Raw genomic sequence first — 892,248 nt, 5'->3', positions numbered from 1 at the left:
TAAGGATCGAACTTCTTTTGAGCGATAGCATGTACCCCAGCAAACAGCAAAACAGGAATTAAGAATCTTTTAACATATTTAGGTTTCTATTTAAAGACTAAAATATAAAATAAGGTGTATAGTTTACACTTTGACATTATAACTTTTTATTACAGTTTAATTCTTAACAAAAGTAACCATTCGTAATAACGGTTTAGCAAGCAGACTTGGCCACTCCACAGGAGGCTTAGGTTTGTTAAAAATAGTCCCTTCACTAAAACTTTCATGCTCCTATAAGCACCAACAGCCATGAAAGTCAACTGAAGGTTCTTTCTGACCAATAGAAAACAGACAATTCAGAAAAAAAGGTTTTCCATACGAATGGAAAACCTTTTATCTCTTTACTGATCCGTATCCTTTATAGCAGGATTTTTCGGCTCACCGTCTTGTCTATGGTAATATATCCAGGGTAGAATACCGATTGGCCAGCAATATTGATCGAAGGTTTAATTTTTAACGTAAATATTCCCTTTTTATTCTCATCGCTGGACATTAAAAATTTTGTAGGTCCGAATTCACCAAAAGGTCATAAATATTGGTTGCAATACGTACATTAGCTACGGTAGACTCGCCGGGTTCAATTTGCAAGGATTGATTGACAATTCCTTCGACAAGCTGCTGACCACCATATAGAATGATATATTGAAACTTATTGATTGATGCTTTCTTTAGTGTTGGATTATCTATTTTAAGACGAATTACGGCATCCAAAGGAATATCCTTTCGTAAGTAGGCCAAAGCCAGACTCGGTGCCGCTCCGAGGTCGATCTGATTATTTTTGATCAAACGCTGCAGCGATGTTCCCGCCAATCGAATACTGTCTACTGATTCCACGTCAAACTTACATTTCGCCAAGTTCTCGATCTGTGCTTTTTGTCTATTTACTCCGCATCCGGAAATGAATAAACCCAAAAACACCAAACATCCAAATAAAATTTTCTTGCTCATAGCTGCTATTTTCCTCCAAATTTATACAAAACTCCCAGTGTAAACAATGGGTAACCAGCTTTTAAATACGTATTGCTTTTAAAACCGAAAACCATGCCATTTGTGTATTGCAACTTCCACCCTTTTCCAAGCCCCATTCTGGTATAAAACACAGGCTCAATAAGCATATTATCTTCTTTCTCGACAGGAAGACCATCAATCGCAAAATTCTTCATACGCATATTGCTCAGCCTAATGATCGTACCGTAGTCGATATCATGTCTATTACCAAACAATTTCAGGGCATCTTTTTTTTCCGATGAAAAGTTCACCTGCACGAAAACTTTGTCAAAGTCCATGTCTTGCGTTTCCACAATTGCCTGCCCCATTGTTGACGACCTTTTATCAATTACACTTGTGGTCCCTAGTCCATACCCACCATATACTTCAAATACCCGATTATTTTTTTACCAAACCGTGTATAGTAACCTATCCCCGCTTCCCCCATTTTCTGTGCGTAGTCCTTAGTATTGGATCTATTGTCCACATAGGATCCATTAGCAATCACAGCAACGTGATCTGTTACTGCAACCCCTAAATTTGCAGATACATTTGCCTTTGTATTGATATTTCCGGAAACATAAACCTCACCAGCTTCTGTAAACATAGGTGCCGAAGGCACATTGGGCATATAGATCGAACTACAGGAATATAATGAACAGGCAAACAACCCAGCACACAAACCATATCCAAACTTGTTGTATTTCATAAATCGGTATTTATCTTAAAAACACATATCCCTTATAAAAATTGTACCAAACCAGTTACATTTAACAGAAAATAACAGATTACTTCATAAATAAAGGTCCGGTTTTTTCTCTTATGAGAGCATCTACGAGCTTTCGAACCAGCAAACAACTCTGATCCAATCAGATGGAACATTCCCTGATTTCAGTCGGACATTGAATCTGTTAAAAATAAAATTTGACAACAAAAAGTAATACACACAAAAAAAGGCATCAATTGCTTGATGCCTTCTTCAAATATTGTTGCAAACCTTATGCTTGTTCTGTAGGAACTACAGATACATAAGATTTATTGTTAGCTTTTTTACGGAAAACTACTTTACCGTCTACTAGAGCGAACAATGTGTGGTCTTTACCAATACCAACATTTGTGTCAGGATTGTGTTGTGTACCGCGTTGGCGTACGATGATGTTACCAGCGATTGCTTGTTGACCACCGAAGATTTTGATACCTAAACGCTTGCTATGTGACTCACGGCCGTTCTTAGAACTACCCGCACCTTTTTTGTGTGCCATTTCTTTATCTTAATTTAAGACTAATGTCTGATTAAAAATTCAATTATAACGTAATACCAGTAATCTGGATTTTAGAAAATTGTTGACGGTGACCGTTTTTCTTTTTGTAGCCTTTACGACGTTTTTTCTTGAAAACGATAACTTTATCGCCTTTTAAATGAGACAAAATTTTAGCCGAAACTTTTGCACCAGCAACGCTAGGTGTACCAATGGTAAATTTACCACCGTCTTCTGCTAACAATACATTGTCAAATTCAATACTAGCGCCTTCATCTCCTTGTAAACGGTGTACAAAAAGGAACTGGTCTTTTGCAACCTTAAATTGCTGTCCTGCTATATTTACTATTGCGTACATTGTTAATTAATTAAATGTGTTATTAAATGAAGGGCAAAAGTAATTAGTTTTTATCACAATTCAAAGATAAATCTATCTTTTTCCCTTCATTTTTCGTCAATCCGTATGTATCTCCATCGGAAATAACAGACTAGCAAGCATTAACCTCCTACCAGACTAAAATTCTTTTTCCGGCGCAACATACATTTTAGCCGTAGGTTGCACATTAAATGCCTTATAAAATGCTTCCATGTTATAGACAGGGCCATTTACACGGAACTGCTCCGGGCTATGTGGATCAACTTTCAAACGTAAACGCATGCGCTCATCGCTGCTTTTCACCCGCCATACCTGTGCAAAACTTAAAAAGAATCGCTGATCACCTGTGAAACCGTCAATCTTCTCATTCCCCTGCCCTTGTTTGGTCAGTTTAAATGCATCATAAGCAATGTTCAATCCACCGATATCAGCCAGATTCTCACCAAGCGTTAATTCTCCATTGACATGTTGATTATCCAATAAGGTGAAGCTTCCATACAATTTCGTTACCTGATTTGCACGCTCGGTAAACTGTTTGGCATCTACGGCTGTCCACCAATCATTTAAGTTGCCCGCTTTATCATACTGCCTACCTTGGTCATCAAAACCATGTGTCATCTCATGACCGATCACAGCTCCAATAGCACCATAGTTGATCGCATCATCCGCATTGGCATCAAAGAAAGGGAATTGTAGGATTCCCGCAGGAATACGATCTCATTATACGGTGGATTATAATAAGCGTTTACGGTCGGTGTTGTCATGAGCCACTCCTTCTTATCGACAGGCTTACTTATCTTGCCGACCATCTCCTTATAAGCATGCTTAGCCGAAGACTGCAGATTCGCATAATATGTATCTTTTGCAACTTCTACATCGCTATAATCTTTCCATTTTTCCGGATAACCGATTTTCTTGACAAAAGCTTCCAATTTCTCGATTGCCTTTTTCTTGGTTTCCGGTGTCATCCAGTCTAATTTCTCAATTCTGGTCTTGTAGACTTTTTGCAAATTATCGACCAATTCCATCATGCGCTGTTTTGCTTCAGGCTTGAAATAGTCATCGACATAAAGTTTACCGACAATCTCACCCAGGTTTTCATCCGCTGAGCTTACCATCAACTTCCAGCGTTCTTTTTGTTGCTTTTGTCCATTGAGCGTCTTGCCGAATAGTTCAAATTTTGCATCGCGAAACTCCTTACTCAGCGCAGTTGCAGAAGCGTTTGCCAAATCAGCTTTTAGTTTTGTTTTCCAAACATCTACAGGCTGTGATTTTAATAAATTGTTTAAGGCGAGGTAGAACTTAGGTTGCTGTACCAAAATCGTATCAGTCTTCACCTCCAATCGCCCAAGAATATCTTTCCAGTTCAAATTTGGGGTTTGCTTCTGGAAATCCTGAACGGCAAATTTATTGTAGTTTTTGATCGGATCCCGCAATTCAACAGGCGTTAAATGTGATTTCGCGATTTGCGTTTCCAGTTTTAGTACCTCTTCAGCAGATTTCTGCGCATTGGCCCCCTCACCGATTAATCCAAACAATTTAACTAAATAAGCCACATAAGCTTCCCTGATCTTTTGGCTTTATCATCCTGATCCAAATAGTAGCTGGCCTCTGGCAGATTCAAACCACCTTGAAAAAACTGAAGTGCATTTTTATTGCTGATCCGATCATCGGCCGCCACATAAAAGCTAAAAAGGTCACCATCGCCATCTTTAAATCCATCAGCCGCATAGGCGATCAGTTCATCGACAGTTTTCAATGCATTGATTTTCTGAATCGTTCCTTCTATCGGCTTGGCGCCAAGTTTATCAATGGTGACGGTATCCATACCGCTCGCGTAGAAATCACCGGCTTTCTGCTGATCTGACCCTTTCGCACTGTTCGACTGAGCGGCATTTTCCAATACTGTTTTTAATTTCTGCAAATTTTCATCTGCTAGAATATAAAATGAGCCCCAGCCCGTTTCGGAAGCCGGTATCTGGGTATTTTTCATCCATGCACCATTCGCATATTGGAAGAAGTTGTCACCAGGATTGACTGTTGTGTCCATGCCAGAAACATCAAAAAAATTGGTTCTGACTTCTTGTGCACCCTCCTTGCTCTTATTGGACTGACATGACAGCATCATTAAGACGATTGAGAGCGTCCCCATTTGACTTTTTGTATCATACTTTATTAGATTAAAGAATATAATTAAAGCTAAGCATATTTTGAAGCGCATCAAAAATACAGCGTAATTATTTCAAAAGTTTTACTTCATATAGGTCTTTGCGTCGATCTTTTTGACTTTTACAGTACCATATTCATGTAGATCACGTAATGCATAAAGATCCACATCCGCGATCAGCACCATTTCTGCATTGGGGTTGCTTCGGCTTTGATTGCATTATTTGGAAATGCAAAATCTGATGGCGTAAAGACCGCGGATTGCGAATATTGAATATCCATATTATTGACGCGTGGCAGGTTACCCACAGACCCCGCAATGGCCACATAACATTCGTTTTCAATGGCACGAGCTTGTGCACAGGTTCTGACCCGAATATAGCCATTCTGTGTATCGGTCATAAAAGGTACAAATAGGATCTGCATTCCCTGATCGGCCAGAATGCGGCTCAGCTCCGGAAACTCTACGTCATAGCAGATCAACAGGCCAACTTTACCACAGTCTGTATCAAATACCTTTACCTCACTTCCGCCCACCATGCCATAATATTTAAATTCATTTGGTGTAATATGAATTTTCTTAAATTCATCCAGCTTACCATTTCGATGACAGAGGTAAGAAACATTATAAAGCTTCTTATTTTCCATCAGTGGCATAGATCCGGCAATAATATTCACATTATAGGAAACTGCAAACTGCTGGATACGATCAATAATATCGGAAGTATGCTGTGCCAATCTTTCCATCGCCAATCGTTCGGGAAGGTCATTATAGGGGCTCATTAGCGGTGTGTTAAAAACTCCGGAAACATGATGAAATCTGTTCCATAATCACTAACGGTATCCACAAAGAATTCGATCTGGTCATAGAAAGCTTCAATATTATCAAATAAGCGCATCTGCCACTGCACCAGTCCTAGACGAATGGTTTGTTTTGTTGTCGAAATCGAACGGGTCTCCGATTCATAATAAATATTATTCCATTCCAGTAAGGTCGCAAATTCCATCGACTCAGCATCCTCCGGCAAATAATGTTTCAGGATCTTTTTGACATGAAAATCATTGGAAAGTTGAAATGTCAGTGTCGGATCATAGATCTCCTTGCGTTTTACCTTCTCAATATAAACCCTTGGACTCATTTTGTCCGCGTAATTATGGTAGTTGGGAATCCGGCCACCAGCGACAATACATTTTAAGTTCATCTGTTCACACAGTTCTTTCCGCGCATCATATAGACGACGTCCTAAGCGCAATGCACGATGTTCTGGATGTACAAATACTTCAATACCATACAAAGTATCACCGTCATCACTATGTTTGGTAAATTTACCATCATCAATAATATCATAATAACTGTCATAGATATTATTCTTTTTAGAATTGAGGATAATAGATAAGGCACAGGCAACGACTTGGCCATCTATCTCCACACACAATTGTCCTTCAGGAAATATTTCAATCAAATCCTGAATATTTTCCCTTGACCAGGTCTCCCCACGCCATCATAAGCTTGCTCCATTGATTTCTTCAAACCAACATAATCTTTCTTTGTCAAGTTGCGCACTTGAATATCCATATAAATCTCCTTTTGAAATAAGTTTTCCTAAAAATAGCAAAAGTCGGGCCCAAGCCCAAACATCAGGGTAGTATAATACCCACAAATGGAGACAAAAAAAGGCGCCAATTGTTTTATTGGCGCCTTAATTATCGATAGATTATGCTATTGACTATGCTTGACCTTGAGGAGTTCCGAAAGGAAATGCTACTGTTGGATCACCACCTTGTTGTGGTTGTTCAGCAACACCCATATCCATTTTAATCGGACCGTTCAATGCTTCGAAACGATTCACGTTATCAACCAATGCACCTAACAAGCGTTTTGCGTGCTCTGGAGTCAAAACGATTCTTGATTTCACTTTTGCTTTTGGCACTCCTGGCATCACACGGATAAAGTCAACCACAAATTCTGTATTAGAGTGAGTGATAATCGCAAGATTTGAGTAGATTCCTTCTGCTACTTCTTCTGTCAACTCGATGCTCAATTCGTTTTGATTTTGGTTATTTTCCATAATAATTCTAAATGTAAGTTAATATAATCCTAAATTTTATTTTGTAAATGTTCTAAAGTCCTGTCCATCCTCGATATTCAACAATGTTTGATAGATCAAACGGATCACATTGTCAACATCTTCTTTATGCACCATCTCAACCGTTGTATGCATATAACGCAACGGCAAAGAAATCAACGCTGAAGGCACACCACCATTGCTGTATGCAAAAGCATCTGTATCTGTCCCCGTGTAACGTGAACATGCCTGACGTTGGAATGGGATATTGTTCTCCTCAGCAACTTTAACCAACAGTTTATTCAAATTGACCTGAACTGCTGGCGCATAAGACAATACCGGACCTTTTCCGGAGAATAAATCTCCTTGTGTGATCTTGTTGATCATCGGCGTCTGGGTATCGTGTGTCACATCTGTCACAATGGCAACATTCGGTTTTATACGGTCTGCAATCATTTCAGCACCACGCAAACCAATCTCTTCCTGCACCGAATTTACGATATATAATCCAAATGGCAATTTCTTTTTATTCTCTTTTAACAGGCGTGCAACCTCAGCAATCATAAAGCCTCCTGCACGATTATCCAGGGCCCGTCCGATATAGTAACGGTCATTTAAGATTGAGAAAGTGTCTTCATAGGTAATCACACAACCCACATGTACACCCAAGGCTTCTACCTCTTCTTTGCTGCTGCATCCACAATCCAAAAGATATTTTTCAACGAAGGATTCTCTTCTTTCTCCCCGAACGTGTATGAATGGCGGGCCAGCCAAATACTGCTTTCACGATTCCTTTTTCTGTATGAATGTTCACGCGTTTGGAAGGTGCAATCTGATGATCAGAACCACCATTACGCACCACGTAGATCAATCCATCCTTTGTAATGTAATTAACAAACCAGGAGATTTCATCGGCGTGTGCTTCGATCACTACTTTATAACTTGCTTTGGGGTTGATAACACCAACTGCGGTACCATAATTATCCACGAATGTTTCGTCCACATAAGGTTTCAGATAATCCAGCCATAAACGTTGACCTTCCCATTCAAAACCTGTGGGAGAAGCGTTGTTTATATATTTTCAAAAAATGAAAGCGACTCTTTTGTTACGACCGCAGTCGTTTTCTGTTCTTTTTCTTATTCTTTTCAGCCATCTTTTCCTTTTCTATTTACTTTCGTCAAAATATGAAAATTTCAATGAAATGCAAAAGTAAAAATGTTTTTGGAATATTCCTTTTACATTTAACTTTGATTTTATTGAAAAATAAGATTAAACCTTATCTTTACCATGGTAATTTAAACAGACATAAAATATATGAATTCAATACTAAGTGCTATACATTGGAATATTGATCCCGAGATGTTCAACCTTGGCGCGTTTGCCCTCCGTTACTACGCCTTATGTTGGCTCCTCGCTTTTTTGTTTCCTATGTCATTATGTTGCGTATTTTCAAAAAGAAGGCCGCACACAAGAACAACTGGATCAACTTTCCATCTATATCTTCCTCGGCACGTTGATTGGCGCACGACTTGGTCATTGTCTGTTCTACGATTTTGACTATTATAAAGACCATATTCTAGAAATTTTCCTTCCTTTCAAATGGGATAAAAACGGATTTCAGGTCACAGGTTTCGCCGGATTAGCTTCTCATGGTGGGGCTATCGGTATCCTCACGGCACTTTACCTCTTCTGCCGCAAAACAAAAACAGACTTTTTATGGTTGGCAGACCGATTGGTTGTGGTCGTTCCTATTGCTGGTGCACTGATCCGTATCGGAAATTTTTTCAATTCTGAGATGGTCGGTACCCCTACAGATTTACCTTGGGCAATCATTTTTGACCGTCATGACAACATCCCTCGCCATCCAGGTCAGCTCTATGAAGCCATCGCTTATATTATCATCTTTATTATTATCGGCTCCCTATTCAAGTCAAACCCGAATCGTCAAAAAGGAAAATTATTCGGCATTTTTATGGTCTTGTTATTTGGTGCACGGATGGTATTGGAACATTTTAAAATTGATCAGGAAGATTTTGAACAAAGCATGCTACTCAATATGGGGCAATTGCTGAGTATACCTTTTATTTTGGTGGGGATCTATTTTATTTTCCGCAAACCAAAAGCGTAAAACAGGCTATAATCGACTATTGTTCGCAAAACACCTCTTTCACAAGGCACCTTTTATGAGAAAGGTGCCTTTTTTTAGTCCTATTCGAAAGCTAAATTTGCTTCGTCAATGCTTCGGTTTCTGCTTGACCACAGTAGCAACCTGCTCCTGCACAGCGTCACATCTTGGTCGCCATGAAACCGTACTGAGTCCACCATGAATCCGTGTTGAGTCCGTGTTAGACACGGATTAAGTGTAGACTGATATTGTTTGCACCATGCTCAAACCTGCTTCTAGGGGCGAATCAGGGCCGAATCAGTCTCAGATAAGGTACAAACAATTGTCAAATAACGCTTGGAACACGGACTCTATAAACTAATTATATATAATTAAAAATAATAAGCATACATTTATATAACAATACAATTCTTTTGAATAGAAATAAAATACACAAAACACGTATTATTTAGCTTTTTCTATACAAATAGATAGTATATAAGTCTTGCTAATTATATTGAAATTCCTAAAATCGTTGTGAAGGAATGAACCTGATTCAACTATCTACATCCAACTCATAAACATATTTTGTTGTTTTTATCCAAAACCTACAAAGATTACTATATTTAGGCTTCTTTTATTATCAAACATTTTTACAACAAGAAAACTTAAGCCTAAAATGAGTCTAGAAAAGTGTGCATCTGTGGAAGCGAACGAAAACATGCTTCAATACAATGGTAAATATGGTGAGTATGGCGGATCTTTTATCCCACCTGTTCTGGAAAGTCAGTTAAACAAGTTAGCTGAATTTTTCGATAGCCATGTACAGAAAGAAGAATTCCAAAAAGAATTTATTTCCATCCTTAAACACTATGTAGGACGTCCATCACCTTTGTATTTTGCAAAGAACCTAAGTGAATATGTTGGTTCCAGAATCTATCTAAAGCGGAGGATCTAAACCATACGGGTTCACACAAAATAAACAATTGCATTGGTCAGATTTTATTGGCCAAACAAATGGTGCTACCGAGATCATAGCTGAAACCGGTGCAGGGCAACATGGTGTTGCAACAGCCACAGCGGCGGCATTGTTAAATATCCCCTGTAAGGTATTTATGGGAGAGATTGATGCTGCCCGTCAGGCATTGAACGTAAAACGGATGGAACTATTGGGCGCTCAGGTTGTCACAACAAACCTCGGAAGCCGTACACTTAAAGACGCCGTTGACGCAGCATTGATGTACTATGTCGAAAACCCTTCTTCCTATTACCTTTTGGGTTCACATGTCGGACCACATCCCTACCCAAAAATGGTTGGATATTTTCAGAGCGTTATCGGGAAAGAAGCCAGACAACAGATTCTTGAACAAGAAGGACGTCTTCCAGATAGTATCTTTGCCTGTGTAGGCGGTGGATCAAATGCCATTGGATTATTTTCAGGTTTCCTAGAAGATCAGGAAGTTGAAATCAATGGTGGCGAAGGTGGTGGTTCGGGAACCTACCCTAAAACAGCCGCTACCCTATCTTTTGGTAACCCCACTGTATTCCAGGGCACATATTCCTATTGCCTGGTTGACGATGCGGGCAACCCAATTCCTTCTACTTCGGTATCTGCAGGACTGGACTATCCGGGTATATCACCCCAACATGCAGATTTAAAGGACAGCAATAGAGCAAACTATTACCCAGTAACAGATGATGAAGCCATCGCAGCGTATAAACTGCTTTCAAAATTAGAGGGAATTATTCCGGCAATCGAATCGTCACATGCTGTTGCATTGGCCATTAAGCTGCTAAAGACAAAAATAAGCTTGCTATCGTCAATCTATCCGGACGTGGCGACAAGGATGTGGATCGTGAATTTTAACAACTGACCATTTCAAATAACAATACAAAGTCCCTTTGCAGGGACTTTGTATCTTACATTGACGCGGATCAGACAGCTGTCAAATACACAAAACGATATATAAATAACATAGATCCTATGAAGCGAAGCAAGAGTCCAGGCAACTGGCTAAAAGTAGGTATTGTCGTATTGCTCCTATCCATTTTGGCGCTGACAGTCTACAACCTCTATCCGGAATCCCGTTTATCAAAAAATGCTGTAATCGACAGGCTTGTGGTGTATAAGTCCAAACGGACCTTATTGGCTTATGCGCGGGGAAATTACTCAAATCCTACCAGGTCTCACTCGGTGGACAGCCCGTAGGCGCAAAAGAGATTGAGGGTGACCTAAAAACTCCCGAAGGATTATATTATATCAACGATAAGAATCAATACAGTGACTACCATAAAAACTTAGGGTCTCCTATCCCAATGAAAAGGATGTTGCCCATGCCAAAACTCTAGGGAAAACTGCCGGTGGTGACATCAAAATTCATGGGCTGCGAAACGGAATGGGCTTTATTGGTAAACTACAACGTTGTGTAGACTGGACCTTAGGCTGTATGGCATTGACCAACACAGAAATTGATGAGCTCTACCGCGCTGTTCCTATAGGCACCCCTATTGAGATTAATCCATAGTGTCAACGCCGCACATTTTAGCCATCTAAAACTACTGCATCTCGATCATGCGATTTTACTGCACCAAAACTCTACAACATATGCCCCAAATCTTACAACAGAATGTCCGATTAATTTGCGATTTTTGGGTTTAGATTTGTAACTTGTATTAAAAAAATCGAATGAAGCTCGCAATAAAGAATATGGTATGCAATAGATGCATCATGGTTGTCGAAAATGAATTGGCCAAGCTTAATCTTCACATTAAACATATTTCTTTAGGACAGGTCGAAATTGAAGAAACGTTAAACAGAGAACAGTCTGCTCAATTGGCCGAGAGCTTTTCCGCCCTTGGCTTTGAATTGATCGACGACAAGCGGACAGTACTTATTGAACAGGTCAAACATTTGGTGCTGGATCTAATCCGCAACCAAAACAACAACACCAATCTCAATTTATCGGAAATAATAAGTAATCAGATTTATCACGATTACAACTATATTTCGAATCTATTTTCGGATGTCGAAGGCATGACGATTGAGAAATATTTCATCAGCCAGAAAATCGAATATGTCAAGGAGTTACTGGTCTATGATGAACTGACTCTAAGCGAGATCGCCTATCAACTGAATTACTCCAGTGTTGCTTATTTAAGCAATCAGTTCAAAAAAGTAACTGGGCTGACACCAAGTCATTTTAAGCATATCAAAGAAAATAAACGGAAACCCTTGGATAAGATTCAAGATGCTGGATAAACTTTCCTGCATATATGCGTAGAACCGATCAGATCGCTATCTGGTACCTAAAGATAAAAAGAAAAGGCTTCCGAGCGGAAGCCTTTCTTTTAAAATTGCCCTTTCAAATTAGCAACCCTTATTTTAAATATCTCTAATTCTTCCTGTTGTTGATTGATAAAGGAGTTTTCTGTCAACTTCCCGACGACTATATCGCGTTCCTCATCATTGGCATACACCATATTCTTGAACGGATTTTTGTAATCTTTAGCGCGGGATTTATAGATCTGCTCGCCTATCCAGATTCGGTGTCCCAAAGCCTGATCCAACAAAGATACAATTTTATCTCTGGATATTTCCATACCTTCCAAAGTCAAAATTTCAATCAGTGACAATAAGGCATGCTTTCGTTTATCTAATGGATAATCCTTGCTACGCTCATGATAAAACTCATGAATATCATCCCAGGAGTCTATTTTTTTGGACTTGATATCATCCAGAAAAACCTGCAATGCAGTACTTTCTATAAGCTGTCCACCGATATTTTCCCAGTTTGTCCGTTGTTCGCCAGCAAGGCTCTCGATGATATCATCGAGTGATCGACCTTCCTCCAATGCATCCATCAGGTGCAAAACACCATAATACTTGATGAATGAGCGATAAAGATGATAGGCCTCGCCAACTTTTTGAATCACTGTAGGTCGGCGCGAATTCTCTGCTCCGGATAAAACAATGGTCTTATCTTTTAGATCAATATTATTGGCAAGTAAGGCACGCCCAGCCACAATACGCTCCTCCCGTGTCTTATCCTCTTCCTGTTGAAGGCTTTCCGATACCGCAAAAGCAAGTGTTTCCATTCCAGAAAACATCTCATTGACCGTATCAGGAGCCAACATATCGTACTCAAAATATTGATTTTTAAAATGCCTATTGTCTCGTGCTTCGTACTTATTGGCATTACGTACCAAGGCGTACATATTATACATAAACCAATACCCTGGAATAAGTACAAGCCTATCATGCTGTACATCGTTACTTACCAGCGTAAAAGGCAATTGGATATCCAACTCATGTAAAAAATCGCCCTTGACAATTAAACAGTAAGAGGCAAATCTCGAGTTGTGTTTGAGGCTCACGCATAAGCCCGGCCAAAAACCACGCCCTGCAATAATCTCACCATCAGCTGCCCTGGAATTATGGTTTGACCCAACGGTAGCCCCAGCAGCCATATTACTTTGTCCCATCACCAATGCAGCACATAGGAAAGAATTATTATGGTGTTGTTCATGCGCTGGAAAAATGAGGGAATTGAGCACTTCACAGCAGGATATCGTCGAATTATCACCCAGATAAGAATTGATCAACCTTGCACCATATTTCAGCTGCGAATAAGAGGCCAAAATAAAACGTACCGCTTTGACTCCATAGAATATACGGCAACCGTAGCCAATGATCCCATTGACCAGCTCACAGCCCTCACCAATTTGCGTATAGGATTCCTGTGAAGAGTTAACCGTTACGTTCTTAAGCTTATTCACCCCTTTGATGTAGGCATCGGTACCGATCTTAACATTCTTGATCGTGAACGTATTTTTGATAACGCAGCGATCACCGATCTGGCTATAATATCCACGTTGTGTGCCAAATTTTTGGTCGGTCAGTTCTTCAAAACGATGTTGTAACGCCCGATCATGACGATTTCGTGTCCACAGATAGACATCTGCCGCCTGCATTCCATCAAAAGGATACACCGAGCGGGCACCATTTTCATTGCAGAGCTCCAATTGAATACGTTTGCCCGATTCTTCACCGTCCCGCAGAATTCCGTTCCCAAATTTAGCGGTGCTGCCCGTCTCCATCTCTTTGATTTGACTCAACAGCACTTCATTACCCACAATAAAATAGGATAAATAGCCCACATGATGTACAGCCACATCATCGCCAAAATCCGAACTGATAATAGTCGAATGATATAAGCCGATGGGAAGTTGTAGATTGCGGTATTCCAAATAGCTCGGGCTGAGATTTCCAATACGCACCAAACCATAGAATTTACATCCTTGGATTTGCTTGGGATCAAAAATTGCGGATACCTTGACTTTAGACCAGTCACTGGACCAATTGCCATTGGCGATCAGCTCCTGAACCTCATTTACTGTAAGGTCACGGTAATCATTGCGTGGATTCTGCTGAAAACGCAGGGTATACTCATCCTGCCCTTCCTGAAGAAATTCACTTGGGATAAAATCATATCCCAAATGCTCCAAAGGTCTTTTCTTTAATACACTCATGCGCCTCCTTATTCTACTGTGACAGATTTGGCGAGATTACGAGGTTTGTCAACATCTAAGCCTAACTCCACACCAATATAATAAGACAATAACTGCAAAGGAACAACAGAGATTAAAGGCGCAATAATCTCATCTGCCTCCGGAATTTCCATAAAGTCATCCGACAGCCCTTCGGAAACGGCGTCACCTCTGGTAACTACAGAAATAATCTTGCCCTTCCTTGCTTTTATCTCCTGGATATTGGAAACAATCTTTTCATGATAGGCATCCTTGGTTGCCACGAAAACAACAGGCAAGTTCTCATCGACCAAAGCAATAGGGCCATGTTTCATTTCCGCTGCAGGATAACCTTCGGCATGAATATAAGAGATCTCTTTTAGCTTTAGTGCACCTTCCAGTGCAACAGGGAAGTTATACCCTCTACCAAGAAATAAGAAATCCCTTGCGTCTTTATATTTTTTTGCAATTTGTTGGATTTTTTTCGATCTGTGTATCCAAGATCCACTGTACTTTCTCAGGAACTTCGTGCAATTCCTCTGATAGTTCCAGAAAACGTTCTTCAGAAATTGATCCTTTTAGGGCTGCAATTTTTAATGCGATCAGGTTTAGAACCGTTAGCTGTGCGGTAAAAGCTTTGGTACTTGCCACCCCGATTTCAGGTCCGGCATGCGTATAAGCACCTGCATCAGAAAGACGTGCGATGGAAGATCCCACAACATTAACCACGCCTAGAATGATTGCACCTTGTTTTTTCGCATTTTCCAGCGCCACCAATGTATCGGCAGTCTCACCACTTTGTGAGATGGCTAAAATTACATCTCCAGGATGGATCACAGGATTGCGGTAGCGGAACTCCGAAGCATACTCCACCTCAACATTGATGCGGCATAGTTCTTCGATGACATATTCGGCAATCAAGCCAGCATGCCAACTCGTACCACAGGCAACAATGACAATCCGATTGGTGCCGCTGATTTCATTCGCGTACTTCTCAATTCCGCTCAGAATAATTTGCTTCGCCTGCAGATCCAGACGACCGCGCATTGAATCGTAGATCGTATGTGGCTGTTCGAAGATCTCCTTTAGCATAAAGTGATCGTAACCACCTTTTTCAATAGCGGATAACTCCAGATCCAATTTTTGGATGTACGGTGTAATCCGCTCATTTCCCAAATTCTTGAGGATTAGTTCATCGGGTGTGATAATCGCGAGTTCATAGTCATTGATGTAAACAACTTCTTTGGTATAAGCTAACATCGGTGAAGCATCTGAACCCAAGAAATGCTCATTTTTACCTATTCCAATAACCAAGGGACTTCCCTTTCTAGCGGCAATAATCCGATCTGGATGACCAGCTTCCAATACAAGGATCACATAGGCACCCACCACCCTTTTTAAAGCAATACGGATTGCTTCTTCTAGGAGCATTCATTTTGTGATTGGATCTCTTCGATAAAGTTAACAAGTACTTCAGTATCCGTATCACTTTTGAATTGGTAACCTTTATTAATTAATTCTGATTTTAGGGAAGCATAGTTTTCAATGATACCATTATGGATCATCGCGATACGTCCACTGTTTGAATAATGTGGATGGGCATTGCGGTCAGAAGGTTCACCATGGGTGGCCCAACGTGTATGCCCTATTCCTGTTGTTGACTGGAGATCTTGACCGTAAACGAATTCTTCTAGATTCACTACTTTTCCGGTCTTTTTGTAAACATCAACCTGTTCACCTTTGTGCAGCGCCACTCCAGCACTGTCATAGCCACGGTATTCTAATTTTTTCAATCCATCAATGACGATACTATACGCCTGACGGTAACCTGTGTATCCTACAATTCCACACATGCTTGTCTCAATTTTAAGTATATATATTTTGTTAATGCGCCGCAATGTAATAAAAATATTTACGCAATCGATTGATTAACCTAAAATTAACACAAAAAGAAAGGAGACCAATGACTTAGCCTCCTTTCTTTTGTAAAATTGATTTATGTTTAATGTTCTGCTACATCAACATGATCATACTCCTCTACAATCAATGCATCATAGTCCTTCTTCTTCTTGTTGCCAAAGCGGTCAAAGATCGAATATACCACCGGCACGACAACGAGCGTCAAGAATAGCGACGACAATAGACCACCGATGATAACGATTGCCAGACCTCTGTTCATATCCGCACCATCGCCTGTAGCAATGGCAATCGGAATCATACCGAATACCATGGCAATTGTCGTCATCAAGATCGGACGAAGACGGGCATGGTTAGCAGCGACCAGTGCGTCGTGAGTGCTATCACCAGCTTCTTTCCGGTGGTTTGCAAAATCGACTAGCATGATCGCATTCTTGGCCACCAAACCAATCAGCATGATAATACCCAAAATGGTAAAGATATTCAACGTCTGATTACCCAATGCGAGGAACAACAAAGCACCGATAAACGACAATGGAATGGAGAACAATACCACAAAAGGTGTGATAAAGCTATCATATAGCGCCACCATCACAAGGTATACCAAGATAATTGAGGCCAATAATGCAATTCCCAATGTTCCGAAACCTTCCGACTGATTTTCCATGTTACCACCCCAAATGAAGACAATTCCGGGTTTGCGTGGCAGTTTCTCAAATTGAGCCTGCCATTCCTGTGCCACGGTACCCATTGGTCTACCGATTGCCTGCCCCTGAATAGATACCGCTGGAGATTTATCGCGACGCTCCAATAAGGTAGGTCCTGAACCATAAGAAACTGTTGCAAATTGTTCCAATGAAATTGAAGCACCTTTGTTATTGATAAATTTCAAATCGCGAACATTGTCGATGCTCGCACGACCACTTTCTGTATAACGGATATTGATATCATACTCATTATCACCCGCTCTATATTTATTGTCTGTATTTCCAGAAAAGGCAGTCTGCATCGTCATACCGACTGTCGATACGTTCAATCCCAAAGACGTCATCTTATCACGGTCAATTTTCACATTAATCTCAGGGTTACCAGCTTCAGAAGTTAACTTCACTCCTGCTGCTCCTGGGATCTTACGCAATTGATCTGCCGCTTTCTCCGCAAATTCCTGTGCATCTTCTACCGAAGAACCGATGATGGTTAATTTCAACGGCGCCTGCTCAGCCCCATGATACCGACATTCACGGTTTTAATCTTCGCACCGATCAGCTTGTTTTCCAGCTCACGCTTTAAAGTCGCAGAATACACCTGAGAATTACCTTCAAAATTTTCCTTATCCATGATAACGTGGATTTCGGATTTATAACGTGAGCCTGTTGTCGAAGCCATACCATCCGAAGACTGTCCTACAGTGGTGATGATCTCTTTGACATCCGGCTTAGATTTGATATAAGCTTCAGCCTTTTGCGTCAATAAGTTGGTCTTCTCCAAAGAAGCATCTTTGTCCAATTCCAATTGGATGAAAAATTCCTTACGGTCTATTCCAGGAAGAAGTCCGAACCGATGTAACCTTTGACCACAAGCATAAAAGAAGCAACCAATAAGCCTACTGCTAGTCCCAGTGTTGCCAATTTATTCATCCGGCTTTTTAATGCCCAAACCAACAATCCAGATACCCAATGTGTAAAAGCTGTCAAACCACTTTCAAATCCATGGATTATACGTCCGAAGAAAGAAGTTTTGCTTAAATGCTCCAGTTTTCCGAAACGGGAATATAACCAAGGAACAACTGTAAATGAAACCAGCAAGGACAGCAAAGTAGAAATAATTACGGTCACACAAAACTGAGCGAGGATGTTTGCCACCAAACCGGTAGACATCGCAATCGGCAAGAACACCACCACGATAACTAAGGTAATCGCCGTTACGGTAAAACCGATTTCCGAAGCCCCATCAAATGCTGCACGCACTTTATTTTTCCCCATCTCCATGTGACGGTGGATATTTTCGATAACAACGATCGCATCATCCACCAGAATACCGACAACCAGTGATAATCCCAATAAAGACATCAGATTTAGGGTATAGCCCATCAGCAGCAATCAATAAATGTCGCAATCAATGATAATGGAATAGCAACCATGGTAATCGCAGCATTACGCAAACTTTGCAAGAAGAACAACATGATAAAACCTACCAAGGCAATCGCAATCATCAAGTCATGGATTACGTTATTGGCAGCATTCAATGTAAAATCAGAAGAGTCATTTGCGACAAGAATCTTGATCTTGTTGCTTGCATAATCTTTTTCCACCTGTCCAATTGTCTTTTAACACCTTCAGATACGGCTACTGCATTGGCATCCGATTGCTTAAAGACCTGTAACAAGATGGTGTTCTGACGATCCAAACGGGCCACTTTCTCGATTTCCTTGATTCCGTCCTGCACATCAGCGATATCGCGTAAATATATCTGTACACCTGCTGGTGTCGTAATCGGTAGATTACGCAATTCTTCAATTGATGTTACTTTACCCGCCAAACGGATTGTTGTTCTGTTGTCGCGTGTGCTTACGTTACCAGTAGGAAAATCAAGATTTGAAGAGGCAACAGTCTGTTGTACCTGAGCGATTGTTAAGCCATAACCTTCAATTTTCTTAGGATCCACAGAAATCTGAATTTCACGTTCCTCGCCCCAATCATATCCACTTTGGCTACCCCATTGATCCGCGCAAAAACTGGCTGGATCTTGTTGTCCAACAAGTCATACAATTCTTTCTCAGATAAATTAGATGTTACTGCTAGACTCATAATCGCAACATCATCCAAAGAGAATTTGGACAATGATGGTGTTTTCACATCATCGGGTAGATCGTTGACAACCGCATTGATCTTCCGTTGCGCATCCGTAAGCAGAAAGTTGACATCAGCCCCGTTATTTAAGGTAATCATCACAATGGATACACCTTCCAGCGAAGTCGACTCTACTTTCTTAATACTCTCCAGCGAGGAAATTGCATCCTCAATTTTTTTAGTCACCGAGCTTTCTACTTCGGAGGGTGATGCCCCTGGGTAGACCGTCTGCACCGTGATTACGTTGATCTCAAATTTAGGGACTAACTCGTACCCCAATTGAGTATAGGAAAACAACCCACCTAATGTCAGTATTATAAATAATACGATAATTATACTGGGACGTTTTATCGATATTTCGGTAATTTTCATTAGAATTATTTGTTTTTAATGGTAATGAAACCACGACTTCATTTGCTACTGTTTTTCAGTATACATTATTTAATAATTTCAACAGGGCTCTGATCAAACAAGTTGATTTGACCTGAAACAATCACTTGATCGCCATTTTGCAGCCCCCAAGATTTCAATGTAATCGCCAAAATTTCTTCCGGATTTCACATTGGTTTCGATTGCTTTACCATTTTTAAGAACGAATATTTTATTATCACTCACACTACCGACAAATGCATTGCGAGGTACGATCAATGTATTACTGGCGGCCCCTTCTCCAAACATTGCTGTGCCATACATACCGGCACGCAATTGGTTCGATGAGTTATTGACTTCAATTTCTACCGGAAAATTCAAGCTTCCGTCAGATTTAGGAGCAATAAACGTCACCTTACCTGTGAATCTTTGGTCTGCATATACACTTGCTGATACATCAACAGACTGGCCTACTCGTAACGTAGCCACATTTTCTCATCAACATTGACGCGTAATTTTAAGGTACCAACATTAACGATATCAAAAGCCGCAGCGCCAATATTTAAATAAGTTCCAGGTTCAATTTTACGTGCATTGACCACACCCGAAACAGATGTCTTGATGGTTACATCACCAGCATTCAATTTTGATGCTCTTAAATTATTCTTAGCATTTTCAAATTGCAATTTCACCTGATCCAGCTGTTGTTTGGTAACACCACCAGTAGAAAAAGCACTTTCAAAGCGATGTAAGTCGGCCTGTGCATTCGTAAATGCGGCTTGCGCATTAGCTACATTTACATTCAGCTTGTCACCTTCAATAATTGCCAGGGTTTGTCCAGCACTTACATGGGAACCTTCGTCGACCAATACTTTCACAACTCTACCCGCAGTCTCTGCAGATACAGTGACCTCTTGCTTTGGCGCAAAAGTTCCATTAGCGGTGTAACGTAGGTCCATTGAGCTTACTTTTGCCGTATCAATACGGACCGCAATTGCCGCATTTGTTTTCGCAACCTCAGCCGTTTCCGCTTCGTTTTCTTTTTTTTTTTTATTTAACACAAAAATATTCCTGCAAGACCAGCAGCAATAATAAGTAGGGTAATAATTCCGCGTTTCATATTGTATTAGTCAATTATTCTTTAATTAGTGATTTTAACTCGCCATTCGATTTAATAATCTGTACTTCGGCTACCTTATAGTTCAATAAGCTTGTATTCAAGTTATTTTCTGCATCAGCCAATGCTCTTTCCGCATCCAGCAACTCCGTTAAAGTTGCCAAACCGTTGTTGAAATTGTTTTTGTATCATCTAGGACACCTTTGGCCAATTTAACATTCCGACGATTGTTGTCGATGGTTAGCAAACTGATCTTAATCTGAGATTTAGCATTTTCTTTTGCCAAACTAAGACCAAGCTTTGTATCTTCTAAATCGACCTGAGCCTGTCTGATCTGGATATCAGCCTGATTGATTCTCGCTTTGGTAGTCCCACCTGTAAATATTGGCACCGAAAGATTAAGGCCGATACTCGAGGTTTTTGGCCAGTTAAAATTACCACCGATCGGAAATCCTTTACCAAAACCATTGAAACCAAAGTCAGCACCCAAGGATAATTTTGGATAAAGATCTGCCACTTTGGATTTCTTGTTCAAGTCATATAGTTCAATCTGCTTCTTCATCAGTTGTACCTCGGTCCGATTCTCAATATTGTCCGATTCCATTGCCAATACCGGATTGATCTCAAAAGTCTCGTTTGACAATTCAATATCCTCTTCTATTGATTTACCAATCGCAAATTTCAGTGCATTTTCCTTGATCTGCACAGCGCTGCTCGTCTGCTGTCTCTGTGCCTCCAGATTGTTTACGTTGACCACAAGACGATCAAGATCGATTTTTTTAGCTAATCCAGCTTTGACAAGTCCCTCTGTTACATCTTTGGTTTTAGTGGTACTTTGTAGGTTATTTTCTATTGTTTGCAGTTTAAGATGTTCCTGGTAGATATCGTAGTAGGCATTAGCTACTTTTTCAATAAGTTGCTCATCTGTTAACTGTGCATTTATCTGATAAAATTCTTTTGTTGTTTTGGCTGCTCTTAACCCTGTAAAAATCGACTGATTAAATAACTGCTGATTGAGCGAAACCATTGCTGCCGAATTCCAGGCTTGGCCCATTTTAGCAGTAATAATCTGATCTCCAAATTCTATTGCCATTTCTGGAATTAACACATTGTGTTTCAGGGAACCATTTGCGGTAATCTGAGGCAATGCACTACCTCTCACCTCATCAATCTGGTATTGTGAGTTTTCGAGATCCAATTTAGCTTTTTAGCTTCCTTTTTATTCTGCAAAGCAAATTTGATCGCATCACTTAGGCTTAATTGCTGCTGTGCATGACTTTGGAAAACCATCGTACCTAATAAAAGGCTGGCTAGTATTCTGATTGTTTTCATTCCTAATTTATTTGTCCTAATTTTATATCTACTTTTTATTTATACCATTAAAAACAGCTTAGTAGCCAGTTTTTGTTTCTGTAAAACTTCATCAAAACGATCCTGATTTGGTATTCCAGAAATGATATCGGAAATATTGCACATCAAGGATAAGCTCTTCATCAGTTCCACATAGATTTCCGCTGTTTCATAGAGATGCTCTTCATTGAGCTCCCCTTCTCTGCGCCTCCCTTAAGTATCTCATAAAGTGCCTGTACGTCACGATTGTGGAGACACTGAAAAAACTCCTGCATCGAAAGCCCTTTAATCCATTCCAGGTTTTCGTTCATATGCAACATATAATACTTGCGTACAAAAGCATCGCGTAATTCCAAAATCTTCATGATCAGATCGTAGGTTGTACCTTTATGCACGGCGACCAACTTCTCTTCCTCTTCCCTGTACTCATCCGTCAAGCGTATAATAACATCCCGTATAAGCGCATTCTTCTCCGAGTAATAATAATATAAATTCGCTTTGGTGATTTTTATATCCTCCGCAATCTCATTCATTGTTGTCTTACTAAAACCATAATGCATAAAGCGTCTTATAGCTGCATCAATGATCTGGTCTTTTCTATCTTCCATTCTTCAAAAAACTCCTTTCTACTTTCTGACTTTTATCAGAAATTGTTCAAAAATATAAAAAGTAACTTCTCGTACAAAATATATTTTGAAATCGCTGTTAATTTGATATTTAGTTGACAACAAAAAAAGGCAAACTTTAGAAGTTTGCCTTTTCTTAATAACTCAGATTTTATTAAAACGCTACAGTATTCTGGAAATGTTTGAGGAATTTTCTTTTGTCCAGTTTATACAACCTTGCCGCCCGATAAGCGACACCCGTTTGGACCTCATCCAACTCCTTTAGAAAGCCATAATTCTGCATTTTCTTTCGAAAATTACGTTTATCCAATGTTTTATTCAAGATACCTTCATACACCAATTGCAATTGGGTCAGGGTAAATTTTTCAGGTAGCAATTCAAAAGCGATCGGTTTGTAGGCCAAACGACGCTGCAATCTTTCCAAACATAAATCCAAAATCTGCTTATGGTCAAATGCCAATTCAGGAACATTTCTAACAGGAAACCATTTCGCCTGCTTCATGTAGTTTGTAACAGGCTTTGTTTTAAGTTTTGTACTATCAAGCTGGACCAAGGCATAGTAAGCCACTGTCAGAATACGTCCTTTTGGGTGCCGTTTCAAGCCCGCAAAAGAATGCAATTGATCCATAAATACATCCTTCAAACCTGTATTTTCATACAAAATTCTCTTTACGGCATCTTCCATCTCTTCGTCATTATCCACGAAGAAGCCTGGCAATGCCCACCAATCCTTAAAAGGATATTCATTTCTTTCAGCCAAAAGAACCTTTAATTCTCCTTCATGAAAGCCTAATATGACGCAGTCTACGGTAAAATTACTATACAAAACTTCTAAATTTATTTATGTGCAATATACTGAGCTAAATTTATTGGCTACTAATCATCGGGTTACCTGTAACAATTATACGCTTCCTAAACGTGATGCGCAAAAAAATAATGAAAAATTTATTCAAAGTGTAGAATATACACTATAAAAATCTTATATTCGTAGAACCTAAAATATAGAGTGTGATAAAAGAAATAAAAAAATAGGCGTATTAACATCTGGCGGTGACGCCCCGGCATGAATGCTTGCATTCGTGCAGTTGTCCGTACAGCGCTTCACAAAGGCCTTCAGGTCACTGGAATTTACCAGGGCTATCAGGGTTTGATTGACGCAAATTTCAAAGAAATGGATACCCGCTCTGTGAGCAACATCATACAGCGTGGTGGTACAATACTAAAAACAGCTCGTTGTCTTGAGTTTAAAACAACTGAAGGACGAAAAATCGCATACGACAATTTAAAAGCAGCAGAAATAGATGCGTTGGTGGTTATTGGTGGTGACGGGACTTTTACTGGTGCAAATTTTTTCTCCAAAGAATTTGAGATTCCTATTGTAGGAATCCCCGGAACGATTGACAACGACCTTTACGGATCTGACTATACCATTGGTTATGATACAGCCAACAATACTGTTATTGAGGCCATTGACAAAATCAGGGATACGGCAGCATCACATGAGCGCCTTTTCTTTGTTGAAGTCATGGGTAGAGATTCAGGATGTATTGCATTAAACGCTGGAATTGCCGGTGGTGCAGAAGCGATCTTGCACCAGAAAAAGAGACGGCTATAGATGATTTAATCAGCCATTTGGAAGATGGAGCCATCAAAAAGAAATCTTCGTCCATTGTTATTGTCGCAGAAGGTGATCAAAACGGAGGTGCTTATTATGTCGCAAAAAAGTAAAGGAAAAATTTGATCATTACGACACGAAAGTTAGTATATTAGGGCATTTACAACGTGGTGGATCTCCAACGAGTTTTGACCGCGTGTTGGCTAGTCGATTGGGTTTTGCTGCCGTTAATGAAATTTTGGCAGGAAACACGCGGATCACTGTTGGTCTCCGTGGCAATGAAATCAAAACTACTCCGATCGAAGAAGCAATCAGCAATAAGGAAATTAAACTTAGCCCTGATCTATTGGAAATGGCTGAGATTTTATAATATAAAATAAAGCAGACTATGATAGCAGTAGTATACAGTGGATCTCGATTCTCAGACTGGCGGTTGGCCGATAAAGGCCGGATAACCACTGGATTTCGCATGACTGGCATCAACCCCTATCTCCAGGATGAGCGGTCCATACTACAGCATTTAAATAGAAATACCAATTTGATCAATAATGCCGAAAAAATTAAACGTATTTATTTTTTTGGTGCCGGTTCATCATCAAAAGAACGTAAAGATAAGATCAAAAATGTTTTCGAGCGTTTTTTCGTCAATGCCCGTGTCAAAGTAGACCATGATGTCATTGCTTCGGCCATTTCAACCTTTGGAGATGAAAAAGGGATTGTAGGTATTATCGGAAGTGGATCGAATGCCGCATACTACACCGGAAAGAAAATCATTGAAAACAACTATGGCTTGGGTTACATTCTCGCAGACGAAGGGGCCACAAATTGGAACAGTCAGCAATTGCTGAAGCATTATATGACAGACACGCTTCCGGTCGATCTGAAGGATAAATTGGAAAAAGAATTTACGTTGGACAAGAAAAGTATTTTGGAGAAGGTCTATATTGCACCACAACCAACCAACTTTTTAAATTCATTTACCGATTTTGTACTTGAAAATAAAGATCACCTATTTATCAACCAGCTGATCAAAAACGGACTGCGCATTTTCATTAAAACATACATTAAACCATTAATGAAAGAGTATCCGGATAGCGATGTGAATTTTACAGGTTCGGTAGCTTTCAATTATGAAAACATCCTGCGAGAGGTGGCAACAGAAGAATTTAATATCAGTATTGGCACTGTGGTCAAGGAGCCGATACATAATTTAATTAAATATTATATCAATAAAAATTAAGAATATGAAAATTGGAATTAACGGATTTGGCCGTATTGGTCGTTTAGCATTCAGAGCTGCTATCAATCGTCCAGAAATTGAAATTGTTGGTATCAATGACTTAGTTGAGCCGGATTATATGGCTTATATGTTGAAATACGATTCGACACATGGTAAATTTGACGGTACTGTTGAAGTTAAAGACGGCAACTTGATCGTGAATGGCAAAACAATCCGTGTAACTGCTGAAAAGATCCAGCAAACTTGAAATGGAATGAAGTAGGTGCTGAAGTAATCATCGAATCTACAGGTTTCTTTTTGACTCAAGAGTTGGCTCAAAAACACATTGATGCAGGTGCGAAAAAGTTGTTATGTCAGCGCCAGCAAAAGATGACACACCTACATTCGTAATGGGTGTAAACCACAAAGAATTAAAAGCAGATCAACATATCGTTTCAAATGCATCTTGTACAACAAACTGTTTAGCTCCTATCGCTAAAGTATTGAATGATAAATTCGGTATCGTTGAAGGTTTGATGACTACTGTACACGCTGTAACAGCTACTCAAAAAACTGTGGATGGTCCTTCAGTGAAAGACTGGAGAGGTGGCCGTGGTGCTTACAAAACATCATCCCTTCATCTACAGGTGCTGCTAAAGCTGTAGGTTTGGTTCTTCCTGAATTGAAAGGTAAATTGACAGGTATGTCTTTACGTGTTCCTACTGCTGACGTTTCAGTTGTTGACTTAACAGTACGTTTAAATAAAGGTGCTTCTTACGAAGATATCAAAACTGCTATGAAAGAAGCTTCTGAAGGCGAATTAAAAGGTATCTTGGGTTACACAGAGGATGAGGTTGTTTCTTCAGACTTCTTGGGTGATGCACGTACATCAATCTTTGATGCTAAAGCTGGAATTTCTTTGAATGATAACTTTGTTAAAGTTGTATCTTGGTATGACAACGAGTGGGGTTATTCAAACAAAATCGTTGATTTAGTATTAGAAGTTGGTAAATTATCTTAATAAGATCCACCTCGACAATATCAAAGGGCTATTCAGATCGAATAGCCCTTATTTTTCCGCTTAGGAATCAGCGGGTTGGCGTTTAAACGCAAAAAAACCACTTTTGCCTTTTGAATTTCAAATAATCCCTCTATATTTGCAGCATCAATAAGGCAAACAGCTAACCTTGAAAAGGTGCCATAGCTCAGTTGGTAGAGCAAAGGACTGAAAATCCTTGTGTCGCTGGTTCGAATCCAGCTGGCACCACCGAAAGAAGCGGAACGCGATGTTCTGTGATACTTTGAAAAATAATTCCAATGCGAAAATAGCTCAGCTGGTAGAGCACAACCTTGCCAAGGTTGGGGTCGCGAGTTCGAATCTCGTTTTTCGCTCACCTGCCTAGGTGGTGGAACTGGTAGACACGCAGGACTTAAAATCCTGTTCCCGTTAAGGGAGTGCGGGTTCGATTCCCGCCCTAGGTACAAGAAGGGATTAGCGAATTTCCTTCTATGGCTTGCTCCACAAAGAGCAAGCCTTTTTTGTTCATAGTCAGATAGTTATAATGAAACACCGGATTCAGTGAAGGTGTTCTAAAAATACCATTTTTAAAGGTCAGGCCCTCTTAGCATCGCACATTTCTCGTTCCTCCTTACTTAATTTAGCATATGCGCCGATCTGAAACAGGTTTTCGATTAGGGTTAATTTTCAATTGGTATCGAAGCTATAGGTTGGTCTGCGAGCTTCGCTGCACCTCAATCACAAACTGCTCCCTGTTATTGCCCGTACAGGTCAGGTCAAAATCACCGTGCCGATGTCGGCATTATCGCCAACATGCTCGTTCTTGTTATAGACCAGATCTCTGATCACCTTGCGCCCGCTGAACAGCTCATTGAGGAATGCCAGCAACAGATCCTTCTGGGCTTCTGTCCCCCTTTTTAAACGCGAAGTCGGTCGTGAGGTCGATAAATTTTGACGGGGTCATAAAAGTTTCTTTGTGCTTGCCTTACTTATTGGTAATGTCAACGGCAAATTCTCCTTCCGATATTACTATATTCTTTTTGCCAGTGGCCACCACGATTCCCGCAAAACTCCCTCAACACGAGCCTTTGAAATCGACTTGATCTTAACTTCAAATGCATCGCCCGACAGGGATGATCCGGTGGTCGCCGAATAGTTTGCCTGTACTGAAGTACCGTCACTCTTATGTGTTACTGTACCGTAGGTAATCACCATTGTTGGTGTGGATTCAAGCTCGTAGGTATCTACTTTGATTGTTTCATTGTCCAGAATAGACAATTGAAGGTGCGTGTTGTCTTCCCCTCTATTAATATCGCCTGTATTGCCTTTTACCGCCAGTGATCTTTCGTTATTCTGGCTCGAACTAAAAAATTTAAATTCGACCGTTTTCCGTCTATTTTGGCACGCAGATAACCACTACCATTAGCACCGTCTCCATTATCATCTTTTTGCATCCAATAGACAACGTTGAAAGTGTTAAAAGAGCTGATAAGAGGATAAATCCAGATATTAATCTACTGTTTTTCATATGCTTTATTTTTTATTGATGTTCACGATCTTAAACACATTACCAATTGGCGAATTTGACATCCAGCACCTCGTTTTCATTTTTTATCTCTACTTTCTTTTCCATCAGATATGCCTTCGTTCCCACATCCACACCATCATAGGTATGCGTCATGTAGTATTTGGTCTGCAACAGATATTTACCCGGTTTCAAGTTTTTAAATTCGAAGTTACCATATTCATCGGTGGTGGTTGAAAGATAGTATTGGAGGCATTCATCCGAAAGGACATACCTTTTATTCCTGTTCTTGAACATTTTTGAATTTTGGGCATCCCACTCGGCCAAGTGCTTTGTAAAAGGGAGCAGATAGACCGTTTCCCTAGTGATTGAGGTCTTAGTTCCGGTCATACCGAAGCCGTTCTTCGTCCGGGTATAGGCTATGCCTTTGATAGAACTACTTCCGGGAGCGAGCAATTCTTTTGCCTCCGATGGATCGAAAGCAGCTTTTGGTGGAATGTTCAACTGCGCGCTAACAGAGAAAGCTGATAATAAAAATATACAGAGCCATGTTAGTTTTATGGGGTCCCCAACTTTCATTATAAATGCGATTGTCTTCCTGACATTGTTCACTGTGAACAATATCCTTGAATTGTATAATTGAATACGTTTCATTTGTTAATAATTTATAGATTTCTACTTCATCGACAGGAGAACTCTCCTTGGGTAACCTGCCTGAAAGTTTTCAGATCCCCTCCGCTAGCTACACGCAATTGCCCCGAGAAAGTGCCTTTTGCAACACCATTTTTCAAAGACGAAAACGTTACCGTTAGCTCATCGCCAGAAAGGGCCGACGCCGTAGTTGCTGACCAACTGTAGGTATCTGGTTTTTCGTTTAGATACTCGGTGAAAGTGGCCATTATATCGGCACTTCCGTCATCCAGTTTGTAGGTCTTTTCTTTAAGTATACCATCCTTGTCGCGGATATTGATCGTCATGCTCGTCCTTCCTGTCAGTGAGTAACTTCCACTACCTCCAGACAGCGCATTCAGATTCCAGGTCTTATTCTCCTTTTCGGCCATGACCGCCAAATGGGTCATCATAATCTCTTCACCGTCGATGGTTAGTTTGATGTAATTCCCTTCCGGAATTTCTGTATCCTTATCCTCACTCTTGCTACAGCTTAAAATGAGGGCAAACGTTATAAAAATTAGGAAAAAAAGTGTTAGAATTTTCGATACTTTCATAATCAAAAATTTAAGTTTTATAACTTACACCGCCAAAGGATATGCCACTATGTACAGTAGTTATAATTTTAACAACATTATGTAGGATTTCGTAAGCAAATGTTACATAGCATGCTAGATAGACCCCATGAAAGCTCTTACAAACAAGATCTCAACGATCCGATTGCAACATTTCATGAGACGCTAATTAGAGAAGAGAGTAGGAAACTTTAGTGTAACGTAGACCTGTTTCATCAATACCTGAAAAGCTTTAAAGTCGAAAATATTAAGCTCAATGTATTCATATAAAGACTGCTTATGCTTTTGATCATTACAACCTAAACTTACCATTTGATATGGGGGCTTGGGTTTTATTAAGCCTCCCTTTGCTAGTCTCATATATGGCCGCCATTAGTGACAGCCATCAAGCAAAAAAATAGAATGGTAGTAAATCCGCTTCGCAGATTCCAGGGCCGCAGGTGATCTCTTTTATGGAAAGGTCTGAACCGATCTACCTGCGCTTGGGATATAAGACTTTCCTATAGGACTCTTATTCTAAAATTTCTTTAACTGCTCGGCACGGTAATGGTTTTTGGCCTGTTCAAAATAGCTGTTTAAACATTGAAATTAAAATAACTAAATAGAAATATAACTTTGAATAAATTAGATGAGTGTTATATTTCTAATAATATTTTAAAATAATTTCAATAACCACAATAAATGTATGGACGTTAATTTTGTTAAACATTTTAAGCAATAATTACAACTTAAAGTATTTAAAGAAATCAATGGACAAAAAAACAAGTGTACGTGTCGCCGCTGTTGATACGTACTGAAATTGAAATGGAATCCGGCATAGCCGCGGGTTCTGCCACCTTGAGGCCGGGAGATTCCGGTAATCCGGACAGTCCGAAAGTCAATGACTGGTCTAGCGGGGCGATGTTGGATCAGGCGACAATGACTTCGATTTTTAACCGAAAATTAACCATTTAGAATATGTACAAAACGAAAAAAAAGATGACCTTACCGCTAGGTAGGCTGATCGGACAATGCCTTATCACACTACTCATTGTTTCCTGTTCTCGCGACAAGGAGGAAGTTGTCCCAGATAAAAATCAGATTCGGTCATCAAGGTGATGGTTTCGGGAATCAATGAACCCACGACCATATCGACCGTAAAATCCCGCGCATCAAAAGCTAATCTGACAAAAAGTGAAGGTGGAGCAATAAGGCGGGAGGAGAAATTCGTCCACGCGTCTGGAATGGATGTCCTAACGACGATGGAAAGCCCTGTGCAAATAGGTAATAGCACAGACAAATTGGCCGATAGCCAAGCCAAAGAAAGTTCAGAGGTAAGTTTAAAAGCAGCATCTGGTGCTGAAAAGTTCGCAGCAGTTCCAATGATCACCGAGAACCAATACCGCATATTGATCTATGATGCGACGGGGAGTACGCTGCTGCAGAATGTGGCAGCATCGTCCGGCACCAATCCAGCGCTTCAGGTTGAAGCGGGTACCACCTACCGCTGGTTTTCCTTTTCGATCAATGAACGGACTGTTCCTGATATTAGTAACGGAAAAGTCGCAGCGGCAGATCTCGCTAATAAAGACGTGCTTTTTGCTTCGGGGACCATTGACACCAAATTAGGAGAGAACTTTCTGAACATTACTTTTGACCACAAGACCACAAGATTTGATGTCGACGTGGACACCCGTGGAATCTTCGGTAGCGTAAACACTTTCCGCTCGCTTCAGCTCGGCACAGAAGCATCGGATGGGGAGTATACTACATTACTCTATACTGCTGACCTGGATATCTTTAGTGGCAATTTCGGAACGCCAACCGAGATGGCAACGGCAAATACGGCCGCACACGTCGTAAATAAGGATATCAGCACGGCGGATATGGTAAAAACAGTTTCCCTTTATACAGTCATCCCAGCTGGTCGTACCATCGATGACCAGGCGCTTCGGATCTCACCGGTATTTTCAATCAACCTTGACCACGCAGTGCTCTATCCGCCAAATACAACACCGGTGACTACCCGGGAGTTTGGCAGTACGACAGACCGTCTTCGTATCGCTAATCTGCGTTTTTCACCTCAAGCAGGAAGTACCTACTCCCTGGGCATGCGTGCAATCGAATCGGGTATTCTAGCTAACGGCACGATATGGGCACGGAGTGACCTGTGGTATGATGGCACTGCTGCCCGTACATTTGACAAATATCGTTTCCGATCCGACCCGGCACACGCACCCTATCCTGGCAAATCGGATACTGAGCAGACTGAATACTGGCACTGGATGTCTTTGACCCCAGCTAGTCCCATAAAAACCGGCGATCCTTGTTTGGAGGTTTATCCAAAGGGGATTTGGCGTCTGCCTACCCGGTCAGAGGCAGAGAGCCTTGTCCAACAGCGAACCCCTTATCCTTATTCCGGATTTTCTAATCCGAACAGCAATGCGGATACTTATGACTGGATTGCCTTAGTGAACCTGAGCTTTGATGGAGATGGAGGCTCTTCCAGGGGAAACTTTTCGGAATACAGCAACAGGATCTTGTTTGCATTCAACGGTATAATGGATGCAGACGGTAAATTAATATCGTCGCGCAGCCAGGTTGACTCCCGCAGCAACACGGCAAGGGATGGGATCTATACCCATACAAGTCGCTGGACCAGCGATGAGTGGGAAAGCGTACCTGACGCAAATTGTACCAACTGTGGGACTACCTTTGCACACGTCGCCTATACCACTGATTATCGCGGACCTAATGATTTTACGGTTAACTATGCTGGTCGTTCGACACGTTTTGATATAGGTTATGCACAAGAAACACAATTTCGTCAGATCCGTTGCGTACGTAACCAATCCTGGTCAGGAGAGTTATAATTTTATATGATCAATTATAATTTTATATAGTCAATATACTATAGCTACTTACTCCATCAAAAGGAAAGAGATCTTCTTTTTGATGGAGTTTTTAGTAAATTTTATAAAATTATTACGATGATTAGGTCGACAAAGCAGGTTACTGATGAGGACGGCAAGTATATATTACATTTTATAATAAGATGATTTTCAAGCCATAATCCCCTGCACTTTCTTATCTTTCCACGCTCTGTTTTATAATAGTACAAATATTTTAAAGGTCAAATAAACCTATAAATACAGTCCATTGCGCATTATACGTAAACGCAATGAAGAGATGACGATGCCTGTCATCCTACAATTATTTAAATCCTTCATGCCTTAAGATGAATTTTGCAAATTCTTCCACCTGCTGGTCGTTGCAACCTCCCACTATCACTTGAAGTTCGTTGCTAAATTCAAAACCCAACCTCCGGCTCCTATCCACCTGTTTTCTGATTGCTGCTATTTGCCCTTTCTGAAATTTTATACCATCGTTTTAAGATTAGAGTCGAATTCACGAGAAAACTCGTGCATATAGGCACGGGCATTATTTCACTGTTATTCCCTATTTTACTTGCGATTCATTGGTCCGTATTACTGCTTTGTGGGTTATTTGCAGTGATTTTGGTCCTGTCCCTAAAATTTAATTTATTACAATCTATTCATGCAATTGACCGAAAATCTGCGGGTAGTCTAGCTTATCCTGCCGCAGTCTATCTTTGTTTTGTAACTCAGGCTTATCTGGATGATCGCTACATTTTCTATTATCTACCTTTGGCTACCTTAGCTATCTGTGATCCTATGGCCGCATTATCTGGCAAAAATGGCCCCTATGGCCTTATATGATCCTTGGCGCAAAAAAGACCTTGACAGGATCTATTGTTTTCTTTATCAGTGCTATTATTGTAGCCTTTTTGGTCTGGAAATACGCCCACGGCTCGAATCTCGGCTTTCAGGAACTCAGCATAATAACCTCGATTGCGCTCATGGCTACACTCGCTGAAGCACTGAGCAAAGATGGCTATGATAATTTAACCATTCCTATAAGTACCATCGCAGGTTTGTATATTCTTCTTCCTTAGGCTCCTCTTTCTTCGTACCAACTCCCACCGTTTCAGCAATTCGCTTCGGATTGTCTTCGGTATTTCATCGGGAAAAATAGCCGGAGAAACCGATGAAATATCGCGCAGCTCCCGATGTAAAGCAGAAGTTGGTACGAAGTTGGTACGAAGTCTTTAGCTCGTCCAAAGCCTATATTGCGCGTTATTTTATTTCAATTCCAGATCCATTTGATATTTCCCCGCTTCCAATTGGACAACATTGCTATTGCGGATATTCTCAGGCGGATAAAACGTTGCCGTGGCATTTGCCGGTATCTCCACGGTATATTCAATCTTGTTCCCCTTTACCTTCCAGCTGGACAGGATATTGCCATAGGAAGACTGATAAGAAATCGAAGACTCCTTGAGCTCCTTCGGGAAAATAGGCTTTAACAATACATGTTTGAAGCCAGCTTGTGTTGGATCAGGCAAGATACCCCCAATGGATTTAAAAACCAGCCTCCAATCTCACCAAACATCATGTGATTATCAGAGATATCTCTTGTTGCTTTCAGATCCCAGTTTTCCAGCAATGTTGTCGCCCCATTGACAATCCACCAGCCCCAGGAGGGATAGGTATCCTGTACCGCAACTTTATAGGCTGTCTCACCATAGCCGTTATCTTTGAGCGCATTCAAAAGTGCTTTTGCCCCCAATACGCCAACATCTAAGTGAAAATTGGTCGCTTCTACCCTATTATTTAAATTGGCTGCAACTTTGGCTTTCATCGCTTCCGGTACCACGCCCCAATATAAAGGCACACTCAACTCTGTCTGCGTCCCCGTGCTATAGATCCCTTTTGAACGATCCAAAAACTTCGCATTGATGGCATCTTTGATCTTCTTGCTTAACATTTCGTATTTCTGCTGATCAGCTGTTTTTCCAAACATTTTTGCGGCAGAGGCCAAAATTGTCGCATCAACATAAAAATAAACAGATGAGGTAAGTTCGAGATTAGACTGCGATTTGACCGGCACCCAATCTCCCCTACCGAAGGTTGTCAAGCCATTGGGACTGATTCCATCCACGTAATCCACATAACGTTTAATATTGTCATAACATTCAGCTAGCAAGCTGGCATCTCCGTAAAACAGATAAGTTTGCCAAGGAATAATGGCAATGGTGCTTGTCCAGTCCAAGCCATTTGCGGTACCATAGCCCCAACCTCCTGTTGGTATGATATCAGGCAACACTCCGTTTTCCTGCTGTTCGTCCCGATGATCGGCCATCCACTTTTCATAGACAGTGATGCCGTCAAAATTATAATAGGCTGTTTCGATTGCGAGATGACCATCACCAGTCCAGCCATTTTTCTCCCGTTGCGGACAATCTGTGGGATAACCCATTAAGTTGGACAGATAGGCATTGTTGGTTGCTTCCCATAAACCGTTTATTAAGGGGATGAAGTTTTCAGCTGACCAATTGGACGTACATCGCTATGCATGAAATAAGCTGTAACAGCGGATTCGTCCAATACAATCGGATCACTGCTGCTCACTTCGACATAGCGAAAGCCTTTATAGCCAAATTTCGCCATAAATTCATCCTCTTTCCTACCACTCAACGTCAAGATGTCGGTTTGAAAGGGTTCCAGTTCTTTATTCCCACGATAATATACATCAATATTGGACAGATCCAAGCGTCCATTTGCCTGCAATCGTTCGCCATGCTTGATTTTGATCACCGTCCCTGCCTTACCACCAATCTTGATCTTTGTCACACCGGCCATATTCTGTCCCATATCAAAGATGTAGGTTTTCTCATCCATCTTTTTCATTGATTTCGGCGAATACGATCGAACCAGGCGGATGGGCACCATCTGTTGGGAAACAATATTAGTAGAAGGTGGGTTCCGATACTGAATGGCATGCCACTGTGAATCGTCAAACTGTGGAGTATCCCATCCCGGCATCTCCAGACGGGCATCATAATGTTCGCCGGTGTAGATATTATTATAACGGATAGGTCCCGCCGCCGTCTTCCATTGTTGGTCTGTAGTTAACGTCTCCTCACTGCCATCCTGATAGACAATGCGCAGGTTCAAGCAAAATGTGGGACGATTACGCCAAGGGGCTTTATCAAAATTCCATACCGCTAATGGTTGATGATTATACCAACCATTTCCCAATACGACAGCAATGGCATTGTTTCCCTGCTGGATCTGACGGGTCACATCCTCCACCACATAGAGGGTACGTCTATCAAATCGGGTATACATCGGATCCAGACGATGGTCACCTATTTTTTTGCCATTTATTGAAAGCTCGTAAAGTCCCGCCACAGCAATATAGGCACGGGCAGACTTAATCGGCTTGGTCGTTTTAAATGCTCTTCTGAAATACGGTGCCGCCTGCTCGTGAATATCCTGATTATCACTGATCCATTTCCCCTCCAGTTCTCCATCCCCATCATACCAGTCTCAAATGAAGCGATGGAAGATGTACTTTCACTCGCATTTTTGTCCCAGACACGCACTTTCCAATAGTATTTTGTCTGCCGTTTCAAGCTAATACCGTCATAATGAATCAACATCGCCGAACTCAGTCGCTTTCCGCTATTCCAGCTATTAGCTTTATTTTTTACCAATGCAAGTGAATCACTGCTTACCAAGATTTGATAAGCAGATTGCTTCGCTCCCTGTCGCTTATCGGTCAGTCGCCAGCTTAAGCGGGGATTTGATTTATCCACACCCAGCGGATTCACAAGATGTTCACAGTTCAATTCAATTGGCAGACATTCTTTTTGTTTTTGTGCATACAGTATCGAGCTTACACACAGCATCGTCATCAGTAAAATTTTCCGCATGTTTAGTTTATACTTCGTTCAGCTTTCTGTATTTCCTAGCATAGCATTTAGGTTCTTTCCTGGGTGACAATGCACACACTCAACAGGAATACAAAAAGTGTTAAATTGTTTTAGTTGATTCAAAAACGAATATATCAATTATTATCAAGATAATTAAACTGTACTGTCCTGTTATCCTGCCGATGAAAATTAATAGCAATGTTTTGGATTATTCATCAAAATAATCCTATATTAGTCCCGACTTTAGGGTGTCTGCATATGCGGGCTGAGATTTTACCCTTATAACCTGATCCAGATCATACTGGCGTAGGGAAAAGTAAGCTATCTTCCAGATACATTACTGTATCTTGTTGTTGCCATTCCTAAAGTTTTACCAAAAAAATAAAAGGAATGGAACTAACAATCAATCATCAAATCCGATTTTTCGACCCCGCACCGGGCTCTTTGGCCGAACTTTTACAGACGGAATTATCCGGTAAAACCCAAGGTATTGCCGTGGCCCTCAACAACTGCGTTGTTCCAAAAGACAACTGGACCGCAACAGTTTTACAACCCAATGATCATATCCTACTCATAACCGCTACACAAGGCGGATAATCTCGTATGGAGCAGAATCAATTCAATATACCTAATTCCCCATTAACATGACAGCAGAAAAAATCACACAAACCCCTTTTCCAAATTCAACCAAAATCTTTGTTCCTGGTACACTCTTCCCTATCAAGGTGGCCATGCGTCAGATTTCATTGAGTCCGACCAAATTGAGTAATGGACAGATCGAGGTCAACCCGCCCATCAGTATTTATGACACCTCTGGTCCCTATACAGATGGGACACAAGAGATTGACATCCGTAAAGGACTTCCCCGTCTTCGTGATCAGTGGATCCTGGACCGCGAGGATGTCATACAGCTTGAAGGGATCAGTTCGCAATATGGTCAAAAACGTCTGGCAGATACCACATTGGACGAACTTCGGTTTGCTTACAGCCATAAACCTAAAGTTGCTGCACCGGGTAAAAATGTGACGCAATTACATTATGCCAGAAAGGGGATCATTACACCAGAGATGGAGTATGTTGCCATTCGTGAAAACCAACGGATAGAGCAACTTGCTGATAGTACACCGGGCATGGATCATCAGCATCCGGGCGAAAATTTCGGTGCCCGAACTGTCGGAAAATATATTACACCAGAGTTTGTCCGTGAGGAGATCGCCGCTGGTAGGGCAATTATCCCTAATAATATCAATCATCCGGAAAGTGAGCCGATGATTATCGGTCGCAATTTTCTGGTAAAGATCAATGCCAATATCGGTAATAGTGCAGTGAGTTCAAGTATCGAAGAAGAGGTTGAAAAGGCCGTTTGGGCCTGCCGCTGGGGTGCCGACACAATTATGGACCTGTCTACAGGCAAAAATATCCACGAAACCCGCGAATGGATTATCCGCAATTCACCTGTTCCAATAGGTACTGTCCCGATCTATCAAGCGCTGGAAAAGGTCAAAGGTGTTGCCGAAGATCTCACCTGGGAAATTTTTCGGGATACCCTGATCGAGCAGGCCGAACAGGGTGTATCCTACTTCACAATACATGCTGGGGTTCTATTGCGTTATATCCATTTAACAGCACAGCGGGTGACAGGGATCGTGTCAAGAGGTGGATCCATCATGGCTAAATGGTGTCTTTTCCATCATCAGGAAAACTTCCTTTATACCCATTTTGAAGAGATCTGTCAGATCATGAAACAGTATGATGTTGCTTTTTCGCTTGGTGATGGGTTGCGCCCCGGCGCAATTGCCGATGCCAATGACGCCGCACAATTTGCAGAGCTGGAAACTTTGGGTGAGTTAACCAAGATTGCCTGGAAGCATGATGTACAAGTGATGATCGAAGGACCGGGCCACGTTCCGATGCAGCTTATCAAAGAGAACATGGAAAAACAGCTGGAATGTTGTGACGAGGCTCCATTTTATACCCTCGGTCCACTGACAACCGACATTGCTCCGGGTTATGACCACATTACTTCTGCCATTGGTGCGGCAATGATCGGCTGGTATGGCTGTGCCATGCTCTGTTATGTAACACCAAAAGAACACCTCGGACTGCCCAATAAAAAAGATGTGAAAGATGGTGTCATCACCTACAAACCGGCTGCGCATGCTGCAGACCTAGCCAAAGGACATCCTGGGGCACAGTATCGCGACAACGCCCTGAGTAAGGCGAGATTTGAATTCCGCTGGGAGGATCAGTTCAACTTGTCATTGGATCCAGACACTGCCCGTGAATACCACGACGAAACTTTACCTGCAGACGCTGCCAAAGTAGCACATTTCTGTTCGATGTGTGGCCCAAAATTCTGCTCCATGAAAATTACACAGGAAATCAGGGATAGCGCAGCACAGGGTATGCTTGAAAAATCACAGGAATTCATCGCCCAAGGAAAGGAAATCTATTTATGATCATTGCATTGACAGCAGCGGAAGAATTCACTTCAGAACTTCAGACCATACATGCACTGTTTGAACAGGGGCTTGATCTTTTGCACTTGCGAAAATATCATTTTTCAGATGAACAAATGCAGCGATATGTAGCATCAATAGATGCAACATATCACGATAGACTGGTTCTGCATTCTCATCCGCAGCTGTCAAATGCACTTCATATTAACAGAATTCATTTAAATGAACATCATCGGCGAAACGGCATTTTTGATCCGCAGCTGACCAACTGTATCTGCTCGACATCAGTCCATCATATCAATCAGTTCAATACGCTGGACAAATGCTGGAATTATGCCTTTTTAAGTCCATTATTTCCAAGCATTTCCAAAGCAGGCTATGGGCAGCACAATGCTGTACTGGATCAATTACAGTTCCGTTCCAATTTTGATGTTCATTTAATCGGTCTGGGGGATAAAAGCTGAGAACTGCCTGCTTTCAATGGAAGCTGGAGCAGATGGAATCGCTTTACTTGGCGCTTTATGGCAAGCCCCAACCCTATTCAACATTTTATTACATGCAAACATCAACTATGCTCGAAAGACTACAGTATATCTCGCAGGGACTGACACGGACAGAACAGAAGAACAACATCCTAAAGGCATTGGATGCTGGCGCCAACTGGGTCCAAATAAGGTGGAAACAAGCTGACGAGCAAGATTTCATTCGGCTTGCACAGCAGATAAAACAGATCTGTGAACAATTCGGAGCCAAATGCATCATCAATGACCATGTGAAACTTGCCAAGGAACTGGATGTCGATGGTGTACATCTTGGACTAACGGATTGTGCTATCGCCGATGCACGTCGGCTATTGGGGCCATCCAAAATTATTGGCGGTACCGCAAATAGCCTGGAAGATGTGCAAGGCCGAATAGCAGAACAATGTGATTACATCGGACTCGGCCCCTATAGACATACTGATACAAAACAAAAGCTCAGTCCATTATTAGGCCTAGCGGGATATGAAAATATCATCAACCAAATCAATCAGCAGGGACTCCCTCCTGTTCCGATTTTCGCCATCGGTGGAATCAGCAGTCTTGAAGACATTCAAAATCTGTTGCAGACAGGAGTTTATGGTGTAGCGGTATCAGGATTGATCACCCAGACACCAAACATTATTTCATCCATTAAAAATCTTTTACCATGAGCATATTACAAATAGCCGATCGCAGCTTTGCGTCCAGATTATTTATGGGGACAGGCAAATTTGGCAATCTGAACGAAATGAGTGCGGCCATTCAGGCTTCTGGTTCGCAGCTGGTTACTGTTGCACTCAAGCGGATTGACCAGCTTGCTGCACATGACGAATTAATCGCTGCAATTGATCTAACGACAATAGATCTACTTCCCAATACTTCGGGAGCAAGAACAGCAGAAGAAGCCGTTTTGGCGGCCCAACTTGCCCGAGAGGCTCTTGAAACAAACTGGGTCAAACTGGAAATCCATCCTGATCCACGCTACCTATTACCTGACCCGATTGAAACATTACGGGCAACAGAAGAACTGGCAAAATTGGGGTTTGTTGTCATGCCCTATATCCATGCAGATCCTGTGCTCTGCAAACGACTGGAAAATGCCGGAACAGCTGTCGTTATGCCTTTGGGGCGCCCATTGGCAGCAACAAGGGGCTCCGTACATTGGACTTCCTGGAGATCATTATCGAAGAAAGCAATGTACCGGTAGTTGTTGACGCTGGAATTGGCGCCCCTTCGGACGCCGCTAAGGCCATGGAAATTGGTGCTGACGCCGTATTGGTCAATACTGCAATTGCCGTTTCCAATAATCCGCTGTACATGGCAGAAGCTTTTAAAGAAGCCGTCATTGCGGGACGTAAAGCTTATGAAGCTGGTTTGGGCCCTATCAGTTCCCGAGCGATCAGTTCGAGTCCGTTAACCTCATTTTTATTCGATTGATATAGCGCCATGAACGATTTTAAAGAGATACTTGACCAATACAACTGGGAAGAAGTTCAAACAAAGATCTATGGCGCCTCGGATCAAGATGTACTGCGTGCATTAAACCGCGCGAATTTGACACTCAACGATTTCATGGCACTTATTTCTCCCGCTGCAACACCTTATCTGGAGCAGATGGCACTTAAAGCACAGCAGATCACGCAGCGACGATTTGGCAAGACCATCCAGCTTTATGCACCACTGTATCTCAGCAATGAATGTCAGAATATTTGTACCTACTGTGGGTTTAGCATGGACAATAAGATTAGGCGAAAAACACTGAACAACACCGAATTATTACTGGAAGCGATGGCACTCAAATCCATGGGTGTCAACCATGTATTGCTGGTCAGTGGGGAAGCAAACAAAACGGTGGAAATCAATTATTTCTTAAATGCAATTGAGCTGCTCAAACCTCATTTCTCCCAAATATCGATCGAAGTCCAACCCTTGGAACAGGAAGAGTATCAATTATTACAGGCTGCAGGGGTGTATGCTATTTTGGTCTACCAAGAAACTTATCATCGGGAGGTGTATAAGAAATACCACCCGAAAGGGAAGAAATCCAATTTTGATTATCGTCTGGATACCCCAGACCGCATTGGGCGGGCCGGCATTCATAAAATTGGATTGGGGTATTACTCGGATTGGAGGATTGGCGTGTAGACAGCTTCTTTACGGCTACCCACATCAGTTATTTGCAAAAACAGTATTGGCAGACCCGGTATTCTATTTCCTTTCCAAGGCTGCGACCAGCCGAAGGCTCTGTAGCGCCCAATTTCCACCTCTCGGACAAGCACCTGCTCCAATTGATCTGTGCTTACCGCTTATGGAACGAAAATCTGAAAATCTCAATTTCCACCCGGGAAAATGAAAGCTTCAGGGATCATATCATTCCCATCGGGGTGACAACAATGAGTGCAGCCTCAAAAACAAACCCCGGTGGCTATGTGGTAGATCCACAAGCCCTGGAGCAATTTGAGGTCAGTGACGAACGGGATATGGAAACCATAAAAATCAAATCCGGAAAATGGGATATGACCCGGTGATGAAAGATTGGGAAAGCAATTACTCAGGATTAGTACGTTAGGCAGATGAAAGAAGACCTTATTTTCGAACGGTATAGCCGACAGATTTTTATCGAGGAAATCGGTGTTGTGGGGCAACGAAAAATCATGAATTCCAAGGTGCTTATTGTGGGTGCTGGAGGATTGGGAAGCCCCGTATTACAATATCTAGCCGCAGCAGGCATCGGTCGTATTGCTTTAGTTGACTTCGACCAGGTCGAACTTCATAATTTGAATAGGCAAGTGATCCATAGTGAAAAGCAGCTACATGTCAGCAAAACAAAAAGTGCAGCCGATTACATCAAACAGCATAATAGTACCATTGACTTTCAACCGGTACAGCTGAAGCTCGAGGCTGACAATGCAACAGAAGTCTTAGCACCCTATGACATCATTGTGGATTGCTGTGACAACTTCAAGACGCGTTATCTGCTCAATGAAACCTGCGTCAGGCTGAACAAGCCCTTAGTCTATGGAAGTATATATGGATTCGAGGGGCAATTGGCCGTATTTAATTATCAAGGAAGCAAGCACCTCCTGGACCTATTTCCAACAGTTCCCTCTCCTGAACAAGTACCCAATTGTGATAAAAATGGTGTACTAGGGCCATTACCAGGCATAATAGGGAGTATGATGGCTATGCAGGTGCTCAAAATGGCTGCCGGCCTGCCCGTAGATTGTAATCAATTGACTCTTGTCGATACCTATCACTGGCGCTTTACGAAGCTTTCTTTTTAAGATATAACTTAACGAGCTCTCCTATCTGCGGAGAGCTTCTTCTTAAAATTCATCTAAAACAAGCATTGGCAAACAATATTTTCTAATTTTAGTTTATATATTAGCAAGCTAAATGTCAACTATACAATCTGGAATGAAAAAGTAATCTATCCATTACTATCACTCGCTTTATTGCCTTTATTTTCAATTGCCCAAGAGACAAAAATCACCGCTGATGATCTCTTTGCCAAAGCACGTAAGGTCGCTTTTGATTCAAAAGACTATCCGCAGGCCATCCAATTATCGAAACAGGCGCTTGTACAGGCACCAGAGTATACCGACATCAGCATCTTTCTGGGGCGTCTTTATACCTGGTCAGACAAGATTGATTCAGCCCGGACGCTCTTTCATGAGCTAGATAAGAAAAATACAAAAGATGAAGACTTCTTTTTAGCTTATGCAGCGCTGGAGTACTGGAATAACCAGGCTGAGAAAGCGAGCCAGCTGACCGACAAAGGGCTGGGTTTTCACCCGCAATCACAGGATCTCCTGTTGTTGAAAGCCAAGATCAACTATAGCGCCAATCACTATGAGGTCGCCGAAAATGCAGTGCATCAACTCCTCAAACTAGACCCAAAAATGCGGAAGCGCGATCTTTGGCCAAAAACATTGAGGAATATACCGCTAAAAACGCCATTGGTTTAACCTATAATTTCGTCTATTTTGACAAACAGTTTGACAATAATTGGCATATCGTTGGCTTAAGCTATAAACGTGCTACCCCGATTGGATCTGTGATCTTTAGAACAAATTATGCAAATAAGTTCGCTGAGAATGGTGTACAGTTTGAAATGGAAGCTTATCCACGTCTATCCAAAATATTTTACCTCTATGTCGGAGCAGCATACTCCAATAATGTAGGCATATTTGCCAAATACCGTACAGGTGTCTCCTTATACGCCAACCTACCCAACAGTTTTGAGGGGGAAATCGGATACCGACAGCTTTATTTCAGTGATAATATCTGGATGTATACAGCTTCCGTCGGGAAGTATTACCAAAACTTCTGGTTTAATCTCAGGACATACCTCACACCCGGCGAGAAGAATATTTCCCAATCTTATACCGGCACAGTGCGTTACTATACCAAAGGTGCAAACGATTACTTCGGATTTAGTGCCGGAACAGGTTTGAGTCCCGAGGAAAACCGGAATAATCTATTGGACAACGCTCCATACAAATTAAAGACATTCAAAGTAGGTGCTGAGTATAATTTTTCGGTTAAACAAAGCAACCTATTCTCGATCTCGAGCACCTATTATAACCAAGAATTCCGACCAAAAGAAAAAGGAAATCAACTGGATATCATCCTAGGCTATATCCGCAAATTTTAGTCTTTCTTCAAGGGTCTAAAATAGTTGACATAGACACTGTCTGGTAACAATCTTTTTGGGTATAAAACAGTTTGTTCTTGCGCTTAAACAATTCAAAGCACTTGGACAATTCTTCTTTTGCATTATCCGGGGCCACATCTTCATTGAATGTGCCATCCAGTTGATATAATTGGCCCTCAGAAAGGTGATAATTACCGCGCACAAAGTCAATCAGTTGATTCTTGCTCTGCATCATGGCGATCCCCTCTCCTTTCGCTGATGCGCCTTTATCAAGGCCTTGACCAATCCAGGTCACTTGAGTTGGAGTTTTTAGGGCAAAATTTTCTCTATAATATGCCAGTACCGAAGGAGCAATGTCAAAATGGCTCACAAAATTGTGAAAGGTCTTTGCTTCTTTTAGCAGGGACGAATAAATCAATAGTGGCACATGATAACGGTCTATTTTACTCTGTAAAGGTATCTCCGGCATAGCGTGATCTCCCGTGATAATAAAAATGGTATTCGCAAAATCCGGTCTTTTTTATATTCCTTAAAAACTGTGCCATCGCATCGTCCAAATTTAAAACTGAAACAAGCTGTGTCCGGTTCTCCAGGGCCCATTTTTTTGCGTCGGAGACAGCTCCATAGATGCGATTCGCTGATCAAATAACTGCTCATAATGGGCTGCATTATTAATTAAAAAAGGATTGTGTGTCGATAGCGTCAGCAGGACATGGAAATAGGGATTCTCCTGCACTTTTTGTACTTCAAGCAATTTGCTAAATACAGCCTGATCTTCATATCCCCAACTTTCGCCTCCTTTTTCCGGTAACTTCTTATACGGTGGACCAAAAGCCTCCTGGTCAATGAGTCTATCAATTTTGTTATAGTCCATGAATTTTTTCATGAAATCGAAATTAGAATGACCACCATAGAAAAATCCGGTATTAAACCCGTTATGCTTTAGAATGTTGAACAGATTAAAGTTATCCGGCAAAGTATCCTGCTCAAGGAAACCATGCATGGCGAAAGGCAATGAGCCAGTTAATGTAGGCAATACCGAAAATGTCCTTCCCGAGGAGCTCATATTATTATCCCAATACAAGGATTGTTTTTCAACGCACCTATAAATGGCGTAAAGTTGCCAATATAACCATTTTCCGAACTATAGGCATGTCCCAAACCTTCAATAACAAGAATGAGCAAATTCGGTGCCTTCGTTGTCTTGTTTAAATAGGCTCCCAGGAAATCCTTGGTATCTTCAGTTTTCAGAAAAGGAAATTTACTATCCAGCTCCTTCGGATCCGCATCATCTTGACCGAGTACAGCCAACATTCCGGGATGCTCCGCCACATAATCGGATAAATTGGAATCAAAAAAATAACGCCATTTACTTCGACTTGCATTGGCCACAAATTCATCTTTTGCTGAAGCGCTTCCCAAGATTGAAGCCGAAGAAATAAAGCAAGACACAAGGCCTATTGAGACGAAAGCAATCCCCGCATAAGCCTTTTTAAAAGTCTGCTTATTGGCTATCCAAAGCGGCACCCAGGCGATCACAATCAGTAATAAAAGTAAAGCGATATTCGTAAAACTCAGCATGCCACTGGCTTCCAAAATCTGTTTCATCTCCTCGGAACTGTAATAAAATAGGTCTGCGCCAAGCAGATTTCGCGATTCCGCAAAATACAGAAACAGAATAAATTGAATGACAACGATTGCTGATAATGATACGACCAGCAGAAACTTCGACCAAAAGCTACTGAGAAACTGAAGCAATAAATACCCTATCCCAACGCAACCAAGCACCTGAAAGGCAAAGAGCAGATTGTCTCCAAGCAAGTATTTCCCTGCCCCCACATCTGCCAGCTGGACAAAACGTCGGCCATACCACCACCATTCTATGCCGATGGACAACATGTACAACACAAAGAAAACAGCCATGACTGGACCGATTCCCTGCAATGCTAAATTTAATCGCTTACCCAAGTATTTCCAAACGGACTCATTCGACTCCTTTTGTTGAAAACCCTGTCTTGTCATTTCGCCCCAACCATGTTGCTTACGAAAGTAATCTACTACCCCCTGCACACCGGCTTTGACAACAATGGGATGAAAATATAAAGGTTCAAGAATGGCGGTTGTAAGCAAAGTCGAGAGATCCCGTTTTTTTGTATAGACCTGGTGGCTGACAAGATCAACCAAAATCGCATAAATTGAATAGAGAATTCCAGAAGCGATAACCAGCGCAAATAAGGCAAAGAAGAAAGGCCAGTTGATGATTCCTAGAATAAAAAAGATCACAAAAACAATGTAACCTGTAAATTCGACAAGAGGTCCCAAAACTCAAAGAAAAACCAGTAAGGCATACTGATCATACCAAAACGACCGTATTTGGGATTAAACATCAGTTTTCGATGTTTCCATAAGGTCTCCATGGTGCCTCTCATCCAGCGATTGCGCTGTTTGCGCAGGACCTCTTTTGACTCCGGCACTTCCGTCCAACACAAGGGATCCGGAATATTAACGACTTCATAGGCTTGCTTTTGCTCTTCCATATAGCGCCGCATACGTACCACGAGTTCCATATCCTCACCCACCGTATTTCTGTCATAACCACCACAAGCCAGAACGATCTGACGATCAAAAGCACCAAAAGCACCAGAAATCAAAATCAATCCAGAAGCCCTGGACCAAGCCATTCGCCCCAAAATAAAGGCACGAATATATTCCAGCGCCTGCGTGCGACCCAACCAAGACTTTGGAAGATTTACCTCCGTCACGGATCCATTGACTACATTGCAATTATTGGCCAAACGTATTACGCCACCACAGGCAATAACACGTTTCTCTGTTTGTTCCAAAAAGGTTTCGCCAATTTTAAGATCGCATCCTGTTCCAGAATACAGTCCACGTCGATACAGACGATATAATCACCTGCGGAAATGTTAACACCAACATTGAGTGCGTCCGCTTTACCGCCATTCTCTTTATCGACAACAATGAGTTTTTTAAAGGCAGGATTTTTACTTTTATAGATCCCCGAATTTCCTTAGTTTCAATATTTCCCTGAACAAAAAAGAAGTGGACTCGAGTTCATAAGCTGCAATCAATTTCTGCATGGAATCATCCTTACTGCCATCATTCACAATAATAATTTCCAAATTATGATAATACAGGGATAATAAAGAGCGTACATTCTCAATGATCGTCATTCCCATTGTAGGCCGGAGCAATCAGACTGAAGGTGGGTGCATTGGGATTAGTAGCAATAATACTATAATCGGTAAATGCGTTTTTATGTTTATAACGAAAGACTGCTCCATAAGCATATAGTCCAATCCACGTATAGATAATAAATACGGCGGCAGAATAAAGTAAAAACAGCCAAACTACAATTTCATATACAATATGGGAAAATTCTAACATTTTTTCTCTTGCAAAGCGTGTTTAATAATCTGGATAAGTTGGTCGTAAGTATCTGTTCTTTCCGAAATTTCGCGTAAATATTGATCTTCCCCTAGAACGACAAGCACTTCAGCCGCAGAGATTTTAACGGATACCTCGGCATGATTCCACAATTGTTCCTTCAAAAAGTCTTCACATTCCCTGCTCCGGGCTACTCTCATGGATTTAAGAATTTCAAGCTGCACTTCAATGGGCTGTTGATCGAAGCAGGTCATAAACTGGCTGATCGTCGTATGGTTTTCTATGGCTTGCATCGTCCGTATAGCCTGCACACGAACAGATATGGCTGAATGGTCAAGTAGGTCATAGACCGCTGTATACATCGCCATCAATCTAAATTTTCGGATCAGGCGCAAAGTAAATATAACGACCGAATCATTTGTACTCTTTAACCAACTGTAAACCTGCACATCAGAAAGTTCAGGTATATGATGAATAGAGTACAGGAGTCGCAACTGCTGCCAGTCTGATAACGGTTTATCAAAATGCTCCAAAAATCCCAGACCTTCATAGCCCTGAAAACTTACCATAGCATACTGTGCCTCCTGATAAATCGCCGTACGGTCGTCATTCAGCTTTGCCTTTATCTCCGGAATTGCCGCTTCAACATTCATTGCAGCCAATTCCTGTATACCACCGGCGATGAGATAGGCTTTTCTTTGCCTTAGCTTTCGCCAAGCCTCGTCTTCCAATTTGAATTCATAAAAGAGGCCATTGATAGCTTTTTTGCCCCACCGGAAAATTTCCGGTCCGAAGCAACCAATACATCCAAAAAAAAGTGCGCGAAATGAAGGTTCCTTGAGATGTTTGCCAAATTCCTGATCCTGTTCAGTATTCTGATCCGTTCCCACAATCGTCTCCATAATTTTATACTCAATAATCTGTCTCCAGGAATGTCGATTATGTAAGATCCTATAGCTGTAAAAACTGTAGCCCAGCACGGCTATAATCAGCAATAGCACTAGAACTAGAACGGCGATTATTGCTAGGATAAGCTCATGTAGGACGATATGCTGGGACATAATCTAAGTCTATTTATTTGTTAAGCGTTTTATTCTCAGGATAAGCTCGTTTGGACTGAATGGTTTAACCATAAAATCTGAAGCCCCAAGGTCAAAGGCCTCAACAACCACTTCCTCCTGCCCCATGCTTGACAGCACAATGACCGGAATTTTCTTTCCAATACGTTTTATCGCGGAAAGAATTTCAATCCCCGACGCAAATGGCATCATAATATCGGTCACGACCAGATCAAAATCTGATTCTCCGATCTTTTCGATCGCTTCCTGACCATTTCTGGTCAAAACAACTTCGTGTCCTTCTTTTACTAATTTGTGTTCTACGGTGCGTAAAATTAACTCGTCGTCTTCGGCAATTAAAATCAACATGCTCCTATTTATTTAAAATTTTTGTAATCAAATCCAGTCCGATTTCCATTTCTGCTTCGATAGCAGTAAATGCTTTTGACAAATCGGTATCGAAGGAAATACTAGTTTCCAGCTCTTTTGTTAGTTGAGCCAGCTTAATAAGTCCAGCAGTTGATGAAGTTCCCTTCAATTTATGCAATAGCTCCTTGATACGCTTCAGATCATTTTCTTTTTTGCATCTGCAATCTGCGCCCTCGATGCTGTAATTTCTTTGATGACCAAGTCGAGGAAAAAGGATAAAAATGCGGGTCATCACCCGCCTGTTCATTCAAACGCTGCAGATCCAAATGGGTTGCCAAATCTGCAGCCTCGATCTCCGATTGTTGAGAAGAATCCATCGATAACATTGCTTGCTGCAAGGCATTAAACAAATCCTGTTGTCGAATAGGTTTAGCTAAAAAGTCAGACATTCCAGCAGCTAAACAGCGCTCTTTTTCACCCGAAACATTCCCGGCAGTGATACCGATAATAGGTGTATCTTGATATTGTTTCATTTGACGGATCTGTTTTGTAGCTTCGATACCATCAACTTCCGGCATTTGCACATCGAGCAGGATAAGATCAAAATTCACTTCCTCACATGCTCGAATTGCCTCGGCTCCATTTGACACCTCTGTCAAAATTGCATCTGGCATAATACTGGCCATCATTCTTAAATTCAATGCCATGTTGACCGCATTATCATCTGCCAACAAAACCTGAATACCTTTACCATAGACATCCGTAGGTAGGGATAGATTTACTTTTGCCTGTCCAGCCTCTTCTTTATTTTGTTGGATAGCCCTGCGCAAGGTTTGATACAGTTCATCCGATTTAATCGGCTTCAGTAGACAAAACGAGCGTTCTTCCTGTCTAAACGCTGAAATTACTTCGTGCTCCTCAGAAGATGTATGTAATACAATCAACGGAATCCCCTCTCCTGTTGCCGAAACAGTTCCTTAATCTTTTCAATGGTTTCAAGTCCCGATAAAATAGGCATATGATAATCCATCAAGATCACATCGAATCGCTCTCCTTTCATCAGCAATTGCAATGCCTCCATACCATTTTCCGCCAATACAGACTCAACCTGTTTATAAGCCAGCATGTGTTGTAGGATAACCCGATTGTTGGCATTATCATCCACCACAAGTACCCTATTTAAGGGTAGAGTGCCATCTTCCTGCTCCATCATTTCGCAGGATACCTCAATATCAAAGTAGAACGTCGATCCTTTTCCCAGTTGGCTGGTCAAATTCAACTTGCTCCCCATATATTTTAACAAATTATTGGAGATGGTCAGTCCAAGCCCGGTTCCACCATACCGTTTGCTGACAGAACTGTCTTCCTGCGTAAAAGCATCAAAAATACGTTGCTGTTTTCCTCAGGAATTCCGATTCCTGTATCGCGCACTTCAAAACGTAGGCTTAACTTGTCGCTATTATGATGAAGCTGACTTATTTTAAACTCGATCTCCCCTTTTTCGGTAAACTTAACCGCATTGCCCAGTAAATTAATAAGGACTTGTTTAATACGGGCTTCATCAACCCATATAAAAGCAGGTAATCCTTGCTCGATATTCAAAAGCAATTCAACTTCTTTTCGCTGAGCTTGGTATAATACCACATTGATCACCTGATTTGCGATATCGTATACATTATATTTATCGACAAAAAGTTCCAGTTTTCCAGACTCAATCTTCGAAAAGTCCAGAATGTCGTTGATGATATTTAATAAACTGTTCCCAGATTCATTAATATAGCCCAAATATTGCATTTGCGTATCATTCAGCGGAGTTTTCAATAATAAATCTGAGAACCCGATCACACCATTTAGTGGTGTCCGGATTTCGTGACTCATATTGGCTAAGAATTCCGATTTGGCTTTACTTGCCAAATCCGCCATTTTTTTTTGCATGTTTTAATTCCTCATTTATTTGGACGGATTCCGTGATATTTTGCGTGAAAATGATAATCCCACCGATGCTGCCATCGGTTAGATGCCATGGCCGTACTTCCCAGTTGAAGTGCTGCGGCTCGGCTATTCCGCCGACCTGAATCACCTCATCTATATTCTTATAGGGGATTCCTCCAATGCATCCTGATAGATTTTTTTCCGTTGGTACGGAATATCCGGAAAAAGTTCAAACAGGTTCTTATTAAGTAATTGACTTTCATCTTTATGAAAGTCTTCAATCCATTGATTGCTGAGCGATACATAATTGAAATCTCGGTCAAACATCGCCACCGATGCAGGCACATAATTTACAAAGGCACGTAACATGGATTCTTTACGTTCCAATTCGAGATACAGGGATTTACTCTTATCAATATCCTGGATAATACCAAATACCCGTTTACAGACATCATTTTCAAATTCAGGAATCCCTTTTACCCTAACCCAGATTGTTTCTCCATTCTGTTTTAACAGGCGCAATTCGGTATCATAAGGTTTTCTGCTACGGATCGATTCTTCGAATATATGTCGTAGCGCTATTTGGCTTTCGGGCTCATAAAAACCAATGGCATGTTCAAAATCCGGCGTAAAATTTGGATCAACACCGTGAATCAATTTTGTTGAGTCGGACCAATAAACTTTATTTTCTGCGAGGTTTACTTCCCATCCGCCGACCTGAGCCACAGCATTGGTCTGTTCGAGGATCTGTTTGGTATGCAGCAAATCGTTCTCCAGGCGCATGCGATCGGTCATATTCAATGCTGTACTGACCACATAGGGCTTCCCTTCTTCATCCAATTCGACCATATTATGATAAAGCCAGGAAATATTTTCACCATCTTTTGTTTGCAGGACCATCATGGCCGAATCCTCTTTATTTAGCGCGATACGTTTTAGGTAGTCCTCCACCAATCCCACATGATGTGGTGGGACCAATTTCTTTAGGTTAAGCGATTTGACTTCCTGCTGTTCATATTTAAGCACCGCCCGTCCTTTTTCATTGACAGCCAAAATATTACCATCCATATCATGCATGCTCATCAAGCCAATCGCATTTTCAAAAAAACTACGGAAACGACGCTCCGAATTTTCCAGCTTCAGTTTTCCTGACGTTCCTTTGTGACATTCCGGCCAAAGGCTAGAATTTCATGATTGATGGCATCGTATTTAAAATGCCATTCGATTATGACCTCACTGCCATCTGTTACAAATGTCGATGATGTGGATTGAATCCCATAATCTGCATCCACGATCTGTTTTAAATCGGAGGCCAATGTGTTTGTATCATCTTGCAATAAACTAAACAGGGACTTCCCCATACTATCTGATCTTGAGATCCCTAATACGCTGGTAAAAGCAGGATTGACATCTTTGATCTGACAACTTTCATCTAATACACAAATGACATTATTTGTCAATTGAAAGATTTCGGAGAAATATCCAGCCTGTCGCTTTCTTTTCTTTCCAAGGAGAATCTTAGTCACTCCTATTCCCAACTCTTCCAATAAATGTCGTTGCTTGTCAGAAAGTGACTTTGGTTGAAAATCTATCACACAAATGGTTCCTAATACATCGCCATCCTCATCCATCAGTGGTACTCCCGCATAAAAACGAATATTGCCTTCCCGAATCAGGGGATTGGAGGATGAGCGCGGATCTTCAAAAGTATCCTCTATGACAAGCAGTTCCTTACTTAGGATCGTATATTGGCAAACTGTATTTTTTCTTTCGACCGTATCCAGTTCCATGCCTACACAACTTTGTATGCGTTGCGTTTGCTCTTCCATCATGGCTATCAAAGCGGCGGGACAGTCGGTAATCAGGCAAGCCGCCTGCGCAAATACATCCAATTCAGGGTCTTTCCCTAAGCCCATTAACTCATAGGATTTTAATTTCTCAATCCTTCGCCATTCATTTTCAGGGAAATTTTGGTTTGCCATATACTACTGTTCGTTATTTCTGGTCTATTATGCCTGTGAAGTTAATAAAAACATTGTTTAACACATAACCAATAAGGAAATATCATTGAATTACGCTAATTTAAACAACAATGATCATCCTAAATTGTTGGTTTGGATTGCAGAAAATCTGCTAAAAACAACTGTAAACTGCTATTAAAAATTCTTAATAATTAATTTTCTAAAAATATCAATCCATTTCACCTGTCTGACTTTTTTTCCTCCTATATGAACTTCAGATAGAAAGACAAGACCTGTATAAAGACAAGAGGCCTACTATTTCTAGCAGACCTCTTGTATTCAAAAAATAATAGGCTTAAAACAGCTTCTCAATACTTTGCTCAGCGTAACCGGCACTGGCTGTCATTCCTTTACCACCAATTCCGGTGCGCACGTGAATACGTGGGCTGATATCAACCTCAAGAATATGATCTTTATGCTGTGAATAGAATCCCGACCAGGAAGAGGCAATCCAATCTTTCTGCATCGGAATAATACGGTTGGCTTCGGCAATCATGAGTTCATTAATATAGGTATCAACCGAAAAACCCAATTCATCTAATCGATTGCCAGCCGCATATTCATGGGAATCTCCGACAATAATACTACCGTCAGTAGCCTGTTTAAATAAAATATGTATTCCATATTTTCGCAATTCATTATAATGCTCAGGTACAGGAATAGCGCCAAATGAAGGGCAGTATTCTTCAAAACTTTCATAACGGCGAATCGTCAATCCCGTCAGGATATTTCCCGGCAACTGGATCTGATGCAAGGGCTTCGTACGCATCATTTGCAGTTTACTGATTTCTAAACCACTATCATCAAACAAAGAGCGGTAAAGGATCTTAAATTCGTAACCATTACAAATAATAATTTTCGCTCCCTCGAATACATCCAGACTACTTGTTGTTAAACGTGCCAGTGCATTGCCATCTTCACAAGCGATGACTGTTGTGTCATATTTAAGCGTATAATTTTCAAATTTTGCTTGCATAAAAACATGCAGCTGACGAATCATTGTTTCGGGCTCTGCACTCAGTTCCTGCTCAAAAACAATAGCCTCTTTGACGTAATCGGCATTCATGGCAGGATATTTTGCCAGAACTTGTTCTTGGGACCAGAGCGCATGAGCATAACCTTTCGTCTGATAATGTGCTGAAAGTTCATGAATAACCTGTACCTCGTCGGCATCAGAAGCGATATAGATACTACCATTATTCCGGATGGAAATATCCATCTCCTGTTGAATGGATTGATATATTTCCAATCCCCTTACACCATAATCAAACCATTCCCCGGCCATTCCTGATGGAACAACCTGACCAAAGTTGCGCACTGTAGATCCTACAGGAAAATTATCTTTTTCAAGCTGGAGAACACGCAATCCTTTTTTAATGCGTGATAGGCATGAAAAGTTCCCAGGATACCCCCGCCTACAACAATTAAATCGTATGTATTTGTTTTCATTCTTTAAAAATATTAGCGTTAACTTATTTGTACTTCGCCACTGGATGCCTGCCAGGGCTGAACCAATTCACCACCTTTCTTTGATTTCATCTGCTCTTTCTTGCGGACGAAATAAACGAGCGAAAAGATCGCCAGAATAGCGCCTATAATGGAGGCAAGATAGACCAGCTGGATAAAATAGGCGCCCCAGGTGACTGAATTTGGCAAAAATTCTTTATTCATTAAAATCAAAAAGCTCCCTAAATAACCAACGGAGTCCGCCATATACATGACAAAACCGATATTACTTTTCATGCGATAGGTGGCGATCATCCGTTCAAAAAAATGGCATTATAGGGAATATAGGCCATGTAAAGTCCCAAACCGACCAACAACATCCAACTGAGACCTCCGATCCAGTGCATGGTAAATAAATAGGTGGAAATCCCAGCCGTAAGAAACCCCAAAATAATCATATAATGAATCAGTTTAAATGCTTTCAGATTGTCTTTTACCATTATCAGGCAGCCTATTAAAATTAAGACAATTAATGCTATCGTTCCATCAACTTTGGCAAAAATTCCGGCGCCTTTGAGATGCAGCATTTGCCAGATTTCTATCTCGAAATTATCCCTTACATCACGTAGGATCGTCAACATCGTATAGATGATAATGGTCAAAATAATGCCCGGCATAAATACTTTAAAAAATGTTTGCGCATCGTTGCATCCATTGCCACACGTTCGGTCCTCAAACATTTATCTTGTGCTGTTGGTCCCGGCGCATTTTCGAGGATCCAGACACACAGCACAAAGGGTAAGAAAAAAGCATTCCTGTCAAAAAAGGCATCCAAAACTCATCAACCTGAAATGTAGCCATTAACCAACGACCGACAGTCTTGATAAAACCGGAGGCAAAATTAGACTCACAGACATCACCGCCCCCATGATTTCTGTATACCGACGTCCTTCGAGGTAACTGAACACCAAGCCCCAGACCATTCCCAGCGGAAAACCATTGATAAAAAGAAAAATGACATTCCATGGTTTAGGCACAAGCGCAAAAGCCAACAAACCGGCCCATGAAATACAGATCAATGCGATCAGGTAACGCCCTCTATGACGCTGCTTGCTTTCAGAGATAAATTTAATTCCGTAGAATTTTGAAACCAAATAACCCAACATCTGAATAATAACCATACAGACTTTATAATCTATGCCTAAAATAGATTCATTGGCAAAAGCCGAAGCGGTAAATGATTTCCGGAATGAATACATACTTGTATAACATAAAAATGCTGTAATAGCCAGTAGTATGGCCACCGAACGCTCATCTAATCCCGCTATACGTCTTTTTATTCGCTGGTTCAAATCCATGATTTAGAATTGTTGACGGACCTCATTGTCCGCAATCAAAAGTAAATTCTGGAAATTAACACAACACTAAACTTTTGTTAAGTATTTATAAACAAATATAAATAATCGAACCGATATTTTGGGGTAGAAAAAAGCATCATTGAAATAGTCAATGATGCTTTTATGATGCTCCGATAGAATTCTGTTAGCGTTTGTTCTCAAAAAAGTAAACAATTAGCATAAGGGCTTTTTCCTTTCCTACATTGCGTGGTGTATGCGACAATCGTCCATTAAAGAAAATAGAATCACCTTCTTCCAGTCTAATCGTTTGGTCCTGGAATACATATTCCACCTGTCCACTGATAATATATTTATATTCATAAGCTTCTGTTTCCACCATTGGGCGCTGCGCATCAGGAAGTAATTCCAGAAGCACAATATCCATGGTAGAACTATCCATTGCGGAAGTATAAATACGTTTATAGTTAAATCCAACAGCATGCTCTTTTTCAAAGGCTGTATAGCTATCTTTTTTTTCGAACAACTACAGGACCTGCATCGAGGTCGGAATTAAAGTCTTTGAAAAATTCATTCAGGTCGACATCCAGCGCGTTAATAATATTAATCAGCACCAGCAATGAAGGTATTGTCCGATTATTCTCAATCTGTGATATCAGGCCCTTACTTACGCCAGCTTTATCAGCCACTTCCTGTATCGTTATCCCCTTCTCCTTGCGGATTTCCTTTATTTTATAACTTATCTTAAATATTGTATTATCTTCCATAATTGGGGTCAAAAATAAACATTATTTTCCCGGTCGGTATGTTAAGTTTTTGTCACTTAATTCATCTATTGATTACCATTGAATCGCTAATCCATCTTAAATAGCAAACACTATAGTAACGCTATATTAATAGGTGGTAACCACAGTCCGGTTATTGATAAACCTTAACCCAGTCCACCCGCATTTCGACAGGTAATTGTTTCTGATCTACTTTTCACCCAGCTACCGCCTAGCTGTTGGTCTATCAACAGGTAAAAAGGTTGATCATAAGGCCACTGGGATGCATCAACACCACTTATTCGCGGATAAGTGAATGTATCTTCGCCATTGAGCTGAAATACAATTCGATCTGGATACCAGCTGATGCCATAGACATTATACGCTCCGGAGGTGACTTTTGCTGTCCCCGAATGCTTAGGATTATCCTTTTGTCCCAAATTCAGCGTATAATGCGAATGAGTTGTCTGATAAATAATATCATCAAAATTGAGGTGTTCCATGATATCAATTTCACCATTTCGAGGGTATTGACCATATTTATCCAACTCCGCCAGCATCCACATTGCTGGCCAGGCTCCTTGAGCACTCCCTAATTTCGCTCTTATTTCAATACGCCCATATTGGAAGGCAAATTTCCCCTTACTCCATATTCCTCCGGTCAGGAAGGGTCTTTCGTCCTTCTTCCGATCTGTATTATTGATACCTTTCAGAATCAATTCCCCTTTTTCCCAACCAAAACAGGCATCATCCAAACTCATGTGCCGGTTCCAGTCTGCTCCACCAGCGGGAATCCGGGTACACTTGGTCGTATCCAAATTGGGTGAATTAAAATTCTCCTCCCACACGAGTTTCCATTTCTTCGTTTCTCGTCCCGGATTCTGTAGGTATACCTGTGGATTTTCCTTTGGATTGTGATGAACACTACAAGCTGATATAAGGATATAAAACAGGCCTGCGCCTAAAATTCGCTTCATTTAGATTAATTATTTTCTATCTTCAATACAAAACTACCCAATTTATTGATAGCGTATTAAATATAAGGCCTTTTTTAAAAAGGAACTAGCATTAATATAAAAACAGTCTTGATTAAAACATCGGATGCCCATTTGCAGACTCTTTTGGTACATCTTGCTGTGCATCCCAATGTTCAACAATCTTTCCATTTTCCAACCGGAAAATATCTATTGTAGAGGTGAGACTCCCATCAGGGTTTTATTCTTAACATGGATAAATACAAGGTCACCGTCTGAAGCAATACGTTGCACGTCTACCTTGGTTTTTGGCTGCCCTTCAAACCACTTTGCCGCTGCGGCTTTAAATGCTGCTGCACCATCTGCTACTTCGGGATTATGCTGGATATATTCCGGCGCAATATATTTGTCCACTGCCGACAGATCCTTGTCACCGAACATCTGCTGATAGAAGTCCAATACGATCCGCTTATTCTCTTTATTGACCTCAAGCTGGGTCTGATCCTTTTCTCCGGGCTTATTATGCTGGCTTTTTTGTTGGCATCCGGTAAATAAGAGACATATTAGAGCCGCCAGTATAGTAAAATTTATATTTTTTTCATTGTTTTCAAACCGTTATTTAGTGCAAAAAGAACTTATCACTCACGCTCCTCTCTTTTAGGAGATAATAGGTAAACAACATTTAGCCGCAGTATTTTGTTTTAAACAGCAACCTTTATGAACGGTTAAAAATAAAAAGATGGCATGATAATTGAAAATATTCCGATAGTATAATATTCAGAAATATACATTTCATAAATTTAGGTTAATAATTGGTTAGGTTAGAAACACCTGAAGTCCCCAACTTCAGGTGTTTTTTTTTGAATTGTCTGTTTTCTATTGATCAGAAAGAACCTTCAGTTGATTTTCATGGCTGTTGGTGCTTATAAAGAGCATGAAGGTTTTGTTTAAAGACCGCCCCTTTTTAAAAGTTACCAACAAACTAAAACAAAAAGTTCATTTCCTGTTTTTATTAATCTAGTTCAATGATTTTTTTCTCAGCTGCCGTAATTTTACATCAGTTAAGAAAATAAAAACAACAACCATGGACAATAACATATTAGGACTGCATCATATTACAGCGATAGCTGATAACGCAAAACGGAATCTCGATTTTTACACCGGTGTACTAGGGCTTCGCTTGGTAAAGAAAACCGTCAATTTTGACGACCCAGGTACCTATCATTTTTACTTCGGTAATGAGCAGGAGATCCGGGCACTATACTGACCTTTTTCCTTGGGAAGGTATTGGTAAAGGTAGACAGGGCGCTGGTATGGCTACCCATATCGGTTACGCTGTTCCTGAAGGAAGCCTGGACTTCTGGAAAAATAGGTTAAAAGAACATCAGGTGGCTTTTCAGGAAGACGAAATTTTTGGTGAGAAATTGATTTCATTCACAGATCCTGACGGATTACAAATCCAATTTATTGAGCCTTCGACCAAGGATAATAGAAGTGTATGGACTACAGCGGAAATAAAGGACGAAAACGCATTAAAGGGTTTTCATAATATTACACTTTCTCTGAAGGAAGCTGACCCCACATTACGGGTTTTGACAGATATCTTGGGCTACACTGTACAAGGACAAGAAAACGGACGTTATAGATTGTCTACGGACAGTATCGGGACCGCAAATATTGTAGACATTCTTGCAGACCCCAATTTATCCTTCGGTCGCAATGCCGCTGGCACTAATCATCATGTTGCCTTTCGTGTAAAAGATGATAATATCCTGATGGACTACCGCGAAAAAGTACTTTCGGCAGGCTTGGATATTACACCGAAGATTAATCGGGACTACTTCTTCTCCCTTTACTTCCGTGAGCCGGGCGGTGTTTTGTTTGAGATCGCAACAGACAATCCCGGATTTACCATCGACGAACCTTTGGAAAGCTTGGGGACAGACCTCAAGTTGCCAAAACAATACGAGAACCACCGGTCAGAAATCGAAGCGTCATTACCAAAAATAGATTAGGATCAAAGTAAGTAATATTAATACAGTAAAACTATGGAAAGAACAGAAATTGTACTGGATAAGAATCAGCGTGGCGAACTTCAATTGTTCTCCGATGAAACAAAAGCTGGCTTAATGAGCATAGCCATTATCGATGGCAAACTGGTTGTTTACCACACAGAGGTCGACGAAGCCTTTGAAGGCAGAGGATTCGCAAAAATACTGTTGGAAAAACTGGTCTCCTATGCTCGGGAAAATACCATGAAGATTGTCCCACTATGTCCATATGTAAATGCGCAATTCCATCGTCATCCCGACATATATGACGATGTATGGTTTAAGAAAACAGTATAGGAAAAACTATAATGAGTCACTCAAGTAATATTAAAACAGCTGGACACAGTTTAGAAAATACAGAAAAGGCACTGATTATGATTCATGGCCGCGGCGGGAATGCAACGGATATCTTGAGCACGTCTGCTTATCTGAATGTGGGGATTACGCACTACTTGCACCGCAAGCCGACAATTACACCTGGTATCCACATTCATTTATGGCGCCTGAGCAAAGTAATGAACCTTGGTTAAGTTCGGCAATTCAAGTCATTGAAAATACGGTACAACTTGCTTTGGATAAGGGGATCAAGACTGAAAACATCTATTTCTTCGGATTCTCTCAAGGAGCTTGCCTGACACTTGAATTTCTGGCACAACATGCCAAACGTTATGGAGGCGCTGTTGCCATTATTGGCGGACTTATTGGCGAAGAGATAGATTTAAGCAAGTATAGCGGAGATTTTAGGCAAACACCGATATTTATCGGTACAAGTGATCCCGATTTTCATGTTCCACTGGAACGCGTCAATGCGACGGTGAAAATGTTGAAAGCACAAAATGCGGATGTTAAACTAGCTGTTTATCCAAATTTCGGTCATTCAATTAATCAGGAAGAGATTACGATTGCCAACCAGTTTGTCTTTCGTTAGGCGTCCGCAAAAGCTGCACAAGCAACAGTAGGCCATCAGTCAGCCCTTTGACGGAAAAGCTATGTATATGCTGACTTTGAGCTGCGTTAATTTTAACGGTTCAAAGTCAGCATATTTTTTTGAAGTCATCAGCTCCCGATTGGTTGCGGCCTCGATAGCAGGTCTTGCCAGCCGCTATCAAACCTTGGGGTACTTATACCCATTATGATATACTGATGCTAAGTATTTATTTGCCTTTTCGTCATTAAAACGTTGTTTTCTTTATCCCAGTAGAGCTTCTGCCCAGTTCTATAGGCAATATTCCCCATCTGCGAAAAAAAAATAGCAATATGCGCACCGGCTTCAAGCGGGGCATGCAGCAGCTGTGGATTTTTTTGTCGAATAGCATCTACGAAGTTTGCCATATGTTTCTCCAGTCCATTGTCAACGGATGGTCGCAATGCAACGGCCTCCATCCTTCCCTTCTCGGGTATGACTTCCCAACCGTTACGGTTTAAGACTAAGGTTCCATTATTTCCAATAAAGGCAACACCATGGTTACGGCTGTAAGGTCCTAAATCTATTCCTTTGGCATGTTCCCACTGGATATTGAAGTTGTCAAACTCGTAAACTGCAGTCATGGTATCCGGTGTTTCCCCAGCATCATCCGGGAAGGCAAATTTTCCACCCGAAGCCATAATGGATTTCGGATCGGAGACTTTCATGCCCAGCAGAGCATAATCGAGCATATGTACGCCCCAATCTGTCATCAGACCGCCTGCATAATCCCAAAACCACCTGAAATTAAAATGAAAATGATTGATATTAAAAGGTCTTTTTGTGGCCGGCCCCAACCAGTCCATGTAATGGACCCCCGCAGGAATAGGTTCGTCAGGTTGAATAGGAATACTATTTTTCCAGCCCAGGTACGACCAAGCCTTGACCAAACGTATTTTCCCGAGCTTACCCGAATGTACAAAATCAATGGCATCTTTAAAATGCTGTTGGCTCCGCTGCCATTGCCCTACCTGAACAACAGCATTACTTTTCTTTGCTGCCGCCAGCATCAGCTGACATTCCTGAATAGAATTCCCGATAGGTTTTTCGATATAAACGTGCTTACCTGCCTTCACGGCATCGATCATCTGTAGACAATGCCAATGATCAGGCGTTCCGATAATCAAGGCATCCACATCCGAACTGCTCAACATCTTTTTATAGTCAACATAGCTGGCCACCTTGATATTTCTTTCCTGAAGTTCTTTCACCCTTTTGTTCAATATATTCTCGTCGACATCACAAAGTGCGGTACAGATTACCCCTTGTTGCTTTAACAAAGCATTCAGGTCAGACCAGCCCATCCCATTGACCCCGATTACACCTACTCGAATTGGCTGTGTAAATAAACTGGATGCCTGGCTTTTGCCTATGAACGATGCTGCGGCTAAAATACTGGAAGTCCGGATAAAGTCTTTTCTATTCATCATTATGTTGGTTTATATGCTCTTGGTTTAAGTTCTCGATGAAAATACAAAATTCAATTTAAGCCCTTACCAAAATCATTGTAAAATATATATCGACATTAAAACTAATAAAGATAACCGCCCTAGTAGAAAATCTCCAGGTGAAAGATGACAGAATAAGTTTGTTTCCACCCGTTCATGTTTTTTATTGGCTCTTGGCGATATGCATCCAGATGCATCTGTTACAGAACCCTATTAAAGGCAGTTCACTAACTGACTTTCAAGGCAATAGAAAAACAGGTCCTACACCCTTTGAAGGTTGATTATCATTAATTAAATGTTAAGAAGGAAAAAAACTTTGTTATTTCAACGAAAAATAAAAGATTAATCATTTATTATCCCTACCTTGCAGGACTTAATTAAAAATAATGAATACAGGTAAAATTAAATTTTTCAATGAAACTAAAGGTTTTGGTTTTATTACACCAGAGGATGGTAGCGCAGACGTTTTCGTACACGTTTCTGCTCTTAAGAACCAAGTATCTGAAGGCGACGTTGTAACTTATGATGTAGAAAGAACTCCAAAAGGAATCAACGCTACAAACGTAAAATTGGCGTAATCCAAAAATACACTTTCTTGTTAATGGGGTAATTCATAATGATTTATCCCATTTCTTTTTCGTATTCTTCCCTTGTTATTTTCAATACACTTATTCATATTCAGGCGACACAACAATGCCCCTAATCAATCATTGAATAGGATTGAGACAACATAAAGGGTTTTAGTTTAAGCTTATTTTCCTAGTTATATTTTAATGGAATTCAAACAACTCAATTTAATTTCTCCTCTTCTCAAAGCAATCTCAGAAACAGGATATACAACCCCTACTGCAATCCAACAAAAAGCGATCCCCGTTATATTAAGCGGTCAGGATCTTATCGGATGTGCACAAACGGGTACCGGAAAGACGGCAGCCTTTGCTTTACCTTTACTACAGCGTTTGTCTGAGCACAATGCACATGGTAAAACAATGCCTATCCGCGCTTTAATCCTCACACCAACACGTGAACTTGCCATACAGATCGGTGAGAATATCAATTTATATCGCAAACATCTTAAACTAAATTATTGCACCATTTTTGGCGGCGTCAATCAAGACAGACAGGTCAAAGAAATAAAAAAAGGTGTGGATATTTTAGTTGCTACACCAGGTCGTCTATTGGATCTGATGAATCAGAAGTTGGTTTTTCTGGATAAAATTGAAGTCTTGATCCTTGATGAGGCTGACAATATGCTCGACATGGGTTTTATCCACGATATCAAAAGATCTTGGCAAAAGTACCGGAGAAAAGACAGACCCTGTTTTCTCAGCAACGATGCCGCCCAATATTCGCAAATTTGCGCATGGTATACTCCACAAACCTGTTGAAGTAGACGTAACTCCAGTGAGTTCAACTGCTGAAAAAGTAAATCAATCGGTTTATTTTATAGAGAAAAAGAGAAAATAAAACTACTCACAAACCTGCTTAAGCAATTTAAGCAAGACCGTACGATTGTATTTTCCCGTACAAAACATGGGGCGGATAAAATTGTCAAATTATTGGCAAAGAATGGCCTTCGTGCTGCTGCAATTCACGGTAATAAATCACAAAATGCACGACAAAAAGCATTGGGTGAATTTAAAGAAAATCGGCTGAAAATTCTGATCGCTACTGATATTGCCGCACGCGGAATAGATATTGAACAGTTACCTATGGTCATCAATTACGACCTACCGAATGTACCGGAAACCTACGTACACCGCATCGGTCGGACAGGTAGAGCGGGTTAGAAGGTAATGCCATCTCTTTCTGTGATGTCGAAGAAAGACCTTATTTAAGTGATATTGAAAAATTGATCGGATTAAAAATCAAAGTGAATAAGGTCGGGAAATAACTTCCAGCTTTATTATATACAAAACGCGCCGCAACTATTTAGTTGCGGCGCGTTTTGTATATAATCTTTATTTTTTTCGGTCTGCAAGCAGCAAAGTGGATGGTGTAAGATGGAGCCAGTCCATCTTTTTATTGACAATTTTATGCCAGCAAGGCAAACTAATAAGCATCAGATCTTGTTGCGTCCACAAGTCAACATCAAGATTCTTCTCCTCCAAGATCGTCAAATGATTGGGCACAAGTTGCTCCAACTGTCTTAATTTCTCCCGAAAGCTTTCATGGGTACGTAGGATCTGATCAAAATCCCATACCATCACCTGCGCATCCGAATGGTGAATTAATCGCTGTACAAGTGCGCATAGGAATTCATCGTTTTTCAATAGGATCGGAACAATAACACGACGTGCTTTGACAAAGTTTTTGTCAATCAAAATTCCCACCATCGCATTGACTTTGGCATTGATCTGTTGATTTCGGTCAAAGGTAGCAAACGGTGATTCGGCGTTTGTGACCGTATGAAACAATTTCTCCGGATTAATAATGCGCGAGGTGAAATCCAAAAAGCGTCCCAAAAGACTACCTTCATAGATGGATTCACTGACACCCAACAAGAGCAGATCCTGACTTTGCTCATTTGAGGTCTGCACAATTTCACTGTCAATGTCACTGGAAATTTTGAAAATCGTCTGAATAGGTTGTTCCAAATCCTGTGCAACTTGCTTTATTTCCCGAAAACTATCCTGCTCCTGCGTTTCTACTTCATAATGATGGAGCTCATTGGACGGTTCGATATGCAATGCTGTAATTTCCGCCGTATTTTTTGATTTTAATGTAAGCGCATCTGCGAGATGAAGCAATGAAATCCCAGTATTGCTTTTGGCAAATGACAGGAGAATTTTAAATTTCGATTTATTCTGGATTTCTTCCTGTAACGAGCGTTTCTTGGGTCGGTATAGATAATTAATCAAATCCAACGAAGGACCGGTCATAAAGGTCGTGATCAATGCCATCACAACCATCATAGAGAATAACTCAGCACTTAATACACCAAGATCGTAACCGATATTCAATACAATCAGTTCCATCAGTCCTCTGGTATTCATCAATGCACCTATGCTCAAACTATCCTTCCAGCTCTGTCCGACAAAGCGGGCGGCCAATGCACTACCGGCAAACTTTCCAATTACGGCGACCAAAATAATCACGATGGTGATCATCCATAGTTGTGGATCATTCAATAGACCGATCTGTGTACGCAATCCTGTATACACGAAAAATAACGGTAATAACAATAAGGTGGATACATCTTCGATTTTTTCGATAAATGCTGTACGGAAACGGCTGCTTTCGGGCATAATCGCTCCGGCCATAAAAGCACCAAACAGCGCATGTATACCGATTACTTCGGTTGCGTAAGCAGACAATAAAAGGACAATAAAAATATCGCAACAACAGGTTTATTCAGTCCCTCACGCGTCCCCTTCACCTCCCTACGCGCATCAAAAAGGGACGTACAATTTTGATCATCAGCAGCACATAAGCAATAGCAAGCGCGATCGTATATAAAGCACTTGCAAAATCGCCGGCCTTCACGATCGCAATCACCACAGCCAAAATACACCAGGCAGTAATATCATCGGCAGCGGCGCAGGTAATGGCCATCGACCCAAGTTTACTTTTTGTAGTCCGCGCTCCTGTACGATCCTTGCCAGGACCGGAAAAGCAGTAATGCTCATCGAAATACCGATAAACAAGCTATAGGACAAAAACTCCACATTCGCCGGTGGATGGTACAGGTATAAAAAGTAAGCTAAGGAAATTCCCAATGTAAACGGTATAACGATACTCGCATGTGAAATCACCACAGCATCATGTGCTTTATTTCGCAGCACATTGAGATCAAGTTCCATTCCGATAATAAACATAAACAGGATTAAGCCGATCTGGCTCAGAAACTGTAGGTTGCTCAGGGATTCAACGGGAAATAGTGTATGGGAGAATTCAGGGAAATAAAGCCCCAATAAGGAAGGCCCCAATATAATACCGGCAAGCATTTCACCGATCACAACAGGTTGTTTAATCTTGATGCATATCCAGCCCATTATCCGGGCAGCAATAATGATCGTCACAATCTGTGCGAGCAATATTGCCAATGGATGCTGAAGACTATGTAATAAAGTCGATTTAAAATCCTGCCAGGCCCCTGACTTATCTTTTCACCATGGAGCATCTCCTGGCTTTGCAATTGTGCTCCCAAATGGATCACCCAGTACATCACCACGAGCAGCGTACCAATTAACGTCACATAAAAAATCGTATTCTTGTATTTCTTCATCTTTTTCGCTTTAAATAATATCAGGTGATAACAGCATGTAAAAGTCTATCCCAAAGTCGTCAATGCATCAATTTTGGGAAGAGAACTACAACAAAAATAGAATTCTACAGGAGTTTTAAACCTTACCGGGAAGGAAGAACAGGAAAATATGTAATGAACCCCGCGAATTTTGTAATCAAGCGAATTTTTCGAGGAATGATTTTTTATAAGAATCTCCTAAGCTAAAAAGAATAGCTGCATCCTGCTCATCGACCAGACTGCTGGTGATCACATCAGCTGAAAAGAATTTCACAATTTTCAGGGCGATAATTTCCTTTTGTTGATACGGATAAAATCCTGTTCCGGCAACAGCGAGAGTAACCTATCGAAGCTGATATTTTTCAATAAAATAGTGGATCCATCCCCAAGGAATACGGTCTTGTCGCGACTATCTACTTCCGCAATCTGGACATAGCTGATCTGACTGAAGTAAAGGATTGCCTTCCCCTATTGGTATTGAATTGAGCAAAAGGAGAAGACTCAGTTGATCGGCTATTGATGACCTGCTCTACTTTCAATACCGCTTGCTGTAGACGTGACAGCGATATTGGCTTACGCATGTAATCCACCGCATTGATATCAAAAGCATCGCTGGCATACTGTTTATAGGCAGTGGAGAAAACAATGGGATAGTCTCCCAGTTCCTTAGCAACATCAAAGCCATTAAACTGAGGCATTTCAATATCCAAAATACAGAAATCAAAGTTTAGACTTTTATACTCCTTAAGTAAAACGGCAGGATCATTAAATGCTTTAACCACCTCCAGACCGGGAATTTGTTCACAGAGCATCTTCAAAAACCGCAAACTCGGCAGTTCATCATCCAGTAAAATGCATTTCAGGTTTTTTCAATTCTCATACAATCGGATCTGAAGGTAGGCGTTATAGACATCATTTTCTACAAAACGTTTTAATTCATGCCTATCTGGATAATAGAGCATCAGCCGTTCCTCCAACGTCTTACTGCCTATTCCACCTTTGGTTTTATACAAGGGTGAGCGCTTCGATATTTTATTGCTGACAGTCAATTCCAGCAGACCATTGCGAAAGCTAAGTACAATCGAAATAAAGGAGTCGGGATGGTGAAAATCAGCATGCTTAAACGCATTTTCGATGAGGTCTACAGTCATCAATGGTACCAGTGAAGGACGTTCCAATAATGATTCATTCAATTCATCAATATCAAATTTAACCCGCATATCAAACAAGGGGCTCAACTTAACCTTATTGACTTCAATTAAATTACGGGCAAACTCGATCTCTGCTTTTGGGAGACCAGTTCCTCTTCACTTTCATATAATACATAATCCAATACCATAGCCAGCTTATCCATTGTATAGTAGGTTTGATAAGCATGGGAAAGGATACCATTGAGCGAATTTTTCAGCAAATGTGGGTTTAATCGATTGCGATGCACATGATCCATCTGCTCATTATCCATTCGTTTAAAAAGTTCCTGATGCCGTCGCTCTTCCACCCTGAGCTTTTTGTATTTCTGTATTAATAATATATACAAAATCAACAGGACAACGACTGCTACAAGCAGCAATATGATCATTATATTGGAAAGTTCAGTAGTCATGATTCCACTCAAACTTAATTAAAATTTTATTAGTAACGAAAAATGAAACAGGATCTAAATGATCTTCCTGCTATTTAACTGCTGGCTTCTTTCACGCAAGTTCTACTTAAATCCGTTAAGAAGATTCCCTTATAATACAAAACTTGGTTAAACCCACCTTTCCGACGACAATACCGCTCAAAACACAGGGCAAAAAATGCTATTTATTAACTATAAAATTTGCAGGTATTGATTACAAAAATTAACAGTTTCATTACAATTTAGTCACTTCAAACTATTAATTTCAGATTATTCTTCTTATATTGAGAGTATTGTAATTAGCCGATCAAATGATTGTCTACGCTATTTTGGTTAAACCTGCCTGATTTGTTCTAATCGGGCCTAATATGAAACACGATGGAAAAGCTCATTTTCGAAACTAATGCACAACATCCCAGTCTTGTAGACAAGATCAAACAAGCTGTTGAAAAATTAAATGGTATCCATGAATGGAAAATAGATCTGGATTCTATTTACAACCTGTTAACCATTGAAGGCATCCGACTCAATCCGACAGAGATCGAGTCTGAACTTGCACTTCATGGCGTTGAGGCAAGTCGCCTTTATGAGGAATAACCTCAATCAATGTTCTGGCACATTGTCATCAACCAAAGAATAGACTTTGTCCAGATAAGTACTTACTTTAAAATAAATACTTATCTGGACAAAGCATTATAGTTTTTTATAATCATTCCCGAAGCACCACCACCACCGTTGCAAATTGCAGCAAGTCCGATTGTCCCGCCTTCCTGTTGTAAAATGCTCGTTAAGGTAACGACTATTCTCGCTCCGGAACAACCCAATGGATGACCCAGGAAACTGCCCCGCCATAGATATTCACCTTACGCATTGGAATATCCAGAATTTTAGCGTTTGCAAGTGCAACAACAGAGAAAGCTTCATTAAATTCAAAATAATCAATATCATCTTTCGTTAGTCCAGCCTTTTTCAAAACCTTTTCCGTTACTATAGCGGGACTTGTCGTAAACCATTCTGGCGCTTGTTCTGCATCAGCATAGGCTATGATTTCAGCCAATGGTTGCAATCCCAGTTCTTTCACTTTCTCAGCACTCATTAATAATACCGCAGCCGCCCCATCGCTTAATGTGGATGCATTCGCGGCAGTTACTGTTCCATCTTTCTTAAATGCAGGTTTTAATTCGGGGATCTTATCAAAATTGACCTGTGAAAACTCCTCATCCCTGGAGATTATCTGCTCACCCTTGCGTCCTTGGATAGCGACAGGACTGACCTCCTTGATAAATTTATTCTTCTGCCAAGCCTCCAGGCTCCGCTTATAGGAATTAATCGCATACTCATCCTGTTCGGCCCGGCCGATACCATATTTCTCAGCACATAATTCAGCAAAACTGCCCATTGGTTCATTTGAATAGGCATCACTTAAACCGTCCCGTTGCAAACCATCAACGAAACTCTGGCCTCCGAACTTGGCACCCCAGCGCATTGTATTCGCATAATAAGGGACTTTACTCATATTTTCCATACCTCCGGCAATGACCACATCGGCATCCCCAACAAAATAGATTGCGCGGCAAAAGCAATGGCTTTCATTCCACTGGCACAGACTTTATTTACTGTAGTCGCTGTTACCTGATCAGGTAAGCCGGCAAGCCGTGCAACCTGACGGGCGGGAGCTTGCCCCAAATCAGCCTGCAGAACGCTACCGATCAGAATTTCATCGACTTGGTCTGCAGCAATCCCAGTCTCATCAATACAGCACGGACAGCATGAGCCCCAGCGCTGTCGCCGCAACCGATGATAATCCACCTCCAAAACTTCCTATTGGCGTACGCTTTGCCGCAACGATAAATACACTTTTTGACATGTTATTCTGTTTATAATTGTTTTTTCTTGAATTCAATAGACTTGCGACCCGATTCAACTGAGGATTCATCAGCCAAAACTGGTATCATTCCTTTCCTAAAGATAAAAATATAACACAAACAAGCGAACCCTCTTATTTTATTTTTTAGGCCAAAACAAAATAAATAGAAAAAAACAGAGCAAAAAGTTCCCTACATAATCTATTTGACAAAAAATAAACAATAAATATTTGCAGAAAAGCCAACGCTTTTCGCTAAATTCGGTTAGACATTCCGCTCTTTTTAACAAGAGCGATGTTATGCCAAGATAAAGCAAGAGACAAATCGTTTTCAGTCCGCAATCATGTAACTGAAACCAATAACCAAAAGTAAAATAAACAATTATGCAGGCACGCAAACTCACAGCCGAACATCAGATTTTTCGCGAAACCATTCGGGCATTTATTCACAAAGAAATTATCCCGCATGTAGATCAATGGGAACAACAGGGTGAAATAGATCGAAGCATTTGGAAGAAAATGGGTGACATGGGTTTTATGGGACTCAACTACCCGGAAGAATATGGTGGTCTGGACCTGGATTTTTACTATTCGATGATTTTGTGCGAGGAACTATCCTATTGTTTTTCGGGAGGATTCACGATATCTGCTCTGGTCACCCAATACATGTCAGCTCCTTATCTATTGAAATATGCATCTGAAGAACTCAAGCAACATTACCTTAGACCAGTGATCGCCGGTGATATGGTGAGTGCTGTTGCTATTACCGAACCTGGGGCGGGGTCTGATGTCAAACAGATCAAAACAACTGCCGTCCGATCGGGCGACCACTATATTGTCAATGGCTCCAAAACATTTATCACCAATGGCTACTACGGCGACTTTTTTATTACTGCTGTTAAAACCGATCCGGAAAAAGGAACAAAAGGCATCAGCCTGTTACTGATAGAAAGACATGCTGAAGGTGTTTCGGCAAATAAACTCAACAAATTAGGCTGGCATGCCTCGGATACTGCTGAATTGGGTTTCGATCAGGTTAAAGTCCCTGTTTCCAATCTGATTGGAAAGGAAGGTGATGGCTTTCTTTATTTAATGGCCGGATTGCAATTGGAGCGTTTGACTGCCGCCATACATAGTCTGGCTACAGCGGATTCCGCATTACAGTACACCCTGGAATATATTGGTCAGCGGGAGGCATTCGGCAAAAAGATCCAGGAGTTTCAGACGATTCGTCACCGCATTGCCCAGATGGCTGCCGATATCGCAACGACAAGGGCTTTTGTCTATCAGTGCTGCGATCTCCAAAATCAAGGTGAATATGCTGTTCAGGATTGTTCCATAGCCAAACTGCAAGCCAGCGAGCTTGCGGTACAGGTCGTGAGCCAATGTCTTCAGTTATTTGGGGCTATGGATTCACCGAAGATTACAAAATCGCCCGCCTATATCGGGATGTACGGGTCGGGACAATCATTGGCGGAACATCCGAGATTATGCTGGAAATCATTGCCAAGATGACGATTGACAAGGTCAACTATCAATCAAACAAACCCAGCCCTAACATAAACATTTTCAATATTAAAAGCAGTTCAGCATAATGAATTATCAGGTACACCCATTTTTTCATATCGAACAGGACAATCAACATATTGTCACCATAAAACCATTGGCAGATGCAGCAACCGAGGAGTCAACAGTCCGTGATCGTATACAAGAGTTTGTCGACCTGGTGGCTAGTGTACTAAATGAAAAAGAAGTCCGCGGATTGATCTATACCTGTCCGCTAAATAACAAGCAGACCGATTACATCCGATTATTTGATCAGGTTTCCAATGGTCAACTCGATCCCGAGATCATACAGAAAACCACATGGAAGGCATTGCAATGGAAGACCTTGGGCAAACCTATTGTATCGATCTTGGATAGCAACTGCACGGGCATCGGTTTAGCAACGATGCTATGGTCAGACTACCGTATTGCAGGTCCACAGGTAAAACTGGGCTTCCCAGAGAGTAAATTCGGCCTATTTACTGGCTTTGCGACAACCATTACCTTAGCTCAACTTGTAGGTTCTACTGCGGCGTTGAACCTGTTGACCCAAGCGAAACTCACCTCAAACAAAGAAGCTCTTGAACTGGGTTTAGTGAATGAGGTAACAACAGATCGCGAGCAGAGCCTAGTGCTGGCAAAGAACTGGATTCTTGAAAATTCAAAAACCAGTATTTCCACCCCTGGCCCAACAGCAGTCTCCGCCGAATTTGAAGAAGCTTGCGCTGCTGTTTTAAAGAAAACAAGAGGATTGTTACCGGGCACCAATGCTGTTGTACAATTATTAAAAACGAATCAATTGCTGTCTTTAACAGAAGCTGTGGAGGCCGAGGCAAAGCTATACCATAAGGTATTAAGTGCCCCCGAGCCGCTGCACATGGTTAGGACATTGTATGAAGGCATGCTACAGGCACAACATCCTGACCGCATCAAATCACTTGGCACCTATGCAATCAAAAAAATAGGAATTCTGGGTGCAGGTATGATGGGATCCGGCATCGCCTATGAAGCCGCCAGAGCAGGCATTTCCGTTGTTTTAAAAGATGTGAACAGGACTCAGGCGGAGCAGGGAAAAGCTTATTCTGCCAAACTTTGTGATAAATTACTTGCACAGGGACAGATAAGTAGCTTACAACAACAGACGCTTTTAGCCAATATTCAACCCAGTGACCAAGTTGCTGATCTTGTCGATGCTGACCTTATTATTGAAGCGGTATTTGAAGACCTGGGTTAAAAGCCGAAGTAACCCGACAAAGCCTTCCCTATCTTGCCGAAAATGGTTTTTTCGCATCCAATACAACGTCATTGCCCATTACAACTTTGGCTGCTGCAATGGATCTGCCAGAACGTTTTATCGGCATGCATTTCTTCTCCCTGTAGATCGCATGCCATTGGTCGAAATTATCTGCGGCACGCAAACCGATCAGGTAACATTACAAAAGCGATTGCAACCGCTTTGCGCCTCGGTAAAATTCCCATTGTCGTACATGATGGCCCCGGGTTCTTTACATCCCGTATTTTCTTCAACTACTTACTGGAGGCCATCACCATGTTGCTGGAAGGTATTCCGGCAAGTCAGATTGAAGACGAAGCAATACAGGCCGGATTTGCTGTTGGTCCATTAGCGGTACTCGACGAAATTTCATTAGAGTTGATGCTGCATGTCTACGATCAGTTTCCAGCATTGCATAACAGTCAGCGACGTGCGTATGCCCATTTAAGCAAAATGATTAAAAATGGCAGAAAAGGTAGAAAATCCGGCCATGGATTCTATGATTATGATACAGCTTCCCGAACGAAAACAGTCTGGCAGAACCCCGCACTACCTACATCAGGAGAATCCCCTTCCTCCGAAATAATACAAAAGAGGCTCCTTCATGTCATGGCCCTTGATAGCTACCGCTGTCTCGAAGAAGGTGTATTGGAACAACCCATTGATGGGGATATCGGCTCCATCCTCGGCGTAGGCTATGCAGCACATACCGGGGTGTATTTGGACATATCGACCTTACAGGCCTTCCTATCTTTGTACAGGAATGTCAGTCATTTCTACACCTGGGTGAACAATGGGAAGTCCCTCGTTCGTTAATAGAACGTGCTGACAGGAATTTTAAATTTTATACAGGTTTTGATTCAAATTGGCCAGGAAAGAAATCCTAAATTGAAAAAGTTATAAGTTAGCCAGGAAACAAATGTGTATCTGACAGCGTTCTCGAATAACCAGGAAAGAAATCCTAAATTGAGCGGAAGCACTTTGGCGCGAACGTCGGAGATCAAATAAGTGATTTGTATTTAGCTAAAACTCATCCATTAAATAAGATCTCTAAGACAGTCATTGATCGATAGTTTGCCTGCTACCGATCAATGACTTTCTTATTTAGCGGGCCAGGAGATCCATCAGTTCGGATACATCCAGGTCAATGAAGGTATCGTAATCCAAAGTCACCTCAAGCAATTGTTTTTGCTGTTTTTCAGAAAATACACGGGCAAGATTCGTTTTATACTTTTCGATCAATTTAGGAATCCCCTCCTGCCGGCGTCTCGGATGTCCAATCGGATATTCCACCACCAGCTCCGGCAATACTGTACCATCCTTTAATACCACCGTCAGGGCATTTGAGATCGCCCGTTTTTGTGGATCATGATAATCAATTGTAAACTGTGGATCTTCAACACAGAAAATTTTGTCCCGCAGTGCATCAATACGTGGATCCAGTGCAATATGGTTTTCATAATCCTCCGCTGTCAGACGCCCAAAGATTAAGGGTACAGCAACCATATATTGGATACAGTGATCCCGATCGGCCGGATTATGCAACGGTCCCTTCTTGTCGATGATTCGGATTGCGGCCTCATGTGTACGAATGGTAACACGCTCAATATCATCACTGCTTTTCCCAAACTCTTTTAACTGCTGGTGCAATTGCATTGCTGCTTCGGCTGCGGTCTGTGCATGAAATTCCGCCGGGAAAGAAATCTTAAATAGAATATTCTCCATCACATAAGATCCATAATCGCGCTGAAATTTAAATGGGTTGCCTTTAAATGAAACGTCATAGAAGCCCCATACCGGTGCTGTTAACACCGATGGATACCCCATTTCACCCGTTTGTGCAATTAAAGCAAGGCGTACTGCACGCGAAGTAGCATCTCCGGCGGCCCAAGATTTACGGCTTCCTGTATTAGGCGCATGGCGATACGTCCGCAAAGCCTGGCCGTCGACGAAGGCCAATGAAACCGCATTCAGCAATTCGTCCCGACTAAGGCCCAAAAGTTTACCAACAACGGCTGTAGAAGCAACCTTTACCAAAATTACGTGATCTAATCCCACTTTATTAAAGGAATTTTCAAGCGCTAACACGCCTTGAACCTCATGTGCCATAATCATCGCTTCAAGCACCTGTTTTGCCTTTAGGGATTTCTCCCCTTTCGCAATCTGTGTTCTGCTCAGCCAGTCCGCAGTAGCCAGAATACCCCAAGATTGTCCGATGGATGCCCCCACTCCGCAGCCAGCCAGGTATCGTTAAAATCCAACCAGCGAACGATGGTACCAATATTAAATGCGGCCTGTATAGGATCCAGTTGATAATTCGTTCCGGGTACTTTTGCACCATTGGGAACAATCGTACCGGGTACAACCGGCCCCAGTAATTTGGTACAGGCCGGATAGGTCAGCGCTTCCAACCCACAGCCGATGGTATCCAGAAAACAGTAAAAAGCTGTATTCCATGCAACTTTACTTTCGATTTTGTAATTTAACACGTAATCCACAATAGCCACCAGAACCTGATCTGGCTGTGGTCTTTCATTTGATATCGTTGAACTCATTATTTTATTTCTTATAAGACTGTTGTTCTTTTCAATTTATTTTTTCCGAACGCATCTGCAGCAATCATCAAAAAAACACAGTACTGTTCCTTCAATGCGAGAGGCAAACGACTTCTTTCCGTTTTATTTTTCACATTATACGTTTTATTGTATTATCTCGCGGATATGGGCACGAAAGGTCGGTCATCGGGACCAATATAATTCGCGCTCGGCCGAATGATTTTTCCATCTTGACGTTGTTCAAAGACATGGGCAGACCAGCCTGTGATACGCGAAAGCACAAACAGCGGTGTGAACATTTCGGTTGGAATCCCCATCAGGTGATAAGAAACAGCCGAATACCAATCTAAGTTGGGGAACATCCGTTTTTCTTCCCACATCACCTTTTCCAAACGTTCGGCAATCAGGTAAAGCGTCATATCACCAGCCTCTTCGGATAATTCCTTGGCGACCTGTTTAATCACCTGATTCCTTGGATCCGAGATAGTATAGACAGGATGTCCGAAACCGATAATCACTTCTTTATTTTCCAACCGTTTTCGAATATCGGCTTCGGCCTCATCAGCATTTGCGTAGCGGCTCTGGATCTCAAAAGCGACTTCATTGGCGCCACCATGTTTGGGGCCGCGTAACGCACCGATTGCACCAGCGATGCAGGAATACATATCAGATCCCGTCCCCGCAATCACCCTAGCGGTGAATGTGGAAGCATTAAACTCATGCTCAGCGTATAAATTAAGCGAAATCTGCATCGCCCGAATCCAGGATTCGGAAGGTGCTTTGCCGTGTAACAGATGCAGAAAATGCCCGCCCAGGGTGCTGTCATCGGTTTCGACCTGAATTTCGCGTCCATTTTGACTAAAATGATACCAATACAGTAAAGCCGAGGCCATGGAGGCCATCAGGCGATTGGCGATATCTCTAGCACCTGCCAAAGCATGATTTTCTTTTTCCGGATTCACACTTCCAAAAAGGACACATAAGTACGCAGGACATCCATTGCATGGGCAGTAGATGGCAACTGTTTCAGCACCTGCTGTACCGTGATGGGCAGCCCCGCTGGCTCAGCAACTGGCTTTGATAGGACGTTAGTTGTGCCTGTGTAGGTAGGCTGCCATAAATCAATAGATAGGCGACTTCCTCAAAGGAGGCCTGATGCGCCAGATCCAAAATATCATAACCTCGATAATGGAGGTCATTACCACTTTTTCCAACAGTACTCAAGGCTGTATTTCCGGCAGGAACACCAGAAAGTGCTACGCTTTTTTGGGTTTAAAACCAGTATCGTTTGTCTCTTTCATCGGAATATATTATTTATTGGCGTATATGTTAAACCGTAAAATACGCGCCTGTATTCGGTTTGAGATTCTTATGATTTAGTATTGAACAATTGATCCAGGCGATCTTCGTAAGCATAGTAATCTATGCTCCGATACAACTCATCGCGTGTCTGCATGCGATCGATAACAGCCGCCTGACTACCATCTTTGCGGATATGCTGATACACATCAGTTGCAGCCTTATTGGCTGCACGGAATGCAGATAAGGGGTAAAGCACAATGGACACATCCGCATGTCGAAGTTCATCAAGATTAAACAAAGGTGTTTGTCCAAACTCTGTAATGTTGGCAAGTATCGGCAGCCCGGTTATTCTGCTGAATTGCATATATTGATCCAGATTGTGTACGGCTTCTGCAAAAATAAAATCAGCACCAGCTTCTTTGTAGGCCACAGCCCGCTCCAAAGCACGTTCAAGTCCTTCTGAAGCCAAGGCATCAGTACGTGCGCCAATAACAAAATGAGGATCTGTCCGGGCATCCACAGCAGCTTTCAGGCGATCGACCATTTCATCTTTTGAAACCAGCTCTTTCCCTGGGCGGTGACCACAACGCTTGGCGCCCACCTGATCTTCCATATGTACGGCGGCAGCCCCGGCTTTAATCAAGCTTTTTATGGTACGTGCAACATTAAAGGCCGAAGGCCCAAAACCGGTGTCAATATCGACCATCAAAGGAAGCTTGCAGACATTCGTAATGCGCTCCACGTCAATTAATACATCTTGAAGTGTTGTGATACCCAAATCAGGTATACCGAGCGATCCCGCAGCAACACCGCCACCAGAGAGGTAAATGGCTTTAAAACCAGCTTGTTCGGCCAAAAGTGCATGGTTTGCATTGATGGCTCCAACAACCTGTAAGGGCTTTTCTTGCTTAATTGCTTCCCGAAAAAGGAAGCCTGGAGAATCTATCATATCATTGAAATTTGAAATTCCACAGTCCATAGGTTCTGTAGGACAAAATCCTTCCAGGGGCGCCATGAACAGTATCTAAGTTTATTTTAGTTTGAACAATATATATTTCGATCGTTCATCCTAAAGATACTAATTATCACGGCATTTCAACAAATTATTTTCTACATTTCAAGCGTTTAACAGAAGAAAATATGGAAATAAACAGTTTCAAAACCTAGCAGAACAAGCAAGCAATATAATTTTCAAACAGCATCTATTTATTTGGTTGCAATTCGCGATTCAGACTAACATTAATGATCAACCAATAGTATACTGACCATTCGACAAGCTGCTTATGGCTAAATTACATTGGACTTCGGATTTCAAAAATCAGAAAAGCCCTGATCAGTGTGATCAGGGCTTTTCAGTTCGATTGAGGTTAAAAGAAAAACGACATTTTTCAATAACCCTTAAATACATTTCTTGTTTCCTTCCGGCAACACCTATTCTTTTCCATTATCTTTTGCCCACCATAAGCGTTTTCCCCAGTTGTAATCCACTGTCCCTGTAGCGGCAGCTTTGACGTTATCCGCATTATATAAATATTCATTATTCGGATAAGGTAAACGCCATGGTTGGTCAGTATGTTTTTTCTGAAGTTTAGATGGATAGTTTGTTGTTGGAATTCCTGTTCGTCTATATAAACTCCACGCTTCATAGTTTTCTTTAAATAAGGCTACCCACATATCCCAATAAACACGTTCCTTGGTTCCATTAAATTTACCTGCTCCGGCAAGATAAGTGGTAATGGCTGACGTCTCAATTTTATTGTCTTGCATAGATAATGTCACCGCTTTTTCGTAGGCATCTTTTGCTGATATTCCCACGTTATATCCAGATAAAGCTGCTTCTGCCAACATGTAATAAGTTTCACAGGCTCGATAAAATGGTGTAGCTCCCGCGGGTCATTGACATAATGCTCACCAATCCAGGAAATGGAAGTAAACGGATTTGGATTATTTTCGGAACCATTTATAAAGCCGACATACTTACCGGCATTATTTTTTCGTGCTATCGACGCTATTCTCGGATCTTTCGTTGTGTTCAAATGATCAATGAAAATATCAAACATCCCCAGTTATTGAGACGATTGCCATATATTCCAGATTCATACCAAGGTTCCATATAAGGCAAAGTACCTGGATAAACCATGCGACAATTTTCAGCATTTGTTTCAATGACAGGATATTTCAGCTTATTTCCAGCGATTTCCTCAATAGTAGTTTTTGCCAAAGCTGGAGCAACCGCAGAAATACGTGTAGCCATACGCAAACGAAGTGAATTACAGAACTTTTGCCAGTTCAACATCTGCGCCTTTAGAGCTGCAGCTCCAGTCTCTTTTGATCCGTATATAATATCATATTCTCCAAGTTCGTCTGTGCCAATCCCGGCAGCAAGTTCATCTGCCAATGCTTTAAGATCTGCCAATACCGCCGGGAAAACATCTTCCTGTTTATCATATTTGGCCTTCAAAACCGAACCATCTTCGGGTCTTCCTTTAAAAGCCTCCGAATAGGGAATATCACCCCAGCCATCCAACAGATAAGACCACATATAATTGTTCCATATCCGTGCGACAATCCGAATGTTTTAAAACCTGCAGCCTTATCGTCTGTTTTTTTCAACAAATCGTTCATTTGCGTAATATTGTAATAACAGGCTGCCCAACGATTTCCGTAAGTATTATCTGTTGGAATCAATCCACTCAAGTTATCTGGATATTGAATTTTGACAATATAGCCCGCAAAGGTGCCATAGCCATCCACATCCCCACCAAATTGCTCACCTGCATTTCGTAGTACATTGACCAGCATATTTTGTGGTGGGACATCTTTCAACGCATCGGGATCCGTATTAATTTCCTCAAAATTTTTGGTACATCCTGAGACCAAAAGCATTGCTAAAAGGGGCGTATATTTTAGTTTTTTAATAAAAGTGTTCATAACCATAAATTTGTTTTTGTTGGATTTTAAATTTCAAACTTTTGTATGGATTAAAATGTAAAACCAAGTTTAAGACCTATACTTCTTGAATTAGGGACAGAAGCCTGCTCAAAGCCTACGCCACGCGAATCACTTGACACCCCTCCACTCTCTGGATCCAAGCGCATAGTATTGGATTTATGTACCCAAAGCAGCGCCAAATTGGTTCCAGTGATAGAGACATTCGCACGTTTGATTCCTTTTATTCTACTATAAAGAGCTTTTGGTAGATTATAAGAAATATAAGCCTCTCTCAATTTCAAAAACGAACCATCAAAAACATACATTTCGGCAACACCTCCCAATTCATACCAACTCTGTGCACTGGTTTCAATTGTATTTTCAACCCAATTATCCCCTACCTTCATAGCGAATCGCTCATTTTTCATCACATCTTTACCTGCAACAATAGCACGTTCACGAATGCCATCGGCAGCTGTAATTTCTGCAATCCCGGTTGTATATCCGTGCGACATTGTTTGTGACCAAATATCACCTCCTTTTCTGAAATCAAGCATAAAGCCAAATCTGAAATCTTTTATGGTGAAATCATTTCGCATGGAAGCTAGAAAATCAGGCACAACATTTCCGAGTACTTGAGCACTAAGAGGCTTATCTATCAACCCATTAGCAGCTACTTTTATCGCCCCTTTCATTGGTCCATCTTCTACTCGATCATAACCTGGCCCGACTAGTGTACCCCAGGGTTGACCTATTGAGGCCATATTGGAAATACCCCATGTCCAGCCTAATCTAAGATCGTTCAAATCCAATTGCGGATAGAGTTCAACCACCTTATTTTTATCCTTTGAGAAATTGACCGTTGTTGTCCAGTTTAGCCCATTTTCATTTCTGAGGATATCACCTCTCAATTGGATTTCTACGCCCTTACTTCTTATTTCTCCAGCATTCAAGAAGATGTTGCTAAATCCTACAACGTTGGAGGTTGGTACAGAAAGCAATTGATTCTTATTTATTTTTTTGGTAATAGGTCAGATCCAAGTGAAGACGATCTTTAAACATACCCAACTCCGTTCCGATTTCGTAGGATGTAATTGCCTCCGGCTCCAGGCCTTCAATGGCATAGGTCATACTTTTATACATTTGCGACAAATTATTATAAGCATCTGTCTGTGCATAATAATAATTTCCATTCGAATAAGGAGTTGTTCCATTACCGACTCCTACCACATTAAATCGTAATTTCCAAAAGTTTAGGTAGTCGCTTTTTAGTCCCTCAAAAGTCGCCGTTGGAAGCCAACTTAAACTTGCTGATGGATAAAAGAAAGATTTCCTCAAGGTGGAAGACCAATCATTACGCGCCGTTAAATCCAAATACAATTGATCTTTCCAGCCTAGATTAGCTTGGGCGTATATCGAATTGGAACGACCTTTTGCATGATCCATCACAGTGTAGGCATCGCCAATCTTATTAGCAATAGTATATACACCCAACACATTTAACCCTTTAGCACCGAGGGTATTTGTTTCAAACTGATAATCCCGGTAATTTGCACCTACAATCCCCGATAAACTAAGATCACCAAATTGCTTGTTGAAATTTGCGATAAAATCTGCATTAAAATCAGAATTACTATTTTTATCTCATTGAATTTACCATCTTTATTATCATAGTTATAATAGGTAGTTTCAAACATATGTGTATTATAGTAATCCAATCCGACCCTACCTTCAAATCTCAGGAAATCAAAGGGTTGATAAAACAATGATGTTTTTCCAAAAATACGATTCATTTTCAGCGCGTTCCGAGATTCGTGCATTGTATAAAACGGATTCATATGATAAGCTGAATTCCAATTGTAGTAGGTATAATTACCCTGTGCATCACGCTGATCCCAGTTCTTTTTCAGATCCTGCATGTCCACTTGTCGACCAAACCAGATTAAGCCATTCATTGGGTTAGCAGAATCATAACCTTGGGTTACTAAATTATTACTTTCTGTACGCGTAAAGTTAGCCATGATATCATAGGAAACTTTATCGCTGATCTTATAATCATTATTGAGTTGCGCGGTATACTTCTTCTGATCTGTATTAGGCACCGTTCCTCTCTGATCCCTAAATGATATTGAGGCCCGTGTCGAAGAACGATCACTCTTAGAAAGCAGTGACAGGTTGTGGTTTTGAGAGAAACCAGTTTGGAAGAATTCTTTGACATTATTTTTATGGGAATTCCATGGTGTAGCTTGACGCACACCATTCACAACAGGACTATTGAATTGCGGAATTAATAATCCCATATCCATTCGAGGCCCCACGACTCATCAATTCCATCGTTAACACCATTAGATCCAGTTCCATCAACATAACTAAATGAATTTTTTAAAACATAATCTTGGTACGAAAGACCACCACCATTGGTTTTATAGCTATATTCATCACCTCTAGATCCTTGACCATATAAATTCTGGTATTTTGGCAAATTAGCGGCTCTATCAATAGAAAAATTTCCGTCATACGATATCTGCACACCATTTTCGGCCCGTTTACCAGATTTGGTGGTGATCATAATAACACCAGTACCGGCACGCATACCGTAAAGTGCGGCTGCACCACCTTTAAGACGTTGATGCTTTCAATATCATCTGGATTAATATCATTGAGTCCAGAACCGTAGTCTACGCCTGAGTAAGTGTTATCACCGCTACGTTGCGCATTATTTGTCACAGGGATACCATCAATGACGACTAGTGGCTGTTGATCTTTTTGCAAGGAGGTATTACCACGGATAGAGATCCGTGCTGAAGAACCTATAGCACCACCAAATTGATTTACCTGAACACCGGCCACTTTGCCCGCCAATGCACCTGTAAGACTGTGCTGTCCCGCATCGGTCAATTCCTTTGCTTTTACTTCCTGCATCGCATAACCCAGCGATTTCTTTTCTCGTGTAATCCCAAGGGCAGTCACTACGACCTCATCCAGATTTTCCATCATGGATTCTAGCGTGACATTGACAACAGTTTGATTATTGATCTGTACTTGTTTGGGCTTATAGCCGATTGCGCTGATATTTAAGACCGTTCCGTTTGTATAGGTCAACGAAAAACCGCCATCAGCACCTGTCTGTGTGCCTGGCCCATCCTTAATAGATACGGATACACCCGGAATGGGTTTACCATCCTGATCCACTATCTTTCCTTTGACTGCTGTTTGAGCGTAGAGCGCAGAACATACTAGTATATTGGATGCTAGTATCGCAATACTTCTTTTGTTCATAAGTTTAGTTAGTTTTAAAATGTTTTTACAACAACCAATTTATATAAATATCGAAGTAGAACACAGGAGTATATTACCCAGTATTGCCCACATCTTAACATCAAATGTTAAATTATTTCCGCCAGACTAGGGTTAATTGAAATATAGGATTAATGCAATAGGCGCAAATTCTTCCTTATTATAAACCTTTACCAAGCCGGGATGACCAAGTCAGGCCAACAATTAAGCCCTGATCACCGATGATCAGGGCTTAAACAGATTATTTATCGATACAAAGAAATTCAGATTGCCACCATCTCTAGTTTATGGAGAAATGATTACAGTTCTTTAAATTTAGATCCAAAGAAAATGCGTTTCGAATTGCCTCTTTCAATAGCAATCTGCTCTTTCCAGCGCTGATTTTCCGCTGCGGCCTTTTGTAACCGTTCAAGCGCCATCAGCTGTTCCTCCAAACGCAAAACAGCAATTTCTCTATTTTGCAATTGGGAACGGGTATCCATTACCTGCACCATCAATCCTGTGGGAAGATGGGTCGCGCGAACAGCCGAGCTCACTTTATTCACATGCTGTCCCCAGCACCACTGCTACGCATGGCTTTAAATTGCACATCTTTCAGGTTCAGTTTTGCTGCGCTTTTTGCCGGATACCAGTCCTTCAGCTCCACAAACCAATTTTTACGTCGATGGTTCGGTCGAAAAGGGCTTTGACAAATCCAGCAGATTGTACCTAGCCAACGGTCCCTGAACACTCCGATTTCTCTACCGATCAATTTTAACACAATTGAGCTTGGCAGCCCGTCCATTTTCTCCACTTCCACTGTCTCGATCTTCACCCCATATTGATCCGCCTCTGCCAGTATTCTTTCCAAAACCAGTTGAACAGCTAAATTACACTCCTTAGGACCTCGTCCTGAAGTAATTAAAATATACTTTTCCATCCCGTCTTATTTATCCATACGAACAATCTTCGGACTGAATGTCCCAAGCACATTAACCAACTCATTTTGCAAGCCCATCACCCGATGGATATCTTTATAGGCATGCGGAGCTTCATCTAGCGCCCCGCCAATTAACTCCACACCATGCTGCTCCAATTCTTTGAGCATGGCACTTTTGGTGAGGCTACTTTTACAGGCTGCCCGGGACATCACGCGTCCAGCACCATGCGAAGCCGATTGGATACTCAAAGGATTTCCTCGCCCCTCAACAATAAAACCCGGTGCGGTCATAGACCCCGGAATAATTCCCAATACCCTTGCCCTGCTGGAGTTGCTCCTTTACGATGCACAATACATTCCTTTCCATCGACCATTTCCCGCCATGCAAAATTATGGTGATTCTCAATGGTCAACACAGGCCGTTCACCCAATGCTTTTGCCAAGCGCCTATGGATATCCTCATGGCAGGCCTGGGCATAATCACCGGCAAGGTTCATTGCCAGCCAATACTCCTGACCTTCCTGCGTATCCAGATCCAACCAGGCTAAATGTTGTACAGGACGTGGCAAAGGGCATTGTTTTGCGGCTAAATTTGTATACTGTTTAGCGATATTGGCTCCCAAACCACGGGATCCGCTGTGCGATAGTACTGCTAGATAAGACCCGGGCCTAATTCCCCACTCGGAACGAACCTGATGCAATTCAACCACGCCGAATTCAACAAAGTGATTTCCACCACCCGAAGTCCCGAGTTGCCTGTAAGCCTTGTCCAACAGTGATCTCAATAAAGGAATATCTTTAAATTCCGATCTGCTAAAAATAGCATGGTCTTGTTTCTCCCGATGCGTATCGTACATACCGAATTGGGTATTCTCCTTCAGTATATTGCGCAACTGGAATTCTCGTCCTTTGAAATAACTCGCGGGTAGGTCAAAGATAGACAGACTCATTCGACAGCCAATATCCACACCTACACCATAAGGTATCACGGCATTATCCGTTGCCAATACTCCGCCAATAGGCAAGCCATAACCCATGTGCGCGTCTGGCATCAATGCTCCTTTGTATGCAATGGGCAGCTTCAAGGCCTCATACAGCTGCCTTTTGGCCTGCTCATCAATTTCATTTTCACCAAAGATGGTAAAAGGCGCCATTTGCTTATTGAGCTGTTGCTTGCGCGCTTCAACCGGCTGAATCAGACCTTCAGCGAGCTTGGCCCAAACAGCATCTTCCCTAAATTTTTCAGGCGCTTCGAGCACCTTCTTTGCTTCCAAAAGGATGTTTTCTTTCTTTTCCCCTCTTCGGTAGCGTGTGATTAGCCCTAAGGCTAAATTCATTATATTATTCTGTGGAAAACCGATTTTAATAAGGTCTTTCCCCGATAATTTACTTCCCATATTCTTTTAAAAAAACTTAATATACAGTCCTATCCATCTCAGGGATAGCGCATTTAAATATTCGGGTTTTCTTTTTCTTGAATCGCTATTTGCCAGCTGCCAGCGCTTCGCGTTCTGTATAATGAACAAAACAGTTAGGCATCAACCTTATTGATGCACATAATGGCCAGTATGGTATACCATCGACCGGTCAAAATATGACCTGCACAAGCTGGCTAAACAGAAAATAGAAGGCAATAAAAACCCGAATGATCTTCGGGCTTTTTTCATGTCGTAACGAGTACGTTATATGTGAAGAAAAGCACGAAGAATGCTTTCAGCAAATCCATTTGCTGCAAAAGCGCTTTTTGTTTTAATCTTGGAGACCAACATAGTTCTTCGTCTTTAATTGTTTAAAAATTAATATCGGCAGCAAAGGTAAATAAGTTTCTTCCACTTTTCCAAATTTTACAAAATTTAATTTGCATTAAAAGGCAGCGGATCCTTTAAAAAGAAAGTATATTCCATCATTTGTCCGTCTCTTTCGATCTTAAATCGAATTTCTTTACCTTCCTCTGATTTGAAAAGCGTATGAATAGTTTCCAAAGAATAGGAAGAAGCCGAACGCCCATTGATTTTCAACACCTTATCATCCGGTTTTAATCCGGCAATTGCTGCTGGTGAACCTGCCCGAACAGTTGCAATTTTATACATGTTTTTCAGTACAAAGCGATACTGTACACTGTTGTCCATACGGATCTCTGTCCCGCCATCTTTCTTTAAATAGACAGGTACCTCCTCTTTCTCATACTTTATCCCATCATGTATAATTTCGAGACCACTCATGTTTAAGTAATAGAATTTATCAAAGTTTCTGTTTTTTTGGAGATAAACGACATTATTGGGGTAATCGAGAATAACCTTAAACCTACGTAGGAGTTCGTTTCCGACAGAACCTATTCGTTCATTTACAAAAGTTGCATGTTGTGTAGAACTCAATTCTGGATAGGCCACCAAAGGATAATTCATCTTAAATGGTCCCAGCTCCAAGGATTTGATCCGATTTCTTTTTCCATAAATTTCGCCATTGAATCCCTGACCGATGTAGTCATCAATAAAGGGAGGTTTGATTGCAAAATCATTTAATTTAGACGGAATAAGCATCAACGCATCACTATTCCCCATATCAATCAATACGCGGCCTTCAATGTCTGCGGAATCCTGATTAAAAGCAACGGAGATATACGGTCTGCTATTTAAAATGTCGAGCGGGAGACGTTGCATCTTTGGGAGTCCTTTGGGATACTCACCTTTTTGGTAAAGGGTAATCCGGTGTTTCAAAAAATCCATCTCAACAACATGATCACTAAAAAAACGGCTCCCCATGATGCCATTTACCTCTACCCCGATACGGGTAGAAATATCAATATGTGCATTTTTAAGAATATAGATGGGCTGATCCAGATCCTCATAGACATTAGCAACACTAACCTTATTATTGACAGAAAGATAACCATCCAGGCCCTCGTTCTTACCCAAACCCTGAAACTTATTAACGAAGACTGCACTATCAATCGATTTCAGGGTTTCTCCGAATATCATGGTCTCCTTGACCCCTGTATCCAATAAGAAGTTCATCGTATATCCATTTACCTGAACAGGAATAATAACCAGATTATGAACAAATAGAAACGGGAATCTAACCTTCTTTTTTCTTTCAAGACAAAGCGGTCTTGCCCCAAGGCAAAAAGGAACAGAATAGGGCAAAAGATAAAAATACTGCTTTCATCCAAGTTTATATTTGGTATTTCCAATTTAAACAAGAATTTTCATAATAAAAAGGTTTATACAAAAAAGACTGTATATATCTTTGCATCAACTTAACGAGCATTTTATTCGAACACTCTCATCACTTTGCTTGGGACAACATACCACTTGCTTAGCCCTTTCTCTGCCGTTTGAAGGCTATTTTATTGCCATTAAACCAAAGAAACAGCAAAGAAATAGCAAACAAACAGCAAAGCAGTCCCAAGGAAGGTCCCTAGAAAGTACGAAGAAGTCTCGAAGAACTAGCCTAGAAACGGCAAAGAAACGGCAATAAATAACCCACGAAACAGCAATAAAATAACAAAGGATAAGCAAAGAAAAAGGTCCTATTTCCCTTTAAAGTCTGTGATGGTTTTCCCATTGTAAGCAGAAACACCATCTGGCGAGCCAAACCAAATATTGCGTTTATCATCTTCTAAAATCCCGAAGATCATTGGTTTATTTGCGATTTCAGTTACCGTTGGATACCCATTCGACAAGGATTTTTCTGCGTAACGGGAAAGCACCCAGCTTTTCTTATCAGCACTTTCTGAGCTGGTCAAAATATTGCCTTCTTTGTCTTCGTAGATATATCCAACAAAATTCCTGGTAAAATTGGTAAATGTGCTACCATCATAACGCCAAAGACCATCATAACCTCCTAACCAAATATTACCTTTTCTATCCTTGATTATTGACCTGACATTTGCAAATGGTTTTCCGTCTTTATGGGTTACAACCTTAAATGTCTTTCCATCATAAATGCAGGCATATCCCCTGGTACCAAACCAAAGTTTTCCTGTATTATCTTCAACGGTAGCATTCACATCATTGTGCATGGGATGATTTTCCGAAACTGCTCTTGGTAAACCGATATATGAACAGAATCAGCCGTAACTGGAACTGTCGCTTTATTCATTTTAAAATTTTGAAAAGATTTCCCATCGTAGCGGCTTACCCCATTATCGGAGCCAAACCATATATGACCAGACCTATCTTCATAAATAGTCGTTACCCGGTCACTGGAAAGACCCTCCTTACTTGTAAAATTCCGAAAGGATTTTCCATCGTAATAATAGACACCCGAACCGATAGAAGTAAACCAAAAGTTTCCTTTTTATCTTCTAACACAGAAAAATAACGCGCTGAACTCACCGTATTGGTCATATTGGTAAACGATTTTCCATCATATCGAAAAACACCCTCCCATGAGGCCATCCAGATATTCCCTTTTCGATCTTGTTTGATTGTACGTACGATACTGTTTGGGCCATGCAGCGAAGAAGCGGTATTAGTTCCAGTTGGCATACGGTCTACTTCAGACTGCATATTGCCTAGTTGTTCAGCTGTTTTTTTGCGCTGCGCGCTACAATTACTAGCGACAAATAGTGAGAGTAACGTATATATAAGTATGTATTTCATATTTTTTTATCTAATGAGCAGAACCACCTTGGATCAATCTGCTCTTTTATTTTTATAATTTATTTCTTTCAATGGGCATATTAGTCATCGTGCCACAGCGGAGCTAAGTCGGTGCTTTCCAAAACAATTCGTTTTTTTCAATATTGGGCTGACAGACGACAGCTCGGGTATCGTTTTTCGGCCAGGTCAATCGGTGAAAATCAAGTATTCCCAATAGCCAGATCAGCACAAGCCATAACACAGTTTTTTTAGTTTTCATCCCATATCAAAGTTGATACAGCGAAATTACTTTGGTATTTTTCAGTCCGGGGAATTTGGATTGTAAATAAAAATGTAAACTTTGTAAATAAATCGTAAATAGCATGTTATATAAGGAAAAACTGTTCAAAATGAGAAGTAGATATGTATATGGGGCCTTGCTGCTCCTGTCTATTTGTATCGTCTTCGGTTCTTTTAGCATCAACAATACCGACGACTTTGATTTCGCAAAAGGGAAGTTTTGCTTCGCAGAATCGGACACGAATTACTCTTACAGACTGGTGACAGCACCTCAAGGGTGCTCCCTATAGAAAAGGTTGCGGAAAACGAATATCAGATCAGGTTTGAGCATGACTTCAGTTTTCAGCCGGATTCTTTGGTGAATACAACACGACGTCTATTAGCAAAAGACCCCTTCGCTGTCGATTATATTGTTCGTGTTCTAAAATGCGGCAATTCCAATGTGGCCTACAGCTATTCCATATCCAAAAATAGAAAAGATGATATTATCGCATGTATAGGAGAATGCAACCTAGTGCCTGTTACATGATCAATATTAAATTCAAACCGACGGGAATTCATACAACAAAAAACAGCTATTTGCTGGGTAGTCTCCCGATCTTAGCTATTGTTGGATTTATTTTTTTGAGATCTGTAAAGTCGCGAAAAACCCCAGCTAAAGATCAGTCGACCACCCTGTTCACCCTGGGATCAGTGTTGTTCAACGCAAAAGAACGCCAACTGATTATCCATGACAGAACGATAGACCTGACCGGAACCGAAGCCCGTCTGCTACTCATTTTTGCATCCTCACCAAACGAAACTATCATGAGAAGTCGCTTGCAAAAAGAGATCTGGGAAGATGAAGGTGTTATTGTGGGGCGCAGTCTGGATATGTTTATATCAAAACTGAGAAAAAAATTGGAGCTTGATCCGAGGATCAATATTGTTGTTGTACGTGGTAAAGGCTATAAGCTTGAAATTAGCGCTTAAGGAGAACCCCACACCGAAACCCTTAGTTTTATATTTAATTATATGACCTGCTCCTAAAATCAAGATAAGGGCTTCCTAAAATTGTGCCCTGCTGTAAATGGGACGAACACATAATTTGCTTAGTCCACAGTTTTTGCATCTGATCCCGGATCTACCTCGCTCGACCTATGTCCCTGATAAAGTATACAAAAAAATCCCTCTCTACTTGCGTAAAGAGGATTTTGTACCAGGAGCCGGAGTCGAACCGGCACGGTTTCCCACTGGTGTTTGAGACCAGCGCGTCTACCAATTCCGCCATCCGGGCATATCCGTTTGGGATGATGCAAAAGTAGGTTTTTTATTGAAAAAGAGAAAACTTTTTGAACAAATTTCCACTTAAATTCAATAGTACACTGAAATACAGTCAAATAATTTTTCGTTAATTACTCAAAAACTCGCTCTAACGGTTATATTCGCTGTTTTCTTACGTGAAGTTGTATTAAAGCCCCTCCCGAAGAGTACTCTTCGTTATCATTTTGGCCAGTTATCTGAAAAATTCCCAGATCGGCTTTCACCAGATTACCTAATCCCGCATTTGATTCCTTCGCAATATTGTCGGCACGTTGGTGTGCATTTTCGATGCTTGAGAGATCAGTTCTAATTTCAGATCCTCCAGTTTTGAGTAATAATAATTTGGCGTACTCGAACTCAGCTCTATTCCTTTCGAGATCAATGTTGATATCTCTCTTGAAGCGTTGTCCACTTTATTCAGATCCCTAGATTCCACACTTACTGTCTGTGACAGGGTATAACCCGAAAATGTATTATAACCGTTCCCCTTTCCATCGGTATGGTATTCAAAATCTTTAGCGATATTCACGGCCTCAAAACGAATTTCATCTACCTTAATCCCCTGTTGCACTAAAAAGTCACGTACGAGATCACGATCTGTTGCCAATTGCGCCGAAGCTGCACTTAGTTCAAAATTCTTCCTACTGAATGTTGCGTTCCATTTTACCAGATCAGATTCAAAATCTTTCTTTGCATTGCCGTTGACGGTAATTGTTTGTGTGGATTTATATTTATACCGATATGCATTGCCCAAGATCCATGCAGTAAACAACACGGCAACACTCACGATAACAGAAACAATAATAGATGATGATTTCATAATCAGTTTTTATATTTACGTAACAATGAATATACCAAAAAATCAACGATTTTTTATTTTTATAGATAAATTGCAGCAAAAGAATTTAAACATGAATAAGAAAAATATCTGTATCCCACTCTGTTTTCTCGCGACCTTAGCTGTGCACGCACAAAAGAAACCAGTGGACCATACGGTATATGATAGCTGGCAAAGCATATCATCTCCCTATATCAGTAAATCCGGTAAATTTGTACTCTTTCAGGTTGCTCCACAAGAAGGAGATAGCCAACTGTTCCTGAAAACAAAAGAAAACAAAGAATTGATCCAGATTCCGCGGGGCTATAATGGCAAATTGACCGATACAGAAAATCATTTGATCAGCTTAATCAAAGCACCCTTTGCTGTAACACGTGAGGCAAAAATCAAAAAGAAAAAAACGGAGGATTTACCTAAAGACTCCCTGGCAATCTATAATTTAACCAGCTCTTCGCTTGTTAAATTTGCACAGGTGAAATCCTATAAAGTTGCAGAACAAAACAACAATTTTGTTTCCTTCCTATTTGATAAACAAGCAGACGAAAAAACAGGCTCATCCAAAAATCCGGCCGACACTACTCAAAACAAGAAGAATAGCAGCGACAAAAAGAAGAAAGCCGTCGCTACATTAGCTTTGTATGATCTTAATTCTGGAGATTCAGTCCAATTCTCGCTAGTAGATCAATATGAATGGAACAAAAATGGAACAAAACTTGTCTTTTCTAAGAAAACTGACGCAAAAGACAGCCTTTCTAGAGAATCTGGAGTCTATTTATATGATATAGCAACCAAAAACCTCAAAAAAATATCAACAGGCAAAGGTGAATACAAAAATTTCAGTTTTGATGAAACGGGCAATCAACTGGCTTACTTAGGTGATCTCTCCAAGGAAAAAGCATTAGTTAAAAACTATAACCTCTATTATTATACCAATGGTATCGATACCGCACAGTACCTAGCTACCAAAAATAGCTCGGGTATTCCCAAAAACTGGGCTGTCAGCGGAGATGGAAATATCCGGTTCAGCAAAAATGGTGAAAAGCTTTTCTTTGGTATCGCACCTATCCCACGTGTCAAAGACACGACATTAGTTGATTTTGAACATGCCAAAGTCGATGTGTGGGGCTGGCAGGATGACTACCTACAACCCATGCAGCTGGTCAACCTAAAAAAGATCTTTCCAAAAATTTCTTAGCGGTTACCTACCCCAAAAGCAATCGTACGATTATCCCCTGACAGATGAGACCTTCAATTCCACGACCCTTACAGCGGATGGAAACGCAGAGTATATATTGGCCCGTACAGATTTTGGCAAACGGATCGAAAGTCAATGGAAAGGTGGCACAAAAGAAGATATCTACCTGGTCTCAACAAGAACTGGTCAACGGGAATTAATTCTTTCCAACTTCTCGGGAAATGTGGCACTGAGTCCAGATGCAAAATATGTCGTTTATTTCGATGAAGAGAAAGGAACCTGGAATTCTTATCAGATTAGCTCTAAAAGGAAGGTTGTATTGAACGAAGGTATTCCGGCATCCTTTGCTGATGAGGAGAACGATATGCCTACCGCAGCGCAGGCTTATGGCATGGCGGCCTGGAGCGCTGACTATAAAGGCGTATACCTCAACTCACGTTATGATATCTGGTATTTTAATCTGGATGGATCCAATAAATCCATTCTCACCAACGGTTATGGCGCTGCCTCCCAAACGACATTCCGTTACCTCCCTTTACGACGTGATGAAGACCGTGATCAGCCATTGACCCTGGACTACAAAAAGGAGGCTTCCTGACATCATTTGACAATAAAACCAAAGAATCTGGTTTTTATCAATTCAAAGGGCAGCACAATGACCCCAAAAGCCTCTTTGTTGAACCAAAAACATTTAGAAATATAAATGCTTCTGCTGATCAACAAACGATCCTTTATAGCAAGGAAGACTATAGCAATTCGCCCAACGTTTATATCAATAGTACCAAGTTCAAAGATGAACTGCAACTTTCCGATATTAACAAACAACAAGCAAATTATAACTGGGGCACCGCCGAACTTGTGCACTGGACCACACCAGCAGGTCATCAGGCGGAAGGTATTCTATACAAACCTGAAAATTTTGACCCTGCAAAAAAATACCCGATCATTGCTTATTTCTACGAGAAACTGTCGGATGGTCTTTATACCTACCAACCACCTGCTCCTACCCCTTCGCGACTAAATATACCCTATTTCGTAAGTAACGAGTATTTGGTATTTGCACCAAATATCAGTTATGAAACCGGACATCCCGGAAAGTCAGCAGAGGAATATATCAATTCGGGAATGCGTTATTTAGCACAAAACTCCTGGGTAGACAGCACCAAAATGGGCATTCAGGGACAAAGCTGGGGCGGCTATCAAGTAGCTCACCTGATCACACGCACCAATATGTATGCTGCAGCATGGACCGGAGCACCAGTAGTCAATATGACTTCCGCTTATGGGGGAATACGTTGGCAGTCGGGTATGTCACGTCAATTCCAGTACGAGCATACACAAAGCCGTATCGGAAAAACCTTATGGGAGGCGCCCGAACTCTATTTGGAGAATTCGCCCTGTTTCACATGAACAAGGTAAATACACCTGTTGTTATTATGGCCAACGATAATGATGGTGCTGTGCCATGGTACCAAGGTATCGAAATGTTTACAGCATTGCGTCGGTTAAACAAACCGGTCTGGATGTTGAACTATAATGGCGACGAACATAATTTGATTCAACGACAAAACAGAAAAGATATACAGATTCGCGAACAGCAGTTCTTCGATCACTACTTAAAAGGAGCTCCTGCGGCAAATTGGTTAAAGAAAGGAGTACCGGCCACCTTAAAAGGAATAGACTGGGGACTTGATTACAACTAAAAATACTCGAAATAGGTCGATTTATACAAATCGACCTATTTTTTTGACCAAAAACCAATTTCAGAGACACATTTTGTAAAAAAATCAAAAAAATTTCAGTTTTCCGCAAAAACACAATATTTTTGAAAAACAAAATCAACAAAACTGTAATTTAATTATAAAATACAAATGTCGAACCTAAGATTCAAAGCAGTAGAGGCAGCGGGCTCACGCCAGATTGCACAATTTGAAAAAGTTGAAACTAAAAAAGCAACTGACATCTACGGAAAGAACGTTTTTTCCGTAAACAAAATGAAAGACTACCTTCCTAAAAACTCATACAAGGAGTTAGTTGCATCCATCGAAGAGGGACAGATTATTTCAAGAGATTTAGCTGAGCACATTTCACAAGCGATGAAAACTTGGGCCCTGAATCATGGCGTTTCCCACTACACACACTGGTTTCAACCTTTGACAGGTTCGACAGCTGAAAAACACGATGCATTTTTCGAGCCTGATGAAAATGGCGAGGCCATCGAAAAATTCACGGCAGATGCTTTAGTTCAACAAGAGCCAGATGCTTCATCTTTCCCTAACGGTGGTATCCGTAACACATTCGAAGCAAGAGGATATACGGCATGGGATCCATCTTCGCCAGCATTTATCTACGAAACTGGTGCAGGTAAAACACTTTGTATCCCTACTGTATTTGTTTCCTATACGGGTGAATCATTAGATTATAAAGCACCTTTGTTGAAAGCAATCAATGCTGTTGATAAAGCAGCAACTGAAGTTGCACAATATTTTGATAAATCAATCACGAAAGTAAACGCTTCTCTTGGTATTGAGCAAGAGTATTTTTTAGTTGACCTTTCTTTATACAATGCACGCCCAGACCTTCAATTGACTGGACGTACGCTATTCGGCCACATGTCTGCAAAAGGACAACAATTGGAAGACCATTACTTCGGTGCGATTCCAGAGCGCGTATTAGCGTATATGGTTGACTTAGAAAATGAGGCGTTAAAATTAGGTATTCCTTTAAAAACGCGTCACAATGAGGTGGCACCCTCGCAGTTTGAGTGTGCGCCAATGTACGAAGAGATCAACTTGGCAATTGACCACAATCAATTGTTGATGAACGTGATGGAGCAAGTTGCTTTGAGACATAACTTCAAAGTATTGTTACATGAAAAACCATATTCTGGTGTCAACGGTTCTGGAAAACACAACAACTGGTCTTTAATTACCAATACTGGTGTTAATCTATTGTCTCCAGGCAAAACACCTAAAAATAACCTGATGTTCTTGACATTCTTTGTCAATACCATCAAAGCGGTATTTGAGAATGCAGATTTAATGCGTGCATCTATTGCAAGTGCGAGCAACGACCACCGTTTAGGTGCTAACGAAGCGCCACCCGCAATCATCTCGATCTTCTTAGGTTCTCAATTAGACGAATTATTGGAAGAAGTAGAATCAGCTCGTGTAGCCAAGAAAGTTAAAGCTGAAGCAAACTTGTGGCACGGTATCCCTAAAGTTCCAGAATTGAAATTGGATAACACGGACCGTAACCGTACTTCACCTTTCGCATTTACGGGTAACAAGTTTGAGTTCCGCGCTGTAGGTTCTTCAGCAAACTCTGCCCTACCAATGACGGTATTAAATGCTATCGTTGCTGCACAATTAAACGAGTTCAAAATAGAAGTAGACAAACAGATCAAAAAAGGCACGAAAAAGATCTTGCGATCTTAAATGTTGTCCGTAAATACATCAAAGATTCAAAAGCTATCCGTTTTGAAGGAAATGGATACAGCGAAGAGTGGGAAAAAGAAGCGGAAGCACGCGGTCTTTCAAACATCAAATCTACTCCTAAGGCATTAGACGTCTACGTAAAAGAAGAGTCATTGGCTTTGTTTGAAGCAATGGGCATCTACACAAGACGTGAATCAGAAGCTCGCCATGAGATCTTGCTAGAAAACTTCTACAAGAAACTTCAAATCGAGGCTCGTGTGATCGAAGAGATGGTTAATAACCAAATCGCACCAGCATGTTTCATCTACCAAAACGAGTTGATCGAAAATGTGAAAGGCCTGAAAGACTTAGGTTTGGCTCAAGCAGCATTTAGCTCGCAATTGAATTTCGTAGAACGTATCTCGACACATGTAAACACAATCTTGGAACAAGCTGAAGCTATGCGTCAAGAGCGTAAAAAAGCAAACCAGATCGAAGATATCCGTGAGCGGTCAATCGCTTATGATGAATCGGTAAAACCATATTTTGATGTGATCCGTTACCATGTCAACAAATTGGAAAAAATCGTTGACGATAAAAATGGCCTCTTCCAAAATTGAGAGAGATCTTATTCTTAAGCTAATATCGTTTAAATATAAAAAGAGAAGAGCATTCCGTCTGGAATGCTCTTCTCTTTATATATTGCCCGTTGAGCTAAAAAATACCCGACCCAGCTACTATTTTTTCAAACGGTTGTCCTCATCATTATTTCCGGCCCGCTTATCCAAGGATTTAATATTGACGTTTCCAAAACGGTAAGAAAGTGAAAGCCGGATCACTCTACTATCATACCCATTGCGAATGCGATAATACCCATTTTCCTGAACACTGGACAACCGTCGTTGACCTCTGGTATTCAATATATCATTTACGGCTAGCTTCACATTCAGCTTTTTATCAAGAAAGGTTTTCCCTGCTCCGAGATCAACACCATAGTAAGATTTAAAACTAAAGACACCATAGACAGCCGGTGAGAAATAATTAGCGGTCAGCTCCACATTGGTTGTCTCGCCAATTCGGATATCATGATTGGAGCTCACCTGAAAAGACAACTTTTCCAGCTGACGTTGAGCACCCGAGCGCTCGTCAAAATTATATTTGCTATAAAACGCAGTCAAGTTGTTGGAAGTAGTCCACCACTTAAGCACTTTAACCGGTATATTGATATTCATATTATAATAATCGAAATAGGTCAGGTTCCGATCCGTCTGTGCGATGGCCTTGGTTTCCGAATTGCTCTCTATGACCTGCGTGATCGCATCATTGGTTCTCTTATAACCAAGACTCAACAAATAACGCTCCTTAAAGGTATAATTCAGTTCATAGGAGTTGGTATATTGTGGATTTAAATAGGGATTACCATATTGATAGGTATATTGATCCAGGTAGTAGATAAAAGGATTCAACGCACCATAATCCGGACGGTCTATCCTTCGGCTATAACTTAGACCAAGTTTGTGATTATCATTGATCTGTTGTTGTATAAATACCGTTGGAAAGAAATCCGTATAATTACGTTTTGTCTGCTGTCCTAAGGTTATTGAATTGCCCAATGAACTGGTATTTTCAACACGGAGTCCGGCTTGCACAGAAAACTTTCCAAAGGACTTATTCAGCGTAAAATATGCTGCTGCGATGTTTTCGTTATACAAAAACTGATTGCTCTGCTTTTCGTTTCGCACAAATTCTCCGGCCGTGTTTTGATCCTCATAGATCAAAATATTATCCGTTTTCACACGACTATATTTCAGACCAGCTTCGAGTTTTGTTGTTTTGTCAAAGGGATGAACAAAATCTGTTTTGAAAACTAAAATTTTGGTATTGGACAACATGTCATTTCGAAAAATCTTTGGCAGTTTAAATTCGGCCCAATTGGGATCTAAGAAACGGTTTTTCACGGTGCTGTTATCGTTATTTTTGGAATACGAATAATCTGCATTCGCTGTCAGTTCAGTCCCCAATGTATCGAATGTTTTTTTATAATTGAGGTTGTAAGCCAAGTAGTGATAGGTGAAATCCGAAAAGTTGCTTCCCTGTACCACTGAATCCAATTTTCCTTTTTCCGAAGCGATTAAATTATCTCCATGCCGTGTAGAATTACCATTGCTTACGTTACCATTGACAACAAAGCCAAGTACTTCTTGTTTGCCCAGATTAAAATCTGCAGCGAATTTAAAGTTATGTCCGCGATAACGAAATTTCGAATAAGAATCCGAATTGAAATAGGTTGTTCCTACTGAATCCCTGACAGAACGATCGATCGTTAAATCATTAAAGCCCAAACTATTCTGGTAATTATAGGAAGCAAACAGATTTACCCAATTGTTGCGATGGTTGACCAGGAAACCGCCATCACCTTTTGTGTATTTTCCTGTCCCAGATTGAAGTTCAAGCTAACGTTACTGCCGAATTGTGTGTTTTTTTGGTTTTGATATTGATAATACCAGCGTTTCCAGCAGCGTCATATTTCGCCGGCGGATTGGTAAGGACTTCAATCGAGGCGATTGAATTTGAAGCCGTATTCTCCAACAGTCTGGAAACTTCATCTGCAGAGAGATAAGTAGGCTTTCCATCGATCATAATAATTACATTACTTTTACCGCGCAGGTTGATTTTTTTATTATCCAAAGTCACACCGGGAACTTTTTGCAGAAGTTCCAATGCGTTGTTTCCGGTTGCCAATACACTATTCTCTACATTGAGGACAATCTTGTCAATTTGACTTTCAATTAGGGGTTTCTTGCCAACGACCTGAGCCTCGCCCAAAACTCGTGTTTCCGCTTGCAAGCGAATGGTATCCAAAGACATGATCGCCCCCGCCTTCAATGTAATTTCGGTAGAGCGGTAAGTTGTATAACCTACTGCTGAAACTTGCATCATATACTTTCCGCTGGGCACTTCCACAAACTCAATGTCTCCATTCTCTTTCGACAACGTCCCTTTCAACGGAATATCCCCGGACTCCGTAACAGTGAAATACTGGCCGCACCGAGCGGACTATTATCCTGACCAACAACAACAGCGTGAAGCTTCCCTCCTCCAGATTGTGCATAAACTGTTCCCCAGGCAGAAACAAGGATTATTATAATGGACAGTAGCAACGATTTATTTTTCTTTGGTTTCATCATGTATATCTTTATATCATCAATTAGGGCAGCAATACGCATTTATATATTGATGACAACAAACCTCGGATTTTCATTACAGGCTGACCAGCACAAATAGATGGATAACCAAAAACAGTCGGTAGAAAGCCAATTAACCTCGGTAAACCACATTGCATCCATACAATGAGTGGCTTACTACAGTTCTTCCAATAAAGGCTGTTCCGTCTCCAAACATGGCCCATCGGCACCGCTAATGCGTGTATGTAAAAAAACAGCGTTTCAAACAGCACTTGTTTCAAAATAAAAATTCACAAAAACAACAATATTCAAAATAAATAAAATGTATATATAAAATATTAAGCATAATATTCGTATTTTTGCAGCGAAAATTAGTAAACTGATTGATGGGCATCGTGTCATTAAAGAAAAGATTCAACCGTATTTATAGCCTAGTTATTCGATTTATCCGAGGCGAGCACAGTGGTGACGCGCTGCGAAATGTATCCATCAGTATTTTACCGAGTTTAGCAATCTATTTATTAGGGGTTCCGGCGAGCACTGCTATTGGAATTGGTGTAGGCTCTTTGTTGACGACCTTGACGGATCCTCCAGGTAACCGCAAGGATAAACTATCCTCTGCATTGGTATGCATTCCAACATTCTTTGTTGCTTCGTTTCTTACGGCTTATTTATTCCCCGTTCACTGGCCCTTGGTTATTCTCCTTGGTTTAGCCGGATTTACTTTTACCTTATATGGTCTTTTTGGTCCGCGTTATGCTGCAATCGGCAACATGACTTTGATCTTAATGAGTTTTGTCATTGGTCTCGCACCAAAACATCCCTTGGCGGTCGGCCTACAAATCACTACAGGAGCAGCGATTTATTATTTGTTCAGCTTGCTACAGGCTTATATAAGACCCTACCGCTCCTTGAAGTATGCAATGGCAAATGGTTTTCAGGGTTTATCTCAATTCTTACTGATCCGTGCCCAATCCTATGACCCCAGCATTCCACTGGACATTACCTACAGTCGCGTGGGCAAAATTCATGGTCAGATCAGTGAACAACAGGAGCAAATCCGTTCATTACTGTTCCGCGAGAAAAAAATTATTGGTCATCAATGGCCCAAAAGTAATTATTGGCTCAGTCAGGTTTATGGTCTGATTGATCTGCACGAGCTCATCATCGCACTCGACCATGACTATGATGCAATCCGCAAGAATCTTGCAGACACAGGTAGCCTTCCTGTGATCCGTCGTGCAATAAAATTATTGGCATTAGAAATTGATAGCTTTTCACAGCCACGTATCAGATTCCGATATGCACAGCAATTGTATTACAATACAATTAAACTGAACGAACTCCTGATCGAGCTTAAAAACATTCAGCAACAACAAACCGGTCCAGCTGGCCCTATCCTACGGTCTATTATCACCAATATGGAGTCAATTCTCGAGGTGCTGCGTCGGATCCAGGTTGCTTTTTATCAGAATCAGGAAATTCAGGACAAAATAGATACAGCGGAATATCAACAATTTATCAATCGCCCCTGGGCAGTCTGGATGAGATCAAAAACAAACTTCACCTTAAAAATCCGCTATTTCGTTTTGCATTACGTATGGCCCTACTTTTTGGTGTTGGCGCATTGATCGGCATTTTGTTTCTGGACTTCAAATATACCTATTGGATTTTGCTGACGATCGCTATCGTAGCGAGACCAGCATTTTCGATGACCAAAACCCGTAACATCGAACGGATTGTAGGGACATTTTCAGGTATTTTGATCGGCATCTCCTGCTTAGCATTCTTCGAGAGCCTCCCCTTATTGTTGAGTCTATCGGCAATTGGTCTTTTTGGCTTCTTTCTATTCAACCGATCCAATTATATGGTCAGTGTTATTTTTATCACATTGGGTGTTGTCATTGCGCTAAACCTATTTGAAGGTAATATCAATCTTATTTTGGGCAGCCGCATGGCTTTTTACATTGGTAGGCGCATTTCTAACGATTGCGGGATACTTCCTGATTCCAGTACGCCAAAGCTCAAGCTTAGTGCATTTGGCAAAGGAGGTAGCAAGTTACAACCAACATTACTTCCAGATTATCAACCAACGCCTATCGGACAATCTACAGAGCTCTTTTGACATCCGGTTAGCGCGTAAAAGGCGCAAACAGCGATGGCCCTATTTTCGGACTCCATCAACCAAATGAAGAAAGAGCCTGAACACAAATGGATAGACTGGTCCCATATTCACCATTTTCAGGCACTCTCCTATCGCATCAATTCGCATCTGGTCGGACTGTCCATTTCCATCAGTAAAAAGAATCCGGAAGCCCTGCACAACGACATCTATGTCAGAATAGATGAGTTAAAGCCGTTATTGACCGATTTGGATCAAATTGCGGAACATATCTCAGGCAGTAAAAAATAAGGTGCAATTCCTCCCTTAAAAAGTAAATAACCACATGATTTTCAACTTAGCCTATATTTCTGTAAGGTATTGAGAACATGTATTTACCAGATAGTTTTAATTAAAAATTGTTTTTCTTTTGCATTAATAGAAAAGAAGTTTATATTTGCAGTGTCTTCAGATGAAGATTTCTAATCAACACCTTCCTTAATCAGCAGGTCTTGATTTATAAAGAAGTGGCGAGAGACTGGCTCTATGACCCACTGGCAACCTTCAATTTGGTTGAAAAGGTGCCAAATCCTGTCCAAAGCAATATCGTTTTGGAGCATATAAATGAAATAAGACAATGATTATTACATTACAGAAAACCATCAACAATTTAGGTTCATTTCAGACGAACCAACTAACAGGTAAAGGAGCAACACATAGCATTGCCATGTCTATGCGAATGCGCATGCATATGCACCTCCCAACTTGTTAAGCATCATTTTCCTTTTTCCTGGATAACGATATTAACAGACCTTTAGCAGGTGTGTATGCTTCCTTTTTTCCTTGTTAACATTTTTTTGAACCCTTAAAATCTGATATATTATGTCTTCCAACAAAAATCTAAAATTCGAGACGCTACAAGTTCACGCTGGCCAAGTGGCAGATCCAACTACTGGATCCAGAGCGGTACCTATATACCAAACATCTTCATTTGTATTTGAGAATGCTGAACATGGAGCCAATCTATTTGCGCTGAAACAATTTGGCAATATCTATACACGGATCATGAATCCCACGACGGATGTTTTTGAACAACGTATTGCGGCGTTGGAAGGTGGAGTTGCGGCATTAGCTGTTGCTTCGGGTCAAGCGGCACAATTTATCGCCTTAAACAATATCCTTGAAAACGGTGATAACTTCGTGGCTGGTTCTAACCTATACGGTGGTACATTTAACCAGTTTAAAGTTGCTTTCAAACGCTTGGGTATCGAAGCCCGTTTTGCGACTGATGCCGAAGCAGATAAAATTGAAGCGCTTATTGACGATAAAACCAAAGCAATCTATGTGGAGACCATCGGCAATCCTAGTTTCAACATTCCTGACTTTGAAAAAATTGCTGCTGTTGCTAAAAATATGATTTACCTTTAATTGTTGATAATACATTCGGTGCCGGAGGTTATCTGTTCAAACCATTAGAATATGGCGCACATGTTGTCGTTGAATCCGCAACAAAATGGATCGGCGGTCATGGCACAAGTATTGGTGGTGTCATCGTTGATGGCGGAAATTACAATTGGGGCAATGGAAAATACCCACAATTCTCCGAACCATCCGAGGGCTATCATGGCTTAGTATTCTCTGAAGTATTTGGTGAAAAAGGACCATTTGGCAATATTCAGTTTGCTATACGCGCCCGTGTTGAAGGTCTACGTGATTTTGGCCCAGCACTTTCGCCATTCAATTCATTCTTATTGTTACAAGGACTTGAAACACTGTCATTGCGCGTGCAACGCCATGTGGACAACACCTTAGAGGTTGCCAAATGGCTTGAAGCACATCCACAGGTAGAGAAGGTAAATTATCCAGGATTAAAAAGTTCACCGAGCTTTGCCAATGCCCAAAAATATCTCAAAAACGGTTATGGTGCTGTCCTTTCCTTCCAGTTGAAAGGTGATGCTGCTCAAAAAGCAAATGCTTTTATCGACAGCCTAGAGCTCATCAGCCATCTGGCCAATGTAGGTGACACCAAATCATTGATCATCCACCCTGCTGCAACGACGCACCAACAGTTAAGTGATGCAGATCAGGCAAATGCGGGTGTATTTCCGGGATTATTGCGCCTTTCTGTAGGAATCGAACATATTGATGATATCAAAGCCGACCTACAACAAGCATTCGATAAGATCAAATAATCAGGTACATCCATAAATTTAAGCGTAATGAGCAGGCATATTTATCAACATCCCGAGCCCTTTGTATTTGAAAACGGGAAAGAATTTGTCGATTTACAGATTAGCTACGAGGTATTTGGTGAACTCAATGCTGATCGCAGTAACGTGATTTGGGTCTGTCATGCCCTGACGGCAAATGCGAATGTATTGGACTGGTGGCCGGGCCTATTTGGTGCAAATGATCTGTTTAATCCGAATGATTACTATATTGTATGTGCCAATGTAATTGGATCCGCCTACGGTAGCAGCAATCCCTATCCATCAACCCGGCAACGGGTCAGCCTTATTACCTATCCTTTCCGGAGTTTACGGTAAAAGATCTGGTCAATGCACATCAGTTGCTCGCAGCCCACCTGGATATCAATCAGCTTGAGGTTTTAATTGGCGGCTCACTAGGTGGCCAACAGGCCCTGGAATGGGCCGCATCCAACACAATCGCCATCAATCAACTCATTGTTGTCGGCACCAATGCGGTACATTCCCCTGGGGCATTGCTTTTAATGAAAGTCAGCGTTTAGCAATTACGGCAGACCGTACCTTCTATGCCAACCATCCCGATGGTGGTAAAAAGGTCTTAAAGTTGCCCGCTCGATTGCGCTGCTATCCTATCGCAATTATATCACCTACGACCATACACAACGGGATGAGGATGACAACAAAGTGAATGGATACAAAGCTGCGTCCTATCAAAATTATCAAGGCGAAAAACTTGTTAAACGCTACAATGCGTATAGCTATTTCTACCTAACAAAGGCGATGGACAGTCATAATTTAGCCCGGGGAAGGGCTTCTTTGGAAGTAGCATTGAACGGAATCAGCTGTCCGACACTGGTATTGGCTGTCAATACGGATGTATTGTTCCCACCAGCTGAACAGCGATTTATAGCGCAGCATATTCCAAATGCAACTTATCAGGAGATCGAGTCAAGCTATGGCCATGACGGATTTTTGATAGAGACAAAAAAACTGACGGCTATTATCCATAATTTTTTAGAGAATAAAAAAGCGTATATCAACGAATTAGTCTAAGAGAAGTAAACAATTATATAAGAGAATTTAAGAAGAGATATGAGTAATAAATTAACGATAGGGATGTTTGGGTTTGGCGTGGTAGGCCAAGGTCTCTACGACATTATCAAAACCAAAAATCTGAATCTGGAAATCAAGAAATTTGTCATCAAAAATGCGGACAAAAACGTACGCTACCAGCGGATCTGTTTTCAACAGATCCTGAGACAATCCTAGCGGATCCAGAGATCAACACTGTTGTCGAACTGATCGATGATGCCGAAGCTGCTTACAAACTGACTGTACGTGCATTGAAATCAGGCAAAAATGTGGTGTCTGCAAATAAAAAAATGATTGCCAGTCACCTAGAAGAGTTGGTAGATATTCAACATGAATATGGCACCAGCCTACTTTATGAGGGCGCTGTCTGTGGAAGTATTCCCATTATCCGTAACTTGGAAGAATACTATGACAATGAGCTTTTGCATTCGGTCAGCGGTATATTCAACGGATCTTCAAACTACATTCTTTCGAAAGTCTTTAATGAAAACCAACAGTATGCAGATGCGCTAAAAAAGCGCAAGAGCTGGGTTTTGCGGAAACAGATCCTACCCTTGATGTTGGCGGATATGACCCTAAATTTAAGGTCTGTATCGTCGCTTCACATGCTTATGGTATCTATGTCAAACCAAATGATGTCTTCAACATCGGTATTGACAAATTAGGTCAACAGGATATTCGCTTCGCAAAGGAAAAGAACTTAAAAATCAAGTTGATCCCTACAGCCAAAGAGATCGACGGCAATAAAGTCGTACTGTATGTACTTCCTCGTTTAGTAGGTAAAGAAAGCATGTTGTACAATGTAGAAAATGAAAATAACGGTGTATTGGTCAAAGCTGCTTTTGCGGATGAGCAATTCTTCTATGGCAAAGGTGCGGGTGGCCACCCTACCGGTTCGGCAGTATTGTCGGATATTGCCGCATTACGTTATGGTTACCGTTATGAATATAAAAAGCATTTAGAGTCCAGTGCCTTAAACTATAGCCAAGATTATCTGCTCAAGGTTTATTTAAGATACACTGACGATCAACTGATTGAGAAATTAAATTTCAGTGAGATCACCGAAAGATATTACGCAGCAGATTTCAAATATGTTATTGGCTCTATTAATCTTCAACAAATTGCAGCTCACAAGGCGGATTTGGACAAAGGGGGCAATTTCATTGCTGAGATCGCGTAGGCAATCAACAAACCAACCTACCTTCAAGGGGTGTTCCAAAAAATTTGGACACCCCTATTTTTTTAAAATGCATATTTTTTATTGATTCGTATTTTTCATTAAGGAATCAATAAGCGCTACGTTCGGTTTATTGACCAGAAGGAACCTTCAATCGATTTTCAGCGCTATTGGTATTTGTGAAAGCCTGAAGGTTTTGTTTTATATATTCCTTGAAGTCATTTTTTAAAATTCTTCGGTCCCGGAAAGGTTAGCTTTTACTTTGTGGCCAACTACTGTTATTCATTAGCAAGTACTGCCATGACCAAACCTTAATTTGTACTGGCGCTGCTTTTCAAATGCACGGTCATTACCCCGCCTTTCACCAATTGTTCAAAAGGAAGCTGCCAGCCAGTCCAAGGCTTATTATTCAATCGGACCTGACCAACGTAAAAACTATCCGGATCCGTCTTTTTAACCTGAATTGTAAATTTGTTTTTTCGTAAAGTTTTGGGCAGTTGTATCGTCACTTTATCAAACAGAGGTGCTCCTATCTGAAAGGCAGGGTTTTCAGTTGTTAAGCTTCTCACATCGAATAAACCGATACCTGACAGTACGTACCAAGCGCCCAATTGGCCTTGATCTTCATCCTGCCCATAGCCATAACCGTGTATAGGATCGGTACCATAAAATTCGTTTGAAATAGCCCGTACCCATTTTTGACTGAGGTCGGGTCTTCCTGAAAAATAGAACAACCAGGAGATATGTAAGTTGGGCTGATTGCCATGGTTATATAAGCTTTCAATTCCGGCGAAGGCATCGATGTGGGTTCCACCACCAAAAACATTCTTTTGTGATACTGTAAATATACTGTCCAGGCGTTGATTGAATAGATCCTTTCCGACGAGCTTAACCAATTCCTGTGGAACGTGTGGCACATAAAACGTATACTGCCAGGCGTTACCTTCCTGAAAACCACGCCAAGGTTGATAAGGATTAAAATTTGGAATAAATTTCCCCAAACTGTCTTTTGGCCGCATGAATTTAGTCGATGGATCGTATAATCCTTTCCAGGCAGCTGAAAGTTCATGAAGTTTTCTGTAGTCTGCATCACGGCCGAGTGATTTTGCATATTGTGCTGCAGCAGCGGCCGAGAATGCATATTCCAACGTATGGGAAGCACCAAAAGGTGATCCGGTGGTCAATAATTCAGGACTACCAGTATTGTCCTGGATATAGGGTGAATAACCTTTATCGACAAATACCCCAACATCGAGCTTACCAGCTCCCAGAATCCGTCCGCGCGATTCAAGTTCATTTTTTCGCACAGCTTCATAAGCAAAATTCGTATCGTAATTCCGGATTCCGACATTATAGGCAGCAGCAATCGCCAATCCCGTAAAGTTAGTACCCACACCGGAGACATATTTACTATTGGCAATACCATCACCAAGCCAACCCGCATCGCGGTATACCAAGAGTTGGCTCTGTACCCAATCGTTGTAATAATCTGGATAGGCAATCGACCAAAGCTGTGTCAGGTTCCAAAATGCTCCCCAGATCGCATCTGTATTATAGTGCTGATGTATCGGTTTTCCTTGCGCATTTAAAGCGATCTGGCCAACTGAACCATCATTTTTGGGATAAGCCCCATTGATATCACTGGCAAGTCCCCGTCCAAGCAGGGCATGGTATAATCCTGTATAAAATTTTACGCGGTCCGCTTCTTTACCGCCTTCCACCAATATCCTTCCCAGTTCGTTATTCCAGGTCTTGAGCGCTTCCGTCTTCGCTTGATCAAATGTCAGATCTTTGGCCTCCTGCTGCAAGTTTAATCGCGCATTGTCTACTGAGGTATAGGACAAACCTGTCTTGATTGTAATGGATTCATCGGTCTTTGTATCGAACCGAAGAAATACCCCGGCACCCTTTCCCTGTATCGTTTTCTTTTCTTTAAAAATCACCGAATCCTGGAATGTTCCATAGGATTTTGGCAACTTGCTGAGCTCCGCAAAGAAATACATCTTTACAGTGGCTCCCGGCTGGTATTTCTGCACATAAACAGGGTTAGTGACCACATAACCCCATACAGACTGCTTATCATAATTTACCTCCGCATCCACCACTGGACCGCTTTCTCCCATGACATGTCCAATATTAAATATAATATTAGCGGCATCTGTTTTTGGGAAGGTATAACGATGGAAGCCGACTCTTTTGGTTGCAGTCAGTTCCGCCAGGACTGCATAGTCCTTCAATTTCACGCTGTAATAGCCTGAGGTGGCAAATTCGTCCTTCTTATCAAATGACGACCGATAACCACTTTGTGGCTGATCCAATTTACCCGGAACTGTTTTGAGCTGTCCTACCGAAGGTGCAAAGGTAATCCCGCCCACCTGAAATTCGTGAAAATTCGCGAAGCCTTCGATCGAGCTGTGTCTATCATCATAGCCCACCGCTTCCCAACCAGACTTATTACCATAACTTCCATCGGTACTTGGTGCCAATTTTGCCATCCCAAAGGGGACCGCCGCTGGGGTGTAAAAAAATATCGGCTATGAACAGATCCGATATTCGGTTTTACCAGTGAGGTTAAATCAGTCTTCCCTTGTCCCTGCACACAGTTTACACTGAAGAATATGCAAAAAAATAAAATATGAGTCGCTTTGCCATTGTTGTCAATTAGGTTCAAAAACAAACTTACGAAAAATAAACTATGTATAAACATTAAGGTATAATTTATTAAAAAAGCGGGTAACAGACAGAGCTAAAAACACCATCAGATTGTAAAAATTTAAATACCATCCCAATTAGATCCTATAAAAAGCTTAAAACGATGGTTATTTTTATATTTTTGTTTGTACATACATAACAAACGACAACCAAGAAGTTTTAATTCAGCAAGGCCAATCTAAAATCAGCGATCATCACTCTTATTAAACCAATCGTACGTAAAGGCTACTGAAATGCTTCAACAATTCAACTAATAACAATAGTTCTCATGAAAAGAAAACTGACATTTTTAGTCTTACATTTATTTTATTCGGAAGCAGTCTGTCCGCCCAGCAAAAAGTACCATCAAAGGGACAGAACTTAAGCTCGCACAAGCCATTTTAGCCGATAAAAAGTTAAAATATGTAGACAGTTTAGCCCGACAGGTCATCAAAGAAGGTTTTAATGCCGGAAGTGGCTATTCGCAGATCTGGGCACGGGATCTCAATACTTTTATTGAAACTGCACTGGAGGAAAGATCGCCTGCCGATGTCCGGGGTGCTATTCTCCTGTTTTTCCAAATGCAACAGCCTAACGGTGAGATGGTCGACGGTTATGTGCTCAAGAAAGATTTTACCTGGCATGACGATACCCCTATTATTCTAAAAATGCCCCCGGCCATGTTGGGTTTAAAAATACGGTCGAGACTGACCAAGAGAGCTCTTTGATTCAGTTACTGGGCAAATACATACAGAAAACCAAGGACTACAGTATTCTTGACGAATCGGTCGGTGGGCTTTCCGTCAAAGAACGTATACAGCTTATGCTGGACTACCTCAAACGAGAGCGGTACAATACAAAATATAATCTGCTATGGGGTGCAATGACTGCAGATTGGGGTGATGTACAACCACATGACGATTTTGGCTGTGATTGGAACGCACTTTCAAATGAAGCCATTGACGTATACGACAATGCCATGCTCATCATTGCCCTACAGCTATTGATTGAAATACAACCCAATGCAGCGAAAACCGCTGACTGGAAGGCCTTTAAAAAGAGCTTAAAAAAACAGCAGACGCTATCTCTGGGATCAAAAAAGGCAAAAATTTATTCCCCATATCTATCCAAAATCATCCCCCCTCCCCTAAAGGTTTCGATGAAAATAAGATTCATTACCATGGCGGAACAGCAATTGCGATTGAAGCGGGTCTGCTCAAACGGAGCGAAATAGCAACTGTCAATAAGCAGATGCTCGAAAATGTACGTCTCTCCGGGATGCCAAGTATTGGTCTTACACTTTATCCGACCTACCCCGTTGGATTTTTCAAAGGTTGGATGGCTGAGCCTTATCACTATCAAAACGGTGGTGACTGGACCTGGTTTGGCGGAAGAATGATTCAGCAGCTTATCCAACATGGTTTCTATCAGGAAGCCTATGATGAATTACAGCCAATGATTGATCGTGTGGTCAAGAATAAAGGTTTTTATGAATGGTACGGAAAAAACGACGTCCCAAGTGGATCCGGGAAATTCAAAGGTTCGGCAGGTGTATTGAGCAAAGCCATCGCAATGATCAACCAGTGGGCATCGGAAACGGCTACTCAACAGCAATAATGCTATAAATGAAATGATCCACTAGCTTGCCGCTACTGGATCATTTCATATTTTAATAATCTCTTCGGCTTTCAACTGTATAGGTAAAGCTTTCTGCACGATAGAATCCCAGATTATATTCAATTGGCTTTCCAGACTGATCGAAAACAAATCGCTTCCGTGACAAAATAGGATCCCCGATATTAATTTCGAGTTTATCTGCGATAAATTTATTTGCCGCAATAGCGTCAATTTCCTCCTGCGAAAGATCAGCCACCACATGATAGTCAGCTTCCAATATTTCATACAAAGGACGTTTAAAATCTTCGTCGCCCGTCAAACCGATACGTGGATGGAAATAAGATATGAAATAGACGAATGGATCATCTTTCTTTCCCCGCAATCGCTCCAATTTCAACAGCTTTTGATCCTCATCAACAGCAAAAATTTTGTAATGGCTTTATCAGGCACTACCCAGCTCACGTGTAGTTCAAAATTCTTGACCTCAATCCCACGATTCTTCATCTCCTGCGAAAAGCTCAGCCAATTTTTGATTTCGAACTGAATTTGGAACTGGCAACCTTGGTGCCGATCCCCTTCTTTCTGATCAATAGCTCTTCATATACCAGCTTATTAATCGCCAGACGCAACGTGGAGCGGAAATAGCCAAGCGCTTAGCCAGTTCTATTTCATTGGGCAACATCTTCCCCTCAATATATTCCGGCTGTTTTATCAACTCCCGCAATAGATTTTCTGCTTGTATATGCAGCGGAACTGGACTTTTGTGATCTATTTTTAAATTCATTACATAATATTGCTTAGGCTAAAATAAGATTTTTGCATAATTAAAAAAATAGATATATGTTTGTATGTATATACATATAAAACTTATAAACCAGGTATGTCTAAGAATTTTATCATTATTTTATGCATCGTTTCACTGGGGGCTACTTTTCGGGTTCGATATGGCTGTTATAGCCGGAGCTTTGCCATTGGTTAAGCAGTTTTTCGGGCTGTCACCAGCACAGGAAGGTGTTTTTGTTAGTTCAGCACTGATCGGATGCATTATAGGTGTATTTTTTACGGGATCTTTTACAGACAAATACGGTCGTAAACAGGCCTTCATTGTTGCGTCCTTACTTTTCTTATTATCTGCGATCGGTTGTGGATTTAGTCCCAACTATACTTTATTGATTCTGAGCAGGGGTATCGGAGGACTAGGTGTGGGCATCGCTTCTATCGTCGTGCCTCTTTATCTTGCCGAAATATCACCCAGTAAATTCAGAGGCAGATCGGTTACCTGTTATCAACTGGCGATCACATTTGGTATTCTGATCGCTTATATTAGTAATTACTTTATTCTCCAACTGCATTCATTGCCACAGACAGAACTTTGGCGCGGTATGTTTTTAGTTGGTGCAATCCCTGCTATCCTACTCTGCTTGGGTGTTTATTTTATTCCCGAAAGTCCACGTTGGCTTGCAAAAAATGGGCGCAGCGAAGAGGTTGCTGTCATTAGCGCTAAACTTGGTCTGACAGATCTACATGATTCGCCAAGTCCAGCCAAAGGAAATATCCGCGATTTGTTTTCACCTATTTACCGCAGAGCTTTTCTCCTGGGATTATTCTTACCCTTGTTTTCTCAACTCAGTGGGATCAATGCGATCGTCTATTACGGGCCTAGTATCCTCCTTGAATCGGGTATCTCTTTAGCTAATTCCTATCACGCACAATTGTTTTTTGGCGCTGCAAATGTCTTATTTACCTGCTTTGCTATCTGGAAGGTAGACAATTGGGGAAGAAGACCCTTATATATTTTAGGTACATTGGGTGCGACCATCAGTTTGATCGTGACAGGCTATCTTTTCAGTCTGGAACAGACAAATAATGTCGCATTGATTGTTTCCATCCTCTCATTCTTGTTTTTCTTTGCTTTTTCTATCGGTCCATTGAAATTTGTGGTGGCAGCTGAAATTTTCCCCAATGCCATACGGGCGCGCAATGGGGATAAGCATTATGGTCATGTGGATCTCCGATGCTATCGTTGGACAGCTGACTCCGATTTTGCTTGCATCATGGGGTGCCCATTATACCTTTTGGTTATTCGCTTTCTTCTGCGCAATAGCTTTTATCGTTGTATTGGGCTATCTACCTGAAACAAAGGGAAAACCTTTGGAAGATATCGAAAAATATTGGATTGAAAAATCAAAAAAATCCCAGCAATCAAAACGCATAATATCATTTTAAAAACATCATATCAATTCAGTCAATTTTTAAATACGCAATAAATAACATCTTATGTATTCCAATACTCAAACGACATCTTTTCAATACAACATCTTACCTACATTTCCAGTTCAGGGCAAATTGTCAAACTCATATCATGAGTTGGTCGATCACCTGATCGAACATGATATACACTGCATAGATGGATTTGTCGGCATAAATTGGGAAATACCAGTGGCACAGATTCAGCAGGAATTTGTTAAACGGGGATTAACAGTACGGTTTGTTTCTATGGAAACGGCATTCTTACCTGAGTCAAGCATTCAGGAGAAGGTTGCCCCCTATCTGGGTGGCAATGATCCATTATTCGGAAAAAGCGCCCCCAACTGGCAGCATACTTTGATACTGTAAAGTTGGCCGCTTTTGAGGAAATCCTAAATAATACAGCTGCAGATGAATATATCATTTTTACGGTCCGGGAGCAGCACTTCTGGATAACTCCAGTAAAGTGATGTACATCGATCTGCCCAAAAATGTGCTTATCCAACGGATGCGTGCCGGGCAGGCCTGGAATTTGGCTTGTGCTAAGCAAACGAGTCAAAAAGAACTTTACAAACGCTACTATTTTGTCGACTGGGAGCTCCTCAACCGACACAAGCGGACAATCTTACCCCGGGTGGAGATCCTGGCCGATCAACTGTCCCTGGAAAATCTACCCTGGATTTCAGGAAACGATTTAAAAGAAACCTTACATGCCATGTCCGAAAATTATTTTCGGGTAAGACCGACATTTGAACCTGGAGTCTGGGGCGGACAATGGATGAAGGAACATTTAACGGGCATCGATCAGCAGGCAAAAAACTATGCTTGGTCTTTTGAGATGATCGTCCCCGAAAATGGTATATTACTTGAAAGCAATGGACAGGTGCTCGAAATTTCATTTGACCAACTAATGTTTCAGGAGAGTTCAAATATATTGGGCACTGCACAGCCACGTTTTGATGTTGAGTTCCCAATCCGGTTCAACTTTCTTGACACTTTTGATGGCGGCAATCTTTCGATTCAGTGCCACCCTAGTCCAAGTTATGCCAAAACGGAGTTTGGGAAAATTTCACACAGGACGAATCCTATTACATCGTTGACAGAAAAGGAGATGCTCAGGTTTATCTGGGATTCCAGGAGGATATTGATGCCGACCAATTCCGTACTGTGCTTGAGCAGAGCTTCCATACAGGTGAGCCCATTGCGATTGACAAGTACGTCCAAAAATTTGACTCACAAAAGCATCAGTTGTATCTGATTCCACATGGTACTGTACACTCTTCAGGTACAAATAACCTTGTGCTGGAAATCAGTGCTACCCCGTATAACTATACCTTTAAGATGTACGACTGGGTACGTCCAGATTTAGATGGTAAACCACGTCCATTGAATATTGACAGAGCTTTCTCCAACCTCAACTTTAACCGGAAAGGTGAAGTTGTAAAAACACGCTCCTGTCACAACCTCAAATTGATGTACTCGATACACAGTCGATAAAAGTACATTTACCGACGCATGAAGATCATTTCTATGATGTTTTCAGGTACGAATTTGAAGATGAAGTGCGCATTGAAACAAAGGGGCAATGCCATATTATGATGCTCGTTGAGGGGAAGCCGTAGAACTGACGACTGCCAATGGAATGAAAAGAATCTTCCATTATGCAGAGACATTTGCTGTTCCCGCGGCTGCGAAATCTTATTCACTCCGTAATCTGGGAGCTAGCCAAGCGAAGGTCATACAGTCTTTTGTCAAAGACTCTAAATGTTAATTTAAGTATACTAACGATAAAAAACAGCATCATGAGAAATTTATATTTCGCGCTATCTACTTCATTGTTAATCTTATCCTGCAATGGCGGGGAAATAAATCTACAGGCAGCAACACAGCGCAGCATGCTCCCAAGATAGTAGCTTCCAGCTCGTTAAAGATATGGCGACCAATGTTATCAAAGCTGGGTTCAACGCCGGGGACGGCTATAGTGAGGTGTGGATCAGGGATTACAATACCTTTATTACCTTGGCGACCAAAGTACACCCCATGATCAGATCAAAGATCAGTTGGGCATATTTTTTAAATTGCAGGGTGCCGATGGCAATATCGCTGATGGCTTTGTCAAAAATCCAGCCTAAAGAATGGTGTTTCCGACTATTATACAATCACGAATCCCTGGCAGCGGAATATGCAGGACATAAAAACACGGTGGAAACCGATCAGAAACATCCCTGATCCAGGCGGTACACAAATATATCATCGCAACCAAAGACAGTTCCTTTCTGGCACAGAAAATCGGCGAAACGAGTGTAAAAGATCGCATGGAACAGGCTTTGCAATTCCTAATGGATAAACGCTACAATAGCACATACGGATTATTATGGGGGCCACAACGGTTGATTGGGGTGATGTACAACCCGAACATGATTGGGGCGTACATTTAGATGAAAGCTCACATATTGCACTGGACATTTACGATAATGCGATGTTTTTAATTGCACTGGACAATTACATTGACCTTTTCCCTGAGAAAAGGAGAAATGGGGCAAGGTTCGAGAGATGATCGCAAGCAATACGATGAAACATCTTTGGGATGATAAAAATCAAAAATTCATTCCACATATTTATATTAAAGGTTCGCCATTTCCGAAAGATTTTGATGAAAACCAGATTTACTACCACGGTGGAACTGCGATTGCCATTGAAGCGAACCTGCTCAGCAAAGAGCAGATCAAAACATCTCTGGACAAGATGATCAAAAATGTAAAGGATGCAGGTGCTGCTACCATTGGTCTAACGGTATATCCGACCTACCCAGCGGGTTTCTTCAAAAACAAAGGCATGTATCCTTATGGTTACCAAAATGGTGGAGACTGGACCTGGTTTGGGGAAGAATGATCCAACAATTGGTTAAGAATGGTTTCCAACAGGAAGCCTACGAGCAGATCAAGCCCATGTTGGCACGTGTTATTAAAAATAAAGGCTTCTACGAATGGTATACCAAAGACAATAAACCTGAAGGTTCGGGAACTTTCAGAGGCGAGGCTGGTGTACTTTACGATGCGATCAGTCTATTGGAAAATACAGGAAATAACCCGCAGTATTTATACACGACAAATAAAAATAGGGAGTCCGAAAAGATCGGACTCCCTATTTTTATTCAATTTTGTTCGCATTCCCTACCCCTCTTTCCAAATATTCTATAAACGCTATCCTCCTCCAATCGCTTCTTTCCAATAACTACAAGTCAGGTCTCCAATACCCTTTACGTATTGACTAAGTATTGCTTCAGTATAGACTAAGTATCTATTCAGTCGTATTATCGTCAATGGATCATACGACTTGGTCTGTACTTTATCATCGCTAGAACCTGACTGTATCTGTAGCGATAAATGGCAATCGGTAATTACCTGTGTCGATGCGAACCTTACCATGTAATGCTTTTAAGGCCGTACTGTCCTGGCTTCCCGTTTGATAGATGTATACATTTTTCAGATTAGGAATATCCTTCAAATTTGACAAACCCTTTGCGGTTACTTTTGTTCCCACTAGATTGAGATAGATCAACTTTTGCAGTCCTTTCAATTGTGACAAACCTTCATCGGACACTTTTGTGTTCTCGAGATGCAAACGCGAGATGACAGGCATGGATTTTATCGTAGAAAATGCCTGATCTGTAATGGCGGTATGTCCAAGTTTCAGCTGAACGATATTCTCTTTAATGGCCAACAGATCTTGCAGATCCTTATCATTAAACTGTGGGTAGTTGATGGCATTGACCAGCACGAGATTGTTTTCTTTAGCCACAGGAATGATTTTAATACCTTTTGCCTGCCAGGCATCGACTTTATCCTTTGGTAAATCGGGTGCTTTGGGAAAATCTGCATACAATACCGGAGACGCTTCCTGCTCCCCTGTTTCTAGCTTTTCAATATTGCTGCAATTTCTTTTGTCTGTGTAAGTTGATTCACTTTTTTATCGAAGTTCGCTCCTTGGTCAATCCACCAGGCGATCAATTTGATCTGGTCAGGACTGATTGGTGTACGTCCTTTTGGTGGCATTCTTTTTTGTGCCCTTCCGGTAAGATCAATCGTGCATACAGCTCACTTTCTTTGGACTTGTTATCGACCAGTACTTTACCATTCTCTCCCCCTTTTAGCAGGCTTTCCTTTGTATGTAAGGCCAAACCGCCCTCCTGTTTGCGATCACCATGGCAGCTTTGACAACGCTGCTTGAGTATAGGCTGAATAATACCGTCATATACAGCGGCCTCTTGTACATTCTCAACGATTAATACCTCTTCACTGCTCTCCTTCATGCCAAAAGTCTTTTTCATTGCTTGCGGCATCGCCTCAATAAAGTAACCCTTGCCATGTGTCAAGGTGCCACCGTAGTGTCCTGTGATTCCCAGCAATACGACCAGGATCAAAAATAACCAAAAGCGAAACCTAATGATCTTTTTGACCATTGCAACGTTTCACTTTTTTCACGATAGAGCATATAGAGCAGTATGCTGCATCCCGCCACCACAATGCCCAACCATTGATGGTAATTGAGCACCTGTATTTCGTAACCACCATTGCGCGAAAGCAGAAATCCTGAGAGCGCCGCAAATACAGCTGCTATACTACCTAATAACAAGGATAACCTAATCGCAGGCCTGTATGGATTTTCCTTCTTGAATAGCTCCAAAAATGCCATCACAAATGCGATCAATAAAATTCCGATGGGTAAATGCACTAAGATGGGATGAAAGCGTCCCAAAAGGCCATCAATTCTTCAAGGAAAACCATCATTCTTTATACCTGTCTTTGAGTAAGTTCAACATATATACATTTACCGACCATTGGTCAGCTACGGGTTGCTGCGTAAAGGTAGTGTTGGCAGATAGCCTGCCGGGCCGAACTCTGTCGTGATGGTCAGCACCTTAGCTCCATTTTGTTTATGCTGCTTAACGATCTCATCCCACCAGGCCAAATGTTGATCGACGGTATTTTTCCATTCTGGTGCCGCAGGATCATTGACCTGTGGTCCTTCAGGGTGTCCGATCCGGGCATGGATATGTTCTGTCCGGGCGAGCGCCAAAGCTACCGCTTCTTGCTGGTCACCGAGCAGGGACTCATGTACATTGCACCAATGTGAAATATCCAGAGCAAGCCTTAAAGAAGGAATCTTTACTAAGTAATCTTTGGTCAGGTGCGCTGCAAAGCTAAATCTACCACGATGCGTTTCATGGTATACCGGAACATGCTGTTTTTCCATGACGACCTGCCCAATGTCGATCAATTGTTTATTTTGTTCAAAGGAATAATATTCCTTACCTGTATGGCAGTTGATATAATCAGGTTTCATACCTGCAGCTTCTTCCAGATTACGTTTAAAGCTTTCACGGTACTGTTCGAAGGAAGCTCCAGAACCACCAGAAAGCAAGCCTAAGCTCAGACCGTATTTTTGTAGGGCATCAATCATTTCCTTCCGTTCTTTCAGATCTCCGGGTAGCCAGGCTTCGACACCTTGATAACCTGCTTTCTTAACACGTTCACAAAACCGATCCCAGGAATCGGCATTTCCCCAATTGGTACAATAATATTTGATATGTAGTTTCTCTTGCTTCTGAGCTAAAAGTGTAAAAAAATTGGCCATCAGAAGTATTAGTAATAGGAATCGTTTCATTATTTAAATAATCGCTTGTATAAGTTCACCTTCCACATCCGTCAAACGGAATGGTCGGCCCTGAAATTCATAAGTAAATTTTTCGTGGTCAAAGCCAAGGAGATGGAGCATGGTTGCGTGGACATCGTGTACGGAAGCCCTTCCTTCAACACCCGCAAAACCGATATCGTCCGTTTGTCCATAACTGATACCATTGCGCACCCCGCCCCCGCCATCCAAATGGTATAGGCATCGGTATGATGGTCTCTACCCAAAAATGGCATATCACTATTATCCCGGTTCTCCTGCATTGGTGTGCGTCCAAACTCGCCGCCCCAGACCACCAATGTATCTTCGAGTAGACCACGTTGTTTCAGATCCAAAATCAGTGCCGTCATCGGACGATCAATCTCCCGACATTTATTTCGAAATCCAAGATCTATGGAGTCCGATGCATTGGTACCATGGCTATCCCAGCCCCAATCAAATAACTGGACAAAACGTACCCCCTGCTCCACGAGCTTGCGGGCCAATAGGCAATTATTGGCAAAAGATTCCTTTCCCGGTTCGGTACCATATAACTCATGGATATAAGCTGGTTCGTTATTGATATTCATCACCTCAGGTACTGCAACCTGCATTTTATAGGCCATTTCATATTGGGCAATCCGGGACAGTGTCTCTGGATCTTTAAATGTGTCATACTCCGTTTTATTCACATTATTGATCGCATCAATAAGATTTCGTTTCATGTCCCGATCCATCCCTTCAGGGTCAGCAATATACAGAACGGGATCTCCCTTCGAACGACATTGAACTCCTTGATAAACCGACGGTAGAAAGCCACTTCCCCAGACGCTCTTTCCCGCATCTGGTGTTTTACCACCAGAAGTCAACACCACAAAACCTGGTAAATTGCTATTTTCAGAGCCTAGACCATAGGTCACCCATGAACCGATACTCGGACGGCCCAGACGGGCACTCCCGGTATGCATAAACAACTGTGCCGGTCCATGATTAAACTGATCGGTATGAACAGCTTTCAAAAAACTAACATCATCAACTACCTTACTGAAATGTGGTAAATGATCGGATACCCAAGCGCCACTTTGACCATATTGCTTGAAGGTAGCCTGTGGTCCCAACATTTTAGGCACCCCTCGAATAAAGGCGAACTTCTTACCTGCCAAAAGTGATTGTGGACAGGGTTGATTATGCAGTTTCTGCAATGCAGGCTTATAGTCAAAGAGTTCAAGCTGTGAAGGGCTCCCGCCATATGTAGATAGATGACACTTTTGGCCTTGCCCGGGAAATGTGGCGATTTAGGGATCAATGGATTTAGGGCATTGAGATCCAGACTCCCTTTAGATTTAGATGAATCCCATCCGCCGCAACTTGCCAATAGGCCTCCAAGTGCAATACCACCGATACCAGCGACGCAATCTTTCAGAAAATGTCTTCTTGTCACAGCCTTCAATTCAGATTGCTGTGCCTCTTCAATTAGTTTATTCAGATCTTTCATTCAAGTAAATCTTTTGTAACAGCATCATTCTATCAAGAACCTACTATTATCTTAGTTTATCTATTATTTTAAGCTTCCGTCCATCGCACTCACTCACTCACTCACTCACTCACTCACTCACTCACTCACTCACTCACTCACTCACTCACTCACTCACTCACTCACTCACTCACTCACTTCAATTATCTTTGTGTCTATTCCTTATGATTTTGTCAAAAACTCATCTAAATTCAATAAGGCATTTGCTACCAACATGTAAGCGGCTTTGGATGACAGTTTTTGTTATTGTCCTTTGCCAAATCACCGCCCAGGTATTTCGCTGCCGAAGCTGGTGTTTTGTTAAATTCGGCAAGCGCTTTTGGTAGAGCAATTCGAGATCAGCAATCTTCTTGGGATCAGCCTCCCGGAGCATCGCTCTTCGATAGCCTGCACCGATACTATTTTTTGTATTTCCTTTGCCTTCCCGCTCCATGATCTCGCCCAAATGTTTTGCAGCTTCGAGATATACCGGATCATTGAGCGTCGCCAAAGCCTGTAGCGGTGTATTTGTCCGTATACGATCAACCAGACAGACCTCCCTACTGGATGCATCAAAGGAAACAAAGGAAGGATAAGGGCTGGTGCGTTTTAGGAAGGTATAAACACCGCGTCTAAACTGATCTTCGCCTTCGCTTTTCACCCAGGACTCACCGCTATACACCGTCATCCACACACCATCCGGTTGATAAGGCATGACACTCGGTCCATACATTTTATTGCTTAATAATCCACTGACGGCCAAAGCCTGATCGCGGATCTGCTCTGCAGAAAGTCGGAATCTTGGTCCCCTTGCCAAATAATAATTTTGTGGATCTTTTTGTACATTGTCACTATTTAACGTTGACGACTGCCTATAGGTACCCGATAGAACGATCTCACGGACCAATTTTTTCATGCTCCATTTTTTCCCGTTCATAAGATCTAGGGCCAGATAATCCAATAATTCACGATGAATCGGAGGTGTACTCTGTGTCCCCATGTCACCTAAAGGTTCAACCAATCCCCGACCGAAGAGCTGTGCCCAGACACGGTTAACCAAAGTTCGGGCAGTCAATGGATTTTCTTTACTAACAATCCATTGTGCGAAGCCCATACGATTTCGAGGAGCTCCCTTTGGAAAATCATTCAGTGATTCCGGAACCATGGGTTGTACTTCCGCGCCCAGAGACAAACGATTTCCACGGATAAATACATTGGTTTTCCGCTGCATATCTTTCGGGTTTTCGATCATAACAGGCACACCTTCGGGCTGTAGATTGACGAGCTGCAAAAGGTACGTTGCAGATGCTGATTTTCCATCGGTTTCCCGAGAGGAAAATCTTCGCGAAAAGCAAACCATTCAATCATACATATTGGCTGACCAGTTGCAACTGCTGCATTTTTAAAGACCAGGTAGAGATCATGTACACCTGTAGTCGGTACGATTGCTGCCTGAATAACCTGTCTTCCTGAAGTTTTCGGTAAATCTACATTGGTTAACAGGGGCCGTTGGGGCTATTGAGATGCACCTCCATTTTCCCTCCGACCGCATCGGTCCAGAAGTTCATGAAGAGCTGCTTTTGCCATCCAATGTAATTGCTTTCAGACGAGCCGATCCACGGTTGCGTACACCAAGCCATTTTGTATCATACAATGCACCATCCACAATCTGATCGCTATAATGCGCATGAATCTTGGGTTCTAGCGTATGCAGAAACAGGTCTGCTGATTTCACCACGTTTACATTTCCGTTTGCTGCCAGCCAATGCTTAATGCTATCGATACGTTTTCGTCCTGTGCAGCGTAAAAACGTAACTTCGGATGATCTCCTGTGTATCTTCATCTCTTGTATTATTGAAAAATGCCAGCGATTTATAGTATTCTTCAAATTTAAACGGGTCGTAGGTGTGGCTATGGCATTGTACGCACTCAAATGTTGTACTCAACCATACTTGATAACTGGTATTTAAACGGTCCAAGACGGCTGCCATCCGAAACTCTTCACTATCGGTTCCCCCTCATCGTTATTCATCGTGTTGCGGTGAAAAGCAGTTGCGATGAGCTGATCTTTGGTCGGTTGTGGCAGCAGATCTCCTGCCAGCTGCTCGACTGTAAATTCATCGTAAGGCATATCGCTATTTAAAGCTTTGATCACCCAGTCCCGATAAGGCCAAATGCTACGGGATCCATCTTTTCATAACCTTTGGTATCTGCATACCGCGCCATATCCAACCACCAACTGGCCCATTTTTCGCCATATTTGGCGGAGGCTAATAAGCTATCCACTCGACGGGAATATGCGTCGTCGCTCTCATCTTCGATAAAAGCACGTGTTTCGGCCAAGGTGGGCGGTATACCGATGAGATCCAGATAAAGTCTTCTTAATAAGGTGGCCCGGTCGGCTTCATCCGCAAAAGTCAGATCTTTGGACTTTAATTTATCCTGAACAAAATAATCAATGTCATTATTCACCCCTTTGGGTTTTATTCCAAATAGTCCCGCAAACGAAAAGGTTTTGGGTACTTCAACGTCTTTGGGTAAAGTGTAGGCCCAATGTTCACCCCACTTCGCGCCTTGATCAATCCATTTTTTTAGAATATCAATCTCATCATCATTCAGTTTGGGTGCATTGTAAGGCATACGTAATTCGGGATCATCTGACAGCAATCTTTTCATAAACTCGCTATGTTCCGCGTCTCCCGGAATAATCGCCGATTTGCCAGACTCAGCTTTGGCAAAAGCTTCATTTTCGAAAAGAAAACTAAGCCCTCCATTTTTCTTCACGCCACCATGACAGGTAATACAATGTTTATTTAATATCGGTTTGACATCTGCACTAAAATCTATTGTTTCTTCTTTGCGAAATGTAAATATTGCAATGCAGGCGACAACTAAGGCCAATGATGCTAACACCATTAATTTTCTATTCATAGCAATAAGGTCTATTCTATATTAATCAGTTATTAGGTTTATTTATAATTCTTATGTCGCTATGCCAGTATCAGTTAATGGAATAGTTACAAGTAAATCAACATCAGATTGGATATTTATTTATGGTTATAAAAATAGAGAAGAACAATGGGATATACTAGAACTAGATTAACAGAAATATAATCTATATTACCCTCACAGGGGCCAATCTTCGTTTTTACCCCCATTCGTGCGATACGGTTCCCATCAGCACCCTATAACAATTTGGTTACGATATCGTAGTCAGCATTGCTTTTTATACTTTTAATCTGGTGCTAAACTGATACTCTTTCTATCTTACGATCTATTTATCCTGTCTTTCTAAGCGATAGTAGATAAGGCTGGTTGCTGTTAACGGGCACGGCTTGGAAGCATACAATTTGCTGTTGGATATAACAAGTGAAAAGTAAGATACAAAAGACGGAAAATGAAAAGCAACAAGGGTAAAATAAGCTATAAAAATGCCCAAATAGTGTCAGCCTTTGATGGTGGTGACTACTAAATTTGTAAAACCATATCCACATAAATTATGAAATACAGCTTTCTTATCGTACTATTTTTCGCAGCGCGTCTGGTTATCGCGCAGCCATCTCCTGCTTATAATCTTAACTTTACGGATCTTGCAACACGATGGGATGAGGCTATCCCTTTAGGTAATGGTCAGTTGGGTGCATTGATCTGGAAAAAAAAATACCATCCGGCTATCCCTGGACCGCGCTGATCTTTGGGATGAACGCAAGGCATTTGAGATAGAAAAACATGATTTTAAATGGGTACAGCAGCAATTGAAAAACAACAGCTACCAAACGGCCCAACAATGGGGCGATTCGCCTTATGACCGTTCTCCCTATCCCACCAAGCTTCCTGCGGCGGCAATGACCTTTGACTTAGCTAAATTTGGAAAGGTCGTATCCAATGTACTGGATATACAAACTGCTGTACATACACTGAAATTTGACGACGGAAAAATACTGACCTCTTTTGTCCATGCGACCAGTCCAATGGGTTATTTTGAAATCACAGCGAAGAACATTGGCGACCTTAGCCCAGAGCTTATTCCACACCAATATGAAAATAATATAAATGCAGACGAGCAAAAAGTGTTGTCGATGGTCAAAGTTTAGCCCGGTTGGGCTACAAACAAGGGACTATTGTTAAAACGGGGAATGCGCAGGTATTACATCAGGAAACATATGATCATCACTTTTTGAGGTCATGTTATGCTGGGAAAAAGTCTCATCGACCAAATTGATCGGCTATTGGACAATCAGTAATGATCAAAAGGTCAAGAAACAACCGCTATCACTCCAACAATTTGAAAAAGCAAAGCTAAGCCATCTCACATGGTGGACAAGCTATTGGTCTAAATCTAACATTTCCATTCCTGAAAAAGATCTCGAAAAACAATACTATCTGGAGCTTTATAAATTGGGGGCCACAGCACGCCAAGGAGCTCCGGCAATAACCTTGCAGGCTGTTTGGACAGCAGATAATGGTGGGCTACCACCCTGGAAAGGCGATTTCCACAATGATCTCAATACCCAACTGAGTTATTGGCCGGCTTATACCGCCAACCGAATGAATGAAGCACAAAGTTATACGGATTGGTTATGGAAAATCAGACCGAAAAACCTTGCCTACACCCAGCAATATTTTGGTGTTGACGGATTGAATATCCCGGGTGTGCTGACCTTGAACGGCTACCCTATGGGCGGTTGGATTCAATACTCCCTTTCCCCTACCGTCAGTGCCTGGACAGCCCAACATTTTTATTGGCAATGGAAATACAGTATGGATCCCACTTTCTTAAAAGAACAGGCCTATCCTTATATTATAGAAGCAGCGACCTATCTAAAAATATTACCTATTTCAAAGATGGGAAACGCTATCTCCCCCTGAGCAGCAGTCCAGAATATAATGATAACAGCACTGCCGCCTGGTTTACTAGTTGGACCAATTTTGATCTCAGCCTAGCGCATTACTTATTCGCTATAGCGGCCGAAGTCAGTACGGCTAACGGCAAAGCCGAGGCAGCAAAAGAATGGACACGATATGGCGCCGAATTGCCCAATTTTGCTATAGATGAAACTGGCCTCCGCGTTGCAGAGGGTCTGAGCATGAAACATTCACATCGACATATGTCACCCTATATGGCTATTTATCCCTTAGGAATACTTGATATCAATAACACTCAAGACAAATCGTTGATTGAAAAATCGCTTTCACATTTAGAGCAATTGGGTACACGGGCCTGGGTAGGATATTCATTCTCCTGGATGGCCTGTCTCCATGCGCGGGCGAAACAAAGCAAACAGGCTGTTAGCAACCTACAGAAGTTTGCGCATAACTTTTGTTCCATCAATTCATTTCACCTCAACGGTGATCAAAACGGTGGTCAGTATTCTGATTTTACCTATCGTCCATTTACATTGGAGGGAAATTTTGCCTTTGCACAAGGGGTTCATGAATTGTTAATTCAGAGCAAAAATGATTACATCGAAGTTTTTCCGGCCACTCCTGAGGAATGGAAAGATGTATCCTTTAAAAACCTGAGAACAGCGGGCGGCTTTATTGTCAGCGCTGAAAAGAACAACAACAAGATCACGCTGTTGAAAGTAACCACTAGCCAAGATGCTATCTTTCGTATTTTTGAAAATACAGATCTTCAGGATATTTCAACTAAAAACGGCTTTCAAAAGATAAGAATTTGCAATATATTAAACTGAAAAAGGTCAAACAGTTCAACTAAGTAGCATCTAATAAAATACGTATTATCAATTCGTTATGATCAACCGAAAAAATTCATCCAGCTAGGTGGTTTAGGCATAGGCGGTCTCTTTGTCAATAAGAGCCTCGCCAGTGCACCTATAACCTCGACAAAAAGTACTGTACTCAAAACTGACAAAGTTAAATTTGGCGTTATCGCAGATCTCCATCATGATCTCATGCACGACGGTGCGCGTCGGGCCAAACTCTTTATTGACGCGATGAAGCGTGAAAATCCCGACTTTATAATTTCCTTAGGTGATTTTTGTTTCCCAAAAGCCGAAAATAAAGAATTAATGGATATCTGGAGTGGTTTTACAGGAGAAAGCCACTTTGTCATCGGTAATCATGATACTGATGGCGGATTCACAAAAAAACAGGTAACCGATTTCTGGAATAGCCCTGCTCCATATTATTCCTTTGACAAACAGGGATTTCATTTTGTTATCCTGGATGGTAATGAAAAAGCCAAACCAGGAAAATTGAAGGTTACCCCCGCAGTATCAGTCAGCAGCAACTGGAATGGTTAAAAAAGATATCCGCGGCACCAAAGACAAAGTGATCATTTTTGCCATCAAGGATTGGACAATGACGATGGTGGATTGGAAAATGGTATGGCCGTAAGGTATCTGTTAGAGCAGCTGAATAGCGAAGCCGGGTTCAATAAGATTTTACTTGTCCTGACTGGCCACCATCATCTCAACTATCATAATGAGATCAATGGAATTCACTATGTGCAAATCAATAGCGCCTCCTATTACTGGGCTGGTGATACATTTGAAAGCAAAGCATTTGATGGGGAGTTCTACAAAAAGCACAACATTCTAAGACGGACATTGGTCTATCAAGACCCAATCTGGGCGACTGTTAGCATAGATCACAAAAAAATATCCATATCCAGGGAGCTGAAACCACAATGGCCGGAATCCCCTTGTCTCAGGTGGGTATAGATATCCATAAAGACGTATATCCCATCAGTTCAAAGATCGATAACAGGCACCTGCGCTACTAATCAAAAGCTATACCTCATTGTAGGACCGATCCATAATAACAATGGCCAAAGTACATCCGAAAAGATCTCTTTGGCCATTATTAATTTTATAATTCTGTAATTTATTGAACAATAGTTGTCATAAAATCAACAATCCTCTTTTTAGGGTAGTTGAATCAAAAACTCGTCTTTCGGCAATCTAAATTTCTTCAATTTCAACAACCAATCCTCCTCACCCAGGCGGTAACCTAGTGGTAGCAAAACAACACTCTTTAATCCTCTTTTATCCAAGCCCAGTAATTTATCCAATTCACCGTTAGAAAATCCCTCCATTGGTGTGGCATCTACTTTCAATTCTGCCGCTTGTGCAATAGCCATTCCAAAAGAAATATAAGCTTGTTTAGCAGCATGTGCTGCCTGCTGTTCTTCAGTAAGTGCAGCAAACATCTCTTTCAACCTGTTTTTGTATTCATCAGTTGTATCCAACGGTAGACCCCTGTGATTGTTCATATGATCAAAAGTTGCATCAATGCGTTCGTCGGTGTATTTATCCCATGCCGCAAAAACCAGAAGATGTGAGCTTTCCGCAATAATTTGCTGCCCCCAAGCAACAGGTACAATCTGCTCTTTCAACTGTTGATCCGTAATCAGCACAACACGAAATGGCTGTAAACCAGAGGAACTCGGTGCCATACGGGCCGCTTCGATAATTTTGTCTACGTCATTTTGATCAACTTTCTTTGTTGAATCGTATTTTTGGTTGCATAACGCCATTCAAGTGTTTCTAATAATGCCATTTTCTTTTATTTATTTACTGTCTATTTTATTTTTCAACGCCCTAATATTAGGTTGTTATCTCTTATAAATTTGATAAAAAAATTAAATCTGGAAATAGTGTGCGAACGATTGTCCATATTTTTAATTTTTATATTACATGATAAATATAGCAACTATTTAAATGTTCAAACATAGAAACGAATTTAATGCCAAAATCGTTTTTGGATTCTAATAAAGTTAATCTTTCAGACATTTCTGAGGATTAGTGCTCGTTATACTAACGTCTTTTTTTTCGCAAAAGGATTAAAAGAAAGTCCGACGTTCACGTAAAAAATGGATCTGCAGAAGCTTCCCAAACATAATTATTTTGACGTTCACTTTTTCAAATATGCGTGACCTAGGAATAGCCTTCATACCCGATTTGACTGTTGCTATAAATGATCTTCCCAAATTATGTTCGTAGGTCAATCCTGAGTTGATCTCTAGCTGACTTAAAGTATACACTTTATCCAATCCCCAAAAATCATAGAGATAGAATGTCGTTGTGTTGAGGTCTGCCCCTAAGGAAAGACGCCCATTCCGCAACATCGTTTTCCGTACAAAAGCGCCTTTTGGCAATAACACATCAACCATCCATCCATCGCGATATTGCTGCTTATAGGTAAACGTGGGGACAAGGGGAATAATTGCTCCTGGATCAACAAATCCAAGCAGGCCAATTGTCATTTGTACATCCCGCGTTGCTTTGAGTACCCACGTACCGGTCAACATCCCACGCAGCCGTTCAATCCCCTTATCGCTTCCATCTGCCATGATGCTGGCTGAGTAAATAACCGTTTTTCCAAATAGTTTTGAGAAGTAAGAGAAATTAAGTGATTCATAGTGGTAATGGAAATCCTGTGTACGCATTTTTAAAGGTTCTGCGCTTAAATTGGATTCTTGGAGATTCAATGCGGTATACTGATATCCAAGGCTAGTACCCAAAGCCCAGTTACGCCGGTTTAAAAATTGACATTTAAACTCCCACCAGCCTGATGGAATGATTCCACCCTACCTTGGGTACTGGCAGCCCCTTAGCATTGGATGAATATTTGTAGCCGCCATTGTATTCATAACTTAGATTGAGTACTCTCGCTGCGGGAAATTTGTCAGCAACAATGGCCTGTACTTTTTGGGAATACTGTCTTTTGTCTGTGCGGAAGCACTGCATATCAGGGCAAAGCTTCCAAACAACACGAAACTCTTTTTCATTTGGATATTTGTTTTTGTCTATCTATTCTTTTTCAATTAAATACTCTGCGAAAACTGCTCTTTTGGAAATCCGAACTGAGCTTTAGCTTGTTACAAGAATAGATCAATTGGCTACGCCCATTTATTTTTTTATACAAAAGGGGCAATATTTTATACAAAAACAAACGCTGTTAAACCGGTTTCTCCCCAGCCTAATTACTGTATTTACTTTAGTATAAAAAAGCGGTGTTCGTATAAAAGAAAGCCATTTTGAAACAAAAAAATTACTTTTGCTGAATTAGGGTCAGTAATCCAGATCAATATGCTAGACTGCAACAATCGTATTATTTTACGCTACTTAACGGAAAAGAAATTCAGGCTTTTACGGCATGGCCTGTTTTTGGTTGGCCTGCTTATTCTTTTGCCAATGCCAATACAAATAACCAATTTCTGGGTAACTATAAAACCTACTTCTCTTTGGCACTCTGGACGGTTTTCGTGGCCATGTTTTATATCAATATGTATGTATTGATCCCGCAGTATTTTTTCAAGGGAAAATATGAGATCTATATCCTCTTACTTATTCTTCTGGTGACAGCGAGCCTACTCGTGGTCATGCAGATTGCGATATATATTTTTAGTATCCATATCCCGGCGATCGAAAGGCAACGAACCAATACCATGGGTTTTGTCAGCGGTTTATTTATCTGTATTCCCATTATCCTGACCACCACCACTTTTAAGCTCTTTAAGCGTTGGATCGAGGATAATAAACGAATTTCAGATCTAAAAAACCTGGCGTTGACAACGGAGTTAAATGCGTTAAAGAATCAGATTCAGCCACATTTTTTGTTTAACATGCTCAACAATGTGAAGGCATTAATTCGGAAAGACCCCAGTATGGCCACCGAGGTTATTATCAAACTTTCCGATTTTTTGCGCTATCAGCTCTATGAAAACGATACAGATAAAACGCTTTTAAAATCCGAAATAAACTTTATTTTCAATTTTCTAAAACTGGAGGAAATACGTCGGGATAACTTGAGAACGTCATTGTCCTGCGCAGCGGAATTAGAAAAGCAAAGTATTTTTCTGCCGCCACATCTTTTACTGCCTTTATCGAGAATGCGATCAAACATAGCGTGAACTTACGCGACGAGCATACGTTTATTACCATTCACTTTACGCAGACAGATGAACAACTTTGTTTCGAATGTGAAAATTCGATCGATCCAGATCTTTCGAATACCCGTTCTAAGTATGGTGGACTGGGATTAGTCAATGCCAAACGACGGCTGGATTTGCTGTATGGTGATAATTACGAGCTTACAATATCAAAAAATGACCTGCTGTATCAGGTGAAATTAAAAATTCCATTATGAATTGTATCATTGTAGATGATGAGCCCTTAGCAAGGGAAGAAATGAGAAATCTGGTCGAAGAAATTTCAGCTATAGAAATTATGGGCGAGTTTTCCAATGCCCTATCTGCGATGGAATACCTCGCGACCAAATCTGTGGATCTTATTTTTCTCGATATCGAGATGCCTACGGTCAATGGATTGGATTTTGCGCAATCCTTACCTAAAGATGTACTGGTGATACTAACAACAGCCTATACACAGTATGCGTTGAGGGGTTTTGAGTTGGATGCACTCGACTACCTCCTTAAACCTATCAAAAAGATCGCCTGGCCAAGGCAATTGATAAAGCGCTGACCTATAAAAATCTGCTCAATTTAAAGGAAAATCAAAGCACCTTTGAAGATGCGAATGAAGATGCTGTATTTATCAAATCGGATCGAAAATACTACAAGATCTTATTTGGCGATATTCGATTTATTGAGGCGCTCAAAGATTATGTCGTTATTTATACGCGCACCAATAAACTTATTACGGCAATGAATCTAAAAACAATGCATCAAAAACTACCGGCCCATATATTTGTTCGGGTTAGCAAATCCTATTTGATCAATTTGTCTTTTATTGATTCTTTTGACAACCATACGATATACATTGACAAATTCGAAATCCCGATTGGCGAGATTTTTCGCGAGCAGTTTTTAAGCAATATACAGGCGGGTTATTGTAAGATCGTCTGTACTGTGCTTTGAATAGGATTAGGCCAGTACAAAGCGATCTAGAAAATCTACTTTTATACCATGCTTGTGCAGCAAAGCTGTCAGTAGATCGACGGAACATTCTTCTGTTTCTACCCGAAATATAGCGTCTTCGTCATCCAGATCCAAGGTCGCCGACTGTACCTGTGGCAGGTGGAGCTTTAACAACTGCATCAGGAACGTCTTCTTCTCTTTTGTTCGCACAGAGCTTTTAAAAATTAATATCTGCTTTGCTTTCATTTTGTAAATTTAAAATTGTATCCACCTTCTCCCCGGTTTATATTTATCCGGGATTTTCACAAATCTATTATTTCATGCTTTCACTGGCGGGGATTTTATACGAAAGCAGACCTTTATTATACCAAAACTCGCAAAAGTCTGAGCCGGACCGTCACCTGCTTTTCTTTATCGGATTATCTATTTTTTTTAAGACCTTTGTATATCTTTAATTGAACAAGCAAATACAAAAAGCAGGATGTCTATTACCAACGAGAACGAATTGACCGGAATGCAAAAGCGAGTGCGGCAGTTGCCCAGACGCTTAAAGCGATGTGCGACTATGCTAAGGTGGGCATGTCAACCAAAGAATTGGATGAGTACGGGGCGAAGATATTAGAACAATTTGGTGCAAAATCAGCACCAGCGCTGACCTATAACTTTCCGGGTTGGACCTGTATCAGTGTAGATAACGAGTTTTGCCACGGTGTTCCGTCTGCGGATCGCTTGTTGCAGGAAGGAGAACTTATCAATATTGATGTATCAGCGGAACTAGATGGTTTTTGGGCTGATAATGGGGCTTCTTTTGTGATCGGTGCGGATATTCATCATCATCAAAAATTGGTGGACGCTTCAAAGGAAATACTTCAAAAACGATAAAAATATACGCGGTGGTGTCAAAATTGCGGACATTGGCCAACTGATGGAAACGGAAGCAAAAAGAGAGGCTATAAAGTGATCAAGAATCTCGGTGGCCATGGTATCGGACGCAGTTTACACGAAGATCCAGATGAGCTGCTCAATTATAGGAACAAATTTGATCAAAGGCGGTTTAGAAAAATTCAATTGTTGCGATCGAAACCTTTATCTCGACAACATCTACCTATGCAACGGAATTAAATGATGGCTGGACGATGGTCGGTGACAAAGGTGGATACATGGCGCAACATGAACATACCATCATGATTACCGATGGTGCTCCAATTATTTTAACGGCAGAAAATGGTATTTTCTGTTAGGAAATTATACCCGAAGAGCTATTGTCTTTTACTGTCTCAGACGATACCTCTTCGGGATAAATTACCTTTATAGGGAACTCTTTCTACACTGGTCTCTCCATAAAATCTAAAAGACTTATCTTCAACTGTTTTTGCTCCATCAAACGAAGAATCAATTCATCCACCTTTTTGTTGATTTGACCACCATGGTAAATAACTTATCATCGAGATCAAAAGAGATGGATATCACTGTTGGAACGAGCAAAAAGATATGTGTCTCCAGTTCTTTCCTACGTGATAGTACTCCTCTCCCTACTGCAAATAATTGTATATAACGCATCATAATTATTCAATATAAATCCTACCTTGATTACCTAGCTATTCCTAATTTTACCCCATAGCATTCAACAGCAATGCGATAAGATGAATGTTCTACATGACAAAACAGCTGATTCAATCCTTCCAAGTGCTGCATGATGATCACTTTTTGCTTTCTTTTTTCAAGTATTAGTGCCAGATGATCTGCAAAATCCAGATCGTCATCAATAAGTATAAACCGATCGGCGCGAAGCGCGGCAGCCATCTTTTCAGTTTTCTCGCTGCTTTGACTTGGATTGATCAGAATCAGCATGTTTGTTGTTTTCATTTCGAGTATTAAGATCGTGAGATTAGAGCCATCCGCCTCCCAAGGCACGGTAAAGGGATGTTATGGCATTAATTTTTTGTGCTTTCACTGTCGCCTGATCCAATTCGGCCTGCAGCCTATTGGTCTGCGCGACGATCACTTCCAGATAGGTTGCCTCATTAAATTTGTAAAGCAGCATTGCATTTTGAACAAGCTTGTCCGAACGCTCTACCTGCAAGTTGGATGTCTCCAGTTGTTCCCCAGTTTATCAATCTGAATCAGTGCATCAGACACTTCACCAACGGCTTTTAACATGGTCTGTTTGAAATTCAATTCCATTTGATCCTTTGCGATTTTTGACTGCTCCAAACGTGTCTTTAATTGCCTGCCGTTCAGAATGGGCTGTACAATTGTCCCAGTTGCAGCGGCAAACAGTGACCCTGGTAGATTGAACCAATTATTTGCTTTAAATGCATTTAACCCTCCCTGTGCAGTGATATTTAAATTTGGATACATGCTTGCCCGTGCGACATGTATTGTGGCCAGGCTCCGCCGGATATCCAATTCGCTACTACGCAGATCTGGCCGATAGCTCAACAGGTTTGCAGGGACACCCAGTGAGAGATTTGCCGATGACTCCACCTGATCCAATCGCATGGTCCTTTTACTGGCCCCGGCACTTCTCCAACCAAAATGCTCAACGCATTTTCCTGCACCTGAATGCCCGCCTCTAAGGCCGGAATCCGTTTGGCAATCTGATCCCGTGTCACTTCCTGTTGTTGGACCGACAAGATATTTGCTAGCCCCAACTCGACCTGTTTATTAAGGATAAATAGGGTGCTATCCGCAAAGGCTAAATTGCGCTGTGATATTTCCAGCTGTCGGTCCAACAGCAGTAGGTTGTAGTAGCCTTGAACAACCTCAGCGACCAAACGTGTTTTGATCGCGCGGACAGCTTCCTGAGTTTTGAGAAGATCTACCAAACTCTCCTGTTTTTGCCCATTTAATTTACCCCAAATATCAGCCTCCCAGGAAATCTGAATTGAGGAGGTATAATCCATGGTATATTTTTGACCCATAAATTGACTGGCCATCATACCATTCATACTGTTGCCCGAAGGACGGTTAATTCCCACATTGGCAAGATTCGCATTTACAAGTGGCACATTCAGCCACTTGGATTGCTTATACCCTTCTGAAGCAAATTCGATCTGCTTTAGGGCGACTTTCAAATCATTATTTTTCTTCAATGCGCTATCCAGTAACTCAACAAGCATCTCATCTTTAAAAAAATCACGATAGGAGATCTTCGCGATACTACTATCAGCTTCATGCTCGTCCTGATTTCGGAAATGATCAATCGGTTTCATTTCCATTCCGGTATAGTGTGGTACACGGCAGGCATTCGCCCCTATTACCGTTGTCAGAAAGACTACACTATACCAGCAATTTCTTTTTATCTGTTTCATTTTATCTGATCATTAATTAGTAGTCCCATTCACTTTCATCCAACTCGCCTCCATTCAATCTTTCATGGAAATACTGAAATACCACAAAGAGTACCGGTGTAAGGAATATCCCCAATACCGTACCCACCAGCATGCCGAAAATAGCGGCATAACCAATGGAATGGTTCCCCATTGCTGAAGGTCCCACCACAAAAACGAGTGGCACGATCCCTGTAATAAAAGCCAATGAGGTCATTAAAATAGGTCTTAGTCGTGCTTTTGCACCTTCCACCGCAGCAGCAATCAAGCTTTTTCCCGCTTTTCGGCGCTGACTCGAAAACTCCACAATCAATATCCCGTTTTTTGCCAATAGCCCAATGAGCATCACCATCGCGATCTGCACATAGATATTGTTTGCTATACCTGCCATACCAATGCCTATAAATACGCCGGAAAGTCCCACCGGAATGGACAGCAATACGGAGAATGGTAATATGTAGCTTTCATATTGAGCAGATAACAAGAAGTAAACAAATACAATACAGAGCACAAAAATGACTGTCGTTTGCGATGTCGCCATGCTTTCTTCACGACTCATGCCCTTATAATCGAAGGTATACCCCGGTGGAAGCAGTTGTTTGGCCACCTCCTGTATGGCTGACATGGCTTGCCCGGTACTATAACCCGGAGCCGGCATTACAGTAAGGTTTGACGCGTTGAATAGGTTGAACCGCTCTACAACCTCGGGTCCGGTAACCGGTTGAACCCGTACCAAGGTACTGATCGGAATCATTTCTTGTCGGCTATTTTTCACGAAAACCCCTTGTAAGGATTGTTCGTTGGTTCTGGTTTCTGCCGTTGCCTGAACCAGTACACGGTAATATTTGCCAAAACGATTGAAGTCCGAAGCCTGTATACTGCCATAATATCCCTGCATAACACCGAGTACATCACTAACAGCTACACCAAGTTGTGCTGCCTTCGCTTCATCTACGACGACCTCATATTGGGGGTAGGAAACATCAAATGTGGTAAAGGCCATCGCAATCTCCGGCCGTTGCATCAAAGCGCCCATCATGCCATAGGATATATTGCCTAACTTTTGCAATTCCGCATTCGTTCGGTCCTGTAGAACCAGTTCCATTCCACTCGAATTACCAAAACCATCTACTGTAGGTGTATTTAAAACTAGAAAGTTGGCCCGCTTATCTTGTCCCAGTATCCCCTGTAGCTCGCCCATAACGGCCCCGAGATTACTCACTTTGCCCCTTTCTTTTTCAGCTTTCAGGCGAATAAAGAACGTACCGGCGGCAGATGACATTGCTCCAGTGAACAGGCTTAACCCATTTACCGAGATTACTTCACGAACAGCAGGATGAGCCATTAACTTGTTTTCCGTATCTGACATCAACACCGTTGTCCGGTCTTTTGATGTTCCAGCGGCCAAATTGGCGGTCACAATGATAAATGATTGATCCTCGTCAGGGATAAAACCCTTAGGTGTATTCATCGTGTACCAGGCAAACAATCCGCCAAACACCGCCAAAAGCGAAAATGCGATCCACTTGCGTTTGATCATCATTAAAATTGCCTTTCCATAGCGAAAAGTAAGTTTATCAAAGGCGGCATTAAATCCGGTGAAAAAGCGTTCCTTGAATGTAGCCTTATGATTTTCGTCGGAATGGGCTGCATGAGATTTCAACAGAATCGCACATAAAGCCGGACTAAGTGTCAAGGCATTCACCGCTGAGATGACAATTGCGATAGCCAATGTCAGCGCAAATTGTTGATAAAATAAACCTGTAGAACCGTCCATAAATGCGACCGGTACAAACACAGCTGACATCACTAAGGTAATCGAAACAATAGCGCCCGAAATTTCCCCATCGCTGACATCGTCGCCGCTTTGGCATTTAGTTTCCGTCGTTCCATTTTGGCGTGTACTGCCTCTACAACAACAATGGCGTCATCCACGACTATACCAATCGCGAGGACAAGGGCGAAAAGCGTCAATATATTGATTGAAAACCCAAATATTTTCATGAAGAAAAATGTCCCTACAATTGATACAGGTACAGCGATGGCCGGAATTAAGGTAGAACGGAAATCTTGCAAAAGATAAAGACGACGATAAATACCAAAATAAAGGCTTCAATCAGGGTTTTGATGACCTGATCAATGGACTGATCCAGCGATTCCTTGGTTGCATAAGGTATCTTATATTCCATGGTTCCCGGAAAGACTTCTCCAATTCTTCCATTCGCTTTTGCAATGCGATTTGTACCTCATTGGCATTCGATCCACTCATCTGAAAAATGGCCATGGTCACTGCAGGTTTCTTGTTATAGTTGGATGCTACGGTATAGCTATAAGCCGCAAATTCAACCTTGGCAACATCTTTCAGACGTAATACCGAACCATCATTCTGGGCCCTGATAACAATATTTTCGTATTGCTGCGGTTCAGTGAATTTTCCTTTATAACGCATCACATATTCCTTTACCTCGGTACTCTGTTCACCGAACCGGCCAGGCGCGGCTTCCAAGTTTTGGGACTGGATGGCACGTGATACATCACCCGGTGTCAAGTTATATGTATTGAGTTTGCTGGGGTCTAACCATACGCGCATGGCGTAATCCTTATTGCCATATACCATCGCGTCCCCTACTCCTTTGATACGCTTAAGTTCGGGTACAACGTTGATCTTGCTGTAGTTTTCCAGGAAAAGGTCGTCCATTGTACCATCCTTACTGGTTAGGGTGACCATCGCGATCATACTATTTTGACGTTTTAAGGTCGTGATCCCGCTTTGAATAACTTCTGCAGGTAACTGATTGGTAACCTGGGCTACACGGTTCTGGACATTGATGGCGGCCTGATCCGGATCTGTTCCCAACTTGAAGATTACAGTAATATTTAATGTACCATCATTACTCGCTGTCGACGAAATATAGTCCATATTTTCGACGCCATTGATGGCATTTTCTATGGGTGGCGCGACAGACCGTGCAATTGTTTCGGCATTTGCACCGGGATATACAGCGGTCACCATAACGGTCGGTGGTGCAATATCCGGAAATTTGGTAATGGGCAAGCTGAGCATACCGACCACACCAAGAATGACCAATAAGACAGAAATCACGGTGGCCAATACTGGTCGTTTAATTATTTTTTTAACATGAATTGCTGTCTTATTTTTTGTTTTGAGTTTGCTTTTGCGCGACAACCGGCATTCCAGGTTGTAGGCGTTCGAATCCTTGAGCGATATAACGGTCTCCCTGTTTTAATCCTTCGCGAATAATAAAATTATCTTCAGATTTCCCAGAAATAGCTACAGGTATCTGTACGACTTTATTTTCCTTATCGACAGCATAGGCAAAGACTTTGTCTTGGTAAGATACTGTGGATGCAATAGGTAACAGGGGCATTTCTTTCAATTGTTGATACATCACAATTTTGCCTGTGTTGCCGCTACGCAGCTCCGCGCGAGGGTTATCAAATTTTGCACGCAAAGTAATGGAGCCCGTATTTTTATTGAATTGACCTTCAACGGCATCTATTCTCCCTTTGGTATGATACTCCTGTCCATCCGAAAGTAACAGTGCAACGGGTGCTGCATTTTTCAATTTCTCCGCAACCGTATTTCCTGTATGTTCGCGCTGAAACCGTACAAAATCGTTCTCACTCAAGCTAAAATAGGCATACACTTGATGGTTGTCAGAAACGACTGTAATGGCATCTTGATTTGAGGCAGACAGCAAACTACCCAAGCGGTAGTTGAAACGTCCGATATACCCATTCACGGGCGACTTGATGACTGAAAAGTCCAGATTGATCTGTGCTGAGGCGATAGCTGATCTCGCCTGCGCTACTGATGCTTTTGCGGCGGCATAACTTGCCTGAGCTTCCTGCATCTGAATATCCGAAACGATACGGTTTTTGGTCAGCTCAGTTTTTCGATCCAGCTCAATTTTGGCGGTCAATAAATTAGATTCGGCAACAGACAAGGCCGCCCGCGCATTTGTTAACTGCTCCTGAAAGATCCGATCTTCAATTTTAAATAGCGCCTGTCCGGCACGGACGTAGTCACCTTCATCCACAAATATCTTTTGGAGATAACCGGTCACCTGTGGTCGTATTTCTATATTGACACGCCTTCTATGGCACTTGCATACTCATTTCGGATCGTTGCATCGCCTGTTGTTACAGTGCCAAAAAGAACCTCTGCAGGTCCTTGCTGATATCCGCCATCCTGTTGTTTACCTGAACAACTGGATAACAATACCAGCGCAATAAACAAGTTCGTGGCGCGCTTTTTAACGACGTTTTGCTTCATAATGGATTTTGCTTTTATTTTTATGTGTAGCAAAAGTCCAAAAAAACCGATGTCTGAATTCGGCGCAAAGACGCCAAAATTTGTTTAAAAGACGCCAAAAGCGTATAGACCGGATAACAAAAACAAAGGTGCTTTCCTATCTATTACTGGAAAAGCACCTTCATCTGAGCAAAGATTGACTGATAAAAATGACCTAGAAAAGGTCATCCATTTTGTAGTCACTTGGATTTCTTTCGGTATGTTTTTTGAAGAACTTACTAAAGACCGTTTGATCTGAAAAGTTCAGCAAACAGGCCACCTGGCCAACGTTATTCGCAGAATTCTTTAAGAGAATCTTCGCTTCAATAAGTAGGATCTGGTTGATAATCTCTTTGGGTGTACGCAACATCGCTTTCTTGACTACCTTCGTGAGATATTTTCTACTGACAAATAGACGATCTGCATAAAACTGAACATCATGATGTTCGACATAATATTCCCGTACAAGCGCAAAAAAGCGCTTGTAATCTCTTCTTCCCGGGAAGAAAAACTGGCCTGCTGCCGAAAATTTTGGAATAATTTTCAATATCATACATCAACAAGGAAAAGTAATGCCAGATCATCTCATTACTATAATAGACCGGATTCTTAAAATCGTTGAGATAAGCAAGTTCCTTTATATAAAATGCCAATCGTTTGTAGAGGTGTTGCTCGCCACGAATGATATAAGAGGGATTATTGGAAAAGTTCTTTAACATATCATTTGAGCGATAATTAAAGCCGGCATCTGATAGCATATCTGTAGAAAAGAAAATTTGTTTTTGCTTGATGTCTGCGGAAAAGTAAATGACTTTAAAAACCTCCTGCGGAACACAAAAAAAGAATATCACCTTTTTGAAGCTCATATTCATAGTCTCCCACCCGATAATAGGAAATACCCTCCTCAGCCAACAGCACTCCAAAAAAGAAGCACGATAATGGCAATTGCGCTGTATTTGCATATTGTCACTTGTAGACTCTAGCACCATGTATTCCTTGCTACGTTGTGGAAACAGTAGTTCACGCGTCATATCCTCCATTTTTAGCGAAATGACGTACTCCTTTTTTTCATTATGTTGCGTTGACCTTAAAATAACTTTTATTGAAGCAATCAAAAATAATCGATTAAAAAGTGTAAAAAATCATATCACAGTCCTGATTTGGAATTTGACAAAAAGAAATAAAAGATTTGTTTAACCGCATCGCGCCCGACAAGCGCTGCTTTCAGCATCTTTCAGAAGTATATCAGATGCTAAATTGAAGGCTATAAAAAATATAAGGGGCTCTCTTGACGAGAAAACCCCAAATAATATATTTTAATATGGCTATTCAATCTTTCCTATATCAATCAAATAGTTCCTTTTTTAAGGAAAAGAAATGTAATATACCTTTTAATAAGTATTCAAGTGGGATGAATATCACTATTTAAGTTTTGCCTATTTGATTATATCATAAAGGTAAATCAAATCTTTCAATAAAAAAGTGACGAAAATCACATTTCGCATAAATCTCTCAATTATTTTAGAAAAATATTTTTATCCGAACTGTTAAATGAATGATAAGGCATCCAGTCGTCCGGTTATGTTAATGCAAGATTGTACATATAGCGCTATATTTAGCCCTAAGATTAGTACTTTTGATTGATAAAGTATACTGCTATTGAGAACGATAAAATTCCATAAAGGTGAATGTGGCGTTGAATTTCTATTAAACGTATTAAATCAACAGGAAACAGACTATACCCATCGCGAGACCTATCATAAAGATTTTTTTGAAATTTTATTTTTCAAAAGGCTAAGGGACGTTTACGATTGGGACAGGAAGTCATCGAATTAACGGACAACAACATTATCTTTATTTCTGCCTTTCAGAAACATACCTGGGAACTGGACCCTACGCATCTGGAATTCACCACATTGATTTTTCAGGAAGATTTTCTCAATGAGTTTTTCGCAGATAAGCTTTTTACGTATCGATTGCTGTATTTCTATCAGTTGCACCATACAGTAAAAATAGCTGCAGATGATATACATCTATCTAAATTTTACACACTGCTCGCGGAAATAAAATCGGAGCTTGTTCAGACAGAGGCAGACAGTGCACATATTATACGCTCTTTGCTCTATTATTTGCTACAGACCTTGAATCGAAAATATGCCCGGTTGAATGGACTTTCTTTGCAAAAACCTGAGAATAATTTTGCTTATCAGTTCAGGATGTTACTCGAACAGCATATTCAACAGAAACAGCGGATCAACGAATATACAGCATTGATGGGCATCAGTCGCATCACACTGAATCATGCCGTTAAAGCACAATTCAATACCACGGCAACACAATTACTCAAACAGCGCTTATTATTTGAAGTGCAGGATTTATTGATACATTCAGACAAATCTATCAGTGAAATTGCTTTTGAACTGAATTTTTCCGAGCCTAATCACCTGATGCGTTTTTTTAAGGCGCAGACGGGTAAGACCATCAGTGCATTTATCCAGGAATTACGGTAAAAGGTCTATTACGGGCTGTCCCTAGCCGGTTACTCACAGTAATTACAAAAAAAAAGCTGACAGTGTATAGCAATGTTGCCATACACTGTCAGCTTAAAATTCCAATGCTATACCGCTCCAGTTTTAGAATAGCTACTTTTGTGCGAGGCAGGTTTCTGTCCTCTGAGTCTGCGCATAGAAAAATGCCGATGCGGAACCTCCCAGTTTTAGAATAGCTACTTTTGTGCGAGGTAGGTTTCTGTCGTCTGAGTCTGCGCATAGAAGAATTCCAATGCTGCTAGAAACGCGTGATGCACATCGTCAGCTTTGACCGTAACACCGTTAATTTCCAGGTCACGTGTTGCACAGGCATCCCCGATTACTGTACATGGGAAACCAAAATCAACCGCAGCCCGCGTCGTGGCATCAATGCACATGTGCGTCATCATGCCAACAACAACAAGTTCAGTAATTTGATTGGCTTTCAGATAATCAAAAAGTTCGGTTTCCTAAAACTATTTGGAAAGTGTTTTGGATCACTTTCTCTCCCAGCAGTGGTCTGACGTTTGGATGGATCTCAGCAGCAACCGTACCTGCTATAAAAATGGCATTTTCGTTGGATCGGGAGAAATATGCTGAATATGGATAATCGGGGCTTTTATTTCTCTAAAATGGCCGATTATTTTTCCGGCATTTACGCTTGCGGCAATTGGGTTTACAAGTTCCATTCCGCCATTTTCAAAATATTCATTTTGAATGTCTATGACAATTAACGCTGTAGTATTCATGTGTTATCTATTATTATGTTTTCGTTACTACAAAATTAACTTGTCAACGATGGAAGGCACTACCAAATAGATCATCGACACTACCATTTTGATAAGAAGGGATGTTTTAGCTATCTTAGCCATCGAGAATGGCCCTTATAAGGCCACTTCAATTCGTTTAAAGGAGAGAAATATCGTGAAAGAATTACTACACAGCAAAATATACGGCGCAGAAAACGGTGGTACACCGCTTGTTGTTCTGCATGGCCTTTTTGGTATGGCGGACAACTGGGGATCTTTTGGCCGTAGCTTTGGAGAAAAAGACAGATACATTTACTTGACCTGCGCAATCATGGTCGAAGTTTTCACAGTGACGGCATGTCCGTTGAGGAAATGGTCGAGGACCTGGGCGCCTATATCGCTTCGATCGGAGCAGAAAAAGTCTTATTATTGGGTCATTCTCTCGGCGGCAAAGTTGCCATGCAATTTGCCATTGAGCATCCGGAACAGGTTGAAAAATTGATTATTGCGGATATAGCTCCCAAGGCTTACCCACCACATCATGAAGATATCTTCAATGCCCTTTGTGCGGTTGATATCAATAGTATGGACAACCGAAAAGATGTACAGACAAAACTCGAAAGCTACCTTGATGATCCCGGAGTAATTCAATTTTTGTTAAAAACGTCTATATTAAAGAAGACCGTAAATTGGGTTGGCGTTTCAACCTGGATGTTCTGCAACGGAAATATGCAGATTTCATTACAATAGGTGTAAAAGCGGGGATTTATACTGGTCCTACCCTTTTTTTTTAGCAGGCGAAAAATCGCGCTACATTCTTCCTGAAGATAAAATCAAAATCAAGGAGCAATTTCCAGATGTTAGCTTTGAAACAATACCAAATGCAGGACACTGGGTACAAGCTGAAAACCCACAAGCATTCGACGCCTTTGTTGCTGCTTTTTTGGATCAATAAAAATCTACTATAGGATAGATCAATCCCACCTCAGCCGATCAGGTCTGGTGGGATTGATTTATCATTATCCGTCGCTTACTTCAATGCTGCTGCATAAGTTTTTAGCGCACGTTCTCTGGCAATTGGATGCGCTATAATAGGTTCGGGATAATCTGTTGTCCCAAGTTCGGGAATCCATTGTCTACTATATTCTTGTTTTTTATCAAATTTTTCGGCCTGAATAATCGGGTTAAACACCCTAAAATACGGGGCGGCATCGCAGCCACTCCCTGCTGCCCATTGCCAATTCCCGTTATTCGCAGATAAATCATAATCGTTGAGCTTTTGCGCAAAATAGGCCTCTCCCATCGCCAATCAATCAATAAATGTTTGCATAGAAAACTCGCTGCAACCATACGCACACGATTATGCATATATCCGGTACTGTTCAATTGCCGCATACCCGCATCGACCAAAGGATAGCCTGTTTTCCTTGACACCAGCATTCAAACTCCGTTTCATCGTTGCGCCACTGGATATCGTCGTATTTCTTTTTAAAGGATTCGTTGACCACATTGGGAAAATGAAATAAGATCTGCATAAAAAACTCCCGCCAGATCAATTCAGACAGCCAGACCTCATTATGCTGTTTTGCAAAAGCAACACAGCGACGAATACTAATTGTTCCAAAACGAAGTGCAATACCCAAATTGGTCGTCCCCTCTAAGGAAGGATAATCACGGTATTTATCGTAGGTATTAATAATAGCTGTATTCAGTTGTGGTGGTTCAAAAGTCAAATCCGTCTTTTTAAACCCTATTTTTTCCAAGGGGATTATTGGTGCGTATGTCTGCTGAAAAAATGCCCAACTATTTGATCAGTGAATTGATAATCTTCTGCCGTTAATTTCTCCCGCCATCTTTTTGCATAAGGTGTATAAACGGTATAGGGTGTACCATCAATTTTCAAGATTTCATGCTTGTCAAAAATAACCTGATCTTTTACGGCATTAAATGGAATTCCAGCAGCATTGAAAAATTCAGCGATCGTCCGATCCCGTCGGATCGCTTGAGGTTCGTAATCGCTATTACAATAGACTTCCTGAATATTGTATTGCTCATGCAATGTTTTAAAAATTGCCACAGGACTACCATGAAAGCTCGTTAAAGTAGTTCCATATTCCCTTAGTTTTTATTTATTCCATCAAGAGCCTGATGGATATAATCTACACGTCGGTCTAACTTATCTTCCAATCGCCCTAAAATATCTTCATCGAATATAAATATCGGCAACACAGGAAGCCCCTTCCCCAATGCCTGAGATAGTCCTACATTGTCTTCCAACCGGAGGTCCCGACGGAACCAAAACACCACAACTTTACTTTTCTCCATAAAAATAGTGGTAACTCGATCAACTACCGACGAGCCCCATCTGTTTAATTTGATAACACCAAAAATAAATCCCAAGAAAAAACGCTGATCAGACAAAGCTAAGCCTCTACTAAACTGAAAGCATGTTCTCTTGATTTAGCTTTGTCTGAACTGATTTTAATTATTTTTTAAACTATCCATATCGATAACAAAACGATATTTCACATCGCTCTTTAACAATCTGTCGTAAGCCTTATTGATATCCTGCATACGTATTAATTCTATATCCGAAGTGATATTATGCTTTCCACAGAAATTCAGCATTTCTTGCGTTTCGGCAATACCACCGATCATCGATCCGGAGAAACTTTTACGTGTAGGGATTAAGCTAAATGGAGCTACTGGCAGAGGATGTTCAGGAGCACCGACAAGTGTCAGTGAGCCATCGCGTTTCAATAGGCTCAAGTAGACGTTGATATCGTGTTGCGCGGAGACACAATCTAAAATAAAATGCAAAGTACCAGCATTCTTTTTCATCTGCTCCTGATCGGTAGACAAAATGACTTCATCCGCGCCTAAGCGCTTGGCATCTTCTACTTTACTTGCAGAAGTTGTTATCACGACGACATGTGCACCCATTGCTTTGGCTATTTTCACCCCCATATGTCCCAAACCACCAATGCCCACGATGCCTACTTTTTGTCCGGGACCAACCTTCCAATGCCGTAATGGCGAATACGTTGTGATACCTGCACAAAGTAGCGGAGCCGTTGCTGCTAAATCCAGATTTTCGGGAATATGCAAGACAAAATCCTGATCCACCACGACACGCTCGAATATCCGCCAAAGGTCTGTTTGTCCAAATGCTTATCATGACCATTGTATGTTTGGATATTTCCATTCTCACAATATTGCTCCAAACCCTCTTTACAGCTCTCGCATTCACGACAACTGTCAACCATGCAGCCAACACCGGCAAGATCACCTACTTTAAATTTCGTTACATCGGAGCTTACTTTTGTAATCCGTCCCACAATCTCATGACCTGGAACATTGGGGTAAATTGTTCCGCCCCATTCATTACGTGCCGTATGTAAGTCAGAGTGACAAACACCACAGTATAGAATATCAATTTCTACATCTTTCGCCGTTACCGCACGACGTTGTACCTCCAGTTGCTTTAAGTCTGCCGTCGGAGCCTCGGTTCCGAAAGCTTTTATTGAAAATGTACTCATATTAAAATAAATGATCTATGATGAATTGTTTCGTTAAAAATAACCCTTGATAATCAAAAAGTTTAGTTTAGAACAGCAATGTTTGAAAAATAATCTGATCAGACTCTGTATCAGCATACAATATATTGAAGTTTCAATACTACTTTTGGAAATACAGCAGAAGCTCCCGTCGGTAAGTTGATCCAATTGGCAATTTTTCCCCAGAATCTAACTCGGCCGAACCGCCTGAAATTTTACTGACACGCTCCAGTGAGACAATATGTGATTTATGTATTCGCATAAAAAGATCTTTGTCTAACTTTTGTTCCATTTCAGCTGTCGTTAGTGAACTCACAAAGGATCCCGATGTGGTGAAAATCTTAACATAATTGCCCCAGCTTTGTATGTATATGATGTCTTTACACATAATCCGCACAAAATCACCATCCACTTTAACGACTACAGAGGAGGCTGCTGCAGTGGCAAGCACGACAGGATGATCCAATATTGTAGGTCTGACTGATGGATATCTAGAGAAAACGTTGTCAATCGCTGACATAAACCGTCTGATGTCAAAAGGTTTCACCAGGTAATCGACCACCCTATATTCATAACTTTCCAAAGCATATTCTTTATATGCTGTTGTTAAAATTACAAGGGGCGGATTAGACAGTGCTCTTAACATCTCCAAGCCATTCAATCCGGGCATATTGATATCCAAAAAAATAAGATCAACTTCATGATCATACATATAATCCATTGCTTCAACGGGATGATAGAAGGAAGCTTTTAGATCCAATTTTTTGATATCCTTGATATAATGATGAAGGACTAGATGCGCCCCTTCCTCATCGTCAACCACAATGCACCTCAAACGCTCATTCATATGCTGAAGATTTTAAGTTTAATGTTAAAAAGTATGGTAATCATGCCCCATTTCAGCACAATGCAACTTATATTGTGTCGGATAAAGCAGGGCTAAACGTTGGCGGGTATTCGCTAACCCGAGACCTGTGGAATTATTTTTCAGTAGTTTATCTGCCAACGAATTTTTGATATCCACGGTCAATGCACCATCGCTAAAAGTAATAAAGATATCCACATACCATCTCCTTTCGTTCGTAAGACTATGTTTAAAGGCATTTTCAATCAATGTGATCAAAAGTAATGGTGCAATCCGATAGCGATTCAATTCATCGTCCTCCCCTGCTAACACATACCTTATCGCACAGCGTTTGCCAACGCGTTCCTTCTCCATAGCAACGTAATTAGCGATAAAATCAACTTCCTCCTTTAGCCTTATCATATCTCTATTGGCATTTTCCACTGGTATCGCATCAATTCCGATAGTTTCAAGATCAGTTCAGGTGTACGGGATGGCTCAGTTAAGCTCACGCCATAAAGGTTGTTGAACATATTAAAGAAAAAATGGGGATTTAGCTGTGCATGTAAATATTTCACATTGATCTCACTTAGCATCAACTGTGCTTCATTTCTTTTCTCAACCTCATTGGCATATTGGCGTAAGAGGAAAAAAGAGAGCATTGTAAATGTGCTTATCACACATAACATAATTTGGTAGGCAAAATCTTGGAATACGGATATCTCCCCTCTTTCATAATAGGCAGTATCGATCCAAAAATAATTAACCACAACCAAGAGTGCTGCTCCAGTTAGCGTTGAAAAAACGGCGCCGATCACATAGATAAAATACTTTTTCTTCATGAAGAATGAGAAAAAGAAGTGACGGTGCAACTGTGCTTGGATATACAGTAGGCTAAAAAATACCAGGCCTTTGATAAAATCGATAATGGTATCAATTTTCATCCATTCATGGAGCATCGTCAGCAAAAACATGGCGGTAAACAGTATAAACTCCTGTAAATACCGCTTTGAATACCACCGACTTTTGTTTGTCATGAGACGTTGTTCCATATCCTGAAGTAAAATTCAACTATTTATGGGTAATATGCAAAAATCATGATGAACTGAGTTCATCATGATTTTTTATCAGTTCCGCTTCCATATCATGATATAGGATTTCTTTCCAAAAGGTTCCAGAAGAGATTGCTGCTCGATGCTAAACCCACAATCTTCGAAAAAAGGAACGAGCGGGTCAGTTTGCAGCAATTCGATCCAGCATGCGTTGTAAAAGTTCGTAACCGATTGACATTTCTTCCATAGGCACTCCCTTATCGCCTGATTATCATATTGATCTCGAATGTAAAAGTCGGCATAATGGATCGCTTTCATACCCTTTAATAGCTCAGGAACAGGCGATTGCTTAATCATAGCATAGCCTGCAGGTTCAGCGTCCGCGAAAACGCTGATCAGCTGTGTACTCAGATTGTTGAGTTCGTCTGCCGCTCTTTGATTATTCAATTGTATATCAAGATAATTGTTAAGATCTTTTGAATCGATCTGGTTGTCATACATACGATGGATCTGTTCCCTTTTCAATAGGAACAACAGTTTCAATCCCTCCTCTGACGCAATGGTAAATTTGGTTTGTAAATTCATATCACATTATTAAAACACAAATTTACAGGCTCCAGCTCAGGGATTCTCGGTTCAGATTATGAAGGATAGATCAGTACAGTTCCTTTTAAGGAGGTTTCCAATGTTTGCTATCGTTTCGAGATGTATGTCTGCAATACGTTGGGAGAAAACAGTTCTAAAGCAATGATCATAAGCATCTGTAAAGGAAAAAATTGCTCCTGGTGCAAAGTAGGCACCAGATTTAGCACAGTTATCATAGAACAATTGCATATCGATCGTTGCCGGTAATCTGGTCCATAGACTATATCCCCAGCGGGTGTATAGGTATGACTCTCCGCAGGAAAACAGCGATTGATTTGCTCTACCAACTGTAATGCCTGCTTTTTTAGTTGCTGCCGAAATATTCGGAGATGCCTATCGTAACTCGATGTATTAAGCAATTTTGTGAGGAGCTCCTGGTTAAGCGGTGAGACCGATCTCCCAAGCGAAAATTTCAATCGTTCAGCTTTTTCAAAAAATTTTCCAGGAGCTAGCCAACCCAAACGGATTCCAGGGGCAATGGTTTTCGCGAATGACGAAAAAGTAAGCACAAGACCTTCGTTATCGAGATTCCGAATAGTTGTAGGTCGGGAATGGCTGAAATAGAGATCGCCATAAATATCGTTTTCAATAATTGGGATATGATGAAAATGAGCAATTTCATATACCGCGTGCTTCGTCTCCCCAGACATTAAAATTCCTGTCGGATTATGAAAATTTGGCGTCACAACGATCGCCTTAATATTATTTTTACGACAGGCATTTTTAAGGTATTCTGTATCTAAGCCACCCTCTCCACGAACGGGAATTTCGATGGTTCTCAAACGTAGACTGGCAATAACCTCCAGCATAGAAAAAACACAGGGGCTCTCTATGGCCACAATATCATTGGGTTCGGTAGTGATAGCTAAGGCAATATAGAAAGCCTGCAATGCACCGTCAGTAATCAGTAGTTCATCCATGCTGATGGCTGCCCCATGTTGTGCCGAACGTCGTGCAATCAGTTCTCTTAGCTCATCACTCCCATTACTCGGATAATACCGCAATAGTGCTGCTGATTTTTCGCGAATGATCTGTTGCATGGTTCGTAGTACCAATTTTTGTGGTACAAACAGATCTGAGGGTGTTGCAGCATTAAAAAAGCAGTTTCAGCATGTTGTTTTCGATAAGAGGTTAGACTGATGTTGTCTCTGAATACTGCATTTCTGGGAGTAAGATTTAATGTAGCAAGCGTTTCATCATTTACGTTTTTGTCCCCACAGCGACACAATAACCGGAACGGGGAAACTCGTCGCCAGTCCTTTAAACATGAGATCATCGAATCCACTCTGGACTGAGCTCGTACTTAAACCATATTCTTGTTTTATCCGTCGAATAGAAGGTAACCTGTCACCTGCTTTTAATATTCCGTTTTTGATGTTTTCCTCGATTTTGGAAGTGAACACCTCATATTTATACTTCTTCATCGGCCGAATTGAAAACTAGGACATGTGAATTTTATAATAATGCATTGAACCGGATGGTCGCAGATCTTCAGTCTACATCTTCCACCTGGACAAATTGCATGGTAATTCCCCGTTGCTGACAAATATTCAAAATTGAAAATTCTAAACGGCTATTAATTTTAACAACCAGTAAAACTGCCGGTCATCCAACAATAAATCAATATTCTTGATCTCTGGGAAACTCTGATATAGGAAATGAAAGAGCTCACTTGCCTTCCATTTCAATTTGCGTGATAGGGAGTAAACAACTTTATACATAATAGATTTATTTCAATATCTTAACAGTAATTTGGTTTAACTGGTCAATCAAAATCCCTTTGTCCTTCAATTCATTAAAATTTCGAGCCAATCGAACTTCTTTATTTGTATTTTCTAATGCAAGCGCCAATTCATCCAGTCGTTCGATTTCCTGATGCACCAGTAGATAACAATCAAACTCCGAATTTAACAACCCGGTAGACTCTGGACGTATATGCTCATCCGTTTCAACCAACACGAGCACATATTTTTGCGCAGTTAACGACCTTCGTACCCTTCCTATTTTTGCATTTAATATCATGTTATTTCGTATTTTCGTTAGACATTCCAATTGTTACATCAAAACAAACACCTATTCAAATAGACATATTTTGTATTTATGTCGAAATCTATCGCTAAAAAAACGAGCAAATGCTCATCTATTTACTGGGGCCTGAAAACGTCTAAAATCAGCTTATTTTAACCCCTTTACACATATACTAATCAACCAGGCAAGCCGTGCTTCAAAGTCAGGAAACCGATCAAAAGCAATACTTCCTGCTCAAAACAACGGGATGTCGTCACTAACATCTCTGAGAGAAACAGCATATCCTTTTCTTCAAGAAACTGGATTTCCCCTTTGGCAATAGCGATCCCGATCATATCACGGATCAATTCAATTTCATCATCCAACATATAACGTGTCTTGGAGACCATTAATGCCGGATCGGATTTCATATCCTCAAAAGCCAAGTGAAAACGTTTCGTAATCAAATTGATCTGACGCAATTTAGCCCTTAGAAAGCCGACCAAATTATCCTCTAGAGAAGCTTCCCGGCTATAACTTTCTTTGGCAATTGTAAACACCTGCTGACATAAATATTCGGCTATTGCGTCAAAAACGTCCATCTTGCTCGTAAAATAGTAGTACAGTGTACTACGTCCCTTACCACAGGCTTTAGAAATATCCTGCATTGAAACCCGCGTAAAACCATAAGTTTCAAACACTTTCATCGACGAAAGAATAATTTCTTCCTTAATATTTTCCTGTTGCATTGTCATTACTAGACAAAAATACAAAAATGTCGAAAATTCAAATCATCATTCTGCTTTTGAACATATTTTATTATTTTTACTGTTATGATATCGGATACATTCCCAATTTTAACAACAGAACGTCTTCATTTACGTCAAATCCAAGATTCAGATGCTGCCGCTCTATTTTCTTATTTTTCAAAAGATGAGGTAACATTATATTTCGATTTACCAACATTCCAGCATATAGAGGAGGCTTATGAGCTTGTAAAAACCTGGCAGAAAAATTTTCTAGAAAAAGAGGCTATCCGTTGGGCAATTTGTTTAAAGGACAATCCGGATCAGCTCATTGGTTCTTGTGGTTTCCATAATTTTTCCAACGAGCATTTTCGTGCAGAGATCGGTTATGAACTTCATCCTGACTTCTGGCAACAGGGCATGATGACAGAAGCTATTTCCGCTATTATTTCATTTGGTTTCGACTGCTATAAACTCAATCGAATAGAGGCTTTTATTGACCCGGACAACTTAGCTTCCCGTAGGTTGCTGGAAAAAATGGATCTTGTTTCCGAAGGAATTCTCCATGACTATTTCTTTGAGAAGGGGCGTTTCGTAGATGGTGAAATATTTGCCTTGCTTAAAAAGAACTATAGCCAGCCTACTTCCTTTCGCCAGATTGTATAATCCATATCCTGCTGATCCAAAGTCGCCAGCTGGTCTAAATCATACACGGTATAAAGTTTCATCTGAGAAAGCTCAGGTAGATTCATCCGCAAACGTTGTTTATTGAGGTTCGCTTTGTCTTCGACCGGATAGATTCTACCATCAGCGGTCAGTTGTGTTCCAAAACGCTGTGGTTTGCTCTTAAAATAATGTATTCTATCGTATAAATAGGCTATATGAGCAGGGTCGATGTCTTCTTTTTCATTGATCATCAGTTGATAACAGTGTTGCATGAAACCGGGTTCTGAGATAGCATGTTGCACAATTAACCATGCCGCCTCACTGGCCTTTGCTCCTACTTTTGAAATACCGGGGTAACCTATCTCGGCAATTATCTCCCGTAATCGCTTCGCGTTATCACGGTGAACGGCCGCCATTGCGGGATGATAGCCCTTCTGAAGTTCCCCTTCTCGGCCAGTTCGTTCCGTAATAGGAGATCATCATCTGCTAATTGGACCAGTTCGTTCGCTAACTTTTTGTATAATATCATACCGATTGTCTCTTATATACTCACAACTAGATGTTATTGTTTGGTCAAATGCCAAGAAAAACCACATTTGACATGCGAGCACCTGGTTTATAGCAGCTTTATCATTTCAACCTGATTGATGCCATTGACCAATCCCTGTTTTTCCAAAAATAATTTCACCTCTTCCGCTTTCGCATCAACGTTGTTGAAACTTATTTTTTCCGCAGGAATTTCTTCTTTAAGCGTCTGAAAAAGCTGCGTTCCAATTCCTTTCCGCCGATATTCGGGTGCCACAGCGACTTGGTATATCCGTTTGTTTCCAGGATTAAAAAGAATATACCCCACAAGTTTGTCCTCGATATATGCTCCTAATGCACTAGGTTGCAAACGATCCATACTCTTTGCTGCGCTTTGCCAACTTGGTAAAATATCCCAAAACGATTGAAATTCCTGCCAGGAGAAATTAGACAGCGGTTGGATTCTCGCCACATGGCTCACCCTAGCTGGCTGAATGACACCACTGAAACATAGCAATTGTCTGTTGATCGAAAAACCACTTTTCTCATAGGCACGGATGGCCGCGCTGTTACTTTCTATTGCTTCCAAAACAACCTGCCTGACCTTGTTCTCATTAAAAACGGGATTAGATAATGATACATTTTCCCCACTAACCCATGCCCGCGGAATTCAGGCAGTACACCCGTTCCACCATTGTAGACCACAAGCTGACGATCTATTTCCCGCAGACCATGCATCATAAACGCGACAAGTTTGTTCTCCGCAAACGCAGCAACAGACCAAGTTAACTGAATATCTTCCATGCTGATTTTCTGTCGCAATTGTTCTATATCGAGTTGAAATGGAACAATATAATCCTTAAAAGCTCCATTAATAGTTTGCAGCAGCTGAGGAATATCGGATTGCGTTAATTGTCGTATTTTCATTGAGCTATCATTTGTTTATTACCAAAAGAACAAAACAGTTTGGCGTACAGACAGAATCCAGACAAAAGGACTGTTCTGAAAAAGGCGATTTCTTAGATTTATACCTGAGATTTAAGAACTGTCCCGATGTCCTTACAATATGCCTCCAGTGTCGCAATCAATTTAGCGACATGTATTCCATCACAGACAGCATGATGCACCTGAATTGCTATAGGCATTAAGATTTCATCGGCTTGTTGCTGATATTTTCCAATCGTAAAAGAAGGTGCAAAATAATCTGTAAAGTCGGCAATATGAAGGTTAAAGCTATCAAAATTAATCCAGGGAATTGCTGAAATATTAAAATGATTCTCTGGAGGCGTCTCCGGAAAAAAACGTAAATCGTCGGCATGTCTTTCGGCAACACGATTGTAATTGGCCATAAACGCTGCAAAATCCGCATCGTATACAGTCGATAGCGCCGAAAAAGTTTCCGCTTCCGGATGCAGCACAGTATATATCGGATTTACATAGTCCCATACAATGAGTTCCCCATCCTTCATAGCCATCTTAAAAGCCTCATGATTGTTTACGGCCCTTGTAATTAGGTAAATCATGACAGGATAAAATTTATAGCCATTTTCCTTTATAAAAGGAAGCAGGTTAGTGATATTAATTTTTGTCGTGAGGCTAAATCCGCATTTCATCTGGCTACGATAGACTGAAAAATGCTCCTTTCGGTTCCAATCCGCTAAATTTATCTTCTTATAATCTGATCCTATTTTTCCCATTTTATTCCACTAATTATTTATTTTATACCAATTGGTCCAATCCTAAAAATCACCAATTCCTATCGAGATCTTCTTTCCAGTCAAAAGGCAGTAATTCCTTTAACGATTTGAATACCCCATTTTTCACTTCCACGATTGCATCAAGATTAGTCTTGGCAAGCTGGCTTATCAATTCTCTACAACGCCCACAGGGGGACGGCATTTCCGCAGCATCCACCGCAACAAATGCCCTGACTTGAAATTCATGGTGTTTCAGCATTTCAGCAACAGCGCTATGCTCAGCGCAAAAGCCCATAGAGCAAGCCGTATCAATGCTGATTCCAGTATAAATATTGCCGGCCACTGTTTCTATAGCAGCTGCCACACCGGCATATTCAACAAAGTCATTTAATGTTTTTGTACCTGCAAGCCCGCTTGCGATTTCTTTTAATTTGTTTGTCATATCTTCCTCCGATCCGATTCTAGGTATGCGATAAGGTCGCCACTTTCATGTGCTCCTCTTCAAAAAACGACAATAACTCCCACGTAACAAATAATTGCAGATCGTCTTCTTTCCATATTCGCCATTCGATTAAATTCCAATCGTAACGTTTCGTTGTCCTGATAACCAATGTACAACCTATAGTTTTTATCCTTAATCAGTATGTTTTCCATGATCATTGGATCCTTTCCTTGTGCCATAGCAAAGCGATTTTTTCCTGGGTTTTTAAAAATAGATCTTTCCCCATATTATAATCATTTCCATCCTTCCAATCGAGCTGAGTTAATTTTTCCTTGAGCTCCTGATAGCTTTCCCGGATCGTTGGATGTGCGATTAGATAGTCGCGTAATGCGAGGTGTCTTGTCCAATCGGACGAACCTTTTACAAATGCATGCAAATGTGCAATACGAAGCTCATGATCATGCAAGATTGCGGGTATATCATCCCCTATTTTTACGACATCTGGAACACCGATGCTATAGATAGGTTCCTTCAATAATATAAAAATCGGCGTTCTGGCCAGTCCTGATTATATTTTTCATAGTAAACAATATTCGGTAGTTTCAATAAACCAGGTAACCAGTCTAGATCAGTTTCGTTCTCCACACCGATCTGTATATCAATAATTGGTTTCGCTGAAAGACCTTCTACCGCAGTACTGCCGATATGATCAATTTGAGGATTTAAGGGTTTCAACAGGAATTGTAGCTCTAGTTTAATGGACTCAAATTGTTTTTTCCATTTTGGATCATGGGGTTCAAAAGGTAATATCATTTAAATAATTGTTTAAAATTCAATACATAGTTTGTTTTATGCCGGCCCAATCTATCTCGATTTTCAAAATGGACAGTGGCTGCTCCAATAGATTGATTTTACGCCGTAATTACCAATAAGTTGAAGCTGGTAAAACAGTAAAACGTTGGAGGCAAAATTAAAGTTTTTCGATTTTCAGTAAGCATCCATTTTTTTGCATAATGTGTGCATATTATAAGATTTTACACGTTACAACTTCTTTTTAAAACGTAAGCTGCATCATCTCTGATATGGAACGTAGCGCCGGTTGTTGCCCTGTAGATGTTTCTCTACAGGAAAAACTTCATTCATCAAACAATACTTCTTAAACAAAAACTTCCATTTAATTTTGCGTCAGAAAAGCATTTACCATAATCGTTATCATATTACTGACACATTAAAAAATACATAGCTTTTACTTAAATATTGCTGGATAAGTGTACCGCTAAAAGCTTGTTATATAACATAAAATTACATTAAAATAAAGAAATCCATTACATAAAATATCGAATTACATGAATTTAAAGTCTTATCGTAATCTGAAAAATATACTAATGCTAACGTGCATTGTACTAACGGGCTCAAGCCTCTACTCTTGTAAAAAGAGTGGTGAAACTACAGATTTAACAGGAGAAACAGTCGTTAAGATCAATCTACAGGGTGTTGAAGCCTATACTGAGAACGATGGTAACACTGTAGGTCAAAAACAGGGATCTGCAAAAGCGTCCCTTGCGTCAAGCAGTATATCAGATGTTCAGGAAATGACCGTCCCTTTTGGTAACGGTTGCTCCATTGATGTTGTTTTGACTAACAGCTCAGCGGCGGCTGTAAAGAAAGGATTAGTTGCTGCATCGAGCCCGAAACTCGCCGCTGCAAGTGTAACAGAAAAACCACTGGACAAAGATATCAAGTATAAAGTTGTTGTTTATGACAACCAAGGTACCTATGTTACTGAAAAGACGTACAGCTATGGCGGTGAATCAACTGCAGCGGGTATCGTTCTTGACGCAGGGAAAACCTATACTTTCATTGCCTATTCCATTAACAGTACAAGCACAGTACCCAATATCAATAACCAAAACAAACTATCTTCGGCGAGTTTAGACAATATCAGCGGAGATTTAATGTTTTTTACAGGTAACTTAAAATTGAATGTGGGTGTAAACAACTTGAATGTTGTGTTAAAACACCGTTTTAGTCAGATAACCACGACCTTGACAATGGATCCGAACATGACAGGTGCAATCACCAAACTTGAAAATGCTGTCTTCAAACCAAGCCATTCTACAGCGAACTTCAAATTATCTAATGAAGCTCTTACTTACAATGGGCTGAACAATTCGGGTGTATTGGCACAATTTCCCAGTTTAGGTACTGGTTTACGTACAGTTGTTAGTGCTCCTTCCCTATTGATCCACCCAGGGACTAGCACGGGAACACTTAACTTAGAACGCTAACGATCGATGGTGAAACCAAATCGAATTTTAACATTCCAAATGTGAAGATCAATCCAGGGCAGAAATATGACCTTAAACTTAATTTCAAGACCTGTACACAGGACGTGACAAGTGATGGACTAAACTGGAGTTATCCCGAAACAACCTCTGGCGGCGTAAAAGGAATTAGAAAAGATGGTGTATTCTATGCGAATGGTAAAACAATTGAGCGCAGTTTTACCGCACCTGTGGCAGATTATGGTTTTGTATTTGATATTACTGAATTGGACAACGCTTTCAATATGGAAGTAAACGGTATCAAACTGGCAACACAGGAAATTCAGTTCCAGAATGCAGGTGCATCTTCAAGACAAAATATTCAATTTGCAGATGGAAGCAAATATGAGGGAACCGACGTTGAAACAAATAGAAGAGTTGGCAACATCTATGACTTGAGAGGTACAGCCACAAAACCGTTGATTAAACTTGTGATCAGCAGAACTGGCCAGGTGACCATGTTTGGTAGCAAGACTTCCGGTGGTGAGTTGTATCCGCTTGTATTGACGAATGGTAATACATTCAATACTTTCCCGTGGAATGGTACACAAAGTAATGCAGTGAAAGTTACCCAACTTGTTGATGGTAGAACCGTGATTAAAGGTGTGGGTGCCGGCAAGAAGAAAATACCTTGTAATTAATTACCAGGGTATACATGATAAACGTAGCTCGATAGTATATGCATGACTAACTAGCGATAACAACAATCGCACAGTCTATGTGTAATCCTATCTGAGATGGCAGCATAACAAAGCCAGCAAAAACATAAGTTGTTTTTGCTGGCTTTGTTATTTTTCTTTAAACCTCTTTCCCCAGGATCTTGGTCAGATGACTGACATCTGTCAATCCAAATTCTTCGGCAATTTCTTTTAAAATCATTCTTCCGGCGGCTATGCGTTGCCGAATAAGTCTATTCCGATATTGATGGATATAAGTCCTTATCGTCATACCAACATGACGTTTGAAATAGGTACCCAAATAATCAGCCGCAATATTGAAATGAGGGGCCATAACCTGGGATCTCAACAGATTTGGTGTATATATGTTTTTATGAATATAACAAAACATGGCCTGTAAATCGCGACTTCTAGGTCCATCCATTTGTAATTCGGGCATATTTCTTGCCAACAGCATTGAAATGCAGAGCAGCTGATGCCATATTAAATCCTGATTCGCAAAGATATCGTGTTTTAGGGACGCAATTACATTAAACAACAGACGAACAGTTTGTAGATCAGCCGCAAGAAGTGGGAATCCATGTTGATGAGTTTCCCTGCTTTTTATTAAATACTCCAATTGACGGGTTAAATTACCCGATTCGGCTGTGGTCCGATAGATGTAGGCATCGGTAAATTTTAAATAAATAAAATGCGTCTCCTTTCTAATATCAAAATAGTGATACTCTTCTGGTCCGATAAAAAAACGGCATCACTTTGATAAGGTACTGCGTAGCCATTGATCACATGGCTTCCTCCCCGCTTAAAATAAAGATAAGTTCGTAGTGATTGTGATTATGCTCCGGATGTGTCCAAGCACTGGATTTAAATTCCGAGATCAGGATAGGTTCAAATTGTCGATAGCGTTCCATTCCAGAAATTTACAAAATTATAGCCGATTTTTACCGCTCTTGGATTCAAAGCAACACTAATTTTGTTAAAAAGCAATTCATATGGAAACTATAAAAAATACAGCATTGATTGTGGGTGCAAATGGAGTAATCAGCACAAATCTTATTGAACATCTTAGCAGTCTTGGTAACTGGGATATTATCGGACTGTCCCGTCGTGGCGGAACCGATCATGACCATGTTCGTTATGTTGCTGTAGATTTACTGGATTTAACAGACACAGTTAACAAACTAAGTGCATTAACCAATGTAACGCATATCTTTTATGCTGCCTATCAGGACAAAGATAGCTGGGCAGCATTGGTCGAGCCTAATTTGAGGATGTTGGTCAATGTAATAACGGCGATTGAGCCAGTAGCCAAATCCCTGCAACATGTTAGTCTTATGCAAGGTTATAAGGTTTATGGCGCCCACCTCGGCCCATTTAAAACACCAGCCAAAGAATCTGACGCTGGTCATATGCCACCTGAATTTAATACCAGCCAGCTACAATACCTTCAACAGCAACAAATTGGCAAGCAGTGGACCTGGTCCGCTATCCGGCCATCGGTTGTGGGCGGAACGACCCCGGAAACCCGATGAACCTTGCACTGCTGATAGCTGTATATGCCACTATTTCCAAAAATTAAATATACCGCTTCGTTTTCCGGGCAAGATTGGCGCATACGACACCTTACTCGAGATGACAGACGCTACTTTATTGGCAAAGGCAACGGTGTGGGCAGCAACAGAACCTCAAGCGGCCAATCAGGCTTTTAATATTAACAATGGCGATTTATTTCGCTGGAAAGATCTCTGGCCCAAAATTGCAAAATACTTTAATATGGAAGTCGACACGCCCCTACCCCTAAACCTGCAAACGATGATGTCCGATAAAGAAAATATATGGGCAGACATACAGCAACAACAGGGATTGAATTATAATTATCAGGAAGTATCTGCATGGGCATTCGGCGACTTTGTCTTCTCCTGGGATTACGACTTTTTTGCAGACGGTAGCAAAGCACGAAGATTCGGTTTCCATGAGTACATAGATACCGAGCAGATGTTTTTTCGCTTATTCGATGAGATGCGGAACAAACAGATCATTCCTAAAGATAAACCTGTTTCATGGTAGCAATAAAGGCAGCCATGAAACAGGAAATGAAGTCTAGTATTTCAAGCTGCCAGATGTCCGAAAGATTAAAATGAAAAATTAATTTGTCTGGTTACAGACAACTGTAGATTTACATTCGTGACTGTATAGTCCTTTTTGTCTCAAAAAGTTCATTTTATTATTGATCATCATTCCATAGGTGAAAGACCAATCATTCTTGGTATAACTGGCCACTGTCCTGGCCAGTACAGTTGGGTATACTTTAAAACGAAAGTTCCGGAAATTTTCGACATCGTTTCCAATGTTAAAACCAATCGTTGTATATGCAGTGATGAGCCAATGCTGCCCCAGAACCCAGGAATGCGCATACCCTCCTTGTGCTCCGACTTGAAGATTGTCGAGATTTTGCACAAAATTACCATCAAAGCCTTCAAAATCCGTAGTTGATGCCAATACACATTGGCTCCTAACAGGAAGCTTCCTGCACTCTGAAGCTGTCGCTCGCTTCGTTCAAAGGCTGCTTTTAATGAAAATCGTGTATGGTTGAACACATAAGTCTGCTCGAGTCCCATCTGACTGATTTTCATCGCCGGAAAAAGCTGAGTATCTTTTCCATCCATGGCAAAGAATCCTTTATAACGCTGAAAATAGATATCTGTTACAAATTTTCGACCATAGCGATGCACCTGAAAGTCTGTCGAACTCGTTTTACCGTATGTCTTGTCTTTTAATGAAACAATCTTTGTGCCCACAAGAAAATTAATCATTGTATTCCGAATCCCCAATCCCACTCCGATTTTCAAAGGGTTATTCGGTTCAAAAGTTTTGTCTTCAGTGGTCATATTGACCGCACTTGTAGAGAGATAACTCGTTATCCAGGATGCATTGGGATAGGTATAAATAAATGTTGTGTCTATTTCCTGTCCCTTTGTGTAAAGGCAGCATAAACATAGGATAAAGAGCAGCAATAAATTCCTCCGCATCAGTAATGGGCATAAAGTTTTCAATAGTACAATCTGTATGAATCTATCCCGTGAATATACAGCTTATCGCGTAAAAACAATGAGCTCCTGAGTAGGTCTCATCCCCGTCTTTATTTCCAACAAAGAAATCCCATGAAACTAGAAAACAAAACAAACTAAAAATCAGTTAGATAAATAATTTAAAATATTTATTTTTAAATTATTGCAACCTAAATTTCACTTATGGGTCTTATTTGTCCGTGAACACAGAAACAGCTATACAACGTCAAGCAGACCGGGAACTCGTCTCTCAGATCCTCCAACGGGATCCGCATGCTTTCCGCAAGCTTATCGTTGATCATGAGAAGCTCGTCGCGCATTTGGTTTACAAAATGATCCCAATCGCTGCAGATCGTAGGGACATTATACAGGATGTCTATATTAAAGTTCACAATAATCTAAGAAAATTTCGTTTTCAGAGCAAATTATCGACCTGGATCGGACAGATTACCTATAATACCTGTTTGCATTATCTGCAGAAAAAACGTCCTATCCTCATGGAAAGTTTTTTTGAAAATGCTGATTCGTCTTATACAGATTATAAAATGGTACAAGCAGCCAGCAACGAAACAGAAAATAGGCTTTTTGCGCGCGAACTCAGCCAGACAATAGCACAGGCTGTGGCACAGCTCTCCGCATTATATCAGACACTGATCGGGTTACATTACCAACAGGAACTGAGTCTACAGGAGATTTCTGAAATCACTCAATTACCGGAGGGTACGATAAAGTCTTATTTGTTTCGTGCACGCAGACAATTAAAAGATATTCTACTCAAATCACAAAAAGAGAGGAACTATGAACAGTACACATTTAACAGAAGAACAGTTGCAGGCACTTGCTGATTCCACTGACGATACAACAAGATTAGAAATGGATCATATTTCCACCTGTGCAGCATGCAGAATCAAATTTGAAAACTATCAGTTGATCAACTCCACTATCCAGAAATTACCCATGGCAAGCTTTGATCCTGATCTACCCGATTATATTGTCGGTATGCTAATTCCCCAAAGGGCCCCAATTCATTGGGCAGTCCTTCTTGCGGCAAGCTTAGGAGGGTTATTGGTTACAGTTGCTGCTGTTATCTACGGAAACAATTTATCGCGTTATTTATTCAGCTTCCCAATATTTTACGTTATTTCTTTGCCCTCCTACCGCTTTCTTTAATCAGCGTACAGACCGTACTATCCCTCATCCGATATCGCCAAAAAATGAACACCATCATAAAAAAACAGATTCTTTGCAACCTAAGTTGGATTGGTAGGTCTGATATACTATAAAATCAATTGTATGAAACGCATTTTGAACTTAACATTGATACTGCTTACAGTCAACACTATGCCGACAATAGCTGCACAACAAGCTGCTTCAGTAATGGCAGATAAAGAAGTTGTTTTTTCTCGCTCAACGCGATTGCTGTTTTGCTGTCCATCTGGATCGCTTCCTCTTTTTGCTCAAGCTTGTCAAGCTATTCCTAAACGATCGTCTGCGTAGAACCCTGATTGAAAGGAATGCACCTTTGGAGATCGTTACTGAGATCCTTCCGAAAGAAAATAATCTTGTAGAACAAGCCTTAAGCTGGTGCTGTGTTTTATTAGCTGGCTCTGTTGGACTTACGTTATGTTATTTTACACAACCTCTCGGCTTTCACTCAGCTATTATCTTGAGTATAAGCTTAGCATTCGGTTTGCTCGTCTATTATTTCATCCGAAAAAATAAAAATCAATCATGAAAACAAATTACACCCTTATCGCAATAGCTATGCTATGTATTGGCTTATTTGCATCCGGCAAACAGCTATTCGACCAATTCGCTCCCAATCAGTCTAGAACTGCCGTTGTTTATGATGAGATCGGTCCACTCTGTACCTTAACGGCAAGCTTTCCAAAGGCAAAATCGGCGTCAATTGGCCAATACATTAAAAGCTGGAGTAAAAAAGCAGGTAAATCTTTGGTTTTGTCGGGAGATACGGCGATAGTATCATCCGTTAATGGTCCCCGTTACAAGCTCTATATGGATGAGACCAATCTGAAAGTCATCGCAAATCGCAATCAGTTTGACCGGACTGCATATGCCCTCATGAAAGACGACTATAAATTGCTTACAGATTTTATTACAAAGGGAAGCGAGCTGCGCAACTAAAGCATAAAACAGATGAAAATAACAACACAGCTTCTCGCCCTTAGTTTGAGTTTTGCTGTGTTTATGCTCGCCAAAACTCAAGGCCAACAAAATCTGCCTGTGATTCAGGCCAGCAAGCCCATGGTTAGTATCCGTGATGGAAAGCTATTAGCTAAGGATGTATGGAAATTGAGCCCAACAACGGCACCTGATATTTACTATACACAGGTGCCGAGAGCAGCACGTAAGATCACATTTATTACGAATAAGGATTCCATTTCTTTTACGACTACGTATGGTAAAACCTATGATTTTATCATATTACTGAATGGACGAGATCGTATGCTGACGCGCATATCGGCCAATTATGAGCAACTATTAAATCCTACCGTACAATCTAAGCCAGCGATACAATCCTCGGATACCATTCCCTTTTTTATGAAAAATAGTCGTCTTTATTTTAAGGGAAGCCTCAATGGCTATAAAAACTTGACAATCATGTTTGATCTGGGAGCGGGTATCACCTGCCTCAGTGAGCAATCTCGGGCAAAAGCGGCTGTCAAATTTGATGGTCACATCAGTGTCCAGAATACGGATGGAACAAACAATGAGCCCAGTGCTAGTATCAATAGTTTGGAAATTGGTGGATTGCACTGGGATAAAGTTCCATTGGTACAAATTCGAAATCTAGCGGAGGGTGAAGATATGATCATCGGAAATTCACTGTTCCGGGACAAGATTATCGAAGTTGATTACGAGAAAAAGATTATGATCCTAAGTGATCAGATAAACAAAGACCTACAGGGCTATCAAGTTCACGATGTTGACTATTTCCAACATCGCCCCCGATTTGAAGTCAATATCAAAGTCGGAGAACAGGATTACCCCTTCCATTTTCTATTTGATACTGGTCGGGATGGCAGTATGCTTATTGGGGACGATTTTACAAATCGCTATGGTCTTTGGAACAAATATCATTCGCTATTTTCTTTTGGCGGAAAAAAGATCATTGTCATTCCGGAGCTCAAAATCGGGGACCAAGTATTTAAAAACATTGTAACCAATGCCAATAATCCCGATTATCCGAATGCCAAGCAAAGCTTATTGGGCAATAAAATATTGAATCAATTTAATTTTATCCTAGATAATCGCAACGGAAAAATATATCTGAAAGCAAACAAATACCAAAATGACAACTACAGCGCATACAATAAGTTTAAACTGGTAAGGATGTTAATTGTCATTTTGATCATCGGACTGCTGCTCTTTATAGGCTATCGTATCCGAAAGTCATATCTTCGAAAACAATCCTCATTATAATCTCAATGTTCAGGCAGCCTACATTTCAGGGAACCTATCTCCTACCAGATTAAGCAGAATATTAAATTCCAGATATGCTTTCAGATTGGCCAAAACGAGTGTAAATCCTTCAGTACTATCGCGCACCTCAGCAATGAGGGCCTCTGTTGTTGCATGTTCGAATGTATTTGTAACCGAGACAAAGGTTCCCCTGTAATTTTTTTGAATTTCCATTCAACGATGGATGGGCTGTCGTGATTACGCCAATTGAAAATAATTGTTTGGTTTTCGACAATCTCCAGTACCTCAACATTGACCTTATGGTTATACATCTCCCATTCCCATTCAATAGTCTTTCCCTTTTCTAATTTTCCCGTACTCTTAGTAAACCAGATTTTAGTTGTAATCGCAGGATCTACCATCGCCTGAAACACTTCAGCAACATCTTTCCGGATAAACATTTCTGCCTTTGCAAAATTCTTCTTCATTTCTCTATATTTTGTGATCGATAATGTATCTATTTATTCAAATGGATACATTATCAAATTTTGATCAATTTCAGGATACGGCATCCTTATTTAAAAATAGTAATTTCCTGATAAACAAAAGATTTTTGATCAACAACCATCAATATCTCAGACCTTGATCTGAACGGCAAATGGGGAGCGAAATATCCACATGTTACAATTGGGATAACCTTGTTTTTTTTTAGAGAATTCCCTGTAGAGATATCAAATCTGTTTTCCTTGCCTTATAGGAAGCAACTAAAAATGGCCTAGATCGCTATCTAACGGGGACTTTAAATTGCTCGCCATTCTTCCCAAAAAATAGACTCCTTTTCCCCTCACTTTATCAAATAAAACCGGTATATCGCCTTTCATAAAACTCGATTTCCATAAGAACTAAATTATACCCACTTACAGATCATGGCACTGGCGGATTAGATTTTGTTTTATTGTTATTTTATACTTACTTTGAGAAGGTTTTGTGGGATACCTATTGTAAACAGAATTAAACTATGAATTTCTCCGCCTGTTCGGATCAGCAAATTTTGAATCAGTTTGTCAAGGTGAGGAACGCGCGCTACAACACCTGATGCATCGCTTTTGGCAACCACTGTTCAAAACAGCGTCTGTCACGATGCAGGATCCCGAAGTCTGTCAGGAACTTGTCCAAAATGTATTTATCAATATATGGCGGAACAGAGAGAAAATAAATCTTAAATATTCCATCAAAACCTATCTATTTGGCTGCATTCGTTACGAAGTGTTCCGAAATGTCAAAAAGAAAATGGATTATGTCGAATTGAAAGATTTAGATGAGGACTATGTTGATTCCTTCAACCCATTGTTAAAATTGGAATACAGCGAACTGCTGGATTATCTGGATCAAATGATCAACCAGCTTCCTGACAAATGTAAGGAGATCTTTTACCTCAGCAGAATGGAGCAGCTAAGCCATAAGGAGATTGCTGAGAAGCTGAATATTTCCGTAAAAACAGTAGAAAACCAAATTTCTATTGCATTGAAACGATTAAAACAAGGTATGCAGAATATGCACATCTTTTTCAGATTTTCTTTTTCTAACAAGAAGCTAAAATACAATCAATTACAATAAATACAATCTAATAAAGACTCTTTTATATTTTCTTTTTAAAAAAAAGTGTAATTCCTTTTGGGGGCTAATTGAAAAAATGAACTCTATAAGAACGAATCAATTATAGATTTCATGAAAAAACCTGAAATTATAGACTTAATCAAGAAAATTTTGCGCAAGAAATCGGCTGAAGATGAACTGCGTGAAGTAGACGACAGGCTCTTGGATGCATATCATGATGATACTTGGGACGAAGATAAATTCGGCCCTGCAGAAAATATAGAAACACAGATTAAGCGCAACGTAGAACAACTTATTCAGACAGAAGCTGGCAATACAAAAAAATAAGCATTTTCCGTCGTTACCTCCCTATGCCGCCTCTTTCTTATTGGCAGTTTCCAGCATTGCCGGATATTACTTTTTAAAGCTCGAAATGCCGACCTACAAGTCACAAATCAGCGGGCATACCTGAATCCTGGTGCAGAAAAGGCCTCTTTGAAAAATTCAGATGGCAGCAGCCTGGACCTACAGCAACAGCAGGTTGGAGACACCGTTCCTTTTGGAAAGCTGTTGTTCAAAATTGACCAGAAAGGCATTATTAGTTATCAGGCAAAGACAGAGAAAAAAATATGGAATCTCAACTTGTCACCTTAGCAACCCCAAAGGCGGTAAATATCAGATCAATTTAGAAGATGGTACCAAAGTATGGCTCAACGCCGAGAGTAGCCTGATTTTCCCGGAGCATTTTGCTGCTGACCGTCGTCTCGTTCAGGTCAAGGGAGAAGCTTACTTCGAAGTTGCAGAATCAAAACACAAACCTTTTATTGTAGCAGGTAATGGATTTGGAATCCGGGTACTGGGCACCAAATTTAATGTATCCGATAGGGATAACCTCCATCTTGCAAAAGTCGCCCTGCTCCAGGGATCAGTAAGTCTAACGTCAAAAGCTGGCCATACGATGCTCAAACCTGGCGAGCGTGCAAAGATATCTGCCTCAGGAGTTCAGATAGATCAATTTGATGCTGAATCCGAAATCGCCTGGAAGAACAATTATTTTATTTACAAAGATGAAAATATCAAAACCATTATGGCGGACGTAGCGCAATGGTACGACGCCGAAGTAATATTCGAGGGAAAGGACTGGGATGATGTAAACCTCAAAATGAAAGTCTCCCGAAGAGAAAATATTGAAGAGATCTTATCACTTCTCGAATTAACCAAATCAGTCAAATTTAAAATTGTGGAAAGGAGGATCTACGTCACAAAAAGATAAATCGAAAACTTAAGCCGAGATGCTGTCACATCCCGGCTACGAATAGAGTTTAAAAATTTTCTGTCAAAAATTAATTAACCTTTTAATTCTTAACAAAATTATGAAAATAATACCGGGAAAAGAACAGCATATGTTCTTAATTAAGACCCTATTGATTATGAAGTTCTATCTACTGCTCGCATTTTTTGGCGTTGTTCAGGCTAAAACTCCGGTTTATAGCCAAAAAATGAACCTACATTTTAAAAATAGTAAGGTCGATCTTGTTCTCGCAGAAATCAGCAAACAGGCTCAGCTTGATCTGCTTTATGATTCAAAGCTGATCAAGAAAGCAAACCCTGTCACGCTTAATCTGGAGAATGCCACATTAAATGAAGCGCTGACAGCCCTGTTTCGAAATCAGGCACTTGAGTTTGAGGTCATCAAAAGACCTTAATAATACGTCCAAAAGAATCGACTGGGGTAGCTCGTACCGCAGAGGTTACCGAAAATCAGAAAGCGATCAATGGCTCAGTCACAGATCAACAGGGAAACCCATTAGCTGGCGTAACTGTACGTATAAAAATACCCAGATCACAACGACAACCGACGGCAAGGGAAATTTTACCATCGCCCCACCCTCCGGATCAGGTCAGGTGATGTTAACATTTACATACGTAGGCTATGAGCCTATTGAACGACCAGCAGATAACAAGGACCATTTAAATATCACCTTGGCATTGGCCAATAATAATCTGGACGATGTTGTTGTTGTAGGTTATGGTACACAGAAAAAATCAATGTCACGGGTGCCGTAAGTTCGGTCAATATGGCCGATATGCGTACACCGGTTCCCAATTTATCAAATGCTTTAGCAGGTAAAGTCGCCGGTATTATCTCCGTGCAATCAAGCGGTGAACCCGGTTATGACAATTCAAATTTTACAATCCGTGGGATCGGGACCTACGCCGGTAATTCGTCTCCACTAATTATCATCGATGGTGTGCAACGTGATGATGTCAATGGCGGTTTCGGTGGCTCTTTCAATAATATTGATCCCGAAGATATTTCCAGTATTTCCCTATTGAAAGATGCTTCATCTACGGCCATGTATGGAGCTAAGGGCGCCAACGGTGTTTTGATTATTACCACGAAAAGAGGTGTTGCCGGTAAACCAAAGATTTCCTTTAAGGCAGAAACAGGCTTCTCAGGTTTTACAAAAACGCCACAAATGCTGGATGGCGTAAAATATATGGAACTGCAGAATGAAGCAAGAAAAAATATGGGCTCGACCCCAACCTATTCTGATGAGTTGATCCAAAAACGAAAAGTGGACTGGATCCTTATATGTACCCGAATGTAAACTGGATTGATGAAGTCTATAAGAAGAATTCCATGCTCACCAATGCTAACATCAATATTACCGGTGGTGGTGAATCGATGAAATATTATATTTCGGGATCGTACTATAATCAAACAGGCCCTTATAAGGTCCGTAACTTAAACAATTACAATCCTAATCTCGATTTCAAACGCTATGATTTCCGGAGTAATGTGGATGTCAATTTATCAAAAACCACCTCCGTTCAGCTCAACTTAACGGGGATGTTGGTTAACTCCCGCTACCCCGGTATCGGTGCCGGTGATTTGTGGTATTTGGCCTATGCGACCACGCCCGTTGCCTATCCGATTCAATATCCGGACGGTAAATGGGCCGGACCACTGAGTGGTGGTGGCGCAAACCCATTAAATGAAGTACAAAACAATGGTTATTCCAGCGAATTTAAACCCATTGTGCAGTCGGTACTGACCATTAATCAAAAATTAGACGCAATTACGGAAGGATTATCTGCCTATGCCCGGTTCTCATTTGATAGTTATGGTGAATTCAACAACCGTCGCTCAGGGAAAAATGATTTATGGCAGGCGACGGGCAGAACACCTGAAGGGGAATTCATTTTTAACCAAAGCAGAGTCGGTCAGCAATTTTTGGACTATAGTAAAGAATCTTTCGGCCAACGCGTTATGTATCTTGAAGGTAATTTAAATTATGACCGGACCTTCAATGATCACAAAATCGGTGGGATGTTTCTTTATAATATGCGTAACCGTTTGGTCAGTTTGGCAGGTGACGTTGTTGGATCCATCCCCTATCGCAATCAAAGTCTCGCCGGAAGGATTAACTACGGATTTCGTGATAAATACCTTGTAGAAGTTAACGCGGGCTATACGGGATCTGAAAATTTCGAGAAGGGCAATAAGTTTGGCCTGTTTCCTTCCGCTTCGGCTGGCTGGGTGATTTCAATGAAGATTTTTTTGAGCCTTTGAAAAAGACATTTAGTTTATTAAAGCTTCGGGGATCTTATGGTATTGTTGGAAACGACAATATTGGAGCAGGCGATCGCTTTCCTACTTAACACAGATCGGTGATGGTGGCTCTACAGGTTTTGGTCTCAATGGAAGTTGGGTTGGCGGAAAAACGGAGAGAATATTGGGTGTAGAAAATCTCACCTGGGAAAAATCCTATAAAACCGGGATCGGTCTTGAAATCGGATTATGGAATAAACTTAATCTAATCTTTGATGGTTTTGCCGAACGTCGGAAAAATATTCTGATCCGAAGACAATCCATTTCTTCCATTGCCGGTTATAACAGTCTTTTTGTTTATGCCAATATAGGAGAGATGGACAATAAGGGTATGGATGCCAGCATTGAATACAACGATAAATTTGGAGAGGTTGGTCTCCGCCTTTTTGGTAACGTCACCTATAGCCGCAATAAAATAGTATTTGCGGATGAGCCAGTCAGACGTTATGGTTATCAATCAATGACGGGAACACGCTTTGGCGAATACCAAGGGCATATTGCCTTGGGCTACTTTACGAGCAAAGAAGAGATAGAATCCGCCCCGCAGCAAAAGTTTAGCCCAGTATCACCGGGAGATATCCGTTACAAAAACTTAAATGCCGAGGACGATAATATAATTGATCCTTATGACAGAACCTACCTTGGAAAATCCTGGTTTCCTTCGTGGCTATATGGTGCCGGTTTTTCTGTTTCGTATAAAAACTTTGACCTTTCCCTATTCTTTCAAGGGGTTGCTGACGTAGGTATCATGGCCAATGGTAGCGAAATTCCCGGAAAAGGCATGGGGTCAATGGTGTCGGAGTCCTCCCTTTTTCGGGTCTGGGAATCTACCCCAACAATACCATGTCCATTGTTGAAGACCGTTGGACCACAGAAAATCCACGTCAGGATGCTTACTACCCGCGCCTGACAATGGCCAGCGGCAGTGACAACAATTACATCAACAGTACACATTGGTTAAAAGATGGGGCTTATATACGCATGAAACAGGCTTCTTTGGGCTATACTATTAAAGCAAAAGAATTGGACAAACTTGGTTTCACGTCACTTTATGTCTATTCATCGGGTCAAAACCTCCTGACATTTAGCAAATTCAAGCTCTGGGATCCCGAATTGGGAAGCAACGGTGCCAAATATCCATTAAATCGTATGATCACCTTCGGCGTTCGGGCACAGTTTTAATCTAAATCTATACAATAACCATGAAACAGATATCACCAAAATATATTGCATCAGGTCTATTAGCGCTAGCCTTATGCCAAAATATGCAAAGCTGTAATTATTTGGACAAAAAACCGGATAACCTCCTCACTTCAGACATGGTTTGGGAGACCCGAGCCAATGCAGAATCTTACTTAAACCAGATCTATAGTTATATCGAAACACCAGTAGACGATTTTACGACCCTTGGTGCCAGCGATGAAACCTCATGTAATATACCCGTTGTGAACGTTCGGCAAATGGCTGTAGGGAACTGGAATGCACAAAGCATGTACTGGCAGCATTATTGAATAACGCATACACTGCCATTAGGCAGTCATTTATTTTTGAGGAAAACATCGACAAAGTTCCTGAAGGCGCATTGAGTACAGAACTTAAAGTACAATACAAAGCCGAAGCAAGGTTTCTGCGGGGCTGGTACTATTGGAAATTGCTACGTCAATATGGCCCGGCGGTATTGTTGAAAGGGACGTTGGGTTTGAACGAAGATTTCAACAAATATCCCCGCAATTCATTTCAGGAATGCGTCGATTACATCAATAGCATGATGGATCTTGCTGCAGCAGAACTTCCTGTGGTATGGTCCGCCTCGTCCAATTATGGCCGTCCAAGCAAAGGAACCTGTTTGGCCATAAAATCACAGGTGGCGCTATGGGCTGCAAGTCCCTTATGGAATGGAAATCCACGTTTTGCAAATTTCAAAAACAAAGATGGTAAGGCACTTGCCCCACTGCAAAACGATGCCAATAAATGGCAATTGGCTGCTGATGCTGCAAAAGCTGTTATTGACTTAAATGCCTATAAGCTCTTTACCAATCTGGATGAAGGAGATTCAAAATTCGATCCTTACCTGTCTTTCCGTAACCTCTTTTTAACCAACTGGAATAGTGAGATTATTTTTTCCACGCACAAAGCGGACACCTGGCAATGGGGACATGAGAAACGAAGTGCACCTGAACCCGGTGGAATTGCGATGATGAATGCCACACAAAATGTGGTGGATGCCCACCTGATGCGCAATGGCAAGACTATTGACGATCCCAGTTCTGGTTATCGGGAGGATGGTTTCGTAGCAACAGATGATCCAGCCGACTGGGGCAAAAGCCGCGATGGCGTCAATAGAGGTTACATCGCTGGCAATTCAAATATGTATGTAAACCGGGAAGCGCGATTTTACGTCAATATTCTCTACAATGGTAAGCCTATCCTACCCGCACCGACAGCCGATGACCGCAACTTCTTTTCGTCGGACGGCAACAAGGATGGACGCGGAAGAGCCGAGTTTTATTATTCGGGAAAAGCTGGTTTGGTCCAGAATTCAAATAGTGCCGATAAAACAGGATACCTTGCACAGAAAAATGTCAGTCCAGCCACTAATATTCGCCAGGATCGTCCCGCATATCGTCCGTATATTCATATCCGTTTGGCCGAAATCTATTTAAATTATGCCGAATCGCTAAATGAAGTTAATCCGAGCCATCCCGATATTCTGACCTATCTGAACCTGATACGTCAACGGGCCGGTTTACCTAAGTTGGAAGCAGTCTATCCGCAGGTGGTAGGCAATAAAGACGAACAACGTAAATGGATTCTCCGCGAGCGACAAATCGAGTTAGCTTTTGAAGGCGACCGTTATTTTACCCTAATCCGCAGACTGATGATGGGAAATCCTGCCTCCCGGGCAATATACCGGATGAGTATCGCTTCAAACGATAACAATCAGGGATTTTTTTATCAGGACTTCTATAAGAGAAACTTATTACAAAACAGATACTGGGATGATAAAATGTATATGTTCCTATTTTACAGGATGATATCGACAAGAACTCGGCGCTTGTTCAAAATCCAGGCTGGTAATTAAGGTTTGAATTTTAACTTTTACTATTTATGAAATTAATATATAAAAGGAATTTAGTTTTCCCTCTCCTATCCTTTGCGATATTGGCGGGAATATTTTCATGTAAGAAAGATCATATGGGTGCAACACATGATCCCAATGCGGCCATTGTTGTCACGGACTTCCTTCCAAAGCAAGGTGTCTATGGAACAGAAGTTCTGATCAATGGCGAGAACTTTACAACGGACACAGCTGCGATTTCCGTTAAACTCAATGGTATACCGTTAAAAGTCATTGGCGCAAATGGCACCCAAATCATGGCCATCATCCCTAAAAGAGCTGGTAGCGGACCTATTGAAGTCGCTATTGGGGGATAACTGGGACATCCAAAGATAGCTACAGCTATATCTACAAAAGAACGGTCAGTACCTTGGCGGGCAATGGTACAGCAGGCTTCCTCAACGGAAAAGGTGCTGATGCGAAGTTCAATTTTGGTGGTGAGTCCTGGTATCGCAGTGGCGGTATTGCTGTAGATGATGCGTTAAATGTCTATGTCACTGACCCTGGCAACCACTGTATCCGTAAAATCGATCCTGCCGGAAACGTAAGTACCTTAGCCGGATCCCCTAGTAATGCCGGTATGGCGGACGGAAAAGGCGGTGAAGCACGCTTCAGCCTCCCTTATGGATTAACCATCGATGAACAGGGAACTTATACGCTGTTGATCCGGGAAATTGGATATCCGCAAGATAACACCCGATGGGACGGCAAAGGTTGTCGCCTGGGCCGCAAGAGAGCCTTGGTTTATTGCTTATGACCGCGTGTCAAAAAGCTATACTATAATTCTGTGACCTCCCCTGCTCCTATTTATCAATTAAATACAGATGGTACAGCAGCAACGACCGTCATCGATGGATTGAATTTTCCAGCAGGTATGGCCTGCGGTCCGGATGGCAGCCTATACATCTGTCTACATGGCGACAACCAAATCAGAAAATATGACCCCAAAACCTGGAAGCCCACCATCTTTGTCGGTTCCGGTAAATATGGTTATAAAAATGGTGTTAGTACGGCGGCTGAATTTGCACTCCTTGGGGTATTGCGGCTGACGGCCAAAACAATGTGTATGTTGCCGGAAATGGTACTGCCGGTGGCGATAGCGGCTCTCCCGATCAAAGCGTTCGTTTTGTGGATGGCAAAACATTCCAGGTAAGTACATTTGCAGGATCTAACATCGCAGGTTTTACAAACGCCGTCGGCGAGGCTGCATCATTTAACGTGCCTGAAGGTGTGGCTGTAGATAAAAATGGTACAGTCTATGTCATCGACAAGAAAAATAATAGTGTCCGGAAGATTATATCAGAATAACCTAGCGGGTGTCCGAAATAGAACCATCGGACACCCCTTTTTTCTTGATTTTTGTTTGTATCCCTGACAAGATCTTTTCAATTTATGCATCCTCAGAAGCTCCGCTTTTATGTCTCCGACAGCTTCTTCAAATTTCAAATGACTTTATATGATTTTTAAGCGCTTATTTTCCTTGAGCTACGCACTATTGCAAGGTTTGCTATTGTGCGCGGCATGCGGTCATAGAGATCATCTCGAACCTATTCAGACCGACTCAACCCCTCAAAAAAGCAGGTACGTTTCGGTCACCGGTAATGACCAGAACAAAGGTACCGAGAGCAAACCTTTTCGTACTATCTCACGCGCTTTAGATGCAATATCACCGGGCGACACCATTTTTGTGCGTGAAGGCGCCTACCATGAGAAACTATTGATTTCAAAATCGGGAAGTTCAGCAAAACTCATTACGATAAAGCCCTATCCCAATGAAGCTGTGGCCATTGATGGCGAAGGACTATCCATCTCCGGCACAGAAGCATTGGTAACGATCAGAAATGCCCGATTTATTCAGTTTGACGGTTTTGAAATCCGAAATTTTAAAACACAAGCCAAGGGCAATGATGTGAATGGGATTATTATTGACCAGGGTTCAAAAAACATAACCATACGAAATAATAGGGTTCATCATATCGAGAACAATGCCAGCCCACAAGATGGCAGAAGTGGGCATGGTATTCTGGTCATCGGCAATACCACCGAGGCCTTACAGGATATTATTGTGGAGGATAATACGATCCATGACTGCAATACCGGTTACTCCGAAAACCTCACCATCAATGGATATGTCGATGGCTTTATTATCAGACGGAACAAGGTATACAATGGCGAAAATATCGGCATTGTTGCAGCTGGAGGATATGCCGCCAATGCTACAGCAAACCTGAACTATGTACGTAACGGATTGATCAGCCAAAACGAAGTTTATGATATTGATGGTAGATCTGGTCCTATCCCTGCATTTGCTGAGCATAACGGGGCCATTGGAATTTACATCGACGGAGCCCGGGATATCATTGTTGAAAGAAACAGTGTCTATCGCTGTGGGCGCGGAATCGGCCTAGTAAGTGAAACCGACAATTTTCCCACACGTGACTGTATTGTAAGAAATAACGAGGTCTATAGCAACTCACTCGCGGGGATAAGCCTGGGTGGCTATTTAAATTACAGCGGTGGTGGTACGTGGAAGTGTTATGTTGTGAATAATACCCTATTTCACAACAATATCGACAAAGGATATTTTGATGAAATTGAAGGTGAAATACGACTTGTGGAGAACTGTATAGACAACATCATCCAAAATAATATTATTGTTGCCAAGCCCAATAGCGTATTTATTCATAAATACACCAATACAGGTAAATCCAATGCGATTGACTACAATTTATACTTCAGTACCGGAGATGATCAGTGGATATGGAATGGGAAAGTCATCCGGGATCAACAAACCTGGAAATCAACCCTTATTGGCGATACGCATGCGATCTTTGGACAGGATCCGGGGTTTATATCAACGACACAAGCAGATTTTGGATTAAGGGATTCATCTCCTGCCCTTGACAAAGGAAATTTTATTAGTCAAGCGATCAATGGCGTATTGGATTTGAGCGGAAAGGCAAGATCAGAAGCAAATCGCATTGCGATTGGAGCATTTCAAAAATAATCGTTTAAAAGAAAAAATAGGCCAGTCAACACGAACTTGACTGGCCTATTCTACGCTTAATTTGAATTCTTTCCCTTTGATTTTAAAAATCGCTGGGTCAGATATTTTCGCACAGGGATATCGTATAATTTTAAACAACTATAAGCGAGCAAAATACTACCGATTACGACCGCAGCAGCACCGGGCAATGATTGCTCAAAATTGAGGTTTTCATTTTTCACCCAAGCGTAATACAAATAGATAAAAGGATAGTGCACCATATACAAAGGGTAAGAGATATCTCCCAAGAATTTAGACAGTTTGTTTGTAAAACTGCCCCCTTTTCCGGAAGCCCCAGAACAACTAGCAGTGGAAAAACCAGCACACAGCACAGCGTATCATAGAGTCCATTCATCCAGAGATTTTCAGCTCCCCGATACGAGGAATCGCCAAAAGTGAAACAAGGATAATACTACAGATCCAAAATGCACCTTTAATCCGAAAAGGTTTAAATACGCGCGATAAAAACAGTCCGGCTGTAAAGGAGAATAAAAGACGTAGGGATCCCGCTGTAAATTCTGTTCCGGTCAGCGAAAACCCTGCACAAATATCGCCCAAAGGACCCCAGATCGCAAATATGGCTAATCCACAGCCTGCAGCGACCACAAGTCCACCAAGTGCTTTTGTTGAAAATTTACGGATGATCAAAACATAAAGGATATTACCGATATATTCAAAAACAAGGACCAACTCGGACCATTGAGCGGGAACATCTCACCCAAGCCTCTTACTTCATGTCCGGGGAGAGCAGGGATCAACAGTGCATTTAATACCGTCGCTAGCAATAAAGCCGAAACAGTCACTTTGGATACGTCCCAGACCGAACAACCCTGAAAATAGAATAGGACAGCACCAATGATGGCCCCCATAATAACCATGGGATGTAGCCGTATAATCCGGCGTTTGATAAAATCCATTGTCGTCATCGTTCCCCAACGATCATCATACGCATAACCGACGACAAATCCAGATAACATAAAGAAAAAATCGACCGCGAGGTAACCGTGGTTAATACGTTGATCCAGATGGCTGGTTGCAAAGGCTTCGAAAATGTGAAAACATACTACTGTGATAGCTGCAACACCGCGTAAACCATCAAGCACGTTATAATGCGGTTTGGTATCAGCATATGCAGAGGTAGAGACTCTTGTATCGGGCATAGAAAGGGTAAGATTAGTTTGATTGATTTCCTAAAAACAAAGACGTAAATATAAACAAATTTCAAAAAATGCTGTATAATCGTCGTTCAAACTAATCTTTTCTTATTTGACAAGGGAATGTAGTCTCTCAGATAGACCTGCTCCTTCCGCATATCCTGAATATATTCCTTACTAAAAATTTCCAAAAGTATTTCTGAAATAGCTGTCGTGGTGGGCTTATCTTCCTCAGGTTCACCAAAGGAGAAAATCTCCTCCTCCGTTCGATCTTTCTTCGTTAAGAAATAATAAAAATCTGGACTTTCCCAGCCTTTTATCCCTGAACCCGCTTCTTCTGCTATGTTGAGGGCTGTGTATGTTTTTTGTAGAAAATCCTGAAGACTCTGGTAATCAGTTTTATTTTTGATGTTTTAGTCGCATATAAATAAGCAAATTTACCATCCTTATTTTCCGCCATCGCTAGCGCAGGAAAAGCGACACCATTCAACATGGCCAAGGTATCTTTGTCTTCATTATAAGACACCGTGGTATACCGGTAACCATAATATTTTTCCGGTTTTAGCTTCTTGGTCTCCCAGCCGGAGGTAGACTCCAGGTAAAAGGGGGTCGGCAAACTTCCTTCACTATCAAAAATCGCGATTGTATCTTTCTTAAACATGGCTGTTTCAAAAGCCTCTTTTAACGCCTTCTTATCCATCTCTTTCACATCAGAAGCTAACATGGATTCCGTTTTTTTATTTTCGGCGCATAAAAGGTTGAGACATCAAAGCTAGGATCTAATTTGTCCAAGAATACAACCGCTGGATCCTGAGATTGACAAGAATATAACAGTGTCGATAAAAACAGTAAAGAAAGAATACTTGTATGTCTAGAACTAAATAGCTTCATGGAAAATTGCCCAAAATTATCTTTTCATTTTCTATCTTAAACCAACGGTAAAAGATATCCAAATATACAGCGTATGGAGCGATATTAACACGAATATTTACAATCCGCATAAACTCATTTTAAAAACGTCATTTATTATTCCAGGGAAGTGGTACACTTTGTAGAATGTAAAAATAGATCTTAGTCTATTTAGGATACAGCAGCTATTCATTATATTTGAGAAAACATGAACCATACCCCTTTATGTCAATCGTTTACGACAGTATACTACATCATATCAGTCAACACAGTATCTTATCAGAGGAAGAGAAAGAACGCTTTTGCGCAGCATTGACCTACAAAAAAATACGCCGCCGGCAATATTTACTACAAGAGGGAACGATCTGCACACGGGAGTGTTTTGTGATCAAAGGCGCCCTGCGGCAATATGAGGTTAGCCCAACCGGCCGCGAGAATACCGTGCAATTTGCTTTTGAGAACTGGTGGATTTCAGATTGGTATAGTACCTTGCAAGCTCAGCCTTCGGTTTACAATATCGATGCATTGGAAGATACGGAGGTATTCTTAATAGAAAAATGCAAGCTGGAAGAACTGTTTATGGAAATACCAGCCTTAGAAAGCTATTTTCGGAAAATATTTCTAAAAGCCTTCGTTTCCCCAGAAAAGAATACTATTTCAGCAGAAAACAGCTGAGGAAAGGTATCTTGAGTTTATGAAATGTTATCAATGGTTTGAACAACGTATCTCCCAGCAACATATCGCCTCTTTTCTTGGTATTACAAGGGAATCGCTGAGTAGACTCAAAGGACAACAGTATAAAAACAGCTAAATCTGTGATAAATCGCACCGGTTTTATTTATCAAATAGCACAGGTTGACAAGTTAATTTCCAATTAAATTTGTTCATCATAAACCATAGTAAGATGAACAAAAAGATTAAACAATGGATTCTGTCAACAGACAATAGCTGGACAGCCTTTATTTTGCGGCTAACATTGGGGCTAGTGCTATTTCCCCATGCAGCCCAAAAATTATTTGGTTGGTTTGACGGCCCCGGATTGCAAGGAGAAATTGCGTACATGACCAGTCATGTCAATCTCCCGATGTTCTTAGCCGTAAGCGCAATTGCAGTTGAGTGTCTGGGAACATTTTTTATCCTATTGGGCTTTTTGACCAGACTCACCAGTATTGCTATTTTTTTCTATTTATTGGTATGATTGTAGTCGATCACGCCGCACATGGTTTTTTTATGAACTGGTTTGGAAAAATGCCGGCTGGTGCTGAGGGTTTTGAATACCATTTGTTGGTCTTGGGGATCTGTCTCGCACTCATCCTACAAGGTGGTGGCAGATATGCGCTGGATAAATTATGGGGTTCAAAGTCCTGAAACAGTCGTGATCAACACTAAATTTGCTTAAATTTGCGTCTTATTTAGGCACCCACAAAAGCGATATTTTTGCAATAAAGCCTGTCGGTGTTTTTAATCAAGAGATATGAATTTAGACGCTATCAGTTCGCTATTGATCGACCATTTCAAAGAGATTGTGCCACTCACTGAAGCGGATATACTGTCCATTCTCCCAAAATTGGAAGTAAAAGTTGTAAAACGGAAAGAGTTTGTTCTTCAGGAGGGGCAGATTTCCAAACATATGCGATTCATTGTAAAAGGAAGTCTATATGCCTATTATATGGAGGAGAATGGCAAAGAACATATTGTGCAACTCGGGATAGAACAGTGGTGGATCAATGATCTATATAGCTACCTGAGTGAATTACCATCTCGCCTATATATCCGTGCAAACGAGGATACCACACTCATACAGATCAGCAAACGCCATCTGGAAATATTGTATAAAGAAGTGCCTGCCCTATCCGAGTTTTGGCGATTGAAAATTCAGCATGCCTATGTAAATTTACAGGAACGTACTTTCGAAAATGTACGCTCTGATGCGTATACCAAATACCGCAAATTTATCTCGGACTATCCTACAATTGAACAACGGTTTCCGCAATATATGATTGCTTCTTATCTTGGGATTACGGTCGAATACCTAAGTTATTTGAGAAAAAACACCTGTCACGTCTTTCTTAAGATTTCTTAATTTTTATCCCCTCCGCCTTGTCTAGTTTTGCTCGTAATTCAAACGAGAGAACATGAAGACAATAGCTATTACACTTGCACTTTCTACCTTGGTTGCTGTGGCCACACATGCTCAGCAACTATCCTACACACCTGAGGTCGTCCTGGGACATCGTTCATTTCTATATGCATCAGGTCAGTTACAAGATCAGTGACAAAATAAAAATCAACAATCTATCGCTTTTTGACACAGAATATACAACCGATAAAGAAAACATCTTTTTATCAGAAATACGGCTTCCTATACGGTTAGTAAACGATTCACATTGAATGCAGCTTTTGGAATGAAAAATCCCGGAGCCTTCTTTAGCGCGTTTGTACAATATCGCGTGAGCAAGCCTACCCAGTCTTTTTCTTACGCTATAGGCACTACCTATCAAAAAGGATTTACGCTCGAACAGTCCTTATCATTTGAGTATACTCCTATTTAACCGCACAGAAACAGGCCTATTTCAGTGTACTTGCTATCGGTAATGTAAATACCAAAATGTACCAGCGTGGACTTCAATTTATACGGCTGGGCTTAAAACAGGACAAGCTTATGTACGGACTGGCATCCAATTTTGACCAATTTAATAACAGTAAAAAACACTGGAAAATATTGGCGCTTTTGTAAAACACAACTTTTAAAATAATATTATAATGAAAAAAATCTTGATTTAGGCATTTTAATCAGTAGAGTAGCTATTGGCGGTCCCATGTTGGTGTACGGGATCAATAAGTTAATCCATGGCATCGGGTTCATTAAGGACATCATCGTCAGCATCGGACTTCCCTCCTTTTTGCCAATGGCGTATTTGTCGGCGAAATCATCGCACCGATTATGATTATCCTTGGTCTACGCATACGTTTGGCGGGTGTAGTATTCGCCATTAACTGTCTTACGGCGATTTGTCTCGCCCAAAGCGGTAATATCTTTAAATTGAATGAATTTGGGGCTGGGCGGTAGAGCTATTGGTTATCTACATGCTGATTGGACTAAGTTTTCTATTTATGGGGGCTGGTAAATATGCCGTTTCGACAAATAATAAATGGGATTAATCGCAGTGCATTAATTCGAAAGCAGAAATGGGCTGTCCAAAAGATTTCGGACAGCCCATTTTCTTTCATTTTATTGTCCCCCTCTCACACACATGCACTACTCAGGGGATGTTTTTACTCTTCGGATTACTTCTTTTCCGTTTATATTCTTATTGTTTGGTTCCTTCGAGAGTCGACACACTCTTTGCTGGAATAGTTAAGCTATATACCCCATTTGCTGTTGGCGCAACCATACCGGCAAGTCCCCAATGCCCTGTACTGGTCGCTGTAGTCTGATAATTGGATAATTGTCCCCTACAAAACCTGACAGATTGATATCCAACGGGACACTACTGCTACCTGTATTTGTCACGACCATCGCAAATTTACCTGTTTGCGGATCTTTATACGCGGATATCAGTAATCCGTTGGCATTTTGTACCGCCACATTGATACGCTTGTAATTAGCTTTAATAAATCTGGAATAATGCCCCATCACGTCATAAGCCTTGGTAAATTCCAACGAACCATCACTTCGTGTACAGATCAAGGCCTCGTTATTTTGGAATGCGAGCATCCCTAGCCAGAAGACATAAAGCGCTGGCATCACAATCTGCCAGCAATTTGTGCATATTAACGGCAAGCTTCAATCCACCTTCAATTCCAGCATCGTAGTTTCCACCATCGTCCGATGCTTCAGTTACCCACATGGGTTTACCGCCAGTGGAAAATGTCCACTTTGATGGGCTTTGGTTGAAACCTCTTTTTCCGCCGATCAACTCTGTAATTTCAACATAACCATGTCCTGCCAGAATATCGACATTACTCCTGTCCATTCCAGATAGGAAGGTATTGGCTGTACCCCAAGCCGCATTTTCAGAAGCGATGATTTTGGTACTTTGCAAACCTTCTTCATTTAAAGCTGGTCTGAGGTTGTTAGTGACAAACTCACCAAGTTTATTCGAAGCCCAATAAGATGCATCCCAATCCGAAAACACATTTTCAGGTTCGTTCGTTGGCGATATGGCATTAATTGTGATCCCTTCATTTTGATAGGCTTTAGCGAAACCAGCCAGATAGCGGGCAAATAGCGTCGATGAGGTATTCAGATTAAGTCCATTAAACCATTTACCACTGATACTATTGGGATTCGTCTTCATATAAAGCGGCGGTGTCCAGGTACTCGCGATAATAACGGGGACCTGAAATCTTTCCTTCGCTTTTTTAGAATCCATAGCTGTCCCAGATGCTCCCGCGCATCTGCCGAGAGTGCCTGATAAGCCGGACTATTCACTGCGACATCGATATCAACCCCTGCAGGCTTAATGGTCACTACCCTATTCTGTTGATTAAAGGGATAGGTATGTAATACCTTGCCGCGCAATATATTCAACTTCAAACCCGAATTACCCCACAGATAGTCCAAAATACTATCTCTCTTCGGAGATTCAAAGAAAGGAACAATACGCCCCCGAAGGCACCAAAACCGTCTATTTTTTTGACGTTCCTGGTTCCATTCCACAACAGCATTTGTCGTTACTGCGGCAGCCTGCGCATTTAACTGATTCAAACGATTCACCGCATCATCTTCATTGTCGATAATACCTGCTTTTGACAACCCGTCAACCATAGGGATGCCATTAATCCAAAACAAGAGATGGATTTAAAAACAAATTGATTTCTGTTCATAAATTTCTATTTATTAATTTGCAATAACAGTTTATCTCTAAATATGACTTGCGGTAAAATTGTTTTGTCAAATTTCAAACAAAGTATTTATTTTTTGAAAAATTAACAATCCTTGCAATCGCTTAACAATAAGCTATTATCATATTAACATTCAATAAAAATGAACGATTTTATACAAGACTTTGAAGTGCTCATAGCTACTTTCCCGACCGAACTATCGGCCATTGATACCATAGCATTTAGTGCAAAGCCAGTTCCAGAAAAATGGAGCAAGAAGGAAATTTTAGGGCACCTGATCGATAGCGCCATGACAAACTACCTCCGGTTTATCAGAGCACAATCTGAAGAAAACCCACAGATCTTTTACACACAGGATGACTTTTGTGAAAATGCAAATTATCAACAGTCAGAAACTAAACAGCTGCTTGATTTATGGTTAGCGCTCAACAAGCAACTTTTATTTCTATTCAAGACTTTGATTACTAAAAGCCTGACAATGCGAAAATGTAATGATCTAACACTTGCCTTTTGATGGAAGATTATGTAGCCCACCTCAATCATCATCGTCAACAGATACTTTCTTAATCATAAAATAGCTGAAAATGTCTAGTCCATAAAATAATCTAATGATATGAACTAGACAAAATACAGTTTACTTTTTACTCCACCAATGGTAATAGTTGTGAAGTCCATCGTATTCAAAACCGCAACGCGGGTATAGCGTATTGCCAATGTCATTTGTTTTTTCTGTTTCGAGCATTAACCCGCAGGCACCGGTTTCAGCACACCATTCTTTGCTCTGATCGATCAGTGCAACTGAAAGTCCCTTACCACGATAATCTTGGTGGACAAACAGATCGCTCAGCAACCATTGCATTTCTAACTTAGTGTAATGAAACAGTTTATACAATTGTACAAACCCCACGGCTTTACCGTCAGCCAGGGCTAGAAAAACAATTGATTCGTCCTTCAGAAATCGCTCTTTTAAAAACGTCTTCCCTTTTTCCAGATCAGATTCCTGACGGTAAAAAAATTCGATAAAGGTTAAACAAATCCGCGGTTTCGTTCAAGTCGTCAAGACTGGCTCTTTTAATTTGATAATTCATTTTAGTAAATATTTTGATTTATACAGGCAAAAATATTCGTAAAAAGAATCCATATTATCATCCAGATTTGAGATGCCGGATAGTCCAGTCATTAAACTTCCTCAAATTGGCCCTTGTATCTGTTTCTATAATCTATGGGTGTCAATCCGGTTATTTTCTTGAATAAGCTGCGGAATGTTTTTAAGTCATTATAACCGATACTATAGGTAACATCAGCTATATTTGCATTCCCCATTTCCAATGCTTTTTTGCGACCTCTATCTTTGTCCGCTGTATATATTCTATCGGATTCAATCGGGTTGCATTCTTAAATCTTCGAATAAAATTTCGTTTGCTCATATTGACATGGTCAGCAATCTGTTCAACCGAAATATCTGCTTTAATTTTCTCTTCGATATAGCTTTGCGCCCGATGGATATCTTGATCATCGTGAAGACGTTGCCCCGAGAAAACTGAAAATATATTCTGTGAGGTACGACCATAATCCAATGCATAGAACTTACTGAGTTCGATGGCGATTTCCTTGCTACAATTTTTTTCTATAAAATAGAGCATTGCATTTAATGCCGAAAAACCACCTCCGCCTGTAATAATTGCTTTGGAATGAGTGACCACATGATCTGGTTTAAACAGGATCTTGGGATATCGCCTTGCCAGATCCGTTATGGCGTCCCAATGCGAAGTTGCTGGCATCCCATCCAACAATCCACTTTCGGCCAAAAATAGGCTCCGGTGCACAGACTGATCACTTCCGCCTTGCGCTCATATTTATCTCTGATCCAACCGATCAGCTCCCAGTTGTCATCTAAAAATGATTCAATCTGCCCAGCGGCTATATTCATGGGGGAATTATAACCACATCCGTTCGGGCAACCTCCGCGAGTATTCTCGTACAATAAAATTGGATCGGGAGAATGGACTGCACCGTTTTTGTACCAACCCCAATTAATTCAATCTCAAATGGTATCGGCATCCCCTTTTTAAAGCAGATTCATTTGCGCTCATGAGTAAAGCGACCGTAGTTGATACGGCCGTAGATAATACATTGTTATAGATAATGACTGATATATGTTTCATCCGTAAATATTTATGTACACCGCTATTTTCTCTCTTAAATGTACACATAATTTTGGCACGAAAACCACCCTCAAATGTCATTTTTACGTGGTAATGGTCGGCCATATCTGCCCTAACTTTACAAAAAAAACAAGATGAAAACAATATTCAATAACTCAGAAAGAGCAGAACTGATTGAAAGGATCGAGCTCCTTACCCCAATAACACAGCGCAATGGGGAAAAATGAATGTGTATCAAATGATCAAACACTGTACAATCTGGAATGATTGGGTGCTAGGTCGGAATAAACATCATTACAAACAAGAATTTCTTGGGAAGATATTTGGGAAAATGGCCCTAAAAGGTATGATAAAAGACGATAAGCCACTGAAAAAAATGTGCCTGCGGGAATTTTCGCTGTTAAGGACAATATGGGGCAGGTTGATGCCGCCCAGAAAAAAAAATTGGATGGAGCAAATTGAATCCTATGGTCACTATTCAAATCCAGATTTCGTCCACGATTTTTTCGGAAAAATGGAAACGGAACAAATTGGCATTTTTGTGTATAAACACATGGATCATCACTTGCGACAATTCGGTGTATGATCGAATATAAAATCTTTTCAGACGAATTGTAAATGTAAGACGTATCGACTGTTGCACACGATTATATTTACGAAATAATCTGTCGTTTTACATTACTACTGATCAATGAATAGGTTGATTACGTGAAGTAAAAATAGATCTTCATTTATAAGGAGCTTATGGTTAATGAGGTGCCGTCTGAAAAGATTTATTATCATCCAAACTGGAAAAGAATCACGATCGCTGTTATTTTAGTTCTCATTGGAACAGGAACATTATGGGTAGACATGGCTCCTTTTTGGGGATCAATACCTTTAAAGTTGATATGTATCCTGATCGGGTTTTGGATGTTAAAGAACAGCAAAAAAGCCGTTCGGGCGAAAACAGATACAAGGGGATTTTATTTCAAAAGAATGCCCGCAAGACATGCGTTCAAAAAAGCCATGGCTGACCTCGATTTATTGGTGTTTGTTCCATTCGTACAAATTGTCAACATCCGGATTACTGCAAGTATCTGGGAAGGGACAAGACTTGAACTAGAAACTACACAGGAAAAGAGATACTCACGATGTTAAACGTGTTGAGTAGAAAAGAGAAACAGCAGATCTATCAAACTATCAAAAGATTTGGTATAGCGAATGTGGTCAAAGCCCAGGAGGAAAAGGGGAAAATTGATTACATTAAAAACCTGCTGTAGATTAGTTCCTTTTAACTGAAGTTGTCCGATAATAGCTGATCTACATCTTCCCTAATTTCTTCGGGCAACATCAGGTAAACCGATGTTTTTAAATTCTTTCTACTGGCCTCTCCTTCTATAAAAATGTTCCTAAATCCTTCATTGAGCCATTTTCCGTCTTCTTCCAAATAAGCTTTATATTTATTGTCCAAAATCTCAATAATGTTTTTGCTCTCTTTCATGTGTTCCGTCATTTATCTTATTGTAAACTGCATCTAAAAATATTCGACAGGGGAACATCAACATTGGTGCCACTCCTGCCCCGAATTTTCAAAAGAGGATTGGAAACAGAAAATTTTAAGATTTCTTAACATCTTCCGCGATTTGCTTTCTTCCATATTATTGTCGATTTTTGTTGTGTACATTTAAGCTATCTGTATAACCAAATGAAAGGATCTTGTTTTTGGTTATTATACAGTTCTTTTATAAATCGTTTGATATGATATTGATTGCAGTACTACTTCCTTGGTTATCCTTCTTTTTAAGAGGCAAAATATTCAGTGGAATTATTTGTTTAATCCTCCAAATTACTATTTTGGGCTGGTTGCCCGCAGCAATATGGGCCGTTGCTTCACGTGTTGATGGCAAAAATCAACAACGCATACGAAGTTTGGAACGTAGTATGCGCCGCTAATTGTCTCGTCTGCTGTACTAAAATCGCCTCAACCCAACGAATAGGACTTGAATAGGAAAATGCTATTCGGCCTCAAGGAATTTTTGAATCTGAAGGACAGTAAAATCAATTAACTCTTTATCTATTTGTCCATTAAAATCTTTCATCATATAATTACCATGATTAGCGGGTAGAACCATGAGCCGTGCATTGGGAATCTGCTGTTGCATTTGTGCCAAATGCTGCCCTTTGACCACGTCCTGATCTCCTCCGATCAGAAATACTGGGCAAGCTAAGTTTTCTAAGGCAGTACCCGGTTCAAAATCCTGAAAATTTATCATGCGCTGGCTATCCTTTTCATACATATTTTTAAACTTTTCAGGATCCGGATTCAATTTCAAAAATTTTCTTTCAAATAAGGCGGCATAACCTCAATCGTAGAAGCTGACATGCTATCAAAAAAGCCATCTAACAAGCCCTCTCTTTTGGTGTTACCCGAAGCAGCAATCAATTTGTTTACCCTATCCGGGAAAAGAGAAGCGAGTTTCAAAATGGTCGTTGCGCCATTACTGAAACCTAAAAATGAGGCTTTATCGATCGCAAGGTAATCCAACACCGCTATAATATCCCTTGCATCCTGTTCAAATGTTTCCGGAACGGCCCTATGCTCCGATCGACCATGATTTTGCATATCCAGCAGAATCAATTGATAGCGATCTTTCAATCGGATCACCGTCTCCTCAAAATCAAAAAAACCTGAGGAGCCACCGCCGTGGATAAGCACTAGTGGCTTTCCGGCCCCATATATTCATAGTATAACTTTATCCCGTTAGCGGCGGCAAAGCCTGAGTGATTATTCAACATGCTCATGATTCAATTTAATTAGTTTCGTCTATTAAAGATCTAGATTTATCTGCTTTCTACAAATTTTTTAAAGTTGATCAGAACAGCGTCGGTGAAATTTTGCTGAAGATCCAGCGGCGTCACCGCGTCTGGTTCAAACGTCTCCCTATAATCGTATTATTATCGATAGCCTGAAATTCAACAATACAGTTTCTTCCGCCACTGGTACTTTCAATATATTCTAATGGGATAATACGATCATATACCCCACGATAATCAAAGCCTTCATGATCAGCCCGTCGTTCCATTCGAAAATTAAATTGCCCACCTTCCCTAAAATCGTTCTCTACTTCTGGACAATGCCAATCATCGAATGGAATATTCCATTGTTTTATGGACGCTGATCGGATCCAGTGTTCCCAGACATCTTCGAGCGGTTTCTCCACCAAAACAACTGAAACAAGGCTTTTTTTCCCTGAGTTTGCGTCTTCCATATGTTATATTTTTAGATTAAATACGATCTGTTTATTCATTTCTACCGCCTATTGAATATATATTTCAAACAACTGCCTTCGGCCGGCATAAAGCGATGGTTGACCCGCAATATTAGCTGCAATACAATATTAATAAACAGCGTATTAAATTAACTTGTCCTATGACAATATTTACGGTTCACTTAATTTTTTTTTTTTAAACAAAGGGATCAATATGACAAGTATGGTATATTTATTGCAGCGCAGAACAAAACATATAAAAAACCGATTAAAATGAAAAAAATAGCATTTTTAGCACTATGTGTTATCCTATTTGCAGGATGTAATAATGCACAGCAACCAAAATCTGCTGAGAAAACAGACAGTCTGGCCAAAGAAGAAACACCATCTATCGGCGGAGATAAGGATGAACATGGATGTCTTGTTGGCGCAGGCCAAACCTGGAGTGAAGTTAAACAGGGATGTATTCAGGTCTTTAATGTAGGAACACGTCTGAATCCTGTTGATGTTAAAGAAGGCGATGCTATCATCAGTGCATTTGTTGTCGCTAATGATGATAAATCTAAAATGGAGTTATTTTTACCAGACGACAATAAAACAACGATTATTTTGGATAAAACTGAAAACAATACATACCAAAAGGATACCTATAAATATGATGCGGATAAATCAGATTTATATGTAAATGGTGCAGTAAAATATAAAGGTGAAGTTAAAAAATAACATCCCTGAAACTTTATAGGACGTATAAGGTAATGCCAATGTTTATCACATTGGCATTTTTTATTGTCTATTTTTATAGAGCCGTTTTTTAATTCAGGTATCAATTCGCTCGCTGCACTCGGCTTATTGGTCATAAAGGTCCCGCAGTCGATTTTCACAGCTAGCTAGCTATTCAATTTCGAAGACTGCCTGTATCTCTACAGATGAATTTACAGGTAAAGATGAAGCTCCAAAAGTCGCCCGGGCGTGTTTCCCTTTTTCGCCAAAGACCGTAACAGCAAGATTGGATGCCACGTTCATCAGGTCGGCATGTTTACTATAATCGTCTTTCGTATTGAAAATTCCGGTTAACTGTACACAACGTTTGACCCGGTTTAGCTCTCCACCCACCGCCTCATTAAGAACAGAAAGTACATTAAGCATTGTTATTTCAGTCGCTTCCTTCACCTCCTGCTCACTTACACCGGCCCCTAATTTTCCGGGTTTAAATATTTTACCATCCTTGAGTGCCACCTGATTGATAAAGACTAAATTTCCGGAACGGACATAAGGTTGATAATTCCCCGCCGGTTGGGGTACTTTTGGAAGTACAATATTGTTTTCCGTAACCGATTATGGATTGCTACCGCATCCGGATGAGCTGGGCTACTTTTTTTATCAAGAGCCTTATTTTCCCTTGTACCCGCTAGCGCTAGGGCAACCTTCGCAAAGTTCATTCCCTGCAACTCGGCCAGATAGCGCTCACTTTTGCTTGGTCTTTCGGTAACTGTCAATGAAGCGAGACTTGTTGTCCCCAAGACTGTATTTCCCTGTGGAATGGATTTATCTATTTTGTCATTCCCCATAATACCGGTAGGAACCAGAATCATCCCATGTACCGCCAGGCTATTCCAGAATGACTGCAATGCCAATTCCTTTCCTGCACCACTCCTGCAGACATAAATACTGTAGCGGGATGCCCTCCAAAGCGTGCTGGGACCATAGCTCTACTGTTTTGGACAGGAACTCGCTCATTGCTGTACTTATATTACCAAAATAAACAGGTGATCCAAATGCAATCCCGTCATAATTAGACAGTTCTTCTACTGTTGCTACAGCAAGACTACTCAGCTTTGGATCAGATGATGGTTTCACCAGTTTAACCACAGCCTGTACCTTACCATTGTGTTCAATACCTTTTGCAACTTCCTTGGCTAATTCATACGTTCCGCCTTTATCGGAATGAATAAGAACCAAGACCTGTGTTTTATGAGCCTGTGCCATGACAACATTGGTCAACACAGCTAACATTACTCCAATAAGGGAGGCATATAATTTTTTCATCTTAAATCACTTGTTAAATCTGACACAAAATTAAAGATGCCTCCTTTATATATTTTGCCAAAAATTACACTCAAAACGACAACTAGAAATAGCGTATAAAGCAATTGGGAGTATATAAATTTTCTATATCTTTAAACTAATATATTTTTTTTTTTAAAATGATCGAAACTAATGCTTGTTTTCAGGTTGCAATAGAGAAAGCTTCTCACTTTAATTATAGCTTCTGTTTCCATAATCTGTCGCTGGTGGAAAAATTAAAATCACCGCGGTTACAAAGGATCTTGAACAGATAAAAATTGAGATTACTTCTGAAATCGGATTGTTCAGCCCCTACACATTTTATATAGACAGGTTTTTGGAAGGAACACCAGTGACAGTGGAAAATTTAGCTTTCGATTACAACATTCCATTTATCCGTAATCTGGTAGAGAAAGATTTGGATACGCTTACCTGTACGATTTATTCTAAAAATGAAATCTTATATCAGCAAAAATTCACCGTAAACGTGTTACCGATGGATTATTTTGGCGGATTAAGTAAGTACCCCGAGTTATTGGCTTCTTACGTTTTGCCCAATCACGATATCATCTATACGATTAAAGCAGAGGCGGTCAAAATTCTTGAGAAAAACAGGTTAACGCCAGCGTTTTTGGGCTATCAATCCGATAGCAAGGATCGTGTCCTGCAGGAAGTAATGGCCCTATATCAGGCTATTCTAAATATCAATATTACATACAGCGCCATGCCTGCAAGTTTTGAAACTGAAGGTCAGCGTATTCGTCTGGTCGATCAGATCTGGGAAACGAAGTTTGGAAACTGTATCGATATCTCGCTACTATTTGCAGCCTGTCTGGAAGCAATCGATCTGAATCCAATTCTTATTGTCACTCGAGGGCATGCATTTATAGGCGTTTGGCTCAACGACCAGCGACTAGAAGCTGTTGTCAATTATGATCAAGCCGCTATTTCAAAACGGATCGCGCATGGAATTGATGATATCGCTTTGATCGAGTCTACACATTTATGCCGAGGAAATGCCTATACCATGCGGGAAGCAATGAACATCGCCGAAACGCAGCTATTACATGCCAACAACTTTATTTTATCCCTTGATATCAAACATGCCCGTTCGCATGGGATCCTTCCCTTACCTTTTACTGGAAAGGACGAGCTGAACAACGTAGCATTAAAGAATACCACTGGATCAACCAAAAACAGGCTATCGATTATTTTAATATCGATGACAACAAACTCGATCTCGTTCTCAGTGAAGTCAAAGATCTAACAAAACAAAAATCTGGGAACGAAAGCTGCTCGATCTTTCACTCAGAAATAACCTATTGAACCTCCGGTTCACTAAAAGTATGTTGCAAATAGTGGATCTGAAAACAGATCTCTTGGAAGATCATCTATCAAACGGAAAATCACTTACTATACATCCCAACAACAGTCAAGAGGTTTTACGTCGTTACAATCTTTATTTAGAACCCTTGCATTCTTCTGAGCCATTATTTAAGCTTGCTGACGATGAATTCAGATATAATCGCCTGCTGACACTTTATCATCAGGATGATCTGGATAATATCTTAACACACCTGTACCGCAATGCGAAATTGGCCGAAGAGGAAAATGGAAAGAGCACCTTGTATCTGGGAGTCGGTTTATTGAAGTGGTTTGAACCCAAAACCAATCAACAGCCTAGACTTGCCCCCATCCTATTGATTCCTGTTGAATTATCACGCAGATCTGTCAACACCAAGTTTACGCTCCGAAGCCGTGAAGAGGAGGCCATGATCAATATTACACTATTGGAGTATCTCAAACAGGAATTTAAGCTTAACCTCAATGCACTGGAAGTGCTACCAATGGATGAATCGGGAGTTGACGTACAAAAAGTATTTGCCATTCTAAGAAAGTCTATTTTAAACCTGGAAGGATGGGATATTCAGGAACAGGTTGTCCTTGGAAACTTCTCTTTTAACAAACTTATTCTATGGCAAGACCTAACCAAATATGCAGAAGAAATTAAAAAAGCACCATTGTAAAGAGCTTGATTGACGGGCGACTTTCGGATCTATTGGATATCACTGGTGATTCGGAAAATCTGGAGCAGCTCCCCTCTTCCTTGTTAACATTACCCATTCCAACAGACAATTCCCAGCTTGAAGCTGTACGTCACTCCAACGCGAATAAGAGCTTTGTATTACATGGCCCTCCCGGTACCGGTAAATCCCAGACCATCACCAATATTATCGCAAATGCACTAGCGAATGATAAAAAGTACTTTTTGTCGCTGCTAAAAGGCTGCTTTGGATGTGGTACATCGCCGTTTGGAAAAAATTGGTTTAGGCTCCTTCTGTTTAGAGTTACATTCAAATAAATCTAAAAATCAGATGTCCTACGGCAATTGGAACAGAGCCTGAAACACCCAAGTATCAAAGCCATATCGATTTTCAGGAAGAAGCACAACGTATTGATCAGCGCAAAGCAGCATTAAGTCAATATGTTGACTCCTTACATCAACCCTTTGCAGTGGGCTGGAGCCTGTATGATTCCGTTTCCTATTTGGACAGTCATCATATCGAAATCAACACGGACTGGTTGCTATCCCTGCAACTGGAACATATTGACAAAAAGACCTGGAATAATTGGCAGGACTGGGCAATCCCCTTCGGAGAGTTAACGCATAAATTACCAGCGATTGACAAGCACCCATTGCACTTGATCCACTTGAAAGATCAGAACTTTGCTCACAAAAATAATATCGAGAAATCTATCGAAGATTATATACAGGCAGACGCTGAGGCAACAAAAGCCCTCTCGGATCTGCAATTGAATCTTACGAAGAATTGGATCGAAAACAAGACCTCGCTATATTCACTTCTCGAAAAGATCAGCCACTTTTCGGCGCATCAGACCATCGTCAATGTCTACTTTGATGTTCGTCAAAAGAATTTACTTGATCATTGGGTTGAACTGCAAAGCCAAAAACAGACATTAGAAAATGTACTTGTTACAGATTTTGGCAACCGAATATTTACGACAGACTGGAATCTGATTGAATCCACCTGGAATCAGTCAAAACATTCCTGGTTTCTGCCCAAATGGTTAAAACAACGTAAAGTAAAAAAATTCTTAAATGGTTTTGCCACAAACAAAATTACTTCCGAACAGCAGGTTGATCAGTTCTTTTATCAGAAAAATTCCTTCGATCTGGTGGCAAAGAATTTAGCGGAACCGCAATTCTATCCGATAAACGAGGCGACGAGTTATTATCTCATAGGCAATACCTATAATTTAGTTACACTGCAACAGCATCAGCAAGAACTGCGGGCATTCAATGAACTAGCGCAACAGCTCAAATTTGAAAACTTTCAATCTTGGTTAAACTATATCCTCACGCATATAGATCTAAAGTTGAGAATACCTACCCTTATTTTAACGCTCCAACATTACGCAGATAAGCATCAGGCCATTTCGGCATTTTTAGTTCATATTCCAGAAGTCGAGATTTTAAACCAAATAAAACAAGATTTAGATCAACTTGAAGACTGGATCCGGTACAATTATTATAAGGATCAGGGCATAAAACTGGGACTATCCTGGTTGATTGATCTACTTGAAGCGAACAAAATCAATAAAGATGCACTGAGCATGGATATGGAAAGTGTATTGCATCTCAATTACTTTGTAAATTCTTTGGATCAGTCCAGCATTTTAAATGGTTTTGATGCAGCTGTATATGAAGCACAGATTTTACAATACAAGACACTTCATCAAGAGTTTACCCGATTGGTACGGGAGCAATTGGTTTTGGAGCTCAGCAACAAAATCCCCAACCTCTCCCAGGAAGCTGTTCATAGTTCGGAAATTGGAATCTTACAACGTGCGATCCGAAATCGAGGACGTGGAGTCAGTATCCGCCGTTTATTTGATCAGATTTCGACGTTACTTCCGCGACTCAAACCCTGCATGCTGATGAGTCCGATTTCGGTTGCCCAATATTTTGATGTAAATACCGATCATTTCGATCTGGTTATTTTCGATGAAGCATCGCAGCTACCGACATCAGAAGCAATCAGCGCCCTCGCCCGGGCTAAACAGGCCATTATTGTGGGGATCCAAAGCAAATGCCACCAACGAGCTTCTTTGCCAGCAACAAAATTGATGAAGATCATCTGGAATTAGAAGACCTGGAAAGCATCCTGGATGATTCCCTCGCCTTGTCCATTCCATCGAAATACTTATTGCGTCATTATCGCAGTAAACATGAAAGTCTTATTTCTTTCAGTAACTCCAATTTTTATGAGAACAAATTGTTGACATTTCCTTCCCATGACGATCAGGACAAGAAAGTAAGTTTTCAATTTATCGATGGTCATTATGACAAGGGGAAAACCCGAACAAACCTAAAAGAAGCTGAGGCAGTGATCCAATATATAAAACAGCATTTGGAACATCGCCCCATCGTTCATTGGGTGTGGTCACTTTTAGTCAAACGCAGCAGAATTTAATTGAAGATTTGTTGCAGTCATTATTCTCAGCGCATCCCGACTTAGAAGAAACGGCACTACAGGGTGATGAGCCTATTTTTATTAAAAATTTAGAAAATGTCCAGGGCGACGAACGTGATTTTATTCTATTTTCCATCGGCTACGGCCCAGACGAAGATGGCAAGGTATCGATGAATTTCGGCCCTTTGAATCGTGATGGCGGCTGGCGCAGACTCAATGTTGCTGTGACCCGGGCCCGATACGAAATGCGTGTTTTCTCTTCGCTAAAGGGAGATCAGATTGATTTAAACCGTACCAGTTCGACTGGTGTGGAGGGACTAAAAGCCTTTTAAACTTCGCTGAAAGAGGCATACTGCAGACAGCTGAAGCTGTAGCCCATGATCAGGAAAAATATACGCTCATCCAATCGATCGCGAAATATTTAGACCAACAGGGTATAAAAGTGAAAACAAATATAGGTACTTCAGGCTATCGCGTTGATATTGGTATTGTAGACCCGATGCATGCTCATCAGTATATTTTGGGGATATTGGTTGATGGGAAAAACTATTTCAATACACAGACAACCAATGACAGGGAACTGCTGATTCCGAATGTGCTGCAATCACTGGGCTGGAATATTTACCGCATCTGGACCTTAGACTGGATAAAAAACAGAGATAAAATACTGAATGCCATTAAAGCGGAAATTCAACGCATCGTAAACGATACAACGGCAAAAGAGCCTATCATCATCGATGCTTCTCAAGCACAATCGAAAACCACCCTTTCAGTGCGATCCGATGACGCCATTGTTTCATCTAAAATGAAACCTTATGTGAGCGCCAAAGTCAATCCAATGACAACAGCAAGTCCAGAATTAATTTATGATGCGGCCTATCGAACGGTATTGAGCGATCAGATCCTGAAGATCATCCGCACGGAATCTCCAATCAGTCAAAACCATCTCTTTCGCAAGGTACTACGTTTATGGAACACCACAAGAGCCACATCAAAACTTGTCCAGTATCTAACTGAACTGACGAGAAAATTGCCCGGAGTAAAGGAGGAGCTTTCCCATCAAATTTTTATTGGGATCACGAACAATCGGCCACAGCGCTGACATACTACCGCGACAATAACCTCGAAAAACGAGCGATCGAAGATATTGCGCCTAAGGAAATAGAGATCGCACTTATCGAGGTCATGGACAACAGTCTCAGTTTATTAAGAGAGGATCTTGTACGCGCCACAGCCAGATCTTTTTCCTTTTCAAAAACCGGTGCTCAAATTGATAACATTATCAATACTTCAATTGATAAACTACTCCAACAGGGCTATTGGAAATCAATAAATGGGAGAATTGTTTTGATATAGATCAGGTTTAATAGCCTGATCTATACATTTGATTGATGTAAGCGGTATAAATTCCGATGGGAATCTTGCCAGTCACCATTCCACGCAGCGATTCGGGGCAGGCTGTCAAAATACTGTCCAATGAGAAAACAAATATATTCTCCACTGCATTTTGGAGTCTCCGCTCCCCTTTTTCGTGCATGTATTCCATCAGGTGCAGTGCTTTACCCAACTCATCCTCGCGTCCTTGCTCGATCATCTTTTGATATACGATGTAAGGATGCGGATTGTTGTGATTGGATTGCCAGCATTTTCTGGCTGCGACATTTCTGCTTGCGCCAATGGTATCACCGAAACAATGATTTCCTGAGCTTGCTTTATATTCATCATATATTCACTTTAAGCGGTTTAAACATTCTTGTTATAAAATAGCTTTTTATAAATCCGATATTAAATAACACCGGCTGTCATCCGAACTTTGGCCCGCAATCGATTTTGGCTTACAATCTGTTATACAAGCCCGCCGTATGATTACATTAGTTATTTTCATAGGGATAGTATTCGCCAGCTTTGTTTTTCTCTAGTCATTCCTACCTTCTGGAAGAATAAGCTGTTGTATCGAAAGGGGCAAACGGGCCTCGAGGTGACTCCATTCAATCCTGTTACATGCTTTTTAAATCTGGAGAAGGTCTTTGGGAGTAATCCGTTTATTACAATCTGGAGTTCTAAAGTTCCACGCTCAAGTACATAAGCCACGACCTGCATGACCCATTCAAAACGGCGCCAATCTTTGGCATAAATGACATCCTCAGCAAACTGAGATATGACATTGACAATATTTTTGTAGTCCTTTTTAAGTTCGGTTTTCCTGAGTCTAAGATTCAGCTCCGGGATTACAGCGGCAACAAAATCCACCGTCTGTCCTTCATCCATTTTTTTCTTGCTTCCATTGCATTGTTTTTATGAATACCTATTATTCATTGTTACTGGCATAAGCCAAACAACATTCCACAACAAAAAAACAAGAAATAACAAACTGAAATACAGCTCTATAAATTTATTTTACAAAGTTTTTAATAAGAAAAATGATATCAAAATGAAAAGGTTATTCTCAAATTGGGATAAATCGATCTCCATTACATTGTCCAAAGACTCCATTTCGATTTTATTGCGGCTGGGTTTATTTGCGCTATTTTCTTATAAAATTTAACAAAATCTTTATTCCATAGGGTATAGTTGTGTGTAAACTTAAATACTATTTTTTGATTGTCAGCCCCATTGATAATGACCTGCCAGACCCTATGATTTGTGATTGTTATTGAAGTCTTGCTCAGCTCGATGATATCCGTTAGCGGGAAAACTACCTTTCTCTGCTGTTTATTATCAATAGCATAAAAGTTTATATCATCAAAGTAGAAATCTTCATCACTAACAAGATTATCTTCCAAGCCAAACAGGAAAGGACGGGATGAAATCTTTCTGATCTTTTCTCCTACCAAATCAGCTGAAGCTTCATAACTGATCTGATTATTTTTAGGTTTAAATCCAGCAGTATACTGCCTGAAAATTAGGCTAAATAGTACAATGAATAGCGCAAAGCCTATTAAAAATATAAGGTATAAATACATTCTTCTCTTTATTAAATGAAACTTGTCTTTCACTCCAGACATCAAAAAAACCGTCTAAATATGCAATGCAGTAATTAATTAGCCGCACAAAATTATCAAATTTAATCCAATATGCAGATTTTTATGAACGACAGCGAAATAAGATGGGCCGAAGGTTTTATTTTACTGCTGAATTAACTATTTTAGGTACAGTAAAATCAAGATCGATGGATTATTTAAATAAGATAAGGAAGTTATTTGCTTTAGAACAGGATGGTATTGACGGATATAGCGAACTAGAGATCCAGAAACTTGAAGAAAAAATAAATATCGTTTTTCCTAAAACTTTACGGACATATTATCAGACTTTGGGTGCAAATAATAACATCAATTATTGCTATAATCGATTACTTAGCCCCGAAGATGATGTAGCGCTATTGGATGGTTATCTACCCATCTATGAAGAGAATCAGGCTGTAGTCACCTGGGAATCAAAACGACAGATCTATCTTTGGATAATCCGCCGGTGTATGCAAATTACGATACCACATACGATTCAGACTGGGAGCTAGAAAAACACATGTTTCAGACTTTTTGTTGATGATGGCAATCTATAATGGCACTTTTGGGGTTTACGGTATTATGCCAATTGTCTTCACACGATTCCCTCCACTATGGTGGCTGCAGTGGAAAGCAATTGGGAATTAATTCCGGAATTGAGTGTTGATAACCAAAAATATTTACCCGAGATTATACGGATGTTATTAGCCTTTCTTTTGATGGCAACGGCGTATGTCAAGGGGCATTTGTCGGAACAATGGATCCGCAACTCTTTGACAATATACTCGAGGTACTTGATGTTGATTGGTCTTACATTTCATTTGAAGATGAAGACGAAGACGAAGATTAAGGCAGCTGTGTATAAATTTTCAGCGGAGAAATCCGGCTATTTAAATGAAAATCATTGTTAAAAAGTATGACTATAGAAGAAAAGAATGCCATAAAAGAGGCGAATATCAAACAAATTGAGGCCAAAAATTACCGCTTTACAGCTTGGTTACCAGTTTTAGAGGATCCGAATACCAGAAGCATTGATGCAGTAAGAGGGAGAATGTCTGTCATGAATGCGCTGATCAATATATCCTTTGAAGCTCCGGTGGAAATTATCAGGAACTGGATCGACCATCATGGCCTGACCAAACGTTTATCGAAATGGGAACAGGAAATTCTACAAAAAAATAACGATGCACTTTCAGACCGTGAACTTAATTCATTAAGATGGTACCTTGAGGGTCTCTGGGCATTGATGTGGGTAACTGAATTAGTCGATAATCTGGATGAAACTGCATGGTGTGGCGACCATATGGCCTCCTTGTTGCCAAACCTCGAACGCAATGAAAATAATGAAAAAATTGATCGTCTGTCGTCGTTAAAAAGCGGAAATGAAATTTACGCCATGCTTGATTTTTATTATCGTTTACATTGGTACTGTGTCGATGAGAGGCTAAAGGGAAAACAAGCATTGATCAATGAAGGACTTGTCTATGAGCGCCGAAAAGCATTGGAATGGCTTATCAACAAAGATTCAGATTGGGATGATATCGAGATGGGAACATAAAAATCACTCAATGCTTGTCATTGAGTGATTGATAAGCGGCATAGTATGCCGCTATTTTTATAATAAACAACAGTATGATACGTATTTCCGTTTCTTGCGATAAAAGACTAACTTCCAAAACTGATATCATACAAGGGTGTATCGCCGGAGTGATTCTCGACACGATCAAGCCCCTCAAAGAATATGTGATCCCCCAATTCCTTGCCTATCAATTGTTTCTCCATTTGATACAATAGGTCCAGTGCGGTAAAATTCTTCCCATTGGAAGCTTGGATTCGGGCGCATATTTCTACTTGAAAATATCCATCATCTCCATTATCCTCATCAAAAGCCTCTTCTTCATCATCCATTAGTACCTCATTGGGATTCAAATCTTCCATTCCCTTGATCCAACACATATAACAAAGCTCTATTTCGGGCGCATCGACCACAATTTCATTGGCATCCCATTTCGCCCGATCGCCTAAAATATCACGCTGATACTCCGCAACATCGGCATCAAACTCCTGGGAGCTATGATACGACTTGGCCTGAAATGTCCAGGCAATAGCTGACAGCACACGGTCTTGGACTGGTTGGGTATTCCAATCAATATTATTCCAAGGACTGCCTATCTTTTCCTTAAATAGCCAACATATCTTTTTAAATAAGATTTCCCGATTTTATTGTTTAGCCCAACATGATGTTCTCCTCCAAAAATTTTTCGGAGAAAGTATGCCAATCTTTAAAGTGCAATCTTGCGTAGGAAGAAAGCTTTTTCAAAATGTCCAAAGCGGCTGATTTTGGCAGATACCCTACATCAGCTGCGGCGGTCGTGATATGACTACTGACAGTAATGGCAAGCGCATCCACACCGGATTTGCTGATATCCCAGCTTCCACTGTCGATCTGATCTTCCCGACCTTCCAGAGCGGTTCCCCTGTCCTAATTCCGAGCAAGTTAAAATATGCTGCTAATATTTGCAGGCAGCTTTCCGTATCTGCAATAGCGAAGTCTCTTTTCAATAGTTTCACCAGTTCATCGCGGTACTCCGCTTGTTTGGGATAAGTCCCGAACTGATATAGATGAACCGGATAAGTTCCATCATCACCAGCACTGCCGAATACGGTAAACCAATCGCCAAAGACGATAACGCGGAATGCCGCGCCCAACGCTGTACCGAATTGCTCTTCATAAGGAATATTGTTCAGCGTATCCTTACTGTTAATTTGCTGTTCTTTTGCTTTATCCAATTCCGCTTCCTCTGCGAGTTCCTCTTTCGCTTCCCTTACGCCCTCCTTTGCTGCACTCAATAATTCTTTGAAAAATTTAAACATAATTTTAAAATATTATTTTTAGCTAATGATTCTTATTTACATTTTATCGCAACCACAAAAAGGCTTCATGCAGTGAGTTTAACGACTCATGACCACCTTTATGGACTTGAGATTTCAATTTACTGCTGTAAATCTGAAAATAAATATTTACTTTTTATTCAGAAATCCATATTAGTCTGGAGCCCGACCATATTTGTGGCCGAAGACTCCATATTTGAAGGAAGATAACAGGAGTAATTTTCATCATTACGAGCGCTCCATTCATTAAAGCAACATCAGACATGACTGTATTCAAAGATCTAATTACACCTACCGTTTTTAAGAAAACGCTTACATTCAAGCGGAATGAACTGATTAAAAGCAGCGGAACTGTAGACTCAAAAATATACTTTATAAAAAAGGCAGCCTTAAAATTTCCATCTTCCAACAACATGCCGAACAGATTATCCGGCTAGGTTATACTGGAGATCTTATCGTGGCCATGGACTCCTTCTTTGATGGTTGCCATTCAGATTTCGTTATTCAAGCCATTAAGAAAACTGAAGTATTGGTCGCGGAAAAAGAAGATTTTATGCATTTCGTCTATGAAAGTCCTGAGAACACTTCGCTTTACATCAACATATTAGAGGGATTGGTGAAGCAACAGCTTGACAGAGAACAGGATCTGCTGCAGGACTCCCTAAAATCCGATATGAGCGTGTTTTTAAGAGAAACCCTCTCTTATTCCAAATTATTCCCAATAAACATATTGCCAACTATTTGAGGATGACACCTGAAACTTTTTCACGGATCAGTAAATCTTGAGTTCAATCAATTTTTTTGCCCTTTTTTTTCGTGTATTTTATCAAAAAAACGAAAATGAAATATAAATCTTTAGCATTACTTGAACAGCTCAGTACACAGACAAGGGAACATATGACTTTTGTTGAATCGTTGAAAACGCTGTCGTTAGATGATCTCAATAAACGGCCCCATAAAGGCTCATGGAATACCTTAGAGTGTATCGCACATCTCAATCTTTATGGAAACTTCTATCTGCCGAAATTTCAAGAAGAATGGCAGCTAGTCAATCGAATGCAGCAAGCTATTTCAACAGTGGCCTTTTAGGAAACTATTTCGCAAAAAGTATACTTCCAAAAGATCGGCCCAACAAAATGAAGACATTCCAGGAGATGGATCCTATATATAAGCAACTGGACAGAAATGTGCTTGCTGTCTTTTGGAACAACAGGAGAACTTCCTTCAATTACTTGAGCAGGCAAAATCAAAAGATCTCGGCAAAATCCGAACAAATATTTCCATCAATAAATGGATAAAAATCCGTCTCGGAGATACTTTTCGTTTTCTGGTTAACCATAATATCAGGCATATCGTACAGATAAAAATATCCTTTCAAGCTGCTCCATTATTGATCAGACCAGTCCGGTTTTACCAGCTGCCAATCACCAATAATAGCACCAACTTATTTTATTAAGAAATAGAAATGCATGCCACGAAAGACATCAAGGAGCATATTTCGGTCCTTCTAGACAAGATGGCTAAGGATACTTAAACTATGTAAATAATTTGAAAATATCCAGCACCGCTGCAAATATATTTAGTATCTGTTTCATGGAAAAAATAGCGCAATTATCGCGCCATTAGGATGATCGTGGTGTAAAGAGCTCGATTACTCTTTCCAATGGACGGCCGATAACCGCTTTACCATCTTTTATAACGATAGGCCGTTCGATCAATATGGGATTTTGCAGCATCACCTCAACCCACTCCTCATCTGTCAATTGAAGATGTTGAAATTTTTCGAGGAATAGAGCTTCATTCTTTCGAATAAGCGCTAGTGGTTTAAGTCCGAGTTGCGACAATATTTCAATGAGCTCAGCTTTACTGGGGACTTCTTCAAGATACTCTTGCACCTGCAGATCTACAGTATGCTCTTGCAAAAAATCCAACGCTGCGCAACTCTTGCTGCATTGTTTATTATGGTATATTTTAATCATAGTAGCTTGTTGTTGGGTTTCTTCTCAGAAAAAAGATGTTATTTGCGTAGTTTATCTATTACTTCTTTTCGGTGCAAATCTCCCCAGTCAATAAGGTTCTCAATCAAAGGTTTTAGGCTCATACCATGTTTCGTGATTGCATATTCCATTTCAATCGAATAGGTTGATTTTTTATGCCGGCTGACAAGTAAATGTCCTTCCAGAACCTTAAGTTCTTTGGATAACATCCGGTCTGTAATCGGAGCGATATAATTCGCAAGATCTCTAAAACGCTTCGGCCCTGTTAACAAGGCGGCGATGATCTGCAGTTTCCATTTTCCCTGTAAACATTCCAAAGCATCCTGAATCTTCAGGAAAGTGCCTGGAGAATGAAAGGGGCAATAATGATCGTTATCTACTTTCTTAGTCATACTGGTACACTATACTCCGTGATAGTAGATGTGTTGATCTACTGAATGATTCTCTAGCTTTACAATAATATAAAAAAAAGATAAATGGCAAACAATAAAATTGAAACTGTACTTGTATTGGGTGGTAACGGAAAGAGTGGCCGTCGGGTAGTAGAAAAATTACGAGCCAAAGGAGTTGAAGTTCTTGTTACAACCAGGGAATTGGAAAAAGCGTCCAAGCATTCGCGGTATTTTATTTGGGAGAATGATCGTAATTGGGCTGAAGTATTAAAGGCGTGGATGCACTATTTATTGTGCATCCGGATACATCTATGCCTGAAGCGTTACAACAAATCCGCGTGCTTTCTGAACATGCATACAAAGCTAATATTAAAAAGATTGTATTGCTATCAGGCCGAGGCCAAGATTCTGTGATTGCTTGCGAGAATGTGATCCAACATTCTGGTCTTCGCTGGACTATTGTTCGTTCGGCCTGGTTCAATCAGAATTTTACCGAGGGACATTTTGCTCATGGTATAAAAACAGGAGAAGTTGTTTTTATGGCAGGACAGGCCGGCGAGCCATTTGTTGATCTTGACGACCTTGCGGACGTCGTTGTCGCATCCTTATTAGAGCCTATCCACGATAATCAAGTTTATGAAGTGACCGGTGATATACTCTACACTTTTCGAGATGCCGTAGCAATCATTTCAAAAAAATCGGCAGCCCTATTACCTACCGTGAATTGGATAAACAAAGTTATTTGGAACTGTTACTGCAACATGGTCTACCCCGGCTGTTGCTCAGCATCTTGTATTTGCATTTTCGGAGATTCTCGATGGAAGAAATCAATCCTTAGGCGATGGCATTGACCGTGTGCTTAAAAGATCACCTAAATCTTTTGCCTCTTTTGTCGATGAAGCTTTTAAAAGGATTAAAGCAGCTATTAAGGACGGCTAGAAAATCGTTCTTATTTTCATTTTTTCCTTCGGGGACGCAGGATTCGTCCAGGGAATTTACTTTTCCCTTAGGGGATTTTGGTTTCCTCCGAAGGAGACACAGCATTCTCCCAGGGAATTTACTTTTCCTTTAAGGGATCTTGGTTTCCTCCTAAATTCACCCGCGATAAACCAATGCTACAAATCATGCGATTAAAAGCAATAAATCCACTTTTCACAGAAAAACAGCTTGTAATTCAATAAATCACAGGGGTAAAATTGTGCCAAAAGTTTTTGCACTTCCTAAATTTTGGCACAATTTTACCCCTTCTCTACTATGCTGCGAATTGTTTATACGGGCGGACTAGTCTCTTATTTATTTGAGAGACACGGAAGTTATCAGCAATTCCGCCGATAAAATTGAACTGTAAATGACCGTGGTTTGTAAAACGAATTTTATAATTTAGTAGTATGAACTCAGCTGAAAGTGTAACAGATTTCTACAAAAGACAACCGGGCTTTGCGAACCTAGACTTACCGCTTAATAATACGGGCATTGGTCACTTCAATGTGTTTAGCCGAGAATCCTGTACAGTAATCTCCCTTATAACCGTCGTGATTTCTATAAAACTTCATTGATTATAGGTCGGGGCAAATTATATTATGCTGATAAATGGATACAGATCGATCGACCGGCGATGTTATTTGCCAATCCGGTCGTACCTTACGCCTGGGAACCGGAGTCTACGGCACAATCTGGATGGTATTGTGTCTTTACGGAAGAATTTATTCAACATAGTGAACGCATAGAGAGTTTAAAGGATTCTCCCTTTTTAAAATTGGGAGCAACCCAATTTATTTTCCAAACACAGAACAACTGGATGAAATCTCAACAATTTTCAAAAAAATGTTGTCTGAGATGAATTCAGATTATGCACATAAAGACGATGTCTTGCGCAGCTACCTGCATCTATTGATCCATGAGACAATGAAGTCAAGTCCTGCTCAGGAGTTTGGTGCATATACCAACGCATCTACCCGTGTATCGAGTCTATTTTTGGAACTCCTGGAACGTCAATTCCCAGTAAACACATTGGATACTGGTTTGCAGCTGAAAAGCCCAGGGGATTATGCCCATGCCCTTTCGGTGCATATCAATCACCTGAACCGTTCTGTAAAAGAAACAACAGGTAAAACCACAAGTGCACATATCGCCAGCCGCATTGCGCAGGAAGCGCGGGCATTGCTACTGCATACCAATTGGAATATCGCCGATATCGCTTATAAATTAGGTTTTGAATACCCTTCTTATTTTACGAACTTTTTCAAAAAACATACTGGAATGTCACCAAACCAATTACGGATGACGACTGTTTGAATAATATAATTATCTGTTTGATTGTCTTAAGTAAGACACCGTATACCTTCGCTACTTTTGTATTGAACAAAATATAACAGTTATGAAATATAGAAATCTCGGAACAACAAACGAACAGTTATCTGCTATTGGATTAGGTTGTATGGGAATGAGTTTTGCCTATGGACCTACAGACGAAAAAAGAGAGTATTGCTACACTTGAAAGGGCATTGGACCTTGGCGTAAACTTCTGGGATACAGCGGACATGTACGGCAATGGCGCCAACGAAGAATTGATCTCAAAAGTTCTGGTTCCCAATCGTGACAAGGTATTTATTGCAACCAAATTTGGCTTTCGTTTCAAGGATGGACAGGCAGGACCAAGCGGCACCGCAAACACCTATTTTGACGGATCACCTGCCTGGATAAAAATTGCTGTAGAAAATAGTCTCAGAAGACTTCGCATCGATACCATAGATCTGTATTATGCACATCGAGTGGATCCGAATATCCCGATCGAAGATACTGTAGGCGCTATGGCGGAACTGGTCAAAGAAGGAAAAGTAAGATATCTTGGACTGAGTGAGGCATCGCCGGCTTCGATCATCAAAGCCAATGCGGTTCATCCCATTGCGGCACTGCAAAGTGAATATTCTCTGCTAACACGTGATGTAGAAAAAGAAATACTACAGACTGTACGTAATTTGGGTATCAGTTTAATCCCCTATTCACCACTTGCCAGAGGTTTATTTTCCAATGCCTTAAATTTAGATAGTCTGGCAGCAGACGATTTCAGAAGGACACTTCCCGCAATCAAGGAGAACATGCGGAAAATAACGCTCGTTTGATTGCTGAATTTGCGCTTTTAGCTCAAGATAAACAATGTTCGCCAATACAATTGGCGCTGGCTTGGGTGCTCGCTCAGGGAATGACATCATTCCAATTCCAGGCACGAAAAAAAGAAAGTATCTAGAAGAAAACGTAGGTGCCATCGAAGTACAATTGTCGGATTCGGATCTAAACGCTATCGAAGAAATACTTCGGAAATACCCGAATGTGGGTGCTCGTTATAGTGATGGCGCAATGGCATTGGTCAACAATTAATAGATCAACTTTAACCGATACGGGGTATAACATGCATTTTACACTAAATGATCTGTCCGACTCCGTATTTGTTTTATTGAGACTTATACCTCTATCCGCTCTTGCAGCTGAGACATAACTATACAACTGAAAATGGGGTGCAGCATTTTTTGCGCTTCATTTCAAAACCTTGCTGTTGTCTATTGATCCAACAGCAAGGTTTGTTTTTATTTAGAAACTAACAGTTAGTGCCATAACAGCCGTTGTGCTATTTTTTACCAAACTATTATTCCGATTTAGGAAGATTGCTTCTTTATTGTTCAGATTACGTATTTCTGTCCGCCAAAGTACATTGGGGAGAATTGCATAATCCGCATTGAGCGAGTAGCCAAATGTTTGGAACCAATTTTTTGCCTCGGTAGAGATAATGACACCCTTTTTATCCTGATAGTATTCACCTCGAGCAGTAAGGCTGAATTTATCGGCTCCTGTATAACGTGCAATTAATACCGGGGTATACCAGACATTGTATTTGCTGCTCCCTTTTCCTTTTGCTCCGCACCGATGTCAAAACCCACCGTGAATCCGACCTGTTTATTTAGCTGATAAATAGCATATAAGTTATGAAAATAACGCATCTGTCTGACACTATCCGCTTTATCACTGCCGATAAAAGATCCACTATTGATGGTTAAATTATCGGTCGGCTTATATACAAGCTGATGTCCGAAGGCAGGCAAACTATTGCCATCGACACGCTGTATACGTTGCCAACCGTTTAATACAAGTCCGCTAAGAAATAATTTTCCAGATGCAGAGGTGTAAGATATTTTTGCGCCGGTTTCAAAATAGGGCGAATTATCGGCAAAAGGCTTCTTGTCACTGTCCAATTGTCCTTTCCAATGGCACTTTCAAAACCCAGATGGGAAGAGAAAATACCGGCATCAATCCATAAATTATGCTTCCTTGAGATGCGTACACCGGCATTGGCTTCGTAGATATTCTTCAATACTCCAGGCTCCGCCGCATAGTTGGCATTCATGTAGGTACCTGTTGCCAAGGTTACATTGGCCCGCGTGTTCTCCGTATTATAGGTAGCTTTTAGCAAGGCCAGATTAATATTCACTTCATTGTTCCTGTTATGGCTGTAAACAAAACCCGGACGTGTATTTCCAAGAGGATTATTGAAATCCCGCATATAATAAGCTTCCACATATCCGTTGAATGAAAGCGGGTTATTTTTTGTTGTGTCTTCCTGTGCAAATAGTGATGTTGTTGACCCAAGTACGAGGGAGGTCAACAGGGTTAATTTCTTCATTTATTTAATTTTTGATTGTCATTTATTCTATTCGTATAGCTACGTTTTGGCATTTATTTTCCCATCATTGTTATTCTGCTATCACCTAGATTCGTTTTACTCCGGCTAAGGACTGCAGTCCATTGTATACTCGACATAATGGCTATTCCGGCTATATTCTATCGCCAAAGGCTGATATCGCGATTGTATTTTCAAAATTTAACCGAGATACAGCTAATAGATCATGGTAAGGATCAAGATGATCATCACAACCTTCGCTATGCGATCCATAGACAATTTTCGGGGCGACTGCTGCTCCTGATTTTCTTTTAAATCTTTCATGGCTAACGTTAACTTAAGTGTTATTCTACTTTGTATTTTCTTAGTTTCTCTCAAAGGAATCCATCAGATTTTAAAGCATAACTAAAAGCAAAGTATTCCAGTTATTATCAGTACTCGTGTTTTCACTTTGCTGTGGATTATTAAAGATTCTTGAACTATTATTTTCATTCTTGGAGATGTCATATCATCCGCGGTCGGTATATCAGCTTCAATGTGGGCGGGCTCTGTGCCGATTCTTTTATTTTTCTAATCATCTTCATTTTTATATACGTTGCCCCTATATGCCAAACAATATTCCACAGTTCTCACGAACAACGTAAAACACTAAAAGACAATAGATTTAAAAAGAAAAGACTAAAATCAAAATTGCTAGATCCTATCAGAATGACAGGGTTATTTTATCAAAATGAGAATTGATTTGTGAGAGGAACTATCCAAAATGAGGGATACAGTCCCTGTCAACGGCTGATTGATTGATTGATTGATTGATTGATTGATGACCAACACGGTGTTTTTCTCAGGTGAGCATTGGTCCGTCGCTAAGGAAAATTAGATTTCCTCACTATCTTCTAAGTTGTCTACCGAGATTGGCTTATCAGAAGAAAAATTTATATTGATACCATAAGGATCACAAATGCTAAATAAACCTTCAGCAAAACGCAGCACCCATTCCTCCTCGTCATCGTAAAGAATAACTTCGGGAGATCCACTGGGAACTCTTCGATCTCCCTCACTAGATACTCCCTTCCCTACCGCTTATTTTGAAATCAATAGCTTGTTCGGTCAATGTTCTCTTCAAAAAGGATATTCCAGTTTCGAGATAACGCTCCATATGACCAAGAATAGCTTCGGCAAGCCTTAGCATGTTATCACTTGGTTTTTCTGCTTTGGTTAGTATATAAAGCGGAATTTCTCCATCAAAAAAACGGTTGTCCACAACAATCCGGGTAGACCACACGGATGTTTCCTCTGGACCTTCGCTGCGTTCCAGTACACCAAAACTTGTCATAAAACTTTTATCAACCATGCCATTAATTTAATAACAAATCGTATTACTACGCAAAAAATAAGCGTAATAAAAACAAAAACATGAATAATCTGTAAATTAGGCAATCAAGAATAGGGAGCAAACTTAACGCGCAACAATTAGATGCAAGAAAATAAATACGACGATCCACAATTTTTCGAAGAATATAGCAAAATGTATCGGTCACAGAAAGGCTTATTGGGAGCTGGCGAATGGCATGAATTTCAAAAGCTCTTACCCAACCTGAGGGACAATGCTGTGCTCGATTTAGGCTGTGGATATGGTTGGCATTGTCGATATGTGATTGAAAATGGCGCAAAATCTGTTATTGGCGTAGATCTATCCGAAAAAATGCTGGAGAAGGCCAACGAGATCAATAAACTGGAAGGAATCGAATATCAACGAAATGCAATTGAAGAGCTTACTTTCAGATCCGGACAATTTAATCTGGTGATCAGTTCTTTGGCATTTCATTACATAAAAGACTTTGATGCACTCTGTCGGAATATTTACAATTGGCTCCAACCTGGAGGGCAATTTTTATTCTCGATAGAGCATCCTGTTTTTACCGCGCAAGGCAACCAAGATTGGATCTACGACAAAGATGGAGACAAACTCTATTGGCCTGTAGACAACTATTTTCTCATAGGGGCCAGAGAGACAACATTTTTAGGAAATACGGTTCTAAAGTACCATAGAACAATTACTTCTTATCTCAGTAGCATTCTACAAAGTGGATTTAAAATAAACGCTTGTGTTGAACCTGAACCTAGTACAGAAATGCTCGAAAATTTTCCGGCAATGGGTGATGAATTGAGAAGGCCGATGATGTTGATTATTTCCGCTGAAAAGTAGTTCGCTACATCGGCTTCCTCTGTAACAAATTTGCATAAGAGCCTGTATTTATAATGGAAAGCAAACATTAAAATTTATTTTAGTGTATCAGGTTCCTAAAAACATTCATGTACAACAAACTTTAAACAATGATAAACTTAAACCTATTCAAAAAAATTGCAGTGGCTGCCTGTATCAGCTGTCTATTTTATTCGTGTAATAAGGAGGCGAGCGCTCCAAATACATTGACTGAGGAAGAACAAAAAGAAGGTTGGCAACTCCTATTTGACGGCACTACCCTGAACAATTGGCATACCTACAACAATGAGAAAAAGCACCTACTGCCTGGTTGGTGCGGAATGGTACGATCTATTGCGATCCAAACAACGAAAGTCAAAAATATGATCTTGTATCCAACACTGACTATAAGAATTATGAGTTCAAATTTGAATGGAAACTGGAAAAGGAAGGTAACAGTGGCGTTTTTGTCAATGTACAGGAACAGCCGGATATCAATGCGACTTATCACTCTGGCCCTGAATATCAATTGCTCGCAGATTCGCACCCTGACTTTGACAAACCATTGAAACGTGCTGGCTGTCTCTACACGTTTTTACCACAACAAAATTTTGTCAGCACCAAAGCTAAAGATGATTGGAACCAATCAAGCATTGTACAAAAAGACGGTAAAATAACCTTCTATCTGAATGGTAAAGTCACAGCTGAAATGGATTTCAATTCGCAAAAATGGAAGGATCTGGTAAAACATAGTACTTTCAAAGATTTTCCGGAATTCGGTCAACATGTTAGTGGCAAGCTCGCTCTTCAAGACTGGTCAAGGGGTGTATCCTTTAGAAATCTAAAGATAAAACAATTATAATCACCCCTGCATATAGCCTCAAAAGTCCTTCGTTCTTGTATGAACGAAGGACTTTTGAATTTTCAAACAATTCCGGAATTATCCGCTTCATATATAAAAACTGACCGCTAAGTACATGAACACAAGCAAATCATTATTTAACCTATTACTTTTCTTTGTAATTGCCTCTCCTGTAGTCGCACAGACAAAAATTGAAATTGACCAATCGATTTTCCAGGTAGAATCAGGATTAATCCCAGTGATACGATTTGACGAGTGAGCTGTTAGACAATAGCCTGTTTACTATGTTCAGCAGTGTAATACCTATAGATTTTATCTTCTTTATTGACATCTGATTACAGCAATATTCAGTAACACACCTATATATCAGAATTAAAATTCAAAAAACAAAAACAAAAGAAATAAAATATTTGTTAAACATCAATGTAGCGAATTAAATTCCAACCACGTTAAGAATTAGAGAGTCACCAAAATCGTGGCTTCTACATATATTAAATGAAAAAATGATCATGATTTGCCTTATTGCACTCGCGCAATTAAAGGCTACGGACAGGAAATCCCGCAAAGAAAATCTGAAATCAGAGTTGGCTATGGGCTTGTACCTGTCCAAGAAATTGGAACACTATTGGGAGATTGGATTACAATGGGGATCGTGGGCAGAAGAGTGGAAAGTACCGAGGGTACCGGTGCTATTTCCGCAGGATACTCGCTCAATTTAACACAACGATTTTCAGTGGGAATCGACGGTTTTTATGGAAAAAATACAGTCCGTTACAAGGATGATCTTGGAGATTCCAAATGGAGCACTTATGGTGGACTGGTAAACGCAAAATATCTGTATCTGGACAGGGGCAAATTGAACTTATACGGTAAGGGTGCTGTTGGTTATGCCCAATACCACAACCGTCAAAAAGAGAACTCCGACAACTTTGGCGCACTATCCTACCAAGCTTCACCATTCGGTATTCGTTATGGTAATAAAATTGGTGTATATGGTGAATTTGGTTTCGGATATCTGGGTATCGCCAATGTTGGTATATCTTTCAAATTATAATATTTCATACTATAAATTAGTATAGTTTTTCAAACATTTAAATAAAAATTACTATGATCAAATCTATCATATCATTACTATCTGTTGCGCTTATAAGCAGCAGCTGTTCAACAATCCAACATAAAGAAAAAATGGATTCAACTAAAAACAGTGTATCGGTAAAACTTCTGAATTCCAATCCCGTTACCATCAAAAATCCTTCTGGTAAAATTACCCTCTATGCTGTGGCTGCAAACATTGCTGATGTACCAGCAACGATAATAGCTGAAAAAGCTTTAAACAAAGTGAATTACCGTTTGAGATCAAATTGGATCTTCCAAAAAATCATTACAAATTAATCAAACCGGCAGTTAACGAAACTGATCCCATAAAATATTACGTCGCTTTGGAATGGGATTCCAATGGTGACGGTACAGTGGGCAAAGGAGATGTGAGGATTGACTTTAACAAGAAATTTCCAACCGTATCTCTTGGAAATAATAATGAGGTATTTGTCTTACAGGCAGATTAGTACTTTTTACAGCTTTCCAAAAGTATTTTCTTAAAAATGCTTTTGGAAAGTATCATTATAGACAGCTCTATTGCCCTTCAGCACCATCATCGCAAATCGATGCGGGCATCTATCCAAAAGTACGCCCTGTTTTTGCGGAATAAGTCATCGGGTAATTGATGATTATAAATCAGTTCTTCCAATGTATTAAAATTGTAACGCAACACCTCATCGTTCTTAAACTGGATCGGACGTAAAATCGCGTCTTCATCATCAATAAAAATATCAGATTCGAAAAGATTAATTTGATTTGTTGTGACCCAGGCTATAGCGGCTACTTTATCCATTTTTATCAAAGCCTTGACGCTTCTTGGTATTGTTTCATTTCCCAAGGGAGATCTTCGGGATAATGGGAGGCAACATAGTCCTGATATATTTTTATATCCCCTACTCGCAGGCATTCGTTACGAATTAACAGCCTTGTTGTATCGCGGGCAAAGCTCACATAGTCGGGATGCATAAACAAGCCGTACCGTTTACTATACAATGCTATCTTATCTGCCAATTCTTGCCTCATAATTTATGTACGCAACAAAAATCATCCCAACATCCTCTTTTATAGCAGGTTTTAAACTAAATTGTTGATTTTTTAGGTAAAAAAATAGGATTTATTCAAATTCATGCAGTATATGGGAAATATAAAGAGTTAGTTTTTCCAGTAAAGAGAAAGGATTCTGATATCACTCCTATTTATATGCAAAGTGATATCAAAATCCCTGATTGTTATTAAAATATTTTTAAGCCTACAATACCCGCCACAATTAAGGTCGCCGACAAAAGTCTAAAGACGTTTGCTGAATCGCCGAAGAAGAATATCCCGACCAGCAATGTACCGACAGCACCTAAACCAGTCCAAACCGCATAGGCTGTACCGATTGGGATAGCCTTTTGCGCATAAAACAATAGTGCTCCACTGATAGTCATCGAGACAACAGCCAATATAATCCAACCAAATTTATTGCCATCTGGTTGTTGCGCCATCTTCAATCCTAAAGGCCAACCAATTTCAAAAATACCAGCGATAATTAATGCAATCCAATTCATTTTCAATTATTTAAATGATCCGCTACAAAAGTAGTGACTTGATTGACTGCATTTTTTGATCTATATCAAAATCGTTCCTTAACGTCTGATACGACTCAAAGTCTCCTGTGTAATTCCCAAATAGGATGCAATGTGACCAAGATTGACTCGATTTAACAAATTTGGCTGCAACTTGATCAGCGACTGGTAACGTTCTATAGCAGATTCGGTGTGCAAAGAGATAATACGTTCCTCCAAGACAATACATACCTCCTCCGCAATTTTTCTCCCAATAAGGTTTAACTCCGGATATTTACGATAGAGTTCATTCAGATCATCCACAGCAATTGCATAGACCTCCGAATCTTCAAGAAACTGAATATTCTCAAAGGAAGGTTTTTCAGTATATACAGGTAATATCGATCCAAAAATTTGATTTTCTTCACCAAACCAGCTGTTGAGCTCCCGTCCATTTTTAAAGAAATAGGCACGAATCAGACCCTTACTTAATACAAAATAACTGGATACATGCTGGCCCTCTTTTAGAAAATGTTCTCCCTTACGCTTCGAAAAATAGTTGATCCTTTGTTCGATCTCCTTTTCGGCGGCTTCATTGAGATGCCCATATCTTCTGAACTGCTGGATTAATGGATTCATGGCTTACTATAAACTAATGGATCTGAAGATACAAAACTCTCAAAAAAACGGTGAAAGATATGATAAAAAGTCAGGTGTAATGTATCTTTGTTTAAACGGAAAACCTGTCAATAAAAATTAATCCGTTTGGAAAAAAGCAGTACAGAAATCGATAAATATGCAAGAACTCAACCAGTTTTATTTAAGTCAGGAAGAACCCAATAAGAGCTGTCTGTTGGCACTAAAGCATATTATTCTTCAGCAGGATACAGAAATCAGGGAAACGGTAAAATATGGGATGCCTTGTTTTTGCTATAAGAACAAAGCATTTTGTTACCTGTGGACTGACAAAAAAACAAAATATCCTTATCTGCTGATGGTAGAAGGAAAATATCTGGATTATCCTGAGCTCGAAACCGGAACACGTTCGCGGATGAAGGTCTTTCCTGTCAATCCAAATGAGGATCTTCCACTGGAGACCATCAGAACTATTTTAAATGCAGCGATCAACCTATATCGCGATGGAAAAATCGCCTTTAGCACCATCCTCCGAAACATTTAAATAATACTTACTTAACCTAAAATCAATAATACAGCACTACCTTTACCGCGGTTTAAAAAATCACCTAGTCATTTAAACAGCTACTAAACAAATGAGAAAACATTTGATTACCAGCATTTTGCTAAGCACAATTGGTACATCGATTACCTATGCGCAAAATGAAACTACCTCTGCCCTAAACGGAACAGTCAGAGCGGGCAACACGCCTATCAATGGTGCAACAATTGAAGCTATCCATTTACCATCTGGGACAAAATACACGACTTCATCACGAAACGATGGCCGTTATAACCTTCCGAATATGCGTATCGGTGGTCATTATCAAATCACTGTAACTTATTTAGGTCATACTCCAAATGTCAAGCAAGTAGAAAAACTGGCATTGGGACAAAGTTCAACACTTGATATTCAAATGATCGCCAATGATCGGCTTTTGGAAGAAGTCGTTGTCGTGGGCACAAGACAGGAAAGGTCTTCAATTCAGGTCGAACTGGAGCTTCGCAGAATATCTCACGTACAGCAATACAGAATCTACCAACACTCAACCGGAGTTTTACAGATTTCGTCAAGCTGACACCTCAATTTTCAATGCAATATGGCAATCCTTCCTTTGCAGGAAGAAGCAATCTCGCGAACAACTTCACCATTGATGGCGCATTATTTAACAATGCCTTTGGACTACAGGGGACAATTGGAAGCCAGACAAACTCGCAACCGATCAACATGGATGCCTTTGAAGAGATCTCGGTTAATATCGCTCCCTACGATGTGAGACAGAATGGCTTCACAGGTGCTGCAATTAATGCTGTCACCCGAAGTGGTACAAATGAGATACAGGGTTCATTAAACTACTATTTCAGAAATCAGGATCTGGTCAATAAGTATAATTCGGCAGGTCTGAAAGCTCCTGTCAATAATTTTAACCTCAAAGGATATGGGTTTACAGTCGGCGGCCCAATTATTAAAAATAAGCTTTTCTTTTTTGCCAGTGGGGAAATTGAGCGAAGGGTAGATCCCGGAACAAACTTTATCGCTTCACGCGGAGGCAACACCGGTCCGAACGTATCAACCGTCTCTGCCGAAAAACTAGATGATCTAGCAATCTATCTCAAATCTATCGGATACAACCCAGGTTCTTATCAGGATTATCCTTTGGATACACGCAGTGACAAGTTTTCGATCAAATTAGATTACAACATCGACTCCAAAAATACGCTGAGTGCCAAATACTTTTATTTCCGCTCCTATCGGGATATCCTACCGTCAAATAGCGGCGCACCAAAAATAATAGACAACCCTCAAATATCAGTCTACCATTCAGTTCAGCGGGTTACGGTATCAACAATAATATGGATAATGTGAATCTGGAATTGCGTACGCGTATCAGTAGCAAATATTCCAACTCCCTGACCGTAGGCTATAATGTGATGGACGACTACAGAGAATCTAAAGGTGGACAGCCATTCCCTTTGGTAGACATTATGAATCCGGATGGAAGTAGCATGACGGCTTTTGGCTATGAACCTTTTACTGCATTTAACAGCCTAAAAACGAAAGTTTTTCAAGCCACCAACAACTTCAATATATACGCTGGTAAGCATGAAATCACACTGGGAGCTAACTTTGAAAATTATCGGACAAAAATGGTTTTGCACCAAACTACTATGGAGCTTATACTTTTGCCAGTCTTGACGATTTTTATAATTCAGCTAAAAAGACGTTTCAAATGCGACCAAATACCAGATACAGTATTCGGTATTGGCTGATGGATCTTTCCCTTATGCTGAGGTTTCTGCCAATATGGTTGGTCTGTATGTGCAGGATGCCTTTGCTGTAAACAATAATTTTAAACTCACCGCTGGGCTACGGGCTGATTACACCCACTTATCATCACCTAGCAATCTAAAAAATGATAATGTCAGCAAATTGACCTTTGATCAGGGCGAAAAAATTGATGTTTCAAAATACCCTAAAGGAACTATTCTATGGTCGCCCCGTATTGGATTTAACTGGAACGTCAATGGAACGAATCAAACTCAAATACGTGGGGGTCAGGGATCTTTACCGGTCGTCCGCCATTGGTATGGATCTCCAACCAAGCTGGCAACAATGGTGTTATGTTTGGCTCTGAAACAATAGACAAGCCAACCAATCGTCCTTTCACGCCGGATGTGGATGCCTATCGCAATGTGAACCACCAGACTGCGGCAAACAATTCGAGTTATAACCTTGCTGTTACGGCCAATAACTTCAAATTTATGCAGCTATGGCGTACAAATCTTGCCGTAGACCAAAAATTGCCGGGTGGAGTCATTGGTACATTTGAGGCAATGTATTCCAAGGATATCAATTCTGTTTATTTCCGAAATGTCAATCTAAATACGACAGATGGTACAGCTTTAACCGGTGCCGATAACCGTATGCGTTATACGACACCGCGTATATATGGTGCTGCGAAACCTACTCCTGAAAATCCAAATATTTCGGATGCGATCGTCATGTCCAATACTTCAAAAGGATATAGCTATACGCTGACAGGAACATTATCCAAAGAATTTAAAGGTGGATTTTTGCTAATATCGGTTATACCTATACAGATTCAAGATCCGTTAACGACGGCGGTTCTATCGCACAATCGATGTGGCGGGATCGATATGTATCCGGAAACCCGAATAATGCGGACCTCTCCTATTCAACTTACCTGGTAAAAAACAGATTTATTGCCAACTTCTCTTACCGGAAAGAGTATTTTGATCATTTGGGAACGACATTCTCCTTATTTTATCAATTGCAGGATGGCCCACGCTATTCTTATACTTATGGAGGCGACCTAAATAATGATGGTCTGTCTGGTAACGATTTGATTTATATTCCAAACAATAAGGCGGAAATTGCATTGGTAGGTGATAATGACAAAGATATGCGTACGCCAGATCAACTGTGGTCACAATTGAATGGCTATATCAATCAGGATAGCTACCTGAATGCACACCGGGGTCAATACGCGAAACGCAACGCCTTGGTCGGAAAAATGATCGGTACGCTTGATATCCGTGTTGCTCAGGATGTATTCTTAAATGCGGGTGGAAAAAACATCAATTACAACTTACATTCGACGTATTCAATTTTGGAAATATGATCAATAAAAGTTGGGGTGTGGCACAATTTGCCAATAAGGCGAATGGTATCCTAAATTATAAAGGACTCAATGCGGAAGGCCAACCAACTTTTTCTTTCCCTTATTTAGATGCGACGAATCAGATTCCATTGACCAGTACTTTCTCAAATAGTGTTGACGAAACATCGCGTTGGAGAATTCAACTTGGCGTCCGTTATCGCTTCAATCAATAAGTAAAAAATAATGTAAATTTGACCCATCCTTGTTTAAGGATGGGTTTTTAGTTTAATATGGTATGAAAAAAATATTACTTTCTTTTGTTGCACTCTTTGTATGTATTTCCTCCCAAGCGCAACATTTCGAATTAATCCCTTTAGGTATATATGGTGGTGAGCAAGAGGATAATCTATCGGCCTACCTGGTTGGGACACCAAAGGACACCGCATTTCTCTGTCTTGATGCCGGTACAATAAATACCGGGATACGAAAAGCCATTCAGCTAAAAAGTCTCCATGGAACAGAAGAAACGATACTACACAATCAAATAAAAGGGTATTTTATTTCTCATGGTCATTTAGATCATCTATCGGGTCTGATTATCAATTCTCCGGCAGATAGCAAAAGAATATTTTTGCCCTTGCTCCTGTACTTCAAATTTTGCAAAACCACTATTTTATAAACGATACCTGGATTAATTTTGCTGATCAGGGTCAAAAACCAATTCTTGGAAAATATCATTACAGTGAATTGCAAGAAGGAATAGAACTTGCGGCACAAAATACCCCTTTCTTCCTGACGGCATACGAATTAAGCCATGTAAATCCATATAAAAGCAGTGCTGTGCTGGTGCGCCATCATGATCATTATCTACTCTATCTCGGAGATACAGGTGCCGACCGAGTTGAAAAGGCTGACCGACTTGACAATCTTTGGAAAAATATTGCGCCATTGATCAAAAAAGGTCAATTAAACACGATATTAATTGAGGTGTCTTTTCCCAATAGCTGCCGAAAACCTGCTGTTCGGTCACCTTACCCCTAATCTGTTATTGGAGGAGTTAAACAAACTAAAAGATAAGATCGGGCAAAATGATTTAAAAGGATTAAACATCGTGGTCACCCACCGAAAACCAACAAGAGATAATCCAGAAATCATCAAAAAGGAGCTCTTAAAAACAATCCTTTAAAAGTAAATTATATTTTTCCTGAGCAAGGAAAGAAGATTAGTCTACCTTAACCATATCCGGCAACAAGATCTCGCAAAAGTGCGATTCTACTGAAATTGAATTGCTGAAAGAAGACGATTGAGGTTACGAACAAAATTAAAGAACAATAGGGATGACCGAGTTTTTTGGCCGTCCCTATTGCTATTAAGAGAACTATATTGCCTGAATAATATCCGCCATATTCAAACGTGATTTGGCTGTTATGCTAGGTTGATTTGAATCCTCCACATTCCGATAGCCAATGGCGACGGCAAATAATGTATGGTATTGCTCGAGCCCCAAGATTTGATCATAACGATCATTTTCAATTCCCTCCATTGGTGTTGCATCAATATTATTTGACGCACAGGCAGCAAGAAAAAATCCCAAAGAAAGATACACCTGCTGTTTCATCCAGGATTGCACATGTTGTTCCCCCTGTGATTTTAAAAATCGATGGTAATAATTTATCGATCCCTCGGGAAGCGTGCTGTTGATCTGCTCCTCGAATCGGTGCACATCGTTAAGAGCACTAAAGACGACCAGATGACTTGCCTCATTAATTTTCTCTGCATTCCAATAGGATGCTTCTGCTAATTTTGTTTTTGTCTCTCCATCTGAAATAAAGAAAAACTTCCAGGGTTGACTATTGATAGATGATGGACTCAGGCGAAGTATTTCTTTTAGCTCAGCAATCTTGTCCGCTGAAATTCTTTCTGTTGAATTATACTTTTTGTTGTATAACGTTGTTTTGCTGTTTCTATAAATGCCATAACATATAATTTTAAATTAACTATATTTTTTATAGTTGCAAACTTAAATATAGTGCTATATATTTGCAATAACGGTCAAAGTTGATAGTAACAGATGTATTTGATAGACAACAAACAATACCCATGCAGTACCAGCCTGACAATGAAATACATAGGCGGAAAATGGAAAGCAGTCATCCTCATTCATTTAATTGAAAAAAACGTTATAATGAACTGAGAAAAGAATGTCCAATGATTACCGAACGTACATTGAGCCTACAGCTGAAAGAGCTGGAAGCAGACGGCTTGGTCACTCGGACAGTACACACGGACAAAGCGCCTTTAAAGGTCGATTATGAACTTACGGAATTTGGCAGGACACTTATCCCTCTATTGGAATCTATTGCACTATGGGGCAGAGAAACGGCAAGTAGAACCGGAGCCGTTCAACAGGTTAAATAGAATCCAGGTCGTGGCTATGCTTATCAGTAACCTATGAATGAACATCTCCTTAAGATCAACAGCATTATAGAACAGCTCGACGGGGACACCCTCAGTGCACTCGAGGCTGTCTCAAAAATAAAAACCTATAAAAAGGGTGATTTTCTACTCTATCAGGGTGAGGTCTGCCGATATAGCTTTTGGATCGAATCCGGTATCGCAAGAAAATTTTATTTGAACGAGAACAAAGAGCTAACGACTGAACTGCTCTTTGAGAATGACCTCGCCGTTGCGTTTAGCAGTTATGTAACCCAACAGCCCAGCCAAGAGTTTATACAAGCGGTCACAGATGTTAGGGTATCATCAATTGATAACAGCTCTTTCCAGCGTATAAAAGGTCAATTTTCGGCTTTAATGGAGCTCGATCTCCTGATGACTGAGTATTACACCATGTGGCTGGAAAAAGACTTTTTGATTTTCATACACTTGATGCTTCCACGCGTTATTCACAGCTCCTGAGAGATCAACCCAATATTGTACAACAGGTTCCCCTTACCTATATCGCATCTTACCTTGGCATTTCATTAGAAACCTTAAGCAGAATCCGCGCAAAAATCAAATACTGATTATTTGACTTAAGTCAAATGCCATGTTAACACATCTTTCAAAATTTGCATAACATTTTGAAAACAATTGTCATGGCAGAAAAAACGAGATTTATAGGATTTGACTTACTAAGAGCGTATGCAATCTTTGGGATGTATATCGTAAATTTTAACATGGTGTTTGCAGACCACAACGATACCAGTTGGCAGGGACAATTCCTCTCCCTCTTTAGCGGTAACTCAAGCACTATATTTGTTATGTTAGCAGGTATGGGATTAACCCTGATGACAAAAAAACAGGCATTTGGCACCGCTGAAGAGCAGCTAAACCAGAAATATATTGTACTTAAACGGGCCGGATTTTTATTTGTTTTGGGATTAGTACTCGCGATCTGGTGGCCAGCGGATATTCTACATTTTTACGGGTTTTATATGTTCATTGCCTCCTTTTTCCTTTTCCGCGATAAAAAACAATATATCTACGGCGCAATTATCTTTGCCCTCGTCTTCCACCTGCTACTTCTTTGGATTCCCTATGAAACAGGATGGAATTTTGACACACTGGAATATAAAGATATGTGGACTTTAGCTGGTTTTATACGAAACTCTTTCTTTAATGGCTGGAATGCTGTTTTCCCTTGGATGAGTTATTTTATTACCGGAATGTACCTGGCAAAACTAGACTGGACGAATTTAAGTATACAGAGGAAAACATTTGCTGTCGGACTAGTCATGTACTTATTGATCCAACTATTGCAATGTATTCCCAAAAATCTGATAACTCCTGAGATTGATTTTTTTCTGAATGCAGATTATCTCCCCCTTTTCTACCCTTTTTAATCAGTACAATAGGATTTGGATTAATGTTAATTGCTTCGTTCATGTATATCAGCAAATTTATTGCACATCACAAATTTGCAAACGATTTGGCCAAAACGGACAAATGACATTAACACATTATATTTCCCATCTAACAATCGGGTTAGTTTTCTTCTCATGTATGATAAATCAGGGATACTTTGCCAAGATCAATCCATCCAAGTCACTATCCCCGATGCTCATATTTATTATTTCGCTTCTCTATTTTGCATGCAGTTACTATTTCAGTAAACTTTGGGCCAAAAGATTTAAACATGGTCCGTTCGAACTTCTACTGAGAAAAATGTCTGCTTAAGTTGGGCTAAGCACAATGGCTCTTAAAAAGTTCTTCATTCGGAAGCGTTCATCTCAGATCGCTTCCGAATGAAGTTGAGATTAAATTTGTTGTGGCTGGCTACGATCTTGCAAGTTTATATTAGAAGTTTTCTTCAACTAATTCTTTATTGACCATTGCTCCCGCTAAATTGCCCGCTGCTACAGCATTGGAAACGGATCGCATCATACTCGTATTATCGCCGCATGCAAAAACCCCTTTAATAGTTGTTTTCTGAAAATTGTCAACGACAATATGCCCTGTTCAGTCAAGTCACAGCCCAACTCAACAGGAATACTTGAATGCTGCCTAAAAGGGATTGCTGCATATACGGCATCAAATGCTATTGCTTTGTTGTCCTTGAAAATCACTTTTTCCACCCAGCCATTCTTGTGCTGGATTTTACTAACCGGTTCATCTATGACAGTTACACCGTGCTTCTTCAATTTTGCAGCCTGCTCCGCACTGAAATTTGCTTCTCCAGAAGTCAATATTGTCAGATCGGTGGAGAGGTTGTTGACTAAAGATGCCAAATGTAAAGCCCGTTCACCGTTAGCCATAATTGCTGTTTTCTTGCCTCTGAATTCATATCCATGGCAGTATGGACAATGGATAACTGAAATCCCCAACAGGCCGAAAAACCCTGGATACCCGGCATGATATCTTCTACCCCAGTCGCAAAAATCAACTTTTTGCGCTAAATAGTTCACCATTTTCAGTATTGATTTCAAAGCCATTGCTTGTTTTCTTTCCACTTACAGCAAGTCCTTTATGGAATCTTACTGTTGGATAATTTAATACCTGCTCTTTCGCTTTTTAGCAATAACCGATGGTTTTTCGCCATCATGAGTTATAAAATTATGCGAATGCGGTGTCTGTCTATTACATGGTAGACCACTATCAATAATAAGCACCTGACGTAGTGATCGCCCCAGTGCCATTGCAGCCGAAAGTCCGGCATAACTTCCTCCAATAATGATGACATCAAAATTTTTATCGTCTTTCATCTTTATAAATTTGATTTTAAATGCTGATAATACTGGCAGATTTATGGACCTGTAAGTAAGAGGTTTTCGTCTCCCGAACGTATTCACTCCAACAGGTGAATTAAATAAATCAGAATAGTTTCATCTATGATTGTCTTGTTTATTCTATTTTTTACAAATGATCAAATAAAAAGGATAATTCTCTTCTACTTCCTTGATTTCAATCAACCCATATTTTCGAACTCCGAACGAATAGATTCCAAGTCATAAAAGAACATGCTAACACCTCCAAACATTTCAAAACGATCTGTGCCTATGGCAGTCCCCTGCCTATAAATACTTGCCTGTTTTGACACAGTCGTAAAGATCATGTAACCATCGTCGGATAGCTGCTCGTAACAGTCACGTATAAATTTCGTCCGTTCCTCAGTTCCTAAAAGATGGATAAGTGCGTAACAAAATATACCACCATATTTTTGGTATCAAATGGCATATCTACGACCGAACCATGATGTATGATCGTCTGACTTCCAACATATTTTCGGGCGATTTCAATTGCTGTATTGGACAACTCAATTCCGGTAACAGCTATTCCATGATCAAGAAATATATGACCATTTCGCCCATAGCCAAAGCCCGGAATAAGGATTTCCTTGATATTTTCTGCTATAAAGAGATCTTTCGCTAGAAGCGCTGAATGAGCAGGACTGCCTCCCCACATCTCCCCTTTTCTATAAAATTACGTTCCCAAAACTCCATATCTGTAGGTTTTTACATTAAGTATACGGTCTATTTTTGATTGAATTCTGCTTCCGATAGACTCTTTAATTTCAATAATGATAGGACGAAGGTAAGTTATTTTATTATTGCAACTATGTAGCAACAGTTTTAAATGCAATTAAATTGCAAATAAATTACATTTAAAGACTGCTATTCACATAATGGTTATTTATCAGTATTGAAAAGACAGTGTGCCGACGATATCTTTGCCTTTAGACAAAAGAAATACACCTCTTGCTAAAAAGAATAGAATGAAAAAAATAAAGACACTTTTTGCGGCTTCATTGCTTCCTTTCTTCGCCACACAGGCCGCCGCACAACAATTGGACAAAATGACCTGGTTTAACGAACCTACGGAATGGACAGTCAGTAACAACTCCCTTTCCATGTTTGTCACACCCAAGAGCGACTACTGGCGAATATCACATTATGGATTTACCGTAGATGATGCACCCTTTTTCTACACGGAGAGAGGGGTGAATTTGAAGTGAAGGTCAAAATTTCGGCCAAGTATAAAAATCGTTTTGATCAAGCAGGTATCATGCTGCGTATAGATCATGAAAATTATATAAAAGCGGGAATAGAATTTGTCGATGGCAAGTACAACCTGAGTACTGTCGTCACGCATCGAACCAGCGACTGGAGCATCGTACCAATAGATAAAGAAATCCCTTTTATATGGATAAAAGCAATTCGAAGATTAGATGCTGTAGAATTCTTTTATTCTTTTGATGACAAGGAGTATGTGATGATGAGAAATGCCTGGTTACAAGATAATCATCCTGTCATGGTTGGTTTGATGGGTGCATCCCCGGATGGTGATGGCTTCCAGGCTAAGTTTGAACACTTTGGGATCAAGCATCTTCCTGACCAGCGTAGAACCAAATGGTTAAAAGAAAATAATTCCAATTGAGCAGCTTAGTCAGGTCTGTCAAAAGCTACTCTTTTGACAGACTTCTTACTATAGCGAAGTATCATCTTGATTATACATTTTATTATATATACTGATTGCTTCATGCGAATTGCGCACCCGCAGTTTTTGCAGAATATTCTGTCGGTGTCGATTGACGGTATTAACGCTCAAAGTTAGCTTCTCGGCAATATCTTTACTGCTCATACCTGCTCTAATACAGCGCAAAACCTCCCTCTCCCGCACACTCATGACATCCTTCATCTCCTCTTTGTCAAGTGGAAAAACTTCTCCGCTGACCTGATTAAAAATATAATTTTTCTGACTTTGACGATTTTCCCGATCCGGCATTAATGTATAGCAGCATAATGCCAGTTGCGGAAATTCTTGACCGGGGTATCCAAATAGATAATCTGATGCGACATCAACATAATTCGTCCATCTTTTCCTTCTACACGGAGTACACTATTTGCCTGATATCGAAAACGCTCTTTCGGTTCGGTTTTCTTGACCAGTTCAAGAAACTGCAGTTCAAGTGCATGTTTTACAGCTAGATCTTCAGGGTGTACGCGCTCTAGGAGAAAATCCTCCCATATACTGTTGATCTCCAATTTTCTTTTGGACGAACTCAAATGTAAACGTTCAGCAATTTCGCCCATAAAAGTAAAACTCCAATTGGCTGTCAGATCACTCAATACCACAATGCCGTTATGAATGTCGGCATATGTTTTGGCATATTGCTTATAGTATTTCAAGACAGATAGGTCTACACTTGTATTTCGCAGTCCTTTACCAGCAAGATTTTTATTTAGTGTCTTTTTAAATCCGATCCCATAGTTAAATATTTCACAAGTTCATGGACATCCCCGGACCATTTTTCATTTATATACAACATGAACGGACTTTTCGCTACGCTCTTGTTAGGCAAACATTTACGCTTAAAAAGAAAGGCCGATCCGAATATAAGGCAAAGTCGCCTCTTTGCTAAAACCCAGCACTCCTTGAATCGTAAGAAGCTCTCCCGGCATAAAATAAATTCCTCCACCATAGCCCATATGCCATGTATCTGAACTTTCCGCTGTCATCCAAACCCGCCCAACATCGTAAAACCAATCGCTCCTACAGTTCCTGGAACGAGATAAGATGAATAACTGAACAGTTTCAATCGCATGTCAAAATTATTATATACAGCTGTTTTCCCTGTAAAGCGTCTTGAATTATATCCACGCAGACTCATCTCACCCCGATCTGTGCGTGCTGATAAAAATATGGATCTCCCAAACAGCATCTACCCCCGTCCTATTCGCAAATGTGATGTAGTCATTGGCAATTGTTTTATAAAAACTCATCGCATGATGTAGTTTTGTATATTTCCGTTTCTCGCCGCCGATTTCAGCATTCCACCCTACTCTGGTATAGATATGCATACCTGATTTTGGATTTGCAGCGTTATCACGTGTATCATAATCTATTCCTCCAGTAATTCCTGTAAAAAAATTGCTCCCATAAATAGGTTCAGAAGGAAACTTAGTATTAAACTCCTCAAAGTATTTTCCAATATTATTAGCCTCTTTACTGTTGTAATACTCAGAAGATGAACCATAAAATATTTTCAGTTTAGGATCTAGATACTTTTCCAGAAAAATGTCGCCACTTACAATATCAAATCTATTTCGATAGTAAGAAATACTCCTTGAATCCGATTTTTCAAACAAGGTGTTGTTTCCATAACCAAAAAAATTGCTCAGATTTCTAGGGCCAAGTGATGAAAGGTGAATAGAAAGATCCTGATCTGCAATCAGTTTCTTAAAGTGGCCTTTGTAATCAAACATAAATGATTCGCGTCCTGTTAAATAACTGGCCATAAATTGGTGCCGATAAGCATAGGGTTTCTTCCGAAACCCTTGATTTTCTACCAGGTATCCTAGTCCGAAAATCAGACCGCGGTCAACACCATAGTCCAGATTGACTACGACTCCTTTACGATCGTATACAAAACTATCGTACTCAAATTGGTGAATAGCAGTATCTGCGCTCAATTTTAGTCGCACATTTTTATCAACCTGAATGTTGGAAGCCTGTTGATTTTTAGAATCATAAATATAAACCTTACGTCCATTGTCAAATTTATCAGAAGTACGATATAGATCTTCACCTTTTCCACCTATTAAACGAAGTTTGATAGGAGATCGGCCCGATCCATGGATTTTATATTCATCCGAGCCTGAAATCCCATAGATTCTGATTTCCTCGGTTTGATTGGGTAAAAAAGTACGTTTTATAAGCTTTCGACCTTCAGTACCATCCTTTTTCTTATTGTGTATATTGACCGATACAGAACCGTCTTTATTGTAATCGATATCAACGAATTCAGATTTGGCAGATAAGGGCAAATCAACAACACGGGCAAGAAAACGGTAATAGGTTAACCCACTCTCCATGAGATCGTCCCTTCTGGATCGAATATTTGTTTCCAGCTCATTCGCGCTTAATTTTACAATAGTATCAGGCATAGTAAGCATAGCCTGATGAATCAGCGAATCGGTAAGTGTTTTCTGAACAAATTTTATTTCATCGATCCATTCGTCTTCTGTGAGATGGGTAAGAAAAAAGTGATCAAAATGACGCGCGTTAAAATTCCAATGGGCCACATTACGGATATGTGGGCTAAATGCTTGTAAGTGGGCTTTTAACCATTGATAGGAAAGTAAAGTCGGAAACAGACCCGAAGTTTTATAATAAACCTTATCCCGATCACGTGGTACAGGGGTATAAATCTTCTTGCCCTTCTCTTTTCGGGATCCCATCGCCAATTATCTTGATGACGGTCCCAATCCCCTAACGTAAAATCGAGTAATCGTGACCGTAAAGTTAGTTTTTGATCAATCTGTGTATCATTATCTTCCAGTACCTTTCGGATAACTTTTGCACTATTATCTGTTTTTGGTCTTCAAAGGGTGTACGTGCCTCAAACATATAAGGCCTATTTTTAAAGACCTCGCGATACTCGCCAAATCCAGGATCATCACCAACAAAAACGAGTTCTGGAGATGCATGTGGAATACCTAAAGCCTTATTAAATGGCGGAACGGTCAAAGCACCAAATGGATGATGTATCGATATTTGATCCTGAACGATATCTTTTGCAAATGTTTTTCGAAGACTTTCCGGAAGACTGCGTTCCGGGTATTTCTGTATAGACCTGAGCACCCATTCTCTGCCAGAAGAATCGGCCATCCGAAGTGATTGGGTCTGCATCCCCCGCCCAGTTTTATGATATGAAGCCCCCTTTTTCTGTTTGAAGATCCATAACACGCATTTTTACAGGCGTATTATATAATTTACGGTAGCTATCGCCCAACCAGAAACGATGAACCAAGCCCACTCGGTCATATTCAGGTGCAATAACAGATGTAATACTGTCAACTTGTTGGCCCTGCGAATTTAACGCACAACAGCAAGCGATTAAAGTAAGGATTCTTCTCATTTTATCTAAGTCGGTCTTCGGGAGAATCAACATTCAAATTAATAGCATATGCAGATTCTCTTTCCGCATTAAGCGAATAGATCAATAGTCACCTGTCATAAATAATCAAAGTACTAACTGTCTATCCAGGCTAAAGTTCATATTTTAAAGCATGGAATCAAAAACTTTCTGTCCCTTTTTTAGTTTAAACCTTATATTTTCATAAAATTGATAAGTTTCGATCCTCATCACATTGTGATATCACACGTAAATAACGTCAATCATTCGCTTTTGACCAGTGTGTAGCTTGTGGCACAAACAATCCTTATTCAGTTGGCTACCGCTTCAAAGAAGATAGATGGAAACCTGTTGATAAGTACATGCGTTAAATATTCATAAGATATTGTATTTTTATCTATAACTACAATCGTCTTTATGCGTATGTTTCCAAAGTTTTCCAGGGCAACTTGGCTCATTTTTTTGTTTTAACAGTCATCATAACCATCCTATTTTCGAGATTTGACAGTCCCTCGGATGGTAACGATGTGCTTGGTTTCCCCTTTCCTTTTTATCGGTATCTGGGAGGAAAGCGTTACCCAGAACCACCGGACAGAACATTTCAACGGCATATATCTTCTTCTGAACCTTATTATCTATTTTGGAATCTCTTATGCATTCACTTATTTTATAAAAAAGTTCAGAAATAAAAGAGCGAACACGAAGTAGACAATCTATTTGTGAAACCTGTTATTTTTAACACCTTAAATTTTAATTACAAGAATTGCTATCACCATGAAAAAAACACGCAGATAACCAACCTAAGTATAGAATCCGCTGGTTTACCTAAAGATCCAAAACTGGTCATTGCTGAATATATATGGAACGGCTTTGACGCAAAAGCGACCGAAGTCGATATTGCAATTGATAGCAACGAACTCGGTTATATAAACAGTATTAGCATCAGCGATAATGGAGAGGGGATCGTTTTCGATACACTACCCTATTCATTTGGTAATTTTCTCGATTCAGTAAAGAAAAATAGTATCAAGCGAAGTTCCTATACAAGAGGAAAGAAAGGAAAAGGTAGATTTTCTTTTTCATTGTTTGCGACAAGAGCGATCTGGAATACCATTGTAAAAGAAGAAGGAGAGTTAAAAACATACCGCATCCAGATCGATAGGGACAGCAAAGAACAATATGACGTTAGCGAAAGTACCCTGGTAGAAAATCAACAGACAGGTACCCGAGTAAGATTGGAGGGCGTTTTCGGGCTAAATTCGTCCCATTTAGAATCCCAAGAATTTATAGATTTCATGGCGCAGGAATTTGGCTGGTTTCTTTACCTTAACCGCGATTTAGGCCATACCATAAGAATTAATGGAGCGCCGCTGAGATATGATCATCTGATTCAAGAAACGGATCTTCTATCTTGGACTTTATATAGTCCTGAAGGTGATTCCTCCTATACTTTTCAGGTCAATTACATTCGTTGGAACCAACAAATCGGAGACCGCTATTACTATTATTTGCGCAATAGCGAAAAAAGAGAAGTGGCAAAAGTACTCAGTAGCTTTAACAATAATGCAATAGATTTCCATCACTCGGTCTATGTAACATCCAACTTTTTGACACTTTTGAACAGGAAGATATCAGCGTCTCTACAGACGTAAATCTCTTCACGGGCAAAGAAAAACAAGTTGTCTACCGAAATTTGCTTGCTGAATTGCGCGATTTTCTGGATCGTAAGCAGAAAAAATACGTTCGTGAAAACGCTGTTGCTGTCAAGCTCGCTGAATTGGAAAGAAAGGATTTCTGCCCCATTATGACCAAACAGAAAAAGACAGGAAAAGAAAAGAAACATTGCTCGCATTGGTTCAGGAAATCTATATCATAGATCCGCGCATCTTCTTTGGAGTCAAAACCGACCTGATCCGTACCTATTTAGGTTTCCTGGATCTCCTACTACAAACAGAGAAAAGTGCAGAGATCCTACCCATACTCGAAAAGGCAATTCCATTGTCTGACAAAGAGAGAAGCCGAATAAAACAGATCCTAATACTTCCCGATAATCTCGATAAAGGAGCCATTTAAGCGCATTTGGGAGGTATTTTTATTTAATGACTTTTATATGTCATTAAATAAAATAAAAAGTTTGAATTTTGCTTAACACTGTTAAATCATTTATGCATTAAAGCATGGGTAGTAAAGAACGCATACAACGTATCAAAGATGAGAATAGAACTAATATTCTCGACGCCGCTCTTCAAATCGTGAAAGAAGAAGGATGGCAGGCATTGAGCATGCGTAAAATTGCGGATATCATTGAATATACTGCACCCATGATTTATGAGTATTTCGCAAATAAAGATGCAATTTTAAATGAACTCGCTAACCAGGGATATCTCTTACTTGCCAAAAAAGTCAGACAAGCCAAATCAACTCAAACCGACCTGGAGAAACAATTGGAAGCGATGTGGTTCAGTTATTGGGATTTTGCATTCGAGGAGCGCGAATTGTACCAACTCATGTTCGGCGTTGGAACAGCCTGCTGTGGATTTGAAAAGACTTATAAGTGTGCGGAATCTCATGGTAGAATGATCAGTGACGTGATTCGTGAGATCATGAAGGATAAAAATCCATCAGAAGATTTGATCTGTAGAAAATATTTTACATACTGGTCAATTATACATGGGCTAATATCAATCAACTTGGTTAACCAAGGTAATGGTGAAAATACCAACCAAGAGGTTCTAAAAGATGCGATCTACGGTATCACCCGCTCGCTTACTGACTAAATTTTTTACACCAGAAAATACAACGTTAAAAAATCTAACACCGTTAAATACACCACAACTTCAATTTTTAATATCACATGAAAACAAATGTATCACCAAGTCTTAAGAAGATTTACATTCCTGCACTTAACAGTGTTAAACGAATTAATATCGTAAAGACCGCATATGTGCTTAGTGCAATCTTTTTATACAGCTGTTCAACAGGAACCAGCAAACCTATTGATCCTCCTCCTGTTAGCCTACCTGTTGTTGCTATCGAAAATGGTAATGAGACAATCTATCAGGAATATCCAGCAACAATAGAAGCTTCGGCAAATATCGAGATCAGACCTCAGGTTGAGGGGATTTTGGAACAGATCTTTGTCGATGAGGGTGCGAAAGTCAGTAAAGGACAGGCGCTTTTTAAAATTAATGACCGGCCATTCCAAGAGCAATTGAATCAGGCCAAAGCTAATTTATTAGCTGCAAAAGCTGCGTTGGAAAACGCCGAACTGGAAGTTGAGAAAAAACAAAATTAGTCAATACCAAAGTATTGACTGACTTTCAGTTAAAGACAGCGATCAGTGCACGTAATGCTGCTAAAGCAAATGTTCAATTAGCAGTATCTGCTGTAGAAACGGCTAAAATCAATGTTGGTTATACGCTGATCCGTGCTTCGGCGGAGGGGTATATTGGAAGGCTACAACGAAAACAGGGAAGTTTAGTGGGGCCAGCTGATCCGCAACCTTTAACTGCACTGTCAAATATCAGAGATCTTCACGTCTATTTCTCATTGGGAGAAAATGACTTTATCGCTTTCAAAAATAATACAGAAGGCAGTAATCTTCAACAAAAATTGAATAACCTCCCTCCCATCAGTTTGGTACTTTCCGATCAGACAATCTATGATCAAAAAGGAAAAATAGATATGGTGGATGGTCAGTTTGACAAAAACACAGGCGCAATTACCTTACGTGCGACATTCAGTAATCCTGAAGGGTTTTACGTAATGGAAATACGGGCCGTGTCAGACTCAAAAGAAATATGATCAGGCTTTATTGGTGCCACAACTTGCCACACTTGAAATGCAGGACAAGATCTTTGTGTATACTGTCGGAAAAGAAAATAAAGTTGTACAGCAGCCCATCACCGTCATCGGAAAAAGTGGCGCAAACTATCTCGTAAGCAAGGGAATCAGTGCCGGAGATCGCATTGTTTACAAGGGTATTGATTTACTTCAAGATGGCCAAAAATAACACCACAACCTTTATCAAAAGACAGCATCAATTAATATTATAAACAACAGACTTATGCTTAAGAAATTTATAGAAAGGCCAGTACTTGCCACCGTCATTTCCATATTACTTGTGATATTGGGCGTGATCGGTATCCTAAAGCTGCCCTTACAGCAGTTCCCAGATATTGCCCCACCAGCAGTACAGGTAACAGCATTATATCCGGGCGCAAATGCCGAAACGGTACTTCGTGCTGTAGCCCCCTCTTTGGAGGAATCCATCAATGGTGTCGAAAACATGAGCTATATGAGCTCTACCGCAAGTAACGATGGATCATTGATGATTACAGTATATTTTAAGCTGGGTACTGATCCTGATCAGGCTGCTGTAAATGTGCAGAATCGCGTGGCACAGGCCACCAGCCAACTCCCTGCCGAGGTGGTTCAGGCGGGAATTACAACTGCCAAACAACAAAATAGCTTGATCATGGTATTGGATCTATATACGGAGGACGAAGGTAAATATGACCAAACTTTTATCACCAACTATGCACAGATCAATATTATTCCGGAACTTAAACGTATCCCTGGCGTAGGACAAGCATTGGCTTTCGGTGGTAGTAAAGATTATTCCATGCGCGTATGGCTTAATCCAAATCAAATGGCCGCCTACAAATTAACTCCGCAGGAGGTTATGGGGCTATTCAAGATAAAAACGTCGAAGCTGCTCCAGGAAAATTTGGAGAAAGCAGCCGTGAAGCTTTTGAATTTGTCATCAAATATAAAGGTAAGCTTAACCAGCCAAGCGATTACGAAAATATCATTATCCGCTCAAATACCGATGGCTCCGTCTTAAAGCTTAAAGATGTGGCCCGCGTTGAATTGGGATCGTATACTTATGCTAGTCATACTCGTATTGATGGTAAAGCAGGGCTCAATATCGGGGTCATGCAATTAGCAGGATCCAATGCCAATGAAATCCAGATTGCTATTCAGGAATTTATGGAGAAAGCTTCCTTAAGCTTTCCAAAGGGTGTAAAATATCTTGTTTTATATAATACCAAAGACGCGCTTGATCAGTCTATTGATCAAGTTAAACATACCTTGATCGAAGCTTTTATTCTGGTCTTTTTAGTTGTTTTCTATTCCTTCAGGATTTTAGATCAACACTGATACCGGCCATTGCTGTACCAGTGGCGATTGTGGGGACATTTTCTTTATGCAGCTTTTTGTTTCTCCATCAATCTATTAACATTATTTGCGCTTGTACTGGCAATCGGTATCGTTGTGGATGATGCCATCGTGGTGGTCGAGGCCGTGCATGCCAAAATGGAGCATAATAATCTCCCGCCCAAATTAGCAACGACCTCCGCCATGAGTGAGATCACGGGAGCCATTATCTCTATCACCCTTGTCATGTCCGCGGTCTTCCTCCCTATTGGTTTTATGGAAGGTTCGACGGGAGTTTTCTATCGACAATTTGCCTTTACACTGGCCATAGCAATTGTAATTTCAGCGATCAATGCCTTGACTTTAAGTCCAGCCCTCTGTGCATTATTTTTAAAACCTACGCACCATAACCAGGACGAGACTAAGAAACTTAATTTCAAAGAACGTTTCTTCACCGGATTCAACGTTGGTTTTGATCGCCTGACCAAAAACTATTTAGGCAGCTTACGTTTTCTGATCCGTTACAAATGGGTAGCTTTCGCGGGTTTAGGTATCACCTTGTTGTTGACAGTTTTTATGATCCGTCGTACCCCGACTGGATTTATCCCTTCCGAAGACCAAGGTTTTATAGCAGTATCATTATCTATGCCTGCGGGTGCCTCTTTGGATCGTACTTCGGGTGCATTGGCAGAAGCTGAAAAACAACTTCAACATGCTGACTTCACCAAGACGCTAAACGTTTTGGCTGGTTTTAATATTTTAACGCAATCAACCAGTCCATCGGCAGGTGTAGCATTTATTTTGCTGAAACCACATAAAGAACGTGGCGGTATCAAAGACATCAATGCTATTATGGCTGATGTAAACCAACGCTTAGCAAATATCAAAGGTGCCAACTTCTTCGTGTTTACCTTTCCGACAGTTCCTGGATTTAGTAACGTCGATGGGCTCGATATGGTTCTTCAAGATAGAACAGGTGGACAACTTAGTAAATTCAGTACAATAGGTCAAGGTTTTATTGGTGAACTCATGAAGCGTCCCGAAATTATGATGGCCTTCACAACCTTCAAAGCCGATTATCCGCAGTACGAACTACAAGTTGATGATATCAAAGCCGAACAACTTGGTGTAAGTACCAAGAGCATCTTACAGACTATGCAAGCCTACTTTGGTAGTGCACAAGCGTCAGATTTTAATCGATTCGGAAAGTACTATCGTGTAATGGTCCAAGCGGATGCAAAAGATCGTAGCGAACCAACTTCTATGGACGGAATCTTTGTTAAAAACAGATTGGGCGACATGGTACCTATCAATACATTGGTTAAACTGGAGCGTGTCTATGGCCCCGAAACGGCTTCACGTTACAATCTATTCAATTCGATCGGAATAAATGCAATCCCAAAACCTGGCTATAGCTCAGGGGATGCAATCCGTGCCGTGGAAGAAGTAGCCAAACAGCATTTGCCAACTGGATTTACCTATGAATTTTCGGGTATGACGAAAGAAGAAATTGTCTCTGGAGGTCAATCTACGCTTATTTTTATCCTCTGTTTGATCTTCGTTTACTTCCTTCTGGCGGCACAATATGAGAGTTACATTATCCCATTAGCCGTTATACTCTCTATTCCAACAGGTATATTTGGTGTCTTTGCAGCAATTAGCCTCACCGATACTGCCAATAATATTTACGTTCAGGTGGCTTTAGTCATGTTGATCGGATTACTGGCGAAGAACGCTATTTTAATTGTTGAATTTGCCATTCAAGGTCGAAAACAGGGACTTTCGATACCAAGCGCTGCGCTTAAAGCTGCACGTTTACGTCTGAGACCTATTATCATGACATCTTTGGCTTTCATTGTAGGTATGATTCCTATGATGACTGCAGTGGGTCCCTCGGCACAAGGTAATCACTCGATCAGTATTGCAGCGGCAGGCGGAATGCTTAGTGGGGTTGTATTAGGGCTTTTTATCATTCCGATCCTCTTCATCGTATTCCAGTTTATACAAGAGAAAGTAAGCGGTACGCCAAAAGAAAAACAACTGGAGAATGAGCATATTTCTTTGGAAATCCCAGTGCATACAAATAATTAGTAAACAATGACAACATCGAAATATATGAATAGAAAAGTAAAGCTACTGACGGTTTTCATCTTATCTTTTGTCGCGTGGTCTTGTAAAACAGATAAACTGGTTAGCAATAAACATCTTGCACCAAATCTGCCTGAGCAATACCGTGATCAGGGAAAAGCAACACAAGAAAACAATATCGGTTCTATTCCATGGCGTGATTTCTTTAAAGATCCTGTTTTACAAAGCTTGATCGACAGTGCAATCCAGCATAATCTGGATATGCAATTGGCACTGAAAAATATAGAGTCGTCTCAACTGAGCTTGAAACAAGCAAAAGCGGGCTATCTGCCCACAGCACAGTTGCAGGTTAGAGGAAATAGTACCAATCCTTCCAATAATAGCATGAACGGATTGAGCTTGAATCAATTTCTAAAACAGCATCACGTCGAAGACTATACAGCATCCATTGGTTTATCCTGGGAGGCTGATCTATGGGGAAAATCAAGAATCAAAATGCGGCGGCGTTGGCTTCTTACCTGCAAACTGAAGAAGCAAAAAAAAGTGATACAAACCCAATTGATTGCCCAAGTGGCGCAAGGTTATTATCAACTTTTGATGCTTTATCAATTACGGATATCGCACAGCAAAATTTACAGTTGAGCGATACCACGCTCCGTATTGTCAAGCAACAATATGAAGTTGGTGATATTACATTGCTTGCTTTGGAACAAGTCGATGCGCAACGTCTATCCGCTGCTGCGCTTATCCCTGATTTCGAACAACAGATCCATCTTCAGGAGAATGCGATCCAAATTCTCAGTGGTAAACTCCCAGCGGAAATCAAAACACCGGAACAATTGGTCAACGTTCGTTTTCCTGAAGATCTGGCGACAGGAGTACCGGCAGATTTATTAAGCCATCGCCCTGATGTGAAACAGGCAGAGCTTGCTGTCACTGCTTCTCAGGCCTATCAAAAAGCTGCTAAAGCAAGAATGTATCCTTCGCTGGTCATTAGTGCTGAAGCAGGTGTCAATGCATTTAAAGCAAGTAATTGGTTTAATCTGCCTGCATCTTTATTTGGTGCAATCACAGGTAGTATTACACAACCTATTTTTCAGCGTAGAGAGCTGAAAACGCAATATGAGCTTGCCCGTATAGAACAAGAGAAGAATGTTATGATTTTCAAGCAAAAAGTCATTTCGGCTGCCGGAGAAGTTTCCGATGCCCTGATTTCAATCCAAAAATTGAAGGAAAAACAACAGATTACTTTGGATAGAACGACTCGTTTAAAAGAGGCTACAAAACATGCCAACCTTCTCTTTGAAACTGGTATGGCAACTTATCTGGAGGTAATCACCGCACAAAGCAATATATTGCAAAGTGAACTTGAGTTGGCTCAAGTGAAGAAAGCGGAACTTTCGGCTGTCGTAGATCTGTATCGCTCCTTAGGTGGTGGATGGAGTAATAACTAATCTAAAAATTTGCAATTTTTCTAATTTTATATCACATATCTGGGAGACAGGGGACCGCGAGGGTCTCCTGTCTTATTTTATAGCAACAACCTTAAACAATGATCACTCCCCCTCATTGCACTTCTCCTACTCTTACTCTTACTAAGCCCCCTTTAAGCATCAAAACAATAAAGTAGGGGCCCTTTTTAGAAGATCGTGCCTGTCATTAAAGTCATCGTTATAAATCCTTCAAACCTTGGAATAAAAGGAACAAATGCAACAGTTATAATGTAATTACTTTTGTGAAACAATAAATTTAATGATTATGAAAGATTTAAAAAAGATTGCATGGGTATGTTATATTACCATTTGTACATTACTGATCGCGAGCTGCAGTAAGGATGATGAAGTTACACCAGAGTTCAGCTTACACCGAGCGAAGTATTGGCTAGTACCGCTTGGGAAACAACAAGCGCCAAAAATAACAAAGGTGAAAATGTGGTATTGACAGATGCCAATGTCTCAAATTTTGTAGGTTTTGCCTATTTCAAATCCGATGGTACCTTTACCATGTTCAATCTTGATGACTCTCCCAAAATGCGTGGAGACTGGTCTGTTCCAGCAGATGGTAAAACACGGACTATCGTTGCTAAAAATGCAGCAGGAGAAACACTTTTCACACGTGTAGTTGATATAACGGTATTAACAAAAAGGAATTTACCTACCGGATCTATCCAAACAACAACAATAAAACCGTTTATTTCGATATTATCCATACACCAACTACACACAAAGAACCGAAATAATCAATAGGGAATATTTGATTATACAGGGGCATAATACCTCTTAAACCATAAGGATTGACAAAATGAAACTTTGTCAATCCTTATTTTTTTCAGTGAAACGCCCAACACTTTTTTAGATTATTTCAATATCAATCGAGAAAATCGTTAAAATCTTCAATAGCGTGGTAACCGAAAACTCACATATCGAGATTATAGACAATGTCCACATACATTTTCATTTACAGAGGAAATAATCCGGCCACAATTTAAATGAAATAGCGCTGCCATAAAATATATTAATTTTGATGGCAGTCAGTTTAAGAAAATAATGGATGAAATACCTTTATTTTAATTGTAAAACAGAAGAGAATTCCTTATATTATATACTAAGGACAGGGATCAGAAGATTGAAGCAATATACGGCTGGGGTATACCAAAGTGATATTTCAGCTTGCTCTTTGTACGTTTCAGAATAAATTTGTGATCCAATCCTTAAACGAATTGCGAAATTTGTAGTGATTTAATAGCTATATACAAGTAAAACGAATGCAGGATAAGACTATCTATAAAAATGAGAAAAATCTAATCAGTACAAACAAGAAAAGGTTATTATTTACCCTACTCTCTTTTTTTTCTCATCTATCTTGTTGCCTATATTATAGATCCATTTTCTAGTTGCTGGAATGGCTATTTTCAACGAAATATGTTTGAAATATTAGGAGAATGGACCTTTACCATTATTTACAGTTTCCTTATTTCAGAGTTCAGTATTATTGTCCATAATAAATTGGATCGTATCTTAACATGGAAAGACAATCCAACAGAAAGGCTTCTGATTGAAACCGTCATTAACCTCATCGTGGTTCTTCTTATCAATTTATTACTAGTTTACATTATTTCCCGTTATTATTATGAGCTACAAAACCTCACCATTGCAACATCCTTAGAAGAAAAAAAAGGCGCCATACAAAATATCTCCATCAGTGTTATGATCGCTTTAATGATTATGGGGATTAACATTGGTATCCATCTGATCAACAACTGGAAGAATGAATCTATACGTGCCGCCAAACTGGGGCAAGTTATTCTCGAAACAGAACTTCAATCACTGAAGCTACAGATTGACCCGCATTTCGTTTTCAACAATTTGAGCGTATTATCCGAAATAATTTTAGAGGATCAGCAACTTGGTTATGAATATGCCGAAAATTTCTCCAAAATATACCGTTACCTATTGGTGAATTCAAAAAAGATGTTATTTCTCTTGAAGAGGAACTCAATTTCTTAGATTCCTATATTTTCTTAATAAAAAATAGATTTGGAGAAGGAGTTCATTTTGAAATAAATGTAGATCCTGCAAAATCCAATTATCAACTACCGCCACTCACCTTACAGCTTTTGGTCGAAAATGCACTAAAGCACAATCAAACCAATAAAAACGTTCGTTAAAAATTAAGGTATACACCAATGCACATAACCAGTTAGTTGTCGAAAATATTTTGATACCAATAGAAAATGTATCAGAGTCATCGGGAATAGGTATTTCGAATATCATTAAAAGATATGATCTATTGTCAAATCTGCAACCAGAGATCTTGAACAATGGAAAGACATTCAAAGTTAATCTACCACTTATAGAACAAAACTCATGAGTATAACCAACGTATTGATTATTGAAGATGAAAAATTGAATGCTGATCGTCTAAAACGACTATTGAAGGAAATAAAGCCATCAATACAGATACTCGATGTCTTGGATAATATTGCCGACAGCATCACTTGGTTTCAAAGTAATAAGTCTCCGGATTTGGTCATGATGGATATCCGTCTTTCTGATGGTCTAAGTTTCGAGATCCTGGAAAGCATTAAAATTGACTGCCCCATTATCTTTACGACAGCCTTTGATGAATATGCCGTCAGAGCCTTTAAATTCAACAGTATAGACTATCTCCTAAAACCTGTAGAAAAAAAAAAGAATTAGAAAACGCATTGGTCAAATTAGACAGTCTTCAACTTCAACAGATGAGTCAGGATCCGATCCAAGGCCTATTGGATTTTATCTATCCCAAAGATTTCAGAACCCGGTTTCTCCTGCCCTACAAAGACGGTTATAAAACAATACTGGTGGAAGACATTCAATATTTTTACTCAGAGTTTAAATTAACACATGCCAAGCTGAAATGTGGTACCGTCGAAATTGTACCGCAAACCTTAGAAGAACTGGAGCAACAATTAAATCCCAAAGTTTTTTCCGTGCCAATCGACAATTTATAGTGCATATAGATGCAATAAAGAGATTACATAATCATTTTAATGGCAAACTTAAAATCGAAATCAAACATAGCGAAGATGTCGAAATCCTTGTCAGTCGGGAAAAAGCCCAGCTCCTAAAAAACTGGTTGGACTATTAGTATACAGTAGTTCTTATCTCGAAATTTTTGGGTACAATCAACGAAGTGCCGTCAGGTGTTTAGGTAGCGTCTTTCTAAGGAAAACGACAAAAAGACCTGTTTTGATTAAATAATATCAAAATTCAGCGCATTATAGCTACGTTTCAGTAAGCAATTGTTACGTCTCGGTAGATTTCCTTATTATATCCCTTAAAAGAATTCTTTCTTTTGCTTTAAATAAAATGATAAAATGGCACTAAGAACGATGACTTTAAAACCTATCCTTACATTTATTACAGCAGCTACACTATTATCGTCCTGTGGAGGCAGCCAAGAACAACCGCAAGAGCAGGCAGTTACTGTTGACTTTATCGAATTATCCCCGCACAAGCGGAGACGGAAAAAAATACCCCGGTACCTTGGAGGGCGCCGTCAATGTTGATGTAAAAGCTCAGGTAACAGGTTACCTGGAGCAAATCTATGTGAAAGAAGGGGATTATGTCACAAAGGCCAAGCCCTTTTCAAAATAAAAGGTGATGTATACAATGAACAGGTAAATAATAGCAGAGCAGCCTATCAAGCGGCATTATCTGCGGAACAAAATGCGAAACTGGAAATTGAAAAAATCAAACCACTCGTAGAAGGTAAAGTGTATACCGACCTTCAGCTTAAAACTGCAGAAGCGAACTACGCTGCGGCAAAAGCGCAGGTTGCCCAAGCACAAGCCGCTTTAGGTTCCTCGCAGATCAATGCAAGATTTACATTAATCAATGCCCCCGTAAGTGGCTACATTGGACGGATTCCCAATCGTATTGGAAATCTGATCACTGCAGCTGACGCAATGCCATTAACAACATTGTCTGAAATCAATACCGTGAACGTTTATTTTTCGTTGAGCGAGGCTGATTTTATCAGCTTTATGAAAGATCATAATACGCTATCAAGCAATCAACAAGCAACATTGATTCTCGCTGACGGCACAGCGTATAATCACCCTGGAAAAGTAGAAATGGCCAGTGGTAATATCGATAGAACGACCGGTAGTATGATACTAAAGGCTGTTTTCGCCAACCCAGACAAGATACTTCGTTCTGGCGGTTCAGCCAAAGTTGTCTTAAAAAGGCTCATGATAATGTATTGTTAGTCCCTATGGCAGCTGTTAAAGACATTCAGGATCGCTATTTTGTCTATGTTATTGGAGACAAAAACAAAATTGCCATGAAGCAGATCGAAATTGCCGGAAATACGGCCAATGAGTATCTACTTAAATCAGGTCTGACAGCGGGCGAAAAAATCGTAATGAATAGAATTGATATGCTTAATGACGGAATGCAGGTTCAACCTACTAAAAAATAAAAGCCTGTATTAGATTTATCTAAAATTAAAATAAAATGCTGAAGAAATTTATTGACAGGCCAGTTTTGGCAACTGTTATATCTATCATATTTGTCATACTCGGATAATTGGTCTTTTAAGGCTACCGCAGACACGGTTTCCCGATATCGCTCCACCTACAGTCCAAGTTACGGGAAGCTACCCCGGGGTAATAGTGAGACCGTATTGCGGTCAGTTGTTACACCGCTGGAGGAGCAGATCAATGGCGTTGAGGACATGGAATACATTACCTCAACGGCAAGTAACGATGGTACATTCTCTGTACGTATTGTCTTTAAGGCTGGTGTAAATCCAGATCAAGCGGCCGTAAACGTGCAGAACAGGGTGCAACAGGCAACACCGATCCTGCCACAGGAAGTTGTGCGAATGGGATTGACGACCTCCAAACAACAGAATAGTATGATCATGATTTTTAATATCTATACAGTAGATAACAAAAATATGACGAACTATTCCTACAGAACTATGTGAATATCAACCTAATTCCACAGATCAAACGTGTTCCGGGTGTAGGTCAGGCTATGGTATTTGGTTCGAAAGATTACTCTATGCGCGTTTGGTTGAATCCTCAGAAAATGGCGAGTTATGATCTTGTACCCCAAGAAGTCATCGCTGCCATTTCCAAGCAAAGTCTGGAGTCCGCACCCGGAAAACTAGGTGAAGAATCAAAGGCACCATTGGAATATGTGATTCGATATAAAGGGAAAAAGAATCTTCCGGAACAGTATGAAAACATTATTGTTAAAAATAATGATGTTCAGATCGTTAGGTTGAAAGATGTTGCCCGGATAGAATTCGGTTCAATTAGTTATAATGGTAATTCGCAAAACAATGGTCTAAATACCGTTACTATTGGTATTTTCCAGACTTCTGGTTCCAATGCCAACGAAATTGAAATCGGTATCGATAAACAGATCGAAATAGCGCAACGCTCATTTCCTCCTGGAATCAAGATATTTAAACTGATCAGTACCAAAGAGCGTCTGGATGAGAGTACCGCTCAAGTCCGTTCAACATTAATTGAAGCGTTCATTTTGGTCTTTTTGGTTGTTTTCTTATTCCTACAGGATATCCGATCGACCATTATTCCGGCGATCGCAGTACCAGTAGCCATCGTAGGTACATTCTTTTTCTTACTGGTGTTTGGGTTTACCATCAATATATTAACCCTTTTCGCCTTGGTACTGGCCATCGGTATTGTGGTTGATGATGCCATTGTCGTCGTCGAAGCTGTCCATGGCAAGATGGAAACATCAACCATGACCGGTAATGAGGCCACACACAGTGCCATGAGTGAAATAACCGGTGCGGTCATCTCGATTACATTGGTCATGTGTGCAGTGTTTATTCCTATCGGTTTTATGACCGGTTCATCGGGAATGTTTTACAAACAATTTGCCTATACACTGGTTATCGCTATTGTGATTTCAGCGATCAATGCATTGACGTTGACGCCGGCTCTTTGTGCCTTGTTACTGAAAAACACACATGCCGAAAATCATGATGGGCGAACTCAAAAACAGGATTCTCACAACGCTTTTTCAAAGCCTTTAATGCTGGTTTTGAAAACATGACAAATCGATACGTTGGCTCGCTGAAATTTCTTGTTAAGAAAAAATGGTTAGCAGCGTTATTAATTATCGCTACAATAGGCGCTGCAGGATATCTCATGACCAGTACGTCAAAAAGCTTTGTCCCTATGGAAGATGATAACTTTGTCGTGTACAGTTTGGAGATGCCTCCGGGTACCGGTCTCGATCGGACAACAAAAGCTGTAGGAAAAATAGAGAAACTATTGGCTGACTTACCTTCTATTGAAAGCCACACGAGTATCACGGGTTTCAATATGATTGGTAACAACTCCAGTGCAGCTTATGCAACAGGGTTCATCCGTTTAAAGGATAAGAAGAAACGTGGCGAAATGAATGATATTGATCAGATTCATCAGGTGATTTCTCAAAAGCTAACTACGGTTAAAGAAGGTAATGCGATGGCTTTCCGCTCCCCTCCTGTTGATGGTTATGGTATGATGAACGGTGCCGAACTTGTACTACAAGACAGAGCCGGAAAATCTCCGGTAGAGCTTAAAGCAATGTCCGATTCTGTTATTGCCAAGATTATGCAACAACCAGGTGTACAATTTGCCTATACCATGTTTAGAGCAGATTATCCACAAATGGAATTGGAAGTTGACGAAGATAAAGCGGCTCAGCTTGGTGTAGATGTCAGTGAAATGCTTTCGTCTGTTCAGACGTATTTTGCAGGCGACCAGTCATTGAATTTCAATCGCTTTGGTAAGTTCTACCGTATCGCTGTAAAAGCGGACGGAATTTTTAGAACAGATAAGGACGCATTCAATGAAATATTTGTCAAGAACAACAAAGGGGAAATGCTACCGGTAAATACATTGGTAACACTTCGCAAAGTCTATGGACCAGAGTCCGTGACACGTTACAACTTGTATAATTCGCTTACCATTAACGTCGTTAGTAATCCAGGTATCAGTAATGGTGCTATTATGGAAACACTGGAGAAAAATGTGCTGAACAAATTGCCAGGAGACTATAGTTACGAATGGACAGGACTTAGTTTGGAAGAAAAATCTTCTGGCAATCAGACGATGATCATTTTGACATTGAGCTTATTGTTCGTCTACTTCTTACTTTCCGCACAGTATGAGAGCTACCTGTTGCCACTGGCGGTGCTGTTATCGATCCCGACAGGGATTATAGGATCATTCTTGGGAACACGTGCTATCGGTCTGGACAATAATATATACGTTCAAGTCGGATTGATCATGTTGATTGGTCTTTTGGCGAAGAATGCGATCCTGATCGTTGAGTTTGCATTGCAGCGTAGACGGGCGGGTTCTTCACTCATTGATTCAGCCCTGGAAGGTGCCAAAGCACGTCTTCGCCCAATTTTAATGACTTCATTAGCCTTTATAGCGGGTATGATCCCGCTGATGTTTGCTACTGGAGGAACAGCAACAGGTAATCACTCTATTAGTACTGGGGCAGCTATGGGTATGTTAAGCGGGGTGATCCTTGGGGTGATCGTTATACCATTATTGTATCTGGTGTTTCAATATTTACAGGAGAAGGTTTCAAGAAAAAACTCGTGGACAAGACAAACGATTAAAATGAAAAAATTTCATCACTATATTACTATTTTAGCAGGTACTTCCCTACTTCTCGCTTCGTGCAGTGTGGGCAAAAATATACACGTCAAGACATGGAGTTACCGGACAACTTCAGAAATAACGAAATTGTCCTGACCTCAGATACACTGGCATTATCGTGGCGGAAGTTTGTGAAAGATCCTAATTTGACTGCGCTTATTGAAAAAGCACTGATCAAAAACACAGACGTTAGTGTAGCACTTTTGAGTATGCAGCAGCTGGAGCTCTCCTATAAACAATCAAAAAGGGCCTTTTACCAACACTTGATCTAAACGTAGGAGCAAATAGAACCTGGTTATCTACCAATTCCCTGAATGGATCGCTCAGCGATCAATTTATTGGGACACCTTATATGGATGACTATAACGCCACACTCCGACTTTCTTGGGAGGTAGACATCTGGGGAAAGGCAAAGATGCAGAAAGAAGAAGCATTAGCAAACTTCTTTGGACAGAAGGAGAATTTATCTGCGTTGAAAACCCGTATTATAGTTCAGGTTATCCAATCTTACTACAATCTGATCGCATTGGACGAACAGTTAAAGATTGCACAAAAAAATGTACAACTTAGTGACAGTACATTAAGTATGATACGTCTGCAATACAATTCCTCGCTCGTGAGTTCATTAGCTGTAGAACAGGCCGAAGCACAAAAGAAAACTGCCGAATTGCTGATTCCACTGGCAGACCAGAATATTGCTATTGAAGAAAATGCCATAAGTATACTATGTGGTGGCTTCCCCGATAAAATCCAGCGTTCCGAAGGTCTTGATGCAACTGTTGTCGGTGGGACATTGGCAACGGAGTTCCAGCCGAACTGCTTAGCCGGAGACCTGATGTCAAAGCGGCCGAGTATGCTGTTGTTGCAGCTAACAGTAGAATAGGATTGGCCAAAGCAGCGATGTATCCTTCGATAAGTTTAACTCCTTCGATCGGCACAAACTCTTTTCAATTCAATCGCTGGTTTGATCTTCCGGGGTCCATTGTGAAAACAATAGCAGGAAATATCACCCAACCGATCTTTCAAAAAGGTGCGTTAAAAACGAACTATGAGATTTCGATAATCGAACGGGAAAAATTGGCGGTACAATTTAAACAGTCTGTTATGCTCGCAGTTTCGGAGGTATCGGATGCTTTAGCAAAAATAAAGCATAGCGACCGGAGACTTCAGCTGATTGAAGCTAAATCCAACTCATTGGCCAAAGCAACTTCAGACGCTGCCCTATTATACAAAAGTGGCATGGCAAATTATTTAGAAGTCATTACTGCGCAAAACAACGCGTTACAAAATGATCTCGAACAGATTAGCATTAAACGGGAAAAACTTAATGCCGTGGTGGATCTATACCGTGCATTGGGAGGAGGAAGCGACACCGAGTAATAAATCATCGCGTATACTGACCCAGGTTCGCTCAATTCTTGAGCGATATTCAGGATCATAATAGTTTAATTAAGAGGGCTAACGAAAGTTTAGCCCTTTTTATGCGCTTTTAGTCATCATATAAAACACAATTTCCTTTAATTAATACTGATATTCGCTACAATTATTTGAATTAAACCACTGGATTTTATTATCTTCGGGTAAGAAATAGAATGTTATGAACAGAACAAGCTGTCTTCCTCCTCCAATCGCTTAATATTTTTTTAAATATTAATAAAGCATGGCACCGAATAATCGGCTGATTCCCCATGTTTTATATTCTCAATCAAATTTTATAACAATAGTATCTGTCTTTTCAAAGATAGAGCTGGAAGACAATATTTTATGAAACATTCATATTTCATACTACATCTTGCTGTGGTATGTTTGGGCATATCCGGAGTATTGGGCAAAGTCATCAGTCTCAATGAAGGTATGCTAACCTGGTATCGTGTATTTTTTTCGGCCATTTTCCTTTTTTTATTGCAAAATGGTCAAAAGTAACCAATGAAATCAGCTTACGTGAAAAATTAGCGATTGCAAAAATGGTTTATTGATTACCGCCTCCTGGTTACTTTTCTATGCCAGTATCAAATACTCCAATATTTCAATCGGGGTAGTTTGTTACTGTATGGCAAGTTTCTTTACCGCAATCTTTGCTCCTATCATTAACAAAACGAGATTTAAAAGTTCAGAGTTTTTTCTGAGTGGACTAACGCTTTGTGGCATAGCTTTAATATTTCATTTTGATACAGCACATCAAATGGGCATTATTTTCGGGATCATTTCACCGGCTTTTGCTTCGCTTTATGCAATTTATAACGAACGTCTGGTCAAGCGACACAGCAGTATAATCATCAACTATTATCAAATGATTGGTGGAAGTGTCGGTCTTGGGTTGATCCTCCCCTTTTATCTTTATTATTATCCGATATCGTCTTTTATCCCCAATACAATGGATCTCATTTACCTCCTAATTTTGTCGCTGTGCTGTACCGTGGCTGTATACCTTGCCTTCACAGAAATTTTAAAGAAAATTTCTGCCTTTACACTCAATTTAAGTCTCAATCTAGAACCTGTATATGCCATCCTGATTGCATTTTTATTCTTCAATGAATCCAAAGAGCTCAATCTTTCATTTTACATCGGGCTTTCCCTGGTTATGCTTTCTGTGCTTATACAGGCGCTCATCAGTAGAAAAAGGAAAAATCAGAAAATTAGTACATAAAAATGGCTTTTGAGTAATATAGTGTGATTGCTATCGGATTAAATGATGTTAATTCAAACAAAGAAGCCTAAATTCTGTTCGGAGAAAATCCTATATTTACATAACATCGGGCATCCACTTGATGTTGGAAATTCAGGTAGATTCCTCCAATAAATGACAATATCAATTAAACAATATCATGAGCAATTCTTCTTCAGACAATAAACTTGTCCACGAACAAATTCAATACCTTGAATTTATATCTAGCGATCTTGAGCGAGCTAAAAAATTCTATTCAGCAAGTTTTGATTGGAACTTTACGGATTACGGCCCTGAGTATACAGCCTTTGATGGCAAATATGTGGATGGAGGATTTACAGTCGGCACACCGGTAAACGGTAGCATTTTGGTTGTCCTTTATTCGAATGATTTGCTATCCACACGTGATAAAGTCGTCCGTGCAGGTGGCACCATCGTTAAAGATATCTTTAGCTTTCCTGGTGGTAAACGATTTCAATTCAAAGACCTCGATGGTTATGAATTGGCCGTATGGGCAACAGAATAATCCCTATCATAATAGAATAGGCCCCATCGAAGCGAACATTGGGTAAAAACAGAAAAGAGCTTAATTTATCATTAAGCTCTTTTCTGTTTTTGGTAATTTTTATTTTTGTTCTTATTGAAACGTCTTCGATTTTGTGGATTGCTGCTTTTCTTCGCCGGATTATATTCGGGCCCAGCTTCAAAGCCTTCCGGCAAAGCGATTTGTTCTACGGGATAACCGATCAGGTTTTCGATCTGAAAAAGCGCTGCTGATCTTTATCATTCACAAAAGTAATCGCTGTACCCGTTGTCGCTGCACGTGCAGTACGTCCGATACGGTGTACATAATCTTCGGATCTGGTGGGACATCGTAGTTTACGACCAGACTGATACCTACGATATCGATACCACGTGAGATAACATCTGTTCCCACAAGTACCCGCACCTGACGTGATCTAAATCTGCTCATGATATCCTCACGTTTAGCCTGCTCAAGATCTGAGTGAAAGCCTTCGGCATCTATACCCTGTTTTTGAAGTTCTTGCGCCAGTAATTTAACTGTAGTTTTTTGCGAGGCAAAGATGATCACAGAAACATAATTAACATCCTGTAAGATGATCTTTAAAAGATCCATTTTTTGCTTATCATATACCAGATATGCGCGCTGGTCTATACCCTCTGAAGGTTTTGAAATGGCGATATTGACCTCAACAGGTTGATAAAGAATCTTTCTCGCAAAATTTCTGATCTTGAGGGGCATAGTTGCTGAAAAAGCAACATTTGCTTTTTCTTAGGTAAGTAACTGACGATACGCAATATATCATCTTGAAAGCCCATATCCAACATGCTATCCGCTTCATCCAGTACGAAATGCGTCAGATGAGTTAAATCGACTTTCATCGACGTAAGATGGCTGATTAATCGGCCGGGGTAGCAACAATAATATTAACCCCTTCCCGAATAGCTCGTTTCTGTTGTTCGTAGCCCATTCCATCTCCGCCTCCATATATGGAGATGGATGTCGCCCCTGTGTAATAAGACATGCCCATGATCTGTTGATCTATTTGCAGTGCCAATTCCCTTGTCGGAACCAGGATAATCGCGCGAATAAACTCCTTTGCGTCTCTCGCAACAGCATCTAAAATTGGCAACATATATGCCGCCGTTTTACCGGTACCTGTTTGCGCACAGGCAATCATATCACTACCCTTCTTAATGATGGGGATTGTCTGTTCCTGAATAGGCGTCGCCTCTTCAAACATCATGCTTTCTAAGCCCTCTTCCAATTCCGAACAAAACCAAATTCAGTAAATCTCAAATTTTATTATTTTATTAAATATGCGCTAAGTTACTAAAACTAATCTATATATGATGTCAGCATTTGTTACGCTAGGAGTTACATAGAAAATATATCCTGAGAACTCTCCTAGCGAATCTTCGTTATTTTAACCTAAGTTACTTTTGGAAGTATCAGCCAATCTCAACAATGTGTATCCTAATATACCTGCACAAAGAGAAGCAATGAGCACCGCAAATTTGGCTTCCTCAATCAAAAAGGCATCGTCAAAGGATAAGATAGATATGAAGATAGACATGGTAAAACCAATACCTCCTAATAAACCAACACCGAATATCTGCGGCCAACTTGCACCTTCTGGAAGTTGCGCTATTTTCATTTTTTTAGCAATAAAACAAATCACAAATATACCAATTGATTTTCCTGCAATCAATCCCGCAATAATACCCAGCCCCAATTTGGACGTTAAACCGCCAACCATTTCAGCATGAATTGGAATTAATGTATTTGCGAAAGCAAATAAAGGAATGATTATAAAATTTACAGGCTTGGTCAGTAGATGCTCCAGTTTTCCAATGGCGATTCTTTTTCATCTGGCGTTGTGGGTAACGTCATGGCAACCAAAACACCGGCTATAGTCGCATGAATGCCCGAATGGTGGATAAAATACCAAATGAATACCCCGGAATAAGGTAGGCCCATAGGGCTTTTACACCAAGTTTATTTAGAATAATCAGAAAAGCAAATATTCCCAGCGCAATAAATAGATAGGTCGCATGAATTCCACTGCTATAGAACAAAGCAATGACTAAGATCGCAAGCAAATCATCTACAATAGCCAAAGCTGCTAAAAAGATCTTGAGACTTGCCGGAACTTTATTTCCCAAAAGTGTGATAACAGCAAGTGCAAATGCGATATCCGTAGCCATTGGTATCCCCATCCGTGTGCGGTGTCGCCCGCATCTTTATTGATCACAAAATAGATTGCCGCTGGCAGGAGAGCTCCCCCTACTGCTGCCAGAATAGGAAGAACAGCCTTACTTGCTGAAGATAATTCTCCCTCAACAATTTCTCTTTTGATTTCCAATCCGACTAAGAGGAAGAAAATAGCCATCAGCCCATCGTTGATCCATAAGAGCCATGAATATTTTAAATGGATATTATCCGTTTCAAGTCCCACCTCCCGAAGAAGAAAGTCCATTACCGATCCATATAGCGATGTATTCGCTACAATGAGTGCCAAGATAACACAGGAAAACAGAATAATCCCACCAGCAAAGCTAGATTTCAAAAATTCTCTAAAGACAGTTAAATTAATAAGTTTTGACATGACAATAATATCTTTAAACGCTTAAAAGGTTTACAATATACGACTTTACGACCATTAATGCACCTTTTGAGCGGCATTACCTGAATATATTCCATTAGTACACTAAAAAAACTTCTTTTTCACCGTGCCGCTCCAAATCCAAAATTTTAACAACAACTTTATCAATTATAGGGGTAATTTGACTTTAAATTCCCCTCTCAAAACATACATACTTCGCAAAATCAACAGCTTACGTTACAAAGTATATAAAACCACATTTAGATATTGTCATTTTTGTAAAATTAATTTGTCTTTATTGCAAAAAATAGTTAGCTTGCTACTATAGTTAATAAACCGTTTATTATGTGCAAGAAGTGGATTTTCATGGTGCTTCTTTTCGTAGCAAATTTTACATATGCGCAGACGACAGAGGATACAACCCAACATCAACAACAATCAGGCTCCCATTATATCATTTTAGGGATCGTAGCAATTATTGTCATCGTTTTTATATTATACAGAAGGCAAAAGAGGAAATTTAATGAATAAGGGAGATCAATTGATCTCCTTATTGTTTCTCCCTGAATTTCTATCGAAATAAATTCATCCCCTTGTTTATCCACATCATTCATTGTGTTTAATCGGCTCATTTGTCTGTGCCAAACGTTGCGATCCTGTATTCGCTGGACAAGCAATATCATCTGTCGCATCATAAACCAATTTTTACCTTTCAATTTCGTGATCAGTTCCTCCGGTACATACACCTGTACTTTGGTTACGGAGTAACCGCTTGGAAAATAACGCACATAGTAGCCATCGGGATGAAGTGTCCAGATTCCACTCGGAACATCCGTACGAGGTTCGGCCATACCTGCCATAATTGCGTACTTTTCAAACTCAGCATAAGAATAGTTGCCTGAAGAAACCAGCTGTCTGATATTATTTTCTGCTTCAAATATCGCTTGCACAGCTGGAGGCATCTGGTCTTTAGCCTTTTGCACCACATCAAACGGCAATATACCTAGCGCGCCACCTTCTAGCATTAATAATTGCTCCGGTGTCAATAACCGCAATGCGGTTTCCTTGACCTCCCGGAATAGTCTATAAATTTAGTTTTAGCAATAATTGTCCATAATAACATCTGTATTGATGATTGTTCAACTTCCGGATGTTTTTCCGCGCTTTTCAAGATAGCGATGACAACCTCCCGCTTTTTCCTAATGTAGGCGCATACATATAGCCATCCCCTTAGATGGTGCATAAGTCCCTGCCTTTAAGCAATAGCTTTTGTTGGTCATTTCAAAATGGCCAGCTTCAAGCAAATAGCCGTCCTGGCCATTTTTCTGCAAATTTTCCAATGGCTTATAAGTAGCTGTATTTTGAAAATCAGGCATCTGTTCGCCTTTCCGATTTACATCCTCAAAACTTGTGCTTATCGCCTCAGGTTCCTTTAAAAGCTTGTCTAACCCTAACGCTTTACTCCCTTTCGAAGCAACTGCCTTACTTGCTTTGTCAAGCAATCCACCAAATTGAGCATAGGCACCCTGCAAATTCAGCAAAAAAGCAGCAACGAGTACTAAAGCATACGTAATGCTATTTCTTTTCATAATTATTCTTTTCATTTCGACGCTAAAGCCACAAAAAGAAGCCAATTTATTAGCAAAATCCCAATTCATAATTTATTAATCTGGTGTGCATCTTTTCAATGATATACGATCATCTGGACTGTCTCAAATTTTATATTTCATATTTTTCTTTCGTTGGTCAATCGCTTGGAAAGCGATATTTCTCACGATCCATTATTCGGGTTATTTGATAAGGAATTGATGTTTGCAAATAGTTAAAAAATACAAGATTAAAACGTATCTTTGCAGCATGATTAACGTGTCAAATCTCTCCCTTCGTTATGGTAAACGTGTACTATTCGAAGATGTCAATTTAAAATTTACACCTGGCAACTGTTACGGCATTATTGGTGCCAATGGAGCTGGTAAATCTACTTTCTTAAAAATTATTTCTGGCGAAGTTGATCCCTCTACAGGTTCGGTGGCATTCACGCCTGGCGAACGTATGTCTGTATTGAGTCAGGATCACTATGCTTTCGATGAATATACAGTGTTGGAAACTGTCATGATGGGTAACCAAGAGCTTTACAAAATCATGAAAGAGAAAGACGCTATTTACATGAAAGAGGATTTCTCTGATGCAGATGGTGAACGTGCCGGTGAACTCGAAAGTCTTTTTGCAGAAATGGACGGATGGAATGCAGAATCCAATGCAGCTACCCTATTGAGTAGCTTAGGCATTAAAGAAGAGCTTCACTACAAGTTAGTATCTGAAATTGATGGTAATCAAAAAGTACGTGTCTTATTGGCACAGGCACTATTCGGTAATCCAGATATCTTGATTCTCGATGAGCCTACCAATGACTTGGACATCAATACAATTGCGTGGTTAGAAGACTTTTTGGCTACTTATGAAGCAATTGTACTCGTTGTATCCCACGACCGTCACTTCTTGGATGCAGTGTGTACACACACTGTTGATATCGACTTTGGTAAAATGACCATCTATACAGGTAACTACTCGTTCTGGTACGAATCTTCACAATTAGCGTTAAAACAACGGTCTGATCAAAACAAAAAGATGGAAGACAAGGTTAAGGAACTTCAGGAATTTATCCGTCGTTTCTCAGCCAATGCTTCCAAATCAAAACAAGCTACTTCCCGTAAGAAAGCTTTGGATAAGATCAATATTGATGAGATCAAACCTTCCAACCGTAAATATCCTGCGATCATGTTCAATACCATGAACCGCGAACCGGGTGACCAAACATTACAAGTAGAAGGTTTAAGCAAAACGGTCAACGGTGAGGTATTCTTCAAGGATATCACATTTATGATTAATAAAGGTGATAAAATTGCGGTGTTGGGGCCTAATTCCCTAATCACAACTGCCTTTTACGATATTATCACAGGTAGAGACACTGACTTCGGTGGGGAATTCAAATGGGGTATTACCATCACTCCTGCTGATATGCCAATTGAAAATGCAGCGTTTTTTGAAGGTAAAAATGAAAATTTGGTCGATTGGTTAAGAGACTATACAACAAACCCTGAAGCGGATGAGCAGTTCCTACGTGGATTCTTAGGAAAAATGTTATTCTCCGGTGAAGAAGTAATGAAAAAGTTTCTGTCCTTTCCGGGGTGAAAAAATGCGTTGTATGTTTTCAAGAATGATGTTACAGGGGCTAACTTCTTGGTTTTTGATGAACCGACCAACCACTTGGATCTGGAATCAATTACAGCATTGAACAATGGTATGTCAGACTTTAAAGGATCAATGTTATTCACATCCCGTGACCACGAGTTGACTGAGACTGTTGCAAACAGAATCATTGAATGACACCAAAAGGAATCATCGACAAGTTGATGACCTATGATGAATACATCAATAGCGATGTTGTAAAAGCACAACGCGCAGAGATGTATAAATAAGATAATTTATCCCAATTTTATAAAGGCTCCATAATTTATTTTATGGGGCTTTTTATTTATAGGTGCCCTCCTATTCTGGTATTCGAAAAATGCCAAAATACAAAAAAGCACTGAAGGGGACTCAGTGCTAATCGCGATTGATATGAAAGAATTGAGAAAGTCTACTGAATTGAAGGCTTTATTAGATGCCACCCCAATTGTAGCGATACCGCACAATGGTCAGACAGATCCTGCCCCGCCCTATTTTGAAAAAGTTTCTTTTGAACCTGATAGTTCTTTGCTTCAAATACCATCCGATCATTATTACGGTAATAGATCTTATCAATGCCCTCACAGTCATCTGTTAATTCCAATGCGGCCATGGCAACAAAGTTTTGCTTGCTTTGAGGGATCTTACCCCTATTTTTCAAATTCACCCATGCATCTACCAAACCTAGTTCTCCCTGAAAGGAAACAATATTATCCAATGCGTACGCATAATGAGCATTAAAATCTCCCATGATTAACAAAGGCTGTCCTGCGGAGTTCTTTTGAATATAGCTTTTCAATTGATTCAGGTTTTTCTGACGTGCTATTGCCGCATTAGGATCATCCTGAGCTGTTGCATGTACATTGTAAACATCAATAAAAACCTCTTTTGCCAATTGAATGCGTGCATAGGAAAAACCTTTGGGAGTCAAGCAATCCGCTCCATTACAAGCATCCCACTTTACGCGCTCAAAGTCTTGGATCGGATATTTCGACAACGTACTCAATCCATCACCAAAAGGTACACCGCCCATGTTTTCCGTTCGATAACTATGTCTATTCTTGCTGTATAAAAATTTATTGTAATTGAAATCCTCTTGCACGTTCACAATATCAAAGGGATTTACCAGCTCGCCAATGGAAGTAATACTCGAAACTCTTTCCGTTACAGCGCTTGAAATTAACTCTGGAAGACCGGCAATATTATAAGTTAATAAATTAAGCTTTCCCTCGCTGGCATCAGGCATATCGACATACACCATGTTCATTGGTCTAACTTGTTTAGGTTTCAATTTGAATCCCAACATGATGCCTGCAGAAGCACAAACAGATAAAATAAGAACTTTACGAAGACCTTTAAGTCTAGTTTTCCTTTCGAACAATAAATCTAACAACATGGACTGAATAATTTGTTCATTCCAAAAGTAAAGCCCCAAGATTAGCTTAACTATATTCTTAAATTAATTTTATTTATAAAAATTATTTACAAATCATTAATAACAAACAATTTATAAACACTTTAATGATAAAAGATTAATATCAAAATAGCTTTTGAGTTATCCTTTTCGAATATTTTTATGAAACCCCTAATAAGAATAAAATGAGAAAGGTAGCCTTCTTTACAGAAATACTCGTTGAGGATTTCGACGGTGCATCTCGAACAATGTTTCAGCTGATAAACCGTATTGATCAACAGAATTTTAAGTATTTCTTTATTTATGGTGGTGGCCCCACACAATTCCGGGACTTTCATTCGTACAAAGTGCCTACATTTAAAATACCAGTCAATGAAGATTATTGTCTGGCTATTCCGCAGCTTATCAAAAAAAAGCTCGAACTGGCTTTGGATGAATTCGCGCCGGACATCATTCACATCGCTACACCATCTCTTCTCGGTTTTTTTGCGTTAAATTATGCCAAACGTAGAAATATACCCGTATTAACGATCTACCACACACATTTTATATCCTATATAGCCTACTACTTCAAAAATATCCTCCCGCTGGTCAAACCCACCGAACAATGGATGAAACGGGCGATGAACAATTTTTATAACAAATGTGATATTGTCTATGTTCCCACCAAGTCTATCTTAACTGAGCTCCAACAGATTGGGCTTGAACAGGACGGCTTAAAACTTTGGCAAAGGGGCATTGATACACAATTATTTACACCTCAAAAAAGAATAGCAGTTATATTCAACAACTGACCAAAAATCATAAACCAACGGTATTATTTGTTAGTCGGATCGTTTGGGAGAAAAATATCAAAACGCTGATCGATATCTATCAGCAGATACAAGCCCAACAACTGGACTACAATTTTATCGTTGTCGGGGAAGGAACGGCCAAAGTAACAGCAATGCAAGAAATGCCTAATGCTATTTTTCTAGGAAAAAGACACATCAGGAACTTGCGGTACTGTATGCATCAGCAGATGTATTTGTCTTTCCTTCAGTTTCAGAAACCTATGGCAACGTTGTAGTCGAAGCATTGGCATCGGGTCTTCCATGTGTGATCGCTGATGGTGGCGGTTCAGCATCGCTAATTCAACACGGGGTTACCGGGTTTAAATGTCAGCCTGAAAATGCAGCTGGGTATGTCTATTATTTAAAGAAAATTCTCTCTGACAACGTGCTAAGAAAAATCTGATTACAGCCGGTCTTTCTTATGTAGGCCAATTAGATTGGACACGATTATCCCAACAGTACTTTGATGATATTGAATTACTTGCTGAAAAAACGCAAGACGCAGACCTCGCATGGGCAAATTAATAACATCCCGTCAATTGATCAAAGCTGTCTTCTTACTTCTGATCTTGACATCTATGATAATTTTTGTAATCCACAGCGATCTTTCGGCGTTGAAAAAGAGCTGTCAACGATTGGCTATCGCTTTATTTTTATCGTATTTACGACTTTAGTTGCCTATCTTTTTGGAACGCTAGCCTGGTGGGTTTGTCTGGACACTTCCAAAAAAAAAGATTAATATTTTAGAACTTTTTGCCGTACGTCAAATTGGCGAAACTGTTGGACTCTTTAATCCCACCAGTATTATTGCCGGCGATTTACTGAAAGCCGAGCTGATAACCCGATATGACATCCCTTTACAGCAGGGACTCAGCTCGGTCGCCATCTCACGCATTACAGCCATACTTTCCCAATTAAGTATTTTCTTACTGGCCATGATCTGGCTGATGCTTTCGCCCTTAAAAACAAGGTGATGCAGTATACGGGATACGCTATCTATGTCGTATGCGTAGTATTGTTGCTATTTGTAGTCTTAATATTCTACTGGCTAGTTTCCACCAAAACAACACCTAAAAATAACTCTGCTGATACTTCATTTGTATCGAAAGCAAAAAATCAGCTCCAGAAATTGCTTTGGGATACGAAAGACTTCTATCAACAACAAAATAAAGTATTTTGGTACTCCTACCTGCTGTTTGCGCTGCATTGGCTAATTGGTAGCCTGGAATTCTATCTGATCTTAAAATTTCTGGCTGTCGATGTCAGGGTTATTCACGGATTAATTTTAGACATGAGCGTCATCCTATTTAAGAGTGCAGGCGCATTTATTCCCGGTCAACTGGGCGTTGAGGAAATATCCAACAAACTACTGCTTAGCACGATTGGAATTTCAGGTGGAAGTATCTGGTTGAGTGTCTCTCTCCTACGTCGTGGCCGCCAGGTATTCTGGACAGCTATTGGCGCTATATTTTATCTATGTATCAAAAGAAAAACCATACATGTTACCATCTGAAATAGAAATTTTGTTTATCAGCCATAAATATCCACCTGCGGTTGGAGGGATGGAAAAACAGAGCTTTGAGCTCATTAATAATGCTGCGCTCTATCTCAAAGTACATACAATCGTTTATGACAACGAAGAGTCCATTTTGACGTTCTTCTTTCGCCTAAATCAACGTATTCTATCCAAAATTAAAGATAATCCCGGCATTCGGCTTCTTCATTTTAACGATGGATTAATCGCTGCTTTAGCATCTTTTCACAAGGGCTACGATCATTTAAAAAAGTTGTCACCCTTCATGGTCTTGATATTGTTTTTCCATTTCCTTATTTCCAACATAAAGTAATCCCCGCTTCAATACATTTGATCAGGTTATTGCGGTCAGTCAGGCCACCGCCAACGCCGCTCAATCGCGTGGTATTGATTCTTCCAGAATCTCAGTTATCCCAAATGGAGTAGATCCTGCCCTTCCCAACACTGCTTTAATACCAGATAAGCACAGGGATTTCACCGAAACTGAGCATCTTCAATTAAAGGGGAATACGCCACCTCCGCCTTACTTTATCACACTTGGAAGGCCAGTAAAGCGCAAAGGGTTCTCCTGGCTAATGCAGCATGTCATTCCTGCCCTTCATGGCAATTTCAAGCTCCTGATGGTCGGGCCATTTGATCAAAGACCAACCTTGAAAGAGCGTCTGCTCAATCTCTTACCAGCTAAACTCTACCATCTGTCCACCTTATTTTTGGGGCATCCAACTGATCAACAAGAAATGCGCAGATTATTGAAAGCCTATCCCGAAAAAATCCAGCATCTAGGGAAGGTTCCCTTCGCCCAATTAAAACATCTTCTTGCAAATGCGAAGGCGTTCCTGATGCCCAATATCCACGTACCGGGAGATATGGAAGGTTTCGGCCTGGTTTGTCTTGAAGCATCTTCAGCGGGCGCTGTTGTTGTAGCCTCCGAATTGAAGGAATCACGAGCGCAATTACACATAACCACAACGGTCTTTTGCTCAACACTCAGGATACGGATGCCTGGATCGGGCAATTGCAATCCATTTTGGATAATCCCGACCATTATCAAAATCTTGGACAGCAATTTAAGAACAATACCAATGCTGATTTTAGCTGGGATATCATGGCCAGAAGCTATTGTCATACCTTCGTCGGGCTCTGCCAAAAACCGCAACCAGACGATAAACTTAGCTCTTTCACAAATGAAGAATCCGTTCGTAGTAATGTTTTATTGGTTTAAAGAATATCAACTGCGTTATGATGCATGCTGAGAAGACAAGCAGTACTGGAAAAGAAAAGAAAGTAATTGTTATAAAGAATAACAACAGAAAAAGACGCAGCATTTCAAGCGGAAAGACCCATTTCTCATGTTCCAACAATCCACCGATACAGATGACACTACACAAAATAAAAAGACCACCAACAAGCAATTGTACAATATTTTGATAACTACCATAAAGTAAAAAGAAAAACAGAAGTCCCATGGTTAGCATCGATTGGAAAAAATATATTGACTCAATTTCTTTCCGTGTACCTGAACTTTGGTTCCCGCAAAGATTTTCTGTTCCAATTCGTCCCTAATTTCTGGTTGTATGTCATCGGGGCGGCCAAATATCGTCCGAATCTTGTTTCTAAATCCCTTCGCACGATTAAAAGACATCCCTATTTCAAAAGATAATGAAAATGCTGCCAAAGGAACGTGTACCGATGAATGGGTTTGGTCAGCCCATAGACACAGGGTTCTTCTTTCTTCTCAGCAATAAAAGTTCCAAACATTTTATCCCAAATAATCAAAATATCACCATAGTTCTTGTCCAAATAAATCTCATTGCTACTATGATGTACACGGTGATGAGATGGGGTGACAAGAATTTTTTCAAGAATACCCAAACTACCCACCGTTTGCGTATGAGAAAAAAATGGATATACACCATGAACCAATAGGATTGCGGTCATCATAAAAGGTGGAAAACCCAAAAGTGGAATAAAGGCCCAAAACAAGGAACGAAATACTGCCTGAAAAATAGTAATCCTTGCTGCAACGGTAAAATTATAATCTTCACTTTGATGATGAACCACATGTGCTGCCCATAACAGGTTGATCTCATGACTGTAACGATGATACCAATACCACAAAAATCTGTGAATAGAAAAAGTAGGATCCATGTCCAAAGGTTGGCTTCAATATGGAAGATTGCAAATTTTTGATAGATCCACACAAAGAAAAAGTAGAATAAGCTAACTGAAAACATGTCGCACATGCGTTCGACGATACCGACATTAAGATTAGCGATAGATTCATCAAAGGTATAATATCGCTTTTGTTTCTTCAGACTATACCAATACTCCAACAGCATCAACACCAAAAACAAAGGAATAATAAAAGCTAAAAATTAAGTCTCCCTGTATCCATGCTTGCTTATTTTGAAATAATAACTTCTTTGTATCGACCACCTTGTGGAAATAAATTCCAAAGATTTTTTTATTAATTAACAATCTATTCCGAATCAGGTTTTCATTTTATATTTTTCTGTTTATAAAACCCGTATTCTCCCACGAGCATCAACAGTTATGAAAATCGACTGAAGGTTCTTGCTCCCCAATCATCCGGGTATAGCGAGCCCATTGATACCTTAATTAAAAAATAAGAATTAATAAAAACAGGTGTTTCCACAAAAAGCCCTCAAAAAAATTTCTGAGGGCTTATCAAATTATATAAATTCGAGAATAACGTATTCCTTACGATCGCTAGTGCACACTTGACATATCCACCTGGGTTTTGCCCTGTTTGATCATCAGTACAAAAGGTACACAGATTAAAAATACAACCCCTAAATACAGAAACACATCCATGTATGACAATACCGTAGCCTGTTTCATGACAGTCATGTCAAGTATCTGGTGAGCTTTGGCCAGTGCCTCATTTGGGGCAAAGCCTTTCGCCTGAAAACTCATTTGCAATTGTTGCACACGTTGTTGTACCTCAAACTTACTGGGATCCAGGTTAGCGACCAGGTCTACACGATGCTTTTGAGAGTCACGTGCAATAAATGTTGTGATCAACGCAATACCGAATGAACCGCCAAGTTGACGCATCATACCAGTAAATGCCGCTCCTCGCCGATCGACTTACCGTGAAGAGTAGATAGCGATAAGGTCATTACTGGCACAAATAGCAGCCCCAAGCCTACCCCACGGAGGATAAGTGGCCAAAACATGTGTTCCGAACCCGTATCATTTGTCATCAGGCTGTACATCCAGAAACAAAAGCCGAAGAAAATGCTCAAACCCACCGCTACCATATATTTCTGCGGAACACCATTCTGGATCATTTTACCAATAAAAGGCATCATGATTCCGGTCATGATTGAACTTGGTAACAGGAGCAAACCTGCGTCTGTTGCGGTCCACCCCAATATGGATTGTGTATAGATCGGAATAATAAAAGTCGATCCAAATAAACCAAATCCAAGGATAAAACTCATCACAACCCCTACCTGTAGGTTTTTATCACGCAATACCCTTAGGTTAACAATGGGTTTGTCATATACCAGCTCTCGCCAGATGAAGAACAATAAGCCAAATACAGACAAAATCGATAATCCTAAAATTAATGGATCATCAAACCAATCGTCCTGTTGACCATGTTCTAATACAAACTGGAGTGAACCGATAAACATAATCAAAAAGATCATACCAAACCAATCCACCTCTTTTGCCGATTGCTTCTGGCTATATTTCGGACTACGTACAAAGGACAGTGTGAGCAAAGTGGCTATAATTCCCAATGGTACATTGATATAAAAAATATAAGGCCAGGAGAAATTGTCTATGATATAACCACCCAATGGTGGACCCAAGGTTGGTCCAATGATCACCCCCATACCGTAAATCGCTTGCGCCATACTCCGTTTCTCTTTCGGGTAACTTTCGGTGATAATGGTCTGAGCAGTCACCAACAAGGCTCCCCACCCATCCCCTGCAAAAAGCGAAATGCAACAAGCTCCCAGATATTGGTCGCATTACCACATAAAAATGAAGATACTGTAAATATGACAATTGACGCCGCAAAGTAATTACGTCTTCCAAACTGTTGGGACAACCAACTGGTCATTGGAATAACGATTACGTTTGCTATGGCATAAGCCGTAATAACCCAGGCCACGTCTGTCAATGTTGCCCCCAACGAACCTTTCATATCGTTTAGGGCCACATTCACAATCGTCGTATCCACGATTTCCAGCAGGGCACAGAGCACAGCCGTAATCGTGATGACTACGCGTCGAAAACCATATTCAACCAGACTATCTTGTTGATTTAAATTTTCCATAGTTATTGAACATGCACATCTACGTCAGCATTCATGCCCGGTCTGAGCAAAGCCACATTTTCAGCTTTATTATCTTTTGACAATTTGATTTTTACCGGTAAACGTTGTACCGTCTTCACAAAGTTACCCGTCGCATTATCCGGAGGCAGCAAGGAGAAACGTGAACCTGTAGCTGGGGAAAATGAATTGACTTCACCTTCAAATTCGATATTTGGATAAGCATCCACTTTAATACCCACCTTTTGGCCCGGTTTCATTTTTTGTAATTGTGTCTCTTTAAAATTCGCTACGACCCAAGTTTCAATATTATCAACAATGTAAAATAAAGACTGACCAGGGTTGATCATCTGACCTGGCTGCACTTTGATATTGGATACCTGACCATCTACTGACGCCAATACTGCAGTATATGAAAGATTTAATTTTGCAGCTTCCAATTGCGCTTTCGCTCTTTTTATATTCGCCTCAGCCACAGAGGTTTGCTTAGAAGCTACTGTAGTCTTACTCACGATTGCATTACGTTGAGAAGCACTGGCATTACGTTGTTGTTGCAGGATTTCGACTTGTTTATCCGCTTCCAACTTGGTCGTCAAAGCTTGCTCATATTGCTGTTTTGTAATCGACTGATTGTTATATAAATTTTGGTAACGAATGTAATCGTTATTCGCCTGTTTCGCACGGATACGTGCTGCATCAATGCTGCCCGAATTGGACTGTATTGTTGCGTCAGAAATCGCTACATTGGCAGATGATGCTGATACGTCCGCTTTTGATACATCAAAGCTACTTTCCGCAGCCGCCAATGCTGCTGCAGCTTCATCTACTCGAACTTGATAATCTTGGCTTTCGATTGTGAACAAGGTATCCCCTTTCTTCACCAAATCGTTATCCTTGACGTAAACCTTGGAAATAAATCCACCAACCCGAGGGATGATCGGACTCATATTTTTCTCAACCTGCGCATCGTCCGTGGTCTCATGTGCTTGACCATGCAAGTATTTATAACCACCATAAGCCCCGCCAAAGATGACCAAAGCGGCTAGAATAATTGTAAATTTTTATTTGTACCCTTTTTTTTCAGGTGCGTTTTCAACTGTATTTTCCATGTCTAGATTAATTGCTATTTAATGTTTAACGACCCATTTGCCAATTGCAGGTCATAGTATTTTTCAATTGTGTTTGCCTTGCTTATCGCTAGATTTATTTTGCTCTGAAGCTGTTGTACATCAGCGGTCAATAAGTCGTCCGTATCCGCAATACCATTATCATATTTATCCTTTGTGATGCGATAATTTTCAACGGCCTGATCTACCGCCTGATGGTACACCACATCCTGTTTCTGGGCCAACATGTAGTTTTCATTTGCCTGTTGCACCTGAACCTTTACCCGATCGTTGAGCAGTTCCAGATTCTCATCAATTTCCTTGATCCGATTTTTGACGACATTGACCTCCCTTTTGTTCTTATACAAAGAACCAATATCATAAGATACCCCAACACCTACCATTGCCGCGTTGGTTACCGTAACCACCTTCTGTAGACCAAAAGCATTGTAACCTGCCGTTGCCGAAACCATTGGCAATGTCGAAGACTTGGTCACTTTCAATTGATCTTCGGCAACTTTACGTTGAGAAGCTAACGATTTTAGATCCGATCGCTCAGTTTTTGCAGTTTCATAAGAAGCTTTCAATCCGAGATCAATTCCAGTTACCTCAGCCAGATTAATCTGATCCAATTGCGTATCCTCCGCAATTTTTAGCAAATTGGCCAATTGATAATTTAGCACTTTAATGTTCTTCTGCGCTTCCTGGAGCGATACCTGATAATTAGACAGCTGCAATTCCGCTTTAAGCAGATCATTTCTTGCAATCAGCCCATTATCCAACATCGCTTTAAAGTCTGAAACACGTTGCTCAGACTGCTTAATATTTTCAGCGATCAACAAATTGGTTTGCTGTGCTTTATATAAATTCAGATAAAGTGCAATCGCACGTGAAGCCAATTGTTCTTTACTTGCTACAGCGTTCCATTGTTCGGCCTGTAGCGCATCTTTTGCGATCGCTATTCCCCTTTAATCCTCCCCGGTATAAATAGGCATGCTGACAGATGCCTGCCCCAGCCACAGCTGATTTGCTGCGATATCCGGAGCCGAACCACCTCCACCAAGTGCCAACTTCAGATCCACATTCGGTGTGGTCATCGCCATGTATTGCGCGCTCAATTTCGCATCAGGAAGCTGTTTCGATTTGGCACTCTCGACCTCTAGCTGTCTTCCCAATATTTTGGTATCGGCAGTTTTCGCTTCCACACTTTGGTTTGCAGCCATGTGAATTATTTCTTCCAAGCTCAGGTGTTTGTTGTCTTGTGCCAGCAAACCCAGAGGACTCAAAAGCAATAAAGCACTTAAATTGGCCAACTTATTTTTCATATGTCAATAAAGCTTTAATTGTTTTCTGTATAAATTCTGTTAATGTTGTTTCAATATATCGACCATAGCCATCATCATCGGCTATACCCAGTTGATCCTGTAAAAGACCTGGTTCATCTGAAAATTCATAAAGTCCCCATCATCATCGAATGAATCAAAATAGGATCATTGCCCGCTTTAAACACCCCCTCTTCAATGCCACTGTTAATGATCGAAGTGATGACCTCCAGATTATGTATCTTCAATTTTTAAAAGCATCAGATGTCAACATCCGTTGTTTTAAGGTGCTTTCTATTGCAATAACACGGTAGAGTTTCCGATGAGAGTTCATCGATTTGACATACCGATCAACCATCACATCCACTTTGTCGAGTGCATTTCCAACCAAAGAAAGCTCATCCACATTGATCATAAAATCTGGAACACGCCACTCAAAAAAGGTTTCTAGCAATTTGTCTTTCGATCCAAAATAATAGTTGATCATGGCTACATTGACATTGGCCTCCTGCGCAATGTCCCGCACTGAAGCTCCATCAAAGCCTTTTGTTGCAAAAAGTCGCTCTGCGGCAAGGAGGATATCTATTTGCTTCTCGTTAAATTCCATTTAAAACTTGATCTTTTTATAGATAATTGCACCCACTGTTTTGAAGGATAAAATCATCATTTGTTAAATGCGAAGCAAAGTTAAACAAACGTTTAATTTAAACAAGTGTTTAATTATTAAATTTATGTAAAAAAATACACCGAAATCTGGATTCAGACAGCCAAAAAGATCTAACATATTATTTTACAACGAATTAATATTTTAAAAAATAAAACCCATTTATTGCTATTTCAAATAGAATACAGATCTTATGAAAGAAAAAGGGTACACAAAAAATAGAATAGAGTCAATCATAGCTTCAAAAAGGGGTTGAGCTGCTGGAAAGACCATTACCGAATGTATGGTTTGTTTATATATCGCTATTGGGTGAAGCGGCAGAAAAATAGCACTATAAAAAGTATAAGTCCGATCCCCAGCCGCCTATAATGTTCGGGCAAACAGTATAGGCGACTGATAAGAATAAGACTAATGGTTGTATAAAAACTTCTTCTCACTGGGCCTAAAATACCAGGACACAGCAATCAGGACCAGATAAAGTAGTGCCGGAGCTATGAGGCCAAAAGAATCCCCAACAACAATGTGTGAATATAAAGCACCCGTTACCGTGAAGAAAATACCCGCATAAGCCCATTCTTTCAATAGAGGTCTCTTTGGAGATAGCAATGCTACGACTGCTAATATTTTCCAGATTCCCAGTAGTGGGAGGATATAGTCCGGATAACCTAGATGATCTACATTTTGCACCCCTCCTGCTCCCTCAGTTTTTATCCCAAAGATTTGTATAATGGCGGTAGATACCAGCCCCAAGGACAACCATACGGTTGCAATCCAATAAATTATTTTATCCCTCTTTTTCATTATTATTTTGTTTTAGTTTACGATTGGCTATCTGTTGTGATCCCCTAGAAAATTAGCAAGGCTTAAACATGTAGCTACTTGGCTACAAATATACATGTAGTTATTTAACTACAAAACATTTTTTGTTTTTTTTTTCGATTGATGCAGATTTGAATAGTTTTTATTTTCGGTGCCAATTCAGCTCTGAAAAAGATTGGAACAACAATTGTATGCAGTTGAGTCAATATTAAACTTTCAAAGCATGCCATTAAAAGCTTATTTTTTTATCCTGTTCATGGGCCTATCTCTGCTTTCGGTAGCTCAACCCAGACACATACGATTAGTAGATGCCCTTACAGCCGAAAATTTCGCAAAACATTTTAATACAGATACGGTACAGTTAAGCCAAATAAACATAAGCAAAACACCTGCAGGAGTTTTTGTTGCTTACAGAAAAGCTGATACACTTAATTTCAAGCATGAATTTTATAAGAGCTTTGGAGCTGAAGATTACATCAGGGTTGGATTGGCATTTTACGCGAGAAAAGGAAATGACTATCGGCTCTCCTTCAGGAATGACAACGCCTTCTTTTGCGCATCATGCAATAATATGAGCCATTATGACGTAAATGCTAGCAACGATACAGTAAGAATCTCTATTTCATGGGGACCAAACGCCCATGGTCAAAGTGAAAGCTATCACTTTGTCTATCGGCCAGTCCCAAAACGTTGGCAATTAGCCCAAATTAATCGATCAGGCTCAAGTGATATAGGCGAAAGTCGCAAAGAGTATAGGACCTATACTAAAAACACCAAGGTATACTTGGATGACTATTACGCCGAGGGTCTTCCTTATGATTCTACAGTGATCAGCAATCAGGCCATTAGTCTCACTTACCAACCGGGCAATTATGCAGCTTTACTCCGATCGTTCAAAGAAATACCTAAAAACAGTCTATTTTTGCTCCCTAAAGTTTTTAATGCGTCTACAGCTAAGTATTTTATGGAAGCAGGTCTGGACGAGAATCAGCCTGACAATACAAATCCTATTCATGGTAAAAATGTCCTTTCGGCCAATGAGATCGGCTATTTTTTGGAGCAGACGAATCAACTGGATGCGGCGCAAGTTTTTTTAGATAAAGTAATTGAACGTTTTCCTGAGCGTGAGGTCGCCTATTTAAACCGCGGTGATGTATTTTTCAAAAAGGCCAATCTTCGTACAAAAAAGCGGAAAAAGATTACCGTACCTATGTCGAACTAATGAATAAACGTGGCTTGCAGGCAAAAATTCCACAAAGAATAATGACTTTTTAAACACACAATAATCTTTAGCAATTTGCTATTCCCTAATTTAAGATCCGATAGACCATTTCTTTGAGGATCTCCTCACTATTGAAATTGCTAGGTACGTTGACGCCCTTTGATTTCAGGTCAGTGTCTTTGAGTACATTCAGTACATCAAAAGTTTTCCGACGGTTGTAATTTCGGGCTGCCAATTCATATTCTTTTAGGAAAAACGGATGCACCCCAATTCTTTTGCAGCAACGGATTTATCAATGAGATAATGGTATTTTAGTATTTTGGTAAAATAAGTAGCCACCTGCCCGATCACCATGACCAGTGGGTTATTCTTTGGATTTGCCACAAAATAATCCACAATCTGATAAGCTTTCAAGGCATTACGTTTTGCCAAAGCTGTATTGAGCTCAAATACATTGAAATCTTTTGAAATACCAATGTTACGTTCGACATCGTCCATGCTGATCTCCTGACTCTTGGGTACATTGAGCATCAGTTTATCCAGTTCATTAGATACCTTCGCCAGATCATTCCCGAGATAATCCGCGATCAGCGCTGCCGCCTGTGGGTGGATGCGCCAGCCTGCATCCTTTAGATAGCCGCCGATCCAAGGGGCTACTTTATCATCATATAATTTAGCGGCATCGATCACCAATCCAGCCTTTTCAAATACCTTATAAATCTTCTTCCGCTTATCGAATTTCCCGTGTTTATAGCAAAAACCAAGATGGTTGTTGGTGTCAGATGTTCAAGGTATTTGGTCAATAGCTCCTCCGTTTCCGATTTCCACTTCAGTTCCTGCGCTTCCTTTATAATAATCACTTGATGATCGCTCATCATCGGGTATCGTTTTGCCGCATTAACCACTGTAGAAATATCAATATCCTTCCCGTAAAAAACAGATTGATCAAAGCCTTTTGAGCATCATTTAGCACTGTAGATTCCAGTGCGTCCGCGATGGTATCAATAAAATAGCTTTCCTCCCCTGCAATAGGTAGACAGGCTTAAAGGATCTGTTCTTTATATCGGATAAGATCGGATTTATATTCATATAGGCGAAATTACGATTTTACTATCAAATCCGGAGCAACCCAGCGATTAGAATTCGACTTATTATCCAACTTATTTCAACAAAAAGATCTAACCGACTGATTAAAAGAAGTAATGCAAAAAGCAAAAAAACCATGTGAGAGAATCGTTTGATGTACTTTTTTTGCTAAAATTTTAGTATATTTGTGTATGTTTTCACCGACACCACTCAATTTGCCACCATTCAAAGCGAAAATATCCAAAAAGAATAATGCGATTTATATTTTTGATGAGTTGCGAAAAAAAGAACTGGTATTGACACCGGAGGAATGGGTCAGGCAACATTGGATAAACTATTTAGCATTGATCAAGAATTATCCAAAGTCGCTGATGAATATTGAGGGTGGATTGAAACTAAACAGTCTCCAGCGACGGAGTGATTTACTGATTTACAATAGTGCGGGACATAAGGTTGTTTTGGCCGAATTCAAAGCACCGCATATCAAGATCACACAAAAAGTATTCGAACAGATCGCCAATTACAATTCTGTGCATCGGATTCCATACTTACTGGTGAGCAATGGTATAAATCATTATTATTGCAAAGTTGACTTTGAGACCGAATCGTATCAATTTTTAGAAGAACTTCCCGACTATAACGAAATCGGTTAAGGACTTCTATTTGAAACGGATAAAGCACAAGCCCTATTATAAAACGCCTTTCTTTGCTGAAAGAGGCTGTATCGAAAAAATGTAAAGTGGATGTAAAACATCTTTTCAATTTATTTGATTTTTAAAATATAGTTTTATATTAGTCCTACAGAATAGAAAAAATAAAAAGATGAATATAGATAAAAACGAATTCAGAAAATATGCAGTAAAGCATCACCGTATTGGAAGTCAACATGTTGACAGTTTTATTGCCCGTACAGAGACTAGCATTCCAACAAATCTTACACCTTACATCGTTGAGGAGCGTCAATTGAACGTTGCACAGATGGACGTGTTTTCACGTTTGATGATGGATCGCATTATTTTCTTGGGAAGCGGTATCGATGACCAAGTAGCGAATATTATTCAGGCACAATTGTTGTTTTTACAGTCCACTGATGCACAGCGTGACATCCAGATTTACATCAATTCCCCAGGAGGAAGTGTCTATGCAGGCTTGGGTATCTACGATACGATGCAATATATTACACCAGACGTAGCGACCATCTGTACAGGAATAGCAGCATCTATGGGTGCAGTTCTTCTTGTAGCTGGAGCAAAAGGCAAGCGTGCCGCATTACGTCACTCACGTGTGATGATTCACCAACCATCTGGTGGCGCTCAAGGGGTAGCAGCAGATATGGAAATCAACTTGCGTGAAATGATGAAATTAAAGGAAGAATTATATACCATTATTTCAGAACACTCCGGACAAAGCTATGAGTGGGTAGAAAAATCTTCTGATCGTGACTACTGGATGAGAGCCAATGAGGCCAAAGAATTTGGTATGATTGACGAGATTTTACTTCCTAAGAAGGAGATTATTAAATAAAGATGGCGAAGAATAACGATAGAGACATTCATTGTTCGTTTTGTGGAATAAGCAAAAATGAAGCTCAGATGCTCATTGCTGGAAATGGAGCACACATCTGTGACAGATGTATCCAACAGGCAGGGGAAATCTTGGCAGAAGAATTAAAACAACGGAAAAGCAAGACATTACAGACTGCGTTAAAATTAATACGCCCCAAGAGATCAAAACTCACTTGGATCAGTATGTAATTGGTCAGGACGATGCAAAGAAAGTGATTTCAGTAGCCGTTTATAATCACTATAAACGTTTGAATCAAAAAGTGGATAAAGATGAAATTGAAATCGAAAAATCCAATTTGATTATCGTAGGTGAGACAGGTACTGGTAAGACATTATTGGCAAAGACTGTTGCCAAAATATTGAACGTCCCTTTCTGTATCGTTGATGCTACGGTATTAACCGAAGCAGGTTATGTCGGAGAAGATGTAGAAAGTATTTTGACACGCCTGCTTCAAGCTGCCGATTATGATGTTGCTTCAGCAGAACGTGGTATCATCTATATCGATGAGATTGATAAAATCGCACGCAAGAGCGACAACCCTTCTATCACGAGAGATGTCTCCGGCGAAGGTGTACAACAGGCGTTATTAAAGATTTTAGAAGGTACAGTTGTCAACGTACCACCTCAAGGTGGCCGTAAACATCCAGACCAGAAAATGATCGCAGTCAATACCAGCAACATCCTATTTATCTGTGGTGGTGCATTCGACGGAATCAAAAGAAAATTGCGAACCGTCTACGCACACAAACAGTGGGTTATAAGATGAATGAAGACGAAGAGGAAATCGACTTGAACAATCTATACAAGTATATTACACCTCAGGATCTCAAAAACTTTGGGTTGATTCCAGAGTTAATCGGACGTCTTCCGGTCTTGACTTACTTAAATCCATTGGATAAAGAAACCTTGTTGAGTATTTTGACAGAGCCAAAAAATGCTCTGGTCAAACAATACAAAAAATTATTTGAGTATGAAGGCGTCGAATTGAAATTTGATCCCGAAGTATACACATTTATTGTAGATAAAGCTGACGAATTTAAACTTGGAGCCAGAGGCTTACGCAGCATATGCGAAGCAATTATGCTGGACGCCATGTTTGAAATGCCGTCAACGAAAGAGCAAACGGGACAGAAAAGTTTGGAAATCACCTTGAATTACGCGAAGAAAAAATTCGAAAAATCCGATCTGAAAAAGCTTAAAGTCGCTTAAAAAAATCCCGTTCGCTGAACGGGATTTTTTTACCCATGCATTTTAACTGTTTCACTTTGCCGCTGGCTCATCTCATGAATGCTATCCAACAACACATTGCTGAAAGCAATTTAGTGGATAAAAGCGCCTAAAACAAGGCAAAACATAATAAAAAAGAATTTAAAATCTTATATTACAATAATAACGTAGCCATAACGGAATGTTGACAGACAGATAAGAGATTAGTGAAATTAAAATTTAATGACTATGACAAAGAAAACTACAAAAATACTGTAAATAGCCCGATAACACCAGGTTTAAAAACCAAAGAAGAAATCGTGAACAATTGGCTTCCGCGTTATACCGGGAGACCTTTGGAAGAGTTTGGGAATATATCCTATTGACAAACTTTTCGAAATATATTCATCTATTTTCGGAAATGCATGACAATGCGCCTATCTATGGAGAGGACAAACCTATGCAATCCGTGACCGCTGGCGGTATTACCATTATCAATTTTGGAATGGGTAGCCCGATGGCCGCAACGATAATGGATCTACTATCCGCCATTTCCCCTAAGGCCGTGCTATTTTTGGGCAAAACCGGAGGAATCAAGAAAAAGATTCCTGTAGGAGAATTGATCCTCCCTATCGCTGCTATCCGTGGCGAGGAACATCGAATGATTACTTTCCACCTGAGGTGCCCTCATTACCCGCATTTGCTATGCAAAAGCGATCTCCACGACAATCCGTGACCATCAACGAGATTATTGGACAGGAACGGTCTACACTACCAACAGAAGGGTATGGGAGCATGACAAGGCATTCAAAAAGTATCTGAAATCGATTCGGGCCATGTGTGTCGATATGGAAACAGCGACAATATTCAGTGTTGGTTTTGCGAACAAGATTCCGACAGGAGCTTTGTTATTGGTTTCTGATCAACCAATGGTCCCTGAAGGAGTCAAAACTTCTGTAAGTGATGTCACCGTTACAGCGAAATATGTAGAGGCACATATCAGTATCGGTATTGATGCCCTAAAACAACTTATCAATAACGGATTAACTGTAAAACACCTTAAATTTTAAGGGTTGATACAATAAGGAACCCAATATTTTAGTTCACTTAAAAAGTTAAGATCAACTAAAAATGATGAGCCTGATAAAAAATTAGGCTCATTTTTTTTTGATGGAGTTTTATTCCATTCCCTCTAGTCTGCTCCAACTGCACACCACCTGTCTATTTTGTCCTGCTATGGTTAGCTTAATAAACCAAGGATACCGATCAACTAATACCTACTGAAAACTAGACATTTAAAACTAATACATAGAATACTTGATATTAATTGAGCGATTATTAACTATAAATTGAAACGTTAACAAATGTTAATTTACACAATAATTAAACTATTTGGCGTTATATCTTGTAATAGTAACATTACAATAGCACATATATCAAAATTTAATCAAGTATTGTGAAGAAAAAACATTATCTATTTTCAGCGTATCCTTATTGATTTGTTCAATCTTAGCCAGCCAGGTAAGTTGTTCTTCAAGCTCTTCCAAAGAAAATAATACCAATGAAAAACCTGTGGCCCTGCCCGTCTATACAGTTGTAAAATCTGATGCGACCACGATCAAGGATTATCTAGGTACCATTGAGGGAAAAGTGAATGTAGAGGTCCGTCCCCAGGTTGAGGGCTTACTTCAAGAAATCTATGTCGATGAAGGTTCTTTTGTACAAAAAGGACAAAATTGTTCAAAGTAGATCCTTCTACCTATCAAGAAAATTTAAACAACATGGTAGCCACGGAACAGGTTGCGCGGGCCAAACTTAAAAACGCACAATTAGAAGTGGACCGTTTGAAACCATTGGTTCAAAATGACGTCATTTCAGATGTAAAGTTGGCATCAGCCAAATCTGACTATCAAGTAGCAAAGGCAACCCTAGATCAGGCCAGTGCCGCCGTACGTTCTGCGCAGATCAGTAAAGACTTTACGATCATTACAGCACCTGTAAGCGGATATATCGGTCGTATTCCCAAACGTATTGGGAATTTAGTGTCCAAAGGTGACAAAGAGCCCCTCACCTACCTATCCGATATACAGGAAGTCTATGTTTATTTCTCCATGAATGAATCCGACTTCCTCTACTTCTCTAAAGCACAGGCGAAAAAAGACAGCATTGAAGGCAAGAAATACAACCAGAATCAAAAACTGGTATTTCCACTGGTAACGCTGGTTCTCGCCGACGGTGAAGAATATGCGAAAAAAGGGATTGTCGATGCTGTCAATGGACAGATAAACAGAACCACAGGAGCAATTTCTCTACGTGCAACTTTCCAAAACCAAGACAATATTTTACGTTCGGGAAGTAGTGGCACACTAAAAATTGCGGAAGTAAAAAAGATGTCCTTCAGATCCCACAGATTGCCATCAATGAATTACAGGACAAAACTTTTGTCTATATATTGGATCAAAACAATAAAGCACAACGCCGCAATATTCAGCTTTCAGGCAAAAGCAAAGGCAATTATATCGTAGACTCAGGTCTCAAGGAAAACGACCGTGTCATTACCAGTGGATTTGACAAACTAACCGATGGTTCTGCCGTCACCCCTATTCCACAGAAATAATTATCGCACATTTTTACATCGCTGTGGTGACCTATTTTCAGGTATGTCCGAGCAATGTCTAAAATCTATTATATGTTAAAAACCTTTATAAATAGACCCGTTCTAGCCACGGTCATTTCTATTATTTTAGTCATATTGGGCTTGGTGGGATTAAAGCTGCTCCCTGTATCCCGATTTCCAGAAATTGCACCACCCAGTGTCCTTGTGTCATTGAGTTATCCCGGTGCCAATGCTGAGACAGTAGCAAAAAGTGTTTTATTACCGATTGAAGAGGCTATTAATGGTGTGGAAGATATGACCTATATCAAATCGTCTGCTTCCAATTCCGGTTCGGGGACTGTGTCCGTCTATTTTAAAACGGAACAAATCCAGACATTGCCTCGGTCAATGTGCAGACCCGTATATCCAAAGCGATCAGTTCTATTCCTGCTGAAGTAAACGAAGCTGGGATTACCGTCATGCCACGTCAGACCGGGGTTATCATGACCATCAATCTTTACTCGGATCATCAAGATAAGGCCTATGATGAAACCTTCTTACAGGCTTATGCACAGATCAATCTCATGCGTCCTTTATTACGTGTAGACGGAGTAGCTCAAGTGTCGCGACTCGGAGCAAGGGATTATGCCATGCGGCTTTGGTTGAATCCAGAAAAGTTGGCCCTTTATAATCTGGTTCCTCAGGACATTATGAATGCCATCAAAGATCAAAACTTTGAGATAGCGCCAGGTAAATTTGGTGAAACTTCCGATGAGGCATTTGAAACGGTTATTCGACACAAAGGACGCTTTACCACACCCGAAGAATTTCAGGGTATCGTCATCAAGACAAACAATGATGGTTCGGTGCTATACCTCAAAGACGTTGCACGCGTAGAATTTGGTGCAACAAATCTCAGTAGTGACAATAAGGTCAATGGTCATCCCGGACTGACACTCAACCTGACCCAAACCAGCGGCTCCAACGCCCATGATATTGATATCGCTGTCCGGAAAGTACTCAAAGAACAGGCCAAGACATTCCCAAAGGGATTGCATTATGACGTGACTTATTCTGTACGTGACCAAATTGATGAATCCATCAGCCAGGTTGAACACACACTTTTCGAAGCATTTATTTTGGTCTTTATTATTGTTTTCATCTTCCTACAGGACTTTAGATCAACCTTAATTCCCGCGATTGCTATACCTGTTTCGTTGATCGGCACTTTCTTTTTCTCCAGCTCTTTGGATTCTCACTCAATGTATTGACCATGTTTGCCCTGGTATTGGCCATTGGTATTGTTGTCGATGATGCCATTGTTGTTGTGGAGGCCATCCATGAGAAGATGCATAGTACGGGATTAAAAGCTAGAGCGGCGACATTGTCGACCATGTCAGAAATTACTGGTGCAATCCTCTCCATTACCATGGTCATGGCAGCGGTATTTTTGCCTGTTGGTTTTATGGAGGGTCCAGCAGGTATCTTCTATCGGCAATTTGCCTATACCCTGGCGACAGCGATCTTAATTTCTGCATTAAATGCCTTGACATTGAGTCCTGCCCTATGTGCATTATTGCTCAAAGCGCCCAAGCCTGAACAGGAAGAAGAAGCCAAATCAAGAATCGGCCAGTTTAAGGATCGTTTCTTTAAAGCATTCAATACTTCTTTTGATCGCCTGACTGCCCGATACGTATCTATTGTACAGTTATTGATCAATCATAAAAAAATCGCCTGGATAGGCCTGCTATTGATTACTGCAAGCGGAGTCATTTTAATGATCAAAACGCCAAAGAGTTTTATCCCAACTGAAGATGACGGTTTTATCACCTACAACATAGCGCTCCCTCCAGGAGCTTCGTTAAACCGCACGACAGAAGTACTCTATCGCGCTGACAGTATATTGAAAAAAGAAAAGATATCGAGGGTATGACGACAGTTTCTGGTTTCAATGCACTGGATGGTAGTTCGAGTCCAGCCTTTGCTGCAGGGTATATTACACTTAAACCACATGCCAAACGCAAGCACATCAAAAACATTAACGCCTTTATGGATACGATCAGGAATGACCTTGCACAAATAAATGAGGCCACATTTACGGTATTTCCTAGGCCCACAGTACAGGGATTTGGTGATTTTGCCGGTATTGAGATGGTTCTTCAAGATCGTATGGGCGGTGACGTAAGAGACTTTAATACCATTGCAGATACCTTTATCAGCCAGCTGAATACCCGTCCGGAAATCCGTAGTGCTTACACTAGTTTTAAATCCAATTTCCCCCAATACGAGGTGAACATTGATGCTGTCAAAGCAAAATCACTCGGTGTGGAGATCAAAGACTTAATGTCCACCATACGTTCCTATTTTGCACGGGTGCAAGCCAGTGACTTTAATCGTTTTGGCCGTCAGTACCGCGTGTATGTACAGTCTGATTTTGATTTCCGTAAAGATCCAGCATCTTTCAATTCGATTTTCGTACGGAATAACAAAGGCGAGATGGTACCCATCAATACTATTTTGACATTAGAAAAAACTGTCGGCCCCGAAACCATTACCCGCTACAATCTATACAATGCAATTTCGGTCAATATCACACCAGCAGAAGGCTATAGTACCGATGACGCCATGCAGGCCATCCAAAAGCTAGCGGACGAAAAACTACCCGGAAACTATGGTTTTGAATGGACCGGTATGAGTTATGAAGAAAGCCAATCTGGATCCCAGACTATTCTGATTTTCGTCCTGAGTATCTTATTTGTATACTTTTTACTCTCCGCACAATACGAAAGCTATATTCTTCCCTGGGCAGTTTTACTATCCATTCCTGTTGGTCTGATTGGTGTCTTTTCAGTCATCAACCTTGTCGGTCTACAGAACAACATCTATGTCCAAGTTGGATTGATCATGTTGATCGGTCTACTGGCAAAAATGCGATCCTCATAGTCGAATTTGCCGTACAGGAACGTAAAAATGGAAAAACCATCGTGGAAGCCGCTATCAGTGGTGCAAAGCTAAGGTTAAGGCCAATCCTAATGACCAGTCTAGCCTTCGTTGCGGGTCTGGTTCCACTGATGTGGACTGTTGGTCCGTCTGCCATCGGTAATCACTCCATCAGCTTCAGTGCAGCAGGCGGTATGCTATTGGGAGTTGCCTTTGGCATCTTTATTATTCCGGTGCTCTTTGTTGTCTTCAAAGGTCTGGATGAAAAACTACAGGATAAACTAGCTAAAGAAGAAGAATGAAAAACATAAAAAAATACGTTTCAGCACTATTTATGGCTACCGGGTTACTGATATTGGCAAATGCCTGTAAAGTTGGTAAGGATTATGTTCAGCCCAAACTAAAACTTCCCGGCTCCTTCCGTGGTGACACCTTAGCTTATTTTGGTGACACCTCCAGCATGGGATTGATTCATTGGAAATCGTTCTTTCATGATCCTACCCTCAAGCTACTGATCGATTCGGCACTGACCAATAATTTCGAAATGAAAACAGCCCTGCTCAACTTACAGATCTCCAGCAGGGTAATGGCTCAAAATAAGTCAAATTATCTACCGAGTGTCAGTGCCACCATAGCGAATGGAAACCGCACCTGGCGATCGAAAGAATTTGGGAGCGGTCCATTGTCAAAATACTATGAGCACAAAGCTGAGAAAGCACCAGAAAATATGTTTGTTTACCAATCTCAATTTGGATCCGACATCAGTTTTAGCTGGGAAATAGATATCTGGAAAAAAATTAGCAGCAAACAGGAACAGCTATTGGCGGAATACCTGGACACACAGGAAGCCAAAAATGCCATTCAGACCAATATCATCACGTCTGTCGCCAAAGGTTATTTCAATCTGTTGATGTTAGATGCTAAAATTGAAGTCGCCAAACGTAATGTTCAGTTGAACGACAGTACATTACGTATGATTAAGCTCCAATATAAAGCCGGTGAGATTACAGCACTTGCCATTCAACAGACAGAATCGCAGCGTTTACTGGCAGCCTCACTTGTCCCAGAATTGGAAAAACAGATTACTATCCAAGAGAATGCATTGCAGACATTAACAGGAAGGCTCCCGGACAGTATCAAACGAGGCACTTCATACGAACATCTGTTTGCAGAAAGTAAGGACATATCGCTTGGTTCGCCCATTGAAATCATACGCAATCGACCAGATATCCGTTCCTCCGAGTTTCAATTAATGGCGGCGAATGCCAATGCGAATATACAGCAGGCTATGCGCTACCCTTCGCTAAATATAGGCGGTGTACTGGGCGTAAATTCCATGCTTCCCGAAACTGGTTCAATATACCAGGCGCATTATTAGGTGGTATCACTGGCAATCTGACCACGCCTATTTTCAAAAACAAAACATTAAAAACACAATATGAAGTTGCAAAACTTGAACGGGATAAAGCCGAAATTCAGCTTCAACAGCGAGTCGTCGAAGCAGTTGCGGAAGTCTCCAACGCTGTAGTTACGGTAGACAAACAGCGGGAACAGCTCGAGCTAGCAAGAAAAAGAGTGGATAACGCGCATCTTGCGGTAAAAAATGCAAACCTACTCTTCAAAAGTGGCTATGCGACATATCTAGAAGTGATCACTGCACAAAGTAATGCCTTGGATAGCGACCTGGATCTGGTCGAGTTACGCCAGCAGCATCTGGATGGATTTGTGGATCTCTACCGTTCTTTAGGTGGCGGTTGGAGATAATGAATTAAAAACGCTATTTTTGTTTTATGACACCAGAAGAATTACAACAATATTTTCAATCTAGGGAATTACCCAAATCACTGGAAATACAACAAGATATGCAAGTGTTTGATGTGGAAAGATTTATCAGCACAAGTTTTATCCATGTTGGATTATGGAAAAAGATTTGAGCAAATGCCCGGCGTGGGTCAGGCTTTTAAAATTTAAGGAAGCACTGGAAAATAACGAAAAAGCCTAACAAATTGTTAGGCTTTTTTATGCTTTAGCTAAAGTTGTTGTAACAATGCGGACATATCTTCCTTTGCGAAGATCTGCTCCACCCCTCCGGCCAACATTTCAATCCGTTCGCTTTCATCACTACTCGAGGTCAGACCAAATAGACGAATGGAAGGGAACTTCTCCCTAACGATCTTTGCGGTTTCGATACCGTTCAAAATCGGCATGTGCAGATCCAATATGCACACCTCAGGTAGCGCTTTATTATGTTCAATCAAATAGTCGATAAGGTCTCTACCATTAGAGGCGCAATAAACTAATTCCAACGAATGGGATTGGGCCATGGCCTTCATCATAACATGATGGATCATCGCATCATCTGCGTAGACAATCTTACATTTACTTTTGGTATCCATTCGAAAAAGAGATCATTCAACTAATTAATACAATAAAATTCTATAAATATGTAATAAAAATAAAAAATTTAGAAAGAAGTTAACAAGAATTATGTTACTATGCAAATCTTATTTCAAAAAGTGCAGCACAACACAACCATTAAATTCAATTTAGATCGAATAATAAGAACATCATTAGGTAGCAATAATTTCATTTAGACAACATATCTAAAACAATAGGAATAGTCGAAAGATCTAATTTAACGATACGATATCGTTAAAAGTCATCCTCTATAATTTCAGCCACTCGTCCTACTTGACCATCTGTCAGCCTTACTTTTATCCCTCTTGAATGATAAGATGAGGATGTCAGTAAATCTTTGACAATGCCCTCTGTAAGATCCCCGTACGCTGGTCTTTTTCAGAATGATATTAACCAACATTCCAGGCTTTACATCCGCTCTATTTCTTCCGTCCATGGTCAAATGTAAGAAATAAAAAGGAGTTTTCCAAAAGAAAACTCCCCTATTTTTTGTTGAATTATTTATTTTTTATCATCTCATATAGCCGTTGAAACCATTAACATCAAGATTTTGATCTATATTTTTATTTTCAACGAGATACATAAATAATTTTTTATTGTTATATATTCCGAATGCTGCGATCCCATACTGTATCCATCCTATGAGAAGAAACACATAGGGACTTTCAGACATTTAGTTACTTGAACAATTTAAAAATATCATTTCCGAATATAAACACCATCAGGCCCAAAAGGATAAAGAATCCGACCATTTGTGCTTTTTCGAGAAATTTCTCACTCAGTGGCTTACCTTGAATCATCTCGATCAGCAAGAATACGACGTGACCACCATCCAATGCCGGAATAGGCAACAAATTCATAAATGCTAGCGCCATTGAAAGCATACCAACCAAAGACCAGAACCGGATCCAATCCACTTCAGTACCAAACAATGTGGCAATACCGATAGGTCCAGAAAGCGCTTTATCAGCACGTACCTCTCCTTTGAAGATTTTACCGAATCCTTTCGCATTATCTGTGATTACCGTAAAAGCTTTTTTAGCACCGATCGGAAAAGCTTCCATAAGTGTATAATTCGTTGTAAACGACTTGATCGAATTATCATGATTGACACTGATACCTAACATTGCATCCGCTGGTACGTTTCCTTTTAGGGAAACCTCCGCTCCTGCACGGATTACTTTAATGACAACAGGTTTATTGATATTTGCTTTAACTAAGGTTCTGAATTGATCAAAGAAAGGCACTGGAGTATCATTTAGGGCGACAATACTATCCCCTTGGTGAATCCCATCTTGCTTGCCACTGAACCTGGGGCCACTTGTGCGATACTTGTTGTTTTAAAACGAGGTTCAATAAACTTCTCTCCTTTTTTATCGGACAAGGTATTCAATAAATCCGCTGGAACCTTGATTTCTGTTGTCCCGCCATCACGTTCTACCGTAAGGGATACACCACCCATCAATACTTTAGAACCAAGCAGCTCGGAGTAGTTTTCAACGCGGTGACCATCTATTGCGATCACTTTATCACCTGCTTTAAGACCGATAGATTCACCAATGGATCCCGGTACGATACCATTTACCATTTGATCCATCTTGACATCTGTATTACCCATTTTAAAGGTCAACATCCAAAAGACAAGGATACCAACGACGATATTAACGATAATACCACCCAACATCACGATCAGACGCTGCCATGCCGGTTTTGAGCGGAACTCCCAAGGTTGTGGCTCGCCTTTCAATTGTTCAGTATCCATCGACTCATCGATCATCCCCGCGATCTTCACATAGCCCCCAAAGGCAACCAACCGATACCGTACTCACAGCCTTTATAGTTGAATTTAAATAATTTCACTCCCCACGCATCAAAGAACAAATAGAATTTTTCCACTTTAATTCCAAATGCACGTGCTGCTAAAAATGTCCTAACTCATGTAGAACAATTAAAATTGACAAGCCCAAAATCACTTGTCCGACCATAATTAAAACACCCATGTATGCTTTCTATATTTAATCTTTGATTATTTCTTTTGTTATTAACCTTGCTAGCCGATCCGTCTCCAGATAGTCCTCCAGTGTCGGATTGGCGATAAATTCCACTTTTTCCAATGTATTTTCGATGACGTCGCTCATTTCCAGGAAGCCGATTTTATCGGCTAGAAAAGCAGCCACCACAACTTCATTTGCTGCATTCAATATACAGGATTTATTTCCACCGGCGCGAAGTGTTTCGTAAGCCAGGGCTAAATTTCGAAAAGTTTCCAAATCTGCTTTTTCAAAATGAAGCGTCGGATAGTCCATAAAATTGAAGCGTTCAAAATTATTTTCAAATCGGGCGGGATAAGTCAATGCGTATTGAATAGGCAGCTTCATATCCGGAACACCCATTTGTGCTTTCATAGATCCATCTTTAAATTGAACTAGGGAGTGCACGATCGACTGTGGGTGTACGATGACATCCACCTGATCGATAGCGAGATCAAAAAGCCATTTAGCTTCGATCACCTCCAGTCCCTTGTTCATCAAAGAAGCCGAATCTATCGTAATTTTGGCCCCCATAGACCAATTGGGGTGTTTTAGGGCCTGTGCTTTCGTTACCTGCAGCAACTCGTCCCGCTTTCTTCCACGAAAAGGACCGCCAGATGCCGTCACATAAATTTTTTCAATGGGGTTTTGCTCCTCACCGACCAGACATTGAAAGATTGCCGAATGTTCAGAATCTACAGGCAACATATTGACACCGTATTCTTTGACCAAGGCCATAATCAACTCTCCGGCAACAACAAGGGTTTCCTTATTCGCCAGGGCAATATCTTTTCTGGATTGAATAGCTATTACCGTAGGTTTTAAACCTGCGGAACCCACGATTGCATTTAAGACAATACCGATTTCGGCATATTGCACCACTTCAATCAAGCCCTCTTCACCAAATAATACCGTCGTATCCTGAAACGCTAAGGCTTCTTTAACTTTTTTATATTGGATTGGATCGGTCACTACGACCGATTTTGGTTTAAACTCAACGCTTGTTTGATCAATAGTTCAGCATTGCTACCGCAAGTCAGAACTACTGCTTCAAACTTATCCGGAAAGGCTCTAATAACATCCGGGCTTGTGTACCGACACTACCCGTTGCCCCTAAAATGGCAATTCCTTTTTTACTCAAAACCTTCTCTCTTTATTAAAATATATTATTCAAAATCTTCGGGTCCTCTCCACCGTGATAGTCCGACATCATTTCCCGGTACGCAACCGAAACAACAATACTGGCCAAAGGTACCACTAAGAACGAGCTCACAAGGTTCAAAATAATAAAAATTATGTAATATTCTAAATAATTAAAATACATCTGTAGCAATTGAAAAAAAGCAAATACGGCCAAGATTAATAATAATCTGAAAACATTGCCTTTGGTCAACGCAAAGCTAAAGCGTAGTGATTTAAAGGTTCCCGCATGTTTATCAATAATAAAGAAAGGATAAAATGCTACACGAATAATCAAAATAAATGTCAGTATTGCTGCCACAAAAACGACAAAGACAGTAAACTTACTCATGATTTCTGCCCGATTTTCGCCATTTTCAAATAAATACAAAAATGGAAGCGATACAGCTCCTAACATCATCAATAAGGCAATAGACAGAACCATGATACTCAACATCGCGCCAAAAAAATAAGCGATTTCTTTTGAACTTGGTATACAATGGATCAATTTCTTATCCTGGTTGCCATCGATCAGATTGAGGATGTATTTAAACAAAGTAAGGTTCAGTCCAAAATACATGATCATAAAAAAGAAGGCCATAAAACCACTGAGTACGACATTAAAATCACTGATCGTCGTTGCCAGGAAATTGGATAAACCAGAGGTTACAAACAGCAAAAAACATAGGCCAGCAACAGAAAAATAATGCTTTTTCAATAGCTCCAACGACCTATTAAAAACTTCATTTACGGCAAAAGTACTTTCCTTTAGGAATTGAATCATTTTTTCTTTGAATAAACTTTTACAAAGATGCCATTATTTTTAATTTCCAACAATTTACACCGCTATAAAATTGATATTTTTGAGTTTTTAACATCATATTCGATCCAATTATTTTTTCAGGGCATCTATGGCCTCAGCTTTATTTCAATGCCGGTAAAAATCCACTTCAAATGTGGTAAAAAAAACGTGCGGCGGTCTAAACATTCGATTCATTTTCTGAGATTTTTGCTATTTTAGAACATCTGGACAAAGTCATTTACCGTTTCAGTGAGCGATGCGATTGACCGGAAAAATACGGTTTCGCAGAACGGCCAAGCCGCCAAAAATAAGTTAAAGCAAAATCACTATAAGACACAACCAACAGGTATGGAAACAGAGGATGCCTATCGGCACATGGAATTTGAAGAATTTCAGCTTTTAAGAACACCCCGGGAGCTTCATAAATTAGCGACACAATGTTTTTTCTACATCCAACAATGGATCGTTGAGAGCCCATTTTGTAGTGAGGCTACTGCCCTGATGCTATTCTGGGATAACTATCCTTTTGAAGCTATTCGTCGAAGCTGGAAAACAAGAAAAGGAACTGACGAGAACTTCGACATTATAAAAACGGTTATAAACAATTCTGAAAAAGGGTTTTATCTCAAAACAGACATCAGTTATGATCCCACAGAAAAAAATTGCACAGGCTCCAAAAATACCAGCGGTCGTTTTGCAGGCAAGCCAGGAGAGGAACCCTATATTTATTTAGAAGAAACGGAAGTTCATAGTTGGTTTGGAGAACATTTAATCAATCAGATCAGGCGGAGTGATAGTACCATTGAACTGTACAACATTGCCGTCTTATTGAAACATCGCGAATTCGACGTATATCAAACTGTAATCGAACATAAATACTGCGATAAAGCAATTGCTCTTATGGTTTATTGGCTGCTTGAAAGGTACTCGACCTTGGCATTATATGCTGAAGATTGGCCGGAAATAAGGGCCATTTTGGAAAACATTATTGATAAGCTCGAACGAAATGAATACCCTGAGATTTTAAATTATGATCCGGTCAAAGAAGTAAATCCCATCAAATGGGAGATTCCGGAACACTTATTTAACAAGATCAACTAACTACACAAAAAAACACGCGGTTAAGTTAAACCGCGTGTTTTTTCTGTAACCATACCCAACAATCTACTTAAACTCTTTTGGAAGAGGTTTCTCCAATAAATATTGATAATAAAAACGTGCACGCTCATTAAAGTCATATTTACTTTTTGAACGGTCAAATCCATGACGGCTGCCCGGATAGATCATCAATTCAAAAGGTACGCTTCTATCTGTTAATTTATCAACCAGTTGCGTTGTATTCTGCAGATGGACATTATCATCCATATCACCATGCATAATGCGCAATACGCCCTTGTAATTGTTTGCATAAGTCAATACCGACCCCGCTTTATAACCTTCAGGATTATCTTGAGGCGTATCCATCCAACGTTCGGTATAATGGGTATCGTACAGCTCCCAGGATGTTACCGGCGCACCAGCAATACCAAAGTCAAATACATCAGCGGCTTTGGTCATCGCCAGACAAGTCATATAACCACCGTAGCTATGGCCTGTGATCAATACTTTGTTTTTAGCTACCCAAGACTGAGATTTCAACCATTTTACGATCGTAGAATAATCGATAATTTCCCAATGTCCCAGATTACGGTGCATGTAAGCTACGCCCTGCTTACCGAAGTGACCAGAAGCCCTGTGATCCGCCGAAACCTGGATAACACCTTCATTCGCCCAATACTGATTGCCCGTACCTTTCCAGGTATCCTTCACAGTACCTGCATCCGGACCACCATAGATACTGAAAACAACAGGATAAGTTTTTGATTTGTCAAAATCTGTAGGATAAGTGATCGTCAGTGGTAAATCAAATAGACCGTCATCCGATTTAATATGTAAATACTCCGTTTTACCGTAGGTGTACGAACTAAAGTCCGCAGCTTTGCTATCCGCCAATTGACGTACCACTTTACCCTGATTATCCACTAAAGCAAAACGGTCGGGTGTACTCACATTAGAATATCGGGTGATAAAATACTTGCCATCAGGCGATACGTTGACATCATGTGAATATTCACCAAAGGTCAAACGTCTCAGATTTTTACCCGAGTAATCCACTCGGTACAGATCAAAACGGGCTGAATTTTCCTTACGTGCGGTAAAATAAAGCACCTTATTTTTCTCGTCTATCCGTTTGATTTCGGTCACCTGCCAATCACCAGATGTAATCGGGTTCACTAATGTGCCATCCAACTTATATAGGTAATAGTGCGCCCAACCAGTTTTATCCGATTTTAAGATGTAATATTTATTGTCAGCAAGGTAAGTAATACGCTCGTCATGATCCAGGTTGATCCAAGAAGCTTGGCGTTCATCATAAATCTCTTTTTCGAACCCGTATTTGGATCCACCTGATAAAATTTCAGGTTATTCTGATCCCTGTTCATCCATTGCACCATGAAATTTTTACTATCGAAAGCCCAGTAAGGTTGTCCGAAATACTGATCATCCTTTTCATTGAAATCCGCCCAGGTCACCTGTCCACCATTCAGTTGGACGATACCCACTTTCACCTCAGGATTAGGATCGCCTGCTTTCGGATAACGTGTTTCCTCTAGATAACCATGTTGTCCTTTGGATGAATATATTGGGAACATAGGCACTTTAGTATCATCAAAACGCATAAAAGCAATCTTCTTGCTATCCGGAGACCACCAAAAAGCCTTATAGTTTGTAGGGCGTCCCAAAATTTCCTCATAATAAACCCATGAAGACCAACCGTTGTAAATCACATCGGTACCATCATTTGTATACTGCGCCTCTTTCCCCGTAGCGACCTCTAAACTATACAAATTGCTTTTACGTGTGAAAGCAACATATTGACCATCTGGCGATAAAGTTGGGTTCTGTTCTGCAATGTCGGGTGAATTGGTCAATTTCTTTGCAGTACCTGAGCCATTTTTGATAAAAATATCATTTTTCTCTACATAGACCACCGTCCCCTTTGGCAGGAATTGTATAGATACTTCTCTTCCCCGATTTGACGTTGACCTGATAGAGCTGGCTATCGTTGACGTCATTTTCCAGATAAGCGGTTCCATCCGCCCAGCCCGGATATTGATTTGTGCGCACAGTTAAAGACTGTTTCTGTCCCCAGGATTGCGCAAAATCCAATTTCTTCTGTGCAAAAGTCAGATCATGCACAAAAACACAATAGATGCACCTAAGAGCACTCTTGATACTGTATTCATTAATTCTTGGATATGTTTATTAATTATTTCAGCTAAGATAAAGAATTGTGGTAAATAACGACGATTTTACCTGTAACAAGCTTATTCAGCTTCATGTACAGGTGATGGCTATCCCCTCTTACTGATAATTCTCAAAAAGAGCGAGTTGGACACCCTCTTTTGGAAAATCTGTCTCATCAACAAAATTAGAGATCGAAATCCCCAGCAGCCGCACCTTATTTGCTAAGGCAATCTTACTCAGTAAACTATGGGCTGTCGCATAGATTTTCTCTTCAGAGTCGAAGCTTGTATCCAGCGTCAGGCTTCGCGTCAGCTGCACGAAATCAGCATACTTTAGTTTCAAGGTCAGTGTCCTGCCCGATATTTCTTTTTGCCTATGCGTCCCCAAAGCTGTATGCTCAGTCTTTGCAGTATGGCGTTCAGTTCTTCAAAAGTTTCGATATCAGTCTCAAAAGTATCCTCTATTCCAACAGATTTACTGCTTCGGTTGGGCGTGACCGGTCGCTCATCTATCCCGCGGACAATACGGTAAAAAAATGCCCGGTCTTACCAAACCAACGCACCAGATCGTCTTCGCGCTGTTTTTTGAGATCCATCCCTGTAAATAAACCCAGCTCGTGCATTTTCTTGGCGGTCACCTTACCTACACCAAAGAACTTCTCTACCGGTAAGGATTCCATAAATTTAAGAATCTTTGAAGGCCCTATAAATGTCAGGCCATTGGGTTTATCCATATCGGAGGCAATCTTGGCGACAAATTTATTGACCGAAACTCCGGCGGAGACAGTCAGATTAAGCTCTTCTTTGATGGCAGATTTGATCGCTTTGGCAATATCAATGGCCGAACCAATTCCCTGTTTATCCATCGTTACGTCCAAAAAGCCTCATCAAGCGACAACGGTTCAATTAAATCCGTATACCGCTGAAAGATTTCCCTGATCTGATACGATACCTGCTTATATACCTCAAACCGTGGTCGGGCAAATATAATCTCCGGACAGAGCTGCAATGCTTTGCGGGAACTCATGGCTGACTTGACACCAAATTTCCGCGCTTCATAGCTGGCCGTGGCCACTACCCCCGCCCGTCAGGCGAACCGCCCACAGCAATCGCCTTCCCCGATATTCCGGAAAATCCCGCTGCTCTACGGACGCATAGAAAGCATCCATATCCAGGTGGATAATTTTACGATATGTTTGGGGCGAATCCATTACTCAAATTTACAAAAATTAGCAAGAATCACTATAAATCGCAACAAAATACTAACATAATTAGTTTATCAAACCAATTCTCCCGCAGTCAATTTCTGAATCAGACCCCAACTGGTATTAGTGCTGGTACTTTTTCAACCCTTAGAGGCAGATCATGCTCTCCGTGCTGACCGCTCCCCACGCTGCCTATACTCTCATTAGCAATGATACTTTTCAACCCGTTATAATTGGCCGAGTTCTTGTGTATGATGGACATGGACAACTTTGCGCCAAAACATATTAGATAAAATGAAAAGAAAATAATACAACAAAAACTAGCGAAAAAATTATGGAAAATTTACCGGAACAAAAAAGACCAAGTCTGGATTTAAAAATTTTTATTCATCCTGCTCCTCTTTTTGTTAGTAGGCTTCGGATCCTATGGTTACTGGAAATACTATTACGTATTTGGTGAAGGGGTGAAATCTGGCTACTTAAATTTTGCTGTCAAAAAGGCAATATATTTAAGACCTATGAGGGAAAGCTGATTCAGGAAGGATTTGGTAGTGTCAAGACTGGCGGAATTGCCAGCAACCAATTCGAATTTTCTATTGAAGATGATTCTATATTTCGCCAGCTTGAGCTCAATAGCGGTAAATATTTTGACCTTCAGTACAAAGAATATCATGGAGTATTGCCTTGGCGTGGCAATACGGTATACGTTGTTGACAAGATTATCAATATGAAATAATAAAGGAGGGTATACCCTCCTTTATGCTGAAAGCACATCTCTTACCATTAACCTGTCGCCAAAATAGCTTTTGAGTATTGTCCCGTCGCCATGTAATGTCCATACCTCTTTCGGGTCAACCATCTTAATATAATGAAGAATATCATTCCAGTCCACATGATCCGAGATATACAATTCGATATCATTCTGCGCCTGTAGTCGCTTCCATCCAGAAGCAAAGGCTCGCAATACTTTTGTCGCCCTAAAATAACTATTGAAAGTCATGGGCGGTACCAGATAAACCTTATTCTGCTCCCCTGTTTCATCTCTCTACGGTTATAAGGTTCATAAGTCATTTTTTTAAGCCCATGTTCATCATACAGACGATGGTAAGGTAATATTCCACTATGTACCAGCACCCTTCTTTCTGGACAATACCTATTGATCAGATCTGTGATCCGTTGCGCTTTCCCCAGCACATAAGTTCCCAATAGAATATTGCTCGCGTGCCCCTCCAGCTTCTTGATCTCCTGAATGGGATCTGGATGGATAACTTCAGGATTCGCGAAAGTACTTTCGGTGATCAATACATCAGCCTGCTGCACTTCGATAGGTTCACATGTCTCATCAGCCTGCAATTTGTAATCGCCGGTATACAAATAGCGTACGCCCTGATATTCCATTAAGATCTGCGCCGATCCCAATATATGACCAGCCGCTAGAAAGGTAATTTCCACCGGACCGATTTTAAAAGTGCCGTTGAACAATTTGACCTGATAGGAATCCTTACGGTTCTGCTTATAGCGATAGCTCATAAACAATGCCGTTCCATTAGTACAATAGACATAATCATGTCCTGAACTGGCATGGTCACCATGGGCATGAGATACCACATTATGTGCTACGGGCTACCCGCATCGATAAAAAGTCGCCATAACGGCAATAATACCCTTCCGGTTTTCTGACCAGAAAGTCAGACAATATGATAGACATATATTTATTTTAGAAATTTTTGATGCAATGTCCACACTTGCGGTAATAGTGGAGTAATTCCATCGTTAACGATGACGAAGTCGGCAAGCTGCAGTTTTTCCTCGTCAGACAATTGTTTGTTAATACGTTCCTGTACCTGTTGTTCAGTTGCGCCATCCCGCTCGATGACACGTTGTATACGAATATCCATTGGCGCAGTAACCAATATGGTATAATCCAGTTCTTTGTATGAGCCACTTTCAAAAAGCAGCGCAGCTTCTTTGAGTGAATAACGCGTGGTCTGCCGCTCAGCCCAATCTTTAGCTTCCTGGATGACAACCGGGTGTACAATACTATTTAGGAGCTCAAGTTTATTCTTATCCGAAAAGACCATATTGGCCAGGAATCCCCGGTCCAGCAGCCCATCCTTGTAAGTTGCCTCACCGAACTGCGCAATAAGTTTTTCCTTGATACGTACATCGGTATTCATCAACCTTTGGCTTCCTCATCCGCATTATAAACCGGTATACCGAGGGCTTCAAAAAGCCTGCAGATAAAAGTCTTTCCGGAACCTATTCCGCCTGTTATTCCTATTTTCAGCCCCATTTTTATTCCCTATTTTCGTACAAAGAAGTCCACATTCTGTGGCACAACACTGATAATCTTACAATAATCCGGCACCTTGGTCAGCAGGATCGGTAGATATTGCACCTCATTTTTCTCCCAATCGGCCAGATCTACCACAGCCTCAAAATCACGGGATGTATAATTATTATAATCCTTGACCGACATCAGCACAGTGATCACCACTTTACTTGGATTGGGCCTCACGGAACTATAGCGCTGTCCATTTTCAACTTTTACGGGCAGTTCGATGACTTTCTCCGTCAGCTCCCTACCGGCATCAGCACCTCCACAGATGTGGGATAGACATTGATATTTCCCTTTGATTGCGGGTAAGATTTGCCACAGTGCGCACATCAGTCTCCACCTTTCCCACGTACGGTATCCGTTTCCCAATATTCTATGGTCGAAACATCCTCATAGGGCCCTGTTATCGTCACGTATGCAGGCGTAACCTTCGTATCAGCGATAACACCATAGCCCCTTTTAAACAAGATATTGGACAAAGGTTTTACAGGAACCTTTCGCTGTGTTTGTTTTGAAAAATCAAAAACAAGGTATCCGGGCTCACCGACACCACACGTTGTTCATGCGGAAACTGGCGGTTGATAAATCCCAGCTGGTTGGAAAATACAATCCAATCTTTTGTTTTCAGCGAGCTGAGATCCACCTGTACTTTGGGTGTTTCAATGCAGCTTTCGAAAACAGGAATTGCCATCCCGTCATCTCAAGCTTTACTTTGACTGTATCCGATTGTTGGGGGTGAAAAGCCCGTTTTTCGGGTAGGTTGACGTATTCTATCGCAGCTTTGACAGACACGGTATATTGGTTGGAAATCGAAAACAACAACCAAGCCAGCAACGAAATTGCAACACAACGCACAAAGATGTTGATCTTGCGACGTTGGGTCTTATTTAATCGAACTGCGTTTGCCATGTTACAAACTTAATCAATTTACGTAAATATCAGTTCTTGGTGGGATAAAAACTTGGTTGGGAATCTCCGCTATCCTTTAAGTAAATTTAAAAGTTCAATATCTCTCCATCAAATATATCCGCAGACTATTTTTGAGGAAAGGGGTTATGTAGAATTTTAGCCTTTTTAAGCGTTTGCTGAATTTTGTAAAGACGCGTAGCCATTTCAAATCGTTCTTTATATGTACGGTTAAGGCCTTCCTTCAACAAAGCAATCTCAGATTCGCTAAATGACCGTGAGGCATTTTTTTGTTACTATACATCGTATTAAACTTAGTTAAAAACTATCTCTTTACAAAGATACATGATTATTTAGGCATTCACTTAACGTCCCCAACCGCTCCATTACCTTTTTCTCTTTATCAGCTAGGATTTTGAGGATTTCCGAAGCCTGTTGTATGTATTCAATCCGGGCTGACTCACTGATTTGATAAAATAAGTCTGAAACGGATTTCCATAACAAAGCTATTTCCACAAATTCTTGATATGCTTCACGAAGTTGCTCAATCTTGAGCAGGTCATAACTTTCCTTTAGAAAATCGCGATATAAATTTCGAAACAATGCACCGCCAGTACCGGCTTTTTCCATCAGATTGGCAGCCATTTTAAATTCGGTGGCTACATCCTTACTCCTATTAAACCATTTTATAAGCTCTTGGCTCGTCTTCAAAATCCCCTTGTAAGAAATATTTGTGATAGGCGGATTCAGGTATTCGTTGGCATTGTTGACAATAGCGGTAATGACAGATTTTTTTAAGTCAAAGTCTTCATTCGTTCGGTGTATTGTATAGTATAAGTTATTAGATGCCATTGGCCCCTTCTCCGCTCTCGCCAAAGCCAGACTTTCGAGCGAGGTTTTGACTTTCCCACCCTGTTGTCTGGTATCGACCAAAAAAGCGTTATGATTGTCATAACCGTAAATCGCAGCATAGTGACCAGCGAAATGGAACGGATTAGTGAAATACTCAAGGTAATAAGCATCAAGTTTGAGCCCAACGATTTGCCCCTCATCCAAAAGCTGTTTGACCTGTTGCCAGGCCTTTATTTTTGAGGTGGTTTCCTTTACAGAAAGCTCGAGGTTGAGGTTTTTACAGAGATTCTTTGTCAACAGATCAGTCTTGATACGTCCACCCAAAAAAGGGAAGTCCATTGTTTTCATATTCCAATAGATAAAACTAAGCCCCTCCCCGAGTCCAAAAAGCATAGGTTCGGAAAGTTCAATTCCGAGCTGTCGCAGTAGAGTTCCAGTCGCTGTAGTTTCACAATGTTGTCCGTCAAACAGTTTTAGATTGCTCATGATATTTTCTTTTGCTTAAAATTAGCAGTCTGAATTGACATCACTATGTCAACAGGCTGTTATAGATTAGAAAATACCATCAATACAGCAAGGATACTTAATACAGTCAGTCCCTTGTCCCGCATGTCAATATTTATTTTCATAATTGATTATAGGAGTCATTAAATTACAAAAATTATTTTCACTAGTAACGCTTTCAATTTTACCTCAGTTGATGATTCCTAAAGCTAAAATCAGTTTTTAAGGACAAAGTATCTATGGGAATGCTCTTCACCCTATTAAGTACAAGATAACAATTGCTTATTACCAACTTCTCAATTAACAAGGTAAATACAGGGAGTTAACAGGGGGTTAACAGGGGTATTACAGGGTAAATCCTATTAACCCCTTATTAATACACTGTAAAAATAGTGTTACTTCGCTTTTAATTGCGAATTTGGTATTAACTTGGTAATAAGTTAGATACCAGCAATTATAAACAATAAAAACAAAGACTATGGCGATTTTACAAAACGGGCCTAATGGTCCAATTACCGGAAAATTTGGCTCTGTTAGTGCGTATATGTTAAATGGTCAAAATGTCGTATGTGGGCTTAGCAAAAACGTACTTCTCCCCTAGCGAAGCAGAGCTTCTAAATAGGGAAAAACAAAAGGTTGCAGGACTGTTCGCTAGAGACAATAAGGCGATACTCAATTTTGGTTATCAATATATGAGCGAAATGGGAAGACGAATAGGGGCCTTCCAATTGGCTCAGCGCCATATTTTTAAGGAAGCTATGGAATTGGATTTGGAGAACAATCCTTTTGTAAACCCCGAGAAACTGATCGTGTTTGCAGGACAGTTGACGCCATTGACCAATTGTGAAGTTAGCCTTCATGGTGATACGATTGATCTCAAATGGACCTCCAATGGTCAGTATGACGACAATATCTACAAACTCAATCTGGCACTATTGGGTTTATATGGCGAATCTCATTTGCGAACCTCGATTGCAGAAGTGAAACAGGGAACCTGTATGTTACAGTTTAAAGGAATAAGTCGAAAAAACTGTGATTACCATGTCTATGTGTGTATATGGGATACATTTCGAGGCATCTTTTCAAACTCTACCTACTGCGGTGTAATATAGCACAAACAATGCACTAACTGACCGCACGCAAACAGCCGGAATAGCTAGCATGCTAGCATTACCATACTTTGGCTGAAACAGAGAAGATAACTAATAAAAAGCCAATCTCCTATGGAGACTGGCTTTGCTATTTTTTCAATAAAGACGCTTATGAAGCGCTTTTCTCAGTTGCGTTCGCAGCTTTTGAAGCATCTAAAGCAATGGCAGACTTGTCAAAACGAATTCTTACGCCCGAACCTACATCTACCAAGAAAGTAGTGTCAGATACCTCTACAATGCGTCCGTGGATGCCCGCAGTGGTAACAACTTTAGAGTTTACACCCAATTCTTCAATATATTTCTTATGGTCTTTTTGCTTCTTCATCTGTGGTCTGATCATGAAGAAATAAAATACCACAATGATCAAAACCATTGGTAAAAACTCATCATGCTACTCCCACCTGCTGCTTGTAATAATACTGTATTCATCTGTTATTATATCGTTTAATAATTCGTTATTTTGGTAATACTTCGCCCTTTAGCTGAACAGTCGTCATACTGTTGGAAGCATTCGACTGGATCGTGATGATCTTCTGCTGCTTACCTACCTGTCCTCACTCTTGAAAGTCACATGGATATCCGATGTTCCTCCCGGTAAAATAGGGCTTTTTGAAAACTCAGGCTGTGTACATCCACAAGAAGCAGTCACTTTGGACAAAATAACCGGCGCATCACCCGTATTCTTCAATACGAATGTGTGTTTCACTTCTGCACCTTCTTTGACCTGGCCAAAATCGAAAGCCGACTCTGCAAATTCTACCTTACCCAATTGTGCCGCAGCTTTAGAAAGACTGTCTGTTGCTACTGCCTCAGTTCCTGTCTTAGCAGCTTCTTCTTTTCCTTTTTTGAGAATTTCCGCAAGAAAAGAAAAGCACTGATGCTAAAGCTAAAACTGAATATTTACTAAAGTTCTTCATTTGTTGATTGATCTTTAATCCCTTAAACCACGACCTGCCTTCTGGATTCTTCCCTGTTGGTTCAAGTCGCTTAATATTTTATCTAAGATACCATTAATAAATGTATTACTTTTCAATGTACTGAATACCTTAGAAATTTCAATATACTCATTTATTGTCACTTTCACAGGAATTGATGGAAAATTCACCAATTCGCATATTGCCATGCGCATCAATAAGGTATCCATCAAAGCGATACGATCTGATTCCCAGTTCTTTGTCTTATCAGAAATCAATTTTTGATACTCATTTGTATTGCGGATTGTCTTACCCAACAAAGCAATGACATAATCGCTATCATCATTCCAGTTTTGCGTGATTTCAGCAAGTTTGTTTTTACGCGGATCTTCCGAACTGAAGTTTTTAAAAGTTTTCGCGATCAATGCTTGCAGCACTTCTTTATCGACAGGCCAGTTTATAAATTTCTCTTCAAAAACCTGCTCGATAACTGGTGATTTCAGAATGATCTTTTTAAAGATATGTTTGATGATATCTTTTTCTGTACCGATCGAACGATCTTCTTGCTGTAAATATTCCAAATAAGCTTCAGAATCTTTCAATTGCAAAAATACTGTACGCACGATCTCCGGATCAAAGCTCCATGAAATCTTATATTTTTGACTCCTCGGCATATTGCGGATTTTGTCTTAATGACTCAATAAAAGTATTTGTACTTAACTTGGTCGTTAGAGACAAGTCTTTTCAGTTGGCAAAAACTTGTTGGCTCTGCCTTCTGCGTCTATCAATACATAATCGGATACCTCATCCAATAGATTCAGTGTCCAGATATACATCTCGTAGACTTCATCCACATTTTTTAATAGTGCTTTTTCAAATGTTTTGATGTCTTTGTCTTCTGTAAGACTGTACGCATAAAGCGTTTGCACTACTTTTACCCTCAGGTGTCTCCTGTTTAACATAGTAATTTTAAAGAACGATTTTTTATAAACTAATAAATAAGAACGATTTTGGAAAGAAGACTATCTTTTGATTTTTTTAATATCTTGGATACGCTTCTCCGCGATGCGATTAGCCGCTTCAAAAGTAGAGATATTCTCTTCTTTTGATTTTTTCAACACGTCTCTAGTCGCATTATATATGTTTTTGATCACAAACTCCGTGTGATCTACGCCATAATTCTGAATTTCTGAATAACAGCTAATCAATGCACCTGCATTGATCAAGTAATCCGGTGCATACAAAATACCTCTTTCGTGAAGAATAGCGCTGGTCACTACCTCATCTTTCAATTGGTTGTTTGCTGAACCTGCAATGATTTTACATTGCATTTTTTTTTGCTGACTCTGGATTTACTGTACCGCCCAAAGCACAAGGTGAATAGACATCAAACTCATGATCAAATACTTCATTGTATGGGATTGGCTCTGCTTTGTATTTCGCCGCCACCTTAAGCATTTTCTCTTCGGTAATGTCACTCACGTAAACCCGTGCATTTTCTTCACGCAACATGGCGATCAATCGCTCACCAACGCTACCTACTCCGTGTACAATAACTTTTTGCCTGCTACGCTCTCTGATCCGTACAACTCTTTCAAACAGGCTTTAATCCCGAAATAAACACCTTGGGCTGCAAAAATTGATGTATCTCCAACGCCACTGCCGTGAATTGCTTTTGGCAAACCGGCAACATGATCCGTCTCGGTATAAATATATTCTAGATCGCGCTGGGTGGTACCCACATCCAAAGAAGCAATGAAATTACCATTCAATCCTTCGATAAACTGGCCCAAACGGCGCAATAAAACCTCAGATTTGTCCAAACGACTGTTACCAATAATAACAGCACTTCCGCCGCCCAAATTCAATCCAGTGATTGCCGATTTGTAGGTGATGGCCTTGGATAAACGTAAAGCATCCTCAATAGCTTCTTCTGTAGTTTCGTATGGCAACATACGAACCCCTCCTATTGCCGGACCCAATGTGGTATCATGGATCGCAACAATAGCTTTTAAGCCCACTAATTCATCATTACAGAAAAATAAGTTTTGATGGCCAGACTGGCTCATCAATTCAAAAATAGAATTTTGAGATGTTGACATAAAATGTACTACTCTAATTTGTTTTAATTTTTTAAGGTACTTGATGCAAAAGTAGGAAAATTATTCGTTGTGCATAATATCTTTTTTATCCAAGACTTAACATTTGATTTCCCAATGACAGTAATTTCATCGAAATATAAAGCAGAGTTGACGAATTAGTCCTATTTTTGTACCCATAATATGAAGGATCTCGCTTACTTAAATAAGTACTTTTATAAATACCGCTGGAAACTGGTTCCAGGGGTGATTTTTGTCATCATTTCCAATTACTTCGGGGTGCTCCCCGCTAAGGTAATCCGTGAAGCGTTTGACCTGGTACAGGAAAATATTTATCTCTACCGCCTGTTTGACGGGTTTGATAGACAGGAGCTTATCTATAAGGTATTTGGCACGAGCCTGCTATTCTTCGGTTTTGTCGTCCTGTTGCTCTCGCTCCTACGGGTATTTTCCTATTCTTTATGCGGCAGACCATTATTCTGTGTTCCCGTTATATCGAGTATGATCTTAAAAATGAAATATACAACCACTATCAGGAACTGAATTTCGGTTTTTTCCGCAAAAACAATACGGGTGATCTGATGAGCCGAGCAACGGAGGATGTCAACCAGGTACGTAATTACCTAGGGCCAGCCATTATGTATGCCATTAATACCGTGGTACTGTCCATTATGGTCATTTATGCCATGTATAGTGTGAATGGAAGACTGGCGACCTATGCATTGGCACCTATCCCTGTCCTATCTGTCATTATCCTTTTTGTCAATAAAATCATCAATAAGCGCAGCTTAAAAATCCAAAAGCAGCTAGCGAAACTCTCTTCCTTCGTTCAGGAAACCTTCGCGGGAATCCGGGTCATCAAGACCTATACCCGTGAGGAAAATAAAATGAAGGCTTTTGAAAAGGAAAGTACGATCTACCGCAACACAGCATTGGACTTGGTCAAGGTACAGGCCGTTTTCTTTCCGCTGATCTTATTGCTGATCGGTCTCAGTACCGTCATCACCATCTATATCGGTGGTATTGAAGTTGCTAAGGAACGGTCACAGCCGGAAACATCGCCGAATTTATTATCTATGTCAATCAATTGACTTTTCCGGCCATGTCTTTAGCATGGGTGACCTCGCTGGTACAACGGGCCGCAGCATCACAAAAACGGATCAATGAGTTCCTTGAAAGCCAATCGCCGATTGCCAATGGGAAAATAGAGAAAGAAATCGCAGGTGAAATCAAGGTAGAAAATATCTCGTTCACCTATCCCGAAACAGGCATTCAAGCCATTAAAAATATATCATTCCAGGTTCCTATTGGAAAACGCTGGCTATCATCGGAAAAACTGGTTCTGGCAAATCTACTTTGGCCAACCTACTACTGCGAATGTACGATATAGATCAGGGTAATATCCAATACGATGGTATTGCATTAAAGGATCTCAACTTCAAAAATCTACGCCAACAAATTGGTTTTGTCCCACAGGATGTATTCTTATTTTCGGATACAATTGCCAATAACATCGGTTTCGGACTGGATCATTTCACACAGGAACAGATCGAACAAGCCGCCAAGGACGCTGCTGTATATGATAATATTATCGCTTTTGAAGATGGTTTTGAAACTGCTGTCGGAGAGCGCGGTATCACCCTATCGGGTGGTCAAAAACAACGTGTATCCATTGCCAGAGCATTGGTAAAAGAACCCAATATATTGATCTTTGACGATTGCTTATCTGCTGTTGATACCAAAACCGAAGAAACGATCTTACGCTCATTAAGCCGCATCATGAAGGGAAAAACCTGTATTTTCATTGCCCACCGGATTTCAACTATCAAAAATGCGGACCATATTCTTGTCATGGATCAAGGTCAGATTGTCGAGCAGGGCACTCACCTTGCGTTAATGGAGAAAAGAGGTGAATATTTTGAACTTCACGAAAAACAATTGCTGGAAAGCGTCGAAGGATAGTTACAATTGCCCTAAATAATGACAGTAAATACTGCATAAAATTAAATATCCCTGAATTCAGCTAAAGAAAACAGGGATTTTCTCTTTTATTTGCCTTATACATTTACATCACAATTTATCGTATAAGTATCATGGAGAGAAACTCAGTGCAGAGCACATCATCAAACGAAGGCAAAACAGTTGCTATTATTTCCTATTTAACCCTCATCGGCCTGATCGCTGCCATCATCATGAACAATAAGGAAAAGACTTCTTTAGGTCAGTTCCACATCAGACAGAGTATTGGCATTACCGTCACAGGAATTGCATTGGGTTTGTTGCGCTTTATCCCGGGTATTGGTGGAATAATCATGACTGTTGTCGGTATAATCTTGCTGATCGCTCTTATATTGGGTTTAATTGCGGCATTCTCGGGCGAGAAAAAGCGCTTCCTTTTATTGGCGAAAAATATCAGCAATGGTTTGATATGATTTAATCAAGCCTTATTTAGCCCCTATTTTAGAAAAAAAGGCTGTTCAAAAAACTAGCATGAACCCCAAAAGTACGATAAATACTTTTGAAGGATAGTTTAGCATTTGAGCAGCCCTTTTATTACTTCGCTAGAATTACTTTATATCCCCTGCTGTCTGTACCGTTTTTTCTTCTTTGAAAAAACAGCAAACAGCAGCAGACAGAAAAAATGAAATTCCAGCCGGTATAAACCATAGGTATTCCCAGAATTGATCGGCATAGGCCACTTTGAGGTAATCTGAAACCCCACCCGCAACCCAGAATCCGATCAGCATCCCTACACCATACATGGCAATCGTAATCAGTCCCTGCGCCGAAGCTTTATATTTCTCTCCTGCAATCCGATCGGTATAGATCTGTCCGACGACAAACATAAAATCATAACAGATTCCATGTAGAACGATACCCAAGATAAGCAGAAAAGCCTTTTCCTGTCCATCTCCAAAAGCAAAGAACAAGTATCGTAGTGCCCATGCGGCAATACCCAATAGGATCATTTTCTTATACCCCAAACGTCTAAAGAAAAATGGGATCAGCAGCAAACAGATCGCTTCCGAAAACTGTCCCAACGCCATTTTTGCAGTAGGATTGGGCATACCGACATTGACCAAAAATGGATTGGCGTTCTGATAATAGAATGAAATGGGAATACAGATCACGATGGCCGTAACAAAAAGATCAGGAAACTCTTTTGTTTTAACAGTCCCAGGGCATCTAAACCAATGGCTTTTCCAAAATCAAATTTTTCATCTTTAACCCGTATCTGCGGTGGAGTTTTGGGAAGAAATAGGCTAAACAATGCCAAAAGCACCGAACATACCGCTCCCAAAATAAAGGTATTGTGCAGGGTTCCTGACTTATTGCCTCTGGGCTATCCCAACGAAACAGGTAGCTGATCACAAGCCCCGAACAGATCCAACCGATTGTTCCCCATACCCTTATCCCAGGAAAATACTTTTTAGCATCTGTGATATGGCGGAAAGCAATACCGTTGGAAAGGGAAACGGATGACATATAAGCCATGAAATACACAAAGATATAGGGGTAAAAATGGCTGGCATCAGGCGCCTGGGACATCCCATAAAGCAATGCCGCACCCAATAGATGCAAAACCGAGAGCACCCGCTCCGCATTAAAATAACGGTCTGCGACAAAGCCAACAAAAAAGGAGCAAATACAGCCCCAGGGACTGCGTAGAAAATATATTGGCAACTTCCATTCCTGATGCATTCAGGGACTTGATCAGGTAGGTACCTAAAGTGACAAACCAAGCTCCTTTGATAAAATACTCCAAAAACATCATCAAGGATAATTGGAGGCGTAAAGTAAACGTCATAGTGGTTTAGAATTGTTTCTGTTTACGAATATATCATTTATTTAGAGTACATACCCACCGCGAAAGCAGCCTTAGATGTAACGATCTGCTTACCATAATCTGATTTTATCTGTCCCAAATGCTTAACCTTGAAGTGACTTTACAGAAGACTACCGCCCTCTAAAGGGTTAAACCTGTGTTTTCAACGATCATTTTTGTCAACGATCATGGCCCTAATCGCCAAAGACAAAGATGGTGATATGATGTCAGGCATCTCGATAGGATGATAGCTATCACGAACTGCCATTACTCAGGGAAGACTTTCTGCTATTCCAGTAAGACTTTCCCTATTCCGGTAAGACATTCCGCATAAAATTCAACCAGTTCTGACTGGCGATTTTTTCAAGATCAGCGCTGCTGTATCCGCGTCCTTTCAATATCCCAAAACCTTTTGGATATCGGCAATGGTTTCCAGATCGTAAGGACATTGTTCCCGACCAAAGGCTCCATCCAGATCACTCCCTACCCCAACATGATTGACATTGCCCGCCAACTGACAGATATGATCAATGTTATCGGCCATGATTTCCATCGAACAGTTGCTGGATTTGGGATCAGATATACCACGTACCCAGTTGGGCACCATCATCCAGGCATCTAAAGCAACGCCGATAACGGCTCCCTTCTCCACCAGAATCTTGATCATCTCATCGCTAAACTGTCGGTTGTGATCCACAAACTTCCGACAATTGTTGTGGCTGGCCCAGATTGCCCCATTGTATCTGCCCATCGCATCCCAAAAGCATCGTCATTAAGATGTGTTGCATCTAGGATCACCCCAATCGTTCCATTTCCTGCAATAACTGTACACCTTGCGCATTCAGTTTACCGGAGGAATCTGTTCCATTGGCATACCTCCCCGGCCCATAATGTGCTGGGCCGATCGCCCGCAAACCGTAATTGTAGGCAACTTCCACATGACTGATATCCACCAGAGAATCGGCGCCTTCCAAACTCAGCAGGTAACCGATGGGCTTATTTGAGTGATCAGTTCCTGGGACCACAAAGCACGATGTTGATCCAAATCGCTCTTTGTTTTAATCATTTTCATATGTCCGTCAGCCTCCATGGCCTTGTACCAGGCCAACTGCCCCTGTGTCTGCGCCCAGGCCTGCTCTGCCGAGTTCCAGCCCGGCAAAGTGCTGTCCGGACGGACAAATCGTGCAATCTGCGTAGCTACAACGATACCGATATTTCCTTTACGTAGCTCCTCAAAAGTAACCGTAGCTTTTGCCCTGTCGGGCTTATCTTCCATCCCCTGCTCCCTTCGGTTCAATTCCTGAATGGGTAGCCGGAGATCTCTATTCCACTCCATGGCATTCATGCTCAAATCTAAGTGAGCATCAACCACAAAAGGCATTTCAAATTCGTACATATCAATAATTTATCTTTTTACCTCGTGCAAGCACCTTCCATACCTGATCCACAACTGCATTGTTGACCACCTGCAATTCGTCGTAACAGGCAACTGTAGGACAAATATGCCGCGGCACACAATACAGTTCATCACCTATCTTAAAGTCGGCGCTGTCCCTGACTTCAACGACCAGATGTTCTTCACTCTGCATTTTGATCTCACCGATCCGCTGATCAAAAATTTGACACGGGGCTGCGGCGATTCGCTGGCAACAGACTTGTAGCCAAGATCCAGGCAGAGATGCTTGTGATCTACAATGGAAACAACACGTGTCAGCAACACAGCGGCAACTAAAAAGTCCTGTTCGGCATAATTTTCGGCGTAACCAAAATCCCAAAACACGAATGTCCCCGGACTGCATTCTACATCACTGCGCTCGGCATGAAACGGAAAACTGGGCGATCCGCCGATGACCTTCGTTAATGGAATAGTCGTGGAAACCTGCGCCATGACATAAGCCATTTCGAGCACACTGTAAGCCTTTTGACTTTGTTGCTCACGTACTTTGTCATCTTTATCGTGGATATGGCCATCGTAGCCGTGTACACCGACCAGTTGAATTCCATCCAATAGTTGGATGTCTAACACAAGGCGCTCTATCTGTGCAAGAGAAGCTCCAGTACGCCCCATACCAACGTTTACATCGATATAAACTGCGATAGGTCGCCCTTTTTCCGCCCCGCATGCAGATAGCTGTAATGCAGAATCGGCATTATCGACCAGACAGGCATAATGTGTGTCGGGGAAAGCTTCAATCAACTGCAGCAAACGATCAATCTTGGGTCCCACAGGCTGATAAGCCAATAGCACATCCTTTGCCCCTGCAATACCCAACAATTCGGCTTCAGCAATAGTTGCACATTTGAATTTGCTGATCCCGCGCTCCAGCATCAGCTGACAGACCTCCTGACATTTATTGGTTTTGATATGTGGCCGTAAACGATCCACACGGCCGTCCACAAACTTCAGTGCGCGGTCTATATTCCGAACGATACGATCTGGATACACCAGCAATGCCGGTGTATCTACCTGATCGACATTTTGTACCCGATACCAAGTTTCCATGATCAGTTCGTTAATATAATTCGAATAGCGCTTCGATTTCGACAGGGATATTATCCGGTAAAGAGCCGAAACCAACTGCACTCCGTGTACCGATTCCATTTTCTTCGCCCCAAACCGCAGCAAACAATTCACTACAGCCATTGATTACCCCAGGGTGGTATAAGAAATCGGAGGTACAGTTGACCATACCCAATACCTTAATAACCCGTTTAATTTTATTTAATGACCCCAAATTGGTTTTGATCGTCGATAACATCGTCAAGCCTACCTGTCTGGCCGCAAGTTTCCCTTCCTCCGGGCTGATATCACTACCAATCCGTCCTATAATCAGGGAAGCATCATCCTGTACCGGCCCATGTCCAGAAAGATAAAGATACTTTCCATCAATAACATATGGTTTATAGACACCTTTAGGTGCTGGCGCTGGTGGTAATGTCAAACCTAATTTCTCAAATTGTTCATCTGCGTTGTACATCGTGAATGATTTTAAAGTTTAAAAATATAATAGCTAATATAAAATTATTTGCAATAGCAAAACAGCAACCAATCCGACGATGGAAACAATTGCTTCCATAATCGACCAGGAGAATAAGGTATCCTTGATGCTCAGGCCAAAATACTCCTTAAACAACCAGAAGCCCGCATCGTTGACATGGGAAAACATAAGACTTCCCGCCCCGATTGCCAAAACCATCAGATTGGGGTCAACCTTGCCCGCTGTAACAATGGGTAATAAAACTCCCGCAGCGGTCAATGCGGCAACTGTTGCTGACCCCACACAACCTCTGATGACCGCAGTAATTAACCATGCTAACAGCAAAGGTGAAATAGGAAGTTGCTGTAAGGTATTGGCCAATAAAAGGCTCACACCACTATCCTCCATGACTTGTTTGAAAACTCCAGATCCGGCAATAATCAATAAGATCATCGCAATATCCTTGACTGCTGACTCATAGATCGACATGACTTTGACCATCGAACGGCCAAGTTTCAATCCCAATAAGTAGGTGGCCACAACGATCGCAATGACCATGACCACTGTTGTGCTGCCGATAAATTTCAACCAGCGCTGTACGTTGGCATCGTCGGTATGGTATATATAAGGTATAAGGGTAAATAAGATAATCAATAGGACGGGTAACAAGGCAACGACCAAACTGGTACCAACCGTAGGCTGCTTGTATTCCTGTTGATCGACTGTTTTTTCCTGCCGGAAGATTGATTCTTGACTCGGGAGCATATTCCGTAGTGATCGGCCAAAAATAGGACCACCTAATATGATAGCGGGAATGGCAATCAGAAGACCATATATCAGTGTCAGTCCCATATCCGCATGAAAAAGTGCGACCAGCGCAACTGGTGATGGATGTGGGGAATAAATCCATGGGTGACCGATAATGCAGCCAGCATGGGCAGCCCAATATATACGGCCGGAAGCTTGTATCGATAAGAAATCGAAAAAATCAGCGGTACCAGCAGCACGAAACCAACCCCGTAAAACAACGGGATGCCGACAACAAAACCGGTCAGCATCAGACCCCACTGCAGGTATTTCTCCCCATCAGCCGAACCATCTGCACAGCGATAATTTCAGCAGCGCCACTTTCGGCAACAATCTTGCCCAACATGGCCCCCAGCACAATAATCAAGGTCAGGCTTCCCATAACCCCTGCAATACCTTTTTCAATGGTACCGACCAGTTGATCCGGCGCAATACCCAAGCACAGTCCGCTGAGAATAGAAACGAATAAAAAAGAAAGAAACGCATTAATCTTAAAATAAGTAATACATAGGATGAGCAAACAAATGCTGATTACAATGAGGATTATGGTCATTATATCAATATTAGGTACACCCCTCAATCGAGAGGTTTAATAAAATTTTGGTCTAGTAAATCATTTTTTCATCCTGAAAATACAATTATTTTCGTTTTCTGCAAGGAAAGTGAAAAATAATTGAAAATATCGCCATATACGACTGTAACAACAGCCGCTGTTTTTTTAAAGCATCGAATATTGCAACTACTCACCTACTTGGGACGATGAAAAAACGTGGGACGATGAAAAAACGAAGGTAATTTTTTCAAATGCGTAAGACAAAATATTACGTTAACTTCTAATATTTAAGAGATAGACACGTAAAAGACAGACTCGCTAAAAAAATGGAGCCCCATTGAATGAAAAAGAAAACAGTATGGCTATAATCTGAATCTGCAGGGTTTGGGAAATCCTCGCAGCGATAGCGAAAAAGGACTACCTAAGAGAAAGCATCCCAAGAAAAAGGCTGTCCAAATTATTGAACTGTACCCGCAGATTTAGTTTAAAAACCTATGTAGTATAGTTCAACTTTTCAAACAGCCCTTTGTATATTGATTCGATGATCTAAGTTGCTAATGCAGCAAAAAAAAGAACAGCGACCTTACTTACGTGGGATCTCTTTTAGAATTTCGAGCACAAAACTCCAATATTTCTGAACAGAAGATATCGAAGCGCGTTCTGCCGGTGAGTGCGCCCCAATATCGTTGGACCAAAAGAAATCATATCCATACCGGGATAATTGGTTCCCAATATACCACATTCCAATCCAGCGTGACAGGCCACAACTTCTGGAGCCTCCCCGTGTTGTTTTGTATAAATGGATTTAAGCACCTCTAAAATTTCTGAATTTGGGTTGGGTGCCCATCCCGGATAATTTCCGGAGAATGCCACATCAAAGCCTCCTAATTCAAAGGCTGCCTGCAATGAATAGGCTAGATCAAACTTGGACGTTTCAACCGAAGATCTGGTCAAACATTTGATCGCAATCTGCTCCGATCCGACCTCAACTTTAGCGATATTATTGGAAGTTTCAACAAGATCCTCGAAATCTGCACTCACCCGATATACACCATTCAACGCCGCATAAACGCAATTAATTAAATTCTCCTGTACAAGGACAGGAACAACTGTTGTCCATACTGCTTCCGTTGGTTCCACCAAGATTTCCATAACCGGTTCAGTCGTCGCAAACTCGATTTTGATAGCCTGTGCCAGTTGTGTTAATGCCTCAACAAAAGCTGCCGATTTATCTTTGGCAACAACAACCTTAGCCACACTCTCCCTTGGGATTGCATTACGAAGGCTTCCACCCAATAACGATGCAATGCGTAAGCCATAGCGCTCATTTGCCTTAAACAGTAGACGGTTCATCACCTTATTCGCATTTGCAAAGCCCTTATGGATATCCATACCTGAATGTCCGCCATGCAAACCTTTTACCGTAAGTTCAAAAGATACGGTATCCGAAGGACAGGCTTCTGCAACATAGGATTGTGTTGCCGTAACATCAATACCGCCCGCACAACCGATGTCTATCTCATTGTCATTTTCAGTATCAAGGTTCAATAGGATCTCGCCTGACAACACACCACCTTTTAATCCCAAAGCCCCAGTCATTCCAGTCTCTTCATCAATGGTAAACAAAGCTTCAATCGCTGGATGAACAATTGTTGTCGATTCTAAAATAGACATGATCGTAGCCACCCCAGTCCATTATCCGCTCCCAAAGTAGTTCCTTCGGCTTTTACCCAGTCACCATCGACATACATTTTAATACCCTCATTGTCAAAGTCAAAAACGGTATCGTTATTCTTTTGGTGGACCATATCCAAGTGCGATTGCAGCACCACAGTTTTGCGATCTTCCATTCCCGCACTTGCCGGTTTCTTGATCAGCACATTACCTATTTCATCTACACTGGTTGCTAAGCCCAGTTTTTTCCGAAATCTACCATAAATGCAATCACACGCTCTTCTTTTTCGAAGCCCGTGGAACAGCATTTAAAGCAGCAAAATTTTTCCAAATTGCTTTTGGTTCTAATTTATCTAAACTATTTTCCGCCATATCTAAAAATTTGTACCCGTCAAAGTTACTCCATTTTTATAATATATCCCCCTTTATCGGAAGCTTATAAAAACAAAAACCCTTCGCTGATCGTTCTTATAAGAGTGTAAACTTGAAAAATACTGACATGCACAAACCCGTAAAAGTAGAGCGAAAAGACATTTATTTCAAACCGGATAAGAAAAGGGTACTGGCAAGGTTCTTCTCTCTCGGTGAGGAGCGTACCATCAAGGTCATCAAACGTGCACTGGAACTGACCGAATCTGAGCGTAAAGAGGTTTTTGGCCAGGTTCTTCGGAGCTACACAAAAGACATCGTAGTATTATCAATATTTTCGAACGTAATTTTGAGCGTGTGAGTTACTTACTGGAAAAAATCCCTTTTCCAAAAGAAAACTCAGCCAATTGGACAAACTACTGATCGGCTCTTACTTTACGATGGAGTATTCCATTGAATCGGCGGCCCTTTTTAATCCCTCCATCGTAGAACACCCGGATCAGACCGAGCTCTTTAAGGGCGAAAAACGGGTGATACTCAGCTTTCGGGCCACTGGTGAAGGCCATGTATCCTCGATTGTATTTCGGGCCGGAACACTTGATCTGGACAATAATATTCACATAGATTACATCGGTAATTTGTTGGATAAACCTATTCAGGTCAAAAACCACCGTTACCATAAAGAATCTTTCTTAAAGAAGATGAACGAGCTTCATGCCGAACCTACTGAAGTCAAGACGAAACTTGAGGAGAAATTAACAGCAACATTTACCTATGAAGAACTCAAACGCTATATTGACGAGGTCAGGCAGGACAGTGAGGAAAATCTAGAAAACATCACTTTTCTGCAGCAGGCACTGTGGCTTGCCTCATCGCATTATGAAATGACCTTTTCGCTGGACACCTCCATTTCCGAACGTGTGATCTTTCCGATTGCGGACACCGAAAAAAGAGGGATTGAAGATGCCCGTTTCGTGCAATTCAAAGATGAAAAGGGCGAAAGTGTCTACTATGCCACCTATACGGCTTACGACGGTTTTAGTATCCTCCTAAGCTTTTGACCACGAAGGATTTCTATCACTTTAAAGTGAAACCGATCTATGGGGAGATCGCCAATAAAGGCGCGGCGCTCTTTCCCGAAAAATCAACGGACGATACGCGATGCTCTGTCGGATAGACGGTGAAAACAACTATATTGCTTATTCACATAACATTAATATCTGGCAAGAAACCGCCATACGTATCCAACAACCCGAATATGCATATGAATTTGTGCAGATAGGCAATTGTGGTTCACCGATAGAAACACAATATGGCTGGCTGATTTTGACCCATGCTGTCGGACCGATGCGCGAATATGTCCTCGGCGCCGCCCTACTGGATCTGGATAACCCGCATGTAGAAATAGGCCGCCTGCATAGCCCTTTGATGACCCCAAATGATGAAGAGCGCGAAGGTTATGTACCGAATGTTATTTATTCCTGTGGTGCACTGGTTCATAACGAACAGCTTATTTTGCCCTATGCGATGTCCGACTATGCATCGACTTATGCAACCATCAATCTGGAAGAACTCCTACTCGCTATTTTGAATCCTGAGCGCTATCAATAAAGGCCCGGTAAACCACGATATATGCGAGGTAAAAACAGAGTGTACTTTCAGCCCCTGATTTCGGTTGATTCCATAGGATTCAAGGCCATCACAGCATCCCTTGGTCTCCTCATCATACAAGCCTAGTTTCAAGTCATTCTCACCTAAAAACCAGCGGAAGGATGCGATCATACGGGCAAAATATACTTTTTGTTGGTGAGTCTAAAGGCCTCACGGTACATAAACACCATAGCTGTGACATCGAGGGGCTGCTGGCCAAATTTGCTGATATGCTTTCCCTGTTTTGCCCATTCCTGATTCCCAACCAAAGAAAGACCTCCGTTCTGAACAGTAATACCCTCCAGGAATGTCAAGGTCAGCAAGCCTAATTGCTTCACAGCCTCATCATTCAGAAATGGATAGGCCGTCAATAACGCATAGGGCAAAATGGCATTGTCATAAGCCAGTACCGGTTCAAACCATTGCCAACTGTCGTCCGAGCTCGCCTCATATTCTTTGATCAACTTTCCGATCAGCTCCGCATTAGTTCGACCATAACTTCGTCATTCGACTGGTGACGCAAATACTCCGCAATTCCGAGTATGGTATAGGCAATAGCACGGTTTGACCGCAACTGCTTAAAATGTGGTACGGATCTGAAAAACAACTCATGTCCCAACTGATAATAACTTGTCAATTTCGTTTCCCGAAGGAGTACACCCAAAGCCCAGACCGTTCGACCAAAAGAATCTTCAGACCCCACTTCATCCAGGAAATTATGCTGAAAACTCATGAAATTATGAAACAATCCGTCTTCGCGATGATGATAATAGATATAACTCAAATAAGTTGAGATACGACGATCATGCCGTTTGTCCGCAAAGTCAGGCTGAGCCAATAGCGTCACCAATAAGGCCCGCATTATCGTCCAGGCAATAACCTTCCTTATAATTAGGCAGTGAGTATGTCGCATGTTGCAGTATACCGACCTGGTTGGTCAGGCGATCAATATGCTTCCAGCTGAATTTGGGCATTTCATCTTTGGAAAATGTCACGTTTTCCTTAAAGCCATCAAGCGAAGGAACTACTTTATCCAAAAGTCGGGAATAGCGGAGCCCGATATTCCGCCAGGTCATTTCTTTACCAAAGACACGGGCATTGTCCCGCAGCGTCATGCGATATTCCTGATTGCTAAATAGAGCTGCCAAGGTCGTTGCCATTAATGCTGGATTCTTAAATTCGACCAGTACCCCCGCCCATCAGCCAATAACTCCTTGGCATGCCAATATGGAGTAGATACCACTGCTGCTCCTGCTCCAATGGCATACGACAATGTGCCGCTGGTGATCTGGGCTTCATTGACATAGGGAGTGACATACACATCACAGGCAGATAAATAGGTCACTAGATCGGACTGGCTCACAAAAGAATTGACAAATTGGACATGATCTTCCAAATGGTATGCATCGACCATACTCTTTAGGTATTCACGGTATTCTTCCCCGGAATGGGCAAGCACATTGGGGTGTGTCTTGCCAACAATCAAATAAATAAGATCGGGTTCGTTTTTAACGACCGCAGCAAGTGACTCGATAACTGTTTCGATTCCCTTATTGCGCCCTATAAACCCGAAAGTCAGTAAAATCTTTTTCCCGGAAAATCCCTTTTTCTCTTTTGCTTCCTCCTGAGTAAGATGAAATTCGGGCACACCATGATGGATGAGCCTAACTTTTGCCGTATTGATCCGATAGACAGATTTCAATAGTGTAATTGCATAATTACTCATGACAACAACAATCGAAGCCCGTTTGACTATTTCAATTAAAATTGCTTTTTCATCTACATTTGGCTTTTCCAGAATGGTATGTAAATTGACCAACAAAGGAATATGGAGTGCATTGATAAGCGAAAGAATATACATACCGCTATTTCCGCCAAAAATACCATATTCGTGTTCCAGGATAACGCAATCGTAACCGTTATTGTTGATGTAGTCGGCAGCCGCGATATAGGAAAGCTGATGCTGTTGATCTATGGTGAAAACCACCTCTCCAGGATAAGCATAGTCGCGGTCCGCAACGGCAATAACGTGCTGGGTCAAATCCTGGTTGTGTAAGGCCACAGCATGTAACAGATCCGAGGTGAAGGTGGCAATCCCACATTCTTTTGGTAGGTAAGTACTGATATAAGCGATTTTCATTGAAATGATTGTTTTTGAATAAAAGCCTTTTGTAAGGGCAATAGCATTCGTGTGTTCCATTATCTAAATGCTTTTCAACAGCAAATTGTTTGTAAAGAGTATGTTATTTAATCCGGAAGGAGTAAATTTCGTGGATAAATGGCTTCCTTAAATTTTATACGCCCATATGGAGCCTGAAAAACTTCCTGTATATTTGCGCCAGATCAAAAATATTGACTGAATGAAATCACCCAAGGAGAAAATGATTGCGGGCATCCCTTATATTGATACGGATGGACAGCTATTTAAGGAAAGACAATATACAAAGGAAGAACTCAAACGATTCAATGACTCCGAACCGAAACAGATCAAATTCAGAAAGCAGATCATCCAAAAGCTATTTAAAGCGACCGGTACCCGTTTCTTTTTGGAACCACCATTCCGTTGCGATTACGGTTACAATATTTCAATAGGTGAAAACTTTTACAGCAATTACAATTGTACCATTTTGGATGGGGCTCCGGTGACAATCGGTGAAAACGTATTGTTTGGTCCGAACGTCAGCCTTTTCACCGCTGGTCATCCGATTTATTTTGAAACAAGAAATCAAGGCTGGGAATTTTCAGCACCCATTGTCATTGAAGATAACGTATGGATCGGTGGTCAGGTCATTGTTAACCCGGGTGTCCGTATCGGCAGAAATGCGGTGATCGGATCGGGTTCGGTGGTGACTAAAGATATTCCGGCAGATGTCGTTGCCGCTGGAAATCCATGTCGTATCATCCGGCCGATTACAGCGGCAGACCGTATTGATTATACAAGCATTTAGACGGTATAAAGATATCGTTTACTAGCAAAACAAGGTCATCATGTACCTGATGATCGTTGTTTTTAGATACTTCGCCATGCGTAGCGGACATGATTTGCATTATTCTCAACATCTCGTTGCAGACAATGCGAGCTTGAGGGCAATCGGTCCGGCTTACCTGATTCTTTCATCATGACAAATCCATTTCGTATCCAAAAATGATGCTGCTCCGAAGTCGCCCGAACAAAAAGACTACGACCTTCAACTGTTTTAACAAATTGGAGTGCATAACGAAGTAGCGCGCTACCTGCCCCCTGTTTTCTAAAATCGGGGTGAACGGCAAAATAAAGAATCTCATAATCCCCTTCCGAGCACAGCAAGGTAAGTATACCAACAACCTCGTCACCACTATAAGCTGCGAAATGAGCCGCTTCAAAATCCCCATCAAGCATGACCTCCGACAGTTGCCCTTTGGCACTGAACACCTCCTTTCGGAGCTTCCAGGTGCGAGCCGCAAATACCTGTTCAATATACCAATCTGTCATCACTGTATTTCAAGTTCTAAAAATGCCGCTGGAAGGTAACTAATAATGTCTGAAGGCAATAAGGAATAAACGCCAATCGAAGGTACCGCAATATCAGCTGCCCTTCCGTGAACGTATACTCCCATAATCAGTGCTTCCCGGGAGGAATAGCCCTGACCGATCAAAGCTGTCAATATCCCTGTCAAGATATCTCCGCTGCCACCCGTCGCCATTCCTACATTGCCGGTGCTATTGAAATAAATTACTCCTTCAGGTGTAACCATCGCACTGTTGGCTCCTTTGATCAAAACGCACAACTGGTATTGTGCTGCAAAGGCCTTCACCTTATCCATCTTTTCGAAATCATTTTGCCAAGTTCCCAGTAATCGACTTAATTCTTTGGGATGTGGAGTCAATATACTTTGTTTCGGAACGAACTGCCATAGCTCAGGTTCTTGCGCCAAGATATTCAATGCATCAGCATCTAATACCAATGGGGTATCAAGACCCTGCGCGATAAACACCTTAAAAGCATCAATCGTAGATTGGGCTGTCCCCATACCAATGCCGATACCGATGGATTGAAAGCTATGTATATCGGGAAACTGTGTGATCAGATCGTCGTCGGTGTCATTAATTACCATCGCTTCGGGGACGGTAGTTTGTATACTTGTATAGCCACAGGATGGTATGTAAGCAGAAGCTAAACCACAGCCCGCACGCAAAGCAGCCTTTAAGGCCAATTGTACAGCGCCCATCTTACCCCTACTCCCACCGACGATCAGACTATGCCCGAAGGTTCCTTTGTGATCAAATTTATTTCGTTTCCGATAGAACGACCTAAGCAAAGCTGAATCGACATAGTGAAAAGCAGTATCAACCTGATCAAAGGCCGTTGAGCTCAGCCCAATATCCAATACGCGAAATGCTTTGACCCGAAATCTATTCTCAGGCATTAACAGTCCCAATTTAGGGGACTGAAACGTATACACCAGATCTGCCTCCACCACGGGTGAATTCTGGGGTGTAGTTTCGTCACTTAAAAGACCTGAAGGCATATCTATCGCATAGCGTGGTCCATCACAATGATTGATGGCTGCGATGAGATTCCGCCAATCTTCCTTCAATGGGTATTTCAAACCGTAGCCAAAAAGGCAGTCCAACACAATTGCCCCTTCAGGAATATGAACCTGACTTTCAGTACTGATTTTTTGGATAAGATGAGCAGGAAACCGGTTTTGGTTTGCTAAGTTATCCGCTGAATAATCCGGCGTATCAATTAAATAAACGCTGACATCAGCTTGCTGTTGATCCAGGAGCCTAGCCAGCACCAGTCCATCGCCACCATTATTGCCTTTACCACAAAAAAATACAAAAAGAGTGCTGCTCCAAGCTTGGATGCTGTTGCTTGATTGCTTCAAAAACAGCTGTCGCTGCCCGCTCCATCAAGTCAAGACTACTGATCCTCTCATCTTGCATCGTTTGCCTATCCACCCAGCTCATCTGGGCTGCCGAAAGTATTTTCATGTTTATCTTCCTTTTTTAGCAATCATGTCTACTCGACTATGAAAACAGATTCTCCCGTTCTAAATTACTTAGAAAATGGGGTACCGCCAAGATCTAGTCCCTATTCGCTGACCGTTACCTCCCGCACTCCCCAGTTCGCTTCAATGTACCCCAGGTATTCAATTCACCTTTAATGGCTTTTCTGACCGATTTGAATAGCACAAAATACATCAGTTGCCGCCAGAAAAAACGCTGCGGAAACAGGTAGATTAAATTTTTCATTTTCTCACCTTCCATCCGAAAAGCAATCCCGGCAAAGAAAATATCCACGAATACAAATAAAAAGTAATAAAACATGACCTGACCAAAACCATTATGCAAGGAGAACAAACCGGCGAGCCCTGTCCAGCTGATTCCATTGACTTCGCTCAGCGAAAACAGGCCACTGATCAAGGAAAACAGCATAAATAGATCTGCCAATGGCGCAAATAAGGGCAGGATAATCTGAAAAATCAAGATATTGGGCATACCGACCATACCAAAATATCCGTATCGGGGTTTAACAAGGTATTCTTATTTTTCCAGAAGCTTTGCAGCACGCCAAAACTCCAGCGGAAGCGTTGCTTGAAAAGCATTTTTACAGTATCGGGAGCTTCGGTGAATGCAACCGCTTCTGCCGAGTTGCGTACGGTATAGCCGGCTTTCAGTATACGCATGGTCAGATCACAGTCTTCGGCCAATGTATCTGTTGTAAACCCACCGACTTCCAAAATGACGGATCGCCGAAAAGCGCCGATTGCACCGGGAACGACCGAAATCATATTGAGCAGATCAAAAGCCCTTCTATCCATATTCTGCGAAGTGATATATTCTATAGCTTGCCAATGGGTCAACATATTGTGTACATTACCGACTTTCACACTACCGGCAACCGCAGCCACCTGATCTTTATTGAAATACTTCATCAACATCCGCAAAGCGTCAGTCTTCAACTGCGTATCTGCATCTATACAGAGTACAAAAGCCGCATCGGACTGTTGGATGCCATAATTCAGCGCCGAGGCTTTACCGCCGTTGGGTTTTGTAAACAACCTGACCTTTGGGTGGTCGCCATAGACCTTGCTCACAATTTCGAAGGTTTTATCTTTGGATCCGTCATCAACAAAAATCAGTTCATAGGCTGGGTAATCGAGATGAAGCAGGCTTTTGATCGTTGCCAAAACGGTCACCTCCTCATTATAGGCTGGAATAATAATACTGACCTTTTCCTGTGGATCCGATATCAATTCCGATTGTTCCTTCCTATTTTTTCTTTTTTGTCGTATGGCCAGATAGGCAATCATGACTGTACGGAAGATCGCCAATACAATCGCTAGTGAGAAAATCAGGTTAAGAAAGATATTTCCGTAAAACAGTGTTCCTAAAAAAGTCGATTGGATGATCCGCTGAACCCCGAATCCGATGCATTTTCCACGGGTGGCATTAGCTCATCGCGTTTCTTACCCATAAGGTCTCCGATCGTCGCAAATTTATAACCATGCGCTTTGAAATAATGAATAATACGGGGTAGTGCCTCAATAGTAGCCTCCCGATTACCGCCAGCATCATGCAGCAGGATAATATTACCATTATCACGTTGTTTTACAACTTCATTATAAATTTCATCCGCAGTACGACCGGGAAGCCAGTCATTGGGATCAATATACTCACCGACATTAATATAGTTTTCCTTTCGGCTCTGGGCGACCGGAAGAATTTCAGCGACAGTCTGCGGTTCGGCATCAGCATTAAACGGTGCACGGAACAGAATCGTGCTATGCCCAGTAATACATTCAATGATCTTCCGGGTTGCATTTAACTCAAATTTGACCCGATTGGGACCTATCGTTGACATATCGGGATGGAAAAAGTATGGTTCCCAAGTTCATGCCCCTGCTGATATTCTTTACGTACCAGATCCATATTTTTTTCGGCCATAACCCCCACAAGAAAAAATGCTGCCGGAACATGCTCTCTTTTAAAATATCCAAAACCTCGGGTGTGTAGGTAGGATCAGGGCCATCATCAAAAGTCAATACGACGGTGTTGTCCCTTTCGCCAAAACGCTTAATCACATAATTGCTTGGCGTCTTGACATATTGTTGATCCTCAATCAAACCATTAGCCGGATTGTATGCAAATTTTACCAATCCTGGCTCGGGACTATTCACCAAATCCAGAATCTCACCATCACCAATATATTGTATCCCCCGACCTTGATCTTACTTATTTTTTCAAAATCAAAAGGCTCCTTGGCCAAATGATCATGATCCAAAGATCTCGAGATAAAGGACCATAAACGGGCATCTTCACTTCCCAACCGCCAAAGTGCTATACCCGCCAATCCCCAATCGTCAGCTTTACGGATCAAATTGAAGTAGGTGGCTGCATCCGTGAAATAGACATCATGGCGCATGCCAGTGCCATCCTTGTAACTAAAATTAAGATTCGCTGACTCCCGATCGAACCGAATGTTTGCATTGTAATTATGTGCCAGGATAACGGCATTATCATAGGTCAGGGTCTTGCCCACTTTTCCAACGGGCCAATCGTATCCATAACAGGCCAATGCCAAAATCACTTTATCCGCATCCACCTTACTGCACAGCTCATCCAGGTTCTTTTCGACCCAAGCCTGGTGGGAAATCGCACCGGCATTACTTTCGATGGAATGCTGATCATAGGCCATTAAAATGATGTAATCATTGTATTTTTGTAGCGAAATGGGATCATAATCATCATTTTCGGGTGAAATATCCTGTGAAACCAGCAAACCTTCGCTATGAAAAACCTGATAGATTCGCGCCATAAAATCGTTCAAAGGTTTACGGTCATCCAGTTGAAGGTTTTCAAAGTCGATATTGATACCTGAAAAACCATTCCGCTTTATTTTGATTAAAATATCATCAATAAAACGTTGCTGTTTTGCTGGATCTGAAAGTATTGTCCGTACAGTCTGTCCGTCAAAGTCATTACCGCTGAAATTGGAAATTTGGGCAATTGCTTTCCGTTTATATTGATGGATCACATTCAGGGCAGCGGTATCGGCTTTATCGACAATGGTATCCTGACCGGGCACCGTAAAAAAGGACTCCATGGCAACCATATCCAGATGTCCTATGTTTCGCCTGAGGTCTGACAAAGATTGCTGACGAACCTCATTGGACCAGGAACTCACATAAAAGCCCATGTTAATCCTATTTTTATTGCCAAGATGCTTCATATGTTTCAGCTCCCGGTCGCGTTTAATCTTTTCAAGTTCCGATCTGACGACCGTAAACTCCTTAAACTGTTTCGAGTTTTTCAACTTTGCGGTAGACTTTGCCGTCAAAGGTGCATTTGTATTGATTGTTGGAAATGGAGGCACCTGGATCTTGCCCAGGGTATAGACAACACATACGATGGCTACGACCATTCCAATAATCAGTGCCCTGCTCATCCATGAAAAAGCGTACCAACGCTTTTTGCTCGACGTCTGAAAAATCTGTTTTTCTGACATAAAATATTGCGATTAACTTCGGCTAAGCTACATCAGAAAATGATCCAAAACACTCATCTTCAGCTTAAAAATTTCTTAATTTTACAGGACTACTCAACCTGGGCACTCTGCCGAATTTTGACTATCTTAGTAAGATCGGTAACACTGACTTAAAAACTCTGATATGACAACAACATACCTGCTATTATCCATGCTATCCTTACAAGCTCTTATCGGCTGCGGACAGTCTAATTCAGCAGTATCCCAACCGAAATCCAAAGACCTAACTGTGGAGACCAACAATCCTGACGGGAGACAGTTTATTGATCCAAAGGGAATGACTGTCAAATCAAGAATCTTATTGCCCGCAGGTTTTGAAAGACTCAGCTACACGTCGAAAGATTTCGGTAGTTTTCTCGAAAACCTTCCCTTATACCCCATTGATCATGAGGTACGTTATTATAACGGAAAAATTAAGCCCCGAAACAACATCTATAATAGCGTTATAAAACTCGATATTGGCAAACGCGACCTGCATCAATGTGCCGACGCGGTCATGCGATTAAGGGCAGATTACCTCTACCAGCAAAAGAGATATCAGGACATTAGATTCAATTTTCTCTCCGATGGCAAACCACGCACCTATACAGATTATGCCAAAGGAGACTATTCGTATCCAAAATACTGGAAGTATATGGAGTATATTTTTGCCTATGCCAACACGGCTTCTTTGCACGATGAGCTTCCTAATGTAAAATCGTCCACAACTGTCAAAATCGGAGACACTTTTATACAGAAAGGCTCCCCATTGGCCATGCGATTATCGTCGTTGATCTTGCAAAAAAAGGAAGGCAAAACAATTGGATTACTTGCCCAAAGCTATATGCCTGCGCAGGAAATACAGCTATTGAACAATTGGAACAATGCAGCGTTAAGCCCTTGGTACGATATTGACAAAGATGTGATCAATACCCCAGAATGGACTTTTTATTCCCGTAACCTGAAAACCTGGAAATAGTGTCATCATCCTGAAAATTCTTTCAGCACTTCTTGAACAATAAAACCGAATTACGGTCTACATAGTTCTATGATTTTGTGAGTAAATTAAATAAAAGATATTTTTGTCTTTTATTTAATTTTACTATTTTTGCTTACGATAGTCATTTGCAAATGTACCCTATCAAGGAGTAGTAACAACCTCTAAAAGAGGTAAAATCACATTTCATTCCTTTTTTATTAAAATAAAAGACAAAAAGGTATTTAAATATTTTATTATGATTACCGAAACACAAAAAGATTTAATCAAAGGCACTATACCCGTTTTGAAGGAGCACGGTGTTGCGCTAACCAGCCATTTTTACAAACGCATGTTTACGCACAATCCTGAGCTCAAGCATATATTCAATATGGGGAATCAGCAAAATGCAAAACAGCAAACAGCATTGGCCACCGCTGTATTGGCTTATGCGGAGCATATTGATAATCCAAGTGTACTATTATCCGCTGTCAAACACATCGGACAAAAACACAGTAGTCTCAATATTCGTCCTGAACATTATCAGATTGTTGGCAAGCACCTATTGGCTTCCATCCAGGAGGTATTGGGCGATGCTGCTACAGATGAGCTCATCGAAGCATGGAAAGTTGCCTACTTTCAATTGGCCGACCTGATGATCGGTATCGAAAAAGAGATGTACGACCAAATGGTCCAAAACGAAGGTGGCTGGACAGGTTGGAAACCTTTAACATCGTTAAAATCGTTTCGGAGACCGAAGAAATCCAGTCGATTTACTTAGCTCCGACTGATGGCGGTCAACTTCCAAAACATACTGCCGGCCAATATGTAAGTGTACGTGTGTATCTACCTGAGCTTCAACTCTACCAGCCGCGGCAATACAGCCTATCCGACGCCAGTAATGGTCAGTACCTTCGTATTTCTGTTAAAAAGAAACTCCCCTGGGAAAACCGGAAGGCATGGTCAGCAACTACTTACATCAATACTTTCAGCAGGGAAAACAGCTGGAATTGACAGCACCTACGGGCTCCTTTAACCTGATTGAGAACGAGCATCCACATGTGTTTATCAGCGGCGGAGTCGGTCAGACTCCGTTGATGGCCATGCTGGAACAACTTATCAAGGCAAAGGGACAAAATGCGGTGACATGGATTCATGGCTGTAGAAATAGTGATTTACACGCATTTAAAGACAGACTTAGGACACTTGAGACACAACATGAGCATATCAGATGCTTCTCATTTTACGATGAACTCCAGGAAGGCAACAGCGACAATCTCCCGGGCTGGGTAGATCTGGCTAAAATCGATTCGGATCATCTGCCACAAAAAGCCAATTACTACTTGTGCGGCCCCTCAGGTTTTATAGAAAAACACTTCAAGTATCTGACAGGCCAAGGTATCCAAACCGAGCATATTCATTTTGAAGAGTTTGGACCAGCTTCCCTACAGCTCAACTAGGCAGCAGTGATAGCCATCCGTAAATTTTCCATGGATTGCGGATGGCTATTCTTGATTTTGTACCTTTGTGGAAAAGCAAGAATAGATTATGGGTATTTTCTCCAAAACATGCGAATATGGTCTTCGCGCAGTTTTTTTATCGCACAGAGTTCACAAGAAAACAAACGTGTCGGCATAAAGGAAATCGCCGAAAATATCCATTCTCCAGAGGCCTTTCTCGGAAAAATCTTGCAAAATTTAAGTCGTGCCGGTATTATTCGTTCTATGAAAGGACCTGGTGGCGGGTTCTATCTGGATGCATCCGATATGTCTACCCCTTTGTCAGATGTAGTTAAAGCAATTGATGGAGAGAACCTTTTTGTGGGCTGTGGAATGGGGCTGGAGTTCTGCTCAGAACAGTATCCTTGTCCGCTACATCATGAGTTTAAAAGTATTCGCAATAGCCTATCGGAGATGCTTCAAAATACAACTGTTGGCCAATTCAATGATGACCTTATAAAGGAAAAATCCTGCTGACAAAATCCAAAATTACGCCAGACCAGGACAACTAAAGCGCCACTCAAAAGTGGACGACATAGGTCCAAAATAACATATTTTTCACCCCATAATGGATGCCTTCCCAGGATTCCAGTTGCTGCTGCAGTCTTTAACGCCCTATCTTTATTGAGATTTCTTATCATAAATAAAAAAACAAATAAACTTCATAATTATATTGATATAAAGCAATTTAAAAAAACTAAAAAACCAACAAACCAGTATTCGATCTCTTTTTGATCTTATAGGTATAACAGCAGGTACTGAAGCCCCTCTCCCTAAAAAGAACAACTAAAAAGAATTCCCTCACACCATTACCTACCTTCCAATACCGTCTGCATTAAATAGCTGTAAACGATACGTTAATCAAGAATAAGTCTGTGAATGAGTAGGTCAATTTGCGAAAAAATGCTAAAATAACAGGGTTCAAAAGCGCATTTCTTATGGGTTAAAACCACATAGACCATGCGCATTATTGGTCAAAATAGTATTCTTACATAATTTTCACCCATTTGCACAAAATTTACAAAAATACATTATATTATCATTTAAAATAGAACACTTTACAAACATCACATAAATAAAAAAATAACCTATAAAACACAGTAAAAACTACGGTTTTCGACTAAAAAAGGTATGGATAAAATTCTATCCACACCTTTTTCTTCAATACAACAACCTCCCTACATCGCGTCAATCTAAAATGTCATTTTTCAAAAGCTGTATATTTCTACTACACTTTGCTTGCTTGCTTGCTTGCTTGCTTGCTTGCTTGCTTGCTTGCTTCAGACAAAACACCTTTCACAATTTCCAAACGAAGGAACAAACGATCATTAGCAGCTATCCGTCAGCATGCATCACAGCCACCCTTTATCTAACCGCATTTTTAAGCGACACAAGCCCTTTGCAGACAACAAGAGCAGCAAGACATGGCTCAAATCAAAAGATGTCTTAAAAACCATAAAAACAGATCTAATCCAAAACAGCTAGCACGGACCAAACGATCATCACCAGCTATCAGCCAGCATGCATCACAACCACCCTTTATTTAACCACATTTTTAAGCGACACAAGCCCTTTGCAGACAACAAGAGCAGCAAGACATAGCTCAAACCAAAAGATGTCTTAAAAGCCATAAAAAATGGATATACTCCAATCAGCTTGTACAGAGCAAACGATCATCAGCAGCTTCCCACCAGCATAGGTCATAACCAACTTTCATCTAACCGCATTTTTAAGCGACATGAGCCCTTTGCAGACAACAAGAGCAGCAAGACATGGCTCAAACCAAAAGATATCTTAAAAGACATAAAAATGGATATACTCCAATCAGTTTGCACAGTGCAAACGATCATCAGCAGCTATCCATCAGCTTGTGTTGCCCTTACGCTAACGATATTTTATAAGTGGTACAAGAAGTGGTACAAGCGCTTCATGTGTAGTACCACCAGATTTACCACATGAAAAAACAGCCAGGAAATAATTAAAAAGACAAAACAAACTATTCTTCAGTAAAATAACACCATCTAAATAAACAGAAAAATCACATCTATAAAACACAATCCAAATCGTAAAGTCCAAAAAAAAGTGAAAACTACAGCAGAAACTTTAAACACAGAAACATCCAAACAATCTTACTTCTTGTTATCTTTGCTGTACTACATAATTCATTATATGCATAATTATTCCGCTGAAGACAGTTTATTTATACAGATCGAGATTAAGAAAATAAGAAAAGCCCGTAATAACGCGATCTCTTTCATTATGGCAATCTTTCTCATTTCCTTTGTCATCTTGTTATATGTTTTTTCGGACCGATGGCTGAACACTCCAGACAAGCGGACTGTTTACCATAGCCCCACCATATCTCTTTACACAATATTCCTATTCCCTACCATACTATTTACTGGATTAAGTTGGGCCTTGTCTATCAAAAACCAAAAATATATTAGCGTACTACAGCAGCTCGACAGCCACGACTTAGATATCTATCGACGATACACAAGCGTACTTGCTCAGCGATATGCAGCCATTGCGCTCTACATTTTCTGTAAAAATGAACTTATATTCTTTCCTTTTTTGGAAGTAAAAAGATTCCAATCAATCAGATCAAACGTATAGAAACAAAATATGTCCATAATTATCGCTCCACTTACAGCTACCACATCTATTTTTATAACGATGCTACAAAAATCTATCAGACAACAATGCACCAAATAGCTGCCTTCGATTTTCTACAGAAACAGCTTCTGGAGGAAAATCCAAATCTAACGATCATCGCACGGAACCAGATACCCTCGTATTTGAGAACAAAAGACAAGCCTACACACTATTAATTTATTATATGGAAAGTTATTCGTCCACGAACAGTTCATTTTACAAACGGAGATAAGGAAAATCTGCAAAGTCCGCAATGCCATTATTGGACTATTTATAGCGATGTTTCTTTTTGCTATGGCTTCTTCTTCTATGTTTTTTTGGATAAGTGGACAGCTGCTTCAGATAAACTGACATTTTTTACAAGTCCCTCCCACTCCTAAGTACATTGTTCGTCTATTTCGGCGTATTATTTGGCGGGCTCAGCTGGGTCGTTTACGCCAAAAATCAAAAATTTATTATTGCCCTACGAGGTCTCAATAGCCGTGATCTTGATATTTATCAGCGGTACACCCGAAGACTTGTCCGCATCTATGCAACTATTGCGCCGTACCTTTTTCAGGAGCATGAACTTGTATTTTTTCCTTTTTTGGAAGTAAAAAATTCCGATCAGTCGGATTCACCGTATAGAGACCAAGATTATTCTGAACCACCGTGGCCCGAATAGTTTTCGCATCTATTTTTACAATGAATTCTCCAAGATTCATCAGGTGACAATGAACCAAAGAGGTGCATTCGATTTTCTACAGGAACAGCTTTTAGAAGAAAACCCGAACCTCAGCATCATTGCGAGAAACTATTAAACTCCTCACACACAGGCTACATGTAAAAAGCAATCCTCCACCCTACCCTTCGAGATAACGGCTATAATCTCCTGACTCGGCAACCAGCTTGATGATATGGTTACGTTCTTCGAGAAACCTTCTCATATACTGTGTAAGGAAAGACCATTCGGCAAACCGCCCCAAAGGACCCAGGGCGCCCTAAAATTAAACACATCCCGCATCAGCACCGCACCATCAGCCTGCTCTTCGAAAAGATGCTGATGTTCCATCGACTGAAATACCCCTGTATCATTTTATCTTCGAAAAAATAGGGTTTTCCATTTTTGTGATCCGCACCGTCAACGTTTGATATACACCCAGATGTTTTGCCCGCCACTGGACGGTCTTTCCGGCTTCGATCAGTCCACTGGTCACACCTGCGATCGCCTTCTCGTTTGTCTTCCCAGTCGAATACATATGTAAGTCTATACTGCGGGCCAAATCAAAAACTATCTCTATTGGTGCATTTACAGTGGTGTCTAATACAAGTGTTGGCATAAAATCTTGCTATCGGTGAATTCGGAACAAATTTCGTAAAAAACACGAATTTCTTAGGAAAGAGTCTAACAATTATCTAATTTAACCCTCCAATCTAATATCAATAACAAGAAGGCTATGATCACATTACTTCCATTTGAAGAAGCTGACTTCGACCGCTTCAAATCCTGGATCAGATCTCCAGAAGAACTCCTGCAGTTCGCAGGTCCATATTTTCATTTCCAGTGACTGACGAACAATTAAAAAGTATATTAACGATCCCCAACGCCGTCCCTATAAAATTGTCAGTACAGAAACACAAAACGTTATTGGGCATTGTGAATTGAACTTTGAAAGAAGTATACCACGATTATCCCGCATATTGATTGCTGACAATACCGAAAGAAATAAGGGCTATGGTAAGAAAACTATCAATGCGATGCTGAAACTGCTCTTTGTTGATAACACTTACGATCAAGCGGATTTAAACGTTTATGACTGGAACACGAACGCAATAAAATGTTATGAGGGTGTAGGGTTTCAGATCAATGAAGGCGCCACAACTGAAACGTCAATCGGCAATGAAACCTGGAAGGGCCTGAATATGCAAATCACCAAATCAAACTGGCTAGCCAAAACACAATGAAGAAGAAACGTTTTTTAAAAAAAAGCCTTTATTACCCTGACCTTGGCCGCTGCTCTGCTCGGTTATTATGCCTGGCAGATCGAACCACATTGGGTCAAATTCGAACAGCTAAAACTCCCTATAAAAAACTCCCTAGCAACCTTGAAGGAAAACGCTCGTTCAGATTTCGGACATCCACATCGGCGACTATGTCAGTAAAGATTTTATCAAAAACAACTTCGCGAAAGTTGGTATAACACATCCGGACATTATTGTTTACACAGGCGATTTTGTCCGATTGGTCCACAATGCCCTCCCACTCGCTGATCTCGACGAAGTCATGCAATTAGCACCAAAAGGAAAACTACAGACATTGGCCACCCTGGGAAATCATGATTATGGAAGAGCCTTTAAAGACAGTACTGCAGCGGATTCAATCACTACACTGCTAAAAAGTATGATATTACTGTTTTAAGAAACGAAAGTGTGAATATAAATGGTCTACAGCTCTATGGTATGGACGACTATTGGGGAACAAACTTTGACCCTGTAAAAACTATGCAGAACTACAACCGCAACCAAGCGAGCCTTGTCCTCTGCCACAACCCTGATGTTGCTGATCTGGATGTATGGAATGGCTATGAAGGGTGGATTTTATCAGGCCATACACATGCCGGGCAGGTGCGGATCCCATTTTGGGGTTCACCGATTATCCCCGTATCGAACAAAAACTACGATCAGGGTATTAAAAACTTTCTGGAAACCGAACCCTCTACATCAACAGGGGCCTCGGTCATAGTATCCCCGTCCGCTTTAATGCACGACCTGAAATAACCATTTTCACCTTAACAAAGGACTAAGATCGGAGATACGGTCATGTTTAATGCTTCAATAAACACCCTATGGAATTAAATGAGGTATGGATAAAAAGCAACCGCTATTGTTTGTCGATAGTCTTCCAGCGCATCCGATTCAAATCGACCGCCCAATACCGCAAAACTCGAATACCAGAAATCTGATATAATAAAAATCTGACGTACAAAACCCTTCAGAATGGCTATTGGTATATCCTGTCTAAACATTCCCAATTTGGAGTAGTGCTCAAAGAGAGAAATAAACTGCTCCTCACGTCGTGCAACAAGAGTCCGATAAGCATCCCCAATAGCGGGTATCCAAGTACAGATCTCGACGAAATTGACAAAAATAAACTTATACTTATTGATCAACAGATAAGAGCCCTCCGTAAATTCCTGCAACAACTCCTGAAATGTGGTATCTTTCTGATCAAATAAAACCACCATTTCGTCATAGTCCCGCTGGAGCTGCTCAAAAATAGTAAAGATAATATCTTCTGTATGTTTGAAGTGATAATGGAGATTGCCAGCACTAATACCCATTTCCTGCGCAATCTGTCGTGTCGTAACAGTACGTATTCCCTCCCGATTATATACCCCTAACGCTGCCACTACAATTTTTTCTTTCGTATTCATGACACAAAATTAGAACAATTGTTCTAATTTTGTGTCATGAATGATAAATTAAGATAATATGAAAGACGAAAAGAAAGAAAGTTGGCTAAAAATCAATATATAGATCTAAAGCAGACGCTTATTCCGGCCCATCCAAATGATGGTCCCTGGAAAAAAATTCGGCAAACAGACAGCTTTTTTATGTTTTTAACGTTGATGGTATGCGGAGCAATAGCTATGTTGATCGCCATTTCCTTTGCGCATTAGTAAAGAATCTGTTTGACGGTATATTTATTTTTTATTGGTTATGCTGGTTCTTTATTCGATTTACACGGCTACAGCATTTTCCTATTCCATTTTTAAACAGCTGGCTTACGGACCTTGTCTTTGTCCCTATTATTGTTCATGTCGCATCTATTACAGGAAGCTTTCTATTCAATAAAGGAAAACCGCATGGATATCCATTATACCAAATCTGGTTGATATCGGCTATTGTTTCACTACTATTTGAGTACGTCATGCCTAACTACACAGACTACAATACGGGGATCCCTATGACGTCATTGCCTATTTTATGGGAGGACTATTTTACTTTTTATTCCATCAGCCCCGTTATATCAGAAAAAATTCCGATGGAACCAATCATTTGGTTTGCAGCCAAAATTAAAGCACAGCTGATAAGAACACGTTCTGGAACAATATAGAATAAACGCTCAGAAAAGCTCACGCCCAAAGTCCCCTAGAAGATCCTGTTGGTAAACAAACCTTCAAATGGCAAAAAGTATAAACTATAATTGGAAAATAGTGTTGATATTGTAATTAATTAGCAGATTTAGGCCACATGACAAGGATCAAAAGCAAAAGAACATGTAGTAATGGGCACAGCTTCTATAAGAGTACAGACTGCCCAACATGTCCAATATGTGAAAAGGAAAAGAAACCCGAAGATGGTTTTCTAGCCCTTTGGGTAGCCCCGCTAGAAATGCGCTGTTAAACCATGGTATAGATCAACTTGAAAAACTAACGCAGTATTCAGTGAAGGATCTACTGAAGCTCCATGGTCTTGGAAAGGCCTCCTTGCCCCTGTTAAGTCAGGCTTTAATGGAAAAGGGATTAAAATTTAAGGAATAGGCTGCTCCAAAGGCTATTCTGTCAGTTGATAGCAAAAAAAATAAGCCCTCGACTGGCTTCCATATAGTTTCTCGCTACTTAGAAGTACTTGAGGGCTTTATTATTCAACGCTTTTAACTCAAGCGGAATCTTCGTTTACTGGTACTCGATCAAAACTTCAGTTACCTGAGCACCTTGTTTTGCACTTTTGAATTTAAACTTAACTTTCTGATTCAGGTTCAATTTCTGTCCAACAAGACGATCATTGAAATAAATAGATTGTTGGGTCTCATTATCTCTGATAAATCCATAGTTGGAGTCGGTATTGTAATGGACAACTTTTCCGAAAGAATAGTCATCTTGGTGGTTCGAAGACATACTTGGACTCTCCCCTTCTTTCAATTTGATCGCAGGTCTGTCTGAGATATTCCCATGTTCATCAACATAAGCAAACAGTTCTTCCAAAGATTTTCCTTTGTCATTGTTTGTTTTGTTGAATTCTTTTTCTCAATTTTTTGTTGTTTTTTGAGTAATTTCTTTTTTCTCGTTCTTTTTTGTTAAATGTAATTTGGCTTTTGCTCATTCAATATGGATTAAAATAAAATGTTCCCGAGGAGATGTCGGACCTTTAGAGCTTCGTTGAAAAGATAAAAATGCGAGGTGTTCTAAGGAGATAATTGCAAAGGTACGAAAAAAATAGGAAAAATCAACGACATCCTATAATACATCTGACAGCCACACAGCCTCAATCCGGAGACGCTCCGACTATCACCATAACAGACATATAGCCAACATAGCAACACAAAATTTGAGCGTTTTCATAAAACAAAAATATCTTTTGGACGTTATTTTGAAAAAAACATTATGGAAGTAAAAAATATCGAAAGAGACGACAGAGGTAATTTCATTGCTGAAGTGGAAAATAATGAGGCCGGAATTTTGGAATATACGTGGCAGAGTGAGTACGAGTTTTCCATAGACCATACCGAGGTCTATGACGAATATAAAGGAATGAGTGTCGGTAAAAAACTCGTTCTTGAAGCCGTAGATTATGCCCGGAAAAACGATGCTAAGATTGTCCCGAATTGTCCTTATGCAAAATCAATTTTTGACAAAACAATTGCCTTTCAGGATGTACTGGCATAAAAAAGCCATTTTATCATTGGGACAAAATGGCTTTTATTTTTAATAACTGTATAGACTAAGCTACAATATTGATTATTTTCCCTTTTACAAAAATAATCTTCTTAATTGGCTTACCGTCCAGATGTCTTTGTACATCGGCATGTGCCTTGATCGTTTCTTCAACAGTTTGTTGATCTAAATCCAATGCAAGTGATAGATTAAACTTCATTTTACCATTGAAAGAAACCGGATAAGCAAATTCAGACTCGACCAGATATTCCGGCTTGAACGTAGGATAAGTTGCCTGAGAAAGTGTACCTGCCTCATGCCCCAATAGGTTCCACAATTCCTCCGTAATATGTGGTGCATAAGATTGAAGAACAATAACAAGTTGCTCCAATATCTCGCGCTTATTGCATTTCAAATCGGTCAATTCATTCACACAGATCATAAAGGCGGAAACAGACGTGTTGAACGAAAAACGCTCGATATCATCTTCCACTTTCTTAATAATCTTATGTAAAGCTTTGAACTCAGCTTTGGAAGGCTCTTCATCTGATACATTAAAATTACCTTCGGCATCGTGAAACAGGCGCCATACTTTCTTTAAAAACTTGTAAACACCTTCGATACCATTGGTATTCCATGGTTTGGCCTGCTCCAACGGACCCAAAAACATTTCGTAAAGACGCAAGGTATCAGCGCCATAAGTCTCAATAATATCATCTGGATTAACGACATTGAATTTCGACTTGGACATTTTCTCCACCTCGCTACCACAAATGTATTTACCGTTTTCCAAAACAAATTCAGCATTCGCAAAATCAGGTCTGAAATTTTTGAATTTTTCAAGATCCAAAACATCATTCGATACGATATTAACATCGACATGCAAAGGAATTGTATTGTAATCGTTTCTCAAGCCATAGGACACAAATTGATTGGTTCCTCTGCCCTCTTCATCGAGTACACGGTAGACAAAATTTGAGCGCCCTTGAATCATACCTTGGTTGATCAATTTCCGGAATGGTTCTTCCTCATTATGATAGCCAAGATCTTTTAAAAACTTATTCCAAAAACGTGAATATAACAAGTGACCTGTAGCATGTTCTGAACCGCCAATGTATAAATCAACAGCTTTCCAATAGTCAACAGCTTCTTTTGAAGCAAAGTTACCCTCATTTTTTGGATCCATGTATCTGAACCAATACCATGAAGAACCTGCCCAACCTGGCATTGTACTCAACTCATATTCATACTGATCTTCATATTTCCAGTCTTTAGCACGTCCCAAAGGAGGTTCACCAGACTCTGTTGGCAAGTATTTATCAACCTCAGGTAATAATAAAGGTAGTTCTTCTTCTTTAATAAGGTATGGTAGACCATTTTTAAAGTAGACTGGAACAGGTTCACCCCAATAACGTTGACGACCAAAAATCGCATCGCGCATGCGGAAATTGATCTTCGCTTTACCTAATTTCAATTCTTCCAGCTTCGCAATCAGCGCAGGCACAGCCTCCTGATAAGTCATACCGTTGATAAAATCAGAATTGATGTATTTTCCATCCTTATTCGGATCAGCCTCTTCTTCAATCTGCTGTGTATCCGAAATCGGAATAATTTCTAAATTAAAATGCTTGGCAAAAACATAATCACGTTGATCGCCACTAGGTACAGCCATAACCGCCCCTGTGCCATATCCCGCCAAAACATAATCTGCAATCCAGATCTGCACATCACGGCCTGAAATAGGGTGTTTAGCAAATGAACCTGTAAAGGCTCCCGATACTGTTTTGGTATCGGCCATACGATCTAGTTCAGATTTTTTTGAGGTCTTCTCAATATAAGCTTCAACTTCAGCTTTTTGTTCGGCTGTCGTCAACGCTGCAACCAATTCATGTTCAGGTGCCAAAACGACAAATGAAACACCGAAAATAGTATCCACACGTGTTGTAAAGACTTCAATTGCGGTGTCCAACTGTGGAACTGGGAATTTGACCGAAGCTCCAACGGATTTTCCGATCCAGTTACGCTGCATTTCTACCAAGGGCTCTGGCCAATCAATGGTATCAAACCTTTTAACAGACGATCGGCATAAGCAGTGATACGCATTGACCATTGCATCATCTTCTTTTGCTCTACAGGATACCCGCCGCGCTCGGACACGCCGTTAATCACCTCATCATTAGCCAATACGGTCCCTAAAGCAGCACACCAATTGACTGTGCTCTCACGCAGATAAGCAATGCGATATTTTAACAACTCACGTTGTTGTTTTTCCTCATCAAAGATTTCCATTCTTCCGAAGTGAATTCTAATACATCTTCGTCAGAAACAGCTTGAACAGCAGCAGAACCATTTGTGGAAAATTTCGTAATCAATGTATCAATAGATTCTGCTTTATTCGTCTCCTTATTATACCAAGAATCGAATGATTTCATAAAAATCCACTGCGTCCATTTATAGTATTCAGGTTCAGAAGTACGAACTTCTCTACTCAATCATAAGAGAAACCGATGTTGTCCATCTGCTCGCGGTAACGATTGATATTTGCCTCGGTTGTAACAGCAGGGTGTTGACCCGTTTGAATCGCATATTGCTCTGCAGGAAGTCCAAAGGAATCATAACCCATTGGATGCAGTACATTGAAGCCTTTTAGTCGTTTGTATCTTGAAAAGATATCCGAAGCAATGTATCCGAGTGGATGACCAACATGTAGTCCCGCCCCAGATGGATAAGGAAACATATCCAACACATAGTATTTTGGCTTCTGATGCGCATCTGATGTTTTATATGTTTGATGATCCGCCCAAAACTTCTGCCACTTTTTCTCTAATGATTTGTGATTATACTCCATTTTTGTTCGTAAGGAATTTTTATGACTTGCGAAATTACGATTTTAATACTGAAATGTGATAAAAGTTTTGTAGTTTGAACAATAAATTCTAGTATTGAAAAGTTATTTAAACATAGGTAGAAAACTAAATTCGAATTGATTTTTATCAAAGTAATTACAAGATAAATTCGAAATCTTCCGCTCAATTAGTTACTTTCGCAAATAAATTTTTGCTTATTATGTCAGAATACGAATTAAGCACACAAAAAAAAAACAAAGTCTGTATATGTATCCACAGTTATCAGTATAGCACTGGTACTATTGGTAACAGGTATGTTAGGCTTATTATTGGTGCACGCTAAAAATCTTTCAAAGTACGTTAAAGAAAACATTGTCCTGAATGTCATTGTAAATGATGGCACCAGTGAAGGCGATGTACTTTCTTTGCAAAAAGATCTTGAAAAAGACCCTTATGTACTCCGCTCAGTGTATATCAGCAAAGAAATTGCTGCCAAAAACCTGAAAGAAGATCTTGGTGAAGATTTTGTACAGTACCTTGGGCATAACCCCTTATTGCCATCGTTGGATGTCTATATGAAGGAGAATTATGCCAATACGGATAGCATCAAGACTTTCATCGAAAAAATCTCTAAAAACAATAAAATAAAAGAGGTTGTCTATCAGGAATCATTGATTGATATGGTCAATAAAAACGTACGTATCATCGGTATGATTGTTTTGGCCTTTGCTGTTATTTTATTGATCATCGCTGTAGCTTTAATTAACAATACCATACGTTTGGCTATTTACTCGCAACGTTTCTTAATTAAAAGCATGCAATTAATTGGTGCAACCAAAAACTTTATTCGTAAACCTTTTATCACTTATGGTATTATCCATGGTTTATTGGGTTCGTTGATTGCGATTCTACTATTGATATTGACGCTCAAACTAGCCCAACAACAAATACCTGAATTGGTCTTTTTACGCAACTGGTTTGAGTTTGCAATCATCTTCTTAGGTGTTATCTGCATCGGGATTTTAATCTCAGGGCTTAGTACCTACTTCGCTGTAACTAAATATTTAAAAGCTCAATCTAACGATTTATATAGATAAAAATGGCTCAAATAAAGAAATCTACTGAATCTGTAAATAAAGGTTCCTTCGTATTTTCAAAAGTAAATTATCAGCTTTTTATAGCTAGCTTGGTTCTTGTCGTCATTGGCTTTGCGCTCATGTCCGGTGAAACTGATATCTATAGTTTTACCAAAATCACTTTAGCGCCAATTGTAGTCGTTCTCGGCTTTGCATTGGGATTTGTAGCGATCTTATATCGCCCCAAAACAACTAAAACTGAAGAATAATCTTATAAAAAACAGATGTCTATTAACCATACGTTTGGCTATTTACTCGCAACGTTTCTTAATTAAAAGCATGCAATTAATTGGTGCAACCAAAAACTTTATTCGTAAACCTTTTATCACTTATGGTATTATCCATGGTTTATTGGGTTCGTTGATTGCGATTCTACTATTGATATTGACGCTCAAACTAGCCCAACAACAAATACCTGAATTGGTCTTTTTACGCAACTGGTTTGAGTTTGCAATCATCTTCTTAGGTGTTATCTGCATCGGGATTTTAATCTCAGGGCTTAGTACCTACTTCGCTGTAACTAAATATTTAAAAGCTCAATCTAACGATTTATATAGATAAAAATGGCTCAAATAAAGAAATCTACTGAATCTGTAAATAAAGGTTCCTTCGTATTTTCAAAAGTAAATTATCAGCTTTTTATAGCTAGCTTGGTTCTTGTCGTCATTGGCTTTGCGCTCATGTCCGGTGAAACTGATATCTATAGTTTTACCAAAATCACTTTAGCGCCAATTGTAGTCGTTCTCGGCTTTGCATTGGGATTTGTAGCGATCTTATATCGCCCCAAAACAACTAAAACTGAAGAATAATCTTATAAAAAACAGATGTCTATTATTGAAGCTATAATCCTTGCTATCATCGAAGGATTAACGGAGTTTTGCCTGTCTCCTCTACAGGCCACATGATTATAGCAACCGCACTGATGGGGATTCAGCCCTCAGCCTTTGTTAAATTATTTACAATTGTCATTCAATTGGGAACGATTTTATCCGTTCTCGTTTTATATTACAAGCGATTCTTTAAATCGCTTTCATTTTACTATAAGTTGGTGATCGCTGCTATTCCAGCATCGATACTTGGATTACTTTTCAACGATTTCATCGATTCACTTTTGGAAAGCCCGCTGATGGTTGCGATTATGCTGGTAATCGGTGGTGTTGTCCTGCTTTTTGTTGACAAATGGTTTAATAAACCTACCGTTGAAGATTCGGACAACGTCTCTTACAAGCAGGCCTTTATGATTGGTGTATACCAATGTCTGGCTTTGATACCTGGCACATCCCGCTCCGCAAGTACCATCATCGGTGGTATGGCCGAAAAATTAACACGTAAAGCCGCTGCAGAATTTTCATTTTTTCTGGCATTACCGATGATGTTTGGCGCTTCAGCTGTTAAACTCTTGAAATTCTTCAAAGAAGGAAATACATTTACAGGCGAGGAGCTCAACCTTCTTATTGTAGGTAACCTCATTGGTTTTGTTGTCGCAATTGTTGCAATTAAATCCTTTATTGGATTTTTAACCAAATATGGCTTCAAGGCCTTCGGATGGTATAGAATAGTTGTTGGAGTTGTAATTCTCGCATTACTTCTTTCGGGGCATAGTTTACAAATTATCTAAAATTTTTTCATGGAGAATATAGAGGTTGGTGAAAACTCAGCAAGGTTTAATTTTGCTGAAGGCGAAATGTTGTTGATTGATAAACCTTTAACATGGACAAGTTTCGACGTTGTTGGGAAAGTCAGAAACTCACTGAAACCATTAAAATTAAAAGTTGGCCATGCTGGTACATTGGACCCCTTAGCAACGGGCTTGCTAATTGTCTGTACAGGTAAGTTGACAAAAAGATCGACAGCTACCAGGCCGAAGACAAAGAATATACAGGGACAATTACATTGGGTGGAACCACCCCTCCTATGACCTGGAAACTGAAATTGATGAGCTATTCCCTATCGATCATATTACTGAGCAAATGATCTTTGATGCAGCTAAGACCTTTGAAGGTGACATACAACAGTTTCCTCCAGCACATTCTGCCATAAAGATCAATGGTGAACGTGTCTATGCAAAAGCTCGTCGCGGTGAAGAGGTTGAAATAAAATCTCGTCAGGTACGGATCAATAGCTTTGAAATTGAAAAATCGAACTCCCGAATGTACATTTTCGCATTTCTTGTTCAAAAGGCACATACATCAGATCATTAGCATACGACTTTGGAAAAGTATTGCATAGTGGATCCCACCTAAGTTCTTTAAGACGCACCAAAAGTGGTAATTATACGATTGAAAACGCCTGGAATCTTGAACAGCTTATCGCCGAAATAAAACGTCATAAGGAAATCATTAAATAAAGCCGTCGCTGCACTTTATTGATTCTTTATCTTATTTTTGCAAAAATCCAATAAATGAAAATCTACAGAAGTTTAGAAGATTTCTCCCCGTTGAAAATGCAGTAGTTACCATTGGTACTTTTGATGGTGTTCATATTGGCCATCAAAAATATTGGTCCACTTAAAAGAGGCTGCTCAAAAAATTAACGGCGAAACCATATTACTTACTTTTTTTCCGCATCCCCGGTTAATTATTAACCCAGATGATGATAGCTTACGTTTAATAAATGATATTGAGGAAAAGGTAAGCCAACTAAGCAAGGTCGGTATTGACCATCTTATCATTATACCCTTCTCCCGGGATTTTTCCAATCAAACTCCTGAAGAATATATTAGCAATGTGCTTGTAGGTAAATTGGGCACCAAAAAAATCGTTATCGGATATGATCACCATTTCGGAAAAGATCGCAAGGGTACATTAGGCGACTTGGAACAGTTTGCGTCGATATTCGACTATAGTGTAGACGAGATCCCAGAACAAGATATCAATGACATCGCAGTCTCTTCCACGCGTGTGCGTGAAGCACTGATTAAAGGTGATATCAAAACAGCCAATCTATATTTAGGTTATCCTTTTGAATTAACGGGAACAGTGATCCGAGGGGATCAAATCGGACGTACCATCGGATTTCCTACAGCCAATCTACAGGTACATGAACCGCATAAATTAATTCCTGCTTATGGTATATACGCAGTAGAGGTTTATATATACAACCACATCCAGAATATTACTACAGGTGAGTATAAAGAAGAGAATCCTATTTCTATCGCTAAAGGCATGGGCTATATTGGCACAAGACCTACGGTTGACGGAATGAATCGTGCGATTGAAATCAGTCTATTCGATTTTGATCAGGATATCTACGGCAAGACGCTCCGTGTTAAATTCCTGCACTTTATCCGTCATGATGAACGCTTTGACTCACTAGAGGAAATGAAAGCGCAAATCAAAGCAGATGAAGTAGAAATAAGGAGTCTTATTGGATAAAATATCTAAAGGCGATACAGTTAAAAAGAATAGGCGGGAATTCCCGCCTATTCTTTTATAACTAACGTATTCTTTCTGTCTTCATAGCTGTCAACTCCTCTCATTTACCCCCTTCTTCACTCCGCTCAGCACGGATGTTCTAGAAGTAAACGAAGTACCTACAAAACTAAAAGAGCTTCGATGCCAAGTCTATAACTATCCAGCCCAAAGCCACAGATTACCCCTTACAGTTTTTTGCCAAGAAGGAATGATGTCGAAATTCTTCCCGTTGATGAACATTGCTGATATGAACTTCAATAACCGGAGTCTGAACAGCAGCAATAGCATCTCCAATAGCAATAGATGTATGGGTATATGCTCCAGCGTTCATTACAATGCCATCATACGCGAAACCGACCTCATGAATTTTATCAATTAACTTGCCCTCAGAATTACTCTGAAAATATTCCAATTGGACTGTAGAAAAACGTGTCTTTAATTCCTCAAAATAACTCAAGAAATCTTGACTTCCATAGATTGACTTTTCCCTAACACCCAATAGATTTAAGTTTGGGCCATTTAATACAAGGATTTTTTTCATCGGTATTTAGTGATTGATTCAATATTATCTATTTGGGGTTATGCATTCAAACTACCCCAGTAGTATCGGTTACATTTTAAACGATATTAAAATGAATATATTAAACAAAAAACATCATGATTATACATTCCCTTATACGGCCTGAATAATCATGATGTTTTCATAAGCTGTAATGTGCTCAAATATATAAAAACTTCCTATAAATCATTATAGATTGCTCTAAAGCTTGAACGAAGTCCAAATGTAACCACGCCCGATTTATTCACGACAGGTGTTTCATACTGTGCTTTCGCATAGCGTTGCATATACCCCAATTCTAAACGAAGATTATATTTAGGATTAAGTACATACGCTGCTTTCGCATCCGCATAATAGATATTATTTTTTATTCCTTGCGCGATATGGTTTCCATACATATTTGGAATGGTGTTATAGGATTGAAAGATATTTCCACCCATATTCGTTCCGTCAGGCAGATCCAATCCATTCTGCGTATACATTCCCTGTAATGAAAAGTCCCATCTGTCCCATGCATAGTTTACGAGACCAACCAACTCTCTAAAGTTAGCACCTTTTGGATGTGCCAATGGTTCGGCATTGTTACTATAATTGGAATAGGATTTAAAGTGTGCATAGGTATAAGGTCTAGCCGTATTATACTCCGCAAGGAAGTTTAGGTTTTTGACACCAAACATGTCATAACCTCTTACACCTAACTGTGCGCCCCACTTGTTATGAGCATAACCATTACCCGCAAAAAATTCCTTGGCCGTAAATTCACCTAATAAAAACTGACCATAAACCGTCAAATTATAAGGCAATTTATATTTTGAGGTCAACCCTAGAAACATCTTATCGGGAGATGTGCGATTATTATTCTCGACAGGACGTATAAAGATAATCGGACTTATGTAACTAAAGTCAAAACCTCTTTTTCCAGCGTCATCCTGAGCGGCCCAGACCACGGACTGAAAAAAAGCCAACGGACAATTTATTGGTCACATTCCAATCCAAATATTGAAAAGCTCCCCATTTCTTCCCATCTCCTAAACGTGTGTTATTTTGCCCCTCCATAGGATATACCCCAGTTAGATCCTCTCTTGGATGTGTCGGATCATTCATGTAAGCCCAAATTGATGTATACTGTACATTGCCAATCGTACCGGTCAGCTTCAGATGCGCATAATTAGATGAAAAGTCAGAAAGCAGCATCGAGCGGTAACCATCACCAATAAAGTTTTTATCGTACGCTATAGTCGCTTGGATATACTTATGCGCATCGTAAGTCATACTTGCTGTCGCATACATCCAGTCCATTTTATTTTTAGACTGAAATTTGGTATTTCCCTGACCAGGAATTACTTTATTAGCGACAATATAATCGTCAAGATACTTTGGAAAAACAGCTTGGCTTTCAAATGCCGATGAATTAAAAGTGAATTTATTACCCACGTTCAATCCCACTTGAAATCCTCTACCATTCATCCATGTACGACGTTTATCACCCTGCATATCTTTTCCAATATACATATCCGGCAAAAAGTCCGCATAGAATGTATAATCATCTTTCTCGACTTGAACCAAATGTTCATTAAAGATCTTACGCATGAACCAATTCGATGAGGAAACTGGTTTATTGGATTGAATCGAGTCAAATTTGGCCAACAACAAAGAATCCTTGATGACGAATGGTTTAGCTGTTGTGTGCATTCTCGTCTCAGTAGAATAAACGACATCGTTCATTTTCTGATAGAAATGATACGAATAAGGCTGACTTTTAATTTGCCCAAAACCTGCAAACGAGACACCTACCCCGATGCCTGCCAGCACAATTCGAAGTAAATTATTTTTTTTTGATATATTAAGCCCCATAAAATTATTTCAAAGATTATTTCTTCTAGCAAAATGCATTCCTAACTGCAAATTAACCGAATAAAAATGACTTTATTAACATCTGTAGTCAATTTTATAATGCTAAATCGTATTTGCTGTTCTTTATATTCAAAAATATTTATATCTTGCATCTTAGTAAATAACCTTGTATAACAAAAAATCGGCCCTAATAAACATGAAACGCAGAACATTTATCCAAAACGCAACCTTATTGACAGCAGGTGCATTCGCAAGCAAATTTTCTTTTGCTCAGGAACATTCTTTTCCGACTGTACGCACTGCTAAAGAAAAACGGCTTTTTCAAGTAAAGTAATTGAAGATGCCATTACAGAGTTTCAAAAAATGTCAAAAACAAGGAACTGACCTGGTTATTTAACAACTGCTTTCCAAATACATTGGATACAACTGTATTTCCCTATGTTCAAAATGGCAGAAACTATACCTATGTTATTACAGGAGATATAGATGCAATGTGGTTACGTGACAGTAGCGCACAGGTATGGCCCTACCTTCCTTTTATGAAAAAAGATAAAAAATTGCAGGATCTCATTGTCGGATTAATACAAAAACAAAGTAAATGTATCAACATTGATCCTTATGCGAATGCTTTTTATAATGACCCAACAAAAAAGGGGAATGGTTCAGTGACCACACGAGTATGAAACCAGGAATCCATGAACGGAAATGGGAAATTGATTCACTATGTTATCCGATTCGACTTGCTTACCATTACTGGAAGGAAACAAATGACAGTACTCCATTTAACGACGAATGGCTAGAGGCTCAGCACAAGATCTATCAAACTTTTGTTGAACAGCAACGTAAGGATAGTTTAGGCCCCTATAAATTTGAGCGAACGACGTCAAGGGGTTCCGACACGCTGCAAGTAGATGGTTATGGCTATCCCATAAATCCGGTAGGTTTGATCTGCTCAAGCTTTAGACCTTCGGATGACTCGACTATTTTTTCTTTCCTAATTCCTTCTAACCTATTTGCGGTGGTCAGTTTGAGACAATCTGCAGAAATTCTCAAAAAGGTTAAAAACGAACCGACGCTTTCCGCAAAAATGGAATCGCTCGCGAATGAAGTTGAGGCTGCCGTAAATAAATATGGAATTATAGATCATCCAACCTTAGGGAGAATATATGCGTTTGAAGTAGATGGTTATTCAAGTCATCTCATGATGGACGACGCAAATATCCCTAGTTTATTGGCTCTGCCCTATTTAGGTGCAGTCAATCTCAATGACGAGGTCTATCAACGTACACGTAATTTTGTGCTGTCCGATAAAAACCCATTCTTCTTTAAAGGTACCGCAGCCGAAGGTATCGGGGACCGCATATTGGCCGCGATATGATTTGGCCAATGTCAATTATTATGCGTGCGCAAACTTCGACAAATGATGAAGAGATCCGCAATTGCATCAAAACTTTAGTGAGCACGCATGGTGGTACAGGATTTATGCATGAATCCTTCCATAAGAATGATCCGAAAAAATTCACAAGACATTGGTTTGCCTGGACTAATACATTATTTGGCGAATTAATTTGGAAAATATATAAAGAGAAACCATCTTTGCTTCAGTAAAACTGAATCTTATAACGCAATGTTATAGGTGGATGTAACTTATAGCATTGCGTTATGGATAATACACTGACTTCTGGTCCTATTGGCATTTTCGACTCCGGTTATGGCGGCCTTTCTGTATTTAAGGAAATTCAGCAGCTCCTTCCTCAATATGATTATATTTATTTAGGTGACAATGCACGTGTTCCTTATGGCACAAGGTCGTTTGAGACCGTATATAATTACACCAAGCAATGTGTATTTAAATTGTTTGATTTAGGCTGTAATCTCGTTATTTTAGCTTGTAACACGGCTTCGGCAAAAGCATTAAGAACGATTCAACAAAACGATCTTCCTCCAGGAAAAAAAGTGCTTGGAGTCATCAGACCAACAACTGAAATCATCCATAATTATACGAAAACAAACAAAATCGGTATCCTCGCAACGACAGGGACGGTAAAATCTGAATCGTATAAGATCGAGATACATAAATTTAATCCAGAAATTGAGGTTTTTCAACATGACTGCCCTTTTGGGTTCCTCTGGTTGAAAATAATGAGATCAATACAGAGGGAGCACATTATTTCGTCCAAAAAGATATCCATGAACTGTTGCAGAAGTCCGATCAAATAGATACCATTGTATTGGCCTGTACACATTACCCCTTATTATTACCTGTAATCGAAAAATACGTCCCAAAAAATGTCAATATTATCTCCCAAGGACCTATAGTTGCGAAAAGTCTACAGGAATACCTTCACCGTCATGCTGAAATAGAAACATACTGTTCAAAAAATAGTCAGTTGGCCTTCTACACCACAGACGACCCTAGAGATTTTGAAAGCAAAGCAAAAATATTCTTCGGAAAACATGTAGATGCTAGTCACATCAGTGTTTAAAATAAAAAGCTGCGAATTTTTAAAACTTTTATCGTTTACCTTTCGTTATTCTAGGTAAAGGAATGTACGATGAAAAAGAACTATGTAACCATTGCATATAATCAAGAGACACGGCATTATGAGTCAAAAGAGTTTTCAACTTTCCAGGAAAGTGCAGACTATTTTAAGACTTTCGAAACATCCGCTCAACCCAATTATATTCCGGTCTGTGTCTATAATTTAAGCACAAATGCACTACTAGAGGTAAGCGATTATTATGTCAATAAAGACAATGAATTACAACAGATACTGACGCATTGTCTGGGCACCCCTAATTTCCCCTCACCCCTTTTTTTTGGCTTATGACCGGATGTCGATAAATTTATTACATTATATCGCACAGCATTTCATTAATTTTTAATATCTTCAAACGAACAATCAGACCAAAATACAAGTCATTAATAATGAAAAACAAACTGACAATAAGCCTTTTAACGATATCGCTTGGCTTGACTGCCTGCAATTCCAATCATGCAAATTCAAACTCCGGTTCAGATAGCACAACTAATCCTACAGATACCACAAGCTATCCACCGGTAGAAACGCAAAAAGCAAATTCGGACTACAAACCTGCTTTTGCTGGGCAGACCAGAATTGCTGGTGCTAAAACAACTACAGCTTTCGAGGGCAAAGTTATAGCCGAGGGGCTAAAGTCTCCTTGGGGTATTGTAGCGCTGCCTGATGGCAGACTGCTAATCACAGAGAAAGAGGGCGATATGCGTATTGCAAGTGCTGATGGCAAATTAAGCGAACCAATCAAAGGTATACCTGCGGTCAATACAAGTGGCCAAGGTGGATTACTCGGATTGAGGCTCGATCCGAATTTTAGCTCCAACCGTATGGTCTACTGGGTATTTGCGGACAATACCCCGCAGGAACATTAACGGCAGTTGCTAAAGGTAAGCTCTCGGCGGATGAAAAATCATTTGAAGAGGCTAAGGTTATCTATCAAGCTACTCCTGCTCATAAAGGTAACCTCCATTACGGCGGACGTATCGTTTTTTTTGACAAAGAGGGAAATATTGTTTTTAGTACCGGAGAACGCTCCGATTTAGTGACAAGGCCTCTGGCTCAGGATTTGAATGCTGCTCTGGGCAAGATTTTGCGCATTACAAAAGACGGACAGCCTGCATCAGGCAATCCATTTATCGGAAAAGCAAATGCACGACCAGAGATCTACAGTTATGGACATCGTAATCCGCAGGGGCTTGCTTTCCATCCTGAAACTGGTGATTTATGGGAAACTGAATTTGGTCCACGCGGTGGAGATGAACTCAACAAAATCCAGGCAGGCATCAATTATGGTTGGCCAACGATAACCTACGGAATTGAATATAAAGGAGATAAAGTGGGCGCAGGAATACAACAGAAAGAAGGACTTGAGCAACCCGTTTATTATTGGGATCCTGTGCTCTCTCCAAGTGGGATCACGTTCTATACAGGACAGAACATTCCTGAATGGAAAAATAACCTCTTTATTTGCGGTTTAAGTAGCACGCATATTGCAAGAATAATTTTGAAAGATAATAAGGTTATTGGCGAAGAACGATTATTAGGCAGTGAAGGACAGCGATTCAGAGATATTACACAAGGACCGGATGGAGCCTTGTATGCCATTACTGATCTTGGCAGACTCTATAAAATAGATAAAAAGTAAAAATAAAAAACAGCGATGTCCGAAAAGCTCTAACATCGCTGTTTTTTTTACTCCATTCGTATCCCCACAACAGTTTTGCTTCTACCACCTACTATGCGGAGGGTTCTTTTTACTTTTGGAAAGTTCCTTCAATAATACGTTCAGGGAATTTAGCCATTAACGCTTGAGGTGAAACTCGCACTTATCCCCTATTTTCTCAATTTTATTACTTGCGGTACCAAATACTAAATTATAAAAAGGCCACGGCACAATCTAAAGTTTGGCTCGATTATTGATCAAATACAGTCGAAACAATAAAATATTATATGGTAAAAAAGAAAAAATGAAAAAATTATTAGAAATTAACCCCTTATCATTCTACGTGACCAACTGGGGATTTGTCAACAACACCGAACCAAAAAGAACGCGCAAAACCTGCCAACCTTCTCCGAAAAATTAAGCGTTCTCCTCCAAACAATTTCAATCAAATTTATTAAAATCATCTGCTGATATCCTCCATACGGATATTAAGTAAGAGATTTATTCTTTTACTTCATCCGTAACTAGAGGATATCAAATTATGCAAAATAAATTGCCAATAAAATCACAATAACGATACAGGCTATCATGACGTATTTATTCAATTGGCTATTTTCTCTCCTTCATCACTTTTATAGTGATAATCACGTTTATTCGGTAAATTCATAAGTCTGTTTTTATTAATGATGAAGTTACGGACTTTTTCCATATTATTCATGATGATAAGGTTCACCTTTCATAATTGAAAACGCCCGATAGAGTTGTTCTGTAAAAAATAAACGGATCATCTGATGCGAAAATGTCATCTTTGACAAGGACATTTTGGAACTGGCCCGGTCGTAGATCTTTTGATCAAATCCGTAAGGACCGCCGATAATAAACACCATATGTTGCACACTATTGATCATCATTTTCTCCAAATAAGCAGAAAAATCCAACGAGCGAAACTCTTTACCAAACTCATCCAATAGTATGACCATATCCTGTGGCTGCAATTGTTTTAAAATCAATCCGGCTTCTTTGTCTTTCTGCTGCTCCTCAGAAAGGCTTTTGCTATTTTTGATGTCCGGTATCACCACAATATTAAAGTTGACATAGAACTTTAGTCTTTTGATGTATTTGTCGATCCCTTCGATCAAGTATTTATCATCTGTCTTTCCAATACAAAGTAACGTTATTTTCATAGTATCAATCAAGTTCCCAAAGTTCCGATTTTATTTAAAATATACGTAAACAAAAAGCCACAAAACAATAAACAAAGTTATACGTTTAGTTATAGAACATTTATTTTCGCAGCATATGCACAAAAACCAAATTTTAGTATGAAAAAAATTAAATCGATCGTTCTTATTGCCTTAAGTTTAATTAGCTTTCGAAGTTTCAGCCAAGAAGCCCCTACAGATACCTCTAAAACATGGACAATCAAAGGTGAAAACACGTTTTTGATCAACCAGAGCTCCTTCTCCAATTGGGCCGCAGGGGTGTCAATTCATTTTCGGGAAATCTTACCTTAAATTATGATTTCAATTATAAGAAAGATAAATGGTCTTGGGATAATAAAGTATTAGCGGCTTATGGTTTAACTTTCCAAAAGGAATCGGACTGGCGCAAAAATGATGATAGATTAGTATTGAATAGTTTACTGGGACATAAAGCCTCAGAATATTGGCTATATACCTTTTTCCTGAACTTTAACACGCAATTTGCCGATGGGTTTGATTATGCCAAAACTCCGAAAGAGCGTATTTCACGATTCCTAGCTCCGGCATATTTAAGCTTTGGGCCGGGTTTTGCCTACAAGAAATCCGACAACTTAAGGTTTAATCTATCCCCAGCGGCGGTAAGATTTGTTTTTGTTAATGATACGGCCCTTTCCCAAAGATATGGGCTGGATCCGGGTAAAAAGTGAGAACTGAATTCGAGCCTCTTTTGATGCTTATTACAAGGTAAACCTCATGGAAAATGTTTCCTTTGAAAATATCTTGAAACTCTATTCTAATTATCTGGATAAACCACAGAATATTGACATTGACTACACTGCGAATCTCTTCATGAAGGTCAATAAGTTCATAACTGTAAATGCTGGTGTACAGATGATTTACGATGACAATACAGCCATTCCTGTTATCAAAGAAGGAAAAGAAATTGGAAAAAGGAACTCTGCTTTACAGATCAGGCAGATCGTCGGAGCTGGGGTGACTTACAAATTCTAGCCGCTTAAAGTGAAAATATGCAGCAATCCATTAAAGATTGCTACGGTGGTTGATTAAACTTAGGTCAATAAAAAGCCGAATATGATATTCGGCTTTTTATTTATGGATACTAATGTAAAATTACTGATTAAAAAGGTGCATCGTCAGGCATATCATTCATGCGGGAAGGCATTGTAATGCCTCCGCTAAAGCCTGCTCCACCGAAGTCTTCACCAAAATTTGGTGACGGATTCAACGCTGAGGCAGAAAATGTGGTTGGAGCATCTCCAAAACCATCACCGCCACCCATTCCGGAGAACTCATCTTCAAGATCGACAAATTTAACGAATTTACCTACGAAACGAAGTGGCACAATCCCCGTTTCCCCATTACGGTGCTTGGCGATAATAACTTCACCGACACCGGCTGTTGGACGCCCTTCTTCATCTTCGGTCAAGCCATAGTACTCTGGCCTATACAAGAAAAGTACCATATCGGCATCCTGCTCAATAGATCCGGATTCACGCAAATCCGATAACATCGGTCTTTTACTATTTCCTGGTCTCGACTCCACGGCACGGCTCAACTGCGACAATGCCAGTACTGGAATACTCAGCTCTTTCGCAACAGATTTCAAAGCACGGGAAATACTACCAATTTCTTGCTCACGGTTACCCCCACCCTTGCCCTCAGCTTTACCATGCATCAATTGCAAGTAATCGACAATCACCATCTGGATATCATATTGTGCTTTCAGACGACGGCATTTTGCCCTAAATTCAAATACGTTCAATGCAGGAGTATCATCAATAATGATCGGCGCCTCTGTCAGTCGACCGATACGTGAATGCAATTGTTGCCATTCGTGATCGGCAAGATTTCCTTTTTCAGCTTCTCTTGTTCAATTTCGGTTTCACCTGCGATAAGACGATTAACTAGCTGAACAGAGGACATCTCCAGCGAGAATACGGCAACAGCCTTACCATGTTCAACAGCAGCATTTCGCGCTACAGACAATACAAACGCCGTTTTACCCATCGCTGGACGAGCGGCGATAATCACTAAGTCAGAAGGTTGCCAACCAGAAGTCATGCGATCTAGTGCAGTTAAACCCGATGGTACACCCGTCAGACCATCTGTACGATCACGCAACATCTCAAGATTGGAAATTGCTTCACGCATAATGTCATCCATCTTACGCGAATCTCTTCTCAAGTTATTTTGTGCAATATCAAACAAACTCTTCTCGGCATGATCCAAGAGATCAAAAATATCCGAGGTCTCATCATAGGAACTATTGATAATCTCAGTAGAAACTTTGATCAGCTCCCTTTGGATATATTTTTGCGAAATAATACGCGCATGGTATTCGATATTAGCAGCAGAGACAACTCGATCGGTGAGCTGCGTGATATAATAAGCTCCCCCACCATTTCCAGCGCCCCCATTCTACGTAACTCGGAGGTGACCGTCAGGATATCGATAGGCGAAGTCTTTTGAAATAAGCCAAATATAGCTTCAAAATTTTCTGATGTGATTCTTTATAAAAAGACTCTGGTTTTAAAATATCAATAATCTCGCTCAGTGCATTTTTTCAAGCATCAATGCGCCCAAAACAGCTTCCTCAAGATCTACTGCCTGGGGCGGTAGCTTACCCAAGCCGCTTACCATGTTGTTTAATTTGGTACGGCGCTCACCATAACTACCTCTTTTGTTATTATCCGTGTTATTCGCTTCAAAATTGCTCTCGTTCATCATGATATTATATCAGAAATATAGCTTCCCAGCTCTTAAATTTAAGACGGGATAACAAATGTATAAAAATAAAATTCACAAAGATGCTGAATTACAAACAGCATAATTAGTCCGTCAGGCACCAAACGTCAAAACGCTTTGAAGGACACAGTTTTAACGATGCACTTTTCAACATTAGATGTTGAAAACATGTTGAAAATAAAAAACAAGCACTTAAAATCAATACATTAAAAAGTGTTGATAACTTAAAGCATTGTGAATAACCAAAATGATCGAAATTCAAAATGATTGGGTTTAATTCTATTGGGACACCGCTCCAAATCAGCTTTCTTAAAGAGGAAAAGACTTCAGCTTTAAATCAAAAAACAAATCCTATTTTAAGCATTAAAAATATACTTATATTGTATATTTGTAAAATGACGCACGATTCTTCAACATTAAAGCCCTATAAAGATGCCAATGATGGCAAGAAAAAACAGGTAGCGGATATGTTCAACAATATTTCCCATTCCTATGATTTCTTAAACCACTTCATGTCCATGGGGATTGATATTATATGGCGAAAGAAAGCCATTAATGCCCTGAAGTCCATTAAACCTCAGCTCATGTTAGATGTGGCTACCGGAACAGGTGATTTTGCATTGGAATCCATCAAGATATTGAATCCAAAAAAATAATTGGGGTCGATATCTCTCAAGGAATGCTTGATGTCGCTAAAAAGAAAATCGCAAACAAAGGACTGGAAAATCAATTTGAAGTACAATTAGGCGATTCGGAAGGCTTCAATTTGAAGACAATACCTTTGACGCTGTTACTGTTGCATTTGGTGTCCGTAACTTTGAAAACTTAGAAAAGGATTGTCCGACATTTACCGCGTATTGAAACCCGGCGGTAAGGCCGTTATTTTGGAATTTTCGAATCCAAAAAATTCCCGATAAAGCAGCTCTACAATTTTTACTTCAAATATGTGACACCGACCATTGGAAAATTCTTCTCAAAAGATGCCAGTGCTTACGAATATTTACCGGAATCCGTTGCTCAGTTCCCAGATGGACAGAAATTTGTTGCAATAAATAAAAAAGCTGGCTTTGACCAAACAATTGTGAGACCACAAACATTTGGCATTTGCACGATTTATATTGCGACCAAATAGGTCTATGAAAGACTCTTGGATTGAGTTTTATCAACAGATGAAATTACAGTCAGCAATGAGATTTACTATTTCAACTAGTTAAAAAATATGACAAAGACAGTTTTCATCACAGGAGCAAGTTCAGGTATTGGTCAAGCCTGTGCTGAAGTGTTGGCGAAGGAAGGCTACAACCTTTTGCTTTGTGCCCGTAGACTAAATCGACTGGATATATTGAAGGAAAAATTGAATTCAATCTATCCCCACATCAAAATTCATACGTTTGAATTGGATGTCAGAGATTCAGAACAGGTTCAAAACCAAATAAACGGTTTACCAGAGGAATGGAAAACAATCCATGTATTGATCAATAATGCAGGGCTTAGCCAAGGTCTGGATCCAATCCAGGATGGTGATATCGGTGACTGGGATAGAATGATCGACACCAATGTCAAAGGACTACTTTATGTCAGCAAAGCAGTCATCCCATTAATGGATACCGCAAATGGGGCACATATTGTCAATTTGGGCTCTATTGCAGGCAAAGAAGTATATCCAAATGGTAACGTATACTGCGCAAGCAAACATGCGGTAGATGCACTAACAAAAGCAATGCGTATAGACTTACTTTCCAAAGGTATCAAAGTTACTTCTATCGACCCCGGTATGGTTGAAACAGAATTCTCTGAGGTTCGCTTTCATGGAGACAAAGAAAGAGCAAAAAGCGTGTATACAGGTGTACAGCCCCTGACCGGTACCGACATTGCCGAAACTATTCTTTTCGTCATCACCAGACCAGCTCATGTTAATATCAACGATCTATTAATAATGCCGACAGCACAGGCTACAGGCACGATTGTCAATCGAAAATAATTTAAATATCATGTCATTAGAAACACAAATAAATCAAGACATTAAAGCGGCAATGATTGCAAAAATACGGCTGCATTGCGTGGATTACGTGCGATTAAAGCAGCTATTCTCCTCGCGAAAACGGAGAAAGGCCATGCAGAAGATCTGAATCAAGAAGCTGAAATTAAAGTTTTACAAAAATTGGTAAAACAAAGACGTGAATCTGCTGAAATCTATAAGACTCAAAATCGTGAGGATCTTTACCAAATCGAGGTAGAAGAAGAAAAAGTGATTGAAGCTTACCTTCCTAAACAAATGAGCAAAGAGGAAGTAGAGGCTGTTATCAAAGCGATCATCGCTGAGACGGGCGCTTCATCCATTAAAGAAATGGGAAAAGTAATGGGTGCTGCCAATCAAAAATTAGCGGGACAAGCTGACGGAAAAACAATTTCCGAAGTTGTAAAAAGCCTATTGGCATAATTTTCCCTTTTAATAACACAAATTGAGTTACCGATCATCCACTGAAACAGATTGATCAGTAACTCAATTTCCTCTCTTAATTCGCTATCATGCAATATAATTGGAAACTTAAGAATTTTGAAGAGCTAACAAACCGTGAATTGTACCGTATTTTAAAATTACGTACAGAGGTTTTTGTAGTGGAACAGGAGTGTCTATATCCTGAACTGGATGATAAAGATTACCTCTGTCTCCATCTTTGGGCCGAGCAGGATGGAGAAATTGTCGCTTACACCCGTTTAGTCCCAGCTGGAATTTCATATCTACAACCTTCCATCGGACGTGTTATTGTTGTAAAAGAAGCCCGAGGAACAGGCCTAAGTCAACTCCTTATGCATAAATCTATTGAAGCTACTTTAGACGCTTTTGGACCTCAGGATATTCAAATCGGTGCGCAATTTCACTTAAAGTCATTCTATGAGAAGTTAGGATTTGAGCAAAACTCTGAACCCTATCCGGATTACGGAATCCTGCACATTGACATGACTAAATCTATTATCAAATAGACCATCTATATGAATAACATTGTAATCATTACTGCTGCCCTATTAGGCGCGTTGGCAATTATACTTGGAGCCTTCGGGGCGCACGCATTCAAAAAAATTCTATCGCCCGAAAAATTGGATTCTTTTGAAGTGGGTGTTCGCTATCAAATGTATGCAGCGATCACCTTATTGATTCTTGGGCTAAACCTATCCTTTGAATATCAATCTGAAAGAGTTGCCTATTATTTAATTACATCGGGTACCCTTTTGTTTTCCTTAAGTATTTATTTTCTTTCCTTTGCAGAATACTGGAAAAAAATCTAAAATTTCTTGGACCAATCACTCCTCTAGGGGATTATTGATGATCCTCGGCTGGATTGCAATTATCATTCGTTTTTATAACTTTGTCTAACATATGGCAATGATGTCTGCCCTGAACCGCCTTAATAAGCTGATGACGTCTACTTTTTAGTATAAAAACAACAAATTTTATATAGAGTGTAGACTTATGGCTATCAGAATTTCAAATCAACCACCTCAAATTAATCTCCGTTTTATTGCTAAATGGCTTATTACTTGTTGTATAATAGGCTTTAGTGTTGGATCAATCTGTGCATTTTTTTCTTTTTTCGCTGAATTGGGTCACACAATATAGAGAAAACAATTCTTGGATAATCTATGGATTACCATTTGCAGGTTTGGTTATTGCCCTATCCTATCAGCGCTGGGGCAACCCGTCAAGCAAAGGGAATAATCTCCTAATCGAAGAGTATCTTCGTCCACAACGCAGGATACCGCTTGTTATGGCACCACTTGTGCTGTTCGAACTTTACTTACCCACCTATTTGGCGGGTCAGCCGGACGTGAAGGAACGGCAGTTCAGATCGGCGGAGCAATAGCCGATCAGCTCAACCGTTGGTTTGATTTCGACAAAACCGAACGACGCATCCTGATATCTATCGGTATTACTGCGGGTTTTGCTGCCGTCTTTGGCACACCACTAGCCGGTACGATCTTCGGCCTTGAGGTCCTGCTCATTGGTAAAAAAGATATTTTGGTATCCTCCCCTGCCTTCTCACAGCCTATATCGCAAATTTTAGCTGTCAATTATGGCATGTACCGCACACACATTACCCAATACATGAAATGATTCCTGCGCTTTCTTTAAGCAATATTGGGTTGAGTTTGATTGCTGGAATTTTATTTGGCTTGGCAGCCTGGTTGTTCACCCTCACCGGAGACTTCTTCAGTGCTCAATTTAAAAGATCAAATCCCCTCTGCTCAGACCTGTTATCGGTGGCATCATCATCGTGATTACGGTGGTATTGCTAAAAAGTACAAAATATATCGGCTTAGGTATTCCAATGATTCAGGAGGCTTTCAATAATCCCTCGGATTATTATGATTTCTTAATCAAATTGATCTTAACCACATTTACCCTTTCTGCCGGTTTTAAAGGCGGAGAAGTGACCCCTTTATTTTTTATTGGGGCGACTCTTGGCAGTGCACTCAGCGGCTTTATCCCACTCCCGCTTGGATTATTGGCTGCGATGGGCTTTGTTGCCGTATTCTCTGGCGCTACAAATACACCCTTAGCTTGCATCATTATGGGCTATGAACTTTTCGGCTTCCAACCTGTTGTTTTTATAGCAATTGCTTGCATAACCGCATTTATATTCTCCGGAAAAAAAGGAATTTATATTGCCCAGAAAGGTGGAATTAAAGAAAAATTGTATCGAAAATTGAATTTGTAATCCCGTCAATAAAAAGCATAAAACCAAGCTGTTGTTTTATGCTTTTTCTATATTTTTTCTGAAAGGCTTACAATAATTTACCTTGCAAAAAGAATGCTGCAACGGTAAAATAAATAATCAATCCCGAAACGTCCACTAACGTTGCTACGAAGGGCGCTGATGCCGTGGCTGGATCCAATCCAAATCGACGCAAGATAAATGGAATAAATGAACCAGACAGCGTACCCCACAACACGATAAACACCAAAGACACTGCTACTGTAAGACCTATGGCAATCCAATACGGACCGTAGTCATACAGACCAAGAAAATGCCAGGCCAGTATCCGTAGGAAACCAATAGTACCTAATATCCCGCCCAAAATCAATCCGGAAGAAACTTCCCTTTTCATCACATACCACCAATCTTTGAGTTTCAATTCGCCCAGAGCCATGGCACGAATAATAAGTGATGCTGCCTGTGAACCGGAATTTCCACCACTGGAAATAATTAGAGGAACAAACAATGCCAATACAACTGCCTTTTCCAGTTCTCCTTCAAAAAAGCCCATGGCTGACGCCGTAAGCATCTCACTGAAAAACAATATAATAAGCCATCCCGCCCGTTTTTGTACTAACTGAAGTAATGGGGTCTTTGTATATGCCAAATCCATTCCTCCATACCCCAAATCGTTGAATATCTTCGGTGTCACGATCTTCGATCCGGTCTAATACATCGTCAAATGTCACAATTCCGACCAATACACCAGCTTCGGTAACAATCGGTAAGGCACTTCGATCGTATTTCTGGAAAATTTCGAAGGCTTCCTCCATGGGTGTGGAGGCTTTAATAGCCGCAAAATTATAATCGATTAAGTCCGAAATCTTTGTAGATCCATCAGACAATAGTAGCTGACCGATTTTCAAATCGTCAATCAACACATTTTTCTCGTCAACGACATAAATGAAATTGAGTGTTTCCGCTTTTCTTCCAAAGACTTTAATATGCCGAAAGACATCATCCACAGTATAATAAGGACGTACCTGTACATACATTGGTGTCATTAGTCGGGCAATACTATCCTCTTTATATCCGATCAGCTCCAGGGCCATCTGCTTTTCACGTTCATTTAAGAGATTAATCAAATATTTGATTAGATCATCTGGCAATTCAGAAAGCAATTCGTTTCGCGTATCCGGTTTTAGATTATTCAGCAATTCGGACAACTCCTGCTCGGTCATTGATTTAATCAATGTATATTGGACATCTACTTCCAAAAAGAAAAGATTTCCAATCTATCCTCTAATGGATAGTCCATAAAATATTGATGTTGCTCACCTTTATTTAGACGCGATATTTCTTCCGCAATATCGGCCGGGTGTAATGCTGAATTTTGTTCCATTGGAAGAAAGTTTTAATGGATTTAGCGCAAAAGTACCTTATTTTGTATGATATCCAATCATCTACAAAAGTATTTTTTAACGAAGAAAGACCCAATATTTATTTAAATAGACAGCAACCTGCTTTTACTTTATTATTAAGCTACAAAAGAGTGCAGATTTTACAAAATCTTAAAAATTAATTAATCCAGGATCAAGTTCAACAGCGTCCATATTTGGTCTGAATAATCGGGCAGTCAACGTTCCTTCAAGTTCTATCTCACCTTGACTTACCTTAAGCCAGCTCCCTTCCCGAAGTCCGACGACAGGTTGCGAATTAAGTTGATGAAACTCCTGGATACGGGTTTCACGGGTTTCTCCTTTATGTGTCGAGTTCATATCCGGATCCAAAAATGTGGATTAATATTAAAAGGTAAAAATCCCAAGGCATCAAAACTAGGTGGATAAACAATAGGCATATCGTTCGTTGTACCAATGGTCAATCCTGTCAGATTAGATCCAGCGGAAGTACCTACATAGGGAATTCCTTTCCCTACCTGTACGCGTAGTTGATGCACAAGATCCAGATCATACAAGGTCTTCAACAACAAGAATGTATTTCCGCCACCAACAAAAATTGCTTTTGCCTCCTGGATGGCCTTTTTCTTGTTCTCAAATTCATGTAATCCGGTTACCTTTATATTCTTATCGTTGAGAGCCTCCTGAACTTTCGCCGTATACGCATCAAAAGAAATTCCGGATGGTCGCGCAAAAGGAACAAATAGCAGCTCATCAGATGCAATAAACTTTACAAAATCCTCTTTAATATATTCCAGGAATTCACTACCATGGATAGTACTTGTGCTTACGACCAATAAATTATAAATTGGATTGATCACCATATCTTATTACTTAAATATTACTTAACAAAAAAATGTACCTTTGGCTTCGTTATAAATGAAGCCAAAGGTACATTTTTAGTTTTTGATTCTTTATTTTTATATCTGCAGACTTTTTCTCCGCACTCAATCTTTTATTTTCTTGCAGCGCTTTATGTAAAAGATATTCTATCTGCCCGTTAACACTCCTAAACTCATCCGCAGCCCATTTTTCCAATGCTTTGTACATTTGGTCATCGAGCCGCAACATAAAGTTCTTTTTATCTGCCATTTTATTCAGTTTATTGATACAAAGTACCGGTATTTACTATTGGGGTTGCTGCCTTTTCTCCACAAAGTACAACCATAAGGTTACTTACCATAGCTGCCTTTTTCTCATTGTCCAATTCTACTATATCTTTTTCGGACAATTTTTTTAGTGCCATTTCAACCATTCCTACGGCACCATCGACAATCTTAGAACGTGCAGCAACAATCGCTGCAGCTTGTTGCCTTTGTAGCATCGCCCCAGCGATTTCAGATGCATAAGCTAAATGACTAATTCTAGCCTCTTTAATAATAACTCCTGCAGGTGCAAGACGATCTGAAAGCTCCTGCTCAAGGATATGGTTAACGGTATCCCCGCCTTCGCGCAAAGTGATCTCAGCCCCTCATCCTCAAGGTTATCATAAGGAAAACTTCCCGCAAGATGCCGTACTGCTGCTTCGCTCTGTGTACGTACATAGGAAGTATAGTTACTTACATCGTAAGCAGCTTTATAGGTATCCCCTACCTGCCATACAATGACCGCGCCTATCTCGATCGGATTTCCCATCTTATCATTTACTTTCAGCGTTTGCCCCTGTAAGTTGTCTGAACGCAGACTGATCTTGATGGTAGAATATAGCGGATTGACGAAAAATAAACCGTTTTCTTTGACCGTCCCCACGTATTTACCAAAGAAATTCAAAACACGCGAATGATTTGGATTAATAATCATCAATCCCTTCAGAATAAAAAAATGTTCCGATCATCAAGGCTACGCCAAGTACAACATAAAGCGAACTCGTATCGATATTGGCAAACGAAAATATGGCAGCTATAAAAGAAGCTACCGCAATTAACAGGGCTAAATAGCCCGACATAGGTTTAATTAACTTTTCCATAATTTATTAATATATATTTGATATCATTTTAATATCATAAATATAGCAAAAAATATTTCATATTTCAAAGCCAAAATTTTTATTATTATTTTTGATTATGCTCAAACGGTCTTTTTACCTCTTGTGAATGCAAACACAAAAACACTCATCCTGGGATCTCTGCCCGGGGACAAATCATTGGAGCAAAATGAATATTATGCACATCCGCAAAATCGCTTTTGGAAAGTCATCCGGCATTTATATAACAGCCCAAATGCGACAAACTATGCTGACAAAGTAAACCTGCTAGTAGACAATGGCATTGGCCTTTGGGATGTATGTGCGGAAGCTTCTCGTCCCGGCAGCATGGATTTAGCCATTAAAGATGAAAGTCCCAATCCAATTATAGCTCTGCTTGAGGCAAATCCTGCAATCAAACTGGTCGTTTTTAATGGACAGAAGGCCCATAATTTATACGTAAAGTATTTTGAAAAAAGGAAAACGTAACTTATATATGTCTCCCCAGCACAAGCCCTGCAAATGCAAAAACAAACCTCGAGAAACTCATCGTGCATTGGCGAGCGATCATAAGTGATTAAATTACATAAATAAGGTTCGTTAATTCAGCGCTATTGCTTATTTTTGCGCTAAGATGTCAGATTTAAAATACAATCAACGAGGTGTATCCGCTGGAAAAGAGGATGTACACAATGCGATAAAAAATATCGACAAGGGTCTGTTTCCCAAAGCATTCTGTAAAATCATTCCAGATATTTTGGGTGGAGATCAGGACTGGTGCAATATTATGCATGCTGATGGTGCTGGCACCAAATCTTCCCTAGCCTATGTCTATTGGAAAGAAACAGGAGATATTTCGGTTTGGAAAGGTATTGCACAGGATGCAATTATCATGAATATTGACGATTTACTCTGTGTTGGAGCAACCGATAATATCCTACTATCATCCACAATCGGAAGGAATAAAAATCTTATTCCAGGAGAAGTCATTGCAGAAATCATTAACGGTACGGAAGAAATATTGTCTGAACTTCGTGATTTAGGTATCGGTATTTATTCAACTGGTGGTGAAACTGCTGACGTTGGTGATCTGGTACGTACAATAATTGTCGATAGCACAGTGACATGTCGTATGAAACGTGAAGATGTCATTTCAAATCACAAAATCAAAGGGGCAATGTAATTGTCGGTTTGGCATCAATGGAAAAGCAAACTATGAGAAAGCCTATAATGGCGGGATGGGTTCCAATGGTTTGACCTCTGCACGTCATGACGTTTTTAACAAAAAAGTAGCAGAGAAATATCCAGAAGCATATGACCCAGCAGTTCCATACGAACTTGTTTTTGCAGGAAGCCAAGACTTAACCAATGACATCGTAGTTGAAACGGGCGAAAAAGTGACAGCGGGTAAACTTGTACTTTCAGCTACGCGTACCTACGCTCAATCATTAAAAATATATTAGATAAATACCGTTCTCAAATTGATGGAATGGTACATTGTTCGGGTGGAGCGCAAACTAAGGTACTTCACTTCGTTGACAATGTACATATTATTAAAGACAATCTTTTCCCGATCCCGCCGCTCTTCGAATTGATACAGAAAGAATCGAATACAGATTGGAAAGAGATGTATAAGGTATTTAATATGGGACACCGTATGGAATTATATGTACCTGAAGCCATTGCTGCGGACATTATTGCTATTTCCGAGTCGTTCGGCGTTCCCGCGCAAATTATCGGTCGTGTGGAAGAGGCAACTTCTAAAAAAGTAACGATTACATCTCCTTTTGGAGAATTTATTTACGAATAAATAGGAATGCACCAATTTCTATTGAAGAGATTGGTGCCTCTATTCCATTTGGTTTAAATGAAAGAAAAACTTCTTGTGGGTTGGAAAGAGACCCTAGATTTACCTGAATTAGGAATATTTGGCATAGAAGCAAAAATCGATACCGGTGCTGCTTCATCTGTTTTGCACTGTAATTCCTATAAAATCGTTAATGAAGATGGCCAGGACTGGATTCTCTGTGAACTCATTACCAATTTCGAGACAGAAGAAACCAAAGTTCTAAAATTAAGACTTTACAAAACTAAACTGGTTAAAAGTTCATTTGGTCAGGAGGAAAAGCGTTATTACATCCGAACCACAGCGAAGCTTTATGATCAGGTTTTCAGTATCAAGATTTCATTTCGAAATCGCTCCAAAATGACTTATCCGATGCTTTTAGGAAAGAATTTTCTATATCGCAGATTTTTGGTCGACGTTTCCAAAGAAAATCTCTCCTTGAAGTCCCCGTCAAAATAAAAACAAATAGCAAAGCTATTTTGTTATATTAGCACAAAAATATATTCAATATACAAACCGTGAAAATTGCCGTATTATCGACAGTAAAGAGTTTATACTCAACTCGTCGTCTCGTAGAAGCTGCCCAACAAAGGACACGAATGTGTTGTCATAGATCACAGTAAGTGTTACGTTGGCATTCAACAAGGTAAACCCAGTATTCATTACAAAGGACAAGATCTTAGTGGTATTGACGCTATTATTCCCCGAATAGGCGCTTCGGTCACCTTTTATGGTTCAGCTATTGTTAGACAATTTGAGGTGATGGATGTTATTTCCGCAAATCCAAGTCAAGCGATTACCAGATCCAGAGATAAATTGAGATGTCTGCAGATCTTGTCCGGTGCAGGTATTGGACTTCCGATTACGGGCTTTGCTCGTACAGCATCCGATGTTGATGATCTAATCAGTATGGTCGGCGGCGCTCCATTGGTGATCAAACTATTGGAAGGTACGCAAGGGATTGGTGTTGTTTTAGCAGAAACTAAGAAAGCAGCTTCATCTGTTATAGAAGCGTTCTACGGCCTCGGAAATAATATTTTGATCCAAGAGTTCATCAAAGAGTCGAAAGGCTCTGATATCCGAGCTTTTGTGGTCGACGGGAAAGTTGTGGGGGCGATGAAACGTACGGCTAAGGAAGGTGAATTTCGCTCCAACATACACCGCGGTGGTACAGCGCAGGTCATACGCCTAAGTAAGGCAGAAAGAGAAACTGCAATTGCTGCTGCAGCCCAATTGGGACTTACGGTTTGTGGTGTGGATATGATTCCTTCAGACCGGGGACCGCTGGTACTAGAGGTGAATTCCTCCCTGGACTGGAAGGTATAGAAAAAGCCACGAAAAAGGACATTGCTTCTGAAATCATTCAATACCTTGAAAGACAGCATGAAATGAAACAGGCACAAATGCCTAAAGTGGTGAAGAAAAAGAAAAAAGAGAGAGTAAACTATAATATCTCCGGATTGAAAGATAAAGGGTTGCCTGTGTACACAGGCAACCCTTTATCTTTTAGACAGCCAGATTTTTACTCCATAAAGATTATTAATGATCCTTAAATTAAGCTACAGTTACGTCCAAATTTTACTTATCTTAGGTTAAATTATTAATTGATGAAAAGATTTAGCCATCTTCTATTAGCTTTTGCACTCGTACTAGCTGCATGCTCTTGGTCATTAGCCCAAACATCCATTCAAAAACAGCATCACCAAGTTGGCTTCGGTCCGCCACAAAAAAGCCCATAAAACCAAATTTGGATGATATTAGTGATGGGTATTACTATGAATTAATCGAGCATCAAATAAACTTAGGGAGCCAAACAAAATATTATAAGGACATAAAAGTATTATTTGATCAAAGTGGAATCGAAAATCTGGGACAAGTTCAGGTAACTTTTGATCCGCATTTCCAAAAACTTCAATTACATGAGTTGAAGATCATTCGTAACGGGAAAGATATTAACTTATTACCGCAAGCAAAATTCAAGCTCCTCGCATCCGAAACGGAACTTTCGAGATCTATCTACAATGGAAGTCAGATGGCCCATTGTGTCCTGGAGGATTTGCGTAAAGACGACAAGATTGTATTTGCTTATTCAATAATTGGTGCAAACCCTGTATTTGAAAATAAATTTTTCGACACCTATTATTTACGCGGCTATGAGCCTACCGGCTTGGTTCATCTCAATTATATTGTCCCTCAAGGTCGTAAACTTCAATTCAAAAGTTTCAATGGCGCTCCAGAAGTACAACAACAATCCGCGGGAAATACAACCAATTTCTTTTGGGAACTGACCGAAGATAAAACAGTACAATACGAAAATTATAGTCCGGCTTGGTATAGCCCTTTAAAATATATCCAGTGTTCAGAATTCAATACTTGGCTGGAGGTAGATCAATGGAATAATAGGATCAATCCCATCCCACAGATTGCTCCGTCAAGCGCACTTCAAACTTTCGTTAATCAACTATGGAAAGAGTCAAATGGACAGCCCTATGTGTACCTAAAAAGGCCTGTGACTTCGTACAAAACGAAATACGGTATATGGGTATTGAGATGGGCGAATATTCACACCGGGCGAATGTACCGGAAAAAGTGTTTTCGCAGCGCTACGGCGATTGCAAAGATAAATCAATGCTGCTGGCGACAATACTTAAAAACAAGAACATTGGCGTAGGACTGGTATTAGCCAATACCTATAAAGACCGCGGGCTACAAGAAGAACTCCCATCGCCCTATGCTTTCAACCACATGGTTATTGAGGTGAATGTTGACGGACGTTACCAATATATAGATCCAACCATCACCAATCAAGGTGGAGATATCAAAAACAGATATTTCCCTGCCTATGGGAAAGTACTCTCAGCGATGGGTAAAGGGAAACTGACAGATGTACCACAGAATATTACCGGAAATATTAAAGTCAGGGAAACATTGACACTTGAAGGCAAATCCGAAGCTACCCTTGATGTACAAACTATCTATCTCGGCAACGAAGCAGAAAATATGCGGACTTATTTTCAAAGTAGTGCCAAAATGATATACAGAAGCAATACCTGGAGTACTATGCGAAAATCTATCCCAAAATCAATAAAATCACCAATGTCCAATACAAAGATGATATTGTAAACAATCGTGTGGAGATCATTGAAAAATACAAAATAAAAAATATCGGAAAAGCAGAAAACGGATCTTCTAGAAAATATATTTCCATGTTGGGCACAAATATCAACGACAAGCTGCCCGAAATTATGGAAGATCGTATAGCTCCACTAAACCTGCCTTTCCCTAATGATATCGAATATGAAATCTATGTGGTTAACAAGGGAAAGAAACTATTTGGCAACCATAGAGAAAACAGTTTTTTCGACCGTAATGCCTATGTATTCGGTAAAACATTGGAGATAAATCCAGATAGTATTAAAATTGCGTATACCTTAGGTTTTCATGAACCATTTGTTGAACAAAAAGATCTGAAACAGTATTATACGGATTTTGCTGATCGGGACAATATCTTTTCAATGGTTTCTATCTTGATGCTGACGGATATGCGACAGATGGAATAACGAACTTGGGTACACCTGCATCATCGAAGGAGATCAATTGGTTCACCCTACTTTTATTCATCGTCTCTGTACCGACTGTGATCTGGTATATTGTTAAAAAGTATAACAAGAGCAAACCTATTATCATCAAACCCTATGATGAGGTTTATTACGATCAAATAGGCGGATGGATGATCGTACTCCTTATTGTTGTGTTATTTATCAATATATTGACTTTATCTGGCATATTTTTCTTCCAGCAGTCCTTTTTAATTTAAACACCTGGCAAGCAGTTGATCAGGTAGCTGGAATTTCATCCTTTTCATATAAAATTCTACTGCTGGTAGAAATGATCGGTAATGTATTGATACTTGCTGGTTTAATTTATAGCGCTATTCTACTGATCAAAAAAGGGATATATTTGCCCAGACCTTCTTTATCGTCGCTCTATTTATGGCCATATTCTGTACAATGGATGGAATTGCATATTATTTTATTTTCAACGGATATTTAGATAAAACAGAAGACCTATTCACGACCTACAAAGATAATATTAGAGCCATCCTCTTTTTCTGTATCTGGGAACTTACGCATATAACTCCGAACGTATCAAAGGGACCTGTCTTCGAACATATCACGATGACAATCATATGCAGCGAGCTGTTACTCCGCATCCTTTTGATCAGGATTTCTTAGAGCCCTATCCCATACAAGAACAAAATACGCAAACTGTATCTGGAGAATATAAAACACAAAAAGACGAAATAGATCGGGAGCGGCCCGATGATAATCAAGCTAAAAACTAAATACTATTTCTAAATAAAAAGGGTTTTGCATGATATCATGCAAAACCCTTTTTATGGGCGCCTTTTCAGCTATTTCATCTTCATTACCATATTATCAGCTCCTTCGGTAGATACCTTTACTTGGCCAGATTTGTTTTTAGTTGACTTGTAGTGAACATGGTTTTTAACACCTTCAATTTGCACTGTCTCCAAAGAGCCAATATTAACCATATTGTCTGCGCCCTCAATTGTAACAGTTGACACGTCGTTTCCCGTTACTGTATTACCTTTACCCTCAATAATAACTTTACTAACATTACCACGTATCACAACCTTATTATCGGCGCCTTCTATTTGGATTGTCTCTCCTCCCTTGGCCTCTATTGTCCGGGTGTTACCCACTCCCTCAATTGATATAACTTTTCCTTGTTGATCAGATACAGCTTTTATTGGAGCTTTGTAACCTGGCCCCTTAGCCATAACCATACCTCCTAATAAAAGAAGTGAAAATCCAAATGCGATAGTTCTTGTTTTCATAATTGTATGTTTTTAGCTCATTCTACAAAAATCAAACCTAATATTGAGCGTAAATGGCTGTTACTTATAGTTTGATAATTTCAGTTGTTCAGAGGGGCTATAAGGCTTTTTCCAAATAAAATACGCCGAGCAGTTCCCCGCTATACATACAAACACCGTCCCAAAAAGACTACAGTAATCTCAGCGGTAACAAATGATAACAAAAAAGGAGCCTTTTAGGCTCCTTTAATATCTCTAACAAATTGATAACGGATTAAAAACTCTATTTTACTGCGTCTACAACTGCTTTGAAAGCTTCTGGGTTATTTAAAGCTAAATCAGCTAAAACCTTACGGTTCAAGCCAATGTTTTTAGCGTTTAATTTACCGATCAATTGGGAATAAGAAATTCCGTGTTGACGAGCTCCAGCGTTGATACGTTGAATCCATAAAGCTCTAAACTCGCGTTTTTGGTTTTACGATCGCGGTAAGCGTATTGTAAACCTTTTTCTACTGTATTTTTAGCAATAGTATAAACTTTGCTACGTGATCCAAAGTAACCTTTTGCAAGGCCTAGGATTTTTTTGCGTCTTCTTCTTGAAGCTACTGCGTTAACCGAACGTGGCATATTTTTAAAATTAGTTTGGTAAAAGGTGCCATGTATTTCAATGAACTTACGACCCTGTACCCGGTTAAAAAATTATTATTAAATAAAATCGAATAAAACTTATTTACCGATAGCAAGCATACGTTTTACGTTGCCCATGTCGCCATCAGATACATAACTTGTTTGTGTTAAGTTACGTTTACGTTTTGTGCTCTTTTTTGTCAAGATGTGGCTTTTGAAAGCGTTTTTTCTTGCAATTTTACCTGTTCCAGTCAATTTGAAACGTTTCTTTGCGCTGGAATTGGTTTTAACTTTTGGCATAATACTTATAAATTTTATATCAATCTGTTAGAATTCTTATTATTTTTTAGGAGCCTTTGGAGCTACTGTTAAAAACATACGTTTCCCTTCCAATTTTGGTAAAAGTTCTACTTTACCGTAATCTTCTAGTGCCTGAGCGAAGCGTAACAACAAGATCTCACCTTGATCTTTGTGTACGATAGCACGACCTTTGAAGTGTACGTATGCACGCACTTTCTCACCACTTTCAAGAAACTTAATCGCATGTTTCAATTTGAAATCAAAATCATGTTCACCAGAGTTAGGTCCGAAACGAATTTCTTTGATAACAGTCTGTTTTGCATTAGCTTTGATTTCCTTTTGTTTCTTCTTCTGTTCGTAAACAAACTTACTGTAGTCGATAATCTTACAAACCGGCGGTACAGCATTTGGCGAAATCTCCACTAAATCAAGTTCCAACTCATCAGCCAACTCTAACGCTTTGCGCGTAGGAAAACTCCTTGTTCCACATTATCTCCTACCAAACGTACCTCAGGTACCTTGATTAACTCATTAATGCGGTGATCTGGTTCTTTCTTTCTCATTGGTGGTCTTGGACCACCGGGTCTTTTTAATGCCAAATGTTTAAAAATTAAACGGTTATTTCCTTAATTAATATATCTCTAAATTCGTCAGCAGTCATAGTACCTAATTCTACTGAGCCATGTTTACGTACAGAAACTGTGCCATTTTCCACCTCTTTTTCCCCTACAATTAACATATAAGGAAGCTTTTTCACTTCGGCGTCTCTGATTTTTCGGCCCACCTTCTCGTCACGTAAGTCTATCAGTCCGCGAATATCGGAATTATTTAGCGAATTCAAAACATTTTGCGCATATTCTTCGTATTTTTCTGACACTGGTAAGACGATAAATTGCTCAGGCGCAAGCCATAACGGAAATTGTCCAGCACAATGCTCGATCAAGACGGCCACAAAACGTTCCAACGATCCAAATGGTGCACGGTGAATCATCACTGGACGATGTTTCATATTGTCACTTCCAGTATACTCTAATTCAAAACGTTCTGGTAAATTGTAATCAACCTGAATAGTACCCAACTGCCATTTACGTCCCAAGGCATCTTTTACCATGAAATCCAGTTTTGGTCCATAGAAAGCCGCTTCACCATATTCCACAACTGTCGGCAAACCTTTTTCTTCAGCGGCCTCAATAATTGCAGATTCGGCCAAAGCCCAATTTTCATCGGTTCCGATATATTTGGTACGGTTTTCAGGATCACGCAACGATACCTGTGCAGTATAGTCATTAAATCCTAAAGCACCAAATACATAAAGAACTAGGTCAATTACTTTTTTAAACTCATCTTTTACCTGATCCGGACGACAGAACAAGTGTGCATCATCTTGAGTAAACCCACGCACACGAGTTAAACCATGCAACTCACCCGATTGCTCGTAACGATATACAGTACCAAATTCAGAAAAACGAACAGGTAAATCTTTATACGAACGTGGTTTCACTTTGTAGATCTCACAGTGATGTGGACAATTCATCGGTTTCAACAAAACTCTTCACCTTCGATAGGTGTTTTGATTGGTTGAAACGAATCTGCACCATATTTTTCGTAGTGACCTGAAGTCACATACAGTTGCTTATGACCAATGTGTGGAGTGACTACAGGTTCATATCCCGAGTTCAATTGCGCTTTTTGTAAGAAATCCACCAGTTTTTGACGCAGCGCAGCCCCTTTTGGTAACCATAAAGGCAATCCTGCACCAACTTTTTCTGAAAATGCAAAAAGCTCTAGTTCTTTACCTAACTTACGGTGGTCACGTTTTTTGCTTCTTCGATGAACTTCAAATATTCAGTGAGCTCCGATGCTTTCGGAAAAGTTACCCCATAGATACGTGTTAACTGTTTACGTGATTCATCACCTCGCCAATACGCACCAGCGACGTTAGTTAATTTTATGGCTTTAATAAACCCTGTGTTTGGAATATGAGGACCACGGCACAAATCTGTAAATTCCCCTTGGGTATAGAATGTAATCTTTCCATCCTCCAAATCTTTAATCAGATCAAGCTTATACTCATCTCCTTTTTCGGTAAAATACGCTAAGGCATCTGACTTCGAAACAGCTTTACGCTCAAAAGTTTCTTTACGTTTGGCAAGTTCCAACATCTTGTCTTCAATGGCCTTAAAGTCATCCGAAGAAAATTCACGGTCGCCAAAATCAACGTCATAGTAAAATCCGGTTTCAATAGCCGGACCAATACCGAATTTAATCCCTGGATACAAAGCTTCCAAAGCCTCAGCCAGTAAGTGAGCCGAAGAATGCCAAAAGTAGATTTTCCTTTTGTATCATTCCAGGTTAACAACTTAACACTAGCATCTTCTTCAATAGCACGGGCAGAATCCCATACCTCACCATTCACCTCAGCCGCAAGAACATTTCTCGCTAGCCCTTCAGAAATTGATAAAGCAATTTCTGCTGCAGTGATTCCTTTTGATATTCTCTAACGGAACCATCAGGTAGTGTAATTTTAATCATTTACAACTATGATTTTTTATATTGTTAAAAAATAGAAAACACAAAACAACATGTACAATTATGTTATTACACTTATGTTTTCAATAAATAAATTGTGAAACAAATTTAGCAAAAATTCTGGTAATAAACAGTTTTTTTATGATCTCTTACCCCTTTTGAACAATCCTCCCCTTTTTATGGCCAAGTTTATTTTTTAAACAAAACACCTATATGATGCTCATGAAACCTGAGATCGTCATTAATTTTTCAACCCAATAAAAATGACACGAATTCTACTGAAAACAACAAGAGAAATTGAGCATATCATTAATATTTGCTACTTTTGCAGACTCAAATTTTAACTATGTCGAATCAAGTACCAGAAGACGGAACACGATTACCTTTGATGGAAGAATTTTACACCATTCAAGGAGAAGGTTACCACACCGGGACTGCTGCTTATTTCATCAGATTAGGTGGTTGCGATGTTGGCTGCCATTGGTGCGATGTAAAAGAAAGCTGGGATGCATCTATCCATCCACTTACAGCTGCAGATTCAATTATTGAAAATGCAAAAAAATATCCTGCTAAAACAGTTGTTATCACAGGAGGTGAACCTCTTATCTATAATCTGGATTACCTCACAAAAGGTCTCCACGCTGCGGGCATAAAAACTTTTATTGAAACATCAGGCGCTTATCCTTTAAGTGGAGAATGGGATTGGATATGTCTGTCTCCCAAAAATTCAAAGCCCCAAGAAAAGACGTCCTCGATGCCGCAGGTGAGCTCAAAGTTATTGTTTTCAATAAAAGCGATTTTGCCTGGGGAGAAGAATATGCACAATTAGTTGGACCAAATTGCAGATTATACCTTCAGCCCGAATGGTCAAAATCCAAAGAAATGACCCCGTCTATTATTGACTATGTCAAGGAGAACCCGAAATGGGATATCTCCCTACAGACACACAAATTTCTAAATATTCCGTAACCAGAATATAAAAATAATCAAAGCAAAAAAGCATTCAATCTACTTAGTTTGAATGCTTTTTTTATGTTAACTTATACTTAGTCTTCTACTCAACAAAATCTAAATCACTTTACATATTCCTTTATAAACGTATCAAGTTCAAGTGTTTTGGTCTCCTCCCCTTCTTTATCTCTCACCAAAACTTTACCAGCACTATCTACATCCAAAAATAATAGACTAGGATTAATAATAATTTTCCCATTCTCGTCCAACAAACCTATTTTCCCATCTTCCGAAAACATCAAATAATTATTTAAAAACTTACTTATATTTTCCTTCTTATCAAGCAAAACCTTCCCTTCCTGTGTGACCAATCCAAAATTTCCATCTTTTTGAAAAATAGCCAATCGTTCAGTCGCTGGAGTAAGCCAGTCAAATCCCGTTTTATTGACCTTGTTCCCCTTTTTGTCCAACAACCAGAAGTAATTATCCTTGTCTGAAACAATGGCAATCCGATCGTTAAAATAGGCCAATGAGAAAAGTGAACATGGCAATACCTCTTGCCCCGTTGAACTCTTTATTCCATAATATTCATCACTCGTATCATTATCTTTCACCATCACCCATTTAAGTGACTTATCCAGGGAAAAGTATCTTCAAACAAACTTACGTCCCCCTTCTTCTGTATGACTACTCCCTGATATATCAACAACTTTAACATCCTGAGGCAATTGAAAGCCTTCCACAGTTGAAACATTAGAGACTTTAGTTGTCTCAAAACCCAGATCTGTATTTTGGCCCAACGACAGTTTAAGCACCGCTCCCGGGAGATCATTTACAAATGAAAAAGCAGTCATGTAGTATGTTGGCACCGCCTCCGAATACCAAACAGTTGCTTCCGCAGAATCCGCCTGATTTTTGATAAATAATTTTGCTTTTTTACAGGTCACACCGGCAACCTCTTCAATCTCTCCTAAATCTTGCATCCATACATAGGGGCCTTCAGATTCCTTTAACCTGTTGCTAACAATTTTATAAGAAGGATGATAAGTATCTGCTGTTACAATATCATCTCCTGCAGAGAAAGAATAGGTTTTCGCCAATTTTCTATTCAAAATAGCATGCTCTTTCTGATTGACAACAGCTGAAGAATAATTGGCATCTGCTAAGACCTCAACATTCTTGTAGGCCGTCTTCCCTTTCAGAAAAGGCTCGTAAAATTCTTTTGCAAACTCTGGAATCTCATTTTCAAATTTTTCGGGTGAAATCTCACCTTTAAACACAAATTCCATCTGCCATTGTTTATCTTGCCCATGCACTACAGGAATGGACAATCCAAACAATAACGCCACTTTGAATAAATTCTTCATAAGAATGATAAATATGTAGCTAAATAACAAAAGATAGACCAAAACGCCTATCCTTCTGCTATATTTTTTATTTAATTGTTTTTTCCTTCTCAATTTTTCATAAAAGGGACAAAAAAACAGTAAATCTTACACGAACTAAAATTACAATAATATTGTCTGTTTTGTTTTAACCGCTTCGTCACAAGCAAGCGCTATACGTAAACTATTGACCGCATCCTCCATGGAAGAAGACAAATCAATATCCTCAAGGATGGCCTGCTGAAAAAAGCGTTGTTCCCTGTTACACAACTCCTGATGATCTGGTTCATTGGCCAAGTTCACCCACTCATCTTTTTAACAAATTCATTATTCGCATCTAAATCAGCATAGTGTACCCGTAGGTTTTCTGTTTGTGTATGCGCCGCTACCGAATCCGATTTACCCTCGTTGCTTGCTTTGTCAGCAACAATGGATACCGAACCCTTGGGACCGAAAACATCTTTTACAAAAAGGCATTTTGACTCACCATAGGTCCCCAGCCCGCTTCGTACCAACCTACAGATCCGTCCTCAAAATGCAACTGAAGCTGACCATAATTGTAGTTCCAATCTGGAATATCGTCTGTAAGCCGGGCGCCTATCGCCGAGACACGTACCGGCCTGACACCTACCATCTGGCACATAACATCGATATAATGTACACCACAATCAACTATTGGGCTTAGGCTAGACATCAGATTGCGATGGACATTCCACATGTAACCGTGGCTTTGTTGATTAAGATTCATCCGCATAACCAAAGGTTTTCCCATAGTTTTCGAAAGCTCAATAAATTTCATCCATGAGGGATGATAACGAAGAATATATCCTACAACCAGTTTTTTATTATACTTTATAGCGGCGCTCACGACCTCTTCTGCCGATGTGACATCTTCAGCTAAAGGCTTCTCAATAAAAACATGAGCCCCGATTCGAAAGCCTTAATTGCATAATCTTTATGTGTATCAGGATAGGTCGCAATACAGACAGCATCGGGTTTTGTTTGCAGCAATGCCTCTTCGTAAGATTCAAAAAGTGCGTAATCAGCACCTAACTCCGTATTAAGCTTATGTTTACTATCCCCTCTCGCGACCAAACCAACGATCTTAAATCCATCCAAATCGTGGTAAGCTTTCGCATGAGAAGCTCCCATATTACCACAACCTACAACCAATATTTTTATCACTTGCATCAATTATTCATTTAAACTTATTTCTATTTTACTTTCTTAACCCATCCAATGCAAAGGCCGACCCAGCCCCAATACCGCTCCAGCGAGTACATCCGTTGGATAATGCACACCAAGATACATTCTGGAATAACCAACACTACCCGCCCAAAGTAAAGACGGTGCAACAACATACCATTTTGAGTAGGCACGGGACAAGGCTGAAGCTGTTGCAAAAGCTGATGACGTATGGCCTGAAGGAAAAGAATAGCCACCAGCCGTACGAACAGATATAAAGTTCGGATATTTTTAAAGGGCCGACTCCGCTTGATCAGATGTTTTATTCCGACATTAACCAATGCCGTCACAGCGGTACTACTCGCGACATAAAGTGCATTTTGACGCATTGCCTTATCATTATTGATAGCACCAGCAACTAATAGACCAACAGGCACAGCAACCTGCACACAGTTGTTGATATCGGAGAGTACTTTAAAAGTCTGTGTCTGGGGTTCAGTTCTTGTCTCAGCTATAGATTCTAAAATACGAATATCTAACGTGGAAGCCGGTTTTCCTGGGCAAGTGCAGTACCCGTCATACATAACATCCAACTCATTAAAATAAATACTATTCTTTTCATCTACTATAGATTATTTTTGACATGATATTTGCCTTTTTCAGCCACTTAATATTGTAATCAATAGAAGCAGTTACGAACAATGTATTTTTCGAAAGCTCCAACGGATGTAGTTTATGAGCAACATAGAGCAAAAAAAAGCTTCACTCCCTAAAAATAAGGAAATTTCCAGTAGTTGCCAGTCTATGTTTCAAACTTTATAGAAAATAATACGAAATTTTAAAAATCTGAAGCACCAACAGAACGAATCTTTTAACTTTTTAAAATGATAATTTTGTATTTCCCATTAATTTACTATACATTTGCTATCAGTTATTAATACAAACATGATCTATACCTACGTACATCATTTTCATTTGCATCATCGCCATGTGGCGATATGTTAATTTAATGTGTTCTTACGTAGAATACCCTCCCTCTAGTTTGATTTCTTATTATTAATAATTTACTGCTAACATTTATAAAGCGTTGAAAAATCTTAAAATTGCTATCCAAAAATCGGGTAGGTTAAACGAAAAATCTGTTCAATTACTGAAAAACTGTGGTTTAGATTTCGAAAACTACAAAAGTTCCTTGATTACTACTGTGGGCAACTTCCCTTTAGAAATATTATTTCTTAGAGATGATGACATCCCAGGCTATGTCGAACAGGGAATCGCCGACCTTGGTATTGTTGGTGAAAATATCATCGACGAAACAGAATCAAAAGTGGAATATATAAAACGACTTGGATTTGGAAAATGTACCTTAAAACTAGCTATACCAAAAGATAGTTCCATTCAAGATATCAAAGACCTTAATGGCAAAGCAATTGCAACCTCCTATCCCAATATCCTTAAAAATTTTCTTGACGACTACCAAATCAATGCGGATATACGATTGATATCCGGATCAGTGGAAATTTCACCTGGATTAGGACTTAGTGATGCAATATGTGATATCGTTTCCACAGGTGGAACATTGAAAAGCAATGGTCTAAAACCCTTTGCCGATGTCAAAAATTCCGAAGCTATTTTAGTTGGTAGAAAAGGTCTCGAAGGAAATGAAGTCCTTGCCGAATTGGTTCAACGTATAGAATCTGTTCTATTGGCTAAAGAAACCAAATATGTGGTATTGAATGTGGAGAAAAAGAACCTTCCTGCCATCACGTCTTTATTACATGGTGTAAAGAGTCCAACTGTAGTTCCATTGGCGGAAGAAGGCTGGGTAGCAGTACACACCGTAATTACGGAAGACGATTTTTGGGACAAAATCAATAAACTAAAAGCAGAGGGTGCCCAAGGTATCGTTGTGATGCCGATTGAAAAAATCATTCTCTAAACTTGACCGATTCTTACGATCATGCTAAAAAATACGAATACCAATCTTTAGGAAAAGCGGAACTGCAACAATTGGTTGCTCGGAATACAGATCCGAACAATTCAATTCAGGAAGTCGTCCAAGATATTATTCAGCAGGTACGGGTGCAGGGCGATAGTGTCTTGCGTGAATATGCTGCAAAATTTGACAAAGTTCAACTTGACAAGCTCTTTTTGAATGAAGAAGATATTGATGAATTAGCGACTACCATACACCGTGACCAACAACGTGCTTTGGAAATAGCATTCCAAAACATACACAGGTTCCACAGTACACAGCTTAAAAGAGAACGTACAGTAGAGACTATGCCTGGTGTGAAGTGCTGGCGGGAAATCCGTCCGATTGAAAAAGTAGGACTTTATATTCCGGGGTCTGCTGTTTTACCTAGCACGCTATTGATGTTAGGTATACCTGCTCGAATTGCCGGATGTAAAGAGATCGTCGTTTGTTCTCCCCGCAATCCAATGGAAAGATTAATGGGTTTGTTGCGTATTGTTTAAAATTACTCAACATTAAACGTATCTATCTTGTTGGAGGCGCACAAGCGGTTGCTGCTATGGCCTTCGGTACCCAATCTATCCCTAAAGTTGACAAAATCTTTGGTCCTGGAAACCAGTTTGTCACGAAGGCCAAATCAATCATACAGGGACTAACGAATGTTAGCATAGACATGCCCGCAGGGCCCTCTGAAGTGCTTGTGCTTGCTGACGAAACAGCCAACCCAGCATTCGTAGCAGCAGACCTTCTGGCGCAAGCAGAGCACGGCATAGACAGTCAAGCTGTATTAGTAGCAACTTCTAATGCTTTAGTAGATGCCGTTAATATTCAACTTGAAACACAATTAACGGTGTTGCCGCGGAAAGAACTTGCTTCTAAAGCAATAGAAAACTCATATGCAGTAATCGTTAGCAACCTCCAAGAGGCGATCCAATTTTCAAATGAATATGCTCCAGAACACCTTATTCTAGAAACAGATCAGTGGGAATCCTTGACACGTCACATCAGCAACGCAGGTTCGGTTTTCTTGGGACACCTTACACCAGAAAGTGCAGGCGACTATGCATCAGGAACCAACCACACTTTACCGACATCCGGATATGCTCGTTCCTATTCTGGTGTTTCAGTCGATTCTTTTGTAAAGAAAATAACATTTCAGCATATCAACGAAACCGGACTCCAACAGATTGGATCCACAGTTGAAATACTCGCTGAACTTGAGGGCTTGCATGCACATAAAAATGCGATATCCATCCGAAATAAATAAGTTTAGTTCAGTCGAACCAAACAAGGCATAAACTCAACGGGGTCTCCAAAAAAATTAGGGACCCCGTTTTTCTTTAATCCTATTCGTACCCCTATTACCTTTTTAATATTCGATCTTCAGGGTCCGTTTTTACTTCTTTTCCGTTTCTTTTTCTATCAGTTATAACGCAATACAAAAAACAAATGCAGATTACCTTCCAAAGGTATCGTAATTGTCCGTCGCATACTTCTCAAATCTTGTAAGAAGCGCAATATTATCTTTCTCCAACGGGCTGAGATCCGAACTTACATCTTTCGAAACCGGCACATACCAATCTACTGGATCGAAAACTGACGAATGGAGGGTTTCGTAAAAGCATAACCATGCCGTGCAAAAATTGTATTCCGAATAATCTCTAGATCTAATTTTTTCAAGTTTTTCAAGTCTTTCTCCGCCAATTTTTGTTTAGAAGCATTTATACTGAACACAGCCGGCGATGCGGACCGATAATATTCCATCACATAAGTATAAGTAGAATCACCATCTTGATCTATCGCTTCTTTCTTTTTTGCGTTGATCCAGTCGACCAAAGTTCCATATTCTTCATCTTGATTATTTAACATCAGGTTTGGATTATAGGCAAATTGCTTTTTCAATAATTTGAAATTTCTTTTCTTAATCTTCACCCCTTGGTCGTAAGCGATCCAACTCCCAATTAATGTATCATTCTTCAATTTTATCTCAAAACGACCATCTGATTTCTTATCACCTGGCTCATCTAGTAATAGCTGCACCGCATTCCCGTCACCCTCAAGTTTCCCTGTCAACGAACGTAGATTTCCTTTGACCACATTTTGCCCAAAAACTTTCCCTTTGTCTGTTATTTTTTTGATTGTCAGGTTTATCTTTGGACTATAATCCGTATTTGGTAACCCCTCTCCATCTTCAAGAGAATTTTCATCAATCACAAAATTCCCTACCCAATTACCATAAAGCTCCTGATGGGCCTCCTGTTCAAGCAAAACGGAATCTTGCGCTTTGGGCTCAACAGCCTTCTTATTTGTTCTATCTTTACAGCCGATCATGGCGGAAAGCACTAATAATAAATAGATATTCCTTTTCATAGCTTTCATAATTTGTCTTTTTAAACGAATGAATTTACTCCATTTATGATCTGGATAGATCATAATCGTTACTTAATTTATGATTTTTTCGATAAATAATAAACTCAATAAGTAATAAATTAGGCACCCAGCCTAGCCAGGCAATAATCTGATACAGATCCATCGGATTCGGTTGAAATAGATAAACCAAAATCACTTTCCAGAAACGCAATGTAAGGGCCGAACAGGTTAGTGCAAAACTACGCAGCATAAAATCTTCGTGTGCATTAAATTTCTTCTGAACGGCCAAACGAACGGCCTGAAACGTAAAATAGAACCATCCCAGAGCAAGCAGTTCAAAGGAAATAATCGCAAATAAGCCTCCATTAGCGACCGATCCGATCAGTACTCCCGAAGGTGCAGCGAAGCCCAAAATACTAAATACATAAACGTAACCAATCCTCCGATGCAATTGCGGATATTTCTTCAGTAACCCCGAACGAAATTGCGTAAAACCAGCAGGTAAGGCGAGTATCGCTGTGCAGACATGTATATAGAAAGCGTATTTGTACCACCAAAGCGCCTCAATTTCCGTTTGTTTTATCATCAGAAAGTTAGCATCCAATGAAAAACTATGATATCGCCATGTGATTTCCGCCATCAATACACAACTGTAAGCAAAAAGCAAAAGCCAAAATCCTTTCAATATCGAAAATTGAGCTTTTTAACCATAGTCAGTTTATTTACTTCGAATAGCTTCGACTGGATCTAACCGAGAGGCCATCAAAGCAGGTACGATACCTGATATCAGGCCAATGAAGGTAGAAAGTGATACCGTAAGAATAACCATTTTTACGCTGACAACAATTGCTACACCCGTTGCAAGTTGAACGATAAAAGCAAGAAAATAGACAACAACAAGACCAATCCCACCTCCAAGTAAACAAAGCACAATAGATTCAATAAGAAATTGCGATAAAATAAAGAAGTTTTTAGCGCCTAATGCTTTTTGAATACCGATAATGTGTGTGCGTTCCTTGACACTTACAAACATGATATTGGCGATACCGAAACCACCAACTAAAATTGAAAAAATACCAATAGAAAAACCAGCAAGATTGATGATACCAAAAAGCTGATCTAATGCCCCCGTAATCATTGTTGTCTGGTTAATAGAGAAATTTTCCTCCCGTTGCGGAGAAATACGACGGATCGAACGCATCAATGTTTTTGCTTCGCTTTCAGCTTCTCCCAATGTATAATTAGACTTGATGACCATCGCTATACTCGGAGAAAAATTATCATAATTGACAAGATTTCTAGCCAATTCAAATGGAATGAAAGCTGTATCATCTGGAGAAGTATTAATTAATACACCATTCCCCTCTTTTTTAAGACACCGATTACCTGAATTTTTCTCCCCAACATACTAATATACTTGCCGACTGGTTCCTCATTTGGAAAAAGTCCATCCGCAATATTGGCTCCCAGTACTGTGACTAAAGCTCCACCTCTGGATTCACTTTCCGCAAAATATCGACCGTCAACAATATTTAAGTTTTGGATATATAGGTTTTCATAGGTTGCAGCATTTACCGATGAACCTTGAGCAGAATTGTTTTTATACTTAATCGTTGTGTTACCGATATTGATCATATAAGCCATATACTCCGCTGTTGTCATACGGCTTCTTAAGTCCTGGTAATTATTGTACGTAGGTTCAGGTCTGTTCAAATACTTCCACCAAGGATAATTCGGCCCACCATCCCAAGGCCATTTCTCTATATAAAGTGTCTTACTTCCTATCTTTTTTACAGATTCCTCAATATTATTTCGTAAGGTATCCACCGCTGAAAACACACCTATAATGGTAAAAATACCAATAGTCACGCCCAGCAAGGAAAGCATGGTACGTGTACGATTGTCCTTTAACGCAGAAAACGCAAACTGACAACTTTCCAATATCAATCTAAGGAATAACATAATTGCATTCTAAAATACAATATAGTTTTGATTTAATGTCAAAATCAATAAAAATATATCTATAAATTAGAAATAAGACCTTTTGATACCCAAAAAAGTTATAACTTTGTATGCTTTTTGCAACCTAGTATTTGGTGCACTGTAATGCACTGAAAGGCAGACATTAAAATATATATCATTAAAGATGAAGTTATCTCAATTTAAATTCAACTTACCAGAATCATTGCTTGCTTCTGAACCTTCTGAAAATCGTGACGAATCGCGTTTGATGGTCCTACATAAGGATACTGGTAAAATTGAACACAAAATTTTCAAAGATGTATTGGACTATTTTGACGACAAAGACGTCATGATATTAAACAATACAAAAGTTTTTCCAGCACGCCTATACGGTAATAAAGAAAAAACTGGAGCTACGATTGAAGTTTTCTTGTTACGCGAATTGAACAATGAACTTCGTCTTTGGGATGTATTGGTTGATCCAGCACGTAAAATCCGTGTCGGTAACAAATTGTATTTCGGTGACGATGACTTGTTAGTGGCTGAGGTTGTCGACAATACGACTTCACGTGGACGTACTATCAGATTCCTATTCGATGGTACTGATGAAGAATTCCGTCGCAATATCGAGATATTAGGTGAAACACCTCTTCCTAAATACATCAAACGTAAAGCGACTCCAGAAGATAAATTCCGTTACCAAACTATATATGCCAAAAATGAAGGTGCTGTAGCAGCTCCGACTGCTGGTCTTCACTTCTCTCGTGAATTAATGAAACGTTTGGAGCTTAAAGGTGTCGATTTCGCTGAAGTAACATTACACGTTGGCCTTGGTACTTTCCGTACAGTGGAAGTTGAAGATCTAACGAAACATAAAATGGATTCTGAGCAATTTATTATCACGGATGAAGCTGCAAAAGTAGTAAACAGGGCAATTGATAATAAACGCCGCGTTTGTGCTGTCGGAACGACGTCTATGCGTGCGATCGAATCCTCTGTCTCTGCAGATCATCATTTGAAGGCTGCCTCAGATTGGACAAGTAAATTCATCTATCCTCCTTACGATTTCAGCATTGCAAATTCAATGGTTACCAATTTCCATACACCGGAATCAACTTTATTGGTAATGATTGCTGCATTTGCAGGCTATGAAAATGTGATGAATGCTTATGAGGTTGCTGTAAAAGAAAAATATAGATTCTACAGTTATGGCGATGCGATGTTGATCATCTAATCAGCTTTAGATAAAAAAATCTCTAAACGTGGGTAGCAACAAACTATCCACGTTTTTTTAAATAATAACTTTCAACCACTGTCCATGAATTTTGTCATTATCGTCGCCGCCGGAACTGGGAGTCGTATGAATAGCGATTTGCCGAAGCAATTTCTTGATTTAAATGGTCTACCGGTAATTATGCATACCATCGACCATTTTCACCAATCATCAGATATTTCGGAAATTATCTTGGTAATCAGCAAAGAAATGGAAAAATTCTGGATAGATTTATGCTCAATGCTGCAATATAGCACGCCAGTGCATTTGACTTTGGAGGTAAAACCCGCTTTGAAAGTGTAAAGAATGGTATTGAATATATCCAAGAAAATTTTGAAGTAGGAGCTGCAGATTATATTGCTGTACACGATGGAGCCCGTCCTATTGTCTCCACCTCATTAATTACTAAGGCATTCCAAGGCGCCTATAAATACCAAGCAATTGTTCTAGCGCAAAAAGTATCGAATCCGTACGACTTGGTAATAATACATCAAATAATGCTACCGACCGAAATCAGGTTTGGTTAGTACAGACCCCACAAGTATTTCAGGCCGAATTGCTTATAGAAGCTTATCGCCAAGAAGAGGATCCTTTATTCACAGATGATGCATCGGTGGTCGAAAAAATGGGCAACCGCATTTCAATTGTTGAAGGAGATTCCAAAAATATAAAAATCACCTATCCACAAGACCTACAAATTGCCCAATTTTATTTGAATCTGATATAATACGGAATTGGTTAAGCGTTACCGCGAATGACACGTAATAGTACGACGATAATTGCAATCACCAATAGAATGTGAATGATGTTTCCACCTCCTGCATATCCTCCAAAAAAGCTGATCGCCCAGATGATCACTAAAATAACGGCGATGATGTACAATAAGTTTCCCATTTGTTTATATTTTAATACCTAATTCTGTTTTGTATAGGTATAACAACGAGAAATGAACTATAGTTTTATATTAAATAGAATTATCAATATCGATCTGCAGTCTATCATAAGCTAAGAACATGTTTGGAGGTAGTTCTTGTGAGACTTCTGCATGTAATCCCATCCGGTGCCCAATGTGCGTAAAATAGGTTTTTTCCGCCTGAATATCTTGTGCAAATTCAATGGCTTCCTGCAAGGTCAGATGGGAAATATGGGATTCTTTTTGCAAGGCGTTGACCACTAGAATTTTTACACCCTCCAATAACTGTCTCGATTCCCCAGTAATAAATTTGGCATCTGTAATGTAGGCAAAATCGTCTATCCTAAATCCAAGCACAGGCATTTTATAATGCAATACTTCTATGGGCATGATCTCCTTCCCAAATAAGAGCAATGGCTCACCAGCTTTTATTTCTTCTAGGTCCAACCGAGGAGCACCCGGATATTTAACTTCCGTAAATGCGTAATAGAACTCTCGCTTTAAAGCATCGTGAAGCGCTTCCGTTCCATAAATAGAGATAGAAGAATGCTGCTGATAATTAAACGCTCTAACATCATCCAAGCCCGCAATATGGTCTTTATGAGAATGTGTCATCAACACCGCATCCAGATGCATTACCTTCTCCCGCAGCATTTGATATCGAAAGTCAGGCCCCGTATCTATGACAAGAGTATGATTATTATATTCAACAAGAATGGAAGAACGCAATCGCTTGTCATGTTTGTCTTGAGATTGACAGACTTGACATTGGCACGCAATAACGGGTACCCCCTGTGATGTTCCGGTTCCTAAAAATGTTATTCTCAAACTGCTGTTTTTGATTTCAATACCTCTTCATAAATTGGAAAGAGTTTTCTGAAATATACTCTAAATCAATCTCCACATCCAATAGAATATTCCATAAAGATTGGATTTTTATCTCCAGATTCGAAAACTTATTCACAACTACAACCTTTGTTGCCTGTAACATACAGGCGCCTGTACGGAATGATCCCTTTTCATACCTAACTTTATAGCCCTGTTCCTTAAAAAAACTCCTCTATCTTTGCTAAACTGCTCTGTGTAAACGGCAACAAAATCTCTCCTTCTTTTTAATTTCTTCCTCAGTATTTCAAACTTAGATAAATTTGCTTTTATATACAAATAAATTCAGCTATACACGTTTATTAGACATTTAATAGGAGGTCTTTAGAATTTCTCTTTTTCTAAAGCTTATAATAGATGTATTTCAATCAATCAATTTAAGAAGCTCTTTCCCAAAGGTATCCCAGCTATATTTTTCTTCTCGTCAATAATATTTGTTCTGAATTGAGCTTCTTTATCATGGCGATAAAAAGACACAATTCCTTCCGCTATGCTATTAACATTTGGTTCCACGACATACCCTACATAACCATCTTGTACCAGCTCTGGTAAGCCCCTACATTGCTGACAATCATGGGTAAATCAAAGTGATAAGCAACCTGAGTAATACCACTTTGAGTTGCACTTCTATACGGTAAAACAACACAGTCAACCGCCGAAAAATACCACCCAACTTCCTGATTCGGAATAAAATCAGTATGCATATAGATAGACTCCTCCAAACGGTGTTTTTTGATAAGTGCTAAATACGGTGCTGGGTCCCCGTAAAACTCTCCGGCCAATAATAATTTGATATTTAAATCTCGAACCCTTACATCTGCTAAGGCCTCTAGCAACATATCCAAACCTTTATATTGTCGGATAAATCCAAAAATAAAATAACCTTATCTTGCTGATCAATATTGAGCAATTTACGCGCATCGAGTTTGCTCAAGTGAAGACCATAATTATCATAAAGAGGATGTGGTGTATAGATAGCTGGAATCTTCGGGCTCAACGTCTTTAAGTCAGCCAATACGCTTTTGCTCATGGTAACACAGGCATCAACTGATTTTAAGAAATAACGGATTAATAACTTATCTCCAAATCTTTGCTCGTGAGGAATGATATTATCTGCTATACAGACAATTTTGGTATGTTTATTTTTTCGTACCTGTCGTTGAATAGTACCTAAGCAAGGTCCAAAAAGGGCATCCAAAAGCGAACAATAAGTAAATCATATTTCGCCCTTCTTAGTTCTCCGCCCACTTTAAACCAATTCAGCGGGTTGATTGAATTAACTTTCGTCTGTATATTCAAGCCAGCTGGAGCTGGTTCATCTGAATATTGAGATTTACCGGGAAAGAGAAAGTTGGGATACTGTAATGCAAAAGAATAAATATCAACCTCATGCCCCAATTCTTGAAAATGGGTCGCCAATCGTTCGTTGAAAGAAGCGATCCCCTCCCCTCAAAGGGTAGGCAGAACCCAGAATCACAATACGCATAATGATTAAATGACTTTTTCGATTTGATAATCATTTCGATCCGAACTACTTCTTGAAACCAGTTCAGCTAAAAATCCTGTCAAAAACAATTGGGTCCCTAGAATAATCGCCGTCAATGCAAAGAAAAATAATGGCTGATCAGTGATATCCCTAAATGGCGTACCACTGGCGATACTCATCAGTTTGTGACAGATTAAATAGACAGAAATAAATAAACCGGCTAGGAAACTCATAACACCCATGACACCAAAGAAATGCATTGGCCGCTTAGCGAATTTTCCAACAAAAAATATAGACAGCAGATCTAAAAATCCTTTAACAAAGCGTCCTGGTCCAAATTTCGTTGTGCCATATTTACGTGGATAATGCTGAACGATTTGCTCCTGAATATTCGTAAATCCTGCCCATTTTGCAATGACTGGAATATAACGGTGCATTTCACCGTACACCTCTATATTTTTGACAACTTCTTTCTTGTAAGCCTTAAGACCACAATTAAAATCATGTAAATTGTGAATCCCCGACATTGATCTCGTTACGCCATTGAATAATTTGGTTGGAATTGTTTTTGTTAATGGATCATAACGTTTTTGCTTCCATCCCGAAACTAGGTCAGCCCCTTTATTCATAATTCGGTCATACAATTCCGGAATCTCATCTGGACTATCCTGTAAATCCGCGTCCATGGTGATCACAACATCGCCCTGAGCTGCTGCAAACCCAACATTTAAAGCAGCGGATTTTCCATAATTACGTCTGAATTTGATGGCCGAAATATTGCCATTTTGCAATTTTAATTCTTCAATGATCTTCCAAGAGTTGTCTTTACTCCCATCATCAACCAGAATGATTTCATAAGAGAAATGATTGGCCGCCATGACACGGTCAATCCAAGCGGTCAATTCGGGTAAAGATTCTTCTTCATTAAATAATGGAACAACAATAGAAATATCCATGTGAATGTTAATCATGCTAAAATGTACTATTTTAATACAAACAAAGGTATTACTTTTCTCAGCAATACCTTGTAGACTATATTTTATTTTATAAAACCTAATTACTTTGCTGCACAAATACTGGCTTTTCCCTTTTTGAGAGCGCCGATAACAACAATGCAAACACAAACTGAAATAACAGTGTGATAGCCAAACCCTTAAAGATTTGACCCAAGGTAATCTTTCCAATCGCATCAACTTGTTTTTCCAACTCCGCAATTTTTGAATCTATGACCTCATCAGGCACATTATTCTTTTCCATATATTCAATGGTCACATTGATGGTGTGCGTGACGACTTTTTCCTGCAAAGTCGGATTCACAAAGTTAACATACACCTGCGTCCCTATAGTAGAAATAATCGTCGAAATAGCCAACATCATAAAGATGGATTTGAGCGCTATGGAAAAACTCCAATAACCGCCATTTGCTTTTCTAAGAGAAAAGAAAATAACGCAGAGATAATAACAAAAATGCCTGTATTGACAATAAAGGACATAGACATAACTCCCCAGAAGGAATTCAGGTCCTTAACAATAAAAAGAACGATCAGTCCAAGAACAAAGGAAATCACGCCTAAAACAATGCCATAGATAATACTCTTCTTCTTGTCAATTACTGCATCGAATCCGGCATTACTGGGGTTGATTGAATCTGCCATAATTATTTACTATAATAAGTACTAAGAACTTTGTATAGAGCCAAATCAAATGCTTTATTGCTTGACGCAGCAGTGTACTCCTCAAATTGCTTTTCATCTGGGTTCAATTCACCGAAGAAACTCATTACCGGATAGAACAATTCATAAACTTCGCTTCGAGGATTAATTCCCTTAGCCACTTTAGCAATTTCAGCATAGGGACTATCTACCAAAATCTGGTTAGCAATGATATCCTCATAAATTTCATGTTCATCTTGAAACTCATCTTCATCAACCAGTAAAAACTCTTTTAAGAAATCATCTAGTTCAGGCTCGATCTCGTCATCTTTGCATTCACCTAAATAAAGGAAAATATTCAGTAACTCCGTTCCACGGTCTATCGTTTCGTCTTCAATAGCCTCCCATTCTTCAGAATCCAAGTAGTCATCCTCAAGCTTGAGTACATCACTAGAAAAGAAATTCATCAATAATAAGTCGACATAGACTTCACGAAGTTCATCAAACAAAGGATAGTCGTCAAAAGACTGGTCTAGCAGCTCCAATTTTTCCAGATAGCTCGCATCTGTATTGAATACTTGGATCAGTTTCTCTAGAAATTCTGGGGCGGTGGAAATCCCATCAACCTTTCCATAATTTAAAACACCTGCCTCTACAGCAGCTTTTATATTTGCTTCCATGGTTTAATCGTTTTTAATGATTTGATTATTATTGATGACCAATTCGACAGCCCCCTTTAAAGTCTGCCCGAATAGTGGAGAATTTTTTGATTTGGATCTATTTGTCTTTTCATCGAAATTCCAAGATTTCGCAAGGTCAAACAAAACTAGATTTGCGGTAGCACCTTCCTTAATCTGCGGAATAGCAAGACCCAGAATTTGCCTTGGTCTTACAGCTAAACTGTTTACAATTTGCTCTTCGTTTAATCCGGCGCGAACTAACAGCGGTAATACTGTTTGTAATCCGATTATTCCGTTTTTAGCAATATGAAATTCCACATTTTTATATTCTATTTCCTGTGGAGTGTGTTGTGATACCACCGCATCTATTACACCATCCTTTATACCTTTTATCAACGCTTTCGCGTCAGCTTTGGTCCTTAATGGTGGGCTTACTTTATAGTTGCTATCAAAACCAACGATATCCTCATCCGTAAATACTAATTGATGTGCGGCTACATCACAAGTTACCCGAAGGCCCTTCGCTTTCGCTTTTTTAATTAAATCTACAGCTTCAGGTGTACTGATTGATGCAAAATGGATTGGAGCTTCTGTATATTCCGCTAGATAGAGATCACGGGAAACCATCAATGATTCCGCAAGGTTAGGAATTCCTTTCATTCCTAAATAAGTGCTCATTGTGCCCTCATTCATTTTATTCCCCCTGCCATAGACTCATCTTCAGCATGTGAAAAGATCAGTCCTTCAAATCCTTTTGCATACAACAAAGCTCTACTCATTAATCCAGCTTGTTGTACACTCTTATTTCCATCACTGAATGCAACTGCACCATTTTGCTTCATATCGTACAGCTCAGCCATTTCTTTGCCTTCACGCTTCTTGCTAATAGCACCGATGGGATGTACATCGACAATATTTCCTTTCGCCGCATTAACGACAAGCGCCACCTCAGACCGACTTTGAATTGCGGGTTCAGTATTAGGCATCACTGCCACGGCGGTAAAACCTCCAGCAGCGGCGGCAGCCGTTCCTGTTCGGATATCTTCTTTTGTTTCCAAGCCCGGTTCCCGAAATTGGCGTGTAAATCGAAAAATCCAGGCGATAGAACCTTACCTGTTCCATCGATTGTCTCTACGTTTTTATCAGCTACTTTGATGGTGTTTCCAATCTGTGCAATCTTCCCTTTTTCGATAAATACGTCAACAGTCTGCTGATGATATTCGTTACCCGGCAAAATTACTTTAACAGAAGTAATCAATAAGCTTTTCATATATGAATGTGATTGAAATTAATAGGATACAAATTGTCTGTTGAAGCATGTAGCGTGTTCCATGATGATAAACAAAAACGAATTTATCACTATAAATTGTATAGCTATAAACAGATTTTTCGCGTGATGCTTTTGATTGCTTCATTTCGAGAAACAAAGTTACAAAATACAATTTTATTATAGAACACTAAAAATAGATTTCAGTGAACATTCACTAGGAATTTTCTCCCCACTGATAATGTTTAAAATCAAATCCCGCTAAACTTAGAATTCGATCGACCACAGTCTCAGCCAACTCCTCTAAAGTTTTTGGAAGGCTATAGAAAGATGGAGAAGCAGGACAAATAATTCCACCAGCTTCCGTAACCAGCTTCATATTCTGAATATGGATAATACTTAATGGTGTCTCCCGTGTAACCAAAATAAGCTTCCGTCTTTCCTTTAACATTACATCCGCTGCACGGGTAGTAAGATCTGAAGAAGTTCCATAAGCAATTCTTGATAAGGTTCCCATAGAACAAGGACAGACAATCATGGTGTCAAAACGCGCCGAACCCGATGCAAATGGTGCAAAAAAATCATTTTTATCGTAGAACTTGAAAGGCACATCTTGATAGCTCTCGTCTCCCAATTCGGCCCGCCACACATCCTTCGCATTATTAGACATCACAATACCGACCTCAGCTAGCTGAGATTTTAGTGAATTCAGTTTTTCCAGCAACAACTTCGCATATATAGAGCCACTCGCTCCTGTAATAGCAACAACAATCTTTCTTTTGGACATTTCCTTTAAATATAAAAACAAAGCTATAAAAAAAGGGTCGAAGTGAGAAACACCCGACCCTACATCTACCTATGAAAAACATGCCCTTGGGAGGGGCTTAACAAAAGTACATCTACTTTTTAATTTTCAAAAATATTATATGAATTACTACACATTTGTGTATATAAATTTTAAAAAATGCCCATTTCAGCCCTTTTCCTATCCTAATTATTCTAAACATTTATATCCCCTACCATTTTCGCGTTATTAGTACCACGCTGATTTAGGAAATAAATTCGCTATTCAAACAGTTATTTTTCATTAATAAAACCTATTTTAGTAGAAGAGTTACGCAATTACATTTGAAAATGAATCTTTCTGTTTTAGAACAATATATTGAAGAAGGAAAAAGTCATGACATCGATCTATTATTGATCGGAAACCCTGAATTATTACAAGAGACAACCAGTCATGGCATTTCCCCTTTATTATTAGCATGCTATTATAACAAACCACAAATCATCCGGATACTTTTGCAACACACCAAATCGATGACCATCCATGAGGCCTGTGCAGCAGGATTAACCGCATACGTGGAAGCAATTATCCAACAGGCTCCATCTGTTGTCAACGAATGGTCTTCCCACGGTTTTACACCGTTGACACTCGCAACCTATTTCAACAAGGCTGATATCGTCCGTCTATTATTATCCAAAAAGGTAAACCCAAATGTTGCCAGCAGAAACGAACAGCTTGCTTCCCCCTACATATTGCTGCATCAAATAATAATGAGGAAATCGGTAAAATGCTTATTGAAGCCGATGCCGATGTAAATGCAATCCAGGCAACAGGAGAAACTGCACTACATTTTGCTGCCCAACATGGTAATATCGACTTCATCGTAGCTTTATTGGAATTTGGTGCAGATACCCAAATTGTCAACCTAGCAGGATTTACGCCAGCAGACCTCGCTTTGGAAAAAGGATATAAAGAAATCGCCGAAATACTAGCAAATTAACCACTTCGCAAAATTTCGGCACCAATCCTACAATGAAGACATTGTTTCTTGTCGCAGTATAATTTCTTCAACTGTAATATTGCCTGGCTTTGAGAAGCATTTTCTGCAACCCATTCGAATTCTTCAAACCGTTTTATGATCGTATTTTTTTTCGGCTGGTAGCGTCTCCATAAAGTGGATAGCTCTGTCGATATATTTCTCTATCCCATAATACTTCCCATAAGCAAAAAGAAAGAGCACTACCACATTAACAAGGAGGACATCAATGGTACCTTTTCCTATTTTCCCAGAATGTTCAATGGACGTCTTTCCGCCTAATGAAAAACGACACTTCCAGTATTCATTTAACGGGTCTATACAAAACAATGATCGTGCATCCGCCACATTCTCCAAGCTTAAAATCGTTGAAAGATTCAGTGATTTCTGACTAAACAATGCAACCAACTGCGCGATTCGAAGTTCGGGAAAATTATAAGGTCTCATTCTCAACTTTTTCCATCCCCATTTACAATCGCAATTTCATGAACGCGCTGGTGATAGATAAACTCTTTATAGAGTAAATTAGCATATTTATCATCTCCTTCACCAGGCAGAAAGCCCCCGTTCCAAAAAAAAAAAATCGCTTCGATCTTCAATATATCAGAACGATATTTATGCAATAAGGGCAAGGGAAGTTTCTCTCCAAGCTCATGAAATGTCTCTGCATTCACCTTTAGGCCCATGCACCTACACATCCAGATCCAGAAAACCTTCTCCCAATCATTTCCATGGTCAGCCAACAAACCAAAGATCACCTGAACTTTCATTTCCAAACGCTCATAAGATAAGGCATCCAACCACATCGTTTTCTTTAACGAATCAACTGAGCTCAGTTGCGACTGACAAGGAACCCAGTTTGTCGTATTCATCATCATCGAATACTTATCAAGTAAATGCGGATCTACACATTCCGAAAGCAAGATCGTCGGGATAACACTCCCATCCCTACGCTGTATGACTTTATCATTTACCCAAACAACATGAAGTATGACATTATTGTAAGCAGTATCATCCTGATGATGATGTCGATCCCAGTCCGACGAACGAATATGGATTTCAATATTTCCATACCATTCCTTGTCTCCAAGTCTGATATGAGCCATTAAAAATCTGGCCCTGCGTTCAGGTTATGCTGACCAAGGTTTATCACAGTCAACGGCTCTCCATCACTAGATAACAATCCTATTGTATTGAATAGCCGTAGTTTCCAGATAAACTGCATTAAGTTTTCTGTAACCACCATAATTGTATTCTAAAAAATTAGATCCTGCAGATCAAAGGTTTATAATTTCCTAAATATACAATTTATTGGGATCATTTCACATAAACCACAAGCAAATCATTGGAAATCATTTGCTTTTCAAGAACCCTACCATTCAATTTTGGAGCAGGTACACCAGTATGCAATTCTGTCTCAGATTGAAATACCCGCGCTTCATCCCAGAGACCAGCATCAATAAATGTTTGTAAGGTCTTCGCTCCGCCTTCAATGATAATAGATTGCACATCCATCAGGTACAATTGATAAAGAATACTTTGTGGTAAATATAGACCATAGTTTTCAAGCTCAATATGTTTAATATGGCCTTGCCAGTCAGTTTTTTTGCATTAAACACAATAGTATCAGCTTTTTCATCAAAAATCTTAGCCTCCGGTGAAATGACTAAATCTCGATCGATCAACACACGGATTGGATTTTTACCTTTCCAATGCCTAACGGTCAAACTGGGATTGTCAATCCGGGCAGTATTTGTTCCCACTAAAATTGCATCCTCTTCTGCGCGCCAACGATGAGTCAATTGTTGGCTAGCGGCGTTACTAATCCAAACCTGTTTATCCTCTTGACCTATTAAGCCATCTTTAGATTGGGCCCATTTTAAAATAACATAAGGGCGATGTTGGCTAATTCGTGTAAAAAAACGGCGGTTGAGCCAGATCGCTTCTTTCTCTAAAAGACCAATTTCAACCTCAATACCTGCCTCTTTTAATATTTCAATACCTTTCCCATTGACCTTTGCATAAGGATCCAAACAAGCCACAAAACCTTCAGCGGTTTAAGATCAGCGATCATATTCGCACAAGGCGGTGTTTTACCATAATGTGCACAGGGCTCAAGGCTCACATAAAATGTACTTGCAGCCAATAATTCTTTTGCTGTATCACCATACCTGTCCAACACCTGACTTACGGCGTTAACTTCAGCATGAGGGCCTCCGTAAGGAGAAGTATACCCCTCGCCTATAATTTGGTCGTCATGAACGATAACTGCACCCACCATGGGGTTTGGGCTGACAGATCCTGCTCCTAGCTGAGCGAGATCCAAGCAGCGTTGCATATATTGCCTGTGCATATTCATAATGCAAATCTATGAAAATCGTACCTTTGACGCATGAGAATACTTCAAGATTTCGAATTAACGTTTCAACATGAATTAAATTCCATCTATGACAAGGACGAAATAAAGTCTATATTTTTACTTGTTGTGGAAGAACTATTGGGTATAAAAAGAATAGCATATCAATTGAAAAAAGGTGATTTCGTATCAGAAACGGAGGCTATTCGCTTTTTGGACATTGTTCAGGATCTCAAAAAAACAGGCCTATTCAATATATTTTAAATAAGGCCGATTTTTATGGGGATTTTTTTGAAGTGAATGAATCTGTTCTGATACCGAGACAAGAAACAGAGGAACTTGTTGATTTGATCATAAAAAAACACGCTAGTTCATCCGGATTAAAGGTCATTGATATCGGAACTGGTTCGGGTTGCATCCCTATTATTTTATCAAAACACTTAAATCAGGCACATGTAACCACAGTAGACATTTCCAAAGAAGCCATCAATACCGCCAAAAAAATGCGCTACGACTAGGGAATCAATCCATTTCATCAATGCGGATATTTTAGAATGGGATTACGTCTTTTCAGACCAACAATACGACATTATCGTTTCCAATCCCCCTATATCACGCCAAATGAAAAACAGTACATGCAACAGAACGTATTAGCTTACGAACCTGAGCTCGCTTTATTCATTGAAGAAAGTGCACCATTGATCTTTTATGATGTAATTTCCTCATTTGCATTAAAACATTTGGTACCTCATGGCGATCTTTATTTTGAGATTAATCAATATCTGGGACCGGAAACAAAGGAGCTCATAGAGAAAAAGGTTTTCATCATGTTCAGCTTATCAAGGATATCAATGGTGCAAACAGGATACTTCATGCAAAAAAGAGAGGCTAGCAAAAATAATCTTTTTATTTATTAGACAGTTACCGCCGATAAACCAAATTTTAAAACCAATAATTTGGAGCATATAGAAAGAAATTATACCTTTGCATCACTTTCAAAAACAGAAAGGATTCCGTAGCTCAGCTGGTAGAGCAATACACTTTTAATGTATGGGTCCTGGGTTCGAATCCCAGCGGGATCACTAAGAAAAAAGCTAATCGCAAGATTAGCTTTTTTGTTTAAGAACATAAGGATTCGAAAGAAGGGTCGGCCGGGTTCGATCCTACGGAGGCTCAAGAATGTACTCGGGAACTGTGGGACTGAGCCAATCCCAGCGGGATCACTAAGAGAAAAGCTAATCGCAAGATTAGCTTTTCTTGTTTAAGGATATAAGGATTCGAAAGAAGGGCCTGACCAATTAGATCCGTCGAATATCCTACAAGGCACACAGAAACTGTGGGACTCAGCTATTCGCGAGATATATTGAAAACTATTTGCAGTTTAAATTGTCGTTATTATATAGAAAACAAATAATTAATACGATCCATTATGAAAAAAATAGTGCCTTTCTCCTTAATGTCAAGTACGCTTTTATTAATGACAAGCTGCTCTGTGATAGAGAGTATTTTTAAAGCCGGTGTTTGGACAGGTATACTCATTGTTGTAGTTGTCGTTGCGCTTGTCATCTGGCTAATCAGCAAGCTTTTCGGCGGGTCCAAATAATGCATGGGATCTGGCAACTTTCATGAAAATTGAAAGATGCCAGATCCTATGTTCATGCCCGCGTCGCTCTCCTTTTCCCTAGCCCGTCCCCGTCAACTTCGGTAAATAAGCCTTTTTGCATTGAATTACCGCCGCTTTTTGAAAACCCCATTTGAAAACCTCTTTTTATGTTATCTTTATAATTTAATAATTCATCATCTGAATACAATTAAACCTGCGAAGCAGCATTCATAAAAATAACGCATACCCTATTCTACAGCGAATAGCGGATGAATAATGATAAGAAATGGAGAGGAAAGAGAACATGAAAAGAATTACCTTAAAAGAGATTGGAAAGCAATTAAACCTTTCACCGGGGACCATTTCCAAAGCGCTTAATGATAGTCATGAAATCAGTGCGGAAACAAAAAAATGATTCTAGCTTACACGCAGAAGATTAACTATATTCCAAACTTTTCAGCCAAAAGCTTAAAAACTGGACGCTCAAATACACTGGCTATTATTGTCCCTTTTATTTCAAGCTCTTTCTTCTTCGATTTCTACGAAGAAATCTCCTGATATTATCCCAAACAAATTACCAGTTAATCTTACTCCAGACGTTCAACGATGAAAAAAAGGAAAAAGAAGCACTGGAACTCTGCGTACAAAGTAATATCGATGGTATCATCATTTCACCCGTAAAAAATGACTCCAGTTTATCCCTGTTGATGTATATCATGGAGCAGATATGCCCAATCATTATTTTTGACCGAATAAATCATCAACTTGACACCTTTAAAATCGGCATACAAAACAACAAGGTAATCTATCAAGCTACAGAAGAAATGATAAAAAATGGCCGTAAAAATATCATTTTACTACTTTGTAAAGATATCGGAGGGAATGCCAGCAGGATTAAGGGGTACAAAGATGCACTATTCAACTGTTCGATTCCTTATAACGAACAAAATATTGTGGAAATATCTTATTCAAGTCCCAAAGATGATATTGATGAAGAGCTCGAAAGAAAAATAAGCAGCTTATTAAGCACCCCCAGCCCCAGATGCACTTCTATCGACCACGGACACTTTATCATTAAAGGTCTTACATATATTAAATAAGTTAGCCGTAAAGATTCCAGAAAACATGAATTTAATCGGCTTCAGCAACACACCTTTTGCGAATAGCTTAAACCCGTCCTTGACAACTATTACCCAACCAACACGTCTTATGGCCGATCGATCTGTAGAACTGTTATTAGAGATGTTAAAAAATAGAAATAAAAAAATTATTTCGAATTTGAAACTTACTTTTTAGACTGTAAAATAGAACATCGAAAATCAACTTCCGTATCTCGTGAATAGGCAGTATCCTTTTTTAGACCAATATGAAACAAACGTTACATCATTTAACAACTTAACACCATTATATTCATTTATAAACATTAAATACAATATGTCATTCAATTCCGATAACCATCCAGGAAACAACTCAAGGAGATCATTCCTAAAAAAATCCAGCATCATTGCCCTCGGAAGCTCCTCCCAACCTCTTCGTTGTTCTCCTTTACCAACCAATCAAAAGATCAAATCATTAAAGTAGGACTTATTGGCTGCGGCGGCAGAGGCACGGGCGCAGCGATCCAAGCTCTACAAGCCGATCCAAATTGTCAAATTACGGCTATGGCAGACGTTTTCCAGGACCGCATGGACCAATCCTATGCCGCTTTGATGGAAGTTCGCCCAAAACAGGTAAAAATTGACAAAAACAACAAGTTCTTAGGTTTCGATGCCTTCGAAAAAGTAATCAATAGTGATGTAGACGTGGTATTGTTAACCTCTCCGCCGGCTTTTAGGCCACTGCATTTAAAAGCTGCTGTTAACGCAAAAAAACATATCTTCTGTGAAAAACCTATGGCCGTTGACGTACCAGGGCTACAGAGTGTATTACAGTCGGTAAAAAAGCAAAAGAATTAAACTTATCACTTGTTTCTGGCTTCTGTTTCCGTTATGATCTTCCAAACCGAGCTACATTTACTAAAGTGTTAGAAGGAGCAATAGGCCAGGTAAGATCAGTTAGTACATTTCGCTATGGTGGCGAAGCGACCTATATCGACCCACGTCCAGAATGGAATAAAATGACCCAACAAATGAGAAACTGGTTTTATTACAACTGGCTTTCAGGTGATTTTATCGTAGAACAAGCAGTACACAGTTTAGATATGATGTCTTGGGCCATGGGTGACGTTATGCCTATTTCAGCGATGGGTACAGGCGGCAGACAAGTCCGTGTAGATTCAAAATATGGGAATATCTACGACCATTTTGCGATAGAATTTAAGTATGCAAATGGAGCTATCGGAACACACTTCTGTCGACAACAAGCTGGAGCCACCCCTAGAAACTCAGTAAGCATGTTAGGATCAGAAGGTGCGGCCGAAGTCATCATCGGCGGAAAACATACAATAACTGGAAAAATGGACTGGAATTACACCGGAGCAAAAAACAATATGTACCAAACGCAACATGATGAGTTGTTTGCGGCAATCAGAAGTAACAAACCGATCAATGATGGCGAGTGGATGACCAACAGCACATTACTGGCTATTTGGGCACGCATGGCAGGCTATACAGGTCAAAACCTAACCTTTGATCAAGTAATAAATTCGAAAGAAAGTCTTGGGCCGGAGTTATCGTCTTATAATTGGGAACTTAACATAGACGGACCTCTTATTGCTACACCTGGAAAGACAAAGTTTAGCTAACCTCCAAAACCTTATGAAAAGACTTATTTATTCTATTTTCAGCATTTTATTGCTTAATAATAGTAACCTCCTAGCCCAAAACAATACCTTATTTAATTTTGGCCAGGAAATCCAATGGGACGATTGGGTAGTAAACAAGAAGAACGCAGAAAAAATTCACTGGATTAATGTCAATACAGACCCTGAAACATGGCGTATCGAAAAGGGAATCTCATTTGCAAGGGAAAACCAATAGGTGTAGTACGCTCTTCAAAACAGTACGAAAACTTTATTATCCATGTCGAATGGAACCATCAATACGCTGGTGGTAATTCAGGAATCTTCGTTTGGTCAGATGCCAAACCTGATCCATCCGGCAGGCTACCTGGTGGCGTAGAAGTACAAATGCTCGAATTGGACTGGGTAAATCAGAATCATATTGATGGCAAACAAGCACCAATTGCCTACGTGCATGGCGAACTATTTGGTGTCGGTGGTGTTACCACAATACCGGACACCCCCGTGGTACACGTAGCAAATCCATAGAAAACAGAGCTAAGGGGAAAGGCGAATGGAACAAATACACAATCATATGTGTTGACGGCACGATCAAATTAGCTGTCAACGGGAAATTTGTCAACGGAATACGCAATTCAACTGTAAAAAAGGTTACCTCTGCCTCGAATCTGAAGGATCGGAGATTCATTTCCGCAATTTTAAACTGATAGCACTGGAACCTGGCGTCACAACTGATCAACAGGTCGCAGCGCTTATTAACCCATAGATCAGGATATACCAAAAAGCTCAAAATTCAAACAATTGGAATTTTGAGCTTTTACAAAATAAATACCCTTCAAAAGACCTTAACAAACAAAATCAGTGCGGAAGACTATTTGATCAGATTACGCAATGCATGCACTGGCAAATCAATTTTTGTATCGTTCGACAAACGTCCTTTCAATGTATTCCATTGCAAGCTATCCAGCCGGACAGAAGAAACACCTTCGGTTTTGATATCCAAAACATCGACCCTAGACTTATCCCCTTTTCTATTAAAATAGACCTGCGAATTCTTAACAAGAATATCAGCAGTCTTGTAATCAACTCGAGGCAACCCTAGATTGGTGTTGGTGACATCAACCCGTAAATGACTGACGGGTGCTGTATTTTTGTCGTCACGGGACCCAAAATCATCTATATGCGAATTTGTCAAAACCAAATTAAGCGTATTGATGGCCGTTTCTCCACTTAAAGAAAAATTCTCAACACTGTCACCAACAATAGTGAATTCATCAAGCTTTGCAGAAAACTCGTTCACATCTGCTTTCTTTAATTTTAAGAATTTCAAATCCGGTGTAAAAATATAGACTGACTTATAATACTTATCACCACCCTCCAAAAAATCCAGCACAAGAAAACCATCGGCATCTACATTTACCTTTACAAAATCCGCCTGGCTCTTATTCACCTTCAGCATAAACTTATCACTTTTCACCACATATAAATTGATCCCCTGGCATCTGAACCAAGGATCTGTAGTTTATCAAATTTACCTACAGGAAATGACCGAAAATAAACATCTGCCGCACCAGGGTTTGACACCTCCTTTTCTACATTTTTATGATAAACGTTTGCATCTAACCTATTGATCCGAACCAAATAAGAGGCCACCAATGTCGGAACAACAAAAAGGAATATTGCGAGCCCTATCAATAATTTAGTACTTAATTTCATGATTCATTTTGATTAAAATTCTGTTCAACAAACTGTCTGTAACGTTGCTCCAATTCAGGTAAACCGATTTCCAATAAATAAATATTCCGAAAGAACAATGGAAGATCCTCTTCCAAAAAAAAATCTTCCGGTAAGATTTAACATTCCGGACAGAATCCCCGGTCAAGAAAAAACCGATTCCGCGTTTATTCGCGATAATCTCCTTCTGTTGCAGCATATCATAGGTCCTCATAACTGTATTCGGATTCACCTCCAATTGAACTGCCAGCTCCCGCACCGAGGGCAACTTGTCGTTCGTTTTCCAGGTTTCCATTAAAATATGATCACATACATATTCCGCAATCTGTAGATAAATCGCTTTGTTGGCATTAAATTCCATATTAAATCTCCTTCTCTTTTAACCTTAAAAGGCAATCCCCAGAATATCAATGTGAGCGCTATTCCTGTCACTGTAATTAGCCCAAAGATGTGATTTGAATCTGACCAATAATTATCATCCATGCGCCCCACTGTATTTTCCGTTTGTGTTTTCATGAGATACACAAAAAAGACATCCAGACCACGCAATAAAGCAACAGTGAGATCGCGGTCTTAATATATTGATAGCTCTTAAAAACAATCCCCCAGTAAAAATATGGCATTTAATAGGACAGGTAAAAAACAGGCATAATACGCGCCGCTCGGATAATCCACGGTAAAAAATATTGCCAGAACTCCACCGTAACCTGTTCACCAAGTTCATTCACCTCCGTTCTAATGGAAGGACCAAAACCTCGCAAATAGGAAATGAAGGCTAGATCGATCAGATAATAGATCAGTAGATATGAGCTGATCCCAATGATCACTGTATAGAAAATAGCGACCAGAAATTTCTCCAACTGCGAAGCAGGTATCATCAATTCAAAAATAGCTTTTGTCTTACGTCCAAGATCAGCAAAATAACTGCTCGAGATCACAGTCACAAAAAACAATCCCAATACACAGAATAAAGGTGATCTAAAATTCAATATCGAATAAACATTGGCAAAATCATGCTGAAGATGATCATAATTAGTCCCCACATTGAAAGCATAAAAACAAAAGATTACGCCTGCGATTACACCTATTGACATCAGATATATTCGTCCAAAACCGACCCATTGCCTACGGATCAGTGCAAAAAAACGTGTAGTATTAAACAGGTCTGACATATTCATCGACTTTAATGAGATTTGTAATTTTTTCCTTTTGCTGTAACACCGCATTGAACAACAACTCCAGATCCAGTTTGGAATCTTCCACCAGTGTATTTGGAAGAATCACATTGAAACCTCCAAGCGCCTCCTCCGCATGCAGCACATCAAAAGATAGTTCCTTCATCTTTTTAAAACAGAGCTTATCAGTAATCAGGTTAACAGGTGCATTCAGCGCTACCTTATGCTCATCAAGTAAAATGACCGCATCAATCAGATTATCCAGATCACGTACCTGATGGGTTGAGATAATTACACAACGGTCGTCTGTGATGGCCGAAGCCATAATTTTACGAAACTGCGCCTTAGAAGGAATATCTAGCCCATTCGTTGGTTCATCCATAATGATAATTTTCGTATTGGAAGCCAAACCGAAGGAAATAATGTATTTCTTTTTCTGACCATAGCTCATCTCCGCCAATTTTTGTTCTACCGGAATTTCAAATTCTTTGATCAAGCGATAAAAATGTTCCCGGTCAAAATTGGGATAAAACCCAGCATTGGCTTTTAAAAATTGTTCTGATTTTACCGCAGGCAAATAAAACTCCTCCGGAATAAAACTGATCTCCCGCAACAAAGAGGGCTCCCTTCGAGTTGGGTTGTGTCCCAAGACTTCAACCACCCCCGATACTGGATACACTAAGCCGGCAATATTTTTGAGCAAGGTAGACTTACCCGCGCCGTTCTTTCCAAGTAATCCATAGATATGCCCCTGCTTCAAAGTGAGGTCCATTTGAAGAAAGAGTGGCCTGGACTTACTATAACTAAAATTTAGATTTTGGATAGTAATCATACTACTGTATTATTTAATTAATACACTAATATAGATACTAATTCTCGATGTTTCCAAAAATATTTAAAAAAAAAAATAAATCTGTAGCCCCTATTTTAAAGGCTATAGGCTCATGAGATCTGCACCTTATATAATAACTAAGAATCAGTAAAAACAGAAAACAATAAGTTTATATAAAAATCATATATACACTGATAAAAAGATCATTAAATAAATGAATTATGAAATTCATAATGAAAAAATAAGATCAGAACGCACTATTTTCGCACCTATCTAAAACCGCCGCAACACAAAAAACTTAAAATTAGCACCTTGAGAGCACTTTTTAATCCAACGAAGCGAGAGGTAAAGCAACTAGCAAAAAACTCTCAAATCGCTTAAAAACATAAAAAACCACACATTACGCACCCCAATCACCAAAGTAAATTAAAATTGGAATCCGCCACCATACTTTTTGAGCTAATTTCCCTATACAATCTAGCCAAAAACCGCGTTTGCAGCACTCAGAAACCAATTAACCTTAAGTTAATACCGGACATATGTAGATTTTAAATAATTAATAATCAAAACACTACAAACACTACATAAACAAAAAAATAACATTAAATTCAAGCCTCATTTTTATCATCTTCTCATTCGACGATAGAACTCAGTAATCATTTTTAACCCGAATCTGCTTCGCAGTTGTCACAATAATCAGCTGACTGAAGTGTTTTTAATGTATTTTATGTTCATCTTTGTATCGCTATGACTTCTATTTACGCCTTTATTTTAGCTTTACACTCCACCTGGCGATGGATTGTTTTGATCATTCTTATAGTTAGTTTATTACGTTTTGCCTATCAACAAAAGAATAGACTCCCCTTCACCCCTACCGATAATTTCTTAAAAAGGCGGTCATTATTGCTTTTTATATGCAAGCATTAATGGGTATCATACTCTATATATTAAGTCCGATCACACAATATTTTCTGACACATTTTAAAACAGCTGTACACTTACGACAGATCCGTTTTTTCGGAATGGAGCATAGCAGCATGATGATTCTCGCAGCAATCATTTTGCTCATTGGAAGTCTAAAAAGCAAAAACGCCGATACAGATGATCGACGTTTTAAAATTTTACTCATTTGGTTTGGTCTTGCTTTATTGATCGTATTAAGTTCTATTCCCTGGGAATTTTCTCCTTTGACCAGTAGACCAAGTTTCCGTTCTTTTGATCAGCGATTCTTCCACTCTCCCTTTCGTTTATCACGCATTGCCGCCATCCCTTCTTTGAAGTCGGCTGTCTGACGAAGTTTAGCAAGCTCATCCAAAAGAAACGCATATTTATCCACCAACGAATTTTCTTTCAATTTGCGAAGCGCCCCAAAACCCTTGCGATAGCCAAGGGTGCATTCTCTACAATAGCTCTTTTCAATGCATCTAATTCGGCCTCCTCTGGTTCCAAAATCGCATAAAGCAACTCCTTTTCCAGTGCCTCTTCTGCCGAGAAAGACCGACCTTGAATACAAAGATCCATTGCCTTCCGTTCGGGCATATACTCCAGGAGCAACGCCAATACCTGAAAAGGAAAAAGGCCGATCTTCACTTCCGGTAACGAAAATCGCACCTGCGGCAGGGCAAACAAATAAGTGCAGGATAGGGCAATTAAAAACCCTCCCGCAATCACATCGCCCCGAACAACACATATCGACGGTTTATCTAAATTAGCAAACAGTTCGGCCAGCGATTTCTCGACCTTGGGAATCCGAGGATTAGCCTCATCAACCAACGGATCTTCAAAAGCTTTCAGATCCATCCCGGCACAAAATACGGGCCCTTCAGCTTCAACCTGTATCAAACGAATCTCTGGATCCGCATTAGCCACTGCCAAAGCATAGGCAATCTCACTCACCATGGTCGGACTAAAAGCATTCCTTTTCTCCGATCGCGCCAGCGTCAATATAAACACATGCTGTTCGCGTTGTACCTTTATGAAATTCAGTTTTCCATTTATTCTATCTACAAGATCATCTGCCTAAAGCTCTCCTCCAGGGCCATCTTCTCCATCAAACTCCCCTATCAAAAAGATCCAGCAAAATTTCTGACGGAATATTTCCAACCAAATCATCTTTGGCAAATGGACATCCACCATAACCCAATAATGCCCCTTCAAACTTACGGCAGCCTGCATCGTAGGCAGCCTGAACCTTTGCAAGACTATCTTCCCGCCTGGCATGAAAATGCGCCCCTACAGCGAGCTGCGGATATCGCGTCCGGACAAGACCAAAGAGGTCGGCAATCTGCCCAACACTCGCCTCTGAAGTAGTATCCGCCAAAGAAAATTCGGCTATACCAAGCTGCATCAATCGATCGATCCATTCTTCAACCAGATCTACTGACCATGGATCACCATATGGATTACCAAAAGCCATGCTAATATACACGACCAATGCCTTACCATAGGTATCAGCCAAGGTTTTCATTTCCTTCAATTGCTGATAAGAATCATCCAGCCCCTATTCGTATTGCGCAACTGAAAGGTTTCTGATATAGAAAACGGATAACCTATAAAATCTATTTTTTCCTCTTGAACAGCCTCTTGAACACCTCTCAGATTGGCGACAATTGCCAATAGCTTTACCCGATCATTCTTCAAAACGCCATTTAGGACTTCTTTTGTGTCAGCCAATTGCGGAACCGCCTTTGGAGAAACAAACGAACCAAAATCAATCACATCAAATAAGCCACTTTCTATCAACGCATTGATATGTTTGACCTTTTTGTCTGTTGCAATAAAATTATGCAGCCCCTGAATGGCATCTCGTGGACAATCGACCAATACAACCTGATCTTTCATATTATACTATAAAATATCTTTTTCAATTTCGCGCGCAATCACCATCTTCTGAATACTGGATGTTCCCTCGCCTATTGTACATAGTTTGGCATCACGAAAGAACTTTTCAGCAGGATAATCTTTTGTAAAACCATATCCACCAAAAATCTGTACAGATTCATTTGAAACACTTACTGCCGCCTCAGAAGCATACAGTTTGGCCATTGCGCCAATTTTGGATACGCGTTCCCCATGATCTTTGAGATACCCCGCCTGACGGGTCAATAGCTCACTCGCCTCTACTTGGGTAGCCATATCTGCCAAGGCAAACGAAACCGCCTGAAAATCATAAATCTTCTTCCCAAACTGCTCTCTTTCATGTGCATATTTTAACGCACATTCATAAGCACCACGTGCAATACCCAAAGAAAGGGCTGCAATGGAGATTCTTCCGCCATCCAAAAGCTTTAGAGCCTGCACAAATCCTTGACCTTCCTCACCGATGAGCTGGTCACGATGAATCCTACAGTTATCAAAAAATAAGCATGCAGTCTCCGAAGCACGCATGCCTAATTTATTTTCTTTTTTTTCCTGCAGTAAACCCTGGCGTATCCTTTTCGACAATAAAGGCGGACATTCCTTTTTATCACCCTTTTGCCCCGTCCGGGCGATCACAACAGCGACACTCGAACTAATGGCATGTGTAATAAAATTCTTCGAACCATTCAGCACATAATAATCTCCATCCCTTTCGGCAAAGGTGGTCATACCACCGGCATCCGAGCCTGAACCAGTCTCTGTGAGGCCCCAAGCACCAATCCATTCCGCAGTAGCTAATTTCGGAAGATAGCGTTTCTTCTGTTCTTCATTAGCAAAACTCAAAATATGATTGGTACATAATGAGTTATGTGCCGCCACCGAAAGTCCGATCGATCCACAAACTTTGGAGATTTCATCCAGTACGGTGATATACTCCTGATAACCTAGGCCCGAACCTCCGTATTCCTCGGGAACGATAACGCCCATGAAACCGTGTTCACCTAATTTTTTAAAAACTTCTATTGGAAATATTTGGGCTTCATCCCATTCCATCACATAAGGTTTGATATGATACTGTGCAAAATCTCGTGCACTCTGTCTGATCATATCCATTTGTTGTTTATTTTCAATAAACATAAGCATGAATATTAAATTTACAATCGGTAATACAATTCAAATATATCAAAATATTTAGGAATAAAATTGCAAATATTTTAAAATTTTATTTTAAATTTATCTAAAAATAAGAAATTCTTAATCATATCGCTTTTTAAACCAGAATTATAAACTATGAAGGAGCTGCTCGCATTACTTCGCCAAAAAGAGAAAATTTAAAACTCGGTGGTGGCATCGATAAAATCAAAAAATTGAAAGAGAAAGGTAAGCTGTCGGCATGGGAAAGAATAGCATACTTACTGGATCCAGACCGGGAGTACCTCGAAATAGGTATGTTTGCTGGAGAGGGCATGTATACAGAACATGGAGGCTGTACCAATGCCGGTTGTGCAGCGGTATTGGGTTATGTTAAATCCAAACTTTGTGTTATCGTTTCCAATGATGCCACAGTAAAAGCTGGAGCCTGGTTTCCGATCTCGGCAAAGAAAAATCTTCGTGCACAGGAGATCGCGATGGAAAACAATCTTCCAATAATATATCTGGTGGATTCCGCCGGTGTTTTTTTACCGATGCAAGATGAAATCTTCCCCGACAAAGAACACTTTGGACGGATATTCCGTAATAATGCCCGCATGTCCTCCATGGGCATTCCGCAGATTGCCGCGATTATGGGCAGCTGTGTCGCAGGCGGAGCCTACTTACCCATCATGTCGGACTATGCTTTCATTGTCGAAGGTACAGGATCTGTATTCCTAGCTGGCCCTTATTTGGTTAAATCAGCTATTGGGGAAACTGTGGATGCCGAAACACTCGGTGGCGCTTCCACACATTCTGAAATATCAGGTGTCACAGACAACAAATTCCCCGACGACCAAAGTTGCCTCACAGCAATTAAAAACGTAATTGACAAAATCGGTGGGAATGCAAAAGCAAATTTCAATCGCAAAGAAAGCCTGCCTCCAAAAACAGACCCCGAAAAAATTGCAGAAATCCTTCCGGAAGATCGAACCAAACCTTACCGCATGCAAGACATCCTCGAAGCGATTGTTGACGCAGAAACACTGGAGGAGTATAAACCCGATTACGGCAAAACCATTGTATGCGCGCTTGCACGTGTAGATGGATGGGCTGTGGGTATCGTCGCCAATCAACGGGAAATCATTAAAGCAAAGAAACCTGGTAATGCAATGGAAATGCAAATGGGTGGCGTTATCTATAGTGACTCTGCAGACAAAGCTGCACGCTTTATCATGAACTGCAACCAACAAAACATTCCGCTTGTCTTCTTTCAGGATGTCACTGGATTTATGGTCGGCAGCCGATCCGAACAAGGTGGAATTATTAAAGATGGCGCCAAAATGGTCAATGCAATGGCAAATTCCGTCGTACCCAAATTTACATTCATCGTAGGAAATAGCTACGGAGCGGGAAATTATGCGATGTGCGGTAAGGCCTATGATCCTCGGTTGATCTATGCTTGGCCAAGCGCCCAGATGGCCGTCATGAGCGGCGCCGCAGCTGGTAAAACGCTATTTCAGATCCAGGAATCAGCACTAAAAGCCAAAGGAAAGGAAATCAATGAAGAAGAAAAGAATATACTATTGAAATCCATTGAAGACCGATATAATGAGCAGCTAAGTCCCTATTATGCCGCTGCCCGACTTTGGGTAGATGGAATTATTGCCCCTGATGAAACCAGAAAAGTCATCAGCATGGGAATTGAAGCCGCTAATGAAAAGCCCATTGTCGAACGATACAATGTTGGGGTAATTCAGGTATAAATATAATACGAAAAACGTCCACACGACAATAACTGCCTCAGTAATAAAAAGCGCTCCTGTATCGCATGATACAGGGGCGCTTTATTTAAAGGGTTCCACGAACCTTTTATTGTTTATACCTTGGCCATATTTTACTGATGATTTCAAATTCAGTCAGCCCCACTTTGGTTGCTACGCTACAAATCCATTTATTTGTAACTTTTCTTACTTAAAAAACCATTTCGGGTATATTTTCATCGGCAATTAATTTTCCAGCGGTTGCAGTTCTTATTTCCTCAACACTTACACCTGGAGCTCTTTCTAAAAGCTGGAAACCTCCCTCTGGTAGAATTTCGTAAACGCCTAATTCAGTGACAATTTTTTTATGCACTTTACACCTGTTAATGGAAGTGTGCATTCTGCGAGGAGTTTACTTTCACCACTTTTATTAACTTGTTGCATGGCAACGATAATATTTTTGGCCGAGGCGACAAGGTCCATGGCGCCGCCCATTCCTTTACCATTTTTCCAGGGATTTTCCAATTAGCAATATCGCCACTTTCGGAAACTTCCATGGCACCTAAAATGGTTAAATCTACTTTTGGGCTCTAATCATCCCAAAACTTAGCGCTGAATCGAAAGTTGCAGACCCCGGCAATGTGGTAATGGTTTGCTTACCCGCATTAATCAAATCTGGATCTTCGCTGCCTTCGATAGGAAAAGGTCCCATCCCCAGAAGCCCGTTCTCGGATTGCAAAACCACATTAACCCCTTCTGGAATGTAATTGGCCACCAAAGTTGGAATTCCGATACCTAGGTTAACATAACTATTATTTTTAATTTCTTTTGCAATACGTTTTGCAATTTGTTCTTTAGATAATGCCATAATTTAGTTTTTAGGTCTTACGGTTCTTTGCTCGATTCTCTTTTCGTAATGTTCTCCCTGGAAAATTCTGTGAACATAAATTCCTGGAGTATGAATTTCATCTGGATTTAGCTCACCAACCTCTACCAGTTCTTCAACTTCGGCAATGGTTATTTTACCAGCCATAGCCATTACAGGATTAAAGTTTCTAGCGGTAGAACGATAGATAAGATTGCCTGCTTTGTCGCCTTTCCATGCTTTAACAATAGCAAAATCGGCATCGAAAGCATATTCCAAAAGATAATCTTTGCCTTTAAAGTTTCTCACTTCTTTGCCCTCACCTACTTCGGTCCCAACGCCTGCCGGTGTATAAATGGCTGGCATTCCGTATCCTGCAGCCATACAACGTGTCGCCAAAGTGCCTTGCGGGATTAGTTCTACTTCCAATTCGCCGCTTAGAAGCTGCCTTTCGAATTCGGCATTTTCGCCAACGTAAGATGAAATCATTTTTTTGATTTGCTTTTTTGTAAAAGTAAGCCTAAACCAAAATCATCAACACCCGCATTATTAGAAATACAGGTTAAATCTTTCACTTCTTTTTTACCAGCTCGGCAATAGAATTTTCGGGAATGCCGCAAAGCCCGAAGCCACCTAACATTATGGTCATTCCGTCTTCGATGCCATTGCAGGCTTCTTGTACATTTTTTACTGTTTTATCTATCATTATTAGCGTTATTGGATTAAAAGTATTTCAAACTGATGTTTGATTTTATCATTAATAGGTTTTCCTAAATCAACTGATTAACATTGGCCGCATCCTTTTTGCTCACCATTTCTACCTTCGTATGTATGTAACTAATGGTTGTGAAATTAACGCTGAAGGAACCCATTGGAATGTGCAAATACGTTGGTATCTGTACCCGTGTCACAGCGAAATATATGTTCAGCATAATTTAATGTCGCCTCCCTAAACCAGGTCGATCCAAACAAGCTGTTGCTGTCCACTGGATAAGCGAATACACTGCTAAAACCAAAATGAAATTTTATAGTAAAGTAAGTTGCGACATCCTGCCAAAAATCAGTGATAGTTGACGTTGACCATGTCCGTAGATCATGATAAGACGCGAAGGATAATTGATATCGTTGTTCGATATACTGTTTGAATTTATTGATCTCAGATTGAGATTTTTGTTCTCCTATCGGGCCCCAGAGTAATTTTCCCATAATAGTTGGATATAAAAAACGGTTATACCCAAACTTAGCTAAATTTGCTTTTAAATGCAATTTTAATTGCAGCACATAGCAGAACAAATAGATAATAATAAATAATATATTAAAATATTATTCGGGAATACCCGCAATTAATCAAACAAACGAGATAAATACAACCTGTTTTTTAAAGTACCTCAATTTCTGTTCCTTCAACAGTAGGATGCCCCGTGCACAACAAGATACGCCCATTTTCCATTTCCCGATCGGTTAACACTTCGTTATAATCCATTCGGACTTTCCCCTTGGAACATTGTGAGATACATGTACTGCACATGCCAGATTTACAAGAATAGGGTAGCTTGATTTTATGCTCCAGTCCTACATCCAGAATAGATTTATTATACGGGACCTCAAGATCATAGCTTTCGCCTTGAAAATGTAATTTGATTCGATAGGATGTCGTATCAATTTCCTTTTCAGATTCATCGTCATCATCCTCTTCATTTTCGGGCAATAAAAATGTTTCTCTCTTAATCTGATTGGCATCGAAGCCCATACCCAAAAGTGTAAAACGACATAAATCCATATAAATCACCGGTCCGCAGGTATAAAATAGTGCTTCCTCTTTTTCCCCAACAAGATGATCCTTGACAATGGAAAGAATATAATCCCGATTCAGTCGGGCTTTCATCAGATATTTACTATTGGAATAAATCCAGACAATCGTTAAACGATCGGGGAATTTCATAGCCCATTCCTCCAGCTCCTCACGGAATGGCGTTTGATCAGAGGCACTGTTGCTATACACCAGTACCACCTTAGACTTATCTTCAACAAGCAGCGCCGTTTTAAGAATGGAATATAAGGGCGTTATACCAATACCTGCTGCAAATAAAAACAAGGTTCTTACTTTATACGCATCAGGCTCATATGTAAATAATCCCTGTGGTTCCATGGCTTGAACGATATCCCCTTCAGCAATAGTATGATGAAGCAATCTTGAGATCTCTCCATTTTCCACACGTTTTACCGTAATACTTAATGGCTCATCATAATCCGGCGAACTATTAAAAGAATAGGAACGACGAACCTCCCGATCACCAAACATAAATGAAAGTGTAATAAATTGCCCTGCTTTGTATCTAGGATAGTCGCCGGCAAGAGATTCCAACTGAAAAGTAATATTATTATTGGGTTGGGGAATTATCTTTGCTATTCGTAATGCGTACATAGTTCAAATATACTGTCGAATTTTGGCTTACACAAATGTAAAAACCAGAACGGAAATAGGCTTTTTCAGATACCTTTTATAACAATTTTGTTGTATTACAATTGGCAGACAATTCTTGTACAATATTTGTAGAATTTCACGTTATATTTATATAGAAACTTATTATAATAAGATTATATGCAAACACGCAGAAACTTCCTTCAAAATGCAGCAAAAGCCACATTGGGTATTGCTGTATCTGGATCAATATTACAAGATATTGCTTCCGCGAAAGCAACTGAATTAAATGCCGCTACCTTAAAGTTTTCCCAAGTAAAGTTACCTTTCAGTTATGCCGCATTGGAGCCCAATATTGACGCCTTGACGATGGAAATCCATTATACAAAGCATCATATGGCCTATATCAATGCAGTCAACGAAGCTATTGTTGCTGAGGCGATCAAAGAAACTTCAGAGGAACAGCTTTTAGCTAATATATCCAAATATTCCCCGAAAGCCAGAAATAACGCTGGCGGTGCATGGAATCACAATTTCTTTTGGGAAAGCCTGTCCGACAAAGCTAGTCAACCATCAGAAAAATTGTTAACGATGATCAATAAATCCTTTGGTTCATTAGACAAATTTAAGGAGCAATTCGCCGCCGCAGCGACAAGCCGCTTCGGTTCAGGCTGGGCCTGGTTGATTCTTGATGATTCGGGAACCTGAAAATAACTTCTACCCCAAATCAGGATAATCCGTTAATGGATGTTGCTGAAGTAAAAGGCATCCCAGTTTTGGGACTCGACGTTTGGGAACATGCTTATTACTTGCATTATCAAAACAAGAGAGCAGACTATATTAAAAATTGGTGGAATGTCGTCAATTGGAAAAAAAGTAAATGAGCGACTTGCATAATAACATAAAAAAAGCTCGATCTTAGATCGAGCTTTTTTATGTTATATTCCGTAATAAGACCTACTATCCCAATACAGTTTTAAGTTTGTTCACCTGAAAGTCAATCAGTTTCTGAAGTGGCCCTGATGCGATCATTTTCATCATCATATTCAGATCTGCATCAATTATAAACGTAGCTTTGGTCACAATTTCTGATACTGCTTGCAGTTCCCAACGCAATGTAACCTCGAAAGGCGCTTTTTCAGAAGGAATGAGTTTGATCAATTGGTTTTCTACACGCTCCTCCACTCTTAGCGCTAATTTTGCCATATTTTGAATGGTAAATCGCGCTTCATCCGACGTTGAAGACCAATTATAGATATTTTCAGGCATTAACTGCTCATGATTATTGAGATCAGTTAAAAAAGCAAATACCTCGCTGACATTTCTGTTGATTTCTGTTGTGTTCTGAATAGTAGTCATAACGGTAAATTATTCATCTTTATTGAAAATTTTCACCCCATCCTTCAGGGTTCAATCTCCATTTTTTCAAAATTTCAACATCCTCATCCAAGACATAGCCATTTTCAGCTGCGACTTGAATCAGTGCATCGTAGTTACACAAGCTGAAATAAGGACATTTTGCATCAGCAAAATTATCAGTCGCTTGTTGTAATCCGTACGTAAATATGGAAACCAATCCAACAACATTACAACCCGCTTCACGCAATGCTTTGACCGCGATCAAGCTGCTTTTTCCTGTCGAAATTAGATCTTCAACCACAACTACACGTTGCCCACTGACGACTTCACCTTCGATCATGTTTTGACGTCCATGATCTTTAGCTGAGCTTCTAACATAAGAAAATGGTAAGCCCAAATCCTGTGCTACCAACACGCCTTGTGGAATACCTGCCGTAGCTACTCCAGAAATCATATCTACAGATCCAAACTCTTCTTGAATAAGCTTAGAAAGCTTCTGACGAATATACGTACGTATCGCTGGATGAGATAAAGTGATACGGTTATCACAGTAAATTGGAGACTTCCAACCCGACGCCCAAGTAAAAGGACTTTTAGGTTGCAATTTTATTGCTTTAATTTGCAATAAGGATTCAGCAACTTTTTGTTCAACCTCATTTAAATTATTCATGGCGCAAATTTATAAAATTTATATGAACGAAACCGTGCTAATTTTAGCCGATTTTGTTCCTTCGAAAACTAAAAACACGCAAACAATTAGTATTCAAGACATTGAACTTCAAAAACTTTTCAAACAATCTGAAATTGATAAAGTCCCGAAGACATATCTCTACGTCAACAGGGATTTCGAAACCGTATTTCAAAACCTAAAAAGCAAGTTAAAAATCATTAAAGCTGCTGGTGGACTGGTTAAAAATGGTGATGGTGATTACCTTTTTATCTACCGCTTGGGCAAATGGGATCTTCCGAAAGGCAAAGTGGAAGACAATGAAAAGATGAAAGAAGCCGCTGTACGTGAAGTAGAAGAAGAATGTGGTATTAAAATCAACTATTTAGGTAAAAGATCATCACATCCTACCATACATACTATCTACGTAATGGAGAATTTGTATTAAAGGCAACCAATTGGTATGAAATGGGCGTTAATAAAGTTCCGAAATTAATACCACAAACAGCTGAAGACATTACAAAGGCAGAATGGCGTCCTGTAGATCAATTTGATGAAGTGCGGGCCAATACCTATCCGATTATAGAAAATATCATTAAAAAAGTGAAATAGGCTGTCTTTTGAGGTTCATTTGACAGTAATCCATGAGATCATGCTTACTTTTATACTATGGAAAATATAACAGGAAAAAGGGCCTTAGTGACAGGTGGAGCAAAGGGGCTTGGGAAAGCCATTGCTGTTGCATTGGCTAAAGAAGGTGTACACGTTGCGATCACAGGAAGAAACGAAACAGCATTGAAGCAGGCTGCCGATGAGCTCAAAACGTTAGGCACACAAGTTACTTATGCTGCATTTGATGTATCAGATAACGAGGCAGTACAACAGGGAATTAATAATCTCAATGAAACCTTTGGCTACTTTGATATTCTTATCAACAATGCCGGCATATCTTCCTTCTCCTCTGTAATGGATATGGACGTGCAAGAATGGACTGAGATTATCAATGTTAATCTATTGGGAACCTATTTTGTTACAAAAGCTGTCCTGCCACAACTAATCGAAAAAATCAGGGTGATATTGTCATGGTCTCTTCTACAGCAGGATTGAATGGTGCAGCTACGACCTCAGCATATAGCGCTTCAAAATTTGGTGTTATTGGATTGGCAGATTCATTGATGCGTGAAGTACGTAAAAATAACATTCGGGTCTGTACCCTAATGCCAAGTACCATTGCATCGGATATGTCCAAAGATCTCGGTCTGACGGACGGCGACCCCGAAAAAGTATTGCAACCGGAAGATTTCGCGGAACTAATTATCGCGAATTTAAAATTGCCTAGAAGAGCGATGTTAAAATCTGCCTCTCTATGGTCTACAAATCCATAAAAACCACTATTGCGAGCCTTTAACAACACTAAAGGCTCGCAATAGAATTATTTGTGATCTATCAACACCATTCTCAGACAGGAGCTCACTACATCCGTCTAATATAAACAACAAATTATGAGTAAACTATTTTCATCGATAAACATCGGTTCCTTAAACCTGAAAAATCGCTTAGTCGTTTCCCTATGTGCCAATATTCTGCTGAAGATGGCTTTGCAAACAACTGGCATCTTGTCCACCTTGGTCAATTTGCCATTGGAGGCGCAGCAGCAATCATACAGGAAGCAACAGCCGTGGCACCCGAAGGTAGAATCAGCTATGGAGACCTTGGGATATGGGATGACCAACATATTGACAAACTAAAAGAGATAACAGCTTTTATCAAAGCAAATGATGCTATCCCCGGTATTCAGCTCGCGCATGCAGGCCGCAAAGCCAGTAGCAACAAACCTTGGCTTGGTCGTGGTCAATTTGCCCCTTCAGAAGCCCTAGGATGGCAGACTGTCGCTCCATCGGCACAGGCTTTCCATTCGACAGATTACGTCCCCAAAGAGCTTAAAACAAATGAGATCGAAGAAATCATCGAACAGTTTGGACAAGCTACCAAAAGAGCTATTCAAGCTGGTTACGAAATCATCGAACTCCACGCAGCACATGGTTACCTCATCCATCAGTTTCTCTCCCCTTTGTGCAACTTACGAACAGACCAGTTCGGCGGTCCATTTGAAAATAGAATCCGCTTCCTGCTGGAGATCATCAAACGGGTAAAACAGGAAATATCGGCGCAAAGTTTATGGGTACGTATTTCTGCGACAGATTGGGCCCCGGATGGTTGGGATCTGGATCAATCCATAGCGCTATCACAGCTCCTGACCGAGCAGGGAGTTGATATCATTGATGTATCGAGCGGTGGAGCAGTTTCCCATCAAAAATTGATATTGGCCCTGCCTATCAACTTCCATTCGCCCTCGCGATCAAAGAGAAAACCGGAAGCAAAACTGCTACTGTCGGCATTATTAAAACAGCGACTCAGGCCGCCGATATTATCGAGAAAGATCAGGCAGATTTAATTATGATCGCTCGGAGTTTTTTAGATGATCCACATCTCCCTTTACACTTTGCAAAAGAATTATCCGTCGATATCCCCTGGCCAAAACAATACGAAAGAGCAAAATGAAATTAAGCTTAAACAAAATACACCATATTGCGATCATATGTAGCGATTATCAGCGGTCAAAAAATTCTATACCGAGGTCCTCGGCCTTGAAATCTGGCAGGAACACTATCGGCTAGAACGGGATTCATACAAATTGGATTTAAAACTCAACGAAACCTACATCATTGAACTATTTTCCTTTCCATCTCCCCTAATAGACCAAGTTTTCCTGAAGCTGCTGGTTTAAGACATTTAGCTTTTGAAGTCGATAATCTGGATGCGGAAATACATAAATTAGAACAGGCAGGTATCGTACATGAAGGGATAAGGATCGACGAACTAACACAAAAAGGTTCACTTTTTTTGCCGATCCAGATCAACTTCCGATAGAGTTATATGAGCGTTAGAAACAAATAAAAGCGTTGATTTTCATCAACGCTTTTATATTAGGTCGTAAATCGAAAATTACAATTTACGTTTTACTTCTACTTGTTCGTAAGCCTCTACGATATCACCTACCTGGATGTCGTTGAAACGGTCAATATTCAAACCACACTCGTAACCTTGTGCAACCTCTTTCACGTCGTCTTTAAAACGTTTCAAGGAAGCCAATCTACCAGTATGGATAACCACACCCTCTCTGATTATGCGGATATCATTATTTCTATTGATTTTACCTTCTCTAACCATACATCCCGCAATGGTACCCACTTTAGAGATTTTAAATGTTTCTCTGATTTCAACCTCAGCAACAATTTTCTCTTCAAATTTCGGAGCCAACATACCTTCCATCGCAGATTTAATCTCTTCGATAGCATCATAGATGATAGAGTACAGACGAACGTCGATTTGCTCATTCTCAGCCAATTTACGCGCATTTTGTGTTGGACGTACTTGGAAACCAATGATGATCGCATCAGAAGCAGATGCCAATAATACATCTGATTCAGAGATCGCACCTACTGATTTATGGATAATATTCACCTGGATCTCATCTGTTGATAATTTCAACAATGAATCTGATAATGCTTCGATAGAACCATCCACATCACCTTTCACGATAATATTAAGTTCCTTAAAGTTACCGATAGCCAAACGACGACCGATCTCATCCAAGGTAATATGTTTCGTTGCACGCATACCTTGTTCACGTTGTAACTGAAGACGTTTGTTTGCTACCGTTCTAGCTTCAGATTCGCTTTCAAGAACATAAAGCTTATCCCCAGCTGTAGGTGCTCCAGCCATACCCAAAATCTGTACAGGTACAGAAGGTCCCGCTTCTTTAACACGTTCACCTCTTTCATTGGTTAGTGCTTTCACCTTACCAGAATGCGAACCTGCCAAAATTGGATCTCCGACACGAAGAGTACCTCCTTGGATCAATACTGTAGTCACAATACCACGACCTTTGTCCAACGCTGCCTCAATCACCGAACCAACAGCACGTTTTTTCGGATCAGCTTTCAAATCCAACATTTCAGCTTCCAAAAGAACTTTTTCTAAAAGAAGGTCAACATTTTCCCCAGTTTTTGCAGAGATCTCTTGTGCTTGGAATTTACCACCCCAATCTTCAACCAAGATATTCATTGCAGAAAGCTGCTCACGGATACGATCAGGATTTGCACCCGGTTTATCCACTTTCGTAAATGCAAATACAATTGGTACACCTGCTGCTTGCGCGTGATTGATCGCCTCTTTCGTTTGTGGCATGACTGCGTCGTCCGCTGCAATAACGATAATAACGATATCCGTTACTTTGGCACCACGTGCACGCATCGCCGTAAAGGCTTCGTGACCCGGTGTATCCAAAATGTAATTTTACGGTCATCATCCAATTTCACCGCGTATGCACCAATATGTTGGGTGATACCACCGGCTTCACCAGAAGTAACGTTTGCTTTACGTATATAATCCAACAAAGATGTTTTACCGTGGTCAACGTGTCCCATTACGGTTACGATTGGAGCTCTAGACACCAAATTCGCCTCATTATCTGCTTCTTCCAGTTCCGCAGTTTCCTCATCTTCAGGTTTAATAAATTCAACTTGATAGCCAAACTCATCTGCTACGATAGTCAAAGTTTCCGCATCTAGACGTTGGTTGATAGACACAAACATACCTAAACTCATACAAGTTGCGATAATCTGTGTGACTTGAACATCCATCAGATTTGCAAGCTCATTTGCTGTAACAAATTCTGTTACACGCAATACCTTCGCCATCAACTCTTGCTCCATTGCAGCTTCTTCCGCATGTTGAGCGACATCATCACGTTTCTGACGTCTCAACTTCGCACGTTGTGCAAATTTACCGGATTTACCTGCTCCACTTAAACGAGCAAGTGTTGCTTTGATTTGATCTTGGATTTCTTTTTCAGAAGGTTCCTCTTTATTTTCAACAGGTCTTCCTTTTCCTCTATTGTCAAAACGACCATGTTGTGGCCTTGCTCCACCTTGTCCCGGTCTACCTTGATGCTGGTTGTTTCCACCCTGCCCCGGTCTGCCTGGATGCTGGTTGTTTTGTCCCGGACGGTTGTTCGGATTGTTGTTGTTACCTTGATTGCCACCTCTGTTCCCTTGTTGGTCACGGTTGTGGTTATTGTTTCCATCACGAGGACCACGGTTTTGGTTGTTATGCCCTGACCTTGTCCCGCATTCGGATTTACTGGACCATTAGGATTCGTGCGCTTACGCTTACGTTTCTCATTATTGTTTCCAGCATTTGAAGATGATGCCACAGGTTTGTGCGAAGGTCTAGCAGAAGGTAATTCAATCTTACCAATTACTTTAGGACCTGTCAATCTTTCTGCACGAGCAGAAATAATATCATCGCCTTCTTTTTCACAGGCTCCACTTTTGGAGTTACTGGTACAGCAGCTTTAGGTGCTGTTTCGTCTTTTTTCTTTTCTTCTACCTTCACAGGTTCGGTTTTTGTCTCTACAACCGGAGTTGCTTTTACTTCAGTTTTATCTACTTCAGGTTTGGGAGCTTCCACCCGAGGTGCCACTACTTCGGCTTTTTGCTCTATAACCTTTGTTTCTTCTTTTTCGCTTCGATGACCGGAGCTTTAACTTCGGCTTCTTTCTGCTCTACTACTTTCTCTACGGCCTTAGTCTCTACAGGCGCGTCATGCGTAACTTTAGGCTCCTCCTTTGAAGGCTCCTCTTTTTTACCCTTGTGACCACCTCTATTCAAGGCATCAAGATCAATTTTGCCAACCACTTTCATACCACCTTGATGAACAGGTTCCTCAGGCTTGGCAGGAGTGACTTCTTTGACAGATGGGATTTCTACAGTATTCTTAACCAAGATTTCTTTTGGCTCCTCATGTTCTTCAAAATCCTCATTTCTAGACGATTCTTTAGGAGAAGTGGACGGCGACTCCTCGACGAATTTTGCCAATAACAATTTGTTTAGCTTCATCTTTCAGTGATTTGTCTCCTGAAACTCTTTTAACAGCACACCATACATCTCTCCGCTCAATTTAGTGTTAGGCTTTGCTTCTACATCATATCCTTTTTTCACTAAACATTCCACGGCAGTATGTATCCCGATGTTGAGTTCCTTTGCTGCTTTAAGCAAGTTTGTTCCTTTTCCTTCAGTCATCTATAATATAAACTATTTTAATATAATTACAAAAATATGTTTTTTCCATCCATAAACAATTTATTCCGAATGTTAGATAGAAAAAAATTAACAGGCTGAATTTTATTCAAATTCAGCTTGCAATATACGTAGGATATCACGAATGGTATCTTCTTCCAAATCGGTACGTCTAACAAGTTCTTCTTCGCTAAGTGATAAAACAGATTTTGCAGAATCCAAACCTACACGCTTCAATTCATCAATAACCCAGCTTTCAATTTCATCACTGAATTCTTCGATATCCACATCCTCATCAAATTCATCATTCTCACGATAAACATCAATCTCATAACCAGTCAATTTACCAGCCAATTTAATATTATGTCCACCACGACCAATTGCCAACGAAACCTGATCCGATTTTAAGTATACAGCAGCAGTTTTGTTTTCTTCGTCAATCTTAATTGAACTGATCCGAGCAGGGCTCAAAGCACGTGCGATATATAACGAATGGTTTGTAGTGAAATTGATCACATCAATATTCTCATTACGCAATTCTCGAACAATACCGTGAATACGTGATCCTTTCATACCCACAGGGCTCCAACCGGATCGATACGGTCATCATAAGACTCAACCGCCACTTTAGCACGCTCCCCTGGTTCACGGACAATTTTCTTGATCGTAATCAGACCATCAAAGATTTCAGGAACCTCAAGCTCAAATAAACGTTGTAAAAACGCTGGTGCAGTACGTGAGATAATGATTTTTGATTGTTGTTCATCATATCCACTTTATGAACTACCGCGCGGATACCATCGCCTTTTTTGAAATAATCAGCAGGGATTTGCTCTGATTTAGGTAAAATCAACTCATTGCCATCTTCATCCAACACCAAGATCTCTTTCTTCCAGATCTGATAAACCTCACCAATAACCAACTCCCCTTCTCTATCTTTATATTTTTGAAGACTTCGTCTTTCTCAAGTTCTAATACCTTAGAAACAAGCGTTTGACGAGCAGCCAAAATAGCACGACGTCCAAAGCTTTCCAAAGTGATCTGTTCGATAAAATCATCGCCTACTTCAAGGTCCTCATCGTGTTTTCTCGCTTCCGCCAACTCGATTTCAAGATCATCATCCTCAGAAAATTCATCTTCAACAACGACACGCGTTCTCCAAATCTCCAAATCCCCGTTATCTGGATTCACGATAACATCCACATTTTCATCCGTACCGAAACGACGACGGATCATACTACGAAAAACCTCTTCCAATACTGTAATGACCGTAGGTCTATCGATATTCTTAAACTCTTTAAACTCCTGAAAAGAGTCTATCAGATTGATGTTGCTGTTACTCATTATTTTTAAAATGAAATTACCACTTTTGTTGCTTTTATTTGATCAAAAGGAAGTTCTTTTTCCACCTCTTGCGCTTTTTTACCTTTTTCTTTTACTTTTTGAAGAATGCTGATCTTTGTCTCATCCGCCGCCAATAACGTTCCCTCAATTTTTGTATTATCGTCCAACTTAACCTGTACGAGTACGACCTATATTTTTCTGATACTGCCGATTATTGACGAAATTTGAATCGATACCCGGTGACGAAACCTCCAAACGATAGGCATTATCAACGACATTTTCCTCCTCCAAATGAAAACCGACATGGCGGCTCACTTGCGCACAATCATCAATACTAACCCCGTTATCCCCATCTAAGAGGATCTCCAAAATCTTATTTGGACGCATCTTTACACTAACAATAAACAAATCCTCGCGATCTGCTATTTTTTCCGCTATGAGTTCAATGACTCTTTTTCTACATCTTGCATTGTTCTACTGCCTAGAATGCTAAATTAATTGTATTAAAAAAGGGGCAATACGAGCCCCTTCCTTTCAGATATGCAAATATAGTATTTTATAAAATAAAAACAAATACCCAAACAGCAACGGAAGTATTTTTTCTGTTATTTCGAATTATCAACGACTGCATTAATTGTTTTTTGCATCTGTGCCATCATACTGGTTAATGTTTCCATTGTTGGCTCAGGAGTTGGCTCCGGCAGTTGAGTACTAATAAAAGCTTTCGCCCGCCACACCTCTAAAATATCAGGGTCTCAACCCAGTATGGTTCGTAGGTTTTATTATCAGAAACAAGCTTCAAACCTTTATCCTCTTTAAATTTAAAGGCAATACGCTTGTAGACAACTCCCTCTTCCCGGGATACAACGATATAAGTATGTCCCGGTTTTATATCATGCCAATTTTCGACATATTCCGCCACAATAATGGATCCTGAGGGCAATGGCAACATCGAATCTCCTTTGATCTCAAAGGCCCGAAAAGTCCCCTGCCCAAACATGGGTAGTGAAAACTTCGGAAGCTCAGCGACATACTCCGGATCACCATAGCCATTCAGGTAACCCGCGCTTGCTTTAACCGGCACAAGCTCAATGTTTTCGCGGTCATCACCATCAACAGTCACACTTAATACCCTGAGATTAGACGCATTGCTTTTGGGTACCGGCTTCCACTTCTCATCAATCACATCATTCGCCAATTCATCCATGGTTAACCCATAAAACTCGGCAATTTTCTTTAGCAATTCGTATTTAGGCTCCGCTCTATCTTCTTCATAAGCACCGACAGAAGCGCGCTTAATCTCCATGATATCAGCAAATTGCTGCTGCGTAATTTTCTTTCCTTTTCGAAGGAATTTCAAGTTGGACGAAATATTTGACATATTATTTTTTCAAAAAATATTTTGCAAAAACTAAATTTATTAGTAATATTGTGCCAATAAAATTAGTAAATAAAATTTAAACATCCAAATTATTTAGCATTATGAGCAATTTTATTGTATATATAGTAACGGACAACAATAGAAGATACTTTGAAATCGACTTCACATCCAACATGTTTAGCACAGTAATGGAACTCCAACAAGCCAATAGCTTTATTCTTCAACAGGGTCCCCATTTAAACAGGATAATCTATTCCGAAGCTTTTTCAAAATTAGCATGTGCAAAAAAGAGAATGAACGAATTGCAAAATTTCACACGCATGCAAATAGAAAGAGTTATTCGCAAGAACAACCCGAATTGGAATAACCTCTACCCGCAACAGCATCAAGCCTACCCAAAAAGAAACACCAATTTCGCGGCCTAACCATACATATATAATAAAACAAAAAGCCACCCAATTTTCATTAGGCAGCCAGTTATCTGTATATATCCAAAACAGGATAAAAGCTTAATCAATTTACGTCGACGAGCTCTGCTCCAATGCCCCTATGTTTTCACTGACACTACCTCCATTGTTATTATGCTCAGTAGCTCCCTCAGTAGACTCCTCTTCAGGCCCAATTAACCCCTCGTCTGTCTGCTCATCAATATTTGTTGAATCACTTTGTTCTGGTTCGGATCACTATAACGCGGCGTCTCACATTTATAAGATTTCGTGATTTCAACTGTAGATTCAGGGAATTTACCCTGCGTATACCCCAATTGCTTATCCTTATAAACAGATTCCAAAAACACACCAAATATAGGCAGAGCCGTCCGCGAACCTTCACCGGTATGCGAATTCTTGAAGTGTATGCTTCTTTCATCACATCCAACCCAGATTCCGGTGACTAAATCCTTAGTCACACCCATATACCAACCATCAACATATTCCGAAGAAGTTCCAGTCTTCCCACCAATTTCGTTTTCTTTATCAAAAAGATCCCATTCCCATAAGCCCTGCGATGTACCTCTTGGCTCTTCCATCCCACCACGCAACATATAGGTCATCAACCAAGCATCCTGTTTATCCACCACCTGCTTGCGTTCGGCCTGAAAAGTAGCAATCACATTTCCATCGTGATCTTCAATTTTGGAAACCAGTACTGGCGTAACTCGCTCACCATGGTTCATCATCGTCGAGTAACCGTTGACCATCTCAAATACCGACACATCATTAGGCCCCAATCCAACAGAAGCCACAGGATTCAGCTTACTTGTAATACCACAACGCTGAGCGGCATCCACTACTTTTGCCGGTGTCACCATATCCGTTAACTGAACAGTAACCGAATTGATGGATCTCGCCATGGCATGACGCAAAGTCATCTCCCGATAGGAAAAATTCCAATCCGCATTTTTAGGTTCCCATACTTCAACAGAATCCCCTTATCAATCTTTATTGTAACAGGTTTATCCGTAATCTTATCACAAGGCGACATACCCGACTCTAAGGCTGCCAGATAAACAAAAGGTTTAAATGTCGAACCCGCTTGTCGTTTGGCCTGCATCACGTGATCATATTTGAAATATTGATGATCTATCCCGCCTACCCAAGCTTTAATTTCTCCTGAATAAGGATCCATCGACATCATCCCGGCATTCAGCATCATGGCATAATATTTCAGGGAGTCCATTGTGGACATTTCCTTTTCAATCTTGCCCTTATCCTTCCAATTGTAGACTTCCATTTTTTTCTTCTTATTCAAGAAGAAATTGATGCTATCTGGAGTATTGGCATATTTTTTACTCAGAAACTCATAATAAGGTGTTTTCTTAGCTAAGTTCTCCAAAAAGTTTGGTATCACTTTTCCGGAGAGATCCCGCCAGGGCTCCTGGCCATCCCAGGTGTTATTTAAACGCTGTTGTAATTCCGCCATCTGTTTTGCGACAGCCTCTTCAGCATGCTTCTGAAGCTTGGAGTTGATGGTTGTATAAATCTTCAAACCATCGGTATAGATATCGTAATTATTCTCTTCCGACCATTTTTCCAGCCACTTAGCTACAGCTGTACGCAGATAGGAATCCTCCAGCATTTACATCTTGATTATTGGTATTCAAGATTATTTTTCCTTAACCAACGCATCATACTCTTCTTTTTCAGAAAGCCCCCTTATGCATTTGGCTCAACACCGTGTTTTTGCGGTCAAATGATTTTTCCGGATTTCTGATCGGATTATATAAGGTCGTTCCCTTTAACATACCGATCAATACAGCCGCTTCATTTTGATTCAATTGATTTGCTCCTTTTGAAAAATAACGTTTTGCTGCGGTTTCTATTCCATACGCATTATTACTAAAAGAAACTGTATTGAGGTACATTTCCAAAATTTGGTTCTTCGTATACCGTTGCTCCAACTTATAGGCTGTCATCCACTCTTTAAATTTGGTAACGACCAAACCCGCAACAGGTAAACGGGTCAATAGCCCCCGCCTTATTATAACGGGTGCGGTAAAGATTCTTGGCAAGCTGCTGCGTTATCGTACTCGCTCCACGTTTATCCCCTTTAATGTAGAGACAATACCCGAACCGAGCCCCAAAAAGTCAACACCATTGTGCGAATAAAAACGTACATCCTCTGTTGCGATCAATGCATTAATAACAGTTTTAGGAATACTGTCAAAAGGAATTGGATTTCTATCCTCGTCGAAATATCGCCCGATCAATACACTATCGGCAGTATACAGCTCTGTCGAAATATTGACACTTGGCATAATGATATCTTTTTTGTAGGCGAGTAGCCAAAAAGCCACAAAAAATTAAGTTGTATAGCACAAACCAAAACTATAACAAAATATATTGCAATAACGAGATAACGAAGAATCCGATTCTTAATACGTCTAAACATAAATGGAAATTTATCTTATATTCAACATATTGAATCACCAAAAGGTTTTATCCCCCGCCCAATATGCGTTTATATCTGTTTCAGGGGCTAAATATACAACTAAATAAATGTCCCTAATCAACTATTTACATTTTTAACAATAAAAAACCAGCATGTATTCAAGCAGAGACATTCAGCAAAAATACCCTATACAGGACCTGCTATTTCCAATTTATGGAATTAAAACAGCAAAAAAATGAAGAAGGACATTGTTTAGATCAATAAGTTAGCCTACGGGTTCCGCAAATATTATACCTAATTTTGATTTATTATCTATTTTATTTTAAAATAATAATGATATTTGTTTAAATTTAGATGTAAACTAGTCAACTATTAGCATGTTAAAACAGACATTACAACAAAAGCTATTACAAAAACTGTCTCCACAACAAATTCAATTTATTAAATTGTTGCAGGTACCAACAGTTTCATTAGATGCCAGAATAAAAGAAGAATTAGAAGAAAACCCCGCATTAGAAGATGGTAGCTTGACTAATATGACCGATCCAATAGAAGAATATCCAGATAAAGATCCGGATGACAACTTCGACAACGAAGAAGGATTCGATTCAGATGATTTCAGTTTGGAGGACTATATACAAGAAGACGACTACAAAGATTACGGAAATGGATATGATTACGGTGATGACGATGATGAAAGAAAAGAGATGCCCGTTGCTATTCAACATTCATTCTATGAACAATTACAACAACAATTAGACCTTCTCGCTTTAGATGATAAGCACTTTTTAGTGGGTCAACAAATTATCGGCAGCCTGGATGACGACGGTTACTTAAGACGTCCGATCATCAATCTGGTAGATGACCTGGCGTTCGGTCAAAATGTAATGACCGAGGAGCATGAAGTATTAGAAATGCTAAAAGTGATCCAAGATTTTGAACCCGCAGGAATCGGTGCCAGAGATTTGCAAGAATGTCTTTTGATACAATTACAAAGAAAGACACGAACAACCCGACCATCAAACTCGCTATAAAAGTCGTCTCCAATTACCTGGATGAGTTCACAAAAAGCACTATGACAAACTAGAGAAATCATTAGGCGTATCTTCTGAGGACCTGAAAAATGTCGTTAATGAAATCTTAAAGCTCAACCCCAAACCGGGTGACTCAGGGGCTGTAGCCGGAAAACAACTCCATATTATCCCAGACTTTCATATCAGCAACAATGATGGCATCCTACATTTAACCCTGAATGGACGTAATGCACCAGAACTTCGCATAAGCCGGGACTATCAGCACATGTTTGAACATTACGAAAAATCCGATCAAAAGGATAAAAAGATGAAAGAAGCGGTACAGTTTGTCAAACAAAAACTCGATTCGGCAAAATGGTTTATTGATGCAATCAAACAACGCCAGCAGACACTGCTCAAGACAATGAATGCGATCATGGAGTACCAATACGATTATTTTCTTACCGGAGATGACCGTAAATTGAAACCCATGATCTTAAAAGATATCGCCGATAAGATCGACATGGATATCTCAACCGTTTCCCGTGTAGCAAACTCTAAATATGTACAGACTGAATTTGGCACATTTCTATTAAAATCATTTTTCTCCGAGGCAATCCAAACAGACTCCGGAGAGGAGGTTTCAAATAAAGAGGTTAAGAAAATACTCGAAGAATGTATTGCGAAAGAAAACAAGCGCAAACCACTTGCCGATGAGAAATTGACCGAAATTCTCAAAGAAAAAGGCTACAATATTGCTCGTCGAACGGTAGCCAAATACCGTGAAGCTTTAAACATACCAGTTGCAAGATTAAGAAAAGAGCTCTAAGAGCTCTTTTTTGTTTTTCGGGTGACAATCAAATCTAAATTAAGAATAGTATCTTTGTGCTCGAATTAAATAAGCATGAAGGAATGAGCAAAGTAAAAGTTGAGTTGTACAGATGAGCTGTACCGCAAGCAAACAAGAGAATCTCGAAAAAGCTATCGCTAAAGTAAAAGAAGCCGCTGCAAAAGGTGCGCAAATTGTGTGTCTGCAAGAACTCTTTACCTCTTTATATTTCTGCGATGTAGAAGATTATGACAATTTCGCACTGGCTGAATCTATCCCTGGTCCATCCACAGATGCCCTGTCCGCTGTTGCAAAAGAAGCAGGAGTCGTTATTATCGCTTCATTATTTGAAAAAAGAGCTGAAGGTCTTTATCATAATACAACTGCCGTATTAGATGCTGATGGCTCCTATTTAGGCAAATACCGTAAAATGCATATCCCAGATGATCCAGCATTTTATGAGAAATTCTATTTCACTCCGGGTGACCTTGGTTATAAAGTATTTAAAACAAAATTTGGTAAAATAGGTATATTAATCTGTTGGGACCAATGGTATCCCGAAGCATCAAGGATTACCGCATTAATGGGTGCCGAAATTTTATTTTACCCTACCGCGATTGGCTGGGCTACAGATCAGGACGAAGAAACCAACAAAGATCAGTACAATGCTTGGCAAACCATTCAACGCTCTCATGCTGTGGCAAATGGTGTGCCAGTAGTATCTGTCAACCGTGTCGGATTTGAGCAGGATGGCGCCATGAAATTCTGGGGCGGAAGCTTTGTGGCAAATGGACAAGGTAAACTGTTGTACCTCGCTTCTCACGATAAAGAAGAAATTGAAGTAGTTGAACTGGATCTAGCCGAATCTGATTATTTCAGAAAACACTGGCCATTCCTGAGAGATCGTAGAATTGAGACATATTCTCCAATCACCAAACGTTTTATCGACGAAGACTACTATCAAATCATATTGGCCATTTTAATCTTGTAATTCATCAAAAGAAGAGCAGATTAAAATGGCTTTTTACATTTTAAAGCATGGAACAAGAAAGCACTTTCACACAGGCATATTTTGATAACTCCCAAAAAAACAAGGTTTTTCGTTTCCCGCGGAATGGGCAAGACAAGAAGCTTTGTGGTTGAGCTGGCCTCATAAAGAGGAATCTTGGCCTGGAAAAATTGACACCATATACCAGCCCTATTGCGAGTTTATTAAAGCTGTTGCTGCTGGACAGAAAGTCCGAATTAATGTTGCTGACGAAGATATGAAGGCATTCGCCATCGCAGAACTGAAAAAAGTAACGGCCGATTTTAGCAATATTGAATTTTATTTCAATCCAACCAATGACGCTTGGTGTAGAGATCACGGCCCCGCTTTCCTGATCAATCAAAATTCAGATACAAAAGCAGTTGTTGACTGGGGATATAACGCCTGGGGTGGCAAGTATCCACCTTTCGACCTGGATGATGTCGTTCCTACACGGATAGCCAAAAAGTTCAACCTTCCTTTATTCACACCGAATATCGTTATGGAGGGTGGTTCTGTCGAATTCAACGGAGCCGGAACTGTGATGACAACAACAGCATGTCTGCTCAATGAAAACAGAAACCCTGGTTATACAAAAGAACAGATTGAGACTTACCTCAAAGAATTCTATGGACAAGATCAGGTACTATGGCTAGGCGACGGAATCATTGGAGACGATACAGATGGTCATATTGACGACATTACACGTTTTGTCAATGAAAATACTGTTTTAACTGTTGTCGAAGAAAATCCGGAAGATGAAAATTATGCCATCCTCCAGGAAAATCTAGAAACACTTCGTTCCTTCAAATTATTAAGCGGAGAATCACTTAATATCGTTGAACTACCGATGCCAGCAGCAGTGATCTATGAGGACACCAGACTTCCGGCATCATATGCAAATTTTTATATCGCAAATGATGTTGTCGTTGTTCCAATTTTCAACGATCCTAATGACCAGAGAGCATTGGATATTATTCAGGAATGCTTTCCGACACGGAAAGTTGTCGGAATTAATTCAGTAGACATTATCTGGGGACTGGGTAGTTTTCATTGCTTGAGTCAGCAAGAGCCCGCACTCAGCTAAAGATAAAATTATACTATAAACAGAAAGGCTTCTTAATCTATTAAGAAGCCTTTCTGTTTATAGTACCTGCGCACAAACACTATCAAATTAGATATTCCTATAACAAAGTTTGCAGTATACTTGCGACAACTGTTCCTTATTAACTCATCGCCCGAGCGTTAAATAGAAAACTAGACCACCACCACATGCACACCGGACTTCTCTAACGATTCCACAAATCCAGCACTCACTTTATCATCTGTAATCAAAATATCGATTTTTTCGAAGCCACAAATTCGTCCAAAACTACGTCTTCCGAATTTAGACGAATCAGCGAGCACAACGACCTTCTGAGCTGTATCTATCATGATACGGTTCAATTGGGCTTCTTGCGCACTGGATGTTGACACACCATACTCCAGATCTATTCCGTCCACCCCTAAAAATAACTTACTACAATAAAAATCATGTAGTAAATTTTCAGCATATTTCCCAGTGACTGAAGTAGAAGTTTTGCGTAATGTACCTCCCATCTGCATAATTTCTACTGATGGGTATTTAATTAGCTCCATGGCAACATTCAGCGCTGAAGTTACCACAGTGATATTTCCCTTCGGTACAATCTGCCTGGCCAACGATTGCATTGTTGTTCCGGAAGCAATAATAATCGAATCATTTTCCTCAATCATCTCAGCAGCCTTCTTCCCGATTCTACTTTTATCGTCCGAACGAAGTTTCTCTTTTCAAATACCGTCCGATCTGTCGTATATGGATTGTATTGTGTCGCTCCGCCATGGGTCCGAAAAAGCAGACCACTCTCCTCCAAAAGTGTAAGATCCTTTCGGATGGTAACAGAAGATACGCCAAGTTCCTCACAAAGGTCAATCACTTGGACTATACCCACCTCTTTTAATTGTTTTAAAATATATTGATGTCGCTCTACGTTTGTCATGGTTCTTTTATATGCGCTAAAATATTAAATCTACCAGTTGTTTATCCATACAGATACATTAGAAAATATAAAATATCAACTAAAATCAATGCTAGATTTTAGCTTTCGATATTCTATACAAATTTCCCTAGCAGAACTGACGTTAAAATAATGAAATTATTTAATTATTTATACTCTCTATAAAGCAAATTATACTTTATTCTAAAAGATAAAGTTTTTGGATTTCAACAAATTCAAAATTCCAAGGGATTGGGCCAAATAAAATGGTAATCCAGCTCCTTTTGAAGCAGGCTTCCACAGACTACTTTTTGAAAATGATCCCCTTGGTCAAATTGCAATGGCAGATCGAAACCATACTTTTGCGCAGAGGCCAGGATCACATCCTTTTTCTTTGGGTGCATCGGTGCCACAACATTGTAAATACGATGCCTTAGGTCTTTGATAGAAGCCAACATAATCAACTGCACAACATCATCGAGATGGACAAAATTGGCCGGCTGTTCACCCGTTGTGCAAATACGATTGGCAAAGTATTTAGCAAAAATGCGATTTTTACCAAATAAGCCCCCAAGTCGATATACATAAGTATTGGGCAGCTGTAACATGAACTGCTCAGCCAAAAAAAGTTTTTCGGAAAATTCAATTCCAGCTGAATCTAATTCACTATAGACAACATCTTTATCAGGATAAATGCCAACGGAACTTAAAAATACCTGTTTGGTCCATTGGATGTTTTCAAGAAATCCCTTAATATTTGAAAACGAGTTTCTAAACCAGAAACACTATTTTTTTGGCTGGCAGGAATACTATTTAATACAAAGTCAAACTGGCCTGGCATAAGCACATCAGGCAACACACTACCCTTATCAAAGTTAGCAATAAACGAAAAAATACCATCAGTTTTAAGCCGATGGTATTTTTCATATTGGGTTGTACTTGCCCAGACCTCATGCCCCTGATGTTTCATATCCATGGCAAACGATTCTGCCAACCATCCACATCCTAAAATGAGTATCCGCATAAGGTCAAGATATTAATAAGCTTTTGCAAATAAAACGCGTCTGTTAGACGGTTTACCTGTAAAGATACAAACACCTTCCTCCTCTTTTGCATCCAAAGGAATACAACGGATTGTGGCTTTTGTTTCCTCTTTCACACGCTTCTCAGTTTCTGTTGTTCCATCCCAATGGCAAGAAATAAATCCTCCCTTACCTTCCAGAACCTCTTTAAATTCATCATAAGAATTCACCTCAGTAAAATGGGATGTCCTAAAGTTTAAGGCTTTTTGGTAAATATTTTCTTGTATTTCATGCAACAACTGTTCAATATTTCCAGCCAATCCTTCCTGAGCGACAGTCTCTTTTGTTTGTGTATCGCGACGCGCTAGCTCCACGGTTCCATTTTGCATATCTCTTGCTCCCACAGCGACACGCACGGGTACACCTTTCAATTCCCATTCAGCAAATTTAAAGCCCGGACGTTGTGTATCGCGATCGTCATATTTCACCGAGATATCCTTTATCTTCAGTTCGTTTGTTAACTGATTTACAAATGCATCAATCTGCGCTTTTTCTTCTTCAGTTTTGAAAATCGGAACAATAACAACCTGAATTGGCGCCAATTTTGGCGGCAAGACCAACCCTTGATCATCAGAGTGCGCCATAATCAAGGCACCCATCAAACGGGTAGAAACACCCCATGATGTTGCCCATACATGTTCAAGCTTCCCCTCTTTAGACGTGAATTTTACATCAAAAGCTTTTGCGAAATTCTGTCCAAGGAAATGCGATGTCCCTGCCTGTAAAGCCTTACCATCTTGCATTAAAGCCTCAATACAATAGGTATCCAATGCGCCCGCAAAACGTTCGTTTTCAGTTTTACGTCCGCGTACAACAGGTACCGCTAAAATATTTTCTGCAAATTCTGCATAGACATCAAGCATACGTTCTGTCTCTTCGATAGCCTCTTCCCTAGTGGCGTGTGCTGTGTGCCCCTCCTGCCATAAAAACTCTGCCGTACGTAAGAAAAGACGCGTACGCATTTCCCAACGAACCACATTTGCCCATTGGTTGACCAAAATTGGCAGATCACGATAAGATTCGATCCAACCACGATACGTATTCCATATAATCGTTTCAGAAGTCGGACGTACAATCAACTCTTCCTCCAACTTTGCATCTTCATCCACCACAATCTTACCGGTACCATCGTTTTTCAACCTATAATGTGTGACCACAGCACATTCAGTAGCGAAACCTTCTACGTGGGCAGCTTCTTTAGAAAAAAACGACTTGGGTATGAATAAAGGGAAGTAAGCATTGCTATGGCCTGTTTCTTTAAATCTTTTGTCTAAGATCGCTTGCATTCTTTCCCAGATAGCATATCCGTATGGTTTGATCACCATACAGCCCCGTACAGCTGAATTTTCAGCCAGATCAGCTTTGATCACAAGTTCATTGTACCATTGCGAATAATCTTCTGCACGACTTGTTATTCCTTTACTCATATGAAATTGATAAATTATTGTAACATTATTACGTTAAATCTCGTCTGTATCTCCAATACAAAAAGCGTTCAATAAAAAATATTTGTATTTTTGATTACTTCGATTAAACCCCCTCGAGAAATTTGCGTCTAAGATAGTAAATAAGGCTGTATAATCGAAAATAACGATTTAGGATATTATGAAAAAAATAGATTATTTATCGGAGCACTTGCCATGACAGGAGCATTTATGTTAGGTTCCTGCGGTACTAGCAGGCAAATCTATGGCGACGATGTCTATGGCAATAACGGACAGGCTAGACAGAAAGTCTATCAAAGTCCAGATTACTATTACACAGATGCGGATCAGGTTCAACAAGGAGGACAGGCTCAAGGCGGTTACTATGATGACGAATATTCAGACCAGGATTATAACAATGATTCCTACGAAGATTTAGAATATGCAAATCGTATAAACAGGTTTTATTATGCGTCCCCTGGAATGACCTATTTTGATCCATTCTTCGATCCATGGTATGGCTATGGTTTTGGTGGTATGTACGGATATGGTCCATCCTTCGGTTTAGGCTGGGGTTGGAATTCAGGCTGGGGTTCTTCATGGTCTCTTGGTTTTGGCTGGGGCTGGGGTTCTAGCTGGGGTTGGGGATCTCCTTGGTATGGCGGCTATCACCCTTGGGGTGGCTGGTATGGTGGCGGTTACTGGGGATCTGGCTGGCATGGTAACGGTTATTGGGGCGGTGGCTATTGGGGCAATTCAAGACCTTATTATGCTTCATCTCGATCAGCTTATAGAGACAACTATAATGTACGGACCTCTTCTTCCCGCACCAGAAGTTCGGGAAATTATGACCGTACTGGTGTAGCCCGGGATTCCAGAGGACGTATTACGTCAGTCGCTAACACGCGATCAAGTGCCAGTGGCCGAACTAGATCATCTGATGGTTCTATATCACGTAGTTCTTCTTCCTATGACAGATCAAATGGTAGAACAAGGTCTTCGGACGGTATCTCAACAAGAGGCGGTTATACAGATGGTGGCAGAACACGATCATCGGATAGATCTAATGCAACTTACCCAACTATGCGGAGCTCCAATGGAACTTCAAGAACCCGTTCAAGTTCAGGTGATGTTTCTCGTCCAATGAGCCGTTCCATGGAAACTCGTTCAAGCAATCCAGGTTCGACATCAAGACCATCCTATTCTCCTCCAACAAGAAGCTACGATGGTGGATCGACACGCTCTAGTGGAGGTTATTCCGGTGGCGGTAGCACAAGATCCAGTGGCGGATTCTCTGGCGGCGGCGGTGGTAGCACCAGATCTGGCGGCGGACGTACACGCTAATCATAAAAATAGCTTATTACAGTAGCATACATTACCCTGTGTGCTACTGCTTATTATAGACGATATTTTAGCATATGACAATCAAAAATTACTTTTTGGAACTGCATTTTTAATCGGTGCAGCAGGGACTGCTCAGGCGCAATACACGAAAGATGTGCTTTTATTTTCCCAAGGGGATAATGGTGGTACTGCTCGCTTCAAAGCCATGGGAAATGCTTCAACCGCTTTGGGTGGTGATATTAGTTCAATTACCAGCAACCCGGCTGGTTTGGGGTATTTTAACCAATCAGACATTTCGGTAACAGGTAGATACCTTAATAATAAAAATAAAACAGATTATTTCGGACAGAATACAAATAGCAGCAAAAACAATTTCAATCTGGATAATGCTGGGATTGTTTTTCATTTGCCTACCTACCGGAATGGAGGAAACCTCGAAAAAGGTTGGTTGAACTTCAATGTTGGTATAGCTTATAACAGAAACAATGTTTTTAACAATCGTTTAGATTATCGCGGTGTTAATACGGACAATTCTATTACACACTCTTTTGCCGATCGTTTGACATTTGACGGAAATGCTGCTGGTTGGGGACAGGACTTCTACAATAATTCTTTTATGATTGACGATGACCCTAACAATTCAAAGGATTTTTATCCTATTGCCATCGGAAAAAAAGTAGGATCTTATCCAGGAAACGAGCAAATTAACTCCATTATAGAAAAGGGCAGTAAATCTGAATCGGTGCTTTCCTTTGGCGCGAACTACAGTAATAAATTGTATATAGGGGCCTCTTTAGGTTTTACAGCGTTCAGCTATAACACCTCCAATTTATTCACAGAGTATGGACAAACAATGACGGAAGCCCAATTAAAGGCTTATAACAGTAAATCTATTTTTTTGAATCCCGCCAAAGACGAGCACAAATTTTTAGATAATGACTATGAATTGTTTGAAACCTATAACCAGATCACCGACGGTACGGGGTCGACTTTAAATTAGGTATGATTTACAAATTCACTCCTACTTTTAGCATAGGTTTTACCGCGAAATCACCTACATTTATGAATATCAAGGATGATTCGGAAAATTATACCAAAATCAACTATTTTCTTCCAGATGCAAACAATGCCCACTATCAATTCGTCACCAATGATAAAATTGGCGTGAGTTCTTGGGAATACAACATGAATACACCGTATCGTCTTTCATTGGGAGCAAGTCAGGTATTCTCCAAAGGGTTGCTTACCGCAGATGTAGAGTGGGTGGATTATGGTGCAATACGGTATAAAGACGCCGGCGGCTATAATAGGATTCAAGAGGATCAGATGAACCAGAGTATTAAAGATACCTATCAGGGAGCACTTAATGCACGTATTGGTGGTGAAGTTTTATTTGACAATGTTTTTAGTGGTAGAGCTGGTTTCAATTATAGTGGTAATCCGTACAAAAATGCAGATTACACAAACTATACTGCATCTTTAGGTATTGGCGCGAAACTCGGTCGCGGCATGTATATTGATCTGACAGGAGCTTACAATGCCATCAATTACAAAGAAAGCCCTTATGTCATCGATGAAGCCCATTGGAAAACTACCAGCCCAGTCGCAGATATAAAAATCAACGAACAAATGTCGTTTTGACAATAGGTTCTAAATTTTAAGAGATTTTTCTCAGAAAAACGTCCAGCTTGTCTGGACGTTTTTCATTTATTACAATCCCAGCAGCCATAATTTAAAAGCTTTTAGTAAATTTGTCCTCTTGGTTGAAAATCACATGACAAATCAGACAGTCTCAAAAGCATTCAATGTTCTATTTACTTATCCCATATGGCGGATCGAGATCGATGCCGAGAATAGACTGATTGCAGTAGAGACCAGAAATCCAACAGATACACTTCCCTATTTCAATGTGATTTCTTTTGAAGGAGATTATGTCCTGCAGGACTTCAAAGCCATCAGCAGGGAGTGGGTGTTGGCTGGAGTTCAATGTCAGAAACTCATCCTAAAAAAGATCTCGGACACTTCACCCATCGATGCTGGTGTTCAAATTATAGACTGTTATCAGCCACAACAACACGAGACCTGGTTTAACTACATTTTTCTCGAAATGGTCGGTGAAGGTATACTGCTCAGGCCCAAAATGATCGCGCAAGGAATGCAATTGTTTTTAGATCTAAAGACAATGTCGATTGGAGATAAAAAGAAGAGCCTGTTAAACCTTTTGACAGCCAGATAGTCTACCCAGTAATCTACAATGGTCAAATACCCCATTTTTTGACAGATTTCACAATAGATGACGAAATTTGGCTAAGCGCTTTGGATGACTATTTTATTTGGGCTTTCTATGAAAAAAAAAGATAATCACTATCAAATCCGGATAGTTCGATCAACAAAAGATAGGTTAATTGAGTCTGTAGTTGCAGTAACTCAGTTGCCTTTAAAGTTTTTCAACATCTATTTTCTTGTTAACAAACAAATATTCCTTTTGACAGACAATAAACGGGAGTTTGTTTCGTATTTAGTATAATTGCAAAATATATGAAACTATTATTCGAATTAAATACATATAAAAAGGTAGCCATTTTATCGATTTCTATGCTATCTCTTCAACAGGTTGAAGCCAAAAATTTCACGTCATTACGTACAACCGCAGTTCCTGACTCTGTTGGGACAGAAATATCAATGGTGAAGAATTTGTCCTTTTCAAAATAGAAAAAGGAGATAATTATTATCAACTCAGCAAAAAGTATAAAACCACCGTGGGTCAGCTCACGCAAATAAATGGAAATGGTACATTAAGTATCGGTCAGATTGTCAAAGTACCAACCGGTCGAAAACCAGCTCCTATTGTGAATAAAATACCGGTCAACACAGCGCAACAGAATCCACGTGACCCACAACAAGGCTTTACAGCCTATATCGTTGGTGAAAAAGAAACACTCTACGCCATATCCAAAAGATTTGGCATTACTGTCGAGGATATCAAAAAGCCAACAACCTCAAGAACAACACCATTGGTGGCGGCATGAAATTAATGATCCCAAATCAACCCTTACCGCCTGAAAGACCAAAATTAGTTGAACCTAAAGGTATTGAAGTCGTTGTCCCCGATTCTACAAACGATGACGATAAGGAAGAAAATCAGATTTCAACAAACCGCTACGGAATACGGGAAAAAGGGAGCGGGGAATTGGTGTCTGGATCGATGGTTTGTCTTCCCAAGGAACAAGCAATTTAGCGCTCCATAAAAGTGCACCTGTAGGAACAATACTAAAATTACCAACCCAATGACTAAAAGCGTTACCTACGCGAAAGTAGTCGGCAAATTTAATGACAATGCTGAAAACCAAAATGCTATTGTGGTGTTATCAAAGTCCGCGGCGGCAAGTATTGGCGCATTAGATAAACGCTTTCAGGTAGAAATCGCCTACGGGTTACCTTTAGAAAATTAATTAAAATAAAAATAGCTCTTGCAGCGCAAAACAAGAATGAATAACAAACCGTATGTCATAGGGATTGCCGGAAGTAGTGGTTCTGGAAAAACTTTTTTTTGAATAGCTTTTTAAAACATTTCAAAACCGATGAAGTTACATTGATTTCCCAAGACGATTATTACATTCCCGCCAATACAAAAACGCAGGAAGAAAATAGACTCTATAATTTCGATATCCCAACATCCATAGACAGAGAGGCTTTCTATAAAGATATTAAGGCACTCTTTAATGGAGAGACTATTTATAAAGAGGAATATACGTTTAATAATCCTTCATTAACACCCAAAATATTAGAGATAAAACCCGCTCCGATATTGATTATCGAAGGACTTTTTATTTTCTATTACACAGAAATAAATGCGCTTATAAACCATAAGATATTCCTGAGCGCTGATCAGGATATCGCACTCAGAAGAAGGCTACACCGCGATTTGGTTGAACGTGGTTACTTTGAGGATGATGTGATGTACAAATGGGTGAATCACGTCCTCCTCTCTTACAACGAGTATTTATTACCGTTTCAGGATTCTTGTGATCAGGTCATATTCAATAATACGGACGAACCTGAGCCGATCTGGGATATTACCAATCAGATTTCTGAAGAGCTGAAAACAAAACTCAATTTAGTATAACGTAGATAAAGACGGGCTTAGGTATAGATAAGCCCGTCTTTATTTAAAAGTAGTTGATTTATTGACATCAAGACTTTAAATTCTTATCTTTGCGCCACGAAACAAATCCATCATAATGAACCATCCTGTAAAGATTAAAAATGCTTTGGTTTCAGTCTATTATAAAGACGGCCTAGCTCCTTTAGTTGAATTATTAAACAAATACGGTGTTACATTCTATTCCACTGGTGGGACAGAAACATTTATCAAAGATTTAGGTATAGATGTCGTTCCAGTTGAAGACCTGACAAGCTACCCTTCGATTTTAGGAGGCCGTGTTAAGACCTTACATCCAAAGGTGTTTGGTGGAATTTTAGCGCGCCGTCCGCTTGAATCGGACCAACAGCAACTTGCACAGTATGAAATACCAGAGATCGATTTGGTTATTGTGGATTTGTATCCATTTGAGGAAACTGTTGCTTCTGGAGCTTCTGAGCAAGATATCATCGAAAAAATCGATATCGGTGGAATCTCATTGATTCGTGCAGCAGCGAAAAACTTTAATGATGTTGTTATCATTTCTTCTAAAAATGATTATAAAGCGCTTGAAGAAATTCTAGCGAACCAAGAAGGTAATACCTCTTTGGAGCAACGTAAAGAGTTTGCGAAACGCGCCTTCAATACATCGTCACATTATGACACTGCAATCTTCAATTATTTCAACCAAGAGAATCCAATTGAAGTTTTTAAACAATCCGAGCAAAATGCTCAGGTATTGAGATATGGTGAAAACCCGCATCAAAAAGGTATCTTCTTTGGTGACCTGGATAACATGTTCGACAAATTAAATGGCAAAGAGCTTTCGTACAACAACCTTGTTGATGTAGATGCGGCTGTCGCTTTAATCGACGAATTTGAACAACCAACATTTGCTATTCTAAAACACACAAATGCTTGTGGGGTTGCATCAAGACCAACAATTAAACAAGCTTGGTTAGATGCCTTGGCCTGTGATCCGGTTTCAGCATTTGGCGGGGTTTTAATCACCAACGGCGAAGTGGATGGCGCAACAGCAACAGAGATCAATAATTTATTCTTCGAGGTCTTAATCGCACCTTCTTATTCGGAGGAAGCAATTGCTATTCTTACCGCAAAGAAAAATAGAATTATCTTAGTTCGTAAAGATGTAAAACTACCTAGCCAACAGTTCAAAACCTTATTGAATGGTGTCATTCTTCAAGATAAGGACAATACAATTGAAGGACCTGAGCAAATGGTAACAGTAACAACTGTAACACCTACAGCTGAACAATTGGAAGATTTATATTTTGCGAATAAAATTGTAAAACATACAAAATCAATACCATTGTCTTTGCTAAAAATGGCACATTGTTAGCATCGGGTGTTGGGCAAACATCAAGAGTCGATGCCTTAAAGCAAGCAATTGAAAAAGCAGTTTCATTTGGTTTTGACCTACAAGGTTGTTCAATGGCATCAGATGCGTTCTTTCCTTTCCCTGACTGTGTAGAAATTGCATCTGGAGCAGGTATTGCAGCTGTATTGCAACCAGGTGGTTCTATCAAAGATCAATTATCCATTGATATGGCCAATGAAAAAGGAATTGCGATGGTAACGACCGGCGTAAGACATTTCAAACACTAAGAGTGATCCCGATCACCTCATAAAAAAAGCTACTTTTTACAAAGTAGCTTTTTTTATTTGTTGACCTGCCAGCCCAATCGCTCTGATTTGTATCGTTCTATTTCTTCCGAAAGTTTCCGGATAGCATAGGCAACAATAGCAACATCATCTAACCAACCACCTACAGCAATAAAATCCGGAATAGCATCAACCGGGGACACCACATAAATAATCGTCCCGATAATAATGGATAGATTCCAGCTGTTCATTTTAAACTTTCCTGTAATTGCATCCTTGCACATGGCGATTAGCAATTTAAAATCACTAACATAGCTTCCCAGATTTTTTGCCTTAGATTCTGCTTGTGACAGCTCCGCTTCCGTAATTTTACGATGTCTAAAGCGCTCAAACATACCCGATGCAATCTTTTTGATTCTACTGTTCATAACTCAAAATTATCAATATTTTTTAATTAGCAAAGCCTGTGCCTTTTTTACTAAGTAGCACTCCACTCGAACCGAAGTCCCCTCAAGTCCGTTCAAGTCCCTTCAAGTCCGCTCAAGTGCCAACAACATTCGACAACAATTCGAGAATACTTCGATACAACTGGGGATAACTTCGGGAATAGTCCGCCTACACTACGCCTATTCTCCACCTGGACTCCGACAGCAACCCGAACAATATCCCTACAATAACCATAGCCAAGTCAAGCGAGTCCCAAACCAGTCCCGAGCCAGTCTCGAAGAACTACCGATAGATCTTCGAAGAAGTTCCGACGACAGGTCATAAGAAGCCCGAGCAACTTTCAACGTTTTGATTCCCACGTGCCCCTTCCACCTCCAAGGAAAGCATAAGCTGAAATCGGGTTTATGATAAAATAAAATACAATTTTATTATTTTTACAACTAACTGTAGCAAAGTGTAGGTCCTCTCCGTATAATAGACAACACAAGCGCAATGTGTTTTACACAAAAAAAGATTTTAATATTACACGGTTATGAAAAACTATAGATTATTTAATTTTATTGCCATCGCAGTAGCGACATTCTTCCTATCCAGCTGCCTGAAAGATAATGACGACCAACGAATTCCAGGTGCATTATTTACAATGGTCAATGGATACACTGACGCCAATGCGGTTGTATATTATGCCGATGGGGACCCTTACAAAGTCCATATTATCCCTTGGATTTTAAAAGCTATAGCCAAGTTGGCCTATTTACGGGGCTAGAAAAATAGCGATATCATCAGAGTATAACAATGTTTTGGTTGATACTACGGTTACTATCAAAGATAGTACAATTTATACATCATTTGTTTATGGCAACAAAACAAAAGCCGTTCAGGTCATCACAACGGATAAAGTCAATAAAGATATTAAGAACACAGAATCTGGTGTACGTTTCTTTAATTTTGCTGAGGAACCGATCAGGTAACCCTTCAAATCGGTAGCCAGGCTTCTCCGACAGAATGGACCAACCGTGCAAAAGAAACCCAGAATTCAGCGACTGCACATCAAGGTTTTATCGCGCAAAAAGTGGAACCTTTACTGTTATTGCGAAAGATAAAGCCGGAAAAACCATTGCGACCCGTACTGATATCAAATTGGTTGAGAATTACTACTATTCATTGATATTAATCGGCAAGGCCAATGATGAGAAAAACCACTATACCTTGGTTTGGTAGCGCAGGCCGCAAATTAGAATACCCCGTTTTCTATATACTGAAAAAGACCATCGCATTCATGTGATGGTCTTTCTTTATTTGGTACAAGCCATCTCTATAATGGGATAGCTCTTTTCCGTCAAACACTAAGGGGTTTCTTTGGGCGCAACTTTAGAGACCACATAGATATCCTCATTATCTTTCTTCATCTTATACTTCTCTCTTGCGATACGTTGCACCTCCTGTGGATTGGATCGAATGTCGTTTATTGTTTTTATAATCGCCGCATTCTCCTTCAGATAAAAAGACCGTTCTGTTTCCAGGTTGGCTCTTTGCTTTTGATAACTGTATTGTGTGGCAAAATCATTTCGATCAAAAAACAACATCCACACCAAAAAAGCCAAAGTGGCTAATAAATACTTATTTCTTATTAAAGACCATAATCGTTGCATAGGACAAAAATACTATTTAGCTTTTATACTCCTGATATTTTCTTCCAAAGTTAAACATCTTTAATAAAGATATGGAATAATGTACTCAAATTCATCATATACTTAGAATAATCTTATCTTTAACAATTCGAAACAACATTAATATTCCGATGAAATATCCGTATTTGAAAAGCATAAATAGCCTTAAAAATAAAGTGGATATTCCATCTGGCCATTAAAGAATAAATCATTTACATATGAAATACTATCTCATTGCTGGCGAAACATCAGGTGACCTACATGGAGCCAATCTCATCAAAGCACTTAAAATAGAGGATCCCACGGCTACATTCAAAATCGTTGGTGGTGATCTAATGCAGGAAGCCACTGGAGAAAAAGCATTGATACACACTTCAGCGATGGCTTTTATGGGTTTTGTGGAAGTTTTGAAAAACCTGGGCAAAATAGCTAAAAATTTGAAAGCAGTTAAAAGTGATCTGTTGAACGAAAAACCTGATGCTGTTATACTCATAGACTTTCCAGGCTTCAATTTAAAAATTGCCGAATTTGCCAAAAAGCATGGTATCAAAACATGTTATTATATTTCACCAAAGGTATGGGCGTGGAATCAGGGTCGTGTGAAAAGATCAAAAAATTGTCGACCATATGTTTTGTATTCTACCATTTGAAGTTGATTTCTACAAAAAATGGCGCATGCCGGTCGATTATGTGGGCAATCCGCTGCTCGATGCCATTTCAGCCTATTCTTTTAATCCGAAATTCAGGGAGGAAAATGGTTTTACAGACAAACCACTTATTGCCTTATTGCCGGGTAGCAGAGAAATGGAGATTTCCAAACTTTTACCCATTATGGCTGAACTCCCTATTTTTTTCCAGTACATCAGTTTGTCATCGCCGGTGCGCCTAATTTTGACAAATCTTATTACAAACAGTTCATGAAGGGTATCGATATTCCGGTTATTTTCAATCAAACATATGATATCCTAAACAATGCTGAAGCCGCAGTAGTCACCAGCGGTACCGCCACGCTGGAAACAGGTATATTGAAAGTTCCGCAAGTTGTGGTATATAAAGCAAATGCAATATCGGTTTGGATCGCCAAATTAGTGGTTAAAGTAAAGTTTATTTCACTGGTAAATCTAATAAACAACTTTCTTTCTGTAAGAGAGTTAATTCAAGAAGATTGCACGGCATATGATATTTCCTATGAAGTGGGTGAACTGATCAACAACAAGGCGCATCGGGCAAGTGTATTAGAAAATTACGATATCCTCGCCGAAAAACTGGGCACACCGGGTGCCTCGGAAAAAACAGCTAAATTAATTGTAAAATATCTTAGTAAAAATTAAACTCTTTGGGCTTTCAATTGTCAAACTATTAATTAGTTACATATAATTAAAGCTTTATGAAATCAAAACTTATTTTAGGCTTTCTTTTTTGTGTCGCGTTTGCCTTTGTTGGTAAAGCGCAAGAAACACAGCATTTTTCCAAGCTCGAAATTGGGAAAAAGCCAAGAAAAATATTGACAGTAAAGACTCCACGGCAGTTATCCATATTGACACATTGATCATGAAGGATAACTCCACCTTGTCCTTTTACGGAAAGAAAAATGTAAAAATCACCATTGGTTACGCTGAGATCGGAAACAAAGCAACTTTCTATGGAACCGACGGAAAGAATAATGGTGCCAATTTTGATATTAACGCCAATTTTCAAAAATTGGGTTCACTGTATATTATCGCAAAAGGCGATGATGCTTTTAATGGAACCAAAACATTCCCCAATGGAAATGGTGGCAAAGTGAAAGTTACCCTGGCAACAGGAAGTATAAAACCGCAGGCGACAAATAAGAAGTCACCAAATTATATCTATGCCGATGTCGTAGCAGGCGGCAGAGCTGTCAATGCAAACACAGACTTGAGAAATATCTATGATCGGATCAAAACTGCACCGACAGGTCTTAGAGGTTTACCACAAGGGCAAATTTATTCCGGCAGTGCCGGTACGGAAGGCTCCTTTGAACTGATTTCTACCCAATAGGAAGACCGAAACAACATAGCACTAAAAAGCATCAATGTGAGCATTGATGCTTTTTAGTGCTACGCGTTTTTATACTAACTTCAATGACAGCCTCTCTTTTTTAGTTCATAGGCTAACACCAATCTTGTCATCCGGTCATATCTCGCAATTCCCTCTTTCTGATTGTTATGTGTTAGGTATTGATTATAAAACAATCCCATCAGATCGTTGATCCAACCGGTATAATCACTCCAAAATAAACGTTCATCGGCTATATCCGCCAGCACCAGCTTGCTTAATCTTGTTTGATAATCCTTCGAAAGATCCGGGTACATGCCTCGCAATTCTCCCAGCATATATATGGTCGTTTGTAAATAAGCTGAATAGCGATAAAAGGATTCCGGATGGTGCTGTAAGCGAACAAAAGCAATAAAATTGGCTTCATCCTCAAAACCTACCCCCTGTTGGTGGGCGAGCTCATGTACATAAGTAAACGGAAAAGATAAAGCTGGCATGGCATAATTCACCTGCGCTTCGTGTGTAAACGGATTGAAATAACCTGAAACACCGAAATACGAAACAACCACACTATTTAAAGGCGATTTGGCCTTCACCTGGCTTCTTGATAAAAAAAGAAGAAAAAGTGGTATCATTTTTCACCCAATTTGCCAGATCCGTCCGTATATCATCTTTCCGATCCGCCCACTGTGCCGGATTGACCTGTTCCCGCAAAGCATTTGTACTATCCAGGTATTCATCGAGTACCAGGAGATAATCCGCAAGCTTCAGGCTATCAACCTGCAGATGTGCATTCACACTGATCGGTTTCCGATAATAATTCAAACCCCAGGAGACATAAAAGAAGATATATAGCCCAACCAAAAGATTTATAATAGATAAAAAGGTTCGGCAAACATCCGACCATTTTTTACCCCATACCTTGCGTATAAGATTAACCAGGCAATAGAGCAGATAAATAACCGTGAAAGCGTAAAAAACATCTCCTATGCTAAAGGGAATATAACCAAAAATATACTTCGGGATATGGCCATAAAATCGATAAAATCCCTGTGCATAAAATTCCTCTATCCATAGGCTATTGCTTTCGATCAACGATAAAACGAATAGCAGGCCAATAAATGATCCAAAAATAAAAACAGCTATTTTATCGAGCTTTGTCATAAATTATTAGCTTTCGTTTTCGAAATAGACCTTATAATAGTTCATCCCTTTATCTTCATCAAATCCCTTCTCAAGGTATTCCCGTTTTCCGTGCACATAGATATGAAAGTTCTTATCCAATTTTAGTACAGACTTGTAGGAAGATTCCATCTTTTTGACGGCTTTATCCGCTATTTCAAAACTTGACTGGAAGGGTGAATCAAATTCATTTTCGAAGCCAGCTTTATAATCCTGGAACATGGCTATCGCCTGGGGATTTCCCAATACTTCTTCTTCAAATTCCTCCTGAACGAAAGTTTCCTTTTCCTTAAAGTAGTTCATCGATTTATTCATCAAATCAATCTTATCGGCCTTCTCCAGTTCAAACGTTTCATCGAGTTTCTCCTGAACAAAATTCTTATAGACTTTTAAGTAGTTGCCTGTCTGATTGAAATTGTCATTACGTACGCGCAGTTTTAGGAACTCGTCTTTCCAATACACAGCTTCCTGCTGTCTATTGGTCTGATCCAGTACAAGCACCTTATACCCTTCCTCTTCCTCAACATTGATGATAATACATCCCTTGTCCAACTTGTTGATGTTGATTGCCTCCTGCTCATATTCCAAAGTGAAAGCCCCTTGTTCAGGATATACCTTTAGGTAAGTCTCTTTGTTTTCCGACTTGAATATACCAATAGCATCGTGTTCCTCGCCTTCGATCTGCACATTTTTCAACGCCACCACATACACCTCCCCTGCTTTAATCTTAGGATGGCTGGACACCTCATACAGATGCTTCGAAATCTGCTGGGAAAAATCGTGAAAAGGCAATTGTTCCTTAAAGTATTGGCGCACAAAATAAAATACTTCATTCAGATCCAGTTCCTCATTAGGATGATATAGACGGTATACTTCGTTCACTTTTGCAAAGGGATTCATAAAGTACTGCATCAAAAGTCCAGGCAATACTTCATCGCCTTCAAGAGATACAGGGGCGTCAGACAGGATATAAAATTCGTCCTGTGCTTTGTTTCCTACACGATGTATAGATAATGCTTCAAAAGTTGCGTCTTGGTGAAAAAACATATTCTTATTTTATAAATTATATAAATCTATTGCTATTTTAAATGTTTGACAATGTGCATTGACAATATCTTTGATCTGCGGAGAATAACCGCCCCCATACTTATCTGAACAGGAATGTGCTGCTGATGGCACAGTCCCAATACAAGTTCATCCCTTCGCGCACAGGTCGCTGGACTTAAATTCAATTTACCCAGTTTATCGGTCCCCAGTATATCTACACCTGCCTGGTAAAAAACAAAATCAGGGTGGATACGATCAAATAAATCCACTAGATTGTCTTTAAATTTCCAGATATTCTTTATCTGTTATATTTTCAGCAAGACCGATATCCAAGTGAGAACGCTGCTTGATAAAAGGATAATTCTTTTCCCCATGCATCGAAAAGGTAAACACTTGTTGATGTCCTTCAAAGATATGCGCTGTTCCATTCCCCTGATGCACATCGAGATCAATGATGAGGATTCGATTTGCAAGCTTCTGTTGTAATAGATACCCCGCAGCAGTTGCTTGGTCGTTCATCAGGCAGAAGCCTTCACCAAAATCATAACCCGCGTGATGCGTTCCACCTGCAATCGTGAAAGCTATACCATATTTCAAGGCATAACCTGCGGCCTGAACAGTTCCATCCAAAATATAGCGTTCGCGGTCTACCAAGCTTTTAGTCAAGGGAATCCGATCCTACGCACCATTTTTGCATCTAAGGTCAAATCAAAAAGTTTCGCAACATAAGCTGGATCATGTACCAAACAACAGGTGTCGAAACTTGCCAGCTCGGGCCTGAAAAAATTAGCTTCATTGGTCAATCCCTCATGCTTCAACTGCAGGGGATCAACTCGTACTTTAACATCGGAAAACGATGTCCCTCCTTGACTGGATGGATAAATTCGGGATGAAAAGCTATCTTGAGCACTTTAAATCTTATTTTATTCATGCGAAGATAAGAAAAACTAAAGCAATCCTATTTTATCCAACAATATCAATCGGATATTTTGGAGTTGTATCGGAAAAAGGGCATCTTTGGGTAAGAACAAATCCTCAAGTTGATGCCGTTTGACATTAAACTTATATTCGATCATAAATAGATACATTAAAAATAAAATGGAAACGACTAATTTGCCTCAATTGTCTGCAATGGAGCAGCGTGTCCTGGGTTCCCTGATTGAAAAATCAAAGGTAACCCCGAATATTATCCCATGACGGTCAACAGCCTACAGGCTGCATGTAATCAAAAACTTCACGTAAACCTGTTGTTCAATACAGCGAAGAGGACATCGTCAATACGCTGGATATCCTAAAAAAGAGAGGGTTGATTTCAACCGTTATCGGTGGTGGATCCAGGGTAACCAAGTATAAGCACAATTTTGCCATACAGTTTCCCCTTGTACCATCCGAACTGACTATTATTTGCCTATTACTCCTCCGTGGACCAATGACTGCCGGTGAAATCAATTCAAATGCCGGAAGATTATACGAGTTTGACTCCTTAGGTGAAATTAATGAACAATTGGAGAAACTTGCTCAGGAGGGCTATCTGAAATCTCTTCCTAAACAAGCCGGACACAAAGAGGTACGTTATATCCACCTATTGGGTGAGGTAAATATAGACGCTTTTGAAAATAGCAACAGTGCAGCAAGCGGGGCAGCAGATCCGGCGCTTTTGGAACGTATCGGACAACTCGAACAGGAAGTCGCTGAATTAAAACAGAAGTTTCAGGAATTGTGGGACGAACTACATTAATCGATGACGTATACAACTGATTCCAAAACAGAATTATCCCAAGCCACCTTATGGCTGATGACCATTGCCACAGGTCTGGTTGTCGCCAATAATTATTATAATCAGCCATTATTGGGGCTGATTGCTAAAGACCTGGGTGTTAGCGAAGCCACAGTGAGCAATTCGGCCATGTTAACACAAATTGGTTATGCCTGTGGGCTTTTATTGATTGTTCCCCTGGGTGATATGTTTAAAAGAAAGAAAATGATCTTAATTGATTTTATATTCATTATTCTCTCTTTGGCCGGAATGGCACTTTCCCAGTCTATCACAGCCATCCTCATCTTTAGTTTTTTGATCGGCTTTACCTCCGTGATACCACAAGTTTTTGTACCCATGGCTGCGGAGCTTGCCCCGAAAGGGAAACAGGCAGCTGCAATAGGTATGGTCATGTCAGGATTATTGATCGGTATCCTATTATCACGCGTGGTCAGCGGATTTGTCGGTTCCTACTTTGGCTGGCGCGAAATGTATTGGATCGCTACGGTGATCATGCTCATCACAGCAATGGCTATCGCCATCAAATTACCCGAAGTTAGCCCTAATTTTAAGGGTACTTATAAAGAATTGATGCTTTCGGTGTGGAACTTCGCCAAGAAACAACCTGTCCTACAATTGGCGTCATTTCGTGGTGCGATGGGATTTGGGGCGTTTTCAGCATTTTTTACAACCCTCGTTTTCCATATCGAAGGCCCACCATTTTTTGAAGGCCCAGCTACCGCCGGCGCATTTGGCCTTGTGGGCGCCTGCGGTGCCCTTGCAGCTGCTTTTGTCAACCGGATGACCGTATACATGGGTACCGCGAAAATTATCCGCTACGCGATATTATTGATGGTCTTTAGCTGGCTGCTTTTTGCGCTATTCGGAAATTATTACTGGGGACTAATCATTGGGGTGATCCTCATTGACCTTGGATTACAGTCGATGCACATCCTAAATCAGAGTGATTTCTATGCGCTCAATCTTGGCGCGAACAATCGTCTGAACACCGTTTATATGGTCAGCTATTTTATCGGTGGTTCAACAGGCACCTTTTTTGCGGCACAAGCATGGCAGCATTTCCAATGGCCGGGGTTATTGCAGTTGGAACAACATATACCCTATTGGCATTGCTCGCACACTTATTATTTGATCATAAACTAAGAAAAAACTAATATGAAATTTGGCCAAGTAGATCATCCAGAAGAGGTAGATTTCACCCTACCAGCTACTCCAAAAGAGACTTTAGCCCTTTTAAAACATTTCAAAAATAAAGAACCTTTTGAAGTATATGTCGGCTGTGCAAAATGGAACAAACAGGATTTAAAGGGGTTTTATCCCAGAGGTACAAAGGACGAGCTTGTTTACTATGCCAATCAGTTTAACAGCATCGAACTGAATGCCACGTTCTATAATTCACCCAGCTTGGAGCAGGTAGAAACCTGGAAAAAGAAAACTCCGGCAGATTTTAAATTCTTCCCAAAAGTTCCTCAGTCTATCAGTCATTTTAGCCGGTTGCTTAACGCAACGGATAAAGTCAAGTTGTTTACAGATGCTGTGGTTCGATTTGATGAAAAATTAGGGATGGTCTTTCTGCAGATGCATGACAACTACAGTCCAAAGGATATGGCGCGGTTAAAATTATTTTTGCACGACTGGCCGAAAGATGTTCCCTTAGCATTGGAAGTACGAAATAAGGACTGGTTCTCAAAAGCCGAATTAACGAATGAGCTCTACACCTTATTGGAGCAAACCGGTGTGACCAATGTATTGGTGGATACAGCTGGCAGAAGGGATATGTTGCACATGCGTCTGACTACGCCTGTCGCCTTCATCCGTTATGTCGGTGCCAACCATGCATCGGATTATGCGCGTCTGGATAATTGGATAGAAGTATTAAAACTCTGGCGGGATAATGGATTACAGAAACTGTATTTTTTCATCCATCAGAATGTTGAAATTGAATCCCCTTACTAGCAACCCACTTTATTAAAAAAGTGAATGAAACATTTGATTTGAATCTTAAATATCCAAATAAAGCAACAGGCAATACCTTATTTTAATTCATATAAATCTATGACAAAAATATTTATGGCATTTTCATTTATCCTCGTGGTCTTCTTCTCGTGTAGTGTCCAGCAGGCCATAATGAAAACCGATTCAAACATGAAAAAGATACAACTAGGCATGAGTAAAGAAGAAGTGATCAATACCATGGGGAAGCAATATAGAATCGCTGGTGCAGACCGCCTGAATGATAACTCGATAATGGAATTGATAACCTATGAAAATGCATATAATGAAGAGTATCAGCTATGGTTCAAAAATGAGGTACTCATGAAATGGAACAGAATATATAAATACAATCATGATCATGATCGAAGTAGAAGGGATACAATCCGTTAAACTGTAATTCTTATGCTCTTTCCAGGATAAAACTATGCTAAAAAATAAGGCCCAATCTACAGATTAGGCCTTATTTTTTTAGCATAATAGGGTAAACCTATTTTTTTGCATATTTAAAGTTTTTACCGATGAAGCGAGCATTACCACCCAATTCTTCTTCGATACGCAACAACTGATTGTATTTAGCCATACGGTCAGAACGAGAAGCCGAACCTGTTTTGATTTGACCACAGTTCAACGCAACCGCCAAGTCAGCGATCGTCGCATCTTCTGTTTCACCTGAACGGTGAGACATTACTGAAGTGTAACCAGAATTTTGCGCTAAAGTCACTGCATTGATTGTTTCAGTCAATGAACCGATTTGGTTTACTTTGACCAAAATAGAGTTTGCAGTATGGGTATCGATACCTTGTTGAAGACGTTTTGTATTTGTTACGAAAAGATCATCACCTACCAATTGAACGTGATCGCCAATTTTGTCAGTCAATGTTTTCCAGCCAGCCCAGTCATCTTCAGCCATACCATCTTCGATAGAGATAATAGGGTATTTCGCTGTTAATTCAGCTAAATAGCTTGCTTGTTCTTCGCTAGAACGTACTGCACCTTTATCACCTTCAAATTTAGCATAATCATATTTGCCATCTTTGTAGAATTCAGAAGAAGCACAATCCAATGCTAAACAGATGTCTTGACCTGGTTTGTAACCTGCGATTTCAATTGCTTTCAATACGGTCTCGATTGCATCTTCAGTTCCCTCAAATGTTGGTGCAAATCCACCTTCATCACCTACTGCAGTAGAAAGACCTCTATCGTGTAAGATTTTTTTCAATGTATGGAATACTTCTGTTCCCCAACGTAATGCTTCAGAAAAAGAAGGAGCACCTACAGGCATGATCATAAACTCTTGGAATGCGATAGGCGCATCGGAGTGAGATCCACCGTTGATGATGTTCATCATTGGAATAGGCAACGTATTCGCATTAACACCGCCAATATAACGGTATAAAGGTTGACGTGACTCTTGTGCAGCTGCTTTTGCTACCGCCAAAGAAACACCAAGGATAGCGTTTGCACCTAAATTACCTTTATTTTCACTACCGTCTAAATCAATCATGATTTTATCGATGGCATTTTGCTCGAAAACATCTACGCCTTCCAAAGCTTTCGCTATTTTGGTATTTACATTTTCAACAGCTTTCAAAACACCTTTACCTAAGTATTTTGACTTGTCGCCATCGCGCAATTCTACTGCTTCGTGAACACCTGTTGAAGCACCTGAAGGAACAGCTGCACGACCAACAAAACCATTTTGTGTAGTAACATCTACTTCGATTGTAGGGTTACCGCGCGAATCAAAATTTGACGCGCATGAACATCGATAATTAAACTCATCTCTTTATTAGACTATAATTTATTTTCATTACTTAGTGTAAATAAGACACACTCTTATCTACAGACATTTTTCACAACCAAATATAACAAAAAATGTATTTAATCCGTCATTTATTGTGAATAAAATATGACCAATCTGAATAATTGGTTCTGCAAATAGCATAAAAAACCCTCCACGATAGGGAGGGTTTTTATGCTATGCTATGTTTGCTTAGTTTTTGATCATTGCAACGAAATCATCAAACAGGTAACGTGAATCGTGTGGACCTGGGGATGATTCAGGGTGATATTGAACTGAGAACGCTTTTTGCCCTTTGATACGGATCCCTTCGATAGATTGGTCGTTCAAATTGACGTGCGTTATCTCAACATTTTCCGAATTTTGGATATCTTCAGCTACAACACCAAAACCATGGTTTTGTGAAGTAATTTCACAACGGTTAGCGATAATATTTTTGACTGGGTGATTGATACCACGGTGTCCGTTATGCAATTTGCTTGTGCGGATGCCATTAGCTAGCGCTAAAATCTGGTGACCTAAACAGATCCCAAACATTGGCTTGTTTGCATTCAAAATAGATTTTACGGTTTCGATAGCGTAATCCATTGGTGCAGGATCACCGGGGCCATTAGAAATAAAGTAACCATCAGGATTCCATTTTTCCATTTCCTCAAATGTTGTCTTAGCCGGGAAAACCTTTGTATAAACGTCACGGGCCTCAAAGTTGCGCAGGATATTTTTCTTGATACCCAAATCCAATACTGCAACACGTAAAGATGCATTTTCATTTCCAAAGAAATAAGGCTCAGTAGTTGTTACCTTAGAAGACAATTCAAGACCATCCATCGAAGGAACTTTTGCCAACTGGCTCTTTAACCCTTCAACGTCTAGCGTTTCCGAAGAAATGATTGCATTCATGGCTCCTTTATCACGGATATGTCTTACCAATGAACGTGTATCCACATCGGAAATACCCACCAAATTTCCTTCTTCAAAATAGCTTTGAATAGACTCATCAGCCATTTTACGGCTATAGTTGATGTTGTAGTTTTTACAAACCAAGCCCGCAATCTGAATTTGATTTGATTCGGTGTCATCCTCATCAATACCATAGTTACCAATATGTGCATTGGTTGTGACCATGATTTGTCCAAAATAAGATGGATCTGTAAAAATCTCTTGATAACCGGTTGTTCCTGTATTGAAACAGATTTCACCAGTAGTCGTACCAATTTTACCAGCGGCTTTACCGTGATAAACTGTACCATCTTCTAAAACTAAAATTGCAGGCAATTTGCTGTAGTTGGTCATTATCGATGTAATATTATAAAATGTGTATCTCTTCTGTTCTGAATCCTAAAGCCTTCCTTATTGGATATAAAAAAAGCCCTCAAATGGGCTAAAATATTAATTAACAATGCATTACCACGATTGACAAACCGTTTCCTAAGGCACCTACCAATAAAGACTCTACTTTAATTTTCACGGGAGACAAAGTTACGACATATCAGTTAAAAGTGAAAAACATTTTTCAATTATTTTACATGGAAACTGCTTGTCTATGTATAAATCGATAAAAGTCTCTTAAAATTAAAAAGATGAATGCCGGAACGAGGACATAAATCATCGGATTTGCAGACCAGGCATAGGCCCATTGCATTCGCAGCAGCGCCATAAATGCGGTCGTCAGTCCGCAACCGGGACATTCATATCCAGTAATTGCCTTCCAGAGACAAGGAATGAGGATATGAATATCCGACAGCATGTATAATGCGAGAGCAGTGCCAAAATACCCTATAACAATGGTGTAAATCCAGTGCACTCGCAGGTATTTCAGCACAAGCCAAGCCATTAATTATTGTTTACCGGACTTTTGATGTATTGACCATCTTTATCCTTGTATTTCCCAACAATGATCATGATCAGATCTATAAGCGACCAGATTCCACAGCCGCCTAAAGTAACCAACTGGAGAACCGCTGTTCCGATCTGTCCCAAATAGAAACGATGTCCACCGAAGGGGCCAAGAAACAAACAAAATAATAAAGCAGGCAGCCAGCGATCATCCTGAATGCTACGACTCTGTTGGAAAGGTTGGTTCGCGTAGAATATAGGCTGTTTCGCGCCGCAAAGAGGACAGACCTCAGCTTTGACATTAATTACCTGACCACATTCCACGCAATATTTTTCGTCTTCTGTTTTCATTTTAGATTAATTTGTCAATGAAATTAGCAAAAAAACTCAAAACACAGCTATTTTTTATTGCTATCTCGCAATCAACGTAAAAAAGCCATCACAAAATTTCAAACAAATACCGAAATAAACTGCCTATCACTTCATGGCAAGTAATTACAATCACCACTGCACACTTTTCCAAACTCAGCTTCCATCCACATGCTTTGCAACCGGGTTACAACAGAATACCTGAGGTAGGGCGAAAAGTTCAATAGGGCTGACTTAAGTAGAAAAATAATATCAAAAAGTGATATAAAAAAACGCTTCATAAATGAAGCGTTTTTATATATTTTGCTAGCTATTAAGAGTTTATTGCTTTCCAGATCATATCTTTCAATGGCAGAATATTTTTACCACTGACGGATGAGATGAAAATATGCGGAAGCCCCTCAGGAAGCTGCTGTTCCATTTCCTTCTCAAGTTCATCATCAAGCATATCAGACTTTGTAATCGCCAATAACTTGGGTTTATCTGCTAATTCGGGATTATATGCTGTCAATTCATTCAGTAAAATACCATACTCTTCTGCTATGGTGCGGTCTGTATCAGCAGGCACCATAAATAACAATACTGAATTGCGTTCAATGTGTCTTAAGAAGCGATAACCAAGTCCCTTCCCTTCCGAAGCCCCTCAATGATCCCCGGAATATCGGCCATCACAAACGAGCGGTTATCGCGATAACTCACCATACCGAGATTAGGCACCAATGTGGTAAATGGATAATTGGCAATTTCGGGTTTTGCGGCTGAGACTACGGACAACAAGGTTGATTTACCTGCATTCGGAAAACCTACCAGACCAACGTCTGCTAGTACCTTAAGCTCGAGAATCATCCATTGCTCTTTGCCTGGCATCCCTGGTTGCGAAAATCGAGGGGTTTGTTTCGTAGGCGACTTAAAATGCCAGTTACCTAAACCACCCTTTCCTCCTGGAACCAGGATCTTGGTCTCACCATCTTCGGTAATATCAAACAACACCTCTCCAGTCTCTGCGTCCTTGGCAATGGTACCCAGTGGCACCTCCAATATTTCATCATGACCAGTGGCACCTGTCCGTAGCGAACTACCACCTGACTCACCATTGGAAGCGATAATATGCTTACGGTACTTCAAATGAAGTAATGTCCAAATATTAGTCGTTCCTTTCAGGATAATATGTCCTCCACGACCGCCATCACCACCATCAGGTCCTCCTGTAGCTGTGTGCTTGTCACGATGCAAATGAGCCGAACCTGCCCCACCATGTCCCGAACGACAACACACTTTCACATAATCAACAAAATTCGATCCTTGCGCCATTTACAATGTATTACAGTCTAAAAAAGTATTTATTTCAATTAATAATTATCGATAATATCCGTTAGGTTTTTAAAGATTGTATCGATATCACCGATCCCATCTACCTTGGATAATTTACCTTGCGCTTCATAATAAGGTAACACATGAATTGTTTTTGTAAAATACTCATCAATGCGTTTTACCAATTTATCAGCATCGTCATCTGAACGGCCAGAGATCTCTCTACGTTTAGCGATACGCGCTTTCAGTTCGTCTTCATTTACATCTAGTGCGATTACAACTGAGATTGACGTGTTGATACCTTCCAAAAAAGCATCCAATGCCTCAGCTTGGGCAACGGTACGCGGAAATCCGTCAAAAATAAATCCTTTTGCTTCAGGATTCTTTTTCACTTCCTCTTCCAGCATTGCTATCGTAATCGAATCTGGCACTAAATTTCCCTCAGCAATAATCTGGCTTACTTGTTGACCAAGTGGCGTTTGACCTTTAATATGTGCTCTAAAAATATCACCAGTTGAAATATGAATCAATTGATATTTTTCAATAAGCTTTGCAGATTGAGTTCCCTTACCTGCACCCGGAGGGCCAAATATTACAAGGTTTAGCATAGTTTTATTTAAGAAATTAAAACGAGTTAAAAAATAAAAGCCTAATCACAGATGATGACTAGGCTTTTCAGTCGTGCGCTCCAAGGAGTCGAACCCCTAACCTTCTGATCCGTAGTCAGATGCTCTATCCAATTGAGCTAGGAGCGCAGTAAACCATTACGTTTAGAACTCTGTCCCATTTGTTTTGGTGACGCAAATATAGTCAGAATTCATTTTTTTACAAACTTTTTTCAAAAAGAAGTTTCCATCCCCTCAACACTCTACGCTTACTTCACCTTCTTTCATAAAAAAGCCAATCTTCGAGATTGGCTTTTTGTGCACTCAAGGAGTCGAACCCCTAACCTTCTGATCCGTAGTCAGACGCTCTATCCAATTGAGCTAGGAATGCCTCTTTTTAATAATACAGGGACTGTATATTGTGCGCGCCAAGGAGTCGAACCCCTAACCTTCTGATTCGTAGTCAGATGCTCTATCCAATTGAGCTAGGTGCGCTGGGCAACCAAACAAATCCGTATCCTTTTCCGTTTTGGTGATGCAAATATCGTTATATTTATCGATTTAACAAACATTTTTTCTCTTTTTTTAACTTTATGAAACAACATTTCGTTTATCTCGTTGATAATATTATATTTAAAATATCAACTTTTTTTTTTTTCAGACACTGACAAATGTTATTATTCATGAGCAAAAGAGAATTAAAACTCAGCAAAATCCGCATTGGAGATATCAGCATCTCCTATTATATCCGTCCCAGTACCAGATACCCTGCCCCTAAAACCGCGTTATTTATTCATGGGTTTCCTTTCAATAAGAACACCTGGAAACAACAATTGTTAGATCTTGACGAGGAATATACTGGGATTGCCCTGGATGTCAGAGGGCATGGACTCAGTACAAATGGACATGGTTTCTTTTCTGTCGATGTGTTTGCAAAGGATCTTGTTGAATTTATCCGGAATTGGATCTCAATCATGTTGTACTCTGCGGCATCTCCATGGGTGGCTATATCGCCCTGCGTACCTATGAACTGATTGGTCAGCAGCTCGCCGGATTGATTTTATGTGACACCAACTCCCTTGCTGATGACAATAAAGGCAAACAAAAGCGATTTGATTCCATACAAGCGTTACTTAAATATGGTCGAAGACCATTTGCCATCGGTTTTACGGAAAATGTGTTTTATGAAAAAACAATCCGGGAAAACCCTGAGGCCGTCGAACTCATCAAAAGCTGTATCCGCAGAAATGAGCTTTCCAGTATATGCGCAACACAACTTGCCTTGGCTTCCCGTACAGATACTACACATTCCTTGAAAACGATTATTATCCCTACATTGGTCATTAAAGGTAAACACGATAAATTGATGAGCGAAGAGCAGACGAGCATTCTTATCGAAAATATCCCTGATGTTAGATTTATGGAGTTTGAAGAATCGGGGCATCTGCCAAATCTTGAAGAACCCGAAAAGTTCAATAGGGTATTAAATGAGTTTTTAGCCAGTATATAAAGACGTCGTTACAGTAAAGCGATCATAAAAATAAGAACTAAGGAAAGTCCGAATATAAAAAAGCCACGCGAGTGGCTTTATTTCTTTTTCATTGAGATTTCATCCTGGGTACGTTAGAACGAAAAATCATCTTTTGAACGACTATCGGCTTCTTCAGCGTACGCATCGTCAAAGTTAGGCTCGTAACGTTTTTCGATTACTTCCTGGTTAGACTTAATGTAATTTACAACATCTGTCAAACCCTCCGCAAACTTCTCAAAATCTTCTTTGTATAAGAAAATCTTATGCTTAATAAACTGGCCATCCTCAAAGCGCTTCTTGCTTTCTGTGATAGTAATGTAGTAATCGTTCGATCGAGTTGCTTTTACATCAAAAAAATAAGTTCGCTTACCTGCTCTCACCTTTTTGAAAAAACCTCTTCACGCTCTTTGTTTTCAAAATCTCCCATTGGTTGTTATTTAAGTTTAAAGTAATCTTAATCTTTGATAAATATATAATAATTCATTTTAATACACCAAATAATATTAAAAAAAAAGACAATAAACCGTAAAAATGGCATATTCATTCCATCGATAGCCGATAAAAATTAAACAACAAGATTTTTTACCGACGAAATCAGTACATTTACCGAAAATATAAGTTGTATTACCTAAAGCGAATATGTATAGTTTATTTGTGCCTCTATCTTTGAGTCATAAATAGTAAAAACATTATGGAAAAAGAACCTATCATACCAAACAGCAATAACAGCCGCAATATCGTGGGGCCATTGTCATCATCGTAGGTATATTCTTATTATTGAATAACCTGAATTTAGGAGACTGGTTTCCGGACTGGTTATTTAGCTGGCCGACAATATTGATCATTATTGGTTTAGTGATCGGCGTAAACTCTCAATTTCAGAAAAAATCGGCAATCATCTTATTGATTATCGGTGGTGCCAGCCTGATTTCCCGAATGATGCGTACGGACTTTGGATCAGTAACCGTCCCTATTATCATCATTTCGCTTGGGATTTATTTTATCATGAGTAAGCGGAAACCGCCGATGGTTCCGCCTGCTTACCCTAATCCGCCACAGAATCCTTACGATTGGGATAAGCGTGTCAATAGTCCTACAGATACTCCGGCGGACGCCACAGCACCCGATGCCGAGGCGAAACCTTTTAACGAACAATACGGATCAAGCCAACAAGCCTCGCCTAACGCGCAGGCTTTTGGCAACAAAGAGAATAGTTCATTTCATCAGTCTTTTGAGGACAGCCTTAATTTGAATACGATTTTTGCAGGCCAAAAGAAAGTCATTTATTCCAAGCAATTTAGAGGTGGAAATTTGACCAACGTCTTCGGAAGTATTGAATTGGATTTAACAAAGGCAGATATCCAACAGCCTATTGTCATCGATACATTTCAGTTATTTGGCAGCGCACGTATTATCATCCCACCACATTGGACAGTATTCAGCAATGTGGCATCCATTTTAGGATCTGTCGATGACCGAAGATTTCAGACGATATACAACCCTGACACCGACAAAAAGATCTATATCACTGGTACATGTATATTGGGCAATTTAACGATAAAAATGCTTAATAGATGAAAAACAAACTGTCCCTCAGTGTTAAAAGTCGATTAATAGGCATTATTTGTATATCCGTATTTATCGGATATCTTGCATTACAATATTTACTGATGCTACGTTCAGGATTTGATTCCGAACTGGCATTTAAAGATTCATTGATCAATAGTGCTGTGATGATGTTTTGCTGCTATGGCATGTCCTCTGCGTTAAACTTCTACACACCACAACCCCGCGAGATATGGAAGGTGCTGATCATAGGCTTGATTATGGCCGCCATCAGTACAGGGTTGAGCCGTTTTCTAATGAGCTATTTTATTCAGCCCAACTTTATCGCGCTACTGGATTTAACACTCCCATTTCGTGGTATCGTTAACTTCCTTATCCTCACTTCTGTTGCTATTATCAATATTGTCTGGAATATCCAGGAAGATAATATCAATAACATCAAACGGAAACAAGAGTCCGAAAATCTGCTTCGCGAGGCAGAACTCTATAATTTGCGGCAGCAGCTGCAACCACACTTTTTATTTAACAGCTTAAATTCGATCATCGCTCTAATTGGCGCGAATCCGGATGAAGCACGTAATATGACATTTCAACTATCTGATTTTTTACGGGGCACGATGAGAAAGGAGAACAATCAGATTATCACACTGGAAGAAGAACTGGACCATCTACAACTTTATCTTGATATTGAAAAGGTACGCTTTGGTCATCGTCTGAATACTTCCATCTCCTCCTCGGAGGAAATATTTAGTAATAAATTGCCAGCAATGATCATCCAGCCTCTGGTAGAGAATGCCATTAAGCATGGATTGTACAATATAACCGACCAAGTCGAAATACAAATTAAATGCACCTCAAATGAGGGACAGCTTCTGATTCAAATTACCAATCCATTTGATGTCGAGGAGCAATCGAGTCCTAAAAAGGTACCGGATTTGGGCTTTCCAGTATTCAACGCAGATTATATCTTTTATATGGAAGAAATGATCTTATGGAAACACAGATTCAGGACAATATATTTACTAGCACCCTAAAAATACCTCAATATGATTAAAGTCGTTATCATTGATGATGAACCCTTAGCACGCTCCATTATTGCGGGCTATTTAAAAATGAAGCTGATGTAACCATTATGGCTGAGTGTGGAGATGGTTTTGAAGGCGTTAAAGCGATCCAGATACATGAACCTGATCTGGTTTTTTTGGATGTCCAAATGCCTAAATTGACTGGTTTTGAAATGCTCGAGCTGGTGGACAACCCTCCTGCCATTATTTTCACCACAGCGTTTGACGAATATGCGTTAAAGGCCTTTGAAAAAAATGCACTGGATTATCTGCTAAAACCGGTCTCCCCGACACGTTTCAAAAAAGCATTGGAAAAGTTTAGATCCAGCTATTCTGCACCCGAAAAGAAAGTCCAACCTAACTATGAGGTCCTCGCGGCACAAGACGAAACGAAGATCGACCGTATCGTTGTCAAAACAGGTACACAAATCAAAATAATCCCTATAGATACAGTCAAATACCTGGAGTCTTATGATGACTACGTAAAAATCCATACCAAAGATGGCATGTACCTCAAAAATAAGACCATGGCATTTTTTGAAAAATCCCTAGATCCAAATCAGTTTGTACGCATCCATCGTTCGTTTATCATCAAAGTCGATCAATTGGCCAAATTGGAGCCCTATGAAAAGGACTCTTATATTGCTGCGCTGATCTCTGGTGAGAAGCTCAATATCAGTAAATCAGGCTATGCCCGATTAAAACAATTGATTGGAATTTAAACATTCCGTAGATTTGTGCCTAACAATGGTTATGAAACATTTTTTTACAGCAATATTGTTGGGCATCACATCTTACTCCTTTGCTCAGACAAATCAAGCTGAACAGATCAACAAAGGAGTTTACAATCGATTGGAGTTTTTCATCAATTCCCAGATGACAGACTCTGCCTATAATCTAGCGAGCGATTCCTATAAACAACAATATAGTCTTCCAAAGTTTACACAGATGCTGCGGCAGATCTACCCTTTGGGAAGGATCAAAAGTTCGGATATCACTAATTTCGAAAAAGGTACAGCAACCTATCGTCTGGATTTTGATAATCAGGCTTATGAAGTGTTGTTTGCGACAGATTCGACACTCAAGTTTAACACCCTACACTTTAGTCAGCTGAACGAACCTACAGCGAACAAAAATATTGCTGAGAAACCTATTGAGACGACGGTCCATTCAAAAGCTGTCGACAAAGAGGATTTTTCATCGATTCTGTTGCCAATTCTTACTTAAAACAACAAAAACACAGTCGCTTGCGATAGGTATTATTAAAAATGGGCAGTCGAAAACCTATTTTTACGGCGAGACCGCAAAAGGTAACCAAACATTACCGACAAAAACCTCGCCCTATGAAATTGGTTCACTCAGCAAAGTCTTTACAGCGATCCTATTATCTAATCTTGTTGAGGAAGGAACAATTACCTTGGACCAACCTATATCATTATTCCTTCCAGATACACTGAAAAAGAATGCGGACCTGGCGAAGATAACTTTTCAAATGTTAGCCAACCATACTTCGGGATTTCCACGACTTCCCGACAATTTTGATAAAGTAAAGGGATATAATGAAACTGATCCTTACAAAGGATACGATAAAAAAGCACTTTATAGTTATTTATCCTGTTTCAAAAACAAAAAAACACCGGGCGAGGAATACGAGTACAGCAATTTGGGTTATGCCATATTAGGTGATATCATCTGTAGTATCTACAAAAAGCCTTATGAACAGATTGTTCGTGAAATCATCTGCAAACCACTCGATATGAATAATACCTTTCAGGTATTAGACCCTAAAAGAAAAGATACTTTTAAAGTATACAACAAAGAAGGGCAAGAAGTAACTCCTTGGTCTTTTGACACTTTTAGTGCTGCCGGTGGATTAAAATCAACCGTGGAAGATCTGCTTAAATTTGTAAATGCACAGTTTAAGATGCCACAGAGCCCACTAGAGAATGCGATGGCCAACACGAAATTATTTACTTTCTTTCTCCCTCCTGATACGGACTTGGGATTGGCATGGCACATGAACCTACTTGATGATCTTACTTTTTATTGGCACAATGGTGGCACAGCAGGAAGCAGTTCCTACCTCGCCTTGTCCCCAGATAAAAAAAGTGGCATAGTCATCTTGTCCAATACCGCAATCTCTGTCGATGACATAGGGAAAAGCATTTTGGACAATCTACTTCACAAAAATAAGACCTTCGTGCCTTTACAAGCACCAACAGCGATGAAAATTACTGAAGGCTCTTTCAGACAAATAGACTGCGTGTAGTGAGCACATTGATACCGTAATAAAAATACGAATCAATCAAAACACCAATGGTTAAGAAAAAAACAACATTTTATTATCGGAGCTATATCGAAACAACGATATAGCTTTTTTGTTGTCATAAAAGGGTTAATTTTTTGTTGTTACACAAGCTGTTAACCATTAACTTTGATTAACAGCCCAAATAAACTGGGTTTTCATAATTTAATTTTACAACAGGCTCTAGGATAGCATAACATTTACATGAAGATATTTATCACCAAACGAATCCCACAAAAAGGTATTGACCTATTAACGGCTGCCGGACATGAGGTAGCAATACATGACTCTGCTACCCCACTATCTCCTACCGAACTTATCCAAGCTGGGCGACAGGTCGATTATATACTGAACGGTGGTATGCAAAAGTTTGACGAAGAGTTTTTCCAAAACTGCCCCAATCTTAAAGCGTTATCCCTTATGAGTGTTGGTTATGATAACGTTGACATCCCTGCAGCAACGAAATATAGTATCCCTGTGAGCAATACACCAGGAGTGCTTTCTGGTGCTACAGCTGATGTTGCTTTTCTATTGATGTTGGCCGTTTCCAGGAAAGCTTTCTTCAACCACAAGCAGATTTTGCAAGGCCAATGGAAAGGTTTCGACCCTACAGCACATCTGGGTATCGAACTCAACAATAAAACATTGGGTATCTATGGGCTTGGACGGATCGGTCTTGAATTTGCCCGCAAAGCAAGGGCCGCCTATAATATGGAAATCATTTATTATAACCGTGGGCGGAACTTGGAAGCCGAACGGATCTTGGGAGCGAGATATGTCAATTTTGATGATCTGCTAACCCAAAGTGACGTGCTTTCCATTCACGCTGCACTCACGGCAGAGACATCCAATAGGTTTAATCGGGATACATTTAAACGTATGAAAAACTCGGCGATTCTGGTCAACACGGCACGTGGTGGATTAGTGCAGGAGGAAGACCTCGCCAACGCATTACGCACGGGAGAGTTATGGGGAGCGGGGCTCGACGTGACAAACCCTGAACCCATGGCAGCGGACAATCCACTGCTAAATCTCGAAAATGTCTGCATTCTACCCCATATCGGATCCGCAACTGTGGAAACCAGAGACAATATGGCACTAATGGCAGCAAGCAATTTATTGGCAGCAATCAAAGGTGAAAAGATGCCACAAACTATCAATCCAGAGGTCTATACATGAAACGACATTTCTTTCAGTTCCTGAACAAGCTAAATAAAGCGATCCTGCCCAAATATGGGAAGAAGGATCCACTTAAACTAAAAAGTACCAGCAGGCCATATTAGCCTACCGGTACTTTATTCTTATCCGTGCCCTGGCAGATGATTAAACCTCTGCCTTCGCTGGACTTCCTGATCATTTGCATTGGGGACAATGCTAATCTGTGTCGGATTCGAGCCACACTCATATCGTTCCGCTCTAATTCCAGCATAATTTTTTCCTGCATCGAATTACGTGCCGGCCAGTAGTTCTCCCGCTTGGTCCATGCCCGTACGGTCAATACAATTGCGCTATTTCCCAGCTCTTTGACAAACACCGTCGGCTCGGGTGTTGTCAGCACATTTTCATTGGACCGAAGTACTCGGAGAATGATCTCTTTTGCGTCTTTTATATTTTTGTCATAGGATATACTCACTGTGTATTCAAACATCCGTTGAACGATTTTCGTATAGTTCTTGATCACCGAATTAGCTAATGGACCATTCGGACTAAAGATACGTACGCCATCGTCACCGATCAATGTTGAATATAATATATCAATTCGCTCGACAGTTCCGGCTGTACCATTCGCACTCGAGATGTAATCCCCTACTTCGAAAGGTCTAAACATCAGGATCAACACGCCACCGGCAAAGTTACTTAGACTCCCTGAAGGGCCATACCTACAGCCAAACCGAAGGCAGACAATGCCGCTATAAAAGAGGTCGTCTGAATACCAATCTGACTAGCAACCGTCAACATCAACATTACCCACATCACAATCCTTACGATACTTGAGATAAATGCGCGTATTGAAGGATCAACATTTCTCTTCTCAAAACGCTTGTGCAATAACCGGTTGACCAAATCGATAACATATTTACCAATAATCAATAAAATAATACCACCTATAATACCTGGTATTGAATCAATGACGATATCGGTCAATCGCCCAAATTTAGTCCCTAGACTATTTAAATTACTTTCCATGCTTATTAATATATTTCCATGCTTTTTGAAACAAGGATTGTTCCAACATCCAAACTTAGCATTCAAAATATTAAAATCATTGAAAAGTACCATAAAACACCAAATTAACACCACTATAAAAAGAATATTTGAGCTAACTTTGTAGTATGAATAGAAAAAACACCATTCCTATTATAGATAGTTGCAGTCTCGACCTCAACAATAAAACAACTATCCATATTGATGACTTAAGTGAATACGTCATCAAACATGCAAATATGGTGTTTCCCCATAAACACAATTTTTTTCATTTTGTATTATTTACGAAAGGTTCAGGTGATCACATCATCGATTTCAATCATTATAAAATTAAACCCTTTCAAATCTACTTCATGGCACCCGGTCAAGTGCATACCTGGAATTTTGTTGGCGATGAGGGGGCTATGTCGTCAATTTTCGGTCGACTATTTCCAATCGTTTTTATTACGCACAGATTATCTGGAGCGTTTCAGTTTTTTACAGGGCAAAATTGAGCATTTAATTTTTGAACTGGAAGGACCTTGCCGCGCGCAGGCGACGAATATTCTGGATGAGATCTTATCGGCGAAGTCCAGCGGTCTATCCGAAGATTATATTCGTACACTGCTGCTCCAATTTCTACTCTATGTCTCCATCTGTTCTGAAAAAGAGCAAAAAGACGGAAGCAATCCTTATAATCATAAAATATTCAATAGCTTTCAGCAATTGGTGGAACAACAGTTTAAATCCACCAAATTACCGAGTGTATATGCGGATCAGCTATTTATCACGCCAAATCACCTGAATGCGATCTGTAAATCCTATATCGGTCAGTCCGCTGGAGAGATCATCCGCAACCGGATTGTCCTGGAAGCAAAACGACTGTTAATTAACCGAAATTTAAATATCACTGAAATTGCAAATGAATTGCAGTTTAAGGACAACTCTTATTTCACCAAATTTTTAAAAATCCACTGATCTCACACCCGAGGAGTTCAGAAAACAACTATAACTATGGAAGAAGTTAAATACGAATTATCGGAATTCAAAGCTGCATGGCAAGCAAAATGTCCAAGATGTAGAGTCGGCCATGTATACAAAGGTCCTGCCTATGGTCTAAAGGTCCAAAAGATGAATAGTCATTGTGAATACTGTGGTCTCCGCTACGAACGTGAACCGGGTTATTTCTATGGTGCCATGTATGTCACCTATGCATTTGCAATCGCAGAGATGGTGACGGCCTGTATGGCAACTTACATCCTTACCGGAAATGACTCATCCTTCATTCTTTATGCGACTGTTGCTATATTAAGCGTTGTGTTGATGTCACCTTTCAACTACCGGTATTCACGCATTATTTTGATGTATTGGCTGACTCCGGGACTACGCTATGATCCCAATGTCAAAAAGAAGGAAGTTGATGTGAAAGCTTCTGCATAAACAGCATTATCCTTATCTTTATCCTGATGAAGGATACCATATATTTGGACAACAATGCAACCACCCGAATTTTGGATGAGGTATGGCAGGAGATGACTCCTTATTTCATCCAAAATTATGCTAATGCGTCCAGTGTTTACCACCAGATGGGTAGAGCAGCAAATGCAGCGGTTCAACAGAGCAGAGCGCAAGTCGCTGAGGCTTTAAATTGTACACCAAAGGAAATTTTTTTAATTCCGGAGCTACGGAAAGCATCAATACCGTACTGCAGGGTGTATTTGACAAATACCGGTCTCAAGGGAATCATATCATTACCGTCGCTACAGAGCATAAAGCAGTATTAAGCTGCTGTGAACAGCTGACCAAACAGGGAGCCCAAGTCACGTATCTTCCTGTTGACAATCAGGGGCGCATAGCCTCGGATGATCTTAAAAATGCCATTACCGCCAAAACCATATTAATCTGTCTGATGGCTGCGAATAATGAGACTGGGGTGCTAGCTGAAATCGAACAGGTGGCTTCCATCTGCCATAAAGAAGATATTCTATTTTTTTGCGACGCCACACAAGCAATCGGAAAAGTTGCGATCGACCTCCAACAGCTCCTGTTGATCTTTTATGTCTGAGTGCACATAAAATTCATGGTCCGAAGGGAATTGGTGCACTTTATATCCGGCGCAAATCAAAACCCATTCAGCTTACACCATTAGTTTTAGGTGGTGGTCAGGAGAATGGTTTTCGGGGCGGCACCTACAATGTTCCGGCCATCGTCGGCTTTGGAAAGGCGATCTCCATGCTAAGCCCACAAGCCTATAGCAACGTTCGGGCATATCGGGATCTATTGGAAGCCGAACTGGCTGATATTCCTGAAATTATTGTACACGGGCAAAATACTCCCCGCCTACCGACGACAAGTTATATCAGTTTCAAACATGTGCTCGCAAGCGAGATTATGACCGCCTGCCCTACCTTGGCCCTCTCCTCCGGCTCCGCCTGTGTTACCGGATCAAGGAACCGTCACATGTCCTGCTGGCCATGGGTATATCCAAAGAAGATGCACTTTCGGCAATCAGATTTAGCCTAAGCATATTGACCACGCGTGAAGAAATCCTACAATGCGCACAATTGATCAAAGAAGCCGTACAAAAAATAAGGGATCAATCACCCATATGGCAACTCTATAAGGCCGGTTTGATCGGTTAATTTATGACATTCTAAAAACTTAAGAGCAGGCGAAATATAGCGAGATTGTATGTATCTTTGTTGTAGACAAAGATACAACTATGATTACAGTTACTGATAAAGCAAAAACTCGTATCGAGGAAATCATGAAGGATGAGCAATATGACGGCAATTACTTTGTGCGTGTTGCTGTAGAAAGTGGTGGTTGTTCAGGCTTAAGCTATAAACTGAATTTCGATAATGAGGAAAAAAGGAGACCAGTTTTTCGAAGATAAAGGAGTTAAAATCTGTTTGGATATCAAATCATTCCTCTATTTAGCGGGAACAGAACTTGATTACTCCGATGGGTTGGACGGAAAAGGATTTGAATTTCATAATCCAAATGCAAGCCGTACATGCGCCTGTGGCGAGAGCTTCTCAGTATAACCAGATCCTTCAATAGAACAAAAAAGCCCTGAAATAATTTCAGGGCTTTTTTTGTTCGGTCGGGCGAGTTTAGTTGCACCGACAAATTAATAGTTTTATAATTCCCTATTGACCTATTCGCTTTTTCTTGTAATATTTATATTTTTTCAACATTTTAATGGATAAATATCAAAAATCACAACAAAACATATTAGCAAATGATATTTTCATATTTTTGTATCAAATAACTGAATAAGAAAAATGATGCGATGTACAACAATCCGTACATGGCTTTTCAATTGACTCATATGGAGGGAAGAAAACTTTTAAATACCGAAGTTGCTATCAGCTTCGTTAAAGATACATTTGTCCAAGAATTAAAAAACAAGTTAAATCTGATTCCAATTTCATCACCATTGGTGGTCTTGGACGGCACAGGATTAAACGATGATCTGAATGGCATCGAGCGCCCTGTTTCCTTTCCGATCAAATCTTTAAATGAAAAGCGGGCAGTCGTGGTTCATTCCTTGGCAAAATGGAAAAGAGTGCGCTTAAAAGAGCTTGAAATGTTACCTGGTGAAGGTATTGTCACCGACATGAAAGCCCTTCGTCCAGACGAAGATTATACCCCTATACATTCCATTTATGTAGATCAATGGGACTGGGAAAAAGTAATCGGAAAAGAACAGCGTAATTTGGTTCTTCTGAAAGATACGGTACTCAATATATACGATTCACTTCGATTTACAGAATTACAGGTGGAGCGTAAATACCCACAGATAAAAGCAATCCTTCCGGAGACCATCACATTTATCTCCTCGGAAGAGTTATTGCAAAAATACCCCAACCTAAGTGCCAAAGAACGAGAAAATGCCATTACAAAAGAACACGGTGCGGTATTTCTGTACGGTATCGGTGGTGCACTGAGCAATGGAGTAGCACATGATGGTCGGGCGGCAGATTACGACGATTGAGTACTACAAATGAAGCTGGCTACAATGGTTTAAATGGTGATATCCTTGTTTGGAATCCAATTTTAAATTCAGCATTCGAACTTTCGTCCATGGGTATCCGTGTCGACAAAACGGCGTTAGCCCATCAGATGGAAATCAGAAATTGCAGCGAAAAGTCCAAACTGACGTTTCACAGTATGCTTCTTAACGATGAATTACCCGAATCTATGGGCGGTGGTATCGGTCAGTCTCGTGTCTGTATGTTTATGCTTAAGAAACAGCATATCGGCGAAGTGCAGGTCAGTATCTGGGAAGAAGATAAAAACAAGCTTTGCGCGAAGAAGGTATTGATATACTCTAAAACAATACTATTAAAGTATAATACATTGGATCATTAAAAAGCATTCTTTGCTATCAAGTCCAATATAAAAATCTGACAAAGGTAATCCATCGGAAAGAGGTGGGTTACCTTTTCGTTTTAATTAGTACTTTTGTGCTATGCAGCTAGAAGCTATTTTAAATAAATTCGGTATTTCATCCCTGAATGAAATGCAACAGAAGGTACTGGACACCTACCAACAAGACAAAGATCTCATCTTGCTCTCCCCTACTGGATCAGGAAAAACCTTAGCCTTTTCATTATTAATACTACAACAGCTAAAAGATATCCCGCGTGAAGTACAAGTGCTGGTTTTAGTCCCTACCCGTGAACTCGCCTTACAGATCGAGCAAGTCATCCGGAAACTGACAACAGGATACAAAGTGACCTGCGCCTATGGCGGACATAGCACACGTATCGAAAAAATGCATTCAAAGATGCTCCATCTATTCTAATTGGAACCCCGGTCGAATAAAACAGCATCTTGAAGAGGGGAATTTTGATCCGACCCAAATCCATACCCTCATACTGGATGAATTTGACAAGTCCCTGGAGCTTGGCTTTCATCAGCAAATGGATTTTATCATTCGGCACATGCCAAAAATTAAATCGCGCATATTGACCTCTGCAACAACAATGGAGACCATTCCGCCTTTTACGCAGATTCAGGATCCCGTTACTGTCGATTTCCTAAAAGATGCAAACAATATCCCGCGGATCACGATAAAAAAAGTAGTTGCCACCAGTCAAAAGAAACTAGAAGCGCTTTTAAAACTTATCTGCAAGATCGGTACAAAAAAATGATTATTTTTGCAACCATCGTGATGCTGTCGACCATATCAGCGACCTATTGGACAATCGTAATATCATTCATGACATCTTTCATGGTGGTCTGGAGCAGCAGGACCGAGAATTGGCACTGCTAAAATTCAGGAACCACTCCAACAATGTCCTGATTACGACAGACCTTGCTGCCCGGGGATTGGATATTCCTGAAGTGGATGCGATCATTCACTATCAGCTTCCACATAAAGAAGATGATTTTACACACCGCAATGGACGCACAGCGCGTATGCAGGCAAAAGGTGACGTATATATCATCTTAAAACCTGAAGAAAATTATCCTTATATTTTGGAAGATACGGCAGAAGAGGAGTTCCCGGACTTCTATGACCTGCCCGAAAATTCACCTTTCGCTACACTCTATGTCAGCGCCGGAAGGAAGGATAAGGTCAACAAAATTGACATTGTTGGCTTTCTGTTAAATCTGGATGGCATCGAAAAAGACGATATTGGAATTATCGAAGTCAAAGACAAAATTGCTTATGTTGCTGTCAAACGTAAACTGGCTTTAGCGATCATCAATGCCGCTAACGGTCAGAAAGTCAAAGGCCGAAAAGTGAAAGTCGGAAGAACATAGAAAGCATAACAAAGTATATTAAAAACATATAAAAAAAGAGGTTTGTTAAACAAACCTCTTTTTTTTTGTAGCGCATTGCGCTTTATTTGATTAATCCAAATCTTTTAAATAGCCCAGATAGCGTTGTACAGCTTCCCGTTTTTGATCCGTGAGATGAAAATCAAGATGTGCCGTTAAATATTTTGTATAGTCAAACCCTTCAAATTCGGGCAGCCCCGTAATTACATCGGTCGCATGGGCTACACCATAAGCGAGGGCATCATTGAAATCTTTCACAAATGATTCAGGTAACTTTTTATTGCTTACCCACAGGGCAAACGCAAACGGCAACCCTGTAAAATCAAACCATTCCTTCCCCAAGTCATAGACATAGGGTACAGTATTCTTTTTACCGAAAGTACGATCCCCGATCAGAACATAGGCATCTGGTTCCACACTGTCGTCTGTAATCAGCTGAACCTCGCGTTTCCAGTAATTCTTTAACAGCACACGGGCAAGGCCATTAGAAGTACGCGATTGCTTATCCAGTCTAAGGGTCTCCACCTCCGTAATAGGTTTATTGGAAAAAATAAACACCGAATCAACGGCACCTTCAGTTCCGATACAAAAATCCGTATTGATATAATATTCAGGAAGACTGAGTAGTGCGGCAGTCGGGATAATTCCCATATCTGCCTCGTCATCTATTACCTTTTGTGCGCAGGCACTTGGATAATCGACACTGAGATCAATCTGATCCATTACCTTTGATTTGCGTATTCCGTTCAAAAACGGATATGTGTTTGTATATGATACGGCTGAAACTCTAATTTTATTCATTCATCAATGCTTCTAAGTGGTCTGTATTATAATGGTCTATAATTTCAAATTGACCATTATTGTACAGCAATTTATATAAAGCAGTATTTGTGTGTGGAAAATCATCCATATATCGGGCATCAATAGCAGTCATCAGGCAAAGCATGATGCGTAGGGCACGACCATGCATGCAAACAAGGATATTTTCTTCATTTGCTTGGGCCAGCATATGGTCCAATGCAAGCTGTTGGCGTTCCATTAATGCGTTGGGAGATTCTCCATTTTCAATACTGACATCCATTCTCCGTTGCGCCATGCAGCGACCAATTGTTCAAAACCAGACAACAATTCAGGAGTCTGCTCTTTCCCTTCGTAGATTCCCAGCTAATTTCATCCAACCCGACAAGCTGTTCCCAGGGCACATTCTGGTCAATAAAGCCCTGTACCGTCTGATGGGTCCGTAATAAAGTCGAGGTGTATACTTTGTCAAAAGGCACTGTATTGTACCGTTCAAAGAAAGCCTGAGCCTGGGCCATGCCTGTTTCATTTAATGGAGAATCAACTCCTCTCCCTGCACGATGCCTTTTAGATTTAGATCAGTCTGTCCGTGTCGTATAAAATAAAATGTCTTTTTCAAAATGAATATGATCTAGTTTATGGGTTCACAACAGGTAGTGCGTAATAATTTTTCTTTTTGGTATCCTCTTCAAAGACAACATCATTATAGTCAGTCACCACGTTATACAATGTGTCGCGTTCAATGGGATGACGGCCTACCTTTTAATCAATTCCACAACCTCTTGAGTTGTCATTCCTGGTTTTTGCTCTTCCGCACCAGCCATACTGTATATTTTGGTCGTATCGTCCAAAGTACCATCAATATCATCCACACCAAAAGCCAGAGATAATTGCGCTGTATCTCTTGATATCATTGCCCAATAGGCTTTGATATGATCAAAATTATCCATGTAGATCCGTGCGATCGCATAATTTCTTAAATCTTCGATAACAGAAACCTCAGGGATATGTGACATCTGGTTCTCTTTATTCCGAAATTTCAATGGAATAAAAGTCTGAAGCCGCCCGTTTTATCCTGAAGCTGTCGCAAACGTTCCATATGGTCTACCCGATGCCAAAATTGTTCAATATGACCGTATAACATCGTCGCATTTGTATGCATACCCAGACGGTGAGCTTGCTCGTGAATATCTAACCACTGCTCAGCTGTACACTTATCATGCGCAATCTGCTCCCGGATTTCAGGATGAAAGATTTCAGCGCCACCACCGGGCATTGAGTCGAGTCCACAAGACTGCAAATATTTCAGTCCGTCATAGTGGCTCAACTTTGCTTTCTTGAAAATATAATAATATTCTACTGGTGTGAGTCCCTTAATATGTAATTCGGGTCGATGTGCTTTACATCTTTTAAAGAAGTCTGCATAAAATTCGAGATTTTGCTTTGGCACAACCCCACCTGTAATATGCACTTCGGTAACGGCTTCATTGTCATATTTCTTCACGATATCCATCATGCCATCGACTTCCATTTCCCAACCTTCAGCGCGCTCTTTGATCAGTCTGGAATAGGAACAGAATTTGCAGTCATATACACAGACATTCGTAGGCTCAATGTGAAAATTACGGTTAAAGAAGGTATGATCGCCATGACGTTTCTCACGGATATAATTGGCGAGAACACCAAGATAGCCTAATTCACCTTTTTCGTATAAAAGAACTCCTTCATCAAAAGTGATACGCTCCTCTCGCAAAACTTTCTCGGCTATATTTCTTAATTCAACGTCTAAATGTTTATCATTGATCAAGAAATTTAATTTATCTATTGCGTTCATTAATGTATCTCCTATCTTAAACAAATGTACCTAAAAGGCGACAAAAGTTATAATAAAATGTGATAACACTCATTCAGGATTGCGTCATGTTTAGTCCTCGAAAGACAAATAAAACTTTCCTAAAACGACATGCTTAGTCGGTAAATTGCTGCATCTCAATTAACTTCTTATATAAGCCATTATGCTGTAGCAATTCACTATGGCTACCTGTTTCAACAATTTTCCCAGCTTCGATGACCACAATCTTATCTGCATTTTGAATGGTGCTCAAACGATGCGCAATCACGACTGTGGTCCGATTATCCATCAATTTATAGAGGGAATCTTGTACTAATTTTTCGGATTCGGTATCCAGGGCCGAAGTGGCCTCATCGAGCAGCATAATCGGTGGGTTTTTCAATACCGCCCGTGCAATACAGATCCGCTGACGCTGCCCACCCGACAATTTACCGCCACGATCACCAATATTGGTTTGGTACCCCTGATCTGTCTTTAGAATAAACTCATGTGCATTGGCTATTTTTGCTGCTGCTTCGATTTCCTCCTGACTAGCGGCTAGATTGGCAAATGCGATATTATTGAAAATCGTATCATTAAATAAAATGGATTCCTGATTGACCACCCCGATCATACTCCGTAAAGAATCCTGATCCAGATCCCTTAGATCTATACCGTCAAAAAGGATCTGTCCGTCAGTGACATCCATAAATCGTGGGATGAGATCCACCAATGTTGATTTCCCGCCACCTGAAGGACCAACCAAAGCCACTACTTTTCCCTTTTCAATCTCAAGGTCTATCCCCTGAAGGATCTTCTTATCTTTTGTATAAGCGAAATTTACATCTTTGAAAACAATACGTTGCTCAAAGCTTTCGACCTTTTTCGCATTCGGTTTGTCGGTCACCTCACTGCGTTCATCAACTAATTCCAACACCCGTTCTCCTGCTGCAAGACCATTATGAATACCACTAAAAGCATCTGTCAATGCTTTTGCCGGGCGCATCACTTGCGAGAAAATGGCTATATAAGCGATAAATGCAGGTGCTGTCAAACTTTTATCTCCAGATAGCACCAAATGCCCACCATACAACAAAATAATGGCAACCATCATCACTCCAAGCAGCTCCGAAACCGGAGAACTCAATTGTTGTCTCTTCGCCATTGCCCGACCAATATTGGCATATCGTTCGTTCTCATTATGAAATCTATTTTTGATAAAAGAGACTGCATTAAAGGCTTTGATGATTTTGATACCCGATAATGCTTCATCCAGATAGGATATCATATTTCCATAGGATTCCTGAGCTGAACGCGCCTGGCTTTTTAAATTTTTTACAATTCGTGCTATAAAAAATGCTGAAATCGGAATAACCAACAAAGAAAAGAAGGTCAGCTTGGCCGAGATATTAAACAACATCACAATATAGGCGATCAGCTGCAAAGGTTCTTTGAATACGACTTGTAAAGTACCCGTAACGGAATACTGCACAACCTGTACATCGGAAGCAACCTTGGAAACGATATCTCCTTTCCGCTGTCCCGTAAAATAACCGACATGCAGATCCATCACATTGTCAAATACTGCCCTGCGTAGTTTCAACAAGGTGTGGATACGAAAATTTTCCATAATCCGCTGGCAGAAATAACGAAAAAGATTACTGATAAATACGGAGATTACGATAACAATACAAACGTACTTTAATGCCCCATAAGCACCAAGTTGGTTATTTGCTACATTCGCATAGTAATTAAACCAAGCCAAAATATCCGTATAAGTCTCGGGTTTTACAACTTCAGTGACAGATTTACCGGAATTAAAAAGTGTGTGGAGTAATGGAGCGAGTAATGCTAAATTTAAAGTGCTAAAAACAACCGTAATCAAGGTGCAGATTACATAAGGAATCGCAAATTTCTCAATGGGTTTAGCAAATGATAAGAGCCTAAAATATGTTTTCATTTATTTTGAACTAAGACAAATTAATTTGATACAAAAAAATAATTTGTCGCCCTCTCCTCTTCCATTAAAATTCTATTAAGCGAGGAAATTGAACAAAAATAACAAATTAATCAAGAAAAGCACTCATACAGTTCTATTCAATAAAATTCCCAAGGGTCAGTGTGAAACGATGAACATGCTATTCATTTGAAAAAAGACAAAAATAGCTACTTTTTATAGATAATTCCCTAATTTAGCTTCATTCAAATACCAAAATTATTAAAAATAAAATGCAAATAGACGTTGCCAAAAGATTGCAGCAAACTGAAGAATACTACTTCTCGAAAAAACTAAGGGAAATAGATGAGCTTAACAAACAGGGTGCACGTGTAATCAATCTAGGAATTGAAGTCCTGACTTACCCCTCACCCGGAGGTAATAGCGACATTGAATACGAATGCCCAACTTCCAAATGTACATGGCTATCAAAATTACAAAGGAGCTCCAGCTTTAAGACAGGCTGTTGCCGATTGGTATCAACGCTATTATCAAGCCACTTTTAATCCCAATACGGAAATCTTACCACTGATTGGATCGAAAGAAGGTATTGTCCATATTTGCATGACCTACCTACAGGAAGGAGACAAAGCTTTAATCCCCAATCCCGGCTACCCGGCCTATGCTGCGGCTGTAAGATTGAGTGGGGCGGAGTCGATCACCTATAAGCTTACGCAGGAAAAAAATTGGCTGATTGACTTTGACGAACTTCGGAAACAAGATCTGTCAAACGTCAAGTTAATGTGGATCAATTATCCGCACATGCCTACGGGTGCCTCAGCATCGGATGCGTTTTATAAAGAACTGATTGAATTTGCAAAGGAATTCAATATTCTTATCTGTCATGACAATCCCTATAGTTTTATCCTGACGGACAAACCACGTAGTATCATGAGCGTGGAAGGCGCAAAAGAGGTCGCGATAGAATTAAATTCATTGAGCAAATCATCCAATATGGCTGGTTGGAGAGTCGGAGCATTGGTTGGTAGCGAAGAGCGTATCAACCAGGTGTTACGTTTTAAAAGCAATATGGATTCCGGGATGTTTTTACCTGTTCAATTGGCGGCGGCAAAAGCCTTACAACTGGAAGCTTCATGGTATCAAGATCTTAATAAAATTTATGCAGATAGACGTCTTAAAGTCTATGAAATCATGAACTTACTGGGCTGTTCATACCAAAAAGATCAGGTTGGTTTATTTGTATGGGCTCAAATCCCGAATTCCTATAAGGATGGTTATGCGCTTAGCGATGCTGTCTTGGACAAAGCACGCGTGTTTATCACACCGGGAGGGATTTTTGGAGATGGAGGAAATCAGTATATCCGCATCAGTCTCTGTGCGACAGTAGAAGTTCTTGAAGAATCCATCCAACGTATTAAGGATAACTTCTAGACACATTTTTCAAAATTAACATTTCAATCCGATGAAATATCCGCGATTACAGCAGACAAATAAATAGAATCCGGGTATTTCATTATGGGCTTTGAAAGACAAACACGAATAAATAATTATTCACATATGAATATTGCCATCGTAGGCGTAGGCTTAATTGGCGGCTCAGTTGCCATCCGCTTAAAAGAAACAAAATTCTGCAGTAAGATCATTGGTGTAGATAAAAGCGAAAAAAATCTTGATAAAGCCAAGCAGATAGGCTTTATCGACGAAGCAATGACTTTGGAAGAAGCAATAAAGAACTGTAAGGTACTTATATTGACTATTCCCGTTGATGCGATTTTGCAGGTAGTTCCTCAGATCCTCGATCAGGTGACGGACCAGGTCGTTATTGATATGGGGTCTACCAAGACTAACATACTGAACAAAATCAAAGATCACCCCAATAGAGGTCGCTATATTGCAGCTCACCCGATGGCTGGTACGGAATATTCTGGCCCTGAAGCAGCCGTAGCAGGCCTTTTCAAGGGCAAGATGATGGTCTATGTTGAGGCCTTTAGAACGGATGAAGATGCATTCGAAGTTACTGATGCGATCACGGATCAACTGGAGATGCGTACCTGCTTCATGAATGCGGACGAACACGATGTGCATACAGCTTATGTTTCGCATATCTCCCACCTTACTTCATTCGCATTAGCATTGACAGTATTGGAAAAGGAGAAATCGCAGGGGCGTATATTTGAGCTGGCAGGATCAGGTTTTGAATCTACAGTCCGTCTGGCTAAAAGTTCACCCGATATGTGGACACCTATCTTCAAACAGAATCGCGAAAATGTACTGGAAGTCCTGGAAGAGCATATCAAACAATTGCAATCCTTACATGATTCAATCGCCAGCGAAGATTATGACAAGTTGCATAAACTCATCAAGCGTTCAAATAAGATTAAACGTATCATTAAGTAGGGTCTGAACTGGTTTAACATAGAACAATCACAGGCTCCCGTGGAGCTCAACTAAAAATACAAACGGGCTATCCAAATTCGGATAGCCCCGTTTCTATTTAATTGTATTCATGCTCCCCGCAGTCTCTATTCAATTCTCCTGGGGAAGCTTTTCTTTTTATGGTTTTATTCGTCTTCCAATTCATTAAACTTATCTAAATCGAGCTTGGCCCCACTGCATCACCGAGCTTTTCTTTGATAGCAGCACGATAAGAATATAAATCCGAATAATAAGGATTCAAGTCAATAGCTGTAGAATAATCTACCAATGCGCCATGCATGTCCTCCAGTTTTCCCTTGAGATCTGCCCGCAAAGAATACACATAAAAGTCATCAGGATTCAGTTCGACCAAACGGTCGAAATCAGACAATGCCTCAGGTAGACAGCCCAGACGTTCCAATAAGGAAGCCCGTTCTTCATACACAATAGATGAGTTGCTGTCATTTTCTTCCGCTTTCGCATAATCGTTAAGTGCTTTTTCGGAATAGCGGTAAGATTCAAACACCTTAGCACGGAATACATAGGCAGCAGTTTGATTTTCATCCAGCTCGATCGCCCGATTAAAATCATTTAAAGCCAACTCAAAGCAGGTCAATTTTAGATAGAGACTTCCTCTGAAAACAAAGAGGTTACTATCTCCTGTTGTATTTTTATTGATGGCCGAGGTATACAATTCGATCGCCTTCAGATAATCATAACAATGGACGTATTCAAGTCCTAATGAATTCAGCTCGTCCGTACTGAGTTCTTTGGGTGTAGATTCCAGCTCTTGAATAACCAGATTTTCGGCTTCAAAATAGCTCAATTCGGCCTGATTTTCCTGCCATTCCAATACACTGTGATAATTAAAATCCAATCTTTTGGCAATCTGGTAATCATAAAATGCGCCCTCATCTTCGCCAATCAAGCGATAGACCAAGCATCGGCTTGCGTAAAAATAAGGTTCCTCTTTAAAGGATTCAATTGCCCTACTATAAACAGCGATTGCTTCTTCGTAGGCTTTTATCTTAAAATAATAGAGTCCAAGGTAACTGTATGCCAGCGCACTGTTTGACAGCGCGATGACCTCCTCCAGGACTTGCACAGGATCGTTATCAGCAATAATCCCCATCGAAAAGCCCTTTAACAGGAGCTTGATGCCTTCTTGTTGGATGTGATCAAACTCATCCGGGGAAAAGGGAATGATATCCGTTGGAAAAAAAAGACGAAATTGGCAAAAAGAAAATTTAGCAAGCAATACAGGTGAGGAAGTTTAAAATCCGCTGCTGTAACAGCATCGCCCCGAAGGGTAACAGATAGATTTGATATCATTAGCTTCATACCCAAAACTAAGCTAAATTTCAATACAAAAGAAATTTAACCGCCTCGCTTTCCTACTTAAATAGAAACGATTTAATTCAGTTCACCGGTCAAATAGAGATATTTGTACCGAACGATATCCCTCGAATTCGTAAATCTGACTAGCTTTTCACGTTTAAAGACATAATTAGAAACCTTATCTTCCATTAAACGTAAGAACTCAACAAACTCCGCGAAAAAGCTTTGGCGTTCACCGGCTGTGAACTGACTATTTCTTACAATCCAAAAAAACTGGTCTTCATTGACATGAAAAGACACTTCATTTTTCTTCTCTTTTCGAAAAATAAAAATCGGGTCATTTTCTTGGTTAATAAATAAAGCAAAACCGGTATTTCCACCATCCAGGTTTACCACAAAAGCGGAAAAATAAACGGTACCTATCTGTAAATTTTCCAGACAAATTAATTTATGCAACATCAGGTTGGCAGTTAGATCACCTAAAAGTATTAAGTTTTTATTAAAAAACAAAAAAGACCCACAATAATGTGAGTCTTTTTAATACTAAATAGGGTATCTTATTAGAATGTGAATTTCACTGAAGCGTTCCAGGTTCTTCCTAGACCGATCAATACTGTGTTAGAGGTATTGATTCCATTCCAATATTCATTCGTCTCGCCGGCCTTCGTGTTTTCAAAAATATTTGTAGTCGCCTCAGAAATATAGAACTTGTTCAATAAGTTATTGATGTTAAATCTAAAACTTATTGCGTTTTTATCACTGATATCTATTTTATAAGAAACACCTGCATCAACAAGTTGGTAGGAAGGCAATTCTAATACTTTGCCCTGACCAGCTTGTCTTGAAGAATACAAACGATCGTAAGATCTCCAGTCTCCATCAACAGATAAACCTCTTGTGATAAAATACTTGGCACCTAAACCATAGGTTGTTTGCGCAGCATCCCCAACTTGACCACCAGTTAAATCGACCTTTTCGGTTGCCAATTCTACCCGGTTTTCATTACGGACAATTGAAACTGATTCGCCATCATATTTCCAATCACCGATAGACGCAAAACCTTTAACAGTAAATCCTCTGAACGGACGAGCAGCAAAATCCAACTCTACCCCTTTGTGGTTCTGTTTTACACCATAATTTGAGAAATAAAGATAATCTCCCTCTACTAAGATGTTCGGATCATTGGTTGGATTATACTTTGCAACATCTGCTTTTGAAGCATTTCTTGAGTTACCAGTCACCCTATTTTCCCATGTTGTCTTATAAGCATTCACATTCACATCAATGTATCTTGACATAAATTTATACCCTAATTCAAGACCTAAGATCTTCTCGTTCTCCGCATAAGGGTTCACGTCATTTCTATAGTTCATGAAGATATTGTTCTGATAAGGCTGACGTGAATAGTAACCAGCATTAGCAAAAAGACTATGTTTGCCTAAGGTATAGCTTACACCTCCTTTGGTGTTATATCCAAAATTATTAACATTTTCCGATTTTGAGTTCTCGGGTTTCTCTAAATAATATTCTCTACGGCTATTTTGCTGTTGCGAAACTGACCCTTGGAAAAACGCTGTAAAACCATTTTTAGCATATTCCAATTGACCAAATAAGCCGCCGTAACGGATCATTTGCTCATAATCCCATGCTAATCTATTTTCTGTCGATTTCGGTTGGCTTGAAAATGCCTTCCATGGATTGGTTGAATAAGTTTCTGTAATAAAGACATTATTGCCCAAGTTTACGTTACCTACGTTGGCAATTGATGACTGACCCAACATATCCGTTACCTGACGATAGTGCTCACCTTTATAATCACGCAAATCGAATCCAACATTGAAATTTAAATTCTCATTTAATTTACGGTTATAGTTAGAAACGATACCATACCACTGGTGATTGTTTACATCAGCTGCTAGGTAAGGGCCTTTATTGAATTTATCTGTTCTCTTGGTTTGACCACCACCACTCGCTACTGAAGCATAAACAACGGTAGATAATGAAGATTTATCATCAATAGTCCAGTCCCAGTTGAAATTGGCTACCGGTTTATGGTAGTAATTTTACGGTAGTTAACTTCGGTACCATTAACTGTCTCGACATTACTATTGTATCTTCTTCCATTTTTCAAGTAGTTGTCCAATGTTGAAGTGAAACCTTGATTATGCCATTGTGGAGCACCAGTAACCATTAAGTTAAAGTTATGCTTATCGCTCGCTTTATAACCCACAGACAAGAAATAATTTTGTCCCTGCCCTTGCGTACCATTCACATATCCATCACCGGACCAATGCGTAAACATTGCTGAAACAGCAAAACCGTTTTTCATCATTCCAGTACTATAGCCTACAGTTCCTTTCATCAACATATCATTACCGACTGTCGTCCGCACAAAACCGCCTTCTTTCATATCTGTGGACTTGGTTACAAAGTTGATTGTTCCCCCTACAGATGAAATCGCTAGTTTGGAAGAACCCAAACCACGTTGGATCTGTACCAAAGAAGCAATATCTGTAAGGCCAGACCAGTTAGACCAATATACACGGCCATTATCCATTCCATTCACCGGCTGACCATTCAATAAAAATGCTGTATTGATTGGTCAAAACCACGTGTAGTCATTGAAGATTCACCAAAACCTTTCGCCTGCCCTGTAATGTAAACTGATGGCGTATTCGCCAAAGTTGACGTGATATCTTGCGCACCTACTTTTTCTTCAATTTCAAGTCTATTAATCGTTGAAACTGCGATAGGCGTTTTTCTCCCAGCAGCAATATCAATAACACCATGACCAACAACAACAACCTCATCTAAATCCGTTGAAGTACCCTCCGAAAAAGTCGGATTAATATTCAACGATTCGCCCGATTTCAACATGATGTTTTCAATGACAACTGGTTTTTCACCAATGTAGGTCACTTCAACTTTGTAGGGACCTCCCTCTTGAAGATTTGAAATTTGAAATTTTCCTTGAGCATCAGCTGAGCCGCTTACAACTTGTCCACTTGGGATGTGGGTAATTTTAATGGTTGCTCCTTTAACTGTTTGTCCAGTAGCCTCTTTTACAACTCCTGAAACCGAACTAGTATTTGCCGTTTGTGCATGAACCGCGCCATAGCTAGCAAAAACAAGTGCAAAAAAAAGTAAAGACTTTTTCATCTTAGATGTGATTGTTTTGTTTTTGTGCCGCAAAATTAGGAATTGATTGTCTTTTTAACTAATTTTAACACTAGCACAACTGTAAACAGTCCGTTTATATTAACTTCAAATTTTAATCTTCCATAGATTAAGCTTGATTTTAGAATCAAAACAGCAAGTCAAAATTAAGCCCGTTAATAGGAATACAACAAAAACATTGTTTTAATGAAAATATATCAAAAGTAGTTAGAATAAAATTTTGTCTCCTTTGAATAAGTCAACACATTCTTTTATTTCTGTTTTTTATCCGGATATCTACCTGAGACATCCTTTATTATTACAGCGGAGCATAAGGTCTTAGCGTTTTTAATCAAACACAGCATCCCTAAGATCAAAATGGCTATATTTAAGTACTAATAAAAAACTATGTTGTCCATTGAACAAGCTTACGCAGGTGTTCTTGAACCTGCATTGATTGAAGAAATTATAAAGAATGCTCGCATCAAAACTTTCCGTGAAGGCGACCTCATCATCGATACCGATCAATACATCAGCGCAATGCCCTTATTGTTAGCGGGAGCGATCAAAGTCGTCCGCGAGGATGAAGCCAGAGGAGAACTCTTACTCTATTATCTTGAACAGGGACAGACCTGTACTATGTCTATCGCCTGTTGTCTGGGAAATAAAAAAGTGAAATTCGGGCTCGGGCTGAAAAGGATACAACCGTAGCCATGATCCCCAATGAACAGGTCAATGACTGGATGGGAAAGTACCCTTCCTGGCGGAATTTCATTATATCGAGTTATGCCAGCCGGATGAATGAAATGCTCCAGGCTGTAGATAATCTTGCATTCTCCAATATGGAAGAACGTATCCTCAATTACCTAAAAGCTAAAGTAAATCTTACCAACGACCGGATTCTAACCCTCACCCATCAAGATATTGCATCCGATCTGAACACTTCCCGTGTTGTCGTCTCTCGGATCTTAAAAAAATTGGAAAATGAAGATAAGATTGTACTGCTCAGGAATGAGATCAGAGTATTGATTTAACAGCAGAAATAAATTCATATCAAACGGATATGGAGCTTATACTATCGAATTTAAATACCTCCTATTGTTGTCCTAGCTTTACGCCCTATAGATCCAAAAACATTTGTACCTTTATTGTGAGCTGAATGTTCGATTCACATGACACAATTTAATATGAAAACAGAAAACATAGGATTTATAGGATTAGGAAATATGGGGAATCCCATGGCAAAAAACCTTGAAAAAGCAGGATTTCCGCTTGCCGTTTACAACAGAAACATCGCCAGAACAACAGACTTTGCAGCACAATCAACTGTTTATAGTGAAGTCACAGATCTGATCGGGTCCAGTGATGTGGTTTTCACCATGCTGACAAACGATACCGCCGTCGAGGAGGTTTACGGTAAAATTCTTGAACAGCCTATCAGCGGAAAATTATTTGTGGATATGAGTACCATCGCTCAAGATGTGAGTATCAATCTTGCCAATAAGCTAAAAGCGAAAGGTGCCGCATTTCTGGATGCTCCGGTCGCTGGAAGTACCAAACCTGCTGCCGAAGGTACATTGATCATTATGGTCGGCGGAGAACAGACCGACCTTGAACGTGCCAGACCTTACCTTGAGAAGATGGGAAAATCCATTAAACATCTTGGTGAAAGTGGCAAAGGTATTGCCGCCAAACTAGCCATAAATTATTTTCTATCAATCATCTATCAAGGTTTGGCCGAAACCATCTTATTCTCTGATCAATTAGGGATTGAACGTAGTGAAATGCTAGAGATTATCAACGATAGTGCCAGTGGTAGCGGAGCAACAAAAGTAAAAACACCTTTGCTCGTTGAAGGAAATTATACCGCAGCATTTGCGCTGGATCTGATGTTAAAAGATATCCGGTTGGCACAACAGGCGGGAGCCTCCTATCCCCTTCTTGGCACCTTGCTCGACACCTATCAAAAGGCGCATGACAGCGGTTTGGGACAATTGGATGTGATCGGAATTATTGAATCAATAAAACCTTCCTGAGCCTAAATTTGTTTATCAAGCACACGAAGGATTTTCACCGGAAACAGCGGTATTATCTTTAATCACACAGGCCATCTGACGGCTAAAAAAATTAAGAACAGATGAAAACAGCTTTGACATTTTTTCTATTAACTATGGTTACCATGGGTATGAAAGCACAGGAGTTAAAACAAGTATCCTACAAAGACGGAACACAGCAACTGAACGGACTTATCACGTCCAACGCCAACAAAAAGGGCCTGCGGTCCTTATTTTACCCGCATGGAAAGGCATAGATAACGAGGCGAAACAAGCCGCATTGCAACTTGAAAAAGAAGGTTATATTGCTTTCATTGCCGATATCTATGGTGAAGGAAATATCCCCGCCGACAATACAGCGGCTTCGAAAATCGCCAGCCATTATAAAGCAGACTACAAGGCCTATCAGCAGCGCATTGCGGCTGCTCTGAAACAATTGAAGGAAGCTGGAGCTGATTCCGAAAAAATTGCAGTAATCGGTTACTGTTTTGGCGGAACCGGAGCACTGGAAACAGCACGCGCTGGTTTTCCTGTGGCAGGAGTGGTCAGTATTCATGGTGGACTCTCCAAATCAGCCGACAGACCTAATGCAGCGATCAATGTGAAAGTATTGGTTGAACATCCCGCCGCTGACAAAAGTGTATCAAAAGAAGATTATGATGGGTTAGTCAAGGAACTTAATGAAGGAAAAGCGGACTGGCAGATCATTACCTATGCCAATTCTGGCCATACCTTTACCAATCCGGAATCACCTGAATATAATCCTGTCATGGCCAAACGTGCTTGGGAGCATACTTTACTATTCCTAAAAGAAGTACTAAACTAAAGCATATAAAGCCAAAGCTTCCCTATTCAAATGAACTGTCATTCCAGATCAATAGCGCCCCATCCCATTATTTTCCAGTTATTGGTACTCTTGTTTTGTACGACTGTGGCACGATCCCAAACGATAAAATCAATGGAAATCGGGGCACCTACCCAAGCGATCTTGTTCGTTACCAATGAATCCGATAAATCAACGGATTTCGCGATGCGTCTCCATGATCAAAAGGCAAATGAAATTATTAGACAGGTTCCCTATAGTACCACCAAACTCCTGGTCTCAAAAACAGATGCCCAAAAATTTACTTTTGTTGTCAACAAGCGTAAGTGGACAGTGGATGTACCGACCCTCAAACAACGAAATGCCATGATCCTGTTTGATGGCCAGAGCAGACCAAAAGTGATCTATGACAGTCAAAGCTATCTACAGGCCGCAAAGCCAATAATGACAAATAATAAGCAGACAAGTACAGCTCAAAAAGCGCTTAAATACGATGCGAAACTATTCTTCGATTCCATAGCAGCTATTCCGTTTAAACCATCCAGGCAATATGCTGAGGCCGTCATTTCCCGCCCCAGTCTTCCGATCTACTCCACGCAGAAAAAGGCAAATATGACGGAACTTATATTTCGCAGACTTTTACAGGGGAGAACCTCGAAAAACCCAGCGGCATTATAACAACCGTTTATCAGCGAGGCAAAGAACTCTCGGCAAACAATTTGGCTAATGGGGTCAACTATTACACCAAATATTTTTACAACAAATGGGGATTAATCGATTCGATACAACAGCTTCAAAACAGCAAATGGTCCTCTAGTACAATTTATCAATACTTACCGCATGCTATTCTCATTACCGATCCTGAGCGGCGAACCGTCTCCATCCAGCATTTAAATGATCAATATCAATTGATCCGGGAGGAGTCCATTCATTTCGTTTACCAACGGATGCATTGGGTCGACCACCGTTACAATGAAAATGGGCAGCTTATTGAGGAAGTTTCAGGGCTAAATGACGCTATCGAAAAACGTACACTGTATTATTATGATACCCAAAAAGCAGACAATTTCTCTTCGTGGCAGGTATTTGACCCAACAGGGAAGCTCACTGCCGAATCCAAAATAGCTGTGCAAGACAACGAAAGCACCTATCTGTTTTATCGTGATGGTACATTGGAATTGAAAATAGTCTCAAAGGACCTGGGCGACCACCAATACGAGAGCACTGTATTTGACAAACAGGATAAAATTACCTCTAAAACAATACAAAAAAGGAAAGTTCCTCCAATTCTCAATAATTCAAACGCGCAAACTGAAATAGAAGCAAGCAATAAACCATCATTTGTCATTAGTGAAAAAACGGAAATTAATAAGTCAACGCCACCCTTTACTGTATTTTCTCGCTGTCTGGGCAAGAAGGACACAAAGAAAAGCCATTTGGTTACTGGATAATAAAAAGTACACAAAAACCAAGTCTACAACAGCGCTGCAGTACCGCATCAAAAACACCAGTCTGTTTTATTAAAGAAGCTGGGAGAAAACAATATGCAGCTGCAGATCAATAAAGTGACCAATCTAAAGATTGCAGCAAAGCAGATCAATGGTGTACTGATCCAGCCCGGTGAAACCTTTTCATTCTGTAGACTGGTCGGCCAGCCCACACAGAAGAAAGGCTATCTTCCGGGGATGGAATTATCTTTTGGCGAAGCACGGGCAGGTATAGGCGGTGGAATCTGCCAGATTTCCAACCTGATCCATTGGCTTGTTATCCATAGCCCGCTGACAGTCACAGAGCGTTATCACCATTCTTTTGATCCGTTTCCCGATGATGGGCGTGTATTACCTTTCGGAAGTGGTGCAACGGTATTTTACAACTATCGTGACTATCAGTTTACCAACAATACCCCTATACGTTTCAGATTAATCTCTGGTTTACCGAAAAATGTCTTGAAGGTGAACTGAGGATCGATCAGGAGCTCGATTTTGCCTATCACGTCATTGAAAAGGAGCATCAATTCCTTAAAATAGGAGATCAATTCTATCGAAAAAATGAAATCTGGCGGGAAAAATTCCTAAAATTTCAGGGTGGAAAGGTTGTTGATACGGAACTCCTGACGAAAAATTTTGCCCGCGTCACTTATACCCCTCCTGACTACACGGAATTGCCAGCTGAAGACAATATAAATTCTTAACAAGCAGCTTAGCTGCACGAGATCATTTTGACATCATCCTCTACTCGTTGTCGGTTCAATCTATTTCCCATCTAATACTGAAAATGTCTGTCAAATCGCTCGCTGTCATTTTTACCATTCACGGACCGAATAAAACAGGGGTTATAAAAAGTCCTTTTTTTTGTCTAAATTTGATATGGCTTTGGGGTATTCTGTATAGAATTGAGATAGTCCCTTCGAACCTGATTCGGTTTATACCGGCGTAGGGAAAAGCAACCGCTTACGTATATTACAATATACCGGACAGCCCATCTGTCTCATTTCTTCCTGACAAAGCCACGTACAAACATAGCGAACAAAAAGGAATGGAAGATTTAATTATCGATCTGTTAGCACAGGTCAGACGACAAAAACCACTTGTACATAATATTACGAATTTGGTAGTGATGAATAGCACCGCCAATGCACTCCTTGCTCTTGGAGCTTCCCCAGTCATGGTTCACAGTCCATCCGAAGTACGCGAGGTTGTTGATCTTGCCCAGTCGTTGGTACTTAACATCGGCACATTGAGTGAACTTACTGCCGAGTCCATGCTTGTAGCAGCAGAACACGCCAATAACATTGGCCGCCCTTGGGTATTGGATCCTGTGGGTGCGGGAATATCCGCTTTTCGCAATGACTTATTGGCAAATCTCCTGGAATTAAAGCCCACTGTGATACGGGGAAATGCATCAGAGATCATGAGCCTTTACAATTTCAACCAGGTCAATACCAAAGGAGTAGACAGCACCGCAGACAGCAAAGCTGCTATCGGCTTTGGTAAAGCATTACAAGAACAATTGGGATCTATCATCTGCATCTCCGGAAAGGTAGACTATATCCTGTCCGAACAGCATACCGCAGAGGTACACAATGGGCACCCCTGATGCCCCAGGTTACCGGACTTGGCTGTAGCGCAACTGCACTCATCGGTGCATTTTTAGCAGTCACAGACCATCCTTTTGAAGCAGCGACCGCCGGTGTCTCCCTTTGAGCTTAGCAGGTGAACTGGCAACAACGCGATCCTCTGGTCCGGGTTCCTTACAGATGAACCTCTATGATGAGCTCTATCTGCTGAATGAAGAGCGTATCCGGATGCATCTCAACTTGAAGCATTATGGCAATTAATCCCCTATTTCCTTACCCCTTGTATCTGGTTATCTCCGAACAGGACTGCTACCCACAATCTTGGCTCCACGTTGCCGAAGAAGCCATAATCGGCGGTGTGGATATTATTCAGTTACGCGAAAAGAACGAAACGCCGACAGGGTTTCTGGAAAAAGCCAAGAAGCTAAAACAGCTTACCGATCGCTACGGAATCCCATTGGTCATCAATGATGCCGTGGATATTGCGATTGAAATCGAGGCCTGGGGGTGCATGTCGGACAAAATGATCGTCAACCTATAGCAATAAGGGAAAAATACGGACATCGTCTTCAAATTGGCTGGTCGCTTGAAGATCGGACACAACTTGACAGCAAACAGATGGCCGCTGTAGACCACCTTGGTGTCAGCCCAATCTTTCCAACAAAAACAAAACAGACACCATTACAACCTGGGGAATCAGTGGATTGGCTGAGTTACGTAATCTAACTGAAAAGCCCTTGATCGCCATCGGAGGTATGAACCTGGATACCAGTGCAAGTGCCTGGCTGTCTGGCGCAGATTCCATTGCAGTCGTATCAGCAATTTGCCAAAGTAAAAATCCAAGAGAGCGTAGCGCTCAATTAAAGGAATTATTAACATGAACATAACGAAAAAATATACAGTGCCCACTGTACTGAGCATTGCGGGGTTTGATGGCAGTGGCGGAGCCGGTATCCAAGCTGATACGAAAACTATATCAGCCCTTGGATGTTATGCCATGAACGTCTTAACGGCATTACCAGTGCAAAACACGCAAGGAGTGCGGAATATTTACGAGATACCGACCCAAGCTGTGCGTGAGCAACTTGATGCGATCTTCGAAGATATTTATCCCGATGCGATCAAAATTGGGATGGTTCACACGATTGAACTTGTCGAACTGATCAGCAGCTATTTGAAAGATTACCGTGGAACAATCGTATTTGATCCGGTGATGGTATCAACAAGTGGTCACAAGTTAATTCATGATGACACAATACAGGCATGTATGGACTTGCTTTTTCCACAAGCGACGATTATCACTCCCAACCTGGATGAAGTCAGTGTACTTGTTGGAAGAACCATAGCTAAGGTCCAAGAAATGGAAAAAGCAGGCATTGAACTTCTTGAAAAAGGATGTCAGTCAGTCCTTATTAAAGGTGGACACCTCCAGACAAGCGAGCTTACCTCTCTCCTCTTTCAGCAAAACGCATCACCGTTGGTATTTAAATCAGAAAAAATTGACAGCAAAAATACACATGGATCCGGCTGTTCTCTTTCTTCAGCAATAGCGAGCCAGTTAGCGCAGCAATTCCCCCTTGCTGAGGCTGTCGCTACCGCTTTAGATTATGTCCACGAGGCAATTAAGGCAAGCAAAGACCTCGTTATTGGCAAAGGAAATGGGCCACTTAATCATTTCCACAACCCTTCTAAACTTATTTTTCATGAAATGGAGCGATAAAGCCTGGGATGCTATAAGACCAATTTATGCTGATATCTTAGCCATGCCTTTTATTTCCGAGCTGAGCAATGGCAGTCTACCGCTGGAAAAATTTCAATTCTATATGCGCCAGGATGCTTTCTATCTGGAGGAATTTGGACGTGTTTTAGCTTTTATCGGTGCAAAGAGTGCCGATAATCAACAAGCCCTGGATTATTTTGAATTTGGGCGCAATGCACTTATCGTCGAAAAAGCGCTGCATGAAAACTATTTTAAAGAATTTGGCCTGGATCCGGAAGACGACAACAAGATAGAACCCGTTTGCCACCATTACGTGCATTTTTTAAAAAGTGTGGTCGCCTTTGAGCCTATTGAAGTCGCTATGGCTGCGACTTTGCCCTGCTTTTGGATTTATAAAGAAGTTGGCGACCACATCGTTTCGATCGCCAGTGGCGACCAAAACCCCTATTCCAAATGGATCGATACCTATAGTGGTGAGGACTTCGCCGAGGGTGTGAACAAAGCCAAAAATTACGTCGATCAAATTTCTGAACAAACTACTGCAACAAATCGGGAGAAAATGCGACAAGTATTTATAACAGCTTCCCGATTGGAATATCATTTCTGGCAGGCAGCTTACGAAAAGAGAATGTGGTAACAAAAAACAACAGTTAAATTGTTCGATAGCGAACACCAGTTGTTCAAAAATGGGCAATAGGAGAAAACGTCTAAAAGTAAAAAAGATGTTTATCAGCGATTTACATGGTTTTTAAATTTTGGCACCACTATTATAGATGTAAGGAAGGAAATGAGGCTGTTTTTCGAAATTAAAATAAAAATTATAATAGCATAGAATTAAAAACTACTAATAGACAAAACCATGAAAAGAATTTTAACCATCGCCTTTATTTCATTTTTATACGTGGCTCAGGCCCAAGAACGTGAAACCCGTAAAATTTCTGCTCCGGATGGCATTTCTGCAGCGACATCGCTACGTGTAGATTACGTTCAATCCAATCGCAATGAAGTTGTTGTTGAAGCTGACAATGCGGAGCATCTGTCGCTGATAGAGACAAATGTTAAAAATGGCATATTACATGTGCAATATAAACGGAATTCACAGATCAGAAATGCAAGAAACAACCGTGTAACGGTATATTCGAGTAAAATTCCGACAAGTTTTTCGGCTTCTTCCAGTGGATCAATCTACAGCAACGAAACCATCAAGGCAAACAAAATATCTGTCAATGTTTCTTCATCGGCCAGAATTACACTTAAAAATTAATTGCTGATGATATTTCACTTTCAACAAGTTCCTCGAGTAGGTTAACGGCTGATGTAAGTGCAAAAAATCTAACGGTAAATTCAACAAGTTCGTCAAGACAGGAAATTGCAGGAAGTGCGACGAATCTGGATTTAAATACCAACTCCTCCGCATCAGTTGACATGGCCGCTTTTACAACAACCAATGCGGAGGTCAATGCCAGCACATCGGCTGGTGTTACCTTAAGTGTTAAGGATAATCTGCACGGTAAAGTTTCTACCTCGGCAAAGATATCCTTAAAAAATCAGCCACGAAATGTCCAAGTTGACAAATCGACAAGTGGCCGAGTCGTTATGTAATTTTAGTTTAGGTCTTTAAAAAAGACTGTTTATTTATGTTTAATGTTTAGTTAGCTAAAGGTGGCGCCCTCCCCAGTGCCACCTTTTTTTGCCTGTTCGGCCTATCCTCATCGGTCAGAAACTGGATTAGTTTATTTCCAAACAGCCTGTTAACAGGAGCCAATTCACCGGATATCATCTGATATTTTCGTATCTTGTGCTAAGAAACACAAGCACACATAACACACAATCCAATGGATAATTTTTTAGCAAGTAGCCTCAAGCAATTTCATGAATTCAAATCTTTGGGAGACAAGACTTTCGATCAATTGAGTGATGAGCAATTGTTCTGGCAATTCAACCCTTCCAGCAACAGTATTGCCCTCATTGTGAAACACCTCCATGGGAACATGCTTTCGCGTTGGACAGACTTTCTACATTCGGATGGTGAAAAAGAGGGAAGAGACCGCGATATGGAATTCGAAAATACCGAAATGAGCAGAGCACAACTGATCGCACAGTGGAACGAAGGTTGGGATTGTTTATTTCAAGCACTTGAATCTTTAAATGAGCAAGACCTGACCAAAACAATCTTTATCCGCGGAGAAGGACATACCGTATTGGCGGCGATCCACCGCCAACTTGCCCACTACCCCTATCACGTAGGGCAGATCGTTTACATCGGAAAAATGTGCCAGGATGAGCAATGGACATCACTATCCATTCCAAAAGGAAAATCTGCAGATTTTAACCAAGAAAAATTTGGTCAAAGCAAAAAGTATAAATTGTAACTATTGGTTGTAGCTGTCCAATTGTTGATTGGGCAGTCATTTCGCCTAAATTTTTAAATTGCAATCGTATACTACAAATCCGTTTAAAACGTTACATGGAAGGAACTGTTTTAAGTGTTCTTTAGCAAAGAATTGATTATATTTGTGTGATCTACCGTTACTAATTCCTTTACGATTCAATCCCATGGGAATTAGCTTGTTTAGGGTTGCAAAACAAATAGCAAGTACAGGGAGCTCAATGATCTACTTGAGCGTAGACAGGTAATTTATAATTATTTACAGATGAAAAATTCGATTAAGATCATCAACAATTACGAGTATAAAAAGTTATTCTTACCTGATGTTTCTGAGCATAATCTATTTAACGAAAGTAAAATCCAGGTTTATCGAATCGAAAATTATCTTCGAAGCATTTTAATGCCCGTCATTCCCTATCGTACTACCTTTAATTTTCTAATTTTCGTAACGAAAGGTTCCCTGACTCAACACCTGGAATCGGCCTCCTATACACTGACTGAACATCAAGTCATCAATATCAAGCAAGGTAATATCACCGCAACGTTAGCGATCTCCGATGATGTTGAAGGTTTTTTTGTGGTTTACGAAAATGAGATTGTCACTGATATCGAACTTGGGATCAATGACATCAAATTTTTCAATTCCCATCCCTTCACGACATTAAAGCCGCACGTTGCCCATTGGATTCAGCAGCTGCTGATTCTTTTGGAGGAAGAACTTTTTACTGAAGGCCGCGTGATGGAGGTATGTATCTCGATGATGCAGTGCATCTTATTGAAGGTTATAAAATCGGATATCGAAACCAAGGCACCGATGAGCAGGCAACTGGATATTGCATTTCGCTTTCGGGAATATGTCCAAAAGTTTCATATTGACCATAAAAATGTATTGTTTTACGCCAACCTATTGCATATCTCCGAAAACTACCTGAACAAATGTGTGAAGGAGGCCACCAATAAGCCACCCAAGCAATGGATTACTGAAATCAGCATCTTGCATAGTCAGATCCTCTTGCAGGACGCCACGAGAGATATTGCGGGGATAGCTTTCGAACTGAAGTTCCAATCGCCCTCCTATTTCACCAGGCTATTTAAAAAAATCACCGGGTATTCACCCAGTGATTATCGAAAACATAAGTTTATGGCAGACTAATGTTTATGGTAAGGCAGGTTCCAAATGAGGTCAACCGCCAGATAATGCACACCAAAATCCACTTGATCATAGCCTTTGATCAGATCATTCATGTAGCCTACATCCAATCGTAAAGGCGTCTTTGGGATATCTGTCATATAGTAAAAACCCAAACGTGTTTCCTTGTAACCAAAGCTCGACCAAGCATCCGGTTCGTTCAGTTTACTGATTGCAAAAGACCTTCGGCACTCAGCGCCAGTTCCTGCTTATTTTTATCGGATATTTTAAAATTCAACTGCGATTTCAGTCGGGTTCTAAACTGAAAATTCTCTTCTGCCTTGTGAAAGTCTGCAGTAAAAATTTCCGGAACTCCTGTCGTAGTGTATTTTTCCATTTCCAGCGTTCAGACAGTTTAAAAGTATAGGCATAACGTCCATACAATCGGAATTCCTGTTCAACTCCTTCATTGTGGTAGGGTGCTTTTTCATCATATACATTTTGACGCCTGTAGCTCAGCGCATAGCTATATTGCTGATTTGGTGCAAATTTGTGATAGACCTCATGATTCAACACCCAGATAGCCTGCTTATGAAAAGGATTGAGTCGTCGGGTGTACTTTTGGTTCCCAGGCCGATATAGGTCAGTGCTTCCTTTGTTCCGGCACTGTCCAACTTGCGTCGCAGGCCCAACACCGACCAGGAGGCCGTTTTGGCTTTACCAAGCCCTGGTGGACTTACCTGCCCATATACTGTATTTATATGAATTCCCAATAAGAGCATTATTGGGAATAGATTTATTAAACGAAATTTCAACATCAGATAAAATTTTAGTAAAAAAGACTAAGATGTCTCCGCTGTCGCAGAAAATTTAGCCACCAACCAATTGTCCAGTCGTTTGATAGGCTCCATTGCCCACATCGCGACCACAAAAGGAAACGTTAGCGTCGTCCAACCATTGTGGATCAGGAAATGGTCAAAATAGGTTGCTATAATAACCGCAATGAGTACATAAATACCATCTCTGACGCGTTGCCCGCTCAAAGCAATCCCGCATAACACTGCGTTGAAGCTAAAGATCCCGTTATTCGTCATATCGGTTGATTCATGCCCATGATGCGATATATAAACGCTAATGATTACAGCTGCAGAAGCATATAACGCCGCGATTGGCTTACTGATAAAAACACCAATGAAAAAGATCAGACCCGCAACTAAGCTACCCTGAAAAATAACCTGACCAAAGGCATGTCCCTCAATAAGGAAATCGTCCATTTCCTGAATATCCACAAAGTGCTCTGGAACGGTCCGTAAAGCCAATTCTGGAATACTCAATACATATAGCGCAATCCAGGTGATCATGATAAATGGAAACGTAAATACAGGAATATTTTTCTTCAGTGCAAAGCCCATTAAAATCGTAGTCAATGCAGAACCGATGATCAAGGCAGCCCATACCCAGATATTAGCCTGAAAATAAAAGACCAACGCAATCCCATATAATGTGGCATTAAATCCAAAGAGCCCATCATTAATATGGTCTTCGTCAAACTTCATCAATTTCGCTGTTATTACCCCGACAAGATTCGCCAGTATCCCAGCAAATCCCATGAGTGCGGAATCATAAATAATAGCCCCAATAAACAGGACTCCGGTCCAGATGTTACCCTGTAACATAATCTGTCCAAATCCCTTAAAAACAGCTTTAACAAAAGCCAGGATGTTATTTTTCATTAGAATAATTTGTTATTTAAAAATTGTATTCAGTCCCCGTTATTTAATTCAGGAATAATTTTTCCCATAAAGCACTTTGCATCTCTTTAAAAAGAAGGTAAAGTTGCTCAGCACCATACCCCAACACACGCACCATAAAACCATCATGTTGCAAAGCACTGATACCAAAGGCAACATCCTTGGTTTCCCCATATTTTTCATAGAATGCTTCGATCCATTCATCTGGACTTAACCCGGCACTATTCAGATAGATCAGCGTCCCTTGGTGTGTGTATCCTTCCAGAATGCCCAATCCCTGAATGGGCATACGATCGGGTTGTAACAGCACATTATCTTTTACAACCAGTCGACCATTCACATAACATTCCGTCAGATTCTGAAAATGATTGTACTGAAATTCCTCCCCGACATTTTCCTTCCACAGGTCACGATTTCACTCAGTAGTAGATGGCAATTGGAAGCAAGATGGATAATGTTGTGACTCAAAAAATGAGAGGAATGTTGTGGCACCACTGGGTGAGGAACATAGGAAAACACGGAATCTTCGCCCAGACTCACCTGCATTGTTTGCGAAGAATGCCCCTTCATATGAAACAGACGCTGATAAGCCTGCGTCTGCAACTGTAATTTTGCTCCCGGCGCAATATCAATTTTGATCTGATGATCATCACCATCCAATAATCCCGGTGAGGAACTCATGATCATCAAATAAGCCGCATTGTCTTTTGATATTGACCGACAGGGACAATGCGAAAAGGTTGAGTGACATAAGCATCCTTCATAAAGGATTTCCCTTCACGATGTGCTATTTTGACGGCTAAAGAACAAATCATAATTAACGAAGTAAATTAGGTTCTTCAATATCCTGAAGCAATGCATATTTCTTGATCCAGCCCACAATCTCTTCCAGACCGTCGCCAGTTTTCAAATTGGAGAACAAAAATGGAGCACCTTTGCGCATCATACGGGCATCATGTTCCATGACCTCCAAGCTCGCGCCCACATAAGGCGCCAAGTCTTTCTTGTTGATCAATAACAGATCCGAACGTGTAATCGCAGGACCACCTTTACGTGGCATTTTTTCCCCCTCAGCGACATCAATTACGAAAATGGTGATATCTGCCAAATCTGGGCTATAGGTTGAAGTTAGGTTGTCGCCCCCACTTTCGATCAAAATAAGTTCCAGATCAGGAAAACGGCTAGCCAGTTCGTCTACAGCTTCCAGATTCATACTCGCATCTTCACGGATCGCGGTATGTGGACAACCTCCTGTTTCAATACCGATAATACGTTCGCGAGGTAATAAGCTATTTTTCGCCATATACTCCGCATCTTCTTTGGTGTAGATATCATTTGTAATAACCGCCAGATCTAACTCATTTACCAGACGTCTGCTCAATCTTTCCAATAACGCTGTTTTGCCGGAACCCACAGGACCGCCGACACCGATCTTAACATATTTTCTATTTTCCATTTTATTTGATTTTAAGAGATATAAACTCTAGAATATAATCGTTCGTGTTGCATGCAGCGGATATCAAATCCGATATTGCACAGCCCCACTAAATTTCGTTCAACTGCTAAAGTCTCGTGACAAAGCCCAAGTATATCATCGTGGAGGCCAAAAAGAATATCCTGACCATCGAGCTGTCCGAGCGGCACGAGTTTCACGGCATTCGTCACCATGGTGATGGCCGCATTGTAATAAAAGCCATGTAATGCTTCTTCCAAAGGAATTTCCAATAACGAAGCCAGCATACCATACATCAAGCAATAATGGCTATCTACCTCCTTTTTCTGAATTAATTTGCCCCAGGCAATAACAAAATCCTGTTGTTGATAACGGCTAAATATTTTGTAAATGCGTACGCCCAGTTTTTTACTGGCTTCCCGGATTTCTTTTGGACTCTTCAATGCTGTACACTCCTGATCCAAAGCGATCAATGCATTTAAATCCTCGGATGTGGTGGCCTCGTAGGCCAATTTCATTAGGGCAGCATCGTTATACTTTAGATTGTACCATAAATTATGGCGCACATATTTGTCAGTAGTTGCTTTATCACAGACTAAGCCCTGCTGCACATAGGTTTCCAGCCCATTTGAATGGGTAAATCCACCGATCGGTAGCGTCGGATCTGCGAGATGGAGCAACTTGCCCAGAAAAGTATTTTTATTGACATAAATTATTTATTCATTATTGTTGATGCGACCGTCGACGCAATACCAGTATCCTCTTGCTCCTGAATGAACAGAGGAATATTTTTTGTCGAAAATTTCAACTTTTGATGATGCTTCGGGTCTACGTTTGCGTGGAGTGGGTTCAGCAGCTGCTGCATACAGCACACAGGGTCAAATCCATTTTTGGTCAACCACTCGTACATGGAGCGTTCGTAGGGTATCAGCAATTCATTTGCCTCTACGAATAGAGGCAAATGTTTGTTTCCGATTTCACTGCTGACAAAAGCAATTTGAAGGAAATCAATTGCCATCACTTTAATAACTTCACAAGGTCTGATGGTAACCACAACTACTTTTTCTTCATTTTCATACAAGATATCGCCGTCCTGCAAGCAGGAAGTATTGCCCAATAATTTTACAGCGATATCCATCCCCTCCGCTGTACGAAGACGTTGAATACGTTTGGTGGATTCATACCATTCAATCGACAGCAGATCATGACGCTTATTGGTCCGCTCGCGATTGATATTCCTTGTGATTTCTGTGATAATCATTTTCGTGCTTTAAAAAAATAGATTTTTGACAATCCCAATCCCACAGTTGATCCATTGATCCCTGTAATCACTTCGTGATCATCTGGAATAACAGCATCCTTGCCATGCTTCTTCTTGTAAGAGAGCTCCGCGACTTTTGCTTTCAAAGCCCAGCCTTTTCCGAGGTCAATACCCACCAACGGATACACTCTGAACAGGAAACCATTGTAGCTTCCATCCACCATGCCTCCGGATGCATTAACAACATGCTGGTCACCCCAGATGTAATGTGCATCCACTTGACCGATCAACATAAAATGTTCCCTAACGGCCAGGTATTACTGTAGAATGGACCAACTTCATGGGAATGATCTGTAAAGTCAAGCGCCTTCGTATAGGCGTTGTTGAATCCATAATTTATCCCCACATTCATGTTGTCATTAAAAAAATAGCCTACGCCCACTGGTGCCGCACTAAATTGGTGGCCAGCAGCGGTTTCATGGTAATTGAGCGAACCATATAGCATGATTCCGCCTTTTTGAGCAGAAGCCGATTGTATCGAAAAGCATGCTATTGCCAGACAACATCCCAAAAATATTTTTAAATTTTTCATTGATATATCGTTGTTTTTAAGGGCAATAAAACGATCATGAGCCTTCCTTTGCCCATTGATCATCAGCGCTACGTTTGGCTCACGACCGTTTTATTAATGTGTTTTTCTTTTATAATGGCCTGATGCAAGATCAAGCCATGGTAGTCTCCATTCAGATTAAAACAAGAAATACAACTGTCCTAAAGAAACGGTATCAATCGGCTGTGAACGCAAAATTTCTCCATCCAGACTTACTTCATAGTTCTCCGGATTAACGATAATTTCGGGTGTAGCGTCGTTGTGGATCATATCTTTTTGGAGATATTTCTACAGTTTTCTACAGGAAGTAAGCCTTTTGCTAAGCCATATTCCTCTTTAATGCCGTTTTCAAATGAAATTTTGGAAACAAAGTTGAAACAGGTGTTATGAACAGCTTTTCCCAATCCGCCGAACATTGTACGTAAGATAATCGGTTGTGGTGTAGGAATGGATGCATTGGCATCCCCATTTTGGACGCGATGATCATACCACCTTTGATAATCATTTCCGGTTTAGCACCAAACAAAGCTGGGCGCCAGATAACCATATCTGCGATTTTACCCGGTTCGATAGAACCTACGTATTTTGAGATACCATGTGCAATTGCGGGGTTGATTGTATATTTTGCGACATAACGACGTGCACGGAAGTTATCGTTGTTTTTCCTTCATCTTCAGGTAGCGGACCTACTTGTTTTCTCATTTTGTCCGCTGTCTGCCAGGTACGTGTGATAACCTCACCTACACGACCCATTGCCTGCGAATCTGAGCTCATGATGCTAAATACACCACGATCTTGTAATACATCCTCAGCAGCGATTGTCTCCGGACGGATACGTGAATCGGCAAAAGCCACATCCTCAGGAATTTCTTTACTCAGGTGGTGACAAACCATCAACATATCCAAGTGCTCATCAATCGTATTTTTTGTAAATGGACGTGTCGGATTTGTGGAAGCTGGCAATACATTTGGATACATTGCCGATTTGATGATATCCGGAGCGTGACCACCACCGGCACCTTCTGTATGGAAGGTATGGATTACACGACCGTTGATCGCCTGAATCGTATCTTCTAAGAAACCCGCTTCATTTAATGTATCGGTGTGAATAGCAACCTGTACATCGTATTTATCAGCTACCGTTAATGCTCTATCAATTGTTGCGGGCGTTGCTCCCCAGTCTTCGTGAATTTTAACCCCAAAGCTCCGGCTTCAATCTGTTCAACAATGGGTTGTTCAGTTCCTACATTTCCTTTTCCAAAGAAGCCAAAGTTCATCGGTAGATCTTCCACCGCTTGCATCATACGACGGATATTCCATTTTCCTGGTGTTACGGTGGTTGCGTTTGTTCCGTCCGCTGGACCGGTACCACCCCGATCATGGTGGTAATACCGCTGTATAAGGCTGTTTCGACCTGTGTAGGGCTGATATAGTGAATATGAGTATCTATACCACCCGGTGTTAAGATATAGCCAGATCCGCCATGCACTTCGGTAGAAGCACCAATAATCATATTTGGCGTAATGTTATCCATTGTGTCCGGATTTCCAGCACGGCCGACACCGACAATCTTACCATCCTTGATACCGATATCACCTTTCACAATTCCCCAGTGGTCAATCACGATAGCATCTGTGATCACCATGTCCAAGGTACCTTCATCACGTGTGTGAACCGAAGATTGACACATACCGTCACGTACGGTCTTACCACCACCAAATTTTGCTTCATCGCCATAATAAGCGTAGTCCTTTTCAACTTCGATAATGATATCGGTATCGCCTAAACGGATTTTATCGCCACTTGTCGGACCAAAGATGGCGCTATAATTTACTTTGTTAACTTTTAAACTCATGATACTTTGTTTTTAAAGCCTTGTTCTTTCACTTTTTCATTGCATTTTCCTTCGCGACTTCGGTTTCGGTATCACCGTTTACCAAGTCGTTGTGCCTGTAGATTCTTCTGGCACCTGCATAAGGAACCAATTCTATATCTTTGGATTCCCCGGCTCAAAACGCACCGCTGTACTTGCGATAATATTCAATCGCTTGCCAAAAGCTTTTGCACGGTCAAATTCCATCATCTTGTTTACTTCAAAGAAGTGAAAATGTGAACCTACCTGAATTGGTCTGTCTCCTGTGTTTGTTACGGTAATCGTCGTAACTTCTCTACCTTCATTACAGATGACATGGCCATCCGCTATAAAAAATTCTCCTGGAATCATAAATTATGTTTTTAAGAATTATCGAATCGGATTATGAACGGTCACCAATTTGGTACCATCCGGAAAAGTCGCCTCAATCTGCACGTCGTGAATCATTTCGGGTACACCTTCCATGACATCCTCACGTGTCAATAATGTAGCGCCATACTGCATTAAATCAGCCACAGTACGGCCATCACGTGCAGCTTCCAGAAGCTCACTGCTGATCAATGCAATAGACTCCGGATAATTTAGTTTAAGTCCTCTAGCTCTACGTTTTTCGCTAGTTCACCGGCAAGATGAAGCAATAGCTTCTCTGTCTCTCTAGGTAATAAATGCATATAAAATATTATTTAAATTGTTGTTATTTCAGTCGAAAACAAGTCAGTACAAGCCCTGACGACTTTAAAAATCGTTCAAAAAACCTGATAAACCAAGCCCATAGCAAAAGCTTACGGCATAGCGTTTCAGTTCTCAGCGTTGTAAGAAAAGGAAAGGATTATCCCTGAAATGGGATCTTTAAACTTTGGAAAAGAATGTATTTTGGTGGTAGGACCAATCGATCCATGTAAGGTGTTCTGTTATTCCGCATGTTGAGACATACAGGATAGCAAAATATAAAAAGACAAATATACAATACGGTCCAACCGAGGAGCTTACTCCATTCATCTTTTAAGTCGACCTGTTCACTAACATCATAAAGGTCATGATCGTGTACAGCGGCAACTACATTTTCCCGTTCAGGTTGATCAGCACTTTTGTCAATTTGTTTATGGGTGCTGGACACACCAAGGGAGGTACCCGAGGAATTATGAATTTTAAGCTGTTCAGAAATAGTCATTCCTTTCAGGAGCAGGACGCTCAAAAGAAAAACTAAAAAAACTAAACTATGCCTAATCATTGTATTCACAATCCTATTATTTGTTGTTCAAATTTACAACCAAAGCAGGCCACTTCACTAGTACAAATCTTGAATTAAATAGTCTAAATTTGTCGAAAACCTACTTTGATTGTTTTTTTAAATTAAAATGAATAACCAATTGAAACCATAATGTTTCTTGGTGCCCCCGCGAAGGCACGTGTATAGTCAAATCCCCTAAAAATAGTATTTATCAAATACATTGTTTAGGTTAAGCGCCATTTTCATGGCACCAATATGATAATAAGCGGCCGCATTAACTGTCGTATAAGAAGGCCATTGTCCCCAAAGGGCATTTCCTTCGCTATCCTTCCCAATGCTATTGTCCATGCGTTTGCTATCAACATAATAAACACCGGCACCAAAGCCGAGTCCTTTTAAGGAAGTATTGGAGAATACATATTTTAACCAGGCGCTGGCCATATTTTTAGGTGCTCCCGGTAGCGCCTGCCCGACTTCAGAGGCAACAGAAGAGGCCTTCACTTCAGTATGGTTAAAAGTATAATTTGCCATCACCTGGAATTCTTTGGTCAGCTGCCCGCGAACATCCAGCTCCACTCCTCGTGACAATGCTTTTCCAGATTGTCTATACTCCGGCAATCCCGAGTCATTGATTGTTCCTGTTGCAATAAGCATATTTCTACGCTCGATCTGAAACAAGGAAAGATCCATTTGCAGCTGATCTTTAAAAAGCCCGTTTTCAGCCCTGTTTCAATTTGAAAACTACGTTCAGCTTCAAAAGGCTTATCTGCACCATAGTCTTTATAGTTCTGGATAAAATTAGCGCCTACCGGTACAAAACCCTGCGAGTAGCTTGCGAAGTAATTAATCTGCTTGTTGATTCCATAGGTCAGACCGAAACGGGGCAACAAAGCATTTTGTGTAGCATGGAAGCGATTCTGTCCATCGATAGTTTCCGAAGAATAATGTTCATGCCGTAACCCCACAATTAATTTCAGACGATCCGCAATACTGATCTGATCCTGTATGTATTTACCGGTCGTTTTATAGGGACTCAAAAAGGATAAGCGACCTGTGTACGCCAGACGTAGTTGGTTAGATCATGTGTGGTATAGGTCGGGTTGTTCAGGTCAAAAGTCAATGGCACCACTTTGCCATCCACAGTTTGCTGTCTAGCTTCCCGTAACTGATTTTCTTTGTCACCACGATACTGTGCGAAGTCAATCCCCGCAACGATATGGTGGTCAATTTTATCTCCTAGCAGATCCCATTTGATATATCCGACGACGTTGTCGGTATAATCACGGCCATGACGGTCAAAGAAACGCATATTCATGATGGTGTTATGTGGGGCATCCGCAAAAGTATTTAGCGTACGGTGCTCGTTGACATCTTCCTGATAGATGGATTTCATATAGCTCAGGTTCAGGCTCACATTTTCTGCCAGCCTTTGCGCCAATCGTCCACTAAATGAAAAAGTCTTGGAATTATAGAAATCAGAAGGCTGACTTAAAGTAAACGAACGTGGCAGGGCATAAAAGTTATTCTCCTTTATCCCCATTCCCCGATCCAGATAACCGTTGAATTGATTGTATACCACATCGATGTCCACGGTTGTCCCTGCAGCGGGCTTAAATGTAAATGAAGGTGCCAACATCATCCGTTTTTGACGGTTCACATCGCGAAAGGTTTTGGTATCTTCATAGCCTGCATTAAAGCGATAGAGAATTCGTTTTGCACTATCCAATGGACCACCCAGATCTACTGTGGTGCGCATCGTTTCAAAACTTCCAGCAGCAAAACTGACATGACCTTTAAAATCTTCCAAAGGCTTTTTCGTCGTCATATTGATGGTACCACCAGGTACAATGTCACCAAATAGAGAAGCTCCAGGGCCTTTCAGCACCTCAAGGTTTTCGAGATTTATTGTTAACGGGGAATTATAATAACTATTGCCGTAACCATAGCCCGAACGTAGACCGTTCACCAAACGGACTCCAGTTTCATAACCGCTTTTAAAACCACGGATCACCACATCATCATAAGATGAAGCCTCAGTGACACCTGCAAGGTCCTGCACCAGTGCCCCTGTTGTAAATGCTTGCTTATCTTCAATAAATTCCTTACTCAGTACAGCCACAGATTGTGGTAGGTCTTTCAGCTTTCCAGCGAACTTACCGCCCAACTCCATGTTGTTGGTCAAATAGGAATTATTACGACGGCCGGTAACCAATACTTCATCCAAGGTCCGCCCCCTCTTCCATCACGATTCGAATTCCTTTTTCGGATTCCAGGTAGTCTCATCAATAAGAATAAGTTGTGATTTATAACCGATCGCTTCGGCACGCAATTGTACCGGAAAGGTTGTCGCTGTAGTAAAAGCAAATTCGCCATTCGTGGCAGTACCTATCTTTTGTCCTTGGTTTTCAAGTGTCAAAGTCACTCCTGGAATTGGATTTCCGTTTTCATCCTGTATCTTCCCAAAAATCATAAAGCTCTGTTGGGCGTAAACAGCCACTGGTGTGACAGCACTTGCCAATAATGCGAAAGCGAGTGCTTTCATTGTGTTTTTCATCTGTATTTTTTCATTAGCCAGATGGCACATACCCTGTTTAAAACTCACCTACGATGATCTTATTGAAATAAGATGCTAAACAGGGACAGTTCCTCTGGAATTATTTTTTATCTTCTATTGCTGATTTATTTTATTTCTTGCGTTCAACACGAATTCAGTTCACAAAACTGAATAGCCTTATTTTGACAATTCCAGTTCCGCTGAACATTTCAGTTTAATGGGTTGCCCCAGCAGTAGTTCCATGTGAATTGTCGGAAAGCCCGATTCATCGCAGCATTCTTTGAGATAGAATCCTTGTTTTAACCAGAATTCATGGGCTCCCTCCAAAAAGGATGGGTGTGTAAGTACAGTCTTTCAACCGCTTTCTCCTTGGCCACCTTTGTCAATTGGCGGAAAAGTGCTGTTCCAAGTCCAGAACGACGGTAATCGGGGTCGACAAAAGACGCGCGACCTCGACAGTCTTCCTGGCATCTAAATCCAGATGCGGAAAACGATAATCATAAGCGAGCATACCGATCACACCAACCAGTTTTCCGCTCTTATCCCTTGCCTGTAGAAATGTTCCTGCTTGTCCATCCAGATACAACTGTTTAAAGTCCAGCAAATCTCTGGGAATCTTTTGCGGGTCAAGCATGGGAAACAGCTGTTTCCGAAATTCAATAACATAAGGTAACACCGTTTCCAGATCCTGAACAGTGACTGTACTTATCGCAATATTTCTGATTGAATCTGTCCTTTGCATACCTATTTTATTCATACTATTTTCGTTTTTTGCGTCCGTACCGCCACTAGGATCTGTACCCTGTTCACACATTGTTTACAGCCTTTATAGCTTATTATTTACGCCTTCCAGTTCAAGGGATTTTATCGAAGCCCAGTCATGTGCATGAAGCATGGGTGCAAACATCCATTTCCCTTGGTTTTCCAAACTGATCAATGGCAACTCATAGGTCTGTTCCAATACTTTCCGAACCTGCTCTCTGTTCATCCCTTGTAGATCCACCAGTGTATTGTCCCGCATCAAATAAAAGCGATCGCCAAAAAGATAGGCCATATTGGGGTCGTGCATAACACAGAGCACTGTTGTTCCCTCCTTGACCAGTTCTTTAGCGGTCTGCAAAACGGCAATCTGATAGTTCAGGTCAAGATGGTTTGTCGGTTCATCCAAAAGCAACAGATCAGGCTGTTGCACCAGTACACGACAAAGCAAGACCAGCTGCCGCTCCCCTCCTGACAGGGAAGTATATGATTTATGCTTTAAATGTGCGAGATTAAATTTCTCCAGGATTGCATCCACAGCCTCAAAATCTTCACGGCGCGGTGAAAAGCGGGAGAATGATGCACGTCCTGTTAAAATAACATCTGCCACCTTAAAAGGGAAAGTTGTCTGATGAAACTGGTTTAAGAAACCCAGTTTAAGCGCATTTGATTTGCCTACCTTCCAGTTTCTACGTTCCGTTTCACCGATCAATATCGATCCCTGATAATGTTTCTCCAATCCGGCAATAACATTGAACAAGGTCGACTTACCGCTACCGTTCCGGCCCAGAATAACCGAAAGCTTTCCTTCCGGAAAGGACACATTGACGTCCCGCAAAATAGTATCCTTACCATAGGCAAAGGATAGGTTTTTGATATGGATGGATTTGCTCATGAGTTCCAGTTAATTTCGTTCCGGCGCATCAGGTAGATAAAGAGTGGCGCGCCAATAATCATTGTAAATACCCCTATCGGAATTTCGAAAGGCATGACTGCACGGGAAAAATCGTCAATCAATAACAGGAATGTTCCACCGATACTGATATTCGCCCAGACGACAATATTATTGTTGGGGCCAAAAATCATACGGCTGATATGTGGGACAATGAGTCCAAATAAGCTTATCACGCCTACTGCAGCAACAGCTGATGCGGTGATCATGGTCGCAACCCCGATCATCACCAATTTCAGGAGTTTTGGATTCACCCCACAGCAATTGCTTCCTGATCTCCCAATGCCAACAAATTCAATTTCCAACGCAATAAGATCAATATGATCAATCCGATCACTATCGGTAAAAAGGCGTTCTGCACTTTTGACCAGGAGGCGGTATGGAGATTTCCCATCGTCCACTGCACAATAGCCTGTAATTTATAAGGATCACTGATATATTGTAACAGGGTAAGCATCGCCGTAAATACCCCTGAAATAACCATTCCTGCCAAAACCATCCCAATGATGGATGTTTTTAAACCGGCATTGGATACAAAGTAAGTCAAGGCCACAGCACAGACACCAAAAAGAAATGCCGAAACATTGACAGGCAAAAGTGGAAACAGCATAGCTAAGGCGGCACCGAAAGCAGCACCGGAAGATATTCCCAACGTAAATGGGTCTACTATAGGGTTTCGAAAAATCGCTTGTAAGGTCCCGCCAGATGAGGCAAGAGCGGCACCGACCATAAAGGTCAATAAAATCCGTGGCAAACGTACTTGCCACAAAATGGTATCCATGCTGCCATCAATACCGTCGTATCATTTCCTTTATAAAGCCCTAATTCCAATCCGATACGCTGACAAAGTTCAATAAAACCAATATGCTGACTTGAGCCGATCAATAATGAAAGCAGGAGCAGCACTAATGGCAATATCACCAACAATAAAAGCTTTTTTAATTGAAGTATCATTGCAGAAGCCCCGTTTTACCGTATAATTTTTCAAAAGCCATTGTCATATCCTGATCGAGTTGCTCCTTGGTATAACTCGGGAAACACCAATGCCGCACCTGTTTGGCGAAGAGCATAAATTTCACGGTATGTGGATCAAAAGGAAAGGACGGTGACATCACAAATACCTGTTTATTTTTTACGGCAGGCAGTGCGGCCAATTCTTTCAGATTGTAAACATCAGAACTTTTGGAATTCCATAGAATCATGAGATCGGGATTCCACTTGTAGATCGTTTCAGCCCCTACATTTGGTGCTTCCATTTCCAAGGGACAGGCATTTGACGCCCCTGATAGGCGGATGGCCATATCGATGAGACTACCTCTTCCCGAAGTCGAAAGTACACGTCCTTTGGACCAAGCATAATAGACCTTCTTTTGCGGTTGATCGAGCGGAGCGGCCATCTTTTTGACCTCATCTCCGACAAATTTCACAATTTCCTCAGCTCGTGCTTTCTTGTCGAAAAGCGTTCCCATTCCGATCAATTCGTTAAAGATACTGGTTTCATCTTTCGATGAAAAAGTGAAGACGGGAATATCCAAATTTTCGAGCTGTGTGATATTATCCTGATCGGTATTGAATGTCAGAACAAGATCGGGGTTCAGGCTTACGATACTTTCTACATTGTTGGCCTGACCACCGAAAGTTGGTGTAGCGATACTTTTCTGAACGATACGTGGGTCTAATTTCGATAAAAAGCATAGGTATCTTCCATTTGATAGACTTGCTCAGGAATGCCGACCAATCGGTCACTGGCCTGTAGCATATAAACCTCATCCACAAGAGAGGGATACAGGACAACAACACGTTGGGCCGGTCGCTCCAATGTGATTTCCTTGCCGCGGCTATCCATGGCCTTCACCCCATTTTTACTTGCATTGGACTGTTGGTTTTGGCAGGCTTGTAAGCATACAAGCAAGACCAGTGGCAACAGCAATGTATATATTCTAATTTTCATGCTTTCTGCTATTCTTTAGCTGCTGGCGAATCCGATTTTCAGACAGCAATATCGCTTCCTCCAATTGAACAGACGTGCCATATTTCGCCGCAATTTGCTCATAGAGTCGACCATCATACGGCAAATGGAGAGACTGGAGCTGATCGACCTGGAATATTGGTAGATGTCGGTTACCGACGAAATAACCAAAATCTGCCAGTTGAACCAAATCCGAGGGGTTAAACCTGATCGCCAAGGTTGGCTTAACAGCGACGATTGCCTGCAGTTCCCCATTGTGGTACAGCGCATCTCCATGATGCCACTCCTGCCCCTGCTCCAATTGCATCAAGATCGTATTGCCAGACAAGGTATTTCTGGTCAAACGGCGTTTATTAATTTCAAACCATTCGATGTATACCCGATCTACCTGATCAGTGATGGCTTGGTACTGGGGCACAATGGTATCTATCGTTACAGGCAATCTATTCATTGTTATATTAGGGTATATCATTCAAACTTTGCGCTGTGATCAACCATCGTTCCATCTGATCGTTGATCACCTTCGCACATTTATTATTTCGCCGCAGCTACTTTCTGTTGTTCTTTTTCAGTTGGACTTTCTCTTTCAACCAGTCACACCAGCTATCTAGGCCATCTCCATTCAAGGTACTGATTGTAATCACTTCCAGGTTTGGATTGACTTCACGTGCATCTTTTGTCACGGCATCTACAGAGAAAGGCACATAAGGTAACAAGTCTGCTTTTGAAACAAGCATTAATTCGCTGGTCAAAAACATACGTGGGTATTTTTTTGGTTTATCATCACCTTCGGTTGTCGCCAATAAAGTGACCCGATAGTCTTCACCTAGATCAAAAGCCGAAGGGCAAAGTAAGTTTCCGACATTTTCGATAAATAACAAATCAATACCTTCGATATCGATGTGGTCCAGTGCCTGCAGAATCATTTGTGCTTCGATATGGCACATACCGCCGGTAACGATCTGCAACGCATTGATTCCAACATCACGCATACGGATCGCATCACGTTCCGTTTCAGGATCTCCCACTAACACAGCAATGTTTAGATCTTTTGAAAGACGCTTTCCAGTCTCTTGCATCAAAGTTGTTTTACCAGAACCCGGAGAAGAGCATACATTAATCACACATACATCTTTCAGTCTGTCACGGATACTTTTAGCGACAAAATCATTTGCCTTTAATAAATGTAGGGTTGTATTTTCACATTGAACCGAACCGACACGGTTACCTAAACTTTTAGGGTTTTGAGTATTGTCTGACATGATAAATGATTTTTTAATCGTGTTTAAAAATTACTTTGGAAATATAGAGTTCATTTCCTTGAACAATTGTACTCGAAGGTTGTCCACAGTCGCAGACAAATCGGTGAAAATGAACAGGAAAATTCTTCTGACAGTGCTCACAATAGGCGATGATATCATTTACCACAACCTCCATTTCCATATCCCGGTAATGGGTATTTTCGGTGATAAATGCGTCAAAAGCATTTTGGATCAGCACAGGCTGCACATTGGACAATAGTCCGGCTGTCACCTGAATTTTCTGGATATCATCCACTCTGGTCTCGTAATGCGAGGTCAGGGTATCGAAGATATCCTTTACTATACTTAGCTCGTGCATTGGTATATTTTAAGAAATCAATAAAATAAATTTAGAATAGAAATTACGATTTTTCGTTCAATTTCCGTGAAGGGTAAAAGTTCAAAATCGTTAAAATGGAATTTTTATTTGCTCAAAAGCAGGAACCGTGCTATGGGAATCGGTTCAATATCCAAAATATGCAGATAACGGTAGTCGTTCTGCAAAGCCGAAGGCAGTAATTCGTGCCAGAGCAAATCGACGACAACTACCCAGCGGTCTGTTAACCAATCCTGATTATTTTCGACGTCCAATTCGGCGATAGATTGCACCGATGGGTATAAAGGATCTAAATCTGGATTGTCTAATTTTTGAGGGGTAGATAGCGAAAAGTCAACTTTATTTGGTTCAGTTTTTAGGAAGATATCTCGCGGTGAAAACTATCACTTTTCGGTACAATACTGTTTGCATTTAAACTTTTAAATGAAACAAACAGAACTGTAATTAGAAAAATAAAGTGCTTCCACATAGCTGCAAACTAACAAAGTAACAAGTTTCCTTTTGAAAACAACACAAAGTTACTACCGATCAAACAACAAAAAGTAGCACAAATCTTGAATTTTATTTCACAAAATAGGAAAAGCCCAAAGAAAATTCCATAATTCTTCATATATTAAATTAAAATTTGGTTAAAGCGAGATTAAAATGATCTTAGAGGTATAAATTGAAGATTTTGGCGCAAAAAATTAAAACAATTTTAAGAGATTATCATCATCGTCCATGGCCTATGTCAACTAACCCCTGGCGATACTATCAGGAATGGCTTGATTTACTTTTTTACATTTTCAAGTCGATTATGATCTACTCCGGCCATTAGTTCCTGCCGAATTACAAATCGATCAGCATGAAGGTAGCTGTTATGTATCTTTGGTTGCCTTCAAGATGAAAAATATCCGTCCCAGAAATTTGCCTGCATTCCCACCTATCTCGGACTTTTATGAGATCAATGTACGCACCTACATCGATCAGGATGGTAAAAAGGGTGTTTATTTTATCCATATTGAAGCCAGTAAATCCTTATCCACATTTATTGCAAAAAAATTATCGGGTCTGCCTTACGAAAAGTCCACCATGCTGCGGAATACACAAGGGTATCACAATCTTAACAAAGAAAGGGACTTTAGGTTGAAAACGATCTTTGCGGTGACCGATGAGATTAAAATCAAATCCAGCCTTGATACCTGGCTTACCGAACGCTATTGCCTTTACCTGAACAAACCCGATGGAATATATTGTTTCGACATCCATCATTCGGAATGGCCCTTATTTTCAGTGCAGTTGCAAGAATGCCAGTTGAACTATACAGTTGGTGATATTCATCTCCATAACGAAAATATTGCGCTGATACACTACTCTCCAGGTGTACAAGTACTGGCCTGGAACGCTGTAATGATCAAGCCCCACCAACGGTAACAATAATATTTACATTCACATTTTCTGGGCAAATCCATCTGCTGAAATGCAAAACCCCAGGAGAAAACTATACTTTCCCTTAGGGGAATCCTGCGTCCTCCGAGGGGAATTTGTTTTTACCCGAAATCTAGGCCTGAGAAAGCTGAATAACAAATTATGGGATTAAAGACAATAGACTAATTTTTTAACAAAAACAAATTGTAATTCAATAAAAAAATAGGGTAAAATTCCGCCAAAAATCTTTCGTATCTCCTGAATTTTGGCGGAATTTTACCCCTACTATCACCCTTTAATTTTGTATACAACGCAAAAAGGCCTGTACCACTGATCATGTACAGGCCTTCCTATTATTAATCGCTTGTCAGGCGCCGCTACTATGCTTTGAAATTACATTAGTGAGCGGTGCTCCGTCCAGTTATCTGTGTAAATCAAAACGATCCAATTCCATCACCTTATTCCAGGCAGCGATAAAATCTTTAGCGAATTTTTCTTTCGCATCAGCACTACCATAGATTTCAGCAACTGCTCTTAATTCAGCGTTAGAACCAAATACCAGATCTGCACGTCCAGCAACCCATTTCTTTGCGCCCGTTTTACGGTCTGTCCCTTCAAAGAGTTCCCGATCCTGCGAAATTGCTGTCCAAGCTGTCCCCATGTCCAATAGGTTCACAAAAAGTCATTGGTCAATTGTCCAGGACGTTCGGTCAGCACACCTGTCTGAGAGCCATCAAAATTAGCCTGCAGTACACGCATACCACCGATTAAAACGGTCAATTCCGGAACAGATAAAGTCAGTAATTGTGCTTTATCAATCAATAATGATTCTGTGGAAACAGTGTAGGAACCCTTCCGATAGTTTCTAAAGCCATCAGCAATAGGTTCTAAATATCCCATTGATTCTACATCAGTTTGTTCTTGAGAAGCATCCATACGTCCCGGATTAAACGGAACCTTTAGCGCATGTCCGCCAGCCCTTGCCCCCTGTTCGATTGCTGCTGCACCGGCAAGGACAATTAAATCAGCCAACGACACCTTTTACCGCCTTGTTGTTTACCATTAAAATCCTGTTGGATCTGCTCCAGCACAGTTAGCACTTTTGCAATTGCGTCGGGTTATTAACCTGCCAATAACGTTGTGGCGCCAAGCGAATACGGGCTCCATTTGCTCCACCACGCATATCCGACCCCGGAATGTAGAAGCCGAAGCCCATGCGGTAGTCACCAACTCCGCGATACTAAGACCTGACGCCAAAATAGCAGATTTTAAACCCTCAACATCGTGTTCATCGACCAATACATGATCTACAGCTGGAATAGGGTCTTGCCATAACAATTCTTCGCCAGGTACTTCAGCTCCAAGATAACGTTCACGTGGACCTAGATCACGATGCGTTAATTTAAACCAAGCGCGTGAGAAAGCATCCGCGAAAGCATCCTGATCTTCATAGAATTTACGGGAAATCTTTTCGTAAACAGGATCAAAACGTAAGGACAGATCCGTTGTCAACATCGTAGGTCTACGTTTTTATTTGGGTCAAAAGGATCGGGAACAGTAGCTTCCGCTCCCTTGGCTACCCATTGATGCGCGCCGGCGGGACTTTTTGTAAGTTCCCATTCATTTTCAAAAAGATTTTTAAAGAAAAGGTTCGTCCATTCTGTGGGTTTCTGGGTCCAGATAACTTCCAGACCACTGGTAATGGCATCAGTACCGACCCCAGTACCGTAACTGCTTTTCCATCCCAGTCCTTGCTGTTCAATCCCTGCAGCTTCAGGTTCCTTACCAACATTATCGGCTGGTCCGGCACCATGTGTTTTTCCAAAAGTATGTCCTCCTGCGATTAGCGCAACAGTTTCCTCATCATCCATCGCCATACGACCAAAAGTGTCCCTAATATCCTTTGCCGCTGCAATAGGATCGGGGTTTCCATCTGGTCCCTCTGGGTTCACATAAATCAATCCCATCTGTACAGCTGCCAAAGGTTTTTCGAGATTGCGCGAATGTTCTTTACCATCAGCATTGTCATCCGCTGATAAAACACCGTGCGACTCAACCACACCTTCAGAACCATGTGCATAACGTACATCTCCACCTAACCAGGTTTTTTCTGATCCCCAGTATACATCCAATTCCGGTTCAAAAGCATCTACACGTCCTCCTGAAAAGCCAAAAGTTTTAAATCCCATTGATTCCAGTGCAACATTCCCCGTTAGGATCAATAAATCTGCCCACGAAATATTCTTACCATATTTTTGTTTGATCGGCCACAACAGTCGACGCGCCTTATCCAAGCTCACATTGTCAGGCCAACTATTTAAAGGTGCAAAACGCTGCTGTCCAGAACCTGCACCACCACGACCATCACTTACACGATAGGTTCCTGCACTATGCCAGGCCATCCGAATAAATAAGGGACCATAATGTCCAAAATCTGCCGGCCACCAATCCTGTGAATCTGTCATCAATACATGTAAATCTCTCTTAACGGCTTCCAGATCCAATTGTTTGAAAGCTTCAGCATAATCAAAACCTTCATCCATTGGATTTGATTTTGTCGCATGTTGTCTCAAAAGATCCACACGAAGTCTATTTGGCCACCAATCTTGATTTTGGGTTCCCCCTCCCGCAACGGCGTTGCGCATAGTTCCATTGTGAAATGGGCATTTGCTAATGTCTTTTTCGTTGTTGTCCATATTAAAAGAAAGTTTATTTATATAATACCTTAAATGATCAAATTGTTTGACTTTTACTTTCATAAAATTAAACAAATACACGATCGTCTACTCATCGAATGATTCGATACAATATAATCAAAATCTATAAATAGAACTAAACATTATAAAGACAAACAGTTACAACGAACAGGAGACTCCATTTGTTCCGCCGTTCACAACAATTTTAAAAACAAAAAACACTCTTTTTTATTCTACTAATAGATAGAACTAAGCATCCATTTATCATGGGAGAATTATCCACATATCTGGTCAGTGCATTTATTGGTATTAGTCTGGCTGCGGCAACAGGTTTTCGAATTTTTATGCCTCTGTTTTTGCTCAGCTTGGGCTGTCGTCTGGAATTATTTCAGGTGGGTAATGAATGGGCTTGGGCAGGTTCCAATTTGGTACTGATCACCACAAGCATCGCGATGGTTATCGAAGTTGCCGCTTACTACATACCCCTTGTTGACAATATTCTGGATACCATATCCATTCCTTTGGCAACGATTGCGGAACATTACTATTTGCGGTGCAGTTTACAGATATTTCTCCGTTTTCCGCTGGTCAGCGGCCATTATCGCCGGAGGAGGAACTGCGGCAACGATCAGTACCGTACTGGCTGGTACAAGAGCTGCTTCTTCCATCGGTACTGCGGGTCTTGGCAATTTTATTATTTCGACCATGGAGACTATTGGTTCCTCCGTCTTAACCATTCTAGCCATATTCGTTCCTTTTATGGCTGTTTTGGTCGTTTTCGCCTTATTCTATTTCTTCGGGAAGTTTGGAAGAAAACAACTGCAAAAGAAGCTTAAAAAACATAAAGGGAAAAGCCTCCAAAAATAAAAGCTCCCTTTAGAATTGAGTATTCGAAAAGAGATTATAGGAGGGTGCCAACTAAATTAAAGAAAAAGGGTTGTCCACAATACAGACACCCCTTTTTCTATGTGCTATAAAAGCGTTACAACCCGTCAAACCTAGTCAATAATGACTTCTTGCGGTCTTTTTACCTTGTCGAGGTCCTTGGGAAGAATGACGGTTAGTACACCATCTTCAAAACTGGCATGTACGTTATCTGTAAGCACCTGTTCATTTAATTGAAATTCACGCTCAAATGCAGTCCCCAAATGCTCCTTATAGATATAAGCTGTCGCATCGTTCGTATTTTCTGTACAGGAAATCGTTAAGATTCCTTCATTTATACTTACCTGAAATTGCTCTTTCTTTCGGCCTGCAGCAAATACCTGCACTTCGTAGAACTCAGAATTTTCAGAAATATTTACAGGAACAAATTGCTGGCCCTCTCCGCGCTGTCCTGCTTCGCCTTCAAAAAAATGCTGTTGAAATTTTTCAAAGCGGTCTTTGAAATGTTGACCGCAAAATCTATTTTGATTTGAATGTCCGTTGGAATAATGATCTCTTTTAAACATGTCTTTATTTTTTTAGTAATGAATATTGTGTATTGCGCAATGAGCAGTCCAAGGGACTTCGCTATTGCCGCTATCTATGTTATTTGGTTTTCTACCAAGTCCAGCTATTAATATACCGGAACAATTGTCGCATTCTTAACCCGTTGTTGTTTGTGTAAAGGAACGATTGCACTATTCGTCCTCGAAGCACTGTACATTCCTGGATGGACCGAAGCCTTGTCCATTTTAAATGAACGCATTTCTCTCCTGCGCATTTTGGCCATTGCAAAGCTTCCTATTCCGAATAAGATCGTTGCTACCAACAACAGCTTAAAGATCGCTCCCATAATCAAGCTGGCTAAACCCACTATTACCGTCAATGCTATCAAGCGGGGTAATATAAATCGAATTTTATTTTTCATTTTTTCTTTAATTTAATTGTTCTTTAAACCCAAAATCTGTCAATCCACTAATTGGTAATCCTATTCGATATACTTCTTTCGTTGTCAATTTCTCAACCCGCATAATTGTTGTATATCGCTAGTAACAGATCATCGCGTCCTGTCATTCCCTTTACAGTGTTTCTTCAGCTTTTGGCATAAAAAAGGCGCCTTTATAGAAGAAGACGCCTGTATCAGGTTTTTACTTTAAAAATTTACTTTTTTTTTCAGAATCCGCATCGTCCACTGAAACGACGTTTCCATTCCTCCCGCAAGCGCTCCCTTTCCTCTTCCGAAAGATCTTCATGGCGGCCCATATCAGGGGGAAATTTTTACGGAACCCACCCCTTCCCGGCTTACCAAACCCACGTCCAAATAGAATGCGTGATAGTACAAACAGTCCAAACGCCTGCCAATACGTGATTGCCTTCAAACTGAAAATATCACACATCAATGTATTCCACAGATATTGCAACAAGGCTACCAGCAAGAAAACTCCAATGATAATGGCAACAAACACAAAAGCAAATTTACCTTTTCCTTGTCTTCTCATTCTTCTATTCATAGCTTTATTTTTAAAATTTTAATTCTTCATACAAGTTCCGCAAACGTAAACGCAGATGTTTTACAGCATAGCCCTTTCTGCTTATGATCGTTTTCAGATTTTCATTTTCCATGTCGGCAATCTCCTGTAAGGTTTTATCTTCAATTTCATTGAGCATAAAAACCCGACGTTGTTTTTCGGGCAATTCTTCGAGGGCTTTCATCAATTCATCCCAAAAATGTCTTTGAATAATTTGAGTTCAGGGTTGTTCGAATCATCGGCCAGTAGAAACTGACGTATCGGAAAGGCTGTATCCACTTCCTCTCCATCCGCCATTAAATCATCAAGTGACTCATCTTTCTTTTTTCGATAACTATCCGTAATCTTGTTTCGCGTTACAGCATACAACCATGCCCCAGCATTTTCCAGTTCGTCCATATTGGTCAAACGACTGAATTGATACCAGACTTCCTGCAAGATATCCTCGGCATCTTCCGTCTTTTTGACCTTTCCTTTTACAAAACGCAGCAATTGACTCCCATAGGTCTTGACGATGTCTGTAAATGATCTGGAGTTTTTTTCTGCCATATGATTTTGGTATGCAATGTCCATAATTACATAGACGAACCAACAAAGCTTTTACTCTAAATTATTTTCAGCTGTGATGCAGCTATCTGATTTATTCATGCCTGTATGTTTTACACTGCATTCATGAGCTCAATCTTTCGGTTCACCCAGTGTAAAGAAATCATGATGGTTGCATGAACATACAGGTTGTTATTTAATAGGATTACTTGCGTTTATCCCGGACAACCTTTCCTTTGTCTGTAATAAAGATAAAACGATAATTTGGGAAATTACGGATTAATTTCTTTCCATCTTTTTCACCCAGCACCATAATGGAAGTACTTAGGGCATTGGCTATTTCTACCGACGGCCCATAGATTGTTACCGAAGTCAGTCCGGTAGCTGGATATCCGGTGATGGGATTAATAATATGGGAATAACGTTTTCCATTGATTTCGGCATATTTTTCATAGCTGCCTGAGGTAGCGACAGCTATTTCATTCAAGCGAAGAACCCGAACCATCTGATGTGATTTGAAGGGGTTATTCACCCCAATCTTCCAGGGTTCACCATCTGGTTGGCTACCCCAGGTAGATAGATCTCCCGAAGCATTGACGATTCCAGCAGTGATTCCACGGGCTTTCATGATTTCCCTTCCCCGATCGGCGGCATAGCCCTTCCCGATCGAGCCAAAGCCAATTTTCATGCCCGGAAGTTCCAAGAAAATAGTCGAAGCAGCACTATCCAAAACAATATGTTTATAGCCAACTTTGGCAACCGAATTTCTGATCGCATCGGCAGAGGGCATTGTATCCATACTGCCATCAAACTTCCATATTTTATCTAAAGCCACAATACTAATATCAAAGGCTCCTTGTGAATTCCGGCTGTATTGAATTGCCCTTTGGTCAGGTCAAATACTTCGCGGTCAACTTTAACAGGTTTAATCCCTGCATTGCGGTTGACCTCCGAAATCTGCGTATATGGACGCCACTCCGAAATTAGGTTTTCGATACGTTCAATCTCTGCAATGACTTCGACAATATGCTGGTTGGCCTGTACGCTATCCTGATCAACTAGGGTAATCTCAAAAACAGAACCCATAAGGGTTACCTGTTTTTTGAGCATTACCTGTGAAAAACCGTTAGCAACGGCTATCAACCAAAATATTGAAATCAGTAAATATTGCTTATAATAATTCATCACACATTGTCAAAATAAATGATAGCATAAGATTGTCGTGTTTAATAACAATCTGTCAGGATCTGACCATTTTCTTTGTAGATGTTGATCGATTTGCCTGTACTTACCAGCAGTATCTCGTTTAAAGTTGCTTCGACATCCTGTTGCATACGAAGTGAACCACATAATAAGATACAGCCCTGTTGTTCGAGCAATTCAACAAAGTACGTACCATCCTGACGGATCAGATCCATCACATACTGCCCCTGCTGTTCCCGTGAAAAAGCCAGCTGTACATCGTTCAGTTGTCCCAGTTTTTTTGTTCATCGGTAAATTCCAAATATTGTGCTGTCATCTCATTGTTCTTGCGGAAGCCTGCATAGAGTTTGACAGGTATTTTATACTGATTTTCTGAAATCATACCCAAAAACGGTGCAATACCGGTTCCATTTGCAATCAAGGCTACAGCAGGTGCTGCCTTGGGAAAATGAAAACTTGGATTGGCCATGACACGCGCCTCCAGAACCTGATCAACTTTTAGTTGGTATAGAAATCCCGAGCCAAAACCATCAGGAAATAGCTTGACGACCAATTGAACCATCCCATCCTTACATCCAATGGAATAGAAACGTTCCCGTTGATCCTGCGCCGGATAGATGGCCAACAAATCTCCGGACTGCACTTTCATTTTTCAAGAGGTTTCAATAAAAGTGTAAAGGTACTGTTGCTCTCTGAAACAGTTGATCTGGCCATAACTTTAAATTTCTTCAATCCAACAACTTTGGAACTGTATATCGCTGGAGCAGAAGCCAAGGCAATATTGGTATGTTCACTCCAATGATGTACCCATGAAATCAGTTCATCAACACTTTTGTCATTGACCGTATGTAGGGCTATCAGTCGGCAGGCCATGCTTGCTCACTGAGCGACTTGTCTATTGCATACGCATAAGCACAAAAATCAGGGTATGCTTTCGATCCAAAACCGAGAACAGAGAAATTAATCGACTGCTGCTGTGGATAGGCCAACAGCTTTTTCTCAAACTGAGTCGCATTGGAAGGCGCTGTTCCCAGACCGTAGGTGGACGTAAACAGCAAAAGATGTTTTGCTTTTGGAAAATACTGATAGTGGTTCATGCCAAGCAAAAGTGATTTTTACCATCCGCCAACAGCTGTTTGTGAATCTGATTGGCAAAAAAAAAGGTACTTCCATTTTCAGTACCTACCAGAATAACAATTTCGGCGTCGGCCGCCTTATACTTATTCTTAATCTTTGTTCGTGTACGTTTGAAGGTAATGACAAAACCTGTATAAATAAAAAACACAATATTCAGTGATGCAAGCCCCAAAATGATGGCCCATATCATATTGGTCTTACCCGTGTGAAGGTCGAGCGAAAATTGTTCTGCAAGTGCAGTAAAGGGATACTTGACTTCTTTATGTATGGCACCGTTCAATTGATTTACGGTCAACTCGCGGTCTTTCAGTTTGAGAACATAATATTCGTCAGGATCTCCTTCCATAAAGGAAACTCTACCTTAACTACATCGTTAAGCTTCGTTTTTTTGAAGATCGGAAAATCGGTTATCGCCAGCTCCTCGGTCTCATTTTCCTTCACGGGATATTCAACCGTTTGGTTTGTCTTCTTTAACAGTTCGATTCGGACCATAAATAAATAGGTCCCCGTCAAAGCCAAAATTAAAATGGGTATTAGAAACAACCGCCCTGAAACAACATGAAAATATTGTGCGAAGAAATCCCGATTGATTTTGGCAAAGAAATGTCGAACGCCCTGTTGACGTTTGATAATCAACACCAAACCTGAGATTGTAATCAAAAATAGTAGAAAAGAAGCGATGCCAATAATGATTCGGCCGGTTACCTTTAAGAATAGGGAACGATGCAGGGCCGTAGTCCATTGAACAAACTGAGTTTTGTTCTTTTGCACCCAGATATTTGCCGGTTTGTGGGTTAATATATCCTTTTACAGTATTTCCCTCAGCATCTATGGCGTCAATGCTCACAAATTGATTGTGGTCAACCGAAATTTCAATAATTTCAGGATAAACCTTTCGCAGACTGGTAATGGTCTGCGAAAGATTCAAAGAATCTATATTTTCTATTCGATAGGGTGGTATTTTTTCATTGACGGCGTCAATGGCTAAAATTACGCCCGTGACCGATAATAATAGTAAAAAACAGAAGAAACAAGGGCTAAGGCTAAATGTGCATACCTCCAGACAGATACCAGCATTTTTTCTTATTGTACTTTATTTAATTTGACAAGCTTAATGTATCCCTTACCATTTGCTTTTTCAGTGATAGCCTCTTTTGTTAATGGGATTTCTACATCTGCAGTATGATATTTCTGTTCTTCGACAGCGGATTCAAAGCGAAGTTTATACCCTTTGTTAAATTTAGACTCATCTATTTCCAAAGTACGCATCGCACGATCACCTCCACCAACGGAAGCACCAGTCACTGCACTCAGCTTTTCTTTGGTTTTAGCCTGAAATTTATACCATTCTTTCAATGTGTTATACCATTGTTTATCTGGCCCCAATACGGCAAGTGTTTTATCGTATGCCCCCTTCGGGTTTATGAGTGAAATAACAACATAAGCTCCCTCCCCTTGATAAGCGTTCATTTGGATCATACATTTATACTTACCCGTTTGGGCAAATGTGCTAACAGAAACTGCAGAAAACAAAAGTGTGATTAGCGCGATCTTAATTATAGTATTCATCTTATTATTTTAAAAAGTCCAACTGTACATTTCCTTTTGACAAAAAGTCATTTTCTTTGGCCAAATCGTATGCGGTTTCATCAAATTCGGTTTTCAGTTCTTTTTTGCTCCCAAAGCGACCAGTGTTTTCAATAATGAATCGTCTTTGGCAATCAAAGCTGCTTTATGTAGTGCTGTGGTTCCTTCTTTATCCTGTGCGTTGATGTCTACCCCCAATTCACTTGCTTTCTGGATCAAGTTTGAATTTTCCTTGGCTACAGCCAAGTGATAGAGTGTACTACCGTTTTTCTGTGGTGCTACGACATCCAGTCCACCAGCTTTAAGCACGCTTAATTTCTCTTTAAAATCATCTACCTGAGGACTATTGGATTGCGTACCCTGTTGTGGGCGCCCACCCTGCGGAGCTTCTTTGAAAGAATTAAACCAATAAACAGCTAAGTTGTTACCATCCTTGTCCAATAATTTGGTATCGGCACCATTTTTAATCAAGAGCGCTGCGACTTCAGCTGTACCATTACCCACCGCCTTGGTCAATGCAGATTCACCTTTTTCATTCACAGCATTCACATTCTTTGCTTTGGAAAGTAGCAGTTCCACTAATTTTGCGTCTTTGCCATTCGCCGCAACCATAAGCGCTGTATTGCCTTCGTTATCCGCTTTTGCAACATCAACTCCCTTATTTAAAAAGTAATTGATCACCGCCATATCTGGACGGCGTACAAGTGCATGCAATAAAGTCGCACCATCTTTATTAATGGCCTTCGGATCCAATTTCAGTTTCTCTACCAAATAGGTATAGGTCTCCAGTCCATTTGATGCTTGTCTGGATCCCTGTGTAGCAAAAAACAATGCATTGTTTGTCGGTTTTACACCACGGGCAATAAACTTTTCGACCAATGGTATGTTACCTAATTTCGCTGCATAATCCGTAACGACACGGCCGTATTCATCTTTATCTTGTATAGAAAGTCCCTTCTTGATAAAGTAATCTGTCAATGCAAGATCTTTATCCGCAGAAGCCGCCAGCATCATTAATGTGGCTCCACCTTCATATTTTTGTTTTGGGTCTACTCCAGCTTTAAATAAAGCATCATAAACAGCGGTATTGGTATTTCCTGTCGACGCAGCATAGGCAACGATCGGATAGCCATGGCTATCTTGGTAGTTGACATCCGAACCTTTGCAATTAGATAATCCACCAACTCAGCATTACCACTTGAAGCAGCCCAATGTAGATAGCTCCGGCTATGGTGTGTTTTCTTCGTTACACTGTTCCCTTCTTGCTCAATCATGAATTTGACAACATCTGTCGGAGCTCCATTTAGATTGCCATCGTTACGGGATCAAAAGATGCCGCATTGGGTTGTGAAGGGCTATTTCCTTTTGTAATTTCCTCCTTGACGGTAGGCAAAGTAGGTTTACCTTTCCAAAACTCACCATTCATCAATGAGTTTGTTTGTGCTTGGGCATAAGATGCCGCTAAAAGTAAAGCTGCTAAAAGTGTCTTTTTCATTAGAACGTATTTTTTATTGATAATGAAGTCATCATGAACAATCGCTATTCCCGCTAGCTGTTTGTGAATTTCGTATGGCTCTTGCTAACCTCAGCTGAATACAAATATTAAACCGAAGAACTAATCGCTTATTTAAATTAATTCTAAATTACTGCAAATCTAAAAAATATTCTGATACTAAAAATTAATACGGACTAAATTTGCTCATTATACTCCCCTTTTAGGATTTTTTTATCCAACCTCGACAAGCCCAACTTGCAAATCCAACAAAATTATCTTAGTTTACACTTACACTAAGGAAGCGACATAATGAATACGGTATCGTCCAATCTTTTTCCAATAAGTTCTTTTGAAGGTAAACCAAGCCATAAACTCTTCTACAGTATATTTGAACCTGTGCACCAAACGGTATTAGCGACAATATTGATTGTTCATGGCATGCAGGAACATAGTGGCCGGTATCAAATGCTTGCCAATCATCTGGCTGACCGTGGTTTTGCTGTACTCAGCTATGATCAGTTGGGGCATGGGAAGACGGCCGTGAATGCGGATGGATTAGGGTATTTTCAACAATCTGATCCAGCGGAACAATTGGTACAGGATGCGTTAACAATGAGCGCTGTCTTGCAACAGGGCTATCCCGATCAACCCCATTTTATCTTGGGGCATTCAATGGGATCTTTTGTTACCCGTTGTGCCTTACAAAAGGCAGGAGATCGTTTTAAAGGGGCGATAATCGTTGGGACGGGCGCGCGACAAAAGGATCCACCGCTTTTCGTATGCTGCTGGCTGTTCTCAACTCCTTTGCACCTAAAAACGAAGCCGATTGATTAACAGCATATTTGATCAGCGTAATAATGCCGGATTTAAAAATGAACCCAATCAAAATAACAGCAACTGGCTAAGTGTCAACAAAGCGAATCGCATTGCTTTTATTGAAGACCCTTTATGTGGTGGTTTATTTACGAACAATGGATTTTATACCGTATTGAGTTTATCGCTACGTGCGACAGATAAAGAACTGACAAAACGCATTCCGAAAGGTTTACCCCTATTATTTATTAGTGGACAGGATGACCCTATTGGTGATTTCGGAAAGGGAGTGGAACAAACCGCCACCCAATTACGTACGCAGGGACAGACCGATATTACTGTGAAACTGTACGAAGGCATGCGTCACGAAATACTCAACGAAGATTGCAGGGAAGAAGTCTTTCAGTTCATTGATCATTGGCTTGACGAGCATTTAAGCTAATCGCCTACGGAAGCATCTGCGAATAGGTTGATCGACATTTCACAACAGCAAAGACGAAAAAGTAGTCAGGTTAACAATATCCTTGCGTTTGATTCAGCAACCATATTTTCTCGTGAAAACTGCAATGGAGATGAAGTATTTGCCCAATTACGGTTATAAGGTTAATCAACTATTACTTTAAGATCTATTTAAATATCGGAGCCTTTTTCGCGATGACACTGCTTGTCTCGCCTTCAATCATCGGCCAATCTTCTTTCCAAATTACCTGATCCAATAATAGCATGCGACGATTACCCCCTGTTGAAACGCGTGGTCGTTTAGGGTCCATGGCGTGATAAAGTAACCAATCATTGCCCTGATCATCGGTTATAATCCGGGAAGTATGCCCTGTCCCAACAAATTTATCATTCCCCTTCAGCAATAAGGTTCCATTTCCCCTCTGGGCCAAATCACGACCTTCCCGATCCAAATAAGGTCCCATCAATTTTTTCGACCGACCAACGAGTACATGGTAACTACTTTTTCACCTTCGCAACAGGATCCCTTTGAACCGATAAAGTAATAATAGCCTTTTCTTTTATGAATCACCACAGCTTCAAAATCACCCGCTGCAACTTTAAATTTCTTATTCAAATCGGGTACTTGCATTCCATCGTTATCCAGAGATACTCCATAAGTTCCTTGCGTAGCGGCATCGCTAAAACTTCCCCAGAAGAGGTAGTTATGGTTCTTTTCCCTAAAAAAATAGGGATCTATCGAATTAGGCACATCGATCGATTTACTATCGAACAGTTTGCCCCGATCTATAAATGGCCCTTCGGGCTTGTCCGCTACAGCTACTCCAATACCTGGATTAGGATCGCCCCAGGTGGAGTACGCATAATACATCACATATTTTCCATTCAATAATACCACATCAGGAGCCCAAATCCCACCTTCTGACTTCCAGTTTGGTTTGGCCGAAAATGCTGTCCCGATCCAGGTCCAATGCACCAAATCTTTGGATTGCAAAATAGAAACTAGACGCTGCCCTTTGCCATCACCCCAGTTGTCCGCCGTCCCATAAGCATAAAATAACTTATTCTGCAGATCATGTACCACCGTAGGGTCCGCAAGTATCGGTTCAAAAACAGGATTTATATAGGTCGTCTTATTAACGGACGCCCCTGTGGTCTTTATAGTTTGTGCACCTGAACCTGAAGAACTTTTACAGGAGCTCAACAGGCACAGGTACAAAACTCCACTACAATATTTTAGCAAGGTTGACTGCAACATTTTATCATTTTTATTTTATCCCGATACTTCCACACATTGTATCTGGAAAATTATTTCTAAGCCGCTACAGCCTCCATTGATGGAGTCAAGCATTAACTGACTTACTTCGTTGGCGGTTGATATAGGGCCTGATGGGCAGTATTTAATTCCGCTTCAGGCATTTTTACCACCTTACGATCATAAGTCATTAAACCATTGGTTTCCACCTCCACATCTGTGGTCTGTGTATAAACTGCAGCTGACAATCCCATTGGAATTAATCGCGTCAGATCACGGATGAGTTGCTTATATCGTTCGAGAAGTTCGGTTTTATTTTTAAAGCTCTGGTAGCCCCAGTTATCCTTTTGCTGCCAGGAATGACCATCTATGGGCAGCCCCAGTCCACCAAATTCGCCCAGTGCCAGCACCTGGTTTGCACCAAATATTTTTGGATCCGGCATCGCTGCATCCGGGTAATTGTGTATATCCAGTATATGACCTGTTTCCATAAAATTACCACCACTGGCACTGTTTACCAATCGGGAAGGATCATTGGCCATTGTCCATTCGGTAATCTCCTTTGTCTTAAACTGACCCCAGGCTTCATTAAAAGGTACCCAGATCACAATGCTCGGGTAATTGTGCAGCACGTCCATGATGGTCTTCCATTCTTTTCTGTAGTATCCTTCTGACTCCTGCGAACGTGCTTTATCCCGATTTCCACCTGATATTTTCCCAGGTTGCATATCCCAATGATTTCCTCCCAGGTCACCACTTGGCATATCCTGCCACACAAGCATACCGATACTATCACAATAACGATACCAGCGTGCGGGTTCAACTTTAATATGCTTACGGATCATATTGAAACCCATTTCTTTTGTCTTGATCACATCAAATTTTAAAGCTTCATCCGTAGGGGCTGTATGCAAGCCATCAGGCCACCAGCCCTGATCAAGTGGTCCATATTGAAAGGTAAACTTGTTGTTCAACAGCATGCGTTGTATCCCCTTTTCGTCTTTTTCCATTGAAATCTTACGCATGGCAAAATAGCTTTTTGCTTGATCAATGACCTTACCCTTGCGAAGTAACTGAATTTCCAGGTCATAAAGTTTTGGATTACTCGGTGACCAGGCTTCCAAATTTGGGACAGAAAGTTCAAAATCTGCATTTGGTTGCCCCACTTGTTCTTTAATAACTTGCGTTCCATTTAATGCGCGAACTTTGATTTCATCCCCGCTTGACTCCCCGCTACTGTGGCCTGAAAAGCAAGTACACCTTCATCTAATCTTGGTGTCTGTTTTGTTTTCACAATGTAAGACTTTGGTACGCTCTCTAACCATACCGTTTGCCATATCCCTGTAACCGGTGTATACCAGATACCATTGGGACGGTTAACCTGTTTACCGCGCGGTTGTGGTCCATCATCGGTAGGATCCCATACGCGAAGAGCAATTTCCTGCTTGGCTCCTTTTTTGAGATAAGAGGTCACATCCATCGTAAAAGGATCGAAACCACCTTCATGTCTTCCGACCAATTGATTATTTACATAGACATCACATTGCCAATCCACCGCTCCAAAATGGAGCAACACATTGTTTTTGTTGACAGACTTGTCCAAAGTAACCGTATTCGTATACCAAAGGGCTTTATCCTTGCCAACGTCCTTACCTACCCCAGAAAGTGCCGATTCTATAGCATAAGGAACCAAGATACTTCCATCCCACTGTTGAGGAATTTCTTTTGTATTTACTGGGGTAATGGCATATTTCCATAAGCCGTTTAAATTTTGCCAGTTATTGGTTCTCACCAGTTGCGGTCTTGGGTATTCTGGATGGGGCTTCTGTGCTGTTACCTTTTCACCCCAAGGAGTCAGAATGTGTGAACCAACAGGTTTCCATTCCTGCGCAAAATTCAGTTGAGCAGCCATCATCAGACTGGCAAAAATAAGGTTTTCTTCATCATAAAAATCGTTATGTCATTTATATCTTTAATTACTTTACTGTCGGAAACGCCGCAATACGTAAGCGGGCGGCACCCATAGGAATCAATTCTACTTCCTGTACCGCAGCTTGACTCGCTACAGGGCTCAATGGCAATACCCTGTCAATCCATTTTCATCTATTTTCCAACCATCAATTTTTTTGCTTTGACCATAATGGAAATCGGTACTGCGTCCGCTTCGAATGGGAAGGCATCTTTAGGCCAAGCCCGCTTGACCACCTTCAATTGATCCGGTGCTGTTAACTGATTTTGAACAAGACCATAATTCCAATCACTTGCCGGAAGGATCTCATAGGAAGGCCATTTTGTCGGATCAGCTGTTTCCTGCCATTTTGAGTCTCCAATGGCAGAAGCTTTACTATCCTTCTGCACATAATTCTCCTTGATTTTCAAAGCGTAGGTCAATGGTCCCCTCTGGATACTCACCGCATTTTTATTCGCTGTCCAGGTATTCAATACAATGGACATCGGCAGCGAAAGTTCAACCTGATCGTTATCTTTCCATTTTCGATCAATCCGGATATACTTTGCCCCCGATTCAACCTTTTCTGTCTTTCCATTAATTTTGATCTGCGCCTGTTTTGCCCAAGCCGGAATCCGCAAGTAAAATGGGAAATCAATTGTCTTTCCGTTTGTTCCGATGACAAAGCGAATAGCTTCTTCAAATGGATAATTAGAGCTTTGTTGAATTCGGATCTTTTGATTATTTCCGACCTTAATATCTGCATTGGAAGCTGCATATAATACCGCCGCAACACCATTATCGTTTGTTGCCATATAGAGATGCTCCGCATAATACGGCCATCCCTGACTATGGTTGTGCTGGCAACAACGTGAACTAAAGGGATTCATCATCAAAAATGGACCATTGTTATCAATGCCCGGAGCATGATTGTGGCTATCGCTAATGGTCATATTGGGGCTAGTGATATAACGTAGTGCCTTAAAATCTGCTGTTACTGCTGCAGGATATGTATTGAAGGCCACATCTTCGGCATGATCAGCCCAAAAGGATCTCCTGTTATTCCCAGCAGGATCTCATTGGAAGCCATTTGTTCAACCATGCCACAGGTTTCGACGCCCTGCCGCGGGTCTGTATACCCTGGACGGGCATTTTCATCAGCACCAAACATGCCACCCGGCACCTGACCGAATACCTGTCTGACAAAGTGAAAATTAGCATAGGTCGCCTTCAGGTCGTCACTTGATTGGCTCTTAAGGTAGTAGGTAGCCGGCTCCCTGAAACACTGTGCGATATTGACATTGTGCCAATTGGGTAAATCATTCTTTTGTCGCCAATTTGCTGTATTGCGATGAATTTTATCGGCCAAATCCATTAGCCATTCATTCCCTTGTGTCCTATTATAAAGCCAATAGACTGACAATAAATTATCTCCACCACGACTGTTCTCCCAATAATCTTTTAGAAAAAAACTATCAGGTAGACTTGCCTGCCACTTAAAATAATTGGTCATTAAGGTCAGAACACGTGGATCAGCGCTATATTCGTAATACGATTGCAAACACCAAAGCATAATCATATTACCCCATAAATCCGGTTTATTGTTACGTAGCATCAAGGGCCCAAAGTAACCATCCGGACGTTGGCTTTTAATTGCTGCTTCCAACCATATTTTTGATTCAGCTATTATTTTGGAATCTTTCAGAATATAGCCCAGGTTTGCATAACCTTTCAACCAATAGGGAACTTCTTCCCAGCCGTAGTCTCCTTTTCCATCCGAACTCAACCAGGCATTGTTTTTTTGGATAACCATGCGCTAATCTCTCCCAAATGTCCCGTAAGGCCATTTTTCTGTAATTCCAAATATTTCCCCAACCAACCTTGAGGAACAATGCTACCCACAGGTAGTTTCAGCAGCGCATTCTGTTTTAATGGTAAACGGTTATTAATATAGTTTAAATTCTTCCCTTCAACCGGTAGCTGATCAACAGCGATTACGGCATTGTTTTGCGCTGAACTTAGAAAACAAATTCCAATTAAATAAGATAATAGGCCTATTTTTTTGTCATTATTGGCTTGATTAGTTTTATAACTGATTACCCAAAATTAAACTTTAATCAATGAGTTAGATGATTGATTTTTCTCAAAACACTGCCTATTTGTATCAATAGAAGAAAGCACATCTCTATCGAGATGTACTTCCAAAACCAATCATTATTAATATGTATTATTTTACCGAAAAACGATACAGGGATTTCGTTTGATAGACTTGTCCAGGACTTACAACTGTCGTTGGAAAGTTGGGTTGATTTGGTGCATCTGGAAAATGCTGTGGTTCGAGACAGAAAGCTGTTCGGAATGAATCCTTTTCCCGTTTTTCAACTGCACTTGCTCATTCATAAAATTGCCACTATAGAATTGGATCCCCGGTTCATTCGTCAAGATATCCATAACAATACCGGATTTATCACCTACAACATGTGCGGCTTTATACCATTCACCCTCTTTGTCTTTGTTCAATACAAAATTATGGTCATAACCTTTCCCATAACTGAGTTGCTGATCATTGGTATTGATATCTTTTCCGATCGCCTTGGGCGCAGTAAAATCGAAAGGAGTTCCTTTCACCGCTATCAATTGGCCAGTAGGTATCAATGTACTGTCAACGGGCGTATATTGATTAGCAAACAATTGAAGTTGATGGCCTAGTATTGTACCACTACCCTCTCCATTCAGATTAAAGTAAGCGTGATTTGTTAAGTTAATGACTGTTTTTTTATCTGTTTCGGCACGATAAGCAATCATCAATTCATTATTGTCATTCAGCGAATAGGTAACTTCCATCTGAATATTACCCGAAACCCTTCCTGACCATCCGGCAATGTATAGGTGAAAGTAAGGGATGACTGATCGGCCTTCTTTAAGATCCAATGCGCAAAATGTACGCCCTTAAAACCGCCATGCAATGTATTCGGACCATTATTCACCGCCAATGTATAGCTCTTATCATCCAATTTAAATTTTCCTTTTGCAATCCGATTGCCAAAAGGCCCTACAATTGTTCCGAAAAATGGTTCTTTGGGATTATTGTAATCACTGGCTTTCGCGAATCCCAAAACCACATCACACAATTTCCCCTTATTATCGGGCACCCAAAGGCCAACCAGTCGTGCTCCATAATTTGTAAAATAGGCCTGTACACCATTCTTATTGGTTAATTCGTATAAATAGACTTTTTCGTATCAATCGTTGTGCTAAATGATGAAGTGTCCATCAAGGCTGCGACACTGTCGTTTGGGGTGGTTTTTGAACTATTCGTTTGCTGACAAGACAGGCAACAATAACTAAGTATACCAGCAATACCCAGCAACATCAATTTTCCTTTCATTTGTTATGATTTAATGGTTTATAATCTTTATTGAATGACAAATGTGTTGTTTTATATTTTTATAATTTTATTGGTTACAATACAAATACTAAAATCCTAATTTTTTTATTTTTTTGGGATTAAATTGTTTCAATTTTGAGCTATTTTGTATCAATAACCAAATGATCATGATCAACCTTAAGCCGGTCCGTTTTCTATCTTTCTTGTTGCTGTTTCCTTTTCTGATCCAGGCACAGCCCTATTACTTCAACCATTATCAGATTAATGAGGGGCTTTCAAACAATGCAGTGATCTGTAGTATGCAAGATAGCTATGGATTTCTTTGGTTTGGCACGAAGGATGGCTTAAATCGCTTTGATGGAAATAGTTTCAAACATTTTGATGCCTCGGCTTCTGACAAGAATAGTTTAGAGGCAATAACATTATCTCCCTGAAAGAGGATTTCAAAAAAGAATCTGGATAGGAACCGATCAGGGGATCTATTGTTACAATCCTGTCGACGAACAGTTTAAGTTATTAAGCAAACAGTTTGAGCATGCAGATGTACCCGTTATCATTACGGACCAAAGAAAAAGGATCTGGTTTATATCCAATGGGATGCTTTACTACCACAATCTGATCAACAATGAAATCAAACAGATTACCACATCTGATCTTTATATTACCGCAGTAAGCTGTACAAAAAATGGGACCATCTTCTATGGTACTCCAGAAGGCAAAATCTTCCAGATCAATAGTTCGGATAAGCCCGCACTCCTGTTGGATTTTCAGGTAAAATATGGTTCAAAAGATTGGTTCAGCATAGAAAAAATCACAGAGAACCGCAAAGGGGAACTCATGATCGGCACCTCTAAATCTGGCGTTTATGTTTACGATTTTAAGGAAAAAACTTTAAAATCTATGCTTGGTCCAGAGCGACTAAAGCAATTTCTCTATGTCCGCGATATCCTCCAGCCGAATGATACTGAATATTGGTTTGCGACCGAATCAGGATTATTTATTTATCAAATTGCTGACCAGAGCTTTATCAATATTCAGAAAGAACAGGAAAATCCATGGGGTATTTCCGACAACGCGGTTTACAATATCCTGCAGGACAAAGATCAAGGAATCTGGATCGGTACGTACTTTGGTGGAGTCAACTACTATCACAAGAACAACAGCATTATTGAAAAGTTTTTACCTCAGGACAAACCCGGTAGCTTAAAAGGTTCGGTCGTACGTATCATTACCAAAGACCCGACAGGCAAGGTCTGGATCGGAACCGAAAATGGTGGTTTGTCCAAGCTAGATCCCAGCTCAGGACAGATTCAAAATTTCTCTGAGAAAAGGGAAATCTGGCCAACAATAATATTCATGGCATCCTGCCCTATGACAATAAATTATTGGTCGGAACTTTCGTCAATGGCTTAGATATTTTCGATCCCATACAGGAAAAAGTTGTTTACCATATCGATCGAAATAGTTCCCCTAATCCCGAGTTACAGAGTAATTTTCTCTTTTACCTGTATAAAACTAGGAAGGGCGAAATTTTGGCAGCTTCCACCCGAGGTTTATATCGTTTTGATTTCGCCAAAAAATCCTTTCATTTGATGCGCAACGTTCCGGAATATATGTTTTATACGACCGTGCTTGAAGATAAACAGGGAAATATCTGGCTGGGTACCTGGCGAGATGGCTTATATTGCTATAATCCCAATAATGGAGATCTCAAGCATTATACGCATCAAAAGGACAATCCGAGCTCTCTCCCCAACAACCGCATCAATAGTCTATTTGAAGATTCTAAAAAACAGATCTGGATTGCCACAGAAGGTGGTATGGCAAAAAAACTTCCCACAGGTGAAGGTTTTGAAAAGATTGGTATAAAAGAAGGAATGCCCAGTAATGTGATCTTGGCGATTCTCGAAGACCAGCAAAACAATCTTTGGGTAAGTACTTCCAAAGGGCTCGTCCGTTATCATTTATCGAATGGAAAAAAAGGATTTTCAACCTGGAATCTGGCCTACCTTCCATTCAGTTTAATTACAATTCTGCATTTGACGATGGCGATGGTCGTTTTTACTTTGGAACAATCAATGGTTTGATCCGTTTCGATCCAAAAAACTCAATCAGATCGATTACAATACCCGGATCCCGATCTATGTCACCAACCTTTACATCAATAACAGAGCAATCAATCAGTATACAGACGGGCATATACTTTCGAAATCCATTTTATTTACGGATAAGATTCAATTGAAACATGATGAATCATCGTTTAGTCTCGATGTGGCGGCACTTCATTATCAGGCCCCCATTCTGTTCATTACAGCTATAAGATGGAAGGTCTTGATAACAATTGGGTTGATATCACCGGCAATCAACGGGTGTATTTCACTAAACTCGCACCGGGGAGTTATGTTTTTACCGTCAAAGCTGAAGATCCCAATGGAAATGTCATCCCCACTGCTGCAAGTCTTAAAATTGTTATTCTGCCGCCTATTTGGGCAAGCATACCAGCGTATATCTGCTATACGCTCATTCTCATTGGCCTGATTATATTTATTATTTATCATTTTAATGAAAAGATAAAACAACGTAACCGCCAACATTTGCTTACGGTGCAGAATCTTCGGGAACAGGAGCTCTATCGGGCAAAAATCAATTTTTATACGGATGTAGTGCATGAGATACGTACACCATTAACATTGATTAAAGCACCTTTGGAAAAACTCATGAACAAAGTCGAACACAATCCCGTAACAGATAAGCTGCTTTTGACCATGCAGAACAATACGGAAAAACTAATTGCACTCAGCAATGAGTTGCTGGATTTTAGACAGGTCGAAACCGAGGGTTTTAAATTACATTTTGAGCTGGCAAATATTAGCCAGACGGTGCAAAAAATCAGCAACGATTTTGGTGTCACTATCCAAGCGCAAGGGAAGAGTATGCAGGTTTTAATCACGCCTGATATCATTGGTTCGGTTGCGATAGATGCTTTTGAAAAGATCTGTTATAACTTGTTCAATAATGCCCTAAAGTACTCATCAAAGGTCATTGAAGTGAATTTAGAGCTGGATAAACAGAAAAATATTGCTATATTGACGGTGAAAAACGACGGTGCATTAATTCCTTCGGAGGAAAGGGAAAGAATTTTCGAACCATTCAATCGCTTAAAACAAAACAAGAACATTCCAGGCAGTGGTTTAGGCCTGGCGTTAACCAGATCCCTGGTTTTAAAACATCAGGGCAGTTTAGTGTATGATGTTGAAAATTTTCATTGGAATGTATTCCGCTTAACTTTACCACTAAACCACAACTCAAACCAATAATTATGAATGCAAAAGCCAATTTATTAGTGGTAGATGACCATGCTGAATTACTTGAATTTATTGCAGATGACCTCAATGAGGATTACCATATCACCACAAGTACAAATGGAAATGAGGCCTTGGATCTACTTGCATCTGAATACTTTGATTTGATCATCAGTGACGTGATGATGCCCGAAATGGATGGCTATGAACTCTGCCAAAAATTAAAGAAAACATCGCTTACGCACATATTCCTGTTATTCTATTAACAGCAAAAAACAGTATAGAATCAAAGATTCAAGGCCTGGAATATGGTGCTGATGCATATATCGAAAAACCTTTTTCGCCCGCATTTCTACGGGCACAAATTGCCAGCTTGCTGAAAAATAGGATTAAAGTCAAGGAATTTTTCATCAAGAATCCGATGTCTCAAATCCAGCAAATCGGACAGAACCAAAACGATCAGGATTTCCTGCTCAGGATAGAGGAAATCATTATGCAACATTTGGATGACCCGCAATTTAATGTCGATAGAATGGCGGATATACTCTGCATGAGTAGACCAACACTGTATCGAAAAATCAATATGGTGTCGAGCCTCTCTCCAAATGAACTAATCAATCTGACCAGGCTTCGGAAAGCGGCGGAACTGCTTAGTTTACGACAATATAAAGTCTACGAAATTTCCAATTTATTAGGCTATAGTTCGGCAACACATTTTTCCCGAAATTTCCAAAAACAATTTGGACTCAGCCCGACGGAATTCCAGGAATCGCAATCGAAGTAATATTCTTTTCGGATGGTAGCTTCGGTTAGAATCGCGATTTCCGTTAAACATGTACTCATCTTCGAACTGAAAATTTAACCGCGGATCATTGTAGCTATCTGATTGAAACAATCGCAAAGAACCTGACTTGAAACAGCTTCATACTGGTATTCTGAATTCAGTTATCCACAAAAAAACCAGATTCTCTCGAATCTGGTTTTTTGCTATCTGATACGGCAACTAAGGCTTATTTCGTCCCAAGTTTACCGCATCGTGTTTTATATCCTCCTTTTTATATGGATGGCACAGTCTCTTTCATTATAATAAAATTCAAGCGATCTAATATGCTACCATTTGATATCCACGTATACACCCTCGGGGCTATTTTCAAATTCCAGCAGATAGGTTTTTGTTTTCGTATCCCAATTTGCTTCTGCAAAACTTCCTTTTATCCACGACAAGGCTCTTTGGTTTGCCGGGTAATAATATCCGTGAAATGTTTGTGGTATTGATCGGGCTTTTAGCCGTAAATGAGTATTGATGGCCCGTCGATTTTTCATCGTAAATACGACTTGCCGATGCCAATACCTGCGGCTTTTGTTTATTTGCTACATGATCTATATTGACAAACAGGCACTGTTCATTCGGTTGGATATTTTTCGAGGTAACAATTGGTAGAGTCGGATCAAAAAGATCGATTAAATTCCCTTAACCTGATAAGGCTGATTGCTCACACTCTCATCCAATACAGCGATCAGGTCATAGATACCCCTTGTCAATGTAAAATAGTTTTTAAATTGAAGTTTCCCAGATTTGCTCCTAGCATCGTAAAGACTTTTAGTCAGATCCAACAGTTTCTGACTGTTGTTCGGCTTGACAACAAATTCTTTGGGATCTGAACGCAAAACATAGAAAGTACCTTTTCCGTAGCTATATTGCCCCTCCTTAGCCATCCCATCCCGCAAGCCCATTTTTTCAAATAAATGATCTGATGGTCTTTGATATTGGTTGCCATTTGTATTCCACCATTCCTGGACGGATTGAAAGGGATCGAGATCCGTCGCACAATATATAAGTACGCCCCATTTTTTACCCAGTCCGCAAGATATTGATGGGCCTCGGGAGCTAAGGGCTTCATATTGGAATACGACATCAACAGCACCTTTGTCTCAGCTAAGGCATTCTTGACAGCCAAATTCTCCAGATGAACTGTTTTAACGGGAACACCGCGTTTTAAGAAAGGAAGAGCAAGTCCGTAAAAATTGGCCAATTGTGGATCGTCGTATCCGGCATGTGTCGGAAAACGTTGAAACATCAGTGAATTTGCCACCAGAATGCTGATCCCTGTCGATCCGGACACTTTACTGGTGGTTTTGGGCATGCTATTCAGACTATTGATCATCACCTGCATCTGGGTCGAATAATGCCGCGGTATTTTTTCCTTTGGTCACTCTTGGCGCTTGTTTTATACAATCCTTCATAGATTCGTTCGGGCCAGGGCATGACTTCATAATCGGCAATATTCGGATATAAAAGTTGCGCGGTAAAAGTCGCCTGATAGTTTTTCTTGTAATCTGCCCAGTCACGAGGCCAATCTTCGATCGGGTCCGTCAGAAAAAACATCTTTCTTCCGGTCGGTGCAGTCATGGATTCCATTGCGCCGTACTCTAAAAATGCTGTTTCGAAAACCCGTTCTTTCGCCACACCATTAAAATAATTGGGTTCACGTGAAGTCCCCGTCCATACCTGTGCGATATATCCATCGACACAGGGTAGCGAGGCCAAGCTTGCCTCAGGACTGACAATCATCCATTGTGAATAATTGATCAACGAATGTGTGGGCACATAACATTTTACATCCATCCCTTTGGTTTTCCCATAAGATTTGGCGTAAGTAAAGACTTCATTCAGTGCATTGAGGTACAAAGCGTACTTTAATTTATTGGATAAGTAGGTATTCTCAGGCGATTCGTGCTGTGGGCGCCAATCAAAACCGTAATACTTTTTCCATTCCTTCTTAAATGATTCGCTATAACCTGCCCTTGCCCAGAATTCGGGTTCCTCCATAAAAATGGCATCAATCCCCGCATCAATAACACGTTTGACATGCATCTCCTTGATGTATTTCAAATAATTTTCAGTAGGGACAATATAGGGAACCATGTGACCATGCCAGATGGTATCACCTTTTACATCAACTTGTCCCTCATCCAGGTGCATTTTCCATCCCATTTTCCCGTAAAATAATCCTGATACTCCCCCAGGCAATACCCGTCATAAAATGCGTAATATATCCCCTATCACGCCAGGATTTTACCCGTTCTTCAAACGGAATTTTCGGGATTTGTCGGAAGGATTTCCCCGGTTCCATATATCATGACAGCATCTGCACGGTTGTCAATTGTCGGACGCCACTCTCGGGAGCTCTGAAAGGTCGTCTTTACAGGATCTCCTTTTTGGGCGGTCGCTGTGAGTGCTGCCAGCAACAATAAGGCGAGTATATTCGTTTTTATCATAATCTATTGTTTATTTTTCACTTAGAAATAATTATTGATTGAGCATCTGTAATTGTTATTTTAAATAAGCGGGTTGGTTCCTTTTATGATTTGCTCAAATGGAACCGTCCTTATTTAAGATTCATTTTCATCCATGAGAGCTTAAACAGGACGGTTCAACATGTGTATTGATTTTCTTATGGGATATCTACTCGTTTGGCTTCATTGTAGTTCCATCTACGATTGCCCGTTCCACGCGGAGTATCATAGTTGATACGGGAGGCTGCACGAACAAAGACCGTACGTCCCTTCGGAATTTCACCAGTAGACACTATATCAATAACCTGCCCTAACTTTGTCTTGAAGCTATCGCCGTTGTATTCGATTTTGCTCGACCAGCGTTCATCTCGTGCACGATATCCAACCGTGGCGGAATAGCTAACAAAGAGCTGTATATCTGTAACATTTAAAAAATCTGGATTGTAATTTCCTAGTGGCTCGATCTTATCACGAAAAAACTGCTCAGTTACAGCACGGGTGACCTTGACTTTCGCTTTTATCTTTCCATTTTCAACAACTGGATCGCCAACCCATTCCACTTTAAGAAAGGGGTGAACTTCCATTTTTATTTCATGTGAACCATTCAGCTCCATATTTTTGCTATCGTCTGACAGTACCTTACCGTCTCCGTCTGTGCGTACCAAAGGGATAAATGGGCCATCAACGGTGATATTATAATTTCCCTTAAACAGTTTAGTATTTTGGAATGTTCCGTCAGGCATGCAATAGAAGTCAGGATTGTGTTCCACATTATCTCCCCAACTAAGCTCGGTCAATCGAACGCGGATGCCTTCACTACCCTGATCGGTCAATACCGGTGCACCCGTTTGTGCGTCGACGACTATGCCTTTCAATTCCACGGCGGGGCCTCATAGTTATCTGCCTCAAAAAGACTACACGAACTCAACATACATAGTATACCCAGTGCGCTTAAAATGCTATTTTCATTTTTTATACGTTTAGTGGTGGCTTAGACTTTTAGAATTTAGTTCCACCAGTTATTGCTTTATTAAATTTCACTCCTTCCCGACAAGTTGTGCTGGAACATGAACATGCTCAGCACAATTTCTTGACTATCGATTAGGCTGCTGATCTATTTTTGGACTTTTAGCCACCTCGTCACCTGGTATTTCAAAATAATAGTCTACAGGTGTGTACCGAAACGTTTTGGTACTTACCCATTGAAACCGTGCATCAAAGAAATATTTCCCTGTTGCTGTGGAAAAAAAACGGATACAATCCTCTGAACCTAAAGTTCTCGTTGTTACTGTATAGATTTTTATCCTTTTGTGTTCCCCAGAAACCGTCCCGGCCTTCAAAATGCAGCACGCGCCAGCGACGTAAATCCCATTTCGCCTTATGTTCAAATGCTAGTTCCTTACGACGCTCTCTCCGAACAATATCTCGGCCTGTATTATCTCCTGAAATCGTGCCTGCTAAAAGATCTGCTCCTGCCCGTGTACGAATTTCATTGACCGCGGTGGTCGCCGTTTGCAGCAGGTCGCTTCCATCCGCCGGACTAGCGCCCAACATTTTGAGTTCAACGGCTGCTTCGGCGGCATTCAATAATACCTCCGCGTAACGCATCAAAATAAAAGGTTGGTCAGATTTTCCTTCTCCAACTTCTTTGGCTGGATTTGTATTGAGCCATTTACGTACATAAAAGCCTGTTAGGGTTGCTTCACCATTATCAAAGAATGGTCCTTCGTTGCCAGCGGCATTCATTTTTGTCCATTGTAATCCACTGTTTGTTGTCCGCTACCATCTCTTGGGCTCAGATACAAGGTTTTTGGTGATCCTGTGTAGGCCCCCAACTGTTGATAGCGCGTGTCAGCTGTTGCATAGGAATAATCTGTAAATAGAGGCTTTACAGGAGTTTGACCAGTATAAACCCCTGCTCGTATATCCATTTTCTTTGCTTGAAGATATCATCCGGAAAAATAACATAGGCACGTAATCTAGGCTCCGCATTTTTAAAGAAATCCATTGGTTTGTCGTACAGCTTATATTCCCCTTCCCTGTTGCTTTGTCCAGTAGTCACTTTGACTGTTCCATCCGGATACTTGTCAAATCCATCAAACAATTCCATAAAATCTACTGTCGGGCAGGTACCTGCCGAAAGTGGAGATCTAAACGTGAAAGGTGAACTAAAGGCATCAAAACTATGTGTCAACGTTGGATAGACATATTCTTTGACATAGATATTTTCAGGACTACTGAGGTCACTAAACATATCCACCATATTTTGATATTGTGCCTCCTTATCGTTCGCTGCCCATTTCTTTTTATAAAGTGAATAGCCCCTGCTGTCATCACCTGCCGTGCAGCCGAATAAGCTTCTGCAAAATACTTCTGTGATGCTGCCTTTGCTGTGCTGGCGTCAAATCCGATGACACGGACACCAGTTTTACGGCCTAGTCCTGTCAAGCGACCAGAAACAGTTTCGTTGTATTTGGCCACACTTCCTGCGTAGAGCATCGCTTCGGATTTAAAAGAAAGGGCTACGAACTTGTTGGAATAGCCAGATTTAGGGCCCTTTGGAAGCATTAATTTGATTGCTTCATCATAATCTTTCAAGATCTGGTTCCAGGTATCTTCTTCACTCGAACGGGGTATCTCCAAGTTTTCCAATGTATTCGGGTATTGTAGTTCCTTGGTCACCAAGGAATTCCCCCAAAACGTCTAGCCATCGCATAAAATACGGTCGCCCGAACGTAATATCCTTCGCCCAGATAATGATTATAAAGTTCTTCTGAAAATTTATCCTTGTAATTGGGCAGGGTTTCAATTAGATGATTTGCATCGCGAAGTAATTCGAATGCTCTTCCCCAATAAGCAGTCCTTTCACCTGTAAAAGAGGTGCTGATACCATCCCTGGTCACAGCTTCACCGGTTCCTTCAATGCCAATGGCAGCCAGCCAGCTGTTGAATTCAATCCCCCATTGTGCCATGTATTTGAAATCTTCAAAAGGCATTAAACTGTACATCCTGGCCATATAAATATCCATACCAGCGGGTGTATTCAATAGGTCTTGGTCCGTTACAATATTTTTAGGTGTAATATCTAGATCAGCGCAACCTGTAAGTCCGATTGAGCCAACTAATGATAGTATAATGAGTATTTTTTTCATTGTAATATTTTTTTAGTGAATGCTAAAAAGTAAGTGATAAACCCAGTGAATAAGTCTTGTTCAATGGATACATACGACCTAGGTTATCATCAGGATGCTCAGGGTCTACAAATCGTACACCTGTAATCGTGAATAAATTATAGGCATTGGCATAAACTCGGAGACGCATGGATGACGAAGGTTTTAAATTTGAAAAGGTATAGCCCATTTCTATACTTTTTAAGCGTAAATAGGATGTACTCACCCGATTGAATTCAGAATTTGATTTCGGGTATCTACCTGTAAAACCATAGTAGCCTTTCACCCATTCTGTCGCCGGATCGTAGGGATCAGCGGAAGGATTCACAGGATGCCAGCGATCAAGATACTGCTCTAACGTTCCACCACCATTGGATCCCCAGATCGCATAAAGTGGTTCTTTATATTCCATCGAACCCAACGCCGATCCCTGAAACAATATATTCATATCGAAATTCTTGTAAGCGGTTTCGAGATTCATGCTATAGTTAAGCCACGGAGTCTGGTCGAATGCAAAAGGATGTTCATCCTGACCGTTAATTTCGCCATCTCCATTCCAGTCCAGGTATTTATAGTCTCCAGGTAATACATCACGTTCCTTATAAATCGGTAAGTCCAAATATCTTCCCAATTCTCAAATCTTCCAGCCGATTCATAACCAAATTGAATCCCTTGATATCTATTGTTGAAGTTGTCATTGCGCCAACGGTCATATGAGTTTTTATAGGGGCCATTTTGGACGGCGGTCAGGTATTTATTTCTGGTCACAGTCGCTATTGCTCGAACATTGTATGAGAAATCGTTGATTTTATTGCGGTGTTTCAGTTCCAATTCTAATCCCATATGGCGATCGCTATTGGCATTTTCCATGGGAGCCGTTGCACCAATCACAGTTGGAAATTCACTCGTGCGACGCTGAAATAGCCCCGATCGTGTGCGTTCAAAATAGTCCAATGTAAAACCAAACAGCCCATTCCATCCCTCGAAATCTAAACCAACATTGAATGTTTTCGCTTTATACCAAGTAATTGATTCATTGGCGATAGCTTTCCGACTTACGCCGGTGATATATTTATCACCAAAAATATATCCTGGTGCATATTGATTATTGTAGCCATTTTCAGCATTTCCGCTCATCGCAGGATAAACATAGCCGGGTACCCAACCAAAATCCCAAGAAGAGGATAAGTCATCCCCTAGCACACCATAGCTACCTCGAAATTTTAGTTGATTGACAAAGGAGAGCGCCTCAATAGATTTGAAAAATGGTTCCTCGGATATCCGCCATCCCAAAGAAGCCGAGGGAAAAATCCCCATTGATGCCCTTTGGCAAAACGGGAGGAGCCGTCATATCTAAATTGGAATTCGGCAATATATCTACCCGCAAAATCATAATTAACCCGCCCGAATAGGGCCGACTTCGCTTCGTTATAATAATCACTGATACCACCATACATGGAGGTCATTTGGCCATCTTCTACACCTGCGAGCAATTGGTCGGAACCAAAAGCAAGATTTTTCAGGCCATAGAAGTTATCGCCATCGTTCTTTTGTGATTCCCATCCCACAAGTCCCGATACTTTATGCTGATCGCCAAACGTACGATCGTAATTTAATATCAATTGACCTAAGACCTGTTGTTTATCAAAAACTCCCGTTTCATTTGATTTGGGCTACTCAAGTTATAGAGTTTCTGATCATATTTATTGGTCGTTTTATTCAAGGCATATTGATAATATTCCTTTCTGAACATGGAATTGTTATCTGCACGATAATCATAACCAATCAATGCCTTTGCGGAAAACCCTTGAAGAATCGGAGATAAATAACTCAGGTCATAATTCAATGCAGCTGAGGACTGAAAGGTTTTCTTTTTGAATTTGCGATAACCAGAAATATCCGCATCCATCATCGCCACGGTATTTTGCTCCAAATCTAGACCTTCATAATTTAACAAGGTATTTTCGGGATCTGCATACGCGGCAAACAACATCCCCTGTTTCCAATAGTTTCGAATAATGTCAACCGAACTTGTGTAGGGACTATTTTGCTGATCGGCCATGCCACTGATGTTCAAATCCAATTTCAATCCCTTGGCCAGTTCTGCTGAGATATTCGAACGCAAATTGTATTTATTGTAGTTGAGATCACCCGATTTAAAGAAGCCTTGTTGATAGGAATAACCACCACCAATATAGTACTGCACTTTATTGCTTCCACCCGAAAAACTAATGTCATGTTGTGTCTGTGGTGCATATTTTGAAAAGATCAATGAAGTCCAATCCGACGAGCGTCTTGTTCCATTTCTAAAATCTTCAAAGTCTTTTTCGGTATACACTGGACTTCCACCATTGATGTTGTTCATGGATTTCTCATTGTAGATCGTCATTGCACTGATCGCATCGGCCAATACAGGCATGCCAGAAGGCTTTTGAAAAGTATAGGAGCCATTATAGCTGACTGTGGTTTTCCTTCTTTTCCCTTTTTGTTGTGACCAACACGACACCATTTGCAGACCGCACGCCATAAATAGCCGCGGATGCATCTTTTAGACCGAAACCTCTTCAATATCGCTCGGGTTCAGGCGCTGAAAATCTTCGCTTGTACGTGGTACCCCATCGATCACAACTAACGGAGCTCCGAGACCACGGATATCGAAATTGGCACTATATGCTCCCGGTTCGGCGCTTTTCTGCCATACGCGAACACCAGGGATACGTCCCGCCAACATATTTTGTGGGTTTTCATTCTTCGTCTGCCTCATCTCCGTCCCCTTCACGGATGCAATAGCGCCCGTCAGCGACTGCTTCCGCTGCGTACCGTAACCGACGACAACAACGGTCTCCAATTGCGTATCATCGTTTTCCAGGATTACATTAATCGTGGTTTTCCCATCTGTAATCTCTTCCTTCGCACTAAAACCTAGCGATTTAAATAAAAGCTTCTTTCCTTCTGGAACTACGATCGTATAACTACCATCTGCACTGGTAGTGGTTTCCACACGTGTACCCGCATTCTGGACAAAACCGTTACCCCAGCGATAGGCTTATTGTTACTATCAAGTACTTTTCCGCTGACATTTTTCTGCTGCGCCCAACTCATGGACGGAATACCCAGCGCCATCAGCACAAGCAGTGTGCTAAGTCGCCGCCTTGATTTCCCTAAATCCTTTTTCATATTTATAATTTGGTTTTAAATAGTGATTAAGCTATCTGATGTATTTTTTAGGCTCGCAAGCCTGGTTTTATTGGTATTTTTTTGGTATCACAATTGTATACGTCGATCCTTTTACTTCATCTTGCTATTTTTCGATCTGGTATTGGGACAACATTGCATACTGTGCCGCATAAGTGAACATGAACATTCCCTCCAGGTTATTTTTGTCTTTGTCTATATGCCATCCACCAAGAAGATCTGGCGGCAATAAACCGGAACGTAAAAAATGGGCATATCCATAGTCCAAATTCTGCTGGAATGAGTCCATATAATGTCCAGCTTTGTCGAAGACAGGAGAAATCTGAAAAAATCCCCTTAGTAATACGCCGTTAAACCAATTGTTGAACCCATCGGAAGCATAGGTATAATGCGCTGGTACCTGTGAACCTAGTTTGGCAAAGTATTGAAAACTGGCATCGCTCAGCTTCTTTCCATCCTCCAAATAGACCTTAGATCGGGTCGCCCGGTACAGATCAGCGGCGCCAGAAATCATGGTTCCACTGTTATAGGAAAATGAGGTTCCAACGGCTTTCCTTAATTGGGTATTTTTGCGATACTTTATACCATTGACGATTTCATAGACAATACTGCAATCGGGATAACAGTCCCCATCATATCATCGTAAACACCTTTACTGTTCAATAAATGATCTTTTGCCAAGCATAAATCCTTTTAGCAAAATCCAAATAAAAATCAGCTTTTCGCAGCATTTTAGAACGACGCGACTGCTTATCTCCGGCATCAATATAGTTGTATGTGATCTGATCGTTCTTTTTCTTATAGATTTCATGTAGCCACACCAATGGACTGATCATGGGCGCATTGCTACAGGCATGTTTGGTCACGTAGCCCGGTCCCCAGGGAATTCCACCATTTTCATTGCCCTTATCATCTAGTGTGCAGTCCCACCCATCCAATACATAGGTGGTTAGGTATTCTGCCTCCTTTAAATAGCGCTCTTTTCCTGTCAGGTGATAGGCTTCAATCAGTTCCCGAATTAGCCACATTTGATCATCATAGACATTTAATACCCCAGTTACATTTGCTGCACCCTTTGCCTTTGCACGATCCACAGCATAAACCGTCCAGTCTTTGCTCTGTGTAAAAGAAATAAGATTAAATGTTCCTAAATAATAAGCGGCATTTTCGTGAAGCTGGACCAATAAATCCGCGTAACGCTTGTAATGTTTGTCAAATAGGTTATGATTTCCTCTTTCCTTTTGAGCTTTAAGTCCATGTAAGATTGCATTGACAGCCTCTATCGAAGCAGAGTACATCCACACACTTGCCTTTTCCTCCGAGCGCACCTCCGTATCGGGATTGTAGAAACGATGCATAGACTTTCCGTCTGCAGAGAAATAAACTTCCATTGACCGGTCCAAGAGCGCCATTGCACGTACTAGGTTTTGATCCTGCCGAGCCTGATCGCTTTTGATATTGTCAACGGAAAAAGAAATTTGAGTTTCAGCTTGAACTTGCCGCACCATCAGCATGGATACGGAAGCAACAAAAATAAATTGCAGCTTTTTAAAGACTTTCATAAGTAAGATTCCGATTTATAATTAGTTCGAATTTCTACCGAAAATATCGGGAGGAATTCTAACGCAAGGTAAAGTCGGTTGATTAATTTTTGGGTTAAAATTGGGTTAAAATGCAAAAATAAAACGATAACCCTCTATTTTATTTCCTCACCTCCCCTCATTTGGGAGGCCAATACAAACAGCAATTGTAACACAGCTTTTATTTTATTGAGCGCATTTTTTTGCATACTTTTAAGTCCTGTAAGATATTGATAAGGGATATACTAACCGTTACTATATTTCATAAAAAGCCGGCAGCTGACAAATTATTGTAAATAGGTCTTTGTCGATAACTATTGGTTTAAGTTTTTTGATTGCGCTATGCGACCCTGTATATTATATATTATTTTTTTGCTTTTAATTCCTCGACTTTCCCAATCCCAGGGTCTCAAATTTAGAGGTGGACATGAGCCTATAGACAAACGCAGCTCCTACGAGTTATTTGACAAAAGGGCAATTTCGTTTGAACAGGAGTTTACGCTAAAATTTCAACTATCCATTTATTCATCAAATTCTTTGGGCAATATTTTCCGTGTTAAGAATAAAGACAATAACACGGTTTACAATTTATTTTACGATGAGGAGGCCGGTAATTGTATTTTCCGTCTGAACGAAGAAGGTAAAAGCAGTCTAATCATCGCAAAAATAAATCAGCAACAATTATTCAAGGAGGAATGGATCACTATTCAGTTGACTTTCGACCTACATAAGCAATTATTTAAGCTTCAGATACAAAATCAGATTTTTCAATCACCAAAAGTGAAATTGCCATCTCAGTATAGTCCTCAAGTGATTTTTGGAAAAAGTGACTATCTGATCGATGTTCCGGCCATGTCTATCAAAAATGTGCAGATTGGGAATAAAGCTGAAACCTATCTATTCCCATTAAAAGAAAGCACAGGCACTGTCGTACATGATGAAAATGGGATTGCTTATGGCTCCACTACAAACCCAACCTGGCTCATTGTGGATTCTTACAAATGGAAAAATCTCTTTGCAAGCGGTTCCTTTTCACAAGCTGGTTCCAACTACAATCAACGGACCAAAGAGATTTATTATTTCAATCAGGATTCTATAACCATATACAACATAAAGACCAATCAGACAAAAAAACGGGCCTTTCAGAAACCATGTCCCGTAAAATTGGTTTTAGCAAACAATTTTATAGACGCTACGACAAATAAACTGTATGTCTATGAACTTTTCTATACCCAGCCTTATCAAGGCCCTACGGTAGCCAGCCTTGATCTGGAAACTTTCGAATGGAAGGTCGAAAGTGACGCCCTGATGAAGAAAGAATTAAATCATCACGGCTCTTTTTATGATGCACAACAGCGACAATTCTATATTTTCGGTGGCTATGGAAACATGGCCTATAGTGGGCAGTTTAACCGATATGATTTAGATTCTAGCAAATGGCAAACTGTTGAGGGATGGACAGGCGATAAAATTTTCCCACGCTATTTTCTTTCGGCTGGCCAAGGGAGCAATAATCGAATCGCTTATATCTTTGGAGGTATGGGAAATGAATCCGGGAGCATATTGTAGGCCGAAAATACCTCTATGATTTCTATCAGATAAATTTGGACACCAAGGAAATTACAAAAAAATGGGATGTTCTTTGGAAGGATAAGCATATCGTACCTGCCCGTGGTTTGGTGTTCCCCGATAGCAGCCACTTTTACGCCTTATGTTATCCGGAATATTTAACGAAGTCCAATATCCAATTGTATCGCTTTTCTGTCAAAGATGGAAGTTTTGATATCCTAGGAGACTCTGTTCCGATCTATTCAGATAAAATAAGTACACATGCTCAACTTTATTATGACCAACAATTAGGTAGACTTCTCGTTTTGGTCCAAGAATCAAAAGATGATATACAGTCAACGCTAAAAGTCTATTCCTTGAATATGATGCCGATAACCTCTAACGAATTAAATGCCGTTCCACTGTCTAGATCCAACCGCAAGGTATTCTTACTATTGTTGTTATCTACGATTTGCGGAGTTGGCCTCTATTTCTTTTGGCAGCGAGGTAAGCAAAAGCGAAAAATAGCAAGGGTAACTGAAAAAGAGTCCTTCAGGTTCCGCCGATAGCAGATACAGAAATCATACAAAAGACGAGTTTGTACGGGCAAATGCAATTTTCCTGTTTGGTGAGTTCCGTGCTTTTGACCGCAACAAACGTGATATCTCCCATTTGTTCAGTACAAAGCTGAAACAGGCATTTTGTCTTATCCTGTCTAACAGTGCTGGTATTAGTTCACCATATTTCAGTCAGATCATGTGGCCCGACAAATCAGAAGATAAGGTAAAGAACTCAAGAGGAGTCACGATCAATCATTTACGAAAAGTGCTGAGTGAGTTTGCTGGGATTGAGCTCGTCTACAAGCAGGGAAGATTCCTTATCGAACATAGCGCTGAATTTTATTGTGATTATGTAGATTACATCCAGTTGCTGGCAAACCCTTCGGCTGCTTATGAAAGTAGATTAATTCAGATCATTCAAAGGGAAAATTCTTACAGGGGTTGGATCTGCCAGTGTTTGATACATTGAAGACCGAGGTTGAACAAAATTTATTACCCATTTTACTGGCGGAACTTCATAAAACTGACATTGCACATCTGCATAAAAAAGCATTGAGATTGTGCATACGATATTCTTATTGGATCCACTAAATGAACAAGCATTATTTTCCGAAATGAAAGCGATGTTTGCTTTAAATCAGCATAATGAAGCCCGCATTAAATTTCAGCAATTTTGTCTCAACTATAGACAGCTGATGAACGAGGACTTCCCCTACAACCTGGATAAAATGATATAAATAAGCCCCACCATACGCTGCTGTATGATGGGGCTTGTATTATTATCGGCAAGAGATTTAGGCAACCAACTCCTCGCGATGACGTTTTACAAATTGTTTTTTGAGCAGATATAGTTTATAATGATCATATAAACCTATGATAAGCAAAACAAAACAAACCACATAAAATGTTTTATTAGACAAGTAATTAAAAGAGATTCCACTGAGTAGTCCTCCCATTACATAACTTGTGACAATGGTCAGTAACAGATGAAACTTATCCACCAAATCTTTATTGTTTCTATTGGCTTCTTTGGTGAACATGGATATTAGTATCGCTAGATCCGTCGTCAATCCGGTCAAATGTGTTGTTTTCACAACAGAATTGGATATACTTGCAGTAAGTCCATTTTGCAGACCCATCGCAAATAATAAGGCTCCAACCAATATTTCGGTTTCCTTAAGTGAATCTTCGTAGAAAACATCGAGATATATCCCGACAAACAAAATACTTAATATCTCCAGCACCAAGGGTATCGAATGGGTCAGGTATGCGCTAAACTTTCCCTTACCATGGATGATAATCAGATTGGAAAACATGCTTCCAATGAGAAACAACAGTATCCAAAACAAAACGACAGCTCCTTGATACCAATTCCCTTTCGCAATCTCCTGTGCAAAAACGGCATAATATCCTGTTACATTCGATGTAAAGGAAAAAAATACAATAACTGAAGCGACGTTGACCATACCGGCAGAAAATGCCGTTAGTCCTCCCAGTTTTATATTATCTTGAATTGTCCTATGATTGCTATATTTTCTTAGCATATTTTCCTTTCCTCCTTTGTTCAGCACGATACGTGCTATTCCCTTGGTCTGCATATCCAGATTGAGATGCAGGACCAGCTGATTTTTGTTCAGTTTCTGTATGACAAAACTTTCCACGAGTTCGTTATTTTTCGTAGCTCAAGGATATGTCCCCTTCCTTTCAAAAACCAGTTATACTGCTTATCCTTGTGGTGGGCCACAAAATTCTTTTGGCCCATTTTTTCAAAATGCCATAGGCCATCCTGTAATGGCGGCAAATGCGCGATGGCGGCATCTTTGATCCCTTCATGGATAATCGCCTGTTTTTTGAAGGTTGGCGATTTCTCCACCTTTTCAAAGTACCAGCCCTGTTCTTCCCACTCTCCTTCTAAAAGTCGTTCGGGGTTTTCATAAAGCATGACCATCGCTGATGCCCCAAAAAGCAACAATGCCAAAAAGACAAAGTTGAATCTTGCCAGTATTTTTCTTTTAATAGTTAACATCCCATTGTTTGTTAAAAAATAAATCCGCTAAGACATTTCCTCCTGTTTTGTGCGTTGCCGGTTTTTCAACAATGGCTACATGCCTACGTTTACTTTCGTTGAGGTCCAACAAAGCCTGTCCAACATCAAAAAAATGTCTTGTTCTTTTTCAAATTGATAATCTGTTGGAATCTTGACCTCGTCAATACGAGCTCCACTCAGATAATGATGTAAATAATTGGGATTATCAGTACCGATAATATCTGCATAGATATTCAGTTTACGGTTTTCGTATCGGTGGCAGATCATTTGGCAAGCTTTCAAAAAATCCTCTGACTGAAGGTCGTTGAGTTGATCCGCGAGTGTAATTCCTAGTAATTCGCTGATTGAGGTGCTACTTTTATTTCCATAAACTAAAATAATGTCAAGCTGCTCAGCCTTCGACTGCTCAATACTATGGATTACAAAAAAAGTGAATCAATTGTAAAATCACTTGGAATCAATATTCGTGTCGCTTTTGCCATACCCAATTATTTTTAACAAAGTTAATGGCCGCACATGGCAACAGAATGAAGCTAGAATTAGCTTTTCATTAGAATTTCAAGAGACTTATTAAAATGAGATTAAAAATAACTGGGAAATTAAAATGGGATTAAAATTTAGTTCCGGCTTTATAGTACAGTTCTGCTAACGCTTTCCGATAATCGGTAAAAAGTTTCTCCTGCTTTATCTTCATTTCTATCAGCTTATTTTCTCTGCTGTTGACAACAAATAATGTCGATTCCCCAAGTCTAAACTTATTCAACTCACCTTTGAGCAATAGTTCCTGATTGCTCACATTTACCGATTGAAGTTCAATTTGCTTGCTATACGCACTTAAATCGTTATATTTTCTCACGATGTCATTGTAAATATTTCGCTCTTCAATACGTCTTTCAAACTGCAGATGATCTTGTTTAATTCTTACTTCTCTTAATTTTCCACGCTCACTACGAATAAATAGCGGAAATGCAAATTCGAACCCCAATTTATAGTTATGCCATTTAAAATCATACTCTGGAGGGATAAAATTATTGAAACCATTACGACTTGAAATAAGTGTACCTGAAATGTTTAACTTTGGCTTGAGCATTTCCTTTCGATAACGTTCCTCAAAAACTAATTGCTGGCTTTTGCTAGCGAGTTTTACTAATTCGATGTGCAACTTTTGCGGAGTCAAGAAGCTCCAAAATCACCTTACTATCCGGCAAAATTGCCGTACTATCCGCTTTATAAGGCACTGCATGCTCAGGAAGCTCCACAGGAAGTTGCTGTGCATTCCATAAATGATTTGACAACACAATTTTTGCATTCTGAAGTTCGACTTCATACTTTGACAGTTCTATTCTCCTCTCTTGCACGACAACCGCTGCTTCGACTGAATCAATACGTGGTTTATCCCCCAATGCTGTCTGTTCACTGATCGCCTTAAATCTCTTATCGGCTAATTTTACGCCTTCCAACAAAAGTTCATATTGCTTATAGGCAAAATACCAATTCCAATAATCTGACAATGCTTGATACCAAATTGTATTTATCTGTTTAATCTTTTCTGCCTCGACATAACTTAACATGGCCTTCGCTTGCCGCAGGGTGTTTCTTCTACTGTCAATTATGAACCCTTGTCCCAGTGGAATAGTGATACCTACAGCAGATAATCCGTCATTGTTCGTCCTTGATTGAGGATTGCTGTAGCTTCCAACATTTCTATCATAAGCAATTTTTAGGTCAGCACCGGCCAGCCATAATGGGATTTTTAATTCATTGTTCCACTGATTATAATAACTGGTATTACCAAAATTTTTATTCTTAAAATTTGAATAAATAGTTGGATCAAATTTTCCTGCGGCTTGCACAACCTGGGCTTTAGCCGTTTCAGTCAATAGGTTTATTTGCTTAACAATGGGATGATTGGCCATTAAGAGCTCTTCCAGATCATCCGTCGTAAAATCTATTTTTAAGCGATCTTCCTTCTCTTGTGCGGATAGCTTATGAAAAAAACAACACACAAGGCGATAATGATAAAATTCAATTTATTCATATAATTACAATCACTTTTTCTTGTCTTCTTTCGGTTCACGTTCCAAACTTGGTGGAAATCCATTTAATTGTCTCCAGATCTCATACCATAAGGGGACTTTATTTAAAATGATTCGACCATAGGCGCCGGACCCCAGATTGAGCTGAGCTGGCCAGGGCTCGTCATCCTTCGGAACAGGATCTGTGGAACGGATCAAGATTCGAAATTGGCCATTCGTGCTACTCACTTTATCAATGACCGAAACTTTTCCGGCGAAAGTACCTACCGCTACTGAAGGCCAACCTGAAAATTGGATGGATGGCCAACCGTCAAATTGTATTCTAACGTCACTCTCCAGCAATATAAGAGGTACATCCATTGCATTTACATAAAGTTCTACAGCAAGTAGTGGCGTTTTGGGCTGGAGTGTTGCTACAGATTCTCCCTCTTTCATATTTTCGCCAATTCCTGCCTTAAAGGTTTTTACAATATAGCCATCCTGCGGAGCCGGACGATATAAAGACCACGTCTTATATCGATATTGGAAATCTCATTTCTTAATTTAGCAATATCGCCCTGTACAGAAGCCTTGGAGGAAAACGCTGAACTTAAATCGGATTGTGCCTTAGCCAACGATTCATTATATTTTGCCCGAATATTATTGAGTTCGATACGTGCATTGGATAATGCCTGTCTTGAGTTTAACAACTTATTTTCAGCACTGACTACCTTAGCCCGATCATTCTGTAAATTTAGGCGCCTGGTCTCGATATCTGTAAGGGAAAACAGCCCATCTTGATAACCTTCTTCGTAACGTTTTAGTCTTTTTCGCTTGTTTCAAAAAAACTCATTATTGCAATAACCTCAGCACTATCACTTTTTACAAAATTTTGAGCTTGTATGACCTTATTTTGTGCGGACTCCAACTGATAAGTCAGCCCTTCATTTAAGGCCTTAATTTGTTCTTCTGTTGCATTCATTTTTTGCTGTGCTGCAGATTCTCCACTTCGCTTTGCAAACAATTGCTCCTCTAATCGTAAAGGTAAATTAGGATCAAAGTAAGATTGTGATGTCTCGGATAAAACTAAAATTGTATCTCCTTTTTGACCTCTTGTCCTTCACTAACCGCCCAATGCTCTATGCGGCCTCCAATTTGATTTTGTATTGTTTGAGGTCTATCTTGTGGCCGTAAAGCAGTGACGGTACCTTTCCCCGGTATTGTCTGTCTCCAGGGCAGAAATAAGGCAAAAGCAAAAACCAGCCCTGATAGGACCAGGATACGACCCAATACAAGTGATCCCTTATCTTTTAAAAGAGCCTGAACTGAATGATGGGAAAGATCTCTCCAACTGACAGTTGTTTTGATAGGTTGTTCCTCCTTAGTCAACATAATAAGCTGCGCCCTCCTCTAACGCTAGATCTGTTACCGTACCTAACTTGACAACACCCGTCAACATATCAAAAATGGTATTTAAATTTGTCATTAGTTTTTCTATGGCATAACCAATTTGGACAATTACCACTTCGGCAGCGACAAACTGACCAAAAGTTATTTGTCGCTCAACAACAAAATAAGATCCCAGCAAAAGCATTATTCCAAACAATGCGGTCCGTAGCAGGACTGACCCAACAAAGAAGCGTTTTAGCACTTTAAAATGCTGATTCCTGGAATTCAGATATCTGCTTACAATAGCATCCGTAACTTGAGTAACTTCATTCATTTTAGCATCATTTCCTCGGTAGTGGTCGATATCCTCGGCAACCTGTTCCAGATAAGCAACAGTTGCATACTTATGTTCAGATTCATCAATACTAGTTTTCAGTCCGCGTTTATAATACAAAACAAGTATGATAGCCACAGCGATTATAACCACAAGTCCAAAGGCTAAAAATGCCGGATGATAAAAAGATAAGAGTACCACACTAAAGAATATGGTTACAACCGCAGCAATGATATCTATCAAAAGCTTAATAATACCCTTTTGAATAATGATCACATCAAAAAAACGGTTCACCAGTTCCACAAGGTTTTTCCCAATTAACTCTTTGGGTTTTATCCTCGGAAGGCGATAAGCAAATTCCATTGCTGATTTTAGAAAGATTTTCTGTTCTAGATATTCAACGAGTGCTAATTGCCCGATCAAGAGAGATCCTGCAACGATAACCCCAATAGAACAAAAGCAATTAAAATATAGGTGGAGCTATACATGGCACCATTGCTCAAAAAGTTAAAAATTGCTGTTATCCCAATGGGAATGGTTAAACTAAAAATACCTATAACGATCGCGTAAATAAAAATATAATTAATCGTCTTCCGTTCAGTATGCAGTAAATTGACCAAACGTTGTAAAGCTGATGGGCCGCCTTGTGTGTGAGCCATATAAATAGAAAATAGTTTGAAAGTATGCGGCGATAATTTCTTTAAATAATCAATGTAAAACTTACATTACCGAAATGGGATGAAGAACATGGTTCTTTAGTTTCCGTAATGCTTTCCCTACATCGAAAAAATCACGTGTTTTATTCTGATAGCTATAATTAGCTGGGATCTTGATTTCGTTTACACCCGCCCTCGCAGGTAATGTTGTAAATAACTGGCGTTGTCGGTTCTTATGATATCCGCATAAATAGTCAGCTTACGGTTCTTAAATCGTTGACATATTCTTTCGCATGCCTTCAAAAAGCATCAGATTGAAGTTCATCGAGTTGGTCTTCCACTCCAATAGCTATTAGTTCGCTCGCAGATGTGCTGCTTTTATTACCATAAGCAAGAATTACATCAACTTCTTCTGCTGATGACGATTCAATACTCTGTCTTACAAAATAGAGTGAATCAACGGTAAAATCACTTGGGATTAATATACGTGTCATTTTGGCCATACTTCTTTTGGACAAAAATAGTCGGCACAAATGGCAACGGAATGAAGCTGGAATTAGCTTTTCATTAGAATTTTAAGAGACTTATTAAAATGAGATTAAAAATAACAGGGGAATTAAAATGGGATTAAAACCGAATGTAGGTTGGCAATTCAATCTCTACAGTCGTGCCTTCCCCAACGACGGAATTGACCTTTAATGTCCCACCGTGGAGCTTTATTATATTTCTTGCTAAGGGCAGGCCAATGCCGTATCCATCTATTCCATTGGTATTGATGCCCGAAAATAAGGATCATAAATATATCCCAATTCTTTTGACGGGATCCCGATACCCTTATCTTTTATTAGGATAAACACTTTATTGTTTAAAGCACCCAGGGCGATATAAGCAGTCCTATTGGAAGAATACTTACAGGCATTACTAATGATATTGGATAATGCAAGCTGGAGTAAAATGGCATTTCCATTGACTTTGAGTCGCATGCTGTCATCGGGCAGCAAACTAAAATCTGTCGTAATTTTAAATTTATCATTGATAGCTTTAACAGTCAACTCGGCATCCATAACAATCTGGTCTATACGAACAGGATTAAATGTTGTCGAATTGCTCACAAAACCAGTGCGGGCCAACATCAAAAGCGCCTTGGTCTTTTTTTTCTAAATGCTCCGCAGATTCTATAATTTTACATAAGGTACGTTGGTATTCTTCCACTGTTCTTTCTTTGGACAGCGCTAAGTCAGCCTGCCCTATAATCGAAGTCAGGGGGTATTCAATTCGTGTGAAGCATTGCTGATAAAATTTTTCTGCGTTTCAAAAGAGGTTTCCAAACGTGTCAGCATGCTGTTGAATGTAAACGCTAGATCATGGAGCTCACCCTTATATTTTTTCTTCATCCAGGCGCTTGTCCAGATTTTCAGAGCCAATCTGCTGGACTTCCTTCATCATGGTCAGGATAGGTTTTAGAAATGAACGTTTCATAAAAACAGAAACCACCAAAATAAAAAGAATACCCAAAATCAGACTAATGATAAGCAGATTACGCAGATAGGCCAGGTGATGCGTATAGAAGTAATTTTCCGCCGATGCACCGACAATATAATGCTTATTGTTTTTTGAAAAATACTTTGTCGAATAGAATTGATGCCCTGCTTTAAAATTTGATGTTCCGGTCTTGTTGATTTTATCCCACAATTCAGAATAGAATCCCTGACTTTGAACAATTTTTCCATTCTTATCAAATTCAACCAAAAACTCATGCTGATTGTTCAGACTTTCTATAAAATCCAGACTCCATTGATCTGTTTGCGAAGCGGATTTACTATTGAGGAACTTTTCTGCTGCAATATTTCTTCGCAGATCCAGGCGTTTATAAAAATCGGTGAAAGCAAAGTTTGTGATGGAGTAAAAGATAAAGCCAACGAAACAGCTGACATATATAACTAATATTGCTATGAGATAGATGAGTTTCCTATTGTAATTATTCATTTTAACCTATTCAGTCTTCTTAATCTATTCAGTCTTCGATTTTTAACACGTAGCCCATTCCGATAACGGTATGAATGGCCTTTTGCTCGTTACCTTCTCGATCTTCTTCCGCAGGTAATTGACATATACATCAACGACATTTGATCCGATATCAAAATTAATTCCCCATATTTTATCCAATAACTCACTGCGCTCAAATACTTTCTTTGGGCTTTGGATAAATAATAAAAGTAAACGATACTCTGTACTGGTCAGGTTAAGTTCCTGACCTTCACAATAGGCAACTTTCTTGTAATCATCAATCGTTAGAAATCCATAACTGAATGTATCTTTTGGAGGCTGTGCTTCGCGTTGGGTCGCCTGAACAATGGATTGCTGTCTACGGATCAATGAACGTATTCTGGCTTTAAGTTCGATTAATTTAAATGGTTTAGAAAGATAGTCATCAGCGCCATTATCAAGACCAAGGACAACGTTTTCAGGGGTTCCGAGTGCCGTCAGCATCATAACAGGCAGATCGGTATAGCCCCAATGTCTGATCTGTTTGCAAATATCAAGTCCGTTGGTGCCGGGCAAAAGAATGTCCAAAAGAACAAGGGCTACATCTTGTTTGGCCAATAGTTGCTCAAGCCCTTCGGCACGCCCCAGATGAATGACCTTATAACCTTCCTCGCCCAATCCCTGTACGATCAAATCCGCAACGTCTTGCTCATCTTCAACCAGAATAATTTTTTGCTCCTCCATATGCATCATAATGTGTCTTTCCCGTTATCGCTCATCGCCAAACCATAAAAATACTGTTTTGATCCTACAGACACAAATCTCTGCCTAAGATAAACTCGGAGGTCACAATAGATACATCAAAAAAATGATTCTTTTCACCATTATCTCATGATAAACAGAAGTAAAAAACTGAAAAACTAGCTTAGCTCAAGCAATGAGGTGATAGCAGTGGTCTTGTAGTTTGTCTTATTTATGAATTGACCTCCTCGTTCTCTTTGTGTCGTTCACTGGCTGACTTATCTTCTGATACACCGCTTTTCCAATAAGAATAGGCATAAAGTTCCTCCCTCTTCCATGCAAGATCCTTGCGCAGGTAATTGCGTATCTCCCGAACGGTAGAATACTCTGCAGCAATGTAAGCAAAGCGATCTGTCTGAGGAAGAGACTTTATCTTCACCAGATCCGCCAGCAGACTACCTTCTTGTGGAGCATCATTATGCAACCAGATAAATTCAATATTCGCTTTCGTATATAATTTTTGTACGTCCTCCCGACCATTCACCTCAATGATGCAGGTTCCTTTTGCTGATGCTGGTAAATTTTCCAATATTGCACCTAATACCGGAAGTGCCGTTGCGTCCCCGCTAATAGATAGTTTTTGTCAGTGGAAATAATTCGGTCTTACCAGCTCTCATAAGGACACCCAATACATCCCCGGCTTAGATCCTATTGCCCAGGCAGAAGCTGGTCCTTCATCCCCATGTGCAACGAAATCTATCCAAATTTCATTACGTCGAAGATCTATCCCCGATGCGTATATGTACGTACCGTTGGCCGAATACTGTCATCCATGGGTTTCCATTGCCCCTTTTCAAAATCGAATTCCGGAAAATAGACTTTATTCAATCCCAAAGGGGGAATCAGAATCTTATTGTTAACACCGATGGTTGTGTCCGCGATTTCTGAGACAGCTTCTCCTGTCAGATAAATGCGGATATAATGTGGGGTCACATATTCTTTTCGACTCACAGTCAATTCTGCTTGTATAATTTTCGCTTCAGCTCTACCCATGGTTTTATAAAATTTAAGGATAAATGATCTATCAATTTTTTAATAGCTATTCTTAGCCCGCGTTATAGGTCGGGTAAACTAGCTGTATCTCTTTTTAATTTACTTGGTGGAAATCCGAATTTCCGTCTAAAAGCATCTGAAAAATGACGCTGATTTTTATACCCAATGGCATCAGAGACTTCACCAATGGTCATGTTTTTGTCTAAAATGAGTTTTTTGGCATGTTCCATTTTTGCATCATTCCAAAAACCGAAAACTGTCGTACCAAACAACTCCTTAAACCCCTTCTTTAATGTAAACTCATTTGTCCCGACCAGATGGGCCAGGTTGACAAGTGTATTGTTTGAATCCATATTATCCAGTAAAAATTCACGGACCGCATAGATTTTATCAACATCAGGCTTTCTGAGGGTCGTGTTCGAAACGCTGTTGTCGGCTAACTGCTCCAACTGAAGCAGCAATAACTCCATGATCTTGGCTTCGAGAAATATTTTTTAAACACCCCTTACGTTCACAATTTATGATACTATCAATAAGAGCATGCATTTCATGGGTAATTCTTCTATTAATATCTGTCAATAAGCCAGATTTTCCCTTTTCAATAATATTTCTGAAGTCATTAAACAAGATGGAATTATCGGGTAGAAATTTCTTAAAAAAATCTAGAGACAAATTTATCTCACATAACTGGAATTCTTCACGTTCCCATTGCATCTGGCCACAGATCGAATTGCCATAAAGGATATTGTGCTGGCAAGTTTCAAAATCTATGGTAGCGGCTAATGTCTCCCCAGCTGCCCGACTTCTACCCTTCAATGCAAAATGCATTTCGACCGTCTCAAAGTCACTTTCAAAACGAAATAGTATCCGTTCATACAGATTTGCATGACCAAAGCCAATATGAATTCCATCAAAAAGATCTCTTTGTAATAGCCATCACCAAATGGAGCGCCCAGCTGTGTGACACATTCCTGGATACCGGCATCGATTGAAAAGAAAGTCTGTGGATAGTTTTTTCCAACAATAAACTAGCCGAATCAATATCATAAAGTCTTAATCCCATTCCATATTTCTTCAAGTTTCAACTATTCCTTTTCACGGACTTTTTACTCCTCATTACATACCCAACAATGGCACTACACCTATTATCTTTGTCTAAATTACAAATTTATTTAGAATGATTCTTAATTATTTAACACAAATAAGCACATGCAAAAGAAAAAAATTGAAACTAAGCTGCCATTAATTCAGGATATAGACAGCCAGCTGCTCCCAGATAGCATTTATAATAATATCAAAATGGGCAATCCCCTCGCTAGTAAGTTGGACGTCATTCTTGCAGCGGAGAAAGCCATGGTACTGGACTTTGCCTGGGAGTTTCCGAAGGGTTTGGATACCTTTGTTGATGATGAACGTTATCCACTTTCGGCCGATCAAAAGCAACGTATCAATTTGGCCCGTATATTTTTAGAAAATGTACGAAATACGGCATCTGAAGCTAATATTTCGAGTTCTGATGTATTTTAGTGATCCATCTGCTGGGAGTAGAAAAGGAATGAGAACAAACTGAGAAGACCGACTTTTGACGCCATTTTGATTTCCTATAAATTAAAAAAGACACATAAATACTAACGCATCGAAAATTACCTATAAGCCTTCTTATGTACCCTTATTACACTTTTAAAGTACATTCCGCTTTGTAACAAAATAGTACTTTATCTGTGCTTTATCTGTACTTAATTGGTACTATATCCGTACTGGGAAATTGCTTCATCTTATAGGAAGTAATTTAATAGCTATAAAAATATTATAATAACTATAAAGACTAATTATTTACCAATACAAAATAGTAAAATTTACCCCATTTGAAGAATCAGATGGGGGTAAATAAAGCCTGTAAACTCGTAGCCTATTCAGTCATTTTTAGGAGGAAACGACGCTCCCCTCAACCCACGACAACAATCCATCTTATGATCCTTAATTACATCAAGCGCTTATAGACACTACCGCGGCAAGCTTTCAGGACGCCGCATCCGATAGGAAGTTGCTGTGATGGCATGTAAAAATGCCTCGATATCTTTTATTTCCTCTTTACTAAGATTCAAAGGTTGCATTAAAGGATCTGTAACCGGATAAAGCGGATCTTTAGCCTTCTGCTCTGGTTTGGCGGAGTTCATCTGCATCCCACTGTTATACATGTTCAGCAATCCGGTCATATTCCAGAATAATCCATTGTGCATCCACGGATCGGTATTCATTACGTCCCGCAGTGATGGTGTCCTAAAACGTCCTACGTCAGCTGGATCTTTGGTAACCTCATACCTACCCAGATCTTGATATTTACGCTTGTAATAAGTCAGTCCAATGTTATGATAGGAGTCATCCGTAAAAAATTGACCACTGTGACAATTCATACATCTCGCTTTTGTCCGGAAGAGATGCAGCCCACGTACCTCTTGCTCGGACAGTACTTTATAATTACCATCCAAAAACTCGTCAAAGCGACTACGTCTACTTGTTAAAGTCCGTTGAAAAGCACCTAAAGCCTTTAAAACCTCTGGCATAGAATAATCTTCCTCTCCAAAGGCTGCTAGAAACAGCTTGTTATAGGCCGGGATAGCTTTCAATTTTGGAATCAATTTGGTCAGATCCATGTCCATTTCATGATGTGCTTCAATGGGACCTAACGCCTGCTCTTCCAGCGACTTGGATCTTCCATCCCAGAACAATTCTTTCCGCGCATACACATTCAGTAGTGATGGTGTATTACGTGTCCCCTCCAAATGATCATTGCCAACCGGAACCGTCAATTTATCAGCCCATGATGTCTGGGGATTGTGACAGCTGCTACAAGAGATCTGATTGCTGCCAGACAGTATCGGATCAAAAAAAGATATTTTCCTAACTTGACATCCGGCTTTTCCATCAAAGAAAAATAACTTGTATCAACCTTGGGCAAGGACTTAAATTCCTTCCAGCTGACACCTGCATCAATCGTCGGTTTAGGCCACTCGCTTATCGGTCTTCGATAAAGTAACTGCAGTTCTTCATACAATGCTTTTTGTTGATCTTTCATAGATAGTAAACCAACAAGTCCAATGATACTGACCAATACTGCAAAATGTTTTTTCATTACCAGTTTTTTTATTACGATTATTATCAAAAATAATTTATAAAGAGAGCCGAATCCCAATTTCCATATTCGTTCTATTTCCAGTTGAAAGAAATTTAGGTTTTATATCGTCTTTTAATTCAATAGTACCTGAAGATTTTCGGAGATCTAACTTTGCATAAAATGCAAGGTTGTTTCCCAAAACCGGTCCTTATATTCTACACCAAATTTTGCACCTAAGTATTGGGTCTTATAATAGTAATAGTCCCAAAAACAACGTTTTGAATAAAGGTGTTTATGGATAAGGGGCTATATTCCAATGTGGTTTCTGTCGGAATAGTCGCATAAGGTGCAAATGCAAATTGTATAAGTTTCGTGTTGCTTTTTTGCAAATATAATCTTAGAGATGGCTCAACACGCATTTGTCCCACTTCAAAGTCGATCGCCTGCAAGAGATCTTTTCTATTTTCCGTATAGTAGGTGACAAGAAAACCTAATTCCTTCGCTAGCTGATGATGTCTATGCCAAAGCTTAACATATTGTCCTGTAAGGGAAAGAGTGCTAACTTTATAATTGACTTTATTTAGGCTACCCGTAGTCAATTTGTTACCATCAACACCTTTATTATATTCGCCATCGAAAATCAATAATTGCTGCCCCTGATCACCATTATATTTGACTGCATCTACGAAAAATTTAATGGTACTTTGATCATAAATAGCCAAAGGGCCGCTATAAAGAACAGACTTCTTAGAATAATTTTGGTTTGTATTGTGATATTGTTGGTATTCAATCTCTGTTTTGGTATGCCAGCTATAAAGCTTTTTAAGGTACTGAATCCCTACCCCTTTATAGTTATCGTATTTAAAATTAACTCTTGTCGTATCTTTTTGACGTGCCGTCCCGTATCCATAATTCATATAATACATTCGATCTGGATACAGATTTGAAGATTGAAAATCCATGTTTTTGTATAACAAAGAAACATTTTCATCTGCTCGCCCAATTATTCCATATAGCCCCAATGTGCTTTTCGGAAAATTTAAGGTAACACCAGGTTTGACTTTCAAAGTAAATCTATTAGATTTTAAGCGCGGATCCACTGTACCTGCACTCCAATGTCGATGGTAATCCACTTGGAGAAATGGCTGTACTGAATGAGCTAATTCATATCCGAGTGAAGCATTTAGCTGATAATTTTGACGCTGATAGTCACCACTTTTATTTGCGTAAGGATAATAAGGGCTTAAATCTTCTAATCCAGAACGAAGGCTATTTGCCAAACTATCTTCGCGGATGGAGTTGAACGCAAATTTTGCTCCCAATAAGAACTTTCCCAAACGATTGAATCCATTGGCTTGAAAACTTGTTATCACACCGTTGTAGGCTTGTTGGGCCTTTCGAAATCCTCCCTTATTCATTTGATAAGCAACTCGAACATCACCATAAGACATCAATGAATCTCTTTGAAGAAAAGCGGGTCTCAAAAGACTGCGTTCAACTAAATGATGATCAATGGTATAACTATACACAGAATCCTTTTTACTTTGAGCAGAGCTCAAAGTAAAAAGGGAAACCAAAATATTATAGCAAAAATGTTCCGCATATGGATTCTAATCTATAAATGATGCGTCTGTTTTGGTTGGATTGGCACGTTGTAGCACACCAAAATCATTTGACGAATTGTTTGTATCTTTAAGAATACGTCTATTCCCAATTTTCCTTTCGGTCCTACGGACGACGGACTGACTAGAGTAAGCTCCTCCAGGTACAGATATTGCTCCTGCATCAAATTTTTGTGGTAAACGACGTGGAATTTGATCAGCTACAACAGCGTCCTGAATTTCAACAGCATCCAAGATAAACCTTGCCGGCATTTGAGCATAACGCACAGTACTCGTTGTAACAGCTTTTACAGTTGGAATCGCAAATGAGGGAATATTATTTAAATCAAAGGTTCCATCGACTTTCATCAATACAAAAGATTCTCTAGCCTGTGGCGGGAAATACATATCACGCATACTTAGGGCAAGAAAAACCTCTAAGTTTGTAACGGATGGATTATCTACGTCATTCGCGAATATCGTTCGCCCAGGCTGAATTTTCTGTTCGTAAGGATACAACCAGGCTTCAAAATCAGCTTTACTCAAATCCACTGTAAGTTCAGGCCTCTGAGCACCAATTATTTTCCGTTGTTGTCGGTATATGAACCAGCATGATTTAAGGCCGAACCAGCGATAATTATACTTTTCCCCGATTCGACAGGATATTTTTTACCCGTCCCATCACTTGGAATCATAAATATTCCTTTGGCATAGACATAATCTTCATTTGCATTATTAGACACGGTCATATTGATAGACTTGCTCCAATCATACTGATTGTTGCTTAGGGAATATTCGTCTGTTTTATTATTCGGTTTTCCATATGCTAATACCACAAGTAAGCTATCCGCATACAACATTTCATCCGAGTTATTATAAATCTCAATAAAATTATCCCGGTTAAGAGCTGCATCCTTGGTATCTGATCCGGCATAGTAGATCTGCTTAATAACAAAACCGCCAATAGGTTCACTGGTCACTAAGCGAATATTAAAGTCCTCATTAGCAAACAAAGCTTTATCAGCCAAAGCATAGTTCAGATAAAAAATAGATGTGCGATTTACACCCGTCAATTTGGTATATTCTTCTGCTGAGATTGCCAACGAGACATTGATACTATAATTACCTGGAGCAATATTATTCAATGCAATTTTACCTTTTGCATCTGCTTGAATTTTGTAGGAACTGCTATTACCTTTATTTATCAACGTAATTTCGGCCTTGTCGTAAGGTACCTCAAACCAAACCTCCTCAGGGTTTACCGTTAGTTGTACGTTCACTTTTATTGGCTGTACTTCGTCAATGTCTTTTTACAACCTCCAAATAAGGCTAGTATTAAGGAGAAAAATAGTAGAATATAATTCTGTTTCATAGTATATAGTATTTGTTAAAGTTTAATTGATATTCCGCCTGTAATGCTTAAAGGACTATTGTAAGTCACAACTACGTCCTGGTTTGTATTGGGATCCCGATACGAACTAGTGGGTTGCACATTAAAGGTATTATAGGCTGTCACAGCAATGCGGATCTTTTGCTGATTTCCTTGGCAACTGACATTGAGAAATTCATATAAATAATACGTTGCTGGCCATCGAAGAATTCTAGCCCACGAATAGGAAGAGAGGACGCCAAATCGTTGTTTATCAACACTTGTTTCATATTAGCATCCAAATAACCTACCGGTTTTTGAAAATTGTCATTATAGTTCCGTTTATAGCGATTCTTCCAAAAATATCTGTATTGGTCATGATGACAAATCCGATAGCGGGAATGTGCGTGGTAGTGTTTAACTTACTTGTCAGTACATATCGTTTCCCTTGGTTACTGGGTTGATACAACAGATAAGAAATTGGCTGCCCATTGATTTGAACTGGAGAGGATAAATCTATTGCCTCCAGTATCTTATCGTTTTGTTCAGATAAAATATACGAAGTACTGGTGGAAAAGCTCGTACGGATAAATTTGATTTCCTTAAAGGCTAAGGACCAATCAAAACCGTAGGTATAGGAGTTTTTAAAATTTTCAATTTTATTATATGACTTGTCATAATAATCAATGTATCTTCCAGTCTCCTGATATACAATTTGATTTAGACTCTCATTATAATGGTAATCAAATATAGGCAAATGAAATGGTTTGTAGACCTTGACGGAATTGAAACCATTGCTGTTATTTTTATAATAAGAATTGATACGGGATGTAATCCAGTGATTTTTGAATTCTATATTAAATTCAGCGCTCTCAGATTTACTAGATTTTAAGTTTTCATTCTTAGTAATAAATTTCTCTGTATACACTAAATATAAGGAACTCTGGGAGTTCTGCGCAATAATAAGTGGAACATCTATCCAGGAAGGTGATGGATAGCGATGCGCTAAAGTTGGAGATTTGGTTGCAACTCCAAAGGCAGCACTTAACGCCCACCTCTTATCTAAAACAATCCTCGTATTTAATCGTGGCTGAAAGCTGGTGCTTCCATTTTGATTATCAAAACGAACACCAAAATTGCTATTAATTTTTTACCAAACAGCTTATAATGAAAGTTATCTGTAATGTATATACCCGTATTGATTAAAGCGGGATTAAGCTCAAAAGAATAAGGTCTAATATTTTGGTTGTTAAAATTGATAAAACGCGGTCTATCCGGGTCAGAAATAATCCCTCGCCCACCATTGTTTGCATAACTCCCATTAAACCCATACAATAGACTGTGAAAAGTCTTACCTATTTGAAACCTTTTGTAAATTTTAAACTTGTGCTTGCTGTTATAGGTTTTCCGATAATCTCTTCCTCAGCGAGATATTGCGAATTAAGTAATATTCCCTCGTATATGCCAGTGGTATCTTTTGCAGTATAAGGTTTGTTGCCTTGATTTAATAACCATTGTGCAAAGCTCTCTTGCTTGCGGATAGAATAAGAAAGCATGAAATTGATTTCGTCAAAAAATCGTGTGCTATAGTTCAATTGGGTTGTGTTTGAAAAGCGGAAACCGATTTCTTTTGAATAATATTTTCTTCTTGAATTATCATCCGGATCCTGTTTTGCATCATCTATTCTCATGTTAAAATCTAAGCTTAACTTATTGCGAAGCTTACGTGACGCCACCGTGTTCCAACGCAATGAACCACCATAGCGTCTATATTCCTGCACCTTATCTTGGGGTTAGAGTTCGAAATAGCATAGTTTAGGTCTGTAGTTATCCCCCAAATTTTTAGGAAGACCAAACCCCTTATTGAGTGAATAATTACGAGAGCCATCATTTATATTTGTTGAAAAGTGCAGTGGCGAATTTCCTGTTTTTCTTTCGATTAAAATTGCACCATCAGTTAATTCGCCATGTTCTGCAGAAGCTACACCTTGAATTACCTCAATTTTCTCAATAGACTCTACAGGTATTTCTCTTAAATCCACTCCCTAAATGGTACATCTGCCGCATTTCCACTGGTTACGGCAGGAAGCACAGACCCTGCCATTCCCCGTTGTCCTACGGGCCGTGATTGCATATTAGCATCATTTGAAAGCCGCACCCCATCTATTATTATAGGTATCCCTAGTGAATTATTAAGACTATTGCTCTCATCAAGGGTGTTTCTCAGATTCAAAGTCTGCGGTGCATTGATATTAGGAGCTGTCATTTGCTTGCCTGGCAATGTGTTCAACACATCCATCAGACTAAACGCCTGAACCCTTTCTATAGCCTCCTCATCAAACACAATGGAAGAAATGGAATTTTTATTTTGTTTAAATATCTGGTTTACATTAATCTCATCTAAGGTTAAACTATTGTCCCGGAGTATAAAATCTAAATTCTCTTTTCTTTTTCTTACATCAACCCACAACTCAACCATTTTTTTCCCTACATAGCTTACGGATAATAAAACACTATCACTATAGTTTTTGACTGGAATAATCAAATTAAAATCGCCTTTTGCATCCGTCTCACTAGTGAGATCAAATGAATTAATGGAGACAGTTGCGCCACTTAGAGGTCTTCTCTTTTCATCTAACACTTTCCCCCAATAGCTGTATGCTGAGCATGAACTATAATGCTACAGAAAACAAGAATTAATATAAAAAAGTCTTTTTCATAAGTACGAACAAAAACGCATCTAGAAATACGCTTGTTTAAAATCGTTCTAAACAGTTGCAAATATAGGCTATTCGAAAGCATTTATTCAAATTATTTTTAATAAATCTAAATTACATATCGCAACATAACTCAGTAAATAAATAAAAAAACGCACAAAAACGAATACTAATATTACCTCCACAACTTAATAATAGGTTATAAATGGGGAATTTAAGGGCAGGTAAAAAACGGAAAAAACCTTGTTTCGATGACGGGCGCTTCGTCGACGAAAACAATCCGAGAGCTTTAATTAGGAAAAATCACCATTAAAACCGGGGTTTCATCGGTAAAAAGGTCTGTCTTAGGAATAAGAACAGACCTCGAATGCACGGTAATTAGTGTAGGGGTGTTATAGTTACTTCATCAATAAGTTTCCCCTGTTGGTCAATAATTTTAAAAGACCCTTTAGCAGCTAAATCTACTTTAAGCAAATTATTATTAGAGTTCACGATAACAGGAAAATTGACCTTATCAGACACCTGTTTAATGATATGTCTATGCAAATGTCCACACAACATAATTTGCGCACCGGACCTATTTAGAATAGGAACAAATTTATCCAAGATCTCCTGTTCGCCATGCCAACCGCCAAATGGTGGCATATGACATATGATTATCTTATATTTTGCATCTTTATAATCCGGTTTTTCCACGGCTTCCTCCAACCATTTTGCTTGTTCTGTACGATAATTATCCATCTCTACAATGCCACTGTATTCCATATCAGAATCTGGCTTATCCTCACCACAATCCAACACGATAAAAGCAGTTTCACCGTGCTTAAATTGATAATAAAGCTTTCCTGTCGGTGTCGGGAAGTATTGTGGATAGGTAATGGCAAATGGCCCTCGGGTTTCATGGTTCCCTCTTGAATAGAACATAGGTTTCTCACTCGCAAATCGTTTGATTGCCGTATCCATAAAACCGTCAAACATCTGTTGTTCACTCAATAAATTATCGACCATATCACCATTAAAAACAATAAAGTCCTGCTTAGGAGATCAGAGAGATCAAGTAATTTATTCAACACATCGTTACGACCATGAATATCATTAACCACAGCGAATCGGGTTACTTTAGCCGGTCCGAGCGTAGTAAATGCCAGCGGTTCCTGTCGATATACATTGGTTGCTACAATTTTCCCGTATTCCACATTGACGCCAACGTGTTTAGTTACCTCTTGGCTATATACCCGATAACGGTATTTTGTCCCTGGTTTTAATCCATTTAAATTCACTTGGTGAACAGTCCCGACTTTTTTAAACCATAGGCTGCAGCATAATATTTGGGTCGTTCGATATGATAAAAATGACTCGAATCATCTGGCGCCAATTCTACCCAACCCGTTGCTGGGCGATCAGTTGTCCATATAATGGACACCGAATGATCTGTCAAGCCTTGGATATAAGGCAAGTGTGTCAAGCTAACTTTTTCATCCTGCTGTGCATTACAGTGCAAGGTTACAAACTGTAGTGAGAAGATCACTGCAATACATTGGAGGTACTTATACATAAGATTTAAATTAGGTTTAAAAACTAAGGTCACTCATCAGTGATGAGTGACCTAAAATACGAAAATTCTTAATTTCCCCAACCGGGGTTTTGCTTTAAGTTCTTATTTAACTGCAGTTCTTGCACTGGTATCGGGTATAAATAATCTTTATTTTCATCGAATGCTTTTTTAATATGCGAATTGATGATCACATTTCCTTTATTTCCATTTTCTAGGGTAATTTCCGATCCGAGTTTCAGCAACTGTATTCCCGGGGCAGTAGGCTTGTCTCCCTCATAGATCCAGATATCATCTTTACCATCATTGTCCAGGTCAAATTTGCCTGTACCAGGAAAGTACATCCCTTTAAACTGCCTTGTCACCAACTTCCCACTTTTCCATCGCAGAATATCATCCCACCGAAAAGATTCCATCACCAGTTCAATACGACGTTCTCTTCGTATTTCAAGTACCCCCTTTCATATCACCATTAACATTTGTATAATCTTTTGTAAGAAACGCATCTGGATTGGATTTAACCTGTTCCAAATTTAAATTAGGCATCCCCACGCGATCGCGAAGTAATTTGATCGATTTATCTATATCAGCTTGACTTAATATTCCCAATTCCGCTTTGGCTTCAGCATAGTTTAGCAGTACTTCTGCATATCTAAATATCGGCATATCGTTTTCAGACCGGTTGAAATTATCATATTTTACATCGCCTACAAATTTAATCAATTGGTATCCAGTCACTGAATTCCCAAAATTGGGCGGAATAGTTGCAACGCCACCGATACGTTTATATCCCGGTGTCCGTATAGTCTGGCTCAAACGAGGATCACGATTTAGTATTTCTTCCTTAAACGTCATTGTTTGATAGTTTGCTTTATCCGTAAATCTGGTTCCATCTTTCATCAAATAAGAATCCACCAAATTTTTATCCAGCCCCGGCTTACCATAGGAAGCTGTAATCGTATAATAATTAACATTATGCCAGATCTGCAGTGCATCCGAGAATTTTCGAGCTAATATAACCTCTTGAGGTAGACTATTGACACTATAGAACAGTGCAGCATATGAATTTACACCTGCGGCGTTATATATACTATACTGCCCTCCTTCAATAACTTTATTGGCAGCATCCGCAGCTTTCTCCAGTAACTCATTCGCCCCTGACAAATTAAATTCAGTATGATATTTTCTAAAGGTTCCCTCAAAAGAGCCACTCGGGATTTTAATGCCAAGGCAGTCCATTTCGTTACTTTTTCATCACTTTTTACTGAAGAGAGATGTTCAATTGCATAATCCAAATCAGCCAGGATGTTCGTTACAACAAGCGTCCGAGGGTCACGGGGCTTTGTTAATTGTTCCTCATTATTTTGGTCTATAACCTTATCATACCAAGGCACATCGCCAAAACGCTTTAATTTATCGAAGTAAAAATAAGCACGAAAGAATCTAGCCTCCGCTGCATAGGGTGCAGCAGCCGCCTCCGGAACAGTATTAAAACAGTTTTCCAAAAATAATTAATGTTCCGTAGATTAGCCCAGCTCCATCCGCCTCCGCTGATAGGCACCTGTCTTTTCCCAGTCAGTTCATCATCTAATGTTGTTTTAACAATATTATCAACCGACTCATTATAGACACCTTCAGCCGAAGGCAAGGCCGCATCGTAAAATGATTTTGTAAATAACCCCAGATCTTTTTCTGTTTTAAACGAATCTTCAGGTCTAACCGCAGACTCAGGGAAACGTTCCAAATAATCTTTCTTACAGGCTGTCAAACCTGTACTCAACAAGATGTATATAAAAAATTTTTTTCATGATATTAAAAAGTTAAATCTAGACCAAAAGAAAATGTTTTAGAGACAGGATAGGATCTTCCATTTGCTTCCTGCGCAGATTGTTCAGGATCAATATATTTGGAGCGAAGCTTTGTTGCAGTCCAGATATTTTCCCTGAGACATAGATTCGTGCATTGGCCAATCTCACACGTTTCAACCAAGCCTGAGGCATCGTATACCCTATCGTTAAATTCTTTAGGCGTATATAAGCTAAATCCTGCAAATAACGATCTGATTTTACATTTAGAGACCCGCGATCATTCAAAGCGATATAACCCCTCAGCAATGGGAAATAAGCATCCGTATTCTCAGGCGTCCATACATCATTTTCAAAATCTTTAGGTACAAAAGAGTAATACGGTCTGGAATAAGGACCCCAGAATTTGTCCGCATTCGCGCCAGGCCACCAATGCTGCCTGCCAATCCCTGAAAGAATGCCGACACATCAAAACCCTGCCAATTTGCACCCAGATTAAAACCAAAATTATAACGTGCTCTACTATTTCCTATAACCACCTGATCTCCAGGATTCATCAGGGTATTATCGCCGGCATCAACTTTTCCATCCGGAACACCGTCTTTACCTCCAATATCAACGAACCTTAGATCTCCAGGTCGTAATTTTGACCAGTCTCCGGGAGCTGCTAGCCGTTGTTTATCAACATAATCCTGATTAACCTTCCAATTATCAATTTCTGATTGGGACTGGAAGAAGCCGTCTGTTTGATACCCCAAATTTCACCCAATGTCTGACCTACATAATAATTACTCAACAACATCTCCTTGTTATCAAAACGCGTGATCTTTGCTTTGGAATCCGACAGACCAATCCCAATATTATATCCAAAAGGTTTTCCATTCAATTCAAGTTGATCTCGCCAGGCCACAGCAAGTTCCCAACCCTTATTCCTTAAGTCTCCCGCGTTGGTCTTTGGTGAAGCTGAGCCATATACAGCTGGCAATGTTTTGCCTGGAATTAACATGTCCAATGTATTTCGGATAAAATAATCCGCGGAGACCGTTAATTTACTTCTAAAAAACTCCAGATCCGTACCGAAATTCAATGTATTTGTTCGCTCCCATGTCAAATCTGACGAAATCGGAGTAGGCGCACTTAAATACTGGGTCTTTGCACCATTGGTTATATAGTTGGACAATCCTGCATTCAACAATTGGATATAACCATATTCCGTTGCTTCCTGCGCATTTCCGAGCGCGCCATAAGACACCCTAAATTTTGCTTCGTTCAAAACGGGCTTCAAACGCTCCATAAACGCCTCTTCTGATAAACGCCAGCCACCGGAAAAAGATGGAAAGAATCCGTAACGCTGATTCGAGGGAAATTTAGAGGTTCCATCGTAACGACCATTAACTTCCAGTAGATACTTCCCTTTATAATTATAATTCAACCTTCCGAAAAAGCCGCGCAATGCCCAAGTATTTGCATTTCCCAGCAATTGCATTTGCCCTGTCCCTAAAGCAAAATCATTCAGATCTTCTGACAATAAGTTGTTGTGTGTCCCGCCAATACGTTTATAACCGGTAGTTTCCTGGTTAAAACCTACTGTAGCACCAATCTGATGATCCCCAATTGCTTATTATAATTTGCAAAAAGATTCAGCGAATGCTTAGGCCTATTGATAATGGTTTCGGTATAGGTATCGTTGCCTAAATAATTGATTACACCAGGAAAAACCGACCAGGGAGCTGTAGTTCTTCTATTCCAATTATGAATCGGATTGTACGTAAGGTATAGTTTCCCGTAACTGTTAAATCCCTTGTCAACTGAAATATAGCTTCAAACATATTGATAAATTCATATTTATCCTCCCCTCTTTTGATTTTCCATGCAATAAGTCCGCGTATATTCCATCACCAATGTTGTAATTATTAAGTTCTGTTCTATACGTTGCGGTACCATCTGGGTTCATTGGCACGTAAGACGGTAATGCATGTACGGTAGTCGAAATAAAGTTATTATTGTTGTCGGGATTGGTAGCCCAACCTGGATAGGTATAGTTTTGATAATTAAGCTGTGTATTCGCTCCAACTTTTAACCAGGGCGTAACCTGTGCATTTATCCTTGACCTTACGTTGTAACCATCAAATTTATCCTGATTGATTTTCATCAATCCACCTTTCTCGTAAAGACGCCCCGAGATATAGTAATCAATTTTTTCGGTCCCTCCAGAAAAGTTCAAAGAATGTTCCATCGACGCCTGCGTCTTACGGTACATCTCGTTCCACCAGTCTGTATTTCCATAGTACACATATTGATCCTTTCCATTTCTATTTTGGATAACGACGGAAGGTAAGGAAGGGTCTGTTTTTCTTTTCAACAATTCCGCATAATCCTCTTCGGTATAGCCGGTGTAACTATTACCGGTGGCCCGGATAAAAGCCTCATCATTCAATCTAGCGGCATCGTATCCACTTGTCATAAAATCAGTTCTGACAGTAAGTCCAGACCAACCGAAATTATTACTATAATTGATATTCATTTTACCGGCCTTCCCTCTTTTGGTTGTCACCAACATTACGCCAAATGCCCCTCTTGCACCATAAATAGCTGCTGCGGATGCATCTTTTAGGACAGAAATTGATTCGATGTCTCTGGGATTGATGGTATTAATACTACCTGGCACCCCATCAATAAGAATAAGTGGCTGTGCATTCGCAGAATTGATCGAAGCGAAACCACGGATATTTACATTTCCTTCGCCACCGGGTCTTCCATTTGTAAACGTAATGTTTAAATTAGGGATTGCTCCTGCAAGGCTTGCGTCGCATTGGCAACAGGTCGATTTTCAATTACCTTTGAGTCAATTTGTGTTACCGCTCCAGTCAGATTAACTTTCTTTTGTTTACCATAGCCTACAACAATAACTTCGTCAAGTGATTGATCCGTAGATACCATTTTAATCGTCAATGCCGTTGATTCGATTTTTAGTTGTTGCGTTTCAAATCCAACTATTGATATTTTCAACAGCTGTCCAATTTTCCTTGAATAATAAAAGCACCATTGGCGTCTGTTTGGGTAGATTTTCCGGTGGATGTGTTTAATATTGAAGCTCCAGCAATCGGTTCGCCGGCAACATTTTTCACAAGACCACTGATAGATTCTTGAAATTTGGAGGAATTTCAACATTTGGGATAGCTGTCAGAAAGAGGGGCTGCTCTCCGCCCAGCCGCTCAAAGACATCCCGATCATTACAGGAAGTAATACGTGTTTCGTTTTCATGATTTTGGTTTTGTTTTTCTTCGGTTACAAAGAAAGGTTATTTAATATTTGTAAATTATTAATAAAGTATTACTAAACAATTAAACTACAACCGGTTAAGTCAATGTTAAGATAACGTATTTTTAACATAAAAAAAGCCATATATTTTTATTTATACAGATAAAATTTACCTAAAAACATTAACAAAAAACACAACATACTGAAAAGCAAACACATATGGATAACCGGAATATTAACACAATAGCTTATTATCTGCAAAACGAAATGTAACATATTTAACACAAAAAGAAGCAAATACAAATGAAAAACAAATAAAGACGAAACAATTAAAAAGATTAACCACAGATAGTTAATCAACTATTTTTATTAATTTAGAGTAAACATTCAATTATGGGCAGGTCTATTTTCGTTTTCATCCTCACCTTTTGGCAATCAGCAATAATTATGGCCAAAACATTCGGTTAAAATTTAAAGTCTATGCTGATACCTTACCTCTATATGGCTACGTATTGATGGATGAAGATGTCTTCAAAACGGAAATTAAAAATGGAACTGGCTACCCCAATCATTGATTTTTGGAGCACATGGTGCGGCCCTCCATAGCTCAGCACACTGAGCTACAGCGTATCGTTAATGCATATAAAGCTAACGGAAAATTTAAATTTGTAGGTATAGCTGTTAATGACAAATTTGCAAGCTGGAAGCAGTATTTAGAAAAACATGTGTATACCTATGAAAACTACATATTCCAAGACAGCGATTACCCCAACCTTCGAAAGGAATTGGGTATATATTCATTTCCACGTTATGTAATCGTCAATACAAAGGAAAACAAGGTTGTCCGATCCAATTTTCAGATCAATCAACTTCGTGAAATATTAAACACATTGTAACTATAATTATGGGAATCAGCAAAATGGGGATCAAATTTTAACAAAGCGATCAACACAAAAGGCTATCCCGCAATCCATACTGTAAACACAACGATTTAGCCTTATCTGTAAAAGCTTGACGATAGTAGTCTGGTAATTTACCATCTGCGCCAAATAAACGCTGATACTTTTGTATTAGATGTGGATAATGCTTTTCAATAGCACGCATGACCAGGGCTCTATTATCCGCTGGATCACTCCCATATAAAGCAAGGGTGGCAGGAAAAACATAGCTGGCATCAATAGCCTGAAAAGTCTGAAATAGCAGTTCCAGGCTTGCTCCGGTATCCGATATATAGGGCAACAGTGGCATCAGACTGACCCCACTATGGAACCCGTGTTCACGCGCTCGCCTTAATGCTTCCAATCGTAGTGAGGGGATGGAGCTCCGGGCTCAAAAATATGGGCGACACAATCATCTATAGTCGAAAATGAAAAGGTAACAAAAGCCTTATGTCCTAATTTCGACTGAAGATCTTCAGGAAGTATTGCTTCTGCATCAATCCGTTTCAACACATCAAAATCTCGGGTAACTAAGTTCGACTTCGTAATAATATGCACCGGAAAACGATAGTGTAAGATTACCTCCAATAACTGTCTGGTAAGCAATTCAGTCTGTTCCATTTGCAGATAAGGATCTGTTACAGAAGAAAGGACAATAATTCCATATTGTTTTTACGCGCACGTATTGCCAGCTGCTTTTCCAGCAATTCGACAGCATTGCTCTTCATACTCAGTTTTTCAGCCATATTGATCCCGTACTTACTTCCCCGGATATAACAATACAAACAATTAAAAGAGCAACCACTATAGGGATTTAATGTATAATGGTCAAGAAACCAAGGATCTCTTTGTTTTGTCTTATTCAGGATGGATTTCGCAATTATACGATGCATAATAGCCTATTCATTTTAAAACTTTCTACCCATACCTCTCGATGCGGGCCACACTTCCTTAAAACCATATTGCGCATAGAGCTGGAAAGCCGGACCATCGGCTATCAAACTGACATAGCAGCTATCTGGCAGGTTCGAATTCATGTATTCATCAAGTTTCTGCATAATCAGTTTTCCAAGTCCTTTTTCTGATGTTCGGGAAGCACGCAGATATCAACGACCTGACAATGGCAAGCACCATCGCCAACGATCCTACCCATACCTACTATTTCATTATCGTTGTCCTCATCCAAAATAGCCACACAGCATAAGGAATTTTCCATTCCTAGACGTGCAGCTTCGTCCGTTTTTGGTGATAACCCGGACTGTTGTCTTAAAAATTGATAGCGTTTATAATCTATCTTCTGGTATACGGCTTGATAGTGCATAGTAAAATGATGAGTTTATTTGTTATGAAATTATTCATAATAATACATTTTTCAAAACCGCATTGATTATACACGAACAAAAGACACCTACAGAGTTATTGTAAACTCGAATTCCAGTCAGGGATCAACAAGCTATTTATCCGTAGATCAATCAACTGACTTGTTTTCGTTGTATCTTGACAACCAGAAAATCATTTCAGAAGAGCTAATGCATTAAAAAAATCTCTTTATTCATTGGATAATCGCAAATATTTAATTTTCAATGCATAATAAATATTTTTCATTACCTTTATAGCATTGAAACAAAACTCAACACCAGCCATGTTTATCGGCGCTGTCAAATGGTTCGACAATAACAAAGGATTTGGTACCCTTGCGTTACCTTCCGGAGAAGAACTCTTTGTGCATATACGCAGGTTTAAAATCCCTCCAGAGCATATCATCCAACCTGGAGAGGTAATAGTCGGAGACAAGAAATCGGATCCCAAGCGGAACGGTTACTTAGCCCACAACTGTAAAATTCTCAAAAGGCCTGAAGATTGGAAATTCGTTATCTCCCTTCTGGACAAGGACCATATCGTACTCATCCCCGATAACCACGGCCACGAGCAAAAGCACAACCTCACCTCATTAGCAGCAAGACAATTACTACGAACCCAGGGCAAAGACAATGTAGTTTCTATGTTGACTTCTCACTTTGATTTCCGGTTCAACTGTTCCATTTTCATGGATTATGCCGAATTACTTGACAAAAGCATTTCGGGCACCTTCGAAAAAGAAACGGCAACAGAGCTTCTCTCTCAGGTATTTAAGTACTTCGGAAACCATGTCTCACATCAGATTCTATTTCGGGTATGGAAAGAAAGAATGTTCAGATATATCGGCTATCCAGCTGATGGTGACTATGAGATTCCTGAAGAAGTGCTGAACCTGAACGCAACAGAGATCAATTATGATGATTTAACAAGAATCAGAGACTACAGTTTTGGCAAATCCTTCTGTAACGAATTTGTAGAGGCTTTATTTGATGATTTAGAAACAATGGACAAGCAGGATATTGAGCCCCTGATCCCTTATGTTGATTTCCTTGAAAACGAAGATTCTATTGAGAAAATTAATCTAATCATGCAGTAAGATCAGCACCATTTTACTGCTCTTCTTCCTACTTGTTTATCTATCTATCAGCGGGTTCGACAATGGGAGAACACCGAAAAAACCAGCAGAAGAATTAAATCAAGAAGAAAACAAATAAAACAACAACCTTTCAAATATTAAGATAAACGAGTAATTTAGTTAGTGTAAAGCGACTATTAAAAAGAGATAAAGCGGTAAGATTAACTAAATTAAAATAATGCAAGAATTGTTATATACATTCCTATTTCGACAGCTATCCGATCATTTTTATCTAATAGACTCTTTTCAGAACGACGATAATTTTATAGTGACCTTGCTCCTGATGGGCTCACTTGTTTTTCTGGCACTCGCGGTAATAAGCATCCTTCTTGGCTTACTTTTTATCGTCACAATCATCCTACTCATTAGTGCGGGCATTATTTCAACATCTGTTATCGTCGGATTACAACAGCGATCCATAACCAAAGGTTTCAAAACCCTATTTCTTTCCTCAGCCATATTGGGCAGTAGCATTGTTTCCGTTATATTTTGCATTTTCCTAAATGCAGTTTACGACTGGAGCAGCAATAACATGGCCATTCTAATCGGCCTCGTCCTAGGGATTATTTTGGGTACAGGCTTTAGGCTTACTTGCGTTTAAAGCGATGGCCGGACTAATCCGGTTTTTGATGAGTAAGTATCGAAAGTAATACCCCTCTTTGCAAATCCCCCTTCCTATTCCACATATTTAAACCGAAGCGCAGTCAGACTCGCCTTATCACCATTGCCTTCGACCAACGAAACAGTTATTTTATATCGTCCAGCCTTTTCAAATTTCATCCAGCCCCAGGGGTACCAGTTATAGACATGGGCCGACTCTTGTTGGTTTTGAACAACCTCGCCCGCTGAATTTTCAATACGCCATACCATCCTCCCTTCGCCTGCATAATTCATGTCTACCTGATAATAACCAGGCTTTTTGACAGCTATTTCATAGGAGAACATACTTTTTCTGTCCATTTACTGACCTGAACAACATGTTTCCATTCACCAAATTTCTCCATCCACGATTTTCCTTCTTTATTACAGCCCTCCACCTCTCCAAAATCAACAGGGATAACGGTTTCCAGTGCTGGATCAACCCCAGCATTTTTTCGACCTGAGGTGTACCGTTTAACTTAACCTCGATGACAGATACCATCTTTTCGGGGCAATTTTCGGAATATCAATTTTAAGCCAGTCTTTTTCAAGTGTATAATTCAATTTTTCTTGATCTTTCGAACCCCGGAGTTTAATCGACTGAACCCCTTTGGTCAAGCCCGGAACGTATAAGGTTCCATCTGCAGGCCAATGATAGACCAGTAAGGAAATACGATCCCCTGTACGGTGGCATCGCCCCAAGGTAGCGCATGCTTCCAAGGTGATGCTTGCGCACCATAAACCGTTTCGGGATAACGCTTGATCCAAGCACCTGCATTGCGCAGAGCCAAACCCGCCTGATCCGGAATAGAACCATCCGGTTTCGGGCCTACATTCAGCATGTATGTCCCCCACGTGCGACAGTTGATAGTGTACGTTGTAATATCTCCTGGCTACTCTTCCAATTATTGTCATACCAAGCATAGCCCCAGGAATCATTAGTCACATCAACCGTTTCCCAAATGCCATCCACATTCTCCCGAGGCACCTCCATGTCACCAAGAGTAGAATAATCTCCGAGGCCATGCCCTACCCTTCCTGACACATAGGCTCCCGGTTGATTCTTGTGTACCAGTTCAACAAGCTTCTGTGCGTATTTTTATCCATTCCACCCGGCGTATCAAACCATACCAGTTCTATAGGACCATAGCCTGTTGTAATTTGCTGTACCTCAGGATAGCATTTCTCCCAAAAGTAATCGTCAAAAGATTTCGCTTTCCCTGTGCATCAACCTTTGGCCCACCGTTTCCACCGGGATAAGTCCAATCCTGATTTTGAGAATAATAAAATCCAAAACCGATGCCGCCTTCTTTACAAGCTTGCGCCAATTCGATCATTGGATCACGTTTAAAATCCGTCGCATCGACAATATTGAATGGGTTTACTTTCGAATGAAACATCGAAAATCCGTCATGGTGTTTACTAGTAATAACGATATAACGCATTCCAGCATCTTTTGCCAGCTGCACGATCGCTTTGGCATCAAAGTGATCCGGATGAAAGGAAGATGCCGCCAACTTATATTCTGCTGGCGAAATATTCGCCATACTCTTGTTCATAAGCCATTCTCCGATTCCATAAAAGGTTTTTCCCTGCCATTTATTTGCTAATTGGGAATAGATACCCCAATGAATAAATAGCGCATATTTCCCCTCCCGAAACAGCTTTCCTCTATTTTGTGAAACAACACCTTTCCCGCCAGCACCATCCCACATCTCTTCCATTCGTTGCGCAAGAACCTCCTGCGTGCATAGCGCACTGATCATTGCCCCCAATACAATCTTTTTAAAACTCATCTATAAAAACTTTTGATACGTCTGGGAACAACATTATACCTTAGGCATACTATACCCATTTTGATAACTTTTAGCTAGATAGCGATCTGCCTCCCTATCATTGAAAGTTCGCTTATTTTTATCCCAAAATAATTTTTTCTTGCTACGATAAGCAATATTCCCCATTTGAGAGAAAATGGCAATATGAGCACCCGCTTCGATCGGCGCATGAAGTCCTTCACTGGATTTATTTCGAACTGCAGTTATAAAATTGACCATATGTTTATCGAGCCCATTATCTTTTGAAGGTTGAAAAGCAACAGCTTCCATACGTCCTTTTTCAGGAATGACCTCCCAACCTTCACGATTAACGACTAACGTACCGTTATTACCGATAAAAGCGACACCATGTGTTTTTGATAGGGACCAAGATCTATTCCTGTTGCCTGCTCCCATTGCACATTGAATCCATCAAACTCATACACTGTGGTTAAGCTATCCGGTGTTTCGGCTGCATCATCGGGATAAGCAAACTTTCCTCCAGCTGCCATAATGGATACCGGATCAGAAACCTTCATCCCGATCAAGGCATAATCCAACATATGGACTCCCAATCGGTCATCAAGCCACCAGCGTAGTCCCAATACCACCTAAAATTGAAATGAAAACGATTGGGATTGAAAGGCCGTTTTGGAGCTGGTCCCAGCCACTTGTCATAATGAATACCTGCAGGAACGGCAGCATCTGCCAACACAGGAATACTCTTCATCCAACCTTGATAAGCCCAAGCTTTGACCAAACGGATTTTACCCAGTTTTCCACCATGTACAAATGCCATTGCATCTCTGAAATGCTGTTGACTACGTTGCCATTGCCCCACCTGTACAACACGATTATATTTTTTCGCAGCGGCAACCATGACTTCACATTCCCGAATGGAGTTTCCAATAGGTTTTTCAACATATACGTCCTTGCCTGCTGCAACAGCATCTACCATCTGCAAGCAATGCCAATGGTCGGGTGTGGCTATGATAACAACATCCACATCAGTTGCTTTAAGCAAATCTTTATAATCAATATAGGTTTTGACTGTAATATTTCGTTTTTTTAATTCCTCCACTCGGTTGCTGAGTATATTTTCATCTACGTCACAAAGTGCTGTACATTGGACACCGGGGACTTTCAATATCGCATTTAGATTGGACCAGCCCATACCGTTTACACCAATCAGTCCAACACGGATAAGTTCAGATTGAAAACCGAAAACACGTGTATTGGCAAATAATGTTGAGGCAGTAAGAATCCCTGCATTACGGATAAAATCTTTTCTTTTCATTGCTTAGTTTGGTTTATTTTGATTTTGCTCTACTATCTTTTTAGTAAAGACGATTCATGCAGCACTTTCCCTAGAAATAACTAATATAAGATTTAATCTTGAAGATTAGGCAAAATAACGACAATCCTTGTTTCATCGTTAAGGTTTTGACGGCATTAACGAGAAATTATTGGGTTATGGGCGATTGGCTTTACCAGCAATATGTTTTCCCGCTTTCATTCCAGAAAAAATACAACCACCCAAAAATGTCCCTTCCAATGCTCTGTACCCGTGCATACCACCGCCTCCAAAACCTGCCACCTCACCAACGGCATACAATCCTTCAATAGTATCATCATCCATCGTCAAAACCTGCGCATCAAGATTGGTTTTAAGCCCGCCCAAAGTCTTACGCGTCAGTACATGGAGCCGTACGGCAATCAATGGTCCATTCTTTGGGTCCAATATCTTATGCAGAGCCGAAACCCGGCCTAGCTTATCACCAAGATATTTCCGCGTACTACGGATATAATTGACCTGCGTGTCTTTGGAGAATTTGTTATCCAATTCCCGATCTCTGGCTACGATCTGTGACTTAATAGATTCATAATTTAACAGATCATCGCCAGACAGGAGGTTCATCTTATATACCAATTCCGACAATGTATCTGACACGATAAAATCGACTCCATTCTCCTTAAACGCTTCAACTGGACCAGGGCCTTTTTGCCAAAAATTCGTTTGAGAAAGAGCTTATAATCCCTATTGGTGATATCGGGGTTTTGTTCGGAGCCGGAAAGTGCAAATTCTTTTTGATGATTTTTGTGTCAGAATAAACCAGGAATATGAATACCCGCTATCTTGGATATGCTTTAGGGTACCTAAAGTGTCAAACCCAGGTAAGAATGGTGCTGGAAGTCTATTTCCTTTTGCGTCAAACCAAAGTGAGGACGGGCCGGGCAGGATACGGATACCATGATTGGGCCAAATCGGATTCCAGTTCTGGATACCTTCTGTATAATGCCACATACGGTCTTTATTAATCGTGTGTGCCCCGACTTCTTCGGCTATACTGATCATCTTTCCATCCACATAGGCTGGAACTCCTGAAATCATATGTTCTGGTGCTTTTCCCAATCGTTCAGGCCAATTCTTCCGGACCAGCTCATGGTTGGCTCCAAGTCCACCCGAAGCGATGATAACATCTGAGGCACGGTACTCAAATGTGTCGATGACGTCTCTATTGGTCGCTGCCCCCTTTGCTGATCATCAGCTTCTAAAATATCGCCGAACACTCCTGTTACAGTGTTATTTTCCGTTATCAGTTTCCTCACGCGATGCCTAAACTTAAATTGCAATAGTCCGCTTTTTTCGGCAGCATAAGCTTTTTCTATAAATGGTCCGACCACCCCTGTTCCAGTCCCCAACTCACATGAAATCTGGGTACCGAATTGCCATGACCAGAAGCACTGCCATCTCCGCGCTCGGCCCAGCCTACCATAAACATGAATTTGATACCTAACTTGGTCACATACGCGTATTTCTCGCCAGCAGCAAATTTTAGGTAGGCTTCCGCCCATTGACGAGGCCAATAATCTTCGGTTCGATCAAATCCTGCGGTCCCCAACCAGTCTTGCCGCGCCAGCTCCAGGGAGTCTTTGATTCCCATGCGGCGTTGCTGTGGTGAATTGATAAGAAATAGACCTCCAAATGACCAAAAGGCCTGCCCACCAATATTTTCTTCGGTTTCCTGATCCAGTAAAAGCACCTTCTTTCCAGCATTGGTAATTTCCATTGCCGCAGTTAATCCCGCCAGACCAGTCCCTATAATGATGGCATCAGGTTTAAATTGTTGTTCTCTCCGCATACTGTTTATACCAATGGATTCGATTTTCTTTACGGCTTCTTTTACGTAAGTTCATTTTTGGTTCCCTTAAATTTACCAGTTTCTGTTCTGATGTACAAAGAGAAATAAAATTCAAGCTATGAAAAAGCAATACAAACTATAATTAAAATTATACACAAACACAATTTAAGTTATTTTAATGATAGAAAATACTATTCTACCTTTGCTTCATCACAAACTCAAATAATAATATTAAGCAAGTCGCCCCTTTTGATTTGATGAAGATATTCAGAGGGTAACAAAGGTTAAAATAACAAAATATGGAATACAGAAAATTAGGAAAAACAGATTTAGAACTTTCAGCAATTACCTATGGTGCTTTCGCCATTGGTGGAAATATGTGGGGTGGTAATGAGAAAAAGACTCTATCCAGTCTGTTAAGGCTTCCATCGATCATGGAGTTACCACCTTAGATACAGCTCCTTTCTACGGCTTCGGTTTGAGTGAGGAGATGATAGGCGAAGCGATAAAGGGTTACGATAGGTCTAAAATTCAGTTGTTGACCAAATTTGGGTTGGTATGGGACGGAAGTAATCAAGGTAAAGGTGAATTTTTCTTTGATGCTGAGGAAAAGGGCAAAACTATCCCCGTTTACAAGTATGCCTCCAAAGCTAGTGTGATCAAAGAAGTCGAAGACAGCCTAAGACGCCTGCAAACGGACTATATAGACTTATTGCAAATCCATTGGCCAGACAATACCACAGCCATTGCTGAAACAATGGAAGCCTTAGATCTGCTTTTACAGCAGGGAAAAATTCGTGCAGCGGGTGTAAGCAACTATAGTGTTGAACAAGTTTCTGAAGCTCAGCATTCAATCCAAATCGCGAGCAATCAGGTCGGTTACAGTATGCTAAACCGAGGTATTGAGCAAGATCTTGTACCTTATGCACAACAGCATGATTTGGGCATTATTGTTTACAGCCCGATGGAACGTGGCCTGCTTACAGGTAAATATTTTAATGAAGGTAAATTGAAAGAAAATGATCACCGCAACGGCTACTTTCAGCAATTTGATCTCAAAAAGGTAAAAACTTTCTTAGATACCATTAGTCCGGTGGCATCTGATAAGGGCGTCAGTCTTTCACAACTTGTGTTACGCTGGACCAGTCTGCAACCAGCAATTACTGTCGTATTGGCCGGTGCCAGAAATGCTGAACAGGCTATAGCAAATGCAGAAGCTACAGCAATCGATCTCACTGGAGATGAACTATCATTTATCGATACAGCCTTGTCTAAGATTTAAAATTTAGCCTTCTAAAAAGAACTCTTATGACAGTGCGCCACTCCAGGATTGTTCTGTTATAAGAGTTGAAAATTCAATATTGTAACTGTCCTTGGGCTAAATACTGACCACCATTAGGCTTCATTTTTGACCCACCATAGCATAGGAATCGACACTTAATAAACATTGAAATCTATCGCTAGCCTACCAGTAGTCACTTATTTTATTTCAGCAAAACAATCAATGATTTTCATAAGAGTCAGCGCTTCCTCCATCGAAGCAGGGTTTGGCCCATTACCTTCAAAAAGGCAACTGTACTCGCGATCATTGGATATTGTATATGCTCGGGATGCTCAAATACGAATTCTTTTTCTCCCTGATCAGATCTTAATAGGATGGAATTGCCAAATATCGAAAAGATGATTTTTCCTGGCTACCTACAATTTCACAGCAATCTATGTTATCTTCTGATCGGACATTAAAACACCAGCTTCCGTTAAAGATGATCTGATTCTCAAACAACATGGTACCAGTTGTTTGATCAGCAACGGCACTTGCAGCATCCTGAAGTTGGCTAAATCCGTTATAAGAAATAGGTGCACCAAAGAAATACAGCATTAGATCCAATTGATGTGGTGCAAGATCAAAAAAATATCCACCACCCGATATCGCTGGGTCTGTACGCCAGTCTGCTGCACCTTTAGTGACCAGTTCTGGTGCCCGGCTCTGCCATAATCGAAGTTGAACAGTTCGGATAGTTCCTATCTCTCCTGCCTCCAGCAATTCTTTTACTTTGAGAAACAAGGGTAATTGTCTTCGGTAATGTGCAACGACGAGCTTGCCACTTGTTTTTCTAACAGCCTCTAACAGCAATGTGGCTTCATCCGCATTTAATGTAACAGGTTTCTCCACATAAACATTCTTTCCGGCTTCTAGCGCCTTCAATGCATAGTCATAATGCGAAGATGGTGGAGTCGCAATATAAATAGCATTCAATGCCGGATTGTCCAACAAGTCCTCAACCTTCGAATACCAATTGGCAACTTGGTGTCTCCGAGCATAATCGGCGGCTTTTGCAGCGTCTCTGCGCATGACAGCAAGCAATTGACTATCTTTAACCTTATTGAATGCCGGCCCGCTCTTTTTTTTCGGTCACATCACCGCAGCCAATGATCCCCATCTTACCTTTGTATTTTCCATTTTATTTTTGTTGATCCAATCTTCCAATAAAATCTTTTTATCAGGGTTTTTCACGCCCAATAAATCTGTTGTTACCAAGCAAAAATCCGATTGCTTTTTCAATATTTTTACGCCGGCTGTCGTCGGTCTTTAAAAAGAAATATAACGGATAATCTCTTTTCTTTTTGATGGTGCTAAACGGTCAAAGACAGTTTTGGCTGCTTCATTTTCTGCCAATGCCTGCTCAAGTTCGGGGTGCGGAACCAAGCTTCGGTCCGTCGGATCAAAAACAACGGATAATTCCAAGATTTCACCAATTCGTTTCGGTGAATTTGGCAAGATTTCCGTATTGATATACAATCGCCACGCTCCTGATAACGCAACAAAGTCTGTTTGTAATCTTTCCCGTTTACCATTCCTTTAATAGGTATATATCCCTTGTTGACCCCAGCTTCTTCAAAGAGTAGATGCAATACATCATCGGGTACAAAAACAAAGGGATTGATTCCTATTAGTTCTAGTTTGGCTTTAAAGACCGACATAGGCGTTTAAATTTACCATCCATCAAAAAATTAAGTTGTAGCAAGAATATGTGCGATCTGATCGAGTTCCACAGTACTAAAGCTCAAATTGTCGAGCGATTTTAACGAATCAGTCAACTGTTCACTGTTTCGTGCTCCGACCAAAACCGAAGTCAGGCGTTCGTCTTTCAATAACCATGCAATTGCCATTTGAGCCAGCGATTGTTCGCGTTGCATTGCAACTTCGTTCAAAGCAGACAATTTTGTTATCAGTTCGGGTGTAATTGCAGTACTCTTTAAAAATGTTCTTTTGAGGCCCGAGACTCGGTTGGAATATTACCTTGTAAATATTTATTGGTCAGTAAACCTTGTGCCAACGGAGAGAAAGCAATCATACCCACCCCTCTTCATCCAACACGTCCAACAGCCCATCCTCTGGGTTACGCACCAACATCGAGTACTTTGGTTGATGGATCAGACAAGGGCATCTAAGATCCTGTAAGATAGCAATTGCCTTCTTTGCTAAATCCACGGGGTAGTTTGATAAACCGACATAGAGGGCTTTCCCCTGTCGTACAATATCACTTAATGCACCCATCGTTTCTTCAAGTGGTGTCTGTGGGTCAGGTCTGTGATGATAGAAAATATCAATATAGTCAAGTTTTAGACGTTTTAAGCTCTGATGAAGGCTGGCCATCAGATATTTACGGCTCCCCAATCGCCATAGGGTCCATCCCACATGGTGTATCCCGCTTTGGTCGACAACAAAAGTTCGTCCCGATGTCCAACAAAATCTGAGCTCAGAATAGCGCCAAAATTTTGCTCCGCGCTACCGGGAGGTGGGCCATAATTATTGGCGAGGTCAAAATGTGTGATACCATTATCAAAAGCCGTACATAGGGTCTGCCTAAACACTTCTTTCTGATCAATATCACCAAAATTTTGCCACAGACCAAGGGAAATTGCTGGAAGCTGGATCCCACTTTTCCCACATCGCCTGTAAGGCATTATCGTATATCGGTTTGGATTGAATGTCACGTTGTCAAGTTTATGTATGCAAAATACAAAACTATTTTGAAGAGTCTATGCAATTGCAACTGTCAATCTAATCGAAATATTTCGGTACGCAACAATTTAAATTAAAATTTATACCAGTCCACTCAACAGATACCATGCTAGTATCACAAATATTTTTATATTTTTGACTATAGTCCAATAATAGCACAACTTTAAGAACGTCCCCATGATCAGTAGATTCTTTAGAAAATTCTATTTACATATTGTGATATGGATCATTCTGCTCTTACTGCCTTTTATTACTTATCTCTATCAACCTGATAAAATCGCTGATTTTAAAATCTATTCGGCACTATCCCATCTGGCCAATATCATCTTTCTGGCAAGCAATTTTTATCTGCATTGTTATGTTGTCGCACCGCGCTATTTCTTTGGCCGTCGAAAGATTTTTGTCCTCTTCATCGCGTTGGGATTTGTCGCCTATGTCCTACTCAATTATGCGATCGTCTATTTCAATCCTAATGGAGAATTAGCTCATTTTAAAAAGGAGAATATACTATTTGTACGACTCGTTGTAGGCCCGGGAATTATCTACTCACTTTGTATGATCACCTCGTCCATGATCTTTCTTTATAATGAACAGGCTAGACAAAAGGAACTTAATAAACAAATCGCATTAGAAAAGACAACTGCCGAACTCACTATTTTGAAACTTCAGATCAGTCCACATTTTTTATTTAATACGCTCAACAATATCCGTTGGCTGATCCGCAAAAAGTCTCCCGACTCCGAGGGGACAATAGTCAAGCTCTCCGAAATGCTGCGCTACATTCTTTATGAAGTGGATGGACCAAAGGTCGAACTTTTCAAAGAAATTGATCATATGCGCAATTTCATTGCTTTACAGACATTAAGGCTTCCCATTGCGGGTGAAGTTGATCTAAAAATAGAAAGCAGCCTCAAGAATAGAATGATTCCACCGCTATTATTTATTCATTTTGTAGAAAATGCTTTCAAATACGGAGTAGATAGTAAAAATAGCCCTTACATCCAGTTTGAATTCGTAGATATTCCGGGTGGTCTTATTTTTAAATCGGTCAATAAAATATTACAATATACCGAGCACCGGCCAAATGAAGGGATCGGATTGACGAATGTAAAACGACGATTACAGTTGCTTTATCCCAACCGCCATGACCTCAAGATCAAAAGGACAGCAGATGACTATTTTGAAGTTGCACTCAGATTAATGACAGATGAAGATTAAATGTATACTCATTGACGACGAACCATTCGCGCTTAATTTGCTGGAGGACGATCTGTTGAGTTTTGAGCAAATTGAAATTCTACAGAAATTTCATGCCCCTGTAGATGTTGTTGACTACCTGAAAAACCATTCAGTCGATCTCATTTTTCTGGACATCCAGATGCCCGAACAATTAGGAACACAATTTGTCAGGGACCTCGAAGATCCACCGTTAATTATATTCACAACAGCCTATCATCAATATGCTGTTGAGGGATTCGAACTAAATGCGGTAGATTATCTTTTGAAGCCTATTTCAAAAGAACGGCTCACGGCTGCGATTCGAAAAGTAGCAGATATTATGACACTACGCAACAAACAAGTTGTTGAAAAAGACCATATTGTCGTGCATGTGGAATATAAAAAAACCAAGATCTTTCTCCAGGAAATCAGTTATATCGAAGGTTTAAAAGACTATGTAAAAATCTATTTGGTTGACCGGCCGGTTCCACTGCTAACCCGGAGCAATTTACGTGGTATGGAAAAATTGTTGCCAACAGGCAACTTCCTCCGAATACACAATTCCTTTATCGTCAACAAAAATAGGATCGAACATTGCACAGTTGCAAAACTGGCATTACCTGAAGTGGAACTGCCGATTGGCAAAAAATATGTCAAAAATATGGAGCAGTTTCAGACAAATGGGCCAGCGAGCAAAGATAACAGCATTCGATAAGGGCCATTCGTCTACACATTAGGCCCGTCGGTCTACAGATAATTGTGTAGAATAAAAATCATTTACAAATTTGCTTGGGGTCAATTTGTCCAACACTGGCTATTGATCCGTATAGCAAAGAAAAAATGAAAAAATTATAGCAGCACTCTTATTGGCAACCGCCGTTGCCTCATTACATGCCCAAACAGCTCCCAGTGGCCGTCCCAGCAGTTTCGCTGTCGCTGAAGGCAAACTCTCCGGTCAACTGATAGACCTTCAGGGCAAACCAATCGCACAGGCTTCAGTCAATCTACTGCGGGTGATCCATGATCAGTCTACGGGCAAAGAACGGGAAATCTTATTCAAAAGCACGAGTTCGCTTGAAAATGGAAAATTTAGTTTTACGGCACTATCCACCAAAGACAAATGGAAGTTAAAAATAAGCTCAGTAGGTTACACCGCTAAAGATATTGCGGTCGAGTATGGTTCTGATAGCAAAGTTTTGGATAAAGATCTTGGTGCTATCACATTGGAAAATGATAATCGAAAGCTAGACGAGGTAACAGTCACTGGTCGTAAAGCTTTACTTGAAATGGATATCGACAAAAAGTATACAATGTAGAAAAGAATATTGTAGCAGCGGGTGGTACTGCCATCGATGTTATGCGCAATATGCCTTCTGTGCAAGTTGATATTGATGGGAATGTCAAGCTCCGGAATGCTGCACCAACTATTTTTGTAGATGGCAAACCGACAACACTAACGCCAGACCAAATACCTGCTGACGTGATCGAAAAGATTGAAATCATCACCAACCCCTCTGCTAAATATGATGCTTCGGGAGTATGGCCGGGATATTAAATATTATCCTAAAAAAGAATAAAAAAACAGGTTACAATGGTATGGTTACCCTTGGAGCTGATCGCTTTGGCGGAACCAATTTTATGGGAAGTCTCAATTTGCGTCAAAACAAATTCAATATATCCCTTACGGGGATGAATATGCGTATGCGAACAAATACCGAAGGTGATAGCTATCGGGAAAGCACAATTGATGGCGTTAAATCTACCGTTAACCAGGATATTGAAGGTAAAACCAAGGGAATGATCAGCTTTGGAAGACTCGGGTTAGACTATGACCTTAGTCCGCGCACGACCGTATCTGTTGCTGGAATCTTTGTCGAAGGTAAATTTCGACCCTATGAAAACACGATGATAACGACGGAAACGCAAGGCAATAGCAATAGAATTTCAGCGTCCGAACGTAGTTTCAAACCTAGAGGTTTACAGGCAGGCCTTGTTCAGAAATTTAAAACCGAAGGCGAAGAATTGACCGCGGACTTCAATTATTTCGGTGGAACAAACAAATCTAACGGCACTTACACCACTAATTATTTAGATAACAGTGGAATCATTGGTTCACAGATCCAAAAGAACGTTGGATCTGGCGACAATAAATTTATGACTGTACAGGCAGATTATGTTAAACCATTCAAAAATGGGATGAAACTTGAGACGGAGTTCGCGCACAGATCAACAAACTCAAAAACCTGAATAGTAACAGCCTTAAAGCCCGCGATAAAGATGATTATGAGGATATCAGTGCTGCGTCAGCCAATTACGACAATAAGAATACGGTCTATGCGGCTTATGCTTCACTTGGTGGCAACTTTAAAGATTGGGTATCTTATAAAGTCGGTTTACGTGTCGAGAATTCCACCTATGACGGTGAACTAATCAATACAAACCAAAAATTCCACAATAAATACCCGCTCAGTCTCTTTCCCTCCCTATTCCTGAGTAAGAAACTGACGGAGAAAGATCAGCTACAGATGAGTGTCACCCGTCGTGTCAATCGTCCCAACTTCTTTCAGTTAATTCCTTTTGTCGACTATACAGACAGCTTAAATATTACACGTGGTAATCCGGACCTCGTCCCAGAGTTTACAACGTCGGGCGAATTGTCTTATAGCCGAACACATGGTAAAGGGACCTTCTTGGCTTCATTTTATTACAAATATACCACGAACCTGATCACCCGATACCTGACGCAGGAGCTCAATCCCATTACGGACAAAATGGATTTCATCAACACCTATATTAATGCAAATTCCAGCAAAAACTATGGTGCAGAGTTCACCTACACCAATAATTTAAAAACATGGTGGGATCTGACAGCAGACCTCAATTTCTACAATTCAAAAATTGAAATCGATGAAAAGACACCATCAGAAGGTATGTGGACCGTATTTGGAAAATTGAATAATACGTTCAATTTGAAAAAGAACTGGAACCTTCAACTCGCATTTGAATATCAAGGAAAAACAAATATGCCGGTCACACAAAATCAAACCTTTGGCCCACCGATGAATCAGGCTCAAAGTTCCTCTCAGGGGTACATTAAGCCTTTTATGGAATCGATTTTGCCATCAAGAAGAGTTTCTTGAAAAATCAGGCTGCTTCCGTGACATTGGCGGTAAACGATATCTTCAGAACCCGCGGAAATACCATAATCTCTTCGGGTGATGGCTTCTACCAAGAGTATTATCGTCTCTCCAATCCACAGCTTGTCAAATTGAATCTATCTTATCGTTTTGGCAAAATGGACATGAACATGTTCAAGAAAAACAAAAACCAAAATTCCATGGAAGGTATGCAGATGCAATAGACACTTGCATTTAGCTCGACATATTAACGCAGAAAGAGACCGATTAAATGGTCTCTTTCTGCTTTATTCATTTTATCTATCTTCACTTCATTAAACCAGCTGACTTGGGATATTGTATTTTTCTATAATGGGTACAATTTCCAGTAAATCATCAATCACGTAATCTGGATTCGCTGATTTTAGCTGGTCAGCATGATGGGCTCCTGTCGTAATGCCAATGCTTAAAGCACAACCAGCATTCTGCCCCTCCTTTATATCAATAATTGAGTCCCCTATTTTCACTACGCCTTTGGGATCTGTTATTGCAAAATTTGCTCTTGCAAGATCGATCATATCCGGGTATGGTCTATTTTTAGGCACATCGGATGCTGTAATCAATGCATCAATATCTCGACCTACAACCCAATTAAGTTTTTTCAAAAGGGATTCCGCTGTTTTGCGATCATATCCCGTATTCAATACCCGAAGTATATTCATCTCTTTCAAAATCGCAAAAAGTTCATTGGCATTTGAATTCGGATAAATGTCTGCTGCTTCATAGGCCTTTTCAAGTGCTTGCAAAAATGATTGGAACATCTGCTCAGCCAATTGATCGTCAACTATATTGAGGCAATTTTTTAGTACAGTCTTAATGGCCTGTAACTTTTCTTTGCCAGCTCCATGCTCCAACACTTCTGTCAACGTCAGTTGATAACCACCAATGTGATTTATCACCTGTAGAAGTGTTTTATAAACTATATTATCCTCATTTACAGTAGTACCTGCCATATCAAATACTACCATCTTGATCGCTTCTCTCATCTATTCACTATTAAATGTTTAGCAAAAATAAAATATTGTTAAATAAAACTAAACTTTTCAATATTAACTTATTGCTATCTTTAAGTTAAGAGGAGCATAAATTAACGTAGCACAAAATAATAAGTCCAGCCGATCAACAACAGTTGAAATGGAATTCTAAACCACAGATAACCTGGACCTTTCCCATCAAAAGTCGCAGTTTCATAGTTCAGGTACCTCATACTCGCATATATATTTGTCGGTAGTATCAGCATAAAAAAGACAATTAAAAGCATCCCTGTAAGACGACTTAAAACTGGTATAAATAAACCGAAGGCTCCCATGACCTCCAATAGTCCAGTCACATAAATCATTTCTTTTTTAATGGGATAAAATCCGGGAGCATCAGCACCATACCCTTTGTGTAGATAACGTGTCCAAGAGAGGTGAACAATAATGTGGCAGCAAGGGCTATTTTTCCAGCCAAATGGTAATCCATATCGCCCTTATACTGTCGTATAACTAAATTGCTGATGAGAAATACTGTAAGTAAAACAAAAAGTGGTTTCATAATCTTTTTATTTAAAGTTATGAGCCTTTCTATTCCTTATCAATGAACAATTGTTAATAAATTTCCTTCCGGATTCTGCTTAGCGATTGGGGTCTAATCCCGATATAAGATGCCAGGTATTTAAGGGGATATTTTCAATTAACTCAGGCTGTTCCCGCATTAGATTGACATACCTCGTTTTGGCTGAATCTTCAAGTAAGGTAAATTCACGTTTCATTTTCTTCAAAAGATATCTTCGATAGCCTTTCGTCCAATAAAATTCCCCACCTGTGTCGTTTTATACACGATATTCAGATCATCATAAGATATCCGCCACAAAACGCAATCTGTAATCGCTTCAAGATTATAGGACGATGCAGTTTGGGTCAGGAATGAATCATAGGCGCTCACAAAGGAGTTTTCAAAGGCAAAACCAAATGTAAAATCATAATCTAATTTTGGAATATTGAATCGGACAATCCCTTTTTCAATAAAAGATAGATAGCGCTCGGTTTTACCCATTTCCAGAATCAGTGATCTTTTCGGAAAAACTGTCTTGGTAAGCATTGACGAAAAAATATCCCAGTCTTCCGCCTCCATCGCAATGAGCGAGTCAAAATAATTTTTGATTTTATCCATGCTATCCAAATTTTAAAACAAGATAAAAACTTCTGGTCAATACATATCTCAAAAACACCTTTTTCTGATACAAAAATAGAAAGAGCAGGATAAAACGTGACTATTCAATTTTATCATTCATTTTTTTATATACTTGAATAACACATAACCCTATTTAACCTAAAAAATGTTTGAAACAGGTATCGTCAAAAAAGTGGGGATCTAAAAAAGATCATGAGACGCTCTATACTGAATGGCAGGGACGGCTCCATAGAACAAGAAATTTTCAGAACGACGAATTTATTATCACCCTTTCCAAATCAAAAAGAGGAGCCCACCATATTGATTTGGGTAAGCATATCATGCGGGGATATCAGCTACATATTGTTTTTCCGGGACAGCGAAGCCATTTCAGTATTTTGGATTATACATTTGCCTATCAACTTCGGATTGCCAAGATAAATTTTGAAAAGGTTTGTACTGCATTACGTTTTAGCCTTCATTTATATAGAATACACCCCGTACAAGATCTTACCCAATCGGAATTTGAGAAACTCCTCTATGAGTTAAGAAATATCGGAAATGAATTGCATATGGATCGACCCCTACTTGAAATCATTTGTTCACGGGCACGTATCACCTTACAGGAAATCAGTAGAATTTTAGAAAAGCGTATTAACGATATTAATTTATTTAAAATACCATCTGTTTTATTTGAATTTTTGCAGCTTGTAAAGCTCCATTACAACAAAGAGCATAACGTCACATTCTATGCAAAAAAATTAAATGTAAGCTCAGACTACCTTTTGAGCCTGACACGAAATCATCTAAATGTAACACCGACAAAAGTAATCAAAGACGAGATATTAGCAGAATCCAAGCGCCTATTGAGTCTCGTTCCCATTACAATCAAAACTGTCATGTATCAAGTTGGGTTTGAAGATCAGGCTGTCTTTACTCATTTCTTTAAGAGCTTAACTGGTATGTCACCAACTGAGTTCCAAAAGAGCACAATAACCTTTTAACGAAAACAGGCTCCATGTATTGATTTTTATTCAACTACATGGAGCCATATTTCCATTATTATGCTAGGATAAGTTTCAGTTATTTTATTTCTTCTTTACCATGATATTATCTAAATATAAAGTCTCTTTACCTGTGTTCGTAAAAGCTATTCGCACTATTTTTTTATTTGGCTTGATTTCCTGACCAGTCTCAAAATTAATTTCGTGCTTTTTACCTTTCTTACCCAACTCCAGTATCTGTTGGCTTAGATTCGACAGCTCTCCGGTCACAACCTTAACATCGTCTACTGCTACGGCTATACTGCCACCTCTACCCCAATACCTAAGGTTAAATTGTTGCGCTGGGTCCAGATAAATGTATTGCTCTATCTTTTTCCCTTGAGCAAGTACGAGAGCCTTACTCCCCTTTTCACCTAAGCCTTCTTCAATCGTCCCTTCTCCTTCCCAGGGCTTAAGACCAGCTTTCCCCTCAAAATCGGGATTAGGAAGCTCATTTCCATCACGCAAAGGCCAGTTATAGGCACGGATATAATCGACCTCCATATTTACCCCACCTTCGGAACCATATGCGCCCAAAAACACATTCATAAAATGGTTGGGTGAGTAGATTTGATTTTTATTGTCGTACTCTTTAATTAAATCACCATTGATATAATGCTTAATACTTGTTGGGGTCCACAACACACCATGGGTAACCCACTGGCCTACATGCTCATAACCTTCGGCAATATGTGTGGCAAGGTTACGTTGAAATATCCCTTTCGCATCGACATGTCCGTGGATGACAAATTGAGCCGTGATATATTCAAACACATCTATTTCAAACAATTGGCCTTTTGGACGTATTCCTTTTATTCCGTCAACCTCGCCCCCTCTTGAAGATAGTAACGAATATCTGGTCCTGGTGAGTCAAACCAAAATGCAGTATTTGTTCCTTTCGGGTTACCTTGACGATTGCGGCGTACTTTTACCTCAAAATAACCACCTTTACTATTGTCCAACAGGTTTTCATTCGTTTTCCAGTCATAAGTCTGAATGGACGAAATCTTTTGGTTTCCACCTTCTGTAAAAATGCGCTTTGGGATGGTATCGTTCACATAGAGGTTAATTGCGGATCCGTCAAGCGTATAGGCCGGCTGGGGTAATTGATCCTGCAACATTTCCCGCTTTGATTTTTCATTTAGGTAATTCAATGAGGAGAAATAATTGGTGGTCCATTTATTTCGGTTTAAAAGTCGATCATTAAATTCGTCCTGCCAAAAATTTCCATACCGACAGGAACAACAGCTGAACTTGGATTTCTTTTCTCTTCCTCGAGCTCGGTGTCATCCAAAGTCCAACTTTTGGAGGTATAGGACTTCCCTTGCGCCAAAGGCTTGCCAGCTGCAGATTCCACCCAAACATAATAAATTGTCTCAGGATCAACCTGCTGGATATAATAGCGTTTGGTACCCTCCGCCAGTACCGCATTGGCAACAGCGGGCTTCCTATGCGTCTTTGACCAGAACAGCTTGGCACCCGAAAGATCGTTCTTTCCATCTTTCATATCAAGTCGTATCCAACTTCTTGTTCCCAACAATCGTAATGGAGCATCGGACTTGGCCGTTTGCGCTGACAATAATAGAACCGACAACATTTGAGCTGCAGCCAGTGATATATATTTTTTCACTTTATCTTATTTAATTGCTAATTTACTATAGCAATACGATAATAATGAGAATTATTAGCATTGGCAACTCCGATCAAAACGCAACCGTTTGTTCAAATTAATACCATAATAATCTGTTACTTGAAATTACTATTTGGTTAATCACCGGCAAAATAAAATCTTCGGGTTTTTATTCAAGGAAAATAGTTACTGTCATAGGATCATTCTCTACTTTCACCTGCTTTTCCACTGCTCCTTGTTTATTATTATACTTAAGCGTGTATATTTTGTTTTTTTCTACGGCAAACTGCAACCTGTCGTTTGCATCTTGTCTTGCATCTTTGGTAGACCCTCCGCCTACTTGATCCTTCCCTTGAAAGATATCGATATTACATTTTTTCGATCTTCGGGCGTGGTCTTGTCCTTACTTTCATAAGCAATAACATAAATTGCCGTATGCTTATTGTCTATGTTAATTTGTTGCTGTTGCTCGTTATATAAAGCTTTATATGTAGGCGTTACGTTCACCCCATTCACATATTTCAAGTTTGTATCCCAAGCCAAAGGAAAGTACGTTTCTGCCGCTTTGAAAGAAGAAGCATAAATGGCATGCTCCCGATTACTTGCATCTGCTTTGCCCGCATCCGCTAAGAACCAAGAACGATTCAACTCTTTATCGGGGTAATATTCTGTAAAATACCATTTCCCATCTATCCAGACCTCACACCAGTTGTGATTTCCACGATTGTCAAACCAGTTTAAGGTTCCCGCGACCCTGGATGGGATACCCACTGCACGAAACGCATCAGTCAACAGAATTGACAGCCCACTACAGGAAGCCATCCCTTGATCAATGGATTCTGAGGGAGATTGATCAGGCCGTTTTCTTTTTGTGTTATAATCAACCATAACTTCGTCCCGAATATTTTTATTGACAGCGGCGATGGCCTCACGGAGTGTCTTACAAGACTCCACATACTTTGAAAACCTATTAAAGAGTTCTTCGCGCCATTCGTCCCGATTTTCATTGAGCACGGCGTAAGGCAATACCTCATTTAAAAAATGGAATCTGGTAGCTGCTTCGTCCAAGCGAACTTCTCTTTCGCCCGATAGGCCAATTCAATATTGCGCAATAAGAAATCACTGCTTAAGGATTCCAGATCCCGTTGTGGCATATAGGAAATTAAGAAGACTGCACCTTCCTTCATATTTTTGGGCACGTCTTTGAGCACTTTTTCCAATGAAGTCCTATTTTTTCCTGCTTTGGCAAGGGCTATTTCAAGAGGTTGGTCAAGCTGTTTAGCAATAGCGCGTGTATCTGCAGACTGTGCTAGACATAAGTTAAAAAGTGATACCGATAGGGCAAAAAATAAAGAGCGTAGTTTCATAGTAATTCAAAAAAATAAAGCTACTAATTTTTGCTGAGCTATTGCAAGCTATCAACGCAATAAAAACGGTAGGAAATTCGATTAACAGAGCACTAATTAATTATATAAATAAAAATTAAAAGAATCAAAATTACTTTTTTAACCTTGGTAGCCAGCACGTTGTTGATTACATCATGCAGCAAAGTCCTGCATAAAAACTTTAATTGCCTTTTTCTTCACGAACAAGAAAATCATAGGAATACCAAAACTTCAAAGGTGAGAAATTATCTAAACTTCTGAGCGAATAGCTGATGGGGAAATCAAATGAATTACTTTGTTTTTCAAACTCTTTTTAAATTCTGTTATCAGCTTAGTTATTTCTTGCAAACCGCTTTCGCGCCTGATAAAACTCTCTCTCTTACCACCACGTAGATAGATTAGTAGATCCGAAGCGTTCAAGATCGTTTCCTCCCTTTCTGTCAAAGGCTGACCGTCCAATAATTTATCAAGTACATTTTTGAAATCAATCCGAGGATAATCACTTTCTCCCATCATAATCAAATGGGTACCGTAATTCGCAATATTTGTATAATAGGGATTAAAACCAGCTTGTTTTAGCTGGGCAACATCTTTTCTGCTAAAAGCTGACGAAAACTCATTGAATTGTGCCATCAATGAAAATGCTATATTTTCACTACGCATCAAACAGCTATATGCTCTTTTGATTGTTGTTGAATCATGGTGTTCGACAAGCTTTAAAACACTATCTACGTCAGGGCTATTATTGAGATGGTAACGTATTGATTCATAATCAAAGAAATCTGTTATGGAAAAACCTGACATTGTCAGCTCAGTGCTTTTATTTTTACGGGCATAGGAACGAATTCCGTCGAAGGTTGGAACGATCTTCGCATTTGAAATAGCGGAAGTGGTAGGCACAATTGTAATTTTAAAAGGCTTATAATGACTACGAAGGGAAGCTAGCTTCACCGTGGGTATAGTATCTTTCAATCCCCATACTGTTCCCAGGTAAAAATTTTTGTCTATGGTTTGATCGACATAAATCTGGTTTACTGAAAAACCAACAGAGCGACCTATAAATTGAAACTTTTTGGCTAATGCAGCACCGTCGATCTCCATGGAGTCTGGATCACCTTCTTCCTTGTCACAACTGGACAATAGGAATAAACCGAGCAATAGTACAAAAAGATATTTCATAATTCAAAAATTACTCGTTCCCAAAAAGTCAAAATATCTCCATGTTAACAGCGGAAAGGCTAAAGGCTTTTGGTTCTTTATCAAAGATATATAAAAATACCTATCCAACCTATATAAAAATCAGAATAACAAAGAAATAAGATAAAGTGATTTTTATTGTAGGATAGCGGTAGTGTCATGAACAGCCAGTTCAGCGGTGGAAAGGATCATGATAATACAAATTTATAAAAAGTAAAAGCCGCTGGAATGGGGAATTCCTAACGGCTTTCTTCTAACCTAATGAAAAACATCGATACCGTGATCGGTACCCTGTTGATCTCCTAATTCCAAATATATCAGGTCTATTTATCCTAGGTATCATTCATTTACAATCCGCGCTTATGATTTACGATTCGTAGTGGTTAATAAAAACATGACAGACCACTGAATGTCAATACTTTAAACACAAAAAAACAAGCAAATATCCCAGTATTCTTATCTACAATAGTATTAAATAAAAGGTATGTTATTTTTTTATTTTAAATCAGTCTAAATAACTAAATTAATTGTATGTTTGCGCCGACAAATAATTTAGACTAATTCAATATTAATAATGAAAAGATCTCTTCTGGGGCTTATCTTAAGTCTGGGATTGGTAGGAGCGACACATTTGGATGTTTCGGCTCAAAGTAAAGGGGTACATGGACGCGTCAAAACCAAAGATGGTGCAGCAATCGAGTCAGCTACAGTAACCATTACAGCACTTGGTAGATCAACTTCAACTTCCCGTGATGGCAGTTTTCATTTCTCCGATCTTCCGGATGGGACCTATACCATTCGAATCAAGAGCATCGGCAACGCTGTTGAAGAACAAACAATAACTGTTAAAGATGGTAAAGCGCAAACAGTTATTGTAGCGATGAATATTTCTGAGGCGCAATTGGAGCAGGTTGAAGTATTTGGGTATAATTCCCATAATAATAAAACGGTCAACGTTGGAAAAGCTGGTATTATTGATAAAGACTTGCCGCAAAGTGTACAGATTATTAATAAGCAGATCATTACCGATCAACAAGTCAATAGGTTGAGTGATGCGCTCAAAAATGCGAATGGTGTAGCCATGGGGGCAAATCGTGGTGGTGTAAATGAAAACTTCTATGCGAGAGGTTACAGCTTGGGAGCAAACAATATCTTTAAAAATGGCGCACGCACAAATAATGGTGGTTCGATAGAAGCCAGTACATTAGAATCCGTTGAAATCCTTAAAGGAAGTGCTGCATTACTATATGGTGGTGTATCCGGCGGTGCGGTCGTTAATCTGGTTACCAAAAAGCCTAAGTTCTCCTACGGCGGAGAAGCTTCAATGCGTGTAGGTAGTTATGACTTTTATAAACCTACAGTCGATGTTTACGGCCCAATTTCAAATAAAGTCGCTTTTCGCATGATAGGCACGTATGAAAAAGCTGGCAGCTTCAGAGATCAGGTCAAGTCAAAACGAACCTATGTAAACCCATCTGTATTGTATAAGATTTCCGATCAAACGGATCTAAACTTTACATTTGATTACTTGAAAAGTGATTTCACACCAGACTTCGGAATAGGGACTGTCGACGGCAAATTAAATCAATCTGTCGGAAGAAATACATTCTTAAATGTACCTTGGGCTTATAACAATACAAATACTTCAAACGGTCAGATCAATTTCAACCATAAATTTAACGGATCCTGGAATTTAAATGCGATTGCAAGTTATCAAACCTACGATCGTGACTATTATGGGTCTGATCGGATCCAGGCTGACAAAAATGGTATTGCTCCCAGAAATTTGACAAGATCCAAATCAAACGAATTTACAGCCAACCAGCAGTTAAATTTAACGGGTACTGTAAAAACAGGTGCAATTAAACATAAAATTCTAGTCGGTGCCGATGCAGATCAATCTCATGCAAATGTGTATGCATTTTTATGGAAGGGATCAATTATTATGATAACAAAAATGTATTAAAAGCAAATCCTTACGATGCGATTTATGTTTTCAATCCGGGTCAAACAGCACAGCATACGACTACAGGCAACGGATTGAGAACTGATATCCCAAGAGCTGATCTGTTGACAAAAACCACAACAGATATCTATCGATACGGTGTATTTCTACAGGATTTAATCGAACTGAATGAGAAGTTTAAAGTTTTGGCCGGAATACGCTATTCGTATCAACGTACGCCCTATTCCGAGCTATTTACTTACAAAGAAAATAAAACAGAAGAAGTTGTTACAAAAGATGGACAAGGGAATCCAATGGGAGCCAAAGTTGATAAAGCATGGTCACCTAAATTCGGCTTGATTTATCAACCGATACCTTCATCAAGTATATATGTAACCTATGCGAATAATTTCACCTCAAACTCCGGCTACGATATCAATTACCAACCTCTAGCACCATCAATAATTGATCAATATGAAGCTGGTATCAAGAATGATTTTTTCAATGGTCGTCTATCTGCGAATCTTGCCTGGTATAGAATCAATAACAATAGATTCGCACAGCAGCTGCTGCTGAAACCAGATGGCACCGAAAACGGCGATGCCAACATGAAGGAGTTCTCCGGAAAAACAGCTTCTGAGGGGCTAGAAGCGGAGCTAACGGGAACATTATTACCTGGTCTAAATGTGACAGCTGGTTATTCCTACAACTATATGCGCTATACGCATACAAGTCCCATTTCAAGCTATACAACAACAGCCGGAAATGAAACGAAAGTTGTGGAAATTTCAGGAAGTGAGGAAAACGTACGCTTAGTGGGTACCACAGCCCATACCGCAAATGGGACAGTATTTTACACTTTTCAACAAGGAACTGTTAAAGGATTAAAACTAGGCTTCTCTTCTTTTTATACGGGCAGACGGAATGCTGGATGGAACAATAGCAAAATCAATGTTCGAGACGGTCTTAATCGTTTGATTTCTGTCAGTCCATTTACCACAATTGACTTTTCTGCCGGATACACCTATAAAAATTGGAGCATTCTTGGAAAATTGTCCAATATCACCAATGCATTTAATTATTACATTCACGAAAACTATAGTGTAAACCCTATCCCACCCCGTAGTTTTATGGCAACACTTTCGTATAAATTCGAAAAAGATAGCGTAAATCGTTTTTTTATATTGCAAAAAAGGGAGCTTTTGAATAAAAAGGCCCTTTTTTCACGCCTCTATACTATTTGAGTTTTCGGGTGTAGCGTTTTACGCTTCATTCTTATTATTTCTCAACAAATCTACAGCTAGTAAAGCTGTAATGGATGCTGCAATTAATGCCGAAATAGCCATATTCATCGTACTAATTAAGATGTTATCAGCGAGTGCGTACCTGATGCTATAATAAGTGATGACGTAAGTAACCAAATAAGTGATAAATGCTTTAATAATTTCCATAAACTAATACATGGGATACAGCTAAAATAATTTCCTTGTACAAATATAAAGTACCATTTACAGCTGTTTTTCCTGCTCTTACAATTCGTCCCAGATGATTTATGATCCGTAGTTCTGACAGTGATTTATGGATGGAATTTTAACCTTATGAGTAAATAATATAAAATATAATACCTATTTTCAAACCAAATTAAAAGTAAATCGATGAAGTCATTCAAACATCAATATCCTCTATTGTTGCTGATGCTATCATTTGGTATGACAGCATTTTCTCAAACCAAAGAAGAACTCAAAAAAAAGTACCAGAACAGCAGTATAGATCAAGAGCTCAAGAAAAAGATGGCTACGGAATTCGTCTTTCCTGACAGCTTAATATTGCCTCCTTTACACTATACCAATTCCTATTATGTATTGGATTCGGCAATCAATGATTTCCAATCTATTTCCATCGATATTATAGTGCAGGACGATATACCTGATCATTATTCATTTTATATTTCCCCTTTTAATATTGCGCTGAACAATATTCCTTTGTATTGTGGTATTCAATCCGCTGGTGGTGGTATCAGTGTTAAGACAGGCAAGGAGCAAGAAATCAAATTTAATGGTATCTTTTCACGCTGGTTCGAACGGACGAAAAAGGCATTGAAAACAACAGGTTATTATGCTAGTTCTGACGCCGAAGGCGACTTTATCAGTGTCCGAAATACCGTGGGATGGCATAAGGGGGCTTATCGGGTAACGCTAAAAAAGACGGTTATATCCCCGGCAAGGCGGTACCCGACTCGATCAATCACAAGGAAACCTATTTCAGCTGGGGAGATTATGAACATTCCTGGATCACCATGTATGTCGAAGATTTAAGCAGCAAAAGATCAGCAATGTGGGGTCTTTGGCATTCCCAGGTAAAAAGATTAAAATGGAGAAACAAATCATCTCGTTCTTAGAACAATACAAATACTTTATAGATTTTGCGCAAAGACCGAGAAATCTGGAAGGGATGACTGTGATACATTATGACAAATTGCCTAAGATAACCATTGTACAGAAAAATTTACAGATCAATGGCAAAACGGTCCATCTTGAGAAGGTGCCCACATCCCACAACCGTACACATAATCCCGAACAAAGTAAGGTAGCTGGAGAAATGCCCATCTTATCAAAAGACAGTTATAATCCCTCCACTGGAGAGTTAACTTTGGAGACCGGCGTGTTTGTTGGCTGGCCGGAGAAAAAGGAGGGGAAATAAATTAATGAAAATGACACGAAAAAGTTACTTCTGCTTGCGCTGATACCATTGACAACTTTTTGCTATTGCCAACGACAGCTTGAAGCTGGAGGATTAGATGTGGAAAAGGTAAATTTCAACAGTTTTAATGCAAAGACTTTTTATGCAACAGCCCTAAAAGCCGAATGGTCAGATTATCATAAAAAGTTAAATGCCGGTGAAAAGCCGATTTATTTTTTTCAGGCAGAAACGGATACGATAGACCGTACCGGACAGACATTTGACATTGATACGGCATTTGCAATTCAATACCGACAAACTGGTATTGGTAAAAGTGGTTGGAAAAAGGACTATAGCGTCGGGTTTTTCCGGAATTTAAAATTTAATGAAATAAATGCAATTACAGACCTCGACAACGATCTCCTGATTTTGTCCGGCACTACAGGCAAGATAGAACCAGAAAAGGTGAACAGTTTAATAGCTGAGCTAAATAAAACGCATGGGGATGCAAATTTAACCGATTTATCAAGTGGTTTTTCTTCCTATGAACTACGAAAATGGGAGCTTGAGGATCGCATCATCGTATTGGTCTCTGCTGGTGTAATTGACTACAGAGGGGTTATCTTAACAGAAAAAGAGAAAGAGTCTGTAAAGAACATTGAAACTGACAACCTACAATCCGCTACCCTTTTTAGCTGCAGAAAAGATGTCTATGAGACTTTTAAACAGATGAGTACGCGAACAGGATTTATGACTTCCTTTGAAAAATAAAGATGATCAGCAAACGCAGCATTTTCATTAAATCATTTTGATAGATTGTTTCATCTATAAAATATCAGGGATAAAGCCATCTTCAAGGATGGCTTTATCTGTTATAATCAAAAAATTAACGTGAAATAGAAATAAAAAGGCAAAATAGCTCGGCTATAACATCAAATAAAACGATCACTGGGATACTTTAGCTTGCCGCAAAATATCAAATACACCTTCTCGTCGCAGGAGCCACATACCTAGTTTGTCTTCGGCCACACCTTCGGCAAGCTGGTAGGTAAATAGGAGTCCTTTATCCTCATCAAGTCTGACACCCAAGTGTTTCATTACAGTGGCTTCTCCTGCAAGTACGGAAGAAATTTCAGTAATATGGGAAGATAATAAGAATACACTATTGTCAAATTTGTGAAGACAGTTGATGAGTTCTAATGTTGCCTCACTGGCATCATTGTGATTTGTGCCCTTAAATAATTCATCCATCAGCACAAACATCTTTTTCCCCTCCGCCAGCAATTCAGCTAAGTGTTTTACGCGAAGTACCTCATTAAAAAAATGGCTCGCACCGGCGTTGATATTATCCCCTAGGTTTATTGTCACAGAGATTCCATCAAAGAGCACAGTTTCCATAGCATCCGCAGGGACAGGGAAGCCAAGATGTGCCAAATACACACAGGTTCCAATGGTTTTCAATAAGGTAGACTTGCCCGTCATATTCGCTCCCGTAAGGTACCATAAATTACCACCTCTTTTTATTTCGATATCATTCTTGACCGGATCTGCTAGAAAAAGATTGTACGCTGCACCTATTTTGATCATATGGGAACTTATATTTTGATCATCAATTTTAGGGAAATTAAGATGCTTACCCTTTGTAGCTTGAGCCACACCATAGAAGGCGTCCAGCTGATATAAAACCTCGAATACTTCCTGTATTGAATTTCGCTTTATATTCCTAAACTGATAATCATATTTAATCATCAGCTCCAGGGACAGTTTATTTTCCAACAACTTTTCAAACTCTGCCTGATCGATATCTTCAAGTACACGATCAATTTTATCGCAGTAATTGGCTATAATACTTCTTGTGGGATGCTGAGACTTAATGGACCCGAGAAATACGTTGAGATAAACTATGATTTTCGCTATTTCATAAATAGAGCGTCTGATTAATAGATCGCGTTTTTTGAAGTCTAACGAAAGAAAATTTGTCGATACCAGTTCCAGGTAATAGGATGTTTTGGTTGCTGAATAGGGTTCCAACGGTAACGATAAATATTGTTCCAGATCTTGCATCATATATTTATCCAGAATATCCGTAATATCCTCATCCTGCATAAAACGAATAATCCATTGCCTATCTTCTATTTCAGATTTAGCAGAAAACGGTTTAAGAAAGTAGGTATAGAGGGTATCTCGACCTCCCAATGTGATTGTACGGTCAAAAAAATCGACCAAGTCTCTATACTGACTGTTCGTAACATTTAAATCTCCTAAGGTCTGTTTGTCAACAATAAACATATATCTTCAGGAAGTGTTTCTTGGTATTTTTTGTACTATGTCCTTAAACTTACCTAAAATCACTGCCATTAGCAAAACTGTATCAGAATAGTTATGTTATACTTCTTTATCGTCCATGGATTACAATTCAGGGACTAAAGTCATCTTTCAAAACTATTTAAAATTACATAGGGATTTACGCCAAATGAATATAGAAAACAAAAGTTTTAATAAAAAAACACCCGATAGCATGGGGTACTCCGGGTGTTTTAGCCATATTATTAACCTATTTTATGAAAAGTGCCCGTGATGGGCAACACTAAAGTAGAAAATAACTTTGTATAAACAAAATAAAAATGAAAAAATCGGTTTTTTCCTATCAAGCTAAACCGGTTGAACATTCATTTAGGCAAACAAACTAGTCTCCTTTATCTGGTGCCTAAGCTCATAACTAATTATCCCCAAATCCGATAGTAACATCGTCATTATAGGGAGATAACAGGGGTTAACAGGGGTTTAGCAGGGGTAATTCCTATTAACCCCTGTTAATACGGTATAAAAATAGTCTTACTTCACTTTTAATTCATAACATGATATTAACTTGGTAATATCATATATATTAGAATGTTATTCTGTCATCCTTTCTAGTGAATATCCAAGCATATGTAAGCACTCCCAAAAGGAGATACACCGCACTGAGATTACGAGATTTTGCTTAATTTTAGTCTATTAAATAACGATAAGCTATGACGGGTCGCGAAATTCTCAGGCAACATATCAATAAAACTGTCCACTTGAATGATGATCAATTTGATTATTTCTTTTCTTTTTCAAACCGGTATCCTTTAAAAAGAAACAATCGATTATCACCATTGGCGATACGGTGGAATGTGAATATTTTGTCCTCAATGGCTGCTTAAAAACTTTTGTGGTCAATGATGAACAAAAATGCATATCCTACAGTTTGCTACAAAAACCTGGTGGGCATCTGATTATAATGCCTTACACAACAATACGAAAGCAACGGTCAACCTAGATTGTGTAAGTGATGCGGATACACTTTGTTTATTTGCTGAGGATCGTGAACGTGTATGCAAGGAAATCCATGAGGTCGAAACATTTTTACGCTGGCGTTCGAATAAGGGTTATATCGGTCTACAAAAGAGAATTCTATCCCTGCTCAACAATGACGCCCGCAGTCGTTATGAGGAATTGATGCTGCAATATCCTGAATTGTACAATCTTGTGCCCAAGCATTTGATTGCAGCCTATCTTGGGGTTTCCGTGAGACGCTCAGCCGGCTCTATCACAACAAATAATGTGATCTATATCACCAAAACAAACCATTCTTTAAAATGTGATGTATATCACATAGGGGTCTAACGATTTATACCCTACTTTGTGTTATCATTTAAACAATTAATTTTTTTGAAGATGAAAAAGAGAACTTAAAGGTATTGGTCGTTTTGACTTCACATGACCAATTGGGAGATACAGGAGCTAAAACAGGTTTTTGGGTTGAAGAGTTTGCAGCCCCTATTATGTTATGGCTGATGCAGGCGTTGACATCACCATTGCTTCGCCAAAAGGCGGGCAACCACCTATAGATCCCAAAAGTGCGCTCCCTGATTTTCAGACAGCAGCGACAAAACGTTTTGATGCAGATCTTGAACTTCAAAACAAACTGGCAAACAGCATTGTCCTAACAGAAGTTGATGAGCAGGATTATGACGCGATCTTCTATCCGGGTGGCCATGGCCCCCTTTGGGACCTTGCGAATGACAAGACTTCCATTGCATTAATTGAGTCATTTTGGAAACATAATAAACCTGTAGCCGCTGTATGCCACGCTCCTGGTGTTTTCAGGTTTGTTAAGAATATCGATGGTAGTCCATTGGTACAGGGCAAAAACGTAACAGGCTTTTCCAATTCTGAGGAAGAAGCTGTACAATTGACAGATGTCGTCCCTTTCTTGGTTGAAGATGAGCTCGTCAAACTTGGCGGACATTACAGTAAGGGTCAAGATTGGAGCAGTCATGTGGTCAAAGATGGTAAACTGATTACCGGCCAAAATCCCGGCTCATCGGAAGAGACAGCAAAAGAATTGTTAGCCCTGCTGGAGCAGTAAATAGCTATCAATTAAAGTAGCGTTTCTGTTTTGAAATATACAACGGTACGCCAGGTTACGGAAGGTACCAATAACACGATTATTAAATCCCATTTTTTCGTTTTCAACGTATAAAAATGGGATTTTTGTTAACTGTCACCGAATGATTTATACCATTATTTAACAAGTTTCCTGTTATACCCTTTGTGTATCAAGCTGATTTAATTGGATCAGCTGTCGGATTTCCTTCAATATAGGTTCCACATTTTTGGTTCGACCGATACGCTCCAACATTTTTATGCTTTTATTATCCCTTGTTACCACAATGATGTCCGTACCATTGTGTAGAGCAATAGCAAGATGCTTGAGGGTTTCGAATTTTTGGATCTCTTCGATGCGAATCTCCTTTTTGAATAGTCCGAAATAGGATTTGCTCATTGTGCCCGCCGCACAATCGATGGTCATCTGCTGGGCAAAGATCCTAATCTGCACACAAAAGACAATAAGCCCAAAGATCCAATACCAATTCTTTTCACCAAAAATATTTCCATCTTTAATTCCAACGATTAAAATACCGATGGCCATAAATAGCCAGAATAAAGCTAGGCAAAGCGCAAAATATCCAATCCTTTTAGAGGTATATCTACTGCCGTCCTGCGTAAAATATTTATAATTATGCTCTTCCATTTCTATTGTGTTTTTTGTGGGGCCTCACCTGGTTCAAAAATTATTTATGATCAAATATAGGCAGTAATAGACGGGTAATCCTGTCTATTTAAAATTCGATAACATCCATTTAATATTCGCAAGGATTGAGGAAAACTAGCTCACAGAATTACCAGGATCATGTGAACGACACAAAACGCGGATTACTACTCATCCAGTATAAAAAAATCCGCAGTTTATTTTTTAACAAACAAACTGCGGATCAATCCTGCTAATTTCGTAAAACGTGTATGCTCAACAAATTCCGAAAAGTCTTTTATTTAGCAACAGGAAGTAACATGCATAAATGAAGCTGTGCTCAAATTTACGTGAATTAAATTTTCAAAAAAACTATCCATCATATTGCATCGTTAGTATTTCATGCTCTTGCATTTCAACATCCAAAATATGATCAGGCATATATTCATCGCCACTGGCTACCTCGGCATATAGACAGCCATTATCACCTATGATAATTTTTAGCCCGAATACCTCCAGCGTGTCATACCAATCTGTATCGGCTTTTTGCGGCATGCCCCAGCTAATTCTTGGTTATAAAATAGGATCAGTTCTTTTTGACAATCGGCCATCCAAAAAAGATAGTCATTAATCCGATCAATATAATCCTCCGGTTTACATATAGCATAGATAAATACTTTCACCTTTTCTGCTTCAACGATCTTGTTGAATACAACAATATCTTTTTTATACAAATAAGATTTTCATCAATCGCAGATACAACAAAGTCCTCAGGTTGAAGTGCAATTGGGGTATTTCTATGTTTAAGCTTTCTGAGGTCTTTTATAATAAAATTATTCTGATGAGATTTTGCTTTTGATTCCAGCGTATAAAGTTTGGCGATATTTTTCCTATCCGCCAATTCCATACATAACTTTGCCAGATCGTAAGCCGATTGATGATAACCCAAAAATGTATAAACGTTAACAAGTATCAAATCCTGATCTTTTGTTCGATCTGCTTGTTCTAAACGATAAAGCAGATCATACATTTTTGCTACACCTTCTTTTGAATTACCCGTCTTTCGACATTCATCAGCACATTCAATATAGCTGCTTTGATAATCTTTTTCCATGATATATGCTTCCCTTTTTAACTTAGTTATCAAATCTTGTCTTAAATGCCTCCCGTTGGCGAAGAACATCTGCGAGAATTGTCCGTATAAAATCATAGGTTCTCAGCTCATAGTCTAACGTAAGGCTTTCAATCTCTGTTGCGATCACATTATTCCGTTGTTCATTTTCGTACGCAAATTTTTGACTTCCTGTTCTCACAGACACAGTCGTACCAATCATTGTCAATTCATCGATCTCAAAGTATTTCCAGTTTGGCACCGCATAAATAACGATAAACTTTTCGCTTACAATCGCCGGATGTGATGCTAGGTCATCACTATGCTGAAATCTATTGTTTGCATCAAGTTCCTGTACCAAGATTTTCATGCCAGTCCCTTCAGTAAACATATTGATGATACTGTTATTTTTATCGTAGTTTAGTGTACTAAGGCATGTCAAAACTCCTTAGTAAGCTCCAGTTCCAAATTGCAAAAATCTGGTTCTGGAGGAGTTAGAAAAGCATTTTTGTTGTTTAAAGTACCTACCGCTTGTAATAATATGCTATCTACAGGTCTTTGTGCTTTTAGGACGATCGATTTAAAAGTACCAGTAGTCAGCACATCAAAAGACAGTTCGGTATAATTGTCATTGATTTGCAAATCGAAAACTGGCATGCCATAACTATCGCCATAAGGATTTTCAACAAACTCAAAACAGCCCTTCTCTTTTCTGTATTCCAAAATGACACCGTTGTTGGCCGTTGAACCAATATACAATCTGAATGCATCAAAGCTGTGTGGATTATGTTTCAGATAAAAATTATTCGTTTTGATTATTTTGGGCTTGGCTCTTTCCATACCGAATACAAAGGCGGCTTCCAGAATAAAATTGGTGAGCTCTTCGGTATAGCCATTATAGATAAATCCCCAAAGAAATTCAAGATCCTCCTGCTCCTGCTTAAATGTGGAAAGCTGTTTAAAAATCCATTTTATGCTTTTAGAGATTTCCTTTTGTTGCTTATTGCTCTTCAGCAGCAGCTCAATATACTGATCTAAATCGTCTGCACAATCCTCAACATTATTTATACTGAAATAGCGATCCTCTTCGCTTGCCTGTGTATAATCAGCCAACATCTGATTTATTATAGGCACTTTTTTAATTTTATAGTTTCAATATCGGTCATTTTAACACTCATATTTTTCAGCACTTTCATTTACAATATTTATATCATAAGATATTTGTTTTTACTTTGCTTTCAGCTCCCTAATTTACTCTTCCTATAATCTTGCTGTCAGCGCAGCTAAGGCAATTTTCATTTCATCTTCTTCTCCATTCCGAAAATGGATGCATAAAGATAAGTCAGGAAAATTGTTTTGATTAACGATATCTGTCAATTCCAGGTGAAGCTGCTTGTCTACTATCTCAAACTTAAAATTGCTCTTTAATACGCTCACATAATTTACCTGATCATTCCATTCGATTTCAATCTCGTCTTCATAGGCCAAAGCATTAAACGAGAGATAATTTTCAGGATTGACAAAGGTTATATTAACAATCTCATCCCAGTTGGCCTTTGTACTATAGACTATTTTCTGGCTATTAAACTCCATGATTTTTCAGTATAGCTAAAACTACATTATTTTGGCCATATAAAATTAGGTTCATTTACGATCCGTTTGTTCCTTTTACAAACTGTTTAAAAAAATAGAAATATTTGCTGCAAAAAGCCCTGCTAATTGATACCTTTTGGAATAGATTGATATATGATTACATATATTTTAGGTATGGAAATATAAGAGAGGCACTACTTGATCATCAGTGGACATTTACGAAATTAAGTGATATAAAAAACATTTGAATTTACTGGTATAGTAGTTGTACAGTTCACGTTATAAACATACATATATGAACAAAATCTTTCACTTTTTTTTCATCGGAATGGCAACCATTACGATTTCTTCTTGCCAAAACAGTGGCAAAACATCTGCTAGCTCAACTATTGATACCGCTGCAGTGACAGATACATTATCTGCTGCCAACAATACCACACAGTCAACTACTATACCTGCAATACAAATCCGATATACTGGGACAGTTCCTGTGCAGATTGTGAAGGGATCAAAACAGTATTGACTTTGGTGAATGAAACCTATAGTCTTGAGGAAACCTATTTGGGAAAATCAGATCAAGCCATACAGTCTAAAGGTCCAATGTTGATCGAGCGCGGCTACGAAAAAGACAATGATGCAACCTTATATATCCTAAATCCTGATAGTGATACTGAAAAGCGTTATTTTGTACGTCTGACAGCACAACCTGGTAAGTTGATCATGCTGGATAAGGATCAAAAGATAATCAACTCGAAATTGAACTATACGCTCTCCGAGGAAAAATAAAATCAGTGTTTCACGAATGAGATTCCAGTCTGCCGATAGAAAGCATATTAGCAAAAAGACGATAGGCTCCAGACACAGCAGCGGGAAGCTGTCTAAATAAAGACAGGCTGCTGTAGATGTAATATCCTTTTCCCTTTCTATTGACAAGCAACAAGCCATCTTCATTTCCGTTATTGGAATTTTGGGTACGCAAGACTGGTTTAAAATCACTATTCCAGTCTTTGGGGAGAAACAGCGCGCGGTCCTGTACCCAATTGGCAAAATCTTGCTGTTTTATTTTATTTGGATAATTCAAGATTCGATGGGTAGGATCCAAGAAGCTAATGGTTGATTCCATATCGGTAATCCGTTCGCCAGTAACCGTTAAAGGATAAGCACCCACCTCTTCCAGAGGTAGATCATAGGGGTATTATATTGGGTTATCAAAACGCCGCCGGCTTCAACATATTCGCGCAACTGTGTATGGAAATTCACCAATTGTGGATCGGTATTATAAATTCGGATGCCTAAAACTATGGCATCAAAACTCAACAGATCTGCATCTTTCAAAGCGGCCACTGATAGAAGTTCTATCTCATTCACCAATTGCTTTAGGCTACCTAGAAGTTCATCCTTTTTCCAGCGATGTAGGCGATCTTCTTAGCAGTGTTTGCCACGGACTATCTAAAACCTTAAAAAAGCTTTGGGATGATATACGACATCCTCAATATGGGGATAGCTAAGCGATTTTAAACCACGTTGGTGGATCCCATAACTACTTTCTATCTCAAATCCAACCCGTTGTATCTGTTCAGCGGATCCCAAAGAAGTCAACTGAAAATGAATTTTTTCGGAAGCATTACCCTCTAAGGTCAATGTATGCTCTTTAGAAATAACCCCAGCTCATCTGCTCCCTTTAACCTCACAGTGACAGACTCTGCTGTAGAGACATTGGATTGTAGTTCAAGTGAGACAGAACGACTGGTAGAATCCGCCAGAACGATAATATCTGTATCAAAGGTGCCGGTAATAGCTGGAGCAATCGTGATTGCTTTATTGTTATTCAATACAGGTACACTAATCGCCATGGATACCCCGCCAAACTGTAACTGCAATTGTACAACGATTGAATTGTTATGTTGAGCAAGTACAATATCATTGAAAGACCGCGGAGAATAATTCCCCCTATCTCCTTCTTCCTTTAACCAGGATGGTAATGAGGGCTCAATAGTGCTGCTAAGCCGACCCGTAATTTCTATCCGTTCTGTACCTGATAATTGATGAGGCTGATGATATAACGAGTCAAAAAAGGGAACTGTCACATGGGTCAACACCAGATCAGAATCCTGAGGTATATTTGCCTGCAAAAATAAATTAACATCGGTGCCGGGTACCCAGCTATCGACCAATGAATTTATTTCAAAGGATACCCCAAGTGTGCGTAGTAAAAGCAGCTCCAAGTCAGCGCGTTTTTCATGGATTACGCTATTTTTGGATACAGTTCTCATCCAGATCAAAATTGTTGCGATCGTCACTGAAAGTTCCCGATTATCTCCCTGGGCTTGTTTCGCAAGCAAACGATCGACAAGTTTCTTAAAAACAGGGATATACTGGTCCTCCGTTTCAGTTGAAGTAAATAAAGCGTCAGCAGCTGTAGGATCAACAGACTTTCCCTCAATAATTCAAAATATTCAAGCGTGGGCGTATGTTGCGTTAAACTAGCCATCGCCTGAGAACGGTGTTTATTACGGCTTTCAGCAGCAATCTCACCATGATGCAAGCCCGTATAACGATTATATACAGGGATAGTGACCGAAAAATGCTGTGGTAAAGGTATTACCTTACCCCAATATCTTTGACGCCACTCTCCTGATAGACGTTCCAAAACAAACGCTGCGTCTGCCAGACAGACAATTCCTCCAATTGTTCAGGATAGGCTTTCGGATCCGCAGCGAGATCATAGGCCTTTTGTGCTAGGATCGCCGAACTCTGGTGGTGTCCATGGAGATCAGGAATATTCGGCGAGAACCTCGTGATCATAATATCTGGCCTAAAGTACCGGATGGTCCATACGATATCCGCAAGAACAGCGTGCTCATCCCATCGGAGCATTGTTTCAGTTGCAGATTCTACAAATCCAAAGTCTTTGGCCCGTGTAAAAAATTGTCTTGTACCCTCGGTCTTCCGCGCAGATAAGGATTCCTGTACCCGAAGAATACCAAGGTCGGTTCCTTTTTCGGAACCTATAAAATTCTGTCCCCCTTCGCCGCGCGTAAGCGACAAATAAGCAGCATCTACAAGCTGGTCCTGAGCAAAAAATGTTAATAGCTTGTTGTTCTCATCATCTGGATGGGCACCTACATACAAAATCCTTCCAAAAACCTTCAACTTGCATAACTCACGCATGAAACCAGCATGGTTTATTTGCGAAGAAATTCCGTTTCTAGGTTGTTGTCGAGATTGTTGTGCGAGAAATTTTAATGCCATATCCATCTATTTTAATACCTGCGATGGCCAAATATAGCAATAATTTCCAAAAGACTACTAATTCTATAGATATTATTAATAATACAAAATATAATGTAGCCGAAAGCTTAAGAAAACACCTACTCAAAATACCTTGTTATTTCTTCGGTCTGATTACATAGTATGTGCCCAAATCTATCCCAGCATCGGGCAATACAACGATACAGCCCAGAATGACTGCTCCTATTATTATTTTTTATCTTCATTTTTTATTGTTTCTCCAAAGCACGCACTGGATACTTCTACTCGAAGTAAAGATATCGAGTTCTGGGTAAATAAGGGCCGCGAATAATAATTTGGAACCTGTAATTAAAAAATGAAACAGCTATTTTTCCCGATCATATTGTATCAAGAAATCCATTAATAGTACTAAAAGATTTGCGGTCATGTGTTAAACTTTTGGAATTAACACTTTTTAACCGATATATACCGTAGCTTAGCGCTTTATCAACAATTAGATCAACCAACAGAATGCCCTTTTTAGATCATGTGCTCCAAAAACCCACCTACGGATGGAAAGACGACAATGGAGACCTTATTAAACCCAGCCCTAAACAAATATTCAGCGAGTTTTTCAAAAGATTGAATGTTTTTAAGGACCAACGCAACTGGTTACCTTTTTTTTTTAGTTGGCTGAAAGTAGCTTGTCTTATCCCTTTTTCTTTGTTTTTCTCTTTGCTCACCTTAGCTGGTGGACTGTGCTGGCAGCTTTTATCTACAGTATGATCATTATGGGGACACATGGTACGATCTGGCATCACAGATTTTCTACACACGGTGCTTTTAAGTTCCGTAACCCCTTCTGGCGTTTTTTCACACAGAACCTCACAATCAATGTGATTCCCGAGGAAATCTATGTCATTTCGCACCACGTACACCATGCAAAATCAGATCAACCAGGAGATCCATACAACGCACAGGCGGGATTTCTATATTGCTTTTTGGCCGATGTCAACCATCAGCCGATTGCTAAAGATCTAACAGAAAACTCTTACAACCGCGTCAAGTTGCTTATGAAGCATACCGGTGTTACAGCCAATACTTATGCACAATATCAAAAATGGGGTTCCTATGTCAACCCGACACATGCAATCCTATCCTGGGTATTAAATTGGTCATTTTGGTATGTTGTATTCTTTTTAATCGGTGGACATGCCCTAGCCTGTTGTCTATTTGGTGCAGCTGGCTTTTGGGCCATTGGCGTGCGTACATTTAATTATGAAGGACATGCGAAAGGAGAAGATAAACAACGGGAAGGGATAGATTTTAATGAAAAGGATAAGTCCATCAATCAATTGTGGCCCGGTATTGTCGCCGGAGAATGGCACAACAACCATCACCTCTATCCCAAAAGTGCGCGAAGTGGTTTCAAGCCGTATCAGATTGACCTAGCCTGGTGTTATATCAAAATGATGCACAGATTAGGTGCTGTCAGCAGTTATCGCGATGACAAAAAACGGTTCGATGAACAGTATCATAAACCTTATCTCGATGCTAAAAAATAGGCAGGGGATCTGATTCCCGGTATCAAACCAAATTGGTTATACAATAAACAAAAGAAACAGCTAATATTAGCTGTTTCTTTTGTTTTGAAATAATTCGCTTAATTTATTGCAGCATATCAAGCCTTCGTATTGGAAGTTGCCCTAACGGGTTTCCTTTTCTTCCCCCATTTGCGGTTGTACCAGATAATAAACCCCGTCACAGGTAATGAGGCTCCTACCAGCGACGCTAATGAGGCCAATATTTTCGTAGGCAATCCACCAATAGTGCCCACATGGATATCGAAGTTTGCGCGATAGATCTGCTGTCCAAAAGAGATCTGTTCATCCTTCGAAACACCGCCTACAACGCTTAAACTCTTCTGATCCAACCCGTACCAAGTCGTCATATCATTATGTCCTGTTGTTGGATTGAGATAAACTGTGTAGACATCTTTTGCATCTTTGGGATAATTGATCCGAACATGTTGTTGTTGCTGATATCTTCGCCAGATCTCATCATCAGGTTGTTTAAAATCACTGGTAAGCCTTGTTGTATCCGAAAGTCCTTTATGTGGATGCTCCAATCTTGCTTTGCCGCCAGTGACCAACCAATGATAACCATCATCAAACCAGCCGAAGGTAAATACAACTCCAGTCACCGTCAGAATAACGGTAAATATCAACGTATAAAACCCCAGCACATTGTGCAAATCGAGATTAACCCGCTTCCAGTTTGCCCCCATTTAATCTTGAAACTCTTATCCCGGGTAGATTTATTCCACTTATTGGGATACCACCAGATGAAACCAGTTATCAATGTGATCAGAAACAACAGGCAATTTGCCCCGACAAAATAACTTCCATAAGGTCTTGGAAACCAAAAAAACGATGTCCCGCTCGCAAAAAATCATTAAACACTGAGATTCCATCTTCATTGATGCGATGATAGAGCTTTTGGCCTGTATAGGGATTGAGATAAAGATCATGGTAATTACCATGACGGTCAGGTCCGTAACCAAGGATACAGCTTTTGTTCCGGTTCCGGAACTCCAATGAGAGTATCCGACCTAAACTATCCCCGGAATATCTTTTGCCACCGCCCGGGTCAATTGCGAAGGTTTCAAAATGGACTGTCCGATTGTTCAACATATTGCCCCGGTGTCAAGAACAAAACAAACTCATCTCTAAAGGTCCAGATCGCCGCCGTCAGACAGACGACAAAAACAACGATGCCCGAAAATAAACCCAGCCAGAGATGGAGCCAGTTGCTTATTCTTCTGAACAGTGATTTCTTAGATTTTGCCATATGTTGTAACAAGGGACCAGCTACTTTCACAATGTAGAAAAGCCAGTCCCTAATTTATATCTCTATTTAACTTTAAAAAGCCCGTTTACAGCGTCCAGATCATTTACTTTGACACCTTTCGTCATCTTGCCAGTCGCACCATCATAACTATAAATGTGAATATCGCCGGCATTGTCTTTTTCGTATTGACCGGAAAGTACACCTTTCCACCATCCGCCAGAATGTTTGGTGCGGTAGGTTGACTTTTAACCAGTGGAACATCCAATTTAGTCAAGCTACCTGTTGCTATGTCAACAACATGAAATTCTTGTACATTACCAAAGCCATAAGATTGCCAGGTTAAGGCCAGATCCATACGAATTCTGCGAACCAGCAATTTACCATTGCCAGCATAACCTCCGCCCAGTACCGGATCCCCGTTTAGTTTTTCTGAAATATTCAGGAAATAAGTAGGGTCGACGACTGATGTTCCTTTTTGATACGATAGATACCATGTGGTTTATCCCAGTTTTGAGAGATCATCTCAAATGGTGAAGTCATGATATATAGATCATCATTGTATGTAAAAGTTTTTAGAACGCCATTTCGGTCATTCCCCGGACTTGTAGAGCGGTTATCTTCGCTATAAACAGGATTGTTCATGGCTGGGTAATCAAATACGGCAAAATAAGCTGTACCTGTTGCGTAGTTGGTTTTACCCTTAGCGATTGCGTCCGGATATTTTTCATCACCATACCAATAGCCTACATGCATTTTATTGTCTTTCACTTCTGCAAACCCGATAAGCGGTCCCGTGAGGCCAGCCTTGTTCGGAAGATCAAATTTGCCTTCTTTGACCACCGTCATGTTTTCAACGTTTACAATCTTATAAGCACCTTTATAACCATAGATAAGTAGATTGTTCTGATCAATCCATTGATGATTGTACCGGTTGGCATCTGCCAGGACAAATGGAATCACTTTAACCAATTGCAGCTTCTGGTTAACATAGCTGTATTTGGAGAGTGTATTTTCACCGGACTTATAGGAATAATAAAAACCATCCTTTGTCATAAAAGCCAGAAAGCCGGGATCCTGAGTGGTCACATTCGCACCTTTACCCAAAAAGGAGATTTCACCTTCCGAAAGTGTGCTATGCTGGAAAAGGTAAGAACCATCGGGATCCAACACAAGTCCGCCAACAGCAAAAATCTTTTCTGTTTCGGGCTCTGGGTCAGGATTGTCAGTAGGATTGCTCTTTGAGCAAGATTGCAGGGAAAAACCCGTCACCAGCGCTGCAAGCGCTAGCATCGCAAATTTAGTCGTATTTATTTTCATGATAATTGTGTATATAATAAATTATTAGTGCAAGAAATAGCGTAATTTTAGATTGAAAGACCTTCCCGGTTTCTGTAACCGAAAATTGTCGTAAGCCAGTTCGTTCCCAAGATTCCGGCATTCAAATGAAATATTGTAGCGACCATCTTTTAAGGAATAGGTCATTCCGGCATGATGTAGCAACTGTGTCGGAATGATATTTAAAGACTGTGAACTACCCCAAGCCTCCCATGTCAGGTAAAAACTGTGGTAATATTGGCTGGACCAATCAAACTGCAAACGTGTCCCCTGCCTAGCCAGTCGCTTTTTCCGACCGACAGATAAAGGTTGCCGTACAACCAAGGTTGATTGGGGATCATATTACCATAATTTGCCCGCGGTGTCTCCGTTCCATAGGTATATTTTTGGTTCTGTTTAGACCGTTGATAGCTGGCATTCAGTGTCAGCTCTACCAGTTTGGCATATTTATATTGTACCTCTGCCTCCGCTCCATATACGATCACTTTACCTTCGTTCAAAAATTGTGAGGTATTGTTGCCCATCGGAATGGTATAGATAAAATCTTTGGCATTACGGAGAAATCCCCGATATCAGCGCTATAAAAATGACGGTCATGCTTACGACTGAGGTCAGCATTGATATTAAAATTATGGCTGCTTTCCGGTTTGATATCCGGATTAGGGATCACATTCACCCCATCCCCAATACTTCCACGAGTTCGGGCAATCGGTACGCATGCTCATAGGAAAACTTGACCCCATATTGTCGCCCATGCTGTAACGGCTTGCTAATCCGTATCCAAAATTATTATAAGAACGGTGTTGTGCCGGCATTGGATTTTTTCCTTCCGTAACTGCCCCTAGTTCAATGCCAAAATGAAAGAACTTAGCAAATACACTGGTATTCAACCGCTGTTGTAGTGATTTATTTTGCCAAGATAATCCCGTCACGGATTTGGACTGACCAGCTGGACTCAAAATCTTCTGACTCAACTCCTCGTCCGATTTCTGGTCGGACTTATTGTAATTGTGGTTTAAGGTCAATTGATTACCTTCATTGATACGATAGCTCAGGTTTACACGGGTCAGCAAAAAGTATTTTGATAATTTGTATAGGAGCGATTTTTCGATCTATTTAGTTCGCCAAAGTCATTATTACTGCTACTTGCGGATCCATCCCACCAATAGGTGGTTGTTGAAGTATCTACCACGCTATATTTGTCGACAGCATAACTGACAAATGCTGTCGCATTGAGTCCCTCAATAAAGAGGTTGTCTTTTTATAGCGCAAACTGGGCATAAAATAATTTCCATGGCGGTTTACCTTCCCATAGACGATATTCTGGTTGTTGCCTGTCTGAAACTCCTTGTAATGGTTATTGTACAACATGCCAATTACAAGCGCATCTGCCCATGTCCGGTTGATGTAACCGGCCTCAGCTTGAATCATACCCGATTTGTACTGATCGTGAAAGCGCTTTACGCTCTTTTCGATGAAGCTGTTCGGTCCATCGGGTACCCGGATCGCGGCATCATATTTTGATTGCTATGCATCCAATAGTCATTGTCCGAGTAATTATAAAATCCGGTCAACTTAAACATCAGTCCTGTTGTATCATTGACCGACTGTGTATTCAGAGACAGGCGGTGGGTATTAAACGAGCCGATGCTATAACTTGCATCCAAGTAACTTTTAGCCCCTTTATTGGTCACCATGTTAATTCCGCCACCCAACGCATCCGAGCCAAGTTCAATAGGAACCACCCCTTATATACCTCGAGCCGATCGGCGAGGTTGATTGGAATGTTATTAAAATTCATCCCGATACCAAAGTTCTCCATCGGTATACCATCAATAAAAAAACGTATTGCTTTACCGGAGAGACCGTTCAATGAAAAGTTAAAATCTGACCCCAATCCACCATATTCTCGGATGCGAACTCCTGTTGTGGTATTCAGAATCTGATTCACATCACGGGTACTGTTATTATACTTGCTCAATTCAAGCGCAGCGACGTTAAATCCAGTTTCTCTAACCAGCTGACTAGCTGTCTTCGCGTCCACATCCACCTGTTGTAGCTGCTGTGCATCAGACTGCAATGTCAGATTCACGACCAGAGGCGACGATTCCTTTAGAAATACAGTTTGGCTAATGGTCTTATACCCCACGCTGCTCAGGTTCAGCAGATATTCTCGCTCGGCTAAAGCGCTAAGCTCATAACGTCCATGCTGATCCGTTGTTGTACTCTGTTGACCAAAGCGAACTGACACACCGGCTAGAGGTCCCTCAGACGACGTAATTCTGCCATAAACACGCTGTTTCCTTTCACTTTGCAGACCGATAAAAACCTGCTTACCATCTTGTTTCAGTTTAATTTTCCTTCCAGCGAATAAGTCCGTCAGGAGGTGCTCTAATTTTTCATTTCGATACCGCTTGGTGACCTTACGGTCCGCATCCAATAATTGATTACTGTACACAAACGAACAATTGATCTGCTGTTCAATCTGTTGCAGGGCCTGGGATATCTTAATCGAAGCAAAATCTATGGTCAGGTTTTTCTCCAATAGGGAGCGCTGCTGTGCGAGCGTAGGCAAAGGTAATAACATGATACACAAAAGTGTACAGGAAATTATACGCAACAAAAAAGTAGAAGGTTGCTGCGCTAAAAATATTTTCATATTTTGCGAATATTATGGATGAATACTTCTTGGATTTTTTCATAGTCCGGTATGTAGTTTTGGTCGACGCCATACCGGTTACTTTTTATACTTAACCTATCCCATTTACTGTCTGATTGTAATTGTTTTATTATCTATTGTATATTTTATTCCAGTACTGAATGCCAGACTGCTCATCATATCAGCTAGGCTAATTTTCTTAAAAGTCCCGGTCACAGTAAGCATTTTAAGTGCTTTGGATTCAATAATGATTTTTACCCCATACCTACGTTCTAAGCGTTTAGCGACAGCCTCAAGTGGTTCATTTTTGATGACAAAAGTATCTTCGGTCCATGCCACAGCATCCGCAGTTTCTACATTGCGGCTCAGAACTGGTTCATGGAAGTTCATAACCCCTGCATGCCCGCTGTCAGCAGTACCTGATCCGACTGAGCATAACGACCAAATCGTACTTTCCCCGCTCAACAGTCAACAAGACCTGCCTGTCTTCAGCATAGGCTTTTAAATTGAACCGTGTACCGAGTACCTGCGTGAACGTGGAGTCTGTATGAATAATAAAGGGCTTATTGGGGTCATGCGCGATATCGAAGAGTGCTTCACCGCGAAGTTTAACGAGTCGCTGTGCCCCTCGAATTGCAACGGGTATTCCAGTTCGCTCTTTCCGTTGAGTACGATATGGGAACCATCAGAAAGGGTCAATGTGAGCCGTTGCCCAGCTTCGGTACGTACAGTTTTTAACGATGCTTGTTTTTCGATAGGTAATGCAGATCTATCTTGTTGATATATATACCAACCTAAGCCGAGAACGAGGATCAAGCTCGCGGCTAGTCCAATGATAAACGATAAACGTTGGATGGCAGGTTTCCCTTGAACCGCAACATCAATTACCTTCACCTTGTCCTCTATATTTGTCGAAAGCTTATCCCAAGCGGACCGAAGCTGATGATTTTCTCCAGGTGCCTCCTCCAGCTCTCCCTCCTGCTCATGTAACCAGCGTTCTATCTTCGCCTTTTCAGTAGCAGATGACTGTCCATTTGTATACCGTCTGAATTCTTCTCTCGTTATTTTCATTTTCATTTGTAGGAGTCTCTTATCCACCGGAAACCAAGCTCTGTTTTAATCAAGTCTAAATAAGATTCTCTATTAATACAGTTCCCTAAGCCAGATAAAAGTACAGGTCAGTTTTAAAGAAAACACACAAAACATTGATTTTCAACAAGAAAAATTACATTTAAATTTCAGGAGGTGGTTTTACCGCGCTAGATGCGTGCGTAAGAATGTAAGAGCATTACCGATATGTTGTTTCACTGCACTCATGGAAATCCCCAATTCGCCAGCAATCTGAGCGTTGTCCATACCTTGTTGGTCACGCATCAGATAAACTCTGCGGCATTGAGCTGGCAACAGGTCTACCAGTTTTTGCACACGATCAGAAAGGTCGTTGTAATAAATTTCCTCCTGCGTGCTGCAGTCCGCTTCGTTATAATCGATCAAAGAGTTTTGCATATGCTGTTTCTGACTAGCGGAATCCCTAAAATATTTGAGGATCTGGATTTTGGTTGCATGGGTAAGAAAGTGTTCCGGTTTCTCCAATAGTAGCGTTTCCCGACGTTCCCAAATAGATAAAAATACATTATGCACGATATTTCCGGAAACATCTTCGTCGTTTGTTTCCCGATAACAGATCCGATACATCTTAGTAGCATATAACTTATATAGTTCCTCAAAACTGGATTCATCCAGCTGAAGAATTGATATTTTAGTTATGTTCGCCATCCTATCCATGTTTTTCAGACTCCAAAGATAGGCCTATTTAGAATGAATTCAAATAAAACTGACAATATCTTTTAGATACTTACATTTCAGATGCTGTTGAATTTACCGATGTTATTGTTCATCTATTGCAAAGCTATCAAGTAGATATATAGGTTGGATTATGCTAAACATAACATCTAAAATACAGGATATAATAAACGTACTCCTTTATAAACAACTAGACTTCCCTCTAAAGGATGCTAATTTCTTCATAACAAAAATACCGAAGCATTCATCGCTTCGGTATTTTTGTTTTACAGATCCGGCACGGGTTATTTTTCGTTCAGGTTTCTGGATTTCAACTCATTGTCAAGTGCCTCATCCGTTTTCTTCCAGCGAATAAAAGCCCAAGCTCCCATAACGATAAGCATAAACGTAAAAATAGTAATACCCTTATTTACGACACCATAAACAACAATCCCAGCACAAAATCCGACAAGTATGGCATTGATCAGTTTGCTACTTTTTTGTTGCTTTTTTTTCTCCAACAATTCCTGATCGGTCAATTCAGTTAGTTCCTTTTCTTTCATAGTTTTAATGTCTTGGTCAATATAGTATGGAGCAAATATACAATCTAAAAAAATATTCACCTATTTCAACAATAAGATAATGGTCTAAGATATGACCGATGAAAGCCTACTTTTCACACATTACAGACATCCCCATTCCCCAACGGAAGCGAATGCAGAATAAGTAAGGCGTGTAAAATCAACTCTCCAGTACGTTATTAGTATTACTTAAGTATTGTTTAAGTATCGACTAAGTATCACTTCAGTAGTATTATACGAAATAGACACGACTACTTCTCTCTTAGCTTATAAGGCATTGAACTTTCCATATCCTTGCATGATAGCTAATTTACCTGTGCGGATACAGACCTTACGATGAACAGATTTGACGTTGTTGTGTCTTCCCCTCCTTTGGAAGACATAACAGTATTAAATCTTATCAAGCTCCAGCATAAGGGCTTTAAAATAGACCTGTTTATTGCCCTATAGCCGGAACGATAAAACGCTCCCGATGAAGTACCTTACCCATATATTTAAGTTATCATGGTATAAAATCAGCTTCGCTTACTTTTCCAGAACCAGACTAATCCCTGTAATCTAATTTATGAAAAAATATATTCGTCTTGACATAAATTCAACCCTTTGTTCAGGATAATATGGATAAATTTGTATGTACTAAAAGTATCGAGATGATTGAAAGAATAGCAACTTATTGGGATGGAAGAAGTGCTTCATGGCGCAAGGAACGAGATGAGGCTTGGTCGCGCCCCGAAACCGAGCGATGGCTTGATTTTTTTAAGTCTGTCCGACATCAAACAGCTGGAAACAGCGTACTCGAGGTCGGTACTGCAACGGGATATTTTGCGAATATCCTAACACTGGCCGGTTTTGAGGTGACAGCCATAGATCTTTCACCACAGATGATTGAAGCCGCAACGCTTGTGAGTGAGGAACTAAAGCTAAATGTAAATTATAGCGTCATGGATGCGCAGTCCCTGCAATTCGAGGACAATACCTTTGATCTACTGTTCACACGTCTAATGACCTGGACTATCCCTGATCTGGAAAAATGCTACCGCGAGATGCAGCGCGTGCTCAAGCCCGGAGGTAAGCTGATCAACCTGGATGCAGATTTCGGAAAAACCGTTTTTAGCACAGACAGGCATGACGAATGCCCATCTGGTGCGATTGAAGAGGTGAATGCCATCAAATCGGCGCTGGAAATCAGCCAGCACGAACGTCCAGCCAAAGATATCGACATATTGCAAACAATCGGATTCGGTTCCGTTGAAGTTGACATCCATGCCCAAAACCGTATTCTAGGACTTCCCTGACAACTGAAGGGCTTTTTATGCTCGAAGCAACAAAAAAATAACTATTTGATAATCGAGAGGTATTCAAGAATAAAGAACCCTCAGTTCTAAACAATTGAGGGCTCTTATTTATTTTCAAAATGGAGCTGATTAAACTTATAGCTAACGCTTCCAACCACGTTCAGTAATCGCTATACATTAGTGGTGGTATAACCAGTCCGTTAATACTTATTGGTCAGGTTATCCCTTCAACCCGATACTGAATTTTCAGGCGTCGTAGAATACCTTGGCGCCCCTCCTCCTAGACCAAGCCTTAAAACAACTATTCTCGGATCTAATGACAACAGGATATAGTTTTTGAGGCTTTTTAAGCTTGCAAGTGTTACAGAACGAAATGGTTTGGTAAATTTTGCTTCAGCCACTTACCATCGGCCCATTTTTTAAAACATTGTCGTTTTATATATCCATAATGTTACCTTTGTAGAGGATAAGACATTCATGAGTAAGGATCGCGATATACTAGAAATACAATTGTGGGAGGCGCTAAGAAGTGGAGAACAAGCTGCTTTACAGCAGTTATACATGTCCTATTACAAAGGCCTGTTGAAATATGGACTGCGGTATACAGACGATCGGGATACCCTAAAGGACAGCATCAACAATACCTTTCTTTATTTCTGGGAAAAACGCGAAAGTATAGGCAACGCCAATCATGTTGGCAACTATATTTTCAAAAGTTACCAGCGACAATTAGTCAAGGACCTCAATAATACAAATAAATTTGAAAAGCTTCTCGAAAACAACGAAGACACCGATACCGTTGATGTTGAAGAGTTTCAGTTCATTATCCGACAGGAAGAAAATACACGGGTTAATGTCCTTAAAAATGCGATTCTCCAATTACCCAAACGGCAACGTGAGCTCGTTCTGCTTCGTTATTATGAGGGACTTAGTTACGATGAAATTACGCTAAGAACAAACCTGAGCAAACGTGCTGTCTACAATCAGATCCATAGCGCCATCAATACATTAAAAAAGACACTAGTCTGCAAAATCTCAAACAGATTCTCCCCTATTAATCTTATTTTAGTTTTTTAGAAAAAAATAACAGTCAGATACACAGCTTTTTACGTATTTAACTAAAAAAATAACTGGTAAAAACCAAACTCGGTAGGCTCTATCTATATAAACGACTAATTTTTAGACCATGAGTGCATACCAGTCTGTTCAGGATTTTATATTGATGAATCTTTCTTTCGCTATGCGGTAAGACAAGATCCATCGGAAATCTTGAAATGGGAAAGTTATATTAAACAACATCCCGAGCAGCAGGAACTTATACAGCATGCTAAGCAAGAATTGCTGGCTATGCAAAATGCACTGTATTTGATTGATGCCGAGCAAAACTATGTCCGGCTTGTACCCCATTTGGATCCCCGTCAAAAACATACTGTTAAAGAAAAAATGGACCTATTATGCTGCGGCGGCTATTGTCTTTCTGTGTTTGATCAGTTCCCTATATGTCTTCCAATATCATTTCAACCAGTCGCAGACGAATGCTTACCTAACGCAACCTGCTGAAAAGAAAACAATTAAACTCGCCGATGGTACACTGGTCAAGTTAAACGCTGCGAGTAAATTGGAGATCGCTGATGGATTTGGTAAAACAAACCGTGCGGTCAAACTTGTTGGTGAAGCGTATATGGAAGTTGCTAAAAACAAAGCATTACCCTTTACCGTAACGACTCAGGCACTGCAAGTCCGGGTATTGGGGACAACGATCAATGTAAGAGCCTATGCCAACGAAGAACTTACTGCTGCCTCACTGATTGAGGGCAGTGCGGAGGTTATTCTGAAGAGCAGATCCCAAGCGCCTATCCGTCTAAAACCAAAAGACAAAGTCGTTGCTCCACTGGCAGAAGCACAGCCTAGTTCCAAAAACAATACAACAGGCATAGAAAAAAATCCGATTACAAATTGGAGACCGTTACACAGTATGATGCTGAGCAACGATTGGCCGAAACCTCTTGGGCCGACCAGAAACTTGTCTTTGTTAACGAACCGCTGTCTTCAATTGCTAAAACGTTAGAACGCTGGTATAATATTACTATTGAATTCCAAAATTCGGACATCAGCTCCCGAAAATATACAGCAGCATTCGATGACCGCGAAGAACTACAGAATGTGCTCCAAAGCCTACGGAGCAGTATCCCTTTCAACTATCGAAAGATCGGGCCACGCAGCATCAGAATTTACCTAACTAATCCATAAAATAAAACTTATGAAAGATACAGTTACCTAACCAACAGAGAAAAAAAAAGGAGCATGCCAGGCATACTCCCAAAATCGTTAATTAACACAACAGGCTGTGACTGCGAATCCTAGGCGCTGTTGTCAATTGTTTACATTAACCTTGCAAACTTATGAAAAATAACGCAATTCGCGTTAAGGGAAGATATTACCCTAAACTTTTTAATACGATCATTCTCGTGAAACTGACCATCATCCTAACCCTGCTGTTCCACCTGACTGCGATTGGTAATTCTTTGGCTCAAAATGAACGTGCTACCTTACATCTCACATCGGTGAAGTTGAGCACGGTTTTAAAAGAAATTGAAAGCCAGACCAAGTATCGCTTTGTTTACGGTGACGATCTCGTCGAAGGTCTGGGCGCAGCATTTGCTGTGCACGCCCAAAATCAACCTGTCAAAGATATCCTCGATGAACTATTGACGAATACTGACCTCAGTTTTCGGATGCATCGGGAATACCTTATCATTCTTTCAAAGGAAGAAAAACAGGCACTAGCGACCCAGTCTAATATTCGAGGGCTTGTTCAGGATAGCCAAGGCCGACCATTGCCTGGTGTTACGGTGAATGTGGTAGGGAAAACAACAACACGGTATTGACCGATCAAAACGGAATTTTTCGGATCCGAGCGTCCGTTGGACAAGTACTCCGGATTTCATATGTCGGTCATGTTTCACAAAATATCAAACTTACGACAAAACATAGCATAGAAGGAATCAAAGTACAGCTGGAAACTGGGGTAAATACCTTGGAAGAAACCGTCGTGGTGGGATATGGTAGTGTCAAACGGAAAGATCTGACCGGATCGGTTGTCTCTGTTGACGTGAAGGAGATCAGGGATGTGCCTTTTACCAGTATTGATCAGGCCCTGACAGGTAAGGCGGCAGGTGTGCAAGTCATACAAGCTGATGGCTCGCCAGGCGGGGTCGCCAAAATACGTATTCGAGGCGGTACCTCGCTTATGGGCGGTAATGATCCCCTTTATATTATTGATGGGGTGCAAATGACCGTACAAAATCGTTATGTGAGCAATTCAGCTGAAGTGGTCAACCCGGTAGATCGCTTTGGATCAGACGATCCAAACAGCGCAGTATCTGGCTCATTCGCACGTGGACTCAATAGTCTAGCCGGACTGAACATCAGCGACATCGAGACAATAGATGTATTAAAAGATGCGTCTGCCACAGCAATTTATGGATCTCGGGCTGCCAATGGCGTTGTCATTATTACCACTAAACGTGGAAAACGTGAACAAAAACCAACTTTGGAGGCCAATTATTATCATGGTATTAGCAAGCAACGACCGATCAACCTGCTCAATCGTGACCAATATATCATGATTATGCAAGAGGCTAATCGCAACCTCCTCGATGCCCGCAAAGCAGCAGGGGAAACACTCACGCCTGAGGAACTTGTCGATTTTGACAACCGGATCAACAATCCTAATTTTTATGGTCCTGCGAATACGGATTGGCTAAATCTGGTCACCCGGACGGGAAAATCCGACAACGCTGATCTCTCCGTTAGGGGTGGTGGTAATGCCTCGCAGTATTTTATTTCTTTAGGATATACCGGTAATCAAGGCGTTGTATTAGGCACCGACTTCCAACGTTTGTCGGGACGGATTAACTTAGACAACGAGATCACTAGTAAGCTCCGCACGCAAGCCACATTTGGTTATGGCTATACCATTAATAATATCACCAATGGTCTTTATACACAGGCACTCTTTGCCCCGCCAACTTTTGCAGCTTATAATGCGGATGGTTCCATTGCTAAATATACCGGCGAATCTATAGGAGGATATGATTATCAGGGCTATCAAAATCCACTTGTACTCCTCGACGGAATAAACAGAGCAGCCAGTCACTCTCTCCTAGGATCAGTGGCAGCCGATTATAAAATTTTACCGGAACTTATTTTTCGAAGCACTGCTTCAGTCAACTATAATAGTACGAACCAACGCAATTACGTAACCGGTGATGCCTTAATCGCCGCATCAAACGGTGTGGGGACCTCCAGTCTAGGAACGGGATCGCAGTCGCAGAATCAGTTGACAGACCTATTTTTTGAAAATACATTGACCTGGGACAAAGTTTTCAATGCGCAGCACCGATTCAATATTGTGGGTGGTACTTCTTGGCAGAAAACTCGTTCTCAACTTTTTGGTGTTACCGCACAGGGTTATCCTGATGACAAGTATTTGAACAACCTTTCATCAGCTAGCTTGGTGACAGCGGCCGTTGGGACCAGTGGACAGAACTCCCTACTAAGTTTTTATACACGTGCACGTTATGCCTGGAAGGACCGTTATATTGTCACCTTTACAGGTCGTTCGGATGCTTCCTCCAAATTCCCAAAAGTCAACCGTACTGGATTTTTTCCTTCTGGGGTGTGGCTTGGCGCATCTCCGACGAACCCTTTATGAAGGGTCTAAAATGGGTAGATGACCTCAAATTACGGGCAAGCACGGGTTACACAGGTACTCAAAATATTGGCGATAATATGTTCTACACCTTATACAGCCCATATGCATACGGCGGTAAAAGTGCAATGGTACCTACACAACTCGGCAATGAAGCGATCCGTTGGGAATCTACTCTGCAGAAAGATGCAGGTTTGGATATCAGCTTATTTAACTCGAAATTTGGTGCCAGTATAGAAATTTACGAAAAAGCGACTTCTGGTATTTTGTTCACCAGAGCAGTTGCTGGTAGTTCTTCCTACCGTAGTGTCATTGCCAATCTGGCCAATATTCGTAACCGAGGTCTGGAAATCGCTCTACGTGGCACCTTTCTAGAAAAGAAGAACTTCTCTTGGAATGGTGCTTTTAATATCTCGTTTAACCGCTCCCTAGTAACCAATGTGAACCGCGACTTTACCAATCCAAATGATATCACAGACTATAACCTCGGGAATGCAATCGTCCGGGAAGGTGAGCCGCTCGGACTGATTTATGGAAAGGTATTCACGGGTCTATTACAAACACAAGAACAAGTGGATGCCTATAAGGGAAAAATCAGTATTGGATGTATTTTGACCCTTATTTGGGAATTGGTGATCCAAGTTATAAAATTCCAGAAGGTGAATTTTTTCCTGAAAATGAAATCATTGGACGTGCAGAACCTAAGTTTTACGGTGGTTACACCAATAGTATATCCTATAAAGGACTCAGTCTGACAACCTTGTTTACTTTCAGCTATGGAAACGACATTCTGTACCAGGGTGATATCCAGAATAACAATGTGAGTAACAGGTCAAATAAGACAACAGAAATTTTAGGTCGATGGACACCGGAGAATCCTACATCTACACGGCCAAGACTTCTTTACGGACAAAATGGAACTGCTTACACAAATAGCTCAGCAGTATATGACGGATCATTTTTACGCCTTAAATCATTGACCTTAACCTACGTCCTACCGGAGGGATTACGCAAACGGATCGGTATTCCTCAGGCCTCAGTATTCGGTTCAGCGACCAATATTCTAACATGGACAAGCTATCCTGGTGTGGATCCTGAGGTTAGCAACGACCCCTATAGCCTAGTCAACGGCGCAAGTGACCCAGGCACATTCCCGCTGTTAAACAATTTATTCTGGGACTACGTTTTTCACTTTAATGACGAGAATATGAAAAGAAAACTCTTCCATATACTATTTGGATTAACCTTTATAACGAGCAGTGTGAGTCTAACTTCCTGCGAAAGCCAACTCGGTGCCCTGCCTGAAAATGCAAAAGTCGATGGCAATACTGTATTGATGCGCCAACAGCTCGCATCGCATTGAATGGTATATACTTTCGTTTTGCGAACGTGTCTCAAGACAATGGCATCACCCAATGGACCAACAATGAGCGCCTTCCCGCCCAGTTGACAGGATACATGATGTATGGATATGGTACCGGCGCTGGAGCACCAGAAGATAACCAAATGCTCAGTTCGTCCGATATCTATTGGTCCTATAGCTATGGTATTATCAATGCCGCAAATTCGTTGATCGGTGGTATGGATAAATTACCTCAAGGTCGTATTCCAACGGCTGAACGTGAGCCTATCGAAGCTGAAGCGCGATTTCTAAGGGCCTATGGGCATTTCAAATTACTAACCTTCTATGGACAATGGTTTGATCACTCCAGTCCTTATGGTGTATTATTACGCTATGAGGCTGTCACAATCGGCAATATCCCAAAGGCTCGCTCCTCAGTCGCAGAAAGTTATACCTCCATCCTACAAGATTTGGATTACGCCATTTTGCACTGTCCCGCTCAGCATGAAAAATATTATGCCACCTTGTGGGCGGCAAGAGCTTTGAAGGCCCGCGTACTGATGTGTCGTGGCCAGGCAGGTGATTATGCTGAAGTCATCAAACTAACCGAAGAGATCATCAACAATAGTCCTTACCGACTTGAGCCACTGGCAAAAGATATCTTCCGCACCAAAGGAGCCAGTAGCTCAGAAGTCATCCTCAGTATAACTCCGCAGCCCAACCAACCTGCCTATGCCTACAGTCGTAGCCGACAGTTTTATCCTGGTGCATCATCCCTATACTGCGCAACGCAAGGCCTACGTGATCTCCTGACAGCTGATCCAAGACAGGATTGGATGGTCGGTAGTTTCCGTAAAAACTACGCTAACTATTTTTTCACAAAGTATATTGCTGAGGGTACAGTCCCAACAGTCGTTTCGGAAACGTATTATGCGATCCGCCTGACAGAAGTACATTTATTGAAAGCTGAGGCTTTGCTGCGCAATAATGGATCTATCACTGAGGCCAAAGCGATCCTCAAAGAAATAGGTACACACAATGGCTTATCCGATTTTTCCAAACTTGATGCACTGACGAGTCGTGAAGATATACTCAGGTACAACTACCAGGAAACATCCAAGAGCCTTGTAGCAGAAGATGGACAGGAATGGTTATGTCTGTTGCGTTTGCCATTAGCTACCGTAACGTCCATCCGTCCTAAATTAACCAATATCCAGCAATATATATTGCCAGTACCAAAAAGTGAATTTGCAGATAATTCCAAATTTGGCGAACAAAACCCGGGTTATAATATTGATCTGTAAGAAAAAAGACTTTGATAAAAATTTAAAAGATAACAATATGAACTGCAAAAACTATATACTTAGTGCTTTACTGCTCACAACAACACTAGGTGTCCTGGCACAAAAGACAAAAGTTTCCGGTCTGATCAAAGGTATTGGCGACGCTCAAGTGGCTATTGGTTACCTAAAAGATGGCAAGATGAAAACAGATACTGTTAAGATTCAGAAAGATAAATTTGTTTGGGAGGCAGATATGCCCGAACCTCAAAAGGTCTATCTGATGTTCCCATCGCGTTACGCCGAACTTTTCCTCGAAGCGGGCAATATCAGCATAACCGGCCAGGCCGATTCATTACATTTATTAAAAGCCAAGGGCAGTAAAATACAGGCTGAGGCTGAACGTTACCAAGCGACCTTAAAAGACCTGGAACAACAATCCAACCCACTTTATCAGCAATGGGGAAAAGGTACAGAAGAAGAGCAATTAAAACTCGAACAACAACTGAATGCAATCAGTACCGAACGTCGTGCCCGGGCAGCAGCCTATATCACCGCCCATCCCAAGAGTGCCTTTAGCCTGAGCCTGGTCTCTGACCGATCGGCTATGGGAAACTATGAAGAGGTGAAACCTCTTTACGATGTACTCGACAAAACCGTACTTGCTATGGCAACAGGTAAACAGCTTACTGAACGTATGGAAGTGCTCAAACGTAGTGCCATAGGAGCGACAATTTTGGATTTCACGCAAAATGATCCCGAAGGCAGACCGATCAGTTTCAGCAGCTTCAAAGGAAAATATGTATTGGTCGACTTTTGGGCAAGTTGGTGTGGCCCCTGCCGTGCCGAAAACCCCAATGTCCTTAAAGCTTATAACAAATACAAGGACAATAATTTTACTGTTATTGGGATTTCTTTGGATGACAACGCCGAAAAATGGAAAAAGCCATCAAAGATGACGGCATGCCCTGGTCGCAAGTATCTTCATTAAAAGGCTTCGAAAATGAAGTATCCACCTATTATGGTATTCAGGGCATACCTAGTTCGCTACTGGTAGATCCCAATGGAAAAATAATTGCTCGCAACCTACGTGGCGCATCCCTACAACAAAAGCTGAACGATATTTTTAAAACACAATAAGATGAAATATACCTTACTATCCATTGTAACCCTGTTACTTATGCAGGGTTGCAAAAATTCACAAACGGACGGAAAATATACATTACATGGACAAATCAAAGGTATTACCTCAGGGACAGTCAAATTACAACGTCTCGATGATGCCACCAGACAGTCAATTACGATAGATAGCACAGTGCTACAAAACGGCAAATTCCAGCTGACAGGTCCTATTGATCGGCCAGAGATGATGTCTATCAAGATCGAGCCCGGCAACTGGTCAGCCACCCTGTTTATCGAATCGGGTGAACTTCAATTCCAGGCAGATACGAGTGGATCCACCCATTATGATTATACTGCTTATGGTGATAGCAAAGGCGCCATCTTACGCAATTTCAGTTTAATCGGTTCCGAAAACCAGGACATATTTGATGCGTTTGAGAAGCATCCCAAAAGCCTTGCCGCCAAAAAGATGTTTGAACAGCTCAACAAGAAATACGAGGCCGCAGGCAAATCTGAAGAAAAAGAAGCCATCCGTGCAGAAATGGAAGCTTTTGGAGATAAACACAAAATCTGGGAACTTCACTGGATCGATAGCATCACTCAACAGCACCCATCACTCGTAGCCGGAGCCTACCTCTTGGAGCGCTATCAACTCTTTAATGAATCCATGCCGGTTGCGGAACTCGACAAACGTCTTCAAGTGTTTCAGTCTCCCGCAAAAGAATCCAATTACATCAAAAATCTTCAAGGCAAAGTGGCCGTAAAAAAGCACTGTTGCCCGGTAATCAAGCTCCAGATTTCAAAGCGCTAAAACGTGACAGTAGCGATTTCCAGCTTTCCTCACTTCGTGGCAAGTATGTCCTTCTCGATTTCTGGGCCAGCTGGTGCGCACCTTGTCGCCAAGCCATCCCCATTGGAAGGAAGCCTACAAAACATACCATGATAAGGGCTTAGAAATCGTTGGTGTCACCAATGACAGTCGCTGGCCAGACTGGTTCAAAGCACTCGATCAGGAAAAAATGCCCTGGATCCAAGTAGCCGATGATTTCCCTATCAAGAATAGTCCGGCGAGGATCGCAACCCTGTACGACATTCCGAGCTTGCCGACTTATATCCTATTAGACAAAGAAGGAAAAATTATTATACATACCACCTCTAAAGAAGAAATGGATGCCCAATTAAAAGCAGCATTCAGTACCTTATAGCTCATACGAGTATATAGACCACAGCAATATGAAAAAGAGCACATTATCATTCCTGTTTTTAGCCCTGGCCAGTCAGGCTTTTGCGCAAAAAACAAATACCGTACTGACAGGCAAGTTAGACAATCTACCTAAAGACCAATGGATCTATCTTTCTGGATTCGGAAACGGACAGAAGGACTCAGTCCAACAGACTGAAAAAGGCTTTCGGTTTGATCTGGATATCCCTGAAGGTGAAGGCGATTTTTACATTCTTCAGGTAGGCAAAATGAAAGCTTCGGGAGAGATGAACGGCGCCTTTATATTCTTAGAAAAAGGTAAGCTTAATATCAGTAGCAAAACCCTATGCTTAAAGATGCGAAATATAGTGGTGGCAAACTCGCAGATTATTACAACCTATTCCAGCAACGCTCCAAAGTAACTGGGTTAGATGCTTTATATGATCAGTTTGGTGAAGCCCGCAAGAACAAGGACCAAGATCAGATCGCTACATTACGCAAAGAGATAGACAACAAAAATGCTGAACAAGCCACGCTGGACAAGAGCTTTGTACTAAAACATAAAAACAGTCCCGCAATCGTATATCCGATGTTCTTTACTTTGCGCAATGGTGACGATCTTGCTTCCCTGGATGAGCTGTTGCAACAGGCTAGTCCACAAGCAAGAAATAATGTCCCAATCAAAGCCATCGAACATAGCATCAAAACCGATAAACTGACGGGTATCGGCCGCACAGCACTGCCTTTCACACAAGCCGATACCTTAGGAAACAAAGTTTCTCTAGCTGATTTCCAGGGTAAATATGTCCTAGTTGATTTCTGGGCCAGCTGGTGTGTGCCCTGTCGCATGGAAAATCCAAATGTAGTCAGTGCCTTCCAGCAATACAAAAAAAAAACTTCACTGTATTGGGTATTTCATTCGACTACCCTGGACAGCAAAAACGTTGGTTGGATGCAATTCATAGTGATCATCTAAACTGGCCTCAACTTTCTGACCTCAAAGGCTGGAAAAATGAAGTCGGCGTGCTTTATGATATCAAATCCATCCCCTCCAACCTTCTGATTGATCCCAATGGTGTAATCATCGCCAAAAATCTTCGCGGAGAGCATTTGGACAAGAAACTAGCAGAGCTCCTTGGTGCGCCCGTCATGGATAAAAATACCTTCGTCATTAAGGAGAAATCGAAAATCCTGCAAAAGCATCCTGGTTCAATATACGTTATACCGATGCTGCAGGGAAGAAAGTCGCTGACAGTACCCAGATTTTCAATGGTGTATTCAGTTACCTCGGCAAAGTGCAAGCCCCTACACAAGCCACAGGCTACTTCAGCGATGGAAAAAGTGGCGCGCCTCAGTCCTACGAACAATACCTACAGTTTTATATTGAACCAGGTATTCTACAGATCAGTGGTGATGCTAGTTCTCCCCAGGAGATAGTCCTATCTGGTTTAAAAACTCAGGATGAATTCAATACCTATAACAACTTGATTAAGTCCGAAATTGCTGCCTTAAAACCACTCAACGAGTCGTACAATAACAAAAACAATGAATACATCGCCTTGAAAAAACAAGGAGCTTCCGAGGAAGCCCTCAATGCTAAACTTGATGAACTTGAAAAAATCAAAGAAGACATGTCCCCTATGCAGCAAGCAATACGCGACAAACAGTTTTCCTATATCAAGAAGCATCCTAATTCAGCTGTTTCCGCTGCGCAACTTCGCTTTTTCGTTAGCAGTGTAGACCTAGCAGAACTTCAAAGCATTTACGACCAGATGGGACCTGAGATCAGAAACTCAGTCAATGGTCAGGAACTGGCGGAAGAAATTACAAAGTTGAAATCAGGTTCACCGGGAAGTACAGCCACGGATTTCACAGGAATGGACATCAACGGTAAGCCACTTAAGCTATCCGAATACCGTGGCAAATATGTATTACTGGATTTTTGGGCGAGCTGGTGTGTACCCTGTCGTAAGGGTAACCCGCACCTCTTGCAACTCTACAGTAAATACAAAAAGAGGGGTTTTGAAATTATCGGTGTCTCAGATGATGATTCCAATCCTAAAGCCTGGAAAAAGCGGTCGATCAAGATAGGATTGGTGTATGGAAGCATATCTTACGTGGCTTAAAGACAACTCCTCAAGGTGATTTTGATAAATCAGAAGACCGTTCAGAAGCCTATGGCATCCATACCTTGCCGACCAAGATCCTCATTGATCCGAATGGTGTTATCGTTGGCCGTTACGGTGGTGGTGGTGGTAGTGATGACGATCTAGACGCTAAACTGAAGACAATTTTTAAACTTTAATGCAGAAGCCGTAACGAAGATATATTCGTTGCGGCTTTTTACATTAATCAGCCAAGCAACATGTTATCGATAGTTTTCGACCAGACCGGATTATTTTTTGAAACCATAGCATTATATTTGCTAATAAAAATAGTAATTTTACGAAAATTACTAAGATATTAATCATGATTGGATTTGATAATAAGCTGAAGATCTTAGCTGATGCAGCAAAATATGATGTCAGCTGTAGCTCAAGTGGTGGAAAACGAAAAATACGCATGGCATTGGTAATGCATCAGCGAGTGGGATTTGCCATTCCTATACGGAGGATGGCCGATGTGTCTCTTTGCTGAAAATTTTAATGACCAACTATTGTATCTATGATTGTTCATTTTGTGTCAGCAGACGAAGCAATGATGTTCAACGAGCAGCATTTTCAGTGAAGGAAGTCGTTGATTTAACGATGAACTTCTATCGCCGTAATTATATCGAAGGCCTATTTTTAAGTTCCGGTATTTTTAAATCCGCGGATTATACAATGGAAAGGTTGATGCTCGTCGTAAAAAAGCTCCGCACCGAAGAAAGATTTAATGGCTATATTCATCTAAAAGCTATTCCCGGAGCCAGCGAGTCGCTATTGAAGCAGGCCGGCCTATACGTTGATAGGATGAGTGTTAATCTGGAGATCCCTACGGAGGAAGGCTTAAAACTTGTTGCGCCAGAAAAAGACCATCAATCCGTCCGCGAACCTTTGGCAATTATCAAAAATGAAATCCTTAACGTTCAGCAGCATAAAAGATTGTTAAAAAACTTCCGCTCTTTGTCCCCGCAGGCCAAAGTACACAGATGGTCATTGGGGCCACACCGGAGACAGACCTACAGATTATGCAGACCGCGCATGAATTCTACAAAGATTATAAGCTCAAGCGCGTTTACTATTCAGGTTACATCCCCATAAACGCCACTGATAGCATGCTTCCACAAATCGGCACGACTCCACCTCTCGTGCGTGAAAATAGACTTTATCAAACAGACTGGTTATTGCGGTTCTACGGGTTCTCCCATGAAATTCTAAATACCAAACATCAACAGCTTGAACTGGATATAGACCCCAAGCTCGCTTGGGCTTTACGTAATCCCCAGTTCTTTCCGATCGATATCAATACAGCGGATTACAGTTTAATTATTCGAGTTCCCGGAATTGGTAGACAGTCTGCAAAAAAAATTGTGCAAGCACGTCAATACGGAAAATTAAAGGAGTACCAGTTACGTAAGCTGGGAATCGCCTTTAACAGAGCAAAATACTTTATGATTTGCCTGGATACCGTCATCAGTGCCGGATTCCATTATCCGGAACAGATCCGAAATCTCTTCTTGGACATCAGTCCAGTACCAAATCAAACAGCATTCAAACGCAGTTAACATTATTTTGATGAACTATATTTTCGACGGGAGTTATCAGGGTATTTATGTTGCATTTTTGAAGCCTTTGAACGAAAAGAATTTGACGCTATTCCAACAACTTCACAGCAGCTGGAAAACCATATCTTTTCGCAGAAACGCCAAATCTATACAGATGAACGTAAAGCCACACGTATTCTGACCGCGATGAATAAACTTATAGGATTACAAAATACCAAGATCTTTTACCATAATTTTCTAAGCGACAGTCCATCCGAATGGACCAACGGATTCCGGCTGATCGTGGAGCTTTTCAAATCCGGAAAGATGAATATGCAGAATTATGGACGACCTGATCTGTTGCGTATACACCAGATGATAAAGAAAGTGAGCCGGGAAAGACACCGGATGAAAGCCTTTATACGCTTTGTCAAATCCGATACAGGTCTGTATACAGCTATTGTGGAACCCGATTTTAATGTCCTGCCATTGATCACTGATTTTTTTAAGAATCGCTTTACTGACCAACAGTGGTTGATCTACGATATACGACGAAATTATGGATTTTATTATGATTGCCACCGCGTAGAGGAAGTAACTAGTTGTGCTGAAAATGATTTTCAGAGTGCTAATCATTTGGAAATAGATCTGGACCCAAGGGAAAAAGAATTCCAGCATCTCTGGAAGACCTATTTTAAAAGACAACGATCGAATCCCGGAAGAATTTAAAACTTCACTTACGACATGTCCCAAGCGATATTGGAAATACTTGACCGAAAAACAATAGGTGATCATCATTTTAACTTTCGTCACCACGAGTATGCAGTTCGTCAAAGACTTTTCTGTATCGCCGCTGGCCTTCGTTTTTTTGTGCATATCAAAACAATAAAAATGAACAGAAAAGCAATTTTATCATGCGTTGTACTCTTCGCGATGATGTTAAGTAAAATGGTCTTTGCTCAGGAGCAACCTCTTATTCAGATTGGTATCAAAGGCGGAAGCAGCCTCAACAAGCTCAACACCGAGCTTGCAGACCTGATGACAAATACGCCCTTGGGCTCCATGTCGGTGGTATGGCACGTGTCAACCTTGGAAGAGCATACATTCAGGGCGAGGCACTTTTCAGCAAACGTAAAGCAGCGCTCAAACCACAGGGACAGACTGAATCCAAGCTCAAATGGAATGCGATCGATATTCCCGTGATGGTCGGTTATAAAATCTACCAGCAGCAGGACATGAACTTTCGTGTATTTGCCGGTGCAGTATATAATTATACCCTGAATGACAATCTATCCCCTTGAAGGCCATCAAAGAAGGCGTCAAACATTTCGATAAGTCCAATGTACAGTTTACAGGCGGTCTTGGGGTCGATATCCAAAGGTTCAGTATCGATGTCCGCTACGAACGTGGGTTTTCGAACCTGTCTAAATCCTTCAAATCCAAGCCACAGGCATTTTCCATTGGTGTAGGTTACTTCATATTCTAATACAACCCTTAACACATCAACCTTTGAAGGCAATCCTGTATTCGCTTTCAAAGGTTTTTGTTATATATTTGACTATTTTTGTCCCATGTTTCTCAAAAAAACTATCTCCATCGGCACCTGTTTCTCACGCTCTTCTGGCTTGTCCTCTGGTTTGCCCTGTGGATACAAGTGAAGCAGGATATGGACACAGGCAGCGCACTGATCCATAGCTCATTAGTGATGATCTGTTCCATCAGTATCTCACAGTTCCTGAGTGACAGCATCTTACCAAAAGCCATTAAGACACAAAAATGAAGCCCTTTGTTTTCAAAGCTATCTTTTTCGTCCTTATTTTAGCGTTGCTGATCAGTGTGGTGGATGTTTATTTTATTATGCATAGCCAGGTGTTATCAGAGGATGAGCGAAACACACTTTTATTTGTTCAATGCTATAAATCTATTCCTTCTTCCTTGCTGATCAATGGCACAGCCTGTGGTATCCGTTTTTATCAGGAACATGCCAATATTCAACAAGACCATAGCCAGTTGCAGCAGAACTTTCTGGAAAGCCAGCTCAAAATTTTACAGGATCAGGTCAATCCACACTTTATGTTCAATGTCTTGAACCATATCCATATCCTGATGAAAAAGAATGTTGATATGGCTGATTTCTTACTGCTAAAATTCTCAGATATCCTACGCTACCAGCTCTATGAATGCAACCAATCATTTGTGCTGCTGAGCCGTGAGCTGCAATATTTACAGAACTTTATCACGATTGAACAGATGCGTTGGGGAGACGAACTGGAGGTTGACTGCAACTGGTCACAGTCAACAGAAGATCTCCATATTGCACCACTGATGCTCATCTGTTTTGTGGAAAATGCCTTCAAACATGTGGATCGACTTCCGAACCAAAAGGCAAAATCAGCGTCAACTGCGCTGAGAAAGACGGCTATTTCCAATTTCATATCAAAAATAGCTATCAGACCTATCCCCTGCAGGCATCAACAAGACACTCTGGTATTGGCTTGGAAAATGTCAAAAAGAGGCTGGAACTGCAGTATGAAAATCAGTACAGCTTAACCATTGACAAGCAAGACGACAGTTTTTGCATCGACCTGACAATCAATCTTAACTGCTAAACGACTATGGAACAAACAAAGATGAAATGCATCATCGTGGACGATGAACCCCTGCTACGGCAGCATATTGCCGAAATGACCGAACAGGTTGATTTTCTTGAGCTCGTCGCAACTTTTCCTTCAGCCCTAGCGGCAGCCTCCAGATTGCAACAAGGCGATATTGACCTTATTTTTTTGGATATCAATATGCCTTATCTTAATGGTATTGATTTTTTGGAATCACTTGAAAATCCTCCCTGTGTATATTCATTACAGCCTATTCGGAGTATGCCCTGGAAGGATTCCGTCTTCAGGCGGTGGATTATCTCCTGAAACCTATTGTATTCCAGCGGTTTTTTCAGGCAGCAACAAAAGCCTTTCAGCAATTTGTACAGCGCAATAAATCGACACAAGAGCCTGTTGCCAATGATACCATGCTTTTTGTCCGGCAAGGTGATGCCTTCGTCAAAATTTCCTGGACAGATATCCTCTATGCCGAAAGCATGCAGAATTACACCAAGCTCCATTTTAAAGAACGGACCCTCACCATCCACCAGACCATGCTTGCATTGGAAGAGGCTTTACCGGATAGCCATTTTTTCCGTATCCACAAATCTTATCTGGTCAATGTCAATCATATTGATATTATCTCAGGTGGAAGGGTTTACATTCGGGAACAGGAATTACCCATCTCCCGTACAAAAGAGAAGAGCTTCTCCAAAACGTGGTTTTTAAGAAGCTCCTTAGCCGTTAATAGGGCATATTCCATTTAAATCCTACCGAAGTATAGAAGGTCGGTGAAAAGCGGGGATCGGCCTGCTTCTTATCCTTGAAGAAACTCTTTAAGGACCGGTCGTTTTCAACATACATCCGGGCAAGTGTGCTGCCCCCGTTAGCTGCAATTTAAGATTCTTACCGAGGTTGAATTGGGGTTGCAGACCGGCCGTTAACAACATAAATCCGCCGAGTGTAGACTTCCCATTCTTTTCACGTTCAGCCGTCATACCATCCAGGTTGACTACTGCGCGAAGATCCATAAACTTGTTGACCTGGTAAGCTGCGGCAAGCCCCTGAGGGAAATTCACATTGAACTTAACCTTACCATTAGTCTTCCAGTCAAAATACAGTCCCGGCAGAATCATCGGTACACCAAAGCTATTGCTCAATACCGGACCAAATCCAAAGGCAAGATTCGGCTTAAACCGTTTGATAAAAAGAACTCCCCCTGCCCCAGGACATCCTTGCCATTGACTTTGACCAGATCCGAATAGATACCGACCGAGGCAAAAGTCAATAGCGACCAGTTTTTCTTTAAAGAAGTCAAGTATTGCAGTCCGATTTCGGCATTCAACATTTCAGTCGGAAAAAGCTGTTGTTCATAATCGCGATTTTGCATCTTTGCGTAAGCAGCCCCATTTTCCATGACCAGCGTTTGATATTGCCCAAGGAATCAACTTTGGTCGACAAAGGTATTTCAAGATTAAATTGTATCCTTTTGAAATCACTTTTAGAACCAGTCTTTACGCTATCTTCTGGTCGGATATAGTTTGACAGTGGGACATAATCGACAATTACCTGTCCGGATACTGCATTTTGAGCATGTGCTGTCAGCGTCGCTAAGCTGCTGAACAAGATGGCACATAGAATTTGTTTCTTCATGTTTTTTTCTGCAAAGGAAGGCCTCGATCCCCAGAAGCGGTAAACATTTTGACGTACCGCTGCTTTCCATTGACCAAATGCAAAGCTATTGCGATCTCAAAAAAGCAGAAGCCTTTTTCGGATCATAAAAGGTTGTTTACGGATTGTAAACAATTCTATTTTCTTAGTCATCCATGGTCTATTGGTACTATCCATCCAGATTTAAAATTGATAACCATTCAGTTTAGAGGATGAACTGTTATCTTCTTTTTACATTAGCAAGGAGACCACCAATGTATAGATTGCGCTTTACCATCTTTAAAGTACATTTTGATATGGCCATCCAAAATCCCTTCGTTGTCTTGCAGCAATGTGATTAGCCACAATTTCCCCGCTTTATCCATTTCCTGCCGTTCACGCACAGCTGTTGGGAAAAGCCGTTTCATATCTTGCATCGTTGTATTGGCATCTATCCGTATCCCATTGTAAGTAATGAAATTTCCATTCAAAAACCAGAATTCTTCTACTGCCACCCTATCTCCACTGGTTTCAAAGCGTGAACCACTTTTATATAGGTATTTATCATCTGGAGCTTCGGTATCAAAAATGGTGACGCAGGGAGATTCATCTTTCAGCAACCGTATACTATCGGGCCGACCGAAAACTTTTTCAAAATCACTTCGGGTAAAAAACCTATCCAGCTTACCGTTAAACTTGATATCTTCATCTAACATGACATCCCATAATGTATGCCCCTTGCTCGATTTGGTCATGGCTGTTGTGGAACTGCATAACTTGGAAAGATCATGTTCTTGCGCAATACGCCTGTCATATCGCAAGATTAGGGATTATCGGGGTCGTTTGTTATATCTAAAAGTTGTCCGGTTTTCTGATGAAATTCCAACCAGCCCACGGCGTGTTCTACCAATCTTTTTCTAATGGGTTTTCCGAAATATCATTAATGACATACAACTTGATCGTCAGCTTTTCAGGGCCTAGGTAAGCCACTGCGGCCTGAACAAGCGTATCACCAAATTGACTAAATGCGATTGCATTGCTTGACTTCACCAATTGCGTTACAACTTGTTCACAAGAAACAGTATTATTTTTCGAACGATAATTTTCGCATCAACAGTATCGGTTTTCTGCTGTGCCTTGTTGGTCGACTGTCCCTGGCATGAAAAAAAAGGACTAATACAAAAAAGACAGCTATTCTTGACATATTATTTAGTTCGTTTTGGACAGGGCATCTATTTCCCTGCGGATCTTTATTTCTATTTGGTCGTACGTTTAAAAATTCTTGTTTCGACAGTTCCTGTTTTCACCATATTTCCTGTTTCATCCCATATAATCGATTTTGCCCTTACATTCAATTTCCCTTTATAACCTCCATTTCCAGCGCGTCATTAAGGCCCTGCTTGGCTGGGATAAACAAGACCTTTCCTTTTAATTGGGCCCGAAAAATTCTTGGCGGAGCCTCACCGCTGCCAATGTCTTTAAAACTTGCATAATCCTTACCCGGTTCAAACCAGATCACCACAGTATTGGTCTGGAATCGGGTCTCATATCCCCAGGTACCCGTAAAAGTAGATTTTATACGATCGGGAATTTCGGTGGTCTGTGCCCCGAACGGCCGATAAAAAGAATGAATATAATCCATAAAATAGGTCTCATCTATCGTTAATGGCTAAATTAAATTTGTTTACGCAGGTATTTTTAGCATAAGATCAACCCTGAAGCCAATTTCGGCTTATGTATAATCTTATCGTAGAATACCATTTTGGCGCCCTAATCAAAGTAACCTCAACAATTTTATTGCCAAAAAGTGTGCAATGCAAATTATTGAATATCAATCATACCAACCCCCATTCGATGCGTTTACGCACAAATTCGCCAACACTTTTGGTTTCCGTTTTCTGAACAGATTTTTCTGGTGAGTACGCACCCTGTCAGGGGAGATAAAAAGCTTTTTTGCAATCTGTGGACTGGAGTTTCCTTTAGCCACCAAAGCCAGGATTTCCATATCACGCTTGGTCAATAGTGGAATAGCACATTTCGACTCTCGATAAACAAATGGAACCGCCCATATTTGGATATTTAAAATTATTATCGTAATATTGCGATATAATAAGACAAGATGGGACTTACAAAGACAGAAATTTTCGCTGATGAACAGAATAAACTGGCTGTAGCATTTAAGGTTTTAGGACACCCCGCACGTATAGCTATCCTTCAATATATTATTGACAAGAAAGCATGCATCTGTAATGATCTGGTTGATGAACTAGGGCTAGCACAGGCAACTATTTCCCAACACCTTAAGGAATTAAAAAATACAGGAATAATACAGGGGACAATTGAGGGAAAATCTGTTTGTTACTGCATTAATGAAGCAGTCTGGAAACAAATGCAACAGGAGTTCAACGCATTTTTCAATCAGGACGTAAACATTTCAAGTTGCTGTAAGTAACTTTTTTTGAGTGAATACATCGTAATATTGCAATATATAGTTTTTAATAAATAATAAAATTAGTCTTTTATGAAATTATCAGAAATCAAAGAAATTTTAGCAACATTGGATCATGTTGATTTTCAGTTGGAAAATGGCACATTTGTTCCTGAACACTTCCATGTCACCGAAGTAGGTCAGATCACAAAAATTTCATTGACTGTGGTGGTGTTATCCGTCAGGAGAAAGTGGTCAACTTCCAGCTCTGGAATGCGGATGATTATGAGCACCGTCTAAAACCGGGCAAACTATTACATATCATCAATTTGTCTGAAGAGAAATTGGGTATCGAAGATGGGGAAATTGAAGTGGAATACCAGAGCGGTACGATCGGCAAATACGATCTTGACTTCAATGGTAAAACCTTTGTCCTGAAAAACAAGACCACAGCCTGCCTTGCCCAGGACGCTTGTGGTGTACCATCAGAAAAGTTGAAAATAAATCTTTCTGCGTTGCCAGTTAGCGGATCCTCTTGCTGTACGCCAGGTTCAGGCTGTTGTTAATCATTTAAATTCCTCCGCAGCATGTATCAGAAAATAAAAGAAATCATCAGCACAATTATCAGCAGACAGCACTTGTCTGAGGAGCGTAGGGCAGCATTGAATCCCTTGATTCAATTTATTCAGGACAAGGTTGATCGTGGACAGCCGATCAACCTCAATTTCATCTGTACCCACAATTCCCGTAGAAGTCATTTATCTCAGCTTTGGGCGCAGGTGGCGGCATCCTTCCATCATATTCCAGCGGTCAACTGCTACTCAGGAGGTACGGAAGAGACCGCTTTATTTCCTAAGATTGCAGAAACATTGGTTTCACAGGGGTTTGGGGTTTTTAAGATCGCTGACACAGATAATCCGATCTATGCAATAAAATATGGCGACAATGACCCAGCGGTTATTGGCTTTTCAAAAAATACGACAGTCCGTTCAACCCAATCTCTGGCTTTGCTGCAATCATGACCTGCTCGCAGGCAGATGACGGATGCCCTTTTATTCCCGGTGCTGAAAAAAAAGGATACCGATTACTTTTGAAGATCCCAAGATTTCAGATGGTACACCCGAGCAGACAGCAGTGTATACAGAACGTAGTTTAGAAATTGCGGCCGAAATGTGTTATGTCTTTTCAAATATTAAAATTTAACCCATGCAATCGAAATTAAAATTTCTTGACCGTTACCTCACCTTATGGATTTTTCTAGCCATGGTTCTTGGTATTTCTTTGGGTAATTTTTTTCCCACTTCTGCACGATGGATCAATAGCTATAGCAGTGGAACAACAAATATTCCGCTTGCCGTCGGGTTGATTCTCATGATGTACCCGCCATTGGCCAAGGTACGTTATGCGCAGATTGGAAAGGTTTTCCGAAACCTAAAAGTCCTTGGCACCTCCCTGGTCCTCAATTGGATAATAGGACCGGTTTTAATGTTTGTATTGGCACTTTTATTTCTGAACGGATATCCTGAATATATGACCGGATTAATTGCGTTGAACAGTATCTTCCAGGTCTTACTCTATAGTTTATATGCATACTTTTTTATTACTGTTTTACCCCACTTTTTGGTGTGACCGGACTTTCCGTGAACATTTCCATTGCTGAAATCGCAAAAAGCGTTGCTATTTACCTGGGAATACCCTTTCTCGCCGGAGTTCTGACTAGATATGGACTGATCGCCTTAAAAGGTGAAAATTGGTTTCAGAACCGTTTTATACCCTTGGTCTCCCCGATTACTTTGATAGCGTTGCTCTTTACCATTGTGGTGATGTTTAGTCTCAAAGGCGAGATGATCTTACAGTTACCTTTGGATGTATTGCGTATAGCTGTCCCATTGCTGATTTATTTTGCATTGATGTTCACAATCAGTTTTTTTGCTGGCAAAAGGGTCGGTGCCGATTACTCACAAAGTACAGCCATTGCTTTTACGGCTGCAGGCAATAATTTTGAATTGGCTATTGCAGTCGCAATTGGCGTATTCGGCATCAATAGCGGGCAGGCTTTTGTCGGAGTGATTGGTCCACTAGTCGAGGTTCCCGCATTGATAGCACTGGTCAACCTCGCATTTTGGTTCCGAAAAAAATACGTTATAAAAGAACTTTCTACTCAAGTATAACTTTATAAGAAATTCCAAGCCATGTCAAAAACATGGCTTTTTTAAGGTATACTAAAAGGATATACACTTGGCATATAAAGTTTTCTTAGCTACATGTTCCCCCCTCAGTCGCTTACAAAGAAGTATTTTCAAAAATTCCACTTGTGCAAAGACATTGCCTAGCCTCCCAATTCTTTGGACAAATAAATTTCAATCTCTTCTAATGAGGCTTTTTATTTACAATATTCCCTTTCTTATCGATCAGTACAGCCGTTGGAAAAAGTCTAATATACATTTCAGAGGTTTTGACCGCATTTTCATCGAGATATTGCACCCATGGAAGTTGCTGTTCTAGGATTACTTTCTTCCAATTTTTAACACGCATGGTCCGGTCTGTCGATATGCCGATAATTTCGAAACCTCTGTCTTTGTACTTGCTATAGAGGTCAATCAGTTTTGGAAAAGCAGCAATACAAGGTTTACAGATCTAGCACAAATTATTCAAAGGTGAAATTCGCCATTACATCGATAAAAATTAATTTGCTGTAGCATAAAGCACAGTCAAATCGTTCTTCCTGAAAGATTTAACAACATCATTTTACAAACCATTATATTAAGCCATGAAGTACATTTACCTACTAATTACCCTATTTATCTTTTCTGCCTGTTCGAAAGAAAAGGGATATGGTCGCTTTAACCTAAGAGATGGACAAGAGGTCGAGCTTTTGGTCAGTCACCATTATGGTGCTATTAACGATGCCCCCTGCTATTACCACAAAAAGAATCAGCGGAGCTGCCTCTTTCAAATTTTAAAGATAGGGAGCCCGGATATAATTATAAAATAAAGGCCAAGATGGTCGCTTACAATGGCCCTGAACTGATGGATGGTGGCCCATCCGACGGTCTTCAATTTATTAAAATTATCAGTCGGGAGAAATATACAGGCAACGATTCTTTTGAAATATCGCTTATACACTCATTTATACCTGGACCGCCCCAAATCATACTTTGGAAAGAAGAAGATAAGTATCTCATCAACATTGGAACAAAGATCCAACTCAGCTACGCCGATAAAAAGGTTGGAGATCAACTGGAGGAAATCTGGCAGTACAATCATAAAAGATTGACTGATTATAGTTTGGTTTCCTTACCCCTTAATGGAAATCCATTCAAGCGACTGTCACACATGACCCCAAAAATTTTGGAAAGGCTTACCTTGTATCCAATATCAAGCTGGTCGAATAAGATGACATGTTAAGAAAAACAATTCGGACAGTAGGCGAATGTGCTAAATGCGAGCCTACTGCCGAATCTGAGGTTGCCGCTTCTTACTGCCTTTACTATCTATTGGGTTTTCCTAAATTCCTCAGGGCTCTGCCCTTTCTTGGCCTTAAAAATGTGATAAAATAAGGTACATTGTCAAAACCTAGTTCAATGGCTATTTCCCTTACCGTTTTAAACGTATGATAGAGCAGTCGTTCCGCCTCCAATATGATCCGATTCCGGATCAATGCACCACAACTTACCGCTCTCTTTTCACGGCAAATGCGGTTGAGATGATTGACTGACATATTCAGTCTTTCGGCATAGAAAGACGGGAATCGCTTCTCTCGATAATTTTCGTCCACCAAAGTCTCGAAAGTCATTATCCGTTCTTCCTTTTCGTCCATCTGCACAGCGCCAATATTTTTGTAATCCGATGCCCCAATAGCTGTAGCAAACTAAGCAGCTGATTGCGCAACAGCTCCTTTGAGACTAATTTTGCAGTACGATATTCCGTCTGCATCAGCTCCATCAGGTGGCTACATCTTTCGATGTCATCACTGCTTAATACAAAGCCGTTCATCCGGTTACATTTTAAATAGTTAAAGTAGTGCGCCCCCTCCTTATCGTAGCTCTGCATAAAAAAGGCTTCTGTAAAAGGATGATACTTCCTTCGACAGGTATATTATGCAGGAAGCTACAGACACAATCGGCGCTGATGCTCAGCATATCATGCCTGCCCATGGTATACATTCTTTTATCTGCCACCATCGTCAGGCCACCACTCTTAATCAGCAAAACACTATAGTATGAATGCGCGTGCAATTTCTTTTGTTGAACTTTGACTTGTAAATATTCGGCAATAGGCATAATAACAATCCCATTGGAAGCCGAATCAATATTTGCTAGTCTTAAAAAATCTAGTTTTTCTTTTCGTATTACCATTATCTTATTCTTTTTCTTCAATAAAAAATTTAAAGGGAATGGTTATACGATTGGAGGTTTAAAAATCCGGTCAAAGATCCCCTGACACAAGGGTTTATCTTCCGTTAGCGGATGAGTTATTCTTAAAATTCGGGTAAAGGGTTGCTGCCGGGTCAGCTCTTGAACAAGCTGTACAAACAGCGGTATCTCAGCACTTTTCACTTTGATCAGCACATCGCTGGCCTCTTTTTCTTCCACTGTTTTCTCACTCAGGTAGCAGAAGCCCTTACAGGTAGCCGCAGGTTCATAGCGATAAACACATAGCTGCTGCTCAATATAATCCCGATTGCATTCAAAGCCAATAAATACCCACAATAGATTGGTTGCCTGTAGGCAAAGAGCCCAGGCCATCAACAGACAGAAAAGTCCTTTCAGCTTGTAGGATTTCATCGATATAGATTATTTCTTTATTTCGTTGCGCTATTCCGTTCGCGGAGGTACTCCAAAATTGCGCGCGCATCTTCCTGTTGCAACCCCAGACTGATCATAGGTGACGCAAACTCCTTGCTCAGTGCTTTTGCATCAGGGTCTTTTTCAAGCATTGTTGCCGGATCGAGCATCATATTCATGATCCATTCCGGTGTACGGCGTTTGATGACACCGTCCAATGACGGACCTACCAAGGTACGATCAAAACCATGACACATGGCACATTTGGAGACAAATAACTCTACCCCCTATTTGCGAGCTGTGCATCAAAGGGTTTGTGCTCAAAAGATGTAACAGGACCTACCCCTTTGGCTCCTTCGGTTTTATAGTCCAACATTTCAGTTGCTGGAGATGCCGCTGCAGGCTCAGTAGCTTTGCCGGTTGATACCTTTTTCTTATCCCCATTGTCCGCACAGGCAAGCAGAACGATAAAGCCAAAACAGACAAGGATTATTGTGATTCTATTTTTCATTATTCTCTTTTTCTAATTGTTTAAAACAGTATATAGTATTCCCTTGTACTATACCTTCAGCTGATAGAAGATTTGATAGCCAATCCCATTAGCCTAATCCAACTGGATCAATAATGCAAAAGGGGGAAATATGTGCAAATTGGACCGTTTACATAAAACGCCAATCATTACATCCGATAAATTCGTTAAAAAGGTATTAGACGAGTGGAGGGTGGAAAATAGAAAAGATGGGGCGGTAAGCATAATCTTCTTTCAGTTCTGCAAAAGCCAGTTTAATATAAGCTCCCCAGATGAAGAACTGTCAAAGGTAAAATTCAGGGCATTGTTGATAAAAACAACATCGATGATGCGAGTCTCAAGTTTTTTCTGCTCCTTTTCTTCATGTTCACGCATCTTTTTCATCAATATACATTGTCCTCTACAGGATAGCGCCTTTTCATTAAAGCGATTGATACATTCATTTTTGGCAATATAGTCTCTATTGAGTTCAAAAACAGTCCATACCCATACTGTGGAGAAGCTCTGGAGGAGCATCAATGGCAGTAAGATCCATATGAATTGTTTCGCTTTCATGAATTGACAGTATCGCAAATATAATAATTGTTGTCATTGGAGGTGCAATAATTTTAGAAGTAACAACAAACTACTAGTCTATTGTAATTAAAGTGAGGCAATAAATGTATTTTTAGGGCCGGTGCTTTCGAACTTGAATTGTGCTCATACAATTAGGTAAAGTGGACTTGTAGGTTCAACTCCTATTCAGAGATCAGTTTTTAAAATGGAATACTTTTCCACTGTCGGGATATACCTCCAGTTGAGCATCGTCCAAGCCTTCCCTTGCGGTGGTAATAAAGAGATCCATTCCCGTAGGTCCTCCGAAACAACAGGAAGTTACATGTGGTGCATTTACATGCACTCTATCCAATAGTTCTCCTGTTTCGATGTGCCACTTATAAATACCAAAGCCGTTCCAATGTGCCACCCATAAATGGCCATCAGGCCCCATACACATACCATCTGGCATGCCAAGTTTATCAGGCACACGTACCAATGTATGGTATGCTTTTGAGAGGCCCGCTGTTTTATCCCAGATAAACCGTCGGATTTCCCGTGTATGGGTATCGATAAAATAAAAAAACGGCCATTGGCAGACCATACGATCCCATTCGGGATAGTCACCGCAGGAATAATGGTCTCCAAAATACCATCTCGAAAGCACAGCAGCTTTCCCTGATTTGGCAAAGCTTTCATATGCATTGTTCCGATCCAAAAATTACCAGCTGGATCAATCCCACCGTCATTGGTTCGAATTTGACCATTACAGGTGTCCAAGGGTGCGACGATTGACAAGTCCTGATCTTCCTTGGTCCAAATTGCCAGCCCTTCCTGCATGGCAATGAGAAATTTGCCGCCATCTTCTTCCAAAGGAACAATCTTACTGACATAGCCAGGAGTTCCCAGAAAGTCGAAACGTTGTTCTCCAAATTATACTGATGAATATGCTTTTGCAAGATATCCACCCAATACAAACTTTGATCATGCTTATTCCACAAAATGCCTTCGCCGAGCAGACTTTTCGTTTCTAGCAATACCTGCGCTGTTTTTACATTTCTTTCCATAGCTATTACGCTTCAAGCTTCCCTATCGATGTACCTATTTCTTAATCTTCTTGCATTAAAGCATTTCTACCCCATCAATGAGATAGGTAGTTCCACTCGCAAAAGAAGCGTAAGTACTGGAAAGAAATACACACCAACCACCGATCTCTTCGGCTGTACCAAGTCGTTTAACCGGATGTCTATCGATAGTTTTTGTCGCTCCTGCTCAGCGTCCGGAAATGAATCGAACCATTTTTGATTTCCAGGGGTATCAATAAATCCCGGAGCGAGCCCTACCGTACGGATCACTGGTCCCCATTCAACAGCCATGGCACGCACCAAGGACAATAAAGTCCCTTTTGTGACATTGTAGGAAAACATCCCGGAATGGAAGCATAGGCATGGTTAGAGGCCATGATAATAATCACTCCAGGTGAGGCTTGCATCAGTAGCGGTTTAAGGGCCTTGGCCAACAGCCAATGGGAAGCGAGATTCAACGCACTGTTGTTGTTCCATTCCGCTAATGTACAGTTATCCAGGCCCCTGAAAACATTCTGCCCAGCATTAGAAACCAGTATATCCAGACGACCATACTCTTGTTGCAGGAGTAAAGCCAGCTTCAGAATCGCAGCTTCTTGAGACACATCAGTCTCATAATAAAATGCACGCCGCTGAAAGGGCTCCATTTTCGCAAAAAATGAAGCCACTGTCGGATCATCAACACTTAATTCGGCACAGGCTATCACCGTTGCGCCAGCCTGTGCAAATTGCATACTTACCCCTAGCCCGATTCCAGAAATACCACCAGTGATAAGGACAATTTTGTCTGTCAAATCAATTGTAAATGCCATTTGCTTATAAAATTTACACGTAAAAACCTGGTCTAGGCTCCAATATCCCGGGATGTTTAAGCATTTCTTCTTCGATCAAGTCTACACCTAATCCTGGTCTCTCACTCAATATCAAATGACCATTCTTCACCATATCCTTAATTGGATAATCGATGACTTCATCCCTCCAGGGAACATCGTTGAACATAAATTCCTGTCTAAAAAGTTTGGCACCGATGCACACACATGAGCACTTGCCAAGGTTGAAAGTGGCCCGTTGGGGTTATGTGGTGCCAACAATACATTGTAGGCTTCCATCATCGTTGCCATCCGCTTCATTTCCGAAGGCCCGCCACATCGCGTAATATCAGGCATCATAATATCACAGATATTTTTTTCCAGTACCGGTCGGATTCCATGTCTTGTGTAATGTCTTTCTCCGACACAGATCGACACGTTGGAAGGTATGCGTTCACGCATAGCACGCAGGTTGTCCGCATTTTCGGGGCCCGCAGGCTCCTCGTACCAGGTAATATTGAGTTCAGAAAGACGTTGCGCCATCTGTACAGCGACACGATAATTGAGCATAGCATGTGTTTCGATCATGATATCAAAATTGGGTCCAACTCCATCACGAACCGCTTTACTCACCTCAAACGCCAAGTCCTGCTGCTCGGCAGTCAAAGTTAGGTTAGCCGCCAGATCTTCCCCATACAGATAGTTTGTATGTGCAAATGGGTCAAACTTTAAGCCTGTAAAACCAGCTTCTTTGACCGCTTGCGCTTGTCGAGCATAATCTTGGGGATTATGTCCACCACCAGTAAACCAATAGTTGGCATACAACAGGATCTCTTTACGGAAAGCACCGCCCAACAGTTCATAACAAGGTACACCAAGCACCTTGCCTTTCAAATCCAATAGAGCCATGTCAATACCCGAAATCGCACACATGCTAGCACCATAAGGTCCAATCCAATTGAGATCGCGGTAGAGTTTGGTCCAGATAAAATCTGTTTTCATCGGATCCAGACCAATAATGCGCTGCCCCACATGCTTTGCAGCCTCAAACACAATGGGACTGCCGGGCCAGTTGGTCGCTTCCCCTACCCCCGTATGCCCCGTATCGGTATAAATCTTGACTAAAGTCCAATTATATTTTACGCCTTCAACCAGCCAGACTTTAACATCTATAATCTTCATTGTTCTACTATTTTAATTTATCTTAAGAATAATCTGTCCACTTAACTTATCGCCTTTTTTAGCTTTTTACGCCCGTAGCTGTGCGGTGATCCATAAAAAGGCTCCGAGCCATTATTCGAATAATCTGCTATCAACCATTGTATCTGCTGATCCTGTTTCCAGGCCCGCGCATGCTGCTGGCCATTCGACAACACCTTTACCGTTGCCGCAGGGCTACGCAAGCTAGCCCAGTAAATATTTCCTTTGGTCGACCTAAAGTCGTTCGATCCCAATATATTGGCATCATCTTTCCAATCTTTTGCCTGTGGCTTACCATGCTCTTCTACTTCATACAACGGTACGGCATGCAATACAGCCTCGCCTTCATTGCGTCCGATATGATTGGCAGGATAAGTGGAAAATGATCCCTTTCGTGACCAAGCCAATTTATCGTAGGATAAAGGTAATTCTAGCATCAGACCGGCCTGATAAAGATCTATTTCCTGCTCCCTTTGATAAAACATTTCGTATTCTACACGCAGAAGACCGTTCTTAAGGAAAACAAATTTTTGTTTTCCTGTGCCATTCTGATACCGCAGGTCCATGCGAACACTTATACTGTCTCCTGTCTGACTGGCTTCTATAGCATCCGCAAATAAAGTATACTGCTCGTACTGCTTCAATGGCGCAATGTTATTTTGATACGTCTCTCCAGCAACATTTGGCTTACCGCCATCTTCCGCATTTGCTTCGATGAGCGCTACGGCCGGTCCCTTCGTCAGAATCAGTTCACCATTTTTGCGCACAGCAAGCAGTTTACCATAGGTTCTGCTAAATGTATAATCCAGATTTCCTTGTTTTACATAAATATACGCTGAATCTTGTTTCAGTTGTAACGCTGTCTCCAAAAACTGTTCTTGATTTTTTCGGCCTTTCTGAAACAGCTCATTTTCGACCTCATTGCCTTGATTATCTGTTGCAATAATCTGCAATGCGTTGTACCCGCTTGGAATTGGCAAGGTTACCTGTCCACCTTTACGAGGTCCGATAGCAGCTTTGAACGGAAATTGTTTTCCATCGACAATGGCTACAAATTTAATTTGATCAAGTGAAAGAAAATCATACCTATTTTCAATTTCGATAACGACTTTACTACCTTTAGTAACCGGTTTACCGATTTTGATGGGCGAATAAGCCTTTTTCATGCCAAAGTACTCCGGTTTCGGTCTGCGCCATCCATCGATTGGCCCCAAGGCCCATAACCCACAATACGTCCATCTGGGAGGTGAAAAGTATCATCAATACCACTCCATATCGCACCCCCAAGTTGGCTGAATGCTTATAGATAGAATCTACAAAAGTTACCAAAGGTGCATTATAAGCCTCACGAATACCAGGATCGGTCAATAATTCACGTCTATTATAGGTAGACAAATGGGCGTATTCACCAAATAAAGTCGGTCTTGTCATGGTATCTGTTGCCTTAGGTCCGTTAATACCGGGATAGTGGTAATTGGCGATATCCGCTTTGCTTCCGCCATTGTTAAATCCACCCCAGGTCTGATCATGGAAACTCGTCGGGCGCGTTGGATCCAAGGCTTTTATACGCGAATTAACCTCGGCCCATAAGGGGCTCCAATGCGATTCATTGCCCAGAGACCAAAATAATACCGAGGATGATTGCGGTTGCTCAGCACATTATCGATATTTGCGCCAAGTAGGACAGGCAAGAAACGCTTGTCTTTATAATCCCATTTGCGCCAGATTGGTGAGGCATGATGCTGGATCCAGCTCAAAGCGGCCTCGCTCTCCACATACATACCCAATTCGTCTGCTGCATTCAAAAATTCCTCTGATGGAGGGTAGTGCGACGTGCGAATATAATTGACATTCGCCTGTTTGAATAAAAGCACATCCTGTCGATCTATTTCTGGATTTGAAGCCCTCCCGTTCAATGGATGTACAGCATGCCTATTCACCCCTCTCAACTTGACCGGTTTACCATTCACCATCAGCTGATTTTTGACGACTTCAATTTCACGGAATCCGACCTTTTGTTTATTGCTCTGTATCGCCTTACCATCCACAATCAATGCCGTTTCCAACACATAGAGGTAAGGTGTCTCGGCCGACCATTGTTTCGGTTTTTTACCACTAATAGACTTTCGATCTGTTTATGGCTCCCTACGCCAAGCTGAATCTTGTCGGAGGATTTTTGAAGCACCGTTTTGCCGTCGGCATCTCGGAGTACGTAGCGCAATTGGACCTGCTGCTTCTGGTTCGAGCCATTTTGCACCAGACCAGCAAGTTTAAGCATTGCATGGACATATTTTGAATCGAAATCTGTTACGGCCTGTGCATCCGAAATATGCACCTTAGGCAGGGTAAACAAAGTCGCTTTGCGCAGAATTCCACCCACGGTATGTGCCGCATATTGAGAAACACAGGAGAGAATATCACTGATGGTGTTTGCCTGAATTTCTACAGTCAGTTTATTTTTACCCTTCTTCACTTTTCCGGTCAGGTCGACCTGAAAAGCAACAAATCCCCTTCATGTTCACCAACCAACTGATCGTTAACTTTCACAAGCGCATGCGAACTGACCCCGTCAAAGCGAATATATACCGGATTACCTTCCCAATCGTCGGGCATATCAAATGAACGTTCATACACTGCCGTCTCACCCGCAGCGACATGCTGGCCTTGCATTTCCCATTCTCCCGGTACCTGAATGGCCACGGGTTTAGCGTCGGCCACTCTAAAATTCCATTGTCCATTCAAAAGAATGCGACTGGTTGTAGTCGTGGACAATTGATCAGGCAATGGCGTCAAAAATTGTCCACCTTGTTGCGCAGATAGATTTCCTAAGCTGGAACAGGTCAACAGTAGAACCAACCAGCTTCCTTTGGATAATTTGAACTTACATAATTCCATATTTTTCAAATGCTTCTTTGGCAGCCATGCCTTCCATCACTTTGTTTAATACTACTTTTTCTGCTCTCGCTTTCTCGAATGCCCGAGCGAAAACCTCCTGTTCATGTGCACGTGGAACTACGCAGACTCCATCAATGTCGCCGATCAACATATCGCCATCTTTGATCAGGACATTCCCAAAACGGATTGGCACGCGCCAGTCTATCACCTTTCCGCGCGGTGCCTGGTCCTGCGCATAACAGCCCATGGAAAAACAAGGAAAATCCAACGCCAAGATCCCGACGGTGTCTCTTGAGTAACCATTGACTATCGCCCCATGCGCACCCAATGCTTTTGCTCTTGCACTCATAATTTCACCCCAAAGTGCATAGTCTGGTGAGGAGCCACTGCAAATATAAATTTCTCCCGGGCCTAAATCATCCAAGGCTTCAAGCATAAAACCAAATGCTTTTGACAGCACCGGATTTTTCGATTGCTCCTCAGCATTCCCGCAGACATCGGCCTCCAATACCGTCATTGCTCTGCCTATTAAAAACAGATCGGATTTTAACGGTCTTATATTCGGTGGTAGAAATTGATGAAACAATCCCATTTTGTCCATCACATCCCCAATGACAGCTGTAAAAGTTCCTTACGGATCAGCTCAAAGAGCTCCGCATCATTTGCCCATTCCACCAGATAGTTTTCTTTCATTTTTTATATAAATTAAATCATGTTACCACAAAAAGACATACAGGGCTACCAATACGCCCAGGATGAATAAACTCACTAATTTGAAACCACTGGAGGTCACAAAAAGAGTTCTATTCACGATTACTGTATCATTACGATAGTTTCGATTGCCCAGCAGGCTCACCAATACCATTGTTGCCACCGTACATATAAACACCACAAGAATCCGATTCATAAAGGGGCTTTCATCTAACCAGAAATTTTTAAAAAGCAAAGAATAGGCAAATGTAGCAATGGCGCCAGCAAAGGCTGCGTTAGGTGTTGTCCACGTTGTAAAGATACCCATCAGAAAAATCGCCAATACGCCTGGTGTGATAAAACCTGTAAATTCCTGAATAAACTGAAAGCCCTGATCCAGATGCTGCAATAGCGGAGCCAAGGAAGCACCAATGACCAAGGCGATCAGTACAGTTACTTTGCCCAGCTTCACCAAAGCTGTATCGCTCACGGCATCGCCTTTTATATTCTTATAAATATCCAAAGACACAATCGTTGCTATACTATTAACCTTTCCAGCCAGTGAGGCCACGATAGCAGCCGTTAAAGCTGCAAAAGCCAATCCTTTGAAGCCCGTCGGTAAAATCGAGAGTAGCAGCGGATAAGCTTTGTCCGGCTTCACCGTACTCCCCTCAAGCATACCTTGTGCAAAATTTAGGTTAGAACCTTCGTTGTATAAATAGTATGCAGCAATGCCGGGCAGCACTACAATCAAGGGCATAAACAGCTTCATAACGGCTGCAAACAACATCCCATTTTGGGCTGTTTTTAAATTTTGGCTCCCAGTGCACGCTGGGTAATATATTGATTACATCCCCAATACGATAGATTGATCACCCACATGCCGCCCAATAGAACCGACCATCCGGGCAGATCCATATAAGCATCGGTACCATCGGGTTTTATCATCTGTCCTTTTTCGATAAAAAGATGAAAATGCTGTGGCACCTCCGTTTTCAAGATAAGGAGTCCGTCCAGCCAATGTCCCATGCCCTTTGTATGCGCCACGAGATTCAAGGCAATATAAGTTGTCGTAAGTCCACCAATAATCAATAACACAACCTGAATCACATCAGTATAACCAATCACCTTCATCCCGCCTAAAGCGATAATCAAGGCCAATACCGCCAACAGCCAAACAGCTACAAACATGGGAATCCCCGCAATGGACTGAATGGCCAAACCACCCAGATAAAGTATCGAGGTCAAATTGACAAAGACATAGACCAAGACCCAGAATACAGCCATCACCATACTCACCCGTGGATCGAAACGCTTACGCAGAAACCCAGGCATGGTAAAAATCTTATTCTTCAGATAAATGGGTAAAAACACGACCGCCACAATAATTAGTCCGATAGCAGCCATCCATTCATAGGATGCAATGGCCAGTCCCAGTGCAAAACCCGCCCCCGACATCCCTATAAATTGCTCTGCAGAGATATTCGAAGCAATAATAGAAGCCCCGATTGCCCACCAGCTTAAGGAACCTTCCGCCAGAAAATAGTCGTGCGTTAGTGAACCCGAACTGTGTTTACGTCGATAAATGTAATAGCCATAGCCGCCGACAACAATAAAATACAGCAGATAAATGATTTGATCAATCCAAGCAAACATAGTGATATCATTAGAATTTTAATGTGATAGATCCCTGACAGGGTGAAGCTTCCAAGGTCTTGCAATAATTGCCCCAAGCAATTTCAGGATAATCCCATTTGTTGTTTACATACAAAACCAGTTGCTCATTTTCCAGGCGATCCATACGGCAAGCATTGTCTGCTTGCGGAGAAACCACATGCATCAGGTTCTTTGTGCCACTACCCATAGCGTAGTAGTATATATTCTCTTTCATTCCCTTCGCCTGCTGTGTTAGTGGATGCTGACTACGCGCTCCTTTATCGGCCCAATAGTAATAGTTGTGCGTATCCATGTACCACGACTGTTTGGGTTCTTGACCGTATGGCGTCTTATCTACATAAGACAAGCTTGCTGTTCCTTCATTACCCGCAAATGATTCTTGGGGATAATCGTTCCAATAACCATTTCTGCTCCAGGTAATACGATCGAGTTCATTGCTGAGATAATACTTTAGTCCAATTTCACGCAGGTAGCCATTGGGCTCACCCTGGGTATGGTATAAAGTCTTCATTTCTCCTTTACCATCGATAGTCAGATCAAACTGAATGGATAAACTGCCATTTTTTCCCACAATCGATACCAGGGCCAAATTGTCTTTGATGCGTACATCCAATTTGTTCAATTGCCAATTTTTATCTTCGAGCAGGTATTTGCTTGCACTTTTGCGTACTTCTGCACCGGTCAGGTGGTTGAGGTTGATGTCCATATTTAAGAAAGGACCTTTTTGGATCACCACTTTACCATCGATCAGCGCATTTTCGATCAAGCCTGTTATTTTTGAAACCGGAAAGGTGAAATTCCTTCCCGTGATCAGGTAACGATTAGGCTCTTCAACAAGTTGTAGACCTCCATTTTGAGTCGATTCAGGTATTCTGACCTGATGCTCACCCAAGAAATAACGGTAGCTATCCAGCAGCATCCCTTTGCTATCCACAAAGCGCAAAGTCAGTTGCTCCCCTGTTGCCAGGCTAAACCCGGTAGCTGAATATATCCTTTCTCATGCGGAGCAATATCGGGTAATGCCAATGTATAGGTCTTCCCCTCATAGGTGTATTGCAGTTTAACTTCCTGGAGCGAAGTATGATCAAATCGATTGTATACGGGGATCGCCAGTGGCTGAAAGCGAGCAAAATCAGGTATTATCTTTCCTTTCAACGTGACTAATACAGGAGACTGCGCTTTTTTGTTGACCAAAATTCAGGTTTCTTGCGCCGCCAGACATCGACGATCCCCATTCACCGTAGCCTACCGCCTGTCCCTGAAAATCTTCAGGTTTGGCGGTACGGGAAAATTCCTTCAAAAAGCAGTTCCCTTCTTCAGCTGCTGTGGAATCATAAATGTCTCATCCACATAGCCCCATATTGCACCGCCAAGCCCGCCTTGCTTCGGAAACAACCCACCCCACATCATGTCCATGGAGATACCCCAAAATTCACGGATATTCGGATCATCCTGTAAGGTTTTATACGTATAACATGCCGGATGAGCCCATTCATCAAATAAAGCTGGGATGCCATGTCCCTCAAAGTTACGCGTAGTCTTGCCATACTGTGTCAAGTTACCATACACGTCCTGATAGTGCATGCTCAGGATTTCATAAATCTTAGGTTCGGTGGTTTGCGAGCCCGGATAACTCCAGATGATAGGCCTTGTGGGATCCGCCTGTTTCACAAAATCGTGGCTTTTTTAAAATTATCGCCATAGATTGATTCATTTCCAATGGACCAGAATAGCACAGCGGGATGGCTTTTAAAGGTATTGACCATCTCGCGCGATTGGCTCAAGTATTGGTCCGTCTTTTTCGGATCATTTTGCGAGTTGCCCGGGGCATAGTTTTTTTGTCTATACGTATCCACAAAACAGATCGCAGTCTCTACTTCCACATAAATACCGTATTGGTTGCAATATTCGACGAAACGCTCCGTAGGTGGATAGTGCGAAGTACGAACGAAATTGATATTTGCTTCTTTAAACAATTGAACGTCTAGGCTATCATAGTAAGCCGAAGCACTGCGTCCTAAGGTCGGGTGCATATCGTGCCGATTGGCTCCACGTAGCTTTACAGGTTTGCCGTTTACCATAAGCTGATCTTTGACCACTTGTACTTCGCGGAAACCGACCGATTTATGAAAGGCATACGTAGCGCTCCCCTGCTCTTTCACTTCCACATCCAACCGATAAAGATTTGGATGTTCGGCATCCCATTTTAGTGGTGCAGCTACACGCAACACATGGCTGTTGGCACCATCTACAATTGGTTTTTCAGGATTATCCAAGACAGTACTTTTGCCGTTTGGATCAGTCAATGTATACTTAATCGTAGCTCCTTTGGCCGCAAAACCGCCAAAATCCAATTTTAGCTGAGCGTCTGTATATGACGTATCAAAGGCTGTTTCAAGGTTAAAGTCGGTCACAGGATGTGTAGCAGTTGCAAATAGGGTAACATCCCGTAAGATTCCACCTACCGGATGATGTGCATAACCAGATGCGTACGAAATATCATCCAGTTGATCCTGTACTTCCAGCTCGATTTCATTTTGCTTTCCGAAGATCACATAGGGTGTAATATCTACTTCCCAACGTGTAAATCCACCATGATGGCTTGTCACCGCTTTACCATTGATGCTCAGTTTGGCAAAGCTATATACACCATCAAAACGGATAATCGTCTTTTTGCCCTTATACTGACTGGGTACTAAAAATTTGCGTCTATAAAAAAATGATTGGTCGTGTTGAATACCATAGCCCTGCATGACAGCTTCCCCGGGAACCTGAATATTTTCCCAGTTCGAACTACGGTCAAATTTGAAATTCCATTGGCCATTTAAGGATAGTACAGGAGCTTTCAGACCAGTCACTTTGGCCGGCAACTGATAAGCTGCCTGCTGCGCCATTGCCAAACTCCCCATTACCCCCAACAAGGCCAACAATACCATTTTTTTAGTTTTTTCATATCATAATAGGTTGTAATTCCACCCGATTCAAACGCAATACGACGTTGTTACATTCTTTGCCAAAGATAAATGCTCTCGTATCGCAATACTACAACTGGTTATACAAAAAAATAAAACTATTTATACCCAAATAGTAACATTTAAAATATTATTAAGTGAATATTGTTTGATATAATAACAAATACAGTATTTTTGTAGCAACCAATTTAGCTATGTATGAACAAATTATCCAAACCTCAATTTATAGAGCTTACGCCACCCAGCGAAAAGACAATCCATGTCAAATTGGTCGATCAGGAATTTTTAAGCAATCCACTGCACTTTCACGAGCTCTGTGAACTGGTGCTGATATTGGAAAGTTTCGGCAAGCGCATTGTGGGCAACAATGTAGCGACCTTTACACAAGGAGACCTGGTCTTGATGGGCCCCAATATCCCGCATATTTGGCGCAACGACGACTTATTTCTGCAGGCGAGCAATCAGTTGCGTGCCCGCGCCATCGTTGTCTATTTTCCGGCAGATTTTTTACTTCGCCTGACCGACGAACATCAAACCATCCAGGCCATGCAGCAATTTATCCGCAAGGCGCAACGTGGACTTCGTTTTTATGGTGAAACACTTGATAAGGCACAGGTCTTATTGGCAAAACTCAGTGATAAAGAAGGATTTCCTAAAATCATAGAATTCCTCAACCTTATCCAATTGCTACAGGAAACAGATGAATTTGAAAGCCTCGCTTCTGAAGGTTATCGACCCACATTTAGTGAACAGGAGACCCAACGTATCAATAAGGTCTACCTCTATGTCATGAGCAATTTTAAAGAAGATGTTAATCTACAGGTTGCCAGCGACATGCTCAATATGACCCCAAATGCTTTCTGCCGCTTTTTAAACGCCATACCCAAAAGCCTTTTTCACGATTTGTCAATGAGATGCGGATTGGTCATGCTTGCAAATTACTGATGGACCGTACACTGAGCATTTCGGAGATCTGTTACGAATGTGGCTATCAAAACCTGACGAATTTTAATAAGTTCTTTAAGTCCATTATGAACAAGACACCACGGGAGTTTCGAAAAGAGATGGATTTATAGTATCTCAATTGACCACTTCTTACAGAAAATCCGATTATTTCTTGTCCTTTAAACCACTATGTAATCAACATTAAAGTGGTTTTTTCTTTTCTGGTTAGTCCTACATGACCTAATTTCCTTTTTTACATCAGCACTGGTCATCCATCTTCAAAACATTACTTTTCTACCACTATCAATCGAAATAAGGGTAGAATAATTCCAATAACAGACAGAATAGTGTTGGTTATCCATTTGCTGCCACATTAATTTTACAATACAAATAATTAGCAGGATTTGTCCCAAAAGACAGAAGGCTATAGACCAATGAATAGAAGCATCACCTATATATAGAAAAACACATCATATTAATATTCAAATAAATAGGTAATTCTTCTCAGCTGTAAAATTTACAAAACTTTTTATAAACTAAATTTTAATACATGAAAAGAAAGCTCAACGTTGACTTTCTAGGTGGCATGACAGCCTTCTTACTTTTGTTAGGAAATGTATCTTTTACGAAAGCAAGTATGCTCCATTACGCCTTGACAAATGCTACGCTGGATTTGCAGGAAAAAACCATTTCTGGGACAGTAGTTGATTCGGATGGCAAACCCATCACTGGGGTAAACATCAGTGTAAAAGGAACTTCCACAGTAGCTACTACCGATGCTGCTGGTAAGTTTACAATTGTTGCCGCTGAAAATCGCATCCTAGTCGCTAGTTTTATTGGTTACCTATCAAAGGAAATTCAACTAACAAAAATTCTTCCAGCTTGATGATAAGCTTAGATTCGGATGTACACATGCTCGAAGAAACCGTTGTTGTTGGATTTGGAACACAAAGAAAGCGACACTTACGGGTTCCGTCAGTGTAATGAAAGGTGATGCTGTCTCCAACAGGCCCATTACAAATGCAAGTCAAGCCCTCTCTGGCCAAGTACCGGGAGTATGGGTCAATCAGCAATCTGGCCAGCCTGGTCGTGATGGTGCCAGCATTCGCGTGCGCGGAATTGGTACAATAGGAACGAGTGATGCATTGGTTATCATTGATGGAATTGTGGGTTCCCTTGGTGCATTAAACGCAAATGACATTGAGTCCATATCTGTTTTAAAAGATGCTTCAGCAGCAATTTATGGCTCTAGAGCAGCAAATGGTGTCATTTTGGTGCAAACCAAAAGAGGAGCAAAAGGAAAAGTAAAAATAGACTTCTCCACCTCTTATGGTACACAGACAGCAACAAAACTACCGGAAATGATTACTAATTCCGTGGATTACATGAACCTTTACAACCAAGCGCTCGTCAACCAAGGAGCTCCAAAGTTTTTAGTGAGGCTACGATAAACGAATATAAGAACGGTAAAGATCCAATTATCTATCCCAATACAGATTGGCTCGATGTTATTATGCGCAATGCGATGATACAGACCAATCAACTTGGTATTTCTGGTGGCGAAGGTAACACACAGTTCAATGTTTCATTAGGTTATATCAATCAAGACGGTATTGTTCAAAATGGGAATGCCAAACTCTATAATTTAAGAACTAATATTGATACTAAAGTCAATGAAAGATTGGATATAGGTTTGCGTTCGGGGTTCGATATCAAAACCGCAAAGAGTCCTTTAATGGTTCAGGAAATTTATTTACAGAGCTGTATCGCACACTGCCTTATTATGGCACCTATACGTCCACAGGTGAATATGCTTCTACTTGGGTAAATTCCATCAATGCACAATTTAGAAATCCTTTGGCGATGGTCAATGAAGGAAAAAACAACAGTGCTTATGGCAATATCAATACCAACGTATTCTTAAATTACAAACTTCTCGAAGGACTTAAATTCAATGTGACAGCAGGGATAAACTATTCGACCAATGACAATCAGCTATTTGTTCCCAAAACCCTAGTTTACAACCCAAAAACCAATACGGCTACTTCCACAATGAATGCATCGGGGCCCAATGCCAGCAATAGTTGGGACAAAACGCTTTACAAAACGTTGTTTAGTAGTTTGACCTACAATAAGACTATCGCAAAAGACCACGATTTCACTTTAGCAGGTATCTATAGTCAGGAGGAAGAGGAATATCGCAGCCTGTCTGGTTCCATTATGGGATTTGTCAACAACTCCCTATCGGAGCTTAATGCCGGTCTGACCACTCCCCTCACAAATGGGACCACCTATGGATGGGCCCTTCGCTCCTATATTGGTCGGCTTAACTACGCCTTCCGGGAGAAGTATCTATTCGAGGGGATAGCACGTTATGACGGTTCTTCTCGCTTTTCACCCAAAAATAGATGGGGATTTTTCCCGTCGCTTTCCGTTGGCTGGCGCGTTACACAAGAAAATTTCATGAAAGATCAAACCTTCTTTGATGAGCTGAAGATCCGCGGCTCATTGGGTAGATCTGGAAATGATCGCATGGGATTCAATGACCAACGTGACCTTTATGCCTATATACCGACATTAGCCTTTGCCCGCTTCTATCCGATCAACGATAATATTGCGACCGGTATCGCGCAAATGTCGATTGTAGATGAAAACATTAAATGGGAAGTTGGGACAAAACGTAATATTGGGTTTGACGCCACAATCCTCAAACGGAAGCTCAATGTCACTTTTGATTACTTCACTGATAAACGTGAAGGAATTTTACGCCAAATACAACTTCCAGATTTTATTGGTATTCGCAATGCTCCTTTCCGTAATCTTGCCACTGTTAGCAATAAAGGCTGGGAACTATCTGCTAATTATCAGCACAAAATTGGAGAATTGGATATTAATGCAGGTTTCAACCTAACTCATGTGAAAAACAAAATCGATTATATCCCGGATCCACAGAAAGGGCGTAACGCTTTGCTTCAAGGTGAGCCTATCAACGCTTTTTATATGTGGAAATCCCTCGGTATATTCCAATCTCAAAAAGAAGTAGATGAAAGCGCCAAACAGAATGCAGTCCCTACCCAGCCGGGAGATATCAAATTTGAAGATTTCAGTGGCCCCGAGGGAAACCGGATGGTATCATTGATGCCTATGACCGACAAATTGTGGGTAAGCCTATTCCAACCTGGACCTACGGAGCCAACATCAATTTAGCTTACAAAGGAATTGATCTACGTGTTAATTTACAAGGCGTTTCCGATGTAGAATCCTATGTTGGAAGTGAATTATTTTTTCCTTTCTTAAATGGGGCGGTGTGTAGCCAAAAGATGGGAATCTGGGAACACATGGACACCAGAAAACCCGAATGCTAAACTACCTAGGTTAGTACAATACAGTGCTTCAAATAGCCAGAATTACGCAGACAACAGCTTTTGGCTGCAAGATGCATCATTTTTACGCATTAAAAATATCCAAATAGGCTACTCTCTCCCTGCCGATATACTTGCTAAACTCAAGATTGCAGGTTTACGTGTCTATATTGATGCACAGAATGCGTTTACATTTACCAAGTTTGAAGGGCTGGATCCGGCGCGATCTCGCAAATTCTTCCCCAGCTCAATATCCAAATGTTCGGATTATCAGTGCAGGTTTGAACTTAAAATTTTAATATAAAAAAGTATCTCATGATTAAAACAAAATATATCACGGTTGGACTAGCGGTACTATCCCTATTCGCTATTTCCTGTAAAAAAGACTTTCTGAATAAGCTGCCACAGGACTCGGTCTCTCCTGGAGTCTTTTGGAAAACAGAGGAAGATGCCAAAGCAGCCAATATTGGCTGTTATTCGGCACTTTGGGACGTCACGACCGAAGTACTTCCCTATCTGGATGTATTGACACCAAATGCCTATAGCAATTACCCCTGGGAAGGATGGAAGAATATTTCGCTCAGTGCACAAACGCCCACTAGTCTAGGTGGTATGGGTGGAGTTTATACCGGTGCTTATGGTGGTATATCCGCAACAAACAACTTTTTGGCAAACATCGATAAAATTCAGATGAACGAAGAGCGAAAAGCCGTCATGAAGGGTGAAGCATATTTTTTAAGAGCATATTACTATTCCCTACTTGTAAACTATTGGGGCGGAGTTATTCTCGTGTTGGATTCTCCTAACATTGAGCAGATCAACGCAAAGAAAAGCACTAAGGAAGAAGTTTACGCACAGGTAGAAAAAGATCTGACTACTGCTGCGGGACTCCTACCTGTAGAACCAGCAGAAAAAGGAAGGGTAACAAAAGGATCAGCTTATGGTTTATTAACACGGATCAATCTTTACCAAAATAAATGGAATGATGCTGTAAAATCGGCCTCCGAAGTGATGAAATTAGGATATCAATTGTTTCCAAATTATCGTGGGCTTTTTTAGAAGCGAATGAAAACAATAGCGAAGTGATCTTCGATGTCCAATTTCTACAGCCTAGGTTTCCTACAAGCTGGGATATTTACTTAGGCATTTATGCTCCTACAAATGCCCCTGGCTGGAGTTCAATAGAGCCAACACAAGATCTTGTTGACGAATACGAGATGAAAGATGGTAGTAAATACAGCGCTAGTAATCCTATTGTAGACCCCAAAGATCCGAATAATAACAGAGATCCAAGGCTTGATCAGACAATATTCAGAAAAGGTGTATTATACAACTCTGTTCCTTATCCTGTCACCGAAGACGGCTGGGCTGGTGTTTATACAGGATATAGTTATAAAAAGTATACCATATATGACAACAACACGAGCCTTTCTAACGCCATTGGAGGAACCGGTCTTTCTCAGATTAACGGTATTGTCATTCGTTATGCCGATATCCTCTTGATGTACGCCGAAGCGTTGAATGAACTATCTGGTCCAACGGCGGAAGTCTACGCAGCCGTCAATCAGGTACGTGCAAGGCCATCCGTTAAGATGCCAGCCTTACCAGCCGGACTCAACAAGGAACAAATGCGTGAGCGTATCCGTCACGAACGAAGGATAGAGTTTGCAGGCGAAGGACTATACTATTCGGATATACGTCGCTGGAAAATCGCCGAGGAAGTACTCAACAGATCCATCGTCTTAAATGGTGGGCAAACCAAGGGAGCAACAGAAAAAGAATATTCCGAAAAGAAAAAGACTATTTGATGCCTTTTCCACAGAAAGATATCGACAACGCACCAAATATGAAAGATCAGCAGAATCCTGGTTACTAGTCCTATTAAAAGAATACAGTCCCATGCATATACATCGGACTGTATTCATCTCTTTCATCCACAGAAAGCAGATCTTTAATCCATATTTCCTCCTCATTTTTATTTCTGAATTCGAATTGTTGTTTTCATCCAATTTATTTTGTAGTCTTCATTGCATTCACCCTCTCTCTTTTAGTTTTCTTTGTATACCACATACATAACAACATTTACCTCTAATGAAAAGAGGTGGACTGGGCCATCATCCAAATTGCATTAAAAATCAGACAACATGTTGTTACATTCCTCACCATTAGATTACATTTTATTAACATTAGAAAAATAAAATTACACCACCAGCAAACAAACCGAAAGATTTACCCTAACATGGTAATCATCGTTTATTACTTATTTAGCCCATCATTTTGCATAAAAAGGAAAAATAGATTTGCAAGCCAAATAGTAAAGTTTTTAAAAGTTTTTAAAAAAACATAAAAGATAGCAAAAGTTATTATAGATATACTTTATATTAGTTTTAATATTAAGGCTTCCTTAGTCGCAATAAATCAGTTATAACAGGCTCCTAAAGAGATCCATATGTTTTTTACTCTTTGTGGCTACAAGATACAGCTAAACGAATCATTGTTACTTGGACATGCATTCAGGATACAGAAACCAGCAGATTACATTTTTAAACTTAATATAATATGAGATCATTAAATTTTAAACTACCATTAGCGCTAGCTATGGGACTGCTTTCGCTGGCCTCCTGCCAAAAACAATCCGAAAAGGAAGATGTACTTCCGAAAATTTCAACTCGGGCACAAGTGCCTACGCCTAATATTGGTGAAGTGAAACTTCAGGAAGGTGTATTGTTTTATCCTGCAAATAAAGTATCCAACATCAATTCCAGTACTGTGGCGCTCGAAGTCGGCAATTATGACAAATTGGTGTATGCGACCAAACTAACTGACTTACAACAGCAGGGACTGGGGGCCACATTAGCACTCAACCTCAATGTATATGCCGGAATGGCCCAAACAGAACCATTCGGGTATCTCTATTATTTTAAAACTGCCAAGGAACAGCAGTTCCATCGACAGAAAACGACCCCGTCTTGACAACTGCATATCAGACAGGTCGGGTAGAAATAGCGCGTTATATTCTTCCCTACCTGTCTACGGTATGGAATCAAAGCCGCTTAGTTACGATTACAACCAGCTCTCCAGTAGTACCCTACACGTTCGATATCAGTCCCTTTGCCTCAGCGCTCAAAGATCAGGATTCGACAGTTTGGATTGCATCCAGTCAGGGGCAACCCGGTAATAGTTCCTATACATACAAAACCGATCTAACCTTAACAAGTTCAGGCAACACCGACTTAAGTTCCTGGCAAAAAGACAACTATACTTTACCGATCGTTGGTTTTGCTGGATTGGGCAGCACATTGTCACAGACCAAGTCCATCAGCAGATCTTTTACGGTTCCTGACGATATTACCAATGCAAAAATTAGGGTCATTTACACTGGACCTGAAGGCTACTATACGACAAATGTCTTAAAGTTAGACAACCAGCAAATAGATTCCTACAGTACACGTATGGTCTGTGTACCCGAGCAACGCTACCAGCAACGAAACCCGTCTGTAGCCAACGGAACTGTACAACCCGGCCTATGGAACTATCCAACAAGAAATTATTGTCAAAGCGACACCGTTCCACCGCATACAACCTTGCTGACCAACAAATTGACCAAAGGAACCCATGAGATCAAACTTGACATGACACAGAACGTCGCGGGCAGAAGCGACTACGGAGGTAGCATTCAGATCTCCATTAGTCTTATCGGTACCCGTGTCCTAGGTGCTACACTATTTCAACATTGCGATTATGCCGGCAATAATGCGATCCTTGCCATTGGCTCCTATACAACTGCTCAAATGCTTGTAAAAGGCATCAATAACAATGATATTTCTTCGCTCAAAATTCCAGCAAACTATAAGGTCACGCTCTACGACGGGGACAACTTTACTGGGGCTTCCTTAGTACTTACTGCAAATGAAACCTGCCTAATCAACAAAAACTTTAATGATAAGGTATCATCCCTAAAAATTGAAAAAATCTAATTTTAACACATTCCAATGCCCACGATCTGCTTAATACATATGTAGGTCGTGGATATACATTATGCTGTAAAACGTTAGCCTATCATTTTGAAAATAACCTTCTCAAAATGATAGGCATCTGTTCAAGCTATGCCGGCACCAAATATCCACAACTAACTAAAAATCAATATATTACAAATAAAAAACCATTACTGGAGTAAATTTTGATTTAAAATAAAACTAATATAAATCAGAAATGAACAGATTGAATGTAAAATGGAAACAGGAAGTGGAACCGCCATCATTTCCAAAGTGGCTCAAATCCTATCACCTCCTGCTATGCGCCTTTATTGTAGTAGTCGCTTTTGGGGCAGTTTTAAAACATTTTAGTGCAAAAAGAATGGATAGCAATAGTCATTACAGTTCGAGCAAGCTCAATATAACAAGACAGCCCGATTAGGTAATTTTATAATACGCTCAGCGTTCAAGCAAGCTATTGAAGCTTGAAATTCGCAAATACACAGGCTAATTGAAAGCTAAGCTACAACATGATCGCGACATGTAGCGTCTGCCATGCTTTATCAACAGGAAATTATATCACGTGAAAGTACTTATCATTGACGATGAAGACAAGTTGAGGAACTTGTTATCAAAAATTATTAGCTTCGAAGGCTTTGAGGTCTTTCAGGCCTCCAGTATTAAATCAGGCTTAAAACAATTGGAACTGGAAGAGATAGATGTCATTGTATCTGACGTCAAACTTCCCGATGGGAATGGCGTAGAGACAGCCAAGATTATCAAAAGCAAATATCCCGCTGTCGAAATTATTCTTTTGACTGCTTTTGGGAATATCCCGGACAGTGTCGACGCCATCAAAAACGGTGCTTTTGACTATATCACCAAAGGGAACGACAACGACAGGATAATTCCACTGCTGTACAAAGCCGGTGAAAAGGCATTGCTCAATAAAAAGTTCAAAAACTCGAAAAGCAGCTCGGTGAAAAACATTCTTTTGATAAGATCATCGGACGGTCTAAATCCATCATGAAGGCAATTGATCTGGCTAAAAGAGTCGCGACCTCCGAGACCACTGTACTACTGACCGGAGAAACCGGAACCGGAAAAGAGATTTTTGCTCAGGCAATACATCTGGCCAGCTTACGTGCAAATCACAATTTTGTAGCAATCAATTGCTCAGCATTCAGTAAAGAACTCCTTGAAAACGAGCTTTTCGGACATAAGGCTGGCGCTTTTACAGGAGCGGTCAAAGATCAAAAAGGGCTCTTTGAAGAAGCGCACAAAGGAACAATCTTCTTGGATGAGATCGGTGAAATGGAAATAGAGCTACAGGCAAAAATATTACGCGTATTGGAAACAGGTGAATTCCTGCGTGTGGGCGATAACAAACCCACCAAAGTAGATGTCCGCATCATTGCAGCCACAAATCGTCATTTAGAAGATGAAATTGAACACGGTAATTTTAGGAATGACCTCTTTTATCGCCTATCGGTCTTTGCAATACCACTCCCTCCCTTGCGCGAAAGGCCCAAAGACATTCGGTTATTGGCGGAACACTTTGTCAACTGGTTTGCCATAAAATCCAATCGACGCACATTGAAATTAACAGAAGAATATCTCGGCGCATTAGAGAGAAATGCCTGGAAAGGCAATATCCGTGAGCTGAAAAATGTGATCGAACGAAGCGTGATATTAGCAGACGATGAGATCCTCACCTTAGATACCCTGCCAATAGACCTGCAACAAGACAACAAAGACAGTGCGATGACGTCAACATTTTCGATGGCCAGCATAGAAAAAACACATATCCTGAAAATATTAAACTACACCCAAGGCAATAAAACAGAAACAGCGAGACTCTTAGAAATAGGTTTAGCAACCCTATACCGAAAAATAGACCACTATAAAATATCCTAGAAATGGGCAAATTTACGCCCATTAAAACCCAATCCAAGAATATTCCTATCAACAGCAACAGCCTGCAGAGATCAATCAGCTGCTATTCATATCCGCTTTTATGTAAAAAACAATAACCTATCATTTTGATAATCCACCTTATCAAAATGATAGGTTATTTGTTTTCCACCCTCACAAAAATAAACCACAACAAACTAAAAACAGTCAATTACACCACCACAAAAACTATTGGAATACATTTTGGCATATCGGATATAAAATAAATAAAAATGAGCAAGACAGATGTTAAATGGGAACAGGAACAAGAGCCACTATCGTTCCCTAAATGGTTAAAATCTTATCACTTATTGTTCTTTGCAACACTTGTGGTATTGATTTTCGGAGCAATAATAAAACAGTATAGTACAGTCTAATCAATCACAAAATGATCACATTAATATTAATATTGGCAGGAGTAGCCTGCTTCGGTCTATTCATTAAGTCAATTGACTTTTTTGATAAAATCTAGTAAGAATGAATAAAATAAATGAACAATCCGCAAGTCAATATCTTGCCGATCATTATGGGGAAATAAAAGAAGAAATCAATGATCTGTCATCCCGAAGAAATTTTGCTGGAATATTTCAGGCCATTGAACCATATCAATTACCTACTTTCTAATGGCCAGATCGAAAAAATTGGTAATCGATTAAAATATATGGGATGGCTTTATAGAAGGGGAAATGAACAGGTACGCAACATCATCGAAAATCTCTTTGTACGTTCTTTTCGGGAATGAAAAGAAGATGCACATCCGAAGAATGGATCTATATGTATCAGCAGATTCCAAAAATCTTAAACAAATTTATTTGTTGCAAAGCAACAGCTATATCACTCAAAAATCTTTTATATGACAGCACTATTTGTGGTAGCTATTGGTGTATTCGTTTACATCTGCTACGTACTGCTAAAACCAGAGAAATTTTAAATCACAATAGCTGATGAAAGAAGAAAAGGTTAAAATCTTATGTAGATAAGGGACAACAGAATTTCATCATATAGTATGTAGAGAAATTAAATAATATTAACAGAAATGAATACAGAAATTTTAGGAATAATCGTAATGTTTGTCATAACAGTATTGCTTGCAATACCGTTAGGCAAATACATTGCAAAAGTCTATGGAGGCGAAAAAACACTGCTTGACCCCATATTTAATCCCATAGAGCGGATCTTTTATAAAGTCAGCGGGATCAATCCACAGACGGAAATGAACTGGAAACAACAGATGGTAGCGATGGTCAGCATCAATATGATCTGGTTTTTATTGGGTATGCTCATCTTGATGACACAGGGCAGTCTACCACTGAACCCGGACAATAATCCGAGTATGTCGGCGGATCTCGCATTCAACACGGTCATTTCATTTGTCGTTAACTGTAACCTGCAACACTATTCGGGTGAGACTGGACTCAGTTACCTGGGGCAATACTGGTTGATGTTCCTACAATTTGTAAGTGCGGGTATCGGTATGGCAGCTGCCGTACTTGTATTCAGAGCATTCCGTGATCGCACAGCAAGTACATTGGGAAATTTTACAACTATTTTGTAAAATCATGTACACGTATATTATTACCGGTTTCATTGCTTGTGGCTATCATCCTTGCTTTTGAGGGTACACCAATGACTTTTGAAGGAAAAGATACCATTACAACGCTGCAAGGTGATACTGTAGCCGTGTCGAGAGGTCCTGCTGCAGCCTTTGTAGCCATTAAACATATCGGAACAAATGGCGGTGGATTTTACGGTGCAAACTCAGTCCACCCATTTGAAAATCCTTCATATCTCTCCAATATGGTCGAGATGGTCGCGCAGATGATTATCCCCTTAGCCATGATTTTTGCGCTGGGTATCTTCATCAAGCGACGGAAGCTCTCCTGGATGATATTTGGTGTCATGACAGTCGGCTTCCTTTTGCTTGTCATTCCGAATATTATGATGGAGACCAAAGGTAATCCAGCGATTGCGGCGATGGGAGTCGATAATTCTCTCGGAGCAATGGAGGGTAAAGAGATCCGCTTTGGAGCGCCCGCATCCGGTTTTTGGAGTATCGTGACCACGGTAATCTCGACAGGCTCGATTAATGCCATGCACGATAGCACCATGCCTCTATCCGGTATGAATGAATTGCTTGCCATGATGATAAATGCCTTCTACGGCGGTTGTGGCGTAGGTATCCTGAACTTCTTTATTTTCATCATTCTTGCCGTATTTATCAGTGGACTGATGGTTGGTCGGACACCTGAGTTTTTAGGAAAAAAGTGGAAGCCAGAGAAATGAAAATCGCTATGATTATCGCACTGCTGCATCCATTTCTAATCCTGGTGGGCACAGCTTTAGCAGCTGCAGCACCACAATACACTGCAGCAACACTAAACAACCCTGGATTCCACGGCTTTAGTGAAATGCTTTACGAATACACGTCATCGGCGGCAAATAATGGTAGTGGATTTGAAGGATTGGGAGACAACACCCTATGGTGGAACGTCAGTACAGGTTTCGTACTTATTTTATCCCGCTTCTTACCGATTATCGGACCTGTGGCCATCGCCGGTTTATTGGCTGAAAAGAAATTTATTCCTGAGGGAGATGGAACATTGAAAACAGATACAGCAACTTTCGGACTTATGGTATTTTGCTGTCATAGCCATTGTCGCTGCACTTTCCTTTTTCCCTGCATTGGCATTAGGCCCTATTGCGGAGTATTTCTCACTTTATTAAACATTGATTAAAGAAATTAGAAATGAACAAAAATACATCACTGTTTCAAAAAGACATGGTACAGGAAGCACTGAAACAGTCTTTTGTGAAACTAAACCCGAAAACAATGTTCCGCAATCCGGTTATGTTTACCGTATGGATCGGAACTGTGGTCATGCTGATCGTCAGTTTATGGACCTTGGCAGGAGCACAAGGACAGGGAAGTTTTGGTTACAACTTTGCCGTATTTCTCATATTATTACTCACACTGTTGTTTGCCAACTTTGCTGAGGCCATTGCCGAAGCAAGGGAAAAGCGCAGGCGGATAGCCTGCGCAAAACAAGGAAGAAACTCCAGCCAAACTTAAAAGCGGCCAGACCATCTCCTCTGCCCAGTTAAAAAAGGTGATATTTTCGTCTGTGAAGCTGGCGATATTATCCCCTCAGATGGTGAGATCGTGGAAGGACTTGCTACAATTGATGAAAGTGCCATCACCGGTGAATCCGCCCCTGTCATTCGGGAAGCAGGTGGAGACAAAAGCTCCGTAACAGGTGGAACCAAGGTGCTTTCCGATAAAATAGTCGTGCAGGTAACCACACAACCCGGTGAGAGCTTCCTTGATAAAATGATCGCCCTGGTAGAAGGTGCTTCAAGACAAAAAACACCCAATGAAATCGCCTTGACTATTTTACTGGCAGGCTTTACATTGGTATTTATCATCGTCTGTGTGACATTAAAACCATTTGCAGATCATGCGAATGTCGGTATCACCATTGCATCATTCATTTCCCTATTTGTCTGTCTTATCCCGACGACAATTGGGGGATTACTTTCAGCAATAGGTATCGCCGGAATGGACAGAGCCCTACGTGCAAATGTCATTACCAAAAGTGGTAAGGCTGTGGAAACAGCAGGTGATATTGATGTATTGTTGTTGGACAAAACAGGAACAATAACCATCGGTAACCGTAAGGCTACTCATTTTCACCCCGCACATGGTATTGATGAGAAAAAATTAATAAAAGCAGCTGTATTGAGCTCTATGGCTGATGAGACGCCCGAAGGTAAATCTATTATAGAACTTGCCGGCATCGATCCGCTGAGCTATGAAGTGAAGAACCCTGCATTCATCAAGTTTACAGCTGAGACACGAAGTTCAGGTATAGACTATGAAAACATACGTATCCGAAAAGGTGCAACTGATGCGATTAAAAATCTTGTTACAGGAGCTGGCAATAGATTCCCAGAAGAAGTCGAGGAAAGTGTTAAGGCGATCTCCCAAAATGGAGGAACACCACTAGTGGTTTCCGAAAATGACATCGCCCTGGGTGTGATCGAACTACAGGATATCATCAAACCCGGTATTCATGAAAGGTTTGAACGTCTTCGTAAAATGGGGATCAAAACAGTGATGGTAACGGGTGACAACCCCTTAACCGCGAAGTTTATTGCCGATAAAGCTGGTGTGGATGATTTTATCGCCGAAGCCAAACCAGAGGACAAAATGAACTACATCAAAAAGAGCAATCCGAAGGTCGATTAGTGGCTATGATGGGTGACGGAACAAATGATGCTCCAGCTTTGGCACAGGCCGATGTGGGCGTTGCCATGAATTCGGGTACACAGGCTGCAAAAGAAGCTGGAAATATGGTTGATCTGGACAATGACCCGACCAAACTGATCGAGGTGGTTGAAATCGGTAAACAATTATTGATGACCAGAGGAACATTAACAACCTTTAGTATCGCCAATGATGTCGCTAAATATTTTGCGATTATTCCGGCCCTGTTTATTACCGCTATTCCAGCGCTACAGGGACTCAATATCATGAAATTGCACAGCCCAGAAAGCGCTATTCTGTCAGCCGTTATTTTCAATGCCATTATTATTCCAATGCTGATTCCATTGGCACTTAAAGGTGTTGCCTATAAACCGATTGGAGCAAGTGCCTTATTGCGCCGAAACCTACTCATATTTGGATTGGGCGGGATTGCCGTTCCTTTTCTAGGTATTAAGGTGATTGATATGTTCGTCGCTATTTTCTTTTAATCCGTAAAATAAATCAAGAGGGATAAAATCTCACGGGACTTGTTTCCTTACAGTTTTACCCTCATAAAATATAACTGAAATGAAAAAACACATTTTACCCGCATTAAAGCTGACCATTATTATGATCCTGTTCTTTACAGTGATCTATCCTTTAGCTGTCTGGGGAATGGCCCAGTTTTCCTCCAACGCGGGAAAGGGAAAAATCATTGAGCATAATGGTAAAAAGTACTATTCAAATATTGGTCAGGCCTTCACAGCCGACAAATACTTTTGGTCGAGACCGTCTGCCGTAAATTATAATGCTGCCGGTTCCGGAGCCAGTAATAAAGGGCCTTCAAATGAAGAATATCTTGGTCAGGTGCAGGCACGTATCGATACATTTTTAGTACACAACCCTGTTATCAAAAAGTCCGAAGTACCCGTCGATCTGATTACCGCAAGTGGAAGTGGATTAGACCCAAATTTTTCCGTTCAGGCGGCCAAAGTTCAGGTCAAACGTATCGCTACTGTACGAGGTATCGAAGAACAGAAAATAAATCAATTGATCGAGGAAAATACCGAAAGCCCTTTATGGGGAATTTTCGGTCCTGAAAAAATCAATGTGTTAAAACTCAACATCGCCTTGGATAAGTTGGCGAGCAGATAAAAAACTCCAACCAAGAACCTATCATGCTTTGTTTAGCTGCTTTTTCGGCTAAGCAGGGCGGATAGATTAATAATTCCCCTTGGCAATTTGTTTAAGGGGAATTTGTAAGTTTATAAAAGTTATCACATGTTATGGATGAAAGAAAAAGTGCAGAACATTTTTTAAATCTGATTCAGAAATCCCGAAGAGGTAAATTCAAACTCTATATCGGGATGAGTGCCGGAGTTGGGAAGACCTTCCGTATGCTTCAGGAAGCACATGCGCTTTTACAGAGTGGTATCGATGTCAGGATCGGCTATATCGAAACCCATCAGCGTATCGAAACCCATGCGTTGCTGGCCGGCCTACCTATTATCCCAAGGAGAACATTGTTCTACAAAGGCAAGGAGCTCGAGGAAATGGATGTACAGGCCATTATAAATCTTAGTCCTGAGGTCGTTATCGTCGATGAACTAGCACATACAAACATAGAAGGAAGCAAAAACGAAAAAAGATGGCTGGATGTAATGGATATTCTTGATGCCGGTATTAATGTCATCAGCGCTGTAAACATCCAACATATCGAGAGCCTCAATGACGAAGTCAGAGAAATCACAGGTATCGATGTGCAAGAACGAATTCCCGACAGTGTGGTTGCCCAGGCCGATGAAGTTGTCAATATCGACTTAACGGCAGAGGAGCTGATTAACAGGCTAAAGGAAGGTAAGATTTATGAAAATTCAAAGATAGCCGCAGCCCTCAACAATTTCTTCAAAAGTGAACATATCCTGCAGTTGCGCGAACTGGCATTAAAAGAAGTCGCCTCACAGGTGCAAAGAAAGGTTGAAACGGAAGTTGCCCTCAATCGAAATGTTAAGAAAGAACGTTTTCTGGCCTGCATCAGTTCAAACGAACAAACGGCCAAAAATGTCATCAGGAAAACTGCCCGTTTGGCCAATTACTATAATAGCAAATGGTTTGTCATGTATGTACAGGTTCCCAAAGAAAGCATGGATCGGATCGCATTGGATAAACAGCGACATCTCATCAATAATTTTAAACTGGCCACCGAGCTGGGGGCTGAAATTATTAAAGTAAAGGCCAAGAATGCCACCAAAGCCATTATCAAAGAATGTGAAGAACGTATGATCACGACGGTCTGTATCGGTAAACCACATATCAATCTGATTAAAGTCATACTCGCAACCGATACATTCAATACATTATTGAATAAATTGTCTCAGGAAAATATTGATCTCGTAATATTGTCATAAAATGAAAACTAAAGCAAAATTAACATTTGGAGTAGGGCTCCTATTTATATTGATCGTAGCCCTGGCTGTTATTAGCGGATGGTATGTTAATCTGCTCAAAAGAGACACGAATAATATACTTGTTGCCAATTACAACACCTTACTCTATTCGCGGAATATGCTTCTGGCACTGGAAGATATCAATAAGGATGCTGCAGCAATTGATACGTTTCAAAATAATTTGACGCTACAAATGGGCAACGTCACTGAAATTGGCGAGATCGAAAGGACAAACCTGATTGTCAAACACTTCAATTCGCTTAAAAATAAACCCGATGATGCACAACTAAGCTCATCCATCCGAAAAGACATCACCGAATTAATGCGGCTAAATATGGATGCGATCAGTAGAAAAAGTAACATTGCAGATGAAACTGCCCGCAGAGCAATACTCATCATCTCATTTACAGGAGCACTCTGTTTTCTGATCGCGGTCATATTACTGATCAATCTTCCGTCCAATATTGCCAATCCCATCCGGGAGCTAACCGAAAGCATCAAGGAAATTGCCAGCCAAAATTATTCAAAACGCGTCAACTTTGGCGGACATAACGAATTTGGAGATCTGGCACGATCATTTAATACCATGGCTGAGAAGCTGGAAGAATATTCGGACAGCAAATTAGAGAAGATCCTGAAAGGGAAAAAGCGGATCGAAACCTTGATCGACAACATGCATGATCCTGTTATTGGTATCGACGAAAATAAAAAGGTCCTATTTGCCAACGATGAAGCCTTGAATATATCAGGACTGCGGAAAGAAGATTTCATTGGAAAAGCCGTACAAGATATCGCCGTCACCAATGATCTGATCCGGGATATTATAAAAGACATCTTTCTACCAGCACCAAAAAGCAACAAAGCCGAACAGTTGAAGATCTATGCGGATGGTAAAGAAAGTTATTTTGAGAAGGAAGTCATCGACATCAATATCGTCCCCACCGGCGAAACAGATATTAAATTTATCGGCCAGGTGATCCTATTGCGTAATATTACCCCTTTAAAGAACTTGATCTTGCCAAAACAAATTTTATGGGAACGGTATCGCATGAGTTTAAAACACCTATTTCATCTATTCAGATGGGCGTACAACTGTTGGAGAATGAAAAAGTAGGTCTTTTAAATAGCGAACAAAAAGACCTGATCAATGGGATAAAAGACGATACCGACAGACTACTGAAAATAACAGGAGAACTACTCAATATAACACAGGTCGAAAGCGGATCCATACAAATCAATCTGCTACCATCAGAGATCAAACCTATTATCGAGTATGCTGTCAACGCTAATAAATCTGCCGCAGACAATAAAAACATACAGATTGCAATTGAAATGGATGAGAATGCCTCTACAGCTGTGACTGACAGTGAAAAATCGGCTTGGGTACTGACCAATTTAATTTCCAATGCGATACGTTATTCGTACGAGAATTCGAAGATATCCATCAAAACGGAACGTGAGAATAATCAGGTCAAGTTTTCAGTCTCCGATACCGGACAAGGAATACAGTCCCAATATCTAAAAAAGATTTTTGAGCGATATTTCCGTATTCCTGGCACAAAAAAAAAGGCACTGGTTTAGGCCTGAGTATCAGCAAAGAATTTATTGAAGCACAGGGCGGAGGAATTTGGGTCGAAAGTGAGTACGGTGCCGGAAGTACCTTTTATTTTACACTTAATATGGATAATAAAGCGGTGTAATCAGCTGGTTCTATGTGCCGAATTTAGCGCAAAGTGCGGGATACAGATGGCAACAGTAGTTTTAGGTGACTATATAACAACTGGAAAAGCCACCCTTATTTTAAATAAACAGGGCCATCTAAATATTTAGATGGCCCTGTTTTCTGTTATTTTTTTGATCCCTACGCCTCAATTTCGAATACTCATTGCTCAGTGCCTCGGCTTTATTTATTTGGCAAGTCGTCTATTTTGTCATTGTTCGCTGCAAATCGCCATCGCCCTTTAGCTCTTCAGATCAGTACGCAGACTCCTCTAGAAGGGTTATCCCCGTTAAGTTTGCTTCATTATTCTTCAGAAAAGCATAGGTCAGCCGATCAACCTTGCAATCGGAAAACTCCACTTTTTAAATTTTCTATTGTATTTAAAAAAGGTATTCAAGATGGTGGCTCCCTGAAATTTGACTTTATAAAACCCACAGCCCTCAAAATGACAGTCTTCGATCATACCTTCAAAAATAACATCACTGATCCCCGTATTTTTAAATGAAGTGTGTTTCAACACGGCATTGGTCATTTCATTGCTCTCAAAACAACCAGTATCAAATCTGGCACCGGTAAAATCTGCATCAGAGAAATTACACTTTCCAATATTGCTTCTGGAAAAATCAGCATCAATAAAGGAGCAACGGTTAAACTGATTCTTTAGTAGATTAGAAGACTGTATTTTACTGTTTGTCAGGTCTGAAGAGGAGAAATCACATAATTCAATATTGTTCTTGCCAAGTATCAACCCCGATAGATCTGCGTTTATAAACTTGCAATTTTTTATATTGGAAGAGCTGAACTGTTCTTTCAGGTTCTTTAAACCCGAGAAATCTGCATTTTCCCAGTTGCCTTTCGACATATCCCAGCTACGGCCAACCTGATTTTCAGATTTCGATACCGGCTCAGTTAGGTAAGCCTGCTGATCGGTAAACTCCCGATCCGTATGATCAATCTGATCCCTATGAAAACTTTCGGAAAAGTAATTGAGGTCTACAGCAAGTATCTCCGCTAGCCTGTTCAATGTCATGATATCTGGCATAGATTCACCCCGCTCCCATTTACCTACTGCTTGTGGACTGATCGAAACCTGCTGCGCAAGTTCGGCCTGTGAAAGATTTGTTTTCTTTCTTGCTTCGGCTATTTTATTGCCGATTGATTTAGAATTTAGCATCATGTCTTTATATTTTTTTGATACTACAAAGTTATTTTGCAGGCCAGTATCACAGCGAATAAACAGCGCTACCCTTAGTTGTATTTACACTACTTATTGTTGTATTTAACAATCTATGGTTGTATTCCTCTCTTTTAATAAAATATAAGCGTTATTTTTCCGATCGTACTACGGGTAGCATAGCATTGGAAATTTAGATAATCCGTCTGCGTTTGAACCATAAATAGATGATTATAGAAATAATTGCCATTACCCCGAGCGTGATAAAATAGCCAAAGCGCCACTTCAATTCGGGCATATTTTCAAAGTTCATCCCATAAATTCCTGCTAAAAAGTCAATGGTAAAAAGAATGCCGAAAAAATAGTCAGCAATTTCATGACATCATTGCTTTTTTGGGCATTGACAGAATGGTAGGTGGTCAATAAATTGTTGGCATTTTCGATGACTTCATCATAACTGAGTATCAGATTCAATAGTTTGTCTTTTATATCCTGCAAAGCAGTCTTGTTATTCTCCGCCACCTCAATTTGGTGGGTTACGTTCTGAAAAATCTGTAAAAGTTTTTTTGTAATCCGGGTCTGTGCTTTCAGGAAATATAGATCTTTTAAAGACACCCTTGCATAGTCTTTAAGAAATATTGTTTGTTCTATTTCGATGATCTTTTCGTCCAGTGTATCCAATGGTGTTTGGTAAGTTTCAACCATTTTATAAATCAAATAGACCAGTAGTTCTTCCGAGGTTTCATATTTTTGCTTTACGGTGTCTAAGAAAGCAAATTGGCTACGGTGTATCGTGATAAGCTTGTGTCCATTGTAGAAAAAGGCTATTTTATTTGATAATTCATTGATTGTCGTTGCCCCCTTTTCAATGGTGGATGTAAATGCCCTCAATATCAAAAAATTATAATTGGGTTGACTTTCAAACTTGGGCAAATGCCCCGGTTCCAGGCTATCCTTTATCTGAAAATAGTCTAATTGATATTCTTCAGCAATTTTGTTCAGGCTTTCTTTGTCCGGTTGACAGATATCTATCCAAACGAAGTTATCAAATTGGGTTCTATGTTGGTCAATAGTTTTCATCGAATTTTTATTTTCTTCTACTTTAAAAGCTGACTTTACATGCGCATCTATCCTTCCAGCTAAATGGTTGTTTATCCTTACATGCCCCTTCGAAATTAATAATATTTCAATGGATTAGTTTGCTCAGCCCAAGAAAATTTTTGAGATGATTAGACTTATATGCTAACTCCTATATAAAAAAACCTCCTTCCTTTTGTCTGTAAAAAGAAGGCGATTCTTATGGTGTAAGTGCGTTGAAAAATGCGGGATTTTATAAATCCGCTTAATCAGAATCAGGTCTGATCAATGGATGGTCGGACTGCTATAAGACCTTCGTTTTTTTCTATACCTAAATTTTGTACTGTACTGGGATCAAAAAGCATGGCTGTGCAATAACAGTTTTTGAATTCCTTTTTCTTCAGGTCTGGGTAGTTAATGCAGTTCTGACATTTGTCCCAAAAAGAAGGGTCCTGAGTGATTTCCGAGAAGCTGACTGGATATAACCCCAATTTTGAATTGATTTTCATGGTAGCCAACGAAGTCGTAATTCCAAAGATCTTTGCTTTGGGGTATTTTAATTTCGAAAGTTCGAAGATCTGTCTTTTCATAAGTGTTGCGATACCCTTACGTCGCCAGGATGGCGAAACGATAAGACCGCAATGCGAAATAAATTCCGCCTCGGCATAGGCTTCCAGATAAATATAGCCAATCCATTCCCCGTTTGAGTCAATGCGATGACCGCATTACCCTCAAGGATCTTGTTGCAGATCGACTGTGGGGTCCTTGTCCCTATTCCCGTGCCCCTTGCTTTTGCTGATGAAGCCGTTTCCGCTGAAATCTCCATCGCATATTTTAAATCCGCTGCTGTTGCTGTTCGTACAATGATACGATCTGTTTCATCAGCAACCCTGGTGTCGATACTTGATTCACAAAAATTTTTCATATAAAAACTCATTTTTCAAATTGTTCATTTTGCAACTTTCAGTAAGTATCTGTCGAGGCCCTATCAACAGTAGTGCGGGTGCTACATATTCTCCATCCTTTGATGCCCTTCGAAAATTCATGCTATTTTTATTTCACTGATGCCAAAAGTATTCCATATTACAAAAAGAAACCGTATCACACTAGATACAAGAAACATACAGTAACTCACACAATAACTTTCAGAAGCAAGCTCTTTCATTTTGATAGCGAAAATTTCCATTATGAGAAGGAAATAAATGGGCCCATCCTTTAATGAACATGCATCGAGCTATTTCTTTAGGGGATCGTTGATCTGTCTATACCCTAGGCTTGCTCAGCTTCCAGCGAATAATAAACCAGCAGCCACGGATAATGCATCACTTGACACGAATAATAAATCACCCTATAACGAATTAAAACTGTACATTATTTTTACTGCCATACAATAAAAGCATGCCTCAACAACATGCGATGGTTTAACACAATTAAATAACAAACAATGAAAAAATTAATGATGAGTCTAGTAGCCCTAGCAGTGTTGTCAACTGCAGCCTCAGCTAAGACAATGGAAAATGCATCCCACAAAAATGCAACGGCCAAAACCTCTACTTACCGCCTTCCAAACACAAACACCATGGTGAAGGTAACCGAAGAAGTAACAGAGATGCAAAGCGGACTCACGCGCTGTGTTTTTGTCTTAACTTTTTAAGTTCTGATGATCTACATGTAGTAGGCACACACACTTCGGAGACCTATACCAATGGTAGCTGTGGAGATTTCTTCAGAGCTTGCAGAAAATGGTGGGGAGTGTAATCCCAATAGGTCAGTGTTCATACCTACCTATTGAATTAGTTTTTAAGGTTTAATCAGTGTTACAAAAACACGACATGAAGCGGGGATATCCCCGCTTTTCCCAAACTAAATAACATGTATAAATATTATATATTCTCTCTGTTTCTGTCCCTTTCGGGAACTTCTTTTGCACAACGGCTTCATGCGATCTATGAATATATGCCCTCGCCAATGGCTACATTTAAAGAGCAGGTCTATTACGATGGAACGGTGAAGATAGCCGTTCGTGATTCGCTACCAAAACGCAACCAAGATATCAACAAGGATATCGACGGGGAGGTAGCACCTACATTTTCGATGACCATCGGCTCGGGCAAGCTCTACAACAAGGTCGTGATACAGCAAAACAATGTTGCACAACAATTAGAAACCCGTTCTATCGATGGCATTAATTACCTGGTGACCGACCAATTTCCGTCACTGGTCTGGAATACCAACTACACTGATGTCGATACTTTGGGCAAATATGTGTGTCACAAAGCAACAGCACCTTATCGGGGTACTACGCTGGTTGCTTATTACACGAATGATATTCCCGTACCAGTGGGACCATCAAAATTTGGTGGATTACCGGGACTTATCGTCATGCTTTACAACGAAAGTGCCAATCCCAACTACTGGTATTTGAAGGAGGTAAATTATCCCTACGCTGGCAATACACCGATCAATGATACATACATTTACGCTTTGCCTAAACTCACGCTGGAAGAATTTGTCAAGAAAAATGACCGAATTACCGAAGAGCGAATGCGCATTTTGTATAGCAAAATACCTGTAGTAGAGGGCGTGAACGTAGAAGGAAAAAAAAGTTCGTGGTAGTGTAGAACAAGTATATGAATGGGAACATCAATAAGCTGGCATTGCTACTGCTCGGGCTTTGTCTGCGCTGCATAGCTGCTCAGGCCCAAGTTGCAATCCACGGAAGAGTCAGCTCAATGGAAAGGTATTGGGCAGTGTGCGGATTGAATTACAACGTGACGTTGATGCCAAAATGCTGGCCTATACGTTTAGTGATAACGAAGGGAAATACCATTTACAAACAACGCAAAGCGGAAAATTCACCTTGCTGTACAAGGCACTCAGCTTCGTACCAGTTTCTCTGCCCCTAAAAGCGACACAGCTTGATACCCTGATTGATGTGCAGCTTGTAGCCGGCGGTGTAGAGCGACTACAGGAAGTGATTGTTCATTCCAAACAACCCTATCGCCGTGGTAGAGACACCATCGAACTAACGGTAAAATCCTTTTTGCAAGGTGACGAACGTTCGGTAGAAGATTTACTCCGAAAGATTCCCGGTATCAATGTAGGTATCGATGGTAGCATCAAAATAGGCGATAAGGAAGTGGAGAAAGTGATGGTGGAAGGAGATGATTTTTTTGAAAAAGGATACCGCCTACTGACGCAGAATATGTCTGTACAGCCACTGGAAAAAATTCAGGTGCTGCAGCACTATTCCAACAACAAGCAATTGAAAGGTATCGAAAACTCAAACAAGGTAGCCCTAAACCTCCAATTGAGGGAGGATAGCAAAGCGCAATGGCTGGGTTCGGTAGATGCACAGGGAGTTCCTATAGGTCCAAAATACTATCAGGCCAATGCCAACCTGATGAATTTTGGAAAAAAACAAATATTATCTATTGGGCAGTGCCAATAACAACGGGGTTGATGCCGTTAGCAGCATCAATCACCTGATCCAATCCGGATCGGCCGATGAACCTGGACAAATTGGTATAGGGATAAGCACACCCACCCTGATCGACAATACCCCGAGCCTGCCCGACTTCGATTATAGGAGAACCAACTTCAATAATGATAAATTACTTTCTGTCAACACAATTCTTAATCCCACCAAACAGTTCAAAATCAAATGGTTGGGCTTTGCTAATCCAACAAAAAAATCATTCTACCGCAATACAGTACAGAACTATCGTTTGGAGGGATTCAATTTACCAATACCGAAGATTATCAATTTACCAGAAAGATTGATAATTATTTCACCAAATTAGAATTACAGTTCGAACCCAATGCGCAAACATCATTGAGCTATAGCGGTATACTCGGCTCCCTTGGGAAAAATGATGTGGCTGCCCTCCTCTTTAATGGTGACCAAAGTCAGGAGCTAACTAAAAGCAATGGCTATCTTACCAACCACAACCTCAGCTATAGCCACAAATTTTCAGAACGGGAAGCCCTAGTTAGTTCCATTCGCTGGATAGAGCAGCAATCACCCATAGACTACAGTATCGATCAATACTATTACGAAGACCTGTTTGGGAAAGGAGATATGGCTGGGTTAAAACAACATATCGAAAATGATCTGCGCTATATTGGTGCCACCACGCACTATCTAAATCGACAAAAAAACGGTGATTTTTTTGAACTAGCCGTGAGCTCAGCTTATCAGCAGCAGCAACTGAACAGCCAATTAATACTGCAGGCCGATCAAGAAAAGGCCGGGGAAAGGGATATCTACCCTGAGGGCTTTTCCAATAAGATGGATTTGACAGTGTTCCAGACCAATCTTACTTCCAAATATACCTTTAAACAGAGCAAATGGGAATGGACACCCCGTCTGCAAATTGGTCTTGTACACAATAGACTAACAGATTTTGGAAAACACAGTCATAAAAATAACCTACAATTTTCTCCTGGCCTAGTGGGCAAATGGGCCTTACACCGCAAAGGACGGCTAGAGACAGAACTTTATTTTCAACAACAGAATACTGCGTTGGCCGAACTTATTCCCCATTATTACACAACAGGGGTTCGAAATTTTATAAAAGGAATGAGTAATATAGCTACTTTAAGTAGTTCAGGTGCCACACTCACATACACCTATGGTAGTATGACAGATCGTTTTTTTGCCAACCTCAATATCGGGCATCAGATTTTATTTGATTATGTTGGTACAGAGAGCAGTCTGGATCCCAATTTCAATCTCGCGCAACAGCTATTGCTCAAAAACAAAAGAAGCAGCTTTTATAAAACAGACCTGAATTATTACCTCAAAGTCCTAAGCGGAAATTTCCGTCTGGATCTAGGTGTAAATAACGCGGAGTACGAAACAGTGGTGGCTGGATTGGGCAACAGACAAATCCATACAGACACATACGATTATGGATTATCATTCAGAAGCGTTTGGAAATCCCGATTAAATATCTATACCGGATATACAATACAGTCTATTACCTATCGCTCAGAAAGTAAGAATACATTAAAAAATAGCCGCGGATTCCTGAATATATTTTTGAATATGGGCAAAAATATACAGTGCAATCTAAAGAATGAGTCCTATCGTTTTGGCAGTTTCCTTGGTCAAGATTCCAAAACCTATTATTTTTCGGATTTGTCCTTATCATATGAACTGAGACAGCATCGTACAAGATTTAACATGAGCGCAAAAATATCTTCAATACCCGCTTTTTCAGAAATGCCGAATTAACCGATCTCTACAACAGCAACACTGAATACAAACTGTTACCAGGCTATATTAGCTTTGGGATAGATTATAGCTTTTAAATTTCTACTGTAAATTTAATTTTCGAGCTTACGATATTTCAATTAAAGGGATTTAATCAATTTTCTAATTATGAAATATTTACTACACCCTTACAAAATGAAAAAGATGGTCTATAATCGAGCGAGAAATCCTAATCATTCTCCTCCAGCTCAAACAATTCTTCAATAGATTAACAATGCGCTTTAGCAACCAAAAACGGTATCTATAGAAAACACAAAATTCCGGCGCCGTATTTTTCAACATAAATTTGTTACAATCCACATTGTTTACTATAATTGCCAGACGGATAACCATGCAAAGTGTGCTATATAATGATGAACAAGAGCTGCTAACCAAGCTGCAGCAAGGCAGTTCCACCGCTTTTCAGGAACTCTATAATAAGTATTATGGATTGCTCTATCTGCATGCTTCCCAAAAATTACAGGATCGCGAAGCGGCAAAGATCTTGTCCATGACCTTTTTTCCAATATCTGGCAAAAAAAACAACGCTGATCATTCAAGGAAAAATATCCTCCTATCTCTATACAGCTATTCGGTACCGCATCATTGACTATCTAGCCAAAGAACAGACCAAGACAAATTATTTGGACTCACTTTCGATATATCTGGACAATAAGGTATCGGAAACCGATCATCTCCTGCGCGAACGACTCCTGCAGGAACAGATTGAACAAGTACTCAAAAAGCTTTCGCCCAGAGTACGGGAAATATTTGAATTGAGCCGCAAGCAGTACCTTAGTCATAAGGAGATTGCCGAAAAACTAAATTTATCTGAACATAGTGTCCGCAGCTATATCAAAGAGGCCCTGCGCCTGCTGCGGGCCAAACTTGGTGGCCTACTCTGGACATTATTGGTGCTATATTGCAAAATATTTTAAATTCTCCCCCTATCCCCGCTTTCATCCGTCCTATATACGTAACCATACAAACGTATCATGGCAAACCAAAATCTGTTTGAAGCACGACACCTATTGGAAAAATATCTTTCAGGGCAATGTGATGAAAATGAAAAAGCAAAAGTAGAGGAATGGTATCTCACCTTCAATCAAGAGGGCTTTGATCAGACAGATGAAGAAATTATTTCAGATTTTATTGAACTACAGAAAAGATTAAAGCAAATCCCTGATGTTGCCAAGCCCAAGCGCAGACGCTATGTTGCTGCCGCAGCGGCTGCTCTATTCTTGCTACTGACTACAGGTCTGTTATGGCAGCAAATGTCAAAAGATAAACGAGCGGCATCACATACAGCCATCACCCATGATATTCTACCGGGTACCGATCGAGCCCAGCTATCTATAGATGGCCAGGCGCCCATCGCGCTCGACGGTCAGAAGGAGGGACTGATTTCAAAAGGCCTTGCTTTGCGCTATGGCGATGGCACAGCCATTACCGAGACCAATAAAGTACAGCTAGTGACCCTATCAACCCCCATCGCCGGGCAGTTTCAGGTGACACTACCAGATGGCACCAAAGCCTGGCTCAACGCTTTGTCTTCTATACGCTATCCTACGGCCTTTGATGGCCCCGAGCGCAGCGTCCATATTACCGGCGAAGTGTATCTGGAAGTTTCGAAAAATCGGGCGAAGCCATTTATCATCCATACCGAACAGCAACGTATCGAAGTTTTAGGCACCAGTTTCAATGTCAACGCCTACCAAGACGATGATCAGACACTAACGACGCTCGTATCCGGCAGCCTTCAGGTTACCGACGTAAAATCAGCTGCACAAGTTACCTTAAAACCAGGGCAGCAGGCTATCGTTGGTAAAGAAAAAAATATCCAAGTAAACACGATCAATGTCGAGGACAGCTATGCCTGGAAAAATGGGCTGTACATATTAAACGAGGAACCACTAAGTCAATATGCCCGAAAAATTGAACGTTGGTACGATGTAGAGGTTGATATGGGGCCCTACGGAAATACACGACTATCCGCTATTATACCGCGAGATGCCAAATTATCGGAAGTACTGCAAGCGATTGAACTTAAGTGCAATGTAAGATTTAATATCCAAGGAAGGAGGGTGACTGCTATGCGATAAATAGACTATTTTGATATTTGGATTCATTATCTGGCAATAATGTAATGCAGCCAGCTATCAGATCCTACCAACAACCATCATTATAAACCAACAGTACAGACCTTATTTATGATCTATCGTCCCCTGTAAATACGATATTCCATAAGGGTGTATTGCATATGAACTTAAAATATGAATAATCAATATCTAAGGTATGCTCTAAAGTACCTGAAACCTTCTCATTGCCATTTGTCCATGAAACTGACCATTGTGTTATTTTTTTGCCTCTATCATGGTTTCATTGGGCAACGCAAGCGCGCAGCGCATTACGCTAGACCAAAATCAGATCCAACTAAAACATATCCTGATCGAAATCAGCAAACAGTCTGGATATACCTTTATCTATGACGAAAAAGACCTAAAATCCATCCGACCAATTTCCATTAACGTCAGCAATCGGAGTGTCACGGAGACCTTGGACGAACTGTTATCTGGACAGCCACTCAGCTACCAGATAAAAGGTCGCTCTATTGCTATTTCAAGAAGGCAAATATCGAAAACAACCGTTAAGAATACAGAGGAAAGTATCGTTCAGAAACGGACGATAACCGGCCGAGTGACCAATGAAAATAACGAACCGCTTGCAGGCGTCACTGTTCTTGTCAAAGGAAGTATTGTAAGAACAAGTACCGGCTCACAGGGACAATTTTCTATCGATGTCCCTGATGAAAACAGCATACTAATCTTCAGTTCTGTCGGCTTCAATTCGCTGGAAGTTCCCACACAGGGCAAAAATCAGCTCAACGTGATATTAACAGTAGCCAACAGTAATCTGGAAGAAATTGTTGTTGTTGGTTATGCGACACAAAAGAAGGTAAACCTATCCGGCTCTGTTGCCAGCGTTTCGGGCAAAACCATCACTGAACGCCCAGCACCAAATATTCAGAATCTATTACAGGGCCGCATCGCCGGACTCGATGTCGTGCAACCTACTGGAGAGCCAGGTCGGGATAACGGTACCATGCGCATAAGAGGCTTGGGATCGAGCGGAGCTTCCTCCAATCCACTTGTTTTGGTCGACGGCGTTATCGGCTCGATCTCCAACCTGTCGCCACAGGATATCGAGAATATCACTGTACTCAAGGATGCCGCTTCAGCATCTATTTACGGTGCACGAGCAGCCAATGGGGTCATCTTAGTGACCACCAAAAAGGGAAAAGCAGGCACAAGCAATATTGAGTACAGCGGCAATTGGGGAACCAGTGAAGCCACCAAATACCCCGAGCTTATTACCAATTCGGTCACCTATATGGAAATGTACAATGCCGCACGGGCACGTAGTGGGCAACCCGCTGTCTATACACAGGCACAGATCGACAGCTATAAAAACAATCCCAATAACGAAGCCTATCCCAACTTTGACTGGCTCGACTATATATTAGGCAAGGGGCCAATCCAGAACCATAACCTGAGTTTCTCTGGCGGTAGCGAGAAAAGCACACATAACGTGTCGCTTAATTACTTAGATCAGAATAGCATCACCAAAGGATATGAATATAAAAGATATAATGGCTTGTTTGATTATGGCACACAGGTACATAAACGAGTTAAAATAGGTACCAATGTCAACTTTTCTTTTCAGGACCTCAGGGCTCCCTGGATGACCAATGATAACCTGCTCCTGCTAGCCTACGCGGCGGCACCTACCTTCAAACCCTGGCTACCTGATGGCAGCGGGCGATCAGCGGGTCGCGACTATATGAGTACAGGTGGCACCAACCGTACCCCGGAAGAGGTTTACAATACGGGGTCACAGCTCACCAAAAACTATAATGTCAATGCCCAAGCCTATATGGATGTGGATATTATCTCCGGTTTGAAGTGGTCCACAAAAGCAGCCTTTACGTTCTTCAACCAAGATTACAGACAGCGCCAGTTTGGAAGTCCAGCCTTTGCTTACCATCCCAATGAAAATGGTGAATATCAGCAATCTGGAAATGGAAACCCAAGTTTTGTTGGTCTGCAACAGAGCTCAGGACGCAACCTGACCAAAACCTTTTATTCCACACTTCAGTACATCAAAACCCTGGCCAACGACCATAATATTAGCGTATTGGGCGGGTATGAGCAACAGGATAACAGGAGTACCAGCATTGGTGGCGGTCGTTATGATTTTCCGAACAATACGATTATGGAACTGGACGGAAGTTCACCTAAAGACCAGAACCTCAATGGAAGTTCGTTTGAATGGGGCCTCCGATCATTATTCGGAAGAGCCAACTATGACTATAAAGGAAAATATTTTGCCGAAGCAAATATCCGTTATGATGGTACCTCACGCGTCGACCCACAATACCGATGGGGTACCTTTGGTGGCGGATCCGCTGCCTGGCGTATCTCGGAAGAGGATTTTATCAAAAATAAACTTTCCTGGATCGATAATCTGAAGCTCAGAGCATCATATGGTGCCTTGGGGAATCAGGAAATTACTCGAGGCGGAAACCTGGATTATTACCCCTATCAGGATATTCTCAGCACGACAACATATCCGTTTACTGGGCTTGAATCGGGCGCGATGAAAACACGCTTGGTGGAAAAAACCTACGTTGGGAGAAAACGGCAATCACCGACTTTGGGCTGGATGTGGATATCTACAAAGGTCTCTTTGGTGCTACAATAGACTGGTACTATAAAAATACGACCGATATATTGGAGGAGCGCACCGACGTTCCCGCAAGTCTGGGCTTAACACCGCCTATTGTTAACGCGGGAGCTATGGTCAATAAAGGGATAGAAATCGAATTGCGCCACCAGAATCAGATTGGCGAATTTACCTATGGCGCCAACTTTATTTTCAACCGTTACCGCAATAAAGTAACCAAGCGATTAGCAGAAACAATAGGAACGATTGAAGTAGGCCAGCCTTATAACAATTTTTTCCTGTATGATTGGATCGGTATTTTCCAGAGTCAGGCCGAGATTGACAATTCACCGAAGCAACCCAATTCGGGGACGCTCAAACCGGGCGACCTCAAAATGCGGGATGTGGACGGCAACGGTACCATCGGACCTGAAGACCGTATCCGAATCAGCCGCTTTCCAGATTACTCCTATTCTTTCAATCTGTACGCAGGCTGGAAAGGATTTAATTTCAGCGCATTCTTCCAGGGAGTACAAGGTCAAAAGGTACAGGTAAGCCAATGGGGCTATGAGCCTTTTATGCAAGGATCAGCTCCGCCGACCAAATTTTTGATGCATGGACACCGACCAACCCAAGCAATACTGTTCCGGCGGTCTATCTGACCGGATATGCAGGTGTCGCCGGTTATCCGTCCACCTATTTTCTTCAGGATGCATCGTACCTGCGCCTAAAAAATCTGTACCTGTCCTATACCTTTCCTACCGCAATCACCAATCGTATTGCAGCCAAGGGAATTACCGTATACGTATCAGGCGATAATCTGATTACCTGGACCAAGTATGAGGGCAACGACCCCGAAAGATCAGGATCAGGACGATTTGCACAGTTTCCGCAGATCAAAATGTATACAGCTGGTGTAAAGATCAGATATTGATCTAACCTATTTTGACAATAAAAAACGGATGTTAATAGATGATAACAACGATGAAAATAAAACAAATTGGCTTCATGGCAATCGCAACGATCGCTATGCTGAGCTCCTGCAGTAGCGACCTGCTTGATAAAAATCCTACTACTGCTATATCTGGCGAAACATTCTGGATGACTGATGCCGATGCACGCATGGCACTGACCGGCGTATATAGACGACTACAGGCCGGTTTTTTTTATGGGCAGGGCAAATTATGGCTGGACACCTACTCCGACAATGCCTTGGATCGGCATTCGTATTATGGTTTTGGTGACCTTACCCAGGGCATTGTCAATTCGACCAATGTCAGCGATGCATTCTACAACACTCCATATGCCGGTATTTCGGGGTGCAACTTTTTCTGGACAATATCGACAAGGCCCCGAGCACCGAAGCACAGAAAGTTGTATACAAAGCGGAAGCACGATTTATACGGGCTCTTTTCTATTTTGATCTCGTACAGGCCTTTGGTGCTGTGGTACTTTATAAAACTGAACCGAAAACCGTTGACGAGGGCAAAATCGCCAAAAGCTCAAAAGAAGAAGTCCTGGCATTCATTCACAGCGAGCTGGACGATGTGATCAGGGACTTACCAGATGCAGCTTATGCAGGGCATGCCGTCAGAGGGAGCGCACAGGCACTCAAGACGCGCGTATATCTTTTCAGCAAAACTGGACAGAAGCCGCTAAGTTGGCTGACCAGATTATGAAAGGCGGCAAATTTCAGCTCTATCAAGGCGGCTATCAAAATCTTTTTCTGACGGCTACGCAGCAGAATAATCCCGAGATCATGTTCTCCACCAAATACCTGGCCCCTAACAATCCGCAGGAGGTGAAGGCGTCTTGGTGGAAATCGGTTGGTACGGCGCTATTGCACCTTACCAGAACCTGGTCGATGCCTATGAAATGAAAAATGGAAAACGTATCGAGGAACCTGGATCGGGTTACGTCGCCACCGATCCGTACAGCAATCGAGATCCGCGCCTTACACTGACGATCAAGGTGCCTACCGAAAAATATCAATCCGGATGGATCGGTATTTGAAGAATCAGACCCTTGCTGACCGGCTATTCACAAAAAAATATGTGAATTTAGCCATGTTGCCATTCAACCGGACAAAGACACCGATGACCGATCAGAATATCGTCCATATTCGCTATGCGGATGTGCTACTCATGTATGCCGAAGCAAAAATGAAGTAAGCGGTCCTGATCAGAGCATTTATGATGCCCTGAATGCAATCCGCGAGCGAAGCGGTGTGAATATGCCCAAAGTCAACACATCCGTGTATAACACAAAAGAAAAATTACGCGATTTTATTTTGCATGAAAGGCGGATTGAATTGGCCTTGGAAGGACATCGTTACTATGATCTTAAAAGGCGCAATCTGATGCAAAGTACGCTGGCACCGCTCAAAAATCCAGGCGGCGCCCCATTGCGATTTGGTGAAATCAACAATGTCTTGCCTTTTGCGCAATCAGAACTGGACCGAAACCGGCAGCTCGTTCAGAATCAAGGGTATAATTAAGCAGTTCGTTCGCTTTACTTTTTATGGTTCCAAGCTGCAAGGTTTGGAACCATAATGGTTTACTGTGGATAATATTCATGTCGATCATTTTATGAAAGAAAAACTGTTCGAAGCGAAATTTGTAATTTAAAGCGGAAAAATTAGCGCGCAAAAAAATATCTTGTCCCTATTCTGAAACTTGTGTTTGCACAAAAGTCTCTGCGAGCTCGCGCATCCAATTGTTGAAATCTGCTTCCGAAGGAATCTCCAGTTTCTTGCGCAATCTATTTTTACGCACCTGTACAGCCCGGATGGTGACATAGGTATACTCTGAAATATTTTTGGTCGAGAAATTAAGAAAGGCCATCGCACAAAACTCCAATTCCGTGCTTCTCATCTTCGGATCAAAGGTTTTCAATGCCTGTATAAACTGTGGATATAATTCGGTAAATAAAGTCAGGAATTCCGGATTATTACTTTTGGCCAGCTCTATCAGGTTATTGAATTTGTTTTCGCCGATCTGCTCCGTCAGTTCCCTGTTCACTGTTTCTGTCTCCTGTAAAGCCTCTTCTTTTTGTTCAAAACCTTACGATTGAGCTTGAATCGCCAAACAAAAAATGAGATCGTCACAGCAAGCAATCCCAATGCAATGATTGAAATCCGGACTGATTTTGAAACCTTGGTGGAAGATTCCTGATCTTTTGATTTCAAAATCTGATTGAGAGCCATATCGATAACCTGTCTATTTTCCTTTTCTAGGGAATCGTTGAGCCGGCTAAATGCCAACTCATATTCATCTGCTTTAGTCTTATCTAAGTTGTATTTTCGATAATAATCAGATAAATATCGATAAGTATCCCTAGTAAAATTTCTGTTTCCAACTTTTCGCATATTCACTAGACTCTTCTGATAAAAAGCCAAAGCTTTTTGATGATTGCCTTTCTTTTCTTCCAGATTCGCCAAGTAAGTAAATGTATTATAATACACGGAATTTTGTATTTATCAACGAGTGTTAATGATCTATCAAGGTATTGTTGGGCTTTTACAAAATCGCCTTTCTTAATATATAATTGTCCAAGATCATCATATGCTCCCAAAAACATAGTCGCGGCGCTTTCCTCATTAAAATCTCGTAAAACACTCAATTGAAGCTCAATATATTTTTGCAAGGAATCCAGTTGTCCCATTTGATCAAAAACTGTACTTAAATTTCCATAAGTATACAGATAGGAAATTTTTGTGCTTCACCCGTCAAATTCTTAACGCATGCCAGTTGTAAATGGTACTCCCGGATAGCCTGTAGATACAATCTAAGGCGGGTGTAGGCCCTTCCACGTACCCGATGGACTTCGGATTGCATAATTATCTTTTCCTTGTAATACTTTGTATTTTCAACAAATGCAAGATGCTTTACCCCTCTTTGAACAGGCCCAAATTTACAAGCGCATTGGCTGCTGAAAAATGGGATCTTGCTTTGCCACCATCATCGTTAATCGCATTTGACAAATCAAGTGCCTTTAAAGCCGTTTCCAGTTGCGATAAAGATTCGCCATTCGCCTCGAATTCTCTCGCTGTATTCAAGAGTGAATCAACCTCTTGTTTTCGGTCATCAGCGGCAACTGCATTAAGTGTAAATAAGAATAGAATTAAAAATAGAAATTGCTTCTTCATTTAATAGGTTGTCAATTTATTAGGCTGTTACTTCCAGCAACAATTTAGGCTTTTTCGGTCCCAAAACATTACTGTGCGAATCTAAGCATTTTAAAACACTCAACGGATAAAAAATCATTTTTCGGAATATCTTCCGCTCGCTCAATAACCTTAGCGATTCTTTACTGCTGCACGGAATACCCCATAGCCCTTATTTTAGGGTTGTCCCGATCTGCCTTTGCTCCAGTTCAACAAGCGGCTTTCGTTGGATCTGATCGCGCATCCAATTGTTAAAATCCATATCAGAGGCAATATTAAGCTTTTTGCGTAATCTATTTTTCCGTACTTGCACCGCACGCACCGTTACAAAAGTATATTGCGCAATATTTTTAGTCGAAAAATTCAGAAAGGTCATCGCACAAAATTCCAATTCGCTACTGCGGATTCTGGGGTTGATTGTTTTTAATGAGGCCACAAACTCAGGATAGATTTCATTGAACAAAGCCAAAAATTCAGCATTATTGTTCTTCGCTAAAGCAATTAAATTGTTGAAGTTATTCCTTTCCATTATACATCGTTTTTCAGTAAGTTATATTCTCATATTCCGTCCCTTGAGCTAAATACCTTCGCTCAAGAACTGACAATTATTTTTGTTTTCCGGAGGAAATAGGCAATTACCCTTAATTAAACTCGACAGGGCTCCATCTTCCCTATCGAGTAAATCCAAATATATTATCAGGGACCTTCACGCAAATTGGTCCGAGCGATAATTCAATACAGCCAGCACCCAAAAGCTCTTAACAAGATGTTTTTGCTGTGCTTTTATCCAGCAGCTTCTCCACCGGAATATCCGGCCTGATTCTGCTTGACAAATATTTGCATTAAAAGAAAGAATCAAAAAAACCGCCTTTCACATTGATATCACACTTTGTAAAAAATTGAAAAACAAGACATTACCATTACAAAAACCAACTATAATTTAACAGGAAGAGTTGAACGGAGTCCGTTACCCCTTAAAACAACAGGCCCTTTTCAGAAGATGGCCTGTTATTTTTCTATATTTCCACTACTTTTTGATGTCTAATTGGACCAACTCTGTCTCGTTATTCAGCGATTAAAATTCAGCCGAGCATAAAAAAGCTCGACAGGAATCTATTCAAAACCTGTCGAGCCAACTCGGATGAATTAAACAATACGGAGCTGGAATTACCAGTTGATTAAACGATTGTCATCGTCTGCGTTGTCCCAAGATTCTTGGGGATCGTTGGTCGTTGTTGCAGCTGAACCTGCCGCAATACCTTGCTCCAATTCTACTGCCAATGCTTCAATGCGTGGACTTATATAAACTTTCTTTTCTGTGTTTTTCATGATTTGATCAATTTTTATTGTTATTCCTAACTAAGTTATTAGCGCAGACTATGGACAAGTGATCTTTTTCTACCACTACCGGCACCGACCATTTTAGTTGCTCCTTGTACAACTTGCGTAATTTTTACGGTATTGGATGTAGAGCTCCAAGGCACTGTATTGAAAGAACCCTGTGTCAATACCAATGGATACAATTCTCCGCTGTTACTTTTACTACCATACATGGTCACTTCACCCGTGCGGCTAATGACTACGCGAATAACAGGATTGGCTGCACTACCGGTCAAGTTGTATACCTGAGGTACAGTACCACCTTCTGTATTATTTCCACCATAAAGACTCCCGTCCGCAAACTGTACATTCCGGGGGCGATGGCGATGCCTGCCTCAAACTGGATCTCTTGCGTTGCCAATTTTAGACCGTTTACCTCCATATTAAAGGAATTATCCAGTTGCTGAATATCAAACACAAATCCATAGTCAGCGCCGGGAGCAGTTAACGTTTTGGTCACAACATATCCTGCTGGCCGAGCTACTCCGTCAACAACAGCACCGGATCCAGAAGCCGGATAGGTCCAGTTCAAATCCGCACCACCCGTTACCGGTTGTGTACAAGTCTTGAAGTTCAGGTTGAGGTTATAACGTTGTCCCGGAACAATATTTAAACCTGCTACAGATACATTATTCTTCGTTTCGCCATCAATGGTAATCGATCCAAATTTAAATACCCCGTTTGTTGCTCCTGGGTGGATCAATAGCGTCGGTGTACTGGACACCGTACGTAGGCCGGCTCCCAATACCGGAAATACAACATTGGCTGTAGCGGTGGATCCATTGTAAGTGATCGTACCATCAGCCAATTTTAAATTAGCGCTAGGATGTGTAGGGTCAATCGTCGTCGTTCCCAAATTGGTAATGGCTCCTGTCATTTCAGTCGCCATGCTCAAGTTGGTCGTTACCTGACTATACTGATGTTTCAATACCACAGCCAGGTTGTTGTCCCCGGCTGAACCGCTAAATCCTTCTTGAAATACATCAGATCTGCACTGACGTTGTCCAGGCTAGCATTCGCAAGATCAGCTTGTGCTGTTACTGCCGGAACAGTCGCGGTACTATTGACCGAATAAGCGACAAAAGTATAAGTCTGTCCCGCATCCAATGCGATTGCAGTCGAATTATCGACGGAATTGGTATAGGTCTTTTCTGTTACATAATCACCCGCAGCATTATACACCACGATTTTATACTTGATGTTATCTGCCAATGGCGTTCTCTCCTCGGTAACCGCTGCACGGGTTCCGGACGAGGCCCGCAACAGGTTGCCACTTGTTGCGGACGGCTCGCTGGTCAATGTTGCTTCAAAAGAACTTGAGTTGGTCAAAGGGACCACTACGGTCTGGGCTACCCCTGTAGTGCTGCCGCCTTTACCTGCTTTCTTTGTCGTGGTGATTGGATTTTCTACGCCCAGTAGTTGAATACTGACGCTAGCCTTACCGCTTGACGCTATACTGTCTTTGCTTTCCTTACAGGAATACAACGATCCACACACCAAAGCCGATAGAACCAGTGCTCTCCAACCCTTCATTGTCTGTGCTTGTAAAATCATTTTCTTAATTTTTTTGATGAGAATAATTGTTTTAATTAATTAGCTGCAAATATTCCAATAATTTCTCATTAAGAAACAAACAACACATATCACAGATGTATCACACATCAAAACACCTTTATACTAAATACACGAAATTAAATGGAAAAATATTATCACCACAAGACATAAACAAACCAACAAAAGGTCCTTTATAGCGGTTTAGTCCCCTGTTTTTGCGAGCAACATAAAAAAACAAATTTAAAAACCTACCTATCAACACATTAAAAACAGTGATAGTAATGAGATAATAATGTGATATGTCCATATCATCGTTTATTTTCGTTCTCCGGTATCTTTGAAATACTGTACGATGATACGCTTGATATAGCAAGGTTATATATTTAAACAACCCAGCCCCAGCGAAGGAACCAGCTTGAACAAAACGATGAAAACAGAAAGCAGAGGTGCTCAGATCACGAATCGATATTTACTATTTTTGGACAGACATATTGAGGATGTTATACAAGGTCGTACGATAGCGTTCATGGAGATCAATAGGATTGCCCGTGAACTGGCCATTTCACACAAACATCTGATTTATACCGTTCAAAAAGAAAAAAATGGACTGGGGAGACACCGGGGAGTTTTAGGGCGAAAATAAAAAGACTAATCTCACGACTAGTCCTTTTATTTTTTAGGAGTCCTTTCGAACTCGTTTATAGAAAACGTTAGTATCTATTATTGCGCTCCAAATACTTCAGCTAGCTTTTTGTCCAACTCAGTATCCGTTTCGGATCCGCTGGCATAGCGGCCTACAATCATGCCGTTCGGATCGATCAAAATCTTGGTCGGTAAGGTACTGATGCCAAAGTGGACAGAAATGGATTTAGAACGATCAAATTCACCGTTTTCAAACTTTAGTCCATTAAGTACATGTCTCCAAATACCTATTTTATCTTGATCGACAGCTTTATGCCAGGCAGCCTGACTCCGATCATCGTCGGCAACGCCGATAATTTCGAAGCCTTTGCTTTTATATTTTGTATACAGGTCTATTAAATGCGGATTACCCTTTCGGCAAGGCACACACCAGCTCGCCCAAAAATCTAGCAGCACATATTTCCCCTTTAATTCAGCAAGTGCAATAGCCTTTTCATTGATATCGGTTGCCTCAAATTCAAATGCTTTACTTCCCGGCGAACCGTTTTTGATGCCCTGAATCTTTTCTGCGATCTCCCTCCCGTTACCGCTGTTCTTGATCTGATCGGATAAACCATTATATAAACCCTCGATTTTAGCAAGATCGGCACCTGTTGTCATAAATTGCATAAGAAAAGAACTCACATACGAATCTGGGTTTTTCTTAATAAATTCCACATCCAACTGGGCTAGTCGGTCATTAAATGGCGTAAAGTTTTCCCGGTAATCATAGGCCTCCTCCTTCAGCTTCTTCACTTTAGCCTCCAGCAGCTTCAGTTCGGCATCCGCATCCATGTATTGTTTATTCAATCGACCATATTCTTCCAGCACAGGTTCCATTTCTTTGCGGATGACTTTTTATCTACATTCAATTTCGACCATTCATCCTGCGACTTTGAACCTTTGATCAGGGCATCTTTGAATTTGTCTTTCTCAAGCCGGATACTCATCTTTTTGGGTTCTAAATAAAAACTTACTGCATTCGGATCGTCCACACTTCTGCTGTTGCGGTCCACATAGAGATAAGCCATGACCGGCTCTTCGATTTTACCTTTAAAAACAAAAGCATTATGTTCGATTTTTACACTGTCCAAGGTATGCTTGCTTCCATCCCCGCTACGATAGCCCAGGTAGACATAGGGCGATGAAACGTTAACAGTTTCGCCCTTCAGTACAAAAGGTTGCTGCCCAAGAGCAACCACCGTTAAATTGGCCAACACACTATGCTTACGATGTATTTTTTCATTAGTTTCTAAATTTAAGATCGTTATTAAAATTCATGTTTATCAACTCAATTCTTTATTACCTCAATTCTGAACCAGGTTAGGATTCGCGGTGATCTCTTCCTCTGGTATCTGCATGATTACTTTTTTGTCGGTCGGGCTGATATTCAGTTCGGCAGAACTACCAGATTTATAATTCCGCGTCATGGGCAGACCATTCCGGAATTCATCGTAACTGGCATGCCCTTCAAATGCCAGTTCCAGCTTGCGCTGCTTCAGGATCTCAGTGAGCAGTGCTTTTCCTTCCAGCCCCGATAAAGCAACCAATCCAGCCCGCCGCCGGATGATATTGACATCATTCAAGGCACTGGCCGCATTATTTAGCTTTGCATAAGCCTCCGCCCGATTGAGGTACATTTCGGCCAGCCGTAGGTAACGGAAGGGTGAAAAAGTATAAAGTGACAGATAGCGGATCATATATTTTGACACTGCCCGTGTATCGTCGGGATATCCTGGTGTTAGATTGTTGATGTAAAAACTATTTCGCTTGTCGTTAGTCTCCAGCAAAGACAGCAAATAAGGAGAAGGCCGATATAATCCACCGGTATAACCGATCTGTACCGGCATCGCAAAATAATTGCTGATCAGCCCCTGCGAATAATCTATATTCACCGCAAAGATGTCCTCTTTGTTGTTGATGTTATTTGTTTTATAATAATCGACATAAGCCTGATCCTGCAAAAGCTGATAGCCCCCTCTTTAATCACTTTGTCGGCATATTCTGCGGCTTTCTGGTTGGCACTTGCTACCGGATTATCGACAGTTCCACCCATGTACAGATACACTCTGGACAGTAATGCATAGGCGGCGTATTTACTGCCATAGCTGTTTGATTTTTTTGTACGAATAGTGGTGCTGCTGTCTCCAGATCGTTTAGGATCTGTGCGTACACCTGCTGTACAGAGGCTCTTTTCGGCGCAAATTCAGGGCCGTTCTTATCATCTAGAACAAGCATCACCCCAGCGATTCACCGGGCGACTGATGATAAGGTTTGCCATAGAGTCGTACCAGGTTGAAATAGACATAAGCCCGTAAAAATAAGGCTTCGGCTTTTGCCTGCAAGATTTCGGCGTTGGTCTCCGTATCTTTAACATGACCCAATATCTTGTTGAGGTGCAGCAGAACAGTGTAACTTCCGCGCCAAAACTCGTAGCTATGCGAACGGTCTTTTGTACTGGAGTTGATATAGTTAAACACATCCGTATTCTTGTTCACCTCGGCATCCAGCGCCCTGATCGTGTTGCCCTTTGCTTCTGAGAGGAAGATGAGCATATCATTATAATTAAAGGAAGATGCCACCGCACCACCGGCCACCAGGTTATAAGCGCCCACCACAGCCTTGCTATAGCCTTCGGGGCGTTCAAACTGAATATCCTCAAAAATAACATTATGCGGACGGAGTTCATCCAGCTGCTTATTACAGCTGCTTGTCAATCCTGCAACAAGCATGCTGACTAGAAAATAAAGACTTCTATTTCTATGATATCGGTATATAGATCTGATTTTCATCTGTAAATAATTAAAACGTAACTTGAACTCCCAGTAAAAAACGTCGTGGATTTGCAAAGCCCGCGCCTACACCGCCAAACGAGCTTCCGCCGAGTGCAGCCCCTTCGGGATCCGCACCTACAAAATCTTTGTCTTTAATGACCAACAGATTGTCTCCGCTGAGGTATACGGTCGCATTTGTCATTTTTATACTTTTCAGAATATGCTGTGGCAAAGTATAAGCCAACCGCACATTGCGCAAGCGGGTATGGCTACCATTTCCCCATATTCTTGAGGAGCGGTAAGTCAGTGCGGTCCAGGCATTAGGATCCGTGCTGAATACATCCGGATAGTTGGCCTCCGTATCGCCCGGTCCCTTCCAGACATGCTGGTTATCGCCGAACGCGATATTATTGCGGCCCTGTCTTGGTGATGTCGGACTCTGAAAGTTATTGACGATACTCATCATCAAATAATTGCCATACTGAAACCACCATTCAGCGCTCAGGGTAAATGCTTTGTATTGAAAAGTATTGGTAAAACCGCCAAAAAACTTTGGTGTAGCCGAGCCAATCGGCTGCCAGTTGCGCAGGTCGCTCGTAGCGCCGAGTCCCTCTACAATCGTTTTTTCACCATTGACAAAGTTATAATGCTGCATATTGCCATTATCCGGATTGATACCGGCATATTCGACGGCCTTGATGACGTTAATATCCTCACCGATCTTTCGGTAGTAAGCGCGCGAATAGCCATCCAGCAGCGAGTCCTGATAGAGTTTTGTGGTTTTATTTTTGTTGACGCTAAAATTAAGGCTACTATGCCAGTTAAAATCGGTTGATTTAATCAGATGCGCATTGAGCATCAATTCCAGCCCTTTATTGACAATCTGCCCTACATTTTGGTATTGTGCCAGCGAACCTTGGGCAGAGGGCAATAGTACATTCTGCAGTAGTCCATCGCTTCGCTTATGATACATATCGAAGGTGATACCCAAACGACCAAATAATAGGGCATCCACCCCAATATTGGTATTGTATAGCGTTTCCCAAGAGATGATGGGATTTGCCAATTGCGAAATGCGGACCCCTGTATTGCCCTCCTGCTCATAACGGAAGAGGGAACTGCCATTTCCTGTTGCATAGAAGGTTGTATTCAAATAGCCATCCCCAGATCGCGCCCCGAAGTCCCATACGAAGCACGCAATTTGAGGGAATTAATTGCTTTGACATCTTTTAGAAAATCTTCCGCAGACAGCAGCCAGCCTGCGCTCAGGGAATAGAAAGTACCATACCTTTTATCCCGTCCAAAATTGGTTGTGGCATCTGTCCTTACTGACGCTGAGGCCAGGTATTTTTGTCTATAGCTATAATCGGCCTGTCCGAATACCGAAAATGTTGCTCTTTCCCGATAAGCTCCGATCGGTGAATAAGGTGTTGAATAGGCCAGGTCTACTGCACTGCCAAACCTTTTGCCGCCCCCATATTCCGTTCACCGGCAAGCAGATCGTTCATATTGACCGTAGACAAGTCTGTGGTACGTTTGCCCCACTCCTGCCCGACCAGCGCCGACAGGTTGTGCTGCCCAAAATTTTTCCGGTAATTCAATGTATTGGATGTCAGATAGTCGACCATTTTTGTCTCCTCCAGATCCAAAGTTCCATTGGGCACGGTCATGCCCGGCCGGAATAAATAAGGAAAGCCACCATATCGCCCAGAAAATGATCTTGGATCAAAATAAGAGTTGACATTTGTACCCATATAATTGATTGAGTTGGTACTCTGGATACTCAGTTCCGGCAAGATATCATAGCGTAAGCGCAAACTACCGAGGTGATTTTGCACATTCGTCAAACGTGTGTTGTCATAATCCTTTTCGGCAAGAAAGTTTTGCATCCAGCTTGTCGTGACCGGACCATAGTTGCTCGACTGTTTAAGCTGCAAGCTATCCAGCAAATTGCCCTGCTCATCATAAGGCGACATAAAAGGCTGGATCATATACAGTTCAGGAACACCGTTTCGCCTCGAAGTTCGGTCTACGATGGTACTGAGGTTAAGGCTAGTGTGAAATTTGCGCGATACAGCGTGATCAATATTGACCCGCAAGCTTTTACGGTCAAAAGAATTATCATATAACGCACCATTCTCTTTAAACCAGCCTATACCGGCATAAAACTTTGTCTTTTCTGTACCACTTCGGACGCTAACTTCGGTATTGCGCAGGTTGCCGTTGCTATAAATGGCATCTTCCCAGTTGAAATTCCGTGAGTGATCTGCATCGGTATATACACGGCGTTCGCGGATAAAATCATTTACGTCGGGAAAAGTCTTGCGGATAGATTCCGTCTGTTCCCAATAGCGGCGCATCTGCTGATCCATAAAACCGATGAGCTCGGTCGTATTCATAAAGCGCAGGTCGCGTTTTGGCTGGATAATCCCATATTGAATATGTGCATCTACCGTACTCTTGCCCGACAGTCCCCGTTTGGTCGTGATGACGATGACACCTTGTGCTGCCCGCGAACCATATATCGCTGTCGAAGAGGCATCTTTCAGTATCGAAATATTTTCCACATCGGCTGGGTTCACAGCGTCTTGCACGGCCTGGTAATTGGTAATTATCCCATCGACCACAATCAGCGGTCCCAGATAGTTGTTGGTAGGTGTCGTCATGGAGGACTGCCCCGTTCGACCACCTGGCCTTTTGCGCCGGACTCACCCGATGTCTCCGTGATATATAAACCTGTGGTTTTGCCCTTTAACATGGACAGCACATTGGACGAGGTGACACTGCTACGCAGGACATCCCCGCTGACCTGCTGCACAGCGCCTGTCACTTCAGAGGCTTTCTTATTCATATAGCCCACCACGACCAGCTCTTCCAGGTACTGGCTCTGTTGCCGCAAGCGGATCGTTCCAAAATTTTCAGTTGCTTTTATCCGCTGTGGCAGATAGCCCAGCAAGGAAAACTCCAGATAGCTTTGGTTGGGTACATGTTCGATATAAATATCCCCACTGCCGTTGCTGCTGGCGTATTTCACTATTTTTAGATCTGCTGAAAGCACTTTAACAGTCACGCCCAAAAGACCATTATTGAGTGAATCCGTCACCCGTCCCCGAACGGTCATTTCATCCTGCGCAACCATCGACTTTCTTGCAGCCGTGGCCTGCTGTTCCTTGATAATGATCAGCTTGCCCTCAAGCTCATAGGTCAGCGGCAGTCCTTGAATGATGGACTGTATAGCCTCCTGGAGCGGCTGATTTTTAATATCGACGCTTATGTTCCTGTTGCTCTCCACTTGCTGTGCGGACCAGATGTAGTGGTAGCCGGTCTGTTTGTTGACCTCCCGAAAGGCTTCCTTGAGCGTAATTTTTGTGCGCCTGAGCGTCACCATCTGCGCAGCCGTCTTGGCGCTGATATGGACCAAAAACAAGCTGCAAATTATAGCGGTAATTGCTGTTTTCATAATACACGTTTTGGTTCGGTTAGGTAGCCAATGTACATCTTTCTTGTTTATTTTATACATTTGTGTTGGTTAGTTAGGTATTAAAATGTGTTGTTCAAGATAGTTTTGATCACGACTGACAATGTAGATCGGGGGCGCCGCAAACGCCCCTGATTATTGCCCGGTTCGCCATCTCATTAAGTTGTTCCCTTGTTTTATTTCATAGGCAATCTGGTTTTTAGGGTTCTTATTATCGTTTGTTATCCTGGTCTTTTTATTAGCGTTTATTTTTTCCTGACAAGCAGCAGTTTGCCTTTGCGCTGAAATCTGACATCACCCGTCTTTTCCAAGGTTTTCAGCAATGTATCCAGGTTCTCATAGCGGGGTATGATGCCTTCAAATTTCAGTTTCTTTAAGTTGGCATCTTCAAATTCAACATCGATAGCATACCAGCGTGCCACCTGGTTTAAGATGATCTCCAGCGACTCATCCGAAAAGTTGAATGTACCCTCTTTCCAGGAGATATAACCCGAACTTTCAACATCTGCAATCGTGATCGTTCTACCGCGGATAGTGGCTTGCTGATTTGGTTTAAGAAATTGTTTGTTGGATCCGTCCGGCAGCGACAGCTCCACCTTGCCCTCAACCAAGGTCGTCCGATCCGGCTCACCGTTGTAAGCTGTGACGTTAAATGAGGTGCCTAGCACCTTGATGGTCTGACCTGGGGTATGCACGACAAAGGGCAGCAGTATTTTTCCTTACCTTTTGTCCTATACTGGTGTGCCACTTCAAAATAAGCCTCCCCTTCCAATTCCAGCGTCCGGGTTTCGCCAGTCCGATCAACGATATAGCGCAGACGAGAATCCGCATTCAGCCAAACTTTTGATCCGTCGGGAAGCGCAATTTTATAGGTCCCCCTTTCGGGACATCAATGACCATATTTCGTCCGCTCACATCCTCAGCAGCTACTCCTAGGACCAATGATCCATCTGCATAAGCCAGTTGCTCCCCAGGACAATCTCCGACTGGCTTTCGCTCAGGTCCACTTGCGTACCATTGTCCAGCCTGATTGTTGCTTTATTTCCACCCGGTGAAACCGTAGTCTGTCTTGGAGCGCTTGCATCGTTATTGACCAGATAGCGTACCGTAAGCCCCAGTCCTGCCAACAGGACGATCGCACCGACAAGCCGGATCCACTTGTTGTGAAAGCTTATTATTTTCGCCGGTTTCGGCTGTTGAATTGTCTGCAAGACCTTTTGCTCCAGCCCCTGCAACCAATTATCTTCGGTATCAAGCTGCTCTCCATGAATAGGATCGCTTTTAAATTCCCGCCCAATCAGCTGGCGCAGTTGTGCATCGTTTTGCTCATCCGCGATCAATTGCTCCAGCTCCAGCATTTCCTTTGGGGTCAATGTATTCGCCAGGTAACCTTCAAACAATTCTGAAAAACGAGAAGTTTGCATAGCTCTTTTATTTAGTAATACGAACGAAATGAAAAAACCAATGAAGCAATCTGAAAAAAAAAAAAAAATTTATAGCACAGCCTTTAGGTATGACCCGCTTTCCGGTGAAGCCTTTTGAAAAGAAGCTTAAAATAGGGATGTTTAGAGTGTATCCGGGGCAAAATTCGCAAATAAAAATACTAGCAATACCATTGATGCCAATTCAGGGTGCTGTCTGAAATAAGCCTTGATGGAAGCATTCGCATTGGTGATATGGGAATTTACTGTGGCGACCGAAATGGATAAAAGCTGGCTTACCTCTTCATAGCTCTTGCCTTCTATTTTGCAGAGTTCAAAAACCCGGCGACGTTGCTCGGGCAACTGCTGGATACCACGTTGTAGCACAGCCAGCAATTCTTTATCAAAGATCCCCTCTTCGATATGGGAGTAAGCTTCGATAATATGAGCGAAATAATCAATAGACAAGCGTTTTTCACGTGCGGCTTTGCGTAATCGGTCATAGACCAAATTTTCGGCTATCTTGTACAGATAGCTCAGGTAACGTTCGGGGTCCAGGTTATCCCTATTTTTCCAAACCCGTAAAAATAGTTCCTGCAGGAGCTCTTCGATATCCTCCCGGGACTTGATCAACCGTGACATGGACAAAGCCAGCGCACCTTTGTATCGGCCCATCAGCTCCTCCAATGCCAGTTCATCACCTGCTTTCAGGCGAAGTAGTATATCCGATTCCGTTGTATAAGCTATGTTTTTCAAGTAAAACGATCAAGTTGGGGTTGCCTGCCCTAAAGTTAGTAATAACAAGTTAAAGCGCAAAGCCTCTGCCCCGATCTTAAGCCAACCGATGAAATTCAGGTTGCCAATACAAGTGTGCAAACAGACCTGGGTGGACACTCTGGCAGCATATTGTCTCCATGATATGCCGTAATTCAAAACTATTAAAAAGTTCTTTTAAAAAGTAAGTGGAATCCGAAATGCTCCATGATGCTTTAAGACGACTGTAGTTTTGTCATGCGGTTCAATTTGGCACAGAATGTGTATTACTTTAGACTCATAATTTAGGTTTATAATTGGTTAGTTAAGACGCTTGCATCTCCCCGGTTCAAGCGTTTTTTTTATGCTTTCATACCAGTAAAATAAAAAGGCCGGATCAATTGCTGTTCCGACCTTAAAAAAACTATCCTTTAATCCTACGTATACCTTCAATCTTAGCATATCTTCAACTAATGAACAATGCTAAAGGCAAAATAGTTTCAATAAATGGTCAATGGGTTTGTAGGTCCTAATTTCCGCATAACCTTGCTCTGACACAACGAATAGGCATTGCCGTTCTCGACATAATTCCAACATCAAATGACTAAACAATTAACTCAAATAGAAAAACACTTCTGTTTTAACAGAGAAATGGTAAAATTTAAAACGAGGTAAATGGATTTTTAAACCAATAGACTATTGAAATATAGCGGATAGGTATTGTGCGTTGGTATTGAGCGCAAAATGAATTCATATGACGCAATAATATGAATCTATTTTTTCTGGAAATACTCTGATGGGGGAACGCCCATTACGGATTTAAATACGGAAGAGAATTTGCTTATGCTGGAAAAACCGGCACTTTCAGCAAGGATGGAAAATTTGACATTGAGCAATTCGGGGTCACGTTCAACTCTTTCAATCAAGTAAGCGATACGGGCCTGTTGGACGTAATTGTTAAAATCCTGACCTGTAACCATATTGACAATATAAGAGGCATAACGTTGGTTGGTACTAAGTAAATCAGCCAGATCACCCAAACTCACCCCTTCTTTAAGAAGAACTTATTGCTATGCGCCTTATTGAATTCTTCTATTAAACGATCTGCAGTAATCTTGCTGATTAATACTTCCCCTTTTTGGATTGTTCGGTTTCAATTTTATCAGGAATAATTTCATCAAATTCTTCATCCTCTTTGATAACAGAATCCAATGAAGATACATTCTTTTGCTCTTTTTTAATTGCCGCTGTTTGTAGGTAATGACTAACAAAAGCACATTAATTACGCAAATGGTAATATTTAAAATGAGAATTAGAATGTTGTAATTGCCTTCCATAAATTTTGTTAATTCACTTTACAATACGTATTAATTACTACAAGCAGTTATATCATAGATTTCGAACCGAGACATTCCTACTAAATATTAAATCATTGAAGTAAACGGTTAATTGACTAATTTTTAGAGATAAAAATATCTCCGGAGCGTTTACTATTTTTTCAAAGTAGCCTCCTCACTTTGATCACCGCGTTTATCCTTTATTGCTATTCAATAAAACACTTTGCCGCTATTCAAAATTCAACAAAACAAAGTCTATATGGACTATTTCGAACAGCCTACCAAGCTTTCCATTTTCCGTAAAAAAACATTCGGTATATCTATACAGCATAAAACATACATTTTGAATATCCAATAAATCAATATTTCACCAAGATTTTCCGTATCTATAAAAATAGATTTTACTGATATCAACAACTTTCTTTCACATATTGGCAAACACAATTCGGCAACGCTAAAGCAATGATCCTTTTTTGTAGACATATCGCTACAAACCTCCACTTTATTCAATAGCTTAATCATCTATACAGTTATATAAAACCATATCCAGCGAAAGTCGATCCAATCATCTTTTATGCATTCCATACTGATGCATGAGGTTGGTTGTTTTTAAAAACTTGTGTAACTCTTGTTGAATCGGCTATTCATTTTATAGTTTCACAGATAGATGTACTAAACATAGAGAAAGTTAGTATTAAAACAAAATAACTTTTCTATTAACTATTTTTCAAATAACAAGAAAATCAGCGTTTTGTTTGTTCTCTTACTAAGAGACAGCCATTACTTTAACATGGTGGGTTTATAAAAAATGGCGTTATTGATTTTACCCTCTTAAGGATTAAAACTGATTACCAGTCTTTTATCTAAATATGTAAGAGAGCACTCGAATTAGCTATTCTTCCTTCTTTTTATACGCATAATATCAATTTTGTAGGTCTTTTCTGCATAATTGATTAGGATTTCAAGATCATTAATTTTATTGGTTAATACATTTTGGAAACGTAATAACTCCATGTTTCTATTTTTGAAATTAGCCAATTCTGATTCAAGCCGTATAATTTTCTCCTCAGCTGAAGGCCTTATATCTTTTTCACTCGTATTTTTACAATTTATATCCTTGTTTTGTTCTTTCTCAATGTGATCAGCTTTCATAGCACGCTTCGCCCAACTGACTATTGTTCTCCTATCTTTGACCTGACTCTGCTCCATCGCTTCCTCAATCGTTAACTTGCCCATTAATACCTGCCTGGCGACATGTAACATAAGCGTCTTTTTCTCATTCATACACAACTTGACACTAGGTTAAAACTTATTACAATACATATATCTACAACTATCTAATCTATACGTTTAATTGGTTAGTTTTTCCAATGAAAGACCGTGATCAGACCTATAGTCGATCACGGCTTTATTCATCGAAATAAAAACATGAAAGATCATGTTGCGTTCTTGACGCTCTACTTATTCAATGCTATGATGATACCTTCCAGATCTCCATTATCAAGATTGTAATCAATGAACTTGCCAGAACAACTAAACAAATTTTACGAGAATTTTATTGATTTCAAACTACCATCTATCAAAACTTTCAGTTAACGGACATTACGATAAAAGAAAACTTTAATAAATATGATTCATCAACTATAATCCCAACTATGTACTGATCATATTTTCATCGACTAAAAAAATTTTCAGGAAACACTCAATTTTTAGCGTCAAAATTCTTGAAATGTAAATCAAAAACAATGTTATATTTTATACGTTTTTTATCATCTAAACAGATTACGAATCTTTCGAGCAAATCTTTTCCCAAAACCTCGCCCTTCGTCGGCATTATAACCGTAGCCGTAACCATAGCCATAACCATAGCGCGATTGCCCCATTTCAATTCCATTGAGGATCACTGCAAGATTTGATAGTCTCTTTTCTTCGTAAATTTTCTGTATTTCTGGTAATTGACGTTTATCCATTTTCCCCGCCCGTACAACAAATAATGTCAAATCTGAAATACGGTCTACAACAGTAGCATCTGCAACTATTCCCATCGGCACCCCATCAATAATAATATAATCGTATTGATTACTTAGCTCAGCAATCATTTGATCAAGTCTTTTGCTCAATAATAATTCAACAGGATTTGGTGCTTCTGTACCAATGGAAATATAATCAACATTTCCACCGCGCAAATTTCTGTGAATTATTTCTTCTATACTAAGATTAATATCGGAGAGGTAATGGCTCACACCTTTGCCCTCTTTGATACCGATACGCTTACTTAGCGTTCCCTTGCGCAGATCCAGATCGATAACAACAACTTTTTTATCCAAAAACGACAGCGTATTGGACAGATTTAATGAAGTAAACGTCTTCCCAACGCCTGGGATAAAAGATGTGAACGTAATTACTTTAGGATGTTTTCCCCCTGGACATAAAACTGATGTTTGTGCGGAGGATACGGAATGCCTCTGTCAATGGATCCCTACCCACACTACTAACCAATATACTATCCTGTGCCGATCGCCTCGTTCTGATGAAAGGTATCTCACCCAATAGCGGCACCGTGATAGCATCTTCAACATCCTGACGGCGTCTGACCCCGGTGTCGAGTATCGATAGGGTCAAAATAATAATGGCTGGCAAGATAAAACCAATTCCTATCCCCAAACCTAATTTACGTATTTTACTAGGGCCGATTGGCTGAAACGATGCTGTTGCGGGATCAATAATCCGAATATTATCTTCGGTCATTGCCTGATTTATCGCATTTTCTTCACGTTTGTTCAATAAATACAGGTAAAGTTCTTCCTTTACTTTTTGTTGCCGTTCAACAGATAACATCACCCGTTGTTTTTGCGGAACCTGTAGTGCTTTTCCCCGAGCCTGATATTCTTCGCGTTTCATATTATTGGCCTTGATATGAAGCCCACCAATTGCATTATCTACCGCTCGGGCAATATTGTTTCGTATTGCATTCAGCCCTTTATCCAGATCCTGAACAACAGGATTGGCCTCACTGCTCCCTTCGATCAGGCGATTACGTCGCAGTAGTGTTGCATTATAGTCGCTGATCTGAGCCTCGACACTCGCGTCCACCAAGCCCGTATTGTTGGGTATCAAATCAGTTCTTTTCGCTTTATCTGCCAAATAATTACGCATCATTTGCGCAAGATTCATGTCGGTCTCTACCTTTGTCCGTTCGGCCTGATATGTACGTGTATCGGCAAAATAGGCTTGGCCCACCGTTGCAGCATCCATTCCCTGATTTTGTATCCGCAGGTCCTGAATATTCGACTCCACAGCACCAAGCTCCTGTTCGATGATGGACAGACGCTCCCTGATAAAATTGGCTGTGTTTATACCAATCTGATTTTTATCCTGCAGCGCGATCTCATTATAGACGACCACCATCTCCCCGATCAGGTCCGTTGCACGTCTGGGATTGGTATCCTCACAGACCAACTGAAGTAAAGAGGCATCCTCCTCCATCTGTGTGATGGATAGGGTCGATACAAAGTAGTCTACCATATCCTCCAGTGCATATTTGCTTACCTTGATCTCCTGATCAAGATACGAATCTGTAATATCCTTATTCCGCTGGACAACAAGCTGTCCTATGGGCGTCTTAACCGTCTTACCCAAGGCAGTTTTAATCTCCAAAGCTTTATTTCCTACACTCCAATTGGATAACAATACTTGATTATTCCCCAATAATGTCACTGTAAACGAGAACGATGCTTCTTCCTTCACTTGCGGCAGGGTAATTAATACCGGACTATTCTTGTAGAGTTCTTTCTGCCTTAACCCTTCTACGATTGAGTAGCTCATTTCTGCCCCGATCCGTTTCACCGTCTGCCGCATCAGCTCTTTGGATTTTAGCTGTAGAATTTCACTCGCCACACTGATTGAGTTATAGGCCTCGTTCGTTCTTGAAATCCGCGCTGTTCTCGGGGTATTCATCGGTGTTTTGATGATGATCGTTTCCGCACTTCGAAAGATGAAGGGAGATTTTGCATACTGGTAATAATAATACGCGCCAAATATAAGAATGGATAAAGCAAACCATTTCCAATGGTAGAGCAAATGCTTTAACACATCCAATATATTGATAGATCTGTCTTTTGTATTGTGGTATATTCTGTTGCTTTCATCTCTTAGTTATTTTATCACGTTATTTTAACAGGTTTATCGCAGTTAATATGACAGTAACCACACCTGTCGCTATGGCGGCAAATCGCCAGGTCCGATCTTCCTTCGGTGTGCTCTCAGCAGCAATCGGCTCCACATAAACGATATCATTTTGCTGTAGGTAATAAGCTGGTGAATCGAATATATCTTGAGATCCGATATTATTGATCAGCTTTTTGCGTACGCCATTCTCCTCACGTATGACCGTTACGCGGTCTGAAGCAGCATTGCGTGTCAACCCACCAGCTTTTGAAATGGCCTCCAGTAGATTAATACGAGCATCCGGAACATCAATAATACCAACTCGATTCACTTCCCCATCACGTTGACCTTGAGATTCAAAAGCTCAACCTTGACAATCGCATCTTTGATAAACCCGCCGTCCGAAAGACGCTTGGACAATAGGTCACGCACCTGCTCCAGGGTTAATCCTTCCAAGTGGAAATTACCCAAAATTGGGAAGGTGATATTTCCTTGCTGATCGATCAAATAACTCTGGCTTTCCTGTCCAGCAGTATTGCTACTCACACCATTTTCCTTTTCGCCCAAACTGTAACTTCCGCCAATCACATTAAAAGGGGCCGCAAGTTCAGGGTTTTTTGCACTGATTTTGATGCTTAGCCGGTCGCTTTTTTGCAATTTTAACATCGGAACATCAAGCATACGATAGTCTATATTTGGAACCATGTCATTGACATAAACAATTTTCTTGGGGTCGCACAGGAACTAAAGAGGGCCAAACCAAGTAAAACAATCCATAAAGTGAGTTTTTTCATTTTTTATTAATAAGTTAATTTTAGTACATCTGATATTATATCGCTTTGTTATACGAGCTCCCGAGCTCATACATTATCTATCTTTTACGCCATTAAAAAAATGTATAAATGGAAACCAAAATGCTTCCTTAGGTACATAGGGAAAATATTTCAGTAAACGTTTTGTCAAGGTAGCTGTCCGGTTTTTACGCAGCATATAGTCGCCTTCTATCTTTTCCATATTGGATGTATCATGAAATCCAAAATTACCAACCGTCCAAACCTCATCTATAATCGCTAAGGAAGAAGGCGTCTTGGAGACAGGAAAAGGGAGCTTTTCTTTGCGAAGACCAATATTGTCGACAAGCAGCTGATGTACCGCAGTAAACCAACGGCTCAGTCCCAGTCGATTATAAATTTGATTTAATCTTTCTCCTTCCAGCTCCGCGGAATAATTGTTATACAAAGAGGCCAAATCGCAGAATTGGCGCAGCCCAACACCAAAGGCAAGTGAATGTTTAAGAATATGTGCCGCAACCTGCAATACCTGAACTTGAGGAGCCAATATTGGAATCTGCTTTCCGTCTAGCGTTACCGTTGTATCCGGAAAATCTCTTCTCAACTGCTTCAGTATTTTTTTTCGAAAATGGGTTATACAGGTCAAATAGCCTATCATGAAGATCTAGCTCACTCTCTTTCCAAAAGTAGACTTGGCTCCCCTCCAGCAATTTGGGAACACCTAGTCTTGTCAATTGAAGACGAGCTAATGCCAACTCTTCCTTACGCTCAAAATACCAATCAATATCTCCACAAACACGGTGTGACGGATTAGCATAAGTTGCCGCAAGTCCTTGTCCTTTCAATAAAAGGGGTTGTAGGCCATGCCCTGTAAAAAATTCATATTGCTCAGCGATATGCTTGTTCGCAAGCTGATTACGGCGCTCAATCCGATCCACTTGTACCGACCACTTTATCTGCAATAGTCTAGGTGGCAAATTTTCTGGTCTCAAACGCAGGATACCATCGTATAGAATTGCCTCAACGGTTTGTTCCTTGCTCGTTTGTACAGCAGAGACCATTCGTCATCCGACAAGGGAAAAAACTCTTCGTTGCGTTTTCCCTCACCCCAGAGCCCTGTCTTCAATAGGTGGAAGAATGCCTTTTCCATGTTCGTATTATCCATATCAATTCGCCAAAAGAGTGTTAGTCGCCAACGCCTGCTTATAAATAAGCATGCATTTTTCTATCATTTTGTCCCGGGTAAAATAGTCTTGAAAACGCTTTAGGCTTCCTGCAGCATAGTTTTGGTAGAGCACGTTATCAGATCCGATCCGGCCAATGGCAAGTGCAAGTGCCTCAGCGTCTCCAGGTTCAACAACCAAGCCCGAGATTTCATGTTGATTTACCCAACTTACCCTGAACCGGGTATCTTCGTCGATACCACAGGTTTGCCACAGGACATTGCCTCAATTTGCACAATGGCAAAGGCCTCCGTTTTCCAGATCGAACTCAAGCAAAAATGTCCGCCGCAGCAAAATAATTCGCAAGCATTTCATCATCAACAAAACCGATCATACTCACTTTCTCCTGCAGTTTCAGATCAGCAATAAGTTGTACAAGCTGATCTTCAAGCGGTCCTTTTCCCCAATAACAATATGAAAACGGTCGTCCAGCTGTTGCGCCGCACGGATCAAAAATTCGTATCCTTTATATTCCACGAGCCTTCCAAGGGAAAACTATAATTTTGTTGGAATAGCGGTTTCTGATCGCTTCGACTTCCATTGGTTGAGCAACAATAGCATTCACACCAATGGGAAGGTTATCAATTTTATGCTGTACATGCTGTAAGAATGAAGATTCTTGTACATAGACAGGCGTTGTTCCCAGGATTTTGTCAGCTCGTTTTATCAGCCAGCTCTGCAGTGGTTTATACAACTTGAGCAATGTTTTTGTTTGATAATATCTGAATGCCAGTGTAGAATGACCTTACCTTTATAGCCTGAGAGATACAAGGCCAATGTTGCCATTGGATCCGGATGATGGATATGGATCACATCGTAGTTTCCGGCAATTGCACGCAACTTAAAGATCATTCCTGGAGCTAGCATAGTACCTGCCAATTTTATTGCAGTGTCTATCACAAAGAGTGTCGCATTTGAATTTACATGAATTACAGCCGCAGGATGCCCTTCTGTAGCGGCGCATAACATGTCGCAACGTACTCCCGCCTCAGACAGTCCGAGCATAAGATCATACATCACCTTTTCTACGCCACCCCGAATGGGATAAAATTTACCGAGTTGTAATACCTTCATCTTTGTATGTTTATAAATCAATTTGTCAATTTGAAAAATCAGCGTAATAATTTATTGAACAAATCTTCCCAACTTAAGGAAAATGGTTCCTGCAATAGTTCCTTCCTGACCTCCTTCAAAAATGAACGATCTCCTTTTATCAATGCTTTCATTTGCGCAGCAAGTGTCTGGGCATCATCCGCGTCAAAAAAGATATTGCTTTACTTCCTGCCGCCGTGTCATGGGCGTAAGGCAGGTCCGCTAGCAACATAGGCTTTTCATATTGCGCAAATTCCGATATCGGCAAGCCCCAGGATTCTACTCTGGAAGGGTAAATCAAACAGTCACTCGCGCAATAATATTCCTCCAGTACCTGCCTAGTGACAAAGCCCATAAAATCGACAGTCGACAAATGCCCCCAATTCCGATGCAGCCATTTGGCATACTTATTTTCATTACCCTTTATAGTAAGATGAACTTTAAAATCTACTATTCCTTCCTTTTGCAGCATCTCTGCTGCTTTACAGATGACCTCAAAATTTTTGTGACTATTGGGTGAACTCGCAAATACGAAAGAATAGCAACTATTTTTGTTCGCTACTGCACCTGGAGTAATCAATCGGGGATGTGCCGGCGGGGTTACAATAATTTTACTTTTACTAATCCCAAACATGTCATGCAATCCCTTCCGAAACCATTCCTGTTGCACAACGATATCCTTATTCGCATGTATATTGGGTCTATAGATGTATTTACTGAACAACGCAAACAATACTATTTTTGGTGAAAATAGCAGATCATGCATTTTCCAGCGATAAAAAGGGAATGCATTGTGACAGTATACGGCCCGTCGTTCGGCGACTACATTAGGTGTTGTATCATGCAGTGAAAACCAAAGATATACCGGTCCTATTTTCTTCGATATCGAACGCATCGAAAAATATTCATACCAGAGTCGGTTGATCCAGCGTTTTTTAGGCCATTGTGTCTCGATATATTCTATATTCGGAAAATCTACAAGTGATTTCTTGTACACAACTGCTACGATCCGATACTCTCCTTGCTGTGCCAGCGCAGATAAATAGCTCAGGCTATCCTTCAGTATCGTTAATGTGCCAGCCTCTACTAGGTTAACAGCTGAAATGACGATCGTTTTCATTAAGCCTTCTCCTCCTTTCTTAACGACTCAAAGAGCACAAGCCATTGACGCATAATACGTTCTTCACTAAAGTTTTCCGACATTTCCCTTGCCCTATTTCCCATAGTACTTCTTAATTGTTGGTCCTTCATTAATCGGCATACTTTTTCAGCAAAATCTTCTAGGTCACCTTCGGCAACTAAAAAACCATTCTTATCCTGTCGGATGATATCTCTCGGTCCACACTTGCAGGCAAATGCTACCATAGGAATACCACAGGCCTGTGCTTCAAGTAGGGCCATAGGTAGTCCTTCATAACGTGATGTCATGACCACGATGGAACTGTCAAGGTATACGTCCATGATATTTTTACCGGGGCATGAAGGATCAGCTGTCCACTCAGACCCAATCGATTAATTTGATCTGTTAATTCTTCCTTTAATGGCCCATCTCCATAGATATCCAGTGTCCATTCCGGACACGCTGCATTGATTTTTTTCCAGGCCTTGATGAGCTCATCAAATCCTTTTTGATAATCAAACCGACCGACCGCAAGTGCATGCTTACGCAAAAGCGGGGCTGTCTCAGTAGGTAAGAAAGTATGTGCATTTGGAATGACCACAATATTTTTGAGGCCTTTCCAATAGGCTAAATCTTCGTTGGTCAATACGACAAATCGATCGTATTTTTTGCTATGGCGAGATCTTGATGCATACGCCATTTATTCAGCACTTTCCATAATCCGGTCCGATCGTATTGTAATCTTTTAAACCTTGAAAAGTGGATCTCCAGCAACTTCTTGCTCCCGTCTTTGATCCGATGGAGAAGAGCGGCGTCATGGTCAAACATCGATATCGCAATATCCGCTTTGAGCTCAAATAAGACCTCTTTGAGCTGCTTATAGTGCCGACGCTGTCTTTTTTAAATGACCAAATTTTGCGCAACATCCCCAGATCCTGATCATCCGTATAATTAATACCAAGATCAATTTGTCGGATCGCAGGATGTAACGGAAAGTTCGGTCCACGTCCCTTCTGATCTGTGGTAATAATAACAAGTTCATGCCCCTTTGCAGCAAGATAATTGGCTTTATTTGCAAGCACCCGTTCCATGCCACCGGCATTATACGTTCCCAAGATAGAATAGACGATTTTCATTTTCCGTATGAAATTTGGTGGTAAACAAAGCTCCCTGTAGTCCTTCAACACAATAAAACAGGGCATAAATCAAAAAGATATCAGTTGATACTTTAAACCATATCGCGAAAGAAAAGGCCAATAACATGAGAAATAATAATTTATGCTTGCTGTACTTTTTCATAAAAGCAATCGCATTGAATATAAAAAACAGCACAAAAACACTAAATCCCAATATTCCACAATACAATACAAAACGGCAGTAGCCGATATCCGTATTGAAAATCCAGCCATCAAAAAGTCCTGTACCAATGAACCAGGTCTGGGTATCGCTAGGCCATACCCACATGTTCATCGCCAGTTTATCGGTCGAATCTGTACGCCATTCGCCGGTTTCGTAAAAATTGAAGAACCCTTCAAAAGCAAAATGCATATACCCCTGAAAATTGCATTGCTCTCATAGAAATACATCGCCACCAAGGTAGCTAGGAAGAGTAATATCAATACGACAGAGAAAAATCTGACAAATTCGATGCGGATAATACGGCTGAATAGTCCTGTTGAGAGGAGTATATAAGCAAATCCCAATGCTCCCCCAATAGAGGTCGTCCGTGAAATAACGTTACCCAAAACAAAGATGGCAAAGAAAGTTATCACCAAAATAGCAATAAGCGGTACATGGCGTTTTTCGAACAGATCCTTTGTAAACAATGTGGACAGCATAATGAGTACAATAGAGAAACGAACCCCGCATTATCCAATGATGCTCCGATTCCATAAAGTCGGTCCACTTCCTGTGCAAAAGCCTGCCCCTGTTCGACGTAACGATCGACCAGCGACTGTACTGCAGGTGAGCTATCGATCCAAAAAGCGAGCACACATTGTAGCAAACATGCCGCCGCCAGGTAAAATGTCAAGAGATGGAAGTCAATAAATCCATGTATTTTATAGATCACAAAGGCTACGGTATATGCCGCCAGGAGCCAGATCGCAAAGCTCATAAAATAGGTTGCATAAGCAAAGTCATCCGTACGGTTGACATCCGTGGCGATAAAACAGACCAATGAAAAACAATGGCCAAAGCCGCTGCAGTAAATAGCTGTTTGCTGATCTCGATACGTCGTGTCTGAACCATCTGTCCAAATAGCAACAGACATCCCACACCCGCCAAAATGATTTTGGTGTTAACACTGGGTGGCAAAAACGTAAAGCCGAATGAGAAAAAATAACAGCTAACGACCACCAAGGCACAAAAAATTAAAAGCGCTCGAATCATCTTATTTGTAGATTAATCCATAAATCATTCGTAATACAATTGCATTATAAAGCCTAACTGCCCAAAATTGTTTTTTCCAGGCAAGCCATTGTAGCATCCGGGTACGCAAGGAAACCGATACATTTTTAAGAATATATGGGTTTGACGACTTAAACCAATTTGTCCAAAGGATATAATCCGCTTTATGTCCAGTTACCAATAATGGCAATTTGATATTCAACTTCAAAAAATCCATTCCTGACCCGATTTTATCAGCATAAGCGCTCGCCTTGAGGTAGCTTTCAGTTTCCTTGATATTCATTTCCACCTCCTGTTTGTGCTTTTCCGAAAATGTTTTGCTAATGGAGGTTGTATTGTCCTGTCTATAGTGATAAAACACCTTATCCAAGAGGACAATTTTCTGTGCATGTACCATAAGCTTCATCATGACTGTTAGATCCTCGCCCATATTGGCATCCGGAATAAATCTGATCAGATGCTCATCATAAAGTGAACGGCGTACCATAAACAACCACAGGTTCCAGCGCATTTTGCCAGCCATCATCGCCTGGATCGCCTCCAAAGGAGTGCTACAAGCAGGTTGTGTCATTTTCCTGCCGTTTTTATGGAAGCTCAACCACCAATGAAAATAAACCAGGTCAGCGCCAGACTGCTGCGCTTCTTTCACGCAACTTGCAACAGCTTCCGGCTGAATGGTATCGTCAGCATCCACGTACATAATAAATTCACCTGTAGCATGATTCAATGCCGTATTCCGCGCATTGGCAACACCCCTATTTTCCGGGTGTGAGATCACCATTGTCTTTAAGCGAGAGTCTTTCAAAACAGCGTCTGTAAACTCCATCAACTTGCTTAAACTATCGTCTGTACTCGCATCATTTACGAAAATCAGCTCAATAGATTGATAGGTCTGTGCCTGCAGGGAACTCAATGTTCGATCGAGTGTAGCCGCTGCATTATAGACCGGGACAATAATGGAAACCAATGGTAGACTGTTCATCGTATCAATAAATGCTTTAAGAAGTAAAAATTTCGCTTATAATCTGCTGTTTGTATCGTTGATCATCCGAAGTCAGTTCGGCTGTCTCACCTGCAACTTCATTTACATATTTGCCTTCAATCGCTATTTTCTGTGTGGCCTTTTTCAAGAACCACTCATATTCAATATCCACATGTCCGATATCCAATGCTTGGATTCCGGTCAGAGAGAGATCATAAGCGAGCACAGTTGCTGTTGGCCCCAGCGCCACCAGCACAAGATCATATTTCGCTGCCAAACGTGTTGTCTCGGCTAATAATCGATCGTATACCGAAAATGCGTTTTGAGATAATGTAATGATTCGGTCTACCCCCGCATCACCGAATAAATCATTGCCAACCCCAGGCGGCTCATTTGTCCTTCAACAAGTAAGATCCGTTTGCCCAGCCACAGCTGCTTGAGCTGTTTAAAAATTTGGCGCTCTTGGATTTGTCAAGCCAATCGATATAGGGTCTTGTCACACAGGCGTCGTAATAAGGCTTAGCGAAATTGAAATAGGGTATATATTTTCGGTAATGAAAAACGACAAACTGTTTCCAAAAGAAGCGCCCCTTGATTCAGATGTTGCACCGAATGTAGCCCATAGGGAACACAGATGAGACATCCTTCGGTATTGCTTCCGAGAATTTCACGTAAACGCTGTGACAGCTGATCATCAACAGTTTGAAAGCCCAGATTCTCCGTCTGATTGATCATATGGAATTCCCCGTCTCCAAATCGTGCCATCGAAAAATTTGAAGAAAGAAGCTTCTCCAATGTTTCAACATTGGAATAAATCTTCGGAAAGGGCAATACGGTCTTGAAGAAGATATACCTCACATTCAGATACAAGCGTCGAATTACATTGATCATATTAGATAGCGTTATGAATCGGTTTAATATTGGCATGGTTGACCACGCGTTCAAGGAGCCGTCTGTCTGTGGAACTGAACTTCCGGGCAAATAGCATATCCGAGGCAATTAGTTTATCAAAATCGTCGTCTGTCCATGCGATCAATTCGCCATCCTTCCAACCGATGATCCGTTGACAACCTCGCATTTCATTGCTGCTGTTGAACAGTCTGAGTCTAAAATAGGAATTCCAACAAAGGGTCTGTATAAAGATCTCATCACTACAGAAGGTCTTCTGGTATATTTTTAATACCTCTTCCTTTTTAGGCAAAATATACCTCACAAAATCATCTGTTACACTGATCCACTGTGGTCCTTTTTAAAGACCAAATCAGCATTTCGTTTTATATTCAAAAGAAACTGAAGACGCAAAAACAAGGCCCGCACTGTTTTACGCCAGATTGCAGTAATCCCTTTCCCCGATCTGAACTGTCGGGGGTATACATGAGTGCGTCGGACTTTTCGGTCAATCTCCTTTTCGGTTGCTGCTTTAGAAATGCCGATAAACTCGCGGCCCTGGTATTTATGGAAGAAAGCATGCACATCATCCTGATGTTTAAGTGGTAGATCAACCCCGATAGGACATGATAATAAGCATATGCTTGTCGTGCAGCTGCAGCCTCAAACAAATTATATTCTGCCTGGATCATCGAAACATCCCCCAACGCACATCGACACGATCTGACAGCACAACAAGCCTAGCCCTTTGCACCTTAAAATCGGGTAGTTGATCCAATTTTTTATCAAAATGAATATAGATATCATTACGTTCATCATCCAGGCAATAAAGAAGCTTCTCCAAGACGGAAAATTCATTATGCGCTAAAATCAAAAATGCGTGTTTTACCATATCCTCCTTATTTAAGATTATCTTCTTTATTGTTAAATGCAGCCAAATTTCCCTGCAAAACCTCCTCCAAATATTCCACTGTATCCTCCTTAAAATAAGTCATCTTATGTATACCTGTACGTTCAAAAATTTCGCTGTAACTGATTGGATAATTGCCACCTGAAAGTTTTGTCTGTAATAAATGCGGCGTAACATCACTGACGATCTGGCCTCTATCATATCCAACCCCGAAACCATTAATTGTTCATGGAGGATCTGGAAAATAAAATAGTTAATTGCTTTATTCGCTGTCTTCCAATAATTAAATAGTAAGTCCGTCATAGAAGACAACAATGGGTCATGCTTTTTGGCGAAAATGATGCTGTTAAGCATTTTCACTTTGTGCCGCCTGTCCCAGCCCCAGTAAAAAGCATAGGTATTCTTCCAATAATTGGTATATTTTTCTGCTGCATCCCGTTGATAAACAAAAAAATCCTGCGCGCTAAAGGCTGTAGGAAGACTATCCGTCAACAAAATTGTCGCATCAAGCCAAACACCCCATAGGTCTTGAGTAGGGCCAGTCGTAGTATATCCGAAAAAAAAGTAGGGCTGATTATTCCCGCGGCTTTTTTTTTTCAAGTATAAAATCCGGAAGGTCTAGGTATTGGCCTACGGTATTATCATCCACTCTAATGACGGTATAATTACCTTTGAACTTGTCGACTGACTGAAAGCATAATTTGACAATAGCGGGTAATCTATCGGCTGCCAACCCCTGCCCCCAGTACTGCCAGATAACCCCGTTGGGCGGCAAATCTACCTTTGGCTGCAGCGGATAATGACTAAGCAGACCAGTATGATCCTGCACAATCAACTTGTTCCATAGGGATGCAACATGCCGATGCCTTTGCCAAATCAAGCGCTGACGAATAATACTCCAGGTTTTAGTTAAAATAGACATGTGACACTTAATTTCGATTGATTACACCATTTTTTTTTGCCAATTATTCTTTACAAGGTCCTTAATGGACTTATATTCTTCCAACTGGATCAGGCTACAGAACCACCAGAATGCCAATACATAACTTGCAACCAGGACAAGAGCTTTTGCCCATATTTGCAAGTCGAGCAATAGCAGGTCACTCCCCACCAGATTAATGCGGCAATACCACAGGCGATCAGGATGCTGGGCATAAGGTCAGCAAGTTGTTGCAGCATTGCATACTTCAGAAATTTAGCGGTATAAAACGTATTGATAAACAGGGATGCGACCGAAACGGCTACTTGTCCCCACAACAATCCATAAATACCAAACCGAAGACCCAGCACTACGGCGACAATGATCAATAGTTTTTTAATAACTTCTAGCCTGAGGTAGAGATCAGCACGCCCTTTTACCTGCAAAATATTTAAATTGTAGTTGTGTATCGGTTGAAAAGAGCACCCAATGCCAGTATCTGGAAGTATGGGACAACGGGCAACCATTTTTCACCCAATAACAAACCAATAATCGGCTCTGCAGCAATCATCATGATACATATGAGTGGCGCAACGATAAAAATTACAAGCTTAAGGACCTGACGATAGGCATTACGCAGTTTTTCATCATCGTCACTAAATTTCGCAAACAACGGATAGGTCACCTTATTCAGTGCTGTAGAAACATTGTTTATGGGCAGATTTTTCAAAGATTCGGCCCGATTATAATAGCCGAGTGTTGTTTCGGCAAAACGTTTCCCGATCACGATCGAGTAGATATTGTTAAAGAGGACATTAAGCAGTGCCGAAAGTGTAAGCCGGAATCCAAAAGCAAAATGGTACCTAAACTTCTCACGGTCGAATTCAAATGTTGGTCTCCAATCACTGTAAAACCAATATTGTATGGTATAAAGTGCGTTTTGAATCAATGCTGAATAAACCAGTGACCACACGCCAAACCCCGCTAAGGCAAAGCCCACACCACATAATCCCCACGACAATCGATGGCAATCGTACTTTAAACGTTGTTTTAAAATCCAGGTTTTTATCAAAAAGTACAGCCTGTACATGAACGAAACTATCAATAATTAATACGATACTATACACGCGAATGATCGGAGACAAAATAGGCATCGTATAAAATCGAGCAATCCAGGAGATGCTATAAATATAACCAGATAAAGCAGCAGGGTCATGACAATATTGAACCAAAACACAGTCGACAAATCGCGGTTATCTACTGCCTGTGTCCTGACTAAACTACTACTCAAGCCTCCATTGATCAGTACAGACGAAACATTAATGACCACATTGAAAAGTGCTATGGTACCAAAATCCGCAGGCATCAATAGGCGCGCCAACACCAAGCTCACCAAAAATGAGACTAATTGTACGCCAAACTGGTCTAAGAATACCCAGATTGCCCCCTGTGTGACCTGCTTCTTTAAATCCATGGTTATCCTGTTAGTCTTAACTAATTAAATTCTGATACTTTCGCCGCAAGGAAAGAGGGAAAGCCTTTAATAGGCGGCGCTGTAACGTTTTGAGATCAACCCGACTATTGGCTTTGTCGCTATTCATTTCAAACAATGACATCCAAGCACTTTCGCTAGCAAAAATCTCCTCCAGATTCTCAAACCCCTCATAAAAGGGAATATCTACAGAGCTAAAATAATCCCGAAATTTGAACCCATCTGTATCAATGTATCCTTCTTTGATCCACAATGCTGGTATCCCATAAGCATGTGCTACAATAAGTCCATGTAATGAAGTTGACAAAATATATTCGCAATCGCAAATAGCATGTACAATACGTTCTACATCATGGGTACGAAGATCGATAATATTAAAGCTATGCCCCAGCTTATCCTGAAATGCTTCAACCTCTTTCCAATGCGGTATGAGGCCGAGCTTGTGTTTTTTCCCCTTCTTTGCAGGTATCCATAATGGGAGCAATAGTGCGGGATCACCAAATATTTCACACTTTGGGTATCCCATCCGAAGGAGCTTCTGACTTGTCAATTTGCCACGCACAGCATGAATTTTTCCGCCGCCAAAAGGCTCATCGGAATTCATAAAGCCAGATCCCCAAACTCGGGATCTTGAATTCCCCATCGGATCACTGATCCCACAGCAATTATCGATTTCTCTTGGGGCCACAGAATAGTGTCCAATTCCGCAAATCGTAAACGGACAATCTTTCCGACGAGGCTCTTTAATCTCGCGGCATACGAAGGCTCCCAGCTTTTATACTGCGTGGGCAGTCCCGTCAGCTCTTCAATTAGTCTTGGGCTCAACGCATCTCCAAAGTTCTCCCCGGACCAGTATATTAGATTTATTTTTTTTCATTCAAAGCGTTTTATACAGAATTTTCATTTGATACAGAAAATTCTGCTTTCAAAACTTGTTTTAAACCATATTGCAGATCGTAGGGTGGGATAAATCCCGAATTCATGGCCTTGGTCGCATCATACTGTGTCACCGCACAGAATTTTTGACACGGATAGAACTAATCGATAGTTTGCGGCGAATTATAAAAGCCAGCACATCAAAACCGTAACCACCTAACATTCCCAACCAATAGGGAACGCGCACAGTCGGTATTTTTTTCCCTAGTATCCTTCCAGTATAGTGCACCAGATCATTGGTTGAAAGATCTGGCTTGTCAACGTAATTATAAACGTTATAACCCGTTGTCTTAACCATGACCAAATAATTGATAAATGCAATGATATTACCGATATAGGACATTGACTTCTGGTTGGTTCCCGAGCCAATCATAATAAATTTACCTGAAGCGATCTGATGCAATAAATTATACACATTACCTCGGTTTCCTTCCCCAAAAATGACCGTAGGTCGGATAATATTCACGTTCCAATCCGAATGATCCCTGTACCATTCCTGCAGGACCATTTCAGCTTTTAGTTTACTTTTTCCATAATGGTTAAAAGGATCCGTTGGTGTATCTTCTTTGGGATTTTCTTTATCTAGCCCATAGACCGCCACGGAACTCGTGAAAATGATCCTTTTATCCCATTGGCTTCCATTGCTTCAAGGGTATTTTGCATCCCCTTGACATTCACATCATAGTATTTTGATACCGGACTGACGTCATCCCGGTGCTCGGCAGCAAGTAAAATAACGGCCTCTACTCCTGCCAGCATTGCAGTTAATCCTGTTCTGTCCAATACATCGCCTATCATTGTAATGGAAGGGTGTTTACTGCTTGCTGATTTATCAATATTACGTATTTCATTATCCGATACTTGGATAAGCAGATCGATAAGTTTTGTACCAACGAAACCAGATCCTCCGATAATTGCTATTTTCATATTGATTTAACTTTTTATAGATTGATAAATAATTGTAGTTTGACTATCATTTGTCTTTTTCCAATCTATTGAATAACCAGTGGAAGGCGATCCAAAAAATGAGGTCCATTAGAACGACAATGTTGTTGCTGATATAGCGTACAGTCACGATATTAAATAGACAAAAGACAAGTGTAATGACAAGAATAAAGATCAGGGCACTATGACGGCTCAAACCAGCACGCAGCAATTTGTGGTGCAAATGGTTGCGATCAGGCTTGAAAATCGGCCTTCCGGTTCTCCAACGGACAAACATTACCCGGGCGACATCCATGATTGGAATAATCAGGGTGGAAAAGGCCACGACAATCGCTCCATCCGCAAAAGGCTTTATAAAATGGTTATTCATGGCAAAACTGACCACTAAAAATGCCATCGAAAAACCAAGGGTCATACTGCCCGTGTCGCCCATAAATATCCTTCTTCGCCGACGTGACGTACCGAATACATTGAAGTAAAAGAATGGAATGATCACCCCGATTGTGATAAAAGCAAAAATCGCATGCAACCAAGCTCCATATGATGCAAATAGTCCCCCAAAACCAACAAGCCAATGGAAACTACGCCTGAGCAAAGCCCATCCAGGCCATCGATCAGGTTAATTGCATTGATGATCAATACGACAACAAAAACTGTCAACGGCATTCCGATCCATGCCGGGATACCGATGATAAATCCCAGTCCATAAAGATCATTTATCCATACGCCACTTAAGGGCAGGAGGCATCCGACCATGATTTGAGCAACAAATTTCCATTTATAGCTGACACCGATCAGGTCGTCACCGATACCGATCATAAATAGAATAACCAGACCACAGACCATCAACGCCATACTAGGTAGAATAATCCAAGAAGCTACTTGCAGATCCAATTCTCCAATATTCAGTTTGTAAATGCAGACCAATGCAATCACCAATATGCAACATTGGATAGGCGCAAAGGCCACTCCGCCTAGGCGAGGACAATATGCTGATGCAATTTGCGCGCATCCACTGGATCGAATAACCGCTTTTATACGAAATCAATAAGATATAAGGCATCATTCCCCAGCTTAAAAGCATGGCGCATAGAAAAGGTACCATGACAGTACACCACTTCATTATTTCCAAACTATTCATCTTAATCTATTCTATTAATGGGTATGATTCTTGACGGATGTATTCGACATTTATTTATCCAAAGCCGATAAAAGGCTTTGGTAATCAGCGTCCCTCTTCAGCAGTTCATTGTTTTCATTTATAAGCAGCAGGGTCGGATACAATTTGATGGCAAAGAATTCTTTTTCGAAGCCTCACCTTTAATATCGAATCCATTGATCCACTGTGCCGGAATTGTGTTTTTATAGGTATTCCAATCGTTTAGATCCCCTACAGGACAAATAGCCACCACACGCAGTTTTTCCTTTTTATCAAATCTGCCAATTGTGTGCTTTTTTTCATTTCAGCTATTTGCTGCTGGCTTTGCTTTCCTGTGGATCGTAAAAGATTAGCAGTTTATTTTCAGCCTTGACATCATTCAACAGATGTCTTGCTCCTGCAATATCAATAAATTCATAATCGGACAGCACGGGCTCAATTGACACTTTCTGCGAGGCATCATAGCTAGCTTCACCTTGACATGAAAAAAGACTAATGCAAGAATATTCCATAGGTATTTTCGAAACGGCTTCATAATAAACGACTTGTTTTAATAGTGTTAAGAAATGCACGGCTTAACCATTTAGAAAAACCGTACATAACCTTAAAAACAAAACTTAATCTCATTTATTTCGCGATGGTAATTACCGCACGACTTAAACGAGGATCATCATAGTACATATTAGCGACCCCGCCCTCATGAGCAACCTCCAATTGCGCTGGGTTCACATCAAACTCTTGTACCAATACATTATAAATTGCCTTAGCACGATCACGACTAAGACGATCATTGATTTCGGTAGTCCCGGTTCCCTTGTCGGCATATCCGGTTACTTTGTATACCACATTTTTATTTCCCGTCTTAATTACTTTGGCAAAGAATCCAAGATTGACGCGCGCTTCATTGCTGACAACACTTTTGTTAATTGGGAAGGTCACCAATATCGGAGCAGCCAGGATTTTTTCCTCGACCTTGATATTCGTAATAGTTTTGTCACCTGCAACAGCAAGCTGTGCTTTCAGCGCTTCATTGTCCTGTGAAAGCTTGTTTACTTTATCACGTAGACTATTTAACACCTCATCACTATAGCTGATAACCACCGTACTCGGTTTTCCCAGCCACGTTTTTTGAACTTATAGGTCAATCCCACGAGTCCGCTCAAAATACCGTCCTGACTCCGGTTTCCAGTCTCGCCATCGAATCGATCATTGACCATGGCCCCACGAATATCGAGCGTCAGATCCAAAGCGTTGGTCAAACGAAAAGTATTGTAAATACCGATATTAGCACTTACCTCCTTTTGGGAAGGTGCATCGTTTGTGACCATCCAACCTAATCCAGCATAAGGACTAATTGTATAAAAACGATCTTCTTTGTAACCACTGAAAATATTCGACAAGTTGAATAAAACATCTCCATGGATATGGAAATAATTGAATTCCTGGTTATACAACCAATAACCTTCCCAAGGTTTACCTTCATATCTTTCACCAGTAGAGTGGCTTCCGTTTTGCGTAACACCTTTTATTTTAAATCCATTCACTCCGGCACGAACACCGATTCCAGGGCTAAACCATTTTCCTAAATTGAATTCAAAATTGGGTGTCAGACGTTCAGATAATTTCATCTGCTTATTATGATCGCCAAAGTAGATCTGTGCTCCCGCACCTACATTTACAAACCAGTTGTCCCAAAACCCATTGGTTTTTACCTGGTATCTATCATCTGATACAGTAACTACGGTATCCCGTTTTACATCCATTTGCTGTGCCAGCGAAACCTTTGCTCCTGCAACAGCTAACATCATTAAAATTGTCTTTTTCAAAGTCATTTCGGTCAAGAATATTTGTTTAGTACATTTGCTATTTTATTCGAAACAAAATTGAATAAAACAAACTTTCCACTCAATATAACCATGACCAAACCAGACTTTCCATTTTCAAAAAAAAATGCACCCAAGCCCCATATGCCTTATTAATACTGTTCCTGATGAAAAGAAATAAAGCTTTTATAATACTTTAAGTACCTGTTAAAAACCACAATTTTCTGTAAATAGACAGCAAATTTCAGGTAATGAAAACAAAGCTAGCCCCTTGAAAAAACCAAATAGTCAATACCTGTAGTACAGTAGCTACAGATTAACCAATTATCAACGATACACCCGTTTACTTACCAATTGATAAACAGTAAATGCTCTTTTTGGGGCTTGTTCAACATATTTTTCCCGGGCCTACTAGATGAGTATAATATACTCTATGTCACAGCATTACCCCAAAAAAACAACCCTTTCTCGTGCATGCATATAAATATGCATGCACGAGAAAGGGTTATCAAGTAGCACTGTAGAAAATAACAGTTTATCTAAACCATTCGCCAAAAGACAATCCTTTCTAGCGTGTCGGTATGCGTGTTAATTATAAAAAATAGAGGTTACAAAATATCAAAGTAAAAAATAGCCACAGCCCAAAGTTAAATGGCTTATGCGGTCAATATTCCGATCAGATCACGCATAATCACCTATATTATAGACATTAGCAGCCTGAAGAATGATAAATTATTGGAGTGACTTGTCTTCGTATAACATCTTATTGGCAGCTATACACGAAAAGTGATAAATTATTAGGATATTGAAGATCCTAATAAGGTAGTATAATAATTGAATATTTACGTACCACTATCTCATCCGTAAACGCTGAAAGTATGCGGAAGGAGAAATTCCTATTACAGACTTAAACACAGAAGAAAATTTACTGATACTTGAAAATCCGGCCTTATCAGCAAGGACGGAGAACTTCATCTTTAACAAATTTGGATCATGTTCTACACAATCGATCAGATATTTAATACGGGCCCGTTGTACGTAACTATTAAAATCCGAGCCAAAATATTTATTTATAATATAGGATGCATAGCGCTGGTTAGTCCCGAGCAGATCAGCTACATCATTTAGACTTACGCTTCGCTTTAGGAAAAACAACTTTGCTTGAGCTTTCTCAAATTCCTGCAACAAACGATCTTCGGTAATCTTGCTTATCAACACATCGCTACGTTTTGACTCCGCTTTCAAGTACGCATCGGGCACATCGCTATTTACCAGAGCACCGTCGGACTCAATAGCCAAAGATTGATCGGATTCAATGAATTCGCCTGGTTTAGTTTTCTCAATTAGATAATGTCTGACAGAAATAAGCAACAATACAATGTTAACCGTTAAGAGGCTTACATTAATCAGGATAAAAAGATGATAATAATTACTGTCCATATTTATTTGTTGTTGACTATCAAAGTGAGGTTCTCAACCTCAATAAATCAGCTCTAAAAACAGCGAACAGACTTACAACATCTAATTTCTATAAAAATGTATTACCGGAGAATACCATTTAGGGCTCAACAATCAGACATGTAGCGATGTGGCGACAAAATCTAGCGGAATAGCTACAAATACAAATATTCAGTGTATCCATCCCCTTTTACCCACCAATTTTCCAAGTCATATAACCCTACCTGATATTTATTCAAATCCTATAGGAGAAATACAGTAAAATAATTTTAGAAGTCAGAATTGGAGCAAACAAGGGAGCGTTTACTCTTATACCTTTTAGGTTTTAAAGAATTAAAATTATAGTTATTGTAGTAAATGTACTACAAATTTACGTAATAAAACACTTATTATAATTTCAAAAATATATTCAATAACTGAAATTTTATTTCTCATTTAAGAAAATATTGTGTTGAAACAATTATTTAAACTAGTAAAGAAAGCTATCATTTACCTTGATTTTGCCCATTGCCCCTTGGTTTTAGGTGCTACTACTAGATTTTTTTAAAAAAGGAAAGCCAGCTATAACCACCAATATAGTGTCAGTGAGTTTGTTTTGCTCAATTTTGCTTCAGATCAACAAAAAGGTTTACGAGTTTACTAAACGATTTTATAAACAATATTGGCTGAAACGCCTTCAAAAGGTCATCTTAATAATTTTAATTATAGAAGTAGCGCGGGTTCTCCAATGCATAAATATATTTTATTCTAATTAAAGAATGAGGTGATCATAAATTTTTTTAAACATGAAAAGAATGCAAAAACACATGCCTTACAAGGCCCCAAATGTCAGCACGCTGGTGCTTGAAATGGAGCAGGGCCTTGCCGCAACATCGACGGGAACTGTTAATCCCGGAAATTCAAGCACGCCAAATCAACCTAAGGTAGAAGACTGGACCGATAAGGGGTCCCAAAACAAAGACTTTGATCTATAATAAAAAGGGAAGTATATGTTACTAAAGAATATAACCACAAGATTCATTTGTCTATTCATGATAGGGGGTATTTTTGTATCCCTCACCTCATGTTCTTCAAAAGACGAACAGGTCCTACCTGAAAAAGGCGCTGTACTTAATGTCGGCGTGAAGGGAATTGAGGAAGTCATTGTCGAGACATCTTCAAAACAAGGATCGATAAAAACATCCGGTAAAGAAAAGTCTACTACACTGGGTCAGCCCATTGTTTCGTTGGGAGACGTCGATGCCTTGATCGATTTTGAACAAGGATCAGCTTTACAAACACCAACTATTCGCAATAATGTTCCAACTATCGCTGACACTGGACCCGCTAAGGCCGCAACAGGCGGATTGAGAGCTGCTACCGCTTCATTAATGGATATCGGGGTTAAATTTCGTCTTTTGATATATGACAACACCAATACCCAAATTTTCAATCAGGTCGCGACCTCAGGTACAAATCCACAGATACAGCTTGTTGCCTATAAAAATATACCTGGTATGCCGTTTCTCTCAATGAAAAGAATGGCACCGTTCCAACGATGAGCAGTAACGGGGTTATTGCACGTGCGGGGTTAGAAAATAAGGACGTTTTATATGCTTCAGGTTCATTCGATGCTCTTGACGGCCCCAACTACCTGGATATTATATTCAAAAGGATGACTGCCAGAATTCAGGTCAAATTAAATGTGCGGGGATTATTTGGCACGATAGAAGATAATACAAGCGTTACATTGGTTAAAAATAGCACAAATACCACTGTCCTAAAAATGGGCGATTTTAATGTATTAACAGGTCAATTTGCTCAGATCGTTGATGTCAATAAAGCTGTTTTGGGGCCAGAGATGATCGCAGAGAGTGGCAATCCGACAGGGACGGTCAAAGTGGCGAACTTTTACACCTTAAATACCGATGCAATCAATGCCAACAACTTTAAAATTAAATTTAACACCTTAAAAATCAACTTGGACGATTCACGGGTCCGTACTTTTGCACCGCCGCTATACACTTATCCAGGAGCTTACACACCTACGATAGGTTCCACCTATGCATTGAATATACGTTTGATTGAATCACCTGTAAAAGTCAAAGGTGTGCTATGGGCCCGATCGAATCTTATCTATAACAGCTCCCACATGGACAGTTATCGATTAAAATCCAATCCTGGCGGTTCGACATCCGCGACTAGAGATACGGAGTTTTGGAATTGGAAATCAGCTACACCAAATAGTGCAACCTCCAATGTAGATCCCTGTGTATCTGTTTATCCAGCTGGGACCTGGCGTATGTCTACCAAAGCAGAATGGGAGTCTATCGGCCAACCTGATGACAAACAAGAGGTATTAGGTTTATTTTGGGGCGCTCAATATGCTTATGTATGGCAGCGCGATAGTGATAATCCGGCCAATGCTGCCTATGACGATAATAACCTGGTATTGTCCTTTGGTGGCTACCGTACCACTGGTGGAACAGTGACAGGTAGTCCGGGCGGTATCGCATTAGGAGCCTTCGCTTCGGGCGAATGCCATTATTGGACATCCGACAATGCAAATTCAACTACAGCTTATGCTGTTAAATCATCATTCACAAGAGTTGCCTGGTTATTCTCCTGGGGAAATGTCACTTATCCAAACCTCAACAAATCCGAAGGCCGAAATATCCGTTGCGTACGACAAATCGTGAATAATTGATATTAAAATAGCTGCACCGATACGGCCTGCTATCATTCAGTTTAACGACTGATCTTTAATCGGATCTCTATATATTACAAGTAAATATGGGGATCCGATTTATTTTGATCATTTAAATTGCTGCCCATAATAAAGTCTGCGATACTGGTACTTCTATGTCCAGAAATTTCACTCAACTACAATTGGAATATTCAAGTTTAAAAACAGATAGAAATAACTAGCCATTATTTCAAAATTATTAACTATTTAATCATATATTAATAACTATGAAAAAGCACCATCAAATGGAGCCTTCGAATCCTCCTAAACCACCATTTAAAGAAAGGCTTCAGTTAGCTGTTTCGGGCATTATGGAAGGATATTTATTATTAGAGGAAGCTGTCGATAAATACCAAGTTCCACCGTCCAGTATCATTAAAGTCTTAAAGAAAATACAGAAATTAAAAAAAAGAGGCAACGAAAATACCCAAAGACAAACAACAAAACAGCTAAAAATACAACAGCAAACCCTGACATTTAATCGCTTTAACAGTCACCTTTTAAGGCGAAGTCATTCATCCTTTTGAGTATAGCTATACTCAAAAGGATTATGGTAAAATCCTAGAAATAGCGAATAATTGGCTCGTCTCATCCTTATAAACTAACCATTTATCACCGTTTTTTATCCAAAGCGCCACAAGTGCTTAATTAACAATGTGACACTTTGGGTAATCAGCAAAGGATTTTTAGCTATAGGATATACTATACCTATTTACAATCCTGTCGCAGGAGGTCCAGATGAGTTTATGCCCGTCACATTTGTCAACTTTACTTCGACTTCAAATGTTCCCACGGTTAAAATAGATCACACTATCACGATAGCGAATGGTATTACTTAAAAACATCCCCTGCTTTGAAGAGGAGCAGATAATATCCTGTAATTATTTCAATGTAACATCCAGATACACAGAGTGTCGCCCATAGGTATCATAGAAAGGTTTAAAGTCAACGCCATCAATCTTGAAGGCCAAACGTTGCGGGTCACCTGTGATAGACCTGCTGATATCCTTCGCATCCAAAGTCACTTTACGCCAGTCTTTTCTCGCCTCAGTTTCTTGAGCCGCCAACAAGATAGGTCCATAAAATAAACTGGCAATATTCTGTTGATCCATCACCGGATCTAAATGAAACTGGAAAGGCATTTTGAGCCTGATGCGATCGCCCTTCTTCCAATTGCGGCTCAATTTCAAATAAGTACCCGGCTGTGCCTGTACTTTTGCGCTTTACCGTTGATAGCCACATAAAATCCTTTCGTTGCCCAGCCTGGTACACGCACATGAAGATCAAATCTGCCATTTCCTTTAATCGTCAGCTCCGTCTCGTCTTGTTTTGGAAAGCTCGTTTTCTGCTCTACAGTTATTTGACGTTCAGTCCATTCCAGTGTAGAAGGAATAAATAGATTGACATATAAAGCCTGATCATCCTTGCTTTTAAAATAGATACTATGCTGCAATTTGGTACCACTCTCGATCGCCGTACCATTACAACAGGTAAAGCCTGTCATGTTGGGATTCCCAAATTGCTTTATTGCTCCGGGTCTCAGTGGCACATGATAGGTATTGGCCGGCGTGTTTTCAGCTACCGATGCTAAAATATGGTTATACAGTCCACGTTCGTAGTAATCCATATATTCAGCACGTTGATCAAAAAGAAACAGGTTGCTCGTCAACTTAAGCATATTGTAAGTCGCACAAGTCTCATTCTGTCCACCTTCAGAAAAACCGTTCTCATATAAGGTCGCGGGCTCTGCAGTAAAAACTTCGGCATTGGCCGGATTGCGCGCACCGGCAACCCCACCTATGCTGTACATATAATCATTGACAGCCTTGTACCAGAAATTATCTGCCACCCGGTAGTATTCAGGTAGATCAGAAACCTGATAGAGCTCGATACTACCCACAATCTGTGGAATATGTTGATTGGCATGCAGCCCACGAAAAGTATCGACATTCTTGGCCAGTCCATGTGTATGCTGCGCATCGCCAAAGAACATATCGATATTGTCAAATAGTTGTGCGGTTTTCAAATAGTGTTCCGTATGGGTGATGCGATAGAGATGCGCCATTGTCTCATTCATTCCTCCAAATTCACCCGCAATGTACGTGTTCCACATTTGTATCAGCGTTTCCTTAGGCAGTTGACTCAGACGTGCATGCACCCAGTCTGCCATCCCCGTAGCCACTTGAAGCGCCTTTTCATTCCCGCTCACTTCATAGATATCAATTAAGCCGGCCAAAATTTTATGTAAGGTATAATAGGGCGCCCAAACTTGCGTTATCTGTCCCCGTATTTTGCCCCCTTTTCCAACATAACAAATTGATCTGGCGGATACGCGCTAATATAGCCTACACCCCAATTCCAATAATCCGTACGGATACCTTCCTGGCTCAGATCAGAGTCATAAGCGGATTTACCAGGACCATAAGGTATGGCAGTCGGGTCAGCTACAGCCACGGCACCTTCTTGCTGTGGTTTACCCGACAATTGCGCCAGTTCGTATAGGCTATTGACCATATACGTCATTTTCCCGGCAAAATTAGCCTGCAATGTTTTATCGTATCCGGTACTTGCATAAGCCTGCGCGATCGCCGTCAAATAATGCCCCGTAGCATGGCCTCTGAGTTTGGTGTCCCGACTATCCCATACCCCTAAAGGTTTAGCCCATTCAGGCTGCGGTTTTCCAAATGCATCGCGAAACATATAGAGAAAAGAATTGGGATCAGTCGTCGCCAAGGTTTTGATAAATTTATCCCGATTTTCAATGAATTTTGTTTGTTGATTTTGCGCATCCGCTTGCAAGGATACCTGATTCAGTCCAAAAGTTGCCAACTTCAACCCCGGCGCTGCAGCGGCCTTACTTGCTTTAACAGTCACGATTGCTTTAGGCTGCAAATCCGTTCCCGGCACTCGTCCTGTAATGGTATATCGTCCAGCTTCCAAGACGGTGCTGTTATCATTTGGCGAAGGCCACAATACCCGTACTTTACGGCCAAGCATATCCTCCTTATAGGTTCCCGGTACATAGCTTGGTAAACGAGGTAAATCTCCTAATGCCGTTTCCACCTGCACATCCGGTACAGCAACGAGGTAAGCATTATAGAGTTGCGCTTGGGTCAATGGAAACTCAGGCAGATTATCCTCCACTTTGGTCACATTTACGGCGCGATTACTTACCCCAGGTTGTGCATTGGAATAAATTGCAGTAAGCTGATTTTTACTCAACGGAACACGGTAGATCCGAAAATCATGCAACATTCCATCTAAGGTCGGCGATCCCGTTAAAAGTGATTTTCCAATAAACAGCTTGTTCTTGTCTCCTGAAGATCCAAAAACTTCGGACAACTCACGTGGTATCTGCTTAGCCTCACCAACAGGCACAGCATCCACATAAGTCGTCATCGTTTGAGCCGGAATATCCACCACAATTGTCAGGTAGACCCACTTGTTCAATACCAATGCTGGAGAAGCAGCTCCCTTTGATTATTTTTCCCAGCAGTAATCACGCTTTGGAAACCTTCCTGAAGATTTGTCCCAGAAGGAGCGGCGAAGAAATGTGTATGTATATCTTTTCCAAAGTCAAAAACAACCTGGTCTTTTTCTGCGAACGCAGATAAACCCACCCCGAGATACTCAACGACTCCATATCCGCCAGTGCCTCGGCAGGGATCTGGATAAAATCATTTTTTCACCCGACAAGGACAGTACTTTTCCAAAGCGCTTATCGTTGATAAATGTAGCATGCCGGTCAGCTGTAGCATGCAGATTGTTGCGCGACCAATCTTTCAGATCGCCATTAAAGACATATCGCGCGATCATGCCCGTTTCGCCGATTCCATCCAATATCTGATCACCACTTTGTGCCTGTACGGTACTAAACCCTTTTGTTAGGATCGTGGCAATGAGGATAAAACGTAAAAAAACTGTGTAACTTTTCATTACTATATCATTAATTGTGAGCTCGCGAGCTCAATTTTCATCCAATTTAAGTTCAACAACATGCAAGAGAGCGTTAGTTTTCGGGTACCTTGGCTAATAAGCCGTCCAAGCTGGAGGTTCTACTCCAAGCAAGTGTCTCACGAAATAATCGCGACGTTTCTTTTCGCCAAAATCACCACCAGAAGAATGCCCCATTCCCGGTACCATAATGAAGTCGTGATCCTTACCATGTTTAATCAACTGATTGACGAACTGATAAGTCGATGCTGGATCCACATTATCATCGAGTTCCCCACGATCAAGAGCAACTTTCCTTCTAATTTATATGCATTTTCGATGTTAGAACAAGCTGCATATTCAGGCCCGATCGGCCAGCCCATCCATTGTTCATTCCACCATATTTTGTCCATACGATTATCATGACAGCCACAGGATGAAACCCCTACTTTATAAAACTCAGGATGAAACAAGAGCGCTCCGGCAGAAGACTGTCCGCCGGCAGAAGTACCATAGATACCGACTTTTTCAATGTCCATATATGGATATTGAAGTGCAGCAGCCTTCATCCAGGCAATACGATCGGGAAAACCAGCATCTTTTAGATTTTTCCAGGCGACATCTTGAAATGCTTTCGAGCGATTAGATGTTCCCATTCCGTCAATCTGCACAACGATAAAACCCAGCTCAGCAAGTTCAGCGAGTCCTGCTGGATTAGCAGAAAACGATTTAGGGACAAAAGCACTATGTGGACCAGCATAGATATACTCGATCACAGGATATTTTTTGTTGGGATCAAAATTTCGTGGCCGGACTATAATGCCCCAGATATCTGTTTTACCATCTCTCGCCAGCGACTTGAACACTTCCGGTTTGCGCCATCCCGCATCTTCCAGATCAGCAATATCCGCTTGCTCCAAATCCATCACGATCTTTCCATCTGCCACACGTCGCAGTACGGCCTTCGGAGCTTGGTCAACCCGAGAGTAGAGATCTACAAATAAAGAATGATCAGGATTAAAGGTCCCCTGATGATTAGATGCTTCAGGAGTAAGCTCTTTCAGGCCCTTGCCATCAAAACCAATCGTATAATAATGAACAAGATACGGGTCCTCATCCTTATGCATGCCACTCGCCTCAAAAATAATCTTTTGTTATCCTCATCCACGTGGACAACTTTACGTATCACCCAATTTCCTTTTGTAATCTGCTGTTTCAATGCCCCCGTTTTAGCATCAAACAAATACAGATGATTCCATCCATCACGTTCCGAAGCCCACATGATGGCCGCTGTTTTTTTGAGATCATTCCGGTATTTCTTTCCACTATAATCGATAAATGTCGCACTACGTTCTGAAATAATTGCTCTGGTTTTTCCGTCCACAGCACTCAATTCCATCACATCGTAGCGTTGATGACCACGCTGGTTATATTCAAATGTGATTCCACTATTATCTGCCTTCCATACCAGTGCAGACAATGAAAATTGATTGGCTACCTGAGCCGGATCTACAGTGATCAGTTGACCATTTATCACATCAATAATCGTTGGATAATATTGTGACAAAGCATCACCGGGCTTATTATAGTCTCTGGTTTGTAATTTAGGTTGTAATTGATCCGTTGGCGAAGATTCCAGTAAAGTCAACTGTCTGATTTCAGCCTTTCTCACTTTTGAAGCCGCCAGTTTTTTTGAATCATAGGACCATTGGATACGGGTGCTATAATACGTTCCGGGACTGCCATCAAAGGTCAACTGTCGCTCAGTTTGTGAATCCCCTTTTACTGATATATACATTACTATTTTTAATATACGCTGTATAGATCTTATCGGGCGAGTCTACCGATTCACCCTTACTATCATCCCATCGTGCTCCCCAATATCCATCCGATCGACGGTCATTACCTGTTGAAGGAATATCACGCAACCTGCTCAATTTATTTTCCGGCCCATTCCACTTCCACAGCACTTTCTCTTCCGTAAACTCAACCTCGTTTGCCGTCAAGACTTTCAGATCTCTTCCCACAAAACGCCTAATTTAACTTCTTTACCCAGCTGAGCGGATAGCTGCATTTCAATCGCAGCAACATCGCTATCTATTTTCTTCTTCGCCAGCGCATCCACCAGATATAAGCTTCTCTTACCGTCTTTGCGATTCACCCGATAAGAAAAACTATCCCCTTTTTCAGACCAGATAATCTGCTGTGGTACCTGATACACCCTGCCAAATGAATTTCTGATCTCTTTGGCTCGTTTATAGTCCTCCAATGTCCCTTGCGCCATTGTCGAAAGCTGAAATATCATCAATAAAACAGCTGTGAATGTTAACTTCATATGTGTTTTTTTAATCGTATATGTTGATCTGCCTCTAGTTCCGCTCAGGCAGGATTAAAAATAAGTAATCTTATGTTTTTAGGTCTTTCTGTTTCACAAAATAGTATAATGGAATCCCCAAAAGAGTGATGATGATACCCGGCCACGTAAATTGCGGTTTATAGATCACCAACAAAATAATAAACGATATTCCCATCAAAATATAGACGGCAGGTACAAAAGGATAGCCAAAAGCGCTATAAGGTCGCGGTAGATCCGGACGTTTATATCTTAACCAAAAGATGCCGATGATACACAAAACATAAAAAATAACAACGACACAGGTAATCATATCCAGCAAATCGCCATACCTACCCGTCAAGCACCACAGCGAGGCGATGGCCGCCTGTAACCACAACGCATAAGCCGGTACTGCATTCTTATTTAGTGTACCTATTTTCTTAAAAACAAACCATCTTTAGCCATGGAATAATAGATCCTTGCACCCGCCAAGATCAGTCCGTTATTACAGCCAAAAGTGCTGACCATAATCATAATCGCCAAGATGGCTATGCCAACAGGACCAAAATTTCTTGCGCTACCAGCATGGCCACGCGATCTTTAGGCGCGCTGGCCATCTCCTCGATCGTCAATACACCCGTATACATCAAATTGGTCAAAATATAGATCACTGTCACAATCAGCGTTCCTAGCGCCAGACTCAAGCCAATATTGCGTTGCGGATTCTTGATCTCCCCTGCTACCGCAGAAGATGAATGCCAAGAATCACTACTGAACAATGCCCCTACCATTGCAGCAGATATGGCCCCAAACGCACCAAAAGTGGCATAATCTGCTGTCGATCCATCCACTTTTAATTGCTGTAGGTTCCACCTATTCGCTGAAGACCAATTTTGATTCCACACCTCCAGATCGAAAGCTGCAAAACCGAAAATGATCAATAAAACCAGACTTAATATTTTGATCAATGTCAGCACCGTCTGTACTGTTTTACCATTCTTTACACCACCTGTATTTATCAAGGTGAGCAGCAAAATGACAAAGATAGCCAACACTTGAGCAGATGAAATATGATAGGCCCCTATTACCAGCAAATAAACATCTTCATCTAGTACCGGAAACAAATAAGCTGTAAACTTGGAGAAAGCTACCCCACAGCTGCAATCGTAGCCGTCTGGATAACGGCAAAAAAGTCCATCCAAACGTAAAACTGACCATCGGCCCATAGGCTTCTTTGAGATAAACGTACTGGCCACCAGCTTTCGGAAACATGGCACTGAGTTCGCCATAACTCAAGGCTGCGGCCAGCGTCATAAATCCACAGATCACCCACACGACCATCAGCCAGGCAGCAGAACCCGTATTTCGGGCGATATCCGAGGATACGATAAAGATCCCGAGCCAATCATACTTCCGGCAACGAGCATCGTTGCATCCAATAAACCCAATGACTTTTTGAAATTCTGACTATTTTCCTGATTACTCATAATTTAGGGTTGGATTGCGCTTATTTAAAATTATAAAATTTCCATTTTGCCTGATGGTTAGGTTCAAGCTTCTGGTTTGTCAATATCGCCCGGACCATCTCCATGGGCAAGTAATTTTCCTTGATGACCCGGTCATGAAATTCGGTATAGGACATTTTCCCGATCCTACCAATTCATCACTGATACTCAGCAGCTGCAAGCCCCGATCAAATAAGCCAATTGATACAAAGGATCGTAAGAACCTTCAAATGATCGCTTCACCTCACCATGCGCGTTTGCAGGTTCATGCCCCACTTGATTGACTAAATAATCAACACATTGCTGTGGCGTCCATTCACCCAAGTGAAATTTAATACTAAAGGTGATCCGCGCACAACGATGCATTCGCCAAAATAACATCCCGATACGTTCTTCCGCTGTCTTTGCAAATCCCATCCTGTAAAGAAGCAATTCCCAATATAAGGTCCAGCCTTCCGTCCAAAATGGCGTATTGAAATTTTCCTCACGATAGGGCTTATACCTTTTATTCATAAAATACTGTAGGTGGTGTCCCGGATTGAGTTCATGCTGCACCGTACCCAATGAAAAATGTGGATTATTCCCCGCATGCTCATCATCTTCTGCTCATAGGTCATTGTATTGGTCGGATAGGAAATACTGATCTCACGTCCGCCCGTAAAAAAGGATTGACCAATTGCCGTTCAGGCGTCATCATGATCATTCCCAAGTTTCATCCGCCAATTCAGGAATAACGATCAGATCATGCTCTTTGATAAATGTTTGGGCCCTATCATATAACGCATTGATCAGTCCGGGCTGCTGACCTTCCGGAACATAGGTATTTTTAACCTTTTCCTGCGCTGCTTTCCAATCATCTCCAAATCCCATCTCACGAGAAGCTTTTAATAACTCCGCCATGCACCATGCCCATTCCTTATCAGCGATACGTATTAACTCATCCGCATCATAAGCGATCATTTCCGCCCGCAGTTTTTGTTGAGCGCAACTTTTCCGATCGGCTGCCCACCAATATCACTTCCATCATTAAACACTTTCCAATTACTCTTTGCCGGCAATGCGCTTTTGTATTGGATTAATTTTTCGTTTAAACTTTCATAAGATTTGGGCACCCACCAGGTAAACATCGGATCATAACCATTGTAGAAATCAAATGCACTCTCCAAACGGATTCGTAGTGACTCCACCGTATTGACAAGGAAATTGACATCAGTGGACTCGATTGTTGTTACATTTTCTAGCTTTTGAATCACTTCATCAACCTGATCCCTCGTTTTTTCCAGCAGGATAGCAATATCTTTTCCCACAACGGCAGCACCTCGTCGACGTTGCTTTTCAAATTGAAGAATATTTTCGGCAAATGGCAAGTAAGACTTTAGCCGCTCGTAAGAAGCTAATGCCTCTTTACTTTCTTCCTGATGTCGCTGCACTTTTTGGCTCAGCAGGATATAATCGACTTGACCACTGGTATTCAATCTTTTATAATCAAAACCTTTTAATTTAGCTAAATAGTCCGCATCGATCTTGAGCAGTCTATTGATCTGCTCGGGCGAAGCTGCCGACTGCTGAAATCCCCATTTTTGGGCATAGGGCCATAAAAATAATTGACAGCCTCCAGATCATGGCGGTATTGGATGATATAAGGCTCAATGGCTGTTGTGTGTTGGTACAAATCCATATCTTGGGCATCTGTTAGCGAAGAAGCCATACAAAGTACACCAATGACTATAAATCTCTTTACGTTAGGGTTATTGTTGTTTTTCTTCATCATTTAGGTTTATTTTTGTCTATTGAAACCGATCCGGTTTAAAGCCCGAGATATTTGTTTCTGTGTCCCATCATAGTGCGCACCCGCAATGCGAATAACTCGCAGCTCTTAATTTAAGTCAACGCGATTAGCAATAGCATCAGCAATGACCCCATTAATTCAGCCATAGTTGGTCTCCAATCATTTAAAATTTCCTTAATCAAAGAAAGCAACTATAAAAACGCTAAACTAACCGGCTTTTAATAATTACTTATTGGATATTGACATTTATAATCTATCCGTAAAGTAGATTTCTATAATTAGCCATATACATCATAACCTTCCCTACCCAATAGCTGCCCTGTTCCCCTTGATCCAGATGAACTGATACTCCTCATGACAATGTATATAAGGATAAAACTTATCCAACAAATCCTACTGAATAAAAACGGTCCTATCTTTGGGAATAGGAACTTGATATTGAATGGGTTTCATAAATCATGAATCGTTTAGGGTCAAAATAAATTTAATTAAATGTCATTCATACATTTATATATGCTAAATTTAGTATTTAGTTATTTACAAAACAACTCGCTAAATAGAAATATCAAAAACGGACTATCTTGGGTTAAAATCTGGCAATTAAAAGAGGTCCTAATAAATCAACTTTGTACCAGTTCACTTTCTGATCCATAAAGAGTAATAGATTTCTAAACCTGACAAAATGAATTTAAAGAATAGTTACTATATCCTGATTACTTTACTTTATGTCCAGCAGACCAATCCCGTATTTAGCCAACAGGATGAGCATCCAGTATGGAAAGCCACTAAAAGCCAACCTGCAACTTTGGGTATCGATCAAGGATCTAAAAGCTTTGCTTTAGATAACCTAAAAATAAAGGTGCTCAATAACTCCCAAACTTTATCAGCCTTTCAACCACTACATGGTGATGCTGCTTTCGACTATACTCCTGTGGAAATGTTGGCGAAACGGGATCGCAACAATTTCTTTCATATCGGTGATATCAACATCAGTCTTAAGCGTCAGGAGAAAACCCATTGGTCACATTATTCTTCGGCCAAAGACCGCAAGAAAGTAATCGAATTGACTCCTTCCAAAACCATCTTAGCTGCTGCTGACATCAGCCCAACATTAGGTGATATTCCCTTAAAAGTCAAGCGCAGTTGGGAGAATGCAGGGGGCGATCTTATCTTGAAATTTCAACTTACAAATCCCACCGATCAAGCTATTGAAATCGGAGCTTTAGGCATACCTCTCCTTTCAATAATAATATGGATCAGAAAAATTTGAATCAAGCGCATGCACAAAATGTGTTTTTCGACCCATACATCGGCAAAGATGCCGGCTATCTCCAAGTGAACCATTTGCATGGAAATGGTCCGAGCTTGGGTGATCCCTTACAGCAATGCCGGATTTGAAGCCTACAACCCCTTACTTGATGATCCTACGCCCAGAAGTATTACTTTCGAGGGTTTCCATGAGTGGATGATCCACAGCAAAGCACTTGCCGAAACAGCATGGAAAGGAGTAGAACAATGGAACATAGCAACTTCGACCCTATTAAAACCAAATGAATCCAAAACATTTGCCCTCAAGTTTGTCCTAGCGCCGAGCATCAAAGAAATTGAAAATACACTGCTAAAAAATAACCGGCCTGTGGCCATCGGAGTTCCCGGATATGTCGTTCCATTAGATAATCCTGTCAAGTTGTTTATCAAGCATAACAAAGCCATTAAAAACCTTTCTATCTATCCTGAAGGCGCTTTAAGTGTTATCAAGCAAAAAGACACCCCACAAAAATGGCATCAATATGAGATCAGAGGTCAACAATGGGGACGAGCACGGCTGACCATCACCTATGAGGATGGGGCCAAACAAACCATTCATTATAAAGTCATTAAGTCAGAAAAAGATGTGGTGAATGATCTTGAAATTTCTTGACGACCACACAGTGGTACGAGAATGACAAAGACCTTTTGGAAGATCTCCCGCTGTGATCAGCTACGATTATGAAGACAAAAATTAGTCACCCAAGAACAACGTGTTTGGTATGCCGGTCTGAGTGATGAAGCCGGAGCGGCAAGTTGGCTAGCGGCAATTATGAAGCAGGTTTTGCTACCAAATCGTACAGAGATCGCAAAATTGAAACGCTTTGTCAATGAAACCCTATATGGTCGTATCCAGCACAAGGAAGGTGATCAAAAATATGGCGTGGTCAAGAGTTTATTTTATTATGAGCCTGACGTTATGCCAGCAGGCACTTACGAAGCAGCTATCAACTGGAAGACCTGGTCGGCATGGCCTAAAAAAGAAGCGGATAATATTGGCCGTTCTTATAACTATCCGCATGTTGCTGCTGCACATTGGGTCATGTATCGTCTCGCTCGCGATTACCATGATCTTGTCCAGGAAGAGCGCTGGAATGTCTATCTGGACCGTGCTTTTCAAACAAGCATGGCGATGATTGAAAAAGCACCTATTATGCCCAATTTGGACAAATGGAAGGCAGTATCTTTTGCTTATCCTCCATGATTTACGTCGTGAGGGATTAACAGCGGAAGCGAATCAATTGGAAGCTGTGATGCGTAAACGGGCCGAACATTGGAAAGGCCTTGATTATCCATTTGGGAGTGAAATGCCCTGGGACTCTACCGGACAGGAAGAAGTCTATTTATGGTCCCGATACTTTGGTTTTGACGACAAAATCCGGGTTACCTTAAATGCTATTCTAGCGTATATGCCTACCGTGCCACATTGGGGATATAATGGCAGTGCCCGTCGTTACTGGGATTTTGTCTATGGCGGAAAATTATCCCGTATCGAGCGTCAACTTCATCATTATGGCTCGGCTTTAAATGCTATCCCTGTATTAACCGAGTACCGGGATCATCCAGATGATTTCTATCTTCTTCGCGTGGGCCATGCCGGTATGATGGGCGCACTCGCCAATGTCACTGCAGATGGCTTTGGACCTGCAGCATTCCATTCCTACCCGTCTACACTAGCCAACGATGGTATCTCGGGCGATTACGGCACTGGGTTTTATGGCTATGCTGTCAATTCAGGCACTTATATCATAGAACATCCAGAATTTGGCTGGCTGGCATTTAGCGGTAATCTTAAAGAGAATAAGGATAACATCGAAGTGGCTATAAAAACAGCATCCAAAGGCCGCATTTTCTTAGCAAAAGAAAATCTATGGTTGACCACTGATGCCGGAGAAATCGAAACACTAACATACAATCAAAAGGATAAAAGTGTGATCTTGAAATTTAATCAATCCGCTCTTGTGCCAAATGTTTTGCTGAATATCAATCCAGCGAGTGGGTATGAAATTGAAGGTTCTCAAAAGAAAGATAAATTCAATCGATATGAATTGTCCCCTTCTACCAGCACGCTGATACTTAGAAAAACGAAATAATACGCGCTGCAAGTTTCGTCCGTCTATAGGCGGATGAAACTTACAGCGAATTGGATCCATGACAAGGAAAAAGTGAAGTAAACACAAAATCGGTCAATAGGCTTTAAAACTTTCGTTTTTTATTTTTGAAAACAATGTCCTAAATTAGCTCTACAAACTAGTATCAACTCAACAACCCGGTGCAGTACGATTACCACAATTTAAAAGAAGATACGCTCTTCCAACTTGTAAAGGCCAACGATGAGTTAGCCTACAGGGAATTGTTCGATCGTTATAAAGAACTCCTGTTTCGCCATGCTTATCGAATGACCCAAGACAGCGAACTTAGCAAGGATATCGTTCAGGATATTTTCCTCGTTCTCTGGAATAAAAGAGCATCCATTGAAATCAGCCAGTCGCTGGAGCCGTATTTGATCAAATCCATCCGCAATAAAATAATGGACTATTTTAGCCATCAGGAAGTGGTTGAAAAATATCGGGAAGATATCTTATCCTTTGTAGAGCAGGGGATCTGCTATACGGATGACCTCCTCTTAGAAAAAGAACTTGCCGCTATGATCGAACGGGAAAAGAGTAAACTATCGCCCCGTACCAGGGAGGTTTTTGAACTCAATCGCGAGCAAGGCCGTAGTTATAAAGAAATCAGTGCGCTCTTATCTACTTCCGAGAAAACAATTAAAAACAGGTACATAATGCCTTACGCATCCTGCGTACGAAATTTGGTTCTTTCTTTTTTTTCTGATCATTTTTTTATTTTTTTCATACTCCCTTTACCTGTTTGGCCGTCATTACTATTAGATAGCCTTCTTATGGCTATCTGCCTAAAGAATGGAGAAAGAAACACTAAAAGAAATATTCCGGAAATATAAATCGGGTACAGCATCCCCGAAGAATTGCGGATCATCCATAGCTTCTATCTGCACAAAGCAAATAGTTCATCCGAGACATTGGACGATCAATTTGTTCAGGAGCAACTTGATGCGATGGATCGGCATTTATTTCCACAAAAGGAAAAACGTATTTCGGTATGGAAATATGCGGCAGCAGCACTCATCATTCTTAGCTCAGCATTTGGAATTTATAAGTATACGCAGCAGGAGCTTTCCGAAAAAGAAATGCAACAGGCTACCGAGCTGTTTGCCGCAATAAAACCGGGGCATGACCAAGCGACCCTCCGCCTTCCCAATGGAGCGGTAATTGCATTGGGTCAACAAGACAAACTGATCAATAGGGATGGCATGGTACAACTGAATACAGGCAATCTCGATCTCAGCACCTCGACGGGCAATCAGATGATCACGCTACAGACACCCCGGGGTGGACAATTTCAGGTTCAACTGGAAGATGGTACCAAAATATGGCTCAATGCCGGTTCAACCATCAGTTACCCGGCCAAATTTGGCCCCAATGAACGATCCGTCATGTTAAAAGGTGAAGCTTATTTTGAAGTTGCACACAACCCGAAAAAACCATTTAAAGTTAACGTTGGGAACGATGAAATTCAGGTACTGGGTACGGATTTAACATCCAGAGCTATGCAGACAACCTCGCACCAATCACCACATTGGTGCATGGAAAGGTAAAAGTGACCCGCAAAAATAAAGAGCAGCAATCACTGATCTTACAGCCAGGACAACAAACTTTAGCACATACAAATCTACAAAAGGCAAACAGCGATATCAGTGGTATTATCGCCTGGAAAAATGGACTTTTCAGCTTCAGACGGAGCTCGGTAAAGAATATTGTCCGCGAATTGGAACGCTGGTATAATATTGATTTTGTCGTTGACCAGACAGCTGCCGAAAACCGCCTGATAACAGGAGAAATCCCTAGAAACGTAAATCTTGACGATGTCATGCAGATCCTTTCCTATTTTGACATCCAAGGCCAGATGAAAAACAACAAAGTGTATTTAACCATCAAAAACAATAGCATAAACAGATAACTTAACCCCACACCTACTATGAAACAAACCTATTCGTCCAGGCTTAACAAAAAGCCAGGGCCATGCTACTCTATGGCTTTTCGGTACTGTGCAGTTCCTACAGTTTTGGACAGATTAACATCCAGGCCAATAACGAATCAGCTCTTTCTGTCATGAAACAGATTGAAAAACAATCGGCCTATCATTTCGTCTATGATGAGGCACAACTGACTATTCCAAAGTTAAACTTCGCCTCAACGATGTCTCGCTCAAGGAGGCCCTGGATGCAACATTTACGGCCAACAACATCCAGTACAAGATTGTCAAAAACACCATTTTATTAAAAATGCATCTGCCGGAAAATCAATTTCTACAGCAGCATCGGCGCCAAGCCAACAGTACAAATTGCACGGCCAAATTTCAAATGCCGCGGGAATCCCGCTCAGTGGTGCTACGGTAAAAATTAAAAACACGAATATCTCGACAACGTCTAATCAAAACGGACAGTTTGAGTTGACTTCACCGCAGCGTAGCGCCACGCTAGCTGTATCATTCTTGGGTTACGAGACCCTTGAAATTAATGTCAGTGAAGAATCCGCTACGATCGTACTCAAGCCAAGCAATACCAGTCTTTCGGAAGTTGATGTGACCATCAATACGGGATATCAGACCATTGCCAAAGAACGCGCTACAGGGGCATTCTCCAGCTTACCGAAAAATAGCCTGCAGCAGCAGCGGCTCAACAACCTAGGAAGCTTGCTGGAAGGCCGTATTGCGGGGTACCACAATGGCCTACTTCGTGGAACAACCTCTATGAGAGGAGTTACCTTGCCCCTGTATGTTATCGATGGTTTCCCCGTAGACAATACAAGCATGGATTTCAATGGCAACGTCGTAGAAAATCTCCTGACCTCAATTTGGAAGATATAGCGTCCATTACCGTCTTAAAAGATGCTGCCGCAGCATCCATTTATGGCGCACGCGCGGCAAATGGGGTTGTTATTATTGTCACAAAAAAGGGAAAAAATAAAGGGACTGAAATCAATGTTTCAGCAACGCTGACACATAACCCCTATTATTTTAATACGGATCGTCTGGCATCATCCGCGGACATGATCGGCATCGAACGGGAATGGGCTCAGCAAAATCCAAATTTAAAAACAATGACGCCAGCGCAGGCGCAAAGTACTTTAGACGATATGTCTTACAGAAGCCTTGGTATTCGCACGATCCTCAAAAAATACGCCGGTCAGCTCAATGAATCCGAAATGAATGCCGAATTGGACCGTCTCTCCCAACAGAGTTATCGTTATTATGACGATGTCGCCAACTATGCTAAACGGAGTCCTTTTTCACAGCAGTACAACCTGAATCTTTCCAATGGTACGGAAAAGAGCAAATTCTACTTTTCGACGACCTACAAAAAGGACCTCCTGGAAGACCGTTTCAGTAAAAACCAAAATCTAGGCATCAATCTCCGGAATATCACCCAGATCAACAAATGGTTAGAAGTAGAAATGAGTTCATTTCTCAACTATGCAGATGATGACAGACAAACTTATGATGCGCTAGCACCCGGATTTTCTTATCTGCCTTACAATCAATTAAAAAATAGCGATGGTCGTAATTATACCGCTTACATGGCCGATTATATGAGCCAGGCAACTATCAAGAGCATCAACCAATATGGCCTTAATACCTTAGACATCACCCCATTGGACGAGATAAAAACAATATCGAACAGTCCAGTGGCTTCTCCAACCGAAGTTTCATCAAATTGAATGCGAAGATTGCAGACTGGCTAAGCTATTCCACCTCTTTTCAGTATGAAATCAGCAATAAAAAATTCGAGCTTCTCTACGGAAAAACTCCTATTATACGCGATCGAGAGTCAATCAATTCGCGTTAATTGCGGATGGAAAAGCGACACTGATGATGCCCAATGGCAATATCAATAAAACAACGGATCTCAAAAATAATGCATTTAATTTTAGGCAACAGATCAATATCGATAAGGACTTTGGCGAAAAACACAGTCTGAACGCCATATTGGGTAGCGAGATCAAGAACAACCGCATGCGTTCTCAGCTTCAAAATCTCTACAATTTTGATCCCGATGCGCTCACCTACACCATGCTCGATCCGAAAATAGGTACCGTGGGTTCTTTCAGCCAAAAGTATGACAATGCCAGTCAATACGAATCTATCAATCGCTTTGTTTCCTTTTATGGGAATGTTGGCTATGCCTATTCGAAAAAATACCTCTTCACCGGAAGCTTGCGCTGGGACAGATCAAACTTATGGGGAACAAGCTCGAAATATCAGAATAAACCGATATGGTCCGTGGGTGCCGGATGGAATCTGAGTGAGGAAAATTTCATGCAGCTGGACTGGTTAAATCAACTTAAGCTAAGAACGTCGTATGGTATCGGCGGCAATATATTGCAAAATGTTGCCCCTTTTATGACAGCGTATTACAATACGAATTCTCACGTCGGAGGAACACAGGGTACGGTCTCTGACCGCCCCAACCCGTCACTTTCGTGGGAAAAAACAACCACTACCAATGTTGGGATGGATTTCGGTTTGTTCAGAAATCGTATTTCGGGAAGCCTGGATTACTATAGAAAACAAGGGAAAGACCTCTTCGCCTCCACCATGGGTGTACCCACAGAAGGTTTTGGCTATTCAACCTATGCCATCAATAATGGGCAGATGACCAATCATGGCTTGGAACTGACTTTAAATGCCAACATCTTGCAGAACAAAGATTTCAGCTGGAACAGCAGCCTTCTTTATGCTTATAACAAGAACAAAGTTACTTATGTCAATGTCAAAGCGCCATTTTATATCCTACAATTGGATTACCCCGACGCCTATCCCCGTATAGGAAACCCATACGAGGCAATTTATGCCTACAAATGGGCCGGGCTCGATCAGCAGGGAATACCGCAGGTGTACGACGAAAATGGAAACAAAACCACACAAACGCCGACGACGCTGGAATCGATTGTCTATGCAGGTACGAAGGTACCTACACATACGCTTTCCTGGACAAATAGCCTTTCCTACAAAAACTTTGATTTTTCAATGATGATCACTTACGAGGGTGGCCATAAAATCAGAAACGCAGATCTACCATATATGGGTATCGGCAATTATCTGACATTTACGACCCTTGCACCGATGAATAAAGATATTCGCAACCGTTGGCAACAGGAAGGTGACGAACTGAAGACCAATATTCCACGTTTGGTATTTCCAGAAGAAACAACTCTTTACAACTCAGCAAGTGGCACCGTGTACCAATATGCGGACCTCAATGTCCTGGACGCCCGTAATGTACAGATCCGAAATATTAGTCTCGCCTACCGGCTTCCGGCTGACTGGATAAAAAAGATGCACCTGGCACAGGCAAGGTTACAGTTCAACGCTGAAAATGTAGCCATGTTTACCAAATCCAGCAACGCAAAATATATGCTGGGCGGCTATCGTACACCGAATTATGTTTTTGGCGCTTACCTAACCTTCTAATTTAAAATTCTTATGAAAAAGATAATATACCTCCTTGCGATCATACCCGTTCTGTTTTTCGCTTCTTGCAATAAATATTTGGACATATTGCCCAAAGGCAAGAAAATCCCGCAAACCTATGCGGATTTTGAAGCACTGTTGCGCGATGAAGCAACTGTTCACCAGGTCCCTATCCCACAGGCTATTATTTTGCCCAACGATCGTTTTGTGTCTCCGGCCAACCTCAATTATTATAAATTGTGGGACATCAACTATAACTGGAAAGAACAAGAGGATCGGAAGATCTACAACAATTCCGATGAAAGCACCTATTATTATGCCTATTCGAGCATATCTGTCTGCAATCTCATCTTAGAGCACGGGCCGACGATGACTGAAGCCACAGCCCAACAGCGAGATGAACTGATGGCTACGGCCAGCGTACTCCGGGCCATCAGCTATTATACATTAGCAAATTATTATGCCGCGGATTATGACAGCAAGACGGCGGGCCAATTGCTATCGGTCCCTTTGATTGAAAGTGCGGACATAGGCGCCCCATCAAAGCAGGTCACTATCGCTGAAATCTACGACTACATGATCAATGATATCAAAAGCGCCCTTCCTAAGCTACCTAACCAGGGGCAAACGATCCTGCATCCGGGCAAAGGGGCGGCCTACGCATTACTGTCACGTATCTACCTACAAATGGACAACTATCAGGATGCGTTGGAAAATAGCGAAAAAGCACTGGAATACAATGACAAACTATATGACTGGACAGCTTACTATAATGCCAATAAATCGCAGATCGAAGAGCCTGCAAACTATGCATTGAAGAAGACTCCCATGGATTTTGCCTATGTCGAGAATTATTATTTCAGACATGGCCAATCACCAAACTATACCGCCTCCGAATTATCCTGCAGGTAGAACGTGCCGCTGGATTTGAAAAAGGAGACAGTAAATTCGCTTCACGCTGGAAGTTGCGTACAGTGGTGCCCAACACCTATTATACCAGCACGATGACCGGGTTCTATAACACACAGGGCCTGACTACGGTCGAAGTCTATCTGATTGCCGCAGAATGTCAGGCGCGTCAGGAAATATCCAAAGGCCATGGATTTCGTCAACAAAGTCCGTAAGACAAGGATCCTTGCCGCAAACTATACGGACCTGACGGCACAAAATGCCACGGATGCCATTAAAAAAATTCAGCGGCTCAAACAGAATGAACTGATTCACTCCATTATTCCATTTGCCGATTACAAACGCCTCAATAAAGAAAGTGCCTTTGCGACAACACTGAGCAAAACGATCGATGGCAAGGTGGTCCAACTGAGCCCAACATCACACCTATGGATTATGCCCTTTCCATTAGGAGCAACGGAGAATCCGGGCAACGGGTCAATTAAACAGAATGTTGAAAAATAAGACAGAAAAACATGAAAGTAAAAGCTTTAACACTCGCACTCCTGCTCGCAACGACAGTAGGCTATGCGCAACAACAAACAGGGAATAGATACGAACAATACCTTCCCATTATTGAGAAAGGCACATTGGTACAGAAAGATTCGTTGGCCAAAACATTACTCGCAGAAGTCAAAGATTACAAGACGGAAGCGGACTATCGTACGACCATCAATATCCTCCGTTCGCTGGACAAAGAAAACGAAATGGCTACGGTTGAAAATATTGCCAAGAAAAAATACCCAAAGGGCGCAATAACACGGGATGCCTTTATTACGGATGTTTTCTACAATGCAAGCACGTCGACGGCGAAAGAGAAAGCGTATACTGAACTGATCAAAAAATGGCCTGTTAAAAATTTTAGTGAAGAACCACTGACCTATGATTACGTTTTGGCCAATTTGGCGCAGAATTTTGCCAATGATGGAAATGCCCAAAAGGCTGTTCATTATCTGGGCGAAATGAAAGAAAGATTCTGGCGTGGAAATGGTTATATTCCAGTTGGTCAGATCCTCCTGAAGGCAGGCGATACGACTACTGCAGCGCCACTTTTGAAGACCGCTATGGATGATAGTTATTATTACCTCACGCTGCCCGAAGAACAAAAGGACAATAAAGCCCGCTTTGCGGCAATGGGCTATGCCAGTTCGATGTCGGCTTATGTGAATATTCTTGTTGCACAAAAGAAATTCACTGAGGCTGTCGAATATATCGAAAATGCGCTGAAAGCAGCGCCGGAGCAGGCGGATGGTTTGGCGATGGTTTATTATAAATCGCTGATGGGGACAGGGAGAAAGCTTGAGGCGTATCATATATTAACAAAGTTATATGCCAAAGGACAGTTTGCCGTTGAAGATGATCTTAAAAGATTATATACTGAATTGAACGGATCAGCCCAAGGTTATGAGCAGTTCAATGCTTCCCTGAGAACGGAGTTAACACAAAACATCCGCAACCATATCAAAGAGATGGCCACCTTTAAACCGGCCCCAATTTCGAACTGCTCAATCTAAAGGGTGAAAAGGTATCCTTGGCCAGTTTAAAAGGAAAAGTTGTAGTTCTGGATTTCTGGGCAACCTGGTGTCAGCCCTGTGTACGATCTTTCCTGGGAATGAAGGCTGCGCAAGAATCTTACGCAAACGATAAAGAAGTACAATTTTTATTTATGAATACGTGGGAGCGGGATAAGAATTACAAAGAAAATGTGGTATCCTTTATCACAAAAAACAACTATCCATTTGAGGTGCTGTACGACGATAAAAAGATCCGCAGACAGGAAAAGTCATGGCTGCCGAATATGGTGTCAATGGTATCCCGGCTAAATTTATTATTGATAAGGAAGGAAATATCCGATACTTTCTTACTGGATCAACGCCCAACGTGGACTATATCAAACTCGAAATGAAAGAATTGATAGAAGCTGCTAAAAAACCTTATAAAGGCTAATAAGCTGTCTGCCTCTATCCAGAGGCAGACATACACAGCTCCTATTTTTATTTATTCGCTCCCTTCATGCTCATGGAGCTGTTTTCGATGTTTGTTTCCCCACTTGCTAAGTTGGGCTACTTTGCAAACCTGGGGTAACATCAAATGTTTTCACTTTATATCTATTTCTTCGCTTCGGTACTGGCAAAGGTTACTGGAATTTCTTTTCCTACTTGTGTAGAAAACCAAAATCCGCTTAAGCTTCCATATGTATTTTTAATTCGGAAAAAGTTTTTGCGATCTTCTTCAATAAATAGCACATATCCATTTTCCAATGCGACGATTTCAGCAAAAGATTGCTCCTCTTTGTTTTGATATTGATAAGTGGTTTGATCGTACGAAGGATCTTCTTTCCACCCATTTACTTTCCAATTAAGAATCATCTTTCTGCCATTAATGGTGGTTGAAAAGGTAGTTTGCTCCAGCAATGGTAATTCAACTATAGCTGCGGCGCTATCAACCGCTGCTTCTACCGCTTCTGAGGCAGCAGTCGCCGCTTCAGCAGCTTCAGCAGCAATAGGTTCGCCAGGTTCTTCTGCGGCAACAAAATCTTCAAAATTACCATCGAAGGCTTTTAGATCTTTAAACAAACCGCCATACCATTGCTCTTTGAATTGAATTAAATCAACATAGCGCAACACATAATTCTCCTCTTTGTTCCTGTTGCTTTTGACCCAGATAAAACCGCTGTATTCCTTAATACCCTCATAATTTTCGGCATTATTGTTATTCGATTTGATTTCTTGGATGTACAAATCTTGCCAATTGATTTCCCCGTTTTTAACCTCACAAAAATCTTCCAATATTTTTCCCATCATTTTATAATATCTGCTTTCGTTGTACACCTCGGCTAGGTCGGACGTACGGGCATCAAAATCCCCACTGCTGATAATGATTTCGGAAAATGTTTTTGATCGGGCCACAATGTTTTGAAAGCCTTAGCATCGCGGTTTTTTATCGCTTCAAATGCTTTGTGCAAATGTTTCTCAGCTGCAGCATTTTGCGCCATCGCTAGTGTATTGACTAGCATAACTAGTACGAGTAAGAGGTGTTTTTTCATAAAAGAAATAAATAATGAATTTTTTAAATATAAAAATATTCATCCCTGAAATGGGTAGCCATTTAACATTCGTCGTCTTTCCTTTAAGATTCGCGTTTTTTGGGAACAAGGAGAAAGAGCAAATCGTTAGAAAACTCTACATGCTGAAAGTAAAGATCTGGGTTTAAGCTGCATTTATTCCCCGACAATAAAAAGGTAATAAATACGGGGCCTGAATTAAATACCTAAATCTTGGATTTTTCAAACGATAGTTGGTTACAGGCTGTTTTTTGAATAGATAAAAATGATAACAAATAACAGTATTATGGAAAACAACATCAATAATCCCGAAATCATCAATGACATTATCAAAATTAATAACGATCGTATTGAAGGCTATCGAAAAGCCATTGATCTGGCCACCAACCATGGTTTAGATAAATTGTTGCCGACATTTCAGAACTGCATTGAACAATCAAATGAATTTATTGCCGAACTGACACCATATGTGGAACTGGAAGGCAAAGAACCGACAGACAGTACGATGCTCAGTGGTAAGCTATTCAGGGTTTGGATGGGCATAAAAGTAAATATCACTGGTGATGACGAAAGAAGTTTGCTGGAAACCTGTGAACAAGGAGAAGATGCCTTCAAATCGACTTATCAAACAGTACTAGCTGAAGGATCGAATGAACTTTCACAACATGTGCATAGTATGATCAACACCCAGCTTAGTAAACAACTTGAAGCACATAATATTATCAAAATGATGCGCGACAGTAAAGCAATCTAAGCTTAAAGTTTAAAAAAACAACTACCGAAGCCTAAATCGCAACGGTAGTTGTTTTTAGTTTGTGTGCCCTAGGCGCGCGCGCCTCCTGCAAAATCTGCTATACCTACAAACGAAGTCTACTCCATCTCCAAACGAGAAACAGTACCTAGACAAAACCAACAGCCCACAACAACTTCGTAGATAATATCGTGTTACGGCTTTTTATGCCTGGTCTCCTGTTGTGGTTCCTGTTTATTCATCTGAGTCAGCTCCTGTAGCTGTTTACTGATACGACCTTCCAACTCCTGCACCAACAGAGTACCCGACTGCGCAAAACAGTCCGCTATCCACATGGAAGTGATAAGCTCTATGCTATTTTCTACGAAAGAGCACGCCTGTTTGTAGCTGTATCGCTACAACAAATATGTTTAAACATAAATAGAGAAAACCCATTCAAGATTTCCTTTAAATTTGTTTTTATTAATCTAATTAATATTAAAATTACAATAAAATTAAAAATAATTTAATATAAATTTAATAAATCCAAAATGAAAAAGAACGAAAACAACTTGGTCATTGGCTGTAATACACCTGTTTATGAAGCACCAGTTATCCAGGTTCAACAGCTTGCATTAGAGTACAGTATTTCGACAGGTTCAGTACAGCCAGCACTCACAGAATCCTGGGGAACCGAAACGCAGACAAAAGAATTGGACTGGTAGCACTTTTAGGGAATTTAGTCTATCCAATACCAAAATGCTCCATTTAATGAAACAGTGCAGCTGTCTTGGAGACGGCTGCAATTCGTTTAGCCCGGATAAAAAATAACAGAATTTAAGATTTTTTTAAGAAAAGTAAAAATATGAAAAGTAAGATGAGGTATAGCTATAGTAGCCTTTTATTTGTTCTGGTTATACTTATCAATGCCTGTAGTAAAGAGCACTCAGATACCAACAGCATAAATGGTTCCACTGTACGGTTAAAAATCGGGCAGACATTTTCCTTGCCGGATGACAAGAGCAAAATCGCTGTAACGGGACGACGTACAGCCGACGTGTCGCAGTCAAAAGAAATCGCTTATAATGACCAATACACACTAGTCGCTACGCTAAGAGAAGTAGGACCACAAGCCTCCTATCCCAAAGCTTCCCATAACAGCGCAAGAGTGCCCGGAACAAGTGAACAGCATGCGCTAAAAGAAGGTACATCATATTACGTAGCGATTTTCGATGCCTCAGGTGAATACAAAGAGACAAAATCATTTAAACAAGGTAGCAGCGTTCAGGATTTTACAATAAATAATGGCAAATATACTTTCGTCGTCTATGCTTCTGGCACAAATGCCCCTTGCCCTTCCTAAATTCAGGAACTAAATTGAATACCGCAAAATTTGAACAATTGAGCGCAGATGAGGACCTGATGATGGATCAGGTTTCTTTCGAGGTAAAAGATGGCCAGAATGAGCTCGCTGCCCAATTAGCGCATCTTTTACACAAGTTACCTTGAAGTTAGATGCTTCGGCAGTCGGCGAAATTCGTATTGGAGAGGCGCAATATCCCCTCACATCCGAAAAAATCCATCGATATCTCACTTGCAGATCGAGCCATCTCTTATCGTGGAGCAGTAGAATCCGTACCGCTTGTGTTCCAAAACAAAAGTGGTCAAGTAATTTCTTCGGATTCGACTTTTATCGTAACTCCAGCAACTGCAAATGGTATCATAAAACTACGTGATGTATCCGTCAACGGTAGTACGCCTGATGTGATACAAGAAGGCTGGAATCTACGACCTGGAGTAAAGTACACTTTGGAGATTAATCTCAAGGCGCCAGCTGATCCCGTTATACCAGTGGCAGGCACGAATTGGAGTATAGGCGATCTAATTTACAGAGACGGAATCTATCAATTTGCCCCGCCCAGCGATGAGAGCATTTACTATACTTGGTCGCCATCACCGACCGATCAGACGGAGGCTTTTTGGTATACGGATTTTGACGACAGCGTCAAAGGTATGCGCATGTATCGTGTAAACGGATCCTATGCACAAGAGCCACTTGCCGTAACAGGTCAGGATCCCTGTGCATCGGTAAAACCATTAAATGCATGGCGACTTCCGACCAGTGCCGAAATCGTTGCTTTAATGTCCAGTAATACTAAAATATATCATGCAAAATATGATACAGGAAATAATAGTTATCTGAAGACAGGCTTGTTTTTTGGCGTTGACTATCAGCCTGAAAAACCCGAAATGGATAAGTATTTATATTTCCGGTCTTTCTACTTTATCTCTGCTGGGATGTATCGTTTTGCGCCAACTACCCAAAGTGCCTATCTGCTTGCGGGGAAAAAATACCTAGCCTTTGAGCAGCCCTATAGCGACGACAAACGGACTACTTTAGGTAGTTATGAGATCAAGCCGCTGACATTTAGGCCGAGCGCATCAGCTCCTAGTGAAGCTGTTAGAATCCGTTGTGTTAAAAATAAATAGTTCAAGCGCGCTAAAATTAAAATAGGCTAGGCAATCAACGCCTAGCCTATAAGAAATACAATAAACTAATGCCTAAGGTAATTGAACAACCATTTTCAGGGCAGGAAGGTTTATACCGCAAGCTGTATGACAAGAAGTTAGAGTAGCCAGATATAACGATCAGCTTCGCATGATCGTTAAATAGATCTTTTCAAGCTCGTTGGCCGAAATCTCATCTGCACGAAGCGTATTCACCAGAGTTCCCTGTTTCATGATGCCGATACGTGTACCGCTGTGGACAGCACTATAAATATCGTGCGTAGCCATTAAGATTGCCTTTCCAGCCGCCCTCATTGCGCGCACATTTTCATTAAACTCATACATCGCCTGTGGGTCCAGCCCGCTGGTAGGTTCATCCATCAATATCACTTTCGCATTTTTAGCCATGGCAATTGCAATCCCGATCTTTTGTCGCATACCTTTGCTCTGCTGTCCCACTCTTTTTCAAAAGCTTCGGGCTGCAGTCCCACCTGACTCAGGTAATTACAGAGTTTATCTTTCGGATACCTGTATCCCGCGAGCCGGCTAAAAAAATCCAGGTTTTCCAGGCTGCTCAAATACGGGTAGAGCATCACCACTTCGGGTATATAGGCAATATTCGATGCCTGTTGCCCAGGAGATACCAGCTTTCCGTCCACCCAGGCCTGACCGGAGCTAGCGGCAATAAAACCAAGGAATAAATTGAGGGTTGTCGTTTTTCCAGCACCATTCTGCCCCATCAGGCAGAATACCTCGCCCGGTTCCACCTGCAAATTGAGGTGATCCAGCACGATATGGCTGCCATAGTGTTTCGTCAATTCAACTGCTTCTAACATCATATCCGTTAAAATTTAAAACCTACTATTGCCCTAATGTTAAAGGGGTCACCATCGATGTAGTAATAGTTACGTCCTTCATAAGGGTACGATGAAATGATATCGCCAGAGGCCATATAGCGCCGGTTGGTCAGGTTATCTGCGATAAGTTGTACAGAAAGCCTGTTGTGCGTATAATTTAGCCCGGCATCAAATTTGGTAAAATCAGGAATAAACAGATCTTTTTCGGAGGTACTACGTTTTATCCATGTACTTTGACCAACGCTGAGCTTCAGTACCGCCTTATTTTTCAAGGGAAAACCATATTGTACCCAGGTATTTACGATCTGTTGTGGCGTCTGGGGTGTTTGTTTCCCGATCAGGCTTTCATCACTATTTTTAGTAATTACAGCATCCACAAAAGTATAATTCGCAACCAGGGATAACGCATCTGTAACATGACCGATGACATCCAGTTCGATCCCTTTGCTGATCACCTGACCAAGTTCTTTGACAAAGCCCTCATGTTCGAGGTCGGTGATAACGCCATTTCGCTTGACCGTCCGAAACGCGCTCAGCCCCGTATACAACCGGGAACCGAAAAATTCCGCTTGACTCCCAGCTCCATATTTGTTCCGTATTCAGGGTTGACAGCTTCAGAGCCCACCACTTCATTCCCTTCATTTACAATCGCTTTCTGCCCGGTCTGCGGAATAAATGTCTCATCATAGAGCAAGTAAAAGGTTGTAGCCTTATCCATCAGATAAGTCAGTGCCACACGTGGCGATAGAGCCTTCTGATGGTATGTATTCGTACGAACAACGCCTCTGGCATTGATGGACTCCTGATCACTTTTGTACCAGGTATATCGGGCACCCAGTGTGAGTCGCAATTTTTCCAGCAGATCAATATTATCGTAGGCATAAACCGATTTGAGGAAGGTATTTCGATCGAGCCGCGAAGCTCTTACCGTGTTGCTCACCGCTGCATCGACCTGATTATCCGGGTTGCTTCTGAGGTAGACAAATTGCGCTGTTCCGTTGTTGAGGGATAGAGAGTCCTTACTATTGATGTAATCGGCTCCAAATACAAGCTGATGTTTTATTGCACCTGTTGTGACCGTTCCATTGGCAAACAACTGCGTGGAGAAGGTCTTCCCGCACCCATCGTCAGCGAACTACGCCGGCGTGTAGTATCGCCATCCCTAAAATTAACCAGACTTCCTGCAGATGTCATATTCCAGGAGCGGTAAGGCGACCAGAGGAAGGAAGACTGGGAAGTCAACTGCCAGGATTTATTGAATTTATGCACCCCATACAATCGTGCGGTCTGATTCTGGGCATAACTTCGTGGCAGACCAAGCCCTGCACTGTAATTCACAGCGATCGGTCCTTTGAGTTTATCGGCTTCATTGCGCACTTTAACAATTGCTGTTCCATTTTTTGTTTCACCACGCACCAGATTATATTCCGCCAGCATATAGGTATTGGGACTGAAATTGTATTGGATTACCGGAGCCAGGGCATATTTATCTGTTTTCAGATAGTCGAGGGAAGAATTACGGTGCTGATAAGCCAGGTTTAAACGATATGAAAGCCCTTTATCTTTTACCGCAGACCCCAGATCGGCCGTGGTACGGAAGAAATTAAAGCTGCCCAAGGATTGACTGACGTTCAAGAGCTTATATTTTGGCGTTTTGGTCACAATATTGACCGAACCGCCGGGTTCACCAAAAGAATTCAAAAAACCGGCGGGCCCTTTGACGATTTCAATGTTTTCGATCAGCGCTTCATCGTCTATTGCAGCACCGTAGTTAAACCGTCGGGACATCCCGTTCAGGGTCGTATATCCCATAAAACCCCGCATCTGTACTATAGCCGAATTATCGAATGGTGTACTGTTGTAACCAAAATATACACCACTTACATTTCGTGCGACATCCTTCAATTCGAGCGCCCCCTGGCTCTGTAGCAATCCCGAGGAGATGCTGATGATATTTTGAGGGATTTCCAACAGTGGCAACTGCAGCTTTAAGGTATTGGACAAGGTATCTGATTTTACCTTCGTATTTCGCAATTGCTGCACACGCACTTCCTTGAGGTTGTAGGTACGGTAGATGGTATCCTGTTGGTCGCTTGCGCATGGCTGGCAAGTTGGTATAAAGAGAAAAATACCAGGAGGGAATGCTTTATTTTCATGCTTTTCATTTTTGATATGATTCGTTGTTAGTATTTCTTTTCCATCGGTCGCATTTTCGCTGCTATAGCCCAGACAGCTAAGGTCAGGAACAGTATGCCAGCTATTTTCCAGGCAATGGAGCTTATTCTTCCCGGATCAGTAGATGGAGAAAATTGTGGAAGGTGCTTTAGGTCTTCTTTCGAAAGTTTGGCATCCCGCAGCAAAAAGCCATTCATATGCAGTACCCAGCGGTGCTGAAATCGAGCGACATCCCCTGATAATGCAGGTAGTCGCCCAGTCCCGTTTGGGCAATTTCATTGAGCAGGGACTGCATCTGGGTGACAGGGTTGAGCCAGCTGGTCCTATCCAGCCAGCGCTGATGCAGCTGTGCTTCTTGCTGGTATGCACGGATATTTTTATCCATTCTTCGCCCCAGCAGATCATAGTAAGCTACAAATCTTTTATTTCCATATTGTGCGGTATCTGTGGGTCGCCGCAACGGCACATATTGCAGATTATTGTTATAAAATTGCTCAACAATTTGAGGTATAGGCATCTCCCAAGTCTCGAGCATCGTTGCCCGTTGCTTGGACACCAGTTCCGTCCGTAGTGGCAAAGGCTGTTTTAGTGCGACCAGCCGATTGCAGAGCGCAGGCAGCACAATCGTCAGTCCCAGCCAGATGCCCATGAGTAGTAGCACACTTTTGCGGGATGAGCTTCCACGGAGGACGACCATCCAGGCCAGCACAAACCAAAACAACAGATAAATTAGGGTCGCCAGGTTCCAGAGCAGAAAATCAACGCCATCTTTTGGTATAGGCGGCGCCATCATCAAACCGATACCGTTGAATGTCATTAGCAGCAGCCAAAGCAACCCGAGCCGGAAGAGTAATTTATAGAAAAGAATGCGTCGCAGACTTCCTCCATGTAGGTGCAGCAAGCGATCCGTCTGTTGTTCTTTCTCCCGGGCAAATAAGTCATAGGAGAGCACAATAATCAGCAGGGGATCAAGTAGATCAGCACAAAAGATAAATCAAAATTACCTGCAGCCAATTTTTCGGGGTTGGCTATAGCGGTATTGGGAGGCGTAAAAAGTCCCTTTTACTATTGACTATATCATAGGATGGCAGGATATCCCGTTGTCCGATTGCCATCAGCGCCAGTGCTGCCGGGGATTGGTCGCGATTGGCGATGCCCGGTATTCGATGACCTGCGGCAGCCCCGCCTGAACAGCCAAATTTTTCCCTTCTATGGTGCTGGTATCACTGTCAAACCGCTGTATCAACTCAGCGAATTGCCGCTGCTGATTCCTTTGGAGGGTATCGAGCCCCTAAGCTGCTGCTCGACAAAATGCCCTCCCGTGTACAGGCTGTATCCCCAGCAAAATGAAGAAAAATAGTAAAGCAAGTTGCAGGGGCTGTGCAATAAACTGCTTCCATTCGAATCGAAATATAAGTTTAAGGAGATTCATAGCCTAGTTTTAAAAAATTTCAGACGGAAGCCTAACACAAGGGCCAGGACACATGGCCAGATCAGGAGCCCAAAAGAGGGATACCCTCCCGCCACAGCAGAACGGCAAGCTTCGGAAAAGGATAGTGAAAAGCAGGGAACAGTGCGGCCGGGGCTGCTGTCGAGACCTTATGCAGTTCCTCATGTTTCGTTTTTTTAGCAACTTCTTTGTTGAGTCGGCGAATAAAGGTATTTCGATAATCCCTGGCCTGCTGGAAGAACAGCTGATGGTGAAAAAAATCTGTTCCCGACAGTGTCATGGACAACCTTCTCAATGCCGTAAAGGGTTCAACAGTCCCATAGCAGATAAGCTTTGTTGCTGTTGATCAATTATCTTTTCCACGTTAGCATAGTAATAGTCAAATACTTTTTGCTGATAATCCTCATTGTACTGCAAGACCAGACCATCGACGTTCAGAGGCAGTTCCGCTAATTTTTTGACTCCATATTGGCTACATAGCTGTTCGAGGTATTTCTCTACACGGGATCTACTGTCACCTTCCCCATGGATCCCTTTAAGATAGCCCTGTCGGACCTGATGATTAAATTCAGCCCTTGAAGACAAAGGGTAGCGCTGATCAATCCAGGTCGTCCCGATTTTTGGCAGCACAATCGCTCCCAACAGCCAAATTCCCATGGCGAGCTGTATCGCCGAACGCGACGAACGACTGCACAAAGAGATTAGCGCAGCAATTAAGGTCAGGGAAAAATAAAAGACCAGATAAGCCAGCATCATAAAGCCAAATCTGCCCAGCAACAGATGCCCAGGGTCAAATAAACATAATAATATCAGCATACCCATAAAGACAGGTAACAACCAGAGTATTGCAAACATATAATACGCGATGATTTTCGACCAAAGTAGTCTGGAAAGACTGGAGCCATGCGTCAGCAGCATCTTTAGGTGCCCTGCTCGCGCTCTTGTGTCAGCATCGTGCAGCACATCGTTAGGTAGAGAAAGGAAAGCAACACCTGCAAGATCAAGGTCAATGTCAGGCTTCCAAAACGCAATTGCGCATCTGCACCCTCCGCATTGCTGTAATCGACTTCATGCTGTACATGCGCCTCCACCCGATAACTCGTCCCGAAATAATCATTGAGCCCAGGGTCAAAAACCGTCAGTGGACTCAAAGGCTTGAAAAGGTAAGTACCATAATGGGCCACATCATGCGCATCTGCGTGGAATGTCCGCAGCTCGCTGCTAAATTTTTGTTGCTCTCCTGTCGGTCCTGCGCATCCTGCTGATATTGCAATATCCCCAAAAGACCACTTAAAGTCAGCAATACAAATACGATACAGGAAAAAATAAAGATCGTCCGGTCGCGGTAAGCAACTTGAAATTCTTTTTGATCAAGCTAAAGCTAAGGGATAAGGACTTATTCATCGTAAATTAATTAATGCATCAAAGTTGCAAATAAATAATAATATTTGCAACTTTGATGCATTAACACTTATTCAAACTGTTGGTATATGATCCTGTCCTTTCGACCAAAGCGAAGATTTCCATTTTACAAGCAGCCCGACGCCATGGATTGTGGTCCTACCTGCCTCAAGATCATCACAAAATATTTTGGAAAAACATTTCCATTGTCCCATTTTCGAAGTTTGTGCCGCATCGGCAAGCAGGGTACCAGTTTTCATCAGCTGGCTGAGGCCGCACAGCAGCTCGGTTTCAAAACACTGTCGGCATCATTATCCTATCAGGTACTGAGCCAACAGGCTCCTCTACCCTGCATCCTGCATTGGGAGCGTGAGCATTATGTGGTACTTTATCGGATCACAGCCAAGTTTGCCTACCTTGCAGATCCGGCAATGAACGGTAAAGTGAAGATCAAAACAATGGATTTCCTACGCTCCTGGGAGACTGCCGCAGGTACAGGTGTCGGCCGGGCATTGTTGCTTGAAACAAGCCCTGATTTTGAATCACAAGCCAGTATCGCTGATCCGTCTGCATCTGTTTGGTCCCTGCTGCCCCTGCTCAAAGACCACCGCAAAAACTGATCCCCATCGGTATCAGCTTACTGATTGCCAGTCTGATCTCCCTTTCGGTCCCCTTTTGACACAGCTCACGGTAGACAAAGGCATCGCCTATAAAAACACCCATCTGCTGCTGCTAATTTGCCTGGGGCAGCTGATGTTATTCTGCGGCAAAATGCTCATGGATTACCTTCGGGCGAGACTCCTGTTTGCTATCGGCGCCCGGACGAGCATCAAGATGCTCAAGGAGTTCCTCGCCAAACTGATGGAACTTCCATTTTCTTTTTTGACAACAGGCAGGCCGGCGACAATATGCAACGTATCAATGACAATCAGCGTGTCGAAGATTTTCTGACCAATTCCTGATCAATTTTATGCTTTCGGCCATCACACTACTTGTTTTTGGTGCAGTTCTTTTTACTACAACTGGCAGATTTTTGCCATCTTTCTCATCGGTGCGCTGCTGAGTGTGCTCTGGTCCAATTCCTTCCAGCACAAAAGAAAGGTGATCGACCAGCGAAAGTTTAAAGTACTCTCCGCCAATCAGCAGCTACTGCTGGAAATCTTTATGCGATGCAGGAGATCAAACTGACGGGTAGCGAGCAGGAGAAACAGCAACTCTGGGCCGGCATCCAAGATCAGTCCTACGGTTTGAAAATGGAGTCCCTACAGTTGGATCAACTTATGCAGGGTGTTGGCTTTTTCTCAACGAAATCAAAAATGTCCTGATCACTTACGCAGCTGCAATGCTGGTCATTCAGGGAGATGTAACCCTGGGCGGTATGCTGGCCATCACCTATATCTGCGGGCAGTTAAATGGCCCCGTGACCCAACTGATTGAATTTGCCCGCGTCTCTCAGAACACCAAATTCAGCCTGCAGCGCATGGCGGAAGTACATCAGGAGACTGCTGAAGATCAGGATATCCCCAGCCAGCCTATCGTCGCCAGTCCGCAGTCTATCCATGTCAACAATTTAACTTTTCGGTACGATACCGCCAACAGCGAAGCAGTCCTCAAGGATATCAAGCTCCATATTCCAGCCGGCAAGATCACAGCCATAGTGGGCACTAGCGGCAGTGGCAAGACAACACTGATCAAGCTACTGCTCAAATTTTATCGGACCGATCCAGGATCAATCATCATCGGCAATACCCCACTCGACCAACTGCATGCCAAGGCCTGGCGTGCCCGTTGTGGTGTCGTCATGCAAGATGGCTACATCTTTATGGATACCATCGCCAACAATATTTACGCCGGTGCATCAGTCAAGGACGAGAGACGCTTGCAGGAGGTGGCACAACTGGTCAATATGCACCATTTCATCCAAACCATGCCCTTCGGCTACCAAACCATTATAGGCCGGGACGGCTATGGGCTGAGCAGTGGGCAAAAACAACGCCTCCTGATCGCCAGGATGATCTATCGCAATCCACCCTATATTTTTCTCGATGAAGCCACAAATTCGCTTGATGCCCACAATGAGCTAACGATTGTCAATAACCTGAACAGTTTTTTTGAGGAAAAGACTGTCTTGATCGTGGCCCACCGCCTCAGCACCGTGAAAAATGCCCATCAGATTATTGTGCTCGATCAAGGCACCCTTGTCGAACAAGGCACACACCAAGAGCTGATCAAAAAAAAAGGCAGCTACTACGAACTGATCAAAAATCAGCTTGAGTTAACAAATTGATTGCTATTCCAACTTTATTAAATCCATGCATCATGATTGAAATCCTTCCCTATTCCCTCGTCCGCTATGCAAGTTTGCCCGTCGCTACTTTTGCCCCATTCCACCTTGCAGGTCAAGAGCAGCGTCTGCAACATATCCATCACATGCAGCAGGAGCGTTCGCTGTTGCAGACGGCCATCTGCGATCACCTGTACGAATTGGTGCAAACTGCGCCAGGCGATACCGAACGTATCAATCTGATCCGGCTCAAACGGGTGATCTACAACAATAAGACCATCAGTATTCAATTACTGACCGACTGTAGCCCGCTGTTGCCGCCCGCATTACAGGCACAACTGCGCAAACTATTTGACCTGATAACTGCCATAAATATTGCCGAAAGCAATCAGGAAACACATTACCAGCAACATCTGAGCAATAGCCATCGCCACCTTCAACAGCTGGCGGGCAACCCCTTATTACAAAATGGACTCCTATTGTCCAGTCCAGTGCTGTACAGCCAGCTCCCCGACTATATCAGCAAAGATCCCAAAGATTTCGGTCCGAAGGAATGGCGGCTGATCTTTAGCCTGCTTCGTTACCTGACGCGAATGACCTTTAAAACATCGCCATTCAGCAGCTTCACTTATACTGGACAGGCACAGTTTATCGGCAACCATAACGCTATTTTCGACAGCGCAAAACCATCGATCCGATCCGGTATCCGCCTCCATAACGGATTATTTGAATACATTAAATCCATCCTTAATCAGCATCCTGTCCTCAACGAATATCTGCTGGTAAGGCTCAACAATACCGTCCGGCTCGAAGAGAATAAATTGTCCTTTTATTTAACCACCACAATATCGAATCCTTCCAGAAGCTTCCCGCGGTGGGGCTGCAGCGTTATATTTTAGAACAGCTGCGTACCGAAGGCACTTCCAATATGACTTTCTCCGCGTTGATTCAAATGCTGGAACCTGTAGTTGCTCCTGCAGACCGGCGCCAGTTAAAACAACATCTTATGCAATTGGTGGATACAGGTTTTCTGGAGCTAAGTACCGATATTTCGGCGATGGACCACCATTGGAGCCAGGCCTTAAGGCATTTTTTAAGCGCGACAAACTGCAACCATCCTGATATGATGCTCCTCATTCGGCTGCTCGACAGCCTTGCTACGGTTCAGACAGCCTACCCGAAGGCCAATGTCATGCTACGGAAAGAGCTGCTGGAAGTCGCGGAAAAAGAAGTTAATAGCTCTCTTAAACAGCTCCAGGCTGAAACAGGCGCCGCAGCCCCAGCGATTACTGCCAACAGTGCTGCAGCGCCATTCAAAAAAACAAATCCCGGTCCCTTGCATTTTTCAGGACGACAGCTTATTTACGAGGATTGTTACACCGATACAACAGACAGCCTTTCGGAAGCCGCTGTCCGCCAGTTTATCGAAAAAACAGATGCATTGCTGCAGTACCTTCGACCCATGGAGGCCATGGCTCCCGAAAGAGAAAAAATGCTTTCCTTTTTCAAACAGCATTATCCTGTCCGGGCCAGTGTCAATATCCTGGATTTCTATTTCGACTATTATTCCAATGTCAAAAAGCAGGAAAAGAGGCGGCTCCGCCGCAGCTAACAAATTCCGGTCCATGGATTGAAAACCTTGACCGGCACCTCAAAGAAATTGTGGTCTCCGGCCGGGACATCCTCAATCTTGATGCACATTTTTTCGACGCTATGTCCCACGCTCAAAATGGCCATCAAAAAACAGGCTACTCACGTGGAATATTCGTCCAGTTTTACGCGGAATCTGGAGATAAGGCTTCGGAGAGCACCCTTACTGGGGTTATCAATGCGGTGTTGCCGGGGATGGGAAAAGTCAGCGGCCGCTTTCTGCACCTATTTCCCCGGCCATGAGCGATAGTATCCGCAGTCATAATGAGCGGCTCCATCCCGACCTGCTGAAAGCCGAGCTGAGCGATGGCTCATTCTTTAACGCCAACATCCATCCGCCATTGCTCTTTCAGGAATGCAGCCTTTCGGACGAACATCGACATTATCCCCAGAAAGACAGATTCCGGTACACGAGTTATCTGTTTGCCATATCGAAGGCGAAGACTTTCTGTCCTTATTTTATCGGGAGCAGGAAGTATTTGCTTATGACCTTTGTCTGGAATCCTTTTACAACCGCTCCAATTTCTATCAGCTGATGGCACATTTTAACAGCGATGACAAAGTTTACCTGCAGCCTTTTATCAACTGCATCGACCGACAATATCTCCCCAGGATCCGGCCACCCTGCCCCTGATTCTGCTACCACGTATTGTGTATGCCGAAACAGTCATTATCCGGCGCAAAACTTGGTGCATCCAGCGGCGTGTTATACCCGCGCCGCAAGGGACGGAGACCGCTGCGCAGTATTTTGTACGCCTCAACAGCTGGCGAGTGGATGCAGGCATACCCGCTGCCGTCTTTTTATTTTTACGGAAACGGTCCTTTGCTATCGAGGAAGTCGTCAAGGGTCATCAAGCACAAAAACTTTTGCCGGATGATTACAAGCCCCAGTATATCTCGTTTGAGCAGCCGATTCTAGTCGATCTCTTTGTTCGGCTACTGGCCCGTGCCGGTCAGTACCTTATCCTTGAGGAAGTACTCCCCGCCCTCGATCCGACAGCAGGGCCAGCACAGGATCAAGTCAAAGAACACCTTATCCAATGGTACAACTATTAACAAAAAAGATGAGAGGCAATTGGTTATCTGTACACCTTTATAGCGCCGTGAGTTTAGACCTGATTCTGCTCCATATTGTCAGGCCTTTTCTCGCAGACCATTTTATACCATCAGCTGATTTATTTTTCTTTATCCGTTATTGGGATGAAGGAAGCCATATCCGTTTGCGGATGCAGGTACCAGCTGTTAGGAGCCCGATCTACTGGATGCGCTCGACCAACAGATCCGATCGGTACCATCACTGGGATGCAAGCTGAAGGTTGTTGCTTACGAACCCGAAATAGACCGCTATGGCAATGCCCACACGATCCATTTTGCCGAGCATTATTTTTTCCTTTCCTCCCGCTATATTTTAGCCCATGTTGTCCCAAAACCACAGCGTGGGTCGCCCTTGACTGAGGCCATACACCTGCAGCTGATCCTGCTCAAAGCCCTCGGCTGGGAGATTCCCCGCCTGTGCCAATTGCTCGATTATTTTATCGCAGGCTGGATACGCCGCCTGTTTGATCCTTTGCAGGATCCCGAGGCGGAGCATCGGTTTTGGTCAGACCAGTTTGAGAAAAACTTCAATCATAAGGCAGCAACTTTCAAACCTGCTATTGCTCAGCTTTGGAGCGATCTCGACAACAAAGAAAAGTCTGATGACACTACGGTCTTTTTAACAGCGAGTACACAATTGCTCCGCAGCTACCTAGCAGCCATAGATGATCCCCAAAAAAGATTGCTATATGTGCGAGCCTGATCCACATGAACAACAACAGAGTAGGCTTGTCCAATCTGGATGAAGCCTACGCATCCTATTGTCTTCGGCATTCTTTACAGGCTATTTTATCTTCCCAAAACCCCATATGACAACTCTTTTTAACAGTACCCAGCGGCAACGGCTGACCGAACATCTCGAACAGATGACCCAACATATCCTCCGGGCCTGCCGGCAGCACCAAAACGGGCTATATTGGTTGAGCCCCTATTATACAAGTGAAACGACCTACGATTTTAAGGTCACGACCGACCTCTTTCAGGGCAATAGTGGCATTGCACTTTTCTTCCTTGCCCGTTATTCGTATAGCGGATCGCAAGCCGATCTGCATATCGCCCAACGGACAATGGATTTTGTCTCTGATCATCTAGAGCAGAACAACCCGCAGGCCTTTGGTTTATTTACAGGACTTTCGGGAGTAATTTACACCTATATTCGGTTATTCGAACTTGGCGGCGGTCAGCAGTATCTTGACTGCGCCCATGCACTTGCCCTAAGCTATCAGGAGCAACTTGTGCGGCAGACCATTAAAGCCGATCTGCTCAGTGGCTACTCAGGGAGTCTATTTGTGCTTACCCTGCTACAGCATTATCGTCCCGAGCCAGCACTGATCAAACTCATCCAAGAGCTGATTGACCGCCTGGTCAGCGAAGCTCGTCCTTCCGAAAAAGGCTTAAAATGGGACTACAACCAATCCAAATCCGCCTACGATAGCCTGACCGGATTTTCCCATGGGGCCTCGGGGATCGCTTATATACTACTGGAAGTCGCCCAATATTTTAACAATAAGGCCCTATTGTACCTTGCCGAAGAGGCGCTGCTCTACGAAATGCAATATTTCCATGCCGATTTTGACAACTGGCTCGATCTGCGCCTCGGAAGTCATCGTCTCCAGACCGCCAATATACAGCATTGGGAGCTGAAAACTTTCTGCCTCATATCCAGGAGCTCAATTCCTGGGCACATGGTGCCGCAGGGATCGGCCTGGCCCGGCTCGCAGCCTGGCGGGCAACGGGTAAAACAGTATACCTGGATCAATGCCGCAACATCGCCAAAAAGTGCAGCAGTACTATCCTTCAGGCTGAACGGCAGGACTATACCGTCTGCAGTGGATATGCCGGGCTATTGCCTTTATGCTAACCTATCCCCATACGGCACAGGAATACAGTGGTGAACTGCTCCTGCATGTCATTGATAAAGCGCAGCTGCAGTACCAGACTACGGGCAGTTACAACAGCTATATTTCTGCTGGCCGTGACGACTATGGGCTGCTTTCCGGCGCGGCCGGAATCGGCTACAGTATCCTGCAGCTCCTCGACAGCGATATGTCTTCTATCTTCTGCCCAAGCCTCCCGCCTCCCCATAAATCAGTACAACAAGCAATCAAGCTAAACTTTGGGGACCTGCAGCGGGGCTTTGGAAACGTACTACCCCTGACCCTACAACAGCTGGAGCAACACCCCAGCATGCGCAAGATCCTTGATCAGGAGAACGGTCTCCATGATTTTGAAAACTGCTTGACGGAACAGCTCCTTCAGGCTGATCCAGCCCCTAGCTTGCAGGCTGTTTTTGCACTGGAGCAGACCCAAAATAAGCTGTGGAAACAACATAAAGGCCATCTGTGTTACAGCAAGAAAAATGCCTATATCAAAAGTAAGATCCAGCAGCTAACGGATGGAAAAATGCTGGACCTAAGCCCGCATTCCCTTATACTGGCCGACCACGTCAGCTTATATCTCCTTGTCGAAGCGCTACGGGAGCTCTGGCACTCCCTTCAGATAAGCTGGCCGTCCTATTTATAGCTGACGAATGGGGCGTCAGCAGCAGCTACATTGGGTTGATCAGTATGCTGATTGTACAACAGGTGGAAAATACACCGCTAACAGGAGCGGTATTGTGTGATCAGGTCAGCAACAAACTGAGATCCATGATCGGGAAACTGGATGAGGATAATTCCCTAAAGGCCCACATATCCGCGCAGATCCGACTGCTATTTGAAAGTGGGATACTGACCACGGCAGACATATAAACAAGAAAGTCAGGTACGCGACCTGACTTCCCTATCCTTATAATTGTATTAACAGATTACCGTAGTACATCTGACCGGCGGGTTATGATGATCATCCGTAGGCTCGGTATGTGTTGGTTCGGACACATTTCCCAAACCACCAGACAGGCGTTTTGCCACCTCGCTATCGATACTTGTTACAAAACTTTCTAATTGGAGATCCTCCAGATTTAATTTGATTTTTTCTACTGAATCTTTCATGACTACTAAGTTTAATTGTAATGCCTACTGTGATAACGGGTTTTCAGCTTATCCCCGGTTGCAACAGTACTAAGTTATAATTATTGCAACATAGTTGCAAGAAGTTTTAAAATTAATTTATTTTCTTTTGAACACCGTAGCGCTCGCTCTAAATTAGTCAGGTTGGTTTTTCTAGGAATAAACTGAACTCAAGTATTTTGATATTTAGCAGCAATAGGTATCTGCCAACGAAAGTATATAAAATAAAAAGGCTAGGGAATGAATACCTAGCCTATAAAAATACAATAATCTAACCTGCCTGTGGTCATTGAACAACCATTTTCAGGGCAGGAAGGTTTTAAAAAATTAGCATCTTCTAATTAACTTTATTTTTCTCCTGGTCTTTTAAACCAAATGTTCCCGTCTACCGTTCCACTAATTTTTATGGTGACGTCGGCGTAAGTTTTTAAAAATACATTCGCTAGGACAGTTATTGATTTTCATTCGATGACTATCAAATGAAAAGATTAAAAAAACAAAATTTTAAACACCAAAATATAAAAGCGGCAAGTAAATAAACTTGCCGCTTGAATAAGTTCTCTCTAAAACGTTAGATTAAGCGTAACAACAGTAATTACAAACTTTGTTTTTAGAACATCCTGTGCTACATGTAGGATCGTTCACACAATCTGATGTCACAGGCGCAGAACTACCACCTAATACATTTTTTAGGTCGTCTTTTGTAAGTTTTTCAAGACTAAGTGTCTTAAAATTCTTTAAATTGATTTTTTTCATAATATAAATTTATGATTTGTGATGCTAAATCCGTCCCTAGCATCTTGGGAAATTGAATGCATTTCTTTAAAACACAAACAGTATCATTATTTATTACAAACAGCCTGAAAATTCAACCGATTAAAACCTGTTTTAATCGGTTAAAAATACTTTAAATCAGCAACCTTGTATTCTACAGGCAGTTCATACCCATTGACGAAAATAGTTGGCGTAGCACGGATTTTCATCTCATTACACCAGTTGTCCATAGTAACCATCTTATCTTTTTGCACTTTAAGGTTTACTTCGATTGGAAATTTTAAGGCAAATTGGTTATAATCTTTATCTTTCATTTCATACCAGTTATCCAATGCCTCACGTAATTTTTCACTTCCATATTTTTCCTGAATTGCCAAAAATGAGATACAGGCGCTGTTATCAAACTGAATTCTTCACCTTTACCGACAAAAATCACTCGCATTTTAACTGCGGGGTTTAACCGGATAATTTCTTCAAGAACTGGATGTGCCCTGGAACAGGGTCCACACAATGGATTGCAGACTTTTGTAATTTCAATCGGTGCATTAGGATCGCCAATTAAAATTCCCATCCCATCTGTACCCTTTGTAATTCGCTGACTACTCTTTAATAATACATCAAACACTTTACTGTTGTAGCGAATTTTTTGCAGGCCCCTTCTGTATTCAGCACTTTCAAATGCCGATTTAAAAATGGGAATAATAAGATGAACCAAAAATAAAATTGTTAACCCGAATAAAATCATCTTTATTATCACCATTGTCCCGATAGAAGAAAAAGGTGCCATAGCACTTAAAAGATAGATTGCATTCAACAGGTTAAGCATAAGTAGTCCCTGAATAAACAGGCATAAGCGGCACCATTGCTTTATCACTTTGGCCTGATAATAAATCGAGTAAATTATATAGGGTGAAGCTAACAGGGAGGCAAACGCCCAGAAGAACGAATAGTTTAACCGATCATCATTAAAAAGAAATGTGGACAATAATTGTGTTAAGAAGTATGACATTCCTATTTCTGACCATCTGATGGACAAAACCGAAGCACCTTTAGAACCCAAAACCACATTACAGCTCATTTTACTGTTTGGGTTTCCTTCCCCACAGACCTCCTTTAGAAAGGGATTATTTGTGTCGATCTCATGCCATATAAGCAATGCCGAAATGAAAGACCCTATGGCTCCGGTAAAAAAACTAAATTTGAGAAAATATTCGATTTAACACCGATGTCACTGCTCCAGATACTGATAAAAGTAAATAATACCAGTCCAATCAGTAAAAAATAGGGTACCGCACGACTGATCTTTTTAAGTTTTTCGATCCTAAGATTTTCGCTGAATTTTTGTTCATCATTTGCAGAATCCAGATCTAATAATAGAACGATCTCTTTATCAATTAACTCGAACTCCTGAATATTCATTTTTTCCAGCTTCCCGGAAATTGGATTAAGGTATTCGATCAGAGCATCTTTAATTGATTCTACAACTGTAAAGTTGGGAGAAGACCAGTCCGGCCGCTGTACACTACAGATAAAAGGTGTATCAAACTCTTCATAACTGTGGCTTCCTCTCCTAACCGCCGCATTTTCTATCCCATAGTGTTTCAATGTTTCCTGGACAGAAAGAAGCGAGGGGAAATTCGGATCATTATTTAACAGATTCTGAACATTAGTTTTTGTAAAAGGATATTTGCTTTCCTTAAAATATGTTCGCAGACAGCGTATATTTCGTTATTTGAACCGGATTTCTTAAAAAACCCAAATAGGTCAGTAATCATATATATTATGCGGATAACATTTAGTTTAATTCCTTAATTAAATAATCTTCCAGATCGGAAAGAGATATCTTTTTATTGATTATATTCCCCTTTCTGTCAATAAGAATAGCGGTAGGAAACATTCTGATATACATGGAGGACGAGGTAATAGTTCCATTTTCATCAAGGAACTGTTTCCAGGGCAGATTTTGTTCCTGTATCGCTTTCTTCCAGTTGTCGATTCTTTTCGTTTGGTCTGTCGATATCCCTATAATTTCGAACCCCTTATCTTTATAATGGTCATAAAGGCTTATTAATTTAGGAAAAGCTGCCAGGCAGGGTCTGCAGTTGCTGAACCAAAAATCAACCAGAACAATTTTATTCTTTGGTATAGTTAGTTTTTGGGGTTCATTTTTTTGGTCTTTAAGAGTGATAAGGGGAAAGGGATGCCCTTCCTTAATTAAAGCATTATGTAGATCATGATAAAGCAGATTCCATATTTTGGATTTTTGACATTTCCAGAAAAATGATCTAACGTTACTTCCCGCAATGCCGTGTGTCCGAAAGTAAAAATCTCTGCGCAACATGCCATAATGCAACATAAGACTCTGGATTGGCTTTTATATAATCCAGGTATATAGAATCAATTTTCTCCGACCTGTCCATAGAAATTCGATAATAGAAATTATCATCATTATCTTCTTGGAAATAGGGCTTCAAAAATGGCTGAAATTTATTTCTGTACTCATTTCCTGTTTCTCCTATAACATAGCCGTTTTCACCATTTTGGTAGTTAAATACTAACTTTGAACTTGTACTATCAATAAAAAAAAGAACCCATTCTTGATGATAGTACATCTATATCCTCAGTGAGAAAAGTATAATATAATTGTGGATAGGTGGCTCTATTCTTAAATACAAAAGAATTTCCCGAAACCTTAGCCGATCTATCTATTGTTTCATAATATTTTGGTGGAATAAATATATCCGGTTTTAGATAAATACTGTCAGATACAGTTTTACCATTAGTTATCTCGCCCTCCAAAATTTTACTCTTTTGACAATATACATTCGAATATGACAAAATTAAGAAAGTTGCTGTTGCAAGAATACGGTTTAAAAACTTCATTTTAGAGATTGTTTAATATTGGATGTATATTTATATCATAATTCACAATAGACCATTGCTACCCGCTCCAAGAACACAATATACAAATAATTTTCTTAATGTAAACACATTATTTAATTCTTTAAGTAGAATACATATTTTTCAAATTACAACTTATTTCCTTCTTTTTCCACTCATCTCGTCAGTTATTAAACAGCGTTATATATTAATTTTAAGAATACCGTGTTTTTAAGCTCCACCTCCAATTTGCGAAAATGACTAGCGGTATGTCCATCCAAATATTGAAAAATTGCTTCTTTATCAAATGCCAAAATTCCAAAGTTTTCCTGACCATTACATAGCAGTTGACTACTGAATTTTGCATACTGTTCAGAAAAATGCCCCATGAAATATAAATCACCGACTATCTTGTTACACTGCCACAGTAAATAACTGCAGCATCCTGTTTCTAAGCTAATTTCGTTGGAAGCCTTATTAAACATTGCTAAAAAATAAAAAGAGTAGTTTTCTATGATCCGGAGTAAACTGCCGGAACTGATTTTTTCGTGAGTAGCTATTGATGAAAATATAATCATAAGCTGGCAGATATCTATCATAGCGTATTTTTCCAGCGCAATTTTCGGTAAAGGCCAATAGCCTACAATCTGATCAAGAATAAGCTGTAGACATTCATGATGGATCAAAGATCTGAATCTATGTGTGTTTTTGTGGCTATTCTGATTTCTATTCCTAAGAGAGAGATAGAGTAGCTTACCTGCCATTCCATTGTGTAGACCTATTTCCTCCTTATTGCCAAACAGATACGATGAATAAAAAAGATTATCAAAATCCTCAAGGACTATATTAGAATCTATATCCAGAATATGTCGTTGAGACAGGGACTCTATGCCAAACCCTATTCCGACCAGTCCGGATGTAAAAGCAATGTCATCCACTTCATCCAGACCATCCAATAACATGGAAAAATGCTGACTGGCCACTTCTTTTGAACCATTATGGAATTGGATCCATATCCTTCCTATTGTGGATTCCAGCCAGCAATTAGGGTCAGTTGTTCTGATTTTACCTGAAGTACATTTTTTCCTCCCCTTCATTACGAGATCTTCTTTGATGGTCATGTCTTTTAATTCTTCCGCCGCAGGCTTCAGCGCTGTTAGCTTATCATCACTATTTAATGGGGTAAAAATTTATACCCATATTCTATCCTGTGTTTAATTACACTACGATCGCTAGATCCATTTTGAGTCATGATGGCATCAATAATCTTCTCTTTCAATCCAAGGTGTATTTTTGGATCGAAGGAGGGTAAAGTCGGCTGAAATTTCTCCTGATGCAACGATAAAACCTTTATATCTCTTAATTTATCCACAAGCACCTGAAAAAAAGGGATCGACGTAGAGTACGGTCTCACAAATACATGTCAAATAATCGCTATTGTCTTCCGTCAGAAGAAATCGACAAATTTCCTTAGCATCAATGAGCAGAGGTGGATATAAACATGCCCGGTCGGTTTTAATGGCATGGGTCAGTATCTTCTTAACATGATTTTCCTGTTTCTTCAGAGCAACCCAACAAAGATCAGTTATTCCCTTCAGGCTTTCAGGAATATCATGATAGGCTATTACAACAATGGCCACCTTAATATTACAGATTAAATACCGGACTATAACATCTATGTTATGGTCATAAGAATTTCCGAAGGCCAATAAGTCAATAATTACAGTGATGTCTGAGAGCTCGATTCTCCTTTTCTCCAGCTCATCCCTGTTCCGCAAGATCAAGTCCTCATCGGTGCACTACAGTTATCTGAGCTGATGGATCTTATATCGTCATCGTAGATCGGTGAGTAGTTTAAATAGCTACCTTTTCTAAAAGCAGTTTTATCTTCAGAAGAATGAACCCCGAATAATGAAGTATATGGCAATTATTCCATTCTGAAATTGGATCTTGAGGCCAGCAAAAATCAAGTTCTGGTATTACTTCCAACTGCGCACCTCTTTTCCAGCCACACCATAGCAAAACCCACATGTCAGTGCACCAGGATTGAACAATAACCAACTGCTTTCCAGCTATTAAGGCTCTTTCCCGTAGCCTTGCATTAAAATTTTCCAGGAATATAAATAACTCTTCGCATTTTTTTCAGCTTCTCTCCAGAAGGCCGCATCAAGATCTTTTAATAGGTATTGAGCCCCTCCTACATGATTATCGTTATCTTTTACCGTCCCGGAATCTATACCAATTATCTTAGCCATTCCTTCAATTAGCATTTTACCTCCAATATGATATAGATAGTCATACCCCAGATAAGACTGAATATTTGACGCAAACCACTTGTTACCGTTCGATAATTTTTCAAAATCAGGCAGTTCCCTAAAGATAATATCTGAATCGTGATAAAAATAGCTTCTTCCTGCAAATTGGGAAACTTTTCGAAATGCTTACCTATCAAGTGAGGTCGAAGCGATGATGCGTAAACACGGGACAATCTCTCATCAGCATAAATAAATATACGAGCTCGTTTGCTGTAGTAACTTACAAACTTTTTGATATGTTGCTGTAATCCTCTTTTTGATCAAAACCAAGTAATATATGGATTTTTTCTTTTGGAATCCCTAAAGAATGAAAGTTAGCAATTTGCAGTTCCAATTGCCATATGAAATAATAGTCATCAGGCTGAGCAGACAGGAAGATCATAATCGATACTTTTTATTTATATAGTTATGTGAAAGGCCTCACAAAAAGCCACATCAATTTCTCAATAATTTATTTTAACGCACATAAATATTGTCAATTTAAATTTTTGAATTATTAAACATCCACTAATTTAGGTAATATTTAAAAAATCTACCTACACCTACCCCTATTTCGTTTTAAAATTATTAACTTAGAACAGTATTTCTTTTATTGTACAAATAAAAGAGATCTCATTGAAATACATTACTACACCATGTAGCAACTGTAAGCCTAAGTAAAAGAAATAATATGGAATTTAACAAAAATTGCATTCAAACTATAGATTATAAATTATCAGAAGGTGAAATAGATATAGCTATAAAAATCTTGAAGCGTCATTCAAAATGGCACAGGGGATTATTATGAACGGAGAAGAATTGTGTTCACCACTGGAGGAAAAAGCGGTATTACCTATCGAAGGAATCCGTTAATATCCCTAGAGAAAGAGGATGTAATTGGGATACTGAAGCCCCGGCAAAGTGTACGTTAATTTTTTAGATTATAATAAAGTCTGGAATAGTTTCAAACTGAAAACCCCGTTAAATTTAGGATCATGTTACCAAAAATAATCCATCAGATCGCAGGAAAATCGCCAAGTAAATTAGTCAGTGTGTGTCTAGGTTCGTGGCAGAGCCTCCTGGACTTCAATTACGAAATTATCTATTGGGATGATGAATCCCTTGCTGATTTTATCGGAAAACATTATCCCTTTGCTCTCGAAGCTTTTCTTACCGCCAGAAATACCGCGGAAGCAGCTGACATCGCTCGGTATCTTTTGGTCTATCATTATGGAGGATATTATATTGACTGGGATATTTCGCTAAATAATATCAGCTTATTTAAGGACTTATATATAAGCAAGCCAAATGGATATTTTGTTATTGATCCATTGAACGACACATTAGCTTCGGAACATTTTTGCTCCCCTCCAGGGAATAATTATTTACATCAGCTCGTAACCGATATTGTCGCCACTTATGACCGCGGCGAACGTGATCTCATGAATACACCGCAATATTCCGGGCCTTATCGGATGCGTTCGACTATGCGTAAATTTTCCACTGGTAATTTTACATTTATCCCCGTTAAAGAGATCTTTGAATATTCTTATGATGAAATCCGCGGCCAAAGTATCTTTCGGAAAAAGGCATTATGACACACTTTTGGGAGCATTCCTGGATAAACCAATAAATTTAGCATATAAAACCCAAAAAGATTATTCCATGATAACAACATTTTGTCTCTCGGACCTCCGTAGCCAGCTTTGTGCGCATGGAGAGAATAAAACTTTTATCCAGCCTTTTCCGAACGGGTTTAATTCGATCAACCAATTATTGTCCGAAGGTATAAAGTGGGCTATTGAAAATGAGGAGGATGTTATTTTATTTGTACTTAATCCTTTAAACCAACTACCAACATATGCGTTAATAGAAAAATCTATTCAAATTGCCGTCGATAGCAACATTCATCTTTTATATATCCAGAATCATCATACAGACGGTATAAGATTCAGCAGTCACTTTTTGATGGAAAATAATTTGATCGATGTTGATGCCTTTTTGATTACAAAAGGGCTCTTCCACTATATAATTCATATTCTGGAAGAACTGGATCAAGATATCGATAGTGATCTTCTTTCAAAAATTTTAAAGCTGGTCTGTCCGTATAATTTTGTTCTGAATCCAGAACAGGATTTTATTCAAGCTGAAAATAATATTGTCCTGATTACTCCTTTTAGAAATGCGGGAAATTATTTACAGGAGTGTGTAGATTCTGTCGCGCAGCAAAACTATGGTAATTATAAACATATTTTGCTGGACGATGATTCAGATGATGGGGATTAGAATCGATTAAAGAAACAGAAAAGCTTATTGCAAAAAAGAATACTATCAGAAAATACGCCATCAGAAATATTGCAGACGAGCTTTTAAACACCGATTTCGGAGATGATGATATCATATGTTTCCTCGATGGTGATGATGCGCTGGCTCACAACTATGTTCTAGCGATTATAAACGGTGTATACCATCAATATAACTGCGCCCTGACGTATGGCGGAATGAGCATTATGAACGCAAACGGAGTTGTCAGTGATAAATATTCATCCAGTGAGTTTCTTCGTTTAAGAGAAGTAACCTGGAAAGCTTTCCATTTTAGGACATTTAAATATCATTTATTTAAAGAAGTAATCCACCAGGACCCCCACCTTAGTTTCCTGAAAGATGAAGAAAATAACTTTTTAAAAATGCCTTACGATATGGCCATATTATTCCCCTTAATGGAAATCTCAGGTTATCAAAAAAGTAAACATATCAGTGCTTCTTTGTATAAATATCGTCTTCACAGTCAAAACGATCACATTTTATCTGAGAGCGAACAAAGCAAGGGTGAAAGGATAATCCGAAACAAAGCAAGTTTCCTATTACAAACCACAATGATATATAACTAGCAATACAACATATGGATGCCGAATTATTTCAGAGAGAGATTATGGATTCAATTAAGTCAATTCGAATTAAAAAGGATATAGTCAGTTTTATATCAGTGAGAAATTGAATATTTCCCAGTCTAATTATAATAAAATAGAAAATCATCAGGTCTCCGTGAAATTAGTGCTTTTTTAAAAATTTTGGACTGTCTAAATGTTTCATTCCGGGAATTATTAATTGATAAATCAGATCATGATGGCATACCAAAGCATACTGTCGAGGCAAACAACAATGAGCGGGAAGAAATATTGCTGGGCATTATAAAGGAACTGAATGAACAGATCAGACTTTTAAGAGATTCGAGAAAAAGACGTGGGGAGCGGATTACACAGCTAAAAGAGGATCTAAAAAATTAAAGACCTGATCTGATTTTTTTCAAATTACTGGGCAACAAAACTAGAGCCTCCCCAAGCTTTCACAATACCATGTATTCACGCTGCTTCGGATTTTAGAGATCATATAAAAATAAAGGGAAAACGTATAGCTATCCTCTTAGAGAAAACACGATATAAATCGTTCTTTGAGTACCACATAGCGTGAATATTTATGTATGAATTTAGCTTTATCTTCTTCCATGGCTGAGTCACATTCGTTAAACCCAGTATAGTGAAGATAAACATTTTTATACAGCTGAATCTGGAGTGCGGTAATCTGCAAAAGTTCTTCGAAATCCTGTTTCCCATACTGTTCCATTTTTAACTTAGGAAGGGAGGGCGGGGAGATCTGCTCATGGAAAAGAATCTTTCTATTAAGCAGTTCAAATAAATTCGTTTCGAAAGAATTCTCATTTACTGCCGCATAATTTTTAATTTTACTAAATGATGGCCTGAAAAACACCATTATTGTTGACCCAAAAAGCAATTAATCCATGAAATCTTTTCCGATAATGGCACTAAATCTTCGACAATTGTGGCATTTAGCAAAAGTAAGTCAATACCCTGACCAAAGGAACCTCAATATCTTTAATTACCTCTTCGATATCAAAATCCAAAATTTTAGCATAACAGTCTGTTATAAAAAGGAACAGGTCTTCTTCATTGTCCAGACAATAATCCACACAGGATTGTAATGATAACATTTTCTGTTGCTCTATGTTAACGCCAGAACTAGCTGATAAAGGGGATAAACAATCGTATACGTATACTTCCCCTTGGAATTTAACAGCTGAAGTTCATTTTTATCTTGTTCATTTGGTAAGTGAAATATTGGAAAAGATATCATTATTTATTTTTAGCTATTTGTTATAGAAGTCATCTATCTTTCGGTTTTTCTCCAGTCGATTTTCAGTATTTAAAAATAATTCATAACTGTTAATCTGGTTTAAGTCATGAATGGCTGTTGCATCAGAATACCCAAAATATGTCTGTTGTGAGAGAAAAGGGAAGCAGGTAAAAATCTTTGCAGAAATACGGCTTATGACAATATCTAATGGATCAGTGCCCGAGAAACTGTAATTTAGAATTGCCGGATATAATTTTTATAAATCAGTAAGAACTGTGTTCCGTTAAACTGATTGAGCCAATATAAGTTTTCTTTAACACGCACAGCTGCATCATACCAGCTCACGCCGCCCAATAACACTTCGGCCCCCATTCTCTTTGAGGTATGAATCTGGTCAAGTAAAAATTCGGATGAAAAATGCTCCGTAAACTGATGGTCATCTTCGCAGATTAGCACATAATCAAGATCTAATTCCGACGCAGTCTTTACGATTGAAAGGACACTTTTTATTAGTCCCAACGATCCGTTTTGATCAATAATTGCATCAAAAATTTCGAGATCAAATTCTTTCTTCCGTTCAAATTGTCCAATAATATGTTTCCGTCTATCCGCTCGATGCTTAAGGTTAATTGCAAAAGTTTTAATTTTTTCTCTTTCCATATAATACGACTAATTCAAGGTTTCCCATTGGGCAAGGTAGGGATTATACGCACATTTCAGGGGCTTGGATGTAATGGATTCGGTACTTCTATATGCACGACAATCTATGCATATATATCTAAATTCGCACACCTGACAGATTTCGACCTGGTCTTTAGTGATTCCCCATAGTGCACTGAAATTTTTATCATTAATTACTTTTATCAAAGAAACATTTCCGTGCTGGCCAAAATCGTTCGTCATCGATGGGCAGTTTTTTATTTTTCCACGTTCATCGATTGAAATCTTTTTATTTAAGCAATTGTTAAAATGGATTGATTCTGTAAACAGCATCATATTTGGGGAAAAATTTTTCTCATTAATCCGCCCACAAAATGAATGATCCAAAATACACTTACTTGTGTATCTTAAAAAACTATAGTTGTCTTTTATTTCAATCTCTTCATTCATTGGTGCCGAATGCACCTGGATATAATTCAGCCTTCGGAATTGACCGGTAAGTTTTGAAAAAAATCTGGGGTCAAAAACTCCGTATGTTTAATTATTAAGTCTATTGACTGAATCCGGGTATTTTGTATCAATGTCAGTAGATTGAATAATTCTTCGTTGCCTGGGGTATTTAAAAACCGGAGTTCTAGGCCTTTGCAATTCAGCTCACTTAACTCACTGAATATCAATTTATAATTATGAGCTGAATGCTCATCGATCGAAATAATCGCATTGGACACCAGGCTTGGGTATTCAAACATGTCACTCAGGGGGGAAAAAGTTCCGGACTCGCTGTAACAAAACCTAATCTTTTGCTGATTATAAAATCAATATACTCCGCTAAAATAGGTTTTTCTTCACCCTCCGTTTCCTGATACAACTGATCTACGGGAGTAATTGACAGCTGGTCAATTATATCAATTAAACTATTTGGAACAAGATGATAGCTCAGATTTTGTAGATCACATATCATTCCTCTCCTAGCCCCCGAACTGTCTTACACACAGGGTATAAAATTAAAAATTCATCTTTTCCCATAAAATTAAAATTCTAACTGGCTAATAGGTTTATAAAACTTATGCAAATAATATTTTCTGTCCTTATAGAAATCTACCTTGTCTGTTCGATTAAAATGTGTTTCTTCCGAGGGGCAGGAGTCATAAATAAATAAGTTGCTGGCAACATATTCAAATCTGATTCATTTTTTAGTGCATGTTTAAGCTTGGGGAGTAAGTTTTCTTTCATAAAATCTTTTATCCATTTCCATAAATTTGAGTGCAATTTTTTTTCAATATGGTAATTGCACGGAATTGAAGTCATGCCGAACTGCCCGATCGGATTTACTTCCAAAAATATATATTCATCTTTATCGGATACAATCATATCTATTGAACCTGTACATAACCCTAGCTCTTTCATAAGGATTTTAATTTTCTTATTTAAAGCATCTGGTAGTAAGAATGGGGTCTTTTTGATTGATAGATCATTATAATTTTCAGCTCTAAAATCAATCTTAGTAGCGTCATCCAGTTGGGAAAAAATCACCATTGAATACATCTGTTCAAAAAAATAGAATGTTCGAATTTCAAATTTTTGTTAATTAAGGTCTGAAAACAGGCTGGAAAAAAAAGTTTCGGGCAACTTATCGAGTAGATCAGCGTTAATTTTTTCCGTATACATATTGAAAGCTGTATGATCAATTTTCATAAATTTCAATTGGTACAAACTTTTAATGATGACTTCACCATTTGATTTAATAAAATTTCTCAAAACACTCTTTTCACCGGTTATAAGTGTTTTGGGAATTTCTAAACCTATAGCTTTCGCTTTTTCCAATACTACTAACTTATTAAGCTTTATGTTTTCAATCGGATCGATCCATTTGCAGTCTTTATAATAGTATGCAAAGAGTTCTTTTAGTGCTGCATACTCATTCCTGATATAGCTTTCGTTTTCTTTATTGAGGATTTCGTCCTTAAAAACATGAGATTTCTGAAGCAACAGTGGATTGCTAACCCATCTTCTATTCCAGATTACACTTATTTCAGAGGGAGCAGGAGATTAAATTTATCTGAGCTCAATTGCCACTTCTTGTCAACGAGTGAATAGATGTATGGGTATATAAGTTCATCACCATTTATTTTAAAGTAATTAGCCCCATAATGGTCTAACCAGTCTATTACTTTGTTAGTGGATTCTTCAAATTCTATTTGACTTATTATCAGGATCATAATTATTATTCAGCTTAGACTTTTTGTAAGTGCTTTTATACGTTTTATACGAGGCAAGAATTTGAAATGAACATTATTTTTAAAGGTGAAGCAGATTTCGATGAAATCTGCTTCCAACCATGTTGAGATATAGCAATTTTTTTATGCATCTTCGTCACCCCAATCGGAAACCTCTCCGCCGGTAGTGTAAATTTGAGTGGCTGTTCCATGAAGACTTACACCACCTTTTAATCTCTTTAACTCTTCTTTTGTGATCTCAACAAATAACGGATTGTCGTTAAGTGACTCTAACTTTAACTTTTTAGGTTTACTCATTTGTATAGTGGCTTCCCGCTTTACTGATCCATAAAGCATTGTCCGTCGCTAATATAGACCTGAAACAATGAAAGTAAAACTATTTCAGGAATAGAAAAATTCATGACACTAATAAATTTATTCATTATAGGATTATTAAATTAACTAAGTTCGATTGGAAGTTTTCCAGCATTAATCAAACTGCAATGAAAAAAATATTTTATTTATCGTATTTCAGTTATTTATTACATTTTTATGTAATGCACAAATTGACTCAGTTCTTTCAGATAAATTAAAACATATGGCGGAGCGTGATCAGGAAACCATGCAACATCCGCCGAAAAGTATAAAACCGGCAAGCAAGCCACATATGGCACTTATTGATAGTATAGCGACTGTAAATTACCATGAAGCGAAGATAATTTTTGATCAGTACGGGTTCCCAGGCTTTGATCTTGTGGGTGAAGAGGGCAGTAAAAGCTTTTGGCTTATTGTGCAGCATTGCGACAAATGGCCTGAGTTTCAACAACAGGTTTTAGAAAAGATGGAAACGCAGGTAAAAAAAAAAAATGCCCATTCTACCTATTACGCCTATCTTGTCGACAGGATAAGGATCCGTGCCGGCAAAAAGCAGCTTTACGGGACACAGGTATCCTATCGTACAGATTCATGCCAGGCTTTTGTTGCAGACGTTGAAGATCTAAGCAATCTAAACCAGAGAAGGCAATCTGTTGGTCTGGAGCCCATTGAAAACTATCTGAATACTGTAAGTAAAAATCACTTTCTAAGAAATGAAGAAAATTTCAGAAAGAGAGGAATTATTGGTCCTATCTTGTATCCCACCGGAGAAGAAGAGTAAATAATGTCATGTACGAGTTTATCAAAACTCGTATAGGCTAGGCAATCAATACCTAGCCTATAAAAATACAATAATCTAACCTGCCTGTGGTCATTGAACAACCATTTTCAGGGCAGGAAGGTTTTAATTTTTATTATTAGTGTTCTTTTGCTTTATTTCCCCACTACACCAGACACTGAGGTTGTCAGCAAGCAACAATAAACAAGGAATAATAAGTATTGTTCGCATAGGCCGCGTTGGCGAGCAGCTAACAATCGCTTAAAGAAAAGATAAAAAAATTCATATCGCATTCACCCTATTTAAACTTCCGATTGCCTTATATATAAAGACCTTGTCTAGTTCAAGGTTTACTAAGCAATGACTAACCATGATTCGAATTCCTAAATGTAATCTGAGAGCGAAGGTTCTCGTCGCATTGTCCCTGTGGGTTTGTAGTACTAACGCTCTGGCTGGCGGCGGTCTATTTGACGATGAACAGAAAAAGCTCATTCTCAAAACCACCATGTACTACATCAACCAAAAGCATATACAGCCGCCAGTATTGAACGATGAGTTTTCATCAAAAGTCTGGCAGAAATATTTTGATTACGTTGACGGAAGCCACAAAATTTTTCTTGCTGAGGACATCGAATCACTCCAGCAATATAAGACAACACTGGACGAGGCTATCAAGGATAATTCTGTAAACACGCAGGAAATTAAGGACTGATCAGCTCAATAGCTGGCTAACGATCGCTAAAAAGGAGCAGGTTGAACTATTGCCCGAAGATAATCAGACCGTGACAGCCGAAAAGTGGTACCGCGACTGGTTGAACGATACGCAAAAAGATGTCTATGTGGCACAGACCTGCGATTTACTCTATAAACTCAATCTATCCAAACCCTAAAAAAATGACCAGAAAAACGAAAAGAAACCTCTTGTGGACAATCCTACTGGTGTCCTCATCCGCTACACAGTTGTTGGCCCAACAGCAGCTAAAAATAAATGCCGAGTTGCCCGGATTGAAAGATGGCGAAAAGGTCTATCTGATCGACTATGTGAAACAGCAGATGGATTCTACACGTGTGGAAAACCACAAGTTTGAATTTATGGCCAAGGCCGATTCCAGTTCGCTTTATGTGGTTCAGGTTGGTCTGCAGCCTAAAGAAGACCAATATTTCTATATGGATATGGGTGCCGGTGAGCTGAAGGTTTCCGGAAAAGGTGATTCATTTAAAGGTGCAGCATTTACAGGTAGCCCCTTTGTTGCCAAGTGGCAGGAACTGGATGTTTTTTTGCAGCAGCAATGTGGTGCAGGGATAAATCACATCAGTGAACTTACCCAAAAGCTGGGACAAGCACAGGCCGTGGGTGATGCGCAGGCACTGGAAGATCTCCAAAAGCAATATCTTACTTATATTGAAAAGAGTAAGGTTGCGGCCAAAGAATGGATTGCCAAAAATCCCGATGAGCCAATCAGTGCCTATGGATGCTAAACCGGAATACGCCATCTGTGGATACCGCAAAGCAATCGGTATGGGCTGGCAATCCGTCCAAAAAATTACATTGCAGAGAGCTGATGGCGAGAAAATAGCGATCGATGCGCAGCATCGGCAACTGGATGAAAATGGAAACACGGTCTTGATCAACAACGGCGAAATAAGCTACCGGGGACAAAAATCTACGCAAAGATCGACAGCCAAACTTGCCTTAAACCGGCTCGATGTACCCTACGGCCTTCAGACGAAAGTGGAACTGGCCGATGGGACAACAGTCTGGGTAAATTCGGGTACTTCATTCAGCTATCCTATTCCTTTCTCCGCGGATAAAAGGGAGGTATATGTGGAAGGTGAAGCCTATTTTGACGTGGCGCATGATCCCAAAAAACCCTTTGTGGTCCATTGTGGGAAGGTAGGGATCACAGTGTTGGGAACGGCTTTTGGGGTGAATACATTTGGTGGCGCCGTGGTGACAGCATTATTGCGGGGGAAGTGGAGCTAAAAGTCAATGGTCAATTGCAACAGTTAATGCCCGGTAATGTTGGGAAATATAACAATGAGTCCGATAAGCTCTATCTATCCGATGATCCTATCCGTGATTGGGTGGCCTGGAAGGATCATGTGCTCTATTTTGATGACATGAAACTGGGAGAGATTGCCGAGAGGTTGAAAAGGCTGTACGATTATCGTTTTATATTTGATGATCCAGCATTAGAGGAACTTCGATTTACGATCGATATCGAGCAGACCGCAGCTATACAGACTGTATTGAAATACCTACAGGCGAGTGTGCAAAACGTTGATTTTAAAGTGATCGGGCGAGATATTCATGTTATTGAGGTAAAATAGGTAATAGTAGAAAGCCATCATGAATTATTGATACTAAAAAAGGAGACAGTTATTGAGGCTGTCTCCTTAAACGCGGTGAGCAGATCCGGGAGCGACCTCCTTAGGTCTCCTCTCCAAGAACTTCTAGACCAACGGACGAAATCTGCCCCATCGCCAAAGCAGAAGCAGAACCAGGGCAAAGCCAACAAGCCAAAAATAGGTAGCAGATAGCATTTTATTGATGCTGCGTTCCTGCTTGTTATCTTTTTGTTTTCCCTGATCGTTTTTATGTCGACATCCTGCATCTCTTTTCTGGAGCTTCCGCCCGTCTCCTGCCACAGCACACTTCCCGACTGCGCAAACAGTCCGCTATCTGCATGGAAGCGAAAAGCACTGTCCGTCCAGAAATACCACAAGCGGGAAAGCGTATCCTGCTGGAACCTATATTGCCGTTGATGCTGTTCGAGATGCTGCCACTCCACTTCTTTTTCTTGCTGTTTATCACGCTTTTTATTTCCATAGATCTTACAGGAAATCAGTGCAAATAAGCCAAAGAGCAGACACAACATACGACCCTGTTTTATTTCCATAATTCCCTCCTTTCAGTCCAACCAATTTGAAAAAGCATGAATAGCTAATACAGGACGCCGCTTGGATACGACCTGATCTGCTACATTTCCCTCCACGGTCCGTATCCAGCATCCCTGCACTTTCTGGACGATGCCCACATGGTCAATACGTGCGAGCTTGCGATTATAAATCCCAAAGAGATCCGCAGGTTGGATAGTCTCCTCCCGTATCTGCTGTTCGGTATAACGCCGGGCTATGGGAAATAGTGCTGGGCTCCAGGCATTGCGCGGAGCGGACAGTCCCGCCTGGCCGTAACACCAGGAGGCAAAAGCCGCACACCAGGGATGCCCTTTAGCGAGACCTGTATAGGCCAGGTACTCTTCCACCCGAACGCCATCGTTGTGCCCTGTTGCTTCCTGGACACCGATCTCCTGTGCCGCAATAGCAACAATACGTTCACGAAGGTTTTCGATGCGATCCTGATGCCTAGCTTTGGCACCCAAAGCTATAGACCGGGGCTGATCTCCGGCGAATCGTCGCTCTACAGCACGATTGCCAATACCGCCAAAAAGAGAACAGCGACAAAAAGAAGACCGAGAAATAGATAATACATTGTTGCCATGATGTCAATTGATTAAAGTGATAGAATAGATTCTGCCGAAAGATTTTAAAGGGCTGCCAGAGCAGCTCCTGCAACCAATAGCAGCAGTAGATCGCCAGTAGCGCTGCCAGAACAGCAAAGAGCAGTACCGAAAGGATGCCGATATCCAGTACCCCCGCTGTGGGATCCAGCGCCTGTAGCAGTAGTCCTGCCATCAGAAAAAGAGGAGCAGCGCAGTGAGGATTATCCCCAGCAACTGTTTTGTAGCTAAAGGCCAATAGATATCCTCGATATCCGAGACCAGTTGTTTTTTTAATGCTTCCATTTTATAAGTTTTTATTTTTTAATTTGATACGTACCCAGATATTTGCTTCGGGAATACCTTAGACCGTCCCGCTCGTGACAGAGGATATAGAGCAGCAGATCCTTTTCCCATAGATTTACAGGAATTGTTATGCTTACTTTTGCTTCATGTCGCAGCGCAGATACTGCACTTTCTACCGCTACCCACTCTTCAGCCTGATAAGCGATCAGTTTGACCCGGTCATCCCAACAACGGTCAAATCCTGTATCTCCGAAATACTGTACGGTAATTGTGCCAGCTAGCTGCTGCATGTCCGTCACCAACACGCCCGGTAGATTACCATCACTTAGCCAAGCTTTTTCGGGATCCAGACTAAGTACGCCCGAAAGCTCTGTGATAGCAACTTTTAGGACCTGTGACATCGCCAGATTAAAAGGATGGAGCTTCCGCTTTTTACGTCGTGAGACAAACAAAAACCTTTCTGAATAATCTCTTTTAACGGCGCCAAAAAGCTGACCGCAAGGGCAAATCGCTTTTGCTGCGCCAGCTGGGCGGGCGTTCTCTTATTTTTTCGATTTTTTTCATGATTCAAATAGGATAAGCATGGGATACCGCCCGATCGGACGGCATCCCAGCATTACAAACTAAGCGAGCTGTACCAATCCCAGATAACTGCTCTTAGAGACACGCTTTTTCCTGCGATCTGCCATAAATATCCAGATGTGCAGCTCCCCGCCCAAAAGATGGATTGGTACGCCGAAGGTGACCGTCCCTGCACTCCGTATCGGTAAGGTAGCCGGAGCCAAAAATTCATCCTGTTCGGGATGATAACAGATAATATATACCCCGTCATCGTCAGCCGATTTATAGACATCATTATTTGTCACATCCCAGTTTAGGAAAGTTCCTCATTCGCGTAAGTCGGTGGCTGCGTTGGTGCCAAATAAAAGATACCATCCGATATACGTACCTTACTATAATCCAACTGGAAATTTGGATATGCCCCTTGAATGACCAAAGGCAGATTAAACTGAAAAGCCGCATTGACCGGCGTCTGTCGGTCCGCTTTTTCTGTCCAAATCAATCTGTAGATAAGAGGTAATCGGAAGCAGAAAACGCATCACTAATTTAAATTTTGCCTGCGTAATCAGCTGTTCTTCTGTTGCAGGTTTGTTGCTCTTTTATAGAGTCCTTTGAGGTAGTTGATACTTTTCCAACTGGATCCTATCACGGAGCCGGTCTTGCCGCTCACGCCCCCATTTATTCCATTTACAATTGTTCCCATTTTTTACTTTTTTAAAAATTAAACCATCGTCAGTCACTCAGACATACCGGTATTTAAGCCTGACAGAACAAACATAGAAACTTAATTTTCAGAACTATACAGCCAAAACAAAGCTGGCAGGATGCTGGCAGGCATCCTTCGGAAGATTGACAGGAAGATGGCAGGGTTTACTGAAATAGATGACATACACCTGAGCAAAACCTAAGCAAGACAAGCAGTTCCAGTAGGCAAACAAGCGTGTTACATGCGTGCTGTTCGGGTGCTAGTCGAACAACAGTCCTGCCCGACCCGAACAGCACCCGAAGAACACAGCAATAACGGCAGGAAATAGTCAGGTGTTGGTGAGGTATCAATCAGGTCATATTCATGAACAGACACAAAGGGTCTTTCGAAACCGAAAGACCCTTTGTGCGCATTTTCCCTCCGGATCATTCTTTATCAGATCATAAGTTCCAATAAGCGCGTTTAAAATGTTCCACGGCCGAAGCAAGGAAAAGACGTTTTCCATTGTCCTTACGAACGGTTCCTAACATACCCTTATGCTGGTACCGGTAGAGGCTCCGCTCGCTCAGCCCGACATAGTCCTGCACCCGGACGGCATCCCACCAGACCGCCTCGACGCTGTCAGCGGTCTCCTCTTTCGTCCGCATACCATGTAGCTGTCGGTACAATTGGTGCAGTGCAAATAAAATGGCCCCTTCGTTTCCCCGATGGGCATTCGTTCTAGTTTTGTTTGGGATTACTCTCATAATACACAATTAGGATTAATAATTTAACTTTTGTGAAACTATAATTTCGTTATGACACAAAAATCTCATACGATGCCGCTTTCGTCAAGAGAAAGTTTACGTTCACCCCATTCACTATTTTTTTGAAATTCATACCGAAATTGGTCGATTTGGTCAACTAAGCTGACAAATTAAGGGGCCCTATCTGCAAAGGCTGATCGTTGATAGGAACAAAAAGTGTCCAAGTAAATCCTTGCAAAGCACGTAAAAACGGGAATAGGAACCCCTTTTTATACCTAATAAATCTACACAAATCTATAAAACGACGGATAGCCTCCAACGCGCAGAGCAAGTCTACATCCGGACCGCTATATCCAGATCAATGCACCAATAAGCCTACTTGTAAAGGTAATTTTTAGTGATATAGTCAATAATCCGCTGTAAAGCTTCAATCAGCTTCTTGGCTGATCCGTCATCTATATTGGAGTTCTTTTTGATCAGGGATTTCAGGGAATAAGGTTCTCCATCCGAACGCACAAAGTGGAGGTGGACAAACTCGGGGATGCTCGATCTTCCCACGCGCTTCCAAAAACCGAGGTTGATCATGGCGTTGAAAAGAAACAGCAACTGCCAGATATTAAAGTTATTCGAAAACTGCGGATTAAATTTCTGTTCAAGCTGCATGCTTTTATGTGCCTGATAGTCTTTCAAAAAATTGATCTCTTCAGCTATAGCATGCATCAACGCCTGCTGTAAGCTTTGCTGGGATGCGATATACGATACACCCGAGAGCGAAGGGACCCGTGCGATCTCCTTCTTCCGCTGCAGCAGGTTTAGGATCTCCTGATCTATATCCATATCTTCCTGTATGGTCACAGACAGTGCATCGATGGCTGACCGGATAAATTCTAGCCGGTTAAAATTCCGGTTGATAAGTTCATAGTAAACTGCATCACGGTATTCGGTTGCCGGCAGCCTACAGGACAACTCATACAGTACCTCGACCAGGCCATAATAATAATCGAGAGAAGAAAATCCGTCATGGAAGCCCTCCGCGCTGAATGGCGGAGGAATTGGTGACTGAAAATAGTCTGACATGGCTGCAATAAATGTCGGCGGCAATTCACCCGCTTCCATATAATCCAGTACAGCCTGTACTTTATCGGCCATCAGATTCCTGAAAAAATCAACATACAACGGTGGACATTCCAGTTGGGCCACAGAAACATGATTGTATTTCTTGCGGATCTGAAAAATAAATAGACAGGTGGCATTCCCATAGTAGGTACAGACCATACTTTTTCATGTTCCCGAAGGACGTCCACTTCAGACAGCTCTTCCAAAGAACGCTGGTTGCCAACGTAGCGGATCAGCGAAGTACAATATTCGACAATCGCATCGACGGTGGGGCGGATTTTAGCGGGGTTTCCGACCTCAATCAGTAGCCCCGAAAGCTCATGTTCAATGCGTATAAATTTATTTTCTATGAAAGTTTTAAGGGCAGGATCTTCGGTCAGCACAAGCTTTTCCGTATAGTCTTTCAGGAAGTCTTCGGCGACTTCATCAAGCAGGCTCTGAATACACAACATATCCATTCATTCTTCATCGTTAGGTTAGTAAAATCAAATCAGGGATATTTATGCACATATCCTTGAAGGATAACTAATTAAATCCATAGGTACGTCCATTTACTTACCCGCCACGTAAACAAAGCGTACACTATTGGAGGTCAATCAACAACAAAAATAATACCAAAATTATTATTCAATGGGTGAAGTATAGTGAAGTAAAATATTCACTTGATGGATACCCATATAGCTCCGATATTCGTCTAAATAGACCTGGGGCGGAAAATATCGGATTAAATAAACAGCTGTCGCTGCACTAATCTTTCCTAGGAAAGCAGAACCGGATATTCCACTTCTTAGGCTTTAAAAGGAAAACTATTATGAAAGCAATTTTTTCAAGCAATGCCCTATCCAAGAAACAATAATCCAGTTTTAAGATTTCTGATCAATCTATGGTCAAAACACTGTCCTTTGGAAGACTTTCACCTACAGTGGGCAAAAAACACATCCACATGCATCAGAATTTAAAAAAGGAGATCTACTCTATTGGCAGAATGATCATGACAAAAGGGTATTTATTGTGACCCGAGGACTTTTAGGACGTATTAAGGAAAATGAAAAAGTGGTAAGCGAAAGATAATTACACTCGGAACTCCGGGTATGGCCATGATGACAACAAAACACCTCTTTTCCAATACACCCAGTGAAGGTGAAATTTGTGTACTTCGAACGGGTACAGACATCGCATCAATTAAATATCACCATATATTGGAACTTCGTGAAATGGATCCTAACGTGAATACCCTGATCAATATATTCTCGAATAAAAAAAAAAAGAACAGCTCTTTGCTTTAAGGCGAGTAGACCTTGAAGAAACAGGCTTTGATGCCTGTCTACAATTCACGAAAGAATTTCCGCAACTCTTTTTACAACTTACCCGGCAAAGTTGCAGACCTTTTGAGCATCTCGCTCCGGACGGTACAAGAGGTAGTCTCCTATCTGGCCAGAAATTCCAATTGATATAGCAGTAATTCTATTTTTTTCATTAATAAGGGAAAAAAGAGGTTTTACCCTAAATATTGTGCAGTGGTTGCACGTTTTCTGGGGTGTTTCATTATCTAATTTGGTATTAAGAAAACTATACGAAAATGAAACAAAGAAAATACATAACCACGGTTGCTCAATATGCATTTATCCTTTTATGGGGAGGCACCATTTCCTTAAAAGTATGGAGCTGGCAGGAAACAAAAGGTGAAATTCAGATGCAGCAGTTTCCATCTTGGCTTACTGAATTAGTTATTTGGACATTGCCTCTTGCATATGTTTTACTGATCGGTCTATTGATCTATAAGCCAACAGTAAAAATAGGCATTAAACTTTCTACACTATTGATTTCGGTGTTTACGCTATATCTTCTAGCGGAGTTACCAAAATATTAGGCTATACCCCTTGTGCTTGCGCGGGATTATGGCCTACGAACAATCATTGGTTACATATCGGACTTAACAGCTTATTTATTGCAATAGGATTTATATACTTGATATTGACCCATAAAAGCCATCCGAGAAGACACGTCCGCCTCGAACTTGGCAGAAAGGAGGGTACCGTCTTATAATGGCTGAACTGAAAATGCGGAGTACAGATCTACTCCGCAAAAATTTAAAGGACATACCCTCTTCCCAAGATCTCGGTGATGGAACAGGAGGCAGGTCATGTGATGGACCTGATGAAATCAGAACACGATAACCATTTAAATTTTAAAGTTATGAGAACATTACTTAAAAAATTAAATTTAGGCGCTATCATTGCTCTTGTTGGAGTAGTTGGCTTGACCGCTTCATGGAAGAATCATGAAAGTAAAAAGTTGGCTCCTCAATGGTATTCCGTTACGATCACTGATACTTCAGATCCAAACAATGCGGCGAATCAGCAAATCGGTAGCACTATTCCTGAACCAACCACAGGAGAATGTGCAACCCTCAGGGTATATCTGCGCTGTTAGGCTTGACCTAAATGGTGCACCAAAACCTGCGACCATTAAAGCTGCAAACGACAGTGGTTTCAATACCACTGTCAGAAAACACAGAGATAATTTATAGGCATATTGCCTACATTATTTAATCAGGGCCAATATTAAAAGGGAGGCATTCTTATTTACGAATGCCTCCTTTCGTTTAATATCGTTTATTCTGTTCCAGATTGTTGTTTATAATCTCAGGTGGTGGGATTGGCCATACCCATCTTGAACTTCCTATCTGCAAACGGTATTCTTTATCGTCAAGCTTTCTTTTAAATTCTATGGGATACTGTTTTCCCTGTTCATACGTCGGGCATCCTGCCAGCGCATTCATCTCATATAAAGCTCTTTCCGTCTTTCTTCCAGTACGACCATTAGCACGTCACCTATTTCTTCAAGCTTATAATCCTTATATTCTTCGGTGCTGAATCTGAATTTTCTCAGGTAATTGATTTCGTCGATAGCCTTCTGTTGATCGCCTTTCCTCGCTAGGCATTCCGCACGTATTAGTATCATCTCTTCAACGCTCAGACCTGTAAATATTGAGCTTACGCCAAAACCGGTATATGAGCCAGTATATAAGTCCGACCCATCTTGATTATTAAAAAAGTAAACAGATTTTCGCAGATCTCCGATTTGGAATGATTTAACAAACGATGAATCCATTTTCATCCTGCTGGATAATAGTCCACTGAGGGCTTGAAATGAATAGAAAATAATCGAGGGATTATTTTGACCCATTGGTTCAAACTGGCTTTCATAAATATTGTTGATCTTTTTATTTAATTTTTGTAATCAACGAGTTGCTTTTTCCTTGATAAAACATTTGTTGCAAATTTTTCAGCAAGATCATAATTTCCTATCTGAAGATAAACTCTACCCAGTAAAGCTTCTACAGCGTCCTTTCCAGGCATGTAGATATTAAGTTCTGAGTTAAGATCCATTTCATTTGCTTCGTTAAGGTCTTTAAGAATCAGATCATACACTTCTTGTAATCTTGAGCGACCATAACTTGTAGAGACATCATATTCTATTCGCAATGGGAGACCTAATTGTTTATTTGCCTTTGCTATGTCATAGGTTTCGCAGAATTGTTGCGCTAATTGATAATAGTTCCATGCCCGGAAGAATCGGGCAGCTACCCTTACTTTCATCCATTCTTCATTATCTGACGGTGCCGGCAGTTTTTTTCAACGTCAAGAGCTAGATTTGCATACATTATGTTTTCATATGCACGGAACCAGTCTCGGACAGGTTCATCCTGAGTAAATATGTCCTGCCCCCAGACATAAGCAAATTGTTGGAATGTTGAAAAGCGTGCCATAGCTGCTACTTCGGAGTGGCTGCCATAATAAAATTCGTCAGCTCCAATGAAAGATAACAACAGAGAGGATTCTAACATAGATCTATTACTTACTATAGAAACATAATCTTTTACAGAATTTGGGACTACTTGGTTGGAATCTCTTTTGATTTCCAAAAATTCTTTCCCACAGCCCATAATGAATAAAAAGGGCAATATGGACATACCTATTTTTTTCATAATATCTCCTTCTAAAAATTAACCTGAAATCCCAATGCATATGTGCGCGGGTATTTATAATCTGAATCTGCATAATCAGGATCGATGCCATATTTGTTTGCCGACCATATCAATCCGATATTTCTTACATATGCAAAGATTCTCATTTCGGATACGTTCAATTTATTACTTATTTTTTGCGGAAGATTATAAGATATATTTATGTCCTGTAGCCGGATATGGGATGCATTTGTTATTAACGTCTGTGAATAAGAATATATAGGGCCTGAATTTACTATGATCTTGTCAATTGGTGCGGCAGCTGGAACATTCGTTATTTTTTCGTCTCCGGGCTGCTTCCATCTCTGTAAATAATCCCTATGGTATCCTAAACTATATTCCTGTCCGGTACTTACCGAGGAGCGCCTGAAAGCGTATCCGGTTTTCCATGAAACCATAAAATCAAGAGTCAAGCCTTTATAAGAATATACATTGCGCAATGAACCAAAAAAAAAGGAGGTACTGAAACACTCGATTCTATCAGGTCTTCCGGTTTTAACCCATTGAAATATGTGTTATAATCCTGTGACTTTTCGTCATTGATCATGACCAACGGATATCCATTTTCAGCACTTAACCCCAACCACGGAATAGCCATCAACACATCGCGGCTCTTTCCCGCAATCGGAATACCCGGCGAATAGAAATAACTATGAATAACAGCATTCTTATTGATCTTATAATCTGTCACTTTATTCCTAACATAGCCAAACAACAGATGGCTTTCCCATTTAAACTTTCCTGTTAGATTCTTCGTGTTTACCTGCACGTCAACACCTTCTGTCCGCATATTGGCATAATTTGTAAGGTTTGAGTTCTGGACTGGGCTGCCTTCGTAAATTCCGGTACTCCATGGAAGTATGTCTGCGCCTATCAAGTCTCTTGCCTTTTTATATAATATTCTGTTGAAAAAGAAATTCTCGAGTTGAACCACCGGCCATCAATCCCGACATTGAGTGTATTGACCTTTTCCCATTTTAAAGATGGATTACCTACACTTTTTACGTAAGAATAATCGAGTCCTGTAAGCTCATCAAGACCTTGGTGGACAATGGTAGGGAAAGCACTGATATTTTTGTTTACATTTCCGGCGCTTCCGTATGTTGCCCTTAAACGGAGATAATCCATGGTAGAAAAAATTTCCCAACCTTCTTTTGACAGCTCCCAACTCCCACCGATCGACCATAAAGGAGTTCCTTTCTGATTCGTTTTTACACCAAAGAGATTCGATCCGTCCCATCGCATTGAACCTGATAGAATATAGCGTTCTTTATGCGAGTAGCTGGCATTTCCAAAGTACGAAAGGTACCGGTCAGTAAATCTTCTCTTGATATAATTGTAGTACGGAAGCCGGAGATATCCCGATGGACGAACTGGATAATATTCAGAATAATCAAAGATATTTGTACCGGTCAATAATTCTGGATCGTAATTGAACATTGTATTTCCTGGTTCGGAGTCAATAACAAACTCCCGTATTTCACCGCCAATCAATCCGTTGATTGCATTATCATGATTAAAAATTTGTTCATAATTGACTTGCATCCTTCCTGAGTGTCCAGTTGATGTGGTAGGAGAAACAGCCTGATATATCCCACCAAAAGGATGACCGTCGTACCATCCGACTGTGTGTATTTATTTACCAGGTCTCTTACATAATAACTGTCTTTGTTATATAAGATAGTACTGTTTGTCCTACTTTTTACATATTGATAGCTTGCATGCATATTAAAATTGTTCAAAAAACTGTATCGTAAGGAAGCATTGACACGTAATTCGTCTTGCTTGCTTTGACGGTCGATCAGACTTCTTTCTTCTAAGGGTCGGTATTCCCAATCCAGCAATCCGTTTTCAAGAGCCTTGTTTACATAGCCGCTCCGATAATCCTTAATAATTGGGAGTGGTCCCTGATCTTGTGACCATAACTTTAAATATGGTGACAATCCGACAAGTGTCCCATTAGCTTTGAGATCCTCTATAGTGAGACCATTATTTCTACTGTCGATTTTACTATACCATAATCCCGAGGTTATTACAATATTTTGATACGGAGTAAATGTATTCTCCATGTTAATGTTGAGCCTATTATTTTCATTATCGATCACGTTTTCCCGATTCCTGTCATATCCGCCGGAAACGTAATAAACAAAACGCTCTCCGCCGCCGCTGGCATTCATAGCATATTGCTGAAATATAGAAGGTTGATATAGATATTTCATTGCCTCTTTGCGTACATCTGTCATTTTAGGCTGCTTTCCTTACGTTGGAAATCCACTGCCGATAATGTACCATTGTCAAGTGCAATCATCATTTCGACGTATTCCGGGAATGGAGTTTCAGTGGCATTGGGGACATAATAGTTTCCGTTCCGATATTTTTCCTTTTCAATATCCATGACCGTTTCAGAGGGCAGCCATTTTCTATTATAGAACAAATCAGGCCTTTCACCTATGGTTACATTACTGTTTGCAGATAATTTAGTTTTCTGATTAAACTTTCCCTTTTTGTGGTTATAACAATGACGCCATTTCCTGCCCTCGCTCCCCATATTGAGGCGGCGGCAGCATCTTTAAGTATTGTTACATTTTCTATGTCATTCGGATTAATGGATGCTAAATCACCGTCATAAGGAAAGTTGTCCAGAACAATCAGGGGCGAAGCATCTGACTGTATTGTTGCAAGCCCTCTGACCCTGATGTCAGTCGGTTTATTGCCATTCGCATTAACAAACTGCAATCCGGAGGTAATACCGTCCAACCTTTGCAGAATATTTCCACCAACCGACCTGTTAAGGGATATATTGTCTACAATAGTAAATGAACCTGTTGCTCTCTCTTTAGGAACTTGGTAAAATCCAGTATTGACGATCTGTATCTCTTCAAGCTTTTGCTCAGCTCTAATGAGCTGAATTTCGACCTGAAAGCCTGATCGCGTAATATTTAATCTTTTTCCAAATATCCGACATGATAAGCTACTAAAGTATCAGGAAACTTAATATCACTAAAAAGAAATTGCCATCCTCGTCGGTCTGTAAGGATTTCTTGTTATTTAAGAGCTTTACTGTAGTACCTCGAAGTCTTCCGTTATGATCGGATATATGCCCTGCAAGCTGTCCCTTTGCGACTATGGAGAAAACCAACAGCACGCATGATAGATACTTTTTCATGGCTCAATTAGTTATATGGAACTGTTCTTTCTTGGGGATGCTTTTTATTCTGCCCGAACTAATATTTTTTAGTATTGACTCATTGTCGGAGGTAGTTTTTGTTATCCCTATGAAATGATTGTCTTTTAACCACACAGATGGCCCTACTACGGCTATTCCACAGAAATAAGCATTTAAAAAAGCAGCTTCCGGTCCCACTATCTGCGGTATTATCCATCCCTTCTCTGCGATCATCAATTCGGCTTTATAGTCGTAATCCAACATAAAGCCTATTACCTGAACTTCATTTGAATAACTTATTTGTAGCTTTTCCCATTTTTCCATTGATGCAAGACAAGGGGAACACCAAGATGCCCAAAATCCATAACCAAGGTCTTGTCCGTGGTCAATTGCCTAAGGGTAATACTGTCTCTGCCAAATTCATCATTAACTATTCGGAAAGGCAAGTCTAATATATCTTCGGGGATTTTATTGCCTACTTTAATCGGGGATATTTTTCCTATATCCACTTTATATTCCAACAATGGATATTGGTCAAGATCTGATTTTGGTGAATAATCAAGGACTTCTTTTTTAATCCACTTTTATCTTTAATTGTGATAAAATAAGGTATGTTCTCTCTTGTAATCCTGAGTGTATCTCCGCTATCAGTTCGCGTATTTGCTGACTGTGCGGAACATAAAGTAAACATTGAAACAAAAACTGTTGCCAATAGTGCCCGGGCTATGGATATATTGCTGTAGGTGTGCTTTGGCCAATGCGTGGCCAGTGCGTGTAAAAACGTCATCATAAGAAGGTCTATAATTTTCAAAAATTTAAAAGTTGGCCAACCCGCCTAACGAGAAAATTTTTGTAGAGCGAAAAAACAGGTATCTTTACGTTGCTACACAGTAATAAGAATACAAGTCTTCCTGCGCCCATGGGTTTTTCCTGTTGGGCTAGGGTTGGCTTAGGTAAGGATTAGTTTTTTAGGGCATTTTTGATGCACGCTATTTTGCTGGTCCTACCTTTTATTTTAAGACTCTTATTCTGGAGGGCAGATTTTGTTCTTTGTTATATCCGGGATAAGAAATAGAATACCGAAGCGGGAAATAGAAGACGCTAGCTGGCCGTTCGACAAGTAACAATCGATTTTGGCATATGCCAGTGTTATCATATCTCTATAATTGGTACTTCTAATGCTCATAATCATTTTTTGTTATAAGCGGATTCTTTTCTTGTCGTTTTTGGCATCGGAACCCGATAAATCAAGACTTAAATCCTTGATTTATAACAAAGATAAGCTTAAGTGTCAATATATGCAAATTTTAATTATTCAACATATATAAATGAGCCTAGACAACGAGGGTTTTAGAAAGCGAATTAAAGAATATAGAATACACTTCCAATTGACTCAACAAGAAGTAGCTACTTTTATGGGGTGGGCACAAGCTGATTATAGCAACTTGGAAAATGGCAAACGTATTGTCGATTTGGATACGGTAAATCTAATTGCTTCTATTTATGGTTTCAAAGGTTGGCAATTTGCTAGAGCTGATACAACCATTCCCAAAATAGAAAATCTTCCAAAGGAAACAAGAACACTGGTAGAGGAAAAATTAGCATCAGGAAGAACTGTAAGAAATACGACAGTTCAGCTTCCAAAGGAGATAAAGAAAGTTCTGGTATCAGGAAATTGCCTTCAGAGTTTACGTCGATACATGTTTTCAATAATTTCCCTGATGATATTAAAGGAAATATCAACCTTAGGCGTATTACCGACAACCTTTCAAGGGGTGCTTGTAGCAAACTAGTTGTTGATTTAAATAAGAAAAAAGGCACAGAAAAGCTTTTTAGTTTGAAATAGTTAAACCGCATTAACACTATACTATCAAGCAACTGAACACTTAGAAATATATGGCAAATTTGATAAAAGATATACATATTAGCAATTTCAAATCAATAAGGAATTGCATCATTAAAGACTGTAAAAGGATCAATCTTTTTATAGGAAGGCCCAATGTAGGAAAATCCAACATATTGGAAGCGCTTTCATCTTTTACCATTCCGTATTTAAGAGATAATTACTCTAAAAGCATTACACAACTGATTCGGCTAGAGAATGAGACTGAACTTTTCTACAATGGAAACTTCTCCGATCCGGCCAGAGTTGAAACAAACATTGGATACGTGCAGTTTTCGTATGATAGAGTTGATGGGCTACAAGTTAAAATCGATACGGGTTCGGATCTAGGTTTTTATAAAATCGACCAAAAACTTAATCTAAAGTCTAAAAGATACGACAGCTATACGACCAATATCAGGAAGTATATTTATAAAAACATAGCCGGGAGCACACGACCTCCACACAGATATCTTATTCCTCCATTCGGAATAAATATCTTTAATATGATCGAACAGGATGATAAGCTCAAAAAAGAGATTATGGATCTGTTTGCCGAATATCGTCTTAAATTGGTCTTTGATCGTGCTAGCCAATCGCTAAAGATCATGCAGGATGCTGATTCTGAGGAAATCTTCTTAGTACCTTATAATTCGATTGCTGACACCCTCCAACGGATTATATTCTTCAAGACTGCCGTAGCGAGTAATGAAGATGCTGTATTGCTTTTCGAAGAACCGGAAGCCCATTCTTTCCCACCCTATATTTCGCATATTACACAAGAGATCATACACAAGACGAGCAATCAATATTTTATCGCGACGCACAGTCCTTTTATTTTAACTGATTTTCTTGAAGATAGTAGAGATGAACTTTCCGTATTTATGGTTCATTATGATAAACATGAGACGAAAGTAAGGCAATTGTCGGAGAAAGAACTACATGAAATATATCAGTTCGGCATTGATCTGTTTACCAATAGTGAAAGCTATATATAGAGTACCTATGGATAAGCATATTATTCCAGAATGTTATGTTGATACAAACTTGGTAGAAACAATTACCACAACATATTCGGGCTACAATCATCAAAAAGGCTGTAACAATGTAGCAAAGGTCATGATGGAAAAGCTGTCGGATGATTTTGCGGTCGGTATTATCGATCAAGACAAAAGACAGCTTGACTATCTTAGCGAATTTAATGAAGTACATGTATTCGAAAATCTTACATTATATAAACATAAAAATAGATTGCACTATTTCATTCAAATCAATCCTGCCGTAGAAGGCTTTATTCTAAAGGCTATTGAAGAAGTTGGTTTAGATCTAGAAGATTTCAATTTGCCTAAAGATTTTGAGGACTTTAGGAAATTATCTAAATCTATTGATAGCAAATACGACAAACGCTTCAAAGCACTATTCCGGCAACTTCATTCGTTAGGTGCATCTGAGATTTTGAAATTATCGGCTTGGATCGACTACCTTAAAGATAACAACTACCAGGCTGATATAGACGAGATCAGAGCACTTTAGAAGAAAAATTTTTGGTTATTAATAGTCTCTGTCCTTCGGGATGGGGCTTTTTTGCTGTTTAGTTATCAACGTTATTTGTGTTCATCCACTTCTTCTACAGAAAGACTATAACTTCTGCTATAAGTGTATTCGAATAATCCACCTATTTTAATTTTAAATCGATACCAAAGCCTTTTTATGTTCGCAATAATTGAATAGCGTATATATAATTTGTATTAACTGCTAAAGTACTTTTTGAATTTCTATTTATTTTTAATTTTACTTTGTTGTTTCAATACCCAATAAAACAAATTTCGTAAACTTAAAACTATTAGCCTCAATGTACAACATCGCAATTGAATATTTGGGCCCGATAAGAAATGCTAATATCAATTTGGGAGATCTTACACTTTTCGTTGGCTCGCACGTTAGCGGTAAAAGTATCCTTTTACAAATGTTTAAGCTGCTGGTCGACAAAGGTCATATTCGCCGTACTACGGAACAATATGGATTCATTTGGGGAATAGTGTCGAGGCGCCCTGCGGCCCGGTGTCACCCTTTTACAGGAGAAAAGATAACCAGTCCTAGACTGACCATCAACATGATTTTTAAAACTTTCATTTGATTAATTAGTTTTTAAACTTTATCCAAATATATCGTTGGTTCAGTTGCAAAAAATCAGTAATGAGCGAAACGGGAGTTTCATTGAGTAAATAGACCGAAATATCTAGTAAAGCAACGAAAAGCCTGCTCCGATAGCAGCTAAACACAAAAGAGAAAAGTTTACATTTTCTTTGTGTAGATCCATTATTTAAAAAGAGGGCAGAAAATCTAGTCACAGCTATCCTTTATTTTACTTTTATTGTAGGTGTGTTATTTATTATTTGCCAACGACCATTATCTAGAATGGATATTATCAATGAATAAAAGATAAGATACTTTCCAACGTCGTGTGTGCAATAGCCATATGGTCTGATTGCTTTATGCTGTTTATGATCAAGCTCCTTGGGCTTCCTCCGAATCGCTTGGTACGGATGAGTTCGATATAGTCAAATTTTGAGAATACAAAAATTCCTTTTTCATCGAAAAAACCGTCCTGTATATTCTGAAAGCCGTGATGTAATATACTTTCCAATGCAGCCACATCACGATTGTCGCCAGCTTTTACAAATGCTTCGATTGCTTTTTCAGCCTGTTCCATTTTTATTTGTTTAAGATGATCGTAGTTTCTTCTTTTATGAGTTTTGTATCGGCATTTTCTAAGGAAACAGGTTCGGGAGCCATTCTCCGAAAACTTCTTTTTATTTTGGCGGATTTTAAAATTTATAGCATGATTAAGCGTGCTCTTAATCAAAAAATTGGATTCGTCGCGGATGCTAGATTTATCCAATGTAATGTATTTTTCAAGTACATCCTGTACCAAATCTCTGGCATCTTCTTAGGAACCGACGATGTTATAGGCATAGGTCAATAACTTATTATAATATTTATCCATCTTTTAATTCAATAATTTGATAGTAGCAAATTTCAATCTTTATATTTCTTAATCTGCCAACACTTCCTGCAACATGATTCTATTAAATTTTTCTGGTTCTACAAATGCTGCATAATGCCCTGAGTTTTCAAACCAGATGAATTGTTTTTGAGGCGCTTTTAATTTCCTGAAAAATTTATATGCAAGTGTGGAGGGGGCATTATAGTCACACCGACCGGCGATAAAGTAAACGGGAACTTTTACTGCTGGAACCGTTTTAAATAAATCTATCTGCATGACTTCATCCCAAATTGCATTCATTGTAAAAGCTTGCCCCTTGGCTATCAGGCTATCTTGATAATATTGCTTAGCAAAAGAATCCATATTTTCATAGAGCTTACCAACATTGCTGCCTTCGCAAAAATCACCATGAAAGTGTCTGAGCCATTTTCTTGATAAATACAGGTCTGATAGTTCATTTTTGAAGCGAGACGGATAGTGCTTACGGAGCTTTTGCAATTGAGCCATTGCTACACTATCTTTTTTCCATGTGGCCTGTTGAATTGAATAACCGAGCGAAACCTTTTCATTCAAATACATATTGGTGACCTGTCCCACACCGATATAAGCCTGAAATAGCGATGGATATTTTTGAATCAGATGCATGCCAATAATAGAACCAAAAGAATAACCAACCAAATATATTTTATCTTTCTTAAAACGCTCTTTAAGGATCTGTATTAAACTTAGCGCATCATCTTCAAGTTGTTTAATGGTAATGCTTCCGGGCGGTAGTGTATCGTTGTAGGATAAGCCTGTTCCCCTTTGGTCGTAAGTAACCACCGTGAAGCGCTGTTCCAATTCCTTATTGTGGGTTTGCCAAAAATAAAAATCGGAAAAGCCGGGCCCACCATGCAATATTAGCAAAACAGGATTTAATGCATTATTACTTTTAATAAATACGCCGTGTTTGACACCATTTAATTCGATACGGTTGTACTCCTTGATAGAATTAATCTGGGCTGTACAAAACTGCCAGCTGATTGAGATCATTATCAAAACTATGAGGAATTTTTCTTTCATCTTATTCATCTAAAGTGCAAATAGAAACATACACAAATCTTTATTAAATGCTTACTGTTTTACCGGCTTTTGATTAAATAGCCATTCCGCTTCCACCCACTACTTTTATGCCTTCGGGAAACTTTTTCCAAAAACGTATATATCTATATTTAGCTTCAAAAGGCTTATTATTATAGTCTCCTTTTAAATCCATCTGCAAAACAATGACAGCCAAATCTGCTATAATATTCAGTTCTTCTACTTTGGGAATGATTTCTTCGACTTTTAAATTTCCCTCGCGATAGGTTTGCAAATCTATTTCCTTGGTTATTGTCTGACCACTGGGAACTACAAAAAGTAAATCAGTATGCAATAGGTTGTCGAGTATTTCCGTATCATTATTTTTGATGGCTCCGTAAAGTATGTTCTCGAGATTTAAAATTTCATCCTTTGTTATCATTTCTTATTTATTATTAATATTCATTAAACTTCTGCTCGAGTTGATTTCCTATCGTAGGTTTTGTATAAATTTTCAGGAATTTGCGCGAGCGTCGATTCATGTACTTTATCGCCAAGTGTATAAAATTCCTGAAAACTCATAATAAGAGGTTTCCACTTATCGGGATCAACCCGATTTGGATGATTATCCATAATAATTGATTTATCCAAAAATATCCTGTTTATCTTTAGTTCAAATGTGATAATATTCCCCTGCTGTGATGGTTGATCCTCTGCCAATTTATGAATGGCCATGACAACAGCTTCCATTTGTACAGGGCACTCGTTAACCCGGGAGGCATTGATGGTTTCGGCCGGGGTACTCGTCAATCCGGCTATTTCAAATTTATTTTTTTCGAAACGATACCCCTTTAATATTTTAGACTGAGGAACAGGATTAGACCCCGTTGTTCTGGCCAATAGGTTCACAGCCTTTGCTTCGTTTACCGATGGCAGGTTTAAGACGGCCTCTTTGGTTACCAAAAGGTTTTGGGCAGTTTGAGATGAAGCCCCAAGCCCAATTATGCACCTCCAACCCAACCAGAAAATCGAAGACATAGGTGCAAGATTATCTGTACCATCGGGATTTTTAGTACTGATAAGTACTACCGGTGTGCCGAAGTATAAAATGGAGGGATAACTTTTAATATGCATGTATTGTACCTTTTAAGATTTTTACTGAGCTTTTATGTTCCTTTTAAAATTAACGATATCCGACATTCATTAAAATCCGTTTCTTGCGTAATCCAATCATTTCAAGTCAATTATTAAATATACTTCAAAATCCGTACACCTACTCTTCGACGGCCTGATAAATATCTCTTTCCATCGAAATGCCATTTTTTTCTAAAAACGCGGGCATATTAATACCAGCCTTTTGCATCTCCTCCCGTATGACCAATCTGGCATCATCCATGTACTGCCGGTCTGACCAGATGGCAACCGTAATGACTCGAAGATTTCCACTATCGCTTTTCTGTTGAAAGATTTCATACTTTACAAAGCCGGGCTGCCGCCTTAGTGTATTCCTGATGAAAAGTGATTTTTCGGAATACGCCGCGATAGCTTTTTGGGGAATGCTAATTTTATCAATGACGGCCACATGTTCTGTAACTGTGTGCTCTTCTCTGTTATTCTGTTCCATTTTGAATTGATTTTTATGTTGACCAAAAGTTTTCATCGCCATAAGGACAGACACGATAAGAATGATGGTTTTTAATGTTTGTTTCATAGGACTTGTATTTATTGTTTCCAGTTCAGTTTACCGCTTTTATCAAACATTTCGATAGACGGGTTGCCTAGACTATCAACCTTTAGAATAATCCGCGGTATCTCGTTGTTGTCCTTAATCACCAAAGCCGCATTACCGTTTTCCGTAAGCAGGTTGATACGATTGATGTTTTGACCAGGCTTACCGGACAGGTCTTTGTCGTTAATCAATAGCCCAGCTCTGAAATAGTTGTCGTGTTTATTGTCCTGTGCGAGTATACCTATAGCGTCGGCGTTCTGATAGTCAAATGCGAGCGCGTTCAGGTTGGTCTCCTTATTATCGGTGATGGCAAGACCACCTCTTTCGTCACCGTTTTTGTCATAGAAAATAATACCCGCAGGTGAGTAGGCTCTTTTATACATTTTTCCATCAATAATCGGCATGGGAATATGGTCCGTGTTTGCAATAACAACACGATTTTTTCCCGAAGCATCATTAATATTTATTCTTTCTGCATTAAAGCTTTGCTTGTTGTCCAAGTATAAGTAGACGATACACACCATAAAAACGATATTGGAAACTATAAGGGCAGATAATAATATTTTTAGCGGTTTAGAAATTGTTTGCATAATTTTGTCTTATTTTTAGTTCATTATTCTTTTATGATACCGTTTTCCTTGTACTGATTACAATCCTGTTCCACGCATTTATGGTAACAACTGCCACTATGATCTGTGCAAGTTGGTTTTCATTAAAAAGTTGTTCAGCCTGTCTGTACGTCTCTTCGCTTAACCCGTTTTGACTGATTAAAGTCACTTCCTCGGTTATAGCTAAAATTGTTTTCTCTTCTTCAGTAAATAATCCGGTTTCTTTCCAAGCGTTGAGCAGGAAAATTCGCTGTGCGGTTTCGCCCTGCTTTAATGCTTCCGAAGTGTGCATATTGATGCAAAAAGCACAACCGTTGATTTGTGATGCACGAATTTTAATCATATATAAATGTGCTTTAGATAGCCCCGAATTTTGTAGGTAATTTTCCAGAGCGAACATCGCTTTGAATGCATCCGGTTCAAGCTGCTGTATGTCAATTCTCTTTTCCATATTTATTTTTTGTTTGTATTTAAGCCTATACGATGACTTATACAGGATGTAACGGTTCGAAAGCGTCAGGTGTAATCTTAATTTTTCATTTTTATAAAATTATAGACTGCTTTTTTATTTCTTATTTTTCGTATTTAAATTTTTAGCTTGACTTATCCAAGTTGGTGCAGTATTGGTAATTTGCTTTAACAATAAGTTTAGCTGAGCTGAATGATGTTGAATATGTCTTATGTTATAGATCAATATTTCAAGAAAAGAATAGTTTTTGTATTCGTTAATCCATCGCTCGTTTAATTTGTCTGTATCAAGGCCCGATATGAATCGATTTGCTTTTTGTCGGCAATGCGCTAAGTATGTAAGGACTTCGGTTTTTGAATATGTCCTGTTAGGCCTTTTACCTGTTGGGTCAAACTCCGACAATTCAAAAGGTGGTGGTGGAGCAAATTTACTTGGATCCGTTGTTAAATAATAATCAGTCCAAAAGGTGCAATGGTAGGAAGCATACCAAAATCCTATTTCTGTATCCCAATGCTCGTCCGGACACATAATAATTGCATTCTCAAGCATATCAAGGCTTGCACCGAATTGATTCCAAATTGCTTCTTTTATTGATATTGTATTTGCCATATTTTTCTGTTGTTACTTAGGTTTTGAAAGCACCATTTTTATTGCTAGAAAAGTCAATACGCTGACCATAAACCATTTTTTTCGCCCTTACACAAAGTGGATTTTTTGTAAGAAAAGCAGCCATTTTTGCAGCGGTCATTACAATAATAAAATTGATAGTGAAGCTGATAAAAATCTGTGTAATACCTAATGCCATACTCTGACCTAATATAGATCCATATTCCGGTTTGATAAATTGAGGAAAAAAGACAGGTAAAATACAGCCATTTTAGGGTTCAATACATTGGTTAAAAAACCCGTAAAGAATAGCTTACGAGGTTTATCTTTGGCAATAGGTTCCTGGAGCTCAAAAACAGTTTTGCTATTGGGCGTAATGCTTTGGTATGCCAAATATAAAAGGTATACAGCGCCTGCGGTTTTTAATACTCCATAAGCAAATGGAACGGCCAGTAAAATAGCCGTCAATCCAAATCCTGCCAGTACGATATGAAATAAAAAGCCGCTAATAACTCCTACCAAGGATACAAGCCCGGCCGTTTTGCCTTGTGTTATACTTCGTGAAATAAGATAAATCATATTGGGTCCTGGGCTTATAACCATCAGAAAAGCTGCTAAAGCAAACCATAAAAGTTCATGAATCGGAATCATCGTTGTTTAAATTGAAGCTGGGAATTTTTTGATACCAAATTGTCGAGTGAATATTTTCCGCTGCCCTGAATGAAGAGTGCCAGACATAAGCCAAGCATCAGCAGGTGATATTCGAACCCCTCACCCTCCTTATCGCCAAACCAGTTCATAAAAAGCCATGTTCAAGATGTCCTGCCAATAAAATTATCCCTGTAAAAAGCCCTCCCATTACAATTGCCCAAAGGCGGGAAGCAAAACCTATAATTATAAATATGGGTGCAAAAAACTCTATTAATATAACTAATAGCCCCACTAGCCATGGATGTCCCATCTGTTGCAAAGCCTCCAAAGTTTGGGCAAACCCAAAGCCACCAAACCAGCCCAACATACCCCGCGCTCCGTGTGCAAACATAACGATGCCTATGGTCAGGCGAATGACGAGACCTGTATAATCATTGTGTGTACTAAAAATTTTCTGTTTCATGATTTCTCTCATTATTTAATAATATAATGGTTTATAATACTTTTCGCACGAAAAGTCCAAAGTTACTGTAGTTTGTAGCAAGACGTCTGTACTGATCAAAATTTGCGGCCAATCCAAACTGCATACCTCCAGCATCTATTCCTGCTCTTGCATATTGATAGCTCCGGCTATGTCCGTTCCGGTTCCATGTGGTCATATATTGAAATCGGGCATATAGGTTTACAGGTCTGTTTACGGCACCCTGATATTCAATAAAGCCCATAAGTTCGAAATTGGGCACAGACCATATATCCATCCTCGGTAAATCAGTACATTGGTTGTTTTCCCTTTATGAAAATACTGGAAAAAGACAGATGGCCTTACTCGGTTGACTGGAGTGAAGATAGTACCAACACCTGATGTCCATCGTTTGCTCATCGTATAGGAAAGGTAAGACTGGCTCATAATTTCATTTCCACGGTTTTTATCATAAGGTATAAGAACCGATGAAGTATGAAAAATCCCGAAGGATTTTCCGGATTGAACCTTGTAGCAAACGACTGCTGATAGTAGTAACTCGAATGCCCGACAGTGATTTCTACAGGTATCTGCGCCCGGCTATGCGAGTACCATATGCTGAAAAATAAGCAGGCCAACAAGTGTTTTATTATCGTTGTTTCTTTCATCGTTCCTTTCTGATCTCATTGTATTTGTTAAGCTGTGCCGGAAAATGGTTACAATCAACTACTGCTTAATATATTGACAAGTTAAACACTGAAAACGTGACAACTTATTTAGTATATTTTTCTTCCATACTTGATTTGTCATGTATTTTCTTAACGAAAGAAACACTGATGCGCTGCGGAGCATTTTCGACAGCGTTTTTGATCCCGATAGAACACGTAGCTAAACTTCGTTGTACATTTTTTCACACCATACAAATATATGAAGGAGCCGATCCGTCAATACTGTAAGTATGGCGGTAAAAATGTAGTTTTTTCTGTTTTTGATGTAGCACCCGTGATTATACAGGATTTTCGACCGCATTTTTGAACTCAGTAGGGAGCTGACCGTCGTAGCTTCTGAATGCACGGGAAAAATGAGAAGAGTCTGTGTAGCCTAGTTGAAACGACACCTCCTTGACAGACATATTCCGAAAGCTCAACAGGTACTTTGCCTCCTGCATGATATGAAACTCTATCCATTTTTTTGCCGAAAGCCCAGTGTATTCAACTAAAATTTCGCTCAGATATTTTGGGGATATATGCAACTGTTCCGCATAAAAAGCAACATCTTTATACTGCGAGAAATTTTTTGAAACTAATTCTCTAAACTTTACAACAGTATGTTCTTTACCATTGAGTTCCCTTTTATTGCCCCGGTACAGGTTCCAGAAATATTTCTGTGAAATAATCAGGATTGAATATAGTATTCCCGATACTGCTTCGGGCTTATCAGCGATTGTCCGAAGTGTGCTGAAAAGCTGTTGCATTTCTTCAAATTGCCCGTCGGTAAGTTGCATTACACTCTTTTCATCGGGGCAAAAAAATTCAAGGGAATAGAAAAATGACCTACTGAAATTATTTACAAAAATATCATCATAGAAAAAAAAGCGTGTCATTTGAGGGAAGCTGGTATTGAGCCATTGGCAGGTCATTCCTGGGCCAATTGTCAACAGGCTTCCTCGTGTTAAATCATAATCTGTAGTGCCTATCCTGATGCGAGCCCCTTCACCATAATACAAACCGATAGTATAAAAGTAGTTTTTAAAGGGCGTGGTGATGTTCAAGTCTTCCATACAGGCTTTTGATGCGAGATAATAAGGCGCTATATTGCAATCATTTTTTGAGACCTTAAATATCTGAGCAAATCAAAGTTATCTGAATGTTTTTGTATCATAAGAAAGATGTTTAAAAATTAGTATAGCCCTAAGAATACTAAAATACGTAATTATTACTAGATGAAATGGTATGGTTATCCATAATCATTTATATAAAAATCTATAATTGTCTCGATATTTTAAATGGCATTGTAGTGAATGAGTTCTGTATCAATTTCCTTTCAAAAAATCCAAAACCAACTTTTCAAACTCATCTTTTCTTTCAATGTTTGTAAGGTGGAAATTTCGCATCTCGAGACAATTAAATTCCGCTGCAAATTCACCATCTATATTCATGCAAGCAATAGTATAAAACTATATAATTAAAGCCAAAAAAACCGCTTTTCAATGGTAAAATTTGCTCGAATTGACTGATCAGTGAATTCCGAAATTATATGATCGAAGCCTCCTAAATCTCCAATGTGACCAACGCAATTGCATTAAGAACTTCAAAAATGCCGTTGAATATCTAAATAGTGGCTATGCGACTATACCTGCTCACAAACTTCTAGGTATAAGGAAAGAAATTAAAAAATTCGAAGAGCTCCAACAAAACAAAAATGCAATTATATGGTGTTCAGCGCATGCTGCGTACGCCTCAAAAGGTATACAGGATCTTCTGGACAAAGAAACTCCAGTGCGCTATAGCAAGATTAAAGGTACATATAAACTTACTAAGCAAAATAGCCTAGATTAAGTAAAAATGTGTTTATATGAGCCTGTTTTTTTAACTCAATTGCACTGATATTCTCGTCAAATGGGCAAATTAAGTCTAAGAAAAAAGATGGTATACCCGACAGAAGACAACGGGGTTAAAAACCACTACAAATCAAACATCCGATTTGAAACAGCACATGCACAAACCGGGCGATTCAGAATCGAGTGAATAAGGGACTCAGCTATAAAAATAAATGAATCTCTTGCTTATAAAACGAACTTCCGCAACCAATGATATCATTGAGTCTTTACTTACAGCTTTAGTTGTACATAGTAACATATACATTCGGGATTTTCCTTTTATTATTACATTTAAAAAAGCTAAATCTAAAAAAGTAAAATTAATTATTTTTTTATATAAATTAGTGTAATAGAAAACTAGCCAACCTGTTTATTAACAATTAAGATGAAAATTATGAGAAGTATTTTTATCAACCTAACAATCTTTCTAATTATCGCAAACTGCACAATTGGATTCGCCCAGAATTCGGCGTCAAATGAAACCAAAACTAGCCTACAATCCTTACCACTATACAATATTTACTACTTAAGTAAATATATTGGTAGAACAGATGGGCTCAGCAACAAACAGCGTCGGGAAATTAGAGATCAACTTTTAGCAGAGCCCAAGCTCAACGTTGATCCAATACAAATGCAAAAAACGATGCCCACGGTTATGAGCTTTTTAAATGATGTCAGATTTAATAAAAGCCAGCTACTGTTCAACGAATTGATCAATAAAACCCCTCTCGAGGTAAGAGGCAAATATTCGCCCAACGGAAAAGAGGCTAACGACAAACTAGAAGAATTAGATGCCCTTTATAAGAAAACTAAAGAAGACGAAAATTTTAAAAATGAAACCAATAAACTATTTGAAGATTTGGAAAACTATCTCCAAAAATTAAGTGATGAAGGAATAGTGTCAAGGAAAAAAATGATTTTGACAAGTTAAAGAATAAATTTTCTAAAATAAAAGTTCCCTCAAACAACAAGGAGAAAACAAGTAGGGACACCTTTTATACAAAACTTGATTCACTAAAAAAGGAATTAAAAACGCAGATATCAGGTCTAAAAACGATACATTAGCAATAGAACTTATATTTTCTGAATTTTACAAGCTTAATAACGAGTTTAATGATATTATCACAAAAACTAAAGATAGCTATACGGAAAACGCTAGAATTTATGCTGATAAATATGTTGACGCATTTTCTTCCCTCGCTACAACACCAAGCTATAACTTTGTAGAATCTTCTCCCCAGGCGATCACCACGCAAATCCGTCTAAATGATAATATACAAGCTGCCCAACAAAATCTGTCCTATGCGGGGATTAGCCTTCCTTCGCAGTCACAGATGATAGAAGCAATGGCCATGTTCTTGGCCAAACGCGCTAAACAGGAGGCTGCGATATGGTTTATGGACGAATTAAGAAAACGGGTTCAGAATCCGCTGATTCAGGATGTCTTTCCAAATACAATTAGCATGTTAGGGAATCCTGAAAATTATCGTACGGCAACTTTCGGGACGTCTTGGCGCTATGCGATATCCAAAGATTTTGTTAACCTGCCTAAAAATATCATCAATAGCAGCTGGACGACACAATATCTATCAATCGAACAGACAGACGACCTGAATACCTGCGTCAGCTTTGCATACGATCTACAAAGGCTGATGATGGAACGTTATAACTACAAAGATATCATCCGATATTTTTACCTGAATCCGGCTTACAGGGCTGATAGCTTATCAAAAAGTACTGTACAATCGGATATCCAAAACGCCTTCTCCGTTTTATACATAGCCACAAATGAGCTTTTTCGATTACAAATATCAACGGAACAGATAGCTTTAGACTGCTCTCCTACGAAGAAATAAAGTCTTTAAATAGTAATCAGTGGAAGGTCTTGATAGAATTATTATCAGTCAAATATGAGAAGGAGTTCAAGGAATTCGTAAAAGTGAGAAATTTCAGTAATGAGCAGGCTAAAGTATCCCAATGGGTCAGCTCGTTATTAATTGCATTAAGCCAGTTTGATAAGATCAATAAGGAGCAACAAACGTTATTACAGGACAAAGGCACACTCGAACCAGCAGGCCAATCACTGACGACATCGTTAAAGATTATAAAACAAGTCGCTCAAAATCTCGATATGTCCGCTTTCACAGGAAATAATTTGCAAACGGGATTTAACAAACATCTTGCACTGTTCTCGGATGTAATGGATATACTTGATAATATTCAATCGAAGAACTTCGTAGCCGCCTGCCGCAACACACTATCCATCATTGACTCTTACACCTTGTCAAAAGCTGAAGAAAAAAACAATCCAAAAGTCTTTAAGATATTGGATCTTAAGTATGCAAATGGCGAAGCCGTGATTAAAAATTTCGGAGTAAATACTGATTCAACAGAGCTCTATTTCGAAGTTGATCCAAAGGCACAGGTATTGAAGATAAAACTTGGTGAGGCAGCACCACCTGTGCTAGAATTAGATAAACTGCAACAAGTTTTTTTGCAGAGATATGCTAGTTCGCTGTTATTTTTCCTGAATAAAACAGGTAAAGAAAAGAAAAATAACACAAAAGAATTTGAAGCATTTAAGGAAAATGCAAGATCAAGAAATCGGAAGCTTTTTGATGCGATCGAAAAGAATGAATGTCTAGCAAAGGATGATAATATTAACAAAATCGCACTTTTCCTTGCATTAAAAAATGCAAAAAATGACGTCGACTTGGTCGCAGCAAAAGAAAAATTCAGCTACCTGGTAGATACGACGATCTCTCCAATATCATCTTTCGCTAGCGAGAAAAAATATACAGTTCAATTGCTCAAGCTCTCCGAGTTCTTTGGAGATGTACTGTCTTCAACAAACTCAGAACAGCTCGCCTCTGTAATCGAATCACACGCGATGCCGCCCACCTCTTATAAATTGAAGCGAAAAATGGGGGCATCAATAGACTTAAATGCTTATGTTGGTGGATTTGCGGGCTATATTGGTCCGTTGAGTAAATCTGCCACGATTAAGGAAGGCATGACCGGCGGAATAACGGCGCCAATTGGAATTACGATAAAATCTTACAGGAATTTTTTTCTTGAACAAGGTAAATTTACATGTTCAGTTGCTCGAACTTGGTAATATTGTAAACCATTATTTGATCACACCGTCCTCAGCAGAAAATAAGGATGTTCATTTTACCGAAGTCTTTTCTCCTGGTCTCAAATTTCTTGTCAATATTAAAAACACGCCACTTGTGGCTTATGCCGGCAGCTCACTTCTTCCATTGAAAACCTACGATTCCATGGAAGCAAAAAAAAAGGGCATTTGATGCCATCTTGGTGAGTGCCGGAATCAAAATTGACATCCCGCTATTAAATTTATACTCGAAAGAAAAATAGTATTCTTTCGAAACCCTCCGTTTAAACAGCAGCTTTATTTAACCTAAAGCTGCTGTTTAAATTTGGTACTCGCTATGCATCAGAATCTGACTTGCTATAGTTATTTCCCCTTTAAAAAAGTAGAATAACATCTGTAATAATCAATATTTAAATCCCGCCTTATTAAAATAATGAAGAATAACAAAGGGATTGCTCTTTAATTTTGGATAGAATTGCAATTATTAAGTCTCCCAAAGCTGAAAATATTCGAACAAGCTTACAATGTGAATTATCCGCCTGGATGGAGACGGACAGATTCAGTAAAGATCATTGCTAATTTGCAAAAAAGAAAAAGCTTATGATCAACCTAAAAATTTCTATATCATAGTACTCCTTGCGGCAAGTTATTTTACCGCAGCAGGACAGGTCACTTTCAATACAAAATCCAATACTATAGCTCAGCTGCATAAACAGCTCGAAACTATTATACGAAAGGAAAATATCCCGGGTATGATGGTATCGATCGTCAAAAACGATAGCATTCTATATGTTGGTGGACTGGGCTATGCTGACCTTCAGAAACATCGCCCTGTAGATCATATCACCCAATTTCACTTCGCGTCCGTTACAAAATTTTTCGTGGCGATGGGGATCCAGCAATTAGTCGCCAAGGGAAGGCTTAAACTCAGCGACCCCATTCGCGCTATAGCACCTGAAATTCCTTTTAACAATCGTTGGGAAGATACAAATCCGGTGAGGCTGATTCACCTTTTGGAACACACCGCTGGATTTGATGATGTACAGCTCAACAATATGGTAAATAGCGGTAAAAAGCCTCTACTTGGTATCGAAGCGATCAATGCCGTAAGCAATTCGCTGACCGTCCGCTGGAAGCCAGGAACGATGATGTCCTACTCCAACCCCGGTTATAATGTACTCGGTTATATCATCGAAAAAGTGACGGACATGCCTTGGGATAAATATTTAGAACAGCATATTTTTTTAACACTAAATATGAGTAATAGCTTATTTGACCGCAATGGAATACGTAGGCCTAACTTCGCCACAGGTTACGATTTTCAAGATGGTGAATTCATGCCTATGCCGTTCTATCAGCCAGGCAGCAACGGAGCTAGCAGCGCATTGGTATCAAATGCCCATGATATGGCCAAATTTATGCTTTATCTGCTCAATGGCAGTGCCAACAGCACACTACCAAATAATGCCTATTTAAAGGAAATGGAGACTATCCACAGTACCCTTGCCAGCCAGGCGGGATTACAGACTGGCTATGCACTGGGAAATGATCTATTTCCGAATAATAAAAGGATTAGCCTGCGAGGCCATAACGGCAAAGGGGAAGGTTTTGTATCCTGGCTATTTTTAATCGCGAAGCTGGTATAGCTTATGCCATAGCAGCGAACAGTGTAGTCAATATGTGGCCGATCTCGCAAGCAATCGAAGACTTTCTAACTAAAAATATATCCCCGCCGAAATTGACCAGCTTACCGATAGATGAACAAAAAATAAAACCGCTATTAGGCTACTACCAATTTATGAATCCCAAAATGACCGTTGGGAATTCTATAGGCGGATCTTTGGCGGTATTGAATTAAGGGGATCAGCAGGGATCGGCTTCTCGTCAAAAAAGAAAACGGACAGGTGGATTCACTGATCCACATCGGCAATGGCTTATTCCGCGCAAAAGAGGATATTATTCCTTCCTTTGTATTAGCCAAAGATTCCATGGGCCAACCTTTCTTTCAGGGTTATGGCAATAGTTTCTATCGAAAAGTTCCTCGGGCTTCCATACTAATACAGAAAATCCCCATCTATCTAGGAATTAGTGCCATTTCGATTTATATGATTTTTAGTCTGGTGGGAATAGTGCGTACACTCTTTGGAAAAATGAAGCTGATGGACCTCGGAATTCCTTTATTGCCAACAATGGGAACCTGTTGTTTTATTACAGCCTATCGGCTCATGGGATTGACAGACGCCAGTCACAAGGAATTGTTTACGTCTTGTAATGCAACAAGTTTTTCTATTTTCCTGGGGATGCTCTTATTTGCAATATTTGTTATCGTCAGTAGTTTGCTCCTCTATAAGCGTTGGTTTCAATTAGCTCCGAGATGGTTGCGTCTGCTCTTAGCATGCTGTAATTTCTTTTTATGCTACTTGGTTGCGCTGCTGTCTATAAATGGCTGGAGCGGTGTGCCGATCTGGATGATGTAACTCATTTGGCCAATTATGTTTAAATTCACAGTACAAAGATAGGTTAATATAAACCATGGTCAACATACTCTATACTTTTCACGCTTTTTCAGCTGGTGCACTTTGGTTGCTCGGGACATTAATCTTTATGGGTGTCAACAGAACGGGTCTTCAGGCAGACCGCTGGCTGGGTGCATACTATTGTCTATTGGCATGCTTATTTACCCAACTCTTTCTCGAAGGTTTTCATATCGACAACGGAGCTTTGATCCATGTTCTTGAACTACCCCGCTGGGCCACCCTCCCCTGCTTTTATCTTGCTGTTCATCACATGGTCAAACCAACGACGCCGATTCGGTATTGGGGATTACATTTTGTGCCTTTCCTGGCTTTTCTGCTTTTTTCTGCTATTTACTTGATACCGGGACTTTTTAATAGTTATATCCATCCGCCTAAATTACCGCAGTGGATCATATTTGCCATTACATATTTATTCTTTGCACAATGTATCTTTTATTGGATTGCGTGTTACAGACTCTTCAAAATACATCAAAAAAACATTCGCCAGCTGTCTTCCTATATGGAGAAGATCAACATGATCTGGTTGAAATATCTATTGATCGCACTGTTATTTATGATCCTTGTCCGTTTGCTGGCGTTGGCTCATTTTGTATTTAACTCCTTTGCACCAATCCTATATTTTATGGGCTCATTGGCACTTGGGTACGCAACTTTAACACAGCGGTCAATATATGCTGTTGAATCTACCGATAATCTGATTGATGAAAGTGATCAACCAAAGAAAATTAAAACCGACGAGCGGTTGACAGAACAACAGGTAGACACATTAAAAGAAAAAATCGTACAGAAAACAACAGCTGAGAAGTTATATCTGGATCCCGGCCTAACCCTCTCATCCCTCGCAGACCATATAGGCATCAATCCGCATGATCTTTCCTATATCATAAACAATGGCTTGGAGAAAAATTTTTACCAGTTTATCAACGAATTGCGCACGGAGGAAGCGAAAAGACTATTATTATCCGAAGAGGCCAAGCAACTTGATATGTTTGGGGTAGCGATAAGTGCAGGTTTCAATTCAAGAACAACTTTTTACAGCAGTTTCAAAAAAGCAACTGGTATTACGCCGACAGAATATATGAAAGGCCATGGTAAACATTCAACTTAACCTGGGAAAGTGAAGTTTGTTCGATTGCATCCACTCGGACGGTTAACCTACCAAAAGACCTATTCTTGTATTATATCAACACAAAAATTATGATACAACAAATTAAACCAAGTATTCGCTCGAAAGCGATAAGCCAAATTTCTAGAGCAACCTTCGGTCTACTAGTGGGAGCATGTTGCCTTTTAGCCTCGTATGATACACTTGCGCAGACCACCTCCCCAAGTGCCTCCCTCCAGCAAAATCGGACTCCGCTGAAATCATTTCAGGGCTACTACCAACTCCCTAACAAAGTAGCTTTCATTGCTTTCGACGAGCAAGATAATAAGCTGCATGCAACACAGCTATGGGATCAGAAAAAAAGTTATCAGCTCGTCCGTAAAGATGATACGCATTTTGAATCCAAAAACGAAGGCTATGCGATAGAGTTCTTAAAAATAGCGCTGGAGATTTTAACCAAGCCAAGATCCTGGGCAGAATTGTATGTGAGCGTGTACCTTTTGACCCCAATAAAATTGCAAGTCTAACCGCATCTCAACTGAAACAGCTTGCCGGAACTTATCTAATGGCCAACGACAACAATCTTAAAATTACCATAGAACCTTCAGCACAGGGCCTGATCCTTAAACAATTGTGGGATAACAAAACGATTTCTTTCACCCCACGCTCTGAACTTTTCTTCCTCAACGAAGATGGTACCTTTCCTTTGACATTTTCTGTTGCCAATGGAAAAGTGGAGCAGATGACCTGTTTTGAAAAGGATCTTTGGTTGAAGGCTGATTAATAATCCCAGTAAAAAATAGTATGAAAAGAATGATTGTCTGCTTATACTTTATTCTGCTGAGTATAGTGCAACTAAAGGCGCAGCAGGTAGCTGACGAACAGTTTCATTATCCCATTACCGATCCGCACCATCGGATCGGTGATGGACCACTGCTCCTATTTGACGAGGCACACAACAATCCAGTTACTTTGAGGGGAGCTTATGCCGCATTTTCAACTCTTCTGCAAGCGGACGGATATAGGCTTCGCAGTGCCAAAGAAAAAATTAATTTGGATAGTTTAAAAGAAGCAAAAATATTTATCAGTGTAAATGCGCTATATGATCCAGAAAAATGGAGCTTGCCTGCCCGTTCGGCTTTTACTGATAAGGAAATAGAATTTCTCCGTCAATGGGTATTTGACGGCGGGAACTTATTTTTGGTCACAGATCACATGCCCTGTGGCGGATCGGTACAGGCTCTTGCCGCGGTATTCGGCATTCATGTTATGAATGGTTTTGCACTACGCAAAGATGGGCGGCCCGAAATTTTTCAAGAGATAGAAAACGCTTTTGCCCAATGAAATCACAGCTGGATCAAGTACAGAAATAGACAGTATCATGTGCTGGGGCGGCACCGGATTTAAAGTCCCAGCAACCGCACAGATTATTTCTTTGTTGGACGATGAATATGAGATTTATTTACCTACTGATGCTAATCTGATAAAAAGGCCTATACCGGACGATATTCCCCGATTGCCGAGCAAAGGATTTGCAAATGGTGCATACCTTCGATTTGGGAAGGGAAGAATTGTGATATTCGGAGATGGCGCTCCTTTTTCTGCCCAACTCTATGGCATTAAAAGTGAAAAAGAGGAATGAATCATCCTTCTGCTTTCCAAAATGCACAGTTTCTGCTTAATATCGTTCATTGGCTCGACCAATGAACGATTAGCAAATCCCAGCAACACAATTAGCTAAGATCATTCGTAAATAGAAATTTTATCAACCTCGGAATAGGATTGCCATCCTTCATAATCAAACACGGTTTTAACTGTGCCTATTTTTGAGCAAGCATTTTCAAAATACCCGTCATCCAATGCGTCTTGAATAGCTTTACGAATCGTCAAATGGGATAAATCCGGCAGGATAATCATATCGGAAGCCCAGAAATAGGAAGATTCATCACGTCGCATCAACATCTCAATGTTTTTTAACGTAAACAAAGTAGCAACATATACGTCGTCATTACTCAGTATAATATGAATATCGATATTGTCATTAAAAATATCCGCTACCCGGCGAGTAAAAAATAATTTAAACTGTATTTCTCTCCTAATGGTCATCGTCAATATAGCTATCAAAAATGAGGATTATTGTTTGTCTAATTTCAATAAATTATCAATTCAAGCCAAATTTAAAATAGAACCGGTATTCGGGAGCTACCGGAAAGTCAGAGATTTTAAGGTTTTCTTAAAGTTGTTATTAAATCTTTATATACATCGCCCCATATATTGCTATTTTTTTTTTTAGTATATTTACTCACATAAAATAAAAACTGTAATAGCCAATTATTAGGTCTAGTTTTCTCAAACCGACAAAGAATAATTTATCAAATCTAAATGTATGGCAAAAATAAAAAGATTAATGTACAGGGAAGGAAATAACAATCATTCTTGACAACGACAAAGAGTTTATTTCACTTACTGATATGCTAAAAGCTAAAGATGGAGACTTTTTCATTTCTGATTGGCTTCGAAACAGAAACACAGTTGAATATCTGGGTATTTGGGAAAGCATTTATAACCCCTTTTTAATTATGGCGAATTCGCCATAATTAAAAGTCAGGCCGGACTTAACAGTTATAAAATCAGTGTTAAAGATTGGGTTGAGAAGACAAACGCCATCGGCTTAAAAGCGACTGCAGGAAGATATGGCGGGACATATGCACATCCTGATATAGCATTTGAATTCGGTATGTGGATTAGCCCCATTTTAAAATTTACCTAATCAAAGAATTTCAACGCCTAAAAGATGAAGAAAACGACCGTTTGAAGTTAAACTGGAGTTTACAAAGAACTTTAGCCAAGGTGAATTACCAAATCCATACCGATGCAATCAAAGAAAATCTTATTCCAACAGAAATTACCAAACAACAAGCTAGTTCCGTTTATGCTAGTGAAGCCGATCTGCTTAATGTTGCATTATTTGGTATGACAGCGAAAGAATGGAGAGATTCAAATCCAGATAAGAAAGGTAATATTCGAGACTATGCGGTTATAGAACAATTGGTGGTATTAAGCAACATGGAGAGTATAAACGCGCTATTAATTCAACAGGGTTAACCCAAAATGAAAGACTTAAGCAACTCAATAAGGTTGCTATGACACAAATGCGATCACTCGTAGAAAATAAGGCTATTAAGAAATTGAAATAAAAACAATGTGCCCTATTAATTAAATAGAAAGGCCACCCAAAAGGATCATTAGGTGGCCATAATTTAAAAAAATTAATAAGTAGCGATCTCAGCCAAAGAACAGTTATTTTCATTGGTTCCATACGACGATAGAACAACTACTTTTAGATAACGCGCTTGGAAGGTCGTACCGAATCCCACATTTAGCTGTGCTCCTACACTAGCCAGAGTGGCTGTTTTGGCCAATGACCAATTTTGATTATCTGTACTTGTGTAAATCTCTATATTTTTGGAATTTCCAGCAGAAGTGCCTTGGCGCTGCCACAGGCTCACCCCGTGCAGTGTGCGACTAATGCCAAGATCAACGGCAATGAAATGTGGATGTGAGGATGCCGGCTGTTGTGACCAGTTGGAATGCCAGTATGTATTTATATTACCATCAATCGCCCGAACAGCATGTCCGGGATAGGCGGCACTTATCTCCTGGCTACTAAAACCGACTACCTGCCAGTTGCTCTTATCATGGAATGTCTTATCGCCAAAATCTATCTGGGGTATCCCATTTTGAAATTGATAAAGATAGGGGTATTCTTTAACGACTCCGTTGGCATGAACAAATTTAAGCTTTGCTTCGTAGGTCATTCCATCCGACTTCTCTACCAATTCGTTAATAGGCATTTCGATATAAAAACTATCGAGGCCAACTGGTTTTGCCGCCCAGGCGATAGCGTTGTAATCCTTATTTACACCCGTGCCTTCATTGTTTACATTCGGATCATTAAAGCACAACACATCGGTAACAACTTTGTCGGAAGTGTATTTTCCGCTCAGGACAATAGCCGCTTTCGTCTGATCATAAACCGCATTTAATCGTTGGAGCGTAGTATTCACACTTCCGTAATATATGCCATTGTCATTATTGAAAACCTGATTTGCATTCAAAACCGCTGCATCAGCTCCTGTGAGAAATGTTGGTGAGAGGCCTAGCGTAGAATTACCTGCCCACATAAGCGCCATTCCTTTTTGGGGATCACTACCTTCCGAAACTTTCTGTCTATTATGGGGAAGATTTAATCCATGCCCCAATTCATGTACCATACCTCCAAACCAGGTAATGAAAGCCTGACCAAGTGCTGTCTGATTCGTCCCCATATGCATGATGTCCAAATCGGCATAATCCAGCGCAAAACAATTTCTACCCAATCCATAAAACGGAGGACCGATCGGACCGCCTCCAGGAACACCATTAGACTGTGTATAAAAGCTTGGAAGAATAATCAGATTATGGTCTCCGGTTTTTAACTGCGGATTGGCCGTATAAAATTCGTTTATCTCAGCAATCACATTGGATGATCCATTGTTGTAATCATATTGGGTCTTATCTTTCTTACCAAAGATAATATTAAAACGTACATTGTCGCCAGCCGCATTTGTAAAAAGCCCAAAGGTCTTATTTGAATACCCATTGGCTGTCATCTGCTGTTTATACCAATTTTGGGTCCATAACATCAGTTCGCTCAATCGCTTTTGGAAGTTTGCAGCTGGCTGTACATCATTTGGAATAAAATAGACAATATTTAAATTATATTTCTGTGCACTTTGAAAATATCCAGCAGATGCTCCAGAAATTCTGTTGGCTAGATTTACATTTTGGATGCTATCATAATAAGCCACACTGTCGATTTGGGGTAAGGTGACAACCTCTTCATTCGATAAGCTCTTGCTACAGGAGGTAGCACATACAAATAGCAATGCTATATACATATATAATATTGTTCTCATATGAATTAAGTTTTATTTTTTTTTATAAGTATTAAATTTACCAGCCTGGATTTTGGACCAGGTTGTGGTTAACATTGATATAATCCTGCTTTATCGGGAATAAGTAACTTTTTTTTTCTCGAAAAGAAAGGTCTTCCGACAAGTATGTAATCTTTATAAAATTCATCCGCTGTCTTACCTTGTGAATATAGACCCCGCATGCCATTTTTGTCTGCTGCAAAATATCTTTCGCCTTGTTTCCACCGTTTAATATCATACAGTGAATGCCCCTCAAACATAAACTCGATTAATTTTTCCCGATGGACGGCTTCAATCAGCTCACTTCCGCCAAGACTACCAAATGATTGGGTCAGACTAGGTATTCCGGCACGGCTTCTGACAGCATTGATATATCTTGTCGCATCGGCATCTAATGTTCCACTATATTCAGCGCAAGCCTCTGCATAATTTAAATAAAGCTCTGCCAATCGTATGATCGGGAAAGGATATGCGACCACTGTAAACTGCGTCGAGGTAACGTTTGAATTCGGATGTATTCCCTTTTTGATGGCGTAGCCAGAATAAAGCTGGTCGCTATTGAGGTTGACCATACCATTGAGTTCGCCAGCTCGTAACATCAGCTTCTTGGTCACTCCTCCAATCTCATAGTCTCCTCGATCATAACCAATATAGGCGTAAAAGCGAGGTTCACGATTACGGTGTAATTTGATGGTTTCGTCTCCATCCGCGATCTTAAACCGGTTGTTCCAGTCAAACGACGGGTCTTTCTCCGGAGGGAGTCCATTTTTTGAATAGAATCTTTCTACTGCAGACAAGGTCGCTCCTACCCCACCAAATGGAGCTCCTGTTTTCCATCCCCTAGGAATCGCATGCGCTTGAAAGGAATTGCCCCAAGATGCGGTTTCTTTTGTACCCGTATAACCCCAAATCAATTCCGAATTTATGGGATCAACCATTTGCCAGCGTGTATTCATCACTGCCTGTGCAAAAGGATCCTGAATAGCCGTCTTCGTATAGGTATACAATTTACCGCCACCGGATTCGAAAAATTCGATGGCCTTTTTTGTTTCGTCCATCGCCTTTTTCCATCTCTCCTTATCGTAGTTCTGCGGAATAAGAACAGTACCATCTTTATTGACAAAGTCAGCATAAAACTCTTTATTGCCATTAAAAAGTGGACTTGCTGCAAAGAGATACATACGTGCTTTTAGTGCTTGTGCAGCAGCTTTGGTCGGTTTGCCCTGTTCGGAGGAAGGATAGGATAGCGGTAAATCTTGCTGCGATTGGTCAAACATCCCTGCTATAAATGCTACACATTCATCATAAGGCCTTCTTGCAGCAAACATCTGATCGCCAGATGCATTGGAAGGAATCTCTTCCTTCACCAAAACAATAGGGCCATAATTTTGCAACAGTACAAAATGAAAGTAGCCGATCAGAAACTTTGCCTCAGCAATCCATCCCTTTTTCTTCGTCGCGAATTCTGCCTCGCTTATGGTTAATGGTTTAACGGATTCAATGTTTTTCAGAAAAGTATGACACTGACGGATGCCTTTATAACACTGTTGCCAGATATCCAAAACAGGCTCGGAAGCACTGTACATACCTTGCTGCACACGTAAGAAAGAAAAATACTGCACACCCCAATGATATGACCCTACCGTTTCGTTAGACATTAGCCACGAAAAATTGGTGCGGGCGTCATTGACTACGGGGATATAACTATAGCAAGAATACAAATATCCCTCCGCTGTGTTCTCATTCTTGAATGCATCATCCAGTTTTGGGACATCTGCAGGTACCACCTCAAGGTATTTATTACAGCTGCTGGCAATAAATACAAACATCATATAAAATATAATCTTTTTCATCATCTAGTCGTTATCGAATTTAAAATTGAAATTGTAGACCAACGGATCCTACACGTAAATTGGGATAACTCAAGCCGCTTCCGCCTCCAAGTTCGGGATCCCATAATTTGAATTTTGAAAAGGTCAGGAGGTTCTGTCCTGACAGATAAATCCTTGCAAATTTGTAGGTAAAGCCCAATTCCACATTTTTTAGACGGATAAATGACCCATCACGCATCCAAAAGGTAGAAGTTCTAAAGTTATTGTGTTCATTGACACTACTGATAAGACGGGGATATGCTGCAGCTGTATTTTCTGGCGTCCAGTAATCCTGTGCTATAAAATCCAATAGACTCGATTGATCAGAGTTAAAAGGATGAATGCCAGAGATAACTAAACTTGTCTTAGCAACTCCCTGAAAGAAGAACGAAAAATCAAACTTCTTATATTGAGACGATACCCCAAAACCGTAGACAATCTGCGGTACAGAAGGGTTGCCGAACTGCATTCTGTCGTTGTCATCAATTTTATTATCACCGTTTAGGTCACGATATTTAATATCTCCTGGTTTGAGATCATTATTAAAAGTTGATTGTGGGCTATTTGCTACATCCGCTTCGGATTGGTATAGACCGTCGGCCATCAATCCGAAAGCACGATTCAGCGGTTTTCCAAGTTCAGAGAGGTATGCGTAAGGAAGTTGTGGTTCATCTCTGTCCAATAGCTTATTTTTGGTATAGGTGAAAGTTCCTCTAAAATTAAGATAGAAGTGGGGCTAAACTGCTGTTGATAACTTAATTCCCCATCGAATCCACTATTTTTCACTTTACCAATATTGGCATAGGGATTGGTTCCTACTATACCGGATTCTGCCGCAATTACCCGACGTTGCATAAAAATCTTCTCCCGGGTTTCGGAGAAATAGTCTACGGTTAAATTTAGTTTTTAAAAGGCCAAGATCTATACCTAGATTATATTTCCGTCCTTCCTCCCAAGTAGCTCCTGTCGCTCCAAAGCGTGTGATATTGGCCCCTGTAGCGGAGGTCTGCCATTCGTTACCAAAAGTGTAACTCCCAGTAGCCAGATTAACTTCATCCAGATAGGGAAGCGCGCTCCAGAAATCTGGTCATTTCCGACAATACCCCAAGATCCCCTGAGCTTCAAGCTATTGACAACCGTGGCTATAGGCTTCCAAAAATCCTCGTTTGAAATCATGTACCCAGCAGCAAGGGATGGAAAAAGCCAAACCGATGTTTACTTTCGAAGTTATCAGAACCATTGTATCCAAAATTTCCTTCGAAGAAATAGCGTGATTTATAAGCATAGGTCACTCTCCCGGCCAGGCCTTGGTTACGAAAAGGTAATAAAGGGAATATGGCAGTACCTCCAGCATTGGTGGTGTAATCCCGGGACAAATAAGCTAGCATAGCGGAAACGTCGTGATCACCAAAAGATTTTAACCAGTCGGCCACTAGGTTGATCGTCATCAATCGGTCTCCGCTGGAACTTGAAGTAGTAGCCAAAGCTGTCGTTCCACGAGTTATTGATTTGTAATCATATTCGTACTGCTTATTATCATTGACGCGAAACGAATTCACACCATAGTAAAATGGAGTAAAGGATCTAGAAATCGAATTTGTTGAATAGTTTTTATAAGATATCAAACCTTTTAGGCTTAACCCATCGAGAAGGAATTTCATGTTTTGGTTTAACTCAAAACTTGCAGTATTGGTCACGCTAAAGCGGTTAGTATAGCCACTTACCATGCGAGCATAGGGATTTTCATAGATCCCGTCTCCGGAAGCTTGCGGAATCGGTCCGCCGGCCATATTGCCAAAAAGGATATGATCCTGTTGAATGGCACTCGGCAATACAGGGGCAAACAAGGCCGGTGGCGCATAAAAAATTGAATTATAAATGGTTCCCGTGCTGGAAGATGAACCCGAATAATCTGCCAGTTGGGAATTGATCCGTACCACGGCCTTCGTAAAATTGGAAAGGTTGACTCCCACGTTTGCAATAACATTATACTCTCGTTGACGAATATTATTATTGAACTTGTTCAGTGGATCTTTACGAAGCATACCGTTATCGTTATTAAAGGTTCCACTGATAAAATAGTCCGCCTTCTTACCACCTCCGGTCACATTGATATTGCCATATTGGTTTGTTGCAAAATCTTTGAAAAGATAATCCTGCCAATCAACATCTGGATATGCGATCGGATCTAAACGATCCCTCGTCCCTTGAATTTTTTCCTCTGAAAAACGTGGTGAAGCATTTGGTAGCCTATTTAGAATTGCGTAATTATAGGCAGTCATATAATCTACGGCACCTGCCATTTTCACCAATTTAGTCGGTGTGGAAAATGTATTGTCCAAGCGAACGTTAATCCGAGCCTTATCCATATCTCCGCCCCGCTTTGTTGTGATCAGCATTACACCATTGGCACCACGGGCACCATAAAGTGCTGTAGCAGAAGCATCTTTTAAAACCGAAAAATTATCGATTACCTCCGGTGCGAGATTATTCATATCTCCTATGCTCGACTCGATCCCATCGATAAATATTAATGGACTTGTCCCGCCCGTAAAAGTAGAAATTCCACGTATCCAAAAGTTCGAACCGTCGGCACCGGGCTCACCACCACGCTGTACAGCGATAACACCAGCAATTCTTCCAGCAAAAGCATTGCTCAATGTGCTCGTCGGCACTTTTAGCGCTTTGGGTGATATAGATGATATCGCTCCTACGACACTTGCCTTTTTCTGTTTACCAAAACCAACGACGACGACCTCGTCCATCTCTGCGGCGTCAGTTTCCAATGTAACGACCTGTTCGGTCGCCGTGTAAAGAACATCAGCAGACTTGAATCCGACGGTAGAGAATCTTATTTTGGAATTTAGCGAAGAGACTTTCAAAATAAATAAACCTGCTTCATTGGTTTGTGTCTGATTGCTTGTACCTAATTCACTAACGGTTACGCCCGGTAATGGGTCACCTTCACTACTGACCACCTTTCCCCGAAAAACGTGATCTTGTCTGCCCATGGCAACTGGAATATTGGCTTTTCTCTTAATTACAGTGGTATTCTGGAATATTTTATATTCGAACTCACTCGTCTCAAAGAGTCTATCGAGCACGTTCTTCAAACTTTCCTCCTGAGCCGAAAATGAAACTTTTCGATTTGAGAACATTCGTTTCTCATAGACAAACTGTGTTCCCGTCTGCTCGGTAATTTTTTTAACACGGTCTCTATTTCCGTATTACGCGCATGAAGGCTAATTTTATTTTGTGCCAAGGTTGATGCAGATGCTCCAAAAAAGATAGGATGATCAGAAAACATGCTATTTTCATAATAAGTAGGATCTTCAAAGCATTTTTTGGCCATAAAGGGCACAACAAACCCTTTGAATAAAAAAATTATTCATAAATTGGGACTGAATTAATGGTTAGTAAAACGTTAATTTATCTACTGCAGAGGTATGCCAGTACCTCTGCTATTTTTCTCATAATGTTAGGTTTATTTTAATTCATAGTAGTTTCTCCTTTCCTCTTTATTTTGGTTTTACAATGAGTTTGCTTTGTTCTATTACATACTTGTAGCCCGTTAGATATGAAAGCGCCTCACATAAACTGGCCAACGATACATCTTTTTCATCCCGCCGTCATACTGACGCTGCGCATTCACCCCTTTTTCAACAATAACAGTGACACCATACCAACGCTCTATTTCATCCAGAGTCTGTTTCAGATCCTTGTTACCTAAATAGAAATACCCATTTTTCCAAGCCTTGATTTCTTCCATATCCCGTATCTCATAAACCGACAGACGTTTATTTTCCAATCGAACCTCTTTACCTGCCAGGATGACCACATCTTGATCAGAAGAGGAAATTTTGAGCTTTCCTTCGGTAAGTGCTACTCTGGTGTCGTTTTGATAACTGTTGACATTAAATTCTGTCCCCAAAGCCTGCAGTCTTAGTCCGGCACTTTCAACAATAAAAGGTCTCGCAGCATCGTGCGCGATATCAAAATATGCCTCGCCTTTCAAATGTACCCGGCGCTCTTTTTTGTCAAAATTGGGACTATATTCTAGCTCCGATTCGGAGTTCAGCCACACATGGGTTCCGTCCGAGAGTTGTACCTGATACATCGCACGTGATGGAATCACTAGTTTGTGTTGAGTTGTCCCCTCAGATTGCATGGAAGAACCATAGATCAATTGATTATTTGCGACGTTTACCCCTTTAAGGTCCGCCGTAAGGTGTAGAGAATCCAGCAGTACCTGCCGTCCGTCACCTAATTGCAAAATAGCAGCATTGCTTCCTGGCAATACATCGTTCAATTGTCCATAGTATTTATCTTTAACAATATATGCTGGTTGATTTCCATTGAAATATAATGCCCAAAAGGTATATAAGCCAACCAAAAACAGAAGTGATGCGGCAACCCCAATCAACCATGGCCTAAACATCAGAGTCTTTTTGCGTTGTATACCAGATTGACGGAAGTGCTGAAATGCGGTCCATTGGTCATCAGGATTAAATTCTGCCCAATTTATATTGGATTGAATCTTTCCTTCATCCAATAACTTATGAAACAAGATCTTAGCCTCCGGATATTTATGCAATAGCGCTTTTAGCTGCATATCCTCCTCTAAGGTTAACTCTTGCCCCGAATTAGGGCAGCGATTAATTCGCCCAAAAGTATCTCTTCTGTATTGATCATAATTTCTTCTTAGTCGTCCGAAAATTAAAAAGGGTGACAAGGTTTTAAAAAAATAATTAAAACCCTGTAAATTAAGAATATATTTATATAAGAATGGAAAAGAGTAAACTCAAAAACTTGTCCCGCAAAGCTTTTATGGCTCTCTGCCGCTGTGTCTTGACGGTGTTAATACTTATATTCAGTTCCTTCGCAACTTCTTCATATTTTTTTTCCTGAATATAAATGAGTTCACAAATGTTCTTACAGGCCTCAGGTAATTTATCTAATTCCTTGTGCAGTTCACCTACGATCTCCGCGCGGATGAGCGTTTCGAGATAATTGCTTTCATCGGCTTCGGTTGCTTGCTCCTGTGTGGCATTTATTTCCCGTACTTTGGAATGGCGATAGGCATCAATACTTTTATTTTTCACGGTTGTGTACAGAAAGCTCTTGATCACAGGTAATGCTTTTTCCAGAAGATCAGGTTTCTCGATCAGTACCAAAAAAGCATCCTGTACAACATCCTTTGACATTTCATCCGACCTTGTCCATTGGTAGGCAAACTCACATAATTTCACAAAATTATCTTTGAACAAAGTTTCGAATGTTTCCATAAGTTATCAGAAGCCGCTATAATCAGGCTAACAATTGCTGGGACAATTTAGGAAAATAATTTCTTTCACAACAAAATAACAATTAATTGTCAGCCAATTAAACCAATTGACCAGCTATTTTTAATTACTAAATCTGCACTCTTGAAGTCGCTCTATATTGATGTCGTCAAAAGGTAAGTATCCCATTTTTCCTACAGCTAGGGTTGGACTTTTCTAATTTACGTTACTAATTGATTTATCTGTTGTTGGTTTACTTCCTGAACCACTCTACAACTCAACGATTAATGCTGTTGCAAATACCTTTAATTCAATCCCGCTATAAAAACTTATATAATACAACGATCGCCCAGAACGGTCAAACTCAGCTAACTCGTTACCATTTTCAAACCGACCTCGATACAACAGGTCAATAGTCTTAAATTCATTGGAAACATCTTCGTTAAAAACAAATAAGCAAGTCTCCATGACTGCATCAATAAACACTAAATCAACTAAATCATAGTTAGCGTCAGTTGCTAGATTGATACGTTTAAACGTAAGACGAAATTCGTTAAATGCTACCTTGTACGCGAGTCTAAAGCAGTCATAGTCATTATGCAGATCAAGATAAATACCATCCAAATCTACAGCTACAATATCTTTAAATAACTCAGATTGGGGTAACCTAATCTTTCTCTTTATTCTTTCGCTAGCCATTTACCTGGTATTTTATTTTTTGGACTTGTACTCTTCCTGAATCATTCCTGCAGCAGTATATTTAAGAGGAGACGCTTTGTAGGTCACTTCTGCAAATTCCAACGCTTCAGTAATTGAAGAGAAAGTATCTATTGCGCCAAAAGGCTCATCGGGATCAACCAACGAAAACGCATAGATGTCCAAGAATTCTTCATTTCCTTCATCAAATGATTCGAAATAAGCCACAGAATAGCTTTCGTCGCTTTCCTTATCAATGCTCAACCATCTGAGTATGGTGTAATCTGTTTCCTGAACAACACCCAACCATTGCTCCACAGATTTCCCAAGTCTCAATCTGGCTCTGATTTGATCGGCCGCTAAATACTTTGCCATAAAAATATCATAATACATGAATTTAGTAAATTGCATTATGGAAAAGAAAACATTTTGACATCATCTATTAAATCATTCGCGCTATTTTATGAAAGTATACTTCTTAATACCCTTTTTATTTCTTGTTATAGCTTGTCAAAGCACCGCTAAAAAAGCACCTAAAGCAAGAATGCCTGAAAAAATCTTTGATTATTCTGCCCTTGAAAAGACTATGAGGAAATACTGGAAGCGATACTTACTTATAACGCTTATATCAACGGAACGATCAAGTCTGAGAACCCTAAAACTTATATCGAAGACAGATTTACCAAAGATTCCATAAGCACGTCTTATAAGGGGAATCATCCCCAGGAGATGAAATTGGAATCAGGGAATTATTTAACCATCTCAGTAGTAGCCGACAGGATTCCATGAATTTCCTAAATCAGACAAGAGACAGGGATACAGTCTATATACCTCCGGCAATAGCCCAAAAATTCAGAGTCAAAGACAGCAATAAATTGATTGCTGAAGAACGCTTTTTACAAAGTTGGTTTTCCACTTACCGATCCTGACGCATGACCGCCAAAAAGCATTTGTATCACTGGATTATCTATGTGGTGGATGGTGTGGCGAAGGCTGGTATTTTATTCTTGAAAAAATAAAAGGCAAATGGAAGGTGGTTAAATATCAAGGTACTTGGGAAGCTTAAGACCAATAGCAACATCGGGTGATCGCCAATACAGCTTGAATAGGTTATCGGATTATTAAATGGGACGTTCTCTGGTAAAAAATTGGAAGTGCATTTGGGTTTTAAACTTCATATCCTACGACCGTCCTACTGGGCATCCGTGACACTTGCGATTTTACTAGTTACATCGTGCGCCGCTCTATTCTTTAATTGGCAGATCGGACTTGCAGGACTTGCTTTTTCAAATGCTGGACTTTGGTTTGCAAAAAAATTCAGCAACATACTTAACCTGCAAACAGTTGGACAATTAGCAAAAAAATGACAAGTGAAAGTTATTTCAAATCTAGACGCAACCCAAAGACTTTTAATAAAAGCGAAATTGAAGAAATATTGACTGATTGGTTAAGTAATGATTTAGGCATAGACAAAAGTAAACTAACAAGAGAAGCGAAACTCAGCTAAATTCCCAAGGAGGCTACAATACTTTCAACGCAATTACTGAATAACAGACGAATGTATATATTAACAATCGGATAGATTTTGAATATGGGAGATCATATAATTTCAATAAATTATCAATTATAATCAAATTAAAATAAGGCTGTTTTCGCCGCATGACCACTAGTTGCATAAAACTTTCTTTAAATTAGCTTTGTGGACAGAACAACAGATATAATTATTATTAAGTCAATTGATCAACTCCCATCAGTAGGTGAAATCAAATCCATTTCAAGGAAAGAGCCCTAAAACTTGTTTTTAAAGGAAATATTAACAAGCAGCGCGAACAAATTGGCCAATATCTTGATGATACTCTTTCTGGTTTTCAAGTCTTGATCCATAAGATCGACCCTGAACTAAACATTGTAAAACTCATTACGGATAAAGAAATTGAAGATCATCAAAACTTTTTTGAGCAATGTGCTAAAGATTGCAGACAACTAGGCCAAAAATTAGTATTTATGCTGGTTGACAAACTTGATTTAAATTTAAACAAGGATTTTCCACTGAATACTTTTAATGAGTTAAAGAGGGAGGAACGACAGATCGGAAAAGTTGCAGAATGGAAATATTTTGTCCATGGTTTTCATTGTGGTTTTCAAAATATAATAACCGGGCAGTATATTGAAGTTCCCCTTGTTTTCGGGCTTGAGTTTGGGGATTTAGATCCGTATTTTTTTGTGAAGTTTATCCGATCTTCACCAGACTATCACCCGCTACCAATTCCCTCTTTGAAGAATATGCTGACGGGTTAAGAATAATAGAAAAGATGGTCTCGTTGGGAAAATTTGAAAAGATCCATTCGAATATCGGTGGTCATGATGGAACCGTTGTCACAGATAGAGAAAAAGTTGAAATTAAGTCCAACTTAGGTTTAGAAACAATATTCGTAAACCATATTAAGGAAATTGAGAAAAAATCCAAATTCAATCTCTGGAAATTTCTCGGCTTGAAAAAATAACACTTCTTTGATCAATCAATAGGGTATCCTACTATAATGTTTTACTTTTCTATATTTAAAATTTTATCGGATATAATCAGACAATTGTTAATGTTGGTAGGTATACCCATAAGCTCATTTTGAAGTTTGTGAAGTCTTTTGGCTATTTCCAATCGATCTGCTTTTGATCTTACCAAAGTAAAAATTTCTGGGACATAAAGTTGATACTCATCGCTTGGCGCAAGATCATTAACACCAATGGGATCCCAATCAAACCAAAGGATATCATTAATCTTTTTATAAAGAAAAAAGTCTCCCGCTGTTTTCAAATTTCTCCTAAGTTTTTGTTGCGAATAAATAAGAGAATTGCAGATTTCACTTCTTCTTCAAGTCTATGATCTCCAAAATATGCCGTGATAGCTAAGGCCAAACTCGCGATATAATGCCCACTGTCTTTGTCAAATGGAAAGCGAGTTCCGTTTATACTAGTGAAGCCGATCTGCTTAATGTTGCATTATTTGGTATGACAGCGAAAGAATGGAGAGATTCAAATCCAGATAAGAAAGGTAATATTCGAGACTATGCTGTTATAGAACAATTGGTGGTATTAAGCAACATGGAGAGTATAAACGCGCTATTAATTCAACAGGGGTTACCGCAGAATGAAAGACTTAAGCAACTCAATAAGGTTGCTATGACACAAATGCGGTCACTCGTAGAAAATAAGGCTGTTAAAAATTAAAATAGAAAATCATACATGTATATTTATTTTTAGGAAAGTTTACCCACAATACCTCAGGGTTAGCGGTGAGTGTTCCCTATTTATAAATCCACAACTGAGATTCACCAACTAAACCATCGGTACTGGGGCATTTTCCGCAATAAGTTTTTCATGCTTTAATTCCCTCCAAAAATCAGCTGGTATTTTTGTCTTGAAGGACTGCGCATTTTGTACGGCCTGCTCAACGGTATGTGCGCCGGGAATAACACCTGACACCTCGGCGGGGGCTGCTGCAAACTGTAAAGCTGCTGTTCGCAAATCCACAGCATAATTTTCAGCTACGCGCTGTAGGGCATTCAGTTTTCCTTAACACCGGCAGGAAACTTTCCATCATATAAATAACGGTCTTTACCGGACAGAAATCCGGCACATAATGGTGCACCTACGACAATGGACACTCCTCTTTCAGCCACTTTCGGAAAAACCTTATTCAGATCATCCTCATGTTTGATCAATGAATATTGGCAGGCAGAAAGAAAGATATCGGGATCTGCAACATCCAATGTCTGCAATATGGGTTCGATGGTATTGACGCCGAGTCCCCAGCCTTTGATAATTCCCTCCGCTCTCATTTTAGTCAGCTCGGGCATAGCTCCTTTCACTGCTTCCTCAAAATAGTGTGCATAACTATCTTTCATATCGCCATTATCGGGTGAAAGATCATGGATAAAAACAATATCAATGGACGATAATCCCAAACGCTGCAGGCTATCTTCCACACTTCTCCTGACACCGGCAGCACTGTAGTCGTACTTATAACCAAAATTTAGTTTCCCCTTCCATAGTATTTGTTCCATCGTAAAGTCTTCTTTCGGCTCCATCAGTCGCCCTACTTTAGTCGACAGTGTAAAACTGTCACGTGGTTGGTCTTTAAAAACAGGCCCATTCGACGTTCGCTGATCCCTAGACCATACCATGGAGAGGTATCAAATAATCGTATCCCTGCATTCCATGCTGCCCCTACTGCTTGTAGACATTCAAGATCTGAATTTTGCTGAAATCCATTACCCAATGCGACCCCGCCAAATCCAGCTTTATCAGCGGGACGGAATCGTTTCTTTTCTGTTAAATTTTGAGCTGTTGCCATTTTATATGCTGTTAATGTTGTTGATAAAATATCAGGTGTCGCCGCACTCAGTCCGAAACCTGCACCCGCGAGGGCTGTCTCTGCTAAAAAATTTCCTTCTTTTCATATACCTGATGCTATCGGTCTAATTTCCGCCCGCTTTTTAGTCTGGTAGAAAGTTCATCATGTGCAGTCAAATCCAGCCGTAGCGGCGTAATGGATACCAGTTTATTTTCTACCGCCCAGCGATCTGTCCCTTCCTCCGCCGGCTCAAGTGGTATTACCGTAATCCAATAGTTTTTTCTTCCCATAGGATCCTGACCAGGTACTACATTGCCATCATAGAGCCGCACCGATTGCCTTGTCCATACAACTCCCTCTGGTTTTGGAGGAAAATTCACATTATATAGTGCAGGGCCTTTATCATTGAGCAAGATCTTGAGTACATCGCCGGTCCATTGGGATAATCCTTCAAAATCTGGCTCCGTCTTGCCGACTGGGGTACTCAGCGCGATACCGGTAATACCCAGGAGCATGGCCTGCTTTGCCGCAGCAAGGGTACCTGAATGCCACATGGAATTACCAAGGTTGGGGCCCATGTTAATACCCGAAAGCACAACCTGCGTATCGGGAAACATATGCAAGCCCAGCGCCACGCAGTCCGCAGGTGTCCCATTCACCCGAAAGGCATCAATTCCCTCAAATGAAATGGGGAACTACGATAGCTCAGGGGCGAGAATGAGTAATAGCATGTCCCATGGACGACTGCTCGACATCTGGCGCAACAATCCTAACGGTACCAAACTGCCTCGCGATCCTTGCTAGAGCTGCTATGCCCGGCGAATAGATACCGTCGTCATTGGTGATAAGTATATTCATAATAATTGTACCTTTTCTATGAAAACCAATCTCACGCAGGCTTTGTTCAGCTGATATGAAAGAACATGGCAAAAAGTACGGTTAGTACACAATCCAGCTGCTGGGGATGAAGACAATGGCGACAAAGACGAACTTTGTCAGCTTATTGAAGAACTGGGACACCATTGCACCGTAGTCGCTAAAAAGATGCCGTCAAAAAGATCGATCCAGAGACCGATATCATTGCCTTAGCCGGCGGTGATGGCACGATAAAAATGACTATTATGGGGCTCTTAGAAAAAAGCTACGATTTAAAAGACCGATCGCAATCTTGCCCCAAGGGACAGCAAACAACATTGCCATTTCTTTGGGTATTCCTTTGGACTGTAAACAGGCTATGAATCTATGGAGTCAGTTCCAGCTTAAAAAATTCGATGTCGGGATGGTAACAGGTCTAGGACGAAAACCGCTACATTTCGTCGAATCGATTGGTTTCGGGGTATTCCCTATACTGATGGAGAAAATGGATAAAAAAACCTAAATGCCGCCAGTGCAGAAGATGAAATTAGGATCGCGCTCGAGCAGCTTCGAAAACTAGCACTGACATTCCCAGCCAAAGTGCTCAAACTCGTAACCGCTACGGGTAGCATTGAAAAAGAATGCATTATGGTTGAAGTCATGAACATCTCGAGCATGGGCCCCAGACTGGTACTCGCAGTAGATGCTGATCCAGGAGATGGACAATTTGATATCATCGTCGTCACCGCTGATCAACGCCAGGAACTGGTTGCTTATATAGATGGGTTATTGAAGAAAAAGACTGTGTCATTTAATATTAAGCCTATTAGAGCAAACCGCTTAGCGATGGAGTGGCAGGGAACAGAATTTCACATCGATGACGAGTGCAAGAGTTATACCGGGCAACGACTAAAGATTTCATTGCTCGATAGCTTGATCGAAATTATTGTAGAAGGGAATTGATCCCTGATATCCAAGGTTAATTTTCGTATCAACCTATAATTCGATTAAATTACAGTATTACTATTGAGAAGTGTTTCAATTGGATTTTAGTTTAAATTATTTAAATTCTAAAAACATAACTTGTCGTCAACTATAGAGCATCCGGATCTGACACCGACAAGCACAAACCTGGGATTCGAAGTAAAACTTACCGATTGGGACAACTTAAAATTAGAGGTATTGAACAAAGCTGTCAAAGTCGTCTGGGACACCAGCCGAATATAATTGCCATTTCCCCAGAAATTAATTACCGACAGTTGCTATGTTGGTTCAAAGCACGAGTTATTCTAAAAGTTTATTCTGAAACGCAAAACGGACGAGATCAGCTGTATTTTTGGTCTGAGTTTTATCAATTAAATGCTGCCTAATTCCTTCGATTGTCCGCTTGCTTAAAAGATCTGATCTGCAATCTCAGCATTGGTGAGTCCCTGCGATATCAATTCTAACACGGAAAACTCTCTTTCATTAATCTCATAGCGACTAAGCAATTCCGATCTATCATAAATCAAAGGCACTAAAGAACTATATTTACCGACCATTTCCATTGCAATTGCGCTCGACAAATATTTTTTACCTTGAGCAACCTGAGATACACCAAACAACAACTCACTATAATCCGTTCCTTTTGTTAGATAACCATCGGCACCTGCATTGAATGCATCTACGACGACGGTACTGTCTTCAACCATGGATAGTACCGAAGTCCTTATTGTGGGAAATTTTCTTTTGGCAATATGTATTAATGCAATACCATCAATTTCTTTCATATTGATGTCGGTGAGTACCAGATCAGGTGTTTTATTTTTCTGGAGATAGTCCAAAGCTTCTTCGCCGCTACCGACTTCCTCTACGACAGAAAGATCATCACAAGAATCCAATATCAGACGTATGCCATTACGAACTAAATGGTGATCGTCAACTAAAAGAATTTCAGTCATCATTCCTCCGAAAATTTTAAGATAGATATATAACGACTTTGTACTTAAAATTGTTTACTACTGGGGACCACATTTTTTTCAGAATAAGTGTCATAAATTTTCACTTATAAAAGGAATGTATTCAAGATCATTATCTTCATCTTTCAATCAGCATTATTCAAAAATGCATTAAAAAACATTCTCGTCGTATATAAATCCCTGAATTAACTACCCTTAAAAATTCTATGCGAGCCACAGACTGGAACATCCAAAATATAAGTTATTCGTTGACTAACCATTTACGATTTCTCCACCATTGGGATGTAAAACTTGACCGCTCATAAAATGTGAATCTTCGCTAGCTAGAAATAAAAAGCTTGGTGCAATTTCATTTGGCATCCCTGCCCTTTCCATGGGAGAGTCGCTTCCAAATTCGGAGTTCTTTTTAGGATCAAATGAAGATGCTATCAATGGAGTCCATACCGGACCTGGAGCAACAGCATTGACCCTAATTCCTTTAGCGATAAGATTTGCTGACAAACTTCGTGTAAAAGAAATTATTGCACCTTTTGTTGCAGAATAATCTATCAACTTTGGACTGCCTCGATAAGCCGTCACCGAAGATGTATTAATGATGCTTGCTCCTTCTTAAGATAGGGTAGGGCATATTTCGTAATCCAGAAATAGGAAAAGAAATTATTCTGAAAAGTCTTGATTAACTGCTCAGTGGTAATTTTTTCAATTGATCCTGTTTCCCAATGAAGCCCCGCATTATTAACAATAATATCAACTTTCTTATGCGTTTTTATCGCAATTTCAATTACTTTTTTACAGTGATTTTCTTTTCCCAAATCACCTTTAATCAGCGTACATTTTCTAGCGAAGGATTCAACCTCCTTCTGGGTTTGTTTTGCATCTTTTGTTTCACTAAGATAGGCTACAACAATATCAGCTCCCTCCTTCGCAAATAACAAAGCTACGGCTTTCCCGATGCCGCTATCTCCTCCGGTAATTAACGCTACCTTATTTTTTAATTTTCCTTCTTTAGGATACCTTAATGGAGAAGTGTCAGGAACTGGTGTCATATTTATTTCCAATCCCGGTCGCTTTTGCTTTTGCAATGGTCTAATTTTTTTACTTGCTACTTTTTTCATGCTACTTCCTTTAAATAACAACAAACAATATGCGATTTCCAGAATATGTAAGAAACAAATAGTCCTTCTACCGAAGAACTATTTGTTGTATATCAAGAAGGTACCTTTCTGGATTTTTCTCTCCCCAAACACGGTGGCCTTTCATTACCGCTATAAAATCTTCTGTTAAATTGTCCTTGCTTTCGAAAATAACGCCTTTATCTTTTTTAATAAATGATCTTTCAGCTAACTCTTCAGCACCTTGTGCAAATGCCAGGGCCTTACAGTGTCGGTAACCTTCATTGATAAAATGAAGGTAATCGGCATTTTCCGCAAGAGTTTTGACCGATTCGCCTGCTGCTGTGTAGAATGCATCGTAACAAACTGATGCCTCCGTAAGATAGGAATGTTGGATATCTTCTTCTGTCCCTTCCTTGAACCGGATCTTTCCTACATGAGATGCGATTAGCACTGCTTGCGCCCCTTCCCTTTCGAGTGCTGTTTTCATTTTATCTATGGAGGATTTGCTAGCTCCATGATCAACAAGAAAAGCAACCTTTCTACTCTTGATCGTACCCTCGCCGTCTTTTACTTTCATACTCAAAGCAGCAGACTTTTCAACTTCGGGTTTGACTGGTTTAAGCGGATATTCGGGATGGTTCTGACGTGCAAATTTGAGGGTTAAAGGATCAAGTTCTTTTGGCGGTGTAAGCCCGAGGTTTTCACCAACATTTTTGCTAATCCTTGGTCTATCTGGTTCAAAATAGCCAGTTCTCGCTTTCGTATATTGACATCGTTCACTTTCGAAAGCTCAAAACTCAGGGCATTGACCATGTGGTCCTGTTCTTCTGGACTCTGTGAATTAAAAAATAGTCTTGCTTGCGTAAAGTGATCTGCGAAGGAATCTGAGCGGGCCCTAACTTTTGCCCCTCGATAGGCTGTTTGTGGGATTCAAATCCTACCCCATCATTAAGCATTGCATGGTAAGGGCAACCCACAGCCTTGCTGTTAGGGAAATAACTCACAGCACCTTTAGGAATATCAGATCGCGCGAAACCATCTTTTTGGTTATTGTGTTTACCAGTCACCGGACGATTGATAGGAAGTTCATGGAAATTTGGCCCACCTAATCGGTAATTTTGGGTATCCATGTATGAAAATATCCGTCCTTGCAAAAGCGGATCATCCGAAACATCTATCCCCGGCACCAACCTTCCGGGGTCGAAAGCGGCTTGTTCGGTCTCTGCAAAAAAATTCTCGGGGTTGCGATTTAGTGTCATCGTTCCGATAATCTGAACTGGCACTAGTTCCTCTGGGATAATCTTTGTCGCATCCAGAATGTCAAACGAATATTTAAATTCATCCGCTTCAGGAATCAATTGGACGCCGAGATCCCATTGGGGAAAATCGCCCCTGTCAATAGCTTCATAGAGATCTCTTCGATGAAAATCAGCATCAAATCCTGAGATCTTTTGGGCTTCGTTCCATGCCACTGAATGTACGCCCAATCTCGGTTTCCAATGAAATTTAACGAATGTACCTTTTCCTTGAGCATTCACAAATTTAAACGTATGGACGCCAAAACCTTCCATCATCCTTAAACTTCGGGGTATCGCACGGTCTGACATAGTCCACATGATCATGTGCGCAGATTCGGGCATCAGCGATATAAAATCCCAAAAGGTATCATGTGCAGATGCCGCCTGCGGCATTTCGTTGTTCGGCTCTGGCTTTACGGCATGGACGAGATCTGGAAAGTTCATCGCATCCTGAATAAAAAAACGGGAATATTATTCCCCACGAGATCGTAATTACCTTCTTCGGTATAGAATTTAACAGAGAAACCGCGTACATCCCGGGCTAGGTCGGTAGAGCCTTTGAAGCCCGCTACGGTCGAAAATCTTGTAAAAAGAGGCGTTACTGTTCCTTTTTTAAAAATGCTGCGCTTGTATATTGGGATAGATCAGCTGTCGCTTCGAAAATACCATGGGCTCCTGATCCACGCGCATGAACGACACGTTCTGGTATACGCTCACGGTCAAAATGCATCAGCTTATCAAAATAGATATGATCCTGCTGTAATGATGGCCCCCGCTCACCCGCCTTTAATGTATTGTTGTTGTCGGAAATAGGCACACCATCATTGGTGGTCATAATCTGTTCGGAATTGTCCACTAAATGCTGTTCAATCTCAGCGGTTTTTAAATTCTTTTGTTTTTTCATATCCAATTCTGTTTTGGTTTATACTCGTAAGGAGAAGTAATTTATTAATTCGCACAAAAATTATATATAGGAGCCTATCCTCTTTCCTATTGGTAGGCATTAATTCTTATAAGCTGTAATGTCCATGATGTGAACAAAGCCAAAGTCTGAAAGGTTTGGTCGGTATTTACATTTGCCCGTTGAGGACAGGTTTTGAGAAAATACGGCTGACTTTTGACTAAGTCAAGCACTTGATTTCTTTTATTGAACTAAAAGCGTCTAGGATCGGTTATTAAATAAGATAACAACTATAATTTTTTTATTATGGCTACTACAAAAATCTGTACAGGCAAAAATGCCGCAAAAAAACTTCCGGCCAAATTGGTCTCCCTTTCCTATAACCTGTGGAAAGTGCTTGTATTTCTGTGATAGAAAACTATTCAATAATCATTCAATTTAGTTCTTCAGTTTTCTAAAAATCTGACTTGCCGTTTCCATATCCAACGCTTCCATATCCACAAGTTTCAGGGATTTGACCATGTGGAGTGTACCAGTCTTATACTTTTGGAAATGCTCAGTTTTCAAATGTGCCTGATAGGCTTGCTTGTCTTTGTACATTTCTAGTATCCTCACTTGGGTTGGGTCGTTCTTTTGGAACATCGGGAAGATAGCGATAACACCCGCCTCAAGCCTTATGGATGCTTCGGCCTCCACTTTAAGTATCTCCTTATACTTCTCCAAATGTTCAGGGTGTATCTCAATTTCTGAAATCCGTACCATGATTTCTGCCTGTTGAGAATGGGCATAGTTACTCATACAAAAAGCATTAGCGTTGCCAATATCGTTTGCAACGACCATCTAAGCCAAGTTTTGTGTCTAAAGATATTCTTATTCATAACATTACTACATTTATCTTAAATCATTTTACTTTTAATTGATTTCTACCAATGTTAATGCTTGATCTTGTGCGTATCGCGAACACTGCTAAACGTCAGTGCTAATAGTTCGACCCATCGGTTTCCTTCTTGTAGACCTCGGTTACTGTAAACTCATCCTGCGGTCATCTGATTAATAAAGGGTTGGTTGTAAAACGTTTTCCTGTAGCCTGATATAATGCATTGGCCACTGCCCCGAATGTGGGTGGAAACGGTGGTTCGCCCATTCCCGTAGGATCTTGTTCGTTTTCCACAAAATGCACTTCAATCTGCTGTGGCGCTTCATTCATTCGTATCAGACGATAGGTCGTAAAGTTATTCTTTTGTGGGACACCATCTTTAAAAGGAAGCTCGCCATAAAGGGCATTTCCGATCCCATCGATAATCGCTCCCTCGGCCATGTTAGTCGCGGCATCCCTGTTCACCACAATCCCACAGTCTATAGCGGCCACCACTTTTTCAACCTTAGGTTCATTATTTTTAACCACGAGGTCCACAACCTGTGCCACATACGAATTGTGGCAAAATAAGCGGACACACCACGATGAATTCCCGGCGCTTTTTTATCCCAGTTTGATGTTTCACGAACCAGTTTCAGTACACCCGCATAACGGCTGGCGTCGTAATCATTGCGCTTGCCGACTGGATTTGTTTTTGCCCTTTCCAACAACTCAAGACGAAAGTCAATAGGGTCTTTTTCATTTCCATGGCGAGTTCATCAAGAAAAGACTGCTCAGCGGCAGCGATAAATTTGACCGCGGTGCACGGAATGCACCTATGGTAATATTGGACGGAATCTGCCAGCCCTCGGCGAGGTAATTGTCGATTGCACCGGCCGGAAAACGATCGGCATGTATGGGCGTTTCGGGAATCCCACCGGCTTTGACATGAAGCGCCAGCAATTTATTGTCTTTATCCAAGGCAGCGCGGTAGGTCGCACTGTAGGTGGGACGATAAATTCCGGCTGTCATTTCATCTTCGCGTGTATAAACAAGTTTGATCGGTGCATTAAGATGCTTTGAGATTGCGGCAGCCTCTATAAAATGATGTCCATAGGCACGGCGGCCAAACCCGCCCCCATGCGCGCAAGATTGATCTGTATCTTTTCTTTTGGCAAACCAAGCCGTTGGGATAAGGTACCAACGGTAAACTCTGGAGCCTGCAACGGCCCATAGAAGATGGCGCTGTCGGAAGTGACATGGGCAAAACAGTTGACCGGCTCCATGGTATTGTGTGCCAGGAACGGTGCGGTATAAGTACGTTCGATGATTCTGGCAGCAATGTTAAATGCTCCTCTGGATCACCATCCTTGCGGAGGACATTGCCGGGCTTTTTAGAAAACTCTTCCATCTGCCTACGGTGTACATCACTGCTTTCCAGACCTGCGGGATAGGTTGCTTCGGTCGTTTTTGCATTCGGCTGCCCCGGATTACCCATTTTAAACCTGCGCCCAGGCTCCGCTTCCCATTCCAGCTTAAGTGCTTTCTTGGCTTGCATCACCTCCCAGGTGCTCTTACCCACGACAACAGCAAAACGGGTGAAACTGGTCGTATCGAAAAAGTTCTGTACAATATCTCCCGTGAGGGAGTCGATCACAAAGATAGATTTGATGCCGGGCATTGACTTTGCTATCCGATCATCCAATGATTTTAACTGTAGGCCAAATGCTGGTGGATGCACAATCATGGCGATCAGCATGCCCTCGGTTTGATAATCCATACCGAACAGCGGTTTACCTGTCACGATGTTGTTCAGTTCGACGTTTTTCCTGGAGGTGCCCACAATGCTGAAATCCTTCACTGCCTTTAACTTGACGTTTTGGGGCACCGGAATCTTGGCTGCCGCGGAAGCAAATTCGGCATAGGTTCCTTTTCGTCCAGTTCCGGGGTGCAGCAAGGTCCCTTGCTGCGTCGAAATTTGATCGGAAGGAACATTCCACTGTGCTGCTGCTGCTAAGATGAGCATCTGTCTTGCGGTAGCGCCTGCCTTACGCAGCGGCGACCAGCCCTGCCGTATCGACTGGCTTCCACCGGTAAATTGCCTTTTGTATCGCTCGGGATAAAAATCGGCCTGTTCGACGACCACCTGCTCCCATGCCACATCAAGCTCTTCTGCAAGGATCATCGGCATGGCGGTTTTTACATTCTGACCAAACTCCGGATTGGGGTTGAACAAAGTGACCAGGCCATCTTTGCCGATCTTGATGTAACTATTTAATTCGTATGATTCTTCGGCTATATCACTTGCCTTTATACCTGTGGCTTTTACATCGGCTGGCCAATGAAAATGCAGGATCATACCGCCACCGGCGAGTAGGGCGGCTTTCAGGAAGGATCTTCTTCCCATATTGTTATTAGCGCTGGTCATATCTTACTGTATTATTCGACAACAATGAAAAATTAATTCGAAGGTGCATAGGCCCCATTTTTTAACCAGGTAATCCAGGCTTCCTTAAACTCTTTATGGTTTAACGGCGGCAATGTCCGACCTTCTCCCGGTTGCCAGCCCCATTTTACCAGCTCATCGTCGGCATGGGCTATTAATGCCTTCATATCTTTATTGCCGTTTCTCGTTGGGTCCATAATTTGTTGTGCGAGCTCGCGGGGACTTCTACCTTCGAAAACCATTTTCATGTTTGCTGGCGGAAGGTGCCAGTTGGGACTACCCGGAGGGGTATGGGTACCGGGGTATTTTCAGGTTGATGACAGTTGGCACATTTCATGGTGAGGATTCCTTTTCCATCCTTCCCTCGCTGGGGTAACATCGCATGTAAATGGCTATCATCTCCCTGTAAAGGTACTTCTCCAGCCGGATGACAATTCACACATCGGGGACTCATCAATACGCTGTAAACTTTGGAAAATGCCGCAACAGACTTCATACTGTCACGCTTCACCAATTCATGCTTTATTTTGTCCTCCCTAGACCTTACTGCTGCTGATCCGGAATTTGCGGCGATCGAAACCATGAATGTCATAATAATCGCCAAAACGGCTAATGCTACCACGATTTTATAAGGCCGTTTTTCCTTTTTATGTCGAGTGTTATATTTCATAAACAAAATATTTTGGGCTAGTTTTTACTTCGTTTCCTGTTGAATCTCGGCAGCTAAATGAATGGCTTTACGGATCCGGAGATAAGTGCCGCAGCGGCAGATATTACCGGCCATTGCCAGATCGATTTCCTCGTCCGTTGGATTGGGAATTTCCCGTAACAGGACAGCCGCAGACATAATCTGCCCGGACTGACAGTAACCACATTGCGGTACATCAACCTGTTGCCATGCCTGCTGTAGTGGATGATCGCCTTTTTCAGAGAGACCTTCAATCGTGACCACCTCCTTATCGGCTGCCCGCTTTACTTTGGTTACACAGGAACGTACAGCTTCACCATCCAGATGCACAACACAGGCTCCACAGGCCGCTACTCCACAGCCGTATTTGGTACCGACAAGATTTAGATGCTCCCGTAAAACCCATAATAAAGGTGTCGATGGATCGACATCCAGTGCATGTTGCTTACCGTTGATTTTTAGATTTATAGTTGCCATGCTTGTATTTAAAATAAGTGTCATAAATTTTCGTTTATAAAGGGAATGCTTTCAGGATCGCTATCTTCCGCTTTCAATCAGCATGATACAAATATGCTTTAAAAAAATTGTTTACTGTATATAAATTCCTGAATTAATTACCATTATTACAGGTAGAAGTATCGTTTGCATCAGAAAGTTTTAACAAGCCCCGATATCGGATTAATTTAGCGTGATTATGAATGTTCACTCATTCATAGCCAGGCGGGTGAGGTAATAGTTGATGGTAATGTTTCCAATTCGCGTTGAAATACGTAACTTCAATACAATTGATCCATTGAATACAACATGATAGTTCTGAATGATAATCGCTTACCCCCATTAAACGGCCTGGTGCTTATCGGTGGCAGAAGCCTGCGCATGGGAAGTCCGAAAGAAAAGATGCATTGGCATGGTAAAGAACAAGTCTATTATTTGGCCGATATGTTACGGAATTATTGCGATGAGGTATACATTTCCTGTCGTGCAGAACAGCTTGATGAAATAGCAGGCGGCGAAGAGATGGCTTCAACCTACGCATGGCTTTCCGATCGTTATACAGACATTGGTCCTATGGGTGGAATACTGACCGCTTTTGAATTTCGCCCCGAGCGGGCTTGGCTGGTTGTGGCCTGTGATTTACCTCTAGTCGACTCAGAGGCTCTCGCCTATTTAATACAACATCGTGATCCACAAAGGATCGCTACCGCATTTAAAAGCCCACAGGACAGCTCACCCGAACCCTTACTCGCTATCTGGGAACCCAGTAGTTTGCCCATACTCCAGCAGATGCAGGCTCAACATAAACTTTCACCACGCCGGGCATTGATACAACATCAGGCCCTAGGTATTGAAGCCCCGCATGTCAATACCCTTGTCAATGTCAATACCCCTGCTGAGGCCGACAGCGTAAAAGCCATAATCAACAACAACGATTAAGGTCGTTGAAGTGCGCCCCGGTAAAGCATTTCATCCACTTTCTTATATACCTCAGGGTCATGTCTTTTAATTTTGATCTTCACATATTTGGAAGCCGGCATATTGCTTTCTTTGACCACATTGTTGACCGAAACCAATACATTCGTCTCCGGGAAATACGTGACCGTATTTTTTTCAGGAATGGCGTAGGAAACGATCAAAAATAAGGGAGCTACGCGTTCTATACCATCATCGTAATTATAAAGGTCCACTTTGTCTCCGGCCTTAAAACCAGCTTTATCAATATCTTTCTGATTCATAAACACCACACGTCGCTCATTTTTTATCCCCGATAGCGGTCGTCAAGACCGTAGATGGTGGTATTGAACTGATCATGGGTTCGCGTTGTTGCCATCATATACTCGTCGGCATCCAGATGGTTTTCGGGGATATCTGTTAATGTGAAGGGTGCTCGCCCGCCGAGTTCCTGCGAAAAAGATTGCGCATCACGGGCGCCGTTCGGCAGATAGAATCCATCGCGCTGACGGACCCGCACATTGTAATTCTCAAAGCCGGGGATGCATTGCTCAATTGCATCACGTACCGCGTCATAGCTGTCATGATAACGCTTCCAGTCGACTACCGACCGATCTCCTAAGGTTGCCATGGCCATCCGGCAAACGATCTGTGTTTCGTTGACCAGATTTTTGGAAACGGCATCCAATACCCCTTTAGAGGATTGAACGACACCCATGGAGTTTTCCGTGCTGACGATCTGAACTTCACCGTTGACAATATCTTTGTCACTGCGTCCATAGGTCGGCAGAATAAGCGCCTCTTTGCCATGGATCAGATGGCCACGGTTTAATTTTGTGGACACAGCGACCAATAAATTCAGCTTCCGAAGCGCATTTGCCGTAAATGTTGTGTCGGGTGTGGCGGACAAAAATTCCCGCCCATGCAAAACAGGAATTTGATTTTTCGGCGTGCATCGCTTTAATTGCCCGCACCACGTCATAACCATGTTCCCGGGGTGGATCAAAGCCAAAATACTGCTGCAGCCTATCTAACTGTTCGTCGGTGGGTTTTTCATCGATAAGCATGGTACGGTTTCCCTGTACATTACTGTGCCCCCGAACGGGACAGACACCGCCCCCTTTAATACCGATACTTCCTTTCATCAACAAAATATTGAGGATCTCGCGGATCATATCAACACCGTTGGGCTGCTGGGTGAGCCCCATTCCCCAGCAAAAGATAATTTTATTTCTGTAAGCGAGCAGTTCCGCCGCTTTTTGCATATCGGGAATTGCAATGCCACTTAGCTGGCTCAGATGTTCCAGGTTATAGTCCGCTTTGCTGAATTGCGCCAAAAAGTCCGTATAACCCGTTGTCTTGTTGTTAATAAAATCGGAATGAACAACCAGGCCCGGATTTTTAGCTTCGAGGTCCAGTAAAATAAGTTCCAGTGCTTTTAAAAGTGCCATATCGCCATTGATCTTCACGGGAAGATAAAGGTCGGCCAAACTCACGCCTTTGCCGATGATCCCATTAACCTGCTGCGGATTATGAAATCCCATTAACCCTGCTTCGGGCAAGGGATTGATTGCAATGATTTTGGCGCCATTCTTTTTGCCTTTTCCAGTGCACTCATCATACGAGGTGCATTTGTCCCCGGATTGTGACCAATGATAACGATAAGTTCACTTTCGTAAAAATCATCCAGTTTGACGGTTCCTTTGCCGATTCCAATAGTCGGACGAAGTGCCGAGCCTGAGGTTTCATGGCACATATTGGAGCAATCCGGCATATTGTTGGTGCCCAATTCCTTGGCAAACAGTTGATAGACAAATGATGCCTCATTGGAAGTACGGCCTGAGGTATAAAAGGCTGCCTGGTGCGGCGATTCCAGCGCATTGAGCTGTTCTGCTATTTTTTGAAAAGCACCTTCCCAGCTGATGGGTTCATAATGTGTTCCTCCCGGGCGCAGATACATCGGATCTGTCAACCGCCCCATCTTACCGATCTCATAATCGCTGAGCTGGGAGAGATCGTACACGGAATTGTTCTTAAAAAATTCTGGAGTGACCCTTTTTGTTGTGGCTTCTTCCGCCAGTGCCTTTGCTCCATTCTCACAGTACTCGCCTACCGGCGAACGCTCATCGTCTGGATCAGGCCAAGCGCAACTCGGGCAGTCGAAGCCACCGACCTGATTCATTTTGAACAGCGCCTTGGTACCCCGGATAAGCGTTTTCTCTTCGATAAGATCGGCAAAGGCCGCCAATACAGCCGGTATTCCAGCCGCTGATTTTTCTACGGGTGTCAATTTCAGATCCAAGAGCTTATAAGGGTTTTCTGCCTGTGGCTCCTTAGGGACTGATTGATCCAATTTTTGATTATTGTTCTCTTCCATAACCATTAGATTTTGGGACAGTTCACACTATTTTTCGATGTGCTTAGCATTTGAGATTGGGATTCGGAAAGTTGTCGCTCTGATCCTCCACGGTATTGTCAATGCAGGCAAAATCCTTTTCAACGAGAATTTTAACTGGCCCTGACTGCCCTTCAAAACCTATCCGCTCTGTCGCCACCAATTCCCTTACCATATTGGCAGACAGTCCGATCACAATTTCATTTTCAACAAAAGAAGCAATGAGTCCGTCAGTATCCGTTTGCAGGATGCGGTATACAAAGGACTGGTTGATAAATTCGGTTCGGGAGGCTACTTCGCCTGTATTGCCCAATTTATCAATTTCGGACATTGTCAATCGCAGTCTAACGGAATTATCTTTAATCCTTATTTTCATCTTTCTATTTTTTGATCTAATGCTGTAGTGTAGTCAAGCATCCCCGCTAATCCTTCTATTTTAACATGGTCTGCCAGGTTATAGATATTACATCTATGCTCGCGTAAGAAGCCCAGTAAGGTGATATCGAATTCCTTGGCCAGTTCAACCGCTAAGCTTGATGGCGCCCCGATAGCTGCAATAATCTGTATCCCAGCCATGGCTGCCTTTTGTACCAATTCAAAACTCGCCCGGCCACTTAAGACCAGGATATGTTCTTGAAGCGGCAACAAATCAGCGGACAATGCATGCCCGACAAGTTTGTCAAGTGCATTATGCCGTCCTACATCTTCCCGTAAGGCGATGAGCTGCCCCTGTAAATTGAACAGACCAGCAGCATGTATACCGCCGGTGGCGGAGAAATTGCCCTGTGCGGCACGGAGGAGATCCGGCAAGCGATAGAGTATATCTAATGCAATTGCACAGGATATAGGCGCAAGATCTTTGAAAATACTAACTGTTTTGATTGCTGCGATGGAGCCTTTTCCACAAACACCGCAACTTGACGTGGTGTAAAAATTTCGATCTAAGGCGCTTGTTGTGAGGGCAAATCCGTCGTTCAGTCTCACAATAACAATATTGTCGTTATTTCTTGTGCAGGGCGCTTCCGAACGATCCACAGCTGCTACCTGGCTGATCGCAGAAATAAGGCCTTCGGTAAATAAAAATCCTGTAGCAAGTTCGGCATCATGGCCGGGTGTCCGCATCGTGACTGAAATATTTTTATATTCGGCCTTTCCGTCAACTGACGTACATATTCTGATTTCCAGCGGTTCTTCGATCGATATGCTATCCATGACATGCGCTGGGATACGACCCATCACTTTGACAAGGTCAATCTGTTTTAAAGTCGTATTGAGCAGTGCGTTGGATTCCATGGTTGCCAGTTCACATAGATTAAATATACTAAATTTATGGTGCTTATTTTAATTCATTGTGTTTAAATACTTAGATCAATTGGCAAGGTATAGATCCGCTTTCCTGTTGCCGCATAAATCGCATTACAGAGTGCCGGTGTAAATGGCGGTACAGGGGCTCTCCGACTCCGGTCGGTTTTGCGTCGCTATCGATAATATCCACATGGATCTGTTTGGGGAATCAGGCATTCGAATGATCTGATACCCGTCAAAATTACCCTGCTCTACCTGACCATCTTTTACCGTGATCGTACTTTTGAGTGCCAGACTTGCGGAAAATTGTGCGCCACCTTCAAATTGTGATTTGATACGGTCTACATTGACGGCTAGTCCGCAGTCCACCACATAGTAGACATTGGGAATACTGATTTTCTTGTTCTGATCCACATTGACCTCTACCACGCAGGCAACGTACGTTAAGAAGCTTTTATGTGCCGCAAAGCCCAGTGCAGTCCCTGCTGGCATGGATTTACCCCATCCGGAAAGCTTGGCTACCCGCTCAATCACCTTCTTCATCCGTGCTGTATCCCAGGGTAATCTTCGATCTTTTCGCCATAATTGGGATAGCTTGTCTTGATCAGTTCCTGCTCAAAGGTAATGTGGCGGTCTTCACCGAGGAGCTCAGGGCATTCGAAACAGCATCCATACCCCTTGCTTCAGCAATTTCGTCTAGCATTGTCGCAGCGGCAAAACCTGTGGAATATTACGTACAGACCTCAACCAGCCAATCCGCAGATGGGCTTTTGCATCATGCGTAGCAATATTGATCGCTGGAACATTATAAGGGAAATCTGAGGCGCCCAACATTAATTCGCCATCACTGGGCTGTACCACTGATAAATCCTCTGTCGCAGAGATAGACGGATTAGCAATATGATGGGCCCAGCCACTCAATTTATTTTGGTTGTCGATGGTGGCGACAATACGCTGTACACTCATCGCATGGTAGTAGTCATGACGAATATCATCCTCACGTGTCCACTGCACCTTGATCGGCAGACCAGACTCTTTGGCTAATATAGCTGCCTCCAGGATAAAGTCAGGTTTTGACTTTCTGCCAAATCCGCCCCCAGGAGGGTTACGTTCATTTTTACCTTCTCCACTGCCATACCCAGTTCGGTGGCTACCGCATCACGTGCTCCCTGCGGATTCTGTGTACAAGCCCACACTTCGCAGCTTCCGTTTTTCACGACAGCCAAAGCACAGGGCGGCTCAATGGTTGCATGCGCCAGGTAAGGTGCGATATACGTGTGTTCAATAACTTTTTTGCATTCGCTTTTGCGGCGTTGAAATCGCCACGTTTACGTCGAAGGGTTCCCTCCTGTGCCACCACCTGCTTAAGTTCTTCGATCTGTTTGGCTGAATCGTAGCCGGCATTGGGTCCCAACTCCCATTCCACCTCCAGCAAGTCTCTTGCTTTTATGGCTGCCCAGGTATTTTCGGCAATGACAGCTACGCCACTGAGGGGTTTGGATAAGGTGGCTGGAAGTCCGCCACCTTTGATCGTAATCACCTTGAGAACGCCCGGAACAGCCAGGGCTTTACTGTCGTTTACGGACTTTACCTTCCCCCTACCACCGGACACCGCTTAATGACCGCAATTTTCATTCCTTCGACAACGGCGTCAATTCCAAACACGGCTTTTCCGGTGACAATATTGTGCAGATCAATGATCGGGGTTTCTTTGCCGATCATATTGAACTGCTGTCTGTCTTTAGTTTCACTTCGCTGGCTTTCGGGATCGGGAGAGTTTTTGCAGTTTCTACCAGATCACCAAAATCTTTTTTCTTGCTGGAATCCCGTTGGATGACCTGTCCATTTTTGGTATCCAATTGGTTTACGTCAACGTTCCATTCTTTGGCTGCCGCACGAAGAAGGAGTAATCGGGCTATAGCACCGGCTTCCCGCATGGGTTTATAAAACATCCGTACTGAAAAGGAACCGTCCGTGTTCTGGTTGCCATATTTTTTTCATCTCCTTCAGCCTGGATGATTTCCACCTTCGTCCAGTCGGCACCCAATTCGTCCGCAATAATCAGAGGAAGAGAGGTACGGATACCTTGTCCCATCTCTGAACGATGTGCGACAATGGTCACTTTACCATCTGAACCAACTGTTAAATACACATTTGGAGCCACAGTGGCCACTTTTTTACCTTTGTCATCACAGCTAAAGAAGCTTACACCCAGAACCAAGCCACCAGTAAGCAAGCCGCTGGCTTTTAAAAAGTCGCGTCTAGAAACGGAAAAAATCTGAATTGACCTTCTCGGTTTTTTTTTTTTGAAAAGGAGCTAATATTTTCATCTTGTTTATATTTTTGATAATACCTAGCCGTTTGTAACGGGTGTACCAGCTGCTTCTAAAATGGCTGCTTTGATTCTATTATATGTACCGCAGCGACAGAGATTGCCCTGCATCGCTTGCTCGATCTCCGCGACCGAAGGTTTCGCATTTTTCTTCAAAAGAGCTGCTGCATTCATGATCTGTCCGGTCTGGCAATAGCCGCATTGGGGTACGACATATTTTTCCCAGGCCTCCTGAACAGGGTGATCCCCTCCGCTGAAAGCCCTTCGATTGTTGTGATTTTGCCCTCACCGATCGCAGAGACCGGAAATGAACAGGATCGGATTGCGGTATCGTTGAGATGTACGGTACAGGCACCACATAGCGCTTTTCCACAACCAAACTTGGTCCCTTTAAGACCAATGATATCACGGAGTACCCAAAGCAAGGGCATATCCTCAAGCACATCAACTTCGTGCTTTTTGCCATTTACTAAAATTGAATATTTTGCCATAATCTTTGTTTTTTCTTGTTTATGTAAGCGATATTTATCGGTTCAAATGGGATAAGCTTTCTTACTTATACGCTAGCATTCAGTTTATTCAGTGGTACAAAATCGTTATTTAAATTAATCAAATAATTATACATTTTACGGATGTTTTTACCATTATTACAGTTTTGGTGTTTTTTAACGTGTAATTCATTAAATTTGATAAACGGCATTGTATTATATTGCTATTGATTTAATCATTATATCCGCGTTCCACTGTCTTGCCCGTATTTGCATGAAAGAGATTAACGACATTGTTTTAGCTGCCGGTGTAGCTGCTTCCGAAAATATCAGGATGGTGCTTGCCACTGTGGTTAAGGTTGAAGGTTCCTCTTATCGAAGACCAGGGGCCCGCATGCTAGTAACAGAAGACGGGCAAATGACGGGAGCCATCAGCGGCGGATGTCTTGAAGGAGATGCCCTAAAAAAGCGCTCTTAGCTATCCATCAACAGAAAAACCGCCTCGTTAGTTATGATACGAATACGGAGGAAGGTTCGTCAATCGGATTACAACTTGGATGCAATGGTATAGTGCATATCCTTTTTGAATATGTGGACCTACAACGAAAGGATCATCCAATCGCATTGCTGCAACGCTTGCTTCAACAACGTGAAGAAGGCTTGTTGATTACATTCTTTTCTACGGACAGACAGGGGAACAAAAAGGAACCCGTTTACTTATTAAAGATCTGAAGGAGCAGGCTTTTGCCCTAGACGCGCACTATTCGCCACTGAATGCGCATATCCAATTTGCCAAAAGAGAACGAAAATCGGTTCTCACTTCCTTTCCGGAGAACGGGCAAAGCAGTGAAGTACTCATTGAGTACCTGGTTCCTACCGTGCACTTGGTTATTGCCGGTGCCGGTAATGATGCGCAACCCGTCGTAGAAACAGCGCACCTGCTCGGCTGGAAAATTACGGTGGTCGACGGACGTGCCAGCCATGTCAATGCTCAACGCTTTCCAAGAGCTCATCAGCTTATTGCAGCCTCAGCAGCTGAAATCAAGGCTAAATTAAGCATAGATCCATGGACTGTTTTTGTGTTGATGACACATAACTATGCTTACGATCTCACGCTCCTTAAAGACCTGATGCACACATCGACACGTTATATTGGCTCTTTGGGTCCCAAGACCAAATTACTACGCATGTTTGACGATATGCAAAAGGCTGGTATGACCGTCACTGAAAGTCAACGAAGCATTATCTACGGCCCAGTAGGGCTCGATATCGGTGCCGAAACTTCCGAAGAGATCGCTATAGCAATCCTTGCAGAGATTAAAGCTGTGTTGAATAATCGGCCAGCAACTTCATTAAAGTTCCTCAAAACGAAAATACATACTGAATACCCCACAATAATTTAGAAGACATCATGCTAACGGATACATTTGGACGGATACACAACTACCTGCGCATATCGCTTACCGATAATTGCAACCTCCGTTGTTTCTATTGTATGCCGGAGGAAGAGTATAGCTTTACACCGAATGACAAATTGATGCAGGTGGACGAAATTGAGCAACTGGCCCGATTGTTTGTCGATCAAGGAATCAGCAAAATCCGCCTTACAGGGGTGAACCTTTGGTTCGCAAGGATGCAGCCAATATTATAGCGCGTTTGTCCAAACTTCCGGTTGAACTTCATATGACGACCAACGGAATCCGTATCAACGACATGTTGCCTCAGCTTGTGGACGCAAAATTCAAAAGTATCAACATCAGCCTGGACACCTTGCAACCAGGAAGATTTTTTCAGATCACACGAAGGGATTATTTTCACCGCGTACGTGCCAATATAGACCTTTTGCTCGAACATGGAATCCATACCAAGATCAATATGGTGGTAATGAAAGGTATCAATGACGATGAGATCTTAGATTTTGTTGCATGGACAGCGAGGAAGCCAATAGAAATCCGTTTTATCGAATTTATGCCATTCAGTGGGAACAAATGGAGCAGCAACCAGGTGTATACACAGGCCGATATTCTAGCGACTATTCAGCGGAGCTATCCCATAGAACCGATCACTGCAGGTCCACACGATACCGCTAAAGCATTTTCGATTGCCGGACATGCTGGGCGTATTGCTATTATAAGTACAATGACCGCCCCTTTTTGTGCAGGATGTAACCGGATACGGCTTACTGCAGATGGTAAACTCAAAAATTGCCTATTCTCTACAGGTGAAACCGATCTGTTGACAGCATTACGTGCAGGTGAAGAAGTGCTTCCATTGATCCAAGCTACCATTAGCGCCAAAGCAAAGGAATTAGGGGACAATTAACAACAGATTTTAAACATATAGACACCGATTTTCTCAAGAATCGGAGTATGATAACGATTGGTGGATGATAAAGCAAATAGGTATAGTCATATTGGCGGCCGGAAATTCTTCGCGGCTCGGCCTCCCGAAGCAGCTGCTCGAATTTGAAGGTGAAACTTTATTGAAACGTATCAGTAGGGAAGCGCTGGCTGTTCCCGATGCCAAGGTATCTGTCGTGATAGGTGCCTATCCTGACCCAATCAACTCGGCATTAAAGGACAGTAACGTCTCTGTCGTAATCAATCCGCATTGGGCGACCGGAATGTCTACCTCTATTGGTGTAGGCTTAGGGATTTATTAAAACATCATCCCAATCTGGATCGTTGTATAATCAGTCTATGCGATCAACCTTTCGTTGACCGACATGTCTTTCAGCAGCTTATCCAATTGGCCGATAGTACTGATAAAGGTATTGTAGCAACCGGTTTTTCAGGAATATGGGGCGCTCCGGTACTATTTGACAGAAAATATTTTGAGCATCTGATGTGCCTGGAGGGACAACAGGGGGCAAAAAAGTAGCCGAGCAATTTTCGGAGGATCGGGTCATATTCTCCTATGAGGACGCAAAGTATGATATCGATACACAAGACGATTATTTCAATCTCCCCATCAATTTATCCGTGTTCAGCAGGCCAAAGATATCATCCATCATCATCTGCCTGCACCAAAACAGATACGGCTTCCCCTCGAAGAAGCCTTGGGATACACGCTAGCCCAAACTGTTATTGCTGAGCAGTCAATTCCTGCTTTTCCCCAGTCATCGATGGATGGCTATGCCATTCGATATTGCGACAAAGAGCGGGAACTTCCTGTCGTGGACAAAATTCCTGCAGGCACCACGGTCGAAAAAATATTGACAGAAGGACAGGCGATGCGCATTTATACCGGAGCTCCTCTGCCTCAAGGCGCAGATACAGTAGTGATGCAGGAAAAAGTAGATTTGAGCGATGCAAATACAATCCAGATTCGCGATGAAGCTCTCCAATTGGGAGACAATGTACGCCCCAAAGGGTCAGAAGTTAGGGAAAGTATCGCCATGCTCCCAGGAACATCATTGACTCCGGCTGCTATTGGCTATCTCGCAGGCATCGGATGCAAGGATGTTCTTGTTACTGCGCCACCACGGATACAGCTTATTCTCACCGGAGACGAACTGAAACCTATTGGTACGACACTTGGCTATGGGGAAGTTTATGAGTCTAACTCCTACCAGCTAAAAGCTGCGCTGCGGCAGCAAGGTATACTGCATGTTGAAAGTCGGCATGTGCCGGATGACAGGAGCCAGCTCCGGGCAGCTTTGGAAAATGCATTGGATGAAGCGGATATTGTTCTTTTAGTTGGTGGTGTCAGTGTGGGCGACTATGACTATGTCGCGGATGTGGCTAAGGCCTGCGGCATTAAACAGCGTTTTCATCGTATCCGCCAAAAACCGGGAAAACCCCTCTTTTTCGGCACACAAAATGAAAAACTGGTGTTTGGGCTCCCCGGCAATCCGTCCTCTGCCCTAACCTGTTTTTATCTCTATGTGGTCCCCGCATTGGAACGTATGATGGAGCTTCCTCAACGAACACGTTCCATCAAAACCCATACGACACATGCTTATAGTAAAAAGCCCGGTTTGACTCATTTCCTTAAGGCACGATACGACGGACATGCTGTCGAACCCTTACACGCGCAAGAATCTTATCGTCTGCAATCGTACGCACAGGCCAATTGCCTGCTGATTCTCGAAGAGGATAGCAATGGCTGTGCGGCTGGCGACGAGGTTTATATCCATCTTTTAACCTAATCGAGCCATGCAATTTGAGCTTTTTATTTTTTCCTTTTATGCTGGCTTTTCTTTACGCGTCAGTTGGGCACGGTGGTGCAAGTGGTTATCTGGCATTGATGGCACTCTATGGAATTGCACCACAGGAAATGAAACCTACAGCACTGGTGCTTAACCTCTTTGTTTCTTTAACATCCTTTATACAGTACTATAGGGGCATTATTTCAAAAGGAATCTGTTTTTGATGGTCGCCATCGCCTCTGTTCCCATGGCTTTTATAGGCGGCATGATTACCTTGGAAGATCATTTGTACAAGAGGTTGCTGGGACTACTGTTACTCTTTCCTATTTTTCGATTTTTCTTTTTAAGAGTCCTGCCGAAGATGAGCTCAAACCTTATAATAGTTTTGGCGCCTTGGCAATCGGTGGGGCTGTCGGGTTGTTGTCAGGCATGATCGGTATTGGTGGTGGAATTATCCTCTCCCCTTTTCTGATCCTACTTAAATGGACCGATCAAAAACAAACTGCTGCTATTAGTGCTGCATTTATTTTTGTAAATTCATTGTCGGGACTTGGGGGTATGCTCACAAAAGGCATTTCGTTCAATGCCCATATGTGGGGATACGTTGTGGTAGCTTTCCTTGGAGGCCTACTCGGAGCCTATCTTGGATCAAAAAAATTAAAACAGGATGCACTGAAGTATGTACTCGCTACAGTTCTTTTGGTTGCAGCCTATAAATTATTGTTTACATCAGCTTAATAAATTTCAAAAAAATTGGCTGATCTATTTATCTAAATCGGATAACATAAAGAAAGTGAACAAGTCTTTCAATTGTGAGATGAACAGAGTAGGATGAAAAGAGGCGAAACTTTGACAAAAAATGAATAAAAAATGAAAGTTCACGTAAAGACCTTTGGCTCCCTGACCGATATATTGGCAAAGGAGTTTTATATAACAGCTAACGATACGACAGAGTTATTGGCAACATTATCGCGCGACCATGCTGAATTGGCACAGCGTAGCCTATTGATAGCCGTGAACAATACCATTATTAAGACAGCGGTAACATTTCATGAAAATGATATTGTTGCCTTAATGCCACCCTATTCAGGAGGATAAGCAATGCAGAATGAACGGTATTCGAGGCATTATGCCCTCCCTGGTTTTGGTGAGTTAGGCCAACAAAAGCTGCAAGCTGCACGCGTGCTCGTCGTTGGCGCCGGCGGGCTTGGCTGCCCTGTACTCCAATATCTGACTGCTGCAGGGGTCGGAACTCTTGGTATCATAGACCATGATCATGTCGATTTGAGCAATCTGCACCGCCAGGTGCTGTATGATACTAACGATATCGGCCGAGCTAAAGCTGAGGTAGCAGCAGGTAAGCTCAAGCAGCAGAATCCTGAAATTGAGATCCACTATTGGGTGGAACAACTGCATTCGAACAATGTCGCAGATTTGATCCGTTCGTACGACCTCATCATGGATTGTACAGATAATTTTGCTGCAAGATATCTGCTTTGCGATGCTTGCCGTTTATTGGATAAACCCTTGGTTTTTGCTGCAATCTACCAATATGAAGGACAAATAGCTGCATTCAATGTAGCCGACAAAGAAGGGATAAAGACAAATTATCGGCATTTGTTCCCGACACCTCCCACGTCCTTGGAAGCGCCAGATTGTAATGTGGCAGGGGTATTAGGGTATTGCCCGGTATGATCGGAATATTACAAGCAACCGAAGCCATCAAGTTATTAAACTGGTATTGGTACCGCTTTGATTAATAAATTAATGACGGTCAATATGCTTGACAATAGCAGTTATATCTTTGAAATCCCCTTAACGACATCCCCAGAAACCATTTACCCACAAACTTTAGCTGAGTTGAGTGCGTTTAATTATGAGCAATATTGTGCTTCGGAGAGCCAATTTATACAGGCCATAGCTGCAAAAGAATTTGTTGAAATATGGTCTGCAGCGGATGTTGTCCTTGTCGATGTACGCGATCCAAATGAACTTCCGCGTCTGTCACAGCCGCATCTATCCATTCCGCTTTCAACATTACCAGCACAAATTAAAAATATACATAACACACGGGTTATTTTTATCTGTCAGAGCGGAAAAAGGAGCCTGATAGCTGCCCAGTATTTTTACGAGCAGACAGATGCTGGACAACAAATATTCCATTTGGACGGCGGCATGATCGCCTTAGAAAACTATTTAAATGACTAAACAAAAAAACGACATATTTTTTCAAGGACCGATTCCGGCTACTTTGGTTGCGGAAGCTATCTCAAAGCACCATAATAAACCTGAAATTGGTGCACATAGCATCTTCCTGGGACAGATCAGGGCTGATCAGATCGATGGAAAAATCGTAAAGGCTATTGATTATACGACAAACCGGGAACTGGCCTTGCTAAAAATGGAGGAGATCCGCGAAGCAATATTTGATAGGTACCCATTAGCCTGTATGCATGTTTATCATAGTGAAGGTGAAGTACGGGTTGGCGAAATTTGCTTCTTTGTATTCACATCGTCAGCACATAGACGTGCAGCGATGGATGCTTGTGACGAACTTGTTGAACGCATAAAAAAGAAATGCCCATCTGGGGAAAGAACTATTTGAAGACGATACGCATCAATGGAAAATTAATAGATAATATGGTTGATATTACACATAAAAGTGCGACTTTGAGGAAAGCAATCGCAATGGCCACGGTACTTGTTTCTTCTGAAAATACCGTCAAGCTTATTGAACAGCGACAGGTTCCAAAAGGTGATATATTTGAGTTTGCACGTGCTTCCGCCTTACTGGCGATTAAGAAAACTGGCGATATGATCCCTGATTGTCACCCTTTGCCAGTAGAATATGCAGCAATCCGGTATACCATAGCGGGATTGCAAATTCATATTGAGGTTGAAGTACATACGATCTATAAAACTGGGGTGGAGGTTGAAGCCATGCACGGCGCCTCCGTTGCAGCGCTGGTTATTTATGATATGCTAAAGCCCATAGACAAGCAGGTGGAGATAGGTGGTATCCGATTACTTGAGAAAAAGGCGGTAAGAGCAATGATTCCTTGCCTTGGGTCGCTGCACTTAAAGCTGCAGTCGTAGTTTGTAGCGATTCGGTAGCCCGAGAAGAAAAAGAAGATATCTCAGGCAGGCTTCTGTGCGATCTTTTGGAACAGCAAGGCTTGCACGATATTGCCTATGCGGTAATTGCTGACGAAACCAGCGCAGTACAAGAACGTCTGGAACACTATGGGCAAGCTGGTATAGATCTTCTGATATTCACGGGAGGTACAGGACTCTCGGACAGAGATATTACACCAGATGCTGTGGCGCCATATATTACCAAAAATATTCCCGGAATTATGGAAACGGCAAGACAATACGGACAGCTGCGTGTTAAAACAGCGATGTTGTCACGAGGTATTTCAGGATTTGTCGATCGCATGTTGGTGCTTACCCTGCCCGGATCACCGAATGGTGTACGCGAAAGTATAGGCGCATTATTTCCACAGGTGCTGCATGTCTTTCAAGTGCGGGAAAACGTTGGACATTAGGTCCTCAGCTTTTCGACAAGCTGTTTGATCCGCAAAATGGTCTGGCTGATTTCCACTTCACGCGTAAATCGGCCCAGGCTAAATCGAATGGACGATAAGGCATCCAAATCTGATAACCCCATGGCCTTGAGTACATGTGAGGGCCTTGAGGTCACTGCTGAACAGGCCGAACCGCTGGATACCGAAATTGTTCCTAACTGGGTAATCAGCTGCTCTGACAGCACGCCTGTAAAACAGATATTCGTCGTGTTGAAAAGTCTATGGGTTTTACTTCCATTTATAAATGTATCTGGTATGGCGAGAAGTTCGCTTTCAAGATAATCTCGGAGCTGTTCTACACGGGCTTGATCTATTTTTAAATCTTCGAGCGCAATTCGCAAAGCTGCAGCCATCCCAATGATGCCGGTTGTATTGACAGTTCCACTGCGCCAGCCCTGTTGCTGTCCGCCGCCATGGATTTGAGGTATCAATTGATCTTTAATTCGACTGGCGATATATAGTCCCCGATCCCTTTCGGTCCATAAAATTTATGTGCTGAAAAAGCCATAAAATCAACATCAAGATGCTGGAGACTTATGTTCATTTTCCCAATCGCCTGTGTTGCATCACAAAGGACAAGTGCATGGCCCTGATGCGCTATTTCACTGATCTGTTTTATCGGTAAGATAATGCCCGTTTCATTATTCACCAGCATGGTACAAATTAACAGCGTATCTTCGCGAATACTTTCCTTAAGCAATCTGAGATCGAGCATGCCTTGAGTATCTACTTTTAGATAGGAAACTTCAAATCCCAATCGCTCCATAAAAGCACAGCTATCCAAAACAGCTCGGTGCTCTGTGGAAATACTGATGATATGTTTCTTGGACGAAAACTGGAGTCCTTTTAGGACCAAATTAATTGATTCTGTGGCCCCCGAAGTGAAAATGATATTTTTGGCTGTGTACCCAGTTTATCAGCGATGTCTTCGCTCGCCTGATCCATAGCATCCTGTATGGTTAAACTAAATAGATGTGAACCACTTGGATTGGCATACTCCGTGCTAAAAAATGGAAGCATTTCATTTAAAACACGCTCATCTACCGGAGTGGTCGCATTATAATCAAGATAGATAAAGTTTGAGTTTACACTGTCCATTTATTTAATAGTTATTGATGCAGCATTGATTCTGTTTAAACATATTAAACATGTAAATCCATTGATGACCTCTCCGATCCCCGGAGAGGTCAATCTTTACCATAGCCCACAACCAGCTCGATGACCTGAAAACAGCTTCGTGCTGGTTTTTTCTCCCCGGGGAACAACAAGTCTCAACGGACCTTTTGTGGCTTCCAACGGCTGCTGTTCAATCGTATCCGCAAGAATAACCTCCTGTCTGTGAAACTGTTGTCAATTTCTGCCAGTGAAAGCAAAACTTCATAACCATCGGCACATTTCACCAACAGATATTTTGAAAGGTTTGCTCCGCGTAATTCTCCACCCAATGTGACTCCTGCCTTTTGAAGAATTGCATACACTGGCACTCCCGTATATTGATGAACTTTCCCATCCCGATCCGTCAATGCGGCATTTTTCCGAGGTAATTTTGTTAGATCCTGAAGCGAAAGTTCGAGTGGTGTACCGACTTCTCCCGAAACTTTTAATTTAAAAGCCTGCTGTGCATAGATGCTTGTGGTTAATAACAAAGCAGCCAGTAGTGTTCCAATTTTTTCCATTAGTTAAAGTTAACTTTTTATTATTGTTTCCTTTTTCAAAAGGGTCAGAAAACCTCTTGTCTTGAATAAAAGTCGAATCTGTAAGCATGTGCAGGAATGCAATCAAATCCTTCTTTTCGTTTTTTGTCAAATTCATTTGACTATTTGCTGTCCCTCCAGATAAATTCTGTAAAAAGGGACTTAAATATTTGCTCTTAACCAGATGATCACTATAATGATCGACAACCTCTTCTAAGGTTTTAAATCGCGCATCGTGCATATAAGGTGCCGTGAGTGCAATATTGCGGAGCGTAACGGTTCGAAATCTTCCTTTGTCATAGTCCTGACCTGTAATCGCTTCACGTCCAGGATCCTTATAAATGCTGTCCAAACCGTTATTCATATACAATTCACTATAGGTCTGAGGACCGCCATGACAGTGGCTGCAGGCCGCACTGCGGATGTTTCCTTGCGCATTGGGACGTCCATAGAACAAGGCGATGCCATTTACTTCGGAAGCTGTAGGTTGATATTTCCCTGTAAATAACGATCGTATTTTGAATCCGCGGAAATCAGCGTACGCTCAAATTGTGCCAGGGCTTTAGCGATTCTGTCTTCCGTAATCTTTGTATCTCCAAAGGCTCGCCCGAATTTTTCGCTGTAGATGCCTAAGGCTTCAAGTTTACGGATTGAAATGGCTATCGGTTGATTCATTTCGTGAATATTTAAAAGGGTTCTTTCACTTGTACCTCCAATAATTTTGCTCTTCCATCCCAAAAGAGATTTCTTGTCCACAGGAGATTCACCAATGCCATCGTATTACGTTGCTGTGGCGTACCGTTGGCGCCTTGGCTAAAGTCTTTGCCATCGGTAAACGCCAGTTCCTGCCTATGGCAGCTGCCACAGGATATTTTGTTTCCTGCAGATAATGCCTTTTCATAAAACAGCATCCTTCCAAGGCTCACACCTTCAACCGTAGCGGGATTATCATTTGGTATCAGGTAACGATTACCGAAATAGTTAGGATAGATCAGTTGATACGGCTCGGGTTTGAAAAAATCAATCGACATCGCAGCATTTAATGCTATCAATACGCTACCTAGAATAATCAGGCAAAAGATATATTTCAATCTATTCATTAAAGACGATAAATCAAATTAGCAAAGAAATTTCTGCCGGCTTCCGGATAGCCTTCAACAAGAGCATAATTGCGGTCAAATAAATTATTGACACCGGCCTCAATTGAGAACCATTTCCAAACATGAGCTGTGGCACTCGAACCAAAAACAGCAAATGGTGAAGTAGCAACCCCATATACTGTACTGTAACGCCCTGAATTGTATTCTCCATTTGCCTGAATACTTATTTTATTATGCCATGAGTATCTTGCATAGCCAAAAAGTTTGTCCTTCGGCACATCGGTAAGATAAACAGATGGATCTGTCAAGTTTTTACGCTTGATATACGTATAATTAGCCCCTACCAGCAAGCCTGAGACAACCTGATAATCGACGCCGACTTCAACGCCCATATTCTGTGTCCTGCCCACATTTTGCAATTGGCTTAGCCAGATGTCACCTGAAGCATTTTGAGCCACATTGGGCACTGACAAAATCGTATTGTGAATATCGCTACGAAATACAGAGGCAATAAAACTCAACCTATTATTCAGGAACTTTCCTTTGTAGGATAGATCATAGTTAATAGCATACTCGGAAGCGAGATCCGGATTAGGATAGCCGTCCCCAATCGATAGGAGTAACGGTCCTTGGTGGTTGCAAACCTCGTTTTTCTAGCAACCGAAAGACTAATTAAATTTTCAGCATTCACACTATATTGCAATGCTCCCTGTATATTCACTGCATTATTCCGATTTGACGGATAGTCTGTGATTTCCTTACTGCTGCTATTATAGTCCTGCGCCTTTATGCTCGAACGGCTATTAAAACTTAATCCAGTCAGGAACATTAACTGTCTGGTAAGATCCAATTGGTTTTCAACTCCGACACTAAATGTGCCATCTGACATGGTCCTACGTGGTTCGCCAACATTATTTTCCCGATGGACATCCTGCTTATATTGAACACTAGCCTGTAAACGATCAATCCGACCAAAATTTTTCCCGTATTCTACGATCCCACCAATCGTAAAATCATTATAGAGACTAGTAAACGCATAAGGTTTGCTGATCGTTGTATAAGTCGCATCATCATATGAATTGAGCTTATTGATAAATTGATCATAATAAAACCTGCTTCGGATATATTGCGTTGTGTCAATGGAGGTATTTGAGAGAAAATATAGACTTTGTTTATCCCATTTTGGCCATTGCCAATAGCGCGGTTTACTAAAAGGCTATTACGCGTATCCTGGCCCGCGTATACAGGTGAACCTTTTGAACCGTGCTGGTATGCATAGCTCAAAGCATATTCAGAATTGTCTGTAGGTTTATAGGCAACTTTTAAACTGATTTTTTCATCGTCTGTATAAGAATTATCCCTGTGACCACCGTCTTCGTTTGCTACGGACACGAAGTCTTTTGATAGCGGAATATAATTTCGCTTATATTTAGAAATTCCGGTCTGCACATAGAATTTACCAAGGTTGCTACCGATGTTAAAATTACTACGATACCCACCAGATTGCCAACCGGTAGCACCGTTGACTTCAAATGGTTTTATAGGTTTTTTAGTGATCAAGTTAATTGCACCACCCATTGCATTTGGTCCATAATTGACAGAAGTATATCCTTTAGCTATTTGTACCTCTGCCAAATCAAAGGTGAGAAATCGACCAAGATCAACATATCCGTCATAGGGAACATATACCGGAATGCCGTCGATTAGCACTGGAACGCTTCTAAGATCAAAACCACGTATGTATAGCATTGTTTCATTACGTGGACCGATCTGGGATTGTGAAATACCGGGAAGTAGATTTAATGCTTTGGCTACATCGTTTTTAGCAAAAGACTGGAACTGATCTGACCTTACAGCATTAAAGATAGGACTGTTTTTATTTCCATAAATGGTAACTTCACCCAGGGTGAATCCATTTTGTGTAGAATCAACCGATATTTTCGTTTCAGATTGAGCTACAACGCAGTTCATTCCAAACAAAAGCATACTTAATGGTAGTATAATCTTAATCATTTATCTTAAATGTATGTATATTAAATCTAAAGCTTACACAAAGAGTTCTATTGGTTTATCATTTGATTAAAGATACTAAGAACCTGCTTTTTATTTTTATACATATCACTGATATTTCTACCATTATCACAGAATTCACTCAACCGATCATTTCACGACTTCCAAATATTCTTCGTCAGTAACTGGTTCCAGCCAAATATTCTCGTTTGTTTGCGGATTACAGGCTACACCGATATGTGAAAACCAGCTATCGGGTGCTGCTCCATGCCAATGCACTACATTCGGCGCTATCTCCACTACATCTCCGGGATTTAATCGGCGGGCTTCTTTTCCTCGCTCCTGATAATACCCTACACCACCGACACAAATAAGTATCTGACCACCTGTGTGCTTATGCCAATTATTCCGGCAGCCGGGTTCAAAAGTAATATTGTTCATTGGAACATTCAGGTCCTTGTTATGCGTAAGCGGTGCGTTCCACGATTTTCCGCTAAAATATTGTGCATAGCCTGTGTTTTCATCTCCCAGTGGGAAATCACTGTTTTTTGGTACTGTTGTATCCATTTTATTTGATTTGATTTTATCTGACTAAATGCCTGTGTACAAGCAAACAATTCTGGATTTGTAAACCTCAATTCAAGACAGTAACAGATCGCTAATTTTTCAGTTTTCTAAAAATCTGACTTGCTGTTTCCATATCCAACGCTTCCATATCCACAAGTTTCAATGATTTGACCATGTGTAGCGTACCAGTCTTATACTTTTCGAAATGTTCGGTTTTCAAATGTGCCTGATAGGCTTGCTTGTCTTTGTACATTTCTAGTATCCTTACCTGTGTCGGGCTGTCCTTTTGGAACATCGGGAAGATAGCGATAACACCTGCTTCAAGCCTTACGGATGCCTCGGCCTCCACTTTGAGTATCTCCTTATACTTTTCCAAATGTTCAGGATGTATCTCAATTTCTGAAATCCTTACCATGATTTCATTCTGTTGCCCCTGAGCAATGTTTGTCATGCAAAAAAATGTTGCCGTTACAAGTAAAACCTGAAACGCCCGTCTCAGCGAAATACGGTATTGAAAAGTATTCTTAGTCATATCACGATCTGTTTAATATCTTTTTATTTGGGAAATAGCATAGCCTGTGTTTTCATCTCCCGTTTGGAAACCACTGATTTTTGGTACAGTAGTCTCCGTTTTATTTGATTTTATCTAACTGAATGCCTGTGTACAAGCAAACAGTACAACAATTGTTAGGATAAGATGTTTCATTTAGCTTAGATTGATTTAATAGTTTTTGCCGGTACTCCGCCCACTATCGTATTGTCGGGAACATCCTTTGTTACTACCGCACCTGCGGCCACTATGGCATTTTCGCCGATGGTGACGCCCGGCAGAATGCATGCATTTGCACCGATCCAAGCGTTCTTTTGATATGAACACTCCCTGGAACAAGAGACTGCCTATCCGCCACGGCTATGGGATGCCCTTCCGATAATATACTGACTTTAGGGGCAATGAGCACATTATCTTCAATCGTGATACCTCCCAAATCCAGGAAGGTGCAGTCAAAATTGATAAATACGTTTTTACCTATGCGGGTATTTTTACCATAATTGATATAGAGTGGGGTAAAGACGGTAACGCTTTCATCGATCGTGCTGCCCGTTATCTGGCTTAGAAAACTTCTAACTTCCGCGGGATCAGTGCTGTTGTTCATCTGAATGAGCAGCTCTTTTGTCGCATGCGCGGCTTCAAGCATCTTATAGGCTTGCGGATCATTGGACGATATCGTTTCTCCATTTCGTAAGCGCTGAAAAATGTCTATGACGTTTGATTCCATGTATTCATGTAATTTAAAAACACACCATCATAAGGAAGGAGAGTTTACTTCCAAGATGGTTATACAAATTTCAGCTTTTAAGCAGATTGATCTTTTATACAGGATACGGATTTATTTACCAGTTTTACGGATTCAGCCTGATCATAGTAAAAACAGGTTCAGGTTTAGTAGATTTGAGTTCTAATTTCTTGTGTTATGGAACAGGTAGAAAGATATGATACGGTCAAGCAGTACAATGACAGTATGGGAGTGGACACCCTGCACCCCCTTGTCAGTGTGGTAAATTTCAATGAAATACCAACGGTTCAAAATTTCAGGCGTTATATGGGCATTTACGCCGTATTTTTGAAGAATATTAAATGCGGTGACATGCGGTATGGATGCCAACCTTATGACTATGAGGATGGAACACTCGTATTCGTGTCCCCTGGCCAAATTTATGGGATTGACAGTAAAGGTATCGCCATAAAACCATCTGGATATGGGCTGGTTTTTCACCCCGACTTTATAAAAGGAACCAACTTGGGAAAGAATATAAAAATTATACTTTTCTTTCTTATGAGGTGAATGAAGCCCTGCATTTATCCAAAAGGAACGTAAGACCATTGTGGACTGTATTGAAAAAATAGCGGAAGAGATTAACCAAAATATTGACAAGCATAGCAAAACGCTGATTGTTTCCAATATTGAACTTTTGTTAAATTATTGCCAACGCTTTTATGACCGGCAGTTTATTACACGTAGTAATGTCAATGGCGATATTTTGGTACGGTTTGAAAAATTAATGAATGATTATTTTAAATCAGATAAAGCGTTTGTGCTAGGACTTCCATCTGTAACTTATTGTGCCGATGAACTGCATCTTTCACCTAATTACTTTGGCGACCTTATCAAAAAGGAAACTGGCAGTACAGCATTGGATTACATCCAATCCAAACTCATCGATGAAGCAAAAGAACGCATATTTGATAGGTCCAAAAGCATTAACGAAATCGCCAGTGCGCTTGGCTTTAAATATCAGCAGCATTTTACCCGTCTTTTCAAACAAAAAACAGGTGTTACACCGAATAAGTATAGGAATTTAAATTCTTAGATCGTTAAGGAGATTTCGTGGCGACACATAAAATAGTCAAAATTGTCCGTATTAACTGGCCAATGAATTCTGAAATCATATGATCAAAGCCTCCGAAATCTCCATCCATTTATCTTTTTCTTACAAAATGATTTTGAACGATTGAATTTAGAAAGATTTTTGTACCTACAGCTTCAAACTTCAACATTTCAGAAAGATTTCCGAACAAAGGAATTCCTTCCCCTAGCAGATAAGGAATCAGGGTAATAATCATCTCATCAATCCGGTCTTCTTGCAAAAAGCCCTGAATGGTCTTTCCCCATCGATATACAGGTTATGATATCCTTTTCCATGAATTTCAGCCAGTACATCGTTTAGGCAGCCTTTGACAAGAGAAGCTTTATCCCTGAATTTTGCGGGGATCTCCATCATACTGTCGCTTAACACAAAAACATGCTTATCATAATACCATTCGTCAAAACCACAAACCACTTCAAAGGTATTGCGGCCCATGACCAGCGCATCAATCTGTGCAGTAAATTCCTTATAGCCCATATCATCCTGCTCGGGATTCGGTATGGAAAGCAGCCAATCGATTTCTCCGTTCCTATCGGCAATATATCCGTCCAGACTGGTGGCAATGAAGACTTTGTTTTTCTGATTCATTTTTATGTATTTAAAGTTATATCACAAAATTAAATCCTTCGACACCGTTAAAATTGTACAGAATTTACCCTGCTCCAAATTTTGAAAATTCTTTTGGAGTATAACCACTGAATTTTTAAATACCCTAATAAAATGAGACTGGTCATAGAATCCAGCGTTTAGCCCAATGTCAGTCAATCGTTCCGGCGAATTATTCTGAAGCAATATGACCGCTTTATTCACTTTGTAAAGGTTCAGATATTCACTGGGAGTCAAAAAATAATGCTTTCTGAATTTCTGAATGAAACTTTTCTGCGAAATAAGCAGCAGTTTACTGAAATCCCTCAGCATTCCCTTTCCTGCCATTTCAGTAGCCAGATGTGCTTCGAACCTCATCAGGTGAGGGTCGGTATTTACAGTTTCGAATACCCTCAACAAACATTTTTCGGCTTGGGCAAAATCAGGATTCTCGGCAGTAAAAAGACAGTCAAATAAAACCGCAGCCACTTCTTCCAAAGATGAGCTCCTAATTTTGGGAGCAGGATGCCATAGCAAAACGGTTTTAAAATTAACCCTATGCATGCGTAAGCTCCATGTGTTGTGGTCAGAAAAGGTCGATTTTTTAAACCCGATAGCACTTGAACTCCTGTACGACCGTTTATCTTTTCGGTATTGATGCCTCTGATATCGTAATCATCACCATAACTGAAAATAAGTTCGGTAAACAATGCAGCATGATGAACAAAATCCATGGTAAGATTAGGCGACTTTCCTACCCAGATATAATCTATAAATCCGCTGAGCGGATATTTTGGGCGGTAAGCTATTTCTTCAATCATTTCTATTGTTTCTGAGTAAGCCAATTGCAGTGATTCTATAGGAACAGATAAATATAAAAGTTATTTTCGAACTAAGCCCGATATGATTTTTAATGGTCACATCCTGCAGCCATATGAGATCTTGAAGGAAAGTGCTAAATTCTATACCATACAATTTCGTTTTTAAGAAATGCCTCTATTTTAGCCCGATCATTACCAACTGCTTCTACAGCCATTTCAATTTCCTTTGGGCTAACGCCCAATTCTTTTGCCAGATAATCTACTTCATACTTTTCATTCAAAGCAACCTTACCGCGATCTTTTGTCCTCTTGTCTTTATTATCACCCATATCAGCTTTCTTTTCTAAAGAACAGTATGAAATAATAATCTTTGATTTTTTTATTTCTCCAAACATCATCTTTATCCGTCTGAAGTACGTTAGGTTATAATAACGCTGCAAGCCAATGATTTATTCAATATATCGAGCCCCTTAATGATAATATGTCTATTTGATTGGAGAAATTAGTAGGACGAAGCATATCGCCAAGGATCAGGGTTGAATAAACTATAGCTACAAAAATAAATGGCTTACATCAAATAAAAGGGTAAATCAAAGCTAATTGATTTGCCCTTTTTGGTATACCTTACAATGCAATAATCAATATGAAAAGAATTATCCCCAAGAGAGTGAGTAGTTTTTTTATTTTAGGTGTCTTAAAGGTAAATGACTACATGAAATATGATAAAATTGACTGAAAGTGCATCAAAATACAGCAATCTAGAAGAGTTAAATACTGCTGAACTGTTAAACTATATGAATGATGAGGACAATACAGTGCCACAGCTCGTAAAGAAAGCGATTCCACAGATTGAAATACTTGTAAATGAGGTCGTCAAAAAACTTAAAAACAATGGTCGGTTGATATATATTGGCGCCGGAACAAGTGGCCGGCTTGGGATTTTAGATGCATCCGAATGCCCTCCGACATTTGGTGTCTCAAGCGATGTCATTGTCGGACTAATCGCCGGTGGAGACACTGCTATAAGACACGCGGTCGAAAATGCGGAAGATAATAAGAGTACCGCGTGGGAAAGCCTCAAAAAATAAATGTTTCAGATAGAGATTTTGTAATTGGCATTTCGGCATCGGGCTCGACGCCTTATGTATTGGCGGGATTGCAGGCAATGGCTGCCAGTGGTATCACAACAGGATGCATTGTCTGCAATGCCGAAAGTCAAATCGCGCAGACAGTGGATTTTCCGATTGAAGCGGTCACTGGACCTGAGTTTATCACAGGTTCGACCCGAATGAAAGCAGGAACGGCACAGAAACTAATTCTCAATATGATTAGTACATCAGCCATGATTCAGTTGGGCAAGGTCAAAGGCAACAAAATGATAGACATGAAGATTTCAAACGATAAACTGATAAAAAGAGGCGTACTTTTTATCATGGACGAACTCGGCTGTACGGAATATCAAGCATTAACCAATTTGCAGAAATACGGTAGCGTACGGGCTGTACTGGAACATTATAATGATTAGCACATGAATAACCAGCCACATAGCTCACACTTGTCCACGTTATTTGAAAAGATCAATCAGGGCGATAAACAAGCCTTTAATGAATTCTATTCATGCTATGCGTCAAGATTACTGAATTTCGCAAAGCAAATGCTTGCGGATGCCGATACGGCGGAGGAAATCGTATCGGATCTCTTTGTACAAATATGGACAAAAAGAGCGATAATCCGAGATATCCAAAAACCACAGCTATATCTCTATAAATCCTTGAAAAATAGCTGCCTAAATGAGATCCGAAAGAACGCCAATACCACCCAAACAATTGATAACGAACTGGAGGAACGTACTGCTGCTCAAACTCCCAGCCCTCTCGATGCATTGATTGACAAGGAACTACATGCCATACTGACGGAAGCGGTGAATTCCTTACCTATACAACGCAAAGTCATTTTTACATTGATCCGAGAAGATGGCTTAAAACAGAAAGAAGTCGCCGAGCTACTGGATATTTCGCTGCGTACCGTAGAAAATCAACTCTACAGAGCGGTCAAATATCTCTCAAATTATATCGAAGTCTATTGGAAGAAGGAGCAGTCAATTATGAATAAACCAAATTTCAAACGCTTTTTATTATCACTTTTCTAGTAGGCAATTAAACAGTTATCAAAAAATAAACACAATGGACAAAGATGATTTTTTAAGATTATTCGCTAAAAAGTTAGCTGATGGATTGACCGCAAGCGAACAGTTGGATTACGATCTATATCTAGTGGAGCATAAGCAGGATAAAGAGATAAGTCTCCTGTTAGAAGAGTTTTACAAAAACCCGAGACACAACGAATCGACTAATAAGAACAAATTAGATGCTATATGGAAAAAATTGATGCAACGGAAGGTCCTGCAGCAAAAACCAATAATTACCGTAAAATGGTCTTTCGTTTTGGAAGCATAGCTGCAGTTTTACTGATTTTTGTTCTTATTGGCATCAGATACTTCAATCCCAAAGCTATTGAAGAAACCGTAATCCAAGAATCAGGAACGAAAATAGTCGCTCTTGTATTGAAAGATGGGACAAAGGTAACCTTGGATAAACATGCTACATTAAGCTACAATAGCAACTACGGAAAAGGTAACAGAGAACTTCTCCTAGATGGCACCGCATTTTTGACGTGGCAAAGGATACCTTGCATCCGATGCATATCACTGTGGGAGATTGGAAAGTACATGTTGTGGGGACGAGTTTTACCATAAAGCCAAACCTATCCAAGGATGAATCCGAACTTGTGTTGTACCATGGAAAGGTTGAGTTAATCCATAGCGATTCGCCAGATCGCGTTTTTACCATTACGCCGGGAGAAAGAGCTGTATGGAAGCAAAAAACGCAAAAGGCGTTCCTGATCTAGTGATCAATAAAGTGAGCCTCCGTGAATTGGAGTTTAGCAGGCTATGGACTCAGGATTCTATTATATTCAAAAATCAACCACTAAAAGATCTGATGGAAAAAGTTGGTAAAACCTATGGTATGAAAGTAATCTTTGAAAACAAGAAATTGATGGACGCCAAATTCACTGGAGCTTTTGCAAGTAAGAATCTTAAAATAAACGAACTATTACACGCATTAAAAGCCAGCTATCCTTTTGAATATGAGATAAGAGATAGTGTGATCCTTTTACGCTAAAAAATGAAAATGTTTACAAGATCGATTTTATCACTAATAATCACTGTAGTTGGCTTGCAGTTGTGTCTAGCACAGGTAGGTCATATCCGCGTGGAACCAGGTACATACCCTTTGAAGGATGTCTTTCATATGATTCAAAGTCAATGTGGTTATACTGTATTTTACAGCGATGAGATTGTTATGGAAGACATGACCCTGACGGTAGACACAAAGCAGCTTACACTGGATTATCTATTAAACAAAAAACTAAAGGATTATCATCTTGCGTATCAATTTCTCGATAAACACATTCTAGTAATATCTGACTTGTCTCGCAGCACATTAGAACAAATGCGAGGAGCAAATAAAATCGAAGGACATATCAGTGATATAAAAATAAACCCTTGCCTTATGCAACTATCCGGGTGTTAAAAGGAGATTCCATAATCGGTGTCACGGTTGCCGATGAGCTGGGACGCTTTAATATAGCCCTACCCACTGAACAAAGACATTTGCTGCTCGAGGTATCTTCCCTAGGTTATAAATCAATCAAAAAATCGTTTGATGGCCTTGATCGAACGGGCAAACTAAAGCTGACCTTGGATAACGACAATACCATATTGGAGACAGTAACGATTACGGAAAACCGATCGCCCTATGTCAGGCAGGCAGACCGTATGATCGTCAATGTAGAAGGGACGATGCTTGCAAACGGCTTATCTACACTCGACCTTTACAACGATCACCAAATCTCTGGGTCGACCACAACGGCAATATCAGGATCAGGGGCAACCAGTCTGTGATCGTTATGATCGATGATATTATACAACGGATGTCTGCTGAACAATTGGCAGAATACCTCCGTTCCATTCCTTCGGAAAATATTAAGCGAATAGAAATTATCTCCAATCCGGGGCTGAATATGAAGCACAAGGCCTTGGCGGAATCGTAAAAATAGTCATGAAAAAGGGAACAAATGATGGATTCAAGGTAATCTTATTGGCTCGCTATATCCAAAATGTCAAAGACCCCTATTTTAACGGCGGCACCTTGTTTGATTACAAAAACAAACGATTCTATCTGTCCGGAGCAGTCGCCTATACCAAAGATAAGCAACGCTATAAGACAGACTATAACATCCAGTATCCGGACGATTCGAAATACCTAAGCAATACACAACGTTTTAAGGATCTCAATGGCTATAATGCTCGGTTAACAGCCAACTACGAAATCGCTAAAAACCAAAATATTGGATTGCAGACCATCTGGACAAATTCTAAGTCTGACCAAGACTTCCATACCAATAATGCCCATCAAATGCAGGGTGATACTTTATACAAAACAACGGATAATGTCTGGAAGAATAGACCGACGATGGTGAACTCTACCTTCAATTATTCGCTGAAAATAGATACATTAGAATCTAGCTTTAAAGTGATTGCAGATTATTTGTACAATGACAATCGGGAATCGAATCACTATCGCATGACGGCACCTAATAGCCCTGCCCCTACATTTATCAAAATCTTTCACCCAGTACAACTCATATCTACAGCATACAGGCCGATCTCAATAAAAATATCAAAAGGACTTTAGTTTTTCGACAGGCATCAAATATGTACAGACAAAACGCAATAACACCGTCGAAAGGAATAATTTTATTGCGGATAACTGGCAGCTCGATTCTTTATATAGTAATCAGTTTATATACAACGAAGATCTGGTCATGGGTTATTTCACCCTGGATAAAAAAATCAACAACTTCTCAATTAAAGCAGGATTACGGGCCGAACAAACTTTTATCGACGGGCTATCGGTGACAAGTTCTGAAAAGGTAAAACAAAATTATCTCAATCTTTTCCCTTCTATTTTTCTCTTGCAGAATATAGGAAAGAAGGGTACTTCTATTCATCTTAACTACGGAAAAAGGGTACGGCGGCCTTCTTTCAAGGATTTAAATCCCTATACCCTACAGATCGACGACTTTGTGCTAATCCAGGAAATGTCAATCTACAACCGGAATACATCCACCGCATTGAAACAGGGATTATGCTAAAAATGGCATCTCTGTCGATCTGTTCTATTCCAATACACAGGATAAAATAGTGCAATTTACCACACAGGTTAACAACAGGCAGATCAAATATCAATCAATCAACTTCAAAAATGGTATTGACTATGGTTCAAGCGCATTTCTTCCATTCTTTGGCTCATTAGCATCCTTATTAATGCTCTTACCTTATATCGGTATTGCTATCGGATCTATCCTGCCTGCGCTTTTCGCCCTGGCAATAAAAGATAGTGCCTGGTATGCTATAGGCGTAATAGCCTGGTTTCAAGTGGTACAATTTTTAGAAGGCAATATTATTACACCTAATATCGTGGGCAGCAAAGTCAGCATTAATCCCCTGATGGCAATTATCGGTATTCTTTTAAGTGGAATGCTTTTTGGACTGGCTGGATTAATCATCGCTTTACCCCTCATAGCAACCCTCAAGGTTATATTTGACGCAAACCCAAATATGGAGGCCATAGGTTTCTTGATCGGCGAACCTGAAAAAGATCATCTCAAACGAAATTCTACACAGCAACTCCTAATGAAATGGGGTATTGTCAAAATGCCCAAAAATAATAAGAATATTAAAATGGATGTCGATGTACACATTGAAAATAAAAGCTCCGGTACATCCAATTCAAAAATCTCCTACACCGAAATCAATGAGTCTGAAGAACTCCCTTATAAGGATCTATCGAAAGATGAAGACAATGAAGATCAAAAATGATCTAATAAATCCACAGCCGAAATCCATTATCGCGTTGAAGGCATATTGAAACGGGTGCAATAAACAATAGCTGGACTTGTCAATTGCCTATTTTTAAATCCTTAAAATTATGTTCGTTTCCCTCGGAATCTCTAATGAAAGCTTGATTACGGCCCGACACAATAGAATTGGGTCCATTTCATTATTAAAATCTAAAATTATGAAACGATCTGCGTCTATTTATTGTTATTCAAGATAGTTGCTATTAAATAAAATTATAAGAGATCCTATTAATACTCATTTGAGCAATTAGCATTGATCATCATGGCCTTCAGGTAAGAATAAGCGCGCAAGTCAAACAATAAACAATACGAGATATGACATCCCAGAATAAGACAAATCAACGGAACAAAAAAATACCGACATAGGCCAGATCGATTCTAGCCAAAGAATTCTGGAAACGATGTGTAATCATATCCAAATGAGATACGGCTTGATACGTAAAAAAAAGGTAATAAATGGGAAAATTGCTGTGTCTATGATTACCAATCTCAACAGATCATCGTTCAAGATAGCGATATCTATGTGAAAATCTATCAGGAAGTAAGAAAAGGTTTGGAACCAATTTATATTGACAATATAGACCGATGTGCAAAACAGCAATGGGGTGAAATCCTTCAGGAATTTGGATTAAAAAGCTACATTTCCTATCCCATACTCAATAAAAATAAAACTATTGTTGGCCACTTAAGTTTTATGAACGATGAGCCAGTTGAGTTTGACCGACCTAAATTGGAAACGCTATTTCCATTCTGTGGTGATCTCATTGCTATTAATTTTAGCGATAATAATGAAACACAGCATTTCAGAAATATGCTCGAGCAGGAACGCATTTATTCCAAAAACAGAGATCTTATTTTATTTTCATTAGCCCATGACCTCAACAATCCCATTAGTATAATAAAATTATTATCTCAATATCTAGAGCAGAATCTAGAAAATGGAACACAAAAAATTCTGGCAAAAAAATAGAAAATACTTCTAGCCGTATGAAAGGGGTAATAGATGATATTTTAGATTTTAGCAATACCCGGTTTGGTCGTGAGGTTGAAAGTCTTACCGAACTTGTGAGTATGGAGCAGTTAATCCAACAAATATTGTCCGAATTTGAAGTAATACATGACAGAACGATCTTAACAACTCTGAGACTTCCCTCAATGTGCACAGTGATAAAAACAAAATGGGACGTGCCTTTGTCAACCTCATCAGTAATGCGATAAAGCATGGGGCACCGCATAAAGAAATCGAAATAAGTGCATTTATAGAAAAGGACAATTTTATTTTCCGTGTAACAAATCACCTCTCAACCAGCCATCTTCCAAATACTCCGGATCTATTTAAGCCATTCGTGCGAGGTTCAGGTAGCAAGGGACTCGGTCTGGGGCTGTATGTGACCAAAGAAATAGCGAAATTTCATAAAGGGGATGTGGAAATAATAAGAGAGGACACGAAAATCACATTCAAACTCTGGATACCTATAAAATAATAGGTTTGTTGTCCAATGCAGCGTTAATCGAAATACAAAATCAGAAATTTTAAATCGGGGATTTAGGTTGTAACAAATCCCAAAGATTTCCGTACAGATCTTCGAAAACCGCAACCGTTCCATATTCATGCTCAGCAGGAGGTCTTACAAAATTTATACTTCTATCTTTCATTTTATTGTAATCCCTCCAAAAGTCATCTGTAAAAAGAAATAAAAAAACTCTTCCTCCAGTTTGATTTCCAATGCTCTTTAATTGTTCATCATTTGCAGCTTTTGCTAATAACAAACAACAATCATTTGAACCCGGAGGTGCTACAACGACCCACCTTTTATGCTCATCAAGTTTTGTATCTTCAATAAGACTAAAATCAAGTTTTTTCGTATAAAATTCAATTGCTTCATCATAGTCTCTCACTACTAAAGCAATACGGGCAATGGATTGTTTCATAATCTGATGGATTCTCGAAATTTAAAACATTCTTTTGTGTACCGGATAGGGTCTATCCACGCCATACTTAAGTCTCTAGAATAGCATGACAGGATTCAACTTTGATCATCCCTTGCGTCGGGGTCATTTCTGACCATATCCAATTGAAATAGGCTATCACCTGCTTAGCGGGGACCATTGGTCTGTCAGCAGTCGTATGTCCATCTGAAACTACGGTGATAAAATAATCCCTTGTTAGCGCTGATTTTATCGTGGCATCCACACAGAAATCTGTAGCACATCCGGTCACGATCAGTTCCTTCACTCCCCTACGCTGCAATATCGTCTGAAGATCTGTTTTATAAAATGAATTATTCGTTGTCTTAGAAACAAATATATCTTCAGGACCTCTGATTAATTCAGGCAATAAAGACCAATCTTCTGTACCAGGAAGGAAACAGTTCTCCCTTGTGCCATCATGTTGGATAAAAATAACCAGATTACCGTTCTTTCTGAACTGTTCAGAAAGTTTGTTTATCCGATCAATGACACCAAAGGTATCATACCGTAGCGTATAGGGCTTAAAACTTCCCTGTTGCATATCTATAATCAGTAAGGCTTTCATCCTAAACTTGCTTAGCGATAATTTGAAGGATAAATATAACAAATGTTTATTATCAAACAGTATATTCGACCACGAACGAGATGAAATGCCTTATATATGCAGTTCTATTTCTTATCCTATGCCAAGTTGATCAAAGAACAGATCTGTTAGATTTGTAAGACAGTAACTTATCATAGTTCAAATAAGTAGATAATAACCAAAAATATAAAGCTATGCAAAAGATAATTCCAAACCTATGGTTTGACAACAACGCACAGGAAGCCGCAGCATATTACCTATCGGTTTTCAAAGATGGAAAAATAATCAATACTACGTATTACCCGAATTCTGAAGCCGAAGGGCTGGCTGATTTTCAGAAGGATTTTGCTGGAAAAGTGCTTACCGTAGAGTTTGAGCTTTTGGGAATGCGTTTTATTGGGATCAATGCCGGACCGATATTCAAATTTAACGAGGCTATTTCGCTGATGATCCCCTGCAAAGACCAAACTGAAATAGACTACTACTGGGAAGCTCTTACATCGGATGGAGGACAGGAGAGCGTTTGTGGATGGCTGAAAGACAAATACGGATTAAGCTGGCAGGTTTGTCCCGAAAATTGGGAGGAACTCAACAAAAGACCCGGTGCCTTCAAAAAAATGATGGGAATGAAAAAGATCATTATTGCGGATTTCTAAAAACAAGATGCTGATCGATCACGACCCAACGATTCATAAATCTCATCAAGCGAATTGTAAATCTCTTCATAAACAAGACGCAAATCGCTATATATTTAAATTTAAGATGACTATGTTGAGAAATTATCAATTCAGTAAAAATCCGCTGCATTACGTTTATGCGCTGATCTGGTTGGGCGTGTTCATTACCTTTGCCTTTTACCTTTTCACAGGAATATGTTCAGACCGGAGAACGGCAAGATCCATATTGTTGCAATTCTTATCGGTTGGGTGGTGCAATATCTTGGTCTAACACTGACTTGCCTGATCATCCTGCTTTTAGGATTATACAAAGCCTTGCGAACGGTGTTGGATAAAAAGAAATTGATTCCCAATAATCTTTGTATAATATGATTTTAATTACCCCGAATTCGGGGTAATTAAACAGGAAGCGGAACAAATAGATTCGTTATACCTGTGGGCCAATGGACTGTCAGAACTAGAGCCATAGGGATGACTGTAAAAGCTGGGAGATACGAAGTTACATTCGCTCAATCTGACAATATATTAGAAAAATTTTCATGTATTTTTAGTATTGAAAATAAAACAGGAGTTGAGCAATAATTTATTCAGAAAATGGGATATAGAAGTTATTTATATCTGAGAAAAACCGGTAGAAATTTGTACCTCTTTGAGGCAAACAATTCATTGCCCTTTTTTGGATTGCACTTATAGACAAAACAATATTAAAAAAATATTTTCAGGATTGGCAATCGTCTCTCGCGGATCAAGAAATTGGTAATCAACAGAATTTTGAGCAATTTTCAGAACTTAATCCCAACAGTATTACCATCAGCGAACAAGCTTTAGATATGAACTCATCAAAAAGCAGGATATTTTTACAAAAGCATTTTCCAGAAGCAATTCCACTATTTGATGATTTTATAACGTATGTCAAAGCTCAATTTGAAACCGATGACAAGCTTGAAATTGATATAACTCAATTATCCGCATTTTACAATTCGCTAAATAATTTCTATACTATAATTGACAATGAATTGAACGCAATAGAAGCAGATAATCCAATCGACATAAAATTTTTAGTAATTGAAGATTTAATCGGACAAGGAACTGGGTTTGCGATGAGTGAAAACAATGAATTTTCATCATTTTTGTCCTATCAGAAAGAACTCAACAACAGAAAAACCGCAGTCATTGTAGAAAAACAAAAATTCAACAAGAAATCATTAACTATTGCCATTATCTTATTTCTGTTATGTCCTGTTTTTTCAATAATTGCATACAAAATGTATAAAGACGAAGGGCTTACAGCTATGATTGCATTGATAGGAATTTTAAATTTAGGGTTTTATTGTTTTTCGATTTGGTCTCTAAATAAAGAAATCAATAACTTACTCAAAAAAGGAATTGACTTAATCAATAATGATTGACCATAGAGTGAGTAGACATCATCTTGGAAAGTATAACTTTTGACTGAAGACCTTATAAACGGATCATCGATCCATTGCCATATATTTATTTTCACAAAGATATTCATCTTGACAAATCCCACCAGATTGGATAAGTTTCAGTAGTATTTAGCCATCTAATGCCGTCGCACCATTTTCATTTCTAAGTTAGCATATCCAAAATGCCTTCATCTAATTTATGGGCAACATAGTTGTTGACAATGGGTAAACTGGGAATCAAGAAAATAGTGATTAGCACTATAAGAATTGTCTTCTCTTTCCTCAATTAAAAAGTTTGGAGAAGACTTATAATGTACGTAAATTTAACGTACCTTTGTAAAGCTAGTACGAATTTTAATATGTTGATCTAGTTGATCGATACTATTGAATAACACACAAAAACGAAAAAACAAAGAACTCAAAAACTAAAAAAAAAAAAAAGACGAAAAAAAAGAACTCAAAGACTGAAAAAACAAAGAACTCAAAAACTGAAAATATAAACAAATAGATAATATAACCATGGGAGCAGTAATTAACGATAGAATTGATGTTCGTATTAGCAAAGAACAAAAGGAGCTTGTTAAATATGCCTCTACTTTAAGTGGTTTTAAGAGTCTTTCCGAATTTATTGTTTATTGTCTTTACAAAGAGGCAAAAACAATAATCAAAGACAATAATGAAATATTAAAATCATTGGAAGATAAGAAGATTTTCGTTGATGCTATCGTAAATCCAGCAGAACCGAATTCCAAATTGAAACAAGCTCATAAAAATTATAATAAATTTTTGAGCGAGCAAAATGAAAATACAGACATTTGATAGCGACTGCAATAAGGATAAATTTACGTGTGGAGAAGATTTACTTGACAGATATTTAAAGCTACAAGCTAGTCAGGATATAAAGAAGAAATTGGCGACATGTACCGTGATGGTGGATGAGAAAAATAATGTAATCGGCTATTACACGCTTTCAAGCAATTCAGTAGATAAAGACAGTATGCCAGAAGAACTTTCAAAGAAGTTTCCACCATCATACTCCGCTTTGCCTTGTGTACTTCTAGGAAGATTAGCCATTGATAACAGTGCCAAAGGAAAAGGATACGGAGAAATTCTCTTATTTGACGCATTATTTAAATGTTTAACACTTTCAAAGGATCTTGGAATATTATGCATTATAGTAGATCCATTAAATGATCAAGCAATCGAATTTTATAAAAAATATGGATTTATATACTTACCCACATCTGGAAAAATGATGATTTCTATAAAAACGATTGAAAGACTGGCAAAGTAATCAAGATCTTTCTTTAAAACACTATACAGCCCCCTCCTTTGCTATCATGTGGTATAGTGGCGTCTTCAAAATCGACCAATGATAATATTATCTCCGAGCCCCTGCTGTGGTTGATAAAAAAGCATTCCACTCCAAACCAAGCAAATTGAGAGGACAGCCATAATGGAGAATTTAAGTATAAACCCTGGGATAATGAGTGTGTGCCAACCAGGAATAACCATATCCCGAAAAGAAATATAAAATCCTGTTAGTATTAAGGTCAGAATTAAAACGAATAGAATAAAAAATCGTTTTATTAATTTAGACTTCATCTCTTGATTATTATTTCTTAAATGTAAACATTTCTATAGCATTTAACAAAAATAACCATGGGATTACAGGTTTCGCGAATCTTGACAAAGCTATGCGAACTAGGGTTTGATCTTTAAAGAATATGTATAATACCTCCGATTGCCAATATGGAGGAATATAAACTATTAACCTAAGCAAATGACTAAAAATTACTACTCGCATGCATGTCCAAGTATGGCTGGATGAGCCTGGTGTTCGGGACAGTTGTATTATTTATGCCAATGCCGTTTAATTACTTCGGTATGATGGCCATAAATTATTCCTTTTGTCTACTGGGTCTTTCGATTGCGCTGATCATACACGAATGGGGACATTGGATTTTCACGCGGCTGGTCGGTGAATATCCGAATCGCATCGTTATTGGCACTGGACACATGCTGATGCGAACACATTTCTTTAAGAGTAAGCTGAATCTGAATTCCAAATTTCAGGGCGGCTATGTCATGCTCAATATAACAGACGGCAAATATTACAGACTCAAAACATTTGTAGCTGCCTAGGCGGGCCTCTGGTCAATATCGCTATTGGAATTGCAGTCATAATCATGGTTCCATTTTCTATAGATTTTTCGGGAACAATCGCTTTCGGTCTATGGTTTGGCTATATGCAGTTATTGATAGGGCTAACCAATTTACTGCCCTTGAGAAGAAAAATAAATGGTTTCCCGATGGATTTTGATGGACGGATTATCCTGAACATACTACTAGGAAAATACAAAAAGGGTGCAAGCAGTGAAGCGATAGACCTCAGCCTGGAAGGAGATGATAATATGGCAGAACATCGATATAATGAGGCATTAGCGAAATTTCAGGAATGCCTAAAACTCTGTTCGAATCTGGCCCAACACTGACCTGTTCCCTTCAGTTTAATATCGGATTATGTTATTTCAATCTGGGGATTATGATAAAGCATTGTGCTGTCTGAAGGAAGTGGAAGATCAGCTGGCTATGAAAGAAGTTGAACACTTAGCAGGCTATCTACATAATCTTTATGCCAATATCTATCTGGTTCAAGGCGATATCGAAAAGGCTACAGTAGCGGGACAGCAAGCGCTGCATCTGTTGCCCGAATTCGATCCTATACGCCATACCTGGGGCTGCATTTTGGTCGAAAACGAAGAATGGGATCGCGGCGAAGACATATTGTCCCCACAAATGGATTTTGATTATGTAAACAGCACAACACTATTGACAGCAATGTATTTAACTCTGGCCTATCAACAACAGGAAAATCAAAAAAGAGGGAACGTTGCTGGGAATTTGTGCAGCTTCATCTGGCGGAACTAAACCTGGTAGACAAAGTGATATACGATCGTGTAAAGCTAAAACTAGAAGGACAATGGTCTAATAAATGTGATCACTAAATTAAAACTTATATATTCGTCCACGGCAACACGAACAATTTTCTTTCGCTGAAAATGTCCATAAATAGGCCAAATTATTGCGATAATAGCAATGAAAAGAAATATCGTAGCCATAGTCCATCAAATAGATTGTGGGACGAAAGGTAGTAAATTGTATTGTAGAAAAGAAAACATTTCGCCTCATTGAATCGGTGCAAGATCGTTATCTGAAGAAAATAAAAGGTTATGTAAGCGCGGGATCTGGGAGATACCGAAATGTCTCTGTAATTACCATACTAATGAATTGCTAAGTCTCATACTTAGACAGTAAAAAGGGCCATCATACAAGATGTGGCCCCAATACACGATAAACATTGAAACATTTTTTTGAATCGGATTAATATCCAAATATTTCACTTAGGCTGACTTTTTTGATATCACCAAAGCTTGATAGATTACTATCTTTCAAATCTTTCTCATCTCCTATAATACAATAGGTAAAGGGCTTATGGCTAATTTTATTCACGTGAAAAGCCTTAAGATCATTGTAAGTAAGCTTAGGAATTGCTTCAAAGATTGCTCTCCTGGGATCTGCTAAGAGACCGCGACGCTGTGCTTCCAAATAGCTTAAAAGAACGCCAGCTCCTGTGATGCGCTCACTTGCTAATGATTTCAGCAGATTTTCACGAACGGACTCTACCCCTATCTTTGATTCAGGCAAATCAGTGAGGAGTTCATTCATTCCACTGACAGCATCTTTAAACTTATCGGATTGCGTTCCGATATATGCTTCCACAATTTCATGATTTTCCTTCTTTTGAGGCTGCTTATAATAAGCATAGGTAGAATAGGCTAAAGCTTTGGATTCGCGAAGTGTCTGGAAAACAATACTACCTATTCCACCACCAAAGTATCCATTATAGAAGGCTACTGTAGGCATTAGCTGCCGATCAAATAAACCTGCGGTTCGAACCCAAAATATCTCCGTCTGCTTCATCGGATAATGTGCAAACAAAACCTTATTTTCAACCGTCGGCTTTTCCTCGAACTTTTCCCCTTAGCCATTTTATAATATGCACTACTGCCATTTTTTAATGGTTTTAAATTTTTCATCAATTCGTTGACAGATTGGGGGCCATAGTATAAAAATACGAGGTTTGACATCAGCTAGATTGTGCAATACAGTGACTAGGTCTTCTGCTTTTAGCATATCGAGCTCTCGGTCAGTTAACGTGAAATTAAATGGGCTTTTGGCACCATATTGCGCGTAAGCCTTTAATCCTTCCATAATAGCTCCCTTATCTTCCTTGTCATTGGCACGCATTTTTTTGACACGCTCAATGTAAGACTTAAAGGCAACTTCATCGGCAACACAGTGGTGAAGCAGATCATGTAATAAATCGACGGATACGTCAAAGTTACTGTTCAACCCAGAAATACTGATCATACTTTCTTCATTGCCGGAAGAAGCATGAAAGTCAGACGCAAGCTTATAGAATTCCCGACTAAATTTTTCGCTACTCTTCTCTTTTGTCCCTAAAAATTCAAGATAACCGATGGCAAGATCCAATAGTTTGTTGTCCCATTGGCCAATATCAAACTGATAGGTCAAGTTAAAAAGCTCGTTCTCCTGATTGTGTACGGCTAAAACATCAAGATCCAGCAATTTGAATTTTGACAGGTCTTGATTAAAATCAATCCAATGGGGCCGTATAGGCTGCTCAGCGATTGCACTAATCTGTTTAAAAAAGGTAGATTCGGCAAGTCGGTTAACAGTCACTGGCGTAATTGCAGGCTTGAATACCTTTACCACGCCGGTATCAATACCCTGTCTTTTATAAATAACGACATAATTGCTATCGGAAAGATACTTATTTGCAAAATGGATAATATCCTCTTTCGTTATCTTTGACAATAGATGCGTGTAATCCAGTTCTTTTGCCCAATCGAGCTCTGAAGTAAAATTGGATAATAGATCATAGGCTACACTAGGGCTATTTCCTAATTTTCTCATCTCAGATTTTTTCTCATTATTGACAATCGAAGTAATCAAATCTTCAGAAAAATCACCATGCTGTAATTTATAGATTTCACCTAATAACAGTTTTTTTACTTCTTCCAATGTTTGTCCTTCTACTGGACTACCTTCAATTGTAAGGATCGAATAATCTTTTAGAAGTTGGGGATATGCGGCAACACTTAATAGTTTCTGTGATTTCACCAGATTGATATCCATCAGGCCGGCAGCACGATTTGACAGCATGTCAGCCACAAGATTGAGCATTTGTGCATCGGGGCTTGATGCTCCCGGAAAACGAAATCCCATCGTCAGGTATTCAGCGGACGGGCCTGTAACTGTTCTGGAAATTGGATGAATAATAGGTTGTTCTTTTTCGAAAATATATTCAGGAACGGGTTTGGAAACCATATAACCGAAAGCTTGATCAATACGTTTGATCACCGCCTTAGGATCAAAATCACCTGACATAATTATCGCCATATTATTGGGCACATAATAGGTTTCATAATATTGCTGTATTGCTTTTAATGATGGGTTTTTAAGATGTTCGACCGAACCCAGAACGGTTTGTTTCCCATAATTATTATTAGGAAAAATTGCCTCAAACATAGCCTCCATCACCTTCCTATCGTCTTTATCCAAGTTGATATTCTTCTCTTCATAGACCGATTCCAATTCGGTATGGAATAACCGTAAAACTGGATTTCGAAAACGCTCCGCCTGCACGCTCAGGTATTTGTCAATGACATTATTGGGAATATCTTCAACGTATACGGTCTGCTCAAAAGAAGTAAAAGCATTGCTTCCTTTTGCGCCCATATTACTCATGAGTTTATCGTATTCATTGGGTATGGCAAATTTCGAAGCTTCCCGGAAACCAGGTCTATCTGCTTATAGATAGCCCTGCGCTCGGCCGTATCTCTGCTATGGTTATACTTTTCATAAAGTGCATAGATCTGACCTAACAAAGGTTCTTCTTTATGCCAATCCGAGCTGCCATACCTGTCCGTTCCTTTGAAAAGCATGTGCTCAAGATAATGTGCCAATCCGGTATGCTCTTTGGGATCGGTCTTACTCCCGGCTTTTGTTGCGATATAGGTCTGAATACGTGGTTGCTTGGTATTTTTACTGAGAATAACCGTTAATCCATTTTTTAATGTATAAAAACGCGACTGGGTAGGATCGTTACTTACATACCTGTAACTATAACCATCGGATGAGCCTGTCTTCCATTGATAACGGGATTGCGCCTGCATGCAATTAGCTAATAATACAAAAGCACATGCCAGTAAAACTTTCCTGCAAATATTGAATTTAGTTATCATTCGATTTTTATTTAATAATTCTGCTCAATTCCTTTTCAATGTCCTCTCCACGCAGGTCTTTTGCGATAATAACGCCTTCCGGATTGATCAGGAAATTACGCGGTATTGCCATGACCCCATATTTTAAGGCCACATCATTTTTATACCCTTTTAAATCGCTCAACTGAATCCAGGACATTTTGTCTTCTTTAATCGCCTTTAGCCAATGATCTTTCTTGCTATCTATTGAAACCGCAACAACTTCGAAATTTTTGTCTTTATACTTTTGGTAAATTTCATTAATGAATGGCATTTCAGAGCGGCAAGGACCGCACCAGCTGGCCCAAAAATCAAGCAATACATACTTACCTTTGAAGGAAGAAAATGAAATAGGTTGCCCTTTGTCATTGTCCATCACAAAATCAATGGCATGCTTTCCGATGTCAACCGTTTTTTGCGCATTTAACTGTTCTTGAAGAGCCTTCGCCAATGATAAACTGCGGGCACGCTTGCTCAACTTATTGAAACGCTCTTCAAACTTTGGATTTTCAACCCCATTTGATTGCTGACAATAAGGAGACTGGCAAATGAATTTGGGTGCGTATCAAGGAACTTCAGCTCTGCGTCTTCTATGGCTTTAGCCATGTTGCTGTATTTCGGTCCGAGCTCTTTATTGGCCTCCGAATGACCAGCGGCAGCATTTTCCATCATCTGTTTTGAAATCAAATCTGCTTTTTGCTGAAGCGGCTTTACAATATCCGATAAAACCAAATAATCGGTCTGAACAGGACCACCGGTAATACGGGCTTGCTTGATATTGGGTCCGGCAACATGAAATTCGGCATTTTGAAGCATAAATTCCTGCTGATCCAGTTTATGATAATTTTTCCAGTCTAGCGGATCCAGTTCCTTTCCGACGGCAGTGATATGCAATTTAGCACTTACCATATCACTGGCAAGTGTGCCTTTCAATATAAAATTCCCATTTTTGACATAGGTCGAATCTACAATAAACTCTTTAAGGCCATTCGATTCATATAGCGCAAAAAAACTTTATGCCCTTCGTGATTGCCCGACAATTTTCCTTTAATAATGTAAGCGTCCTGAGCGCTACCATAGAGCCCAATTAGGCTCATTATGGTAAATAATACAATCTTTATCATGTGTGTTTTTTTAGCGTTAAATGCTGAATACATTATTTTACATCCAGGACCTCAGCAAGTCTTTTGTCCAGTGCTTCTCCCTTTAGCTCTTTGCCAATAATAATACCATCGGGATCGATTAAAAAGTTTTGTGGAATACCCGTAATGCCGTAAAGAATCGCCGCCTGATTTTTAAGACCTTTTAAATCACTTAACTGTATCCAGGGGATTCCATCTTGTTTGATGGCTTTTAGCCAGGCTTCTTTTTACTATCCATGGAGACTGCAACGATCTCAAAATTTTTATTTTTATATTTTTCGTATACTTTGATCATATGGGGTGAAGATCCCGGCAGGGACTGCACCAGCTAGCCCAAAAATCAAGCAATACATACTTACCTTTGAAAGACGATAATGAGACTGGTTGTCCCTGTGTACTATTTAGGTAAAGTCCAATGCCTTGTTGCCGGCAGCAACAACTTGGGTTGCTTTCCATGTGGAATCCATTTTTTTCCAAGGTCTGAATTTTGAACGCGTGGGCTTAGTGCATTAAATTGAGATTCAAAATCCGGATGATCAATACCACCTTTCATATCAATCAGATAGAGACTCACAAAGGAATCGGGGTGGCTGATTCTAAAGTTATTTTCTATCTGTTCTATTTCAGCAGTAATTGGCTTCATTTTTGGCCAAAGCGCCTCCGCAGCCTTCTCCTGCCCGCTTCTGCTAAGTTTTAAAGACTCTTGAGAAAGTAACTGCATTCTCTCTTTCCAGGGTTTGAGCTGTTCATTGAGCAAGTTAAAATCCGCTTGTACTTTACCACCTGTTATATGGGCTTGTTTGATCGTTGGGCCCGATAATTGAAAGCTGTCGTTTTCGAGCATAATATATTGCAGGTCTCTTTCATAATATTTCCAATATTCAGAAAGATCTACATTTTCATTGGGCTCACTCAGAATCAATATGGCCTGTTCTACATCTTTAAATAGCTTGCCTTTAAATTTGAACGCGCCGTTTTTGACATAGGTGGAATCTTTTATAGGGTCTTTCAATCCTTCTGGATTAGGATACTGCAATAGCACTTTTTCCCGTCATGATGGCCAGAAAGTTGGCCTTGTATGGAGAAAGATTGCTGCGCATTGGCGCAAAGCGCGGCCAGGCTAGCTAATGTAGCGATTGTAATTTTTATCATTTTTCAATTATTTAAATGAAACTTATATCTTTTTTAAGGGTTATTTTCCATCCCGGGATTTTGATCCATTACCTTTTGTGGAAGCGTAATACCAAACGTTCGGGTTTAAGTGTAAAAGTACCGGCGACAGCCCCGTCACTGCATAAAGTGTGTGGGTATAAGTCTTTGCCTTGAATAAGGGATCGACAGACAGACGGCGCATATCAAACCATCGGTATCCACTCAGGGCAAACTCCCGTATACGTTCTTCCAATATAAAGTTGAGCAGTACAAGCTGTTGTCCTGCAATTGCCGCCGGAACAACTGCATTGGCCGATGGCATTCTGTTTTTCCGCAGCTGTTCTACATCAGCCTTTGCCCCCGTCAAATCGCCTAATCTCGCTTTACACTCGGCCCGTAACAAGTACAGGTCCGGAAGCAAGATTCCATACTGAAAAGATGTTGGCCCCATTTTACGGAGCAATCCTGTGGGATATTCTGGCCCATAATAAGCATTCCTTGAGTAAAACTTAAGTCGTAAATCAGTGCTTTCAAAAAGGTTCACAGTCTTTTGTCAATCACAAACTCATTATAGAAGAAGGTCCAAAATTACTGGACTGTTTATTATAAACGCACTCTCTATTGTTTACAGCACTGGGATAAGATGGTCCATAAGATCCAATCGGCAAAAATTCACCTCCTGGAGCCAAGGTTTTATTGTAGTCATATAATGCTAAAGGAATGGCCGAATTTGCTGCTGCCAATAGTGAAGCATCAAAATGAGGCAAAGCTAATTCGGGTTTACCCATAAAAAGATAGACCTTGCCCAGCAAGCCTTCGGCCGCAGCTTTCGACATGCGCATGGAATGAGTTGTCTTTGCCGGCAAATCAGGTATCGCCTTATTTAAATCATTAATTATAAACTCGTAGACCTCTTTAACACTGGCCCGTGTAAATTTATTCTCTGTGACATCGGCTTTGGTCAAAATTGGAAACCCGGGATCTGTCCCAGCCGTATTGGCATCATAAGGTTTACCAAAATAATTCACTAACAGAAAATAAGTCCAAGCTCTTCCAGCCATAGCTTCGGCAGCAATGGACCGTTTCTGTTGTGCTGTGCCATCAGTGGCCGCCGGCAGTTCTTGGATGATCTTATTGAAGGTGTAGATATTTTTCATCGGCATGTCCATCTCAGTAGCATTCTCCGAAGCTTCATAAATAACCGCTTCCCAACGAAATAGGCGTTGTGTTTTTAGACTAGCTCCATCGAAATAAGGCTGAACAGCCGCTATTTCATCGCTCATCGCCACCTGGGAATTGGTACTGATATTGACCATATCAAGATTGTTCAGTAGTAGGTCATAATCTGAAACTTTCTGCGCTATCAGGCGCCCTTTTGGTGTGACTTCCAAAAATCCTTTTACAGGCGGAGGTAAAACTTATAGCAGCCGCCAGAACTACCCCAATTTTAAATCTTTTTGTCATTGTCATCTGCTTTACATTAAAATTTTACATTTACTCCGAATGAAAGAGTCCCCTGGCTAAATAACATACTGCGTATACCAGTCGTGGCATCGATAAATTCTGGATCAATATCTTCCTTATTGGCCTTCCACAGCATCAGGTTCGATAGCTGCATCCGTAATGTAATTTGCTCGGTATGCAATTTATTCATTAAGGATTCCGCCAAGCTATACCCTAGGGTAATATCCCGTAATTTTATATAAGACGCACTGACGGCATTGACATCAGCGTAGGTGTAATATTGAATATCTCGACGGCTATAGCTCAGCGATGAATTGGAAACATAGGATGGAATATTGGTATTCAATTCGTCTCCGGGCTGCTTCCATCGCTTGGCAAAGTCACTATGCAGATTTCCGGTTGTTAACCCATCCCGAAGGGCATTAGCGTGATACAGCCGATCGGTATAAACGGTATTTACATCACTTCGCATCACATGTCCCAGGTTAAAAATTGCATTGGCACTTAAAGTCAGTCTTTTATAGTTAAAAACGTTGGCCATTCCACCGCTCCAGATGGGTTGATAGGTGCCCTTGAAAATCACATCTGTCGCCTTCGCCGCATTGGGTGTTTTGGTCACAGAGCCATCCGCAAGACGTATCTGTGGATCTCCCAGTTCATCCAATCCAACAAAATTGTACGCAAAGAGCGCAAAAGCCGGAAACCCTTCCAGATAATTTTGCCAAATGCGGTCCATACCGGAGTTGACCGGCGACTCTACATTTAGTTTGGTGATCTTATTTTTATTGTAGGCAACATTAAACACAGTACTCCACTTAAAGTCGCCTTTTTTGATATTTAGGTATTTAAACTCAGCTCAATTCCTCTATTTTGCATGTCCCCAAGATTTCCAATGATGGTCGAATAACCGCTAAAAGCATTGGTCGGAAAAACACCGAGCATATCCGTTGTCTTTTTCTGATAAAGGTCAAGTGTACCGCTGACACGGTTGTCAAATAGCCCAAAATCGATCCCCAGATTTATATTTTTCGTGCTTTCCCAAGTAAGTTTTGAATTGGCGGGTGTACCGATTACAACGCCTGTCCCACCCGGTAAATTGCCATTCTGAATGGCGTTTAAGATATCCTGCGAAGCTGCGATACCGGGGTCGGGTGAGTTACCGGTCAATCCGTAGGTAGCCCGGAGGGCTAAATTATCCAACCATTTTGTACTGGCCATGAAGCCTTCGGAGCTCATGATCCATTTCCCACCGATGCTCCAGACAGGTCTGTTCTGAGCGGATTTATCAAGCCCAAATAAATTACTTCTATCTATACGAAAACTACCGTTCAATGCGTACTTGCGATTGTAATTGTACGCAAGATTAGCATAATAGGAAACAAACCGGGTCAGGAACTCGGTCCGGATAAAGTTGTCGTTGCTCAATAGACTTTGGCTCCCACGATTTGGCATGACAGGATCTGCGAGACCTTTGACACCAAGTGTCGCATAGTCAATGGCGCCGTAAGTCTGTAAGAGTTCGTTATATCCTCTGACCGTGCTGCCATTGTTGTTGACCAATAGCTCCTGTGCTTCATGCCCCACTAATGCACTTAGCTGATGCATGTCCTCATCCCAGCTCTTGTTATAGCTCAACTGATTCCTTACCGTCCAACTCTGCCTATTTTGATTATTGATACTATATTTTCCACCATTATTGGGCAGGTAATAAACAGGAGTGGATTCCATCGTCGGTGCAACAGTAAATTGCACAAGCTCGTTCCGAACCAGGTAGCTTCGGATATCATCATAGATCTCGGTTTTTTCCTGTTCCTTTTGTATAGCCATAGGTTCCTTCAAGTTTCAATCCATCCCAGAGCTTTATACTTAGGCCAAGTACATTGCGGCTCAGGAAATTATTGCTTTCGGTATGGCCATAATTGGTTTCATCCAAAGGATTGTAATCCAAGCTAATTCTGCTGCGTGCTTCAAAATCGTTTCGTACCTCTTCACTGACTTCACCCATGTAGGGCATGGACAGATTTCGCCCTTTCTCGTCCCGGAGCAATTGATAAGGATAAAAATTCGGCGTAATCTGAACATTCCTCTTTGCGCTGTTAACGCCATAGGTAAGGTCATTAATAAGATTCAGCTGGATAAACTTACCGACCTGTAGATCTTGACGAAGATTGAGTTTATAGGTACTATTCTTATCACCGGGCTGGCTACTGACCAAATTTGTGTAGGCTCCAGAGCCATACGCTGAATAAGCTTTTCCGCCTTTCGAAAATGACAGTGTATGATTCATTAGGGATGCATTTCTGTAAGCCAGATCCCTAATCTGCTTTCTATTATCTATTGTTGCCAGACTATCCAGACGTTCTTTTGCGGCAGCAGAACTAATCAGTCCCCGGGCCAGATCATATTGAATCTGCTGATGAGGTGCAACACCGCTACCACCAGACACGTATGGAAATACACTTTCCCAAGGATAGATCTCTGCATCAAATGTTTCATTTGATGCCTGTATAAATTCTTTACTATTGAGGGTTTTAAAATAATTCAGGTCTGGTCTACCCTGGAAATTGACAAATGCATCATAGTTTATCCTTAATTTATCGTCATTGGCTCCTTTTTTTTGTTGTGATGACGATGACGCCATTGGAAGCTCTTGCACCCCAGATGGAGGCAGCTGTCGCATCCTTGAGCACCGTAATGTCAGCGACATCTTGTGGATTGATACTGGATACATCATCAATAGGTATACCATCAACCACAAAGAGCGGATTTCTATTGGTGCCAACATATCCATTGCCTTCTGGACTACGTACACCAATTGTTGACAGTCCACGAACAAGAAATGGATTTTGTGAAGCATTTGGTGCATTATTCACTGTCAGCCCCGCAATTAATCCATCAAGACGCTGCAATATATTCATGCTGCCGGTTCGATTTTCCAGGATGGTCATATTGGGCTTGGCATAGGATCCTGTACTGCGCTCTTTGGAAATCGTTTGATAACCGGTATTGATCACCTGAACTTCCTGCAATTGACCTACAGCTTTCTGCATCTTGATCTGTCCGATATGAGAAGATACCTTTATCTGTTTTGGTTCGAAGCCCACATAGGAGATCAGTAAAGTCCCTTTTTCATCAACGCCTTTGAGTGTAAACTCACCATCTCCATTTGTTCTGGTCGATTGAGTGCCCCCAATACGGCAATTGATGCATCAGGTAGCGGTTTGCCATTTTCATCTACCACTTTGCCGGTAACGTCAATAGGGTTATTTGAGCCAAAAACAAGGTCATTGGTTCGGGCTGAAGCTTCTGTTTTACCAGTCTTGTTACCGTCCGGAGAGACGGGTTTCGAGTTGGCATCCTGAGTACTTGTAATCACGACCGATTTATCCTCAATAGAAAAGCTGAGATTTCGCCCTTTAACAATGGACTGCAAGGCCCGTACTAAGTCAACATTTTCAAGTCTACACTGATCGATCGATGTTGTCGCAGAATATCTTTATCCAGCAAAAAGTCATATCCGGTCTGCTGTCGCATCTGCTTTACAAGCTGTTCCAAAGTAGCGTTTCGCTCCATTATCCTGACACGTTGTGCATACGTAGCCCCATAGGTATGCATTAGTAGACATGTCATGATAAATAAAACTAATTTCATAATCAATAAAAATTTAGGTAGTGACCGCTCATGGTGAAAAGTACCCAATAGCGCATTTTTTTCATACTTTTGTTTTGGTTAGATGGTTCATAAACTGATTTGTGTCGTTTGTCTTTAAGTTGGCATTTTCAGCTACAGCATCATTTTCTTATAACCGCGAGGTGGTAGGACACCTTGCGGTCTTTCTGAATTTTCTGCAGCAAATGCGCTCTTATTGATCTCATACGGATCAAGCTAGTCTGTTACAATAATTGTCCTTTCTTTTATTTTAAATTTTACTTTATTAGTTCGTTCAATCTGTCGAAGTGTTGTAATCAAGTCATTCGACCTGGAGACAAAACCCCATAATTTTAACTCTTTTGGCGTATTTTCGGTAAATTGAACTTCCATATTGTACCAACGGCCTAAGGATAACATCACCTCGGAAAGTTCCCCGTCAATTTTAAAATATCCGTTCTTCCAGGCAAGTATGTCTTCGGTATCTTGCTCGTGGACGTCGATATCACCGCGTCGGTTAACAGCCTGCTCCCCGGCTTGATCAACTGCTCGCCCTTCGTAGTCACCACATTGACCCGCCCCTCGACAAGGGTGGTCCTGACCAGTCCCTTCGATTCTGAATATGCATTGATATTAAAATGGGTACCAAGAACGCGTACCTGCTGTGATGCTGTCCTAACAATAAATGGTTTATCACGCTTACTTACTTCAAAATACCCTTCTCCTATTAATTGAACAATGCGTTTTTCACTATTCAGCAGATCAGAATCAAAGGTCAAACTGGATCCGGCATTAAGCCAAACTTTAGAACCGTCGGGTAGAACGACCTGGTAGATTTCACCATTTCTTGTCGTAATCGTATTTTTGATAACTTCGCTTACACCTTTAATGGAACTGTTTTGACTGTAAACCACCACTCCCTGCCCATTCTTAGAAATTGTCATCCCTTGTTTAGTCAAGAGTTCGCCAACTTTAGCGTTGGAAAGATCTATAGTAGAACCATCTGACAAGGTCAAAGTCGCCCCAGTATGACCTGCTTTAATTGTTGGTCCAGCGTAAGTGTCTATGGTATACACTTGTTGTTTTTCATGCAGTTTGTAAATTCCGACACTCCCCACAATCATTAAGATCGCTGCGACATAAGCTAGCCACCTCCGTATTGGCAGAACTTTAACATGATGCTTTGATTGATGATCGATTGCATTCCACATTTCCGACTTTATGCGTATAAAATCCTCAGGGAATCAATAGACGGCTCCTCGACGCGGTTAAAAGCATACCATTCCTCAACAACACGGGTTTCTTTGTGTGTTGCCTGACCAGAAAGATATTTATTTATAAGCTGTGTTCCAAGTTCCTTATCCATAAATCGAAATCGAGGTTTATATCCATTAACTAGTATAATACAGTTGGAAAAAGCTTTGGGAGTAGAAGAACTGAAAAAAATAAAAATTCTTAAAAAGAATAAATGATGGTATATATTGGTTTAGTTGCTTCGGAGAAAAATCAACAGCATGATGCCAAGAGAATTATAATGGGCAAGTCTAACCTTTAATATCTTTAGCGCATTTTGTACTTGCTTTTCACTGTGGATTCACTCAAATTCAACCTTTCCGCAATTTCGCGGTGGGACAAATCTTCCAATCTACTCAATTCGAATACTTCTCGCATCTTAGCTGGCAGTTTTGCAATTTCACTTGTTATCAACAGCATAAGATCCTTTTCGTCTAGCTTTTCAAGTGTTTCATCACTAACCTGTAGGCTATATTTTCCTATTTCAGCCAGATAGTCGCTTTTAGTTTTCCTCTTTGAATATAGTTAAGGACACGATTTCGCGATGCAACGTAAAGATATGACGAGATCCCAACATTATCTCTGATAAGATCTGACTTTTCCCAAATTGAGGTAAAGAGATCTTGTACAAGATCTTTGGCTGCATGCTCATCGCGGAGCATCTGGTTGACCTTGTAATAAATCATCATGCTGTATCTATCGTAAATTTCGGCAAAGGCATTCCGATCTCTTTGTTTAAGCAAAGAAACAAGATTACTATCTGTCAAAACTTTATACTTGTTCATTTTATTTGTACGGCTGCATTAAAAACACAACTCAATAAGCATAGGAAATGTCAAAATTCATTTATCTACTACAATAGTAGGAAAATAATATAAAATAAGATTGCATTTTGAAATTTTATTGTCATGGGATAATATATAGCTTTTCTAAATTGCACACTTACCGTTATGCTCTATTTTAATATTAAATAAAGCTGCGCTAGAATTATTTACGCCACAATATTTTACAGACATAGATAGTGAAAACTTTGAAACAATTTAGCATTGCTTCCAACACTGATAATACCTCCCTATTATCATTACCAATGTCTGGGACAGCTGTGCTAGTTCGTATAGCAAAAGAAGTCTGTAGATAATAGGATCTGGGGAAAAGACGCGGTATGTGAGGAGTATCTGAGCGATACCGAAAAGTCGAGATTTGCCATACAAATGAATTTGACGATATTTGAATATGGCACTATCCCTTACCTCCGACAATGTGTATAAACTATACAATATTGATCGTTCCAAAAGATAGAAGGAATTGCTGTGCTCCAGCAAAAGCACGTCAAGGGGCAAGCGTATGCAGAACATCCACGCCTATTTGATGGATTGATTCTTGCGTTCATGGTCAATGGTTCTATGAAAGCCCGTATCCATTTCTTGGAGTACGAACTTTGTGCAGGCCAGATTGCGATTGTGCAACCTCAATTAATGATAGAGACGCTATCCATGACTGAAAATGCAGAGATCATTACCATCGGTCTTTCTTTGGATTTTATTACGGCATTTCCGATGCTGCATGAGTTTGTCATGAACAACCAGATTCGCTGGCAGCCTGTACTGAGTCTTCAAGCTGAAGAAATGACCATAAAAATGAATTGCTAAGCCTTATACAAAAGGTATATCACAAAAATCAAAGTCCTAAAAAATCGAAATGCTGCGGCATCTTGTCATTTCACTGATGAGCCTGATCTCGGAGTCTTATACCGCGCTAGCTGATCACGATAATCCCGTAAAAAGCCGTACACATGAAATTATTGATGACTTCTATCTGTTGATTTCAAAATATGCCACCCAAGAGCGTAGTGTTTATTTTTATGCGGAGAAACTCCATCTCACACCGCAATACCTCTCTACTTTCCTCAAACAGAAAACAGGAAAGTCTATCTTACAATGGATTGATTATGTCACACTCATGCATGCCAAGACCTTACTCAAATCAACCAGTCTGTCGATCAAACAGATCAGCAACCAGCTAAATTTTGATGAACCAAGCGTATTTTGCCGGTTCTTTAAACGTCTATCTGGTACCTCACCTGGTGTTTTCAGAAACCGACCATAATAATCTGCTCAATCTTACAAATTGTACATACAGACCATAAAAGTGTAAAACATCTGCGATGGATTGCTGCCTACTTTTACAGCATGAAAATCGCAACAAAAAAGCAGCTATCGGTTTTATATTTGTGACCTTGCTGATCGACATTACAGGATGGGGAATCATACTTCCAGTGGTTCCAAAACTTATTCAAGAACTTATACATGCGGATATCAGCGAAGCGGCTACCTACGGCGGATGGCTTGGTTTTGCCTATGCCTTTACGCAATTTTTATTTTCGCCTATCGTAGGTAACCTCAGTGACAGATACGGACGACGGCCAATTATTTTAATCTCACTTTTTGGATTTGCCGTAGACTATATTTTCCTGGCGTTAGCACCCGATAAGTTGGCTATTTCTGGGAAGGGTAATTGCAGGGGTTACAGGTGCCAGCATGTCGACCGCCAGTGCGTATATAGCGGACATATCAACAGATGAAGATCGAGCCAAAAACTTTGGGATGATCGGTGCCGCACTCGGGCTTGGTTTTATAATTGGTCCCGTAATCGGTGGCTTGCTTGGACAATTTGGGGCGAGGGTTCCATTTTATGCTGCTGCAGCTCTATGTCTACTGAATTTCCTCTATGGCTATTTTATTCTACCTGAAAGTTTGGATAAGGAAAAACGGAGACCATTTGATTGGAAACGTGCCAATCCGATTGGTTCCTTTAAATTTTTGGTGAGATATCCCAAGATCTCGGGCCTTGTGACGGCATTGATATTGACTTACATCGGTATCCACGCCGTGCAGAGCAACTGGCATTTTTTACCATGTACAAATTTGGATGGAATGAGCAAATGGTGGGGTATTCGCTGGGTTTACTGGGATTACTGTTGGGATTGGTGCAGGGAGGGCTGATCCGGTGGACCTTACCTAAATTAGGTGAGCAACGAAGTATTTACTGTGGTCTGTTATGTTATGCCATAGGCCTGCTTTTATTTGCATTTGCCAGTGAAGGCTGGATGATGTTTGCTTTCCTGATCCCTTATAGTCTCGGCGGTATATGTGGTCCTGCCCTACAATCGGTTATTACAAAAATGTACCCGCAAATGCACAGGGGAGCTTCAAGGGGCCTTGACCAGCTTGGCTAGTGTCACGGCAATTGTAGGTCCTCAATGATGACGAATCTGTTTTATTACTTTACACGGGATAGCGCATCTTTTAAATTTACAGGAGCTCCCTTCTTTCTTGCCGCTCTATTGATGGGTATCAGTGTCGTGATCGTACGTATCGCTTTTAAATCAAAAGGTAACTGTAAATAGGGGTAATCTGTACTTTATCCTTTATGGTTTACTTCGTTGAATAGGGATTTCATTTTTTCTACTTACAAATTTATGAGCTTTCTATGTAATCTAAATTTTGATCCTAAGATAGTTGGTTTTATTGAAAACCGAAGATTGTGAAAAAACGGGCCTAGCCCCGAAGCCACACGTGCACAGGCCCGGTTTCCCATCCTCATCTTTCAAAATCAGATAAAAATTATTGGACTTTGGGAAAGCATCTATAACCTGACTTTTAATTATGGCGAATTCGCCATAATTAAAAGTCAGGCAGGACTCAATAACTAAAAAATCAGTGTTAAAGATTGGGTTGAAAAGACAAATGCCATCGGCTTAAAAGTGACCGCAGGAAGATATGGAGGGACTTATGCACATCCTGATATAGCTTTTGAATTCGGCATGTGGATTAGCCCCAATTTTAAAATTTACCTGATCAAAGAATTTCAACGTCTCAAAGACGATGAAAACGATCGTTTAAAATTAAACTGGAATTTACAAAGAACCTTAGCCAAGCTGAATTATCAAATCCATACAGATGCTATCAAAGAAAACCTTATTCCAGCAGAAATTACCAAGCAACAATCCAATTTCGTTTATGCGAGTGAAGCGGATCTGCTGAATGTGGCACTATTTGGAATGACAGCGAAAGAATGGCGAGATACTAATTCCGACAAGAAGGGCAATATTCGAGAATACGCGATCATAGAACAGTTAGTCGTGCTAAGCAAAATGGAAAGTATAAATGCGTTATTAATTCAACAAGGTCTACCTCAAAATGAACGGTTTATACAACTGAATAAAGTAGCGGTGGTCCAAATGAAGTCACTCATAGAAAATAAGGCCGTTAAAAAATTGAAATAAGAAGCTAGCACGAGTTTTACCAGTCAAATTTGACTCAAATTAGCCAGTCAGAGATTTTAGAAATAAATATCTTCTGATATAATAAATTCATTAAATTAGTTCAAGTGTCTATTTAAAAATCTAATTACCCGAATTTAAAACTGCTTTATACCAATTATATGGCTACGCAAAAATTTATAGTACTTGTACTTATATCAGTTGTTTTGTCATTGTCCTCTGCTTCTGCGCAAAACAACGTCCCTAGAAATTTGAAAGAAACAGCTTCATTCTTAAATCTTAACGTTCCGGACAGCCTAAAAAATTTAATCAAAGGTATTAAAGAGGAAGAGTTCGAAGAATTTGCCAGCGATGAACTTCAAAACGATTTTGAATTAATTGATTCACTTCTTTCTGCCCGAAAATCTTTACTATTTACATATTTAAATAATAAAGGAATCCATAACTTCAAAAAAGACGTGGTTTTGGAATACTATAAACTACAGCTATCAGAGGGTTATGTAAAAGAAGATTCTCTCCTGAAAGTATTCAAGCTGAAGGGAAACAAATTGAAAAAGGAAATTAAACAGCGGATGAGCGCTGATACAATTGCGGGCATTTATATTCCGAAAAACCTTGAAGATTGTTTTGTACAAATAGACTCATTCTGGGATGATAGCACCAAGAATAAAGTAAGAGAAATGACAGAGTCAGAGTTTACTGCTGGTGCACATTTCGGATTTGGAATGTGGATGAGAAATAACTGGGGGCTCTGGGAGGTTCAAGGCTTTCTGTATATTTCAACAAACAGGGAATAAGACATCCTGACGATATGTCTGGTATCATTCTAACGAGTTATTATAGAAAATTAAAGGGGAAAGA

General features: G+C 40.5%; 1227 protein-coding genes, 8 tRNA genes, 148 pseudogenes and 4 riboswitches (2 of these 1387 only partly in view). Of the genes and pseudogenes, 580 read left to right on the top strand and 803 right to left on the bottom strand.

Features of this window, described 5'->3' with window-relative positions:
- The 11 genes and pseudogenes from KUH03_RS38170 to KUH03_RS38115 form a co-directional block, all read right to left on the bottom strand.
- Positions 1-50, bottom strand: the beginning of a protein-coding gene (locus KUH03_RS38170; RefSeq protein ID WP_257089891.1) for a hypothetical protein. It extends 154 nt beyond the left edge of the window; 50 of the gene's 204 nt are visible here — the first part of the coding sequence; the start codon lies at positions 48-50; the stop codon falls past the left edge of the window.
- Between the two features lie 481 nt (positions 51-531).
- Complete coding sequence (locus tag KUH03_RS38165) at positions 532-987, bottom strand: hypothetical protein (protein ID WP_257089890.1); 456 nt, start codon at positions 985-987, stop codon at positions 532-534.
- A 5-nt stretch (positions 988-992) separates the two neighbouring features.
- Positions 993-1,355 carry a hypothetical protein gene (locus KUH03_RS38160; protein ID WP_257089889.1) on the bottom strand — a complete coding sequence of 121 codons (363 nt, stop codon included), beginning with the start codon at positions 1,353-1,355 and terminating at the stop codon, positions 993-995.
- Positions 1,356-1,390: 35 nt separating this feature from the next.
- Positions 1,391-1,735, bottom strand: a complete 345-nt coding sequence (locus tag KUH03_RS38155; protein WP_257089888.1) for a hypothetical protein — start codon at positions 1,733-1,735, stop codon at positions 1,391-1,393.
- A gap of 289 nt (positions 1,736-2,024) precedes the next feature.
- Complete coding sequence (rpmA, locus tag KUH03_RS38150; protein WP_046672918.1) at positions 2,025-2,288, bottom strand: 50S ribosomal protein L27; 264 nt, start codon at positions 2,286-2,288, stop codon at positions 2,025-2,027.
- A 43-nt stretch (positions 2,289-2,331) separates the two neighbouring features.
- Positions 2,332-2,643, bottom strand: coding sequence for a 50S ribosomal protein L21 (gene rplU, locus KUH03_RS38145; RefSeq protein ID WP_028068281.1), 312 nt, complete (start codon positions 2,641-2,643; stop codon positions 2,332-2,334).
- A gap of 156 nt (positions 2,644-2,799) precedes the next feature.
- A complete protein-coding gene (locus tag KUH03_RS38140; protein WP_257097728.1) occupies positions 2,800-3,318 on the bottom strand; it encodes a M13-type metalloendopeptidase in 519 nt (172 codons plus the stop codon).
- A pseudogene (locus tag KUH03_RS38135) lies at positions 3,291-4,654 on the bottom strand (M13 family metallopeptidase). Before KUH03_RS38135 ends, KUH03_RS38140 begins: the two are co-directional and overlap by 28 nt.
- A 244-nt stretch (positions 4,655-4,898) precedes the next feature.
- Positions 4,899-6,403, bottom strand: a pseudogene (locus KUH03_RS38125) (GNAT family N-acetyltransferase).
- A gap of 151 nt (positions 6,404-6,554) precedes the next feature.
- Entirely contained in the window at positions 6,555-6,896 is a 342-nt protein-coding gene (locus KUH03_RS38120; RefSeq protein WP_120258089.1) for a DUF3467 domain-containing protein, read from the bottom strand.
- Positions 6,897-6,932: 36 nt separating this feature from the next.
- Positions 6,933-7,824, bottom strand: a pseudogene (locus KUH03_RS38115) (M20/M25/M40 family metallo-hydrolase).
- Positions 7,825-8,272: 448 nt separating this feature from the next.
- Between KUH03_RS38115 and lgt the strand changes: the two are divergent.
- The 5 genes and pseudogenes from lgt to KUH03_RS38090 all read left to right on the top strand — a co-directional run bounded on the left by lgt (position 8,273) and on the right by KUH03_RS38090 (position 12,257).
- Entirely contained in the window at positions 8,273-9,022 is a 750-nt protein-coding gene (gene lgt / locus KUH03_RS38110; protein WP_257089885.1) for a prolipoprotein diacylglyceryl transferase, read from the top strand.
- Positions 9,023-9,719: 697 nt separating this feature from the next.
- Positions 9,720-10,865 (top strand): annotated as a pseudogene (gene trpB / locus KUH03_RS38105) (tryptophan synthase subunit beta).
- Between the two features lie 117 nt (positions 10,866-10,982).
- Complete coding sequence (locus KUH03_RS38100) at positions 10,983-11,207, top strand: hypothetical protein (protein WP_257089884.1); 225 nt, start codon at positions 10,983-10,985, stop codon at positions 11,205-11,207.
- Positions 11,208-11,394: 187 nt separating this feature from the next.
- Positions 11,395-11,523 carry a L,D-transpeptidase gene (locus KUH03_RS38095; RefSeq protein WP_257089883.1) on the top strand — a complete coding sequence of 43 codons (129 nt, stop codon included), beginning with the start codon at positions 11,395-11,397 and terminating at the stop codon, positions 11,521-11,523.
- Positions 11,524-11,726: 203 nt separating this feature from the next.
- On the top strand, positions 11,727-12,257 hold the full coding sequence (locus KUH03_RS38090) for an AraC family transcriptional regulator (protein ID WP_257089882.1): 531 nt from the start codon (positions 11,727-11,729) through the stop codon (positions 12,255-12,257).
- Between the two features lie 89 nt (positions 12,258-12,346).
- Here the strand turns inward: KUH03_RS38090 and KUH03_RS38085 are convergent, their stop codons facing one another.
- From KUH03_RS38085 to KUH03_RS38045, 13 genes and pseudogenes are all read right to left on the bottom strand, one after another.
- Positions 12,347-14,527 (bottom strand): DUF4954 family protein, encoded by a 2,181-nt coding sequence (locus KUH03_RS38085; protein ID WP_257089881.1) that lies wholly within the window; start codon positions 14,525-14,527, stop codon positions 12,347-12,349.
- An 8-nt stretch (positions 14,528-14,535) separates the two neighbouring features.
- A pseudogene (gene glmS, locus KUH03_RS49790) lies at positions 14,536-16,377 on the bottom strand (glutamine--fructose-6-phosphate transaminase (isomerizing)).
- Between the two features lie 149 nt (positions 16,378-16,526).
- Positions 16,527-17,648: an efflux RND transporter permease subunit gene (locus KUH03_RS47355; RefSeq protein ID WP_306429299.1), complete on the bottom strand. Its 1,122-nt coding sequence runs from the start codon at positions 17,646-17,648 to the stop codon at positions 16,527-16,529.
- Positions 17,645-17,953 carry a hypothetical protein gene (locus KUH03_RS47350; protein ID WP_306429298.1) on the bottom strand — a complete coding sequence of 103 codons (309 nt, stop codon included), beginning with the start codon at positions 17,951-17,953 and terminating at the stop codon, positions 17,645-17,647. Before KUH03_RS47350 ends, KUH03_RS47355 begins: the two co-directional genes overlap by 4 nt.
- A gap of 23 nt (positions 17,954-17,976) precedes the next feature.
- Positions 17,977-18,531, bottom strand: coding sequence for an efflux RND transporter permease subunit (locus KUH03_RS47345; protein WP_306429297.1), 555 nt, complete (start codon positions 18,529-18,531; stop codon positions 17,977-17,979).
- Positions 18,531-18,686, bottom strand: a complete 156-nt coding sequence (locus KUH03_RS47340; protein ID WP_306429296.1) for an efflux RND transporter permease subunit — start codon at positions 18,684-18,686, stop codon at positions 18,531-18,533. Before KUH03_RS47340 ends, KUH03_RS47345 begins: the two co-directional genes overlap by 1 nt.
- Positions 18,683-19,105 (bottom strand): efflux RND transporter permease subunit, encoded by a 423-nt coding sequence (locus tag KUH03_RS47335; RefSeq protein ID WP_306429295.1) that lies wholly within the window; start codon positions 19,103-19,105, stop codon positions 18,683-18,685. Before KUH03_RS47335 ends, KUH03_RS47340 begins: the two co-directional genes overlap by 4 nt.
- Complete coding sequence (locus KUH03_RS47330; RefSeq protein ID WP_306429294.1) at positions 19,072-19,662, bottom strand: efflux RND transporter permease subunit; 591 nt, start codon at positions 19,660-19,662, stop codon at positions 19,072-19,074. Before KUH03_RS47330 ends, KUH03_RS47335 begins: the two co-directional genes overlap by 34 nt.
- Before the next feature lie 93 nt (positions 19,663-19,755).
- A complete protein-coding gene (locus tag KUH03_RS38070) occupies positions 19,756-20,148 on the bottom strand; it encodes an efflux RND transporter periplasmic adaptor subunit (RefSeq protein ID WP_257089880.1) in 393 nt (130 codons plus the stop codon).
- A complete protein-coding gene (locus KUH03_RS38065) occupies positions 20,130-20,720 on the bottom strand; it encodes an efflux RND transporter periplasmic adaptor subunit (protein ID WP_257089879.1) in 591 nt (196 codons plus the stop codon). The genes KUH03_RS38070 and KUH03_RS38065 overlap by 19 nt, the downstream gene beginning before the upstream one ends.
- 73 nt (positions 20,721-20,793) lie before the next feature.
- Positions 20,794-21,938: pseudogene (locus KUH03_RS38055) on the bottom strand (TolC family protein).
- A 331-nt stretch (positions 21,939-22,269) separates the two neighbouring features.
- Positions 22,270-22,734 (bottom strand): TetR/AcrR family transcriptional regulator, encoded by a 465-nt coding sequence (locus KUH03_RS38050; protein ID WP_257089876.1) that lies wholly within the window; start codon positions 22,732-22,734, stop codon positions 22,270-22,272.
- A 172-nt stretch (positions 22,735-22,906) separates the two neighbouring features.
- A complete protein-coding gene (locus KUH03_RS38045; protein ID WP_120258099.1) occupies positions 22,907-23,578 on the bottom strand; it encodes an NUDIX domain-containing protein in 672 nt (223 codons plus the stop codon).
- A gap of 175 nt (positions 23,579-23,753) precedes the next feature.
- Here KUH03_RS38045 and pfkA point away from each other — a divergent pair.
- The 6 genes and pseudogenes from pfkA (at position 23,754) to KUH03_RS38015 (ending at position 27,068) form a co-directional block, all read left to right on the top strand.
- Positions 23,754-24,737, top strand: a pseudogene (pfkA, locus tag KUH03_RS38040) (6-phosphofructokinase).
- Between the two features lie 18 nt (positions 24,738-24,755).
- A complete protein-coding gene (locus KUH03_RS38035; RefSeq protein ID WP_257089875.1) occupies positions 24,756-25,607 on the top strand; it encodes a hypothetical protein in 852 nt (283 codons plus the stop codon).
- Positions 25,608-25,611: 4 nt separating this feature from the next.
- Positions 25,612-26,607: pseudogene (gap, locus tag KUH03_RS38030) on the top strand (type I glyceraldehyde-3-phosphate dehydrogenase).
- A gap of 173 nt (positions 26,608-26,780) precedes the next feature.
- Positions 26,781-26,853: transfer RNA gene (locus KUH03_RS38025), tRNA-Phe, on the top strand.
- Positions 26,854-26,905: 52 nt separating this feature from the next.
- Positions 26,906-26,978, top strand: a tRNA-Gly gene (locus KUH03_RS38020).
- A gap of 5 nt (positions 26,979-26,983) precedes the next feature.
- Positions 26,984-27,068: transfer RNA gene (locus KUH03_RS38015), tRNA-Leu, on the top strand.
- A gap of 565 nt (positions 27,069-27,633) precedes the next feature.
- On the opposite strand, the gene KUH03_RS38010 is transcribed toward KUH03_RS38015, so the two are convergent.
- From KUH03_RS38010 to KUH03_RS38000, 3 genes are all read right to left on the bottom strand, one after another.
- On the bottom strand, positions 27,634-27,882 hold the full coding sequence (locus KUH03_RS38010) for a hypothetical protein (protein WP_257089874.1): 249 nt from the start codon (positions 27,880-27,882) through the stop codon (positions 27,634-27,636).
- 289 nt (positions 27,883-28,171) lie between these two features.
- Positions 28,172-28,633: a carboxypeptidase-like regulatory domain-containing protein gene (locus KUH03_RS38005; protein ID WP_257089873.1), complete on the bottom strand. Its 462-nt coding sequence runs from the start codon at positions 28,631-28,633 to the stop codon at positions 28,172-28,174.
- Between the two features lie 176 nt (positions 28,634-28,809).
- The gene (locus KUH03_RS38000; protein ID WP_257089872.1) at positions 28,810-29,355 is read right to left on the bottom strand and encodes a hypothetical protein; all 546 of its coding nucleotides are present in this window, start codon (positions 29,353-29,355) and stop codon (positions 28,810-28,812) included.
- An 822-nt stretch (positions 29,356-30,177) separates the two neighbouring features.
- Between KUH03_RS38000 and KUH03_RS37995 the strand changes: the two genes are divergently transcribed.
- From KUH03_RS37995 to KUH03_RS37980, 4 genes are all read left to right on the top strand, one after another.
- Entirely contained in the window at positions 30,178-30,327 is a 150-nt protein-coding gene (locus KUH03_RS37995; RefSeq protein WP_257089871.1) for a hypothetical protein, read from the top strand.
- A gap of 143 nt (positions 30,328-30,470) precedes the next feature.
- Positions 30,471-32,225 carry a hypothetical protein gene (locus KUH03_RS37990; RefSeq protein WP_257089870.1) on the top strand — a complete coding sequence of 585 codons (1,755 nt, stop codon included), beginning with the start codon at positions 30,471-30,473 and terminating at the stop codon, positions 32,223-32,225.
- A 549-nt stretch (positions 32,226-32,774) separates the two neighbouring features.
- Positions 32,775-33,092 carry a hypothetical protein gene (locus KUH03_RS37985; protein WP_257089869.1) on the top strand — a complete coding sequence of 106 codons (318 nt, stop codon included), beginning with the start codon at positions 32,775-32,777 and terminating at the stop codon, positions 33,090-33,092.
- Complete coding sequence (locus tag KUH03_RS37980) at positions 33,089-33,328, top strand: hypothetical protein (protein WP_257089868.1); 240 nt, start codon at positions 33,089-33,091, stop codon at positions 33,326-33,328. The genes KUH03_RS37985 and KUH03_RS37980 overlap by 4 nt, the downstream gene beginning before the upstream one ends.
- 186 nt (positions 33,329-33,514) lie before the next feature.
- Here KUH03_RS37980 and KUH03_RS37975 read toward each other — a convergent pair whose 3' ends face one another.
- From KUH03_RS37975 to KUH03_RS37960, 4 genes are read right to left on the bottom strand one after another with little or no spacing between them, the layout of a single operon-like run.
- Positions 33,515-33,742: an alpha-L-rhamnosidase C-terminal domain-containing protein gene (locus KUH03_RS37975; protein ID WP_257089867.1), complete on the bottom strand. Its 228-nt coding sequence runs from the start codon at positions 33,740-33,742 to the stop codon at positions 33,515-33,517.
- Positions 33,736-34,692, bottom strand: a complete 957-nt coding sequence (locus KUH03_RS37970; RefSeq protein WP_257089866.1) for a hypothetical protein — start codon at positions 34,690-34,692, stop codon at positions 33,736-33,738. Before KUH03_RS37970 ends, KUH03_RS37975 begins: the two co-directional genes overlap by 7 nt.
- A 47-nt stretch (positions 34,693-34,739) precedes the next feature.
- Complete coding sequence (locus KUH03_RS37965; protein ID WP_257089865.1) at positions 34,740-35,627, bottom strand: family 78 glycoside hydrolase catalytic domain; 888 nt, start codon at positions 35,625-35,627, stop codon at positions 34,740-34,742.
- The gene (locus KUH03_RS37960) at positions 35,600-36,151 is read right to left on the bottom strand and encodes a hypothetical protein (RefSeq protein ID WP_257089864.1); all 552 of its coding nucleotides are present in this window, start codon (positions 36,149-36,151) and stop codon (positions 35,600-35,602) included. Before KUH03_RS37960 ends, KUH03_RS37965 begins: the two co-directional genes overlap by 28 nt.
- Positions 36,152-36,386: 235 nt before the next feature.
- Positions 36,387-36,481, top strand: a riboswitch (TPP riboswitch).
- Positions 36,482-36,541: 60 nt separating this feature from the next.
- Between KUH03_RS37960 and thiS the strand changes: the two genes are divergently transcribed.
- The 10 genes and pseudogenes from thiS to KUH03_RS37915 all read left to right on the top strand — a co-directional run bounded on the left by thiS (position 36,542) and on the right by KUH03_RS37915 (position 43,788).
- A complete protein-coding gene (gene thiS / locus KUH03_RS37955) occupies positions 36,542-36,748 on the top strand; it encodes a sulfur carrier protein ThiS (RefSeq protein WP_223579580.1) in 207 nt (68 codons plus the stop codon).
- Positions 36,749-36,795: 47 nt separating this feature from the next.
- Complete coding sequence (gene thiC / locus KUH03_RS37950) at positions 36,796-38,610, top strand: phosphomethylpyrimidine synthase ThiC (RefSeq protein WP_257089863.1); 1,815 nt, start codon at positions 36,796-36,798, stop codon at positions 38,608-38,610.
- Positions 38,607-39,074: a thiamine phosphate synthase gene (locus KUH03_RS37945; protein WP_257089862.1), complete on the top strand. Its 468-nt coding sequence runs from the start codon at positions 38,607-38,609 to the stop codon at positions 39,072-39,074. The genes thiC and KUH03_RS37945 overlap by 4 nt, the downstream gene beginning before the upstream one ends.
- A gap of 32 nt (positions 39,075-39,106) precedes the next feature.
- Positions 39,107-39,802, top strand: coding sequence for a thiamine phosphate synthase (thiE, locus tag KUH03_RS37940; protein WP_257089861.1), 696 nt, complete (start codon positions 39,107-39,109; stop codon positions 39,800-39,802).
- A gap of 68 nt (positions 39,803-39,870) precedes the next feature.
- Positions 39,871-40,568 (top strand): annotated as a pseudogene (locus KUH03_RS37935) (thiazole synthase).
- 9 nt (positions 40,569-40,577) lie between these two features.
- Entirely contained in the window at positions 40,578-41,276 is a 699-nt protein-coding gene (locus KUH03_RS47325) for a radical SAM protein (protein WP_306429293.1), read from the top strand.
- Complete coding sequence (locus KUH03_RS47320) at positions 41,258-41,659, top strand: hypothetical protein (RefSeq protein WP_306429292.1); 402 nt, start codon at positions 41,258-41,260, stop codon at positions 41,657-41,659. The genes KUH03_RS47325 and KUH03_RS47320 overlap by 19 nt, the downstream gene beginning before the upstream one ends.
- Positions 41,660-41,704: 45 nt before the next feature.
- The gene (locus tag KUH03_RS37925; protein ID WP_257089860.1) at positions 41,705-42,415 is read left to right on the top strand and encodes a HesA/MoeB/ThiF family protein; all 711 of its coding nucleotides are present in this window, start codon (positions 41,705-41,707) and stop codon (positions 42,413-42,415) included.
- Positions 42,416-42,586: 171 nt separating this feature from the next.
- Positions 42,587-43,099 (top strand): M48 family metallopeptidase, encoded by a 513-nt coding sequence (locus KUH03_RS37920; protein WP_257089859.1) that lies wholly within the window; start codon positions 42,587-42,589, stop codon positions 43,097-43,099.
- Positions 43,051-43,788, top strand: coding sequence for a YaiO family outer membrane beta-barrel protein (locus KUH03_RS37915; protein ID WP_257089858.1), 738 nt, complete (start codon positions 43,051-43,053; stop codon positions 43,786-43,788). Before KUH03_RS37920 ends, KUH03_RS37915 begins: the two co-directional genes overlap by 49 nt.
- A 7-nt stretch (positions 43,789-43,795) precedes the next feature.
- Here the strand turns inward: KUH03_RS37915 and KUH03_RS37910 are convergent, their stop codons facing one another.
- From KUH03_RS37910 to KUH03_RS37805, 22 genes and pseudogenes are all read right to left on the bottom strand, one after another.
- Positions 43,796-44,257: a hypothetical protein gene (locus KUH03_RS37910; RefSeq protein ID WP_257089857.1), complete on the bottom strand. Its 462-nt coding sequence runs from the start codon at positions 44,255-44,257 to the stop codon at positions 43,796-43,798.
- A gap of 90 nt (positions 44,258-44,347) precedes the next feature.
- Entirely contained in the window at positions 44,348-44,854 is a 507-nt protein-coding gene (locus KUH03_RS37905; RefSeq protein WP_257089856.1) for a sulfatase-like hydrolase/transferase, read from the bottom strand.
- Complete coding sequence (locus KUH03_RS37900; RefSeq protein ID WP_257089855.1) at positions 44,851-46,071, bottom strand: hypothetical protein; 1,221 nt, start codon at positions 46,069-46,071, stop codon at positions 44,851-44,853. The genes KUH03_RS37905 and KUH03_RS37900 overlap by 4 nt, the downstream gene beginning before the upstream one ends.
- On the bottom strand, positions 46,068-46,631 hold the full coding sequence (locus tag KUH03_RS37895; protein ID WP_257089854.1) for a glycosyltransferase: 564 nt from the start codon (positions 46,629-46,631) through the stop codon (positions 46,068-46,070). The genes KUH03_RS37900 and KUH03_RS37895 overlap by 4 nt, the downstream gene beginning before the upstream one ends.
- Complete coding sequence (locus tag KUH03_RS37890; protein WP_257097726.1) at positions 46,589-46,771, bottom strand: glycosyltransferase; 183 nt, start codon at positions 46,769-46,771, stop codon at positions 46,589-46,591. Before KUH03_RS37890 ends, KUH03_RS37895 begins: the two co-directional genes overlap by 43 nt.
- A 28-nt stretch (positions 46,772-46,799) precedes the next feature.
- A complete protein-coding gene (locus KUH03_RS37885; protein WP_257089853.1) occupies positions 46,800-46,982 on the bottom strand; it encodes a glycosyltransferase in 183 nt (60 codons plus the stop codon).
- On the bottom strand, positions 46,969-47,196 hold the full coding sequence (locus KUH03_RS37880; RefSeq protein WP_257089852.1) for a hypothetical protein: 228 nt from the start codon (positions 47,194-47,196) through the stop codon (positions 46,969-46,971). Before KUH03_RS37880 ends, KUH03_RS37885 begins: the two co-directional genes overlap by 14 nt.
- Complete coding sequence (locus KUH03_RS37875; protein ID WP_257089851.1) at positions 47,190-48,098, bottom strand: hypothetical protein; 909 nt, start codon at positions 48,096-48,098, stop codon at positions 47,190-47,192. Before KUH03_RS37875 ends, KUH03_RS37880 begins: the two co-directional genes overlap by 7 nt.
- A 168-nt stretch (positions 48,099-48,266) precedes the next feature.
- Positions 48,267-48,623, bottom strand: coding sequence for a response regulator transcription factor (locus KUH03_RS37870; protein ID WP_120258120.1), 357 nt, complete (start codon positions 48,621-48,623; stop codon positions 48,267-48,269).
- A gap of 4 nt (positions 48,624-48,627) precedes the next feature.
- Positions 48,628-48,801: an Hpt domain-containing protein gene (locus KUH03_RS37865; RefSeq protein WP_257089850.1), complete on the bottom strand. Its 174-nt coding sequence runs from the start codon at positions 48,799-48,801 to the stop codon at positions 48,628-48,630.
- Positions 48,802-48,823: 22 nt separating this feature from the next.
- Complete coding sequence (locus tag KUH03_RS37860; protein WP_257089849.1) at positions 48,824-49,567, bottom strand: response regulator; 744 nt, start codon at positions 49,565-49,567, stop codon at positions 48,824-48,826.
- The gene (locus tag KUH03_RS37855; RefSeq protein WP_257097724.1) at positions 49,564-50,010 is read right to left on the bottom strand and encodes a response regulator; all 447 of its coding nucleotides are present in this window, start codon (positions 50,008-50,010) and stop codon (positions 49,564-49,566) included. The genes KUH03_RS37860 and KUH03_RS37855 overlap by 4 nt, the downstream gene beginning before the upstream one ends.
- Positions 49,941-50,537 (bottom strand): histidine kinase dimerization/phospho-acceptor domain-containing protein, encoded by a 597-nt coding sequence (locus tag KUH03_RS37850; RefSeq protein WP_257089848.1) that lies wholly within the window; start codon positions 50,535-50,537, stop codon positions 49,941-49,943. Before KUH03_RS37850 ends, KUH03_RS37855 begins: the two co-directional genes overlap by 70 nt.
- Complete coding sequence (locus tag KUH03_RS37845; protein WP_257089847.1) at positions 50,527-50,703, bottom strand: hypothetical protein; 177 nt, start codon at positions 50,701-50,703, stop codon at positions 50,527-50,529. Before KUH03_RS37845 ends, KUH03_RS37850 begins: the two co-directional genes overlap by 11 nt.
- A gap of 5 nt (positions 50,704-50,708) precedes the next feature.
- Positions 50,709-51,638: a PAS domain S-box protein gene (locus KUH03_RS37840; protein WP_257089846.1), complete on the bottom strand. Its 930-nt coding sequence runs from the start codon at positions 51,636-51,638 to the stop codon at positions 50,709-50,711.
- A 56-nt stretch (positions 51,639-51,694) separates the two neighbouring features.
- The gene (locus KUH03_RS37835) at positions 51,695-52,537 is read right to left on the bottom strand and encodes a GAF domain-containing protein (RefSeq protein WP_257089845.1); all 843 of its coding nucleotides are present in this window, start codon (positions 52,535-52,537) and stop codon (positions 51,695-51,697) included.
- A 334-nt stretch (positions 52,538-52,871) separates the two neighbouring features.
- Positions 52,872-53,942, bottom strand: coding sequence for a TIGR03364 family FAD-dependent oxidoreductase (locus tag KUH03_RS37830; protein ID WP_257089844.1), 1,071 nt, complete (start codon positions 53,940-53,942; stop codon positions 52,872-52,874).
- Between the two features lie 101 nt (positions 53,943-54,043).
- Positions 54,044-55,203: pseudogene (locus KUH03_RS37825) on the bottom strand (DUF5690 family protein).
- A gap of 361 nt (positions 55,204-55,564) precedes the next feature.
- The gene (locus KUH03_RS37820) at positions 55,565-55,903 is read right to left on the bottom strand and encodes a cupin domain-containing protein (protein WP_257089843.1); all 339 of its coding nucleotides are present in this window, start codon (positions 55,901-55,903) and stop codon (positions 55,565-55,567) included.
- On the bottom strand, positions 55,884-56,144 hold the full coding sequence (locus KUH03_RS37815; RefSeq protein ID WP_257089842.1) for a helix-turn-helix domain-containing protein: 261 nt from the start codon (positions 56,142-56,144) through the stop codon (positions 55,884-55,886). Before KUH03_RS37815 ends, KUH03_RS37820 begins: the two co-directional genes overlap by 20 nt.
- Before the next feature lie 164 nt (positions 56,145-56,308).
- The gene (locus KUH03_RS37810; RefSeq protein ID WP_257089841.1) at positions 56,309-57,118 is read right to left on the bottom strand and encodes a glycoside hydrolase family 16 protein; all 810 of its coding nucleotides are present in this window, start codon (positions 57,116-57,118) and stop codon (positions 56,309-56,311) included.
- Positions 57,119-57,325: 207 nt separating this feature from the next.
- Complete coding sequence (locus tag KUH03_RS37805; RefSeq protein WP_257089840.1) at positions 57,326-57,574, bottom strand: ester cyclase; 249 nt, start codon at positions 57,572-57,574, stop codon at positions 57,326-57,328.
- 625 nt (positions 57,575-58,199) lie between these two features.
- On the opposite strand from KUH03_RS37805, the gene KUH03_RS37800 reads away from it, so the two are divergent.
- Genes KUH03_RS37800 through KUH03_RS37780 form a run of 5 tightly spaced genes read left to right on the top strand, consistent with a single transcriptional unit; the run spans position 58,200 to position 60,094 of the window.
- A complete protein-coding gene (locus KUH03_RS37800; RefSeq protein WP_257089839.1) occupies positions 58,200-58,382 on the top strand; it encodes a VOC family protein in 183 nt (60 codons plus the stop codon).
- Positions 58,354-59,130: a ring-cleaving dioxygenase gene (locus KUH03_RS37795; protein ID WP_257089838.1), complete on the top strand. Its 777-nt coding sequence runs from the start codon at positions 58,354-58,356 to the stop codon at positions 59,128-59,130. The genes KUH03_RS37800 and KUH03_RS37795 overlap by 29 nt, the downstream gene beginning before the upstream one ends.
- Positions 59,131-59,163: 33 nt before the next feature.
- Entirely contained in the window at positions 59,164-59,463 is a 300-nt protein-coding gene (locus KUH03_RS37790) for a GNAT family N-acetyltransferase (protein WP_120258127.1), read from the top strand.
- Between the two features lie 11 nt (positions 59,464-59,474).
- The gene (locus KUH03_RS37785; protein WP_257089837.1) at positions 59,475-59,696 is read left to right on the top strand and encodes a hypothetical protein; all 222 of its coding nucleotides are present in this window, start codon (positions 59,475-59,477) and stop codon (positions 59,694-59,696) included.
- Positions 59,663-60,094 (top strand): alpha/beta hydrolase, encoded by a 432-nt coding sequence (locus KUH03_RS37780; RefSeq protein WP_257089836.1) that lies wholly within the window; start codon positions 59,663-59,665, stop codon positions 60,092-60,094. The genes KUH03_RS37785 and KUH03_RS37780 overlap by 34 nt, the downstream gene beginning before the upstream one ends.
- A 218-nt stretch (positions 60,095-60,312) precedes the next feature.
- Here the strand turns inward: KUH03_RS37780 and KUH03_RS37775 are convergent, their stop codons facing one another.
- On the bottom strand, positions 60,313-61,560 hold the full coding sequence (locus tag KUH03_RS37775; protein WP_257089835.1) for a Gfo/Idh/MocA family protein: 1,248 nt from the start codon (positions 61,558-61,560) through the stop codon (positions 60,313-60,315).
- A gap of 404 nt (positions 61,561-61,964) precedes the next feature.
- Here KUH03_RS37775 and KUH03_RS37770 point away from each other — a divergent pair, with 404 nt between their 5' ends.
- The 3 genes from KUH03_RS37770 to KUH03_RS47310 all read left to right on the top strand — a co-directional run bounded on the left by KUH03_RS37770 (position 61,965) and on the right by KUH03_RS47310 (position 63,368).
- Entirely contained in the window at positions 61,965-62,156 is a 192-nt protein-coding gene (locus KUH03_RS37770) for a cold-shock protein (protein WP_077434921.1), read from the top strand.
- A gap of 195 nt (positions 62,157-62,351) precedes the next feature.
- Entirely contained in the window at positions 62,352-62,966 is a 615-nt protein-coding gene (locus KUH03_RS47315) for a DEAD/DEAH box helicase (RefSeq protein ID WP_306429291.1), read from the top strand.
- Positions 62,967-63,011: 45 nt separating this feature from the next.
- The gene (locus KUH03_RS47310; RefSeq protein WP_306429870.1) at positions 63,012-63,368 is read left to right on the top strand and encodes a C-terminal helicase domain-containing protein; all 357 of its coding nucleotides are present in this window, start codon (positions 63,012-63,014) and stop codon (positions 63,366-63,368) included.
- Positions 63,369-63,539: 171 nt separating this feature from the next.
- Here KUH03_RS47310 and KUH03_RS37760 read toward each other — a convergent pair whose 3' ends face one another.
- The 6 genes from KUH03_RS37760 to KUH03_RS37735 form a co-directional block, all read right to left on the bottom strand.
- The gene (locus KUH03_RS37760; RefSeq protein ID WP_257089834.1) at positions 63,540-64,895 is read right to left on the bottom strand and encodes a cation:proton antiporter; all 1,356 of its coding nucleotides are present in this window, start codon (positions 64,893-64,895) and stop codon (positions 63,540-63,542) included.
- Positions 64,896-64,953: 58 nt separating this feature from the next.
- Complete coding sequence (locus KUH03_RS37755; RefSeq protein ID WP_257089833.1) at positions 64,954-65,079, bottom strand: hypothetical protein; 126 nt, start codon at positions 65,077-65,079, stop codon at positions 64,954-64,956.
- Positions 65,073-65,624 (bottom strand): cation:proton antiporter, encoded by a 552-nt coding sequence (locus KUH03_RS37750; RefSeq protein ID WP_257089832.1) that lies wholly within the window; start codon positions 65,622-65,624, stop codon positions 65,073-65,075. The genes KUH03_RS37755 and KUH03_RS37750 overlap by 7 nt, the downstream gene beginning before the upstream one ends.
- Positions 65,625-66,237: 613 nt before the next feature.
- Entirely contained in the window at positions 66,238-66,672 is a 435-nt protein-coding gene (locus KUH03_RS37745; RefSeq protein WP_257097722.1) for a LytTR family DNA-binding domain-containing protein, read from the bottom strand.
- A gap of 21 nt (positions 66,673-66,693) precedes the next feature.
- Complete coding sequence (locus KUH03_RS37740) at positions 66,694-67,062, bottom strand: hypothetical protein (RefSeq protein ID WP_257089831.1); 369 nt, start codon at positions 67,060-67,062, stop codon at positions 66,694-66,696.
- A gap of 20 nt (positions 67,063-67,082) precedes the next feature.
- Positions 67,083-67,439, bottom strand: coding sequence for a hypothetical protein (locus KUH03_RS37735; RefSeq protein ID WP_257089830.1), 357 nt, complete (start codon positions 67,437-67,439; stop codon positions 67,083-67,085).
- 384 nt (positions 67,440-67,823) lie between these two features.
- Here KUH03_RS37735 and KUH03_RS37730 point away from each other — a divergent pair, with 384 nt between their 5' ends.
- Complete coding sequence (locus tag KUH03_RS37730) at positions 67,824-68,042, top strand: hypothetical protein (protein WP_046672939.1); 219 nt, start codon at positions 67,824-67,826, stop codon at positions 68,040-68,042.
- 80 nt (positions 68,043-68,122) lie between these two features.
- On the opposite strand, the pseudogene KUH03_RS37725 reads toward KUH03_RS37730, so the two are convergent.
- Positions 68,123-69,254, bottom strand: a pseudogene (locus KUH03_RS37725) (thiolase family protein).
- Positions 69,255-69,693: 439 nt separating this feature from the next.
- On the opposite strand from KUH03_RS37725, the pseudogene KUH03_RS37720 reads away from it, so the two are divergent.
- From KUH03_RS37720 to KUH03_RS37705, 4 genes and pseudogenes are all read left to right on the top strand, one after another.
- A pseudogene (locus KUH03_RS37720) lies at positions 69,694-70,904 on the top strand (acyl-CoA dehydrogenase family protein).
- Complete coding sequence (locus KUH03_RS37715) at positions 70,904-72,088, top strand: 3-hydroxyacyl-CoA dehydrogenase NAD-binding domain-containing protein (protein WP_257089828.1); 1,185 nt, start codon at positions 70,904-70,906, stop codon at positions 72,086-72,088. The pseudogene KUH03_RS37720 and the gene KUH03_RS37715 overlap by 1 nt, the downstream one beginning before the upstream one ends.
- Positions 72,089-72,144: 56 nt before the next feature.
- Positions 72,145-72,234 (top strand): annotated as a pseudogene (locus KUH03_RS37710) (3-hydroxyacyl-CoA dehydrogenase NAD-binding domain-containing protein); the annotation flags it as partial.
- A gap of 76 nt (positions 72,235-72,310) precedes the next feature.
- Positions 72,311-72,943, top strand: a complete 633-nt coding sequence (locus KUH03_RS37705; RefSeq protein WP_257089827.1) for a 3-hydroxyacyl-CoA dehydrogenase family protein — start codon at positions 72,311-72,313, stop codon at positions 72,941-72,943.
- A 288-nt stretch (positions 72,944-73,231) separates the two neighbouring features.
- Here KUH03_RS37705 and KUH03_RS37700 read toward each other — a convergent pair.
- The 22 genes and pseudogenes from KUH03_RS37700 to KUH03_RS37605 form a co-directional block, all read right to left on the bottom strand.
- A pseudogene (locus tag KUH03_RS37700) lies at positions 73,232-74,682 on the bottom strand (bifunctional 2-methylcitrate dehydratase/aconitate hydratase).
- 152 nt (positions 74,683-74,834) lie between these two features.
- A complete protein-coding gene (locus tag KUH03_RS37695) occupies positions 74,835-75,644 on the bottom strand; it encodes a citrate/2-methylcitrate synthase (RefSeq protein WP_257089826.1) in 810 nt (269 codons plus the stop codon).
- Positions 75,645-75,708: 64 nt separating this feature from the next.
- Positions 75,709-75,906: a citrate/2-methylcitrate synthase gene (locus KUH03_RS37690; protein ID WP_257089825.1), complete on the bottom strand. Its 198-nt coding sequence runs from the start codon at positions 75,904-75,906 to the stop codon at positions 75,709-75,711.
- 145 nt (positions 75,907-76,051) lie between these two features.
- Positions 76,052-76,963 (bottom strand): methylisocitrate lyase, encoded by a 912-nt coding sequence (gene prpB / locus KUH03_RS37685; RefSeq protein ID WP_257089824.1) that lies wholly within the window; start codon positions 76,961-76,963, stop codon positions 76,052-76,054.
- A gap of 452 nt (positions 76,964-77,415) precedes the next feature.
- Positions 77,416-77,799, bottom strand: a complete 384-nt coding sequence (locus tag KUH03_RS37680) for a SusD/RagB family nutrient-binding outer membrane lipoprotein (RefSeq protein WP_257089823.1) — start codon at positions 77,797-77,799, stop codon at positions 77,416-77,418.
- Complete coding sequence (locus KUH03_RS37675; protein ID WP_257089822.1) at positions 77,760-78,020, bottom strand: SusD/RagB family nutrient-binding outer membrane lipoprotein; 261 nt, start codon at positions 78,018-78,020, stop codon at positions 77,760-77,762. Before KUH03_RS37675 ends, KUH03_RS37680 begins: the two co-directional genes overlap by 40 nt.
- Positions 78,017-78,526 carry a SusD/RagB family nutrient-binding outer membrane lipoprotein gene (locus KUH03_RS37670; protein WP_257089821.1) on the bottom strand — a complete coding sequence of 170 codons (510 nt, stop codon included), beginning with the start codon at positions 78,524-78,526 and terminating at the stop codon, positions 78,017-78,019. The genes KUH03_RS37675 and KUH03_RS37670 overlap by 4 nt, the downstream gene beginning before the upstream one ends.
- Entirely contained in the window at positions 78,442-78,915 is a 474-nt protein-coding gene (locus KUH03_RS37665; RefSeq protein ID WP_257089820.1) for a hypothetical protein, read from the bottom strand. Before KUH03_RS37665 ends, KUH03_RS37670 begins: the two co-directional genes overlap by 85 nt.
- Positions 78,916-78,965: 50 nt before the next feature.
- Positions 78,966-79,916: a TonB-dependent receptor gene (locus KUH03_RS37660; RefSeq protein WP_257089819.1), complete on the bottom strand. Its 951-nt coding sequence runs from the start codon at positions 79,914-79,916 to the stop codon at positions 78,966-78,968.
- A 7-nt stretch (positions 79,917-79,923) separates the two neighbouring features.
- Positions 79,924-80,478 (bottom strand): TonB-dependent receptor domain-containing protein, encoded by a 555-nt coding sequence (locus KUH03_RS37655; protein ID WP_257097720.1) that lies wholly within the window; start codon positions 80,476-80,478, stop codon positions 79,924-79,926.
- Positions 80,472-81,215: a hypothetical protein gene (locus tag KUH03_RS37650; RefSeq protein ID WP_257089818.1), complete on the bottom strand. Its 744-nt coding sequence runs from the start codon at positions 81,213-81,215 to the stop codon at positions 80,472-80,474. The genes KUH03_RS37655 and KUH03_RS37650 overlap by 7 nt, the downstream gene beginning before the upstream one ends.
- Positions 81,203-81,508: a hypothetical protein gene (locus tag KUH03_RS37645; RefSeq protein ID WP_257089817.1), complete on the bottom strand. Its 306-nt coding sequence runs from the start codon at positions 81,506-81,508 to the stop codon at positions 81,203-81,205. The genes KUH03_RS37650 and KUH03_RS37645 overlap by 13 nt, the downstream gene beginning before the upstream one ends.
- A complete protein-coding gene (locus KUH03_RS37640) occupies positions 81,481-82,194 on the bottom strand; it encodes a TonB-dependent receptor plug domain-containing protein (protein ID WP_257089816.1) in 714 nt (237 codons plus the stop codon). Before KUH03_RS37640 ends, KUH03_RS37645 begins: the two co-directional genes overlap by 28 nt.
- A 317-nt stretch (positions 82,195-82,511) precedes the next feature.
- A complete protein-coding gene (locus tag KUH03_RS37635; protein WP_257089815.1) occupies positions 82,512-82,757 on the bottom strand; it encodes a peptide chain release factor-like protein in 246 nt (81 codons plus the stop codon).
- Complete coding sequence (locus KUH03_RS37630) at positions 82,754-83,131, bottom strand: hypothetical protein (RefSeq protein WP_257089814.1); 378 nt, start codon at positions 83,129-83,131, stop codon at positions 82,754-82,756. The genes KUH03_RS37635 and KUH03_RS37630 overlap by 4 nt, the downstream gene beginning before the upstream one ends.
- Before the next feature lie 6 nt (positions 83,132-83,137).
- Entirely contained in the window at positions 83,138-83,422 is a 285-nt protein-coding gene (locus KUH03_RS49785; RefSeq protein ID WP_373564559.1) for an RtcB family protein, read from the bottom strand.
- Positions 83,419-84,528, bottom strand: coding sequence for an RtcB family protein (locus KUH03_RS49780; protein ID WP_373564558.1), 1,110 nt, complete (start codon positions 84,526-84,528; stop codon positions 83,419-83,421). Before KUH03_RS49780 ends, KUH03_RS49785 begins: the two co-directional genes overlap by 4 nt.
- 456 nt (positions 84,529-84,984) lie before the next feature.
- Positions 84,985-86,274, bottom strand: a complete 1,290-nt coding sequence (locus KUH03_RS37620) for a PDZ domain-containing protein (protein ID WP_257089813.1) — start codon at positions 86,272-86,274, stop codon at positions 84,985-84,987.
- A 386-nt stretch (positions 86,275-86,660) separates the two neighbouring features.
- The gene (locus tag KUH03_RS37615) at positions 86,661-87,152 is read right to left on the bottom strand and encodes a two-component regulator propeller domain-containing protein (protein WP_257089812.1); all 492 of its coding nucleotides are present in this window, start codon (positions 87,150-87,152) and stop codon (positions 86,661-86,663) included.
- Positions 87,137-87,319: a hypothetical protein gene (locus KUH03_RS49775; RefSeq protein ID WP_373564888.1), complete on the bottom strand. Its 183-nt coding sequence runs from the start codon at positions 87,317-87,319 to the stop codon at positions 87,137-87,139. Before KUH03_RS49775 ends, KUH03_RS37615 begins: the two co-directional genes overlap by 16 nt.
- Positions 87,320-87,324: 5 nt before the next feature.
- Entirely contained in the window at positions 87,325-87,735 is a 411-nt protein-coding gene (locus KUH03_RS37610) for a two-component regulator propeller domain-containing protein (protein ID WP_257089811.1), read from the bottom strand.
- Between the two features lie 103 nt (positions 87,736-87,838).
- Positions 87,839-87,994: a hypothetical protein gene (locus KUH03_RS37605; protein ID WP_257089810.1), complete on the bottom strand. Its 156-nt coding sequence runs from the start codon at positions 87,992-87,994 to the stop codon at positions 87,839-87,841.
- Between the two features lie 240 nt (positions 87,995-88,234).
- Here KUH03_RS37605 and KUH03_RS37600 point away from each other — a divergent pair, with 240 nt between their 5' ends.
- Positions 88,235-88,543 (top strand): hypothetical protein, encoded by a 309-nt coding sequence (locus tag KUH03_RS37600; RefSeq protein ID WP_257089809.1) that lies wholly within the window; start codon positions 88,235-88,237, stop codon positions 88,541-88,543.
- On the top strand, positions 88,540-88,986 hold the full coding sequence (locus KUH03_RS37595; protein ID WP_257089808.1) for a winged helix-turn-helix domain-containing protein: 447 nt from the start codon (positions 88,540-88,542) through the stop codon (positions 88,984-88,986). The genes KUH03_RS37600 and KUH03_RS37595 overlap by 4 nt, the downstream gene beginning before the upstream one ends.
- A 224-nt stretch (positions 88,987-89,210) precedes the next feature.
- Here KUH03_RS37595 and KUH03_RS37590 read toward each other — a convergent pair.
- Positions 89,211-89,290 (bottom strand) — tRNA-Leu (locus tag KUH03_RS37590).
- Between the two features lie 258 nt (positions 89,291-89,548).
- Entirely contained in the window at positions 89,549-90,136 is a 588-nt protein-coding gene (locus KUH03_RS37585) for an SIMPL domain-containing protein (protein ID WP_257089807.1), read from the bottom strand.
- Between the two features lie 91 nt (positions 90,137-90,227).
- Between KUH03_RS37585 and KUH03_RS37580 the strand changes: the two genes are divergently transcribed.
- The 5 genes and pseudogenes from KUH03_RS37580 (at position 90,228) to KUH03_RS37560 (ending at position 95,408) form a co-directional block, all read left to right on the top strand.
- Positions 90,228-91,349: a hypothetical protein gene (locus tag KUH03_RS37580; RefSeq protein ID WP_257089806.1), complete on the top strand. Its 1,122-nt coding sequence runs from the start codon at positions 90,228-90,230 to the stop codon at positions 91,347-91,349.
- A gap of 97 nt (positions 91,350-91,446) precedes the next feature.
- Complete coding sequence (locus KUH03_RS37575; RefSeq protein ID WP_257089805.1) at positions 91,447-91,947, top strand: hypothetical protein; 501 nt, start codon at positions 91,447-91,449, stop codon at positions 91,945-91,947.
- 260 nt (positions 91,948-92,207) lie between these two features.
- Positions 92,208-92,759 carry a S9 family peptidase gene (locus KUH03_RS37570; RefSeq protein WP_257089804.1) on the top strand — a complete coding sequence of 184 codons (552 nt, stop codon included), beginning with the start codon at positions 92,208-92,210 and terminating at the stop codon, positions 92,757-92,759.
- Positions 92,756-93,052: a S9 family peptidase gene (locus KUH03_RS37565; RefSeq protein WP_257089803.1), complete on the top strand. Its 297-nt coding sequence runs from the start codon at positions 92,756-92,758 to the stop codon at positions 93,050-93,052. The genes KUH03_RS37570 and KUH03_RS37565 overlap by 4 nt, the downstream gene beginning before the upstream one ends.
- 168 nt (positions 93,053-93,220) lie before the next feature.
- Positions 93,221-95,408 (top strand): annotated as a pseudogene (locus tag KUH03_RS37560) (glutamine synthetase III).
- 94 nt (positions 95,409-95,502) lie between these two features.
- Here KUH03_RS37560 and KUH03_RS37555 read toward each other — a convergent pair.
- From KUH03_RS37555 to KUH03_RS37545, 3 genes are all read right to left on the bottom strand, one after another.
- Positions 95,503-97,107, bottom strand: a complete 1,605-nt coding sequence (locus KUH03_RS37555; protein ID WP_257089802.1) for an outer membrane beta-barrel family protein — start codon at positions 97,105-97,107, stop codon at positions 95,503-95,505.
- Between the two features lie 106 nt (positions 97,108-97,213).
- Positions 97,214-97,771: a carboxypeptidase-like regulatory domain-containing protein gene (locus KUH03_RS37550; RefSeq protein ID WP_257089801.1), complete on the bottom strand. Its 558-nt coding sequence runs from the start codon at positions 97,769-97,771 to the stop codon at positions 97,214-97,216.
- A complete protein-coding gene (locus KUH03_RS37545) occupies positions 97,768-97,992 on the bottom strand; it encodes a hypothetical protein (RefSeq protein WP_257089800.1) in 225 nt (74 codons plus the stop codon). The genes KUH03_RS37550 and KUH03_RS37545 overlap by 4 nt, the downstream gene beginning before the upstream one ends.
- A 344-nt stretch (positions 97,993-98,336) precedes the next feature.
- Between KUH03_RS37545 and KUH03_RS37540 the strand changes: the two genes are divergently transcribed.
- From KUH03_RS37540 to KUH03_RS37510, 9 genes and pseudogenes are all read left to right on the top strand, one after another.
- Positions 98,337-99,581, top strand: coding sequence for a YccS/YhfK family membrane protein (locus tag KUH03_RS37540; protein ID WP_257089799.1), 1,245 nt, complete (start codon positions 98,337-98,339; stop codon positions 99,579-99,581).
- Entirely contained in the window at positions 99,551-100,075 is a 525-nt protein-coding gene (locus tag KUH03_RS37535; protein ID WP_257089798.1) for an FUSC family protein, read from the top strand. Before KUH03_RS37540 ends, KUH03_RS37535 begins: the two co-directional genes overlap by 31 nt.
- A 33-nt stretch (positions 100,076-100,108) precedes the next feature.
- The gene (locus KUH03_RS37530; protein WP_257089797.1) at positions 100,109-100,363 is read left to right on the top strand and encodes a hypothetical protein; all 255 of its coding nucleotides are present in this window, start codon (positions 100,109-100,111) and stop codon (positions 100,361-100,363) included.
- Between the two features lie 202 nt (positions 100,364-100,565).
- Positions 100,566-100,678: riboswitch (SAM riboswitch) on the top strand.
- Between the two features lie 10 nt (positions 100,679-100,688).
- Positions 100,689-100,823 carry a hypothetical protein gene (locus KUH03_RS37525; RefSeq protein WP_257089796.1) on the top strand — a complete coding sequence of 45 codons (135 nt, stop codon included), beginning with the start codon at positions 100,689-100,691 and terminating at the stop codon, positions 100,821-100,823.
- A 110-nt stretch (positions 100,824-100,933) separates the two neighbouring features.
- A pseudogene (locus tag KUH03_RS37520) lies at positions 100,934-102,243 on the top strand (O-acetylhomoserine aminocarboxypropyltransferase/cysteine synthase family protein).
- A 27-nt stretch (positions 102,244-102,270) separates the two neighbouring features.
- Positions 102,271-102,597, top strand: a complete 327-nt coding sequence (locus KUH03_RS47305) for a hypothetical protein (protein ID WP_306429290.1) — start codon at positions 102,271-102,273, stop codon at positions 102,595-102,597.
- Between the two features lie 23 nt (positions 102,598-102,620).
- Positions 102,621-102,800 (top strand): hypothetical protein, encoded by a 180-nt coding sequence (locus KUH03_RS47300; protein WP_306429289.1) that lies wholly within the window; start codon positions 102,621-102,623, stop codon positions 102,798-102,800.
- A gap of 142 nt (positions 102,801-102,942) precedes the next feature.
- On the top strand, positions 102,943-103,311 hold the full coding sequence (locus tag KUH03_RS47295; protein ID WP_373564557.1) for a hypothetical protein: 369 nt from the start codon (positions 102,943-102,945) through the stop codon (positions 103,309-103,311).
- Positions 103,312-103,350: 39 nt separating this feature from the next.
- Positions 103,351-104,530, top strand: a pseudogene (locus KUH03_RS37510) (homoserine dehydrogenase).
- Between the two features lie 308 nt (positions 104,531-104,838).
- On the opposite strand, the gene KUH03_RS37505 reads toward KUH03_RS37510, so the two are convergent.
- The gene (locus tag KUH03_RS37505; protein WP_257089795.1) at positions 104,839-107,022 is read right to left on the bottom strand and encodes a GH92 family glycosyl hydrolase; all 2,184 of its coding nucleotides are present in this window, start codon (positions 107,020-107,022) and stop codon (positions 104,839-104,841) included.
- 777 nt (positions 107,023-107,799) lie between these two features.
- On the opposite strand from KUH03_RS37505, the gene KUH03_RS37500 reads away from it, so the two are divergent.
- The 3 genes from KUH03_RS37500 to KUH03_RS37490 are packed head-to-tail and all read left to right on the top strand — an operon-like array spanning position 107,800 to position 108,835.
- Positions 107,800-107,946, top strand: coding sequence for a hypothetical protein (locus KUH03_RS37500; protein WP_257089794.1), 147 nt, complete (start codon positions 107,800-107,802; stop codon positions 107,944-107,946).
- Positions 107,943-108,452, top strand: coding sequence for a hypothetical protein (locus KUH03_RS37495; protein ID WP_257089793.1), 510 nt, complete (start codon positions 107,943-107,945; stop codon positions 108,450-108,452). Before KUH03_RS37500 ends, KUH03_RS37495 begins: the two co-directional genes overlap by 4 nt.
- Before the next feature lie 17 nt (positions 108,453-108,469).
- Entirely contained in the window at positions 108,470-108,835 is a 366-nt protein-coding gene (locus KUH03_RS37490) for a hypothetical protein (RefSeq protein ID WP_257089792.1), read from the top strand.
- Between the two features lie 52 nt (positions 108,836-108,887).
- Here KUH03_RS37490 and KUH03_RS37485 read toward each other — a convergent pair whose 3' ends face one another.
- Together KUH03_RS37485 and KUH03_RS37475 are read right to left on the bottom strand one after the other, a co-directional pair.
- Complete coding sequence (locus KUH03_RS37485) at positions 108,888-109,262, bottom strand: GntR family transcriptional regulator (RefSeq protein ID WP_257097718.1); 375 nt, start codon at positions 109,260-109,262, stop codon at positions 108,888-108,890.
- A 159-nt stretch (positions 109,263-109,421) separates the two neighbouring features.
- The gene (locus KUH03_RS37475) at positions 109,422-109,619 is read right to left on the bottom strand and encodes a hypothetical protein (protein ID WP_257098089.1); all 198 of its coding nucleotides are present in this window, start codon (positions 109,617-109,619) and stop codon (positions 109,422-109,424) included.
- 64 nt (positions 109,620-109,683) lie between these two features.
- Here KUH03_RS37475 and KUH03_RS37470 point away from each other — a divergent pair.
- From KUH03_RS37470 to KUH03_RS37425, 9 genes and pseudogenes are all read left to right on the top strand, one after another.
- A pseudogene (locus KUH03_RS37470) lies at positions 109,684-111,061 on the top strand (sugar porter family MFS transporter).
- 51 nt (positions 111,062-111,112) lie between these two features.
- Complete coding sequence (locus KUH03_RS37460; protein WP_257089788.1) at positions 111,113-111,451, top strand: hypothetical protein; 339 nt, start codon at positions 111,113-111,115, stop codon at positions 111,449-111,451.
- A gap of 97 nt (positions 111,452-111,548) precedes the next feature.
- Positions 111,549-112,340 carry a hypothetical protein gene (locus KUH03_RS37455; RefSeq protein WP_257089786.1) on the top strand — a complete coding sequence of 264 codons (792 nt, stop codon included), beginning with the start codon at positions 111,549-111,551 and terminating at the stop codon, positions 112,338-112,340.
- The gene (locus KUH03_RS37450) at positions 112,331-112,579 is read left to right on the top strand and encodes a hypothetical protein (RefSeq protein WP_257089784.1); all 249 of its coding nucleotides are present in this window, start codon (positions 112,331-112,333) and stop codon (positions 112,577-112,579) included. The genes KUH03_RS37455 and KUH03_RS37450 overlap by 10 nt, the downstream gene beginning before the upstream one ends.
- A 145-nt stretch (positions 112,580-112,724) precedes the next feature.
- Positions 112,725-112,853: a hypothetical protein gene (locus KUH03_RS37445; protein ID WP_257089782.1), complete on the top strand. Its 129-nt coding sequence runs from the start codon at positions 112,725-112,727 to the stop codon at positions 112,851-112,853.
- 161 nt (positions 112,854-113,014) lie between these two features.
- Positions 113,015-113,311 (top strand): hypothetical protein, encoded by a 297-nt coding sequence (locus KUH03_RS37440; RefSeq protein WP_257089780.1) that lies wholly within the window; start codon positions 113,015-113,017, stop codon positions 113,309-113,311.
- Positions 113,312-113,456: 145 nt separating this feature from the next.
- Complete coding sequence (locus tag KUH03_RS37435) at positions 113,457-113,639, top strand: hypothetical protein (RefSeq protein WP_257089778.1); 183 nt, start codon at positions 113,457-113,459, stop codon at positions 113,637-113,639.
- Positions 113,636-113,974 (top strand): hypothetical protein, encoded by a 339-nt coding sequence (locus KUH03_RS37430; RefSeq protein WP_257089776.1) that lies wholly within the window; start codon positions 113,636-113,638, stop codon positions 113,972-113,974. Before KUH03_RS37435 ends, KUH03_RS37430 begins: the two co-directional genes overlap by 4 nt.
- Positions 113,971-114,282, top strand: coding sequence for a hypothetical protein (locus KUH03_RS37425; RefSeq protein WP_257089773.1), 312 nt, complete (start codon positions 113,971-113,973; stop codon positions 114,280-114,282). The genes KUH03_RS37430 and KUH03_RS37425 overlap by 4 nt, the downstream gene beginning before the upstream one ends.
- A 157-nt stretch (positions 114,283-114,439) precedes the next feature.
- On the opposite strand, the gene KUH03_RS37420 is transcribed toward KUH03_RS37425, so the two are convergent.
- The 9 genes and pseudogenes from KUH03_RS37420 to KUH03_RS37375 form a co-directional block, all read right to left on the bottom strand.
- The gene (locus tag KUH03_RS37420) at positions 114,440-114,967 is read right to left on the bottom strand and encodes a hypothetical protein (RefSeq protein ID WP_257089771.1); all 528 of its coding nucleotides are present in this window, start codon (positions 114,965-114,967) and stop codon (positions 114,440-114,442) included.
- 121 nt (positions 114,968-115,088) lie between these two features.
- Complete coding sequence (locus tag KUH03_RS37415; protein WP_257089769.1) at positions 115,089-115,505, bottom strand: c-type cytochrome domain-containing protein; 417 nt, start codon at positions 115,503-115,505, stop codon at positions 115,089-115,091.
- A complete protein-coding gene (locus KUH03_RS37410; protein ID WP_257089767.1) occupies positions 115,502-115,840 on the bottom strand; it encodes a DUF2231 domain-containing protein in 339 nt (112 codons plus the stop codon). The genes KUH03_RS37415 and KUH03_RS37410 overlap by 4 nt, the downstream gene beginning before the upstream one ends.
- 90 nt (positions 115,841-115,930) lie before the next feature.
- Positions 115,931-116,719, bottom strand: a complete 789-nt coding sequence (locus KUH03_RS37405) for a sugar phosphate isomerase/epimerase (RefSeq protein WP_257089765.1) — start codon at positions 116,717-116,719, stop codon at positions 115,931-115,933.
- A 33-nt stretch (positions 116,720-116,752) separates the two neighbouring features.
- Positions 116,753-117,957: pseudogene (locus KUH03_RS37400) on the bottom strand (DUF1501 domain-containing protein).
- A 200-nt stretch (positions 117,958-118,157) separates the two neighbouring features.
- Positions 118,158-118,250 (bottom strand): annotated as a pseudogene (locus KUH03_RS37395) (hypothetical protein); the annotation flags it as partial.
- A gap of 220 nt (positions 118,251-118,470) precedes the next feature.
- Positions 118,471-119,559 carry a DUF1553 domain-containing protein gene (locus KUH03_RS37390; RefSeq protein WP_257089763.1) on the bottom strand — a complete coding sequence of 363 codons (1,089 nt, stop codon included), beginning with the start codon at positions 119,557-119,559 and terminating at the stop codon, positions 118,471-118,473.
- Positions 119,560-119,832: 273 nt separating this feature from the next.
- Entirely contained in the window at positions 119,833-120,156 is a 324-nt protein-coding gene (locus KUH03_RS37385) for a hypothetical protein (protein ID WP_257098085.1), read from the bottom strand.
- A pseudogene (locus KUH03_RS37375) lies at positions 120,044-121,184 on the bottom strand (DUF1549 domain-containing protein). Before KUH03_RS37375 ends, KUH03_RS37385 begins: the two are co-directional and overlap by 113 nt.
- 583 nt (positions 121,185-121,767) lie before the next feature.
- On the opposite strand from KUH03_RS37375, the gene KUH03_RS37370 reads away from it, so the two are divergent.
- The 6 genes from KUH03_RS37370 to KUH03_RS37350 all read left to right on the top strand — a co-directional run bounded on the left by KUH03_RS37370 (position 121,768) and on the right by KUH03_RS37350 (position 124,954).
- Positions 121,768-121,959 carry a glycoside hydrolase family 95 protein gene (locus KUH03_RS37370; protein WP_257089759.1) on the top strand — a complete coding sequence of 64 codons (192 nt, stop codon included), beginning with the start codon at positions 121,768-121,770 and terminating at the stop codon, positions 121,957-121,959.
- 64 nt (positions 121,960-122,023) lie between these two features.
- The gene (locus KUH03_RS37365; RefSeq protein WP_257089757.1) at positions 122,024-122,362 is read left to right on the top strand and encodes a hypothetical protein; all 339 of its coding nucleotides are present in this window, start codon (positions 122,024-122,026) and stop codon (positions 122,360-122,362) included.
- A gap of 91 nt (positions 122,363-122,453) precedes the next feature.
- On the top strand, positions 122,454-123,137 hold the full coding sequence (locus KUH03_RS49770) for a hypothetical protein (RefSeq protein WP_373564556.1): 684 nt from the start codon (positions 122,454-122,456) through the stop codon (positions 123,135-123,137).
- The gene (locus KUH03_RS37360; protein WP_373564887.1) at positions 123,023-123,964 is read left to right on the top strand and encodes a glycoside hydrolase family 95-like protein; all 942 of its coding nucleotides are present in this window, start codon (positions 123,023-123,025) and stop codon (positions 123,962-123,964) included. Before KUH03_RS49770 ends, KUH03_RS37360 begins: the two co-directional genes overlap by 115 nt.
- A gap of 219 nt (positions 123,965-124,183) precedes the next feature.
- Entirely contained in the window at positions 124,184-124,534 is a 351-nt protein-coding gene (locus tag KUH03_RS37355; RefSeq protein WP_257089753.1) for a metallophosphoesterase, read from the top strand.
- A gap of 51 nt (positions 124,535-124,585) precedes the next feature.
- On the top strand, positions 124,586-124,954 hold the full coding sequence (locus KUH03_RS37350) for a hypothetical protein (RefSeq protein WP_257089751.1): 369 nt from the start codon (positions 124,586-124,588) through the stop codon (positions 124,952-124,954).
- 203 nt (positions 124,955-125,157) lie between these two features.
- Here KUH03_RS37350 and KUH03_RS37345 read toward each other — a convergent pair whose 3' ends face one another.
- The 3 genes from KUH03_RS37345 to KUH03_RS37335 all read right to left on the bottom strand — a co-directional run bounded on the left by KUH03_RS37345 (position 125,158) and on the right by KUH03_RS37335 (position 126,982).
- Positions 125,158-125,769, bottom strand: a complete 612-nt coding sequence (locus tag KUH03_RS37345) for a nitroreductase family protein (RefSeq protein ID WP_257089749.1) — start codon at positions 125,767-125,769, stop codon at positions 125,158-125,160.
- Between the two features lie 306 nt (positions 125,770-126,075).
- Complete coding sequence (locus KUH03_RS37340; protein ID WP_257089747.1) at positions 126,076-126,756, bottom strand: hypothetical protein; 681 nt, start codon at positions 126,754-126,756, stop codon at positions 126,076-126,078.
- A 31-nt stretch (positions 126,757-126,787) separates the two neighbouring features.
- Entirely contained in the window at positions 126,788-126,982 is a 195-nt protein-coding gene (locus KUH03_RS37335) for a hypothetical protein (protein ID WP_257089745.1), read from the bottom strand.
- Positions 126,983-127,479: 497 nt separating this feature from the next.
- On the opposite strand from KUH03_RS37335, the gene KUH03_RS37330 reads away from it, so the two are divergent.
- Genes KUH03_RS37330 through KUH03_RS47290 form a run of 4 tightly spaced genes read left to right on the top strand, consistent with a single transcriptional unit; the run spans position 127,480 to position 129,114 of the window.
- Positions 127,480-128,148: a sensor histidine kinase gene (locus KUH03_RS37330; RefSeq protein ID WP_257089743.1), complete on the top strand. Its 669-nt coding sequence runs from the start codon at positions 127,480-127,482 to the stop codon at positions 128,146-128,148.
- Positions 128,145-128,384, top strand: a complete 240-nt coding sequence (locus KUH03_RS37325) for a GHKL domain-containing protein (protein WP_257089741.1) — start codon at positions 128,145-128,147, stop codon at positions 128,382-128,384. Before KUH03_RS37330 ends, KUH03_RS37325 begins: the two co-directional genes overlap by 4 nt.
- A complete protein-coding gene (locus KUH03_RS37320; RefSeq protein ID WP_257089739.1) occupies positions 128,381-128,719 on the top strand; it encodes a LytTR family DNA-binding domain-containing protein in 339 nt (112 codons plus the stop codon). The genes KUH03_RS37325 and KUH03_RS37320 overlap by 4 nt, the downstream gene beginning before the upstream one ends.
- Positions 128,692-129,114 carry a LytTR family DNA-binding domain-containing protein gene (locus KUH03_RS47290; protein WP_306429869.1) on the top strand — a complete coding sequence of 141 codons (423 nt, stop codon included), beginning with the start codon at positions 128,692-128,694 and terminating at the stop codon, positions 129,112-129,114. Before KUH03_RS37320 ends, KUH03_RS47290 begins: the two co-directional genes overlap by 28 nt.
- Before the next feature lie 6 nt (positions 129,115-129,120).
- On the opposite strand, the gene KUH03_RS37310 is transcribed toward KUH03_RS47290, so the two are convergent.
- Positions 129,121-129,360 (bottom strand): hypothetical protein, encoded by a 240-nt coding sequence (locus KUH03_RS37310; RefSeq protein ID WP_120258168.1) that lies wholly within the window; start codon positions 129,358-129,360, stop codon positions 129,121-129,123.
- A 309-nt stretch (positions 129,361-129,669) separates the two neighbouring features.
- On the opposite strand from KUH03_RS37310, the gene KUH03_RS47285 reads away from it, so the two are divergent.
- A complete protein-coding gene (locus KUH03_RS47285) occupies positions 129,670-129,996 on the top strand; it encodes a M24 family metallopeptidase (RefSeq protein WP_306429287.1) in 327 nt (108 codons plus the stop codon).
- A gap of 75 nt (positions 129,997-130,071) precedes the next feature.
- Positions 130,072-130,236, top strand: a complete 165-nt coding sequence (locus KUH03_RS47280; protein WP_306429286.1) for a hypothetical protein — start codon at positions 130,072-130,074, stop codon at positions 130,234-130,236.
- Between the two features lie 270 nt (positions 130,237-130,506).
- Here KUH03_RS47280 and KUH03_RS37300 read toward each other — a convergent pair whose 3' ends face one another.
- The 9 genes and pseudogenes from KUH03_RS37300 to KUH03_RS37260 all read right to left on the bottom strand — a co-directional run bounded on the left by KUH03_RS37300 (position 130,507) and on the right by KUH03_RS37260 (position 137,308).
- On the bottom strand, positions 130,507-130,677 hold the full coding sequence (locus KUH03_RS37300; protein WP_257089737.1) for a hypothetical protein: 171 nt from the start codon (positions 130,675-130,677) through the stop codon (positions 130,507-130,509).
- A 27-nt stretch (positions 130,678-130,704) separates the two neighbouring features.
- Positions 130,705-130,980, bottom strand: a complete 276-nt coding sequence (locus tag KUH03_RS37295) for a hypothetical protein (protein ID WP_120258171.1) — start codon at positions 130,978-130,980, stop codon at positions 130,705-130,707.
- A 22-nt stretch (positions 130,981-131,002) separates the two neighbouring features.
- Positions 131,003-131,197: a hypothetical protein gene (locus tag KUH03_RS37290; protein WP_257089735.1), complete on the bottom strand. Its 195-nt coding sequence runs from the start codon at positions 131,195-131,197 to the stop codon at positions 131,003-131,005.
- Positions 131,188-131,556: a TolC family protein gene (locus KUH03_RS37285; protein ID WP_257089733.1), complete on the bottom strand. Its 369-nt coding sequence runs from the start codon at positions 131,554-131,556 to the stop codon at positions 131,188-131,190. Before KUH03_RS37285 ends, KUH03_RS37290 begins: the two co-directional genes overlap by 10 nt.
- Positions 131,553-132,428 (bottom strand): TolC family protein, encoded by an 876-nt coding sequence (locus KUH03_RS37280; protein WP_257089731.1) that lies wholly within the window; start codon positions 132,426-132,428, stop codon positions 131,553-131,555. Before KUH03_RS37280 ends, KUH03_RS37285 begins: the two co-directional genes overlap by 4 nt.
- Positions 132,429-132,444: 16 nt before the next feature.
- Positions 132,445-135,519 (bottom strand): annotated as a pseudogene (locus KUH03_RS37275) (efflux RND transporter permease subunit).
- A gap of 79 nt (positions 135,520-135,598) precedes the next feature.
- Positions 135,599-136,546 (bottom strand): efflux RND transporter periplasmic adaptor subunit, encoded by a 948-nt coding sequence (locus tag KUH03_RS37270; RefSeq protein ID WP_257097714.1) that lies wholly within the window; start codon positions 136,544-136,546, stop codon positions 135,599-135,601.
- 2 nt (positions 136,547-136,548) lie between these two features.
- A complete protein-coding gene (locus KUH03_RS37265; protein ID WP_257089729.1) occupies positions 136,549-136,743 on the bottom strand; it encodes a hypothetical protein in 195 nt (64 codons plus the stop codon).
- Positions 136,744-136,936: 193 nt separating this feature from the next.
- The gene (locus tag KUH03_RS37260; protein ID WP_257089727.1) at positions 136,937-137,308 is read right to left on the bottom strand and encodes a helix-turn-helix transcriptional regulator; all 372 of its coding nucleotides are present in this window, start codon (positions 137,306-137,308) and stop codon (positions 136,937-136,939) included.
- Between the two features lie 1,264 nt (positions 137,309-138,572).
- Between KUH03_RS37260 and KUH03_RS37255 the strand changes: the two genes are divergently transcribed.
- A complete protein-coding gene (locus KUH03_RS37255) occupies positions 138,573-139,271 on the top strand; it encodes an AraC family transcriptional regulator (protein WP_257089725.1) in 699 nt (232 codons plus the stop codon).
- Positions 139,272-139,486: 215 nt separating this feature from the next.
- Here the strand turns inward: KUH03_RS37255 and KUH03_RS37250 are convergent.
- Positions 139,487-140,038: pseudogene (locus tag KUH03_RS37250) on the bottom strand (cysteine hydrolase family protein).
- A gap of 306 nt (positions 140,039-140,344) precedes the next feature.
- On the opposite strand from KUH03_RS37250, the gene KUH03_RS37245 reads away from it, so the two are divergent.
- Entirely contained in the window at positions 140,345-140,788 is a 444-nt protein-coding gene (locus KUH03_RS37245) for an alpha/beta fold hydrolase (RefSeq protein WP_257097705.1), read from the top strand.
- Between the two features lie 280 nt (positions 140,789-141,068).
- On the opposite strand, the pseudogene KUH03_RS37240 reads toward KUH03_RS37245, so the two are convergent.
- From KUH03_RS37240 to KUH03_RS37185, 13 genes and pseudogenes are all read right to left on the bottom strand, one after another.
- Positions 141,069-141,573 (bottom strand): annotated as a pseudogene (locus KUH03_RS37240) (FAD-binding domain-containing protein).
- A gap of 233 nt (positions 141,574-141,806) precedes the next feature.
- Positions 141,807-142,115, bottom strand: a complete 309-nt coding sequence (locus KUH03_RS37235; RefSeq protein WP_257089723.1) for a deoxyribodipyrimidine photo-lyase — start codon at positions 142,113-142,115, stop codon at positions 141,807-141,809.
- Positions 142,116-142,156: 41 nt separating this feature from the next.
- Positions 142,157-142,459, bottom strand: coding sequence for a deoxyribodipyrimidine photo-lyase (locus KUH03_RS37230; protein ID WP_257089721.1), 303 nt, complete (start codon positions 142,457-142,459; stop codon positions 142,157-142,159).
- A gap of 60 nt (positions 142,460-142,519) precedes the next feature.
- Entirely contained in the window at positions 142,520-143,167 is a 648-nt protein-coding gene (locus tag KUH03_RS47275; protein ID WP_306429285.1) for an NAD(P)-dependent alcohol dehydrogenase, read from the bottom strand.
- Positions 143,119-143,577: an alcohol dehydrogenase catalytic domain-containing protein gene (locus tag KUH03_RS47270; RefSeq protein WP_306429284.1), complete on the bottom strand. Its 459-nt coding sequence runs from the start codon at positions 143,575-143,577 to the stop codon at positions 143,119-143,121. Before KUH03_RS47270 ends, KUH03_RS47275 begins: the two co-directional genes overlap by 49 nt.
- A gap of 139 nt (positions 143,578-143,716) precedes the next feature.
- Positions 143,717-144,442: a LytTR family DNA-binding domain-containing protein gene (locus KUH03_RS37220; RefSeq protein ID WP_257089719.1), complete on the bottom strand. Its 726-nt coding sequence runs from the start codon at positions 144,440-144,442 to the stop codon at positions 143,717-143,719.
- Between the two features lie 24 nt (positions 144,443-144,466).
- Positions 144,467-144,883, bottom strand: a complete 417-nt coding sequence (locus KUH03_RS37215; protein ID WP_257089717.1) for a hypothetical protein — start codon at positions 144,881-144,883, stop codon at positions 144,467-144,469.
- Positions 144,859-145,491, bottom strand: a complete 633-nt coding sequence (locus KUH03_RS37210) for a histidine kinase (protein ID WP_257089715.1) — start codon at positions 145,489-145,491, stop codon at positions 144,859-144,861. The genes KUH03_RS37215 and KUH03_RS37210 overlap by 25 nt, the downstream gene beginning before the upstream one ends.
- 75 nt (positions 145,492-145,566) lie before the next feature.
- The gene (locus KUH03_RS37205; protein WP_257089713.1) at positions 145,567-146,076 is read right to left on the bottom strand and encodes a hypothetical protein; all 510 of its coding nucleotides are present in this window, start codon (positions 146,074-146,076) and stop codon (positions 145,567-145,569) included.
- Positions 146,077-146,183: 107 nt separating this feature from the next.
- Positions 146,184-147,191: a PLP-dependent aminotransferase family protein gene (locus KUH03_RS37200; RefSeq protein ID WP_257089711.1), complete on the bottom strand. Its 1,008-nt coding sequence runs from the start codon at positions 147,189-147,191 to the stop codon at positions 146,184-146,186.
- A 141-nt stretch (positions 147,192-147,332) separates the two neighbouring features.
- Positions 147,333-147,560, bottom strand: coding sequence for a GntR family transcriptional regulator (locus KUH03_RS37195; RefSeq protein ID WP_257089709.1), 228 nt, complete (start codon positions 147,558-147,560; stop codon positions 147,333-147,335).
- A 304-nt stretch (positions 147,561-147,864) separates the two neighbouring features.
- Complete coding sequence (locus tag KUH03_RS37190) at positions 147,865-148,158, bottom strand: hypothetical protein (protein ID WP_257089707.1); 294 nt, start codon at positions 148,156-148,158, stop codon at positions 147,865-147,867.
- A gap of 182 nt (positions 148,159-148,340) precedes the next feature.
- Positions 148,341-148,892, bottom strand: coding sequence for a TetR/AcrR family transcriptional regulator (locus KUH03_RS37185; protein WP_257089705.1), 552 nt, complete (start codon positions 148,890-148,892; stop codon positions 148,341-148,343).
- A gap of 84 nt (positions 148,893-148,976) precedes the next feature.
- On the opposite strand from KUH03_RS37185, the gene KUH03_RS37180 reads away from it, so the two are divergent.
- Complete coding sequence (locus KUH03_RS37180) at positions 148,977-149,555, top strand: GNAT family N-acetyltransferase (protein WP_257089703.1); 579 nt, start codon at positions 148,977-148,979, stop codon at positions 149,553-149,555.
- Here the strand turns inward: KUH03_RS37180 and KUH03_RS37175 are convergent.
- The 7 genes from KUH03_RS37175 to KUH03_RS37145 form a co-directional block, all read right to left on the bottom strand.
- On the bottom strand, positions 149,519-149,971 hold the full coding sequence (locus KUH03_RS37175) for a DUF6624 domain-containing protein (protein ID WP_257089701.1): 453 nt from the start codon (positions 149,969-149,971) through the stop codon (positions 149,519-149,521). The genes KUH03_RS37180 and KUH03_RS37175 overlap by 37 nt on opposite strands.
- Before the next feature lie 200 nt (positions 149,972-150,171).
- Positions 150,172-150,669 carry a GNAT family N-acetyltransferase gene (locus tag KUH03_RS37170; RefSeq protein ID WP_257089699.1) on the bottom strand — a complete coding sequence of 166 codons (498 nt, stop codon included), beginning with the start codon at positions 150,667-150,669 and terminating at the stop codon, positions 150,172-150,174.
- Complete coding sequence (locus KUH03_RS37165; protein WP_257089697.1) at positions 150,657-151,007, bottom strand: GNAT family N-acetyltransferase; 351 nt, start codon at positions 151,005-151,007, stop codon at positions 150,657-150,659. The genes KUH03_RS37170 and KUH03_RS37165 overlap by 13 nt, the downstream gene beginning before the upstream one ends.
- A gap of 98 nt (positions 151,008-151,105) precedes the next feature.
- Positions 151,106-151,777 carry a type A chloramphenicol O-acetyltransferase gene (catA, locus tag KUH03_RS37160; RefSeq protein WP_257089695.1) on the bottom strand — a complete coding sequence of 224 codons (672 nt, stop codon included), beginning with the start codon at positions 151,775-151,777 and terminating at the stop codon, positions 151,106-151,108.
- A gap of 49 nt (positions 151,778-151,826) precedes the next feature.
- On the bottom strand, positions 151,827-152,219 hold the full coding sequence (locus KUH03_RS37155; protein WP_257089693.1) for a cytidine deaminase: 393 nt from the start codon (positions 152,217-152,219) through the stop codon (positions 151,827-151,829).
- Between the two features lie 214 nt (positions 152,220-152,433).
- The gene (locus KUH03_RS37150; RefSeq protein WP_257089691.1) at positions 152,434-152,754 is read right to left on the bottom strand and encodes a GrpB family protein; all 321 of its coding nucleotides are present in this window, start codon (positions 152,752-152,754) and stop codon (positions 152,434-152,436) included.
- Positions 152,751-153,032 carry a GrpB family protein gene (locus tag KUH03_RS37145; protein WP_257089689.1) on the bottom strand — a complete coding sequence of 94 codons (282 nt, stop codon included), beginning with the start codon at positions 153,030-153,032 and terminating at the stop codon, positions 152,751-152,753. The genes KUH03_RS37150 and KUH03_RS37145 overlap by 4 nt, the downstream gene beginning before the upstream one ends.
- Before the next feature lie 572 nt (positions 153,033-153,604).
- Between KUH03_RS37145 and KUH03_RS37140 the strand changes: the two genes are divergently transcribed.
- Both KUH03_RS37140 and KUH03_RS37135 read left to right on the top strand, forming a co-directional pair.
- Complete coding sequence (locus KUH03_RS37140; protein WP_257089687.1) at positions 153,605-154,507, top strand: hypothetical protein; 903 nt, start codon at positions 153,605-153,607, stop codon at positions 154,505-154,507.
- A gap of 41 nt (positions 154,508-154,548) precedes the next feature.
- Positions 154,549-155,184, top strand: a complete 636-nt coding sequence (locus tag KUH03_RS37135; protein ID WP_257089684.1) for a hypothetical protein — start codon at positions 154,549-154,551, stop codon at positions 155,182-155,184.
- 157 nt (positions 155,185-155,341) lie between these two features.
- On the opposite strand, the gene KUH03_RS37130 is transcribed toward KUH03_RS37135, so the two are convergent.
- The gene (locus KUH03_RS37130) at positions 155,342-155,839 is read right to left on the bottom strand and encodes an AraC family transcriptional regulator (RefSeq protein WP_257089682.1); all 498 of its coding nucleotides are present in this window, start codon (positions 155,837-155,839) and stop codon (positions 155,342-155,344) included.
- Between the two features lie 373 nt (positions 155,840-156,212).
- On the opposite strand from KUH03_RS37130, the gene KUH03_RS37125 reads away from it, so the two are divergent.
- Both KUH03_RS37125 and KUH03_RS37120 read left to right on the top strand, forming a co-directional pair.
- The gene (locus tag KUH03_RS37125; RefSeq protein ID WP_257089680.1) at positions 156,213-156,752 is read left to right on the top strand and encodes an NAD-dependent epimerase/dehydratase family protein; all 540 of its coding nucleotides are present in this window, start codon (positions 156,213-156,215) and stop codon (positions 156,750-156,752) included.
- Between the two features lie 100 nt (positions 156,753-156,852).
- On the top strand, positions 156,853-157,287 hold the full coding sequence (locus KUH03_RS37120; RefSeq protein WP_257089678.1) for a hypothetical protein: 435 nt from the start codon (positions 156,853-156,855) through the stop codon (positions 157,285-157,287).
- Between the two features lie 167 nt (positions 157,288-157,454).
- Here KUH03_RS37120 and KUH03_RS37115 read toward each other — a convergent pair whose 3' ends face one another.
- On the bottom strand, positions 157,455-158,273 hold the full coding sequence (locus KUH03_RS37115; protein ID WP_257089676.1) for a DUF4421 domain-containing protein: 819 nt from the start codon (positions 158,271-158,273) through the stop codon (positions 157,455-157,457).
- A 215-nt stretch (positions 158,274-158,488) separates the two neighbouring features.
- Here KUH03_RS37115 and KUH03_RS37110 point away from each other — a divergent pair, with 215 nt between their 5' ends.
- The 4 genes from KUH03_RS37110 to KUH03_RS37095 all read left to right on the top strand — a co-directional run bounded on the left by KUH03_RS37110 (position 158,489) and on the right by KUH03_RS37095 (position 161,732).
- Positions 158,489-159,133: an RNA polymerase sigma factor gene (locus KUH03_RS37110; RefSeq protein ID WP_257089674.1), complete on the top strand. Its 645-nt coding sequence runs from the start codon at positions 158,489-158,491 to the stop codon at positions 159,131-159,133.
- Positions 159,087-159,458, top strand: coding sequence for a hypothetical protein (locus tag KUH03_RS37105; protein WP_257089672.1), 372 nt, complete (start codon positions 159,087-159,089; stop codon positions 159,456-159,458). Before KUH03_RS37110 ends, KUH03_RS37105 begins: the two co-directional genes overlap by 47 nt.
- Before the next feature lie 561 nt (positions 159,459-160,019).
- The gene (locus KUH03_RS37100; protein ID WP_257089670.1) at positions 160,020-160,433 is read left to right on the top strand and encodes a hypothetical protein; all 414 of its coding nucleotides are present in this window, start codon (positions 160,020-160,022) and stop codon (positions 160,431-160,433) included.
- Positions 160,434-160,445: 12 nt separating this feature from the next.
- Positions 160,446-161,732, top strand: coding sequence for a retroviral-like aspartic protease family protein (locus KUH03_RS37095; protein ID WP_257089668.1), 1,287 nt, complete (start codon positions 160,446-160,448; stop codon positions 161,730-161,732).
- 80 nt (positions 161,733-161,812) lie between these two features.
- Here the strand turns inward: KUH03_RS37095 and KUH03_RS37090 are convergent, their stop codons facing one another.
- Positions 161,813-162,199: an SRPBCC domain-containing protein gene (locus tag KUH03_RS37090; protein WP_257089667.1), complete on the bottom strand. Its 387-nt coding sequence runs from the start codon at positions 162,197-162,199 to the stop codon at positions 161,813-161,815.
- A gap of 544 nt (positions 162,200-162,743) precedes the next feature.
- Between KUH03_RS37090 and KUH03_RS37085 the strand changes: the two genes are divergently transcribed.
- From KUH03_RS37085 to KUH03_RS37010, 17 genes and pseudogenes are all read left to right on the top strand, one after another.
- On the top strand, positions 162,744-163,328 hold the full coding sequence (locus KUH03_RS37085; RefSeq protein WP_257097704.1) for an RNA polymerase sigma factor: 585 nt from the start codon (positions 162,744-162,746) through the stop codon (positions 163,326-163,328).
- Between the two features lie 111 nt (positions 163,329-163,439).
- Positions 163,440-163,655, top strand: coding sequence for a hypothetical protein (locus tag KUH03_RS37080; protein ID WP_257089666.1), 216 nt, complete (start codon positions 163,440-163,442; stop codon positions 163,653-163,655).
- Positions 163,656-163,815: 160 nt separating this feature from the next.
- Positions 163,816-164,580 carry a FecR family protein gene (locus KUH03_RS37075; RefSeq protein WP_257089665.1) on the top strand — a complete coding sequence of 255 codons (765 nt, stop codon included), beginning with the start codon at positions 163,816-163,818 and terminating at the stop codon, positions 164,578-164,580.
- 100 nt (positions 164,581-164,680) lie between these two features.
- On the top strand, positions 164,681-165,013 hold the full coding sequence (locus tag KUH03_RS37070) for an STN domain-containing protein (RefSeq protein WP_257089664.1): 333 nt from the start codon (positions 164,681-164,683) through the stop codon (positions 165,011-165,013).
- On the top strand, positions 164,991-165,374 hold the full coding sequence (locus KUH03_RS37065) for a carboxypeptidase-like regulatory domain-containing protein (protein ID WP_257089663.1): 384 nt from the start codon (positions 164,991-164,993) through the stop codon (positions 165,372-165,374). Before KUH03_RS37070 ends, KUH03_RS37065 begins: the two co-directional genes overlap by 23 nt.
- A gap of 11 nt (positions 165,375-165,385) precedes the next feature.
- Positions 165,386-165,919 carry a TonB-dependent receptor plug domain-containing protein gene (locus tag KUH03_RS37060; protein WP_257089662.1) on the top strand — a complete coding sequence of 178 codons (534 nt, stop codon included), beginning with the start codon at positions 165,386-165,388 and terminating at the stop codon, positions 165,917-165,919.
- Positions 165,904-166,884, top strand: a complete 981-nt coding sequence (locus KUH03_RS37055) for a hypothetical protein (RefSeq protein WP_257089661.1) — start codon at positions 165,904-165,906, stop codon at positions 166,882-166,884. Before KUH03_RS37060 ends, KUH03_RS37055 begins: the two co-directional genes overlap by 16 nt.
- Positions 166,885-166,978: 94 nt before the next feature.
- Positions 166,979-167,833, top strand: coding sequence for a TonB-dependent receptor domain-containing protein (locus KUH03_RS37050; protein ID WP_257097701.1), 855 nt, complete (start codon positions 166,979-166,981; stop codon positions 167,831-167,833).
- Positions 167,767-168,105, top strand: a complete 339-nt coding sequence (locus tag KUH03_RS37045; RefSeq protein ID WP_257089660.1) for a hypothetical protein — start codon at positions 167,767-167,769, stop codon at positions 168,103-168,105. The genes KUH03_RS37050 and KUH03_RS37045 overlap by 67 nt, the downstream gene beginning before the upstream one ends.
- A gap of 20 nt (positions 168,106-168,125) precedes the next feature.
- Positions 168,126-168,434: a hypothetical protein gene (locus KUH03_RS37040; protein WP_257089659.1), complete on the top strand. Its 309-nt coding sequence runs from the start codon at positions 168,126-168,128 to the stop codon at positions 168,432-168,434.
- Positions 168,431-169,870, top strand: a pseudogene (locus KUH03_RS37035) (RagB/SusD family nutrient uptake outer membrane protein); the annotation flags it as partial. The gene KUH03_RS37040 and the pseudogene KUH03_RS37035, both read left to right, overlap by 4 nt.
- A 74-nt stretch (positions 169,871-169,944) precedes the next feature.
- The gene (locus tag KUH03_RS49765) at positions 169,945-170,001 is read left to right on the top strand and encodes a hypothetical protein (protein WP_373564886.1); all 57 of its coding nucleotides are present in this window, start codon (positions 169,945-169,947) and stop codon (positions 169,999-170,001) included.
- 117 nt (positions 170,002-170,118) lie between these two features.
- Positions 170,119-170,358: an IPT/TIG domain-containing protein gene (locus KUH03_RS37030; protein WP_257089656.1), complete on the top strand. Its 240-nt coding sequence runs from the start codon at positions 170,119-170,121 to the stop codon at positions 170,356-170,358.
- A 53-nt stretch (positions 170,359-170,411) separates the two neighbouring features.
- Complete coding sequence (locus tag KUH03_RS37025; RefSeq protein ID WP_257089654.1) at positions 170,412-170,798, top strand: hypothetical protein; 387 nt, start codon at positions 170,412-170,414, stop codon at positions 170,796-170,798.
- A gap of 30 nt (positions 170,799-170,828) precedes the next feature.
- Positions 170,829-171,194 (top strand): hypothetical protein, encoded by a 366-nt coding sequence (locus tag KUH03_RS37020; protein ID WP_257089652.1) that lies wholly within the window; start codon positions 170,829-170,831, stop codon positions 171,192-171,194.
- Positions 171,170-171,349, top strand: coding sequence for a hypothetical protein (locus KUH03_RS37015; RefSeq protein WP_257089650.1), 180 nt, complete (start codon positions 171,170-171,172; stop codon positions 171,347-171,349). The genes KUH03_RS37020 and KUH03_RS37015 overlap by 25 nt, the downstream gene beginning before the upstream one ends.
- Before the next feature lie 172 nt (positions 171,350-171,521).
- Entirely contained in the window at positions 171,522-173,048 is a 1,527-nt protein-coding gene (locus tag KUH03_RS37010; RefSeq protein ID WP_257089648.1) for a DUF1565 domain-containing protein, read from the top strand.
- Between the two features lie 56 nt (positions 173,049-173,104).
- Here KUH03_RS37010 and KUH03_RS37005 read toward each other — a convergent pair whose 3' ends face one another.
- The 4 genes from KUH03_RS37005 to KUH03_RS36990 all read right to left on the bottom strand — a co-directional run bounded on the left by KUH03_RS37005 (position 173,105) and on the right by KUH03_RS36990 (position 174,965).
- Positions 173,105-173,419, bottom strand: a complete 315-nt coding sequence (locus KUH03_RS37005; protein WP_257089646.1) for an acyltransferase — start codon at positions 173,417-173,419, stop codon at positions 173,105-173,107.
- Positions 173,420-173,438: 19 nt separating this feature from the next.
- The gene (locus KUH03_RS37000; RefSeq protein ID WP_257089644.1) at positions 173,439-173,735 is read right to left on the bottom strand and encodes a hypothetical protein; all 297 of its coding nucleotides are present in this window, start codon (positions 173,733-173,735) and stop codon (positions 173,439-173,441) included.
- Positions 173,732-174,247, bottom strand: coding sequence for an acyltransferase (locus tag KUH03_RS36995; protein ID WP_257089642.1), 516 nt, complete (start codon positions 174,245-174,247; stop codon positions 173,732-173,734). The genes KUH03_RS37000 and KUH03_RS36995 overlap by 4 nt, the downstream gene beginning before the upstream one ends.
- 334 nt (positions 174,248-174,581) lie before the next feature.
- On the bottom strand, positions 174,582-174,965 hold the full coding sequence (locus KUH03_RS36990) for a hypothetical protein (protein WP_257089640.1): 384 nt from the start codon (positions 174,963-174,965) through the stop codon (positions 174,582-174,584).
- 410 nt (positions 174,966-175,375) lie between these two features.
- Between KUH03_RS36990 and KUH03_RS36985 the strand changes: the two genes are divergently transcribed.
- The 8 genes from KUH03_RS36985 to KUH03_RS49755 all read left to right on the top strand — a co-directional run bounded on the left by KUH03_RS36985 (position 175,376) and on the right by KUH03_RS49755 (position 178,220).
- Positions 175,376-175,825 carry a Crp/Fnr family transcriptional regulator gene (locus KUH03_RS36985; RefSeq protein ID WP_257089638.1) on the top strand — a complete coding sequence of 150 codons (450 nt, stop codon included), beginning with the start codon at positions 175,376-175,378 and terminating at the stop codon, positions 175,823-175,825.
- Between the two features lie 19 nt (positions 175,826-175,844).
- Positions 175,845-175,961 carry a hypothetical protein gene (locus KUH03_RS49760; protein ID WP_373564555.1) on the top strand — a complete coding sequence of 39 codons (117 nt, stop codon included), beginning with the start codon at positions 175,845-175,847 and terminating at the stop codon, positions 175,959-175,961.
- A 93-nt stretch (positions 175,962-176,054) separates the two neighbouring features.
- A complete protein-coding gene (locus KUH03_RS36980; RefSeq protein WP_257089636.1) occupies positions 176,055-176,348 on the top strand; it encodes a DoxX family protein in 294 nt (97 codons plus the stop codon).
- Positions 176,345-176,518: a hypothetical protein gene (locus KUH03_RS36975; protein ID WP_257089634.1), complete on the top strand. Its 174-nt coding sequence runs from the start codon at positions 176,345-176,347 to the stop codon at positions 176,516-176,518. The genes KUH03_RS36980 and KUH03_RS36975 overlap by 4 nt, the downstream gene beginning before the upstream one ends.
- 106 nt (positions 176,519-176,624) lie before the next feature.
- A complete protein-coding gene (locus tag KUH03_RS36970; protein ID WP_257089631.1) occupies positions 176,625-177,233 on the top strand; it encodes a Crp/Fnr family transcriptional regulator in 609 nt (202 codons plus the stop codon).
- Between the two features lie 52 nt (positions 177,234-177,285).
- Positions 177,286-177,426, top strand: coding sequence for a hypothetical protein (locus KUH03_RS36965; RefSeq protein ID WP_257089629.1), 141 nt, complete (start codon positions 177,286-177,288; stop codon positions 177,424-177,426).
- Positions 177,427-177,537: 111 nt separating this feature from the next.
- A complete protein-coding gene (locus KUH03_RS36960) occupies positions 177,538-177,702 on the top strand; it encodes a hypothetical protein (protein WP_257089627.1) in 165 nt (54 codons plus the stop codon).
- Positions 177,703-178,094: 392 nt separating this feature from the next.
- Positions 178,095-178,220 (top strand): hypothetical protein, encoded by a 126-nt coding sequence (locus KUH03_RS49755; RefSeq protein WP_373564554.1) that lies wholly within the window; start codon positions 178,095-178,097, stop codon positions 178,218-178,220.
- 288 nt (positions 178,221-178,508) lie between these two features.
- Here KUH03_RS49755 and KUH03_RS36955 read toward each other — a convergent pair whose 3' ends face one another.
- From KUH03_RS36955 to KUH03_RS36945, 3 genes are read right to left on the bottom strand one after another with little or no spacing between them, the layout of a single operon-like run.
- Positions 178,509-178,841 carry a glycoside hydrolase family 30 beta sandwich domain-containing protein gene (locus KUH03_RS36955; protein ID WP_257089625.1) on the bottom strand — a complete coding sequence of 111 codons (333 nt, stop codon included), beginning with the start codon at positions 178,839-178,841 and terminating at the stop codon, positions 178,509-178,511.
- Between the two features lie 7 nt (positions 178,842-178,848).
- A complete protein-coding gene (locus KUH03_RS36950; RefSeq protein WP_257089623.1) occupies positions 178,849-179,526 on the bottom strand; it encodes a glycoside hydrolase in 678 nt (225 codons plus the stop codon).
- Positions 179,448-179,921 (bottom strand): hypothetical protein, encoded by a 474-nt coding sequence (locus tag KUH03_RS36945; protein ID WP_257089621.1) that lies wholly within the window; start codon positions 179,919-179,921, stop codon positions 179,448-179,450. The genes KUH03_RS36950 and KUH03_RS36945 overlap by 79 nt, the downstream gene beginning before the upstream one ends.
- Before the next feature lie 219 nt (positions 179,922-180,140).
- Here KUH03_RS36945 and KUH03_RS36940 point away from each other — a divergent pair, with 219 nt between their 5' ends.
- Positions 180,141-180,512 carry a hypothetical protein gene (locus KUH03_RS36940; protein ID WP_257089619.1) on the top strand — a complete coding sequence of 124 codons (372 nt, stop codon included), beginning with the start codon at positions 180,141-180,143 and terminating at the stop codon, positions 180,510-180,512.
- Positions 180,513-180,632: 120 nt separating this feature from the next.
- Here KUH03_RS36940 and KUH03_RS36935 read toward each other — a convergent pair whose 3' ends face one another.
- The 4 genes from KUH03_RS36935 to KUH03_RS36920 all read right to left on the bottom strand — a co-directional run bounded on the left by KUH03_RS36935 (position 180,633) and on the right by KUH03_RS36920 (position 181,928).
- Positions 180,633-180,938, bottom strand: coding sequence for a GNAT family N-acetyltransferase (locus KUH03_RS36935; RefSeq protein WP_257097699.1), 306 nt, complete (start codon positions 180,936-180,938; stop codon positions 180,633-180,635).
- Between the two features lie 239 nt (positions 180,939-181,177).
- Positions 181,178-181,321 carry a helix-turn-helix domain-containing protein gene (locus tag KUH03_RS36930; RefSeq protein ID WP_257089617.1) on the bottom strand — a complete coding sequence of 48 codons (144 nt, stop codon included), beginning with the start codon at positions 181,319-181,321 and terminating at the stop codon, positions 181,178-181,180.
- Positions 181,303-181,779 (bottom strand): AraC family transcriptional regulator, encoded by a 477-nt coding sequence (locus tag KUH03_RS36925; protein WP_257097698.1) that lies wholly within the window; start codon positions 181,777-181,779, stop codon positions 181,303-181,305. Before KUH03_RS36925 ends, KUH03_RS36930 begins: the two co-directional genes overlap by 19 nt.
- Positions 181,749-181,928 (bottom strand): hypothetical protein, encoded by a 180-nt coding sequence (locus KUH03_RS36920; RefSeq protein WP_257089615.1) that lies wholly within the window; start codon positions 181,926-181,928, stop codon positions 181,749-181,751. The genes KUH03_RS36925 and KUH03_RS36920 overlap by 31 nt, the downstream gene beginning before the upstream one ends.
- 458 nt (positions 181,929-182,386) lie before the next feature.
- Between KUH03_RS36920 and KUH03_RS36915 the strand changes: the two genes are divergently transcribed.
- From KUH03_RS36915 to KUH03_RS36905, 3 genes are all read left to right on the top strand, one after another.
- A complete protein-coding gene (locus KUH03_RS36915; protein ID WP_257089613.1) occupies positions 182,387-182,749 on the top strand; it encodes a hypothetical protein in 363 nt (120 codons plus the stop codon).
- A gap of 158 nt (positions 182,750-182,907) precedes the next feature.
- Positions 182,908-183,303 carry a hypothetical protein gene (locus tag KUH03_RS36910; protein ID WP_257089611.1) on the top strand — a complete coding sequence of 132 codons (396 nt, stop codon included), beginning with the start codon at positions 182,908-182,910 and terminating at the stop codon, positions 183,301-183,303.
- Positions 183,297-183,425 carry a hypothetical protein gene (locus tag KUH03_RS36905; RefSeq protein WP_257089609.1) on the top strand — a complete coding sequence of 43 codons (129 nt, stop codon included), beginning with the start codon at positions 183,297-183,299 and terminating at the stop codon, positions 183,423-183,425. Before KUH03_RS36910 ends, KUH03_RS36905 begins: the two co-directional genes overlap by 7 nt.
- 11 nt (positions 183,426-183,436) lie before the next feature.
- Here KUH03_RS36905 and KUH03_RS36900 read toward each other — a convergent pair whose 3' ends face one another.
- Positions 183,437-183,646: a hypothetical protein gene (locus KUH03_RS36900; RefSeq protein ID WP_120258220.1), complete on the bottom strand. Its 210-nt coding sequence runs from the start codon at positions 183,644-183,646 to the stop codon at positions 183,437-183,439.
- 257 nt (positions 183,647-183,903) lie between these two features.
- Here KUH03_RS36900 and KUH03_RS36895 point away from each other — a divergent pair, with 257 nt between their 5' ends.
- Positions 183,904-184,098, top strand: a complete 195-nt coding sequence (locus KUH03_RS36895) for a YqaE/Pmp3 family membrane protein (protein ID WP_120258221.1) — start codon at positions 183,904-183,906, stop codon at positions 184,096-184,098.
- Between the two features lie 62 nt (positions 184,099-184,160).
- Here KUH03_RS36895 and KUH03_RS36890 read toward each other — a convergent pair whose 3' ends face one another.
- The 3 genes from KUH03_RS36890 to KUH03_RS36880 all read right to left on the bottom strand — a co-directional run bounded on the left by KUH03_RS36890 (position 184,161) and on the right by KUH03_RS36880 (position 185,414).
- A complete protein-coding gene (locus tag KUH03_RS36890) occupies positions 184,161-184,478 on the bottom strand; it encodes an alpha/beta fold hydrolase (protein WP_257089606.1) in 318 nt (105 codons plus the stop codon).
- Entirely contained in the window at positions 184,475-184,861 is a 387-nt protein-coding gene (locus KUH03_RS36885; protein WP_257089604.1) for an alpha/beta fold hydrolase, read from the bottom strand. The genes KUH03_RS36890 and KUH03_RS36885 overlap by 4 nt, the downstream gene beginning before the upstream one ends.
- Positions 184,862-185,060: 199 nt before the next feature.
- On the bottom strand, positions 185,061-185,414 hold the full coding sequence (locus KUH03_RS36880) for an SRPBCC domain-containing protein (RefSeq protein ID WP_257089602.1): 354 nt from the start codon (positions 185,412-185,414) through the stop codon (positions 185,061-185,063).
- Between the two features lie 273 nt (positions 185,415-185,687).
- On the opposite strand from KUH03_RS36880, the gene KUH03_RS36875 reads away from it, so the two are divergent.
- A complete protein-coding gene (locus KUH03_RS36875) occupies positions 185,688-186,137 on the top strand; it encodes a hypothetical protein (protein ID WP_147420346.1) in 450 nt (149 codons plus the stop codon).
- A gap of 168 nt (positions 186,138-186,305) precedes the next feature.
- On the opposite strand, the gene KUH03_RS36870 is transcribed toward KUH03_RS36875, so the two are convergent.
- From KUH03_RS36870 to KUH03_RS36860, 3 genes are read right to left on the bottom strand one after another with little or no spacing between them, the layout of a single operon-like run.
- Positions 186,306-186,731 (bottom strand): RidA family protein, encoded by a 426-nt coding sequence (locus KUH03_RS36870; protein ID WP_257097696.1) that lies wholly within the window; start codon positions 186,729-186,731, stop codon positions 186,306-186,308.
- Positions 186,665-187,048, bottom strand: coding sequence for a hypothetical protein (locus tag KUH03_RS36865; RefSeq protein WP_257089600.1), 384 nt, complete (start codon positions 187,046-187,048; stop codon positions 186,665-186,667). The genes KUH03_RS36870 and KUH03_RS36865 overlap by 67 nt, the downstream gene beginning before the upstream one ends.
- Positions 187,023-187,460: an NAD(P)H-dependent oxidoreductase gene (locus tag KUH03_RS36860; RefSeq protein ID WP_257089598.1), complete on the bottom strand. Its 438-nt coding sequence runs from the start codon at positions 187,458-187,460 to the stop codon at positions 187,023-187,025. The genes KUH03_RS36865 and KUH03_RS36860 overlap by 26 nt, the downstream gene beginning before the upstream one ends.
- A gap of 376 nt (positions 187,461-187,836) precedes the next feature.
- Here KUH03_RS36860 and KUH03_RS36855 point away from each other — a divergent pair, with 376 nt between their 5' ends.
- From KUH03_RS36855 to KUH03_RS36825, 7 genes are all read left to right on the top strand, one after another.
- Entirely contained in the window at positions 187,837-188,745 is a 909-nt protein-coding gene (locus KUH03_RS36855; RefSeq protein WP_257089596.1) for a transglutaminase-like domain-containing protein, read from the top strand.
- Between the two features lie 10 nt (positions 188,746-188,755).
- Positions 188,756-189,505, top strand: a complete 750-nt coding sequence (locus KUH03_RS36850) for a DUF4011 domain-containing protein (protein ID WP_306429868.1) — start codon at positions 188,756-188,758, stop codon at positions 189,503-189,505.
- 5 nt (positions 189,506-189,510) lie between these two features.
- Positions 189,511-189,840, top strand: a complete 330-nt coding sequence (locus KUH03_RS36845; RefSeq protein WP_257089594.1) for an AAA domain-containing protein — start codon at positions 189,511-189,513, stop codon at positions 189,838-189,840.
- A 152-nt stretch (positions 189,841-189,992) separates the two neighbouring features.
- Positions 189,993-191,648 (top strand): hypothetical protein, encoded by a 1,656-nt coding sequence (locus tag KUH03_RS36840; RefSeq protein ID WP_257089593.1) that lies wholly within the window; start codon positions 189,993-189,995, stop codon positions 191,646-191,648.
- Positions 191,591-191,974 carry a hypothetical protein gene (locus KUH03_RS36835; RefSeq protein WP_257089591.1) on the top strand — a complete coding sequence of 128 codons (384 nt, stop codon included), beginning with the start codon at positions 191,591-191,593 and terminating at the stop codon, positions 191,972-191,974. The genes KUH03_RS36840 and KUH03_RS36835 overlap by 58 nt, the downstream gene beginning before the upstream one ends.
- Before the next feature lie 8 nt (positions 191,975-191,982).
- Positions 191,983-192,306 (top strand): AAA domain-containing protein, encoded by a 324-nt coding sequence (locus tag KUH03_RS36830; RefSeq protein ID WP_257089589.1) that lies wholly within the window; start codon positions 191,983-191,985, stop codon positions 192,304-192,306.
- A 17-nt stretch (positions 192,307-192,323) separates the two neighbouring features.
- Complete coding sequence (locus KUH03_RS36825) at positions 192,324-193,076, top strand: DUF3320 domain-containing protein (RefSeq protein WP_306429867.1); 753 nt, start codon at positions 192,324-192,326, stop codon at positions 193,074-193,076.
- A gap of 261 nt (positions 193,077-193,337) precedes the next feature.
- On the opposite strand, the gene KUH03_RS36820 is transcribed toward KUH03_RS36825, so the two are convergent.
- The 4 genes from KUH03_RS36820 to KUH03_RS36805 all read right to left on the bottom strand — a co-directional run bounded on the left by KUH03_RS36820 (position 193,338) and on the right by KUH03_RS36805 (position 194,937).
- Entirely contained in the window at positions 193,338-193,568 is a 231-nt protein-coding gene (locus tag KUH03_RS36820; protein WP_257089587.1) for a hypothetical protein, read from the bottom strand.
- Positions 193,565-193,699, bottom strand: a complete 135-nt coding sequence (locus tag KUH03_RS36815; protein WP_257089585.1) for a hypothetical protein — start codon at positions 193,697-193,699, stop codon at positions 193,565-193,567. The genes KUH03_RS36820 and KUH03_RS36815 overlap by 4 nt, the downstream gene beginning before the upstream one ends.
- 156 nt (positions 193,700-193,855) lie before the next feature.
- Positions 193,856-194,242 carry a hypothetical protein gene (locus tag KUH03_RS36810; protein ID WP_257089583.1) on the bottom strand — a complete coding sequence of 129 codons (387 nt, stop codon included), beginning with the start codon at positions 194,240-194,242 and terminating at the stop codon, positions 193,856-193,858.
- A gap of 203 nt (positions 194,243-194,445) precedes the next feature.
- Entirely contained in the window at positions 194,446-194,937 is a 492-nt protein-coding gene (locus KUH03_RS36805; protein ID WP_257089581.1) for a hypothetical protein, read from the bottom strand.
- Positions 194,938-195,143: 206 nt separating this feature from the next.
- On the opposite strand from KUH03_RS36805, the gene KUH03_RS36800 reads away from it, so the two are divergent.
- Together KUH03_RS36800 and KUH03_RS36795 are read left to right on the top strand one after the other, a co-directional pair.
- Positions 195,144-195,488 (top strand): SMI1/KNR4 family protein, encoded by a 345-nt coding sequence (locus KUH03_RS36800; protein WP_257089579.1) that lies wholly within the window; start codon positions 195,144-195,146, stop codon positions 195,486-195,488.
- Positions 195,489-195,892: 404 nt separating this feature from the next.
- Positions 195,893-196,534: a DUF4272 domain-containing protein gene (locus KUH03_RS36795; RefSeq protein WP_257089577.1), complete on the top strand. Its 642-nt coding sequence runs from the start codon at positions 195,893-195,895 to the stop codon at positions 196,532-196,534.
- A gap of 107 nt (positions 196,535-196,641) precedes the next feature.
- Here the strand turns inward: KUH03_RS36795 and KUH03_RS36790 are convergent, their stop codons facing one another.
- The 3 genes from KUH03_RS36790 to KUH03_RS36785 all read right to left on the bottom strand — a co-directional run bounded on the left by KUH03_RS36790 (position 196,642) and on the right by KUH03_RS36785 (position 197,850).
- Positions 196,642-197,094 carry a hypothetical protein gene (locus KUH03_RS36790; RefSeq protein WP_257089575.1) on the bottom strand — a complete coding sequence of 151 codons (453 nt, stop codon included), beginning with the start codon at positions 197,092-197,094 and terminating at the stop codon, positions 196,642-196,644.
- A 109-nt stretch (positions 197,095-197,203) separates the two neighbouring features.
- Complete coding sequence (locus KUH03_RS49750; RefSeq protein WP_373564553.1) at positions 197,204-197,386, bottom strand: hypothetical protein; 183 nt, start codon at positions 197,384-197,386, stop codon at positions 197,204-197,206.
- On the bottom strand, positions 197,329-197,850 hold the full coding sequence (locus tag KUH03_RS36785; RefSeq protein ID WP_257089573.1) for a hypothetical protein: 522 nt from the start codon (positions 197,848-197,850) through the stop codon (positions 197,329-197,331). The genes KUH03_RS49750 and KUH03_RS36785 overlap by 58 nt, the downstream gene beginning before the upstream one ends.
- A 481-nt stretch (positions 197,851-198,331) precedes the next feature.
- Between KUH03_RS36785 and KUH03_RS36780 the strand changes: the two genes are divergently transcribed.
- From KUH03_RS36780 to KUH03_RS36770, 3 genes are all read left to right on the top strand, one after another.
- Positions 198,332-198,613 (top strand): hypothetical protein, encoded by a 282-nt coding sequence (locus KUH03_RS36780; RefSeq protein ID WP_257089571.1) that lies wholly within the window; start codon positions 198,332-198,334, stop codon positions 198,611-198,613.
- Positions 198,614-198,708: 95 nt separating this feature from the next.
- Positions 198,709-198,957: a DinB family protein gene (locus KUH03_RS36775; RefSeq protein WP_257089569.1), complete on the top strand. Its 249-nt coding sequence runs from the start codon at positions 198,709-198,711 to the stop codon at positions 198,955-198,957.
- A 112-nt stretch (positions 198,958-199,069) separates the two neighbouring features.
- Positions 199,070-199,324 (top strand): DinB family protein, encoded by a 255-nt coding sequence (locus tag KUH03_RS36770; RefSeq protein ID WP_257089567.1) that lies wholly within the window; start codon positions 199,070-199,072, stop codon positions 199,322-199,324.
- A gap of 166 nt (positions 199,325-199,490) precedes the next feature.
- On the opposite strand, the gene arsC is transcribed toward KUH03_RS36770, so the two are convergent.
- Positions 199,491-199,847, bottom strand: coding sequence for an arsenate reductase (glutaredoxin) (arsC, locus tag KUH03_RS36765; protein ID WP_257089565.1), 357 nt, complete (start codon positions 199,845-199,847; stop codon positions 199,491-199,493).
- A 38-nt stretch (positions 199,848-199,885) separates the two neighbouring features.
- Entirely contained in the window at positions 199,886-200,257 is a 372-nt protein-coding gene (locus tag KUH03_RS36760; protein ID WP_257089563.1) for a helix-turn-helix domain-containing protein, read from the bottom strand.
- A 275-nt stretch (positions 200,258-200,532) separates the two neighbouring features.
- Between KUH03_RS36760 and KUH03_RS36755 the strand changes: the two genes are divergently transcribed.
- The 5 genes from KUH03_RS36755 (at position 200,533) to KUH03_RS36735 (ending at position 203,635) form a co-directional block, all read left to right on the top strand.
- Positions 200,533-201,108: an SDR family oxidoreductase gene (locus KUH03_RS36755; RefSeq protein WP_257089561.1), complete on the top strand. Its 576-nt coding sequence runs from the start codon at positions 200,533-200,535 to the stop codon at positions 201,106-201,108.
- A 701-nt stretch (positions 201,109-201,809) separates the two neighbouring features.
- On the top strand, positions 201,810-202,097 hold the full coding sequence (locus tag KUH03_RS36750) for a hypothetical protein (RefSeq protein WP_257089559.1): 288 nt from the start codon (positions 201,810-201,812) through the stop codon (positions 202,095-202,097).
- Positions 202,082-202,552, top strand: coding sequence for an AraC family transcriptional regulator (locus tag KUH03_RS36745; protein WP_257089557.1), 471 nt, complete (start codon positions 202,082-202,084; stop codon positions 202,550-202,552). The genes KUH03_RS36750 and KUH03_RS36745 overlap by 16 nt, the downstream gene beginning before the upstream one ends.
- Before the next feature lie 161 nt (positions 202,553-202,713).
- Positions 202,714-203,379, top strand: a complete 666-nt coding sequence (locus KUH03_RS36740) for an aldo/keto reductase (protein ID WP_257089555.1) — start codon at positions 202,714-202,716, stop codon at positions 203,377-203,379.
- 34 nt (positions 203,380-203,413) lie between these two features.
- Positions 203,414-203,635, top strand: a complete 222-nt coding sequence (locus KUH03_RS36735) for an aldo/keto reductase (RefSeq protein ID WP_257089553.1) — start codon at positions 203,414-203,416, stop codon at positions 203,633-203,635.
- 210 nt (positions 203,636-203,845) lie between these two features.
- On the opposite strand, the gene KUH03_RS36730 is transcribed toward KUH03_RS36735, so the two are convergent.
- The 3 genes and pseudogenes from KUH03_RS36730 to KUH03_RS36720 all read right to left on the bottom strand — a co-directional run bounded on the left by KUH03_RS36730 (position 203,846) and on the right by KUH03_RS36720 (position 206,280).
- Positions 203,846-204,118: a porin gene (locus tag KUH03_RS36730; protein WP_257097690.1), complete on the bottom strand. Its 273-nt coding sequence runs from the start codon at positions 204,116-204,118 to the stop codon at positions 203,846-203,848.
- A pseudogene (locus KUH03_RS36725) lies at positions 204,118-204,812 on the bottom strand (outer membrane beta-barrel protein). Before KUH03_RS36725 ends, KUH03_RS36730 begins: the two are co-directional and overlap by 1 nt.
- Positions 204,813-205,986: 1,174 nt before the next feature.
- Positions 205,987-206,280, bottom strand: a complete 294-nt coding sequence (locus tag KUH03_RS36720) for a hypothetical protein (RefSeq protein WP_257089551.1) — start codon at positions 206,278-206,280, stop codon at positions 205,987-205,989.
- Between the two features lie 123 nt (positions 206,281-206,403).
- Between KUH03_RS36720 and KUH03_RS36715 the strand changes: the two genes are divergently transcribed.
- The 4 genes from KUH03_RS36715 (at position 206,404) to KUH03_RS36700 (ending at position 209,559) form a co-directional block, all read left to right on the top strand.
- Positions 206,404-207,135 carry a class I SAM-dependent methyltransferase gene (locus tag KUH03_RS36715; protein WP_257089549.1) on the top strand — a complete coding sequence of 244 codons (732 nt, stop codon included), beginning with the start codon at positions 206,404-206,406 and terminating at the stop codon, positions 207,133-207,135.
- Positions 207,136-207,463: 328 nt separating this feature from the next.
- Positions 207,464-207,994, top strand: coding sequence for a DUF1080 domain-containing protein (locus KUH03_RS36710; RefSeq protein WP_306429283.1), 531 nt, complete (start codon positions 207,464-207,466; stop codon positions 207,992-207,994).
- A gap of 514 nt (positions 207,995-208,508) precedes the next feature.
- Positions 208,509-209,048: a porin family protein gene (locus KUH03_RS36705; RefSeq protein WP_257089547.1), complete on the top strand. Its 540-nt coding sequence runs from the start codon at positions 208,509-208,511 to the stop codon at positions 209,046-209,048.
- 307 nt (positions 209,049-209,355) lie between these two features.
- Complete coding sequence (locus tag KUH03_RS36700) at positions 209,356-209,559, top strand: hypothetical protein (protein ID WP_257089545.1); 204 nt, start codon at positions 209,356-209,358, stop codon at positions 209,557-209,559.
- An 86-nt stretch (positions 209,560-209,645) separates the two neighbouring features.
- Here the strand turns inward: KUH03_RS36700 and KUH03_RS36695 are convergent, their stop codons facing one another.
- The 4 genes from KUH03_RS36695 to KUH03_RS36680 form a co-directional block, all read right to left on the bottom strand.
- On the bottom strand, positions 209,646-209,885 hold the full coding sequence (locus KUH03_RS36695) for a hypothetical protein (protein ID WP_257089543.1): 240 nt from the start codon (positions 209,883-209,885) through the stop codon (positions 209,646-209,648).
- Positions 209,886-209,890: 5 nt separating this feature from the next.
- Complete coding sequence (locus tag KUH03_RS36690; RefSeq protein ID WP_257089541.1) at positions 209,891-210,103, bottom strand: hypothetical protein; 213 nt, start codon at positions 210,101-210,103, stop codon at positions 209,891-209,893.
- 221 nt (positions 210,104-210,324) lie between these two features.
- Positions 210,325-210,642 (bottom strand): multidrug efflux SMR transporter, encoded by a 318-nt coding sequence (locus KUH03_RS36685; RefSeq protein ID WP_120258247.1) that lies wholly within the window; start codon positions 210,640-210,642, stop codon positions 210,325-210,327.
- A gap of 78 nt (positions 210,643-210,720) precedes the next feature.
- Positions 210,721-211,278: a Crp/Fnr family transcriptional regulator gene (locus KUH03_RS36680; RefSeq protein ID WP_257089539.1), complete on the bottom strand. Its 558-nt coding sequence runs from the start codon at positions 211,276-211,278 to the stop codon at positions 210,721-210,723.
- Positions 211,279-211,435: 157 nt separating this feature from the next.
- Between KUH03_RS36680 and KUH03_RS36675 the strand changes: the two genes are divergently transcribed.
- The 10 genes and pseudogenes from KUH03_RS36675 to KUH03_RS49745 all read left to right on the top strand — a co-directional run bounded on the left by KUH03_RS36675 (position 211,436) and on the right by KUH03_RS49745 (position 216,123).
- Positions 211,436-211,819, top strand: coding sequence for a DUF1801 domain-containing protein (locus tag KUH03_RS36675; protein ID WP_257089538.1), 384 nt, complete (start codon positions 211,436-211,438; stop codon positions 211,817-211,819).
- A gap of 91 nt (positions 211,820-211,910) precedes the next feature.
- Complete coding sequence (locus KUH03_RS36670) at positions 211,911-212,393, top strand: carboxypeptidase-like regulatory domain-containing protein (RefSeq protein WP_257089536.1); 483 nt, start codon at positions 211,911-211,913, stop codon at positions 212,391-212,393.
- A gap of 14 nt (positions 212,394-212,407) precedes the next feature.
- Positions 212,408-213,181, top strand: a complete 774-nt coding sequence (locus tag KUH03_RS36665; protein WP_257089534.1) for a hypothetical protein — start codon at positions 212,408-212,410, stop codon at positions 213,179-213,181.
- Positions 213,169-213,585 carry a hypothetical protein gene (locus KUH03_RS36660; protein WP_257089532.1) on the top strand — a complete coding sequence of 139 codons (417 nt, stop codon included), beginning with the start codon at positions 213,169-213,171 and terminating at the stop codon, positions 213,583-213,585. Before KUH03_RS36665 ends, KUH03_RS36660 begins: the two co-directional genes overlap by 13 nt.
- Positions 213,578-213,958, top strand: coding sequence for a TonB-dependent receptor domain-containing protein (locus KUH03_RS36655; RefSeq protein WP_257089530.1), 381 nt, complete (start codon positions 213,578-213,580; stop codon positions 213,956-213,958). Before KUH03_RS36660 ends, KUH03_RS36655 begins: the two co-directional genes overlap by 8 nt.
- Entirely contained in the window at positions 213,937-214,527 is a 591-nt protein-coding gene (locus tag KUH03_RS36650; protein ID WP_257089528.1) for a hypothetical protein, read from the top strand. The genes KUH03_RS36655 and KUH03_RS36650 overlap by 22 nt, the downstream gene beginning before the upstream one ends.
- Complete coding sequence (locus tag KUH03_RS36645) at positions 214,458-214,958, top strand: hypothetical protein (protein ID WP_257089526.1); 501 nt, start codon at positions 214,458-214,460, stop codon at positions 214,956-214,958. The genes KUH03_RS36650 and KUH03_RS36645 overlap by 70 nt, the downstream gene beginning before the upstream one ends.
- Entirely contained in the window at positions 214,955-215,170 is a 216-nt protein-coding gene (locus KUH03_RS36640; protein WP_257089525.1) for a hypothetical protein, read from the top strand. Before KUH03_RS36645 ends, KUH03_RS36640 begins: the two co-directional genes overlap by 4 nt.
- Positions 215,171-215,232: 62 nt before the next feature.
- Positions 215,233-215,978 (top strand): annotated as a pseudogene (locus KUH03_RS47265) (MBL fold metallo-hydrolase).
- Positions 215,920-216,123 carry a hypothetical protein gene (locus KUH03_RS49745; RefSeq protein WP_373564552.1) on the top strand — a complete coding sequence of 68 codons (204 nt, stop codon included), beginning with the start codon at positions 215,920-215,922 and terminating at the stop codon, positions 216,121-216,123. Before KUH03_RS47265 ends, KUH03_RS49745 begins: the two are co-directional and overlap by 59 nt.
- A gap of 192 nt (positions 216,124-216,315) precedes the next feature.
- Here the strand turns inward: KUH03_RS49745 and KUH03_RS36625 are convergent, their stop codons facing one another.
- A complete protein-coding gene (locus KUH03_RS36625; RefSeq protein WP_257097687.1) occupies positions 216,316-216,819 on the bottom strand; it encodes a nitroreductase family protein in 504 nt (167 codons plus the stop codon).
- Positions 216,820-217,145: 326 nt separating this feature from the next.
- Here KUH03_RS36625 and KUH03_RS36620 point away from each other — a divergent pair, with 326 nt between their 5' ends.
- The 4 genes from KUH03_RS36620 to KUH03_RS49740 all read left to right on the top strand — a co-directional run bounded on the left by KUH03_RS36620 (position 217,146) and on the right by KUH03_RS49740 (position 219,113).
- Complete coding sequence (locus tag KUH03_RS36620) at positions 217,146-217,355, top strand: helix-turn-helix domain-containing protein (RefSeq protein ID WP_257089522.1); 210 nt, start codon at positions 217,146-217,148, stop codon at positions 217,353-217,355.
- A 33-nt stretch (positions 217,356-217,388) separates the two neighbouring features.
- Positions 217,389-217,853, top strand: a complete 465-nt coding sequence (locus KUH03_RS36615) for a Crp/Fnr family transcriptional regulator (protein ID WP_257089521.1) — start codon at positions 217,389-217,391, stop codon at positions 217,851-217,853.
- 179 nt (positions 217,854-218,032) lie between these two features.
- Positions 218,033-218,779 (top strand): heparan-alpha-glucosaminide N-acetyltransferase domain-containing protein, encoded by a 747-nt coding sequence (locus tag KUH03_RS36610; protein ID WP_257089520.1) that lies wholly within the window; start codon positions 218,033-218,035, stop codon positions 218,777-218,779.
- Positions 218,745-219,113 carry a DUF418 domain-containing protein gene (locus tag KUH03_RS49740; RefSeq protein ID WP_373564551.1) on the top strand — a complete coding sequence of 123 codons (369 nt, stop codon included), beginning with the start codon at positions 218,745-218,747 and terminating at the stop codon, positions 219,111-219,113. Before KUH03_RS36610 ends, KUH03_RS49740 begins: the two co-directional genes overlap by 35 nt.
- Positions 219,114-219,233: 120 nt before the next feature.
- Here the strand turns inward: KUH03_RS49740 and KUH03_RS36605 are convergent, their stop codons facing one another.
- From KUH03_RS36605 to KUH03_RS36585, 5 genes are all read right to left on the bottom strand, one after another.
- Positions 219,234-219,356, bottom strand: coding sequence for a hypothetical protein (locus KUH03_RS36605; RefSeq protein ID WP_257097685.1), 123 nt, complete (start codon positions 219,354-219,356; stop codon positions 219,234-219,236).
- Positions 219,317-219,886 (bottom strand): hypothetical protein, encoded by a 570-nt coding sequence (locus KUH03_RS36600; RefSeq protein ID WP_257089519.1) that lies wholly within the window; start codon positions 219,884-219,886, stop codon positions 219,317-219,319. The genes KUH03_RS36605 and KUH03_RS36600 overlap by 40 nt, the downstream gene beginning before the upstream one ends.
- A gap of 39 nt (positions 219,887-219,925) precedes the next feature.
- Positions 219,926-220,138, bottom strand: a complete 213-nt coding sequence (locus tag KUH03_RS36595) for an FAD-dependent oxidoreductase (RefSeq protein WP_257089518.1) — start codon at positions 220,136-220,138, stop codon at positions 219,926-219,928.
- Between the two features lie 203 nt (positions 220,139-220,341).
- Entirely contained in the window at positions 220,342-220,488 is a 147-nt protein-coding gene (locus KUH03_RS36590; protein WP_257089517.1) for a hypothetical protein, read from the bottom strand.
- A gap of 62 nt (positions 220,489-220,550) precedes the next feature.
- A complete protein-coding gene (locus KUH03_RS36585; protein WP_257089516.1) occupies positions 220,551-220,838 on the bottom strand; it encodes a methyltransferase domain-containing protein in 288 nt (95 codons plus the stop codon).
- A gap of 310 nt (positions 220,839-221,148) precedes the next feature.
- Here KUH03_RS36585 and KUH03_RS36580 point away from each other — a divergent pair.
- Positions 221,149-221,810 (top strand): annotated as a pseudogene (locus KUH03_RS36580) (DUF1349 domain-containing protein).
- Positions 221,811-221,858: 48 nt separating this feature from the next.
- Here the strand turns inward: KUH03_RS36580 and KUH03_RS36575 are convergent.
- From KUH03_RS36575 to KUH03_RS36545, 7 genes are all read right to left on the bottom strand, one after another.
- The gene (locus tag KUH03_RS36575; protein ID WP_257089514.1) at positions 221,859-222,158 is read right to left on the bottom strand and encodes a response regulator transcription factor; all 300 of its coding nucleotides are present in this window, start codon (positions 222,156-222,158) and stop codon (positions 221,859-221,861) included.
- A complete protein-coding gene (locus KUH03_RS36570; protein ID WP_257089512.1) occupies positions 222,158-222,562 on the bottom strand; it encodes a hypothetical protein in 405 nt (134 codons plus the stop codon). The genes KUH03_RS36575 and KUH03_RS36570 overlap by 1 nt, the downstream gene beginning before the upstream one ends.
- Before the next feature lie 183 nt (positions 222,563-222,745).
- Complete coding sequence (locus tag KUH03_RS36565) at positions 222,746-222,892, bottom strand: hypothetical protein (RefSeq protein WP_257089509.1); 147 nt, start codon at positions 222,890-222,892, stop codon at positions 222,746-222,748.
- Entirely contained in the window at positions 222,889-223,044 is a 156-nt protein-coding gene (locus KUH03_RS36560) for a hypothetical protein (protein ID WP_257089507.1), read from the bottom strand. The genes KUH03_RS36565 and KUH03_RS36560 overlap by 4 nt, the downstream gene beginning before the upstream one ends.
- A 1-nt stretch (position 223,045) precedes the next feature.
- The gene (locus KUH03_RS36555) at positions 223,046-224,614 is read right to left on the bottom strand and encodes a BamA/TamA family outer membrane protein (protein ID WP_257089505.1); all 1,569 of its coding nucleotides are present in this window, start codon (positions 224,612-224,614) and stop codon (positions 223,046-223,048) included.
- Positions 224,615-224,678: 64 nt separating this feature from the next.
- Positions 224,679-225,065: a hypothetical protein gene (locus tag KUH03_RS36550; RefSeq protein ID WP_257089503.1), complete on the bottom strand. Its 387-nt coding sequence runs from the start codon at positions 225,063-225,065 to the stop codon at positions 224,679-224,681.
- Between the two features lie 13 nt (positions 225,066-225,078).
- Complete coding sequence (locus tag KUH03_RS36545) at positions 225,079-225,294, bottom strand: hypothetical protein (protein ID WP_257089501.1); 216 nt, start codon at positions 225,292-225,294, stop codon at positions 225,079-225,081.
- A 716-nt stretch (positions 225,295-226,010) separates the two neighbouring features.
- On the opposite strand from KUH03_RS36545, the gene KUH03_RS36540 reads away from it, so the two are divergent.
- The 24 genes and pseudogenes from KUH03_RS36540 to KUH03_RS36415 all read left to right on the top strand — a co-directional run bounded on the left by KUH03_RS36540 (position 226,011) and on the right by KUH03_RS36415 (position 244,914).
- Positions 226,011-226,943: an ATP-binding protein gene (locus tag KUH03_RS36540; protein ID WP_257089498.1), complete on the top strand. Its 933-nt coding sequence runs from the start codon at positions 226,011-226,013 to the stop codon at positions 226,941-226,943.
- 190 nt (positions 226,944-227,133) lie between these two features.
- Entirely contained in the window at positions 227,134-227,364 is a 231-nt protein-coding gene (locus KUH03_RS36535) for a hypothetical protein (RefSeq protein ID WP_257089496.1), read from the top strand.
- 104 nt (positions 227,365-227,468) lie between these two features.
- Positions 227,469-228,068: a TetR/AcrR family transcriptional regulator gene (locus tag KUH03_RS36530; RefSeq protein WP_120258266.1), complete on the top strand. Its 600-nt coding sequence runs from the start codon at positions 227,469-227,471 to the stop codon at positions 228,066-228,068.
- 77 nt (positions 228,069-228,145) lie between these two features.
- Entirely contained in the window at positions 228,146-228,586 is a 441-nt protein-coding gene (locus KUH03_RS36525; protein ID WP_257089494.1) for an HlyD family secretion protein, read from the top strand.
- A gap of 14 nt (positions 228,587-228,600) precedes the next feature.
- On the top strand, positions 228,601-229,095 hold the full coding sequence (locus tag KUH03_RS36520; RefSeq protein WP_257089492.1) for an efflux RND transporter periplasmic adaptor subunit: 495 nt from the start codon (positions 228,601-228,603) through the stop codon (positions 229,093-229,095).
- 13 nt (positions 229,096-229,108) lie between these two features.
- Entirely contained in the window at positions 229,109-229,303 is a 195-nt protein-coding gene (locus KUH03_RS36515) for a hypothetical protein (RefSeq protein ID WP_257089490.1), read from the top strand.
- Positions 229,304-229,357: 54 nt separating this feature from the next.
- Positions 229,358-232,542 (top strand): annotated as a pseudogene (locus tag KUH03_RS36510) (efflux RND transporter permease subunit).
- A gap of 24 nt (positions 232,543-232,566) precedes the next feature.
- Entirely contained in the window at positions 232,567-233,181 is a 615-nt protein-coding gene (locus KUH03_RS36505) for a TolC family protein (RefSeq protein WP_257089488.1), read from the top strand.
- Positions 233,178-233,993, top strand: coding sequence for a TolC family protein (locus KUH03_RS36500; protein ID WP_257089486.1), 816 nt, complete (start codon positions 233,178-233,180; stop codon positions 233,991-233,993). The genes KUH03_RS36505 and KUH03_RS36500 overlap by 4 nt, the downstream gene beginning before the upstream one ends.
- Before the next feature lie 477 nt (positions 233,994-234,470).
- Positions 234,471-234,778, top strand: a pseudogene (locus KUH03_RS49735) (DUF4822 domain-containing protein).
- Positions 234,779-235,460: 682 nt separating this feature from the next.
- Positions 235,461-236,045: a histidine kinase gene (locus tag KUH03_RS36485; RefSeq protein ID WP_257089484.1), complete on the top strand. Its 585-nt coding sequence runs from the start codon at positions 235,461-235,463 to the stop codon at positions 236,043-236,045.
- A 360-nt stretch (positions 236,046-236,405) separates the two neighbouring features.
- Complete coding sequence (locus tag KUH03_RS36480) at positions 236,406-236,738, top strand: LytTR family DNA-binding domain-containing protein (protein ID WP_257089482.1); 333 nt, start codon at positions 236,406-236,408, stop codon at positions 236,736-236,738.
- Between the two features lie 8 nt (positions 236,739-236,746).
- The gene (locus tag KUH03_RS36475) at positions 236,747-237,031 is read left to right on the top strand and encodes a hypothetical protein (protein ID WP_257098083.1); all 285 of its coding nucleotides are present in this window, start codon (positions 236,747-236,749) and stop codon (positions 237,029-237,031) included.
- Positions 236,938-237,168 carry a LytTR family DNA-binding domain-containing protein gene (locus tag KUH03_RS36470; protein ID WP_257089480.1) on the top strand — a complete coding sequence of 77 codons (231 nt, stop codon included), beginning with the start codon at positions 236,938-236,940 and terminating at the stop codon, positions 237,166-237,168. The genes KUH03_RS36475 and KUH03_RS36470 overlap by 94 nt, the downstream gene beginning before the upstream one ends.
- 299 nt (positions 237,169-237,467) lie before the next feature.
- Positions 237,468-237,677, top strand: coding sequence for a hypothetical protein (locus KUH03_RS36465; protein ID WP_257089478.1), 210 nt, complete (start codon positions 237,468-237,470; stop codon positions 237,675-237,677).
- The gene (locus tag KUH03_RS36460; protein WP_257097681.1) at positions 237,674-238,291 is read left to right on the top strand and encodes an efflux RND transporter periplasmic adaptor subunit; all 618 of its coding nucleotides are present in this window, start codon (positions 237,674-237,676) and stop codon (positions 238,289-238,291) included. The genes KUH03_RS36465 and KUH03_RS36460 overlap by 4 nt, the downstream gene beginning before the upstream one ends.
- Complete coding sequence (locus tag KUH03_RS36455) at positions 238,285-238,503, top strand: hypothetical protein (RefSeq protein ID WP_257089476.1); 219 nt, start codon at positions 238,285-238,287, stop codon at positions 238,501-238,503. Before KUH03_RS36460 ends, KUH03_RS36455 begins: the two co-directional genes overlap by 7 nt.
- A 51-nt stretch (positions 238,504-238,554) precedes the next feature.
- Positions 238,555-240,116, top strand: a pseudogene (locus KUH03_RS36445) (efflux RND transporter permease subunit).
- Positions 240,113-241,819, top strand: coding sequence for an efflux RND transporter permease subunit (locus KUH03_RS36440; protein ID WP_257089470.1), 1,707 nt, complete (start codon positions 240,113-240,115; stop codon positions 241,817-241,819). Before KUH03_RS36445 ends, KUH03_RS36440 begins: the two are co-directional and overlap by 4 nt.
- Positions 241,777-241,995 (top strand): hypothetical protein, encoded by a 219-nt coding sequence (locus KUH03_RS36435; RefSeq protein ID WP_257089468.1) that lies wholly within the window; start codon positions 241,777-241,779, stop codon positions 241,993-241,995. The genes KUH03_RS36440 and KUH03_RS36435 overlap by 43 nt, the downstream gene beginning before the upstream one ends.
- Entirely contained in the window at positions 241,962-242,606 is a 645-nt protein-coding gene (locus KUH03_RS36430; protein WP_257097679.1) for a TolC family protein, read from the top strand. Before KUH03_RS36435 ends, KUH03_RS36430 begins: the two co-directional genes overlap by 34 nt.
- A complete protein-coding gene (locus KUH03_RS36425) occupies positions 242,516-243,103 on the top strand; it encodes a TolC family protein (RefSeq protein WP_306429865.1) in 588 nt (195 codons plus the stop codon). The genes KUH03_RS36430 and KUH03_RS36425 overlap by 91 nt, the downstream gene beginning before the upstream one ends.
- Positions 243,104-243,905: 802 nt before the next feature.
- Positions 243,906-244,370 carry a DMT family transporter gene (locus KUH03_RS36420; protein ID WP_257089466.1) on the top strand — a complete coding sequence of 155 codons (465 nt, stop codon included), beginning with the start codon at positions 243,906-243,908 and terminating at the stop codon, positions 244,368-244,370.
- Positions 244,371-244,548: 178 nt separating this feature from the next.
- Positions 244,549-244,914: a VOC family protein gene (locus KUH03_RS36415; protein ID WP_257089464.1), complete on the top strand. Its 366-nt coding sequence runs from the start codon at positions 244,549-244,551 to the stop codon at positions 244,912-244,914.
- 261 nt (positions 244,915-245,175) lie between these two features.
- Here the strand turns inward: KUH03_RS36415 and KUH03_RS36410 are convergent, their stop codons facing one another.
- The 5 genes and pseudogenes from KUH03_RS36410 to KUH03_RS36390 all read right to left on the bottom strand — a co-directional run bounded on the left by KUH03_RS36410 (position 245,176) and on the right by KUH03_RS36390 (position 249,120).
- On the bottom strand, positions 245,176-245,652 hold the full coding sequence (locus KUH03_RS36410) for a C-terminal helicase domain-containing protein (protein ID WP_257089462.1): 477 nt from the start codon (positions 245,650-245,652) through the stop codon (positions 245,176-245,178).
- Positions 245,562-246,091, bottom strand: a pseudogene (locus KUH03_RS36405) (DEAD/DEAH box helicase). Before KUH03_RS36405 ends, KUH03_RS36410 begins: the two are co-directional and overlap by 91 nt.
- A 246-nt stretch (positions 246,092-246,337) precedes the next feature.
- Positions 246,338-247,519: pseudogene (nhaA, locus tag KUH03_RS36400) on the bottom strand (Na+/H+ antiporter NhaA).
- A 446-nt stretch (positions 247,520-247,965) separates the two neighbouring features.
- Positions 247,966-248,571 (bottom strand): hypothetical protein, encoded by a 606-nt coding sequence (locus KUH03_RS36395; RefSeq protein WP_257089460.1) that lies wholly within the window; start codon positions 248,569-248,571, stop codon positions 247,966-247,968.
- A gap of 144 nt (positions 248,572-248,715) precedes the next feature.
- On the bottom strand, positions 248,716-249,120 hold the full coding sequence (locus KUH03_RS36390) for a hypothetical protein (protein ID WP_257089458.1): 405 nt from the start codon (positions 249,118-249,120) through the stop codon (positions 248,716-248,718).
- Positions 249,121-249,373: 253 nt separating this feature from the next.
- Between KUH03_RS36390 and KUH03_RS36385 the strand changes: the two are divergent.
- A pseudogene (locus KUH03_RS36385) lies at positions 249,374-250,995 on the top strand (ABC-F family ATP-binding cassette domain-containing protein).
- A 161-nt stretch (positions 250,996-251,156) separates the two neighbouring features.
- Here KUH03_RS36385 and KUH03_RS36380 read toward each other — a convergent pair.
- Positions 251,157-252,050: an endonuclease/exonuclease/phosphatase family protein gene (locus tag KUH03_RS36380; protein ID WP_257089456.1), complete on the bottom strand. Its 894-nt coding sequence runs from the start codon at positions 252,048-252,050 to the stop codon at positions 251,157-251,159.
- Between the two features lie 293 nt (positions 252,051-252,343).
- Here KUH03_RS36380 and KUH03_RS36375 point away from each other — a divergent pair, with 293 nt between their 5' ends.
- The 7 genes and pseudogenes from KUH03_RS36375 to KUH03_RS36345 all read left to right on the top strand — a co-directional run bounded on the left by KUH03_RS36375 (position 252,344) and on the right by KUH03_RS36345 (position 255,778).
- Positions 252,344-252,952, top strand: coding sequence for a glycosyltransferase (locus tag KUH03_RS36375; protein WP_257089454.1), 609 nt, complete (start codon positions 252,344-252,346; stop codon positions 252,950-252,952).
- 50 nt (positions 252,953-253,002) lie between these two features.
- Positions 253,003-253,394, top strand: a pseudogene (locus tag KUH03_RS49730) (glycosyltransferase); the annotation flags it as partial.
- A gap of 60 nt (positions 253,395-253,454) precedes the next feature.
- A complete protein-coding gene (locus KUH03_RS36360) occupies positions 253,455-253,730 on the top strand; it encodes a hypothetical protein (RefSeq protein WP_257089452.1) in 276 nt (91 codons plus the stop codon).
- Between the two features lie 231 nt (positions 253,731-253,961).
- Entirely contained in the window at positions 253,962-254,504 is a 543-nt protein-coding gene (locus KUH03_RS36355; protein ID WP_306429282.1) for a lysylphosphatidylglycerol synthase domain-containing protein, read from the top strand.
- Positions 254,505-254,553: 49 nt separating this feature from the next.
- Entirely contained in the window at positions 254,554-254,838 is a 285-nt protein-coding gene (locus KUH03_RS36350; protein ID WP_257089448.1) for a hypothetical protein, read from the top strand.
- A 19-nt stretch (positions 254,839-254,857) separates the two neighbouring features.
- Positions 254,858-254,947, top strand: a pseudogene (locus KUH03_RS49725) (glycosyltransferase family 4 protein); the annotation flags it as partial.
- A complete protein-coding gene (locus KUH03_RS36345; RefSeq protein ID WP_373564885.1) occupies positions 254,927-255,778 on the top strand; it encodes a glycosyltransferase in 852 nt (283 codons plus the stop codon). The pseudogene KUH03_RS49725 and the gene KUH03_RS36345, both read left to right, overlap by 21 nt.
- Positions 255,779-256,169: 391 nt before the next feature.
- Here KUH03_RS36345 and KUH03_RS36340 read toward each other — a convergent pair whose 3' ends face one another.
- The 8 genes and pseudogenes from KUH03_RS36340 to KUH03_RS36305 all read right to left on the bottom strand — a co-directional run bounded on the left by KUH03_RS36340 (position 256,170) and on the right by KUH03_RS36305 (position 262,727).
- Positions 256,170-256,673, bottom strand: a complete 504-nt coding sequence (locus KUH03_RS36340) for a sterol desaturase family protein (RefSeq protein WP_257089444.1) — start codon at positions 256,671-256,673, stop codon at positions 256,170-256,172.
- Between the two features lie 582 nt (positions 256,674-257,255).
- Positions 257,256-257,606 (bottom strand): hypothetical protein, encoded by a 351-nt coding sequence (locus KUH03_RS36335; protein WP_257089442.1) that lies wholly within the window; start codon positions 257,604-257,606, stop codon positions 257,256-257,258.
- A pseudogene (locus tag KUH03_RS36330) lies at positions 257,603-258,705 on the bottom strand (DHA2 family efflux MFS transporter permease subunit). Before KUH03_RS36330 ends, KUH03_RS36335 begins: the two are co-directional and overlap by 4 nt.
- Before the next feature lie 134 nt (positions 258,706-258,839).
- The gene (locus KUH03_RS36325) at positions 258,840-259,871 is read right to left on the bottom strand and encodes an HlyD family secretion protein (protein ID WP_257089440.1); all 1,032 of its coding nucleotides are present in this window, start codon (positions 259,869-259,871) and stop codon (positions 258,840-258,842) included.
- An 86-nt stretch (positions 259,872-259,957) separates the two neighbouring features.
- The gene (locus KUH03_RS36320; protein WP_257097666.1) at positions 259,958-260,623 is read right to left on the bottom strand and encodes a TolC family protein; all 666 of its coding nucleotides are present in this window, start codon (positions 260,621-260,623) and stop codon (positions 259,958-259,960) included.
- Positions 260,606-261,265 (bottom strand): annotated as a pseudogene (locus KUH03_RS36315) (TolC family protein); the annotation flags it as partial. The gene KUH03_RS36320 and the pseudogene KUH03_RS36315, both read right to left, overlap by 18 nt.
- Before the next feature lie 241 nt (positions 261,266-261,506).
- The gene (locus KUH03_RS36310) at positions 261,507-261,869 is read right to left on the bottom strand and encodes a TetR family transcriptional regulator (protein ID WP_257089438.1); all 363 of its coding nucleotides are present in this window, start codon (positions 261,867-261,869) and stop codon (positions 261,507-261,509) included.
- Positions 261,870-262,334: 465 nt separating this feature from the next.
- Complete coding sequence (locus KUH03_RS36305) at positions 262,335-262,727, bottom strand: DoxX family protein (protein ID WP_257089436.1); 393 nt, start codon at positions 262,725-262,727, stop codon at positions 262,335-262,337.
- 274 nt (positions 262,728-263,001) lie between these two features.
- On the opposite strand from KUH03_RS36305, the gene KUH03_RS36300 reads away from it, so the two are divergent.
- Positions 263,002-263,967: a hypothetical protein gene (locus KUH03_RS36300; protein WP_257089434.1), complete on the top strand. Its 966-nt coding sequence runs from the start codon at positions 263,002-263,004 to the stop codon at positions 263,965-263,967.
- Between the two features lie 85 nt (positions 263,968-264,052).
- Here KUH03_RS36300 and KUH03_RS36295 read toward each other — a convergent pair whose 3' ends face one another.
- From KUH03_RS36295 to KUH03_RS49720, 3 genes are read right to left on the bottom strand one after another with little or no spacing between them, the layout of a single operon-like run.
- A complete protein-coding gene (locus tag KUH03_RS36295) occupies positions 264,053-264,202 on the bottom strand; it encodes a hypothetical protein (protein WP_257089432.1) in 150 nt (49 codons plus the stop codon).
- 11 nt (positions 264,203-264,213) lie between these two features.
- Complete coding sequence (gene holA, locus KUH03_RS36290; protein ID WP_373564884.1) at positions 264,214-264,687, bottom strand: DNA polymerase III subunit delta; 474 nt, start codon at positions 264,685-264,687, stop codon at positions 264,214-264,216.
- Positions 264,654-264,872: a hypothetical protein gene (locus tag KUH03_RS49720; RefSeq protein ID WP_373564550.1), complete on the bottom strand. Its 219-nt coding sequence runs from the start codon at positions 264,870-264,872 to the stop codon at positions 264,654-264,656. Before KUH03_RS49720 ends, holA begins: the two co-directional genes overlap by 34 nt.
- Before the next feature lie 372 nt (positions 264,873-265,244).
- Here KUH03_RS49720 and KUH03_RS36285 point away from each other — a divergent pair, with 372 nt between their 5' ends.
- The 10 genes and pseudogenes from KUH03_RS36285 to KUH03_RS36220 all read left to right on the top strand — a co-directional run bounded on the left by KUH03_RS36285 (position 265,245) and on the right by KUH03_RS36220 (position 275,295).
- On the top strand, positions 265,245-265,706 hold the full coding sequence (locus KUH03_RS36285) for a type I restriction enzyme HsdR N-terminal domain-containing protein (protein ID WP_257089430.1): 462 nt from the start codon (positions 265,245-265,247) through the stop codon (positions 265,704-265,706).
- Positions 265,707-265,875: 169 nt separating this feature from the next.
- A complete protein-coding gene (clpP, locus tag KUH03_RS36280; RefSeq protein ID WP_257089428.1) occupies positions 265,876-266,577 on the top strand; it encodes an ATP-dependent Clp endopeptidase proteolytic subunit ClpP in 702 nt (233 codons plus the stop codon).
- A 2-nt stretch (positions 266,578-266,579) separates the two neighbouring features.
- Positions 266,580-267,828 (top strand): annotated as a pseudogene (gene clpX / locus KUH03_RS36275) (ATP-dependent Clp protease ATP-binding subunit ClpX).
- A 224-nt stretch (positions 267,829-268,052) separates the two neighbouring features.
- A pseudogene (locus tag KUH03_RS36270) lies at positions 268,053-268,895 on the top strand (AMP nucleosidase).
- A 424-nt stretch (positions 268,896-269,319) separates the two neighbouring features.
- Complete coding sequence (locus tag KUH03_RS36265; RefSeq protein ID WP_257089426.1) at positions 269,320-269,574, top strand: efflux RND transporter periplasmic adaptor subunit; 255 nt, start codon at positions 269,320-269,322, stop codon at positions 269,572-269,574.
- 32 nt (positions 269,575-269,606) lie between these two features.
- Positions 269,607-270,350 (top strand): efflux RND transporter periplasmic adaptor subunit, encoded by a 744-nt coding sequence (locus KUH03_RS36260; protein ID WP_257089424.1) that lies wholly within the window; start codon positions 269,607-269,609, stop codon positions 270,348-270,350.
- 146 nt (positions 270,351-270,496) lie between these two features.
- Positions 270,497-273,663 (top strand): annotated as a pseudogene (locus KUH03_RS49715) (efflux RND transporter permease subunit).
- The gene (locus KUH03_RS36230; RefSeq protein ID WP_257089414.1) at positions 273,660-274,739 is read left to right on the top strand and encodes a TolC family protein; all 1,080 of its coding nucleotides are present in this window, start codon (positions 273,660-273,662) and stop codon (positions 274,737-274,739) included. Before KUH03_RS49715 ends, KUH03_RS36230 begins: the two are co-directional and overlap by 4 nt.
- Positions 274,721-275,125 (top strand): TolC family protein, encoded by a 405-nt coding sequence (locus tag KUH03_RS36225; RefSeq protein WP_306429862.1) that lies wholly within the window; start codon positions 274,721-274,723, stop codon positions 275,123-275,125. Before KUH03_RS36230 ends, KUH03_RS36225 begins: the two co-directional genes overlap by 19 nt.
- Positions 275,126-275,151: 26 nt before the next feature.
- On the top strand, positions 275,152-275,295 hold the full coding sequence (locus tag KUH03_RS36220; protein WP_257089412.1) for a hypothetical protein: 144 nt from the start codon (positions 275,152-275,154) through the stop codon (positions 275,293-275,295).
- A gap of 96 nt (positions 275,296-275,391) precedes the next feature.
- Here the strand turns inward: KUH03_RS36220 and KUH03_RS36215 are convergent, their stop codons facing one another.
- The 6 genes and pseudogenes from KUH03_RS36215 to KUH03_RS36195 all read right to left on the bottom strand — a co-directional run bounded on the left by KUH03_RS36215 (position 275,392) and on the right by KUH03_RS36195 (position 279,772).
- Complete coding sequence (locus KUH03_RS36215; RefSeq protein WP_257089411.1) at positions 275,392-275,757, bottom strand: response regulator transcription factor; 366 nt, start codon at positions 275,755-275,757, stop codon at positions 275,392-275,394.
- A 256-nt stretch (positions 275,758-276,013) separates the two neighbouring features.
- Positions 276,014-276,215 (bottom strand): annotated as a pseudogene (locus KUH03_RS36210) (YwbE family protein).
- A gap of 241 nt (positions 276,216-276,456) precedes the next feature.
- Positions 276,457-277,026, bottom strand: coding sequence for a site-2 protease family protein (locus KUH03_RS47260; RefSeq protein ID WP_306429281.1), 570 nt, complete (start codon positions 277,024-277,026; stop codon positions 276,457-276,459).
- An 11-nt stretch (positions 277,027-277,037) separates the two neighbouring features.
- Positions 277,038-277,592 carry a M50 family metallopeptidase gene (locus KUH03_RS47255; RefSeq protein ID WP_306429280.1) on the bottom strand — a complete coding sequence of 185 codons (555 nt, stop codon included), beginning with the start codon at positions 277,590-277,592 and terminating at the stop codon, positions 277,038-277,040.
- 202 nt (positions 277,593-277,794) lie between these two features.
- Positions 277,795-278,950 (bottom strand): annotated as a pseudogene (locus tag KUH03_RS36200) (1-deoxy-D-xylulose-5-phosphate reductoisomerase).
- Positions 278,951-278,965: 15 nt separating this feature from the next.
- Positions 278,966-279,772 carry a beta-carotene 15,15'-monooxygenase gene (locus KUH03_RS36195; protein ID WP_257089410.1) on the bottom strand — a complete coding sequence of 269 codons (807 nt, stop codon included), beginning with the start codon at positions 279,770-279,772 and terminating at the stop codon, positions 278,966-278,968.
- Positions 279,773-280,039: 267 nt separating this feature from the next.
- On the opposite strand from KUH03_RS36195, the gene KUH03_RS36190 reads away from it, so the two are divergent.
- Positions 280,040-280,891 carry a DUF4274 domain-containing protein gene (locus tag KUH03_RS36190; RefSeq protein WP_257089409.1) on the top strand — a complete coding sequence of 284 codons (852 nt, stop codon included), beginning with the start codon at positions 280,040-280,042 and terminating at the stop codon, positions 280,889-280,891.
- A 63-nt stretch (positions 280,892-280,954) separates the two neighbouring features.
- Here KUH03_RS36190 and KUH03_RS36185 read toward each other — a convergent pair whose 3' ends face one another.
- The 14 genes and pseudogenes from KUH03_RS36185 to KUH03_RS36130 form a co-directional block, all read right to left on the bottom strand.
- Positions 280,955-281,794: a S9 family peptidase gene (locus KUH03_RS36185; RefSeq protein WP_257097660.1), complete on the bottom strand. Its 840-nt coding sequence runs from the start codon at positions 281,792-281,794 to the stop codon at positions 280,955-280,957.
- 93 nt (positions 281,795-281,887) lie between these two features.
- Positions 281,888-282,906, bottom strand: a pseudogene (locus KUH03_RS36180) (DPP IV N-terminal domain-containing protein); the annotation flags it as partial.
- Positions 282,800-283,030 (bottom strand): hypothetical protein, encoded by a 231-nt coding sequence (locus KUH03_RS36175; RefSeq protein ID WP_257089408.1) that lies wholly within the window; start codon positions 283,028-283,030, stop codon positions 282,800-282,802. The pseudogene KUH03_RS36180 and the gene KUH03_RS36175, both read right to left, overlap by 107 nt.
- Before the next feature lie 165 nt (positions 283,031-283,195).
- Positions 283,196-283,500 (bottom strand): annotated as a pseudogene (locus KUH03_RS36170) (hypothetical protein).
- 86 nt (positions 283,501-283,586) lie between these two features.
- On the bottom strand, positions 283,587-283,757 hold the full coding sequence (locus KUH03_RS36165) for a hypothetical protein (RefSeq protein ID WP_257097658.1): 171 nt from the start codon (positions 283,755-283,757) through the stop codon (positions 283,587-283,589).
- A 114-nt stretch (positions 283,758-283,871) separates the two neighbouring features.
- Positions 283,872-284,104 (bottom strand): annotated as a pseudogene (locus KUH03_RS36160) (DNA polymerase IV); the annotation flags it as partial.
- Positions 284,105-285,039: 935 nt separating this feature from the next.
- Entirely contained in the window at positions 285,040-285,282 is a 243-nt protein-coding gene (locus tag KUH03_RS47250; RefSeq protein WP_306429279.1) for a hypothetical protein, read from the bottom strand.
- Positions 285,279-285,890: a hypothetical protein gene (locus tag KUH03_RS47245; RefSeq protein ID WP_306429278.1), complete on the bottom strand. Its 612-nt coding sequence runs from the start codon at positions 285,888-285,890 to the stop codon at positions 285,279-285,281. Before KUH03_RS47245 ends, KUH03_RS47250 begins: the two co-directional genes overlap by 4 nt.
- A gap of 104 nt (positions 285,891-285,994) precedes the next feature.
- The gene (gene coaE / locus KUH03_RS36150) at positions 285,995-286,459 is read right to left on the bottom strand and encodes a dephospho-CoA kinase (protein WP_306429277.1); all 465 of its coding nucleotides are present in this window, start codon (positions 286,457-286,459) and stop codon (positions 285,995-285,997) included.
- Entirely contained in the window at positions 286,459-286,575 is a 117-nt protein-coding gene (locus tag KUH03_RS47240) for a dephospho-CoA kinase (RefSeq protein ID WP_306429276.1), read from the bottom strand. The genes coaE and KUH03_RS47240 overlap by 1 nt, the downstream gene beginning before the upstream one ends.
- A gap of 9 nt (positions 286,576-286,584) precedes the next feature.
- A complete protein-coding gene (locus KUH03_RS36145) occupies positions 286,585-286,950 on the bottom strand; it encodes a hypothetical protein (protein ID WP_257089407.1) in 366 nt (121 codons plus the stop codon).
- Positions 286,950-287,099, bottom strand: coding sequence for a hypothetical protein (locus tag KUH03_RS36140; protein WP_257089406.1), 150 nt, complete (start codon positions 287,097-287,099; stop codon positions 286,950-286,952). Before KUH03_RS36140 ends, KUH03_RS36145 begins: the two co-directional genes overlap by 1 nt.
- Positions 287,100-287,244: 145 nt before the next feature.
- On the bottom strand, positions 287,245-287,529 hold the full coding sequence (locus KUH03_RS36135) for a hypothetical protein (RefSeq protein ID WP_257089405.1): 285 nt from the start codon (positions 287,527-287,529) through the stop codon (positions 287,245-287,247).
- Between the two features lie 330 nt (positions 287,530-287,859).
- A complete protein-coding gene (locus KUH03_RS36130) occupies positions 287,860-288,864 on the bottom strand; it encodes a BtrH N-terminal domain-containing protein (protein WP_257089404.1) in 1,005 nt (334 codons plus the stop codon).
- A gap of 587 nt (positions 288,865-289,451) precedes the next feature.
- Between KUH03_RS36130 and KUH03_RS36125 the strand changes: the two genes are divergently transcribed.
- Entirely contained in the window at positions 289,452-289,994 is a 543-nt protein-coding gene (locus KUH03_RS36125; RefSeq protein ID WP_257089403.1) for a hypothetical protein, read from the top strand.
- A gap of 148 nt (positions 289,995-290,142) precedes the next feature.
- Here KUH03_RS36125 and yajC read toward each other — a convergent pair.
- The 7 genes and pseudogenes from yajC to KUH03_RS47220 all read right to left on the bottom strand — a co-directional run bounded on the left by yajC (position 290,143) and on the right by KUH03_RS47220 (position 293,049).
- Positions 290,143-290,462: pseudogene (yajC, locus tag KUH03_RS36120) on the bottom strand (preprotein translocase subunit YajC).
- 115 nt (positions 290,463-290,577) lie between these two features.
- Entirely contained in the window at positions 290,578-290,802 is a 225-nt protein-coding gene (locus KUH03_RS36115) for a DUF1573 domain-containing protein (protein ID WP_257089400.1), read from the bottom strand.
- Positions 290,803-290,964: 162 nt separating this feature from the next.
- Positions 290,965-291,621, bottom strand: coding sequence for a transcription antitermination factor NusB (gene nusB, locus KUH03_RS36110; protein ID WP_306429275.1), 657 nt, complete (start codon positions 291,619-291,621; stop codon positions 290,965-290,967).
- A 54-nt stretch (positions 291,622-291,675) separates the two neighbouring features.
- Positions 291,676-291,876, bottom strand: coding sequence for a hypothetical protein (locus tag KUH03_RS47235; protein WP_306429274.1), 201 nt, complete (start codon positions 291,874-291,876; stop codon positions 291,676-291,678).
- A gap of 93 nt (positions 291,877-291,969) precedes the next feature.
- Positions 291,970-292,278, bottom strand: a complete 309-nt coding sequence (locus tag KUH03_RS47230) for a hypothetical protein (RefSeq protein ID WP_306429273.1) — start codon at positions 292,276-292,278, stop codon at positions 291,970-291,972.
- On the bottom strand, positions 292,268-292,468 hold the full coding sequence (locus KUH03_RS47225; protein ID WP_306429272.1) for a hypothetical protein: 201 nt from the start codon (positions 292,466-292,468) through the stop codon (positions 292,268-292,270). The genes KUH03_RS47230 and KUH03_RS47225 overlap by 11 nt, the downstream gene beginning before the upstream one ends.
- Before the next feature lie 17 nt (positions 292,469-292,485).
- On the bottom strand, positions 292,486-293,049 hold the full coding sequence (locus tag KUH03_RS47220) for a Glu/Leu/Phe/Val dehydrogenase dimerization domain-containing protein (protein WP_306429271.1): 564 nt from the start codon (positions 293,047-293,049) through the stop codon (positions 292,486-292,488).
- Positions 293,050-293,229: 180 nt separating this feature from the next.
- Between KUH03_RS47220 and KUH03_RS36100 the strand changes: the two are divergent.
- Together KUH03_RS36100 and KUH03_RS36095 are read left to right on the top strand one after the other, a co-directional pair.
- Positions 293,230-295,008 (top strand): annotated as a pseudogene (locus KUH03_RS36100) (ABC transporter ATP-binding protein).
- Positions 295,009-295,139: 131 nt separating this feature from the next.
- Positions 295,140-295,478, top strand: a complete 339-nt coding sequence (locus KUH03_RS36095; protein WP_257089398.1) for a DUF4870 domain-containing protein — start codon at positions 295,140-295,142, stop codon at positions 295,476-295,478.
- A gap of 135 nt (positions 295,479-295,613) precedes the next feature.
- Here the strand turns inward: KUH03_RS36095 and KUH03_RS36090 are convergent.
- From KUH03_RS36090 to KUH03_RS36040, 11 genes and pseudogenes are all read right to left on the bottom strand, one after another.
- A pseudogene (locus KUH03_RS36090) lies at positions 295,614-296,748 on the bottom strand (MFS transporter).
- Positions 296,651-296,854, bottom strand: a complete 204-nt coding sequence (locus KUH03_RS36085; protein WP_306429270.1) for a hypothetical protein — start codon at positions 296,852-296,854, stop codon at positions 296,651-296,653. Before KUH03_RS36085 ends, KUH03_RS36090 begins: the two are co-directional and overlap by 98 nt.
- 412 nt (positions 296,855-297,266) lie before the next feature.
- On the bottom strand, positions 297,267-297,623 hold the full coding sequence (locus KUH03_RS36080; RefSeq protein ID WP_306429269.1) for a membrane dipeptidase: 357 nt from the start codon (positions 297,621-297,623) through the stop codon (positions 297,267-297,269).
- A 43-nt stretch (positions 297,624-297,666) separates the two neighbouring features.
- Positions 297,667-297,846, bottom strand: a complete 180-nt coding sequence (locus KUH03_RS36070) for a membrane dipeptidase (RefSeq protein ID WP_257089396.1) — start codon at positions 297,844-297,846, stop codon at positions 297,667-297,669.
- A 2-nt stretch (positions 297,847-297,848) separates the two neighbouring features.
- Entirely contained in the window at positions 297,849-298,268 is a 420-nt protein-coding gene (locus tag KUH03_RS36065) for a hypothetical protein (RefSeq protein ID WP_257089394.1), read from the bottom strand.
- 1 nt (position 298,269) lies between these two features.
- Positions 298,270-298,461 (bottom strand): hypothetical protein, encoded by a 192-nt coding sequence (locus KUH03_RS49710; protein ID WP_373564549.1) that lies wholly within the window; start codon positions 298,459-298,461, stop codon positions 298,270-298,272.
- Positions 298,404-299,375, bottom strand: coding sequence for an alanine racemase (locus KUH03_RS36060; RefSeq protein ID WP_257089392.1), 972 nt, complete (start codon positions 299,373-299,375; stop codon positions 298,404-298,406). Before KUH03_RS36060 ends, KUH03_RS49710 begins: the two co-directional genes overlap by 58 nt.
- Positions 299,376-299,385: 10 nt before the next feature.
- Positions 299,386-299,850 (bottom strand): RidA family protein, encoded by a 465-nt coding sequence (locus tag KUH03_RS36055; RefSeq protein ID WP_120258327.1) that lies wholly within the window; start codon positions 299,848-299,850, stop codon positions 299,386-299,388.
- Between the two features lie 33 nt (positions 299,851-299,883).
- Positions 299,884-301,210: pseudogene (locus tag KUH03_RS36050) on the bottom strand (gluconate:H+ symporter).
- Positions 301,211-301,813: 603 nt separating this feature from the next.
- Positions 301,814-302,896 carry a peptidase dimerization domain-containing protein gene (locus KUH03_RS36045; RefSeq protein WP_257089390.1) on the bottom strand — a complete coding sequence of 361 codons (1,083 nt, stop codon included), beginning with the start codon at positions 302,894-302,896 and terminating at the stop codon, positions 301,814-301,816.
- Positions 302,872-303,090, bottom strand: a complete 219-nt coding sequence (locus KUH03_RS36040) for a hypothetical protein (protein WP_257089388.1) — start codon at positions 303,088-303,090, stop codon at positions 302,872-302,874. The genes KUH03_RS36045 and KUH03_RS36040 overlap by 25 nt, the downstream gene beginning before the upstream one ends.
- Before the next feature lie 278 nt (positions 303,091-303,368).
- Here KUH03_RS36040 and KUH03_RS36035 point away from each other — a divergent pair, with 278 nt between their 5' ends.
- From KUH03_RS36035 to KUH03_RS36025, 3 genes are all read left to right on the top strand, one after another.
- On the top strand, positions 303,369-303,614 hold the full coding sequence (locus KUH03_RS36035) for a hypothetical protein (protein ID WP_257089386.1): 246 nt from the start codon (positions 303,369-303,371) through the stop codon (positions 303,612-303,614).
- A 46-nt stretch (positions 303,615-303,660) separates the two neighbouring features.
- Positions 303,661-304,314, top strand: coding sequence for a hypothetical protein (locus tag KUH03_RS36030; protein WP_257089384.1), 654 nt, complete (start codon positions 303,661-303,663; stop codon positions 304,312-304,314).
- Positions 304,315-304,414: 100 nt separating this feature from the next.
- Positions 304,415-304,864, top strand: coding sequence for a hypothetical protein (locus KUH03_RS36025; protein ID WP_257089382.1), 450 nt, complete (start codon positions 304,415-304,417; stop codon positions 304,862-304,864).
- A 167-nt stretch (positions 304,865-305,031) separates the two neighbouring features.
- Here the strand turns inward: KUH03_RS36025 and KUH03_RS36020 are convergent, their stop codons facing one another.
- The 4 genes from KUH03_RS36020 to KUH03_RS36005 are packed head-to-tail and all read right to left on the bottom strand — an operon-like array spanning position 305,032 to position 307,103.
- Positions 305,032-305,367 carry a hypothetical protein gene (locus tag KUH03_RS36020; protein ID WP_257089380.1) on the bottom strand — a complete coding sequence of 112 codons (336 nt, stop codon included), beginning with the start codon at positions 305,365-305,367 and terminating at the stop codon, positions 305,032-305,034.
- A gap of 8 nt (positions 305,368-305,375) precedes the next feature.
- A complete protein-coding gene (locus KUH03_RS36015) occupies positions 305,376-305,765 on the bottom strand; it encodes a hypothetical protein (protein ID WP_257089379.1) in 390 nt (129 codons plus the stop codon).
- Complete coding sequence (locus tag KUH03_RS36010; RefSeq protein WP_257089378.1) at positions 305,728-306,063, bottom strand: hypothetical protein; 336 nt, start codon at positions 306,061-306,063, stop codon at positions 305,728-305,730. Before KUH03_RS36010 ends, KUH03_RS36015 begins: the two co-directional genes overlap by 38 nt.
- Complete coding sequence (locus tag KUH03_RS36005; RefSeq protein WP_257089377.1) at positions 306,063-307,103, bottom strand: glycosyltransferase; 1,041 nt, start codon at positions 307,101-307,103, stop codon at positions 306,063-306,065. Before KUH03_RS36005 ends, KUH03_RS36010 begins: the two co-directional genes overlap by 1 nt.
- Positions 307,104-307,263: 160 nt before the next feature.
- Between KUH03_RS36005 and KUH03_RS36000 the strand changes: the two genes are divergently transcribed.
- On the top strand, positions 307,264-307,851 hold the full coding sequence (locus tag KUH03_RS36000) for a sugar O-acetyltransferase (protein WP_257089376.1): 588 nt from the start codon (positions 307,264-307,266) through the stop codon (positions 307,849-307,851).
- A gap of 62 nt (positions 307,852-307,913) precedes the next feature.
- Here the strand turns inward: KUH03_RS36000 and KUH03_RS35995 are convergent, their stop codons facing one another.
- From KUH03_RS35995 to KUH03_RS35960, 8 genes and pseudogenes are all read right to left on the bottom strand, one after another.
- Positions 307,914-308,375, bottom strand: coding sequence for a GNAT family N-acetyltransferase (locus KUH03_RS35995; RefSeq protein ID WP_257097651.1), 462 nt, complete (start codon positions 308,373-308,375; stop codon positions 307,914-307,916).
- A complete protein-coding gene (locus tag KUH03_RS35990; RefSeq protein WP_257089375.1) occupies positions 308,375-309,775 on the bottom strand; it encodes an NAD(P)H-hydrate dehydratase in 1,401 nt (466 codons plus the stop codon). The genes KUH03_RS35995 and KUH03_RS35990 overlap by 1 nt, the downstream gene beginning before the upstream one ends.
- Positions 309,776-309,995: 220 nt before the next feature.
- The gene (locus KUH03_RS35985; protein WP_257089374.1) at positions 309,996-310,388 is read right to left on the bottom strand and encodes a hypothetical protein; all 393 of its coding nucleotides are present in this window, start codon (positions 310,386-310,388) and stop codon (positions 309,996-309,998) included.
- Positions 310,373-311,224 (bottom strand): glycosyltransferase family 2 protein, encoded by an 852-nt coding sequence (locus KUH03_RS35980; RefSeq protein WP_257089373.1) that lies wholly within the window; start codon positions 311,222-311,224, stop codon positions 310,373-310,375. The genes KUH03_RS35985 and KUH03_RS35980 overlap by 16 nt, the downstream gene beginning before the upstream one ends.
- A gap of 56 nt (positions 311,225-311,280) precedes the next feature.
- Positions 311,281-311,754 carry a hypothetical protein gene (locus tag KUH03_RS35975; RefSeq protein WP_257089372.1) on the bottom strand — a complete coding sequence of 158 codons (474 nt, stop codon included), beginning with the start codon at positions 311,752-311,754 and terminating at the stop codon, positions 311,281-311,283.
- Complete coding sequence (locus KUH03_RS35970; protein WP_257097649.1) at positions 311,742-311,837, bottom strand: polysaccharide deacetylase family protein; 96 nt, start codon at positions 311,835-311,837, stop codon at positions 311,742-311,744. The genes KUH03_RS35975 and KUH03_RS35970 overlap by 13 nt, the downstream gene beginning before the upstream one ends.
- Before the next feature lie 81 nt (positions 311,838-311,918).
- Positions 311,919-311,974: pseudogene (locus KUH03_RS35965) on the bottom strand (hypothetical protein); the annotation flags it as partial.
- Between the two features lie 92 nt (positions 311,975-312,066).
- Positions 312,067-313,398, bottom strand: coding sequence for a glycosyl hydrolase family 18 protein (locus KUH03_RS35960; protein ID WP_257089371.1), 1,332 nt, complete (start codon positions 313,396-313,398; stop codon positions 312,067-312,069).
- A gap of 163 nt (positions 313,399-313,561) precedes the next feature.
- Here KUH03_RS35960 and KUH03_RS35955 point away from each other — a divergent pair, with 163 nt between their 5' ends.
- The 5 genes from KUH03_RS35955 to KUH03_RS35935 all read left to right on the top strand — a co-directional run bounded on the left by KUH03_RS35955 (position 313,562) and on the right by KUH03_RS35935 (position 319,210).
- A complete protein-coding gene (locus KUH03_RS35955; protein WP_257089369.1) occupies positions 313,562-314,395 on the top strand; it encodes a DUF4846 domain-containing protein in 834 nt (277 codons plus the stop codon).
- A gap of 256 nt (positions 314,396-314,651) precedes the next feature.
- Positions 314,652-315,173 carry a globin domain-containing protein gene (locus tag KUH03_RS35950; protein WP_257089367.1) on the top strand — a complete coding sequence of 174 codons (522 nt, stop codon included), beginning with the start codon at positions 314,652-314,654 and terminating at the stop codon, positions 315,171-315,173.
- A 178-nt stretch (positions 315,174-315,351) separates the two neighbouring features.
- Positions 315,352-315,852 carry a hypothetical protein gene (locus KUH03_RS35945; RefSeq protein WP_257089364.1) on the top strand — a complete coding sequence of 167 codons (501 nt, stop codon included), beginning with the start codon at positions 315,352-315,354 and terminating at the stop codon, positions 315,850-315,852.
- A 6-nt stretch (positions 315,853-315,858) separates the two neighbouring features.
- Positions 315,859-316,368 (top strand): Rrf2 family transcriptional regulator, encoded by a 510-nt coding sequence (locus tag KUH03_RS35940; RefSeq protein WP_257089362.1) that lies wholly within the window; start codon positions 315,859-315,861, stop codon positions 316,366-316,368.
- Between the two features lie 2,563 nt (positions 316,369-318,931).
- A complete protein-coding gene (locus KUH03_RS35935) occupies positions 318,932-319,210 on the top strand; it encodes a hypothetical protein (RefSeq protein ID WP_257089360.1) in 279 nt (92 codons plus the stop codon).
- Between the two features lie 258 nt (positions 319,211-319,468).
- Here KUH03_RS35935 and KUH03_RS35930 read toward each other — a convergent pair whose 3' ends face one another.
- Both KUH03_RS35930 and KUH03_RS35925 read right to left on the bottom strand, forming a co-directional pair.
- The gene (locus tag KUH03_RS35930) at positions 319,469-319,597 is read right to left on the bottom strand and encodes a hypothetical protein (RefSeq protein ID WP_257089358.1); all 129 of its coding nucleotides are present in this window, start codon (positions 319,595-319,597) and stop codon (positions 319,469-319,471) included.
- Between the two features lie 19 nt (positions 319,598-319,616).
- Positions 319,617-319,865, bottom strand: coding sequence for a hypothetical protein (locus KUH03_RS35925; RefSeq protein ID WP_257089356.1), 249 nt, complete (start codon positions 319,863-319,865; stop codon positions 319,617-319,619).
- Positions 319,866-320,103: 238 nt separating this feature from the next.
- On the opposite strand from KUH03_RS35925, the gene KUH03_RS35920 reads away from it, so the two are divergent.
- Genes KUH03_RS35920 through KUH03_RS35905 form a run of 4 tightly spaced genes read left to right on the top strand, consistent with a single transcriptional unit; the run spans position 320,104 to position 321,303 of the window.
- Positions 320,104-320,490, top strand: coding sequence for a GNAT family N-acetyltransferase (locus KUH03_RS35920; RefSeq protein WP_306429861.1), 387 nt, complete (start codon positions 320,104-320,106; stop codon positions 320,488-320,490).
- Between the two features lie 42 nt (positions 320,491-320,532).
- Positions 320,533-320,688 carry a hypothetical protein gene (locus tag KUH03_RS35915; protein ID WP_257089354.1) on the top strand — a complete coding sequence of 52 codons (156 nt, stop codon included), beginning with the start codon at positions 320,533-320,535 and terminating at the stop codon, positions 320,686-320,688.
- Positions 320,654-320,944, top strand: coding sequence for a metallophosphoesterase (locus KUH03_RS35910; RefSeq protein WP_306429860.1), 291 nt, complete (start codon positions 320,654-320,656; stop codon positions 320,942-320,944). The genes KUH03_RS35915 and KUH03_RS35910 overlap by 35 nt, the downstream gene beginning before the upstream one ends.
- 11 nt (positions 320,945-320,955) lie before the next feature.
- Positions 320,956-321,303: a hypothetical protein gene (locus KUH03_RS35905; protein WP_257089352.1), complete on the top strand. Its 348-nt coding sequence runs from the start codon at positions 320,956-320,958 to the stop codon at positions 321,301-321,303.
- 74 nt (positions 321,304-321,377) lie between these two features.
- Here KUH03_RS35905 and KUH03_RS35900 read toward each other — a convergent pair whose 3' ends face one another.
- A complete protein-coding gene (locus KUH03_RS35900; protein WP_120258343.1) occupies positions 321,378-321,959 on the bottom strand; it encodes a TetR/AcrR family transcriptional regulator in 582 nt (193 codons plus the stop codon).
- A gap of 200 nt (positions 321,960-322,159) precedes the next feature.
- On the opposite strand from KUH03_RS35900, the gene KUH03_RS35895 reads away from it, so the two are divergent.
- Positions 322,160-322,642, top strand: coding sequence for a hypothetical protein (locus KUH03_RS35895; RefSeq protein WP_257089350.1), 483 nt, complete (start codon positions 322,160-322,162; stop codon positions 322,640-322,642).
- Between the two features lie 259 nt (positions 322,643-322,901).
- Positions 322,902-323,069, top strand: a complete 168-nt coding sequence (locus KUH03_RS35890; RefSeq protein WP_257089348.1) for a DNA-directed RNA polymerase subunit alpha C-terminal domain-containing protein — start codon at positions 322,902-322,904, stop codon at positions 323,067-323,069.
- A 135-nt stretch (positions 323,070-323,204) separates the two neighbouring features.
- Here KUH03_RS35890 and KUH03_RS35885 read toward each other — a convergent pair whose 3' ends face one another.
- The gene (locus KUH03_RS35885; RefSeq protein ID WP_257089346.1) at positions 323,205-323,513 is read right to left on the bottom strand and encodes a cold-shock protein; all 309 of its coding nucleotides are present in this window, start codon (positions 323,511-323,513) and stop codon (positions 323,205-323,207) included.
- Between the two features lie 399 nt (positions 323,514-323,912).
- On the opposite strand from KUH03_RS35885, the gene KUH03_RS35880 reads away from it, so the two are divergent.
- Positions 323,913-324,194 carry a GNAT family N-acetyltransferase gene (locus KUH03_RS35880; RefSeq protein WP_120258347.1) on the top strand — a complete coding sequence of 94 codons (282 nt, stop codon included), beginning with the start codon at positions 323,913-323,915 and terminating at the stop codon, positions 324,192-324,194.
- A gap of 55 nt (positions 324,195-324,249) precedes the next feature.
- On the opposite strand, the pseudogene leuS reads toward KUH03_RS35880, so the two are convergent.
- A pseudogene (gene leuS / locus KUH03_RS35875) lies at positions 324,250-327,030 on the bottom strand (leucine--tRNA ligase).
- 312 nt (positions 327,031-327,342) lie between these two features.
- Here leuS and KUH03_RS35870 point away from each other — a divergent pair.
- The 9 genes and pseudogenes from KUH03_RS35870 (at position 327,343) to ribF (ending at position 331,538) form a co-directional block, all read left to right on the top strand.
- Positions 327,343-328,125, top strand: a complete 783-nt coding sequence (locus KUH03_RS35870) for an ABC transporter permease (protein ID WP_257089344.1) — start codon at positions 327,343-327,345, stop codon at positions 328,123-328,125.
- 2 nt (positions 328,126-328,127) lie between these two features.
- Positions 328,128-328,373, top strand: coding sequence for a DUF3098 domain-containing protein (locus tag KUH03_RS35865; protein WP_120258350.1), 246 nt, complete (start codon positions 328,128-328,130; stop codon positions 328,371-328,373).
- The gene (locus KUH03_RS35860) at positions 328,342-328,725 is read left to right on the top strand and encodes a cell division protein FtsX (RefSeq protein ID WP_373564883.1); all 384 of its coding nucleotides are present in this window, start codon (positions 328,342-328,344) and stop codon (positions 328,723-328,725) included. The genes KUH03_RS35865 and KUH03_RS35860 overlap by 32 nt, the downstream gene beginning before the upstream one ends.
- A gap of 2 nt (positions 328,726-328,727) precedes the next feature.
- Positions 328,728-328,973, top strand: coding sequence for a DUF3098 domain-containing protein (locus KUH03_RS35855; protein WP_120258350.1), 246 nt, complete (start codon positions 328,728-328,730; stop codon positions 328,971-328,973).
- A 15-nt stretch (positions 328,974-328,988) separates the two neighbouring features.
- Positions 328,989-329,782: pseudogene (locus tag KUH03_RS35850) on the top strand (undecaprenyl-diphosphate phosphatase).
- Positions 329,783-329,791: 9 nt separating this feature from the next.
- Positions 329,792-330,082, top strand: a complete 291-nt coding sequence (locus KUH03_RS35845) for a hypothetical protein (protein ID WP_257089342.1) — start codon at positions 329,792-329,794, stop codon at positions 330,080-330,082.
- Positions 330,039-330,365, top strand: a complete 327-nt coding sequence (locus KUH03_RS35840; RefSeq protein WP_306429859.1) for a hypothetical protein — start codon at positions 330,039-330,041, stop codon at positions 330,363-330,365. Before KUH03_RS35845 ends, KUH03_RS35840 begins: the two co-directional genes overlap by 44 nt.
- Positions 330,366-330,385: 20 nt before the next feature.
- Positions 330,386-330,511 (top strand): hypothetical protein, encoded by a 126-nt coding sequence (locus KUH03_RS35835; RefSeq protein ID WP_257089340.1) that lies wholly within the window; start codon positions 330,386-330,388, stop codon positions 330,509-330,511.
- 151 nt (positions 330,512-330,662) lie between these two features.
- Positions 330,663-331,538, top strand: coding sequence for a riboflavin biosynthesis protein RibF (ribF, locus tag KUH03_RS35830; RefSeq protein ID WP_306429267.1), 876 nt, complete (start codon positions 330,663-330,665; stop codon positions 331,536-331,538).
- Between the two features lie 158 nt (positions 331,539-331,696).
- Here ribF and aroQ read toward each other — a convergent pair.
- The 3 genes and pseudogenes from aroQ to KUH03_RS35815 form a co-directional block, all read right to left on the bottom strand.
- Positions 331,697-332,118, bottom strand: a pseudogene (gene aroQ / locus KUH03_RS35825) (type II 3-dehydroquinate dehydratase).
- Between the two features lie 197 nt (positions 332,119-332,315).
- The gene (locus KUH03_RS35820; protein WP_257089338.1) at positions 332,316-333,083 is read right to left on the bottom strand and encodes a hypothetical protein; all 768 of its coding nucleotides are present in this window, start codon (positions 333,081-333,083) and stop codon (positions 332,316-332,318) included.
- On the bottom strand, positions 333,061-333,948 hold the full coding sequence (locus KUH03_RS35815) for a hypothetical protein (RefSeq protein ID WP_257089336.1): 888 nt from the start codon (positions 333,946-333,948) through the stop codon (positions 333,061-333,063). Before KUH03_RS35815 ends, KUH03_RS35820 begins: the two co-directional genes overlap by 23 nt.
- 238 nt (positions 333,949-334,186) lie before the next feature.
- Here KUH03_RS35815 and KUH03_RS35800 point away from each other — a divergent pair.
- The 5 genes and pseudogenes from KUH03_RS35800 to KUH03_RS35780 all read left to right on the top strand — a co-directional run bounded on the left by KUH03_RS35800 (position 334,187) and on the right by KUH03_RS35780 (position 338,172).
- A pseudogene (locus KUH03_RS35800) lies at positions 334,187-335,598 on the top strand (glycoside hydrolase family 125 protein).
- Between the two features lie 54 nt (positions 335,599-335,652).
- Positions 335,653-336,476: pseudogene (murI, locus tag KUH03_RS35795) on the top strand (glutamate racemase).
- Positions 336,477-336,545: 69 nt separating this feature from the next.
- A complete protein-coding gene (locus KUH03_RS35790) occupies positions 336,546-336,821 on the top strand; it encodes a hypothetical protein (RefSeq protein ID WP_257089330.1) in 276 nt (91 codons plus the stop codon).
- 98 nt (positions 336,822-336,919) lie between these two features.
- The gene (locus KUH03_RS35785) at positions 336,920-337,399 is read left to right on the top strand and encodes a PQQ-dependent sugar dehydrogenase (protein ID WP_257089328.1); all 480 of its coding nucleotides are present in this window, start codon (positions 336,920-336,922) and stop codon (positions 337,397-337,399) included.
- On the top strand, positions 337,363-338,172 hold the full coding sequence (locus tag KUH03_RS35780; protein ID WP_306429858.1) for a PQQ-dependent sugar dehydrogenase: 810 nt from the start codon (positions 337,363-337,365) through the stop codon (positions 338,170-338,172). The genes KUH03_RS35785 and KUH03_RS35780 overlap by 37 nt, the downstream gene beginning before the upstream one ends.
- 728 nt (positions 338,173-338,900) lie before the next feature.
- Here the strand turns inward: KUH03_RS35780 and rlmH are convergent.
- Entirely contained in the window at positions 338,901-339,374 is a 474-nt protein-coding gene (rlmH, locus tag KUH03_RS35775; protein WP_077435332.1) for a 23S rRNA (pseudouridine(1915)-N(3))-methyltransferase RlmH, read from the bottom strand.
- Positions 339,375-339,658: 284 nt separating this feature from the next.
- Here rlmH and KUH03_RS35770 point away from each other — a divergent pair, with 284 nt between their 5' ends.
- Both KUH03_RS35770 and KUH03_RS35765 read left to right on the top strand, forming a co-directional pair.
- On the top strand, positions 339,659-340,099 hold the full coding sequence (locus tag KUH03_RS35770; protein ID WP_257089326.1) for a DUF3078 domain-containing protein: 441 nt from the start codon (positions 339,659-339,661) through the stop codon (positions 340,097-340,099).
- Positions 340,100-340,145: 46 nt separating this feature from the next.
- Positions 340,146-340,403 carry a hypothetical protein gene (locus KUH03_RS35765; protein ID WP_257089324.1) on the top strand — a complete coding sequence of 86 codons (258 nt, stop codon included), beginning with the start codon at positions 340,146-340,148 and terminating at the stop codon, positions 340,401-340,403.
- A 127-nt stretch (positions 340,404-340,530) separates the two neighbouring features.
- Here KUH03_RS35765 and dnaB read toward each other — a convergent pair.
- A pseudogene (gene dnaB, locus KUH03_RS35760) lies at positions 340,531-342,140 on the bottom strand (replicative DNA helicase).
- A gap of 413 nt (positions 342,141-342,553) precedes the next feature.
- Here dnaB and ubiE point away from each other — a divergent pair.
- The 8 genes and pseudogenes from ubiE to KUH03_RS35725 all read left to right on the top strand — a co-directional run bounded on the left by ubiE (position 342,554) and on the right by KUH03_RS35725 (position 346,876).
- Positions 342,554-343,290 (top strand): annotated as a pseudogene (gene ubiE, locus KUH03_RS35755) (bifunctional demethylmenaquinone methyltransferase/2-methoxy-6-polyprenyl-1,4-benzoquinol methylase UbiE).
- 87 nt (positions 343,291-343,377) lie between these two features.
- Positions 343,378-344,139, top strand: a complete 762-nt coding sequence (locus tag KUH03_RS35750) for an SDR family oxidoreductase (protein ID WP_120258362.1) — start codon at positions 343,378-343,380, stop codon at positions 344,137-344,139.
- Positions 344,140-344,149: 10 nt separating this feature from the next.
- A pseudogene (locus KUH03_RS35745) lies at positions 344,150-344,598 on the top strand (GatB/YqeY domain-containing protein).
- An 89-nt stretch (positions 344,599-344,687) separates the two neighbouring features.
- The gene (locus KUH03_RS35740) at positions 344,688-345,143 is read left to right on the top strand and encodes a GNAT family N-acetyltransferase (RefSeq protein ID WP_257089322.1); all 456 of its coding nucleotides are present in this window, start codon (positions 344,688-344,690) and stop codon (positions 345,141-345,143) included.
- Positions 345,144-345,152: 9 nt separating this feature from the next.
- Entirely contained in the window at positions 345,153-345,446 is a 294-nt protein-coding gene (locus KUH03_RS35735) for a DUF423 domain-containing protein (protein WP_257089320.1), read from the top strand.
- 84 nt (positions 345,447-345,530) lie between these two features.
- Positions 345,531-345,593: riboswitch (Fluoride riboswitch) on the top strand.
- Positions 345,594-345,718: 125 nt separating this feature from the next.
- Positions 345,719-346,021 (top strand): hypothetical protein, encoded by a 303-nt coding sequence (locus tag KUH03_RS35730; RefSeq protein WP_257089318.1) that lies wholly within the window; start codon positions 345,719-345,721, stop codon positions 346,019-346,021.
- Positions 346,003-346,272: pseudogene (locus KUH03_RS49705) on the top strand (chloride channel protein); the annotation flags it as partial. The gene KUH03_RS35730 and the pseudogene KUH03_RS49705, both read left to right, overlap by 19 nt.
- Before the next feature lie 160 nt (positions 346,273-346,432).
- Positions 346,433-346,876, top strand: coding sequence for a chloride channel protein (locus KUH03_RS35725; protein WP_257089316.1), 444 nt, complete (start codon positions 346,433-346,435; stop codon positions 346,874-346,876).
- Positions 346,877-346,943: 67 nt separating this feature from the next.
- Here KUH03_RS35725 and KUH03_RS35720 read toward each other — a convergent pair whose 3' ends face one another.
- The 9 genes from KUH03_RS35720 to KUH03_RS35680 all read right to left on the bottom strand — a co-directional run bounded on the left by KUH03_RS35720 (position 346,944) and on the right by KUH03_RS35680 (position 350,278).
- On the bottom strand, positions 346,944-347,444 hold the full coding sequence (locus KUH03_RS35720) for a magnesium transporter (protein ID WP_257089314.1): 501 nt from the start codon (positions 347,442-347,444) through the stop codon (positions 346,944-346,946).
- A gap of 1 nt (position 347,445) precedes the next feature.
- Entirely contained in the window at positions 347,446-348,132 is a 687-nt protein-coding gene (locus KUH03_RS35715; RefSeq protein WP_257089312.1) for a CBS domain-containing protein, read from the bottom strand.
- The gene (locus KUH03_RS35710) at positions 348,123-348,257 is read right to left on the bottom strand and encodes a hypothetical protein (protein WP_257089310.1); all 135 of its coding nucleotides are present in this window, start codon (positions 348,255-348,257) and stop codon (positions 348,123-348,125) included. The genes KUH03_RS35715 and KUH03_RS35710 overlap by 10 nt, the downstream gene beginning before the upstream one ends.
- 169 nt (positions 348,258-348,426) lie before the next feature.
- Positions 348,427-348,633 (bottom strand): Type 1 glutamine amidotransferase-like domain-containing protein, encoded by a 207-nt coding sequence (locus KUH03_RS35705; RefSeq protein ID WP_257089309.1) that lies wholly within the window; start codon positions 348,631-348,633, stop codon positions 348,427-348,429.
- Positions 348,630-349,136 (bottom strand): dipeptidase PepE, encoded by a 507-nt coding sequence (gene pepE, locus KUH03_RS35700; RefSeq protein ID WP_257089307.1) that lies wholly within the window; start codon positions 349,134-349,136, stop codon positions 348,630-348,632. The genes KUH03_RS35705 and pepE overlap by 4 nt, the downstream gene beginning before the upstream one ends.
- 49 nt (positions 349,137-349,185) lie before the next feature.
- A complete protein-coding gene (locus tag KUH03_RS35695; RefSeq protein ID WP_257089305.1) occupies positions 349,186-349,404 on the bottom strand; it encodes an Arc family DNA binding domain-containing protein in 219 nt (72 codons plus the stop codon).
- A 10-nt stretch (positions 349,405-349,414) separates the two neighbouring features.
- The gene (locus KUH03_RS35690; protein WP_257089303.1) at positions 349,415-349,636 is read right to left on the bottom strand and encodes a hypothetical protein; all 222 of its coding nucleotides are present in this window, start codon (positions 349,634-349,636) and stop codon (positions 349,415-349,417) included.
- A 26-nt stretch (positions 349,637-349,662) separates the two neighbouring features.
- Complete coding sequence (locus KUH03_RS35685; protein WP_257089302.1) at positions 349,663-350,112, bottom strand: SPFH domain-containing protein; 450 nt, start codon at positions 350,110-350,112, stop codon at positions 349,663-349,665.
- Positions 350,102-350,278, bottom strand: coding sequence for a hypothetical protein (locus KUH03_RS35680; RefSeq protein WP_257089300.1), 177 nt, complete (start codon positions 350,276-350,278; stop codon positions 350,102-350,104). The genes KUH03_RS35685 and KUH03_RS35680 overlap by 11 nt, the downstream gene beginning before the upstream one ends.
- Positions 350,279-350,401: 123 nt before the next feature.
- On the opposite strand from KUH03_RS35680, the gene KUH03_RS35675 reads away from it, so the two are divergent.
- From KUH03_RS35675 to KUH03_RS35630, 10 genes and pseudogenes are all read left to right on the top strand, one after another.
- Positions 350,402-350,764 carry a DNA-deoxyinosine glycosylase gene (locus KUH03_RS35675; protein WP_257089298.1) on the top strand — a complete coding sequence of 121 codons (363 nt, stop codon included), beginning with the start codon at positions 350,402-350,404 and terminating at the stop codon, positions 350,762-350,764.
- A 145-nt stretch (positions 350,765-350,909) separates the two neighbouring features.
- Positions 350,910-352,085 (top strand): annotated as a pseudogene (locus tag KUH03_RS35670) (AIR synthase related protein).
- A gap of 75 nt (positions 352,086-352,160) precedes the next feature.
- Complete coding sequence (locus tag KUH03_RS35665) at positions 352,161-352,580, top strand: RimK/LysX family protein (protein ID WP_257089296.1); 420 nt, start codon at positions 352,161-352,163, stop codon at positions 352,578-352,580.
- A 59-nt stretch (positions 352,581-352,639) separates the two neighbouring features.
- Positions 352,640-353,509 (top strand): annotated as a pseudogene (rimK, locus tag KUH03_RS35660) (30S ribosomal protein S6--L-glutamate ligase); the annotation flags it as partial.
- Entirely contained in the window at positions 353,510-353,674 is a 165-nt protein-coding gene (locus tag KUH03_RS35655; protein WP_257089295.1) for a hypothetical protein, read from the top strand. It begins immediately after the preceding pseudogene.
- 104 nt (positions 353,675-353,778) lie between these two features.
- Positions 353,779-354,396 (top strand): annotated as a pseudogene (locus KUH03_RS49700) (DUF3857 domain-containing protein); the annotation flags it as partial.
- A gap of 188 nt (positions 354,397-354,584) precedes the next feature.
- Positions 354,585-355,244: a transglutaminase domain-containing protein gene (locus KUH03_RS35645; protein WP_373564547.1), complete on the top strand. Its 660-nt coding sequence runs from the start codon at positions 354,585-354,587 to the stop codon at positions 355,242-355,244.
- A gap of 8 nt (positions 355,245-355,252) precedes the next feature.
- Entirely contained in the window at positions 355,253-355,681 is a 429-nt protein-coding gene (locus KUH03_RS35640; RefSeq protein ID WP_257089289.1) for a hypothetical protein, read from the top strand.
- 5 nt (positions 355,682-355,686) lie between these two features.
- Positions 355,687-355,938, top strand: a complete 252-nt coding sequence (locus KUH03_RS35635; RefSeq protein WP_257089287.1) for a hypothetical protein — start codon at positions 355,687-355,689, stop codon at positions 355,936-355,938.
- 372 nt (positions 355,939-356,310) lie between these two features.
- Positions 356,311-356,466, top strand: a complete 156-nt coding sequence (locus KUH03_RS35630) for a hypothetical protein (RefSeq protein WP_257089284.1) — start codon at positions 356,311-356,313, stop codon at positions 356,464-356,466.
- A 69-nt stretch (positions 356,467-356,535) separates the two neighbouring features.
- Here KUH03_RS35630 and KUH03_RS35625 read toward each other — a convergent pair whose 3' ends face one another.
- The 5 genes and pseudogenes from KUH03_RS35625 to thrS form a co-directional block, all read right to left on the bottom strand.
- The gene (locus tag KUH03_RS35625) at positions 356,536-356,982 is read right to left on the bottom strand and encodes a DUF3060 domain-containing protein (RefSeq protein WP_208642462.1); all 447 of its coding nucleotides are present in this window, start codon (positions 356,980-356,982) and stop codon (positions 356,536-356,538) included.
- A gap of 262 nt (positions 356,983-357,244) precedes the next feature.
- Positions 357,245-357,588 (bottom strand): annotated as a pseudogene (gene rplT / locus KUH03_RS35620) (50S ribosomal protein L20).
- Between the two features lie 99 nt (positions 357,589-357,687).
- On the bottom strand, positions 357,688-357,888 hold the full coding sequence (gene rpmI, locus KUH03_RS35615) for a 50S ribosomal protein L35 (RefSeq protein WP_002993964.1): 201 nt from the start codon (positions 357,886-357,888) through the stop codon (positions 357,688-357,690).
- Between the two features lie 39 nt (positions 357,889-357,927).
- Positions 357,928-358,487, bottom strand: a pseudogene (gene infC / locus KUH03_RS35610) (translation initiation factor IF-3).
- Between the two features lie 11 nt (positions 358,488-358,498).
- Positions 358,499-360,420 (bottom strand): annotated as a pseudogene (gene thrS, locus KUH03_RS35605) (threonine--tRNA ligase).
- A gap of 343 nt (positions 360,421-360,763) precedes the next feature.
- On the opposite strand from thrS, the pseudogene KUH03_RS35600 reads away from it, so the two are divergent.
- A pseudogene (locus KUH03_RS35600) lies at positions 360,764-361,386 on the top strand (7-carboxy-7-deazaguanine synthase QueE).
- Between the two features lie 104 nt (positions 361,387-361,490).
- Here KUH03_RS35600 and KUH03_RS35595 read toward each other — a convergent pair.
- The 6 genes and pseudogenes from KUH03_RS35595 to KUH03_RS35570 form a co-directional block, all read right to left on the bottom strand.
- Positions 361,491-361,988 (bottom strand): WG repeat-containing protein, encoded by a 498-nt coding sequence (locus KUH03_RS35595; protein ID WP_257089282.1) that lies wholly within the window; start codon positions 361,986-361,988, stop codon positions 361,491-361,493.
- A 33-nt stretch (positions 361,989-362,021) separates the two neighbouring features.
- Positions 362,022-362,735, bottom strand: a complete 714-nt coding sequence (locus KUH03_RS35590; protein ID WP_257089280.1) for a hypothetical protein — start codon at positions 362,733-362,735, stop codon at positions 362,022-362,024.
- Between the two features lie 141 nt (positions 362,736-362,876).
- Positions 362,877-363,056: a hypothetical protein gene (locus tag KUH03_RS35585; protein WP_257089278.1), complete on the bottom strand. Its 180-nt coding sequence runs from the start codon at positions 363,054-363,056 to the stop codon at positions 362,877-362,879.
- 160 nt (positions 363,057-363,216) lie between these two features.
- Positions 363,217-363,621, bottom strand: a complete 405-nt coding sequence (locus KUH03_RS35580) for a Gfo/Idh/MocA family protein (RefSeq protein WP_257098071.1) — start codon at positions 363,619-363,621, stop codon at positions 363,217-363,219.
- 15 nt (positions 363,622-363,636) lie between these two features.
- Positions 363,637-363,905: pseudogene (locus tag KUH03_RS35575) on the bottom strand (Gfo/Idh/MocA family protein); the annotation flags it as partial.
- A gap of 75 nt (positions 363,906-363,980) precedes the next feature.
- On the bottom strand, positions 363,981-364,139 hold the full coding sequence (locus KUH03_RS35570; RefSeq protein WP_257089276.1) for a phosphatase PAP2 family protein: 159 nt from the start codon (positions 364,137-364,139) through the stop codon (positions 363,981-363,983).
- Positions 364,140-365,025: 886 nt separating this feature from the next.
- Between KUH03_RS35570 and hisG the strand changes: the two genes are divergently transcribed.
- Entirely contained in the window at positions 365,026-365,877 is an 852-nt protein-coding gene (hisG, locus tag KUH03_RS35565; RefSeq protein WP_257089274.1) for an ATP phosphoribosyltransferase, read from the top strand.
- Positions 365,878-365,879: 2 nt separating this feature from the next.
- Positions 365,880-367,180 (top strand): annotated as a pseudogene (hisD, locus tag KUH03_RS35560) (histidinol dehydrogenase).
- 314 nt (positions 367,181-367,494) lie between these two features.
- Here the strand turns inward: hisD and KUH03_RS35555 are convergent.
- The 4 genes from KUH03_RS35555 to KUH03_RS35540 form a co-directional block, all read right to left on the bottom strand.
- A complete protein-coding gene (locus KUH03_RS35555; RefSeq protein ID WP_257089272.1) occupies positions 367,495-368,292 on the bottom strand; it encodes a YARHG domain-containing protein in 798 nt (265 codons plus the stop codon).
- 34 nt (positions 368,293-368,326) lie between these two features.
- Positions 368,327-368,923: a DUF2306 domain-containing protein gene (locus KUH03_RS35550; protein WP_257089270.1), complete on the bottom strand. Its 597-nt coding sequence runs from the start codon at positions 368,921-368,923 to the stop codon at positions 368,327-368,329.
- Between the two features lie 78 nt (positions 368,924-369,001).
- Entirely contained in the window at positions 369,002-369,517 is a 516-nt protein-coding gene (locus tag KUH03_RS35545) for an ABC transporter permease (RefSeq protein ID WP_257089268.1), read from the bottom strand.
- A gap of 113 nt (positions 369,518-369,630) precedes the next feature.
- Positions 369,631-370,245, bottom strand: coding sequence for an ABC transporter permease (locus tag KUH03_RS35540; RefSeq protein ID WP_257089266.1), 615 nt, complete (start codon positions 370,243-370,245; stop codon positions 369,631-369,633).
- 184 nt (positions 370,246-370,429) lie between these two features.
- Here KUH03_RS35540 and queA point away from each other — a divergent pair, with 184 nt between their 5' ends.
- The 4 genes from queA (at position 370,430) to KUH03_RS35525 (ending at position 372,245) form a co-directional block, all read left to right on the top strand.
- A complete protein-coding gene (gene queA / locus KUH03_RS35535; protein ID WP_120258383.1) occupies positions 370,430-371,479 on the top strand; it encodes a tRNA preQ1(34) S-adenosylmethionine ribosyltransferase-isomerase QueA in 1,050 nt (349 codons plus the stop codon).
- Positions 371,480-371,563: 84 nt separating this feature from the next.
- Positions 371,564-371,821: a 2-C-methyl-D-erythritol 4-phosphate cytidylyltransferase gene (locus tag KUH03_RS35530; protein ID WP_257089264.1), complete on the top strand. Its 258-nt coding sequence runs from the start codon at positions 371,564-371,566 to the stop codon at positions 371,819-371,821.
- Positions 371,822-371,829: 8 nt separating this feature from the next.
- A complete protein-coding gene (locus tag KUH03_RS49695; RefSeq protein ID WP_373564882.1) occupies positions 371,830-372,045 on the top strand; it encodes a hypothetical protein in 216 nt (71 codons plus the stop codon).
- A complete protein-coding gene (locus tag KUH03_RS35525; protein ID WP_306429856.1) occupies positions 371,949-372,245 on the top strand; it encodes a 2-C-methyl-D-erythritol 4-phosphate cytidylyltransferase in 297 nt (98 codons plus the stop codon). Before KUH03_RS49695 ends, KUH03_RS35525 begins: the two co-directional genes overlap by 97 nt.
- Positions 372,246-372,256: 11 nt before the next feature.
- Here the strand turns inward: KUH03_RS35525 and KUH03_RS35520 are convergent, their stop codons facing one another.
- The 14 genes from KUH03_RS35520 to KUH03_RS35455 form a co-directional block, all read right to left on the bottom strand.
- Positions 372,257-372,412, bottom strand: coding sequence for a lmo0937 family membrane protein (locus KUH03_RS35520; protein ID WP_120258385.1), 156 nt, complete (start codon positions 372,410-372,412; stop codon positions 372,257-372,259).
- Positions 372,413-372,482: 70 nt separating this feature from the next.
- Complete coding sequence (locus KUH03_RS35515; RefSeq protein WP_257089262.1) at positions 372,483-373,259, bottom strand: MBL fold metallo-hydrolase; 777 nt, start codon at positions 373,257-373,259, stop codon at positions 372,483-372,485.
- A gap of 429 nt (positions 373,260-373,688) precedes the next feature.
- Complete coding sequence (locus tag KUH03_RS35510) at positions 373,689-373,829, bottom strand: hypothetical protein (protein ID WP_257089260.1); 141 nt, start codon at positions 373,827-373,829, stop codon at positions 373,689-373,691.
- Positions 373,830-373,837: 8 nt separating this feature from the next.
- The gene (locus tag KUH03_RS35505) at positions 373,838-374,155 is read right to left on the bottom strand and encodes a glycosyltransferase (RefSeq protein WP_257089258.1); all 318 of its coding nucleotides are present in this window, start codon (positions 374,153-374,155) and stop codon (positions 373,838-373,840) included.
- Positions 374,146-374,514, bottom strand: a complete 369-nt coding sequence (locus KUH03_RS35500) for a hypothetical protein (protein ID WP_257089256.1) — start codon at positions 374,512-374,514, stop codon at positions 374,146-374,148. Before KUH03_RS35500 ends, KUH03_RS35505 begins: the two co-directional genes overlap by 10 nt.
- Positions 374,487-374,735: a glycosyltransferase family 4 protein gene (locus tag KUH03_RS35495; protein ID WP_257089254.1), complete on the bottom strand. Its 249-nt coding sequence runs from the start codon at positions 374,733-374,735 to the stop codon at positions 374,487-374,489. The genes KUH03_RS35500 and KUH03_RS35495 overlap by 28 nt, the downstream gene beginning before the upstream one ends.
- A 72-nt stretch (positions 374,736-374,807) precedes the next feature.
- Positions 374,808-375,758 carry a glycosyltransferase family 2 protein gene (locus tag KUH03_RS35490; RefSeq protein ID WP_120258389.1) on the bottom strand — a complete coding sequence of 317 codons (951 nt, stop codon included), beginning with the start codon at positions 375,756-375,758 and terminating at the stop codon, positions 374,808-374,810.
- A gap of 97 nt (positions 375,759-375,855) precedes the next feature.
- Entirely contained in the window at positions 375,856-376,248 is a 393-nt protein-coding gene (locus tag KUH03_RS35485; protein ID WP_257097636.1) for a DUF4199 domain-containing protein, read from the bottom strand.
- The gene (locus KUH03_RS35480) at positions 376,197-376,457 is read right to left on the bottom strand and encodes a hypothetical protein (RefSeq protein ID WP_257089252.1); all 261 of its coding nucleotides are present in this window, start codon (positions 376,455-376,457) and stop codon (positions 376,197-376,199) included. The genes KUH03_RS35485 and KUH03_RS35480 overlap by 52 nt, the downstream gene beginning before the upstream one ends.
- A 2-nt stretch (positions 376,458-376,459) precedes the next feature.
- Entirely contained in the window at positions 376,460-377,134 is a 675-nt protein-coding gene (locus KUH03_RS35475; protein WP_257089250.1) for a hypothetical protein, read from the bottom strand.
- A gap of 3 nt (positions 377,135-377,137) precedes the next feature.
- Positions 377,138-377,827 carry a dihydroorotase family protein gene (locus KUH03_RS35470; protein ID WP_257089248.1) on the bottom strand — a complete coding sequence of 230 codons (690 nt, stop codon included), beginning with the start codon at positions 377,825-377,827 and terminating at the stop codon, positions 377,138-377,140.
- Positions 377,824-378,129: a hypothetical protein gene (locus tag KUH03_RS35465; protein WP_257089246.1), complete on the bottom strand. Its 306-nt coding sequence runs from the start codon at positions 378,127-378,129 to the stop codon at positions 377,824-377,826. The genes KUH03_RS35470 and KUH03_RS35465 overlap by 4 nt, the downstream gene beginning before the upstream one ends.
- Positions 378,120-378,404 carry a hypothetical protein gene (locus tag KUH03_RS35460; protein WP_257089244.1) on the bottom strand — a complete coding sequence of 95 codons (285 nt, stop codon included), beginning with the start codon at positions 378,402-378,404 and terminating at the stop codon, positions 378,120-378,122. The genes KUH03_RS35465 and KUH03_RS35460 overlap by 10 nt, the downstream gene beginning before the upstream one ends.
- A 214-nt stretch (positions 378,405-378,618) precedes the next feature.
- Positions 378,619-379,188, bottom strand: coding sequence for a UbiX family flavin prenyltransferase (locus tag KUH03_RS35455; RefSeq protein WP_120258393.1), 570 nt, complete (start codon positions 379,186-379,188; stop codon positions 378,619-378,621).
- Between the two features lie 347 nt (positions 379,189-379,535).
- On the opposite strand from KUH03_RS35455, the gene KUH03_RS35450 reads away from it, so the two are divergent.
- Together KUH03_RS35450 and KUH03_RS35445 are read left to right on the top strand one after the other, a co-directional pair.
- On the top strand, positions 379,536-380,000 hold the full coding sequence (locus KUH03_RS35450) for an ankyrin repeat domain-containing protein (RefSeq protein WP_257089242.1): 465 nt from the start codon (positions 379,536-379,538) through the stop codon (positions 379,998-380,000).
- Positions 379,937-380,185, top strand: a complete 249-nt coding sequence (locus KUH03_RS35445; RefSeq protein ID WP_306429855.1) for an ankyrin repeat domain-containing protein — start codon at positions 379,937-379,939, stop codon at positions 380,183-380,185. Before KUH03_RS35450 ends, KUH03_RS35445 begins: the two co-directional genes overlap by 64 nt.
- Positions 380,186-380,308: 123 nt before the next feature.
- Here KUH03_RS35445 and KUH03_RS35440 read toward each other — a convergent pair whose 3' ends face one another.
- The 5 genes and pseudogenes from KUH03_RS35440 to KUH03_RS35420 all read right to left on the bottom strand — a co-directional run bounded on the left by KUH03_RS35440 (position 380,309) and on the right by KUH03_RS35420 (position 382,580).
- Entirely contained in the window at positions 380,309-380,668 is a 360-nt protein-coding gene (locus KUH03_RS35440) for a DUF2851 family protein (RefSeq protein ID WP_257089240.1), read from the bottom strand.
- Between the two features lie 2 nt (positions 380,669-380,670).
- Positions 380,671-381,446: pseudogene (locus KUH03_RS35435) on the bottom strand (DUF2851 family protein).
- A gap of 92 nt (positions 381,447-381,538) precedes the next feature.
- Complete coding sequence (locus KUH03_RS35430; protein WP_257089237.1) at positions 381,539-381,736, bottom strand: hypothetical protein; 198 nt, start codon at positions 381,734-381,736, stop codon at positions 381,539-381,541.
- Positions 381,736-382,254: a bifunctional diaminohydroxyphosphoribosylaminopyrimidine deaminase/5-amino-6-(5-phosphoribosylamino)uracil reductase gene (locus tag KUH03_RS35425; protein ID WP_257089235.1), complete on the bottom strand. Its 519-nt coding sequence runs from the start codon at positions 382,252-382,254 to the stop codon at positions 381,736-381,738. Before KUH03_RS35425 ends, KUH03_RS35430 begins: the two co-directional genes overlap by 1 nt.
- Positions 382,209-382,580: a bifunctional diaminohydroxyphosphoribosylaminopyrimidine deaminase/5-amino-6-(5-phosphoribosylamino)uracil reductase RibD gene (locus KUH03_RS35420; protein WP_257089233.1), complete on the bottom strand. Its 372-nt coding sequence runs from the start codon at positions 382,578-382,580 to the stop codon at positions 382,209-382,211. Before KUH03_RS35420 ends, KUH03_RS35425 begins: the two co-directional genes overlap by 46 nt.
- A gap of 33 nt (positions 382,581-382,613) precedes the next feature.
- Between KUH03_RS35420 and KUH03_RS35415 the strand changes: the two genes are divergently transcribed.
- The 11 genes from KUH03_RS35415 to KUH03_RS47210 all read left to right on the top strand — a co-directional run bounded on the left by KUH03_RS35415 (position 382,614) and on the right by KUH03_RS47210 (position 387,627).
- Positions 382,614-382,841 (top strand): hypothetical protein, encoded by a 228-nt coding sequence (locus tag KUH03_RS35415; RefSeq protein WP_257089231.1) that lies wholly within the window; start codon positions 382,614-382,616, stop codon positions 382,839-382,841.
- Positions 382,842-382,873: 32 nt separating this feature from the next.
- The gene (locus tag KUH03_RS35410; RefSeq protein WP_257089229.1) at positions 382,874-383,095 is read left to right on the top strand and encodes a methyltransferase domain-containing protein; all 222 of its coding nucleotides are present in this window, start codon (positions 382,874-382,876) and stop codon (positions 383,093-383,095) included.
- Between the two features lie 36 nt (positions 383,096-383,131).
- Positions 383,132-383,494, top strand: a complete 363-nt coding sequence (locus tag KUH03_RS35405; RefSeq protein WP_257089227.1) for a hypothetical protein — start codon at positions 383,132-383,134, stop codon at positions 383,492-383,494.
- Between the two features lie 92 nt (positions 383,495-383,586).
- Positions 383,587-383,659: transfer RNA gene (locus KUH03_RS35400), tRNA-Lys, on the top strand.
- An 825-nt stretch (positions 383,660-384,484) separates the two neighbouring features.
- Positions 384,485-384,595, top strand: coding sequence for a winged helix-turn-helix transcriptional regulator (locus KUH03_RS35395; protein ID WP_257089225.1), 111 nt, complete (start codon positions 384,485-384,487; stop codon positions 384,593-384,595).
- Positions 384,596-384,734: 139 nt separating this feature from the next.
- A complete protein-coding gene (locus tag KUH03_RS35390; RefSeq protein ID WP_306429854.1) occupies positions 384,735-385,280 on the top strand; it encodes a substrate-binding domain-containing protein in 546 nt (181 codons plus the stop codon).
- Positions 385,270-385,476, top strand: coding sequence for a substrate-binding domain-containing protein (locus KUH03_RS49690; RefSeq protein ID WP_373564881.1), 207 nt, complete (start codon positions 385,270-385,272; stop codon positions 385,474-385,476). The genes KUH03_RS35390 and KUH03_RS49690 overlap by 11 nt, the downstream gene beginning before the upstream one ends.
- Positions 385,477-385,715: 239 nt before the next feature.
- Positions 385,716-386,135: a Gfo/Idh/MocA family protein gene (locus tag KUH03_RS35385; RefSeq protein WP_257089223.1), complete on the top strand. Its 420-nt coding sequence runs from the start codon at positions 385,716-385,718 to the stop codon at positions 386,133-386,135.
- Positions 386,136-386,200: 65 nt separating this feature from the next.
- Positions 386,201-386,923, top strand: coding sequence for a Gfo/Idh/MocA family oxidoreductase (locus tag KUH03_RS35380; RefSeq protein ID WP_257089221.1), 723 nt, complete (start codon positions 386,201-386,203; stop codon positions 386,921-386,923).
- Positions 386,924-387,112: 189 nt separating this feature from the next.
- Positions 387,113-387,448 carry a DUF1080 domain-containing protein gene (locus KUH03_RS35375; protein ID WP_257089219.1) on the top strand — a complete coding sequence of 112 codons (336 nt, stop codon included), beginning with the start codon at positions 387,113-387,115 and terminating at the stop codon, positions 387,446-387,448.
- Complete coding sequence (locus KUH03_RS47210) at positions 387,385-387,627, top strand: family 16 glycoside hydrolase (protein WP_306429853.1); 243 nt, start codon at positions 387,385-387,387, stop codon at positions 387,625-387,627. The genes KUH03_RS35375 and KUH03_RS47210 overlap by 64 nt, the downstream gene beginning before the upstream one ends.
- A gap of 164 nt (positions 387,628-387,791) precedes the next feature.
- Here KUH03_RS47210 and KUH03_RS35370 read toward each other — a convergent pair whose 3' ends face one another.
- The 5 genes from KUH03_RS35370 to KUH03_RS35350 form a co-directional block, all read right to left on the bottom strand.
- Positions 387,792-388,397, bottom strand: coding sequence for a hypothetical protein (locus KUH03_RS35370; protein WP_257089218.1), 606 nt, complete (start codon positions 388,395-388,397; stop codon positions 387,792-387,794).
- Positions 388,394-388,636: a hypothetical protein gene (locus KUH03_RS35365; protein WP_257089216.1), complete on the bottom strand. Its 243-nt coding sequence runs from the start codon at positions 388,634-388,636 to the stop codon at positions 388,394-388,396. The genes KUH03_RS35370 and KUH03_RS35365 overlap by 4 nt, the downstream gene beginning before the upstream one ends.
- A complete protein-coding gene (locus KUH03_RS35360) occupies positions 388,620-389,015 on the bottom strand; it encodes a GntR family transcriptional regulator (protein ID WP_257089214.1) in 396 nt (131 codons plus the stop codon). Before KUH03_RS35360 ends, KUH03_RS35365 begins: the two co-directional genes overlap by 17 nt.
- A 262-nt stretch (positions 389,016-389,277) precedes the next feature.
- Positions 389,278-389,826: a hypothetical protein gene (locus KUH03_RS35355; RefSeq protein WP_257089211.1), complete on the bottom strand. Its 549-nt coding sequence runs from the start codon at positions 389,824-389,826 to the stop codon at positions 389,278-389,280.
- Entirely contained in the window at positions 389,810-390,661 is an 852-nt protein-coding gene (locus KUH03_RS35350) for an ATP-binding cassette domain-containing protein (RefSeq protein WP_257089208.1), read from the bottom strand. The genes KUH03_RS35355 and KUH03_RS35350 overlap by 17 nt, the downstream gene beginning before the upstream one ends.
- Before the next feature lie 914 nt (positions 390,662-391,575).
- Here KUH03_RS35350 and KUH03_RS35345 point away from each other — a divergent pair.
- Positions 391,576-391,953 carry a hypothetical protein gene (locus tag KUH03_RS35345; RefSeq protein ID WP_257089206.1) on the top strand — a complete coding sequence of 126 codons (378 nt, stop codon included), beginning with the start codon at positions 391,576-391,578 and terminating at the stop codon, positions 391,951-391,953.
- Positions 391,954-392,011: 58 nt separating this feature from the next.
- On the opposite strand, the gene KUH03_RS35340 is transcribed toward KUH03_RS35345, so the two are convergent.
- The 4 genes from KUH03_RS35340 to KUH03_RS35325 all read right to left on the bottom strand — a co-directional run bounded on the left by KUH03_RS35340 (position 392,012) and on the right by KUH03_RS35325 (position 394,627).
- Positions 392,012-392,614 carry an enoyl-CoA hydratase/isomerase family protein gene (locus KUH03_RS35340; protein WP_257089204.1) on the bottom strand — a complete coding sequence of 201 codons (603 nt, stop codon included), beginning with the start codon at positions 392,612-392,614 and terminating at the stop codon, positions 392,012-392,014.
- A 97-nt stretch (positions 392,615-392,711) separates the two neighbouring features.
- The gene (locus KUH03_RS35335) at positions 392,712-393,128 is read right to left on the bottom strand and encodes a hypothetical protein (RefSeq protein ID WP_257089202.1); all 417 of its coding nucleotides are present in this window, start codon (positions 393,126-393,128) and stop codon (positions 392,712-392,714) included.
- Between the two features lie 5 nt (positions 393,129-393,133).
- Positions 393,134-393,502, bottom strand: coding sequence for a hypothetical protein (locus KUH03_RS35330; RefSeq protein ID WP_257089199.1), 369 nt, complete (start codon positions 393,500-393,502; stop codon positions 393,134-393,136).
- A gap of 6 nt (positions 393,503-393,508) precedes the next feature.
- Entirely contained in the window at positions 393,509-394,627 is a 1,119-nt protein-coding gene (locus tag KUH03_RS35325) for an acyl-CoA dehydrogenase family protein (protein WP_257089197.1), read from the bottom strand.
- A 260-nt stretch (positions 394,628-394,887) separates the two neighbouring features.
- Here KUH03_RS35325 and KUH03_RS35320 point away from each other — a divergent pair, with 260 nt between their 5' ends.
- On the top strand, positions 394,888-396,417 hold the full coding sequence (locus tag KUH03_RS35320; RefSeq protein ID WP_373564546.1) for an acyl-CoA carboxylase subunit beta: 1,530 nt from the start codon (positions 394,888-394,890) through the stop codon (positions 396,415-396,417).
- 208 nt (positions 396,418-396,625) lie between these two features.
- Here KUH03_RS35320 and KUH03_RS49685 read toward each other — a convergent pair.
- The 4 genes and pseudogenes from KUH03_RS49685 to KUH03_RS35295 all read right to left on the bottom strand — a co-directional run bounded on the left by KUH03_RS49685 (position 396,626) and on the right by KUH03_RS35295 (position 399,704).
- Positions 396,626-397,282 (bottom strand): annotated as a pseudogene (locus KUH03_RS49685) (3-oxoacid CoA-transferase subunit B).
- 3 nt (positions 397,283-397,285) lie between these two features.
- Positions 397,286-397,985, bottom strand: a pseudogene (locus KUH03_RS35310) (CoA transferase subunit A).
- Between the two features lie 146 nt (positions 397,986-398,131).
- Complete coding sequence (locus KUH03_RS35300) at positions 398,132-398,485, bottom strand: hypothetical protein (RefSeq protein ID WP_257089191.1); 354 nt, start codon at positions 398,483-398,485, stop codon at positions 398,132-398,134.
- A 172-nt stretch (positions 398,486-398,657) separates the two neighbouring features.
- Positions 398,658-399,704 carry a ferredoxin--NADP reductase gene (locus KUH03_RS35295; RefSeq protein WP_257089189.1) on the bottom strand — a complete coding sequence of 349 codons (1,047 nt, stop codon included), beginning with the start codon at positions 399,702-399,704 and terminating at the stop codon, positions 398,658-398,660.
- A 177-nt stretch (positions 399,705-399,881) separates the two neighbouring features.
- Between KUH03_RS35295 and KUH03_RS35290 the strand changes: the two genes are divergently transcribed.
- On the top strand, positions 399,882-400,409 hold the full coding sequence (locus KUH03_RS35290) for a superoxide dismutase (protein ID WP_306429263.1): 528 nt from the start codon (positions 399,882-399,884) through the stop codon (positions 400,407-400,409).
- 35 nt (positions 400,410-400,444) lie between these two features.
- Positions 400,445-400,585: a Fe-Mn family superoxide dismutase gene (locus tag KUH03_RS47190; RefSeq protein WP_306429262.1), complete on the top strand. Its 141-nt coding sequence runs from the start codon at positions 400,445-400,447 to the stop codon at positions 400,583-400,585.
- A gap of 76 nt (positions 400,586-400,661) precedes the next feature.
- On the opposite strand, the gene KUH03_RS35285 is transcribed toward KUH03_RS47190, so the two are convergent.
- Together KUH03_RS35285 and pyrE are read right to left on the bottom strand one after the other, a co-directional pair.
- Complete coding sequence (locus KUH03_RS35285; RefSeq protein WP_257089187.1) at positions 400,662-401,060, bottom strand: SRPBCC family protein; 399 nt, start codon at positions 401,058-401,060, stop codon at positions 400,662-400,664.
- Positions 401,061-401,079: 19 nt separating this feature from the next.
- Positions 401,080-401,730, bottom strand: a complete 651-nt coding sequence (gene pyrE, locus KUH03_RS35280) for an orotate phosphoribosyltransferase (RefSeq protein ID WP_120258415.1) — start codon at positions 401,728-401,730, stop codon at positions 401,080-401,082.
- A 22-nt stretch (positions 401,731-401,752) separates the two neighbouring features.
- Between pyrE and KUH03_RS35275 the strand changes: the two genes are divergently transcribed.
- The 6 genes and pseudogenes from KUH03_RS35275 (at position 401,753) to KUH03_RS49675 (ending at position 404,675) form a co-directional block, all read left to right on the top strand.
- A complete protein-coding gene (locus KUH03_RS35275) occupies positions 401,753-402,175 on the top strand; it encodes an NUDIX domain-containing protein (RefSeq protein ID WP_257089186.1) in 423 nt (140 codons plus the stop codon).
- A 20-nt stretch (positions 402,176-402,195) separates the two neighbouring features.
- Positions 402,196-402,339: a hypothetical protein gene (locus KUH03_RS35270; RefSeq protein ID WP_257089185.1), complete on the top strand. Its 144-nt coding sequence runs from the start codon at positions 402,196-402,198 to the stop codon at positions 402,337-402,339.
- 57 nt (positions 402,340-402,396) lie between these two features.
- A pseudogene (locus KUH03_RS49680) lies at positions 402,397-403,112 on the top strand (3-ketoacyl-ACP reductase).
- Positions 403,113-403,297: 185 nt separating this feature from the next.
- Positions 403,298-404,182, top strand: coding sequence for an oxidoreductase (locus KUH03_RS35255; RefSeq protein ID WP_257089182.1), 885 nt, complete (start codon positions 403,298-403,300; stop codon positions 404,180-404,182).
- Positions 404,086-404,289 (top strand): hypothetical protein, encoded by a 204-nt coding sequence (locus KUH03_RS35250; RefSeq protein ID WP_257097618.1) that lies wholly within the window; start codon positions 404,086-404,088, stop codon positions 404,287-404,289. Before KUH03_RS35255 ends, KUH03_RS35250 begins: the two co-directional genes overlap by 97 nt.
- Positions 404,286-404,675 (top strand): annotated as a pseudogene (locus tag KUH03_RS49675) (VOC family protein). The gene KUH03_RS35250 and the pseudogene KUH03_RS49675 overlap by 4 nt, the downstream one beginning before the upstream one ends.
- Before the next feature lie 58 nt (positions 404,676-404,733).
- On the opposite strand, the gene infB reads toward KUH03_RS49675, so the two are convergent.
- The 10 genes and pseudogenes from infB to KUH03_RS35200 all read right to left on the bottom strand — a co-directional run bounded on the left by infB (position 404,734) and on the right by KUH03_RS35200 (position 410,595).
- Entirely contained in the window at positions 404,734-406,077 is a 1,344-nt protein-coding gene (infB, locus tag KUH03_RS35240) for a translation initiation factor IF-2 (RefSeq protein ID WP_257089181.1), read from the bottom strand.
- Entirely contained in the window at positions 406,020-406,556 is a 537-nt protein-coding gene (locus tag KUH03_RS35235) for a translation initiation factor IF-2 N-terminal domain-containing protein (protein WP_257089180.1), read from the bottom strand. Before KUH03_RS35235 ends, infB begins: the two co-directional genes overlap by 58 nt.
- Positions 406,557-406,597: 41 nt before the next feature.
- Positions 406,598-407,068: a hypothetical protein gene (locus tag KUH03_RS35230; protein ID WP_257089178.1), complete on the bottom strand. Its 471-nt coding sequence runs from the start codon at positions 407,066-407,068 to the stop codon at positions 406,598-406,600.
- Positions 407,065-407,274, bottom strand: a complete 210-nt coding sequence (locus KUH03_RS35225) for a hypothetical protein (RefSeq protein WP_257089176.1) — start codon at positions 407,272-407,274, stop codon at positions 407,065-407,067. The genes KUH03_RS35230 and KUH03_RS35225 overlap by 4 nt, the downstream gene beginning before the upstream one ends.
- 17 nt (positions 407,275-407,291) lie before the next feature.
- Entirely contained in the window at positions 407,292-407,690 is a 399-nt protein-coding gene (locus tag KUH03_RS35220) for a hypothetical protein (RefSeq protein WP_257089174.1), read from the bottom strand.
- Between the two features lie 3 nt (positions 407,691-407,693).
- A complete protein-coding gene (locus KUH03_RS35215) occupies positions 407,694-407,873 on the bottom strand; it encodes a hypothetical protein (protein WP_257089172.1) in 180 nt (59 codons plus the stop codon).
- Between the two features lie 102 nt (positions 407,874-407,975).
- Positions 407,976-409,214 (bottom strand): annotated as a pseudogene (gene nusA / locus KUH03_RS35210) (transcription termination factor NusA).
- 5 nt (positions 409,215-409,219) lie between these two features.
- Positions 409,220-409,381 (bottom strand): hypothetical protein, encoded by a 162-nt coding sequence (locus tag KUH03_RS47185; protein WP_306429261.1) that lies wholly within the window; start codon positions 409,379-409,381, stop codon positions 409,220-409,222.
- 1 nt (position 409,382) lies between these two features.
- Positions 409,383-409,601: a ribosome maturation factor RimP gene (gene rimP, locus KUH03_RS47180; RefSeq protein WP_306429260.1), complete on the bottom strand. Its 219-nt coding sequence runs from the start codon at positions 409,599-409,601 to the stop codon at positions 409,383-409,385.
- Between the two features lie 218 nt (positions 409,602-409,819).
- A pseudogene (locus tag KUH03_RS35200) lies at positions 409,820-410,595 on the bottom strand (XRE family transcriptional regulator).
- Positions 410,596-410,696: 101 nt separating this feature from the next.
- Here KUH03_RS35200 and KUH03_RS35195 point away from each other — a divergent pair.
- Positions 410,697-411,020: a hypothetical protein gene (locus KUH03_RS35195; protein ID WP_257089170.1), complete on the top strand. Its 324-nt coding sequence runs from the start codon at positions 410,697-410,699 to the stop codon at positions 411,018-411,020.
- Between the two features lie 197 nt (positions 411,021-411,217).
- On the opposite strand, the gene KUH03_RS35190 is transcribed toward KUH03_RS35195, so the two are convergent.
- From KUH03_RS35190 to KUH03_RS47175, 3 genes and pseudogenes are all read right to left on the bottom strand, one after another.
- Positions 411,218-411,964: a penicillin-binding transpeptidase domain-containing protein gene (locus KUH03_RS35190; RefSeq protein WP_257089168.1), complete on the bottom strand. Its 747-nt coding sequence runs from the start codon at positions 411,962-411,964 to the stop codon at positions 411,218-411,220.
- Entirely contained in the window at positions 411,961-412,671 is a 711-nt protein-coding gene (locus KUH03_RS35185) for a penicillin-binding transpeptidase domain-containing protein (RefSeq protein ID WP_257089166.1), read from the bottom strand. The genes KUH03_RS35190 and KUH03_RS35185 overlap by 4 nt, the downstream gene beginning before the upstream one ends.
- 64 nt (positions 412,672-412,735) lie before the next feature.
- Positions 412,736-413,350, bottom strand: a pseudogene (locus tag KUH03_RS47175) (transglycosylase domain-containing protein).
- Positions 413,351-413,861: 511 nt separating this feature from the next.
- On the opposite strand from KUH03_RS47175, the pseudogene rpoN reads away from it, so the two are divergent.
- The 3 pseudogenes from rpoN to KUH03_RS35160 all read left to right on the top strand — a co-directional run.
- Positions 413,862-415,326: pseudogene (gene rpoN / locus KUH03_RS35170) on the top strand (RNA polymerase factor sigma-54).
- 83 nt (positions 415,327-415,409) lie between these two features.
- Positions 415,410-416,317, top strand: a pseudogene (locus KUH03_RS35165) (carbon-nitrogen hydrolase).
- A 91-nt stretch (positions 416,318-416,408) separates the two neighbouring features.
- A pseudogene (locus KUH03_RS35160) lies at positions 416,409-417,440 on the top strand (agmatine/peptidylarginine deiminase); the annotation flags it as partial.
- A gap of 170 nt (positions 417,441-417,610) precedes the next feature.
- On the opposite strand, the gene KUH03_RS35155 reads toward KUH03_RS35160, so the two are convergent.
- The 5 genes from KUH03_RS35155 to proS all read right to left on the bottom strand — a co-directional run bounded on the left by KUH03_RS35155 (position 417,611) and on the right by proS (position 420,877).
- Positions 417,611-418,108 (bottom strand): DeoR/GlpR family DNA-binding transcription regulator, encoded by a 498-nt coding sequence (locus tag KUH03_RS35155; RefSeq protein WP_306429259.1) that lies wholly within the window; start codon positions 418,106-418,108, stop codon positions 417,611-417,613.
- A complete protein-coding gene (locus tag KUH03_RS47170) occupies positions 418,105-418,371 on the bottom strand; it encodes a DeoR family transcriptional regulator (RefSeq protein WP_306429258.1) in 267 nt (88 codons plus the stop codon). Before KUH03_RS47170 ends, KUH03_RS35155 begins: the two co-directional genes overlap by 4 nt.
- Positions 418,372-418,604: 233 nt before the next feature.
- A complete protein-coding gene (locus KUH03_RS35150) occupies positions 418,605-418,991 on the bottom strand; it encodes a hypothetical protein (protein ID WP_257089159.1) in 387 nt (128 codons plus the stop codon).
- Between the two features lie 83 nt (positions 418,992-419,074).
- Positions 419,075-419,392, bottom strand: coding sequence for a hypothetical protein (locus tag KUH03_RS35145; protein WP_257089158.1), 318 nt, complete (start codon positions 419,390-419,392; stop codon positions 419,075-419,077).
- A gap of 12 nt (positions 419,393-419,404) precedes the next feature.
- Positions 419,405-420,877 (bottom strand): proline--tRNA ligase, encoded by a 1,473-nt coding sequence (gene proS / locus KUH03_RS35140; RefSeq protein ID WP_257089157.1) that lies wholly within the window; start codon positions 420,875-420,877, stop codon positions 419,405-419,407.
- A 213-nt stretch (positions 420,878-421,090) separates the two neighbouring features.
- On the opposite strand from proS, the gene KUH03_RS35135 reads away from it, so the two are divergent.
- The 9 genes and pseudogenes from KUH03_RS35135 (at position 421,091) to purH (ending at position 427,985) form a co-directional block, all read left to right on the top strand.
- On the top strand, positions 421,091-422,218 hold the full coding sequence (locus tag KUH03_RS35135; protein ID WP_257089156.1) for a hypothetical protein: 1,128 nt from the start codon (positions 421,091-421,093) through the stop codon (positions 422,216-422,218).
- A 40-nt stretch (positions 422,219-422,258) separates the two neighbouring features.
- The gene (locus tag KUH03_RS35130) at positions 422,259-423,218 is read left to right on the top strand and encodes a hypothetical protein (protein WP_257089155.1); all 960 of its coding nucleotides are present in this window, start codon (positions 422,259-422,261) and stop codon (positions 423,216-423,218) included.
- A 2-nt stretch (positions 423,219-423,220) separates the two neighbouring features.
- Positions 423,221-423,859, top strand: a complete 639-nt coding sequence (locus KUH03_RS35125) for a hypothetical protein (protein ID WP_257089154.1) — start codon at positions 423,221-423,223, stop codon at positions 423,857-423,859.
- Positions 423,860-423,992: 133 nt separating this feature from the next.
- A complete protein-coding gene (locus KUH03_RS35120) occupies positions 423,993-424,454 on the top strand; it encodes a hypothetical protein (protein WP_257089153.1) in 462 nt (153 codons plus the stop codon).
- 523 nt (positions 424,455-424,977) lie between these two features.
- Positions 424,978-425,247 (top strand): LysM domain-containing protein, encoded by a 270-nt coding sequence (locus KUH03_RS35115; protein ID WP_257089152.1) that lies wholly within the window; start codon positions 424,978-424,980, stop codon positions 425,245-425,247.
- Positions 425,244-425,456 (top strand): hypothetical protein, encoded by a 213-nt coding sequence (locus tag KUH03_RS35110; RefSeq protein WP_257089149.1) that lies wholly within the window; start codon positions 425,244-425,246, stop codon positions 425,454-425,456. Before KUH03_RS35115 ends, KUH03_RS35110 begins: the two co-directional genes overlap by 4 nt.
- Before the next feature lie 49 nt (positions 425,457-425,505).
- A complete protein-coding gene (locus KUH03_RS35105; protein WP_257089147.1) occupies positions 425,506-425,670 on the top strand; it encodes a hypothetical protein in 165 nt (54 codons plus the stop codon).
- 36 nt (positions 425,671-425,706) lie between these two features.
- Positions 425,707-426,344, top strand: a pseudogene (locus tag KUH03_RS35100) (uridine kinase).
- Positions 426,345-426,459: 115 nt separating this feature from the next.
- Positions 426,460-427,985 (top strand): annotated as a pseudogene (purH, locus tag KUH03_RS35095) (bifunctional phosphoribosylaminoimidazolecarboxamide formyltransferase/IMP cyclohydrolase).
- 53 nt (positions 427,986-428,038) lie between these two features.
- Here purH and KUH03_RS35090 read toward each other — a convergent pair.
- The gene (locus tag KUH03_RS35090) at positions 428,039-428,410 is read right to left on the bottom strand and encodes a YkvA family protein (protein WP_257089145.1); all 372 of its coding nucleotides are present in this window, start codon (positions 428,408-428,410) and stop codon (positions 428,039-428,041) included.
- 551 nt (positions 428,411-428,961) lie between these two features.
- Between KUH03_RS35090 and KUH03_RS35085 the strand changes: the two genes are divergently transcribed.
- From KUH03_RS35085 to KUH03_RS35075, 3 genes are read left to right on the top strand one after another with little or no spacing between them, the layout of a single operon-like run.
- Positions 428,962-429,195 carry a hypothetical protein gene (locus KUH03_RS35085; RefSeq protein ID WP_257089143.1) on the top strand — a complete coding sequence of 78 codons (234 nt, stop codon included), beginning with the start codon at positions 428,962-428,964 and terminating at the stop codon, positions 429,193-429,195.
- Positions 429,196-429,229: 34 nt separating this feature from the next.
- Positions 429,230-429,400 carry a hypothetical protein gene (locus KUH03_RS35080; protein ID WP_257089140.1) on the top strand — a complete coding sequence of 57 codons (171 nt, stop codon included), beginning with the start codon at positions 429,230-429,232 and terminating at the stop codon, positions 429,398-429,400.
- A gap of 34 nt (positions 429,401-429,434) precedes the next feature.
- Complete coding sequence (locus KUH03_RS35075; RefSeq protein ID WP_257089138.1) at positions 429,435-429,650, top strand: hypothetical protein; 216 nt, start codon at positions 429,435-429,437, stop codon at positions 429,648-429,650.
- 125 nt (positions 429,651-429,775) lie between these two features.
- On the opposite strand, the gene KUH03_RS35070 is transcribed toward KUH03_RS35075, so the two are convergent.
- Positions 429,776-430,033, bottom strand: a complete 258-nt coding sequence (locus KUH03_RS35070) for a septum formation initiator family protein (protein WP_257089136.1) — start codon at positions 430,031-430,033, stop codon at positions 429,776-429,778.
- Positions 430,034-430,317: 284 nt separating this feature from the next.
- Here KUH03_RS35070 and lpxB point away from each other — a divergent pair.
- Positions 430,318-431,430, top strand: a pseudogene (gene lpxB, locus KUH03_RS35065) (lipid-A-disaccharide synthase).
- A 220-nt stretch (positions 431,431-431,650) separates the two neighbouring features.
- On the top strand, positions 431,651-432,121 hold the full coding sequence (locus KUH03_RS35060) for a hypothetical protein (RefSeq protein WP_257089134.1): 471 nt from the start codon (positions 431,651-431,653) through the stop codon (positions 432,119-432,121).
- Between the two features lie 80 nt (positions 432,122-432,201).
- On the opposite strand, the gene KUH03_RS35055 is transcribed toward KUH03_RS35060, so the two are convergent.
- From KUH03_RS35055 to KUH03_RS47155, 6 genes are read right to left on the bottom strand one after another with little or no spacing between them, the layout of a single operon-like run.
- Positions 432,202-432,714 carry a DUF3810 domain-containing protein gene (locus KUH03_RS35055; protein WP_257089131.1) on the bottom strand — a complete coding sequence of 171 codons (513 nt, stop codon included), beginning with the start codon at positions 432,712-432,714 and terminating at the stop codon, positions 432,202-432,204.
- Positions 432,689-433,282: a DUF3810 domain-containing protein gene (locus tag KUH03_RS35050; protein ID WP_257089129.1), complete on the bottom strand. Its 594-nt coding sequence runs from the start codon at positions 433,280-433,282 to the stop codon at positions 432,689-432,691. Before KUH03_RS35050 ends, KUH03_RS35055 begins: the two co-directional genes overlap by 26 nt.
- Positions 433,283-433,288: 6 nt before the next feature.
- Positions 433,289-434,347 carry a nucleoid-associated protein gene (locus tag KUH03_RS35045; RefSeq protein ID WP_257089127.1) on the bottom strand — a complete coding sequence of 353 codons (1,059 nt, stop codon included), beginning with the start codon at positions 434,345-434,347 and terminating at the stop codon, positions 433,289-433,291.
- Between the two features lie 32 nt (positions 434,348-434,379).
- Entirely contained in the window at positions 434,380-434,616 is a 237-nt protein-coding gene (locus KUH03_RS47165) for a hypothetical protein (RefSeq protein WP_306429256.1), read from the bottom strand.
- A gap of 10 nt (positions 434,617-434,626) precedes the next feature.
- A complete protein-coding gene (locus KUH03_RS47160; RefSeq protein ID WP_306429255.1) occupies positions 434,627-435,013 on the bottom strand; it encodes a hypothetical protein in 387 nt (128 codons plus the stop codon).
- Complete coding sequence (locus KUH03_RS47155; RefSeq protein WP_306429254.1) at positions 435,010-435,165, bottom strand: hypothetical protein; 156 nt, start codon at positions 435,163-435,165, stop codon at positions 435,010-435,012. Before KUH03_RS47155 ends, KUH03_RS47160 begins: the two co-directional genes overlap by 4 nt.
- Positions 435,166-435,540: 375 nt before the next feature.
- On the opposite strand from KUH03_RS47155, the pseudogene KUH03_RS35035 reads away from it, so the two are divergent.
- From KUH03_RS35035 to KUH03_RS35020, 4 genes and pseudogenes are all read left to right on the top strand, one after another.
- Positions 435,541-436,085 (top strand): annotated as a pseudogene (locus tag KUH03_RS35035) (YceH family protein).
- Positions 436,086-436,088: 3 nt separating this feature from the next.
- Positions 436,089-437,267, top strand: coding sequence for an MFS transporter (locus KUH03_RS35030; RefSeq protein ID WP_257089125.1), 1,179 nt, complete (start codon positions 436,089-436,091; stop codon positions 437,265-437,267).
- 12 nt (positions 437,268-437,279) lie between these two features.
- Positions 437,280-438,080, top strand: a complete 801-nt coding sequence (locus KUH03_RS35025; protein ID WP_257089123.1) for a DUF72 domain-containing protein — start codon at positions 437,280-437,282, stop codon at positions 438,078-438,080.
- A gap of 189 nt (positions 438,081-438,269) precedes the next feature.
- A complete protein-coding gene (locus KUH03_RS35020) occupies positions 438,270-438,509 on the top strand; it encodes a hypothetical protein (protein WP_147420354.1) in 240 nt (79 codons plus the stop codon).
- 97 nt (positions 438,510-438,606) lie between these two features.
- Here KUH03_RS35020 and eno read toward each other — a convergent pair.
- The 9 genes and pseudogenes from eno to KUH03_RS34975 form a co-directional block, all read right to left on the bottom strand.
- Positions 438,607-439,901 (bottom strand): annotated as a pseudogene (gene eno / locus KUH03_RS35015) (phosphopyruvate hydratase).
- Between the two features lie 211 nt (positions 439,902-440,112).
- Positions 440,113-441,213, bottom strand: a complete 1,101-nt coding sequence (gene carA / locus KUH03_RS35010) for a glutamine-hydrolyzing carbamoyl-phosphate synthase small subunit (RefSeq protein ID WP_257089121.1) — start codon at positions 441,211-441,213, stop codon at positions 440,113-440,115.
- 229 nt (positions 441,214-441,442) lie between these two features.
- Positions 441,443-441,754: a DUF2752 domain-containing protein gene (locus KUH03_RS35005; RefSeq protein ID WP_257089119.1), complete on the bottom strand. Its 312-nt coding sequence runs from the start codon at positions 441,752-441,754 to the stop codon at positions 441,443-441,445.
- Positions 441,754-442,107 carry a TM2 domain-containing protein gene (locus KUH03_RS35000; RefSeq protein WP_257089117.1) on the bottom strand — a complete coding sequence of 118 codons (354 nt, stop codon included), beginning with the start codon at positions 442,105-442,107 and terminating at the stop codon, positions 441,754-441,756. The genes KUH03_RS35005 and KUH03_RS35000 overlap by 1 nt, the downstream gene beginning before the upstream one ends.
- 331 nt (positions 442,108-442,438) lie before the next feature.
- Positions 442,439-443,436: pseudogene (gene obgE, locus KUH03_RS34995) on the bottom strand (GTPase ObgE).
- Between the two features lie 38 nt (positions 443,437-443,474).
- Positions 443,475-444,044 carry an adenylate kinase gene (locus KUH03_RS34990; protein WP_223578602.1) on the bottom strand — a complete coding sequence of 190 codons (570 nt, stop codon included), beginning with the start codon at positions 444,042-444,044 and terminating at the stop codon, positions 443,475-443,477.
- A gap of 74 nt (positions 444,045-444,118) precedes the next feature.
- A tRNA-Arg gene (locus KUH03_RS34985) sits at positions 444,119-444,191 on the bottom strand.
- A gap of 169 nt (positions 444,192-444,360) precedes the next feature.
- Positions 444,361-444,432: transfer RNA gene (locus KUH03_RS34980), tRNA-Arg, on the bottom strand.
- Between the two features lie 31 nt (positions 444,433-444,463).
- Positions 444,464-444,536, bottom strand: a tRNA-Arg gene (locus KUH03_RS34975).
- 188 nt (positions 444,537-444,724) lie between these two features.
- Between KUH03_RS34975 and KUH03_RS34970 the strand changes: the two genes are divergently transcribed.
- Together KUH03_RS34970 and KUH03_RS34965 are read left to right on the top strand one after the other, a co-directional pair.
- Positions 444,725-445,075: an alpha/beta fold hydrolase gene (locus KUH03_RS34970; RefSeq protein WP_257089115.1), complete on the top strand. Its 351-nt coding sequence runs from the start codon at positions 444,725-444,727 to the stop codon at positions 445,073-445,075.
- Positions 445,039-445,551 (top strand): alpha/beta fold hydrolase, encoded by a 513-nt coding sequence (locus KUH03_RS34965; RefSeq protein WP_257089113.1) that lies wholly within the window; start codon positions 445,039-445,041, stop codon positions 445,549-445,551. The genes KUH03_RS34970 and KUH03_RS34965 overlap by 37 nt, the downstream gene beginning before the upstream one ends.
- A gap of 113 nt (positions 445,552-445,664) precedes the next feature.
- On the opposite strand, the pseudogene KUH03_RS34960 reads toward KUH03_RS34965, so the two are convergent.
- Positions 445,665-445,999 (bottom strand): annotated as a pseudogene (locus tag KUH03_RS34960) (DUF3276 family protein).
- Between the two features lie 320 nt (positions 446,000-446,319).
- Here KUH03_RS34960 and KUH03_RS34955 point away from each other — a divergent pair.
- The 6 genes from KUH03_RS34955 (at position 446,320) to KUH03_RS34930 (ending at position 451,686) form a co-directional block, all read left to right on the top strand.
- Positions 446,320-447,150, top strand: coding sequence for a cell wall-active antibiotics response protein (locus KUH03_RS34955; RefSeq protein WP_257097617.1), 831 nt, complete (start codon positions 446,320-446,322; stop codon positions 447,148-447,150).
- A 92-nt stretch (positions 447,151-447,242) separates the two neighbouring features.
- On the top strand, positions 447,243-448,172 hold the full coding sequence (locus tag KUH03_RS34950) for a sensor histidine kinase (RefSeq protein WP_257089111.1): 930 nt from the start codon (positions 447,243-447,245) through the stop codon (positions 448,170-448,172).
- Between the two features lie 98 nt (positions 448,173-448,270).
- A complete protein-coding gene (locus tag KUH03_RS34945) occupies positions 448,271-448,924 on the top strand; it encodes a LytTR family DNA-binding domain-containing protein (protein ID WP_306429252.1) in 654 nt (217 codons plus the stop codon).
- A 31-nt stretch (positions 448,925-448,955) separates the two neighbouring features.
- Complete coding sequence (locus KUH03_RS34940) at positions 448,956-449,429, top strand: hypothetical protein (protein WP_257089109.1); 474 nt, start codon at positions 448,956-448,958, stop codon at positions 449,427-449,429.
- Positions 449,341-450,471 carry a serine hydrolase gene (locus KUH03_RS34935; RefSeq protein ID WP_257089107.1) on the top strand — a complete coding sequence of 377 codons (1,131 nt, stop codon included), beginning with the start codon at positions 449,341-449,343 and terminating at the stop codon, positions 450,469-450,471. The genes KUH03_RS34940 and KUH03_RS34935 overlap by 89 nt, the downstream gene beginning before the upstream one ends.
- Positions 450,472-450,711: 240 nt before the next feature.
- On the top strand, positions 450,712-451,686 hold the full coding sequence (locus KUH03_RS34930) for a D-glycerate dehydrogenase (RefSeq protein ID WP_257089105.1): 975 nt from the start codon (positions 450,712-450,714) through the stop codon (positions 451,684-451,686).
- A gap of 100 nt (positions 451,687-451,786) precedes the next feature.
- On the opposite strand, the gene KUH03_RS47145 is transcribed toward KUH03_RS34930, so the two are convergent.
- On the bottom strand, positions 451,787-452,347 hold the full coding sequence (locus KUH03_RS47145; RefSeq protein WP_306429251.1) for a mechanosensitive ion channel family protein: 561 nt from the start codon (positions 452,345-452,347) through the stop codon (positions 451,787-451,789).
- Between the two features lie 17 nt (positions 452,348-452,364).
- Positions 452,365-452,694 carry a hypothetical protein gene (locus tag KUH03_RS47140; protein WP_306429250.1) on the bottom strand — a complete coding sequence of 110 codons (330 nt, stop codon included), beginning with the start codon at positions 452,692-452,694 and terminating at the stop codon, positions 452,365-452,367.
- 146 nt (positions 452,695-452,840) lie between these two features.
- Here KUH03_RS47140 and KUH03_RS49670 point away from each other — a divergent pair, with 146 nt between their 5' ends.
- The 13 genes and pseudogenes from KUH03_RS49670 (at position 452,841) to KUH03_RS34870 (ending at position 458,469) form a co-directional block, all read left to right on the top strand.
- Positions 452,841-453,206: a cupin domain-containing protein gene (locus KUH03_RS49670; protein WP_373564544.1), complete on the top strand. Its 366-nt coding sequence runs from the start codon at positions 452,841-452,843 to the stop codon at positions 453,204-453,206.
- Positions 453,106-453,669, top strand: coding sequence for a helix-turn-helix transcriptional regulator (locus KUH03_RS34920; RefSeq protein WP_257097616.1), 564 nt, complete (start codon positions 453,106-453,108; stop codon positions 453,667-453,669). Before KUH03_RS49670 ends, KUH03_RS34920 begins: the two co-directional genes overlap by 101 nt.
- A gap of 36 nt (positions 453,670-453,705) precedes the next feature.
- Entirely contained in the window at positions 453,706-454,131 is a 426-nt protein-coding gene (locus KUH03_RS34915; protein ID WP_104382703.1) for a DUF983 domain-containing protein, read from the top strand.
- Positions 454,132-454,157: 26 nt separating this feature from the next.
- Positions 454,158-454,298, top strand: a pseudogene (locus KUH03_RS49665) (aminotransferase class V-fold PLP-dependent enzyme); the annotation flags it as partial.
- A gap of 41 nt (positions 454,299-454,339) precedes the next feature.
- Complete coding sequence (locus KUH03_RS34910; protein ID WP_373564543.1) at positions 454,340-454,756, top strand: aminotransferase class V-fold PLP-dependent enzyme; 417 nt, start codon at positions 454,340-454,342, stop codon at positions 454,754-454,756.
- On the top strand, positions 454,684-455,214 hold the full coding sequence (locus KUH03_RS34905) for an aminotransferase class V-fold PLP-dependent enzyme (RefSeq protein ID WP_257089102.1): 531 nt from the start codon (positions 454,684-454,686) through the stop codon (positions 455,212-455,214). The genes KUH03_RS34910 and KUH03_RS34905 overlap by 73 nt, the downstream gene beginning before the upstream one ends.
- Positions 455,215-455,413: 199 nt before the next feature.
- Positions 455,414-455,738, top strand: a pseudogene (locus KUH03_RS34900) (HesB/IscA family protein).
- A 248-nt stretch (positions 455,739-455,986) separates the two neighbouring features.
- Entirely contained in the window at positions 455,987-456,691 is a 705-nt protein-coding gene (locus tag KUH03_RS34895; RefSeq protein WP_257089100.1) for a hypothetical protein, read from the top strand.
- Positions 456,688-457,068 carry a hypothetical protein gene (locus KUH03_RS34890; RefSeq protein ID WP_257089098.1) on the top strand — a complete coding sequence of 127 codons (381 nt, stop codon included), beginning with the start codon at positions 456,688-456,690 and terminating at the stop codon, positions 457,066-457,068. The genes KUH03_RS34895 and KUH03_RS34890 overlap by 4 nt, the downstream gene beginning before the upstream one ends.
- 100 nt (positions 457,069-457,168) lie before the next feature.
- Entirely contained in the window at positions 457,169-457,504 is a 336-nt protein-coding gene (locus KUH03_RS34885) for a DEAD/DEAH box helicase (RefSeq protein ID WP_257089096.1), read from the top strand.
- Positions 457,446-457,628, top strand: a pseudogene (locus KUH03_RS34880) (hypothetical protein); the annotation flags it as partial. The gene KUH03_RS34885 and the pseudogene KUH03_RS34880, both read left to right, overlap by 59 nt.
- A gap of 15 nt (positions 457,629-457,643) precedes the next feature.
- Positions 457,644-457,853, top strand: a complete 210-nt coding sequence (locus tag KUH03_RS34875; RefSeq protein WP_257098068.1) for a hypothetical protein — start codon at positions 457,644-457,646, stop codon at positions 457,851-457,853.
- 46 nt (positions 457,854-457,899) lie between these two features.
- Positions 457,900-458,469, top strand: coding sequence for a DbpA RNA binding domain-containing protein (locus tag KUH03_RS34870; protein WP_257089093.1), 570 nt, complete (start codon positions 457,900-457,902; stop codon positions 458,467-458,469).
- Between the two features lie 90 nt (positions 458,470-458,559).
- Here KUH03_RS34870 and KUH03_RS34865 read toward each other — a convergent pair whose 3' ends face one another.
- The 5 genes and pseudogenes from KUH03_RS34865 to KUH03_RS34845 all read right to left on the bottom strand — a co-directional run bounded on the left by KUH03_RS34865 (position 458,560) and on the right by KUH03_RS34845 (position 463,076).
- The gene (locus KUH03_RS34865; protein WP_257089091.1) at positions 458,560-459,288 is read right to left on the bottom strand and encodes a menaquinone biosynthetic enzyme MqnA/MqnD family protein; all 729 of its coding nucleotides are present in this window, start codon (positions 459,286-459,288) and stop codon (positions 458,560-458,562) included.
- On the bottom strand, positions 459,281-459,583 hold the full coding sequence (locus KUH03_RS34860; RefSeq protein ID WP_257089089.1) for a histidine phosphatase family protein: 303 nt from the start codon (positions 459,581-459,583) through the stop codon (positions 459,281-459,283). Before KUH03_RS34860 ends, KUH03_RS34865 begins: the two co-directional genes overlap by 8 nt.
- The gene (locus tag KUH03_RS34855; protein ID WP_257089087.1) at positions 459,552-459,803 is read right to left on the bottom strand and encodes a histidine phosphatase family protein; all 252 of its coding nucleotides are present in this window, start codon (positions 459,801-459,803) and stop codon (positions 459,552-459,554) included. The genes KUH03_RS34860 and KUH03_RS34855 overlap by 32 nt, the downstream gene beginning before the upstream one ends.
- Positions 459,804-459,921: 118 nt before the next feature.
- Positions 459,922-461,119 (bottom strand): annotated as a pseudogene (locus KUH03_RS34850) (radical SAM protein).
- A gap of 133 nt (positions 461,120-461,252) precedes the next feature.
- Positions 461,253-463,076: an ABC transporter ATP-binding protein gene (locus KUH03_RS34845; RefSeq protein WP_257089085.1), complete on the bottom strand. Its 1,824-nt coding sequence runs from the start codon at positions 463,074-463,076 to the stop codon at positions 461,253-461,255.
- Positions 463,077-463,502: 426 nt separating this feature from the next.
- Between KUH03_RS34845 and KUH03_RS34840 the strand changes: the two genes are divergently transcribed.
- Together KUH03_RS34840 and KUH03_RS34835 are read left to right on the top strand one after the other, a co-directional pair.
- Complete coding sequence (locus KUH03_RS34840; protein ID WP_257089083.1) at positions 463,503-464,504, top strand: pyridoxal phosphate-dependent aminotransferase; 1,002 nt, start codon at positions 463,503-463,505, stop codon at positions 464,502-464,504.
- An 84-nt stretch (positions 464,505-464,588) separates the two neighbouring features.
- Positions 464,589-465,470: a prephenate dehydrogenase gene (locus tag KUH03_RS34835; RefSeq protein WP_257089081.1), complete on the top strand. Its 882-nt coding sequence runs from the start codon at positions 464,589-464,591 to the stop codon at positions 465,468-465,470.
- 193 nt (positions 465,471-465,663) lie between these two features.
- Here KUH03_RS34835 and KUH03_RS34830 read toward each other — a convergent pair whose 3' ends face one another.
- The 5 genes and pseudogenes from KUH03_RS34830 to KUH03_RS34810 all read right to left on the bottom strand — a co-directional run bounded on the left by KUH03_RS34830 (position 465,664) and on the right by KUH03_RS34810 (position 469,985).
- Positions 465,664-466,620 carry a tetratricopeptide repeat protein gene (locus KUH03_RS34830; RefSeq protein ID WP_257089079.1) on the bottom strand — a complete coding sequence of 319 codons (957 nt, stop codon included), beginning with the start codon at positions 466,618-466,620 and terminating at the stop codon, positions 465,664-465,666.
- Between the two features lie 281 nt (positions 466,621-466,901).
- The gene (locus tag KUH03_RS34825; protein WP_120258474.1) at positions 466,902-467,285 is read right to left on the bottom strand and encodes a hypothetical protein; all 384 of its coding nucleotides are present in this window, start codon (positions 467,283-467,285) and stop codon (positions 466,902-466,904) included.
- Between the two features lie 101 nt (positions 467,286-467,386).
- Positions 467,387-468,856: pseudogene (locus tag KUH03_RS34820) on the bottom strand (TonB-dependent receptor domain-containing protein); the annotation flags it as partial.
- Between the two features lie 11 nt (positions 468,857-468,867).
- Positions 468,868-469,407 carry a hypothetical protein gene (locus KUH03_RS34815; RefSeq protein ID WP_257089075.1) on the bottom strand — a complete coding sequence of 180 codons (540 nt, stop codon included), beginning with the start codon at positions 469,405-469,407 and terminating at the stop codon, positions 468,868-468,870.
- The gene (locus tag KUH03_RS34810) at positions 469,404-469,985 is read right to left on the bottom strand and encodes a carboxypeptidase-like regulatory domain-containing protein (RefSeq protein ID WP_257089073.1); all 582 of its coding nucleotides are present in this window, start codon (positions 469,983-469,985) and stop codon (positions 469,404-469,406) included. The genes KUH03_RS34815 and KUH03_RS34810 overlap by 4 nt, the downstream gene beginning before the upstream one ends.
- Before the next feature lie 405 nt (positions 469,986-470,390).
- On the opposite strand from KUH03_RS34810, the gene KUH03_RS34805 reads away from it, so the two are divergent.
- The 14 genes and pseudogenes from KUH03_RS34805 (at position 470,391) to KUH03_RS34725 (ending at position 478,919) form a co-directional block, all read left to right on the top strand.
- A complete protein-coding gene (locus KUH03_RS34805; RefSeq protein ID WP_257089071.1) occupies positions 470,391-470,693 on the top strand; it encodes a hypothetical protein in 303 nt (100 codons plus the stop codon).
- A 2-nt stretch (positions 470,694-470,695) separates the two neighbouring features.
- Entirely contained in the window at positions 470,696-471,016 is a 321-nt protein-coding gene (locus KUH03_RS34800; protein WP_257089069.1) for a Crp/Fnr family transcriptional regulator, read from the top strand.
- Positions 471,017-471,169: 153 nt separating this feature from the next.
- Positions 471,170-472,018: an NAD(P)-dependent oxidoreductase gene (locus tag KUH03_RS34795; protein WP_257089067.1), complete on the top strand. Its 849-nt coding sequence runs from the start codon at positions 471,170-471,172 to the stop codon at positions 472,016-472,018.
- A 101-nt stretch (positions 472,019-472,119) separates the two neighbouring features.
- Positions 472,120-472,293, top strand: coding sequence for a hypothetical protein (locus KUH03_RS34790; RefSeq protein ID WP_257089065.1), 174 nt, complete (start codon positions 472,120-472,122; stop codon positions 472,291-472,293).
- Entirely contained in the window at positions 472,269-472,862 is a 594-nt protein-coding gene (locus KUH03_RS34785; RefSeq protein WP_306429850.1) for a dienelactone hydrolase family protein, read from the top strand. Before KUH03_RS34790 ends, KUH03_RS34785 begins: the two co-directional genes overlap by 25 nt.
- 132 nt (positions 472,863-472,994) lie before the next feature.
- Entirely contained in the window at positions 472,995-473,537 is a 543-nt protein-coding gene (locus KUH03_RS34780) for a hypothetical protein (RefSeq protein ID WP_257089063.1), read from the top strand.
- A gap of 41 nt (positions 473,538-473,578) precedes the next feature.
- Positions 473,579-474,310, top strand: a complete 732-nt coding sequence (locus KUH03_RS34775) for a hypothetical protein (RefSeq protein ID WP_257089061.1) — start codon at positions 473,579-473,581, stop codon at positions 474,308-474,310.
- A 93-nt stretch (positions 474,311-474,403) separates the two neighbouring features.
- A complete protein-coding gene (locus KUH03_RS34770) occupies positions 474,404-474,820 on the top strand; it encodes a VanW family protein (RefSeq protein WP_257089059.1) in 417 nt (138 codons plus the stop codon).
- Between the two features lie 403 nt (positions 474,821-475,223).
- Positions 475,224-475,315: riboswitch (TPP riboswitch) on the top strand.
- A gap of 79 nt (positions 475,316-475,394) precedes the next feature.
- Positions 475,395-475,955: a hydroxyethylthiazole kinase gene (gene thiM / locus KUH03_RS34765; protein ID WP_257089057.1), complete on the top strand. Its 561-nt coding sequence runs from the start codon at positions 475,395-475,397 to the stop codon at positions 475,953-475,955.
- A 103-nt stretch (positions 475,956-476,058) separates the two neighbouring features.
- A complete protein-coding gene (locus KUH03_RS34755; protein WP_257089053.1) occupies positions 476,059-476,196 on the top strand; it encodes a hypothetical protein in 138 nt (45 codons plus the stop codon).
- A pseudogene (gene thiE / locus KUH03_RS49660) lies at positions 476,186-476,816 on the top strand (thiamine phosphate synthase). Before KUH03_RS34755 ends, thiE (KUH03_RS49660) begins: the two are co-directional and overlap by 11 nt.
- Positions 476,813-477,655 carry a bifunctional hydroxymethylpyrimidine kinase/phosphomethylpyrimidine kinase gene (thiD, locus tag KUH03_RS34735; RefSeq protein ID WP_257089045.1) on the top strand — a complete coding sequence of 281 codons (843 nt, stop codon included), beginning with the start codon at positions 476,813-476,815 and terminating at the stop codon, positions 477,653-477,655. The pseudogene thiE (KUH03_RS49660) and the gene thiD overlap by 4 nt, the downstream one beginning before the upstream one ends.
- Positions 477,639-478,292: a thiaminase II gene (tenA, locus tag KUH03_RS34730; RefSeq protein ID WP_257089043.1), complete on the top strand. Its 654-nt coding sequence runs from the start codon at positions 477,639-477,641 to the stop codon at positions 478,290-478,292. Before thiD ends, tenA begins: the two co-directional genes overlap by 17 nt.
- Before the next feature lie 222 nt (positions 478,293-478,514).
- Entirely contained in the window at positions 478,515-478,919 is a 405-nt protein-coding gene (locus tag KUH03_RS34725) for a DUF2807 domain-containing protein (RefSeq protein WP_257089041.1), read from the top strand.
- On the opposite strand, the gene KUH03_RS34720 is transcribed toward KUH03_RS34725, so the two are convergent.
- A complete protein-coding gene (locus KUH03_RS34720) occupies positions 478,909-479,124 on the bottom strand; it encodes a hypothetical protein (RefSeq protein ID WP_257089039.1) in 216 nt (71 codons plus the stop codon). The two genes, KUH03_RS34725 and KUH03_RS34720, sit on opposite strands and share 11 nt — an antisense overlap.
- Between KUH03_RS34720 and KUH03_RS49655 the strand changes: the two genes are divergently transcribed.
- From KUH03_RS49655 to KUH03_RS34710, 3 genes are all read left to right on the top strand, one after another.
- The gene (locus tag KUH03_RS49655; protein ID WP_373564880.1) at positions 479,024-479,257 is read left to right on the top strand and encodes a GIN domain-containing protein; all 234 of its coding nucleotides are present in this window, start codon (positions 479,024-479,026) and stop codon (positions 479,255-479,257) included. The genes KUH03_RS34720 and KUH03_RS49655 overlap by 101 nt on opposite strands.
- Positions 479,258-479,490: 233 nt before the next feature.
- Positions 479,491-480,027, top strand: a complete 537-nt coding sequence (locus KUH03_RS34715; protein ID WP_257089037.1) for a DUF1572 domain-containing protein — start codon at positions 479,491-479,493, stop codon at positions 480,025-480,027.
- A gap of 282 nt (positions 480,028-480,309) precedes the next feature.
- Positions 480,310-481,197 (top strand): AraC family transcriptional regulator, encoded by an 888-nt coding sequence (locus KUH03_RS34710; RefSeq protein ID WP_257089035.1) that lies wholly within the window; start codon positions 480,310-480,312, stop codon positions 481,195-481,197.
- Here KUH03_RS34710 and KUH03_RS34705 read toward each other — a convergent pair.
- From KUH03_RS34705 to KUH03_RS34560, 34 genes and pseudogenes are all read right to left on the bottom strand, one after another.
- Complete coding sequence (locus KUH03_RS34705) at positions 481,194-481,349, bottom strand: hypothetical protein (RefSeq protein ID WP_257089033.1); 156 nt, start codon at positions 481,347-481,349, stop codon at positions 481,194-481,196. The genes KUH03_RS34710 and KUH03_RS34705 overlap by 4 nt on opposite strands.
- A 130-nt stretch (positions 481,350-481,479) precedes the next feature.
- A complete protein-coding gene (locus KUH03_RS34700; protein WP_257089031.1) occupies positions 481,480-481,749 on the bottom strand; it encodes a hypothetical protein in 270 nt (89 codons plus the stop codon).
- Positions 481,743-481,991: a hypothetical protein gene (locus KUH03_RS34695; protein ID WP_257089029.1), complete on the bottom strand. Its 249-nt coding sequence runs from the start codon at positions 481,989-481,991 to the stop codon at positions 481,743-481,745. Before KUH03_RS34695 ends, KUH03_RS34700 begins: the two co-directional genes overlap by 7 nt.
- Positions 481,992-482,015: 24 nt before the next feature.
- Positions 482,016-482,906, bottom strand: coding sequence for an urea transporter (locus tag KUH03_RS34690; RefSeq protein WP_257089027.1), 891 nt, complete (start codon positions 482,904-482,906; stop codon positions 482,016-482,018).
- A gap of 43 nt (positions 482,907-482,949) precedes the next feature.
- Positions 482,950-483,605, bottom strand: a pseudogene (locus tag KUH03_RS34685) (urease accessory protein UreD).
- A gap of 5 nt (positions 483,606-483,610) precedes the next feature.
- Positions 483,611-483,739 carry a hypothetical protein gene (locus KUH03_RS34680; protein WP_257089025.1) on the bottom strand — a complete coding sequence of 43 codons (129 nt, stop codon included), beginning with the start codon at positions 483,737-483,739 and terminating at the stop codon, positions 483,611-483,613.
- Positions 483,740-483,741: 2 nt separating this feature from the next.
- Entirely contained in the window at positions 483,742-484,380 is a 639-nt protein-coding gene (gene ureG, locus KUH03_RS34675) for an urease accessory protein UreG (RefSeq protein ID WP_257089023.1), read from the bottom strand.
- Between the two features lie 11 nt (positions 484,381-484,391).
- Positions 484,392-485,057 carry an urease accessory protein UreF gene (locus KUH03_RS34670; RefSeq protein ID WP_257089021.1) on the bottom strand — a complete coding sequence of 222 codons (666 nt, stop codon included), beginning with the start codon at positions 485,055-485,057 and terminating at the stop codon, positions 484,392-484,394.
- 32 nt (positions 485,058-485,089) lie between these two features.
- Positions 485,090-485,638, bottom strand: a complete 549-nt coding sequence (locus KUH03_RS34665) for an urease accessory protein UreE (RefSeq protein ID WP_257089019.1) — start codon at positions 485,636-485,638, stop codon at positions 485,090-485,092.
- Positions 485,635-485,931 (bottom strand): hypothetical protein, encoded by a 297-nt coding sequence (locus KUH03_RS34660; protein ID WP_257089018.1) that lies wholly within the window; start codon positions 485,929-485,931, stop codon positions 485,635-485,637. The genes KUH03_RS34665 and KUH03_RS34660 overlap by 4 nt, the downstream gene beginning before the upstream one ends.
- On the bottom strand, positions 485,925-486,293 hold the full coding sequence (locus KUH03_RS34655) for a hypothetical protein (RefSeq protein WP_257089017.1): 369 nt from the start codon (positions 486,291-486,293) through the stop codon (positions 485,925-485,927). The genes KUH03_RS34660 and KUH03_RS34655 overlap by 7 nt, the downstream gene beginning before the upstream one ends.
- Positions 486,294-486,386: 93 nt before the next feature.
- Positions 486,387-486,518: a hypothetical protein gene (locus KUH03_RS47135; RefSeq protein ID WP_306429248.1), complete on the bottom strand. Its 132-nt coding sequence runs from the start codon at positions 486,516-486,518 to the stop codon at positions 486,387-486,389.
- 49 nt (positions 486,519-486,567) lie between these two features.
- Positions 486,568-486,852, bottom strand: a complete 285-nt coding sequence (locus tag KUH03_RS47130) for an amidohydrolase family protein (RefSeq protein WP_306429849.1) — start codon at positions 486,850-486,852, stop codon at positions 486,568-486,570.
- The gene (locus tag KUH03_RS47125) at positions 486,825-487,406 is read right to left on the bottom strand and encodes an amidohydrolase family protein (protein WP_306429848.1); all 582 of its coding nucleotides are present in this window, start codon (positions 487,404-487,406) and stop codon (positions 486,825-486,827) included. The genes KUH03_RS47130 and KUH03_RS47125 overlap by 28 nt, the downstream gene beginning before the upstream one ends.
- Positions 487,391-487,552, bottom strand: coding sequence for a hypothetical protein (locus KUH03_RS47120; RefSeq protein ID WP_306429247.1), 162 nt, complete (start codon positions 487,550-487,552; stop codon positions 487,391-487,393). Before KUH03_RS47120 ends, KUH03_RS47125 begins: the two co-directional genes overlap by 16 nt.
- Positions 487,553-487,578: 26 nt before the next feature.
- Positions 487,579-488,103 (bottom strand): hypothetical protein, encoded by a 525-nt coding sequence (locus tag KUH03_RS47115; RefSeq protein WP_306429246.1) that lies wholly within the window; start codon positions 488,101-488,103, stop codon positions 487,579-487,581.
- A 28-nt stretch (positions 488,104-488,131) separates the two neighbouring features.
- Positions 488,132-488,472 (bottom strand): annotated as a pseudogene (locus tag KUH03_RS34645) (urease subunit beta).
- A gap of 18 nt (positions 488,473-488,490) precedes the next feature.
- Positions 488,491-488,792: pseudogene (gene ureA, locus KUH03_RS34640) on the bottom strand (urease subunit gamma).
- A 158-nt stretch (positions 488,793-488,950) separates the two neighbouring features.
- On the bottom strand, positions 488,951-489,361 hold the full coding sequence (locus tag KUH03_RS34635) for a hypothetical protein (protein ID WP_257089016.1): 411 nt from the start codon (positions 489,359-489,361) through the stop codon (positions 488,951-488,953).
- Between the two features lie 186 nt (positions 489,362-489,547).
- On the bottom strand, positions 489,548-490,006 hold the full coding sequence (locus tag KUH03_RS34630; protein ID WP_257097612.1) for a TonB-dependent receptor domain-containing protein: 459 nt from the start codon (positions 490,004-490,006) through the stop codon (positions 489,548-489,550).
- On the bottom strand, positions 489,901-490,389 hold the full coding sequence (locus KUH03_RS34625; RefSeq protein WP_257089015.1) for a TonB-dependent receptor domain-containing protein: 489 nt from the start codon (positions 490,387-490,389) through the stop codon (positions 489,901-489,903). The genes KUH03_RS34630 and KUH03_RS34625 overlap by 106 nt, the downstream gene beginning before the upstream one ends.
- Complete coding sequence (locus KUH03_RS34620; protein WP_257089014.1) at positions 490,386-491,576, bottom strand: TonB-dependent siderophore receptor; 1,191 nt, start codon at positions 491,574-491,576, stop codon at positions 490,386-490,388. The genes KUH03_RS34625 and KUH03_RS34620 overlap by 4 nt, the downstream gene beginning before the upstream one ends.
- An 18-nt stretch (positions 491,577-491,594) precedes the next feature.
- Complete coding sequence (locus tag KUH03_RS34615; RefSeq protein ID WP_257089013.1) at positions 491,595-491,906, bottom strand: carboxypeptidase-like regulatory domain-containing protein; 312 nt, start codon at positions 491,904-491,906, stop codon at positions 491,595-491,597.
- 299 nt (positions 491,907-492,205) lie between these two features.
- Positions 492,206-492,310: pseudogene (locus tag KUH03_RS34610) on the bottom strand (hypothetical protein); the annotation flags it as partial.
- Positions 492,289-492,720 (bottom strand): hypothetical protein, encoded by a 432-nt coding sequence (locus tag KUH03_RS34605; RefSeq protein ID WP_257089012.1) that lies wholly within the window; start codon positions 492,718-492,720, stop codon positions 492,289-492,291. The gene KUH03_RS34605 and the pseudogene KUH03_RS34610, both read right to left, overlap by 22 nt.
- A gap of 12 nt (positions 492,721-492,732) precedes the next feature.
- The gene (locus tag KUH03_RS34600) at positions 492,733-493,560 is read right to left on the bottom strand and encodes an ABC transporter ATP-binding protein (RefSeq protein WP_257089011.1); all 828 of its coding nucleotides are present in this window, start codon (positions 493,558-493,560) and stop codon (positions 492,733-492,735) included.
- Positions 493,557-494,347 (bottom strand): annotated as a pseudogene (locus KUH03_RS34595) (FecCD family ABC transporter permease). Before KUH03_RS34595 ends, KUH03_RS34600 begins: the two are co-directional and overlap by 4 nt.
- Positions 494,348-494,352: 5 nt before the next feature.
- On the bottom strand, positions 494,353-494,571 hold the full coding sequence (locus tag KUH03_RS34590) for a hypothetical protein (RefSeq protein WP_257089010.1): 219 nt from the start codon (positions 494,569-494,571) through the stop codon (positions 494,353-494,355).
- Positions 494,568-495,197: an ABC transporter substrate-binding protein gene (locus tag KUH03_RS34585; protein ID WP_373564879.1), complete on the bottom strand. Its 630-nt coding sequence runs from the start codon at positions 495,195-495,197 to the stop codon at positions 494,568-494,570. The genes KUH03_RS34590 and KUH03_RS34585 overlap by 4 nt, the downstream gene beginning before the upstream one ends.
- A 95-nt stretch (positions 495,198-495,292) precedes the next feature.
- The gene (locus KUH03_RS34580) at positions 495,293-495,568 is read right to left on the bottom strand and encodes a hypothetical protein (protein ID WP_257089009.1); all 276 of its coding nucleotides are present in this window, start codon (positions 495,566-495,568) and stop codon (positions 495,293-495,295) included.
- Positions 495,558-496,037: a hypothetical protein gene (locus tag KUH03_RS34575; protein WP_257089007.1), complete on the bottom strand. Its 480-nt coding sequence runs from the start codon at positions 496,035-496,037 to the stop codon at positions 495,558-495,560. Before KUH03_RS34575 ends, KUH03_RS34580 begins: the two co-directional genes overlap by 11 nt.
- A gap of 97 nt (positions 496,038-496,134) precedes the next feature.
- The gene (gene hypB, locus KUH03_RS34570; RefSeq protein WP_257089005.1) at positions 496,135-496,848 is read right to left on the bottom strand and encodes a hydrogenase nickel incorporation protein HypB; all 714 of its coding nucleotides are present in this window, start codon (positions 496,846-496,848) and stop codon (positions 496,135-496,137) included.
- Positions 496,849-496,861: 13 nt separating this feature from the next.
- On the bottom strand, positions 496,862-497,206 hold the full coding sequence (locus tag KUH03_RS34565; RefSeq protein ID WP_077435628.1) for a hydrogenase maturation nickel metallochaperone HypA: 345 nt from the start codon (positions 497,204-497,206) through the stop codon (positions 496,862-496,864).
- 104 nt (positions 497,207-497,310) lie between these two features.
- Positions 497,311-497,496, bottom strand: a complete 186-nt coding sequence (locus KUH03_RS34560; RefSeq protein ID WP_257089003.1) for a hypothetical protein — start codon at positions 497,494-497,496, stop codon at positions 497,311-497,313.
- Between the two features lie 559 nt (positions 497,497-498,055).
- On the opposite strand from KUH03_RS34560, the pseudogene KUH03_RS34555 reads away from it, so the two are divergent.
- Positions 498,056-498,637 (top strand): annotated as a pseudogene (locus KUH03_RS34555) (YqjF family protein); the annotation flags it as partial.
- 415 nt (positions 498,638-499,052) lie between these two features.
- Here KUH03_RS34555 and KUH03_RS34550 read toward each other — a convergent pair.
- Genes KUH03_RS34550 through KUH03_RS34535 form a run of 4 tightly spaced genes read right to left on the bottom strand, consistent with a single transcriptional unit; the run spans position 499,053 to position 501,327 of the window.
- Complete coding sequence (locus KUH03_RS34550; RefSeq protein ID WP_257089001.1) at positions 499,053-499,307, bottom strand: hypothetical protein; 255 nt, start codon at positions 499,305-499,307, stop codon at positions 499,053-499,055.
- Positions 499,304-499,663, bottom strand: coding sequence for a peroxidase family protein (locus KUH03_RS34545; RefSeq protein ID WP_257088999.1), 360 nt, complete (start codon positions 499,661-499,663; stop codon positions 499,304-499,306). Before KUH03_RS34545 ends, KUH03_RS34550 begins: the two co-directional genes overlap by 4 nt.
- Positions 499,664-499,693: 30 nt before the next feature.
- Entirely contained in the window at positions 499,694-500,146 is a 453-nt protein-coding gene (locus KUH03_RS34540) for a hypothetical protein (protein WP_257088997.1), read from the bottom strand.
- Positions 500,140-501,327 (bottom strand): peroxidase family protein, encoded by a 1,188-nt coding sequence (locus KUH03_RS34535; protein WP_257088995.1) that lies wholly within the window; start codon positions 501,325-501,327, stop codon positions 500,140-500,142. The genes KUH03_RS34540 and KUH03_RS34535 overlap by 7 nt, the downstream gene beginning before the upstream one ends.
- A gap of 266 nt (positions 501,328-501,593) precedes the next feature.
- Here KUH03_RS34535 and KUH03_RS49650 point away from each other — a divergent pair.
- Together KUH03_RS49650 and KUH03_RS49645 are read left to right on the top strand one after the other, a co-directional pair.
- Positions 501,594-501,851 (top strand): annotated as a pseudogene (locus tag KUH03_RS49650) (DUF4126 domain-containing protein); the annotation flags it as partial.
- A complete protein-coding gene (locus KUH03_RS49645; protein ID WP_373564878.1) occupies positions 501,793-502,194 on the top strand; it encodes a DUF4126 domain-containing protein in 402 nt (133 codons plus the stop codon). The pseudogene KUH03_RS49650 and the gene KUH03_RS49645, both read left to right, overlap by 59 nt.
- Positions 502,195-502,325: 131 nt before the next feature.
- Here the strand turns inward: KUH03_RS49645 and KUH03_RS34525 are convergent, their stop codons facing one another.
- From KUH03_RS34525 to KUH03_RS34450, 16 genes and pseudogenes are all read right to left on the bottom strand, one after another.
- Positions 502,326-502,778: an Hsp20/alpha crystallin family protein gene (locus KUH03_RS34525; RefSeq protein WP_257088991.1), complete on the bottom strand. Its 453-nt coding sequence runs from the start codon at positions 502,776-502,778 to the stop codon at positions 502,326-502,328.
- Positions 502,779-502,885: 107 nt separating this feature from the next.
- Positions 502,886-503,179, bottom strand: coding sequence for a hypothetical protein (locus KUH03_RS34520; RefSeq protein ID WP_257088989.1), 294 nt, complete (start codon positions 503,177-503,179; stop codon positions 502,886-502,888).
- 220 nt (positions 503,180-503,399) lie between these two features.
- Positions 503,400-503,762, bottom strand: coding sequence for a hypothetical protein (locus tag KUH03_RS34515; RefSeq protein WP_257088987.1), 363 nt, complete (start codon positions 503,760-503,762; stop codon positions 503,400-503,402).
- A gap of 10 nt (positions 503,763-503,772) precedes the next feature.
- Complete coding sequence (locus tag KUH03_RS34510) at positions 503,773-503,964, bottom strand: RNA polymerase sigma factor (protein ID WP_257088985.1); 192 nt, start codon at positions 503,962-503,964, stop codon at positions 503,773-503,775.
- Entirely contained in the window at positions 503,964-504,329 is a 366-nt protein-coding gene (locus KUH03_RS34505; RefSeq protein ID WP_257088983.1) for an RNA polymerase sigma factor, read from the bottom strand. Before KUH03_RS34505 ends, KUH03_RS34510 begins: the two co-directional genes overlap by 1 nt.
- Before the next feature lie 202 nt (positions 504,330-504,531).
- A pseudogene (locus tag KUH03_RS34500) lies at positions 504,532-505,412 on the bottom strand (FAD:protein FMN transferase).
- A 140-nt stretch (positions 505,413-505,552) separates the two neighbouring features.
- Complete coding sequence (locus KUH03_RS34495; RefSeq protein WP_257088981.1) at positions 505,553-505,747, bottom strand: hypothetical protein; 195 nt, start codon at positions 505,745-505,747, stop codon at positions 505,553-505,555.
- Positions 505,748-505,791: 44 nt separating this feature from the next.
- Entirely contained in the window at positions 505,792-506,178 is a 387-nt protein-coding gene (locus KUH03_RS34490) for a hypothetical protein (RefSeq protein WP_257088979.1), read from the bottom strand.
- Positions 506,175-506,402 (bottom strand): hypothetical protein, encoded by a 228-nt coding sequence (locus tag KUH03_RS34485; RefSeq protein ID WP_257088977.1) that lies wholly within the window; start codon positions 506,400-506,402, stop codon positions 506,175-506,177. Before KUH03_RS34485 ends, KUH03_RS34490 begins: the two co-directional genes overlap by 4 nt.
- Complete coding sequence (locus KUH03_RS34480; protein WP_257088975.1) at positions 506,387-506,626, bottom strand: flavodoxin family protein; 240 nt, start codon at positions 506,624-506,626, stop codon at positions 506,387-506,389. Before KUH03_RS34480 ends, KUH03_RS34485 begins: the two co-directional genes overlap by 16 nt.
- Positions 506,623-507,012 carry a hypothetical protein gene (locus KUH03_RS34475; protein WP_257088973.1) on the bottom strand — a complete coding sequence of 130 codons (390 nt, stop codon included), beginning with the start codon at positions 507,010-507,012 and terminating at the stop codon, positions 506,623-506,625. The genes KUH03_RS34480 and KUH03_RS34475 overlap by 4 nt, the downstream gene beginning before the upstream one ends.
- Positions 506,973-507,437: a PepSY-associated TM helix domain-containing protein gene (locus KUH03_RS34470; RefSeq protein WP_257088971.1), complete on the bottom strand. Its 465-nt coding sequence runs from the start codon at positions 507,435-507,437 to the stop codon at positions 506,973-506,975. The genes KUH03_RS34475 and KUH03_RS34470 overlap by 40 nt, the downstream gene beginning before the upstream one ends.
- Before the next feature lie 312 nt (positions 507,438-507,749).
- Positions 507,750-508,235, bottom strand: a complete 486-nt coding sequence (locus KUH03_RS34465; RefSeq protein WP_257088969.1) for a DUF2271 domain-containing protein — start codon at positions 508,233-508,235, stop codon at positions 507,750-507,752.
- Between the two features lie 93 nt (positions 508,236-508,328).
- Entirely contained in the window at positions 508,329-509,267 is a 939-nt protein-coding gene (locus KUH03_RS34460) for an ankyrin repeat domain-containing protein (RefSeq protein ID WP_257088967.1), read from the bottom strand.
- Between the two features lie 35 nt (positions 509,268-509,302).
- On the bottom strand, positions 509,303-509,527 hold the full coding sequence (locus tag KUH03_RS34455; protein ID WP_257088966.1) for a hypothetical protein: 225 nt from the start codon (positions 509,525-509,527) through the stop codon (positions 509,303-509,305).
- Positions 509,528-509,556: 29 nt separating this feature from the next.
- On the bottom strand, positions 509,557-509,748 hold the full coding sequence (locus tag KUH03_RS34450; RefSeq protein ID WP_257088964.1) for a hypothetical protein: 192 nt from the start codon (positions 509,746-509,748) through the stop codon (positions 509,557-509,559).
- Between the two features lie 309 nt (positions 509,749-510,057).
- Here KUH03_RS34450 and KUH03_RS34445 point away from each other — a divergent pair, with 309 nt between their 5' ends.
- Positions 510,058-510,582, top strand: coding sequence for an alpha/beta hydrolase (locus KUH03_RS34445; protein ID WP_257088962.1), 525 nt, complete (start codon positions 510,058-510,060; stop codon positions 510,580-510,582).
- Positions 510,575-511,003, top strand: coding sequence for an alpha/beta hydrolase (locus KUH03_RS34440; protein WP_257088960.1), 429 nt, complete (start codon positions 510,575-510,577; stop codon positions 511,001-511,003). The genes KUH03_RS34445 and KUH03_RS34440 overlap by 8 nt, the downstream gene beginning before the upstream one ends.
- 184 nt (positions 511,004-511,187) lie before the next feature.
- Here the strand turns inward: KUH03_RS34440 and KUH03_RS34435 are convergent, their stop codons facing one another.
- From KUH03_RS34435 to KUH03_RS34410, 8 genes and pseudogenes are all read right to left on the bottom strand, one after another.
- Entirely contained in the window at positions 511,188-511,484 is a 297-nt protein-coding gene (locus KUH03_RS34435; protein ID WP_257088958.1) for a hypothetical protein, read from the bottom strand.
- Entirely contained in the window at positions 511,484-512,278 is a 795-nt protein-coding gene (locus tag KUH03_RS34430) for a family 43 glycosylhydrolase (RefSeq protein WP_257088956.1), read from the bottom strand. The genes KUH03_RS34435 and KUH03_RS34430 overlap by 1 nt, the downstream gene beginning before the upstream one ends.
- Before the next feature lie 101 nt (positions 512,279-512,379).
- Positions 512,380-513,441: a glycoside hydrolase family 2 TIM barrel-domain containing protein gene (locus tag KUH03_RS34425; protein WP_257088954.1), complete on the bottom strand. Its 1,062-nt coding sequence runs from the start codon at positions 513,439-513,441 to the stop codon at positions 512,380-512,382.
- A 26-nt stretch (positions 513,442-513,467) separates the two neighbouring features.
- Positions 513,468-514,190 carry a sugar-binding domain-containing protein gene (locus KUH03_RS34420; RefSeq protein ID WP_257088952.1) on the bottom strand — a complete coding sequence of 241 codons (723 nt, stop codon included), beginning with the start codon at positions 514,188-514,190 and terminating at the stop codon, positions 513,468-513,470.
- A gap of 188 nt (positions 514,191-514,378) precedes the next feature.
- Positions 514,379-515,038, bottom strand: coding sequence for a hypothetical protein (locus KUH03_RS49640; RefSeq protein WP_373564877.1), 660 nt, complete (start codon positions 515,036-515,038; stop codon positions 514,379-514,381).
- 72 nt (positions 515,039-515,110) lie between these two features.
- Positions 515,111-516,036: pseudogene (locus tag KUH03_RS49635) on the bottom strand (beta-L-arabinofuranosidase domain-containing protein); the annotation flags it as partial.
- A gap of 414 nt (positions 516,037-516,450) precedes the next feature.
- Positions 516,451-516,528 (bottom strand): annotated as a pseudogene (locus tag KUH03_RS49630) (hypothetical protein); the annotation flags it as partial.
- Positions 516,504-517,390: pseudogene (locus KUH03_RS34410) on the bottom strand (aldose epimerase family protein). The pseudogenes KUH03_RS34410 and KUH03_RS49630, both read right to left, overlap by 25 nt.
- Before the next feature lie 388 nt (positions 517,391-517,778).
- Here KUH03_RS34410 and KUH03_RS34405 point away from each other — a divergent pair.
- The 7 genes and pseudogenes from KUH03_RS34405 to KUH03_RS34375 all read left to right on the top strand — a co-directional run bounded on the left by KUH03_RS34405 (position 517,779) and on the right by KUH03_RS34375 (position 521,697).
- Positions 517,779-518,045 (top strand): two-component regulator propeller domain-containing protein, encoded by a 267-nt coding sequence (locus KUH03_RS34405; RefSeq protein WP_257088950.1) that lies wholly within the window; start codon positions 517,779-517,781, stop codon positions 518,043-518,045.
- A 163-nt stretch (positions 518,046-518,208) separates the two neighbouring features.
- A complete protein-coding gene (locus tag KUH03_RS34400) occupies positions 518,209-519,024 on the top strand; it encodes a two-component regulator propeller domain-containing protein (RefSeq protein ID WP_257088948.1) in 816 nt (271 codons plus the stop codon).
- The gene (locus KUH03_RS34395; protein ID WP_257088947.1) at positions 518,997-519,698 is read left to right on the top strand and encodes a two-component regulator propeller domain-containing protein; all 702 of its coding nucleotides are present in this window, start codon (positions 518,997-518,999) and stop codon (positions 519,696-519,698) included. Before KUH03_RS34400 ends, KUH03_RS34395 begins: the two co-directional genes overlap by 28 nt.
- 213 nt (positions 519,699-519,911) lie before the next feature.
- Positions 519,912-520,433, top strand: a pseudogene (locus KUH03_RS34390) (triple tyrosine motif-containing protein); the annotation flags it as partial.
- 111 nt (positions 520,434-520,544) lie between these two features.
- On the top strand, positions 520,545-520,928 hold the full coding sequence (locus KUH03_RS34385) for a sensor histidine kinase KdpD (RefSeq protein ID WP_257097608.1): 384 nt from the start codon (positions 520,545-520,547) through the stop codon (positions 520,926-520,928).
- Positions 520,929-520,930: 2 nt separating this feature from the next.
- Positions 520,931-521,220 (top strand): annotated as a pseudogene (locus tag KUH03_RS34380) (response regulator); the annotation flags it as partial.
- 66 nt (positions 521,221-521,286) lie between these two features.
- Positions 521,287-521,697 carry an AraC family transcriptional regulator gene (locus KUH03_RS34375; protein WP_257088943.1) on the top strand — a complete coding sequence of 137 codons (411 nt, stop codon included), beginning with the start codon at positions 521,287-521,289 and terminating at the stop codon, positions 521,695-521,697.
- A gap of 326 nt (positions 521,698-522,023) precedes the next feature.
- On the opposite strand, the gene KUH03_RS34370 is transcribed toward KUH03_RS34375, so the two are convergent.
- The 18 genes from KUH03_RS34370 to KUH03_RS34285 form a co-directional block, all read right to left on the bottom strand.
- Complete coding sequence (locus KUH03_RS34370; protein ID WP_257088941.1) at positions 522,024-522,236, bottom strand: hypothetical protein; 213 nt, start codon at positions 522,234-522,236, stop codon at positions 522,024-522,026.
- Positions 522,237-522,374: 138 nt separating this feature from the next.
- Positions 522,375-522,527: a hypothetical protein gene (locus tag KUH03_RS34365; RefSeq protein WP_257088939.1), complete on the bottom strand. Its 153-nt coding sequence runs from the start codon at positions 522,525-522,527 to the stop codon at positions 522,375-522,377.
- Complete coding sequence (locus KUH03_RS34360; protein WP_257088937.1) at positions 522,518-523,081, bottom strand: hypothetical protein; 564 nt, start codon at positions 523,079-523,081, stop codon at positions 522,518-522,520. Before KUH03_RS34360 ends, KUH03_RS34365 begins: the two co-directional genes overlap by 10 nt.
- Positions 523,078-523,908, bottom strand: a complete 831-nt coding sequence (locus tag KUH03_RS34355; RefSeq protein WP_257088935.1) for a hypothetical protein — start codon at positions 523,906-523,908, stop codon at positions 523,078-523,080. Before KUH03_RS34355 ends, KUH03_RS34360 begins: the two co-directional genes overlap by 4 nt.
- 92 nt (positions 523,909-524,000) lie before the next feature.
- Entirely contained in the window at positions 524,001-524,192 is a 192-nt protein-coding gene (locus KUH03_RS34350) for a hypothetical protein (RefSeq protein ID WP_257088933.1), read from the bottom strand.
- A 176-nt stretch (positions 524,193-524,368) separates the two neighbouring features.
- Positions 524,369-525,091, bottom strand: a complete 723-nt coding sequence (locus KUH03_RS34345; protein WP_257088931.1) for a DUF3823 domain-containing protein — start codon at positions 525,089-525,091, stop codon at positions 524,369-524,371.
- A 334-nt stretch (positions 525,092-525,425) separates the two neighbouring features.
- Positions 525,426-525,956, bottom strand: coding sequence for a RagB/SusD family nutrient uptake outer membrane protein (locus tag KUH03_RS34340; RefSeq protein ID WP_257088929.1), 531 nt, complete (start codon positions 525,954-525,956; stop codon positions 525,426-525,428).
- A 142-nt stretch (positions 525,957-526,098) separates the two neighbouring features.
- Positions 526,099-526,404: a hypothetical protein gene (locus tag KUH03_RS34335; protein ID WP_257088926.1), complete on the bottom strand. Its 306-nt coding sequence runs from the start codon at positions 526,402-526,404 to the stop codon at positions 526,099-526,101.
- Entirely contained in the window at positions 526,401-526,892 is a 492-nt protein-coding gene (locus KUH03_RS34330; RefSeq protein WP_257088924.1) for a hypothetical protein, read from the bottom strand. Before KUH03_RS34330 ends, KUH03_RS34335 begins: the two co-directional genes overlap by 4 nt.
- Positions 526,889-527,362 (bottom strand): RagB/SusD family nutrient uptake outer membrane protein, encoded by a 474-nt coding sequence (locus KUH03_RS34325; protein ID WP_257088922.1) that lies wholly within the window; start codon positions 527,360-527,362, stop codon positions 526,889-526,891. Before KUH03_RS34325 ends, KUH03_RS34330 begins: the two co-directional genes overlap by 4 nt.
- Before the next feature lie 22 nt (positions 527,363-527,384).
- The gene (locus tag KUH03_RS34320; protein ID WP_257088919.1) at positions 527,385-527,828 is read right to left on the bottom strand and encodes a hypothetical protein; all 444 of its coding nucleotides are present in this window, start codon (positions 527,826-527,828) and stop codon (positions 527,385-527,387) included.
- Positions 527,829-527,857: 29 nt separating this feature from the next.
- Positions 527,858-528,697, bottom strand: a complete 840-nt coding sequence (locus KUH03_RS34315; protein ID WP_257088917.1) for a TonB-dependent receptor — start codon at positions 528,695-528,697, stop codon at positions 527,858-527,860.
- Positions 528,604-529,002, bottom strand: a complete 399-nt coding sequence (locus tag KUH03_RS34310; RefSeq protein ID WP_257088915.1) for a TonB-dependent receptor — start codon at positions 529,000-529,002, stop codon at positions 528,604-528,606. The genes KUH03_RS34315 and KUH03_RS34310 overlap by 94 nt, the downstream gene beginning before the upstream one ends.
- A gap of 828 nt (positions 529,003-529,830) precedes the next feature.
- Complete coding sequence (locus KUH03_RS49625; protein ID WP_373564876.1) at positions 529,831-529,902, bottom strand: hypothetical protein; 72 nt, start codon at positions 529,900-529,902, stop codon at positions 529,831-529,833.
- A gap of 26 nt (positions 529,903-529,928) precedes the next feature.
- On the bottom strand, positions 529,929-530,381 hold the full coding sequence (locus tag KUH03_RS34300; RefSeq protein WP_257088911.1) for a TonB-dependent receptor plug domain-containing protein: 453 nt from the start codon (positions 530,379-530,381) through the stop codon (positions 529,929-529,931).
- The gene (locus tag KUH03_RS34295; RefSeq protein WP_257088909.1) at positions 530,339-530,557 is read right to left on the bottom strand and encodes a carboxypeptidase-like regulatory domain-containing protein; all 219 of its coding nucleotides are present in this window, start codon (positions 530,555-530,557) and stop codon (positions 530,339-530,341) included. Before KUH03_RS34295 ends, KUH03_RS34300 begins: the two co-directional genes overlap by 43 nt.
- Positions 530,558-530,681: 124 nt before the next feature.
- Positions 530,682-531,158 carry a glycoside hydrolase family 76 protein gene (locus KUH03_RS34290; RefSeq protein WP_257097606.1) on the bottom strand — a complete coding sequence of 159 codons (477 nt, stop codon included), beginning with the start codon at positions 531,156-531,158 and terminating at the stop codon, positions 530,682-530,684.
- A gap of 76 nt (positions 531,159-531,234) precedes the next feature.
- Positions 531,235-532,137: a glycoside hydrolase family 76 protein gene (locus KUH03_RS34285; RefSeq protein ID WP_257088907.1), complete on the bottom strand. Its 903-nt coding sequence runs from the start codon at positions 532,135-532,137 to the stop codon at positions 531,235-531,237.
- A 390-nt stretch (positions 532,138-532,527) separates the two neighbouring features.
- Here KUH03_RS34285 and KUH03_RS34280 point away from each other — a divergent pair, with 390 nt between their 5' ends.
- The 4 genes from KUH03_RS34280 (at position 532,528) to KUH03_RS34265 (ending at position 535,000) form a co-directional block, all read left to right on the top strand.
- Positions 532,528-533,724 carry a kelch repeat-containing protein gene (locus KUH03_RS34280; RefSeq protein WP_257088905.1) on the top strand — a complete coding sequence of 399 codons (1,197 nt, stop codon included), beginning with the start codon at positions 532,528-532,530 and terminating at the stop codon, positions 533,722-533,724.
- Between the two features lie 35 nt (positions 533,725-533,759).
- Positions 533,760-534,272, top strand: coding sequence for a hypothetical protein (locus KUH03_RS34275; protein ID WP_257088903.1), 513 nt, complete (start codon positions 533,760-533,762; stop codon positions 534,270-534,272).
- Between the two features lie 103 nt (positions 534,273-534,375).
- Positions 534,376-534,732: a hypothetical protein gene (locus KUH03_RS34270; protein WP_257088901.1), complete on the top strand. Its 357-nt coding sequence runs from the start codon at positions 534,376-534,378 to the stop codon at positions 534,730-534,732.
- A 91-nt stretch (positions 534,733-534,823) separates the two neighbouring features.
- On the top strand, positions 534,824-535,000 hold the full coding sequence (locus KUH03_RS34265) for a hypothetical protein (RefSeq protein ID WP_257088890.1): 177 nt from the start codon (positions 534,824-534,826) through the stop codon (positions 534,998-535,000).
- 57 nt (positions 535,001-535,057) lie between these two features.
- On the opposite strand, the gene KUH03_RS34260 is transcribed toward KUH03_RS34265, so the two are convergent.
- The 22 genes from KUH03_RS34260 to KUH03_RS34160 all read right to left on the bottom strand — a co-directional run bounded on the left by KUH03_RS34260 (position 535,058) and on the right by KUH03_RS34160 (position 545,312).
- The gene (locus tag KUH03_RS34260; protein WP_257088888.1) at positions 535,058-535,924 is read right to left on the bottom strand and encodes a YoaK family protein; all 867 of its coding nucleotides are present in this window, start codon (positions 535,922-535,924) and stop codon (positions 535,058-535,060) included.
- Positions 535,897-536,289, bottom strand: a complete 393-nt coding sequence (locus KUH03_RS34255; RefSeq protein WP_257088886.1) for a hypothetical protein — start codon at positions 536,287-536,289, stop codon at positions 535,897-535,899. The genes KUH03_RS34260 and KUH03_RS34255 overlap by 28 nt, the downstream gene beginning before the upstream one ends.
- 75 nt (positions 536,290-536,364) lie before the next feature.
- Entirely contained in the window at positions 536,365-536,577 is a 213-nt protein-coding gene (locus KUH03_RS34250) for a hypothetical protein (RefSeq protein WP_257088884.1), read from the bottom strand.
- A 343-nt stretch (positions 536,578-536,920) separates the two neighbouring features.
- Positions 536,921-537,472 (bottom strand): TolC family protein, encoded by a 552-nt coding sequence (locus KUH03_RS34245; RefSeq protein ID WP_257088882.1) that lies wholly within the window; start codon positions 537,470-537,472, stop codon positions 536,921-536,923.
- The gene (locus tag KUH03_RS34240; protein ID WP_257088880.1) at positions 537,444-538,316 is read right to left on the bottom strand and encodes a TolC family protein; all 873 of its coding nucleotides are present in this window, start codon (positions 538,314-538,316) and stop codon (positions 537,444-537,446) included. Before KUH03_RS34240 ends, KUH03_RS34245 begins: the two co-directional genes overlap by 29 nt.
- Positions 538,317-538,358: 42 nt before the next feature.
- A complete protein-coding gene (locus KUH03_RS34235; RefSeq protein ID WP_257088878.1) occupies positions 538,359-538,781 on the bottom strand; it encodes a hypothetical protein in 423 nt (140 codons plus the stop codon).
- A 29-nt stretch (positions 538,782-538,810) separates the two neighbouring features.
- Positions 538,811-539,035, bottom strand: coding sequence for a hypothetical protein (locus KUH03_RS34230; protein ID WP_257088876.1), 225 nt, complete (start codon positions 539,033-539,035; stop codon positions 538,811-538,813).
- Positions 539,036-539,145: 110 nt separating this feature from the next.
- On the bottom strand, positions 539,146-539,349 hold the full coding sequence (locus tag KUH03_RS34225; RefSeq protein ID WP_257088874.1) for a hypothetical protein: 204 nt from the start codon (positions 539,347-539,349) through the stop codon (positions 539,146-539,148).
- Positions 539,350-539,411: 62 nt separating this feature from the next.
- Complete coding sequence (locus KUH03_RS34220; protein ID WP_257088872.1) at positions 539,412-539,717, bottom strand: biotin/lipoyl-binding protein; 306 nt, start codon at positions 539,715-539,717, stop codon at positions 539,412-539,414.
- On the bottom strand, positions 539,707-540,471 hold the full coding sequence (locus KUH03_RS34215; protein ID WP_257088870.1) for an ABC transporter transmembrane domain-containing protein: 765 nt from the start codon (positions 540,469-540,471) through the stop codon (positions 539,707-539,709). The genes KUH03_RS34220 and KUH03_RS34215 overlap by 11 nt, the downstream gene beginning before the upstream one ends.
- On the bottom strand, positions 540,468-540,707 hold the full coding sequence (locus KUH03_RS34210; RefSeq protein WP_257088868.1) for a hypothetical protein: 240 nt from the start codon (positions 540,705-540,707) through the stop codon (positions 540,468-540,470). Before KUH03_RS34210 ends, KUH03_RS34215 begins: the two co-directional genes overlap by 4 nt.
- 296 nt (positions 540,708-541,003) lie before the next feature.
- Positions 541,004-541,207, bottom strand: a complete 204-nt coding sequence (locus tag KUH03_RS34205) for a hypothetical protein (protein ID WP_257088866.1) — start codon at positions 541,205-541,207, stop codon at positions 541,004-541,006.
- Between the two features lie 124 nt (positions 541,208-541,331).
- Complete coding sequence (locus KUH03_RS49620) at positions 541,332-541,424, bottom strand: hypothetical protein (RefSeq protein ID WP_373564875.1); 93 nt, start codon at positions 541,422-541,424, stop codon at positions 541,332-541,334.
- 38 nt (positions 541,425-541,462) lie between these two features.
- Positions 541,463-541,837, bottom strand: a complete 375-nt coding sequence (locus KUH03_RS34200; protein WP_257088864.1) for an ATP-binding protein — start codon at positions 541,835-541,837, stop codon at positions 541,463-541,465.
- Between the two features lie 126 nt (positions 541,838-541,963).
- Positions 541,964-542,098, bottom strand: coding sequence for a hypothetical protein (locus KUH03_RS34195; RefSeq protein WP_257088862.1), 135 nt, complete (start codon positions 542,096-542,098; stop codon positions 541,964-541,966).
- Entirely contained in the window at positions 542,082-542,690 is a 609-nt protein-coding gene (locus KUH03_RS34190) for a hypothetical protein (RefSeq protein WP_257088860.1), read from the bottom strand. The genes KUH03_RS34195 and KUH03_RS34190 overlap by 17 nt, the downstream gene beginning before the upstream one ends.
- Positions 542,691-542,732: 42 nt before the next feature.
- Complete coding sequence (locus tag KUH03_RS34185) at positions 542,733-543,443, bottom strand: response regulator transcription factor (protein ID WP_257088858.1); 711 nt, start codon at positions 543,441-543,443, stop codon at positions 542,733-542,735.
- A 220-nt stretch (positions 543,444-543,663) separates the two neighbouring features.
- Positions 543,664-544,020: a siderophore-interacting protein gene (locus tag KUH03_RS34180; protein WP_257088856.1), complete on the bottom strand. Its 357-nt coding sequence runs from the start codon at positions 544,018-544,020 to the stop codon at positions 543,664-543,666.
- 84 nt (positions 544,021-544,104) lie between these two features.
- The gene (locus tag KUH03_RS34175) at positions 544,105-544,191 is read right to left on the bottom strand and encodes a siderophore-interacting protein (RefSeq protein WP_257097604.1); all 87 of its coding nucleotides are present in this window, start codon (positions 544,189-544,191) and stop codon (positions 544,105-544,107) included.
- 23 nt (positions 544,192-544,214) lie between these two features.
- Entirely contained in the window at positions 544,215-544,484 is a 270-nt protein-coding gene (locus KUH03_RS34170; RefSeq protein ID WP_257088854.1) for a siderophore-interacting protein, read from the bottom strand.
- 62 nt (positions 544,485-544,546) lie between these two features.
- A complete protein-coding gene (locus KUH03_RS34165; protein ID WP_257088852.1) occupies positions 544,547-544,837 on the bottom strand; it encodes an AraC family transcriptional regulator in 291 nt (96 codons plus the stop codon).
- Positions 544,838-544,880: 43 nt separating this feature from the next.
- The gene (locus tag KUH03_RS34160; RefSeq protein ID WP_257088850.1) at positions 544,881-545,312 is read right to left on the bottom strand and encodes a hypothetical protein; all 432 of its coding nucleotides are present in this window, start codon (positions 545,310-545,312) and stop codon (positions 544,881-544,883) included.
- 381 nt (positions 545,313-545,693) lie between these two features.
- On the opposite strand from KUH03_RS34160, the gene KUH03_RS34155 reads away from it, so the two are divergent.
- Complete coding sequence (locus KUH03_RS34155) at positions 545,694-546,011, top strand: hypothetical protein (protein ID WP_257088847.1); 318 nt, start codon at positions 545,694-545,696, stop codon at positions 546,009-546,011.
- Between the two features lie 476 nt (positions 546,012-546,487).
- Here KUH03_RS34155 and KUH03_RS34150 read toward each other — a convergent pair whose 3' ends face one another.
- From KUH03_RS34150 to KUH03_RS34040, 23 genes and pseudogenes are all read right to left on the bottom strand, one after another.
- Entirely contained in the window at positions 546,488-547,342 is an 855-nt protein-coding gene (locus KUH03_RS34150) for a cytochrome-c peroxidase (protein WP_257097601.1), read from the bottom strand.
- Positions 547,291-547,617: a hypothetical protein gene (locus tag KUH03_RS34145; RefSeq protein WP_257088845.1), complete on the bottom strand. Its 327-nt coding sequence runs from the start codon at positions 547,615-547,617 to the stop codon at positions 547,291-547,293. Before KUH03_RS34145 ends, KUH03_RS34150 begins: the two co-directional genes overlap by 52 nt.
- Before the next feature lie 215 nt (positions 547,618-547,832).
- Complete coding sequence (locus tag KUH03_RS34140) at positions 547,833-549,128, bottom strand: DUF6850 family outer membrane beta-barrel protein (protein ID WP_257088843.1); 1,296 nt, start codon at positions 549,126-549,128, stop codon at positions 547,833-547,835.
- Positions 549,129-549,209: 81 nt separating this feature from the next.
- Entirely contained in the window at positions 549,210-549,746 is a 537-nt protein-coding gene (locus KUH03_RS34135; protein WP_257088841.1) for a DUF4876 domain-containing protein, read from the bottom strand.
- 32 nt (positions 549,747-549,778) lie between these two features.
- A complete protein-coding gene (locus KUH03_RS34130) occupies positions 549,779-550,480 on the bottom strand; it encodes a carboxypeptidase-like regulatory domain-containing protein (RefSeq protein ID WP_257088838.1) in 702 nt (233 codons plus the stop codon).
- A gap of 232 nt (positions 550,481-550,712) precedes the next feature.
- Positions 550,713-550,859, bottom strand: a complete 147-nt coding sequence (locus KUH03_RS34125) for a hypothetical protein (protein ID WP_257088836.1) — start codon at positions 550,857-550,859, stop codon at positions 550,713-550,715.
- A gap of 17 nt (positions 550,860-550,876) precedes the next feature.
- Positions 550,877-551,497 carry a hypothetical protein gene (locus KUH03_RS34120; protein WP_306429245.1) on the bottom strand — a complete coding sequence of 207 codons (621 nt, stop codon included), beginning with the start codon at positions 551,495-551,497 and terminating at the stop codon, positions 550,877-550,879.
- Positions 551,498-551,924: 427 nt separating this feature from the next.
- Positions 551,925-552,350, bottom strand: a complete 426-nt coding sequence (locus KUH03_RS34115; protein WP_257088834.1) for a hypothetical protein — start codon at positions 552,348-552,350, stop codon at positions 551,925-551,927.
- Between the two features lie 12 nt (positions 552,351-552,362).
- Positions 552,363-552,611: a hypothetical protein gene (locus tag KUH03_RS34110; RefSeq protein WP_257088832.1), complete on the bottom strand. Its 249-nt coding sequence runs from the start codon at positions 552,609-552,611 to the stop codon at positions 552,363-552,365.
- Positions 552,602-553,210, bottom strand: coding sequence for a carboxypeptidase-like regulatory domain-containing protein (locus KUH03_RS34105; RefSeq protein WP_257088830.1), 609 nt, complete (start codon positions 553,208-553,210; stop codon positions 552,602-552,604). Before KUH03_RS34105 ends, KUH03_RS34110 begins: the two co-directional genes overlap by 10 nt.
- Before the next feature lie 454 nt (positions 553,211-553,664).
- Positions 553,665-554,294 carry a metallophosphoesterase gene (locus tag KUH03_RS34100; RefSeq protein ID WP_257088828.1) on the bottom strand — a complete coding sequence of 210 codons (630 nt, stop codon included), beginning with the start codon at positions 554,292-554,294 and terminating at the stop codon, positions 553,665-553,667.
- Positions 554,276-554,566 (bottom strand): hypothetical protein, encoded by a 291-nt coding sequence (locus tag KUH03_RS34095; protein ID WP_257088826.1) that lies wholly within the window; start codon positions 554,564-554,566, stop codon positions 554,276-554,278. Before KUH03_RS34095 ends, KUH03_RS34100 begins: the two co-directional genes overlap by 19 nt.
- Complete coding sequence (locus KUH03_RS34090) at positions 554,563-554,841, bottom strand: hypothetical protein (RefSeq protein ID WP_257088824.1); 279 nt, start codon at positions 554,839-554,841, stop codon at positions 554,563-554,565. Before KUH03_RS34090 ends, KUH03_RS34095 begins: the two co-directional genes overlap by 4 nt.
- A 68-nt stretch (positions 554,842-554,909) precedes the next feature.
- Entirely contained in the window at positions 554,910-555,254 is a 345-nt protein-coding gene (locus KUH03_RS34085; protein WP_257088822.1) for a RagB/SusD family nutrient uptake outer membrane protein, read from the bottom strand.
- Between the two features lie 31 nt (positions 555,255-555,285).
- Complete coding sequence (locus tag KUH03_RS34080) at positions 555,286-556,077, bottom strand: RagB/SusD family nutrient uptake outer membrane protein (protein ID WP_257088820.1); 792 nt, start codon at positions 556,075-556,077, stop codon at positions 555,286-555,288.
- A gap of 23 nt (positions 556,078-556,100) precedes the next feature.
- Positions 556,101-556,343 (bottom strand): annotated as a pseudogene (locus KUH03_RS34075) (RagB/SusD family nutrient uptake outer membrane protein); the annotation flags it as partial.
- The gene (locus KUH03_RS34070) at positions 556,247-556,618 is read right to left on the bottom strand and encodes a hypothetical protein (RefSeq protein ID WP_257088818.1); all 372 of its coding nucleotides are present in this window, start codon (positions 556,616-556,618) and stop codon (positions 556,247-556,249) included. The gene KUH03_RS34070 and the pseudogene KUH03_RS34075, both read right to left, overlap by 97 nt.
- 46 nt (positions 556,619-556,664) lie before the next feature.
- Complete coding sequence (locus KUH03_RS34065; RefSeq protein ID WP_257088816.1) at positions 556,665-556,931, bottom strand: hypothetical protein; 267 nt, start codon at positions 556,929-556,931, stop codon at positions 556,665-556,667.
- Between the two features lie 14 nt (positions 556,932-556,945).
- Entirely contained in the window at positions 556,946-557,401 is a 456-nt protein-coding gene (locus KUH03_RS34060) for a hypothetical protein (protein WP_257088814.1), read from the bottom strand.
- Complete coding sequence (locus KUH03_RS34055) at positions 557,311-558,171, bottom strand: TonB-dependent receptor domain-containing protein (protein WP_257088812.1); 861 nt, start codon at positions 558,169-558,171, stop codon at positions 557,311-557,313. Before KUH03_RS34055 ends, KUH03_RS34060 begins: the two co-directional genes overlap by 91 nt.
- 276 nt (positions 558,172-558,447) lie before the next feature.
- Positions 558,448-559,416, bottom strand: a complete 969-nt coding sequence (locus KUH03_RS34050; protein ID WP_257097597.1) for a TonB-dependent receptor plug domain-containing protein — start codon at positions 559,414-559,416, stop codon at positions 558,448-558,450.
- Positions 559,417-559,418: 2 nt separating this feature from the next.
- A complete protein-coding gene (locus KUH03_RS34045; RefSeq protein ID WP_257088810.1) occupies positions 559,419-559,652 on the bottom strand; it encodes a hypothetical protein in 234 nt (77 codons plus the stop codon).
- Complete coding sequence (locus KUH03_RS34040; protein ID WP_257088808.1) at positions 559,649-559,771, bottom strand: carboxypeptidase-like regulatory domain-containing protein; 123 nt, start codon at positions 559,769-559,771, stop codon at positions 559,649-559,651. Before KUH03_RS34040 ends, KUH03_RS34045 begins: the two co-directional genes overlap by 4 nt.
- A 561-nt stretch (positions 559,772-560,332) precedes the next feature.
- On the opposite strand from KUH03_RS34040, the gene KUH03_RS34035 reads away from it, so the two are divergent.
- Together KUH03_RS34035 and KUH03_RS34030 are read left to right on the top strand one after the other, a co-directional pair.
- On the top strand, positions 560,333-560,479 hold the full coding sequence (locus KUH03_RS34035; protein WP_257088806.1) for a hypothetical protein: 147 nt from the start codon (positions 560,333-560,335) through the stop codon (positions 560,477-560,479).
- A 12-nt stretch (positions 560,480-560,491) separates the two neighbouring features.
- Positions 560,492-560,800: a thioredoxin-like domain-containing protein gene (locus tag KUH03_RS34030; RefSeq protein ID WP_257097595.1), complete on the top strand. Its 309-nt coding sequence runs from the start codon at positions 560,492-560,494 to the stop codon at positions 560,798-560,800.
- A gap of 49 nt (positions 560,801-560,849) precedes the next feature.
- Here KUH03_RS34030 and KUH03_RS34025 read toward each other — a convergent pair whose 3' ends face one another.
- Genes KUH03_RS34025 through KUH03_RS34005 form a run of 5 tightly spaced genes read right to left on the bottom strand, consistent with a single transcriptional unit; the run spans position 560,850 to position 562,163 of the window.
- Positions 560,850-561,206 (bottom strand): lipase chaperone, encoded by a 357-nt coding sequence (locus KUH03_RS34025; protein ID WP_257088804.1) that lies wholly within the window; start codon positions 561,204-561,206, stop codon positions 560,850-560,852.
- Entirely contained in the window at positions 561,194-561,463 is a 270-nt protein-coding gene (locus KUH03_RS34020) for a hypothetical protein (RefSeq protein ID WP_257088802.1), read from the bottom strand. The genes KUH03_RS34025 and KUH03_RS34020 overlap by 13 nt, the downstream gene beginning before the upstream one ends.
- A 17-nt stretch (positions 561,464-561,480) precedes the next feature.
- Entirely contained in the window at positions 561,481-561,735 is a 255-nt protein-coding gene (locus KUH03_RS34015; RefSeq protein ID WP_257088800.1) for a hypothetical protein, read from the bottom strand.
- A gap of 15 nt (positions 561,736-561,750) precedes the next feature.
- Entirely contained in the window at positions 561,751-561,900 is a 150-nt protein-coding gene (locus tag KUH03_RS34010) for a hypothetical protein (RefSeq protein WP_257088798.1), read from the bottom strand.
- 2 nt (positions 561,901-561,902) lie between these two features.
- Entirely contained in the window at positions 561,903-562,163 is a 261-nt protein-coding gene (locus tag KUH03_RS34005) for a GNAT family N-acetyltransferase (RefSeq protein WP_257088796.1), read from the bottom strand.
- Positions 562,164-562,460: 297 nt separating this feature from the next.
- Here KUH03_RS34005 and KUH03_RS34000 point away from each other — a divergent pair, with 297 nt between their 5' ends.
- Positions 562,461-563,297, top strand: a complete 837-nt coding sequence (locus tag KUH03_RS34000; RefSeq protein ID WP_257088794.1) for a cold-shock protein — start codon at positions 562,461-562,463, stop codon at positions 563,295-563,297.
- Positions 563,298-563,514: 217 nt separating this feature from the next.
- A complete protein-coding gene (locus KUH03_RS33995) occupies positions 563,515-563,937 on the top strand; it encodes a hypothetical protein (RefSeq protein ID WP_257088792.1) in 423 nt (140 codons plus the stop codon).
- Between the two features lie 74 nt (positions 563,938-564,011).
- Here KUH03_RS33995 and KUH03_RS33990 read toward each other — a convergent pair whose 3' ends face one another.
- The 11 genes and pseudogenes from KUH03_RS33990 to KUH03_RS49610 form a co-directional block, all read right to left on the bottom strand.
- Positions 564,012-564,296, bottom strand: coding sequence for a hypothetical protein (locus tag KUH03_RS33990; protein ID WP_257088790.1), 285 nt, complete (start codon positions 564,294-564,296; stop codon positions 564,012-564,014).
- 293 nt (positions 564,297-564,589) lie between these two features.
- Complete coding sequence (locus KUH03_RS33985; protein ID WP_257088788.1) at positions 564,590-564,817, bottom strand: hypothetical protein; 228 nt, start codon at positions 564,815-564,817, stop codon at positions 564,590-564,592.
- Positions 564,811-565,053: pseudogene (locus KUH03_RS33980) on the bottom strand (alpha-L-fucosidase); the annotation flags it as partial. The gene KUH03_RS33985 and the pseudogene KUH03_RS33980, both read right to left, overlap by 7 nt.
- 58 nt (positions 565,054-565,111) lie before the next feature.
- Complete coding sequence (locus KUH03_RS33975; protein WP_257088786.1) at positions 565,112-565,771, bottom strand: alpha-L-fucosidase; 660 nt, start codon at positions 565,769-565,771, stop codon at positions 565,112-565,114.
- A 33-nt stretch (positions 565,772-565,804) separates the two neighbouring features.
- Positions 565,805-566,206 (bottom strand): hypothetical protein, encoded by a 402-nt coding sequence (locus KUH03_RS33970; protein WP_257088784.1) that lies wholly within the window; start codon positions 566,204-566,206, stop codon positions 565,805-565,807.
- On the bottom strand, positions 566,125-566,328 hold the full coding sequence (locus KUH03_RS33965) for a hypothetical protein (protein WP_257088782.1): 204 nt from the start codon (positions 566,326-566,328) through the stop codon (positions 566,125-566,127). The genes KUH03_RS33970 and KUH03_RS33965 overlap by 82 nt, the downstream gene beginning before the upstream one ends.
- Before the next feature lie 5 nt (positions 566,329-566,333).
- Positions 566,334-567,086, bottom strand: a complete 753-nt coding sequence (locus tag KUH03_RS33960; protein ID WP_257088780.1) for a Gfo/Idh/MocA family protein — start codon at positions 567,084-567,086, stop codon at positions 566,334-566,336.
- A gap of 174 nt (positions 567,087-567,260) precedes the next feature.
- Positions 567,261-567,740, bottom strand: a complete 480-nt coding sequence (locus KUH03_RS33955; protein WP_257088778.1) for an FAD-binding protein — start codon at positions 567,738-567,740, stop codon at positions 567,261-567,263.
- Between the two features lie 87 nt (positions 567,741-567,827).
- The gene (locus KUH03_RS33950; protein WP_257097593.1) at positions 567,828-568,262 is read right to left on the bottom strand and encodes an FAD-binding protein; all 435 of its coding nucleotides are present in this window, start codon (positions 568,260-568,262) and stop codon (positions 567,828-567,830) included.
- Positions 568,178-568,474 carry a hypothetical protein gene (locus tag KUH03_RS49615; protein WP_373564542.1) on the bottom strand — a complete coding sequence of 99 codons (297 nt, stop codon included), beginning with the start codon at positions 568,472-568,474 and terminating at the stop codon, positions 568,178-568,180. The genes KUH03_RS33950 and KUH03_RS49615 overlap by 85 nt, the downstream gene beginning before the upstream one ends.
- Positions 568,456-568,932 carry an FAD-binding protein gene (locus tag KUH03_RS49610; protein ID WP_373564541.1) on the bottom strand — a complete coding sequence of 159 codons (477 nt, stop codon included), beginning with the start codon at positions 568,930-568,932 and terminating at the stop codon, positions 568,456-568,458. Before KUH03_RS49610 ends, KUH03_RS49615 begins: the two co-directional genes overlap by 19 nt.
- 299 nt (positions 568,933-569,231) lie before the next feature.
- Here KUH03_RS49610 and KUH03_RS33940 point away from each other — a divergent pair, with 299 nt between their 5' ends.
- Positions 569,232-569,384 carry a hypothetical protein gene (locus KUH03_RS33940; protein WP_257088776.1) on the top strand — a complete coding sequence of 51 codons (153 nt, stop codon included), beginning with the start codon at positions 569,232-569,234 and terminating at the stop codon, positions 569,382-569,384.
- Positions 569,339-570,214: an aldo/keto reductase gene (locus tag KUH03_RS33935; protein WP_306429847.1), complete on the top strand. Its 876-nt coding sequence runs from the start codon at positions 569,339-569,341 to the stop codon at positions 570,212-570,214. Before KUH03_RS33940 ends, KUH03_RS33935 begins: the two co-directional genes overlap by 46 nt.
- Before the next feature lie 366 nt (positions 570,215-570,580).
- Here the strand turns inward: KUH03_RS33935 and KUH03_RS49605 are convergent, their stop codons facing one another.
- The 4 genes and pseudogenes from KUH03_RS49605 to KUH03_RS49600 form a co-directional block, all read right to left on the bottom strand.
- A complete protein-coding gene (locus tag KUH03_RS49605; protein WP_373564540.1) occupies positions 570,581-571,285 on the bottom strand; it encodes a Gfo/Idh/MocA family protein in 705 nt (234 codons plus the stop codon).
- 60 nt (positions 571,286-571,345) lie between these two features.
- A complete protein-coding gene (locus KUH03_RS33920; protein WP_257088774.1) occupies positions 571,346-571,495 on the bottom strand; it encodes a hypothetical protein in 150 nt (49 codons plus the stop codon).
- Between the two features lie 27 nt (positions 571,496-571,522).
- Positions 571,523-571,732 (bottom strand): YdeI/OmpD-associated family protein, encoded by a 210-nt coding sequence (locus KUH03_RS33915; protein WP_257088771.1) that lies wholly within the window; start codon positions 571,730-571,732, stop codon positions 571,523-571,525.
- 212 nt (positions 571,733-571,944) lie between these two features.
- Positions 571,945-572,901 (bottom strand): annotated as a pseudogene (locus KUH03_RS49600) (aldo/keto reductase).
- Between the two features lie 235 nt (positions 572,902-573,136).
- Here KUH03_RS49600 and KUH03_RS33905 point away from each other — a divergent pair.
- The 6 genes and pseudogenes from KUH03_RS33905 to KUH03_RS33875 all read left to right on the top strand — a co-directional run bounded on the left by KUH03_RS33905 (position 573,137) and on the right by KUH03_RS33875 (position 577,538).
- Positions 573,137-574,177 carry a sensor histidine kinase gene (locus tag KUH03_RS33905; RefSeq protein WP_257088769.1) on the top strand — a complete coding sequence of 347 codons (1,041 nt, stop codon included), beginning with the start codon at positions 573,137-573,139 and terminating at the stop codon, positions 574,175-574,177.
- Positions 574,167-574,892, top strand: coding sequence for a LytTR family DNA-binding domain-containing protein (locus tag KUH03_RS33900; protein ID WP_257088767.1), 726 nt, complete (start codon positions 574,167-574,169; stop codon positions 574,890-574,892). Before KUH03_RS33905 ends, KUH03_RS33900 begins: the two co-directional genes overlap by 11 nt.
- A gap of 151 nt (positions 574,893-575,043) precedes the next feature.
- Positions 575,044-575,493 (top strand): carboxypeptidase-like regulatory domain-containing protein, encoded by a 450-nt coding sequence (locus tag KUH03_RS33895; protein ID WP_257088765.1) that lies wholly within the window; start codon positions 575,044-575,046, stop codon positions 575,491-575,493.
- 41 nt (positions 575,494-575,534) lie between these two features.
- Positions 575,535-575,732: a hypothetical protein gene (locus KUH03_RS33890; protein WP_257088763.1), complete on the top strand. Its 198-nt coding sequence runs from the start codon at positions 575,535-575,537 to the stop codon at positions 575,730-575,732.
- Positions 575,717-577,317 (top strand): annotated as a pseudogene (locus KUH03_RS49595) (TonB-dependent receptor domain-containing protein). Before KUH03_RS33890 ends, KUH03_RS49595 begins: the two are co-directional and overlap by 16 nt.
- Positions 577,314-577,538: an outer membrane beta-barrel family protein gene (locus tag KUH03_RS33875; RefSeq protein ID WP_257088759.1), complete on the top strand. Its 225-nt coding sequence runs from the start codon at positions 577,314-577,316 to the stop codon at positions 577,536-577,538. Before KUH03_RS49595 ends, KUH03_RS33875 begins: the two are co-directional and overlap by 4 nt.
- Positions 577,539-577,628: 90 nt before the next feature.
- Here KUH03_RS33875 and KUH03_RS33870 read toward each other — a convergent pair whose 3' ends face one another.
- The 5 genes from KUH03_RS33870 to KUH03_RS33850 all read right to left on the bottom strand — a co-directional run bounded on the left by KUH03_RS33870 (position 577,629) and on the right by KUH03_RS33850 (position 579,507).
- Entirely contained in the window at positions 577,629-578,339 is a 711-nt protein-coding gene (locus KUH03_RS33870; RefSeq protein ID WP_257088757.1) for an HAD family hydrolase, read from the bottom strand.
- A gap of 101 nt (positions 578,340-578,440) precedes the next feature.
- Entirely contained in the window at positions 578,441-578,692 is a 252-nt protein-coding gene (locus tag KUH03_RS33865) for a hypothetical protein (protein WP_257088754.1), read from the bottom strand.
- The gene (locus KUH03_RS33860; protein ID WP_257088752.1) at positions 578,689-578,889 is read right to left on the bottom strand and encodes a hypothetical protein; all 201 of its coding nucleotides are present in this window, start codon (positions 578,887-578,889) and stop codon (positions 578,689-578,691) included. Before KUH03_RS33860 ends, KUH03_RS33865 begins: the two co-directional genes overlap by 4 nt.
- A 79-nt stretch (positions 578,890-578,968) precedes the next feature.
- Entirely contained in the window at positions 578,969-579,106 is a 138-nt protein-coding gene (locus tag KUH03_RS33855; protein WP_257088750.1) for a hypothetical protein, read from the bottom strand.
- 5 nt (positions 579,107-579,111) lie between these two features.
- Positions 579,112-579,507, bottom strand: coding sequence for a Crp/Fnr family transcriptional regulator (locus KUH03_RS33850; RefSeq protein ID WP_257088748.1), 396 nt, complete (start codon positions 579,505-579,507; stop codon positions 579,112-579,114).
- Between the two features lie 170 nt (positions 579,508-579,677).
- On the opposite strand from KUH03_RS33850, the gene KUH03_RS33845 reads away from it, so the two are divergent.
- The gene (locus KUH03_RS33845) at positions 579,678-580,511 is read left to right on the top strand and encodes an AraC family transcriptional regulator (RefSeq protein WP_257088746.1); all 834 of its coding nucleotides are present in this window, start codon (positions 579,678-579,680) and stop codon (positions 580,509-580,511) included.
- A gap of 84 nt (positions 580,512-580,595) precedes the next feature.
- Here the strand turns inward: KUH03_RS33845 and KUH03_RS33840 are convergent, their stop codons facing one another.
- The 6 genes from KUH03_RS33840 to KUH03_RS33815 form a co-directional block, all read right to left on the bottom strand.
- The gene (locus KUH03_RS33840) at positions 580,596-581,339 is read right to left on the bottom strand and encodes a glycoside hydrolase family 16 protein (RefSeq protein ID WP_257088744.1); all 744 of its coding nucleotides are present in this window, start codon (positions 581,337-581,339) and stop codon (positions 580,596-580,598) included.
- 23 nt (positions 581,340-581,362) lie between these two features.
- Positions 581,363-581,671, bottom strand: a complete 309-nt coding sequence (locus tag KUH03_RS33835) for a hypothetical protein (protein ID WP_257088742.1) — start codon at positions 581,669-581,671, stop codon at positions 581,363-581,365.
- Between the two features lie 68 nt (positions 581,672-581,739).
- Positions 581,740-582,180 (bottom strand): hypothetical protein, encoded by a 441-nt coding sequence (locus KUH03_RS33830; RefSeq protein ID WP_257088740.1) that lies wholly within the window; start codon positions 582,178-582,180, stop codon positions 581,740-581,742.
- 336 nt (positions 582,181-582,516) lie between these two features.
- A complete protein-coding gene (locus KUH03_RS33825; RefSeq protein WP_257088738.1) occupies positions 582,517-583,248 on the bottom strand; it encodes a transglutaminase family protein in 732 nt (243 codons plus the stop codon).
- Positions 583,215-583,547: a hypothetical protein gene (locus KUH03_RS33820; RefSeq protein WP_257088736.1), complete on the bottom strand. Its 333-nt coding sequence runs from the start codon at positions 583,545-583,547 to the stop codon at positions 583,215-583,217. Before KUH03_RS33820 ends, KUH03_RS33825 begins: the two co-directional genes overlap by 34 nt.
- Before the next feature lie 267 nt (positions 583,548-583,814).
- Complete coding sequence (locus tag KUH03_RS33815) at positions 583,815-584,744, bottom strand: hypothetical protein (RefSeq protein ID WP_257088734.1); 930 nt, start codon at positions 584,742-584,744, stop codon at positions 583,815-583,817.
- Positions 584,745-585,336: 592 nt separating this feature from the next.
- Here KUH03_RS33815 and KUH03_RS33810 point away from each other — a divergent pair.
- Together KUH03_RS33810 and KUH03_RS33805 are read left to right on the top strand one after the other, a co-directional pair.
- A complete protein-coding gene (locus KUH03_RS33810; RefSeq protein ID WP_257088732.1) occupies positions 585,337-586,728 on the top strand; it encodes a TonB-dependent receptor in 1,392 nt (463 codons plus the stop codon).
- Positions 586,689-587,951 carry a TonB-dependent siderophore receptor gene (locus KUH03_RS33805; RefSeq protein WP_257088730.1) on the top strand — a complete coding sequence of 421 codons (1,263 nt, stop codon included), beginning with the start codon at positions 586,689-586,691 and terminating at the stop codon, positions 587,949-587,951. Before KUH03_RS33810 ends, KUH03_RS33805 begins: the two co-directional genes overlap by 40 nt.
- Before the next feature lie 18 nt (positions 587,952-587,969).
- On the opposite strand, the gene KUH03_RS33800 is transcribed toward KUH03_RS33805, so the two are convergent.
- Positions 587,970-588,158 carry a hypothetical protein gene (locus KUH03_RS33800; RefSeq protein WP_257088728.1) on the bottom strand — a complete coding sequence of 63 codons (189 nt, stop codon included), beginning with the start codon at positions 588,156-588,158 and terminating at the stop codon, positions 587,970-587,972.
- A 204-nt stretch (positions 588,159-588,362) separates the two neighbouring features.
- Here KUH03_RS33800 and KUH03_RS33795 point away from each other — a divergent pair, with 204 nt between their 5' ends.
- From KUH03_RS33795 to KUH03_RS33785, 3 genes are all read left to right on the top strand, one after another.
- Positions 588,363-589,022: a hypothetical protein gene (locus KUH03_RS33795; RefSeq protein ID WP_257088726.1), complete on the top strand. Its 660-nt coding sequence runs from the start codon at positions 588,363-588,365 to the stop codon at positions 589,020-589,022.
- Between the two features lie 55 nt (positions 589,023-589,077).
- Positions 589,078-589,407 (top strand): hypothetical protein, encoded by a 330-nt coding sequence (locus KUH03_RS33790; RefSeq protein WP_257088724.1) that lies wholly within the window; start codon positions 589,078-589,080, stop codon positions 589,405-589,407.
- Between the two features lie 99 nt (positions 589,408-589,506).
- The gene (locus tag KUH03_RS33785; RefSeq protein ID WP_257088722.1) at positions 589,507-590,157 is read left to right on the top strand and encodes a hypothetical protein; all 651 of its coding nucleotides are present in this window, start codon (positions 589,507-589,509) and stop codon (positions 590,155-590,157) included.
- A 174-nt stretch (positions 590,158-590,331) separates the two neighbouring features.
- Here the strand turns inward: KUH03_RS33785 and KUH03_RS33780 are convergent, their stop codons facing one another.
- Complete coding sequence (locus tag KUH03_RS33780) at positions 590,332-591,675, bottom strand: DNA mismatch repair protein MutS (RefSeq protein WP_257088720.1); 1,344 nt, start codon at positions 591,673-591,675, stop codon at positions 590,332-590,334.
- A gap of 927 nt (positions 591,676-592,602) precedes the next feature.
- Here KUH03_RS33780 and KUH03_RS33775 point away from each other — a divergent pair.
- Positions 592,603-593,037: a hypothetical protein gene (locus tag KUH03_RS33775; protein ID WP_257088718.1), complete on the top strand. Its 435-nt coding sequence runs from the start codon at positions 592,603-592,605 to the stop codon at positions 593,035-593,037.
- A gap of 35 nt (positions 593,038-593,072) precedes the next feature.
- Positions 593,073-593,782: pseudogene (locus KUH03_RS33770) on the top strand (type 1 glutamine amidotransferase domain-containing protein).
- A gap of 174 nt (positions 593,783-593,956) precedes the next feature.
- Here the strand turns inward: KUH03_RS33770 and KUH03_RS33765 are convergent.
- The 6 genes from KUH03_RS33765 to KUH03_RS33740 all read right to left on the bottom strand — a co-directional run bounded on the left by KUH03_RS33765 (position 593,957) and on the right by KUH03_RS33740 (position 597,149).
- Positions 593,957-594,448 carry a hypothetical protein gene (locus KUH03_RS33765; RefSeq protein WP_257088714.1) on the bottom strand — a complete coding sequence of 164 codons (492 nt, stop codon included), beginning with the start codon at positions 594,446-594,448 and terminating at the stop codon, positions 593,957-593,959.
- A gap of 369 nt (positions 594,449-594,817) precedes the next feature.
- On the bottom strand, positions 594,818-595,000 hold the full coding sequence (locus KUH03_RS33760) for a hypothetical protein (protein ID WP_257088712.1): 183 nt from the start codon (positions 594,998-595,000) through the stop codon (positions 594,818-594,820).
- A gap of 124 nt (positions 595,001-595,124) precedes the next feature.
- Positions 595,125-595,559: a hypothetical protein gene (locus tag KUH03_RS33755; RefSeq protein ID WP_257088710.1), complete on the bottom strand. Its 435-nt coding sequence runs from the start codon at positions 595,557-595,559 to the stop codon at positions 595,125-595,127.
- A gap of 22 nt (positions 595,560-595,581) precedes the next feature.
- Positions 595,582-595,998 (bottom strand): hypothetical protein, encoded by a 417-nt coding sequence (locus KUH03_RS33750; RefSeq protein WP_257088708.1) that lies wholly within the window; start codon positions 595,996-595,998, stop codon positions 595,582-595,584.
- Positions 595,995-596,690, bottom strand: coding sequence for a hypothetical protein (locus KUH03_RS33745; RefSeq protein ID WP_257088706.1), 696 nt, complete (start codon positions 596,688-596,690; stop codon positions 595,995-595,997). The genes KUH03_RS33750 and KUH03_RS33745 overlap by 4 nt, the downstream gene beginning before the upstream one ends.
- A 126-nt stretch (positions 596,691-596,816) precedes the next feature.
- Positions 596,817-597,149 (bottom strand): hypothetical protein, encoded by a 333-nt coding sequence (locus tag KUH03_RS33740; protein ID WP_257088704.1) that lies wholly within the window; start codon positions 597,147-597,149, stop codon positions 596,817-596,819.
- Between the two features lie 295 nt (positions 597,150-597,444).
- Between KUH03_RS33740 and KUH03_RS33735 the strand changes: the two genes are divergently transcribed.
- Both KUH03_RS33735 and KUH03_RS33730 read left to right on the top strand, forming a co-directional pair.
- Positions 597,445-597,672, top strand: a complete 228-nt coding sequence (locus KUH03_RS33735) for a hypothetical protein (protein WP_257088703.1) — start codon at positions 597,445-597,447, stop codon at positions 597,670-597,672.
- A gap of 5 nt (positions 597,673-597,677) precedes the next feature.
- Positions 597,678-597,935, top strand: coding sequence for a copper resistance protein NlpE (locus KUH03_RS33730; RefSeq protein WP_257097584.1), 258 nt, complete (start codon positions 597,678-597,680; stop codon positions 597,933-597,935).
- Positions 597,936-597,945: 10 nt separating this feature from the next.
- Here the strand turns inward: KUH03_RS33730 and KUH03_RS33725 are convergent, their stop codons facing one another.
- The 5 genes from KUH03_RS33725 to KUH03_RS33705 form a co-directional block, all read right to left on the bottom strand.
- Positions 597,946-598,317, bottom strand: coding sequence for a hypothetical protein (locus KUH03_RS33725; RefSeq protein ID WP_257088702.1), 372 nt, complete (start codon positions 598,315-598,317; stop codon positions 597,946-597,948).
- The gene (locus KUH03_RS33720; protein ID WP_257088701.1) at positions 598,299-598,517 is read right to left on the bottom strand and encodes a hypothetical protein; all 219 of its coding nucleotides are present in this window, start codon (positions 598,515-598,517) and stop codon (positions 598,299-598,301) included. The genes KUH03_RS33725 and KUH03_RS33720 overlap by 19 nt, the downstream gene beginning before the upstream one ends.
- An 81-nt stretch (positions 598,518-598,598) precedes the next feature.
- Complete coding sequence (locus KUH03_RS33715; RefSeq protein ID WP_257088700.1) at positions 598,599-598,790, bottom strand: hypothetical protein; 192 nt, start codon at positions 598,788-598,790, stop codon at positions 598,599-598,601.
- Positions 598,787-599,491, bottom strand: coding sequence for a hypothetical protein (locus tag KUH03_RS33710; RefSeq protein ID WP_257088699.1), 705 nt, complete (start codon positions 599,489-599,491; stop codon positions 598,787-598,789). Before KUH03_RS33710 ends, KUH03_RS33715 begins: the two co-directional genes overlap by 4 nt.
- Positions 599,492-599,750: 259 nt before the next feature.
- Entirely contained in the window at positions 599,751-600,401 is a 651-nt protein-coding gene (locus tag KUH03_RS33705) for a PIG-L family deacetylase (RefSeq protein WP_257088698.1), read from the bottom strand.
- A 737-nt stretch (positions 600,402-601,138) separates the two neighbouring features.
- Between KUH03_RS33705 and KUH03_RS33700 the strand changes: the two genes are divergently transcribed.
- Positions 601,139-601,945, top strand: a complete 807-nt coding sequence (locus KUH03_RS33700) for a fatty acid desaturase (protein WP_257088697.1) — start codon at positions 601,139-601,141, stop codon at positions 601,943-601,945.
- 116 nt (positions 601,946-602,061) lie between these two features.
- On the opposite strand, the gene KUH03_RS33695 is transcribed toward KUH03_RS33700, so the two are convergent.
- The 15 genes and pseudogenes from KUH03_RS33695 to KUH03_RS33625 all read right to left on the bottom strand — a co-directional run bounded on the left by KUH03_RS33695 (position 602,062) and on the right by KUH03_RS33625 (position 609,569).
- Positions 602,062-602,667 carry a PepSY domain-containing protein gene (locus KUH03_RS33695; RefSeq protein WP_257088696.1) on the bottom strand — a complete coding sequence of 202 codons (606 nt, stop codon included), beginning with the start codon at positions 602,665-602,667 and terminating at the stop codon, positions 602,062-602,064.
- Between the two features lie 79 nt (positions 602,668-602,746).
- Positions 602,747-603,073, bottom strand: coding sequence for a hypothetical protein (locus tag KUH03_RS33690; protein ID WP_257088695.1), 327 nt, complete (start codon positions 603,071-603,073; stop codon positions 602,747-602,749).
- Positions 603,045-603,260, bottom strand: coding sequence for a PepSY domain-containing protein (locus KUH03_RS33685; protein WP_257088694.1), 216 nt, complete (start codon positions 603,258-603,260; stop codon positions 603,045-603,047). The genes KUH03_RS33690 and KUH03_RS33685 overlap by 29 nt, the downstream gene beginning before the upstream one ends.
- A gap of 91 nt (positions 603,261-603,351) precedes the next feature.
- Entirely contained in the window at positions 603,352-603,606 is a 255-nt protein-coding gene (locus tag KUH03_RS33680) for a hypothetical protein (RefSeq protein ID WP_257088692.1), read from the bottom strand.
- Positions 603,607-603,668: 62 nt separating this feature from the next.
- Positions 603,669-604,547 carry a hypothetical protein gene (locus KUH03_RS33675; RefSeq protein ID WP_257088690.1) on the bottom strand — a complete coding sequence of 293 codons (879 nt, stop codon included), beginning with the start codon at positions 604,545-604,547 and terminating at the stop codon, positions 603,669-603,671.
- 24 nt (positions 604,548-604,571) lie between these two features.
- Positions 604,572-604,730 carry a hypothetical protein gene (locus KUH03_RS33670; RefSeq protein WP_257088687.1) on the bottom strand — a complete coding sequence of 53 codons (159 nt, stop codon included), beginning with the start codon at positions 604,728-604,730 and terminating at the stop codon, positions 604,572-604,574.
- Positions 604,731-604,780: 50 nt separating this feature from the next.
- Positions 604,781-605,116 (bottom strand): annotated as a pseudogene (locus KUH03_RS33665) (TonB-dependent receptor domain-containing protein); the annotation flags it as partial.
- A 108-nt stretch (positions 605,117-605,224) separates the two neighbouring features.
- A complete protein-coding gene (locus KUH03_RS33660; protein ID WP_257088685.1) occupies positions 605,225-605,638 on the bottom strand; it encodes a hypothetical protein in 414 nt (137 codons plus the stop codon).
- A gap of 112 nt (positions 605,639-605,750) precedes the next feature.
- Positions 605,751-605,996: a hypothetical protein gene (locus tag KUH03_RS33655; protein ID WP_257088683.1), complete on the bottom strand. Its 246-nt coding sequence runs from the start codon at positions 605,994-605,996 to the stop codon at positions 605,751-605,753.
- Positions 605,997-606,025: 29 nt separating this feature from the next.
- Positions 606,026-606,280: a hypothetical protein gene (locus tag KUH03_RS33650; RefSeq protein ID WP_257088681.1), complete on the bottom strand. Its 255-nt coding sequence runs from the start codon at positions 606,278-606,280 to the stop codon at positions 606,026-606,028.
- The gene (locus tag KUH03_RS33645) at positions 606,256-607,224 is read right to left on the bottom strand and encodes a TonB-dependent receptor (protein WP_257088679.1); all 969 of its coding nucleotides are present in this window, start codon (positions 607,222-607,224) and stop codon (positions 606,256-606,258) included. The genes KUH03_RS33650 and KUH03_RS33645 overlap by 25 nt, the downstream gene beginning before the upstream one ends.
- Before the next feature lie 105 nt (positions 607,225-607,329).
- Complete coding sequence (locus KUH03_RS33640) at positions 607,330-607,614, bottom strand: DUF4974 domain-containing protein (protein ID WP_257088677.1); 285 nt, start codon at positions 607,612-607,614, stop codon at positions 607,330-607,332.
- 19 nt (positions 607,615-607,633) lie between these two features.
- A pseudogene (locus KUH03_RS33635) lies at positions 607,634-608,295 on the bottom strand (FecR family protein).
- A 180-nt stretch (positions 608,296-608,475) separates the two neighbouring features.
- A complete protein-coding gene (locus KUH03_RS33630) occupies positions 608,476-609,000 on the bottom strand; it encodes an RNA polymerase sigma factor (protein WP_257088673.1) in 525 nt (174 codons plus the stop codon).
- Positions 609,001-609,311: 311 nt separating this feature from the next.
- Entirely contained in the window at positions 609,312-609,569 is a 258-nt protein-coding gene (locus tag KUH03_RS33625) for an FUSC family protein (protein WP_120258614.1), read from the bottom strand.
- A 668-nt stretch (positions 609,570-610,237) separates the two neighbouring features.
- Between KUH03_RS33625 and KUH03_RS33620 the strand changes: the two genes are divergently transcribed.
- From KUH03_RS33620 to KUH03_RS33515, 26 genes and pseudogenes are all read left to right on the top strand, one after another.
- Positions 610,238-610,882 (top strand): class I SAM-dependent methyltransferase, encoded by a 645-nt coding sequence (locus tag KUH03_RS33620; RefSeq protein ID WP_257088671.1) that lies wholly within the window; start codon positions 610,238-610,240, stop codon positions 610,880-610,882.
- A 477-nt stretch (positions 610,883-611,359) separates the two neighbouring features.
- The gene (locus KUH03_RS33615; protein ID WP_257088669.1) at positions 611,360-611,959 is read left to right on the top strand and encodes an RNA polymerase sigma factor; all 600 of its coding nucleotides are present in this window, start codon (positions 611,360-611,362) and stop codon (positions 611,957-611,959) included.
- A gap of 310 nt (positions 611,960-612,269) precedes the next feature.
- Positions 612,270-612,950 (top strand): FecR family protein, encoded by a 681-nt coding sequence (locus KUH03_RS33610; RefSeq protein WP_257088668.1) that lies wholly within the window; start codon positions 612,270-612,272, stop codon positions 612,948-612,950.
- Complete coding sequence (locus tag KUH03_RS49590; protein ID WP_373564539.1) at positions 612,839-613,132, top strand: FecR domain-containing protein; 294 nt, start codon at positions 612,839-612,841, stop codon at positions 613,130-613,132. The genes KUH03_RS33610 and KUH03_RS49590 overlap by 112 nt, the downstream gene beginning before the upstream one ends.
- 152 nt (positions 613,133-613,284) lie before the next feature.
- Positions 613,285-613,770 carry an STN domain-containing protein gene (locus KUH03_RS33605; RefSeq protein ID WP_257088666.1) on the top strand — a complete coding sequence of 162 codons (486 nt, stop codon included), beginning with the start codon at positions 613,285-613,287 and terminating at the stop codon, positions 613,768-613,770.
- The gene (locus KUH03_RS33600) at positions 613,767-615,599 is read left to right on the top strand and encodes a SusC/RagA family TonB-linked outer membrane protein (protein WP_257088663.1); all 1,833 of its coding nucleotides are present in this window, start codon (positions 613,767-613,769) and stop codon (positions 615,597-615,599) included. Before KUH03_RS33605 ends, KUH03_RS33600 begins: the two co-directional genes overlap by 4 nt.
- Positions 615,596-616,351, top strand: coding sequence for a TonB-dependent receptor domain-containing protein (locus KUH03_RS33595; protein ID WP_257088661.1), 756 nt, complete (start codon positions 615,596-615,598; stop codon positions 616,349-616,351). Before KUH03_RS33600 ends, KUH03_RS33595 begins: the two co-directional genes overlap by 4 nt.
- Positions 616,352-616,955: 604 nt before the next feature.
- On the top strand, positions 616,956-618,242 hold the full coding sequence (locus KUH03_RS33590; protein WP_257088660.1) for a RagB/SusD family nutrient uptake outer membrane protein: 1,287 nt from the start codon (positions 616,956-616,958) through the stop codon (positions 618,240-618,242).
- Positions 618,243-618,279: 37 nt separating this feature from the next.
- Positions 618,280-619,209: a TlpA disulfide reductase family protein gene (locus KUH03_RS33585; protein WP_257088659.1), complete on the top strand. Its 930-nt coding sequence runs from the start codon at positions 618,280-618,282 to the stop codon at positions 619,207-619,209.
- Positions 619,182-619,358, top strand: coding sequence for a hypothetical protein (locus KUH03_RS33580; protein ID WP_257088658.1), 177 nt, complete (start codon positions 619,182-619,184; stop codon positions 619,356-619,358). Before KUH03_RS33585 ends, KUH03_RS33580 begins: the two co-directional genes overlap by 28 nt.
- A 1-nt stretch (position 619,359) precedes the next feature.
- Positions 619,360-620,151, top strand: a complete 792-nt coding sequence (locus KUH03_RS33575; RefSeq protein WP_257088657.1) for a DUF4369 domain-containing protein — start codon at positions 619,360-619,362, stop codon at positions 620,149-620,151.
- On the top strand, positions 620,115-620,294 hold the full coding sequence (locus KUH03_RS49585; protein WP_373564538.1) for a TlpA family protein disulfide reductase: 180 nt from the start codon (positions 620,115-620,117) through the stop codon (positions 620,292-620,294). The genes KUH03_RS33575 and KUH03_RS49585 overlap by 37 nt, the downstream gene beginning before the upstream one ends.
- The gene (locus KUH03_RS33570) at positions 620,225-620,545 is read left to right on the top strand and encodes a thioredoxin-like domain-containing protein (RefSeq protein WP_257088656.1); all 321 of its coding nucleotides are present in this window, start codon (positions 620,225-620,227) and stop codon (positions 620,543-620,545) included. The genes KUH03_RS49585 and KUH03_RS33570 overlap by 70 nt, the downstream gene beginning before the upstream one ends.
- Positions 620,546-620,573: 28 nt before the next feature.
- Positions 620,574-620,963 carry a DUF4369 domain-containing protein gene (locus KUH03_RS33565; protein WP_257088655.1) on the top strand — a complete coding sequence of 130 codons (390 nt, stop codon included), beginning with the start codon at positions 620,574-620,576 and terminating at the stop codon, positions 620,961-620,963.
- Positions 620,888-621,567: pseudogene (locus KUH03_RS47095) on the top strand (redoxin domain-containing protein); the annotation flags it as partial. The gene KUH03_RS33565 and the pseudogene KUH03_RS47095, both read left to right, overlap by 76 nt.
- 155 nt (positions 621,568-621,722) lie before the next feature.
- Positions 621,723-622,667, top strand: a complete 945-nt coding sequence (locus KUH03_RS33550; RefSeq protein WP_306429844.1) for a TlpA disulfide reductase family protein — start codon at positions 621,723-621,725, stop codon at positions 622,665-622,667.
- 343 nt (positions 622,668-623,010) lie between these two features.
- Positions 623,011-623,178: a hypothetical protein gene (locus tag KUH03_RS49580; protein WP_373564537.1), complete on the top strand. Its 168-nt coding sequence runs from the start codon at positions 623,011-623,013 to the stop codon at positions 623,176-623,178.
- Between the two features lie 8 nt (positions 623,179-623,186).
- Positions 623,187-623,783, top strand: a complete 597-nt coding sequence (locus tag KUH03_RS49575; protein ID WP_373564874.1) for a radical SAM protein — start codon at positions 623,187-623,189, stop codon at positions 623,781-623,783.
- The gene (locus KUH03_RS49570) at positions 623,672-624,247 is read left to right on the top strand and encodes a helix-hairpin-helix domain-containing protein (RefSeq protein WP_373564536.1); all 576 of its coding nucleotides are present in this window, start codon (positions 623,672-623,674) and stop codon (positions 624,245-624,247) included. Before KUH03_RS49575 ends, KUH03_RS49570 begins: the two co-directional genes overlap by 112 nt.
- A 33-nt stretch (positions 624,248-624,280) precedes the next feature.
- Positions 624,281-624,955: pseudogene (locus KUH03_RS33540) on the top strand (TIGR03915 family putative DNA repair protein); the annotation flags it as partial.
- 320 nt (positions 624,956-625,275) lie between these two features.
- Positions 625,276-625,527: pseudogene (locus KUH03_RS33535) on the top strand (outer membrane beta-barrel protein); the annotation flags it as partial.
- Positions 625,524-625,712 (top strand): hypothetical protein, encoded by a 189-nt coding sequence (locus KUH03_RS33530; RefSeq protein WP_257088654.1) that lies wholly within the window; start codon positions 625,524-625,526, stop codon positions 625,710-625,712. The pseudogene KUH03_RS33535 and the gene KUH03_RS33530, both read left to right, overlap by 4 nt.
- 290 nt (positions 625,713-626,002) lie before the next feature.
- Positions 626,003-626,485 (top strand): annotated as a pseudogene (locus tag KUH03_RS49565) (histidine kinase); the annotation flags it as partial.
- Between the two features lie 20 nt (positions 626,486-626,505).
- Positions 626,506-626,835, top strand: a complete 330-nt coding sequence (locus tag KUH03_RS49560; RefSeq protein ID WP_373564873.1) for a GHKL domain-containing protein — start codon at positions 626,506-626,508, stop codon at positions 626,833-626,835.
- Between the two features lie 21 nt (positions 626,836-626,856).
- Complete coding sequence (locus KUH03_RS33520; protein WP_257088652.1) at positions 626,857-627,147, top strand: LytTR family DNA-binding domain-containing protein; 291 nt, start codon at positions 626,857-626,859, stop codon at positions 627,145-627,147.
- Positions 627,132-627,587 (top strand): LytTR family DNA-binding domain-containing protein, encoded by a 456-nt coding sequence (locus KUH03_RS33515; RefSeq protein WP_257088651.1) that lies wholly within the window; start codon positions 627,132-627,134, stop codon positions 627,585-627,587. Before KUH03_RS33520 ends, KUH03_RS33515 begins: the two co-directional genes overlap by 16 nt.
- Here the strand turns inward: KUH03_RS33515 and KUH03_RS49555 are convergent.
- The 5 genes and pseudogenes from KUH03_RS49555 to KUH03_RS49550 all read right to left on the bottom strand — a co-directional run bounded on the left by KUH03_RS49555 (position 627,565) and on the right by KUH03_RS49550 (position 630,490).
- Positions 627,565-628,473: pseudogene (locus KUH03_RS49555) on the bottom strand (DUF6268 family outer membrane beta-barrel protein). The gene KUH03_RS33515 and the pseudogene KUH03_RS49555 overlap by 23 nt on opposite strands.
- Positions 628,474-628,727: 254 nt before the next feature.
- The gene (locus KUH03_RS33495; RefSeq protein WP_257088643.1) at positions 628,728-629,225 is read right to left on the bottom strand and encodes a hypothetical protein; all 498 of its coding nucleotides are present in this window, start codon (positions 629,223-629,225) and stop codon (positions 628,728-628,730) included.
- A gap of 148 nt (positions 629,226-629,373) precedes the next feature.
- On the bottom strand, positions 629,374-629,520 hold the full coding sequence (locus tag KUH03_RS33490; protein ID WP_257088641.1) for a hypothetical protein: 147 nt from the start codon (positions 629,518-629,520) through the stop codon (positions 629,374-629,376).
- Between the two features lie 301 nt (positions 629,521-629,821).
- Positions 629,822-630,112 carry a hypothetical protein gene (locus tag KUH03_RS33485; protein ID WP_257088639.1) on the bottom strand — a complete coding sequence of 97 codons (291 nt, stop codon included), beginning with the start codon at positions 630,110-630,112 and terminating at the stop codon, positions 629,822-629,824.
- 189 nt (positions 630,113-630,301) lie between these two features.
- The gene (locus tag KUH03_RS49550) at positions 630,302-630,490 is read right to left on the bottom strand and encodes a response regulator transcription factor (RefSeq protein ID WP_373564535.1); all 189 of its coding nucleotides are present in this window, start codon (positions 630,488-630,490) and stop codon (positions 630,302-630,304) included.
- A 99-nt stretch (positions 630,491-630,589) separates the two neighbouring features.
- Between KUH03_RS49550 and KUH03_RS33480 the strand changes: the two genes are divergently transcribed.
- From KUH03_RS33480 to KUH03_RS33465, 4 genes and pseudogenes are all read left to right on the top strand, one after another.
- Entirely contained in the window at positions 630,590-630,922 is a 333-nt protein-coding gene (locus KUH03_RS33480; RefSeq protein ID WP_120258636.1) for a helix-turn-helix transcriptional regulator, read from the top strand.
- Positions 630,923-630,991: 69 nt separating this feature from the next.
- A pseudogene (locus KUH03_RS33475) lies at positions 630,992-631,464 on the top strand (DUF6428 family protein).
- A 21-nt stretch (positions 631,465-631,485) separates the two neighbouring features.
- Positions 631,486-631,920 carry a protein tyrosine phosphatase gene (locus tag KUH03_RS33470; RefSeq protein WP_257088637.1) on the top strand — a complete coding sequence of 145 codons (435 nt, stop codon included), beginning with the start codon at positions 631,486-631,488 and terminating at the stop codon, positions 631,918-631,920.
- Between the two features lie 184 nt (positions 631,921-632,104).
- Positions 632,105-633,069 (top strand): annotated as a pseudogene (locus KUH03_RS33465) (arsenic resistance protein).
- A 199-nt stretch (positions 633,070-633,268) separates the two neighbouring features.
- Here KUH03_RS33465 and KUH03_RS33460 read toward each other — a convergent pair.
- A complete protein-coding gene (locus KUH03_RS33460) occupies positions 633,269-633,520 on the bottom strand; it encodes a peroxiredoxin (RefSeq protein WP_257097580.1) in 252 nt (83 codons plus the stop codon).
- A 381-nt stretch (positions 633,521-633,901) separates the two neighbouring features.
- Between KUH03_RS33460 and KUH03_RS33455 the strand changes: the two genes are divergently transcribed.
- The gene (locus tag KUH03_RS33455) at positions 633,902-634,306 is read left to right on the top strand and encodes a hypothetical protein (protein WP_257088635.1); all 405 of its coding nucleotides are present in this window, start codon (positions 633,902-633,904) and stop codon (positions 634,304-634,306) included.
- Positions 634,307-634,388: 82 nt separating this feature from the next.
- On the opposite strand, the gene KUH03_RS33450 is transcribed toward KUH03_RS33455, so the two are convergent.
- The 22 genes and pseudogenes from KUH03_RS33450 to KUH03_RS33345 form a co-directional block, all read right to left on the bottom strand.
- Positions 634,389-634,718 (bottom strand): helix-turn-helix domain-containing protein, encoded by a 330-nt coding sequence (locus KUH03_RS33450; protein WP_257097578.1) that lies wholly within the window; start codon positions 634,716-634,718, stop codon positions 634,389-634,391.
- Positions 634,694-634,951, bottom strand: coding sequence for a hypothetical protein (locus tag KUH03_RS33445; protein ID WP_257088633.1), 258 nt, complete (start codon positions 634,949-634,951; stop codon positions 634,694-634,696). Before KUH03_RS33445 ends, KUH03_RS33450 begins: the two co-directional genes overlap by 25 nt.
- A 347-nt stretch (positions 634,952-635,298) precedes the next feature.
- A complete protein-coding gene (locus KUH03_RS33440) occupies positions 635,299-635,685 on the bottom strand; it encodes a hypothetical protein (protein WP_257088631.1) in 387 nt (128 codons plus the stop codon).
- Between the two features lie 17 nt (positions 635,686-635,702).
- Positions 635,703-635,942: a c-type cytochrome gene (locus KUH03_RS33435; RefSeq protein ID WP_306429240.1), complete on the bottom strand. Its 240-nt coding sequence runs from the start codon at positions 635,940-635,942 to the stop codon at positions 635,703-635,705.
- Positions 635,943-635,965: 23 nt separating this feature from the next.
- The gene (locus KUH03_RS33430) at positions 635,966-636,196 is read right to left on the bottom strand and encodes a hypothetical protein (protein WP_257088629.1); all 231 of its coding nucleotides are present in this window, start codon (positions 636,194-636,196) and stop codon (positions 635,966-635,968) included.
- A gap of 252 nt (positions 636,197-636,448) precedes the next feature.
- On the bottom strand, positions 636,449-636,769 hold the full coding sequence (locus KUH03_RS33425) for a hypothetical protein (RefSeq protein WP_257088627.1): 321 nt from the start codon (positions 636,767-636,769) through the stop codon (positions 636,449-636,451).
- A gap of 193 nt (positions 636,770-636,962) precedes the next feature.
- A pseudogene (locus KUH03_RS49545) lies at positions 636,963-637,815 on the bottom strand (SMP-30/gluconolactonase/LRE family protein).
- Between the two features lie 55 nt (positions 637,816-637,870).
- Entirely contained in the window at positions 637,871-637,960 is a 90-nt protein-coding gene (locus tag KUH03_RS33410) for a hypothetical protein (RefSeq protein WP_257097577.1), read from the bottom strand.
- 139 nt (positions 637,961-638,099) lie between these two features.
- On the bottom strand, positions 638,100-638,645 hold the full coding sequence (locus tag KUH03_RS33405; RefSeq protein WP_373564534.1) for an SDR family NAD(P)-dependent oxidoreductase: 546 nt from the start codon (positions 638,643-638,645) through the stop codon (positions 638,100-638,102).
- 126 nt (positions 638,646-638,771) lie between these two features.
- Positions 638,772-639,824: a mandelate racemase/muconate lactonizing enzyme family protein gene (locus KUH03_RS33400; protein WP_257088621.1), complete on the bottom strand. Its 1,053-nt coding sequence runs from the start codon at positions 639,822-639,824 to the stop codon at positions 638,772-638,774.
- A 41-nt stretch (positions 639,825-639,865) separates the two neighbouring features.
- Complete coding sequence (locus KUH03_RS33395; protein ID WP_257088619.1) at positions 639,866-641,008, bottom strand: hypothetical protein; 1,143 nt, start codon at positions 641,006-641,008, stop codon at positions 639,866-639,868.
- Positions 640,974-641,911, bottom strand: a pseudogene (locus KUH03_RS33390) (glycoside hydrolase family 2 TIM barrel-domain containing protein). The gene KUH03_RS33395 and the pseudogene KUH03_RS33390 overlap by 35 nt, the downstream one beginning before the upstream one ends.
- Positions 641,893-642,315 carry a hypothetical protein gene (locus KUH03_RS33385; protein ID WP_257088617.1) on the bottom strand — a complete coding sequence of 141 codons (423 nt, stop codon included), beginning with the start codon at positions 642,313-642,315 and terminating at the stop codon, positions 641,893-641,895. Before KUH03_RS33385 ends, KUH03_RS33390 begins: the two are co-directional and overlap by 19 nt.
- Before the next feature lie 8 nt (positions 642,316-642,323).
- The gene (locus KUH03_RS33380; protein WP_257088615.1) at positions 642,324-642,737 is read right to left on the bottom strand and encodes a sugar-binding domain-containing protein; all 414 of its coding nucleotides are present in this window, start codon (positions 642,735-642,737) and stop codon (positions 642,324-642,326) included.
- Positions 642,724-643,338: an RraA family protein gene (locus KUH03_RS33375; RefSeq protein WP_257097576.1), complete on the bottom strand. Its 615-nt coding sequence runs from the start codon at positions 643,336-643,338 to the stop codon at positions 642,724-642,726. Before KUH03_RS33375 ends, KUH03_RS33380 begins: the two co-directional genes overlap by 14 nt.
- A gap of 114 nt (positions 643,339-643,452) precedes the next feature.
- Complete coding sequence (locus KUH03_RS47090) at positions 643,453-644,217, bottom strand: hypothetical protein (RefSeq protein ID WP_306429239.1); 765 nt, start codon at positions 644,215-644,217, stop codon at positions 643,453-643,455.
- Positions 644,218-644,234: 17 nt separating this feature from the next.
- Positions 644,235-645,083 (bottom strand): hypothetical protein, encoded by an 849-nt coding sequence (locus KUH03_RS47085; protein WP_306429238.1) that lies wholly within the window; start codon positions 645,081-645,083, stop codon positions 644,235-644,237.
- A gap of 10 nt (positions 645,084-645,093) precedes the next feature.
- Positions 645,094-646,047: a hypothetical protein gene (locus KUH03_RS33365; RefSeq protein WP_257088613.1), complete on the bottom strand. Its 954-nt coding sequence runs from the start codon at positions 646,045-646,047 to the stop codon at positions 645,094-645,096.
- A 2-nt stretch (positions 646,048-646,049) separates the two neighbouring features.
- Positions 646,050-646,259 carry a DUF4981 domain-containing protein gene (locus KUH03_RS33360; protein ID WP_257088612.1) on the bottom strand — a complete coding sequence of 70 codons (210 nt, stop codon included), beginning with the start codon at positions 646,257-646,259 and terminating at the stop codon, positions 646,050-646,052.
- Entirely contained in the window at positions 646,237-646,404 is a 168-nt protein-coding gene (locus tag KUH03_RS33355) for a hypothetical protein (protein WP_257088611.1), read from the bottom strand. Before KUH03_RS33355 ends, KUH03_RS33360 begins: the two co-directional genes overlap by 23 nt.
- Positions 646,401-646,775, bottom strand: coding sequence for a hypothetical protein (locus KUH03_RS33350; RefSeq protein ID WP_257088610.1), 375 nt, complete (start codon positions 646,773-646,775; stop codon positions 646,401-646,403). The genes KUH03_RS33355 and KUH03_RS33350 overlap by 4 nt, the downstream gene beginning before the upstream one ends.
- A complete protein-coding gene (locus KUH03_RS33345) occupies positions 646,772-648,034 on the bottom strand; it encodes a glycoside hydrolase family 2 protein (protein ID WP_257088609.1) in 1,263 nt (420 codons plus the stop codon). Before KUH03_RS33345 ends, KUH03_RS33350 begins: the two co-directional genes overlap by 4 nt.
- 240 nt (positions 648,035-648,274) lie before the next feature.
- On the opposite strand from KUH03_RS33345, the gene KUH03_RS33340 reads away from it, so the two are divergent.
- The 25 genes and pseudogenes from KUH03_RS33340 (at position 648,275) to KUH03_RS47075 (ending at position 666,700) form a co-directional block, all read left to right on the top strand.
- Positions 648,275-649,021 carry an AraC family transcriptional regulator gene (locus KUH03_RS33340; RefSeq protein WP_257088608.1) on the top strand — a complete coding sequence of 249 codons (747 nt, stop codon included), beginning with the start codon at positions 648,275-648,277 and terminating at the stop codon, positions 649,019-649,021.
- Entirely contained in the window at positions 648,937-649,152 is a 216-nt protein-coding gene (locus tag KUH03_RS33335; protein ID WP_257097574.1) for an AraC family transcriptional regulator, read from the top strand. The genes KUH03_RS33340 and KUH03_RS33335 overlap by 85 nt, the downstream gene beginning before the upstream one ends.
- Before the next feature lie 419 nt (positions 649,153-649,571).
- A complete protein-coding gene (locus KUH03_RS33330; protein WP_257088607.1) occupies positions 649,572-649,907 on the top strand; it encodes a carboxypeptidase-like regulatory domain-containing protein in 336 nt (111 codons plus the stop codon).
- 52 nt (positions 649,908-649,959) lie between these two features.
- Positions 649,960-650,472, top strand: a complete 513-nt coding sequence (locus tag KUH03_RS33325) for a TonB-dependent receptor plug domain-containing protein (RefSeq protein ID WP_257097572.1) — start codon at positions 649,960-649,962, stop codon at positions 650,470-650,472.
- Between the two features lie 62 nt (positions 650,473-650,534).
- A complete protein-coding gene (locus KUH03_RS33320; RefSeq protein ID WP_257088606.1) occupies positions 650,535-650,849 on the top strand; it encodes a hypothetical protein in 315 nt (104 codons plus the stop codon).
- On the top strand, positions 650,783-652,228 hold the full coding sequence (locus KUH03_RS33315) for a TonB-dependent receptor domain-containing protein (protein WP_306429843.1): 1,446 nt from the start codon (positions 650,783-650,785) through the stop codon (positions 652,226-652,228). Before KUH03_RS33320 ends, KUH03_RS33315 begins: the two co-directional genes overlap by 67 nt.
- Positions 652,229-652,318: 90 nt before the next feature.
- Entirely contained in the window at positions 652,319-652,687 is a 369-nt protein-coding gene (locus KUH03_RS33310) for a hypothetical protein (RefSeq protein WP_257088605.1), read from the top strand.
- 11 nt (positions 652,688-652,698) lie between these two features.
- On the top strand, positions 652,699-653,442 hold the full coding sequence (locus tag KUH03_RS33305; RefSeq protein WP_257088604.1) for a RagB/SusD family nutrient uptake outer membrane protein: 744 nt from the start codon (positions 652,699-652,701) through the stop codon (positions 653,440-653,442).
- 23 nt (positions 653,443-653,465) lie between these two features.
- On the top strand, positions 653,466-654,191 hold the full coding sequence (locus KUH03_RS33300) for a RagB/SusD family nutrient uptake outer membrane protein (RefSeq protein ID WP_257088603.1): 726 nt from the start codon (positions 653,466-653,468) through the stop codon (positions 654,189-654,191).
- On the top strand, positions 654,164-654,259 hold the full coding sequence (locus KUH03_RS49540; protein WP_373564872.1) for a hypothetical protein: 96 nt from the start codon (positions 654,164-654,166) through the stop codon (positions 654,257-654,259). Before KUH03_RS33300 ends, KUH03_RS49540 begins: the two co-directional genes overlap by 28 nt.
- A gap of 683 nt (positions 654,260-654,942) precedes the next feature.
- On the top strand, positions 654,943-655,356 hold the full coding sequence (locus KUH03_RS33295; protein ID WP_257088602.1) for a hypothetical protein: 414 nt from the start codon (positions 654,943-654,945) through the stop codon (positions 655,354-655,356).
- Entirely contained in the window at positions 655,353-656,360 is a 1,008-nt protein-coding gene (locus KUH03_RS33290) for a peptide-N-glycosidase F-related protein (protein WP_257088601.1), read from the top strand. Before KUH03_RS33295 ends, KUH03_RS33290 begins: the two co-directional genes overlap by 4 nt.
- 235 nt (positions 656,361-656,595) lie before the next feature.
- On the top strand, positions 656,596-656,799 hold the full coding sequence (locus KUH03_RS33285) for a hypothetical protein (RefSeq protein ID WP_257088600.1): 204 nt from the start codon (positions 656,596-656,598) through the stop codon (positions 656,797-656,799).
- Positions 656,800-656,940: 141 nt separating this feature from the next.
- Complete coding sequence (locus KUH03_RS47080) at positions 656,941-657,387, top strand: response regulator (protein WP_306429237.1); 447 nt, start codon at positions 656,941-656,943, stop codon at positions 657,385-657,387.
- Entirely contained in the window at positions 657,384-658,274 is an 891-nt protein-coding gene (locus KUH03_RS33280) for a sigma-54-dependent Fis family transcriptional regulator (RefSeq protein WP_306429236.1), read from the top strand. The genes KUH03_RS47080 and KUH03_RS33280 overlap by 4 nt, the downstream gene beginning before the upstream one ends.
- Positions 658,275-658,543: 269 nt before the next feature.
- Positions 658,544-658,687, top strand: coding sequence for a hypothetical protein (locus KUH03_RS33275; RefSeq protein ID WP_167457155.1), 144 nt, complete (start codon positions 658,544-658,546; stop codon positions 658,685-658,687).
- Positions 658,688-658,860: 173 nt separating this feature from the next.
- Positions 658,861-659,052, top strand: coding sequence for a hypothetical protein (locus KUH03_RS33270; RefSeq protein ID WP_257088599.1), 192 nt, complete (start codon positions 658,861-658,863; stop codon positions 659,050-659,052).
- A 111-nt stretch (positions 659,053-659,163) separates the two neighbouring features.
- Positions 659,164-659,241 (top strand): K(+)-transporting ATPase subunit F, encoded by a 78-nt coding sequence (gene kdpF, locus KUH03_RS49535; protein ID WP_120259290.1) that lies wholly within the window; start codon positions 659,164-659,166, stop codon positions 659,239-659,241.
- Between the two features lie 105 nt (positions 659,242-659,346).
- A pseudogene (gene kdpA / locus KUH03_RS49530) lies at positions 659,347-661,034 on the top strand (potassium-transporting ATPase subunit KdpA).
- 22 nt (positions 661,035-661,056) lie between these two features.
- Positions 661,057-663,062: pseudogene (gene kdpB / locus KUH03_RS49525) on the top strand (potassium-transporting ATPase subunit KdpB).
- A 79-nt stretch (positions 663,063-663,141) separates the two neighbouring features.
- The gene (locus KUH03_RS33235) at positions 663,142-663,708 is read left to right on the top strand and encodes a K(+)-transporting ATPase subunit C (RefSeq protein ID WP_257088595.1); all 567 of its coding nucleotides are present in this window, start codon (positions 663,142-663,144) and stop codon (positions 663,706-663,708) included.
- A 131-nt stretch (positions 663,709-663,839) separates the two neighbouring features.
- On the top strand, positions 663,840-664,961 hold the full coding sequence (locus KUH03_RS33230; protein ID WP_257088594.1) for a sensor protein KdpD: 1,122 nt from the start codon (positions 663,840-663,842) through the stop codon (positions 664,959-664,961).
- Position 664,962: 1 nt separating this feature from the next.
- Positions 664,963-666,114, top strand: a complete 1,152-nt coding sequence (locus tag KUH03_RS33225; protein ID WP_257088593.1) for a HAMP domain-containing protein — start codon at positions 664,963-664,965, stop codon at positions 666,112-666,114.
- Positions 666,033-666,581 carry a sensor histidine kinase KdpD gene (locus KUH03_RS33220; RefSeq protein ID WP_257088592.1) on the top strand — a complete coding sequence of 183 codons (549 nt, stop codon included), beginning with the start codon at positions 666,033-666,035 and terminating at the stop codon, positions 666,579-666,581. Before KUH03_RS33225 ends, KUH03_RS33220 begins: the two co-directional genes overlap by 82 nt.
- A complete protein-coding gene (locus KUH03_RS47075) occupies positions 666,539-666,700 on the top strand; it encodes an ATP-binding protein (protein WP_306429840.1) in 162 nt (53 codons plus the stop codon). The genes KUH03_RS33220 and KUH03_RS47075 overlap by 43 nt, the downstream gene beginning before the upstream one ends.
- Before the next feature lie 345 nt (positions 666,701-667,045).
- Here the strand turns inward: KUH03_RS47075 and KUH03_RS33210 are convergent, their stop codons facing one another.
- The 4 genes and pseudogenes from KUH03_RS33210 to KUH03_RS33195 form a co-directional block, all read right to left on the bottom strand.
- On the bottom strand, positions 667,046-667,897 hold the full coding sequence (locus KUH03_RS33210; protein ID WP_257088591.1) for a pentapeptide repeat-containing protein: 852 nt from the start codon (positions 667,895-667,897) through the stop codon (positions 667,046-667,048).
- Between the two features lie 190 nt (positions 667,898-668,087).
- Positions 668,088-668,974, bottom strand: a pseudogene (locus KUH03_RS33205) (CorA family divalent cation transporter).
- Positions 668,975-669,246: 272 nt separating this feature from the next.
- On the bottom strand, positions 669,247-669,621 hold the full coding sequence (locus tag KUH03_RS33200; RefSeq protein WP_373564871.1) for a hypothetical protein: 375 nt from the start codon (positions 669,619-669,621) through the stop codon (positions 669,247-669,249).
- Complete coding sequence (locus tag KUH03_RS33195; protein WP_257088589.1) at positions 669,558-669,896, bottom strand: hypothetical protein; 339 nt, start codon at positions 669,894-669,896, stop codon at positions 669,558-669,560. The genes KUH03_RS33200 and KUH03_RS33195 overlap by 64 nt, the downstream gene beginning before the upstream one ends.
- A gap of 519 nt (positions 669,897-670,415) precedes the next feature.
- On the opposite strand from KUH03_RS33195, the gene KUH03_RS33190 reads away from it, so the two are divergent.
- The 13 genes and pseudogenes from KUH03_RS33190 (at position 670,416) to KUH03_RS49515 (ending at position 681,447) form a co-directional block, all read left to right on the top strand.
- The gene (locus KUH03_RS33190; RefSeq protein WP_257088588.1) at positions 670,416-670,625 is read left to right on the top strand and encodes a hypothetical protein; all 210 of its coding nucleotides are present in this window, start codon (positions 670,416-670,418) and stop codon (positions 670,623-670,625) included.
- Positions 670,626-670,843: 218 nt separating this feature from the next.
- Positions 670,844-671,587 carry a GLPGLI family protein gene (locus tag KUH03_RS33185; RefSeq protein ID WP_257088587.1) on the top strand — a complete coding sequence of 248 codons (744 nt, stop codon included), beginning with the start codon at positions 670,844-670,846 and terminating at the stop codon, positions 671,585-671,587.
- A 58-nt stretch (positions 671,588-671,645) separates the two neighbouring features.
- Positions 671,646-672,422 carry a hypothetical protein gene (locus tag KUH03_RS33180; protein ID WP_257088586.1) on the top strand — a complete coding sequence of 259 codons (777 nt, stop codon included), beginning with the start codon at positions 671,646-671,648 and terminating at the stop codon, positions 672,420-672,422.
- Positions 672,406-672,774: a hypothetical protein gene (locus KUH03_RS33175; RefSeq protein ID WP_257088585.1), complete on the top strand. Its 369-nt coding sequence runs from the start codon at positions 672,406-672,408 to the stop codon at positions 672,772-672,774. Before KUH03_RS33180 ends, KUH03_RS33175 begins: the two co-directional genes overlap by 17 nt.
- Before the next feature lie 32 nt (positions 672,775-672,806).
- A complete protein-coding gene (locus KUH03_RS33170; protein ID WP_257088584.1) occupies positions 672,807-674,210 on the top strand; it encodes a hypothetical protein in 1,404 nt (467 codons plus the stop codon).
- 370 nt (positions 674,211-674,580) lie between these two features.
- Positions 674,581-674,838, top strand: coding sequence for an RNA polymerase sigma factor (locus KUH03_RS33165; protein ID WP_257088583.1), 258 nt, complete (start codon positions 674,581-674,583; stop codon positions 674,836-674,838).
- Positions 674,759-675,166 carry a sigma-70 family RNA polymerase sigma factor gene (locus KUH03_RS33160; RefSeq protein ID WP_306429839.1) on the top strand — a complete coding sequence of 136 codons (408 nt, stop codon included), beginning with the start codon at positions 674,759-674,761 and terminating at the stop codon, positions 675,164-675,166. The genes KUH03_RS33165 and KUH03_RS33160 overlap by 80 nt, the downstream gene beginning before the upstream one ends.
- Before the next feature lie 57 nt (positions 675,167-675,223).
- The gene (locus KUH03_RS33155) at positions 675,224-676,330 is read left to right on the top strand and encodes a FecR family protein (RefSeq protein WP_257088582.1); all 1,107 of its coding nucleotides are present in this window, start codon (positions 675,224-675,226) and stop codon (positions 676,328-676,330) included.
- Between the two features lie 280 nt (positions 676,331-676,610).
- Positions 676,611-678,989 (top strand): SusC/RagA family TonB-linked outer membrane protein, encoded by a 2,379-nt coding sequence (locus KUH03_RS33150; RefSeq protein ID WP_257088581.1) that lies wholly within the window; start codon positions 676,611-676,613, stop codon positions 678,987-678,989.
- Complete coding sequence (locus KUH03_RS33145) at positions 678,953-679,612, top strand: TonB-dependent receptor (RefSeq protein ID WP_257088580.1); 660 nt, start codon at positions 678,953-678,955, stop codon at positions 679,610-679,612. Before KUH03_RS33150 ends, KUH03_RS33145 begins: the two co-directional genes overlap by 37 nt.
- 657 nt (positions 679,613-680,269) lie before the next feature.
- Entirely contained in the window at positions 680,270-680,629 is a 360-nt protein-coding gene (locus KUH03_RS49520) for a RagB/SusD family nutrient uptake outer membrane protein (RefSeq protein ID WP_373564533.1), read from the top strand.
- A 136-nt stretch (positions 680,630-680,765) separates the two neighbouring features.
- Positions 680,766-680,963, top strand: a complete 198-nt coding sequence (locus tag KUH03_RS33135) for a RagB/SusD family nutrient uptake outer membrane protein (RefSeq protein ID WP_257097560.1) — start codon at positions 680,766-680,768, stop codon at positions 680,961-680,963.
- A pseudogene (locus tag KUH03_RS49515) lies at positions 680,948-681,447 on the top strand (RagB/SusD family nutrient uptake outer membrane protein). Before KUH03_RS33135 ends, KUH03_RS49515 begins: the two are co-directional and overlap by 16 nt.
- A gap of 166 nt (positions 681,448-681,613) precedes the next feature.
- Here KUH03_RS49515 and KUH03_RS33120 read toward each other — a convergent pair.
- The 9 genes from KUH03_RS33120 to KUH03_RS33080 all read right to left on the bottom strand — a co-directional run bounded on the left by KUH03_RS33120 (position 681,614) and on the right by KUH03_RS33080 (position 686,049).
- On the bottom strand, positions 681,614-681,970 hold the full coding sequence (locus tag KUH03_RS33120) for a hypothetical protein (protein ID WP_257088577.1): 357 nt from the start codon (positions 681,968-681,970) through the stop codon (positions 681,614-681,616).
- Complete coding sequence (locus KUH03_RS33115) at positions 681,967-682,347, bottom strand: hypothetical protein (RefSeq protein WP_257088576.1); 381 nt, start codon at positions 682,345-682,347, stop codon at positions 681,967-681,969. The genes KUH03_RS33120 and KUH03_RS33115 overlap by 4 nt, the downstream gene beginning before the upstream one ends.
- Entirely contained in the window at positions 682,323-682,613 is a 291-nt protein-coding gene (locus tag KUH03_RS33110; RefSeq protein ID WP_257088575.1) for a hypothetical protein, read from the bottom strand. The genes KUH03_RS33115 and KUH03_RS33110 overlap by 25 nt, the downstream gene beginning before the upstream one ends.
- Positions 682,614-682,836: 223 nt before the next feature.
- Positions 682,837-683,097 (bottom strand): hypothetical protein, encoded by a 261-nt coding sequence (locus KUH03_RS33105; RefSeq protein WP_257088574.1) that lies wholly within the window; start codon positions 683,095-683,097, stop codon positions 682,837-682,839.
- Positions 683,098-683,287: 190 nt separating this feature from the next.
- Positions 683,288-683,644, bottom strand: coding sequence for a hypothetical protein (locus KUH03_RS33100; protein WP_257088573.1), 357 nt, complete (start codon positions 683,642-683,644; stop codon positions 683,288-683,290).
- Positions 683,645-684,282: 638 nt separating this feature from the next.
- A complete protein-coding gene (locus tag KUH03_RS33095) occupies positions 684,283-684,444 on the bottom strand; it encodes a hypothetical protein (protein ID WP_257088572.1) in 162 nt (53 codons plus the stop codon).
- Between the two features lie 38 nt (positions 684,445-684,482).
- Positions 684,483-684,731 carry a hypothetical protein gene (locus KUH03_RS33090; protein WP_257088571.1) on the bottom strand — a complete coding sequence of 83 codons (249 nt, stop codon included), beginning with the start codon at positions 684,729-684,731 and terminating at the stop codon, positions 684,483-684,485.
- Positions 684,728-685,429: a fimbrillin family protein gene (locus KUH03_RS33085; RefSeq protein WP_257088570.1), complete on the bottom strand. Its 702-nt coding sequence runs from the start codon at positions 685,427-685,429 to the stop codon at positions 684,728-684,730. The genes KUH03_RS33090 and KUH03_RS33085 overlap by 4 nt, the downstream gene beginning before the upstream one ends.
- Positions 685,420-686,049: a hypothetical protein gene (locus KUH03_RS33080; RefSeq protein WP_257088569.1), complete on the bottom strand. Its 630-nt coding sequence runs from the start codon at positions 686,047-686,049 to the stop codon at positions 685,420-685,422. Before KUH03_RS33080 ends, KUH03_RS33085 begins: the two co-directional genes overlap by 10 nt.
- A 427-nt stretch (positions 686,050-686,476) precedes the next feature.
- Here KUH03_RS33080 and KUH03_RS33075 point away from each other — a divergent pair, with 427 nt between their 5' ends.
- A complete protein-coding gene (locus KUH03_RS33075; RefSeq protein WP_257088568.1) occupies positions 686,477-686,692 on the top strand; it encodes a hypothetical protein in 216 nt (71 codons plus the stop codon).
- A gap of 77 nt (positions 686,693-686,769) precedes the next feature.
- On the opposite strand, the gene KUH03_RS33070 is transcribed toward KUH03_RS33075, so the two are convergent.
- From KUH03_RS33070 to KUH03_RS32915, 35 genes and pseudogenes are all read right to left on the bottom strand, one after another.
- Positions 686,770-687,570 (bottom strand): TlpA family protein disulfide reductase, encoded by an 801-nt coding sequence (locus tag KUH03_RS33070; RefSeq protein ID WP_257088567.1) that lies wholly within the window; start codon positions 687,568-687,570, stop codon positions 686,770-686,772.
- Positions 687,537-687,947, bottom strand: coding sequence for a DUF4369 domain-containing protein (locus KUH03_RS33065; protein WP_257088566.1), 411 nt, complete (start codon positions 687,945-687,947; stop codon positions 687,537-687,539). Before KUH03_RS33065 ends, KUH03_RS33070 begins: the two co-directional genes overlap by 34 nt.
- A gap of 90 nt (positions 687,948-688,037) precedes the next feature.
- A complete protein-coding gene (locus KUH03_RS33060; protein WP_257088565.1) occupies positions 688,038-688,694 on the bottom strand; it encodes a RagB/SusD family nutrient uptake outer membrane protein in 657 nt (218 codons plus the stop codon).
- Between the two features lie 64 nt (positions 688,695-688,758).
- Positions 688,759-688,971: a hypothetical protein gene (locus tag KUH03_RS33055; RefSeq protein WP_257088564.1), complete on the bottom strand. Its 213-nt coding sequence runs from the start codon at positions 688,969-688,971 to the stop codon at positions 688,759-688,761.
- Positions 688,968-689,522, bottom strand: coding sequence for a RagB/SusD family nutrient uptake outer membrane protein (locus KUH03_RS33050; RefSeq protein ID WP_257088563.1), 555 nt, complete (start codon positions 689,520-689,522; stop codon positions 688,968-688,970). The genes KUH03_RS33055 and KUH03_RS33050 overlap by 4 nt, the downstream gene beginning before the upstream one ends.
- Positions 689,523-689,532: 10 nt before the next feature.
- Positions 689,533-690,657, bottom strand: a complete 1,125-nt coding sequence (locus tag KUH03_RS33045) for a TonB-dependent receptor (RefSeq protein WP_257088562.1) — start codon at positions 690,655-690,657, stop codon at positions 689,533-689,535.
- 292 nt (positions 690,658-690,949) lie between these two features.
- On the bottom strand, positions 690,950-692,170 hold the full coding sequence (locus KUH03_RS33040; protein WP_257088561.1) for a TonB-dependent receptor plug domain-containing protein: 1,221 nt from the start codon (positions 692,168-692,170) through the stop codon (positions 690,950-690,952).
- Positions 692,167-692,964 carry a secretin and TonB N-terminal domain-containing protein gene (locus KUH03_RS33035; protein WP_257088560.1) on the bottom strand — a complete coding sequence of 266 codons (798 nt, stop codon included), beginning with the start codon at positions 692,962-692,964 and terminating at the stop codon, positions 692,167-692,169. Before KUH03_RS33035 ends, KUH03_RS33040 begins: the two co-directional genes overlap by 4 nt.
- A 263-nt stretch (positions 692,965-693,227) precedes the next feature.
- Positions 693,228-693,677, bottom strand: a complete 450-nt coding sequence (locus KUH03_RS33030) for a FecR family protein (protein WP_257088559.1) — start codon at positions 693,675-693,677, stop codon at positions 693,228-693,230.
- Complete coding sequence (locus tag KUH03_RS49510; protein WP_373564870.1) at positions 693,644-693,799, bottom strand: hypothetical protein; 156 nt, start codon at positions 693,797-693,799, stop codon at positions 693,644-693,646. The genes KUH03_RS33030 and KUH03_RS49510 overlap by 34 nt, the downstream gene beginning before the upstream one ends.
- Positions 693,800-693,914: 115 nt before the next feature.
- On the bottom strand, positions 693,915-694,406 hold the full coding sequence (locus KUH03_RS33025; protein WP_257088558.1) for a hypothetical protein: 492 nt from the start codon (positions 694,404-694,406) through the stop codon (positions 693,915-693,917).
- Positions 694,407-694,547: 141 nt separating this feature from the next.
- Positions 694,548-695,159 (bottom strand): RNA polymerase sigma factor, encoded by a 612-nt coding sequence (locus tag KUH03_RS33020; protein WP_257088557.1) that lies wholly within the window; start codon positions 695,157-695,159, stop codon positions 694,548-694,550.
- 770 nt (positions 695,160-695,929) lie between these two features.
- A complete protein-coding gene (locus KUH03_RS33015; protein ID WP_257088556.1) occupies positions 695,930-696,202 on the bottom strand; it encodes an AraC family transcriptional regulator in 273 nt (90 codons plus the stop codon).
- 1,179 nt (positions 696,203-697,381) lie between these two features.
- Positions 697,382-697,729 (bottom strand): hypothetical protein, encoded by a 348-nt coding sequence (locus tag KUH03_RS33010; RefSeq protein ID WP_257088555.1) that lies wholly within the window; start codon positions 697,727-697,729, stop codon positions 697,382-697,384.
- Positions 697,730-698,262: 533 nt separating this feature from the next.
- Positions 698,263-698,877, bottom strand: coding sequence for a CpsD/CapB family tyrosine-protein kinase (locus KUH03_RS33005; RefSeq protein ID WP_257097548.1), 615 nt, complete (start codon positions 698,875-698,877; stop codon positions 698,263-698,265).
- Positions 698,878-698,899: 22 nt separating this feature from the next.
- A complete protein-coding gene (locus KUH03_RS33000; protein ID WP_257088554.1) occupies positions 698,900-700,585 on the bottom strand; it encodes a GNVR domain-containing protein in 1,686 nt (561 codons plus the stop codon).
- A 76-nt stretch (positions 700,586-700,661) separates the two neighbouring features.
- Positions 700,662-700,991 carry a hypothetical protein gene (locus KUH03_RS32995; RefSeq protein WP_257088553.1) on the bottom strand — a complete coding sequence of 110 codons (330 nt, stop codon included), beginning with the start codon at positions 700,989-700,991 and terminating at the stop codon, positions 700,662-700,664.
- Complete coding sequence (locus KUH03_RS32990; protein ID WP_257088552.1) at positions 700,988-701,365, bottom strand: polysaccharide biosynthesis/export family protein; 378 nt, start codon at positions 701,363-701,365, stop codon at positions 700,988-700,990. Before KUH03_RS32990 ends, KUH03_RS32995 begins: the two co-directional genes overlap by 4 nt.
- 162 nt (positions 701,366-701,527) lie before the next feature.
- Positions 701,528-701,998, bottom strand: a complete 471-nt coding sequence (locus KUH03_RS32985; RefSeq protein WP_257088551.1) for a nucleotidyltransferase family protein — start codon at positions 701,996-701,998, stop codon at positions 701,528-701,530.
- On the bottom strand, positions 701,952-702,512 hold the full coding sequence (locus KUH03_RS32980) for a nucleotidyltransferase family protein (protein ID WP_257088550.1): 561 nt from the start codon (positions 702,510-702,512) through the stop codon (positions 701,952-701,954). Before KUH03_RS32980 ends, KUH03_RS32985 begins: the two co-directional genes overlap by 47 nt.
- 105 nt (positions 702,513-702,617) lie before the next feature.
- Positions 702,618-702,815: a hypothetical protein gene (locus tag KUH03_RS32975; protein ID WP_257088549.1), complete on the bottom strand. Its 198-nt coding sequence runs from the start codon at positions 702,813-702,815 to the stop codon at positions 702,618-702,620.
- Positions 702,816-702,844: 29 nt separating this feature from the next.
- A complete protein-coding gene (locus KUH03_RS49505) occupies positions 702,845-702,910 on the bottom strand; it encodes a hypothetical protein (protein ID WP_373564869.1) in 66 nt (21 codons plus the stop codon).
- 3 nt (positions 702,911-702,913) lie between these two features.
- Positions 702,914-703,026, bottom strand: a pseudogene (locus KUH03_RS49500) (glycosyl transferase family 1); the annotation flags it as partial.
- Positions 703,027-703,028: 2 nt separating this feature from the next.
- Positions 703,029-703,151, bottom strand: coding sequence for a hypothetical protein (locus KUH03_RS32970; RefSeq protein WP_257088548.1), 123 nt, complete (start codon positions 703,149-703,151; stop codon positions 703,029-703,031).
- A gap of 189 nt (positions 703,152-703,340) precedes the next feature.
- Entirely contained in the window at positions 703,341-703,748 is a 408-nt protein-coding gene (locus KUH03_RS32965) for a glycosyltransferase (protein ID WP_257088547.1), read from the bottom strand.
- A gap of 148 nt (positions 703,749-703,896) precedes the next feature.
- Positions 703,897-704,886 carry a glycosyltransferase gene (locus KUH03_RS32960; protein WP_257088546.1) on the bottom strand — a complete coding sequence of 330 codons (990 nt, stop codon included), beginning with the start codon at positions 704,884-704,886 and terminating at the stop codon, positions 703,897-703,899.
- Positions 704,886-705,227, bottom strand: a complete 342-nt coding sequence (locus tag KUH03_RS32955; protein WP_257088545.1) for a glycosyltransferase — start codon at positions 705,225-705,227, stop codon at positions 704,886-704,888. The genes KUH03_RS32960 and KUH03_RS32955 overlap by 1 nt, the downstream gene beginning before the upstream one ends.
- The gene (locus KUH03_RS32950; protein ID WP_257088544.1) at positions 705,191-705,586 is read right to left on the bottom strand and encodes a glycosyltransferase; all 396 of its coding nucleotides are present in this window, start codon (positions 705,584-705,586) and stop codon (positions 705,191-705,193) included. Before KUH03_RS32950 ends, KUH03_RS32955 begins: the two co-directional genes overlap by 37 nt.
- A 4-nt stretch (positions 705,587-705,590) precedes the next feature.
- The gene (locus tag KUH03_RS32945; protein WP_257088543.1) at positions 705,591-705,977 is read right to left on the bottom strand and encodes a hypothetical protein; all 387 of its coding nucleotides are present in this window, start codon (positions 705,975-705,977) and stop codon (positions 705,591-705,593) included.
- Positions 705,978-705,987: 10 nt separating this feature from the next.
- Positions 705,988-706,434 carry a hypothetical protein gene (locus tag KUH03_RS32940; protein ID WP_257088542.1) on the bottom strand — a complete coding sequence of 149 codons (447 nt, stop codon included), beginning with the start codon at positions 706,432-706,434 and terminating at the stop codon, positions 705,988-705,990.
- Positions 706,435-706,654: 220 nt separating this feature from the next.
- Positions 706,655-707,158, bottom strand: a complete 504-nt coding sequence (locus KUH03_RS32935) for a hypothetical protein (RefSeq protein WP_257088541.1) — start codon at positions 707,156-707,158, stop codon at positions 706,655-706,657.
- A 120-nt stretch (positions 707,159-707,278) separates the two neighbouring features.
- Positions 707,279-708,277: a glycosyltransferase family 2 protein gene (locus KUH03_RS32930; RefSeq protein ID WP_257088540.1), complete on the bottom strand. Its 999-nt coding sequence runs from the start codon at positions 708,275-708,277 to the stop codon at positions 707,279-707,281.
- A 16-nt stretch (positions 708,278-708,293) separates the two neighbouring features.
- Positions 708,294-708,819 (bottom strand): annotated as a pseudogene (locus tag KUH03_RS32925) (GT-D fold domain-containing glycosyltransferase).
- Entirely contained in the window at positions 708,797-709,168 is a 372-nt protein-coding gene (locus tag KUH03_RS49495) for a GT-D fold domain-containing glycosyltransferase (RefSeq protein ID WP_257088539.1), read from the bottom strand. Before KUH03_RS49495 ends, KUH03_RS32925 begins: the two are co-directional and overlap by 23 nt.
- A 1-nt stretch (position 709,169) precedes the next feature.
- Positions 709,170-709,490, bottom strand: a complete 321-nt coding sequence (locus KUH03_RS32915) for a hypothetical protein (protein ID WP_257088538.1) — start codon at positions 709,488-709,490, stop codon at positions 709,170-709,172.
- A gap of 161 nt (positions 709,491-709,651) precedes the next feature.
- Here KUH03_RS32915 and KUH03_RS32910 point away from each other — a divergent pair, with 161 nt between their 5' ends.
- Positions 709,652-709,774 (top strand): hypothetical protein, encoded by a 123-nt coding sequence (locus tag KUH03_RS32910; protein WP_257088537.1) that lies wholly within the window; start codon positions 709,652-709,654, stop codon positions 709,772-709,774.
- Positions 709,775-709,853: 79 nt separating this feature from the next.
- Here KUH03_RS32910 and KUH03_RS32905 read toward each other — a convergent pair whose 3' ends face one another.
- From KUH03_RS32905 to KUH03_RS32835, 15 genes and pseudogenes are all read right to left on the bottom strand, one after another.
- Entirely contained in the window at positions 709,854-710,057 is a 204-nt protein-coding gene (locus KUH03_RS32905; RefSeq protein WP_257088536.1) for a hypothetical protein, read from the bottom strand.
- 99 nt (positions 710,058-710,156) lie between these two features.
- A pseudogene (locus KUH03_RS32900) lies at positions 710,157-710,617 on the bottom strand (capsular polysaccharide synthesis protein).
- 32 nt (positions 710,618-710,649) lie between these two features.
- The gene (locus KUH03_RS32895) at positions 710,650-710,997 is read right to left on the bottom strand and encodes a capsular polysaccharide synthesis protein (RefSeq protein ID WP_257088535.1); all 348 of its coding nucleotides are present in this window, start codon (positions 710,995-710,997) and stop codon (positions 710,650-710,652) included.
- Positions 710,998-711,086: 89 nt separating this feature from the next.
- Complete coding sequence (locus KUH03_RS32890) at positions 711,087-711,440, bottom strand: hypothetical protein (protein ID WP_257088534.1); 354 nt, start codon at positions 711,438-711,440, stop codon at positions 711,087-711,089.
- A 5-nt stretch (positions 711,441-711,445) separates the two neighbouring features.
- The gene (locus tag KUH03_RS32885; RefSeq protein WP_373564868.1) at positions 711,446-712,084 is read right to left on the bottom strand and encodes an oligosaccharide flippase family protein; all 639 of its coding nucleotides are present in this window, start codon (positions 712,082-712,084) and stop codon (positions 711,446-711,448) included.
- Between the two features lie 18 nt (positions 712,085-712,102).
- Entirely contained in the window at positions 712,103-712,468 is a 366-nt protein-coding gene (locus KUH03_RS32880; protein WP_257088532.1) for an oligosaccharide flippase family protein, read from the bottom strand.
- Positions 712,469-712,484: 16 nt separating this feature from the next.
- Positions 712,485-713,090 carry a polysaccharide pyruvyl transferase family protein gene (locus KUH03_RS32875; RefSeq protein WP_257088531.1) on the bottom strand — a complete coding sequence of 202 codons (606 nt, stop codon included), beginning with the start codon at positions 713,088-713,090 and terminating at the stop codon, positions 712,485-712,487.
- On the bottom strand, positions 713,087-713,311 hold the full coding sequence (locus KUH03_RS32870; protein ID WP_257088530.1) for a hypothetical protein: 225 nt from the start codon (positions 713,309-713,311) through the stop codon (positions 713,087-713,089). Before KUH03_RS32870 ends, KUH03_RS32875 begins: the two co-directional genes overlap by 4 nt.
- A gap of 181 nt (positions 713,312-713,492) precedes the next feature.
- Positions 713,493-714,349, bottom strand: a pseudogene (locus KUH03_RS32865) (NAD-dependent epimerase/dehydratase family protein).
- A gap of 46 nt (positions 714,350-714,395) precedes the next feature.
- Positions 714,396-714,896 carry an MraY family glycosyltransferase gene (locus KUH03_RS32860; RefSeq protein ID WP_257088529.1) on the bottom strand — a complete coding sequence of 167 codons (501 nt, stop codon included), beginning with the start codon at positions 714,894-714,896 and terminating at the stop codon, positions 714,396-714,398.
- Complete coding sequence (locus tag KUH03_RS32855; RefSeq protein ID WP_257088528.1) at positions 714,860-715,336, bottom strand: hypothetical protein; 477 nt, start codon at positions 715,334-715,336, stop codon at positions 714,860-714,862. Before KUH03_RS32855 ends, KUH03_RS32860 begins: the two co-directional genes overlap by 37 nt.
- Before the next feature lie 498 nt (positions 715,337-715,834).
- Positions 715,835-716,098, bottom strand: coding sequence for a hypothetical protein (locus KUH03_RS32850; protein WP_257088527.1), 264 nt, complete (start codon positions 716,096-716,098; stop codon positions 715,835-715,837).
- Positions 716,099-716,153: 55 nt separating this feature from the next.
- Positions 716,154-716,627, bottom strand: a complete 474-nt coding sequence (locus KUH03_RS32845; RefSeq protein WP_257088526.1) for an OmpA family protein — start codon at positions 716,625-716,627, stop codon at positions 716,154-716,156.
- Positions 716,597-717,352, bottom strand: coding sequence for a hypothetical protein (locus tag KUH03_RS32840; protein ID WP_257088525.1), 756 nt, complete (start codon positions 717,350-717,352; stop codon positions 716,597-716,599). The genes KUH03_RS32845 and KUH03_RS32840 overlap by 31 nt, the downstream gene beginning before the upstream one ends.
- Before the next feature lie 849 nt (positions 717,353-718,201).
- Positions 718,202-718,789, bottom strand: coding sequence for an AraC family transcriptional regulator (locus KUH03_RS32835; protein WP_257088524.1), 588 nt, complete (start codon positions 718,787-718,789; stop codon positions 718,202-718,204).
- Positions 718,790-719,613: 824 nt separating this feature from the next.
- Between KUH03_RS32835 and KUH03_RS32830 the strand changes: the two genes are divergently transcribed.
- The 4 genes from KUH03_RS32830 to KUH03_RS32815 all read left to right on the top strand — a co-directional run bounded on the left by KUH03_RS32830 (position 719,614) and on the right by KUH03_RS32815 (position 722,059).
- Entirely contained in the window at positions 719,614-719,781 is a 168-nt protein-coding gene (locus KUH03_RS32830; protein ID WP_257088523.1) for a hypothetical protein, read from the top strand.
- A gap of 57 nt (positions 719,782-719,838) precedes the next feature.
- The gene (locus KUH03_RS32825; RefSeq protein WP_257088522.1) at positions 719,839-720,348 is read left to right on the top strand and encodes a hypothetical protein; all 510 of its coding nucleotides are present in this window, start codon (positions 719,839-719,841) and stop codon (positions 720,346-720,348) included.
- The gene (locus tag KUH03_RS32820) at positions 720,345-721,493 is read left to right on the top strand and encodes a hypothetical protein (RefSeq protein WP_257088521.1); all 1,149 of its coding nucleotides are present in this window, start codon (positions 720,345-720,347) and stop codon (positions 721,491-721,493) included. Before KUH03_RS32825 ends, KUH03_RS32820 begins: the two co-directional genes overlap by 4 nt.
- Positions 721,494-721,759: 266 nt before the next feature.
- Positions 721,760-722,059, top strand: a complete 300-nt coding sequence (locus KUH03_RS32815; protein ID WP_257088520.1) for a hypothetical protein — start codon at positions 721,760-721,762, stop codon at positions 722,057-722,059.
- Between the two features lie 354 nt (positions 722,060-722,413).
- On the opposite strand, the gene KUH03_RS49490 is transcribed toward KUH03_RS32815, so the two are convergent.
- The 17 genes and pseudogenes from KUH03_RS49490 to KUH03_RS32730 form a co-directional block, all read right to left on the bottom strand.
- On the bottom strand, positions 722,414-722,716 hold the full coding sequence (locus tag KUH03_RS49490; protein ID WP_373564532.1) for a hypothetical protein: 303 nt from the start codon (positions 722,714-722,716) through the stop codon (positions 722,414-722,416).
- A 2-nt stretch (positions 722,717-722,718) separates the two neighbouring features.
- A complete protein-coding gene (locus KUH03_RS32810) occupies positions 722,719-723,768 on the bottom strand; it encodes a beta-L-arabinofuranosidase domain-containing protein (protein ID WP_373564531.1) in 1,050 nt (349 codons plus the stop codon).
- 38 nt (positions 723,769-723,806) lie between these two features.
- On the bottom strand, positions 723,807-724,982 hold the full coding sequence (locus KUH03_RS32805; protein WP_257088519.1) for a LamG-like jellyroll fold domain-containing protein: 1,176 nt from the start codon (positions 724,980-724,982) through the stop codon (positions 723,807-723,809).
- A 180-nt stretch (positions 724,983-725,162) separates the two neighbouring features.
- Positions 725,163-725,468, bottom strand: a complete 306-nt coding sequence (locus KUH03_RS32800) for a hypothetical protein (RefSeq protein ID WP_257088518.1) — start codon at positions 725,466-725,468, stop codon at positions 725,163-725,165.
- A gap of 93 nt (positions 725,469-725,561) precedes the next feature.
- A pseudogene (locus tag KUH03_RS32795) lies at positions 725,562-726,391 on the bottom strand (S9 family peptidase).
- Between the two features lie 134 nt (positions 726,392-726,525).
- Entirely contained in the window at positions 726,526-727,263 is a 738-nt protein-coding gene (locus KUH03_RS32790) for a DPP IV N-terminal domain-containing protein (RefSeq protein ID WP_257088517.1), read from the bottom strand.
- Entirely contained in the window at positions 727,229-727,492 is a 264-nt protein-coding gene (locus KUH03_RS32785; RefSeq protein ID WP_257088516.1) for a hypothetical protein, read from the bottom strand. Before KUH03_RS32785 ends, KUH03_RS32790 begins: the two co-directional genes overlap by 35 nt.
- Positions 727,477-727,800: a hypothetical protein gene (locus KUH03_RS32780; protein WP_257088515.1), complete on the bottom strand. Its 324-nt coding sequence runs from the start codon at positions 727,798-727,800 to the stop codon at positions 727,477-727,479. Before KUH03_RS32780 ends, KUH03_RS32785 begins: the two co-directional genes overlap by 16 nt.
- A 70-nt stretch (positions 727,801-727,870) precedes the next feature.
- On the bottom strand, positions 727,871-728,197 hold the full coding sequence (locus KUH03_RS32775) for an amino acid permease (protein WP_257088514.1): 327 nt from the start codon (positions 728,195-728,197) through the stop codon (positions 727,871-727,873).
- Positions 728,198-728,348: 151 nt separating this feature from the next.
- A complete protein-coding gene (locus KUH03_RS32765) occupies positions 728,349-728,894 on the bottom strand; it encodes an amino acid permease (RefSeq protein ID WP_257088513.1) in 546 nt (181 codons plus the stop codon).
- Positions 728,895-728,904: 10 nt separating this feature from the next.
- Positions 728,905-729,141 carry an amino acid permease gene (locus KUH03_RS32760; protein WP_257088512.1) on the bottom strand — a complete coding sequence of 79 codons (237 nt, stop codon included), beginning with the start codon at positions 729,139-729,141 and terminating at the stop codon, positions 728,905-728,907.
- The gene (locus tag KUH03_RS32755) at positions 729,141-729,287 is read right to left on the bottom strand and encodes a hypothetical protein (RefSeq protein WP_257088511.1); all 147 of its coding nucleotides are present in this window, start codon (positions 729,285-729,287) and stop codon (positions 729,141-729,143) included. The genes KUH03_RS32760 and KUH03_RS32755 overlap by 1 nt, the downstream gene beginning before the upstream one ends.
- A gap of 20 nt (positions 729,288-729,307) precedes the next feature.
- Complete coding sequence (locus KUH03_RS32750; protein ID WP_257088510.1) at positions 729,308-729,442, bottom strand: hypothetical protein; 135 nt, start codon at positions 729,440-729,442, stop codon at positions 729,308-729,310.
- Between the two features lie 31 nt (positions 729,443-729,473).
- On the bottom strand, positions 729,474-729,860 hold the full coding sequence (locus tag KUH03_RS32745; protein ID WP_257097545.1) for a DUF885 domain-containing protein: 387 nt from the start codon (positions 729,858-729,860) through the stop codon (positions 729,474-729,476).
- Between the two features lie 144 nt (positions 729,861-730,004).
- Positions 730,005-730,265, bottom strand: coding sequence for a hypothetical protein (locus tag KUH03_RS32740; protein WP_257088509.1), 261 nt, complete (start codon positions 730,263-730,265; stop codon positions 730,005-730,007).
- On the bottom strand, positions 730,262-730,780 hold the full coding sequence (locus tag KUH03_RS32735; protein WP_257088508.1) for a hypothetical protein: 519 nt from the start codon (positions 730,778-730,780) through the stop codon (positions 730,262-730,264). Before KUH03_RS32735 ends, KUH03_RS32740 begins: the two co-directional genes overlap by 4 nt.
- 29 nt (positions 730,781-730,809) lie before the next feature.
- Positions 730,810-731,076: a hypothetical protein gene (locus KUH03_RS32730; protein WP_257088507.1), complete on the bottom strand. Its 267-nt coding sequence runs from the start codon at positions 731,074-731,076 to the stop codon at positions 730,810-730,812.
- Positions 731,077-731,776: 700 nt separating this feature from the next.
- Here KUH03_RS32730 and KUH03_RS32725 point away from each other — a divergent pair.
- The 16 genes and pseudogenes from KUH03_RS32725 (at position 731,777) to KUH03_RS32655 (ending at position 742,807) form a co-directional block, all read left to right on the top strand.
- Positions 731,777-732,364 (top strand): DUF5695 domain-containing protein, encoded by a 588-nt coding sequence (locus KUH03_RS32725; protein ID WP_257088506.1) that lies wholly within the window; start codon positions 731,777-731,779, stop codon positions 732,362-732,364.
- On the top strand, positions 732,346-732,492 hold the full coding sequence (locus KUH03_RS49485) for a DUF5695 domain-containing protein (protein ID WP_373564530.1): 147 nt from the start codon (positions 732,346-732,348) through the stop codon (positions 732,490-732,492). Before KUH03_RS32725 ends, KUH03_RS49485 begins: the two co-directional genes overlap by 19 nt.
- Positions 732,443-733,606, top strand: a pseudogene (locus KUH03_RS32720) (DUF5695 domain-containing protein). Before KUH03_RS49485 ends, KUH03_RS32720 begins: the two are co-directional and overlap by 50 nt.
- Entirely contained in the window at positions 733,590-734,495 is a 906-nt protein-coding gene (locus tag KUH03_RS32715) for a DUF5695 domain-containing protein (RefSeq protein ID WP_257088505.1), read from the top strand. Before KUH03_RS32720 ends, KUH03_RS32715 begins: the two are co-directional and overlap by 17 nt.
- 179 nt (positions 734,496-734,674) lie before the next feature.
- Positions 734,675-735,364, top strand: coding sequence for a sigma-70 family RNA polymerase sigma factor (locus KUH03_RS32710; RefSeq protein ID WP_257088504.1), 690 nt, complete (start codon positions 734,675-734,677; stop codon positions 735,362-735,364).
- A gap of 24 nt (positions 735,365-735,388) precedes the next feature.
- On the top strand, positions 735,389-736,078 hold the full coding sequence (locus KUH03_RS32705; RefSeq protein WP_257088503.1) for a FecR family protein: 690 nt from the start codon (positions 735,389-735,391) through the stop codon (positions 736,076-736,078).
- Positions 736,063-736,440, top strand: coding sequence for a FecR family protein (locus tag KUH03_RS32700; RefSeq protein WP_257088502.1), 378 nt, complete (start codon positions 736,063-736,065; stop codon positions 736,438-736,440). Before KUH03_RS32705 ends, KUH03_RS32700 begins: the two co-directional genes overlap by 16 nt.
- A gap of 62 nt (positions 736,441-736,502) precedes the next feature.
- Positions 736,503-736,763 carry a hypothetical protein gene (locus KUH03_RS32695; RefSeq protein WP_257088501.1) on the top strand — a complete coding sequence of 87 codons (261 nt, stop codon included), beginning with the start codon at positions 736,503-736,505 and terminating at the stop codon, positions 736,761-736,763.
- A 61-nt stretch (positions 736,764-736,824) separates the two neighbouring features.
- Entirely contained in the window at positions 736,825-737,349 is a 525-nt protein-coding gene (locus KUH03_RS32690) for a carboxypeptidase-like regulatory domain-containing protein (RefSeq protein WP_257088500.1), read from the top strand.
- A complete protein-coding gene (locus KUH03_RS32685; protein WP_257088499.1) occupies positions 737,337-738,200 on the top strand; it encodes a hypothetical protein in 864 nt (287 codons plus the stop codon). The genes KUH03_RS32690 and KUH03_RS32685 overlap by 13 nt, the downstream gene beginning before the upstream one ends.
- Before the next feature lie 151 nt (positions 738,201-738,351).
- A complete protein-coding gene (locus KUH03_RS32680; RefSeq protein ID WP_373564529.1) occupies positions 738,352-739,953 on the top strand; it encodes a hypothetical protein in 1,602 nt (533 codons plus the stop codon).
- 12 nt (positions 739,954-739,965) lie between these two features.
- Entirely contained in the window at positions 739,966-740,865 is a 900-nt protein-coding gene (locus KUH03_RS32675) for a RagB/SusD family nutrient uptake outer membrane protein (RefSeq protein WP_257088498.1), read from the top strand.
- A gap of 53 nt (positions 740,866-740,918) precedes the next feature.
- Positions 740,919-741,077 (top strand): hypothetical protein, encoded by a 159-nt coding sequence (locus KUH03_RS32670; protein WP_257088497.1) that lies wholly within the window; start codon positions 740,919-740,921, stop codon positions 741,075-741,077.
- A complete protein-coding gene (locus KUH03_RS32665; protein WP_257088496.1) occupies positions 741,052-741,366 on the top strand; it encodes a hypothetical protein in 315 nt (104 codons plus the stop codon). The genes KUH03_RS32670 and KUH03_RS32665 overlap by 26 nt, the downstream gene beginning before the upstream one ends.
- 11 nt (positions 741,367-741,377) lie before the next feature.
- A complete protein-coding gene (locus tag KUH03_RS32660; protein WP_257088495.1) occupies positions 741,378-742,415 on the top strand; it encodes a lipopolysaccharide assembly protein LapB in 1,038 nt (345 codons plus the stop codon).
- Positions 742,416-742,432: 17 nt separating this feature from the next.
- Positions 742,433-742,807: a TlpA disulfide reductase family protein gene (locus tag KUH03_RS32655; protein ID WP_257088494.1), complete on the top strand. Its 375-nt coding sequence runs from the start codon at positions 742,433-742,435 to the stop codon at positions 742,805-742,807.
- 202 nt (positions 742,808-743,009) lie between these two features.
- Here the strand turns inward: KUH03_RS32655 and KUH03_RS32650 are convergent, their stop codons facing one another.
- Positions 743,010-743,525 carry a hypothetical protein gene (locus KUH03_RS32650; protein ID WP_257088493.1) on the bottom strand — a complete coding sequence of 172 codons (516 nt, stop codon included), beginning with the start codon at positions 743,523-743,525 and terminating at the stop codon, positions 743,010-743,012.
- Positions 743,526-743,737: 212 nt separating this feature from the next.
- Positions 743,738-743,917 carry a hypothetical protein gene (locus tag KUH03_RS32645; protein WP_257088492.1) on the bottom strand — a complete coding sequence of 60 codons (180 nt, stop codon included), beginning with the start codon at positions 743,915-743,917 and terminating at the stop codon, positions 743,738-743,740.
- 334 nt (positions 743,918-744,251) lie between these two features.
- Here KUH03_RS32645 and KUH03_RS32640 point away from each other — a divergent pair, with 334 nt between their 5' ends.
- Entirely contained in the window at positions 744,252-744,719 is a 468-nt protein-coding gene (locus KUH03_RS32640; RefSeq protein ID WP_257088491.1) for a PA2169 family four-helix-bundle protein, read from the top strand.
- Between the two features lie 191 nt (positions 744,720-744,910).
- On the opposite strand, the gene KUH03_RS32635 is transcribed toward KUH03_RS32640, so the two are convergent.
- Complete coding sequence (locus tag KUH03_RS32635; RefSeq protein WP_257088490.1) at positions 744,911-745,051, bottom strand: hypothetical protein; 141 nt, start codon at positions 745,049-745,051, stop codon at positions 744,911-744,913.
- Between the two features lie 195 nt (positions 745,052-745,246).
- Between KUH03_RS32635 and KUH03_RS32630 the strand changes: the two genes are divergently transcribed.
- The 4 genes from KUH03_RS32630 (at position 745,247) to KUH03_RS32615 (ending at position 747,185) form a co-directional block, all read left to right on the top strand.
- Positions 745,247-745,420, top strand: coding sequence for a hypothetical protein (locus KUH03_RS32630; protein WP_257088489.1), 174 nt, complete (start codon positions 745,247-745,249; stop codon positions 745,418-745,420).
- 140 nt (positions 745,421-745,560) lie between these two features.
- Complete coding sequence (locus tag KUH03_RS32625) at positions 745,561-746,058, top strand: hypothetical protein (protein WP_257088488.1); 498 nt, start codon at positions 745,561-745,563, stop codon at positions 746,056-746,058.
- A 14-nt stretch (positions 746,059-746,072) separates the two neighbouring features.
- Positions 746,073-746,204 carry a hypothetical protein gene (locus tag KUH03_RS32620; RefSeq protein WP_257088487.1) on the top strand — a complete coding sequence of 44 codons (132 nt, stop codon included), beginning with the start codon at positions 746,073-746,075 and terminating at the stop codon, positions 746,202-746,204.
- Between the two features lie 6 nt (positions 746,205-746,210).
- Complete coding sequence (locus KUH03_RS32615) at positions 746,211-747,185, top strand: hypothetical protein (protein ID WP_257088486.1); 975 nt, start codon at positions 746,211-746,213, stop codon at positions 747,183-747,185.
- Positions 747,186-747,344: 159 nt separating this feature from the next.
- Here the strand turns inward: KUH03_RS32615 and KUH03_RS32610 are convergent, their stop codons facing one another.
- From KUH03_RS32610 to KUH03_RS32570, 10 genes and pseudogenes are all read right to left on the bottom strand, one after another.
- Positions 747,345-747,641 carry a hypothetical protein gene (locus KUH03_RS32610; RefSeq protein WP_257088485.1) on the bottom strand — a complete coding sequence of 99 codons (297 nt, stop codon included), beginning with the start codon at positions 747,639-747,641 and terminating at the stop codon, positions 747,345-747,347.
- Positions 747,590-748,042, bottom strand: coding sequence for an ATP-binding cassette domain-containing protein (locus KUH03_RS32605; RefSeq protein ID WP_257088484.1), 453 nt, complete (start codon positions 748,040-748,042; stop codon positions 747,590-747,592). The genes KUH03_RS32610 and KUH03_RS32605 overlap by 52 nt, the downstream gene beginning before the upstream one ends.
- A gap of 5 nt (positions 748,043-748,047) precedes the next feature.
- Positions 748,048-748,608 (bottom strand): TonB-dependent receptor domain-containing protein, encoded by a 561-nt coding sequence (locus tag KUH03_RS49480; protein ID WP_373564527.1) that lies wholly within the window; start codon positions 748,606-748,608, stop codon positions 748,048-748,050.
- The gene (locus KUH03_RS49475) at positions 748,593-749,156 is read right to left on the bottom strand and encodes a TonB-dependent receptor domain-containing protein (protein WP_373564526.1); all 564 of its coding nucleotides are present in this window, start codon (positions 749,154-749,156) and stop codon (positions 748,593-748,595) included. The genes KUH03_RS49480 and KUH03_RS49475 overlap by 16 nt, the downstream gene beginning before the upstream one ends.
- Complete coding sequence (locus KUH03_RS32595; protein ID WP_257088483.1) at positions 749,120-750,109, bottom strand: TonB-dependent siderophore receptor; 990 nt, start codon at positions 750,107-750,109, stop codon at positions 749,120-749,122. Before KUH03_RS32595 ends, KUH03_RS49475 begins: the two co-directional genes overlap by 37 nt.
- A gap of 134 nt (positions 750,110-750,243) precedes the next feature.
- Positions 750,244-750,432 (bottom strand): hypothetical protein, encoded by a 189-nt coding sequence (locus tag KUH03_RS32590; protein ID WP_257088482.1) that lies wholly within the window; start codon positions 750,430-750,432, stop codon positions 750,244-750,246.
- Positions 750,429-751,196, bottom strand: coding sequence for a DUF3526 domain-containing protein (locus KUH03_RS32585; protein WP_373564867.1), 768 nt, complete (start codon positions 751,194-751,196; stop codon positions 750,429-750,431). Before KUH03_RS32585 ends, KUH03_RS32590 begins: the two co-directional genes overlap by 4 nt.
- A gap of 532 nt (positions 751,197-751,728) precedes the next feature.
- A pseudogene (locus tag KUH03_RS32580) lies at positions 751,729-752,342 on the bottom strand (DUF3526 domain-containing protein).
- Between the two features lie 263 nt (positions 752,343-752,605).
- Positions 752,606-752,836: a hypothetical protein gene (locus tag KUH03_RS32575; protein WP_257088481.1), complete on the bottom strand. Its 231-nt coding sequence runs from the start codon at positions 752,834-752,836 to the stop codon at positions 752,606-752,608.
- The gene (locus tag KUH03_RS32570; RefSeq protein WP_257088480.1) at positions 752,833-752,988 is read right to left on the bottom strand and encodes a hypothetical protein; all 156 of its coding nucleotides are present in this window, start codon (positions 752,986-752,988) and stop codon (positions 752,833-752,835) included. Before KUH03_RS32570 ends, KUH03_RS32575 begins: the two co-directional genes overlap by 4 nt.
- A gap of 187 nt (positions 752,989-753,175) precedes the next feature.
- On the opposite strand from KUH03_RS32570, the gene KUH03_RS32565 reads away from it, so the two are divergent.
- The 4 genes from KUH03_RS32565 to KUH03_RS32550 all read left to right on the top strand — a co-directional run bounded on the left by KUH03_RS32565 (position 753,176) and on the right by KUH03_RS32550 (position 755,373).
- A complete protein-coding gene (locus tag KUH03_RS32565) occupies positions 753,176-753,706 on the top strand; it encodes a cysteine peptidase family C39 domain-containing protein (protein WP_257088479.1) in 531 nt (176 codons plus the stop codon).
- Between the two features lie 117 nt (positions 753,707-753,823).
- Positions 753,824-754,048, top strand: coding sequence for a hypothetical protein (locus tag KUH03_RS32560; protein WP_257088478.1), 225 nt, complete (start codon positions 753,824-753,826; stop codon positions 754,046-754,048).
- Between the two features lie 207 nt (positions 754,049-754,255).
- Entirely contained in the window at positions 754,256-754,411 is a 156-nt protein-coding gene (locus tag KUH03_RS32555; RefSeq protein ID WP_257088477.1) for a hypothetical protein, read from the top strand.
- 17 nt (positions 754,412-754,428) lie between these two features.
- Positions 754,429-755,373, top strand: a complete 945-nt coding sequence (locus tag KUH03_RS32550) for a peptidase domain-containing ABC transporter (RefSeq protein WP_257088476.1) — start codon at positions 754,429-754,431, stop codon at positions 755,371-755,373.
- Between the two features lie 17 nt (positions 755,374-755,390).
- On the opposite strand, the gene KUH03_RS32545 is transcribed toward KUH03_RS32550, so the two are convergent.
- Positions 755,391-755,579: a hypothetical protein gene (locus tag KUH03_RS32545; protein WP_257088475.1), complete on the bottom strand. Its 189-nt coding sequence runs from the start codon at positions 755,577-755,579 to the stop codon at positions 755,391-755,393.
- On the opposite strand from KUH03_RS32545, the gene KUH03_RS32540 reads away from it, so the two are divergent.
- The 11 genes and pseudogenes from KUH03_RS32540 (at position 755,574) to KUH03_RS32495 (ending at position 760,865) form a co-directional block, all read left to right on the top strand.
- On the top strand, positions 755,574-756,269 hold the full coding sequence (locus KUH03_RS32540; RefSeq protein WP_257088474.1) for a lantibiotic dehydratase family protein: 696 nt from the start codon (positions 755,574-755,576) through the stop codon (positions 756,267-756,269). The two genes, KUH03_RS32545 and KUH03_RS32540, sit on opposite strands and share 6 nt — an antisense overlap.
- Entirely contained in the window at positions 756,245-756,982 is a 738-nt protein-coding gene (locus KUH03_RS32535; protein WP_257088473.1) for a hypothetical protein, read from the top strand. Before KUH03_RS32540 ends, KUH03_RS32535 begins: the two co-directional genes overlap by 25 nt.
- Before the next feature lie 50 nt (positions 756,983-757,032).
- A complete protein-coding gene (locus KUH03_RS32530) occupies positions 757,033-757,263 on the top strand; it encodes a hypothetical protein (RefSeq protein ID WP_257088472.1) in 231 nt (76 codons plus the stop codon).
- Positions 757,260-757,556: a hypothetical protein gene (locus KUH03_RS32525; protein WP_257088471.1), complete on the top strand. Its 297-nt coding sequence runs from the start codon at positions 757,260-757,262 to the stop codon at positions 757,554-757,556. Before KUH03_RS32530 ends, KUH03_RS32525 begins: the two co-directional genes overlap by 4 nt.
- Positions 757,557-757,671: 115 nt before the next feature.
- Positions 757,672-758,076 (top strand): hypothetical protein, encoded by a 405-nt coding sequence (locus KUH03_RS32520; RefSeq protein ID WP_257088470.1) that lies wholly within the window; start codon positions 757,672-757,674, stop codon positions 758,074-758,076.
- Positions 758,077-758,084: 8 nt separating this feature from the next.
- Positions 758,085-758,333 carry a lantibiotic dehydratase C-terminal domain-containing protein gene (locus KUH03_RS32515; protein ID WP_257088469.1) on the top strand — a complete coding sequence of 83 codons (249 nt, stop codon included), beginning with the start codon at positions 758,085-758,087 and terminating at the stop codon, positions 758,331-758,333.
- A complete protein-coding gene (locus tag KUH03_RS32510) occupies positions 758,279-758,818 on the top strand; it encodes a thiopeptide-type bacteriocin biosynthesis protein (protein WP_306429837.1) in 540 nt (179 codons plus the stop codon). The genes KUH03_RS32515 and KUH03_RS32510 overlap by 55 nt, the downstream gene beginning before the upstream one ends.
- Before the next feature lie 106 nt (positions 758,819-758,924).
- A pseudogene (locus KUH03_RS32505) lies at positions 758,925-759,740 on the top strand (lanthionine synthetase LanC family protein); the annotation flags it as partial.
- Positions 759,741-759,748: 8 nt separating this feature from the next.
- Complete coding sequence (locus KUH03_RS49470; RefSeq protein WP_373564866.1) at positions 759,749-759,976, top strand: lanthionine synthetase LanC family protein; 228 nt, start codon at positions 759,749-759,751, stop codon at positions 759,974-759,976.
- Positions 759,970-760,638, top strand: coding sequence for a hypothetical protein (locus KUH03_RS32500; protein WP_257088467.1), 669 nt, complete (start codon positions 759,970-759,972; stop codon positions 760,636-760,638). The genes KUH03_RS49470 and KUH03_RS32500 overlap by 7 nt, the downstream gene beginning before the upstream one ends.
- A 44-nt stretch (positions 760,639-760,682) precedes the next feature.
- Positions 760,683-760,865, top strand: a complete 183-nt coding sequence (locus KUH03_RS32495) for a hypothetical protein (protein WP_257088466.1) — start codon at positions 760,683-760,685, stop codon at positions 760,863-760,865.
- A gap of 48 nt (positions 760,866-760,913) precedes the next feature.
- Here KUH03_RS32495 and KUH03_RS32490 read toward each other — a convergent pair whose 3' ends face one another.
- From KUH03_RS32490 to KUH03_RS32455, 9 genes and pseudogenes are all read right to left on the bottom strand, one after another.
- A complete protein-coding gene (locus KUH03_RS32490; RefSeq protein ID WP_120258748.1) occupies positions 760,914-761,105 on the bottom strand; it encodes a pinensin family lanthipeptide in 192 nt (63 codons plus the stop codon).
- 914 nt (positions 761,106-762,019) lie between these two features.
- On the bottom strand, positions 762,020-762,229 hold the full coding sequence (locus tag KUH03_RS32485; protein ID WP_257088465.1) for a hypothetical protein: 210 nt from the start codon (positions 762,227-762,229) through the stop codon (positions 762,020-762,022).
- The gene (locus KUH03_RS32480; RefSeq protein ID WP_257088464.1) at positions 762,208-762,723 is read right to left on the bottom strand and encodes a hypothetical protein; all 516 of its coding nucleotides are present in this window, start codon (positions 762,721-762,723) and stop codon (positions 762,208-762,210) included. Before KUH03_RS32480 ends, KUH03_RS32485 begins: the two co-directional genes overlap by 22 nt.
- 54 nt (positions 762,724-762,777) lie before the next feature.
- Positions 762,778-763,053, bottom strand: a pseudogene (locus KUH03_RS49465) (vitamin K epoxide reductase family protein); the annotation flags it as partial.
- Positions 763,054-763,070: 17 nt separating this feature from the next.
- A complete protein-coding gene (locus tag KUH03_RS32475; protein WP_257088463.1) occupies positions 763,071-763,502 on the bottom strand; it encodes a hypothetical protein in 432 nt (143 codons plus the stop codon).
- A 190-nt stretch (positions 763,503-763,692) separates the two neighbouring features.
- Positions 763,693-764,253: a TlpA disulfide reductase family protein gene (locus KUH03_RS32470; RefSeq protein ID WP_257088462.1), complete on the bottom strand. Its 561-nt coding sequence runs from the start codon at positions 764,251-764,253 to the stop codon at positions 763,693-763,695.
- A gap of 715 nt (positions 764,254-764,968) precedes the next feature.
- On the bottom strand, positions 764,969-765,898 hold the full coding sequence (locus tag KUH03_RS32465) for a hypothetical protein (protein WP_257088461.1): 930 nt from the start codon (positions 765,896-765,898) through the stop codon (positions 764,969-764,971).
- A gap of 243 nt (positions 765,899-766,141) precedes the next feature.
- A complete protein-coding gene (locus KUH03_RS32460) occupies positions 766,142-766,555 on the bottom strand; it encodes a hypothetical protein (protein ID WP_257088460.1) in 414 nt (137 codons plus the stop codon).
- Positions 766,556-766,852: 297 nt separating this feature from the next.
- Entirely contained in the window at positions 766,853-767,032 is a 180-nt protein-coding gene (locus KUH03_RS32455; protein ID WP_257088459.1) for a hypothetical protein, read from the bottom strand.
- Between the two features lie 1,034 nt (positions 767,033-768,066).
- Between KUH03_RS32455 and KUH03_RS32450 the strand changes: the two genes are divergently transcribed.
- From KUH03_RS32450 to KUH03_RS32435, 4 genes are all read left to right on the top strand, one after another.
- Complete coding sequence (locus KUH03_RS32450; protein WP_257088458.1) at positions 768,067-768,669, top strand: glycosyltransferase family 32 protein; 603 nt, start codon at positions 768,067-768,069, stop codon at positions 768,667-768,669.
- A 67-nt stretch (positions 768,670-768,736) separates the two neighbouring features.
- Positions 768,737-769,357, top strand: coding sequence for a glycosyltransferase (locus KUH03_RS32445; RefSeq protein WP_257088457.1), 621 nt, complete (start codon positions 768,737-768,739; stop codon positions 769,355-769,357).
- Positions 769,358-769,572: 215 nt separating this feature from the next.
- On the top strand, positions 769,573-769,962 hold the full coding sequence (locus KUH03_RS32440; RefSeq protein WP_257088456.1) for a hypothetical protein: 390 nt from the start codon (positions 769,573-769,575) through the stop codon (positions 769,960-769,962).
- 180 nt (positions 769,963-770,142) lie between these two features.
- Positions 770,143-770,358, top strand: coding sequence for a hypothetical protein (locus tag KUH03_RS32435; protein ID WP_257088455.1), 216 nt, complete (start codon positions 770,143-770,145; stop codon positions 770,356-770,358).
- A 136-nt stretch (positions 770,359-770,494) separates the two neighbouring features.
- Here KUH03_RS32435 and KUH03_RS32430 read toward each other — a convergent pair whose 3' ends face one another.
- The 8 genes from KUH03_RS32430 to KUH03_RS32400 all read right to left on the bottom strand — a co-directional run bounded on the left by KUH03_RS32430 (position 770,495) and on the right by KUH03_RS32400 (position 774,417).
- A complete protein-coding gene (locus tag KUH03_RS32430; protein ID WP_257088454.1) occupies positions 770,495-770,695 on the bottom strand; it encodes a hypothetical protein in 201 nt (66 codons plus the stop codon).
- A gap of 223 nt (positions 770,696-770,918) precedes the next feature.
- Positions 770,919-771,080: a hypothetical protein gene (locus KUH03_RS32425; RefSeq protein ID WP_257088453.1), complete on the bottom strand. Its 162-nt coding sequence runs from the start codon at positions 771,078-771,080 to the stop codon at positions 770,919-770,921.
- A gap of 377 nt (positions 771,081-771,457) precedes the next feature.
- A complete protein-coding gene (locus KUH03_RS32420) occupies positions 771,458-771,883 on the bottom strand; it encodes a hypothetical protein (RefSeq protein ID WP_257088452.1) in 426 nt (141 codons plus the stop codon).
- Between the two features lie 9 nt (positions 771,884-771,892).
- Entirely contained in the window at positions 771,893-772,348 is a 456-nt protein-coding gene (locus KUH03_RS49460; RefSeq protein WP_373564524.1) for a hypothetical protein, read from the bottom strand.
- Positions 772,349-772,359: 11 nt separating this feature from the next.
- Positions 772,360-772,632 (bottom strand): hypothetical protein, encoded by a 273-nt coding sequence (locus KUH03_RS32415; RefSeq protein ID WP_257088451.1) that lies wholly within the window; start codon positions 772,630-772,632, stop codon positions 772,360-772,362.
- Between the two features lie 349 nt (positions 772,633-772,981).
- A complete protein-coding gene (locus tag KUH03_RS32410) occupies positions 772,982-773,428 on the bottom strand; it encodes a hypothetical protein (protein WP_257088450.1) in 447 nt (148 codons plus the stop codon).
- 39 nt (positions 773,429-773,467) lie between these two features.
- Positions 773,468-773,872: a hypothetical protein gene (locus tag KUH03_RS32405; protein ID WP_257088449.1), complete on the bottom strand. Its 405-nt coding sequence runs from the start codon at positions 773,870-773,872 to the stop codon at positions 773,468-773,470.
- Positions 773,873-774,243: 371 nt separating this feature from the next.
- Complete coding sequence (locus tag KUH03_RS32400; RefSeq protein WP_257088448.1) at positions 774,244-774,417, bottom strand: hypothetical protein; 174 nt, start codon at positions 774,415-774,417, stop codon at positions 774,244-774,246.
- 280 nt (positions 774,418-774,697) lie between these two features.
- Here KUH03_RS32400 and KUH03_RS32395 point away from each other — a divergent pair, with 280 nt between their 5' ends.
- The 6 genes from KUH03_RS32395 (at position 774,698) to KUH03_RS32370 (ending at position 777,583) form a co-directional block, all read left to right on the top strand.
- The gene (locus tag KUH03_RS32395) at positions 774,698-775,255 is read left to right on the top strand and encodes a DUF6624 domain-containing protein (protein ID WP_257088447.1); all 558 of its coding nucleotides are present in this window, start codon (positions 774,698-774,700) and stop codon (positions 775,253-775,255) included.
- Between the two features lie 367 nt (positions 775,256-775,622).
- Positions 775,623-775,964 carry a hypothetical protein gene (locus KUH03_RS32390; RefSeq protein ID WP_257088446.1) on the top strand — a complete coding sequence of 114 codons (342 nt, stop codon included), beginning with the start codon at positions 775,623-775,625 and terminating at the stop codon, positions 775,962-775,964.
- A 49-nt stretch (positions 775,965-776,013) separates the two neighbouring features.
- Positions 776,014-776,142: a hypothetical protein gene (locus KUH03_RS32385; RefSeq protein ID WP_257088445.1), complete on the top strand. Its 129-nt coding sequence runs from the start codon at positions 776,014-776,016 to the stop codon at positions 776,140-776,142.
- Positions 776,143-776,146: 4 nt separating this feature from the next.
- Complete coding sequence (locus KUH03_RS32380) at positions 776,147-776,731, top strand: DUF4369 domain-containing protein (RefSeq protein WP_257088444.1); 585 nt, start codon at positions 776,147-776,149, stop codon at positions 776,729-776,731.
- A complete protein-coding gene (locus tag KUH03_RS32375) occupies positions 776,721-777,236 on the top strand; it encodes a FecR family protein (protein ID WP_257088443.1) in 516 nt (171 codons plus the stop codon). The genes KUH03_RS32380 and KUH03_RS32375 overlap by 11 nt, the downstream gene beginning before the upstream one ends.
- Entirely contained in the window at positions 777,227-777,583 is a 357-nt protein-coding gene (locus tag KUH03_RS32370) for a DUF4974 domain-containing protein (protein ID WP_257088442.1), read from the top strand. Before KUH03_RS32375 ends, KUH03_RS32370 begins: the two co-directional genes overlap by 10 nt.
- Before the next feature lie 17 nt (positions 777,584-777,600).
- Here KUH03_RS32370 and KUH03_RS32365 read toward each other — a convergent pair whose 3' ends face one another.
- The 11 genes from KUH03_RS32365 to KUH03_RS32315 form a co-directional block, all read right to left on the bottom strand.
- Positions 777,601-778,152: a hypothetical protein gene (locus KUH03_RS32365; protein WP_257088441.1), complete on the bottom strand. Its 552-nt coding sequence runs from the start codon at positions 778,150-778,152 to the stop codon at positions 777,601-777,603.
- 12 nt (positions 778,153-778,164) lie between these two features.
- Entirely contained in the window at positions 778,165-778,635 is a 471-nt protein-coding gene (locus KUH03_RS32360; protein WP_257088440.1) for a CHAP domain-containing protein, read from the bottom strand.
- Entirely contained in the window at positions 778,619-778,948 is a 330-nt protein-coding gene (locus KUH03_RS32355; RefSeq protein ID WP_257088439.1) for a hypothetical protein, read from the bottom strand. The genes KUH03_RS32360 and KUH03_RS32355 overlap by 17 nt, the downstream gene beginning before the upstream one ends.
- A gap of 121 nt (positions 778,949-779,069) precedes the next feature.
- Complete coding sequence (locus tag KUH03_RS32350) at positions 779,070-779,510, bottom strand: DUF6266 family protein (RefSeq protein ID WP_257088438.1); 441 nt, start codon at positions 779,508-779,510, stop codon at positions 779,070-779,072.
- Between the two features lie 171 nt (positions 779,511-779,681).
- Positions 779,682-779,924 carry a hypothetical protein gene (locus KUH03_RS32345; protein ID WP_257088437.1) on the bottom strand — a complete coding sequence of 81 codons (243 nt, stop codon included), beginning with the start codon at positions 779,922-779,924 and terminating at the stop codon, positions 779,682-779,684.
- Positions 779,925-779,932: 8 nt separating this feature from the next.
- Positions 779,933-780,121 (bottom strand): DUF6266 family protein, encoded by a 189-nt coding sequence (locus KUH03_RS32340; RefSeq protein WP_257088436.1) that lies wholly within the window; start codon positions 780,119-780,121, stop codon positions 779,933-779,935.
- A 63-nt stretch (positions 780,122-780,184) separates the two neighbouring features.
- Entirely contained in the window at positions 780,185-780,322 is a 138-nt protein-coding gene (locus KUH03_RS32335) for a hypothetical protein (protein WP_257088435.1), read from the bottom strand.
- Positions 780,323-780,562: 240 nt separating this feature from the next.
- A complete protein-coding gene (locus KUH03_RS32330) occupies positions 780,563-780,754 on the bottom strand; it encodes a hypothetical protein (protein WP_257088434.1) in 192 nt (63 codons plus the stop codon).
- Between the two features lie 11 nt (positions 780,755-780,765).
- Positions 780,766-781,071: a hypothetical protein gene (locus KUH03_RS32325; protein WP_257088433.1), complete on the bottom strand. Its 306-nt coding sequence runs from the start codon at positions 781,069-781,071 to the stop codon at positions 780,766-780,768.
- Positions 781,072-781,446: 375 nt separating this feature from the next.
- Positions 781,447-782,220 (bottom strand): hypothetical protein, encoded by a 774-nt coding sequence (locus tag KUH03_RS32320; RefSeq protein ID WP_257088432.1) that lies wholly within the window; start codon positions 782,218-782,220, stop codon positions 781,447-781,449.
- Positions 782,220-782,639, bottom strand: coding sequence for a hypothetical protein (locus KUH03_RS32315; RefSeq protein WP_257088431.1), 420 nt, complete (start codon positions 782,637-782,639; stop codon positions 782,220-782,222). The genes KUH03_RS32320 and KUH03_RS32315 overlap by 1 nt, the downstream gene beginning before the upstream one ends.
- An 846-nt stretch (positions 782,640-783,485) precedes the next feature.
- Here KUH03_RS32315 and KUH03_RS32310 point away from each other — a divergent pair.
- The 3 genes from KUH03_RS32310 (at position 783,486) to KUH03_RS32300 (ending at position 784,620) form a co-directional block, all read left to right on the top strand.
- The gene (locus KUH03_RS32310; RefSeq protein WP_257088430.1) at positions 783,486-783,638 is read left to right on the top strand and encodes a hypothetical protein; all 153 of its coding nucleotides are present in this window, start codon (positions 783,486-783,488) and stop codon (positions 783,636-783,638) included.
- Positions 783,639-783,766: 128 nt separating this feature from the next.
- On the top strand, positions 783,767-784,057 hold the full coding sequence (locus KUH03_RS32305) for a MauE/DoxX family redox-associated membrane protein (RefSeq protein WP_257088429.1): 291 nt from the start codon (positions 783,767-783,769) through the stop codon (positions 784,055-784,057).
- A gap of 254 nt (positions 784,058-784,311) precedes the next feature.
- Positions 784,312-784,620, top strand: a complete 309-nt coding sequence (locus KUH03_RS32300; protein WP_257088428.1) for a hypothetical protein — start codon at positions 784,312-784,314, stop codon at positions 784,618-784,620.
- A 172-nt stretch (positions 784,621-784,792) separates the two neighbouring features.
- Here KUH03_RS32300 and KUH03_RS32295 read toward each other — a convergent pair whose 3' ends face one another.
- The 12 genes from KUH03_RS32295 to KUH03_RS32240 form a co-directional block, all read right to left on the bottom strand.
- Positions 784,793-784,969 carry a hypothetical protein gene (locus KUH03_RS32295; RefSeq protein ID WP_257088427.1) on the bottom strand — a complete coding sequence of 59 codons (177 nt, stop codon included), beginning with the start codon at positions 784,967-784,969 and terminating at the stop codon, positions 784,793-784,795.
- Positions 784,966-785,376 (bottom strand): RagB/SusD family nutrient uptake outer membrane protein, encoded by a 411-nt coding sequence (locus KUH03_RS32290; RefSeq protein ID WP_257088426.1) that lies wholly within the window; start codon positions 785,374-785,376, stop codon positions 784,966-784,968. The genes KUH03_RS32295 and KUH03_RS32290 overlap by 4 nt, the downstream gene beginning before the upstream one ends.
- A 41-nt stretch (positions 785,377-785,417) precedes the next feature.
- Entirely contained in the window at positions 785,418-785,789 is a 372-nt protein-coding gene (locus KUH03_RS32285) for a RagB/SusD family nutrient uptake outer membrane protein (RefSeq protein WP_257088425.1), read from the bottom strand.
- Positions 785,786-786,178, bottom strand: a complete 393-nt coding sequence (locus KUH03_RS32280) for a hypothetical protein (protein ID WP_257088424.1) — start codon at positions 786,176-786,178, stop codon at positions 785,786-785,788. The genes KUH03_RS32285 and KUH03_RS32280 overlap by 4 nt, the downstream gene beginning before the upstream one ends.
- 11 nt (positions 786,179-786,189) lie before the next feature.
- Entirely contained in the window at positions 786,190-786,630 is a 441-nt protein-coding gene (locus KUH03_RS32275) for a hypothetical protein (protein WP_257088423.1), read from the bottom strand.
- Positions 786,627-787,094, bottom strand: a complete 468-nt coding sequence (locus tag KUH03_RS32270; RefSeq protein WP_257088422.1) for a hypothetical protein — start codon at positions 787,092-787,094, stop codon at positions 786,627-786,629. The genes KUH03_RS32275 and KUH03_RS32270 overlap by 4 nt, the downstream gene beginning before the upstream one ends.
- Positions 787,091-787,711 (bottom strand): TonB-dependent receptor domain-containing protein, encoded by a 621-nt coding sequence (locus tag KUH03_RS32265; protein WP_373564523.1) that lies wholly within the window; start codon positions 787,709-787,711, stop codon positions 787,091-787,093. The genes KUH03_RS32270 and KUH03_RS32265 overlap by 4 nt, the downstream gene beginning before the upstream one ends.
- Positions 787,708-788,460: a hypothetical protein gene (locus KUH03_RS32260; RefSeq protein ID WP_257088420.1), complete on the bottom strand. Its 753-nt coding sequence runs from the start codon at positions 788,458-788,460 to the stop codon at positions 787,708-787,710. The genes KUH03_RS32265 and KUH03_RS32260 overlap by 4 nt, the downstream gene beginning before the upstream one ends.
- A complete protein-coding gene (locus tag KUH03_RS32255) occupies positions 788,457-788,651 on the bottom strand; it encodes a hypothetical protein (protein ID WP_257088419.1) in 195 nt (64 codons plus the stop codon). The genes KUH03_RS32260 and KUH03_RS32255 overlap by 4 nt, the downstream gene beginning before the upstream one ends.
- Before the next feature lie 20 nt (positions 788,652-788,671).
- Positions 788,672-789,085 carry a TonB-dependent receptor plug domain-containing protein gene (locus KUH03_RS32250; RefSeq protein ID WP_257097528.1) on the bottom strand — a complete coding sequence of 138 codons (414 nt, stop codon included), beginning with the start codon at positions 789,083-789,085 and terminating at the stop codon, positions 788,672-788,674.
- A 301-nt stretch (positions 789,086-789,386) separates the two neighbouring features.
- Positions 789,387-789,707 carry a hypothetical protein gene (locus KUH03_RS32245; protein ID WP_257088418.1) on the bottom strand — a complete coding sequence of 107 codons (321 nt, stop codon included), beginning with the start codon at positions 789,705-789,707 and terminating at the stop codon, positions 789,387-789,389.
- A complete protein-coding gene (locus KUH03_RS32240; RefSeq protein WP_257088417.1) occupies positions 789,680-789,907 on the bottom strand; it encodes a hypothetical protein in 228 nt (75 codons plus the stop codon). The genes KUH03_RS32245 and KUH03_RS32240 overlap by 28 nt, the downstream gene beginning before the upstream one ends.
- Positions 789,908-790,711: 804 nt before the next feature.
- Here KUH03_RS32240 and KUH03_RS32235 point away from each other — a divergent pair.
- The 3 genes from KUH03_RS32235 to KUH03_RS32225 all read left to right on the top strand — a co-directional run bounded on the left by KUH03_RS32235 (position 790,712) and on the right by KUH03_RS32225 (position 792,798).
- Positions 790,712-791,176, top strand: coding sequence for a helix-turn-helix domain-containing protein (locus tag KUH03_RS32235; protein ID WP_257088416.1), 465 nt, complete (start codon positions 790,712-790,714; stop codon positions 791,174-791,176).
- A gap of 103 nt (positions 791,177-791,279) precedes the next feature.
- On the top strand, positions 791,280-792,263 hold the full coding sequence (locus KUH03_RS32230; RefSeq protein ID WP_257088415.1) for an ATP/GTP-binding protein: 984 nt from the start codon (positions 791,280-791,282) through the stop codon (positions 792,261-792,263).
- 7 nt (positions 792,264-792,270) lie between these two features.
- Positions 792,271-792,798, top strand: a complete 528-nt coding sequence (locus KUH03_RS32225) for a hypothetical protein (protein WP_257088414.1) — start codon at positions 792,271-792,273, stop codon at positions 792,796-792,798.
- A gap of 895 nt (positions 792,799-793,693) precedes the next feature.
- On the opposite strand, the gene KUH03_RS32220 is transcribed toward KUH03_RS32225, so the two are convergent.
- The 13 genes from KUH03_RS32220 to KUH03_RS32160 form a co-directional block, all read right to left on the bottom strand.
- Positions 793,694-793,978, bottom strand: a complete 285-nt coding sequence (locus tag KUH03_RS32220; protein WP_257088413.1) for a hypothetical protein — start codon at positions 793,976-793,978, stop codon at positions 793,694-793,696.
- Positions 793,979-794,320: 342 nt separating this feature from the next.
- Complete coding sequence (locus KUH03_RS32215; RefSeq protein WP_257088412.1) at positions 794,321-795,304, bottom strand: alpha/beta fold hydrolase; 984 nt, start codon at positions 795,302-795,304, stop codon at positions 794,321-794,323.
- A 103-nt stretch (positions 795,305-795,407) separates the two neighbouring features.
- The gene (locus tag KUH03_RS32210; RefSeq protein WP_257088411.1) at positions 795,408-795,773 is read right to left on the bottom strand and encodes a nuclear transport factor 2 family protein; all 366 of its coding nucleotides are present in this window, start codon (positions 795,771-795,773) and stop codon (positions 795,408-795,410) included.
- Positions 795,774-795,796: 23 nt separating this feature from the next.
- Positions 795,797-796,465 carry a flavin reductase family protein gene (locus KUH03_RS32205; RefSeq protein WP_257088410.1) on the bottom strand — a complete coding sequence of 223 codons (669 nt, stop codon included), beginning with the start codon at positions 796,463-796,465 and terminating at the stop codon, positions 795,797-795,799.
- 139 nt (positions 796,466-796,604) lie between these two features.
- Entirely contained in the window at positions 796,605-797,042 is a 438-nt protein-coding gene (locus tag KUH03_RS32200) for an antibiotic biosynthesis monooxygenase (RefSeq protein WP_257088409.1), read from the bottom strand.
- Between the two features lie 11 nt (positions 797,043-797,053).
- Positions 797,054-797,650: a hypothetical protein gene (locus KUH03_RS32195; protein ID WP_257088408.1), complete on the bottom strand. Its 597-nt coding sequence runs from the start codon at positions 797,648-797,650 to the stop codon at positions 797,054-797,056.
- A 31-nt stretch (positions 797,651-797,681) separates the two neighbouring features.
- The gene (locus KUH03_RS32190; protein WP_257088407.1) at positions 797,682-798,119 is read right to left on the bottom strand and encodes a carboxymuconolactone decarboxylase family protein; all 438 of its coding nucleotides are present in this window, start codon (positions 798,117-798,119) and stop codon (positions 797,682-797,684) included.
- A gap of 114 nt (positions 798,120-798,233) precedes the next feature.
- The gene (locus tag KUH03_RS32185) at positions 798,234-798,746 is read right to left on the bottom strand and encodes a DinB family protein (RefSeq protein ID WP_257088406.1); all 513 of its coding nucleotides are present in this window, start codon (positions 798,744-798,746) and stop codon (positions 798,234-798,236) included.
- 16 nt (positions 798,747-798,762) lie between these two features.
- A complete protein-coding gene (locus KUH03_RS32180; protein WP_257088405.1) occupies positions 798,763-798,942 on the bottom strand; it encodes a hypothetical protein in 180 nt (59 codons plus the stop codon).
- An 8-nt stretch (positions 798,943-798,950) separates the two neighbouring features.
- On the bottom strand, positions 798,951-799,346 hold the full coding sequence (locus KUH03_RS32175) for a LysE family translocator (RefSeq protein ID WP_257097526.1): 396 nt from the start codon (positions 799,344-799,346) through the stop codon (positions 798,951-798,953).
- A gap of 193 nt (positions 799,347-799,539) precedes the next feature.
- A complete protein-coding gene (locus tag KUH03_RS32170) occupies positions 799,540-799,857 on the bottom strand; it encodes a DoxX family protein (protein ID WP_257088404.1) in 318 nt (105 codons plus the stop codon).
- 31 nt (positions 799,858-799,888) lie between these two features.
- Entirely contained in the window at positions 799,889-800,152 is a 264-nt protein-coding gene (locus tag KUH03_RS32165) for a hypothetical protein (RefSeq protein ID WP_257088403.1), read from the bottom strand.
- A gap of 708 nt (positions 800,153-800,860) precedes the next feature.
- A complete protein-coding gene (locus tag KUH03_RS32160; protein ID WP_257088402.1) occupies positions 800,861-801,634 on the bottom strand; it encodes an AraC family transcriptional regulator in 774 nt (257 codons plus the stop codon).
- 1,204 nt (positions 801,635-802,838) lie between these two features.
- Here KUH03_RS32160 and KUH03_RS32155 point away from each other — a divergent pair.
- The 11 genes from KUH03_RS32155 to KUH03_RS32105 all read left to right on the top strand — a co-directional run bounded on the left by KUH03_RS32155 (position 802,839) and on the right by KUH03_RS32105 (position 810,852).
- On the top strand, positions 802,839-803,384 hold the full coding sequence (locus tag KUH03_RS32155; protein ID WP_257088401.1) for a hypothetical protein: 546 nt from the start codon (positions 802,839-802,841) through the stop codon (positions 803,382-803,384).
- A gap of 403 nt (positions 803,385-803,787) precedes the next feature.
- Positions 803,788-804,309, top strand: coding sequence for a hypothetical protein (locus KUH03_RS32150; RefSeq protein WP_257088400.1), 522 nt, complete (start codon positions 803,788-803,790; stop codon positions 804,307-804,309).
- A 29-nt stretch (positions 804,310-804,338) separates the two neighbouring features.
- Positions 804,339-805,571: a hypothetical protein gene (locus tag KUH03_RS32145; RefSeq protein WP_257088399.1), complete on the top strand. Its 1,233-nt coding sequence runs from the start codon at positions 804,339-804,341 to the stop codon at positions 805,569-805,571.
- The gene (locus tag KUH03_RS32140; RefSeq protein ID WP_257088398.1) at positions 805,555-805,761 is read left to right on the top strand and encodes a hypothetical protein; all 207 of its coding nucleotides are present in this window, start codon (positions 805,555-805,557) and stop codon (positions 805,759-805,761) included. The genes KUH03_RS32145 and KUH03_RS32140 overlap by 17 nt, the downstream gene beginning before the upstream one ends.
- 379 nt (positions 805,762-806,140) lie before the next feature.
- A complete protein-coding gene (locus tag KUH03_RS32135; RefSeq protein WP_257088397.1) occupies positions 806,141-807,214 on the top strand; it encodes a serine hydrolase in 1,074 nt (357 codons plus the stop codon).
- 258 nt (positions 807,215-807,472) lie between these two features.
- On the top strand, positions 807,473-808,045 hold the full coding sequence (locus KUH03_RS32130) for a hypothetical protein (RefSeq protein WP_257088396.1): 573 nt from the start codon (positions 807,473-807,475) through the stop codon (positions 808,043-808,045).
- A 55-nt stretch (positions 808,046-808,100) separates the two neighbouring features.
- Positions 808,101-809,213: an AraC family transcriptional regulator gene (locus tag KUH03_RS32125; protein ID WP_257088395.1), complete on the top strand. Its 1,113-nt coding sequence runs from the start codon at positions 808,101-808,103 to the stop codon at positions 809,211-809,213.
- Positions 809,214-809,302: 89 nt separating this feature from the next.
- Positions 809,303-809,737 (top strand): hypothetical protein, encoded by a 435-nt coding sequence (locus KUH03_RS32120; protein ID WP_257088394.1) that lies wholly within the window; start codon positions 809,303-809,305, stop codon positions 809,735-809,737.
- Positions 809,738-809,775: 38 nt separating this feature from the next.
- Entirely contained in the window at positions 809,776-809,994 is a 219-nt protein-coding gene (locus tag KUH03_RS32115; protein ID WP_257088393.1) for a hypothetical protein, read from the top strand.
- A 20-nt stretch (positions 809,995-810,014) separates the two neighbouring features.
- Entirely contained in the window at positions 810,015-810,554 is a 540-nt protein-coding gene (locus KUH03_RS32110) for a hypothetical protein (protein WP_257088392.1), read from the top strand.
- Positions 810,544-810,852, top strand: coding sequence for a hypothetical protein (locus KUH03_RS32105; protein WP_257088391.1), 309 nt, complete (start codon positions 810,544-810,546; stop codon positions 810,850-810,852). The genes KUH03_RS32110 and KUH03_RS32105 overlap by 11 nt, the downstream gene beginning before the upstream one ends.
- Before the next feature lie 101 nt (positions 810,853-810,953).
- Here the strand turns inward: KUH03_RS32105 and KUH03_RS32100 are convergent, their stop codons facing one another.
- Positions 810,954-811,334 carry a hypothetical protein gene (locus tag KUH03_RS32100; protein WP_257088390.1) on the bottom strand — a complete coding sequence of 127 codons (381 nt, stop codon included), beginning with the start codon at positions 811,332-811,334 and terminating at the stop codon, positions 810,954-810,956.
- 347 nt (positions 811,335-811,681) lie between these two features.
- On the opposite strand from KUH03_RS32100, the gene KUH03_RS32095 reads away from it, so the two are divergent.
- From KUH03_RS32095 to KUH03_RS32085, 3 genes are read left to right on the top strand one after another with little or no spacing between them, the layout of a single operon-like run.
- Positions 811,682-811,807 carry a hypothetical protein gene (locus KUH03_RS32095; protein ID WP_373564522.1) on the top strand — a complete coding sequence of 42 codons (126 nt, stop codon included), beginning with the start codon at positions 811,682-811,684 and terminating at the stop codon, positions 811,805-811,807.
- Positions 811,804-811,980, top strand: a complete 177-nt coding sequence (locus KUH03_RS47070; protein ID WP_306429835.1) for a KilA-N domain-containing protein — start codon at positions 811,804-811,806, stop codon at positions 811,978-811,980. Before KUH03_RS32095 ends, KUH03_RS47070 begins: the two co-directional genes overlap by 4 nt.
- 41 nt (positions 811,981-812,021) lie before the next feature.
- Positions 812,022-812,315 carry a hypothetical protein gene (locus KUH03_RS32085; RefSeq protein WP_257088389.1) on the top strand — a complete coding sequence of 98 codons (294 nt, stop codon included), beginning with the start codon at positions 812,022-812,024 and terminating at the stop codon, positions 812,313-812,315.
- Positions 812,316-812,479: 164 nt separating this feature from the next.
- Here KUH03_RS32085 and KUH03_RS32080 read toward each other — a convergent pair whose 3' ends face one another.
- The 10 genes and pseudogenes from KUH03_RS32080 to KUH03_RS32035 all read right to left on the bottom strand — a co-directional run bounded on the left by KUH03_RS32080 (position 812,480) and on the right by KUH03_RS32035 (position 822,410).
- Positions 812,480-814,168, bottom strand: a complete 1,689-nt coding sequence (locus KUH03_RS32080; RefSeq protein WP_257088388.1) for a discoidin domain-containing protein — start codon at positions 814,166-814,168, stop codon at positions 812,480-812,482.
- A gap of 37 nt (positions 814,169-814,205) precedes the next feature.
- A pseudogene (locus KUH03_RS32075) lies at positions 814,206-816,015 on the bottom strand (RagB/SusD family nutrient uptake outer membrane protein).
- Positions 816,016-816,058: 43 nt separating this feature from the next.
- Positions 816,059-816,739 carry a hypothetical protein gene (locus tag KUH03_RS32070; protein ID WP_257088386.1) on the bottom strand — a complete coding sequence of 227 codons (681 nt, stop codon included), beginning with the start codon at positions 816,737-816,739 and terminating at the stop codon, positions 816,059-816,061.
- A complete protein-coding gene (locus KUH03_RS32065; protein ID WP_306429233.1) occupies positions 816,679-816,912 on the bottom strand; it encodes a hypothetical protein in 234 nt (77 codons plus the stop codon). Before KUH03_RS32065 ends, KUH03_RS32070 begins: the two co-directional genes overlap by 61 nt.
- A gap of 72 nt (positions 816,913-816,984) precedes the next feature.
- The gene (locus KUH03_RS32060) at positions 816,985-817,233 is read right to left on the bottom strand and encodes a hypothetical protein (protein WP_257088385.1); all 249 of its coding nucleotides are present in this window, start codon (positions 817,231-817,233) and stop codon (positions 816,985-816,987) included.
- The gene (locus KUH03_RS32055; RefSeq protein ID WP_257088384.1) at positions 817,230-819,215 is read right to left on the bottom strand and encodes a SusC/RagA family TonB-linked outer membrane protein; all 1,986 of its coding nucleotides are present in this window, start codon (positions 819,213-819,215) and stop codon (positions 817,230-817,232) included. The genes KUH03_RS32060 and KUH03_RS32055 overlap by 4 nt, the downstream gene beginning before the upstream one ends.
- 413 nt (positions 819,216-819,628) lie before the next feature.
- Positions 819,629-820,669 (bottom strand): FecR family protein, encoded by a 1,041-nt coding sequence (locus tag KUH03_RS32050; protein ID WP_257088383.1) that lies wholly within the window; start codon positions 820,667-820,669, stop codon positions 819,629-819,631.
- Positions 820,670-820,832: 163 nt separating this feature from the next.
- Positions 820,833-821,342 (bottom strand): RNA polymerase sigma-70 factor, encoded by a 510-nt coding sequence (locus KUH03_RS32045; protein ID WP_257088382.1) that lies wholly within the window; start codon positions 821,340-821,342, stop codon positions 820,833-820,835.
- Between the two features lie 267 nt (positions 821,343-821,609).
- Positions 821,610-822,038 (bottom strand): hypothetical protein, encoded by a 429-nt coding sequence (locus tag KUH03_RS32040; RefSeq protein ID WP_257088381.1) that lies wholly within the window; start codon positions 822,036-822,038, stop codon positions 821,610-821,612.
- A 12-nt stretch (positions 822,039-822,050) separates the two neighbouring features.
- Complete coding sequence (locus KUH03_RS32035) at positions 822,051-822,410, bottom strand: hypothetical protein (protein ID WP_257088380.1); 360 nt, start codon at positions 822,408-822,410, stop codon at positions 822,051-822,053.
- 529 nt (positions 822,411-822,939) lie between these two features.
- Here KUH03_RS32035 and KUH03_RS32030 point away from each other — a divergent pair.
- From KUH03_RS32030 to KUH03_RS32020, 3 genes are all read left to right on the top strand, one after another.
- Complete coding sequence (locus tag KUH03_RS32030; protein WP_257088379.1) at positions 822,940-823,101, top strand: hypothetical protein; 162 nt, start codon at positions 822,940-822,942, stop codon at positions 823,099-823,101.
- An 809-nt stretch (positions 823,102-823,910) separates the two neighbouring features.
- Entirely contained in the window at positions 823,911-824,333 is a 423-nt protein-coding gene (locus KUH03_RS32025; protein ID WP_257088378.1) for a hypothetical protein, read from the top strand.
- Positions 824,334-824,347: 14 nt separating this feature from the next.
- Positions 824,348-824,539 (top strand): hypothetical protein, encoded by a 192-nt coding sequence (locus KUH03_RS32020; protein WP_257088377.1) that lies wholly within the window; start codon positions 824,348-824,350, stop codon positions 824,537-824,539.
- Positions 824,540-824,580: 41 nt separating this feature from the next.
- Here the strand turns inward: KUH03_RS32020 and KUH03_RS32015 are convergent, their stop codons facing one another.
- Complete coding sequence (locus tag KUH03_RS32015; protein ID WP_257088376.1) at positions 824,581-824,847, bottom strand: hypothetical protein; 267 nt, start codon at positions 824,845-824,847, stop codon at positions 824,581-824,583.
- A gap of 113 nt (positions 824,848-824,960) precedes the next feature.
- On the opposite strand from KUH03_RS32015, the gene KUH03_RS32010 reads away from it, so the two are divergent.
- On the top strand, positions 824,961-825,260 hold the full coding sequence (locus KUH03_RS32010; RefSeq protein ID WP_257088375.1) for a hypothetical protein: 300 nt from the start codon (positions 824,961-824,963) through the stop codon (positions 825,258-825,260).
- A gap of 108 nt (positions 825,261-825,368) precedes the next feature.
- On the opposite strand, the gene KUH03_RS32005 is transcribed toward KUH03_RS32010, so the two are convergent.
- From KUH03_RS32005 to KUH03_RS47065, 4 genes and pseudogenes are all read right to left on the bottom strand, one after another.
- On the bottom strand, positions 825,369-825,563 hold the full coding sequence (locus tag KUH03_RS32005; protein ID WP_373564521.1) for a hypothetical protein: 195 nt from the start codon (positions 825,561-825,563) through the stop codon (positions 825,369-825,371).
- 32 nt (positions 825,564-825,595) lie between these two features.
- A pseudogene (locus KUH03_RS32000) lies at positions 825,596-826,386 on the bottom strand (aldo/keto reductase).
- Between the two features lie 116 nt (positions 826,387-826,502).
- Positions 826,503-827,045, bottom strand: a complete 543-nt coding sequence (gene surE / locus KUH03_RS31995; RefSeq protein ID WP_306429232.1) for a 5'/3'-nucleotidase SurE — start codon at positions 827,043-827,045, stop codon at positions 826,503-826,505.
- Positions 827,046-827,091: 46 nt separating this feature from the next.
- Positions 827,092-827,244 carry a 5'/3'-nucleotidase SurE gene (locus tag KUH03_RS47065; protein ID WP_306429231.1) on the bottom strand — a complete coding sequence of 51 codons (153 nt, stop codon included), beginning with the start codon at positions 827,242-827,244 and terminating at the stop codon, positions 827,092-827,094.
- Positions 827,245-827,539: 295 nt separating this feature from the next.
- On the opposite strand from KUH03_RS47065, the pseudogene KUH03_RS31990 reads away from it, so the two are divergent.
- The 3 genes and pseudogenes from KUH03_RS31990 to KUH03_RS31980 all read left to right on the top strand — a co-directional run.
- Positions 827,540-827,764 (top strand): annotated as a pseudogene (locus KUH03_RS31990) (diacylglycerol kinase family protein); the annotation flags it as partial.
- A gap of 23 nt (positions 827,765-827,787) precedes the next feature.
- Positions 827,788-828,204 carry a hypothetical protein gene (locus tag KUH03_RS31985; protein ID WP_306429834.1) on the top strand — a complete coding sequence of 139 codons (417 nt, stop codon included), beginning with the start codon at positions 827,788-827,790 and terminating at the stop codon, positions 828,202-828,204.
- Positions 828,205-828,324: 120 nt separating this feature from the next.
- Positions 828,325-828,468, top strand: a complete 144-nt coding sequence (locus KUH03_RS31980) for a hypothetical protein (RefSeq protein WP_257088374.1) — start codon at positions 828,325-828,327, stop codon at positions 828,466-828,468.
- Positions 828,469-828,632: 164 nt separating this feature from the next.
- Here KUH03_RS31980 and KUH03_RS31975 read toward each other — a convergent pair whose 3' ends face one another.
- The 10 genes and pseudogenes from KUH03_RS31975 to KUH03_RS31920 all read right to left on the bottom strand — a co-directional run bounded on the left by KUH03_RS31975 (position 828,633) and on the right by KUH03_RS31920 (position 836,980).
- Positions 828,633-829,184: a response regulator transcription factor gene (locus KUH03_RS31975; protein ID WP_257088373.1), complete on the bottom strand. Its 552-nt coding sequence runs from the start codon at positions 829,182-829,184 to the stop codon at positions 828,633-828,635.
- Positions 829,185-829,451: 267 nt separating this feature from the next.
- A pseudogene (locus KUH03_RS31970) lies at positions 829,452-830,245 on the bottom strand (SDR family oxidoreductase).
- 161 nt (positions 830,246-830,406) lie between these two features.
- Positions 830,407-832,516: pseudogene (locus tag KUH03_RS49455) on the bottom strand (catalase).
- Between the two features lie 435 nt (positions 832,517-832,951).
- Positions 832,952-833,353, bottom strand: coding sequence for a putative quinol monooxygenase (locus KUH03_RS31950; protein WP_257088371.1), 402 nt, complete (start codon positions 833,351-833,353; stop codon positions 832,952-832,954).
- 202 nt (positions 833,354-833,555) lie between these two features.
- Complete coding sequence (locus KUH03_RS31945) at positions 833,556-833,939, bottom strand: molybdopterin cofactor-binding domain-containing protein (RefSeq protein WP_257088370.1); 384 nt, start codon at positions 833,937-833,939, stop codon at positions 833,556-833,558.
- A 189-nt stretch (positions 833,940-834,128) separates the two neighbouring features.
- Positions 834,129-834,670 (bottom strand): annotated as a pseudogene (locus KUH03_RS31940) (molybdopterin cofactor-binding domain-containing protein).
- A gap of 605 nt (positions 834,671-835,275) precedes the next feature.
- Positions 835,276-835,728 (bottom strand): annotated as a pseudogene (locus tag KUH03_RS31935) (molybdopterin cofactor-binding domain-containing protein); the annotation flags it as partial.
- A gap of 101 nt (positions 835,729-835,829) precedes the next feature.
- Entirely contained in the window at positions 835,830-835,982 is a 153-nt protein-coding gene (locus KUH03_RS31930; protein ID WP_257088369.1) for a hypothetical protein, read from the bottom strand.
- A 77-nt stretch (positions 835,983-836,059) separates the two neighbouring features.
- Entirely contained in the window at positions 836,060-836,485 is a 426-nt protein-coding gene (locus tag KUH03_RS31925; protein WP_257088368.1) for a hypothetical protein, read from the bottom strand.
- Between the two features lie 24 nt (positions 836,486-836,509).
- Positions 836,510-836,980 (bottom strand): (2Fe-2S)-binding protein, encoded by a 471-nt coding sequence (locus KUH03_RS31920; protein WP_257088367.1) that lies wholly within the window; start codon positions 836,978-836,980, stop codon positions 836,510-836,512.
- A gap of 327 nt (positions 836,981-837,307) precedes the next feature.
- On the opposite strand from KUH03_RS31920, the gene KUH03_RS31915 reads away from it, so the two are divergent.
- Positions 837,308-837,937 carry an NTP transferase domain-containing protein gene (locus tag KUH03_RS31915; protein WP_257088366.1) on the top strand — a complete coding sequence of 210 codons (630 nt, stop codon included), beginning with the start codon at positions 837,308-837,310 and terminating at the stop codon, positions 837,935-837,937.
- Here the strand turns inward: KUH03_RS31915 and KUH03_RS31910 are convergent.
- The 12 genes and pseudogenes from KUH03_RS31910 to KUH03_RS49450 form a co-directional block, all read right to left on the bottom strand.
- Positions 837,934-838,236, bottom strand: coding sequence for a hypothetical protein (locus KUH03_RS31910; protein ID WP_257088365.1), 303 nt, complete (start codon positions 838,234-838,236; stop codon positions 837,934-837,936). The genes KUH03_RS31915 and KUH03_RS31910 overlap by 4 nt on opposite strands.
- A 483-nt stretch (positions 838,237-838,719) precedes the next feature.
- Positions 838,720-839,514 carry a molybdopterin-dependent oxidoreductase gene (locus tag KUH03_RS31905; RefSeq protein WP_257088364.1) on the bottom strand — a complete coding sequence of 265 codons (795 nt, stop codon included), beginning with the start codon at positions 839,512-839,514 and terminating at the stop codon, positions 838,720-838,722.
- Positions 839,496-840,329: a molybdopterin-dependent oxidoreductase gene (locus KUH03_RS31900; protein ID WP_257088363.1), complete on the bottom strand. Its 834-nt coding sequence runs from the start codon at positions 840,327-840,329 to the stop codon at positions 839,496-839,498. Before KUH03_RS31900 ends, KUH03_RS31905 begins: the two co-directional genes overlap by 19 nt.
- Before the next feature lie 43 nt (positions 840,330-840,372).
- Positions 840,373-840,723 (bottom strand): hypothetical protein, encoded by a 351-nt coding sequence (locus KUH03_RS31895; protein ID WP_257088362.1) that lies wholly within the window; start codon positions 840,721-840,723, stop codon positions 840,373-840,375.
- Complete coding sequence (gene fdhD, locus KUH03_RS31890) at positions 840,720-841,640, bottom strand: formate dehydrogenase accessory sulfurtransferase FdhD (RefSeq protein WP_257088361.1); 921 nt, start codon at positions 841,638-841,640, stop codon at positions 840,720-840,722. Before fdhD ends, KUH03_RS31895 begins: the two co-directional genes overlap by 4 nt.
- A 123-nt stretch (positions 841,641-841,763) precedes the next feature.
- Positions 841,764-842,195 carry a molybdopterin cofactor-binding domain-containing protein gene (locus KUH03_RS31885; RefSeq protein WP_257088360.1) on the bottom strand — a complete coding sequence of 144 codons (432 nt, stop codon included), beginning with the start codon at positions 842,193-842,195 and terminating at the stop codon, positions 841,764-841,766.
- 153 nt (positions 842,196-842,348) lie between these two features.
- A pseudogene (locus tag KUH03_RS31880) lies at positions 842,349-842,896 on the bottom strand (molybdopterin cofactor-binding domain-containing protein).
- Positions 842,866-843,264, bottom strand: a complete 399-nt coding sequence (locus KUH03_RS31875) for a hypothetical protein (RefSeq protein WP_257088359.1) — start codon at positions 843,262-843,264, stop codon at positions 842,866-842,868. Before KUH03_RS31875 ends, KUH03_RS31880 begins: the two are co-directional and overlap by 31 nt.
- Entirely contained in the window at positions 843,240-843,374 is a 135-nt protein-coding gene (locus KUH03_RS31870) for a hypothetical protein (protein WP_257088358.1), read from the bottom strand. Before KUH03_RS31870 ends, KUH03_RS31875 begins: the two co-directional genes overlap by 25 nt.
- Positions 843,371-843,589, bottom strand: coding sequence for a hypothetical protein (locus KUH03_RS31865; protein ID WP_257088357.1), 219 nt, complete (start codon positions 843,587-843,589; stop codon positions 843,371-843,373). Before KUH03_RS31865 ends, KUH03_RS31870 begins: the two co-directional genes overlap by 4 nt.
- Positions 843,568-843,930 (bottom strand): molybdopterin cofactor-binding domain-containing protein, encoded by a 363-nt coding sequence (locus tag KUH03_RS31860; protein ID WP_257097496.1) that lies wholly within the window; start codon positions 843,928-843,930, stop codon positions 843,568-843,570. Before KUH03_RS31860 ends, KUH03_RS31865 begins: the two co-directional genes overlap by 22 nt.
- A 75-nt stretch (positions 843,931-844,005) precedes the next feature.
- A pseudogene (locus KUH03_RS49450) lies at positions 844,006-844,475 on the bottom strand ((2Fe-2S)-binding protein).
- A 208-nt stretch (positions 844,476-844,683) separates the two neighbouring features.
- On the opposite strand from KUH03_RS49450, the gene KUH03_RS31850 reads away from it, so the two are divergent.
- From KUH03_RS31850 to KUH03_RS31775, 16 genes and pseudogenes are all read left to right on the top strand, one after another.
- Positions 844,684-844,950: an XdhC family protein gene (locus KUH03_RS31850; RefSeq protein ID WP_257088356.1), complete on the top strand. Its 267-nt coding sequence runs from the start codon at positions 844,684-844,686 to the stop codon at positions 844,948-844,950.
- 92 nt (positions 844,951-845,042) lie between these two features.
- Positions 845,043-845,204, top strand: coding sequence for a hypothetical protein (locus KUH03_RS31845; protein WP_257088355.1), 162 nt, complete (start codon positions 845,043-845,045; stop codon positions 845,202-845,204).
- Between the two features lie 146 nt (positions 845,205-845,350).
- Positions 845,351-845,875 carry an XdhC family protein gene (locus KUH03_RS31840; RefSeq protein ID WP_257088354.1) on the top strand — a complete coding sequence of 175 codons (525 nt, stop codon included), beginning with the start codon at positions 845,351-845,353 and terminating at the stop codon, positions 845,873-845,875.
- An 8-nt stretch (positions 845,876-845,883) separates the two neighbouring features.
- Positions 845,884-846,341 (top strand): annotated as a pseudogene (locus tag KUH03_RS49445) (radical SAM protein); the annotation flags it as partial.
- Between the two features lie 6 nt (positions 846,342-846,347).
- Positions 846,348-846,794 carry a hypothetical protein gene (locus KUH03_RS49440; RefSeq protein WP_373564865.1) on the top strand — a complete coding sequence of 149 codons (447 nt, stop codon included), beginning with the start codon at positions 846,348-846,350 and terminating at the stop codon, positions 846,792-846,794.
- A 64-nt stretch (positions 846,795-846,858) separates the two neighbouring features.
- Positions 846,859-847,134: an NTP transferase domain-containing protein gene (locus KUH03_RS31825; RefSeq protein ID WP_257088351.1), complete on the top strand. Its 276-nt coding sequence runs from the start codon at positions 846,859-846,861 to the stop codon at positions 847,132-847,134.
- Positions 847,083-847,352: an NTP transferase domain-containing protein gene (locus KUH03_RS31820; protein WP_257088350.1), complete on the top strand. Its 270-nt coding sequence runs from the start codon at positions 847,083-847,085 to the stop codon at positions 847,350-847,352. The genes KUH03_RS31825 and KUH03_RS31820 overlap by 52 nt, the downstream gene beginning before the upstream one ends.
- Before the next feature lie 97 nt (positions 847,353-847,449).
- Positions 847,450-848,622 (top strand): gephyrin-like molybdotransferase Glp, encoded by a 1,173-nt coding sequence (gene glp, locus KUH03_RS31815; RefSeq protein ID WP_257097494.1) that lies wholly within the window; start codon positions 847,450-847,452, stop codon positions 848,620-848,622.
- A gap of 14 nt (positions 848,623-848,636) precedes the next feature.
- The gene (locus tag KUH03_RS31810; RefSeq protein ID WP_257088349.1) at positions 848,637-848,846 is read left to right on the top strand and encodes a hypothetical protein; all 210 of its coding nucleotides are present in this window, start codon (positions 848,637-848,639) and stop codon (positions 848,844-848,846) included.
- A complete protein-coding gene (locus KUH03_RS31805) occupies positions 848,812-849,360 on the top strand; it encodes a sulfite exporter TauE/SafE family protein (RefSeq protein ID WP_306429832.1) in 549 nt (182 codons plus the stop codon). Before KUH03_RS31810 ends, KUH03_RS31805 begins: the two co-directional genes overlap by 35 nt.
- A 132-nt stretch (positions 849,361-849,492) precedes the next feature.
- Positions 849,493-849,720, top strand: coding sequence for a MoaD/ThiS family protein (locus KUH03_RS31800; protein ID WP_257088348.1), 228 nt, complete (start codon positions 849,493-849,495; stop codon positions 849,718-849,720).
- Positions 849,721-849,723: 3 nt separating this feature from the next.
- On the top strand, positions 849,724-850,317 hold the full coding sequence (locus KUH03_RS31795; protein WP_257088347.1) for a HesA/MoeB/ThiF family protein: 594 nt from the start codon (positions 849,724-849,726) through the stop codon (positions 850,315-850,317).
- A 57-nt stretch (positions 850,318-850,374) separates the two neighbouring features.
- Positions 850,375-850,830, top strand: a complete 456-nt coding sequence (locus tag KUH03_RS31790) for a rhodanese-like domain-containing protein (RefSeq protein WP_257088346.1) — start codon at positions 850,375-850,377, stop codon at positions 850,828-850,830.
- Positions 850,823-851,227 (top strand): molybdenum cofactor biosynthesis protein MoaE, encoded by a 405-nt coding sequence (locus KUH03_RS31785; protein ID WP_257088345.1) that lies wholly within the window; start codon positions 850,823-850,825, stop codon positions 851,225-851,227. The genes KUH03_RS31790 and KUH03_RS31785 overlap by 8 nt, the downstream gene beginning before the upstream one ends.
- A complete protein-coding gene (locus KUH03_RS31780; RefSeq protein ID WP_257088344.1) occupies positions 851,200-851,718 on the top strand; it encodes a cyclic pyranopterin monophosphate synthase MoaC in 519 nt (172 codons plus the stop codon). The genes KUH03_RS31785 and KUH03_RS31780 overlap by 28 nt, the downstream gene beginning before the upstream one ends.
- Positions 851,682-852,170: a molybdenum cofactor synthesis domain-containing protein gene (locus KUH03_RS31775; RefSeq protein WP_257088343.1), complete on the top strand. Its 489-nt coding sequence runs from the start codon at positions 851,682-851,684 to the stop codon at positions 852,168-852,170. Before KUH03_RS31780 ends, KUH03_RS31775 begins: the two co-directional genes overlap by 37 nt.
- On the opposite strand, the gene KUH03_RS31770 is transcribed toward KUH03_RS31775, so the two are convergent.
- The 13 genes and pseudogenes from KUH03_RS31770 to KUH03_RS31715 form a co-directional block, all read right to left on the bottom strand.
- Positions 852,167-852,640: an aminotransferase class V-fold PLP-dependent enzyme gene (locus tag KUH03_RS31770; RefSeq protein WP_257088342.1), complete on the bottom strand. Its 474-nt coding sequence runs from the start codon at positions 852,638-852,640 to the stop codon at positions 852,167-852,169. The two genes, KUH03_RS31775 and KUH03_RS31770, sit on opposite strands and share 4 nt — an antisense overlap.
- Positions 852,637-853,065, bottom strand: a complete 429-nt coding sequence (locus tag KUH03_RS31765) for an aminotransferase class V-fold PLP-dependent enzyme (RefSeq protein ID WP_257088341.1) — start codon at positions 853,063-853,065, stop codon at positions 852,637-852,639. The genes KUH03_RS31770 and KUH03_RS31765 overlap by 4 nt, the downstream gene beginning before the upstream one ends.
- Positions 853,056-853,307, bottom strand: a complete 252-nt coding sequence (locus tag KUH03_RS31760; RefSeq protein WP_257088340.1) for an aminotransferase class V-fold PLP-dependent enzyme — start codon at positions 853,305-853,307, stop codon at positions 853,056-853,058. Before KUH03_RS31760 ends, KUH03_RS31765 begins: the two co-directional genes overlap by 10 nt.
- A 173-nt stretch (positions 853,308-853,480) precedes the next feature.
- The gene (locus KUH03_RS31755) at positions 853,481-853,855 is read right to left on the bottom strand and encodes a molybdopterin-dependent oxidoreductase (protein ID WP_257088339.1); all 375 of its coding nucleotides are present in this window, start codon (positions 853,853-853,855) and stop codon (positions 853,481-853,483) included.
- Positions 853,815-854,360, bottom strand: coding sequence for a cytochrome-c peroxidase (locus KUH03_RS31750; protein WP_257088338.1), 546 nt, complete (start codon positions 854,358-854,360; stop codon positions 853,815-853,817). Before KUH03_RS31750 ends, KUH03_RS31755 begins: the two co-directional genes overlap by 41 nt.
- Before the next feature lie 11 nt (positions 854,361-854,371).
- A pseudogene (locus KUH03_RS31745) lies at positions 854,372-854,814 on the bottom strand (cytochrome-c peroxidase).
- A 188-nt stretch (positions 854,815-855,002) separates the two neighbouring features.
- On the bottom strand, positions 855,003-855,569 hold the full coding sequence (locus KUH03_RS31740) for a TonB-dependent receptor domain-containing protein (protein ID WP_257097490.1): 567 nt from the start codon (positions 855,567-855,569) through the stop codon (positions 855,003-855,005).
- Positions 855,533-855,892, bottom strand: a complete 360-nt coding sequence (locus KUH03_RS31735; RefSeq protein WP_257088337.1) for a hypothetical protein — start codon at positions 855,890-855,892, stop codon at positions 855,533-855,535. Before KUH03_RS31735 ends, KUH03_RS31740 begins: the two co-directional genes overlap by 37 nt.
- Positions 855,893-855,993: 101 nt before the next feature.
- Positions 855,994-857,016 carry a TonB-dependent siderophore receptor gene (locus tag KUH03_RS31730; protein ID WP_257088336.1) on the bottom strand — a complete coding sequence of 341 codons (1,023 nt, stop codon included), beginning with the start codon at positions 857,014-857,016 and terminating at the stop codon, positions 855,994-855,996.
- Positions 857,017-857,163: 147 nt separating this feature from the next.
- Positions 857,164-857,580, bottom strand: coding sequence for a cupin domain-containing protein (locus KUH03_RS31725; RefSeq protein WP_257088335.1), 417 nt, complete (start codon positions 857,578-857,580; stop codon positions 857,164-857,166).
- 91 nt (positions 857,581-857,671) lie between these two features.
- Complete coding sequence (locus KUH03_RS31720; protein ID WP_257088334.1) at positions 857,672-858,112, bottom strand: putative quinol monooxygenase; 441 nt, start codon at positions 858,110-858,112, stop codon at positions 857,672-857,674.
- Between the two features lie 179 nt (positions 858,113-858,291).
- Entirely contained in the window at positions 858,292-858,411 is a 120-nt protein-coding gene (locus KUH03_RS47050; protein ID WP_306429831.1) for a hypothetical protein, read from the bottom strand.
- Positions 858,378-858,857, bottom strand: coding sequence for a sugar O-acetyltransferase (locus tag KUH03_RS31715; protein ID WP_306429230.1), 480 nt, complete (start codon positions 858,855-858,857; stop codon positions 858,378-858,380). Before KUH03_RS31715 ends, KUH03_RS47050 begins: the two co-directional genes overlap by 34 nt.
- Positions 858,858-859,052: 195 nt before the next feature.
- On the opposite strand from KUH03_RS31715, the gene KUH03_RS31710 reads away from it, so the two are divergent.
- On the top strand, positions 859,053-859,424 hold the full coding sequence (locus tag KUH03_RS31710) for a hypothetical protein (protein WP_257088333.1): 372 nt from the start codon (positions 859,053-859,055) through the stop codon (positions 859,422-859,424).
- Between the two features lie 40 nt (positions 859,425-859,464).
- Positions 859,465-859,950, top strand: coding sequence for an AraC family transcriptional regulator (locus KUH03_RS31705; protein ID WP_257088332.1), 486 nt, complete (start codon positions 859,465-859,467; stop codon positions 859,948-859,950).
- Between the two features lie 249 nt (positions 859,951-860,199).
- On the opposite strand, the gene KUH03_RS31700 is transcribed toward KUH03_RS31705, so the two are convergent.
- The 4 genes from KUH03_RS31700 to KUH03_RS31690 all read right to left on the bottom strand — a co-directional run bounded on the left by KUH03_RS31700 (position 860,200) and on the right by KUH03_RS31690 (position 861,811).
- A complete protein-coding gene (locus tag KUH03_RS31700; protein WP_257088331.1) occupies positions 860,200-860,595 on the bottom strand; it encodes a dihydrofolate reductase family protein in 396 nt (131 codons plus the stop codon).
- 21 nt (positions 860,596-860,616) lie between these two features.
- Positions 860,617-860,925 (bottom strand): helix-turn-helix domain-containing protein, encoded by a 309-nt coding sequence (locus KUH03_RS49435; RefSeq protein ID WP_373564864.1) that lies wholly within the window; start codon positions 860,923-860,925, stop codon positions 860,617-860,619.
- Positions 860,926-861,005: 80 nt separating this feature from the next.
- Positions 861,006-861,437, bottom strand: coding sequence for a DUF6597 domain-containing transcriptional factor (locus KUH03_RS31695; RefSeq protein ID WP_257088330.1), 432 nt, complete (start codon positions 861,435-861,437; stop codon positions 861,006-861,008).
- A 110-nt stretch (positions 861,438-861,547) separates the two neighbouring features.
- Entirely contained in the window at positions 861,548-861,811 is a 264-nt protein-coding gene (locus tag KUH03_RS31690) for a DUF3606 domain-containing protein (protein ID WP_257088329.1), read from the bottom strand.
- A gap of 321 nt (positions 861,812-862,132) precedes the next feature.
- Here KUH03_RS31690 and KUH03_RS47045 point away from each other — a divergent pair, with 321 nt between their 5' ends.
- From KUH03_RS47045 to KUH03_RS31630, 13 genes are all read left to right on the top strand, one after another.
- Positions 862,133-862,501 carry a hypothetical protein gene (locus KUH03_RS47045; protein WP_306429229.1) on the top strand — a complete coding sequence of 123 codons (369 nt, stop codon included), beginning with the start codon at positions 862,133-862,135 and terminating at the stop codon, positions 862,499-862,501.
- Positions 862,480-862,938 (top strand): N-acetylmuramic acid 6-phosphate etherase, encoded by a 459-nt coding sequence (locus tag KUH03_RS47040; RefSeq protein WP_306429228.1) that lies wholly within the window; start codon positions 862,480-862,482, stop codon positions 862,936-862,938. Before KUH03_RS47045 ends, KUH03_RS47040 begins: the two co-directional genes overlap by 22 nt.
- A 3-nt stretch (positions 862,939-862,941) precedes the next feature.
- Positions 862,942-863,562, top strand: a complete 621-nt coding sequence (locus KUH03_RS31680; protein WP_257088328.1) for an RNA polymerase sigma factor — start codon at positions 862,942-862,944, stop codon at positions 863,560-863,562.
- Positions 863,563-863,596: 34 nt separating this feature from the next.
- On the top strand, positions 863,597-863,869 hold the full coding sequence (locus KUH03_RS31675; protein ID WP_257088327.1) for a hypothetical protein: 273 nt from the start codon (positions 863,597-863,599) through the stop codon (positions 863,867-863,869).
- 217 nt (positions 863,870-864,086) lie between these two features.
- Positions 864,087-864,320: a hypothetical protein gene (locus KUH03_RS31670; RefSeq protein ID WP_257088326.1), complete on the top strand. Its 234-nt coding sequence runs from the start codon at positions 864,087-864,089 to the stop codon at positions 864,318-864,320.
- Positions 864,284-864,595, top strand: coding sequence for a DUF4974 domain-containing protein (locus KUH03_RS31665; protein WP_257088325.1), 312 nt, complete (start codon positions 864,284-864,286; stop codon positions 864,593-864,595). The genes KUH03_RS31670 and KUH03_RS31665 overlap by 37 nt, the downstream gene beginning before the upstream one ends.
- 383 nt (positions 864,596-864,978) lie before the next feature.
- The gene (locus KUH03_RS31660; RefSeq protein ID WP_257088324.1) at positions 864,979-865,377 is read left to right on the top strand and encodes a hypothetical protein; all 399 of its coding nucleotides are present in this window, start codon (positions 864,979-864,981) and stop codon (positions 865,375-865,377) included.
- Positions 865,374-865,526 carry a hypothetical protein gene (locus tag KUH03_RS31655; protein WP_257088323.1) on the top strand — a complete coding sequence of 51 codons (153 nt, stop codon included), beginning with the start codon at positions 865,374-865,376 and terminating at the stop codon, positions 865,524-865,526. Before KUH03_RS31660 ends, KUH03_RS31655 begins: the two co-directional genes overlap by 4 nt.
- Positions 865,527-865,534: 8 nt before the next feature.
- Entirely contained in the window at positions 865,535-866,170 is a 636-nt protein-coding gene (locus KUH03_RS31650; protein ID WP_257088322.1) for a hypothetical protein, read from the top strand.
- Between the two features lie 13 nt (positions 866,171-866,183).
- Complete coding sequence (locus tag KUH03_RS31645) at positions 866,184-866,630, top strand: outer membrane beta-barrel family protein (RefSeq protein WP_257097488.1); 447 nt, start codon at positions 866,184-866,186, stop codon at positions 866,628-866,630.
- Positions 866,631-866,679: 49 nt separating this feature from the next.
- On the top strand, positions 866,680-867,357 hold the full coding sequence (locus tag KUH03_RS31640; protein WP_257088321.1) for an AI-2E family transporter: 678 nt from the start codon (positions 866,680-866,682) through the stop codon (positions 867,355-867,357).
- A gap of 564 nt (positions 867,358-867,921) precedes the next feature.
- Positions 867,922-868,368, top strand: a complete 447-nt coding sequence (locus KUH03_RS31635) for a GAF domain-containing protein (protein WP_257088320.1) — start codon at positions 867,922-867,924, stop codon at positions 868,366-868,368.
- A gap of 187 nt (positions 868,369-868,555) precedes the next feature.
- The gene (locus KUH03_RS31630; RefSeq protein ID WP_257088319.1) at positions 868,556-868,882 is read left to right on the top strand and encodes a sensor histidine kinase KdpD; all 327 of its coding nucleotides are present in this window, start codon (positions 868,556-868,558) and stop codon (positions 868,880-868,882) included.
- 49 nt (positions 868,883-868,931) lie between these two features.
- Here KUH03_RS31630 and KUH03_RS31625 read toward each other — a convergent pair whose 3' ends face one another.
- Both KUH03_RS31625 and KUH03_RS31620 read right to left on the bottom strand, forming a co-directional pair.
- Entirely contained in the window at positions 868,932-869,330 is a 399-nt protein-coding gene (locus KUH03_RS31625) for a VOC family protein (protein WP_257088318.1), read from the bottom strand.
- A gap of 67 nt (positions 869,331-869,397) precedes the next feature.
- Entirely contained in the window at positions 869,398-869,934 is a 537-nt protein-coding gene (locus KUH03_RS31620) for a cysteine hydrolase family protein (RefSeq protein ID WP_257088317.1), read from the bottom strand.
- A 212-nt stretch (positions 869,935-870,146) separates the two neighbouring features.
- Here KUH03_RS31620 and KUH03_RS31615 point away from each other — a divergent pair, with 212 nt between their 5' ends.
- From KUH03_RS31615 to KUH03_RS31585, 7 genes are all read left to right on the top strand, one after another.
- Complete coding sequence (locus tag KUH03_RS31615) at positions 870,147-870,608, top strand: VOC family protein (protein WP_257088316.1); 462 nt, start codon at positions 870,147-870,149, stop codon at positions 870,606-870,608.
- 851 nt (positions 870,609-871,459) lie between these two features.
- Positions 871,460-872,038 (top strand): hypothetical protein, encoded by a 579-nt coding sequence (locus KUH03_RS31610; protein WP_257088315.1) that lies wholly within the window; start codon positions 871,460-871,462, stop codon positions 872,036-872,038.
- Between the two features lie 537 nt (positions 872,039-872,575).
- Positions 872,576-872,875, top strand: coding sequence for a DUF1778 domain-containing protein (locus KUH03_RS31605; RefSeq protein WP_257088314.1), 300 nt, complete (start codon positions 872,576-872,578; stop codon positions 872,873-872,875).
- Positions 872,856-873,350 (top strand): GNAT family N-acetyltransferase, encoded by a 495-nt coding sequence (locus tag KUH03_RS31600; RefSeq protein WP_257088313.1) that lies wholly within the window; start codon positions 872,856-872,858, stop codon positions 873,348-873,350. The genes KUH03_RS31605 and KUH03_RS31600 overlap by 20 nt, the downstream gene beginning before the upstream one ends.
- A gap of 533 nt (positions 873,351-873,883) precedes the next feature.
- Positions 873,884-874,201, top strand: a complete 318-nt coding sequence (locus KUH03_RS31595) for a site-2 protease family protein (RefSeq protein ID WP_257088312.1) — start codon at positions 873,884-873,886, stop codon at positions 874,199-874,201.
- A 44-nt stretch (positions 874,202-874,245) separates the two neighbouring features.
- On the top strand, positions 874,246-874,551 hold the full coding sequence (locus KUH03_RS31590) for a hypothetical protein (protein WP_257088311.1): 306 nt from the start codon (positions 874,246-874,248) through the stop codon (positions 874,549-874,551).
- A 28-nt stretch (positions 874,552-874,579) separates the two neighbouring features.
- On the top strand, positions 874,580-874,987 hold the full coding sequence (locus tag KUH03_RS31585; RefSeq protein ID WP_257088310.1) for a hypothetical protein: 408 nt from the start codon (positions 874,580-874,582) through the stop codon (positions 874,985-874,987).
- A gap of 453 nt (positions 874,988-875,440) precedes the next feature.
- On the opposite strand, the gene KUH03_RS31580 is transcribed toward KUH03_RS31585, so the two are convergent.
- From KUH03_RS31580 to KUH03_RS31495, 19 genes and pseudogenes are all read right to left on the bottom strand, one after another.
- A complete protein-coding gene (locus KUH03_RS31580; RefSeq protein WP_257088309.1) occupies positions 875,441-876,040 on the bottom strand; it encodes an insulinase family protein in 600 nt (199 codons plus the stop codon).
- An 81-nt stretch (positions 876,041-876,121) separates the two neighbouring features.
- Positions 876,122-877,891 carry a M16 family metallopeptidase gene (locus KUH03_RS31575; RefSeq protein ID WP_257088308.1) on the bottom strand — a complete coding sequence of 590 codons (1,770 nt, stop codon included), beginning with the start codon at positions 877,889-877,891 and terminating at the stop codon, positions 876,122-876,124.
- The gene (locus tag KUH03_RS31570; protein ID WP_257088307.1) at positions 877,888-878,388 is read right to left on the bottom strand and encodes an insulinase family protein; all 501 of its coding nucleotides are present in this window, start codon (positions 878,386-878,388) and stop codon (positions 877,888-877,890) included. The genes KUH03_RS31575 and KUH03_RS31570 overlap by 4 nt, the downstream gene beginning before the upstream one ends.
- A 7-nt stretch (positions 878,389-878,395) precedes the next feature.
- A complete protein-coding gene (locus KUH03_RS31565; RefSeq protein WP_257088306.1) occupies positions 878,396-878,884 on the bottom strand; it encodes a TlpA disulfide reductase family protein in 489 nt (162 codons plus the stop codon).
- Positions 878,881-879,393, bottom strand: a pseudogene (locus KUH03_RS31560) (DUF4369 domain-containing protein); the annotation flags it as partial. The gene KUH03_RS31565 and the pseudogene KUH03_RS31560, both read right to left, overlap by 4 nt.
- 446 nt (positions 879,394-879,839) lie before the next feature.
- Positions 879,840-880,004, bottom strand: coding sequence for a TlpA family protein disulfide reductase (locus KUH03_RS49430; RefSeq protein WP_373564520.1), 165 nt, complete (start codon positions 880,002-880,004; stop codon positions 879,840-879,842).
- Complete coding sequence (locus KUH03_RS31555) at positions 879,946-880,590, bottom strand: DUF4369 domain-containing protein (protein ID WP_257088305.1); 645 nt, start codon at positions 880,588-880,590, stop codon at positions 879,946-879,948. The genes KUH03_RS49430 and KUH03_RS31555 overlap by 59 nt, the downstream gene beginning before the upstream one ends.
- Positions 880,591-880,740: 150 nt before the next feature.
- Positions 880,741-881,244 carry a RagB/SusD family nutrient uptake outer membrane protein gene (locus tag KUH03_RS31550; RefSeq protein WP_257088304.1) on the bottom strand — a complete coding sequence of 168 codons (504 nt, stop codon included), beginning with the start codon at positions 881,242-881,244 and terminating at the stop codon, positions 880,741-880,743.
- A 13-nt stretch (positions 881,245-881,257) separates the two neighbouring features.
- Positions 881,258-882,091, bottom strand: coding sequence for a RagB/SusD family nutrient uptake outer membrane protein (locus KUH03_RS31545; protein ID WP_257088303.1), 834 nt, complete (start codon positions 882,089-882,091; stop codon positions 881,258-881,260).
- An 89-nt stretch (positions 882,092-882,180) separates the two neighbouring features.
- Entirely contained in the window at positions 882,181-882,969 is a 789-nt protein-coding gene (locus KUH03_RS31540) for a hypothetical protein (protein ID WP_257088302.1), read from the bottom strand.
- Positions 882,970-883,001: 32 nt separating this feature from the next.
- A complete protein-coding gene (locus KUH03_RS31535; protein ID WP_257088301.1) occupies positions 883,002-883,991 on the bottom strand; it encodes a TonB-dependent receptor in 990 nt (329 codons plus the stop codon).
- Entirely contained in the window at positions 883,951-884,805 is an 855-nt protein-coding gene (locus tag KUH03_RS31530) for a hypothetical protein (protein WP_257088300.1), read from the bottom strand. Before KUH03_RS31530 ends, KUH03_RS31535 begins: the two co-directional genes overlap by 41 nt.
- On the bottom strand, positions 884,765-885,268 hold the full coding sequence (locus tag KUH03_RS31525) for a TonB-dependent receptor plug domain-containing protein (RefSeq protein WP_257088299.1): 504 nt from the start codon (positions 885,266-885,268) through the stop codon (positions 884,765-884,767). Before KUH03_RS31525 ends, KUH03_RS31530 begins: the two co-directional genes overlap by 41 nt.
- Positions 885,269-885,276: 8 nt before the next feature.
- Positions 885,277-885,597 carry a hypothetical protein gene (locus KUH03_RS31520; RefSeq protein ID WP_257088298.1) on the bottom strand — a complete coding sequence of 107 codons (321 nt, stop codon included), beginning with the start codon at positions 885,595-885,597 and terminating at the stop codon, positions 885,277-885,279.
- Positions 885,598-885,605: 8 nt separating this feature from the next.
- Positions 885,606-885,815: a hypothetical protein gene (locus tag KUH03_RS31515; protein ID WP_257088297.1), complete on the bottom strand. Its 210-nt coding sequence runs from the start codon at positions 885,813-885,815 to the stop codon at positions 885,606-885,608.
- Between the two features lie 234 nt (positions 885,816-886,049).
- Positions 886,050-886,232: a DUF4974 domain-containing protein gene (locus KUH03_RS31510; RefSeq protein ID WP_257097483.1), complete on the bottom strand. Its 183-nt coding sequence runs from the start codon at positions 886,230-886,232 to the stop codon at positions 886,050-886,052.
- A complete protein-coding gene (locus KUH03_RS31505; RefSeq protein ID WP_257088296.1) occupies positions 886,232-887,023 on the bottom strand; it encodes a FecR family protein in 792 nt (263 codons plus the stop codon). Before KUH03_RS31505 ends, KUH03_RS31510 begins: the two co-directional genes overlap by 1 nt.
- A 349-nt stretch (positions 887,024-887,372) precedes the next feature.
- Complete coding sequence (locus tag KUH03_RS49425) at positions 887,373-887,588, bottom strand: sigma factor-like helix-turn-helix DNA-binding protein (protein ID WP_373564863.1); 216 nt, start codon at positions 887,586-887,588, stop codon at positions 887,373-887,375.
- Positions 887,585-887,890, bottom strand: a complete 306-nt coding sequence (locus KUH03_RS31495; protein ID WP_257088295.1) for an RNA polymerase sigma factor — start codon at positions 887,888-887,890, stop codon at positions 887,585-887,587. Before KUH03_RS31495 ends, KUH03_RS49425 begins: the two co-directional genes overlap by 4 nt.
- Positions 887,891-888,415: 525 nt before the next feature.
- On the opposite strand from KUH03_RS31495, the gene KUH03_RS31490 reads away from it, so the two are divergent.
- From KUH03_RS31490 to KUH03_RS31470, 8 genes and pseudogenes are all read left to right on the top strand, one after another.
- Complete coding sequence (locus KUH03_RS31490) at positions 888,416-888,754, top strand: hypothetical protein (RefSeq protein WP_257088294.1); 339 nt, start codon at positions 888,416-888,418, stop codon at positions 888,752-888,754.
- Positions 888,755-888,803: 49 nt separating this feature from the next.
- Positions 888,804-889,211, top strand: a complete 408-nt coding sequence (locus tag KUH03_RS31485; protein ID WP_257088293.1) for a helix-turn-helix domain-containing protein — start codon at positions 888,804-888,806, stop codon at positions 889,209-889,211.
- 58 nt (positions 889,212-889,269) lie between these two features.
- Positions 889,270-889,686 (top strand): MFS transporter, encoded by a 417-nt coding sequence (locus KUH03_RS47035; protein WP_306429227.1) that lies wholly within the window; start codon positions 889,270-889,272, stop codon positions 889,684-889,686.
- Positions 889,643-890,107, top strand: a complete 465-nt coding sequence (locus tag KUH03_RS47030; RefSeq protein ID WP_306429226.1) for an MFS transporter — start codon at positions 889,643-889,645, stop codon at positions 890,105-890,107. The genes KUH03_RS47035 and KUH03_RS47030 overlap by 44 nt, the downstream gene beginning before the upstream one ends.
- On the top strand, positions 890,083-890,340 hold the full coding sequence (locus KUH03_RS47025) for a hypothetical protein (RefSeq protein WP_306429225.1): 258 nt from the start codon (positions 890,083-890,085) through the stop codon (positions 890,338-890,340). The genes KUH03_RS47030 and KUH03_RS47025 overlap by 25 nt, the downstream gene beginning before the upstream one ends.
- A 24-nt stretch (positions 890,341-890,364) precedes the next feature.
- Positions 890,365-890,511 carry a hypothetical protein gene (locus tag KUH03_RS47020; protein ID WP_306429224.1) on the top strand — a complete coding sequence of 49 codons (147 nt, stop codon included), beginning with the start codon at positions 890,365-890,367 and terminating at the stop codon, positions 890,509-890,511.
- 309 nt (positions 890,512-890,820) lie between these two features.
- The gene (locus tag KUH03_RS31475; RefSeq protein ID WP_257097479.1) at positions 890,821-891,390 is read left to right on the top strand and encodes a KilA-N domain-containing protein; all 570 of its coding nucleotides are present in this window, start codon (positions 890,821-890,823) and stop codon (positions 891,388-891,390) included.
- 158 nt (positions 891,391-891,548) lie between these two features.
- A pseudogene (locus KUH03_RS31470) lies at positions 891,549-892,248 on the top strand (DUF6794 domain-containing protein); it runs 52 nt beyond the window's last position.

Source organism: Sphingobacterium sp. E70 (assembly GCF_019285695.1).
Lineage (GTDB): Bacteria > Bacteroidota > Bacteroidia > Sphingobacteriales > Sphingobacteriaceae > Sphingobacterium > Sphingobacterium detergens.
Note: the sequence above shows the minus strand (reverse complement) of the source record. Positions and strands in the feature narration are given on the sequence as shown.

Coding starts and splice junctions, on each gene's coding strand:
- KUH03_RS32305 (WP_257088429.1), top strand. CDS start 783,767: ATGAAACAAAGAAAATACATAACCACGGTTGCTCAATATGCATTTATC.
- KUH03_RS33080 (WP_257088569.1), bottom strand. CDS start 686,049: ATGATTTTACAAGCACAGACAATGAAGGGTTGGAGAGCACTGGTTCTA.
- KUH03_RS36610 (WP_257089520.1), top strand. CDS start 218,033: ATGGCAGAAAAAACGAGATTTATAGGATTTGACTTACTAAGAGCGTAT.
- KUH03_RS36645 (WP_257089526.1), top strand. CDS start 214,458: ATGTGGCGGGATCGATATGTATCCGGAAACCCGAATAATGCGGACCTC.
- KUH03_RS36665 (WP_257089534.1), top strand. CDS start 212,408: ATGCAATATGGCAATCCTTCCTTTGCAGGAAGAAGCAATCTCGCGAAC.
- KUH03_RS32695 (WP_257088501.1), top strand. CDS start 736,503: ATGCTACTCTATGGCTTTTCGGTACTGTGCAGTTCCTACAGTTTTGGA.
- KUH03_RS37070 (WP_257089664.1), top strand. CDS start 164,681: ATGAAAATAATACCGGGAAAAGAACAGCATATGTTCTTAATTAAGACC.
- KUH03_RS37080 (WP_257089666.1), top strand. CDS start 163,440: ATGAAAAAACCTGAAATTATAGACTTAATCAAGAAAATTTTGCGCAAG.
- KUH03_RS34710 (WP_257089035.1), top strand. CDS start 480,310: ATGAAAAATTCGATTAAGATCATCAACAATTACGAGTATAAAAAGTTA.
- KUH03_RS32080 (WP_257088388.1), bottom strand. CDS start 814,168: ATGAGAACAATATTATATATGTATATAGCATTGCTATTTGTATGTGCT.
- KUH03_RS32235 (WP_257088416.1), top strand. CDS start 790,712: ATGAGCCTAGACAACGAGGGTTTTAGAAAGCGAATTAAAGAATATAGA.
- KUH03_RS32260 (WP_257088420.1), bottom strand. CDS start 788,460: ATGACAGATGTACGCAAAGAGGCAATGAAATATCTATATCAACCTTCT.
- KUH03_RS36195 (WP_257089410.1), bottom strand. CDS start 279,772: ATGATTCAATTCCTAAAGGAAAGTACTTTTGCCGTAAATGAAGTTTTT.
- KUH03_RS32425 (WP_257088453.1), bottom strand. CDS start 771,080: ATGTTATCATTACAATCCTGTGTGGATTATTGTCTGGACAATGAAGAA.
- KUH03_RS49785 (WP_373564559.1), bottom strand. CDS start 83,422: ATGACCGCACCGGGTTTTATTGTTGAGGGGCGAGGAAATCCTTTGAGT.
- carA (WP_257089121.1), bottom strand. CDS start 441,213: ATGACCAACTACAGCAAATTGCCTGCAATTTTAGTTTTAGAAGATGGT.
- KUH03_RS35455 (WP_120258393.1), bottom strand. CDS start 379,188: ATGTCCAAAAGAAAGATTGTTGTTGCTATTACAGGAGCGAGTGGCTCT.
- KUH03_RS47285 (WP_306429287.1), top strand. CDS start 129,670: ATGTGCGACTATGCTAAGGTGGGCATGTCAACCAAAGAATTGGATGAG.
- KUH03_RS32955 (WP_257088545.1), bottom strand. CDS start 705,227: ATGGACGTATACCTTGACAGTTCCATCGTGGTCATGACATCACGTTAT.
- KUH03_RS36880 (WP_257089602.1), bottom strand. CDS start 185,414: ATGGAAGACGCAAACTCAGGGAAAAAAAGCCTTGTTTCAGTTGTTTTG.
- KUH03_RS35440 (WP_257089240.1), bottom strand. CDS start 380,668: ATGAGACCTTATAATTTTCCCGAACTTCGAATCGCGCAGTTGGTTGCA.
- KUH03_RS49710 (WP_373564549.1), bottom strand. CDS start 298,461: ATGCAGAGTGAAGAACATCTGGTCGTTGAAGTCAGGGACAGCGCCGAC.
- KUH03_RS36590 (WP_257089517.1), bottom strand. CDS start 220,488: ATGATCTTTACGACTGTGTCAAAACAGGCAAGTATTTATAGGCAGGGG.
- KUH03_RS34320 (WP_257088919.1), bottom strand. CDS start 527,828: ATGAATATATTGTTTCAGGGATCGGCGTTGGGTTCGATGGAATATAAA.
- KUH03_RS36145 (WP_257089407.1), bottom strand. CDS start 286,950: ATGTGCGCACTGTGGCAAATCTTACCCGCAATCAAAGGGAAATATCAA.
- KUH03_RS35790 (WP_257089330.1), top strand. CDS start 336,546: ATGAAAAAGAACTATGTAACCATTGCATATAATCAAGAGACACGGCAT.
- KUH03_RS47030 (WP_306429226.1), top strand. CDS start 889,643: ATGTCGACCGCCAGTGCGTATATAGCGGACATATCAACAGATGAAGAT.
- KUH03_RS35960 (WP_257089371.1), bottom strand. CDS start 313,398: ATGTCAGAAAAACAGATTTTTCAGACGTCGAGCAAAAAGCGTTGGTAC.
- KUH03_RS34315 (WP_257088917.1), bottom strand. CDS start 528,697: ATGGGGATTTTTCCCTCGGCTTCTTTGGGATGGCGGATATCCGAGGAA.
- KUH03_RS35335 (WP_257089202.1), bottom strand. CDS start 393,128: ATGAAAACCTTGGCTGATACCTATGGTAAGGCATTGGTCGTGTATATT.
- KUH03_RS32960 (WP_257088546.1), bottom strand. CDS start 704,886: ATGAAAACGATCGTCATTTCAGCTGTTAACCTAGTAGAGGCTGGCACA.
- KUH03_RS36560 (WP_257089507.1), bottom strand. CDS start 223,044: ATGAGTCTGCGTGGATATAATTCAAGACGCTTTACAGGGAAAACAGCT.
- KUH03_RS32610 (WP_257088485.1), bottom strand. CDS start 747,641: ATGCGACAAAAGATCGGGATTGCAATTGCCATGGCTAAAAATGCGAAA.
- KUH03_RS36015 (WP_257089379.1), bottom strand. CDS start 305,765: ATGCGGGCCTTATTGGTGACGCTATTGGCTCAGCCTGACTTTGCGGAC.
- KUH03_RS34400 (WP_257088948.1), top strand. CDS start 518,209: ATGCTTTACTACCACAATCTGATCAACAATGAAATCAAACAGATTACC.
- KUH03_RS49580 (WP_373564537.1), top strand. CDS start 623,011: ATGATTGGATTTGATAATAAGCTGAAGATCTTAGCTGATGCAGCAAAA.
- KUH03_RS33295 (WP_257088602.1), top strand. CDS start 654,943: ATGAGATCATTAAATTTTAAACTACCATTAGCGCTAGCTATGGGACTG.
- KUH03_RS34665 (WP_257089019.1), bottom strand. CDS start 485,638: ATGATTATCACAGAAATCACAAGGAATATCAATCGCGAGCGGACCAAT.
- KUH03_RS49670 (WP_373564544.1), top strand. CDS start 452,841: ATGAATAGAAAAAACACCATTCCTATTATAGATAGTTGCAGTCTCGAC.
- KUH03_RS32055 (WP_257088384.1), bottom strand. CDS start 819,215: ATGTTCTCAAATCGAAAAGTTTCATTTTCGGCTCAGGAGGAAAGTTTG.
- KUH03_RS33610 (WP_257088668.1), top strand. CDS start 612,270: ATGTCCGGCTTGTACCCCATTTGGATCCCCGTCAAAAACATACTGTTA.
- KUH03_RS35655 (WP_257089295.1), top strand. CDS start 353,510: ATGAAACAGGCACAAATGCCTAAAGTGGTGAAGAAAAAGAAAAAAGAG.
- KUH03_RS35645 (WP_373564547.1), top strand. CDS start 354,585: ATGGAAAGAGTCAAATGGACAGCCCTATGTGTACCTAAAAAGGCCTGT.
- KUH03_RS34210 (WP_257088868.1), bottom strand. CDS start 540,707: ATGGCTCACACACAAGGCGGCCCATCAGCTTTACAACGTTTGGTCAAT.
- KUH03_RS34385 (WP_257097608.1), top strand. CDS start 520,545: ATGCAGGTTTTAATCACGCCTGATATCATTGGTTCGGTTGCGATAGAT.
- KUH03_RS37205 (WP_257089713.1), bottom strand. CDS start 146,076: ATGAATTTACAAACCAAATTTACCATTGCGTCAGAGGAGGGATTGAAA.
- KUH03_RS37265 (WP_257089729.1), bottom strand. CDS start 136,743: ATGAAGCAAAACGTCGTTAAAAAGCGCGCCACGAACTTGTTTATTGCG.
- KUH03_RS47135 (WP_306429248.1), bottom strand. CDS start 486,518: ATGATCCACAACGACGCTACACCCGAAATTATCGTTAATCCGGAGAAC.
- KUH03_RS33860 (WP_257088752.1), bottom strand. CDS start 578,889: ATGAAACCACTTTTTGTTTTACTTACAGTATTTCTCATCAGCAATTTA.
- KUH03_RS31530 (WP_257088300.1), bottom strand. CDS start 884,805: ATGGCGTCATCGTCATCACAACAAAAAAAAGGAGCCAATGACGATAAA.
- KUH03_RS34370 (WP_257088941.1), bottom strand. CDS start 522,236: ATGAAAAATCGACGGGCCATCAATACTCATTTACGGCTAAAAGCCCGA.
- KUH03_RS33285 (WP_257088600.1), top strand. CDS start 656,596: ATGAACAGATTGAATGTAAAATGGAAACAGGAAGTGGAACCGCCATCA.
- KUH03_RS34990 (WP_223578602.1), bottom strand. CDS start 444,044: ATGCTAAACCTTGTAATATTTGGCCCTCCGGGTGCAGGTAAGGGAACT.
- KUH03_RS32400 (WP_257088448.1), bottom strand. CDS start 774,417: ATGAGTAAACCTAAAAAGTTAAAGTTAGAGTCACTTAACGACAATCCG.
- KUH03_RS33440 (WP_257088631.1), bottom strand. CDS start 635,685: ATGAAATCCTACAAGCTGAAAGGACTTTTCTGTCTGTTGATGGCCTGG.
- KUH03_RS37300 (WP_257089737.1), bottom strand. CDS start 130,677: ATGATGCGTTATATACAATTATTTGCAGTAGGGAGAGGAGTACTATCA.
- KUH03_RS34970 (WP_257089115.1), top strand. CDS start 444,725: ATGAGCAAAAGAGAATTAAAACTCAGCAAAATCCGCATTGGAGATATC.
- KUH03_RS37815 (WP_257089842.1), bottom strand. CDS start 56,144: ATGGAAGATAATACAATATTTAAGATAAGTTATAAAATAAAGGAAATC.
- KUH03_RS35475 (WP_257089250.1), bottom strand. CDS start 377,134: ATGGAAGCAAATATAAAAGCTGCTGTAGAGGCAGGTGTTTTAAATTAT.
- KUH03_RS35005 (WP_257089119.1), bottom strand. CDS start 441,754: ATGGCTTGGCTTGTGCTGAAATACCTGCGAGTGCACTGGATTTACACC.
- KUH03_RS49760 (WP_373564555.1), top strand. CDS start 175,845: ATGAAATGTTATCAATGGTTTGAACAACGTATCTCCCAGCAACATATC.
- KUH03_RS32645 (WP_257088492.1), bottom strand. CDS start 743,917: ATGCTAGTCAATACACTAGCGATGGCGCAAAATGCTGCAGCTGAGAAA.
- KUH03_RS32380 (WP_257088444.1), top strand. CDS start 776,147: ATGACCAGAAAAACGAAAAGAAACCTCTTGTGGACAATCCTACTGGTG.
- KUH03_RS31585 (WP_257088310.1), top strand. CDS start 874,580: ATGTTATTTCAATCTGGGGATTATGATAAAGCATTGTGCTGTCTGAAG.
- KUH03_RS32010 (WP_257088375.1), top strand. CDS start 824,961: ATGCCCACTGTCTTTGTCAAATGGAAAGCGAGTTCCGTTTATACTAGT.
- KUH03_RS32375 (WP_257088443.1), top strand. CDS start 776,721: ATGGATGCTAAACCGGAATACGCCATCTGTGGATACCGCAAAGCAATC.
- KUH03_RS35705 (WP_257089309.1), bottom strand. CDS start 348,633: ATGAACTCGACACATAAAGGAGAAACCCGTGAAACCCGTATCCAGGAG.
- KUH03_RS31620 (WP_257088317.1), bottom strand. CDS start 869,934: ATGAAAGCCTTACTGATTATAGATATGCAACAGGGAAGTTTTAAGCCC.
- KUH03_RS31495 (WP_257088295.1), bottom strand. CDS start 887,890: ATGAACAAGTATAAAGTTTTGACAGATAGTAATCTTGTTTCTTTGCTT.
- KUH03_RS36215 (WP_257089411.1), bottom strand. CDS start 275,757: ATGGATACCAAAAGTAAATGTAAGATTGTCTACGCAGATGATGCGATG.
- kdpF (WP_120259290.1), top strand. CDS start 659,164: ATGACAGCACTATTTGTGGTAGCTATTGGTGTATTCGTTTACATCTGC.
- KUH03_RS37425 (WP_257089773.1), top strand. CDS start 113,971: ATGATCCAACAATTGGTTAAGAATGGTTTCCAACAGGAAGCCTACGAG.
- KUH03_RS36660 (WP_257089532.1), top strand. CDS start 213,169: ATGGATAATGTGAATCTGGAATTGCGTACGCGTATCAGTAGCAAATAT.
- KUH03_RS37790 (WP_120258127.1), top strand. CDS start 59,164: ATGGAAAGAACAGAAATTGTACTGGATAAGAATCAGCGTGGCGAACTT.
- KUH03_RS33375 (WP_257097576.1), bottom strand. CDS start 643,338: ATGGACAAAATGGGATTGTTTCATCAATTTCTACCACCGAATATAAGA.
- KUH03_RS37165 (WP_257089697.1), bottom strand. CDS start 151,007: ATGAAAATACGACAATTAACGCAATCCGATATTCCTCAGCTGCTGCAA.
- KUH03_RS32525 (WP_257088471.1), top strand. CDS start 757,260: ATGAGCGATAGTATCCGCAGTCATAATGAGCGGCTCCATCCCGACCTG.
- KUH03_RS34835 (WP_257089081.1), top strand. CDS start 464,589: ATGGGCTTTGAAAGACAAACACGAATAAATAATTATTCACATATGAAT.
- KUH03_RS49430 (WP_373564520.1), bottom strand. CDS start 880,004: ATGGAAAGCAACCCAAGTTGTTGCTGCCGGCAACAAGGCATTGGACTT.
- KUH03_RS33625 (WP_120258614.1), bottom strand. CDS start 609,569: ATGAAAGAAAAGGAACTAACTGAATTGACCGATCAGGAATTGTTGGAG.
- KUH03_RS36000 (WP_257089376.1), top strand. CDS start 307,264: ATGAAATCACCCAAGGAGAAAATGATTGCGGGCATCCCTTATATTGAT.
- KUH03_RS37435 (WP_257089778.1), top strand. CDS start 113,457: ATGGGGGCCACAACGGTTGATTGGGGTGATGTACAACCCGAACATGAT.
- KUH03_RS35690 (WP_257089303.1), bottom strand. CDS start 349,636: ATGCTACAAAGGCAACAAGCTGCAGCGATTGTTGCTGCACGTTCTAAG.
- KUH03_RS32980 (WP_257088550.1), bottom strand. CDS start 702,512: ATGGTCTCTGCTGTACAAACGAGCAAGGAACAAACCGTTGAGGCAATT.
- KUH03_RS31780 (WP_257088344.1), top strand. CDS start 851,200: ATGCCCATCTGGGGAAAGAACTATTTGAAGACGATACGCATCAATGGA.
- KUH03_RS33310 (WP_257088605.1), top strand. CDS start 652,319: ATGGGGCGGTGTGTAGCCAAAAGATGGGAATCTGGGAACACATGGACA.
- KUH03_RS33435 (WP_306429240.1), bottom strand. CDS start 635,942: ATGTGTCATGGTTTTGATCGTACCTTGGTAGGTCCGTCATTGGACGGT.
- KUH03_RS37090 (WP_257089667.1), bottom strand. CDS start 162,199: ATGAAGAAGAATTTTGCAAAGGCAGAAATGTTTATCCGGAAAGATGTT.
- KUH03_RS49755 (WP_373564554.1), top strand. CDS start 178,095: ATGATTATCCTTGGTCTACGCATACGTTTGGCGGGTGTAGTATTCGCC.
- KUH03_RS36860 (WP_257089598.1), bottom strand. CDS start 187,460: ATGAAAAAATTATATGCCTCCCTTATTGGAGTAATGTTAGCTGTGTTG.
- KUH03_RS31800 (WP_257088348.1), top strand. CDS start 849,493: ATGAAAGTTCACGTAAAGACCTTTGGCTCCCTGACCGATATATTGGCA.
- KUH03_RS35255 (WP_257089182.1), top strand. CDS start 403,298: ATGTGCCAATATTCTGCTGAAGATGGCTTTGCAAACAACTGGCATCTT.
- KUH03_RS34520 (WP_257088989.1), bottom strand. CDS start 503,179: ATGAAAAATAAAATTCGATTTATATTACCCCGCTTGATAGCATTGACG.
- KUH03_RS37580 (WP_257089806.1), top strand. CDS start 90,228: ATGAATAAGAAAAATATCTGTATCCCACTCTGTTTTCTCGCGACCTTA.
- KUH03_RS31650 (WP_257088322.1), top strand. CDS start 865,535: ATGAAAAAGGGAACAAATGATGGATTCAAGGTAATCTTATTGGCTCGC.
- KUH03_RS33765 (WP_257088714.1), bottom strand. CDS start 594,448: ATGGAAGAGCATAATTATAAATATTTTACGCAGGACGGCAGTAGATAT.
- KUH03_RS36915 (WP_257089613.1), top strand. CDS start 182,387: ATGAATGTGTATCAAATGATCAAACACTGTACAATCTGGAATGATTGG.
- arsC (WP_257089565.1), bottom strand. CDS start 199,847: ATGATTAAAATATACCATAATAAACAATGCAGCAAGAGTTGCGCAGCG.
- KUH03_RS49740 (WP_373564551.1), top strand. CDS start 218,745: ATGCAGATTATCTCCCCCTTTTCTACCCTTTTTAATCAGTACAATAGG.
- KUH03_RS37505 (WP_257089795.1), bottom strand. CDS start 107,022: ATGGCAAAATTGGCACCAAGTACCGATGGAAGTTATGGTAATAAGTCT.
- KUH03_RS36435 (WP_257089468.1), top strand. CDS start 241,777: ATGGAGTTACCGGACAACTTCAGAAATAACGAAATTGTCCTGACCTCA.
- KUH03_RS32245 (WP_257088418.1), bottom strand. CDS start 789,707: ATGGAAAAATGGGAAAAGCTACAAATAAGTTATTCAAATGAAGTTCAG.
- KUH03_RS37295 (WP_120258171.1), bottom strand. CDS start 130,980: ATGAAAACAACAAACATGCTGATTCTGATCAATCCAAGTCAAAGCAGC.
- KUH03_RS34825 (WP_120258474.1), bottom strand. CDS start 467,285: ATGTTGCATAAATTAATTTGTCTGGAAAATTTACAGATAGGTACCGTT.
- KUH03_RS36910 (WP_257089611.1), top strand. CDS start 182,908: ATGGTTAATGAGGTGCCGTCTGAAAAGATTTATTATCATCCAAACTGG.
- KUH03_RS33775 (WP_257088718.1), top strand. CDS start 592,603: ATGCATATCCTACAGTTTGCTACAAAAACCTGGTGGGCATCTGATTAT.
- KUH03_RS37545 (WP_257089800.1), bottom strand. CDS start 97,992: ATGCGTATTGCTGCCCTAATTGATGATATAAAGATATACATGATGAAA.
- rpmI (WP_002993964.1), bottom strand. CDS start 357,888: ATGCCAAAAGTTAAAACCAATTCCAGCGCAAAGAAACGTTTCAAATTG.
- KUH03_RS37095 (WP_257089668.1), top strand. CDS start 160,446: ATGAAAATAACAACACAGCTTCTCGCCCTTAGTTTGAGTTTTGCTGTG.
- KUH03_RS34845 (WP_257089085.1), bottom strand. CDS start 463,076: ATGAAAACATATTTTAGGCTCTTATCATTTGCTAAACCCATTGAGAAA.
- KUH03_RS36905 (WP_257089609.1), top strand. CDS start 183,297: ATGTTAAACGTGTTGAGTAGAAAAGAGAAACAGCAGATCTATCAAACT.
- KUH03_RS37445 (WP_257089782.1), top strand. CDS start 112,725: ATGAAAAGAATCTTCCATTATGCAGAGACATTTGCTGTTCCCGCGGCT.
- KUH03_RS32470 (WP_257088462.1), bottom strand. CDS start 764,253: ATGTTGCATTATGGCATGTTGCGCAGAGATTTTTACTTTCGGACACAC.
- KUH03_RS36620 (WP_257089522.1), top strand. CDS start 217,146: ATGATTACCGAACGTACATTGAGCCTACAGCTGAAAGAGCTGGAAGCA.
- KUH03_RS31535 (WP_257088301.1), bottom strand. CDS start 883,991: ATGGCTATACAAAAGGAACAGGAAAAAACCGAGATCTATGATGATATC.
- KUH03_RS34490 (WP_257088979.1), bottom strand. CDS start 506,178: ATGAAAGTGCAGTCCGGAGATTTGTTGGCCATCTATCCGGCGCAGGAT.
- KUH03_RS38085 (WP_257089881.1), bottom strand. CDS start 14,527: ATGAGTGTATTAAAGAAAAGACCTTTGGAGCATTTGGGATATGATTTT.
- KUH03_RS36740 (WP_257089555.1), top strand. CDS start 202,714: ATGGACCTACAGACGAAAAAAGAGAGTATTGCTACACTTGAAAGGGCA.
- KUH03_RS32455 (WP_257088459.1), bottom strand. CDS start 767,032: ATGGCTAAGATAATTGGTATAGATTCCGGGACGGTAAAAGATAACGAT.
- coaE (WP_306429277.1), bottom strand. CDS start 286,459: ATGAATACCGATGTACGTATCAAGGAAAAACTTATTGCGCAGTTCGGT.
- KUH03_RS36795 (WP_257089577.1), top strand. CDS start 195,893: ATGACTATAGAAGAAAAGAATGCCATAAAAGAGGCGAATATCAAACAA.
- KUH03_RS34505 (WP_257088983.1), bottom strand. CDS start 504,329: ATGGCAGAAAAAAACTCCAGATCATTTACAGACATCGTCAAGACCTAT.
- KUH03_RS36810 (WP_257089583.1), bottom strand. CDS start 194,242: ATGGATGAAGGACAGACGGTGGATTTTGTTGCCGCTGTAATCCCGGAG.
- KUH03_RS33270 (WP_257088599.1), top strand. CDS start 658,861: ATGATCTGTCATCCCGAAGAAATTTTGCTGGAATATTTCAGGCCATTG.
- KUH03_RS37335 (WP_257089745.1), bottom strand. CDS start 126,982: ATGCAGTGCTTCCGCACAGACAAAAGACAGTATTCCCAAAAAGTACAG.
- KUH03_RS31715 (WP_306429230.1), bottom strand. CDS start 858,857: ATGGAATCAAACGTCATAGACATTTTTCAGCGCTTACGAAATGGAGAA.
- KUH03_RS35540 (WP_257089266.1), bottom strand. CDS start 370,245: ATGTTATTCCTTAGATTGATATTGGAAAGTTGTCAGTTTGCGTTTTCT.
- KUH03_RS32180 (WP_257088405.1), bottom strand. CDS start 798,942: ATGGCATTAGGTATTACACAGATTTTTATCAGCTTCACTATCAATTTT.
- KUH03_RS35090 (WP_257089145.1), bottom strand. CDS start 428,410: ATGAACAGTAGAATCAAAAAGATTGCATCGGGTATGTTTGAGCGCTTT.
- KUH03_RS31700 (WP_257088331.1), bottom strand. CDS start 860,595: ATGAATCAGAAAAACAAAGTCTTCATTGCCACCAGTCTGGACGGATAT.
- KUH03_RS33105 (WP_257088574.1), bottom strand. CDS start 683,097: ATGAAGAAGCAATTTCTATTTTTAATTCTATTCTTATTTACACTTAAT.
- KUH03_RS36165 (WP_257097658.1), bottom strand. CDS start 283,757: ATGGAATCCTTACCGGTAGAGAAGTTCTTTGGTGTAGGTAAGGTGACC.
- KUH03_RS34020 (WP_257088802.1), bottom strand. CDS start 561,463: ATGGAACAGACTGAATTGCTTACCAGACAGTTATTGGAGGTAATCTTA.
- KUH03_RS47090 (WP_306429239.1), bottom strand. CDS start 644,217: ATGTTGTTTGCAGCCGTTATGAAGCTGTTTATGCCCTTGATTGTAGTG.
- KUH03_RS36025 (WP_257089382.1), top strand. CDS start 304,415: ATGCTCTGTCGGATAGACGGTGAAAACAACTATATTGCTTATTCACAT.
- KUH03_RS34875 (WP_257098068.1), top strand. CDS start 457,644: ATGCCAAAAATTAAATCGCGCATATTGACCTCTGCAACAACAATGGAG.
- KUH03_RS33985 (WP_257088788.1), bottom strand. CDS start 564,817: ATGCTGAATGTAGGCCCGAAACCGGATGGTTCTATTCCGGATCAGGCG.
- KUH03_RS32020 (WP_257088377.1), top strand. CDS start 824,348: ATGGTCTCGTTGGGAAAATTTGAAAAGATCCATTCGAATATCGGTGGT.
- KUH03_RS31615 (WP_257088316.1), top strand. CDS start 870,147: ATGCAAAAGATAATTCCAAACCTATGGTTTGACAACAACGCACAGGAA.
- KUH03_RS36005 (WP_257089377.1), bottom strand. CDS start 307,103: ATGGAACACACGAATGCTATTGCCCTTACAAAAGGCTTTTATTCAAAA.
- KUH03_RS33280 (WP_306429236.1), top strand. CDS start 657,384: ATGAAGGCAATTGATCTGGCTAAAAGAGTCGCGACCTCCGAGACCACT.
- KUH03_RS34015 (WP_257088800.1), bottom strand. CDS start 561,735: ATGCATCGTATAATTGCGAAATCCATCCTGAATAAGACAAAACAAAGA.
- KUH03_RS34525 (WP_257088991.1), bottom strand. CDS start 502,778: ATGTTTAAAAGAGATCATTATTCCAACGGACATTCAAATCAAAATAGA.
- KUH03_RS37945 (WP_257089862.1), top strand. CDS start 38,607: ATGATCATTGCATTGACAGCAGCGGAAGAATTCACTTCAGAACTTCAG.
- KUH03_RS37565 (WP_257089803.1), top strand. CDS start 92,756: ATGAACAAGGTAAATACACCTGTTGTTATTATGGCCAACGATAATGAT.
- KUH03_RS31950 (WP_257088371.1), bottom strand. CDS start 833,353: ATGGTCGTTGCAAACGATATTGGCAACGCTAATGCTTTTTGTATGAGT.
- KUH03_RS36970 (WP_257089631.1), top strand. CDS start 176,625: ATGAATTTAGACGCTATCAGTTCGCTATTGATCGACCATTTCAAAGAG.
- KUH03_RS47325 (WP_306429293.1), top strand. CDS start 40,578: ATGAACGATTTTAAAGAGATACTTGACCAATACAACTGGGAAGAAGTT.
- KUH03_RS37730 (WP_046672939.1), top strand. CDS start 67,824: ATGGAAAAGCTCATTTTCGAAACTAATGCACAACATCCCAGTCTTGTA.
- KUH03_RS32205 (WP_257088410.1), bottom strand. CDS start 796,465: ATGCATATTAAAAGTTATCCCTCCATTTTATACTTCGGCACACCGGTA.
- KUH03_RS34830 (WP_257089079.1), bottom strand. CDS start 466,620: ATGGGGATTATTGCTGATAACGATCCTGTGCAAGTCCTGGAGGAGGTC.
- KUH03_RS38155 (WP_257089888.1), bottom strand. CDS start 1,735: ATGAAATACAACAAGTTTGGATATGGTTTGTGTGCTGGGTTGTTTGCC.
- KUH03_RS47170 (WP_306429258.1), bottom strand. CDS start 418,371: ATGACAAACGTAGAGCGACATCAATATATTTTAAAACAATTAAAAGAG.
- KUH03_RS31895 (WP_257088362.1), bottom strand. CDS start 840,723: ATGAAAATAAGGATTAAAGATAATTCCGTTAGACTGCGATTGACAATG.
- KUH03_RS32110 (WP_257088392.1), top strand. CDS start 810,015: ATGAAAAGAATGATTGTCTGCTTATACTTTATTCTGCTGAGTATAGTG.
- KUH03_RS32220 (WP_257088413.1), bottom strand. CDS start 793,978: ATGGAACAGGCTGAAAAAGCAATCGAAGCATTTGTAAAAGCTGGCGAC.
- KUH03_RS32885 (WP_373564868.1), bottom strand. CDS start 712,084: ATGTACAGGCTGTACTTTTTGATAAAAACCTGGATTTTAAAACAACGT.
- KUH03_RS49640 (WP_373564877.1), bottom strand. CDS start 515,038: ATGGCAACAAACGATAATGGTGTTGCGGCGGTATTATATGCAGCTTCC.
- KUH03_RS35395 (WP_257089225.1), top strand. CDS start 384,485: ATGAAAAGAATTACCTTAAAAGAGATTGGAAAGCAATTAAACCTTTCA.
- KUH03_RS31665 (WP_257088325.1), top strand. CDS start 864,284: ATGGAAGCAAAAAACGCAAAAGGCGTTCCTGATCTAGTGATCAATAAA.
- KUH03_RS37670 (WP_257089821.1), bottom strand. CDS start 78,526: ATGTGGTCTTATCTGTTGGATGGCTGGGGTGATATTCCCTATTCGGAG.
- KUH03_RS31925 (WP_257088368.1), bottom strand. CDS start 836,485: ATGAAATATAACACTCGACATAAAAAGGAAAAACGGCCTTATAAAATC.
- KUH03_RS47250 (WP_306429279.1), bottom strand. CDS start 285,282: ATGACTTTCAATAGTTATTTTAGGGCGACAAAAGTATTGCGAGCCTTT.
- KUH03_RS37960 (WP_257089864.1), bottom strand. CDS start 36,151: ATGCGGAAAATTTTACTGATGACGATGCTGTGTGTAAGCTCGATACTG.
- KUH03_RS37180 (WP_257089703.1), top strand. CDS start 148,977: ATGATATCGGATACATTCCCAATTTTAACAACAGAACGTCTTCATTTA.
- KUH03_RS35430 (WP_257089237.1), bottom strand. CDS start 381,736: ATGGATGTGCAATCTATTATCATTGAAGGCGGAGCGAAGACCTTACAA.
- KUH03_RS35060 (WP_257089134.1), top strand. CDS start 431,651: ATGAAGGATAACTCCACCTTGTCCTTTTACGGAAAGAAAAATGTAAAA.
- KUH03_RS37125 (WP_257089680.1), top strand. CDS start 156,213: ATGGAAACTATAAAAAATACAGCATTGATTGTGGGTGCAAATGGAGTA.
- KUH03_RS34340 (WP_257088929.1), bottom strand. CDS start 525,956: ATGAATGCCGCTGGCAACGAAGGACCATTCTTTGATAATGGTGAAGCA.
- KUH03_RS37535 (WP_257089798.1), top strand. CDS start 99,551: ATGGCCCTACTTTTTGGTGTTGGCGCATTGATCGGCATTTTGTTTCTG.
- KUH03_RS33595 (WP_257088661.1), top strand. CDS start 615,596: ATGAAGGGTCTAAAATGGGTAGATGACCTCAAATTACGGGCAAGCACG.
- KUH03_RS31710 (WP_257088333.1), top strand. CDS start 859,053: ATGGAACAGGTAGAAAGATATGATACGGTCAAGCAGTACAATGACAGT.
- KUH03_RS34355 (WP_257088935.1), bottom strand. CDS start 523,908: ATGGGATGGAAAATGCACCTGGATGAGGGACAAGTTGATGTAAAAGGT.
- KUH03_RS31590 (WP_257088311.1), top strand. CDS start 874,246: ATGGTTCCATTTTCTATAGATTTTTCGGGAACAATCGCTTTCGGTCTA.
- KUH03_RS31870 (WP_257088358.1), bottom strand. CDS start 843,374: ATGATCGGCAAAGAAACCCCGATCATTGATCTGCACAATATTGTCACC.
- KUH03_RS33605 (WP_257088666.1), top strand. CDS start 613,285: ATGAAAAATAACGCAATTCGCGTTAAGGGAAGATATTACCCTAAACTT.
- KUH03_RS33975 (WP_257088786.1), bottom strand. CDS start 565,771: ATGAGTTTTAAAAAGATTGTATTGGGGGCAATGATCAGTGCGCTATGC.
- KUH03_RS35880 (WP_120258347.1), top strand. CDS start 323,913: ATGGAAGTAAAAAATATCGAAAGAGACGACAGAGGTAATTTCATTGCT.
- KUH03_RS35195 (WP_257089170.1), top strand. CDS start 410,697: ATGAGCAATTTTATTGTATATATAGTAACGGACAACAATAGAAGATAC.
- KUH03_RS37120 (WP_257089678.1), top strand. CDS start 156,853: ATGACAGACGCTACTTTATTGGCAAAGGCAACGGTGTGGGCAGCAACA.
- KUH03_RS31485 (WP_257088293.1), top strand. CDS start 888,804: ATGCTGCGGCATCTTGTCATTTCACTGATGAGCCTGATCTCGGAGTCT.
- KUH03_RS32680 (WP_373564529.1), top strand. CDS start 738,352: ATGATGCCCAATGGCAATATCAATAAAACAACGGATCTCAAAAATAAT.
- KUH03_RS47230 (WP_306429273.1), bottom strand. CDS start 292,278: ATGCAATGTAAAATCATTGCAGGTTCAGCAAACAACCAATTGAAAGAT.
- KUH03_RS33100 (WP_257088573.1), bottom strand. CDS start 683,644: ATGGAAAGGAATAACTTCAACAATTTAATTGCTTTAGCGAAGAACAAT.
- KUH03_RS35460 (WP_257089244.1), bottom strand. CDS start 378,404: ATGAAAAGCTTATTGATTACTTCTGTTAAAGTAATTTTGCCGGGTAAC.
- KUH03_RS33010 (WP_257088555.1), bottom strand. CDS start 697,729: ATGGGCAAGTTAACGATTGAGGAAGCGATGGAGCAGAGTCAGGTCAAA.
- KUH03_RS35135 (WP_257089156.1), top strand. CDS start 421,091: ATGACAGGAGCATTTATGTTAGGTTCCTGCGGTACTAGCAGGCAAATC.
- KUH03_RS32190 (WP_257088407.1), bottom strand. CDS start 798,119: ATGGAAAAGAGAATTGACATACAGCAGCTTGAACCGGATGCATTCAAA.
- KUH03_RS34295 (WP_257088909.1), bottom strand. CDS start 530,557: ATGAAAAAGGATTTAGGGAAATCAAGGCGGCGACTTAGCACACTGCTT.
- KUH03_RS33780 (WP_257088720.1), bottom strand. CDS start 591,675: ATGTTTATTGTTGACAAACAGACCTTAGGAGATTTAAATGTTACGAAC.
- KUH03_RS34325 (WP_257088922.1), bottom strand. CDS start 527,362: ATGAAAAAAATACTCATTATACTATCATTAGTTGGCTCAATCGGACTT.
- KUH03_RS34165 (WP_257088852.1), bottom strand. CDS start 544,837: ATGGATTCAAACAATACACTTGTCAACCTGGCCCATCTGGTCGGGACA.
- KUH03_RS34485 (WP_257088977.1), bottom strand. CDS start 506,402: ATGGCCTGCCGACTGATAGCCCTACATACGGTCAATGACAAAAGTGTT.
- KUH03_RS32335 (WP_257088435.1), bottom strand. CDS start 780,322: ATGGGAACAATTGTAAATGGAATAAATGGGGGCGTGAGCGGCAAGACC.
- KUH03_RS31760 (WP_257088340.1), bottom strand. CDS start 853,307: ATGGACAGTGTAAACTCAAACTTTATCTATCTTGATTATAATGCGACC.
- KUH03_RS37195 (WP_257089709.1), bottom strand. CDS start 147,560: ATGAAGAAGTATAAATATGAGGTGTTCACTTCCAAAATCGAGGAAAAC.
- KUH03_RS36010 (WP_257089378.1), bottom strand. CDS start 306,063: ATGGCAACGACCTTGGCAGCTCTATTTAGCAATCAGGAATATCGCATG.
- KUH03_RS32555 (WP_257088477.1), top strand. CDS start 754,256: ATGCAGGAGATCAAACTGACGGGTAGCGAGCAGGAGAAACAGCAACTC.
- KUH03_RS35220 (WP_257089174.1), bottom strand. CDS start 407,690: ATGAAGCTAAACAAATTGTTATTGGCAAAATTCGTCGAGGAGTCGCCG.
- KUH03_RS37430 (WP_257089776.1), top strand. CDS start 113,636: ATGATCGCAAGCAATACGATGAAACATCTTTGGGATGATAAAAATCAA.
- KUH03_RS47115 (WP_306429246.1), bottom strand. CDS start 488,103: ATGAGTTTAAAAGTTAACAAAGTAAATTATAGCGCCATCTTTGGTCCG.
- KUH03_RS35735 (WP_257089320.1), top strand. CDS start 345,153: ATGAATAACATTGTAATCATTACTGCTGCCCTATTAGGCGCGTTGGCA.
- KUH03_RS36670 (WP_257089536.1), top strand. CDS start 211,911: ATGAGAAAACATTTGATTACCAGCATTTTGCTAAGCACAATTGGTACA.
- KUH03_RS47305 (WP_306429290.1), top strand. CDS start 102,271: ATGAGCAGGCATATTTATCAACATCCCGAGCCCTTTGTATTTGAAAAC.
- KUH03_RS33340 (WP_257088608.1), top strand. CDS start 648,275: ATGAACAAATTATCCAAACCTCAATTTATAGAGCTTACGCCACCCAGC.
- KUH03_RS32935 (WP_257088541.1), bottom strand. CDS start 707,158: ATGTCTGTTGCTATTTGGACAGATGGTTCAGACACGACGTATCGAGAT.
- KUH03_RS36480 (WP_257089482.1), top strand. CDS start 236,406: ATGAGTATAACCAACGTATTGATTATTGAAGATGAAAAATTGAATGCT.
- prpB (WP_257089824.1), bottom strand. CDS start 76,963: ATGGACTGTGGAATTTCAAATTTCAATGATATGATAGATTCTCCAGGC.
- KUH03_RS34350 (WP_257088933.1), bottom strand. CDS start 524,192: ATGATAAAAACGAATATACTCGCCTTATTGTTGCTGGCAGCACTCACA.
- KUH03_RS32625 (WP_257088488.1), top strand. CDS start 745,561: ATGAAAAGTAAGATGAGGTATAGCTATAGTAGCCTTTTATTTGTTCTG.
- KUH03_RS32440 (WP_257088456.1), top strand. CDS start 769,573: ATGAGCATTATGAACGCAAACGGAGTTGTCAGTGATAAATATTCATCC.
- KUH03_RS49610 (WP_373564541.1), bottom strand. CDS start 568,932: ATGCGGAGAGAACAACAATTTAAACCTGATGCCATCATTATAGGGACT.
- KUH03_RS31785 (WP_257088345.1), top strand. CDS start 850,823: ATGACTAAACAAAAAAACGACATATTTTTTCAAGGACCGATTCCGGCT.
- KUH03_RS38100 (WP_257089884.1), top strand. CDS start 10,983: ATGAAGCGAAGCAAGAGTCCAGGCAACTGGCTAAAAGTAGGTATTGTC.
- KUH03_RS33450 (WP_257097578.1), bottom strand. CDS start 634,718: ATGGACGAAAAGGAAGAACGGATAATGACTTTCGAGACTTTGGTGGAC.
- KUH03_RS34200 (WP_257088864.1), bottom strand. CDS start 541,837: ATGTTGGCCCGCACTGGTTTTGTGAGCAATTCGACAACATTTAATCCT.
- KUH03_RS47045 (WP_306429229.1), top strand. CDS start 862,133: ATGATAAAATTGACTGAAAGTGCATCAAAATACAGCAATCTAGAAGAG.
- KUH03_RS33075 (WP_257088568.1), top strand. CDS start 686,477: ATGAAAACAGAAAGCAGAGGTGCTCAGATCACGAATCGATATTTACTA.
- KUH03_RS32045 (WP_257088382.1), bottom strand. CDS start 821,342: ATGGAAACATTCGAAACTTTGTTCAAAGATAATTTTGTGAAATTATGT.
- KUH03_RS32895 (WP_257088535.1), bottom strand. CDS start 710,997: ATGTCTATTTTAACTAAAACCTGGAGTATTATTCGTCAGCGCTTGATT.
- KUH03_RS35625 (WP_208642462.1), bottom strand. CDS start 356,982: ATGAAAACAAGAACTATCGCATTTGGATTTTCACTTCTTTTATTAGGA.
- KUH03_RS34590 (WP_257089010.1), bottom strand. CDS start 494,571: ATGATACTTCAATTAAAAAAGCTTTTATTGTTGGTGATATTGCCATTA.
- KUH03_RS36055 (WP_120258327.1), bottom strand. CDS start 299,850: ATGTACAACGCAGATGAACAATTTGAGAAATTAGGTTTGACATTACCA.
- KUH03_RS33395 (WP_257088619.1), bottom strand. CDS start 641,008: ATGAAAAAGGCTTATTCGCCCATCAAAATCGGTAAACCGGTTACTAAA.
- KUH03_RS37840 (WP_257089846.1), bottom strand. CDS start 51,638: ATGAGCATGCATGATATGGATGGTAATATTTTGGCTGTCAATGAAAAA.
- KUH03_RS34460 (WP_257088967.1), bottom strand. CDS start 509,267: ATGATGCTGGCGGCTTCTGCGGATAAAGATCTTGCATTGACAGATTAC.
- KUH03_RS36695 (WP_257089543.1), bottom strand. CDS start 209,885: ATGGATAAAGTAGCCGCTATAGCCTGGGTCACAACAAATCAAATTAAT.
- KUH03_RS33230 (WP_257088594.1), top strand. CDS start 663,840: ATGGATGAAAGAAAAAGTGCAGAACATTTTTTAAATCTGATTCAGAAA.
- KUH03_RS32930 (WP_257088540.1), bottom strand. CDS start 708,277: ATGAACAGTCTACCATTGGTTTCCATTATTGTCCCGGTCTATAATGCA.
- KUH03_RS34235 (WP_257088878.1), bottom strand. CDS start 538,781: ATGAAAGAGGGAGAATCTGTAGCAACACTCCAGCCCAAAACGCCACTA.
- KUH03_RS36945 (WP_257089621.1), bottom strand. CDS start 179,921: ATGGTTGACGGGTTGTCAAAAGCAGGTATTATCGACAATGAAGATGAT.
- KUH03_RS31825 (WP_257088351.1), top strand. CDS start 846,859: ATGATAAAGCAAATAGGTATAGTCATATTGGCGGCCGGAAATTCTTCG.
- KUH03_RS36525 (WP_257089494.1), top strand. CDS start 228,146: ATGAAAACAAATGTATCACCAAGTCTTAAGAAGATTTACATTCCTGCA.
- KUH03_RS49770 (WP_373564556.1), top strand. CDS start 122,454: ATGTTATGCTGGGAAAAAGTCTCATCGACCAAATTGATCGGCTATTGG.
- KUH03_RS35505 (WP_257089258.1), bottom strand. CDS start 374,155: ATGTTGCTAGAGGCCTTAGCAGATGTAAGGGTTCGAGATTTAAATATC.
- KUH03_RS49605 (WP_373564540.1), bottom strand. CDS start 571,285: ATGCGCAGAGACGCTGCAAAAGCCGCCGATTATGCTCGGAGACACCAA.
- KUH03_RS34580 (WP_257089009.1), bottom strand. CDS start 495,568: ATGAAAATTAGAATATATACATTGCTGTTGCCACTGGTCTTGCTTGTA.
- KUH03_RS36085 (WP_306429270.1), bottom strand. CDS start 296,854: ATGACGTTTACTTTACGCCTCCAATTATCCTTGATGATGTTTTTGGAG.
- KUH03_RS37145 (WP_257089689.1), bottom strand. CDS start 153,032: ATGATATTACCTTTTGAACCCCATGATCCAAAATGGAAAAAACAATTT.
- KUH03_RS35900 (WP_120258343.1), bottom strand. CDS start 321,959: ATGAATACGAAAGAAAAAATTGTAGTGGCAGCGTTAGGGGTATATAAT.
- KUH03_RS35355 (WP_257089211.1), bottom strand. CDS start 389,826: ATGTCAGACCTGTTTAATACTACACGTTTTTTTGCACTGATCCGTAGG.
- KUH03_RS36875 (WP_147420346.1), top strand. CDS start 185,688: ATGAAAAAAATAGCATTTTTAGCACTATGTGTTATCCTATTTGCAGGA.
- KUH03_RS34155 (WP_257088847.1), top strand. CDS start 545,694: ATGCAAAAGAAAAAAATTGAAACTAAGCTGCCATTAATTCAGGATATA.
- KUH03_RS32280 (WP_257088424.1), bottom strand. CDS start 786,178: ATGAAAAAAATAGGTATGTCCATATTGCCCTTTTTATTCATTATGGGC.
- KUH03_RS32200 (WP_257088409.1), bottom strand. CDS start 797,042: ATGAAACAAACATTAAAAACCATCATTCTTATCGTGTCTGTCCTTATG.
- KUH03_RS33870 (WP_257088757.1), bottom strand. CDS start 578,339: ATGAGAGAAGCGATCAAGATGGTAGTATTTGATATGGCAGGTACTACT.
- KUH03_RS36820 (WP_257089587.1), bottom strand. CDS start 193,568: ATGATCGAGCAAGGACGCGAGGATGAGTTGGGTAAAGCACTGCACCTG.
- KUH03_RS34860 (WP_257089089.1), bottom strand. CDS start 459,583: ATGGCGCAACGGAGAATGGATGTCAGTATTGAAAATGGAGAATCTCCC.
- KUH03_RS37310 (WP_120258168.1), bottom strand. CDS start 129,360: ATGAAAGCAAAGCAGATATTAATTTTTAAAAGCTCTGTGCGAACAAAA.
- KUH03_RS35285 (WP_257089187.1), bottom strand. CDS start 401,060: ATGACTACTATTCAGAACACAACAGAAATCAACAGAAATGTCAGCGAG.
- KUH03_RS37280 (WP_257089731.1), bottom strand. CDS start 132,428: ATGAAACAGATAAAAAGAAATTGCTGGTATAGTGTAGTCTTTCTGACA.
- KUH03_RS37995 (WP_257089871.1), top strand. CDS start 30,178: ATGGAATCCGGCATAGCCGCGGGTTCTGCCACCTTGAGGCCGGGAGAT.
- KUH03_RS32410 (WP_257088450.1), bottom strand. CDS start 773,428: ATGTATTCAATGGTGATTTTTTCCCAACTGGATGACGCTACTAAGATT.
- KUH03_RS33990 (WP_257088790.1), bottom strand. CDS start 564,296: ATGGACAGAAAAAGTATGTTCTCCTATGAAATAGCTGTCAAAAAGCCT.
- KUH03_RS32825 (WP_257088522.1), top strand. CDS start 719,839: ATGATAGGGGGTATTTTTGTATCCCTCACCTCATGTTCTTCAAAAGAC.
- KUH03_RS34205 (WP_257088866.1), bottom strand. CDS start 541,207: ATGGCCAAAATGACACGTATATTAATCCCAAGTGATTTTACCGTTGAT.
- KUH03_RS34690 (WP_257089027.1), bottom strand. CDS start 482,906: ATGAAAAATAACATCCTGGCTTTTGTTAAAGCTGTTTTTAAGGGATTT.
- KUH03_RS36390 (WP_257089458.1), bottom strand. CDS start 249,120: ATGAAAAGAATAATTATGAAAAGAAATAGCATTACGTATGCTTTAGTA.
- KUH03_RS32160 (WP_257088402.1), bottom strand. CDS start 801,634: ATGGAAGACTTGAACATCACCACGCCCTTTAAAAACTACTTTTATACT.
- KUH03_RS35555 (WP_257089272.1), bottom strand. CDS start 368,292: ATGAAAGCTATGAAAAGGAATATCTATTTATTATTAGTGCTTTCCGCC.
- KUH03_RS33585 (WP_257088659.1), top strand. CDS start 618,280: ATGAACTGCAAAAACTATATACTTAGTGCTTTACTGCTCACAACAACA.
- fdhD (WP_257088361.1), bottom strand. CDS start 841,640: ATGGAATCCAACGCACTGCTCAATACGACTTTAAAACAGATTGACCTT.
- KUH03_RS33970 (WP_257088784.1), bottom strand. CDS start 566,206: ATGGGAGCAGGCAACAGGAATAGATCTTGGTCCCTATCAAAAACACAT.
- KUH03_RS36745 (WP_257089557.1), top strand. CDS start 202,082: ATGTTGTCTGAGATGAATTCAGATTATGCACATAAAGACGATGTCTTG.
- KUH03_RS32495 (WP_257088466.1), top strand. CDS start 760,683: ATGCTGATTGTACAACAGGTGGAAAATACACCGCTAACAGGAGCGGTA.
- KUH03_RS36685 (WP_120258247.1), bottom strand. CDS start 210,642: ATGAATTGGATTGCATTAATTATCGCTGGTATTTTTGAAATTGGTTGG.
- KUH03_RS34405 (WP_257088950.1), top strand. CDS start 517,779: ATGATCAACCTTAAGCCGGTCCGTTTTCTATCTTTCTTGTTGCTGTTT.
- KUH03_RS34220 (WP_257088872.1), bottom strand. CDS start 539,717: ATGTTGACTAAGGAGGAACAACCTATCAAAACAACTGTCAGTTGGAGA.
- KUH03_RS32185 (WP_257088406.1), bottom strand. CDS start 798,746: ATGGCAAATACAATATCAATAAAAGAAGCAATTTGGAATCAATTCGGT.
- KUH03_RS32490 (WP_120258748.1), bottom strand. CDS start 761,105: ATGAAAGATTCAGTAGAAAAAATCAAATTAAATCTGGAGGATCTCCAA.
- KUH03_RS33185 (WP_257088587.1), top strand. CDS start 670,844: ATGTATAAATATTATATATTCTCTCTGTTTCTGTCCCTTTCGGGAACT.
- KUH03_RS32480 (WP_257088464.1), bottom strand. CDS start 762,723: ATGCTTAACCTGTTGAATGCAATCTATCTTTTAAGTGCTATGGCACCT.
- KUH03_RS32120 (WP_257088394.1), top strand. CDS start 809,303: ATGATACAACAAATTAAACCAAGTATTCGCTCGAAAGCGATAAGCCAA.
- KUH03_RS34930 (WP_257089105.1), top strand. CDS start 450,712: ATGAAGATATTTATCACCAAACGAATCCCACAAAAAGGTATTGACCTA.
- KUH03_RS33110 (WP_257088575.1), bottom strand. CDS start 682,613: ATGGGACAACTGGATTCCTTGCAAAAATATATTGAGCTTCAATTGAGT.
- KUH03_RS36940 (WP_257089619.1), top strand. CDS start 180,141: ATGAACGATTTTATACAAGACTTTGAAGTGCTCATAGCTACTTTCCCG.
- KUH03_RS33480 (WP_120258636.1), top strand. CDS start 630,590: ATGGGACTTACAAAGACAGAAATTTTCGCTGATGAACAGAATAAACTG.
- KUH03_RS33705 (WP_257088698.1), bottom strand. CDS start 600,401: ATGGCATTAAAATTTCTCGCACAACAATCTCGACAACAACCTAGAAAC.
- KUH03_RS37910 (WP_257089857.1), bottom strand. CDS start 44,257: ATGCCGGAGATACCTTTACAGAGTAAAATAGACCGTTATCATGTGCCA.
- KUH03_RS37990 (WP_257089870.1), top strand. CDS start 30,471: ATGGTTTCGGGAATCAATGAACCCACGACCATATCGACCGTAAAATCC.
- KUH03_RS34475 (WP_257088973.1), bottom strand. CDS start 507,012: ATGGAAGGAGATCCTGACGAATATTATGTTCTCAAACTGAAAGACCGC.
- KUH03_RS32820 (WP_257088521.1), top strand. CDS start 720,345: ATGAGCAGTAACGGGGTTATTGCACGTGCGGGGTTAGAAAATAAGGAC.
- KUH03_RS33995 (WP_257088792.1), top strand. CDS start 563,515: ATGCAAGAATTGTTATATACATTCCTATTTCGACAGCTATCCGATCAT.
- KUH03_RS34465 (WP_257088969.1), bottom strand. CDS start 508,235: ATGAATACTATAATTAAGATCGCGCTAATCACACTTTTGTTTTCTGCA.
- KUH03_RS35215 (WP_257089172.1), bottom strand. CDS start 407,873: ATGACTGAAGGAAAAGGAACAAACTTGCTTAAAGCAGCAAAGGAACTC.
- KUH03_RS34250 (WP_257088884.1), bottom strand. CDS start 536,577: ATGATCTGCCACCGATACGAAAACCGTAAACTGAATATCTATGCAGAT.
- KUH03_RS36410 (WP_257089462.1), bottom strand. CDS start 245,652: ATGCCCCTCAAGATCAGAAATTTTGCGAGAAAGATTCTTTATCAACCT.
- KUH03_RS34435 (WP_257088958.1), bottom strand. CDS start 511,484: ATGGGACCTTATTTGGATCGGGAAGGTCGTGATTTGGCCCAGAGGGGA.
- KUH03_RS37870 (WP_120258120.1), bottom strand. CDS start 48,623: ATGTTGATTTTAATTGCCGAAGACGACGAGTTAATTTTACGCACCGTA.
- KUH03_RS36760 (WP_257089563.1), bottom strand. CDS start 200,257: ATGACTAAGAAAGTAGATAACGATCATTATTGCCCCTTTCATTCTCCA.
- catA (WP_257089695.1), bottom strand. CDS start 151,777: ATGGGAAAAATAGGATCAGATTATAAGAAGATAAATTTAGCGGATTGG.
- KUH03_RS32605 (WP_257088484.1), bottom strand. CDS start 748,042: ATGATGTTAGAAGCAGTTGAATTGACGAAACACTATGGCAGCCATATC.
- KUH03_RS31930 (WP_257088369.1), bottom strand. CDS start 835,982: ATGAAGGCATTAATAGCCCATGCCGACGATGAGCTGGTAAAATGGGGC.
- KUH03_RS38160 (WP_257089889.1), bottom strand. CDS start 1,355: ATGGGGCAGGCAATTGTGGAAACGCAAGACATGGACTTTGACAAAGTT.
- KUH03_RS38095 (WP_257089883.1), top strand. CDS start 11,395: ATGGGCTTTATTGGTAAACTACAACGTTGTGTAGACTGGACCTTAGGC.
- KUH03_RS34865 (WP_257089091.1), bottom strand. CDS start 459,288: ATGAATAAAATTAGAGTTTCAGCCGTATCATATACAAACACATATCCG.
- KUH03_RS32830 (WP_257088523.1), top strand. CDS start 719,614: ATGCCTTACAAGGCCCCAAATGTCAGCACGCTGGTGCTTGAAATGGAG.
- KUH03_RS37175 (WP_257089701.1), bottom strand. CDS start 149,971: ATGGCGGCCGTTCACCGTGATAACGCGAAGCGATTACGGGAGATAATT.
- KUH03_RS33445 (WP_257088633.1), bottom strand. CDS start 634,951: ATGCAGAGCTACGATAAGGAGGGGGCGCACTACTTTAACTATTTAAAA.
- KUH03_RS33805 (WP_257088730.1), top strand. CDS start 586,689: ATGGAAGGGATCAATTATTATGATAACAAAAATGTATTAAAAGCAAAT.
- KUH03_RS32755 (WP_257088511.1), bottom strand. CDS start 729,287: ATGAGTAATCAGGAAAATAGTCAGAATTTCAAAAAGTCATTGGGTTTA.
- KUH03_RS31515 (WP_257088297.1), bottom strand. CDS start 885,815: ATGAAATTAGTTTTATTTATCATGACATGTCTACTAATGCATACCTAT.
- KUH03_RS47020 (WP_306429224.1), top strand. CDS start 890,365: ATGATGACGAATCTGTTTTATTACTTTACACGGGATAGCGCATCTTTT.
- KUH03_RS32355 (WP_257088439.1), bottom strand. CDS start 778,948: ATGGCAGGACTACTGCTACAGGCGCTGGATCCCACAGCGGGGGTACTG.
- KUH03_RS32285 (WP_257088425.1), bottom strand. CDS start 785,789: ATGAAAGTAAGGGTAGCTGCCCGATTCTTCCGGGCATGGAACTATTAT.
- KUH03_RS34160 (WP_257088850.1), bottom strand. CDS start 545,312: ATGCATTTTGCATTGAAGGGTAGAAGTCGGGCAGCTGGGGAGACATTA.
- KUH03_RS34805 (WP_257089071.1), top strand. CDS start 470,391: ATGTTGTCCATTGAACAAGCTTACGCAGGTGTTCTTGAACCTGCATTG.
- KUH03_RS34605 (WP_257089012.1), bottom strand. CDS start 492,720: ATGTGTGAACAGGGTACAGATCCTAGTGGCGGTACGGACGCAAAAAAC.
- KUH03_RS36900 (WP_120258220.1), bottom strand. CDS start 183,646: ATGAAAGAGAGCAAAAACATTATTGAGATTTTGGACAATAAATATAAA.
- KUH03_RS37075 (WP_257089665.1), top strand. CDS start 163,816: ATGGCAGCAGCCTGGACCTACAGCAACAGCAGGTTGGAGACACCGTTC.
- KUH03_RS34030 (WP_257097595.1), top strand. CDS start 560,492: ATGGTGCGGCCCTCCATAGCTCAGCACACTGAGCTACAGCGTATCGTT.
- KUH03_RS32430 (WP_257088454.1), bottom strand. CDS start 770,695: ATGGAACAGTATGGGAAACAGGATTTCGAAGAACTTTTGCAGATTACC.
- KUH03_RS33695 (WP_257088696.1), bottom strand. CDS start 602,667: ATGGGGGCAAACTGGAAGCGGGTTAATCTCGATTTGCACAATGTGCTG.
- KUH03_RS37640 (WP_257089816.1), bottom strand. CDS start 82,194: ATGAACAAAAGAAGTATTGCGATACTAGCATCCAATATACTAGTATGT.
- KUH03_RS32040 (WP_257088381.1), bottom strand. CDS start 822,038: ATGGCTAGCGAAAGAATAAAGAGAAAGATTAGGTTACCCCAATCTGAG.
- KUH03_RS33190 (WP_257088588.1), top strand. CDS start 670,416: ATGAAAAAATTAATGATGAGTCTAGTAGCCCTAGCAGTGTTGTCAACT.
- ureG (WP_257089023.1), bottom strand. CDS start 484,380: ATGGAAAATAGAAAATATGTTAAGATCGGTGTCGGCGGTCCTGTGGGT.
- KUH03_RS32740 (WP_257088509.1), bottom strand. CDS start 730,265: ATGATCGCTTATGATGCGGATGAGTTAATACGTATCGCTGATAAGGAA.
- KUH03_RS35025 (WP_257089123.1), top strand. CDS start 437,280: ATGAAATTTGGCCAAGTAGATCATCCAGAAGAGGTAGATTTCACCCTA.
- KUH03_RS36980 (WP_257089636.1), top strand. CDS start 176,055: ATGAACAAAAAGATTAAACAATGGATTCTGTCAACAGACAATAGCTGG.
- KUH03_RS34920 (WP_257097616.1), top strand. CDS start 453,106: ATGAGGGGGCTATGTCGTCAATTTTCGGTCGACTATTTCCAATCGTTT.
- KUH03_RS36335 (WP_257089442.1), bottom strand. CDS start 257,606: ATGATGCGTCAACTTGGCGGTTCATTCGGTATTGCGTTGATCACAACA.
- KUH03_RS35420 (WP_257089233.1), bottom strand. CDS start 382,580: ATGAATATGCACAGGCAATATATGCAACGCTGCTTGGATCTCGCTCAG.
- KUH03_RS37905 (WP_257089856.1), bottom strand. CDS start 44,854: ATGAGCTCCTCGGGAAGGACATTTTCGGTATTGCCTACATTAACTGGC.
- tenA (WP_257089043.1), top strand. CDS start 477,639: ATGAAATGGAGCGATAAAGCCTGGGATGCTATAAGACCAATTTATGCT.
- KUH03_RS34795 (WP_257089067.1), top strand. CDS start 471,170: ATGAAAACAGAAAACATAGGATTTATAGGATTAGGAAATATGGGGAAT.
- KUH03_RS36680 (WP_257089539.1), bottom strand. CDS start 211,278: ATGAATCCATTAATCCAGCAGTTCAGAAGATATGGGCATCTCAATGAA.
- KUH03_RS35870 (WP_257089344.1), top strand. CDS start 327,343: ATGTTAGGCTTATTATTGGTGCACGCTAAAAATCTTTCAAAGTACGTT.
- KUH03_RS37785 (WP_257089837.1), top strand. CDS start 59,475: ATGAGTCACTCAAGTAATATTAAAACAGCTGGACACAGTTTAGAAAAT.
- KUH03_RS34940 (WP_257089109.1), top strand. CDS start 448,956: ATGAAACATTTTTTTACAGCAATATTGTTGGGCATCACATCTTACTCC.
- KUH03_RS36285 (WP_257089430.1), top strand. CDS start 265,245: ATGTTTTCACCGACACCACTCAATTTGCCACCATTCAAAGCGAAAATA.
- KUH03_RS37045 (WP_257089660.1), top strand. CDS start 167,767: ATGTCCATTGTTGAAGACCGTTGGACCACAGAAAATCCACGTCAGGAT.
- pyrE (WP_120258415.1), bottom strand. CDS start 401,730: ATGAATAATTTAAATGAGGTTGAACAAAAAGTTGCTGAATCCTTATTG.
- nusB (WP_306429275.1), bottom strand. CDS start 291,621: ATGCCGAGGAGTCAAAAATATAAGATTTCATGGAGCTTTGATCCGGAG.
- hypB (WP_257089005.1), bottom strand. CDS start 496,848: ATGTCAGACAATACTCAAAACCCTAAAAGTTTAGGTAACCGTGTCGGT.
- KUH03_RS37345 (WP_257089749.1), bottom strand. CDS start 125,769: ATGGCGTTATGCAACCAAAAATACGATTCAACAAAGAAAGTTGATCAA.
- KUH03_RS34615 (WP_257089013.1), bottom strand. CDS start 491,906: ATGAAAAACACAATGAAAGCACTCGCTTTCGCATTATTGGCAAGTGCT.
- KUH03_RS33735 (WP_257088703.1), top strand. CDS start 597,445: ATGAACAAAATCTTTCACTTTTTTTTCATCGGAATGGCAACCATTACG.
- KUH03_RS31510 (WP_257097483.1), bottom strand. CDS start 886,232: ATGTTATCCTTAGGCCGTTGGTACAATATGGAAGTTCAATTTACCGAA.
- KUH03_RS32515 (WP_257088469.1), top strand. CDS start 758,085: ATGAGAGGCAATTGGTTATCTGTACACCTTTATAGCGCCGTGAGTTTA.
- KUH03_RS33835 (WP_257088742.1), bottom strand. CDS start 581,671: ATGTTGCAGGATCAATTACCCCAGCCGGCCTATACGCTTGACGGATCC.
- KUH03_RS38035 (WP_257089875.1), top strand. CDS start 24,756: ATGATAGCAGTAGTATACAGTGGATCTCGATTCTCAGACTGGCGGTTG.
- KUH03_RS33850 (WP_257088748.1), bottom strand. CDS start 579,507: ATGGATAAAATCAAAAATTATTTTGACTCGCTCATTGCGATGGAGGCG.
- KUH03_RS36815 (WP_257089585.1), bottom strand. CDS start 193,699: ATGATGAATATAAAGCAAGCTCAGGAAATCATTGTTTCGGTGATACCA.
- KUH03_RS35750 (WP_120258362.1), top strand. CDS start 343,378: ATGACAAAGACAGTTTTCATCACAGGAGCAAGTTCAGGTATTGGTCAA.
- KUH03_RS36675 (WP_257089538.1), top strand. CDS start 211,436: ATGCAAGAACTCAACCAGTTTTATTTAAGTCAGGAAGAACCCAATAAG.
- KUH03_RS31625 (WP_257088318.1), bottom strand. CDS start 869,330: ATGAAACAATCCATTGCCCGTATTGCTTTAGTAGTGAGAGACTATGAT.
- KUH03_RS33800 (WP_257088728.1), bottom strand. CDS start 588,158: ATGGAAATTATTAAAGCATTTATCACTTATTTGGTTACTTACGTCATC.
- KUH03_RS35720 (WP_257089314.1), bottom strand. CDS start 347,444: ATGCTTACGGCGTCAGCCATGGGCTTTTTTGAAGGAGAACTGGAAAAG.
- KUH03_RS47085 (WP_306429238.1), bottom strand. CDS start 645,083: ATGTTTGCTTGGATTGATCAAATCATTTATCTGCTGTATTTTATTGTT.
- KUH03_RS33405 (WP_373564534.1), bottom strand. CDS start 638,645: ATGGCATTTACAATTGATTTGACAGACAAAATTGTCCTTATCACTGGT.
- KUH03_RS33815 (WP_257088734.1), bottom strand. CDS start 584,744: ATGAAATATCTTTTTGTACTATTGCTCGGTTTATTCCTATTGTCCAGT.
- KUH03_RS34455 (WP_257088966.1), bottom strand. CDS start 509,527: ATGATTGAGCAAGAAGGGAACAGTGTAACGAAGAAAACACACCATAGC.
- KUH03_RS32950 (WP_257088544.1), bottom strand. CDS start 705,586: ATGGCGTATGCATCAAGATCTCGCCATAGCAAAAAATACGATCGATTT.
- KUH03_RS37190 (WP_257089707.1), bottom strand. CDS start 148,158: ATGATATTAAATGCAAAAATAGGAAGGGTACGAAGGTCGTTAACTGCG.
- KUH03_RS32615 (WP_257088486.1), top strand. CDS start 746,211: ATGCTTCGGCAGTCGGCGAAATTCGTATTGGAGAGGCGCAATATCCCC.
- KUH03_RS31795 (WP_257088347.1), top strand. CDS start 849,724: ATGCAGAATGAACGGTATTCGAGGCATTATGCCCTCCCTGGTTTTGGT.
- KUH03_RS36995 (WP_257089642.1), bottom strand. CDS start 174,247: ATGCCCGATACAAGAGTCTCTACCTCTGCATATGCTGATACCAAACCG.
- KUH03_RS36800 (WP_257089579.1), top strand. CDS start 195,144: ATGGATTATTTAAATAAGATAAGGAAGTTATTTGCTTTAGAACAGGAT.
- KUH03_RS35970 (WP_257097649.1), bottom strand. CDS start 311,837: ATGGCCGAAAAAAATATGGATCTGGTACGTAAAGAATATCAGCAGGGG.
- KUH03_RS32065 (WP_306429233.1), bottom strand. CDS start 816,912: ATGCAACGTCGGGTAATTGCGGCAGAATCCGGTATAGTAGGAACCAAT.
- KUH03_RS37650 (WP_257089818.1), bottom strand. CDS start 81,215: ATGGGATTATTAATTCCGCAATTCAATAGTCCTGTTGTGAATGGTGTG.
- KUH03_RS37780 (WP_257089836.1), top strand. CDS start 59,663: ATGGCGCCTGAGCAAAGTAATGAACCTTGGTTAAGTTCGGCAATTCAA.
- KUH03_RS35895 (WP_257089350.1), top strand. CDS start 322,160: ATGCGGAGCAATAGCTATGTTGATCGCCATTTCCTTTGCGCATTAGTA.
- KUH03_RS35375 (WP_257089219.1), top strand. CDS start 387,113: ATGGCGTATCGAAAAGGGAATCTCATTTGCAAGGGAAAACCAATAGGT.
- KUH03_RS31570 (WP_257088307.1), bottom strand. CDS start 878,388: ATGATAACTAAATTCAATATTTGCAGGAAAGTTTTACTGGCATGTGCT.
- KUH03_RS35520 (WP_120258385.1), bottom strand. CDS start 372,412: ATGGGAAACTTATTGTACATCATCGCCGTTATTTTAGTGATCATCTGG.
- KUH03_RS37605 (WP_257089810.1), bottom strand. CDS start 87,994: ATGAAAACTAAAAAAACTGTGTTATGGCTTGTGCTGATCTGGCTATTG.
- KUH03_RS37630 (WP_257089814.1), bottom strand. CDS start 83,131: ATGGAAAAGTATATTTTAATTACTTCAGGACGAGGTCCTAAGGAGTGT.
- KUH03_RS33655 (WP_257088683.1), bottom strand. CDS start 605,996: ATGATTCAAGCTGAGGCCGGTTACATCAACCGGACATGGGCAGATGCG.
- KUH03_RS37980 (WP_257089868.1), top strand. CDS start 33,089: ATGATCCTTGGCGCAAAAAAGACCTTGACAGGATCTATTGTTTTCTTT.
- KUH03_RS32215 (WP_257088412.1), bottom strand. CDS start 795,304: ATGATCTCAATCAGCTGGCAGTTTTGTACAGCCCAGATTAATTCTATC.
- KUH03_RS35190 (WP_257089168.1), bottom strand. CDS start 411,964: ATGACTTTGCGTCATGCCATGGCGAGATCCATCAATTCGGTTACTGTT.
- KUH03_RS32395 (WP_257088447.1), top strand. CDS start 774,698: ATGGCGGAGCGTGATCAGGAAACCATGCAACATCCGCCGAAAAGTATA.
- KUH03_RS49440 (WP_373564865.1), top strand. CDS start 846,348: ATGGTGGTAATGAAAGGTATCAATGACGATGAGATCTTAGATTTTGTT.
- KUH03_RS47140 (WP_306429250.1), bottom strand. CDS start 452,694: ATGGAAAGTAATTTAAATAGTCTAGGGACTAAATTTGGGCGATTGACC.
- KUH03_RS34855 (WP_257089087.1), bottom strand. CDS start 459,803: ATGGCCCAGGCTCAGGCTTTCTTTGAACGGTACAATACAGTGCCTTTT.
- KUH03_RS34185 (WP_257088858.1), bottom strand. CDS start 543,443: ATGATGCATATGGAGGAGCAAAAAATTATTCTGGTTGAAGATGAGCAA.
- KUH03_RS31580 (WP_257088309.1), bottom strand. CDS start 876,040: ATGAAGCAGACGGAGATATTTTGGGTTCGAACCGCAGGTTTATTTGAT.
- KUH03_RS38120 (WP_120258089.1), bottom strand. CDS start 6,896: ATGGAAAATAACCAAAATCAAAACGAATTGAGCATCGAGTTGACAGAA.
- KUH03_RS35000 (WP_257089117.1), bottom strand. CDS start 442,107: ATGAAAACAGAAGACGAAAAATATTGCGTGGAATGTGGTCAGGTAATT.
- KUH03_RS35105 (WP_257089147.1), top strand. CDS start 425,506: ATGACTAAAAGCGTTACCTACGCGAAAGTAGTCGGCAAATTTAATGAC.
- KUH03_RS37210 (WP_257089715.1), bottom strand. CDS start 145,491: ATGGAACAACGTCTCATGACAAACAAAAGTCGGTGGTATTCAAAGCGG.
- KUH03_RS37405 (WP_257089765.1), bottom strand. CDS start 116,719: ATGGCCAATTTTTTTACACTTTTAGCTCAGAAGCAAGAGAAACTACAT.
- KUH03_RS35325 (WP_257089197.1), bottom strand. CDS start 394,627: ATGATCAGACAGAGTGCACGAGATTTTGCACAGTATCATATCAAACCT.
- KUH03_RS34005 (WP_257088796.1), bottom strand. CDS start 562,163: ATGCACTATCAAGCCGTATACCAGAAGATAGATTATAAACGCTATCAA.
- KUH03_RS31730 (WP_257088336.1), bottom strand. CDS start 857,016: ATGATTAAGATTATACTACCATTAAGTATGCTTTTGTTTGGAATGAAC.
- KUH03_RS34695 (WP_257089029.1), bottom strand. CDS start 481,991: ATGTTGAAATTTCGTTTAATAAATCTATTCCCAATAATGCTCTTATTG.
- KUH03_RS37525 (WP_257089796.1), top strand. CDS start 100,689: ATGATTATTACATTACAGAAAACCATCAACAATTTAGGTTCATTTCAG.
- proS (WP_257089157.1), bottom strand. CDS start 420,877: ATGAGTAAAGGAATAACAAGTCGTGCAGAAGATTATTCGCAATGGTAC.
- KUH03_RS34945 (WP_306429252.1), top strand. CDS start 448,271: ATGGCTGAGTGTGGAGATGGTTTTGAAGGCGTTAAAGCGATCCAGATA.
- KUH03_RS32225 (WP_257088414.1), top strand. CDS start 792,271: ATGGATAAGCATATTATTCCAGAATGTTATGTTGATACAAACTTGGTA.
- KUH03_RS36565 (WP_257089509.1), bottom strand. CDS start 222,892: ATGACAGCGGAAAGTTCAGATACATGGCATATGGGCTATGGTGGAGGA.
- KUH03_RS32990 (WP_257088552.1), bottom strand. CDS start 701,365: ATGGTTCCAAATATAGACTATCGTATGCTTGATGTTCCGATGTTAAAA.
- KUH03_RS34575 (WP_257089007.1), bottom strand. CDS start 496,037: ATGAATAGATTGCCTGTAACGATAGATACCATTGTGCCCCAGTACCAA.
- KUH03_RS35295 (WP_257089189.1), bottom strand. CDS start 399,704: ATGTACGCATTACGAATAGCAAAGATAATTCCCCAACCCAATAATAAT.
- KUH03_RS34125 (WP_257088836.1), bottom strand. CDS start 550,859: ATGAAACAAGTGTTGATAAACAACGATTTGGCGTCCTCTCTTCCTATT.
- KUH03_RS35480 (WP_257089252.1), bottom strand. CDS start 376,457: ATGGCAGATTCAATCAACCCCAGTAATGCCGGATTCGATGCAGTAATT.
- KUH03_RS36470 (WP_257089480.1), top strand. CDS start 236,938: ATGTGGTACCGTCGAAATTGTACCGCAAACCTTAGAAGAACTGGAGCA.
- KUH03_RS34170 (WP_257088854.1), bottom strand. CDS start 544,484: ATGGGTAGAGCTGAAGCGAAAATTATACAAGCAGAATTGACTGTGAGT.
- KUH03_RS35360 (WP_257089214.1), bottom strand. CDS start 389,015: ATGGAATTTAATGCCAACAAAGCGATTTATCTACAGATTGCGGAATAT.
- KUH03_RS35470 (WP_257089248.1), bottom strand. CDS start 377,827: ATGAATGAGGGCACAATGAGCACTTATTTAGGAATGAAAGGAATTCCT.
- KUH03_RS33900 (WP_257088767.1), top strand. CDS start 574,167: ATGAAGATTAAATGTATACTCATTGACGACGAACCATTCGCGCTTAAT.
- KUH03_RS31735 (WP_257088337.1), bottom strand. CDS start 855,892: ATGTCAGATGGCACATTTAGTGTCGGAGTTGAAAACCAATTGGATCTT.
- KUH03_RS34090 (WP_257088824.1), bottom strand. CDS start 554,841: ATGTATAAGTACCTCCAATGTATTGCAGTGATCTTCTCACTACAGTTT.
- KUH03_RS32910 (WP_257088537.1), top strand. CDS start 709,652: ATGAGTGCGTCGGACTTTTCGGTCAATCTCCTTTTCGGTTGCTGCTTT.
- KUH03_RS33040 (WP_257088561.1), bottom strand. CDS start 692,170: ATGACGACACCTACCAACAACTATCTGGGACCGCTGATTGTGGTCGAT.
- KUH03_RS32050 (WP_257088383.1), bottom strand. CDS start 820,669: ATGCAGCTAAAAGCGCTATTGCATAAATATCCGGAGGCTAAGATCTTG.
- KUH03_RS37875 (WP_257089851.1), bottom strand. CDS start 48,098: ATGGAGACGATTGTGGGAACGGATCAGAATACTGAACAGGATCAGGAA.
- KUH03_RS35075 (WP_257089138.1), top strand. CDS start 429,435: ATGGACCAACCGTGCAAAAGAAACCCAGAATTCAGCGACTGCACATCA.
- KUH03_RS36920 (WP_257089615.1), bottom strand. CDS start 181,928: ATGAATATAGCCGCTGGGCAGATTGAATCATTTTTAGATGACAACTGG.
- KUH03_RS33225 (WP_257088593.1), top strand. CDS start 664,963: ATGAAAACTAAAGCAAAATTAACATTTGGAGTAGGGCTCCTATTTATA.
- KUH03_RS31910 (WP_257088365.1), bottom strand. CDS start 838,236: ATGAATCAGAAAGATATTGATAAAGCTGGTTTTAAGGCCGGAGACAAA.
- KUH03_RS37925 (WP_257089860.1), top strand. CDS start 41,705: ATGAAAGAAGACCTTATTTTCGAACGGTATAGCCGACAGATTTTTATC.
- KUH03_RS37320 (WP_257089739.1), top strand. CDS start 128,381: ATGAATTGTATCATTGTAGATGATGAGCCCTTAGCAAGGGAAGAAATG.
- KUH03_RS36990 (WP_257089640.1), bottom strand. CDS start 174,965: ATGTTAGCTTCTGATGTGAAAGAGATGGATAAGAAGGCGTTAAAAGAG.
- KUH03_RS37810 (WP_257089841.1), bottom strand. CDS start 57,118: ATGAAGCGAATTTTAGGCGCAGGCCTGTTTTATATCCTTATATCAGCT.
- KUH03_RS33485 (WP_257088639.1), bottom strand. CDS start 630,112: ATGGATTATATTCATTCTTTTTATCGGCCGTTCGGGGCACAGACCACC.
- KUH03_RS35275 (WP_257089186.1), top strand. CDS start 401,753: ATGAACGAAACCGTGCTAATTTTAGCCGATTTTGTTCCTTCGAAAACT.
- KUH03_RS35695 (WP_257089305.1), bottom strand. CDS start 349,404: ATGGCAGATAAAAAGAACTTTATGTTGCGGCTCGATGACCAAATGTAC.
- KUH03_RS35290 (WP_306429263.1), top strand. CDS start 399,882: ATGCAAACACGCAGAAACTTCCTTCAAAATGCAGCAAAAGCCACATTG.
- KUH03_RS36640 (WP_257089525.1), top strand. CDS start 214,955: ATGATCAATAAAAGTTGGGGTGTGGCACAATTTGCCAATAAGGCGAAT.
- KUH03_RS33220 (WP_257088592.1), top strand. CDS start 666,033: ATGGGAACGGTATCGCATGAGTTTAAAACACCTATTTCATCTATTCAG.
- KUH03_RS35685 (WP_257089302.1), bottom strand. CDS start 350,112: ATGATTATTAATCCAAATCATTCGCGTGTTTTGAATTTCTTTGGTAAA.
- KUH03_RS33810 (WP_257088732.1), top strand. CDS start 585,337: ATGAAAAGATCTCTTCTGGGGCTTATCTTAAGTCTGGGATTGGTAGGA.
- KUH03_RS36615 (WP_257089521.1), top strand. CDS start 217,389: ATGAATGAACATCTCCTTAAGATCAACAGCATTATAGAACAGCTCGAC.
- KUH03_RS35930 (WP_257089358.1), bottom strand. CDS start 319,597: ATGGAACATCAGCATCTTTTCGAAGAGCAGGCTGATGGTGCGGTGCTG.
- KUH03_RS33305 (WP_257088604.1), top strand. CDS start 652,699: ATGATTAAAACAAAATATATCACGGTTGGACTAGCGGTACTATCCCTA.
- KUH03_RS35345 (WP_257089206.1), top strand. CDS start 391,576: ATGCAAGCATTAATGGGTATCATACTCTATATATTAAGTCCGATCACA.
- KUH03_RS32420 (WP_257088452.1), bottom strand. CDS start 771,883: ATGGAAAGAGAAAAAATTAAAACTTTTGCAATTAACCTTAAGCATCGA.
- KUH03_RS31600 (WP_257088313.1), top strand. CDS start 872,856: ATGAAAATACAGACATTTGATAGCGACTGCAATAAGGATAAATTTACG.
- KUH03_RS33820 (WP_257088736.1), bottom strand. CDS start 583,547: ATGAAACTACGCTCTTTATTTTTTGCCCTATCGGTATCACTTTTTAAC.
- KUH03_RS36950 (WP_257089623.1), bottom strand. CDS start 179,526: ATGGATTCTAAAAAAGCGAAGGAAAGATTTCAGGTCCCCGTTATTATC.
- KUH03_RS47345 (WP_306429297.1), bottom strand. CDS start 18,531: ATGGGCTATACCCTAAATCTGATGTCTTTATTGGGATTATCACTGGTT.
- KUH03_RS38050 (WP_257089876.1), bottom strand. CDS start 22,734: ATGGAAGATAGAAAAGACCAGATCATTGATGCAGCTATAAGACGCTTT.
- KUH03_RS32035 (WP_257088380.1), bottom strand. CDS start 822,410: ATGGCAAAGTATTTAGCGGCCGATCAAATCAGAGCCAGATTGAGACTT.
- KUH03_RS31915 (WP_257088366.1), top strand. CDS start 837,308: ATGATAGTTCTGAATGATAATCGCTTACCCCCATTAAACGGCCTGGTG.
- KUH03_RS35270 (WP_257089185.1), top strand. CDS start 402,196: ATGGGCGTTAATAAAGTTCCGAAATTAATACCACAAACAGCTGAAGAC.
- KUH03_RS34950 (WP_257089111.1), top strand. CDS start 447,243: ATGCTACGTTCAGGATTTGATTCCGAACTGGCATTTAAAGATTCATTG.
- KUH03_RS37775 (WP_257089835.1), bottom strand. CDS start 61,560: ATGATGAATAGAAAAGACTTTATCCGGACTTCCAGTATTTTAGCCGCA.
- KUH03_RS36835 (WP_257089591.1), top strand. CDS start 191,591: ATGCCACCAACGAGCTTCTTTGCCAGCAACAAAATTGATGAAGATCAT.
- KUH03_RS37835 (WP_257089845.1), bottom strand. CDS start 52,537: ATGGCAAACCAAAATTTCCCTGAAAATGAATGGCGAAGGATTGAGAAA.
- KUH03_RS31975 (WP_257088373.1), bottom strand. CDS start 829,184: ATGATGACTGAAATTCTTTTAGTTGACGATCACCATTTAGTTCGTAAT.
- KUH03_RS33565 (WP_257088655.1), top strand. CDS start 620,574: ATGAAAAAGAGCACATTATCATTCCTGTTTTTAGCCCTGGCCAGTCAG.
- KUH03_RS33195 (WP_257088589.1), bottom strand. CDS start 669,896: ATGAAAAATTTTTGTGAATCAAGTATCGACACCAGGGTTGCTGATGAA.
- KUH03_RS34510 (WP_257088985.1), bottom strand. CDS start 503,964: ATGAAAGCCCTCGAAGAATTGCCCGAAAAACAACGTCGGGTTTTTATG.
- KUH03_RS35765 (WP_257089324.1), top strand. CDS start 340,146: ATGGAAAATGTTTCCTTTGAAAATATCTTGAAACTCTATTCTAATTAT.
- KUH03_RS32635 (WP_257088490.1), bottom strand. CDS start 745,051: ATGTGGATAGCGGACTGTTTTGCGCAGTCGGGTACTCTGTTGGTGCAG.
- KUH03_RS36895 (WP_120258221.1), top strand. CDS start 183,904: ATGATATTGATTGCAGTACTACTTCCTTGGTTATCCTTCTTTTTAAGA.
- KUH03_RS32330 (WP_257088434.1), bottom strand. CDS start 780,754: ATGATCCGGAGGGAAAATGCGCACAAAGGGTCTTTCGGTTTCGAAAGA.
- KUH03_RS32875 (WP_257088531.1), bottom strand. CDS start 713,090: ATGAATTCCGATGAGCCTTTTGGCGGCGGAAAAATTCATGCTGTGCGT.
- KUH03_RS36135 (WP_257089405.1), bottom strand. CDS start 287,529: ATGGCAAACGCAGTTCGATTAAATAAGACCCAACGTCGCAAGATCAAC.
- KUH03_RS34515 (WP_257088987.1), bottom strand. CDS start 503,762: ATGAATAGAAGAATGAGAAGACAAGGAAAAGGTAAATTTGCTTTTGTG.
- KUH03_RS37800 (WP_257089839.1), top strand. CDS start 58,200: ATGGACAATAACATATTAGGACTGCATCATATTACAGCGATAGCTGAT.
- KUH03_RS33790 (WP_257088724.1), top strand. CDS start 589,078: ATGGAGAAACAAATCATCTCGTTCTTAGAACAATACAAATACTTTATA.
- KUH03_RS36595 (WP_257089518.1), bottom strand. CDS start 220,138: ATGAAAGACGATAAAAATTTTGATGTCATCATTATTGGAGGAAGTTAT.
- KUH03_RS35950 (WP_257089367.1), top strand. CDS start 314,652: ATGATTACCGAAACACAAAAAGATTTAATCAAAGGCACTATACCCGTT.
- KUH03_RS47330 (WP_306429294.1), bottom strand. CDS start 19,662: ATGAAAATTACCGAAATATCGATAAAACGTCCCAGTATAATTATCGTA.
- KUH03_RS32815 (WP_257088520.1), top strand. CDS start 721,760: ATGAAAAAGCACCATCAAATGGAGCCTTCGAATCCTCCTAAACCACCA.
- KUH03_RS36060 (WP_257089392.1), bottom strand. CDS start 299,375: ATGGAAACTTGGTATCGGGTACAAAATGTCGATCAGGTAGATACACCG.
- KUH03_RS33855 (WP_257088750.1), bottom strand. CDS start 579,106: ATGAAACGTGAATTTACCTTACTTGAAGATTCAGCCAAAACGAGGTAT.
- KUH03_RS33425 (WP_257088627.1), bottom strand. CDS start 636,769: ATGAAAGCGAAACAATTCATATGGATCTTACTGCCATTGATGCTCCTC.
- KUH03_RS33890 (WP_257088763.1), top strand. CDS start 575,535: ATGCGCAATATGCCTTCTGTGCAAGTTGATATTGATGGGAATGTCAAG.
- KUH03_RS37440 (WP_257089780.1), top strand. CDS start 113,015: ATGGCGACCAATGTTATCAAAGCTGGGTTCAACGCCGGGGACGGCTAT.
- KUH03_RS34790 (WP_257089065.1), top strand. CDS start 472,120: ATGAAAACAGCTTTGACATTTTTTCTATTAACTATGGTTACCATGGGT.
- KUH03_RS34800 (WP_257089069.1), top strand. CDS start 470,696: ATGATCCCCAATGAACAGGTCAATGACTGGATGGGAAAGTACCCTTCC.
- KUH03_RS35740 (WP_257089322.1), top strand. CDS start 344,688: ATGCAATATAATTGGAAACTTAAGAATTTTGAAGAGCTAACAAACCGT.
- KUH03_RS32115 (WP_257088393.1), top strand. CDS start 809,776: ATGGCCAACGACAACAATCTTAAAATTACCATAGAACCTTCAGCACAG.
- KUH03_RS32940 (WP_257088542.1), bottom strand. CDS start 706,434: ATGCATTTTGCTTTTGAAGGGTTCTTCAATTTTTACGAAACCGGCGAA.
- KUH03_RS47190 (WP_306429262.1), top strand. CDS start 400,445: ATGGATGTTGCTGAAGTAAAAGGCATCCCAGTTTTGGGACTCGACGTT.
- KUH03_RS36925 (WP_257097698.1), bottom strand. CDS start 181,779: ATGCCAGCAACTTCGCATTGGGACGCCATAACGGATCTGGCAAGGCGA.
- KUH03_RS35145 (WP_257089158.1), bottom strand. CDS start 419,392: ATGCGGATACTCATTTTAGGATGTGGATGGTTGGCAGAATCGTTTGCC.
- KUH03_RS36550 (WP_257089503.1), bottom strand. CDS start 225,065: ATGCAGACCCAATCACTTCGGATGGCCGATTCTTCTGGCAGAGAATGG.
- KUH03_RS34195 (WP_257088862.1), bottom strand. CDS start 542,098: ATGAAGAAAAAATATAAGGGTGAGCTCCATGATCTAGCGTTTACATTC.
- KUH03_RS35845 (WP_257089342.1), top strand. CDS start 329,792: ATGGAGAATATAGAGGTTGGTGAAAACTCAGCAAGGTTTAATTTTGCT.
- KUH03_RS37970 (WP_257089866.1), bottom strand. CDS start 34,692: ATGGGTTATCCCACAGATTGTCCGCAACGGGAGAAAAATGGCTGGACT.
- KUH03_RS37610 (WP_257089811.1), bottom strand. CDS start 87,735: ATGAAATACATACTTATATATACGTTACTCTCACTATTTGTCGCTAGT.
- KUH03_RS37040 (WP_257089659.1), top strand. CDS start 168,126: ATGAAACAGATATCACCAAAATATATTGCATCAGGTCTATTAGCGCTA.
- rimP (WP_306429260.1), bottom strand. CDS start 409,601: ATGCGTCCAAATAAGATTTTGGAGATCCTCTTAGATGGGGATAACGGG.
- KUH03_RS31920 (WP_257088367.1), bottom strand. CDS start 836,980: ATGGCAACTATAAATCTAAAAATCAACGGTAAGCAACATGCACTGGAT.
- KUH03_RS35365 (WP_257089216.1), bottom strand. CDS start 388,636: ATGAAATTAAGTACTAAATTATTGATAGGGCTCGCAATATTCCTTTTT.
- KUH03_RS34085 (WP_257088822.1), bottom strand. CDS start 555,254: ATGGAATCTTTTCGGTGGGATGATATTCTGCGATGGAAAAGTGGGAAG.
- KUH03_RS35085 (WP_257089143.1), top strand. CDS start 428,962: ATGAAAAACTATAGATTATTTAATTTTATTGCCATCGCAGTAGCGACA.
- KUH03_RS38000 (WP_257089872.1), bottom strand. CDS start 29,355: ATGAAAGTATCGAAAATTCTAACACTTTTTTTCCTAATTTTTATAACG.
- KUH03_RS34430 (WP_257088956.1), bottom strand. CDS start 512,278: ATGTTGCAGTCAACCTTGCTAAAATATTGTAGTGGAGTTTTGTACCTG.
- KUH03_RS33035 (WP_257088560.1), bottom strand. CDS start 692,964: ATGAAAACAGCAATTACCGCTATAATTTGCAGCTTGTTTTTGGTCCAT.
- KUH03_RS35405 (WP_257089227.1), top strand. CDS start 383,132: ATGGGATTACGTCTTTTCAGACCAACAATACGACATTATCGTTTCCAA.
- KUH03_RS35120 (WP_257089153.1), top strand. CDS start 423,993: ATGACAAATCAGACAGTCTCAAAAGCATTCAATGTTCTATTTACTTAT.
- KUH03_RS37595 (WP_257089808.1), top strand. CDS start 88,540: ATGATCAATATTAAATTCAAACCGACGGGAATTCATACAACAAAAAAC.
- KUH03_RS32450 (WP_257088458.1), top strand. CDS start 768,067: ATGTTACCAAAAATAATCCATCAGATCGCAGGAAAATCGCCAAGTAAA.
- KUH03_RS34660 (WP_257089018.1), bottom strand. CDS start 485,931: ATGTTGATCGGTCAAGTGGATGCACATTACATCTGGGGTGACCAGCAT.
- KUH03_RS32320 (WP_257088432.1), bottom strand. CDS start 782,220: ATGGCCGATAAAGTACAGGCTGTACTGGATTATATGGAAGCGGGTGAA.
- KUH03_RS37665 (WP_257089820.1), bottom strand. CDS start 78,915: ATGAACACTTTTATTAAAAAACTAAAATATACGCCCCTTTTAGCAATG.
- pepE (WP_257089307.1), bottom strand. CDS start 349,136: ATGGTGATCAATCCAATTTATAATTTATTGGTCGTAAGCACAAGTACT.
- KUH03_RS32295 (WP_257088427.1), bottom strand. CDS start 784,969: ATGAATGCGCTGGCAGGATGCCCGACGTATGAACAGGGAAAACAGTAT.
- KUH03_RS32125 (WP_257088395.1), top strand. CDS start 808,101: ATGGTCAACATACTCTATACTTTTCACGCTTTTTCAGCTGGTGCACTT.
- KUH03_RS36575 (WP_257089514.1), bottom strand. CDS start 222,158: ATGCCGGATCGGGAAAATCGTCAAAGTCAGAAAAATTATATTTTTAAT.
- KUH03_RS36505 (WP_257089488.1), top strand. CDS start 232,567: ATGAATAGAAAAGTAAAGCTACTGACGGTTTTCATCTTATCTTTTGTC.
- KUH03_RS36530 (WP_120258266.1), top strand. CDS start 227,469: ATGGGTAGTAAAGAACGCATACAACGTATCAAAGATGAGAATAGAACT.
- KUH03_RS37055 (WP_257089661.1), top strand. CDS start 165,904: ATGTACCCGAATGTAAACTGGATTGATGAAGTCTATAAGAAGAATTCC.
- KUH03_RS34715 (WP_257089037.1), top strand. CDS start 479,491: ATGGATAATTTTTTAGCAAGTAGCCTCAAGCAATTTCATGAATTCAAA.
- KUH03_RS31690 (WP_257088329.1), bottom strand. CDS start 861,811: ATGATGTTTGGAGAAATAAAAAAATCAAAGATTATTATTTCATACTGT.
- KUH03_RS37795 (WP_257089838.1), top strand. CDS start 58,354: ATGAGCAGGAGATCCGGGCACTATACTGACCTTTTTCCTTGGGAAGGT.
- KUH03_RS31720 (WP_257088334.1), bottom strand. CDS start 858,112: ATGACTAAGAATACTTTTCAATACCGTATTTCGCTGAGACGGGCGTTT.
- KUH03_RS36650 (WP_257089528.1), top strand. CDS start 213,937: ATGTTTGGCTCTGAAACAATAGACAAGCCAACCAATCGTCCTTTCACG.
- KUH03_RS33330 (WP_257088607.1), top strand. CDS start 649,572: ATGAAAAGAAAGCTCAACGTTGACTTTCTAGGTGGCATGACAGCCTTC.
- KUH03_RS38165 (WP_257089890.1), bottom strand. CDS start 987: ATGAGCAAGAAAATTTTATTTGGATGTTTGGTGTTTTTGGGTTTATTC.
- KUH03_RS35975 (WP_257089372.1), bottom strand. CDS start 311,754: ATGTCAACGATAGGTCCCAATCGGGTCAAATTTGAGTTAAATGCAACC.
- KUH03_RS35865 (WP_120258350.1), top strand. CDS start 328,128: ATGGCTCAAATAAAGAAATCTACTGAATCTGTAAATAAAGGTTCCTTC.
- KUH03_RS32835 (WP_257088524.1), bottom strand. CDS start 718,789: ATGGACAGTAATTATTATCATCTTTTTATCCTGATTAATGTAAGCCTC.
- KUH03_RS37530 (WP_257089797.1), top strand. CDS start 100,109: ATGGCCCTATTTTCGGACTCCATCAACCAAATGAAGAAAGAGCCTGAA.
- KUH03_RS35630 (WP_257089284.1), top strand. CDS start 356,311: ATGCAGCGAGCTGTTACTCCGCATCCTTTTGATCAGGATTTCTTAGAG.
- KUH03_RS33640 (WP_257088677.1), bottom strand. CDS start 607,614: ATGAACTTCCATGAACCAGTTCTGAGCCGCAATGTAGAAACTGCGGAT.
- KUH03_RS35590 (WP_257089280.1), bottom strand. CDS start 362,735: ATGAAGAATTTATTCAAAGTGGCGTTATTGTTTGGATTGTCCATTCCT.
- thiM (WP_257089057.1), top strand. CDS start 475,395: ATGGAAGATTTAATTATCGATCTGTTAGCACAGGTCAGACGACAAAAA.
- KUH03_RS33675 (WP_257088690.1), bottom strand. CDS start 604,547: ATGAAAATAAATACGACTAAATTTGCGATGCTAGCGCTTGCAGCGCTG.
- KUH03_RS34895 (WP_257089100.1), top strand. CDS start 455,987: ATGTACAACAATCCGTACATGGCTTTTCAATTGACTCATATGGAGGGA.
- KUH03_RS33630 (WP_257088673.1), bottom strand. CDS start 609,000: ATGGCGAACATAACTAAAATATCAATTCTTCAGCTGGATGAATCCAGT.
- KUH03_RS36585 (WP_257089516.1), bottom strand. CDS start 220,838: ATGTGGGGAGGCAGTCCTGCTCATTCAGCGCTTCTAGCGAAAGATCTC.
- KUH03_RS32210 (WP_257088411.1), bottom strand. CDS start 795,773: ATGATAACAAAGGATGAAATTTTAAATCTCGAGAACATACTTTACGGA.
- KUH03_RS34725 (WP_257089041.1), top strand. CDS start 478,515: ATGAAAAGAATTTTAACCATCGCCTTTATTTCATTTTTATACGTGGCT.
- KUH03_RS36775 (WP_257089569.1), top strand. CDS start 198,709: ATGAAATATAAATCTTTAGCATTACTTGAACAGCTCAGTACACAGACA.
- KUH03_RS36375 (WP_257089454.1), top strand. CDS start 252,344: ATGAGAAAGGTAGCCTTCTTTACAGAAATACTCGTTGAGGATTTCGAC.
- KUH03_RS36095 (WP_257089398.1), top strand. CDS start 295,140: ATGGAGAGAAACTCAGTGCAGAGCACATCATCAAACGAAGGCAAAACA.
- thiE (WP_257089861.1), top strand. CDS start 39,107: ATGGAATCGCTTTACTTGGCGCTTTATGGCAAGCCCCAACCCTATTCA.
- KUH03_RS36720 (WP_257089551.1), bottom strand. CDS start 206,280: ATGGTTGATAAAAGTTTTATGACAAGTTTTGGTGTACTGGAACGCAGC.
- KUH03_RS34655 (WP_257089017.1), bottom strand. CDS start 486,293: ATGATCAATGGGCAAAGGAAGGCTCATGATCGTTTTATTGCCCTTAAA.
- KUH03_RS33400 (WP_257088621.1), bottom strand. CDS start 639,824: ATGAAGATTATAGATGTTAAAGTCTGGCTGGTTGAAGGCGTAAAATAT.
- KUH03_RS37030 (WP_257089656.1), top strand. CDS start 170,119: ATGGGTGCAACACATGATCCCAATGCGGCCATTGTTGTCACGGACTTC.
- KUH03_RS32445 (WP_257088457.1), top strand. CDS start 768,737: ATGATAACAACATTTTGTCTCTCGGACCTCCGTAGCCAGCTTTGTGCG.
- KUH03_RS34100 (WP_257088828.1), bottom strand. CDS start 554,294: ATGGTCGATAATTTATTGAGTGAACAACAGATGTTTGACGGTTTTATG.
- KUH03_RS49570 (WP_373564536.1), top strand. CDS start 623,672: ATGGTCATTGGGGCCACACCGGAGACAGACCTACAGATTATGCAGACC.
- KUH03_RS35415 (WP_257089231.1), top strand. CDS start 382,614: ATGAGAATACTTCAAGATTTCGAATTAACGTTTCAACATGAATTAAAT.
- KUH03_RS31675 (WP_257088327.1), top strand. CDS start 863,597: ATGGACAAAGATGATTTTTTAAGATTATTCGCTAAAAAGTTAGCTGAT.
- KUH03_RS32590 (WP_257088482.1), bottom strand. CDS start 750,432: ATGAATGGCTTTTTGCTGCGGGATGCCAAACTTTCGAAAGAAGACCTA.
- thiS (WP_223579580.1), top strand. CDS start 36,542: ATGGAACTAACAATCAATCATCAAATCCGATTTTTCGACCCCGCACCG.
- KUH03_RS47120 (WP_306429247.1), bottom strand. CDS start 487,552: ATGATGCAAGCGGTGGAAGATCTACCGATGAACTTTGGCTTCTTTGGA.
- KUH03_RS33795 (WP_257088726.1), top strand. CDS start 588,363: ATGAAGTCATTCAAACATCAATATCCTCTATTGTTGCTGATGCTATCA.
- KUH03_RS37645 (WP_257089817.1), bottom strand. CDS start 81,508: ATGCGTGCCGGTACTGGTGTTATTATGATCACCACCAAATCTGGTAAA.
- KUH03_RS34915 (WP_104382703.1), top strand. CDS start 453,706: ATGGAAGAAGTTAAATACGAATTATCGGAATTCAAAGCTGCATGGCAA.
- KUH03_RS37060 (WP_257089662.1), top strand. CDS start 165,386: ATGGCCGATATGCGTACACCGGTTCCCAATTTATCAAATGCTTTAGCA.
- KUH03_RS31595 (WP_257088312.1), top strand. CDS start 873,884: ATGAGCCTGGTGTTCGGGACAGTTGTATTATTTATGCCAATGCCGTTT.
- KUH03_RS35125 (WP_257089154.1), top strand. CDS start 423,221: ATGATTTACAAATTCACTCCTACTTTTAGCATAGGTTTTACCGCGAAA.
- KUH03_RS34600 (WP_257089011.1), bottom strand. CDS start 493,560: ATGAGCAAATCCATCCATATCAAAAACCTATCCTTTGCCTATGGTAAG.
- KUH03_RS35330 (WP_257089199.1), bottom strand. CDS start 393,502: ATGAAAGATCAGGTTGTATTGGTCGATTGTCCACGAGATGCCATTCAG.
- KUH03_RS35050 (WP_257089129.1), bottom strand. CDS start 433,282: ATGACAAAGCTCGATAAAATAGCTGTTTTTATTTTTGGATCATTTATT.
- KUH03_RS33155 (WP_257088582.1), top strand. CDS start 675,224: ATGGCAAACCAAAATCTGTTTGAAGCACGACACCTATTGGAAAAATAT.
- KUH03_RS36930 (WP_257089617.1), bottom strand. CDS start 181,321: ATGGGGAATGCAAATATAGCTGATGTTACCTATAGTATCGGTTATAAT.
- KUH03_RS33645 (WP_257088679.1), bottom strand. CDS start 607,224: ATGAAAATATTTTTAGCGCAGCAACCTTCTACTTTTTTGTTGCGTATA.
- KUH03_RS36130 (WP_257089404.1), bottom strand. CDS start 288,864: ATGAGCAATCTAAAACTGTTTGACGGACAACATTGTGAAACTACAGCG.
- KUH03_RS37500 (WP_257089794.1), top strand. CDS start 107,800: ATGCAACAGCCTAACGGTGAGATGGTCGACGGTTATGTGCTCAAGAAA.
- KUH03_RS37220 (WP_257089719.1), bottom strand. CDS start 144,442: ATGAATGAGCGTTTGAGGTGCATTGTGGTTGACGATGAGGAAGGGGCG.
- KUH03_RS32565 (WP_257088479.1), top strand. CDS start 753,176: ATGATCCTGTCCTTTCGACCAAAGCGAAGATTTCCATTTTACAAGCAG.
- KUH03_RS35350 (WP_257089208.1), bottom strand. CDS start 390,661: ATGATTACTATCCAAAATCTAAATTTTAGTTATAGTAAGTCCAGGCCA.
- KUH03_RS49495 (WP_257088539.1), bottom strand. CDS start 709,168: ATGATCAATGTAATTCGACGCTTGTATCTGAATGTGAGGTATATCTTC.
- KUH03_RS37460 (WP_257089788.1), top strand. CDS start 111,113: ATGTATTCCAATACTCAAACGACATCTTTTCAATACAACATCTTACCT.
- KUH03_RS33235 (WP_257088595.1), top strand. CDS start 663,142: ATGAAAAAACACATTTTACCCGCATTAAAGCTGACCATTATTATGATC.
- KUH03_RS36300 (WP_257089434.1), top strand. CDS start 263,002: ATGGGCCTATCTCTGCTTTCGGTAGCTCAACCCAGACACATACGATTA.
- KUH03_RS37185 (WP_257089705.1), bottom strand. CDS start 148,892: ATGCAACAGGAAAATATTAAGGAAGAAATTATTCTTTCGTCGATGAAA.
- KUH03_RS47220 (WP_306429271.1), bottom strand. CDS start 293,049: ATGTCAACATCTCAAAATTCTATTTTTGAATTGATGAGCCAGTCTGGC.
- KUH03_RS47240 (WP_306429276.1), bottom strand. CDS start 286,575: ATGGGGCTGAAAATAGGAATAACAGGCGGAATAGGTTCCGGAAAGACT.
- KUH03_RS37715 (WP_257089828.1), top strand. CDS start 70,904: ATGAATTATCAGGTACACCCATTTTTTCATATCGAACAGGACAATCAA.
- KUH03_RS36380 (WP_257089456.1), bottom strand. CDS start 252,050: ATGTTGGGATTCAAATTGAAACCTAAACAAGTTAGACCAATGAACATG.
- KUH03_RS38090 (WP_257089882.1), top strand. CDS start 11,727: ATGGTTGTCGAAAATGAATTGGCCAAGCTTAATCTTCACATTAAACAT.
- KUH03_RS37355 (WP_257089753.1), top strand. CDS start 124,184: ATGCACGACGGTGCGCGTCGGGCCAAACTCTTTATTGACGCGATGAAG.
- KUH03_RS33620 (WP_257088671.1), top strand. CDS start 610,238: ATGATTGAAAGAATAGCAACTTATTGGGATGGAAGAAGTGCTTCATGG.
- KUH03_RS34770 (WP_257089059.1), top strand. CDS start 474,404: ATGCAGCTGCAGATCAATAAAGTGACCAATCTAAAGATTGCAGCAAAG.
- KUH03_RS32780 (WP_257088515.1), bottom strand. CDS start 727,800: ATGAAGTTAACATTCACAGCTGTTTTATTGATGATATTTCAGCTTTCG.
- KUH03_RS37880 (WP_257089852.1), bottom strand. CDS start 47,196: ATGTTAGAATTTTCCCATATTGTATATGAAATTGTAGTTTGGCTGTTT.
- KUH03_RS33275 (WP_167457155.1), top strand. CDS start 658,544: ATGAGCAAGACAGATGTTAAATGGGAACAGGAACAAGAGCCACTATCG.
- KUH03_RS37585 (WP_257089807.1), bottom strand. CDS start 90,136: ATGAAATCATCATCTATTATTGTTTCTGTTATCGTGAGTGTTGCCGTG.
- KUH03_RS34285 (WP_257088907.1), bottom strand. CDS start 532,137: ATGAAAGTCTTTAAAAAGCTGCAATTTATTTTTGTTGCTTCCGTATCC.
- KUH03_RS32675 (WP_257088498.1), top strand. CDS start 739,966: ATGAAAAAGATAATATACCTCCTTGCGATCATACCCGTTCTGTTTTTC.
- KUH03_RS35045 (WP_257089127.1), bottom strand. CDS start 434,347: ATGTTTTTTCACCAAGACGCAACTTTTGAAGCATTATCTATACATCGT.
- KUH03_RS33455 (WP_257088635.1), top strand. CDS start 633,902: ATGGTCGCTTACAATGGCCCTGAACTGATGGATGGTGGCCCATCCGAC.
- thiC (WP_257089863.1), top strand. CDS start 36,796: ATGACAGCAGAAAAAATCACACAAACCCCTTTTCCAAATTCAACCAAA.
- KUH03_RS32660 (WP_257088495.1), top strand. CDS start 741,378: ATGAAAGTAAAAGCTTTAACACTCGCACTCCTGCTCGCAACGACAGTA.
- KUH03_RS33430 (WP_257088629.1), bottom strand. CDS start 636,196: ATGAAAAATAGAATCACAATAATCCTTGTCTGTTTTGGCTTTATCGTT.
- KUH03_RS32550 (WP_257088476.1), top strand. CDS start 754,429: ATGCTGGTCATTCAGGGAGATGTAACCCTGGGCGGTATGCTGGCCATC.
- KUH03_RS36965 (WP_257089629.1), top strand. CDS start 177,286: ATGAAGACAATAGCTATTACACTTGCACTTTCTACCTTGGTTGCTGTG.
- KUH03_RS32300 (WP_257088428.1), top strand. CDS start 784,312: ATGGAACAGGAGGCAGGTCATGTGATGGACCTGATGAAATCAGAACAC.
- KUH03_RS33165 (WP_257088583.1), top strand. CDS start 674,581: ATGCAAAGTGTGCTATATAATGATGAACAAGAGCTGCTAACCAAGCTG.
- KUH03_RS34190 (WP_257088860.1), bottom strand. CDS start 542,690: ATGAATAATTACAATAGGAAACTCATCTATCTCATAGCAATATTAGTT.
- KUH03_RS36220 (WP_257089412.1), top strand. CDS start 275,152: ATGACACCAGAAGAATTACAACAATATTTTCAATCTAGGGAATTACCC.
- KUH03_RS37490 (WP_257089792.1), top strand. CDS start 108,470: ATGCTCGAAAATGTACGTCTCTCCGGGATGCCAAGTATTGGTCTTACA.
- KUH03_RS33940 (WP_257088776.1), top strand. CDS start 569,232: ATGGAATACAGAAAATTAGGAAAAACAGATTTAGAACTTTCAGCAATT.
- KUH03_RS36340 (WP_257089444.1), bottom strand. CDS start 256,673: ATGGATCCTACTTTTTCTATTCACAGATTTTTGTGGTATTGGTATCAT.
- KUH03_RS32230 (WP_257088415.1), top strand. CDS start 791,280: ATGGCAAATTTGATAAAAGATATACATATTAGCAATTTCAAATCAATA.
- KUH03_RS32175 (WP_257097526.1), bottom strand. CDS start 799,346: ATGGTTATAAGCCCAGGACCCAATATGATTTATCTTATTTCACGAAGT.
- KUH03_RS33575 (WP_257088657.1), top strand. CDS start 619,360: ATGAAATATACCTTACTATCCATTGTAACCCTGTTACTTATGCAGGGT.
- KUH03_RS31725 (WP_257088335.1), bottom strand. CDS start 857,580: ATGGATACAACAGTACCAAAAAACAGTGATTTCCCACTGGGAGATGAA.
- KUH03_RS33380 (WP_257088615.1), bottom strand. CDS start 642,737: ATGGAATTATGTAAGTTCAAATTATCCAAAGGAAGCTGGTTGGTTCTA.
- KUH03_RS34145 (WP_257088845.1), bottom strand. CDS start 547,617: ATGAAAAAACATTTTGCAGTATTGGTCAGTATCATTGGACTTGTTGGT.
- KUH03_RS32365 (WP_257088441.1), bottom strand. CDS start 778,152: ATGGAAATAAAACAGGGTCGTATGTTGTGTCTGCTCTTTGGCTTATTT.
- KUH03_RS33050 (WP_257088563.1), bottom strand. CDS start 689,522: ATGAAAATCAGATCTATATACCGATATCATAGAAATAGAAGTCTTTAT.
- KUH03_RS35530 (WP_257089264.1), top strand. CDS start 371,564: ATGAATTTTGTCATTATCGTCGCCGCCGGAACTGGGAGTCGTATGAAT.
- KUH03_RS36305 (WP_257089436.1), bottom strand. CDS start 262,727: ATGAAAAAGAGGGATAAAATAATTTATTGGATTGCAACCGTATGGTTG.
- KUH03_RS32730 (WP_257088507.1), bottom strand. CDS start 731,076: ATGATGAAGAAAAACAACAATAACCCTAACGTAAAGAGATTTATAGTC.
- KUH03_RS32790 (WP_257088517.1), bottom strand. CDS start 727,263: ATGTATATATCAGTAAAAGGGGATTCACAAACTGAGCGACAGTTGACC.
- KUH03_RS31505 (WP_257088296.1), bottom strand. CDS start 887,023: ATGTGGAATGCAATCGATCATCAATCAAAGCATCATGTTAAAGTTCTG.
- KUH03_RS32465 (WP_257088461.1), bottom strand. CDS start 765,898: ATGACCATCAAAGAAGATCTCGTAATGAAGGGGAGGAAAAAATGTACT.
- KUH03_RS47315 (WP_306429291.1), top strand. CDS start 62,352: ATGGAATTCAAACAACTCAATTTAATTTCTCCTCTTCTCAAAGCAATC.
- KUH03_RS36230 (WP_257089414.1), top strand. CDS start 273,660: ATGAAAAACATAAAAAAATACGTTTCAGCACTATTTATGGCTACCGGG.
- KUH03_RS35995 (WP_257097651.1), bottom strand. CDS start 308,375: ATGACAGATTGGTATATTGAACAGGTATTTGCGGCTCGCACCTGGAAG.
- KUH03_RS35985 (WP_257089374.1), bottom strand. CDS start 310,388: ATGCCCAATATCTTGATTTTTCAGATTATCCTGCCCTTATTTGCGCCA.
- KUH03_RS32725 (WP_257088506.1), top strand. CDS start 731,777: ATGAATTTAAAGAATAGTTACTATATCCTGATTACTTTACTTTATGTC.
- KUH03_RS36440 (WP_257089470.1), top strand. CDS start 240,113: ATGACAAATCGATACGTTGGCTCGCTGAAATTTCTTGTTAAGAAAAAA.
- KUH03_RS35945 (WP_257089364.1), top strand. CDS start 315,352: ATGGTCAGCAACTACTTACATCAATACTTTCAGCAGGGAAAACAGCTG.
- KUH03_RS34810 (WP_257089073.1), bottom strand. CDS start 469,985: ATGAAAAAGTCTTTACTTTTTTTTGCACTTGTTTTTGCTAGCTATGGC.
- KUH03_RS32640 (WP_257088491.1), top strand. CDS start 744,252: ATGGAAAACAACATCAATAATCCCGAAATCATCAATGACATTATCAAA.
- KUH03_RS37155 (WP_257089693.1), bottom strand. CDS start 152,219: ATGACAAACAAATTAAAAGAAATCGCAAGCGGGCTTGCAGGTACAAAA.
- KUH03_RS33580 (WP_257088658.1), top strand. CDS start 619,182: ATGCCCTGGTCGCAAGTATCTTCATTAAAAGGCTTCGAAAATGAAGTA.
- KUH03_RS36485 (WP_257089484.1), top strand. CDS start 235,461: ATGTTTGAAATATTAGGAGAATGGACCTTTACCATTATTTACAGTTTC.
- KUH03_RS35550 (WP_257089270.1), bottom strand. CDS start 368,923: ATGGCGGAAATCACATGGCGATATCATAGTTTTTCATTGGATGCTAAC.
- KUH03_RS32905 (WP_257088536.1), bottom strand. CDS start 710,057: ATGGTAAAACACGCATTTTTGATTTTAGCGCATAATGAATTTTCCGTC.
- KUH03_RS31680 (WP_257088328.1), top strand. CDS start 862,942: ATGAATAACCAGCCACATAGCTCACACTTGTCCACGTTATTTGAAAAG.
- KUH03_RS34445 (WP_257088962.1), top strand. CDS start 510,058: ATGAATACGGTATCGTCCAATCTTTTTCCAATAAGTTCTTTTGAAGGT.
- KUH03_RS35710 (WP_257089310.1), bottom strand. CDS start 348,257: ATGGAACAAAATTCAGCATTACACCCGGCCGATATTGCGGAAGAAATA.
- rpmA (WP_046672918.1), bottom strand. CDS start 2,288: ATGGCACACAAAAAAGGTGCGGGTAGTTCTAAGAACGGCCGTGAGTCA.
- KUH03_RS49435 (WP_373564864.1), bottom strand. CDS start 860,925: ATGCTGAGGGATTTCAGTAAACTGCTGCTTATTTCGCAGAAAAGTTTC.
- KUH03_RS47270 (WP_306429284.1), bottom strand. CDS start 143,577: ATGAGTACATTTTCAATAAAAGCTTTCGGAACCGAGGCTCCGACGGCA.
- KUH03_RS32945 (WP_257088543.1), bottom strand. CDS start 705,977: ATGGAACGGGTGCTTGCAAATAAAGCCAATTATCTTGCTGCAAAGGGG.
- KUH03_RS37105 (WP_257089672.1), top strand. CDS start 159,087: ATGAACAGTACACATTTAACAGAAGAACAGTTGCAGGCACTTGCTGAT.
- KUH03_RS47065 (WP_306429231.1), bottom strand. CDS start 827,244: ATGAATATACTTATCACCAATGACGACGGTATCTATTCGCCGGGCATA.
- KUH03_RS35300 (WP_257089191.1), bottom strand. CDS start 398,485: ATGGGAAAATTACTCTGGGGCCCGATAGGAGAACAAAAATCTCAATCT.
- KUH03_RS34565 (WP_077435628.1), bottom strand. CDS start 497,206: ATGCACGAGCTAAGTATAGTAAAGGATATCTTCGATACCCTGACCTCG.
- KUH03_RS34420 (WP_257088952.1), bottom strand. CDS start 514,190: ATGATGGCTGCTCAACTGAATTTTGCGCAGGAATGGAAACCTGTTGGT.
- KUH03_RS31885 (WP_257088360.1), bottom strand. CDS start 842,195: ATGAAGAAGGTGATTGAGCGGGTAGCCAAGCTTTCCGGATGGGGTAAA.
- KUH03_RS35680 (WP_257089300.1), bottom strand. CDS start 350,278: ATGGAAAAGTTAATTAAACCTATGTCGGGCTATTTAGCCCTGTTAATT.
- KUH03_RS33025 (WP_257088558.1), bottom strand. CDS start 694,406: ATGCAAACTTCTCGTTTTTCAGAATTGTTTGAAGGTTACCTGGCGAAT.
- KUH03_RS36975 (WP_257089634.1), top strand. CDS start 176,345: ATGATTGTAGTCGATCACGCCGCACATGGTTTTTTTATGAACTGGTTT.
- KUH03_RS35785 (WP_257089328.1), top strand. CDS start 336,920: ATGAAAAACAAACTGACAATAAGCCTTTTAACGATATCGCTTGGCTTG.
- KUH03_RS35110 (WP_257089149.1), top strand. CDS start 425,244: ATGAAATTAATGATCCCAAATCAACCCTTACCGCCTGAAAGACCAAAA.
- KUH03_RS32165 (WP_257088403.1), bottom strand. CDS start 800,152: ATGGATATATGGTCTGTGCCCAATTTCGAACTTATGGGCTTTATTGAA.
- KUH03_RS36350 (WP_257089448.1), top strand. CDS start 254,554: ATGGAAAAACAGAGCTTTGAGCTCATTAATAATGCTGCGCTCTATCTC.
- KUH03_RS34680 (WP_257089025.1), bottom strand. CDS start 483,739: ATGATTTGTTCTTTAGCCGTCAAAATAGCACATCGTGAAGGGAAATCC.
- KUH03_RS33760 (WP_257088712.1), bottom strand. CDS start 595,000: ATGCCGCAAAAAGCCGATACAGATTGGTATGACACGCTGGAGGTATTC.
- KUH03_RS37100 (WP_257089670.1), top strand. CDS start 160,020: ATGAAAACAAATTACACCCTTATCGCAATAGCTATGCTATGTATTGGC.
- KUH03_RS36065 (WP_257089394.1), bottom strand. CDS start 298,268: ATGTACGAATTTGAAATGCCTTTTGTGGTTGATGCTCACTTAGATTTG.
- KUH03_RS34255 (WP_257088886.1), bottom strand. CDS start 536,289: ATGTTAACTATTAAAAGAAAAATACTGGCAAGATTCAACTTTGTCTTT.
- clpP (WP_257089428.1), top strand. CDS start 265,876: ATGAATATAGATAAAAACGAATTCAGAAAATATGCAGTAAAGCATCAC.
- KUH03_RS36415 (WP_257089464.1), top strand. CDS start 244,549: ATGAGCAATTCTTCTTCAGACAATAAACTTGTCCACGAACAAATTCAA.
- KUH03_RS36985 (WP_257089638.1), top strand. CDS start 175,376: ATGTCAATCGTTTACGACAGTATACTACATCATATCAGTCAACACAGT.
- KUH03_RS37885 (WP_257089853.1), bottom strand. CDS start 46,982: ATGACGATCATTGAGAATGTACGCTCTTTATTATCCCTGTATTATCAT.
- KUH03_RS37475 (WP_257098089.1), bottom strand. CDS start 109,619: ATGAATTTAAAAATAGATCACAAAAGTCCAGTTCCGCTGCATATACAA.
- KUH03_RS35020 (WP_147420354.1), top strand. CDS start 438,270: ATGAAAAAGATACAACTAGGCATGAGTAAAGAAGAAGTGATCAATACC.
- KUH03_RS37770 (WP_077434921.1), top strand. CDS start 61,965: ATGAATACAGGTAAAATTAAATTTTTCAATGAAACTAAAGGTTTTGGT.
- KUH03_RS36080 (WP_306429269.1), bottom strand. CDS start 297,623: ATGGGCAGATACAATGGGGCAATCTGGGCCAGCCACAACAATTGTCGG.
- KUH03_RS49485 (WP_373564530.1), top strand. CDS start 732,346: ATGGATCAGAAAAATTTGAATCAAGCGCATGCACAAAATGTGTTTTTC.
- KUH03_RS33520 (WP_257088652.1), top strand. CDS start 626,857: ATGAAATGCATCATCGTGGACGATGAACCCCTGCTACGGCAGCATATT.
- KUH03_RS36780 (WP_257089571.1), top strand. CDS start 198,332: ATGGACTCCTTCTTTGATGGTTGCCATTCAGATTTCGTTATTCAAGCC.
- KUH03_RS36785 (WP_257089573.1), bottom strand. CDS start 197,850: ATGTTTAAATTTTTCAAAGAATTATTGAGTGCAGCAAAGGAGGGCGTA.
- KUH03_RS36555 (WP_257089505.1), bottom strand. CDS start 224,614: ATGGGATCCCGAAAAGAGAAGGGCAAGAAGATTTATACCCCTGTACCA.
- KUH03_RS32500 (WP_257088467.1), top strand. CDS start 759,970: ATGCTAACCTATCCCCATACGGCACAGGAATACAGTGGTGAACTGCTC.
- KUH03_RS33960 (WP_257088780.1), bottom strand. CDS start 567,086: ATGAAAAGAAAAGATTTTATCCGTAATGCAGGGATTCTTACTGCCTCA.
- KUH03_RS36735 (WP_257089553.1), top strand. CDS start 203,414: ATGTTCGCCAATACAATTGGCGCTGGCTTGGGTGCTCGCTCAGGGAAT.
- KUH03_RS34535 (WP_257088995.1), bottom strand. CDS start 501,327: ATGGACAACAACGAAAAAGACATTAGCAAATGCCCATTTCACAATGGA.
- KUH03_RS37615 (WP_257089812.1), bottom strand. CDS start 87,152: ATGCACAATGATGTGAATGCTACCGTTGAAGATAATACAGGAAAACTT.
- KUH03_RS36420 (WP_257089466.1), top strand. CDS start 243,906: ATGGGCATTATTTTCGGGATCATTTCACCGGCTTTTGCTTCGCTTTAT.
- KUH03_RS34965 (WP_257089113.1), top strand. CDS start 445,039: ATGGGTGGCTATATCGCCCTGCGTACCTATGAACTGATTGGTCAGCAG.
- KUH03_RS32390 (WP_257088446.1), top strand. CDS start 775,623: ATGATTCGAATTCCTAAATGTAATCTGAGAGCGAAGGTTCTCGTCGCA.
- KUH03_RS49575 (WP_373564874.1), top strand. CDS start 623,187: ATGACCAACTATTGTATCTATGATTGTTCATTTTGTGTCAGCAGACGA.
- KUH03_RS32665 (WP_257088496.1), top strand. CDS start 741,052: ATGGATTTCGTCAACAAAGTCCGTAAGACAAGGATCCTTGCCGCAAAC.
- rplU (WP_028068281.1), bottom strand. CDS start 2,643: ATGTACGCAATAGTAAATATAGCAGGACAGCAATTTAAGGTTGCAAAA.
- KUH03_RS33070 (WP_257088567.1), bottom strand. CDS start 687,570: ATGGAACCTGTGCTGGAAGAATATGGTCGATTGAATAAACAATACATG.
- KUH03_RS33690 (WP_257088695.1), bottom strand. CDS start 603,073: ATGTTGAACAATCGGACAGTCCATTTTGAAACCTTCGCAATTGACCCG.
- KUH03_RS32750 (WP_257088510.1), bottom strand. CDS start 729,442: ATGTCCTATACCGAATTTCATGACCGGGTCATCAAGGAAAATTACTTG.
- KUH03_RS31865 (WP_257088357.1), bottom strand. CDS start 843,589: ATGCGGGAAGCCGGTGCTATAGCCCGATTACTCCTTCTTCGTGCGGCA.
- KUH03_RS32760 (WP_257088512.1), bottom strand. CDS start 729,141: ATGGTCGTGTGGGTGATCTGTGGATTTATGACGCTGGCCGCAGCCTTG.
- queA (WP_120258383.1), top strand. CDS start 370,430: ATGAAGTTATCTCAATTTAAATTCAACTTACCAGAATCATTGCTTGCT.
- KUH03_RS36715 (WP_257089549.1), top strand. CDS start 206,404: ATGCAAGAAAATAAATACGACGATCCACAATTTTTCGAAGAATATAGC.
- KUH03_RS31610 (WP_257088315.1), top strand. CDS start 871,460: ATGAACTCATCAAAAAGCAGGATATTTTTACAAAAGCATTTTCCAGAA.
- KUH03_RS35450 (WP_257089242.1), top strand. CDS start 379,536: ATGAATCTTTCTGTTTTAGAACAATATATTGAAGAAGGAAAAAGTCAT.
- KUH03_RS31605 (WP_257088314.1), top strand. CDS start 872,576: ATGGGAGCAGTAATTAACGATAGAATTGATGTTCGTATTAGCAAAGAA.
- KUH03_RS32965 (WP_257088547.1), bottom strand. CDS start 703,748: ATGAAGGTATTACAACTCGGTAAATTTTATCCCATTCGGGGTGGCGTA.
- KUH03_RS37140 (WP_257089687.1), top strand. CDS start 153,605: ATGCTAACGTGCATTGTACTAACGGGCTCAAGCCTCTACTCTTGTAAA.
- KUH03_RS35490 (WP_120258389.1), bottom strand. CDS start 375,758: ATGGATATTTCTATTGTTGTTCCATTATTTAATGAAGAAGAATCTTTA.
- KUH03_RS34080 (WP_257088820.1), bottom strand. CDS start 556,077: ATGGACTGCCTTGGCATTAAAATCCCGAGTGGCTCTTTTGAGGGAACC.
- KUH03_RS36260 (WP_257089424.1), top strand. CDS start 269,607: ATGGTAGCCACGGAACAGGTTGCGCGGGCCAAACTTAAAAACGCACAA.
- KUH03_RS33320 (WP_257088606.1), top strand. CDS start 650,535: ATGCGCAATGCGATGATACAGACCAATCAACTTGGTATTTCTGGTGGC.
- KUH03_RS32290 (WP_257088426.1), bottom strand. CDS start 785,376: ATGGGTCAAAATAATCCCTCGATTATTTTCTATTCATTTCAAGCCCTC.
- KUH03_RS34630 (WP_257097612.1), bottom strand. CDS start 490,006: ATGCTTATTGCAACAGGAACAATCAATGACTCGGGATTGCCGGAGTAT.
- KUH03_RS33470 (WP_257088637.1), top strand. CDS start 631,486: ATGTATCAGAAAATAAAAGAAATCATCAGCACAATTATCAGCAGACAG.
- KUH03_RS32155 (WP_257088401.1), top strand. CDS start 802,839: ATGAAAATTATGAGAAGTATTTTTATCAACCTAACAATCTTTCTAATT.
- KUH03_RS34010 (WP_257088798.1), bottom strand. CDS start 561,900: ATGCAGAAACTTGATGAATACATGAATTCGAACCTGCCAGATAGCTGC.
- KUH03_RS35185 (WP_257089166.1), bottom strand. CDS start 412,671: ATGCTGGAGGATTCCTATCTGCGTACAGCTGTAGCTAAGTGGCTGGAA.
- KUH03_RS32630 (WP_257088489.1), top strand. CDS start 745,247: ATGAAAAAGAACGAAAACAACTTGGTCATTGGCTGTAATACACCTGTT.
- KUH03_RS32150 (WP_257088400.1), top strand. CDS start 803,788: ATGATAGAAGCAATGGCCATGTTCTTGGCCAAACGCGCTAAACAGGAG.
- thiD (WP_257089045.1), top strand. CDS start 476,813: ATGAACATAACGAAAAAATATACAGTGCCCACTGTACTGAGCATTGCG.
- KUH03_RS32095 (WP_373564522.1), top strand. CDS start 811,682: ATGCTAAAAGCTAAAGATGGAGACTTTTTCATTTCTGATTGGCTTCGA.
- KUH03_RS33755 (WP_257088710.1), bottom strand. CDS start 595,559: ATGGAAAAAGATTATCAAAGCAGCTATATTGAATGTGCTGATGAATGT.
- KUH03_RS33095 (WP_257088572.1), bottom strand. CDS start 684,444: ATGAAAAACACAGAAAAGAAAGTTTATATAAGTCCACGCATTGAAGCA.
- KUH03_RS33210 (WP_257088591.1), bottom strand. CDS start 667,897: ATGATGCTAAATTCTAAATCAATCGGCAATAAAATAGCCGAAGCAAGA.
- KUH03_RS31575 (WP_257088308.1), bottom strand. CDS start 877,891: ATGAGTAATATGGGCGCAAAAGGAAGCAATGCTTTTACTTCTTTTGAG.
- KUH03_RS32060 (WP_257088385.1), bottom strand. CDS start 817,233: ATGATTTCAAACGAGGATTTTTGGAAGCCTATAGCCACGGTTGTCAAT.
- KUH03_RS34450 (WP_257088964.1), bottom strand. CDS start 509,748: ATGAAAAAGACACTTTTAGCAGCTTTACTTTTAGCGGCATCTTATGCC.
- KUH03_RS32415 (WP_257088451.1), bottom strand. CDS start 772,632: ATGTTTGAATACCCAAGCCTGGTGTCCAATGCGATTATTTCGATCGAT.
- KUH03_RS33865 (WP_257088754.1), bottom strand. CDS start 578,692: ATGATTTATGTGACTGGACTATTGGAGGTCATGGGAGCCTTCGGTTTA.
- KUH03_RS34540 (WP_257088997.1), bottom strand. CDS start 500,146: ATGTTGACAACGGATCTGTCCTTACGTTTTGATCCTGTTTACGAAAAG.
- KUH03_RS33740 (WP_257088704.1), bottom strand. CDS start 597,149: ATGGAGTTTAATAGCCAGAAAATAGTCTATAGTACAAAGGCCAACTGG.
- KUH03_RS37540 (WP_257089799.1), top strand. CDS start 98,337: ATGGGCATCGTGTCATTAAAGAAAAGATTCAACCGTATTTATAGCCTA.
- KUH03_RS36545 (WP_257089501.1), bottom strand. CDS start 225,294: ATGAGAAGAATCCTTACTTTAATCGCTTGCTGTTGTGCGTTAAATTCG.
- KUH03_RS32325 (WP_257088433.1), bottom strand. CDS start 781,071: ATGAGAGTAATCCCAAACAAAACTAGAACGAATGCCCATCGGGGAAAC.
- KUH03_RS33905 (WP_257088769.1), top strand. CDS start 573,137: ATGATCAGTAGATTCTTTAGAAAATTCTATTTACATATTGTGATATGG.
- KUH03_RS32315 (WP_257088431.1), bottom strand. CDS start 782,639: ATGTTGTGTATTCAGAGCCTGCTTGATGAAGTCGCCGAAGACTTCCTG.
- KUH03_RS31900 (WP_257088363.1), bottom strand. CDS start 840,329: ATGGAAGAGAACAATAATCAAAAATTGGATCAATCAGTCCCTAAGGAG.
- KUH03_RS33495 (WP_257088643.1), bottom strand. CDS start 629,225: ATGACCAAATCGAGCAAGGGGCATACATTATGGGATGTCATGTTAGAT.
- KUH03_RS37370 (WP_257089759.1), top strand. CDS start 121,768: ATGAAATACAGCTTTCTTATCGTACTATTTTTCGCAGCGCGTCTGGTT.
- KUH03_RS33615 (WP_257088669.1), top strand. CDS start 611,360: ATGAGTAAGGATCGCGATATACTAGAAATACAATTGTGGGAGGCGCTA.
- KUH03_RS35855 (WP_120258350.1), top strand. CDS start 328,728: ATGGCTCAAATAAAGAAATCTACTGAATCTGTAAATAAAGGTTCCTTC.
- KUH03_RS34780 (WP_257089063.1), top strand. CDS start 472,995: ATGGAAATCGGGGCACCTACCCAAGCGATCTTGTTCGTTACCAATGAA.
- KUH03_RS36805 (WP_257089581.1), bottom strand. CDS start 194,937: ATGTATTTATACCTTATATTTTTAATAGGCTTTGCGCTATTCATTGTA.
- KUH03_RS32880 (WP_257088532.1), bottom strand. CDS start 712,468: ATGGATTTAAAGAAGCAGGTCACACAGGGGGCAATCTGGGTATTCTTA.
- KUH03_RS33965 (WP_257088782.1), bottom strand. CDS start 566,328: ATGAAGGTTTCTGATCCGGTATCCATTATGGCAGCTGGAGGAAAGTTT.
- KUH03_RS36310 (WP_257089438.1), bottom strand. CDS start 261,869: ATGGAATTTAACGAGAAGCAAATAGATATCCTCCTTGCCGCAGAGCGA.
- KUH03_RS47035 (WP_306429227.1), top strand. CDS start 889,270: ATGGATTGCTGCCTACTTTTACAGCATGAAAATCGCAACAAAAAAGCA.
- KUH03_RS34480 (WP_257088975.1), bottom strand. CDS start 506,626: ATGAACCACTATCAGTATTTTCCAAAAGCAAAACATCTTTTGCTGTTT.
- KUH03_RS35155 (WP_306429259.1), bottom strand. CDS start 418,108: ATGATTGAGGAAAATGATTCGATTATTATTGCTTCCGGAACAACAATG.
- KUH03_RS49780 (WP_373564558.1), bottom strand. CDS start 84,528: ATGGGAAGTAAATTATCGGGGAAAGACCTTATTAAAATCGGTTTTCCA.
- KUH03_RS35030 (WP_257089125.1), top strand. CDS start 436,089: ATGACGTATACAACTGATTCCAAAACAGAATTATCCCAAGCCACCTTA.
- KUH03_RS32195 (WP_257088408.1), bottom strand. CDS start 797,650: ATGCAAACAATTTCTAAACCGCTAAAAATATTATTATCTGCCCTTATA.
- KUH03_RS35955 (WP_257089369.1), top strand. CDS start 313,562: ATGACAACAACATACCTGCTATTATCCATGCTATCCTTACAAGCTCTT.
- KUH03_RS32170 (WP_257088404.1), bottom strand. CDS start 799,857: ATGAAACAGAAAATTTTTAGTACACACAATGATTATACAGGTCTCGTC.
- KUH03_RS32800 (WP_257088518.1), bottom strand. CDS start 725,468: ATGAAAAGTTACACAGTTTTTTTACGTTTTATCCTCATTGCCACGATC.
- rlmH (WP_077435332.1), bottom strand. CDS start 339,374: ATGAAAATAACGTTACTTTGTATTGGAAAGACAGATGATAAATACTTG.
- KUH03_RS34885 (WP_257089096.1), top strand. CDS start 457,169: ATGCAGCTAGAAGCTATTTTAAATAAATTCGGTATTTCATCCCTGAAT.
- KUH03_RS35925 (WP_257089356.1), bottom strand. CDS start 319,865: ATGCCAACACTTGTATTAGACACCACTGTAAATGCACCAATAGAGATA.